831 protein-coding genes, 12 tRNA genes, 4 rRNA genes, 1 other RNA gene, 7 pseudogenes and 3 riboswitches (2 of these 858 only partly in view) are annotated in these 917,909 nt (G+C 62.0%); of the genes and pseudogenes, 570 read left to right on the forward strand and 285 right to left on the reverse strand.

Translation table 11 applies throughout. The annotated features are described in order from the left end of the window. Positions 1-1,415 carry the 5' portion of a multiple monosaccharide ABC transporter ATP-binding protein gene (mmsA, locus tag JAB4_RS01770; RefSeq protein ID WP_070218941.1) on the reverse strand. It extends 127 nt beyond the left edge of the window, so the window shows 1,415 of its 1,542 coding nt (coding positions 1-1,415); its start codon is at positions 1,413-1,415; the stop codon falls past the left edge of the window. A gap of 113 nt (positions 1,416-1,528) precedes the next feature. Beyond that, complete coding sequence (gene chvE, locus JAB4_RS01775; RefSeq protein ID WP_070218942.1) at positions 1,529-2,605, reverse strand: multiple monosaccharide ABC transporter substrate-binding protein; 1,077 nt, start codon at positions 2,603-2,605, stop codon at positions 1,529-1,531. A 375-nt stretch (positions 2,606-2,980) separates the two neighbouring features. Between chvE and JAB4_RS01780 the strand changes: the two genes are divergently transcribed. The 15 genes from JAB4_RS01780 to gabD all read left to right on the forward strand — a co-directional run bounded on the left by JAB4_RS01780 (position 2,981) and on the right by gabD (position 20,171). Then, the gene (locus JAB4_RS01780; RefSeq protein WP_070218943.1) at positions 2,981-4,141 is read left to right on the forward strand and encodes a fumarylacetoacetate hydrolase family protein; all 1,161 of its coding nucleotides are present in this window, start codon (positions 2,981-2,983) and stop codon (positions 4,139-4,141) included. 27 nt (positions 4,142-4,168) lie between these two features. Continuing rightward, complete coding sequence (locus JAB4_RS01785) at positions 4,169-4,936, forward strand: SDR family oxidoreductase (RefSeq protein ID WP_070218944.1); 768 nt, start codon at positions 4,169-4,171, stop codon at positions 4,934-4,936. Next, a complete protein-coding gene (locus JAB4_RS01790; protein WP_070218945.1) occupies positions 4,933-6,720 on the forward strand; it encodes an IlvD/Edd family dehydratase in 1,788 nt (595 codons plus the stop codon). Before JAB4_RS01785 ends, JAB4_RS01790 begins: the two co-directional genes overlap by 4 nt. A 123-nt stretch (positions 6,721-6,843) precedes the next feature. Continuing rightward, complete coding sequence (gene xylF, locus JAB4_RS01795; protein WP_034752745.1) at positions 6,844-7,845, forward strand: D-xylose ABC transporter substrate-binding protein; 1,002 nt, start codon at positions 6,844-6,846, stop codon at positions 7,843-7,845. A 197-nt stretch (positions 7,846-8,042) separates the two neighbouring features. Continuing rightward, positions 8,043-9,614, forward strand: a complete 1,572-nt coding sequence (gene xylG / locus JAB4_RS01800; protein WP_070218946.1) for a D-xylose ABC transporter ATP-binding protein — start codon at positions 8,043-8,045, stop codon at positions 9,612-9,614. Next, positions 9,611-10,753 carry a sugar ABC transporter permease gene (locus tag JAB4_RS01805; RefSeq protein ID WP_070218947.1) on the forward strand — a complete coding sequence of 381 codons (1,143 nt, stop codon included), beginning with the start codon at positions 9,611-9,613 and terminating at the stop codon, positions 10,751-10,753. Before xylG ends, JAB4_RS01805 begins: the two co-directional genes overlap by 4 nt. 32 nt (positions 10,754-10,785) lie before the next feature. Then, positions 10,786-11,985 carry a DNA-binding transcriptional regulator gene (locus JAB4_RS01810; RefSeq protein ID WP_070218948.1) on the forward strand — a complete coding sequence of 400 codons (1,200 nt, stop codon included), beginning with the start codon at positions 10,786-10,788 and terminating at the stop codon, positions 11,983-11,985. Then, on the forward strand, positions 11,982-12,749 hold the full coding sequence (locus tag JAB4_RS01815; protein ID WP_083287248.1) for a hypothetical protein: 768 nt from the start codon (positions 11,982-11,984) through the stop codon (positions 12,747-12,749). Before JAB4_RS01810 ends, JAB4_RS01815 begins: the two co-directional genes overlap by 4 nt. Before the next feature lie 84 nt (positions 12,750-12,833). Continuing rightward, positions 12,834-13,847, forward strand: coding sequence for a 2-dehydro-3-deoxygalactonokinase (locus JAB4_RS01820; RefSeq protein ID WP_070218950.1), 1,014 nt, complete (start codon positions 12,834-12,836; stop codon positions 13,845-13,847). After that, on the forward strand, positions 13,844-15,574 hold the full coding sequence (gene araD, locus JAB4_RS01825; RefSeq protein WP_070218951.1) for an L-arabinonate dehydratase: 1,731 nt from the start codon (positions 13,844-13,846) through the stop codon (positions 15,572-15,574). Before JAB4_RS01820 ends, araD begins: the two co-directional genes overlap by 4 nt. Before the next feature lie 14 nt (positions 15,575-15,588). Then, positions 15,589-16,482 (forward strand): SMP-30/gluconolactonase/LRE family protein, encoded by an 894-nt coding sequence (locus tag JAB4_RS01830; RefSeq protein WP_070218952.1) that lies wholly within the window; start codon positions 15,589-15,591, stop codon positions 16,480-16,482. Between the two features lie 13 nt (positions 16,483-16,495). After that, on the forward strand, positions 16,496-17,152 hold the full coding sequence (locus tag JAB4_RS01835; protein ID WP_070218953.1) for a bifunctional 2-keto-4-hydroxyglutarate aldolase/2-keto-3-deoxy-6-phosphogluconate aldolase: 657 nt from the start codon (positions 16,496-16,498) through the stop codon (positions 17,150-17,152). Positions 17,153-17,374: 222 nt separating this feature from the next. After that, positions 17,375-17,797 carry a CoA-binding protein gene (locus JAB4_RS01840; RefSeq protein WP_070218954.1) on the forward strand — a complete coding sequence of 141 codons (423 nt, stop codon included), beginning with the start codon at positions 17,375-17,377 and terminating at the stop codon, positions 17,795-17,797. Continuing rightward, positions 17,794-18,636 (forward strand): PPK2 family polyphosphate kinase, encoded by an 843-nt coding sequence (locus JAB4_RS01845; protein ID WP_121670809.1) that lies wholly within the window; start codon positions 17,794-17,796, stop codon positions 18,634-18,636. The genes JAB4_RS01840 and JAB4_RS01845 overlap by 4 nt, the downstream gene beginning before the upstream one ends. An 80-nt stretch (positions 18,637-18,716) precedes the next feature. Then, the gene (gene gabD / locus JAB4_RS01850) at positions 18,717-20,171 is read left to right on the forward strand and encodes an NADP-dependent succinate-semialdehyde dehydrogenase (RefSeq protein WP_070218955.1); all 1,455 of its coding nucleotides are present in this window, start codon (positions 18,717-18,719) and stop codon (positions 20,169-20,171) included. Positions 20,172-20,177: 6 nt separating this feature from the next. Here the strand turns inward: gabD and JAB4_RS01855 are convergent, their stop codons facing one another. Beyond that, a complete protein-coding gene (locus tag JAB4_RS01855; protein ID WP_070218956.1) occupies positions 20,178-21,302 on the reverse strand; it encodes a poly(3-hydroxybutyrate) depolymerase in 1,125 nt (374 codons plus the stop codon). Between the two features lie 175 nt (positions 21,303-21,477). On the opposite strand from JAB4_RS01855, the gene JAB4_RS01860 reads away from it, so the two are divergent. Beyond that, a complete protein-coding gene (locus JAB4_RS01860) occupies positions 21,478-22,071 on the forward strand; it encodes a glutathione peroxidase (RefSeq protein ID WP_070219106.1) in 594 nt (197 codons plus the stop codon). A 116-nt stretch (positions 22,072-22,187) separates the two neighbouring features. Beyond that, positions 22,188-22,547 carry a DUF1428 domain-containing protein gene (locus JAB4_RS01865; protein ID WP_070218957.1) on the forward strand — a complete coding sequence of 120 codons (360 nt, stop codon included), beginning with the start codon at positions 22,188-22,190 and terminating at the stop codon, positions 22,545-22,547. Here the strand turns inward: JAB4_RS01865 and pabB are convergent. The 3 genes from pabB to JAB4_RS01880 form a co-directional block, all read right to left on the reverse strand. Next, positions 22,544-24,379 carry an aminodeoxychorismate synthase component I gene (pabB, locus tag JAB4_RS01870; protein WP_070218958.1) on the reverse strand — a complete coding sequence of 612 codons (1,836 nt, stop codon included), beginning with the start codon at positions 24,377-24,379 and terminating at the stop codon, positions 22,544-22,546. The genes JAB4_RS01865 and pabB overlap by 4 nt on opposite strands. Before the next feature lie 21 nt (positions 24,380-24,400). Beyond that, positions 24,401-24,976 (reverse strand): nucleoid occlusion factor SlmA, encoded by a 576-nt coding sequence (slmA, locus tag JAB4_RS01875; protein WP_070218959.1) that lies wholly within the window; start codon positions 24,974-24,976, stop codon positions 24,401-24,403. Positions 24,977-25,078: 102 nt separating this feature from the next. Then, a complete protein-coding gene (locus JAB4_RS01880) occupies positions 25,079-25,813 on the reverse strand; it encodes a pyrimidine 5'-nucleotidase (RefSeq protein WP_083287249.1) in 735 nt (244 codons plus the stop codon). Positions 25,814-25,903: 90 nt separating this feature from the next. Between JAB4_RS01880 and JAB4_RS01885 the strand changes: the two genes are divergently transcribed. Then, on the forward strand, positions 25,904-26,773 hold the full coding sequence (locus tag JAB4_RS01885) for a TraB/GumN family protein (RefSeq protein ID WP_227742076.1): 870 nt from the start codon (positions 25,904-25,906) through the stop codon (positions 26,771-26,773). Positions 26,774-26,917: 144 nt separating this feature from the next. Here the strand turns inward: JAB4_RS01885 and JAB4_RS01890 are convergent. Next, positions 26,918-26,992: transfer RNA gene (locus JAB4_RS01890), tRNA-Thr, on the reverse strand. Between the two features lie 39 nt (positions 26,993-27,031). Then, positions 27,032-27,925: an acetylglutamate kinase gene (gene argB / locus JAB4_RS01895; protein ID WP_010393729.1), complete on the reverse strand. Its 894-nt coding sequence runs from the start codon at positions 27,923-27,925 to the stop codon at positions 27,032-27,034. Positions 27,926-28,156: 231 nt separating this feature from the next. On the opposite strand from argB, the gene JAB4_RS01900 reads away from it, so the two are divergent. The 3 genes from JAB4_RS01900 to JAB4_RS01910 all read left to right on the forward strand — a co-directional run bounded on the left by JAB4_RS01900 (position 28,157) and on the right by JAB4_RS01910 (position 32,692). Continuing rightward, positions 28,157-28,354 carry a cysteine-rich CWC family protein gene (locus JAB4_RS01900; protein ID WP_070218961.1) on the forward strand — a complete coding sequence of 66 codons (198 nt, stop codon included), beginning with the start codon at positions 28,157-28,159 and terminating at the stop codon, positions 28,352-28,354. Between the two features lie 98 nt (positions 28,355-28,452). Then, positions 28,453-31,509 carry a response regulator gene (locus tag JAB4_RS01905; RefSeq protein ID WP_070218962.1) on the forward strand — a complete coding sequence of 1,019 codons (3,057 nt, stop codon included), beginning with the start codon at positions 28,453-28,455 and terminating at the stop codon, positions 31,507-31,509. Between the two features lie 31 nt (positions 31,510-31,540). Continuing rightward, a complete protein-coding gene (locus JAB4_RS01910; protein ID WP_070218963.1) occupies positions 31,541-32,692 on the forward strand; it encodes a two-component system response regulator in 1,152 nt (383 codons plus the stop codon). Here JAB4_RS01910 and JAB4_RS01915 read toward each other — a convergent pair. Both JAB4_RS01915 and JAB4_RS01920 read right to left on the reverse strand, forming a co-directional pair. Further along, a complete protein-coding gene (locus tag JAB4_RS01915; protein WP_227742077.1) occupies positions 32,685-33,968 on the reverse strand; it encodes a PHB depolymerase family esterase in 1,284 nt (427 codons plus the stop codon). The genes JAB4_RS01910 and JAB4_RS01915 overlap by 8 nt on opposite strands. A 54-nt stretch (positions 33,969-34,022) precedes the next feature. Continuing rightward, complete coding sequence (locus JAB4_RS01920; RefSeq protein WP_034783786.1) at positions 34,023-34,436, reverse strand: CopG family transcriptional regulator; 414 nt, start codon at positions 34,434-34,436, stop codon at positions 34,023-34,025. Positions 34,437-34,567: 131 nt separating this feature from the next. Between JAB4_RS01920 and JAB4_RS01925 the strand changes: the two genes are divergently transcribed. From JAB4_RS01925 to JAB4_RS01940, 4 genes are all read left to right on the forward strand, one after another. Then, positions 34,568-34,717 (forward strand): hypothetical protein, encoded by a 150-nt coding sequence (locus tag JAB4_RS01925; RefSeq protein ID WP_175444776.1) that lies wholly within the window; start codon positions 34,568-34,570, stop codon positions 34,715-34,717. Between the two features lie 50 nt (positions 34,718-34,767). Next, positions 34,768-34,947, forward strand: coding sequence for a DUF1289 domain-containing protein (locus tag JAB4_RS01930; protein ID WP_227742078.1), 180 nt, complete (start codon positions 34,768-34,770; stop codon positions 34,945-34,947). 7 nt (positions 34,948-34,954) lie between these two features. Further along, positions 34,955-35,878 (forward strand): MBL fold metallo-hydrolase, encoded by a 924-nt coding sequence (locus JAB4_RS01935; protein WP_070218964.1) that lies wholly within the window; start codon positions 34,955-34,957, stop codon positions 35,876-35,878. 100 nt (positions 35,879-35,978) lie between these two features. Further along, a complete protein-coding gene (locus JAB4_RS01940; protein ID WP_070218965.1) occupies positions 35,979-36,932 on the forward strand; it encodes a nitronate monooxygenase family protein in 954 nt (317 codons plus the stop codon). A 121-nt stretch (positions 36,933-37,053) separates the two neighbouring features. On the opposite strand, the gene JAB4_RS01945 is transcribed toward JAB4_RS01940, so the two are convergent. From JAB4_RS01945 to JAB4_RS01980, 8 genes are all read right to left on the reverse strand, one after another. Further along, complete coding sequence (locus JAB4_RS01945) at positions 37,054-37,635, reverse strand: hypoxanthine-guanine phosphoribosyltransferase (RefSeq protein ID WP_070218966.1); 582 nt, start codon at positions 37,633-37,635, stop codon at positions 37,054-37,056. A gap of 63 nt (positions 37,636-37,698) precedes the next feature. Continuing rightward, positions 37,699-38,964 (reverse strand): AMP-binding protein, encoded by a 1,266-nt coding sequence (locus JAB4_RS01950; RefSeq protein WP_070218967.1) that lies wholly within the window; start codon positions 38,962-38,964, stop codon positions 37,699-37,701. Between the two features lie 81 nt (positions 38,965-39,045). Next, positions 39,046-39,885, reverse strand: a complete 840-nt coding sequence (locus JAB4_RS01955) for an ABC transporter ATP-binding protein (protein WP_070218968.1) — start codon at positions 39,883-39,885, stop codon at positions 39,046-39,048. A 135-nt stretch (positions 39,886-40,020) separates the two neighbouring features. Beyond that, the gene (locus tag JAB4_RS01960; RefSeq protein ID WP_070218969.1) at positions 40,021-41,340 is read right to left on the reverse strand and encodes an ABC transporter substrate-binding protein; all 1,320 of its coding nucleotides are present in this window, start codon (positions 41,338-41,340) and stop codon (positions 40,021-40,023) included. 58 nt (positions 41,341-41,398) lie between these two features. After that, entirely contained in the window at positions 41,399-42,457 is a 1,059-nt protein-coding gene (locus JAB4_RS01965; RefSeq protein ID WP_070218970.1) for a branched-chain amino acid ABC transporter permease, read from the reverse strand. Between the two features lie 83 nt (positions 42,458-42,540). Continuing rightward, positions 42,541-43,437, reverse strand: coding sequence for a branched-chain amino acid ABC transporter permease (locus JAB4_RS01970; protein WP_175444778.1), 897 nt, complete (start codon positions 43,435-43,437; stop codon positions 42,541-42,543). A 19-nt stretch (positions 43,438-43,456) separates the two neighbouring features. Continuing rightward, complete coding sequence (locus JAB4_RS01975; protein ID WP_029496076.1) at positions 43,457-44,272, reverse strand: ABC transporter ATP-binding protein; 816 nt, start codon at positions 44,270-44,272, stop codon at positions 43,457-43,459. Positions 44,273-44,286: 14 nt separating this feature from the next. Then, positions 44,287-46,218: an AMP-binding protein gene (locus tag JAB4_RS01980; protein ID WP_070218972.1), complete on the reverse strand. Its 1,932-nt coding sequence runs from the start codon at positions 46,216-46,218 to the stop codon at positions 44,287-44,289. Positions 46,219-46,473: 255 nt separating this feature from the next. Between JAB4_RS01980 and JAB4_RS01985 the strand changes: the two genes are divergently transcribed. The 7 genes from JAB4_RS01985 to JAB4_RS02015 are packed head-to-tail and all read left to right on the forward strand — an operon-like array spanning position 46,474 to position 53,439. Then, positions 46,474-47,097, forward strand: a complete 624-nt coding sequence (locus tag JAB4_RS01985) for a Crp/Fnr family transcriptional regulator (protein WP_227742159.1) — start codon at positions 46,474-46,476, stop codon at positions 47,095-47,097. Next, positions 47,084-49,144, forward strand: coding sequence for a DUF4132 domain-containing protein (locus tag JAB4_RS01990; RefSeq protein ID WP_070218974.1), 2,061 nt, complete (start codon positions 47,084-47,086; stop codon positions 49,142-49,144). The genes JAB4_RS01985 and JAB4_RS01990 overlap by 14 nt, the downstream gene beginning before the upstream one ends. 46 nt (positions 49,145-49,190) lie before the next feature. Then, the gene (locus JAB4_RS01995) at positions 49,191-51,014 is read left to right on the forward strand and encodes an aminopeptidase P family protein (RefSeq protein WP_070218975.1); all 1,824 of its coding nucleotides are present in this window, start codon (positions 49,191-49,193) and stop codon (positions 51,012-51,014) included. After that, positions 51,014-51,268, forward strand: a complete 255-nt coding sequence (locus JAB4_RS02000; RefSeq protein ID WP_046681889.1) for a hypothetical protein — start codon at positions 51,014-51,016, stop codon at positions 51,266-51,268. The genes JAB4_RS01995 and JAB4_RS02000 overlap by 1 nt, the downstream gene beginning before the upstream one ends. Next, the gene (locus JAB4_RS02005) at positions 51,269-52,009 is read left to right on the forward strand and encodes an MgtC/SapB family protein (protein WP_070218976.1); all 741 of its coding nucleotides are present in this window, start codon (positions 51,269-51,271) and stop codon (positions 52,007-52,009) included. A gap of 5 nt (positions 52,010-52,014) precedes the next feature. Next, a complete protein-coding gene (locus JAB4_RS02010) occupies positions 52,015-52,602 on the forward strand; it encodes a DUF924 family protein (protein ID WP_070218977.1) in 588 nt (195 codons plus the stop codon). 9 nt (positions 52,603-52,611) lie between these two features. Continuing rightward, complete coding sequence (locus tag JAB4_RS02015; RefSeq protein WP_070218978.1) at positions 52,612-53,439, forward strand: Rossmann-like and DUF2520 domain-containing protein; 828 nt, start codon at positions 52,612-52,614, stop codon at positions 53,437-53,439. On the opposite strand, the gene JAB4_RS02020 is transcribed toward JAB4_RS02015, so the two are convergent. Next, complete coding sequence (locus JAB4_RS02020; protein WP_227742079.1) at positions 53,436-54,932, reverse strand: sensor domain-containing diguanylate cyclase; 1,497 nt, start codon at positions 54,930-54,932, stop codon at positions 53,436-53,438. The two genes, JAB4_RS02015 and JAB4_RS02020, sit on opposite strands and share 4 nt — an antisense overlap. A 225-nt stretch (positions 54,933-55,157) precedes the next feature. Here JAB4_RS02020 and JAB4_RS02025 point away from each other — a divergent pair, with 225 nt between their 5' ends. Continuing rightward, on the forward strand, positions 55,158-55,520 hold the full coding sequence (locus tag JAB4_RS02025) for a hypothetical protein (protein ID WP_070218980.1): 363 nt from the start codon (positions 55,158-55,160) through the stop codon (positions 55,518-55,520). A 15-nt stretch (positions 55,521-55,535) separates the two neighbouring features. Here JAB4_RS02025 and JAB4_RS02030 read toward each other — a convergent pair whose 3' ends face one another. Next, positions 55,536-56,117, reverse strand: a complete 582-nt coding sequence (locus JAB4_RS02030) for a molybdopterin-dependent oxidoreductase (protein WP_070218981.1) — start codon at positions 56,115-56,117, stop codon at positions 55,536-55,538. A 225-nt stretch (positions 56,118-56,342) separates the two neighbouring features. Between JAB4_RS02030 and JAB4_RS02035 the strand changes: the two genes are divergently transcribed. Continuing rightward, positions 56,343-56,924 carry a porin family protein gene (locus JAB4_RS02035; protein ID WP_070218982.1) on the forward strand — a complete coding sequence of 194 codons (582 nt, stop codon included), beginning with the start codon at positions 56,343-56,345 and terminating at the stop codon, positions 56,922-56,924. A 72-nt stretch (positions 56,925-56,996) separates the two neighbouring features. Here the strand turns inward: JAB4_RS02035 and ettA are convergent, their stop codons facing one another. Together ettA and rarD are read right to left on the reverse strand one after the other, a co-directional pair. Continuing rightward, positions 56,997-58,664 carry an energy-dependent translational throttle protein EttA gene (gene ettA, locus JAB4_RS02040; protein WP_034752850.1) on the reverse strand — a complete coding sequence of 556 codons (1,668 nt, stop codon included), beginning with the start codon at positions 58,662-58,664 and terminating at the stop codon, positions 56,997-56,999. An 87-nt stretch (positions 58,665-58,751) separates the two neighbouring features. Then, a complete protein-coding gene (gene rarD / locus JAB4_RS02045; RefSeq protein ID WP_070218983.1) occupies positions 58,752-59,636 on the reverse strand; it encodes an EamA family transporter RarD in 885 nt (294 codons plus the stop codon). Positions 59,637-59,873: 237 nt separating this feature from the next. Between rarD and JAB4_RS02050 the strand changes: the two genes are divergently transcribed. Both JAB4_RS02050 and JAB4_RS02055 read left to right on the forward strand, forming a co-directional pair. Further along, entirely contained in the window at positions 59,874-61,751 is a 1,878-nt protein-coding gene (locus JAB4_RS02050) for a potassium transporter Kup (protein ID WP_070218984.1), read from the forward strand. Between the two features lie 168 nt (positions 61,752-61,919). After that, positions 61,920-62,381: an FKBP-type peptidyl-prolyl cis-trans isomerase gene (locus JAB4_RS02055; protein WP_070218985.1), complete on the forward strand. Its 462-nt coding sequence runs from the start codon at positions 61,920-61,922 to the stop codon at positions 62,379-62,381. Positions 62,382-62,446: 65 nt separating this feature from the next. Here JAB4_RS02055 and JAB4_RS02060 read toward each other — a convergent pair whose 3' ends face one another. The 3 genes from JAB4_RS02060 to JAB4_RS02070 are packed head-to-tail and all read right to left on the reverse strand — an operon-like array spanning position 62,447 to position 64,531. Continuing rightward, positions 62,447-63,118 carry a diphthine--ammonia ligase gene (locus tag JAB4_RS02060; protein WP_070218986.1) on the reverse strand — a complete coding sequence of 224 codons (672 nt, stop codon included), beginning with the start codon at positions 63,116-63,118 and terminating at the stop codon, positions 62,447-62,449. Then, the gene (locus JAB4_RS02065; protein ID WP_070218987.1) at positions 63,115-63,582 is read right to left on the reverse strand and encodes a GNAT family N-acetyltransferase; all 468 of its coding nucleotides are present in this window, start codon (positions 63,580-63,582) and stop codon (positions 63,115-63,117) included. Before JAB4_RS02065 ends, JAB4_RS02060 begins: the two co-directional genes overlap by 4 nt. A gap of 40 nt (positions 63,583-63,622) precedes the next feature. Continuing rightward, positions 63,623-64,531, reverse strand: a complete 909-nt coding sequence (locus JAB4_RS02070; RefSeq protein ID WP_070218988.1) for a LysR family transcriptional regulator — start codon at positions 64,529-64,531, stop codon at positions 63,623-63,625. 107 nt (positions 64,532-64,638) lie between these two features. On the opposite strand from JAB4_RS02070, the gene JAB4_RS02075 reads away from it, so the two are divergent. Then, positions 64,639-65,472 (forward strand): type 1 glutamine amidotransferase domain-containing protein, encoded by an 834-nt coding sequence (locus JAB4_RS02075; RefSeq protein WP_070218989.1) that lies wholly within the window; start codon positions 64,639-64,641, stop codon positions 65,470-65,472. Positions 65,473-65,530: 58 nt separating this feature from the next. Here the strand turns inward: JAB4_RS02075 and JAB4_RS02080 are convergent, their stop codons facing one another. Next, positions 65,531-65,956 carry an organic hydroperoxide resistance protein gene (locus JAB4_RS02080; protein ID WP_070218990.1) on the reverse strand — a complete coding sequence of 142 codons (426 nt, stop codon included), beginning with the start codon at positions 65,954-65,956 and terminating at the stop codon, positions 65,531-65,533. Positions 65,957-66,356: 400 nt separating this feature from the next. Here JAB4_RS02080 and JAB4_RS02085 point away from each other — a divergent pair, with 400 nt between their 5' ends. After that, positions 66,357-67,622, forward strand: a complete 1,266-nt coding sequence (locus tag JAB4_RS02085; RefSeq protein WP_070218991.1) for a histidine kinase — start codon at positions 66,357-66,359, stop codon at positions 67,620-67,622. Beyond that, positions 67,609-68,391, forward strand: coding sequence for a LytTR family DNA-binding domain-containing protein (locus JAB4_RS02090; protein WP_139143705.1), 783 nt, complete (start codon positions 67,609-67,611; stop codon positions 68,389-68,391). The genes JAB4_RS02085 and JAB4_RS02090 overlap by 14 nt, the downstream gene beginning before the upstream one ends. 43 nt (positions 68,392-68,434) lie before the next feature. On the opposite strand, the gene JAB4_RS02095 is transcribed toward JAB4_RS02090, so the two are convergent. From JAB4_RS02095 to JAB4_RS02125, 7 genes are all read right to left on the reverse strand, one after another. Beyond that, positions 68,435-69,478, reverse strand: coding sequence for a histone deacetylase family protein (locus JAB4_RS02095; RefSeq protein WP_070218992.1), 1,044 nt, complete (start codon positions 69,476-69,478; stop codon positions 68,435-68,437). Between the two features lie 28 nt (positions 69,479-69,506). Beyond that, on the reverse strand, positions 69,507-71,108 hold the full coding sequence (gshA, locus tag JAB4_RS02100) for a glutamate--cysteine ligase (protein WP_070218993.1): 1,602 nt from the start codon (positions 71,106-71,108) through the stop codon (positions 69,507-69,509). A 216-nt stretch (positions 71,109-71,324) separates the two neighbouring features. Then, positions 71,325-72,155, reverse strand: coding sequence for a peptide chain release factor N(5)-glutamine methyltransferase (gene prmC / locus JAB4_RS02105; protein WP_070218994.1), 831 nt, complete (start codon positions 72,153-72,155; stop codon positions 71,325-71,327). 10 nt (positions 72,156-72,165) lie between these two features. Next, positions 72,166-72,636, reverse strand: a complete 471-nt coding sequence (locus JAB4_RS02110) for a disulfide bond formation protein B (protein ID WP_070219111.1) — start codon at positions 72,634-72,636, stop codon at positions 72,166-72,168. A gap of 184 nt (positions 72,637-72,820) precedes the next feature. Further along, positions 72,821-73,897 (reverse strand): peptide chain release factor 1, encoded by a 1,077-nt coding sequence (gene prfA, locus JAB4_RS02115; protein ID WP_070218995.1) that lies wholly within the window; start codon positions 73,895-73,897, stop codon positions 72,821-72,823. Positions 73,898-73,985: 88 nt separating this feature from the next. Then, positions 73,986-75,260 carry a glutamyl-tRNA reductase gene (gene hemA, locus JAB4_RS02120; protein WP_070218996.1) on the reverse strand — a complete coding sequence of 425 codons (1,275 nt, stop codon included), beginning with the start codon at positions 75,258-75,260 and terminating at the stop codon, positions 73,986-73,988. Between the two features lie 80 nt (positions 75,261-75,340). Continuing rightward, positions 75,341-76,030 (reverse strand): response regulator transcription factor, encoded by a 690-nt coding sequence (locus tag JAB4_RS02125; RefSeq protein WP_046681910.1) that lies wholly within the window; start codon positions 76,028-76,030, stop codon positions 75,341-75,343. 168 nt (positions 76,031-76,198) lie between these two features. On the opposite strand from JAB4_RS02125, the gene JAB4_RS02130 reads away from it, so the two are divergent. Beyond that, positions 76,199-76,702: a hypothetical protein gene (locus tag JAB4_RS02130; protein WP_070218997.1), complete on the forward strand. Its 504-nt coding sequence runs from the start codon at positions 76,199-76,201 to the stop codon at positions 76,700-76,702. Between the two features lie 3 nt (positions 76,703-76,705). Here the strand turns inward: JAB4_RS02130 and minE are convergent, their stop codons facing one another. The 4 genes from minE to metE all read right to left on the reverse strand — a co-directional run bounded on the left by minE (position 76,706) and on the right by metE (position 80,972). Next, positions 76,706-76,957, reverse strand: a complete 252-nt coding sequence (gene minE, locus JAB4_RS02135; protein ID WP_034752886.1) for a cell division topological specificity factor MinE — start codon at positions 76,955-76,957, stop codon at positions 76,706-76,708. A gap of 1 nt (position 76,958) precedes the next feature. Continuing rightward, the gene (minD, locus tag JAB4_RS02140) at positions 76,959-77,774 is read right to left on the reverse strand and encodes a septum site-determining protein MinD (RefSeq protein ID WP_034752889.1); all 816 of its coding nucleotides are present in this window, start codon (positions 77,772-77,774) and stop codon (positions 76,959-76,961) included. 37 nt (positions 77,775-77,811) lie between these two features. Then, positions 77,812-78,561 (reverse strand): septum site-determining protein MinC, encoded by a 750-nt coding sequence (gene minC, locus JAB4_RS02145; protein WP_070219112.1) that lies wholly within the window; start codon positions 78,559-78,561, stop codon positions 77,812-77,814. Between the two features lie 227 nt (positions 78,562-78,788). Continuing rightward, a complete protein-coding gene (gene metE / locus JAB4_RS02150; protein ID WP_070218998.1) occupies positions 78,789-80,972 on the reverse strand; it encodes a 5-methyltetrahydropteroyltriglutamate--homocysteine S-methyltransferase in 2,184 nt (727 codons plus the stop codon). Positions 80,973-81,090: 118 nt separating this feature from the next. Here metE and JAB4_RS02155 point away from each other — a divergent pair, with 118 nt between their 5' ends. The 5 genes from JAB4_RS02155 (at position 81,091) to JAB4_RS02175 (ending at position 86,464) form a co-directional block, all read left to right on the forward strand. Continuing rightward, positions 81,091-81,999 (forward strand): LysR family transcriptional regulator, encoded by a 909-nt coding sequence (locus JAB4_RS02155; protein WP_070218999.1) that lies wholly within the window; start codon positions 81,091-81,093, stop codon positions 81,997-81,999. A gap of 156 nt (positions 82,000-82,155) precedes the next feature. Beyond that, positions 82,156-82,614: a phasin family protein gene (locus JAB4_RS02160; RefSeq protein WP_175444777.1), complete on the forward strand. Its 459-nt coding sequence runs from the start codon at positions 82,156-82,158 to the stop codon at positions 82,612-82,614. 222 nt (positions 82,615-82,836) lie between these two features. Next, positions 82,837-84,015, forward strand: a complete 1,179-nt coding sequence (locus JAB4_RS02165; RefSeq protein WP_034783723.1) for an acetyl-CoA C-acetyltransferase — start codon at positions 82,837-82,839, stop codon at positions 84,013-84,015. Positions 84,016-84,159: 144 nt separating this feature from the next. After that, a complete protein-coding gene (phbB, locus tag JAB4_RS02170) occupies positions 84,160-84,900 on the forward strand; it encodes an acetoacetyl-CoA reductase (protein WP_070219113.1) in 741 nt (246 codons plus the stop codon). A gap of 118 nt (positions 84,901-85,018) precedes the next feature. Then, the gene (locus JAB4_RS02175; RefSeq protein ID WP_139143706.1) at positions 85,019-86,464 is read left to right on the forward strand and encodes a hypothetical protein; all 1,446 of its coding nucleotides are present in this window, start codon (positions 85,019-85,021) and stop codon (positions 86,462-86,464) included. Here the strand turns inward: JAB4_RS02175 and JAB4_RS02180 are convergent. Further along, positions 86,401-87,021 (reverse strand): LysE family translocator, encoded by a 621-nt coding sequence (locus tag JAB4_RS02180; protein ID WP_227742080.1) that lies wholly within the window; start codon positions 87,019-87,021, stop codon positions 86,401-86,403. The genes JAB4_RS02175 and JAB4_RS02180 overlap by 64 nt on opposite strands. 153 nt (positions 87,022-87,174) lie before the next feature. Here JAB4_RS02180 and JAB4_RS02185 point away from each other — a divergent pair, with 153 nt between their 5' ends. From JAB4_RS02185 to JAB4_RS02200, 4 genes are all read left to right on the forward strand, one after another. Beyond that, the gene (locus JAB4_RS02185) at positions 87,175-87,657 is read left to right on the forward strand and encodes an Lrp/AsnC family transcriptional regulator (protein WP_034783718.1); all 483 of its coding nucleotides are present in this window, start codon (positions 87,175-87,177) and stop codon (positions 87,655-87,657) included. An 82-nt stretch (positions 87,658-87,739) separates the two neighbouring features. Beyond that, the gene (gene pip, locus JAB4_RS02190; RefSeq protein WP_070219002.1) at positions 87,740-88,696 is read left to right on the forward strand and encodes a prolyl aminopeptidase; all 957 of its coding nucleotides are present in this window, start codon (positions 87,740-87,742) and stop codon (positions 88,694-88,696) included. Between the two features lie 112 nt (positions 88,697-88,808). Continuing rightward, entirely contained in the window at positions 88,809-89,249 is a 441-nt protein-coding gene (locus JAB4_RS02195; RefSeq protein WP_070219003.1) for a DUF2721 domain-containing protein, read from the forward strand. Between the two features lie 42 nt (positions 89,250-89,291). Next, positions 89,292-89,747 (forward strand): hypothetical protein, encoded by a 456-nt coding sequence (locus JAB4_RS02200; RefSeq protein WP_070219004.1) that lies wholly within the window; start codon positions 89,292-89,294, stop codon positions 89,745-89,747. Between the two features lies 1 nt (position 89,748). Here the strand turns inward: JAB4_RS02200 and JAB4_RS02205 are convergent, their stop codons facing one another. Then, positions 89,749-90,330: an SRPBCC family protein gene (locus JAB4_RS02205; RefSeq protein ID WP_227742081.1), complete on the reverse strand. Its 582-nt coding sequence runs from the start codon at positions 90,328-90,330 to the stop codon at positions 89,749-89,751. A 159-nt stretch (positions 90,331-90,489) separates the two neighbouring features. On the opposite strand from JAB4_RS02205, the gene JAB4_RS02210 reads away from it, so the two are divergent. Continuing rightward, positions 90,490-92,535, forward strand: a complete 2,046-nt coding sequence (locus JAB4_RS02210) for an NADPH-dependent 2,4-dienoyl-CoA reductase (RefSeq protein ID WP_070219006.1) — start codon at positions 90,490-90,492, stop codon at positions 92,533-92,535. An 80-nt stretch (positions 92,536-92,615) separates the two neighbouring features. Here JAB4_RS02210 and ybaL read toward each other — a convergent pair whose 3' ends face one another. From ybaL to JAB4_RS02225, 3 genes are all read right to left on the reverse strand, one after another. Further along, positions 92,616-94,325 (reverse strand): YbaL family putative K(+) efflux transporter, encoded by a 1,710-nt coding sequence (ybaL, locus tag JAB4_RS02215; protein ID WP_070219007.1) that lies wholly within the window; start codon positions 94,323-94,325, stop codon positions 92,616-92,618. 209 nt (positions 94,326-94,534) lie between these two features. Beyond that, positions 94,535-95,656, reverse strand: coding sequence for a beta-ketoacyl-ACP synthase III (locus JAB4_RS02220; protein WP_070219008.1), 1,122 nt, complete (start codon positions 95,654-95,656; stop codon positions 94,535-94,537). 197 nt (positions 95,657-95,853) lie between these two features. After that, positions 95,854-97,296 (reverse strand): S41 family peptidase, encoded by a 1,443-nt coding sequence (locus JAB4_RS02225; protein WP_070219009.1) that lies wholly within the window; start codon positions 97,294-97,296, stop codon positions 95,854-95,856. A gap of 367 nt (positions 97,297-97,663) precedes the next feature. Here JAB4_RS02225 and JAB4_RS02230 point away from each other — a divergent pair, with 367 nt between their 5' ends. The 3 genes from JAB4_RS02230 (at position 97,664) to JAB4_RS02240 (ending at position 102,455) form a co-directional block, all read left to right on the forward strand. Beyond that, a complete protein-coding gene (locus JAB4_RS02230; protein ID WP_070219010.1) occupies positions 97,664-97,885 on the forward strand; it encodes a hypothetical protein in 222 nt (73 codons plus the stop codon). 176 nt (positions 97,886-98,061) lie between these two features. Next, positions 98,062-100,137, forward strand: a complete 2,076-nt coding sequence (locus tag JAB4_RS02235; protein WP_070219011.1) for a M13-type metalloendopeptidase — start codon at positions 98,062-98,064, stop codon at positions 100,135-100,137. 242 nt (positions 100,138-100,379) lie between these two features. Then, positions 100,380-102,455: a M13-type metalloendopeptidase gene (locus JAB4_RS02240; protein ID WP_070300406.1), complete on the forward strand. Its 2,076-nt coding sequence runs from the start codon at positions 100,380-100,382 to the stop codon at positions 102,453-102,455. Positions 102,456-102,762: 307 nt separating this feature from the next. On the opposite strand, the gene JAB4_RS02245 is transcribed toward JAB4_RS02240, so the two are convergent. Then, the gene (locus JAB4_RS02245) at positions 102,763-103,326 is read right to left on the reverse strand and encodes a c-type cytochrome (RefSeq protein ID WP_070219012.1); all 564 of its coding nucleotides are present in this window, start codon (positions 103,324-103,326) and stop codon (positions 102,763-102,765) included. A gap of 199 nt (positions 103,327-103,525) precedes the next feature. Between JAB4_RS02245 and JAB4_RS02250 the strand changes: the two genes are divergently transcribed. After that, positions 103,526-103,601 (forward strand) — tRNA-Arg (locus JAB4_RS02250). Positions 103,602-103,859: 258 nt separating this feature from the next. Here the strand turns inward: JAB4_RS02250 and JAB4_RS02255 are convergent. After that, positions 103,860-104,387, reverse strand: coding sequence for a hypothetical protein (locus JAB4_RS02255; RefSeq protein ID WP_139143707.1), 528 nt, complete (start codon positions 104,385-104,387; stop codon positions 103,860-103,862). Positions 104,388-104,845: 458 nt separating this feature from the next. Here JAB4_RS02255 and JAB4_RS02260 point away from each other — a divergent pair, with 458 nt between their 5' ends. The 13 genes from JAB4_RS02260 to JAB4_RS02320 all read left to right on the forward strand — a co-directional run bounded on the left by JAB4_RS02260 (position 104,846) and on the right by JAB4_RS02320 (position 114,514). Beyond that, entirely contained in the window at positions 104,846-105,046 is a 201-nt protein-coding gene (locus JAB4_RS02260; RefSeq protein ID WP_070219014.1) for a hypothetical protein, read from the forward strand. A 14-nt stretch (positions 105,047-105,060) separates the two neighbouring features. After that, positions 105,061-106,461: a replication initiation factor domain-containing protein gene (locus JAB4_RS02265; protein WP_227742082.1), complete on the forward strand. Its 1,401-nt coding sequence runs from the start codon at positions 105,061-105,063 to the stop codon at positions 106,459-106,461. A 25-nt stretch (positions 106,462-106,486) separates the two neighbouring features. Further along, positions 106,487-106,822 carry a hypothetical protein gene (locus tag JAB4_RS02270; RefSeq protein ID WP_070219015.1) on the forward strand — a complete coding sequence of 112 codons (336 nt, stop codon included), beginning with the start codon at positions 106,487-106,489 and terminating at the stop codon, positions 106,820-106,822. Beyond that, complete coding sequence (locus tag JAB4_RS02275; protein ID WP_070219016.1) at positions 106,809-107,006, forward strand: hypothetical protein; 198 nt, start codon at positions 106,809-106,811, stop codon at positions 107,004-107,006. Before JAB4_RS02270 ends, JAB4_RS02275 begins: the two co-directional genes overlap by 14 nt. Positions 107,007-107,049: 43 nt before the next feature. Then, complete coding sequence (locus JAB4_RS02280) at positions 107,050-107,301, forward strand: hypothetical protein (protein WP_139143708.1); 252 nt, start codon at positions 107,050-107,052, stop codon at positions 107,299-107,301. Between the two features lie 45 nt (positions 107,302-107,346). Continuing rightward, on the forward strand, positions 107,347-107,571 hold the full coding sequence (locus tag JAB4_RS02285; RefSeq protein WP_070219017.1) for a hypothetical protein: 225 nt from the start codon (positions 107,347-107,349) through the stop codon (positions 107,569-107,571). Positions 107,572-107,734: 163 nt separating this feature from the next. After that, positions 107,735-109,033, forward strand: a complete 1,299-nt coding sequence (locus JAB4_RS02290) for a hypothetical protein (RefSeq protein WP_070219018.1) — start codon at positions 107,735-107,737, stop codon at positions 109,031-109,033. A 280-nt stretch (positions 109,034-109,313) separates the two neighbouring features. Then, on the forward strand, positions 109,314-109,535 hold the full coding sequence (locus tag JAB4_RS02295; protein WP_070219020.1) for a hypothetical protein: 222 nt from the start codon (positions 109,314-109,316) through the stop codon (positions 109,533-109,535). Between the two features lie 3 nt (positions 109,536-109,538). Beyond that, on the forward strand, positions 109,539-110,618 hold the full coding sequence (locus tag JAB4_RS02300; RefSeq protein WP_070219021.1) for a zonular occludens toxin domain-containing protein: 1,080 nt from the start codon (positions 109,539-109,541) through the stop codon (positions 110,616-110,618). Continuing rightward, positions 110,615-111,904, forward strand: a complete 1,290-nt coding sequence (locus JAB4_RS02305) for a hypothetical protein (RefSeq protein WP_070219022.1) — start codon at positions 110,615-110,617, stop codon at positions 111,902-111,904. Before JAB4_RS02300 ends, JAB4_RS02305 begins: the two co-directional genes overlap by 4 nt. A 28-nt stretch (positions 111,905-111,932) precedes the next feature. Beyond that, on the forward strand, positions 111,933-112,463 hold the full coding sequence (locus tag JAB4_RS02310) for a transcriptional regulator (RefSeq protein ID WP_139143709.1): 531 nt from the start codon (positions 111,933-111,935) through the stop codon (positions 112,461-112,463). Positions 112,464-113,226: 763 nt separating this feature from the next. After that, complete coding sequence (locus JAB4_RS02315; protein WP_071650161.1) at positions 113,227-113,541, forward strand: helix-turn-helix transcriptional regulator; 315 nt, start codon at positions 113,227-113,229, stop codon at positions 113,539-113,541. Continuing rightward, complete coding sequence (locus tag JAB4_RS02320; protein WP_083287254.1) at positions 113,510-114,514, forward strand: reverse transcriptase family protein; 1,005 nt, start codon at positions 113,510-113,512, stop codon at positions 114,512-114,514. Before JAB4_RS02315 ends, JAB4_RS02320 begins: the two co-directional genes overlap by 32 nt. 11 nt (positions 114,515-114,525) lie before the next feature. Here JAB4_RS02320 and JAB4_RS02325 read toward each other — a convergent pair whose 3' ends face one another. Continuing rightward, positions 114,526-115,506, reverse strand: coding sequence for a site-specific integrase (locus JAB4_RS02325; protein ID WP_070219116.1), 981 nt, complete (start codon positions 115,504-115,506; stop codon positions 114,526-114,528). Positions 115,507-116,102: 596 nt separating this feature from the next. Beyond that, a complete protein-coding gene (locus JAB4_RS02330) occupies positions 116,103-116,681 on the reverse strand; it encodes a hypothetical protein (RefSeq protein ID WP_139143710.1) in 579 nt (192 codons plus the stop codon). A 33-nt stretch (positions 116,682-116,714) separates the two neighbouring features. On the opposite strand from JAB4_RS02330, the gene JAB4_RS02335 reads away from it, so the two are divergent. The 17 genes from JAB4_RS02335 (at position 116,715) to JAB4_RS02415 (ending at position 138,117) form a co-directional block, all read left to right on the forward strand. Then, positions 116,715-116,912, forward strand: coding sequence for a hypothetical protein (locus JAB4_RS02335; RefSeq protein WP_139143711.1), 198 nt, complete (start codon positions 116,715-116,717; stop codon positions 116,910-116,912). A gap of 63 nt (positions 116,913-116,975) precedes the next feature. Further along, entirely contained in the window at positions 116,976-119,633 is a 2,658-nt protein-coding gene (locus JAB4_RS02340; RefSeq protein ID WP_070219024.1) for a TonB-dependent receptor, read from the forward strand. A 109-nt stretch (positions 119,634-119,742) separates the two neighbouring features. Beyond that, entirely contained in the window at positions 119,743-121,095 is a 1,353-nt protein-coding gene (locus JAB4_RS02345; RefSeq protein ID WP_070219025.1) for an MFS transporter, read from the forward strand. A 24-nt stretch (positions 121,096-121,119) separates the two neighbouring features. After that, positions 121,120-122,067, forward strand: a complete 948-nt coding sequence (locus JAB4_RS02350; RefSeq protein ID WP_070219026.1) for a glycoside hydrolase family 43 protein — start codon at positions 121,120-121,122, stop codon at positions 122,065-122,067. A gap of 18 nt (positions 122,068-122,085) precedes the next feature. Then, entirely contained in the window at positions 122,086-123,156 is a 1,071-nt protein-coding gene (locus tag JAB4_RS02355; RefSeq protein WP_070219027.1) for an aldose epimerase family protein, read from the forward strand. 196 nt (positions 123,157-123,352) lie between these two features. Further along, complete coding sequence (locus JAB4_RS02360) at positions 123,353-125,095, forward strand: IlvD/Edd family dehydratase (protein ID WP_070219028.1); 1,743 nt, start codon at positions 123,353-123,355, stop codon at positions 125,093-125,095. A 12-nt stretch (positions 125,096-125,107) separates the two neighbouring features. Further along, positions 125,108-126,100 carry an AraD1 family protein gene (araD1, locus tag JAB4_RS02365; protein WP_070219029.1) on the forward strand — a complete coding sequence of 331 codons (993 nt, stop codon included), beginning with the start codon at positions 125,108-125,110 and terminating at the stop codon, positions 126,098-126,100. After that, positions 126,097-127,674, forward strand: a complete 1,578-nt coding sequence (locus JAB4_RS02370; protein ID WP_070219030.1) for an aldehyde dehydrogenase (NADP(+)) — start codon at positions 126,097-126,099, stop codon at positions 127,672-127,674. Before araD1 ends, JAB4_RS02370 begins: the two co-directional genes overlap by 4 nt. A gap of 75 nt (positions 127,675-127,749) precedes the next feature. Next, positions 127,750-128,517, forward strand: a complete 768-nt coding sequence (locus JAB4_RS02375) for an SDR family oxidoreductase (RefSeq protein ID WP_070219031.1) — start codon at positions 127,750-127,752, stop codon at positions 128,515-128,517. Between the two features lie 208 nt (positions 128,518-128,725). Next, positions 128,726-130,276, forward strand: coding sequence for an alpha-L-arabinofuranosidase C-terminal domain-containing protein (locus JAB4_RS02380; RefSeq protein WP_070219032.1), 1,551 nt, complete (start codon positions 128,726-128,728; stop codon positions 130,274-130,276). Positions 130,277-130,341: 65 nt separating this feature from the next. Further along, complete coding sequence (locus JAB4_RS02385) at positions 130,342-131,367, forward strand: arabinan endo-1,5-alpha-L-arabinosidase (protein WP_070219033.1); 1,026 nt, start codon at positions 130,342-130,344, stop codon at positions 131,365-131,367. Positions 131,368-131,527: 160 nt separating this feature from the next. After that, positions 131,528-132,502: an ABC transporter substrate-binding protein gene (locus tag JAB4_RS02390; RefSeq protein WP_070219034.1), complete on the forward strand. Its 975-nt coding sequence runs from the start codon at positions 131,528-131,530 to the stop codon at positions 132,500-132,502. A gap of 9 nt (positions 132,503-132,511) precedes the next feature. Beyond that, positions 132,512-134,053: a sugar ABC transporter ATP-binding protein gene (locus tag JAB4_RS02395; RefSeq protein ID WP_227742083.1), complete on the forward strand. Its 1,542-nt coding sequence runs from the start codon at positions 132,512-132,514 to the stop codon at positions 134,051-134,053. Beyond that, complete coding sequence (locus JAB4_RS02400) at positions 134,050-135,135, forward strand: ABC transporter permease (protein WP_070300408.1); 1,086 nt, start codon at positions 134,050-134,052, stop codon at positions 135,133-135,135. Before JAB4_RS02395 ends, JAB4_RS02400 begins: the two co-directional genes overlap by 4 nt. Next, positions 135,132-136,106, forward strand: coding sequence for a galactofuranose ABC transporter, permease protein YjfF (gene yjfF, locus JAB4_RS02405; RefSeq protein ID WP_070219036.1), 975 nt, complete (start codon positions 135,132-135,134; stop codon positions 136,104-136,106). Before JAB4_RS02400 ends, yjfF begins: the two co-directional genes overlap by 4 nt. Positions 136,107-136,110: 4 nt before the next feature. Continuing rightward, positions 136,111-137,082, forward strand: a complete 972-nt coding sequence (locus JAB4_RS02410; protein ID WP_070219037.1) for a glycoside hydrolase family 43 protein — start codon at positions 136,111-136,113, stop codon at positions 137,080-137,082. A gap of 93 nt (positions 137,083-137,175) precedes the next feature. After that, complete coding sequence (locus tag JAB4_RS02415; protein WP_070219038.1) at positions 137,176-138,117, forward strand: LysR family transcriptional regulator; 942 nt, start codon at positions 137,176-137,178, stop codon at positions 138,115-138,117. Positions 138,118-138,232: 115 nt separating this feature from the next. Here the strand turns inward: JAB4_RS02415 and JAB4_RS02420 are convergent, their stop codons facing one another. The 4 genes from JAB4_RS02420 to JAB4_RS02435 form a co-directional block, all read right to left on the reverse strand. Next, on the reverse strand, positions 138,233-139,498 hold the full coding sequence (locus JAB4_RS02420; RefSeq protein WP_070219039.1) for a DUF6445 family protein: 1,266 nt from the start codon (positions 139,496-139,498) through the stop codon (positions 138,233-138,235). Positions 139,499-139,544: 46 nt separating this feature from the next. Further along, positions 139,545-140,276 carry a hypothetical protein gene (locus tag JAB4_RS02425; RefSeq protein ID WP_070219040.1) on the reverse strand — a complete coding sequence of 244 codons (732 nt, stop codon included), beginning with the start codon at positions 140,274-140,276 and terminating at the stop codon, positions 139,545-139,547. A gap of 31 nt (positions 140,277-140,307) precedes the next feature. Continuing rightward, positions 140,308-141,132: a hypothetical protein gene (locus JAB4_RS02430; RefSeq protein ID WP_070219041.1), complete on the reverse strand. Its 825-nt coding sequence runs from the start codon at positions 141,130-141,132 to the stop codon at positions 140,308-140,310. An 85-nt stretch (positions 141,133-141,217) separates the two neighbouring features. Beyond that, entirely contained in the window at positions 141,218-142,606 is a 1,389-nt protein-coding gene (locus JAB4_RS02435) for a caspase family protein (protein ID WP_070219042.1), read from the reverse strand. Between the two features lie 175 nt (positions 142,607-142,781). On the opposite strand from JAB4_RS02435, the gene JAB4_RS02440 reads away from it, so the two are divergent. The 14 genes from JAB4_RS02440 to JAB4_RS02505 all read left to right on the forward strand — a co-directional run bounded on the left by JAB4_RS02440 (position 142,782) and on the right by JAB4_RS02505 (position 157,707). After that, positions 142,782-143,546: a hypothetical protein gene (locus JAB4_RS02440; protein WP_070300410.1), complete on the forward strand. Its 765-nt coding sequence runs from the start codon at positions 142,782-142,784 to the stop codon at positions 143,544-143,546. Beyond that, positions 143,543-144,568 (forward strand): hypothetical protein, encoded by a 1,026-nt coding sequence (locus JAB4_RS02445; protein WP_070219044.1) that lies wholly within the window; start codon positions 143,543-143,545, stop codon positions 144,566-144,568. Before JAB4_RS02440 ends, JAB4_RS02445 begins: the two co-directional genes overlap by 4 nt. Positions 144,569-144,596: 28 nt before the next feature. Then, entirely contained in the window at positions 144,597-145,448 is an 852-nt protein-coding gene (locus JAB4_RS02450) for a hypothetical protein (RefSeq protein WP_070219045.1), read from the forward strand. A gap of 1 nt (position 145,449) precedes the next feature. Next, positions 145,450-147,090, forward strand: a complete 1,641-nt coding sequence (locus JAB4_RS02455) for a hypothetical protein (RefSeq protein WP_227742084.1) — start codon at positions 145,450-145,452, stop codon at positions 147,088-147,090. Beyond that, positions 147,065-147,976, forward strand: a complete 912-nt coding sequence (locus tag JAB4_RS02460) for a glycerophosphodiester phosphodiesterase (RefSeq protein ID WP_070219046.1) — start codon at positions 147,065-147,067, stop codon at positions 147,974-147,976. The genes JAB4_RS02455 and JAB4_RS02460 overlap by 26 nt, the downstream gene beginning before the upstream one ends. Positions 147,977-148,004: 28 nt before the next feature. Next, positions 148,005-148,532 carry a hypothetical protein gene (locus JAB4_RS02465; RefSeq protein WP_070219047.1) on the forward strand — a complete coding sequence of 176 codons (528 nt, stop codon included), beginning with the start codon at positions 148,005-148,007 and terminating at the stop codon, positions 148,530-148,532. Positions 148,533-148,761: 229 nt separating this feature from the next. Then, positions 148,762-149,787 carry a LacI family DNA-binding transcriptional regulator gene (locus JAB4_RS02470; RefSeq protein ID WP_070219048.1) on the forward strand — a complete coding sequence of 342 codons (1,026 nt, stop codon included), beginning with the start codon at positions 148,762-148,764 and terminating at the stop codon, positions 149,785-149,787. Next, positions 149,787-151,274 (forward strand): sugar ABC transporter ATP-binding protein, encoded by a 1,488-nt coding sequence (locus JAB4_RS02475; protein ID WP_070219049.1) that lies wholly within the window; start codon positions 149,787-149,789, stop codon positions 151,272-151,274. Before JAB4_RS02470 ends, JAB4_RS02475 begins: the two co-directional genes overlap by 1 nt. Continuing rightward, on the forward strand, positions 151,255-152,262 hold the full coding sequence (locus JAB4_RS02480) for an ABC transporter permease (protein ID WP_070219050.1): 1,008 nt from the start codon (positions 151,255-151,257) through the stop codon (positions 152,260-152,262). The genes JAB4_RS02475 and JAB4_RS02480 overlap by 20 nt, the downstream gene beginning before the upstream one ends. Before the next feature lie 88 nt (positions 152,263-152,350). Then, the gene (locus JAB4_RS02485) at positions 152,351-153,292 is read left to right on the forward strand and encodes a substrate-binding domain-containing protein (protein ID WP_227742160.1); all 942 of its coding nucleotides are present in this window, start codon (positions 152,351-152,353) and stop codon (positions 153,290-153,292) included. An 89-nt stretch (positions 153,293-153,381) separates the two neighbouring features. After that, entirely contained in the window at positions 153,382-154,434 is a 1,053-nt protein-coding gene (locus JAB4_RS02490) for a sugar phosphate isomerase/epimerase (RefSeq protein WP_070219052.1), read from the forward strand. Positions 154,435-154,443: 9 nt separating this feature from the next. Beyond that, positions 154,444-155,592, forward strand: a complete 1,149-nt coding sequence (locus tag JAB4_RS02495; protein ID WP_070219053.1) for a Gfo/Idh/MocA family oxidoreductase — start codon at positions 154,444-154,446, stop codon at positions 155,590-155,592. 16 nt (positions 155,593-155,608) lie between these two features. Beyond that, positions 155,609-155,914: a 2Fe-2S iron-sulfur cluster-binding protein gene (locus JAB4_RS02500; protein ID WP_070219054.1), complete on the forward strand. Its 306-nt coding sequence runs from the start codon at positions 155,609-155,611 to the stop codon at positions 155,912-155,914. A gap of 116 nt (positions 155,915-156,030) precedes the next feature. Then, positions 156,031-157,707: a PQQ-binding-like beta-propeller repeat protein gene (locus JAB4_RS02505; RefSeq protein ID WP_070219055.1), complete on the forward strand. Its 1,677-nt coding sequence runs from the start codon at positions 156,031-156,033 to the stop codon at positions 157,705-157,707. Positions 157,708-157,725: 18 nt separating this feature from the next. Here JAB4_RS02505 and JAB4_RS02510 read toward each other — a convergent pair whose 3' ends face one another. After that, positions 157,726-158,037, reverse strand: coding sequence for a hypothetical protein (locus tag JAB4_RS02510; RefSeq protein ID WP_070219056.1), 312 nt, complete (start codon positions 158,035-158,037; stop codon positions 157,726-157,728). A 102-nt stretch (positions 158,038-158,139) separates the two neighbouring features. Between JAB4_RS02510 and JAB4_RS02515 the strand changes: the two genes are divergently transcribed. Both JAB4_RS02515 and JAB4_RS02520 read left to right on the forward strand, forming a co-directional pair. Beyond that, entirely contained in the window at positions 158,140-158,409 is a 270-nt protein-coding gene (locus JAB4_RS02515) for a MoaD/ThiS family protein (protein ID WP_070219057.1), read from the forward strand. 2 nt (positions 158,410-158,411) lie between these two features. Continuing rightward, complete coding sequence (locus tag JAB4_RS02520) at positions 158,412-159,521, forward strand: sialidase (RefSeq protein ID WP_070219058.1); 1,110 nt, start codon at positions 158,412-158,414, stop codon at positions 159,519-159,521. Here JAB4_RS02520 and JAB4_RS02525 read toward each other — a convergent pair. After that, on the reverse strand, positions 159,494-160,117 hold the full coding sequence (locus JAB4_RS02525; RefSeq protein WP_070219059.1) for a TetR/AcrR family transcriptional regulator: 624 nt from the start codon (positions 160,115-160,117) through the stop codon (positions 159,494-159,496). The genes JAB4_RS02520 and JAB4_RS02525 overlap by 28 nt on opposite strands. 151 nt (positions 160,118-160,268) lie before the next feature. Between JAB4_RS02525 and JAB4_RS02530 the strand changes: the two genes are divergently transcribed. Beyond that, the gene (locus JAB4_RS02530) at positions 160,269-161,312 is read left to right on the forward strand and encodes an MBL fold metallo-hydrolase (RefSeq protein ID WP_070219119.1); all 1,044 of its coding nucleotides are present in this window, start codon (positions 160,269-160,271) and stop codon (positions 161,310-161,312) included. Between the two features lie 6 nt (positions 161,313-161,318). Here JAB4_RS02530 and JAB4_RS02535 read toward each other — a convergent pair whose 3' ends face one another. After that, positions 161,319-161,651 (reverse strand): hypothetical protein, encoded by a 333-nt coding sequence (locus JAB4_RS02535; protein ID WP_070219120.1) that lies wholly within the window; start codon positions 161,649-161,651, stop codon positions 161,319-161,321. A 435-nt stretch (positions 161,652-162,086) separates the two neighbouring features. Here JAB4_RS02535 and JAB4_RS02540 point away from each other — a divergent pair, with 435 nt between their 5' ends. Next, entirely contained in the window at positions 162,087-163,097 is a 1,011-nt protein-coding gene (locus tag JAB4_RS02540; protein ID WP_070219060.1) for a substrate-binding domain-containing protein, read from the forward strand. A gap of 32 nt (positions 163,098-163,129) precedes the next feature. Here the strand turns inward: JAB4_RS02540 and JAB4_RS02545 are convergent, their stop codons facing one another. The 3 genes from JAB4_RS02545 to JAB4_RS02555 all read right to left on the reverse strand — a co-directional run bounded on the left by JAB4_RS02545 (position 163,130) and on the right by JAB4_RS02555 (position 169,115). After that, positions 163,130-166,726, reverse strand: coding sequence for an indolepyruvate ferredoxin oxidoreductase family protein (locus JAB4_RS02545; RefSeq protein ID WP_070219061.1), 3,597 nt, complete (start codon positions 166,724-166,726; stop codon positions 163,130-163,132). 242 nt (positions 166,727-166,968) lie between these two features. Next, on the reverse strand, positions 166,969-168,111 hold the full coding sequence (locus tag JAB4_RS02550) for a hypothetical protein (RefSeq protein WP_070219062.1): 1,143 nt from the start codon (positions 168,109-168,111) through the stop codon (positions 166,969-166,971). 74 nt (positions 168,112-168,185) lie between these two features. Continuing rightward, a complete protein-coding gene (locus JAB4_RS02555; RefSeq protein WP_070219121.1) occupies positions 168,186-169,115 on the reverse strand; it encodes a LysR substrate-binding domain-containing protein in 930 nt (309 codons plus the stop codon). A gap of 138 nt (positions 169,116-169,253) precedes the next feature. Here JAB4_RS02555 and JAB4_RS02560 point away from each other — a divergent pair, with 138 nt between their 5' ends. Then, positions 169,254-170,480 (forward strand): HD-GYP domain-containing protein, encoded by a 1,227-nt coding sequence (locus JAB4_RS02560; protein ID WP_070219063.1) that lies wholly within the window; start codon positions 169,254-169,256, stop codon positions 170,478-170,480. Positions 170,481-170,601: 121 nt separating this feature from the next. Here the strand turns inward: JAB4_RS02560 and JAB4_RS02565 are convergent, their stop codons facing one another. Next, positions 170,602-171,648 (reverse strand): GGDEF domain-containing protein, encoded by a 1,047-nt coding sequence (locus JAB4_RS02565; RefSeq protein WP_070219064.1) that lies wholly within the window; start codon positions 171,646-171,648, stop codon positions 170,602-170,604. Between the two features lie 481 nt (positions 171,649-172,129). On the opposite strand from JAB4_RS02565, the gene JAB4_RS02570 reads away from it, so the two are divergent. From JAB4_RS02570 to JAB4_RS02635, 14 genes are all read left to right on the forward strand, one after another. Continuing rightward, positions 172,130-172,312 (forward strand): Flp family type IVb pilin, encoded by a 183-nt coding sequence (locus tag JAB4_RS02570; protein ID WP_034752975.1) that lies wholly within the window; start codon positions 172,130-172,132, stop codon positions 172,310-172,312. A gap of 53 nt (positions 172,313-172,365) precedes the next feature. Then, positions 172,366-172,899: an A24 family peptidase gene (locus JAB4_RS02575; RefSeq protein ID WP_070219065.1), complete on the forward strand. Its 534-nt coding sequence runs from the start codon at positions 172,366-172,368 to the stop codon at positions 172,897-172,899. Between the two features lie 93 nt (positions 172,900-172,992). Further along, on the forward strand, positions 172,993-174,366 hold the full coding sequence (locus tag JAB4_RS02580) for an ATPase (protein ID WP_083287258.1): 1,374 nt from the start codon (positions 172,993-172,995) through the stop codon (positions 174,364-174,366). Beyond that, on the forward strand, positions 174,363-175,217 hold the full coding sequence (gene cpaB / locus JAB4_RS02585; RefSeq protein WP_070219066.1) for a Flp pilus assembly protein CpaB: 855 nt from the start codon (positions 174,363-174,365) through the stop codon (positions 175,215-175,217). Before JAB4_RS02580 ends, cpaB begins: the two co-directional genes overlap by 4 nt. A 20-nt stretch (positions 175,218-175,237) precedes the next feature. Beyond that, entirely contained in the window at positions 175,238-176,686 is a 1,449-nt protein-coding gene (locus JAB4_RS02590; protein WP_227742085.1) for a type II and III secretion system protein family protein, read from the forward strand. A 16-nt stretch (positions 176,687-176,702) separates the two neighbouring features. Then, a complete protein-coding gene (locus tag JAB4_RS02595; protein WP_070219068.1) occupies positions 176,703-177,011 on the forward strand; it encodes a hypothetical protein in 309 nt (102 codons plus the stop codon). Next, positions 177,001-178,428, forward strand: coding sequence for a pilus assembly protein TadG-related protein (locus tag JAB4_RS02600; RefSeq protein ID WP_070219069.1), 1,428 nt, complete (start codon positions 177,001-177,003; stop codon positions 178,426-178,428). The genes JAB4_RS02595 and JAB4_RS02600 overlap by 11 nt, the downstream gene beginning before the upstream one ends. Continuing rightward, positions 178,425-178,907: a TadE/TadG family type IV pilus assembly protein gene (locus tag JAB4_RS02605; RefSeq protein ID WP_070313047.1), complete on the forward strand. Its 483-nt coding sequence runs from the start codon at positions 178,425-178,427 to the stop codon at positions 178,905-178,907. Before JAB4_RS02600 ends, JAB4_RS02605 begins: the two co-directional genes overlap by 4 nt. Further along, on the forward strand, positions 178,897-179,505 hold the full coding sequence (locus tag JAB4_RS02610; RefSeq protein ID WP_070219070.1) for a TadE/TadG family type IV pilus assembly protein: 609 nt from the start codon (positions 178,897-178,899) through the stop codon (positions 179,503-179,505). The genes JAB4_RS02605 and JAB4_RS02610 overlap by 11 nt, the downstream gene beginning before the upstream one ends. Positions 179,506-179,560: 55 nt before the next feature. After that, positions 179,561-180,730 (forward strand): AAA family ATPase, encoded by a 1,170-nt coding sequence (locus tag JAB4_RS02615; RefSeq protein ID WP_070219071.1) that lies wholly within the window; start codon positions 179,561-179,563, stop codon positions 180,728-180,730. 50 nt (positions 180,731-180,780) lie between these two features. Further along, positions 180,781-182,127 carry a CpaF family protein gene (locus JAB4_RS02620; RefSeq protein WP_083287262.1) on the forward strand — a complete coding sequence of 449 codons (1,347 nt, stop codon included), beginning with the start codon at positions 180,781-180,783 and terminating at the stop codon, positions 182,125-182,127. A 12-nt stretch (positions 182,128-182,139) separates the two neighbouring features. After that, on the forward strand, positions 182,140-183,117 hold the full coding sequence (locus JAB4_RS02625) for a type II secretion system F family protein (protein ID WP_070219073.1): 978 nt from the start codon (positions 182,140-182,142) through the stop codon (positions 183,115-183,117). Positions 183,118-183,130: 13 nt separating this feature from the next. Continuing rightward, on the forward strand, positions 183,131-184,069 hold the full coding sequence (locus tag JAB4_RS02630; protein WP_070219074.1) for a type II secretion system F family protein: 939 nt from the start codon (positions 183,131-183,133) through the stop codon (positions 184,067-184,069). Between the two features lie 13 nt (positions 184,070-184,082). Continuing rightward, positions 184,083-185,153, forward strand: coding sequence for a LytR C-terminal domain-containing protein (locus JAB4_RS02635; RefSeq protein ID WP_070219075.1), 1,071 nt, complete (start codon positions 184,083-184,085; stop codon positions 185,151-185,153). Positions 185,154-185,223: 70 nt separating this feature from the next. Here JAB4_RS02635 and JAB4_RS02640 read toward each other — a convergent pair whose 3' ends face one another. Beyond that, positions 185,224-186,216 (reverse strand): EDSAP-1 family PEP-CTERM protein, encoded by a 993-nt coding sequence (locus tag JAB4_RS02640; RefSeq protein WP_070219076.1) that lies wholly within the window; start codon positions 186,214-186,216, stop codon positions 185,224-185,226. A gap of 199 nt (positions 186,217-186,415) precedes the next feature. Next, complete coding sequence (locus JAB4_RS02645) at positions 186,416-186,790, reverse strand: hypothetical protein (RefSeq protein WP_070219077.1); 375 nt, start codon at positions 186,788-186,790, stop codon at positions 186,416-186,418. Positions 186,791-186,940: 150 nt separating this feature from the next. Here JAB4_RS02645 and JAB4_RS02650 point away from each other — a divergent pair, with 150 nt between their 5' ends. Then, entirely contained in the window at positions 186,941-187,252 is a 312-nt protein-coding gene (locus JAB4_RS02650; protein ID WP_070219078.1) for a hypothetical protein, read from the forward strand. Positions 187,253-187,279: 27 nt separating this feature from the next. On the opposite strand, the gene JAB4_RS02655 is transcribed toward JAB4_RS02650, so the two are convergent. After that, the gene (locus JAB4_RS02655) at positions 187,280-187,486 is read right to left on the reverse strand and encodes a dodecin (RefSeq protein ID WP_070219079.1); all 207 of its coding nucleotides are present in this window, start codon (positions 187,484-187,486) and stop codon (positions 187,280-187,282) included. Positions 187,487-187,906: 420 nt separating this feature from the next. Between JAB4_RS02655 and JAB4_RS02660 the strand changes: the two genes are divergently transcribed. The 12 genes from JAB4_RS02660 (at position 187,907) to JAB4_RS02715 (ending at position 201,669) form a co-directional block, all read left to right on the forward strand. Next, positions 187,907-189,244: an integrase family protein gene (locus JAB4_RS02660; protein ID WP_070219123.1), complete on the forward strand. Its 1,338-nt coding sequence runs from the start codon at positions 187,907-187,909 to the stop codon at positions 189,242-189,244. 947 nt (positions 189,245-190,191) lie between these two features. Further along, positions 190,192-190,521 carry a hypothetical protein gene (locus JAB4_RS02665; RefSeq protein ID WP_070219080.1) on the forward strand — a complete coding sequence of 110 codons (330 nt, stop codon included), beginning with the start codon at positions 190,192-190,194 and terminating at the stop codon, positions 190,519-190,521. 16 nt (positions 190,522-190,537) lie between these two features. Continuing rightward, a complete protein-coding gene (locus JAB4_RS02670; RefSeq protein ID WP_070219081.1) occupies positions 190,538-191,374 on the forward strand; it encodes a GIY-YIG nuclease family protein in 837 nt (278 codons plus the stop codon). A 12-nt stretch (positions 191,375-191,386) separates the two neighbouring features. Then, on the forward strand, positions 191,387-191,653 hold the full coding sequence (locus tag JAB4_RS02675) for a hypothetical protein (protein WP_070308458.1): 267 nt from the start codon (positions 191,387-191,389) through the stop codon (positions 191,651-191,653). Positions 191,654-191,941: 288 nt separating this feature from the next. Further along, the gene (locus JAB4_RS02680) at positions 191,942-192,124 is read left to right on the forward strand and encodes a hypothetical protein (protein ID WP_070219082.1); all 183 of its coding nucleotides are present in this window, start codon (positions 191,942-191,944) and stop codon (positions 192,122-192,124) included. Between the two features lie 78 nt (positions 192,125-192,202). Next, on the forward strand, positions 192,203-194,869 hold the full coding sequence (locus tag JAB4_RS02685) for a DNA methyltransferase (RefSeq protein WP_070219083.1): 2,667 nt from the start codon (positions 192,203-192,205) through the stop codon (positions 194,867-194,869). Then, a complete protein-coding gene (locus JAB4_RS02690) occupies positions 194,862-196,781 on the forward strand; it encodes a DEAD/DEAH box helicase (protein WP_070219084.1) in 1,920 nt (639 codons plus the stop codon). Before JAB4_RS02685 ends, JAB4_RS02690 begins: the two co-directional genes overlap by 8 nt. A gap of 3 nt (positions 196,782-196,784) precedes the next feature. Beyond that, on the forward strand, positions 196,785-197,957 hold the full coding sequence (locus JAB4_RS02695; RefSeq protein ID WP_070219085.1) for a GIY-YIG nuclease family protein: 1,173 nt from the start codon (positions 196,785-196,787) through the stop codon (positions 197,955-197,957). A 7-nt stretch (positions 197,958-197,964) separates the two neighbouring features. Further along, positions 197,965-198,354 carry a nuclease-related domain-containing protein gene (locus JAB4_RS02700; RefSeq protein WP_070308459.1) on the forward strand — a complete coding sequence of 130 codons (390 nt, stop codon included), beginning with the start codon at positions 197,965-197,967 and terminating at the stop codon, positions 198,352-198,354. A 57-nt stretch (positions 198,355-198,411) separates the two neighbouring features. Then, positions 198,412-199,562, forward strand: a protein-coding gene (locus JAB4_RS02705) for an IS3 family transposase (protein WP_139143955.1) whose coding sequence is annotated in 2 segments (ribosomal slippage) — positions 198,412-198,658 and positions 198,658-199,562 — 1,152 coding nt in all. Because the reading frame shifts where the segments join, the coding sequence is not laid out codon by codon here. A 30-nt stretch (positions 199,563-199,592) separates the two neighbouring features. After that, positions 199,593-201,209 carry a UvrD-helicase domain-containing protein gene (locus JAB4_RS02710; RefSeq protein WP_070308600.1) on the forward strand — a complete coding sequence of 539 codons (1,617 nt, stop codon included), beginning with the start codon at positions 199,593-199,595 and terminating at the stop codon, positions 201,207-201,209. A gap of 4 nt (positions 201,210-201,213) precedes the next feature. Beyond that, on the forward strand, positions 201,214-201,669 hold the full coding sequence (locus JAB4_RS02715; RefSeq protein ID WP_070219087.1) for a hypothetical protein: 456 nt from the start codon (positions 201,214-201,216) through the stop codon (positions 201,667-201,669). A gap of 567 nt (positions 201,670-202,236) precedes the next feature. Here JAB4_RS02715 and JAB4_RS02720 read toward each other — a convergent pair. The 3 genes from JAB4_RS02720 to JAB4_RS02730 form a co-directional block, all read right to left on the reverse strand. Further along, positions 202,237-202,647, reverse strand: a complete 411-nt coding sequence (locus tag JAB4_RS02720; protein WP_139143937.1) for a hypothetical protein — start codon at positions 202,645-202,647, stop codon at positions 202,237-202,239. A 14-nt stretch (positions 202,648-202,661) separates the two neighbouring features. Further along, entirely contained in the window at positions 202,662-203,669 is a 1,008-nt protein-coding gene (locus JAB4_RS02725; RefSeq protein WP_070219089.1) for a ParM/StbA family protein, read from the reverse strand. Between the two features lie 256 nt (positions 203,670-203,925). Then, on the reverse strand, positions 203,926-204,111 hold the full coding sequence (locus tag JAB4_RS02730) for a hypothetical protein (RefSeq protein ID WP_139143936.1): 186 nt from the start codon (positions 204,109-204,111) through the stop codon (positions 203,926-203,928). A gap of 477 nt (positions 204,112-204,588) precedes the next feature. Between JAB4_RS02730 and JAB4_RS02735 the strand changes: the two genes are divergently transcribed. Together JAB4_RS02735 and JAB4_RS02740 are read left to right on the forward strand one after the other, a co-directional pair. Next, positions 204,589-205,830: a site-specific integrase gene (locus JAB4_RS02735; RefSeq protein WP_070219090.1), complete on the forward strand. Its 1,242-nt coding sequence runs from the start codon at positions 204,589-204,591 to the stop codon at positions 205,828-205,830. Between the two features lie 13 nt (positions 205,831-205,843). Further along, positions 205,844-206,524, forward strand: coding sequence for a hypothetical protein (locus tag JAB4_RS02740; RefSeq protein ID WP_139143935.1), 681 nt, complete (start codon positions 205,844-205,846; stop codon positions 206,522-206,524). Positions 206,525-206,641: 117 nt separating this feature from the next. Here the strand turns inward: JAB4_RS02740 and JAB4_RS02745 are convergent, their stop codons facing one another. From JAB4_RS02745 to JAB4_RS02760, 4 genes are all read right to left on the reverse strand, one after another. Then, complete coding sequence (locus JAB4_RS02745) at positions 206,642-207,988, reverse strand: type II toxin-antitoxin system HipA family toxin (protein WP_070219092.1); 1,347 nt, start codon at positions 207,986-207,988, stop codon at positions 206,642-206,644. 2 nt (positions 207,989-207,990) lie between these two features. Beyond that, positions 207,991-208,254, reverse strand: coding sequence for a helix-turn-helix domain-containing protein (locus tag JAB4_RS02750; RefSeq protein ID WP_070219093.1), 264 nt, complete (start codon positions 208,252-208,254; stop codon positions 207,991-207,993). A 478-nt stretch (positions 208,255-208,732) separates the two neighbouring features. Beyond that, a complete protein-coding gene (locus JAB4_RS02755; RefSeq protein WP_175444847.1) occupies positions 208,733-208,897 on the reverse strand; it encodes a hypothetical protein in 165 nt (54 codons plus the stop codon). Positions 208,898-209,005: 108 nt separating this feature from the next. Beyond that, on the reverse strand, positions 209,006-209,335 hold the full coding sequence (locus JAB4_RS02760; protein WP_070219095.1) for a hypothetical protein: 330 nt from the start codon (positions 209,333-209,335) through the stop codon (positions 209,006-209,008). Between the two features lie 818 nt (positions 209,336-210,153). Between JAB4_RS02760 and JAB4_RS02765 the strand changes: the two genes are divergently transcribed. The 6 genes and pseudogenes from JAB4_RS02765 to JAB4_RS02785 form a co-directional block, all read left to right on the forward strand. Continuing rightward, complete coding sequence (locus tag JAB4_RS02765) at positions 210,154-211,251, forward strand: hypothetical protein (RefSeq protein ID WP_071650163.1); 1,098 nt, start codon at positions 210,154-210,156, stop codon at positions 211,249-211,251. A gap of 27 nt (positions 211,252-211,278) precedes the next feature. Further along, positions 211,279-211,812, forward strand: a complete 534-nt coding sequence (locus JAB4_RS02770; RefSeq protein WP_227742086.1) for a helix-turn-helix domain-containing protein — start codon at positions 211,279-211,281, stop codon at positions 211,810-211,812. A 109-nt stretch (positions 211,813-211,921) separates the two neighbouring features. Continuing rightward, complete coding sequence (locus JAB4_RS02775) at positions 211,922-213,013, forward strand: multiubiquitin domain-containing protein (RefSeq protein WP_070219097.1); 1,092 nt, start codon at positions 211,922-211,924, stop codon at positions 213,011-213,013. Continuing rightward, a complete protein-coding gene (locus tag JAB4_RS02780) occupies positions 213,013-214,392 on the forward strand; it encodes a ThiF family adenylyltransferase (RefSeq protein WP_070219098.1) in 1,380 nt (459 codons plus the stop codon). Before JAB4_RS02775 ends, JAB4_RS02780 begins: the two co-directional genes overlap by 1 nt. A 113-nt stretch (positions 214,393-214,505) precedes the next feature. Continuing rightward, positions 214,506-214,745, forward strand: a complete 240-nt coding sequence (locus JAB4_RS30575; protein WP_227742161.1) for a DUF6527 family protein — start codon at positions 214,506-214,508, stop codon at positions 214,743-214,745. Positions 214,746-215,034: 289 nt separating this feature from the next. Then, positions 215,035-215,163 (forward strand): annotated as a pseudogene (locus tag JAB4_RS02785) (transposase domain-containing protein); the annotation flags it as partial. 636 nt (positions 215,164-215,799) lie between these two features. Here the strand turns inward: JAB4_RS02785 and JAB4_RS02790 are convergent. Next, a protein-coding gene (locus JAB4_RS02790) for an IS3 family transposase (RefSeq protein WP_139143955.1) occupies positions 215,800-216,950 on the reverse strand; the annotation gives its coding sequence in 2 pieces (ribosomal slippage) (positions 215,800-216,704 and positions 216,704-216,950; 1,152 coding nt in all). 422 nt (positions 216,951-217,372) lie between these two features. On the opposite strand from JAB4_RS02790, the pseudogene JAB4_RS02795 reads away from it, so the two are divergent. Both JAB4_RS02795 and JAB4_RS02800 read left to right on the forward strand, forming a co-directional pair. Further along, a pseudogene (locus tag JAB4_RS02795) lies at positions 217,373-217,481 on the forward strand (transposase); the annotation flags it as partial. A gap of 603 nt (positions 217,482-218,084) precedes the next feature. Beyond that, positions 218,085-218,618: a helix-turn-helix domain-containing protein gene (locus JAB4_RS02800; RefSeq protein ID WP_070223746.1), complete on the forward strand. Its 534-nt coding sequence runs from the start codon at positions 218,085-218,087 to the stop codon at positions 218,616-218,618. Positions 218,619-219,459: 841 nt separating this feature from the next. Here JAB4_RS02800 and JAB4_RS02805 read toward each other — a convergent pair. The 6 genes from JAB4_RS02805 to petA all read right to left on the reverse strand — a co-directional run bounded on the left by JAB4_RS02805 (position 219,460) and on the right by petA (position 223,856). Then, positions 219,460-219,535 (reverse strand) — tRNA-Thr (locus tag JAB4_RS02805). 26 nt (positions 219,536-219,561) lie between these two features. Then, entirely contained in the window at positions 219,562-220,074 is a 513-nt protein-coding gene (locus tag JAB4_RS02810) for a ClpXP protease specificity-enhancing factor (protein ID WP_070223748.1), read from the reverse strand. A gap of 225 nt (positions 220,075-220,299) precedes the next feature. Beyond that, a complete protein-coding gene (locus JAB4_RS02815; RefSeq protein ID WP_010394154.1) occupies positions 220,300-220,911 on the reverse strand; it encodes a glutathione S-transferase N-terminal domain-containing protein in 612 nt (203 codons plus the stop codon). A 120-nt stretch (positions 220,912-221,031) separates the two neighbouring features. After that, a complete protein-coding gene (locus JAB4_RS02820) occupies positions 221,032-221,796 on the reverse strand; it encodes a cytochrome c1 (protein WP_070223750.1) in 765 nt (254 codons plus the stop codon). Between the two features lie 36 nt (positions 221,797-221,832). Next, positions 221,833-223,245 (reverse strand): cytochrome bc complex cytochrome b subunit, encoded by a 1,413-nt coding sequence (locus JAB4_RS02825; RefSeq protein WP_070223764.1) that lies wholly within the window; start codon positions 223,243-223,245, stop codon positions 221,833-221,835. Positions 223,246-223,247: 2 nt separating this feature from the next. After that, positions 223,248-223,856 (reverse strand): ubiquinol-cytochrome c reductase iron-sulfur subunit, encoded by a 609-nt coding sequence (gene petA / locus JAB4_RS02830; RefSeq protein ID WP_034753009.1) that lies wholly within the window; start codon positions 223,854-223,856, stop codon positions 223,248-223,250. Positions 223,857-224,268: 412 nt separating this feature from the next. On the opposite strand from petA, the gene mscL reads away from it, so the two are divergent. The 4 genes from mscL to JAB4_RS02850 are packed head-to-tail and all read left to right on the forward strand — an operon-like array spanning position 224,269 to position 226,994. Next, positions 224,269-224,718, forward strand: a complete 450-nt coding sequence (mscL, locus tag JAB4_RS02835) for a large conductance mechanosensitive channel protein MscL (RefSeq protein WP_070223752.1) — start codon at positions 224,269-224,271, stop codon at positions 224,716-224,718. 41 nt (positions 224,719-224,759) lie between these two features. Beyond that, on the forward strand, positions 224,760-225,920 hold the full coding sequence (locus tag JAB4_RS02840) for a Do family serine endopeptidase (RefSeq protein WP_071650259.1): 1,161 nt from the start codon (positions 224,760-224,762) through the stop codon (positions 225,918-225,920). Positions 225,921-225,941: 21 nt separating this feature from the next. Beyond that, positions 225,942-226,634, forward strand: a complete 693-nt coding sequence (locus JAB4_RS02845) for a DUF2461 domain-containing protein (protein WP_070223756.1) — start codon at positions 225,942-225,944, stop codon at positions 226,632-226,634. A 15-nt stretch (positions 226,635-226,649) separates the two neighbouring features. Then, positions 226,650-226,994, forward strand: a complete 345-nt coding sequence (locus JAB4_RS02850) for a cupin domain-containing protein (protein ID WP_227742087.1) — start codon at positions 226,650-226,652, stop codon at positions 226,992-226,994. A gap of 18 nt (positions 226,995-227,012) precedes the next feature. On the opposite strand, the gene JAB4_RS02855 is transcribed toward JAB4_RS02850, so the two are convergent. The 3 genes from JAB4_RS02855 to secB form a co-directional block, all read right to left on the reverse strand. After that, a complete protein-coding gene (locus tag JAB4_RS02855; protein WP_070223758.1) occupies positions 227,013-228,053 on the reverse strand; it encodes an NAD(P)H-dependent glycerol-3-phosphate dehydrogenase in 1,041 nt (346 codons plus the stop codon). A gap of 68 nt (positions 228,054-228,121) precedes the next feature. Beyond that, positions 228,122-228,583 (reverse strand): SH3 domain-containing protein, encoded by a 462-nt coding sequence (locus JAB4_RS02860; RefSeq protein WP_070223762.1) that lies wholly within the window; start codon positions 228,581-228,583, stop codon positions 228,122-228,124. A gap of 82 nt (positions 228,584-228,665) precedes the next feature. Next, positions 228,666-229,139, reverse strand: a complete 474-nt coding sequence (secB, locus tag JAB4_RS02865; RefSeq protein WP_010394167.1) for a protein-export chaperone SecB — start codon at positions 229,137-229,139, stop codon at positions 228,666-228,668. A gap of 184 nt (positions 229,140-229,323) precedes the next feature. On the opposite strand from secB, the gene JAB4_RS02870 reads away from it, so the two are divergent. Further along, positions 229,324-230,474 (forward strand): IS3 family transposase gene (locus tag JAB4_RS02870; RefSeq protein WP_139143955.1). Its coding sequence is split into 2 segments (ribosomal slippage): positions 229,324-229,570 and positions 229,570-230,474, totalling 1,152 coding nucleotides; the frame shifts between segments, so codons are not numbered across the junction. Positions 230,475-230,531: 57 nt separating this feature from the next. Here the strand turns inward: JAB4_RS02870 and grxC are convergent. Together grxC and JAB4_RS02880 are read right to left on the reverse strand one after the other, a co-directional pair. Beyond that, complete coding sequence (gene grxC, locus JAB4_RS02875; protein WP_070220900.1) at positions 230,532-230,798, reverse strand: glutaredoxin 3; 267 nt, start codon at positions 230,796-230,798, stop codon at positions 230,532-230,534. A 27-nt stretch (positions 230,799-230,825) separates the two neighbouring features. After that, a complete protein-coding gene (locus JAB4_RS02880; RefSeq protein WP_070220898.1) occupies positions 230,826-231,242 on the reverse strand; it encodes a rhodanese-like domain-containing protein in 417 nt (138 codons plus the stop codon). Positions 231,243-231,348: 106 nt separating this feature from the next. On the opposite strand from JAB4_RS02880, the gene gpmA reads away from it, so the two are divergent. The 17 genes from gpmA (at position 231,349) to JAB4_RS02965 (ending at position 249,335) form a co-directional block, all read left to right on the forward strand. Further along, the gene (gpmA, locus tag JAB4_RS02885; protein WP_070220895.1) at positions 231,349-232,095 is read left to right on the forward strand and encodes a 2,3-diphosphoglycerate-dependent phosphoglycerate mutase; all 747 of its coding nucleotides are present in this window, start codon (positions 231,349-231,351) and stop codon (positions 232,093-232,095) included. A gap of 76 nt (positions 232,096-232,171) precedes the next feature. Next, positions 232,172-233,635 carry a peptidoglycan DD-metalloendopeptidase family protein gene (locus tag JAB4_RS02890; protein WP_070220893.1) on the forward strand — a complete coding sequence of 488 codons (1,464 nt, stop codon included), beginning with the start codon at positions 232,172-232,174 and terminating at the stop codon, positions 233,633-233,635. A 47-nt stretch (positions 233,636-233,682) separates the two neighbouring features. Beyond that, positions 233,683-235,176, forward strand: coding sequence for a S41 family peptidase (locus tag JAB4_RS02895; RefSeq protein WP_070220891.1), 1,494 nt, complete (start codon positions 233,683-233,685; stop codon positions 235,174-235,176). 8 nt (positions 235,177-235,184) lie between these two features. Then, entirely contained in the window at positions 235,185-235,946 is a 762-nt protein-coding gene (moeB, locus tag JAB4_RS02900) for a molybdopterin-synthase adenylyltransferase MoeB (RefSeq protein ID WP_070220889.1), read from the forward strand. Between the two features lie 93 nt (positions 235,947-236,039). Beyond that, complete coding sequence (gene gspG, locus JAB4_RS02905; RefSeq protein ID WP_070220887.1) at positions 236,040-236,492, forward strand: type II secretion system major pseudopilin GspG; 453 nt, start codon at positions 236,040-236,042, stop codon at positions 236,490-236,492. 12 nt (positions 236,493-236,504) lie between these two features. Further along, positions 236,505-236,999, forward strand: a complete 495-nt coding sequence (locus JAB4_RS02910) for a GspH/FimT family pseudopilin (RefSeq protein WP_070220885.1) — start codon at positions 236,505-236,507, stop codon at positions 236,997-236,999. After that, positions 236,999-237,376, forward strand: coding sequence for a type II secretion system minor pseudopilin GspI (gene gspI, locus JAB4_RS02915; protein ID WP_070220883.1), 378 nt, complete (start codon positions 236,999-237,001; stop codon positions 237,374-237,376). The genes JAB4_RS02910 and gspI overlap by 1 nt, the downstream gene beginning before the upstream one ends. Further along, entirely contained in the window at positions 237,376-237,999 is a 624-nt protein-coding gene (locus tag JAB4_RS02920) for a prepilin-type N-terminal cleavage/methylation domain-containing protein (RefSeq protein ID WP_070220880.1), read from the forward strand. Before gspI ends, JAB4_RS02920 begins: the two co-directional genes overlap by 1 nt. After that, positions 237,996-238,970, forward strand: coding sequence for a type II secretion system minor pseudopilin GspK (gspK, locus tag JAB4_RS02925; protein ID WP_070220878.1), 975 nt, complete (start codon positions 237,996-237,998; stop codon positions 238,968-238,970). Before JAB4_RS02920 ends, gspK begins: the two co-directional genes overlap by 4 nt. A 19-nt stretch (positions 238,971-238,989) precedes the next feature. Continuing rightward, a complete protein-coding gene (gspL, locus tag JAB4_RS02930) occupies positions 238,990-240,219 on the forward strand; it encodes a type II secretion system protein GspL (protein ID WP_070220876.1) in 1,230 nt (409 codons plus the stop codon). Next, positions 240,216-240,764, forward strand: coding sequence for a type II secretion system protein GspM (gene gspM / locus JAB4_RS02935; protein ID WP_070220874.1), 549 nt, complete (start codon positions 240,216-240,218; stop codon positions 240,762-240,764). The genes gspL and gspM overlap by 4 nt, the downstream gene beginning before the upstream one ends. After that, entirely contained in the window at positions 240,761-241,537 is a 777-nt protein-coding gene (locus tag JAB4_RS02940) for a type II secretion system protein N (protein ID WP_034753051.1), read from the forward strand. Before gspM ends, JAB4_RS02940 begins: the two co-directional genes overlap by 4 nt. After that, positions 241,534-243,765, forward strand: coding sequence for a type II secretion system secretin GspD (gene gspD / locus JAB4_RS02945; RefSeq protein ID WP_070220872.1), 2,232 nt, complete (start codon positions 241,534-241,536; stop codon positions 243,763-243,765). The genes JAB4_RS02940 and gspD overlap by 4 nt, the downstream gene beginning before the upstream one ends. 10 nt (positions 243,766-243,775) lie before the next feature. Beyond that, positions 243,776-245,197 (forward strand): type II secretion system ATPase GspE, encoded by a 1,422-nt coding sequence (gene gspE, locus JAB4_RS02950; protein ID WP_070220870.1) that lies wholly within the window; start codon positions 243,776-243,778, stop codon positions 245,195-245,197. Positions 245,198-245,207: 10 nt separating this feature from the next. After that, on the forward strand, positions 245,208-246,428 hold the full coding sequence (gene gspF, locus JAB4_RS02955) for a type II secretion system inner membrane protein GspF (protein ID WP_070220868.1): 1,221 nt from the start codon (positions 245,208-245,210) through the stop codon (positions 246,426-246,428). Positions 246,429-246,444: 16 nt separating this feature from the next. Continuing rightward, positions 246,445-247,011, forward strand: a complete 567-nt coding sequence (locus tag JAB4_RS02960) for a type II secretion system protein N (RefSeq protein ID WP_083287424.1) — start codon at positions 246,445-246,447, stop codon at positions 247,009-247,011. Between the two features lie 68 nt (positions 247,012-247,079). After that, positions 247,080-249,335, forward strand: coding sequence for a patatin-like phospholipase family protein (locus tag JAB4_RS02965; protein WP_070220864.1), 2,256 nt, complete (start codon positions 247,080-247,082; stop codon positions 249,333-249,335). Here JAB4_RS02965 and JAB4_RS02970 read toward each other — a convergent pair. Next, complete coding sequence (locus tag JAB4_RS02970) at positions 249,308-250,093, reverse strand: helix-turn-helix transcriptional regulator (protein ID WP_070220862.1); 786 nt, start codon at positions 250,091-250,093, stop codon at positions 249,308-249,310. The genes JAB4_RS02965 and JAB4_RS02970 overlap by 28 nt on opposite strands. 168 nt (positions 250,094-250,261) lie before the next feature. Here JAB4_RS02970 and JAB4_RS02975 point away from each other — a divergent pair, with 168 nt between their 5' ends. Further along, positions 250,262-250,876, forward strand: coding sequence for an outer membrane beta-barrel protein (locus JAB4_RS02975; RefSeq protein ID WP_070220860.1), 615 nt, complete (start codon positions 250,262-250,264; stop codon positions 250,874-250,876). A gap of 68 nt (positions 250,877-250,944) precedes the next feature. Here JAB4_RS02975 and JAB4_RS02980 read toward each other — a convergent pair whose 3' ends face one another. The 8 genes from JAB4_RS02980 to JAB4_RS03015 all read right to left on the reverse strand — a co-directional run bounded on the left by JAB4_RS02980 (position 250,945) and on the right by JAB4_RS03015 (position 258,584). Further along, positions 250,945-251,139 carry a hypothetical protein gene (locus JAB4_RS02980; protein WP_070220858.1) on the reverse strand — a complete coding sequence of 65 codons (195 nt, stop codon included), beginning with the start codon at positions 251,137-251,139 and terminating at the stop codon, positions 250,945-250,947. Between the two features lie 14 nt (positions 251,140-251,153). Further along, on the reverse strand, positions 251,154-252,506 hold the full coding sequence (gene hslU / locus JAB4_RS02985) for an ATP-dependent protease ATPase subunit HslU (RefSeq protein ID WP_070220905.1): 1,353 nt from the start codon (positions 252,504-252,506) through the stop codon (positions 251,154-251,156). A gap of 37 nt (positions 252,507-252,543) precedes the next feature. Continuing rightward, the gene (gene hslV / locus JAB4_RS02990; RefSeq protein WP_010394217.1) at positions 252,544-253,080 is read right to left on the reverse strand and encodes an ATP-dependent protease subunit HslV; all 537 of its coding nucleotides are present in this window, start codon (positions 253,078-253,080) and stop codon (positions 252,544-252,546) included. 223 nt (positions 253,081-253,303) lie between these two features. Further along, positions 253,304-253,756, reverse strand: coding sequence for an RNA polymerase-binding protein DksA (dksA, locus tag JAB4_RS02995; protein WP_034753066.1), 453 nt, complete (start codon positions 253,754-253,756; stop codon positions 253,304-253,306). Between the two features lie 481 nt (positions 253,757-254,237). Then, the gene (locus tag JAB4_RS03000) at positions 254,238-255,344 is read right to left on the reverse strand and encodes a GTP-binding protein (protein WP_070220856.1); all 1,107 of its coding nucleotides are present in this window, start codon (positions 255,342-255,344) and stop codon (positions 254,238-254,240) included. A gap of 136 nt (positions 255,345-255,480) precedes the next feature. Further along, positions 255,481-256,428: a tyrosine recombinase XerC gene (locus tag JAB4_RS03005; protein ID WP_070220854.1), complete on the reverse strand. Its 948-nt coding sequence runs from the start codon at positions 256,426-256,428 to the stop codon at positions 255,481-255,483. Positions 256,429-256,435: 7 nt separating this feature from the next. Further along, positions 256,436-257,113, reverse strand: a complete 678-nt coding sequence (locus JAB4_RS03010) for a DUF484 family protein (RefSeq protein WP_070220852.1) — start codon at positions 257,111-257,113, stop codon at positions 256,436-256,438. A 163-nt stretch (positions 257,114-257,276) separates the two neighbouring features. Then, the gene (locus tag JAB4_RS03015) at positions 257,277-258,584 is read right to left on the reverse strand and encodes a porin (RefSeq protein WP_343216317.1); all 1,308 of its coding nucleotides are present in this window, start codon (positions 258,582-258,584) and stop codon (positions 257,277-257,279) included. Between the two features lie 197 nt (positions 258,585-258,781). Between JAB4_RS03015 and JAB4_RS03020 the strand changes: the two genes are divergently transcribed. Beyond that, positions 258,782-260,284 (forward strand): SEL1-like repeat protein, encoded by a 1,503-nt coding sequence (locus tag JAB4_RS03020; RefSeq protein WP_070220848.1) that lies wholly within the window; start codon positions 258,782-258,784, stop codon positions 260,282-260,284. 24 nt (positions 260,285-260,308) lie between these two features. Here the strand turns inward: JAB4_RS03020 and dapF are convergent, their stop codons facing one another. The 3 genes from dapF to JAB4_RS03035 are packed head-to-tail and all read right to left on the reverse strand — an operon-like array spanning position 260,309 to position 262,925. Next, entirely contained in the window at positions 260,309-261,172 is an 864-nt protein-coding gene (gene dapF, locus JAB4_RS03025; RefSeq protein WP_070220846.1) for a diaminopimelate epimerase, read from the reverse strand. An 11-nt stretch (positions 261,173-261,183) separates the two neighbouring features. Further along, on the reverse strand, positions 261,184-262,059 hold the full coding sequence (locus JAB4_RS03030; RefSeq protein ID WP_070220844.1) for a lipid A biosynthesis acyltransferase: 876 nt from the start codon (positions 262,057-262,059) through the stop codon (positions 261,184-261,186). Beyond that, the gene (locus JAB4_RS03035) at positions 262,056-262,925 is read right to left on the reverse strand and encodes a lysophospholipid acyltransferase family protein (protein ID WP_070220842.1); all 870 of its coding nucleotides are present in this window, start codon (positions 262,923-262,925) and stop codon (positions 262,056-262,058) included. The genes JAB4_RS03030 and JAB4_RS03035 overlap by 4 nt, the downstream gene beginning before the upstream one ends. 188 nt (positions 262,926-263,113) lie before the next feature. Between JAB4_RS03035 and metK the strand changes: the two genes are divergently transcribed. The 4 genes from metK to metF all read left to right on the forward strand — a co-directional run bounded on the left by metK (position 263,114) and on the right by metF (position 267,178). After that, on the forward strand, positions 263,114-264,280 hold the full coding sequence (gene metK, locus JAB4_RS03040) for a methionine adenosyltransferase (RefSeq protein WP_070220840.1): 1,167 nt from the start codon (positions 263,114-263,116) through the stop codon (positions 264,278-264,280). Between the two features lie 122 nt (positions 264,281-264,402). After that, positions 264,403-264,471, forward strand: a riboswitch (S-adenosyl-L-homocysteine riboswitch). 27 nt (positions 264,472-264,498) lie between these two features. Next, entirely contained in the window at positions 264,499-265,923 is a 1,425-nt protein-coding gene (ahcY, locus tag JAB4_RS03045) for an adenosylhomocysteinase (RefSeq protein WP_070220838.1), read from the forward strand. Positions 265,924-266,004: 81 nt separating this feature from the next. Next, a complete protein-coding gene (locus JAB4_RS03050; RefSeq protein WP_034783534.1) occupies positions 266,005-266,361 on the forward strand; it encodes a phage holin family protein in 357 nt (118 codons plus the stop codon). Next, on the forward strand, positions 266,348-267,178 hold the full coding sequence (gene metF / locus JAB4_RS03055) for a methylenetetrahydrofolate reductase [NAD(P)H] (protein ID WP_070220836.1): 831 nt from the start codon (positions 266,348-266,350) through the stop codon (positions 267,176-267,178). Before JAB4_RS03050 ends, metF begins: the two co-directional genes overlap by 14 nt. Positions 267,179-267,192: 14 nt before the next feature. On the opposite strand, the gene JAB4_RS03060 is transcribed toward metF, so the two are convergent. Continuing rightward, a complete protein-coding gene (locus tag JAB4_RS03060; protein ID WP_070220834.1) occupies positions 267,193-267,720 on the reverse strand; it encodes a 5-formyltetrahydrofolate cyclo-ligase in 528 nt (175 codons plus the stop codon). 104 nt (positions 267,721-267,824) lie between these two features. On the opposite strand from JAB4_RS03060, the gene JAB4_RS03065 reads away from it, so the two are divergent. From JAB4_RS03065 to JAB4_RS03080, 4 genes are all read left to right on the forward strand, one after another. Next, entirely contained in the window at positions 267,825-269,813 is a 1,989-nt protein-coding gene (locus tag JAB4_RS03065) for a lytic transglycosylase domain-containing protein (RefSeq protein WP_070220833.1), read from the forward strand. Positions 269,814-269,825: 12 nt separating this feature from the next. Continuing rightward, a complete protein-coding gene (locus tag JAB4_RS03070) occupies positions 269,826-270,542 on the forward strand; it encodes a glutathione S-transferase family protein (protein ID WP_070220832.1) in 717 nt (238 codons plus the stop codon). Between the two features lie 12 nt (positions 270,543-270,554). Next, positions 270,555-271,652, forward strand: coding sequence for a hypothetical protein (locus JAB4_RS03075; protein WP_070220831.1), 1,098 nt, complete (start codon positions 270,555-270,557; stop codon positions 271,650-271,652). Positions 271,653-271,737: 85 nt separating this feature from the next. Next, positions 271,738-272,442, forward strand: a complete 705-nt coding sequence (locus JAB4_RS03080) for a GNAT family N-acetyltransferase (protein ID WP_070220830.1) — start codon at positions 271,738-271,740, stop codon at positions 272,440-272,442. On the opposite strand, the gene JAB4_RS03085 is transcribed toward JAB4_RS03080, so the two are convergent. Next, positions 272,434-272,958, reverse strand: coding sequence for an Lrp/AsnC family transcriptional regulator (locus JAB4_RS03085; RefSeq protein WP_070220829.1), 525 nt, complete (start codon positions 272,956-272,958; stop codon positions 272,434-272,436). The genes JAB4_RS03080 and JAB4_RS03085 overlap by 9 nt on opposite strands. A 125-nt stretch (positions 272,959-273,083) precedes the next feature. Here JAB4_RS03085 and hppD point away from each other — a divergent pair, with 125 nt between their 5' ends. The 10 genes from hppD (at position 273,084) to kefC (ending at position 289,427) form a co-directional block, all read left to right on the forward strand. After that, on the forward strand, positions 273,084-274,211 hold the full coding sequence (gene hppD / locus JAB4_RS03090) for a 4-hydroxyphenylpyruvate dioxygenase (protein ID WP_070220827.1): 1,128 nt from the start codon (positions 273,084-273,086) through the stop codon (positions 274,209-274,211). A gap of 365 nt (positions 274,212-274,576) precedes the next feature. Then, positions 274,577-278,173, forward strand: a complete 3,597-nt coding sequence (locus JAB4_RS03095) for an indolepyruvate ferredoxin oxidoreductase family protein (RefSeq protein ID WP_070220825.1) — start codon at positions 274,577-274,579, stop codon at positions 278,171-278,173. A gap of 124 nt (positions 278,174-278,297) precedes the next feature. Further along, positions 278,298-279,791: a S41 family peptidase gene (locus JAB4_RS03100; protein WP_070220823.1), complete on the forward strand. Its 1,494-nt coding sequence runs from the start codon at positions 278,298-278,300 to the stop codon at positions 279,789-279,791. Positions 279,792-279,956: 165 nt separating this feature from the next. Beyond that, positions 279,957-282,680: a TonB-dependent receptor gene (locus JAB4_RS03105; RefSeq protein WP_070220821.1), complete on the forward strand. Its 2,724-nt coding sequence runs from the start codon at positions 279,957-279,959 to the stop codon at positions 282,678-282,680. A 194-nt stretch (positions 282,681-282,874) separates the two neighbouring features. Then, complete coding sequence (locus JAB4_RS03110; protein ID WP_070220819.1) at positions 282,875-284,650, forward strand: M14 family metallopeptidase; 1,776 nt, start codon at positions 282,875-282,877, stop codon at positions 284,648-284,650. A 97-nt stretch (positions 284,651-284,747) separates the two neighbouring features. After that, positions 284,748-285,887, forward strand: a complete 1,140-nt coding sequence (locus tag JAB4_RS03115; RefSeq protein WP_070220817.1) for a glycosyltransferase — start codon at positions 284,748-284,750, stop codon at positions 285,885-285,887. Then, complete coding sequence (locus JAB4_RS03120) at positions 285,884-286,366, forward strand: hypothetical protein (protein ID WP_070220815.1); 483 nt, start codon at positions 285,884-285,886, stop codon at positions 286,364-286,366. Before JAB4_RS03115 ends, JAB4_RS03120 begins: the two co-directional genes overlap by 4 nt. Then, entirely contained in the window at positions 286,363-286,947 is a 585-nt protein-coding gene (locus JAB4_RS03125) for a dual specificity protein phosphatase family protein (RefSeq protein ID WP_070220812.1), read from the forward strand. The genes JAB4_RS03120 and JAB4_RS03125 overlap by 4 nt, the downstream gene beginning before the upstream one ends. Beyond that, on the forward strand, positions 286,944-287,528 hold the full coding sequence (locus JAB4_RS03130; RefSeq protein WP_070220810.1) for an SRPBCC family protein: 585 nt from the start codon (positions 286,944-286,946) through the stop codon (positions 287,526-287,528). Before JAB4_RS03125 ends, JAB4_RS03130 begins: the two co-directional genes overlap by 4 nt. Positions 287,529-287,612: 84 nt before the next feature. Continuing rightward, complete coding sequence (gene kefC, locus JAB4_RS03135; RefSeq protein WP_070220809.1) at positions 287,613-289,427, forward strand: glutathione-regulated potassium-efflux system protein KefC; 1,815 nt, start codon at positions 287,613-287,615, stop codon at positions 289,425-289,427. Between the two features lie 85 nt (positions 289,428-289,512). Here kefC and pepF read toward each other — a convergent pair whose 3' ends face one another. The 4 genes from pepF to JAB4_RS03155 all read right to left on the reverse strand — a co-directional run bounded on the left by pepF (position 289,513) and on the right by JAB4_RS03155 (position 293,789). Beyond that, positions 289,513-291,402: an oligoendopeptidase F gene (gene pepF, locus JAB4_RS03140; protein ID WP_070220807.1), complete on the reverse strand. Its 1,890-nt coding sequence runs from the start codon at positions 291,400-291,402 to the stop codon at positions 289,513-289,515. Between the two features lie 179 nt (positions 291,403-291,581). Beyond that, positions 291,582-292,553 (reverse strand): tRNA 2-thiocytidine(32) synthetase TtcA, encoded by a 972-nt coding sequence (ttcA, locus tag JAB4_RS03145; RefSeq protein WP_083287425.1) that lies wholly within the window; start codon positions 292,551-292,553, stop codon positions 291,582-291,584. After that, on the reverse strand, positions 292,550-292,948 hold the full coding sequence (locus JAB4_RS03150; protein WP_070220805.1) for a dihydroneopterin aldolase: 399 nt from the start codon (positions 292,946-292,948) through the stop codon (positions 292,550-292,552). The genes ttcA and JAB4_RS03150 overlap by 4 nt, the downstream gene beginning before the upstream one ends. Before the next feature lie 52 nt (positions 292,949-293,000). Beyond that, positions 293,001-293,789 (reverse strand): SDR family oxidoreductase, encoded by a 789-nt coding sequence (locus JAB4_RS03155; RefSeq protein ID WP_070220803.1) that lies wholly within the window; start codon positions 293,787-293,789, stop codon positions 293,001-293,003. 74 nt (positions 293,790-293,863) lie between these two features. Between JAB4_RS03155 and JAB4_RS03160 the strand changes: the two genes are divergently transcribed. The 19 genes from JAB4_RS03160 to JAB4_RS03250 all read left to right on the forward strand — a co-directional run bounded on the left by JAB4_RS03160 (position 293,864) and on the right by JAB4_RS03250 (position 316,947). Continuing rightward, positions 293,864-295,015 carry an SAM-dependent methyltransferase gene (locus JAB4_RS03160; protein ID WP_070289509.1) on the forward strand — a complete coding sequence of 384 codons (1,152 nt, stop codon included), beginning with the start codon at positions 293,864-293,866 and terminating at the stop codon, positions 295,013-295,015. 149 nt (positions 295,016-295,164) lie between these two features. After that, a complete protein-coding gene (locus tag JAB4_RS03165; protein ID WP_070220799.1) occupies positions 295,165-296,256 on the forward strand; it encodes a J domain-containing protein in 1,092 nt (363 codons plus the stop codon). A 63-nt stretch (positions 296,257-296,319) separates the two neighbouring features. Continuing rightward, positions 296,320-297,915, forward strand: coding sequence for a DUF3369 domain-containing protein (locus JAB4_RS03170; protein ID WP_070220797.1), 1,596 nt, complete (start codon positions 296,320-296,322; stop codon positions 297,913-297,915). Positions 297,916-298,048: 133 nt separating this feature from the next. Then, complete coding sequence (locus tag JAB4_RS03175) at positions 298,049-299,695, forward strand: tetratricopeptide repeat-containing response regulator (protein ID WP_070220795.1); 1,647 nt, start codon at positions 298,049-298,051, stop codon at positions 299,693-299,695. A 232-nt stretch (positions 299,696-299,927) separates the two neighbouring features. Continuing rightward, positions 299,928-300,012, forward strand: a tRNA-Tyr gene (locus JAB4_RS03180). 63 nt (positions 300,013-300,075) lie between these two features. Beyond that, positions 300,076-300,149 (forward strand) — tRNA-Gly (locus JAB4_RS03185). Between the two features lie 43 nt (positions 300,150-300,192). Next, positions 300,193-300,267: transfer RNA gene (locus JAB4_RS03190), tRNA-Thr, on the forward strand. A gap of 88 nt (positions 300,268-300,355) precedes the next feature. Next, a complete protein-coding gene (gene tuf / locus JAB4_RS03195) occupies positions 300,356-301,546 on the forward strand; it encodes an elongation factor Tu (protein WP_077398776.1) in 1,191 nt (396 codons plus the stop codon). Positions 301,547-301,612: 66 nt separating this feature from the next. Further along, positions 301,613-301,688 (forward strand) — tRNA-Trp (locus JAB4_RS03200). A gap of 32 nt (positions 301,689-301,720) precedes the next feature. After that, entirely contained in the window at positions 301,721-302,104 is a 384-nt protein-coding gene (gene secE, locus JAB4_RS03205; protein WP_010394308.1) for a preprotein translocase subunit SecE, read from the forward strand. Beyond that, positions 302,104-302,730, forward strand: coding sequence for a transcription termination/antitermination protein NusG (gene nusG / locus JAB4_RS03210; RefSeq protein ID WP_070223388.1), 627 nt, complete (start codon positions 302,104-302,106; stop codon positions 302,728-302,730). The genes secE and nusG overlap by 1 nt, the downstream gene beginning before the upstream one ends. A gap of 218 nt (positions 302,731-302,948) precedes the next feature. Then, positions 302,949-303,383 carry a 50S ribosomal protein L11 gene (gene rplK / locus JAB4_RS03215; RefSeq protein WP_034783246.1) on the forward strand — a complete coding sequence of 145 codons (435 nt, stop codon included), beginning with the start codon at positions 302,949-302,951 and terminating at the stop codon, positions 303,381-303,383. Then, positions 303,383-304,078 carry a 50S ribosomal protein L1 gene (gene rplA, locus JAB4_RS03220; protein ID WP_034753134.1) on the forward strand — a complete coding sequence of 232 codons (696 nt, stop codon included), beginning with the start codon at positions 303,383-303,385 and terminating at the stop codon, positions 304,076-304,078. Before rplK ends, rplA begins: the two co-directional genes overlap by 1 nt. A 320-nt stretch (positions 304,079-304,398) precedes the next feature. Continuing rightward, positions 304,399-304,938, forward strand: coding sequence for a 50S ribosomal protein L10 (gene rplJ, locus JAB4_RS03225; protein WP_034753621.1), 540 nt, complete (start codon positions 304,399-304,401; stop codon positions 304,936-304,938). Positions 304,939-305,005: 67 nt separating this feature from the next. Beyond that, on the forward strand, positions 305,006-305,377 hold the full coding sequence (gene rplL / locus JAB4_RS03230; RefSeq protein WP_070223390.1) for a 50S ribosomal protein L7/L12: 372 nt from the start codon (positions 305,006-305,008) through the stop codon (positions 305,375-305,377). 244 nt (positions 305,378-305,621) lie between these two features. Continuing rightward, positions 305,622-309,728: a DNA-directed RNA polymerase subunit beta gene (gene rpoB, locus JAB4_RS03235; protein ID WP_070223392.1), complete on the forward strand. Its 4,107-nt coding sequence runs from the start codon at positions 305,622-305,624 to the stop codon at positions 309,726-309,728. Positions 309,729-309,837: 109 nt separating this feature from the next. Further along, positions 309,838-314,079, forward strand: coding sequence for a DNA-directed RNA polymerase subunit beta' (gene rpoC / locus JAB4_RS03240; RefSeq protein ID WP_034753138.1), 4,242 nt, complete (start codon positions 309,838-309,840; stop codon positions 314,077-314,079). 1,319 nt (positions 314,080-315,398) lie between these two features. Next, positions 315,399-316,031 (forward strand): transcriptional regulator, encoded by a 633-nt coding sequence (locus tag JAB4_RS03245; RefSeq protein ID WP_070223394.1) that lies wholly within the window; start codon positions 315,399-315,401, stop codon positions 316,029-316,031. Between the two features lie 76 nt (positions 316,032-316,107). Continuing rightward, positions 316,108-316,947, forward strand: coding sequence for an HDOD domain-containing protein (locus JAB4_RS03250; protein ID WP_070223450.1), 840 nt, complete (start codon positions 316,108-316,110; stop codon positions 316,945-316,947). Between the two features lie 61 nt (positions 316,948-317,008). On the opposite strand, the gene JAB4_RS03255 is transcribed toward JAB4_RS03250, so the two are convergent. The 6 genes from JAB4_RS03255 to JAB4_RS03280 form a co-directional block, all read right to left on the reverse strand. After that, positions 317,009-318,184 carry a zinc-dependent alcohol dehydrogenase gene (locus tag JAB4_RS03255; RefSeq protein WP_070223396.1) on the reverse strand — a complete coding sequence of 392 codons (1,176 nt, stop codon included), beginning with the start codon at positions 318,182-318,184 and terminating at the stop codon, positions 317,009-317,011. Further along, positions 318,181-319,260 carry an SRPBCC family protein gene (locus JAB4_RS03260; protein WP_139143865.1) on the reverse strand — a complete coding sequence of 360 codons (1,080 nt, stop codon included), beginning with the start codon at positions 319,258-319,260 and terminating at the stop codon, positions 318,181-318,183. Before JAB4_RS03260 ends, JAB4_RS03255 begins: the two co-directional genes overlap by 4 nt. 158 nt (positions 319,261-319,418) lie before the next feature. After that, a complete protein-coding gene (locus JAB4_RS03265) occupies positions 319,419-321,239 on the reverse strand; it encodes a DUF885 domain-containing protein (RefSeq protein WP_070223400.1) in 1,821 nt (606 codons plus the stop codon). Positions 321,240-321,376: 137 nt separating this feature from the next. Then, a complete protein-coding gene (locus JAB4_RS03270) occupies positions 321,377-322,474 on the reverse strand; it encodes a M48 family metallopeptidase (protein ID WP_070223403.1) in 1,098 nt (365 codons plus the stop codon). Next, entirely contained in the window at positions 322,471-323,637 is a 1,167-nt protein-coding gene (locus JAB4_RS03275; protein WP_070223406.1) for an HPP family protein, read from the reverse strand. The genes JAB4_RS03270 and JAB4_RS03275 overlap by 4 nt, the downstream gene beginning before the upstream one ends. A 79-nt stretch (positions 323,638-323,716) precedes the next feature. Further along, on the reverse strand, positions 323,717-324,007 hold the full coding sequence (locus JAB4_RS03280; protein WP_070223452.1) for a DUF3349 domain-containing protein: 291 nt from the start codon (positions 324,005-324,007) through the stop codon (positions 323,717-323,719). A 167-nt stretch (positions 324,008-324,174) separates the two neighbouring features. On the opposite strand from JAB4_RS03280, the gene JAB4_RS03285 reads away from it, so the two are divergent. Then, complete coding sequence (locus JAB4_RS03285) at positions 324,175-324,687, forward strand: thioredoxin family protein (RefSeq protein ID WP_217494537.1); 513 nt, start codon at positions 324,175-324,177, stop codon at positions 324,685-324,687. Positions 324,688-324,704: 17 nt separating this feature from the next. Here JAB4_RS03285 and JAB4_RS03290 read toward each other — a convergent pair whose 3' ends face one another. Then, entirely contained in the window at positions 324,705-326,696 is a 1,992-nt protein-coding gene (locus JAB4_RS03290) for a methyl-accepting chemotaxis protein (RefSeq protein ID WP_070223408.1), read from the reverse strand. A gap of 167 nt (positions 326,697-326,863) precedes the next feature. Continuing rightward, the gene (locus JAB4_RS03295; RefSeq protein ID WP_070223410.1) at positions 326,864-327,361 is read right to left on the reverse strand and encodes an Lrp/AsnC family transcriptional regulator; all 498 of its coding nucleotides are present in this window, start codon (positions 327,359-327,361) and stop codon (positions 326,864-326,866) included. Between the two features lie 167 nt (positions 327,362-327,528). On the opposite strand from JAB4_RS03295, the gene JAB4_RS03300 reads away from it, so the two are divergent. Both JAB4_RS03300 and JAB4_RS03305 read left to right on the forward strand, forming a co-directional pair. Next, complete coding sequence (locus JAB4_RS03300; RefSeq protein ID WP_070223412.1) at positions 327,529-329,556, forward strand: aminotransferase class V-fold PLP-dependent enzyme; 2,028 nt, start codon at positions 327,529-327,531, stop codon at positions 329,554-329,556. Between the two features lie 499 nt (positions 329,557-330,055). Further along, on the forward strand, positions 330,056-338,590 hold the full coding sequence (locus JAB4_RS03305) for a glucoamylase family protein (RefSeq protein ID WP_227742162.1): 8,535 nt from the start codon (positions 330,056-330,058) through the stop codon (positions 338,588-338,590). Here JAB4_RS03305 and JAB4_RS03310 read toward each other — a convergent pair. Further along, complete coding sequence (locus JAB4_RS03310) at positions 338,587-338,793, reverse strand: hypothetical protein (protein WP_070223414.1); 207 nt, start codon at positions 338,791-338,793, stop codon at positions 338,587-338,589. The genes JAB4_RS03305 and JAB4_RS03310 overlap by 4 nt on opposite strands. Before the next feature lie 113 nt (positions 338,794-338,906). Further along, positions 338,907-339,482, reverse strand: a complete 576-nt coding sequence (locus tag JAB4_RS03315; protein ID WP_070223416.1) for a TMEM165/GDT1 family protein — start codon at positions 339,480-339,482, stop codon at positions 338,907-338,909. 9 nt (positions 339,483-339,491) lie between these two features. Next, positions 339,492-339,673, reverse strand: a riboswitch (yybP-ykoY riboswitch). A 145-nt stretch (positions 339,674-339,818) separates the two neighbouring features. Here JAB4_RS03315 and JAB4_RS03320 point away from each other — a divergent pair. The 5 genes from JAB4_RS03320 (at position 339,819) to JAB4_RS03340 (ending at position 346,589) form a co-directional block, all read left to right on the forward strand. Further along, positions 339,819-342,212: a M1 family aminopeptidase gene (locus JAB4_RS03320; protein WP_070223418.1), complete on the forward strand. Its 2,394-nt coding sequence runs from the start codon at positions 339,819-339,821 to the stop codon at positions 342,210-342,212. 118 nt (positions 342,213-342,330) lie between these two features. Then, positions 342,331-344,190, forward strand: a complete 1,860-nt coding sequence (locus JAB4_RS03325; protein ID WP_070223419.1) for a M1 family metallopeptidase — start codon at positions 342,331-342,333, stop codon at positions 344,188-344,190. Between the two features lie 23 nt (positions 344,191-344,213). Next, complete coding sequence (locus JAB4_RS03330; RefSeq protein ID WP_070223458.1) at positions 344,214-345,845, forward strand: serine hydrolase; 1,632 nt, start codon at positions 344,214-344,216, stop codon at positions 345,843-345,845. 269 nt (positions 345,846-346,114) lie between these two features. Then, positions 346,115-346,309, forward strand: coding sequence for a hypothetical protein (locus JAB4_RS03335; protein WP_070223421.1), 195 nt, complete (start codon positions 346,115-346,117; stop codon positions 346,307-346,309). Positions 346,310-346,397: 88 nt separating this feature from the next. Then, positions 346,398-346,589, forward strand: a complete 192-nt coding sequence (locus tag JAB4_RS03340) for a hypothetical protein (protein ID WP_070223423.1) — start codon at positions 346,398-346,400, stop codon at positions 346,587-346,589. A gap of 68 nt (positions 346,590-346,657) precedes the next feature. Here JAB4_RS03340 and JAB4_RS03345 read toward each other — a convergent pair whose 3' ends face one another. Both JAB4_RS03345 and JAB4_RS03350 read right to left on the reverse strand, forming a co-directional pair. Next, positions 346,658-347,485, reverse strand: a complete 828-nt coding sequence (locus JAB4_RS03345; RefSeq protein ID WP_070223460.1) for a class I SAM-dependent methyltransferase — start codon at positions 347,483-347,485, stop codon at positions 346,658-346,660. Positions 347,486-347,573: 88 nt separating this feature from the next. Next, positions 347,574-348,230, reverse strand: a complete 657-nt coding sequence (locus JAB4_RS03350) for a pyridoxamine 5'-phosphate oxidase family protein (protein ID WP_070223425.1) — start codon at positions 348,228-348,230, stop codon at positions 347,574-347,576. 107 nt (positions 348,231-348,337) lie between these two features. On the opposite strand from JAB4_RS03350, the gene JAB4_RS03355 reads away from it, so the two are divergent. After that, on the forward strand, positions 348,338-349,810 hold the full coding sequence (locus JAB4_RS03355; protein WP_070223427.1) for a PLP-dependent aminotransferase family protein: 1,473 nt from the start codon (positions 348,338-348,340) through the stop codon (positions 349,808-349,810). Between the two features lie 15 nt (positions 349,811-349,825). Here the strand turns inward: JAB4_RS03355 and JAB4_RS03360 are convergent, their stop codons facing one another. The 8 genes from JAB4_RS03360 to JAB4_RS03395 form a co-directional block, all read right to left on the reverse strand. Beyond that, positions 349,826-350,605 carry a spermidine synthase gene (locus tag JAB4_RS03360; RefSeq protein ID WP_070223429.1) on the reverse strand — a complete coding sequence of 260 codons (780 nt, stop codon included), beginning with the start codon at positions 350,603-350,605 and terminating at the stop codon, positions 349,826-349,828. Between the two features lie 59 nt (positions 350,606-350,664). After that, positions 350,665-351,189: an FxDxF family PEP-CTERM protein gene (locus JAB4_RS03365; protein WP_070223431.1), complete on the reverse strand. Its 525-nt coding sequence runs from the start codon at positions 351,187-351,189 to the stop codon at positions 350,665-350,667. Positions 351,190-351,427: 238 nt separating this feature from the next. Then, positions 351,428-352,744 carry an ATP-binding protein gene (locus tag JAB4_RS03370; protein WP_227742088.1) on the reverse strand — a complete coding sequence of 439 codons (1,317 nt, stop codon included), beginning with the start codon at positions 352,742-352,744 and terminating at the stop codon, positions 351,428-351,430. A gap of 14 nt (positions 352,745-352,758) precedes the next feature. Next, on the reverse strand, positions 352,759-354,111 hold the full coding sequence (locus tag JAB4_RS03375; RefSeq protein WP_070223435.1) for a sigma-54 dependent transcriptional regulator: 1,353 nt from the start codon (positions 354,109-354,111) through the stop codon (positions 352,759-352,761). 28 nt (positions 354,112-354,139) lie between these two features. Next, positions 354,140-355,378 carry an FtsX-like permease family protein gene (locus tag JAB4_RS03380; RefSeq protein WP_070223437.1) on the reverse strand — a complete coding sequence of 413 codons (1,239 nt, stop codon included), beginning with the start codon at positions 355,376-355,378 and terminating at the stop codon, positions 354,140-354,142. A 28-nt stretch (positions 355,379-355,406) separates the two neighbouring features. After that, entirely contained in the window at positions 355,407-356,729 is a 1,323-nt protein-coding gene (locus tag JAB4_RS03385) for an ABC transporter permease (RefSeq protein ID WP_070223439.1), read from the reverse strand. A 9-nt stretch (positions 356,730-356,738) separates the two neighbouring features. Beyond that, the gene (locus tag JAB4_RS03390) at positions 356,739-357,455 is read right to left on the reverse strand and encodes an ABC transporter ATP-binding protein (protein ID WP_070223441.1); all 717 of its coding nucleotides are present in this window, start codon (positions 357,453-357,455) and stop codon (positions 356,739-356,741) included. 34 nt (positions 357,456-357,489) lie between these two features. Further along, positions 357,490-358,755 carry an efflux RND transporter periplasmic adaptor subunit gene (locus JAB4_RS03395; RefSeq protein WP_070223462.1) on the reverse strand — a complete coding sequence of 422 codons (1,266 nt, stop codon included), beginning with the start codon at positions 358,753-358,755 and terminating at the stop codon, positions 357,490-357,492. Between the two features lie 207 nt (positions 358,756-358,962). Between JAB4_RS03395 and JAB4_RS03400 the strand changes: the two genes are divergently transcribed. Beyond that, positions 358,963-360,528: a DNA mismatch repair protein MutS gene (locus JAB4_RS03400; RefSeq protein WP_139143866.1), complete on the forward strand. Its 1,566-nt coding sequence runs from the start codon at positions 358,963-358,965 to the stop codon at positions 360,526-360,528. Between the two features lie 9 nt (positions 360,529-360,537). Here JAB4_RS03400 and JAB4_RS03405 read toward each other — a convergent pair whose 3' ends face one another. Next, the gene (locus tag JAB4_RS03405) at positions 360,538-362,463 is read right to left on the reverse strand and encodes a phosphoethanolamine transferase (protein WP_070223445.1); all 1,926 of its coding nucleotides are present in this window, start codon (positions 362,461-362,463) and stop codon (positions 360,538-360,540) included. Between the two features lie 433 nt (positions 362,464-362,896). Here JAB4_RS03405 and rpsL point away from each other — a divergent pair, with 433 nt between their 5' ends. From rpsL to JAB4_RS03435, 6 genes are all read left to right on the forward strand, one after another. Further along, positions 362,897-363,280, forward strand: coding sequence for a 30S ribosomal protein S12 (gene rpsL, locus JAB4_RS03410; RefSeq protein WP_010394376.1), 384 nt, complete (start codon positions 362,897-362,899; stop codon positions 363,278-363,280). A gap of 152 nt (positions 363,281-363,432) precedes the next feature. Next, on the forward strand, positions 363,433-363,903 hold the full coding sequence (rpsG, locus tag JAB4_RS03415; protein WP_010394377.1) for a 30S ribosomal protein S7: 471 nt from the start codon (positions 363,433-363,435) through the stop codon (positions 363,901-363,903). A gap of 108 nt (positions 363,904-364,011) precedes the next feature. Beyond that, positions 364,012-366,117: an elongation factor G gene (gene fusA / locus JAB4_RS03420; RefSeq protein WP_070223447.1), complete on the forward strand. Its 2,106-nt coding sequence runs from the start codon at positions 364,012-364,014 to the stop codon at positions 366,115-366,117. A 72-nt stretch (positions 366,118-366,189) separates the two neighbouring features. Further along, positions 366,190-367,380 (forward strand): elongation factor Tu, encoded by a 1,191-nt coding sequence (gene tuf / locus JAB4_RS03425; RefSeq protein ID WP_077398776.1) that lies wholly within the window; start codon positions 366,190-366,192, stop codon positions 367,378-367,380. 179 nt (positions 367,381-367,559) lie between these two features. Beyond that, a complete protein-coding gene (gene rpsJ / locus JAB4_RS03430) occupies positions 367,560-367,877 on the forward strand; it encodes a 30S ribosomal protein S10 (protein ID WP_010394389.1) in 318 nt (105 codons plus the stop codon). Between the two features lie 143 nt (positions 367,878-368,020). Continuing rightward, entirely contained in the window at positions 368,021-368,866 is an 846-nt protein-coding gene (locus JAB4_RS03435; RefSeq protein WP_070221709.1) for a DUF817 domain-containing protein, read from the forward strand. 17 nt (positions 368,867-368,883) lie between these two features. Here JAB4_RS03435 and JAB4_RS03440 read toward each other — a convergent pair whose 3' ends face one another. Then, on the reverse strand, positions 368,884-369,429 hold the full coding sequence (locus JAB4_RS03440; RefSeq protein ID WP_070221708.1) for a tetratricopeptide repeat protein: 546 nt from the start codon (positions 369,427-369,429) through the stop codon (positions 368,884-368,886). A gap of 164 nt (positions 369,430-369,593) precedes the next feature. Here JAB4_RS03440 and creB point away from each other — a divergent pair, with 164 nt between their 5' ends. From creB to dsbD, 33 genes are all read left to right on the forward strand, one after another. Further along, complete coding sequence (gene creB / locus JAB4_RS03445) at positions 369,594-370,325, forward strand: two-component system response regulator CreB (RefSeq protein WP_070221724.1); 732 nt, start codon at positions 369,594-369,596, stop codon at positions 370,323-370,325. Continuing rightward, complete coding sequence (gene creC, locus JAB4_RS03450; protein ID WP_070221707.1) at positions 370,322-371,743, forward strand: two-component system sensor histidine kinase CreC; 1,422 nt, start codon at positions 370,322-370,324, stop codon at positions 371,741-371,743. Before creB ends, creC begins: the two co-directional genes overlap by 4 nt. Positions 371,744-371,840: 97 nt before the next feature. After that, positions 371,841-373,232 carry a cell envelope integrity protein CreD gene (gene creD, locus JAB4_RS03455; RefSeq protein WP_070221706.1) on the forward strand — a complete coding sequence of 464 codons (1,392 nt, stop codon included), beginning with the start codon at positions 371,841-371,843 and terminating at the stop codon, positions 373,230-373,232. 243 nt (positions 373,233-373,475) lie between these two features. Further along, the gene (locus tag JAB4_RS03460; RefSeq protein ID WP_070221705.1) at positions 373,476-373,664 is read left to right on the forward strand and encodes a hypothetical protein; all 189 of its coding nucleotides are present in this window, start codon (positions 373,476-373,478) and stop codon (positions 373,662-373,664) included. A 325-nt stretch (positions 373,665-373,989) separates the two neighbouring features. Continuing rightward, the gene (rplC, locus tag JAB4_RS03465; protein ID WP_010394393.1) at positions 373,990-374,646 is read left to right on the forward strand and encodes a 50S ribosomal protein L3; all 657 of its coding nucleotides are present in this window, start codon (positions 373,990-373,992) and stop codon (positions 374,644-374,646) included. A gap of 3 nt (positions 374,647-374,649) precedes the next feature. Beyond that, positions 374,650-375,270: a 50S ribosomal protein L4 gene (gene rplD / locus JAB4_RS03470; RefSeq protein WP_034753197.1), complete on the forward strand. Its 621-nt coding sequence runs from the start codon at positions 374,650-374,652 to the stop codon at positions 375,268-375,270. Then, on the forward strand, positions 375,267-375,584 hold the full coding sequence (gene rplW / locus JAB4_RS03475; RefSeq protein ID WP_010394398.1) for a 50S ribosomal protein L23: 318 nt from the start codon (positions 375,267-375,269) through the stop codon (positions 375,582-375,584). The genes rplD and rplW overlap by 4 nt, the downstream gene beginning before the upstream one ends. Then, positions 375,584-376,411 (forward strand): 50S ribosomal protein L2, encoded by an 828-nt coding sequence (gene rplB / locus JAB4_RS03480; RefSeq protein ID WP_034753198.1) that lies wholly within the window; start codon positions 375,584-375,586, stop codon positions 376,409-376,411. Before rplW ends, rplB begins: the two co-directional genes overlap by 1 nt. 10 nt (positions 376,412-376,421) lie before the next feature. Then, positions 376,422-376,697 carry a 30S ribosomal protein S19 gene (rpsS, locus tag JAB4_RS03485; RefSeq protein ID WP_008444295.1) on the forward strand — a complete coding sequence of 92 codons (276 nt, stop codon included), beginning with the start codon at positions 376,422-376,424 and terminating at the stop codon, positions 376,695-376,697. Then, positions 376,694-377,026: a 50S ribosomal protein L22 gene (gene rplV, locus JAB4_RS03490; protein ID WP_170840583.1), complete on the forward strand. Its 333-nt coding sequence runs from the start codon at positions 376,694-376,696 to the stop codon at positions 377,024-377,026. Before rpsS ends, rplV begins: the two co-directional genes overlap by 4 nt. Positions 377,027-377,035: 9 nt before the next feature. Beyond that, positions 377,036-377,860 (forward strand): 30S ribosomal protein S3, encoded by an 825-nt coding sequence (rpsC, locus tag JAB4_RS03495; protein WP_034753199.1) that lies wholly within the window; start codon positions 377,036-377,038, stop codon positions 377,858-377,860. Between the two features lie 2 nt (positions 377,861-377,862). Next, a complete protein-coding gene (rplP, locus tag JAB4_RS03500; RefSeq protein ID WP_034753201.1) occupies positions 377,863-378,282 on the forward strand; it encodes a 50S ribosomal protein L16 in 420 nt (139 codons plus the stop codon). A 12-nt stretch (positions 378,283-378,294) separates the two neighbouring features. Further along, entirely contained in the window at positions 378,295-378,486 is a 192-nt protein-coding gene (rpmC, locus tag JAB4_RS03505) for a 50S ribosomal protein L29 (RefSeq protein ID WP_010394412.1), read from the forward strand. Continuing rightward, positions 378,483-378,755: a 30S ribosomal protein S17 gene (gene rpsQ / locus JAB4_RS03510; RefSeq protein ID WP_010394415.1), complete on the forward strand. Its 273-nt coding sequence runs from the start codon at positions 378,483-378,485 to the stop codon at positions 378,753-378,755. The genes rpmC and rpsQ overlap by 4 nt, the downstream gene beginning before the upstream one ends. A gap of 253 nt (positions 378,756-379,008) precedes the next feature. Beyond that, a complete protein-coding gene (gene rplN / locus JAB4_RS03515; protein ID WP_008444317.1) occupies positions 379,009-379,377 on the forward strand; it encodes a 50S ribosomal protein L14 in 369 nt (122 codons plus the stop codon). Between the two features lie 9 nt (positions 379,378-379,386). Further along, the gene (rplX, locus tag JAB4_RS03520) at positions 379,387-379,701 is read left to right on the forward strand and encodes a 50S ribosomal protein L24 (RefSeq protein WP_034753204.1); all 315 of its coding nucleotides are present in this window, start codon (positions 379,387-379,389) and stop codon (positions 379,699-379,701) included. Positions 379,702-379,707: 6 nt separating this feature from the next. Further along, positions 379,708-380,247, forward strand: a complete 540-nt coding sequence (gene rplE, locus JAB4_RS03525; protein ID WP_010394421.1) for a 50S ribosomal protein L5 — start codon at positions 379,708-379,710, stop codon at positions 380,245-380,247. A gap of 2 nt (positions 380,248-380,249) precedes the next feature. Beyond that, entirely contained in the window at positions 380,250-380,555 is a 306-nt protein-coding gene (rpsN, locus tag JAB4_RS03530) for a 30S ribosomal protein S14 (RefSeq protein WP_010394423.1), read from the forward strand. A 14-nt stretch (positions 380,556-380,569) separates the two neighbouring features. After that, entirely contained in the window at positions 380,570-380,965 is a 396-nt protein-coding gene (gene rpsH, locus JAB4_RS03535; protein ID WP_034753208.1) for a 30S ribosomal protein S8, read from the forward strand. A 10-nt stretch (positions 380,966-380,975) separates the two neighbouring features. Next, positions 380,976-381,509, forward strand: coding sequence for a 50S ribosomal protein L6 (gene rplF / locus JAB4_RS03540; RefSeq protein ID WP_065310145.1), 534 nt, complete (start codon positions 380,976-380,978; stop codon positions 381,507-381,509). 13 nt (positions 381,510-381,522) lie between these two features. Then, on the forward strand, positions 381,523-381,885 hold the full coding sequence (gene rplR, locus JAB4_RS03545; RefSeq protein WP_010394431.1) for a 50S ribosomal protein L18: 363 nt from the start codon (positions 381,523-381,525) through the stop codon (positions 381,883-381,885). Positions 381,886-381,894: 9 nt separating this feature from the next. Then, positions 381,895-382,413: a 30S ribosomal protein S5 gene (rpsE, locus tag JAB4_RS03550; RefSeq protein ID WP_010394433.1), complete on the forward strand. Its 519-nt coding sequence runs from the start codon at positions 381,895-381,897 to the stop codon at positions 382,411-382,413. A 10-nt stretch (positions 382,414-382,423) separates the two neighbouring features. Next, on the forward strand, positions 382,424-382,603 hold the full coding sequence (gene rpmD, locus JAB4_RS03555) for a 50S ribosomal protein L30 (RefSeq protein ID WP_010394435.1): 180 nt from the start codon (positions 382,424-382,426) through the stop codon (positions 382,601-382,603). Between the two features lie 30 nt (positions 382,604-382,633). Beyond that, positions 382,634-383,065, forward strand: coding sequence for a 50S ribosomal protein L15 (gene rplO / locus JAB4_RS03560; protein WP_034753211.1), 432 nt, complete (start codon positions 382,634-382,636; stop codon positions 383,063-383,065). Positions 383,066-383,097: 32 nt separating this feature from the next. Further along, positions 383,098-384,432 carry a preprotein translocase subunit SecY gene (secY, locus tag JAB4_RS03565; RefSeq protein WP_010394438.1) on the forward strand — a complete coding sequence of 445 codons (1,335 nt, stop codon included), beginning with the start codon at positions 383,098-383,100 and terminating at the stop codon, positions 384,430-384,432. A gap of 18 nt (positions 384,433-384,450) precedes the next feature. Continuing rightward, positions 384,451-384,669 (forward strand): translation initiation factor IF-1, encoded by a 219-nt coding sequence (gene infA, locus JAB4_RS03570; protein WP_005663428.1) that lies wholly within the window; start codon positions 384,451-384,453, stop codon positions 384,667-384,669. 42 nt (positions 384,670-384,711) lie between these two features. Then, positions 384,712-384,825 (forward strand): 50S ribosomal protein L36, encoded by a 114-nt coding sequence (rpmJ, locus tag JAB4_RS03575; protein ID WP_010394471.1) that lies wholly within the window; start codon positions 384,712-384,714, stop codon positions 384,823-384,825. Positions 384,826-384,839: 14 nt separating this feature from the next. Then, positions 384,840-385,205 (forward strand): 30S ribosomal protein S13, encoded by a 366-nt coding sequence (gene rpsM, locus JAB4_RS03580; protein ID WP_046681666.1) that lies wholly within the window; start codon positions 384,840-384,842, stop codon positions 385,203-385,205. Positions 385,206-385,222: 17 nt separating this feature from the next. Further along, positions 385,223-385,627, forward strand: a complete 405-nt coding sequence (gene rpsK / locus JAB4_RS03585) for a 30S ribosomal protein S11 (protein ID WP_010394475.1) — start codon at positions 385,223-385,225, stop codon at positions 385,625-385,627. 258 nt (positions 385,628-385,885) lie between these two features. Further along, positions 385,886-386,509, forward strand: coding sequence for a 30S ribosomal protein S4 (gene rpsD / locus JAB4_RS03590; protein WP_010394478.1), 624 nt, complete (start codon positions 385,886-385,888; stop codon positions 386,507-386,509). A gap of 111 nt (positions 386,510-386,620) precedes the next feature. Continuing rightward, positions 386,621-387,598, forward strand: coding sequence for a DNA-directed RNA polymerase subunit alpha (gene rpoA / locus JAB4_RS03595; protein WP_008444343.1), 978 nt, complete (start codon positions 386,621-386,623; stop codon positions 387,596-387,598). Positions 387,599-387,731: 133 nt separating this feature from the next. Further along, the gene (gene rplQ / locus JAB4_RS03600) at positions 387,732-388,124 is read left to right on the forward strand and encodes a 50S ribosomal protein L17 (RefSeq protein ID WP_034753219.1); all 393 of its coding nucleotides are present in this window, start codon (positions 387,732-387,734) and stop codon (positions 388,122-388,124) included. A 158-nt stretch (positions 388,125-388,282) separates the two neighbouring features. Continuing rightward, positions 388,283-390,232 carry a protein-disulfide reductase DsbD gene (gene dsbD, locus JAB4_RS03605; protein WP_083287315.1) on the forward strand — a complete coding sequence of 650 codons (1,950 nt, stop codon included), beginning with the start codon at positions 388,283-388,285 and terminating at the stop codon, positions 390,230-390,232. A gap of 112 nt (positions 390,233-390,344) precedes the next feature. Here dsbD and JAB4_RS03610 read toward each other — a convergent pair whose 3' ends face one another. Next, positions 390,345-390,878 (reverse strand): Spy/CpxP family protein refolding chaperone, encoded by a 534-nt coding sequence (locus JAB4_RS03610; protein WP_162995525.1) that lies wholly within the window; start codon positions 390,876-390,878, stop codon positions 390,345-390,347. Between the two features lie 186 nt (positions 390,879-391,064). Here JAB4_RS03610 and JAB4_RS03615 point away from each other — a divergent pair, with 186 nt between their 5' ends. The 5 genes from JAB4_RS03615 to JAB4_RS03635 all read left to right on the forward strand — a co-directional run bounded on the left by JAB4_RS03615 (position 391,065) and on the right by JAB4_RS03635 (position 398,682). Beyond that, a complete protein-coding gene (locus JAB4_RS03615; RefSeq protein WP_034753223.1) occupies positions 391,065-391,793 on the forward strand; it encodes a response regulator in 729 nt (242 codons plus the stop codon). Beyond that, positions 391,790-393,148 (forward strand): ATP-binding protein, encoded by a 1,359-nt coding sequence (locus JAB4_RS03620; protein ID WP_070221702.1) that lies wholly within the window; start codon positions 391,790-391,792, stop codon positions 393,146-393,148. The genes JAB4_RS03615 and JAB4_RS03620 overlap by 4 nt, the downstream gene beginning before the upstream one ends. An 87-nt stretch (positions 393,149-393,235) precedes the next feature. Beyond that, entirely contained in the window at positions 393,236-394,408 is a 1,173-nt protein-coding gene (locus JAB4_RS03625; RefSeq protein ID WP_070221701.1) for an efflux RND transporter periplasmic adaptor subunit, read from the forward strand. Beyond that, positions 394,405-397,515 carry an efflux RND transporter permease subunit gene (locus tag JAB4_RS03630; RefSeq protein WP_070221700.1) on the forward strand — a complete coding sequence of 1,037 codons (3,111 nt, stop codon included), beginning with the start codon at positions 394,405-394,407 and terminating at the stop codon, positions 397,513-397,515. Before JAB4_RS03625 ends, JAB4_RS03630 begins: the two co-directional genes overlap by 4 nt. A 318-nt stretch (positions 397,516-397,833) precedes the next feature. Continuing rightward, positions 397,834-398,682 carry a hypothetical protein gene (locus JAB4_RS03635; protein WP_083287317.1) on the forward strand — a complete coding sequence of 283 codons (849 nt, stop codon included), beginning with the start codon at positions 397,834-397,836 and terminating at the stop codon, positions 398,680-398,682. A gap of 76 nt (positions 398,683-398,758) precedes the next feature. On the opposite strand, the gene yihA is transcribed toward JAB4_RS03635, so the two are convergent. Then, entirely contained in the window at positions 398,759-399,496 is a 738-nt protein-coding gene (gene yihA / locus JAB4_RS03640) for a ribosome biogenesis GTP-binding protein YihA/YsxC (protein WP_070221698.1), read from the reverse strand. A gap of 186 nt (positions 399,497-399,682) precedes the next feature. On the opposite strand from yihA, the gene JAB4_RS03645 reads away from it, so the two are divergent. From JAB4_RS03645 to JAB4_RS03665, 5 genes are all read left to right on the forward strand, one after another. Then, positions 399,683-400,354, forward strand: coding sequence for a c-type cytochrome (locus JAB4_RS03645; protein WP_070221697.1), 672 nt, complete (start codon positions 399,683-399,685; stop codon positions 400,352-400,354). A gap of 185 nt (positions 400,355-400,539) precedes the next feature. Then, positions 400,540-402,636 carry a cytochrome c biogenesis protein ResB gene (locus JAB4_RS03650; RefSeq protein WP_070221696.1) on the forward strand — a complete coding sequence of 699 codons (2,097 nt, stop codon included), beginning with the start codon at positions 400,540-400,542 and terminating at the stop codon, positions 402,634-402,636. Between the two features lie 64 nt (positions 402,637-402,700). Then, on the forward strand, positions 402,701-403,852 hold the full coding sequence (gene ccsB, locus JAB4_RS03655; RefSeq protein ID WP_070221695.1) for a c-type cytochrome biogenesis protein CcsB: 1,152 nt from the start codon (positions 402,701-402,703) through the stop codon (positions 403,850-403,852). Between the two features lie 72 nt (positions 403,853-403,924). Beyond that, positions 403,925-404,902, forward strand: a complete 978-nt coding sequence (gene msrP / locus JAB4_RS03660) for a protein-methionine-sulfoxide reductase catalytic subunit MsrP (RefSeq protein WP_070221694.1) — start codon at positions 403,925-403,927, stop codon at positions 404,900-404,902. Positions 404,903-404,911: 9 nt separating this feature from the next. After that, entirely contained in the window at positions 404,912-405,565 is a 654-nt protein-coding gene (locus tag JAB4_RS03665; RefSeq protein WP_070221693.1) for a protein-methionine-sulfoxide reductase heme-binding subunit MsrQ, read from the forward strand. On the opposite strand, the gene JAB4_RS03670 is transcribed toward JAB4_RS03665, so the two are convergent. Continuing rightward, positions 405,562-405,744, reverse strand: a complete 183-nt coding sequence (locus JAB4_RS03670; RefSeq protein ID WP_070221692.1) for a lipoprotein — start codon at positions 405,742-405,744, stop codon at positions 405,562-405,564. The genes JAB4_RS03665 and JAB4_RS03670 overlap by 4 nt on opposite strands. A 40-nt stretch (positions 405,745-405,784) precedes the next feature. Between JAB4_RS03670 and cyaY the strand changes: the two genes are divergently transcribed. Next, positions 405,785-406,114 (forward strand): iron donor protein CyaY, encoded by a 330-nt coding sequence (cyaY, locus tag JAB4_RS03675; RefSeq protein WP_070221691.1) that lies wholly within the window; start codon positions 405,785-405,787, stop codon positions 406,112-406,114. Positions 406,115-406,251: 137 nt separating this feature from the next. On the opposite strand, the gene JAB4_RS03680 is transcribed toward cyaY, so the two are convergent. Continuing rightward, on the reverse strand, positions 406,252-408,597 hold the full coding sequence (locus tag JAB4_RS03680) for a penicillin-binding protein 1A (protein WP_070221690.1): 2,346 nt from the start codon (positions 408,595-408,597) through the stop codon (positions 406,252-406,254). Positions 408,598-408,897: 300 nt separating this feature from the next. On the opposite strand from JAB4_RS03680, the gene pilM reads away from it, so the two are divergent. The 10 genes and pseudogenes from pilM to JAB4_RS03730 all read left to right on the forward strand — a co-directional run bounded on the left by pilM (position 408,898) and on the right by JAB4_RS03730 (position 423,299). Then, the gene (pilM, locus tag JAB4_RS03685) at positions 408,898-409,530 is read left to right on the forward strand and encodes a pilus assembly protein PilM (protein WP_070221689.1); all 633 of its coding nucleotides are present in this window, start codon (positions 408,898-408,900) and stop codon (positions 409,528-409,530) included. Then, positions 409,527-410,087 carry a PilN domain-containing protein gene (locus JAB4_RS03690; RefSeq protein ID WP_070221688.1) on the forward strand — a complete coding sequence of 187 codons (561 nt, stop codon included), beginning with the start codon at positions 409,527-409,529 and terminating at the stop codon, positions 410,085-410,087. Before pilM ends, JAB4_RS03690 begins: the two co-directional genes overlap by 4 nt. A gap of 165 nt (positions 410,088-410,252) precedes the next feature. After that, entirely contained in the window at positions 410,253-411,266 is a 1,014-nt protein-coding gene (locus JAB4_RS03695; protein WP_070221687.1) for a pilus assembly protein PilP, read from the forward strand. An 86-nt stretch (positions 411,267-411,352) separates the two neighbouring features. Next, a pseudogene (locus tag JAB4_RS03700) lies at positions 411,353-412,684 on the forward strand (type IV pilus secretin PilQ family protein); the annotation flags it as partial. 112 nt (positions 412,685-412,796) lie between these two features. Then, a complete protein-coding gene (locus JAB4_RS03705; protein ID WP_070221686.1) occupies positions 412,797-415,007 on the forward strand; it encodes a hypothetical protein in 2,211 nt (736 codons plus the stop codon). 60 nt (positions 415,008-415,067) lie between these two features. After that, positions 415,068-416,729, forward strand: coding sequence for a bifunctional shikimate kinase/3-dehydroquinate synthase AroKB (gene aroKB, locus JAB4_RS03710; protein ID WP_227742089.1), 1,662 nt, complete (start codon positions 415,068-415,070; stop codon positions 416,727-416,729). Between the two features lie 2 nt (positions 416,730-416,731). After that, a complete protein-coding gene (locus tag JAB4_RS03715) occupies positions 416,732-417,883 on the forward strand; it encodes a deoxyguanosinetriphosphate triphosphohydrolase (protein WP_070221684.1) in 1,152 nt (383 codons plus the stop codon). A gap of 357 nt (positions 417,884-418,240) precedes the next feature. Further along, positions 418,241-418,951 carry a sulfate reduction electron transfer complex DsrMKJOP subunit DsrO gene (gene dsrO, locus JAB4_RS03720; protein WP_070221683.1) on the forward strand — a complete coding sequence of 237 codons (711 nt, stop codon included), beginning with the start codon at positions 418,241-418,243 and terminating at the stop codon, positions 418,949-418,951. A gap of 3 nt (positions 418,952-418,954) precedes the next feature. Then, positions 418,955-420,067, forward strand: a complete 1,113-nt coding sequence (gene nrfD / locus JAB4_RS03725; protein WP_070221682.1) for an NrfD/PsrC family molybdoenzyme membrane anchor subunit — start codon at positions 418,955-418,957, stop codon at positions 420,065-420,067. Positions 420,068-420,077: 10 nt separating this feature from the next. Further along, complete coding sequence (locus JAB4_RS03730) at positions 420,078-423,299, forward strand: molybdopterin dinucleotide binding domain-containing protein (protein WP_070221681.1); 3,222 nt, start codon at positions 420,078-420,080, stop codon at positions 423,297-423,299. On the opposite strand, the gene JAB4_RS03735 is transcribed toward JAB4_RS03730, so the two are convergent. The 5 genes from JAB4_RS03735 to mutM are packed head-to-tail and all read right to left on the reverse strand — an operon-like array spanning position 423,296 to position 429,676. Then, on the reverse strand, positions 423,296-423,919 hold the full coding sequence (locus JAB4_RS03735; RefSeq protein WP_070221680.1) for a response regulator: 624 nt from the start codon (positions 423,917-423,919) through the stop codon (positions 423,296-423,298). The two genes, JAB4_RS03730 and JAB4_RS03735, sit on opposite strands and share 4 nt — an antisense overlap. Continuing rightward, positions 423,916-425,718 (reverse strand): sensor histidine kinase, encoded by a 1,803-nt coding sequence (locus JAB4_RS03740; protein ID WP_083287310.1) that lies wholly within the window; start codon positions 425,716-425,718, stop codon positions 423,916-423,918. The genes JAB4_RS03735 and JAB4_RS03740 overlap by 4 nt, the downstream gene beginning before the upstream one ends. Next, a complete protein-coding gene (mutY, locus tag JAB4_RS03745; RefSeq protein WP_070221678.1) occupies positions 425,718-426,881 on the reverse strand; it encodes an A/G-specific adenine glycosylase in 1,164 nt (387 codons plus the stop codon). Before mutY ends, JAB4_RS03740 begins: the two co-directional genes overlap by 1 nt. A gap of 34 nt (positions 426,882-426,915) precedes the next feature. After that, positions 426,916-428,817 carry a dynamin family protein gene (locus JAB4_RS03750; RefSeq protein ID WP_070221677.1) on the reverse strand — a complete coding sequence of 634 codons (1,902 nt, stop codon included), beginning with the start codon at positions 428,815-428,817 and terminating at the stop codon, positions 426,916-426,918. Between the two features lie 22 nt (positions 428,818-428,839). After that, entirely contained in the window at positions 428,840-429,676 is an 837-nt protein-coding gene (mutM, locus tag JAB4_RS03755; RefSeq protein ID WP_070221676.1) for a bifunctional DNA-formamidopyrimidine glycosylase/DNA-(apurinic or apyrimidinic site) lyase, read from the reverse strand. Positions 429,677-429,843: 167 nt separating this feature from the next. On the opposite strand from mutM, the gene JAB4_RS03760 reads away from it, so the two are divergent. From JAB4_RS03760 to pth, 7 genes are all read left to right on the forward strand, one after another. Beyond that, on the forward strand, positions 429,844-431,634 hold the full coding sequence (locus JAB4_RS03760; RefSeq protein WP_070221675.1) for a tetratricopeptide repeat protein: 1,791 nt from the start codon (positions 429,844-429,846) through the stop codon (positions 431,632-431,634). 61 nt (positions 431,635-431,695) lie between these two features. Beyond that, a complete protein-coding gene (locus tag JAB4_RS03765) occupies positions 431,696-432,346 on the forward strand; it encodes an outer membrane lipoprotein LolB (protein WP_070221674.1) in 651 nt (216 codons plus the stop codon). Beyond that, positions 432,343-433,227 (forward strand): 4-(cytidine 5'-diphospho)-2-C-methyl-D-erythritol kinase, encoded by an 885-nt coding sequence (ispE, locus tag JAB4_RS03770; protein WP_070221673.1) that lies wholly within the window; start codon positions 432,343-432,345, stop codon positions 433,225-433,227. The genes JAB4_RS03765 and ispE overlap by 4 nt, the downstream gene beginning before the upstream one ends. A 78-nt stretch (positions 433,228-433,305) precedes the next feature. Continuing rightward, positions 433,306-433,382: transfer RNA gene (locus JAB4_RS03775), tRNA-Gln, on the forward strand. Positions 433,383-433,532: 150 nt separating this feature from the next. Continuing rightward, positions 433,533-434,483, forward strand: a complete 951-nt coding sequence (locus JAB4_RS03780; RefSeq protein WP_034753270.1) for a ribose-phosphate pyrophosphokinase — start codon at positions 433,533-433,535, stop codon at positions 434,481-434,483. A gap of 166 nt (positions 434,484-434,649) precedes the next feature. Next, complete coding sequence (locus JAB4_RS03785) at positions 434,650-435,258, forward strand: 50S ribosomal protein L25/general stress protein Ctc (RefSeq protein ID WP_070221672.1); 609 nt, start codon at positions 434,650-434,652, stop codon at positions 435,256-435,258. Positions 435,259-435,373: 115 nt separating this feature from the next. Next, complete coding sequence (pth, locus tag JAB4_RS03790; protein ID WP_034753275.1) at positions 435,374-435,958, forward strand: aminoacyl-tRNA hydrolase; 585 nt, start codon at positions 435,374-435,376, stop codon at positions 435,956-435,958. On the opposite strand, the gene JAB4_RS03795 is transcribed toward pth, so the two are convergent. After that, positions 435,959-437,056, reverse strand: coding sequence for a serine hydrolase domain-containing protein (locus JAB4_RS03795; protein WP_070221671.1), 1,098 nt, complete (start codon positions 437,054-437,056; stop codon positions 435,959-435,961). Between the two features lie 118 nt (positions 437,057-437,174). Between JAB4_RS03795 and JAB4_RS03800 the strand changes: the two genes are divergently transcribed. The 12 genes from JAB4_RS03800 (at position 437,175) to JAB4_RS03855 (ending at position 450,791) form a co-directional block, all read left to right on the forward strand. Next, positions 437,175-437,750: a hypothetical protein gene (locus JAB4_RS03800; protein WP_070221670.1), complete on the forward strand. Its 576-nt coding sequence runs from the start codon at positions 437,175-437,177 to the stop codon at positions 437,748-437,750. Next, on the forward strand, positions 437,750-437,983 hold the full coding sequence (locus JAB4_RS03805) for a helix-turn-helix transcriptional regulator (protein WP_070221669.1): 234 nt from the start codon (positions 437,750-437,752) through the stop codon (positions 437,981-437,983). The genes JAB4_RS03800 and JAB4_RS03805 overlap by 1 nt, the downstream gene beginning before the upstream one ends. A 151-nt stretch (positions 437,984-438,134) precedes the next feature. Further along, positions 438,135-439,226 (forward strand): redox-regulated ATPase YchF, encoded by a 1,092-nt coding sequence (gene ychF / locus JAB4_RS03810; RefSeq protein WP_034778348.1) that lies wholly within the window; start codon positions 438,135-438,137, stop codon positions 439,224-439,226. Positions 439,227-439,444: 218 nt separating this feature from the next. Then, positions 439,445-439,963, forward strand: coding sequence for a sigma-70 family RNA polymerase sigma factor (locus JAB4_RS03815; protein WP_070221722.1), 519 nt, complete (start codon positions 439,445-439,447; stop codon positions 439,961-439,963). Between the two features lie 3 nt (positions 439,964-439,966). Continuing rightward, positions 439,967-440,929 (forward strand): FecR domain-containing protein, encoded by a 963-nt coding sequence (locus tag JAB4_RS03820; protein ID WP_070221668.1) that lies wholly within the window; start codon positions 439,967-439,969, stop codon positions 440,927-440,929. A 103-nt stretch (positions 440,930-441,032) separates the two neighbouring features. Beyond that, a complete protein-coding gene (locus JAB4_RS03825) occupies positions 441,033-442,799 on the forward strand; it encodes an ABC transporter ATP-binding protein (RefSeq protein ID WP_070221667.1) in 1,767 nt (588 codons plus the stop codon). Next, positions 442,793-444,568 carry an ABC transporter ATP-binding protein gene (locus JAB4_RS03830; RefSeq protein WP_070221666.1) on the forward strand — a complete coding sequence of 592 codons (1,776 nt, stop codon included), beginning with the start codon at positions 442,793-442,795 and terminating at the stop codon, positions 444,566-444,568. The genes JAB4_RS03825 and JAB4_RS03830 overlap by 7 nt, the downstream gene beginning before the upstream one ends. 16 nt (positions 444,569-444,584) lie before the next feature. Further along, positions 444,585-445,538: an iron chelate uptake ABC transporter family permease subunit gene (locus JAB4_RS03835; RefSeq protein ID WP_175444789.1), complete on the forward strand. Its 954-nt coding sequence runs from the start codon at positions 444,585-444,587 to the stop codon at positions 445,536-445,538. Then, positions 445,535-446,485: an iron chelate uptake ABC transporter family permease subunit gene (locus JAB4_RS03840; RefSeq protein ID WP_070221664.1), complete on the forward strand. Its 951-nt coding sequence runs from the start codon at positions 445,535-445,537 to the stop codon at positions 446,483-446,485. The genes JAB4_RS03835 and JAB4_RS03840 overlap by 4 nt, the downstream gene beginning before the upstream one ends. Continuing rightward, entirely contained in the window at positions 446,482-447,252 is a 771-nt protein-coding gene (locus tag JAB4_RS03845; RefSeq protein ID WP_070221663.1) for an ATP-binding cassette domain-containing protein, read from the forward strand. The genes JAB4_RS03840 and JAB4_RS03845 overlap by 4 nt, the downstream gene beginning before the upstream one ends. Position 447,253: 1 nt before the next feature. Then, positions 447,254-448,237 carry a siderophore ABC transporter substrate-binding protein gene (locus JAB4_RS03850; protein ID WP_070221662.1) on the forward strand — a complete coding sequence of 328 codons (984 nt, stop codon included), beginning with the start codon at positions 447,254-447,256 and terminating at the stop codon, positions 448,235-448,237. A 118-nt stretch (positions 448,238-448,355) separates the two neighbouring features. Then, on the forward strand, positions 448,356-450,791 hold the full coding sequence (locus tag JAB4_RS03855; protein ID WP_175444788.1) for a TonB-dependent receptor: 2,436 nt from the start codon (positions 448,356-448,358) through the stop codon (positions 450,789-450,791). Positions 450,792-450,803: 12 nt separating this feature from the next. Here the strand turns inward: JAB4_RS03855 and JAB4_RS03860 are convergent, their stop codons facing one another. Next, on the reverse strand, positions 450,804-451,640 hold the full coding sequence (locus tag JAB4_RS03860; protein WP_070221660.1) for a MipA/OmpV family protein: 837 nt from the start codon (positions 451,638-451,640) through the stop codon (positions 450,804-450,806). Further along, positions 451,637-452,029 (reverse strand): hypothetical protein, encoded by a 393-nt coding sequence (locus tag JAB4_RS03865; RefSeq protein ID WP_139143746.1) that lies wholly within the window; start codon positions 452,027-452,029, stop codon positions 451,637-451,639. The genes JAB4_RS03860 and JAB4_RS03865 overlap by 4 nt, the downstream gene beginning before the upstream one ends. 133 nt (positions 452,030-452,162) lie before the next feature. Between JAB4_RS03865 and JAB4_RS03870 the strand changes: the two genes are divergently transcribed. The 3 genes from JAB4_RS03870 to JAB4_RS03880 all read left to right on the forward strand — a co-directional run bounded on the left by JAB4_RS03870 (position 452,163) and on the right by JAB4_RS03880 (position 455,431). Then, positions 452,163-453,257, forward strand: a complete 1,095-nt coding sequence (locus JAB4_RS03870) for a type II asparaginase (RefSeq protein WP_070221658.1) — start codon at positions 452,163-452,165, stop codon at positions 453,255-453,257. A gap of 130 nt (positions 453,258-453,387) precedes the next feature. Further along, positions 453,388-454,239, forward strand: a complete 852-nt coding sequence (locus JAB4_RS03875; RefSeq protein WP_070221657.1) for an MOSC N-terminal beta barrel domain-containing protein — start codon at positions 453,388-453,390, stop codon at positions 454,237-454,239. A 34-nt stretch (positions 454,240-454,273) separates the two neighbouring features. Continuing rightward, positions 454,274-455,431, forward strand: coding sequence for a DUF484 family protein (locus JAB4_RS03880; protein ID WP_070221656.1), 1,158 nt, complete (start codon positions 454,274-454,276; stop codon positions 455,429-455,431). A 14-nt stretch (positions 455,432-455,445) separates the two neighbouring features. Here JAB4_RS03880 and JAB4_RS03885 read toward each other — a convergent pair whose 3' ends face one another. Then, complete coding sequence (locus tag JAB4_RS03885) at positions 455,446-457,425, reverse strand: monovalent cation:proton antiporter family protein (RefSeq protein WP_070221655.1); 1,980 nt, start codon at positions 457,423-457,425, stop codon at positions 455,446-455,448. 108 nt (positions 457,426-457,533) lie between these two features. On the opposite strand from JAB4_RS03885, the gene JAB4_RS03890 reads away from it, so the two are divergent. The 8 genes from JAB4_RS03890 to JAB4_RS03925 all read left to right on the forward strand — a co-directional run bounded on the left by JAB4_RS03890 (position 457,534) and on the right by JAB4_RS03925 (position 464,222). Next, entirely contained in the window at positions 457,534-458,544 is a 1,011-nt protein-coding gene (locus JAB4_RS03890) for a KpsF/GutQ family sugar-phosphate isomerase (protein WP_083287308.1), read from the forward strand. Continuing rightward, positions 458,544-459,077 carry an HAD hydrolase family protein gene (locus JAB4_RS03895; protein WP_070221654.1) on the forward strand — a complete coding sequence of 178 codons (534 nt, stop codon included), beginning with the start codon at positions 458,544-458,546 and terminating at the stop codon, positions 459,075-459,077. Before JAB4_RS03890 ends, JAB4_RS03895 begins: the two co-directional genes overlap by 1 nt. Positions 459,078-459,119: 42 nt before the next feature. Continuing rightward, positions 459,120-459,731: an LPS export ABC transporter periplasmic protein LptC gene (gene lptC / locus JAB4_RS03900; protein WP_070221653.1), complete on the forward strand. Its 612-nt coding sequence runs from the start codon at positions 459,120-459,122 to the stop codon at positions 459,729-459,731. Positions 459,732-459,756: 25 nt separating this feature from the next. Further along, the gene (lptA, locus tag JAB4_RS03905; RefSeq protein ID WP_070221652.1) at positions 459,757-460,338 is read left to right on the forward strand and encodes a lipopolysaccharide transport periplasmic protein LptA; all 582 of its coding nucleotides are present in this window, start codon (positions 459,757-459,759) and stop codon (positions 460,336-460,338) included. Further along, positions 460,338-461,093, forward strand: coding sequence for an LPS export ABC transporter ATP-binding protein (gene lptB / locus JAB4_RS03910; RefSeq protein WP_034753325.1), 756 nt, complete (start codon positions 460,338-460,340; stop codon positions 461,091-461,093). Before lptA ends, lptB begins: the two co-directional genes overlap by 1 nt. Positions 461,094-461,097: 4 nt before the next feature. Continuing rightward, positions 461,098-462,576, forward strand: a complete 1,479-nt coding sequence (locus JAB4_RS03915) for an RNA polymerase factor sigma-54 (RefSeq protein ID WP_070221651.1) — start codon at positions 461,098-461,100, stop codon at positions 462,574-462,576. A 69-nt stretch (positions 462,577-462,645) separates the two neighbouring features. Beyond that, positions 462,646-463,005 carry a ribosome-associated translation inhibitor RaiA gene (gene raiA, locus JAB4_RS03920; protein ID WP_070221650.1) on the forward strand — a complete coding sequence of 120 codons (360 nt, stop codon included), beginning with the start codon at positions 462,646-462,648 and terminating at the stop codon, positions 463,003-463,005. A 131-nt stretch (positions 463,006-463,136) separates the two neighbouring features. Continuing rightward, complete coding sequence (locus JAB4_RS03925; RefSeq protein WP_070221649.1) at positions 463,137-464,222, forward strand: enoyl-CoA hydratase/isomerase family protein; 1,086 nt, start codon at positions 463,137-463,139, stop codon at positions 464,220-464,222. Here JAB4_RS03925 and rapZ read toward each other — a convergent pair whose 3' ends face one another. The 5 genes from rapZ to ilvA all read right to left on the reverse strand — a co-directional run bounded on the left by rapZ (position 464,223) and on the right by ilvA (position 469,562). Then, positions 464,223-465,086, reverse strand: a complete 864-nt coding sequence (gene rapZ, locus JAB4_RS03930; RefSeq protein ID WP_070221648.1) for an RNase adapter RapZ — start codon at positions 465,084-465,086, stop codon at positions 464,223-464,225. A 166-nt stretch (positions 465,087-465,252) separates the two neighbouring features. Further along, positions 465,253-466,188, reverse strand: a complete 936-nt coding sequence (gene hprK / locus JAB4_RS03935) for an HPr(Ser) kinase/phosphatase (RefSeq protein WP_034753337.1) — start codon at positions 466,186-466,188, stop codon at positions 465,253-465,255. 36 nt (positions 466,189-466,224) lie between these two features. Beyond that, positions 466,225-466,707 (reverse strand): PTS sugar transporter subunit IIA, encoded by a 483-nt coding sequence (locus JAB4_RS03940; RefSeq protein ID WP_034753339.1) that lies wholly within the window; start codon positions 466,705-466,707, stop codon positions 466,225-466,227. Positions 466,708-467,050: 343 nt separating this feature from the next. Further along, positions 467,051-467,893, reverse strand: coding sequence for an NADPH-dependent 7-cyano-7-deazaguanine reductase QueF (gene queF / locus JAB4_RS03945; protein ID WP_070221647.1), 843 nt, complete (start codon positions 467,891-467,893; stop codon positions 467,051-467,053). Between the two features lie 130 nt (positions 467,894-468,023). Then, complete coding sequence (gene ilvA / locus JAB4_RS03950; protein WP_070221646.1) at positions 468,024-469,562, reverse strand: threonine ammonia-lyase, biosynthetic; 1,539 nt, start codon at positions 469,560-469,562, stop codon at positions 468,024-468,026. 201 nt (positions 469,563-469,763) lie between these two features. Between ilvA and JAB4_RS03955 the strand changes: the two genes are divergently transcribed. The 30 genes from JAB4_RS03955 to JAB4_RS04095 all read left to right on the forward strand — a co-directional run bounded on the left by JAB4_RS03955 (position 469,764) and on the right by JAB4_RS04095 (position 500,357). After that, a complete protein-coding gene (locus JAB4_RS03955; protein ID WP_070221645.1) occupies positions 469,764-470,255 on the forward strand; it encodes a YqaA family protein in 492 nt (163 codons plus the stop codon). Positions 470,256-470,511: 256 nt separating this feature from the next. Then, positions 470,512-474,552, forward strand: a complete 4,041-nt coding sequence (locus JAB4_RS03960) for a DUF3683 domain-containing protein (protein ID WP_070221644.1) — start codon at positions 470,512-470,514, stop codon at positions 474,550-474,552. After that, entirely contained in the window at positions 474,552-475,001 is a 450-nt protein-coding gene (locus tag JAB4_RS03965) for an HIT family protein (RefSeq protein ID WP_071650211.1), read from the forward strand. Before JAB4_RS03960 ends, JAB4_RS03965 begins: the two co-directional genes overlap by 1 nt. 9 nt (positions 475,002-475,010) lie before the next feature. Continuing rightward, the gene (locus tag JAB4_RS03970; RefSeq protein WP_070221643.1) at positions 475,011-475,463 is read left to right on the forward strand and encodes a DUF971 domain-containing protein; all 453 of its coding nucleotides are present in this window, start codon (positions 475,011-475,013) and stop codon (positions 475,461-475,463) included. A gap of 94 nt (positions 475,464-475,557) precedes the next feature. Further along, positions 475,558-475,902: a YciI family protein gene (locus tag JAB4_RS03975; RefSeq protein WP_070221642.1), complete on the forward strand. Its 345-nt coding sequence runs from the start codon at positions 475,558-475,560 to the stop codon at positions 475,900-475,902. 2 nt (positions 475,903-475,904) lie between these two features. Beyond that, positions 475,905-477,146 carry a sigma-70 family RNA polymerase sigma factor gene (locus JAB4_RS03980; protein ID WP_070221641.1) on the forward strand — a complete coding sequence of 414 codons (1,242 nt, stop codon included), beginning with the start codon at positions 475,905-475,907 and terminating at the stop codon, positions 477,144-477,146. 29 nt (positions 477,147-477,175) lie between these two features. Next, positions 477,176-477,910: a bifunctional demethylmenaquinone methyltransferase/2-methoxy-6-polyprenyl-1,4-benzoquinol methylase UbiE gene (gene ubiE, locus JAB4_RS03985; protein WP_034753359.1), complete on the forward strand. Its 735-nt coding sequence runs from the start codon at positions 477,176-477,178 to the stop codon at positions 477,908-477,910. 30 nt (positions 477,911-477,940) lie between these two features. Further along, positions 477,941-478,870: a Tim44-like domain-containing protein gene (locus JAB4_RS03990; protein ID WP_070221640.1), complete on the forward strand. Its 930-nt coding sequence runs from the start codon at positions 477,941-477,943 to the stop codon at positions 478,868-478,870. Positions 478,871-479,022: 152 nt separating this feature from the next. Next, on the forward strand, positions 479,023-479,661 hold the full coding sequence (locus tag JAB4_RS03995) for an SCP2 sterol-binding domain-containing protein (protein ID WP_070221639.1): 639 nt from the start codon (positions 479,023-479,025) through the stop codon (positions 479,659-479,661). After that, the gene (gene ubiB / locus JAB4_RS04000) at positions 479,658-481,229 is read left to right on the forward strand and encodes a ubiquinone biosynthesis regulatory protein kinase UbiB (protein WP_070221638.1); all 1,572 of its coding nucleotides are present in this window, start codon (positions 479,658-479,660) and stop codon (positions 481,227-481,229) included. The genes JAB4_RS03995 and ubiB overlap by 4 nt, the downstream gene beginning before the upstream one ends. Positions 481,230-481,248: 19 nt before the next feature. Then, positions 481,249-481,851, forward strand: coding sequence for a methyltransferase (locus JAB4_RS04005; RefSeq protein ID WP_070221637.1), 603 nt, complete (start codon positions 481,249-481,251; stop codon positions 481,849-481,851). Between the two features lie 80 nt (positions 481,852-481,931). Next, positions 481,932-482,240, forward strand: coding sequence for an FmdB family zinc ribbon protein (locus JAB4_RS04010; RefSeq protein WP_070221636.1), 309 nt, complete (start codon positions 481,932-481,934; stop codon positions 482,238-482,240). 40 nt (positions 482,241-482,280) lie between these two features. After that, on the forward strand, positions 482,281-482,922 hold the full coding sequence (locus JAB4_RS04015) for a DUF502 domain-containing protein (RefSeq protein WP_034778417.1): 642 nt from the start codon (positions 482,281-482,283) through the stop codon (positions 482,920-482,922). A gap of 69 nt (positions 482,923-482,991) precedes the next feature. Further along, entirely contained in the window at positions 482,992-484,788 is a 1,797-nt protein-coding gene (aspS, locus tag JAB4_RS04020; protein WP_070221635.1) for an aspartate--tRNA ligase, read from the forward strand. Positions 484,789-484,872: 84 nt separating this feature from the next. Further along, positions 484,873-485,337, forward strand: coding sequence for a dihydroneopterin triphosphate diphosphatase (gene nudB / locus JAB4_RS04025; protein ID WP_070221634.1), 465 nt, complete (start codon positions 484,873-484,875; stop codon positions 485,335-485,337). Positions 485,338-485,356: 19 nt separating this feature from the next. After that, positions 485,357-485,650 (forward strand): hypothetical protein, encoded by a 294-nt coding sequence (locus JAB4_RS04030; protein ID WP_099409257.1) that lies wholly within the window; start codon positions 485,357-485,359, stop codon positions 485,648-485,650. Between the two features lie 97 nt (positions 485,651-485,747). Further along, on the forward strand, positions 485,748-486,569 hold the full coding sequence (locus JAB4_RS04035; RefSeq protein WP_070221632.1) for an endonuclease/exonuclease/phosphatase family protein: 822 nt from the start codon (positions 485,748-485,750) through the stop codon (positions 486,567-486,569). Positions 486,570-486,578: 9 nt separating this feature from the next. Further along, positions 486,579-487,742 carry a cardiolipin synthase ClsB gene (gene clsB / locus JAB4_RS04040; protein ID WP_070221631.1) on the forward strand — a complete coding sequence of 388 codons (1,164 nt, stop codon included), beginning with the start codon at positions 486,579-486,581 and terminating at the stop codon, positions 487,740-487,742. Beyond that, a complete protein-coding gene (locus tag JAB4_RS04045; protein ID WP_070221630.1) occupies positions 487,739-488,128 on the forward strand; it encodes an RNA-binding S4 domain-containing protein in 390 nt (129 codons plus the stop codon). The genes clsB and JAB4_RS04045 overlap by 4 nt, the downstream gene beginning before the upstream one ends. A gap of 257 nt (positions 488,129-488,385) precedes the next feature. Continuing rightward, entirely contained in the window at positions 488,386-488,988 is a 603-nt protein-coding gene (locus JAB4_RS04050) for a TetR/AcrR family transcriptional regulator (protein ID WP_034753385.1), read from the forward strand. Positions 488,989-489,066: 78 nt separating this feature from the next. Continuing rightward, positions 489,067-490,857 (forward strand): acyl-CoA dehydrogenase C-terminal domain-containing protein, encoded by a 1,791-nt coding sequence (locus tag JAB4_RS04055; RefSeq protein WP_034753387.1) that lies wholly within the window; start codon positions 489,067-489,069, stop codon positions 490,855-490,857. A gap of 14 nt (positions 490,858-490,871) precedes the next feature. After that, positions 490,872-493,271, forward strand: coding sequence for a 3-hydroxyacyl-CoA dehydrogenase/enoyl-CoA hydratase family protein (locus tag JAB4_RS04060; RefSeq protein ID WP_070221629.1), 2,400 nt, complete (start codon positions 490,872-490,874; stop codon positions 493,269-493,271). An 11-nt stretch (positions 493,272-493,282) separates the two neighbouring features. Further along, positions 493,283-493,780, forward strand: coding sequence for a YiiD C-terminal domain-containing protein (locus tag JAB4_RS04065; protein ID WP_227742090.1), 498 nt, complete (start codon positions 493,283-493,285; stop codon positions 493,778-493,780). 68 nt (positions 493,781-493,848) lie between these two features. Further along, complete coding sequence (locus JAB4_RS04070; protein WP_070221628.1) at positions 493,849-495,045, forward strand: acetyl-CoA C-acyltransferase; 1,197 nt, start codon at positions 493,849-493,851, stop codon at positions 495,043-495,045. Between the two features lie 73 nt (positions 495,046-495,118). Further along, positions 495,119-495,898, forward strand: a complete 780-nt coding sequence (locus JAB4_RS04075; RefSeq protein ID WP_070221627.1) for an enoyl-CoA hydratase — start codon at positions 495,119-495,121, stop codon at positions 495,896-495,898. Positions 495,899-495,943: 45 nt separating this feature from the next. After that, on the forward strand, positions 495,944-496,072 hold the full coding sequence (locus JAB4_RS30890; protein ID WP_265334702.1) for a hypothetical protein: 129 nt from the start codon (positions 495,944-495,946) through the stop codon (positions 496,070-496,072). A gap of 261 nt (positions 496,073-496,333) precedes the next feature. Beyond that, positions 496,334-497,743: a hypothetical protein gene (locus JAB4_RS04080; RefSeq protein ID WP_070221626.1), complete on the forward strand. Its 1,410-nt coding sequence runs from the start codon at positions 496,334-496,336 to the stop codon at positions 497,741-497,743. A 66-nt stretch (positions 497,744-497,809) separates the two neighbouring features. Further along, positions 497,810-498,412 carry a TetR/AcrR family transcriptional regulator gene (locus JAB4_RS04085; RefSeq protein WP_070221625.1) on the forward strand — a complete coding sequence of 201 codons (603 nt, stop codon included), beginning with the start codon at positions 497,810-497,812 and terminating at the stop codon, positions 498,410-498,412. Positions 498,413-498,493: 81 nt separating this feature from the next. Then, positions 498,494-499,657: an iron-containing alcohol dehydrogenase gene (locus JAB4_RS04090; RefSeq protein WP_070221624.1), complete on the forward strand. Its 1,164-nt coding sequence runs from the start codon at positions 498,494-498,496 to the stop codon at positions 499,655-499,657. A gap of 22 nt (positions 499,658-499,679) precedes the next feature. After that, entirely contained in the window at positions 499,680-500,357 is a 678-nt protein-coding gene (locus JAB4_RS04095; RefSeq protein ID WP_070221623.1) for a type 1 glutamine amidotransferase domain-containing protein, read from the forward strand. Between the two features lie 30 nt (positions 500,358-500,387). On the opposite strand, the gene JAB4_RS04100 is transcribed toward JAB4_RS04095, so the two are convergent. Further along, the gene (locus JAB4_RS04100; RefSeq protein WP_175444787.1) at positions 500,388-500,984 is read right to left on the reverse strand and encodes a TetR/AcrR family transcriptional regulator; all 597 of its coding nucleotides are present in this window, start codon (positions 500,982-500,984) and stop codon (positions 500,388-500,390) included. Positions 500,985-501,025: 41 nt separating this feature from the next. On the opposite strand from JAB4_RS04100, the gene JAB4_RS04105 reads away from it, so the two are divergent. Continuing rightward, entirely contained in the window at positions 501,026-501,553 is a 528-nt protein-coding gene (locus tag JAB4_RS04105; protein ID WP_070221621.1) for a dihydrofolate reductase family protein, read from the forward strand. Here the strand turns inward: JAB4_RS04105 and JAB4_RS04110 are convergent. After that, on the reverse strand, positions 501,550-502,353 hold the full coding sequence (locus JAB4_RS04110) for a metallophosphoesterase family protein (RefSeq protein WP_070221620.1): 804 nt from the start codon (positions 502,351-502,353) through the stop codon (positions 501,550-501,552). The genes JAB4_RS04105 and JAB4_RS04110 overlap by 4 nt on opposite strands. Positions 502,354-502,491: 138 nt before the next feature. Here JAB4_RS04110 and bla point away from each other — a divergent pair, with 138 nt between their 5' ends. The 3 genes from bla (at position 502,492) to JAB4_RS04125 (ending at position 505,119) form a co-directional block, all read left to right on the forward strand. Beyond that, a complete protein-coding gene (bla, locus tag JAB4_RS04115) occupies positions 502,492-503,436 on the forward strand; it encodes a subclass B3 metallo-beta-lactamase (RefSeq protein WP_070221619.1) in 945 nt (314 codons plus the stop codon). 289 nt (positions 503,437-503,725) lie between these two features. Further along, entirely contained in the window at positions 503,726-504,934 is a 1,209-nt protein-coding gene (locus JAB4_RS04120; protein WP_070221618.1) for an RtcB family protein, read from the forward strand. Positions 504,935-504,945: 11 nt separating this feature from the next. Next, positions 504,946-505,119 (forward strand): hypothetical protein, encoded by a 174-nt coding sequence (locus tag JAB4_RS04125; protein WP_227742091.1) that lies wholly within the window; start codon positions 504,946-504,948, stop codon positions 505,117-505,119. 9 nt (positions 505,120-505,128) lie between these two features. On the opposite strand, the gene JAB4_RS04130 is transcribed toward JAB4_RS04125, so the two are convergent. After that, positions 505,129-505,932, reverse strand: coding sequence for a metallophosphoesterase (locus tag JAB4_RS04130; protein WP_070221616.1), 804 nt, complete (start codon positions 505,930-505,932; stop codon positions 505,129-505,131). Between the two features lie 46 nt (positions 505,933-505,978). Continuing rightward, a complete protein-coding gene (locus JAB4_RS04135; RefSeq protein ID WP_070221615.1) occupies positions 505,979-506,884 on the reverse strand; it encodes a LysR family transcriptional regulator in 906 nt (301 codons plus the stop codon). Between the two features lie 117 nt (positions 506,885-507,001). On the opposite strand from JAB4_RS04135, the gene JAB4_RS04140 reads away from it, so the two are divergent. Next, positions 507,002-507,868: a pirin family protein gene (locus JAB4_RS04140; protein WP_070221614.1), complete on the forward strand. Its 867-nt coding sequence runs from the start codon at positions 507,002-507,004 to the stop codon at positions 507,866-507,868. A gap of 65 nt (positions 507,869-507,933) precedes the next feature. Then, positions 507,934-508,635 (forward strand): isochorismatase family protein, encoded by a 702-nt coding sequence (locus JAB4_RS04145; protein ID WP_217494254.1) that lies wholly within the window; start codon positions 507,934-507,936, stop codon positions 508,633-508,635. A 5-nt stretch (positions 508,636-508,640) separates the two neighbouring features. On the opposite strand, the gene JAB4_RS04150 is transcribed toward JAB4_RS04145, so the two are convergent. Further along, positions 508,641-509,396 (reverse strand): transporter substrate-binding domain-containing protein, encoded by a 756-nt coding sequence (locus JAB4_RS04150; RefSeq protein WP_227742092.1) that lies wholly within the window; start codon positions 509,394-509,396, stop codon positions 508,641-508,643. 70 nt (positions 509,397-509,466) lie between these two features. Here JAB4_RS04150 and JAB4_RS04155 point away from each other — a divergent pair, with 70 nt between their 5' ends. From JAB4_RS04155 to JAB4_RS04165, 3 genes are all read left to right on the forward strand, one after another. After that, positions 509,467-510,405, forward strand: a complete 939-nt coding sequence (locus JAB4_RS04155; protein ID WP_083287305.1) for a PEP-CTERM sorting domain-containing protein — start codon at positions 509,467-509,469, stop codon at positions 510,403-510,405. Between the two features lie 77 nt (positions 510,406-510,482). Next, positions 510,483-511,073, forward strand: coding sequence for a nicotinamide riboside transporter PnuC (gene pnuC / locus JAB4_RS04160; RefSeq protein WP_083287304.1), 591 nt, complete (start codon positions 510,483-510,485; stop codon positions 511,071-511,073). 331 nt (positions 511,074-511,404) lie between these two features. Then, positions 511,405-513,972, forward strand: a complete 2,568-nt coding sequence (locus JAB4_RS04165) for a TonB-dependent receptor (protein ID WP_070221611.1) — start codon at positions 511,405-511,407, stop codon at positions 513,970-513,972. A 24-nt stretch (positions 513,973-513,996) separates the two neighbouring features. Here JAB4_RS04165 and JAB4_RS04170 read toward each other — a convergent pair whose 3' ends face one another. After that, a complete protein-coding gene (locus tag JAB4_RS04170; protein ID WP_070221610.1) occupies positions 513,997-514,803 on the reverse strand; it encodes a response regulator in 807 nt (268 codons plus the stop codon). 348 nt (positions 514,804-515,151) lie between these two features. Here JAB4_RS04170 and JAB4_RS04175 point away from each other — a divergent pair, with 348 nt between their 5' ends. Genes JAB4_RS04175 through JAB4_RS04190 form a run of 4 tightly spaced genes read left to right on the forward strand, consistent with a single transcriptional unit; the run spans position 515,152 to position 519,815 of the window. After that, positions 515,152-515,682, forward strand: coding sequence for a spore coat protein U domain-containing protein (locus JAB4_RS04175; RefSeq protein ID WP_070221609.1), 531 nt, complete (start codon positions 515,152-515,154; stop codon positions 515,680-515,682). 12 nt (positions 515,683-515,694) lie between these two features. Continuing rightward, positions 515,695-516,423, forward strand: coding sequence for a fimbria/pilus periplasmic chaperone (locus JAB4_RS04180; protein WP_227742093.1), 729 nt, complete (start codon positions 515,695-515,697; stop codon positions 516,421-516,423). Positions 516,424-516,459: 36 nt separating this feature from the next. Further along, positions 516,460-518,808 carry a fimbria/pilus outer membrane usher protein gene (locus tag JAB4_RS04185; protein ID WP_071650210.1) on the forward strand — a complete coding sequence of 783 codons (2,349 nt, stop codon included), beginning with the start codon at positions 516,460-516,462 and terminating at the stop codon, positions 518,806-518,808. Next, a complete protein-coding gene (locus JAB4_RS04190) occupies positions 518,808-519,815 on the forward strand; it encodes a spore coat U domain-containing protein (RefSeq protein WP_070221608.1) in 1,008 nt (335 codons plus the stop codon). Before JAB4_RS04185 ends, JAB4_RS04190 begins: the two co-directional genes overlap by 1 nt. On the opposite strand, the gene JAB4_RS04195 is transcribed toward JAB4_RS04190, so the two are convergent. After that, a complete protein-coding gene (locus tag JAB4_RS04195) occupies positions 519,812-520,048 on the reverse strand; it encodes a hypothetical protein (RefSeq protein ID WP_139143745.1) in 237 nt (78 codons plus the stop codon). The two genes, JAB4_RS04190 and JAB4_RS04195, sit on opposite strands and share 4 nt — an antisense overlap. Before the next feature lie 244 nt (positions 520,049-520,292). Between JAB4_RS04195 and JAB4_RS04200 the strand changes: the two genes are divergently transcribed. From JAB4_RS04200 to JAB4_RS04210, 3 genes are all read left to right on the forward strand, one after another. Beyond that, positions 520,293-520,850, forward strand: coding sequence for a helix-turn-helix domain-containing protein (locus JAB4_RS04200; protein ID WP_070221606.1), 558 nt, complete (start codon positions 520,293-520,295; stop codon positions 520,848-520,850). Positions 520,851-521,005: 155 nt separating this feature from the next. Next, positions 521,006-521,443, forward strand: a complete 438-nt coding sequence (locus tag JAB4_RS04205; protein ID WP_070221605.1) for a CHRD domain-containing protein — start codon at positions 521,006-521,008, stop codon at positions 521,441-521,443. Positions 521,444-521,542: 99 nt separating this feature from the next. Then, positions 521,543-522,496 carry an AEC family transporter gene (locus JAB4_RS04210; protein ID WP_070221714.1) on the forward strand — a complete coding sequence of 318 codons (954 nt, stop codon included), beginning with the start codon at positions 521,543-521,545 and terminating at the stop codon, positions 522,494-522,496. A 127-nt stretch (positions 522,497-522,623) separates the two neighbouring features. On the opposite strand, the gene JAB4_RS04215 is transcribed toward JAB4_RS04210, so the two are convergent. Next, positions 522,624-523,277, reverse strand: a complete 654-nt coding sequence (locus JAB4_RS04215; protein ID WP_070221604.1) for an FMN-binding negative transcriptional regulator — start codon at positions 523,275-523,277, stop codon at positions 522,624-522,626. After that, positions 523,278-523,739, reverse strand: coding sequence for an OsmC family protein (locus JAB4_RS04220; protein ID WP_070221603.1), 462 nt, complete (start codon positions 523,737-523,739; stop codon positions 523,278-523,280). A 105-nt stretch (positions 523,740-523,844) separates the two neighbouring features. Between JAB4_RS04220 and JAB4_RS04225 the strand changes: the two genes are divergently transcribed. The 11 genes from JAB4_RS04225 (at position 523,845) to JAB4_RS04275 (ending at position 535,229) form a co-directional block, all read left to right on the forward strand. Continuing rightward, positions 523,845-525,323 (forward strand): PLP-dependent aminotransferase family protein, encoded by a 1,479-nt coding sequence (locus JAB4_RS04225; RefSeq protein WP_070221602.1) that lies wholly within the window; start codon positions 523,845-523,847, stop codon positions 525,321-525,323. Between the two features lie 38 nt (positions 525,324-525,361). Further along, complete coding sequence (locus tag JAB4_RS04230; RefSeq protein WP_070221601.1) at positions 525,362-525,925, forward strand: DNA-3-methyladenine glycosylase I; 564 nt, start codon at positions 525,362-525,364, stop codon at positions 525,923-525,925. Continuing rightward, positions 525,925-527,556, forward strand: a complete 1,632-nt coding sequence (gene mnmC / locus JAB4_RS04235) for an FAD-dependent 5-carboxymethylaminomethyl-2-thiouridine(34) oxidoreductase MnmC (protein ID WP_070221713.1) — start codon at positions 525,925-525,927, stop codon at positions 527,554-527,556. Before JAB4_RS04230 ends, mnmC begins: the two co-directional genes overlap by 1 nt. Positions 527,557-527,784: 228 nt before the next feature. Beyond that, a complete protein-coding gene (locus JAB4_RS04240; protein WP_083287303.1) occupies positions 527,785-528,282 on the forward strand; it encodes a rhodanese-like domain-containing protein in 498 nt (165 codons plus the stop codon). 19 nt (positions 528,283-528,301) lie between these two features. Next, a complete protein-coding gene (gene epsC, locus JAB4_RS04245; protein WP_070221600.1) occupies positions 528,302-529,288 on the forward strand; it encodes a serine O-acetyltransferase EpsC in 987 nt (328 codons plus the stop codon). A 7-nt stretch (positions 529,289-529,295) separates the two neighbouring features. After that, on the forward strand, positions 529,296-529,520 hold the full coding sequence (locus JAB4_RS04250) for a helix-turn-helix transcriptional regulator (RefSeq protein WP_070221599.1): 225 nt from the start codon (positions 529,296-529,298) through the stop codon (positions 529,518-529,520). 117 nt (positions 529,521-529,637) lie between these two features. After that, on the forward strand, positions 529,638-530,567 hold the full coding sequence (locus JAB4_RS04255; protein WP_070221598.1) for a family 2A encapsulin nanocompartment shell protein: 930 nt from the start codon (positions 529,638-529,640) through the stop codon (positions 530,565-530,567). Then, a complete protein-coding gene (locus tag JAB4_RS04260) occupies positions 530,542-532,332 on the forward strand; it encodes a family 2A encapsulin nanocompartment cargo protein cysteine desulfurase (RefSeq protein ID WP_070221597.1) in 1,791 nt (596 codons plus the stop codon). Before JAB4_RS04255 ends, JAB4_RS04260 begins: the two co-directional genes overlap by 26 nt. Before the next feature lie 155 nt (positions 532,333-532,487). Then, entirely contained in the window at positions 532,488-533,207 is a 720-nt protein-coding gene (locus tag JAB4_RS04265; RefSeq protein ID WP_070221596.1) for a HAMP domain-containing sensor histidine kinase, read from the forward strand. An 11-nt stretch (positions 533,208-533,218) separates the two neighbouring features. Then, positions 533,219-534,949 (forward strand): tetratricopeptide repeat-containing response regulator, encoded by a 1,731-nt coding sequence (locus JAB4_RS04270; RefSeq protein WP_070221595.1) that lies wholly within the window; start codon positions 533,219-533,221, stop codon positions 534,947-534,949. Positions 534,950-535,013: 64 nt separating this feature from the next. Further along, a complete protein-coding gene (locus JAB4_RS04275; RefSeq protein WP_034753454.1) occupies positions 535,014-535,229 on the forward strand; it encodes a hypothetical protein in 216 nt (71 codons plus the stop codon). A gap of 21 nt (positions 535,230-535,250) precedes the next feature. On the opposite strand, the gene JAB4_RS04280 is transcribed toward JAB4_RS04275, so the two are convergent. Next, a complete protein-coding gene (locus tag JAB4_RS04280; RefSeq protein WP_070221594.1) occupies positions 535,251-535,961 on the reverse strand; it encodes a PhaM family polyhydroxyalkanoate granule multifunctional regulatory protein in 711 nt (236 codons plus the stop codon). A gap of 149 nt (positions 535,962-536,110) precedes the next feature. Between JAB4_RS04280 and JAB4_RS04285 the strand changes: the two genes are divergently transcribed. From JAB4_RS04285 to JAB4_RS04320, 8 genes are all read left to right on the forward strand, one after another. After that, positions 536,111-537,229 carry a DUF3108 domain-containing protein gene (locus tag JAB4_RS04285; protein ID WP_227742094.1) on the forward strand — a complete coding sequence of 373 codons (1,119 nt, stop codon included), beginning with the start codon at positions 536,111-536,113 and terminating at the stop codon, positions 537,227-537,229. Continuing rightward, a complete protein-coding gene (locus JAB4_RS04290) occupies positions 537,230-537,997 on the forward strand; it encodes a DUF3108 domain-containing protein (RefSeq protein ID WP_070221593.1) in 768 nt (255 codons plus the stop codon). It begins immediately after the preceding gene. Positions 537,998-538,265: 268 nt separating this feature from the next. Further along, complete coding sequence (locus JAB4_RS04295) at positions 538,266-539,636, forward strand: hypothetical protein (RefSeq protein WP_092608970.1); 1,371 nt, start codon at positions 538,266-538,268, stop codon at positions 539,634-539,636. Further along, complete coding sequence (locus JAB4_RS04300) at positions 539,629-540,363, forward strand: hypothetical protein (protein WP_070221592.1); 735 nt, start codon at positions 539,629-539,631, stop codon at positions 540,361-540,363. Before JAB4_RS04295 ends, JAB4_RS04300 begins: the two co-directional genes overlap by 8 nt. Positions 540,364-540,371: 8 nt before the next feature. Next, complete coding sequence (locus JAB4_RS04305) at positions 540,372-543,203, forward strand: ATP-binding protein (RefSeq protein WP_070221591.1); 2,832 nt, start codon at positions 540,372-540,374, stop codon at positions 543,201-543,203. Beyond that, positions 543,203-544,207 carry a DUF4424 family protein gene (locus JAB4_RS04310; RefSeq protein WP_070221590.1) on the forward strand — a complete coding sequence of 335 codons (1,005 nt, stop codon included), beginning with the start codon at positions 543,203-543,205 and terminating at the stop codon, positions 544,205-544,207. The genes JAB4_RS04305 and JAB4_RS04310 overlap by 1 nt, the downstream gene beginning before the upstream one ends. Positions 544,208-544,209: 2 nt before the next feature. Next, positions 544,210-544,788: a nucleotidyltransferase family protein gene (locus JAB4_RS04315; protein WP_139143744.1), complete on the forward strand. Its 579-nt coding sequence runs from the start codon at positions 544,210-544,212 to the stop codon at positions 544,786-544,788. Positions 544,789-544,853: 65 nt separating this feature from the next. Then, complete coding sequence (locus JAB4_RS04320; RefSeq protein ID WP_070221589.1) at positions 544,854-545,663, forward strand: hypothetical protein; 810 nt, start codon at positions 544,854-544,856, stop codon at positions 545,661-545,663. Position 545,664: 1 nt separating this feature from the next. Here JAB4_RS04320 and JAB4_RS04325 read toward each other — a convergent pair whose 3' ends face one another. After that, complete coding sequence (locus tag JAB4_RS04325; RefSeq protein ID WP_070221588.1) at positions 545,665-546,183, reverse strand: hypothetical protein; 519 nt, start codon at positions 546,181-546,183, stop codon at positions 545,665-545,667. 189 nt (positions 546,184-546,372) lie between these two features. On the opposite strand from JAB4_RS04325, the gene JAB4_RS04330 reads away from it, so the two are divergent. The 4 genes from JAB4_RS04330 (at position 546,373) to JAB4_RS04345 (ending at position 550,673) form a co-directional block, all read left to right on the forward strand. Next, positions 546,373-548,868 carry a prolyl oligopeptidase family serine peptidase gene (locus tag JAB4_RS04330; RefSeq protein WP_070221587.1) on the forward strand — a complete coding sequence of 832 codons (2,496 nt, stop codon included), beginning with the start codon at positions 546,373-546,375 and terminating at the stop codon, positions 548,866-548,868. A gap of 56 nt (positions 548,869-548,924) precedes the next feature. Continuing rightward, entirely contained in the window at positions 548,925-549,077 is a 153-nt protein-coding gene (locus tag JAB4_RS04335; protein WP_162995534.1) for a hypothetical protein, read from the forward strand. A gap of 24 nt (positions 549,078-549,101) precedes the next feature. Next, a complete protein-coding gene (locus JAB4_RS04340; RefSeq protein WP_034753464.1) occupies positions 549,102-549,341 on the forward strand; it encodes a hypothetical protein in 240 nt (79 codons plus the stop codon). A gap of 372 nt (positions 549,342-549,713) precedes the next feature. Continuing rightward, positions 549,714-550,673 (forward strand): IS110 family transposase, encoded by a 960-nt coding sequence (locus tag JAB4_RS04345; RefSeq protein ID WP_083289991.1) that lies wholly within the window; start codon positions 549,714-549,716, stop codon positions 550,671-550,673. Between the two features lie 95 nt (positions 550,674-550,768). Here JAB4_RS04345 and JAB4_RS04350 read toward each other — a convergent pair whose 3' ends face one another. Together JAB4_RS04350 and JAB4_RS04355 are read right to left on the reverse strand one after the other, a co-directional pair. After that, positions 550,769-555,196 carry a translocation/assembly module TamB domain-containing protein gene (locus tag JAB4_RS04350; RefSeq protein WP_070217762.1) on the reverse strand — a complete coding sequence of 1,476 codons (4,428 nt, stop codon included), beginning with the start codon at positions 555,194-555,196 and terminating at the stop codon, positions 550,769-550,771. Beyond that, the gene (locus JAB4_RS04355) at positions 555,196-557,103 is read right to left on the reverse strand and encodes an autotransporter assembly complex family protein (protein WP_083287437.1); all 1,908 of its coding nucleotides are present in this window, start codon (positions 557,101-557,103) and stop codon (positions 555,196-555,198) included. Before JAB4_RS04355 ends, JAB4_RS04350 begins: the two co-directional genes overlap by 1 nt. 223 nt (positions 557,104-557,326) lie before the next feature. On the opposite strand from JAB4_RS04355, the gene queC reads away from it, so the two are divergent. Beyond that, positions 557,327-558,052 (forward strand): 7-cyano-7-deazaguanine synthase QueC, encoded by a 726-nt coding sequence (gene queC, locus JAB4_RS04360; protein WP_070217781.1) that lies wholly within the window; start codon positions 557,327-557,329, stop codon positions 558,050-558,052. A 78-nt stretch (positions 558,053-558,130) separates the two neighbouring features. After that, complete coding sequence (locus tag JAB4_RS04365; RefSeq protein WP_070217774.1) at positions 558,131-559,024, forward strand: sterol desaturase family protein; 894 nt, start codon at positions 558,131-558,133, stop codon at positions 559,022-559,024. Between the two features lie 8 nt (positions 559,025-559,032). Here the strand turns inward: JAB4_RS04365 and JAB4_RS04370 are convergent, their stop codons facing one another. Beyond that, positions 559,033-559,716 carry an AraC family transcriptional regulator gene (locus JAB4_RS04370; protein WP_217494535.1) on the reverse strand — a complete coding sequence of 228 codons (684 nt, stop codon included), beginning with the start codon at positions 559,714-559,716 and terminating at the stop codon, positions 559,033-559,035. A 259-nt stretch (positions 559,717-559,975) separates the two neighbouring features. Between JAB4_RS04370 and JAB4_RS04375 the strand changes: the two genes are divergently transcribed. Continuing rightward, the gene (locus JAB4_RS04375; protein ID WP_070217758.1) at positions 559,976-563,014 is read left to right on the forward strand and encodes a CHASE domain-containing protein; all 3,039 of its coding nucleotides are present in this window, start codon (positions 559,976-559,978) and stop codon (positions 563,012-563,014) included. Here JAB4_RS04375 and JAB4_RS04380 read toward each other — a convergent pair whose 3' ends face one another. Then, positions 563,015-563,389 carry a hypothetical protein gene (locus tag JAB4_RS04380; protein ID WP_083287436.1) on the reverse strand — a complete coding sequence of 125 codons (375 nt, stop codon included), beginning with the start codon at positions 563,387-563,389 and terminating at the stop codon, positions 563,015-563,017. A 211-nt stretch (positions 563,390-563,600) separates the two neighbouring features. Here JAB4_RS04380 and JAB4_RS04385 point away from each other — a divergent pair, with 211 nt between their 5' ends. Together JAB4_RS04385 and JAB4_RS04390 are read left to right on the forward strand one after the other, a co-directional pair. Further along, positions 563,601-563,837 carry a hypothetical protein gene (locus JAB4_RS04385; RefSeq protein ID WP_070217756.1) on the forward strand — a complete coding sequence of 79 codons (237 nt, stop codon included), beginning with the start codon at positions 563,601-563,603 and terminating at the stop codon, positions 563,835-563,837. 121 nt (positions 563,838-563,958) lie between these two features. Then, positions 563,959-564,468: a hypothetical protein gene (locus JAB4_RS04390; protein ID WP_070217754.1), complete on the forward strand. Its 510-nt coding sequence runs from the start codon at positions 563,959-563,961 to the stop codon at positions 564,466-564,468. Between the two features lie 423 nt (positions 564,469-564,891). Here JAB4_RS04390 and JAB4_RS04395 read toward each other — a convergent pair whose 3' ends face one another. The 5 genes from JAB4_RS04395 to JAB4_RS04415 form a co-directional block, all read right to left on the reverse strand. Then, the gene (locus tag JAB4_RS04395) at positions 564,892-568,032 is read right to left on the reverse strand and encodes a CusA/CzcA family heavy metal efflux RND transporter (RefSeq protein WP_070217752.1); all 3,141 of its coding nucleotides are present in this window, start codon (positions 568,030-568,032) and stop codon (positions 564,892-564,894) included. A 25-nt stretch (positions 568,033-568,057) separates the two neighbouring features. Further along, a complete protein-coding gene (locus JAB4_RS04400; RefSeq protein ID WP_070217750.1) occupies positions 568,058-569,275 on the reverse strand; it encodes an efflux RND transporter periplasmic adaptor subunit in 1,218 nt (405 codons plus the stop codon). Between the two features lie 12 nt (positions 569,276-569,287). Next, positions 569,288-570,520: a TolC family protein gene (locus JAB4_RS04405; RefSeq protein ID WP_139143870.1), complete on the reverse strand. Its 1,233-nt coding sequence runs from the start codon at positions 570,518-570,520 to the stop codon at positions 569,288-569,290. Between the two features lie 105 nt (positions 570,521-570,625). Further along, complete coding sequence (gene czcI / locus JAB4_RS04410; RefSeq protein WP_070217748.1) at positions 570,626-570,988, reverse strand: cation efflux protein, CzcI family; 363 nt, start codon at positions 570,986-570,988, stop codon at positions 570,626-570,628. Positions 570,989-571,017: 29 nt separating this feature from the next. Next, positions 571,018-572,565 (reverse strand): C13 family peptidase, encoded by a 1,548-nt coding sequence (locus JAB4_RS04415; protein ID WP_070217746.1) that lies wholly within the window; start codon positions 572,563-572,565, stop codon positions 571,018-571,020. A gap of 185 nt (positions 572,566-572,750) precedes the next feature. On the opposite strand from JAB4_RS04415, the gene JAB4_RS04420 reads away from it, so the two are divergent. Beyond that, positions 572,751-574,697: a GAF domain-containing sensor histidine kinase gene (locus JAB4_RS04420; RefSeq protein ID WP_070217744.1), complete on the forward strand. Its 1,947-nt coding sequence runs from the start codon at positions 572,751-572,753 to the stop codon at positions 574,695-574,697. Between the two features lie 383 nt (positions 574,698-575,080). Here JAB4_RS04420 and JAB4_RS04425 read toward each other — a convergent pair whose 3' ends face one another. Then, positions 575,081-576,592, reverse strand: coding sequence for a DUF3369 domain-containing protein (locus JAB4_RS04425; RefSeq protein ID WP_070217742.1), 1,512 nt, complete (start codon positions 576,590-576,592; stop codon positions 575,081-575,083). 434 nt (positions 576,593-577,026) lie between these two features. Here JAB4_RS04425 and JAB4_RS04430 point away from each other — a divergent pair, with 434 nt between their 5' ends. Next, on the forward strand, positions 577,027-577,530 hold the full coding sequence (locus JAB4_RS04430) for a DUF3016 domain-containing protein (protein ID WP_070217741.1): 504 nt from the start codon (positions 577,027-577,029) through the stop codon (positions 577,528-577,530). Positions 577,531-577,668: 138 nt separating this feature from the next. Further along, on the forward strand, positions 577,669-578,211 hold the full coding sequence (locus tag JAB4_RS04435) for a DUF3016 domain-containing protein (RefSeq protein ID WP_070217739.1): 543 nt from the start codon (positions 577,669-577,671) through the stop codon (positions 578,209-578,211). On the opposite strand, the gene JAB4_RS04440 is transcribed toward JAB4_RS04435, so the two are convergent. The 3 genes from JAB4_RS04440 to JAB4_RS04450 all read right to left on the reverse strand — a co-directional run bounded on the left by JAB4_RS04440 (position 578,212) and on the right by JAB4_RS04450 (position 581,096). After that, on the reverse strand, positions 578,212-578,997 hold the full coding sequence (locus JAB4_RS04440) for a transporter substrate-binding domain-containing protein (RefSeq protein ID WP_083287435.1): 786 nt from the start codon (positions 578,995-578,997) through the stop codon (positions 578,212-578,214). A gap of 71 nt (positions 578,998-579,068) precedes the next feature. Then, the gene (locus JAB4_RS04445) at positions 579,069-579,512 is read right to left on the reverse strand and encodes a thioesterase family protein (RefSeq protein ID WP_070217768.1); all 444 of its coding nucleotides are present in this window, start codon (positions 579,510-579,512) and stop codon (positions 579,069-579,071) included. Between the two features lie 132 nt (positions 579,513-579,644). Further along, positions 579,645-581,096: a PQQ-dependent sugar dehydrogenase gene (locus JAB4_RS04450; RefSeq protein ID WP_070217737.1), complete on the reverse strand. Its 1,452-nt coding sequence runs from the start codon at positions 581,094-581,096 to the stop codon at positions 579,645-579,647. Positions 581,097-581,312: 216 nt separating this feature from the next. Between JAB4_RS04450 and JAB4_RS04455 the strand changes: the two genes are divergently transcribed. Next, positions 581,313-582,419 carry an S-(hydroxymethyl)glutathione dehydrogenase/class III alcohol dehydrogenase gene (locus JAB4_RS04455; RefSeq protein ID WP_070217735.1) on the forward strand — a complete coding sequence of 369 codons (1,107 nt, stop codon included), beginning with the start codon at positions 581,313-581,315 and terminating at the stop codon, positions 582,417-582,419. Positions 582,420-582,535: 116 nt separating this feature from the next. Next, on the forward strand, positions 582,536-582,769 hold the full coding sequence (locus tag JAB4_RS04460) for a hypothetical protein (protein ID WP_070217733.1): 234 nt from the start codon (positions 582,536-582,538) through the stop codon (positions 582,767-582,769). A 12-nt stretch (positions 582,770-582,781) separates the two neighbouring features. On the opposite strand, the gene JAB4_RS04465 is transcribed toward JAB4_RS04460, so the two are convergent. Further along, positions 582,782-583,786, reverse strand: coding sequence for a helix-turn-helix domain-containing protein (locus JAB4_RS04465; RefSeq protein ID WP_070217731.1), 1,005 nt, complete (start codon positions 583,784-583,786; stop codon positions 582,782-582,784). 115 nt (positions 583,787-583,901) lie between these two features. Here JAB4_RS04465 and JAB4_RS04470 point away from each other — a divergent pair, with 115 nt between their 5' ends. The 3 genes from JAB4_RS04470 (at position 583,902) to JAB4_RS04480 (ending at position 588,188) form a co-directional block, all read left to right on the forward strand. Beyond that, positions 583,902-586,844 carry a polymer-forming cytoskeletal protein gene (locus JAB4_RS04470; protein ID WP_139143869.1) on the forward strand — a complete coding sequence of 981 codons (2,943 nt, stop codon included), beginning with the start codon at positions 583,902-583,904 and terminating at the stop codon, positions 586,842-586,844. Positions 586,845-586,932: 88 nt separating this feature from the next. Continuing rightward, complete coding sequence (locus tag JAB4_RS04475; RefSeq protein ID WP_070217726.1) at positions 586,933-587,631, forward strand: dienelactone hydrolase family protein; 699 nt, start codon at positions 586,933-586,935, stop codon at positions 587,629-587,631. 140 nt (positions 587,632-587,771) lie between these two features. Further along, positions 587,772-588,188: an SRPBCC family protein gene (locus JAB4_RS04480; RefSeq protein WP_070217725.1), complete on the forward strand. Its 417-nt coding sequence runs from the start codon at positions 587,772-587,774 to the stop codon at positions 588,186-588,188. 118 nt (positions 588,189-588,306) lie between these two features. Here JAB4_RS04480 and JAB4_RS04485 read toward each other — a convergent pair whose 3' ends face one another. Then, entirely contained in the window at positions 588,307-589,923 is a 1,617-nt protein-coding gene (locus JAB4_RS04485; protein ID WP_070217723.1) for a M28 family peptidase, read from the reverse strand. 135 nt (positions 589,924-590,058) lie between these two features. Between JAB4_RS04485 and JAB4_RS04490 the strand changes: the two genes are divergently transcribed. The 3 genes from JAB4_RS04490 (at position 590,059) to JAB4_RS04500 (ending at position 595,391) form a co-directional block, all read left to right on the forward strand. Then, positions 590,059-590,940 (forward strand): alpha/beta hydrolase, encoded by an 882-nt coding sequence (locus JAB4_RS04490; protein ID WP_070217766.1) that lies wholly within the window; start codon positions 590,059-590,061, stop codon positions 590,938-590,940. A gap of 200 nt (positions 590,941-591,140) precedes the next feature. After that, positions 591,141-593,294 (forward strand): DEAD/DEAH box helicase, encoded by a 2,154-nt coding sequence (locus JAB4_RS04495; protein WP_070217721.1) that lies wholly within the window; start codon positions 591,141-591,143, stop codon positions 593,292-593,294. 441 nt (positions 593,295-593,735) lie between these two features. Next, a complete protein-coding gene (locus tag JAB4_RS04500) occupies positions 593,736-595,391 on the forward strand; it encodes a PAS domain-containing methyl-accepting chemotaxis protein (protein ID WP_070217719.1) in 1,656 nt (551 codons plus the stop codon). A 95-nt stretch (positions 595,392-595,486) separates the two neighbouring features. Here the strand turns inward: JAB4_RS04500 and bamE are convergent, their stop codons facing one another. Genes bamE through JAB4_RS04525 form a run of 5 tightly spaced genes read right to left on the reverse strand, consistent with a single transcriptional unit; the run spans position 595,487 to position 598,931 of the window. Continuing rightward, positions 595,487-595,795 carry an outer membrane protein assembly factor BamE gene (bamE, locus tag JAB4_RS04505; RefSeq protein WP_070217717.1) on the reverse strand — a complete coding sequence of 103 codons (309 nt, stop codon included), beginning with the start codon at positions 595,793-595,795 and terminating at the stop codon, positions 595,487-595,489. Next, complete coding sequence (locus JAB4_RS04510; RefSeq protein WP_070217716.1) at positions 595,792-596,589, reverse strand: hypothetical protein; 798 nt, start codon at positions 596,587-596,589, stop codon at positions 595,792-595,794. The genes bamE and JAB4_RS04510 overlap by 4 nt, the downstream gene beginning before the upstream one ends. Positions 596,590-596,638: 49 nt before the next feature. Next, positions 596,639-596,998, reverse strand: a complete 360-nt coding sequence (locus tag JAB4_RS04515) for a nucleotide pyrophosphohydrolase (RefSeq protein ID WP_070217713.1) — start codon at positions 596,996-596,998, stop codon at positions 596,639-596,641. Beyond that, positions 596,995-597,456, reverse strand: coding sequence for a GNAT family N-acetyltransferase (locus tag JAB4_RS04520; protein ID WP_070217711.1), 462 nt, complete (start codon positions 597,454-597,456; stop codon positions 596,995-596,997). The genes JAB4_RS04515 and JAB4_RS04520 overlap by 4 nt, the downstream gene beginning before the upstream one ends. Positions 597,457-597,491: 35 nt before the next feature. Beyond that, positions 597,492-598,931: a cytochrome P450 gene (locus tag JAB4_RS04525; protein WP_070217764.1), complete on the reverse strand. Its 1,440-nt coding sequence runs from the start codon at positions 598,929-598,931 to the stop codon at positions 597,492-597,494. 135 nt (positions 598,932-599,066) lie between these two features. Between JAB4_RS04525 and JAB4_RS04530 the strand changes: the two genes are divergently transcribed. Together JAB4_RS04530 and JAB4_RS04535 are read left to right on the forward strand one after the other, a co-directional pair. Then, positions 599,067-599,924, forward strand: coding sequence for a helix-turn-helix domain-containing protein (locus tag JAB4_RS04530; protein ID WP_070217709.1), 858 nt, complete (start codon positions 599,067-599,069; stop codon positions 599,922-599,924). 505 nt (positions 599,925-600,429) lie between these two features. After that, positions 600,430-601,389 (forward strand): IS110 family transposase, encoded by a 960-nt coding sequence (locus JAB4_RS04535; RefSeq protein WP_083289991.1) that lies wholly within the window; start codon positions 600,430-600,432, stop codon positions 601,387-601,389. A 15-nt stretch (positions 601,390-601,404) separates the two neighbouring features. Here the strand turns inward: JAB4_RS04535 and ilvB are convergent, their stop codons facing one another. Further along, positions 601,405-603,153 (reverse strand): biosynthetic-type acetolactate synthase large subunit, encoded by a 1,749-nt coding sequence (ilvB, locus tag JAB4_RS04540; protein ID WP_070217692.1) that lies wholly within the window; start codon positions 603,151-603,153, stop codon positions 601,405-601,407. Positions 603,154-603,252: 99 nt separating this feature from the next. On the opposite strand from ilvB, the gene JAB4_RS04545 reads away from it, so the two are divergent. Beyond that, positions 603,253-603,714: an Lrp/AsnC family transcriptional regulator gene (locus JAB4_RS04545; RefSeq protein WP_070217690.1), complete on the forward strand. Its 462-nt coding sequence runs from the start codon at positions 603,253-603,255 to the stop codon at positions 603,712-603,714. A 92-nt stretch (positions 603,715-603,806) separates the two neighbouring features. Continuing rightward, on the forward strand, positions 603,807-606,296 hold the full coding sequence (locus JAB4_RS04550) for a TonB-dependent receptor (RefSeq protein WP_070217688.1): 2,490 nt from the start codon (positions 603,807-603,809) through the stop codon (positions 606,294-606,296). On the opposite strand, the gene JAB4_RS04555 is transcribed toward JAB4_RS04550, so the two are convergent. Further along, a complete protein-coding gene (locus JAB4_RS04555; RefSeq protein ID WP_070217694.1) occupies positions 606,293-606,940 on the reverse strand; it encodes a response regulator transcription factor in 648 nt (215 codons plus the stop codon). The genes JAB4_RS04550 and JAB4_RS04555 overlap by 4 nt on opposite strands. An 8-nt stretch (positions 606,941-606,948) precedes the next feature. Further along, positions 606,949-607,860 (reverse strand): histidine kinase, encoded by a 912-nt coding sequence (locus tag JAB4_RS04560; RefSeq protein WP_070217685.1) that lies wholly within the window; start codon positions 607,858-607,860, stop codon positions 606,949-606,951. A gap of 441 nt (positions 607,861-608,301) precedes the next feature. Between JAB4_RS04560 and JAB4_RS04565 the strand changes: the two genes are divergently transcribed. The 5 genes from JAB4_RS04565 to JAB4_RS04585 all read left to right on the forward strand — a co-directional run bounded on the left by JAB4_RS04565 (position 608,302) and on the right by JAB4_RS04585 (position 614,457). Continuing rightward, positions 608,302-609,117, forward strand: coding sequence for an NF038120 family PEP-CTERM protein (locus tag JAB4_RS04565; protein WP_070217683.1), 816 nt, complete (start codon positions 608,302-608,304; stop codon positions 609,115-609,117). A 1-nt stretch (position 609,118) separates the two neighbouring features. Continuing rightward, positions 609,119-612,283: a S8 family serine peptidase gene (locus tag JAB4_RS31015; RefSeq protein ID WP_070217681.1), complete on the forward strand. Its 3,165-nt coding sequence runs from the start codon at positions 609,119-609,121 to the stop codon at positions 612,281-612,283. A 120-nt stretch (positions 612,284-612,403) separates the two neighbouring features. Next, positions 612,404-613,057: an AIM24 family protein gene (locus tag JAB4_RS04575; RefSeq protein WP_083287479.1), complete on the forward strand. Its 654-nt coding sequence runs from the start codon at positions 612,404-612,406 to the stop codon at positions 613,055-613,057. A 17-nt stretch (positions 613,058-613,074) separates the two neighbouring features. After that, a complete protein-coding gene (locus JAB4_RS04580; RefSeq protein WP_034784288.1) occupies positions 613,075-613,716 on the forward strand; it encodes an AIM24 family protein in 642 nt (213 codons plus the stop codon). Between the two features lie 3 nt (positions 613,717-613,719). Then, on the forward strand, positions 613,720-614,457 hold the full coding sequence (locus tag JAB4_RS04585; RefSeq protein WP_070217678.1) for an AIM24 family protein: 738 nt from the start codon (positions 613,720-613,722) through the stop codon (positions 614,455-614,457). A 1-nt stretch (position 614,458) separates the two neighbouring features. Here the strand turns inward: JAB4_RS04585 and JAB4_RS04590 are convergent, their stop codons facing one another. Both JAB4_RS04590 and JAB4_RS04595 read right to left on the reverse strand, forming a co-directional pair. Continuing rightward, positions 614,459-615,259 (reverse strand): enoyl-CoA hydratase, encoded by an 801-nt coding sequence (locus tag JAB4_RS04590; protein WP_070217674.1) that lies wholly within the window; start codon positions 615,257-615,259, stop codon positions 614,459-614,461. Positions 615,260-615,301: 42 nt separating this feature from the next. Continuing rightward, on the reverse strand, positions 615,302-615,931 hold the full coding sequence (locus JAB4_RS04595; RefSeq protein WP_070217672.1) for a head GIN domain-containing protein: 630 nt from the start codon (positions 615,929-615,931) through the stop codon (positions 615,302-615,304). Positions 615,932-616,106: 175 nt separating this feature from the next. Here JAB4_RS04595 and JAB4_RS04600 point away from each other — a divergent pair, with 175 nt between their 5' ends. Then, positions 616,107-616,664 carry a flavin reductase family protein gene (locus JAB4_RS04600; protein ID WP_070217670.1) on the forward strand — a complete coding sequence of 186 codons (558 nt, stop codon included), beginning with the start codon at positions 616,107-616,109 and terminating at the stop codon, positions 616,662-616,664. A gap of 96 nt (positions 616,665-616,760) precedes the next feature. Here JAB4_RS04600 and gdhA read toward each other — a convergent pair whose 3' ends face one another. From gdhA to JAB4_RS04620, 4 genes are all read right to left on the reverse strand, one after another. Continuing rightward, a complete protein-coding gene (gene gdhA / locus JAB4_RS04605) occupies positions 616,761-618,104 on the reverse strand; it encodes an NADP-specific glutamate dehydrogenase (RefSeq protein ID WP_070217667.1) in 1,344 nt (447 codons plus the stop codon). A 206-nt stretch (positions 618,105-618,310) separates the two neighbouring features. After that, positions 618,311-619,558 carry a DUF819 family protein gene (locus tag JAB4_RS04610; RefSeq protein WP_070217665.1) on the reverse strand — a complete coding sequence of 416 codons (1,248 nt, stop codon included), beginning with the start codon at positions 619,556-619,558 and terminating at the stop codon, positions 618,311-618,313. Between the two features lie 183 nt (positions 619,559-619,741). Beyond that, a complete protein-coding gene (gene yegQ / locus JAB4_RS04615) occupies positions 619,742-621,103 on the reverse strand; it encodes a tRNA 5-hydroxyuridine modification protein YegQ (protein WP_070217663.1) in 1,362 nt (453 codons plus the stop codon). A 90-nt stretch (positions 621,104-621,193) separates the two neighbouring features. Then, on the reverse strand, positions 621,194-621,832 hold the full coding sequence (locus JAB4_RS04620; protein ID WP_070217661.1) for a TetR/AcrR family transcriptional regulator: 639 nt from the start codon (positions 621,830-621,832) through the stop codon (positions 621,194-621,196). A gap of 105 nt (positions 621,833-621,937) precedes the next feature. Between JAB4_RS04620 and JAB4_RS30600 the strand changes: the two are divergent. After that, positions 621,938-623,044, forward strand: a pseudogene (locus JAB4_RS30600) (TCR/Tet family MFS transporter); the annotation flags it as partial. Here the strand turns inward: JAB4_RS30600 and JAB4_RS04625 are convergent. The 5 genes from JAB4_RS04625 to JAB4_RS04645 form a co-directional block, all read right to left on the reverse strand. Then, a complete protein-coding gene (locus tag JAB4_RS04625; protein WP_071650122.1) occupies positions 623,020-625,467 on the reverse strand; it encodes an acyl-CoA dehydrogenase in 2,448 nt (815 codons plus the stop codon). The pseudogene JAB4_RS30600 and the gene JAB4_RS04625 overlap by 25 nt on opposite strands. A 144-nt stretch (positions 625,468-625,611) precedes the next feature. Beyond that, entirely contained in the window at positions 625,612-625,944 is a 333-nt protein-coding gene (locus tag JAB4_RS30895) for a hypothetical protein (protein ID WP_070217656.1), read from the reverse strand. Between the two features lie 324 nt (positions 625,945-626,268). Next, on the reverse strand, positions 626,269-628,602 hold the full coding sequence (locus JAB4_RS04635; RefSeq protein WP_139143926.1) for a PKD domain-containing protein: 2,334 nt from the start codon (positions 628,600-628,602) through the stop codon (positions 626,269-626,271). A 516-nt stretch (positions 628,603-629,118) separates the two neighbouring features. Then, a protein-coding gene (locus tag JAB4_RS04640) for an IS3 family transposase (protein WP_265334705.1) occupies positions 629,119-630,350 on the reverse strand; the annotation gives its coding sequence in 2 pieces (ribosomal slippage) (positions 629,119-629,982 and positions 629,985-630,350; 1,230 coding nt in all). 110 nt (positions 630,351-630,460) lie between these two features. Further along, positions 630,461-630,536, reverse strand: a tRNA-Phe gene (locus JAB4_RS04645). Between the two features lie 119 nt (positions 630,537-630,655). Here JAB4_RS04645 and JAB4_RS04650 point away from each other — a divergent pair. Beyond that, positions 630,656-631,426, forward strand: a complete 771-nt coding sequence (locus tag JAB4_RS04650; protein ID WP_227742095.1) for a hypothetical protein — start codon at positions 630,656-630,658, stop codon at positions 631,424-631,426. Between the two features lie 42 nt (positions 631,427-631,468). Here JAB4_RS04650 and JAB4_RS04655 read toward each other — a convergent pair whose 3' ends face one another. Continuing rightward, a complete protein-coding gene (locus JAB4_RS04655) occupies positions 631,469-631,894 on the reverse strand; it encodes a hypothetical protein (protein ID WP_070222993.1) in 426 nt (141 codons plus the stop codon). Positions 631,895-632,102: 208 nt separating this feature from the next. Between JAB4_RS04655 and JAB4_RS04660 the strand changes: the two genes are divergently transcribed. Next, a complete protein-coding gene (locus JAB4_RS04660) occupies positions 632,103-633,098 on the forward strand; it encodes a cytochrome-c peroxidase (protein ID WP_070222994.1) in 996 nt (331 codons plus the stop codon). A gap of 288 nt (positions 633,099-633,386) precedes the next feature. After that, positions 633,387-634,346, forward strand: coding sequence for an IS110 family transposase (locus tag JAB4_RS04665; RefSeq protein WP_121668350.1), 960 nt, complete (start codon positions 633,387-633,389; stop codon positions 634,344-634,346). Between the two features lie 83 nt (positions 634,347-634,429). Here the strand turns inward: JAB4_RS04665 and JAB4_RS04670 are convergent, their stop codons facing one another. The 4 genes from JAB4_RS04670 to JAB4_RS04685 form a co-directional block, all read right to left on the reverse strand. Next, positions 634,430-636,817 carry a S9 family peptidase gene (locus JAB4_RS04670; protein ID WP_070223809.1) on the reverse strand — a complete coding sequence of 796 codons (2,388 nt, stop codon included), beginning with the start codon at positions 636,815-636,817 and terminating at the stop codon, positions 634,430-634,432. A gap of 92 nt (positions 636,818-636,909) precedes the next feature. Further along, a complete protein-coding gene (locus JAB4_RS04675) occupies positions 636,910-639,180 on the reverse strand; it encodes an EAL domain-containing protein (RefSeq protein WP_070223807.1) in 2,271 nt (756 codons plus the stop codon). A 128-nt stretch (positions 639,181-639,308) separates the two neighbouring features. Next, complete coding sequence (locus JAB4_RS04680) at positions 639,309-639,698, reverse strand: energy transducer TonB (RefSeq protein ID WP_083287464.1); 390 nt, start codon at positions 639,696-639,698, stop codon at positions 639,309-639,311. 90 nt (positions 639,699-639,788) lie between these two features. Continuing rightward, the gene (locus tag JAB4_RS04685; protein WP_046682222.1) at positions 639,789-640,094 is read right to left on the reverse strand and encodes a PsiF family protein; all 306 of its coding nucleotides are present in this window, start codon (positions 640,092-640,094) and stop codon (positions 639,789-639,791) included. A gap of 265 nt (positions 640,095-640,359) precedes the next feature. Here JAB4_RS04685 and JAB4_RS04690 point away from each other — a divergent pair, with 265 nt between their 5' ends. Next, entirely contained in the window at positions 640,360-640,899 is a 540-nt protein-coding gene (locus JAB4_RS04690; protein ID WP_070223805.1) for a DUF2058 domain-containing protein, read from the forward strand. Between the two features lie 128 nt (positions 640,900-641,027). On the opposite strand, the gene JAB4_RS04695 is transcribed toward JAB4_RS04690, so the two are convergent. Then, a tRNA-Phe gene (locus JAB4_RS04695) sits at positions 641,028-641,103 on the reverse strand. A 186-nt stretch (positions 641,104-641,289) separates the two neighbouring features. Here JAB4_RS04695 and dkgB point away from each other — a divergent pair. From dkgB to JAB4_RS04740, 9 genes are all read left to right on the forward strand, one after another. Further along, on the forward strand, positions 641,290-642,114 hold the full coding sequence (gene dkgB, locus JAB4_RS04700) for a 2,5-didehydrogluconate reductase DkgB (RefSeq protein ID WP_070223803.1): 825 nt from the start codon (positions 641,290-641,292) through the stop codon (positions 642,112-642,114). Between the two features lies 1 nt (position 642,115). Next, entirely contained in the window at positions 642,116-643,045 is a 930-nt protein-coding gene (locus tag JAB4_RS04705; RefSeq protein ID WP_070223801.1) for an LLM class oxidoreductase, read from the forward strand. A gap of 66 nt (positions 643,046-643,111) precedes the next feature. Continuing rightward, positions 643,112-644,344, forward strand: a complete 1,233-nt coding sequence (locus tag JAB4_RS04710; RefSeq protein ID WP_070223799.1) for an FAD-dependent monooxygenase — start codon at positions 643,112-643,114, stop codon at positions 644,342-644,344. Between the two features lie 159 nt (positions 644,345-644,503). Beyond that, entirely contained in the window at positions 644,504-645,220 is a 717-nt protein-coding gene (locus tag JAB4_RS04715) for a DsbC family protein (protein ID WP_070223812.1), read from the forward strand. A gap of 132 nt (positions 645,221-645,352) precedes the next feature. Continuing rightward, entirely contained in the window at positions 645,353-645,811 is a 459-nt protein-coding gene (locus JAB4_RS04720; protein ID WP_034753534.1) for a (2Fe-2S)-binding protein, read from the forward strand. A 10-nt stretch (positions 645,812-645,821) separates the two neighbouring features. Next, positions 645,822-648,080, forward strand: coding sequence for a xanthine dehydrogenase family protein molybdopterin-binding subunit (locus JAB4_RS04725; RefSeq protein ID WP_070223797.1), 2,259 nt, complete (start codon positions 645,822-645,824; stop codon positions 648,078-648,080). A gap of 13 nt (positions 648,081-648,093) precedes the next feature. After that, positions 648,094-648,702 carry a nucleotidyltransferase family protein gene (locus JAB4_RS04730; protein ID WP_070223796.1) on the forward strand — a complete coding sequence of 203 codons (609 nt, stop codon included), beginning with the start codon at positions 648,094-648,096 and terminating at the stop codon, positions 648,700-648,702. Positions 648,703-648,819: 117 nt separating this feature from the next. Then, positions 648,820-650,640 (forward strand): M61 family metallopeptidase, encoded by a 1,821-nt coding sequence (locus JAB4_RS04735; RefSeq protein WP_175444842.1) that lies wholly within the window; start codon positions 648,820-648,822, stop codon positions 650,638-650,640. 219 nt (positions 650,641-650,859) lie between these two features. Beyond that, positions 650,860-652,029, forward strand: a complete 1,170-nt coding sequence (locus JAB4_RS04740; RefSeq protein ID WP_227742096.1) for a GGDEF domain-containing protein — start codon at positions 650,860-650,862, stop codon at positions 652,027-652,029. On the opposite strand, the gene JAB4_RS04745 is transcribed toward JAB4_RS04740, so the two are convergent. From JAB4_RS04745 to rpe, 7 genes are all read right to left on the reverse strand, one after another. Continuing rightward, a complete protein-coding gene (locus tag JAB4_RS04745) occupies positions 651,980-652,438 on the reverse strand; it encodes a hypothetical protein (protein ID WP_070223791.1) in 459 nt (152 codons plus the stop codon). The two genes, JAB4_RS04740 and JAB4_RS04745, sit on opposite strands and share 50 nt — an antisense overlap. A gap of 20 nt (positions 652,439-652,458) precedes the next feature. Continuing rightward, positions 652,459-653,259 (reverse strand): indole-3-glycerol phosphate synthase TrpC, encoded by an 801-nt coding sequence (gene trpC / locus JAB4_RS04750; protein WP_070223789.1) that lies wholly within the window; start codon positions 653,257-653,259, stop codon positions 652,459-652,461. A gap of 34 nt (positions 653,260-653,293) precedes the next feature. Further along, complete coding sequence (trpD, locus tag JAB4_RS04755) at positions 653,294-654,337, reverse strand: anthranilate phosphoribosyltransferase (RefSeq protein WP_070223787.1); 1,044 nt, start codon at positions 654,335-654,337, stop codon at positions 653,294-653,296. A gap of 65 nt (positions 654,338-654,402) precedes the next feature. Beyond that, a complete protein-coding gene (locus JAB4_RS04760; protein WP_070223786.1) occupies positions 654,403-654,966 on the reverse strand; it encodes an aminodeoxychorismate/anthranilate synthase component II in 564 nt (187 codons plus the stop codon). A 1-nt stretch (position 654,967) separates the two neighbouring features. After that, complete coding sequence (gene trpE, locus JAB4_RS04765) at positions 654,968-656,464, reverse strand: anthranilate synthase component I (protein ID WP_070223785.1); 1,497 nt, start codon at positions 656,462-656,464, stop codon at positions 654,968-654,970. 269 nt (positions 656,465-656,733) lie between these two features. Beyond that, positions 656,734-657,438: a phosphoglycolate phosphatase gene (locus JAB4_RS04770; protein ID WP_070223783.1), complete on the reverse strand. Its 705-nt coding sequence runs from the start codon at positions 657,436-657,438 to the stop codon at positions 656,734-656,736. Then, on the reverse strand, positions 657,438-658,112 hold the full coding sequence (rpe, locus tag JAB4_RS04775; RefSeq protein WP_070223781.1) for a ribulose-phosphate 3-epimerase: 675 nt from the start codon (positions 658,110-658,112) through the stop codon (positions 657,438-657,440). Before rpe ends, JAB4_RS04770 begins: the two co-directional genes overlap by 1 nt. Positions 658,113-658,288: 176 nt before the next feature. Between rpe and apaG the strand changes: the two genes are divergently transcribed. Beyond that, complete coding sequence (gene apaG / locus JAB4_RS04780; RefSeq protein ID WP_070223779.1) at positions 658,289-658,663, forward strand: Co2+/Mg2+ efflux protein ApaG; 375 nt, start codon at positions 658,289-658,291, stop codon at positions 658,661-658,663. 24 nt (positions 658,664-658,687) lie between these two features. Here apaG and JAB4_RS04785 read toward each other — a convergent pair whose 3' ends face one another. Next, positions 658,688-658,834, reverse strand: coding sequence for a hypothetical protein (locus JAB4_RS04785; protein ID WP_175444843.1), 147 nt, complete (start codon positions 658,832-658,834; stop codon positions 658,688-658,690). Positions 658,835-659,117: 283 nt separating this feature from the next. On the opposite strand from JAB4_RS04785, the gene JAB4_RS04790 reads away from it, so the two are divergent. Further along, positions 659,118-660,113: a murein transglycosylase A gene (locus JAB4_RS04790; protein WP_227742165.1), complete on the forward strand. Its 996-nt coding sequence runs from the start codon at positions 659,118-659,120 to the stop codon at positions 660,111-660,113. A 34-nt stretch (positions 660,114-660,147) separates the two neighbouring features. Here JAB4_RS04790 and JAB4_RS04795 read toward each other — a convergent pair whose 3' ends face one another. Together JAB4_RS04795 and JAB4_RS04800 are read right to left on the reverse strand one after the other, a co-directional pair. Continuing rightward, positions 660,148-660,585, reverse strand: coding sequence for a universal stress protein (locus JAB4_RS04795; protein WP_034753546.1), 438 nt, complete (start codon positions 660,583-660,585; stop codon positions 660,148-660,150). 137 nt (positions 660,586-660,722) lie between these two features. Continuing rightward, positions 660,723-662,024 carry an MFS transporter gene (locus JAB4_RS04800; protein WP_070223777.1) on the reverse strand — a complete coding sequence of 434 codons (1,302 nt, stop codon included), beginning with the start codon at positions 662,022-662,024 and terminating at the stop codon, positions 660,723-660,725. 76 nt (positions 662,025-662,100) lie between these two features. On the opposite strand from JAB4_RS04800, the gene JAB4_RS04805 reads away from it, so the two are divergent. From JAB4_RS04805 to rrf (JAB4_RS04835), 7 genes are all read left to right on the forward strand, one after another. After that, positions 662,101-662,877: an enoyl-CoA hydratase gene (locus JAB4_RS04805; protein ID WP_070223775.1), complete on the forward strand. Its 777-nt coding sequence runs from the start codon at positions 662,101-662,103 to the stop codon at positions 662,875-662,877. 380 nt (positions 662,878-663,257) lie between these two features. After that, a 16S ribosomal RNA gene (locus JAB4_RS04810) occupies positions 663,258-664,788 on the forward strand. Between the two features lie 82 nt (positions 664,789-664,870). After that, a tRNA-Ile gene (locus JAB4_RS04815) sits at positions 664,871-664,947 on the forward strand. Between the two features lie 25 nt (positions 664,948-664,972). Continuing rightward, a tRNA-Ala gene (locus JAB4_RS04820) sits at positions 664,973-665,048 on the forward strand. 259 nt (positions 665,049-665,307) lie between these two features. Further along, a 23S ribosomal RNA gene (locus JAB4_RS04825) occupies positions 665,308-668,197 on the forward strand. 140 nt (positions 668,198-668,337) lie between these two features. Further along, a 5S ribosomal RNA gene (gene rrf / locus JAB4_RS04830) occupies positions 668,338-668,450 on the forward strand. Between the two features lie 349 nt (positions 668,451-668,799). Beyond that, a 5S ribosomal RNA gene (gene rrf, locus JAB4_RS04835) occupies positions 668,800-668,912 on the forward strand. The 16S, 23S and 5S rRNA genes sit together here with 2 tRNA genes alongside, the layout of an rRNA operon. A gap of 60 nt (positions 668,913-668,972) precedes the next feature. Here rrf (JAB4_RS04835) and JAB4_RS04840 read toward each other — a convergent pair. The 3 genes and pseudogenes from JAB4_RS04840 to JAB4_RS04850 all read right to left on the reverse strand — a co-directional run. After that, on the reverse strand, positions 668,973-669,317 hold the full coding sequence (locus JAB4_RS04840) for a DUF1840 domain-containing protein (RefSeq protein ID WP_070224486.1): 345 nt from the start codon (positions 669,315-669,317) through the stop codon (positions 668,973-668,975). A gap of 180 nt (positions 669,318-669,497) precedes the next feature. Then, positions 669,498-670,118 carry a hypothetical protein gene (locus tag JAB4_RS04845; RefSeq protein WP_175444848.1) on the reverse strand — a complete coding sequence of 207 codons (621 nt, stop codon included), beginning with the start codon at positions 670,116-670,118 and terminating at the stop codon, positions 669,498-669,500. Then, positions 670,108-670,974 (reverse strand): annotated as a pseudogene (locus JAB4_RS04850) (YifB family Mg chelatase-like AAA ATPase); the annotation flags it as partial. The pseudogene JAB4_RS04850 and the gene JAB4_RS04845, both read right to left, overlap by 11 nt. A 16-nt stretch (positions 670,975-670,990) precedes the next feature. Here JAB4_RS04850 and JAB4_RS04855 point away from each other — a divergent pair. Next, entirely contained in the window at positions 670,991-672,841 is a 1,851-nt protein-coding gene (locus JAB4_RS04855) for a recombinase family protein (protein WP_071650286.1), read from the forward strand. A gap of 1,156 nt (positions 672,842-673,997) precedes the next feature. Beyond that, positions 673,998-674,324 carry a hypothetical protein gene (locus tag JAB4_RS04860; protein ID WP_070224488.1) on the forward strand — a complete coding sequence of 109 codons (327 nt, stop codon included), beginning with the start codon at positions 673,998-674,000 and terminating at the stop codon, positions 674,322-674,324. 18 nt (positions 674,325-674,342) lie between these two features. Here JAB4_RS04860 and JAB4_RS04865 read toward each other — a convergent pair whose 3' ends face one another. Beyond that, positions 674,343-674,678: a hypothetical protein gene (locus JAB4_RS04865; RefSeq protein ID WP_139143938.1), complete on the reverse strand. Its 336-nt coding sequence runs from the start codon at positions 674,676-674,678 to the stop codon at positions 674,343-674,345. Positions 674,679-674,992: 314 nt separating this feature from the next. Between JAB4_RS04865 and JAB4_RS04870 the strand changes: the two genes are divergently transcribed. Then, entirely contained in the window at positions 674,993-675,601 is a 609-nt protein-coding gene (locus tag JAB4_RS04870) for a recombinase family protein (RefSeq protein WP_070224489.1), read from the forward strand. Positions 675,602-675,973: 372 nt separating this feature from the next. Here JAB4_RS04870 and JAB4_RS04875 read toward each other — a convergent pair. After that, positions 675,974-676,402 (reverse strand): annotated as a pseudogene (locus JAB4_RS04875) (magnesium chelatase domain-containing protein); the annotation flags it as partial. A 211-nt stretch (positions 676,403-676,613) separates the two neighbouring features. On the opposite strand from JAB4_RS04875, the gene JAB4_RS04880 reads away from it, so the two are divergent. The 3 genes from JAB4_RS04880 (at position 676,614) to JAB4_RS04890 (ending at position 682,017) form a co-directional block, all read left to right on the forward strand. Then, positions 676,614-678,317: an AAA family ATPase gene (locus tag JAB4_RS04880; RefSeq protein WP_070224491.1), complete on the forward strand. Its 1,704-nt coding sequence runs from the start codon at positions 676,614-676,616 to the stop codon at positions 678,315-678,317. Beyond that, on the forward strand, positions 678,310-679,743 hold the full coding sequence (locus JAB4_RS04885) for a UvrD-helicase domain-containing protein (protein WP_070224492.1): 1,434 nt from the start codon (positions 678,310-678,312) through the stop codon (positions 679,741-679,743). The genes JAB4_RS04880 and JAB4_RS04885 overlap by 8 nt, the downstream gene beginning before the upstream one ends. A 468-nt stretch (positions 679,744-680,211) precedes the next feature. Further along, complete coding sequence (locus JAB4_RS04890; protein ID WP_139144726.1) at positions 680,212-682,017, forward strand: retron Ec67 family RNA-directed DNA polymerase/endonuclease; 1,806 nt, start codon at positions 680,212-680,214, stop codon at positions 682,015-682,017. A gap of 410 nt (positions 682,018-682,427) precedes the next feature. Here JAB4_RS04890 and JAB4_RS04895 read toward each other — a convergent pair whose 3' ends face one another. Continuing rightward, a complete protein-coding gene (locus JAB4_RS04895) occupies positions 682,428-682,850 on the reverse strand; it encodes a TetR family transcriptional regulator (protein WP_083287488.1) in 423 nt (140 codons plus the stop codon). Positions 682,851-683,357: 507 nt separating this feature from the next. Here JAB4_RS04895 and JAB4_RS04900 point away from each other — a divergent pair. Further along, a protein-coding gene (locus tag JAB4_RS04900; protein WP_227742074.1) for an IS3 family transposase occupies positions 683,358-684,616 on the forward strand; the annotation gives its coding sequence in 2 pieces (ribosomal slippage) (positions 683,358-683,697 and positions 683,697-684,616; 1,260 coding nt in all). A gap of 34 nt (positions 684,617-684,650) precedes the next feature. On the opposite strand, the gene JAB4_RS04905 is transcribed toward JAB4_RS04900, so the two are convergent. The 5 genes and pseudogenes from JAB4_RS04905 to JAB4_RS04925 all read right to left on the reverse strand — a co-directional run bounded on the left by JAB4_RS04905 (position 684,651) and on the right by JAB4_RS04925 (position 689,756). Next, positions 684,651-686,105 (reverse strand): integrase, encoded by a 1,455-nt coding sequence (locus JAB4_RS04905; protein WP_139143945.1) that lies wholly within the window; start codon positions 686,103-686,105, stop codon positions 684,651-684,653. After that, positions 686,102-687,796 carry a hypothetical protein gene (locus JAB4_RS04910; RefSeq protein ID WP_070308605.1) on the reverse strand — a complete coding sequence of 565 codons (1,695 nt, stop codon included), beginning with the start codon at positions 687,794-687,796 and terminating at the stop codon, positions 686,102-686,104. Before JAB4_RS04910 ends, JAB4_RS04905 begins: the two co-directional genes overlap by 4 nt. 3 nt (positions 687,797-687,799) lie before the next feature. Then, positions 687,800-688,954 (reverse strand): tyrosine-type recombinase/integrase, encoded by a 1,155-nt coding sequence (locus JAB4_RS04915; protein ID WP_070300391.1) that lies wholly within the window; start codon positions 688,952-688,954, stop codon positions 687,800-687,802. Positions 688,955-689,139: 185 nt separating this feature from the next. Continuing rightward, positions 689,140-689,382: pseudogene (locus JAB4_RS04920) on the reverse strand (magnesium chelatase domain-containing protein); the annotation flags it as partial. A 119-nt stretch (positions 689,383-689,501) separates the two neighbouring features. Further along, on the reverse strand, positions 689,502-689,756 hold the full coding sequence (locus JAB4_RS04925; protein ID WP_070218129.1) for an accessory factor UbiK family protein: 255 nt from the start codon (positions 689,754-689,756) through the stop codon (positions 689,502-689,504). A 270-nt stretch (positions 689,757-690,026) separates the two neighbouring features. On the opposite strand from JAB4_RS04925, the gene JAB4_RS04930 reads away from it, so the two are divergent. The 13 genes from JAB4_RS04930 to JAB4_RS04990 all read left to right on the forward strand — a co-directional run bounded on the left by JAB4_RS04930 (position 690,027) and on the right by JAB4_RS04990 (position 702,805). Next, positions 690,027-690,794, forward strand: coding sequence for a TorF family putative porin (locus JAB4_RS04930; protein ID WP_070218127.1), 768 nt, complete (start codon positions 690,027-690,029; stop codon positions 690,792-690,794). 11 nt (positions 690,795-690,805) lie between these two features. Beyond that, positions 690,806-691,144 carry a P-II family nitrogen regulator gene (locus JAB4_RS04935; protein ID WP_010393464.1) on the forward strand — a complete coding sequence of 113 codons (339 nt, stop codon included), beginning with the start codon at positions 690,806-690,808 and terminating at the stop codon, positions 691,142-691,144. An 11-nt stretch (positions 691,145-691,155) separates the two neighbouring features. Further along, a complete protein-coding gene (gene amt, locus JAB4_RS04940) occupies positions 691,156-692,697 on the forward strand; it encodes an ammonium transporter (protein ID WP_193725209.1) in 1,542 nt (513 codons plus the stop codon). Between the two features lie 203 nt (positions 692,698-692,900). Beyond that, on the forward strand, positions 692,901-694,199 hold the full coding sequence (gene gshA, locus JAB4_RS04945) for a glutamate--cysteine ligase (RefSeq protein WP_070222828.1): 1,299 nt from the start codon (positions 692,901-692,903) through the stop codon (positions 694,197-694,199). Positions 694,200-694,295: 96 nt separating this feature from the next. After that, the gene (gshB, locus tag JAB4_RS04950; protein WP_070222826.1) at positions 694,296-695,252 is read left to right on the forward strand and encodes a glutathione synthase; all 957 of its coding nucleotides are present in this window, start codon (positions 694,296-694,298) and stop codon (positions 695,250-695,252) included. Between the two features lie 12 nt (positions 695,253-695,264). Next, positions 695,265-695,669, forward strand: a complete 405-nt coding sequence (locus tag JAB4_RS04955) for a PTS fructose transporter subunit IIA (RefSeq protein ID WP_035824452.1) — start codon at positions 695,265-695,267, stop codon at positions 695,667-695,669. Between the two features lie 92 nt (positions 695,670-695,761). Further along, positions 695,762-696,031 carry an HPr family phosphocarrier protein gene (locus JAB4_RS04960; RefSeq protein WP_010393142.1) on the forward strand — a complete coding sequence of 90 codons (270 nt, stop codon included), beginning with the start codon at positions 695,762-695,764 and terminating at the stop codon, positions 696,029-696,031. Between the two features lie 44 nt (positions 696,032-696,075). After that, positions 696,076-697,818, forward strand: coding sequence for a phosphoenolpyruvate--protein phosphotransferase (gene ptsP, locus JAB4_RS04965; RefSeq protein WP_070222880.1), 1,743 nt, complete (start codon positions 696,076-696,078; stop codon positions 697,816-697,818). A 133-nt stretch (positions 697,819-697,951) separates the two neighbouring features. Next, a complete protein-coding gene (locus JAB4_RS04970; protein ID WP_071650235.1) occupies positions 697,952-699,151 on the forward strand; it encodes a homoserine O-acetyltransferase in 1,200 nt (399 codons plus the stop codon). Then, positions 699,148-699,759 (forward strand): methionine biosynthesis protein MetW, encoded by a 612-nt coding sequence (metW, locus tag JAB4_RS04975; RefSeq protein WP_070222822.1) that lies wholly within the window; start codon positions 699,148-699,150, stop codon positions 699,757-699,759. Before JAB4_RS04970 ends, metW begins: the two co-directional genes overlap by 4 nt. Then, positions 699,759-701,018, forward strand: coding sequence for an AmpG family muropeptide MFS transporter (locus JAB4_RS04980; protein WP_070222820.1), 1,260 nt, complete (start codon positions 699,759-699,761; stop codon positions 701,016-701,018). The genes metW and JAB4_RS04980 overlap by 1 nt, the downstream gene beginning before the upstream one ends. Beyond that, positions 700,999-701,901 (forward strand): M48 family metallopeptidase, encoded by a 903-nt coding sequence (locus tag JAB4_RS04985; RefSeq protein ID WP_070222818.1) that lies wholly within the window; start codon positions 700,999-701,001, stop codon positions 701,899-701,901. Before JAB4_RS04980 ends, JAB4_RS04985 begins: the two co-directional genes overlap by 20 nt. Position 701,902: 1 nt before the next feature. Continuing rightward, positions 701,903-702,805 carry an RluA family pseudouridine synthase gene (locus tag JAB4_RS04990; RefSeq protein ID WP_070222816.1) on the forward strand — a complete coding sequence of 301 codons (903 nt, stop codon included), beginning with the start codon at positions 701,903-701,905 and terminating at the stop codon, positions 702,803-702,805. Between the two features lie 143 nt (positions 702,806-702,948). Here the strand turns inward: JAB4_RS04990 and JAB4_RS04995 are convergent, their stop codons facing one another. Next, positions 702,949-703,725 carry an exodeoxyribonuclease III gene (locus JAB4_RS04995; RefSeq protein WP_070222814.1) on the reverse strand — a complete coding sequence of 259 codons (777 nt, stop codon included), beginning with the start codon at positions 703,723-703,725 and terminating at the stop codon, positions 702,949-702,951. 109 nt (positions 703,726-703,834) lie between these two features. Here JAB4_RS04995 and pyrE point away from each other — a divergent pair, with 109 nt between their 5' ends. Continuing rightward, a complete protein-coding gene (gene pyrE, locus JAB4_RS05000) occupies positions 703,835-704,497 on the forward strand; it encodes an orotate phosphoribosyltransferase (RefSeq protein ID WP_070222812.1) in 663 nt (220 codons plus the stop codon). Here the strand turns inward: pyrE and JAB4_RS05005 are convergent. Further along, positions 704,494-704,748, reverse strand: coding sequence for a GNAT family N-acetyltransferase (locus JAB4_RS05005; RefSeq protein WP_070222810.1), 255 nt, complete (start codon positions 704,746-704,748; stop codon positions 704,494-704,496). The two genes, pyrE and JAB4_RS05005, sit on opposite strands and share 4 nt — an antisense overlap. After that, positions 704,736-705,479: a sulfite exporter TauE/SafE family protein gene (locus tag JAB4_RS05010; RefSeq protein ID WP_070222808.1), complete on the reverse strand. Its 744-nt coding sequence runs from the start codon at positions 705,477-705,479 to the stop codon at positions 704,736-704,738. Before JAB4_RS05010 ends, JAB4_RS05005 begins: the two co-directional genes overlap by 13 nt. Positions 705,480-705,604: 125 nt before the next feature. Between JAB4_RS05010 and JAB4_RS05015 the strand changes: the two genes are divergently transcribed. The 5 genes from JAB4_RS05015 (at position 705,605) to JAB4_RS05035 (ending at position 708,529) form a co-directional block, all read left to right on the forward strand. Continuing rightward, positions 705,605-706,498, forward strand: coding sequence for a LysR substrate-binding domain-containing protein (locus tag JAB4_RS05015; protein ID WP_070222806.1), 894 nt, complete (start codon positions 705,605-705,607; stop codon positions 706,496-706,498). Between the two features lie 21 nt (positions 706,499-706,519). Further along, positions 706,520-707,386 carry an alpha/beta fold hydrolase gene (locus tag JAB4_RS05020; RefSeq protein WP_070222804.1) on the forward strand — a complete coding sequence of 289 codons (867 nt, stop codon included), beginning with the start codon at positions 706,520-706,522 and terminating at the stop codon, positions 707,384-707,386. Positions 707,387-707,481: 95 nt separating this feature from the next. Further along, positions 707,482-707,673, forward strand: coding sequence for a YqaE/Pmp3 family membrane protein (locus tag JAB4_RS05025; RefSeq protein WP_070222801.1), 192 nt, complete (start codon positions 707,482-707,484; stop codon positions 707,671-707,673). A 62-nt stretch (positions 707,674-707,735) separates the two neighbouring features. Next, positions 707,736-708,200, forward strand: a complete 465-nt coding sequence (locus tag JAB4_RS05030; protein WP_070222799.1) for a carboxypeptidase-like regulatory domain-containing protein — start codon at positions 707,736-707,738, stop codon at positions 708,198-708,200. After that, positions 708,200-708,529 carry a hypothetical protein gene (locus tag JAB4_RS05035; protein WP_070222878.1) on the forward strand — a complete coding sequence of 110 codons (330 nt, stop codon included), beginning with the start codon at positions 708,200-708,202 and terminating at the stop codon, positions 708,527-708,529. The genes JAB4_RS05030 and JAB4_RS05035 overlap by 1 nt, the downstream gene beginning before the upstream one ends. A 21-nt stretch (positions 708,530-708,550) precedes the next feature. Here the strand turns inward: JAB4_RS05035 and JAB4_RS05040 are convergent, their stop codons facing one another. From JAB4_RS05040 to gatC, 6 genes are all read right to left on the reverse strand, one after another. Continuing rightward, a complete protein-coding gene (locus JAB4_RS05040) occupies positions 708,551-709,588 on the reverse strand; it encodes an oxidoreductase (protein ID WP_070222797.1) in 1,038 nt (345 codons plus the stop codon). Between the two features lie 97 nt (positions 709,589-709,685). Then, positions 709,686-710,933, reverse strand: a complete 1,248-nt coding sequence (locus JAB4_RS05045; RefSeq protein ID WP_070222795.1) for a M56 family metallopeptidase — start codon at positions 710,931-710,933, stop codon at positions 709,686-709,688. Further along, the gene (locus tag JAB4_RS05050) at positions 710,930-711,313 is read right to left on the reverse strand and encodes a BlaI/MecI/CopY family transcriptional regulator (RefSeq protein WP_070222793.1); all 384 of its coding nucleotides are present in this window, start codon (positions 711,311-711,313) and stop codon (positions 710,930-710,932) included. The genes JAB4_RS05045 and JAB4_RS05050 overlap by 4 nt, the downstream gene beginning before the upstream one ends. Before the next feature lie 191 nt (positions 711,314-711,504). Beyond that, entirely contained in the window at positions 711,505-712,980 is a 1,476-nt protein-coding gene (gene gatB, locus JAB4_RS05055; protein WP_265334730.1) for an Asp-tRNA(Asn)/Glu-tRNA(Gln) amidotransferase subunit GatB, read from the reverse strand. 46 nt (positions 712,981-713,026) lie between these two features. Beyond that, positions 713,027-714,511, reverse strand: coding sequence for an Asp-tRNA(Asn)/Glu-tRNA(Gln) amidotransferase subunit GatA (gatA, locus tag JAB4_RS05060; protein WP_070222789.1), 1,485 nt, complete (start codon positions 714,509-714,511; stop codon positions 713,027-713,029). Between the two features lie 53 nt (positions 714,512-714,564). Then, the gene (gene gatC, locus JAB4_RS05065) at positions 714,565-714,867 is read right to left on the reverse strand and encodes an Asp-tRNA(Asn)/Glu-tRNA(Gln) amidotransferase subunit GatC (protein WP_070222787.1); all 303 of its coding nucleotides are present in this window, start codon (positions 714,865-714,867) and stop codon (positions 714,565-714,567) included. Positions 714,868-715,218: 351 nt separating this feature from the next. Here gatC and JAB4_RS05070 point away from each other — a divergent pair, with 351 nt between their 5' ends. The 6 genes from JAB4_RS05070 (at position 715,219) to JAB4_RS05095 (ending at position 722,100) form a co-directional block, all read left to right on the forward strand. After that, the gene (locus JAB4_RS05070) at positions 715,219-716,262 is read left to right on the forward strand and encodes a rod shape-determining protein (RefSeq protein WP_010393186.1); all 1,044 of its coding nucleotides are present in this window, start codon (positions 715,219-715,221) and stop codon (positions 716,260-716,262) included. 108 nt (positions 716,263-716,370) lie between these two features. After that, on the forward strand, positions 716,371-717,432 hold the full coding sequence (gene mreC / locus JAB4_RS05075; protein WP_070222785.1) for a rod shape-determining protein MreC: 1,062 nt from the start codon (positions 716,371-716,373) through the stop codon (positions 717,430-717,432). After that, a complete protein-coding gene (mreD, locus tag JAB4_RS05080; RefSeq protein ID WP_035824494.1) occupies positions 717,429-717,941 on the forward strand; it encodes a rod shape-determining protein MreD in 513 nt (170 codons plus the stop codon). Before mreC ends, mreD begins: the two co-directional genes overlap by 4 nt. A 12-nt stretch (positions 717,942-717,953) precedes the next feature. Beyond that, on the forward strand, positions 717,954-719,924 hold the full coding sequence (gene mrdA / locus JAB4_RS05085; protein WP_070222783.1) for a penicillin-binding protein 2: 1,971 nt from the start codon (positions 717,954-717,956) through the stop codon (positions 719,922-719,924). Between the two features lie 8 nt (positions 719,925-719,932). Then, positions 719,933-721,048 (forward strand): rod shape-determining protein RodA, encoded by a 1,116-nt coding sequence (gene rodA, locus JAB4_RS05090; protein WP_070222781.1) that lies wholly within the window; start codon positions 719,933-719,935, stop codon positions 721,046-721,048. Continuing rightward, on the forward strand, positions 721,048-722,100 hold the full coding sequence (locus JAB4_RS05095; protein WP_070222779.1) for a septal ring lytic transglycosylase RlpA family protein: 1,053 nt from the start codon (positions 721,048-721,050) through the stop codon (positions 722,098-722,100). The genes rodA and JAB4_RS05095 overlap by 1 nt, the downstream gene beginning before the upstream one ends. A 160-nt stretch (positions 722,101-722,260) precedes the next feature. Here the strand turns inward: JAB4_RS05095 and JAB4_RS05100 are convergent, their stop codons facing one another. From JAB4_RS05100 to argS, 7 genes are read right to left on the reverse strand one after another with little or no spacing between them, the layout of a single operon-like run. Further along, on the reverse strand, positions 722,261-722,950 hold the full coding sequence (locus tag JAB4_RS05100; protein WP_070222777.1) for an SPOR domain-containing protein: 690 nt from the start codon (positions 722,948-722,950) through the stop codon (positions 722,261-722,263). Then, positions 722,944-723,702, reverse strand: a complete 759-nt coding sequence (locus JAB4_RS05105) for a type III pantothenate kinase (RefSeq protein WP_070222774.1) — start codon at positions 723,700-723,702, stop codon at positions 722,944-722,946. Before JAB4_RS05105 ends, JAB4_RS05100 begins: the two co-directional genes overlap by 7 nt. A gap of 4 nt (positions 723,703-723,706) precedes the next feature. Then, complete coding sequence (locus JAB4_RS05110; protein WP_070222772.1) at positions 723,707-724,510, reverse strand: biotin--[acetyl-CoA-carboxylase] ligase; 804 nt, start codon at positions 724,508-724,510, stop codon at positions 723,707-723,709. Between the two features lie 10 nt (positions 724,511-724,520). After that, positions 724,521-725,282, reverse strand: coding sequence for an SDR family oxidoreductase (locus JAB4_RS05115; protein ID WP_070222770.1), 762 nt, complete (start codon positions 725,280-725,282; stop codon positions 724,521-724,523). Positions 725,283-725,319: 37 nt separating this feature from the next. After that, positions 725,320-725,991: a thiol:disulfide interchange protein DsbA/DsbL gene (locus tag JAB4_RS05120; RefSeq protein WP_070222768.1), complete on the reverse strand. Its 672-nt coding sequence runs from the start codon at positions 725,989-725,991 to the stop codon at positions 725,320-725,322. Between the two features lie 9 nt (positions 725,992-726,000). Continuing rightward, on the reverse strand, positions 726,001-726,717 hold the full coding sequence (locus JAB4_RS05125) for an SPOR domain-containing protein (protein WP_070222766.1): 717 nt from the start codon (positions 726,715-726,717) through the stop codon (positions 726,001-726,003). 20 nt (positions 726,718-726,737) lie between these two features. Continuing rightward, a complete protein-coding gene (gene argS, locus JAB4_RS05130) occupies positions 726,738-728,447 on the reverse strand; it encodes an arginine--tRNA ligase (protein WP_070222764.1) in 1,710 nt (569 codons plus the stop codon). 375 nt (positions 728,448-728,822) lie between these two features. Here argS and rsmB point away from each other — a divergent pair, with 375 nt between their 5' ends. The 8 genes from rsmB (at position 728,823) to JAB4_RS05170 (ending at position 737,058) form a co-directional block, all read left to right on the forward strand. After that, the gene (gene rsmB, locus JAB4_RS05135; protein WP_070222762.1) at positions 728,823-730,244 is read left to right on the forward strand and encodes a 16S rRNA (cytosine(967)-C(5))-methyltransferase RsmB; all 1,422 of its coding nucleotides are present in this window, start codon (positions 728,823-728,825) and stop codon (positions 730,242-730,244) included. 97 nt (positions 730,245-730,341) lie between these two features. Continuing rightward, positions 730,342-730,848, forward strand: a complete 507-nt coding sequence (locus tag JAB4_RS05140; protein WP_226939765.1) for a DUF4390 domain-containing protein — start codon at positions 730,342-730,344, stop codon at positions 730,846-730,848. Continuing rightward, positions 730,848-733,145, forward strand: a complete 2,298-nt coding sequence (locus JAB4_RS05145) for an ATP-binding protein (RefSeq protein ID WP_070222758.1) — start codon at positions 730,848-730,850, stop codon at positions 733,143-733,145. The genes JAB4_RS05140 and JAB4_RS05145 overlap by 1 nt, the downstream gene beginning before the upstream one ends. 98 nt (positions 733,146-733,243) lie before the next feature. Beyond that, a complete protein-coding gene (locus JAB4_RS05150; protein WP_070222756.1) occupies positions 733,244-733,963 on the forward strand; it encodes a response regulator in 720 nt (239 codons plus the stop codon). Then, positions 733,960-734,361, forward strand: a complete 402-nt coding sequence (locus JAB4_RS05155) for a GTPase (protein WP_070222754.1) — start codon at positions 733,960-733,962, stop codon at positions 734,359-734,361. The genes JAB4_RS05150 and JAB4_RS05155 overlap by 4 nt, the downstream gene beginning before the upstream one ends. 156 nt (positions 734,362-734,517) lie before the next feature. Then, on the forward strand, positions 734,518-734,775 hold the full coding sequence (locus JAB4_RS05160; RefSeq protein WP_070222752.1) for a DUF3567 domain-containing protein: 258 nt from the start codon (positions 734,518-734,520) through the stop codon (positions 734,773-734,775). Positions 734,776-734,861: 86 nt separating this feature from the next. Then, complete coding sequence (locus JAB4_RS05165) at positions 734,862-735,641, forward strand: class II glutamine amidotransferase (protein ID WP_071650236.1); 780 nt, start codon at positions 734,862-734,864, stop codon at positions 735,639-735,641. Positions 735,642-735,777: 136 nt separating this feature from the next. Then, entirely contained in the window at positions 735,778-737,058 is a 1,281-nt protein-coding gene (locus JAB4_RS05170; RefSeq protein WP_035824533.1) for an EAL domain-containing protein, read from the forward strand. Positions 737,059-737,246: 188 nt separating this feature from the next. Here JAB4_RS05170 and JAB4_RS05175 read toward each other — a convergent pair whose 3' ends face one another. The 3 genes from JAB4_RS05175 to JAB4_RS05185 all read right to left on the reverse strand — a co-directional run bounded on the left by JAB4_RS05175 (position 737,247) and on the right by JAB4_RS05185 (position 742,035). Continuing rightward, the gene (locus JAB4_RS05175) at positions 737,247-737,618 is read right to left on the reverse strand and encodes an SPW repeat protein (protein WP_083287233.1); all 372 of its coding nucleotides are present in this window, start codon (positions 737,616-737,618) and stop codon (positions 737,247-737,249) included. 122 nt (positions 737,619-737,740) lie between these two features. Beyond that, positions 737,741-741,535, reverse strand: a complete 3,795-nt coding sequence (gene metH, locus JAB4_RS05180) for a methionine synthase (protein WP_175444772.1) — start codon at positions 741,533-741,535, stop codon at positions 737,741-737,743. 155 nt (positions 741,536-741,690) lie between these two features. Continuing rightward, positions 741,691-742,035 carry a hypothetical protein gene (locus tag JAB4_RS05185; RefSeq protein WP_139143694.1) on the reverse strand — a complete coding sequence of 115 codons (345 nt, stop codon included), beginning with the start codon at positions 742,033-742,035 and terminating at the stop codon, positions 741,691-741,693. Positions 742,036-742,171: 136 nt separating this feature from the next. Here JAB4_RS05185 and JAB4_RS05190 point away from each other — a divergent pair, with 136 nt between their 5' ends. Together JAB4_RS05190 and JAB4_RS05195 are read left to right on the forward strand one after the other, a co-directional pair. Then, positions 742,172-744,643 carry an IPT/TIG domain-containing protein gene (locus tag JAB4_RS05190; protein WP_139143695.1) on the forward strand — a complete coding sequence of 824 codons (2,472 nt, stop codon included), beginning with the start codon at positions 742,172-742,174 and terminating at the stop codon, positions 744,641-744,643. A 145-nt stretch (positions 744,644-744,788) separates the two neighbouring features. Further along, positions 744,789-745,196, forward strand: coding sequence for a 4-oxalocrotonate tautomerase family protein (locus JAB4_RS05195; protein ID WP_070222746.1), 408 nt, complete (start codon positions 744,789-744,791; stop codon positions 745,194-745,196). Here JAB4_RS05195 and JAB4_RS05200 read toward each other — a convergent pair whose 3' ends face one another. From JAB4_RS05200 to def, 3 genes are all read right to left on the reverse strand, one after another. Then, positions 745,197-746,099, reverse strand: coding sequence for a LysR family transcriptional regulator (locus tag JAB4_RS05200; RefSeq protein WP_070222744.1), 903 nt, complete (start codon positions 746,097-746,099; stop codon positions 745,197-745,199). 30 nt (positions 746,100-746,129) lie between these two features. Further along, positions 746,130-747,086, reverse strand: a complete 957-nt coding sequence (gene fmt, locus JAB4_RS05205; RefSeq protein WP_070222742.1) for a methionyl-tRNA formyltransferase — start codon at positions 747,084-747,086, stop codon at positions 746,130-746,132. A gap of 93 nt (positions 747,087-747,179) precedes the next feature. Further along, positions 747,180-747,722, reverse strand: a complete 543-nt coding sequence (def, locus tag JAB4_RS05210) for a peptide deformylase (protein WP_034749294.1) — start codon at positions 747,720-747,722, stop codon at positions 747,180-747,182. 306 nt (positions 747,723-748,028) lie between these two features. Here def and dprA point away from each other — a divergent pair, with 306 nt between their 5' ends. The 3 genes from dprA to JAB4_RS05225 all read left to right on the forward strand — a co-directional run bounded on the left by dprA (position 748,029) and on the right by JAB4_RS05225 (position 752,650). Beyond that, positions 748,029-749,132, forward strand: coding sequence for a DNA-processing protein DprA (gene dprA, locus JAB4_RS05215; protein WP_070222740.1), 1,104 nt, complete (start codon positions 748,029-748,031; stop codon positions 749,130-749,132). A 94-nt stretch (positions 749,133-749,226) separates the two neighbouring features. Beyond that, positions 749,227-749,691 (forward strand): DUF494 domain-containing protein, encoded by a 465-nt coding sequence (locus tag JAB4_RS05220; RefSeq protein WP_070222738.1) that lies wholly within the window; start codon positions 749,227-749,229, stop codon positions 749,689-749,691. A gap of 298 nt (positions 749,692-749,989) precedes the next feature. Beyond that, positions 749,990-752,650, forward strand: a complete 2,661-nt coding sequence (locus tag JAB4_RS05225; protein WP_070222736.1) for a DNA topoisomerase III — start codon at positions 749,990-749,992, stop codon at positions 752,648-752,650. 62 nt (positions 752,651-752,712) lie between these two features. On the opposite strand, the gene JAB4_RS05230 is transcribed toward JAB4_RS05225, so the two are convergent. The 3 genes from JAB4_RS05230 to JAB4_RS05240 all read right to left on the reverse strand — a co-directional run bounded on the left by JAB4_RS05230 (position 752,713) and on the right by JAB4_RS05240 (position 756,361). Next, positions 752,713-753,447: a hypothetical protein gene (locus JAB4_RS05230; RefSeq protein WP_070222734.1), complete on the reverse strand. Its 735-nt coding sequence runs from the start codon at positions 753,445-753,447 to the stop codon at positions 752,713-752,715. A gap of 74 nt (positions 753,448-753,521) precedes the next feature. Beyond that, positions 753,522-754,931 carry an alkaline phosphatase gene (locus JAB4_RS05235; RefSeq protein ID WP_071650234.1) on the reverse strand — a complete coding sequence of 470 codons (1,410 nt, stop codon included), beginning with the start codon at positions 754,929-754,931 and terminating at the stop codon, positions 753,522-753,524. A gap of 29 nt (positions 754,932-754,960) precedes the next feature. Then, the gene (locus JAB4_RS05240; protein ID WP_070222870.1) at positions 754,961-756,361 is read right to left on the reverse strand and encodes an alkaline phosphatase; all 1,401 of its coding nucleotides are present in this window, start codon (positions 756,359-756,361) and stop codon (positions 754,961-754,963) included. A 320-nt stretch (positions 756,362-756,681) separates the two neighbouring features. On the opposite strand from JAB4_RS05240, the gene JAB4_RS05245 reads away from it, so the two are divergent. The 4 genes from JAB4_RS05245 to JAB4_RS05260 all read left to right on the forward strand — a co-directional run bounded on the left by JAB4_RS05245 (position 756,682) and on the right by JAB4_RS05260 (position 760,342). Beyond that, on the forward strand, positions 756,682-757,551 hold the full coding sequence (locus JAB4_RS05245; RefSeq protein WP_070222732.1) for an MBL fold metallo-hydrolase: 870 nt from the start codon (positions 756,682-756,684) through the stop codon (positions 757,549-757,551). 14 nt (positions 757,552-757,565) lie between these two features. Next, entirely contained in the window at positions 757,566-758,222 is a 657-nt protein-coding gene (locus tag JAB4_RS05250; RefSeq protein WP_070222868.1) for a DsbA family protein, read from the forward strand. A 94-nt stretch (positions 758,223-758,316) separates the two neighbouring features. Further along, on the forward strand, positions 758,317-759,780 hold the full coding sequence (locus JAB4_RS05255) for a catalase (protein ID WP_070222730.1): 1,464 nt from the start codon (positions 758,317-758,319) through the stop codon (positions 759,778-759,780). A gap of 178 nt (positions 759,781-759,958) precedes the next feature. Next, positions 759,959-760,342 (forward strand): hypothetical protein, encoded by a 384-nt coding sequence (locus JAB4_RS05260; RefSeq protein ID WP_070222728.1) that lies wholly within the window; start codon positions 759,959-759,961, stop codon positions 760,340-760,342. 54 nt (positions 760,343-760,396) lie between these two features. On the opposite strand, the gene JAB4_RS05265 is transcribed toward JAB4_RS05260, so the two are convergent. The 4 genes from JAB4_RS05265 to JAB4_RS05280 form a co-directional block, all read right to left on the reverse strand. Next, positions 760,397-763,975, reverse strand: a complete 3,579-nt coding sequence (locus JAB4_RS05265) for an ABC transporter permease (RefSeq protein ID WP_070222866.1) — start codon at positions 763,973-763,975, stop codon at positions 760,397-760,399. 10 nt (positions 763,976-763,985) lie between these two features. After that, the gene (locus JAB4_RS05270) at positions 763,986-764,879 is read right to left on the reverse strand and encodes an ABC transporter ATP-binding protein (RefSeq protein ID WP_070222726.1); all 894 of its coding nucleotides are present in this window, start codon (positions 764,877-764,879) and stop codon (positions 763,986-763,988) included. Between the two features lie 182 nt (positions 764,880-765,061). Further along, entirely contained in the window at positions 765,062-766,258 is a 1,197-nt protein-coding gene (locus tag JAB4_RS05275; protein ID WP_070222724.1) for an ABC transporter permease, read from the reverse strand. A gap of 3 nt (positions 766,259-766,261) precedes the next feature. Continuing rightward, positions 766,262-767,041 carry an ATP-binding cassette domain-containing protein gene (locus JAB4_RS05280; protein ID WP_070222722.1) on the reverse strand — a complete coding sequence of 260 codons (780 nt, stop codon included), beginning with the start codon at positions 767,039-767,041 and terminating at the stop codon, positions 766,262-766,264. A gap of 147 nt (positions 767,042-767,188) precedes the next feature. Between JAB4_RS05280 and JAB4_RS05285 the strand changes: the two genes are divergently transcribed. Both JAB4_RS05285 and coq7 read left to right on the forward strand, forming a co-directional pair. Beyond that, entirely contained in the window at positions 767,189-767,620 is a 432-nt protein-coding gene (locus JAB4_RS05285) for a hypothetical protein (RefSeq protein ID WP_070222720.1), read from the forward strand. 86 nt (positions 767,621-767,706) lie between these two features. After that, positions 767,707-768,351: a 2-polyprenyl-3-methyl-6-methoxy-1,4-benzoquinone monooxygenase gene (coq7, locus tag JAB4_RS05290; protein WP_070222718.1), complete on the forward strand. Its 645-nt coding sequence runs from the start codon at positions 767,707-767,709 to the stop codon at positions 768,349-768,351. Between the two features lie 225 nt (positions 768,352-768,576). On the opposite strand, the gene JAB4_RS05295 is transcribed toward coq7, so the two are convergent. Further along, a complete protein-coding gene (locus tag JAB4_RS05295; RefSeq protein ID WP_070222716.1) occupies positions 768,577-768,999 on the reverse strand; it encodes an OsmC family protein in 423 nt (140 codons plus the stop codon). A gap of 225 nt (positions 769,000-769,224) precedes the next feature. Here JAB4_RS05295 and rplM point away from each other — a divergent pair, with 225 nt between their 5' ends. The 5 genes from rplM (at position 769,225) to erpA (ending at position 772,200) form a co-directional block, all read left to right on the forward strand. Continuing rightward, entirely contained in the window at positions 769,225-769,653 is a 429-nt protein-coding gene (rplM, locus tag JAB4_RS05300) for a 50S ribosomal protein L13 (RefSeq protein ID WP_010393282.1), read from the forward strand. A gap of 9 nt (positions 769,654-769,662) precedes the next feature. Then, the gene (gene rpsI / locus JAB4_RS05305; protein WP_010393285.1) at positions 769,663-770,055 is read left to right on the forward strand and encodes a 30S ribosomal protein S9; all 393 of its coding nucleotides are present in this window, start codon (positions 769,663-769,665) and stop codon (positions 770,053-770,055) included. A gap of 170 nt (positions 770,056-770,225) precedes the next feature. Further along, complete coding sequence (gene argC / locus JAB4_RS05310; protein ID WP_070222714.1) at positions 770,226-771,263, forward strand: N-acetyl-gamma-glutamyl-phosphate reductase; 1,038 nt, start codon at positions 770,226-770,228, stop codon at positions 771,261-771,263. A 90-nt stretch (positions 771,264-771,353) separates the two neighbouring features. After that, entirely contained in the window at positions 771,354-771,743 is a 390-nt protein-coding gene (locus tag JAB4_RS05315) for a polymer-forming cytoskeletal protein (protein WP_070222864.1), read from the forward strand. 94 nt (positions 771,744-771,837) lie between these two features. After that, positions 771,838-772,200 carry an iron-sulfur cluster insertion protein ErpA gene (gene erpA / locus JAB4_RS05320; protein ID WP_029496047.1) on the forward strand — a complete coding sequence of 121 codons (363 nt, stop codon included), beginning with the start codon at positions 771,838-771,840 and terminating at the stop codon, positions 772,198-772,200. A 169-nt stretch (positions 772,201-772,369) separates the two neighbouring features. On the opposite strand, the gene JAB4_RS05325 is transcribed toward erpA, so the two are convergent. Together JAB4_RS05325 and JAB4_RS05330 are read right to left on the reverse strand one after the other, a co-directional pair. Then, positions 772,370-773,464: an anhydro-N-acetylmuramic acid kinase gene (locus JAB4_RS05325; protein ID WP_070222712.1), complete on the reverse strand. Its 1,095-nt coding sequence runs from the start codon at positions 773,462-773,464 to the stop codon at positions 772,370-772,372. 141 nt (positions 773,465-773,605) lie between these two features. After that, on the reverse strand, positions 773,606-774,973 hold the full coding sequence (locus JAB4_RS05330; protein ID WP_070222709.1) for a M23 family metallopeptidase: 1,368 nt from the start codon (positions 774,971-774,973) through the stop codon (positions 773,606-773,608). Positions 774,974-775,125: 152 nt separating this feature from the next. Here JAB4_RS05330 and tyrS point away from each other — a divergent pair, with 152 nt between their 5' ends. The 11 genes from tyrS (at position 775,126) to JAB4_RS05385 (ending at position 784,314) form a co-directional block, all read left to right on the forward strand. Next, entirely contained in the window at positions 775,126-776,391 is a 1,266-nt protein-coding gene (gene tyrS, locus JAB4_RS05335) for a tyrosine--tRNA ligase (protein WP_070222707.1), read from the forward strand. After that, positions 776,388-776,834: a D-aminoacyl-tRNA deacylase gene (gene dtd / locus JAB4_RS05340; protein ID WP_070222705.1), complete on the forward strand. Its 447-nt coding sequence runs from the start codon at positions 776,388-776,390 to the stop codon at positions 776,832-776,834. The genes tyrS and dtd overlap by 4 nt, the downstream gene beginning before the upstream one ends. Before the next feature lie 33 nt (positions 776,835-776,867). Further along, positions 776,868-777,500, forward strand: coding sequence for a YbhB/YbcL family Raf kinase inhibitor-like protein (locus tag JAB4_RS05345; protein ID WP_070222703.1), 633 nt, complete (start codon positions 776,868-776,870; stop codon positions 777,498-777,500). Positions 777,501-777,503: 3 nt separating this feature from the next. After that, positions 777,504-778,148, forward strand: coding sequence for a histidine phosphatase family protein (locus JAB4_RS05350; protein WP_070222701.1), 645 nt, complete (start codon positions 777,504-777,506; stop codon positions 778,146-778,148). A gap of 118 nt (positions 778,149-778,266) precedes the next feature. Beyond that, positions 778,267-779,319: a tRNA dihydrouridine synthase DusB gene (gene dusB / locus JAB4_RS05355; RefSeq protein ID WP_071650233.1), complete on the forward strand. Its 1,053-nt coding sequence runs from the start codon at positions 778,267-778,269 to the stop codon at positions 779,317-779,319. A 168-nt stretch (positions 779,320-779,487) separates the two neighbouring features. Further along, positions 779,488-779,721 (forward strand): helix-turn-helix domain-containing protein, encoded by a 234-nt coding sequence (locus tag JAB4_RS05360; RefSeq protein ID WP_008445162.1) that lies wholly within the window; start codon positions 779,488-779,490, stop codon positions 779,719-779,721. Between the two features lie 107 nt (positions 779,722-779,828). Next, the gene (gene purH, locus JAB4_RS05365; RefSeq protein ID WP_070222699.1) at positions 779,829-781,415 is read left to right on the forward strand and encodes a bifunctional phosphoribosylaminoimidazolecarboxamide formyltransferase/IMP cyclohydrolase; all 1,587 of its coding nucleotides are present in this window, start codon (positions 779,829-779,831) and stop codon (positions 781,413-781,415) included. Between the two features lie 180 nt (positions 781,416-781,595). Then, positions 781,596-782,135 (forward strand): crossover junction endodeoxyribonuclease RuvC, encoded by a 540-nt coding sequence (gene ruvC, locus JAB4_RS05370; protein ID WP_070222697.1) that lies wholly within the window; start codon positions 781,596-781,598, stop codon positions 782,133-782,135. A gap of 35 nt (positions 782,136-782,170) precedes the next feature. Next, positions 782,171-782,749 carry a Holliday junction branch migration protein RuvA gene (gene ruvA, locus JAB4_RS05375; RefSeq protein WP_070222695.1) on the forward strand — a complete coding sequence of 193 codons (579 nt, stop codon included), beginning with the start codon at positions 782,171-782,173 and terminating at the stop codon, positions 782,747-782,749. A 6-nt stretch (positions 782,750-782,755) separates the two neighbouring features. Continuing rightward, positions 782,756-783,811 (forward strand): Holliday junction branch migration DNA helicase RuvB, encoded by a 1,056-nt coding sequence (ruvB, locus tag JAB4_RS05380; protein WP_034749202.1) that lies wholly within the window; start codon positions 782,756-782,758, stop codon positions 783,809-783,811. Positions 783,812-783,843: 32 nt separating this feature from the next. Beyond that, positions 783,844-784,314: a YaiI/YqxD family protein gene (locus tag JAB4_RS05385; RefSeq protein WP_070222860.1), complete on the forward strand. Its 471-nt coding sequence runs from the start codon at positions 783,844-783,846 to the stop codon at positions 784,312-784,314. Between the two features lie 39 nt (positions 784,315-784,353). On the opposite strand, the gene JAB4_RS05390 is transcribed toward JAB4_RS05385, so the two are convergent. From JAB4_RS05390 to JAB4_RS05405, 4 genes are all read right to left on the reverse strand, one after another. Then, the gene (locus JAB4_RS05390; protein ID WP_070222858.1) at positions 784,354-785,493 is read right to left on the reverse strand and encodes an OmpA family protein; all 1,140 of its coding nucleotides are present in this window, start codon (positions 785,491-785,493) and stop codon (positions 784,354-784,356) included. Positions 785,494-785,506: 13 nt separating this feature from the next. After that, positions 785,507-787,024: an ice-binding family protein gene (locus tag JAB4_RS30900; protein WP_070222693.1), complete on the reverse strand. Its 1,518-nt coding sequence runs from the start codon at positions 787,022-787,024 to the stop codon at positions 785,507-785,509. Between the two features lie 275 nt (positions 787,025-787,299). Then, the gene (locus JAB4_RS05400; RefSeq protein ID WP_070222691.1) at positions 787,300-787,767 is read right to left on the reverse strand and encodes a DUF2147 domain-containing protein; all 468 of its coding nucleotides are present in this window, start codon (positions 787,765-787,767) and stop codon (positions 787,300-787,302) included. 115 nt (positions 787,768-787,882) lie between these two features. Then, positions 787,883-790,690, reverse strand: a complete 2,808-nt coding sequence (locus JAB4_RS05405; RefSeq protein WP_070222689.1) for a valine--tRNA ligase — start codon at positions 790,688-790,690, stop codon at positions 787,883-787,885. A gap of 675 nt (positions 790,691-791,365) precedes the next feature. Between JAB4_RS05405 and JAB4_RS05410 the strand changes: the two genes are divergently transcribed. Then, positions 791,366-792,406: a porin gene (locus JAB4_RS05410; protein WP_070222856.1), complete on the forward strand. Its 1,041-nt coding sequence runs from the start codon at positions 791,366-791,368 to the stop codon at positions 792,404-792,406. Positions 792,407-792,413: 7 nt separating this feature from the next. On the opposite strand, the gene JAB4_RS05415 is transcribed toward JAB4_RS05410, so the two are convergent. Next, a complete protein-coding gene (locus JAB4_RS05415; protein ID WP_070222687.1) occupies positions 792,414-794,510 on the reverse strand; it encodes an EAL domain-containing protein in 2,097 nt (698 codons plus the stop codon). Positions 794,511-794,748: 238 nt separating this feature from the next. Here JAB4_RS05415 and JAB4_RS05420 point away from each other — a divergent pair, with 238 nt between their 5' ends. The 13 genes from JAB4_RS05420 to JAB4_RS05480 all read left to right on the forward strand — a co-directional run bounded on the left by JAB4_RS05420 (position 794,749) and on the right by JAB4_RS05480 (position 809,139). Then, positions 794,749-795,489 (forward strand): Crp/Fnr family transcriptional regulator, encoded by a 741-nt coding sequence (locus JAB4_RS05420; protein WP_070222685.1) that lies wholly within the window; start codon positions 794,749-794,751, stop codon positions 795,487-795,489. Between the two features lie 215 nt (positions 795,490-795,704). Then, positions 795,705-797,444 (forward strand): ATP-binding protein, encoded by a 1,740-nt coding sequence (locus JAB4_RS05425; protein WP_070222854.1) that lies wholly within the window; start codon positions 795,705-795,707, stop codon positions 797,442-797,444. A 28-nt stretch (positions 797,445-797,472) separates the two neighbouring features. Beyond that, complete coding sequence (locus tag JAB4_RS05430; protein ID WP_070222683.1) at positions 797,473-798,279, forward strand: response regulator; 807 nt, start codon at positions 797,473-797,475, stop codon at positions 798,277-798,279. 39 nt (positions 798,280-798,318) lie between these two features. Beyond that, positions 798,319-798,576 carry a hypothetical protein gene (locus JAB4_RS05435; RefSeq protein ID WP_070222681.1) on the forward strand — a complete coding sequence of 86 codons (258 nt, stop codon included), beginning with the start codon at positions 798,319-798,321 and terminating at the stop codon, positions 798,574-798,576. Positions 798,577-798,684: 108 nt separating this feature from the next. After that, positions 798,685-798,800: riboswitch (TPP riboswitch) on the forward strand. Positions 798,801-798,879: 79 nt separating this feature from the next. Continuing rightward, complete coding sequence (gene thiC / locus JAB4_RS05440) at positions 798,880-800,793, forward strand: phosphomethylpyrimidine synthase ThiC (protein ID WP_070222679.1); 1,914 nt, start codon at positions 798,880-798,882, stop codon at positions 800,791-800,793. 11 nt (positions 800,794-800,804) lie between these two features. Next, entirely contained in the window at positions 800,805-801,017 is a 213-nt protein-coding gene (gene thiS / locus JAB4_RS05445; protein WP_170846499.1) for a sulfur carrier protein ThiS, read from the forward strand. A gap of 15 nt (positions 801,018-801,032) precedes the next feature. Beyond that, positions 801,033-801,824, forward strand: coding sequence for a thiazole synthase (locus tag JAB4_RS05450; protein WP_070222677.1), 792 nt, complete (start codon positions 801,033-801,035; stop codon positions 801,822-801,824). After that, the gene (locus tag JAB4_RS05455) at positions 801,821-802,588 is read left to right on the forward strand and encodes a hydroxymethylpyrimidine/phosphomethylpyrimidine kinase (protein WP_227742097.1); all 768 of its coding nucleotides are present in this window, start codon (positions 801,821-801,823) and stop codon (positions 802,586-802,588) included. The genes JAB4_RS05450 and JAB4_RS05455 overlap by 4 nt, the downstream gene beginning before the upstream one ends. 10 nt (positions 802,589-802,598) lie before the next feature. After that, on the forward strand, positions 802,599-803,222 hold the full coding sequence (gene thiE, locus JAB4_RS05460; protein WP_070222674.1) for a thiamine phosphate synthase: 624 nt from the start codon (positions 802,599-802,601) through the stop codon (positions 803,220-803,222). 1,228 nt (positions 803,223-804,450) lie between these two features. Then, complete coding sequence (gene ltrA / locus JAB4_RS05465; RefSeq protein ID WP_070222671.1) at positions 804,451-806,154, forward strand: group II intron reverse transcriptase/maturase; 1,704 nt, start codon at positions 804,451-804,453, stop codon at positions 806,152-806,154. Between the two features lie 116 nt (positions 806,155-806,270). Continuing rightward, positions 806,271-806,903, forward strand: a complete 633-nt coding sequence (locus JAB4_RS05470) for a response regulator (RefSeq protein ID WP_070222669.1) — start codon at positions 806,271-806,273, stop codon at positions 806,901-806,903. 90 nt (positions 806,904-806,993) lie between these two features. After that, complete coding sequence (locus JAB4_RS05475) at positions 806,994-808,100, forward strand: S-(hydroxymethyl)glutathione dehydrogenase/class III alcohol dehydrogenase (protein WP_035824628.1); 1,107 nt, start codon at positions 806,994-806,996, stop codon at positions 808,098-808,100. Between the two features lie 184 nt (positions 808,101-808,284). Further along, positions 808,285-809,139: a hypothetical protein gene (locus JAB4_RS05480; protein ID WP_139143696.1), complete on the forward strand. Its 855-nt coding sequence runs from the start codon at positions 808,285-808,287 to the stop codon at positions 809,137-809,139. Here JAB4_RS05480 and JAB4_RS05485 read toward each other — a convergent pair. Further along, positions 809,136-809,411 (reverse strand): hypothetical protein, encoded by a 276-nt coding sequence (locus tag JAB4_RS05485; protein ID WP_070222665.1) that lies wholly within the window; start codon positions 809,409-809,411, stop codon positions 809,136-809,138. The two genes, JAB4_RS05480 and JAB4_RS05485, sit on opposite strands and share 4 nt — an antisense overlap. 109 nt (positions 809,412-809,520) lie before the next feature. Here JAB4_RS05485 and JAB4_RS05490 point away from each other — a divergent pair, with 109 nt between their 5' ends. Next, positions 809,521-811,830, forward strand: coding sequence for a UvrD-helicase domain-containing protein (locus tag JAB4_RS05490; protein WP_070222661.1), 2,310 nt, complete (start codon positions 809,521-809,523; stop codon positions 811,828-811,830). 318 nt (positions 811,831-812,148) lie between these two features. Here JAB4_RS05490 and JAB4_RS05495 read toward each other — a convergent pair whose 3' ends face one another. From JAB4_RS05495 to JAB4_RS05505, 3 genes are all read right to left on the reverse strand, one after another. After that, the gene (locus tag JAB4_RS05495; RefSeq protein ID WP_070222658.1) at positions 812,149-812,940 is read right to left on the reverse strand and encodes a BPSS1780 family membrane protein; all 792 of its coding nucleotides are present in this window, start codon (positions 812,938-812,940) and stop codon (positions 812,149-812,151) included. Positions 812,941-812,942: 2 nt separating this feature from the next. Beyond that, the gene (locus tag JAB4_RS05500) at positions 812,943-813,899 is read right to left on the reverse strand and encodes a homoserine kinase (RefSeq protein ID WP_070222656.1); all 957 of its coding nucleotides are present in this window, start codon (positions 813,897-813,899) and stop codon (positions 812,943-812,945) included. 84 nt (positions 813,900-813,983) lie between these two features. Beyond that, positions 813,984-814,379 carry a hypothetical protein gene (locus JAB4_RS05505; protein ID WP_070222654.1) on the reverse strand — a complete coding sequence of 132 codons (396 nt, stop codon included), beginning with the start codon at positions 814,377-814,379 and terminating at the stop codon, positions 813,984-813,986. 292 nt (positions 814,380-814,671) lie between these two features. Between JAB4_RS05505 and polA the strand changes: the two genes are divergently transcribed. Then, the gene (gene polA, locus JAB4_RS05510) at positions 814,672-817,434 is read left to right on the forward strand and encodes a DNA polymerase I (RefSeq protein ID WP_070222652.1); all 2,763 of its coding nucleotides are present in this window, start codon (positions 814,672-814,674) and stop codon (positions 817,432-817,434) included. Between the two features lie 324 nt (positions 817,435-817,758). Further along, on the forward strand, positions 817,759-818,643 hold the full coding sequence (locus JAB4_RS05515) for a dienelactone hydrolase family protein (RefSeq protein WP_070222639.1): 885 nt from the start codon (positions 817,759-817,761) through the stop codon (positions 818,641-818,643). Positions 818,644-818,741: 98 nt separating this feature from the next. Here the strand turns inward: JAB4_RS05515 and JAB4_RS05520 are convergent, their stop codons facing one another. Next, positions 818,742-819,023, reverse strand: a complete 282-nt coding sequence (locus JAB4_RS05520) for a hypothetical protein (RefSeq protein ID WP_175444771.1) — start codon at positions 819,021-819,023, stop codon at positions 818,742-818,744. On the opposite strand from JAB4_RS05520, the gene JAB4_RS05525 reads away from it, so the two are divergent. Further along, entirely contained in the window at positions 818,911-819,669 is a 759-nt protein-coding gene (locus JAB4_RS05525) for a ZIP family metal transporter (protein ID WP_070222636.1), read from the forward strand. The two genes, JAB4_RS05520 and JAB4_RS05525, sit on opposite strands and share 113 nt — an antisense overlap. Positions 819,670-819,945: 276 nt before the next feature. Continuing rightward, the gene (locus tag JAB4_RS05530) at positions 819,946-821,688 is read left to right on the forward strand and encodes an ABC-F family ATP-binding cassette domain-containing protein (protein WP_070222634.1); all 1,743 of its coding nucleotides are present in this window, start codon (positions 819,946-819,948) and stop codon (positions 821,686-821,688) included. A 45-nt stretch (positions 821,689-821,733) separates the two neighbouring features. Here JAB4_RS05530 and JAB4_RS05535 read toward each other — a convergent pair whose 3' ends face one another. From JAB4_RS05535 to JAB4_RS05545, 3 genes are read right to left on the reverse strand one after another with little or no spacing between them, the layout of a single operon-like run. Continuing rightward, entirely contained in the window at positions 821,734-822,585 is an 852-nt protein-coding gene (locus tag JAB4_RS05535) for a sulfurtransferase (protein WP_070222632.1), read from the reverse strand. Between the two features lie 13 nt (positions 822,586-822,598). Next, positions 822,599-823,522, reverse strand: coding sequence for a DMT family transporter (locus JAB4_RS05540; protein WP_070222630.1), 924 nt, complete (start codon positions 823,520-823,522; stop codon positions 822,599-822,601). Between the two features lie 55 nt (positions 823,523-823,577). Further along, a complete protein-coding gene (locus JAB4_RS05545) occupies positions 823,578-824,678 on the reverse strand; it encodes an aromatic ring-hydroxylating dioxygenase subunit alpha (protein WP_070222628.1) in 1,101 nt (366 codons plus the stop codon). 405 nt (positions 824,679-825,083) lie between these two features. Between JAB4_RS05545 and JAB4_RS05550 the strand changes: the two genes are divergently transcribed. From JAB4_RS05550 to JAB4_RS05590, 9 genes are all read left to right on the forward strand, one after another. Further along, positions 825,084-825,335, forward strand: a complete 252-nt coding sequence (locus tag JAB4_RS05550; RefSeq protein ID WP_046683420.1) for an exodeoxyribonuclease VII small subunit — start codon at positions 825,084-825,086, stop codon at positions 825,333-825,335. Then, entirely contained in the window at positions 825,332-826,243 is a 912-nt protein-coding gene (locus JAB4_RS05555) for a polyprenyl synthetase family protein (RefSeq protein WP_227742098.1), read from the forward strand. The genes JAB4_RS05550 and JAB4_RS05555 overlap by 4 nt, the downstream gene beginning before the upstream one ends. Then, positions 826,244-828,112, forward strand: a complete 1,869-nt coding sequence (dxs, locus tag JAB4_RS05560; protein ID WP_070222626.1) for a 1-deoxy-D-xylulose-5-phosphate synthase — start codon at positions 826,244-826,246, stop codon at positions 828,110-828,112. It abuts the gene before it with no gap. Positions 828,113-828,277: 165 nt separating this feature from the next. After that, positions 828,278-830,371 carry an FUSC family protein gene (locus tag JAB4_RS05565; protein ID WP_070222624.1) on the forward strand — a complete coding sequence of 698 codons (2,094 nt, stop codon included), beginning with the start codon at positions 828,278-828,280 and terminating at the stop codon, positions 830,369-830,371. A 269-nt stretch (positions 830,372-830,640) separates the two neighbouring features. Continuing rightward, on the forward strand, positions 830,641-830,826 hold the full coding sequence (locus JAB4_RS05570) for a hypothetical protein (protein ID WP_070222622.1): 186 nt from the start codon (positions 830,641-830,643) through the stop codon (positions 830,824-830,826). Positions 830,827-830,916: 90 nt separating this feature from the next. Then, a complete protein-coding gene (locus JAB4_RS05575) occupies positions 830,917-831,282 on the forward strand; it encodes a glutaredoxin family protein (protein WP_227742099.1) in 366 nt (121 codons plus the stop codon). Between the two features lie 31 nt (positions 831,283-831,313). Further along, a complete protein-coding gene (locus JAB4_RS05580; protein ID WP_070222618.1) occupies positions 831,314-831,505 on the forward strand; it encodes a hypothetical protein in 192 nt (63 codons plus the stop codon). Between the two features lie 84 nt (positions 831,506-831,589). Next, positions 831,590-831,790: a hypothetical protein gene (locus tag JAB4_RS05585; RefSeq protein ID WP_070222616.1), complete on the forward strand. Its 201-nt coding sequence runs from the start codon at positions 831,590-831,592 to the stop codon at positions 831,788-831,790. Positions 831,791-831,884: 94 nt separating this feature from the next. Continuing rightward, positions 831,885-832,073, forward strand: coding sequence for a hypothetical protein (locus JAB4_RS05590; RefSeq protein ID WP_070222614.1), 189 nt, complete (start codon positions 831,885-831,887; stop codon positions 832,071-832,073). Between the two features lie 62 nt (positions 832,074-832,135). Here JAB4_RS05590 and JAB4_RS05595 read toward each other — a convergent pair whose 3' ends face one another. Further along, a complete protein-coding gene (locus tag JAB4_RS05595) occupies positions 832,136-832,690 on the reverse strand; it encodes a cob(I)yrinic acid a,c-diamide adenosyltransferase (RefSeq protein WP_070222612.1) in 555 nt (184 codons plus the stop codon). A 150-nt stretch (positions 832,691-832,840) separates the two neighbouring features. On the opposite strand from JAB4_RS05595, the gene JAB4_RS05600 reads away from it, so the two are divergent. From JAB4_RS05600 to glcF, 3 genes are read left to right on the forward strand one after another with little or no spacing between them, the layout of a single operon-like run. Further along, entirely contained in the window at positions 832,841-834,331 is a 1,491-nt protein-coding gene (locus JAB4_RS05600; RefSeq protein WP_070222610.1) for an FAD-linked oxidase C-terminal domain-containing protein, read from the forward strand. Between the two features lie 16 nt (positions 834,332-834,347). Further along, a complete protein-coding gene (glcE, locus tag JAB4_RS05605) occupies positions 834,348-835,418 on the forward strand; it encodes a glycolate oxidase subunit GlcE (RefSeq protein WP_070222608.1) in 1,071 nt (356 codons plus the stop codon). 6 nt (positions 835,419-835,424) lie between these two features. After that, positions 835,425-836,660, forward strand: a complete 1,236-nt coding sequence (gene glcF / locus JAB4_RS05610) for a glycolate oxidase subunit GlcF (RefSeq protein WP_070222607.1) — start codon at positions 835,425-835,427, stop codon at positions 836,658-836,660. Here the strand turns inward: glcF and JAB4_RS05615 are convergent. The 4 genes from JAB4_RS05615 to JAB4_RS05630 form a co-directional block, all read right to left on the reverse strand. Then, a complete protein-coding gene (locus tag JAB4_RS05615) occupies positions 836,653-838,761 on the reverse strand; it encodes an EAL domain-containing protein (protein WP_070222604.1) in 2,109 nt (702 codons plus the stop codon). The two genes, glcF and JAB4_RS05615, sit on opposite strands and share 8 nt — an antisense overlap. A 184-nt stretch (positions 838,762-838,945) precedes the next feature. Next, a complete protein-coding gene (locus JAB4_RS05620) occupies positions 838,946-839,431 on the reverse strand; it encodes a glutathione peroxidase (protein ID WP_070222603.1) in 486 nt (161 codons plus the stop codon). Between the two features lies 1 nt (position 839,432). Further along, entirely contained in the window at positions 839,433-840,572 is a 1,140-nt protein-coding gene (locus JAB4_RS05625; RefSeq protein ID WP_175444773.1) for a PilT/PilU family type 4a pilus ATPase, read from the reverse strand. Between the two features lie 3 nt (positions 840,573-840,575). After that, positions 840,576-841,619 carry a type IV pilus twitching motility protein PilT gene (locus JAB4_RS05630; protein WP_070222601.1) on the reverse strand — a complete coding sequence of 348 codons (1,044 nt, stop codon included), beginning with the start codon at positions 841,617-841,619 and terminating at the stop codon, positions 840,576-840,578. Between the two features lie 70 nt (positions 841,620-841,689). Here JAB4_RS05630 and JAB4_RS05635 point away from each other — a divergent pair, with 70 nt between their 5' ends. Together JAB4_RS05635 and proC are read left to right on the forward strand one after the other, a co-directional pair. After that, entirely contained in the window at positions 841,690-842,391 is a 702-nt protein-coding gene (locus JAB4_RS05635) for a YggS family pyridoxal phosphate-dependent enzyme (RefSeq protein WP_070222600.1), read from the forward strand. A gap of 16 nt (positions 842,392-842,407) precedes the next feature. Further along, positions 842,408-843,238 carry a pyrroline-5-carboxylate reductase gene (gene proC / locus JAB4_RS05640; protein ID WP_070222597.1) on the forward strand — a complete coding sequence of 277 codons (831 nt, stop codon included), beginning with the start codon at positions 842,408-842,410 and terminating at the stop codon, positions 843,236-843,238. 12 nt (positions 843,239-843,250) lie between these two features. Here proC and JAB4_RS05645 read toward each other — a convergent pair whose 3' ends face one another. From JAB4_RS05645 to JAB4_RS05680, 8 genes are all read right to left on the reverse strand, one after another. Continuing rightward, positions 843,251-843,967: an anti-sigma factor gene (locus JAB4_RS05645; protein ID WP_070222596.1), complete on the reverse strand. Its 717-nt coding sequence runs from the start codon at positions 843,965-843,967 to the stop codon at positions 843,251-843,253. Then, positions 843,964-844,563: a sigma-70 family RNA polymerase sigma factor gene (locus JAB4_RS05650; RefSeq protein ID WP_227742100.1), complete on the reverse strand. Its 600-nt coding sequence runs from the start codon at positions 844,561-844,563 to the stop codon at positions 843,964-843,966. Before JAB4_RS05650 ends, JAB4_RS05645 begins: the two co-directional genes overlap by 4 nt. A 57-nt stretch (positions 844,564-844,620) precedes the next feature. Continuing rightward, positions 844,621-845,178 carry a DUF3455 domain-containing protein gene (locus JAB4_RS05655; protein ID WP_070222591.1) on the reverse strand — a complete coding sequence of 186 codons (558 nt, stop codon included), beginning with the start codon at positions 845,176-845,178 and terminating at the stop codon, positions 844,621-844,623. Positions 845,179-845,267: 89 nt separating this feature from the next. Further along, complete coding sequence (locus tag JAB4_RS05660; protein ID WP_070222589.1) at positions 845,268-845,615, reverse strand: hypothetical protein; 348 nt, start codon at positions 845,613-845,615, stop codon at positions 845,268-845,270. Continuing rightward, positions 845,612-845,989 carry a phage holin family protein gene (locus JAB4_RS05665; protein WP_083287244.1) on the reverse strand — a complete coding sequence of 126 codons (378 nt, stop codon included), beginning with the start codon at positions 845,987-845,989 and terminating at the stop codon, positions 845,612-845,614. Before JAB4_RS05665 ends, JAB4_RS05660 begins: the two co-directional genes overlap by 4 nt. A 221-nt stretch (positions 845,990-846,210) precedes the next feature. Further along, positions 846,211-846,567 carry a DUF883 family protein gene (locus JAB4_RS05670; RefSeq protein ID WP_070222586.1) on the reverse strand — a complete coding sequence of 119 codons (357 nt, stop codon included), beginning with the start codon at positions 846,565-846,567 and terminating at the stop codon, positions 846,211-846,213. A gap of 108 nt (positions 846,568-846,675) precedes the next feature. After that, positions 846,676-847,530: a 4-hydroxybenzoate octaprenyltransferase gene (gene ubiA, locus JAB4_RS05675; protein ID WP_070222581.1), complete on the reverse strand. Its 855-nt coding sequence runs from the start codon at positions 847,528-847,530 to the stop codon at positions 846,676-846,678. 58 nt (positions 847,531-847,588) lie between these two features. After that, positions 847,589-848,527, reverse strand: coding sequence for a hydrogen peroxide-inducible genes activator (locus tag JAB4_RS05680; protein WP_070222580.1), 939 nt, complete (start codon positions 848,525-848,527; stop codon positions 847,589-847,591). Between the two features lie 134 nt (positions 848,528-848,661). On the opposite strand from JAB4_RS05680, the gene JAB4_RS05685 reads away from it, so the two are divergent. The 8 genes from JAB4_RS05685 to JAB4_RS05720 all read left to right on the forward strand — a co-directional run bounded on the left by JAB4_RS05685 (position 848,662) and on the right by JAB4_RS05720 (position 858,747). After that, the gene (locus JAB4_RS05685) at positions 848,662-848,901 is read left to right on the forward strand and encodes a DUF3717 domain-containing protein (protein ID WP_070222578.1); all 240 of its coding nucleotides are present in this window, start codon (positions 848,662-848,664) and stop codon (positions 848,899-848,901) included. 33 nt (positions 848,902-848,934) lie between these two features. After that, positions 848,935-849,417 carry a D-glycero-beta-D-manno-heptose 1-phosphate adenylyltransferase gene (gene rfaE2, locus JAB4_RS05690; protein WP_070222576.1) on the forward strand — a complete coding sequence of 161 codons (483 nt, stop codon included), beginning with the start codon at positions 848,935-848,937 and terminating at the stop codon, positions 849,415-849,417. A gap of 127 nt (positions 849,418-849,544) precedes the next feature. Next, positions 849,545-851,041: a hypothetical protein gene (locus JAB4_RS05695; RefSeq protein WP_139143697.1), complete on the forward strand. Its 1,497-nt coding sequence runs from the start codon at positions 849,545-849,547 to the stop codon at positions 851,039-851,041. Further along, a complete protein-coding gene (locus tag JAB4_RS05700) occupies positions 851,038-852,507 on the forward strand; it encodes a hypothetical protein (protein WP_083287236.1) in 1,470 nt (489 codons plus the stop codon). Before JAB4_RS05695 ends, JAB4_RS05700 begins: the two co-directional genes overlap by 4 nt. A 44-nt stretch (positions 852,508-852,551) precedes the next feature. Further along, positions 852,552-852,989 carry a hypothetical protein gene (locus JAB4_RS05705; RefSeq protein ID WP_070222572.1) on the forward strand — a complete coding sequence of 146 codons (438 nt, stop codon included), beginning with the start codon at positions 852,552-852,554 and terminating at the stop codon, positions 852,987-852,989. Between the two features lie 36 nt (positions 852,990-853,025). After that, the gene (locus JAB4_RS05710) at positions 853,026-856,724 is read left to right on the forward strand and encodes a tubulin-like doman-containing protein (protein WP_083287237.1); all 3,699 of its coding nucleotides are present in this window, start codon (positions 853,026-853,028) and stop codon (positions 856,722-856,724) included. Positions 856,725-856,757: 33 nt separating this feature from the next. Continuing rightward, a complete protein-coding gene (locus JAB4_RS05715; RefSeq protein WP_070222568.1) occupies positions 856,758-857,984 on the forward strand; it encodes a hypothetical protein in 1,227 nt (408 codons plus the stop codon). Between the two features lie 16 nt (positions 857,985-858,000). Next, on the forward strand, positions 858,001-858,747 hold the full coding sequence (locus tag JAB4_RS05720) for a hypothetical protein (RefSeq protein WP_070222566.1): 747 nt from the start codon (positions 858,001-858,003) through the stop codon (positions 858,745-858,747). A 113-nt stretch (positions 858,748-858,860) separates the two neighbouring features. On the opposite strand, the gene trmL is transcribed toward JAB4_RS05720, so the two are convergent. Both trmL and JAB4_RS05730 read right to left on the reverse strand, forming a co-directional pair. Further along, a complete protein-coding gene (gene trmL, locus JAB4_RS05725) occupies positions 858,861-859,331 on the reverse strand; it encodes a tRNA (uridine(34)/cytosine(34)/5-carboxymethylaminomethyluridine(34)-2'-O)-methyltransferase TrmL (protein ID WP_070222564.1) in 471 nt (156 codons plus the stop codon). A gap of 39 nt (positions 859,332-859,370) precedes the next feature. Next, complete coding sequence (locus JAB4_RS05730) at positions 859,371-860,093, reverse strand: ComF family protein (RefSeq protein ID WP_343216274.1); 723 nt, start codon at positions 860,091-860,093, stop codon at positions 859,371-859,373. 102 nt (positions 860,094-860,195) lie between these two features. Between JAB4_RS05730 and JAB4_RS05735 the strand changes: the two genes are divergently transcribed. The 7 genes from JAB4_RS05735 to JAB4_RS05760 all read left to right on the forward strand — a co-directional run bounded on the left by JAB4_RS05735 (position 860,196) and on the right by JAB4_RS05760 (position 866,264). After that, complete coding sequence (locus JAB4_RS05735; protein ID WP_227742101.1) at positions 860,196-861,119, forward strand: methyltransferase domain-containing protein; 924 nt, start codon at positions 860,196-860,198, stop codon at positions 861,117-861,119. A 465-nt stretch (positions 861,120-861,584) separates the two neighbouring features. After that, positions 861,585-862,793 (forward strand): cytochrome c oxidase subunit II, encoded by a 1,209-nt coding sequence (gene coxB / locus JAB4_RS05740; RefSeq protein ID WP_070222560.1) that lies wholly within the window; start codon positions 861,585-861,587, stop codon positions 862,791-862,793. Between the two features lie 13 nt (positions 862,794-862,806). Next, positions 862,807-864,405: a cytochrome c oxidase subunit I gene (gene ctaD / locus JAB4_RS05745; protein ID WP_034749009.1), complete on the forward strand. Its 1,599-nt coding sequence runs from the start codon at positions 862,807-862,809 to the stop codon at positions 864,403-864,405. A gap of 51 nt (positions 864,406-864,456) precedes the next feature. Next, complete coding sequence (locus tag JAB4_RS30620) at positions 864,457-864,573, forward strand: cytochrome oxidase small assembly protein (RefSeq protein ID WP_217494223.1); 117 nt, start codon at positions 864,457-864,459, stop codon at positions 864,571-864,573. Between the two features lies 1 nt (position 864,574). Further along, complete coding sequence (locus JAB4_RS05750; RefSeq protein WP_071650232.1) at positions 864,575-865,147, forward strand: cytochrome c oxidase assembly protein; 573 nt, start codon at positions 864,575-864,577, stop codon at positions 865,145-865,147. Between the two features lie 9 nt (positions 865,148-865,156). Continuing rightward, positions 865,157-865,363, forward strand: a complete 207-nt coding sequence (locus JAB4_RS05755; RefSeq protein ID WP_034749002.1) for a DUF2970 domain-containing protein — start codon at positions 865,157-865,159, stop codon at positions 865,361-865,363. A 40-nt stretch (positions 865,364-865,403) separates the two neighbouring features. Then, a complete protein-coding gene (locus JAB4_RS05760; RefSeq protein WP_070222559.1) occupies positions 865,404-866,264 on the forward strand; it encodes a cytochrome c oxidase subunit 3 in 861 nt (286 codons plus the stop codon). Positions 866,265-866,425: 161 nt separating this feature from the next. On the opposite strand, the gene JAB4_RS05765 is transcribed toward JAB4_RS05760, so the two are convergent. Further along, positions 866,426-866,626: a twin transmembrane helix small protein gene (locus tag JAB4_RS05765; protein WP_046683386.1), complete on the reverse strand. Its 201-nt coding sequence runs from the start codon at positions 866,624-866,626 to the stop codon at positions 866,426-866,428. Between the two features lie 36 nt (positions 866,627-866,662). Between JAB4_RS05765 and JAB4_RS05770 the strand changes: the two genes are divergently transcribed. From JAB4_RS05770 to JAB4_RS05795, 6 genes are read left to right on the forward strand one after another with little or no spacing between them, the layout of a single operon-like run. Then, positions 866,663-867,409, forward strand: a complete 747-nt coding sequence (locus tag JAB4_RS05770) for an SURF1 family protein (RefSeq protein WP_070222558.1) — start codon at positions 866,663-866,665, stop codon at positions 867,407-867,409. Further along, positions 867,390-868,019: a cytochrome C oxidase subunit I gene (locus JAB4_RS05775; protein WP_070222557.1), complete on the forward strand. Its 630-nt coding sequence runs from the start codon at positions 867,390-867,392 to the stop codon at positions 868,017-868,019. The genes JAB4_RS05770 and JAB4_RS05775 overlap by 20 nt, the downstream gene beginning before the upstream one ends. Positions 868,020-868,037: 18 nt before the next feature. Continuing rightward, the gene (locus JAB4_RS05780) at positions 868,038-869,213 is read left to right on the forward strand and encodes a COX15/CtaA family protein (RefSeq protein WP_070222842.1); all 1,176 of its coding nucleotides are present in this window, start codon (positions 868,038-868,040) and stop codon (positions 869,211-869,213) included. Continuing rightward, on the forward strand, positions 869,214-870,113 hold the full coding sequence (gene cyoE / locus JAB4_RS05785) for a heme o synthase (RefSeq protein WP_070222556.1): 900 nt from the start codon (positions 869,214-869,216) through the stop codon (positions 870,111-870,113). After that, entirely contained in the window at positions 870,110-870,703 is a 594-nt protein-coding gene (locus JAB4_RS05790) for an SCO family protein (protein ID WP_070222555.1), read from the forward strand. The genes cyoE and JAB4_RS05790 overlap by 4 nt, the downstream gene beginning before the upstream one ends. Before the next feature lie 43 nt (positions 870,704-870,746). Further along, complete coding sequence (locus JAB4_RS05795; RefSeq protein WP_070222553.1) at positions 870,747-871,823, forward strand: AI-2E family transporter; 1,077 nt, start codon at positions 870,747-870,749, stop codon at positions 871,821-871,823. Here the strand turns inward: JAB4_RS05795 and JAB4_RS05800 are convergent, their stop codons facing one another. The 3 genes from JAB4_RS05800 to nhaR form a co-directional block, all read right to left on the reverse strand. After that, a complete protein-coding gene (locus JAB4_RS05800) occupies positions 871,824-873,164 on the reverse strand; it encodes a hemolysin family protein (RefSeq protein ID WP_070222551.1) in 1,341 nt (446 codons plus the stop codon). It lies immediately after the preceding gene. 119 nt (positions 873,165-873,283) lie between these two features. Beyond that, positions 873,284-874,618, reverse strand: coding sequence for an MFS transporter (locus tag JAB4_RS05805; RefSeq protein WP_070222549.1), 1,335 nt, complete (start codon positions 874,616-874,618; stop codon positions 873,284-873,286). 124 nt (positions 874,619-874,742) lie between these two features. After that, entirely contained in the window at positions 874,743-875,657 is a 915-nt protein-coding gene (nhaR, locus tag JAB4_RS05810; protein ID WP_070222547.1) for a transcriptional activator NhaR, read from the reverse strand. Between the two features lie 115 nt (positions 875,658-875,772). Between nhaR and JAB4_RS05815 the strand changes: the two genes are divergently transcribed. The 5 genes from JAB4_RS05815 to JAB4_RS05835 all read left to right on the forward strand — a co-directional run bounded on the left by JAB4_RS05815 (position 875,773) and on the right by JAB4_RS05835 (position 879,242). Further along, entirely contained in the window at positions 875,773-876,846 is a 1,074-nt protein-coding gene (locus tag JAB4_RS05815; protein ID WP_070222545.1) for a DUF475 domain-containing protein, read from the forward strand. A gap of 131 nt (positions 876,847-876,977) precedes the next feature. Continuing rightward, a complete protein-coding gene (locus JAB4_RS05820; RefSeq protein ID WP_070222543.1) occupies positions 876,978-877,553 on the forward strand; it encodes a TerD family protein in 576 nt (191 codons plus the stop codon). A gap of 73 nt (positions 877,554-877,626) precedes the next feature. After that, positions 877,627-878,322: a TIGR00266 family protein gene (locus JAB4_RS05825; protein WP_070222541.1), complete on the forward strand. Its 696-nt coding sequence runs from the start codon at positions 877,627-877,629 to the stop codon at positions 878,320-878,322. A gap of 39 nt (positions 878,323-878,361) precedes the next feature. Further along, positions 878,362-878,943 carry a TerD family protein gene (locus JAB4_RS05830; protein ID WP_070222539.1) on the forward strand — a complete coding sequence of 194 codons (582 nt, stop codon included), beginning with the start codon at positions 878,362-878,364 and terminating at the stop codon, positions 878,941-878,943. 80 nt (positions 878,944-879,023) lie between these two features. Beyond that, positions 879,024-879,242, forward strand: coding sequence for a hypothetical protein (locus JAB4_RS05835; RefSeq protein WP_034784905.1), 219 nt, complete (start codon positions 879,024-879,026; stop codon positions 879,240-879,242). Positions 879,243-879,335: 93 nt separating this feature from the next. Here JAB4_RS05835 and JAB4_RS05840 read toward each other — a convergent pair whose 3' ends face one another. From JAB4_RS05840 to JAB4_RS05860, 5 genes are all read right to left on the reverse strand, one after another. Beyond that, complete coding sequence (locus tag JAB4_RS05840; RefSeq protein WP_070222537.1) at positions 879,336-879,833, reverse strand: zinc ribbon domain-containing protein; 498 nt, start codon at positions 879,831-879,833, stop codon at positions 879,336-879,338. 144 nt (positions 879,834-879,977) lie between these two features. Then, positions 879,978-881,618 carry a patatin-like phospholipase family protein gene (locus JAB4_RS05845; protein WP_070222535.1) on the reverse strand — a complete coding sequence of 547 codons (1,641 nt, stop codon included), beginning with the start codon at positions 881,616-881,618 and terminating at the stop codon, positions 879,978-879,980. A gap of 84 nt (positions 881,619-881,702) precedes the next feature. Next, positions 881,703-883,985: a CPBP family intramembrane glutamic endopeptidase gene (locus JAB4_RS05850; RefSeq protein WP_070222533.1), complete on the reverse strand. Its 2,283-nt coding sequence runs from the start codon at positions 883,983-883,985 to the stop codon at positions 881,703-881,705. After that, positions 883,982-884,707 (reverse strand): ABC transporter ATP-binding protein, encoded by a 726-nt coding sequence (locus JAB4_RS05855; protein ID WP_070222530.1) that lies wholly within the window; start codon positions 884,705-884,707, stop codon positions 883,982-883,984. The genes JAB4_RS05850 and JAB4_RS05855 overlap by 4 nt, the downstream gene beginning before the upstream one ends. Continuing rightward, entirely contained in the window at positions 884,704-885,402 is a 699-nt protein-coding gene (locus JAB4_RS05860; protein WP_070222528.1) for a metalloregulator ArsR/SmtB family transcription factor, read from the reverse strand. Before JAB4_RS05860 ends, JAB4_RS05855 begins: the two co-directional genes overlap by 4 nt. Before the next feature lie 76 nt (positions 885,403-885,478). Here JAB4_RS05860 and JAB4_RS05865 point away from each other — a divergent pair, with 76 nt between their 5' ends. After that, positions 885,479-886,606: a cytochrome P450 gene (locus JAB4_RS05865; protein ID WP_070222840.1), complete on the forward strand. Its 1,128-nt coding sequence runs from the start codon at positions 885,479-885,481 to the stop codon at positions 886,604-886,606. Next, the gene (locus tag JAB4_RS05870) at positions 886,603-886,950 is read left to right on the forward strand and encodes an antibiotic biosynthesis monooxygenase (RefSeq protein WP_070222526.1); all 348 of its coding nucleotides are present in this window, start codon (positions 886,603-886,605) and stop codon (positions 886,948-886,950) included. Before JAB4_RS05865 ends, JAB4_RS05870 begins: the two co-directional genes overlap by 4 nt. On the opposite strand, the gene JAB4_RS05875 is transcribed toward JAB4_RS05870, so the two are convergent. Continuing rightward, a complete protein-coding gene (locus JAB4_RS05875) occupies positions 886,947-887,399 on the reverse strand; it encodes a hypothetical protein (protein WP_070222524.1) in 453 nt (150 codons plus the stop codon). The genes JAB4_RS05870 and JAB4_RS05875 overlap by 4 nt on opposite strands. Before the next feature lie 181 nt (positions 887,400-887,580). Here JAB4_RS05875 and JAB4_RS05880 point away from each other — a divergent pair, with 181 nt between their 5' ends. Continuing rightward, positions 887,581-887,847 carry a hypothetical protein gene (locus tag JAB4_RS05880; RefSeq protein ID WP_070222522.1) on the forward strand — a complete coding sequence of 89 codons (267 nt, stop codon included), beginning with the start codon at positions 887,581-887,583 and terminating at the stop codon, positions 887,845-887,847. 89 nt (positions 887,848-887,936) lie between these two features. Here the strand turns inward: JAB4_RS05880 and rpoH are convergent, their stop codons facing one another. From rpoH to JAB4_RS05905, 5 genes are all read right to left on the reverse strand, one after another. Then, complete coding sequence (gene rpoH, locus JAB4_RS05885) at positions 887,937-888,836, reverse strand: RNA polymerase sigma factor RpoH (RefSeq protein WP_170932923.1); 900 nt, start codon at positions 888,834-888,836, stop codon at positions 887,937-887,939. A gap of 404 nt (positions 888,837-889,240) precedes the next feature. Continuing rightward, the gene (gene ftsX / locus JAB4_RS05890) at positions 889,241-890,161 is read right to left on the reverse strand and encodes a permease-like cell division protein FtsX (protein ID WP_070222518.1); all 921 of its coding nucleotides are present in this window, start codon (positions 890,159-890,161) and stop codon (positions 889,241-889,243) included. Then, on the reverse strand, positions 890,158-890,901 hold the full coding sequence (locus tag JAB4_RS05895; protein ID WP_070222516.1) for an ATP-binding cassette domain-containing protein: 744 nt from the start codon (positions 890,899-890,901) through the stop codon (positions 890,158-890,160). The genes ftsX and JAB4_RS05895 overlap by 4 nt, the downstream gene beginning before the upstream one ends. A gap of 8 nt (positions 890,902-890,909) precedes the next feature. Further along, a complete protein-coding gene (ftsY, locus tag JAB4_RS05900) occupies positions 890,910-891,965 on the reverse strand; it encodes a signal recognition particle-docking protein FtsY (RefSeq protein ID WP_070222514.1) in 1,056 nt (351 codons plus the stop codon). A gap of 164 nt (positions 891,966-892,129) precedes the next feature. Further along, complete coding sequence (locus tag JAB4_RS05905) at positions 892,130-893,071, reverse strand: MerR family transcriptional regulator (protein WP_070222512.1); 942 nt, start codon at positions 893,069-893,071, stop codon at positions 892,130-892,132. A 204-nt stretch (positions 893,072-893,275) separates the two neighbouring features. Here JAB4_RS05905 and JAB4_RS05910 point away from each other — a divergent pair, with 204 nt between their 5' ends. From JAB4_RS05910 to JAB4_RS05955, 10 genes are all read left to right on the forward strand, one after another. Next, complete coding sequence (locus JAB4_RS05910) at positions 893,276-894,589, forward strand: FAD-dependent oxidoreductase (protein WP_070222510.1); 1,314 nt, start codon at positions 893,276-893,278, stop codon at positions 894,587-894,589. Continuing rightward, positions 894,579-895,376: a DUF1365 domain-containing protein gene (locus JAB4_RS05915; protein WP_070222508.1), complete on the forward strand. Its 798-nt coding sequence runs from the start codon at positions 894,579-894,581 to the stop codon at positions 895,374-895,376. Before JAB4_RS05910 ends, JAB4_RS05915 begins: the two co-directional genes overlap by 11 nt. 80 nt (positions 895,377-895,456) lie before the next feature. Further along, a complete protein-coding gene (locus JAB4_RS05920) occupies positions 895,457-896,620 on the forward strand; it encodes a cyclopropane-fatty-acyl-phospholipid synthase family protein (RefSeq protein ID WP_083287245.1) in 1,164 nt (387 codons plus the stop codon). A gap of 2 nt (positions 896,621-896,622) precedes the next feature. Continuing rightward, positions 896,623-897,171 carry a chalcone isomerase family protein gene (locus JAB4_RS05925; protein ID WP_070222506.1) on the forward strand — a complete coding sequence of 183 codons (549 nt, stop codon included), beginning with the start codon at positions 896,623-896,625 and terminating at the stop codon, positions 897,169-897,171. Continuing rightward, positions 897,168-898,448 carry an MFS transporter gene (locus JAB4_RS05930; RefSeq protein ID WP_070222505.1) on the forward strand — a complete coding sequence of 427 codons (1,281 nt, stop codon included), beginning with the start codon at positions 897,168-897,170 and terminating at the stop codon, positions 898,446-898,448. The genes JAB4_RS05925 and JAB4_RS05930 overlap by 4 nt, the downstream gene beginning before the upstream one ends. Continuing rightward, the gene (locus JAB4_RS05935; protein WP_139143699.1) at positions 898,439-898,999 is read left to right on the forward strand and encodes a DUF3833 domain-containing protein; all 561 of its coding nucleotides are present in this window, start codon (positions 898,439-898,441) and stop codon (positions 898,997-898,999) included. The genes JAB4_RS05930 and JAB4_RS05935 overlap by 10 nt, the downstream gene beginning before the upstream one ends. Further along, the gene (locus JAB4_RS05940; protein WP_070222504.1) at positions 898,996-899,763 is read left to right on the forward strand and encodes an SDR family NAD(P)-dependent oxidoreductase; all 768 of its coding nucleotides are present in this window, start codon (positions 898,996-898,998) and stop codon (positions 899,761-899,763) included. Before JAB4_RS05935 ends, JAB4_RS05940 begins: the two co-directional genes overlap by 4 nt. Continuing rightward, positions 899,760-900,215, forward strand: coding sequence for a nuclear transport factor 2 family protein (locus JAB4_RS05945; RefSeq protein WP_070222503.1), 456 nt, complete (start codon positions 899,760-899,762; stop codon positions 900,213-900,215). The genes JAB4_RS05940 and JAB4_RS05945 overlap by 4 nt, the downstream gene beginning before the upstream one ends. Before the next feature lie 974 nt (positions 900,216-901,189). Then, complete coding sequence (locus JAB4_RS05950) at positions 901,190-902,254, forward strand: porin (RefSeq protein ID WP_070222502.1); 1,065 nt, start codon at positions 901,190-901,192, stop codon at positions 902,252-902,254. Between the two features lie 151 nt (positions 902,255-902,405). Next, entirely contained in the window at positions 902,406-902,948 is a 543-nt protein-coding gene (locus JAB4_RS05955; protein ID WP_070222501.1) for a hypothetical protein, read from the forward strand. Positions 902,949-903,020: 72 nt separating this feature from the next. Here JAB4_RS05955 and JAB4_RS05960 read toward each other — a convergent pair whose 3' ends face one another. Beyond that, on the reverse strand, positions 903,021-904,724 hold the full coding sequence (locus JAB4_RS05960) for a thiamine pyrophosphate-binding protein (protein ID WP_070222836.1): 1,704 nt from the start codon (positions 904,722-904,724) through the stop codon (positions 903,021-903,023). Between the two features lie 240 nt (positions 904,725-904,964). On the opposite strand from JAB4_RS05960, the gene rnpB reads away from it, so the two are divergent. From rnpB to murC, 12 genes are all read left to right on the forward strand, one after another. After that, positions 904,965-905,304: RNase P RNA component class A (rnpB, locus tag JAB4_RS05965), an RNA gene on the forward strand. Between the two features lie 662 nt (positions 905,305-905,966). Next, a complete protein-coding gene (gene mraZ / locus JAB4_RS05970) occupies positions 905,967-906,395 on the forward strand; it encodes a division/cell wall cluster transcriptional repressor MraZ (RefSeq protein WP_034748899.1) in 429 nt (142 codons plus the stop codon). Between the two features lie 9 nt (positions 906,396-906,404). Further along, positions 906,405-907,376, forward strand: a complete 972-nt coding sequence (gene rsmH / locus JAB4_RS05975) for a 16S rRNA (cytosine(1402)-N(4))-methyltransferase RsmH (RefSeq protein ID WP_070222499.1) — start codon at positions 906,405-906,407, stop codon at positions 907,374-907,376. Beyond that, positions 907,373-907,642, forward strand: coding sequence for a cell division protein FtsL (ftsL, locus tag JAB4_RS05980; protein ID WP_034748894.1), 270 nt, complete (start codon positions 907,373-907,375; stop codon positions 907,640-907,642). Before rsmH ends, ftsL begins: the two co-directional genes overlap by 4 nt. Beyond that, positions 907,642-909,420 (forward strand): penicillin-binding protein 2, encoded by a 1,779-nt coding sequence (locus JAB4_RS05985; RefSeq protein WP_070222497.1) that lies wholly within the window; start codon positions 907,642-907,644, stop codon positions 909,418-909,420. Before ftsL ends, JAB4_RS05985 begins: the two co-directional genes overlap by 1 nt. Positions 909,421-909,428: 8 nt before the next feature. Next, positions 909,429-910,937, forward strand: a complete 1,509-nt coding sequence (locus JAB4_RS05990) for a UDP-N-acetylmuramoyl-L-alanyl-D-glutamate--2,6-diaminopimelate ligase (RefSeq protein ID WP_070222495.1) — start codon at positions 909,429-909,431, stop codon at positions 910,935-910,937. Then, the gene (murF, locus tag JAB4_RS05995; protein ID WP_070222493.1) at positions 910,937-912,367 is read left to right on the forward strand and encodes a UDP-N-acetylmuramoyl-tripeptide--D-alanyl-D-alanine ligase; all 1,431 of its coding nucleotides are present in this window, start codon (positions 910,937-910,939) and stop codon (positions 912,365-912,367) included. The genes JAB4_RS05990 and murF overlap by 1 nt, the downstream gene beginning before the upstream one ends. Before the next feature lie 2 nt (positions 912,368-912,369). After that, the gene (gene mraY / locus JAB4_RS06000) at positions 912,370-913,545 is read left to right on the forward strand and encodes a phospho-N-acetylmuramoyl-pentapeptide-transferase (protein ID WP_070222491.1); all 1,176 of its coding nucleotides are present in this window, start codon (positions 912,370-912,372) and stop codon (positions 913,543-913,545) included. Next, the gene (gene murD, locus JAB4_RS06005; RefSeq protein ID WP_070222489.1) at positions 913,545-915,101 is read left to right on the forward strand and encodes a UDP-N-acetylmuramoyl-L-alanine--D-glutamate ligase; all 1,557 of its coding nucleotides are present in this window, start codon (positions 913,545-913,547) and stop codon (positions 915,099-915,101) included. Before mraY ends, murD begins: the two co-directional genes overlap by 1 nt. Next, a complete protein-coding gene (gene ftsW, locus JAB4_RS06010) occupies positions 915,101-916,312 on the forward strand; it encodes a putative lipid II flippase FtsW (RefSeq protein ID WP_070222487.1) in 1,212 nt (403 codons plus the stop codon). Before murD ends, ftsW begins: the two co-directional genes overlap by 1 nt. Next, positions 916,309-917,403: an undecaprenyldiphospho-muramoylpentapeptide beta-N-acetylglucosaminyltransferase gene (gene murG / locus JAB4_RS06015; RefSeq protein WP_071650230.1), complete on the forward strand. Its 1,095-nt coding sequence runs from the start codon at positions 916,309-916,311 to the stop codon at positions 917,401-917,403. Before ftsW ends, murG begins: the two co-directional genes overlap by 4 nt. Before the next feature lie 10 nt (positions 917,404-917,413). Then, positions 917,414-917,909 carry the 5' portion of a UDP-N-acetylmuramate--L-alanine ligase gene (gene murC / locus JAB4_RS06020; protein ID WP_070222485.1) on the forward strand. The gene runs 908 nt beyond the window's last position, so the window shows 496 of its 1,404 coding nt (coding positions 1-496); the start codon lies at positions 917,414-917,416; the stop codon falls past the right edge of the window.

Consider the following 917,909-nt stretch of genomic DNA (forward strand, 5'->3'; position numbering starts at 1 on the left):
AGCAATTCCGGCATTTCCGAGGAAATCATGATGATGCATTTGCCTTCGGCGGCCAGCTCGCTGATGATGCTGTAGATCTCGTACTTGGCACCCACGTCGATGCCGCGGCTCGGTTCATCGAGGATCAGCACGTCGGGGCGCGAAAACAGCCATTTCGCCAGCACCACTTTCTGCTGGTTGCCGCCGGACAGGTTGACCACCTTCTGCGCCACGCTCGAGCAACGGGTCTTGAGCTTGCGGCGGAACTCCTCGGCCACGCCGAATTCACGCTGCTCGTCGATCACCATGTGCCGCGAAATCGCGTCCAGGTTGGCCAGGCTGGTGTTCTTCTGGATGTCTTCCTCGAGGATCAGGCCCAGGCCCTTGCGGTCTTCCGTGACATAGGCGAGGCCGTGCGCGATCGCCTTGCCGATGGTGCTGACGTCGATCTCCTGGCCATTCTTGAGCACCGTGCCGCTGATGCGCTGGCCGTAGGCGCGGCCGAACAGGCTCATCGCCAGTTCCGTGCGCCCGGAGCCCATCAGGCCGGCGATGCCGATGATCTCGCCCTTTTTCGCGTGCATATTGATGCCCTTGATGACGGGGCGGTCGGCATGCTCGGGATGGAAGACGCGCCAGTCGCGCACTTCGAAAATGGTCTCGCCGATGGTGGGCGTGCGCGGCGGATAGCGGTCGGCCATTTCGCGCCCGACCATCTTTTCGATGATGCGGTCTTCGCTGACGGGCTCCGTGCGGCAGTCGAAACTGTCGACCGTGTTCCCGTCGCGCAGCACCGTGATGGCATCGGCGACCCGTGAAATTTCATTGAGCTTGTGCGAAATCAGGATCGAGGCGATGCCCTGGGCTTTCAGGCCCAGCAGCAGGTCGAGCAGGGCCGCGCTGTCGCTCTCGTTCAGGCTGGCCGTCGGCTCGTCGAGGATCAGCAGCTTGACGTCCTTGCACAGCGCCTTGGCGATCTCGATCAGCTGCTGCTTGCCCACGCCCAGATTGGTGATCAGGGTGTCCGGGGACTCCTTCAGGCCGACTTTCTGCAGCAGTTCGCGCGTCTTCGCTTGCGCGTATTCCCAGTCGATGACGCCCATGCGGGACGGTTCGTTGCCGAGGAAGATATTCTCGGCGATCGACAGCTGGGGCACCAGCGCCAGTTCCTGGTGGATGATGATGATGCCGATTTCTTCGCTGTCCTTGATGCCGCGGAAGTGCCGCGTCTGGCCCAGGTAATCGATGTCGCCCGTATAGCTGCCATGGCCGTAGACGCCGCTCAGCACTTTCATCAGGGTCGATTTGCCGGCGCCGTTTTCGCCGACGATGGCGTGGATCTCGCCGCTGCGTACCCGTAGGTTGACATTGTCGAGCGCAACGACGCCCGGGAATGTTTTGCGTATCCCGCGCATTTCCAGGATAGTGTTCGTCATATAACCTCTCTGGCACGGCCGCGCTGGTGGGCAGCGGTCGTGCGGCAGTCTTGTTCTTGATCGTGCGTGAAGCGAAAGGCCCGGCAGTGCCGGGCCTTCAGTACCATGGATGCTTATTTCACTTGCGCTTCCGTGTAGTAGCCGCTGCCGGTGACGAGCACCTGCTTCCAGTTCGCCTTGTCGACGGTGACCGGTTTCAACAGGTAGGACGGCACGACCTTCACGCCGTTGTTATAGGTCTTGGTATCGTTGACGGCCGGCGTCTTGCCGCTCATCATCGCGTCGACCATATTGGCCGTGACCTTGGCCAGTTCGCGCGTGTCCTTGAACACGGTCGATGCCTGTTCGCCGCGGATGATCGATTTCACCGACGGAATTTCCGCATCCTGGCCCGTCACGACGGGGAACGGCTGTTTCGGCGTGCCGTAGCCGACGCCCTTGAGCGAGGACAGGATGCCGATGCTCAAGCCGTCATACGGCGACAGCACCGCGTCGACTCTCGCATTGCCGTAATAGGCGCTGAGCAGGTTGTCCATGCGGGCCTGCGCCACGGCGCCGTCCCAGCGCAGGGTGGCGACCTTTTCCATGCCCATCTGCTTCGAGCGCACCACCAGCTTGCCGCTGTCGATGTACGGTTTCAGGACCGACAGAGCGCCGTTGTAGAAGAAGTGCGCATTGTTGTCGTCGGCCGAGCCGCCGAACAGTTCGATATTGAACGGACCCTTGCCTTCCTTGAGTTTCAGCGCCGATTCGATATAGCCCGCTTGCAGCACGCCGACCTGGAAGTTGTCGAAGGTGGCGTAGTAATCGATGTTTTTCGTGCCGCGGATCAGACGGTCATACGAAATGACCTTGATGCCCTTGTCGGCCGCCTTTTGCAGCACGTTCGACAAGGTGGTGCCGTCGATGGCGGCGATCACCAGCACCTTGGCGCCCTTGGTGATCATGTTTTCCACCTGCGCCAGCTGGTTCGGGATATCGTCGTCGGCAAACTGCAGGTCCGTCTTGTAGCCGCGCTCCTTGAATACCTTGACCATGTTGTCGCCGTCGGCGATCCAGCGCATGGACGACTTGGTCGGCATCGAGATGCCGATCGCGCCCTTGTCTGCGGCGCTTGCCACGGGCATTACCGCCATGCCGGAGATGGCCAGCGCCAGGCTCGCGGTCAGCATTTTCATTGTTGTTTTCATTTCAGGTCTCCACCGTCTTTGATAGTTGAATGTGCCAGGGCCGTCGTCCAGCGGGCGGGCTCCGTGCGAATGGCCGATTGCGGGCCACGGCTGATACTAGTTTGTCCATCCATCCCTCACCAATCACTTTTTTCGCATAGCCGATATCCAAAACGATATCGATAGGCCAATTGATGCGATGCGCCATTGCATGCTTTCCCGCCTGCGGAAAGGACGGGAACGGGGGCCGGGCGGCGGCTTTTTTTGGTGCGCTGCAATACCAATAATCATCATTCAATTTGGTGATTTTCGTAATTGCGGCGACACAGGGCGGCGCGCAGAATCGGTCCGAACTTGAAGACCAGCCATCCCGTCACGACCTTTTGAAAGCTTGCCATGCAGCCGATTTCCCCCGCCTCCCTGTTGCCCGCCGACCTGGCGCAGGCTCTCCTCATCGGCCGCATCTGGCGTGACGGCCCCTGCGTCGTCGCCGTGCGCGGCGGCGAGGTGGTCGACATCACGCAAACGGTAGCGACGGTGGCCGAGCTGTTCGAACGCAGCGATGCGCTCGATATCGCCCGCCATGCGCCCGGCATCGCGCTCGGCCCCGTGCAGGCGCTGCTGGAGCAGGCGCTGGCCGCGCCGGCCGGCGAGCCGCTGCTACTGGCGCCGTGCGACCTGCAGGCCGTCAAGGCCTGCGGCGTGACCTTCGCCGTCAGCCTGCTCGAACGGGTGATCGAGGAACAGGCGGGCGGCGACGCGGCGCGCGCGGCAAGCTTGCGCGCCGCGCTGCAAACGACACTGGGCGGCGACTTGTCCGCATTAAAACCCGGCTCGGAGGCGGCGCAGCGCTTGAAACAGCAGCTGCAGCAGCGCGGCGCCTGGTCGCAATACATGGAAGTGGGCATCGGCCCCGATGCGGAAGTGTTTACCAAGGCGCAGCCGATGTCGTCGGTCGGCTGCGGCGCGCAGGTGGGCTTGCTGCCATCGTCCGCCTGGAACAACCCGGAGCCCGAGATCGTCCTGGCCGTCAACAGCCGTGGCGAGGTGCTGGGGGCGACCTTGGGCAACGACGTCAACCTGCGCGACATCGAAGGGCGCAGCGCCCTCTTGCTGGGCAAGGCCAAGGATAACAACGGCTCCTGCGCCATCGGCCCCTTCATCCGCCTGTTCGACGAGCACTTCACGCTCGACACCGTGCGCGAGGCGGAAGTTTCGCTGCTGATCGAAGGCGCGGACGACGGCTTTGTGCTCGAAGGCGCCAGCTTCATGCGCGAAATCAGCCGCGACCCGCTTGACCTGGTGCGCCAGACGGCGGGCCAGTACCACCAGTATCCGGACGGTTTCATGCTGTTCCTCGGGACCATGTTCTCGCCCGTAAAGGACCGCGGCGCGCAGGGCGGCGGCTTTACGCACCACCTGGGCGACCGCGTGACGATTGCCAGCGCCGCGCTGGGTGCGCTGGTCAACGAAGTGCAGCGCTGCGATGCGATTGCCCCCTGGACGTTCGGCGTGCGCGCGCTGTACCAGAACCTGGCGCAACGCGGCTTGCTTTGATCCGATTATTTTAAAAAGAGAGACACCATGCAGCATGCAACTTACCCCAGCCTGGCCGGCAAGCGCGTCGTCATCACGGGCGGCGGCACCGGCATCGGCGTGGCCATCGTCGAGGCGTTCGCGCGCCAGGGCGCCCACGTCACCTTTCTCGACATCGCCCGCGAGGCGTCGCTGGCGCTGCAGGAAAAGCTGGCGCACCTGGCGCAGCCGCCCGTTTTCCGCTATTGCGACCTGACGGACCTGGGCGCCCTGGCCGCCACCTTCGCCGAGATCGCACACAGCGCGGGCGCCACGGATATCCTCGTCAACAACGCGGCCAATGACGACCGCCACCAGCTGCAGGACGTCACGCCCGCCTACTGGGACGAGCGCATGGCCGTCAACCTGCGCCACCAGTATTTCTGCGCCCAGGCAGTGGCGCCGGCCATGCGCGCCAAGGGCAGCGGCGTGATCCTCAACCTGGGCTCGATTTCCTGGCACCTGGCGCAAGCGAACCTGTCGATCTACATGACGGCGAAAGCCGGCATCGAAGGGCTGACGCGCGGCCTGGCGCGCGACCTGGGTGCCGACGGCATCCGCGTCAACTGCATCATTCCCGGCGCCGTGCGCACGCCGCGCCAGGAGCGGCTGTGGCATACGCCGGAAGCGGAAGCCGTGATCCTGCAGGGACAATGCCTGCAGCTGCGCGTGGAGCCGGAAGACGTGGCGGCGCTGGCGCTGTTCCTGGCGTCCGACAACGCGGCCAAGTGCGCGGGACGCGAATACTATGTCGACGCAGGCTGGTACGGCGCATGAGCACCTCAGGCAACCGCCAGGCGCGGCGCTTCCGCTCGCAGGACTGGTTCGATAATCCCGACCACATCGACATGACGGCGCTGTACCTCGAGCGCTTCATGAACTACGGTATCACGGCCGAGGAACTGCGCTCGGGCCGGCCCATCATCGGCATCGCGCAAAGCGGCAGCGATATCAGCCCCTGCAACCGCATCCATCTGGAGCTGGCCCAGCGCGTGCGCGACGGCATCCGCGACGCGGGCGGCATCCCGATGGAATTCCCGCTGCACCCGATCTTCGAGAACTGCCGCCGTCCCACGGCCGCGTTGGACCGCAACCTCGCGTATCTGGGCCTGGTGGAGGTCCTGCATGGCTATCCGATCGACGCCGTGGTGCTGACGACGGGCTGCGACAAGACCACGCCGGCGCAATTGATGGCCGCCGCCACGGTGGACATTCCCGCCATCGTGCTGTCGGGCGGCCCCATGCTCGACGGCTGGATGGACGGCGAACTGGTCGGCTCCGGCGCGGCCATCTGGAAGGGCCGCCGCCAGCTGTCCGCCGGCTTGATCGACAACGACAAATTCCTGCAGATCGCCGCCGCCTCGGCGCCGTCGGCCGGCCACTGCAACACCATGGGCACGGCATCGACGATGAATGCGCTGGCCGAAGCGCTGGGCATGTCGCTGACGGGCTGCTCGGCCATCCCCGCGCCGTACCGCGAACGGGGCCAGATCGCCTATGCAACGGGGTGCCGCATCGTCGGCATGGCGCATGACGACGTGCGCCCGTCGAGCATCCTCACGCGCGAGGCATTTTTGGATGCCATCATCGTCAACGCGGCCATCGGCGGCTCCACCAACGCCCAGCCGCACCTGATGGCCATGGCGCGCCATGCGGGCGTGGCATTGCATTCGAGCGACTGGATGGAACATGGCTACGATGTGCCGCTGCTGTTGAACATGCAGCCGGCCGGGAAGTATCTGGGCGAGCGTTTCCACCGCGCCGGCGGCGTGCCGGCCGTGATGTGGGAGCTGCAGCAGGCGGGCCTGCTGCACGCGGACCGCTTGACGGTCACGGGCCAGAGCATGGCGGCCAACTTGCAGGGCCGCGAAAGCGCGGACCGCGAGATGATCCGCCCGTTTGCCGCGCCGCTGAAGGAAAAGGCCGGTTTCATGGCCTTGCAGGGCAACCTGTTCGACTTCGCCATCATGAAAACCAGCGTGATCTCGCCCGCCTTCCGCGAGCGCTATCTGTCGCGCCCTGGCAGCGAGGGCGTGTTCGAGGCGCGCGCCATCGTCTTTGACGGTTCTGCTGACTATCACGCGCGCATCAACGACCCGGCGCTCAATATCGACGACAGCTGCATGCTGGTCATGCGCGGCGCCGGCCCTGTCGGCTGGCCCGGTTCGGCCGAGGTGGTCAACATGCAGCCGCCCGACGCCTTGCTGAAGGCGGGCATTCTGAACCTGCCGACCCTGGGCGATGGGCGCCAGTCGGGCACCTCGGACAGCCCCTCGATCCTGAACGCGTCGCCGGAAAGCGCCGTCGGCGGCGGCCTGGCGCTGCTGCGCACGGGCGACATCATCCGCGTGGACCTGAACGGGGGCCAGTGCGACATGCTGGTCGATGCGGCTGAACTGGCGCGCCGCGCCCAGGAACTGCCGCCGCCCGTCAACGGCAGCGCCACGCCGTGGCAGGAAATCTACCGCGCCAGCGTGGGCCAGCTGGAAACGGGCGCCTGCATGGAGCTGGCCCTGAAATACCGCGCCGTGGGCCAGACCCTGCCGCGCCACAACCATTAGCAGGCAGGTCGCGGTAGGTCGGGTAGCGCTCCGCGCGTAACCCGACACCACCACAGACATAAAATTTTTCAGCAGTACCCGCAGTTAAAAAATGTAGCTAAAAAATCCACAAGGAGACACACAATGAACAAGATCATCAGTGCAGCCATCATGACCGCCATGCTGGCATTGAGCAGCAGCGCCGCCCTGGCCGATGCGAAAAACCCGAAGATCGGCTTTTCCATCGACGACTTGCGCGTGGAACGCTGGACGCGCGACCGCGATTTCTTCATCGCCGCCGCCGAAAAGCAGGGCGCCAAGGTCTTCGTGCAGTCGGCCGACGCCAGCGAGCAGCGCCAGATTTCGCAGATCGAAAACCTGATCTCGCGCGGCGTGGACGTGCTGGTGATCGTGCCGTTCAACGCCACTGTGCTCAACAACACCGTCAAGGAAGCGAAAAAGGCCGGCATCAAGGTGTTGTCGTATGACCGCCTGATCCTGAACGCCGATATCGATGCGTATATCTCGTTCGACAACGAGAAAGTGGGCGAGATGCAGGCCGAAGGCGTGACCAAGCTGCAGCCGAAGGGCAATTACTATTTGCTGGGCGGTTCGCCGACCGACAACAACGCCAAGATGCTGCGCGAAGGCCAGATGAAGGTGCTCAAACCGTTCATCGACAAGGGCGATATCAAGATCGTCGGCCAGCAGTGGGTGAAGGACTGGAGCGCCACCGAAGCGTTGTCCATCGTGGAAAACGCGCTGACGGCCAACGGCAACAAGATCGACGCCATCGTCGCCTCGAACGACGGCACGGCCGGCGGCGCCATCCAGGCCCTGGCCGCGCAAAAACTGGCCGGCAAGGTGCCGGTCTCGGGCCAGGACGCCGATCTGGCGGCGGTCAAACGCGTCATCGCCGGCACGCAATCGATGACCGTCTACAAACCCCTGAAAACCATCGCCGCCGAAGCGGCCAAGCTGGCCGTGCAACTGGCGCGCAATGAAAAGCCCGCCTACAACTCCAGCTATGACAACGGCCTGAAAAAAGTCAGCACGGTGCTGCTCAAACCCACGCCCTTGACCAAGGCGAACGTGAACATTCTCGTCGACGACGGTTTCTATACCAAGGCGCAGCTGGGTAATTGATTACCCGCTTGCTGTCGGCTTACGCGCTGCGCGCTAAGCCGACCTACGATTGCCCGCATCGGCCGTTATCCGACAATCGCCGGCTCCGGAAACGCCGGTGGTGGTGTCGGCCGTCCGCATCGACCGTAGGTCGGATTAGCGGCGCCATGGGCGCCGCGTAATCCGACATTTCCCCCGTATCCGCAACGAGAGTGAGCATGTCCGACTATCTGCTTGAAATGAAAGGCATCGTCAAACAGTTTGGCGGTGTCCGCGCGCTTGACGGCATCGACCTGCAGGTGCGGGCCGGCGAGTGCATCGGCTTGTGCGGCGAGAATGGCGCCGGCAAGTCGACCCTGATGAAGGTGCTGTCCGGTGTGTACCCGCACGGCACCTGGGATGGCGAGATCCTGTGGGATGGCCAGCCCCTGCGCGCGCAATCGATCCGCGACACGGAAGACGCGGGCATCATCATCATCCACCAGGAACTGATGCTGGTGCCGCAGCTGTCCGTGGCCGAGAATATCTTCATGGGCCGCGAGCTCACTCTGCCCGGCGGGCGCATGCATTACGCGGCCATGTACAAGCGCGCCGACGAGCTGCTGCGCGAACTGAAAATTCCCGAACTGAACGTAGCGCACCCCGTGATGAATTACGGCGGCGGCCACCAGCAGCTGGTGGAAATCGCCAAGGCGCTCAACAAGAATGCGCGCCTGCTGATCCTCGACGAGCCGTCGTCGTCGCTGACGGCGTCGGAAATCGCCGTGCTGCTCGATATCCTGCGCGCGCTGAAGGCCAAGGGCGTCACCTGCATCTATATTTCGCACAAGCTCGATGAGGTGGCGGCCATCTGCGACACCATCGTCGTCATCCGCGACGGCAAGCATATCGCCACCACGCCGATGGCGCAGATGAACGTCGAGCGCATCATCGCGCAAATGGTGGGCCGCGAAATGAGCCAGCTGTATCCGCAGCGTGCGCAGCCGGCACCTATCGGCGAAGTGCTGTTCGAGGCGCGCCACGTAAGCTGCATCGACGCCGACAACCCGCAGCGCAAGCGCGTCGACGATGTGTCGTTCACCCTGCGAAAGGGCGAGATCCTCGGCATCGCCGGCCTGGTGGGGGCGGGGCGCACGGAGCTCGTCTCTGCCCTGTTCGGCGCCTACCAGGGGCCGTGCCAGGCCGAAGTGTGGCTCGATGGCCGCCGCATCGACACTTCGTCGCCGCAAAAGGCGATTGCCATGGGCCTGGCCATGGTGCCGGAAGACCGCAAGCATCACGGCATCGTGCCCGACCTCGACGTGGGGCAGAACATCACCCTGGCCGTGCTGGAGCAATTCGCGCGTGCCACGCGCATCGATGGCGAGGCGGAATTGACGGCCGTGCGCGGCGAGATCGCGCAGCTGGAACTGAAGGCGGCCAGCCCGTCGCTGCCCATTACGAGCCTGTCGGGCGGCAATCAGCAAAAGGCCGTGCTGGCCAAGATGCTGCTGACGCGCCCGCGCGTGCTGATCCTTGACGAACCCACGCGCGGCGTCGACGTGGGCGCCAAATATGAAATCTACAAATTGATGCTGGCGCTGGCCGACCGTGGCGTGGCCATCATCATGGTCTCGTCGGAACTGGCCGAAGTGCTGGGCGTATCCGACCGCGTGCTGGTGATGGGCGAAGGCCGCCTGCGCGGCGACTTTATCAACGATGGCCTGAGCCAGGAAACCGTGCTGGCGGCCGCGCTGGACCAGCGCCCGGCACCCGCCGCCAACACCGCAAACAAGGAACCCGCAGCATGAAACCGCACAGTATCAAACAGCTGTTCACCCAATACAAGATGCTGGCCCTGCTGATCGCCGTGGCGCTGATCTGGGCCTTCTTTTCGTGGAAAACGGAGGGCAGCTTCCTCACGCCGCGCAACCTGTCGAATCTGCTGCGCCAGATGTCCGTCACCGGCATCCTCGCCTGCGGCATGGTGCTGGTGATTATCGCCGGCGAGATCGACCTGTCGATCGGCTCCCTGCTGGGGCTACTGGGAGGCATCGCCGCCGTGCTGGACGTCACGCAGCACTGGCCGCTGGCGCTGAACCTGATGGCGGTGCTGGGCTGCGGCCTGGTGATCGGCCTGCTCAATGGCTACCTGACGGCGTACCGGGGCATCCCGTCCTTCATCGTGGGACTGGGCGGCATGCTCGCGTATCGCGGCATCCTGCTGGGCATCACGGGCGGCATCACGATCGCGCCCGTCTCCGAGCCGATGGTCTACCTGGGACAGGGCTACCTGCCCGCGGTGCCCGGCATCGTGCTGGGCATCGGCCTGTTCCTGCTGGCCGCCTTCCTGACGTGGCGCGCGCGCGCCAGCCGCGCCCAGCATGGCTTGCCGCAGACGGCGCCCTGGGCCGACGGCCTGCGCCTGGCCGTCATCGGCGCCGTGCTGTATGCCTTCGTGCGGACCCTGAACGGCTATGAAGGCATCCCGCTGCCCGTGCTGCTGTTGCTGGCGCTGCTGGGACTGTTCAGCTACATCACCAGCCAGACCGTGTTCGGCCGCCGCATCTACGCCGTGGGCAGCAATATGGAAGCGACGCGCCTGTCCGGCATCAATGTGAAAGCCGTCAAGCTGTGGATCTTCGGCATCATGGGCCTGATGTGCGCGCTCGCCGGCCTGATCAACACGGGCCGCCTGGCGGCCGGTTCGCCGTCGGCCGGCACCTTCAGCGAACTCGACGCCATTGCCGCCTGCTTCATCGGCGGCACCTCGATGCGCGGCGGCTCGGGCACCGTGTACGGCGCCCTGATCGGCGCGCTGGTCATGGCCAGCCTCGATAACGGCATGTCCATGCTGGACGTGGACACCTACTGGCAGATGATCGTGAAAGGCAGTATCCTCACTTTGGCCGTGTGGGTCGATGTCAGCACGCGAGCGGGGCGTAGATAGCCGTGAAACGATCTGGCACGGGAGGAGACACCATGAAGATGCCGACCGCGCACCGGATCGCGCTGCTGTTTAACGGGAATAAGATCTACGACCGCGACATCATCGCGGGCATCGCCGCCTACCTGAACACCACGCGCGTGTCGTGGGACCTGTTCCTGGAAGAGGATTTTCGCTGCCGCCTGCCCGGCATCGAGCGCTGGCAGGGAGACGGCATCATCGCCGATTTCGACGATCCCGCCGTCTGCGCGGCGCTGGCGCACAGCCGCCTGCCCGTGGTGGCCGTGGGCGGCTCGTATGCGCGCGAGGACGATTACCCGGCCGGCATCCCGTACGTGGCGACCGACAATTTCAAGATCGTCAAGCTGGCCTATGAACACCTGGTGGAAGCGGGACTGAGCCGCTTTGCCTGTTTCAGCCTGCCTGAGGCCGATGTCAACCGCTGGGCTCAGGAACGCGAAACGGCATTTTGCGCCCTGATGGAGCGCGACCACATGCGCGCCGACGTGTACCGGGGCGTGGCCACCAGCGCGCCGTCGTGGGACGAGGCGGTGGAGCAGCAGATCGCCTGGCTCAACAGTCTGGAAAAGCCCGTCGGCATCATCGCCGTGAGCGACGCGCGCGCGCGCCAGCTGCTGCAAGCGTGCATGCATGCGGGGATCGCCGTGCCGGAGCAAGTGGCCCTGATCGGCATCGACAACGACCCGCTGGCGCGCATGCTCACGCGCATTCCCTTGAGCTCCGTGATCCAGGGCACCGAGGAAATGGGCCGCACGGCCGCGCATTTGCTGCACCAGATGCTCAACGGCGCGCGCCTGTCCGGCACGCGCATCCTCGTGCCGCCGGCGGGCCTGAACGTGCTCGCGTCCACGCGCCACCAGCCCTTCCAGCATCCGCAGGTGATGCAGGCGCGCCACTTCATCCGCCAGTACGCCTGCCAGGGCATCAAGACGGAGCAGGTGGCCGATTACGTGGGCGTGTCGCGCTCCTCGCTCGAAGCGCACTTCCGCCACGAGCTGGGGCGCAGCGTGCACGACGAGATCCTGCATTTCAAGCTCGATGCGGCCAAGACCCTGCTGGCGCGCGGGCCGGGACAGGTGGCCGAGGTGGCCGTGCGTTGCGGCTTTACCACGGTGCAGTACATGCACGCCGTCTTCAAGCGCGAACTCGGCTGCACGCCGCGCGAATTCCAGCAGCGCAGCCGGCCGCCGCCAGCGCCCGGGCAGGCGCCATGATGCATCTGCTGCGCAATGCGCGCGGCATGCGCGTGGCCATCGACGCGCACGATGCCAGCGTGCGGGCCTGGTGGGCGCCCGACCGTTATGGCCGCCTGGCCGACGTGCTGGGCGCGGCACCCTCTGCGGCGCACGCGTCCACGGGCTGGCGGTGCGACCCGCCGGACGACGGCCGCTTGCTGCTGCGCCTGGCGCAGGACGGCCTGTCGGTGCGACTGGCCTACCGGCTTGACGACGATGGCAGCTTGCACCTCGACTGCGCCGCCACGGCCGATGCGGTTTCCCGTTTTGCGCTTGCCGCGCCCCGCTTCAATCTGCAGGGCGGCCGCGCTGCAGTGGGAGACCATGTGCTGCGTCTGGCAGCGGACCGCTACTGGCCTGGCGGCCACTCTTGCAGCGCTCCGCTCGACGTGGCGGGCAGCGCGTTTGACTTCCGCCAGCCGGCACCGCTTGCTTCACGCCTGGCCTGGCCTGCGCTGGCGCAATCGGCGGGATTCCGGCATGACTTTTACTGGACGGGCAGCGGCCAGCTGCGCGAGGCGGCGCGGGTTGCCGACCCCGCTTCCGGCCGCGTCCTGCGTTTTTCCAGCACCCAGGACAGCTGTCATCTGTATTCCGATGCGCGCTGTTTTTCCCTGCTGGCGCAGGGCGTGCAATTGCAGCCGGGACAGGTGAGGCGGTTCCAGCTCGCCTACCGTTTGGGCGTGCAGGATATCGATGCGTTTGACATATCCGAACCGGTATCAATGATGTCAAATAAGTGATTGGTCAGATATGCGGGGCAGTTCTACCATGGGGTAGTTTTTCCCTCATTTATTTTTGCCCTTACCGACGCTGCGAACCTGCCCATGAACATACTCACCATCGATGCCGGCACCACCAATACGCGTACCTTGCTGTGGCGCGGCGGCGCCGTCGTCGCCCAGGCGCAGCTGGAAACGGGCGTGCGCAATACCGCCATCGATGGCCATAACGGCGCGCTGAAACAGGCGCTGCGCGACACCATCGCCAGCGTGCTGGCCAGCGCCGGCATCGCGCCGTCGGCCGTGGACCTGGCGCTCGCTTCGGGCATGATCAGTTCGCCCATGGGTGTGCAGGAAGTGCCGCATCTGCCGGCGCCTGCCGGCCTGGCCCAGCTGGCGCAAGGCATGCAGGCGGTGGACTTGCCCGACGTGCTGGCGCAGCCCCTGTGGTTGATTCCCGGCGTGCGCAACCAGCATGGCGCCGTCGGCCTGCATAACGTCGAAGCGATGGACATGATGCGCGGCGAAGAGACGGAAGTCGTCGCGCTGCTCGAGCGCCTGCAGTTGCGCGGCGCGGCGACCCTGATCATGCCCGGCTCGCATACCAAATTGATCAGCGTGGACGAGCAGCGCCGCATCCTCGGCTGCAGCACCACCATCGCCGGGGAATTGCTGCAGGCGATCACGCAGCACACCTTGATCAAGCAATCGGTCGATGGCGGTTTTGCCCAGACCCTGGTGCCGAAAATGCTGCTGGCCGGCGCGGCCGCGGCGCAAAAAACGGGGCTGGCGCGCGCCTGCTTCAGCGTGCGCACCCTGGGCCAGTTCAGCGCCATCGAATGCAATGAGCGGGCCAATTTCCTGATGGGTGCCGTCCTCAGCGGCGACCTGCTGGCGCTGCGCAACAGCACCGCCATCCAGATGCGGCCCGATACGCCGCTCGTCATTACGGGCAAGCCCATGCTGCGCCAGGCGCTCGGCTTGCTGATCGAAGAACACGGATTTTTTTATGGCAAGCGCATCATCGTCGACGACCAGCAGCAAGACTATCTGGCCGGTCACGGTGCGCTGCTGATCGCCGCCGCGCGCGGCTTGATTTCCCCGCAGGAGACAGTATGAGCAGCAACAAGAACAAGCGTCCCTTGCGTTCGCAAGCGTGGTTTGGCGGCGACGACAAGGACAGTTTCATTCACCGCAGCTGGATGAAGAACCAGGGCTATCCCGGCGACGCTTTCGATGGCCGTCCCGTCATCGGCATCTGCAATACCTGGTCCGAACTGACGCCCTGCAATGGCCATTTCCGCGACCTGGCCGAGATGGTCAAGCGCGGCGTGCTCGAAGCGGGCGGCTTTCCCGTCGAATTTCCCGTCATGTCGCTGGGCGAGACGAATCTGCGCCCGACGGCCATGCTGTTCCGTAACCTGGCCAGCATGGATGTGGAAGAATCGATCCGCGCCAACCCCATCGACGGCGTGGTGCTGCTGACGGGCTGCGACAAGACCACTCCCGCGCTGCTGATGGGCGCGGCCAGCGTGGACTTGCCCACCATCGTGCTGTCTGGCGGCCCCATGCTGAACGGGAATTACCGGGGCAAGCCGATCGGCTCGGGCACGGACGTGTGGAAGTTTTCCGAAGACGTGCGCGCCGGGCGCATGACCTCAAACGAATTCAAGCAGGCCGAATCGTGCATGTCGCGCTCCGCCGGCCACTGCATGACCATGGGCACGGCATCGACCATGGCCAGCATGGTCGAAGCGCTGGGCGTGACCCTGCCCGGCAACGCGGCCATTCCCGCCGTCGATGCGCGCCGCAAGCTGCAGGCGCAGCTGACGGGCCGGCGCATCGTCGACATGGTGCATGAAGACCTGAAACTGTCGCAGATCCTCACGCGCGAAGCGTTTGAAAACGCCATCATGGTCAACGGCGCCATCGGCGGCTCGACCAATGCCGTGATCCACCTGCTGGCCATTGCCGGGCGCATCGGCGTGGACATGCGCCTGGGCGACTGGGACCGCCTGGGCCGCGACATTCCCTGTTTGCTCAACCTGATGCCGTCGGGCCAGTACCTGATGGAAGATTTTTATTATGCGGGCGGCCTGCCCGTGATCATCCGCGACTTGCTGGGCAAATTGCATGGCGGGGCGCTCACCGTCACGGGGGCGACCATGGCCGTCAACGTGGCCGAGGCGGAAAATTTCAATCCCGAAGTGATCACGCCGCTGGCGCAGCCATTCAAGGACGAAGGCGGCATCGCCGTCCTGCAGGGCAACCTGGCCCCGCGCGGGGCCGTCATCAAGCCCTCGGCCGCGTCGCCCGAGCTGATGCAGCACCGTGGCCGCGCCGTCGTCTTCAACAGCATCGAGCATTACAAAAAGCGCGTCGACGATCCCGCGCTCGATATCGATGCCAGCTGCGTGATGGTGCTGCAAAATTGCGGCCCGCAGGGCTACCCTGGCATGGCCGAGGTGGGCAATATGGGATTGCCGAAAAAACTGCTGGAGCAGGGCGTGCGCGACATGGTGCGCATCTCGGACGCGCGCATGAGCGGCACGGCCTACGGCACGGTGGTGCTGCACGTGGCGCCGGAAGCGGCCGTGGGCGGGCCGCTGGCGCTGGTGCGCGACGGCGACATGATCGAACTGGACGTGGCGGGACGGCGCTTGCACCTGGACGTCGACGAGGCCGAGCTGGCGCGCCGGCGCGCAGAATGGCGCGCCCCCGAGCCGGCCATGAAGGGCGGCTACCAGTCCATGTACATCAAGCACGTGACGCAGGCCGACGAAGGCGCGGATCTGGACTTCCTCGTCGGCTGCCGTGGTTCGGCAGTACCACGCGAATCTCACTGAAAGAAGGAATAGACATGGGGACACAGGCCCAATTACTGGTCGATGCGCAGAATTTCCTGGGCGAGGGTGTGCGCTGGTGCGAACGCAGCGGCCGCGTTTTCTGGACGAATATCGAAGGCTGCCAGCTGCATGCGCTGGTGCTGGCCACGGGGGAGCGCCAGCGCTGGGACATGCCCGAGCGCCTGGCCTGTTTCGCGCTGACGGACCGCGACGACATCCTGTTGCTGGGACTGGCCTCGCGCCTGGCGTGGTTTGACGCGTGCAGCGGGGCCGTCACGCCCTTGCATACGGTGGAGGGCGACCTGCCCATGACGCGCCTGAACGATGGCCGCTGCGACCGCCAGGGACGCTTTGTCTTCGGCACGCTCGATGAGCGCCCGTGCCGCGATGCGATCGCCAGCTTCTACCGCCTCAACCTGGACTTGAGCCTGGAACGGCTGCCGCTGCCGCAGATCGCCATCTCGAACAGCATCTGCTTCAGCGTCGATGGCACGGCCATGTATTTTTGCGATTCGATGAAGAAGGCGATCTACCGCTGGGATGATTACCTGGGCGGCGACGCCAGCCGGGTACGTGTGTTTGCCGTGCTCGATCCGGGGCCGGGCGCCGCCGACGGCGCCACCATCGATGCGGATGACCACTTGTGGAGCGCGCAGTGGGGCGCGGGCAGGGTCTTGCGCTTCGCGCCGGACGGCAGCGTCGAACGGGCGATAGCCTTGCCCGTCTCGCAGCCCAGCTGCGTCAGCCTGGGCGGCCCGCATTACGATGAATTGTTCGTCACGACGGCGCAGGAAAGCTTGACCCCGGTCCAGCTGGCGGGCGAACCGCTGGCCGGCGGATTGTTTCATGCGCGCCAGGTGGGCGTGCGCGGTTTGCCGGAAGTGCGCTTTGGCGCCCTGCCGGCCTGACAGGAGAGAGCCGATGCAAAAGCACATGGTTTTCAATGGCATCCTCGGGCGGGGCATGGTCGGCATCGTGCGCGCCAATTCGGCGCAGGCGGCCGTGCAGATCGCCGAGGCGTGCATCGCCGGCGGCATCACGGCGCTGGAAGTGGCGTTCACCACGCCCGATACCCTGGGCGTGCTGCGCACCTTGCGCGAACGCCATGGTCCTGACGTGCTGTTGGGCGCGGGCACGGTGCTCGATACGGAGACGGCGCGCGCCGCCATCCTGGCCGGCGCGCAGTTCATCATCTCGCCCGGCGTGAACGTGGAGACGATTACGCTGTGCCAGCGCTACCAGGTGCTGTCCATGCCGGGGGCGATGACGCCGACGGAGATCGTCACGGCCCTGCAGGCGGGCGCCGACATCGTCAAGGTCTTCCCCGCCGAGATGTTCGGCCCCGCCTATATCAAGGCCCTGCGCGCCCCGTTGCCGCAAGCGCCGCTGATGCCGACGGGCGGCGTGACGGTGGAGAACCTGCCGGAATGGTTTGCCAGCGGCGCCGTGGCCGTGGGCATCGGCAGCAGCCTCAGTGGCCCGGGCGCCACGGGAGATTACGCGGCCGTGACGGCGCGCGCGCAAGCTTTCGTGGCGCAGATGGCGGCCGTGCGTATGGCTAAGAGCCTATCCCAGTAGATGAATACATCCCCTGCTGACGCCCCTCAGGAGCGGGGACTGCGTTGATCGTCGTCGCGTGGCTCGCCACGCGTCCTCCTCACGCCTTGTCCGCGCTCCTGATGCGTTGCCAGCAGAAGACGCTCCCTACCGGGATAGGCTCTAAGTCTTCTGGCTAGCTCCCGGCGGGACGGGAATCTGCTACGCTAGGCGGGCAATGTCGCACGCCTGACTATAGAAACCATGTCCAACATCGCCCGCATCCTGCAAGACAGCCGCATCATCGCCATCGTCGGCATGTCCGACAAGCCCGAACGCGCCAGCCACGAAGTGGCCGACTACCTGCTGCGGCATGGCTATCGCGTATTGCCCGTCAATCCGGCCCTGGCCGGGCGCGACGTGCTGGGCCAGCGCGCTTACGCCACCTTGACGCAGGCTGCGGCTGCCGTCGCGCCGGCGCGCATCGACATCGTCGACTGCTTCCGCAAGCCGGCAGATATCCTGCCCATCGCCGAGGAAGCCATCGCCGTCAAGGCGGGCTGCCTGTGGCTGCAGCTCGACGTCATCAATGAGGAGGCGGCGCAGCTGGCGCGGGCGGCGGGCCTGGACGTGGTGATGGACCATTGCACAAAAATCGAGCACCGCAAGCTGGCGGTGGCGGCATGAAGGCGCGCACGCAATTCCGGGCCGGCAAAGGTTTTGATCTGAACGAGGAATTCGCCGGCAAGCGCCTGCTGGGCGCGGCCACCAAGGCGGCCAACAAGAAGCTGACCCCAGCCCAGTGCAAGGCCCTGGACCGCGAGGAAACCGTGGCGTTGACGGCGCAGATCGCCGAGTGCCAGAGCATGCTGTACGCGCAGCACAAGAAGAAGGTGCTGCTGGTCCTGCAGGGCATGGACACCTCGGGCAAGGATGGCACGGTGAAGGCCATCTTCAGCAATATCAACCCGATGGGCATCCGCGCCGTGGCGTTCAAGGGCCCCACCGATATCGAACTGGCGCACGACTACCTGTGGCGCGTGCACCAGCACGTGCCCGTCAAGGGCGAGATCGCCATCTTCAACCGCAGCCATTACGAGGATGTGCTGATCACGCGCGTGCAGGACATGATCGACAAGGCCGAATGCCAGCGCCGCTACGCGCAGATCCGCGATTTCGAGCGCATGCTGAGCGAGACGGGCACCGTCATCCTGAAAGTCTTCCTGCATATTTCGAAGGACGAGCAGCGGGGACGGCTGCAGGAGCGGCTCGACGATCCCGACCGCCAGTGGAAGTTCGATCCCAACGATATCGCCCAGCGCAAGAAGTGGGATGGCTACCAGCGCGCCTATGAAACGGCGATCCGCGAGACCGATGCCGATCACGCGCCGTGGTACGTGGTGCCATCGAATTCCAAGACGCAGCGCAACCTGGTGGTGGCCTCGCTGCTGCTGGAAACGCTGCAGGCCATGAAGCTCGAATACCCGGCGCCGGACCCGAAACTGTCGTCTTTCAAGGTCGAGTAGTTCCGCCCATCGCCTGCGGAATCGGCCGCGCTGTGGCATAGTATCCCTCGTCGATAATTCAAACCAGACCGGAGATCCATATGCTGCAGTTGAAAGATCCTACCTTGTTGCGTCACCAGGCTTACGTGAATGGAGCCTGGGCGGATGCCGATGGTGGCCAGACGATTAATGTGAGCAATCCCGCCACCGGCGAGCATATCGGCACGGTGCCCCTGATGGGCGCAGCCGAGACGCGCCGCGCCATCGAGGCGGCCAATGCCGCCTGGCCCGCCTGGCGCAAGAAGACGGCCAAGGAGCGCGCGGCCGTGCTGCGCCGCTGGCATGACCTGATCCTGGAAAACGCCGACGACCTGGCGCTGATCATGACCACCGAGCAGGGCAAGCCCTTGCCGGAAGCGAAGGGCGAAGTGCAGTTCGGCGCCTCGTTCATCGAGTGGTTTGCCGAAGAAGGCAAGCGCGTTGCAGGCGATACCCTGCAATCGCCGTGGCCGGACCGCCGCCTGGTCATCACCAAGGAGCCGATCGGCGTGTGCGCCGCCATCACGCCGTGGAATTTCCCCGCCGCCATGATCACCCGCAAGGTCGGCCCGGCCCTGGCCGCCGGCTGCCCGATGGTCTTGAAACCGGCCGAGGCAACGCCGTTTTCCGCGCTGGCGCTGGCCGTGCTGGCCGAGCGCGCGGGCGTGCCTGCGGGCGTGTTCAGCATCGTCACGGGCGCGCCGAAAGACATCGGCGGCGAAATGACGTCGAACCCCATCGTGCGCAAGCTGACGTTTACGGGTTCCACGCAAGTGGGCCGTTTGCTGGCGGAACAGTGCGCGCCGACGATCAAGAAACTGTCGCTGGAACTGGGCGGCAATGCGCCGTTCATCGTCTTCGACGACGCCGACCTGGATGCGGCAGTGGAAGGCGCCATCGCCTCGAAATACCGCAACGCGGGCCAGACCTGCGTGTGCGCCAACCGCCTGTACGTGCAGGACAGCGTGTATGACGCGTTTGCCGACAAGCTGGTGGCCGCCGTGGCCAAGCTGAAGGTGGGCAATGGCATCGAGGCGGGCGTCACGCAAGGCCCGCTGATCGACGCCAAGGCCGTCGCCAAGGTGGAAGAGCACGTGGCCGACGCGCTGGGCAAGGGCGGCCGCCTGCTGGCCGGCGGCAAGCGCCATGCGCTGGGCAACGGCTTCTTCGAGCCGACCATCATCGCCGACGTGACGAATGACATGCGCGTGGCCACCGAGGAAACCTTCGGCCCGCTGGCGCCCCTGTTCCGCTTCAAGACGGACGATGAAGTCATCGCCCTGGCCAACAACACGGAATTCGGCCTGGCCGCCTACTTCTATTCGCGCGACATCGGCCGCATCTGGCGCGTGGCAGAAGGCCTGGAAACGGGCATGGTGGGCGTGAACACGGGGCTGATCTCGAACGAGATCGCCCCCTTCGGCGGCGTCAAGCAATCGGGCCTGGGCCGTGAAGGGTCGACCTACGGTATCGAAGATTATCTCGTCATCAAGTACATCTGCATGGGCGGCATCTAAGACCGCCTAGCGTGAGCCGCGGCGCGCGGCGAGGCGGTCCAGCATGCCCTTGACCGCTTCCATCTGCGTGCCGCTCTTGCGGTAGAAATCCGGGTCGATCGGGTTGATGCTGGTGTAGCCCCAGAAATCCCAGCAGCCTTTTGGGTTGTACGGATAGACGGGGCTCGGTTCGGCCTGCGGATACAGCACGATGATCTTGTTGGCGTCCGCCACCTGGTTGTAGCCGGTGCTGGTATAGAAACGGTCGCCGATCGCCTGCGTCGTTTGCAGGCAGCCGTGGAACACCACGTGCACGCGGCAGCTCTCGCTGTCGCACGCTTTCGGGATGTAGGCATAGCCCGTATTGTTCATGCTCGAATACGCGTTCTGGATGAAGCTGCGCTGGTTGAAGGCGATCAGCTTGCCCGTCAGGGTGGTCGACGACGGTTGCAGGTCCGGGTACAGGTGCTGCAGGATGTCGCGCGCCTGGACGTAGTCGCAGTCGTTGATGAACGGCGACTCCGTCACGGCGCACGGCTTGTCCTGATTGCTGTCGGTCAAAATGGCGTGGCCCGCGCCTAGCGTGTCGACGAAGCGGATCTGCGCCGCCGGCGTGCCTGCCAGTTGATAGAATTTCCCCACCTGTTCCACCACCGGCCGCGTCACGGTCTGGTCTTTCGTTCCGCTGAACAGATACACGCGCTGGCGTTTCAGGTTGGCCGTGTCATCGATGAGACGTTCGCGCGCAAAATCGTTCGCCGCGCGCAGCAATTCGCTGGCGACGGGCGGCGCCACTTGCGCGCTGCCCGGATTCATGCAAGTGGTCAGGGCATTCGTCAGGTAGGGAATATACGGGAAGCGGCCCGGCTGGCCCGAGCAGAAATACGGGCCGCCCGCGATGATGCCGGCGCCGGCGACGGTGGCCGAGTAGGCGACGGCAAACTGCGCCGCCATGAAGCCGCCCGAGGACAGGCCGGACACTGTGGTCTGGCTCAGATCGGCCTGGTAGCCGGGCAGGGCGGGGGCGTCCTTTGTTGCGGCGGGTTTGACGGCTTTGGCCGTCGTGGCGGCGTGCGTGCTGGCTGGCGCCAGGATGAGCAGGCTGGCGGCGAGCAGGGCGGTGGGTAATGCGGTCAGGTGCGGGTAGGGCATGGCAACTCCACAAGGCAGGGACAGGAAGGCCGAGCATAGGTAAAAAAACTGTGCGCTGGGCAAGTACTGCACCGTCGTTGATGTCGCTCAAGCTATCGCTGTTGTTGTCCGTCTTGTACGCGCGCGCGGCGTTTGACATAGAATGGTTTTTTTTCGTTCAACCATGGTGCCCCTCATGTCCAAGACCCTTGCCCAGCTGTTTGCGCTCACCACCCTTGCCGCCGGCGCCAGCCTGGCCATGCCGGCCCATGCCGCCGAAACCGCGCCAGCTGCCATAGCTCCGGCCGCCTGCCCCGCCATCCTCAAGCAGACCTTCAACCGCCTGCAGGATGAAGCGCCGCAAAACCTGTGCCAGTACGCAGGCAAGGTCGTGCTGGTGGTCAATACGGCCAGTTATTGCGGTTTTACCAATCAATATGAAGGGCTTGAGGCGCTGTACGCCAAGTACGGCAGCAAGGGCCTGGTGGTGCTGGGTTTCCCGTCGAACGATTTCGGCAAGCAGGAGCCGGGCAACAGCAAGGAAATCGCCGATTTCTGCTACAACACCTATGGCGTGAAGTTCCCCATGTTTTCGAAGTCCGTCGTCTCCGGCCCCAATCCGAACCCGCTGTATGTGGACCTGATCAAGCAGACGGGCAAGACCCCGGCCTGGAATTTCCACAAATACCTGATCGACCGCCACGGTAAAGTGGTGGAAAGCTTCCCCAGCAAGGTGACGCCGGACGACAAGAAACTCGTTGGCGCGGTGGAAAAAGCGCTGGCGATGTAAATTGCAGATACACAAGCAGGCTTGAACGCCTGCTTTTTTTTTAATGCCGTGCTTGTCGTCTTGCCATCATTATCCTAAGCTGGTTGTTCGCGTTTGTCACAACAAAGGAGATCATCATGGCATATGTCGATGGATTTGTGGTGCCCGTACCGAAAGCCAAGCTCGATGCTTATCTGGCCATGTCGCGCAGTTGCGGCGCCGTCTGGCGCGAATATGGCGCGCTGGAATTTCGCGAGTGCGTGGGTGACGATGTCAAGCCGGGCAAGCTGACTTCGTTCCCGCAGGCGGTGGACTTGCAGGATGGCGAAGTGGTGGTGTTTTCATGGATTGTGTATGAGTCGCGCGCCAAGCGCGATGAAATCAACGACAAGGTCATGAAAGACCCGCGCCTGGCCGAGATGATGGACCCGGCCAAGCTGCCGTTCGATGGCAAGCGGATGATCTACGGCGGCTATGAAATGCGTGTCGATCTTTAAATAAGAGCAGCCGGCATCGCCCCGCGCAGCGCATTGCACACGACGATCGCCTCGGCCCGCGCCAGCATGGCCCGCGTGATGATGGTTTCCTGCGCGTTCCAGGCGGGATCGGCCAGCATGGCTGCGCGTTGCACGCCGGGCAGCAGGCCGCAGGACAGGGGCGGCGTGTGCCAGCGGCCATCGAGCCGGACGAAGACATTGCTGCGCCCGCCCTCCGTCAGCTCGCCCCGCTCGTTAAAGAACAGCATGTCGAAGCCCCCTTGCGCCTCGGCCGCGCGCCACGCTGCGTCATAGCGCGCGCGCACGCTGCTCTTGTGGCGCAGGAACAGGTCGTCGGCATTCGTGGCCTCGGGCGCCAGCATGATGTTGACCGTCTCCGGCAAGGGCGACAGGGCGCCGCTTTGCGTCGTAAACTGGCCGTCCTGGCGCAGCGCCAGGCGCAGGCGGAAGGGCGCATTGTCGGGGCGCGCGGCGCAGGCCGTCTGCAGCGCGGCGCGGGCCGCGTCCGCATCCCAGGCAAAACCGAAGTAGGCGCAGGAGGCGGCCAGGCGCGCCAGGTGGCGCTCCTGCTGGCGGCAGCCGCCGGCGCGGCTCGCGTGCAGGGTCTCGAACAGTTCGAAGTCATTGGTCAGCCCCGTCAGGAAGCGGGCCTTGAGCTGGCATTCCGCAAATTCCTCGTGCGGGTCGCTGTCGAGGACGATGCCGGCGCCCACGCCCATCTCGCCGCGCCGCAGGCCGTCAGGGCCCGCCGGCTGCAGGGCCAGGGTGCGTATCGGCACGGACATGCAGAAGTCGCCCACGGCGTGGGCACTACCGGCGCTTGGCGGATCGAACCAGCCGATGGCGCCCGTGTAGATGCCGCGCGGCGCCGGTTCCAGTTCGGCGATGATCTCCATGGTGCGGCGTTTCGGCGCGCCCGTGATCGAGCCGCACGGATACAAGGCCTGGAAGATGTCGGCCAGGCTGGCGTCGCCGCGCAAACGCGCCTGCACGGTGGACGTCATCTGCAGCACGCTGCTGTAGCGCGTCACCTGGAACAGGGCGGGCACCTTGACGGAGCCCGTGGCGGCGATGCGGCCGATGTCGTTGCGCAGCAGGTCGACGATCATCAGGTTTTCCGCGCGGTTTTTCGGATCATTGGTCAGGACGGCCGCGCGGCGCGCGTTTTCGTCCGTTTGTTCAGGCGGGGCCGCCGGCGCCGTGCCTTTCATCGGACGCGCCGTCAGTTCGCCCTGCGCATGGCGCACGAACAGCTCCGGCGACAGCGACAGCAGGGCGCCGCCATCGGGCAGCATCACCAGCGCGCCATACGGCACGGGCTGGCGGGCGCGCAGCCGCGCATACAGGGCCAGAGGCGAGCCGAAGGCGTCGAAGCGCAGCCGATACGTATAGTTGACCTGATAGGTGTCGCCGGCCACGATGTAGTCGTGGATGCGCCCCAGCGCGCGCGTGAATTCGGCCTGATCCACGTTGGCGCGGATGCCGGCGATGCCGGCCGGCGTTTGCGCCGCTGGCGTACGAGCGGCCAGCCACTGCAGCACCTCGTCCTGCGACAGCGGCGTGCAATGTTCGAAGACGAGCACCTGCGCCAGCGGCGGCGCGCCGGGATCCGCCGCGCGCGGCGGCATGGCCAGCAAGTGCGCGCCCAGCTCGTAGCTGCACACGCTGACGGCATACTGGCCGCGTTCCAAGGCCGCTTGCAGCCCTTCGAGCAGGGCCGGCCACTGTTCCCCCTCGCTGCACCGCAAGACCGCCGTCAGGCCCGTGTACAGGCGCGATGCGGCGCCGGGCGTGCTGGCGTCGTCGAGCAGGGCGAAACAGTCGGTATGCATGGGGACAGCCGCGGCGGTGACTTACCCCAGCAGCATGGCGATTTGCAGCGCCGCTTCCTGGGAGGGATTGATCTTGAAGCCGCTCTTGGCGTAGCGGTGCCAGCGTCCAATGACGAAGCTGACGATCAGGGTGGCGCGCGCCGCCACTTCGTTTTCCTTGCCATGGCCTTCGGCGGCGGCCACGCGCAAGGCCTGCTTGAGCGCCAGCTCCACGCGGTCGTAGAACTGGTTCATGCGCACTTGCAGGCGCTCGTCCTCATTGACCAGCGCATCGCCGATCAGTACGCGCGTCATGCCCGGATTGCTGATGGCGAAATTGAGCAGCATGCCGATGATGTCGCGCGTCTGCGTCATCCCGTCGCTGTGCTTTTCCGCGATCTGGTTGATCAGGCCGAAGACGCTTGACTCGATGAATTCGATCAGCCCTTCGAACATTTGCGCCTTGCTGGCGAAATGGCGGTACAGGGCCGCTTCCGAGACGGCCAGTCTGGCCGCCAGTGCGGCGGTGGTGATCTTTTCGCCTTTCGGCTGCTCCAGCATTGCGGCGAGGGCCTGAAGAATTTGTAGCCTGCGTTGGCCCGGCGGTGTGCTTGCCATATTTTCTCTTGTCGTTAAAAAAAATGCTGCCTTGATGGGGAAGTCCGTCACCGCCGCTAGCGGTGCAGCTTCCGGCGTCAGCCGGAAGTCCAGGAGTCCCCTTCAACGCAGACGGTGAAGGCGGCGTGCCAAATGCCGGACAGATTTTACTTTGACATCGACGTAAGCGGGGCGATTTAACGCCTTGGGCAACTTCGCCACGCCGATCGGGTCGGCCATTTTCAGGTATTGCGTGACCCAGGCCGTGCGCAGGCCCAGTCTTTTTGCGCCCTTCAGGTTGGCGAGGGTGTCTTCCACCAGGATGCAGCGGCCAGGGCGGATCTGGTGCTTGCGCATCAGTTTGCGCAGCATCAGCGTCGATGGCTTGGGCCGCAGCTGGCGGTGCACCTGCATCGCCTCGATGGCGACGTGGTGTGAAAAGTGCTGGCGCAGTCCCAGGTGGCGCATCACGTCGCTCGAATAGCGCAGCGGCGCGTTGGTGAGTAAAATTTTACGGCCAGGCAGGCGTTTGAGTAAAGCCCCCAGTCCCCGCTCGGCGCGTATCATGGCGCGCAAATCGTCGAAGGCGTGCGTCTCGTGCAAAAAATGCGCGGCCTGCACCTGATGGTGCTTGACCATGCCCAGCAAGGTGGCGCCATAGCGGCGCCAGTAGGCCGCGCGCGCCGCATTGACGATGGCGTCGTCGGCCGGCGTCACGCCGTCGCCCAGCACCCGGGCAATATACGTGTTCATATTGGCCGTGATGGTGGGGAAGATGGCGTGCGAGGCATTGTGCAGCGTGTTGTCGAGGTCAAACAGCCAGACCGGCGACGAGCGGTTAAGATGGGACACAGGCACGAGAGTCTTTGCTAGCGAGAGAAGATGAAAAATTCAACAATCAGGAAAACCATGCGACGCCAGATTATAGTGATGTTTTGCGGATTATTCTTGCTGCCGTTGCAGGCGGCCTTCGCCGAAGCGCCGCCCGTGGCGCAAAACCGCGGCGCGCTGTTCAAGGTGCAGGATGCGGCCCACACCCTGTATCTGTTCGGCACCATCCATGTCGGCGCGCCCGATTTTTACCCGCTCGAGCCGACAGTAACGCAGGCGCTGCACCGGGCCGGGGCGCTGGCGCTGGAGATCGACCCCGGCGCCGATCCGCGCAAGGCTGTGAGCGCCGTGCTGAAATACGGCATGGAGGCGCCGGGCAGCAAAGTGCCGGCCGACTGCCGCCAGACCCTGGCTCCGCGCCTGGCGCCGCTGTTGCAAAAATACGGCATTCCGGCCGAATCGGTGGCGCCGATGAAGCCATGGATGCTCGCCAGCGTGCTGGCCATCGGCGAATTTTCCACCCTCGGTTACCGCTCCGACCTGGCCGTCGACAATTATCTGTCGCAGCAGGCCAAGGCCCGCAAGATCCCCGTGGTGGAACTCGAATCGATGGAAGGCCAGATGGCGCTGTTTGGCGCCATGTCGCCGTTTGAGCAGTGCCGCTTCCTGGAAGACGGCGTGGCATCGATCGAGGATCAGGAACAAAGCCAGGAAGCGCGCGAGATCGCCGACGCCTGGCGCAACGCCGACGCGGCCGCCTTCGACAAGCTGGCGGCAAAGGCGGCGACGGACCCCTCGTTCGCCGCGCAGTTCGTGCAAAAGGTGTTGCTGGACGGCCGCAACCCGGCCCTGGCCGACGGCATCGCCAAACTCCTGGCGCGTGAAAAGCACAGCCTGGCCGCCATCGGCGTGCTGCACCTGGTCGGAGCGAAAAGCGTGCCGGATTTACTGCGTCAGAAGGGCTTGAAGGTCGAGCGGGTGTATTGAAACACGGAGGAGATGCGGGCGACGGATAGCAGAGCAGATGGAAAAATGTTCAGGGCAAGGCGGACTGACGAAGACAGTACGAATGTACGGCGAGGAAGGACAACGCCGCCATGGGCATTTTTACAGCTGCGGGGGAAAGGATACTGGTGCCCTTGACGTGGATCGAACACGTGGCCTCTCCCTTACCAAGGGAGTGCTCTACCACTGAGCTACAAGGGCATAAAAAATCGGCGCTGGGTGAATTGCGCCGAATTATTTTTAGTGCGAACGGATCATAGTACCAAAAGCCTGCTCGGTCAACACTTCCAGCAATAATGAGTGTTCGATGCGGCCGTCGATGATGTGCACCGTGTTCACGCCGGACTTGGCGGCGTCGAGCGCGGACGAGATCTTCGGCAGCATGCCGCCCGAGATCGTGCCATCGGCGAACATCTCATCGATTTCACGCGCGGACAGGTCGGTCACCAGGTTGCCCTGCTTGTCCTGGACGCCGGCGATGTTGGTCATCATGATCAGCTTTTCCGCTTTCAGGATTTCCGCGATCTTGCCCGCCACCACATCGGCGTTGATGTTGTAGGCCTGGCCGTCCTGGCCGAAACCGATCGGCGAGATGATGGGAATGAAGGCGTCGTCCTGCAGCGCCTTGACGACGGCCGGGTTGATCGCGTCGATCTCGCCCACAAAGCCGATGTCGAGGAATTCGCCCGGATGTTCGCGGTCCGGCATCTGCATCTTGCGCGCGCGGATCAAGCCGCCATCCTTGCCCGTCAGGCCGACAGCCTGGCCGCCGTAATGGTTGATCAGCATGACGATATCCTGCTGCACTTCGCCGCCCAGCACCCACTCCACCACTTCCATGGTTTCTTCATCGGTGATGCGCATGCCTTGCACGAAGGTGCCCTGCTTGCCGATTTTTTTCAGCGCGTTGTCGATCTGCGGTCCGCCGCCGTGCACCACGACCGGGTTCATGCCGACCAGCTTGAGCAGGATGACGTCGCGCGCGAAGCCGTGCTTCAGGCGTTCGTCCGTCATGGCATTGCCACCGTATTTGATGACGATGGTCTTGCCGTGGAAATTGCGGATGTAAGGGAGGGCCTCGGCCAGAATCTGCGCCTTGATTTGCGGCGACACCGCCGTCAAGTCGTCATTCATGTCCAGGTTCAAGTTAGCTAGTTGATTCATGGCGAGTCCGGAAAATAGATTTGTGCGATTTTACAGGGAAGAAGAAAATCCTGGAGGCATTATAGGGCGATCTTGTTGTATTTTCCCTGATGATCCTATAGTCTGGCCCGATATGTTCCCCAGCCAGCCCTTTTACTGCCCGTTACATCTGCGTCGCGTCCCGGCGCAGCGTGACACACACTTGCCAATTCAAACACAGCCATGAGCCAGTGCAGCCTGTGCGGCGCCACCTTCCAATGCGGCCAGACCGACCCGCAGGCCAGCGGACCGTGCTGGTGCACGGCCCTGCCGCCCACCGTTCCCGTGCCCGGCAGCGCCGCCGTGGGCTGCTGGTGCCCCGCCTGCCTGCAAGCCCATATCGCCACCCTGGCACCTCCTGTCAAGCCTAACGTCGGCTAAATAAGTGCTTCAGCATGCAATTGCTTTGCAATAAACCTTGCATTTCGTAGGGGAATACGTTCAGACTTCGATTTTCAAGAATTTCTTATAGGAAAGTTATGCGCTTCAGGGATATCAGTATCGGCGTGCGCATCAATGCCGGTTATGCCATGTTGATCGTGCTGATGCTGGTCGTCATCGTCCTTTCCGGCAGCCGCATCTACGCCATCCGCGCCGAGACCGACGATATCCTGCAGCGCGACTGGGTCGCCGCCAAGGCCACCAGCAAGATCCACGGGCTGGCGCGCGAGGCGGCCACGCGCATCGGCAATCTGCCGAACCAGCACGAGCGGGCGCTGCGCCAGGCGAACCAGGCGCGCCTGGAAGCGATCAAGCAAGGCATCGATGAGCAGGTGCGCATTCTCGACGGTCTCGATGCGCGGCCCGAGGAACGGCGCCTGCTGGAACAGATGCACCTGGCGCGCGCCGAGTACTACGGCTCGCTCAAGACGATGTTCGAACTGGTCGAGCGCGGCGAGGATGCCCGCGCCGAGCAGGCCATGCAGACGCAGACCTTGCCGATGCTGGAAAAAGTGCTGCTGTACGTGGGCCAGCTCGACGATTTGCAGCAACAGCTGATCCGCGACAGCGCGGCCAGGATACGCAACGACATCGACACCTCGCTGCTGCTGATGGGCGGCATCGGCCTGGCGGCCCTGCTGACGGGCCTGGCCTTTGCCTGGTCGGCGCGCTCGATCACGCGTCCGCTGGGCGAGGCGGTGGCGATCGCCACGCGCGTGGCCAATGGCGACTTCAGTTCCGTCATCGAGGTGACGTCGCGCGACGAGACGGGCGAATTGCTGCAGGCGCTCAAGAACATGAGCACCAGCCTGGCCGTCGAGCAGGACCTGCGTCACGCCGTCGAAGTGGCCGAGGATGCGACCAAGATGAAGTCGGACTTCCTGGCCAATATGTCGCACGAGATCCGCACGCCGATGAACGGCATCATCGGCATGACCCATCTGGCGCTGCAGACGGAGCTCACGTCGACCCAGCGCAACTACCTGGAGAAGGTGGAATCGGCTTCGAAGAACCTGCTGGCCATCATCGACGACATCCTCGATTTCTCGAAGATCGAGGCGGGCAAGATGGCCTTTGAAAAAGTCGATTTCTTCCTCGAGGACGTGCTGGCGCAGATCGCCGACCTGTCCGTGATGCGCGCGCAGGACAAGGGGCTTGAACTGCTGTTCGACATCGCCCCCGACGTGCCGAACGCCTTGCAGGGCGACCCGCTGCGCCTGGGCCAGGTGCTGATCAACCTGACCAACAACGCGATCAAGTTTACGGACAAAGGCGAGATCGTCGTCACCATCCGCCTGCAGCAGCTGGAAGAGCATGCAGCCGTGCTGCGCGTCGACGTGCGCGATACGGGCATCGGCCTGACGCCGCCCCAGCGCAGCAAATTGTTCCAGGCCTTTACCCAGGCCGACACCTCCACCACGCGCCACCATGGCGGCACCGGCCTGGGACTGACCATCAGCAAACGCCTGGTGGAAATGATGGAAGGCGAGATTGACCTGGTCAGCGAAGCGGGCGTGGGCAGCACCTTTTTCTTCACGGCCCGCTTCGGCCTGGCCGCCGTGCCGCGCGATAATCTGCCGCAGTTGCAACATCAACAGCAGTTCCAGGGCCTGCGCGTGCTGGTGGTCGATGACAACCCCAGCGCGCGTGAAATCTTCGTCAGCATGCTGGCGGCGCTGGGCTTTGAGGCGCGTGCCGTGTCTGGCGGCGTGCTGGCCATCGGCGCCGTGGCGCAGGCGCGCGCCGAGGGGCGTCCGTACGGACTGGTGCTGATGGACTGGAAAATGCCGGGCATGAACGGCCTCGATACCCTGGCCGGCATCCGTGCCGATGCCGTCGGCATCGATGCGACGCCGGCCTGCATCATGGTCACGGCTTTCCATCGCGAAGCGCTGCTGGAGGCGGCGCGTCAGCGCGATTTGCCGCTCGACGGGATATTGAACAAGCCGGTCAGCGCCTCGACCCTGCTCGACCAGATATCGTTCGTGTTTGGCGGTGTGACGGGACAGAGCCGCAAGACGCAGCGCCAGAGCAGCTACCGCGACGACGAGCGCGCCCTGCGCGGCGCCTGGCTGCTGCTGGTCGAGGATAATGAAGTGAACCAGGAAGTGGCGCAGCATATTCTCAACGACGCCGGCATCCGCGTCGACATCGCGGGCAATGGCGCCATCGCGCTGGCGAAGATCGAGGAAAACGCCTATGACGGCGTACTGATGGATTGCCAGATGCCGGTGATGGATGGCTACCAGGCGACGCGCAAGCTGCGCCAGGACCCCCGTTATTCGAATTTGCCCGTGATCGCCATGACGGCCAATGCCATGGTCGGCGACAAGGAAAAATGCCTGGACGCCGGCATGAACGATTTCATCGCCAAGCCGATCGACGTGGCGCAGCTGTTCGGCACCCTGGCGCGCTGGATCGCGCCGGCCGCGCCGCAGGCAATGACGTCGGTAGCGGCGCAGCCGGAAGCGGAGCTGCCCGTGATCGCCGGCCTGAAAATGACGGAAGCCATGCGCCGCGTGGGCGGCAATGCCGCTTTGATGCGAAAATTGCTGGACCGTTTTGTGGAAACCCAGTTCGACGCCATGCAGCGCATCGTTGCCGCCATCGAGAACAACCAGCTCGAGACGGCGATCCGCGAAGCGCATACCCTGAAGGGCCTGGCCGGCAATATCGGCGCCGGCGGCCTGGCCGACAGCGCCGCGCGGGTCGAGCACTTGCTCAGCCTGGGTTCGCACGACGGTTTGCCGCAGGCACTGGCCGCCTGCACCCTGGCGCTCGACGAGCTGGTGCCGAAGATCGTGCTGGCCATGCAGTCGCGCGGCAATGCTGCCGAAGCGGGCGGCGCGGCGGTGGCGCACGTGGCGCCGGTGGACCGGGCATACCTGGAAGCGGGCTTGCGCGAATTGTCGCAGCTGCTGCAGCAGGACGATGCGCAGGCCGTCAAGCACCTCGACGGCATCGGTCCCGTGCTGGTCGCGGCGGGGCAGGCGGAACATGCGCGCCAGTTGAAGCGCATGCTGGGACAATACGATTTCGAAGGTGCGCTGGCGCAGCTGGGCGAAGTGGCCGATGCGCTGGAGCTGACACTGTGAGAAGGATAACTATGCAGAACGAAGGACGGGCATGAGAGCGCCGGCAAGCAAGCCAACCATCCTGGTAGTCGACGACACGCCAGACAATATCGATCTGCTGCGCGCGGTGCTGGAAGACGATTACCGCACCAAGATCGCCGTCAATGGCGAGCGCGCCCTGAAGATCGCCGCCGGCAGCGACCAGCCCGACCTGATCCTGCTCGACATCATGATGCCGGGCATGAGCGGCTACGATGTATGCCGCGCGCTGAAGGCCGATGCCGCCACGGCAGGCATCCCCGTGATTTTCGTGACCGCCATGAGCGAAGTGGCCGACGAGCAGCTGGGCCTGGCCCTGGGCGCCGTCGATTACATCACCAAGCCGATTTCGGCACCCATCGTGCTGGCGCGCATCAAGACGCAGCTGGCGATGAAGCAGATGCAGGATTTCCTGCGCGACCAGAACCAGTACCTGGAAACGGAAGTGGAGCGCCGCGTGCAGGAAGTGGCGGCGCTGCAGGACGTCACCATCCACGCCATGGCCTCGCTGGCCGAGACGCGCGACAGCGAGACGGGCAACCATATCCGCCGCACCTCGCACTACCTGAAGGCGCTGGCCGAGAAGGTGCGCAACTTGCCGCGTTTCCGCGATTTTTTGACGGACAAGAATATCGAACTGCTGTTCAAGACGGCGCCGCTGCACGACATCGGCAAGGTGGGCATCCCCGACCATATCCTGCTCAAGCCGGGACGTTTCGAGCCGCATGAAATGGCGATCATGAAGACGCACACCACCTTGGGACGCGACGCCATCCTGGCGGCCGAGCACGAACTGGGCATCGAAGTCGATTTCCTCAAGTATGCGAAAGAGATCGCCTACAGCCACCATGAAAAATGGGACGGCAGCGGCTACCCGCAAGGCTTGGCGGGCGAAGCCATCCCGATTTCGGCGCGCCTGATGGCGCTGGCCGACGTGTATGACGCCCTGATCAGCCGGCGCATCTACAAGCAGGGCATGGACCACGCGCAGGCCGTGCAGATCATCGTCGAGGGACGCGGTTCGCACTTCGACGCCGAGATCGTCGACGCCTTCCTGCAGATCCAGGACCAGTTCATCGCCATCTCCAACCGTTATGCCGACGGCGTATGCGAGATCGCCGACAAGCAGCGGCAGATCGCGCCCTACACCGAAAACATCAGCTGACGGTCTTGAAGAAGCGCAGCATTTCCCGGCTGGCGTCCGGCCCTTTGCCGTCCGTATAACTGCCGTTATCGCTGCCGCCGGACCACGCGTGGCCGGCGCCGTGGATGACCCAGTGTTCGCCCAGCGGCGAGCCGTCGGCCTGGCTGTGCGTGGTGCGCGTGTAGCGGTGGCCGTTCGGCACGCTGCCGTCGACGGATGCGGCCTTGGCCGCCTTGCCGCCCGCCTGGCTGCGCACGCCCTGCGCGATCAGTTCATCGCCATTGCGCGGGTTGACGGTGGTGTCGCGGTCGCCGTGAAAAACGATGATGGGCACGCCGCCGGCCGGCGCCTTGCGCTGGGCATTGGGCATGGCGCCGCCCTTCATGGCTGCCAGCGCCGACGGCAAGTCCTGCGCCGAGGCGAAGGGCAGGCCGGAATGCACGCCGACGGCGGCAAACAGGTCGGGGTACAGGGTACCGACGATGACGGCCATGGCGCCACCCGCCGACAGGCCGGCGACGAACACTTCACGCTCGTTGACCGGGTATTCGTCGATGACTTGCTGGGCGATGCCGGCGATCAGCGACGGTTCGCCCTGGTCGCGCTGCTGGTCGATGGCGTTGAACCAGTTCCAGCAGCGCGAACTGTTGGCACCCTGCGTCTGCGCCGGGTAGACGACAAAACACTCCTTTTCTTCGGCCAGCGCATTCATCTGCGTGCCGGCGGCGAAATCGTCGGGATTTTGCGTACAGCCGTGCAGCATGACGATCAGCGGCATGGCCTGGCCGTGGTAGCTGCTGGGGATATACAGCTTGTACGAACGCGTGCCCGCATGGTTGCGGTACACGCCATCGATGAACTGCGCGCCGGCGGGGATTTCCACCGGCGTGGCGGCCGGCGCGTTGAAGCCGGGCGGGTGGAAATTCGGCAGCTCGAAGCTGGGCATGTCGAAGCTGTGCTGGCCCAAGCCGGCCGGCACGCCCAGGCGCGCCATGAAATCCTGCGCGAACTCCTGCGCCGCCTGCGCGGGCGTGGGCGGCACCGATGCCGCTTCCGGCGCGGCGTCAGCGTGCGGCTGCCCGGCCCGGGCCTGCGCTGGTGCAGGTGGCGGCGCAGGTGGCGGATTGATATCACGCATCGGCTGCGGTGGCGGCGCTTGCGTGGCGGCCGCTTGCGGCGTCAGTCCGGCCGCAGACAGCGCCTGCTGGATCGCTTCGGTGGCGGCGGCGGGGCCGCTGCCCATCAGATTACGGGTCGCTGTGCGCATCTGCGCCAACATGTTGAGAGGTAGTTTCATGACCATCCTTAACGGTGCCGCGCATCGGCCGGGTCATCGCCGCGAACCAATACGCTAGTGAATTCGCCCTGCGAGCGCCGTCTTGACGACGGTGCTGGCGTGCAGGGCACCTAATACGAAAATCGACTCGATGGTGGCCAGTGCCAGTTCCACCGAAACGTCGCTGGCGATGCTGGCCAGTCCCAGCACCTGTATCTGCAGGCGCTGGCCGGCTGCCTGGATCGCTTCCAGGTCGGCGCGCGAGTAATGCTGCATGCCCAATACCAGGCTTTTACGGGCCACGGTTTGTTTCACCACGTCGGCGTGGATACCCAGCTGGTTGCGTATGGCCGTACGGATCAGATCCGTGCGGTTGGAATAAAATCCCTCCTGGACCAGCAGATCGATCTGCCCCAGGTCAATCAAGCCGAGGTTGATCGTGATTTTCTCGGATTCCCCAATTTTGGGCTTGCTGTCTTGCTTGGCCATATCTCTCCATAAACTCCACGTGGCATCCATTTGCCATCTGTATGGATGGTAGTATAGTTCTGAAATGACTCAAGTCAAGCAGGATCTGGGCTGATCGTGTTGTAGGACGGGCACCCGCAGAGTGAGAATGTGTGCAAAATATATTTCCGGAACAGCGGTTGTTGAGCATTGTTTCTCTGGAAAATATATTCACGGAAACATTGCAGGGCGATGCCATCGCCTCGCCGGCGCCGTTTCGCGGCATAATGAAAGTCTTCACGTTTACCGATGCCGCTCCATGATGGTCGCTCCCCCACCTCCGCCAGCCGTTCCGCTTTCTTTGCCGTCGCCGGTGCCGTCGCCCTGCGTCAGCCTGTGCAAGATGAACCGCAACAGCGGCTTGTGCGAAGGCTGCCTGCGTACGCTCGACGAAATCATCGCCTGGAGCAAGGCCGACGACGACTTCAAGCGCGCCGTGTGGGCCGAATTGCCGGGCCGCGAATCTTTGCTCGATTTCGAGCCCGACTACTGAGGAAGCCATGCCGCGATCGCCAGCGCTGTTCCCCGATGCCATGCAGGTGTTCGAACGCGGCTGGCTGTCGTCGAACAACATCCTGTTCCAGGGGAAGGATGACACGGCCCTGATCGACAGCGGCTATGTCACGCATGCGCCGCAAACCCTGGCCCTGCTGCGCCACAGCCTGGCCGGCCGGCCGCTGGACCGCCTGTTCAACACCCACCTGCACTCCGACCATTGCGGCGGCAACGCGCTGCTGCAAGCCGAATACGGCTGCCATACGGCCATTCCCGTGGCGGAAGCGGACAAGGTGCGCGCATGGGATGTCGATGCCCTCAGCTTCCAGGCCACGGGCCAGCAATGCCCGCGCTTCCGCTTTGACGCCACCGTCTCGCCCGGCGACACCTTGATTTTGGCCGGTATGGCCTGGCAGGCGCTGGGCGCGCCGGGCCACGACCCGCACTCGCTGATTTTTTACTGCGCCGGCGAGGGCATCCTGATTTCCGCCGACGCCCTGTGGGAAAACGGCTTTGGCGTGATCTTTCCCGAACTCGATGGCGGCTCCGGCTTTCCTGAAGCGCGCGCCACCTTGGACCTGATCGCCAGCCTGGACGTGCGCGTCGTCATTCCCGGGCATGGCCGGCCATTCACGGAGGCCGCCGGCGCCCTGCAGCGTGCGTATTCGCGCCTCGATTACCTGGCGTCCGACCCCGTGCGCAATGCGCAGAATGCGGTGAAAGTGCTGCTGAAATTTTTGCTGCTCGAGCGCCAGCGCATCGCCTTGGTCGAGATACCGGCCCTGCTGCGCGGCATGCCCGTCTTCGAAGAGGCCAACCGGCGCTTCCTGCGCCAGGAGGCGGCCGCGCTGGCCGAGTGGGCCGTGTCGCAACTATGCAGGGCAGCAGCGGCGCAGGTCGAGGGTGAGTACTTGCTCAACGAGGGTTGAACCGGCCTTGCGATAAATTCAGCACGATCGTACTTTTTCTGCACTATAATCAACGTTCAGTGTGTCTTTCACGTCCGATCAACTTTCCAGCGAGTCCGCCATGGCATTGCCTGTTGCGTTGCAAAACCTCTCCTTACCCGTTATCGCCTCGCCGATGTTCATCGCCAGCGGCCCGGCCCTCGTCGCGGCGCAGTGCAAGGCCGGCATCGTCGGTTCCTTCCCGGCCCTGAACGCGCGTCCCGCCGAATTGCTCGACACGTGGCTGACCGACCTGCAGGCCGAGCTGGCCGCCTTCCAGGCCGCCCATCCCGATAAAAAAGTCGGGCCGATCGCCGTCAACCAGATCGTGCACCAGTCGAACGACCGTCTCGCGCATGACGTGGAAGTGTGCGTGAAACACCAGGTCCCCATCATCATTTCCTCGCTGCGCGCGCCGCCCAAGGAAATGCTCGACGCCATCCACAGCTATGGCGGCATCGTGCTGCATGACGTGATTTCGATCCGCCACGCGAAAAAGGCGCTGGAAGCGGGCGTCGATGGCTTGATCCTGGTCGCCAGCGGAGCCGGCGGCCACGCGGGCACCCTGTCGCCGTTCGCGCTGGTGGGCGAAGTGCGCAAATTCTTCGACGGCCCGCTGGCGCTGTCGGGCTCCATCGCCACGGGCGACGCCGTGCTGGCCGCGCAAGCGATGGGCGCCGACTTTGCCTACATCGGCTCGCGCTGGCTGGCGACCAAGGAATCGAACGTCAGCGACGGCTACCGCGAGGCCATTGTGGAGTCTGCCGCGGCCGACATCGTCTACACGAACCTGTTTACGGGCGTGCACGGCAATTACCTGAAAAAATCGATCGAAGCGGCCGGACTCGATCCGGAAGCCTTGCCCGAAGCGGACAAGAGCGCGATGAATTTCGGCTCCGGCAGCGCCAAGGCCTGGCGCGACATCTGGGGCGCGGGCCAGGGCGTGGGCTTGATGGATGACGTGCCGAGCGTGGCAGAGATGGTGGCGCGCCTGAAGGCCGAATACGATGCGGCGCGCGCGCGGTTGAAGCTGTAATCGTTGTTGCGATGGTGGTGGTGGTGTCGGATTACGCGGCGTACCGCCGCTAATCCGACCTACTCGAACCTGGTAGCGTAGGTCGGATTAGCGCGCAGCGCGTAATCCGACAGCACCACAATCACTCCTGCTTCAAATCCTCAGGCTTGATGGCCCACAAACCCGGCAGGTTACGCCAGTAGCCGTACGCATCCATGCCGAAGCCGACGACGAAGCGGTTCGGGATCACCAGGCCGACGATGTCGGCTTGTACGGGCTTTTTCTTGCCGATGGCCTTGTCGGCGAACACGGCCAGGATGACTTCGGAGGCGCCCATGTCCAGCAAGCGCTGCTTGACGTGCGCCAGGGTTTCGCCTTCGTCGAGAATATCGTCGAGCACGATGACGGTGCGGCCCGCCACGTTCGAGCGGGGGATGACTTTCCACACCACTTCGCCACCCTTGTCGTCGTCGCCGTAGCGGCTGACGTGGATGTAGTCGAATTCGAGCGGGAAGCTCAGTTGCGGCAGCAGGCTGCCCGTAAACACGACGGCGCCGCCCATCACGCCCAGCACCAGCGGGAACTCTTTCGAATCCTCGGCGTTGAAGCGCGTGTTGAGCACATCGGCCATGCGCGTGATCGACGCCTGCACGGTATCTTGGTCGAACAGCAGTTCCGCGTTCTTGATCAGGTCACGGGCACGGTTGTGATGAAATTCTTGCATGGACTCTTGCATGGCGATGAAAGGGGCTGATGGTCAATGCCGGTATTATCCCGCAAATCGGCCTTATTTGTAATCGCGCATGTCGTCGATGATTTTCCCGTCCTGGGCCAGACTGCCCACCGCCACCAGCACCACGTCGCCGCGCAGCTTGGTCAGTTCACGGATCGAACCGATGATGGCTTCCACGCCGCTGGCGTCATGCGGATCGTCGACTTCGCAATGCAAGGCCATCTCGTCGTTGGCCATGCGCCCCGACACCACCAGCCGCGCCTTCCTGATTTGCGGGTGGCGGCGCGCGATCTCATGCACCTGCGACGGATGCACGAACATGGCGCGCACCTTGGTGGTTTGATCGGCGCGTCCCATCCAGCCCTTGATGCGCGTATTCGTGCGTCCGCACGGCGACTGCGGCGCGCCCGTCAGCACGGCCGACAGATCGCCGGTGGCAAAGCGGATCAGCGGGTAGTCGGCATTGAAGACGGTGACGACGACTTCGCCCACTTCGCCCGGCGCGACGGGAATGCCGCTGCCCGGATGGACGATCTCGAGCAGCACGTTCTCGTCGACGACCATGCCTGGATTGAGCTTGCCATGGCTGGCCGTTTCATAGGCGATGCTGCCGATATCGGCAGAGGCATAGGTCTGGAACACGTGCGGCACGCCGTTCTCGGCAAACCAGCTGCGCAAGGATTCGGGCAAGGCTTCCGCGCCCATCAGGGCCTTGGTGACGCTGCTGATGTCGGCGCCCATTTCGCGCGCCTTCTCGATGATCAGTTTCAGGAACGACGGCGTGCCGATATACGTGTCCGGCTTCAGGTCGGCCATCGCCTGTACCTGCATTTCCGTCTGGCCGATGCCGGCCGGGATGACGGTGCAGCCGATGCGCGCGGCGCCCCCTTCGACCATGAAGGCGGCCGGCGTGAAGTGATACGAAAAGCAGTTCTGCAGCAAGCCGCCGGCGCGCACGCCGGCCGCATACATGGGCCGCGCAAAGCGCCACCAGTCGGGGCCGCGGCCTTCCGGATCGAAGATGGGACCGGGCGAGACGAACACGCGCGACAGGGCGTTTTTCGGTGTCGTGTTCAAGCCGCCGAACGGCAGCTGCGCGTGCTGCAATTGCTTGAGGTCGGACTTGCGCGTCACGGGCAGCTGCGCCAGCGCGGCGCGGCTGGTGATGCCGGCCGCATCGACGCCGTCGAGGATGCGGGCCCAGCCCGGCGCCTGTTGCGCGCGCGCGATCAGCTGCGGCAGGCCGGCCATCAATTCGCGTTCGCGCGCTTCGGGGGCGCGTGCTTCCAGACTGTCGAGCGTATCGGTCATGTCAGTCATTCTCCAATTGTCATTGCATGTTGATTCGCACGCCTGGCCATCAGGACCGCCGGGCGCGTTGCAGCCAAGGTTTTTGATGGATCACGCCAGCCAGCGCTTGCGGCGGCGGTAGAACTTCATGTCGCGGAAGCTCTTGCGCCCGGCGCTGGACACGCCCAGGTAAAACTCTTTGACGTCTTCGTTGCTGGCCAGTTCCTGCGCTTGCCCTTCCATCACGACGCGGCCGTTTTCCAGGATGTAGCCGAAGTCGGCGTAGCGCAGCGCCACGTTGGTGTTCTGTTCTGCCAGCAGGAAAGACACGTTTTCCTTGTGGTTCAAATCCTTGACGATGCCGAAGATCTCTTCGACGATCTGCGGCGCGATGCCCATCGAGGGTTCGTCCAATAAGATCATCGAGGGCTTGGCCATCAGCGCGCGGCCGATGGCGCACATCTGCTGTTCGCCGCCCGAGGTATAGCCGGCCTGGCTGCTGCGCCGCGTTTTCAGGCGCGGGAAATAGTGATAGACCTTGTCCAGCGCGTCTTTCAGCTCGCCGCGCGACAGGCTGCGCGTGTAGGCGCCCGTCAGCAGGTTTTCCTCGATGGTGAGGTGGCCGAAACAGTGGCGGCCCTCCATCACTTGCGACAGGCCCCGCTTGACCAGCTCATTCGGCGTCAACTGATCCACGCGCTCGCCCTTGAACTGGACTTCGCCCTTGGTGACGTCGCCGCGTTCGCCGCGCAGCAGGGTCGAGATGGTTTTCAGGGTGGTCGACTTGCCGGCGCCGTTGGCGCCCAGCAGCGCCACGATCTTGCCTTGCGGGACTTGCAGCGACACGCCCTTCAGGACCAGGATCACGTGGTCGTAGATGACTTCGATATTGTTGACCGACAGGTAGGGCGGCGGCGCGGTGTCTGGTGTTTGCGTGGCAGTGGGTGTCATGGCTGCTTCGTTTTCATATGTGTTGGCGATGCTGTCGGATTACGCTACGCTAATCCGACCTACGTGAATGCGGCGTTGGTCGGCGTAGGTCGGGTTAGCGCGTAGCGCGTAACCCGACGCCACGTCGAGAGCCGCTTACTTCATGCACGCCGGCGTGATCTTTTTCTCTTCGGCGTACTTGCCCGACGATTCCTCGACCAGCTTGCGTACCAGGGCCTTGTCGCCGACGATCCATTTCGGCGTGATGGCGGTCCACTTCTTGCCGTCCCACTGCTGCACCTTCACGGCGCCCGAGCCTTCATGGTCGTCGCAGCTGGTTTTCACGGTGGGGAACATGCCCAGTGCACCCACGGCCTTCTGGCGCGCATCGTCGACGTTCAGGTTTTCCAGGCCCCAGCGCATCTGCTCGCCCGTGATCGGCTTGCCCTTGCCGAATTTTTCCTGCGCCGTGCGGATCGCTTCGACCCACAGGATGCCGGCCGTCACGCCGCGCATGTGGTAGACGGAGCCGATGCGCGACTGGTCGGACAGGTTGCCCTTGCCGGTGGCGTAGAGTTTTTTGCGGATGTCGTCGAGCACGGGGTAGTTGCCCGGCGTATTGAACGTCATCGCCGTGTAGCCCTTGGCCGCGTCGCCCGATGGAATCGTGTCTTCCTCGGAGCCGGCCCACCAGACGCCCAGCATTTTGTCGCGCGGGAAGCCGTTGCGCTGCGCCGTTTTGATGGCAACGGAGTTCATCACGCCCCAGCCCCACAGGATCACGTGGTCCGGCTTGGCCTGGCGGATTTGCAGCCATTGCGATTGCTGTTCGCTGCCGGGCGGCGCGACGGGAATCTTGATCAGTTCGAAGCCGTACTGTTTCGACAGCGCTTCCAGCACGGGCAGCGGTTCCTTGCCGAAGGCCGAATCGTGGTACAGGTGGACGATTTTTTTCCCTTTCAGCTTGTCCATGCCGCCATCCTTGTCGCCCAAATACTTGATCATGGCGGCGGCCTGGCTCCAGTAGCTGGAGATCAGCGGATACACATACGGGAAGACCTTGCCGTTGGCGGCGTCCGAGCGGCCGTAGCCGATCATCGTCATGGGGATCTTGTCCTGCGCCACGCGGTCGAGGATGCCGTAGGCGACGCCCGTGGACAGGGTTTCGACCAGGGTGGCGCCGCCCTGCTTGGTTTTCAGGCGTTCATAGCATTCGACGCCGCGCGACGGGTTGTATTCGGTTTCGCATTCTTCCCAGCTGATTTTCACGCCATTGACGCCGCCGGCCTGGTTGACCAGGTTGAAGTAATCGATGATGCCGCCGTAGAAACCGGAGCCGCCGGCCGCGTACGGTCCCACGCGGTACGAGGGCAGGGCGATGTACTGTTCCTTGTCCTGCGCCTGCGCGCTGCCGGCCATGGTGAGTGCGGCACTGGCGATGGCGGCGGCCAGCATGAGCGATTTGATGTGTTTCATTGTGTGTCTCCTCTTGTTTTATTTGGTATTCAAGTGAACCGACATCGACTGCAAAAACTTAATGGGGGAAGGGCCAGAGTCTCAATTTTTCCTTGGCGATCTGCCACAGCCTGGCCAGGCCGTGCGGCTCGACGATCAGGAAGAAGATGATCAGCGCGCCGAACACCATCAGTTCCAGGTTCGAGGCCACGCTGGTCGGCAACGCCAGGCCATGCGCGATGGTGTTCAGGAAGACGGGCAGCAGCACGATGAAGGCCGCGCCCAGGAAGGAGCCGAGGATAGAACCGACGCCGCCGATGATGATCATGAACAGGATGCGGAAGGACAGGTCCAGGTTGTACGCTTCCGGCTCCACCGTGCCCAGGTAGGCGTACGCATACAGGGCGCCGGCCACGCCGCAGTAGAACGAGCTGACGGCAAACGCCAGCAGCTTGGTGCGCATCAGGCGGAAACCGATCACTTCGGCCGCCATGTCCATGTCGCGCACGGCCATCCACGAGCGGCCCACGTTCGAGCGGATCATGTTCTTGGCCAGCAGCGCCATGCCGGCGACAATCGCCAGCACCAGCAGGTATTTGCTTTGCGGCGTGTCGAACTGGTAGCCGAGGATGCTCATCTTTTGCACCGTGATCACGCCCGAGGAGCTGTAGTTGGTCAGATACGGGATCTTGGTCAGGCACCAGACAACAAAAAACTGCGTCGCCAGGGTGGAGGCGGCCAGGTAAAAGCCGCGGATGCGCAGGGAGGGCAGGCCGAAGGCGATGCCCACCATGGCCGCGCACAGGCCGCCCAGGATGAACGACACCAGCAGCGGCAAGCCGGGCAGGCGCGCCATGAAGTTATACGAGGCAAACGCGCCGACGGCCATGAAGGCGGCCGTGCCCAGCGACAGCTGGCCTGCGTAACCGGTCAGGATGTTCAGGCCCAATGCCGCCAGGGCGAAGATCAGGAACGGGATCAGGATCGCCGACAGCATGTAGGGCGAGGCGAAATACGGCAGGAGGAAGACGGCGACGAGCAGCGTGGCCGTCAGCGCCAGGCGGTCTTGCCGGATCGGGAAAATCTGGTTGTCAGCCTGGTAGCTGGTCTTGAATTGTCCTGCTTCACGGTAAATCATGGCGTGTCCTTTGCGGGCTGTTTTGGCTGTTGTCGGGTTACGCGCCATGCGCTAACCCGACCTACGATGCTGTTTCGGTGGTGTTATATGCGACGGATGATCTTCTCGCCGAACAGGCCTTCCGGGCGCACGAGCAGGAACAGCAGGGCCAGCACATACGGGAACCAGCCTTCGATGCCGCCGCCCACCATGGGGCCCAGGTAGACTTCGGCCAGCTTTTCCGACGCGCCGATGATCAGGCCGCCGACGATGGCACCGGGCACCGACGTAAAGCCGCCGAGGATCAGCACCGGCAGCGCTTTCAAGGCGATGAAGGTGAGGGCGAACTGCACCCCGTTGCGCGCGCCCCACAGCAAGCCGGCCACCATCGCCACCAGGCCCGCCACGCCCCACACCACGGCCCAGATGCGCTGCAGCGGAATACCCACGGCCAGCGCCGCCTGGTGGTCGTCGGCAACGGCGCGCAGGGCGCGGCCCACCTTGGTTTTCGAGAACAGCAGGGCCAGGCAAATCACCAGCAGCGCGCAGATGCCGGCCGCCACCACGTCGAACTGCGAAACGATGATGTTGAAATGGTCCATCAGGAAGGGCATCGGCACGTCTTCGATGGGCAGGTCCAGCTTGTGCACCTGCGAGCCCCACATCAGCTGTGCCAGGCCTTCGATGAAAAAGGTCAGGCCGATGGTGGCCATGAAGAGCGTGATTTCCGGCTGGTTGACGAGCGGCCGCAAGACCACCCTTTCAATCGCCATGCCCAGCACAATCATGGTGAGCATCGTCAGCGGGATGGCCAGCCACAAGGACAGGCCGAACTTGTCCATGATGCCGACGCAGGTGAGGGCGGCGAAGAACACCATCGCGCCCTGCGCGAAGTTGAACACGCCCGAGGCCTTGTAGATCAGAACGAAGCCGATCGCCACCAGCGCGTACATGACGCCCGACAGCAGGCCGCCGATCAGCACTTCAAAGAAAAAATTGATATTCATTGCCATTCCTTGTCTAGTGCGCCACGCCGAGATAGGCATTGATCACGTCCTGATTGCTGCGCACCTCGTCGGGCGTGCCGTCGCCGATCTTCTTGCCGTAATCGAGCACCACCACGCGGTCGGAGATATCCATCACCACGCCCATGTCGTGCTCGATCAGCACGATGGTCGTGCCCAGCTGGTCGTTGACGTCGAGGATGAAGCGGCACATGTCCTGCTTTTCTTCCACGTTCATGCCGGCCATCGGTTCATCGAGCAGCAAAATCTCCGGTTCGGCCACCAGCGCGCGGCCCAGTTCCACGCGCTTTTGCAAGCCGTAGGGCAGGCGCCCCACGGGCGTCTTGCGGATGGCCTGGATTTCCAGGAAGTCGATGATCTCCTCGGCCTTCTTGCGGTGCTCGATTTCCTCGCGCCGCGCCGGTCCCCAGTACAGGGCCTGCAGCAGGAAATTCGACTTCATTTTGAGGTTGCGCCCCGTCATGATGTTGTCCAGCACCGTCATGCCCTTGAACAGGGCGATGTTCTGGAAGGTGCGCGCGATGCCGGACTTGGCGGCCGCGTAGCAATCCATGCCGCGCCGGTGTTCGCCCCGGTAAATGATCTCGCCCTGCTGCGGGCGGTACACGCCATTGATCACGTTGAGCATCGAGCTTTTGCCCGCGCCGTTCGGGCCGATGATGGCGCGGATTTCATGCTGTTTCACGTCGAACGAAATGTCGGTCAGCGCTTTCACGCCGCCGAACGACAGCGAGATGTTCTTCAGGTCGAGGATCACGGGACCCGTCTTGCGGGCCGTGCCGAAATGGGCGTCGGGTTCGTTCATTTGCATCGTGCTGTGCTCCATCATGCGGCCAGGCCCTGGGGCCGGTACGTTTTGCTGTCCCAGATCTGCAGGTTGGCGCTGGTCGAGCCAAGGCGGCCATCCTCGAATTTCACCTGGGTCTCGATGTATTGCGTTGCCTTGCCCTCGTACAGGGCGGAGATCAGCACCGCGTATTTTTCGGCGATGAATTTGCGGCGCACCTTGCGCGTGCGGGTCAGTTCGTCGTCATCCGGGTCGAGTTCCTTGTGCAGCACGAGGAAGCGGTGCACCTGCGTGCGGTCCATCAGGGGGTCGGCCGCCAGTTCCGCGTTGACCTGCTCGATGCAGTCGCGGATCAGGCCATAGGTTTCTGCGCGCGCCGCCAGGTCCGTGTAGCCGGAGTAGGCGATGCCGCGCCGCTCGGACCAGTTGCCCACCGCTTCGATGTCGATGTTGATGAAGGCGCACACCTGGTCGCGCGCATGGCCGAAGGCCACCACTTCCTTGATGAAAGGGAAGAATTTGAGCTTGTTTTCGATGTAGTTGGGGGCGAACATGGCGCCGCAATTCATCTTGCCCACGTCGGCCGCGCGGTCGATGATTTTCAAATGGCCTTCGCTGTCGAACACACCCGCGTCGCCCGTGTGGAAGTAGCCGTCGTTGTCGATTACTTCGGCGGTGGCGTCGGGACGCTTGAAGTAGCCGCTCATGGTGGCGGGCGACTTGACCAGCACTTCGCCATTGGCCGCCAGCTTGACTTCCACGCCTGGCGCCGGCAAGCCCACGCTGTCGAACTTGATATTGCCGTCCGGTTGCAAACACACATAGGCGCAGGTTTCGGTGGAGCCGTACAGCTGCTTGAGGTTGACGCCGATCGAGCGGTAGAAGCGGAACAGGTCGGGGCCGATGGCGGCGCCGGCCGTGTAGGCGACGCGCACGCGCGACAGTCCCAGCACGTTTTTCAGGGGGCCGTAGACGAGCAGCTCGCCCAGCTTGTAGCTGAGACGGTCCGTCAGCGAGACTGGTTTACCGTCCAAGATCTGCGCGCCGCAGCGCTTGGCCACGTCCATGAAATGGCTGAACATGCGGCGCTTGATGCTGCTCGCGTCTTCCATGCGTATCATCACGCTGGTGAGCATGTTCTCGAACACGCGCGGCGGCGCAAAGTAGCAGGTGGGGCCGATTTCGCGCATGTCGATCATCACCGTGTCGCCCGATTCGGGGCAGTTGACGGTAAAGCCGGCCACCATGGCCTGCGCCAGCGAGAACAGGCAGTCGCCCACCCACGCCATGGGCAGGTAGGACAGGATGTCTTCATTGTCGGTGAGCTGGTCGAAGGCGACGCCGCCTTCGCCGGCTGCCAGCAGCGCCGTATGGCTCTGGCACACGCCCTTCGGCTTGCCCGTGGTACCCGAGGTGTAGAGGATCACGGCCGAGTCGCTGCCCTGGCCCGCTGCCACGGCGGCGTCGAAAAAGCCCGGGTGTTCGCGGTCGTAGGCGCGGCCGAGCACCTGCAGGGCGGCAAAGGACGTCAGCTCCGGCTGGCGGTAATGGCGCATGCCCCGTTCATCGTCATAGGCGATGTGGGCGACGTGCGGATACAGGGCCTTGAGTTCGAGCAGCTTGTCGACCTGTTCCTGGTCTTCGACGATGGCGTAGCGGATTTCCGCATCCTGCAGCACATAGGCCATGTCGGCGGCCGGCGCGTCCTGGTACAGCGGCACGGGCACGCCGCCCAGGCTTTGCGCGGCCAGCATGGCCCAGTACAGGCGGGGACGGTTGTCGCCGATGATGGCCAGGTTCATGCCGCGCTGGAAGCCGATGGCGGCCAGGCCGCAGGCCAGCGCGCGCACCTCCTCGTTGACCTCGGCCCAGGTCCAGGTCTGCCAGATGCCCAGGTGTTTTTCGCGAAAGGCGGGCTTGTCGGATCGTACTGTCCCGTGTTGCAATAAGCGCCGCGGAAAAGTCGGCATTGTTGCTGTGGTATGCGTTTGCACCAGTGTCTCCCTGTTGCTTGTCTCAGGCTCCACCTCGTTGGATGGCGCTCTGTGTTTTTTATGTGTAAGGCGTTTGTGCAATGATAGTAGCTTGCGTTAGTTTGCCGAGTTGTCTTTTCGGGGACATTTATCCACTTTTCGATGGTGCATCGCACAATGACCAACCCTGATATCAGCCTCAAGGATGCCGTTCGCGCGGCCAACTGGGCGCAGCTGCTCGACCCCGTGCAAATGGCCCGGGTCGAGGCGGATGTGTTCGAGACTTTCGTGCCGAAAGGCGGTTTTGTCTGCCGCAAGGGCGAACCGGTGGACAACTGGATCGGCGTTATCAGCGGCATGGTCAAGATGAATAATTTTTCCGCTTCCGGCAAGGCCATGACCTTCATCGGCGTGCCGCCCGGCAGCTGGTTCGGCGAAGGCTCGCTGCTGAAGAACGAGATCCGCAAATACGACACCATGGCCCTGCGCGACACGCGCGTGGCGCGGCTGCCCGGCGCCACCTTCCACTGGCTGCTGGAAACGAGCTTGCCATTCACGCGCTTTCTGCTGATGCAGCTCAACGAGCGCCTGGGCCAGTTCATCGGCATGGTGGAAAACGAGCGCCTGCTGGACCTGAACACGCGCGTGGCGCGCTGCCTGGCGTCGATGTTCAACTCGCATTTATACCCGGGCGTGGAAACCCTGGTGCAGCTGTCGCAGGAAGAAATCGGCCTGTTGTCAGGCTCCTCGCGCCAGCGCGCCAACCAGGCCTTGCAGGTACTGGAAAAAAAGGGTTTATTGCGTCTCGATTACGGCGGTATCCGCGTGCTGGACCTGGAAGGCTTGCGCCGCTACGAGGCCGATGATGGCGAGTGATTCCATTCGCGCCGCGGCGCTGCGCGCGCGCCTCGATGGCGGCTTTGTCGAGCATGCGCGTTTCACGGGGCCACCGGTCGATTTCAGCGACTGGATCCCCGAAGAACTGGGCGCCGTCTGGGGTGCGCTGCACCGCGCGGCGGGCTTCGGCCATGACGATTATGCTCGGCGCGAACTGGCGCTGGCGCTATTGGCGCAAGCGAGCAGCATGAACCTGGCACCGGCGCTGGCAGGCGAGATGTTCCTCGACGCGCTGGACGCGGCCCGCGTGCACGACTGGGACTACGCAATCGGCTGCCTGGCTTGCCTGCGCGGCGCGCCACCGGAAGGCAGCGCGCAGCTGGCGCTGCGCATCCTCGATGAACCGAAGCACTGGGGCGAACAGCATTTTGCCGCCTGGCTGCTGGCGCAGCTGGCAGGCGGCGACGCCCTAACCCGGTTCGGGCAGATGATGGATGAGCGTCATGCGCGCTACCCGATGCCCTTGACCTTGCAGGAACTCACCGTGCTGCCGCAGCTGGCGAAAACGTCGCTGCTGGCGCTGGCCGGCTCGCGCTACAGCGGCCACTGGAACCGCGACAGCATCGGCGAGGCCGATCCCGCCGACGTGCTGGCCGACGATGCGGTGTATGTCGATTTTGCGCGCACGATACTGGAGCAGGCGGCGCGCCATATCGCCGCCATCCATGACGGCAGCGTGCCGTATGCTGCCGATGCCGCCTTTGCCACGGCAGATTCTCCGGTGCTGGCGCGCGCCGCGCGGGTGGCGTCCTATCGCGACGATGCCTGGTTCAGGCCCGTGATCACCGTCCTGCTGCCGTTGGCATGCGTGGCGCCCGGCGCGGCCAAGAGCGCGCCGTCGCAGTCGTTGGCGATGGCGCTGGGCCATGCGGTGGAAACCATTCCCACGCCCGAAAGCCTGCAAGCCCTGCGCGCGGCGCTGGCCCAGGTGCGCCATGCGGGCATCCGCAAGAAACTGGAACGCAATCTGAAACCGGCCGAACGGGCGCTGGCCGAACGGCCCGATATCGCCTGGAGGATCGGCATGCCGGGTCCCATGGGCAAGCGGCGTCAGACCATGCTGGCGCGCCGCCTGGAAGCGGGCTACGCCAGCGAGGTGTGGTTTGGCCTGGACCAATGGCGTGGCCTGCGCGACGATGCCGATATCGACGCGGTGGCGCGCGCGCTGGTCTGGCGCACGGGCGATGGGCTGGCCTTCATGCTCGACGGGAAGGGCGCCATCGATGCGCAGGGGCAGCCGGTGGATGTGCCGGAGCAAGGCGAGATCGGCCTGTGGCACCCCTTGCATGGCAGCGGGGAAGAGCGCGCCGCCTGGCAAGCGCTGCTCGCGCGGCGGCGCCTGCGCCAGCCGCTGCGCCAGGTTTATCGCGAAATATATGCACCGCCCGGCGACGGCGGCGTCCCATTTTCCGGCTACCAGCTGTCGCTGCCCACCTTGCTGGGACTGGCGCGCCGCGAAGGCTGGCGCCTGGACCACGATGAAGGCCTGTCGCGCCAGTTCGGTGCCTGGCGCGTGTCGCTGCGCATCGAGGGACGCGTGTATCCGGGGGCGGGCGGTGCCTGCACGTCAAACGGGCTGGCGCCCGCGCAGATGATGCCGATGGCGCCGGTGGCGTATTCGGAAGCGTGCCGCGCGGTGGACCTGCTGGTCAGCGCCAGCGCCTTGGCGCTGGTGGAGGAAGAGCAAAGCGTGGAGCGCGAACAGCGCCTGTTTTACCTGGCCAACCTGGCACCGGGGCCGATGGCGGGCATGCGGCGCGCCGTGCTGGAACAGGTATTCGCGGACCAGATCGAGGAGGGCCGGATGACGCTCGAAGCGCGCCACCTGATGGTGGGCCGGCATGCGATCCACCTGACCACCGGCAGGGTCACGAAGGATGGCGCCGAGGCGGTGATCGAGGCGGTAGCGCAGGGGAACAAGCTGGGCGCCGTGCCGTGGCTGCCCTACGACGAGGCGCTGCTGGAAAAAATCGCCGCCGCCGCCGGGGCGCTGCTGGCGTTGCAGCGAGTGCAGCCCGGCTGCTAATCGCGGTATCATAGACGCTTCCCAGCACCGCTCCATTTTCGCTCCCATGCAGACACCAGACCAATCCACTCCCGCCTCCCGTTTGTCGCAGCTGCGCGGCGCCATGCGCGCGCAGCACATCGATGCCCTGATCGTGCCGTCGGCCGACCCGCATTTGTCCGAGTACCTGCCGGCCCGCTGGCAGGGCCGCGAGTGGCTGTCGGGTTTTACGGGTTCCGTCGGCACCTTGGTCGTGACGCAGGATTTCGCCGGCGTGTGGACCGATGGCCGCTACTGGGAGCAGGCGGAAGACGAACTGGCCGGCAGCGGCATCGTCCTGAAGAAAATCCCGTCCGGCGCCAGCGTGCTGTATATCGACTGGCTGGGCGAGACCATGCGGCCGGGGCAGACGGTGGCCGTCGACGGCGCCGTGCTGGGCCTGGCCAATGCGCGCCTGCTGCAGCAGGCGCTGGGCGCGCAAGTGACTCTGCGCACGGATACCGATGTGCTGCAAGCCGTGTGGCCGCAGCGCCCGGCCATGCCCGCCGCGCCGGTGTACGAGCATGCGGCCGCGTATCCAACGCTGTCGCGCATGGAAAAACTGGCAGCCCTGCGTGCCGGCATGGCGGCGCACGGCGCCAGCCACCACGTCATTTCCACCCTCGACGATATCGCGTATTTGTTCAACCTGCGCGGCGCCGACGTCAACTACAACCCCGTCTTCCTCGCCCATGCGCTGGTGGGCCCCGAGCGCGCCACCCTGTTCGTCGCCGACGGCAAGCTGCCCGCCGCCCTGCGCGCCACGCTGGAGAGCGAAGGCGTGGACGTGGCCGCGTATGACCGCGCGGCCGCCGCGCTGGCCGCCCTGCCGGCCGGCGCCACCCTGCTGCTCGATCCGCGCCGCATCACGTTCGGCACGCGCCAGGCCGTGGCCGACGGCGTGCGCGTGGTCGAGTCGATCAACCCGACCACCCTGGCCAAGTCGCGCAAGACGGACGCTGAAGCGGCGCACGTGCGCGCCGCCATGGAGCAGGACGGCGCCGCCCTGTGCGAATTTTTCAGCTGGTTGGACGCCACCCTGGCCGACCCGCAACGCGCGCCGTTGACGGAAATCGGTGTCGACGAACACCTGACGGCCGCCCGCGCCCGCCGCGCCGGTTTTGTCAGCCCCAGTTTCGGCACCATCGCCGGCTTCAATGCGCATGGCGCCATCATGCATTACCACGCCCATGCGGGCAGCGAGGCCACCATCGAAGGCGACGGCCTGCTGCTGATCGACTCGGGCGGCCAGTATTGGGGCGGTACCACGGACATCACGCGCGTGGTCCCCGTCGGCACGATCACGGCAGAACACCGGCGCGATTTCACCCTCGTCTTGCGCAGCATGATCGCCCTGTCGCGCGCGCAGTTTCCGCGCGGCGTGAAGTCGCCCATGCTCGACTCGATTGCCCGCGCGCCCCTGTGGGCCGAAGGCATCGACTTTGGCCACGGCACGGGCCATGGCGTGGGTTTCTTCCTGAACGTGCACGAAGGGCCGCAATCGATTTCCCAGTCCGCCATGCCGGAGCCGCAGACGGCGATGGAACCGGGCATGATCACCTCCATCGAGCCGGGGATCTACCGTCCCGGCCAGTGGGGCATCCGCATCGAGAACCTGGTGCTCAACATTCCCGCAGGGACGACGCCCTTCGGCGAATTCCTGCGCTTCGAGACATTGACCCTGTGCCCGATCGATACGCGCTGCGTGGAACGCTCGCTGTTGCGCGACGACGAGGCGGCCTGGCTCAACGACTATCACGCCACCGTGCGCGCGCGCCTGGCGCCGCACCTGGCGGCGCCGGCCGATGCGCCTGCGCTGGCGTGGCTGGAACAGCGCACGGGAGCCATCTGATGCGCTCGACCCGCGCCACGTCCGCCATCGAGCGGCTCAAGGAACGCACCGGCAACCGCCTCTACACGATGGCGCGCACGGGCGATGAACTGTTCTTCCTCACGGAAGGCCCCGGCTTGCCGCCCCTGTGCCCGCCGCTGGAACTCGACGCCTTTGTCGCCTTCGTCAATGGCCTGGGACCGCAAAAGGCGCGCCGCGTCAGCAAGCTCGACGTGGCGTTTGAAAAGCAGCTGACCAAAAAACCCCAGGATTAAATGCCGACCATCGACTTCCTGCGCGCCTACTGGTCGCCGGCCGAGCTGGCGACGAATGGCGTGATCCTGCTGAACCTGCTGGGCGCGCTGCTGCTGGGCTTGCTGGTGGGGTATGAGCGTTCGTATCACGGGCGCGCGGCCGGCATGCGCACCTACAGCCTCGTGTGCATGGCCTCGGCCGCGCTGACCGTGCTGGGCGGCTATCCCGAGTTCTGGTACGGCGGCCATGGCGCCGTCGTCGGCAGCGATCCCACGCGCGTCATCCAGGGCATCGTCACGGGCGTGGGTTTTCTGGGCGCCGGCGTCATCATGCGCGAGGGCTTCAATATCAGCGGCCTGACGACGGCCGCCTCGATCTGGGCTTCGTCCGTGATCGGCATCATGGTCGGCATCGGCTTTTATCTATCGGCCATGGGCCTGGCCTTTTTGTGCGCGATGGCGATGATTTTTCTGTCAAAATTGGAGAACTGGCTGCCGTCGCGCCATGCGGTGGCCATCACCATGCGCTTCAAGCAAGGCTTCATTCCGCGCGAGGATGCGCTGCGGCGCATGGCCGCCAAGCGCGGCTACGACATCGCCGGCGGCTCGCTGACCATCGGCAGCACGGACGGCATGCAGGAATGGCGCTTTGTCGCCATCGCGCATGGCAAGAACACGGGCGCCAGCCTGTCGGCCATGTCGGCCGAACTGGCCGCCTTCGACGGCATCGCCGGCTTCCAGCTGTCGCATGCACGCAACTGAAAAGGATGGACATGGACCCCCAGGCTCAAAAAGTACTCGATTTCTGGTTCCTGCCGCCGGATCACCCCGGCCACGGCCAGGCGCGCATGGAATGGTTCCGCAAGGATGACGGTTTCGATGTGCTGATACGCGCGCGTTTCGGCGCGCTGATCGATGCCGCCATAGCCGGCGGCTTGGGTGAATGGGATGCGACGCCGCACGGCGCGCTGGCGCGCCTCATCGTGCTCGATCAGTTCACGCGCAATGTGTACCGCGGCACGCCGCGCGCCTTTGCCGGCGACGCCTGGGCGCTGGCGCTGGCCGTCGCCATGACGCAGCAGGGGCTGGACCAGCAACTGCCGCCGATGCTGCGCGCCTTCGTGTATTTACCGTTCGAACACGCGGAAGACCTGGCCATGCAGGCGCGCGCCGTCGAGCTGTTCCAGCGCTTGTCGCAGGCGCAGCCCGGTTTTGACAGCATGCTCGACTACGCCGAGCGCCACCAGGAAGTGATCGCCCGCTTCGGCCGCTTCCCGCACCGCAACGCCATCCTCGGTCGCCCCTCGACCCTGGAAGAAGTGGAATTTTTGCGCCAGCCGGGATCGAGCTTTTAGACAATCATCATGAACGTGACATTGAATATCATCGGCGCCGGCCACGTGGGCAAGGTGCTGGGCCGTCTGTTCGCCGGCGTGGACGGGATCGCGGTGCAGGATGTGCTGACGCGCTCGATGGCGTCGGCGCAGACGGCCGTGGACTTTATCGGCGCCGGCACCCCCGTCGACAGCTATACGGCCTTGCGCCACGCCGACGTCACCATGCTGGCCGTGTCGGACGACCAGATCGGCCCGGCCTGCGCGGCGCTGGTGGCCGAGGGGCGCCAGGCGGGCGCCATCGTGTTTCACTGCAGCGGCGCGCTGGCCTCGAACGTGCTGCTGGCGGCCACGCAGGCCGGTGCCTTTGTCGCCAGCGCCCACCCGATCCGCAGCTTTGCTGACCCGCAGCAGGTGGCCGCCACCTTCGACGGCACGTTTTGCGGCGTCGAAGGCGACCCGCTGGCGCTGGTTTTCCTCACGCCGGCCTTGATCGCCATTGGCGCGCGCCCCGTGCCCATCGATCCGGCCGCCAAGACCCTGTATCACGCCGCTGCCGTCTTCGCCAGCAATTACCTGGTGACGGTGCTCGACGCGGCCTTGCGCGCCTACCAGGCGGCCGGCATTCCCGAACCGGTGGCGCGCGAACTGGCGCAGCCGCTGGTGACGGAAGCGGTGGCGAACGTGTTTCGCCTGGGGGCCGCGCCCGCGCTGTCCGGCCCCATCGCGCGCGGCGATTCGGCCACCGTGCAACGCCAGCAGCTGGCTGTGCAAAGCTGGGATGCGGCCACGGGCGAGTTGTACCGGGCGCTGGTGGCGCCCACGCAGGACCTGGCCCGGCGCAAGTCTGCGCTTTAAGCGGTGTGCAGGCGGTTGCGGCCCTGCTCCTTGGCCTGGTACAAGGCGCTGTCGGCGCGCGAAAAGAAGGCCGATTCGCTTTCCTCCGGCCGGTACTCGGTCACGCCCAGGCTGATCGTCACGGGGACGCGCGGTTCGGGCAGGCCGAAATCGTGCCGCTCGATGGCCGCGCGCAGGTTTTCCGCCACTTCCGCCGCTTTGGCCAGGCAGCAGTCATTCAGCAGCACCAGGTATTCCTCGCCGCCCCAGCGCGTGATGACGTCGCTTTCGCGCACGGTGGCGCGCGCCACGTCCGCCACGCCACGGATGACCTTGTCGCCCCACAGGTGGCCGTGGGTATCGTTGACGCGCTTGAAGAAATCGATGTCGAAGAGGATGGCCGACATCGGCTGCTCATTGCGTTTGGACAATAACATCGCGCGCTGGAACAGCAATTCCAGCGACTGGCGGTTCAATAGCCCGGTCAGCGCATCCGTCGAGGCGATGCGCTCGATGCGGCGCTGGTAGCGGTTCACCGTCAGCAGGGTCAGCAGCAGTACCAGCAGGGTGACGCCAAAGCTGATGGCCAGGTTGAAGATGAACACGCGCTGCAGCGACTGGACTTCGTCGCTGACGTTTTGCTCGACCACCAGGTACCAGCCCAGTTCGGGAATGAAACGCGAGTTGACGAGGATTTGCGCGCGGCCCAGCTGGTACGACAGATGCGTCGGCTCGCTGCGGTGGTTGATGATCTGCTCGGCAATGGCGTTCACGCCGGGCAGGCTGCGGATGTTGCCGTGCCCGTTGCGCACGCTCTTGCCTGCCAGCACCAGGGAGCCGGCGGCATCGACAAAATAGATGTTGCGGTGGAAGCGCGCCTGGTAGCGGTCGATGATGTGGCTCATGGTGGCCAGGGTCAGGCCGATGCCGGTGGCGCCGATGAACTGGCCATCGTAGTCGACCACGCGGTGGTTGATGAAGATGGTCATGCTGTCGCGGTTGGCCATGTCCACGTCGACATTCGTTTCATAGTCGGTCTTGTCCATGGCGCGCACGCGGTAGTACCAGATGTCGCGCGTCGCCTGCGGACTGACGGATTTCAAGGTGCCTTCCGCGTAATAATATTTGCTGCTCTTGTCCGAGACGAGAAAGCTGGTGATGGCGCCGTACTTTTTCTTGACTTCGGCCAGGTAGCGCACGATCTGTTCCGGCTTGTTTTCGCCGGCCAGTATCCAGTCGCGCACGAAGGTGTCGTGCGCCATCAGCGAGGAGATGAAGACGGGGCGCAGCATGTCCTTCTGGATTTCCGAGTAAATATTGTCGCCCGTCAGCGGCAGGGTCTGGTCTGCGATGCCGTGCTCGATGGCCTGGCGCGAAGCCAGGTAGCTGGCCAGGCTGGTGGCCATGAAGCCCGCCCCCAGGATCAGGGTCAGGAGGATGAGCAGGCGGTATTTGATCGACAGAAGACGCATGGAGACGAGGTAGTGGCAGGCGGGAAGGCCATGGTGAGGCAAGCTAAAAGTATGCAGCAGGGCGGATATTGGCGCAATGATAACTGGTTTTATTGACAATTTATGCTGGCGAACGCGACAAGATAACCACGACTTACCAAATAAAAGTGCCGATTTGTCGACAAAGATGCAAATTAGCAATAAGATTTGATGAGGGGAATCATTGCGCATCGCCCCCTGTCTTGCCGCCCGTTTCAGGCGCGGGACATTCCGCGCAGGGAGTGTTGCATGTTATTTTTAAAGAGTACGTCCGTTAGCAAGGCCCCCGGCATCTACGAGGTCGACATCGCCGCCAAGCCGCCAGGCAAGACCTTCGGCATTTTTCTTGCCACCGATCCCGACCATCCGCCGCTGGCCTTGCTGGAGCAATTGAAGGCGCTCGGTTTCGAGAACACCTATAGTTCGCCCTACCTGCACAAGGATTCGGGCAAGGTGCTGGACCTGCATTTCCAGAAGGATGGCACGGATATCTTCAAGGGCTGGAAAACCGAGGAGTGCACGCACAACCTGGCGGCCATCACTGCCCTGTTCGAAGAGCACGGCATTACCATCGCGCCACGTGTCATGTCGATGGCCGAAGCCTACGCGTAATTTATCTCAACCGCTTCAACCCGCCTCCACGCCGATGTGATACAGCGCCCACGGGCAGCTGGCGAAGCGCTCGGCCAGGGGCAGGGCCGCCACGGCCGCGATGCGGTCCGCGTCGTGGATCGCCCATAGCGGCCCCAGGCCGCCCAGCGCCATCGGCTGCCCATCGAGGTGGGTGGCGACAATAAAACGCTGTGCGCGCGCCTGCGCCATGGTCAGCGCCGCCGCATAGCCATCCACGGCGCGCAGCAGCAGGCGGACCTCGCCTTCCTCGGGGGCGCCCGCCGCCTTCAAGACATCGACCAGCAGCGGACCGCGCAGCGCATGCGCCTTGCCGTCGTATTCCAGGGTGGGGCGAATCGTGTGTGCCGGCAAGTTCGTCAGCGCCGCAAAGTCGAATGCCCGCGCCCGCTCAAAACTGATTTTCTGCTTGTGCATCATCTGGTCGCGCACGGCGTCGAACGGGCCCCGATTCGGCTTGTCGACGCTGCCCGTGACGGTCAGCAGGGCAGGGCCCCGCAGGCCGGCGGGCGCCGCCCGGCCGATGGCCGGCAGGGTGGCCGCCGCCATGGCGGCGGCGAGAAACTGGCGTTTGTGCATGCACTGCTCCTTCGGACTGGAAATCGCTAATGTTCTTAAGTCTAGCTTAAGTTCGTTCAACGGTGCGCATTTTACGGTTATTGTCAGTTTGCAATCTCCGCTTACATCTTGTCACAGTTCTTACGCAATGGAGAAAGACGTAGCTTTTTTCGGCTGTTATTGTGTACTCATCGCACTTCGCTGAACTGCGAATCCAGGCACCATTCACTAATTAAGAGAGAGAACATGATGAAGAAGAAAATCCTGTTTGCAATGATCGCTTCCGTTACTGCACTGACCGGCATGAGCGCCGCGCACGCCGAAGGCGCCTATGTGGGCGCCGGTGTCACGGGCAACCGCTACAACTTCGATATTCCTGGCGCCACCAGCGCCGATAATCACAGCGGCTACAAGGCCGGCGCCAAGATCTTCGCCGGTTACGATTTCGATAAAACCTGGGCGGTCGAGGGCGGCTACGCCGATTTCGGCAGCAAGGATTACAGCTATGTCACCGGCGCCGGCAACGGTTCCGTGAAAAGCGATTCGCACGGTTACTACCTGGCCGGCAAGGCCACCATGCCCGTGAGCGACAAAGTCGGCGTGTTCGGCAAGCTCGGCGTGGCCAAGGTCAAGAACAGCTTGAGCGGCACGGGCCTGTCGACCGGCATCAGCGGCAATGACAAGACGGGCGTGTACGCTTCCGTCGGTGCCCAGTACGCGATCAACGAGAAAGTCTCGCTGACGGCGGAAGTGGAACACTTCGGCAAGAGCGCCGACCAGGGCCGCAAGGCGACAGGCTTGGCTTTAGGCGCACGCTACAATTTCTAATCGCTTAGAAATGTGCTGAAAAAAAAGGCAGTTACCGCGAGGTAACTGCCTTTTTGCATTGTCAGAGGTAAATTACGTCGTCAATGGCTTGTAGCGGATACGCTTCGGTTTCGCGCCTTCTTCGCCCAGGCGTTTCTTCTTGTCGGCTTCGTATTCCTGATAGTTGCCGTCAAAGAAGGTGACCTGCGAATTGCCTTCGAACGCCAGGATGTGCGTGGCGATACGGTCGAGGAACCAGCGATCATGGGAAATGACCATGACGCTGCCGGCAAATTCCAGCAGGGCGTCTTCCAGTGCGCGCAAGGTTTCCACGTCCAGATCGTTCGACGGTTCATCGAGCAGCAGGACGTTGCCGCCCATCAGCAGGGTTTTCGCCAGGTGCAGACGGCCACGTTCACCGCCGGACAGGTTGCCCACTTGCTTTTGCTGGTCCGAGCCCTTGAAGTTGAAGCGGCCCAGGTAGGCGCGCGACGGCATTTCGAAGCGGCCGACCGTCAGCATGTCGGCGCCGCCGGAGACGTCTTCGAACACGGATTTGTTGTCAGCGAGACTATCGCGGTTCTGGTCGACGATGGACACGCGCGCCGTCTGGCCGATGGCCACTTCGCCGCTGTCAGGCGTTTCCTTGCCGGTGATCATCTTGAACAGGGTCGATTTACCGGCGCCGTTGGGGCCGATGATGCCGACGATGGCGCCTGGCGGCACGGTAAAGCTCAGGTTATCGATCAGCAAGCGGTCGCCGAACGCTTTCGACACGTTCTTGAACTCGATGACTTCATTGCCCAGGCGCTCTGCCACGGGAATGAAGATCTCCTGCGTTTCGTTGCGCTTCTGGTATTCGTGCTCGGACAGCTCGTTGAAGCGGGCCAGACGGGCTTTCGACTTGGCCTGGCGCGCTTTCGGGTTCTGGCGCGACCATTCCAATTCCTTCTGCAGCGCTTTCTGGCGCGCCGATTCCGTCGCTTCTTCCTGCTTCAGGCGGGCTTGCTTCTGGTCCAGCCAGGTCGAGTAGTTGCCCTTCCATGGAATGCCGTGGCCGCGGTCCAGCTCCAGGATCCACTCGGCCGCGTTGTCGAGGAAGTAGCGGTCATGGGTGATGGCCACCACGGTGCCGGGGAAGCGCAGCAGGAATTGTTCCAGCCAGTCGACCGATTCCGCATCCAGATGGTTGGTCGGCTCGTCGAGCAGCAGCATGTCCGGTTTCGACAGCAGCAGCTTGCACAGCGCCACGCGGCGCTTTTCACCGCCGGACAGCACGCCGATGGTGGCGTCCCACGGCGGCAGGCGCAGCGCGTCGGCGGCCATTTCCAGCTGCAGATTCAGATTGCCGCCGTCGGAGGTCGAGATGATCGCTTCCAGGCGTGCCTGTTCCGTGGCCAGGGCGTCGAAATCGGCGTCTTCCTCGGCATATGCGGCGTACACGGCTTCCAGCTTGGCTTGCGCTTCAAACACTTCGCCCAGGCCCGACTCGACTTCCTGGCGCACGGTTTTTGCCGGGTCCAGCTGCGGTTCCTGGGGCAGGTAGCCGATGTTCAGGCCCGGCATCGGCACGGCTTCGCCCTGGATGTCGGTGTCGATGCCTGCCATGATTTTCAGCAGGGTCGATTTGCCGGAGCCGTTCAGGCCCAGCACGCCGATCTTCGCGCCTGGGAAGAAGGAGAGGGAAATATCTTTCAGAATCTGGCGCTTGGGCGGGACGATTTTGCCCACGCGATTCATGGTGTAGACGTAATTTGCCATTAGAAATCTCGGGTGATATACAAAGACGGACAGGATACGGTAAACGCCCGCTTCCGGCCAGCGCTGTGCGCTGCCGGGACGGACCGATCAGGCGGCCAGGCGCGCGCGGCGGCTGCTCCACAGGCCTTCGGCCGCATACAGGCCCAGCGCCGTCCAGATGACGAGGAAGCCCAGCATGCGTTCGGGCGTGAACGATTCGTGGAAGACCCATACGCCGATCAGCAGCTGGCCCGTGGGGGCGATGTATTGCAATAGCCCCAGCACGGCCAGCGGCAGGCGGCGCGCGCCGGCGGCGAACAGCAGCAGGGGAATGGCCGTGATGGGGCCGGACGCCAGCAGCAGCGCGCGCGTGGCGGTGGAATCCGTATTGACGAAGCCGCTCTGGCCATGCCAGGCCAGCCACAGCATGTAGGCCAGCGCCAGGGGAAATAAAATCAGGGTTTCGAACGACAAGCCTTCCAGCGCGCCCAGCGCGGCCGTCTTGCGCAGCAAGCCATAGCCGCCGAAGGTGGCGGCCAGCAGCAGGGCGATCCATGGTACTTGCCCCGCCTGCCAAGTGAGCCAGGCCACGCCGCAGGCGGCCAGGCCGATGGCCAGCCACTGCAGGCGGCGCAGGCGTTCGTGCAGCAGCAAAAAGCCCAGCATGACATTGATCAGGGGCGTAATAAAGTAGCCGAGGCTGGCGTCGACCACGTGGCCGTTGTTGACGGCCCAGATATAGATGAACCAGTTGGCGGACAGCAAAAACGCGCTGGCGACGAAGCTGGCCACCACCTGCGGCTGGCCTTTCAGGGCGCCCAGCCAGCTCCACTGGCGGCGCACGGTCAGTACGATGCCTAGAAACAACAGCGACCAGACCATGCGGTGCGCCAGGATTTCCTGTGGTGCAATCTCGCCGATGGCGTGGAAATACAGGGGAAACAGGCCCCAGCACAGGAAGGCGAGGGAGGCGTAGAGCATGCCTGGATTCATGATGGGCTTCGCTGGAGAGTAGACAGTCTGTCATTATGGCTGAAAACATCGGGGGCTGCCCGGCGCCGCTGGCGAAGCGTAGAATGGCAACAAATCAATGGCCGCAAGCCCGCGCAGCAAGGCGGAGCGGCACAAAACCACGACTTTGGGGCAGCCCGTAACCATGCAAAAATACTCTTGCTATTTGCTAATACCTATCATATTGTGCGATGCAACAAAACAAAAACGGGTGCAATCTTGACGTCGGAACATAAAAAAAGCGGCCTGGCCGGCTTGACGCTGGCGGCCGTCGGGATCGTTTACGGCGATATCGGCACCAGCCCGCTGTACACCCTGAAGACCGTCTTCGACCCGGCCCACGGCCTGGCGCTCTCGCCCGAGAATTTGCTGGGCATCGTTTCGCTGATTTTCTGGGGCCTGACGCTGATCGTCTCGCTCAAGTACGTGACCCTGGTGCTGCGCGCCGACAACCGCGGCGAGGGCGGCATCATGGCCCTGATGGCGCTGGTGCTGTCGTCCGTCAGCCGCCTGTCGCGCTGGCATTTTCCGCTGATGGTGATCGGCGTCTTTGGCGCCACCCTGTTCTATGGCGACAGCGTGATCACGCCGGCCATTTCCGTGCTGTCGGCGATCGAAGGCCTGGAAGTGGCCACGCCCGCCTTCAGTCCCTACGTGGTGCCGCTGACCATCGCCGTGCTGGTGGGCCTGTATTCCGTGCAGTCGCACGGCACGGCCGGCATCGGCCGCTATTTTGCCCCCGTCATGGTGCTGTGGTTTGCCGCGCTGGCGGGCATGGGCGTGGTCAACATCATCAAGTCGCCCGCCGTCCTGGCCGCACTCAATCCCCTGCACGCGGCGACCTTCCTGATGAATAACGGCTTCGTTGCCTTCGTCGCCCTGGGCGCCGTGGTGCTGGCGCTGACGGGGGCCGAGGCGCTGTACGCCGACATGGGCCACTTCGGCAAGAAACCGATCCGCCTGGCCTGGTTCCTGATCGCCTTCCCCGCGCTGGCGCTGAACTACCTGGGCCAGGGTGGCTTGCTGCTGGCCCATCCCGAAGCCGTCTCGAATCCGTTTTACCAGCAGCTGGGCGCGTGGAGCGTGTATCCGCTGGTGATTTTGTCGACCATGGCTACCGTGATCGCCTCGCAGGCCACCATTTCCGGCACCTTCTCGATGACCAAGCAAGCGATCGCGCTGGGTTTCCTGCCGCGCATGCGCGTGCGCCACACGTCGGAAAGCGAAATCGGGCAGATCTACATCCCCGCCGTGAACTGGCTGCAGCTGGCCGTCGTGCTGCTGGCCGTCGTCGGCTTCGGCTCCTCGGAAAACCTGGCCGCCGCCTACGGCATTGCGGTCACGGCCACGATGCTGTCGACCACCATCCTGACCTTTTTCGTCATCCGTTACCGCTGGAAGATGAACCTGGCCCTGTGCTGGGCCGCCACGGGCTTTTTCCTGATCATCGACATCAACCTGGTGTCGGCGACCGCCTTGAAACTGTTCCACGGCGGCTGGTTCCCGCTGCTGCTGGGTTCGATCTTGTTCATCGTCATGCTGACCTGGAAACGGGGCCGCCAGCTGGTGTTCCAGAACCTGGAAAAGCATGCGATTCCGCTCAACGATTTCCTTTCGTCGCTGTTCATCGCGCCGCCGCTGCGCGTCCCCGGCACGGCCATCTTCCTGCGTGGCGAAACGGATGGCGTGCCGCATGCGCTGCTGCATAACTTGCTGCATAACAAGGTTCTGCACGAGCGCGTGATTTTCCTCACCGTCTTCATGCATGAAGAGCCGTGGGTGGCGCCATCGGAGCGCGTGCGCGTGGTGGAGCTGGGCCACCAGTGCTACCAGGTCAACGTGCATTACGGCTTCAAGGATGAACCGGACATTCCGGCTGCGCTGGCGCAGTGCGCGCAGCAGGGACTCGATTTCGAGATGATGGAAACGTCGTTCTTCATTGCGCGCCAGACCATCATTTCGACGCCGGGCGCCGGCATGATGCCGTGGCGCGAGCACCTGTTCGTCACCATGTCGCGCAATGCGCGCACGGCGGCCGACTACTATCAGATCCCGAGCAACCGGGTAATCGAACTGGGCACGCAGGTGGAAATCTAGACGCGACAGTGCGGCGGAATGGTTGTTGTGACAATGTTGTATTGTTGCGCAATCTTCCGCCGTGCTTACGTCTGCTTACAAATTGGCTGCGCGACTCCTGTTAAACTGCTGCTCGCACTGGTCCGCACCGTACGGGCTGAGCCACACACCAATATTTAAAGGGAAACCATGAAATCGGTATTTCAAATGATCGCCACCCTCGCTTGCGCCGTGGCCCTGACCGCTTGCGGTGCCGCTGCCAACACCGAGAAACCGGTCGTGCTCGATCCGAATACGCAAGTGAAAGAACTGACCATTACCGATACGGTGACCGGCACCGGTACGGCGGCGGCAGCGGGCGACACCTTGCTGGTGACTTACACGGGCTGGCTGTATGACGCAAGCAAGCCGGGCAACAAGGGCGTGCAGTTCGATGCGAGCCCGGCAGGCAGCGGTTTTACTTTCCCTCTGGGTGTCGGCCGGGTCATCCTGGGCTGGGACCGCGGCCTGGTCGGCATGCAGGTCGGCGGCACGCGCACCCTGGCCATTCCGTATGACCTCGGTTATGGCAAGGCGGGCAGCGCGCCGAAGATTCCTGGCTACGCCGGCTTGCTGTTCGAGATCAAGCTGGTGAGCGTGACGAAAAAGTAAGCACGCGCAGCGCACATGAAAAGGGCGATTCCACGGAATCGCCCTTTTTGCTTTGGCGGCCCGGTTTAAGCGGGCGCCAGCTCCTGGAAGTAATACGTGGCGTCGCCCAGCTTGGCCGGCGCGTCATATTGCAGCACTTGCGTGCGGCGCAGCGCCACGGGGGCGCTGAAGGCGGGGCCGTCGTAGACGAAGGTGTGGAATTCGCCGTTTTCGCCGCAGGCATCGACGCCGGGCGGCAGGTCGGCCAAAAAGGCGGCGTCGAACTCGCGCCCGCAAAATTCGCGTGGCAGATGCTGGCCATTGATGCACACGACGATGGCCTTGAAGCCGGCGGCGAGAAATTCGTCGACCAGCGCGCGCCGCGCTTCGCCCCACAGCGGCAGCTGCGCCGTCAGGCCGGCGACCGCGCAGACTTTTTCTTCCCAGTCGCGGTGCGGCTGCAGGTCGATGTCGCCAAAGATGGCGTGCTCGATGCCCTCGGCCTTGGCCGCGCGCAGCGTGGCGACGAACTGTTCTTCATAGCTGGCCCAGCTGGCGTGATAGCGCTGCAGGCGCGCGCCCAGGCTGGCCGCCTGCGCTTCGAGCAACTCGGGCGGCACGCCGTGCGAGCGCGACTTGCGGCCATCTTCATCCATAGCCGTGATCAACAGCGGCACGTCCATGCCGGCGTTGCGCGCGCGCCACAGGGCCAGGCAGGAATCCTTGCCGCCGCTCCAGGAAATGAGGGCCGTCGTCATGCCGCTGGCTCCGCGCGCAGCATGTCGACGTGCTGGATGCCGTCTTCGTCATACGGTGCGCTGACGGTGACAAAGCCGAACGACTGGTAGAAGCGCTCCAGGTAGTGCTGCGCGCCGATGCGAATGGCGTGGCCCGGATGCTGGCGCTCGGCCCGCGCGATGCCCTCAAGCAACAACTGCTTGCCGGTGCCGCTGCTGCGCGCCTCGGGCGCCGTCAGCACGCGGCCCAGCGACATTTCCACATACTTGGCGCCCGGCGCCAGCACGCGCAGGTAGGCGGCCAGCCGGCGCTGGCCATCGGCCGTTTGCCAGCCCAGCAAGTGCATCGCCTGCTGGTCATGGCCGTCCAGGTCCGGATAAATGCACTGCTGTTCGATGACGAACACGCGCTGGCGCAAGGCCAGCACCTGGTACAAATCGTGGGGGCCGAGTTCGTCGAACGTGTTCCATTGCCAGCTGATCATGGTTCATCCTTGATTGAGAGTGGCCGTGATTTTACCGGCTTCACGCCCCCGGCGTGGGATAGCGCTGCGCATACCACTGCTTCAGGTGCTCGATGCAGCGCGTCACGCGGGGCGCCACCAGCTGGCGCGACGGGTAGATGGCGAACAGCGCCAGGCTGGGCCGCTCGATGTCCGGAAACAGCTCGACCAGGGCGCCGCTGGCCAGTTCCTCGCGGCAGACAAAGGTGGGCAGGATGCCGATGCCCAGGCCGCGCAGGATCAGGCTGCGCATGAACAGCGTGTTGTTGGTGCGCATCCAGTTCGGCACTTCGATATCGCTGTGCGGCCCCGCATGGCGCAGTGGCCAGCGGCTGCCGAACAGGGCGTGGCTGTAGATGAAGCAGCGCTGGCGCGTCAGGTCCGTGGGTTCGGCCAAGGGGCCGTGGCGTTCCAGGTAGGCGGGCGCGCAGCAGATGTGCAGGCGGTAGTCGTGGATGTGGCGCGCCACATAGCTCGAATCGGTGAGCGCGGTGGTGACGCGAAAGCCCAGGTCGTAATTGGCGGCCGCCAGGTCGACATATTCATCCTTCAGGTCGACGTCCAGGCGCAGCGCGGGCCAGTCGGCCATGAAATCGGCCAGGCCCTCGGCCAGCTCGCCCACGCCCAATGTCAGCGGCGCGTTGATGCGCAGGCGGCCCGTCACGTGCGCCGTGGAATGGGCCACCATGTCCTCCGCCTGCGCCAGCTCATCGAGCAGCTTGCGGCAGTGCTCGAGGTAGGCGGCGCCCGTTTCCGTCAGGGCCAGCTGGCGCGTGGTGCGCGTCATCAGGCGCCCGCCCAGTTCCTGCTCCAGCTGGCCGATGCGCCGGCTCACGTACGAGGCCGACAAGTCCAGTTCGTCGGCCGCGCGGCGAAAGCTGCCCAGCTCGGCCACGCGGCGAAACAGCTGCATCGCCTGCAATTTATCCATCCCCGCTCCATTCAGTCGTATTCCGCATCAGTGCTGTGCATTATTCATCATTTTTTCATATTTTGATTCGGAATATGCTGGTGTCCTCTCTACAGAAAGGCCACACCATGAAAAAATTACTCATCAGCAGCCTGTTGCTCGCCGCCTTTTCCACCGCCCAGGCGGCCGACGTCCTCGTCGTGCTGTCGGATGCGAATCACCTCGACTTGCGCGACGGTAAGGTCTTCCAAACGGGCTTTTATCTGAATGAACTGATGCAGCCTGTGAAAAAGCTGCTCGACGCGGGCCACACGGTGACGTTCGCCACGCCGCAGGGCCAGGCGCCGACCCTGGACGCCAGCTCCGATACGGACGTGTATTTTGGCGGCGACGCGGCGGTCCATGCGGCGCACAAGGCCTTGCTCGAGCAGCTGGCGCTGACGGTGCCGGGCCGCTCGCCCGTGATCAGCCTGAAACGGGTGGAGCAGATCGGCTATGGCCACTATGCGGCCGTGCTGGTGCCGGGCGGCCACGCGCCCATGCAGGACTTATTGAAGGACGCCAGCCTGGGCGCCTTGCTGCGCCAGTTCCACGCGGACGGCAAGCCGACGGCGCTGCTGTGCCATGGTCCCATCGCACTGCTGTCGGCCCTGCCGCAGGCGGCGCAGTTTACGGCCGCGCTGGAAGCGGGCCGGACGCCGCCCACGCCGGCTGACTGGATCTACAAGGGCTACCGCATGACGGTGATCAGCAATGAGGAAGAGCTGGCGGCGCAGGGCGCGCTGAAGGGCGGATTGATGAAGTTCTATCCGCAGTCGGGCTTGCAGGCGGCCGGCGCGCAATATGTGCAGAACCAGGCGCCGTGGACCAGCAATGTAGTGGTCGACCGCGAACTGATCACGGGACAGAATCCCGCCTCGGCGCCGGCCCTGGCAGACAAGCTGCTGCAGGCGCTGCGCTAAAAAAAAGCCCCGGCGGCGCCAAGGCGCGGCCGGGGAGTTACAGTGCGTGCAGCGTGGATTACACGATCGTCAGCGTGACGTCGATGTTGCCGCGCGTGGCGTTCGAGTAGGGGCACACGATGTGGGCGGCGGCGACCAGCGCTTCGGCGGCGGCGCGGTCCATGCCCGGCAGCGAGATTTTCAGTTCCACTTCGATGCCGAAGCCCGTCTCGATGGCGCCGATGCCGACGTTGCCTTCGATCGACAGGTCCGCCGGCACGGCGATCTTGTCGCGGCCGCCGACGAATTTCATGGCGCCGATGAAGCAGGCCGAGTAGCCGGCGGCGAACAGTTGTTCCGGATTGGTGCCGACGGCGCCATTGCCGCCCAGTTCTTTTGGCGTCGTCAGCTTGATGTCCAGCACATTGTCGGATGACACGGCACGGCCTTCGCGGCCTCCGGTGGCGGTGGCTTGCGCGCGGTACAGGACTTGTTTGATCGACATGATGGTTTCCTTTAGGTAGATAAATAGGTTACTACTAAATAGTGTGCTACTTGTTTCGCGGGCCGTGGCCCCAGGATGCCCGTCTGAAGAAGTAAATCCGGCGTCCATGTGTGCAATATATATCGCGCGCTATTTAATTGCAAGCGATTTTATTCATGAAGTCACGACACCTGACCAAATCGTTGCGAGCGGAAGGGAGAGGTGGTCGAGACACGGAACCGTACTTTGAGTACGGTGAGCATCGCAGGCCACCTGTACCGACGCGCAGCAGGTTTGGTCAGGTGTCTTGAACCTTTATTTTGATGCCTTTGTCGCCACTACCGGGCTTCCATCGCATAATGGCCACCGCTGCCGGGGCCGATGATTATGCTGGCCTCACTTCAATACCCAAGGAAAAATCATGACCAGCCTTTTCTTTATCCTGCGCCTCACCCTGGCCGCGATGCTCACGTACATCATCGCCACGGCGATCCTGGTCGAGAACTTTCTGCGCTATCTCTTTGGGAATACGGAAGGCTTCTTTGTCATCATCGGCGCCTTGCTGGCCTGCACCGTCGTCACGAATGCGTTTTCGCACGTGCGCCGTGTGCGCCTGATCGCCGGCGCCGTCAATGCCGCCACCCTGTCGAGCCGCCAGCGGCGCCAGATCGAGATTCCGTTCGAGGCGGGCGAAGCGTTCGACATGGTCGATGCGGCCATCCGCGAACTGCCGGGCAGCGAAGTGGTGGAAAGCGCGCGCGACAGCCTGCAGGTGCAGGCGCGCGTGCGCCGCGCGGCGCCGTACACGCATACGGGCTTGCCCCGCATGCGCGTGCTGGGTTTCCTCGAGCCGCGGCCGAATCAGATCCTCGCCACCGTCACGCCGAATGGCGAGGCGGGCAGCGTGACCCTGATCTGCGAGCCGGCGCGCAATGCGTGGACCGACTGGTTCCTCGTCGACCATGGCAGCAACCTGGAAAACGCGGAGGCGGTGACGCGGGCCATCACGCGCCGGGTGGCGCAGCGCCGCCGCGGCGAGCAGGCCGAGGCGCGCCAGACGGTGACGGAAAAGGAACTGACGGTAGCCAAACTGAGCCTGCTGCATGCGCAGGTCGAGCCGCACTTCCTGTACAACACGCTGGCCAGCGCGCAGCTCCTCACGCGCAGCGACCCCGTGCGCGCCGATGCGATGCTGGGCAACCTGATCCTGTACCTGCGCCACTCGCTGCCGCGCACGGAGCAAGCCATGTCGACCCTGGGCACGGAGCTGGAACGGGCGCGCGCCTACCTCGACATCCTGAAAATCCGCATGGGCGAGCGCCTGAACCTGCAGATTGAGGTACCGCAATACCTGCGCCAGGTGGAGCTGCCGCCGATGATGCTGCAAACGCTGGTGGAAAACGCCATCAAGCATGGCCTGGAGCCGAAAAGCGGCGGCGGCACCATCTGGATCATGGCGCGCAGCGGCAATGGCACGGTGATCGTCACGGTGGCCGACGACGGCAAGGGCTTCAGCGACGACGGCGCTGGCACGGGCATCGGCTTGCGCAATGTGCGCGAGCGCCTGCGCCTGACCTACGGCAATGCCGCCGCGTTTGCCATCGTCGCCAACTTCCCCGACGGCGTGACGGCCACCATCACGGTGCCGGACAGCACGGCGCAAGGAGTGTCGTATGCATCCGCCTGAAATGACTTGCGTCATCGCTGAAGACGAAACCCTGCTGCGCGATGCGCTCGTGGCCCTGCTGGCCGAAGAGTGGCCGGCACTGCGCATCGTCGCCGCCTGCGACGACGGCGGCACGGCGCTCGAGGCCATCGCCACGCACAAGCCCGACGTCGCCTTTCTCGATATCCGCATGCCGGGCCTGACGGGGCTGGAAGTGGCGGCCGGCGCGCTCGCAGCGAGTCCCGGCACGCAGGTGGTGTTCGTCACGGCCTACGACCAGTACGCCATCGATGCCTTCGACAAGGGCGCCGTCGATTATCTATTGAAACCGATCGGACGCGAGCGCCTGCAGGCGACCCTGCAGCGCGTGCGGGCGCGGGCCGGCAAGGCCCGGGCGGACGACGGCGCGCTGGCCGGCCTGCTGCAGCAATTGAGCAGCGCCTTGCCGGCGGCAGCCAAGTCGCCGCCGCTGGTGTGGCTGACGGCCAGCAGCGGCAAGGATACGCGTCTGATCATGGTGGAAGACATCGCCTATTTTCAATCCGACACCAAGTACACGGCCGTCATGACGGCCGACGGCGAGGCGCTGCTGCGCAAGCCGATCCGCGAACTGCTCGACGTGCTCGATTCGGCCATTTTCAAACAGATCCACCGCTCCACCATCGTCAACATGAAGATGGTGGCGTCGGTGACGCGCGACGAGGTGGGACGCGGCGCCCTGCGCCTGAAGACGCGGCCGGAAACCCTGGCCGTGAGCCAGCCGTTCATGAGTTTGTTTCGGAATATGTAGGTCGGCTTAGCCCGCGAGGGCGTAAGCCGACATCACCACCGGCCTACTCCGCCGTCTCAAAACCTTCCAGCACGTTCACCACATTGATGCCGATTTCCTTGACCGCATAACCGCCTTCGAGGATGAAGGCGGTGGGCAGGTTCAGATGCGCGAGGCGTTCGCCCACGCGCAGGTAGTCGCCGCTTTGCAGCGAGAAATGCGACAGCGGGTCGCCCACGAAGGTGTCGACACCGAGCGAGACCACCAGCGCGTCGGGCGCATACATATTGATGCGCAGGCAAGCCGTTTCCAGCGCGGCGAACCAGCTGGCCGTGGACGTGCCGGCCGGCAGCGGCAGATTGACGTTGTAGCCGAGCCCCGCGCCGCTGCCCGTTTCGTCGGCGTGACCGAGGTAAAACGGATATTCGCTGCGCGGGTCGGCGTGGATGGAGGCGAACAGCACGTCGTCGCGTCCGTAAAAAATGCTCTGCGTGCCGTTGCCGTGGTGGTAATCGATGTCGAGGATGGCGACCTTGCGCGCGCCGTCGTCGAGCAGGTGCTGCGCGGCCAGGGCCGCGTTGTTCAGAAAACAGTAGCCGCCAAAGAAATCGCTGCCCGCATGGTGGCCCGGCGGGCGCGTGAGGGCGAATGTGGCCCGTTCGCCCAGGCGCAATGCGTGCGCCGCATTGACGGCGCAGTCGGCGCCCGTCTTGGCCGCCGTCCAGGTGCCGGCCGTCAGCGGCGTGCCATTGTCCATCGAATACAGGCCCAGCTTGGCCGTGAAGTCGTCCGGTTCGATATCGCTGCGCAAGGTGCGCACGGGCCACACGGACGGCAAGGCATCCTTGCCCCCGTTGTCGGGGTCGAGCGCCAGCCAGTCGTGCCAGGCATGGCGCAGGAAATGCAGGTAGCGGGGCGTGTGGATGCGCTCCAAGGAGGTCAGCGGCACGCCGTGCGGCGTGACGATGCGGCCCAGGTTGCGCCGCCCCAGCTCGGCCACCACCATGTCGGCCCGCTCCGGTGTCTCGAAGCAGGGCACCATGGTGCCGCGAAACATCTCGAAGCGGCCCCGGTGCTGGCCGTGCAATTCATTGTAGAAGGTCAGCATCGGGCGCCAGGCAAAAAGTCAGGCAGGATCAGGTGTGCGAACACAGGGTGCTGGCGCGGTAGGCGGCGACGAAATCGTCGAAGCTGCCGGCCGGCGCCGCTTCCATGGCACGCTGCTCGGCCAGCGAGCTGGCGGCCATCTCGTCGAAATACGCGCTTTGCCCGGGGGTGGGCGGCTGCGCGCGGAACCAGGCAGCGTGGCGTTCGCTCTGGCGCAGGCCGAAGGCGGCAAACGAGCCGCCGTTGGCGCGCAGTTCGGCCAAGACCTTGGCCGATGGCGTCGTGTCCGGGTCGGCCAGTTTACGGGCTTGCGCGGCCAGGCTGTTCGCGTGCTGCGTGCCGCCCTGGCGCGCGTCGAGCAGGGCCGCCACGGGCGCGATACGGGTCAGCAATTCCTCGCCCCAGGCTTGCAGGGTGATGTCTTCGCCATCGCGGCGCAGGCTCAGGCCCGGCTTGCGGCCTTTCTTGACGGTGCGGGCGAAATTGTTCGTGTAGCAAGCACTTTGCTCGGCAGAAATCGGCGCGCTGTCGTCGAGCGCGCAGAACAGCAAAAACGCGTCGAGGAAGCGGCCCGTTTCCAGGCTGATGCCCACCGGTTCGAACGGGTCGACATCCATGCAGCGCACTTCGATGTATTGCACGCCGCGCAGGCACAGGGCTTGGATGGGGCGCTCGCCCGTGCGGATCACGCGCTTCGGGCGGATGGTCGAATAGTATTCATTTTCGATCTGCAGCACGTTGGTGGACAACTGTATCCACTCGCCATCCTTTTTCGTGCCCAACGCCGCGTACGGCGGATACGGGTCGTTGACGGCGTGCGTGAGCGCGTTGACGTAATCATCGAGGCTGTTTTCGTGCGGGCGCAGGCCGGACTGGGCGTCGTTCTGGTAGCCGAGGTCGCTCATGCGCAGGCTGGTCGCGTACGGCAGGAACAGGGTATCGTCGGACAAGGTGTCGAGCTTGTGCGCGCGGCCGCGCAGGAAACCGGCGGACAGGGCCGGCGAGGCGCCGAACAGGTACATCAACAGCCAGCTGTAGCGGCGGAAATTGCGGATCGTCGCCAGGTAGCTTTCCGACTGCACGTCTTTTGGCGTCGCGGCTGCGTGCGTGGGGCTGGCGCTGGTGTCCGGATGGCTGGCCAGCACTTGCCACAGCTGCTCGTCGAGCGAATAGTTGTAATGGATGCCGGCGATGCATTGCATGGCCTTGCCGTAGCGCAATGCCAGGCCGCGCCGGTAGACGTGCTTGAGCATGCCCATATTCGACGTGCCGTAGTTGGCGATCTCGATGTCCGCTTCGGCCGGCAGCTGGCACGGCATCGACTGGCTCCACAGCAACTCGTCGCCGAGGCGGCTGTAGGCGTGGCGGTGCACGGTATCGAGCTTGTCGAGCGTGACGGCGATGTCGGCTTCGGCCGGGGTGATGAATTCGAGCAGCGCTTCGGCGTAGTCGGTGGTGATTTCAGGGTGCGTCAGCGCCGAGCCCAAGGCGGCGGGGTGGGGCGTGGAAGCCAGATGGCCGGCGTGGTCGACGCGCAGGGTTTCGCGCTCGATGCCGCGCAAGCCGCCCAGCAGCGCGCGGTTGGCATCTTCAGTCAGCAATGCCAGGCGGCGAGTCAACAGGTTGGGCAATTTGAGCTTCCTTTCTTGTGCAGCATATAAATAATTTGTGCTGAGATTAACCGAATTTTGGCAAATGCGTCGGCGCCGGCCCAAAAAACGCCGCGTCGCCAGCGTCCGCCCCGGGCAACGGGGACGGCGCTTCGGTCAGGAATTCGCTTGATATTTTAACAAACTGCGGGGGGATCTGGCGCGCCGCCGGGTCAAGCTTTGCGCAGGTGGCAACGGTCAGCCCAGGCGGGCGCCGCTGACCCGTTCGATGCCGGCCAGGTCGCGCCAGCTTTGCACCTTGTTATAGCCGGCAGCGGCCAGCAGCTCGCGCACCTGGGCAGCCTGGTCGTAGCCGTGTTCCATCAGCAGCCAGGCGCCCGACGCCAGGTGGCGCGCGGCGCCGGCAACGATGGTGCGCAGGGCCGACAGGCCGTCCGCATGGTCGGTCAGCGCGCCCGCCGGCTCGAAGCGCAAATCGCCTTCGGCCAGGTGGCGGTCGCCGCTGGCGATGTAGGGGGGATTGGAGACGATCAGGTCGAACTTTTCCGTGCCCAGCGCTTCGAACCAGTCGCTGGCCATGAAGGTGATGTTGACGCCGTTGGCGCTGGCGTTGCGGCGCGCCACGGCCAGCGCCGTGCTGCTCACGTCCAGGGCCGTGACGACGGCGTCGGGCCGCGTGTGCGCCAGCGCGACGGCGATGGCGCCGCTGCCCGTGCCCATGTCGAGCACCCGTCCGCCTGGCGGCAGGCGCTCGAGCGCCAGTTCCACCAGCACTTCCGTATCGGGGCGGGGGATCAGCACGGCGTCGTTCACTTCGAACGGCAAGCCGAAAAATTCGCGCTGACCGACGATGTAGGCGATCGGCTCGCCCTGCAGCCGGCGCGCCAGCAAGCCAGATAACCGCTCGGTTTCATCAGGAGTAAGGACTCGCTGCGATTGCGTGATCAAGCTGACGCGCGACAGGCCCAGCGCGTGACCGAGCAGGATGCGGTTGTCGAGCGGATCGAGCAGCGGACGGATTTGCAGGGCGCCGACAGTGCTGCCGGCAGGGATCAGTGTTTCTGGCATAAATGAATGGTTATTGTTTGCGGCGCAGCAATGTCCACAACATGGTGATGGCGAAGATGGCGAACCAGATGAATGCCCATTGCGGAATCGACAGGCCGAAAAACGGCTCGCCGGCGTTTTCGCAAGCGCCATACGATTCGAACATGAAGGGCATGAGTTCGGCCGTGAAGACCTTGTTCAGCGCCGTTTCCACCGGATCGATGCCGCACGAGAAGCCGGGATTGGCCAGCACGTACAGATGCTTGGCGCCCACGCCCATGCCGCCCAGGGCCGCCAGCAAGCCGATGCCGGCGCCGATTTTCGGGCGGTTGGCGGCGGCGCCCGCCAGGCAGGCGATGCCGATGGCGAGGAACAGGTAGCGCTGGATCACGCACAGCGGGCACGGCGCCATGTTCATGGCATGCTGCAAATACATGGCCACGCCCAGCATCAGGAAACACAGGGCGGCGGTCAACAGGAGGACGGTGCGTGAATTTTTCATGGGCGACACGGTGAGGTGGATGGAATCGAGCTGGTCATTTTCGCACAAGGGCCGATTTTTATTGCTTAGCCGCTACTTAAAGCTGTCGGCTTACGCGCTGCGCGCCAAGCCGACCTACAAATTGCGGCGTAGGTCGGCGTAGGTCGGCTTAGCGCAGCGTAAGCCGACACAACGGAGCCAGCGTTTAGTCGCCTAAAGCAGCCAGCAGTTCCGCCTGGTGCTCCGCCGCCAGCGCATTCGTCAGCTCCGTCAAATCCCCATCCATGATGAAGTCAAGCTTGTACAAGGTCAGATTGATGCGGTGATCCGTCAGGCGGCCTTGCGGGAAATTATAGGTGCGGATGCGCTCGCTGCGGTCGCCCGAGCCGATCAGGCTCTTGCGCGTGGCCGCTTCCTTCGACTGCTGCTCGCGCAATTGCACGTCCTTGATGCGCGCGGCCAGCACTTTCATCGCCTGCGCCTTGTTCTTGTGCTGGCTGCGGTCATCCTGGCACTCGACGACGATGCCGGTCGGTAAGTGGGTGATGCGCACGGCCGAATCCGTCTTGTTGATGTGCTGTCCGCCCGCGCCCGAGGCGCGGTAGGTGTCGATGCGCAGGTCGGCCGGGTTGATGTTGACGTCCTCCACTTCATCGGCTTCCGGCATCACGGCCACCGTGCAGGCTGAGGTATGGATGCGGCCCTGCGTTTCCGTGGCCGGCACGCGCTGCACGCGGTGGCCGCCCGACTCGAATTTCAGCTTCGAATACGCGCCATTGCCGACCACGCGCACGATCACCTCGCGGTAGCCGCCCAGGTCGGAATCGGACGACGATACCAGCTCCACCTGCCAGCGGTTGCGCTCGGCAAAGCGCGTGTACATGCGCAGCAGGTCGCCGGCGAACAGGGCCGATTCATCGCCGCCCGTGCCGGCGCGAATTTCCAGGAAGATATTGCGCTCGTCGTTGACGTCCTTCGGCAGCAGCATGGTCTGCAGTTCGCGCTCGAGCTGCGCCATGGTGGCCTTGGCCGCCTCGATCTCTTCCTGGGCGAATTCCTTCATGTCCGGGTCCGCCAGCATTTCTTGCGCCGTGGCGATGTCGTTGCCCGCTTCCTGGTAGGAGCGGTACAGGGCCACCAGCGGGCCCAGCTCGGCGTGCTCGCGCGTCATCTTGCGGTAGCTGTCCATGTTCGACGTGGCGTCCGGGTGCATCAGCAGTTCGTCGAGTTCGACCAGGCGGTTCGCCAGTTGATCGAGTTTGCCCAGCATGGATGGTTTCATAGCGATTCGCGGTAAAAAGAGTGTAGGAATGATGCAAGCCCGGCAGGCGGGCAGGGGTAGCCGCGCGCGGGCGGCCAGCGGGGCTGCGCTAACGGCGGGGGCGGAACAGTTTCGGCAGCAGGGTGACCAGCTGCTTGCGCTCGTCGCCTTGCGCATGGTGCAGCGCCTGCTGCGGGCCGTGCAGGAACTTGGCCGTCAAGCCTTTCGACAGCGCTTCGAGCACGGCGTCGATGTCGGCGCCCTTGGCCAGCATCTTGCGCGCCCGTTCCACTTCCAGCAGGCGCAAGGTTTCGCTGTTTTCATGCAGATGCTGGATGACGGGCACCATGGCACGGTCGTCGACCCAGCTCATGAAGGATTGCACGCGCGTCTCGATGATGGCCTCGGCTTGCGCCACGGCCGCCTGCCGGCTTTCCAGGCCCGTCTGCACGACCTTGCCCAGGTCGTCGACCGTGTACAGGAAGACGTCGTTCAAACGGCCCACTTCCGCCTCGATGTCGCGCGGCACGGCCAGGTCGACCATGAACATGGGCTTGTGGCGGCGCGCCTTGATGGCGCGCTCGACCAGGCCCAGGCCCAGCAGCGGCAAGGACGACGCCGTGCACGAGATGACGATGTCGAACTGGTGCAGCTGCTCCGGCAGGTCGGCCAGGCGGATCGCCGTGCCGTTGAAGCGGTGCGCGAGTTCCTCGCCCCGTTCCATGGTGCGGTTGGCAATGGTGATGCTTTTCGGGTTTTGCGCGGCAAAGTGCGTGGCGCACAATTCGATCATTTCGCCGGCGCCGATGAACAGCACGTTCTGCTCGGCGATCTTGTCGAAGATGCGCTGCGACAGGCGCACGGCGGCCGCCGCCATGGATACGCTGTGGGCGCCGATCTCGGTGCTGCTGCGCACTTCCTTGGCCACCGAAAAGCTGCGCTGGAACAACTGGTGCAGATAGGTGCCCAGGCCGCCCGCCTCGTCGGCCGTGCGGATGGCGTCCTTGATCTGCCCCAGGATTTGCGTTTCGCCCAGCACCATCGAATCGAGCCCGGAGGCGACGCGGAAGGTGTGGCGCACGGCATCGTGCTGCGGCAGCATATACAAGTGGGGGCGCAGCTCGCTGTAGTTGAGCTGGTGGTAGTCGGCCAGGAAATGCGCACCCGCGTCGAGCGGGTTCGGCACATGGCTGGCCGCATACAGCTCGGTGCGGTTGCAGGTCGACAGGATGGCCGCTTCGTCGTTGTCGCGCAAGTCGATGCGCTGGAACCAGGTGCGCGCCGCCATCACCGCCTGGCCCAAGTGCTCAGGCGCAAACGCCAGCTGTTCGCGGAGCGACACTGGGGCGGTGGTATGGTTGAGGCCGACGGCGAGCAGTTGCATTTCAGGGCTGTTGGATGACTTATGGCGACATTATAACGCTTTGTGCCCGCGCTTTGAGCAGGTCAGCCGTTTGCCGCCGTTCAGCCGCCCAGTTTTTCCAGGCGATAACCGTAGCTGTAGACGGGCACGAGCCTGTAGCCGTGTTCCGGTTTCAGCTGCAGCTTGTTGCGCACGCGCGAGACGTGGGTATCCATGGTGCGCGAGGGCAGGGCCGTGTCGCGCTGCCACACGGCTTCGTGGATGTAGGCGCGCGACAGGGGACGGCCCAGGTTGCGGAAAAACAGCAGCGCCAGGGCGAATTCCTTGTGCGTCACATCCAGCACTTCGCCATCGCGCAACAGGCGGCCGGGACGGGTTTCAAACGTGTAATGACCAAATTGCAAGTACTCGGCGCCATTCTGGGCCGGGTACGCCACGCGCAGCAGCGCCTGGGTGCGCAAGGTCAGTTCGCTGCGCCGCAGGGGCTTGATCATGTAGTCGTCGGCACCTGCCGTCATGCCCGCAACCACGTCGTCTTCGCCGGAACTGTTGGTCATAAACAACACGGGCGCCTTCGGCGCCAGTTTTTCCCGGGCACGGCGCAAGACTTCCGCACCGTCCAGATCGCTCACATGCCAGTCGAGGATGAGCATGTCGCAACTGTCCTTGCGCAGCTGCCCCAGCATTTCCTTGCCACTCTGAAACTCGTGGCAAGCGTGGCCGGCGGCGGTGAGCACCTGGCAGATCAGTTCTGCCTGGCTATGGTCGCTATCGAGTACGGCAATTCGCATAATTGGCTGGAGTGTGTAGCAACAAACAGACGGCCTGCTCTGCTTATCGTAATGTTAAGGAATGCTCAAGTGAAATATAACAGAGATTGCAACTGTGTCCAGTGAAATCGGAGGGCAGATCCTTTACGTTACACTTGTTCATCTACCCCTACTAGCGGAGAAGCGGCCATGCCAGACAAGAGCACTACCGATTGGACACTGATACCGGCCAGTCGTGCCGAAATCGAGCAAGTGCGCGAGCGTTGCCGGCGCCTGGTGCAGCGGCGCGCCATGATGTCGGCGGGCGCTTCGGCCATTCCCATTCCCGGCATCGACCTGATGTCCGACGTGGGTCTGTTTTCCATGTTGATCAACGATATCAACCACGAATTCGGCCTGACGCCCGAGCAGATCGAGCGCCTGAACCCGCAGTTCAAGATGATGGCCTACCGCGCGGCGGTGGGCATGGGGGGCATGCTGGTAGGAAAGCTGGTGTCGCGCGAACTGATCCTCCACCTGCTCAAGCGCAGTGGCGTCAAGATTGCCACCAAGCAGGTGGCGCGCTTCGTGCCGTTCGCCGGTCAGGCGGTGGCGGCAGCCATCGGCTACGCCGTGTTCCGCCAGATCGGCAACCAGCACGTGAACGCCTGCGCCGCGGTGGCGCAGGAATTGCTCATGGTCAGGCCGGAGTAAACCTTACGCGTCCGGCAGCACCACGTTGACGTCGAGCACTTCCAGGTTGCCCTGGCGGTCCAGCGAGATCTTGATGTCGTCGGCATTCACCTTCGTGTACTTGGAAATGACAGCGATCAATTCCTTGTGCAGGGCGGGCAGGAAGTCCGGACCATCGCGTCCGCTGCGTTCGCGGGCGATGATGATCTGCAGGCGTTCCTTGGCCGCGGTGGCCGTCTTCGGCTTGGGGGGGAAGAGGAAAGAAAGCAAGGCCATATCACTTCGCCCCAAAAATGCGCTGGAGTAATCCAGGCTTTTCATAGTTGGTAAAGCGCAACTCGACCTCTTCGCCGAGGAAACGCGAGACCACGTCTTCATAGGCTTGCGCCACGTCCGTGCCCGTGAAATGGATGGCCGGATTGCCCTGGTTCGAGGCGGCCAGCACTTGCTCCGACTCGGGAATGATGCCCACCAGCGGGATGCGCAGGATTTCCTGCACGTCCTGGTAGGACAGCATTTCATCCGATTCCACGCGTTTCGGCGAGTAGCGGGTGATCAGCAAATGTTCCTTGACCGGCTCGCCGCCCGTCTGCGCACGGCGCGACTTGGCTTGCAGGATGCCGAGGATGCGGTCCGAATCGCGCACCGACGACACTTCCGGGTTGGTGACGATGATGGCTTCGTCGGCGAACGTCAGCGCCATCAGCGCGCCATGCTCGATGCCGGCCGGCGAATCGCAGATGATGAACTCGAAACCCATGTTGATCAGGTCGTTCAACACGCGTTCCACGCCTTCTTCCGACAAGGCATCCTTGTCGCGCGTCTGCGAGGCGGGCAGGATGAACAGGTTGTCGCAGTGCTTGTCCTTGATCAGGGCCTGGTTCAGGGTTGCTTCTTTATTGATCACATTGATCAAGTCATACACGACGCGGCGCTCGCAACCCATGATCAGGTCGAGGTTACGCAGGCCCACGTCGAAATCGAGCACGGCTGTCTTGTGGCCGCGCATGGCCAGGCCAGTGGAAAAACTGGCGCTAGAGGTCGTCTTGCCGACACCGCCCTTGCCGGACGTCACAACAATAATTCTTGCCACAAATAATCCTTTTCAGATATCTCTTGAATTGTGCAGCTTAAGAGCGGTTCACGGGAGTGACCGGATTGACAGAGTGTATATCGATTCTGTCTCCAGCCAAACGAATTTGCGCGGGTCCGCGCGCCATTTCCGGGGGGAAACCATCCTCGAACGTGCGGTATACGCCCGCGATCGAGACCAGTTCCGGTTCCATGGCCAGCGCGAAGATGCGCGCCTGGGGATTGCCCGAGGCGCCGGCCAGCGCGCGGCCGTACAGCGAGGAATACACATGGATGCTGCCGTCGGCGATGATTTCGGCGCCATTGTTGACGACGGCGGTGATGATCAGGTCGCAGCCGCGCGCATAGATGCGCTGGCCGGCCCGCACGGGCGTGTCGATCACCATCACCTGGGCGTCGGCGCCCGACTGGGCCGCCGCCGTGGGTGTATCCTTGGGACCATCCTTGGGCGGCGCATCGTCGCGCGTCTTGCCGCTGTCGAGGCTCAAGCCTTGCGCCAGGATGGCGTCATGCATGTCGGCCGGCGCATTGCGCACGGCCACGGCATTCAAACGGTATTTTTTCAGCAGGGCCACGAGGGCGGCCCAGTCGATGGGCACGCTGTCGGGCGGCAAGGCCGCCACGTCCAGCACGGCCAGGTCGTCCTCGAAAAAGTCCGCCACGCCTCCCGTCATGTCGCGCAAGGCGGCATCGAGTGCCTGCGTATCGGCGCTATGCAGAATGGCGGAGACAGCAACGACGGTGGAAATCTTGATTTCGATAGGCTTCTGCGACGGGCTTTTGGACATAAACATTTATCAAAGTGAAACTGCGGCAGGCCAGATGTTCCGTACGGCAACAATGGGAGCAGTAAATTTCTTGCATTCTACTGCAAAAAAATCGGCGTCAGGGGCCTGGCGCATGCTATTCCGCAGGGCAATACCTACTTCATGTCAAAAAAAACGGGCGGCGCCCCGGAAAACCGGTGCGCCGCCCCGAAAGCCGCCGCCCATGCGCCCTCAGGCGCCATGTCCGATTACGCTGCGCGCATCTGCCGTGCCGCCTCCACCATATGACGCAACGCTGTTTCCGTTTCCAGCGAGCCACGCGTCTTCAAGCCGCTGGCTTTTTGCCGTAATGTCACCATGTCGACGGCGGTGGGGATGCGCGGCGAGTGGATGCCGTACACGCCGGGGCCGATTTCGTTCGAGTACTGGAACTGGACTGAGCCCGTCAGCGGTTCCACGTCCGAGCGGCTCGTCTCTATCGTGATGACGTCGGCATCCATGGCGGCGATCTGCGGCAGGATGTCGTTGAACTCGGCATAGCACATGTGGGTATGGATCTGCGTCGTGTCGCTGACGACGGACGCGGCGATGCGGAAGGCGCGCGTGGCCCAGTCCAGATAGGCGTCCCACTGGCCGCGGCGCAGCGGCAAGCCTTCGCGGATGGCCGGCTCGTCGATCTGGATGATGCCGATGCCGGCCGTTTCCAGGTCCTGCACTTCGTCGCGGATGGCCAGGGCCAGCTGCAGCGCCGTGGCGGCGCGCGGCTGGTCGTCGCGCACGAACGACCATTGCAAGAGCGTCACCGGGCCCGTCAGCGTGCCCTTCATCGGTTTGCTCGTCAGGCTTTGCGCATGGGCCGTCCATGCGACCGTCATGGGGGCCGGACGCTGCACGTCGCCGTAGATGATGGGCGGCTTGACGCAGCGCGAGCCGCACGATTGCACCCAGCCGTGACGGGTCAACACGAAGCCGTCCAGCTGCTCGCCGAAGTAGTCGACCATGTCATTGCGTTCCGCTTCGCCATGCACGAGCACGTCCAGGCCCAGCGCTTCCTGGCGGCCCACGGCGTGGGCGATTTCGGCGCGGATGGCCGGCGTCTGCGGGAAGGCGCCAATGGTCGTCGTCGGGAAGTCGGGCAGGCGTAGGCGTGCATGCTGCGCGGCCTGGCGCAACGGGAAGCCGGAATCGCGGCGGTCGATGGTGGGCGACAGCGTCTGCAGGCGCTGCGCGACTGCCGCACGGTGGACGCGGGGGCTGGCGCGGCGGCTGGCGATGGCCCGGCGGGACCTCGCCAGCGCGGTATCGTCGGGATGGCCTTCCAGTGCGTCTTTCAGCAGCGCAAGTTCCGTGAGTTTTTCCGTGGCAAACGCCAGCCAGCTCTTGATGTCGCCATCGAGGTCCGTCTCCGCTTCCAGGCTGAACGGCACGTGCAGCAGTGAGCACGACGGCGCCAGCCACAGGTGCCCCTTGCGCTTGGCGGCCAGCGGCTGCAGCACGGCCAGGGCAGCGTCGAGGTCGGTACGCCAGATATTGCGGCCATCGACTATACCGATCGACAAGACTTTATGCGCGGGCAGCCAGTCCGTGACACTGACCAATTCATGCGGCGCGCGGATGCCGTCCACGTGCAGGCCGGCCACGGGCAGGCGGCATGTCAGGCTGAGGTTTTCTTCCAGCGGCGAGAAATACGTGGCCAGCAGGATGTTCACCCCCACCTGGTTCAGCTGCCAGTAGGCACTCTCGAAGGCGCTGCGCCAGGCATGGGGCAAGTCTAGGCCCAGGATCGGTTCCTCGAGCTGCACCCACGCCACGCCCTGCTGTTTCAATCGGTCGAGCAGGCCGCCGTAGACGGGCAGCAATTGTTCCAGCAGCGCCAGGCGCTCGAAGCCCGGTGTCTTTTCCTTGCCCAGCCACAGGAAGGTGAGGGGGCCGATCAGGGCCGCCTTGACCTGGTGGCCGAGCGCCTGTGCCTCGGCCACTTCCGCCAGCAGGCGCTCGCACGCCAGCGAAAATTGGGTGTGCGGCGACAATTCGGGCACCAGGTAATGGTAATTGGTGTCAAACCACTTGCTCACTTCCAGCGCATGGCCGTGGCGGCAGCCGGCATGCTCCGCTTGGCTGGTACCGCCGCGCGCCATCGTGAAATAGCGCGACAGCGGCGATTGTTCCGCGCCGAAATCAAAACGCGCCGGCTCGCAGCCCAGCAGCTGGATATGCCTGGCCACTTGGTCGTAGAAGGCGAAGTCGCCCACGGTGACGTAGGCCAGGCCCGCGTCCCTTTGCACGGCCCAGTGGCGCGCGCGCAATTGCTGGCCCGTCGCTTCCAGCGCCGCCTCGGACAGCTCGCCGCGCCAGTGGCTTTCCAGCGCCAGTGTCAGCTCACGCGCGGCGCCGATGCGGGGAAAGCCAAGGATGTGGGTACGAATGGGCATGATGTCATCGAGATTTAATGTGAATGCGCTAGAGTGTGCGGCAACTTGGTCTATAATCAAAACGAAACATTTTGCCGAATAACATGAAAATCATTCACGTACAGACGTCATTTCCCCGATGCTAGAAATTCGCCACCTGCGCACCCTGAGTGCCCTGCGTTCCTCCGGCAGCCTGGTGCGCGCCGCGCAGCTGCTCAACCTGACCCAGTCGGCCCTGTCGCACCAGATCCGGTTGCTGGAAGAGCGCTACAAGGCGCCCCTGTTCGAGCGCAAGTCGATGCCGATCGCCTTCACGGCCACGGGCAGCCGGCTGCTGGAGCTGGCCGACAAGCTGTTGCCCGAGATCGAACTGGCCGAGCGCGACGTGGCGCGTTTGTCGCAGGGCGACAAGGGGCAGCTGCGCGTGGCGCTCGAATGCCATACCTGTTTCGACTGGCTCATGCCCGTGATGGATGCGTTCCGCCAGCGCTGGCCGGAAGTGGAGATCGACCTGGTGTCGGGTTTTCATAGCGAGCCGGCCGACTTGCTGCGTTCGGGCGAGGCGGACCTCGTGATCGGCTCGCCGTACGGCCCCGATTTCACCGTGTTTCCCCTGTTCCGCTTTGAAATGCTGGTGGTGATGGCGCAGAAGCACCGGTTGCAGGCGCAGCGCCGCCTTGCGGCGAGCGACTTTACGGGCGAGACTTTGATTACCTATCCCGTGCCGGAAGAGCGCATCGACCTGATCCGTGAAGTGCTGAAGCCGGCCGGCATCCAGTTTGAACGCCGCACGGCCGAATTGACGGTGGCCGTGCTGCAACTGGTGGCGAGCCGGCGCGGCATCGCCGCCTTGCCGAACTGGGCAATCAAGAATTACGTCGATTACGATTATGTGGTGGCGCGCCCGGTGGGCGAGCATGGCTTGTGGAGCGATTTGTACGTGTCCGTGCCGGAGCCGTTGCAGGACAAGGCCTATGTGCGCGATTTCGTCAGCGTGATACGCGAGCAGTGCGCGGCTACGCTCGATGGTATCAAGTTGTTGTCTTGATCAACGTTGAGGTGGAAACAAACCAACAGCAAAGCTTGATAAATATCAAGGTTCAGCAATGAACCACCGCTTACAGTTGAGCACTGTGCGGCGCAACATGGCGCTGCCTACTCTTTGGGGAGGAACGACATGTTTTCATTTTCCGAACAATGGGCATTGGCTGGCAAGGCCGTGGTGGAAGCGCAATTGATCAGCGCGCAAGCGTATGCCCAGGCCGCCGTCGACAGCGGCGCCAACGTGCTGGAGTTACAGCTCGATGCGGCCCGCGCGGCACTGGCTGCCGCTACGGTGGCGGGCAATCAGCTGCTGTCCGTGAAGGATACGCAAGCGCTGCTGCAACTGTCGCGCACCCAGTCGCAACTGGCCATCGAACGCATCGGTGCATATGGCCGCCAGGCAAAGGATGTTGCTCAAGAAACCCAGGAGAAATTTGAGACTGTGACAAAGGGTGAGTTTGCTGCATCGCGTCAAAAATTTGGCGAGCTGTTGCAGGTGGTAAAGCAAACACCCGTACCCCTGATTATTCCCTTCAATAATTTTCTAAAAACCACTTTCGGCGGTGCCGATGAAGGGTATGATAAAAATAAAAACACGCGTCCTGCTCGCCAGGCCTAAGCGTTTTGCGGCCCGGCAGCGGCTATCCGCCGCGCCAGGTTGCCCGCCGCCACCGCAAGCAGGCTGTCATCGCCGCCGCCAGCGGTGCGGCGCTGGAACTGCGGCGCATGCCGCGCTAGAATGAAACGCAGCTTGCTGTGTCTTCCCGGATTCACTGGATTCCAATTGGATTCTATTAGCACCTTGACCTTGGCCCTCGTGGCCAGCATATCGGAGAAATAAATGGATGATGTCGTAATCGTGGCCGCCGGCCGTACCGCAGTCGGCAAATTCGGTGGCAGTCTGGCCAAGATTCCTGCGTCCGAACTGGGCGCGCATGTAATCAAGGGCTTGCTGGCACAAACCGGCATCGACCCGAACCTGATCGGCGAAGCGATCCTGGGCCAGGTGCTGACGGCCGCCGTCGGCCAGAACGCCGCGCGCCAGGCCGTCATCAAGGCTGGCTTGCCCAGTTCCATCCCGGCATTCACCATCAACAAGGTCTGCGGCAGCGGCCTGAAGGCCACGCACCTGGCGGCGCAAGCGATCAAGTGCGGCGACGCCAACATCATCATCGCCGGCGGCCAGGAAAACATGAGCGCCTCGCCGCACGCGATGAACGGTTCGCGCGACGGTTTCCGCATGGGCGACTTCAAGATGATCGACACCATGATCGTCGATGGCCTGTGGGACGTGTACAACCAGTACCACATGGGCATCACGGCGGAAAACGTCGCCAAGAAATACGAAGTGACGCGCGCCGAGCAGGATGAATTCGCGCTGCAGTCGCAGCTGAAGGCGGAAGCGGCGCAAAAGGCGGGCAAGTTCAAGGATGAAATCCTGCCGCTGGAAATCGCCAACAAAAAAGGCACGGTCGTCTTCGACAGCGACGAATACATCAAGCCCGGCTCGACCCTGGAATCGCTGGCCGGCCTGCGCCCTGCGTTCGCCAAGGACGGCACCGTCACGGCCGGCAATGCCTCGGGCCTGAACGACGGCGCCGCCGCCGTGATCATGATGTCCGCTTCGCAAGCGAAGGAACTGGGCTTGAAGCCGCTGGCGCGCATCAAGGCTTATGCCTCGTCGGGCCTGGACCCGGCCGTCATGGGCATGGGCCCCGTCTCTGCCTCGCGTCTGTGCCTGAAAAAAGCCGGCTGGACGCATGAAGAGCTGGACCTGATGGAAATCAACGAAGCGTTTGCCGCGCAAGCGATTGCCGTGAACAAGGAAATGGGCTGGGATACCAGCAAGATCAACGTGAACGGCGGCGCGATCGCCATCGGCCACCCGATCGGCGCCTCGGGCGCGCGCATCCTGGTCACCCTGATCCACGAAATGATACGCCGCGACGCCAAGAAAGGCCTGGCAGCGCTGTGCATCGGTGGCGGCATGGGTGTCGCTTTAGCGATCGAGCGCGATTAAGTAGCTGGCACCGAATCCCGCCGTCGCGCGCAGTGCGTGACGGCGGGGTTCGCGGCGGTACGCCGCTGTAATTCTCGGCGGAACTGGGTTGCTTTCACTAAATAATTAACTTTTTGGCAATAGAACGACACTGAGGGGATGAAAATGGCAAGAGTTGCATTGGTAACTGGTGGCATGGGTGGTCTGGGCGAAGCGGTGTGTTTTAAGCTGGCGGCGCTCGGCTATCGCGTGGTGACCACATATTCCCCAGGCAATCCGAAGGTCGAGGAATGGCTGGCGACGACCAAGGACATGGGCTACGACTTCAAGGCATATCCGTGCGACGTGGCCGACTACGATTCGGCCGCTGCCTGCGTGGCGGCAGTGGAAGCGGAAATCGGTCCTGTCGATGTGCTGGTGAATAACGCCGGCATCACGCGCGACATGACGTTCAAGAAGATGGACAAGACGAACTGGGATGCCGTGATGAGCACCAACCTCGATTCCGTCTTCAACATGACCAAGCCCGTCTGCGACGGCATGGTGGAACGCGGCTGGGGCCGCATCATCAATATCTCGTCCGTGAACGGCCAGAAGGGCGCTTTCGGCCAGACCAACTATGCGGCCGCGAAAGCGGGCATGCATGGCTTCACCAAGTCGCTGGCGCTGGAAGTGGCGCGCAAGAACGTCACCGTCAACACCATTTCGCCAGGCTACATCGGCACCAAGATGGTCATGGCGATTCCGCAGGAAGTGCTCGACAGCAAAATCATCCCGCAAATTCCGATGGCGCGCCTGGGCAAGCCGGAAGAAGTGGCCGGCCTGGTCGCCTACCTGGCTTCCGATGAAGCGGCGTTCGTCACGGGCGCGAATATTTCGATCAACGGCGGCCAGCACATGTCGTAATCGTTGTTGAAGTAAAACAGAAAAGACAGCTGCGGCTGTCTTTTTTTATGCTTGCCAGCAAAACAAGGAGATCGCCGGATTTGCCTTAGAATCAGTATTTCTCCACTGCATCATCTCCATGACCCTTGTTCCCGCCTTGCGCCGCGCCAGCGTGGCCGCCATCCTTTTCCTGGGCGCCAGCGCGGCCCAGGCCAGCGTCGCCTTCCACGTCACGGTGACTACCGAGCGCGCGCACAAGCCGGGGTTGAAAACCAGCCTGCCCGCGCGCGAGACGCAGGACAGCGATGTCGTGCTGGGACCGCATTACCTGAGCGTACGCGATGGCCGCATTCTGTCCGTCTTCGACTTTGCCACGCGCCGCCGCCACGTCATCGATACGGCGGCGTCCACCTACGACACGTATTCGCTGTTCGACGTGGTGGGCTTCCGCCATATCGAGATCGCGCACCGCCAAGTCGTGGCTGGCGCGCTCCAGGCGGGTGGCCAGCAGGGCCACGTCACGCCGCCCGTGTACGAGGAGCAATCGCTGTCCGTGCCGGCGGCAAGGCGGCGCGGCGCTCTGCAGCCGCAAGTGCTCGACGGCGCCGTGCTGTGGTCGCTTGACGGGCAGCCCCTGCTGCGCCTGGGGATCGCGGGCAGTCCCGTCAGCGGCGACGACGCGACGACGTTTGCCCAGTACCTGCGCTACACCTGGGGCGGTCATCCGCTGGTGCTGAAGATGCTGGCCGACGGCAAGCGCATGCCCGCCGACTTCACCTTGCATTACCAGGAGGTGGGCGGCGCGGTGACGCGGCAGTTCCGCATCAGCGCCGTGACGGCGGGCGCACCGGCCACCTATACCTTGTCCGCCTACCGGCCCCGTCCGCTGGCGGCCGATGCGCCCCCGCTCGAGCGCGTGCTGGCGCAGGCGGCGCTGTTACCGCCGCCGGGACCCCAGGCGCCTCAGGCACACCCTGCGCTGCGGGCCGAAGCGGAAAAGCTGTTTGCCGCAGACCAGCCTTTCGAGGCTTTCTTGACCATGCTGGAAGACCATTTTTCCACAGGCGAACTGGTGGAAAAGCTCACGCCCCGGCAGCAGCAGGCCATGCAGGAATGCCAGCCCATCCACGATTTGACGCGGGGATTGCTTGCCAAGGACCATGAAGGCATCGCAGCCGCGCTGGCCACCGTGCAAGAGTTAAGGACGCAAACGGGGATGGCGCAGCCCGTGCTGGCCTTGTTCGAGGGGAATTTGCGCGCCAAGCTGGGGCAATGGCCGCAAGCGACGGCCTTGTATCTGCAAGTGCTGCAGGCAAAACCGCAGATGGCGGCCGTGTACCAGGACCTGGGCGACGCCTTGCTGGCGCAGTTCGATGCGCCGAATGCATGGCGCAGCTGGGATGCGGGCCGGGCGATGGCGCCGGCCCTGCGGCAATTTCGCAAGGTCAACGACCTCGAGCGCAGCCTGCTGAACGATTACCCCGCCTTCTTTGCCGGCGGGGCGCCGCTGCCGCCGACAGTTCAGCCCAGCACCAGCCGCCCGGCCAGCAAGACGAAGACGGTGGGCAGTACGAACTTGCCGTAAGGCGAAGGTTTGCCGCGCAGGCGGCGCGCCAGGCGCGCGGCCAGCACGGCGTACATGGCATCGAACAGTAATCCCACCAGCACCAGGATGGCGCCCAGGCGCAGGTATTGCAGGCCCACGCTGTCGCTGCCCATGACGAATTGCGGCAGGAACATGCTGCAAAACAGCAGTGCCTTCGGATTGAGCAGATTCGTCAGGAAGCCGCGCACGAAGCTGGCATGGGCGCTGTGCGCCGTGGCGGGCGCCTGCGCCTCGGGCGTGGCGGTTTTCGACAGGGCCGATTGCAGCAGGCGCAGCGCCAGGTACAGCAGATACGCGGCGCCCGCCCATTTGACCCACTGCAAGGCTTGCGGATGCGTGACCATCAGCGCCGCCAGGCCCGCGCCCGACAGCGCCACGTGCACGGCGCGCGCGCCGGCGATACCCAGTGCCGTCACCAGCGCCGTGGCCACGCCGCGCGCGGCGCCCGTCGCCAGCACCAGCGCCATGTCGGGGCCCGGCAATAAAAAGGCGCCGGCCAGTGCCAGCAGGTACATCAGGAAGGTAGAATCGGACATGGCTCAGTCGAAAAGAAAAGCGGGAGCATGCGCACGCTGCAGCCTGCTCGCCGGGCCCCATTATGTTCTTGACGCGATGAAATGTGCTTGCTTTTCCTGCCCTGCATGCCCTAGTATTCGGGTAGATTCCACTCGTATCAAAACAAAAATTAGATGAAAATTCCAGAAGTTAGCCTCGACGCCACCGATTTGCAGATACTCAGGCTGTTGCAGGATGAAGGACGGCTGTCGAATGCGCGCCTGGCCGAGCGCTTGAAGCTGAGCGAAACCCCCGTCTGGCGCCGTCTGCGCCGCCTGGAAGAGGAAGGGTTTATTACCGGCTACCAGGCTTTGCTCAACCGCAAGAAGCTGGGCATCGGCCTGGTGGCGTTCGTACGCGTCGTGTTTGCCAACCATGGCGGCGAGCAGCCGTCGCAGTTCGAGCAAGCCATCGCGACGATTCCCGAAATTCTGTCGTGCCACAATGTGGCGGGCGAAGCCGATTATTTCCTGCAAGTGGTGGCGCGCGACCTGGAAGCGTATGGCGAATTCGTCTCGACCGTGCTGCGCCGGCTGCCTGGCGTGGCGGAAATCCAGTCCAGCCTGTCGATGCGCGAAATCAAGTCGTCGAACCGCCTGCCCTTGCTGCTGGCCTGAGCCGGCGGCGGCGCACTATAATTGGAACAGTTGCCAGGCCTCATGCCTGGCGCCCTGACCGCCATTCCAAGGACCGCTCGCCATGCCCGATTCATTGTCACCCCTGTTTCCCGCCCTGACGCCGAACCGGCACGGCATGCTGGCGGTCGATGACATCCATACCATTTATTGGGAAGAGTGCGGCAACCCCGACGGCATTCCCGTGCTGTTCCTGCATGGCGGCCCGGGCGCGGGCCTGTCGCCGCAGCACCGCCGCTTTTTTGACCCGCAGCGCTACCGCGTGATCCTGTTCGACCAGCGCGGCGCCGGCAAGTCCACGCCGCTGGGCGAATGGCGCAACAACACGACGCAGCTGCTGATCGAGGACATCGAACGCCTGCGCGCCCAGTTCGGCATCGCCCAATGGCTGGTGTTTGGCGGCTCCTGGGGTTCGACCCTGGCGCTGGCATATGGCCAGGCGCATCCGGCGGCCTGTCTCGGTTTCGTGCTGCGCGGTATTTTCCTGTGCACGCAGGCGGAAATCGACTGGTTCATCGAAGGCGTGCGCTGGTTTTATCCGGAACTGTACGAGGAATTCGCCGCCCCGATTCCGCTCGAGGAGCGGGGCGACTTGCTGGCGGCTTACGTGCAACGCATCCTCAGCAGCGACCCGGCCGTGTACTGGCCGGCCGCGCGCGCCTGGAGCCGCTTCGAAGGCCGCCGCGTGTATCTGATGCCGCAGCCGGAAGACGCGCCGAACGATGCGCTGGATCTGGGCGTGGGCCGGCTCGAATCGCATTACATGGCCAATCTCGGTTTCTTCGAAGAAGACCAGCTGATCCGCAACATGGGACGCATCGCGCATTTGCCGGCCGTCATCGTGCAGGGACGCTACGACGCCATCTGCCCGCCGCTGTCGGCCTACCGCCTGCAGCAAGCCTGGCCTGGTTCCCAGTTGGAAATGATTCCCGACGCGGGCCATGGCGCGCTCGAGCACGGCATCGCTTCGGCGCTGGTGCGCGCCACCGAGCGCTTTGTGCCGGGGCGCGGCTTCGCATGACCTTGCAACACGCCGGTTGGCAAAGCGGCCAGCCGGCGTGCGCCACCTGCTACACTATGGCCTGTGCTGGCGCCAGGGTCGGGCGCCGGTGTGAACCCACGACTTTTTATCCATGAACATACAGATCGGCGACATCGGCCATATCATCCAGCTGGCGATTGCGCCGGTTTTCCTGTTGACCGGTATCGGCACCATGCTGGTGGTACTGACCAACCGCCTGGGCCGCATCATCGACCGCACGCGCGTGCTGGAAGACCGGCTCGACATCGGCTACAACGATTTCTATATGGATGAGCTAGATACCCTGTATCGGCGTACCCATCTGATTAATTATTCGATTTCGCTGAGCACGGCGTGCGGTTTCTTCGTCTGCGTCATCATCGCCATGCTGTTTTTGGGCGATATTCTGAACCTGACCCTGGACAAATACATCGCGGCCTTCTTTGTGCTGGCCGTGATTTGCCTGATCGGCTGTTTTATTTATTTACTGCGCGAAATTTACCTGGCTGCCAGGGCCCAGCGCATCCGGCGCCATATCCGCCCGCCCCGCTAGGCGGCGCGCCGGTTTACCCTACTATTGAAGAACGAGTCCAGCATGCACGATTACAAACGTCCCCCCACCCTGCACCGCTACGGCCAGCGCAGCGAACTCGAGCTGGCGCTGAGCCTGGGCCAGTTCCGCTTGATGCCAGCGGGCAATTGTTTGACCCTGAGTTTTTCGCAAGTGTGGGACAAGCAACTGTTCGACCTGTTCACCCCGGCCGACGCTTGTTTGATCATCCACAATACGGAAGAATTCGGCGAACGCCTGCACCGCGCCGTGCAGCGCACCTTGCCCAGCTGGGCCGGCATCGATGGCCTGGTCGAATACGGCCAGCGCGCGGCCCTGGGCGCCGCCTTCACCAAGACGCGCGCCGAAGCGCCCGAACAGGAATGGCTGTTCGCCTGGCGCTCGATGCAGCCGCAAGCGAGCCTCAACCCCGTCACCGTAAAACTGGGCAGCCTGGAAAACTTCGCGGAAATCCGCGACCGCGATACCTATCTGGCTTGATTTAACCTGCCTTTTCCGCGTACTGGCTGTCGATGCGGGTGAGTACGGCCGCCATCATGCGTTCGATATCGCCACGTATCATGGTCGTGCCCAGCATGCCGGGCACATAGAAGCCCGGCATCAGCCGGCTGGAAAAGACGATGCGCGTGCCGCCCGTCTCGGGCACGGGATACAGATTCCAGCGCGATTCGTAATGCCGCATGTCGCCCGAGATCAGGGCGATGTCGATGGCCGTCAACGGCGTTTCCGTGGCCCGCACCACCAGGTGGATGGGGTGGTTCATGAACAGGAAGCGCGCCATGCCCTGCTGCTCGATGATGACTTCATTGCCGTTGCGCGACAGCACGCGGCAGGAACTGAGGTCGGGCACGAATTCGCTCATGCGCTCGTAAGTGGTCAGGGTCTTCCACACGGAGGCCGGAGGCGCCTGCACGCTGCCGCTGGCATCGACTTCATACATGCGCTGCCCGTCAACCTCGATGCGCTTGACCTCGACCTTCAGCTTGTCCAGGCGTATCGCCTGTGCCAGCGCGGTAGCGGGGACGGCGCACAGCATCAACAGGCAGAGGAATAGTCGCTTCATGCCACCTAGCCTACGGGAAAGTACCGCCCGGCACAAGCTGTACGCACCGCCGTCGGGCGCGCCGGGCGATTTAGAACTCCCGGTCTAGAGAAAGTCGCTGCGGCGAGCGGCAATGCTTGCTACCGTACGGCCTGCAACCACCTTACCGGACCGATCACCATGACTGCCTACCCCCATCTGCTGGCCCCGCTCGACCTGGGTTTTACCACCTTGCGCAACCGCGTCATCATGGGGTCCATGCACACGGGCCTGGAAGACCGTTTTTATCATTATGGCAAGCTCGCCGCGTTTTACCGCGAACGGGCACGCGGCGGCGTGGGCCTGATCGTTACGGGCGGCATCTCGCCGAACCGGCAAGGCTGGCTGCTGCCGTTCGGCGGCACCTTGAATTTCCTTGGCGACGTGCCCAACCACCGCAAGGTCACGCGCGCCGTGCACGAGGAGGGCGGCAAGATCGTCATGCAGATCCTGCACGCGGGCCGCTATGGTTATCAACCGTTCGTCGTCTCGGCATCGGCCAAGAAATCGCCGATCTCGCCGTTCCGCCCCCGTCCCCTCACGGAACGGGGCATCGAGCGCACCATCTGCGACTACGTGCGCTGCGCGCGCCTGGCGCAAAAGGCGGGCTACGACGGCATCGAAGTGATGGGCAGCGAGGGCTATTTATTGAACCAGTTCCTGTGCGCGCGCACGAATCTGCGCCAGGACCGCTGGGGCGGCACGATCGAGAACCGCATGCGCCTGCCCGTGGAGATCGTGCGCCGCATCCGGGCCGCCGTCGGCCCCAACTTCATCATCATGTACCGCCATTCCCTGCTCGACCTGGTCGAGGGCGGCAATACCTGGGACGACGTGGTGACGGTCGCCAAGGCGCTGGAACAGGCGGGCGTGACCATTCTCAATACAGGCTTCGGCTGGCATGAGGCAAGAGTCCCCACCATCGTCACCTCCGTGCCACGCGCTGCATTTGCTTCCGTGGCGGGCCGGCTGCGCCGCGAGGTCACGATTCCCGTGGTGGCGTCGAACCGCATCAACATGCCGCACGAGGCCAATGCCATCCTGGAGCGGGGCGACTGCGACCTGGTGTCGATGGCGCGCCCTTTCCTGGCCGACCCTGATTTTGTCGCCAAGGCGGCCGCGGGCCGCGCGGACGAGATCAACACCTGCATCGGCTGCAACCAGGCCTGCCTCGACCACACCTTCGCCAACAAGCGCGCCAGTTGCCTGGTCAACCCGCGCGCCTGCCATGAAACGGAACTCGTGTACGCGAAAAAGGCCGTGCCGCGCCGCGTGGCCGTCGTCGGCGCCGGACCGGCCGGCTTGTCCGCCGCCTGCGTGGCGGCCGAATGCGGGCACGAGGTGACCCTGTTCGACAGCAGCGACAGCGTCGGTGGCCAGTTCAAGGTGGCCATGCAGATACCGGGCAAGGAAGAATTTACGGAAACCATCCGCTATTTTGCCCGCCGCATCGCCTTGTCGACTATCAAGCTGCGCCTGGGCCAGCGCGTCACGCGCGAGCAATTGCTGGCCGGCGGCTATGACGACGTCATCATCGCCACCGGCATCAAGGTGCGCCTGCCGGCCATTCCCGGCATCGACCATCCGACAGTGCTGTCGTATCTGGATGTGCTGCAAGCCAAGAAGCCCGTGGGCGCACGCGTGGCCATCATCGGCGCGGGCGGCATCGGTTTCGACGTGGGAGAGTATCTGCTGCACGACCCGGCGCACCCGCTGCCGCAGCCCGTATCGACCTGGGCGGGCGAGTGGGGCGTGGACTTGAATGCGGCGACGGGCGGCGGCCTGGTGCCGCCCACAGCGCCCCATCCCGTGCGGCAGATCTTCCTGTTGCAGCGCAAGACGTCGAAAGTGGGCGCGGGGCTGGGCAAGACCTCGGGCTGGGTGCACCGCGCGGCGCTGGCGCGCAACGGCGTGGCCATGCTGGCCGGCGTGACTTACGACAAGATCGACGACCAGGGCTTGCACATCACCGTGGGCGGCGAGCAGCGCCTGCTGGCGGTGGACAACGTCATCATCTGCGCGGGCCAGGACAGTTTGACGGAACTCATGCCGGAAACGGACAAGGATGGCAAGCCGCTGCTCGCGGGCGGCCCCCGTTTTCATAAAATCGGCGGCGCCGCGCTGGCGGCGGAACTCGACGCCAAGCGGGCGATACGGGAAGGGGCGGAGCTGGCGGCACTTTTGTAACCCTGAAAAAAAACCGGGGTCGGACCCTCAGGGTCCGACCCCGGCATTTGCATGGGTCACAGATTCGGCATCAAAGAGCCTTAATGGCCATGCCCCTTGCTGGCCGTCTCAAAACTCTGCAGCACGTGCTCGGCCATGCCATTGGCCAGTTCGTGCTCGCCGATGAATACCTTGCCCGCGTTTTCCGCGCGCAGCAATTCCGCCTCTTCCTCGCTGTGCGTGCGCACCACCGTCAGGATGTGCGGGTTCAGCGCGCGCGCCGTCTCGATCATGGCGCGCACGTGGAAGGTGTCCGGCGTGGCGATGACGAGCATGGTGGCGTGCGTGATGTGCGCCTGGATCAGCACGGCCGGTTCGCCCGCATTGCCGGCCACGGCCGGGATGCCCTGCTTGCGCAGCTGGTCGACGATTTCGCGGTTTTCCTCTGCCACGACAAAGTGGATGCCCCGCTCCATCAGAGCGGCGGCGATGCGCCGGCCCACGCGGCCATAGCCGACCAGCACGATCTGGCCCGACAGTTTTTCCTGCGGCACCGTCATCGGCAGCTCGGCCAGCGGGTCCGTGGTGCGTTCGAACTTGCGCGCGAAATCGCTGTTGCCGATCACGCGCAGCAGCGGCTTGGCCATGCTGAAGACGAGCGGGTTGAGGGCGATCGACAGGATGGCGCCGGCCAGGATCAGGCTTTGCCCTTCCTGCGGCATCAGGCCCAGGGACAGGCCCAGGGCGGCCAGGATGAACGAGAATTCGCCGATCTGCGCCAGGCTGGCCGAGACGATGATGGCCGTTTTCGGCGGATAGCGCAGCGCCATCACGAGCAAGAAGGCGGCGATCGACTTGCCGAAGATAATGATGGCGCACACGGCCAGCACTTGCAGGGGCTTGTCGATGAGGATGGTCGGCTCGAACAGCATGCCGACGGACACGAAGAACAGCACGGCGAACGCGTCGCGCAAGGGCAAGGACTCTTCCGCAGCGCGGTGACTGAGTTCGGACTCGCGCAGCACCATGCCGGCGAAGAAGGCGCCCAGCGCGAACGACACGCCGAACAGCTTGGTCGAGGCGTAGGCAATGCCGACGGCGGCGGCGATCACGCACAGGGTAAACAGTTCGCGCGAACCGGTGCGCGCCACTTGCCACAGTATCCACGGGAACAGCTTGCGGCCCACGACCAGCATGAAGATGATGAAGCCGGCCACTTGACCCAGGGTCACGGCCAGGGTTTGCCACAGGCTGACGGCTTCGGCATCGGGCGCGGCCTTGCCGCCGAGCACACTGGCGAACGCCGGCAGCAGCACGAGGACCAAGACGGTGACCAGATCTTCCACCACCAGCCAGCCGACGGCGATGCGGCCATTGAGCGAATCGAGGATGCCCCGTTCTTCCAGCGCGCGCAGCAGCACCACGGTACTGGCCACGGACAGGGCCAGGCCAAAGATCAGCCCGCCACCGAGGGTCCAGCCCCACCAGTGGGCCAGGCCCATGCCCATCGCCGTGGCGACGCCGATCTGCAGGATGGCGCCAGGCAGCGCGATCTTGCGCACGTCCCACAAATCTTCGATGGAAAAGTGCAGGCCGACACCGAACATCATCAGCATCACCCCGATTTCCGCCAATTGTCCCGCTATTTCCGCATCCGCCACAAAACCGGGCGTGGCCGGTCCGATGATGATGCCGGCGGCCAGATAGCCGACCAGTGCCGGCAGTTTCAGGCGCGCGGCGATGAAGCCGAAGATGAGGCCGAACCCGAGGGCGGCGGCGATGGTGGTGATCAGGCTGATGTCATGGGGCATGCGTGTGGGGTTCCTTATGGGGACGTGCGGGTAGAAAAAGATGTTGCTCAGCGACCAAGTATAAACGCATCAAAGCCCTTGCCGGAATGTTCCTGCGGCTTTATCGCAAAAAACCTGTGCTATATCTTCGTCCAGGTGGCCGCGAACGCATGCCTATCCGTCACGAACATCGCCTAATTCAGGAATCAGGCGATGTTACACCCATGGGCTCAGAGCTTGCGCACGACCACGCAGCCGATGGAATAGCCGGCGCCGAACGAGCAGATGACGCCGGTGCTGCCTGCCGCCATGTCATCCTGATATTTATGGAAGGCGATGATGGAACCGGCCGACGAGGTATTCGCGTAGGTGTCGAGGATCACGGGCGCTTCATTTGCTTCCGCGTCGCGGCCCAGGATCAGGCGGGCGATCAGCAGGTTCATGTTCAGGTTAGCCTGGTGCAGCCAGTAGCGGGAAACTTGCGCCACTTCCACGCCGGCCTTGGCCAGGGTCGCCTTGATCATCTCGGCCGCCATCGGGCACACTTCCTTGAAGACCTTGCGCCCTTGCTGGCGGAACAATTTGTCGGCCTTGCCCACGCCGGACTCGTCAAAACGGTTGAGGAAGCCGAAATTGTTGCGGATGGCGTTAGAGAAGCGCGTTTTCAGTTCCGTGCCGATGATCTCGAACTGGTGCTGCGAGACGGCCGTGTCCTTCGCTTCGACGATGATGGCGGTGCAGGCGTCGCCGAAAATGAAATGGCTGTCGCGGTCGCGCCAGTTCAGGTGGCCGCTGGTGATCTCGGGATTGACGACCAGCACGGCGCGCGCCTGGCCGCTTTGCACGGCGGCCACGGCTTGCTGGATGCCGAAGGTGGCGGACGAACACGCCACGTTCATGTCAAAACCATAACCGTCGATGCCGAGCGCATCCTGCACTTCCACGGCCATGGCCGGGTAGGCGCGCTGCATGTTGCTGCACGCTACCAGCACCATGTCGATGTCGGCCGGCGTGCGGCCGGCGCGCGCCAGGGCGTCTTTGGCGGCGGCGACGGCCATTTCCGCCTGCAAGGACAGTTCGTCATCGCCCCGTTCCGCAATGCGCGAGACCATGCGGGCCGGGTCGAGGATGCCTTCCTTTTCCATCACGAAGCGCGACTTGATGCCGGAGGCCTTTTCGATGAAGGCCACGCTCGACAGCTCCAGCGCCGTCACCTCGCCCGCAGCGATCGCGCCGGCGTTGTCGGCATTGAACTTTTCCGCGTAGGCATTGAAGCAGGTGACCAGCTCTTCGTTGGAGATCGAAAAGGGCGGCGTATACAGTCCGGTACCGCTGATGACGACTTGTTTCATGGTTAAACTTTCAAATTTGGCAATCGGCGCGGCGCCGATAAGTGAAGCAAATTTTACACAAACGGGCTCGACTGTAGAGAGTTTCGTGTTGCGGGGGAGGGGGAAGTGTGGCGGAAGATTGATTTTTGTCGCGTGGACGGGTGCTGGGGGTATTGCGTGTGATGGGGTCAGACCCGGCGGGTCTGACCTCAAACTGCCTACTTTTTCTGTTCTTTCTTGACGTCGGCCTGCACCACCACCGGTTCGGCCTTGGCCAGCTGCACCGGCAAGCCCTTCAGGTGGTTCAGCGCCTGGTGCAACTGAAAATCGTCCTTGCTGCCAAATTCTAGCGGCTTGCGGGTCTTTTCCAGGGCGATGATGCGCAATTGCTCTTCCATCTCGTCGTTGACGGGCGCGGCCTTGGCACTTTCTTGGTCGCGGTCGTTGCTCAGGTGCTTGGTCAGGTCCGCTTCGCGGATGCGCAAGCCGTTCAAGCCGTCGCCGTCCGCATTCTCGTCGACCAGCAGGTCGGGCACGATGCCCTTGGCCTGGATCGAGCGGCCGTTCGGCGTGTAGTAGCGGGCCGTCGTCAGCTTGACGGCCGTGTCGGCCGTCAGCTGGCGGATGGTTTGCACGGAACCCTTGCCGAAGGTTTGCGTGCCGATGATGGTGGCGCGCTTGTAATCCTGCAGGGCACCGGCGACGATTTCCGAGGCCGAGGCCGACCCCGTGTTGACGAGCACCACCAGCGGTACTTTCTTGATGGCGGCCGGCAATTTCGCCAGCGCGTCGCCTTCCGAGCGGAAGGTATAGTATTCGGCGCGGCCGTAGAACACCTGTTTCGAGTCCTGCAACTGGCCGTTGGTCGAGACGATGGCCGCGTCCTTCGGCAGGAAGGCGGCCGAGACGCCGATGGCGCCCTGCAGCACGCCGCCCGGATCGTTGCGCAGGTCCAGCACCATGCCCTTGATGTTCGGGTCCTGCTTGTATAGCGCCGTGATCTGCGCGGCCATGTCGTCGACGGTCGGTTCCTGGAATTGCGACACGCGCAGCCAGGCGTAGCCGGGCTCGACCATCTTCGCCTTCACGCTTTTCTGATGGATTTCCTCGCGCGTGATGGTGAAGGCCAGCGGCTGCGGTTCATCCTTGCGCGCAATGGTCAGCGACACCTTGGTGCCCGGTTCGCCGCGCATGCGCTTGACGTTGTCGTCCAGGCTGACGCCCTTCACGGGCTGGCCATCGAGGCGGGTGATCAAATCGCCGGCCTTGATGCCGGCGCGGTAGGCGGGCGAATCCTCGATGGGCGAGACGATCCTGATGTAGCCGTCTTCGCTCAGGCCGATTTCGATGCCCAGGCCGACGAACTTGCCTTCCGAGCCTTCGCGCAGTTCGGCGTAGGCTTTCTTGTCCAGGTAGGCGGAATGGGGGTCGAGCGAGGCGACCATGCCGGCAATGGCGTCTTCCAGCAGTTTCTTGTCTTCCACGGGCTCGACGTAGTCGGACTTGATCAGGCCAAACACGTCGGCCAGCTGGCGCAGCTCTTCCAGCGGCAGGGGCGGCTCGACGGTTTTTTGCGCCATGGCGGAAAATTGCAGCGACACGGCGACGCCGGCCACCACGCCCAGGCCGATCAAGCCGGTATTTTTGAGTTTGCCCATCATTGCACCTTTGCAGCTAGCGTGTCTTGCACAAGCGCCAGTCCCCTTGGAGCGGCGCTTTGTTGAAAGTATAGACCTGAATCTCTGCCGGCGTGGGCCGGCCGCGGAAAAAGCATGCCTTGGCCCAGTCTACGCGCGAAAACGGGGCTGTCAGCTTGCCATATGTTGCGGTTTTGTATGCGATGTATAGGGGGTCTTGAGGGGAGTAAGCATTTGTAAGAGTCGAAAAAAAGCGTGTGCGGCGGCCCTATAGTGGACTCGCATTCTCGACCCGAAGTGGTTTTGCCTGCGTCCGCGGACGCAGGCTTTTTTTTGTCGGCGGGTTCAAGCTCATTTAGACTGGCGCTTCTTCCTTGGCAGCGGATAAAAAATGTTAACTGATTTGCAGGCACGTGCCGCGCTCACAGCGCTGATTGAAAAGTATCTGCGGGGGCGGGATCCTGATGCCGGCCTGCTGATCGACATCGTTCAGGATCCGTCACGGCAAGTGCCGATTCGGGGTGTGCTCGAAGATATCGGACAGTTCAACGGCACGCAGTTCACGCAACAGGAGCGGGCGCTGATCGACGACTTGCTGTATCTGTATGGATAAACGTGTGAATATACCTTGAGCCTGGCCGAACTGAGCGGCGATTCCCGGGCAGTTCCCGGGGCAAGGATGGTCAAATGGCATGGCCGCGTGCTACATTCCTGCAGCGCCTGGCGCGGCAGGCTATCCGCCCGCAGCTATCTGCCCGGTCTTTTTGACATGCCCCATAAGGACAATTCGTGAATCGCTATCTCTTAAGCAGTCTGACCCTGACCCTGTTGGCTGCGTTTGCCCATGCCGCCGAACCCGTATCCGCCGTGGCCGCGCCGACCGTAGCCCCGAGCACCGCGCCTGCCGCCGCCGGCGTCGTTTCCGGCATCGACGTGCAGTACATCGACCCCGCCGTGCGCGTGCAGGATGACTTCTTCACCCATTTGAACGGCAAGTGGCTGGCCACGACCGAGATTCCTGCCGACAAATCGAGCTGGGGTTCGTTCGCCAAGCTGCGCGACGACACGACGCCGCAGTTGCGCGGCATCATCGAGTCCACGCAACAGGACAAGAACAAGAAGGCCGGTTCCGAAGCGCAGAAGATTGCCGACCTGTACGCCAGCTACATGGATGAAGCCAAGCTCGAAGCGCTGGGCACGAAGCCGCTGGCCGGCGAACTGAACCGCATCCGCTCGCTGCGCGACAAGAAGGGCGTGCCCGCCCTGATCGCCCACCTGAGCCAGACGGGCGTGTCGACCCCGTACGCCGTCTACGTGGGCCAGGATGCGCGTGCCTCGACCAAATATGCGGCTTACGTGAGCCAGAGCGGCCTGGGCATGCCCGACCGCGACTATTACCTGGAAGCCAAGCAGGCGGGCGTGAAGGAAAAATACCAGGCGCACGTGGAAAAAATGCTGGCCATGGCGGGCGACAAGAACGCCGCCGCCCGTGCCAAGGCCGTCGTTGCCCTGGAAACGGCGCTGGCCGAAGTGCAATGGACCAAGGTCGAGAACCGCGACCCCGTCAAACGCTACAACAAGACCGACATCAATAAACTGAACGACCTGACCCCGGGCTACGACCTGAAGTCGGGCCTGGCCGCCCTGGGCATCGCCAACAAGGTCGATTACGTCATCGTCAACCAGCCGAGCTACCTGGCCGGCTACGACAAGGTGCTGGCCGCCACCGACCTGGATACCCTGAAAGCGTACTTCGAATGGCAGTTGCTGCGCAGCTATGCCAGCTACCTGTCGAAAAACTTCGTCGACGAGAGCTTTGCCTTCTACGGCACGGTACTGAGCGGCGTGACGGAAAACCAGCCGCGCTGGAAGCGTGGCGTGGGCGCCGTCGAAGGCGTGCTGGGTGAAGCCGTCGGTAAGCTGTATGTCGCGCAATATTTCCCTGCGGAGCGCAAGGCGCACATGCAGGAACTGGTGAAAAACGTGCTGGCCGCCTACAAGGACAGCATCGACACCCTGGACTGGATGAGCCCGGAGACCAAGAAAGAAGCGCAAGCCAAGCTGGCCAAGTTCACGCCGAAGATCGCGTATCCGAACAAATGGCGCGATTACACGAAGCTGCAAATCGTCCAGGGCGACCTGGTGGGCAACATGATGCGCGCCGCCAACTTCGGTTCCGCGCGCCAGGTGGCCAAGCTCGGCAAACCGATCGACCGCGAAGAGTGGGGCATGACGCCGCAAACGGTGAACGCCTATTACAGCTCGACGATGAATGAAATCGTCTTCCCGGCCTCCATCCTGCAGCCGCCGTTTTTTGATGCCAACGCGGACGACGCCGTCAACTATGGCGCCATCGGCGCCGTCATCGGCCATGAAATCAGCCACGGCTTCGACGACAAGGGCAGCCAGTCCGATGGCGACGGCAACCTGCGCGACTGGTGGACCCCGGCCGACCGCAAGAACTTCGCCACCAAGGCCGACGCGCTGACCAAGCAGTACGATGGCTACAGCCCATTGCCGGGCTACCACGTCAACGGTGCGCTGACCCTGGGCGAAAACATCGCCGACAACTCGGGCGTGGCGATTGCCTATAAAGCGTACAAGATTTCGCTGGGCGGCAAGCCGGCGCCCGTGCTGGACGGCTTGACGGGCGACCAGCGCTTCTACATGGGCTTTGGCCAGGTGTGGCGCAGCAAGATGCGCGAAGCGCAGCAGATCGTGCAGATCAAGACCGACCCCCATTCGCCGGGCCAGTACCGCGCGAATGGCACCATGGTCAACCAGCCTGGCTTCTATGAAGCGTTTGGCGTGAAACCGGGCGACAAGATGTATGTCGCCCCGGAAAACCGCGTGATCATCTGGTAAGTGTCATCCGACATACCGATGGCGCTCACCATGTTGTCGGCTTACGCCCTCCGGGCTAAGCCGACCTACGTCATGTAAACGTTATCTTGTCACAACAGAAAGGACCACTTGCGTGGTCTTTTTTGTATTCTTGCCAAAGTTTTTTCTGTCGTTTCGGCCGGTATGCTACAGTCAAAAACCGGGCCAGAAGCCTTGGGCCTTCTGACCCTTATATTTCACACAATACAATATAGAGGACAACCGTGAATCGTTATTTGTTAAGTGCATTGACCTTGAGTTTGCTGGCCGGCGTGTCCGGCATGGCTGGCGCCGCTGATTCTGCCAAGAAAGCCGCTGCCGCTCCCGCCACGGCCGCCGCATCGGCCGCGCTGACGTCCGGCATCGCCATCGAATACGTCGACCCTGCCGTGCGCGCGCAGGACGATTTGTTCCAGCACCTGAACGGCAAATGGCTGGCGGAAACCGTGATTCCTGCTGACAAGTCGAGCTGGGGCAGCTTTGCCAAGCTGGCCGACGATACGCAAACGCAGCTGCGCGGCATCGTCGAAGGCGCTGCCGCCGACAAGGCCCGCGCGGCCGGCTCGAACGCCCAGAAGATCGGCGATTTCTATAACAGCTTCATGGACGAAGCCAAGCTGGAAAGCCTGGGCCTGACGCCCTTGAACGCGGAACTGGCGAAGATCGCCGCGCTGCAGGACAAGGCGGAGTTGCCTGCCGTGATCGCCCACTTCAGCAAGCTGGGCGTGACCTCGCCGTACGATTTCGGCATCCACCAGGATGCCAAGGATTCCACCAAATACGTGGCCGACATCGTGCAAAGCGGCCTGGGCCTGCCTGACCGCGATTACTATCTGGAAGAGGGCAAGGCCGACACGCGCGCCAAATACCTGGCCCACGTGGAAAAAATGCTCAGTTTGGCCGGCGACGCGAACGCTGCCGCGAATGCGAAAGCCATCCTCGCGCTGGAAACGGAGCTGGCCAAGGCGCAATGGAGCAATGTGCAGAACCGTGATCCCGTCAAGACCTACAACAAGGTGGAACTGGCGAAACTGGCCAGCGTGGCGCCAGGCTACGACTGGACCCGCTACCTGAAGGATACGGGCATCGCCGGCAAGGTCAATTATGTGATCGTCAGCCAGCCCAGCTACCTGAAGGGTTTCGCCGAGATCGCCAACAAGACGCCGCTGGAAACGTGGAAAGCATACTTCCAATGGCACTTGCTGCACGCCAACGCCGGCTACCTGCCGAAAGCCTACGTCGATGAAAACTTCGCGTTCTATGGCACCACCCTGACGGGCGTGACGGAAATGCGTCCGCGCTGGAAACGCGGCGTGGGCGCCGTCGAAGGCGCGCTGGGCGAAGCCGTGGGCCAGCTGTACGTCGAGCAGTATTTCCCGGCCGAGCGCAAGGTGCGCATGGAAGCGCTGGTGAAAAACCTGATGACGGCCTACAAGCAAAGCATCGACAAGCTCGACTGGATGAGCCCTGTCACCAAGAAACAGGCGCAAATCAAGCTGGCCAAGTTCACCACCAAGATCGGCTACCCGAACAAATGGCGCGATTACTCGGGCCTGACGGTGGCGCCCGATGATTTGATCGGCAACATCCAGCGTTCGCACCTGCTCAATTACAACCGCGAATTGAACAAGCTGGGCCAGCCTATCGACCGCGACGAGTGGGGCATGACGCCGCAGACCGTGAACGCCTATTACAACCCGGAACTGAACGAAATCGTCTTCCCGGCCGCCATTTTGCAGGCACCGTTCTTTGACGCCAAGGCGGACGACGCCGTCAACTACGGCGCCATCGGCGGCGTGATCGGCCATGAAATCAGCCACGGCTTCGACGACCAGGGCGCCCAGTACGACGGCGACGGCAATCTGCGCGACTGGTGGACCAAGGCCGACCATAAAAACTTCGCCAAGAAGACCAAGCAGCTGGTGGCGCAGTACAACAGCTTCAGTCCGGTGAAAGGCCACTTCGTCAACGGCGAGCTGACCCTGGGCGAGAACATCGCCGACAATTCCGGCGTGGCAATTGCCTACAAAGCGTATAAATTGTCGCTGAACGGCAAGCAAGCCCCCGTCATCGATGGTTTCACGGGCGAACAGCGCTTCTACGCGGGCTTTGCCCAGGTATGGCGCATGAAGATGCGTGAAGCGCAGCAACTGGTCTTGCTGAAAACGGATCCGCACTCGCCAGGCCAGTTCCGCGCCAACGGCACCATGCGCAACCAGCCAGGTTTCTATCAAGCCTTCGACGTGAAACCGGGCGACAAGATGTATCTGCCGCCGAAAGACCGCGTCATCATGTGGTAAGACGCTAAGTAATCCTCGGGAAATTAGTGTGAATTTATGACGAATAGAACCGGATGCTATGCAAGGCGCTCGCTGCGACGCAGCGCGAGCACTGCTAGCAGCGAGCAAGCCTCGTCGGCCACCTTGCAGAGCGCCGGTTATAGAAGTCAGAAATCACAATAATTTATTGGGGGTTACTTAGTTCAAGGCATAAGTTGCCAGCCGCCCCGCGCAAGCCGGGCGGCTTTTTTACGGCCGGATGTAACGCAACGGCGGGTAAAAAAAAACCGCCCTTGCGGGCGGTTCCTCGATACGGGTGCTGCGCTGCTTACTTGGCAGGCTCGGCGGCTGGTGCGCTGGCGCCGTCAGCGGCTGCGGCCGGTGCCGGCACTTCCGGTTCCTTGAACTTGCCGCCCGACGCGTTGGCGATATAGACCACGGCGCGCGCCACTTCCACATCGTCGAGGTCGGGATTGCCGCCCTTGGCCGGCATCGCGCGCAAGCCTTCGATCGCGTGTTTCAGGACCGTATCGTAGCCCTGGGCCAGGCGTGCCGACCAGCTGCCCGCATCGCCAAATTTCGGTGCACCGGCCACGCCGGCGCCATGGCAAGCCACGCAGGTGGCCGTGTAGACGGCTTCACCGCTTTGCAGCACTTTCGGGCCGCTGGCATCCTTGAAGGTAAAGCCTTCATTGGCCACCGGGCTCAAGCGGGCATCGATGGCTTCCGGCGACTGGCTGTCCGTCCCGGCGCCCGTCAGTTTTTGCGCCGTGACGAACTGCACCAGCAGGATGATGCCGATGACGGTGACGAGGAAGAAGCCCGCTACGGCGGCAAGCAATTGTTTAGGCGTTTTGATCGCTGATTGTTGTTCGTTATGTGCGTCGCTCATGATGTCCTTAGTCCAGATTTGAAACTGATGGCCGTGTAAGGTAGCATTTTTACATGCTTGTATGTAAACCTTTATGAAACCCACAATTATAGGCACAAAAATTGAGCAGTGACATGCAATTGCCGACGATACGACAGTTTCCGTAGACGTAGGTAAAGAAAAACGGTATCCTTCGCATCACTTCAGAAATTCCCCCTACGCGGCTGTAGCTCAGTGGATAGAGTATTGGCCTCCGAAGCCAAGGGTCGTGGGTTCGATCCCCGCCAGCCGCACCAGTTTTTCCCCACAAAAATCAACTACTTAGCTGCTGCATTGGTTTGCAATGTAATGCGTTATTTCGCATATTTTGGCACACTCACTGTGCCAAAATTGTGCCAATCAATTTTGCCAAAGTGTATGCTTTGGCACACGCTCAATCTGTTCACTTCATTGATAGCTGCGTAATGCTGAACATGCACTTCGTTTTCATCCGAAAACTTCTGACGTTGGAAGTTTTAGGGGGGGGCGGGGCGTTCGATGAAGCCCCCCATATCTTATGGCGCCGCTTTGTAGTTAAGCGGAAAGCGGTTGATCCAAGTCTTCAGTTCGCCTACCGTAATTGTGACCTCGTCGTTTGGAGCTAGTCGCTCAAAGAATTCGGCCCAAAAAATAGGTGCGAGTGCGGCCGCATCATCGCCTGCGAGGAGTGCGGAAAAATGTAAAATCCTGTCGGCAATACTAATTTCCCACTCTTTCGACTGCCGGTTTTCGATGCTTAGATTCCCAATGTCTGGGCAAAGAATGCCAGATTGATCACGCCATACTCTTGCTGTTTCTCCTTCTAAAGCACGTACTGTTCCGTAGCTGAGGTCCAAGTACTCTTTTGGTCGAACTTGCCCTCTTTCACTGCTTGCGTTGCCGGTAACGAACCAATACGCGAACTCTGGCCACACTCGGCAAAGCTCGTCGATCATTTCTGCTGTCACTCCTTTTGTTTTCCCTCGATCCAAGTCACGCCATTTACTGGCGCTAATACCTGTTAAAGCTGAAAACCATCCATAGTCGTTGTAGAAATACGTCAAGAATTCTCTAACTCTGTCTGTAGTCGTTGTTGGGCTCATCAATGCCTCTTGACACTCTGCTGTGCAATACGTTAAATTGGGCGCCATTGGATAGCTTTGGATAATATCCCAAAATATCCAAAAGGGGCGGAATAGCTCCTATCTTACTTTAGGTCGGGAAAACGGAGAACTGAATTGAGCAATGCAGAGATAAGTGAAGTGTTGACGGTTGAGCAACTCGCGAGATTCATCCATAAGACACCCGCGAGTATTCGTAGTGATGCCTCACGCAATCCAATTGCATTGCCTCCAATTTGCCGTTTACCAGGATCTAAGCGACTCCTTTTCCTGCTCGAAGATGTAAGGCAATGGATGTCGGCCTGCGTCGACCGTTCTAACGCTCTTTCCGTTCAAACATTTCAGGCAGTAGATCCGTCGGTTGCTCGGAAACGTGGCCGCCCACGCAAGGTGGAAAAAAAATGACCAACAATGCGATCGTCGATTTGCGTCGTGACTTTGATGAGACTCGAAAGCACTTTTACCGGCTCGCTGACATAGCCGCCATTCAGGCAACCGGCTCTGAGGTTGCGCTACACGCACGGTTGAACGCACTCGAATTCACCAGGCTGATGACGTCCCATTCTTTAAATGAAATTGGCGGCTTGCTTTCCGCTTGGTAACAGACCTACTACTTATGAAGAAAACTTCTCATTTTCGTTCTGACAGCGCCGCTGCATATGCCGTTGCCACCGGTCGATCAGATTCGGTTCGTTCCGTTAAATCGCAGGTGTATGGCGTTGGCAAATCTGCGGCCACCTGCGCCGACCGTACCGCCAGCGCAACCGCACTGCCGGAACGGATCGGCGCAGAGGCCGAAAAGGCCCGGTTAGTGCCGCAAATAGCGCAGGTAAGCGCAGCTGGATGCCCCCCCATTAATAACATGGGGGAAAACCTGGAAAGCGACGAGTCGGAAGCCTGGTCGAGCATCTGTGATGAGGACTTGGGCGAAGTCGAGTTGGTGATGACCGATAGCGGGAAAATTAAGTCAGTGATGGTTCGTCGCCCCTCCGCCGCTCAAACCTGCGTGATCGATTGGATCAATTTTTCGGTATTGGAAGATACCTGGTTCAAGACTGCACGTGAGCAATTGATTACTGATGACCAGATCATTATTGAGGCCAGCCGACAGCTTGAGAAAATTTTCGGCTTTGGCATAACGTCCAACCGCGGTAAGGGCATGAACTTTTACCGTGACTCATGGGTGCTTGGAGACGATATGGGCTTCGTGTGCTTCGGTAGCCAGCGCTCGACAATGCTCATCACGTTGACCGGTCAAGGTTGCTTGAACGCCGTGTCCGGTTGGGAAAAACGCCTGTACGACTTCCTCACGAAAACGGCGATCCGGCCGACTATTTCCCGCATCGACCTGGCGCATGATGATCTCGCCGGCGCGTACCTGTCCGTTGATTGGGCGTATCAGCAGTGGTGGGATTCCGGCTTTAGCTTTAAAAAAGGTGGACGCCCTCCTGAGATTCAGAAGGTTGGGAATTGGGATCGTCCGAGTGGCAAGGGCCGCACGTTAACTATCGGCCAGCGAAGCTCAAGTAAATACTGCCGCTTCTATGAAAAAGGTAGGAAAGAGGGTGACAAGTCCTCTCTATGGTGCCGTTGCGAGATTGAGTTTAAGAACACGAACACGATTATTCGCCCCGAGGTGTTGCTTGATCCAAGCTCGTTTTTTGTCGGTGCATATCCTTGCCTAGCAATGTTTGCCACTGTCGAAACGCCTGCTCGTATGGAAGTTAAGGCACGCGCTCAGCACATCACGGTGGATGATTCTATCGCTGTGACGAAGCGCCAGTACGGCAAATATATCCGTGTCTTTCGGGCATTGTTCGGAGACAAGGAAACGCTCGATCTGATCACCAATGAAGACGAAAACGCTTTTCCAAAGCGACTGAAACCATTCCTCAGTTTTGCAGATACCGGACCAGCTCCCGTTCACGTCGAGCCGCCGCCGTATGTTCCATCATTTTTTCATTTTATTAACACCGTCCCATCTTTCGGCCTCAATGGGGAACACGGTTTTGCGTAGGCCATGAAAAACGTAAAGGTATCCAATGAAATTTAGCTCAACCATCAAAGTGACAGGTATGAAGTTCTCCAAAGGCAAGATGGACAACGGCACAGAATTCGACAGCACCAAGGTGTATGTCGAGACCGAGCTCGACACTAGCAAAGACACCGCGATGGGAACCGCGTGCGCCGAATACGGGCTGGGCAAGGCTGACGAGTACCAGAAGTACAAGCATCTTGCGGATGCGCTTCCGTTCATGGCCATCGCTGACATGGAAATTGTCACGAACGGCAAAACGCAAAAGACGGTGATCCATTCCTTGAAGCCTATTGAGCCTGTGAAGGCTGCCGTTTCCGGTGGCAAAAATGTCGCCGCATAAGGGCGAGGTCAAGCTCATTGTCCAAGATAAGGAATCTGCCCTCTTCCTTATGCCTGTGGAAGGTGATGTTGGGTTTACGCCCTGGGCACATGAGGCTGGCCGTTTTGATGCGTATGCGGAAGCATATGACACGGCTGTAATTAACTGCCATGAAGGCTTCTTCATCGTTTCTGTCCTGCAGTAAGTTTTTACGACTCGATTGGATCTATGGAAGAGGGAGTTTTTTGATGGCCTTATCTACTGTTGTCGTGTGTGCGGATTTGTCTACTAACGCAGCAGCTGTTGCAGGTGCGCCGTGTGGTGAGGCTCAAGGCTTGATCACGGTTCAAACTTTGCTTGTTTCACCGTCCGAGTCTCCATATGACGCGGTGCAGGCGTCCGGTTTTTTCTTCTTCGGTTTTGGTGTCGTTGTATTCGGTTACTTGCTCGGCTTTGTTGTTGGGGCTGTGCGCAAACCCATTCGTCAGGGTGGTTCCTGACGGACGTATCCGGGGCGTTTCCCTGGTCTTTTGTTGGAGTGTCTTATGAAGGTTTTGTCAATCCGTTCCAAAGTAGTTCTGCTGGCCGTCCTCGCCCTGCCGATGCTGGCTCAAGCTGCCGGCGCAACTTCAGTTGCCGATCTATGGGCCTCGATCAGTTTCCTCGACGTCACCGCTGCCATCTTCGGCATCGGTGCGCTAGTAATCGGCGTTGACCTGGCCCAGCTCGGTTACCTGAAGGTGCGTCGTTTGGTCAAGGGCGCGCACTGATCGTCACCTCTCGCGGAATCGTGTGAGCATGGGTTGGACTTAGGTTCAACCCTTTTTTTCCTTCTCTGGTGGATGATATGGATGCTTCTTGGTGGTACTTGGCGTTTTTCTTCCTCGGTGTTTTTTCCGGCCATGCATGCGTGCAGGGCTTGAAGGGGTGAACATGCGAGCGTTCTTCAAGCTATTCTTTGTGCGCTGGCTGCTAACCGCGCTTGTCGCACCTGGTCTGTGTTTTGCCCAGGTGCAACCTTCGTCCATGCAATCAGCTGTTTCTGCCTTGGTCGTGTCGAAAGCTGGTCAGCGTGGCTTTGCCGCGAACGACCCTCGCATCGGGATGACCATGCAGGGTATTGGCTCTACTGTTGCCGGCTCCGCTGCTGCTGCTGCCGTCGTCACCGCTGCTGGCGTCACCGCCCCGGCCTGGATCACTGCTGCTGCTGTCGTCGGCCTTGGCGTCCTGTTCTCTGCTGGCATCAGCCTCGCGGTCGACAAGGTTAAGGCGTGGTGGTTCAACAGTGATGGTTCGTTGCAAGTCCAGGTAACTGATTCTGGTCCAGCCCTAATTGATTATTCCTACCCGGTGATGCCGGTCAACAATGTCGACGCAGCGGCGTGCACTGTTTCTATGATTTACAACTGGTGTGACTCTGAAGGCTCGAGTTATTCAGGTTGCCTTTTACCTGGAGCGCAGAACCCCTCGAACTTCTGTCGTCCTGGCTGGGCTCTTGATGGCAAGACCTCCACCACGTTCTCTGACGCGATGAAGCGCGCCGGGTACACGTATCGGACCAAGTCTGCTCCTGGCTCCGTGGAGATAAAGACCGCGTCCGACGCTGTCGCGGCGCTCACCTCTGAACAGAAGGCCGCGCCCCTCAATCCCGCGGTTCTTGCTGCGGTTGCTGATCGAGCTTGGAAGGCCGCGTCTCAGCAACCGGGTTATGCCGGTGTGCCGTATAGCAGTGGTGCCCCGATCACGGAGGCGGATGCCGCCACGTATCAGGCCGCTAATCCTACGACATATCCGACTGTAGGGGACGCCGTTTCTCCGGTAACTGTTCCTGTAGGTCAGCCTGCGTCGACTCCCTGGACTCCCGTTATTCCAGGCGGGGTTACGCAGCCCGGTTCCGGCGCTAACCCTAGCGACGGCACTGCGCCGGAATCCAAGCCAATCGATTGGGGTGTGTTCACGCCGCCAGTTCTGGAAGCTACCCCTTCTATTGAGAGCATTTTAGACCCGTTGTTCAACCTTTTCCCGTCTTGGTCGTCGTTTTCGTTTCCTTCGCATCAGTCAGTGTGTCCAACCCCTTCGTTTTCGTTACCTCAAGGCGTCCTGAACGGTCACACACTGCATTTCACGCAAATGTGTGACTTCCTCGAAGCTAATAACGTCAGAGTAGCCATGCAAGCGGCGTTCGCCGTCGCGTGGGCCATTCTTATCATCTTTATCATAATGGGGGCTTGATATGGGCGCTTTGCTGTCAACGGTCGTTGCGTTCTTGGTCCGAACTGTCCTGGTCAAGTTTTTGCTCTTTACGGTTATGTATCTGGTTGTCGCTGGTGTCTGTGGCTACCTGGTGTCGAAGCTACCCGGTCCCGCAGACCTGAACTTGGCGCTTGCGGCCTGGACTCCGGCTATGTGGTACTTCGCGGACCTCACGCTTTGGACGCAGTTTTTTCCTGGAGTGATTTCGGCCTATATTCTCCGGTTCGCTATTCGTCGTATTCCATTTTTTGGGTAGGTCATGATCGTTGATATTCTCATTCCGGCTTTTGTTCCAGATGCCTATCGCTTAGCCGCTAAATTAGATGTTGCTGATAAGGCCGAGTTCGTGAGTGGTTTTGTGCGCCTACTCGATTGCGTGTTCGGGCTTGGCGTTCTGTCTGTGGTCTTCGTCGTATTGGCTTTTACGTACGCTCGTGGTTGGTATCGGTCTGTTCAAGTGGCCCGCAAGAAGGAGGGCTGACCTGTGGCGATTAACTGCTATAGCGGGTTGATGGGAACCGGTAAATCCTACGAGGTCGTTTCCTCCGTGGTAGTCCCTGCAATCGTTGCCGGTCGTCGGGTCGTTTCGAACATCGCAGGTTTGAATAACGACGCGATTCGCGACTACTGCGCGGCCAAGTATCGCCTCGAGTTTGATCAGCTCGGGTGCGTTGTCGATGTCACCGATGAACAGGTCGGCTCTCTTGATTTTTTCCCCGATAAGGCTGCTTCGGAGGGTGGCGATGTTACCTCGATCGTGCGCCCTGGTGATCTAGTCGCGATCGACGAGGCCTACAAGATCTGGGGTAAGGACGAGAAGATTCATCGTCAGCATTTGGTGTTCTTCCGCGAGCATCGGCACTACATTCACCCAGATACAGGCGTGTCCTGTGACCTAGTCATCATGACGCAGGACATAGGCGATTTGCATCGGGCCATCAAGGCTGTGGTGGGCAATAATTTCAAGACCCACAAGGCCAAGGGGATCGGTCTGGACAACGTCTACACCATCACCATGTGGGAAGGCTGGAAGCAGCACGCCAAGCACATCGTCAAGGACTGGACCAAGACCTACGACTCCGAGATTTTCCCGCTGTACAAGAGCTATGCTGGGACTAGACAGGGCAAGGAGTTGAATTCGGATTCTCGCATGAACATTTTTGCTGACGGCCGCATGCGCATCAAGATCATCGCCTTCGTCCTTATCGGCCTGTTCATTTTATGGCGTCTTGGCTCTTGGTGGTGGGGCAAAGTGCATCCCGAAGCAGAAAAGCCGGTCGCGGCTGCCGCGTCCGTTGCCTCATTGCCTGCCGCACCTGGTGCGCCTGGCGCCGTCAAGCCGACCGCGCCGTCGACTAATTATTCGACCGAATTTCGCATTGCTGGAAGTATTGCTTCCGGTGGTTCTTCGTATGTCGTGCTGGTCGGCCCAGCCGGCGTCCGGCTTGAGCCTGATGCTGGCTTCGCTGGCATTGGCTTCGCCCAATCTGGCGCTGTCGATGGTCACGTCGTTACCCGTTTTTCCGGTGCTCCTGCCGGTTCCGCTGCTGAGGGTAAAAAGTGAGAAAGCTATTATCTCTGCTCGTTTTTCTGATCGTCTTGAGCGGTCGTGTTGCCGCCGCTCCGCTTCCTGGCGCATCCTTCGATTTCGACTCGATCCCGCTGGCCGACCTTGTGCGCGTCGTATATGTCCAGGCGTTCCCGGCCGTTCCTTACACGGTCGATCCTGCCGTGCTTCAGGATCGCCGACCGGTGTCGTTCCGCTGGCATACCGGCGACGGAGAATTCCGCGCTGTTTTCGCGTCCTTCCTGCGCGGCCTTGGTTACGAGTATGTCACGCGCGGCCGTCTCGATGTCGTGCGTCCTTTGCCGGCCGAGGTCAAGGCCTCTGCGGTTGAAGACCCGTCGCAAGAGGTGTTCATCTATCGGCCGCGGTTCCGCGACGGCTCGCAACTCATCGAAATGGTGTCGTCGTTGTTCAGCGGTCGGTTTACCAGTCAGCGCAGCATGAACATTGATGCGCCGTCTTCGCCTCCGGTGGGAAATACCCGCGCCGCGCCGTCGTCTGTTTCTGGAGCCGCGCCCTCGGGTTCGTTGCTTGACCTGGCTAACCGCAAGTCTGACGAGGTGATCTTTGCCGGTTCTCCGCGCGAGGTAGTGGCTCTCCGCAAGCTGTTTGCTCAGCTCGACGTGGACCCCGGTCAGGTTGTCGTGACGGGAGCGCTTTATGAGGTCAATACCGGTTCGCAGCAGTCTTCTGCGTTGCAGCTTGCCGCGTCTGTTTTGGGCGAGCGCTTCCGGTTCTCGCTTGGTGCGGCCCAGGAGGGCGGGAACTATGTCAGCCTCCGCGCGGGTTCGGTCTCGACCATCATGCAGGCGTTGGATACCGATTCGCGCTTCAAAGTGCTTTCCTCTCCATCGTTGCGCGTTTCGTCCGGCGAGACTGCGTCTTTAACTGTGGGGCAGGACGTGCCTGTGCTCGGCGCCGTGACTTATCCTACCGCCGGCGGCGCTCCTGTCCAGTCTGTTGACTATCGTTCCTCAGGCGTTTTATTCTCCATCTCTCCTATAGTTCGCGATGCTTCGATTGCCGTACGCGTCGATCAGCAGGTTTCTTCGTTTGTCGTCACAACTACAGGCGTAAACAACTCACCAACGTTAACAAAACGTCAGGTTTCTACGAGTGTTAACTTGGCTGAAGAAGAGGTGGTCGTGATCGGTGGGCTACGTGAAGACAAAGACAGTTCAACGGCCTCTCGTCCCCCATTTTGGACGTCGCTCTTCGGATCAAAATCTCGTGACACGACTCACTCTGAAATTCTGTTATTCCTTCAATTACGTCGGATCTAACATATGATAGATATTCCATACTCGTTTCATGCAAACAACAAGTGACTCTGATATGCGTCTTTACGAAATTGGTAAGGTAGTCCGTGCTCGCCGACTTACCCTTGGATTGACGCAGCAAGGCTTGGCGAGGTTCGCTGGGCTACCACATCACACGCTGTTGAGGCTGGAGGACGGCACAATTGATGATCTAAGTTTCGTGTGTTTGGTCAATTTATTGGCAATAGTCGGCCTTCGTTTTCCTATGCCGTCGATGGGAGCGAGGAACAAAAAGCACGGCTTGTGGATGGCAGCAAAAAACGCCAGTGTCAGCTACAGAGGCGAACTGGCAAGCTATCAACTGCAAAAGACATTGGCAACTGGATGGGTGGCTGCTGGACATGAATCCTACATTCTCCATTTTTTGGAGGAGGCGCCGCTGTCGATGATGGTGATGGCTGTCGAGGAAACCGCTACCTTGTGCGCAATCTCGCCAAGTCAAATTTGGACAAATATCGCCAGACTTGCTGCTCAGCTTGGAAGTGAACGCAAGAGTATCCTGGCTGAAGCGGTTCAATTTTAGCTTCCAGCCTGTTCCAAGACGCCAGAGTAAGCAGGGAAGGTATTGCTTGCCAGCCTTGGTGCTGGCATACCGAAAAAAGGGCGATTTGAGGCCCGCGAGGGCTGGAGCGAAGCGGAACCCTTTTTGCCTCACGGTGGCATGTAGGAGCGTTTTGGCCGGTCGTCCCGGCCAGCGACGATGCCGGCCGCCTCTGCCTTGACGGTACCGCAATCCTCATAATTATTTTCGCTGATAGCGAAAATTATTTGACAAATAGAGAATCGTCGAGTATTCTCTGTCTTAGTGGTAACGGAGATCAAATCTTGCTGTTTTGAGAGCTTCGGCTCTGTGGAGGCTTGCCTCTAACACTTCCATAACCTCGAACCGCGGTCTTTCAACACGAACGACTACGACACGGGACTGGGGGGAAAGTCTGCTTCTGGCGAGAGCCAGAAGCAGTTGATAGGTGCAGGGGGAAAAGCGCGGTTCACTCCGTATTGGATATTCATGTTTGCGAGCGAGAGATGTATAGCAATTCCGCTATATGTCGCGACCATGAAAGGTAACACTATGTCCAGTAAAAGAACCACTGAGGCGCGCCCGTCTCAAAAGAAGAATAAATTGCTTGTGTTGTTGAACACTTGTCTCAAAGTTGTGAGAGTTGTTGTACTGCTGTTGCACGCAGTCCAAAAACTTTACGAGGTAGGTAGCAAGCTTTTTAAATTCTTCGAGTAAAGACTTACCCCGCAATTATTAATTCATTCGCATTTACCAGGAGGACATTATGCTAGGCGAAGCACTTCGCTTAATCCGCGTATATAATGATCTTTCTCAAACTCAACTATGTTCGCAAATTGGTGTATCAAATTCGTATTTGTCGGAAATAGAGTCTGGGAAGAAAAGCGCTACATTGGATCTTTTAAAAAAATATAGTGATAGATTTGATATACCTATATCGTCATTGATATTCTTTTCTGAGAATCTAGAATCTCCTAAGATTACAGATAAAATTCGTGTTGGAACTGCACGTAAAATTGTTGCACTATTGCAATGGGTTGAGCAAAAAAATGACAAATCCACCGCTAAGATTAGTCACTAAAACCCCAAAGAAGTTCTATCCAATAAACCAATCTGCACTTTATAAGATTGGGTCAAAAAAAAGACTGGCAAAAATACTTGCTACATCTTTAGAAAGAATTCTATTGCTTTCAACCGCTACGGATAATTATAAGATTTTCTGTTTGCCAGAAGAAGTATGCGAGTTCACAAAGAAAACAAAAAAATCACGATGGGTTCAGGAGCCAAAGAGGCCGCTGCGGAGTATTCATGAGCGGATTCAAAAGCTGTTGAAATCTATAATTTATCCTGATTATAGTCACGCCGCAGTTAAGGGACGTTCATATAGGACAAATGCTGAAACACATAAGGATGCAACGCGTGTAGCAACATTTGATCTTAGAAAATTTTATCCTTCAACCTCTAGTTCACGTGTTCGCGATTTTTGGGCGGAGCAAATGTTATGTGCTCCTGATGTCGCAGATTTATTAGCCAAATTGACTTGTCATGAAGGTTGTCTGCCAACAGGTAGTCCTTTAAGTCCATTGCTTTCGCTATATGCTAATCGGCCCATGTTTGATGATTTAAATGAGTTGGCAAACTCTCATAATTTGAAATTTACCTGCTACATTGATGATTTAACGTTTTCAGGACCCATTATTCCTATCGGGTTACCTAGATTAGTGTCTAATATTGTTCATCGTTCAGGACATACATTATCTGTTGAAAAAACAAAGATTTTCCGTAGTGACCAGCGTAAACATGTTACTGGCGTAGTCGTGTATGGAAATTCTTTGCATGTGCCTTACAGCCGATTTTTTAAAGCGAGAGCAATTCAGAACGCTTTTGATTTGGAGAAAAATTCAATTGCTAAGCTGGCTCTCGCTAGAAAACTTTCTGGCTTGCTTGGTGAGGCTGCTTATTTAGATACTCGCTATGCAGATTTGGCAAAAAAATCTTATGTGGAATTAAAAAGGATAAATGAAGAAATAATGCGAGATAAGTTACCTTTTTGATTTTTAAAGTATCAATTTAGTTTTTTTGCTAGATCTTCTGCGCGTAAATGTGTATAGCGCTTAAGCATGTCCAGTGTTTTGTGTCCGGTTATAGCGGCTACTTCCATCACATTTAAACCCTTTTCAAATAATCTACTGGTGGCTTCGTGGCGTAGGTCATGAAAGCGAACTCCGGAGATATTAGCCCTATGAGGTTCGCAAGCTCGTTCAAATGCTTGACTCATAGACTCAGCTTTTAGGGTGAACACTCTTCCTTCCTTCTTTGCTCCGAAGTCCTTAAGCGCCTTGAGGGCCGCTTTCGACAAGGGAACCGTGCGAGGTATATCCGTCTTTGTTTTGGGTAGATGTGCCGTTTGTTTTTCTAAGTCAACTTCCTCCCAAGTCATTGTAGCTAGCTCGCTCCTGCGCATGCCTGTTTCGACAGCTAATGTCACGATCGTTCGCAACTCATCCGAACCTGTGATTTTTAGAATTTTGGTAATTTCCTCTTCCGTCACTCTACGATCACGTCCTCGGGGCTTAACCGGTTTGCGTACCTGGGCGGTTGGTAATCCACCAGGCAGGGCAATACCCCAATCCATGCTGGCGGTCTTAAGAACACGGTTGAGTAGGTTGATTTCGTGAATCACTGACTGTGGTCCGACGACCATCAAGCGTTGGTCACGAAACCTTGCAACTTGAGTTGAGTTCAGGCTGGCCAGGCGGTAATCTCCAAATGCTTCCACCAATGTTTTAATGCGAGATTTATCCGACTGTTCGCTGCGCTTGGTCGGCAGTACTTCGGTGGCAAATCGTTGCAGCACATCTTTGACGAGTGTCGCTTCGGCTTCGGTGCGAGATACGAACACGCCGCGTTCCATTTCGGACTCGATGATGGTTGCCCAGCGCCTGGCGTCAGCTTCCTTGGTGAAGGTTTTGGTCTGGGTCGGGTAGCCGCGCTTGCGAATTTGTACGTGGTACTGGCCTTCGCCTTTTTTACGGATGGTGGGCATAGTGTTTGTTGGCAGCATTGAAATGAGGCAACAGTGTGCCAAAATTGTGCCAATAAAGGTGAAATATCTCGCTAAGGCCCATAGATGCTAGTTCTAATTTGGGCCTCCGAAGCCAAGGGTCGTGGGTTCGATCCCCGCCAGCCGCACCAAGTTTCCTTCAGCAGATCAACGAGTTAATTGAGAGTTTGCAGACCGCGTTCATGCAAACCGACAGCGATTGTAGCTCGTCACTATGCTCAGATTGTTCACTCTAGCGAGAGCGATTGCCTTGTGCTACCTCTCCCTCAGCCGATACCCCCTGTCAAGGGTAAAGACCATCAATACCCCTGCTGCTTAGTGTATTGCAAAGCGACCCTACGGGCGGGAGGTCGCGATAGCTTGTACTGACGAAAAACGCACTCTGCTGTCAAAGCTCCAACAACAACGACAGAAATCTACCTTAAGCCCCTTTTTTTGAAGCCCTCCATTCAGGAGACCACCGGGGGTCTTTTGATAAAGCTGCTAAAAGCAAGAACGAGTCAGCCGATCCATGTGGATCAGCTCTGGCTCACACGAGCAGAGTTTGTCTCGCGGAGGCCCATCTGTGGAAAATAGAGCTATACACCAAATGAGCCCCATAGCAGAACGAGGCCACCAATGACTGCGACTAGCCCCAATAAGAGTCGCTGAACGCGTCGTAGACCGTCGGGACCGAAGCTGTAAAACCCTATAATCCCTCGTTGAATTGAGCGACTTGCGAACGCACTCACAAGAATAAGCACGAAACTTGCCAAAAATCCTACGACGGCTAAAACAGTCAATATTGTAAGAGAAACCAAATCTGGCGGGCCGAAGCCAACGCCAGACAAACCAAAAATGGGAATATTGAAACCTTTGAAACCTGCGGACAAGTTTTTTGCTAGGTCAACAAGCCATCTGACCACTAGAAACCCGCAGTATCCGATCGGTAACGCCGCCGCAGGAAAACTTGAAGAAACAATGAGTTTTCGAGTTGACTGAGTTACGTTTCCAACCACCAAACCACTGGCAACTTGTGTAACGAGCCAGACAAGAATTGCGCGGTCGAGACTGAAGAAAAGTGCCTTGGGGAGGAGTATTCCTGCGATGAGCGCGATGAGGCATGCCGTTGCAACAGCCTCAAGTTGTCCACTCAATGCAGATTCGTCACTGTTCATTGCTTCGTCCCAGTAGGATAACTTAGTTACGCCTTGAGCTTAGTCCTGTTCGCGTTTTCATGCTGCACGCCAGCGCCGCATGTTTTTGTGCAAAAGCTGATGCAAATGTCCGCGACGCCCCTGCCGTTGTCGCTTCACACCCTCCAAAGCCCCTCCACCACCGATATCAAAATTGATATCAAAACAGTGGAAAAATTGATTGGAGAGATTATCGCCCAGCCCCTAAGATAAACGCCGAGCATGCGAACGACATGCAAGCAGCACAAAAAATATCAATACAATATCTGGAGATTCATGATGCGCAACGCCACCGGCCCGCTCGCGGCCACTTTCCCTCGTCCATTCATGTTGAAGGCAGCCGTCGCGGCATTGGCCGGTATCGGCTTGCTGAGCACGGTTTCGGTCTGGGCGCAGGATGCGGTGGCGGCCGATGCCAGTGCCGAGCCTGCCGCGGAAGTGGCTGTCGTGACCGTCAGCGGCGTGCGGCGCTCGGCGCAAAACTCGCAGCAGATCAAGATGCGCTCGGACCAGGTCATCGATTCCATCGTCGCCGACGACATCGGCAAATTTCCTGACAATAACGTGGCCGAGACCCTGGCGCGCATTTCCGGCATCCAGATCCGCCGCGATTCGGGCGAGGCGAGCGCCGTCATGATCCGTGGCTTGCGCGATGTCACGACCTTGCTCAACGGCCGCGAACTGTTCACCACGACGGGCCGCTACGTCAACCTGGCCGACATTCCTGCCACCATGCTGCAGCGCGTCGACGTGTACAAGTCGCAAGGCGCGGACCAGGTCGAAGGCGGCGTGGCCGGCATCATCGACGTGCGCACGAATCGCCCGTTCGACTTCAAGGATTTCACGGCCAGCGTCAACACGCGCGCCGTCTACAGCGACAAATCGAAAGCCACGGACCCGAACATCAGCGGCATGGTGGCGAACCGCTGGAAGACGGGCATCGGCGAAGTGGGTGCGCTGCTGGGTCTGTCGCAGCAGCAGCATCGTTACCATGAGGAACGCGCGTTCAGTACCGCGCCCGTGGATAAGAGTTTCCTGTCGCCGGGCTTGACGGGGCCGGACCAGGTGGGTTTGTTGCCGATCAAGGGCGACCGCCGCCGCACGACCGCCAATGCCGTGCTGCAATGGCGTCCGAACGCCGACGTCGAACTGTATGCCGAAGGCATGGCCACGCGCTTCCTTCTCGACGCCGAGTCCGACTACTTTGTCGGCTTGCCGTGGTGGGGCACGCCCGTGTCGGCGACCAAGATTCCTGGCAGCAACCAGCTGCAAACCCTGACCTCGACCAACGTCAACACCATCATGTCGACGCAGGCGAACAAGAACCAGACGAAGACGCATCAGTTTGCCGTGGGCGGCTTGTGGGATATCAACCCGGAATGGCGTTTCACGTCGGAAGTGGCCAGCACCAAAAGCACTTATGCCTGGCGCAATCCGATTCTCGACGCCATCACCGTCGTGCCGAACGCCACCGTCAATACCAACCAGAACGGCACCCTGCACGTCGACTACACGGGCATCGATCTGCAAGACCCGTCGAACTACTATCTGAAGGGCTTTTTCGACCGCTACGGCAAGGACCAGGGCAGCTCGAACGATGTGCGCGCCGACCTGGCGTACACGCCGAGCGCCGGCGGCATCTTCAAGGAAATCAGCGTCGGCGTGCGCGGCGTCAAGCGCGAAGCCGAATCGATCAAGAGTTTCGAGGGCAATGCGGAAGCACCGGACGTGTCCGGCGCCGCGTTTCCGTTCAGCCGCCAGAGCGTGACCTCGATTCCGGGCCTCAATTGCCTGTCGGAACCGATGTCCGGCGGCGGCCCCGATTATGGCTTGAAGCAATGGTACACGCCGTGCGCCAGCTTCCTGCTCAATAACACGGGTACGATCCGCCAGGCCGTCACGGGCAGCAGCGCGGCGCGCGCCATGGACCCGGGCTCATTCTTCAAGGATACGGAAAAGACGTATTCGATCTATACCAAGGCGAAGGTCGCCTTCAAGCTGGGTGCCTACCCCGTCGATGGCACCGTGGGCGTGCGCGTCGTGCGCACGGAGCAAAGCCTGCAAGGCAACAGTTCGCAGGATGGCGTCTACACGCCCGTCATCAGCGACACGGCCAGCACCGACGTGCTGCCGAGCGTGGCCCTGAAAATCAAGCTGCGCTCCGACTTGGTCGGCCGCTTCGCTGCCGGCCGCACCATCAGCCGCCCCGGCTTTGCACAGCTGAACCCGGGCGTGGCCCTCGTCAACTCGACGGAAACGGTGAAGGCGACGGGGGCGGGCGGCAATCCGAACTTGAAACCGGTGACGGGCGACAATGTCGATGCGGCCTTGGAATGGTATTTCGCGCCGGCCGGTTCCGTCACGGCCACCGTGTTCCACCACAAGTTCGACGGCTATATCCAGCAACGCATTGCCAGCGAAACCATCGGCGGCAAGGCCTACGACGTGGACCGCCCGTACAACACGGCCGCCGGCAAGCTGCAAGGCCTGGAAATCGGCTACCAGCAGTTTTATGACGGCTTGCCCAGTATCCTGAGCGGCCTGGGCTTGCAAGCGAACGGCACCTACATGAGCGGCACCACCGACGACGAGACGGGCAGCCATGCCATCACGGGCGTGTCGCGCTATGCCTACAACCTGGTGCTGCTGTACGAAAAGGATGCCTGGTCGGGCCGCCTGGCCTACAACTGGCGCTCGAAATTCATCGACAGCTACAACCAGGGCGGCCCCGGCCTGGACTTGAAAGTGGCGGCCACGGCTCAGCTCGACGGTTCGCTGTCATACAAGATCAACGAGCAGTTCACCGTGACCCTCGATGGGAATAACTTGCTCGACACCAAGTTCAAGGATTACTGGAACGAGCCGGGCGTGTATGCGCGCGATACGCGGCGCTATGACCGGACCGTTGGCGTATCACTGCGCTGGAAAATGTAAGTTGATCACATCGTAAAAAATCAAGGGCGTTGCCATGGTTTCGGCCGGCAACGCCCCTGTCAGTTGGGCAGTCACGCACGATTCATCATCAAAAGAATGGACGGAAAGCATGGAGACGCAAAAATTATCCACCGTTGAAAAGGTCGGCTTCGGCGCCGGCGACATGGCGCTCAATGTCGTCATCTCGTCGATGATGCTGATCATCACCTTTTTCTATACCGATATCTATGGCTTGAAAACCACGGATCTTGCCCTGCTGTTCGTGGCCGTGAAAGTCATCGGCGCCATCGCCGACCTGGTCATGGGCCAGATCACCGACCGCTACAGCTTTGCCTCGGGCCGCTACCGCCCGTATCTGCTGTGGCTGGCCGTGCCGTACGGCGTCAGCGTCTTCTTCGTCTTCAGCACGCCCGAGTGGCAGTATGACGCCAAGCTGATCTGGGCATATTCGACGTATATTTTGATGACCATCATGACGGCTGGCGTGGGCATTCCCTACATTTCCCTGATCAGCGGCCTGACCAGCGACCCCCAGGACCGCCTGTCGGCCAACGGCTACCGCCTGTTCTTCGCCAAGATCGGCGCCTTCATGGTGACCATCGTCGTGCCTATCCTGTCGCAGCGCTGGGGCGGCGGCAACCCGGCCGTCGGCTATCAGGCGGCCATGGCCGTGATGGCCGTCATGGGCGTGGCCCTGTTCCTGTTCTGCTATTTCTCCACCACCGAGCGCGTCGTGCACGTGGTGGAAAAGCAATCGTTGCTGGAACAGTTGAAAGTGCTGCTGCAGAACGACCAGTGGCTGGTGCTGTGCGGCGTGTGCGTCACGGGCACCATCGGCTACGTGGTGCGCGGCTCCGTTGCCATCTATTACGCGAAATACTATCTGGGCGGCAGCACGGAAACGGTGGCCGCCTTCCTCACGACGGGCGTGGTGGCCGCCATCCTGGCCATGATCGCCTCGACCTGGATCACCAAGTTCTACTGCAAGGTCAAGCTGTTCCGCTACACGCAGATCGGCGTCGCGCTGATCAGCCTGGCGATCTATTTCTTTGTGAAACCGAGCGACACCGTGCTGGCCTTCGCCCTGTATTTCCTGCTCTCCTTTGTCGTGGATTTGCATGCGCCCGTGTTCTGGTCGGCCATCGCGGAAACCATTGATTACGGTCAAGTCAAGACGGGCAAGCGCGTCTCCGGCTTCGCGTTTGGCGGCATTTCCGTCTGCCAGAAGGCAGGCATGGCGGTGGCGGGCGGCCTGGTGGGCGTGCTGCTCGCGTATTTCGACTACCAGCCCAACCATGAGCAAACGCAATTCGCCCTGAACGGCATCGCCCTGATGCTGTCGATCATCCCCGGCTTCTTCCACCTGTTGATGGGCTTGCTGATGTTCAAGTACCGCATCAGCGATACGTACTACAGCGGCGTGAAGTCGGAAATGCACAAGCGCGGTTTTGTCTCTGCGTAAGAACAATTGAATGGAGTAAGCAACATGGCAGACGTATTGACCCCGCTGATCGAACAGCGCGCCGACCCGCATATCTACCGCCACAGCGACGGCTATTATTACTTCACGGCCTCCGTACCCCAGTACGACCGCATCGAACTGCGCCGCGCCGACAGCATCGCCGGCCTGGCCGACGCGCAAACGATCGACGTGTGGCACAAGCCGGACATGGGACCGTACAGCGAACTGGTGTGGGCACCTGAGCTGCACTTCAACCAGGGCGCCTGGTATGTGTATTTTGCCGCCGCGCCGAGCCGCGAAATCAAACATAAACTGTTCCAGCACCGCATGTATGCGATCCGTAACACGAACGCCAACCCGCTGGAAGGCGAGTGGGAATTCATGGGACAGATCGACACGGGCATCGACACCTTCTGCCTGGACGCCACCACGTTCGAACACGACGGCGTGCTGTACTACCTGTGGGCGCAGAAGGATGTCGCGATCGAGGGCAACTCGAACCTGTACATCGCACCGATGGCCACGCCGTGGCAGTTGGCCGGCCCGCCCGTCATGCTGAGCAAGCCGGAATTCGACTGGGAAATCCGTGGCTTCTGGGTCAACGAGGGACCATCCGTGCTGAAACGCAATGGCAAGATATTCATCAGCTACTCGGCCAGCGCCACCGATGAAAACTATGCGATGGGTCTGCTGTGGGCTGACGAGTCCGCCGACTTGCTCGACCCGTTTTCCTGGACCAAGTCGCCTGATCCCGTGTTTGCCACCTGCTACGAGCACGGCATCTATGGCCCCGGCCACAACAGCTTTACCACGGCCGCCGATGGCGATGGCGTGTTGCTGGTGTACCATGCCCGCACGTACACGGAAATCGTCGGCGACCCGTTGTGGAACCCGGATCGCCACACCTTTGTCAAGCCGCTGCGCTGGGATGCGCAAGGCATGCCCGTGTTTGGCCGCTCATCGACCCTGTAACGTTCCGGACCCGACGCCATGACCCCAGTTGATTCTGTTTCAGTGACGCAGGCGCCGTTCGGCATCCTGCCCGATGGCCAACAAGTGACGGCCTTTACCCTGACGAACCGCCAGGGCATGCAGGTGAAAGTGCTCGACTTTGGCGCCATCATCAGCGAAATCCACGTGCCTGACCGCGACGGCACGTTTGCCGACGTGGTGCTCGGTTTCGATCGCCTCGAACCGTATTTGCACAACAGCGCTTTCCTGGGCGCCGTCATCGGCCGTTACGGCAACCGCATCGCGGCGGGCCGTTTCAGTCTCGACGGCAAGGATTACCAGCTGGCCGTGAATAACCCGCCCAATCATTTGCATGGCGGCAACCAGGGCTTTCACCAGGTCATGTGGCAGGCCGCGCCGTTCGCGAACGATGACGCGGTGGGCATCACGTTCACGCGCAGCAGCCCGGACGGCGAAGATGGCTACCCGGGCAAGCTCGACGTCACCTTGACCTATGCACTGGACAACGACAATGCGCTGAGCCTGCGCTACCACGCCGTCACGGACCAGGCCACGCCCATCAACTTGACTAACCACAGCTATTTCAATCTGGCGGGGCAGGGCACTATCCTCGGCCATGTGCTGTCCGTCAACGCGGACCGCTACCTGCCCGTCGACGCGGGGTCGATTCCCACGGGCGAATTGGCGGACGTGGCCGGCACGCCGTTCGACTTGCGCCAGCCTACCGTCATCGGCGACAGCATCGACCTGCCGCATGAGCAGCTGCGCATCGGCCGCGGCTTTGACCATAACTTTGTGCTGAATCAAAAGCCGGGGCAGTTGCTGAACCTGGCCGCCATGGTGCGCGAGCCGCAATCGGGCCGGGTGATGCAGGTGTACACGCAGGAACCGGGCATTCAGTTTTATTCCGGCAATTTCCTCGACAGCAACCAGTACGGCAAGCTGCGCGCCATCAGCTACCGCAGCGCGCTGTGCCTGGAAACCCAGCATTTCCCGGATGCGCCGAACCAGGCGCATTTCCCGAACACTATCTTGCGCCCGGGCGAGGAATACCGGACGGAAACCGTGTACCGCTTTTCCGCCGAGTAAGCGCCCCAGCCAAAATCGCCCACGCCCTGCCGCCACGTGCCCGCAGGGCGTTTTCATTGGCGCATGCTGATATCGTTTTCGATATCGGAACGCATTAAAAATTGATTGGAAAGGCATGGCAGGATTCTTTAGTATTCCAACATCGCTGCCCGGGCCGACGACATTAGATCCGGCATGGCACAACCAGGAGAATGGCATGTCTGAGACAAAAAAGAAGGTAGCCCTGCGCTCGGCCGAGTGGTTCGGCTCGCAGGACAAGAACGGCTTCATGTACCGCAGCTGGATGAAAAACCAGGGCATACCTGACCACGAATTTCACGGCAAGCCCATCATCGGCATTTGCAATACCTGGTCCGAACTGACGCCCTGCAACGCGCATTTCCGCCAGCTGGCCGAACACGTCAAGCGCGGCATCCTGGAAGCGGGCGGTTTCCCCGTGGAATTCCCCGTCTTCTCGAACGGCGAATCGAATCTGCGCCCGACAGCCATGCTGACGCGCAACCTGGCCTCGATGGACGTGGAAGAATCGATCCGCGGCAACCCGATGGACGCCGTCGTGCTGCTGGTCGGCTGCGACAAGACGACGCCGGCATTGCTGATGGGCGCGGCCAGCGTCGACATTCCCACCATCGTCGTCAGCGGCGGCCCCATGCTGAACGGCAAACTCAATGGCAAGGACATCGGTTCCGGCACGGCCGTGTGGCAGTTGCACGAGCAGATGAAGGCGGGATCGATCACCTTGCACCAGTTCATGTCGGCCGAATCGGGCATGTCGCGCTCGGCCGGTACCTGCAACACCATGGGCACGGCCTCGACGATGGCCAGCATGGCCGAAGCGCTGGGCACGTCCTTGCCGCACAACGCGGCCATCCCAGCCGTCGATTCGCGCCGCTACGTGCTGGCGCACATGTCGGGCATCCGCATCGTTGAAATGGTGCACGAAGACCTGCGCCTGTCGAAAGTGCTGACGCGCGAGGCGTTTGAAAACGCCATCAAGGTCAACGCGGCCATCGGCGGCTCGACCAATGCCGTGATCCACCTGAAAGCCATTGCCGGACGCATCGGCGTGCCTTTGGAACTGGAAGACTGGACGAAAACGGGCCGCGGCACGCCGACCATCGTCGACTTGCTGCCGTCGGGCCGTTTCCTGATGGAAGAGTTTTACTACGCGGGCGGCTTGCCGGCCGTGATACGCCGCCTGGGCGAGGGCGATTTGCTGCCGCACAAGAATGCGCTGACCGTCAACGGCAAGTCGATCTGGGACAACTGCGTCGAAGCGCCGATCTACAACGACGAAGTGGTGCGCACCCTGGACAACCCGTTGCTGGCCGATGGCGGCATCTGCGTGCTGCGCGGCAACCTGGCGCCACGCGGCGCCGTGCTGAAACCATCGGCCGCCTCGCCGCATTTGATGCAGCACCGGGGCAAGGCCGTCGTGTTCGAGGATTTCGAGCACTATAAATCGCGCATCCTCGATCCGGATCTCGACGTCGATGCGAACTCCGTGCTGGTGATGAAAAATTGCGGCCCGAAAGGTTATCCGGGCATGGCGGAAGTGGGCAATATGGGCTTGCCGCCGAAACTGCTGGCGCAAGGCATCACCGACATGGTGCGCATTTCGGATGCGCGCATGAGCGGCACGGCCTACGGCACTGTCGTCTTGCACGTGGCGCCGGAAGCGATGGCCGGCGGCCCGCTGGGCATCGTGCGCGACGGCGACATGATCGCCCTCGACTGCCACAACGGCAGCCTGAACATCGACATCAGCGACGCGGAAATCGCTGAGCGCCTGGCGGCCCGCGAACTGGGCAGCGCGCCCGGCCCGAAGAGCGGCTACCAGCAGCTGTACATCGAACACGTGTTGCAGGCCGACGAAGGCTGCGATTTCGACTTCCTGGTCGGCAATCGCGGTTCCGCCGTGCCGCGCCACTCACATTAAGCGGAGACCATTATGCTGTTGCTGCAATTTACGAATGAACACGGCGGCCGCCTCGTCGGCCTGCTGCAAGACGACGTCATCCGCGTCATCGAAGGCTACAACACGACCTATGCGCTGGCGCAAGACGCCATCCGCAAGAAGGTCAACCTGGCGGAACTCGTGAACGCCAGCGTCGGCAACGCCACGCATGCGTATGCGGACGTGGCCGCCAGCGGCCGCCTGCTGGCGCCGCTCGACCATGCGGACGAGGCGCACTGCTACGTGACGGGCACGGGCCTGACCCATTTGGGCAGCGCCGGCGCGCGCGACGCCATGCACAAGAAGATCGGCGGCGACGCCGAATCCTTGAGCGACTCGATGAAAATGTTTCGCCTGGGCGTGGAAGGCGGCAAGCCCGTCGACGGCACGGCCGGCGCCCAGCCCGAGTGGTTTTACAAGGGCGACGGCTCCATCGTGCGCACCAGCGGCCAGCCGCTGCGCATGCCGGACTTTGCCCTCGATGGCGGCGAAGAGCCTGAAATTGCCGGCCTGTACGTGATCGGCGATGACGGCCAGCCCTACCGGGTCGGCTACGCCATCGGCAATGAATTCTCGGATCACGTGACGGAACGCCAGAATTATCTGTACCTGGCCCACTCGAAGCTGCGCGTCTGCAGCGTGGGCCCGGCCCTGCTGGTGGGCGAATTGCCCGCGCATATCGCCGGCACCTCGCGCGTGCTCGATACGGCCGGCAATGTGCGCTGGGAAAAAGCGTTCGTCAGCGGCGAAGACAATATGTCGCACACGATCGCCAACCTCGAGCACCATCACTTCAAGTATCCGCTGTTCAAGCGCCCTGGCGACGTGCACGTGCACTTCTTCGGCACGGCCACCCTGAGCTTTGCCGATGGCGTGAGCGTGGCGCCGGGCGAAACCTTTGAAATCGAAGCGCCGGCCTTTGGCCCTGCCTTGCGCAACCGCCTCGACGTCTTCCCAACCGAATTTGCGAAAGTGAGCACATTATGAGTTTCAATATCACCGGTGATGCATTGATCGGCGGCGTCGCCGTCAAGGGCAATGGCGGCTCCTTCGAAGCGTGGGACCCGGCCGCGCGCGCACACATCGCGCCCGCCTTCCACATGGTTGACGTAGCGCAAATCGACGAAGCCTGCCGTCTGGCGCAAGCCGCGTTCGACCCGTTCCGCGCCACCAGCGATGCGCAGCGCGCCGACTTCCTCGACACCATCGCCGCGCAAATCGGCGAACTGGGCGATGACTTGATCGTGCGCGCCATGACGGAAAGCGGCTTGCCGCGCGCGCGCCTGGAAGGCGAACGCGGCCGCACCGTCGGTCAATTAAAACTGTTCGCCGGCTTGCTGCGCGAAGGCTCGTGGACCGATGCGCGTATCGACAGCCCGCTGCCGGACCGCGTGCCGCCGCGTCCTGACTTGCGCTTGCGCATGATCGGCCTGGGTCCCGTCGCCGTGTTTGCGGCCAGTAACTTCCCGCTGGCCTTCTCCGTGGCCGGCGGCGATACGGCCTCGGCCCTGGCTGCCGGTTGCCCTGTCGTCCTGAAAGCCCATTCGGCCCATCCGGGCACATCCGAGCTGGTGGCGCGCGCGATTGTGAAAGCGATTGCCATCTGCAAGCTGCCGGCAGGCGTGTTCGCCTTGCTGACGGGCACGGGCAACGGTATCGGCCAGGCGCTGGTCGCCCATCCGGCCATCCAGGCCGTGGGCTTTACGGGTTCGCGTTCGGGCGGTATCGCCCTGATGAAGGTGGCGGCGGAACGTCCGCAGCCGATCCCCGTGTATGCGGAAATGAGCAGCATCAACCCCGTGTTCGTGCTGCCGCAAGCCTTGGCTGCCCGTGGCGCGGCGATCGCCAGCGGTTTTGCCGCCTCGCTGACGATGGGCGTGGGCCAGTTCTGCACCAATCCCGGCCTCGTGCTGGGCCTGGAAGGTCCGGACTTTACGGCGTTTGCCGCCGCCGCCGCCGAAGCGCTGGCGCCGGCCCCTGCCGCCACCATGCTGACGGCTGGCATCGCCAGCAGCTATGCCAAGGGCGTGGCCGCGCTGGCGCAGCACGCGGACGTGACGCCGCTGGTGCAAAACACGGGCGACGAAGGCAAGGGCGCCGCCGCCCTGTTCGTGACCTCGGGCGAGGCCTTCCTGGCCAGGCACGATCTGCGCGACGAAGTGTTCGGTCCCGCCTCCCTGCTGGTGGCGTGCCGCGACATGGAGCAAATGCTGGCGATCACGGAAAGCCTGGAAGGCCAGCTGACGGCCACCTTGCAGATGGATGCGGGCGATCTGGAAGACGCGCGCCGTTTGCTGCCCGTGCTGGAGCGCCGCGTGGGCCGCATCCTGTCCAACGGTTTCCCGACGGGCGTGGAAGTGTCGACGGCCATGGTGCACGGCGGCCCGTTCCCGGCCACGTCGGACGGCCGCAGCACCTCCGTGGGCACGGCGGCCATCAACCGCTTCCTGCGCCCCGTGTCCTACCAGAACCTGCCGCAGGACTTGCTGCCGGAGTCGCTGCGCGATGATAATCCGCTCAGTATCTGGCGCCGCAAGGACGGCGTGTTGGGCAAGGAATAACAACACGGCGAGCCGCATATCGAATGCGGTACGCTGTGGTGCACGTGTACATAAAAATAAACAGGTGGAGACAAGATGAAGCAATTGGCGAAATATGGCAGCTTGCAGGGCAAGCGCGTGTTCATCACGGGCGGCGGCAGCGGCATCGGCGAATCCCTGGTGGCGGAGTTTGCCGCCCAGGGCGCGCTGGTGGCGTTTGTCGACATCGCCGTGGAAGCGAGCGAGGCCCTGTGCCGCCGCCTGGCTGAAGCGGGCATGACGGCGCCCCTGTTCCGCTATTGCGACATCACGGATATTCCATCCTTGCAAGTCGTCATGGCGGAACTGGCGCAGAAGCTGGGCGACTTCGATATTCTCGTCAACAACGCGGCCAACGACCAGCGCCACCAGGCGCAGGACGTCACCCTGGAATACTGGAACGAGCGCATTGCGATCAATCAACGTCCCATGTTCTTCACCTGCCAGGCCGTCTTCGAGGGCATGAAGCGCAAGGGCGGCGGCTCCATCATCAACGTCAGCTCGATTTCCTGGCACATGAAGTCGGGCGGCTACCCTGTGTATGCCACCACCAAGGCGGCCGTCGTGGGCCTCACGCGGGGCCTGGCGCGCGATTACGGCGCTCACAATATCCGCGTCAACACGGTCACGCCCGGCTGGGTCATGACGCAGCGCCAGATCGAGCTGTGGGTCGACGACGCGGCGGAAGTGGAAATCAAGAAAAGCCAGTGCCTGCCCAATAAACTGATGCCGCAGGACATCGCCGCCATGGTGCTGTTCCTTGCGTCGGACGACGGCGCGATGTGCTCCTCCCAGGAATTCATCGTCGATGCCGGCTGGGTCTGACAAAACGTCCAGGGCGTTGTTGCCTTGCCTAGCCGTACTGTCGTACTGTCTTCGGCAAGGCGCCTAGCCCTGGACGTTTTGTCGGCCGCGGGCCTTCCCGCCTTACCCCATTCGTGTATGCCTCCCACTCCGTAGCCGGAGAGGCATCGCCACATCCAATGCCGGCTTGATCCCGGCCCTTGCTTTTCACTAAAAAACAGGAGACAGCATGAAATTCATCCATACCAGCATCGTAGCCCTCAGCCTGGCCATGGCCGTCGGCAGCGCTTTTGCCGCGCCCGTCAGCGTCACCATCGACGTGGCCAGGCCTGGTCCCGTGATCAACAAGAACGTGTATGGCCAGTTCGCCGAACACCTGGGCACCGGCATCTACGAAGGCATGTGGGTGGGGCCGGAGTCCAGCATTCCGAACACCAAGGGCTGGCGCAATGACGTGCTGGGTGCGCTGAAACAGTTGCACGTGCCGCTGGTGCGCTGGCCGGGCGGCTGCTTTGCCGATGAATACCACTGGAAGGATGGCATCGGCGCGCGCGCCCAGCGCCCGACCAAGGTCAACACCAACTGGGGCGGCGTGGAAGAGTCGAACGCCGTCGGCACGCATGAATTCTTCGACCTGGCCGAGTTGCTGGGCGCGCAGACCTATATCAACGGCAACCTCGGTTCCGGCACGCCGCAGGAAATGTCCGAATGGCTCGAATACATGACCTCGGACAGCAAATCGACCCTGGCCGAGTTGCGCCGCAAGAATGGCCGCGCCCAGCCGTACAAGGTCGATTACTTTGGCATCGGCAATGAAGCGTGGGGTTGCGGCGGCAACATGCGCCCGCAGTACTACGCCGACCTGTACAAGCACTATCACACCTTCATGAAGACGCCGGAAAGCGCGCGCCCGAAATTCATCGCCAGCGGCGGCAATGACGACGACACCAGCTGGTCCAGCACCCTGAGCCGCGAGATCAAGCCGAACATGATGGATGCCATCAGTTTCCACTACTACACGGTGCCGACCGGTGTGTGGGAAAAGAAGGGCGCCGCCACGGGCTTTGGCGAAAACGAGTGGATTTCCACCCTGAGCCGCACCCTGCGCATCGATAGCTTGATCAAGAACAATCTCGCCGCCATCGACAAGAACGACCCGTCGAAAAAGACGGGCCTGTACGTCGATGAATGGGGCACCTGGTACGACGTGGAGCCGGGCACCAACACGGGTTTCCTGTTCCAGCAAAACAGCTTGCGCGATGCGCTGGTCGCCGCCTTGAACTTCAATATCTTCCATGCCCACGCGGACAGGGTGCGCATGACGAATATCGCGCAAATGGTCAACGTGCTGCAGGCCATGATCATCACGGACAAGGATAAATATTTCCTTACGCCTACGTATCACGCGTTTGAAATGTACGTGCCGTTCCAGGACGCCACCTCGCTGCCGGTCGCTATTCAAGGCAACGGCAAGTACAGCCTGGGCAAGGTCAGCATTCCTGAAGTGAGCGCCTCGGCCGCGCGCGCCAGGGATGGCAAGGTGTATCTGTCGCTGGTCAACACGAATCCGCACAAGGCCGTCGACGTGAGCGTGGCGCTGGCCGGCAAGCCGGCGGCCAAGGTCACGGGCCGCGTGCTGACCGCAGGCAAGATGGATGCCGTCAACAGCTTTGCGCAGCCGCAAGCCGTGCAGCCGGTGGCGTTCAATGCCCAGGCGCAAGGCGGCAAGCTGACCGTGTCGGTGCCCGCCAAGGCGGTGGTGGTGGTGGCGGTCGAATAAACCTGCCGATTTTGAGGTATCCAGCCGGCCCGCATGACGGGCCGGCTGGCCATGTGGAGAACACGATGCAATTTTCGACAATGATGGCCTTGGCGGCCATGCTTGCGTTCAGCCCCGTCCAGGCGGCCCAGGTCAGCGTGCACGACCCCGTGATGGCCAAGGAAGGCGACACGTATTATTTGTACAGCACGGGTCCCGGCATCACCTTCTACAGCTCGAAGAATATGCGCGACTGGCAGCCGGAAGGGCGCGTCTTCGCGGGCCAGCCGACCTGGGCCAAGACGGCCGCACCGTCGTTTGACGACCATATCTGGGCGCCCGACGTGCAGTTCCATGACGGCAAATATTACCTGTACTACTCGGTGTCCGGCTTCGGCAAGAACACGTCCGGCATCGGCGTAACCGTCAACACCACCCTGAATCCCCGCTCGCCCGATTACCGCTGGGTCGACCAGGGCATGCTGCTGCAATCGGTGCCCGAGCGCGACGAGTGGAACGCCATCGATTCGAACATCGTCACCGATGCCAAGGGCACGCCGTGGATGGCCTTCGGCTCGTTCTGGAACGGCATCAAGCTGGTGAAACTCAACGCGGACTGGAAAACCATTGCGGAACCGCAAGAGTGGCATTCGCTGGCGCGCCGCGCGCCGCTGCCGCCACGGGCAGGCGAATTCAAGCCCGCGCCCGAGGAAATCGAGGCGCCGTTCATCTTCCAGCGCGGCAACGATTACTTCCTCTTCGTCTCCTGGGGTTTGTGCTGCCAGAAGGAAAAAAGCACGTATCACCTGGCCGTGGGCCGTGCCAAGAGCGTGACGGGGCCGTATCTGGACAAGGATGGCCGCGACATGGCGCAGGGCGGCGGCACGGTGGTATTGAAAGGCGACAAGGACTGGCAGGGACTGGGCCACAACAGCGCCTACACGTTTGACGGCAAGGATTACCTGGTGCTGCACGCGTACGAAACGGCGGACAACTATTTGCAGAAGCTCAAGATATTGCCCATGACGTGGGACAAGGAGGGCTGGCCGCAGGTGGACCCGCGCGACTTGAACCGCTACCAGAGCCGCGAATTGCCGGTCGCCAAACGGTAAGCGGAGCAGGGGATGGGCGGCAGGTGATATGCAAATCGGTATCGCAAGCGAAAAAGAATTGATTGGATGGCTATGTTGCTTTCTCCTACCATGGGTTCATAAAAAACCGCCCATCCGGCATCCGGCTGTGATGGTATTCCAAAAAAAACTGGAGACAAGAATGAAATTGACACGCCGCACACTCCTCGCCAGCGCCATGCTGCTGGCCGCTTCCGCCACCACCTTCGCTACCTCGTCCGCGTTTGCCGCCAAGCCCCTCGTCATGGGATTTTCGCAGGTGGGCGCCGAGAGCGAATGGCGCACCGCCAATACCGTCTCCATCAAGGAGGCGGCCAAGAAGGATGGCGTCACCCTGAAATTTGCCGATGCGCAGCAAAAACAGGAAAACCAGGTCAAGGCCCTGCGCTCGTTCATCGCGCAAAAGGTCGACGTGATCGCCTTCTCCCCGGTCGTGGAATCGGGCTGGGATACCGTCTTGCGCGAAGCCAAGGCCGCCAAGATTCCCGTCATCCTGACGGACCGCGCCGTCAACGTGGCCGACAAATCGCTGTACGTGACCTTCATCGGTTCCGACTTCGTGGAAGAGGGCCGCCGCGCCGGTCAATGGCTGCTCGAGCACGCCAAGAAAACCCCGGACGCGCAACTGAACATTGTCGAACTGCAAGGCACGGTCGGTTCCGCGCCGGCCATCGACCGCAAGGAAGGCTTCCAGGAAGTCATCGGCAAGAATCCCAAGCTGAAGATCATCCGTTCGCAAACGGGCGACTTTACGCGCGCCAAGGGCAAGGAAGTGATGGAAGCGTTCCTGAAGGCCGAAGGCAAGAAGATCAACGTGCTCTACGCGCACAATGACGACATGGCCATCGGCGCCATCCAGGCCATCGAAGAAGCGGGCATGAAGCCGGGCAAGGACATCATCATCATCTCGATCGATGGCGTCAAAGGCGCGTTCGAGGCCATGATCGCCGGCAAGCTGAACGTCACCGTCGAATGCAGCCCGCTGCTGGGCCCGCAACTGATGTCCATCGCCCGCGATGTGGTGGCCGGTAAACCCGTGCCGGCGCGCATCACAACGGTGGAAGGCGTGTTCCCTGCCGAGGTGGCCGCCAAGGAATTCCCGAACCGTAAGTACTAAGCTTGCCGCATGATGAAGACGCAAGCGCATCACTCTGCCGCGCCAGCTCCCTTGCTGGAGTTGCGCGGCATCAGCAAGTCCTTTCCCGGCGTCAAAGCCCTCAGCGACGTTGCCCTGCGCCTGTATCCGGGTGAAGTGCACACTTTGATGGGGCAAAACGGCGCCGGAAAGTCGACCCTGATCAAGGTGCTGACGGGCGTCTACACGCCCGACAGCGGCCAGATTTTACTCGACGGCAAGCACATCGCCCCCGCGTCCACCTCGGATGCGCAGGCGCTCGGCATCAGCACCGTGTACCAGGAAGTCAATCTGTGTCCGAACCTGTCGGTGGCGGAAAACATCTTTATCGGCCGCTATCCGCGCCGCTTTGGGGCTATCGATTGGCGTTCCATGCAGCAACAGGCGCGTGCCTTGCTGCAGCAATTGCAGATCGATATCGATGTCACGGCGCAACTGTCCAGCTTTCCCTTGGCCATCCAGCAAATGGTGGCCATTTCGCGCGCGCTGAATATTTCGGCCCGCGTGCTGATCCTCGACGAACCCACGTCCAGCCTGGACGAGGCGGAAGTCCATCTGCTGTTTTCCGTGCTGCGCCGTCTGCGCGAGCAGGGCATGGCGATCCTGTTCGTGACCCACTTTCTCGACCAGACCTACGCTATTTCCGACCGCATCACGGTCATGCGCAATGGCGAGCGCGAAGGAGAGTATGCGTGCAGCGAACTGTCGCGCCTGGCGCTGGTGAACAAGATGATCGGCGTGGCGGCCGATACGCAGGCGCAAGAACTGGATCTGGCGCAAGAAGCGGGCGCCGCCAGCTTCGGCCCGACTGTGCTGGAAGCAACAGGACTGGGCCGCAAGGGCGCCTTGCTGCCCATGGATTTCCACATCCGCCAGGGTGAATTGCTGGGCCTGGCCGGCTTGCTCGGTTCTGGCCGTACGGAACTGGCGCGCTTGCTGTTCGGCGCCGACAAGGCCGACTCGGGCACGATCACCATGCAGGGCCAGCCGCGCCACTTCAATGTGCCGCGCGACGCGATTGCCCGCGATATCGGTTTCTGCTCGGAAGACCGCAAGCACGAGGGCGCGATTTTGTCGCTGTCCGTGCGCGAAAACATCATCCTGGCCTTGCAAGCCCGTACGGGCTTGCTGCGCGCCATCCCGTTCAAACGCCAGCAGGCGCTGGCCGACGAATATGTGAAGGCGCTCGGCATCAAGACGGCCAGCATCGAGACGCCGATCGGCAGCCTGTCGGGCGGCAATCAGCAAAAAGCCTTGCTGGCGCGCTGGCTGGTGACCTCGCCCGCCATGCTGATTCTCGACGAACCGACGCGCGGCATTGACGTGCGCGCCAAGCAGGAAATCATGAGCTATGTCAGCAAGCTGTGCCGCAAGGGCATGGCGATTCTGTTCATCTCGTCCGAACTGCCCGAAGTGCTGCGCTGCAGCGACCGTATTGTGGTCATGCGCGACCGCAAGGCGTGCGGCGACTATGCGCGCGGCGAACTCGATGACAGTTCCGTGCTGCAAGTGATTGCCGGAGAGACAGCATGAGCATGACCACATCGTCGCCCGCCGCCCCTGCGGCCCGGGCGGCTGCCACCACGGATTCTTCCATTGTGCATACCGTTTTACACCACCCCCTGAGCCGGCCCCTGGCCGCGCTGTGCTTGCTGCTGCTGGTCGATTTCTTTGCCATCCCCCGCTTTTTCCATCTGGAAATCCGCGATGGTCACCTGTACGGCAGCGTGATCGACATCGTCAACCGCGCAGCGCCGCTGATGCTGGCGGCTCTGGGCATGACCCTCGTCATCGCCACGCGCGGCATCGACATTTCCGTGGGCGCCGTCGTGGCCCTGTCCGGCACCGTGGCCGCCATGCTGATCGGCGGCACCATGGTGATGGACAACGGCGTGCCGACCTACGTGAGCAATATCCCCATGGGCTGGGCCCTGGCGGCGGCCCTGGGCGCGGCCCTGCTGTGCGGCGCCTGGAATGGCGTGCTGGTGGCGGGCCTGGGCTTGCAGCCCATCGTCGCGACCCTGATCCTGATGGTGGCCGGGCGTGGCCTGGCGCAATTGCTGACGGATGGCCAGATCGTCACCGTCTACTATCAACCGTTCTTTTTCATCGGCAGCGGCTACCTGTTCGGCTTGCCCTTTTCCCTGTTCCTCGTCGCGGCCGTGTTTATCATCACCGCCGTGCTGATGCGGAAAACCGCTTTGGGCCTGTTCATCCAGGCCGTCGGCATCAACCCCGTCGCCGCGCGTCTGGCCGGCATCCGGACGGCGACATTGATTTTCTTTGTCTACGTGTTTTGCGCCGCCTGCGCGGGCTTGTCGGGCTTGATGATCAGCTCGAACATCAAGAGCGCCGACGCGAATAATGCGGGCCTGATGCTGGAACTCGACGCCATCCTGGCCGTCACCCTGGGCGGCACCTCGCTGGCGGGCGGCAAGTTCAGCTTGATCGGCAGCATGATAGGCGCGCTCATCATCCAGACCCTGACGTACACCATTTATTCGCTTGGCGTGCCGCCCGAAGTGAACATGGTCGTCAAGTCGGTCGTCGTGTTCCTCGTCTGCCTGTCGCAATCGTCGGAATTCAAGCAATTGCTGCATCGGAGAAAAGCATGAAGGGCTTGCTGCACACCCCGTATTTCACCTCGCTCGTCACGGTCCTGCTGCTGGTGGTGATGCTGGGCCTGGGCGGCGCCGCCTATCCGGGCTTGCTGTCGACGCAAGTGATCTTTAACCTGTTGATCGATAACGCCTTTTTGCTGGTGATCGCCGTCGGCATGACCTTCGTCATCGTTTCCGGCGGCATCGACCTGTCCGTCGGTTCCGTGCTGGCCCTGTCGACCATGATCGCTGCCTGGCTGCTGAACGTGGCGCACTGGCCGCCGCTCCTGGTAATCGTCACCGTGCTGGCGCTGGGCACCGTGTTTGGCGCCGGCATGGGTGCGCTGATCCATTACTTCAAATTGCAGCCCTTCATCGTCACCCTGGCCGGCATGTTTCTGGCGCGCGGTTTGTGCTACTTGATCAGCATCAATTCCATCACCATAGCCGATCCGCTGTTCGTCGCCATGTCGCAGACGCAATTGGGCTTCCTCGGCGGTTTTGTGTCGCCCGGCGTCGTCATCGCCGTGCTGACGTTACTGCTGGCCATCTGGCTGGCGCACGCCACGCCGTTCGGCCGCGCCGTGTATGCGATCGGCGGCAACGAGCAGTCGGCTCTGATGATGGGCTTGCCCGTGGGCCGCACCAAGGTGCTGATCTACGCCTTCAGCGGCTTTTGCGCTTCGCTCGGCGGCGTGCTGTTTTCGTTCTACATGCTGTCCGGCTATGGCTTGCATGCGCAAGGCACGGAACTGGACGCGATTGCCGCCGTCGTCATCGGCGGCACCCTGCTCAGCGGCGGCTACGGCTACGTGGCGGGCGCGCTGTCCGGCGTGCTGGTGCTGGGCACCATCCAGACCCTGATCGCCTTCGACGGCACGCTCAGTTCGTGGTGGACCAAGATCGTCATCGGCGGCCTGCTGTTCGTCTTTTGCGTCGTGCAAAGACTGATGGCCATGGGCCAGAAAAATACCAAGGGGAGTTAATCTGATGTTCAAGCAACACACACGTGCCACCATCGGCATGGCGCTGGCGCTCGCCTGCGCGGCATGCGGCGCGCAGGCGGCCAACCCCATCGTGAAAAACATCTACACGGGCGACCCGGCCGCGCTGGTCGACAATGGCAGGGTGTATCTGTACGTCGGCCACGATGAGGCGAGCGCCACTGACACGGATTACCGCATGCATGAATGGCGCGTGTATTCCTCGTGCGACATGGCCAACTGGACGGACCACGGCTCGCCCGTGCGCTTTTCCACTTTTGCCTGGGCCGGCAAGGATGCCTGGGCCGGCGACATCGTCAAGCGCGACGGAAAATATTATTTCTACTCCACCGTCGACCACAAGACCATTCCCGGCAAGGCCATCGGCGTGGCCGTGTCCGACAGCCCGACGGGACCGTTCGTCGACGCGCGCGGCAGCGCCCTGATCACGAATGACATGACGAAGCAGACGGCGATCCCGTGGGACGACATCGACCCGGCCGTCTTCATCGATACGGATGGCCAGGCCTATCTTTACTGGGGCAACACGGTCTTGAAGTACGCCAAGCTGAAAGCCAACATGACGGAGCTGGACGGCCCGATTCTGACCTTCGGCATGGATGCGTTCACGGAAGCGGCGTATGTGCACAAGCATGCAGGCACGTATTACCTGTCGTACTCGCGCAACTTCCCCGAGGAAACAGCGTATTCGACGGGCCCGACGCCCACGGGGCCGTGGCATTTCCGCGGCACCATCATGGACAAGAATGCCGTCGTGAAAACCATCCACCAGGCCATCATCGAGTTCAACGGCAAGTCCTACATTTTCTATCACAACGACAAGTTGCCCGGCGGTGGAGAATACCGGCGTTCCGTGGCTGTGGAAGAGCTGAAATACAAGCCGGACGGCACGATCGAATTCATCCAGCAAACGGCTGGCCCGGCCGCCAACCCGAGCGCCGCCTGCAAGGCATCGTGACCGCTCGTTGACCACGCACAAAAAGGAGACACACCGATATCAATAAGATCGATCTCAGTGAGAAACTGATATCGATCATGATATGATTTATTCATGGATACCCTTAACCCCAACTGGTTCTTGCGAGCCCGCCTGAAGACGCGGCAATTGCTGCTGCTGATCGCCCTTGACGAGCAGCGCAACATCCACCGTGCGGCGGAAGAATTGCACATGACGCAGCCGGCCGCGTCCAAGCAAATCAAGGACCTGGAAGAGATGCTGGACGTGCGCCTGTTCGACCGCTTGCCGCGCGGCATGGAGCCGACCATCTACGGCGAAACGATGATACGCCACGCGCGCATGGCTCTGACGAGTCTATCCTTGGCGCATGACGACATCGTCGCCCTGAAATCAGGCCTGACGGGCCAGGTGGAAGTGGGCGTCATCATGACGCCGGCCATGGCCTTGCTGCCGCGCGCGATTGCCCGCATCAAGCAGCAGGCGCCGCTGATGCGCATCGGCGTGCATTTGGAACACAGCAACACCCTGATGGACATGCTGCAGCACGGTACCCTGGATTTCATGATCGGGCGCATCCTGGAAAAGGAAAGCAGCGCCGGCCTCATCTATGAAGAATTGACGGAAGAGCCGGCCAGCGCCGTGGCGCGCAATGGCCACCCGCTGCTGTCGCGCAAGAATCTGCAATTGAAGGACCTGGCGGCCCAGCCGTGGATATTGCCGCCGCAAGGCAGCATCCTGCGCCACCGTTTCGACATGATGTTCCGCCGCGCCAGCCTGGAGCCGCCCGTCGACGTGGTCGACACCACGGCCTTGCTGCTGATCACGTCATTGCTGCAGCAGACGGACTCGCTGCACGTGATGCCGACGGAAGTCGCCCATTACTATGAGTCGCTGAACGTGCTGAGCATTCTGCCCATCGAACTGCCGTGCAAGATGGATGCCTTCGGCATCATCCGCCAGCAGGATCATTTGCTGTCTCCGGGGGCGGATATGCTGTTGAAAGCGGTACGGGCGACGGCCGCCGACATGTATTGACCCGAGGCGGTGGTTGTGTCGGATTACGCGTTCCGCTAATCCGACCTACGCATGGTCCGGTGACTGGTAGGTCGGATTAGCCCGCAGGGCGTAATCCGACAATTGCCCGTTACGCCTAATCCGGCACCTCAAAGAAAAACAGCTGCACCAATCGTCCATTTTCCGGCGTGTCGCCAAACACATTGCTGATCGAGTGAAAGTAGTGGCCCTTGTAGACGATCAACCGGTTGTGGCGCATCGGCACTTCCAGCAGGGCTTGCCAACTGTCGCGCTGTTCCTGTAAGTCGTTGAATTTCTGTACTTTACTGTTCGGCAGCCAGCGTTTCTGGAAATCCTTGAAGCTGGCGTAGCCGCCCGCCTTGACGTCCGCCTCGGGCAGTCGCCGGTACCAGCCGCTGGGCTGGTGGCGCCAGAACGTGGTGCCGCCCTGGCACTGTTCGGGCGGGTTCAGATACAGCACGCCCGCATAGAAATTGAAATTGTTGCCCGTCTCGTTGTCCACGTGGATATCCGTGCGCGCCATCGCGTCCGCATAGCTGAGGCGATACGAGCCATTGTCGGGCGAGATGAAACGGATGGGGCGGCCCAGCGCCGTGGCGATGCGCTCCATGATGGCTTGGCTGGGCTGGCCCGCCGTCTGGCTGCCCGGATAATTCTGTCCCGCATAGCGCTGCTGCTCGAACGGTAAATTGAGCGCCTGGGCGCGCCAGGCGGCCGGATCGGGCAGGAAATCGTCGAGGATGTGCAGGTCGGTTTCACGGAAAAAATCGTGTATGTCATCTGCGACATTGAGCGGCGTCAATGTTTCTGCCTGTTCCGCTTGCGGACTGGCAAAGCCAATGCAGCACGTTTGCGCCAGCGCCGGATGCAGCGCCAGGGCTTGCGCATAGCGGGCCAAGGCCAGTTCCTGCTGTCCCGTGCGGTAATACAGCTCGGCCAGGCCTTGCAGGGTTTGCCAGCGCTGGGGGCGCAGGGCGTGGGCCCGTTCCAGTTCCGCGATGGTCTCCATCAGCCGCTGTTTCCCCATCAGCAATTCGGCATGGCTGATGGCGAAATCGTGTTCGTGCGGCGCCAGCCGCGCCGCCATGGCGTAGCTGGCCAGCGCCGCCTCGCTGTCCGTGCCGCGCAGCACGTTGCCGAGGTTGTAGTGGAACAGAGGGTTCTCCGGCTGCTGCCTGAGCGACAGTTTCAACAGGCCCAGGCCGAAGGCACCCTGGCCCAGTTCCAGCATCGCCAGGCCCTGGAAATGCTGCGCTTCGGCCAGGGCCGGGTCTTGTTGATACGCGGCCTGGTAGGCGTTGATCGCTTCGATCAGCTTGCCTTGCTGCTGCAGTTGCCGGCCCTTGGCCAGCTGTTGTTCCGCCAGTGTCTGTTCGCCCATGTCGCTATCCCGATGCAATGTGGCGAACAGTGTAACCGAGCTCGTTCTACAGCGCCTGGCTGACAGGAATTTCCTGTCCGTTCAGCTTGATCGCCACCTTGACGATCTGCGCCTTGACCTGGTTGCTGGCCATGTCCGCTTCCTGGGCGTAGGCATACACGATGATGGCGAAGTCCTTGTAGCCGCTGCGGGCCGCCTCGATCTTGCGCGCCGCCTCCTGGTCCACCTTCAGCAGCGCGTAGCCGTCGCCGTTGGTAAATGCCAGCTTGTAGTCGCCGTTGTCGTACATGTAGTAATACGTGCCCGCGTCGGCGAACTTGGCGGGGAAGGCGGCCTTGTCCATGGCGTACGGCGACAGCGCGCCCTGGCCGTTGATCTGATAGCGCAGGTAGCGTTTCGTTTTCGCTTCATTGACCTTGGCGTCGATCTGCGGTTTCAGCGCGTCGAGCACTTCCTGCTTGCGGAAGGCGTCGTTGCTGCCCGCATATTCGCGCGAGATGCGCTGCGCCACGGCCGCGTAGTCGGGCGGCACGCCGGACAGGGCGATGTAGCTGTACATCAGCTGGTTGCCGCTGGTGATGTCGATATAGCTGGCGTTTGGCGTGGCCGGGTCCGCTTGCGGCAGGCTGGCGGCCGCCGCTTTTACCTGGGCTTTGGCAGCCATGTCGGCGACATTCGCGGCGACGGGGGCGGAGGCGGCCGGTGTGGCGGTGTCGGTCTTGCCGCAGGCGGACAGGATCACGGCGATGGCGAGCAGGGCGGGCAGGGTACGGTTCATGATATTTCCTTTAGTGAATGTGTGAGGTGACTTAGCCGATGGTTTTACGTTTGTATTCGCCGACGCCATAAGCGGCCAGGACAATGCTGGCCGCCAGCACCAGGTAAAAGCCGATGCCGAACGAGAGTCCCTGCCACACTTGGCCCAGCATTTCGCTGGCCATCTGCTCGGCCATGCGGGCCGCGCGGCTGCCCATGATGCCGCCCATGGCGTTGCCCGCGTCGCTGACGGCGCTCTTGATCTTGATGAACAGCAAGCTGCTGTGGAGGACGATGAACAGCAGCGGCGCGCACTTGCCCAGCGCCGCTTTCGGGTGGTTGCTGGCCATGGTGGCGCAGCAGGCGGTAATGGCCAGCAGGAAGAAGAATTGGGCCGAGGTAAAACCGCTGCCGCCATCGCGGGCAAAACTTTCCAGGCTGTCGGCGGACAGGCCCAGCAGCTGCCAATAGGTGCGCGAGACGGAGGTGAACAAACGGATGCCGATGGTGTTGAAGATGAAGGCGCCGGCGATCAGCACGCCAAGAGCCCCCAGCACCTTGACGCCGAGCGCCGAGACGGCCCGGCCCCACAGTTGCTGCCCCTTGTCGCGCGCCAGCTTGGCGGCGCCGGCCATGTCTTCCTGCGCCAGCTGCTGGGCGGGAATGGCCGTGACGGTGGCGAGGCCGCCGGCGTCGTCGAAGCGCACGTCGACGACGGCGTTGATGGCGGGCGCCACGTCCGAGCGCCAGTGGGTGGCCACGTCGAAGGCATGCTGGATGCCGGCCACGCTGACGGAACCTTGTCCGCTTGCTTGGTAGGCGAGGATGCGGCCCCGTTGGCCGGTGGTAATGGTTGCTGCCGGGCTGGATGTGTGCATAAGATTTCCCTGGTCACTGTCATGCTGTATTGCATGTACCCACGGATAACGGGGGCAGTTCAGGGAAATCCAAAATTATTTGCAATTATTTTTTCGGTGGCTGTAATACGTCCTTGGCGGCGCCCTGATAATCCTTCATCAAGCCCATGAAAGCGTCCTGCAAATGGCGGGCCGCATCCTGCGGCGGCGCGCCCGTGCGCCGCGCCAGGTCGAATTTGTACGCATGGGCGGGGCTGTAGCCGGCTTGCGAGGCGGCGTCCAGCAGCACGCCCGCCCGTTTCAATGACGCCGGATCGCCCTTGACCATCAGCAATTCGGCCAGGTAGGTCTGGGCGATAGGAAAATCCTTGGCGGCCGCCTTTTCCAGCCATTGCATGCCCGCCTTCGGCTGTTTGATGCCCGCGTCGCCGCCGCCGATGCCATAGCCCAGGGCCGTCAGCGCCACCAAGTCTCCGCCGCGCGCGCGCTTTTCCAGCTGCTGGCGGGGAAACGGCCGTGCCGCGATCTGCATGCGGATTTCATAGTTGATGTCTTGCAGCACATTGCCTGGCCACACCTTGGCCCCCGGTGCGGCCGGCTTTTCCACCGCTGGGGCAGGCGCCGGGACCGGTGCGCGCATGCCGCCCTGTCCTTGCGCGCCGGCCAGCACGCTGGCTGGAGGCTGGCTGACGCCTTTGCCGCTGCCCATGTTCAGCACCAGGCGCGCCGACGTTTCGCCAAATGACACGCGCGGTTTTTGCACGTCGTGCGTCATGGTGGCGACCCTGGCCGCCACTTGCGAGAACACGTCGCTCATCGGCAGACCCGGGGCGTCGAGCGCGTCGAGCAGGGCGCTGGTATACGGGCTGTTGCGCGAATCGGGCGACCAGAAATCGCGCGCCAGGGCGCCGGGACCGGCAGAATAGGCGATCACCACGCCGCGTGGCGCTTGCGTGTCGGCAAAGCCGTGGCTGGCCGCATTGCCGCCGCCAGGGACCATCACGGCGCCGCCGCGCGTATATTCCTGGCGGCAAGCGTCGAGGATCAGCACAGCGCCGCGCGCGCCCGTGCGCTGCAGGTCGCCCGCCAGGCTGGAGACGGACACGCCCTGCGCGGCGATGGCCGCCGCACTGAGCGCATTCATGTTGGCGCCCAGCGGCAACACATAATTGGTTTCGCCCGCCTGTGCGCCGTGGCCCGCGTAAAACACGAGGGCGATATCGGCGCCGCGCGCCTGCGTGGAAAACTCGGCCGACGCCTTTTGCAGCTGTTGCGCATTGATGTCCGTGCGCAACAGCACTTCAAAGCCCAGGCGGCGCAGGCGCTCGGCCATGGCGCGCGCATCGTTCACGGGATTCAGCAACGGCTGCGGATAGGCCGCGTTGCCGATCACCAGGGCGATGCGCTTGCCGGGAGCCGCAGGCGCGGTGGCGTGCGCGACGTTGCTGAGCAGTAAAAAGAACAGGCTGAAAAACAGGGGAATCAGGCGTTGCATCGGGGTCTCGGGGATTGTCGTGAAAGTAACAAAAGTTAGCGATTTTTACTGTGATATGAGAAAATTGCCTAAATGCATTTTACCTTACTGACAAGTTTCTCTTGTCTGGCCAGCGCACGGTGGGTATCGCCGCCGGCCAGTGGCGCGTGCCGCCCAACACACGATCGGACCGGCTTTGCAATCGGAACAATTTGAACGGATTCATGACTTCTGGACGCGCCGCCAGCGGCTGACACAAGGCGAACTGGGCGAGTTTTACCAGCGCGTCATTGCCGCGCTGACGCCGTGCCGCCCGCGCGAGGCGGCCTCGCTCGGCGATTCGCTGGTTGACTTGCGCCACCAGTTTTTCATTGAAAAAGTCCTGCACGGCGACAGCGACGCCGCGCCCCACCACGTCGGCGCCTTGTACCTGTACTTCAAGCGCTTCATCATCGACCAGCTGCGCAAGCAGCGCGATGACGACGACGCCGATGCGCAGGAGGGCTGCGACTTGCAGGCACCCGACGCCTATGCCGAACCGCTGCGCGACTACCAGCTCACGCCGCAGCAAGTGCGCGAAGCGGCCGACGTGTTTATCGCCACCTTGCCCCGCGATTTGATCTTGCTGTTGCGCCATTGCGGCTGCGGCGGCATGCCCGTCAAGGAACTGGCAGAACAGATCGCTTCCGCGCATTATCACGGCGGAAAATTAGGTCTCGTGCACCGGCAGAAGGGCGAGCCCGCCAGCGCGGGACGGCAGATCGTCGAGCCTGCCCACCGCGCCACCTTGCTGGGCAGCTGGGTCTTGACCCTGCTCAAGCTGCGCGTGGGCGATGCGCTGACCGCGCGCGACCTGCAGGCGGCGCAAATAGTTTTGGATATTCTGTGCGTGGCCGCGTTATCCCTGCACATGGACCCTGTGTCCACCCACCCGAACCCTGATGAAAGGCCACCGGCATGACTGCATTGACGCCCTCGCTGGCCATCGTTGCCGCGCGCCTGCTATCGCCGCCGACTTCCGCCGAGCTGCTGGACGCGGACGTGGCGGGCACTAGCCCCGACTGGCGCGGCATTGCCGTGCCGGAACACTTGATGGAACGCTTTGCGCGCCGCAGCGACGCGGCGCCCTTGGCCGGGCGGCCCATCGCGGGCGGACAGATCCACCTGCTGGCGCGTTGTCCCGGCTTTGGCGCCGTGCTGCTCGACGCCTGGGACAGCACACGCCAGCGCTGGCGCGGCTGGCTCGTCACGCCGGACACGTCCTATGCCGATGCCTGCGGCCTCGTGGTCGAGGAGCGCGACGCGCCCGCCGACCCGCGCTCAGGCCTGGTGCTGTGCGACATGCCCGTGACTGTGGCCGTGACGGACCTGGGTGCCTGCCTGGGCGTGTTCAGCCAGGAGCGCCTGCAGGCCGCGCGCTGGCTGGAAACGCATGGCCGCGCCAATGGGGCCACGGCGGCGCCGGGCGTCATCGCCCGCGTGGCCTTGCCCGGCGACGATTACGCCTTGACGGGCACGCCCCTGTCGAGCGAGCTGGGCAAGGATGGCCGCGCGGCCTACCGGCAATTGCTGCGCCAGGGGCTGCAGCAGCTGCAGATCGCCCCGGCCGATGCCGCCGCGCCACAGGCGGCGCCAATCAAGGCAGCCAATGCGAACCGCTGGCTGAAAATTGTCACGGCCGTGGCCGCCAGCGTGATGGTGGTGCAATCGGCGTGGCTGTTCCTGCCGAAAGATCAGGCTGTCGTCGGCAATGCGGAATTCCGCAGCGGCAGTGGCAGCGGCGTCGAGACGGGCGTGCGCACGCGCGTGCTGTTCCGCGCCGAGGCGACGGAGGCGGAGATCCGCACCTGGCTGCAGCGCGAGCAGCTGGAAATCGTCGCCGGACCGGACACCCTGGGCGCCTTCACCGTGCTGTCGCGCAACCGCCAGAAAGTCTTGCCGCCGCCAGGCCCGGGCAATCCGCTGGCCGTCATCAATCCCTGAATCCTGAAATAAGAGAAAGTTATCGAGCATGACAACGTATAAGAGTTTTGCATCCGCGCACTGGCGCAAACTGGCCATGGGTGTGGCCGCCGGCGTCTTGCTGACGGGTTGCGCCATGACGCCGAACGGCCGTGGCGGCGTGATGATGGGCCTCGATACGGCCGAGCTGTTCGGCACGCCGCTGTCCACCTTCCGCCTGCGCGACGGCACGGAAGGCACCTTGCGCAAGGATCCGCAAGGCAAGTATTCGATCAAGCTGTCGCAGGCGTTTCGCGTCGTGCCGCTGGCCAACGCGATCACGGCCCGCGTGGCGCGCGTGGAAAACGTGGGCGAGCGCACGGTGGTGATCGTGGAAACGCAGGAGCGCGGCTGCGCCTACCGCTATGAAGTGCTGGCTTTCCAGGGCACGGACGTGCTGCAGTGGACGGTGGGCAATTGCAAGGACCGCCCCCGCGTGGAACTGGCGGCGGACGCGAAATCGCTGAATATCGACTTTCCCAACTACAACCGCCTGTCGCGCATGATCTACACGGACAACCGCCTGCTCAACGCCAGCGTGGCCGTGCCGCCCGGCGTCGATACCCGCGCCCAGCCGTTTGCCGACGACGGCTTGCGCGGTACCGGCCCCGTCATCGCCGTCACGCCCGGCAGCGACAGCGGCCGCGTGATTCCCGCGCCGCCGGCCCCGGCATCGGCCCCGGCCGCCGCGCCGAAAGCGGGCAGCCGCGCCAGCGCCAAGCCGCGCCGCCAGGAAACTCCGGCCAGGGCGGCGGCACCCGCCATCAGCGTGCCCGCCCCTCGCGGTGCCGCGCCGGCGGCCGCGCCGATGATCTTCCAGGCTGAAGAGATCAAGCCCGTCGTCATTGATCTGAGGAAATAAGATGGCCGCGAGTCTGCGCAGTCTGCAAATCCGGCAGACCTTGATCCTGATCGTCCTGACGATCATTTATTTGTGCTGCGAGCTGGGCTTCAATGCCCGTTTGCTCGACGTGGTGGGCGGCGACGTCAAGCCGCACGACGTGGAGGGCGTGGAATTCTATGGCCGCAGCCTGTCGGGCATCGCCGCCGCGCTGGTGGTGCTGCAACTGATGTGGCGCCGCCGGCTGAAGAACAATGGCAGCGGCCCCAGCTGGAAAAAGATCATCTTCTGCTGCATCGCCACGGCCGCGGTCGTGTTCGGCATCCTGAAGACGACGGTCACGGTGCTGGTGGAAACGCGCGATGCGCAATTTCGCCGCCTGGCCTTCAACACCACCCTGATGCAGCGCTCGCTGGTGGGCGGCAGCCTGCAATTGCAGGGCCTGGTCGACGATGCCACCCTGTTTGCCAAGCCGGAAGGCAAGGCTTTCCTCGCCCTGTTTCCGTTTCTGGCCGTGTCAGTGGGCCACCTCGACGAGCGCATGGAGCCGGCCAAGGAACAGTTGATCAATTTTAACGTCCGCAAGATCGCCGGCGGCGCGGCCGGCTACTACGACAAGTACCAGCAGGCGATCGGCGAAGTGCATGACAAGTGGAAATTGTATTCGGGTATCATTCCCGACGACGATGCGGGCTTGCGCCAGCAGCAGGAATCGGCGTGGAACGATTACCGGCAAAGCCTGTCGCGCCACGGCTGGCAGCCGCATTCCGTGCCGGCGCGGCGCAAGGCGGCCGTGGTCAACAATGTGCGCAAGAAGGTGCCCGTCTCGGCCAACTGGCACCCGGCCGACCAGCTATCGTTCCGCCTGGCCGTCAAGCGCCGCTATGCGTCGGAAGCGGCCGGCAAGGGCTTGACTATCAAGGGCGACCGCATTCCGCCCGGCCTGTCCTTCCCCGCCTTCGTCGCGCGCCCCGGCATCCAGGCCGTGCTGCGCGACGGGCCGGACGGCGGCGACGGCAGCGAAGCGAGCAAGGGCTTGCGGCTGCCCAAGGGCGCCGTGGTGCAGGACGCGTATGCGAGTCCCGCCGAGTTCAGCCGTCTGTTCGACCAGTTCGCCGCGCGCCAGACGGCGGAAAAGCTGGTCGAGTACCGTGCCAGCCGCAGCGACTTCGAAGTGCATGGCAAGTATTATGCGGAGGGCAAGGAAGCGGCGCGCGCGGCCATCGTGCCGCCCGTGGCCCTGTTCTTTTCGCTCCTGGGCGCCATCGGCCACTTTTCGAAACTGCTGTACCTGATCGCCACCGTGGGCTTGCTGGTGCTGGCGGCGCGCCGGGGCGAGCAGGCGGGCGCCGATGGCCAGCTGAGCCGGCGTTCCGCGTGGATCGCCACGGGCGTGCTGGCCGGCGCCTTCCTGGGAACCTGGGGCATTTTCAGCCTGTCGGACAACAATGTCACGAAGAGCGAGCTGTTCCGCCAGATGCTGGACTGGAACCGCCAGGCCGACGGCGACAGCACGCGCTGGCAAATCGCCGGCAAGGGCTTGCTGGCCAATATCACGCACGTGGTGGCGGTGGGGCAGGGCTACAGCTACCCCGTCAACGAAGCGATCCGCATCAATATTTTGCAGGGACTCGAATATGGTTATCACCCGGAAAAGAAATAAGGCGGCCGCCCTGGCCTTGCTGCTGTGCATGGCCAGCACGGCCGTCCAGGCCGACTGCCTGGGCATGAAGGTGCACGCCCACCGTGGCGCCGGCAATGCGCCGGAAAACTCGCTGAGCGCGCTGCGCAATACGTATTTCGGCACCTGGGACGGCGTCGAGACGGATTTGCAGCTGCTCGGTGACGGCAGCTGGGTGGTGCACCATGACCTGCTCACCGGCCGGGTCGTCGACACGGGATCGCCCCGCACCGTGAAACAATTGACGGCCGACGACTGGCGCGCGGCCAGCATGAAGAACCGTGGCGTGGCCACGCCGGAAACGCCGCCGTTCGTCAGCGATGTGGCCGACCTGGCCACCGCGTTCCCGGCCAAGACCCTGAATGCGGAAATCAAGGATGTCGTGCCGTCGTGCGCGCCCATCAATACGCTGGTGGCGCAGTTGCGCGCCAACATCAAGCATGGCAACTGGTTTTTGACCTCGGGCGTGCCGAACAACCTCGCTTGCGCGCGCCGCGCCGATCCGCACGGTTACCTCGGTCTGCTCGTGTTTGATGCGCGCAATGCGCAGGCGGCCGGAGCCAACCGGGTCAGCCGCTATATCGCGAAAAATGCCCGTCCGCCCAAGCTGGACAAGCCCTGGCTGCAGCGCGTGCAGCAGCAGATCGGCATGCCGACGGGCGTGCACGTGGACGCGCGCAGCCTCGACGCCAATCCGAATTTGCTGGCCGATGCGGCCAGCCTGAACATGCCCGTCTTCGTGTATGCCGTCGACGGCGACTCGGCCCTGGCCGCGTCCCTGCTGCGCGCCCAGCAGCGCAGCCACCGCTGGCCCAGCGGCGTCATCCTTGACGGCAATCCGGAAACGTTTTGCGCGATGATGAAGTAATCGCTTTGATTGACCGGGAGACCCTGCCATGACCCTGACACAGACCGCACAGACCGACCCTGCCGCCGCTCTTGCCCGCAGCGCCATCGGCGCCATGTTCTTTTCCCTGTTTGGCGGCCTGTGGGTGGCCGCCTGGTGCGTACAGACGTATGGCGCGCATCCCTTAAGGTTGCTGCCCATTGCCGCCGTCACCGTCCTGCTGTTCATGCTGGCGTGGCGTCAGTTCAGCCGCTACCGGGCCGCGCATGCGGCGGCGGAACAATCGCCGGAAGCGAAGCGCGCGGGCCGGCTGTTCAATATCGTGAACGCAGGGCAATGGATCGCCATCTTTATCGTCGGCAATGTCTTGAAAAACTTGGGCTTGCAGGCGTGGTTCATCCCCGCCGTCATTCTGATCGTGGGCCTGCATTTCTTTCCGCTGGCCTGGCTGTTCAAGGCGCGCCGCCACGTGGCCATCGGCATGGCCCTGTGCGTGTGGGCCATCGGCTATCCGTTCACCGTGCGCCATGGCCCCATCCATCCTATCGGCTGCCTCGGTGCCGGCCTGATCCTGTGAGTGGCGGCCCTGTCCGCCGTGCGCGCCGGTTTTGCCGTGCAGCAGAACACCTTCCAAGCCCAGAAGTAGCTGCGTCAGACGGCCCGCACAGGGCCGTTTTTATCCCCGTTCGGTCTCCGTTTTTTCTCTTTTCCTGCCTGTTTTTTGCGCATTGCAGCATCGATAATGTTTGCATCGCGCGCCCGGCTGGCCTATAAATGTAATCGATTACATTTATATGAAAAGCCCCATGCCGCCAGCCGTCCCGTCTTACTTGCCGACAGAAACCGTCTCCATCAGCGCCGTCGCCGCGCATGCGGGCGTGTCGGTGGCCACCGTCTCGCGCGTGATGAACGAGCAGGCAGGCGTGCGGGCGCCCACGCGCGACAAGGTGCTCGCGTCCGTGGCCGCGCTCGGCTACCGCATGAACCACCTGGCGCGCAGCCTGCGCACGGCCGAGAGCCGCATGCTGCTGACCATGGTGCCCGACGTGGGCAACCCTTTCTATGCGCAAATCGTGCGCGGCATCGACACGGTGGCGCGCGAACACGGCTACTTCGTCTTGCTGTGCGACACGGGCGCCGACGCGGGCCGCGAGCGCTCGTATTTTGACTTGCTGCGCATGCACCGCGCCGACGGCGCCATCTGCCTGGACCCGGACACGGTGCAGCATGCGCTGTCGCATGAATCCGTCAGCCTGCCGTGGGTGGCGTGCTGCGAATTCGACCCCGCCGTGGCCGTGCCCTATGTCGGCATCGACAACCACCGGGCCGCCTCCGACGCCGTCGCGCATCTGCTGTCGCGCGGCCATACGCGCATCGGCCTGATCAACTCCGATGAACGCTATCTGTACGCGCGGCAACGTCAGCAAGGCTATCTGGACACGCTGGCCGCCGCCAGCCTGCCCGTGCAGCCGCAATGGGTGCACACGGTGCAAAGCCTCGACTATGAAGCTGGCACGGCCGCCACGTTGCGCATGATGGCGGGGTCCGATGCGCCGACGGCCATCTTTGCCGTCTCCGACACCCTGGCCATTGGCGTGCTGAGCGCGCTGCGCCAGCTGAAAAAACGCGTGCCCGAAGACGTGGCCGTCATCGGCTTCGATGATATCGCCATCGCCGCGCAGATCGACCCGGGTTTGACCACCATCGCGCAGCCGATGCGCGAACTGGGCGAGACGGCGGCGCGCCTGCTGCTGCAGCGCTTGGCGGACCCGGCAGCCAGCGTGCCGGGCGTGTTGCTGGAACATAACTTGGTCTTGCGAGGGAGTGCATAGTGAGCGTTGCCGTCGGTTTCGAGGGGGTGTGCAAGGATTTCGGCCCCGTGCGCGTCTTGCATGGCGTCAGTTTTACCCTGGCGCCGGGACGCGTGTATGGCTTGCTGGGTGAAAATGGCGCCGGCAAGTCGACCCTGATGAAAATCCTCGCCGGCTACGAGAGCGTGAGCGAAGGCCAGCTGCTGATCGATGGCCAGCCCCGGCGCTTCGCCAGTTCGCGCGCGGCGGAGAGCGCCGGCATCGTGCTGATCCACCAGGAATTCAACCTGGCCGAGCACCTGACGGTGGCGCAAAACATGTTTTTAGGCCACGAAAAGACGCGCGGCTGGCTGCTGGACGAGGCGGCCATGCGCGAAGAAGCGTCGCGCTATCTGAAACAGGTGGGGCTGGACGTCTCGCCCGACATCAAAATACGCGACCTGATCGTCGCCGAGAAACAGCTGGTGGAAATCGCCAAGGCCCTGTCGCGCCGCGCCCGCTTTTTGATCATGGACGAACCGACGGCCACCCTGACGTCGTCGGAAACCCAGCGCCTGTTCGCCGTGATGGCCCAACTGAAGGCGGACGGCGTCACCATCCTCTATATTTCCCACAAGCTCGACGAAGTGGAGCGCAATACGGACGAGGTCATCGTCATGCGCGACGGGCGTTTCGTCACGCGCGAGCCGACGGCCAGCCTCACGCGCCAGCAGATGGCGAACCTGATGGTGGGGCGCGAATTGTCCGACATGTTCCCCGCGAAAGTGCCGCTGGCGCCGGATGCCCCGATCCTGCTGAAGGTCGATGGCTTGAGCGTGCCCGGCTGGGCGAAAGCGCTGTCGTTCGAGGTGCGCGGGGGCGAAGTGCTGGGCTTTGCGGGCCTGGTGGGCGCGGGGCGCACGGAATCGTTCGAGGCGCTGCTGGGCTTGCGTCCGCGCAGCGCGGGCACGATCCATCTCAATGGCCAGCCCGTGGATATCCGCACGCCCAGGCAAGCGATGCAGCACGGCATGACCTATCTGAGCGAAGACCGCAAGGGAAAAGGACTGCACGTGAACCTGGGCTTGCGCGAAAACCTCACCATGATGACGATGGAGCGCTATGCGCGGCCGTGGCTCGATGTGAAGGGCGAGAAACAGGCGCTGGCCAGGGCCGTCGAGGATTTCAATATCCGCACGGGCGACCTGGACAGCCGCGCGCGCATGCTGTCCGGCGGCAACCAGCAAAAGCTGGCGCTGGCGAAATACCTGCATTCGGACCCCCGCGTCGTCGTGCTCGATGAACCGAGCCGTGGCGTGGACGTGGGCGCCAAGCGCGATATTTACTTTCTGATCCACCGCCTGGCCGCCGAAGGGCGTGCCGTGATCGTGATTTCATCGGAACTGATCGAATTGATCGGCCTGTGCCACCGGGTCGCCGTGATGCGCGCCGGCACCTTGCAAGCCACCCTGTCTGCTGACCACCTGACCGAAGAGGAGTTGATTGCCCATGCAACCGGCACGCACTGACACCACCGTATCTCCAATCTCCCGATTCGGCGCGCGCATCAAGGGCTTCGGCCCCGTGCTGGGATTGTTATCTCTGTGCATCGCGGGCACCTTGCTCAATGGCGACTTCGCCACCATGGACAACCTGATGAACGTGCTCACGCGCACGGCCTTTATCGGCATCATCGCCGTCGGCATGACCTTCGTCATCATCTCGGGCGGCATCGATCTGTCGGTCGGCTCCATGGCGGCGCTGATCGCTGGCTGCATGATTTATTTCATGAATGCGCTGGCGCAAGGCGCGGGCGGCGACCTGGCACCGATCACCATGCTGGTGCTGGGCATCGCCATGGCCTTGATCCTCGGTGCCGGCTTCGGCCTGATGCACGGTTTATTAATCAGCAAGGGCAATATCGAACCGTTCATCGTCACCCTGGGCACCTTGGGCATCTTCCGCGCCGTCTTGACGTATTTGGCCGACGGCGGCGCGCTGACCCTGGACGCCACGCTGTCCGAGCTGTACAGCCCCGTCTATTACACGAGCGTGCTTGGCGCGCCGATCCCGATCTGGATTTTCCTGTTCGTCGCCGCCGCCGGCGCCATCATCCTCAACCGCACGACGTTCGGCCGCCACGTGCAGGCGATTGGTTCCAACGAGCAAGTGGCGCGTTATGCGGCCATCAACGTCGACAAGGTGAAAATCGCCACCTACATGCTGCTGGGCGTCTGCGTGGGCATCGCCACGGTGCTGTACGTGCCGCGCCTGGGCTCGGCCACGCCGACGACGGGCTTGCTGTGGGAACTCGAAGCGATCGCCGCCGTCGTCGTGGGCGGCACGGCCCTGAAAGGGGGAGAAGGGCGCATCATCGGCACCGTGATCGGCGCCATCCTGCTCTCCGTGATCAGCAATATCCTGAATTTGACCAGCATCATCAGTGTCTACCTGAATGCCGCAGTGCAAGGCGTGGTGATCATCGCCGTCGCCTTCCTGCAGCGAGGCCGCAAATAAAACAAGAGCGGCGTTCTGAAAGGGCGGCCAACGGGCGCCCACAACCTTGGAGGAGAGCAGCATGAAGAGCTTTATACGGGTAGCAGGAATGGCAGTGCTGGTGATGCAGGCGTGGGCGCTGCCGATGGGGCCGGCGCAAGCCGCTGACAAGCTCGTCGTCGGCGTGGCCATCCCCACGGCCACGCACAGTTTTACCTCGGGCATCGTGTGGTGGGCCAACCAGGCCAAGGCGGAGCTGGAAAAAGCGCATCCGGGGCTGAAAATCATCGTCAAGACGGCCGCCACGGCGCCCGAACAGGCGAACCAGCTGCAGGATATGTTGACGGTGAACAAGATCAACACCCTGGTGATCTTCCCCATCGAATCGGCCTCGCTGACGCAGCCCGTGGCGCAGGTGAAGAACAAGGGCGTGTACGTGACGGTGGTGGACCGCGGCTTGACGAACACGCAGTCGCAGGATGCGTACATTGCGGGCGACAACACGGCCTTCGGCAAGCTGCCGGCCGAATACCTGGCGAAAAGCCTGAATGGCAAGGGCAATATCGTCGTGCTGCGCGGCATGCCGACCACCCTCGACAACGAGCGCTTTGACGCGTTTTCCGCAGTCATGAAGGGCCATCCCGAGATCAAGGTCCTGGATGCCAAGTATGGCAACTGGAACCGCGACGATGCCTTCAAGGTCATGCAGGATTATCTGACCCGTTTCAAACAGATCGACGCCGTCTGGGCCGCCGATGACGACATGGCCATCGGCGTGCAGAAAGCCATCGCGCAAGCCAAGCGCACGGACATCAAGCAGGTGTTCGGCGGTGCCGGCGCGAAGGGCGCGGTGAAAAAGATCATGGACGGTTCCGACCCGCTGATCGTGGCCGACGTGTCCTACTCGCCGAAGTTCATGTACGACGCCATCAAGCTGACGACGGAAGCGCGCCTGAAAGGTGATAAATTGCCGGCCAATACGATCATCCCGTCGGTGCTGATCACGCGCGAGAACGCCAAGCAGTTTTACTTTCCGAACTCGCCTTTTTAAAATCTGGGGTCAGACCCCCTCGCTCGCAATGACCTTTGCGTTAGCGGCATTGAGGGTCTGACCCCGGCTTTCTCCAACAGGACATTGACATGAAAACCATCCAGGGCCCGGCCATCTTCCTGGCCCAGTTTCTCGGCGACGAGCCGCCGTTCGACTCGCTCGAGCACCTGGCGCAATGGGCGGCCGGCCTGGGCTACAAGGGCTTGCAGCTGCCGACGGCGCCGCGTTTGTTCGACCTGGAGCAGGCGGCCGCCAGCCAGCAGTACTGCGACGACGTGGTCGCCTTGCTGGCGCGCCATGGCTTGCAGGTGACGGAATTGTCGACGCATTTGCAGGGCCAGCTGATCGCCGTGCATCCGGCCTACGACGCGCTGTTCGACGGCTTTGCGCCAGAACAGGTCCGCGGTGATCCTGCCGCGCGCACGGCCTGGGCCACGCAGCAGCTGCTGTGGGCGGCCACCGCCTCGCGGCGCCTGGGTTTGCAGGCGCACGTGACGTTTTCCGGCGCGCTGGCCTGGCCGTATCTGTATCCGTGGCCGCAGCGCCCGGCCGGACTGGTGGAAACGGCATTCGCGGAACTGGCCAGGCGCTGGCTGCCCATCCTCGACGCGTTCGATGCGGCCGGCGTGGACCTTTGCTATGAATTGCATCCGGGCGAGGACTTGCACGACGGCGTGACGTTCGAGCGTTTCCTGGCCGCCGTCCATGATCACCCGCGCGCATCGATTTTGTACGACCCCAGCCATTTCGTGCTGCAGCAGCTCGATTACCTGGCGTTCATCGACATTTATCATGCGCGCATCAAGGCCTTCCACGTCAAGGACGCGGAGTTCCGGCCCAACGGGCGCCAGGGCGTGTATGGCGGCTATGGCGACTGGCAAGACCGGGCCGGGCGCTTCCGCTCGCTCGGTGACGGGCAGATCGACTTCAAGGCCATCTTTTCCAAGATGGCGCAGTATGACTTTCCGGGCTGGGCCGTGCTGGAATGGGAATGCTGTTTGAAACACCCGGAGGACGGGGCGGCCGAAGGGGCGCGTTTCATCCGTGACCACATCATCCACGTGGCCGAACATGCGTTCGACGATTTCGCGGGCAGCGCCGTAGACCAGGGCCAGATCAACCATTTGTTGGGATTGAAATAGGGAGACGACATGCAGCGACGCTTACGGCTGGGCATGGTAGGGGGCGGGCAGGGCGCATTCATCGGCGCCGTGCACCGCATCGCGGCGCGCATCGACGACCAGTACGAACTGGTGGCGGGCGCCCTGTCGTCCGACCCGCAGCGCGCGCGCGACAGCGGCGCGGCGCTGCACCTGGCGCCCGACCGTTGCTACAGCGATTACCGCGCCATGGCGCAGGCGGAAAGCGCGCGCCCGGACGGCATCGAAGCGGTGGCCATCGTCACGCCGAATCACCTGCATGCGCCCGTCGCCACGGCGTTCCTGGAAGCGGGCATCCACGTGATCTGCGACAAGCCGCTGGGCATCTCTCTGGCTGAGGGGCAGGCGCTGGCCGCGCTGGCCAAGCAGAAAAACTTGCTGTTTGCGCTCACGCACACCTACAGCGGCTACCCGCTCTTGCGCCATGCGAAAGCCATGGTCGAGGCGGGTGACATCGGCGAATTGCGCCTCGTGCAAGTCGAATATTCACAGGACTGGCTGGCCGACGCCATCGCGGCGGGCGGCATGAACGAGGGCAACTGGCACAACGACCCGCTGAAAGCAGGCCCGGGCGGCACCCTGCTCGACGTGGGCTTGCACGCGTATCACCTGGCGCAGTTCGTCAGCGGCCTGACGCCGCATGCCGTGCTGGCGGAATTGTCGACTTTTGTTCCGCACCGCACCCTGGACGACCACGTGCAGGTGATGCTGCGCTATGCGAATGGTGCCAAGGGCACCCTGTGGGCGAGCCAGGTGGCGACCGGTTGCGAAAACACGGTGCGATTGCGCCTGTTCGGCAGCAAGGCGCAGCTGGACTTTGACCAGGAACAACCTAATGAGCTGTGGTTCACGCCGCAGGGCGGCAACCGCCAGCTGCTGCGCCCGGGGCGGGTCGACAGCGCCGCCGCGCGCCACGCCACGCGCGTGCCGGCCGGCCACCCGGAAGGGTATCTGGAAGCGTTCGCCCAGTTGTACCTGGATGCGGCCCTGGCCATTCGCGCCCTGCAGGCGGGGACGCCGATACCGGAAGCGGCGCGCTGGCTGCCGACGGTGGCCGATGGCGTGGCGGGCCTGGCCTTTGCGGAGGCCGTGCTGCGCAGCCATGCGGGAGGGGGGCGCTGGACGACCCTGGCAAGCTGACTGTTACACTGGGCGCATGAGCGCGCTCCCCTTTACCACCACCACGTTTACCGTCACCATCGTCTCGCAAGGCTGGCAATTCCCGGCCGAGGCGGGCACCACCGTGCTGGCCGCCGCCGAGCTGGCCGGCATCCGCCTGCTCAGTTCCTGCCGCAACGGCACGTGCCGCACGTGCATTTGTCACATGCCCGAAGGAAAGATCCGCTACACGGTGGACTGGCCCGGCATCAGCCCCGATGAACGGCTCGACGGCTACATCCTGCCCTGCGTGGCCGTGGCCGAAAGCGATATCACCATCCAGGCGCGCGCCGTGCGCAAGTAAAGCGTTGTTGTGAGTATCTGTTAGATTTTAACAATGTTTCTCATGCTATAACATTCAGTCCAGGTTTCCAGCACACCTCCATTGGGGAGGAAATGAAACCTCAACATGGACATTGCATGCGCACATTATTCCCTTCGTTGTGGCAGGCCGCCGCATTGGCGTTGGCCATCATGACTACCTTGTCCGCCTGTGGCGGCGGTTCCGGCAGCGCCGTTGGCGTGCCGCCTGGCTTGCAGGAAAAACCCGGCATGACGCTGGCGGAGGTGAGCGGCAGCTGCACGGCCCAGCCTGGTGCCACCTGCGATGATATTCGCGTGACAGTGCGCCTGGCCGATGGCGTGAGCGATGCGCGTCCCCAGCCGCAGGAAAAACCCGCCAGCGGCACGGCGCTCGTGCTGCAGGCGGCCGACCGCCAGAAGCAGGCCGATGGCAGCTGGCGGCTGACGTTCAAAACGGTGCCTGGCCTGCTTCCCGGCGAGTACACGGGCAAGATCGAGCTGTCCTTGCCCGCCACGGTAGGCCTGTACAAGACGGAAAGCATGGATTACAAGGTCATTGTCGCGCCGCTCGCCGGCAGCATGGGCGCCTTGCAAGCCCTGCCCGGCGTGGACGACTGGGAAGGCGTGAATGGCAATGCCGCGCATACGGGCCTGGTGCCGGCCACCTTCGACAGCCGCCGCTTCACGCGCCGCTGGACCTGGCTAGGCGCGAGCTCCCCGCGCGCGGTCGTCGGCAGTCCCGTGGTGACGGCCAACGGCCTCGTGTATGTCAGCCAGCAGTCCGCCGCGCCGGCGGAAGGCAGCAGCAAATATGTGACCACGTCGACGGTGACGGCGCTCAGCGAGAGCGACAGCCAGGCGCGCTGGACGCAGTCGCTCACGTCGGACGGTTACCTGGGCGCGCCGGCCGTGTCGGGCGGCAAGCTGGCCATGGCGGGCAGCGATACCGTGTATGTCTTTGACGCGCTTGCTGGTGGCGCGCCGCTCGGCGTGCGTCCGCCGAATACGAATGGCGCACTGCTGGGTGTTTCCCTGGCGACGGCGCCCACCTTTTTGGACGGCAATGTCTACCTGGGCGGGAATAACGACGTGAGTGCCATCGGTGCGGCGACGGGCCAGACACGCTGGTCTGCCAGTCTGGGCTTGTCCAAGCTGGGTAATGTTGATGAGTGGACACCCGCCGTTAATGCGAGCACGGTGTACAGCCATGCGGCAGGGGCATTGACGGCGTTCAATATCGCCGATGGCACAACGCGCTTCAGCGTGGCGGTGCCGGGCCAGGTGCTGGGCGGCTTGAACAAGAGCAGCCTGCGCCAGGCGCCCGTGCTGGCCGAGGCGGGCAGCGTGCTGGTGCTCAATCAGCGACCGCTGGCCGGCGAGGCGGCGGATAACAGCTTGAGCCTGGTTGACGTGGATAGCCGCGCCGTGCGCTGGACGGTGCAGGGGCAGTTCAGCACGCAGCCAGTGGTGGCGCGGGGCGTCGTGTACGTGGGCAACCAGGCCGGTCAGGCGCTCGAAGCACGCCAGCTCGCCGACGGTGCGCTCCTATGGCGCTGGCCCCTGGATACGGCCCTTGATGGGTATTTTGGCGGCGATCTGATCGTCACCGGCAATCTGCTGTTTGTTGGCGGGCGCAACAATACCTATGCGATCGACCTGGCCAGCCGCAAGACCGTCTGGACCTACCGCATGGGCGGCAGCCTGGCGCTGTCGCGGCATGGCGTGCTGTACATCCGCCAAGGCACGGATTTACCTGGCAGCAGCATGGTGTTGACCGCCATCAACCTGCAATAGCGGCTTGCCGCGCCGTAGTCAGGGCTTGCCCGGGTTCTTCAAACGCTGCAGCAGCGCTTCCACGCCGTCGCTGACGGGCAAGCCGTGGCGGCGCAGCAACTGCACGTGCAATACGAGGTTTTCCAGAACCAGCTTGGCCGCCACGGCCAGCAGGGCCAGGTTGCGGTCTTCCGGGCTGAAACTTTCCATGGCGTCGGCCATCTCGCACAGGTGGTTGGCGATCAGTCCGCGCAATTCCTGCTCGTTGAAGGGCAGGTCGGCAAAATCGATGGGATCGGCCACTTCCACTTCCTGCATCAGCACCGCTAGTTCTTCCGGGGTAATCGTCATGCCTGGCCTCCTTGTGTGCTTGCCGCTATTTTAGCGGTATCGCCGTTGCATCGTCGGCGAATCGGACTAGAATGAGTCCAGGCCGATGACGTCGAAGGCAGCATGGCGCACTTGCATTTTACCCAACAACTGGCACGCTTCCTGAACGTCCCCTCGGTGGACGTGTCCGCGCCACGCCTGCGTGCCGCCTTGGACAGCGTCTTTGCCCAGCAGCCGCGCCTGCGCGGCTACGTGCTCGACGAACAGGGCGCGTTGCGTCCCAATGTGGTGATCTTCATCGACGGCGTGCGCTGCCGCGAGCGCAGCGTGCTGGACGACGCCTTGCGGCCCGACAGCCAAGTTTATATCTTGCAGGCACTTTCCGGAGGTTAATCATGGGACCAGGCAGGGCGCAACGCGCGTATCTCGGCACCCGCAAGGGGCTGTTCCGGTTCGATGTCGATGCGGCCGGCGCCTGGCAGCTGGCGCTGGTGCAATTTGCCGGCGACCCCGTCTCCATGCTGCTGCACGATGGCCGCGACGGCACCGTGTACGCGGCCCTGAACCTGGGCCACTTCGGCGCCAAGCTGCACCGCCTCGACGCGGGCGCCGGCGCGTGGCAGGAAGTCGCCGTGCCCGCCTATCCCGCCAAGCCCGAGGGCAGCAGCGATAGCGTGGACTGGACGGTGCGGCAGATCTGGTCGCTGGCGGCCGGCGGCGCGGACCAGCCCGGCGTGCTGTGGGCGGGCACCCTGCCTGGCGGCCTGTTCCGCTCAAGCGACCGCGGCGACAGCTGGCAACTGGTGGAAGCGTTGTGGGACGTGCCGCAGCGGGCGCAGTGGTTTGGCGGCGGCTACGACGTGCCCGGCATCCACAGCATCTGCGTCGACCCGCGCGACAGCAATACCGTGCTGGTCGGCGTGTCCTGCGGCGGTGTGTGGCAAACGGCTGATGGCGGCGCCAGCTGGGCCTTGAGCGCGACGGGCATGCGCGCCGACTACATGCCGCCCGAACTCGATGAAAACGAGGCCGTGCAAGACCCGCACCGCATCGTGCGCAGCGCCGGCACGCCGGACGCGTTGTGGTGCCAGCACCATAACGGTATCTGGCGCTCGCTTGACGCGGGCTGGCACTGGCAGGAAGTGACGACGGCGCCGCTGTCGCATTTCGGCTTTGCCGTGGCCGTGCATCCGCGCGATGGCGACACGGCCTGGTTCGTGCCGGCGCAGGCGGACGTGCTGCGCATACCCATCGATGGCGCGCTGGCCGTGACGCGCACGCGCGACGGCGGGAAAACGTTTGAAGTGTTGCGCGCGGGATTGCCGCAGCAGCATTGCTACGACCTCATCTACCGCCACGGGCTGGCGCTGGCCGACGACGGGCGCAGTTTATTGATGGCGTCGACGACGGGCGGCGCCTGGTATTCGGGCGACGAGGGCGAACATTGGCAGACGCTGTCTGCCCACTTGCCGCCCGTTTATGCCGTCTGTTTTGCCACGCCGTAATAGCACAGGAAGATATCGACGGCCAGTGCCGTCACTTCGCGCTGGCGTGCCGGGCTCAGCAGCGGTTCACCGAGGGTGATCTGTGGCCAGAAGGCAAAGGTCTTCAATGGAGCCATCAGCAGGTGTCCCACTTCCAGCGTCTCGCCCGCCTTGATGCGTCCGTCTTGCTGCGCCGCGCGGATCCAGATATTCAGGCCCGTTTCCTTTTCATTCAGGCGCGCCACCATCGCTTGCGCGCGCTCGGGCGAGTGGATCGTTTCGCCAAAGATCACGCGCGCCAGGTCGATGAAGGCCGGATCGCACAGCAAGGCCATCTTCTGCTCGACCAGGGCCAGCACTTGCGGGCGCAGCGGCTGGTCGGCCACATAGGGCACGGCAGGCTGGGCCATGCTGCTTTCCCACATGCGCTGCAGGATTTCCGCGAACAGCTCGTCCTTGCTGGGGAAATGGTTGTACACGGTGCGCTTGGATACGGCGGCCGTGGCGGCGATCTTGTCCATGCTGGTCGCATCGAAACCGTGCTCGCGGAACTCGGCGATGGCTGCATCGACGATGGCGACGCGCTTGCGGTCGGTGAGGCGTTGCGGTGCGGCCATGGCTGAAAATCTCCTTTGAAAACAATATTTTACACCTCCTGGTTTACTTTGCCAGAAATAGGAACTACACTGTGTAGTGTAATTTAATCCTTGTATTTTATTGACTGGGCTGCATATGTACCGCATCTTATTCTTGGGAGTTCTGATCATCATGAGTTCTTGCACCTTGCGCGCCGCGCCCGTCGCGCCGACCGAATCACCGCAACGCCTCGAAGGCAAGTTCCGCAATCCCGTGCAAATGCACAAGCTGGGCACGGCGGCAACGCTCAAGCTGATGTGGACATTTCTCTTTGATAAGCCCGACAGCACGGTACCGGCTGCGGCTGTGCCCGTGCAAGCGCTGACCCGGGCGCAACTGCTGGCCGCGCCGGACAATAGCCTGTTTCGCCTCGGCCATTCGACCCTGCTGCTGAAACTGAATAACGAATTCTTCCTTACCGACCCCGTGTTTTCCGAGCGCGCCTCACCGGTGCAGTGGGCGGGACCCAAACGTTTCCACCAGCCGCCCATCAGCATCGCCGACTTGCCGCCGATCAAGGCCATCATCCTGTCGCATAACCATTACGACCACCTCGACCATGCCGCCGTGCTGCAACTGGCCGCCAAGACCGAACACTTCGTCGCGCCGCTGGGCGTGGGCGACACCTTGGTCGAATGGGGCGTGCCGAAGGACAAGGTGCAGCAGTTCGACTGGTGGCAGGGGACGACGATTGGGGGCGTGAAACTCGTCGCCACGCCATCGCAGCATTTCTCGGGGCGGGGCTTGTTTGACAGCAATCAAACCCTGTGGGCGTCGTGGGTCATCGACGCGCCCGAGGTGCGCGTGTTTTTTGGCGGCGACTCCGGCTATTTCGACGGTTTCAAGCAGATCGGCGACAAGTACGGTCCGTTCGACGTGACCATGATCGAGACGGGCGCCTACGACAAGCTGTGGCCGGACGTGCACATGCAGCCGGAGGAAACCCTGCAAGCGCACCTGGATTTGCGCGGCAAGTGGCTCATGCCCGTGCACAACGGCACCTTCGATCTGGGTCTGCACGCCTGGCACGAACCGTTCGACCGCATCACGGGACTGGCGGCCAGGCAGGGCGTCAACCTGGCCACGCCGCAGATGGGCGAGGCGGTCGACCTGGCGCAGCCGAAGAAGGGGGAAAAGTGGTGGCTGGCGATGCTGGAAGAGGAGATGGCGAAGTAAGCTGGCTCAAGCCGTCACGTCGATCAGACGTCCCAGGGTCTGGCCATAGCCGTTCAGCTGGGGCGTGCTTTTCGGTGCGGCGGGGGCTGCTTGTTGCGGCACGGCTACCTTGATCGCCTGGTCCAGCTGCGGCGCCTTGATGGCGGCCGGGGCATCGGCCTGCGCTTGCTGGCTGCTGCGCTGGGTCTGGCTCAGCGATTCCTGCTCCCGCGCCAGCAACTGGCGGCTTTGCGCCAGCTGTTCGCTGTCGCGCTGTACCTGGTTCTGGCCTTGTTCGACCCGGCGCTGCGCCGTGGCCAGCGAGGCTTGCAGATTGTTGACGGACGTTAGCGATACCACATTGTTCACCTTTGAAAGTATGCCCAGGCGTGTACACAAGAGGAAGAATGCAGGCCAGGGGCTGCGGCATGTCTGCAGGCAATCTTTACCTTAGTCAAGAGTAGGATAAATTCTCGCACAGTTCCAGTGAATTATGTTTTCTTGATAATCTTATCGTGCGCGCTTTGCCGTGCCGAAGCGGCATGCCGCACGTGGAGCGATAGAGAGTAAAGTAAGTACACGCTATCGATAACGGTATTTGTTTGTGTGCCATTCATCATGCCATGCTGCTGACGCGGCAAACACGCTTGTTTTTCAAAAGACAATTTTTAAAAATCCAATAAGTTGTTGTTTTTCTACCATGTTGGCGCACGGTCATGTGCCGCCTGTTTGGCGCTCTGGGCTATAATGGACGGTCAGAGTTGGTTTCTTTTGCCATACAGACAGGTAGTTAACATGAATCTCAAGAGCCTCGCAATTGCCCTCGGCATGTCGAAAACGACAGTCAGCAGGGCGTTGAACGGCTATCCGGAAGTCAATTCCCGCACCCGTGAAATCGTCCTGGCCGCCGCCAAGAAAGTTGGCTACCGGCCCAACCCCCTGGCGCGCAGCCTGGCCGTCGGCCGCACGAATGTGCTCGGCATGATCTATCCGCTGCTGCCCAGCGACCTGGGCGACAGCGTCTTCCTTTCCGTCGTGAATGGCATGTCGGACGCCGTCGAAGCGTCGAAGATGAGCTTGATCATCGCCCCCGTGTCGCCGCAGAACGAACAGCCGTCATATGAAAACATGGTGCGCGGGCGCCAGGTCGATGGCCTCGTGGTGGGCCGCACCAAGGTGGTCGACGAACGCATCGCGTATTTGACGAAAGTCGGCTTTCCGTTTGTCGCGAACGGCCGCACGCGCATCGACGCGCCCTACGCGTATTTTGATTACGACAACGATACGGGCATCGACCTGGCCGTGTCTTTCCTGGCGGCGCATGGCCACCAGCGCATCGCCCTGCTGAGCGCGCCGCTGGACTTGCACTTTGCTTACGAGCGCAAGGAAAGCTTTATCCGCTGCATGGCACAAGCGGGCCTGCCGGTCGATCCCACCTATCTGCTCGACAATACTTTTGATCGCCGCAGCGGTTACCAGGCCATGCAGCAATTGCTGGCTTGCTCGCCCCGTCCCACGGCCGTCATCGTCGACAACCACCTGTCCGGCGTGGGCGTGGTGCGCGCGCTGATGGATGCGGGCATCGAGATCGGCAAGGAGATCTCCGTCATCGTCTGGGGCAATGTGGAAGATACTTTGATCGGCATCAACGTCACCACCATCGACCAGCCCGACCTGCGCCGCGCTGGCGCCAAGATGGTCGAGATGCTGCAATCCTTGCTGGCCGGCACGCCGCCGGAACGGCTGCAGGAAATCTGGCAACCGGTACTGTTGCCGGGGGCGACCGTGGGGCGCTGTCCGGAATAAAAAAACGCAGAGCCGAGGCTCTGCGTTGTCTTTTATGCCGCGTGCTTGCTTCCATCCGCCAGCACGGCCAGCAACCTCGCCTTGTCCTTGCGGTAAGTATCGACGGCCGCTTCCTTGACGTGGCCGAAGCCGCGGATTTTTTCGGGCAGGGATGCCAGCTCCACGCAAGTGGACAGGTTGTCCGCCGTCAGGTTCACCAGCAGTCCGGCCAGCAGTTCGCGGTATTCGACGATCAGCGCGCGTTCCATCTTGCGCTCGGCCGTATAACCGAAGACGTCGAAGGTGCCGCCGCGCAAGCCTTTTGCTTTGGCCAGCAGCTGGAAGGCGCGCCACATCCAGGAACCGAACTCCGCTTTCACCAGATGCCCCTTCGCATCTTTCTTGGCAAACAGCGGCGGCGCCAGGTTGAATTTCACGGAGAAATTACCCTCGAACTGCTGCTGCAACTGCTCGACGAAACGGCCATCGGTGTACAGGCGCGCCACTTCATACTCGTCCTTGTAGGCCAGCAACTTGAAATAGCTCCTGGCGACGGCCGTCGACAGCTTCTGGCCCAGCCCGAGGGTGTTTTCGCGGTCGCGCACCTGCTTCACCAGGGTGGCATAACCATCCGCATACGCGGCGTTTTGATACGCGGTGAGGAATTCCACGCGCTTTTTGATGACGCTATCGAGGCTTTGCGGCATTTGCACGATGATCGCTTGCGCCGGCGTGGCGATTTGCGTGACACGGCGCACGTCGACGGCGGCGCGGCGGCCCCACAAAAAGCTTTTCTTGTTCGATTCGATGCCCACGCCATTGAGTTCGATGGCGCGCAGCAGGGCCGCCTCCGTCAACGGAATGCGGCCCTTTTGCCAGGCGTAGCCGAGCATGAACAGGTTGGCGGCGATCGAGTCGCCCATCAGCGCGGTGGCCAATTTCGTCGCGTCGATGAAGTCGGCCGCGTCCGCGCCGCCCACGGATTCCTCGATCAGCTGGCGCACTTCCGCCGCTGGATATTGCCAGTCCGCATTTTGCGCAAACGTGCCCGGCGGTTGCTCGTGCAGGTTGACGACGGCCAGGCTGCGGCCAGGACGCATTTTCGACACGGCATCCTGCGCGCCGGCCGTCAGCATGTCGCAGCCCAGGATCAGGTCCGCTTCGCCCGTGGCGATGCGCTGCGCGCGGATGTGCGCCGGGGACTTGGCGATCTTCACGTGCGAGGTGACGGATCCGTTCTTTTGCGACATGCCCGTCATGTCCAGCACGGACGCGCCCTTGCCTTCCAGGTGGGCCGCCATGCCCATCAGCGCGCCCACGGTGATGACGCCCGTGCCGCCGATGCCGTTGATGAGGATGTTGTACGGCGCGTCGCAATCGGGTAATACAGGTTCCGGCAGCGGACCGAAGTTGTCCGTCTCGCCCGCTTTACTGGCACCCGTCTTGGTTTTCTTCAGGCTGCCGCCTTCGACGGTGACGAAGCTGGGGCAGAAACCCTTGGCGCACGAGTAATCCTTGTTGCACGAGGATTGGTCGATGGTGCGCTTGCGGCCAAATTCCGTTTCCTTCGGCAAGATCGACACGCAGTTCGACTGCACGCCGCAGTCACCGCAGCCTTCGCAGACGGCGTCGTTGATGACCATGCGCTTGGGCAAATCGGGATACTCTCCTTTTTTACGGCGACGGCGTTTCTCGGCCGCGCAGGTCTGGTCGTAGATCAGCACGGACACGCCGGGTACTTCGCGCAATTCGCGCTGCACGGCATCCATATCCTTGCGGTCGTGCAAGGTCAGGTGGGCGGGCAGGTTGCTGCGGTCGCTGTAGCGTGACAGATCTTCCGTGACCAGTGCGATGCGGGCGATGCCTTCGGCGGCCACCTGCTGCGCCATCATGGGTACGGTGATCAGGCCGTCCACGGGCTGGCCGCCCGTCATGGCGACGGCGTCGTTGTACAGAATCTTGTAGGTGATGTTGACCTTGGCCGCCTGCGCGGCGCGGATGGCCAGGTAGCCCGAATGAAAGTAGGTGCCGTCGCCGAGGTTCTGGAACACATGCGGCAATTCCGAGAACGCGGCCTGGCCGATCCACGGCGCGCCTTCGCCGCCCATGTGCGTGGTCAGCTTGTTCATTTCCGGATAGATCGAGGTCGCCATCACGTGGCAGCCGATGCCGGCCAGCGCCAGGCTGCCTTCCGGCACCTTGGTCGAGGTATTGTGCGGGCAGCCGGAGCAGTAAAACGCGGGGCGGAACGGCGTATTCACGGCCTTTTTCAGGACCGCGTCCTTGGCGTCGAGGAAACTGAGTCTCGCCTTGATCAGGTCGCAGGTGACAGGATCGGAAATCAGGCGCGCGATGCGGCTGGCGATGACTCTTGCCACTTGCGAGACGGAAAAATCCGCCTTCGAGGTCAGCAGCCATTCGCCGCGCGGCGCCACCCATTCGCCTTTTTCGTCGAACTTGCCGATGACTCTAGGGCGCACGTCGTCGCGCCAGTTGTACAGCTGTTCCTTGAGCTGGTATTCGACGATCTGCCGCTTCTCTTCGACCACGAGAATTTCATCGAGACCTTGCGCAAATTCGCGCACGCTGTCCGGTTCCAGCGGCCACGGCATGGCCACCTTGAACAGGCGCATGCCCACGTCGGCCGCCATCTGCTCGTCGATGCCCAGCTCTTCCAGCGCTTCGAGCACGTCCAGATACGATTTGCCGGAGGCGATGATGCCCAGCTTGGCGTTCGGACTGTCGATGGTCGTATGGTTGAGCTTGTTTTCGCGCGCGTAGGCCAGGGCCGCATAGATCTTGTAGTCCTGCATCAGCGCTTCCTGGTTGCGCGCCTGCTGGCCCAGCGGGATGCTCGACAGGCGCGCATTCAGGCCGCCTTCGGGCATGACGAAGTCCTGCGGAATCTTGACTTCCACGCGGAACGGGTCGGCGTCGATGGAGGCCGACGATTCGACCGTGTCGGCCAGGGCCTTGAAGGCCACCGTGCAGCCTGAAAAGCGCGACATGGCCCAGCCGTGGATGCCCAGGTCCAGGTATTCCTGCACATTGCATGGATACAGGACGGGGATCATCGAGGCGGAGAACAGATGGTCGGACTGGTGCGGCAGGGTCGATGAGTATGCGCCATGGTCGTCGCCGGCCACCAGCAGCACGCCGCCCAGTTTGGATGTGCCCGCATGGTTCATGTGCTTGAAGACATCGCCGCAGCGGTCCACGCCCGGACCCTTGCCGTACCACATGGCGAACACGCCGTCGTACTTGGCCGGGCCGATCAGGTCGACCTGCTGCGAACCCCAGACGGCCGTGGCCGCCAAGTCTTCGTTGACGCCGGGCACGAACTGCACGTGGTGCGCTTCCAGCTGCTTTTTCGCTTTCCACAGGTTTTCGTCGAGGCCGCCCAGGGGTGAGCCGCGGTAGCCGGAAATGAAACCGGCCGTGTTCAGGCCGGCAGCCTGGTCGCGCAAGCGCTGCATCATGGGCAGGCGCACGAGGGCCTGGATGCCGGACAGAAAGATGGCGCCGGATGTGGCCGTGTATTTGTCGTCGAGGCTGACGGTGGTCAAACGAGATGTGTCGGGGGGCGTAGATGGCGCGGCACCGGCGTTTCTAGCGAACGCTGCGGAGCCGTTTTCCGTGGTCACGGACATGGCTGTCTCCAAAAGGGTGTTTCAGATATCGGCTGTACCAGGGACGCGCCCGGTAAGGCGCGCGCTGTGCAGACGGGATGGCCGCGTGTGGGCGGCACATAACTAGTTTAAATTTAAAATAGTTAATGTGGTCAGTGTAGAACGACCGTGAGGAAGGGGCAAATACGCTTTGACGATGGGGGTATAAGAAAAAATGATGGCCTGCCTCGCGCCGCAAGACAGGCCATGTCTGCCGTGCCCGCTTAGGGCTGCGTCCATTGCAGCTTGCGCGCGCGCAAGGGATAGGCGACGGGCGTCAACTCGGGCAGCAGGGCATTGAGCGAGTCTTGCGTCAGTTCCAGGGCTTTTTGGGGGCTAAGCTCATTGACGCTGAGACTACTCATGAAACCTGTATCAACGCTCAGGTATACGGGAGGACCATTTTCCTTGATATTGACGGTCGTGTGCTTTTTGTAGAAGGCGAGCTCGTATGTGCCCGGTGCCAGCTCCAGCGCCACATGTGTCCTGGAATCATGATAGTAGAGGTTTTTTTTCGCGCTGCCCTGCAGATGGCTGGTCTCGATAGTGTAGAAGGTGCTGCCATCTTCGAATTTCTCGCTATCTACCGTTTCTTGCGGCATGCGGTTAAAGAGGATCAGATTGGCTTTTCTGTTGAGTACCGTGCCCGCTTGCCCAGGCGCATTTGACGGCTCCAGGGCGGTCGTGCGGCGCATGCCTTGTTCCTCTGCTTCGTGCTGGGCTTTGTGCCCCATGATCCCATTCAGCGCAATAGAGACGTTAAGTGGCCCCATGGATCTGGCCTCTTTTGCATCGTAGTGAAGGTCCTTCATGGTGGCACGCGTCGTTTCTATGGAATGCCAGATGGTTTTACCCGCCACTCGGTCATATACCACCGCTTCAATGAGCATGATGAGGGAGGAATGGCAGCCATAGCTATTACATTTTCCTAGCGTGGTATCGGCATATTTCCAGTCGATCAACGCCACGTAGCGCCGCCCCGTCGTGCTGGCAGGCAGTCCCTGCACGGTGTCGAGGATGGATGGTCGCTTGAACGCGGGTGGCATGGGGACGAAGGCGAATTCTTCTTTCGGATCCTTGGCAGCGTCGACATAGGCACGGCAAGCCCAGCTTTTGAACAGGGACGTGTTGTCCGACGAGACGATGGTACCCCAGGTACTTTCATGGGTCTTGGGCGTACAACTTTCCGGCGCAATAAATACCACCACCTCGATTTCTTTTCTTTCGATGGGCTGCGCAACATCGCTGAGCAGCACCTCGCGCAAGGGAAATTCGGATTGAGGGCGCGCGGCTTGAGCGCCCTGCATCAGTAGCAGCAGGACGGCGCTTGCCGCCAGACGGCGCAAGGAAGTGGTAAGCAAGAACATGATGACGATGGTGAAATGAATAAGACCATCATTTTATTTCTTTTGAGAAATTATTGTTGGAAAAATAATTCACGCTACAGCACGTGCGCCCCCACCCAGCGTCCGCTGCCGCACAGTTCGGCGGCCACTTGCAGCACGAGGTTTTTCACGGCGTTGCCTGCATTGGTGAGGGGAATGTTTTTCGAGGCGCACAGGGCCACCGTGCGCGACAGCACGGGGCTGTGGATGGCGTAGCTGCGCATGGCGCCGCTGTCCAGTTCGGCCAGCAGGGGCGCGGCCGGCAGGATGGTGGCGCCCATGCCGGCCAGGATGGCCGATTTCAGGATGGCGATCGAGTTGATCTCAATCACGTTCGCCGTCTCCAGTGCCAGTTCGCGGGCGCGGCTGTCGATGCGGGGGCGCACGCCATGCTGCAGGCCCGGCAGGATCAGGGTGGCGCTCAATGCCTGCGCGAATGACAGCGCCGTGCCCGGGGGCGCGAACGGCGAATCGCTGCGGCAGATAAAACGCATTTCTTCCTCCACCAGGGGGCAGCAGGAAAACGGCGTCAGCTGACCATCGTCGAACAGCACGGCCAGATTGATGCGGCCCGATTTGAGCTGTGCATTGAGGTTGCCCGTGATTTCTTCCGTCAGTTGCAGGGTGATCTCGGGATAGCGTTCGCGCGCGGCCAGCAGCAGGGGCAGGGCCAGGGCGCCGGAGATACTGTGCGGCAAGCCCAGGGTGACATTGCCGGACGGCCGCGTGGCGCTTTGCGTAACGGCCGAGCGGGCGTCCGCCACCTGTTTCAGGATCGCCTGCGCATGTTCGTAAAACACCTTGCCCGCATCCGTGCTGAGCACGCCCTGGGCCGAGCGGTGCAGCAGCTGCACGCCCAGTTCCTCTTCCAGCTGGCGCAGCTGCTGCGTCAGGGCCGGCTGCGCTACGTGCAGGATCAGGGCCGCGCGCGACAGCGAGCCGTGGTCGACGATGGCGACAAAGTAGCGTAATTGGCGCAGTTCCATGGGTCCCAATAGCGGTGCGGTGAGCGGAAAAAACAGGGTGTTGCGCCGCAGCGCCGAACGCGGCCAGCAGAATAACAATTTTGTTATACTCATTCTAGCGCCTTCGGTGCTCCAGCCGCGTATTTGTGGGATGACAGCATGCTCAAGAAAGTTGATTCGTCTCAATTAAAAGTGGGCATGTACATTCATGACCTCAGTTGTGACTGGATGACGCATCCGTTCGTGCGCAACCGTTTTCTGTTGCGCAGCGACGATGAAATCCGCAAGATCGTGCAGGCCGGCATCCACGACGTGGTGATCGACAGCGGCAAGGGCCTCGACGTGCAGGATGCGCCCACCGTAGCGCAGGCGCGCGCCGAGACCGAGCGCGAACTGGTGCAGATCGCCGCGGCGCCGCAGGTGGTCACGCGCGTGTCGCTGGGCATGGAACTGGCGCGCGCCGCGCAGGTGCGGCGCCAGGCCGCGAGCCTGGTACGTACGGTGATGGCCGACGTGCGCCTGGGCAAGGCGGTCGAGCTCGACCGCGTGCAGCACACGGTGCAAGATATTACCGAATCGATCCTGCGCAATCCCGGCGCCCTCGTCGGCTTGTTGCGCATCAAGACCAAGGATGACTACACCTTTTTGCATTCCGTCAGCGTGTGCGCGCTGCTGGTGGCGTTTTGCCGCTCGCGCGGCATCGATGCGGCCACCACGCACCAGGCGGGCCTCGGTGGCTTGCTGCACGACACGGGCAAGGCGCTGGTGCCCGATAGCGTGCTGAACAAGCCCGGTCCCCTCACGTCCGAGGAATTTGCCCTGATCAAGCGCCATCCGCGCGATGGCTACGAGATCCTGCTGCAGTCGCCCGACTTGGGCGCCATTCCGCTCGACATCGCCTTGCATCACCACGAGCGGCGCGACGGCAGCGGCTATCCGGACCAGCTGGCCGGCGACGCCATCAGCGAGCTGGCGCAGATGGCCGCCATCGTCGACGTGTACGACGCGCTGACGTCGGACCGCAGCTATCACAAGGGCATTCCCGCCGCCGAAGCCCTGCGCAAGATTTATGAATGGAGCAAATTCCATTTCAACCCCGTGTTTGCGCAGGATTTCATGCGCTGCGTGGGCATCTATCCGGTGGGCACCATGGTGATGCTGGAATCGGGCCGCCTGGCCGTCGTCGTCGAGGCGCACGAAAGCAATCTGCTGGCGCCGAAAGTGAATGTGTTTTTCAGTACGAAGAGCAAGACCTACATCAAGCCCGAGACGGTGGACCTGTCGCGCGGCTTCGGTTTTGGCGGCGCCGACAAGATCGTCGGCCATGAGTCGGCGGCCAAGTGGCAGGTCGATCCCATGCGTTTTATCTCGCTGGCGGATGCATGAACGGTGTGTGTTCTTTGAAAAAGAGCGCCTGAAAAACGTTCAGGGCAAGGCGCTGGCGCGAAGACAGTACGACGAGTACGGCGAGCGCCGGCAACGCCGCGATGGACGTTTTGTCAGGTGATCAGAAAAATTCCGCCGTATCGTTCGAGGCGATGGTGGTAAGCAAGCCCTTGGCGACCAGCTCATCGTAATGGCAAGCCAGGTTGCGGCCATGGCTCTTGGCGTAATACAAGGCCTGGTCGGCGCGGCCGAGGATGATGACGGGCGCCTCGTAGGCGTTGATGCTGACGAAGCCCACGCTGACGGTGACTTTGCCCACTTGCGGGAAGTCGTGCGCCTCGACATTGGTGCGGAAGCGGTCGATGATTTTCTGCGCATTTTCCAGGGTGATCGAGCGCAGCAGCACGACGAATTCCTCGCCGCCGAAGCGGAAGATGCGGTCTTGCGAGCGGAACGACGATTGCAGCTGGTTGGCGATCAGGATCAGCACTTCATCGCCATACAGGTGGCCAAACTTATCGTTGACCAGTTTGAAATGATCGACGTCAATCACGGCCAGCCATTGCCGTTCCGTGTCCGTATGGTGGCGCCGTTCTTCATCGACGGGACGCGGCTTGTCCGCTTCCGGTTCGCCGCGGCTGTGCAGGATTTTCGCCAGCTGGTCGTCGAAGGTCTTGCGGTTCAACAGGCCGGTGAGCGAATCGCGTTCGCTGTAGTCGAGCAGGTTCTGGAAATTGCGGTACACGCTGACGATGCCGCCGATCACCTGGATGGTGGCGCCCGTGTAGGGCGTGGGGTTGGTGATTTCCAGGCAGGTGGTGACCTGGTCGCCGATCCAGATGGGCAGCCACAGCAGGTGGCGGCCGTCGGCGCACAGGGTGTCGGCGCTCGCTTCATGGCGCTTGATGCAGGCGGCCAGGGCCGGGTAGTCGGACAGCGGTTCGCCTGGCAGGGTAGGGTCGGTATGCTCTTCCATGCGGGCCACGCTGCCCGCCACGATGATGGCCCGCGACCGCACGAATACCTGGCCACGCACGGTGGTCAGGGCCAGCACACGGGTCTGCGACGCGGCAGCGAGTTCCTGCACTGCCGAGATCACGGAAATGTCGAGCATCGTGTGGTCGCGGTGCCCGGTCATGTCCACCATGTGTTTCAGTAGGGAATCCATTGTCGTTCTCTGGAAAGTAGTCACACAAGTGTCGTCATACCAGCATTGCATCAAGCAAGAGCATGTTCGCGTCCGTCTACAAGAAGCCAAGATTTATTTGGTGGCATGACGCTCTGTACCGCCGGGCGAGAGGCCTTTCCAAAGAAGAGCTAAGCAGGATAATGTCTTTTTGCCTAATAGGCAATTAACGTATGCAATATTTCATGTAAATACATGAGATTCATGCACTACATTGCAAAAAACTTGCCCTGACGAAGGCTTTCAATCCGCATCGCAACATTTGTTTGCGCCAGCCGCCATGTCGACAAGGTTTGATAATTTCCATATGGAAACTTGTGGCGCGTCAATTTGCCAAAACGTGGACGCTTTATAGTCAATGCAATGGCGCAGAAATTTACGGCAGGAAACATATTAGCAGGAAAGGGCAATGTTTCACACCCGATTGCGCCAGGGACTTGTGATTCACTTTTGGGAGCTTGTCATGCATACCTTCCTGTCGGCAGTACAGCAGTTTGTCAAGGATGAGGATGGCATTACGGCAATCGAATACGGCCTGATTGCGGCCTTGATGGCCACCGCCATCACGGCCGGATTCTTGCTGATCAAGACCAACTTGCTGGCCGTCCTCACCGACATCTCGTCGAACCTGGTGTTGACGCCCTAAGCGGGTGCCCGCTGCTGGCCGGCCGGCAGCGGGTTTTTTTCGGGAGGTGTGCCATGCCTGCAACTGCCTTGTGCGACCTGCTGTTGCTGTGCTTCGTGACGGGGGCCGCCGTCAGTGATCTGATCCAACGCAAGATTCCGAATTGGCTGGTGCTGGCCGGCATGCTCGCCGCGCTGGCGCTGCATTTGTGGTTGTGGCCGCACCGCGTGCCGCAGCTGGTGCTGGGCGGCATGGCGACGGGCTTCTTTCTGTTCCTGCCTCTGTATGTGCTGCGCGGCATGGCCGCCGGCGACGTCAAGCTGATTGCCATGGTGGGCACCTTTGCCGGTCCCTGGCCCGTGCTGCAGATCTGTTTCGCCACGTTTGTCCTGGGCGGCCTGATGGCCGTGCTGATGATCACGTACCAGGGCAAGTGGCGCGCCTGCCTCGGCAATCTGCGCCAGCTGCTGTGGCCGATGATCGCGCGCATGGCCGGCATTCCCCTGGCGCCGACCGCACTGGGCAGCCATGCCAGCGTGGGCAACATGCCGTACGGACTGGCCATTGCCCTGGGCTGCCTGGTGGTGCAAGGGCAGCATTATTTCTGATTGGCATTCATTGCTCTGAATCAATGGGCGCCAGTGCCCGCTCGCTAGAATGAATTCTGTTCAAAGCAGTCTTAACCGGCTAGGAGACGCAGCATGACCGAGGTCGACTATTCCATGAGCACCGACAGCGTTCCGCGCCCCGCCGACGCGAACCTGATGCCGCCCTTGCCGCCGCAGCCGAAGAGCTTGCGTGAAACGGGGCTGGAACGGCCGCTGGTCGTCGAACTGATTGCCAAGCTGATGTTTGTGGGCGGCAAGACGCATCTGTCCGCGCTGACGACGCGCTTGCGCCTGTCGATCAATATCTTGCGCGAAGTGCTCGATTTCATGGTGATGGAGCAGATGGCCGAAGTGGCCTGGCGCGGCGAGTCCGACATCGACGTGCAGTACCAGCTGACGGGCTCCGGCAAGCAGCGCGCCAGCGCTTTTCTTGAACGCTGCGCGTATATCGGCGCCGCTCCCGTCACCCTGGAAGCGTACCGCGCCATGGTGGCGCGCCAGTCGTGGCTGGCGCAGGAACAGCGTGTCGGCAGCGATGACCTGGCCGCCGTGCTCGGCGGCGCCCATGCGGGGCCGGGCATGCTCGACGTGGTGGGCGCGGCCCTGCATTCGGGGCGCTCGCTGCTGCTGTACGGTCCGCCCGGCAGCGGCAAGTCGACCCTGGCGCTGCAGCTGGGGCAATTGCTGCACGGGCTGGTCGCCGTGCCCTACGCCATCGTCGTCGGCCACGACATCATCCAGTTGTACGATCCGGCCCAGCACCTGCCGCCCGCGCCGCAGCACGTCAGCCATGCGCGCCAGGCGCTGGAGCGGCGCAGCACGGATATCCGCTGGGTGCTGTGCCAGCGTCCCGTGATCCACGTGGGCGCCGAGCTCGACGCCGGCACGCTGGAGCTGCGCCTTGACGCCAGCGGCGGCTGCTACCAGGCGCCGCCCCATGTGCGGGCCAACAACGGCATGCTGATCATCGACGACCTGGGCCGCCAGCGCCTGGGCGCGCAAGAACTGCTGACGCGGCTGATGCAGCCGCTGGCACGGGGCAGCGATCAGCTGGGCCTGCCCGGCGGCGTGCAGATCAGCGTGCCCTTCGATAACGCCCTCGTGCTGGCCACGAACGTGCCGCCGGGCGAGCTGTTCGATCCTGCCTTGCTGCGCCGCATCGGCTACAAGGTGCAGGTGGGGCCGCTGGCCGAGAACGCCTATCGCGCCCTGTTCCGCCAGCAATGCCGCCTGGCCGGCATGACCATCGACGAGCTGGCCCTGAACCATCTGCTGCAGCTGCATGGCGCGCAGGGACGGCCCCTGCTGGCCAGCTATCCGCAGGAATTGCTGGCGCGCATAGGCGACTTCGCCGGCTTTGCCGGCAGCGAGGCGCGCCTGACGGTGGGCGCCCTGGAGCAGGCCTGGAGCAGCCTGTTTGCCAGTTGCGACATGCCGGCCGCCAGCCTGTGCGAGCGCATCGCATGAAAAACCGGCGCGCCCTGCTGATGATGGGCCTGGCCGTGGTGCTGGGTCTGCTGGCCGTGCTGCTGGCCTCGCACTGGCTGCTGCGCCAGACGCCGGCCGGCAAGGGCAAGATCGTCGTCGCCGCCAGCGATGTCAACCTGGGCCAGCGCCTGACGCCAGAGATGCTGCGCCTGGCCGAATGGCCGGCGGAAAGCTTGCCGCAAGGCGCGTTGCAAGACCCGGCGAAACTGGCGGGACGGGTGCTGAAAACCAGCGTGCTGCGCGGCGAGCCGCTGAGCGAAGCCAAGCTGGCGCCCGTGGGGACGTTGGGCGGCCTGTCGGCCCTGATCACGGAAGGGCGGCGCGCCATCACCGTGCGCGTCAACGACGTGATCGGCGTGGCCGGCTTCGCCTTGCCGGGCAATTATGTCGACATCATCGTCAGTACCCAGCAGGATGCCGGCGACCGCGCGTTTCCGCAAAGCCGCAACATTTCCAAGATCGTGCTCGAACGCATCCTCGTGCTGGCCGTGGCGCAGGAAGTGGGACGCGACGAGACCAAGCCGCGCGTGGTCAATGCCGTGACCTTGGAAGTGACGCCGGAACAGGCGGAAAACCTGGATCTGGCGCGCAGCGTGGGCAGCCTGTCGCTGGTGCTGCGCAACCAGGTCGACCCGCAGCCGGGCGTGACGGCGGGTGCCACCAAGCTGACCCTGCTGGGCGGACCGCATGAAGCCGAGCCTGCTCCCGCCGCCGCGCCCGTGCCGGCCGTGGCGCCGCGTCCCGTGCGCGTGGCCAAGGCGCCGCTGGAGCCCAAGCGCCAGTGCAGCGGCGTCATCGATGGGACGCGCCAGTCGCGCGAATGTTTTTAGCCTTGTTGCCTTGATCAACCATGGACACGCTCATGAACCGCGCCCTGCTGACACTGTGCTGCCTGCTGTTGCCGCTTGCCGGCGCGGCAGCCGATCCTGGCCCCCGCTGCGGCGGCGAAGCGGCGACGCCCGGCAACTTGCAGCTGCAGGTGGGCAAGTCGAGCATGTTGCACCTGCCCGAGGCGGTGCTGGCCCGCAGCGTCGGCAATCCGGCCATGCTGCAAGCCATGCTGGTCGCACCCGACACCTTGTATGTAGTCGGTGTCGACGTGGGCAGCACGAATATGATCATCCAGGGCAGGAGCGGCGTGTGCAGCGTGGTGAACGTCAGTGTCAGCATGGACCCGTCCGGCCTGCAAACGACCCTGGCGGCCCTGATGCCGGAAGAAAAAGCCATCCGCGTGACGGCCGTGGCCGATACCCTGGTGCTGTCGGGCACGGTGCAGGATGCGGGCGCCGTGCTGCGCGCCGTCGAGCTGGCGCATGCGTATGTGCGCCGCGCCACCGCACCGCTGGCGCTGCCCAAGCCAGCCGATGGCGCCGCCTTGCCGCTCGCGGCCGCTGCACCCGGCGGCGCGGGCAGCGCGAACAGCCGCGTCATCAATATGCTCGACGTCAGCGCGCCGCAGCAGGTGATGCTGGCCGTGCAGATCGCCGAAGTGTCGAAGTCGCTGCTGGAACGGCTGGAAGTGGGCGCCACCCTGCGCTTCGCCTCCGGCAGCTGGGCCACCACCTTGCTGTCGAATTTCTTGAGCGGCACGGCCAATGGCTTGCTCGACGTGCGCAAGTCGAATGGCCAGCAGCTGACCATCGAGGCGCAGAAACAGGATGGCCTGGTACGCATCCTGGCCGAGCCGACGGTGATGGCGATCAGCGGACAGGAGGGCAGTTTTCTGGCCGGCGGCAAGATCTTCATTCCCGTCGGCCAGGACAACAACAAGATCACGCTGGAAGAGCGCGAGTATGGCGTCGGCCTGCGATTTACCCCCACCGTGCTGTCGGGCGGGCGCATCAATTTGAAGGTGGCGCCGGAAGTGTCGGAACTGTCGCGCGAAGGGGTGGGCATTTCCGCCGCCGGCGTCAGCGGACGTTCTATTTTGCCCGTCATCACCACGCGGCGCGCCTCGACCACGGTGCAGCTGTATGACGGCCAGAGCTATGCCATCGGCGGCTTGATCAAGAACAACCAGGTGAGCAACATCGCGGGCGTGCCGTGGCTGAGCGAACTGCCCATCCTCGGCGCGCTGTTTCGCAGCACGGACTTCCAGCATGACCGCACGGAATTGTTGTTCGTCATTACCGCGCACCTGGTGAAACCCTTGCCGGCCGATGTCGTGCTGCCGACGGCGCAGCTGGCGCCGCCTTCGCGCACGGACTTGATGTTGCGCGGCAAGATGGAAGCCACCGTGCCGCCAGCGCCGCCGTCCGTGCCGCCGCCGCGCGCGGCCAACGGCTTCGAGTTGAAATGAGACGGGGAGACACGCCATGCCGAATTCGCTCCTGATATGGCTGCGGCGCCTGGCCGCGCTGACCCTGGCGCTGCAGCTGGCAGCCTGCGCGCACAGCAGTAGCAGCACGCCGCAGCTGGACCCGCGCTTCGGCGACGCCGTGCGTCTGGCCATGGCGCAGCAGGTGCGCGATCCGGCCAGCGCGGACAATCGCCAGCCTGCCGACGGGCTTGACGGCCCCAGCGCGCACGCCGTCATGCAGCGCTACCGCGCCTCGTTCGCCGAACCGAACGGCCAGACGCCGCAGCCGGTGCAGTTCATGCTGGGAGGCGCCAATGGCAAATAGACGCCGGCGCGAGCGCGGGGCGATGCTGATCGCCTTTTCCATCCTGCTTATCCTGGTGCTGGGCTTTATCGGCCTGGCGCTCGACGTGGGACAGGTCATCGGCCGCAAGACGGAATTGCAGAACCTGGCCGACAACGCGGCGCTGGCGGCGGCCGCCGAACTGGTGGGCACGCCCGAAGGCTTGCTCGCTGCCGTGGACAAGGCCAAGCAGAGTGCGGCCGACAAGAGCGCGTGGCGGCGCCGCATGCAGGGCGCGATCCTGTCGGACGCCAGCATCCGCTTCGCCAGCGCGCCCGGCGCGCCCGCCAGCGAATGGCATGCGGCGGGCGCCGTGCCCGACGCCGCCACGGCGCTGTTCGTGCGCGTCGATACGCAGGCCAATGCACCGTCGCTGGGGCGGGTGGCGACGGCGTTCCTGGGCGCCTTGTCGCCGGCGCTGCGCACCCTGGACACGGGGGGGCGCGCCGTGGCAGGACGTACCAGCCTGAACCTGACGCCGCTGGCCGTGTGCGCGCTGTCGGCCAGCGCGGCCAGCCCGCGCACGAATGCGGCGCTGCTGCCGGCCGTCGAGCTGCTGGAATATGGTTTTCGCCGCGGCGTGGCGTATAACCTGTTGAAACTCAATCCGCACGGTCCGGCGGCCGAACACTTCGTGCTCAATCCCCTGGGCCAGCCGGGCGTGGTGGGCTCGTCGCTGCAGGTCGGCGAGTCCAGCGTGCTGCCGTTTGTGTGCAACGGCACGGTGCTGTACCCGCGCATCGGCAGCGCGCAAGTGCATGTGCACCGGCCGTTTCCCGCCGCCTTGTGGCCGGCCTTCAACGCGCGCTTCAACCTGCATGCGGGCAGCGGCTGTCATCCCGTCACGGCGCCGCCCGACACGAATATCCGCGCCTATCCGAATACGGCCACGAACTGGTGGATGACGAACTCGCCCGACGCGCCGAGCGCCCTGAGCACCGGCAATCCGCTGCTGTCCGTGGCCGATCCGGAATCGAACGCGACGCCGCCTGCCGTTGGCAGTTACGGCCCGCTGTGGTCGTTTGGCAAGGCGGTCAAGTACAGCAGTGTGAAGCCGGCCGGCGGCTACGTGCCGTTCGCCACCAGCGACTGGGCCAGGCTGTATCCGGCTAGCCCTGCCGCGCCGGCCGCCAAGCCCGGCTACCCTGCCACGCCGCCATACCAGACGCTGGCTTACCAGACGGCGCCGACCGGCAATACGGGCGTGGCGCAGCGGCGCCTGCTGCATATTGCCCTGCTGGCCTGCCCGGTGCCGGCCGGCAGCGACGTGCTGGCGCAGGTGCGCGGCATCGGCCGCTTCTTCATGACGGCGCCGGCCAGCAACGGCGTGTTGAGCGCCGAATTTGACGGCCTCGTGGCCGAGGGCGCGCTGGCGGGCCCTGCGGAGTTGCTGCAATGAGGCCGCCCTGCCGCGCGCGACGCCGCCAGGAGGGTGTCGCCGCCATCGAGCTGGCGCTGATCCTGCTGTTTTTCATGGCGCTGCTGCCTTTCGTGCTGCTGTTCGGCCGCGCGTTGCTGGTGTACACGGCCCTGCAAAAAAGTACGCACGATGCGGCGCGCTACCTGGCCACCATGCCGCTGTCGCAGATGGCCAGGGGCGACACGGCGAACCAGGGTGCCGTGTTTGCCCGGCAGATGGTGGTCGATGCCATGGCGGAAAGCTGGCCGGCCATGCAGCCATACCTGATCAGCGTGGAATGCGTGTATGCCGACGACTCCTACAGCTGCGGCACTTATGCGGCGGCGCCGCTGCAGGTGCGCATCAAGTTGTCCGTCGACATGCCTGTGGATTTCCTGCCCGAACTGACCCGCAAGTGGCTGCCGCAGCTGGCGCCGATCCCGCTGCGCGCCAATGCGACAGTACGCTATGTTAATTAACCTGCGCCCCCGCCGGCAGCGCCAGGGCGGCGTCTTCGCCGTCGAGTTCGCCATGCTGGCGCTGCTGTTTTTTCTCTTCCTGTTCGCCATGCTGGAAGTGGCGCGCGCCGTGTATCTATGGAATATGGTGCACGAGATTACCCGGCGTGCCGCGCGCGGCGCCGCCGTTACCGATTTCAGCAATGCAAGTGCGCTGCAGGCCGTGCGCGCGCAAGCGGTGCTGCGCGCCGCGCCTGGCGTGCTGCCGCTGGGCGGCGGCATCAGCGACGCGTATGTGCGCATCGATTACCTGTCGCAGTCCAGCGGCGGCGCCGCGCTGGCGGCATTGCCGGTGACGGTGATGCCCGGTTGTCCGCAGCGTAACCGCATCAATTGCCTGGACGATCCGCATGGCGCCAGCTGCATCCGTTTCGTGCGCGCGCGCCTGTGCGTGCCCGGCGATGGCGGACGCTGCGAGAGCGTGCCGTACCGGCCCATCCTGCCGCTGCTGGCAGTGATGTTTCCTTCCGGCGCAGGCGCCGTGCGCTTGCCCAACGGCGCCACCATGGCCGTGGCCGAGTCGCTGGGTTATCCGGACAATCCCGGTTTTTGTCCTTGAGCGCCACTTGGCGGCGCAGCCGACTGTGTAGACCTGAAAGAAGCGAGGAAGTGCGATGAAAGCCCTGATGATTAGCCGCGACGCCAGCTTGCACGATGAAATTGCCGCGCAGGGGGCGGCCCGCATGCCCGTGCTGCGGCTGCTGGAACGGCGCAGCGGCCTGCGCGACGCCGTCGAGCGCATGCTGCCGGAAGCACCGGAACTGGTGATCGTCGACGCCAGCGGTATCGATGCCGATGAAGCCGACCTGCTCGAGCGCCTGGCGCGCCAGTATCCGCTGGCCGTGCTGATGCTGCTCACGCGCGGACAGCAGCAGGATGTGCTGATCCGCGCCATGCGCGCCGGCATGCGCGAAGTGCTGCAGCTGCCGCTGGTGCACAAGGCCTTCCACGAGGCGATGGATCGGGTCGATATCCAGGCCGGCGTGACGCAGATGCGCGACGGTAAAGTCCTCGCCTTCATCTCGTGCAAGGGCGGCAGCGGCGCCACTTTTCTATCGACGAATTTTTCCTACGCGCTGGCCAGCCTGGCCGGCTGCAAGGTGCTGCTGATCGACCTGCATGGCCAGTTCGGCGACGCCACCCTGTATGTCTCGGACCAGAAGCCGGCGATGACACTGTCCGACATCTGTGCCCAGATCGCGCGCATGGACGGCGCCTTCCTCGCCTCGTGCCTGGTGCACGTGACGCCGAACTTCGGCGTGCTGGCGGCGGCCGACGACCCCGCGCACAAGGTCGACATGCAGCCCGAGCACATGGACCGCATCCTGGCCGTGGCGCGCCAGCACTACGACTACATCGTGCTCGACGTGGGACGCCAGATCGATGCGCTGTCGTTGCGCGCGCTCGACAACGCCGACGCCATCTATCCGGTGCTGCAGCTGGCCTTGCCCGACATCCGCGACGGGCGGCGCCTGCTCGACATTTTTCGTTCGCTCGGCTATCCGGGCGAGCGCCTGCGCCTGATCGTCAACCGTTATGAGAAGGGCGGGCGCCTGCGCCTGGCGGACCTGGAGCAGGCGCTGGGCGCGGAAGTGGTGCACACGGTGCCCAACGATTACATCGCCGCCACCGATTCCGTCAACCAGGGCATCCCGCTGCTGCAGCTGTCGCGCACCAGCGCCGTGGCGCGCAGCCTGGCCGAGCTGGTGGAGCTGGTGACAGCGCGCCGCGTGACGGAAAGCCGCGGCCTGTTCGACCGCCTGTTCAGCCGCAGCGAGGTTTAGGACAGAAACATATGTCAAGGCTCCCGCCGGGGGCCATCATGGGAGCCGAGATGACTTTACGCGAACGCCTGGCGGCAAATGAAACGGTGCGCCCCGCCAGCAATGGACAAGGCGCGCTGGCGCTGCACGCCTACCAGGAACTGAAAAAAACCATGCACCAGACGATACTCGACCGTATCGACCTGGAACGCCTGAAACGCCTGACTGCCGAGCAGTTCAAGCATGAGCTGGCGCTGCTGGTGCAGCGCGTGATCGAGGAAGAGCGCATCGTCCTCAATCAGCACGAGCGGCATAGCCTGGTGCTCGACATCCAGCACGAGATGCTGGGCTTTGGTCCGCTCGAACCCCTGCTGGCCGATGCCAGCGTGTCCGACATCCTCGTCAATACCTGCGACAAGGTGTATGTGGAGCGGGGCGGGCGGCTGCAGCTGACGGACGTGACCTTCCACGACAATGCGCACCTGATGAAGATCATCGAAAAGATCGTCTCGCGCGTGGGACGGCGCGTCGATGAATCGAGCCCGATGGTCGACGCGCGCCTGCCGGACGGCTCGCGCGTGAATGCCATCATTCCGCCGCTGGCCGTCGATGGCCCGATCCTGTCCATCCGGCGCTTTGCCGTGCAGCCTTTGAGCATCGCCAACCTGCTCGACTACAAAAGTCTGACGCCGCCCATGGTGCAGGTGTTGCAGGCGCTGGGCCAGGCGAAGATCAATATCCTGATCTCGGGCGGCACGGGCAGCGGCAAGACGACCCTGCTCAACGTGCTGTCCGGCTTCATTCCCGGCAGCGAGCGCATCGTCACCATCGAGGATGCGGCCGAACTGGCGCTGCGCCAGCCGCACGTGGTACGGCTGGAAACGCGCCCGCCGAATATCGAAGGCAAGGGGGAAGTAAGCCAGCGCGCGCTGGTGCGCAATGCGCTGCGCATGCGGCCCGACCGCATCATCCTGGGCGAGGTGCGCGGCGCCGAGGCGCTCGACATGCTGCAGGCGATGAACACGGGCCATGAAGGGTCGCTGGCGACCATCCACTCGAACACGGCGCGCGACGCGCTGGCGCGGCTGGAAAACATGGTCGGCATGGCCAACGTGAACCTGACGCCGCGCGCCACGCGCCAGCAGATCTGTTCGGCCGTGACGGTGGTGATGCAAGTGTCGCGCCTGACGGATGGCGCGCGCAAGCTGGTCAGCCTGCAGGAAGTGACGGGGATGGAAGGCGACATCATCGCCATGCATGAAATCTTCCGCTTCGAGCAGACGGGCGTCGATGCCGACGGCAAGGTGCAGGGCCACTTTTGCGCCACGGGCGTGCGGCCCCGCTTTACGGAGCGCTTGCGCATGTTCGGCGCGCCGGTGCCGGACACGGTGTTCGACCCGGACCGAATTTATGAGTAAGGGGGAGGGATCATGGACCTGGTGTTCTACGGCTTTGCCGTGCTGCTGTTCGCCGCCTGCATTCTGATGGTGGAAGGGGCCTGGCTGTGGTGGTCGGGCACGCATGGCAGCGCGGCGCGGCGCATCAACCGGCGCCTGCGGCTGATGGCGGCGCGCGGCGAGGCGGGCGGCGAGCGCGTCTCCATCCTCAAGCAGCGCCGCTATGCGCGTTCGCCCGGCCTGGAGCGGCTGCTGCGGCGCATGCCGCAGGCGGCGCGGCTGGATCATTTGCTGCTGCAATCGGGCTTGTCCTGGTCGGTGGCGCAATTCCTGGGCGGCAGCGGCGCCTTGCTGCTGGCGGCCTTGCTGCTGTTGGCGGCCTGGTCCATGCCCTTGCCCGGCGCCTTGCTGCTGCTGTCCTGTGCCGTGAGCGCACCGTGTTTGTTCGTGCTGCGCGCGCGCGCGGCGCGGCTGAAAAAGATCGAGGCGCAACTGCCGGAAGCGGCCGATTTCCTGGCCCGCGCGCTGCGCGCCGGGCACTCGTTTTCGAACGTGCTGCAGATGGTGGGAGACGAACTCAATGAGCCGATCAGCGGCGAATTCAAGACGGCGCACGAAGAGATCAATTACGGCGTGCCGATGAACGAGGCGCTGCAAAACCTGGCTGCGCGCATCCCGCTGACGGACTTGCGCTACCTCGTCATCGCCGTGCTGGTGCAGCGCGAATCGGGCGGCAACCTGGCCGAGGTGCTGGTCAGCATCGCCCGCATCATCCGCGCCCGCTTGAAGTTGCTGGGACAGGTGCGCGTGCTGTCGGCCGAGGGGCGCATGTCGGCCTGGGTGCTGGGCCTGATGCCGGTGGTGATGATCGGCGTCATGGCCCTGGTCAACCCGCAATACATCCGCCTGCTGTGGACCGATCCCAGCGGCATCAAACTGCTGTGGTACGCGGCTGGCATGGTGGCGCTGGGCGTCGTCTGGATGCGTAACGTCATCCGTATCAGGATATAAAACCGGAGGTGGCATGAGCGGTGCACAACTGCTGTTCTTGTTGATCGTCTTTGCCGTGGTGGTGGCGCTGGCCCTGCTGGCGTGGCTGATCTTCTTTCCCGGCACCTTGCGCCAGCGTCTGTTCGGCGCCACGGCGTCGGCCGCCAGCGAGGCGGTGGCCGATACTGGCTGGGTCGAGCGGGTGGTGCGCGTGGCGCAGCCGTTCAGCAAGCTGTCGCTGCCGGAAGAGGGCTGGGAGCGCTCGCCGCTGCGCACGCGTTTCATGAACGCGGGCTGGCGCCAGGCGAGCGCGCCGGCCCTGTACTTTGCGGCGAAAAGCGTGCTGGCCCTGCTGTTTCCCACCGCGCTGGGCCTGTATGCGGCCAGCGCCATGGCGGCGCAGCTGCGCAGCGTGCTGCTGTTGCTGCTGTGCGTCAGCGCCACCATCGGCTATTACCTGCCCAACCTGGTGCTGGCCAGTACGGCCAAGCGGCGCCAGCGCGACATTTTCGAAAACATCCCCGATGCGCTCGACTTGCTGACCGTGTGCGTGGAAGCGGGCCTGAGCCTGGAGCGCGCGCTGGTAAAGGTGTCGGGCGAGATCCACATCAAAAGCGTGGTACTGGCGCAGGAATTGCAACTGGTGCTGATGGAAATGCGCGCCGGTTTTTCCAAGGAAAAGGCGCTGCGCAACCTGGCCTTGCGCAGCGGCGTGGAAGACGTCGATACCCTGGTCGCCATGCTGATCCAGTCGGAACGCTTCGGCACCAGCATGGGCGATTCGCTGCGCGTGCATTCGGAAAATCTGCGCGGCAAGCGCAGCCTGCTGGCCGAGGAGGCGGCGGCGAAGATCGCGTTAAAGCTGCTGTTCCCGCTGATTTTTTGCGTCTTTCCCACCCTGATGCTGGTGCTGATGGGGCCGGCCGTGATCGAAGTCTATCGCGTGCTCGTGCCGGCCATGGCCAGCCGCTGAAAGGAGTCTCACCATGCGCTTGACGATATCCCGCCTGGCCGCCGCCTGCGCCTGTCTGGGCCTGGCCGCCTGTACCACGCAGCTGGCCCATGCACCGGCGCCGCAGTGGCCTGACGCCGATGCCGCCTATGCGGCGGGGCGCCAGCATGTCGAGCGGGGCGACCTGCCCGCGGCGCAAGCGGCTTATGAGCAAGCCCTGCGCCATGCGCCGCGCCACGTGAACGCGCGCAACGGACTGGCCGTGCTGCACGCGCAGCGGGGCGAGCATGACGCGGCGATCGCCCATTGGCTGGCCTTGACGCAGGAGGCGGGTACACGGCAGCCGCAGCAGGCCTATCTGTTCAGCAATCTCGGCCACGCCTATTATTTAAGCGGCCGCGACGCGCAAGCCTTGCCCGTGCTGGAACAGGCGTGTCTGCTCGATCCGCTCAATGCGCTGGCCTGGCAGCACCTGGCGCAGGTACTGGAACGGCTGGGACAGCACGAGCGCGCCGCCGTCATGCGGCGCCAGGCGGCCAGCTTGCAGGAACACGATGTGCGGCGCGATCTGGCCTTGTTGCGCGGCGAGGCGCCGCCGCAGGGCGTGCCCGCGCCGGTGCCCGATGCGCCCGCCATGGCGCGCGTGGAGATCACGCAGAGCGATGGCATGGCCCGCCTGAGACGCGTGCCGGCGGCGGTGCGCAGCCTGACCGTTAGCCCATTGGTGCCGGCTGCGCCTGTGGCTGGCACGCCGCGTCCGCGCCTGGAAATTGTCAACGGCAACGGCGTGCCGGGCCTGGCCGCCGCACTGGCGCGCAGTCTGGCAGGAGCGCCCGTGCAGGTGGTGCGCCTGGCCAATGAAGCCAGCTTCCAGGTGGCGCGCACGCGCGTCGAGTACCGGCCCGCGCAGGAACAGGCGGCGCGCCAGCTGGCCCGCCAGTTGGGTACGCAGGTACAGACCCAGGTGCAGACCCAGGCCGCCGATTGCCCCGCCAGCGAGCTGCGTCTGGTACTGGGGCGCGACTTGAGCGACCCCGCCATGCTGCACCGCTATTATCTGCAGCAATTGCAGCTGGCGCGCCAGGCGCTGGCACGGCTCGGTTAACACGCATCGGCTGGCATAAAAAAACGCGGCGCCTTTTGCGGGCGCCGCGTGCTTTTGAGCGTGCCAGTGCTTATTTAGCCTGGCGGCGGCGCGTAAAGGCGAGGGCGGCCAATCCCGTCCCCAGCAGGAACAGGGTGCCTGGCTCCGGCACTTGCAAGGGATCGATGACGACGATGTCGGTGCGCGTGGACTTGGAAAAATTCAAGGTGTAGCTGCCGGCGGGCAGGGCGAAATTCGAGGTCAGGGAAAACATCGCGAAGCCATTCGTGAAGGCGCGCCCGGTGGCCGGGTCGTTGGTGCCGGCCGTCATGTTCAGGCTGAACGGGTCCAGGCTGCCGACCGTATGGTTGCCGTTGATGTCGCTGCCATTGCTGGCGTCGCCATCAGGCGCGAACTGGAAGATCACGCCGTCGGCATTCGCATGCGACAGGCAGCCGACGGGACTGGCGGCATTGCACGAGATATTGAAGATATCCATGATCGACACGTTCGACTTGTCGCCCATGGTCGTCACGCTGGTGCGCAGGTCGCGCCGGCCCATGAAGCTGAAGGTGATGAAGCCGGCGCTCGACAGGGTCAGGTTGACGGAGCCGGTCAGCGTGTCGCCGGCCGTCGACGTGGCGGCGCCCACCGTGTTGCGCTGTGCTTCCGAGACGGCGCTCACGGTGGAGCCGGCGGCCGTGAGCATATTGCCGAAGGCGTGCGCATCGCCGCGGGCGAACTCCAGGGTGGAGTTGGGGCTGGGGCCGTAGTGGTTTTGCGGCAAGCCGCTGCAGCCGCCGCCCGAACATACTTGCAGCACGTCGGCGTTGGCGGCCGGACCCGTATTGACAGCGCGCGGATTGACGGCCACGCCGCCTTCGAAAAAGGCGCTGTCGCTGGCATTGCGGTTGGCGCCAGCCAGCGACAGCGCGCCGGCGCTGGTGGTGATACGGAAATTGTTCAACTCGTTGACGGCCAGGCCGTACGCACCTGCCTGCGCCTGACCGCTGGCCAGCAGACTTGCCGCCGCCAGTGCGCCCAGCCAACCCAGGGTCTTGTTTCGTGTGTGATCGACGTTCATCGCAGCCTCTTATCGTAGTCAGTCTCGGGAAATCCGGGGGAGAAAGAATCCAGAATGTCCAGAATGACTTGTCTGAATTCATCTCGTAGACAGTGATAAGCAGCTTGTATGCCACACAAAAAAAGCACATGGAATCAAGTGCTTGCGTAAAGCAGACTGAGCCGGTGGAAGCAAAGTGTAAGAAAGGCCGACGCCGCTTTCAGGTGCCTCGGTGATAACCCAGGTGGCCGCCCGAATTGCGCGCGCAGCCGCAGCCGATGCGCGCCACTTCCTCGCCCTCCGTCAATTTCCAGTTGGTAATCGTCGTGTGCTGCCAGTCGATGTCGCTTTTCTTGACAGGCTTCACCGTCAACGTGCGGGCGGCCGCATCCGTGTACTCCATCAGCTCTTCGTCGTCGGCGATGTCGAAATGGCGGTGGATCAGGGAAATGCCGAAGCGGTCGAGCGCGCCATAGCGCTGCAGCACGTCGCGCAGTTCGCGAAAACACGCCAGGTCGTCGGGCAGCAGCGGATGGACGGCGGAAATATCGGCGACGGGCTGCCATTGCATGGCGTGGATGTTCAGGCTGTGCATGATGTTCTCCTGTGCCCCTTGTCGCTAGCCCAGGCTGCCGGAGGGGCACCGGCACGCCTGGCGAAATGCTCATCGTGGCCGCAACGCCGTTGCGGCGCTTGCGCCAGATCAAAGGTGCGGCACATCATGGCTTGCCCGGTAAAATAGGCCATGGCAAACAAAACCCCCACCTTCCCCGGCGCACGCACGGGCCGCGGCCAGGTCCTGGCCGTGCTGCTGTCGAACCGCGACCAGTCCGGCGCCGAACCGCTGCAAGGCCGCGTCTCGCTGGCCGCCATCGTCATGGCGCTGAAACGCAAATACCACTGGCCGATTGAAACGCACAGCTTCCCCGCGAACATGCAGGACGGCCGCGCCAGCTGGGCGACCGTCTACAGCTTGCCGGAAAAGGTGATCGAGGCCGCGCTGGAGGCCGGCGGCCGGGAGTGGCTGGAGAGCCGGGGAACGGTCGGGCGGCGGTGAGCGCGCGGCCTGCCTTACTCGATCGCTTTATTCGAGCCGGAAGCCGACCTTCAGCGTGACCTGGAAATGCGCCACCTTGCCATCGACGATATGGCCGCGCGATTCCGTCACTTCATACCAGTCCATATGCCTGACCGTCAGCGCCGCCTTGGCAATGGCATCGCGTATCGCCTGATCGCTGCTCTCGGTCGACGTGCCGACCAGTTCGATCAGCTTGTAAATGTGTGCGGACATGATATTTCCCCAGGTAGGCAAGCCAGACATCGGGAGCCTGCATTGCGCAGGCACGTGCTCATCTTGCGCCTAAATGTGCTGATAGTCATTGCGCGGTGCAGCAATCCATCACAGGAGTAATTCGCAGAAGGGAGAAAAGAAAAAAAGGGCTACCAGCCGAAGCGGGTAACCCTTTGATTTCCTACTGAATTCTGGTGCCGACTGCCGGTTTCGAACTGGCCACCTGATGATTACAAATCATCGCAAGTCGGTATTCAGGATTGTTGATGATCGTTGATATTTTTAATTATATCTTTAAAAATCAAATGCTTACGTGATTTCGATTTTTATTTCATGCAGATGACTGTTGATCGTTATGCTACCATTTGGGTTACATGGCGGTTACATGGCGCTTACACAGCACGTCTTCTTGAGGTAATAGTGAAAAAAATAAAGTTCGCGGCGGGTAGGGTAGAGGAGTTCGCCTGTGAGGTGGGAAAAAGTCAGTCATTCCTTTGGGATACCGCTTCACCAGGCCTCGGTTTGCGGGTAACGTCGAAGGGTGCAAAGTCCTATATTTTTCAGGGTAAGCTGGACGGCGCCACCATCCGGCTGACGATCGGTGATCCTCGTACATGGGACATTGCCAAGGCCCAGGCCGAAGCACGGCGCCTCAAGGTACTGCTCGATAACGGGCAGGATCCAAGAAAGGTACGGGAAGATGCACTCGCTGCAGAGCGAGACGCGCGCGCAATGCAAGAAGCTGCCGTTGTGGCGGAACAGGAAAAGCAGCTGCGGGAGTCCGTCACCCTAGGCCGCGTCTGGCCTGAGTACATTGCCGACCGCATTGCGACGCGAGAAGCAGGCTGGTCAGAACATCATATTGCCGCGCATCGAAAGATCATTCAGGATGGTGGCCAGCCTCGGAAACGCAGTCCGGCATTGACGAAAGCCGGTCCGCTCTGGTCCTTGTCCTCGCTCCGCCTCATCGATCTGACAAACGAGCGCGTGGAAGCCTGGGCGCGAGAGGAAGCAAAGACCCGTCCATCCAGCGCGCGCCTGGCATGGCGACTGCTCAAGGCCTTCATGAACTGGTGCGCTTCGCACAAAACGTATTCGAGCATGGTCACTAGCAATCCGACAAAGAGCGCGCGAGTGCGCGAGAGCCTGGGTAAAGAGAAGCGGCGCCATGACGTTCTTCAACGCGAGATGCTGCAGTCATGGTTCAGCGCAGTGCGCAAGATCGGAAACCCGGTCATTGCCGCCTATCTGCAAGTTCTGCTGCTCACCGGCGCCAGGCGCGAGGAGCTCGCGGCACTGAAGTGGACAGACGTAAATTTTCAGTGGGGCAGTATCAAACTGTCCGACAAGGTCGAAGACTTTCGAATGGTCCCGCTGACTCCTTTCGTTGCTCAGCTCTTGGCTAACCTGCCGCGCAGGAATACCTTTGTTTTCTCCAGTCCCGCTTCCGCGTCGGGACATATCGCAGAGCCGCGAATCGCGCATAACGAGGCCGTCGCCGTGGCGAATTTGCCGCAGCTTACCTTACATGGCCTGCGACGTTCATTTGCCACATTAAGTGAGTGGATCGAGATGCCGAACGGCATCGCCGCGCAGATTCAAGGGCACGCGCCGCAAGGGGTGCGCGAGCAAAATTACATTCGCCGGCCGCTGGACTTGCTTCGTGTCTGGCACGCGAAAATTGAAACTTGGATTCTTGAGCAGGCGGGTGTGGAGTTAGTATCTTTGCCAGCAATATTGCGCGTTGTGGGCGCTTAGCTGGAAAGTGGTTGGCGTTTGGAGCGGTATGCATGCGCATCTAAACCTTCCCCAGTGGACGCGTGAGTTGACAGCGCATCCTTTATAACTTTTTTTGAAATTGCTGTACGGACTTTTCCGAGGACAAAAGCGAACATGCAGTCGACTAGAAAAAGACGCTAATGGTTTCTCACTCTGCATACAACCACTCTCAACTTCATTCAGCGTTGTTCAATGGCCCAAGCCGCAGTGCTCCTATCTGGGCAATATCATCATCTAAGCCGTCCAAAGCTACCAGCCGTGATACCGAGCGCGACGTTCTGGTGCTCATGATGGGCATCCACATGGGTGTTCGTGTCAGCGAAATGACGCAAGTTGAGGTGGGTAACTTCATGTTTTCCTCCGGTCGACTGCGGCAAGAGGTAAGTCTTCGAGCTATTTTGGCAAAGGGCTGTCGTCGACGCTGGGCGTACCTGATAAATTGCGATCTTACGACCGCATAGACGACTATTTGGCACTGCGCATCAAGTGCCGGTGGAACATGGACGGCGATCCACTGTGGCATCGACGCCTGCACTCAGTTTCGCGGTCTATGAGGCTCTCAAAACACACGTGATTAACTGTATGGGGGGGCTGGGATCAAAGGCTGCACTAGCAATTCTGGCGGACGCATTATGCCATCCAGCTTGCTTGATCAGGGGCACCGCATCGAGACGCTTCAGCACATACTGGGGCATGCCAAATTAGTTCACGTTGACCCGTGTTTGCAGGTGTCGAAAGAAAGGCTTCGTCAGGATTTTGCCAATGTATTATGATAATGAAACATTGCATATTTTTTATTTTGAATTTGAATGTTTAGCTTTGGCGTCAAAATATTGGGTGGGGCGAAGAAAAATCCCGCACCGCCTGGCGCAACCGAGCGGCAGTCAGCCGCGAACTTTGAAAGGCCGCCATGTAGCGGATTAGATATGTCCAATATGAAGCACCTAAAAAAAGAGAATCCTAACCTGGAGACTGGCCGCCTAGTTGTCAGGCACTACGTGTTCATAGTTGCCGCGTTCAGCCTACTTACAGCGGCCTGGGCTTGGAGCCTGAAACCTATGGCAGGTGTTGCTGCGTTCTGTACGTTTAGTGGAATGTTGCTTCCTGCCTGGCAGCTTTCCTCAAAATCTCATGTTCAGTCAGGGCGGTGGGGCAGCTTGAGCCGCGAAGCTAAAGAGAATCTGCGATACGCATTTGCAGGTGTGTTGCTTACAGCCGTTGGATATGGCGTCGGCCTAGCCGCGATGTTCGCTTAACCGCCAAGGAGAATACGTGGGCGATATAGGCTTTGCCGAACTACTGCGTGAGCGTGGCATCGACTGCGAAAAACAGAGGGTTGTGATCATGCGCCACGCCTCGAGCAAGTTTCCCGACCTGTTCAAATATGTGGGCACGAAGGCACTGACGCTCTACCAGTCGGTCCAGGACTTCAAGCTCTCGCCAGGCAATATCGTGGTGGGCTTCTTTGGCCACACGCCGGCCAAAGCCGTGTTTCTTGGTGTGTGGATCGTCAAGGAAGTGCTTGACGTGTCCGACGCCTTGGCTCTTGGCCTTCTGGCCGAAAGCTTCGAGGGGACTATCGGCCTGAGTCCGCACTACCACGAACTTGAAGAGTTGCCTGGGTTTGAAGACCTACGCCTCAAAGCGGAGATTCCTTTTTTTGTGGAGGTGCGTTGGAAAAGGGACATGGGTAAGGAGAAGATCCATTATCCCGTCACGATGCGGAGCGCGTGCCTAACCCCATTCATCAACCTGGCCAACGTGTCGTTGATGATGTCAGAGTTAAGAGCCGCCGTAGCCTATATGGAATGGAAGGAGGCGCTGTGCATTCCAGGCATCTATCTAATCACCGATGAACTCTCAGGCCAACAATATGTGGGCTCAGCTTCGGGAGGAGTGGGCATACTACAACGATGGGGTGATTACATCGCGACGGGGCATGGGGGTAACAAGCTACTCGAAGCGCGTTTGGAAAAATGTCCCGATGCAGTCAATCATTTTCGCTTTACGCTTCTCGAAAGGCTGAAATCAACCGCTATGGCATCGGTCCGAGAGAAATACTGGAAGAGGGCACTGGGGAGTCGTGCCTTTGGATTGAACGCTAACTGAATGGGAGAATGAATGAATATCGATGATGCGAACAAACACGCGATAGTCTGCATAGCTTTACTTGATGCAGGAAAATTGGCCGAGGCTTTGCACTACTGTGCAGCCCAACGTGTTGACCCGCCGCAATGCTCCCTTACGGCTGAGTCTCCTAACGCTCATAAGATGCGTATTTTAGCGATGAACCATCTTGTTAATGACGCTTGGTGGCGCAAGCGCCTCACGGTTGTCGCTAGACGTGACGAAGAAATGGAGCGCATGGAAATCCAGCGGCAGGGATAGAAAAGTACCTATGATTCATATCCAATCCGCATCGCTCGTGATACCTATCGTGGTCGCGATCCACGCAATGGTCAAAAGGCGTTGAGCCACAAGCGGAATGTCGCCGAAGTGGAGGGCAAGATCCACTGCATGCTGCGAGGGCAAACTTATCCAATCAGGGTCTATTGCTTGGCCACTATTGCGTGCGATACCGGCAATGCTGGTGTGGCACCCATGTCATTAGCAAGCTGCTCAAGTCCACTAATAGGGGCGAAATCAGCGTATGGCTTGTACACCCACTAAAAAATCTTGGAAGCTGAAGGTGCATTCACGGCCTACAATGGCGGCAAGTCCGTTGATGCATGGCTGGTGACTCCTGCCTGCAAGAAGGTCAAGATCAGCTTTCGGAAGAAGCTTTCTAGCCGTGAAGACGAGTTTCCAAACAAGGATCAGTTGGGTGAGCTCACTGAAGTTGAATTCGAAGCTGCCTAAGTCCTAACTTTAATCTTAGGAAAAGCACCTTCGGGGCCTTTCCGTTGACAGCCTCAATCCGCCGACAAAGACATACCAATGAACATTGCTCAAGTAGAAGAAAAAGTAAGAACCCTAATTTGTGATATTGATCAGGCTGAATTCCTTTTCAACCTGCTTGATTGCTACGGTAAGCCGAAGGCATCCATCACTCGCTTGAAAATCGTTGGCAAGGGTAGCTACAACCTTGCCAAGAATGCAGATGAAGTGCTGTGGAAGAAGCAGGTTTATTTCAAGGCCACCGATAGCGACAAGCTCTTGTCCGTCATCGACGAGATGAAGCATGCAGACGTGGTTGCAAAGCACCAGCCACGCTTCATCATTGCGATCAATCATTCTCAGCTTCTAGCCATTGATACCAAGACAGCAGACACCTTAGATGTCTCTTTGGCCGAACTGAACAATAAATTTGACTTCTTCCTTCCGTGGGCAGGACTGGAGAAGGCTCAAGCACAAAGCGAGAATCCCGCAGATGTCAAAGCCGCCGAAAAAATGGCTAAGCTGTTTGACCTTCTCAGAGATAACAACGCCGCTAAAACCACTCAGGAAATCCACGCCCAAAACGTTTTCCTGTCCAGGATCTTGTTCTGCTACTTCGCAGAAGATACAGGGATCTTTGAGCCCCAAAAGCTGTTCACAAATCACATAGCTTCTCACACGGCTGTTGATGGTAATGACCTTGACGACTATCTAAGCAAGATTTTTGATGTAATGAACCAGGAACACCGCAAAGGTCTTCCTGACTACATCACAGATTTCCCCTATGTGAATGGTGGCTTGTTTGCTGAAAAGCTGCCTGTGCCGAAATTCAATCGGAAGTCACGTGCCATGCTCATCGAGTGTGGTGCTGATCTGAACTGGTCCGAAATTAATCCCGACATTTTCGGTTCAATGATTCAGGCCGTGGTTGACCCCGGCCAGCGGGGCAACATGGGCATGCACTACACGTCGGTGCCCAACATCATGAAGGTCATTGAACCGCTCTTCCTCAACGAATTGAAGGAAGATTTTGAAAAGCAAACAGACAGCAAATCAAAGCTGGAACAGTTGCTTCTCAGGCTTGAACACCTGAAGATATTTGATCCTGCTTGCGGATCAGGAAACTTCCTGATCATTGCCTACAAAGAGCTTCGTCAGCTTGAAATGGCGATTTTCAAGCGGCTTCAAGAGCTTTCCAAAGACGGCCTGATTCCGCTTTCAAGAATCAAGCTTTCCCAGTTCTATGGCATTGAGCTTGATGACTTCGCCCATGAGGTAGCCATTCTATCTCTGTGGCTTGCCGAACATCAGATGAACCAAAAGTTCAAGGCATCTTTTGGCAACTGCGCCCCGGCACTTCCTTTGAAGAGTAGCGGCAATGTGATTGCAAACAATGCAGTTCAAGTAGATTGGGATGATTTCATATCTGCAACGGCAGAAAATGAAATCTACTTACTTGGCAATCCGCCTTATCTTGGCGCACGCAATCAGGAACCCGATCAAAAGTCCGATCTCGCACTAGTTTTTGAAGACGATGAGGAATTTAAGGATTCGGACTATGTTTGCTGCTGGTTCATTAAAGCAGCAAAGTTCATATCTGGAAAATCTGCGAAATATGCATTTGTAGCGACAAACTCGATATGCCAAGGCGAACAAGTGGCCTATTTATGGCCCAGAGTTTTTTCACATAACCTTGAAATTGACTTCGCCTACACATCATTTAAGTGGACGAATTTCGCCAAAAATAACGCTGGTGTAACTTGCGTTATTGTAGGTGTGCGAAATAGGGAAGAGAAGGCAAAACTTCTTTTCGGCCAAGACAGCTACAAGGCCGTCAAGAACATAAATCCTTACCTCATTGAAGGAAAAGATGTCTACGTAAGAAGAACCTCCCATGTATTGTCAGATTTTCCTTCAATGGTCATCGGGTGCATGGCCCGCGATGGTGGAAACCTTATTCTCAAGCCCGAAGAACGCAATTCCATAGTCAAAGATTATCCGAAGTCAAAACCTCTTTTCAGAAAACTTTACGGTACGCAGGAATTTATTGACGGTAATCCGCGTCAATGTCTCTGGATTGAAGATGAACAACTAGATCTCGCACGGTCAATCCCTCCGATCAAAGCAAGGATTGATGCTTGCTACGATTTTAGAATGCGGTCAAAAGCAAAAACGACAAATGGCTACGCTAAGATTGCTCATAAGTTCGCTCAGCGGGTTGCAGGTAAAGGTGGAAGCATCATAGTCCCCAAGACTTCGTCAGAACGAAGGGAATATGTTCCTGTCGGCTATATGGATAAAGATTCGGTTATTACTGACGCAGCTTTTGTCGTCTTTAAGCATGACCCTATTCTCTTCGGCATCATTTCTTCAAAGCTACACGGTTTATGGGTGAGAACTGTGGGCGGTCAGTTAGAAACTCGGCTCAGATATTCTGCTGAAATTTGCTACAACACATTTCCGTTTCCGGACGTTAGCGATAAAAAAAAGAAAATCGTTGGCGAGAAATCAATGGCGATCGTTGCCATCCGAGAAGGCTACCCAGAGTTAAGCATTGAAGACTTGTATGACCCAGGCTCCATGCCCGCTGACTTACTACAGGCGCATCAAGAATTAGATACGGTTGTGGAGCAATGCTACCAATTGAAGCCATTCTACAGCGACACAGAGCGCATGGAAACTCTGTTCAAGCTTTACGAAAAAATGACTGGAACCCAGAATGCCTAATATTGTTGAAGTAACATATGCCCAGACTGGAAAGAGCACCAGCATCAATAAATATGGCATGCGTGAGATGCAGGAACGTGCCTTTGAGGCTCGAAATGCTCAATACCTGCTACTGAAAGCACCGCCAGCTTCAGGTAAGTCACGTGCGCTCATGTTTATTGCCCTAGACAAGCTCATCAACCAAGGTCTATCCAAGGCCATCATTGCCGTTCCTGAAAAGTCCATTGGCGGTTCCTTCGACAGCGTAGAACTGAGCAAGTTTGGCTTCTTCGCTGACTGGACCGTTGAGCCGAAGAACAACCTTTGCACGCCTGGTGGTGACAAGAGCAAGGTTCAAGCGTTCGTCAACTTCTTGAAGAACGATGCCAAGATCCTGATCTGCACACATGCCACTTTGCGGTTTGCTTTTGAGGCTGTTGAAGAGTCTGAATTTGACAATGTGCTTCTTGCCATTGACGAATTCCACCATGTCTCTGCGGATGGTGAAAACCGTCTTGGCGAACTGCTCAGGACCGTGATGGCCAAGTCTGATGTCCACATAGCAGCCATGACCGGCTCCTACTTCCGCGGCGACAGTGTGCCGGTGCTCCTTCCTGAAGACGAAGCCCAGTTCACCAAGGTCAGCTACAACTACTATGAGCAGCTAAACGGCTACACCTTCCTCAAGTCCCTTGGTATAGGCTACCACTTCTATCAAGGCAAATACCTCAGTGCAATTGACGAGGTGTTAGATACCGATCAGAAAACCATTCTGCACATACCAAGCGTGCAGTCAGGCGAGTCCACCAAAGAAAAGTATGACGAGGTGGATCGCATACTTGACATCATTGGCACTGTCAGCCACCGTGACCCCGAAACTGGTGTTATCCATGTGGTTCGGCACGGCGATGGAAAAGAACTGAAGGTGGCCGATCTGGTCCATGACGAACCCAATGCACGCGAACGCACTGTTGAATACCTTCGCCACATTGACAAGCCAGAGGACATGGATCTCATCATTGCCCTTGGCATGGCGAAGGAAGGCTTTGACTGGAAATTCTGTGAGCACGCTTTGACCGTTGGCTATCGTGGATCGCTAACTGAAGTCATTCAAATCATTGGCCGCTGCACCCGTGATAGTGACAACAAGAGCCATGCTCAGTTCACCAATCTGATCGCCCAGCCTGATGCGGAAGACGATTTGGTGAAGCTGTCCGTCAACAACATGCTGAAGGCCATTACCTGCTCCCTGCTGATGGAACAGGTGCTTGCCCCCAACTTCAAGTTCAAAACGAAGCAGAACGACGACGACAAGAGCACCGACATCGAGATCAAAGTTCGTGGCCTAAAAGAACCCTCTTCCAAGCGAGTCAAGGATATCATTGAGTCCGACTTGAACGACCTGAAGGCTGCAATCCTTTCTGACGACAAGATCGTGAAGGCACTACCTGGCAACGTTGATCCAGAGGTAATTAACAAGGTGATGATTCCGAAAATCATCAAAATTAAATATCCTGAACTAAGCGATGAAGAAGTCGAAGAAGTCCGTCAGCATGTCGTGGTTGATTCCGTCATCAAGAATGGTGAGATCAAGCAGGAAGGTGATAAACGCTTTGTTCGCATGGCTGACAAATTCATCAATATCGATGACTTGCACATTGACCTGATTGACCGGGTGAACCCCTTTCAGAAAGCGTTTGAGATTCTGTCCAAGTCGCTCACCACTAAAGTCTTCAAGGTCATTCAAGACACTATTGAAGCTACTCGTGTGCAGATGAGTGATGAGGAAGCCATTCTGCTTTGGCCCAAGATAAAAGCATTCTTCACGGCACAAGGCAGAGAGCCTAACGTCAACTCCTTGGACCCTCTTGAACGTCGCATGGCTGATGCCCTGATCTACCTCAAGGCCCAACGCAGACAGCAAAGGATATAGGCTGTGGAGAAGGATTCACTTCTAAAAATTCTGCAAGACGATGACTTGGGCTTACTCAACATTAAGCCCAAGCGTGCTGCTTTCACTGTGGATGAACGACTACTTCAATCGTTCGAGCAGATCAATGATTTCATCCGTCAGCATGGTGAGGAACCCGAGTCCAACCCGGCCGACATTCTTGAGTTCCAGCTTTTCAACAGACTTAAAGGTCTGCGATCGAGCAAGGAAAAATGTGAAGCCTTGCAGGATGTCGATGAGTTCCACTTGCTCAACTATGTGGAGCCAGCCAAACCCATCACCTCAGTGGCCGACATCTTCAATGACGATTCCTTTGGTCTACTGGACGACGAAGCCGCCAGCATTTTTGACCTCAAGCACGTCCCGAAGTCTCCTATGGACATGCCTGAGAAGATCGCCCAGCGCAAACGCTGCAAGGACTTTGAGCAGTTTGAGCACCTGTTCAAGCAGTGTCATGTGGAACTGACCGCTGGCATTCGTGAGGCACGCCAATTCACTGGGGAGCAGCAGATCCAGCCTGGCCACTTCTTCGTGCTGCATGGGGTCATGGTCTATGTTTCTGAAGTCGGTGAGAAGGAAGTGAAGAATGGCAAGGTCAATGCACGACTTCGCTGCATTTTTGAGAACGGCACAGAGTCCAACATGCTGCTTCGTTCTCTGGCTACCGAACTATACAAGGATGCGACTGGCCGTCGCATCTTGGATCACCATGAGAAGGCATTAGAGGCACTGGAACAGATTCAGGCAGGTGACGAGAAGTCGGGCTATCTCTACGTGCTTCAGTCACTTAGCCAGGACCCAGAAATCGCAGACTCGAAGAACCTCTACAAGATTGGTTACTCCACTGTTCCAGTGCAAGAGCGGATCAAGAATGCCGCTGAAGAGCCAACCTACCTGATGGCCAAGGTGAAGGTAATTGCAGTATTTGAGTGCTACAACCTTAATCCGCAGAAGTTTGAACTGCTGCTTCATACCTTCTTTGGCCGAGCATGCCTCAACGTGGATATCTTTGACCAGCAGGGTCAGCGGTTCTCACCCCGCGAATGGTTCATTGCCCCACTGCACATCATTGAAGCAGCAGCCAACATGTTGATCAATGGGGACATAGTGAACTACCGATACGACCCTGACGTCCAGAGCATAAAAGAAAGGCAATAAGGCCTTTATGGCAATCCTTATTCCAAGCTTGGAGGCAGCCAAAATTGCCAAACAAAAACCAACCGAAGGTGAAGTCTTTCTGTTGGAGTTCTTGGAGACTACCACTACCCTTGACGACGATGTTGAAGTCTATTTTCAGCCCTGCTTCAATGGGGATCGTCCAGACATAGTGCTGATGTCACCCAATCTTGGAGTCATCATCATAGAAGTCAAAGATTGGAATCTCAGCCTCTATGGCATTGATACCAACAATAAGTGGTCAGTTCGGGCTATCTACCAACGGGTGAAATCTCCGTTCCAGCAAGTCTATGCTTACAAGAAGAATTTCTTTGAGATTCACGTTAATGGACTTTTAGAAAAGAGCCTGAAGAGTCCTACCTTCTTCAAGGCAATCTGAATCGCCACGACAATTGTAGACACTCCTGAGCCATAATATCGGACCCAAGGAGAACTTATGAGTGGCAAGCGGTACACAGAAGAATTCAAGATAGCAGCAGTCAAGCAGGTATCCCACCGTGGGCACCCAGCGAGCGAAGTAGCAGAGCGGCTCGGGGTAAGCATCCACAGCCTGTATGCCTGGACGAAGCGCTATGGCGTGCCTGAGGCAGAGCGCAAGGCTGTCGATGCCCAGTCTGACGAGATGCGGCGCTTGAAGGCTGAACTCAAACGCGTCACGGAGGAGCGTGACATATTGAAAAAAGCCGCGGTGTACTTTGCCAAGACGTCCGGGTAAGGTACACCTTAATTGCAGAGTTACAGGGCCAGTTCCCGGTGCGCCGGCTGTGCAAGGTGCTCGAAGTGCATCCCAGCGGCTTCTATGCCTGGCGCCTCAATCCTGAAAGCCGCCGCGCTAAAGAAGACAAGCGTCTGCTCGTGCCAATCAAGGAGTCATGGTTGGAAAGCGGCAGCGTGTACGGCTACCGCAAAGTGAGCGATGACTTGCGCGAGCTCGGTGAGCAATGCGGCATCAATCGCGTTCACCGCCTCATGAGGTCGGCCGGTATTCGTTCGCAAACCGGTTATGCCAAGCGCAAATACAAACGCGGCGGCGCGCCTTCGCTGGTGGCCCCTAATCATCTACAGCGCCAGTTCAACGTCGAAGAACCGAATCGAGTCTGGGTAACGGATATCACGTATATCCGTACCTACGAAGGTTGGCTCTATCTGGCCGTGGTGCTGGACCTGTTTTCGCGGCAGGTAGTTGGTTGGTCGATGAGTTCGCGCATCGATCGAGAGGTGGCGATGAACGCGCTCCTGATGGCTGTCTGGCGCCGGCAGCCCAAGAATACGGTGATGGTGCATTCCGATCAGGGCAGCCAGTTCAGCAGCTACGACTGGCGCGACTTCTTGGACGAGCACAACCTGCATCAGAGCATGAGCCGACGCGGGAATTGTCATGACAACGCCGTCGCCGAAAGCTTCTTTCAGCTCTTGAAACGGGAACGAATTAGACGAAAGACATACGGCACCAGGGATGAAGCAAAGCAGGATGTCTTCGATTACATCGAGATGTTTTACAATCCAAAGCGTCGGCACAGCTTCAGCAATGACTTGTCGCCGGTCGAATATGAAAAGCAGTATTTCCAGCGGCTTGCGAGTGTCTAGAAAACTCGTGGCGATTCAATCAAGACCTATGTGTACTTCCACCACGGCTCAAAAAAAGATATAGAAAATCTCTACAGCCCACACCTTGATCGGCTTCATGACGAGTCACGAAGAAATGTAGAGGACTACAAGACCAAGAAAATAGATTTCGATGTCTACGAAAAAAAACGTGAATGGATTGAGCGGGGCAAGCACCGGTTTGAGCGAGATGTATCCTTTTTCCTTCACAGGGACAATCTCGCTAAAATCACTTTTCCCATCAAGGAGAAGGAACGCATTTTTGACGAATCCGTTTACAATGAATTCAAGAGGCTACTTAATCCTCCTTACCATTATGCATCGGAAGGAAAACCGCCAAGCTACTCCGATAAGCAAGGCAGACTAATACTGAGTGCAGTGAAGGCACGTAGCAAGATTTGTGGCCTTGCAGGATCGGGAAAAACGGTCGTTCTCGCTGGCAGAGCCGTCAATGCTCACAAGCGTCATGGCGGCAGAGTCTTAATATTGACCTTCAATATTACGCTGGGTAGCTATATCCATGACAAGATCAGTGCGGTTCGAGAGGACTTCCCTTGGTCAGCTTTTGACATTAGCAACTACCACAGGTTTATCACTATTGCACTGAACAATTCGGGGATTGAAATTGAAATTCCAGAGCCCCTTCAGTATGACGGCAATGATCCTATCACTGCACGCCGAATCGCTGGGGAGCGTGATCGCTATCTGGAATCAACCTACTATAGTAATCTAGCCCTATTTGACGGCGAAGAAGTCAAAACCATGTATGACACAATCTTGATTGATGAAATTCAGGATTACAAGCCAGAGTGGATCAAGATTATCCGTTCATACTTCCTTGAAGAAGAGGGAGAAATGCTTCTTTTCGGTGATGAGAAGCAAAACATCTATAAGCGTGCATTGGACGGAGAACGTCGATCAAAGGTCGTGGAAGGATTTGGCTCATGGGTTAAGCTGACAAAAAGCTTCCGCTATACGAACGACTCACCCATTATCCCCCTAGTAGACTCATTTCAGAAAGCCTTTCTTCTCCAAGATTATGAAATTGATTCGGATGAGTCATTTCAGCTAAGTCTAACCAACGTAGGAATTCAAGCTTATAACACGTTTGACAGAAGAAATTTGACCCCGCTTGCCGGGCAAATTATCGAGATAGCCAAAGAGAACAAGCTTCACCCCAATGATATTTCTATCATTTCCTCTCAAGAAATTGTCTTGCGGGAACTCGATCATGTTCTGCGAACTTCAGAAACGCATAGGGAGCGGACTCTATGCGCATTCCCTTCTCTTGAAGTGACACAGCACCCAAAATACTCCAAGAATTATCAGGAGATCAGTGCCGCGAAGAAGAAAGGATTCAATCTCAATAGCGGCGTGATGAAGCTAAGTTCCACTCATAGCTTCAAGGGATTTGAGTCTCCGCTTATCTTTTTGCTGGTGAACAATAGGGATAGTCCAGAAATGGTGTTTACAGGGCTCACTCGTGCGAAGGAGAACTTGGTGGTATTTCTGGAAGAAAACAGCCCTTACTTTGATTTCTTCAGAAAACACCTTAACAAGCTTGAATTCAGCCAAGTAAAAAGTGCTGCTTCAGGTCCTGCTTTAGAACCAACACCGATTGGGTATTGAAAATATGGATGAGAAAAAAATTGCAGAGCTTCGAAAATTTATCAGCACTATTACAGATCCCAAGATCAGTGCCTTCATTGATTTGAAGAAGCTCTACCAATCTGGTATCTACAACCTCGCGGTTCAGATGGCTACGGAACATGCTGCCAAACACCATGACTTCAGCTATCTAGAAAAAATCCTGGCTCTGCTTGACGACAGCACTCACGCCAGCGGTTTCATTACCTCTCTTCGTCCGAGTCTCAACTTCGTTGTTACGGATACGAAGCCAAGAAAGTTCAAGAAGGCCACCCCAGAACAAGTGGCCAAGGCAGCGACACAAGCTCAGAACAAACCTGTTGTAACCAAAGCAGTTGCAACAAAGCCTGTCAAGAAGGTAGTGAAGGACAAGGTCAGCCATGACCTCATGGACTCACGGCTCATGCTGGCTGGTAGCTATGGCATGGGCAGAAGAAGGTAAAGTCCTGCTGATCATGATTCTTGGCAAATGAGAACTCGGTAAGTCGTGTTGGAAGTCTTGTAAGCTTCTTCCCATAACCGTCTACCTTTAAAAGAACGCATACTCCAAATTAATTTCGGTCACTTTTTTGATAGAAATTATTTTTGGGGCATGTGTAACGATGGGTAATCGCGAAGGTCGCCCGAACTATCCGGCCGATTTCAGCGGTACCGTGTCAGCATGGCATGCACACTTGGCATCTCGGTGTCACGCTGGCTTGTCAGCACATCATCAACGCTAATATGTTGTTCAGATGGTGCCGCAAGCTGCGCGCCGGCTAGTTGGAGTCTACCAGCCGGCACTGCTGCCGGTGATGATGAAGAGTGCAGCGAGGCCGTTACCAACAGGGTATATGGCTAGCCACTGGCATGATTGAGGTCGTCACTGGCGATGTCATTGTGCGTGTCCATGTCGAGCTCGACGCCAAGTTGGTCCAACTTTTCCTGCACAGCCTGCGTCCATGATCGGCCTACTGGCGGATACCTTTGGCAAGGCCATATTGTGAGATCTAGCCGTAAGTACTTCATATTAGGTCTGAAGCCATCTCGCAATGGGGGAGGACGAACTGGATGTCTCTTTCTGAGCCAGTTCACCTGGTGCTGGCACAGGCTTTGCCGTTTCGCGAACTTGGGTTGCGCTCACAGCCGCGACCAGGCGGGGCGCTCCGGAAGTGCTTGTAGTAGCCAACGTCGTTTCCTCCCGCCCACTTCGGGACCTCAGCCATGTCGAGATGGCATGGATCTGCTGCTCGACGTCACCTGCTGGATGACCTATCTCCGCGATGTATCGCTCCAAAGCCAGGCGCACGAGCTTGCCTCGTTCGCGCACTGGCGTCATCGCCAGCAGCGTGTGGACGTCCGGAGCCTCCTGAAAAGTCAGGCTGATGCGAACCGTGATCTCGGTACCGATTTTCGGCGGCTTATCCATTTGTGTCGACATGGCAGATCCCTGGATCAGGACTGCAGCAATGACAACAGGCCGAGGCGGCAGAAGCCTTCCGCGACCATCATCCGCGGTTCGTCGCTGGTGACAGCATTGGGATATCGTTGTTTAAGTCCATCAAGAAGCATTTCAGCACCTCCACCACCAATGATGATGCCGTCCAATACGGCCGCTTTTTGGCCAAATACGCGGTTGGCTTCATCCATGACGACGGCTTCGAAGCCTGCTTTCGCCTGATTGAGTAAGCGAGAGACGTCGACGCGCTGCCCGAAGTGTTTGATGCTTCCGCTGCGTACTGCCGCATCGACCACGTCCAGTGATGTTGGCAGCTTGGCCTGCGCCAGTGCGCTGGACATGCCGTCGTAGACCAGATGCATGCCTGCGCACGATATGGCCGCGTACTCCATCATGGAGCCGCGATCGCACAGCGCGAAGTCGGTTGTGTAGTGGCCGATTTCGATGACGCCCCAGGCCTCGCTGTCGAGATCTCGCTGCGGGTGGAGACAACCGTTATTCTGGATCGAGAGCCACTGCAGCGGTGCATCCGCCTGGCTCTGCACCATCACCCTGAGCGTCTGGCCGGGCAGTAGGCGTGGGGTCAGCAAAGCCACGATGCGGTCGCGCAGCGTGTCGCGCTGCGACCCGACGAACTTGGCCGGTAAGCCCATCACCAGATGCACCCTTGCGGAGGGATTGCCGAACGCCTGCATAGCCTTGCGCCATGCTCCCAGCACCAGTGCATCGTGCTGGGGACTCTCGATCCAATCTGCATTTTGTCCCGTGTACACTTCCGAGCGGCCTTGCCGCAACGCGGTATCGCCGAAGAAGTACCTGCGCCCATCCACCTCGACAGTCTCGAGCTCAGCTTTTTGTCGCGTCTGCTCGTTCGTCAGCGTGATCGCGGGGATCACGACAGTGGGAATCTGAAACGAATGACGCTCGTCTGGCGATGCCAGCGAGGCTGCGCGTATTTTGAACATTGAGTGGCCGCCATCGATTGCGATTGAGATGTTTTCCATTTAGAACTCCAAGTGTCGGTGAAAGATTTAATGTAAAGCGCAAGCCGGCGTGCGCAAGTCAGGTTTCCCCCGTGACCAGACGATGCAACCGGAACCAGGAAGCAGTCCGTGTCGAATATCGAGGTTCGAAAATGCGCCGTCATTAGCTATCACCAGGTGCGGAAATCCAGACAAGCGGCCCTGCAAACAATGTTTCTTGACATGCTAGCCACGCTTGGATAAAGTACCCAGCGTCGGCCTTCGGCATTTTTATAAATTAATTTTCAAGTTGTTCTGTCCACAGAGAGAGAACAGCTTTCCGCAACGCCAGGCTTTTGGCATCGTTCGCTTTCATCCGATCGCGAGCACTCATCACCATCAAAAAATCAGCTCTTATCTGGTCTAGTCTTGTCTGCAAGGCACTACAGGCAGGTACAGAGTGATCCCCAAAACGTGTCGTCATCGGCTTTTCAGCGCAATGGCAGGGAAAACTCGATCACAGATCGTCGTTCCTGCTTGAGTCGTTAGGGCGGACGGCCACGCTATAGCTATATCTCCATTCGCTCTTCGCTCCGAAGAGCACCAGCCTCCAATACTTCAACTGCAAACATCGTGATCGGGCTAGTCACCCCTCAGGCCGCATGTGCGTCAAGCACGGCGCTTAAGAACGTCACGCCAGCTCTCACTGGTCTTTCCATAACTGGAGGCGCGCACCCTCAAAGCCCGGACCTGTTCCGGGAGTGCGTAGCGAGAAACTGCTCAATGTTCAGTTCTCTTCCCAGGAAGAGACACCGAGTACCGCAAGGGCTCGGCGCATCGGTGGTTGGCAGTAAGGCCCGCTGATGCGAAACCGGTTTATTTAAGACGGGAGCCTTACCCCCGCCCCGCTGCGCTTCCGCATCTGGTGATAAGAGGTATCGATGGTTCTTGTGGAGGAAATATGTGGCAGCAAAAAGTGAACGACATCATGAAATTGGCAGGCACATGCCGGGTCAATGGCAAGGTGGCGTCCGAACGCACCCAGACACTGACGAAAGACGTTTTATATGCATCAATTCGTCGGTTGCATGAACTCGGCTACAAGATTCAGGATCCGAAGAACCTCGGCGAACGGCACATTGAAGTGCTCGTCAAGCACTGGTGGTATTGCCAGCGAAAGAAAGCCAAAACCGTCCAGAACGACCTGTCCCGATTACGCGTTTTCTGCGCCATGCTCGGCAAGCCAGGCATGGTCGGCGCCGTCCAGAAATATCTGCCGGATGTAGATCCTGAATTGTTGAAAGTGCGTTCGGCCGCACGAACCACGAAGTCCTGGTCCGGACATGGCATTGATTTGGTCGAGACGTTCCGCAAGGTTGACGAGCGCGACCCGTGCCTCGGTCTGATGTTACGCCTCGAGTTGGGCTTTGGACTGCGGCGCGAAGAGGTCTTGAAATGCAATCCACACGTTCAGGATTACGGCCATTACCTTCAGGTTTTTCCGGGGATGGGTAAAGGCGGTCGTTGGCGAAATATTCCCATCGTTTCAAACGCGCAGCGCGATTTGCTCGACTACGTCAAAGCACGCGTGTCGAAAAATAAAGCGCTTGGGTGGGAGTATTCCCGGTCGGGCCAGATAGCCAGTCTGGAGCAGAACATCCGCCGCTACGAGAACTTGATGACGTCGTTCGGCTTCACCAAAGCCGATGCCGGCATAACAGGACATGGTTTGCGCGCGCAATTTGCCGAGAACCATGCGTTGCTGCTCGGGATGATCCCAGCCACGATGGGTGGAGACGCAGGACAGCTGGATGGCGCCGATAGCGGCGTCGTGAAGGCGAAGGTGGCGCAAGCATTGGGACACAACCGGCAGTCCGTGACAAGCGCGTACATCGGTTCCTTCGACTCGTCCTCAGCACTTTTTCCGGACAGCGATCAAGGGATCGTGACGATTCAGAAAGCACTTCGGATTCTTGACGCTGTTGCACTGCCCGAAGTTCCCGCCGCGCGGCTGGAGGACTGTCGGTTTATTCAGGAAATGATGGCTCGCATTGGCCTGCTCTTGACTGCAGACCAGGCACATATGTTGTTTGCGAAGCATGCCCGGCGTCACGGGGTGGAATGGATGTCTCCAGGGCTGGAGACTCCTCTGGCGCTACGCATCAGCGCTGAAGCGATGTTGAACGATTTTTTGTTGTGTTAATAGGAGAAGTAGAGTGAATGCCAATCGAGATATGGTAGTGAATAAAGCGGCGCTGAACTTGTTGATCAGCGCGTGTCCTGTACAGCTTGGGATGCCAGCAAAGCTCACACGAGAGCTTGTGCATGGCAAATATTCTATTTTCACTGCCAAGCAGGTATGCAGTTTATCCAAAGATGGATGGGGACTCAGCATGCTTGACGAGTACCTTGATAAGCAGGGGTATGTTTTTCCTTGGGGGACGCTGAGCGAGGAGTCGAACCCGAGTGATCCCGATGATGACAAGAGTCCCCCGATGTTGCGTTTTGAGTTCATGCCAACGGAACTCTTGTTGGCGTTCCCGCAAAGCGCGCAACTGGAAGACCTTTTCATGTGGCTGTACTACAACCATCCGTACTATGATGCCAAGTTTCCCTGTGATGAGGGAAATGAGCACTGGTCAGTCATTTCGTTTTACAGTGAAGATGGCTGTGGAGAAGCCCTCAGGTCCTGGCTTGCCAAGGTGTTCATTCCACTCATCTGGCATGATCTGCTGGGCGAGGCAACACGGATTGTTCAAGAGAAGATCAAGGCAGCTGTCGCACACTCCCCGGATGGCTCGTTTCATGACCTCCTTGTCGAACACGATCGGTGCCAGTTGTACATTGATCCGGTTGAGCTGCAGTTCGAGGCGTGTGCGCTTTTAAAGGAGGGCTAATGGAATAGCTGGCCAGAAGATGCTGCTGATTTTCCTCATGTTTTACCGAGGTTAAAATACTGGCCGTTTTTCGCGTTAGTGCCCGGTGCGCGGCCGCGCCGTCTGCGAGGTATCCGGTCAGGCTGGCGGCATCCGTTGAAGGGCGGCTGCGGCATCAAGCAGGCCGCCCAGAATTTTGTCGGCCACCTTTTCCGAAAACCCCACAGGCAGTTCGCTGCGGACCTTGTCTACAATTGCGGGTGTGCGGGCAATGAAATCGAGCAGGAGCGGTTCGGCGTCCGCGCCATAGCCGACCGCTTTTGCAGTGCTGTTGAAGTGTCGCCGCTGTATGCCATGCGCGAGGTAGTGCCGGTTGCTTCCGAGTAGCGCCATCGCCATCTTGAGCTTGCGTTCGGCCCACTGGTTGGGTCCAGGGCCGATCACAGGATAGCCGGACATCACATCATAGATGGGCGTCAGCTTGAACCGGCCGGCACCGGCCAGGAGCTGGATACTGAAGTTCTTGGCGTGGCCATCGGGTGCGCGCAGCATCCAGAATAGAAGTTGAGAGGCCATCAGCGTGTGCATGTCGGCAGCGCTCTGCTGCGATTGCTGCAGCAGGGTAAACATCTGTTTTAACCCCGGCCCACCGTCATTTTCGTATTTCAGCAGCGGTGATGTTCCCGTTGCCTGGCAAAAATCCTCCTGAACCAGCCGGAATAGCTGCTTGCCATCGCTTGATCGCACGCGGTCAAAACGCTCGACGACGAGCACCCGTTGTGCGCCGAACGTCGCAATCTCGGCATTTGCCGTCGGCAGCCCGTACTCCTTGAACAGCCGCAGGCATAGCCACTCGTTATCGACCGACGTGCTGAAGTCGGCTCTTTTTCCGCCTACCATCCCGATCGGAAGCTTGAAGATGTGCGTTGTGGGCGTAGCGCCACGCGGCTTCATCCATTTCCCATCCCACCACAAGAAGGCGTCTTTCTCTTGCGCGCCAGCCAGCGAAATGCGGAAATCATCGTCGGCATCATCTGTGGCGCCGTGCCGCTCTGAGCTAACCACTTCGAGCAGGTGCCGTTCGATGTCTTCCTCGTCAAGGGCGATGCCATCGACCTGGGCCAGTCCTTCCGGTTTGCCGCCTTCGGGCAGCAGCTGCAAGGCGCCGACGCAGTCCCGGCCGATAGCCGCGAGAAGGTCAAACGGTTCGAGAGAGCCTGTCTTGAACCGGGTCGCAACGCGTTTGCGAATGATGTCACTGTCCGGCAGCAAGCCCTCAAAGTAGTTTGCAACACTGGCACCCTTGAGCGGTTCATTGCGCAGATTGAACGGCAGCGACAGCGAGATTGGGCGCCCCAGCCTTGAGCTTTGCCAGGACACATCGTACTGGAGCTCGGAGTCGCCGTTGGCCTTGACCGTCCAGCGTCCTACATAGTCGCCATTTGCCCAAAGATGGAGCGTCTGGCTGTGTGAGCGGCGGCCCATGGCTACCACTCGGCCGAATTGCTTGCGGCGGACGTATCGCGCTCGCCCAACTGCAGCTCCAGCTCGAGTGCGGAGCACCAGCTGAGTAACTGCTTGACGCTGATTTCGTCAGGATGGCTCTCCAGGTAGGAGATGCGATTCTGGCTCAAGCCGACACGCGTGCCTACAGTCGCCTGAGTGATCTTGTGCCGTTTGCGGGTCGATGCGAGCAACTGGCCGAGCTGCGACGCCGTGAGGAGACGGTGGGTGGTGGGCGAGAAGGACATGTGTGGTATCCGTTATTCAGATATATCAATATTATCTGAAATGCAGATAAAGTCAAGATATCTGGATAACGGATGTATAAGAAATAGCTGAGGGACAGATAAAGCGGGGAAGAGATAACGCACAGTTGGCCGGAAGATGCTGCAGATTCTCCTCGTGTTTCACCGAGGCATGTGAGGTACCAAGGCCGACTATCACGTGACGGTCGGCCTTGGCTGTTCAATCAGTCGTAGAAAATGTATTCAGTCTGATCCGGTTGGAGTTTCAGCAGAAGCCTGGTGTACCTTGCCTGAAGAATCGAGGCGCTGATCGACACCACAAAGAATAGTGCAGTAATCGCAAGAATGTCCACCCAGGAGTCGTTGAAGAATATCGCGATCAGCATGATGACCGAGAGGAAGCCGAAAACCCGACACACAATTGTGAGGAGCATTTTCACTAACGGATAGAAATAAAGTAACAAGTAGAAAGCGCTACTTCTCATTGATCACCTTCCTTCTCGTCCTTTGTTTTTGATCGTCTGAAACGAGAAATCACGGCTGTGGCCAGGCGGCGAATCAGGCGTGTCATTATGGTGAACGGTTCGAAAAAAAGGCGGATGTCGTCGATCGCTACTTTTTTAATATGCTCAATAAGTTTGTTCATTTTTTTGTCTTCATGATGTTCAGGGTGAAACCACTATGTCCGGCCTTCGCCAACCTCGTTCATGGCTTGGCGTGCTCATCCTAGGCGAGTTGTGAGCGAACGGATCCTTCAGACAAATGGATTACTACGGACTGAGGAAATTGCGCTTCGAATGCCTACCACGACACCCTCAGACTGGATTGCCTTTGCCACCTCCTGGACGTAGGCTCGATATTCCAGGCTCAACAAGGTGAGAGTGTGGTGGCGTGAGTGGAAGCAAAACATAATCTTCTCGAGCGAAGCTTTGGGCCTGAAATGCTGGTGAACCCAACGATTGATGTTCCACCACAGGACCCTGCCGTCGCCTTTGCCATTGAGGTAGGCCTTAACGGATCGGCGATCTTCTTTCGCCCAGTCGGTAGTAAAAATGGTCTGGTTAGTGACTTTATCGGTACTCATCAAATAACTCCCTTTGTGGGGTTGGTTGAGCGGCATATGTGACCGCGACAAGAGTTATCGTAAGTCCCGTTCGTTCCTGCGCAAGTCGAGATCTAAGAGCAGTTCTCGTTCAAACACTGCAATATCGTCCTCGTCAATGGGAAGGTCGTCACAGGTGTGTTCATGAAGTAGTGCTATGACCTCAAGATCATTGCATAGCGTTTTGGCGTCGCGTAGCCTGATGGACGAACCGGTGTGACACAGCATCGTGAAAGCAAGCGGATGCGGTTCGATCAGGCGAACATTGGCTCAGTTAACTTGAATCTATCGAGGGAAAAATAGCAGCGCTTTACCGGTCCAGTGAATGTATGTACTGGCTTGCTACATGCCCATAGGTAACCCGCATTCGAAGGGGATGGAGGGAATCTTCGTGGATAAGTTCAAACGCGCCTAAGTAGGCCTAATGGAACTGTGCATTGTCCAGGCCGATCCTCGATCAATTACCATATGCTTTCACGAATTTCAATGATATCGATACGTACTCGACTTTAAAATTAAAATCACCTACATATTCAAGAAGGATCTGGAGCATTGTGTTCAGAAAAACAGTGTTAGCTCGATCATTCGTTGTTTGAAATTATGCGAAGCAAGAGCATGAAGATTCGTAATAAGTAAGGTCCATCCCTTAATTTTTTTTAATCTTCGTTCATCACCACATAGTTTCGATCTTCAACGTGCGATCGGCGCAACATGTAGCGAGAAGGCGAGTATTTTTTATAGGTGTAGGTGCTCTAAAGTAAGATAGAATATGCCAAAAACTGATATTTAAGACATAAAATATGATAAAAGCGATACAGGAGATTTTAAGAAAAACACCAAAATTGATGGCTAAAAATTTGGCCGAAAAATTGAAGTCGGATAAAACTGCCATAAATAAAATTCTTTACGCCAATAATAAATTATTCATTGTTAATTCAAAATTTCAATGGTCTTTAGTAGATGATAAAGAGTTAGTTATTGAGTTTCAAGAATGTTTATGGATGTCTGCTGAAATTTTTGAGGAATCTATTTCTGGATTGGAAATATTGGACGGAAATAATTCCGATATAAAATTTGTTCTTTCAAAAGATTGTAAGATATTATTGGAGGCACTAGCAAGGTTGTTGGCTCTTTGTAATCAACTTAACTCATTAGGGAAAAAAGTTATTATAGACTTCAATAATTGTAAAAAAACCGTTAGTTATTTTAATCGCATTGGTTTTTTTGATAAGTTAGATAAGGAAATTAATATTCAACCTTATCGACCGAAAAGTTCAAAAGCGGAGGCTTATGCGGGAAATAATAATAATGTCGTAGAACTAAGATCTATTGATCCGATTAACCCTGATAGAACAATTCCTGAGAGTCTCAAGAATAGTTTTGAATCATGTGCTGGACCAAACTACTCTCAAGCTGCATTCACCATCTTGTCTGAATTGTTCGGGAATGTGCAGGAGCATTCGAATTTACAAGTGTCAGGTTTTGCCGGATTGCAAAATTACTCTGGAAAATTTCCGCACATTCAAACAGTAATTTCTGACAGTGGTCTCGGCATCGTCGGTACCTTAATGCCTGTACTTGGTAAGAAATATCCTAAATTATTAGAGAAAATAAATTCTTCTAAGATTGATGCTAGAGTTGCATTGTTGCAAGAAGTATTCTCGCTTGGTGGTTTTAGTAAATCTGATGACGACGGCCGGGGACTAGGTTTGAAGGTTTCTGCCGGAATTGCCAATAAATTCAAAGCAAAAATATCAGTGCGACAAGAAACTTTTGAGCTAAAAATAAATTATGTTGATGGGGAAATTAAATTTTCTCATTCTCTAAATTTATCCAGAATTCTTGGCACTCACATCTGTTTTGATTTTTTGCTTGACTCTTCTCTAAAATCTCGTTAAATTAATAAGATGAACCAGAATCCTAAGATGATAGAACTCCGTGAGTTCACCGCTGATGCTCACCCTTTTGGAAACATTGAGGGTAAAGAAGTTTTTCGCAAGTTGGTAGAGTTGGTTGAAGCTGAGTATCGCTATGAAATCTTCGGTGTGTCTTTGAGTGGGATCGAAGCTACAGATGCTTCATTCCCAAGAGAGAGCGTGATCGCTGTTGCTAAACAATTTAGACAGCAGAAGGGGTTTTTCCTAACTGATCTGACTAACCGTGACCTGATCGACAACTGGAACTACGCTGCTCAGGCGAAGGAACAGCCATTGGTTATCTGGAAAGATGATCAATTTGAAATCATTGGTGCGGAGCTAAACGCGGCTGCCCGCCAGCTTTTGGAGTATGTTCTTATCCAACGATCTGTTCTGGCCTCACAAACCGCTTCCGACCTTGGGCTCTCAGTTCAAAATGCCAGCACTAGGCTGAAAAATTTGGTTAGCCAAGGTTATATCTTGCGGGTAGAGGACGTTGCCGACACTGGCGGCATAGAGTTCAAATATCAAGCAATCAGATAATCTCATTAAACAGCTTGCTTTAATCAGAATTCTCAGGGTAAGATGTAGCTAACTCATCGGGCAATAGTGTACCTGATGTTAAACAGCTTCATTGAAGCAGAAAGATTTTATGTCTACTCACCCTTCCCAAAATGGTCGCTACGAGATTTCTGTATGCGGTTTGGATCTGATGCTGCGTCCAGTGCTCATTTATGATGAGACGCCTACCGGCATGCAAATTGCCGAAGTCGCCGGCTTTGCTCCCACCCCGCAGATCACCGTCCTGCAATGGCTGGCGCATGGCCTGGAGGACATCCGTCCAACTGAGACAGTGAGCATCCGCGGCGAGATGAATCGCTTCATAGTTGCAGAGAGCGATGGCTCGTGGCGCATGATCATCGACGGTATTCGCTACGACTGGCCTGCATCCCGCATTCCGGTTTCTGTCGTCCGCACTCTGGCCGCTGTCCCGGCTAACAAGGGTATCTTCTTGGTCGACCCTGATCGCGGCGAAGTGCTCCTGAGCGAAGGTACGGAGCTGGACTTGTCCCCGCGAGGTTCCGAAAATCTGGTTACACGTTTGCCGACCTGGAAGTTGAACGTCCAAGGTGTGACGTTGACCATCGACACCCCTGTGATTAAGGTGCGCAAAGCTCTGGAATTAGCCGGCGTGAGCACCGATCAGGGCTGGCACATCTACCTTATTGTAGAAGGCCACAATAAACGCGAAATGGGCCTCGACGATGACATCGACCTGACCACACCGGGTATCGAAAAATTGCGTCTGACCCCCAAAGACGTTGACAACGGTGAGGCGGCGTCTTCGGTCGTTCGCCAGTTTCGACTGCTGCCAGCAGACGAAACCTATCTCGATAGCGCCTACCCTGGTTGGCAAGCAATCGTTGAAAACGCGCGCCAATGGCTCCTGTTACCAGAGTACAAAATGCCCGCCGGCTACACGCAAAATGTCGTCAGCTTAGCGATCGAAGTTCCGCCCACTTACCCGATGGCGCAGATCGACATGTTCTACTTGTTCCCGGCAGGTCTGTTGTCGACGGGCGTTCCGATTCCGGCAACGGAAGCTAGCGAGATGATCCAGGGTAAACAGCACCAGCGCTGGTCTCGCCACCGTAGTGGCCGTTCTGTGTGGCGTCCTGGCGTTGACAACGTAATGACGCACATCGCACTGGTCGAGTCCGCGTTGATGAAAGAGGTTCAGTAATGATGCCGGCATCGACATTGGTGCTCACGAAGGAGCAGCACGAGCAACTTCATCATCATCTCTTTCCTGGTGATGGGCTTGAAGCCGCAGCAGTCTTGCTTTGCGCTCGGGGGGCTGGGCCAAGGCTCCGCCTACTCGTGCGGGACATTATGCTTGTGTCATACGGCGACTGTGTTCGCGAGGCTGACTTTTTGCGCTGGCCAGGCATGGCGATAGAAAACGCCATCGACGCTGCCGCGCCGGATGATCTTAGCTTGATCCTTTTGCACTCGCACCCCGGCGGCTATTTTGAGTTCTCGCTGCAGGACGATCGCAGTGATCAGCTGACCATTCCGTGCATTTTTCAGGCCTTCGGATCGCTTCATGGTACCGCCATTATGCTGCCTGGCGGTGAGATGCTCGCTAGGGCTTACCGTTCGGACATGAAGCCACAAAAGCTTGAACTTGTAACGATGGCTGCAGATGATATCAATCTGTGGTGGTCGGACGGTGCCTTTTTCAAGCGCCCCATGGCGTTTGGTGCCGAGTCGCGCGGCGAGATGAATCGTCTGACCGCAGCGATCATCGGTGCGTCTGGTACTGGGTCCATTTGTACGGAACAGGTTGCACGCTTAGGATTTGGCCGGATAGTTACGGTCGACTACGACAAGGTCGAAACAAAGAACTTGAACCGAATCCTGAACGCACGTACAGCAGACGTGGGCGAATATAAGGTCGAGGTACTCGCAAGGGCTGTTGCTAGTCATCGCGGCGGCAGTGTTTCGGTGCCGGTTCCAACGACCATCCTGGATCGCGAAGCAGTGCAACAGGTAAGTCAGGCAGACGTGATTTTTTGCTGTGTCGACTCTAAAGAAGGACGGCAGATCGTGGATCTGATTGGCTCGGCCTTTCTGATCCCGATTTTCGATGTCGGCGTATGTATTCCAACGCGTCGCGCTGGCAAAGACTTAGCTATCTTAGACGTATGCGCCAGGGTCGATTATGTACGTCCAGGTGGCCCGACACTCGCGGACAGAGGTGTTTATACCCAGGCAGGTCTGCGTGCCGAATACCTGAAGCGTACCGCGCCCGAGAAGTATCGCCAGGAAATATTGGACGGCTACATCAAGGGATCCGCGGAAGAAGCGCCGTCGGTCATCTCGTTAAATATGCGAGCTGCATCGGACCTTATGTTGGAATTCATTGCTCGAGTTTATCCTTTCAGACACGATTCCAACGGTAAGTATGCGCGCCGCCAACTTAGTTTTGCTGCGGGGGAGGAGGAGTACATCACGGAGGCTGCGTTTGATGTTGGCGATAATCCGTTGCTGGCGCGAGGTGCGCAGGAGCCGCTTATCGGATTGCCATTCTTGTCGTGCACCGAACCGCTAGTAGCGTAATGAAGGCACATGAAATGTTAAAAGTATTGTGGCAACGACTGAAGGCTGCATACGAGGACCGATGGCTCGTTAGAAGTCTGGAGGTCGCCGAGGGCGATTTTTTGCCCACTAAAATGCCAAAACGAAATCTGGTGCTTGTCCGAGACGGAAAAGAAGAGTGGAGCGTTGGTTTTACTTGTCCATGTGGTTGTCAGCGAACCATCGAGTTACTGCTGATCCCGGATGCAAATCCCCATTGGAAAATTACGGTCGACCATAAAAGACGGCCTACGTTAACACCATCGGTGTGGCTTCAAGGAGGGTGCCGGTCGCATTTTTGGGTTCGTAAAGGCAAGATCATCTGGTGCGATTAGTCAGTCTCTCAGCGGTGTATTCTTCTGCTTGGAATGGTATCGACACTTTGGCTTGATTTAATAATATTGAAACGTACGTTTTAGCATAGGTTGACGGTCACGCTCAGATCGACCGCATTGCGGTGATCAAGTAATTTCGGGCACAACTATATTCGTTGAGCAGGTTGCGGATTGGCGCGAGGTCTGCCAACAGGCCAACGCGGCGCCCGGGGAGCTGAGCCGGGAATTTCGTGAGCAAAGCAAGAGCGACTGCAAAGAGATCAGTCAGTTGAAGAAGGATTTGCAGCGTACTGCCAAGCTGAACGGCATTGATCCCGAAGCTTGGTTGCGTCAAGTGCTGACGCACATCGCCGATCATCTCGTCAACCGGGTTGATGAATTTTTTCCTTGGAACTGCAACTTACCAGCAACTCTCTAAGATGACGCCGCTTCCCAGCGGTGTGAGGCCATCATCGATCGAATTGCCACAGCACTCAAGACGGCGCTGAGCGGACGCTTACTGTGTTCCCAAAAAGGCGCCAATGCGGCGAACCCGCGCTACAATTGCACCGCCTGACATGGGGTACTTTCTACATCCTCTCAAAAAGGACGATTTATATGATTATCCAATCTATCAACGAAGCCAAAATCGCCGCCCGTGGCGATTACCGCATAATCAGGCGTAATGGCGCAGTAGTTGCCTTCGACCCTGCCAAGATCGCAAGAGCAATGAATAAAGCGTATATGGCAGTGGCAGAGTCTTATAAGGTGGAGCGAAGCCCCGCCTTCGTTGTTGCCGCGTCTGTTCCGCTTGATGAGGGTTCTGACACATCTGGCGCGTCACCAGGAGCAGGAGGCGAGTCTGGCGGGGATGGAGATGATGACGGCGACGGCGACGGCGACGGGCCCCGACGTTCTCGCTACGCTTCTCCTCGCCCCAAAGTTCGCAATACCCCGGCTGTACAACGCCTTCCAAGCAGTAAACCCACACAAGTCACGTCTATAAGCACCCCACACCGGGATGCACTGATCGCGCTCGTCTTCTTAACCAGCGTAGTGAATCGCCACGAGTTTTCTAGACACTCGCAAGCCGCTGGAAATACTGCTTTTCATATTCGACCGGCGACAAGTCATTGCTGAAGCTGTGCCGACGCTTTGGATTGTAAAACATCTCGATGTAATCGAAGACATCCTGCTTTGCTTCATCCCTGGTGCCGTATGTCTTTCGTCTAATTCGTTCCCGTTTCAAGAGCTGAAAGAAGCTTTCGGCGACGGCGTTGTCATGACAATTCCCGCGTCGGCTCATGCTCTGATGCAGGTTGTGCTCGTCCAAGAAGTCGCGCCAGTCGTAGCTGCTGAACTGGCTGCCCTGATCGGAATGCACCATCACCGTATTCTTGGGCTGCCGGCGCCAGACAGCCATCAGGAGCGCGTTCATCGCCACCTCTCGATCGATGCGCGAACTCATCGACCAACCAACTACCTGCCGCGAAAACAGGTCCAGCACCACGGCCAGATAGAGCCAACCTTCGTAGGTACGGATATACGTGATATCCGTTACCCAGACTCGATTCGGTTCTTCGACGTTGAACTGGCGCTGTAGATGATTAGGGGCCACCAGCGAAGGCGCGCCGCCGCGTTTGTATTTGCGCTTGGCATAACCGGTTTGCGAACGAATACCGGCCGACCTCATGAGGCGGTGAACGCGATTGATGCCGCATTGCTCACCGAGCTCGCGCAAGTCATCGCTCACTTTGCGGTAGCCGTACACGCTGCCGCTTTCCAACCATGACTCCTTGATTGGCACGAGCAGACGCTTGTCTTCTTTAGCGCGGCGGCTTTCAGGATTGAGGCGCCAGGCATAGAAGCCGCTGGGATGCACTTCGAGCACCTTGCACAGCCGGCGCACCGGGAACTGGCCCTGTAACTCTGCAATTAAGGTGTACCTTACCCGGACGTCTTGGCAAAGTACACCGCGGCTTTTTTCAATATGTCACGCTCCTCCGTGACGCGTTTGAGTTCAGCCTTCAAGCGCCGCATCTCGTCAGACTGGGCATCGACAGCCTTGCGCTCTGCCTCAGGCACGCCATAGCGCTTCGTCCAGGCATACAGGCTGTGGATGCTTACCCCGAGCCGCTCTGCTACTTCGCTCGCTGGGTGCCCACGGTGGGATACCTGCTTGACTGCTGCTATCTTGAATTCTTCTGTGTACCGCTTGCCACTCATAAGTTCTCCTTGGGTCCGATATTATGGCTCAGGAGTGTCTACAATTGTCGTGGCGATTCAGTAGTGCTGTTGACGAGTGTTGCTCTCGCAATGCTGGATTTTCCTAAGCTCTCGGCCAGTGTCATAGCAAGCCTAACCGGATTGCCATCGCTGGCAGCAAAGTTCATACGACCTAAGTAATTATTTCTGACTATTTCTGGTCCCGGGCAATGCTGCCTGGGGTCCGGCGTGCCTTGGAGGGCTATTGCCTAACCCAACTCATCGTCCTAAATTCATCCAGGTCATCTTCAAAATCTGTCGCACCAATTTCAATCAACCGCGCCGTCAATGGTGAGAAGGCGGCGTCTTCTGCTCGACCTTCTTTGTATATTTGTGACAGCCTTGATAGGGTTCATGATCAGTACGTACTGCACATCAATAGCTGCGGCGACGGCGCCGTCGAGATTGATAACTCGGCGGCCGAGCGTGCTTTGCGTGGCCATTGGTCGTCGCAACTATCTGTTTGCCGGCACCGACAGCGGCGGCGAGCGGCCGCTGCGATCTAATCGCTGACCTGGGCAAGATCAGTCCGACCGTTATCCTCCCATCACATTAATCATCATCGCGTATCCGTTTAGATACATGACAGCCTTGTAATTGAAGTGGCAGGTCTACCGATGCGAAATTTTCCATGAATCAATATTTCTTGACACATTAAAATTTTTGATGGTATTGTTCATAGCATAGGCCGCTATGCGGCATTGCTTGTCAGCAGTTTAGGCTGCACTCCCAAAAATCTTCTGGCACTTGGTATGGCTCCGACTCTCTATGAGTTGTCCTTCCATTTGTTGGCTCTGTCTCCACACGGCTTCACAAGCCTATTCAAATCTTTGTTTGGGGTACACGCGTTCTTTTTGCCGTGCGTATCCTCCTTCCTCTGCGTCGACAGTTTTTTCGTCTGACGCTACGCCGCTATACCTTCCCTAACTTCTTGCCTCTGTCTGAAGCATGCCGTGTACTGCTCCACGGCTTGTTTCGCCTGTGCATGTACAAAGGTTTACCCGAGTACGACCGGGTTGAAGGGTGCGTCCCCTTCTAGTCGTACAGAGCTTCCGTCAAATCTTAGTTATGTCTGTATTACTAGAGAAGGAAAGCATGTCCTATACCCCAGCCCAAATAGCCGATCTTGCCGTTACGCTTACGCAAGAAAACTTGGACCAGATCAAAGCTAAGTCAGCAAAATATAGATTACCTTGGAAAGACGGCTGCCAAGAATTCAGTCTCATCACCCTGGAAAAATGTAATGAGTTTGACCCAGCGAAGGGTACGCTATGTCAGTTCATTTTCGGGCATTGGAAAAAGCGAATGCGGCGACAATTTGGCGCTCATACGTTCGCAGTCTCCTACGACAGTGACGATATTATCGGCGCCCAAGCACGCACATTGATTGAAAAAAGGACTGTACCGGCTGCCGACGATAGCGAAGAAAAAACGTTCGCGTGGGACGAGACGACCTTGGCCAAGATGCTGGCGGTGGCACGCTATTTAAGTGGCAAATCTACCACTGACCTCGCGCAGATTTTAGGAGTTACAACACGTCGCGTACGTCAGATGCTGCAGCAAATACGCGAAACGGGAACCATCCCGAAACGACTTCAATTTTGCCTCGAGTTGGATTGCTGTAGCTGATCAAAAGCGCCTATTCTCGTCATCACAAAAGTTTTTCGCCGGTTCAGGGCAGTCTAGTGACCGACCGGAGAATGAGCCAACCCGAATGGATGGGGCGGCGTTTGCAGTCCCACCTCCGAATATGGAAAACGGTTTTTGCGCCAGCAATAAGCTATTTTTTGTAGGTAGTGTGAAGCAGAGGGGCGGAAGAGAGTTGTGCCCGACTCTGAAAGCCGAGTGGGGTGGGGGCGAGCGGGGAGAAGCATTTGCGTATTGACTGCGCGTCATGGGCGGCGTCGATACAGAACAGTATTCTTGGGCTGGGGCAGTGCCCCGGCGTTGTCGGACATGTGCCGGACAATGTGGCGCTGACCATTGAAGGTTCGCCTGTTGTACGGCGCTTAAATTTCGAGGCGATGGATGGATCAGCAACAACCGCAAGCAGTACAACACCATATGGAAGGTTCTCAATCCTGTCTGGGCTTCATGCCGCTTGACCTGGAGCGGCGGACGCATGTCGATACCGCATGTGCTGCTTACCACTTGGGGAGAAAACCGCAGACATTGCGGGTATGGGCGTCCACTGAAAATGGGCCTCTGCGGCCGGTTCGTGTGAACGGCCGCCTGGCCTGGCCGGTAGAGGGTATCCGGCGCGTTCTTGGTGCTTGAGAGAAGGGTGTCGCACCTGTGCATGCGACTTATTCGATAAGAGCCCTTTTGGGCTCTTTGGTCACCTGTGCATGGTGTGACAGGCCGCTGGTTAGTCCGGCTTGATTGATCAAGCCGGGTTACACAGGGGTTACATGGCGACCAGAAAGCAAAAAGCCCAATCCTGAGGATTGGGCTAAGTGCTTGAATTTATTGGTGCCGACTGCCGGTTTCGAACTGGCCACCTGATGATTACAAATCAACTGCTCTACCAAATGAGCTAAGTCGGCAAAAACTGCGCGTTGCGAATTATACGCTATTTAATGCGTGTCAGGGTTGGGCGGCCGCCTTTTTTTGGTGGCTCGTCGTCGCCGGGCGTGGCGTTGTCGCGTTGTTCGGGGGAGCTGGCCGGCACGGACGACAGGGTCGGGCCGCTGGCGGCGGGGGCGAGCACGGGCGGCGGCACGTCGGCGGAAGCGGGGCTGTCCGTCGGTTGCGCGTCGGGGTCATCGTTGCCCAGCACGGGCTCGAAGGCCATGCCCTGTCCGTTTTCGTTGGCGTAGATGGCCATCACGTTGTCGACCGGCACGTAGATTTCGCGCGAGACGCCGCCGAAGCGGGCGTGGAAGCGGATGGCGTCGTTGTCCATCTTCAGGCCGCTGGTGGCGCCGAAGCTGATGTTGAGCACGATTTCGCCCTTTTTCACGTATTCCATCGGTACTGTGGTGCGCGAATCGACTTTGACCGCGAGATAAGGCGTGTAGCCGCTGTCGGTGCACCATTCGTAGATGGCGCGCAGCATATAAGGTTTGGTTGAGATTTCAGACATGATAGGCACTGTGAGGCGGGAGCGCCCCCGTCAGCATGAGGCGGGCGCACCGGTAGTTCAAAAGACTGGGACAGCGCAAAAAACAACTTTAACACGTGGCCCAAGATGCCCCAGAAAGCGTCGCGAGCAAGCCCGATATCGGCTTGAGTAACGCAGCCGTACTTCAGTACGGCGGGTAACGCCGAGTCGAGAGCGGGCTGCGCAGCAGCTTTATGGGGATATCTTTTAGCGGCGCATGACTTTTTCGGATGGCGTCAGCGCTTCGATGTAGGCAGGACGCGAGAAGATGCGTTCGGCGTATTTCATCAGCGGTGCAGCCGTCTTCGACAGTTCGATGCCGTAGTGGTCCAGGCGCCACAGCAGCGGCGCGACAGCCACGTCGAGCATCGAGAATTCGTCGCCCAGCATGTACTTGTTTTTCAGGAACAGCGGCGCCAGGGTCGTCAGGCGGTCGCGGATTTCCGCGCGTGCCTTGTCGTGGGCCTTGTCGTTGCTCTTGGCGCGTTCGCTTTCCAGCACGTGCACGTGCACGAACAGTTCTTTTTCGAAATTGAACAGCATCAGGCGCGCGCGGGCACGCATCAGCGGATCGGCCGGCATCAGCTGCGGATGCGGGAAGCGCTCATCGATGTACTCGTTGATGATGTTCGATTCATACAGGATCAGTTCGCGCTCGACCAGGATGGGCACCTGGCCATACGGATTCATGGTCGAAATGTCTTCCGGTTTGTTGAACAGGTCGACGTCGCGCACTTCGAAGTCCATGCCTTTTTCAAACAGGACCAGGCGGCAGCGTTGCGAAAATGGGCAGGTTGTACCCGAATAGAGAACCATCATTTTTTATAGTTCCTTAGAAACAAAGGGGGTGAAGCCGTGAACGGCTCACCCCAGGTCGCTTGTCCACTCATGCGGACAACGCAGAAACAGGCATAAACCGGCCTATGGCCGGCGCCTCACTTATTTGACTTCCTTCCAGAACGACGCGTTAAGGCGCCATGCCAGCAGAGCAAAGACCGACAGGAACAGCAGTACCCAAACGCCCAGGCGCTTGCGTGTCTGCTGTGCCGGTTCGGCCATCCACTCCATGTAGCCGACCAGGTCGGCTACCGCATTGTCGTACTCGATCTTGTTCAACGTACCTGGCTTGACCTGCTCGAAGCCGGTAAATTTGTGGATCTTCTTGCCAGCTTCGTGCGGATCGTTCTCTTCCACGAACTTGGCAGTCTGGACACCTTGCAATTCCCATAATACATGCGGCATGGCAACATTCGGCACGACCATATTGTTCCAGCCGGTCGGACGAGTGTCGTCTTTATAGAACGTACGCAGGTAAGTATACAGGTAGTCGCCGCCTGTGCCAGCGGAAGATGATTTCGCGCGCGAAATTACCGACAAATCCGGCGGTACGACACCAAAGAAGGCCTTGGCGTCCTGCGGCGCCAGGCTGGTCGTCATCAAGTCGCCGACTTTATCGCCGGAGAACAACAGATTCTGCTTGATCTGGTCTTCCGTCAAGCCCAGGTCGCGCAGGCGGTTGTAGCGCATCGACACGGCGGCGTGGCAATTCAAGCAATAATTGACGAACAATTTGGCGCCATGTTGCAGCGCTGCCATGTTGGTCTGGCGGTCAGGCGCCTTGTCCAGCGGAAAGCCGCCTTCGCTGGCGAGAGCCATGGCGGGCACGAGTGCCAGGATGGCGAGCAGTTTTTTTGCAATCTTCATATGATGTATGTCCTTTGAGCGTGGCGTGAGAGCGGCTTAGTGCGGGTGAAACGTCACACGCGACGGCACGGTCTTGAACTTGCCCATGGCACTCCACCATGGCATCAGCAGGAAGAAGCTGAAGTAAATCAGGGTGCACACTTGCGACACGATGGTTCTGAAGTCCGTTGGCGGCTGGGTACCGAGGTAGCCGAGGATCAGGAACGACAGGCCGAAGATGGCGTACACATATTTGTGCCAGTTCGGACGGTAGCGGATCGATTTCACGGGCGAATGGTCGAGCCATGGCAGGAACGCCAGGATCACGACGGAACCGCCGAAGAACACCACGCCCCAGAATTTCGCATCGAGCACCTGCGGCAGCATGCCGATGATGGCGACGATGGCGATGCCGGCGATGATGGACTTGACCGTCGTCGACAGGCGCGACTTGAGCCAGATGAACACCACGTAGGCGGCCACGGCACCCATCAGCACGTACATGAAGTCGGCCGTGGTGGCGCGCAGCACCGAGTAGAACGGCGTGAAGTACCAGGTTGGCGCGATGTGCAGCGGGGTTTTCAGCGAGTCGCCCGGCAGGAAGTTGTTGTATTCCAGGAAGTAACCGCCCATTTCCGGCGCGAAGAAGACGACGGCGCTGAAAATGACGAGGAAGATCGAGACGCCGAACAGGTCGTGCACGGTGTAGTAAGGATGCGAAGGGATCGAATCGACGGGGTGGCCATCGGCGCCCAGGTTTTCCTTCACTTCGATGCCGTCCGGATTGCTCGAGCCGACTTCATGCAGGGCGATCAAGTGCGCTGCAACCAAGCCCAGCAGTACCAGCGGGATGGCGATCACGTGGAAGGCGAAGAAGCGGTTCAGGGTGGCGTCGGACACCACGTAGTCGCCGCGGATCCACAACGACAGGTCAGGGCCGATGAACGGGATGGCGCCGAACAGGTTGACGATCACTTGTGCGCCCCAGTACGACATCTGGCCCCATGGCAGCAGGTAGCCGAAGAACGCTTCGGCCATCAGGCACAGGAAGATGGCGAAACCGAACAGCCAGATCAGTTCACGTGGCTTGCGGTACGAACCGTACAGCAGGCCGCGCGTCATGTGCAGGTAGACGATGATGAAGAAGGCCGAGGCGCCCGTCGAGTGCATGTAGCGCACCAGCCAGCCCCACGGCACTTCGCGCATGATGTACTCGACGGAATTGAAGGCCAGGGCCGCATCCGGTTTGTAGTGCATGGTCAGGAAGATGCCGGTGACGATCTGCAAGACCAGCACCAGCATGGCCAGCGAGCCGAAGATGTACCAGAAATTGAAGTTTTTCGGGGCGTAGTACTTGCCCCATTGGTCATTCCACAGCTTGGTCAGGGGAAAGCGGTCATCGACCCAGCCCAGCGCTTTTTCGGCGGCGGGAGCGTCTGCCGGAAATTTCGTTTCTTTGAAAGCAGCCATGATCAAGCCTCGCCTTTCTCGTCTTTACCTATCAGCAATTTGGTGTCGCTCAGGTACATATGGCGCGGCACTTGCAGGTTGTCCGGCGCCGGCTTGTTCTTGAACACGCGGCCTGCCATGTCGAATGTGGAGCCGTGGCAAGGGCACAGGAAGCCGCCTTCCCAGTCATCGGGCAGCGACGGTTGCGGGCCGGGGGCAAATTTCGAGGAAGGGGAGCAGCCCAGATGGGTGCAGATGCCGACGGCGACGAGAATTTCAGGCTTGATCGAACGCGCCTCGTTCATGCAGTATTCCGGCGTGAATTCGGCGGGATTGCGCTGGGAATTGGCATCGGCGACTTTGCCGTCGGTCTTTTTCAGCGACGCGATCATTTCCGGCGTGCGCTTCAGGATCCAGACCGGCTTGCCGCGCCATTCGACGGTGCGCATTTCGCCGGGTTGCAAGGTGGTGATGTCTACTTCGACCGGCGCGCCAGCCGCTTTCGCGCGCTCCGACGGCTGGAAGGTGCTTACCAAGGCTCCCGCGGTTGCCAATCCAACTACACTGCCCGCCGCGCACGTGGCGACGAGCAAGCCGCGACGGCCTGAATCGACCTGCTTTTCGTTACTCATGCAAACCCCAATCAGTCAAAATGCGAATCTTTATTATGAGTGGCAGCCGCGAAAAACCCGTCGCCGAAGCTCTATCCCACTGATTGCCGCAACCCGCATCTTTGTACGGTAAAGTGGCAACATCCCTGCGGAACTTCGGACTATGGCGCAGCCCGTGCCAGTTTCTTGTTGATTATCCGGAAGTGAAAAAGCCACTTCTGGCAACCGCAAATTATAAGTGAAGCAAACAACGAATCAAACAAAAACGTTGCTTGTACCATAATTTATATACTTTTGCAGGAGGTGGCTAGTTCTTTCGAACTAGATGCGCGCGGCTGTGCACGAATTGGTCCTGCCGGCAACCACAAGTTGGTATCCCCAGGAATCAATAGTATGATCGGCATGTTTTTATATCTATCCGAAGGAGAAATTCATGGCAATGATGAAGGAATTTAAAGAATTTGCAATGAAAGGCAACGTCGTCGATCTGGCGGTCGGTGTCATTATCGGCGGCGCCTTCGGCAAGATTGTCGATTCCTTGGTGCAAGACGTGATCATGCCGCCTATCGGCCGTATTTTCGGCGGCCTCGATTTCGCCAATTACTATCTGCCCCTGAATGGCCAGGCGACGACGATGACCCTGGTGGAAGCGAAAAAAGCGGGCGCCGTGCTGGCCTACGGTAACTTCCTGACCATTTTGCTCAACTTCATCATTCTTGCCTTTATCATCTTCCAGATGGTGCGCCTGATGAACAAGGCCCGCCGCAGCGAACCGGTCGCGCCGGCCCCGGCACCGGCCACGCCGGAAGACATCGTGCTGCTGCGTGAAATCCGCGACTCCCTGCAGCAGAACGCACGCAACAGCAACAATCTGGCAAAATAAGCCGTTCCGGCACCGGCCGGCTGACCTGGGCAGAGAACTGTATGCGACGATTCTGGTTATTGTTTGCGCAAACCGTGACGATCGCGTTGGCGCTGTACTTTGTGTACGGCGCGCTGCGCCCGGCCAGCCGGGTACAGCAGCTGGGCTCTCCCGCCAAGCCGGTGCCCGTGGTGGAAACGGCGTCGAGCAGCCTGGCGCCCGGTTCCTACCGCGACGCGGCGGCGCGCGCCATGCCCGCCGTCGTCAACATCCTCACCCTGCAAGTGCCCAAGCGCGGCGCCCATCCGCTGGCGCGCGATCCCTTCTTTAAACGTTTCTTCGGCGACCGCGACCCGGACGGCGAGGATGACGAGGACTTGAAAAACAGCCTCGGCTCGGGCGTCATCGTCAGCCATGAGGGCTATGTGCTGACCAACAACCACGTGGTCGAAGGCGCCGACGAAATCGAAGTGGTGCTCACGGATGGCCGCAAGGCGCCCGCCAAGGTGGTGGGCCTGGACCCGGAAACGGACCTGGCCGTGATCAAGATCAACCTCGACAAGCTGCCCGTCATCGTGCTGGGCCAGTCGGAACTGGCGCGCGTGGGCGACGTGGTGCTGGCCATCGGCAACCCGTTCGGCGTGGGCCAGACGGTGACCATGGGCATCATCTCCGCCCTGGGCCGCAACAACCTGCACATCAACAGCTTTGAAAACTTCATCCAGACGGATGCGGCGATTAACTTCGGCAACTCGGGCGGGGCCCTGGTCGATACGCGCGGCAACTTGATCGGCATCAATACGGCGATTTACTCGCAAAGCGGCGGCTCCGTCGGCATCGGCTTCGCCATTCCCGTCTCGACGGCCAAGACGGTGATGGAAGCCATCATCAAGGATGGTCACGTGGTGCGCGGCTGGATCGGCGTGGAAACGCAGGACATCACGCCCGAGCTGGCGCAAAGCTTCAACCTGCAGCGCACCAGCGGCGCCATCATCGCCGGCGTGGTGCGCAACGGCCCGGCCGACAAGGCGGGCATCGTGCCCGGCGATATCCTGCTGACGGTGCAAGGCAAGCCCGTCGGCGACACGACGGAAATGCTCAACCTGATCGCCCAACTGCCGCCCGGCGAAAAAGCTAAAATGACGGTGCTGCGCAAGAATCGCGAAGCGGCACTCGACGTGATGGTGGGCAAGCGCCCCATCCCGAAAGAGCTTTCCAAATAGTTGCTGATCGGAATTTGACACATGCATGTGCGTGATTTGACCCAATTTTTACGTGAACTGAGCGACAACAACAACCGTCCCTGGTTTGTCATGAACAAGCCCCGCTACGACATCCTGCGCGAGGAATTCCTTGCGCTGGTGACGTCGCTGATCGGCGAGCTGGGCAAGTTCGATCCGGCCGTGAAATACTGCAATCCGAAGAAGGCCTTGTTCCGCATCAACCGCGACGTACGTTTCGCGCACGACAAGAGTCCCTATAAAACGCGTTTTTCGGCCGCCATCGCGCCGAACGACATGCGCCGTCCCAGCAAGGCGGGCGGTCCCACGTATTATCTGCAGATCGATGGCCAGGGCAACCTGCTGTTCGGCGCCGGCGAATACATGCCGCCGCCGGGCCGCCTGAAGGCGCTGCGCGAACACATGGTCAACGACGCGCCAGGTTTTTCCAAAGTGCTGAAAAATAAGCGCTTGAAGGCCCGTTTCGGCACCATCCAGAACGAGGGCAAGCTGCAGCGCCCGCCCAAGGGCTTCGAGGCGGACGCCGAACATATCGAATTCATCAAGCTGAAAAGCTTTTTTGTCTGGACTGAAGTGCCGCTGCCCGTGAACGCACCCGAGAAACTGCTGCCGACCCTGGCGGAAGGCTTGAAGGATGCGTGGCCGCTGGTCGAGTGGATGCGCGGCGCGAAAGAGCCGGAGGAAGTCACCGAGTAATTGCCGAAGGAGCACATGATGGCACTGGAGCACGCAAGTTCAGGACAGGTGATCGAGGTGCTGCGCCGGGATGGCGACGACCTGTCGCAGTTTTCCGCCATCGCGCTGGCCAGGACGGATGAACTGGAATTGATCCGCATGTGCATGCCCAAGGGCAAGACCATGCCCGAGCATCATGTGCTCGGTGAAATCACCTTGCTGTGCCTGCAAGGGCAGGTGGCGGTGACGGCGCATGGCGGCGAGCACCTGCTGGGGCCGGGGCAGATGCTGTACCTGCTCGGCGGCCAGGCGCACGCGCTGGAAGCGCGCGAAGACAGTCTGTTGTTGCTCACCATACTCATGCACAAGGCGGGCCGCTAGGCGCCGCCCGGTTGATTCTCAGGCCGCCTCGGCGCGCGGATCGCGCGACAGCAGCTGCTGCACCATCACGTGCGGCAAATCGCCATCGAACAGCACGCCGGCCACGGCATTCGTGATCGGCATGTCGACGCCCATGCGGCGCGCCAGTTCGCGCACGGCCTTGGCGCACGGCACGCCTTCGGCCACGTGACCGAGTTCGGCCACGATGGTATCGAGGGCTTTGCCTTGCGCCAGGCCCAGGCCGACCCGGCGGTTGCGCGACAGGTCGCCCGTGCAGGTGAGAATCAAGTCGCCCATGCCCGTCAAGCCCATGAACGTTTCCGCCTGACCACCCAGGGCCGTGCCCAGGCGCGTGATTTCCGCCAGCCCACGCGTGATCAGCGCGGCGCGCGCATTCAAACCCAGGCCCAGGCCGTCGGCCACGCCCGTGGCAATCGCCAGCACGTTCTTGACGGCGCCGCCCACTTCCACGCCTACCACGTCTTCGCTCGCATACACGCGGATGGTGCCGCCATGCAAGGCCGAGACGACGGCGCCGCGCAAGGTGGCGCTGTGCGAGGCGATGGTCAGCGCGCACGGCAGGCCGCGCGCCACTTCCTGCGCGAACGAGGGGCCGGACAGGGCGCCGCCGGCGACCGTGTCGCCCAGCACTTCTTGCACGATCTGGTGCGGCAGCAAGCCCGTGCCGCCTTCAAACCCCTTGCATAGCCACACCAGGCTGCCGATGGCCTTGTCTTTCAGCTGATGCAGCATGGGCCGCAAGCCCGCCACGGGGCAGGCGGCGATCAGGAGGCCATGTTCGCCGCCGGCATGCGCGACGGCGGCGTCGAAATCGGCGCTGATGCGCAGTTGCGGCGGCAAAGGGAAGCCCGGTAAATAGCTGTTTTCACCGCTGGCGGCCATGGCGCCCATGGCCTCGCCGTTGCGGCCCCACAGCAGCACGTCGTGGCGACCGGCCAGGGCCATGGCCACGGCCGTGCCCCAGGCGCCGGCGCCGAGGATGGTGATCTTGCGGGGCAGGGCCTTGGCGGCGGGAGATGTATCTGGAGAAACTTGCATGCAACCTCAGTGGGGCGGAAGAAACGGGTACGGCGCCCGGGCCGGTCGCCCGGTGCGCAGGGCGGGGCTTACAGGCCCCACACTTCGCTGGTCTTGACGTAGCCGCTCTGGCCATCCTTGTGGCGCACCTTGACCCAGCCGGAGCTCGGTTGCTCGCTCATTTCCAGCAGCACACCCTTGTCGACGAGGATGATGGCGGAGGCGGTGTCGTCGGGGCTGGCGCGCACCTTGAGGTTCGCGGCGCGCGCCACGACGTTGCGCTTGGCGGACAAGCCCTTGGCTTCCGTCCAGGCCATTTCGCCGCTGGCGTCGCGCACCTTGACCCAGTCGCCGTAGCTGAGCACGACTTCCAGCGGCATGCCGCGCGGCGCCACGTACAGCTTGCCGCCCTTTGAGGACGGCGCGTCATACAGGATGACGGGGGTCGCGCCCACCGTCTTGAAATCGACGGCGTGGCTGGCGGCGGTCGCCAGCAACAGTACGGCGCCGGCCATCCAGCGGAACTTGCTCAAGAGCGCACTTTTCAACATGATATTTTGAACCTTAACGAAACACGGCGGCCAGGCCGCCGTGTCAGGCCAGCCTTGACGGCCGGCGGGGTCTTGCAAGAGCTTAGTGCGTTTCGCTGGCTGCTGGTGCTGCTGCAGCGGCGTCAGCAATAGCTTGCAGACGTTGTTGGTAGAACACTTCGAAGTTGATCTCGGCCAGGTGCACTGGCGGGAAGCCGGCACGGGTGATCACGTCGGCGATGTTGGCGCGCAGGTAAGGGTAGATGATGTTCGGGCAGCCGATTCCCAGCAGCGGATCGAGTTGATCGGCAGGAATATTACGTGCTTCGAAGATACCGGCTTGCTTGCCTTCGACCAGGAAAGCGACCTTATCGCCGACTTTGGCGGTGACGGTGATGGTCACGGTGGCTTCGAAGATGCCGTCGGCCAGAGGTGCAGCGCCCACGTCCAGAGCTACTTCGATCGCTGGCGCTTCTTGTTCCAGGAAAATAGCTGGGGAATTTGGTTGTTCCAGCGACATGTCTTTCAGGTAGACGCGTTGGATTTGGAAGACTGGTTGCAGGTTTTCGTCAGACATGGAACGCTTTCGTTGTAAAGGACAAGAACGGCACACCGTTCAAATATGGTGCTTGCGGTATTCAAACCGCGCCGGATAGGCGCGGCCAGATCAGGTGCGAGGGCAATTGTATCAAAACAATACGTGAATCGCCACGACAATTGTAGACACTCCTGAGCCATAATATCGGACCCAAGGAGAACTTATGAGTGGCAAGCGGTACACAGAAGAATTCAAGATAGCAGCAGTCAAGCAGGTATCCCACCGTGGGCACCCAGCGAGCGAAGTAGCAGAGCGGCTCGGGGTAAGCATCCACAGCCTGTATGCCTGGACGAAGCGCTATGGCGTGCCTGAGGCAGAGCGCAAGGCTGTCGATGCCCAGTCTGACGAGATGCGGCGCTTGAAGGCTGAACTCAAACGCGTCACGGAGGAGCGTGACATATTGAAAAAAGCCGCGGTGTACTTTGCCAAGACGTCCGGGTAAGGTACACCTTAATTGCAGAGTTACAGGGCCAGTTCCCGGTGCGCCGGCTGTGCAAGGTGCTCGAAGTGCATCCCAGCGGCTTCTATGCCTGGCGCCTCAATCCTGAAAGCCGCCGCGCTAAAGAAGACAAGCGTCTGCTCGTGCCAATCAAGGAGTCATGGTTGGAAAGCGGCAGCGTGTACGGCTACCGCAAAGTGAGCGATGACTTGCGCGAGCTCGGTGAGCAATGCGGCATCAATCGCGTTCACCGCCTCATGAGGTCGGCCGGTATTCGTTCGCAAACCGGTTATGCCAAGCGCAAATACAAACGCGGCGGCGCGCCTTCGCTGGTGGCCCCTAATCATCTACAGCGCCAGTTCAACGTCGAAGAACCGAATCGAGTCTGGGTAACGGATATCACGTATATCCGTACCTACGAAGGTTGGCTCTATCTGGCCGTGGTGCTGGACCTGTTTTCGCGGCAGGTAGTTGGTTGGTCGATGAGTTCGCGCATCGATCGAGAGGTGGCGATGAACGCGCTCCTGATGGCTGTCTGGCGCCGGCAGCCCAAGAATACGGTGATGGTGCATTCCGATCAGGGCAGCCAGTTCAGCAGCTACGACTGGCGCGACTTCTTGGACGAGCACAACCTGCATCAGAGCATGAGCCGACGCGGGAATTGTCATGACAACGCCGTCGCCGAAAGCTTCTTTCAGCTCTTGAAACGGGAACGAATTAGACGAAAGACATACGGCACCAGGGATGAAGCAAAGCAGGATGTCTTCGATTACATCGAGATGTTTTACAATCCAAAGCGTCGGCACAGCTTCAGCAATGACTTGTCGCCGGTCGAATATGAAAAGCAGTATTTCCAGCGGCTTGCGAGTGTCTAGAAAACTCGTGGCGATTCAACGACAAAAAACCAAGCAATTTCTCGAACCCGCTTTATATCAGGCTGCCGTGCCATTTAACAAGGGGTCGAGCTTGCCAGCTTGATCAAGCGCATACAAATCGTCGAATCCGCCCACGTGGGTGTCGCCCACATAGATTTGCGGCACCGTGCGGCGGCCCGTGCGTTCCATCATCTTGATGCGTTCTTCCGGGTCGAGGTCGACGCGGATCTTTTGCACGGCGACGCCCTTGGCTTCCAACAGGCGCTCGGCGCGCACGCAATACGGGCACACGGCGGTGCTATACACAATTACGGGGACGGTCATGATGATTCCTTCTAATTAAATGCCGGCTTACTTCGCCAGCGACAGGGTTTTCAATGGCAAACCCTGCTTTTTCCATTCGTCGAGGCCGCCTTCCAGGCTTGTTGCCTCAGCGAAACCGGCTTTGCCCAGCAGGCCGACGGCGGTTGCCGAACGCGAACCTTTCTGGCAAACCACTACAATGGGGCGCGTTTTGAATTTTTCCAGCTCGCCCATGCGTTTTGCCAGTTCCGGCAGCGGAATATTTTTTGCGTCAGGCAAGTGGCCTGTGGCGAATTCTTCCGCGCTGCGCACGTCGACGATGATGGTCTTGCCACGGTTGATCAGTTGCGTGACTTCCAGCACGGTCGCGCGCTTGCCGCGCATCGACAGCAGTGGCCAGAGGAGGGCGCCGCCGGAAATAATGACGATGGCAAACAGAAAAATGTGGTCGATAATGAATTTCACGTAGGGTCCAATGGTTTAAGTCAATCCGCGCATTATAAAATAGAAGCTGGACGAGGTCTTTTTACGTTTTGCTTTTTTGATTTGAACCCCTTGAGAAGATAGAACTATGTACAAAATCGTTTTCATGCGTCACGGCGAGTCCACCTGGAACCTCGATAACCGCTTCACCGGCTGGACCGACGTCGATCTGACGGAAAAGGGCGTCAACGAAGCCAAGGCCGCCGGCCAGATCCTCAAGCAGGAAGGTTTTACGTTCGACGTGGCCTACACTTCCGTCCTGAAGCGCGCCATCCGCACCCTGTGGCTGGCGCTCGACGAGATGGACATGATGTATTTGCCGATCAAGAACGACTGGCGCTTGAACGAGCGTCACTACGGCGCCCTGCAAGGCCTGGACAAGGGCGAGACAGCCGCCAAGTATGGCGACGAGCAAGTACTGGTGTGGCGCCGCAGCTACGACACGCCGCCGCCGCCGCTGGAAGCGAACGACGACCGTGCCTCGTACAACGATCCGCGCTATGCCGGCTTGCCGAAAGCGTCGATTCCGCTGACCGAATGCCTGAAAGACACCGTGGCGCGCGTGATGCCGGCCTGGGATGAAGAAATCGCCCCGGCCATCCGCGCCGGCAAGAAAATCATCATTTCGGCCCACGGCAACAGCCTGCGCGCGCTGATCAAGATGCTCGATGGCATCAGCGACAGCGACATCGTCGGCCTGAACATCCCGAACGGCCAGCCGCTCGTGTATGAACTGGATGCCGACCTGAAACCGATCCGTCATTACTACCTGGGCGACCCGGCAGCGATTGCGGCAGCGCAAGCTGCCGTGGCGAACCAAGGGAAGGCCAAGTAACTTGTTGTCTTTCTTCCGCGGCACAGCGATCGCCCCCTCTGCTGAACGACCCCTGCCGGCGTGGCGCGCCGGCGCCATGCTGTGCGCAGCGCTGCTCTTCTCGAGCGGTGCCGCACAGGGTGCCAAGCCCACCGAACGCAGCAAGCAGAAAGCGGCCGCGGAAGCACAACGTGCTGGATTGCAACAAAAGCTGACGGCGCTCAAGCGCGACATCAGCCGCACGGAAAGCGCCAAGGATGACGCGGCCGATACCCTGGCCGAGTCGGAAGAGGCCATTTCCAACGCCAACCGCGCCTTGCGCGACCTGGCGCAGGAACAAAGCGAGACGGGCGTGAAGCTGACGGCGCTGGGGCAGGAGCACCAGCAGCTGACGGCCACCGTCGAGAAACAAAAGACGCAGCTGTCAAAGTTGCTGCGTGAACAATATGTCGCCGGCAACGAAGACCGCATCAAGCTGCTCTTGTCGGGCGATAACCCGAACCGCATCAACCGCGACTTGCAATTGATGGCGTATGTGTCGCAGGCGCAGGCGCGTCTGCTCGATGCCTTGCGCGCCAACTTGCTGGCCGTGGAGAAAAACCAGGCGGACGTGCAAAACGCCAAGGACGAGCTGGAAGAAATCGCGCAGGAAGAGCGCGACCAGAAGGCTTTGCTGGTGCAGGAGAAGGCGCGCCGCGCCGCCTTGCTGACGAGCTTGTCGCAGCGCCTGGTGGCGCAGCGCAAGGAAGTGGGCAATGTCGAGCGCGACGAACAGCGCATGGGCAACCTGGTCGACAAGCTGGCGAAATTGATCGAAGAGCAAGCCGCGGCCGCCGCGGCCGAAAAGAAACGCCAGCAATTGCTGGCCGAGCAGCGCGCCGCCGCCAAGGCCGCCGCTGATGCCAGGATCGCGGCGGAAAAGCGCGAACGCCTGCTGGCCGCGCGCGCCAAGGCCGCCCAAGCGCAGGCCGAACGCGAACGCATTGCGAAAGAGCAACAAAACAAATCGGGCAAGATCAAGCCGCAGACGCCGCCAGCGCCGCCCGTGAAGCTGGAACCGATCGACGACGACGAGCCGCCGCAAGTGGCCAAGGTGGCGCCGAAACCCGAACCGAAGCCGGAACCGGAGCCGGAACGCCCAAGCCTGGGCCCGGCCGCGCCGGCGGGTGCCTTTGCCAGCATGAAAGGGCAGCTGCGCGCGCCCGTGGCGGGCAAGATCGCCGCCCGCTTCGGCAGCAAGCGCGGTGACGGCCCCAGCTGGAAGGGCGTGTTCATCCGCACGGGCGAAGGCAGCGAAATCCACGCCATCGCCGGCGGCCGCGTCGTGTTTTCCGACTGGCTGCGCGGTTTCGGCAATTTGATCATCGTCGACCATGGCGGCCAGTACATGAGTATTTATGGCAATAACCAATCCTTGCTGAAACGCGTGGGCGATGCCGTCAAGGGCGGCGACGCCATTGCCAGCGCGGGCAACAGCGGCGGCAACGAGGAATCAGGGCTATACTTTGAACTGCGTCATCAGGGCCGCGCCTTCGACCCCGCCACCTGGGTGAAGTTTTAAGTTCCCACCATTGCTGCGGCAGCAAAATTGTAGATTGCGAAGAATACATGGGTATCAAAGTCAAAAGTATCGGCCTGATCGGTCTGGGCGTACTGGCCGGCATCGGCATGTCGCTGCAGTTCCCGGCCGTGGCGCAGAAAATCACGAATGCCCCGCTGCCGCTCGACGAGCTGCGCCAGCTGTCCGACGTCTTCGGCCTGATCAAGACCGATTACGTCGAGAAGGTGGAAGACAAGAAACTCTTGACGGAAGCCATTTCCGGCATGGTGTCCTCGCTGGACCCGCATTCCGTCTATCTCGATAAGAATGCCTTCAAGGAAATGCGCGAAAGCGTGCAGGGCAAGTTTGTCGGCATCGGCATCGAAGTGAGCATGGAAGACGGCTACGTGAAAGTCGTCTCGCCCATCGAAGACAGCCCCGCCGCCAAGGCCGGCATCCAGGCGGGCGATTTCATCACCCGCCTCGACAATCTGCCGCTGAAGGGCATGCAGCTGGAAGAAGTCATCAAGAAGATGCGCGGCCAGCCGGGCAGCAAGCTGGTGCTGACCATGTCGCGCAAGGGCGAAAGCAAGCCGCTGGTCTTCCCCATCGTGCGCGAGGAAATCCGCGTGCAGAGCGTGAAGGCCAAGATGGTCGCGCCCGGCTATGCCTGGCTGCGCATCGCCCAGTTCCAGGAACCGACCGTCGATGACATGGTCAAAAAGATCAACGCGCTGTATGCGCAAGACCCCAAGCTCAAGGGCCTGGTGCTGGACTTGCGCAACGATCCCGGCGGCGTCGTGCCGGGGGCGATCGGCGTGGCGACGGCATTTCTTCCGGGGAATTCCGTGATCGTGTCCACCAAGGGCCAGTTGCCGGAATCGAAACAGGTGTTTTATGGCCGCCGTGAATTCTATGCGCCGCCGGGCGCCAAGGCCGACCCGCTGGCCAAGCTGCCGGCCGCGCTGAAAACCGTGCCGCTGGTGGTGCTGGTCAATGCCGGCTCCGCGTCCGCCTCGGAAATCGTCGCCGGCGCCTTGCAGGATTACCAGCGCGCCACCGTCATCGGCACGCAGACATTCGGCAAGGGTTCCGTGCAAACCTTGCGCCAGATCACGGCCGACACGGCCGTCAAGCTGACGACGGCCCGCTACTACACGCCGAAAGGCCGGGCCATCCAGGCGCGCGGCATCGTGCCCGACCTGCTGGTCGATGAAACGGCCGAGGGCGACGGCTGGAACAGCCTGCGCGTGCGCGAAGCGGACCTGGAAAAACACTTGAGCAGCGACGACGGCAAGCCGGAAGCGGCCAAGCCGACCATGGAAGGCATGCAGGATCAGCTGGAAGAAGAGCAGCGCCTGATCGCCACGGCGAAAAAGCGCAAGCCGCTCGAATACGGCGCCAAGGACGATTTCCAGCTGCAACAAGCCTTGAACCACTTCCAGGGCTTGCCGGTGCAACTGGCCAAGGTGGACCCGAAGGTGGAGAAGATCGGCGCCAAGCCGGAAATCGCTTCCGACATCAAGGCCGATGACAAGAAGATTCCCGTGCGCAAACCGTAGTCGCCGCCATGAACGACGCCCAATTGCTGCGCTATTCGCGCCACATCCTGTTAGACGAGATCGGCATCGAAGGCCAGCAAGCCTTGCTCGATGCGCATGTGCTGGTGATCGGCGCGGGCGGGCTCGGTTCGCCCGCGGCCATGTACCTGGCCGCCAGCGGCGTCGGCAAGCTGACCCTGGTCGATGACGATACGGTCGACCTGACCAATCTGCAGCGCCAGATCGCCCACACGACACAGCGCGTGGGCCAGCCGAAAGTGCTGTCGGCGCGCGAAACCTTGACCGGCATCAACCCCGAGATAGCCATCATCGCCTTGCAGGAGCGCCTCGACGGCGCGCGCCTGGCCGAACTGGTCTGCTCCAGCACGGTGGTGCTCGACTGCACCGACAACTTCGCCACGCGCCACGCCGTCAACCGCGCCTGCGTGGCGGCTGGGGTGCCGCTGGTATCGGGCGCCGTGATCCGTTTCGACGGGCAAGTGAGCGTGTTCGACCCGCGCACGGGCACGCAACCCTGTTATTCCTGCCTGTTTCCGCAGGAGCAGCAGTTCACGGACGAGGCGTGCTCGACCATGGGCGTGTTCGCGCCGCTGGTGGGCGTGGTGGGCGCCATGCAGGCGGCCGAGGCCTTGAAACTGATCATGGGCGTGGGTGCATCCTTGGCCGGGCGCCTGCTGCTGCTCGACGGCTTGCACATGGAATGGAGCAGCATGCGCGTCGCGCGCGATCCCGGCTGCGCCGTTTGCGGTGAAGTGGTCTTGCCCGCCTGACGGCCGCCGCACAAATTTTTCCCCATATGACAGGCTTTGTCATATTTCCGCTTTATACTCTGCTCTCATTACTCACCTTCTTCTCTCTTTCATATGCAAAACGCAGCAAACCATCCGATACGCCAGCGCCGCGCGCGCGGCTTCACTTTGATCGAAATCATGGTCGTGGTGGTGATCATGGGCATCCTTGCCTCGCTGGTGGTGCCCAAGCTGATCGCCCGCACGGGCGAGTCGAAAGTGGCGGCGGCGAAAGTCGACATCGCCACCGTGATGCAAGCCTTGAAACTGTATCGCCTGGATAACCAGCGCTACCCGACCACCGAGCAGGGCTTGCAGGCGCTGATCGAAAAACCGACCACGGGACCGGCCGCGAATGGCTGGAAAGCGGGCGGCTATCTGGAAAAGATGCCGAAAGATCCATGGGGCAATCCTTACCAGTACCTGTCGCCGGGCGTGAAGGGCGAAGTTGACCTGATCTCGCTGGGCGCCGACGGCCAGCCTGGCGGTAGCGGGGACGATGCCGATATCGGTTCCTGGGAACTGTAAGTTTTCCATTGCATGCCTGCCATGACCACCGGTCGCGCACTGCCCCGGCCACGCGCCAGCGGCCTCACGCTGATCGAGCTGCTGGTGGTGATGGTCATCATCGGCGTCACCCTGGGCCTGGTGTCGCTGAATGCGATGCCGAACGGCCAGCAGGCGCTGCAAAAGGAAGCCGAGCGCATCGCCCTGCTGCTGCAGCTGGCGCGCGATGAAGCCATCGTGCGCAGCCGGCAGGTGGCGTTCGAGGCGGACGAGAATCAATACCGTTTCCTGGTCCTCAATGAAAAGCTGTGGCAACCCGTGACGCAGGACGATTTGCTGCGCGAGCGCGCGTTTGCGAATACCCCCATGCTGCTCAGCGTGCAGCCGTCGAGCAGCGTGGCCCAGCCGCTGCGCATCATCTTCGGCCGTGAACCGGTCGACAAGCCTTTCGTGCTGACCCTGGCCAGCGGCGAGCGCAGCGTGGCCATCCGCGCCGACGGTATCGGCCACTTCACGGTCGAGCAATGATGCGGCGCGCGTTTCGCCGCCAGCGCGGCTTCACCTTGCTGGAAGTACTGGTCGCCCTCGTCATCGTCGGCACGGCCCTGGGCGCCTCGCTGCGCGCCGTCGGCAGCCTGACGCAGAACAGCGACGGCTTGCGCAGCGCCATGATGGCCACCTGGTCGGCGGAAAACCACCTGGTGCGCTTGCGCCTGGCGAAGACATTCCCGCAGACGGGCAAGCGCACGGTCGACTGCCCGCAGGGCGACTTAAAACTCATCTGCGAGGAAGAAGTGGTGGCCACGCCGAATCCCCGCATCCGCCAGGTGCGCGTGAACGTATATGACGTGCAATACCCGGCCCGGCGCATCGTGCGCCTGGTCTTGCTTTCCTTTAACGACTGATGGCGCGCCGCCCCGTCCCTGCTGGTGGTTTCACGCTGATCGAGCTGCTCGTGGCGATCGGCATCCTGGCCATGGTCGCCGTGCTGGGCTGGCGCGGCCTGGACAGCATCATGCGTTCGCGCGAAGTGCTGACCAGCCAGCTCGAGCAGGCGCGCGGCATGCAGCTGGCGTTTGCCCAGATGCAGAGCGATTGCGACCACCTGGCCGGCGCCGGCCAGAACAACAATCTGCTGAATGGCCGCACCAACCTGACAGCCGAGACCGACCGCCTGACCCTGGTGCGCCTGGCCGCGTCGGAGCAGGAGCCGCAGCAGTTGCAAGTGGTCACTTACCGCCTGCGCGGCGGCGTGCTGACGCGGCGCGAGTCGAACGGCACGCGCGACCTGGCCGTGCTCGACACCCTGTGGCAGGCGGCGCGCGACGATACCGATACCTCCAGCGCCGACGTGACCCTGATGCGCGGCGTCGACAGCATGGTCATGCGCGGCTGGAACAACGGCGCCTGGAACGTACTGACGGCGGGCGCCACCATCTCCACGCAAGTGCCGGGCCTGGAAGTGACCTTGCAGATGCCGGGCCAGGATGCGGGCCTGTCCAAAGTCTTTTTATTGGGACCGGGATGAAGCCGTTTATTCGCCCCGTGCGCCAGCGCGGCGTGGCCGTCATCACGGCTCTGCTGCTGACGGCGCTGGCCATTACCGTCGTCGCCAGCCTGTTCTGGCAGCAGCAGGTGCAGGTGCGCTCGATGGAAAACCAGCGCCTGCGCCTGCAGACGCAGTGGGCCATGCGCGGCATGGTCGACTTCGCCCGCTTCTGGCTGCGCCAGGACAATCCCATGCTGACGGCCCTTGACGGCGTGTGGGCCACGCCCATCGAGGAAGCGCGGCTCGACGATTACGTGGACCGCGAAAAGGTCGACACGGAAAAATTCGACGCCACCGTCTCGGGCCGCGCGCTCGATGCGCAGGCGCGTTTCAATATCACCAACCTGGCCACCGCGACGGGCATCGTCAGCCAGCCCAACGTGCAGGCGTACCAGCGCTTGCTGGCTAACTTGCAGCTCGATAGTTCCCTGGCGCAGGCGACGGCAGATGCCGTGCTGCGCGCGCGGCCGAAACCACGCACCGCCGACAGCGGCGCCGACGGCAAGACGCCCGCCGCCAAGCCGGCCACGGGCGGCGGCAGCGAACCGGTGGCGTTCACGCAGGTCGAGGATTTGCTGGCCGTGCCCGGCTATACGCCGCAGGCCATCGAGAAGCTGCGCGACTTCGTCATCGTCCTGCCGGAGCTCACGCCCGTGAACGTGAATACGGCGCCGGCCGAGGTGCTGGCGGCCGTGACGATGATGTCCTTGTCCGAGGCCAGTGCCCTGACCTTGAGCAATCCGCGTAAAAAGTTTGTCGATAAGTTAAATTTCCAGAATAATATTAATGCTGCACTGATTGAGGGTGTCGAGCTTGACGTGAAGAGCCGCTACTTCCTTACCGTCATCCGCGTGCGGCTGGACCGTGCCGCCCTCGATGCCGTGGCGCTCGTCAATCGAAAAACGGATCCGCAACGCACCACCAGCCTGGTCTGGCTGCGGGAAAATTAACAGCTGAAAGCGAGTCACTTTGACAATATTGTACATCCGTCACCCGGCCAAGGCGTCCACCGACAGCGCGCCCGCCTGCTCCTTCGTGCTGGCCGGCGACGGCGGCGCCTTGCTGCAGCAGGGCAGCGCGCCGCTGGGCAGCCTGGGCCAGCTGATCGCCGGCGCGAAGCAGGTGGTGCTGCTGCTGGCGGCGGCCGACGTGACCCTGCTGCGCCTGAAAACCCCGCCGCTGGCCGGCGCCCGTTTGCGCGCGGCCTTGCCGGGACTGGTGGAAGAACACATCCTCGGCGACGCCCAGGATTGCCTGCTGGCCGCCGGCGCGCCCGACGCGTCCGGCATGCGCACGGTGGCCGTGGCGCAGCGCGCCTGGGCCGAGGTACTCGTGAAAGCCTTGCTGGCGCAGGGCGCGCGCAAGGTGGCGCTGCTGCCTTCGCAGCTGTGCCTGCCCTTGCAGCCGGGCAGCGTGACGGCATCCTTGCACGCGGCCGGCGACGGCCTGGAACTGGCCTTGCGCCAGGCGCCGCAAGAGGGCCTGGGCCTGGTCTTGCCGGCCCAGCCGCAGCAGGCGCTGCTGACGACGCGCGCGTTTGCCGGCGACGTGCCCCTGACGGTCTATGTGGCGCAGGCCGAGTTGGCGCAGTATCAACAGCTGGCCGCCGGCATGGATGGCGTGACGGTGGAATCCGACCACTGGGCGCACTGGATCGCCGGCGCCAGGGGCGCGGGACTGGACCTGGCGCCTGCGCTGGGCACGGCGACGGGATCGGCCACCGAGTGGCGGCGCTGGCGCTGGCCGCTGCGCTTGGCGCTGCTGGCCGTGGTCGTCAACCTGGCCGGCATGAATATCGAATGGATGCGCTTGAAGCGCGAGGCCGCCACCGTGCGCACCTCGATGCAGCAAACCTTCAAGGCCGCGTATCCGAACGAAGCGCCCGTGTATGGACTGGAAGCGGAGCAGATGCGGCGCAATATCGCCGCCGCCCGCCTGCAAAGCGGGCAGGCAAGCATGGATGACTTCACCAGCATGAGCGCGGCCCTGGGCGAGGCGCTGGGCGGCCTGGCCGGACGCGGCGTGGTGGCCTCGCTGGAATACCGCGAGCGCAGCCTGATCGTCAAGCTGAAGCCGGACATGGTCGACGCCAGCGCCCAGGCGCAGGTGCGCGACGGCCTGGCCGCGCGCAAGCTGGCCTTGAATGAAACGGCGCCTGGCGTGTGGAAAATCACGCCGGTCACGGGAGCAAAAGCATGAGTGCAGCAGTGAACAAGGCGCGCGCCGCGTGGATGGGGCGGCAGCAGGCCGTGCAGGCCTTCTGGGCCGAGCGCACGCAGCAGGAGCGCAAGCTCTTGAGCATCGGCGGCGTGGTGGCGGGGCTGGCCCTCGTCTACGCCGTGTTTTTCGAGCCGGCCTGGACGGGCCGCATCGCCTTGCAAAAGAGCTTGCCCGAGCTGCGCCAGAACGCGGCCCAGCTGCAGGCGCTGGCGCGTGAAGCGGGCGAGCTGGCGCGCCAGGCGCCCGTGCAGGTGGCACCCATGAGCCGCGAAAGCCTCGACGCCTCGCTCAAGGCGCGCGGTCTGGCGCCGCAATCGCTGTCGCTGACGGGAGAGTACGCGCGCGTGCAGTTGAACGGCGTGCCGTTCGCCAGCGTCATGCTGTGGCTGGACGGCTTGCGCCGCGAAGGCCGCATCGCCGTGCAGGAAGCGAAGATCACGGCGCAGACGGTGCAGGACAAGGCGGTGGCGGGCCTGGTCGACGCCAGCCTGACCCTGCACCAGAGCCCGGGCGCGGCACGATGATGCGCCTGCTTGGCTGGCTGCTGGCCATCATCGTCAGCGTCTGCGTCACCCTGCTGGTGTTTTTCCCGGCCAGCTGGGTCGCGGGCATCGTGGAAAAGCAGACGGGCGGACGTTTGACCTTGGGCGACGCGCAAGGTACCCTGTGGCGCGGCTCGGCCTTTATCGGCGGGGCGGCCAGTGCGAACGGCGCCGTGACGCCCCTGCTGCCGGGGCGTTTCAGCTGGCGCATTTCTCCCTCGGTGCTGTGGGGATCGGCGGACGTGGAATTGCAGAATCCGCAGGCGCTGTCGCAGCCGGTGAACCTGCGCGGCTCGTGGTCGCACTGGCAAGTCAGCCCGGCGGCCCTGCTGCTGCCGGCCGACGGCCTCGGCGGTCTCGGAGCACCGTTAAATACCGTGGCGCCGACGGGCAGCATGCGCCTGTCGTGGAGCACCTTGCAGCTGGCCCTTGAGCAGCGGCAGTTTTCCGCCGTCGGCCGCACCACCCTGCAGATGACGGACATGGCCTCGCGCCTGTCGTCCTTGCGTCCGCTGGGCAGCTACGAGCTCGATTTCGATTGGCAGGGGCAGCAGGCGACGTTGACCTTGCGCTCCATCAAGGGACCGCTGCTGCTTGACGGCAGCGGCAGCCTGCAACAGGGGCGCATGCAGTTTTCCGGCCAGGCCCAGGCCGCAGCAGGATATGAAGAGACCTTGGCGAGTTTGTTGAATTTGCTGGGACAGCGCCGTAGCAATAGCGAAAAAAACATCATCGCCTTAGAGTTCAGACAATGAAAAAACCATCCGTGAGCCCAATTACCTCCTCCTTCTCGCTGCGCCGCCTGTCGGCCGCCGCCTTGCTGTGCTGTTCCGTGGCCGGCATGCCAGCGCCCGTCTGGGCCGCGCCCGGCGATGAGGCGGCGCTCAATTTCGTCGGTGCCGACATCGAATCGGTGATCAAGGCGGTGGGCCATTACACCAACATCAATTTCGTTATCGACCCGCGCGTCAAGGGCACGATCACCCTGGTGTCGGAAAAATCGATCAGCAAGTCGCAGGCCTTCGGGCTGCTGGCTTCCGCGCTGCGCCTGCAAGGCTACGCGGTGGTCTCCGGCGACGGCTATGCGAAGGTGGTGCCCGAAGCGGACGCCAAGCTGCAATCGGTGCCGACCCAGGTGGGCAACGGCAGCAGCCAGGTGAAGGGCGACCAGATCGCCACCCAGGTGTTTTACCTGAACTACGAATCGTCGGCCAACCTGCTGGCCGTGCTGCGCCCCCTGATTTCGCCGAACAACACGATCAACGCCAACCCGGGCAACAACTCGCTGGTGATCACCGATTACGCCGATAACCTCAAGCGCCTGGCGAAGATCATCGCCGCGCTCGACGTGCCCGCCTCGACGGACCTGGACGTGATCCCCGTGCGCTATGCCATCGCATCCGACCTGGCCTCGATGGTGAACAAACTGATGGAAGGCGGAAATGCGGGCGCCGCCGCAGGAGCAGACGCGGGCAAGGTCTCCGTGCTGGCCGACCCGCGCACCAATTCGCTGGTGCTGCGCGCGCCGTCGGCGGCGCGCGCCAACCTGGCCAAGTCGCTGATCTCGAAGCTGGACCAGCCCACCACGCAGCTGGGCAACGTGCACGTGGTGTACCTGAAAAATGCGGACGCCACCAAGCTGGCGCAGACCCTGCGCTCGGTGGTGACGTCGGACGGCACGGCCGCCACGGCGCAGCAGGGCGTCGGCAACCAGAATACGAACAACCAGATCAGCCAGAACAACAGCGGCATGAACAGCACTGGCCTGGGCGGCAATACGCAAAGCGGCACCACGGGCGGCGCATCGCTGAGCAACGGGCCGCAGCAGCTGTCGTCGGGCGGGGCGGCCGGTTTCATCCAGGCCGACGCATCGACGAATACCCTGATCCTGACCTGCAACGAAGCCGTCTACCGCAACCTGCGCGCCGTGATCGACCAGCTCGACGTGCGCCGCGCCCAGGTCTACATCGAGGCGCTGATCGTCGAAGTGACGTCGGCCAAGGCGTCCGAATTCGGCGTGCAGTGGCTGGGGCTTTCCGGCGACAGCACCAGCAACTACCGCGTGGGCGCGCTGCAGTCGTTCGCTTCGGGCACCACCAACAACATCGGCGCCATCGCCACGGGCGGCGGCAAGGTCTTGCCGACGGGCGGCCTGACCCTGGGCATCTTCAAGCAGATCAACGGCGCGCTGGGCCTGGGCGCCGTGGCGCATGCGCTGGAATCGGACGGCAACGCCAACATCCTGTCGACGCCGAACCTGATCACCCTGGACAATGAGCTGGCGACCATCAAGGTGGGCCAGAACGTGCCTATCCTGACGGGCCAGTACACGAGCACGGCCGGCACCAACACGAATCCGTTCCAGACCATCGACCGCAAGGAAGTGGGCCTGACCCTGAAGGTGCGTCCGCAGATTTCCGAAGGCGGCACGATCAAGCTGGGCATCTATCACGAGACGTCGAGCGTGGACAAATCCACGGCGTCGGCCGTCAGCGGCATCACCATCAACAACCGCGTGATCGAAAACAATGTGCTGGCCGACGATGGCCAGATCATCGTGCTCGGCGGCCTGATCGAGGACAGCACGGGCGACAATGCCGAGAAGGTGCGCGGCCTGGGTGACATTCCCGTGCTGGGCAACCTGTTCAAGTACCAGACGCGCGAGCGCAAGAAAACCAATCTGATGATCTTCCTGCGCCCCGTCATCGTGCGCAACAAGGAGCAGAGCGGCAGCCTGGCGGCCGACCGCTACGATTACATGCGCTCGGCCGAGACGGCCGCCGTGCCGGCCACGGGCAACCTGATGCTGAAAGACCTCGGTACGCCCGTGCTGCCGGCCCTGCAGGATGGCCAGCCCGTGGGCGGCAACATGGTGACGCGCCCCGTGCCGCCGGCACCGACGCCGCCGCCAGGCGCGCCGGCCAATGCCGCTACGCCGCCGCAGCCGCTGCTGCAGCAGTATCAGCAACAGCAGCAGAAGTGATGGGGCAGTCATGAGCAATCTGCTTCCCTACGCCTACGCGCGCGATTTCGGCTTGCTGGCGCGGCCCGGCGCGCAGGACGGCGCCCCCGTCGAGGTACTGGTGGCCGCATCGACGGCGCCGGCGGCCATTGCCGAAGTGTCGCGCCGTTTCGGCCAGATTCAATTGACGGTGCTGCCGCGCGGCGAGCTCGATGCGGCCATTGCCGGCGCCTACGCGGGCGGCGGCGGCGATGCGTCGCAGATGGCCGATGAATTCGACGCCGACCTCGATCTCACCAAGCTGCTGCAGGACGTGCCGGCCATCGAGGACTTGCTCGAATCGTCCGACGACGCGCCCGTCATCCGCATGATCAACGCGCTGCTGACGCAGGCGCTGCGCGAAGGCGCGTCCGACATCCATATCGAGCCGTTCGAGCAGACCTCCGTCGTGCGATTCCGCATCGACGGCAGCCTGCGCGACGTGGTGCGTCCCCGCAAAGCCATCCACGGCTCGCTGATCTCGCGTATCAAGATTATGGCGCAGCTCGACATCGCGGAAAAACGCCTGCCGCAGGACGGCCGCATCACCCTGCGCGTGGGCGGCAAGCCCGTCGACGTGCGCGTCTCGACCCTGCCCACGGGGCATGGCGAACGGGCCGTATTGCGCTTGCTGGACAAGGAAGCGGGCCGCCTCGACCTGCAGCACCTAGGCATGAGCGCGCCCATGCTGGCGCAGTTCGATGGCCTGATCACGCAGCCGCACGGCATCGTGCTCGTCACCGGTCCCACCGGCTCGGGCAAGACCACCACCCTGTATGCGGCGCTGTCGATGCTCAACGCCACGACGACGAACATCCTGACGGTGGAAGACCCGATCGAGTACGACCTGGCCGGCGTGGGCCAGACGCAAGTCAATCCGCGCATCGACATGACCTTTGCCAAGGCGCTGCGGGCGATTTTGCGGCAAGATCCCGATGTGATCATGATCGGCGAGATCCGCGACCTGGAAACGGCGCAGATCGCCGTGCAGGCGTCGCTGACGGGCCACCTGGTGCTGGCGACCCTGCACACGAACGACGCGTCGGCGGCCGTCACGCGCTTGCTCGACATGGGCATCGAACCGTTCCTGCTGTCGTCGTCTTTGCTGGGCGTGCTGGCGCAGCGGCTGGTGCGCAAACTGTGCGGCGCGTGCAAGACCTTCGATGGCCAGTACTGGCAGGCGGTCGGCTGCGAACATTGCGGCCAGACGGGCTACCAGGGCCGCGTGGGCGTGTATGAATTGCTGCGCACGACGGAGCAGATCCGCGCGCAGATCCACAACCGCGCGTCGGAAGCGGAAGTGCGCGCCGTCGCCCTGCAGGACGGCATGACGAGCATGCGCGAGGACGGCGAACGCTGGCTGCGCGACGGCACCACCACGCAGGCCGAATTGCTGCGCGTGACCAAAGACTAGGCCCGCCACCATGCCCGCATTCCGCTATGAAGCCGTCAACGCCCAGGGCGCCACCCGCAAGGGCGTGCTCAATGCCGACAGTCCCCGTTCCGCGCGCGCCGAGCTGCGCGTGCAAGGCCTGGTGCCGCTGGCTGTCGAACCGATCGCCGCGCAGGTCGACGCCGCCGGCGTGACCAGGCGGCGCGGCTTCGGCGAGCGCCTGTCCAGCACCGAGCTGGCCCTGTTTACGCGCCAGCTAGCCAGTTTGCTCGAAGCGGGCCTGCCGCTGGAGCAGGCGTTTTCCGCGCTGCTGGAACAGGCCGAGCGGCCGTATCTGCGCGACCTGATCGCCTCGATCCGCTCCGAAGTGATCGGCGGCGCCGCGTTCTCCGACGTGCTGGCGCGCCATCCGCGCGATTTCGCCGAGATTTACCGGGCGCTGGTGGCGTCGGGCGAGCAGATCGGCCATTTGTCGCGCGTGCTCTCGCGCCTGGCCGACTATATCGAACGGCGCAATGCGCTGGTGCAGAAGGTCAAGCTGGCGTTTACCTATCCGGCCATCGTCACGGTGGTGGCGTTTTCCATCGTCATTTTCCTGCTCACCTACGTGGTGCCGCAGATCGTCTCCGTGTTCGCCAATACCAAGCAAAAGCTGCCCATGCTCACCGTGATCATGCTGGCGCTGTCGGACTTCGTGCGCAACTACGGCATCATCGTGGCGATCGCCCTTGCCGGCGCCTGGTTCGCCTGGCGCCGCGCGCTGCAGCAGCCGGCATTGAAACGGCGCTGGCATACCTGGCTGCTGACGGCGCCTTTGTACGGCAAGTTCGAACGCAGCCTGAATACGGCGCGCTTTGCCAGCACCCTGGCCATTACCACGGGGTCCGGCGTGCCTATCCTGCGCGCGCTCGACACCAGCCGCGATACCTTGACCAACGTGGCGATGCAGGAACTGGTGAGCGATGCCAGCGGCGCCGTGCGCGAAGGCGTGAGCCTGGCGCGCGCGCTGTCGGCGCAAAAGCATTTTCCGCCCATGTTGATCCACATGATACGCGCGGGCGAAATCACGGGCGAGCTGCCGGCCATGCTGGAACGCGCGGCCAGCGCGCAGGAGCAGGACCTGGAACGCCGCACGCTCACCATTGCCGGCCTGCTGGAGCCGGCCCTGATCCTGGCCATGGGCGTGGTGGTGCTGCTGATCGTGCTGGCCGTGCTGATGCCGATTATCGAAATCAATCAGCTCGTCAGATAAGAAAACCAAGGAAGCCATGAAGCGTTTGCCTCAATTTACAAGTTTGCTCGCCGTCGTGGCGCTGTCCGTGTCGCTGGCCTACTGGGCCATGCAGCTGTTCAAGGCGCCGCAGCGCCCCATCAATCCACCGGCCGTACCGGTGGTGCAGGATGCCAGCGTGGAGGCGGGCGCCTCGCTGTTCGGCGGCCAGGTCAGCGTGGCCACGGCCAGCAATTACCAGCTCAAGGGCGTGGTCGCCGCCGGCAATGGCCGCGGCAGCGTGGCCATCATCTCGACCGATGGCAAGCCGTCCGTCGCCTTGCCGGAAGGCGCCGAGGTGGTGCCCGGCGTGACGGTGCTGGAAGTGCATGCGCGCCACGTGCTGCTGCGCGATGGCGGCGTAAGCAAACGCATCGACCTGGTGGCCGACGACAAGGCGCTGGCCTTGCCGGGGCCAGTGTCCGCCACCCCCGCGCCGACACCGGCCCCCGCGCCGGCAACGAACCTGGTGCCGCCGCCGCTGCCGATGGAACAGCAGCGTCCGGCGACCGTGATGCCGGCGCCGCCGCAGGTGACGACCAGTACGCCGCCGCCGTCGAATTAACGCCAATTAACGCTGTTCTTATCGTATTTTGCCGATGGCGCCATGCCGCCGTCGCGACAGGAGTCTTCATGTTCTCGATCCGTGCCGTCCTGGCGGGCTGCGTGGCGGCGCTGTGCGTCTTGCCGCAAGCCGGCGCCGCCGCTGACGTTCCCGCCGCCGCTTCCTCCGCTCCCGCACTGGCCGTTTCTGCGCCGGCACCGGCGCGTCCGCGCATCGCCCTCGTGCTGTCGGGCGGCGGCGCGCGCGGTCTCGCGCATATCGGCGTATTGAAAGTGCTGCAGGAGCTGCACGTGCCGATCGACATGGTGGTGGGCACCAGCATGGGCGGCGTGGTGGGCGGGGCGTATGCGGCCGGCGCTTCCGTGGCGGACCTGGAAAAGATGGCGCGCGAGACCAACTGGGCGCGCGTGGTGGCCGACCGGCCGCCGCGCGACGAACTGGCGTTCCGCCGCCGCGAGGAAGATTTATTGCTGCCGTCGCGCATCGAATTTGGCACCAGCCGCAACGGCATTTCCACGCCGCCTGCGGCGGCCAGCAATGCGGCCCTGGAAATGGCCTTGAACCGGCTGCTGCCGGCCGGCATGCGCGACCGTCCCGCCAGCCAGCTGCCGCTGCCTTTCCGCTCGGTGGCGTCGGACCTGGTCAATGGCGAGCTGGTGGAGCTGGTCGATACGCCCCTGTTCCTGTCGATGCGCGCCTCGCTGGCCGTGCCGGGCGTGTTTGCTCCCGTGCGCGTGAACAACCGCCTGGTGGTCGACGGAGGCCTGGTGCGCAACCTGCCCGTCGACATGGCGCGCGCCATGGGCGCCGACATCATCATCGCCGTCAACGTGGGCACGCCGCTGGCGCCGGAAAAAGAGCTGGGCAGCGCCATCGGCGTGGCGCAGCAGATGCTGCAGATACTCACGGAGCAGAACGTGCAGCGCTCGCTCAAGGAGCTGCAGCCGCAGGACATCCTGGTGGCGCCCGACCTGACGGGCGTCAGTTTCCTCGACTTTGAAAACTATGCGCGCGCCATGCGCGCCGGCGAACAGGCGGCGCAGGCACTGGCCGCCCGCCTGGCGCCGCTGGCGCTGTCGCCGGAACAGTATGCGGCGCGCGAGCAGCTGCGCCTGGCGGCGCCGGCCCTGCTGGACGTGGCCTTGCCGCTCACGCGCCTGGCCGTGGAAAGCGAAGGCGATATCAATCCGCGCATCCTGCAGGCGCAATCGGGCCTGGTGGAAGGGCAGGCCGTCAGCCAGGAAGATGTGCTCAAGGCGGCGGCCAGGTTGTATGGCCGCGGCGACGTGGCGCGCGTGGAGACGGAAGTGGTCGACGCGGGCGAGCAGCGCGCCGTCACCATCAAGGCGGTCGAGGCGCCGTGGGCCAGCAGCCGCTTGCGCGTGGGTCTGGAAATGGCCAGCGATTTCAGGGACAGCAATACCTTTGCCCTGAAGCTGCTGCATGTGCGCTCGAACTTGAACAGTTGGGGCGGCGAATTGCGCAGCATGGTGCAGATCGGCACCGCGCGCAATTTCGGGGTGCAGTACTGGCAGCCGCTGGGCGCCGGCAACCCGTGGTATATCGCGCCATCGTTCCAGTACACCTCCCAGGCGGTCGACCTGTTCGACAAGGGACGGCGCAATGCGCGCGTCGCTTACAGCGGCCAGGGCGCCAGCCTGGTGCTGGGGCGCCAGTTCGGTTTCTGGGGCGATCTGCAGTTCGGCGTCACGCGCAGCGAAGTCAAGGCGGACGTCAGCATCCCCGCCGACCCGAGCTATCCCAAGGAGCGGGCGCTGGGCACCAACCAGTTCGTCCAGTTCCGCGTCGATACGCTCGATTCGCCCGGTTTCCCCACGCGCGGCGTGCTGTTCGACGCCACCTGGACGCGCTCCGCGACCACCGGTACGGGCGAGTCGGGCCTGGGGCGCTCCGCCATCACGGGCCTGAAGGCGTTTGGCAGCGGCAACTGGGCCGGCCATGTGTATGGCGAATGGGCGCGCGCGCAACGGGGCGAGGCGCCGCTCAGCCTGGGCGGCTTCCTGCGCCTGTCCGGCACGCAGTTCGAGTCGGTGACGGGGCGCAGCGTGGCCCTGGCGCGCTTCGTGATGGCGCGCCGCATCGGTTCCCTGCCCAGCACCCTGGGTGGCGCCGTGCGGGCCGGCTTTTCGCTGGAAATGGGCGGCGGCTTCGATCAGAGCGAGCGCTGGAAAGCCACCAAGTTCACGCAGGCCAGCAGCGCCTTCATCTCGGTCGATACGCGCTTCGGTCCCGTGTATGTGGCCTCGGGCGCATCGAAGGGCGGCGAGAGCACGCTTTACCTGTTCCTGGGACCGGTCTGGTAAGGCGCCGCCGGGGCGGCGGACGCCGAGCTGCGGCGCAGGGCCGTGAAGGCGGCAAATTCCCATGAGCGAAAGCCCAGCAGCAGGGTAAAGCCGTCGCGTTCCTGCGGCGGCAGGCGGCGGTCGTTCTGGTGCAGGCGCGCCAGTTCCTCGGCCAGCTGGCGGATCTTCTGTACCAGCTCCTGTGCGCTCGACAGCGACAGGCGCGCCGGGATGCACATCAGGGTTTCACCGGCGCCGTCAAAATGCCCGCTGAAATAATCGGCCACCACATATTCGCGGAAGTACTGTTGCACCGGGCCGTCGGCCAGCCAGTGGAAAGCGTTCGAGACGCGCAGGCTGTAACGGTTCAGCGGCTTGAGTTCGATCAAGCCCAACCGGTCCAGTTCGGCCAGGCAACCGATGCATTCGGCCTGCGTCAGCGCATACGTTTCCACCACCTGCTCCAGGCTCCAGTGGCCGAGGCAGCAGATCGCCACCAGCAGCAGACGCGGATGCGCCACCAGCGACTTTTCCTGCACCAGGGTGAGCGTGTCGGCATGCGGCGTGATGTCGGCCGCGCCGCGCAGCACGTCTTCCATGGCGATGCCCGATGCCTTGCAGATCAGGGCCAGGCGCGACAGCGACATGTCGTGCTGGCCAAACATGCGCTTGACGCTCGACTCGCTCATGCCGATGCGTTCGGCCAATACCTTGTACGTGATGCCGGCGGCACGCAGTTGGGTGCGCAGCACGCGCAAAACCAGTTCAGGTGAACTCACGGAATATCCTTTTTGGTAAGTTTGGTAGCGGATGGCGGTACCGAATGTAGCCCTTAATGGAACTTTGCACAAGGTGATAGTACTTTTCGGCAAAAGCGATGACACTCCCGCTTGTGGCTCGCGCAGCGCGCTACAACCAGGCAATCCATCCACTTGTAGAGGTTATCCATGTTCCCATCTTTCCGTTTCCCCGCAGCGCTGCTGGCGCTGGCCGCCATCGCTCCCTTGCACGCCGCCGCCGCCGAACCGGCGCCGGGTCCCTTCTATGCGGGCGCCAGCTACGGCTTTCGCGCCAGCACAGGCCTCGATTGCATCGCCGGACAAAGCGATTGCGACAAAAGCAGCAAGCGCAATGGCAAGGCCTACCTGGGTTACAGTTTCGACGCGTTGCCGTTTCAGGGCGGCGTGGCCCTGCCTTCGGTTGAGCTGGTGGGGTACATGGGCGGCGAGGTCAAGTCCGGCTTCGATACGGACGCCGGCAAGCGCGCTGGCCGCGGCAAGTTCACGGGCCTCGGCATCCAGGGCGTGCTCGGCTACCAGTTCGACGCCTTTACCCTGAGCGGACGCGCCGGCGCGGCGTACACGCAGGGCAAGGTCGATTATCTGGGCGGCGGTTCGGACAAGAAGGACAAGATCGGCCTGACTTACGGCATCGGCGCGGCGTATGCGCTGAACCAGAACTGGTCGCTGCACCTCGACTGGGACCGCGTGCCGGTCAAATACAGCAGCAAGCAAACGACCAAGGTCGACATGTTTTCGCTGGGCGCGTCCTACCGTTTCTAAGGGGATGATGCTGCGGCAGAGAGTGGCCTGATGGCGGACGCCCTATGAAAAGGGTGTCCGCGGGCGGCCTATTTGTCCGTTTCGACTTTCAGCAGCAATTTCGCCAGCAGGCGTTTTTCCTGCTGGCGCTGGCCGGACACGGTCTTTACGTGCGCCCCGGCCGTGCGCTGCAGGGCGGCCGTGGCGACGGGGTTGCGCGGTTTTTGCGAGGGTTCGACGCGGAACTGCATTTTCTGCCGCGTCGCCAATGCCTTGTTTGCCATCGGTCCCTCCTTGATTACAGCACGTAGCGCGACAGGTCCTCGTTGACCGACAGCGCTTCCAGGCGTTCGTTGACGTAGGCCGCATCGATCACCAGCAGGTTTTCCGTGCTGCTGCTGCCTTCGCTGGCCGTAAACGACACTTCTTCCAGCAGTTTTTCCATCACCGTGTGCAGCCGGCGCGCGCCGATGTTTTCAGTGCGCTCGTTGACCGAATAGGCGATTTCCGCCAGGCGCGTGATGCCTTCCGGCGCGAATTGCAGTTTCAGGTTTTCCGTCGCCAGCAAGGCTTCGTACTGCATCGTCAGGCAGGCGTCGGTGCTCGTCAGAATGCGCTCGAAGTCCGCAATCGACAGCGATTCCAGCTCCACGCGGATGGGGAAGCGCCCCTGCAGCTCGGGAATCAGGTCCGACGGCTTCGACAAATGAAAGGCGCCCGAGGCGATGAACAGGATGTGGTCCGTGCGGATCATGCCATATTTCGTGTTGACGGTCGTGCCCTCGACCAGCGGCAGCAGGTCGCGCTGCACGCCGGCGCGCGAGACGTCGGCGCCGCCCGATTCCGAACGCGAGGCGATCTTGTCGATTTCGTCCAAAAACACGATGCCGTTCTGTTCGACGTTCTGGATGGCCTTCTGTTTCAGCTCATCTTCGTTGAGCAGCTTGGCCGCTTCTTCCTCGACCAGCAGTTTCAAGGCTTCCTTGATCTTGACCTTGCGCGCCTTCTTGCGCTGCCCGCCCACGCCCGAGAACATGGACTTGATCTGCTCCGTCATTTCCTCCATGCCCGGCGGCGCCATGATTTCCATCTGCGGCCCCGCCTCGGCCAGCTCGATCTCGATTTCCTTGTCATCGAGCTCGCCCTGGCGCAGGCGCTTGCGGAAGGTCTGGCGCGTGCTGTCGCCGCTGCCCGTGTCCACGGCCGCCGCTGTATTCGGCGTGAAGCCGAAGTCGCGCGCCGGCGGCACGAGAATGTCGATCACGCGGTCTTCGGCCGCATCTTCGGCGCGGGCGCGCACTTTCTTCATTTCCAGCGCGCGCGTCTGCTTGATGCCGATGTCGATCAGGTCGCGGATGATGGTGTCGACGTCGCGGCCCACATAACCGACTTCCGTAAATTTGGTCGCTTCGATCTTGATGAAGGGCGCCTCGGCCAGCTTGGCCAGGCGGCGCGCGATTTCCGTCTTGCCGACGCCCGTGGGGCCGATCATGAGGATGTTCTTGGGCGTGATTTCATGGCGCAGAGGCTCGGCCACCTGCTGGCGGCGCCAGCGGTTGCGCAGGGCGATGGCGACGGCGCGCTTGGCCTTGGCCTGGCCCACCACGTGCTTGTCGAGTTCGGTGACGATTTCCGACGGGGTCATGTTCATGATCATAGTTGGCTTTCTATTCTTTGCTCGCGGACGCTTAGTCGAGCGTCTCGATGATGTGCGACATATTCGTATAAATGCACAGCTCGGCGGCGATGGTCAGCGATTTCTTGACCACCTCGGCCGGCGACAAATCCGTGTTTTCCTGCAGCGCCTTGGCGGCGGACTGGGCATAGGTGCCGCCCGAGCCGATGGCGCCGATGCCGTCTTCCGGTTCCAGCACGTCGCCATTGCCCGTGATGACCAGGGTCGACTCACTGTCGGCCACCAGCAGCATCGCTTCCAGGCGGCGCAGCACGCGGTCGGTGCGCCAGTCCTTGGCCAGTTCGACGGAGGCGCGCAGCAGATTGCCCTGGTGTTTTTCCAGCTTGCCTTCAAATCGGTCGAGCAGGGTAAAAGCGTCGGCGGTGCCGCCGGCAAAGCCGACCAGGACCTTGCCCTGATACAACTTACGCACTTTGCGGGCCGTGCCCTTCATGACGATGTTGCCGAGCGTTACCTGGCCGTCGCCACCCAGGGCGACTTGCTTGCCGCGCCGGACGCAGAGGATGGTGGTGCCGTGAAATTGTTCCATAGTGACCTCAAAAGATTCGTGCCGATGCGTGCAAGGCCATGCGATTGCGCGCCCATGGTTCAAACGTGGGGATGGAAAAGGCAATTGCAAGCGTCACTTGTCACTGCCGCGCCTGCTTCAGTGTAGGCCGGCGCGGGACGAAAAAAAAGCACGCAACCGGAGTCGTGTGCTTTTTTATCGCCAGCGCGGGGCCGCTTGGGCGGTCGCGCAAGGGGAGGGGTGATCAGTCGCCGTACAGTTTTTGCTTCAGTTCGCGCCGTTGCTGGGCTTCCAGCGACAGGGTGGCGGTCGGACGGGCGATCAGGCGCGGGATGCCGATAGGCTCGCCCGTTTCTTCGCACCAGCCATAGTCGCCGGCGTCGATGCTGGCGATCGATTGCTGTACTTTCTTCAGCAATTTGCGTTCGCGGTCGCGCGTGCGCAGTTCCAGCGCATGCTCTTCCTCGATGGTGGCGCGGTCGGCAGGGTCCGGTACGAGCACGGTTTCACGCAAGTGTTCCGTGGTTTCGCCGGCGTTTTTCAGCAGGTCTTTTTCGAGCTGCTGCAGGCGCGCCTTGAAGAATGCCAGTTGTGCCGGATTCATGTAGTCATCTTCGCTCATGGCGCGAATTTGGTCTTCGCTGATGAGAGGGATGTCTTGGTTGGCGGCCGGGGTCGATTTATTAGTTTTGGTCATAACTTCGCTTACCTTCGATACGACAGAGTTTTCAAATTGATCAGTTGATGCGGCGATACCGAGCAACTGTACAGGTTCCGCTTGGCATTGCTGTCCCGCTGTACTGCGTGCGACCTTGGCTTGCCGGCGAAAGCCAGGACTACCGGCCGGCCATGGTGCCATGTTGATAACTTTTTACCGCTCTATGCCTGTCGCGCTCTGTGCGCGACAACGGGCGTGTTGGGTGGATCGCTTGCATGCCTGGCATGCGGCCAGCGGCAGTTTGCCAGCATTTCATGACAGGCTAACGACATGGGCCGTTTTCGTCGCTGATTTTGGCACGCTTTGCCTTATATTGCCATCCCGATTTGTTGACTAGCCGATCAGGGACGGCTACTTGTTGGTTTATGCCAGCAAGATCGGTGTCGGGCAGCGGGAAAGCGTGCTTAACTTTCCCTTTTGTTTCTGCTTTGCAAAGGATACTTTGCAAAACCCGGCTAGTTTATACCAAACATTGTTCGAGTCCGCGAATAAAAATGTCTTTTGGTAGATTTTTGCCAATAAAGACCATTTTGCTGCCACGTACTTCGTGTTCGCCCCATTTGGCGCCCAGGTCGCTGCCCATCAGCTGGTGCACGCCCTGGAAGACCACCTTGCGTTCGGCGCCCTGCATCAGCAGCACGCCCTTGTAGCGCAGCATGCGCGGTCCATACACTTGCACCAGGCCGCCGAGGAACTCGTCGAGCTTGGCGCTGTCGAACGGTTGCGTGCTCTTGAAAACAAAGGCGGCGATGTCGTCGCTGTGCTGCGCATGGTGGTGGTCGGCATGGCCGCAATCGGTGGCGCAGGCATCGCTGTGCTCATGCGCGTGCTCATGGCCGTGTGCATTGCCGTGTTCATGTGCGTGCTCGTGGTCGTGCGCATGGTCGTGATCGTGGACGTGCGCCGTCTCTGTCTCCAGGAAATCCGGGTCCAGTTCCAGCTTTTCATTCAGGTTGAAACCGCGAATGTCGAGTACTTCGGCCAGCGGCGCGCGGCCGAAATCGACCCTGGCGATGGGGGCGCGGGGATTGATGCGTTTCAAACGGCGCGTCAGGGCGGCCACGTCGTCTTCACTGACGAGGTCGGTTTTCGACAGCAGCAGCTTGTCGGCAAAGCCCACTTGCCGCTGGGCTTCCTCGTATTCATCGAGTTGCTTCATCGCATGACGTGCATCGACCACCGTGATGATGGCGTCGAGCATGTAGTGGCTGCCCACTTCTTCGTCGACAAAGAAGGTCTGCGCCACGGGGCCGGGATTGGCCAGGCCCGTCGTTTCGATGACGACGCGGTCGAACGCCAGCAGGCCGGCGTCGCGCTTGCGCGCCAGTTCCGTCAAGCCCACGATGAGGTCGCCGCGCACGGTGCAGCAGATGCAGCCGTTGTTCATCTCGATGATGTGCTCGTTGCTATCCTGCACCAGGATGTCATTGTCGATGTTTTCCTGGCCAAACTCGTTTTCGATCACGGCGATGCGCATGCCATGGTCTTCCTGCAGTATGCGGTTGAGCAAGGTGGTTTTGCCGGCACCGAGGAAACCGGTGAGGATGGTGGTTGGAATCAGTGCCATGAGAGATGCCTATGCTGTAATCGATGGTGCCGCCGCGCAAGCGGAAGAATGCGGACGATTATGCCGGAATTTTGCAAAAGCTTGCAAATGCGCGCCGATCCGCTTGATATGGATCAGGCTGGCCAACGAGCGCGGCCTACTTGACCTTGGCGCGCGGGTGCGCCTGGTCGTATACGTGCGCCAGGTGCTGGAAATCGAGGGCCGTGTAGACCTGGGTCGAGGTGATGCTGGAATGGCCCAGCATTTCCTGCACGGCGCGCAAGTCGCCCGACGATTGCAGCACGTGCGAGGCAAACGAGTGGCGCAGCACATGCGGGTGCACGTTGGCGGGAATGTCGGTCGCCAGCGCGTGCGCCTTCAGGCGCAGCTGCAGTACACGCGGCGAGATGCGCGTGCCGCGCGTGCTGAGAAACAAGGCAGCGCTGCCATCGGCCGCTGGCGGGCGCACGGCCAGCCAGGCCGTCAGCGCCACGAGGGCCGCCTTGCCGACGGGCACCTTGCGCATCTTGTTGCCCTTGCCTGTGACGATGACTTCGAAGCTGGCCATGTCGAGCCAGCCCAGCGAGGCCTCCCGGCCGTTCTCGGCCTTGCAGTAATGGGTGTCCAGGCTGGTCAGTTCGGACACGCGCAAGCCGCTTGAATACAGCAGCTCGAACATGGCGCGGTTGCACAGTTGCTCCGGCTCGGCAGCGCCTTGCTGGTGTTGCGCGGGCGCCACGAGGCGCACGGCGTCGTCCACCGACAGGGCTTTGGGCAAGGTTTTGGCCCGCTTGGGGGCGCGGATGCCGTCGACGGGATTGGCGTCGAGCGCTGTTTCACCGCTGAGCCAGTTGAAAAAACCGCGCCACGATGACAGCTTGCGGGCGATCGAGCGCGGGTCCAGGCCGCCGGCATGCAGCCTGGCCGTGTAGCGGCGCACTTCGTTGTGCGCCAGTGCCGTCCACGGCGTATTGCCGCTCAGTTCCAGCAAGGCGCGCAAGTCGCGCCCGTAAGCGTCCAGCGTATGCGGCGACAGCTTGCGCTGCGTGGCCAGCTGCGCCAGGTAGGCATCGAGCCACTCGGCCTTGCCGCGCGCCGCATGCATGGCTGATTCAGGCCGGCGAGCCGGCGCGCAGCGCGGCCAGGGCGGCGCCGGCTGTGGCGCCGATGTGCACGAGGAAATCGGTGCCCATGCTCGAGGTAAACCGTTCGCTGTCCGGCGAGCCCAGCACCAGCAAACCGAAGGTGCCCGTGGTGTTCGGGGCGCGCAGGGCGATCATGACGGTCGATTCGATCTTGTCAGCCTGTAACCAGTGCACGGCTTCGAAATCGCGGTTGCTGCCGCAGTACGGCGTTTGCAGGCTGTTGGCGAACATGCGCACGTCGGCCGTCACATCTTCCGTGAACCAGCCGTCGGCGTGTTCCGGCAGTACTTGCCACAGGCGCAGGCTGACGTAGGGCACGTCGAAATTGCTTTGCAAGGCGTCGACCAGCACGCGCGGCATGTCCGCATCGTTGCGCACTTGCAGCATGGCCTGGTTCCAGCCGTGGAACTTGCTGGCGATATCGCCATTTTCCTCGGCCAGGCGGCTCAGCTTGGACATGCGCAGCTCGAGCGCCTTGTACTTGTCGCGCATCACTTCCATCTGCCGCTCCTGCAGCGAGATGGTGCGTCCCGTCAGCGGGCTGCTCAGCTTGACCTCGCCGAGCAGCGCGGTATGCTCTTCGAAGAACGTCGGATGCTCGCTCAGGTACTGGGCGACGGTGCTGGAATCGAGTGTGGCGGTCATTGATAGTGTCAGAAGAGAGAAGGATGAACACTTGATTCTAACCGAGAGTGCGCCGCAATATGGAGCAAAAGCGCGCGCCCATGAAAAAAGCGGCATGGTTGCCCATGCCGCCTTGCTCCGTCTGGCGAGTCACGTCACCCGTCGCGGGAGACGCGCGATGCCATTAGAAGTTGTGATGTACGCCGATGCCGACGTAGTTGACGCTTTTCGCAACGTTGTAGTTGATACTGTCAGCAACAGCGGCTTTTTTGTTCGAGATATCTGCATAGACGTAGGTGCGCTTCGACAGATTGTAGTCATAGCCCAGCGATGCTTGCTTGGTTTTGACGACGCCATCGGGCGTTTTCTGGCCATAGCCGGCGCGGATCTTGCCTGGGCCTACGTCGTAGTTGGCGCCCAGTACCCACGATTTGGTGCCGGTATTGATGATTTTGAAGTCATCATCTTTCTGGTGCTGGATCGACAGCATGACTTTCAGCTCAGGAATAGGATTGACCGAGGCGGCAACCGACCACAGCTTGGCTTGCAAGCCATTGCGCTCGTAGGCAGCCATGGCAGCAAATCCAGTCGAGGTGTACGTTGCGGAGATCGAGTACGGGGTCGACGTCGGCGCCACGTTGGCTGCCACGGCACGGTTGCCCGAAGCAAATGTTACCGAGTTGCCCGGCGCGCGCGCTGGCACTGCGCTGTTGTTATTAGCTTCCTTGGCAGCAACGGTGGCGTTGAGCTGGAAGCCATTGAACACTGGCGTGTTGTAGAACACGGCGTTCGAGAAGCGGTTACGCGAGTTGCCTGGTGCGCTCAGCGGATCGCTGGTGTAGCCGGCGACGGTCAGGTCGGTCTGAAAACCGGCTGGCGTAGGCATGCCCGACCATGGTTCGAACGAGGTGCTCACTTCCTGGTATGCGGTCAGGCCACGGCCCAGGCGTACGGTACCGAAGTCGCCTTGCAGGCCGACGCGGCTTTGACCCTGGAACAGCGGACGCGAATTGGCGCCCGACGTGTTTTCTACGGTGCCCGTGTCGGATTCATAGCGAATTTCCAGTTGGAAAATAGCTTTCAAGCCATTGCCCAGATCTTCCGTACCCTTGAAGCCCAGTTTGTTGTTGTCGCGCTTCGTGACAGCGGTGGTCGAACCAGTCGCTTTGCCCAGGCCTGCATCGATCGTGCCGTAGATTTGGACGGACGACTGCGCTTGTGCGGTTGCGGCAAAGGCGCCGAAGAGTGCGAGGGCAACGAGTGATTTTTTCATGTCTTCTTCCCTATTTAAAAGTGAGTTCCGTCCGAGATCCGAGCAGATTGAAATGCGCTGATTGTCGCGTTTCGATGAATGAACCTTAATTCGTCGGCGCGCAAGACGCGCGGGATTGGTCAAATATGCGTGAAAAGATTGGTGAAAAGCGGCATAACTGCATGCCCCTGTTGTATTTTTGTAACGCGCGATTTCTGCCAGTCCTGCGCCGATGGACAAGGTTCTCCCATCGCCACCGTAGCGGCGCCTTGCAATCTTGGCATGTCCAGGCCGAGGGATTGTTGCGTTGAATCAAGTTCTTGCGGTCGCTTTGGCGGATTTACGACACAAGGACGTTACACTAAGGGACGGCCTGCACTGATGGGCCTGGAGACGACTCACTATTATTAGAATCATTGACTCAATATCGAGAATCGATGGCAAATCGCGAAACATTAGGATTGATCAAGGGGGCACGTGCTGGCGACGTGGCTTGCCAACTGGCGTTGGGACGGGTGTATCTGTTTGGACACGGTGTGCCGCAAAGCTTGCCGACGGCCTTGCACTGGCTGGCGCGGGCGGCCCAGGAGGATAGCGAGGAAGCGTGCCGGCTGATTGGCACCCACGTGCCTTTTGAAGTCGCGCAACCGGCAGCCAAGGCGCTGATTCCGTATTACGCGCAAGCGTTCGATGCGGGCCTGGTGCAGGCGGGCCTGGTACTGGCGCAACTGGTGCTGGGCAACGCCGCCAGTCACTGTGAAGCCTTGCGCGCCAAGGCGCGCGTGGCGCTGGACGCTGCCGTACGCGCCGGCTTGCCCGATGCGCAATGGTTGTTGTCGCTACAAGAAAAATCATCGGCAACACCGGGGCCGGCCACCAGCGTGGCTGGCGAGCAGGCCTTCGATGGCGACGCGCCGCTGCACGCCTGGCTGGAGCAGGCTTGGCGCCAGGGCAACCATGCGGGTTTTCTGTCGCAAGGCTTGCCGCTGGCGCGCGAGCTGTTGCAGCGCCAGGCCGTCGCCGGGGCGCGCACGATCGCCCTCGACGCTCAGCAGGTGCTGTTGCTGTCGCGTTGCGCCCAGGCATTGGCGCCAGGCGGCGATGCCGAGGGCTGGCAGTGCTGCGAGCTGGCCGCGCATGGCGGCGACCGCACGGCGCAGCTGGAGCTGGGACTCGGCTATGCGCGCATGGATGCGCACGGCCAGCGCCTGGCCACGCGCAACGGCGCCGCCAATTTCAAGCGTGCCGTGCGCTGGCTGACGCAGGCGGGCGAGCAGGGACTGGCCGAAGCCTGGTTCGTGCTGTCGCGCATCTATACGAAACCGGAATTTTCCCAGCGCAATGTCGTCGAAGCGCATTTCTGCCTGGAGCGCGCGGCCGACCTGGGGCATGGGCCGGCGCAGCTCGAGTGCGGCATGCATGCCTGGCGTAACCGCCGCGATGGCGTCAACAACGATGTGCGCGCCGCGTATTGGCTGCTGCAGGCGCAGGCGCAAGGCAGCCGTGAAGCGGAGGCGGCGCTGGCGAAAATCGCGCCTCGAGGCGAGCCCGGCGACTGGGGCCAGTGCGCCGCCATGCACGCCGACGGGCATGGGCGCCAGCTGGGCCAGAACCACCCCCTGCTGGCGGCGCGCCTGGAACTGGCGCGCTGCTTTCATCTGTCGCGTGCCGAGGCCTTGCTGCTCGATATCCACGCGGCCGACCAGGGCCATTGTCTGTTGATCGATATCAGCGCCACGCATGGCCGCGGCAAGCGGCGCCTCGTGCTGATCCGCACGGCGCAGGAGCGCCAGCTGCTCGATCAGGTAGTGCGCCTGTTCGAGCGCGTCGATTGCGGCGTGGCGGGGCCGGAAGGCAATTACCGGCAGCGCCTGTATCGCCTGAAGTGCTATCTGGCGGAACTCGATGTGGTACAGGAACAGCAGTTCCTGGCAGCCTGACTTTTACTTCTGACCTTCACCCGTCTACAGCTCGATCGTGCCCTCGAACACGGTCACTGCCGGGCCCGTCATCAGGACGGGCTGGCCGGGGCCTTGCCAGGCGATCGACAGTTCGCCGCCGCGCGCGCTGATGCGCACGGGGGAATCGAGCAGGCCGCGACGGATGCCGGCCACGGCAGCGGCGCAGGCGCCCGTGCCGCACGCGAGGGTTTCTCCCGCGCCCCGTTCAAACACGCGCAGTTTCACGTGCTGGCGGTCGACGATCTGCATGTAGCCGGCGTTGACCCGGCGGGGAAAGCGCGGGTGGTGCTCGATCAGCGGGCCCGTCACTTCCAGGTCTTGCGCATCGACATCGTCGACCACTTGCACGGCATGCGGATTGCCCATCGAGACGACGGATACCAGCACAGAAGCTGCGTGGCCCGGCAAGGCCAGGTCCAGCGGCCATAAGGTGTCGTTGCCTTGCGCTACACCGGCGAGGCCGGCCGCATCGAACGGTACCTGCTGTGGCTCGAGCACGGGCGCGCCCATGTCGACCGTGATGCTGCCGTCGAGTTCCAGGCGCGGCGCGATGACGCCGGCCATGGTTTCCACGCGGATGCTGCTCTTGTTCGACAAGCCTTTTTCGCTGACGAACTTGACGAAGGCGCGCGCGCCATTGCCGCACTGTTCCACTTCGCCGCCATCGTTGTTATAGATGCGGTAGCGGAAATCGCAGCCGGGCAGGCGCGGCTTTTCCACCACGAGGATCTGGTCGGCGCCGATGCCGAAACGGCGGTCGGCCAGGCGCTGCCATTGGGCCGGCGTGAAGTCGATATCCTGATTGATGGCGTCGATGACGATGAAGTCATTGCCCGCGCCGTGCATCTTGGTAAAGTGGAGTTTCATGTTCTGCCGTATCACTTGTGCTGGTTATAGAACGAGGCTTCGCCTTCCGGACGCGTCTTGAAGCGTTTGTGCGTCCAGAAATACTCGGCCGGCGCTTCGCGCACGCGCTCTTCGATGAATTCGTTCATGCGGCGCGTGGCGGCCGTGATGTCGTCGCCCGGATAATCGTCCCAGGCCGGGTAATAGGTCACTTGCCAGCCCTGGTAATTGGGTAAAAAAGTGGCGATGACGGGAATCACCTGCGCCTTGGCGGCCAGCGCCAGGCGCGCCGTGGCCGTCAGGGTGGCGGCTGGCACGCCGAAGAAGGGCACGAATTCTGCATCCTTTTCGCCGAAGTCCATGTCCGGCAGCATGAAATACGGCAAGCCGTCGCGCAGCGCGCGCAAAATCGTCTTGATGCCGTCCTGGCGCGTAAACAGCTTGGGCGGCTTGAAGCGCGAACGGCCGTTGCGCAAGGCCTGGTCGAAGGCGGCGTTTTTTTGCTGCACGTACATCGACGAGGCGGAAATTTCCATGGCCGTGGCGGCGCCGGCCACGTCGAGGCAGACGAAGTGCGGGCACAGCAAGATGGTGGGCTTGGCAGCGATCTGCTGGCCCGGGAAGGCGGGTACCTTTTTGATCAGGCGGTTCAATCGCGCTTCCGATGACCACCACAGGATGCTGCGTTCCCACACGCTGCGCGAATAGGCCTGGAAATGCTGGCGCGCCAGCGCCACGCGCTGGGCTTCCGTCAGTTCCGGCATGCACAGGCGCAGATTCGTCAGGGCGATCCTGCGCCGCGTGGGCATGGCGATGAACAGCACGCTGCCGACGGCCACGCCGAAGCGGCCGAGGATGGGCAGAGGCAGCCAGTGCAGCAGCCACATGAAGGCGATCAGCAGTCTCATGCCTGCTCCCCGGCGGCAGCGGTCGTGGCAGGCGTGGGCGGCGGCGCGCCGCGCGGCACTTTATAGCGGTTGTAGCTCCACAGGTATTGCGCCGGGCTGCGCGCGATCAATTGCTCCATGGCCGCATTGATGGTGCGCGCCTGTTCGGCCGAGCTGCTGTCGAGCGACTCGGTAAACGGCACGAAATGCACGACATAGCCGCGTCCGCCCGGCAGGCGTTCCGCGTAGGTGATGATGACTTCGGCGCCGCCCATCTGCGCCAGCTTGGCGGGCAGGGTCATGGTGTAGGCGGGGCGGCCGAAGAAATCGGCCCATACGCCTTCGCCTTCCTGCGGCACCTGGTCGGGCAGCAGGCCGATCGGTTGTCCCTTTTTCAGGCATTTGGCGAAGATGCGCACGCCCGACATGTTCGCCGGCGCCAGCATCAGGTTTTCGCGCGCGCGCGCCCCTTCGATCAGCGGTTTCAGGGCGGCGCGCTTGGGCGGGCGGTACATCACGGTGAGCGGCGTGCGCAGCGCGATCTGCTGGGCGACGATTTCAAAGCAGCCCAGGTGTGGTGTCAGGAAGACAATGCCGCGGCCATGCTGCAGCGCTTTTTCCACCAGTTCCCAGTTTTCCACCGTCGCATGGCGCGCCACGCGCTCGGCGGGGGCGCACCAGATGAAGGGCAGTTCCAGCACGCTCTTGCCCGCTTCGGCCACGGCCGTGTGCAAGTGTTGCGAAAACCCCGCACCTTGCATGTTCTCGCGCATGCGGCGGCGGTAGGACGGGGAAATGGCGTAAATCACCCAGCCTAGCACAGCGCCAAGGCCATGCAGGACGGGCAGGGGAAAGATGGACAAGAAGCGGAAAATTGGGACTAACATGTATAAGCTGTTTCCAGGAATGGCGTGTTGCTGTGCCAAAATTTTTTAAGAAGCGTAAAATACCACGTATGCAGTAACCGCTGAGTTAATAGACAACTTGCGAAGCGGAATATAAATATCGCTAAAGCGTCGCAGGCAAAATCCTCTTTACTGCGACAGAACATTCACATAGTAATCAGGAGCTTGCAATGTCAAACGACTATCTCTTCACTTCCGAATCCGTTTCGGAAGGCCATCCCGACAAGGTTGCCGATCAAATTTCCGACGCCATCCTTGACGCCATCCTGGCCCAGGATCCGAGCGCCCGCGTGGCCGCCGAAACCCTGTGCAATACGGGTCTGGTGGTACTGGCTGGCGAGATTACCACGCACGCCAATGTTGATTATATTCAAGTTGCGCGCGAAACCATCAAACGCATCGGCTACGACAACACGGAATACGGTATCGACTACAAGGGTTGCGCCGTGCTGGTGGCCTACGACAAGCAGTCGCCGGACATCGCGCAAGGCGTCGATGAAGGTGCGGGCATTGACCTGGATCAAGGTGCCGGCGATCAGGGCCTGATGTTCGGCTACGCCTGCGATGAAACGGCCGAGCTGATGCCTGCCGCCATCCACTACGCGCACCGCCTGGTCGAGCGCCAGTCGCAACTGCGCAAGGATGGCCGTCTGCCATGGCTGCGTCCGGATGCGAAATCGCAAGTGACCCTGCGCTACGTCGATGGCCGCCCCGTCGGCGTGCACACGGTGGTGCTGTCGACCCAGCATGCGCCGGAAATCTCGCACAAGCAGATCGAAGAAGCCGTCATCGAAGAAATCATCAAGCCCATCCTGCCGCGCGAATGGCTGACGGAGACCAAATTCCTCGTCAACCCGACGGGCCGTTTCGTCATCGGCGGTCCGCAAGGCGATTGCGGCTTGACCGGGCGCAAGATCATCGTCGACACCTACGGTGGCGCGGCCCCGCACGGCGGCGGCGCGTTCTCGGGCAAGGACCCATCGAAAGTCGACCGTTCGGCAGCGTATGCGGCCCGCTATGTGGCGAAAAACATCGTCGCGGCCGGCCTGGCGCGCCAATGCCAGGTGCAGGTCAGCTACGCCATCGGCGTGGCCAAGCCGATCAACATCACCGTCTACACGGAAGGCACGGGCGTGATTCCCGACGCGGAAATCGCCAAGCTGGTGCTGGCGCACTTTGATTTGCGTCCAAAAGGCATCGTGCAAATGCTCGACCTGCTGCGCCCGATCTACCAGAAGAGCGCCGCCTACGGCCACTTCGGCCGCGAAGAGCCGGAATTCACGTGGGAGCGCACGGACAAGGTCGCCCTGCTGCGCGACGCTGCCGGCCTGAAGTAATCTAGCCCGCTTGCAAAAGAAGCGCCCCGGCCAGCTGGCCGCGGGCGCTTTTTTCATATGTTGTTAGTTGGCAATGCATGGCGAACAAGCTGGCGCGCCGGCATTGACGATGTTAAAATCCACCGTCCGAGGAGCGTTGCGACGAAGAAATTCGCCAGGCTCGGAATATCCTGCAACCGCGCTCACGTACCTTTTTCAACAACTGAAAGGAGGGCGTGATGAACGCCGTACTCAAATCGCAACACGACTACACCATCGCCGATATCACCTTGGCCGCATGGGGCGACAAAGAAATCAAGATTGCTGAAACGGAAATGCCTGGCCTGATGGCCATCCGCGAAGAATTCGCGGCAGCGCAGCCTCTGAAAGGCGCGCGCATCACCGGTTCCATCCACATGACCATCCAGACCGCCGTGCTGATCCAGACCCTGGAAGCACTGGGCGCGCAAGTGCGTTGGGCATCGTGCAACATTTACTCCACGCAAGATCACGCTGCCGCCGCCATCGCTGCCGCCGGCACGCCGGTGTTCGCCGTCAAGGGCGAGTCGCTGGACGACTACTGGGAATACACGCACCGCATCTTCGAATGGCCGGATGCGGACGGCAAGGCTGTCTACTCGAACATGATCCTCGACGATGGCGGCGATGCTACCCTGCTGCTGCACCTGGGCGTGCGCGCGGAAACCGACCTGTCGGTGCTGGCCAACCCCGGTTCGGACGAAGAAATCTGCCTGTTCAACTCGATCAAGAAGCACTTGCTGGCCGATCCGACCTGGTACTCGAAGCGCCTGCCGGAAATCCTCGGCGTGACGGAAGAAACGACGACCGGCGTGCACCGTTTGTACCAGATGCACAAGGAAGGCAAGCTGGCTTTCCCTGCGATCAACGTCAACGATTCCGTCACGAAATCGAAATTCGACAACCTGTACGGCTGCCGCGAGTCCCTGGTCGACGGCATCAAGCGCGCCACCGACGTGATGATCGCCGGTAAAGTGGCCGTCATCGCCGGTTACGGTGACGTGGGCAAGGGTTCGGCGCAAGCCATGCGCGCCCTGTCGGCGCAAGTATGGGTGACGGAAGTCGACCCGATCTGCGCACTGCAGGCGGCGATGGAAGGCTACCGCGTGGTCACGATGGATTACGCGTGCGAACACGGCGACATCTTCGTCACCTGCACCGGCAACTATCACATCCTGACGCACGATCACCTGACGCGCATGAAAGACCAGGCCATCGTCTGCAACATTGGTCACTTCGACAATGAAATCGACGTCGCTTCGTTGAAACAATACGAGTGGGAAAACATCAAGCCGCAAGTCGACCACATCATCTTCCCGTCGGGCCGCCGCATCATCCTGCTGGCCGAAGGCCGCCTGGTCAATCTCGGTTGCGGCACGGGCCACCCGTCGTACGTGATGAGCTCGTCGTTTGCCAACCAGACGATCGCGCAGATCGAGCTGTACGCGAACACGGCCAACTACCCGGTCGGCGTGTACACCCTGCCAAAACACCTCGATGAAAAAGTCGCCCGTTTGCAACTCAAAAAGTTGAATGCGCAGCTGACGGAACTGACGCAAGAGCAAGCCGACTACATTGGCGTGCGTCAAGAAGGCCCCTACAAGCCTGAGCACTACCGTTACTAATCGGTAGTCCGGGGCTGTAACCCACCCTCTGAAGGCCGGCGCATGCCGCCGGCCTGACCCTACTTTTGACAGGCTAGAGAAATGCGCTTGCTACTGATTTGGTTTATCAATGCGGCAGCCCTGTTTGCCGTCCCCTACCTGATGCACTCGGTGACGATGAGCAGCGGCTGGACCGCGCTGCTGGCCGCTGCCGTGCTGGGGCTGGTCAATGCGCTGATCCGTCCCTTGCTGATCCTGCTGACCCTGCCCGTGACGTTCCTGTCGCTGGGCCTGTTCATTTTGATCATCAACGGCTTCCTGTTCTGGCTGGTGGCGCAGGTGATCGATGGTTTCCATGTCGCCAGTTTCTGGTCTGCCGTGGGCGGCGCCATTCTGTACAGCATCATTTCCTGGGCCTTGTCGACCTTACTTTTGAGTAATGACGATGGAAAAGCATAATTTCAGTATTGAGTTTTTCCCGCCGAAAACCCTGGAAGGGGCGGAAAAGCTGCGCGCCACGCGTGTCAAGTTGTCTGAATTGCATCCGAAGTATTTCTCGGTGACGTTCGGCGCGGGCGGCACCACGCAGCAGGGCACGCTGGACACCGTGCGCGAGATCCTGGCGGCCGGCGAACAGGCCGCGCCGCACCTGTCTTGCGTGGGCGGTTCACGTGCATCGATCCGCGCCGTGCTGGCCGACTTCAAGGCCGCCGGCGTGAAGCGTATCGTGGCCTTGCGAGGCGACTTGCCGAGCGGCTACGGCGCCTCGGGTGAGTTCCGCTACGCCAACGAGCTGGTGGAATTCATCCGCGCCGAGACGGGCGACCATTTTCATATCGAGGTGGCCGCCTATCCGGAAGTGCATCCGCAAGCCCGTTCGCCGCAGGACGACCTGAACGCGTTCGCGCGCAAGGTGCAGGCCGGCGCCAATGCCGCCATCACCCAGTACTTCTACAATGCCGACGCGTATTTCCAGTTTGTCGAGCAGACGCAGAAGATGGGCATCAACGTGCCTATCGTGGCCGGTATCATGCCGATCACGAACTACACGCAGCTGATGCGCTTTTCGGACATGTGCGGCGCTGAAATTCCACGCTGGGTGCGTCTGAAACTGGCCAGCTTCGGCGACGACAGCGCGTCCATCAAGGCTTTTGGCCTGGACGTGGTGACGGGCCTGTGCGAGCGTTTGCTGGAAGGCGGCGCGCCAGGCTTGCATTTCTATAGCATGAACCAGGCGGCGCCCACGACGGCCTTGTGGCAGCGCCTGGTGAAATAAACCGTTCTGATGCGTTAGAGCAGATCGCCCTCGGTCACGATGTGATCGAGGGCGATGTCGTATTCGCCGTTGGGAAAATTTGCCGCCAGGCAGGCATAGGCGACGCCGAGGGTGCGCGGACGGGGCGTGGCCGCCAGGGTGCGGTCGTAATAGCCGCCGCCATAGCCGAGGCGAAAGCGTTCCTGGTTAAAACCCAGGCAGGGCACGAGCAGGGCGGCCGGCGCCGGGCGCAGGCGCAATTGCGCGGGCACGGCCACGCCCATGCCATCCTTGACCATGGGCTCGCCCGGCGTCCAGTCGGAAAATGCCAGCGGCGCATGTTTTTCCAGCACCACCGGCAAGCTTAATTGCACGCCGCGCGCGGCCAGCTGCGCATATGCCTCGTGCAAGTCCGGCTCGCCGTGCAGGGGCCAGTACACGCCCAGTTCCTTGACGTTTTCTTGCGCGCACCAGTCGAGCAGGCGCTGCGCGATGGCCGCATCCCACCTTGCTCGCGTGGTCTCGGGCAGGGCGCGCCTGGCCGCCAGCAAGGCTTTGCGCAAGCCGGCTTTTTCCTGTGGCGCAATGGGTGGCCGTGTAGCCGGATCGCATGTTATTCTAGGGTCGCTATTCATATCACCATCAAGTTAAGATTGAGAGTCGTACATTGATTTCCCCACTGAAATGGATTGCCGGCACGATGCTGTGTGTTGCATCGGCCTTGTCTCCCCTGGCCGCCCTGGCCCAGGTATCCACCACCGTCCCCCCAGCCGCCCCCGACACGCGCAGCGAGGATGATGCCTTCCTGCTGCTGCGCGACGCCGCGCGCAAGGATGACGTCGAAAAAGCCGACTTTTATGCGGGGCGCCTGACGAATTACCAGATTCCATCGTATGTTGACTATTATCGGCTGAAACCGCGCATCAAACTGCTGACCGAGGCGCAATTTCGCGATTACCTGAACCGCTACAAGGGCAGCGCCATCGCCGACCGTTTCCGCAACGACTGGCTGCTGGAGCTCGGTCGCAAGCGCGACTGGGTCGTGTTCGATGAACAATATCCGCAATTCGCCCTCGACGACGACACCCAGCTCAAGTGCTACGCGCTGATGTCGCGCGCCGCCAAGGGGCAGAACGTGGCGTCCGAGGCGCGCAAGCTGCTCGTCGCGCCGCCTGGCTATGGCGAAGCGTGCGGCAGCCTGATCGCAGCACTGGCGCAAAATGGCCAGTTCGACGCGAACGACCTGTGGGCGCAGATCCGCCTGGCGGGCCAGACGAATGCCACGGGCCCGGCGCGCCGCATCGCGCTGCTGCTGGGCGCGTCCGACGCGAAGATGGCGCAAGCGATCGATTTGCCCGCGCTGGTGCTGGCCAAGGGGCCGGGCGCCAGCCGTGCCGACCACGAGATGTACCTGGTGGCCGTGGGCCGCATGGCGAAAAGCACATTAAAACTGGGCGTGGTGGCCCTGCAAAAGGCCAGTGCGCAGCTGACGCCGCAGGAACAGGCCATCGGCTGGGCCAGCCTGGCCCTGCAGGCGTCGTATTCGCTGGCGCCGGAAGCATTCGAATATTGGCAAAAAACCAATGGCGCACCGTTGACCCAGGAGCAGATGCAATGGAAGGCGCGTATCGCCTTGCGTGAAGGCAACTGGCCCCAGGTGAAGGCGGCGATCCAGGCCATGCCGGCCTCGCTGCGCACGGACCCGACATGGGTGTACTGGCTGGCGCGCGCGCAGCAGGCGGAAACGCCGGGCCGCCCGAATGCGCAGGCCGATGCCCTGTACCGCACGATCAGCGATCAATCGAATTTCTACGGCTTGCTGGCCAATGAAGAGCTGGGCAACCACCTGGTCTTGCCGCCGCCGGGCCAGCCCGTCACGCCGGCGGAAATCGCCGCCATGGCCGCCAATCCGGGACTGCAGCGCGCCTTGAAATTCTTCAATATGCGCTTGCGCTTCGAGGGCACGCGCGAGTGGAACTGGGAATTGCGTTCGATGACGGACCGGCAACATCTGGCCGCCGCGGAGTTTGCGCGCCAGAACAATGTGCTCGACCGCATGGTCAATACTTCCGACCGCACGCGCCTGGAAGTGGACTATACGCAGCGCTATCCGACGCCGCACGACGACGTCATGCATCCGGCCACGCAAACCCTGGGCCTGGACAAGGCCTGGGTGTACGGCTTGATCCGCCAGGAATCGCGCTTCATCATGGATGCGCAGTCGCACGTGGGCGCGTCCGGTTTGATGCAGGTCATGCCGTCGACGGCACGGTATGTCGCCAAGAAGATCGGCCTGACCGATTTCGTCACGGAAACCTTGAGCGATGTGCGCACCAACGTCTTGCTGGGCACGAACTACCTGAACATGGTGCTCGGTGGCCTGGACGGTTCGCAAGTGCTGGCCAGCGCCGCCTACAACGCGGGGCCGGGGCGCTTGCGCATCTGGCGCGCCACCATGACGCGTCCGCTGGAAGGCGCCATCTTTGCCGAGATCATTCCCTACACGGAAACGCGCGGCTACGTGAAGAACGTGATGGCCAACGCCACGTACTACGCGGCCCTGTTCGAAAAAAGCCCGCAATCGCTGAAAGCGCGCCTGGGCACCGTGGGGCCGAAAAACAGCGCCGTCGCGGCCGATTTGCCATCATCCAACTAAAGCTAGCCGACCATGCAAACGACCATCCTTGACCCCAGCCTGACGCAAACCCTGGCCGCTGCCCGCGAGCCGGGCCTGACCCTCATCATCGGCAACAAGAATTACTCGTCGTGGTCGATGCGCCCGTGGGTGGCCATGACGGCCTTCGGTATTCCGTTCCATGAAGTGCGCGTGCTCCTCGACCAGAGCGACACGGCCACCAAAATTGCCGAATATTCGGCCTGTGGCCGGGTGCCCGTGCTGCTGGCGGGCGAGATCACGATCTGGGACAGCCTGGCCATCTGCGAATACCTGGCCGAGCAGTTTCCAGATAAACACCTGTGGCCGCAAGACGTGGCCGCGCGCGCCATGGCGCGTTGTGTCTGTGCGGAAATGCATTCGGGCTTTACCGGCTTGCGCACGGACATGTCGATGAATATCAAGGCGAAGTTGCCGGGACGGGGCCGCACGGCCGCCGCGCAGGCCGACATCGGCCGCATCAGCGAAATCTGGGAAGAGTGCCTGTCGCGCTTTGGCCACCACCAGTTCCTGTTTGGCGAGTTTTCCATCGCCGATGCATATTTCGCCCCCGTCGTCATGCGTTTCCGCACGTATGGCGTGTCGCTGGCGCCGGCCCTGAACGCCTACTGCGAGCGCGTGCAGGCGCACCCTGCCGTGGCCCGCTGGATCGCGGAAGCGCTGGCGGAAACGGAAACGGCGCCCAAGCACGACGCGGAACTCCCCGATTAAAGAAAAGTGACCATGAAGATTTACACGGTCGGTGGCGCGGTGCGCGACCAACTGCTGGGCTTGCCCGTGAAAGACCACGACCACGTTGTCGTTGGCGCCACGCCGGAAGACATGCTGCGCCAGGGTTTCCGGCCCGTCGGCAAGGATTTTCCCGTCTTCCTGCACCCGAAGACGCAGGAAGAATACGCGCTGGCCCGCACGGAACGCAAGACGGCCCCCGGCTACCGGGGTTTCGTCTTCCACACGGCGCCCGACGTCACCTTGGAAGACGATCTGGTGCGGCGCGATCTCACCATCAACGCCATCGCGCAAGCCGAGGACGGGACGTTGACCGACCCGTTCGGCGGCGTCGCGGATATCGGGAACAAGATCTTCCGCCACGTCTCCGACGCGTTCGGCGAAGACCCCGTGCGCATCCTGCGTCTGGCCCGCTTTGCTGCCCGTTTTCATACTTTCACTGTCGCGCCGGCCACCATGGCGCTGATGCGCCAGATGGTGGCTGATGGCGAAGTCGATGCCCTGGTGGCCGAGCGCGTGTGGCAGGAAGTGGCCAAGGGACTGATGGAAAGCCATCCTGCGCGCATGCTGACGGTGCTGCACGAGTGCGGCGCCCTGGCGCGCATCATGGGCGAAATTACCATCAGCGAGCGCTTGCTGCAGGTCGTCGACCACGCGGCCGCGCAAGGTCATGACTTGCCCGTGCGCTTTGCCGCCTTGATGCTGCATTTGAGCAAGGATGCCATCGAGCAGCTGAGCGAGCGCCTGCGCGTGCCCAACGAGTGCCGCGAACTGGCCGTCATGGCGGCGCGCGAGCTGGACAATATCAACGGCGCGCTGGACTTGGGCGCCGAGGCCATCGTCAGTCTGTGCGAACGCTGCGACGGCTTGCGCAAGCCGCAGCGCTTCGTGCAACTGCTGCAGGCCGTGGCCTGCGACGGACTGGTCACCGGCGACTTTCCCCAGGCGGCGCGGCTGCAGGGCGGGCTGGACGCGGCGCGCGGCGTGAATGCGGGTGCGCTGGCGCAAGGCTGTACGGAGCCGAAACGCATTCCCGAAATCATCCATGTGGCGCGGGTGGCGGCCGTGGCGGCCTTCCTGGCCCAGACTTGAACGGCGGGAATAGGCTACAATACGGCAGATGCTGCACTGCACAATAACGGCCTGACGTGCCGCAGCACCGCTTCCAGGAGTCGACGTGACCTTACCCAAGCTGTTTCAAAACCCGTTTCGCCGCTGGCTCAGCCGTAGCGGCGGCGGGCGTCCGACCGTGCTCGTCAAGCAATTGCACGAGCGCGACCGGCGCCGCATGATGAAGCATTTTTTGTCGCTCGAGAAAAGCGACCGCCTGCTGCGCTTCGGCAGCGCCTTGCCCGATGAACTCGTCGCGCAGTACGTGCAAAAGATGGATTTCTCGCGCGACATGATCTACGGCGTCTACAACAGCCTGTTCAAACTGGTGGGCGTGGGCCATCTGGCGTTTGCGCCGAAGGACCAGTCGCCGGCGAAAAGCGTGGTGACGGACAAGGAGCAGGTGGCGGAATTTGGCGTGTCCGTGTCGAAATCGATGCGCGGCATGGGCGTGGGGTCGAAACTGTTCGAGCGGGCGGCGATTCATTGCCGCAACAACGATGTCGATACCCTGTACATGCATTGTTTGTCGTCCAACAAGACGATGATGCATATCGCCAAGAAGGCGGGCATGGAAATCCAGCGCGACTATGGCGAAGCTGATGCTTATTTGAAACTGTTGCCGCCGAACCCGACGAGCATGCTGCAGGAAGCCGTGCAGGAGCAGTTCGCCATGTTCGATTACACGTTCAAGGCAAATGCGCGCGCCGCCAGCAAACTGTTCGAACGCTTGCCGGGGCGCAAGAAGCAGCCCGGGCCGCCATCACAATAAGGGCAGGGCCGTCGTATCCTTGATGCGCTGCAAGGCAAAGCTCGATTTCACGTCCAGCACGGCCGGGTGGCGCAGCAAGGTAGCCATCATGAAGCGCGAAAAGTGCTCCATATCTTCCACGTGCACGCGCAACAGATAATCCATTTCGCCCGTCATCGCATAGCAAGCCACCACTTCCGGCCAATGCGCCACGGCCACGGCGAAGTCGGCGCGCGGCGAGGTATTCGTCACCAGATTCGGCGCCAGCACGCGGGCCGTGCTGTGGGCCGTGGCGTCGCTGTGCTTTTCCAGCCGCACGTTCACGTAGGCCAGCAAGCCCAGGCCGATCTTTTCCGGGTCCAGCAGGGCCACGTACTGGCGGATCACGCCCGCTTCTTCCAGTCGTTTGACGCGGCGCAAGCATGGCGACGGCGACAGGCTGACCTGCTCGGCCACGTCCTGATTCGACAGGCGGCCATCGGCCTGCAGGACGGCGAGGATCTTGCGATCCGTTTTATCCAGCGTAATTTTGCTCATGCTTCCTCCGGTGGTTCGTATTTCACGCAATATTATTGCGCAAATCATGATTGTTCGGGAGATCTTTGGCATTTAATGCCCGTGACCCACGCCTATACTGTGCGCTACTTCTTGGAGGAGACATCATGCAATTTCAGCCTTGGGATAACCCGATGGGTACCGATGGTTTCGAGTTCGTCGAGTATGCAGCACCAGACCCAAAAGCATTGGGCAAGCTGTTCGAGAACATGGGATTCACGGCCATCGCGCGCCACCGCCACAAGGATGTCACCCTGTACCGTCAGGGCGACATCAATTTCATCATCAATGCCGAACAAGATTCGTTCGCGCAGCGTTTTGCCCGCCATCACGGCCCGTCCGTGTGCGCCATCGCCATCCGTGTCGACGACGCGGCCTTCGTGTATCGCCGCGCGCTGGAACTGGGCGCCTGGGGTTTCGATAACAAAACGGGTCCGATGGAGCTGAATATCCCCGCCATCAAGGGCGTGGGCGATTCGCTGCTGTACTTCGTCGACCGCTGGCGCGGCAAGGGCGCCGACAAGCCGGACGCGGCCGCACCGGGCGGCATCGGCGACATCAGTATCTATGACGTCGATTTCGTCGCCATTCCCGGCGCCGTCGCCAATCCCGTCGGCCATGGCCTGACCTATATCGACCACCTGACGCACAATGTGCACCGCGGCCGCATGAAGGAATGGGCGAGCTTCTATGAAAACCTGTTCAACTTCCGCGAAGTGCGCTATTTCGACATCGAAGGCAAGCTGACGGGCCTCAAATCGAAGGCCATGACCTCGCCGTGCGGCAAGATCCGCATCCCGATCAACGAATCGTCGGACGACAAGTCGCAGATCGCCGAATACCTGGACCAGTACCATGGCGAAGGCATCCAGCACATCGCCCTGGGCACGGACAATATCTATGCCTCCGTGCAAGGCATGCGCGATACGGGTATCGATTTCCAGGACACGATTGAAACGTACTATGAGCTGGTCAACCGCCGCCTGCCGAACCACGGCGAGCAGCTGGAAGAACTGCGCCGCCTGCGCATCCTGATCGATGGCCACAGCACGGAAAACGAACGCGAACTGCTGCTGCAGATCTTCACGCAGACGGTGATCGGCCCGATCTTCTTCGAGATCATCCAGCGCAAGGGCGACCAGGGCTTCGGCGAAGGCAACTTCCGCGCGCTGTTCGAGTCGATCGAGCTGGACCAGATCAAGCGCGGCGTGCTGAAAGATACGAGCGCGGCCTAAGCTGGGGGCTGCTGTTTGTCGGCTTACGCCGTTCCGGCTAAGCCGACCTACAGGGTTGATCCTGGCTGTATGTCGGATGAGCGGGGCCGCCGAGGCGCAGCGTCATCCGACATTGCCAGCAAGCGGCCAATATCTGTAGGTCGGATGAGCGCAGCGTCATCCGACATTGCCGACATTGCCAGAAAAAGAAGCAGCAAAAAGGCAAGAACACGGGAGTGCAGCGCAGCAAAGAACTGCGCGCCTTCCTGTGGTAGTCTACGACAAACAAGTCATTTTTCCGCACCGGCATTGCTCATAAAGCGCGGCCGGTACGTGTGAGTTCAACCGACCTGCACGCGTAGCACAGAGAATAATGGAGACAAGTAATGAATGCACCAATCAAGGGCTCGAGTCTTGAGCCGGGCGCGCACGCGTCCGAAATTTCCCTGAACGACAAATACACGCTCGAGCGTGGCCGCGCCTTCATGACGGGCACGCAAGCGCTGATCCGCCTGCCCATGCTGCAGCGCGAGCGCGACCTCAAGGCTGGCCTGAATACGGCCGGCTACATCACCGGCTACCGCGGTTCGCCTGTGACGTCCGTCGACATGACGGCGATCAAGGCAAAAAAGTACCTCGATGAACACCACGTCAAGTTCCACCCGGGCCTGAACGAAGACCTGGCCGCCACGGCCGTCTGGGGCACGCAGCAGACGAATCTGTTCGAAGACGCGAAATACGACGGCGTGTTCGGCATGTGGTACGGCAAGGGCCCCGGCGTCGACCGCTGCGGCGACGTCTTCAAGCACGCGAATAACGCCGGCTCCGCCAAGCATGGCGGCGTGCTGGTGCTGGCCGGCGACGACCACGCGGCCAAATCCTCGTCCACGGCGCACCAGTCCGACCATATCCTGAACGCTTGCGGCATCCCCGTGCTGTACCCGTCGTCGGTGCAGGAATACATCGACTACGGCTTGCATGCGTGGGCCATGAGCCGCTACACGGGCCTGTGGGTCTCGATGAAATGCGTGACCGACATCATCGAGTCGGGCGCCGCCGTCGATTTCGACCCGGACCGCGTGCAGATCACCCTGCCGACGGACTTCGAGATGCCGGCCGGCGGCCTGAACATCCGCTGGCCCGACACGGTGCTGGAACAAGAAGTTCGCATGAACAGCTACAAATGGTATGCGGCGCTGGCGTATGCGCGTGCCAACAAGCTCAACAAGATCATCTGGGACAGCCCGAAGGCGCGCATCGGCATCATCACGGCCGGCAAATCCTACCTGGACACGCGCCAGGCGCTGGCGGATCTCGGCATCGACGAGCAGACGGCGTCCGACATCGGCATCCGCCTGTACAAGATCGGCATGACCTGGCCGCTGGAAGCGGACGGCGTGCATGAATTCGCCAAGGGCCTCGACGAAATCCTCGTGGTGGAAGAAAAGCGGCAAATCCTCGAATACGCGCTGAAGGAAGAGCTGTACAACCTCAAAGACGGCGAGCGTCCGCGCGTGGTCGGCAAGTTCGACGACACGGGCGAGTGGAGCAACCAGAAGGGCACGGGACACGGCGACTGGCTGCTGCCGGCCACGTATGAACTGAACCCGGCCATGATCGCCCGCGCGATCGCCAGCCGCATTTCGCGCTACTACGCGGGCCACCCCGTCGAGCAGCGCGTGAAGGAACGCATCGCCTACCTGGAAGCGAAGGAAAACGTCCTCAAGGCCATCAGCGTGAAACCCGATCCGCAAAAGGACCGCACGCCGTTCTTCTGCTCCGGCTGCCCGCACAATACCTCGACCAAGGTGCCGGAAGGCTCGCGCGCGCTGGCCGGCATCGGCTGCCATTACATGGTGCTGTGGATGGACCGCGAAACGTCGACCTTTACCCACATGGGCGCCGAAGGCGTCACCTGGGTGGGGCAGGCGCCGTTCACGAATGAAAAGCACGTGTTTACCAACCTCGGCGACGGCACGTATTTCCACTCGGGCATCCTGGCCATCCGCGCGGCCGTCTCGGCTAAGGTCAACATCACCTACAAGATTCTGTTCAACGATGCGGTGGCGATGACGGGCGGCCAGGAATTCGACGGCCCCCTGTCGCCGGCCATCATTTCGCGCCAGATCGCCGCCGAAGGCGTGGGTCCCATCATCGTCGTCACGGACGAACCGGAAAAATATCCGGACGATTACGCCTGGGCCGAAGGCGTCACCGTGCGCCACCGTTCGGAACTGATGGACGTGCAGCGCGAACTGCGCGACATGCCCGGCGTGTCGGCCATGATCTACGACCAGACCTGCGCCTCGGAAAAACGCCGCCGCCGGAAACGCAATGAATACCCGGACCCGGCCAAGCGCGCCGTCATCAACGAAGCCGTCTGCGAAGGCTGCGGCGACTGCTCCGTGCAGTCGAACTGCCTGTCGGTGGAACCGCTGGAAACGGAACTGGGGCGCAAGCGCCAGATCAACCAGTCGTCGTGCAACAAGGATTTCTCGTGCACGACGGGTTTCTGCCCCAGTTTCGTGACGGTGGAAGGCGGCGGCCTGAAAAAGCCGAAAAAGGCGGCTGCCGCCGACAAGGATGCGCCAGCCGTGCCGGCCTTGCCGACACCAGCCATTCCATCGACGGCCGAGCCGTTCGGTATTCTGGTGACCGGCATCGGCGGCACGGGTGTCGTCACCGTCGGCCAGATCCTGGCCATGGCGGCCCACGTGGAAGGCAAGGGCTGTTCCGTGCTGGACATGAGCGGCCTGGCGCAAAAGGGCGGTCCCGTGATGTCGCACGTGCGTCTGGCGGACCGCCAGGAAGATATCCACTCGACGCGCGTCGGCACGGGTGCGGCCGACCTGGTGATCGGCTGCGATTTGATCGTCACGGCCAGCCGCGACGCCCTGTCGCGCATGGGAGAGGGGCGCAGCTGGGCCATGATCAACTCGACCAGCTCGTCGACGGCCGCTTTCGTGAAGAATCCGGACTGGCAATTCCCCGGCGCTTCGGCGCGCATGGAAATCGAAAAGGCCTGCGGCAGCGACCACGTCGACTTCATCGACGCGGGCCAGATCGCCACGGCGCTGATGGGCGACTCGATTGCGACGAATATGTTCATGCTCGGTTACGCCTGGCAAAAGGGCAAGGTGCCCTTGAGCGAAGCGGCCATCATGAAGGCCATCGACTTGAACAACGTCTCGGTGGCATTCAACAAGGCGGCCTTCAACTGGGGCCGCGCCGGCGCCCACGATGCGGCCAGCCTGGTGCGCATGACCACGCCAGCGAAGGTGGTGGAATTCAAGCGCATCGACACGCTCGACGACATCATTGAAAAGCGCGTGGCCCTGCTGACGGCTTACCAGGACCGCGCGTATGCGCAGCAGTATCTGGACTTCATCAAACAGGTGCGCGCCGCCGAAAGCGCACTGAACGGCCCGCACTTGCGCCTGACGGAAGCCGTGGCCCGTTACTTCTACAAGCTGATGGCCTACAAGGACGAGTACGAAGTGGCGCGTCTGTACACGGACGGCGCCTTCCAGGCGAAGATCGCGTCCATGTTCGAAGGCGACATCAAGCTCAAGTTCCACCTGGCGCCGCCGATCATGGCGAAAACGGATGCCCAGGGTCATCTGATCAAGAAGGAATATGGCCCGTGGATGCTGAAGGCTTTCGGCGTGCTGGCCAAGTTCAAGGGCTTGCGCGGCACGGCCTTCGACGTGTTCGGCCATACGGCCGAGCGCAAGATGGAGCGTGCGCTGATCGCGGAATACCGCGCGACGGTGGGCGGCTTGCTGCCGAAGCTGACGACGGCCAAGCTGGCGCAAGCCGTGGCGATCGCCAGCATTCCGGAAGACATCCGCGGCTATGGCCACGTGAAGGAGCGTCATTTGAAGGCGGCGAAAGAGAAAGAAGCGAGTCTCTTGATCGCCTTCAATGCGCCGACGCCGCTGCCGCCCGTCGTGGCAGCACCCGTGGCGGCCACCGTGGCGTGATGGGGTGAGTTCCTCGCTGTAGCAATGGCGCCTGCGGGCGCCATTTTTTTTGTATCAAAGAAAGCAACGCTTGCTGGCGAAACGCATTATAATTTTTCGATAATTTCTTTATGGAAAGTTTCTCATGCATTTCCTGCGACTTGGCTCCCTCGCTGTTTCCCTCGTATGTGTGTTGAGTGCCTGCGGCGGAGGCGGCAGCAGCGACAGCGCGCCCGTCGTCCCGCCCGTGACTCCGACAGGGCCGACGGCGCTGGTTGCCTCCTCCACGGTGGCGAACCGTTGCGAGGCGCCGCGCAGCGGCAGCAGCATCGACAAGCCGGGCAGCTTGCTCGATGAGCAGACGTGGGTGCGCAGCTGGATCGATGAAACGTATCTGTGGTACCGCGAAGTGCCGACCACCTACCTGCCGCAAAGCTTTTCCACGGCCAAGGCGTATTTCGATATGCTCAAAACAACGGCCATGACGGCGTCCGGCAAGCCGAAGGACCAGTTCCATTTCACGTATACGACGGCCGAATGGGAAGCCTCGCTCAACGGCGTGGAGCTCGGTTACGGCATGTTGCTGGCGCTGACGCGCACCACGCCGCCGCGCAAGGCCGTGATCTCGATCGTCGAGCCAGGCTCGCCGGCCGACCTGGCGGGCTTGCGCCGCGGCGATGAGCTGCAAACCGTCGATGGCACCGATTTCGTCAATGCCCCCGACGCTGCCAGCGTGAAGATCATTAACGCCGGCCTGTTCCCTGCAGCGCAAGGCACGCACACGCTGGCGTTCAGCCGCAATGGCTCGCCCCTCTCGGCGAACCTGCAGGCGGTGGAAGTGAGCACGAGCGCCGTGCAAAACGAGCGCATCATCGACACGCCCACGGGCAAGGTGGGCTACCTGACCTTCAACACCCACAACAACGTGGCCGAACGCCAGCTGGTCGAGACCATGCGCCGCTTCCAGGCGGCCGGCATCAGCGACCTGGTGCTTGACGTGCGCTACAACGGCGGCGGCTATCTCGATGTCGCCAGCGAGATTGCCTACATGATTGCCGGTCCGCAAGTCACCACCGGCAAGACCTTCGAGCAGGTGCTGGCCAATGACAAGACGCGGCCGGAAGCGCCCGTGCCATTCCACACGCAAAGCCAGGGCTTTGCCGGGCCGAATCCCTTGCCCAAGGGCACGCCTTTGCCTTCGCTGGGCCTCAAGCGCGTGACCTTGCTGACGACGGGCAATACCTGTTCGGCCAGCGAAGCCATCATCAACGGCTTGCGCGGCGTCGACGTGCAGGTCAACCTGATCGGCGGCACGACGTGCGGCAAGCCCTATGGTTTCTATCCCACGCCGAATTGCGGCACCACGTATTTCGCCGTGCAGTTCCAGGGTGTCAACGCCAAGGGCTTTGGCGACTTTGCCGATGGCATGGCGCCAACGTGCGACGTGACGGACGATTACCAGCACGCGCTGGGCGATCCTGCCGAAGCCATGCTGGCGGCGGCGTTGCGCTACCGCGGCAGCGGCAGCTGTACCCCGGCCACGGGCGCGCTCAGGCTGCCGGGTTCGATGGCGAGTCCGGCCGAAACGGCCGCGCGGCTGCTGCGCCCGGCCTACAAGGAAATTGCTGTATTGAAATGATAAAACCCCATGTTGCCCCCCTTCCTGGATGAGGGTGGGGCATCTTTCTTCTCATAAATATTTCTATATAACAATTATGATATATAGAAAGACGAATCCATTCGTTCTGTAATTGCTGGCATCTTGATATCTTTCGCCTTCTCCCTAACCTTGAGAAGCGCAAAGATGCCTATACAATTCAAGTTACCACCGCTCACCGTAGCCGTACTGGCCATCCTTGGCGGTTCCGCATGGCAGGCGCACGCGCAGACGCAAGCGCCCGCAGCGGATCAGCAGCCGGCGGCCACCCCGCCAGCCGTCGTGGTCACCGGTTCGCGGATTCCCCGCGCCAGCCTGGAGGGACCATCGTCCGTCACCATCCTGACGGGCGATGAAATCACCAAGCAAGGGTACAAGAACGTCTTCGATGCGCTGACCAACCAGGTACAGAACAGCGGCTTTACGCAAGGCGAGGACTTCGGCAACACGTTTACGCCGTCGGCCAATACCATCAGCCTGCGCGGCCTCGGTCCGAACCACACCCTGATCCTGCTCAATGGCCGCCGCCTGGCCGACTTCCCCGTCGCCTACGAAGGCACGGTCAACTTCACCAACCTGGCGAATATCCCGTCGAGCATTGTCGACCGCATCGAGATCCTCAACGGCGGCGCCTCGGCCATCTATGGTTCCGACGCGATCGCCGGCGTGGTCAACGTCATCCTGAAAAAGCAGACGGAAGGTTTCGATATCAACGTCAAGGCGGGCGGCACCACGCGCGGCGGCGCCGGCAACCAGCGCGTGCAGTTGACGGGCGGCGGCAATTTCGACAAGCTGCATACCTTGTTCAGTGTGGAGCTGAGCCAGCGCGATCCGCTGTCGAGCCTGCAGCGCGACTTCATGGCCACCCGCTCGGGCACGCCGACGAATATCGCGTCGCGTCGCGTGGTAAAGGCGGGGACTTCCGGCACCTATGTGGACCTGGGCGACACCTGCACGCAGTTCGGCGACCTGTTCGGCGGCAGCACCGTCAAGTATCAGGCGAAGAACGGCAGCTATTGCGCCAGCCCGAAAGTGGGCCCCACTTACTGGACCACGCAAACCAAGAACCGCAGCCAGAACGTGTTCGGCAGCGCCAACTATGAGCTGTCGCCGGAAACGACCTTGTTCGCCGACTTCCTGATCGGCAAGAACTCGACCGAGAACAACACGCGCGGCCCGACGTGGACGTCGTCGTCGACGGGCAGCAGCTATTTCCGCAACCAGAATACCGATCGCTACGAAGCGTGGACGCGTTACATCTCGCCCGAGGAAATGGGCGGCGTGGAGCGCTACAACCGCAAGTGGGAGGACCTGGCCACAGCCATCTCGCTGGGTGCCAAGGGCCGCGTGCCGGGCACCAGCAGCTGGCAATACGAAGCCAATTACAATGCCTCGGTGTACAAGAGCGAAAGCCACACGCCGCGCGCGCTGGCCAATATCGACAGCTTCTTCCTGGGTCCGAAACTGGGCACCGATGCCGCCGGCGTGCCGGTCTACGCGCCGGATCCGGCACGCCTGTCGCGCCGCGTGACGGCGGCCGAGTTCGACAGCATCACGGGCAATTCCGACAGCGACGACAAGGCCTGGACGAATACCCTGAGTCTGGCTACCAACGGCGACCTGTTCCAGCTTCCCGCTGGCGTGGCGAAGATCGCCACCATCGCCGAAGTGGGCAAGCAGGGCTTCAGCAACGTGCCCGACGCGCGCCTGAACGAAGGTTACTTCAACGTCGCCACCAAGTCCGACATCACGGCCGGCACGCGCACCCGCTATGCGCTGGGGGCGGAAGTGAACCTGCCGCTGCATGAAAAGCTGACCGGCACCCTGGCCGGCCGCTACGACCGCTACAGCTTTGCCGGCCGCCATGACGGCAAGTTCACCTATAACGGCGGCCTGGAACTGCGTCCCGCGCCGGAGCTGCTGTTCCGCGCCAACTACGCCACCAGCTTCCGCGCGCCGGACATGAACTACATCTACAAGGCGCGCGGCACCGGTTACTACTCGAGCACCACCGACTATTACCGCTGCGGCGTCGCCGGGCAGGCCATCGATGATTGCGACTACGCGAACAAATCGCCGGGCGCCGACTATGTGCAGAACGGCAGCAAGGATCTGCAGTCGGAGAAGGGCAAGTCGTTCGGCGTGGGCGCCGTCTGGTCGCCGACATCCAATTTCGACGTCTCGGTCGACTACTGGAATATCAAGATCGACGACCTGGTAACCAATCTGAGCTCCGACAAGATACTCCGCGATGAAGCCGATTGCCGCCTGGGCAAGACCGACATCAACTCGCCGACCTGCGTCGATACCCTGAACCGCGTCGAGCGCTTTGCCGCCAATGCGCTGAACCGCGCCGGCGAGATCAAGACCATCACCGTCAATCCGATCAACGCGGCCAAGCAGAGCAGCAGCGGCATCGACATCAGCGTCAAGTATTTGCTGCGCACGACGGACTATGGCCGCTTTGCCTTCAAGGCCAACTACGCCAAGGTGCTGAGCAATAAATCGCAGCAATTCGTCGGCGACGAAGAGATCGACGAGCTCAAATCGCTGAACAATTCGGACTGGCGCGATAAGCTCAACCTGAGCGTGAACTGGAGCGCTGGCGACTGGTCGAACACCTTGCTGGTCAGCCGCTACAGCAAGATCCCGAACGCCGCCGGCAAGGCCTATCTGACGCCGACGGCGCTGGCCAACATCAGCACCGTGTACCGCATCAACGACCGCGCCACCTTGTCGCTGATCGTCAACAACGTATTCGACAAGATCAAGCGCGACGACAGCGGCGGCTGGCCGTACTACCCGGTGGGCAGCTACAGCCCGCAGGGACGCCAGGGATGGGTCGAATTCAATTACCACTTCGGTAGCTGAAACCCGGGGTCAGACCCCCGCGAACGTTGGCGCAAGTCTCTGAGTCAGCGGCATTGAGGGTCTGACCCCAGCCTTTGCGGTGTTGGAGGTAAATAGAAAAGCCGGGAGCGCATATTGCTATCCTGGCTTTTATTTTTTTCGCTTATTTAGCCATATAATCCCCCGCTTCCCATCTGCCCGCTGGAGCCTCCCCCATGCTACGCCTCGCCCTGCTGTCCGCCGCCATATTGTCCGTCTTTGCCTCTCCCGCCCAAGCCGGCGCACCGTTGACCACGGTGGCCGAACGCTCGGGCTTTGTCAGCACCGGCCGCTATGCGGAAGTGGAAGCCCTGTGCCGCCAGTTCCAGGCGCGCTATCCGAAGCAGGTGCGCTGCGTGGAATTTGGCCGCACGCCGGAAAACCGCCCGATGCTGGCACTGGCCGTCTCCAACACGGGCGCGCTGACGCCGGCCGAGGCGGCGCGCCGCAAGCTGCCCGTGCTGCTGGTGCAGGGCGGCATCCATGCGGGCGAAATCGATGGCAAGGATGCCGGTTTCCTGGCCTTGCGCGAAGTCTTGGAGGGCAAGGCGGCGCCCGGCGCGCTGGATAGACAAGTGCTGCTGTTCGTGCCCGTCTTCAATGTCGACGGCCATGAGCGCTTCGGCCGGTGGAACCGTCCGAATCAGCGCGGCCCCGTGGAAATGGGCTGGCGCAGTACGGCGCAAAACTACAATCTGAACCGCGAATACATGAAGGCCGATACGCCCGAGATGCAGCACATGCTGGCGCTGGTGAACGCCTGGGATCCGCTGGCCTATGTCGACTTGCACGTCACCGATGGCGCGCAGTTCGAACCCGATATCTCGATCCAGGTCGAACCCGTGCATGCGGGCGACGCGGCCCTGCGCGTGGCCGGCACGGCCTTGCGAGATCAGGTCCTGGCCGACCTGGCCAGGCAGGGCTCGGACCCGAAACCGTTCTATATTTCGTTTGCCGAGAACGACAATCCGCAATCGGGCTTTGTCGATTCGGCGCCGAATCCGCGCTTCTCGCATGGCTATTTCCAGCTGCGCAACCGCTTCGGCATGCTGGTGGAAACCCATTCGTGGAAGGACTATCCGACCCGCGTGCGCATCACGCGCAACACCATCGTCTCGCTGCTGTCGCAAGTGGCGCAGCATGGCGCGCAGTGGCGGCAAACGGCGCTCGAGGCGGACGCGCGCGCCGCGCAGCTGGCCGGCGCCACCTTGCCGCTCACGTATAAAACGACGGACAAGAGCCGCATGATCGCGTTTCGCGGCTACGCCTACACGCGCACGCCATCCGAGGTGTCGGGCGCGCTGATGACGCGCTATGATGAAACCACGCCGCAGATCTGGAACGTGCCCCTGCGCGACGAGATCGTGCCCGACCTGCAGCAGGCTGCGCCCAAGGCCGGCTACCTCGTGCCTGCGGCGCAGGCGCAGATGGTGGCGGCCAAGCTGCGCCAGCATGGCGTGTCGTACCAAGTGCTGGCCACCGCGCCCGGCACGCTGCCCGTCGAAACCTTCCGCGCCACGCAGGTGAAATTCGGCGCGCAGTCGTTCGAGGGGCGCCAGACGGCGGCCGTGCAGGGCGAGTGGCAGAAAGAGGAGCGTCCGGTCGGTGCAGGTGCTCTGTACGTGCCCGTCAACCAGGCCAAGGCGCGGCTGGTCGTGGCCCTGCTCGAGCCGCGCGCGCCCGATTCCCTGCTGGTCTGGGGCAGTTTCAATACGGCCTTCGAGCGCAAGGAATACATGGAAGAATACGTGGCCGAAGATGTGGCCCGTGCGCAGCTGGCGGCCGATCCGGCGCTGGCGGCGCAGTTCCACGAAAAGCTGGCCAGCGACCCCGCGTTTGCAAAAAGCCCGGCCGCGCGCCTGGAATTCTTCGCCCGCCGCCACGCCTCGTGGGATGAGCGGCTGAATCTGTACCCGGTGCTGCGCACGGATGTCGCGCCGGCGCTGAAGTAAGGGAAGCCGCGCGCCTTGCTAATTTGCAATGTGCGCGGCGCGGAAAATGGTATTGTGCCTGTTTTCCCGATCAGGGCTTCCAGTGGAGCACCAGCGCATGCCGCAGCAAACACCGAAAAAAATTCTTATCCTGAGCGTCTCGGCCGGCGCCGGCCATATGCGCGCAGCGCAAGCCATCGAGGCATACGCGGCGCGCGATGACGGCGCCGGCCCTGCGGCGCTGGCCAGCCATCTCGACATGATGGATTTCGTCACGCCCGCATTCCGCAAGCTGTACACGGATTTTTATATCAAGCTGGTCAACAAGGCGCCCGCGCTGTGGGGCTATCTGTACCATGCCACCCACGACGCGCCGCGCGACAGCTCGATGCAGCGATTGCGCCGCGCCGTCGAGCGCCTCAACACGCGCGCGCTGATGGCGCAGATCGCCGCCTTCCAGCCCGATGCCATCATCTGCACGCATTTCCTGCCGGCCGAACTGCTGTCGCGCGCGCTGCGCCAGCACCAGCTGTCCTGCCCCGTGTGGGTACAGGTCACCGATTTCGACTTGCACCGCATGTGGGTACACGAACAGATGCAGGGCTATTTCGCCGCCACCGACGAAGTGGCGTTCCGCATGCGCCATGAAGGCATCCCCGCCGAGCGCATCCATGTGACGGGCATCCCCATCATGCCCGCGTTCGCGCAGCTGCCCGACCGCGTGCAGTGCGCACAGGCGTTTGGCCTCGACCCGCGGCGCACGACGATTCTGCTGATGGGCGGCGGGGCGGGACTGGGCGGCCTTGAAACGGTCGCCGCGCGCCTGCTGGCCTTGCCGGGCGACTTCCAGCTGATCGTGCTGGCAGGGAAAAACGCGGCCGCACTGGCGGCGCTGCAAGCACTGGCCGGCCGCTATCCGGGCCGCCTGCTGGCGCAAGGCTTCACCAGCGAGGTCGAGCGCCTGATGGCGTGCGCCGATCTGGTGATCACCAAGCCGGGCGGGCTGACCACCTCGGAATGCCTGGCCCTGGGCTTGCCCATGATCGTCAACTCGCCGATTCCCGGGCAGGAAGAGCGCAATGCCGACTATCTGCTGGAGCAGGGCGTGGCCCTGAAGGCATTCGATGCCGTCACCCTCGAATACCGCGTGCGCCTGTTGCTCGATCATCCGGAGCAGCTGCAAGCGATGCGCACGAAAGCGCTGGCCCTGGGCCGTCCGCGCGCCGCCCTGGATGTACTGGCGCAGGTGCTGGCTTGACAGGGGGCGTAGTAAAACCCTGGCAGATCGCCCTGACGCTGGCCTGGGTGGCCCTGCTGGGACTATTCTTCGCCCAGGTGGAAATCCAGATCGAGGGGCCGGCCGGGTGGGCCGCGAACCTGCCCACCTGGCGCATCGAAAGCCATTGGCTGCTCGATATCTTCTGGGGCGGGCGGCCGATGACGGGCTACCATGCCTGGGTGTTTCCCTTCATTGCCCTGTTCTTCCATTTTCCCATGCTCTTCCTGGCGCAATGGTCGCCGCGCCTCGAGTGCCGCGCCATCGGCTGCATCATGCTGTTCTGGATCATCGAGGATTATCTGTGGTTCGTGCTCAATCCCGCCTATGGCGTGGCGCACTTCAATCCGGCCCACATCGCCTGGCACAAGCACTGGCTGTGGTGGGCGCCGACCGATTACTGGGTATCGCTGCTGCTGGCTGGCGTGCTGCTGTGGTTTTCATACAAGAGGAAGTCATGACCTTATCGCCCTTGCCGCATCTTTTGCTGCTATTCCTGGCCCTGGCGGCCGGTTCCGCCGGCGCGCAAGCGCCCGGGGCGCCCGAGCGCAATGCCGAGTGGGCGACGCCGCTGCCGCACGTGTCGAACCTGCACCAGGTCACCCCCGTCCTGTATCGCAGCGCAAAGCTCGACAGCGCCGACGTGGCCCAGCTGCAGACGCTGGGCGTGAAGACGGTGATCAGCCTGCGCTCCTTCCACTCCGACACGCAGGTGCTCGATGGCAGCGGCATCCGTGCCGTCCGCATTCCCATCAATACCTGGGCCATCCGCGACAAGCATGTGATCGAGACCATGCGCAGCATCCGCGCCGCCGAACAGCAGGGACCCGTGCTGCTGCACTGCCTGCACGGCGCCGACCGCACGGGCCTGATGGCCGCCATGTACCGCATGCTGTACCAGGGCTGGCCGCGCGCGAAGGCGATCGACGAGTTGAAAAATGGCGGTTACGGCTATCACGCCGTGTGGAAGAATATCGAAAGCTACCTCAAGCGCGTCGACGTGGCGGCGCTGCGCGCGCAGATCGAACAGGAAAAACCATGAAGACCCTGCTGTTCGCACTGGCCGCCTGTTCCGCCTGTTATCCGCCGGCCGCCCTGGCGGCCACGCCTGCGCTCGATGTGCGCGATGTCAGCAAAGCCGGCATGCCCGGCAAGACCTTTGCCGCCACGACCAGCATGCCGGCCAGCGTGGCCACCGTCTGCGCGGCCATCCAGGATTTCGCCGGCTATCCGCAGTTCATGCCGAACGTGGACAAGATCAAGGTGACGGCCGCCGGCGGCGGCGTGTCGCTGGTCGACGTCACGCTCAAGCTGCCAATGGGAAAAATCAAGCAATACCGCCTGAGAATGACGCCCAAGGTGCTTGACGCCAGCTGCAGCCTGGCCTGGAAGCTGGTGCCGATGGAGGGACTGAAGGTGGAGGACACCATCGCCGACACCAGCGGCTACTGGCAGCTGTCGCCGGATCCGTTTGACGCGGGCGCTGCCGCCGTCAGGTACCAGGTGTACACGGATCCGGGCCCCGTGCCGATGGGCCTGGGCTGGATCGTCGACAGCATGAGCCGCGACAGCATCCCGAAAATGTTCGACGCGCTGCGGGCGCGGGTGGCTGCGCGCAAATAGCCGGCGTGGCGGAGCAGCCACTTCACGCGGGCGCGCCACTTCAGGCATGATGTCGTTTCATCCACACATCCGCCCGGAATCCGCATGGAACACCACAGCTTTCTCATCAACATACTGTTTTACCTGGTCGCCGCCATCATCATGGTGCCGCTGGCCAAGCGTCTGGGCATGGGCGCCGTGCTCGGTTATCTGGTGGCCGGCGTCGTCATCGGACCGTGGGGCCTGGGCCTGATCAAGAATGTCGAGGTGATTCTCAGCTTTTCCGAGTTCGGTGTGGTGCTGCTGCTGTTTTTGATCGGACTGGAGCTCGAGCCCAGGCGATTGTGGCTGCTGCGCCGGCCCATCTTCGGCTGGGGCGGGGCGCAGGTGGGCGTCGTCAGCGCGGGACTGTGCGCCGTGGCCATGGCGTTCGGCGTGGACTGGCGCACGGCGCTGGTCGGTGCGCTGGGGCTGTCGCTGTCGTCGACGGCCATCGTGCTGGCCACCCTGGGCGAACGCAAGCTGATGAGTACGCCAGCCGGTTCCGCCGGCTTTTCCATCTTGCTGTTCCAGGATATCGCCGCCATTCCCATGATCGCGCTGGTGCCGCTCTTGGGCGGCCTGGTCACGCATAGCGGCGAACCGGGCTGGCTGCGCGTGGCCAAGCTGGCCGCCGTGCTGGCCGCCCTGGTGATCGGCGGGCGCTTCCTGGTGAACCCCATCCTGCGCTTCATCGCCAAGACGGACTTGCGCGAAATCTTCACGGCCTTTGCCCTGCTGCTGGTGATCGCCATTTGCGTGCTGATGGAATCGGTGGGCTTGTCGATGGCGCTGGGCACCTTCATGGCGGGCGTGCTGCTGGCCGATTCCGAATACCGGCATGAACTCATTTCCGACCTGGAACCGTTCAAGGGTTTGCTGCTGGGCCTGTTCTTCATCGCCGTGGGCATGTCCGTCGATTTCGGCGTGCTGCGCGCCCAGCCGCTGCTGATCCTGGCCTTGGTGGCGGGGCTGCTGGTGGTCAAGATCGGCTTGCTGTATGTGTTGTCGAAGTTTTTCGACATTCCCCGCGGCCAGCAGCTGTTTTTTGCGCTGCTGCTGTCGCAGGGGGGCGAATTCGCTTTCGTCGTGTTTGCCGCCGCCGAGGCCGCGCATGTGTTTGCGCCGCAGACGGCCGCGCTGCTGGTCGTGGTGGTGACCCTGTCGATGGTGGCCACGCCCCTGCTGCTGCTGGCGCACGACAAATTCGTCGCGCCGCGTCTGCAGGGCGAGAAGAAGCGCCGTCCCGACGACCATATCGAGGCGCAGGACAACCCCATCGTCATCGCCGGCTTCGGCCGCTTCGGCCAGATCATCGGCCGCCTGCTGGCGGCCAACAAGATCGGCGTGACGGTGCTCGACCACGACCCGGACCAGATCGAACTGCTGCGCAAGTTCGGCTTCAAGGTGTTTTATGGCGACGCCACGCGCGTGGACCTGCTGGTGGCGGCCGGCATCGAGAAGGCGAAGGCGCTGGTGATCGCCATCGACAATGTGGACGACAGCCTGGCCCTGGTCGACGCCGTGCGCCTGCGCCTGCCCGAGCTGACGATCCTGGCGCGCGCGCGCAACGTCACGCATTACTATGAATTGATGAAGCGGGGCGTGACCCTGATCGAGCGCGAGACGTTTGCCGCGGCCCTGTTGCTGGGCGAGCAGACCTTGCAGCAGGTGGGCTTCAGCGCCGAGCGGGCGCAGCGCGCGGCCGGCATCTTCGGCCGGCATAACCTGAAAACTTTGCTGGAAGTGGCGCCGCACTTCCAGGACCAGCAAAAAGTCATGTCCCTCACGCGCCAGGCGCGCGAGGAGCTGGAAGACATGTTCGAGAGCGATGCGGCCGCGTTTGCGGCGGCGGAAGCGGAGAACGGTAGGTCGGATTAGCGGGAACCGCGTAATCCGACATCGTGTTGGCGATGTCGGCTTACGCGCTTTGCGCTAAGCCGACCTACGCCTCCTGGCAAGCGGCTTATTTTCCCCGTTTGCTCTCAATCGCCTCGATCTGGTCCATGATGCCGTTCATGCGCGCCGCCAGCGCCTGGTACGGTTTCGGCGAGGCCAGGTCGACGCCGGCCGCCTTCACCAGATCGTAGGGGTAGGCCGAGCCGCCCGCACTGAGCATCTTCAGGTAGGCGGCCAGCGCGCCCGGTTCCTTGTCGAGGATGCGCTGTGCGAAATCCTGCGCCGCCGCGATCGAGGTGGCGTACTGGAACACATAGAAGCCGTGATAGAAATGCGGCACATACGCCCATTCCAGCGCGTAGGCGGGGTCGATGGTCATGACGCCCTGCGCTTCGCCGTGGTAGCGCTTGAGGATATCGGCATAGATGGCCGTGATTTCTTCGCCCGTCAGCGACGCTCCCTTGTCCACCTTGCCGTGGATGGCCGCCTCGAATTCGGCGAACATGGATTGGCGGAAGAAGGTGCCGCGCAGGTTTTCCAGCGCCGCGCCCAGGTACAGCAGGCGCTCGTCGTCATCCTTGGCCTGCTTCAGGCGCGCGTCGAGCAGCAGCGCCTCGTTCGTGGTCGAGGCGATTTCCGCGACGAAGATGCTGTACGGCGCATAGATCGACGGCTGCGCCTTGTTGGCCAGCACCGAGTGCATGGCGTGGCCCCATTCGTGCGTCAGGGTGCTGACGGCTTCGTAATTGTCCGTGTAATTGAGCAGCACGAACGGATGCACGTCATACGCGTCGCCATTCATGTAGGCGCCCGCCACCTTGCGCGGACGCGGATACACATCCATCCAGCGCGCGTCCACGGCGGCAGTGAGCGCCTTGACGTAGTCGGGGCCCAGCGGCGCGGCGGAAGCGAGCATCATCTGCTTGCCTTCGGCCAGAGGGAAGGTGCGCTCGCTTTTCAGCAGCGGCGCATACACGTCGTAGTACGCCAGGTCCTTGATGCCCAGCATGCGCGCGCGCAGCTTGAAGTAGCGGTGCAGGGTGGGCAGGTTGGCGTTGGTTTGCGCGATCAGGGTCTGGTAGACGGCCGGCGGCAAGTTGTCGGCATCGAGCGCGGCGCTTTGCGAATCGGCGTAACGGCGCACCTTGGCATACGCGGCATCCGTTTTCAGCTGGCCGTACAGGGTTTCGCCGAACGTGCGTTCGTACTCTTTCCACTTGCCGAAGAAGGCGTCGAACACCCGCTTGCGGTCGGCGCGGTTGTCATCGCCCCGGTATTTCGTGTACGCCGCTTGGTCGAGGCGCACTTGCTTGCCGTCCGACAGTGTGACGGTCGGCCACGGGATTTCCGCGTTGGCCAGGGTGCGGTAGACGCTGGCGGCCGAGCTTGTTGCCAGGCCGAACTGCGCCACCAGCTGTTCGCCGGCCGCGTCGAGCGTGTGCGGCGCGCTGCGCAGCATGTTACTCAATTGAAAGCGGTACAGCTGCAAGCCCTTGTCTTTCGCCAGCATGGCATCGATGCGCTTGCTGCCCAGGGCGAGGATTTCCGGCTGTAAAAAGGTCACCGCCTGGGTGAACTCGTTGCCCAGCAGGGCGGCGCGCTGGTTCAGCTGGTTGCCCTTGCTGTCGCCCGTATCCTGGTCGTAATACTGCGCCGCATAGGTATACAGCGTGTTGACGCGCTTGCGCGCATCGGCGTACAGGTCCAGGCAGCTTTTCAGGCGGGCCGGCGAGCCTCCCAGCTGCCCCTTGCAGCCGCCCAGTTGCTGCAGCTGGGCCGACAGTTTTTTCGCGTCGGCGTCGAATGCGGCGTCGTTTTGATACAGCGCCGTCAAATCCCAGCGGTCGGCCTGCCTGTCGGTCTGAGCGGGGGCTGGCGCAGGAGCGGCAGAGGCGGTGGCGAGGCTGAGGGCCAGCAGGGAGAACAGCAGGGGGCGCTTGAGTGCGGATGGCGTCATGGTTCATTCCAGTGAGGTTGTCGGAAGAATGCGTGCTGACCGCCGGGCAGGGACGTGCGCGTGACACACCGCGTACCGGCAGAGTTACCTACGGTACAGCAAATGAGGGGAGGGGGAAAGAGGCGGGGCGCCGCCACCTGGGCGGTGGCGGCGAAACAACACGGGCTGAGAACAGCCGATTACAGCGCTTGCAGCGGAATCGTGCCGAACGTGGTCGGCGTCGAGCACGGCTCTTCGTCGAAGGCGATGTCGCCCATGGGGTTGGCCACGCCGTCCGCCTTCAAGTCCTTGAAGCCGAACAGCTTCGGATCCATCAGGTGCGATGGCGCCACGTTCGACAGGGCCGAGAAGATGCTTTCCACGCGGCCCGGGAATTTCTTGTCCCATTCGCGCATCAAACCCTTGATCTGCTTGCGCTGCAGGTTTTCCTGCGAACCGCACAAATCGCATGGAATGATGGGGAAGCCCTTGACTTCCGCATAGCGCTGCGTGTCTTCTTCCTTCACATACGCCATCGGGCGGATGACGATGTGCTTGCCGTCGTCCGATTGCAGCTTGGCCGGCATGCCTTTCAGTTTGCCGCCGAAGAACATATTCAGGAAGAACGTTTCCAAAATATCATCGCGGTGGTGGCCCAGGGCGATCTTGTTGGCGCCCAGCTCGTCGGCCACGCGGTACAGGATGCCGCGGCGCAGGCGCGAGCACAGCGAGCAAGTCGTCTTGCCTTCCGGGATCAGGCGCTTGACGATGCTGTAGGTATCCTGGTTTTCGATATGGAAGGCCACGCCCAGTTCCGTCAGGTAGGCGGGCAGGATCTCCGGCGGGAAATTCGGCTGCTTCTGATCCAGGTTGACGGCGACGATATCGAAGTGGATCGGCGCGCGTTCGCGCAAGGTCATCAAAATGTCCAGCAGCGCGTAGCTATCCTTGCCGCCCGACAGGCACACCATTACCTTGTCGCCGTCTTCGATCATATTGAAGTCGCCGATGGCCTGGCCGACCAGGCGGCACAGGCGCTTGTGCAGCTTGTTGTTTTCCAGGGCGATCTTTTCCGCCTTCTTGCGCGCCAGTTTCTGCGCTTCCACATTGGCCGGGAATTCCACGGCCGTCGTCGTCGTTTCCAGCACGGCGGTGTTGCTCATGTTGTTCATGCTTCATCCTTGATCTTGAATACTTCCACGCCCACGCCTTCGCAGTCGGGATACACGTCCGGTTTCATGCTCGACACGCGCGCGGCGCGCACGCGCGGGTGCGCCAGCATGGCGGCGAGCACGTCGTCGACCAGGCTTTCCTGCAGCTGCACGTGGCCTTGCGCCATGCGCCTGGCGATGGTTTCGCGCATGAAGTCGTAATCAACCACCTCTTCCAGCTGGTCATCCTTGGGCGTCGACAGGGCCAGGGGAATGTACAGGTCGACGTTGATGAGGACGCGCTGCTCGCCCTTTTTTTCGAAGTCGTAGACGCCGATGTTGATGAGGACTTCGTAATTGCGCAGGAACAGCCGGCGGCAATCAAGCAGGCGAGGGTGGGACAGGGCGGACGACATAGTTTTACCTTTTCGGGAATGCTGAATGCGGGTTGTTTGGCAGGGCTGCTGATTATTTGGTCAAAAACATGACGTCGCGCGGCAAGCCGATCAAATGCTGGCCGCCATCGACCAGCAGGGTCGTGCCCGTCAGCGCGCGCGCGCCGGCCACGTAACAGACGCTGTCGGCCACATCTTCGGGCGTGCTGGAGCGTCCCAGCGGCGTGTTTTCATGCGCCTTGGCAAAGTTCGCTGCCGTCTGCTCGCCGGAGACCATGGTGATGCCGGGGGCAATACCCACCACGCGCACTTTCGGCGCCAGCGCCTGGGCCAGCATGGTGGTCGCCGACAGCAGCGCCGCCTTGGACAGGGTGTACGACAAAAAATCAGGATTGAGATTGTACAGTTTTTGGTCCAGCAAGTTGATGACCACGGCTTGCCCGCCTGCCGGGGTGGCATGGTACAGCGCTTGCGCCAGCAGGATGGGGGCGGCCAGGTTGGCGTGCATGTGGGCGTCCAGGGCGGCGAAGGAAAAATCGCCCGCATTGTCGTATTCAAACAACGATGCGTTGTTGACTACGCAAGTGACGGGTCCCAGCGCCGCCTGTGCCTGCGGCAGCAGCTGGCGCACGGCGTCTTCCTGCGCCAGGTCGCAAGGGAATGCTTGCGCGCGGCGGCCCAGCGCCGTGATGTCCGCCACCAGGCTGAGCGCTTCATCGCGCGAGTCGCGGTAGTGGACGGCGATATCCCAGCCGTCGCGCGCCAGGCCCAGCGCGATGGCGCGGCCGATGCGGCGCGCGGCGCCCGTGACGAGGGCGACGCGGGGAATGCTGTCGAAGGGCGTTGTCGTTGCTTCTGTCATGTCTTTGCTATGGTTGAGATATTCGGTGGACGCCACACTGGCGGCATGCGCCGCCGATTCGCTACAATGCTGGAATGTCTCTTCCCGCACCCGATAGCGACGCGCTGGCCGCGTCCCATGCCTTGCAGCACCAGATTGCCGCCGAAATCGCGCGCAATGACGGCGCCATTCCCTTTGTCCGCTTCATGGAGCTGGCGCTGTACGCGCCTGACCTCGGCTATTACAGCGGCGGCGCCGCCAAGCTGGGCAAAGATGGCGATTTTACAACCGCGCCGGAGATTTCGCCCCTGTTCGGCGCCACGCTGGCCCATGTGGCAGCCGCTATTATGGCGCAAACGGCCCCGCGCATCCTCGAATTCGGCGCCGGCACGGGCAAGCTGGCTTTCGATATCCTGACGGAAGCGGCGAATGCCGGCATCGCTATCGAACAGTATGCGATCGTCGAATTGTCCGGCGAATTGCGCGCGCGCCAGGAGCTGGCGCTGGCCGCCTTTCCGCAAGTGGTGTGGCTCGACGGCTTCCCCGACAGTTTCGAAGGCGCCGTGTTCGGCAATGAAGTGCTCGACGCCATGCCCGTCAACCTGATCAGCAAGACGCCCGCCGGCTGGTGCGAACTCGACGTCAGCATTGCCGACGGCCAGTTCGTGTTTGTCGAACGCCCTGCCGGCGCCGACGTGGCCGCGCAGATCGCCGCCCAGGTGCCGGACGCCGATGACTTGCCGGTCGGCTATGTCACAGAAATTCATGGCGTGGCCTGCGGCTTCATGCGCTCGCTGGCGCGCATGCTGACCAATGGCAAGGGCGGCGCGGCCGTGCTGTTCGATTACGGTTTTCCTGCGCACGAGTATTATCTGGACTTGCGCGCCACGGGCACCCTGATGTGCCATTACCGCCACCATGCCCATGCGGAACCGTTTTATCTGCCCGGTTTGCAGGACATCACGGCTCACGTGGATTTTACGGCCATGGCGGTGGCGGCGCAGGATGCGGGCCTCGACGTGCTCGCATACATGAACCAGGCGTCCTTCCTGCTGGGCTCCGGTATCGGCGACTTGCTGCTGCGCACCGACCCCGAGCAGGTCAAGACCTACCTGCCGCAGGCCAGCGCCGTGCAAAAGCTGGTATCGCCGGCCGAGATGGGCGAATTGTTCAAGGTGCTGGCGGTGGGGCACCAGGTGGCGTTGCCGGAAGCGCTGTTGTCCAGTGACCGCAGTCACCGTCTGTAAGCGCGGTCAATATCAAGGCAGGGCCGTACCGCCCTGTAATTTCCTGTCCGCCGGTGGTTATTATCTTGTCATATCGTATATGATGACCGACACAGCACGGTTCCATCCTGCAAGAACCCGTCGCCGCGCACCGATTTCAAGATAGAACGATGGGAAAGATACATACACACTATGACAACCTGAAAGTGGCGCGCCTGGCGCCGCAGGAAGTCATACGTGCCGCGTATAAAGCCCTCAGCCAGAAATACCACCCCGACAAGAATCCCGGCGACGAAAAGGCCGCCCGCATCATGGCCATCCTCAACAGCGCCTATGGCACCTTGTCCGATCCGCAACGCCGCAAGGAACACGACGAGTGGATCGCCGCCGAGGAGTGGGAAATCGAATGGCTGGAAAGCACCCACCACGAAGAAGGCAAGAGCCGCGATGGCCGCGCGAAAGGCCATGCCCAATCGCATGAGCACACCTGGGCGCAGGATGTGCCGCCGCCGAAGGGCAAGCCGCGGAGTGGGGCGCTGCCCATCTGGCGCAACTGGCGCTGGTGGCTGAGTTTGCTTGTCTGCCTGCTGCTGGGCTGGCTGGGCGCCTTGCTGATGCTCGATACCTCGCCGCCCGTGCCTGCCGCGCTGGCGTCGGCTTGGAGCGGGCTGGCCCGCGATGGCGCCAGGGTGCACCCGGACACGGCAACGGCGGAGAGCGCAGCCACCCCGCCGGCAAAAAACGAGGCGGTGGCTATCGATAGCTGGGCCGTGGGCAAGCCGTATGCGGCCGAGCCCGCGCAAGCGAAGGCGCCCGAGATCCGCGTGCTGGCCGTGGCGCAGCTGAGCCTGAAAGCCAGCCGGCCCGCCTGCGATGGCGCCAGCCAGGCCGAGTCGGCGGGGCTGGTGGCGCCGAATGGCGAGCCTTGGCCGGCGCGGTCCGGCTATGTCGATGGCTTCCCGATCGGCAACAAGGGCGATGAACTGAGTTTGACCATCGATAACAGCAGCAACACGGCGCCCGTCTTCGTCAAGCTGTATGACCAGGAGCGGCGCTCGAATGTGCGCTACCTGTACATCCTGGCCAATGACAAGCTGACCGTGGAGCAGCTCAGCGCGGGCAAATACGAAGTGCGCTACCAGGCCGTCGGGCCAGGCCAGGACAATTGCGGCGGCACTACGCGCAGCGGCGCCTCGATACCGGCGCCGGCGCCTGCCGCGGGAGAGGGTGGTACGCAGAATCCTGTTGTAAGCAGCATCTAATCTGATTATGCTTGATATGCGTCAACGCAGCGTCCACATCGAACTTATCCCTTAGGAGTATTCATGACCGACCTCAAAGCCGATGCAGATGATAACTGGCTGCTCGACGAAGATGAGCCGGTGGCCAGTCCAGCCGGGTTGGCCGCGCCCGACCAGCGCCTGTGGCGTGTGCTGATCGTCGATGACGACGTCGATGTGCATGCGGTCACGCGGCTGGCGCTGCGCAATGTCAGCTTCAAGGGCCGCGAACTGGAACTGTTTTCCGCCTACAGCGGCCGCGAGGGGTACGAGATCCTGCGCGACACGCCCGATATCGCGCTGGTGCTGCTCGACGTGGTGATGGAAACGGATGATGCCGGCCTGATCCTCGCCAAGCGCATCCGCGCCGACCTGAACAACTCCATCGTGCGCGTCGTGCTGCGCACGGGCCAGCCGGGCCAGGCGCCCGAGCAGCGCGTCATCATCGAATACGACATCAACGATTACAAGGCCAAGACGGAGCTGACGACGCAAAAGCTGTTTACCACCGTTATCTCGGCCTTGCGCGCCTACGAGAGCCTGATGATGCTCGAGCGCAGCCGCATCGGCCTGGGCAAGATCCTCGCCGGCGCCACCAATCTGTACCAGATCCATTCGCTGCGCGAATTCGCTTCCGGCGTGCTCAACCAGGTTAGCGCCATCCTCGACGTGGGTGCCGACGGCGTGCTGTGCCTGATGCAGGGCGGCGCCGGGCGGCCCGAGGTGGTCGCTGCCACGGGCACCTACGCCGTGCTGGCCGAGGCGGAAGCCATGCCGGCCGACCACGCGCTCACGCCCACCATCGACAAGGCGTTCGCGGAAAAACGCAGCCAGTTCGAGCATCCGGCCAATGTGCTGTTCATCCACACGGAAGGCAACCGCGAGCTGGCCATTTCCGTCACGCCGCCGTGGCCGCTGGCGCAGATCCAGCGCGACTTGCTGGAAGTGTTTTGCCAGCGCATCGCCGCCGCCTTCGACAATCTGTACATGTTCGGCCAGCTGCGCAAGGCGCAGGAAGCGACCGTCGTGGCGCTGGCCGACCTGGCCGAGTTCCGCGACAGCGACACGGGCGGCCACGTGCGGCGCGTGCAGCAGCTGTCCGACGCCATCGCTCTGCGCATCCAGCAGCGCGGGGTGTATGCCGACGAGCTCACGCCGCAGCTGCTCGACATGATCGGCCTGGCCAGCATCCTGCACGACGTGGGCAAGGTGGCCACGCCGGACGCCGTGCTGCTCAAGCCGGGCCGGCATACGGACGAGGAGCGGGTGCAGATGCAGCTGCACGCCAGCGTCGGGCGCACCATCCTCGAGCGGGCCGCCAACATGGTCGACGGCGTCAGCTACCTCACGTATGGCGCGCAGATCGCGGGCGGCCACCATGAACATTTCGACGGCGCCGGCTATCCGAACGGCCTGAAGGGACGCGACATTCCCTTGGCCGCGCGCATCGTTGCCGTGGTCGACGTCTTCGATGCCTTGCTGCATGAGCGGCCGTACAAGGAGCCGTGGCCGTATCCGCAGGTGCGCGAATACATCGAACAGCGCAGCGGCAGCCAGTTCGATCCGGAAGTGGTGGCGGCGCTGCTGGATCTGATCGACAACGAGCCGCAACTGTGGCATCCGGAGCGCGCCACCGCTTGAGCAGCAACTTCGTTGGCGCTTTTCGGCACGGCCCCATTCCCTTGCGCGCGGCGCCGTCATATACTCGGCAGCCTCATGCTGGCCGGCGCCACGCACCGGTGTGGCGCGCCGCGGAGTTTTCGGACATCACGACATGAAAGAACTCAAGGGCCTTAGCGCACTGATCATCGAGCCGCATCCGGGCATGCGCGCCAGCCTGCACAATATGCTCAACCTGTGCGGCCTGGCGAAGATCGACGACGCGGCCAGCTCGGGCCAGGCGATCCGCATGCTGGGCAGCAAATCGTATGATCTGATCCTGTGCGAATACGACCTCGGCGGCGGGCAGGATGGCCAGCAGATGCTGGAAGACTTGCGCCACCATAAATTGATGCACGCGTCGACCATGTTCTTCATGGTCACGGGCGAAGGCAGCTTTGCCAAGGTGGTCAGCGCCGTCGAGCTGTTGCCCACCGATTACATCCTCAAGCCATTTACCGCTGACAACATGCTCGAGCGCATAGCCCGCGCGCTCGACAAGCGCAATGCCTTCGTGCCCGTGTACGAACTGATCGACGTGGGCAATGAGCGCGCGGCGATCGCCGCCTGCACCGAAGGCGCCAGCCTGTACCCCCGTTACGCCACGGATTTCCTGCGCCTGCGCGCGGAGCTGCATTTGCTGCTGGGCGAGGCGGCCGATGCCGGTCCGATCTACACAGCCTTATACGAAAGCAAGTCCATCGGCTGGGCGCGCCTGGGGCAGGCCAAGACGCAGTTCCTGCTGGGCGAGTACGAAGCGGCGCAGGGCACCCTGGAAGGGCTGCTGGAAAACAACAAGCGTTTTCTCGACGCCTATGACTGGCTGGCGCGCACGCATATGGCGCAAGGCAAGCCGGAACTGGCGCAGGCGGCCTTGAGCGAAGCGGTGGCCCTGTCGCCGCATGCCGTGCGCCGCTTGCGCCGCCTGGGCGAGGCGGCCCTGGCGGCCGACGATATCGACATGGCGGAAAAATCCCTGAAACTGGTGGTCAGCAAGGCCAAATATTCGGAATTCCGCGATCCGGAAGACCATGTGCGTCTGGTGCAGACCCTGGTGCGCAAGGGAGATCCCTTGCAGGCGGGCGCCGTGATCCGCGACCTCGACAAATCGATGGGCGGGCAAAAGAATGCGGAACTGTGCAGCGCCCTGTGCAGCGCCATGCTGCATGCGCATACGGGCAACGAGGAGCGCCTGCAGCAATCGCTCGACGCGGCCCTGGCCGCCAACCGGCACAGCGTGGGCAGCTCGAATACGCTGAAAACGGAGCTGGCGCGCCACTGCCTGGCGCACGGCCGCGAAGACGGCGCGGCCGAGGTGATGCGCGAAGTCATGCGCAATGCGCCCGACAGCGCGGCCATGACGCGCGCCATGGCCGTGTTCGAACAGGCGGGGCGCGAGGAACTGGCCAAGGCATTGGCGCGGCAAAGCCGCCAGGAAGTGGCCGACATGGTGGCGGCCGGGGCAGCCCGTGCGGGCGAGGGCGATTTCCGCGGCGCCGTCGATCTGATGGGCGAGGCCGTCACGCGCCTGCCCGACAATCCGCAGGTGGTCTTCAATGCGGCCGTGGCCGTGCTGAAATGCCTGGAGCACGAGGGCTGGGATGAGCGCATGGGGCAGCAGGCGCTGACTTTTATCGCCGGCGTGCGCCGCCTGGACCCGCGCAATCCCAAATTGCCCGTGCTGTCGGGCCTGCATCAGCAGTTGTTGCGTAAATACAAGCCCTTGGGCAATGCCTGGATGCATCCGCCTGACGCAAGGTAAGCGGGGAAATGCGGGGCAAATGACGAAAAAATGCGGCTTGCCGCCAGGGGCGATAAAAAAAATACGAAAAAAGCTGACTTTTTCGCGCCAACCCTTGCACTTTCTCAAATCGGGAGCTTATAATCACGCCCCGAAGCAGCCAACTTCTTCTTTATACGCAAATGCAGCAGTCAGGCATCAGTAAATAAGGTTGACAGTTGTGAGTAGATGCTTCATACTCTGCGGTTCCCGCGGAGGGGTGGCCGAGTGGTTAAAGGCGACAGACTGTAAATCTGTTCTCTATGAGTACGCTGGTTCGAATCCAGCCCCCTCCACCAAGTTTTTGCAAGGAAAACTGGGTAGTAGCAAAAAGCAAGTGAAGATAAAGTGAACGATACCTCGCGGGTGTAGCTCAATGGTAGAGCAGAAGCCTTCCAAGCTTACGACGAGGGTTCGATTCCCTTCACCCGCTCCAGTTTCCGTTCAGATGCTTGATGCATCGCATGCAACAAATTACAGCCCTTGTAGCTCAGTGGTAGAGCACTCCCTTGGTAAGGGAGAGGCCACGTGTTCGATCCACGTCAAGGGCACCAGAATTCGCAGCAGGCAGCACAGAAGCAATTCAAACCAGACCGTCGGGCGTGTGCCTGAGCAATCTAATCAAATCATTAGGAGTTCAAAATGGCAAAAGGTAAATTCGAACGGACCAAGCCGCACGTCAACGTCGGCACCATCGGCCACGTCGACCACGGTAAAACCACGCTGACCGCTGCAATCGCAACGGTTCTGTCGAAGAAATTCGGCGGCGAAGCTAAAGCATACGACCAGATCGATGCAGCACCAGAAGAAAAAGCGCGCGGTATCACGATTAACACCGCCCACGTCGAGTACGAAACGGAAACGCGTCACTACGCGCACGTTGACTGCCCAGGCCACGCCGATTACATCAAAAACATGATTACCGGTGCAGCCCAGATGGACGGCGCGATCCTGGTGTGCTCCGCAGCTGACGGCCCAATGCCACAGACCCGCGAACACATCCTGCTGGCCCGCCAAGTTGGCGTTCCATACATCATCGTGTTCCTGAACAAGTGCGACCTGGTCGACGACGCAGAGCTGCTGGAACTGGTTGAAATGGAAGTGCGCGAGCTGTTGTCGAAGTACGAATTCCCAGGCGACGACCTGCCAATCATCAAAGGTTCGGCACGTATGGCGCTGGAAGGCAAAGAAGGCGAAATGGGCGTGGACGCAGTGCTGCGTCTGGCCGATGCGCTGGATGCTTACATCCCAACGCCAGAGCGCGCTGTTGACGGTGCGTTCCTGATGCCAGTGGAAGACGTGTTCTCGATCTCGGGTCGCGGTACCGTTGTGACCGGTCGTATCGAGCGCGGCATTGTCAAAGTCGGCGAAGAGATCGAAATCGTCGGTATCACCGATACCGTCAAAACGACTTGCACCGGCGTGGAAATGTTCCGCAAGCTGCTGGACCAAGGTCAAGCTGGCGACAACGTTGGTCTGCTGCTGCGCGGCACCAAGCGTGAAGACGTGCAACGTGGTCAAGTGCTGGCCAAGCCAGGCTCGATCAAGCCGCATGCGCACTTCACCGGCGAGATCTATGTTCTGTCGAAAGACGAAGGCGGCCGTCATACGCCATTCTTCAACAACTATCGTCCACAGTTCTACTTCCGCACGACGGACGTAACCGGTTCGATCGAGTTGCCAGCAGACAAAGAAATGGTCATGCCAGGCGATAACGTGTCGATCACCGTCAAGCTGATCAACCCGATCGCGATGGAAGAAGGTCTGCGCTTCGCTATCCGCGAAGGCGGCCGTACCGTCGGCGCCGGCGTGGTTGCAAAAATCATCGCATAAGGAAATGTTATGCTTCCACCCGGGGCGTCCTGGGTGGTAGAATAGCACTCCTCGAAAGTTTTACGTAGGGACGTAGCTCAATTGGCAGAGCGTCGGTCTCCAAAACCGAAGGTTGGGGGTTCGATGCCCTCCGTCCCTGCCACCGTCAAGGTGCAGGGCACCGAAAGTAGAAAAATGTCAAATCAATCCGTGCAAACCGTTAGCACGTCGAGTGACAAGATAAAAGTCGCGCTGGCAATAGTAGCTGCGATTGCAGGAGTAGTCGGGTTTTATTACCTGGCAGGCCAACCAGCTCTGGTGCGTGCAAGCGCGCTTGTGGCTGGTTTGGTTATTGCTGTTGCGCTCTTGTATGTCTCGACGACCGGCCGTGAATTTCTCAATTTCGCCAAAGAAGCTGTGCGCGAAACCAAGAAAGTCGTTTGGCCTACCCGCAAAGAAGCCACGCAGATTACCGCGATCGTGTTTGCCTTTGTGTTGGTCATGGCGATTTTCCTGTGGGGCACGGATAAATTGCTCGAGTTTTTGTTGTATGACGTAATTCTGGGTTGGAAAAAATAATGAGCGAAAATGTGCATGATGAAGCGGCGGAAGAGTCCGTTCCGGGCGACGCTCCGGCAGCGGATACTGGTGCAGCGCTGAGCGTGCCAGTGAGCAGCAAGCGCTGGTATGTCGTGCATGCTTATTCCGGCATGGAAAAAAGCGTCATGCGCGCACTGACCGAGCGCATCGAGCGCGCGGGCATGCAAGACCAGTTCGGCCAGATCCTGGTGCCGATCGAAGAAGTTGTCGAAGTCAAGAATGGCGTGAAGTCCGTCACCGAACGTCGTTTCTATCCTGGCTATGTGCTGGTTGAAATGGAAATGACGGACGAGAGCTGGCACTTGGTCAAGAACACCAGCAAGGTTACCGGTTTCATTGGTGGCAAGTCGAACAAGCCGACGCCGATCTCCGCGCGCGAAATCGACGGCATCATGAAGCAGATGCAGGAAGGCGTTGAAAAGCCCCGTCCGAAAACCTTGTACGAGGTGGGCGAGCAGGTACGCATCAAGGATGGTCCGTTCACCGATTTCAACGGCAATGTCGAAGAAGTCAATTACGAGAAATCCAAAGTGCGCGTCTCTGTCACCATCTTCGGCCGCGCTACCCCGGTAGAGCTCGAATTCGGCCAGGTCGAAAAAGTTTAAGGCGGTTCACAAAACCGTAGCGAGCGGATGTGGGTTGTGGCTGAGAAGCGGAGCTGTGCAAATGCACAGTGAGCATCGGAAGCCGCAAATCGCGCCGCGCAGTAGGTTTGAAAGCGCCACCAGGAGCGTTGCGGTAGTAACAGCAAAATCCGGTCAGAGGAGCCCCGCCAGGGTAGGATCGGCGGGGCGCTACTACTCAATCCAAGATAGGAGCCATCATGGCAAAGAAAATCATTGGTTTTATCAAGCTGCAAGTGCCAGCTGGTAAAGCAAACCCATCCCCACCAATCGGTCCAGCTCTGGGTCAACGCGGTCTGAACATCATGGAATTCTGCAAAGCGTTCAACGCGCAGACCCAAGGTATGGAACCAGGCATGCCGATCCCAGTCGTGATCACCGCGTTCGCTGACAAGTCCTTCACGTTCGTGATGAAGACGCCTCCAGCAACCTACCTGATCAAAAAAGCTGCTGCGATCACCAAAGGTTCGCCGAAGCCACATACCGACAAAGTCGGTACGCTGACCCGCGCACAAGCTGAAGAAATCGCTAAATTGAAAACCCCTGATCTGACCGCTGCCGACATGGATGCTGCTGTACGCACCATCGCTGGTTCCGCTCGTTCGATTGGTATCACGGTGGAAGGTGTTGTATAATGGCTAAGTTATCCAAACGTATCAAGGCTTTGAAAGCCAAAGTCGACCGTACCAAAGTGTACGCTTTCGACAACGCTGTCGCTCTGATCAAAGAGTGCGCAACGGCCAAGTTCAATGAATCGATCGACGTATCGGTACAACTGGGTGTTGATCCTAAGAAATCCGACCAAGTGGTGCGCGGCTCCGTCGTGCTGCCAGCTGGTACCGGCAAAACCGTACGCGTGGCAGTCTTCGCGTCGGGCGAAAAAGCGGAAGCTGCCAAAGCAGCTGGCGCCGACATCGTTGGTATGGAAGACCTGGCTGAGCAGATCAAAGCCGGCGACATGCCTTTCGACATCGTCATCGCTTCGCCAGATACCATGCGTATCGTTGGTACCCTGGGTCAGATCCTGGGCCCACGCGGCATGATGCCTAACCCGAAAGTCGGCACTGTTACTCCTGACGTCGCTACCGCCGTGAAAAACGCGAAAGCCGGTCAAGTTCAGTACCGTACCGACAAATCCGGTATCATCCACGCTACCATCGGCCGTAAATCGTTCGCTGACGCAGATCTGAAGTCGAATCTGGTCGCACTGATCGACGCACTGAACAAAGCCAAGCCAGCATCGAGCAAAGGCGTGTACCTGCGCAAAGTTTCGCTGTCGTCGACCATGGGCGCTGGCGTCCGTGTTGACCAGGCTAGCCTGGCAGCTTAAGTAACAGAATCAAGTCCTGTAGCGCCTTCGGGCGCTGCGGGCGCATCTTTGGGCTGTCTGCCTGGTGTTCACATCAGGCAGGCAGACAATCAAAGACCGTTGGGCCGACTGCGATTGCACATGCAGAAGGTTAATAGGCTTGCCGGCAACGGCAAGTGCCCAACGCAGATGGTGTACCCGAACAAGTTTTGTAGTCCTCATGCTGCGTGAATCCATCCGCTCAGTTTAGTACTTCTTGACTTCGGACGCCGTGTTCGAACCGATGCAAGGCGCTCAACCACTCGGTTGTGATCGCTGAACATCATTTAAGGAGGTTGACCGTGAGTCTCAATCTGAATGACAAAAAGGCCGTCGTCGCCGAAGTTTCCGCACAAGTAGCAAATGCGCAAACGATCGTCGTGGCCGAATATCGTGGCATCCAGGTTGGTCACTTGACGCAACTGCGTGCTAAAGCGCGTGCCCAAGGCGTGTACCTGCGTGTGTTGAAAAACACTCTGGCTCGTCGCTCCGTTGAAGGTACCGCATTCGCCAGCCTGGCAGATGCCATGACCGGCCCGTTGATCTACTCGATCTCGGCCGATGCCGTTGCAGCAGCTAAAGTCATCGCTGACTTCGCTAAAACCAACGACAAACTGGTCATCAAAGCAGGTAACTACGCAGGCAAGCCGCTGGATACAGCTGCTGTCACCGCGTTGGCGAGCATTCCTAGCCGTGAAGTCCTCATTTCGCAGTTGTTGGGCGTTATGCTGGCTCCGGTTTCGGGCTTTGCACGTGGTCTGGCTGCCCTGGCAGCGAAAAAAGGCGAAGGCGCCGAAGCTCCTGCAGAAGCAGCAGCAGAAGAAGCCCCAGCAGCCGCTTAATTGCGCGCGCTTTTTTCTCTCAGTACCAATCTGATGTAACTAACGTAATAAATTTAGGAGTTTCAAAATGGCAATTAGCAAAGACGATATCCTGGAAGCAGTTAGCGCCATGTCCGTAATGGACCTGAACGACCTGGTTAAAGCATTCGAAGAAAAATTCGGCGTGTCCGCAGCAGCAATGGCTTCGGCCGGTCCTGCAGCAGGCCCAGCAGCAGCTGCTGAAGAGCAAACCGAGTTCAACGTTGTTCTGGACACCTTCGGCGCAAACAAAGTTGGCGTCATTAAAGCAGTTCGCGAAATCACCGGCCTGGGCTTGAAAGAAGCTAAAGACCTGGTCGATGGCGCACCAAAAACTGTGAAAGAAGCAGTGTCGAAAGCTGACGCTGAAGCTGCAGTGAAGAAACTGGTTGAAGCCGGCGCAACCGCTTCGATGAAGTAATATCTGTACCGGCGGCAGTTAGCGCCCGAGTCAAAGTCTGAGGTTTCCCCTCGCAAGGGGGGAAATCCGACTTTGGCTCCTTTGTCGTCTGCATCGTATTTGTCATGTAGTTGTAGCAGCAGTTTTTATTCGATTCAAGCCGGAAAGCAGAGCCTTGAGGTTTCGTCTGTGTCACACGCAGCGGTGCAAACGAACACTTGCAAAACCTGAATTTTCTATCCTTTCTGTCACTCACGGAGTGTCCATGCACTACTCATTTACTGAGAAGAAACGCATTCGCAAATCATTCGCGAAGCGCGCCAACGTTCACCACGTTCCGTTCCTGCTGGCGACCCAGCTCGAGTCTTATCATAGCTTCTTGCAAGAGGACATAGCACCGTCCGGCCGCAAGAATGATGGCCTGCAGTCGGCTTTCACCTCGATTTTCCCTATCGTGTCGCACAATGGTTTTGCGCGACTCGAATTCTTGTCGTACGTTCTGGGCGATCCTGCCTTTGACGTCAAAGAATGTCAACAACGTGGCCTGACGTTCGCGTCGCCGCTGCGCGCGAAAGTGCGCCTGGTGATCCTGGACAAGGAATCGCCGACCAAGCCCGTCGTCAAAGAGATGAAGGAACAGGAAGTCTACATGGGCGAATTGCCGCTCATGACGACCACCGGTTCGTTCGTGATCAACGGCACGGAGCGGGTGATCGTTTCCCAGCTGCACCGTTCGCCTGGCGTGTTCTTCGAGCACGACCGCGGCAAGACTCACTCGTCCGGTAAGCTGCTGTTCTCCGCGCGTATCATTCCTTACCGCGGTTCGTGGCTGGACTTCGAGTTCGACCCGAAAGACATCCTGTTCTTCCGCGTCGACCGCCGCCGCAAGATGCCAGTGACGATTCTGCTTAAAGCCATCGGCATGTCGCACGAGCAAATCCTGGCGAACTTCTTCGTCTTCGACAATTTCAACCTGCGCTCCGAAGGCGCGGAAATGGAATTCGTCTCCGAGCGTCTGCGCGGCGAAGTGGCGCGTTTCGACATCGTCGACAAGTCGGGCAAGACCCTGGTGCTGAAAGACAAGCGTATCAACGCGAAACACGTGCGTGATATCGAAGCTGCCGGCATCAAGCACATTTCCGTACCGGAAGACTACCTGCTGGGCCGCGTATTGGCGAAGAATATCGTCGATGGCGACACCGGTGAAGTCGTCGCTTCCGCGAACGATGAGCTGACGGAAGACCTGTTGGGCCGCCTGCGCGACGCCAACATTTCCGAAATCCAGACCTTGTACACGAACGACCTGGACCAGGGCGCCTACATCTCGCAAACCCTGCGTATCGACGACACCGCCGACCAGATGGCTGCGAAAGTGGCGATCTACCGCATGATGCGTCCAGGCGAACCGCCAACGGAAGATTCCGTTGAAGCGCTGTTCAATGGCCTGTTCTACAACTCGGACCGCTACGACCTGTCGGCCGTGGGCCGCATGAAGTTCAACCGTCGCATTGGCCGCGATGAACTGACCGGCGCCATGACGCTGTCGAACGAAGACGTGCTGGCCGTGATCAAGATCTTGGTGGAACTGCGCAATGGCCGCGGCGAAGTCGACGATATCGATCACTTGGGTAACCGTCGCGTACGTTGCGTGGGCGAACTGGCCGAGAATCAATTCCGCGCCGGCCTGGTGCGTGTTGAGCGCGCCGTCAAGGAACGCCTCGGCCAAGCCGAAGCGGACAACCTGATGCCGCACGACCTGATCAACTCGAAGCCGATTTCGGCTGCGATTCGCGAGTTCTTCGGTTCGTCCCAGCTGTCGCAGTTTATGGACCAAACCAATCCTCTGTCGGAAATTACCCACAAGCGCCGCGTATCGGCTCTGGGACCCGGCGGTCTGACACGCGAACGCGCCGGCTTTGAAGTGCGCGACGTGCATCCGACCCACTACGGCCGCGTCTGCCCGATCGAGACACCGGAAGGTCCGAACATTGGTCTGATCAACTCGCTGGCTCTGTACGCCCGCCTGAATGAATACGGCTTCCTGGAAACCCCGTACCGCAAGGTCGAAGGCTCCAAGATTACCGATCAGATCGACTACCTGTCCGCCATCGAAGAAGGCCGCTACATCATCGCTCAGGCGAATGCGACCATCAACGACGCCGGCATGTTGTCCGATGAACTGGTCTCGGCCCGTGAAGCCGGCGAAACCATCCTGGTCTCCCCGGAGCGCATCCAGTACATGGACGTGGCGCCAGGCCAGATCGTTTCCGTCGCTGCCTCGCTGATTCCGTTCCTCGAACACGATGATGCAAACCGTGCATTGATGGGCGCCAACATGCAACGCCAGGCCGTGCCTTGCTTGCGTCCGGAAAAAGCGCTGGTCGGTACCGGTATCGAACGCACCGTTGCGGTCGACTCGGGCACCACCGTGCAAGCGCTGCGTGGCGGTATCGTCGATTACATCGATGCGGGCCGTGTCGTGATTCGCGTCAATGATGACGAAGCGCAAGCTGGTGAAGTGGGCGTCGACATCTACAACCTGATCAAGTACACCCGTTCGAACCAGAACACCAACATCAACCAGCGTCCTATCGTGCAAGTGGGCGACCGTGTTGCCAAGCGCGACGTGATCGCCGACGGCGCATCGACCGACCTGGGTGAATTGGCGCTGGGCCAGAACATGACCGTGGCCTTCATGCCATGGAATGGTCTGAACTTCGAAGATTCGATCCTGATCTCGGAAAACGTCGTCAAGGACGACCGCTACACCTCGATTCACATCGAAGAGTTGTCGGTGGTGGCCCGTGACACGAAACTGGGCGCGGAAGAAATTACGCGCGACATCTCGAACCTGGCTGAAAATCAGCTGGCACGTCTGGATGAGTCCGGTATCGTCTACATCGGTGCAGAAGTCCAAGCGGGCGACACCCTGGTTGGTAAAGTGACGCCAAAAGGCGAAACCCAGCTGACCCCGGAAGAGAAGCTGCTGCGCGCGATTTTCGGCGAAAAAGCCTCGGACGTGAAAGATACGTCGCTGCGCGTGCCTTCGGGCATGATCGGTACCGTGATCGACGTGCAAGTCTTCACCCGTGAAGGCATTGTGCGCGACAAGCGTGCCCAGCAAATTATCGATGACGAACTGAAACGCTTCCGTCTGGACTTGAACGACCAGATGCGTATCGTTGAAGGCGATGCCTTCCAGCGTCTGGAAAAAATGCTGATCGGCAAAGTTGTCAACGGCGGCCCGAAAAAGCTGGCCAAAGGCGCCAAGATCACCAAGGAATACCTGGCCGATCTGGACAAATACCACTGGTTCGACATCCGCCCTGCGGACGACGATGCCGCGGTAGCGCTGGAAGCGATCAAGGAGTCGATCAACGAGAAGCGTCACCAGTTCGATCTGGCCTTCGAAGAGAAGCGCAAGAAACTGACGCAAGGCGATGAGCTGCAACCAGGCGTGCAAAAAATGGTCAAGGTCTACCTGGCCGTGAAACGCCGCCTGCAGTCGGGCGACAAGATGGCAGGTCGCCACGGTAACAAGGGTGTGGTTTCCCGTATTGTTCCTGTGGAAGACATGCCATACATGGCCGACGGCACGCCAGCCGACGTTGTGCTGAACCCGCTGGGCGTTCCTTCGCGGATGAACGTTGGTCAGATTCTCGAGACGCACTTGGGCTGGGCTGCCAAGGGTCTGGGTATCCGCATCGGCGAAATGCTGAAGGCGCAAACCAAGGTCGAGCAAGTGCGCAAGTACCTGACGACGATCTACAACGACAACGGCCGTGCGGAAGACCTGAACGACTTCGACGATGAAGAGATCATGAAGCTGGCGGAAAACCTGAAAAAAGGTGTTCCATTCGCCACGCCAGTGTTCGACGGCGCCAATGAAGAAGAGATCCGCCGCATGCTGGACCTGGCGTATCCGGACGACATCGCCAAGAACCTGGGCATGACCGCTTCGAAAAACCAGGTGACCATGTATGACGGTCGCACCGGTGAAGCGTTCGAGCGCAAGGTCACTGTCGGCGTCATGCACATGCTGAAACTGCATCACTTGGTCGATGACAAGATGCATGCGCGTTCGACCGGTCCTTACTCGCTGGTGACGCAACAGCCGCTGGGCGGTAAAGCCCAGTTCGGTGGTCAGCGTTTCGGTGAGATGGAAGTCTGGGCACTGGAAGCGTATGGCGCGTCGTATGTCTTGCAAGAGATGTTGACGGTCAAGTCCGATGACGTGAATGGCCGTACCAAAGTGTACGAGAACCTCGTCAAGGGCGACCACGTGATCGACGCCGGCATGCCGGAATCGTTCAACGTGCTGGTCAAGGAAATCCGTTCGCTGGGTATCGATATCGACCTCGAACGCAACTAAACGACAGCACCCTGTCATTTGGTTTGGGAAACACAAAGCCCGGCTGGGAAACCACGCCGGGCAATGTAGTCTCAGGAATATAGAAATTTAATCACCTCTGGAGTGATACATGAAAGCACTGCTCGATCTATTCAAGCAAGTACAGACCAACGAGACCTTCGATGCAATCAAGATCGGTCTCGCTTCGCCTGAGAAAATCCGTTCGTGGTCCTACGGCGAAGTCAAGAAGCCGGAAACCATCAACTACCGTACCTTCAAGCCTGAGCGCGACGGCCTGTTCTGCGCCAAGATCTTTGGCCCGATCAAGGATTACGAATGCCTGTGCGGCAAGTACAAGCGCCTGAAACACCGCGGTGTGATCTGCGAAAAGTGCGGCGTCGAAGTCACCTTGGCCAAAGTGCGCCGCGAGCGCATGGGCCACATCGAGCTGGCCTCGCCGACCGCGCACATCTGGTTCCTGAAGTCGCTGCCGTCGCGTCTGGGCATGGTCCTGGACATGACCCTGCGGGACATCGAACGCGTGCTGTACTTTGAAGCATACGTCGTGACCGATCCAGGCATGACTCCGCTGAAAAAGTGCCAGATCATGTCGGAAGACGACTACGCCGCCAAGTACGAAGAGTACGGCGACGACTTCACCGCCTTCATGGGCGCCGAAGGTATCCGTGAACTGCTGCGCTCGATCGACATCCACCGCGATGCCGAAACCCTGCGCGTGGAACTGAAGGAATCGAAATCCGAAGCCAAGATCAAGAAATACGCGAAGCGCCTGAAAGTGCTGGAAGCGTTCCAACGTTCGGGCATCAAGCCTGACTGGATGATCATGGAAGTGCTGCCAGTGCTGCCGCCGGAATTGCGTCCGCTGGTACCGCTGGACGGTGGCCGTTTCGCGACTTCGGATCTGAACGATCTGTATCGCCGCGTCATCAACCGTAACAACCGCCTGAAACGCCTGATGGAGCTGCGCGCTCCAGAGATCATCACGCGTAACGAAAAGCGCATGCTGCAAGAAGCGGTCGATTCGCTGCTGGACAACGGCCGTCGCGGCAAAGCGATGACCGGCGCCAACAAGCGTCCGCTGAAGTCCTTGGCCGAGATGATCAAGGGCAAGGGCGGCCGTTTCCGTCAAAACTTGCTGGGCAAACGCGTCGATTACTCCGGTCGTTCGGTCATCGTCGTGGGCCCGCAATTGAAACTGCATCAGTGCGGCTTGCCGAAACTGATGGCGCTGGAACTGTTCAAGCCATTCATTTTCAATAAACTGGAACTGATGGGTCTGGCGACCACGATCAAGGCAGCGAAAAAGCTGGTCGAGATCCAGGAACCGGTCGTATGGGACATCCTGGAAGACGTGATCCGCGAACATCCGATCATGTTGAACCGCGCACCAACCTTGCACCGTCTGGGTATCCAGGCGTTCGAGCCAGTCCTGATTGAAGGCAAGGCCATCCAGCTGCACCCGCTCGTCTGCGCCGCATTCAACGCCGACTTTGACGGTGACCAAATGGCGGTCCACGTTCCTCTGTCGATCGAAGCGCAGATGGAAGCACGCACCCTGATGCTGGCATCGAACAACATCCTGTTCCCATCGAACGGCGAACCGTCGATCGTTCCTTCCCAGGATATCGTGCTGGGTCTGTACTACGCGACCCGCGAAGCGATCAATGCGAAGAACGAAGGGATGATGTTCCCTGACGTGTCGGAAGTGATCCGCGCCTACGACAACAAGGAAGTCGAACTGACGACCCGCGTCACCGTGCGTATTACCGAATACCCGAAAAACGCCGAAACGGGCGAATTCGAGAAAACGGTTACCCGCTACGAAACGACGATCGGCCGTGCGATCCTGTCGGAAATTCTGCCGAAAGGCCTGCCGTTCTCCGTCTTGAACCGCGCGCTGAAAAAGAAAGAAATTTCCAAGCTGATCAACACGTCGTTCCGCAAGTGCGGCCTGCGCGCCACCGTGGTGTTCGCAGACAAACTGATGCAATCGGGTTTCCGCCTGGCGACACGCGCCGGTATCTCGATCTGCGTCGACGACATGCTGGTACCGCCTCAAAAAGTCACTTTGATCGCGACGGCCGAATCGGAAGTCAAGCAGATCGAACAGCAATACGCCTCGGGTCTCGTGACCGCCGGCGAGCGTTACAACAAGGTCGTCGATATCTGGGGCAAAACCTCGGATGAAGTCGGCAAGGCCATGATGGACCAGCTCAAAGTCGAAGACGTGATCCGCCGCGACGGCACCAAGTCGACGCAAGAATCGTTCAACGCCATTTACATGATGGCCGACTCCGGCGCGCGCGGTTCCGCAGCCCAGATTCGCCAGTTGGCCGGTATGCGTGGTCTGATGGCCAAACCGGATGGCTCGATTATCGAAACGCCGATTACCGCGAACTTCCGCGAAGGTCTGAACGTTTTGCAGTACTTCATTTCGACCCACGGTGCGCGTAAAGGTCTGGCCGATACGGCGCTGAAAACGGCGAACTCCGGTTACCTGACGCGTCGTCTGGTGGACGTGACGCAAGACTTGGTGGTGATCGAGGACGATTGCGGCACCATGAACGGTGCCGTCATGAAGGCACTGGTCGAAGGTGGTGAAGTCATCGAACCGTTGCGTGACCGTATCCTCGGCCGCGTGGTGGTGCATGACGTCGTCAATCCTGAAACCCAGGAAACGCTGTACGAAGCCGGCACCCTGATGGACGAAGACATGGTCGAAGAGATCGAGCGTCTGTCCATCGATGAAGTCAAGGTCCGCACGCCACTGACTTGCGACACGCGCTTCGGCCTGTGCGCCAAGTGCTATGGCCGCGACCTGGGCCGCGGCATGCTGGTCAACGCCGGCGAAGCCGTCGGTGTGGTGGCAGCGCAGTCGATTGGTGAACCTGGTACCCAGCTGACCATGCGTACGTTCCACATTGGTGGTGCGGCATCGCGTGCGGCAGTGGCATCGTCGGTGGAAGCCAAGTCGAACGGTACCATCCGCTTCACGGCAACCATGCGTTACGTGACGAACGGCAAGGGCGCGCAAATCGTCATTTCCCGTTCCGGTGAAGTGCTGATTACCGACGACCACGGCCGTGAGCGTGAGCGTCATAAAGTACCGTACGGTGCGACCCTGATCGTCAAGGACGGCATGGTCATCAAGGCCGGTACGGCCCTGGCAACGTGGGATCCGCTGACCCGTCCGATCATTACCGAATACGCCGGTCAAGTGCGTTTCGAGAACGTCGAAGAAGGCGTCACCGTCGCCCGTCAGGTCGACGAAGTGACCGGTCTGTCCACCCTGGTGGCGATCGATGCGAAACGTCGCGGTTCGCTGACCAAGACCCTGCGTCCGCAAGTCAAGCTGATCAACGACGCGAACGAAGAAGTCAAGATCGCCGGCACCGAACACTCGGTGGCGATCGGCTTCCAGGTCGGCGCGCTGATCATGGTCAAGGACGGTCAACAGGTATCGGTGGGTGAGGTGCTGGCACGTATTCCTACCGAATCGCAAAAAACGCGCGATATTACCGGTGGTCTGCCACGCGTTGCGGAACTGTTCGAAGCGCGCTCGCCGAAAGATGCCGGTATGCTGGCGGAAGTCACGGGTACGGTTGCGTTCGGTAAAGAAACCAAGGGCAAGCAGCGTCTGGAAATCACGGACATGGACGGCAACAAGCATGAGTTCTTGATCACCAAGGACAAACAAGTGCTGGTGCATGACGGCCAAGTCGTGAACAAGGGCGAGATGATCGTGGACGGCCCGGCCGATCCGCAAGACATCCTGCGTCTGCTGGGTATCGAAGCGCTGGCACGTTACATCGTTGACGAAGTGCAGGACGTGTACCGTCTGCAAGGCGTGAAGATCAATGACAAGCACATCGAAGTGATCGTGCGTCAGATGCTGCGCCGCGTACAGATCGTCAATGCCGGCGACACCAACTACATCGTTGGCGAGCAGGTAGAGCGTTCGGAACTGCTGGACGAGAACGATCGCATGGCCGTTGAGAACAAGATTCCAGCGACCTACGAAAACGTCTTGTTGGGTATTACCAAGGCATCGCTGTCGACCGATTCGTTCATCTCGGCCGCATCGTTCCAGGAAACCACCCGCGTGCTGACCGAAGCGGCGATCATGGGCAAGCGCGATGGTCTGCGCGGTCTGAAAGAGAACGTCATCGTCGGCCGTCTGATTCCTGGCGGTACGGGCCTGGCCTTCCACCGCGCACGCAAAGAGAAAGAAGCGTGGGAAGTGGAAGAGCGTCAAGCACTGCTGCTGGCCGAGAAAGCCTCGATGGCTGGCGAAGCTGCCGAAGCGCTGCAGGATATTGAGACCCAGCAACACCACGGCGACGAAGCGTAATCTGCGCTGCTAGCTGACAAGAACGGCATCTTCGGGTGCCGTTTTTTTATGCCCGTTGCGCGGCCTTCCACGATGCACGCAAAGAGAAAGAAGCGTGGGAAGTGGAAGAGCGTCAAGCGCTGCTGCTGGCCGATAAAACCACGCTGGCCGGTGCAGCCACCGAAGATCTGCTAGAAAATCGAGACCCAGCAACACCACGGCGACGAAGCGTAATCTGCGCTGCTAGCTGACAAGAACGGCACCTTCGGGTGCCGTTTTTTTATGCCCGTTGCGCGGCCTTCCACGATGCACGCAAAGAGAAAGAAGCGTGGGAAGTGGAAGAGCGTCAAGCGCTGCTGCTGGCCGATAAAACCACGCTGGCCGGTGCAGCCACCGAAGATCTGCTAGAAAATCGAGACCCAGCAACACCACGGCGACGAAGCGTAATCTGCGCTGCTAGCTGACAAGAACGGCACCTTCGGGTGCCGTTTTTTTATGCCCGTTGCGCGGCCTTCCACGATGCACGCAAAGAGAAAGAAGCGTGGGAAGTGGAAGAGCGTCAAGCGCTGCTGCTGGCCGATAAAACCACGCTGGCCGGTGCCGCCACCGAAGATCTGCTAGAAAATCGAGACCCAGTAACACCACGGCGACGAAGCGTAATCTGCGTTGCTAGCTGACCGCTGCTAGCTGACAAGAACGGCACCTTCGGGTGCCGTTTTTTATGCCTGTCCGCATTGCCATGCGCGAAAAGATAGCGTGGCAGGCGGTAAATGATGGCAGCCCATTCCATTTGTCTATTCGATTGGCATGCATATCGCCACGGCAGCACATCATTTATATCGCTCACTGAGGAACACGATTTTCGGTTGTCGCTTGTTCGCACCCATTCATTTGTATTTCGCAGCCTATATAAATGGCAAGCGTAAAATGGAAGGTCAACGCACGCATTAAAAGTCATGCTCTTTATTACCGGCCAAGATGACGAACAAGATTCTTATGCAGGCATGCATTCTGATACGCTGATAGCTTAATGCGGCCGAGCTAAATTACGTCGAGCATGTTTGAATTGATGGACTAAAACCGTGTAACGCGGTTGACGCCAGACTCGTGCAGGTGCGAGGCAGGATGGTAGACGTGGCGCCGACGAATTTGAAGTGAGCGCTTACAAGAATGGCTGCTTGCCGTTGACGGCTCTTGGCTACTGCTGTTGCGTCATCCCGCTTTGCTGCCCATGGGCTCGCCCAACTGCTGGTGATGACGCATCACGGCGTTGTTGTGGCGTCACGCCCCGTTGCCTGCGCCACGCCAGTTTTCAGTTCATTCATGCTAAGATTTGGCGCATGATTGCCCAAGCCCTGTTTACTCCCGCCCAGCAAAAACTGCTGGGTTTGCTCTTTGTCCGCGTGAATGAAGGCTTTCACTTGAACGAGATCATGCGCTTGACGGGCATGGGGAGCGCGTCGGCACAGCGGGAGCTGCGCCGTCTGCATGAGTCCGGCCTGATCATATCGGAGCGGATCGGCAACGTGCGGCGCTTCTGGCCTAACAAGGAAAGTCTCGTGTATCCGGAGTTGAGCGGACTGGTGCAAAAAACCTTCGGCATCGTCGGTGTGCTCAGCATGACCCTGGCGCCCTTGCGTGCCCAGCTGCACCTGGCATTTGTGTCGGGCGCCGCGGCGAAGGGGCAGGACCTGCCCGGCAGCGCCATCGATTTGCTGCTGGTGGGCGAAGAAGCCAATTATGGCGATCTGTTGACGGGATTGGCCCCGGCCGAGCGAACCTTACGGCGTAAAATCAATCCCAACCTATATACGCTGGCGGATTATCGCCGGCGGCTGCGTGAAGGCCAGCCATTTCTGCTGCAGGTATTACAGCAGCCGAAGTTGTTTGTCATCGGCGATGAATCGCTATTGCAGGCGCTGGCATTACCGGATTCTTCATTACAAGCGAATGACATGCCATCTGTATTCTAAAGGCCGGGCCTGGCATTCAATTTCAGGTACATGAAATTGTTGGCCAGAATAATATCTGAGGCGGATTGATCGTATGATGAATAAACTACAGGCTTTCGGTTTAATTGTTTCCCAAGCGGTGCGCGGAGAATTAACGTTTCCCACGAGCGTTAATTCAGCACTGCAATTGCAATTGGCCCTGGCTGAACCGGACTGCCATATCGACCATGCGATCAAGCTGGTACTGGCCGAGCCCTTGCTGGCGGCGCGCACGGTCGCGCTGGCCAATTCGGCCGTGTACAGCCGCGGCGATGCGGCGCCCGTGACCAGCGTGCGCGCCGCCGTCATGCGCATGGGCTACCGCAATCTGTACGCGCTGGTGGCGGCCATGGTGGTGCGCCAGTTCGGCAGCAAGATCATCGACCCCGTGCTGCGCCAGAAGGCGACCCAGCTGTGGGAGCACACTGCCCACGTGGCGGCGCTGGCGCACGTGCTGGCCCGCCGCGTGACGAACGTCGATGCCGATACGGCGCTGTTCGCCGGCATCGTGCATGAGGTGGGCGGTTTTTACCTGTTGTCGCGTGCCGATGAATTTCCCGGCCTGCTCGACGACGATGCCGATCACTGGATGGAGTCCGCCGAAGAAATTATTTCCCGCGAAGTCATGAAGAAGCTGCTGATTCCGCGGGCCGTGAGCGAAGCCATCGAAGGCTTGCGCGATGGCTTGCTGTCCATTCCGCCCGACTCCCTGCTCGACACCTTGTTGTTGGCCAAGCAACTGTCGCCCGTGCCCTCGCCCTTGCAGGTGACGTACGTGGAAATGCTCACGCCCTCCGATTCCGTCATCGATTTCATTATCGACAACGAGACCCTGCAAAGCATCCTGGCCGAATCGGACGAGGAAGTACGCTCGATGAGTGCCGCGCTGCTCGTCTGAGGTCAGCGCATTGCTTGTCTGACCCGCCCACGCCGTCTGCCAGCATGCCTGCCGGGACCGGTCAGGGGCCGGGATGCAATACGACCTTGATGCATTGCTCCTGCTTCTTCTGGAAGATCTCGTAGCCGTGCGGTGCTTCGTCCAGGCTCAAGTGATGGGAAATGATGGCACCGGGATCGAGCTCGCCCCGTTGTATCCGTTCCAGCAGCGGCTGCATGTAGCGCTGCACGTGGGTTTGCCCCGTCTTGATGGTCAATGAACGGTTCATGATGGAGCCAAACGGGATCTTGTCGCTGAAGCCGCCATACGCGCCCGGCACCGAGACGACGCCGCCGTTGCGGCACGCCATCAGTGCTTCGCGCAGGGCTGTGGGGCGGTCCGATTCCAGTTTCATCGTCTGCTTGAGGCGGTCGTAGATATAGCTGACGCCGGAACCGTGCGCTTCCATGCCGACGGCATCGATGCAGGCATCGGGTCCCCGTCCTCCCGTCATTTCCCGCAGGGCGTCGGGCACGTCCACCGCATCGAAATGCAGGGTTTCGGCGCCGGACAGTTCGCGTGCCATGCGCAGGCGTTCCGGGTAATGGTCGATGGCGATGACGCGCTCGGCGCCGAGCAGGAAGGCGCTCTGGATGGCGAACTGCCCCACGGGGCCGCAACCCCACACGGCCACCACTTGGCCCGGCGTGATGGCGCAGGCTTCGGCCGCCATGTAGCCGGTCGGCAGTATGTCCGAGAGGAACAGTACCTGTTCATCCTTGAGCTCGTCCGGCACCTGGATGGGGCCGACGTCGGCAAACGGCACGCGCACGTATTCCGCCTGGCCGCCCGCGTAACCGCCCGTCAGGTGGGAATAGCCAAAGATGCCCGCCCCCGAGTGGCCCCACATCTTTTCCGCCATGTAGGCGTTGGGATTGGAGTTCTCGCACACCGAGTACAGCTGTTGTTCGCAAAAGAAGCAGCGTCCGCAGGCGATGGGAAACGGCACGACCACCCGTTCTCCCACCTTGAGTTTGCGCACCGCGGAGCCCACCTCCACCACCTCGCCCATGAATTCATGGCCGAGGATGTCGCCTTGTTCCATGGTGGGCACGACGCCATTGTAGAGGTGCAAATCGGAACCGCAGATGGCCGTGGAACTGACCTTGATGATGGCGTCTCCGGGATTGAGGATGACGGGATCGGGTACTTGTTCGATCCGCACGTCGCGCTTGCCGTGCCAGCAATTGGCTTTCATGACACACCTCCGTTTGCTTGCGGTCGAGGGGCAGCGACCGTGCCGCCAGCCTTGTGCAGCAAGCGCGTCTTGAAGCTGCGCTTGCCCGACGGCTGGCCCTCTGTGGTGCTGACCTCGCCCGTTTCCATCCACTGCTTGAAGCGGCGCAAGGTGGTTTCGATCTGGTAGGCGGGCGCCTGGCTGAACAGGCCCGCCACGGCCGCGCCCACCTTGCCGGCCGGCGGCTGCATGTGCAGTTGCATGGTGACCACGGTGCCGCGCCCGCCGGGAGCGGGCGACAGTTCCAGCGCTCCCGTTTCGGCATGGTTCTGTGCCGCGCGCCAGCGCAAGCCCTGACCCGGACGCTCTTGCGTCAGTTCGCCTATCCACTCGCCCTCGACGCTGTGCCAGCGCGAGCGGCGCGCATCGATCACCTGCACCGACTGCAGGCCCGGCATGAAGCGGGGCAGGTTTTCCAGGTCGCGCCAGGCGCGGTAGCAATCGTCGGCGGAACGGTTGACGATGACGCTCTTTTGCAGCGCCAATCCCTCTTCGCCGGGCGCGGGTAATTCGCTCAGCTTGCGCGGCGCCAGTTGGGCGCTGGCGATGTAGTCGATGGCCGTCACGCCTGCCACCACGGCCGCCGTCGCCGCCAGGCGCGTGCGCGCATGGCGCCGGCTGGCCATGGCCACGCCCAGCAGCGACAGGTCCATGGCGTCGCCGGCGATGCGCGACCAGCGCCAGGCCGGAGCGGTTTCGCCGCGCAGCAAGGCCACGCCGCACGCCATTTCGCGCAGGCCGATGGCGCGTATCCAGAAAGACGAGACGCCGCGCAAGCCGCTGGCGCGCGCCAGGCCGCGCGGCGCCACCAGCTGGGCCAGTCCCAGGCCGATGCTGAGCCAGCCAAGCGCCGTGATCATGGCAGGCTTGCCGCGTGCGGTATCGTCGGGAATGTGCCGCTGCGGCCGGCCATCGGCCTGGCCGCGCGCACTGGTGTAGTGAAGAATGGCGTCATGCCCGTGATAGGGCATCTCCGCTGATGTTTGCCATGCGGGCGGGCCAGCCGTGGCGGCGTCGTTCCTGTCTTCGCTTTGCATGCTGCCTCCCTTCTGTGTATGGGAATTAGGCAGCATTGTCTGGTACGCGTTCCGGCGGGCGTGCGCGACATACGCTGGATCTGTGCCAGATCAAATATCGGCACGAAAAAAAACGGCAGCCCCAACTGGCGCTGCCGTTCTCGCAAGAGTGGGCTAGCTTACTTTTGCTGCGCGATCCACCGGTCGACCTTGGCTTCGAGCAGTTTCAGGGGCAGGGTGCCGTCGCCGAGCACCACTTCGTGGAACTTCGGCAGGCTGAACTTGTCACCCAACGCCTGCTGGGCACGCTGGCGCAGTTCGACGATTTTCAGCGAACCGATCTTGTAGCCCAGCGCCTGGCCAGGCCAGGCCATGTAGCGTTCCGTTTCGCTCCTCGCCACCGCGTCATAGCCGAGGGTGTCGCGCATGTACTTGATCGTCTGCTCGCGCGTCCAGTCCTTGGTGTGCAAGCCCGTGTCGACCACCAGGCGCACGGCGCGCAGCATCTCGTCGTTCAAATGGCCGAAGTACTGGGCAGGATCGTCGAACAGGCCCATTTCCTTGCCCAGGGTTTCCGCATACAGGGCCCAGCCTTCCGTGAAGGCATTGTTGCCGCCGAAGCGGCGGAAGTTCGGCAAGTCCATCTCTTGCACCAGCGCCAGGTGGAAATGGTGGCCCGGTTTGCCTTCGTGCAGGAACAGGGTGGTCATGCCCGTGTCGCCATACAGTTTCGGATCCGTGACGACGGACCAGAACACGCCCGGGCGCGAACCGTCGGCGGCCGGGGCCGTGTAGTGATCGGCGGCCGTATCGCGGCTCAGTTCAGGTTCCAGGCGCAAGTCCAGCGGTGCCTTAGGCACCAGGGTGAACAGGGCGGGCAATTTGCTGTCCAGCAGCACGTTCAGCTTGCGGTAGACGTCGAGCACTTCCTGCTCCGTCTTGAACGGGCGGTATTTCGCCTGTTCCGATACCCACACGGGCAAGCCGGCGGCCGGGCCGTTGTAGCCCATCTTCGGACCGACGATCGCGTATTGTTCCTGGATGCGCGCCACTTCCTTCAAGCCGATGGCGTGGATCTGCTCCGGTTTCAAATCCGTCGTGGTGCTGCTGGCCACGCGCGCCTGGTACCAGGCCGCGCCATCGGGCAGGGCGCTCCAGCCGCTGCTCGTGCGGCCGGCCGGCAGGTAATCGCGTTCCATGAAGGTGGCCAGGCGCTGCAGCGCAGGCATCAGCTTGGCCTTGATGATGACGGTGTAGGTTTGCGTCAGGCGTTCCCTGTCGGCGGCGGAAAAGCTGGCCGGCAAGTTCTTGATGGGCGTGTAATACACGCTGTCCTGCGGCGTGGCGCTGACGAGCTTCTTGAATTGCGGCAGGGCCGATTCCGTCAGCGCCTTCGGCAGCACGATGCCCTTTTGCATGCCGACTTTCATGTTGGCGATGGCCTGGTCTATCCAGCCCGGCAACTGGCCGATACGGCTCAGGTAAGCGTCATACTCCTTGACCGTGGTCAAAGGTTGCGATGCCTCGCCGCCCGCATAATTGGCCAGGGTGACGGGCATGCTGTCCATCTGGTTCAAAGGCAGCAGATATTCGGGGAAGCGCTCGAAGCTCAGTGCCGTGGCCAGTTCATAGTCGAGGATATCGTAGTTGATCTGGTCCTGGTGCGACAGCTGCGCGCGGGCAATACCGCGCAGGGTCTTCTGGTACTGGCGGTACAGGGCGAACTGCTTTGCGCGCGCGGCGGGCACGATGGCTGAACCAAGCTGGTCGTCAAAACGGTTGTCGCCGCTCTCGGTGGCATTGATCGGCTCGAAACGGGCCAACGCATCGTAGTACTGGTCGGCCAGCACTTGCAGCTGCTGCTTGGCTTTTGGCGCGCTGACGGCCGGCGCGACGGCCGCTTTGGCCGCGGGCTGGGCCGCTTGCGCCATGGGCGCGTAGGCGAACAACAGGGAGATGGCCAGGGTGCCGAGGGTGCCGGCGGCAAAACGATGCTTCATGCGCGAGATCCTTTGTAAGGAGGGAATGAACGGAGGCGTAGCGAGGTCGGGGGTGGCCGTTCAAGAAGGAACAGCCGGGGCGTAAGCATACGCCATTGCCCAGTGCGTTTGGATAAATTGTGCGGAAAGGAATGTTGCTATTTTGCCGTAGGCGGCAGGGCCGCTTTCATGGCTGGCCAGTGGCTGCTGGTCAAGGGACGGCAGGCAGGGCAGGGCATGGCGGCGATCAGGCTTTCGATCTGCTGCGCGCGCGCCGCCGTTTGCGGGTGCGAGGAAATCCAGTCCGGCACCTTGGCCTGGTCCTTGCCATCGAGCCTCTGGAAAAAACGCAGCATGCCGTCGGGACGGATCTGCGCGCGCTGCAAGGCCAGCAAACCGAGCCGGTCCGCTTCTTCCTCCATGTCGCGGCTGAAATACAGGGTGCCGGCCTGGTGTGCCAGCATGGCGGCCACGGCGCTGATGTCGCCGATGGTCAGGCCCACCAGGGCGCCCCAGCCCAGGCTGCTGATCATCTGCCGCAACGAATGGCGCTGTTCCACGTGCTGCACTTCATGCGCGAGCACGCCGGCCAGTTCGCCCGGGTCCCCCGCCTGGCGCAGCAAGCCCGTATGCACGACGATGATGCCGCCGGGCATGGCAAACGCGTTGACCGTGTCATCCTGCTTGACCAGCCAGCGGTACTGGTAGCGCGAACCGGCCGTCAGCGTGCGGCCGATGTCCTGCACCGTCTGCTGCGCCACGCCGTTCTCGACGATGCCGCCCTGCGCGCGCACTTGCGCCAGGGCCAGTTCGCCCAGCTGCTTTTCCGTCGACAGGGGAATCCATCCCGCCAGCGCGCCGACGGCATGGCCGCCTTGCCACCACAGCAGGGCTGCAGCGACGACGGCCGCGCCCGTCAAGCCGGCCAGCCAGCCCGACACTTGCCGCCGGTTGCGCTGGCGCTCGCTCCACAGGTGCTGCAGTTGCGGCTGCAGCGCGGCCGGCGCTTCTTTTAACACGATGGCGATGTCGTCCGCTGTCAGCGGCTTGAGCGAGGCTTGCCGTCCTTGTTCGTCGAGCCAGTTCAGGAACAGTTCCGGTCCGTCGACACCGCCCACGCTGACGACCAGCTGCGCCACGTCGACATCATGGCCGGGCGCATCGATGGTCAGTTGCGTGCCGAAAAAATGCGCACTAACGGGCGTGCCCGCCGGGCCGCCGTCGGGGCCGCTCAGCAGTGCCCGGAATGGCGTCATGCGGCGGCCTCGGCAAAGCGGCTTTCGTACAGGGCGGCCATCAGGTCGGACTGGCTGATGATGCCGGCCAGGCGTTCTTCCTCGTCGAGGATGGGGATATGGTGGTAGCCAGCGTCGGCCATCAGGGGCACGAGGTCGATGATGGGCGTGCCGAGGCGGGCCGTGTGCGGCGACGGCGTCATCAGCTGTCCCACCGCTTCCGGCTTGTCGCTGTGGGACAGGCCGCTGCGCTGCAGCAAGCCGCGCAGGCGCTGGCGCATGCCCTGGTAATCGTCGAGGCCGCCATGGCGCAGGAAATCCGTCTGCGTGATGATGCCGATGACGCGGCGCGCCCGGTTGACAACGGGCAGGGCGCCTATATCGTGCTCGCGCATGGTGCGCCATGCAACATCGAGCGGCGTGCCGAATTCCACGCTGAGCACATCCTTCGACATGATATCGGCGCAGGTGACGACGCCGAAGCGGCGCTGGTAGGCGCGCATTTCCGTTTGCAGGAAGATTGCCTGCAAATCGTCGCGGCTGATGTCGAGCACTTCACTGTGCTGGCGCAAGACGGCATCGAGGTCATCCGGTGAAAACCCCAGGCGGTTGCTGGGCACGTCATCCTTTGTATCGTGCGGATGCGGCGTGACCAGTTGCTGGACGTGCGGGTAGCGGCGTCCCGTCAGGTTGTTGTACAGCACGGCGCACGCGACCAGCACGGCGGAATTGAACAGCACCGTGATGAAGACGAATTCAAAGCCGGCCGCATGCACGCTGGCGCCGCCGACGACGGTGGTGAGCGCGACGGCCCCGCCCGGCGGATGCAAACAGCGCAGGGCAAACATGGCGCCGATGGCCAGGCAGGCGGCCAGCGCCGCCACGCCCACGCTGGATCCCAGCCATTTGACGCAGGCCATGCCGACCAGGCCGGAGACGACGTTGCCGCCCACCACGGACCACGGTTGCGCCAGCGGGCTGGCCGGCAGGCAGAACAGCAGCACCGCCGAGGCGCCCATGGGCGCGATCAGGTAGACGCTGGCGCTGTCCGGGGCCAGCAGGAAATGGCAGATCAGGCCCGTCAGCAGCAAGCCGCAGATGGCGCCCGCGCAAGCGCGCAATTGTTCGCGGCGGCTGCCGTTGTTCGGTTGCGGCAGCCAGCGTGCCAGGAAAGAAGTCGTCATGGGGAGGGCGCGTTCGGGCCGCGTTGCTCAGTGTGAGCCCGATATTATCCCATGCGTTCCATTTCGCTGCCTGCGGGTACTAATCGTCGGCGCAGACGGCCTGCAAGCCGTGCCGTGCCAGCAGTTTCCTGGCGGCCGCGATGGCGGACGGCGCCGGCTCGCTGCTGGCGCAGGCATAGATGTCATTGAGGATCGTCGCCGCATCTTTGCCCGTGACGGCGGCCATCAGCTCGGTCAGGTTGCGGTCGGAAAAGTGTTCATACAGCAGGGCCAGCACGGCGAAATATGCCGTATCGGGCATGCCGCCGGGATAGGCGTCGCGCAACATGCGCGCGGCGCCGGACAGCGTTGGGGGTAATGTATCTGGCATGCTCAAGCGGCTTCTCCTGGGTGGTGCTCTGATACGTGCTTATATGTTTTCCGCATAAGCACAGTGCAATTAAATGGTGGATATTTCTTACAAGCAGGCATATTCTAGATAATCACGCCCGCTGGCAGCTGTTCAGCTGGCTTCACGATTTCTCTCAGGAGCCCCGCATGCGCCTTTCCCGTTTCGTCGCCCCATTCTTTGCCAGCCTGCTGCTTGCCGGTACCGCCATTGCCGCCGCCCCCACACCGGCCAACCCGGTCGCCACGCCGCATCTGCCGTACAACGCGGCGGCCGACGCCAAGGCCGACGTGACCCGCGCGCTGGCCGAAGCCAAGGCGGCGCACGTGCCTGTCTTGCTGATCTTTGGCGCCAACTGGTGCGAAGATTGCCGCGCGCTCGACAAGGCCTTGAAGGAAGGCAAGAACGCCGAGCTGATGCAACAGCAGTTCAAGGTCGTCAAGGTCGACGTGGGTAACTTCGACCATAACCTGGACGTGGCGCAAGCCTATGGCAATCCGCTCAAGAAAGGCATCCCCGCCGCCGTGCTGGTCTCGAGCGACAACAACCAGGTGCTGTACGCCACCAAGGGCGGCGAACTGGCGAATGCCCGCCGCATGAGCGAGAGCGGCATCTATGATTTCTTTAAACAAGCCGCCAGCGTGAAAGCGCCGGCGATTTAAGCGTTTTTCAAACTTCCTTAAAACTCTTCCCACGCATCGCTGGCCGGCGCTTTCGGGCGCGCTGGCGTGGGCAGCATGGGCTTGTGCGCTGGCTGCCGAGGCTGCTGCTGCTGCTGCTGCTGCTGCGCTGCATGCCCCGTTTCTTCCAGCTTGAAAACGCTGACCACCTGCGCCAGGCGTCCCGCCTGGTCCTGCAGGGATTGGGCCGCCGCCGCCGCTTCTTCCACCAGCGCTGCATTTTGCTGGGTCGCATCATCCATCTGCGTGACCGTGGCATTGACTTGCGCGATGCCCTGGCTTTGTTCCTGGCTGGCCGACGCGATCTCTCCCATCAGGTCGGCCACCCTCTGGACGGAGACGACGATGTCCTGCATGGTGGTGCCGGCCGAGTCGACCAGCTTGCTGCCCGCTTCCACCTTGCTGCCCGAGTCGACGATCAAGTCCTTGATTTCCCGGGCTGCTGCCGCTGAGCGTTGCGCCAGGTTGCGCACTTCGGTTGCCACCACGGCAAAGCCGCGGCCCTGTTCGCCCGCGCGGGCCGCCTCGACGGCAGCGTTCAGGGCGAGGATATTGGTTTGAAAGGCAATGCCGTCGATCACGCCGATAATATCCGCGATCTTGCGCGAACTTTCCGTAATCGCGCCCATCGTCTGCACGACTTGGCCGACCACTTCGCCGCCCTTGACGGCGTGGCCCGAGGCCGACACCACCAGCTGATTCGCCTGGCGCGCGTTGTCCGCATTCTGTTTCACCGTCGACGTCAGCTCTTCCATGGCCGCCGCTGTTTCTTCCAGGCTCGATGCCTGGGCTTCCGTGCGGGCAGACAGGTCCAGGTTGCCCGACGCGATCTGGCTCGATGCACTGGCAATGGCCCCGGTACTGTCGCGAACTTCGCGTATCGTCACGTTCAGCGACGCGACGAAGCGGTTGAAGGCAGCGGCCAGCGCGCCGACCTCGTCTTCCGATTCCACGGGCATGCGGCGGCTCAAGTCGCCATTCCCGCTGGCGATTTCACTGAGCATGTCCGCTGCCCGCGCGACGGGCGCGGCGATGGCGCGGCTGATGACATAAATGATGCACAGGGCGATACCGCCACCGACCAGGCCGGCAATCAGGGCGGCGATCAGGGCCGAGCGCGTGACATTGCCCAGCACTTCCGCTTCCGGCACTTCGGCCACCACATATAGATTGAGTTCCGGCACGAAGGACGCTGCGACGAACTGGCGTCCCGCAGGCGCGTCGTAGACGGCGTACGCGTATTTGTTGCCGGTCAGCAGGCTCTTGCTCAGGCTATCGCTAAATCCGGGTAAATCCTTGAGCAGGTGCTTGCCGTCGGACAGGGCCGTGTCGCGGTGCACCAGCAGCACGCCATTGGCGCGCGCCAGGTAGACATGGCCCGTCTGGCCGATCTTGTAGCTGCGGATGGTGTCGGCCAGCGCATTGATGGACAAGCCCAGGCCGGCCGCGATCTGCTTTCCGCCCGCCGTCTGGCCGCGCGCATTCAGATAGAGCATCAGGTCGCTGGAATTGTCCGCCTTGTCGATATCGAGCGTGTAGGCCTTGTCGCCGGCCAGCAAGCCATAAAACCACTGGTCGGCGGCCTGGTTCTTGTCCAGGGTGCGCAGCAAGCCTTCCGTGGTGAAGTATTTGCCCGTGCTGGCGGAAGCCCAGTTGATCGAGGCGGCCTTGTTCTTGTCCTTGACCACGGTAGCGTAGCGCTGGAAGGTGGCGATGCCGCTGTCGGGCAAGCCGGCGTCTTCCCAGTCTTGCAGATAGACATCGTTGGCCATGGTTTGCACCACCGACAGGGGTTGGCTGATCTGGCGCAGCACGTCGTTGCGGATCTCGCCCACCTGGGCCGGCAATTCCTGGCTGACGACGCGCTCGCGCACGTAATCGCTGCTCATGCGCACGCTGAGGAAAGACGAGATCGCCATGAAGAGCAGCAGGCACAAGCCCATGCTGAACAGGAGTTTTTTCTGGATGGAGAGGCGGCGGAGCAGAGACATGGAAGACCTTGGAGGATGGCCTGCACAATAGACAGAAAGCGGGCAGGCGAGCGGACAGTATACCGGCCGCGCTGCGCGTCCCGCCGCACGAATGCTGCTTTTTGTTTACTTATGTTGCGTTGCGGCAACGTACTTTCCCCATCTGCCCCGCATGGCCGGAAAACGCCTCAGGCAGGCAAGCCGTGGGCGATCAATTCCAGCGGCAATTCCGTGCTGCACTTAATTTGCTCCATGGAAAAGGCGGACGACACGCCCGTCAGTTGCGCGGCCTTGATGAGTTTTTTATAAAACGTGTCGTAGCCCTTGATGTCGGTGGTGACGACTTTCAGCAGGTAGTCGATGTCGCCGCTCATGCGGTGAAATTCCTGTACCTCGGGCAAGACGATGACGGCGGCGGCGAAGCGGCGCAGCCATTTTTCATCGTGCTGTCCCGTGCGCACGCTGACGAAGACGGTCACGGGCAAACCCACTTTTTGCCGGTTGACGATGGCCACGCGGCTCTCGATATAGCCGTCTTCCTCGAGGCGCTTGACCCGCTTCCAGCACGGCGTGCTGGACAGGCCGATCTTTTCGCTGAGGGCGGCGATCGACAAGGTGCCGTCCTGCTGCAGGGCGGCGAGGATGGCGCAGTCGAATTTGTCGAGCGAGGCATTTGGTGAATTCATTTTAATATTCCGGTTTTTATAGCATGAACATGCTGCATAGTAGCGTAGTTGCAGTGTCTTTTGGCATATCTTCACGGGGACCGGCCGGTAGACTATCGAGATAGCCCAGCCGCCTGCGCTGCGCCTTTTTAACTGCGCCCTTTTTATAGAATATTCGGACTGCCATCATGAAAGACATCTACCTCGACAGCAATGCCACCACTTGCGTGCTGCCCGCCGCCGTTGCCGCCGCCCGGCAAGCGATGGAGCAGGGCTATGGCAACCCCAGCAGCACACATGCGACGGGTTTGCAGGCCAAGGCCATGATGGATGGCGTGCGCCAGCGTGCCAGCGGCTTGCTGGGCGTGGGCGACGGCCGATTGATGTTCAACAGCGGCGCCACCGAGGGCATCCAGACGGCCGTGCTGTCGGCCCTGTGCGCGCTGCGCGAACGGCGCGACGCGGGCAAGCGCATCGGCAGCCTGCTGCTGTATGGCGCGACCGAGCACAAGGCCGTGCCGGAGAGCCTGGCGCACTGGAACCGTTTACTGGGCCTGAACCTGGAAGTGCGCAAGCTGCCCGTCGATGCGCAGGGGCGCCACGACCTGCAGGTGCTCGATGCGCTGATCGGCGAGGCGGCCATGCTGTGCACGATGGCGGCGAATAATGAAACCGGCGTCGTCAGCGATTTGTCCGCCATCGCCCAGCTGCTGCAGGAACGCGGTGCCGACGCCTACTGGATGGTCGATTGCGTGCAGGCGCTGGGCAAGCTGAAACTGAACCTGGCCGCCACGCGCATCGACTACGCGCCGTTTTCCGGCCACAAGCTGTATGCGCCCAAGGGCATCGGCATGCTGTATGTGCGCGCTGGCGCGCCATTTACGCCCTTGATGATGGGCGGCGGCCAGGAAGCGGGCCTGCGTTCTGGCACGGAAAACATGGCCGGTATCGCCGCGCTGGGCGCCGTGCTCGCCGCGCTGGACGATGGCAAGACCTTCCGCAGCCACGCCGACCTGGCCGCGTTCCGCGAGCAGCTGGTGGCCAGCCTGGAACACGCTTTCCCTGGCATCGTGTTCAATATGCCGTTCGATCTGTCCTTGCCGACGACGCTCAATTTTTCCGTGCCGGGCCTGTCCTCGAAAGAGCTGCTGGACCTGTTCGACGCGGCGCGCGTGCGCGTCAGCTCGGGCAGCGCCTGTTCCGCCGCCAAGGCGCTGCCCAGTTATGTGCTGGAAGCGATGCACGTGCCGCAATGGCGCGCCAGTTCCGCCATCCGGCTGTCGTTCGGTCCCCTGATCGATGCGGCGACGGTCGCTTCCGCCTGCGCGCGCATCGAGCGCTGCGGCGAAGCGCTGCGCAGCAGCTGTCTGCTGCCGTCGGCGCTGGCGCCATCGCCGCAGGACGGCATAATCCAGCTGAGCGTCGACGGCCAGTGCACCTGGCTGCTCAGCGACGCCGCCAGCGCCAGTTGCGTCGTCATCGATCCCGCCGCCGCGCTCGTGCCGCGTCTGGCCGCTTTCATCCGCTGCCAGCACCTGGCCTTGCGCGCCATCGTGCATACGACGGCGCCAGCGGACCATGGCGCCGCGCGTCTGGCGCTGCTGCAGGAACTCGCTATCGAGCAGGTGGGCCGCGTCGATATCGATGGCGAGCTGGCGCTGGGCCGGCAGCGGCTGCGCCGCATCGAGTGCGGCGAAACCCATGTGTACCTGCTGGAACAGCGCTTCGCCTTCATCGGCTCCCTGGCGCCCGAGGCGCTGACCCCTTTGCTGGACGCGGCGCTGCTGACGCAAGACACCGTGCTGTGCGCGTCCGGCGACGACGGCAGCATCTGCGGCACCGTGCGCACGGTGCAGAACGGTAGCGTGCCGGCCGCCGAACTGCAGCTCGACGCGGCCGCCTTGCCCGCCTTCCTGCGCCAGCATCCCGACGCCATCCTGATCGACGTGCGCGAAGCGTATGAACACGCGGCGTGCGCCGGCACCGTGTTCGAGGGCTGCGAAGTGCGCAGCGTACCGCTGAGCCGCTTGGCGGGGCAGGTGGCGGCCTGGCTGCAGCAGCCGCAGCGCCCGCTGGTGTTTTTCTGCCGCAGCGGCAACCGCAGCGCACGGGCCGCCGCCTGCCTGCGCCGCCTCGGTCACGGCGCGGCATGGCAACTCAACGGCGGCATGGCGATGGCGGAGGCGACGCGCCATCCGCTGGCGATTGCGGCCTGAACTGCTTGAACTTTCTTTCATGAAATATTGCACCGTGCCATCATCGGCACGGTGCGCGTCGCGCCTTTTTCCCGTTCATTTCCCACCGGCATTTTTCTGCCATTCAACACGCTGATTTCTTTGCTGAAACGTCCCTAAAACACGGAGTATGTACGCTAGCGCACGGTCTTGCCTGCGTCGCCCTCCTACGATGAAGTTCAGAAAATCTCCCTATACCCTGAGATTCGTCGCAACGCTCCGGCGCTTCGCTTTCCGTCTTCGCCAGTGTCCGATCGTGTTCTTCCAGACTGGGCCCGCATGACGGTGGCCGCTGGCTGCCTGCGCGCACCTAGCGAGGCTAAAGTTGAAAGAGTACACAGCAGTTGTCACGCAGCAGATCAAGGAACAGGTTTCCAAAGTCAAAGAAATCTTCCGCGACCATTCCCTTGCACCGGACACCTTCGACGCCGCGCGCGACGATGCCTTGCCCCTGCGTTCCGAGTTATTCAGCGCCATGCAGATGGCGGCCCACGGCAAGCATGTGGCCGCCGGCCATGCGGTGGGCAGGCATCATGGCCGCGACCGCCTGTTGGCGCGCCTGGCCGACAATGCGGCCCTCATCACGGCCACCGTCAATGAGCTGACGGCGACTGTCAAAAGCGGGCGCCAGGTCACGCCCGCCTCGGAGTGGCTGCTCGATAATTTTTACCTGATCGAAGAGCAGATCCGCACCACGCGGCGCCACTTGCCGAAGAATTACAGCAAGGAGTTGCCACGGCTGAGTTCCGGCGTGGATGCGGGCTGCCCGCGCGTGTATAAAATCGCGCTGGAAATCATCTCGCACGGCGATGGCAGGGTCGACCTGGAAAACCTCTGCCACTTCGTCGAGGCTTACCAGGACGTGGCTACCTTGACCCTGGGCGAACTGTGGGCCGTGCCCATCATGCTGCGCCTGGCGCTGATCGAAAACCTGCGCCGCGTTGCCGCGCGCGTGGCCGACGACCGCATGCAGCGCGACCTGGCCAACACCTGGGCCGACCAGATGACGGAGATCGCCGAGCGCAATCCCAGCGGCTTGATCCTGCTCGTGGCGGACATGGCCCGTTCGAATCCGCCGATGACCAGCGCCTTCGTGGCCGAATTGTCGCGCCGCCTGCAGGGACAGAGTTCCTCGCTGACCCTGGCGCTGTCGTGGCTGACGCACAAGCTGGCCGAGTCGGGCCTCACCATCGAGCAGCAGATCCAGTCCGAGATCGGGCAGCAGGCGGCCGACCAGGTATCGATCGCCAACAGCATCGGCAGCCTGCGTTTTCTCGGCACCATGGATTGGCAGGAGTTCGTCGAGACCATGAGCGTGGTCGAGCAAACCCTGCGCCTGGACCCGGCCGGCACATATGGCTTGATGGATTTCGCCACGCGCGACAGCTACCGCCACGCCATCGAACGCATCGCCAAGCGCAGCGCGCGCAGCGAAGTGGAAGTGGCCGAGATGGCGGTGCAGCTGGCGCACACGCACGGCAATGGCAATGACGCGCGCCGCGGCCACATCGGCTTTTACCTGGTCGGGCGCGGCGTGCTGGTACTGGAAAAGCAGGCTGGCGCCAGGCTGCCGTTCATCGAGGCGCTGCAGCATACGGCGCGCGCCGCGCCGCTGGCCAGCTATCTGGGCGCCATTGCGTTCCTGACCCTGGCGACGAGCGCCCTGCTGCTCGAGCGCGCCGTGCGCCATGGCGTGCAGGGCTGGCCCCTGGCGGCGCTGGGCGCGCTGGCGCTGCTGGGCAGCAGCCAGCTGGCCGTGGCCGTGGTGAACTGGCTGGCAACCCTGATGACGTCGCCGCATCCGCTGCCGCGCATGGATTACCGGTCCGGCATTCCGTCCGATGCGCGCGGCATCGTCGTGGTGCCGACCTTGATCTACAGCGCGGAAAACGTGGCGGCCCTGTGCGAGGCGCTGGAAGTGCGTTATCTCGCCAACCGCGACCCGAACCTGCGTTTCTGCCTGCTGACGGATTTTGTCGACGCGCAGGCGCAAACCCTGCCCGGCGACGAAGCCCTGCTGAACCAGGCGCAGGAGACCATCCGTGGCCTGAACGAGAAATACCGCGTGGAGGGGGCCGAGTTCAAGGACAACGGCGACCCGGCCGACCCGGAAGAGCTGGGCCATGCGGGGCCGTTCCTGCTGCTGCATCGTCCGCGCCTGTGGAATTCGCAGCAAAACGCGTGGATGGGGCAAGAGCGCAAGCGCGGCAAATTGTCCGACCTGCACGCGTTTTTGCGCGGCGGCGCGCGCGACAAATTCTCGCTGGTGGAAGGCGAGTTGCGCGGCCTGCGCACGATCAAATACGTGATCACGCTCGACACCGATACGCAGCTGCCGCGCGACGCGGCGCGCGAATTCATCGCCACCATGATGCACCCGCTGAACCGTCCCGTGCTCGACGCGGCCGGCACGCGCGTGGTGGCCGGCTACGGCATCCTGCAGCCGCGCGTGGCCGTGGCCCTGCCCAGCGCGAATGCCTCGCGCTACGAGCTGTTGTGCGGCGGCGAACCGGGCATCGACCCGTACACGCGCACCGTCTCCGACCTGTACCAGGACGTGTTTTATGAAGGCTCGTTCATCGGCAAGGGCATCTACGATCTCGACATGTTCGAGCGCGTGCTGGGCCAGCGCCTGCCCGACAATAAAATCCTCAGCCACGATTTGCTGGAAGGCTGTTATTTGCGCGCCGGCCTGCTCAGCGACTCGCAGCTGTATGAAGAATATCCGGCCCGCTACGACGCCGACGTCAGCCGCCGCCAGCGCTGGATCCGCGGCGACTGGCAGCTGATCGGCTGGCTGCTGGGGCGGGTGCCGGGCCGCGCCGGCAAGCGCGAACGCAATCCTTTGTCGATGCTGTCGCGCTGGAAGCTGTTCGACAACCTGCGCCGCAGCGTCGTGGCGCCGGCCACCACCGTGTCCCTGTTGCTGGTGTGGGGCTTCCTGCCGCACGTGGCCTTCTGGAGCGCGGCCGTGCTGGCCATCATCTTCCTGCCGCCCGTGTTTTCGGCCCTGTACGATCTGCTGCGCAAACCGCGCGACACCCTGTGGCGCCAGCATCTGGCCGCCTTCGAGCGGCGCTGCGGCGTGCAGTTTTCGCACGCCATGCTGACCCTCGTCTTCCTGCCGTACGAAGCGTGGATCAGCCTGGACGCCATCGTGCGCACCCTGTGGCGCCTCGGCGTGTCGCACAAGCATTTGCTCGACTGGCGCGCCTCGAACCTGCACAGCTCTTCCGGCAGTCAAGCCGACAGCTGGCGCGCCATGTGGTGCTCGCCCGCGCTGGCACTGGCCACCTTCGGCGCCTTGCTCTACTGGCGCCCGGCCGCCTTGCCGGCCGCCGCCGTGGTACTGCTGTTGTGGCTGGCCGCGCCCGCCATCGCCTGGTGGATCAGCCGCCCCATCGAGCGGGCCGTGGCGCGCCTGTCGGCCGAGCAGGGACGTTTCCTGCATGGCGTGGCGCGCAAGACCTGGGCGTATTTCGATACCTTCGTCGGGCCGGACGACCACTGGCTGCCGCCCGATAACATGCAGGAACACCCGAACCTCGTGGTAGCGCACCGCACCTCGCCGACGAATATCGGCCTGGCGCTGCTGGCCAACCTGACGGCCTACGATTTCGGCTATGTGACCCTGGGTCAGTTGATCGAGCGCAGCCGCGCCACCCTGCACAGCATGGGCGAGCTGGAACGCTTCCAGGGCCATTTCTATAACTGGTACGACACGCAAACGCTCAAGGCGCTGCAGCCGATGTACATCTCGACGGTCGACAGCGGCAACCTGGCCGGCCATCTGCTGACCTTGCAGCCGGGACTGGTGGAACTGTACGACGCTCCCATCATCGGCGCGCAAGTGGTGCAGGGCATCCGCACGACGGCGCAGGTGCTGCAGGAATTCATCGCCGCCGAAGGCGAGGGCAAGGCCATGCGCGAGAGCATGAGCCTGTTGCAGGCGTCCGCCGCGCCCGCCACCCTGGCCGAATGGCATGCTTATCTCGCCGCCGCGAATGGCGCGGCCGATGCGCTGCTGTCGCTGACCTTGCACAGCGAGGATGGCGAGCTGTCCATGTGGACTGGCGCGCTGGCGCGCCAGTGCCGCGCGGCGCTGGCCGAATTGCTGCAACTGGCGCCGTGGGCGGCGCAGGCGGGTGTCGATCCTGCTTGGCTGCGCATGCCGACCCTGCGCGAACTGGCCAACCTGGAGGTGTCCGAAGGCACGCCATCCGAGCTGGCCGCCCTGCTGGCGCAAGGCCGCGAACAGGCCGGCCGCCATATGCGCGACATCGCCTACGCGGCGGGCCAGGCGCGCGACTTCGCGCAGATCGAATACGGCTTCCTGTACAACCCGTCGACCAAGCTGCTGGCCATCGGCTACAACGTCAGCGAACGGCGCCTGGACCCCAGCTACTACGATTTATTGGCTTCCGAAGTGCGTCTGGCCAGCTTCATCGCCATCGCCCAGGGCCAGCTGCCGCAGGAGCACTGGTTCGCCCTGGGCCGCCAGCTGTGCATGGTGGCCGGCCAGCCCGTGCTGCTGTCGTGGAGCGGTTCGATGTTCGAGTACCTGATGCCGCTGCTCGTGATGCCGAACTACCCGAATACCCTGCTCGACCAGACCTACCATTCCGTCATTGAGGCGCAGATCGATTACGGGCGCCAGCGCGACGTGCCGTGGGGTATTTCCGAATCCGGCTACAACACGGTCGACGCCAGCCTGAATTACCAGTACCGCGCCTTTGGCGTGCCCGGCCTGGGCCTGAAGCGTGGCCTGGCCGACGACCTGGTGGTGGCGCCGTACGCCAGCATGATGGGCCTGATGGTGCAGCCGGAAGCGTCGTGCCAGAACCTGCAGCGCATGCAGGCGGCCGGCTACATGGGTCGCTACGGCTTTTTTGAAGCGATCGATTTCACCACCGCGCGCCTGCCGCGCGGGCAGGGCAGCGCCGTCATCCGCTCCTTCATGGTGCACCACCAGGGCATGGGCTTTCTGGCCCTCAGCTACCTGCTGCACGACCGGCCGATGCAGCGCCGTTTCGAGTCCGATCCGCTGCTGCAATCGGCCTTGCTGGTGCTGCAGGAACGCACGCCGCAGGCCGGCGCGTTTTACTCGAACACGGCCGAACTGGCAGTGCTGCGCAGCGGCGCGCCCGAGCAGGCCATGCCGATGCGCATCCTCACGCAGGCCAACAGCGCCGTGCCCGAAACGCAGCTGCTGTCAAACGGCCGCTACCACGTCATGGTGAGCAATGCGGGCGGCAGCTACAGCCGCTGGAAAGACCTGTCCGTGACGCGCTGGCGCGAAGACAGCACGCGCGACAACTGGGGCAATTTCTGCTACCTGCGCGACCTCGACGACGGTGAAGTCTGGTCCACCATGTACCAACCGACCCTGGCCGAACCGAAGAAATACGAAGTGATTTTTTCGGAAGGGCGGGCCGAGTTCCGCCGTGCCGACCATGGCCTCGACCTGTACACGGAAATCGTCGTCTCGCCCGAGGACGACATCGAAATCCGCCGCACGCGGATCAGCAATAATTCGAACCGCCAGCGGCGCATCGAGATCACCAGTTTTGCCGAAGTGGTGATGGCGCCGGCGGCGGCCGATGCAGCCCATCCCGCATTCAGCAAGCTGTTCGTGCAGACGGAAATCCTCGCGCATGAAAAGGCGATTTTATGCACGCGCCGGCCCCGCTCGAAAGACGAGCAGATGCCGTGGCTGCTGCATGTGATGACGGTGCACGATATCGAGCGCTACGAAGTGTCGTTCGAGACGGACCGTGCGCGCTTCATCGGCCGCGGCAACACGGCGCAGCTGCCGCAGGCGCTGCAGGACGACGGGCCGCTCAGTGGCGGCCACGGCTCCGTGCTCGACCCCATCGTGGCCATCCGCTACGTCATCACGCTCGAACCCGACCAGGCCGTCACCGTCGACAGCGTCACCGGCATGGTGGAGCAGCGCGAGGCGGCGCTGCACCTGATCGACAAATACCAGGACCGCCATCTGGCCGACCGCGTCTTCGAACTGGCCTGGACGCACAGCCAGGTGGTGCTGCGCCAGTTGAACGCCAGCGAAGCGGACGCGCAGCTGTATGCGCGCCTGGCCAACGCCGTGATCTACCCGAATGCGGCCTTGCGCGCCGAAGCGAGCATCCTGATCAAGAACCAGCGCGGCCAGTCCGGCCTGTGGGCGTATGCGATTTCCGGCGACCTGCCCATCGTGCTGCTGCAGATACGCGACGCGGCCAATATCGAACTGGCGCGCCAGATGGTGCAGGCGCATGCCTATTGGCGCCTGAAAGGATTGATCGTCGACCTGGTGATCTGGTACGAAGAGCAGTCGGGCTACCGCCAGCTGCTGCACGACCAGATCATGGGCTTGATCGCCTCGGGCATCGATGCGCAGGCGATCGACCGCCCGGGCGGCATCTTTGTGCGCCTGGCCGAGCAGATCGCCAACGAAGACCGCATCTTGCTGCAATCGGTGGCGCGCGCCATCATCAGCGATTTGCGCGGCACCCTGGCCGAGCAGGTCAAGCGTCCGCCGAGCCCCGTGCTGCGCATGCCGCCGCTGCTGCAGGACCCGGCGCGCGAGCATGGCGGCGTGCCGCACCGGGCGCCGCAGCGCGAGCTGATCCTGGAAAATGGCCTCGGCGGTTTCACGCCCGTTGGGCGCGAATACGTGATCACCACGGCAGAAGGCAAGCAGACGCCGGCGCCGTGGTCGAACGTGCTGGCCAATGCGCAGTTCGGCACGGTGGTGTCCGAAGCAGGCCAGGCGTACACGTGGAGCGAGAACGCGCATGAATTCCGCCTCACGCCATGGCAGAACGACCCCGTGTCGGACCTGTCGGGCGAAGCGTTTTATGTGCGCGACGAGCAGACCGGCCAGTTCTGGTCGCCCTCGTCCCTGCCCGCGCGCGGCAGCGGCGACTACGTGACGCGTCACGGTTTCGGCTACAGCATTTTTGAGCACAGCGAGGGCGGTATCGCCACCGAGTTGTGCACCTATGTGGCGCTTGATGCGGCCGTCAAATACTCGGTGATCAAGGTGCGCAACGACAGCGGCGTGCCGCGCCGTCTGTCCGTCACCGGCTACGTGGAATGGGTGATGGCCGACCTGCGCGCCAAGTCCGGCATGCATGTGGCCACCGAAGTCGATACGATCAGCGGCGCGCTGTTTGCGCGCAATAACTACAACACGGAGTTTTCCGGCCGCGTCGGCTTTTTCAATACGGACGCCAGCATCCGCTCCATCACCTGCGACCGTAATGAATTCATCGGCCGCAACGGCAGCTTGGCGCAGCCGGCGGCGCTGCGCCGCGTGCGCCTGTCCGGCAAGGCGGGCACGGGGCTGGACCAGTGTGCCGCCATCCAGGTGCCGTTCGAACTGCAGCCGGGACAGGAGCGCGAAATCGTCTTCCTGCTCGGCGTGGGCGGGCGCCGCAATGCCGACGCCAGCACCATGGTGCAGCGCCATGCGGGCAAGGAAGCGGCCCGCATGGCGCTCGACGCGGTACGCGCGCACTGGGAGACCACTCTGGGCGCGGTGCGCATCGAAACGCCCGAGCCGTCGCTCGACGTGATTGCCAATGGCTGGCTGATGTACCAGACCATCGCCTGCCGTTTGTGGGCGCGCAGCGGCTATTACCAGTCGGGCGGCGCCTACGGTTTCCGCGACCAGCTGCAGGACGCGATGGCGATGATCCACACGGCGCCGCAATTGCTGCGCAAGCACTTGCTGCTGTGTGCGGCGCACCAGTTTGTCGAAGGCGATGTGCAGCATTGGTGGCATCCGCCGTCGGACCGGGGCGTGCGCACGCACTGCTCCGACGATTACCTGTGGTTGCCGCTGGCCGCCTGCCGCTATGTGATCGCCACGGGCGACGTCAACGTGCTGTCGGAAGTGGCGCCCTTCATCGAGGGGCGGGCCGTCAAGCCGGAAGAGGATTCCTACTATGACTTGCCCATGCGTTCGGGCGAGTCGGCCGACCTGTACGAGCACTGCGTGCGCGCCATCCGCCACGGCTTGCGCATGGGCGTGCACGGCTTGCCGCTGATCGGTTCCTGCGACTGGAACGACGGCATGGACAAGGTGGGCGAACACGGCAAGGGCGAGAGCGTCTGGCTGGCCTTCTTCCTGTACGAAGTGCTGCAGCGTTTCGCCGAGGTGGCCATGCTGCGCGGCGACGCCGCGTTCGCCCAGTTCTGCCGCGACGAAGCCGTGAAACTGGCGGCCAACGTCGAGGAACATGCTTGGGATGGCGAGTGGTACCGGCGCGCGTATTTCGACGACGGCACGCCATTGGGTTCGCACACGAACGAGGAATGCCAGATCGATTCGATTTCGCAAAGCTGGGGCGTGCTGTCGGGCGCCGCCAACAAGGAGCGGGTCGCCGGCGCCATGCGCCAGGTTGATGCGCGCCTCGTGCGCCGGGATTCCGGCGTGATCCAGCTGCTCGATCCGCCGTTCGACAAGGCCGACCTCAATCCCGGCTACATCCGCGGCTATGTGCCGGGCGTGCGCGAGAACGGCGGCCAGTACACGCATGCTGCCATCTGGACGGCGATGGCGTTTGCCCGCATGGGCGACGGCGAAAAGGCGTGGGAATTGCTGCGCATGATCAATCCCGTGCGCCATGGCGTCGACGCGCAGGCGGTGGCGCGCTACAAGGTGGAACCGTACGTGGTGACGGCCGACGTGTATGCCGTGGCGCCGCACGTAGGGCGCGGCGGCTGGAGCTGGTACACGGGATCGTCGGGCTGGCTGTACCGCCTGATCGTCGAATCCCTGCTCGGCTTGACGCGCGAAGCGAACGTGCTGCGTCTGGCGCCGTCCATGCCGGCCGAATGGGACAGCTTCAAGCTGCATTACCGTTTCGGCGCCAGCAGCTATGCCATCACGGTGGAGCAGGCGCAGGGGCGGCCCGAGGGGTTGTCGCTCGATGGCGTGGCACAGGGCGGCAACAGCATCGCCCTGCGCGACGAGGGCCGCGAGTATGCGGTGCTACTGCTGCTCTAGTTTTGCCACTTCTCGTGTTCGGGACGGCGCCGGCCAGCCAGCAGGATCAGGCCGGCGCCAAATAGCAGCAAATCGCGCGTGCGCACTTCGGGTGCGGATGGCGTCGCCGTCTGGTGGTGACGCAAGGGTGCCGCCATGGCGGCGGCAGGCTGGCTGGCGCAAGCGGCCAGGCACAGCGCCGCCACGTTTCTATTCAACTGCATACATTCCTCAAGAAAGCGCGCTGACCGTTCCCGATCGGCGCGCCGGTATTCATGCCGACGATATTGTAATTATGAGCATGAATATTGTAAATTGGAAATTATACAGGGTTGTCTCAAAATCCCAGGGCGGCGCCCGCGCCCAGCAGGGTGGCCACGCCCAGCACGGCAAAGACCAGGGCCGCGATACCATGCACGAGGCGCAGCGGGACGCGGTTGGCGATCCTGTCGCCCAGGTAGACGGCCGGCACGTTGGCCAGCATCATGCCGAAGGTGGTGCCCAGCACGACGGAAACGATATCGTGGTAGCGCGCCGCCAGCGCCACCGTCGCCACCTGCGTCTTGTCTCCCATTTCCGCCATGAAGAAGGCGATCAGGGTGGTCAGGAAGACGCCGTATTTGGCCAGCTTGGTCTCGTCTTCATCGAGCTTGTCGGGGATCAGGGTCCAGGCGGCCATGGCCAAAAAGGAGACGCCCAGCACCCAGCGCAGCACGTCCGGGCCCAGCATGCTGGTGATCCAGGCGCCGACGGCGGCGGCGAACGCGTGGTTGGCGACGGTGGCGACGAAAATGGCCAGCACGATGGGCAAAGGCTTGCGGAATTTGGCGGCCAGCAGAAAGGCCAGCAGTTGGGTTTTGTCGCCGATTTCAGCGAGACCGACGATGCCGGTGGAGATGAGGAATGCTTCCATGAGATTGCAAGAGGTACGCGGGCCGGACGAATTAACCAATGATCCACGGGCGACTCCGGCCCATGCGGCCGCCCTGGATCAATGGTCTCGTCAAGTTTTGCAACCACCTGCACCATGGCCTGCGGGCCAATCATGTTGATACAGGTTCCCGCGGCAGGACCGCAGGACGACTACTCCCCAATGTTCGAGGCGCATCATACGCCTATGCGTGTTTCTGCGCCAGTGCCGCCGGCCCCGGGCGCCGTGCTGCGTGTGGGACTTCCACAACAATGATCGATTGCAAACAGACTCGACTTAGAATGCAGTTCTGTCCACGACTCCCAGATGGAATGCGCCATGCCGGTTCTTGTCCGCTTGCTTGCCCTGTGTTTGACCTTGTTTGCTCCCTTGCCTGGCCTGTGCGCCGCCGCGCCCTTCGACGACAAGTTCCGCCAGCTCGAAGAACTGCTGCCCACGCCGAACAGCTACCGCACGGCGTCCGGCGCGCCCGGTCACGCCTACTGGCAGCAGCGCGCCGATTACGTGATCCGCGCCACGCTGGATGAAGCGCGCCGCGCCATCACGGCCAGCGAACAGATCACCTATCACAACCGTTCGCCCGACAGCCTCGCGTATCTGTGGCTGCAGCTGGACCAGAACGGTTTGCGCCAGGATGCCGACCAGCGCCGCGTATTGAGCGCACCGTCGCGCCAGGCCTGGCTGAGCGGTAACGAAGACGAAGCGCTGAAATTCGAGGACTTGCGCGCCATCCATGCGGGGCGCGAATTTGACGGCGGCTTCAAGCTGACCGCCGTGAAAGCGGCCAGCGGCAAGCCGCTGCCGTATGTGGTCAACCAGACCATGCTGCGCATCGATCTGCCGGTGGCGCTGGCGCCCGGCCAGAGCGTCACGTTCAACATCGACTGGTCGTACCGGATCAATGACCAGAAGGTGCTCGTCGAGCGCTCCGGCTACGAGTATTTTGAAGACGACAAGAACACGATTTTCCAGATCGCGCAGTGGTTTCCCCGCATGGCCGCGTATTACGACGCCGTCGGCTGGCAGCACAAGCAGTTTCTCGGCTCCGGGGAATTCACGCTCGAGTTTGGCGACTACGAGCTGTACCTGACCGTGCCGGCCGACCATGTGGTGGCCGCCACGGGCGAGCTGCAAAACCCTGGCGCCGTATTGAGCGCGGCGCAGCGCGAGCGCCTGGCGCGGGCGAAAAACAGCGCTACGCCGCTGCTGGTGATCACGCCCGCCGAGGCGCTGGCGGCGGAAAAGGGCAAGCCGGCGGGCATGAAAACCTGGCACTTCAAGGCGGCCAACGTGCGCGACGTGGCGTGGGCCTCGAGCCGCAAGTTCATCTGGGATGCGCAGGGGCTCGACAGCGGCGGCAAGCGCGTGATGGCCATGTCCTACTATCCGAACGAGGGCAATCCGCTGTGGCAGCAGTACAGCACGCGCGCCGTCGTGCATGCGATCGAGCAGTACAACAAATACAGTTTCGACTATCCGTATCCGAACGCGATTTCCGTCAATGGCGCCGTGGGCGGCATGGAGTATCCGATGATTGCGTTCAATGGCGGGCGCCCCGTGAAGGACAAGAAGACGGGGGAACTCACGTATTCGAAGACGGCCAAATATGACCTGATCGGCGTGATCATCCATGAAGTGGGGCACAATTATTTCCCCATGATCGTCAATTCGGACGAGCGCCAGTGGACGTGGATGGACGAGGGCCTCAACTCCTTCCTGCAGTACCTGGCCGAGCAGGCGTGGGAAGAGCATTTCCCCTCCTGGAATGGCGAGCCGCGCAAGATCGTCGACTACATGCGCAGCCAGAACCAGGTGCCCATCATGACCAATTCCGAGTCCTTGCTGCAGTTCACGGCGAACGCCTACGACAAGCCGGCCACGGCGCTCAACATCCTGCGCGAAACCATCCTCGGGCGCGAGCTGTTCGACTTCGCCTTCAAGCAGTACGCCTTGCGCTGGAAGTTCAAGCGCCCGACGCCGGCCGACTTTTTCCGCACCATGGAAGACGCTTCCGGCACGGACCTGGACTGGTTCTGGCGCGGCTGGTTCTATACCACCGATGCGGTCGACATCAGCATCGACGGCATCAGCGAATACGGCGTGAGCTCGAAGAATCCGGAAGTCGAGAAAGCGTGGAAGAAGGCGCAGAAGGACGCGCAGCCCATCTCGATCTCGGACCAGCGCAACAAGGCGCTGCCGAAGAAGGTGGATGCCGATCCCGCGTTGAAGGATTTCTATAACCGGCACGATGAATTCACGGTCACCAACAAGGACCGCAACAGCTATGCGGAAGAGCAGGAAACGCTGGAGCCGTGGGAGAAAAAGCTGCTGGAACAGCGCAACATGGGCAAGCATCTGTACCTGGTCGACTTTTCGAATCTCGGCGGCCTGGTGATGCCGCTGATCCTGGAAATCGAACTGAAAAGCGGCAAGAAAATCATCGAGCGGGTACCGGCCGAAGTGTGGCGCTACGCGCCGCACAAGATCAGCAAGGTGATCATCACGGACGAGCCGATGGTGGGCCTGGTGCAGGACCCGTACTGGGAGACGGCCGACATCGACACGAGCAACAATAGCTGGCCGCGAAAAATCACGCCGTCGCGCCTGGAGCTGTTCAAGCAGGACCGCGACAAGCATAACCTGATGAAGGATTTGAATACACCGCTAAAGGCGCCCGAGGCCAAGCCGCAAGCCAGGGCAGAAGCAAAATAGGAAAACAGCGCCGGCCGGTCCGGCGCTTTTTTCTGCCGGCCCGCGCCGGAAGTGCTATTCTGCGCGACGCCCCGGCGCACACGGACCGGGGCTTTCGCAAATCATTCAAAAGACGACCATGCAAACTTTGACCTTCCTGCGCGCGCTGGGCTGTGCGCTATTTTGCCAGCTAACGCTGGCTGCGCACGCCGATCCCCTCAGCTATGCGCGCTACGACCAGGTGCGCACGCGCGACCTGCAGCTGGACCTGAAAGCCGACTTCAAGCAAAAGACGCTCTCCGGCTATGCCGAGCTGTCCTTGAACTGGATCGATCCGGCGGCGCGCACGCTGGTGCTCGATACGCGCGATCTGTCGATCGCCAAGGTGCAGGTACAGGACAAGCGCGGCGCCTGGCAGATGGCGCCGTACCAGCTGGACAAGGCCGACCCGGAAAAGGGCCAGGCGCTGCGCATCACGACCAGGGGCCAGCCGGGCAAGGTGCGCGTCTACTATCACACGGCGCCGAACGCCATCGCGCTGCAGTGGCTCACGCCGCAGCAGACGATGTCGGGCAAGCTGCCGTTCATGTTCAGCCAGTCGCAAAGCATCAACGCCCGCTCGTGGGTGCCGTCGCAGGATACGCCGGCCGTGCGCTTTACGTATAGCGCGCGCATCGAGGCACCAAGCGGCATGCGCGTCGTGATGAGCGCCGAGAACGACGAAAAGGCGACCGGCAAGGGCGGCTGGAAATTCAGGATGCCGCAGCCGATTCCCTCGTACCTGCTGGCCATCGCCATCGGCGAACTGGAAGTGCGTAAACTCGGTCCCCGTTCCGCCGTGTATGCGGAACCGCCGCGCATCAAGGCGGCCGAGTACGAGCTGGCCGATACGGAAAAGATGATCCAGGCAGCCGAGGCGCTGTACGGCCCGTATGGCTGGGGGCGCTACGACATGATCGTGCTGCCGCCATCGTTCCCCTACGGCGGCATGGAAAACCCGCGCCTGACCTTCCTCACGCCGACCATGATCGCGGGCGACCGCAGCCTGGTCGACCTGATCGCGCATGAACTGGCCCACTCATGGTCGGGCAACCTGGTCACCAACGCCTCGTGGAAGCACATGTGGCTCAACGAAGGCTTCACCACCTACGTCACGACGCGCATCGTCGAGCAGCTGTATGGCAGCGACGTGGCGCAGATGGGCGTGCAGGTCGACCAGGAAGAACTGGCCGCGTCGATCAAGGAGTTGCCGGCGGCGAAAACGGCGCTGATCACGCGCGACGCCGATGCCAACCCGGCGGAAACGTACACGGACGACGGCATCATCTACCCGAAAGGCGCCTGGTTCCTGGCCACCATGGAGCGCCGCGCCGGCCGCGCCGTGTTCGACCCCTTCCTGCGCGGCTGGTTCGACCAGCATGCGTTCCAGAGCGTGACGACGGAGCAGTTCATCGCCTACTTGCGCAAGAACCTGCTGGCACAGCATCCGGACGTGATGCCGGAAGCGGAACTCGAGGAATGGCTGTATGGCACGGGCGTGCCGGCCAGCGCGCAGCGCGTCGTCTCGCCGCGCCTGGCGCTGCTCGACCAGCACCGCGACGCCTGGCTCAAGGGTGAGCTGTCCACCAGGGATCTGGGCATGGACAAGTGGATCGCCATCGAATCGATGCACTTCCTGAACGACATCAACAACAAGGCCAGCGCGGCGCAATTGCGAGAGCTGGACCAGGTCTACGGCGTGGGCAAGAGCGGCAACAATGAAGTGGCCTACCGCTTCTACCTGGCCTCCGTGAACGCCGGCTACGACGTGCGTCAGCCCTTGCAGGCATTCCTGCTGAGCGTGGGCCGCCAGAAGTTCGTCGTGCCCCTGTACAGCGCCTTGATGAAGACGCCGCAAGGCCATGCCTGGGCCAAGGACGTGTATGCGCAGGCGCGCGAACGCTACCACCCGGTGACGCAGGAAAGCGTCGATAAATTGATGGCCGCGCAAGCGCATTGAACCTTTCTTTGGACAACCTGACCATGCATACCATGAACCGCCTCGCCGCCGCCATCGTGCTGGCGTTTTCCGGCATCGCCGTGCCGGCGCTGGCATTTGACGCAGCCCCCGTCGTTGCCGCTGCGCCCGCGCCGGCCTTTGATCTTGAGCGCGACGTCTCCACCGCCCTGAAAGTGTTCGACGTGCCCGGCATGGCGATCGCCATCGTCAAGGATGGCAAAGTCGTCACCGCCAGGGGTTTTGGCGTGCGCAAGCTGGGCGAACCGGCCGCCGTCGATGCGCAGACCGTGTTCGAGGTGGCATCGAACTCGAAGGGTTTTACGGCAGCCGCGCTGGCCATGCTGGTCGACGAGGGCAAGCTGGCCTGGGACGATCCCGTCACCAAGCATCTGCCCGGCTTCCAGATGCACGATTCCTACGTGACGGGCGCCATGACCATCCGCGATTTACTGACGCACCGCAGCGGCCTGGGGCTGGGCGCCGGCGACTTGCTGTGGTGGCCCACCACCACGTTCAGCACCGACGAGATTATCGAGAAGCTGCGCTACATCCGTCCCGCCACGAGTTTTCGCAACAGCTATGCCTACGATAACCTGCTGTACATCGTGGCCGGCAAGATCATCGCCGACAAGGCCGGAAAAAGCTGGGGCGAGGCCATGCATGAGCGCATCCTGGCACCGCTGGGCATGACGGGCACCACCACCAGCCTGTCCGAGAATGCGGGCAATCCCGACGTCGCCAGCGCGCACAGCAAGATCGACGGCAAGATCGCCGCCGTCAAGTCGATGCCCGTGCCGAACGCCGTGGGTGCCGTCGGCATCAACACGAATGCGGAAGACATCGCCAAGTGGATGATGGTGCTGCTCGATGGCGGCAAGATCGCCGGCGTGCAGGACAAGGACGGCAAGGAAGCGCGCCTGTTCAGCGAAAAGCAGGGCCGCGAAATGTGGACGGCGCAAACGCCGATCAAGATCCCCGAGCCGAAACCGGCATTGGCCGCGACGAAACCGAACTTCAGCGCGTATGGCCTGGGCTTCCAGCTGCGCGACTACAAGGGCATGAAGGTCGCCATGCACGGCGGCGCGCTGCAGGGATTCTATTCGCGCGTGGTGATGGTGCCGGAAGCGAAATTGGGCGTGGCCATCCTCACCAATGCGGAAAATGGCGGTTCGATGACGGCGCTGCAATGGCGCATCCTCGACCATTACCTGCAGGCGGCGCCGTCGGACTGGCTGGCGCTGGTGGCCAAGGTGGAGCAGGACCAGCATGCGGAAGAAGTGAAAAAGCAGGGCAAGGCGTCGAGCGCGCGCGCGGCGAAATCGCAGCCATCGCTGCCGCTGGCGGCGTATGACGGCGAGTATGAAGACGCCTGGTACGGCAAGGTCGTGATCAAGCCGGAAGGGAAAAAACATATCCTCAGTTTTACGCGCACGCCGGACCTGACGGGCGAGCTGGAACACTGGCAGCACGACACCTTCATCGTGCGCTGGAAAGAGCGCAATTTCAACGCCGACGCCTACGTGACGTTCTCGCTCAATCCCGATGGCAGCATCGACCGGGTAAAGATGGCGCCCGTGTCGGCCGAGACGGATTTCAGCTACGACTTCCAGGACCTGAGCCTGGTGCCGGTGAAGCCGAAGGAAGCGAAGAAATAAAGGGTCGCTACCGAAACCGCAGCCTGGGCTGCGGTTTTTTTTCGCCCGTTGCCATGCAAATGCGCGGCGCAAGGGCGGCGGGCCGGTTTTTATTCCATGAAAGGGCATGAAATGAAAACGTTATCTTGTTTTCTTGTTTGAGTATTTAGTAACTTTCTTTGGTGCTACTATTTTTATGCGCTATACGTCTATCGATAGATGGAAGTTGGCGGCTGGCGTTCTGCCCTGGTTTTTTATAACGATGAACTTTTTTTGCTAACGGGATAAAAATGATCAATTTCAAGAAAGCCGTATTTATCTTCTGTGCCGCTGTCGGTTTCGCCGGTGCCGTCAGTTCGAGTGCATATGCCTTGCCGTCGCGTGAAACGTGTGAGGAAGCCCGCGATTCCTGTCTCGCCGATGGCAATGAAAACGACTGCGCGCTGGTGCGTCGCCTGTGCGGCGTGTACGGCATTCACGTCTGAGCGTGCTGCTGCCTGCGTGCACGCGCTGTTGTGATCTTCCAGTTCACTAGTTTCTAGATCGGCTCAACTCTTTGGGAGTGAAATAAAAATGATCGATGTGAAAAAGGCGATATTTGTCTTCTGCGCCGCCGTTGGTTTGGCCGGTGCCGTGAGCACCGCGTATGCGCAGCCGACACGCCGGGAGTGCATGCAGGCCCTGATTGACTGCACCGAAAATGGCACGGCGAGCCAGTGCATGCTTGTCTCGCGCTCTTGCGGCGTGTACGGCATTTACCTTTAAGGCGCGCTGCGCGCACAAGTCAATGGGGCGCGCCGTATCGGCCCGCCGCCATTGGCTTTTCTAGTGACTCAGGGTTTGACGAACTTCAAGGTCATGCGGTCGCTCTCGCCGATGGCCGTGTACCTGGCCCGGTCCACATCCTTGTTGGCGTAGGTGGGCGGCAGCGCCCAGACGCCGCCTTGATGGTCCGCCGTGTCTTTCGGATTGGCGTTGATGTCCGACTTGGCCGCCAGCTTGAAGCCCGCGTTCTCGGCCAGCTTGATCACATACGCTTCGTGCATGTAGCCGCTGCTGGCCGTGGCGTCCTGCGTCTTGTGCGCCGGCAGGCGATGTTCGACGACGCCGAAGACGCCGCCCGGTTTCAGGCTGTCATACACTTCCTTGAACATGGTCTGCATGCCCGCTTCGCCGATCGGTATCCAGTTGTGGATATTGCGGAAGGTGAGCACCATATCGGCCGTGCCCTTGGGCGCGATGCGGTAGGTGGTGGGCGGTGCGAAGGCGCCGATTTCCACCTTGCCGAAGGCGGCCGGGTTGGCGTCGAGTTTTTGCTGGAAGCGCGCCGCGCCGCGGCGTGCTCCTTCGCTGGCCGATTGCGGGTCGTTGCCGGCCGCGATCAGCTTGCCGTTGTCGCGCAGGTAGGGCGCCAGGATCTCCGTGTACCAGCCGCCGCCGGGCGCCAGTTCCACCACCGTCATGGTCGGCTTGATGCCGAAGAACGTCAGTGTTTCATACGGGTGGCGGGCGCTGTCGCGCAGCGCATTGGCCGGCGTGCGCGCGTTGCCGGCGATGGCCGCCTTCAGGGCCGCGTCGCCCGCATCGGCGGCCAGTGCCGCGCCGCTGCCGCCACAGGCCAGCATGACCGTCAGGGCCGCAGCCAGGGATACTCGCTTCATCATCATATGCTCCATGCGTGATTGTGTCGGTTTGTAACTTGGTGGCGATCGCCATCAACGCCGATCATCGGTCAAGCACGCCGGCCGGTCAAGCGGATTCCGTCCCCCAGGCGGCGGCATACGGGGGCAACTCGCAGGTGTTGAGCGCATCGGCGATGGCCGTGCCACGGCCGTGCGTAAAGGGCAGTTCGCCCGTCCAGACGGCATGCGCCATGTCGTCCGCGTCGTCGAGCGGGCCGCCCTGGCGCTGCTTGACGGCATATTCGTCGAGCGCAATGCGCAGCACGGTGGTGGCCGCGTATTCCTTGGCGCTGCCGCCGCGTACGTGCGCCAGGCGTCCCGGCACCAGCTTTTCCATCAGCGCGTCCATGGCCGCATGCTGCCGGCCGATATCGCTTACTTTTTCAAACTGCCCGTACACCATCGCCGAACGGTAGTTCATCGTGTGATTGAAGGCGGAGCGCGCCAGCACCAGGCCGTCGAGATGGGTGATGGTCACGCAGACGTCGCTCTCTTGCAAACGCTTGAGCATGCGGCTGCCGTTCGAGCCATGGATGTACAGGTGGCCATCGATGCGCCAGCAGGCGGTCGGGATGCAATGGCTGCCCTTGTCGTCGTGGAAGGCGATATGGCACAGGTAGGCGGCATCGACGATGGCGTACAGGGCGGCTTGCTCGTAGCTGGCCAGTTCGGCGACGCGGCGCACGCGGGTACGGGGGCTGGGAGGCAGGGCGGTAGCGTTCATGGCGGGAATCCGGTTGGTTGAAGAAGCAGGCCGCACTATAATCGGCATCTGGCCCTGAAAAAAGATCCAGAACTGCCAAATAATATAGAGCCACGATGAAAGGACGCATGGATTTCGCTTTGCTGCTGGGCGCGTTCGAGCGCACGCACCGCGAGCGGGGCTGGCCGCGCCAGCGCCTGCTGCATGAATGCCTGCGCGCGGCCATCCGCGGCGGCCAGCTGGCGCCGGGCACGCGCCTGGCCGCCACGCGCGTGCTGGCGGCCGAACTGGGAGTGGCGCGCAATACCGTGCTGTATGCCTACGAGCAGCTGGCCAGCGAAGGGTTTGTCTTGCCGGACCGGCGCGGCACCGTCGTCGCCGGCGGCGCCGGCATGCCGGTGACGTCGCCAGTGAGCGGCGGCCAGGATGGCTTGTCGCGCCGCGCCCGGCATTTGCGCGGCGTGTCAGGACAGGATGCCAGCGCGGCGTTGGTGTTTCCCGCCGACGCCATGGGCGCGTTCGCGCCTGGCGTGCCGGCGCTCGACGCATTTCCGCTGGCGCAGTGGCGGCGCATGCTGGACCGCGCGTGGCGCGCGCTGACGCCGCGCCAGCTCAATTACGGCGACCCTTCCGGCGAGCCCCAGCTGCGCATGGCCATCGCCGACCATTTGCGCGCCGCGCGCGGCGTCGTCTGCGATGCGGGCCAGGTGTTCATCACGGACGGCACGCAGAGCAGTCTCGATGTCTGCCTGCGCGCGTTTGCCGACCAGGGCGACACCTTGTGGATCGAGCATCCCGGCTATGGCGGCGCGCTGGCGGCGGGCCGTGGCGCCGGCTTGCAGGTGACCGGCGTCGCCGTCGACATCGATGGCATCGCGCCGACGGACGCCGACTGGCGCGATACGCCGCCGCGTCTGATCTACACGACGCCGTCGCACCAGTATCCGACGGGCAGCGTGCTCAGTCCCGCGCGCCGCATGGCGCTGCTCGAACGCGCGCGCGCGGCCGGAGCGCTGATCATCGAAGACGATTACGACAGCGAGTTTCGCCATGGCGGACCGCCCCTGGCGGCCATGCAGGGACTGGTGGCCGACGCGCCCGTCGTGTATCTGGGCACTTTCAGCAAGACCATGTTCCCCGCCTTGCGCATCGCCTTTATCGTCGTGCCGGCCGCGCTGGCCGGCGCCTTCGCGCAGATGCAGGCGCAGGGCGCCGCGCGGGGCCGCGTCGCCGAGCAGCTGGCGCTGGCCGAGTTCCTGCGCAGTGGCCTGTTTGCGCGCCACGTGCGCCGCATGCGTCGCCTGTATCGCCAGCGCCGCGACGCCTTGAGCGAGGCCTTGCGGCGCCATGCGTGCGCGGGCGCGGCCATCCATGGCGGCACGGCCGGCATGCACCTGGCGCTGCGTTTTCACGATAGCGCATGGGATGACCTGGCGCTGAGCCGCCGCGCCGCACAGGACGGCATCGTGGCGCTGGCGCTGTCCGCGCATGGCACGGGAGACGGGGCGGCCTGGAGCGGTTTCCTGCTCGGTTATGCGCAGGTGCCGGCCGAGAACATGGATGGCCTGGCGCGCCGCTTGGGCGCGCTGCTGCCGGCGTGATGCGGCGCTACCGCCTTACTGCTGATCCTGCATCCACTGCTTCAAGCCGTTGACCCAGTTCTTGGCGGGCAGGTTGAACTGTTTCTTGATGGTGGCGGCGCGTTCATATAGCTCGCTGAAGTCGAGCGATGGCGATTTTTTGAAGGCCAGCACGACGATGTTTTCATCTTCCATTTCCGGCACCCAGACGACGGCGTCGAAGACCAGTTCCATCGCCTGCAAGTTCTTGTCGTAGTTGGGGAAGTCGCCGAAGACATTCGTGCACATGATGCCGTCGTCCGTCAGGCAGTCAAAGCAGGCCTGGTAGAACTCGGGCGTGTCGAGCACGGGGCCGCGAGCGTCTTCGTCGTACAGGTCCACTTGCAGCGCGTCGACCGTGCCGTGGTTGGCCGGGTCGAGCACGAAGTCGAGCGCATTCATTTCGCGCACGTCGAGGCGAGCATCGTTCGGCGGCAGCGCGAACTGGGCGCCGCAGATGGCGATCACGTTCGGATTGAGTTCGATGGCCGTGACCGTGGCGTCGGGAAAGCGGCGGTAGCTGAACTTGGTCAGCGCGGCGCTGCCCAGACCCAGCTGCACGATGCGTTTGGGCTGCGTCTTGAACAGCATCCACATCATCATCATCTGCACGTACTCGAGCTCGATGGCGTCAGGTTTGTCCAGGCGCATGGCGCCCTGCACCCACTTGGTGCCCAGGTGCAGGTAGCGGATGCCGCGGTGTTCGGTGGTGGTGGCGGGCGGGTGGCCCGGGTGGCTGAAAGCGGTGTTGCTGGTGGAGATAAAGTCGGTCGTCATGGCGCCAGTTTAGCAGCCGCCAAAGAAAAAGACGCCGTGGCGTCTTTTGGTTAGAGCGCTCAAGATTGCTTGCGGCGTCGCGCCAGGAAGCCGAGTATGCCCAGGCCGGCCAGCAGCATGCCATAGGTTTCCGGTTCGGGAACGGGCGCCAGGTTCAGATTGAAGACGCCGCCATAGCTGCCGCCCTTGGTATTGCCGATGACGGTGAGGACCAGCGGGCCGTTGAACAGGAGGCTTGTAGGCGCCAGGACTTCGCCCTGGGCATAGCCAAAGGGGGTGGGGCTGCCAAACCCCGTCAGGCCGATGCCATTCAGGTTGGCGCTGCTGAAGCTGATGGAAGAGCTGTCCGAACCCGTGACGGACAGGTTGGCCAGGAAGGCTTGCGCGGTTGAACCGAAGGTCGCGTTGGGCGTGAACGTGAACGTATCGGTGAAGTCGCCGAGCGGGCTGGGAACGGCGCTGAAGCCGCTGGTCCACAGATTGCCCGTGGTATTGACGAGGTTGACTGTGTAGGCGGTGGCGCTGGCGCTGCCAATGGAAGCAGCGCTCAGGACTGCCGCTGCGATGAGTGATTTTAATTTCATATTGATCCCCGCGAAAAAACGATTAATGTTTCAAAAAAACCGTACCGCGTTGATAAATTATCGCCGAGACTAGTCATTGTCAATTAGTTATTTTGATATCATTATGCAAACTCAAATAGCTTATTTCTAACACACGGGCATGGCGCCCGTGTGGTTGCAATATTTGACATGATAATTATCAATATTGCACTGAAAAATAATTGCGGGTGATGTGATTTAAAGATCGTTACACAAGGAACTAATTTCTGTCGAGTAAGGGAAGAATCAAGGTCACCGCCAGGCCGCCGTCCTCGCGGTTGGCCAGGGTGATGCGCCCGCCATGGGCTTCGGCGATTTCGCGCGCCAGGGCCAGGCCCAGTCCCGTGCCGCTGCGCTTGGTGGAATAAAACGGCACCAGCGCGTTTTCCAGCACGGCGCCGCTCATGCCCGGCCCGCGGTCGCTCACTTCGATGCGCAGCTGCCCTTGCGCCTGGCTGACGTGCAGGCCGATATGCTGGAGCTTGGAGCCGGACTCCAGCGCATTCTTGAGCAGGTTCAGCAGCGCCTGCTGCATTTGCGCCGCATCGAACACGGCAGCCTGCGCGGGAGGCGGACCGTCCAGCGTGAAGGCCGCTTGCGAGGCCAGGCTGTCGAGAAAGGGTTGCCATTCGCATGGCGCCAGGCGCGGCGCGGGCAGCTTGGCAAAACGCGCATAGCCGAGGATGAAGGTTTCCAGGTGGCGCGTGCGCTCTTCGATGGTGGCGAGGATTTGCGGCAGGCGTTCCGTCTGGCCGCGGCGCACCAGCTCGGCGCCGGAATGGGCCAGCGAGGCCAGCGGCGCCAGCGAGTTGTTGAGCTCATGGCTGATGACGCGGATGACCTTTTTCCAGGTTTGCACTTCCTGGCGCCGTAGCTCCAGCGTCAGCTGGCGCAGCAGCAGCAGTTCGTGCTTGCGCCCGTTCAGGCTGAAACTGCGCCGCGCCAGGTGGTACACCTCTTCCTGTTCCCCTTCGCCGCTGGTAAACAAGCCGTCGTTGCGGCGCGCCAGCGCTTCGGCCAGGGCCGGCGCCGCCTGCCGCACTATGTCGGCCAGATGATGCCCTTCGAGCCGGCGCCCGTGGTGCAGCAGCTGGCGCGCGGCCAGGTTGGCGTAGACGATGGCGCTGCCCTCGGCCACCAGCAGCATGGCCACCGGCGTGTTTTGCACCATGGTGTCGAGCAGCAGTTCGCGCTGCACCAGGTCCAGGCGCTGCTTGCGCAGCACGTCGCCCAGCGCATTGTGGGCCGCCACCAGGTCGGCCAGTTCATCGTTCTGCGGCCAGCGCAGGCTGAAGCCGAAGTCGCCGTCCTGGTAGCTGGCGACCGTGCCGCTCAAGGCGCGAAACAGCGACAGCATCGCCTGCAGCTGCGCGCGGATGGTAATGACGGCCACCGGCAGCACGCACAGCAGGGTACCGGCCAGCACCAGCAGCGGCTGGCCTGGCAAAAAATGCGCGAGCAGCAGGGCGATGACGATGCCCAGCACCAGCAATGTGACGATCAGCGCCGTCCAGCGCGTGAGCAGGGAAAGACGCATGGGGCGGTCTGCCATCAGCCGCGCGCGATGCCCAGGCGCTCCATGCGCCGGTACAGGGCCTGGCGCGACAGTCCCAGTTCCTGCGCCGCCTGCGCCACCACGCCGTGCGCGCGCGCGAGCGCCGCGGTGACGCTGTCGCGGTCCGGTTCCGCCGCGCCGGCATCCTGCGGCGCGCGCGGCGATGTGGCACCGGCCAGCGGCAAGCCCGTTTCCATCGCGCCGATCACCGGGCCGGCCGTCAGCAGGCTGGCGCGCTGCATGACGTTTTTCAGTTCGCGCACATTGCCCGGCCAGCCGTGGGCCAGCAAACTAGCCTGCGCCTGCGCATCCAGCGTTTTTTCGCCGCCCAGAAAATGCCGCGCCAGTACCAGGATGTCCAGCGGGCGCTGGGCCAGCGGCGGCAGGCGCAGTTCGATCACGTTCAGGCGGTAGAACAGGTCTTCGCGAAACGTGCCGGCCTTGATCATCGCCGGCAGGTCGGCATTGCTGGCGCTGATGACACGCACTTTCACTTGCCGCTCGCGGTTCGAGCCGAGGCGTTCGAAGCGCCCCGTTTCGAGCACGCGCAGCAGTTTCATTTGTCCGGCCAGCGGCAGGTTGCCGATCTCGTCGAGGAACAAGGTGCCGCCGTCGGCCGCGTCGAACTTGCCGTCGCGCGCCCGTGTGATGCCGGTATAGGCGCCGGCCTCGGCGCCGAACAGTTCCGCCTCGATCAGCTCCACGGGAACGGCGCCGCAATTGAGCACGACGAAGGGGCCGCCGGCGACCTGGGAATTGGCTTGCACGATGGCGGCGATGCGTTCCTTGCCGCTGCCGTTCGGCCCCGAAATGAGCACGGGCACGTCGGCGCGCGCCACCTGGCACGCCAAGTGCACCACTCTTTCGGTGGCCGGGTCTTGCCATACCATGCCGCGCAAGTCGAAGTCGTGTTCCAGGGCGTGGCGCTGGCGCTGTTCGGACAGCACGCGCTGGCGCAGCGCGCGGTTGGCCTGTCCCAGTTCCAGCAGGTTCTGCACGCTGGCGATCAGGCGCCGGTCATCCCAGGGCTTGGCCAGGTAGTCGGCCGCGCCGGACTTGATCAGGTCGACGGCCGCGTCGAGCTGGGTCCATGCCGTCAGCAGGATCACGGGCAGGTCGGGGTAGCGCGCGCGGATGGCGTGGAACAGCGCGCTGCCTTCCTCGCCCGACGTGGTGTCGGCCGTGAAGTTCATGTCCTGCACCACCAGGTCGATGGCGTGGCGCTCGAGCAGGCGCAAGCCTTCCTCGGGCGAGGCGGCGCGCACGGCGTCGATCTCGTGCAGGGAAAACAGCACGTCGAGCGCGATGGCCACGGCGGCATTGTCGTCAATAATCAGTACGGTAGGCATGCGCGCAGCATATCACTCAGGTGCCGGCTCAGGTACTGCGGGTGGCAGTGGCCGGCGAAATGCTGGCCGCGCGCCATGCCGGGCCGTACACGGCGCCCAGGCCCAGCAGCCAGAACACGAGCGCGCCGGCCAGCAGGTAGCCGGGCGGCAGGCGCGCCATTTCCAGCTGGCTTACCAGCAGCTGGTTCAAGCCCAGGGCCAGCAGCACGCCGCACGCCACGCCGGCGCTGGTGATCATGAAATTCTCGGTCAGGAAGTAGCGCAGGATGTCGACGCGGCGGGCGCCCAGTGCGCGCCGCACGCCGATCTGCTTCCTGCGCTGCGTCACCCACAGGCTGGCGATGCCGACGATGCCGCTGGCCGTCACCAGCAGCAGCAGGGTCGATACGGCGATCAGCATCCAGGACAGGCCCTGGTCGGCCCGGTAGCGTGACGTGCGGTGCTTTTCCAAGGTGTCCGTGCGTACCAGCAGGCGCTCGCTGGTGGCGTTGCGGATGGCTTGCTCGGCCTCCTTCATCAGGCGGTCGCGCTGTCCAGGCTCGGCCCGCACGGCGTACAGCAGCGAGTCGCGCGAACCCGTCAGGCGCGCCGGCAGGATCAGCGAATGCTCGCCATGCGCGCTGACCTGGCCGACCTGTGTCTGCAACCGCTCCACCACGCCGATCACGCGCATTTCGTCGTCATCGTCGCCGGTGCCGTTGAACAGGGTCTTACCGACAAAGCTGCTTTCGCCAGGCCAGATCTTTTGCGCTGCGGCGAGCGTCACGATGACCACCTTGGGAAAGGTCTCATCGACTTTTTCATCGATTTCCAGCACCTCGTCGGGATGGAAATCACGGCCTTCCACCAGCTTGAGTCCGTATGTCTTGACCAGCGAGTCAGGCGTGAAATACATCGACGTGGTGGCGCTGGCCGTGGGCTGTCCACGCTTGATGGAGACATTGGTGCTGCTGCCGGAACGCGACAGCACGGCCTGCGAGGTCTGCGCCACGGAGAGCACGCCGGGCAGGCTGCGCAGCAAGGCAGCCTGGCGTTTCTGGTCGGCCAGCTGGCGCTGGTGGCTGCCTTTGTCCATGCTTTGGATGTTGACATAAAAGATGTCGTTTTCAGCGGCCACGCCGGTGGGGCGGGCGGCGATCGCCTGGCGCAGGTTAACGATATGCAGGGCGTTGGCCAGGATGGCCAGGCTGATGGCGACCTGCACGGCGACGAGTACGGCACCGGTTTTGCTGCGCATCAGTGCCGACAGGATGGGACGGATTTCCATGTTGAACCTCATTGCGGTACGGTGAATGTCATTGGGATTTGAGCTGTATCGCCGGCGTCACCTGGCAGGCGCGCCAGGTGGGCAGCAACCCCGCCAGCAGGGCGGCCAGCACGGAGACGGCAAACGTCAGCAGCAGCATCGGGATATCCATGTGCGCCACGGTGCCCAGTTCATTCGATTGCGAACGCACGACGGCCAGCGCTGCATACGCCAGCAGCAGGCCCAGCACGCCGCCGGCCAGGCCGATGACGCCCGTCTCGATCAGGAACTGGCGAAAGATGTCGCGCCGCGTGGCGCCCAGCGCACGGCGGATCCCCACTTCACTGGCGCGCACGGAAAACTTCGCCAGCAGCAGGCCGATGGTATTGACCAGGCATAGCAGCAGGAAGCCGAAGGCCAGCCAGGCCGCCAGCTTGTTGTCGTTGTCGACCACGTTCAGGAACACCATCCATTCCTTGACGTTGTACAGCGCGTTGGGCGCGTGGCGCGGCATGCGGCCCAGCTTGCGCTGCTCGGCAGCATAGCTGTCGAGATATGCCTGCAGCTCGCCACGCTGGCCCGCGTTTTCCATCTCGAACCAGAACTGCAGCCAGGTACAGTCCGACGCCAGGGTGCCCTGGAAGCCGGGGCCGCGTTCGACGCCGCTGCAGGCCATGCCGCCGTCATGCCGCGTTTCATGGCGGATGGCGCTGGCAAACGGAATGAAGAATTCATCTTCCGTGCCAAAGGCGCCCTTGCTGCCGATGATGCGGTGTATGCGCGGCACGGGATTCCAGTGATCGAGCACGCCGCTGACCAGATAGGACTGTCCCAGTACCGTCACGCGCCGGCCCACGGGATTGACCGTACCCAGCAGTCTTTCCGCCAGCGAGCGGCTCAGCACGATGATGTCGGCGCCGCTGGCGTCATCGGTTTCGCTCCATGGCTGGCCATACAGGAAGGGGACTTCGAACATGGCGAAGAAATCGCGCGTGGGCGCCAGGCCCTGGGCCTGGAAGGCGCCGATATCCGTGCGTGCTGGCTCGACCGGGCCGGCCACGCCGTACATGACGGTGCGGCGCACGCCCATGTTGCTGGCCATGAAATTCTTCGCGTCGGTGTAAGCCAGCTGCGACTGGCCGAAGCTGGGCTTGGCGCCCGGCACATAACTTTTCAAGGGGACGACGTCGATCATCGGCACGAACAGGCGGTCGCTCTTGTGCGGCAGCGGGTCGCCCGACATGGCATGCAGGATGGTGACGGTCGACACGCTGGCGGCCACGCCGACGGCCAGGGTCAGCACCATCAGCGCGGTCAGGGCGCGGTTGCGGCGCAGGCTGCGCAGGCCCAGCGTGAAATAGTAGCGGAACATGGTCTCTCCTTACGCGGTCGCGGCGTGCTGCGGCCTGGCCGACAGCGAGGCGCCGTGCTGCACCAGGTCCGACACCTGGCCGTCGATGATGTGCACGTTGCGCTGGCTGCGCAGCGCCAGTTCCGGATCGTGCGTGACCATCAGGATGGTGGTGCCTTGCGCGTTGATGTCTTCCAGCAGCTCCATCACGCCGCGCGCCATCTGCGTGTCCAGGTTGCCCGTCGGTTCATCGGCCAGCAGCAGCTTGGGCGACCCGGCCAGCGCGCGCGCGATCGCCACGCGCTGCTGCTGGCCGCCCGACAGTTCGGCTGGATAGTGTTTCATGCGCGACGCCAGGCCCACCTTGGCCAGCGCGTCCTCGATGCGCTCCTTGCGCTCGGCGCGGTTGAAGCCCCGATAGCGCAGCGGCACGTCGACATTGTCGAACAGCGACAGGTCGGGAATCAGATTAAAACCCTGGAAGATGAAGCCCAGCTTTTCATTGCGCAGGCGCGAACGGGCATTGTCGTCCATGCCCCTGACGTTGACGCCGTCAAGGATGTATTCGCCGTCGGTGAATTCCTCGAGCAGGCCGGCGATGTTCAGAAAGCTCGTCTTGCCCGAGCCGGACGGCCCTGTGACGGTGACGAATTCACCTTGTTGTACGTGGATGTCGAAGCCGCGCAGGGCGTGGGTTTCGATCATGTGGGTGCGGTAGACTTTGCTCAGGTTGTGCATGCGCAGCATGGCGGGGCCTCTTGTGGGGTGAGATGAGTGAGATTCAGTTGAGCGAGACGCGGGCCGCGTTCTCGAAGTTTTCCGTGCCGGCGACGACCACCTTGTCGCCCAGCTTCAAGCCGTCGAGGATTTCCACGACCGCTACGCTGGTTGCGCCCAGTTTGATCGGCGTGCGCATCGCCACGCCATCGCGCACGACGTAGGCGAAACGGCCGCCTTCGGCTTCGACGAAGGAGCCGCGCGCCAGCATCAGTACACCCGGTTTTTCATCGATCAGCAGGCGCGCCGCCACGCGCTGGTTCTGGCGCAGGCCGGCCGGCTGCGCGCCGTCGAAACGCACGCGTGCCAGCACCTGGTTTTTCACTACTTCAGGCGACAGCGCCGACAGCTTGCCGGTCGCCCGGATGGTGCCCGTTTCGATCTCGGCGCGCATGCCCAGACCCATGTCGGCCACATAGGTTTCCGGCACTTCAAGCTCGACTTCCAGCTGCGACAGGTCGACCAGCGTCATCAGGGCGGTATTGGCTTGCACCACGCTGCGGTTGGCCACCGACAGGGTGCCGATGAAGCCGTTGACGGGCGCGCGCACGGTCAGCTCGTCGACCCTGCGCTGGGCGTTGTCGCGGACGAGGCGCTGGCGTTCCAGTTCGTTGACCTTGGTCTTGAGCGCCAGGGTCACGTCTTCGCTTTCCAGGCCCGCCGCCTGCGACGCGTGCTTGCTGCGGATATCGGCGGAATTCAAGGCATCCTTCGCCTTCTGGTAATCGATCTTGGCGATGATGCCCACCTGCGCCACGCTCTCATAGCGCTCCAGGGTGCGCTGCGCGGACAGGCGCTCGATCTCGGCCGTGTCGGCTTCACGGCGCGCCAGCAGTTTCTGCTTCTTGGCCAGGATCTGCTGGCGCGCCACTTCCGCCTCCAGTTGCTGCACGCTCGACTGCTCGCGCTTGAGGGCGTCGGACAGATCAGGCGACTCCAGCACGGCCAGGATGTCGCCCTTTTTCACCGTGTCGCCCGCCTTCGCTTTCAGCGTGACGGTGGCCACCGTGGTCGAATACAGGGTGGGGCTGATCGAGGCGACCACGCGGCCCGTGACGGCCGCGTCGCGGATCAGGGTGCCGCGCGTGACGTCGGCGATGCGCAGGCGGCTGGCGTTGACGGAATGCTCGCTGTTGCGCCAGCCGGCAACGACCGCGACGGCGGCGCCGATGACGATGACGGCGCCGGCCAGCAGCAGGGCGCGTTGCCTGCGGCGCTGGCCCGGCGGGGCGGACAGTACGGCGTCTTGAGAGGAGGTATCGCGGATCATGGTCATGTCTCGTGAAGGATGACTTTTCCAATGCACGATCCATGCCAATGATTAAGTCGTTGATTTGAATGGGAAAAAATTCGGGCGTCCGGCTGTCCGTTGTGTCCGTGCCGTCCGGCATGTCCGCGTGCGCAGGCGGCACTTGATAAATTGGCAATCGCCTGCATCTGCTGTGGCATTCCCTTCATCGACTCCTCCGCAGGCGCCATGCATCCGTTCCTCCAGCAACTTTTCCCTGCCAGCGCCTTCGCGCCGGCGCTCGATTATCCTTTCGCGCGCAGCGACGTGGCGATGCTGCAGCGGCTGACGGGCGAGGCGCCATCGCTCGATGGCCAGACCTGGGACGAGCTGCTGCTTGACCAGTATGCGGCGCAGCTGGCGCGCGAGACCGGCATCTTCGGCCAGCAGGAGCTGCACCGGCGTCTGAGCGGCGGCCAGGCCGATCCGGCCTCTGTCGCGCGCGTCCGGCGATTGCTGGACGACCCGGCACAAGTGGCCAGCCTGGAGCGCGCCTGCCTGCCCTTGCGCCAGGCCGATACAGAGGTGAGCGAGACCCTGTTCGGCGCGGCGCTGGCACCGGCGCCATGGTGGAGCGCCTGGCTATGGCTGGTGCCGCTGGCCCTGTTGCTGGCCATCGCCGCCGCCTGGCTGGTGGGCTGGCCGGCGCTGTTTGGCGTGCTGGCCGCCTGTGTCGCGCTGATGGCCGTACAGGTGCGTTTTTACGAAAGCGCCAAGCAATGGGAGCGCACGCTCGATACCTTGCGCCTCCTGCTGAAAACCCGTGCCGCGCTGGCGCGGCTTGATGGACCGGCAGCCTTGCCATGGGCCGCCGGCGGCGCGCAGGCGGCCAGGCTGACGCGCGCCATCGAGCGCTCGCTGCTGCACTACGTGCCCTTCATCGATACGGTACTGGTCGAATATGGCGACTGGCTCCTGCTGAAAAACATCAAGCGCTATTTCCGCACGCGCCAGTTGGTGGCGCAGCAGCTGCCCTTTCTGCGCGACAGCTTCACCCAGGTGGCGCAGCTGGAAGCGGACCTGGCGCTGGCGCGGCACCTGCGCGCGCCTCCCGTGTTTTGCTGGGCGGGCACCGCGCCGCCGCGCTCCCTGGCTTTGCAGGGCATGCGGCATCCACTGCTGGCGAACGCCGCGCCGCTGTCGTTCGGCGTGCAGGGCAAGGGGGGCTTCATCTCCGGACAGAACGGTATCGGCAAGAGCACCTTGCTGCGTTGCATAGGCTTGAACCTGGTCTGCGCGCGGGCCTTTGGCTTTTGCCATGCGCACAGCGCCGATGTGCCGCGCCTGGCCGTGTATGCGAGCATGCAGAACGAGGACTCGCTCGATGGCGGCGAAAGTCTGTACATCGCCGAATTGCGCCGCGCGCGCGAATTGCTGGCGTTGGCCGAGGAGGGGGCGCCGGCGCTGTTCCTGATCGACGAGATTTTTCGCGGCACGAACCACCTCGAATCCGTGGCGGCGGCTGCCGCCGTGCTGCATACGCTGGCCGCGCGCCACCTGGTGATCGTCTCGTCGCACAACCTGGTGCTGGGCCCCTTGCTGGAAGACTGCCTGGCGCCGTGGTGCGTGCGCCGCGACGATGCGGGCGCGCTGCTGCTGGCGCCCGGCGTGCTGCAGGCCACGAACGGCATCGCCCTGCTGGCGCAGCGGGGCTTTGACAGCGCCATCGAAGACAAGGAGGAACGCGTCTTCGACTGGCTCAGCATGCACATGGCACAACCGGCCGATTGCGGCGGCGTGCTGGAACGGGCGTGATGGCCGCCCTTACTTGTCCTGCTTTTCCGGCGTGCTCTTGTCGATCACTTCGCGGCAATCGCCGCGGATGATGGCGTTGTCGTAGTTGGTCCAGCCGTAGCTGTCGACGTAGCGCTTGTGCTGCTTGAAGCGGGGGCTGGCGATGCTCCATTCGGGCTGTTCGCCGGCAAAGCGGATGTCGCCCAGGTCGAGCAGGGTGTGGAACATGTTTTCCGTCGACAGGCGCGCCTTCTGATGGCGCCGCAGCTGCGTCACCTTGTCCGGATAATGCTGCTGGAATTGCGGCGAATACCAGACGAAGGCGGGCACGTGGAATTCGAACTGCGTGTTGTGCCCATGGAAGGCCAGGCGGCAGGTGCCGTCGTACAGGGTCTGGCCGTGATCGGCCACGTAGACGAGCGAGCTGCGCAGGGCGGTGCGCTGGCCGTCATCCTTCAGCATGCCGATCACGTTCGACAGGAACCAGTCCGTGTACAGGATGGAGCTGTCGTAGCTGTTGTTCAGCTGCGGCTTGATGGCCGTGTCCGTGTAGACGGGCTTGTCGACGCCGAACAGCGACGGCTGCCACTTGTCGAACGATTTCGGATAGCGCTGGCTGTAGTTCCAGTGGCTGCCCAGAGTGTGCAGCACGATGAGTTTTTTCGGCGCCGGGTCGGCCAGCGCATTTTTGAACGGGTCGAACAGGATCTGGTCGAAATTCGAACTGTTGGTAAAGCCGCCCAGGTTCAGGAATTGCACCACGTCCGCTTCCTTTGCGAATACGGAGACGGGCGTGTCGAATTGGCCGAACGAGATCTGGTTTGATAGCCAGTAGGTCTTGAAGCCCGCTTCCTTGTAGGCGGTGAGGAAGGATTTTTCCGAGAAGCCATCCTTGAGGCTTTGCGTGGCCGGCTTGCGCGAGATGATGACGGGCACGGACAGGCGCGTGGCGGAAACGGCCGTGATGACGTCGGCCAGCGGCACCAGGTTATTTTCCTGTTTCAGCAGGGGATTGGTGTCGCGCTCGTAGCCGTTCAGGCTCCAGCGGTCGTAGCGCGACGATTCGCCGATCACCATGACCACCACTTCCGGATGGGGATCGGGCTGTTGCTGGTGCGCGCCGAAACGGAAGCTGCTGCTTTTCTGTCCCAGCTCGGCCAGGTACCGACGTTCCTTGTAGAAATCGAAGCCGCGCGCGGCCAGGCCGAAGGGCCAGGAATTGCTGACGGTGTCGAAGGCGTAGGGCAGGCGCGCCCAGTGGGGCAGGCTGGGCCAGCCCAGGCCCGTCTCGTCGGCGCCGGCGATGCTGGCGTTCTCGGGCTTGCTGCTCTCTTCGTCTTCCTCGGCCGTCTCGTCGTCGGCCGAACTGGCGTCGCCGAAGCCGGAGGCGCCCGCCTTGCCGCTGGCCGCCGGATGGCTGGCCTTGGCGGACGCGGGGGCGCTGTGCAGCACCTTGGCCTCGAAACCGAATTCGTAGCCATACCACCAGAAGCCGCCCAGCAGGATCAGCAGCACGAAGGCGGCCGGGCGCGTCTTGCCGCGCCAGTCCAGGTCGCGCGTGCGCGTGGCCGCATACCAACTCAGGGCGCACCAGGCGATCACGCCCAGCATGACGGCGCCCATCAGCCATACTTTTTGCCCGAGAAATTCCATCGCTTCCTTGGGACTGGTTTCGAAGATGATCCCCAGGTGGTGCGTGGAAATGCCCTGGCCATAGAAGATGAACAGGTAGATTTCCGTCGGCAGGGCCAGGAAGGCGGGCACCAGCAGCCAGTGGAAGTAGGCGGGGCGCTGGAACACGCTCCAGACGGCCAGCCACGCCAGCAGCTCGAAGGTGAGCATCTGCCACGGATGCTCGAGCGCGCGCCCCAGCAGCGTGGGGATGAAGGGCACGGCCGTCAGCAAGGCATACGTCAGGAGCAGGAACAGATTGGCGGGGCGAAGCAAGGAGCGCATAAAGGAGGGCGGGAGGGCAGCGAAAAATGTCCGCTATTATCAATCCTTTTGTTGTCTTGCGGTCATACAAGAATGTGCGTGCCAGATGCTTGGTCGCAGGGAAAGAGTGCCAAATCATCAAGCGTTTGCGCGTGGCGGCGTCCGTACGTCGCTGCCGAAAATTAGTCAAAATGCCACAAATACCCCCGTTCTTTGCCTTTTTTTATAGCAAAAAGCGGTAAACTGATTGACCCCCTGTAACACAAGGTCTAAACTAGCGAGTTCTCGATTTTATTCTGCTCATCGTTTACGCATTACTTGGCATTTCATGGCCGCTCCTTATCGAGTGGCTGCGGGCGCCTCCGGTGCGCAGTAGATGAAAGCGGGACGAGGTTTTAGTCGCCGGGCATCTTGCCCGGGTTATTAATCGTAGTTTTTTGTTGGATTTATAACGATGCCAACCATCAATCAATTGATTCGCAATCCACGCGTCGCTTTGACCGTGAAGAGCAAATCGCCGGCGCTGGAAAACAGCCCGCAAAAACGTGGCGTCTGCACACGTGTTTACACCACGACTCCAAAGAAGCCTAACTCGGCTCTGCGTAAAGTCGCTAAAGTTCGCCTGACCAATGGTTTCGAAGTCATTTCGTACATTGGCGGTGAAGGCCATAACCTGCAAGAGCATAGTGTTGTGCTGTTGCGCGGCGGCCGCGTCAAGGATTTGCCGGGTGTGCGTTACCACATGGTTCGCGGTGCCCTCGATACCCAAGGCGTCAAAGACCGTAAGCAATCGCGTTCGAAGTACGGTACCAAGCGCGCTAAAGCTGGCAAGAAGTAATAAGTTGTACGCAGCAAACCCAAGTTTCGCTCAGTGGCAACTAGCTAAGTGAATGTAGTCGACCGCATCTGGTCGAGTAAGTGGAAGACTATGATGGTCGTCCGCGAGTGTGCGAAGAACGCGCGCTCAACTGAAGATTGAAAGGAATTGATATGCCACGTCGTCGTGAAGTACCCAAGCGCGAAATTTTGCCAGATCCAAAATTCGGCAACACTGATGTCGCTAAATTTGTAAACGTGCTGATGCTGTCCGGTAAGAAATCGGTTGCAGAAAACATCATCTACGGTGCTTTCGAGCACATCGCAGCAAAATCGGGCAAAGATCCGCTCGAAGTTTTTGCTACCGCAATCAACAACGCCAAGCCGCTGGTTGAGGTGAAATCCCGTCGCGTCGGTGGTGCAAACTACCAGGTGCCGGTCGAGGTTCGCCCAGTCCGTCGTATGGCTCTGTCCATGCGTTGGTTGCGTGAAGCTGCTAACAAGCGCAGCGAAAAATCGATGCCACAACGCCTCGGCGGTGAGCTGATGGAAGCGGCTGAAAGCCGCGGCGGCGCGATGAAAAAACGCGACGAAGTCCATCGTATGGCTGAAGCGAACAAAGCGTTCTCGCATTTCCGCTTCTAATATAAAGCCAGCTACCGCAAGGCGGCTGTCAAGCATCTGTTGTTCGAGGCCGGGCTCATTTTTGCAAAAAAATGCTGCTCGGTTTTGTCCATTCATTTAGGATTAATTATGGCCCGCAAGACCCCCATTGAGCGCTACCGCAATATCGGTATTTCCGCTCACATCGATGCAGGTAAGACGACCACGACCGAGCGCGTCCTGTTCTACACAGGCGTGAACCACAAGCTGGGCGAAGTCCATGATGGCGCTGCCACCACCGACTGGATGGCACAGGAGCAAGAGCGCGGTATCACGATTACCTCGGCTGCTGTTACGTGCTTCTGGAAAGGCATGGCAAACAACTTCCCAGCGCACCACATCAACATCATCGACACCCCAGGCCACGTTGACTTCACCATTGAAGTGGAACGTTCGATGCGCGTGTTGGATGGCGCCTGCATGGTTTACTGTGCAGTCGGCGGCGTGCAGCCACAATCGGAAACGGTATGGCGTCAGGCTAACAAGTACAAAGTGCCACGTCTGGCCTTCGTGAACAAGATGGACCGTACCGGCGCCAACTTCTTCAAGGTCTACGATCAGATGCGTTCGCGTCTGAAAGCGAACCCAGTACCTATTCAGATGCCTATCGGCGCTGAAGACGTCTTCACCGGTGTGATCGATCTGGTCAAGATGAAAGCGGTTATCTGGGACGACGCGTCGCAAGGCATGAAGTTTGAATACGGCGACATTCCTGCACACCTGGCCGCTGATGCTGCCAAGTGGCGCGAGAACATGGTTGAAGCCGCTGCTGAAGCGTCCGAAGACCTGATGAACAAGTACCTGGAAGAAGGCGACCTGTCGGAAGCCGAGATCAAGGCTGCTCTGCGTCAGCGTACCATCGCCAGCGAAATCGTTCCAATGTTGTGCGGTACCGCCTTTAAAAACAAGGGCGTGCAAGCCATGTTGGACGCGGTCATCGAGTACCTGCCATCGCCAATCGACATTCCGCCTGTCCCAGGTCTGGATGACGACGAGCAGCCAGTCGAGCGCGCAGCTGACGACAATGAGAAATTCTCGGCATTGGCGTTCAAGATCGCAACCGATCCGTTCGTCGGTCAGTTGTGCTTCATCCGTTGCTACTCGGGTACCCTGAATTCGGGCGACTCGGTGTTGAACTCCGTGAAGCAGAAGAAAGAGCGTATCGGCCGTATCGTGCAGATGCAAGCGAACGAACGCGAAGAAATCAAGGAAATGCGCGCTGGCGACATCGCCGCCGTTGTGGGTCTGAAAGACACCACCACGGGCGATACGCTTTGCGACGAAAAAGCCAGCGTGGTTCTGGAGCGCATGGTCTTCCCTGAGCCGGTGATTTCGCAGGCAGTCGAGCCAAAAACCAAGGCCGACCAGGAAAAAATGGGCCTGGCGCTGAACCGCCTGGCTGCAGAAGATCCATCGTTCCGCGTGCGTACCGATGAAGAATCGGGCCAGACCATCATCGCCGGTATGGGCGAGTTGCACCTGGACATCATCGTTGACCGCATGAAGCGCGAATTCAACGTTGAAGCGACCGTCGGCAAGCCACAAGTGGCTTACCGCGAAACGATCCGTAAAGTGTGCGAAGAGTCGGAAGGCAAATTCGTCAAGCAATCGGGTGGTCGTGGTCAATACGGTCACGTGGTTCTGAAGATCGAACCGCAAGAACCGGGCAAGGGCTTCGAATTCGTTGACGCGATCAAGGGCGGTACCGTTCCTCGCGAATACATCCCTGCAGTTGAAAAAGGTGTGCGCGACACGCTGACTTCGGGCGTGATGGCTGGCTACCCAGTCGTTGACGTGAAAGTCACGCTGTTCTTCGGTTCGTACCATGATGTTGACTCGAACGAAAATGCATTCCGCATGGCCGCTTCGATGGCATTCAAAGATGGCTGCCGCAAAGCATCGCCAGTCATCCTGGAGCCGATGATGGCCGTGGAAGTGGAAACGCCGGAAGACTACGCCGGTACCGTGATGGGCGATCTGTCGTCGCGTCGCGGCATGGTGCAAGGTATGGATGAAATTGCTGGCGGTGGCGGCAAGATCATCAAGGCCGAAGTACCTCTGTCGGAAATGTTCGGTTACGCTACATCGTTGCGTTCGTCGACCCAAGGTCGTGCGACTTACACGATGGAATTCAAGCACTATGCTGAAGCACCTAAGCATGTGACTGAAGCAATCGTAAGCTCGAAAGCTAAGTAATAGAAGTTCCGGGCCGGCTTTCACGAGAATGCCGGTCCCTACATTTAAATCATTGTTCTAAGGAAGAATAAAATGGCAAAAGGTAAATTCGAACGGACCAAGCCGCACGTCAACGTCGGCACCATCGGCCACGTCGACCACGGTAAAACCACGCTGACCGCTGCAATCGCAACGGTTCTGTCGAAGAAATTCGGCGGCGAAGCTAAAGCATACGACCAGATCGATGCAGCACCAGAAGAAAAAGCGCGCGGTATCACGATTAACACCGCCCACGTCGAGTACGAAACGGAAACGCGTCACTACGCGCACGTTGACTGCCCAGGCCACGCCGATTACATCAAAAACATGATTACCGGTGCAGCCCAGATGGACGGCGCGATCCTGGTGTGCTCCGCAGCTGACGGCCCAATGCCACAGACCCGCGAACACATCCTGCTGGCCCGCCAAGTTGGCGTTCCATACATCATCGTGTTCCTGAACAAGTGCGACCTGGTCGACGACGCAGAGCTGCTGGAACTGGTTGAAATGGAAGTGCGCGAGCTGTTGTCGAAGTACGAATTCCCAGGCGACGACCTGCCTATCATCAAAGGTTCGGCACGTATGGCGCTGGAAGGCAAAGAAGGCGAAATGGGTGTGGACGCAGTGCTGCGTCTGGCCGATGCGCTGGATGCTTACATCCCAACGCCAGAGCGCGCTGTTGACGGTGCGTTCCTGATGCCAGTGGAAGACGTGTTCTCGATCTCGGGTCGCGGTACCGTTGTGACCGGTCGTATCGAGCGCGGCATTGTTAAAGTCGGCGAAGAGATCGAAATCGTCGGTATCACCGATACCGTCAAAACGACTTGCACCGGCGTGGAAATGTTCCGCAAGCTGCTGGACCAAGGTCAAGCTGGCGACAACGTTGGTCTGCTGCTGCGCGGCACCAAGCGTGAAGACGTGCAACGTGGTCAAGTGCTGGCCAAGCCAGGCTCGATCAAGCCGCACGCGCACTTCACCGGCGAGATCTATGTTCTGTCGAAAGACGAAGGCGGCCGTCATACGCCATTCTTCAACAACTATCGTCCACAGTTCTACTTCCGCACGACGGACGTAACCGGTTCGATCGAGTTGCCAGCAGACAAAGAAATGGTCATGCCAGGCGATAACGTGTCGATCACCGTCAAGCTGATCAACCCGATCGCGATGGAAGAAGGCCTGCGCTTCGCTATCCGTGAAGGCGGCCGTACCGTCGGCGCTGGTGTTGTTGCAAAAATCATCGCTTAATTATTGAGCGAATATAAAAGAAGACGCGTCGTCGCCCGGCGCCCTTCTTTTTATTCAACTGCCGGGGTTGGCAAGCATTTTGGTGCTATCATGTCGACCCTGACGGTTGTTGCGTCAGAAATTCCCGTATGACCTCATTGCCGTGCAAACCGCGCGGTTCGTTCTTTTAAGGAAATATCATGTCGGCACCAAACCAAAAAATCCGTATCCGCCTGAAGGCTTTCGATTACAAGCTGATCGACCAGTCCGCTCTGGAAATCGTTGAGACCGCGAAGCGCACCGGCGCTGTCGTCAAAGGCCCAGTACCACTGCCTACCCGTATTCAGCGTTTCGATGTGCTGCGTTCCCCGCACGTCAACAAAACTTCGCGCGATCAGTTCGAGATCCGTACGCACCAACGCCTGATGGACATCGTTGACCCAACGGACAAAACCGTTGACGCGCTGATGAAGCTGGACCTGCCAGCTGGTGTTGATGTCGAAATCAAACTGCAATAATCGTTTTTAAGAAGGCCGGCGGGGTATCCCGCCGCCTGAGATGGGGCCGGGCCTGCTCACGATCGTGAGTGCGCCCGGCCCCATTGCTTTTGTGCCGTGCAAAACCACTTTACAGTGCCGCGCCCGCCCGATAAAGTTGCCGCATGCTCAACGCCCTCGATACCCACCTGCTCAATGCAACTCCCCGTCAGCGCCTGCGCGGCTGGCCGCGCTTCCTGACCGAATTTTTGTATTTCGGCATCAAGGAAGCGAGGTCATGCCTGTTTGTGGGACTGTTTTTTGCTGCCGTGTTCCTGGTGCCGCGCGCCGGCCTGTTCGGCCTGCCGCGCTATGACGTGCTGCTGCTGGTAGCGCTGGCGATCCAGGGCGCGATGGTCTGGAGCGGGCTGGAAACGTGGGATGAATTGAAAGCCATCTGCCTGTTTCATGCGGTCGGCTTCGCGCTGGAGGTGTTCAAGGTGTCGGGGACGATACAGTCGTGGAGCTATCCCGACTTTGCCTACACCAAGGTGTTTGGCGTTCCCCTGTTTTCCGGCTTCATGTATGCGGCCGTGGGCAGCTACATCATCCAGACCTGGCGCCTGCTCGACATGCGGATCCGCCACCATCCGCCGTACTGGATGGCGGTGCTGATCGCGCTGCTGATCTACGCTAACTTCTTTACCCACCACTACATCGGCGACTATCGCTGGTACCTGGCCGCCTGTGCGCTGGGCTTGTATGCGCGCACCACCGTGGTGTTCCGCCCGCTCGACCGCGACCGCAGCATGCCCCTGCTGCTCGGTTTCGTGCTGGTCGGCTTCTTCATCTGGCTGGCCGAAAACATCAGCACCTTCTGGGGCGTGTGGCGCTATCCGAACCAGCTTGGCGCGTGGTCGGTGGTGCACGTCAGCAAATGGAGCTCATGGTCGCTGCTGGTGGTGATGACGTTCACCATCGTGGCCCACCTCAAGCACATCAAGGCCAGCATCCACGTGGCCCAGCCTTAGGCGCAGGCAGTCGCTTATTACAGGCTGGCCGCCACCGCCTCGAAGCGCGCCCCCAGCGCTGCTTGCGGGCCGCCTTGCAGCTGTTTGGCGTACTGGCGCAGCACTTCTGCCGAATACGTGCGCGAGCCGGGCGACAGCTTCGGCAGCAGCGGCAGCACGCGTTCCAGATAGCCCGTGCCTTCCTGCCATTTGCCTTGCGCGGCCAGGGCCGACGCCAGTTCCACCATGCGGCGGCCGACGCGCGCATCGCTGCGCGGCTGCGCCGTCTCCTCCGTGTCCAGGGCTTGCCGGTACAGTTGCTCCGCTTCGGCATTCTTGCCCTGCAAGCGCTTGATGCGGCCCAGGTTGGACTGGCGCTGCGAGACGATGTCCGCGCCGGCCCCGGCCTGCTCGGCGCTGCGCAGCGCCTGTACGCAAGCCAGTTCCGCTTCGCCAAACTGGCCCTTGCGTTCGGCCGCGTTACAGGCATCTTGTTGTGCGTTGGAGGTGGCGAGTGTCGCTGGCGCCGTGCAGGCGGCCAGCAGGCTGACAGCGCATAGCAGGCTGATGGTATGGGTCTTCATAGTCTCCTCGGACGGGTGTCAAACACGGTGTATCGGCGGAGTCATGCCGTAATAAATATACTCCAAGTTTTTTGGGGCGGGTGGCTTTTCGCCGGCCGCGCGATTGACGCAGCTTGCATGCTTCAGTGATACTCCGGGATTGTCCACTAATGCGTGCCGCCGCCATGTCCAAGACTGTCCTGATCGTGGAAGATGAACAGGCGATTGCCGACAGCATCGCCTATGCCCTGCGCACGGACGGCTTTACGCCGCGCCATGTGATGTTGGGCGAACACGCCCTGGCCGCGCTGCGCCCCATGTCCGGCGAAGACGCTCAGACGCCTGTTCTCGTGGTGCTCGACGTGGGCTTGCCTGACATGAGCGGGCTGGAAGTATGCCGCCGGCTGCGCCAGTTTTCCGAGGTGCCGGTGATCTTCCTGACGGCCCGCAGCGACGAGATCGACCGTATCGTCGGCCTGGAAATCGGCGCCGACGATTACGTCACCAAACCGTTTTCGCCGCGCGAGCTGGTGGCGCGCATCCGCGTCATCCTGCGCCGCGCAGGCGTCGCCCAGGCGCCGCGCGAGGCGGGCATGACGATAGCTGCGCCTGCCGTCGCGACCGCGCCGGCGCGCTTCGAGTTGCGCGCGCTCGAGGCGCGGGTACTGTTTCACGGCCAGCCGCTGGACCTGACCCGCTATGAATACCTGTTGCTGAAAACCCTGCTCGAGCATCCGGGCCACGTGCTGTCGCGCGCGCAGCTGATGGAGCGCGTGTGGAGCGGGGCGCCCGACACGCTCGAGCGCACGGTCGATGCGCATGTCAAATCGCTGCGCGCCAAGCTGCGCGCCGTCGATGCGCAGGCCGACCCCATCCACACCCACCGTGGCCTCGGCTACAGCCTGGCCGGCGCATGAAGATCGGCCTGCGCATTCTGCTCGGCTACTTCCTGATCGTCGGACTGGCCGCGTGGTTCCTGCTGAATGTCTTCATGGAGCAGGTCAAGCCGGGCGTGCGCTCGACCCTGGAAGACACCCTGGTCGACACCTCGCAGCTGCTGGCCAGCCTGGTGGCGCCCGACGTGAAGGCGGGCACGCTGGCGCAGTCGCCCGTGGCCGCGCGCATGCAGGATTACGCGCGCCATGGCGTGGACGTCAATATCAATGGCGTGCGCAAGCGCACGCTCGATTACCGCATCACCATCACGGACCGGCACGGCATCGTGCTGTTCGACTCCAGCGGGCGCGACGTGGGGCGCGACTATTCGCGCTGGAATGACGTGTATCTGACCTTGCAGGGCAAGTATGGCGCGCGCAGCACGCGCAGCCGGCCCGACGACGAGATGTCGACCGTGATGCACGTGGCCGCGCCGATTCGCGACGGCAATGAGGTGATCGGCGTGCTGACGGTGGCCAAGCCGAACGCCAGCGTACAAGCGTTTGTCGAGCGCAGCCAGCGCAAGATCCTGCAGCGCGGCGCCGTGCTGTTGCTGCTGTCGCTGCTGATCGGCCTGGCGTTCGCCTGGTGGCTGCACCATGCGCTGGGCAAGCTGATGACCTATATCGGCGATGTGGAAGCGGGGCGCAAGGTGGCGCTGCCGGCGCTGGGTACGAACGAGATCGGTACCCTGGGAAGGGCGCTGGAGGCGATGCGCACGCGTCTGGAAGGCAAGGAATACGTGGAGCAGCTGATGCATACGCTGACGCATGAATTGAAAAGCCCGATCGCCGCCATCCAGGCCTCGGCCGAGCTGCTGCAGGAAGACATGCCGCCGGCCGAGCGGCGCCAGTTCCTTGCCAGTATCCTCGAGCAGAACGCGCGCCAGCGGCAATTGATCGACAAGCTGCTGGCCCTCGTGCGTGTGGAGAAGCAGCAGCGCCTCGACCACCCCGAGCGCATCGCGCTGGGGCCCCTGCTCGCGCAAGTGGCGCAGGATGCGGCCGCCACGCTGGCGGCGCGCGGCGTGCGCCTGCAGCTTCAGGCGGACGAGGCGAGTGTGGCCGGGGACGCACTGCTGCTGCGCCAGGCGTTGGGCAATCTGCTCGATAACGCGGCCGGCTTTGCGCCGCCGGGCAGCTGCATCGATGTGACGGCGCATCGCCAGGGCGCGCACGTGGAAATCGCCGTGCGCGACCGCGGCGCAGGCATCCCCGCGTATGCGCTGGAGCGCGTCTTCGAGCGTTTTTACTCCCTGCCGCGCCCGAGCGCCGGCAAGAGCACGGGCCTGGGCCTGCCCTTCGTGCGCGAGGTCGCTTCCTTGCATGGCGGCACGGTCGAGGTGCTCAATCATGCGGACGGTGGCGCCTGCGCGCGCCTGTGCCTGCCGCTGGCTTAGCACACTCTTAGCGCACTTTATTTGCCCGCTTCACACGGACTGCATCGTCAGCGCATACAGTTTTTTTACACTGGCCGCCTTACTTCAAGGATGCGCCATGCAAAAAACTCTGTTAGTCAAAGCGTTGATCGTGTTCGGCCTGATGCTGATAATCGGCCTGCCTTTGCTGATGATTCAGGAAACGATCAAGGAGCGGATGGAATTCCGCCAGGAAGCCGTCAACAGCATCGCCGCCGATTCGGTGCGCGAACAAACCATCATCGGCCCCATCCTGGTGATTCCCTACACGGAGCAGTATGAAGAGCGCGTGGAGGTGGCCAAGGGCGATGACAAGGAAGCGAAATCGGCGGTGCGCTCGGAGTTGTTGCGCCGCACGGTGCAGCGCCGTCTGCTTGTCTACCCGAACAATTTACTGCTCAACGGTAACATCGACACGGACCGCCGCTACCGCGGCATCCACCAGGTGCTGGTCTACAGCGGCCAGCACGCGTTCAAGGGCGACTTCACGGTGCCTGCCGGCAGCCAGCTGCCGCGCAAGTCGCCGGATTCGCGCGTGACCCTGGGTGCGCCGTTCGTGGCCCTGTCCATCGAGGACGTGCGCGGTATCCGTAATATTCCGAAAATCGACTGGGGCGGCCAGAAGATCGAGTTCGAGCAGGGCACCGACCTGTTTGCCTTCCGCAGCGGCCTGCATGCGCCGCTGGGCGCCATGCCTTTGACGGCACCGCAGCAGGTGCACTTCAGTTTTGATCTGGGCCTCGACGGCATCGAACGCCAGCACTTCGTGCCAGTGGCGAAAAACAGTCAGATCAGCATCAAGTCGAACTGGCCGCATCCGCAGTTTGGCGGGCGCTTCCTGCCGTCGCCGAAATTCCGCCAAATCAACGCCGATGGCTTTCAGGTCGAGTGGAGCATCTCCTCGCTGGCCACCAATGCGCAAACGCAGCTGAGCACGATCGAGGGCGAGTTCAAGGTGCCCGACAGTGCGCCGCTGGGCCAGATCGATCGCTTCAGCGTGGGCTTCATCGAGCCGGTGAACGTGTATTCGCAATCGGACCGGGCCACCAAATATGGCTTGCTGTTCGTGGCACTGACCTTTGCCGCCTTCTTCATCTTTGAAATCCTGAAAAGCCTGCCGATCCACCCCGTGCAATATCTGCTGGTGGGCCTGTCGCTGGTGATCTTTTTCCTGCTGCTGGTGGGCCTGGCGGAACACATCGCCTTCCTGACCGCCTATCTGATCGCCAGCGCCGCCTGTATCGTGCTGACCAGCTTTTATCTGGTGCACGTGCTGCACAACGCCTGGCGCGGGATCGGCTTCGGCGTGGGGCTGACCATGCTGTATGGCGCCCTGTATGGCTTGCTGAGCTCGGAAAACAATGCGCTGGTGATGGGCAGCATCCTGCTGTTTGCCGTGCTGGCCGCCATCATGGTGGCGACGCGCAAGGTGGACTGGTATCAGATTGGCAAAGGAGCGCCCCAAGAGTAAGACTTACCTTGGCGCCATGCGCCACCTTGCAGCCAGCCCGGACAGTGATATGCCCGGGCTGGTTTTTGCATTTTGCGCGGGGAAAGAACTGCAGCATTAATTGGTAGTTGGTTGGTATTGTTTACGGTATGCTATTGGCATTGCTTTTTAGGTAATGGCGGGCGCCGTGGCGTCTGCCCGGGGCGGTGCGAGGATGGCGTGGCGTCCTGGTTGTTTGTCCATCCGATAAAACGGAGATGCAATATGATCAAGAAGACGATGGTTTTTCTGTTTGCGTTGGGCCTGAGCGCCTCGTACGCGTTTGCCGCTGGCGACGTCACGCAGTGCTATAGCGAGTGCGGGCAAAAAGTGGCGAATTGCCGGGCGCACCTCGGCGGCAGCCCGATCTGCGAGGACCTGTACGAACATTGCCTGATCAACTGCCAGCAATAAGCTTTTCCGGGTGCCACGCCCAGGATGAGTGGAGCAGGGCGCGCATGCCATGGCGCGCCCTGTGTCTTTCTGCCATCGCCCGCAAGGGCGCATGCCGCCGTGCTTTGCGCCTGTTAAATTGCCTTGCGGCAGCGTTTTTCAGGGGCGCCGACAACTCCCGCAGGGGCGTCGCGCAACACTTTGACATACCTCGTGTTAACTTGTTGCGTCAAGGGTTTTTGTGCTATATACTAGCCGGCTTCGGTATGGATTCGTCTTTTTTGAGTCCTACGTTACTTTGTAGTTAAACAAGCCCCGCCCAATCGCAGGTGGGAATGGAGAAAAAATGAGCCTAGGCCTTCTCGGTCGCAAGGTTGGTATGATGCGCATTTTCACGGATGAAGGGGATTCGATCCCGGTCACCGTGTTGGACGTATCGAACAACCGTGTTGCGCAAATCAAAACCCCTGAAACAGATGGCTACTCCGCTGTTCAGGTCGCATTCGGTCAACGTCGCGCTTCCCGCGTGACCAAAGCTGTTGCTGGTCATCACGCTAAAGCTGGCGTTGAAGCCGGTACTCTGTTGAAAGAGTTCCGTGTCGACGCTGCCAAAGCCGCTGAACTGAAAGCTGGCGATGTTGTCGCTGCTTCCCTGTTCGAAGTCGGTCAAAAGATCGACGTGCAAGGCGTTACCATCGGTAAAGGCTATGCAGGCGTTATCAAACGTTACCACTTCGCTTCTGGCCGTGCAACGCACGGTAACTCGCGTTCGCACAACGTTCCAGGTTCCATCGGTATGGCACAAGATCCAGGTCGCGTTTTCCCTGGTAAGCGCATGACCGGTCATCTGGGTGACGTTAACCGTACGATCCAGAACCTCGTGATCGCCCGTATCGATGCCGACCGTCAGCTGCTGCTGGTCAAAGGCGCGATTCCAGGTGCGAAAAATGGCCAGGTAGTTGTCTCGCCAGCCATCAAAACCAAAGCCAAGAAGGGAGCTTAAACGATGGAACTCAAGCTTCTGAATGCGCAAGGTCAAGCCGCCTCGAACGTTGCTGCAGCCGATACGATTTTCGGCCGTGACTACAATGAAGCGCTGATCCACCAAGTCGTCATCGCTTATCAAGCGAATGCACGTAGTGGTAACCGCAAGCAAAAAGACCGTGAAGAAGTTCACCACACGACGAAAAAGCCATGGCGCCAAAAAGGTACCGGCCGCGCTCGTGCTGGTATGTCGTCGTCGCCACTGTGGCGCGGCGGTGGTCGGATTTTCCCGAACTCGCCTGACGAAAACTTCACCCACAAAGTGAACAAAAAGATGTATCGCGCAGGTATCTGCTCGATCCTGTCGCAGCTGGCTCGCGAAGAGCGCCTGATCGTCATCGACGATCTGACGATCGACGCGCCAAAAACCAAGCTGCTGTCGCAAAAATTGAACGGCCTGGGCTTTGATTCGGTTCTGATCATCACCGACGTTCTGAACGAAAACCTGGAACTGGCATCGCGCAACCTGCCTAACGTACTCGTCGTTGAGCCACGTCACGCAGACCCGATGTCCCTGGTGTTCTACAAGAAGATCCTGGTCACCAAAGCTGCATTGGCCAAGATTGAGGAGATGCTGGCATGAGCGCGATTTTGAAACATAGCGAAGAACGCTTGATGAAGGTGCTGTTGGCGCCCGTGATTTCCGAAAAGGCCACCATGGTCGCGGAAAAGAACGAGCAAATTGTATTCCGCGTACTGCCGGATGCAACCAAGCCTGAAATCAAGGCAGCGGTCGAACTGCTGTTCAAGGTTGAAGTTCTGTCCGTGCAAACTGCAAACCGCGAAGGTAAGCAAAAGCGCACCGGCAAGTTCAACGGTCGTCGTAACCATACCAAGCGTGCTTTCGTGTGCCTGAAGCCTGGCCAGGAAATCAACTTCTCCGAGGAGGCTGCATAATGGCACTCGTTAAGATGAAACCAACCTCGCCAGGCCGTCGCGGCATGGTGAAGGTGGTGAATGCCGACCTGTACAAAGGTCGTCCGTTCGCTGCCCTGGTTGAAAAGAAATCCAAGACCGCTGGTCGTAACAACAACGGTCACATCACCACCCGTCATATCGGTGGTGGTCATAAGCAACACTACCGCTTGATCGACTTCAAGCGCACCAAAGATGGTATTCCAGCGAAAGTGGAACGTATCGAATACGATCCAAACCGCACCGCGAATATCGCTCTGTTGTGCTACGCCGACGGCGAACGTCACTACATCATCGCAACCAAAGGCATGGCCGTTGGCGACAGCGTGATGAACGGTTCGGAAGCACCGATCAAATCGGGTAACTGCTTGCCAATCCGTAACATCCCAGTCGGTACCGTGATGCATTGCGTCGAAATGCTGCCAGGTAAAGGTGCCCAAATGGCACGTACCGCCGGCGCTGGCGTTGTGCTGATGGCACGTGAAGGTACCTACGCTCAAGTGCGTCTGCGCTCGGGTGAAGTACGTCGCGTGCACATCGAGTGCCGTGCAACGGTTGGTGAAGTCGGCAATGCCGAGCATAGCCTGCGTAAAATCGGTAAAGCTGGTGCGATGCGCTGGCGCGGTGTTCGTCCTACCGTTCGCGGTGTGGTCATGAACCCGGTCGATCACCCGCACGGTGGTGGTGAAGGTAAAACAGCAGCTGGTCGTCATCCAGTTTCGCCATGGGGCCAACAGACCAAGGGTAAGAAGACACGCAGCAACAAGCGTACTACTTCCATGATCGTCTCGCGCCGCGGCAAGAAATAAGGGGTAGCACATGACACGTTCATTGAAAAAAGGGCCGTTCTGTGACGCCCACCTGGTGAAAAAAGTTGAAGCCGCACAAGCAGCCAAAGACAAAAAGCCAATCAAAACCTGGTCGCGTCGTTCGACAATCATGCCTGACTTCATCGGCCTGACGATCGCGGTGCATAACGGCAAGCTGCACGTGCCGGTTTATGTTTCCGAAAACATGGTTGGTCACAAGCTCGGCGAATTCGCACTGACCCGTACGTTCAAGGGCCATGCAGCTGACAAAAAGGCTAAGAAATAATGGAAACTAAAGCTATCCTCAAAGGTGTGCGCCTGTCGGACCAAAAGGGCCGCCTGGTTGCTGACCTGATCCGTGGCAAGAAAGTTGACGCTGCACTCAACATCTTGCAATTCAGCCCGAAAAAAGGTGCTGCGATCATCAAACGCGTTCTGGAATCCGCTATTGCGAATGCCGAGCACAATGATGGCGCGGACATCGACGAATTGTTCGTGAAAACGATCTACGTCGAAAAGGGCCCGGTCCTGAAGCGCTTCACCGCGCGTGCAAAAGGCCGTGGCGACCGTATTTCGAAACAATCCTGTCACGTTTACGTGACTGTCGGTAACTAAGGAGCCACGATGGGTCAGAAAATTCATCCAACCGGTTTCCGTCTGGCGGTCACCCGTAACTGGGCTTCGCGCTGGTATGCAGGCAACGGTAATTTCGCTGCCATGCTGAACGAAGACTTGAAAGCACGTGCTTACCTGAAAAAGAAACTGAAGAACGCTTCCGTTGGCCGCATCGTTATCGAGCGCCCAGCCAAGAACGCGCGCTTCACGATCTACAGCTCGCGTCCAGGCGTGGTCATTGGTAAAAAAGGCGAAGACATCGAAGTACTGAAGTCCGCGCTGACCAAGATCATGGGCGTGCCTGTTCACGTGAACATCGAAGAAATTCGCAAGCCAGAAATCGACTCGCAACTGATCGCCGATTCGATCGCTCAGCAGCTGGAAAAACGGATCATGTTCCGCCGCGCCATGAAGCGTGCAATGCAAAATGCAATGCGCCTGGGTGCTCTCGGTATCAAGATCATGTCGTCCGGCCGTCTGAACGGTATCGAAATCGCGCGTAAAGAGTGGTACCGCGAAGGCCGCGTGCCTCTGCATACCCTGCGCGCCGATATCGACTACGGTACCAGCGAAGCGTCGACCACCTACGGCATCATCGGTGTCAAGGTGTGGGTATACAAAGGTGACCGCGCGCCTAACGGCGATGCACCAGTCATCGATACCCCAGCTGACGAGAAGAAAAGCCGCGGCCCACGCCGTGACGATGGCAAGCCAGCTGGCCGTCCACGTCCAGCCGGTGCCGGTGCGAAACCATCCACAGCACCAGGTGCACGTGTGCGTACCGCCGCTAAACCGGCCGCCGCAGCAGCACCAGCTGAGAAAGCAGGAGAATAATCATGCTGCAACCAGCACGCAGAAAGTATCGTAAAGAGCAGAAAGGCCGTAATACCGGTATTTCGCACAGCCGCGGCACCGCCGTGTCGTTTGGCGAATTCGGTTTGAAGGCAGTTGCGCGCGGTCGTATCACTGCGCGTCAAATTGAAGCGGCGCGTCGTGCAATGACGCGTCACATCAAGCGCGGTGGCCGTATCTGGATCCGTATTTTCCCGGACAAACCGATTTCGAACAAACCGGCTGAAGTCCGTATGGGTAACGGTAAAGGTAATCCTGAGTACTACGTCGCTGAAATTCAGCCAGGCAAAGTACTGTACGAAATGGATGGCGTTGATGAAGCGCTGGCACGGGAAGCATTCCGTCTTGCCGCCGCTAAACTGCCACTGGCGACGACGTTTGTCATCCGCCAAGTCGGCCAATAATTGGAGTTGTATATGAAAGCATCTGAACTCCGCGGCAAGGACCAGCCAGCTCTGCAAAAAGAGCTGAATGACCTGTTGAAGGCACAGTTCGGCCTGCGCATGCAAATCGCTACGCAGCAGCTGAGCAACACTTCGCAGCTCAAGAAGGTACGCCGCGATATCGCGCGTGTGAAGACGGTAATGAATCTGAAGGAAGCCAAATGAACGAACCAGTGAAACAGTCGCTCAAGCGCACGCTGATCGGTAAAGTGGTTTCGGACAAGATGGACAAGACCGTTACCGTTCTGATCGAGCGCCACGTAAAACATCCTTTGTATGGCAAGATCATCATGCGCTCGAACAAGTATCACGCGCATGACGAGACCAACCAAGTCAAGGCCGGTGACACGGTCGAGATCCAGGAAGGTCGCCCGATCTCCAAAACGAAGGCATGGACGGTGACACGTGTGGTTCAAGCCGCACCAACCGTTTAAATAAAAACCACCGTTTCGGCGGTGGCTTTTAATTAGTACTTGCAGGCCCGCAAATTGTATGTAATACTTGCGGGCTTCGTTCATGTAACGCCGCAAAGTGTCTGGCCACAGACAGTAGCATTCGCGGTCAGTTGATGTATGAAGGTCATGCACCCAAACAGTGAAGCCCAGCAGGGCGGCTCTGGCGGGACCAAGACTGACCGTGGGTCTACATTGTGTGGATTCTTCGGCTTAAGTTGGGAAAGAGAATACTATGATTCAAACTGAAAGCCGGCTCGAAGTGGCTGACAATACCGGTGCCAAAGAAGTAATGTGCATCAAGGTATTGGGCGGCTCCAAGCGCCGTTATGCTGGCATTGGCGATGTGATCAAGGTAACCGTTAAGGTTGCTGCGCCACGTGGCCGTGTCAAAAAAGGTGAAATTTATAACGCCGTGGTTGTGCGCACCGCTAAAGGTGTTCGCCGCCAAGACGGTTCCCTGGTGAAGTTCGACGGCAACGCCGCCGTTCTGTTGAACGCCAAGCTGGAACCGATCGGTACCCGTATTTTTGGACCTGTCACGCGCGAACTGCGCACTGAGAAGTTCATGAAAATCGTGTCCCTGGCACCGGAAGTCCTGTAAGGAGTCGTAATGGATAAGATTCGTAAAAACGACGAAGTCATCGTTCTGACCGGGAAAGACAAGGGCAAACGTGGTGTGGTACAGCAGCGTATCGATGCTGAACATATCGTGGTTGACGGCATTAACATCGCTAAAAAAGCGACTAAGCCAAACCCGATGACTGGCGTAACTGGTGGTATCGTCGATAAGACCATGCCAATTCACGTGTCCAACGTTGCATTGTTTAATGCAGCGACTGGCAAGGCAGATCGCGTGGGTTTCAAAGAAGTGGACGGCAAGAAAGTTCGCATCTTTAAATCCTCCGGCGAAGTAGTGAAGGCTTAAGAAATCATGGCACGTCTCCAAGAATTCTATAAAGAAAAAGTCGTTGCCGACCTGACCAGCAAGTTTGGTTACAAGTCGGTAATGGAAGTTCCACGCCTGACCAAGATCACCCTGAACATGGGTGTTGGTGAGGCTATCGCGGATAAAAAAGTTCTCGAGCACGCAGTTGCTGACTTGACCAAGATCGCCGGCCAGAAGCCAGTGACCACCAAGTCCCGCAAAGCGATCGCAGGCTTCAAAATCCGTGAAGGTTACCCGATCGGTACGATGGTCACCCTGCGCGGCGCTCGCATGTACGAGTTCCTGGATCGCTTCATTACCGTGGCTCTGCCGCGCGTACGCGATTTCCGTGGTGTGAACGGCCGTGCATTTGATGGTCGTGGCAACTACAACATCGGTGTCAAGGAACAGATCATTTTCCCTGAAATCGAATACGACAAGATTGACGCGTTGCGCGGTATGAATATCAGCATCACGACAACCGCTAAGACCGATGACGAAGCCAAAGCTTTGCTCGCCGCCTTTAAATTCCCTTTCAGGAACTGATCATGGCCAAACTGTCACTGATTAATCGTGAGATCAAGCGTGCTGACCTGGTGGCGAAATTCGCCCCTAAGCGCGAAGCTCTCAAGGCCATCGTCGATGACCAATCGAAATCGGAAGAAGAGCGCTACGAAGCTCGCCTGAAATTGCAGGCGCTGCCACGTAACTCGAACCCGACGCGTCAACGTAACCGTTGCGCCATCACTGGTCGTCCGCGCGGCACATTCCGTAAATTCGGTCTGGGTCGTATCAAGCTCCGTGAATTCGCCATGCGTGGTGAAATTCCGGGTATGACAAAAGCAAGCTGGTAATAGGAGAATATGCAATGAGTATGAGCGATCCTATCGCCGATATGCTGACCCGCATTCGCAATGCACAAGGCGTGCAAAAGACGACCGTGGCCATGCCATCGTCGAAAGTCAAAATTGCGATTGCCAGCGTCCTGAAGGACGAGGGTTACATTGAAGATTTCGCTGTTGCCGAAGCTGGTGGCAAAGCGGAACTGAAAATCGGTTTGAAGTATTATGTTGGCCGTCCCGTCATTGAGCGCTTGGAGCGCGTGTCCCGTCCGGGTCTGCGCGTCTACAAGGGTAAAGACGAGATCCCTGTTGTGATGAATGGCTTGGGTGTGGCGATCGTGTCGACTCCGCAAGGCGTCATGACTGACCGCAAAGCACGCGCTACCGGTGTCGGCGGCGAAGTTATTTGCTACGTGGCTTAAGGAGTTACACATGTCTCGAGTAGCTAAAATGCCTATCGTAGTGCCAGCTGGCGCCGAAGTCGCCATCTCCGCACAAGCGATCACCGTAAAAGGCCCGCTGGGCGTACTTTCCCAGGCCCTCACCGGCCAGGTCAAAGTGGAAAACAATGCAGGAACCCTGAGTTTCGACGTGGCGAACGACAGCCGCGAAGCCAATGCCATGTCCGGCACGCTGCGCGCACTGGTCAACAACATGGTTGTTGGCGTCACCAAGGGTTTCGAGAAAAAGCTGAACCTGGTAGGCGTGGGTTACAAGGCGCAAGCTCAAGGCGACAAGTTGAATCTGTCCCTGGGTTTCTCGCACCCTGTAGTGCATGACATGCCAGCCGGCGTTACCTGCGCAACACCAACCCCGACCGAGATCCTGATTAAAGGTATCGACCGTCAACAGGTTGGCCAGGTAGCCGCTGAAGTTCGTGCTTACCGCTCCCCTGAGCCTTACAAGGGCAAGGGCGTTCGCTATGCGGACGAAGTGGTTAAGCTTAAAGAAACCAAGAAGAAGTAATTAGGGGCTGACGATGGATAAGAAAGAATCACGGCTTCGCCGCGGACGCCAAACCCGCATCAAGATTGCGGAATTGAAAGTAAATCGCTTGTCGGTGCATCGCACCAACCTGCACATTTACGCCAACCTGATCAGCCCGGACGCTAAAGTCCTGGTTTCGGCCTCGACGGCTGAAGCGGAAGTTCGCGCTGAACTGGCAGGCCAATCCGGCAAAGGCGGCAATGCCGCTGCTGCAGCCTTGATCGGCAAGCGCGTCGCTGAAAAAGCGTTGAAAGCAGGGATTACCGAAGTTGCGTTTGACCGCTCCGGTTTCCGTTACCACGGCCGTGTGAAAGCGTTGGCAGAAGCCGCACGCGAAGCCGGTCTGAAGTTCTAAGGATCAATCATGGCAAAAATGCAAGCAAAAATGCAAAGCGACAAGCCGGATGATGGCATGCGCGAAAAAATGATCGCGATCAACCGCGTGACCAAAGTGGTCAAGGGTGGTCGTATCATGGGTTTCGCCGCGCTGACCGTAGTTGGTGATGGCGATGGCCGCGTCGGCATGGGCAAGGGCAAATCGAAAGAAGTGCCAGTTGGCGTGCAGAAGGCAATGGAAGAAGCCCGTCGCAACCTGATCAAAGTACCGCTCAAAAACGGCACCTTGCATCACACGGTTGTTGGTCGTCACGGCGCCTCCAAGGTCCTGATGAACCCAGCTAAGCCTGGTACTGGCGTTATCGCTGGTGGCGCAATGCGCGCTATCTTCGAAGTGATGGGCGTGACGGACGTGGTGGCGAAATCCACCGGTTCGAACAACCCATACAACCTGGTACGCGCTACGCTGGACGGCCTGTCGAAAATGAGCACTGCTTCCGATATCGCTGCCAAACGCGGCAAGTCGGTCGAAGACATTCTGGCTTAAGGTGGACAAAATGACAAACACAGTCAAAGTGCAATTGGTCAAGGGCTTGATCGGTACGCGCGAATCGCATCGCGCTACCGTGCGCGGTCTGGGTCTGCGTCGTGTAAATTCGGTTTCCGAATTGCAAGACACCCCATCCGTACGCGGCATGATCAATAAAGTATCGTATCTCGTTAAAGTTGTCGGGTAAGCCTTCGGGCTTACACGAACGGAGCAAATCATGGAATTGAATACTATTGCACCAGCCGAAGGCGCTAAGCACTACAAGCGTCGCGTCGGTCGCGGTATCGGCTCCGGCCTGGGTAAAACCTCGGGTCGTGGTCACAAAGGTCAGAAATCGCGTTCGGGCGGCTTTCATAAAGTCGGTTTCGAAGGCGGTCAGATGCCTCTGCAACGCCGTCTGCCTAAGCGCGGTTTCAAATCGATGCACGCAACCTTCAAAGCTGAAGTGCGCCTGTCCGATCTGAACAACCTGGCTGTTGGCGATGTCGACATTCTGGTCTTGAAGCAAGCTGGCGTTCTGGGCGTGTTGGCCCGTGACGTGCGCGTGATCTTGTCCGGCGAAATCACCAAAGCGGTGAATTTGAAGGGCTTGAAAGTGTCCGCTGGCGCGAAAGCAGCCATCGAAGCAGCCGGCGGCTCGGTAGCCTGAGTTGACCGCTAACAGCTTGATCGGAGCGAAAATTGGCGACTAATCCACAACTTGCTAAAAGTGCAGCGGCCGGTTTCCCTTGGGGACGGCTCTGGTTTTTGCTTGGCGCATTGGTGGTTTATCGTATCGGTGCTCACGTCCCGGTTCCCGGGATTGACCCGACACAATTAGCCTCGCTGTTCAAGGAGCACGAAGGCGGCGTCCTGGGCATGTTCAACATGTTCTCGGGCGGTGCCTTGTCTCGTTTTACAGTGTTTGCGCTGGGTATCATGCCTTATATCTCGGCCTCGATCATCATGCAATTGCTGTCGATCGTGTCACCGCAGATGGAAGCGTTGAAAAAAGAAGGCGAAGCAGGTCGTCGCAAGATCACCCAGTACACCCGGTATTTCACGGTTGCCCTGGCACTGTTCCAAGCGTTAGGCATTGCAGTCGCACTGGAGTCGCAAGCTGGTCTGGTGTTGGAACCTGGTCTTGCATTCCGCTTCGTGACGGTCGTCACTTTGTTGACCGGAACAATGTTTTTGATGTGGTTGGGTGAGCAAATTACCGAGCGTGGCTTGGGGAATGGCATCTCGATCATCATTTTTGCCGGGATTGCAGCAGGTCTGCCGTCGGCGTTGGGTGGCTTGTTCACTCAGGTGTCGAATGGTTCGATCGGCAGCTTCAGCGCGATTTTCATCGTGATTCTGGTAGCACTGGTAACGTACTTCGTTGTATTCGTCGAACGTGGTCAGCGCAAAATATTGGTCAATTACGCGAAGCGCCAGGTAGGCAACAAGATTTATGGCGGTCAAACCAGCCATTTGCCGTTGAAGCTGAACATGGCCGGCGTGATCCCGCCGATCTTTGCTTCTTCGATCATCTTGTTCCCGGCCACTATCGTGGACTGGTTTTCAAAGGGCGCCGACAACGCTAACCCTGCGGTGCGGTTCTTGAAAGATTTGGCAGCATCGATGGGGCCTGGTGAGCCTATCCATGCGCTGTTGTACGCAGTGGCGATCGTGTTTTTCTGTTTCTTCTATACAGCGCTGGTATTTAACAGCAAGGAAACAGCGGATAACTTGAAGAAAAGCGGTGCGTTCATTCCCGGGATCCGTCCAGGCGAGCAGACAGCCCGTTACATCGACAAGATCCTGACACGCTTGACACTTGCCGGCGCAGTCTACATCACCCTGGTGTGTTTATTGCCGGAATTTATGCAAGCCCAGTGGAAAGTACCATTCTATTTCGGCGGTACTTCTTTATTGATTATTGTAGTTGTCACCATGGATTTCATGGCGCAAGTACAGAACTACGTGATGTCGCAGCAATATGATTCGCTGCTGCGCAAAGCAAATTTCAAGGGCGGAATTCCGACGCGTTAAGCGCGGTAAACATACCGAATGGCAAAAGACGACGTCATACAGATGCAGGGCGAGATTCTTGAGAATCTCCCAAATGCAACATTTCGAGTGAAGCTGGAGAACGGACACGTGGTGCTCGGGCATATTTCAGGTAAAATGCGGATGAACTATATTCGCATTCTCCCTGGAGACAAGGTGACGGTGGAGTTAACGCCGTACGACCTGAGCCGAGCCCGCATTGTGTTCCGTACCAAGTAACACACTGAATCAAACCAAAGAAGCGAAAGAAAGAGCCCCAAAATGAAAGTTCTCGCATCAGTCAAGCGGATCTGCCGCAACTGCAAGATCATCAAGCGCAAAGGCGTAGTCCGCGTAATCTGCGTGGAACCACGTCACAAGCAGCGTCAAGGTTAATCGAGGAATAACAAATGGCACGTATTGCAGGGGTTAATATCCCAAATCATCAGCATACCGTTATCGGCCTGACGGCCATCTACGGTGTGGGCCGTCCACGCGCAGAGAAAATCTGTGCATCGACCGGTGTAGCAACCAACAAAAAGATCAAAGATCTGGATGACAGCGAACTGGAAAAACTGCGCGATGAAGTAGGTAAATTCATCGTCGAAGGCGATCTGCGTCGTGAACTGTCCATGAACATCAAGCGTTTGATGGATCTGGGTTGCTACCGCGGCATGCGTCATCGTAAGGGTCTGCCTTGCCGTGGCCAGCGTACGCGTACGAACGCACGTACCCGCAAGGGACCGCGTAAAGCCGCTCAATCGCTGAAAAAATAATCCGCTAGGGAATAATTATGGCTAAGTCGCAAAATAACGCCGCATCAGCACGCGTGCGTAAAAAAGTTAAAAAGAACGTCGCTGAAGGCATCGCACATGTCCACGCATCGTTCAATAACACCATCATTACCATCACCGATCGTCAAGGCAATGCCTTGTCGTGGGCTACCTCCGGCGGTGCAGGCTTCAAGGGTTCGCGTAAATCGACCCCGTTCGCAGCGCAGGTCGCCGCGGAAGCCGCTGGTAAAGTGGCTGTTGAGTGTGGCGTCAAGAACCTGGAAGTACGTATCAAGGGCCCAGGTCCTGGTCGTGAATCCGCCGTTCGCGCGCTGAACAACCTGGGCATCAAGATCACCGAGATCCAGGACGTGACGCCGGTACCGCACAACGGTTGCCGTCCACCGAAACGTCGTCGTATCTAAGATAGTGTTGCAGAGGGCGCTTCGGCGCCAGCTGCTTTGCTGTCTGTTGTAACTCAGTACAGTTGTGTGAAAACGCTGGAGCAGGGAGCCGGAAACGGTTATACTGCCCGGCTGTTCTTGCCTGTCAAATTCTGTTTGACGGGTTTTTCGTTTTCAGCCACCGTCTGATTGAAACCAAATCAGACTAGCGCCTAACCGCATCAGTGTGTTTGATCATGCATGTGGCTGGGGCGTTATCATTTAAAAAAAGGAAGTATCGTGGCACGTTATATCGGACCTAAAGCAAAACTTTCCCGCCGTGAAGGTACAGACCTGTTCCTGAAGAGCGCCCGTCGCTCGCTGGACAGCAAGTGCAAACTGGACGTCAAGCCAGGCCAGCACGGTGTCAAATCCGGCGCCCGCACCTCGGACTACGGTAACCAACTGCGCGAAAAGCAAAAAGTCAAGCGCATGTACGGCGTGCTGGAACGTCAATTCCGCCGCTACTTCGCTGAAGCAGACCGTCGTAAAGGCAACACCGGCGAAACGCTGTTGAAGTTGCTGGAAACGCGTCTGGACAACGTTTGCTACCGCATGGGCTTTGGCTCGACCCGCGCTGAAGCGCGTCAATTGGTCAGCCACAAAGCGTTCACCGTGAACGGTATCGTTGTGAACATCGCTTCGTACGCAGTCAAAGTTGGCGACATCGTTGCTGTTCGTGAAAAATCGAAAAAGCAAGTGCGTATCGTTGAAGCACTGTCGCTGGCTGAACAAGTTGGTATGCCTAGCTGGGTTTCGGTTGATGCCAAGAAAATGGAAGGTACCTTCAAGTCCCTGCCAGAGCGTAACGAAATCGCTAACGACGTCAACGAATCGCTGATCGTCGAGCTGTACTCGCGTTAATAGTAGTCAGTAGCAAGATCTCCGCCCACTTTGCTTTTGTAAAGTGGGCGTTTCACTAATGCCATCAGCCTTATCGGTGTAATGAGCCGAGGGTATTGAAAAGGACATTTCATGCAAAACAGTTTGTTGAAGCCACGTATTATCGATGTTGAAGCTCTCGGTGCAGGTCACGCCAAGGTCGTGATGGAACCGTTCGAGCGCGGCTATGGCCACACATTGGGTAACGCGTTGCGCCGCGTTCTGCTGTCGTCGATGGTGGGCTACGCGCCGACCGAAGTGACGATCGCTGGCGTCGTCCACGAATATTCCTCCCTCGATGGCGTGCAAGAAGACGTCGTCGATCTGTTGCTGAACTTGAAGGGTGTGGTTTTCAAAGTCCACAACCGCGATTCGGTAACTCTGACCCTGAAAAAAGAAGGCGAAGGCGCGATCCTGGCCTCCGACATCGACCTGCCGCATGACGTCGAACTGATCAACCCTGACCACGTGATCGCCCACCTGACCGCTGGTGGCAAGCTGGACATGCAGATCAAGGTTGAAAAAGGCCGCGGCTACGTTCCTGGTAACGTGCGTCGCCTGTCGGAAGACACGAACAAGACCATCGGCCGCATCATTCTCGATGCATCGTTCTCGCCAGTGCGCCGCGTATCGTACTTCGTTGAATCGGCCCGCGTTGAACAGCGTACCGACCTGGACAAGCTGATCATCAACATCGAAACCAACGGCGTGATCTCGCCGGAAGAAGCGATCCGCCAGTCGGCCCGCGTCCTGGTGGACCAGTTGAATGTGTTCGCTGCCCTGGAAGGCACGGAAGCTGCCGCCGAAGCGCCATCGCGCGCTCCGCTGGTCGATCCTATCCTGTTGCGTCCAGTCGACGATCTGGAGTTGACCGTGCGTTCGGCGAACTGCCTGAAAGCGGAAAACATCTACTACATCGGCGACCTGATCCAACGTTCGGAAAACGAACTGCTGAAAACGCCAAATCTGGGCCGCAAGTCCCTGAACGAAATCAAGGAAGTGCTGGCATCGCGCGGCTTGACCTTGGGCATGAAGCTGGAAAACTGGCCGCCTGCCGGCCTGGAAAAGTAATTCGTAGTTGTAGCAAACTGCCTGGGACAGGTGTCCCAGGCTTTTATTTTGTAGTACCAAACCGGCCCGCGATGAAGCTTCTGCCTCATTGATCGAAGAGCTGGAATTTAAACACTCACCGAAAGGATTTATCATGCGTCACGGTCACGGCCTCCGTAAACTGAATCGTACCTCGTCCCACCGTCTGGCAATGCTGCGCAACATGACAGTATCGCTGCTGCGTCACGAAGCGATCAAAACCACCCTGCCAAAAGCAAAAGAACTGCGCCGCGTTGTCGAGCCAATTCTGACCCTGGGCAAAACCGACTCCCTGGCAAACAAGCGTCTGGCCTTCAACCGCCTGCGCGACCGTGAAATGGTCGTCAAACTGTTCGCTGAACTGGGCCCACGTTTCGCCAACCGTAACGGTGGTTATGTGCGTATCCTGAAAATGGGTTTCCGCGTCGGCGATAACGCTCCTATGGCGTTCGTTGAACTGATGGATCGTCCAGATACGACCGAAGCAGTTGAAGTTGCTGGCGAGTAATCCCAGTAATTGCATCTGAGAAAGCCAGGCCTAGCCTGGCTTTTTTGTTTTCTGCTGCAGCTATCCTTTCAGCGGTGTACTATTCTTCTTTCGCGCCGGCTCGGCACAAGCGCTGCCTGCTCCGCGCGTCCTCCGTCGAATGGTCGAAAAGGTAGTTCATGTCCCGTTTCCCCTCCAGCGCCTCCGCGCGCGCCGCTCCATTACATCAATTGCTGATCTGGCTTGCCGCCTGTTTGCTGCTGGCCATGGCCGTCTTCGGCGCCAGTCATGCCCGCGCCGACGATGAGTTCCTCGATCCGGAACTGGCGTTCAAGTTTTCCGCCCGCATGCAGGATCCGTCCACCATCGCCGTCACCTACGTGATCGCCGACGGCTACTATATGTACCACGAGCGCTTCAAGTTCGAGGCCGTGGGCGCCAAGCTGGGCACGCCCGTGTATCCGGCTGGCAAGGTCAAGTTTGACGACACCTTCCAGAAGAATGTGGAAACCTTCCGCAAGACCCTGACCATCACCATTCCCGTTGCGGCGGCCGGGGCGTTCACCCTGAAGGCGACGGGCCAGGGCTGCTCCGACAAGGGCCTGTGCTATGCGCCGCAGGATGCGACAGCCCAGCTGGTGGGCGGGGGCGGCGGCCAGAGCGTGGCGCCCGGCGCGGGCCTGCCGTCGAAATTCGCTCTGCCGGCCGCGCCGGCAGTCGACACGGCGGCCGTCAACGGTCCGCAGGCGCAGGCGTCGCCCGGTGTGTCCGTGCTGAGCATTCCCCAGGCCGATATCACCAGCACGTCCGAGCCGGTAGCGGCGGCGCCCGTGGCGGCAAGCGCCGCACCCGCGCAAAGCGAGATGGGCAAGATCGAGGCGGCCCTGAAGGGCGGCAAGCTCCTCGTCATCGTGCCCCTGTTCATGCTGCTGGGCCTGGGGCTGGCGTTTACGCCGTGCGTGCTGCCGATGGTGCCGATTTTGTCGTCGATCATCATCGGCGATGGCGCCAAGGTCAGCCGCTCACGCGGCTTGCTGCTGTCGCTGACCTACGCGCTGGGCATGGCCATCGTCTACACGGCGCTGGGCGTGGCGGCTGGCCTGGCGGGTGAAGGCCTGGCGGCGCAACTGCAAAACCCGTGGGTGCTGGGCTTCTTTGCCTTGCTGATGGCGGGCCTGGCCTTGTCGATGTTCGGTTTTTATGAGCTGCAAGTGCCGGCTTTCCTGCAAGGCAAGCTGACGAGCGTATCGAACCAGCAATCGTCGGGCCGCCTGGCGGGCGTGTTCGTCATGGGCGCCATTTCCGCGCTGATCGTGGGACCCTGCGTGGCCGCGCCGCTGGCCGGCGCCTTGCTGTACATCAGCCAGACGCGCGACGTCGTCATCGGCGGCAGCGCCCTGTTTGCCATGGCCGTGGGCATGAGCGTGCCGCTGCTGCTGGTGGGCGTGTCGGCCGGCACCTTGCTGCCGCGCGCCGGCGCGTGGATGGATGCCGTCAAACGCTTCTTTGGCGTGCTGCAGCTGGGCGTGGCCTGGTGGCTGGTCTCGCCCGTGCTGCCGGGCGCCGTGCAGATGCTGGGCTGGACGGTCTTGTTGGTCGGCTACGGCATGTATCTGCTGGTGGGCAAGAGCGGCGCGCAACACGCCTGGGTGGCCAAGGCCTTCGGCCTCGTGTTTGCCGTGCTGGGCGCGATGCAGCTGGTAGGCGTGGCCAGCGGTGGCCGCGATCCGCTGGCGCCGCTGGCACACCTCGGCGGTGGCCAGGTGCACGCGCAACCGTTTACGCGGGTAAAGACCGTGGCGCAGCTCGATGCGGCGCTGGCGCAGCTGGGTGGCAAGCCGGCCTTGCTGGACTTTTATGCGGACTGGTGCGTGTCGTGCATCGAGATGGAAAAACTGACGTTCGTCGACCCCGCCGTGCGCGCGAAGATGGGGCAAGCCGTGCTGCTGCAGGTGGACGTGACGGCCAATGACGCGGACGACAAGGCCATGCTGAAACGTTTTCAGCTGTTCGGCCCGCCGGGCATCATCATGTTCAACCCGCAGGGGCAGGAAATCGCCCAGTCGCGCGTGATCGGCTTCCAGAACGCTGCCACCTTCCTGACTTCGTTGCGCAAGCTCGAGCAGTAGGAGGGGCAGGTCGGGTAGCTCGGGTTAGCCCGTCAGGGCGTAACCCGACGCCACCGCATACGTCAACCATGTTGTCGGATGACGCGGCGTTGCCGCTAATCCGACCTACGATTTACCCTGCTTTCGGATGCTGCTGCATGCCATGGTGGCCACCGCGATGGCCGCCGTGCCGGCCGGCCGGCACGCTGTCATCAAACACTTTCTTTTGCTCCGGCGTCAGCACGGCATAAAAGGTTTTCAACGAGGCCAGGCGGCTTTCCTGGTCTGCGATGCGTTCCTTCGACATGGCGATCCATTGTTCCATGCGTTCCGGCGCCGACAGCTTGGCCATCGCTTCGTGCCTGGCTTTCCAGTCGCCCATCGGCTTTTTCGGCGCATTGGCGGCCGTGAAGGTGGCCCAGGCCGGTTCCTGCGCGGCCGTCAGCTTCAGCTTGTCATGCAGGCGGGCCTGGTACTTGGCCATGCGTTCGGCCGGATTGCCGCCGCGGTGCTGGCCGCGCTGGCCATCATGTTGCATCTTGGTGCTGGCGGCAGGCGCGCTGGCGGCCGCTTCCTGGGCGTGGACGGTCAGCGATGCCGCACCCATGCCGAGTACGCTCATGGCGATGATCAAATTCTTGCGCAAGGTTGTCATTGAGGCGTTCATCTGGATTCCTTTGTAAAAGTGAGGGATGTACATGTTGCTGCACATGAATCCATGTTGGACGCGCCATGTTTCCCCGAAGTGTCCGCTGCCAGACAGTTTGTATCTATATGTTTCTTCGGGTCTTCTATATACAAGACGATACAAATGCGTTGTGCAAGGGCGGGGGAAGTGGGGATAATTCGTACCATGGAACCCACTTCTACAATTCTCATCGTCGACGACGACCGCGATATCCGCAGCTTGCTGGCGGACTACCTGGAAACGAACGCCTACCGCACCCTGGGCGCGGCGGATGGCACGGCCATGTGGAAAATCCTCGATGAAACGCGGCCCGATTTGATCGTGCTCGACTTGAACCTGCCCGGCGACGACGGCCTGACCCTGTGCCGCAAGCTGCGCGCGCAATCGACGGTGCCGGTGATCATGTTGACGGCGCGCAATGAGCCGCTGGACCGTATCCTGGGCCTGGAGATGGGCGCCGACGATTACTTGCCGAAACCGTTCGAGCCGCGCGAATTGCTGGCGCGCATACGCAGTGTCTTGCGCCGCAGCCATGCCATGCCGTCGAACGTCCCGTCGGACAAGGCGCAGCAAATCCGCTTTTCCGGCTGGACCCTCGACTTGACGGCGCGCCACCTGCTCAATCCCAGCGGCCTGGTGATCATGCTGTCGGGCGCGGAATTTCGCTTGCTGCGCGTGTTCCTCGAGCACCCGAACCGCGTGCTCAACCGCGACCAGTTGCTGAACCTGACGCAGGGCCGCGACGCGGACCCGTTCGACCGCTCGATCGATATCCAGATCAGCCGCCTGCGGCAAAAGCTCGGTGAAGATGCCCGCTTGCCGCAAATCATCAAGACCGTGCGCAACGGCGGCTACGTGCTGGCCGGCCAGGTCAATGTGGAGCCGCACGCGTGAAGGCCTTTCTGGGATCGATGACGGGCCGTGTCTTCATGTTTTTGCTGATCGGCATCGTCGCTTCGGCCGCGCTGACGCAGTGGCTGGCCGTGGGCGAACGCCAGCGCGCCATCGAGCAATACCGCGACTACCACGCCGTCGAGCGGGCCGAGCAGCTGGTGATGGCGGCCGACGTGGTGCCGCTGGCCTCGCGCGCCGCCTATCTGAAGGTGGCCAACAAGGGCAGCGTACGCCTGGAATTGCGTCCCGACGTCGAGCATGTGCCGGGCAAGCCGACGGAATTTTCCTCCGCCCTGCAAGCAAAATTGGGCGAAGGCTTCAAGGTCAGCGCGCTGGCCGAACGCCCGGAAGCCTGCGTCAAGCCGCGCCAGTCGCCGGGCATGTTTTCCGCCAAGCCATGGGGTGGTACCTGCGAAAACCTCGACGTGCGCATGCAGGATGGCCACGTGTTGCGCCTGATGGTCTTGCCGCCGCGCCAGCAGCCGCCGTTCAATGAACATAACGACTGGATGACCCTGCTGCCTTTCCTGATCAGCATCGCCATCCTCGCCTACCTGGTCACGCGCATGACCATGCGCCCGCTCAAGCAACTGGCGCAGGCGGCGAAAGACCTCGGTAACGACATCAACCATCCGCCGCTGACCCTGTCGGGCGCCAGCGAGATCCGCCAGGCCAGCGCCGCCTTCAATGCCATGCAGGCGCGTATCCGTCAGCATATTTCCCAGCGTACACAGATGCTCGCTGCCATCACGCACGACTTGCAGACGCCGCTGACTCGCTTGCGCCTGCGCCTGGAAAAAGTGGCCGATACGGAATTGTATGACCGCCTGGTGGGCGACCTGTCGGCCATGCAGAGCATGGTCAAGGAAGGACTGGACCTGGCTCGTTCGATGGATAGTACGGAAGCGATGCAGGCGCTCGATCTCGATTCGCTGTTGGATAGCGTCTGCTCCGACGCGGCCGATGCGGGCCAGAATGTGACCCTGGGCGGGCAGGCCGGCATGGCCTTGATGGCGCGCCCGATCGCCATGCGGCGCTGCCTGGTGAACCTGATCGACAATGCCGTCAAATATGGCCAGTACGCGCAGGTGACCGTCGAGCGCATCGCCGGCGCGGCACGCATCCGCATCCGCGATGGCGGGCCGGGGATTGCGCCAGATCAGCTGGCCAAGGTGTTCGAACCGTTTTATCGCATCGAGACCTCGCGTTCGCGCGAATCGGGCGGTACGGGCCTGGGCCTGACCATCGCGCGCAATATCGCCGAGCAGCACGGCGCCACGGTTTTGCTGGCCAATCACGTCGACGGTGGACTGGAAGTCACCCTCATCGTGCCAGAGTATTACGCAGGAAAGTGAGCATTTCCGTGCGACAATATTGTGCTTTAGGCTCCCTGGCACCTACATTCAACCTGCAGCCCCGCGCTGCGACAGCATGACAGAACAATGAAAAAGACTAGTCTGGCAATCCTCGTGGGTGCGGCCCTGTGTATCGGTGGCGGCATCTGGTATTTCAATCATCAGCCGGGCAAAACGGCCGCTGGGCAGGATGGCAAAGGGGGCAAGGGCGGGCAGGCGCCGACGACGGTGAGCGTGGTCGCGCCGGTGCGCCAGGATGTGCCGATGCTGCTGCAAGCCAATGGCAGCGTGACGCCGATCAGCAGCGTCGACTTGCATCCGCAGACGACCAGCACGATTACCAAGGTGCACATCCGCGAAGGCCAGTTCGTCAAGCAGGGCGAGCTGATGTTTACGCTGGACGCGCGCAGCGAGCATGCGAACGTCGACAAGGCGCAGGCGCAGGTCTTGCGCGACCGCGCTTCGGTAGCCGATCTCGAACGCCAGCTCAAGCGCAACCAGGATTTGTTGAGCAAGAATTTCATCGCCCAGGGCGCCGTGGACACGCTGCAAAGCCAGCTCGACGCGGCACGCGCCTTGCTGGCCGCCGACCAGGCCGCCTTGCGCGCCGCCCAGGTCGACTCCAGCTACACCGTCCTGCGCGCGCCGCAGGCGGGCCGGGTGGGCGCTATCAATGTCTACGCGGGCAGCCTGGTGCAGCCGGCCACGTCGCTCACCAGCATCACCCAGCTCGACCCGATCGACGTGGTCTTCACCTTGCCGGAAAGCAGCCTGTCGGGCTTGCTGGCGGCGCAAAAGGCGGGCGAGGTACCCGTCACGGCCCTGTTGTCGGACGCGGGCGGCAAGCAGCTCGATGGCAAACTGAACTTTATCGACAATGCCGTCGACCCCGCCACGGGCGTCATCAAGGTCAAGGCGCGCTTCAACAATGGCGGCACCGACCTGTGGCCTGGCCAGTACGTGAATACGCAGCTGACCGTGCGCACGCTCAAGGATGCGCTGGTGATCCCGCAAAACGCCATCATCACGAGTACCGCCGGCACCTTCGTGTACTCGATGGAGGCGGACAACACGGCCAAGATGCGCAAGATTACCCGCGTGTATGCATTCGGACCGAGCGCCGTCGTCACCGGCCTGGCGGGCGATGAAAAAGTCATCGTCGACGGCAAGCAGAACTTGCGCCCGGGTAGCAAGGTGCGCCTGGCGGAAAAACACAAGGCTGCCGACGGCGCCGCCGCAGCGCAGGGCAAGCCAGCATGAACCTGTCCGAACTGAGCATCCGCCGCCCCGTCATGGTGGTGTTGCTGTCCCTCTCCATCATCCTGGCCGGCGTGCTGGCCTACCTGCAAATTCCCGTGGCGGCCTTGCCGAGCTACAACACGCCCGTCATCAACGTCAGCGCCGACCTGGCCGGCGCCAGCCCGGAAACCATGGCCTCGTCGGTGGCCTTGCCGCTGGAAAAGCAGTTTTCCACCATTTCAGGCCTGAGCCTGATCACGTCCACGAGTACCCTGGGCAATACGTCGCTGACCCTGGAGTTTGACGCCAGCATCAATGTCAACGAGGCGGCCGTCGACGTGCAGGCGGCCCTGCTGCGCGCGCAGCGCCAGTTGCCGACGGAAATGACGGACTTGCCGTCTTACCGCAAGGTCAATCCGGCCGATGCGCCGGTGCTGTTCATCCAGATGACGTCGCCCTCGCTGAACTTGTCGGACCTCAACGATTATGCGGAAAACCTGATCGCGCCCAGCCTGTCGACCCTGCCCGGCGTCGCCCAGGTCATCGTCAATGGCCAGAAACGCTTCGCCGTGCGCGTGCGCGCCCGTGCCGACCTGATGAATGCGCGCAACCTGACGATGGACGAGCTGGCTGTTGCCTTGCGCACCTCGAACACGAATTCCCCGCTGGGCATCCTTGACGGTCCGAGCCAGACCCTGACTATCCAGGGTAATCCGCAAATGATGAAAGCGGCTGATTTTGCCGAACTGATCATCGCCAGCCGCAACGGCCAGCCCGTGCGCCTGAAAGACGTGGCCGAGGTGGAAGACAGCTTTCAATCGATCAAGTCCGTCGGCAGTTTCAACGGCGAGCGCTCGATCAGCCTGATGGTGCAGCGCCAGCCGGACGCCAATACCGTGCAAGTGGTCGATGGCGTGCGCCGTCTGCTGCCGGGCTTCAAGGAGCAATTGCCGCAGTCGATACAAATCAGCCTGGTCAACGACCGTTCGCTGTCGATCCGCGAAGCCATCCACGACGTCAATCTGACCCTGGCGCTGACGGTGGTGCTGGTGGTGCTGGTGATCTTTTTGTTCCTGCACCGCGCGGCCGCGACCTTCATTCCGGCCGTCACCATGCCGATCTCGCTGCTCGGTGCGCTGGCCCTGCTGTACTGGCTCGGCTACAGCCTCGACAACGTGTCCCTGCTGGGCATTACCCTGGCCGTGGGTCTCGTCGTCGACGATGCCATCGTGGTGCTGGAAAACATCGTGCGCCATATCGAGATGGGCAAGAAACCGATACGCGCGGCCCTGGAAGGGGCGAAAGAGATGGGCTTTACCATCATCTCGATTTCCGTCTCGCTGGTGGCCGTGTTCATCCCCATTTTCTTCATGCCGGGCGTGATCGGTTTGCTGTTCCACGAGTTCGCCGTCGTCGTTTCGCTGGCCGTGCTGGTGTCCGCCGTCGTGTCGCTGACCCTGGTGCCGATGCTGGCCAGCCGCTTCCTGCCGGCCGACTCGCGCGAGCACAATGACAGCGACCCCAGTCATGGCGAGAAAACCTTTATCGGCCGCCATTTCGAAGCCGGTTTCACGAAATTGCGCAACGGCTATGTGCATCTGCTCGACAAGGCTCTGGCGCACCGCAATGTGGTGCTGTTCGTTGCCATGTGCACCTTTGCGCTGACGGTACTGCTGTACGCGACCATTCCCAAAGGTTTCTTCCCCGAAGAAGACTTGGGCCAGATCCAGGTGAATACGGAAGCGTCGGAAGATATTTCGTCCGCGGCATTGCAGGACTTGCAAGCCCGCGTGGCGGCCGTGCTCAAGGCGGACCCAAGCGTGCAGGACGTGACGTCGTTCGTCGGCGGCGGCAACACGGGCCGCATGTTCATGGTCTTGAAACCGCGCAGCGAGCGCCCGAAAATGCCCGTGGTGCTGGAAAACCTGCGCCGCGCGGCGGGCACCGTGCCCGGCATGGCCGTGTATTTCCGGCCCGTGCAAAACTTGCAGCTGGGCGGGCGCCAGAGCAAGAGCCGCTACCAGTACACCTTGCAAAGCGTCAGTCCCGACGCCCTGAATGACTGGGCGGAAAAGTTCATTGCAGGCATGCGCACCGATCCCGCCTTCCGCGACGTCACCAGCGATTCGCAGATCAAGGGCTTGCAGGCATCGCTCCGGATCGACCGCGACAAGGCCAACCTGCTGGGCGTGCAGATGTCCGATATCCGCACGGCACTGTACAGCGCCTTTGGCGAGCGGCAAGTGTCGACCATCTATTCGTCGGCGGCCAGCTATTACGTGATCCTGGAAGCGGCCACGGCGGACCGCCAGTATGACGATGCGCTCACGCGCGTGTCCGTGCGCAGCAAGTCGGGCGAACTGGTGAAATTGTCGAGCATTGCCTACGTGGAACGCACGATCGGCCCCACCTCCGTCAACCACCAGGGGCAGCTGCAAGCCGTCACCATCGCCTTCAACCTGGCGCCGGACGTGCCGCTGGGGATCGCCACGGGCAAGATCGACGCAATGGCCAAGGACATGAGCTTGCCGGCCTCCATCATCACGCGCTACGGCGGCGACGCGGCCGTGTTCCAGAGCTCGCAATCGAGTCAGATCATCCTCATCATTGCCGCGCTGGGCGTGATCTATGTGCTGCTCGGCGTGCTGTATGAAAGCTATATCCACCCGCTCACCATCCTGGCCGGCTTGCCGTCGGCGGCCGTGGGCGCGCTGTTGACCTTGCGCCTGTTTGGCATGGACCTGACCATGATCGCCATCATCGGCATTTTGATGCTGATCGGTATCGTCAAGAAAAACGCCATCATGATGATCGACTTCGCCCTGCATGCGCAGCGCAACGAGGGGCTGGCGCCGGCAGAGGCCATCCGCCAGGCCTGCATCCTGCGTTTTCGTCCCATCATGATGACGACGGCGGCGGCCCTGATGGGCGCCTTGCCGATCGCTCTGGGCCTGGGCGCCGGCGCCGAGCTGCGCCAGCCGCTGGGGCTGGCCGTGGTCGGCGGATTGCTGTTTTCACAAGTGATTACCCTGTTCATCACCCCCGTCATCTATTTATTCCTGGACAAGTACAGCGGCACGGGGCCGATGACGGACGAGCAACTGGTGGCGCTCGACAACAAGGCTTGAGCGCATGCGTGACTGATGACCCGTGACCGGCGTCCCATTTCTGCGTGAATGGGGCGCCGGTTTTGTATGGGCAGTGATACATACGGTAACAACCGTCAAGGGATGGCTCGGGTACTCTGGTCAGCGCTGCAAGGAATGTCGCTATCCTGTACGCTGCGGGTTGGAAAGGCCGAGGAAGTGTTCCCAAAAGCAAGGGACTCTGGCACTATGGCTGCCCTGTAATGTTATTTCTTCGCTACACAGAAAGCACGATTCATTTTGCATGACACGACCCATTTGTTGGCTGCCGATTCCGATGTTTGCCCCACCTGCGGGCAAGTGATCCAGCCACCTCCGGCCTACGGGTCCAAGACCAGCACCACGCGCAAGGTTGCGCTCGGCGTGTCCGTCTTGCTGCACGTGCTGCTGGCGGCCTATGTCCTGTTGCGCAGTGACAAGATCGAAAAGATTCCGCCGCCGAAGAAGGAAAGCGCGATGGTCTACATCGCGCCGCTGAAGGACAAGCCGCAACCGAAGCCGCAGCCGAAACCTACGCCCAAGCCGAAGGACACGAAAGTGGCCAAGGTGAAACCGCCGCCGGCGCCGAGCAAGCGCGTGGTCACAAAAGACGTGCCGCGCGATAAACCGAAACTGGAAACCTACACGCCGCCGCTGGTGTCGAAAGTGCCGTTGCCGCCGCCGCCCGCTGAAGACATGAGTTCGATGATCGAGCAGCGCCGCAAGCAGCGCGAGGCGCAGAACCCCGCGCCGCCGGCCGAGGAAAGCGAAAACGACCGCGCCATGCGCGTGGCCAAGGCGAATATCGCCGGCGCGCAGGGACGCAATTCCGGCAGCGACCGCGAGGATTCGGGCGGCGTGTTTTCCATCGTCAACCAGACCTCGTTCAGCGCCGAAGTCAAGTTCAAGGGCTGGAACGGCAACTTCAAGCGCAACTGGCTGAAGCAGGAAAAAGTGGAACTGGGCAATGAGCCTGATATCGAAACGGCCATCATCAAGAAGATGATCCAGCTGATCCGTGCCGAAAAGCCCGGCGATTTCGTCTGGGAATCGCGGCGCCTGGGGCGTAACGTCAACCTCAGCGCGCGTGTGGAAGATACGGCCGAGCTGAGCGCCTTCCTGCGCCAGGAATTCTTTTCCGAGAAGCGCCCGGGGCCGGGACGGCGCTAGGCGCCCGGCGCCCGCGCAAGAAAAAAGGCTGCACCGTGTGAACGGGCAGCCTTTTTTTACGCAGCGTTGATGTCGATCAAGCCGGCTTGTCCGACTCCGGCTCGACGTCGTCTTCCATGTCGATCAGGTCGACCATCTGGGCCGCGCCATCTTCGCTGATGCCGGCCAGTTCCATGATCTTGTCGTTGGCTTCGTCGATGCCGACTCTTTTCAGGGCCGAGAACAGTTGCACGGTGAACGGGAAGCCGACGCCGTCTTCATCCACGTAGCTGTCGAGCTTGGCTTTCGCCTGGCGCAAGGCATTGACCGATTCATTGCGGTTCAGTTTATCGACTTTCGTCAGGATGCAGTGAATCGGTTTGCCCGTCGGGGCGAACCATTCCAGCATCTGGATGTCCAGGTCGGTGAACGGGCGGCGCGAATCCATGATCAGGATCAAACCGGCCAATTGTTCGCGGCGCTGCACGTAGTCGCCCAGCAGGCGCTGCCAGTGCAATTTCGCCGAGCCCGATACTTCCGCGTAGCCGTAGCCCGGCAAGTCGACCAGCAGGCATTCGATCTCTTCGACGATGGTGGCATCCTTGCGGTGCTGCGCCACGTGGGCGCCGCCGATGGAGAAGTAGTTGATGTGCTGGGTACGGCCAGGTGTCTTGGAGGCGAACGCCAAGCCTTTCTGATTACACAAGATGTTGATGGCGGTCGATTTACCGGCATTGGAGCGGCCGGCAAAGGCGATTTCCGGCACCGTGGTATCGGGCAGGTCACGCAATTGGTTGACGGTCGTAAAGAAGCGGGCTTGCCAGAGTTTTGACATGGGAGTAGTAAAGCAACAAAAGGGAGCGATAAGGGAGCGATAACGCCAAGAAGCTATTGTACAATAAGGGGTTGTTTATTGTTGCCGGCGTAGCAGCGATGCGGCTTGCGGCCCTGAAAATAAAGCAAAAATCCACAGGGCGCGGCAATGTCCACCACTAATTTCTCACTGTCTCAGGGTGCCTGAATGAATCGTGCGTTTTCACCGTTGTTCAAATCCATGCTGCTCGCTTTGCTGGCTGTATCGGCAACTGCCTCCGCGGTCGAAGCACCAAAACCGGCCGTCAAGGCCGACGCTGCCAAGGGCGCTACCCTGTACGCCGATGGCGATGCGGCGCGTGGCTTGCCTGCCTGCGTCTCCTGCCATGGCGCGGCCGGCAATTCGACCATCACGGTCAATCCGAAGCTGGCCGGCCAGCACGAAAGCTATATCTACAAGCAACTGGTCGACTTCACCACGCCGGAACGCAACCAGCCCGTCATGACGACGTACGCGAAGATGCTCAGCGACGCCGACAAGAAGAATATCGCCGCCTACCTGGGCGCGCAGCTGTCCAAGCCGGGTGCCGCGAAAAACAAGGATACTATCGACCTGGGCAAGAAAATCTACCGTGGTGGCATTGCTTCCAAGCAAGTTGCCGCCTGCGCCAGCTGTCATGGTGCGACGGGCAATGGCATTCCCGTCCAGTATCCGCGCATCGCCGGCCAGCACCAGGATTACACGGTGGCCCAGCTGACGATGTTCCGCAGCACCAAGGCCGATGCCCGCAAGAACAGCGCGCAAATGCACACCATCGCCGCCCGCATGTCGGATGACGAAATCGCCGCCGTGGCCGACTATATCGCCGGCCTGAAGTAAGTTTTCATAGTGGCAAGAGATTGCCAGGCGCAGCAGCGCGCGTGAACAAGGGCGGCCGTTTCCACAGGCTGCCCTTTTTCATGGCAGGGGCCAAACAGGAGTATGCTGCCGCCTTGCGCGGAGAAACACTCTGCTCCATGCCTACATTTCCTTGAAGATTGCATATCCCGTATGAGTATCCACGTATGAGCACTGGCACGACCGGAATCGAGTTAAAGACCCAACGCCGCAGCCTGGCTGAATTCGTCGAGCTGGTCTCGTCGATGCGCTTTGCCATCAGCTTGCTGACCTTGATCGCCGTCGCCTCCATCATCGGCACCGTGCTCAAGCAAAACGAGCCCATGCCCAATTATGTCAACCAGTTTGGTCCGTTCTGGTTTGCCGTCTTCGACAAGCTGAGCCTGTATTCCGTGTATTCGGCCTGGTGGTTCCTCGTCATCATGGGTTTTCTGGTCGCCTCGACCTCGCTGTGCATCGTGCGCAATGCGCCGAAGATGCTCAAGGACATGCGCAGCTGGCGCGAAACCGTGCGCGAGCAATCGCTGCGCAATTTCCACCACAAGCTGGAATGGCAGGCGCCGCTGCCGCGCGCCGTGCTGGCGCAGCAGATGGTGATGCGCCTGAAAGACGCCGGCTACGGGGCCAAGGTGGTCGAGAAGGACAACGCCACCCTGGTGGCGGCCAAGCGGGGCGCGGCGAATAAATGGGGCTATATCTTTGCCCATGGCGCCATCGTCATCATTTGCGTGGGCGGCTTGCTCGATTCGGAAATGCCGATACGCGTACAGCAATGGTTCTTTGGCAAGACGCCGTTTTCCGGCAGCGGCGTGATCGCCGACATTCCCGCCCAGCACCGCTTGAGCCTGTCGAACCCTACTTTCCGCGGCAATACCATGATTCCGGAAGGCTCGTCGAGCAACACGGCCATTATTCCGCAGGCCGATGGCGTGCTGATTCAGGATCTGCCCATCACCATCCTGCTGAAGAAATTCCACATCGATTTCTACAGCACGGGCATGCCCAAGCTGTTCGCCAGCGATGTCGTCATCACCGACCATGCAACGGGAGAAAGTTTTCCTGCAACCATCAAGGTCAACCAGCCGCTGCTGTACAAAGGCCTGGCCCTGTACCAGTCCAGCTTTGAGGATGGCGGCAGCAAGCTCAAGTTGACGGGTTTTCCCATGACGGGCAAGACGACGAAACGCTTCGATATCGGCGGCGAAGTGGGCGGCAGCACGCCGCTCGAGCGCAGCGACGGCAATTCCTACACGGTGGAATGGTCGGGTTTCCGTCCGTTTAACGTGGAAAACCTCAGCGCGGGCCAGGACGTGCGCGCCGTCAACAAGGCGGAAAGTTTCAATGATAAATTTGCCGTCGGCCTCGATAAGCGCCTCGGGTCGGCCGCGAAGAACGCCAACAACAAGGATCTCAAGAACGTGGGGCCGTCGGTGCAATACAAATTGCGCGACAAGACGGGACAGGCGCGCGAGTACCAGAACTATATGCAGCCGGTCACGGTCGATGGCACGACGGTGTTTCTGGCCGGCATGCGCGTCAACCCCAGCGACCCGTTCAGCTATCTGCGCATTCCCGCCGACGACAATGTCAGCGTGAATGAGTGGATGCGTTTGCGTGCCGCGCTGCAAGATCCAGCGCTGCGTCAGCAGGCCGCCGCCCGCTATGCGGCGCGCGCCATGCCGCAGGCGAACGCGGAAGCCTTGCGCGGCCAGTTGCAGGAATCGGCGGCGAAAAGCCTGGGCATCTTTGCCGGCAACGGGCAAGAGGGCGGTTTCCTCGCCATTTCTCGTTTCCTGGAGAAAATTCCTGCCGCCGAGCAAGAAAAAGCGGCCGATATCTTCATGAAAATCCTCAATGGCAGCCTGTGGGACTTGTGGCAGGCGGCACGCGCCCAGGATGGCTTGAAAGCCGTCGAGGCCGATGACAAGCACGGCCGCTTCCTGCAGCTGGCCACGAATGCGCTGTCCGACAGCTTCTTCTATGGCGCGCCCGTGTACCTGCAGCTTGACGACTTTACGGAAATCAAGGCCTCCGTGCTGCAGGTGACGCGTTCGCCGGGCAAGAGCGTGGTCTACCTCGGTTGCCTGTTCCTCGTGATCGGCGTATTTTCCATGTTTTATATCCGCGAGCGCCGCCTGTGGGTGTGGATCAAGGATGGCGAGGGCGGCAGCGAGGCCCTGATGGCCATGAGCACGCAACGCAAGACGCTGGATTTTGAAAAAGAATTTGAGAACTTGAAGGCAAAGCTGCCGCAATCGGCGTAAGCTGCGCTGAGTTGGATTGGCTGAGTTTCGGGACGCTTGCGCGTCGCCGGGAATGGAGAAAATGATGGAATTGGCAAACAAGCAAATATATACGCAGGAAGCAGGATTTTTCAAGCGCCTGAGCCTGATCGATTGGCTGTACGGCGCCGGCTTGCTGGCGGCCTCACTGTTCGGCCTGATGCGCTTTGGCGCCTTCATGGATATCTATGAAAAGGCCATCCTGCTGGCCGCGGCACCCACGTTCGCGTGGCTGGGCTGGTACTGGAAGCCCGTGCGCTGGCTGATCCCGCTGGCGGCCGTGCTGTCGCTGTTCGCCATCGAACTGTATAGCGGCCACCTGGAGATGGCGAACCAGAAATTTTTCCTGAAATACATCTTGTCGAGCCAATCGGCCATCCTGTGGATGGGCACCCTGTTCGTGCTGTCGACCCTGTTCTACTGGATCGGCCTGGTGGCGCGTTCGGAATTCGGTTCGTCCGTCGGCTCCCTGCTGTGCTGGGCCGGCGTGGTGCTGGGCCTGACGGGCATGCTGGTGCGCTGGTACGAGTCTTACCTGATCGGCGCCGACGTGGGCCACATTCCCGTGTCGAACCTGTATGAAGTGTTCATCCTGTTTTCCCTGATCACGGCCATGTTCTACCTGTATTACGAGCAGCATTATGCGACGCGCCAGCTGGGCGCCTTCGTCATGCTGGTCATTTCGGCGGCCGTCGTGTTCCTGATGTGGTACACGGTCACGCGCGACGCGGCGGAAATCCAGCCGCTGGTGCCGGCCTTGCAAAGCTGGTGGATGAAGATCCACGTACCGGCCAACTTCATCGGCTACGGCACGTTTGCCCTGTCGGCCATGGTGGCGGCGGCCTACCTGCTCAAGTCGAGCGGCTACCTGGTCGACCGCCTGCCGTCGCTGGAAGTGCTCGACGACGTCATGTACAAGGCCATTTCCGTCGGCTTCGCTTTCTTCACGGTAGCGACCATCCTGGGCGCCCTGTGGGCGGCCGAAGCGTGGGGCGGCTACTGGTCGTGGGACCCGAAGGAAACGTGGGCGCTGATTGTCTGGCTCAACTATGCAGCCTGGCTGCACATGCGATTGATGACGGGCTTGCGCGGCCGCGTCGCCTCGTGGTGGGCGCTGGTGGGCTTGCTGGTGACGACGTTTGCCTTCCTGGGCGTCAACATGTTCCTTTCTGGATTACATTCTTACGGCAAGCTTTAATGACAGAAGCGTCATGAACGGCCCGGAAAAACTGGTGTAAGGTATATCCAATCACCTTTTTCCGGAGCCGCCATGTTGATCAAGCGCAGTCCCAACGGCATTGAGTTGCCGTATTCTTCCGAAATCACGCCGCGCGCCGTGTTTGAATCGCGCCGCAGCTTCATCAAGCAAGTGGCGCTGGGCTCGATGTCCAGCGCGGCCTTGCTGGAAATGGCCAGCCGCGAAGCCTTCGCGCAAGGCACGAATCCCAAACTGGCAGCCAAACTCAATCCCGCCTATTCGGCGCTGGACAAGCAGACGGCCTATAAAGACGCCACCAGCTACAACAATTTCTACGAATTCGGCACAGACAAGAGCGACCCTGCGCAAAACGCGGGCACCCTGCGCACGCGGCCGTGGACGGTCAGCATCGAAGGCGAAGTGAAAAAGCCGATGACGCTGGACCTCGATGCGTTGCTCAAGCTGGCGCCGCTGGAAGAGCGCGTCTACCGGCTGCGCTGCGTGGAAGGCTGGTCGATGGTGATCCCGTGGGTCGGTTATTCCTTTTCGGAAATCATCAAGAAGGTCGAGCCGACGGGCAATGCCAAGTACGTGGAATTCATCACCCTGGCCGACAAGAAGCAGATGCCGGGCGTGGGCAGCCGCGTACTGCAGTGGCCCTATACGGAAGGCTTGCGCATCGACGAAGCGAACCATCCGCTGGCGCTGCTGACTCTGGGCATGTACGGCGAAACCTTGCCGAACCAGAACGGCGCGCCCGTGCGCATGGTCTTGCCGTGGAAATATGGCTTTAAATCGGCCAAATCCATCGTCAAGATCCGTTTCGTCAAGGAACAGCCGCGCACGTCCTGGAATCTGTCGGCGCCGTCCGAATACGGTTTTTATTCGAACGTGAACCCGAACGTCGATCATCCGCGCTGGTCGCAGGCGTCCGAACGGCGCATCGGCGAAGACGGTTTTCTTGCGCGCAAGCGCAAGACCCTGATGTTCAACGGCTACAACGATGTCGCTTCCTTGTACGCGGGCATGGATCTGAAGAAGTTCTTTTAAGGAAAGACCATGGCCCTCAATCCCTCGATCAGGCAGTTGTCGCTGCTGAAAAGCCTGATCTTTTTGCTGGCGCTGCTGCCGTTCGTGCGCATGGTCTGGCTGACATACACGGGGCAACTGGTGGAGCCGCTGGAATTCATCACGCGCGGCACGGGCGACTGGACCCTGTATTTCCTGTGCATCAGCCTGGCGGTGACGCCCTTGCGGCGCCTCACCCAATGGAATTGGCTGATCAAGCTGCGGCGCATGCTGGGCCTGTTTGCGTTTTTCTACGCGGCGCTGCACTTCACCACGTTTTTATGGTTCGATCACTTTTTCGATCTGCAGGAAATGTGGAAGGATGTGCTCAAGCGGCCGTTCATCACGGTGGGCTTTATTGCCTTTGTCTTGCTGATTCCGCTGGCCGTGACGAGCACGAACGGCATGGTCAAGCGGCTGGGCGGCAAGCGCTGGCAGTGGCTGCACCGGTTGATCTATGTCATCGCGCCGCTAGGCATCCTGCACTTCTGGTGGATGAAGGCGGGCAAGCATAATTTCGCGCAACCGATCCTGTTCGGCAGTATCGTCGCGCTACTGCTGTTAATCCGAGTATATTTTGCCTGGAGCAAGCGTGTCAAAAATGCCAGGGCGGCGCATGCCGCCACCCCGGTGCGCTCCGTTTAGGTCGCCGGCACGATGACGGGCGGTGGCGGCACGGGGGCCGGTTCGACGGGACCTTTGGCTGGCGCGCCCTTGGCCGCTGGCGGCTTGGGCAGATACAGGGGACCGGGCTGGCCGCAGCCGGCCAGGACGCTAGAAACCACAATGGCGATGCCGATATAAAACGCTGAGGATGACTTCACGATTAGAATCACGGTTTGATTAAGATCTTTGGAGTGTAGCATGAGCGAATCGGAATTCCTGGCCCTGGCCGAAGCCACCCTGACCCAGATCGAGGCGGCGCTGGACCGGCTGAACGATGAAGACGTGCTCGACGTCGAATGTAGCCGCAGCGGCAACGTGCTGGAAATCGAATTCATCGATAACGGCACGAAAATCATCGTCAACAGCCAGGCCCCCATGCGCGAAATGTGGGTGGCCGCCCGTTCCGGCGGTTTTCATTACAAGCGCGTGGGCGACGAGTGGATCAATACGCGCGACGGCTCGGAACTGTTTGCGGCCTTGTCCGGCATGGCCAGCGAGCAGGCGGGCGCACCGGTGGTATTGAAGTAATTGTTTTAGCCGCGCGCAATAAAAAGGGCAGCCTGCATGGGCTGCCCTTTTTGCTTGCGTAATCCGACAACATTTGGCGCCGGCGTGGTGTCGGGTGACGGCCTGCGGCCTAACCCGACCTACTCCATGCGCTGCCGTCAGAACAACTCGTTCTTCACGGCTTCTTTCGCCTTTTCTTCTTCCGGCGTGCCGCGCGCCGCGCCTTCCAGGCTGCCGACGCCCGTGCCCGGTGGATTTTCCGCATAGTAGTACTCGTCGCCCACGCGGATCAAGCCTTCCGGCACGGCGCGTTCCTCGACGGGAATGCTCTTCAATGCCTTCGCCATGTAGCTGATCCAGATCGGCAAGGCCAGGCCGCCGCCCGTTTCCCGGTTGCCCAGGTTGCGCGGCTGGTCGTAGCCGATCCAGGCGATGCCCACCAGCTTGGCCTGGTAGCCGGCGAACCACGCGTCGATGGAATCGTTGGTGGTACCCGTCTTGCCGGCCAGGTCAGGGCGCTTCAGGGCCATGGCTTTATTTGCCGTACCGAAGCGCACGACGTCGTTGAGCATGCTGTTCATCATGAAGGCATTGCGCTCGTCGATGACGCGGTTGGCTTCCTCGCCCGCCAGGTCCGGCTTGGCTTGCGACAGGACATTGCCGTCGCTATCGGTCACCTTGGCGATCAGGTACGGGTTGATCTTGTAGCCGCCGTTGGCGAACACGGCGTAGGCGCCGGCCATCTGCAGGGGCGTCACGTTGCCGGCGCCCAGGGCCAGGGTCAGGTAGGGCGGGTTCTTGTCCGCGTCAAAGCCGAAGCGCGTCGCGTATTCCTGGCCGTACTTGGCGCCGATCTTGTGCAGGATGCGGATGGAAATCATGTTCTTCGATTTCATCAAGCCCTTGCGCATGGTCATCGGGCCATCGTATTTGCTGTCGTAGTTCTTCGGTTCCCACGCCTGGCCGCCCGTCTGGCCCGCGTCGAACGAGATCGGCGCATCGTTGATGATGGTGGCCGGCGACAGGCCCCGTTCCAGCGAGGCGGAATAGATGAAGGGCTTGAACGCGGAACCGGGCTGGCGCCACGCCTGCGTGACGTGGTTGAACTTGTTGCGGTTGTAATCGAAGCCGCCCACCATGGCGCGGATGGCGCCGTCCGTGGTGCTGGCCGAGATGAATGCCGATTGCACTTCCGGCATCTGCGTCAGGACCCAGGCGTTGTTTTCCTGCATGACACGGATCACGGCGCCGCGCTTGATGCGGCGGTTCGGCGCCGCTTTTTCCGACAGCCAGGCCGCGCCGAAGGTCAGGCCGGGGCCGGTAATGGTGATTTCCTCGCCGGCCGAGGTGACAGCCTGCAACGATTTGGGCGAAGCTTGCAGCACCATGGCGGCGATGATGTCGTCGCTGTCCGGGTGGTCGGCCAGCTCCGTCTCGATCGCGTCATCGGCTTCGGCCTTGGTCTTCGGAATCTCGATATACGCTTCCGGGCCGCGGTAGCCGTGGCGTTTTTCGTAATCCATCACGCCCTTGCGCAAGGCGATGTAGGCGGCGTCCTGGTCGGCCTTGGTGATGGTGGTGTAGACGTTCAGGCCGCGCGTATACGTGTCTTCCTTGAATTGCTCGTAGACCAGCTGGCGCGCCATTTCCGACACGTATTCCGCGTGCACGCCGAAGGCGCTGCTGTCGGTTTTCACTTTCAGCTCTTCATTTTTCGCTTCTTCGTACTGCGCCGGCGTGATGTAGCCCAGCTGCGCCATGCGCTGCAGAATGTATTGCTGGCGCATGCGCGCGCGTTTCGGATTGACGACGGGATTGTAGGCGGACGGCGCTTTCGGCAAGCCGGCCAGCATGGCCGCTTCGGCCACGGTCAGATCCTGGATATTCTTGCCGAAATAGATTTGCGCGGCCGAGGCGAAGCCGTAGGCACGCTGTCCCAGATAAATCTGGTTCATATACACTTCGAGGATCTGGTCCTTGCTGAGGTTTTTCTCGATCTTCCATGCCAGCAAGACTTCATATGCCTTGCGTTTCAAGGTCTGTTCGCTGGACAGGAAGAAATTGCGTGCCACCTGCTGCGTGATGGTCGAGGCGCCTTGCTTGGCGCCGCCCGTCAGGTTGTGCAGGGCAGCGCGGGTGATGCCCAGGTAATCGACGCCGCCATGCTCATAGAAGCGGTCATCTTCGATGGCCAGCACGGCTTTCTTCATGACATCGGGAATATCCTTGATGTGCACCATGTTGCGCCGTTCCTCGCCGAACTCGCCGATCAGCACACTGTCGGACGTGAACACGCGCAGCGGCATCTTGGGCTTGTAATCGGTCAAGGTATCGAGCGCCGGCAGGTTCGGATAGGCCATGGCCAGGCCGAAGACCACCAGCAACACGCCGACGATGCCCAGGCCCAGCAGCGATGCCAGGGCCATCAGCAGGAAACGTTTGGGTTTGCTGCCCTTGGTGGGCGGCTTCGAGCCAGCGGGGCCAGCGGATTTTGAAGATGTCATGCGTCGTATGTCTTTCGGTTAATTATGCCGGCCAATTATAAGCGAGCTTGCCGGGGTGGCAGCGCGCCGTGGCGCTTGCCGGGGGAGTGTTGAAACTTGCCGATACTCTATATAAGCGTGTATTGGCCCGCTGGCAACCAGGATTTGGTAACAATTATCCTGCGCCAGATCACGGCCCCGCCAGATAGGCGCCGCGCGCCGCAGACACCAGCGTGAAATCCGTTTACAAGCCAGCGCTGCCGGGACTAGGCTTGCGGATGGCAGAACCTCCTTCCACGCTGACGTTTCTCTATGAAAAACATGTCCATCAGCAGTCTTCTTGGCACCGGCTTGCTGGGCGTCGACATCGCGGACGACGCCGTGCGCGTGGTCGAGTTGATACGCCGGCGGGGAACACTGGCGTGCCGGCATTGCGGCCGCGCCGCGCTGGCGGCAGGAGTAATGCGTGAGGGCATGATCGAAGATCTGCAGGGCCTGGCTGCCGCCGTGCGCCTGGCATGCCGCGACAGTGGCAGCGGCTGCACGCGCGTGGCGCTGGCCATGCCGGCCACGGCCCTGATCACGCATGCGATCCGCCTGCCTGCCGGATTGCCGGAGGAACAACTGGAAATCCTCGTGGAACTGGAAGCGGGACAATACATGCCGTTTGCGCTGGAAGACGCCAACCTGGATTTTTTCATTCTCGGCCCTGCGCCGCCGCTTGCCGGCCAGACCGGCAGCGAGATCGACGTGCTGCTGGTGGCGGCGCGGCGCGCCAGTGTGCAGCGCCGTCTCGATGCGGCCAAGGCGGCCGGCTTGACGCCCGTCATTATGGATAGCGAGGCGCTTGCCTTGCAGGCGGCGCTCGCGCAGGGCGGCTGGCAAGCCTTGCCCGGCGGCGGCCTGAACTATCAACTGGCCTGGGGCCTGGCCATGCACCGGTACGCCCGATGAAGGCCGTGGCGGAAGTGCCATGCATCAATCTTTTGCCGTATCGCCAGGCGGCACGCCGCAGGCGTATTCAGCGGCTGCTGTGGCAACTGGCCGGCGGGGCGCTGTTGGGATTGCTGACGGCCTTGGCGGCGGGTGCCTGGCTGCAGCACCAGCTCGACGTGCAGTTGCACCGCCAGGAGGACTGGCGCCATGCCATGCAGCAAGTCAATACGGTCCTTGTCACAGGCAAGCGCGTGCAGGGCGAGACGGCGGCCCTGCTGCTGCGCCAACAGGCCATTGCTAGTCTGCAAGAGCAGCGCAATGCCTGGGTACGCATGCTGGCGGCCCTGGCCCAGGCGATGCCGGCTGGCGTCGCCCTGCACAGTGTGCGCCAGGAAACGGCGATGGTGCGCCTGCAAGGGCAGGCCGTTTCGCAGGAAAAGGTCGCGGCACTATTATTGGCGCTGGCGCAGGCCGCGCCCTGGTCCCGGCCGGAAGTGCTTGAAGTGCGCGGCGCGGCCGATGGCGCCGTGGAATGGACGATACGGCTGGCTTTGGCACCCGCTGGACAATCTTGAAGCCTATCCCAGTAGGGAGCGTCTTTCGCAGGCAGCACATCAGGAGCGCGGACAAGGCGCGAGGAGGACGCGTGGCGAGCCACGCGACGACTCCCCGCTTCTGAGGGGCGCTTGCAAGAGATGTATTCATCTACTGGGATAGGCTCTTAGTCGTGGAGGTTGATCATGCTGAGCTTGAAGACCGCGTCACTGTGGCCGCTGCCGGCGCGCCTCGCTTGCGCTGCGCTGGCCGGCATGCTGGTGACTGCCCTGCTGCACGTCACGTGGCTCGATGGACTGATGGCTGCCGTGCGATTGGCGCACAGTGAGGAAGCCCGCTTGCGCGCCGATTATCTGGCGGCGCAGGCCAGGGCAAAGCAGTTGCCGCGGTGGCGTGCAGAGCAGCGTCAGGCCGGCGCCGAGCTGGCCCTGCTGGAACAGCAACTGCCCGACCAGCAGGCGATGGCGGCGCTGTTGACGGACATTAATGCCGCCGGCCAGTCGCGCGGGCTGCAATTTTCACTGTTCAAGCCGGGCGCGGCGCGGCCGCAAGCGCCGTATGTCGCCTTGCCGATCACGATACAGTTGCGTGGCGGCTACCACGCCATGGGCGCGCTGCTGGCAGACCTGGCGCGCCTGCCGCGCATCGTCACGGTGCATGCGCTGGCCTTGACCCTTGGCAAGGATCGCTTGCTGACCCTGGATGCCGTGTTGCAGGCGTATCGTTTGCCCGAAGCGGGGGAGCTGGCGGCGCAAGCGGCATTGCCTTCAAAGGGCAGTGCGCCGGCATGGCGCCCGCTTGCCGCTGTCGCGCCGCATCCCTACGAGGCGGCGGCCCTGGCCGATCCATTTAATGCCTTGCCGCCCGCGCCCGGACAGCGTGGGGGCGTGGCGGGGCCGGACCCGCGCCGCGTGCGCGAGCCGCTGGAAAGCGTGGCCTTGCCTGCCATCACCATGGTCGGCAGCGTGCAACAGGACGGGCGCCTGAACGCGCTGCTGCTGGCGGGCCAGCGCGTGTACCGTGTGGCCGTGGGCCAGTATCTGGGGCAAGACCACGGTGTGGTGACGGGCATCAGTGAACAGGCCGTGCAGTACCGTGAATTGCTGCGCGAGGCGGATGGCCCCTGGCGCGAGCGGCGCGGCAGCCTGGCCTTGCAGGTGGCAGGGGCGAAGGCCAGCCTGCCCGAGGCGGCGCCATGAGGCCGCTCCGCATGCTCGTGGCCGCCATGCTGTGTCTGCATGCCGGTGTCCTTGCCCAGGAGGCGGTGGTGCAGGTGACGGCGCCGCGTCTGTATGCGGGCGATAAAATCTCCGTCGATTTCCAGAACGTGGGCGTGCGCGCGGCCTTGCACATCCTGGCCGATGCGTCCGGGCAAAACATCATCGCCAGCGATAGCGTGGCGGGCAATGTAACCCTGCGCCTGCGCGACTTGCCGTGGGACCAGGCGCTCGACGTGCTGCTGCAGGCCAAGGGCCTGGACATGCGGCGCAATGGCAACGTGCTGTGGATTGCGCCGCGTGAGGAAATCCTCGCGCGCGAAAAACTGGAGCTCGAAACGCGCGCGCAGATCGCGGAACTTGAACCCTTGCAATCAAACATCTTCCAGCTCAATTACCAGAAAGCCGAAGCGTTCCGTACCGTGTTCGGCCTGGACGCGGGGGAAGGGCGCAGCCGGCTGCTGTCGCGCCGTGGCAGCGTGCTGATCGAGCCGCGCACGAATCAGCTGTTTGTCACCGACGTGCCGGCGCGCCTGGAGCAGATCCGTCAGCTGATCGCCAAGACGGATATTCCAACCCGACAAGTCATGATCGAGGCGCGCATCGTCGAGGCGAACGACAGTTTCAGCCGCAACCTGGGCGCGCGCCTCGGTTTTACGGACCAGCGGCTGGCGGCGGGCCAGGTGCCCGGTTTTTCGCTGGGCGGCAGCGGACGCCGCGCGGCCATCGGCGGCACGTATCAGGGCGTGGGCGAGGCGACGGGGCAAACGGTGGCGGGCAGCGGCGCCTTCGTGCCGAACACGCAATTCGTCAACTTGCCGGCCGCCAGCATCAATGGCTTGCAGCCGGCCAGCTTCGCCCTGAGCCTGTTTTCGGCGGCCGCCAACCGCTTTCTGAACCTGGAGTTGTCCGCGCTGGAAGCGGACGGCAGGGGCAAGATCATTTCCAGCCCCCGCGTGGTGACGGCCGACAAGGTGCTGGCGCTGATCGAGCAGGGCATCGAACTGCCGTACCAGGTGGCCACCAGCAGCGGCGCCACGTCGATCACGTTTCGCAAGGCGAACCTGCGTCTGGAAGTGACGCCGCAAATCACGCCCGACGGCAACGTGGTGCTGGAAGTGGACGTCAACAAGGACAGTGTGGGCCAGGAAACCCGCTCCGGTTTCGCCATCGACACCAAGCACGTGCGCACGCAAGTGATGGTGGAAGATGGCGGAACCGTGGTGCTGGGCGGTATTTATCAGCAATCGGAGCGGGGCACGGACAGCAAGGTGCCGCTGCTGGGCGACATCCCCGTGTTTGGTGTTTTTTTCCGCAGCACGGGCCGCAGTCAAGAAAAAACGGAACTGATGGTGTTTATTACGCCGAAAATAGTGGCAGATCGGCCAGCAACACGTTAATGTCACATCTTTACGTTTAAGTAACAATGCAAACGAAAGCGGACTGATGGCGACTATGCGGAATTTTTCTTTTGGCAATACTTCTTGGAGTAGGGTATCGAATTGGCTGGTCATGCTGGCGCTGGGCTCCCTGCTGGCCGCCTGCGGCGGCGGCGGCGGTGATCCGACCCTCGATGGCGGCAGCAGCGGCGGCACGACGGGCGGCGTGGCCGCGACGGTCATGGTGAGCCTGTTGAACGCCGCTGGCCAGCCTAGCAATGCATTGAGCAGCACGACGCCGCTGACGGCCAAGGCGCTCGTCAACGATAAAAATGGCGTTCCTATCAGCAATGCCGTGGTCACGTTTTCGGCCGACCCCGCGCTGGTAACGTTGTCATCGACCAACGGCACGGCGCTGACCGACGCCAAGGGCTATGCCAGTATCACCGTCTCGGCCTTGAATGCGACGGTCACCGGTGCCGGCAAGCTGACGGCCACTGTCGCGGCAGGCACCGCTATGGTCACCGGCGACGCCAGTTATGAAATCAAGACGGCCCAGGCATCGGGCGCCAAAATGACACTGGCGCTGCTCAATGGCGGCAGCGCCAGTAACGCGCTGTCGAGCGCCATGCCGCTGACGGCCAAGGCGTTGGTGACCGATTTGAACGGAAAACCGATCAGCGACGTGTTGGTGGCATTCTCGACTGACAATACCATGGCAGTGATGTCACCATCGGTAGGGACGGCACTGACCGATGCGACAGGTACGGCCAGCGTAACGCTGCGTCCTTTCAGTCTGTCGGCCAGCGGCGCCGCCACGTTGCGGGCGACCACGACGGCCAATGGTGCCGTTGCCAGCAGCCAGATCAATTATGTGCTGGGAGCCACCGACCTGAGTGCCGAGAACATGCGGTTTTCGCCCGCCAGCATCCCGGCCTATGGCACCACCAACGTCACGGTTGATGTCATGGCTGGCAACAGCCTGTACACCGGATCAGGCCAGACGGTAAATTTCAGTTCGACTTGCGTGCAGGCCGGCAAGGCTAGCGTGACCAGCGGCGTGCCGGTAGTCAATGGCAAGGCCACAGCTGTTTTCCGCGACCTGGGTTGCAATGACTACGATATGGTCAATGCCACAGTGGCGGGCAGCGCTTCCATGTATCACGCGACGCTGCCGATCGGCCGCGTCGCGCCGGCATCGGTACAATTTTCCAGCGTCAGTCCGGTAGGAAAATCGATCGTGATTCAGGGGCAGGGCGGCATAGCGCGCACGGAAATGGCTACGCTCACTTTCCGCGTATTCGATACTTTCAACAAACCTCTGGTCGGCCAGGAAGTGACGTTTTCGTTGTTGAACGGCCCTGGCATGACGCTCAATAAAGTGAAAGACACCACGGATGCCAATGGTGACGTCATCACCACCGTGAATTCCGGCACCACCCCGACCACCTTCCGTGTTAAGGCCAGCCTGGCCTCTGGCATTTCCACCTTGTCCGATTCCATCCTAGTAACGACGGGTTTGCCTGTGCAAACGGCGTTTTCGCTCAGCTCCGTCAAGTCTAGCGTGGAAGGCTGGTCGTATGACAGCCCCTTAGGCACCCCTGCCACGACCGTCACTATCTTGCTGGCAGACCAAGCGGGCAACCCTGTTCCTGACGGCACGCCGGTGGTATTTCAGAGCAATTTGGGCGCCATCGGCTCGTCCAGCATGGGCGGCTGCACTACCATGAATGGTGGCTGCTCGGTCGACTTCCGCAGCCAGAACCCGCGTGTGGCGACCAATCCACCTGTCACGCCCTGCAATGATGTCAGCAATGGCGGCACGGCCGACAGCCTGTGGCCCGGTCTTGCTACCGTCTGCGCCAGCACTTCGGACGGGAACAAGACGTTGTTCGCGAAGATCGCCATCTTCCTGAGCGGCAGCCGTCCCGAGAATGTCATGCTGTTCGATCAGTCGGCCCAGGTAAGCCTGGATCGCAGCACCTATGATCTTGGAAGCGTTTCAGCCGCTGCAGTGCGTCAATTCAGCTTGAGATTCAGCGATTTGCATCAAAACCCCATGCCCTCTGGGACCACGGTCGCGATTACGAATATGATCAATGGCGTTGGATCCATTACTCCGGACAGCATACAAAATATCTATCCGCACAACACGCTTGGCGTGGATGACCGTACCGGAGGCAACATTCAAGGTAACCAGGGAGGCCGGCATGCCGTTACAATTAACAGTCTGACGCCGACAAATTGTGTAGCGAATGTGGTCAGCACGTTTAATGTAACAGTGACGACGCCGCTGGGTAACGCCACCAGTTACCCGTTTAGACTGACATTCTCCTGTCCTTGACGTAAGGGGAAACGGGCGCCGTAGAGGCGGCGCCTGCTTATTTTCTGATTGATATAAAAAGTGTCCGAAATTTCCAACAGTAATATCTTTCTTGTCGGCCTCATGGGCGCAGGCAAAACCACGATCGGGCGCATCCTGGCCCGCAAGCTGGGCTTGCGCTTTGTCGATTCCGACCACGAAATCGAGGCACGCACGGGAGCGACCATCCCGTGGATCTTCGAGATCGAGGGCGAGGCCAGCTTTCGCCGGCGCGAGGCCGAGGTCATCCGCGACCTGAGCGCCCAGGAAGGGATCGTCATGGCCACGGGCGGCGGGGCGATCCTCAACGCCGACAGCCGCGCCTACCTGAAGGAGCGGGGCACGGTCGTCTACCTGCGCGCCAGCGTCAGCAACATCCTCGCGCGCACCAGCCACGACAAGAACCGTCCCCTGCTGCAGACGGCCGACCCGCGCCGCAAGCTGGAAGAATTGACGGCGCAACGCGAGCCCCATTACATGGAAGTGGCCGACATTGTCATCGACACGGGCCGTCCTAACGTACAATCGATGGTTCAGACCATCCTGATGCAGCTGGCCAGCCTCGAGTGCGAGGCCTCGCCCAACTGCGTCATTCATGCAGAGCCTTCGATGAACGAGCAATCCAAAATGTTGTTGAGCGTAGACCTCGACGAACGCAGTTATCCGATCGCCATCGGTCCCGGCCTGCTGGCCGACGCCGATGCGCTGCTGCGCCATATCAGCGGCCACAAGGTGGCCATCGTCACCAATACCACCGTCGCGCCGCTGTACCTGGGCCGCCTACAGGCGGCGCTGGCCAGCGATGGCCGCGAAGTGATCTGCATCGTCCTGCCGGACGGCGAAGAATATAAAAACTGGGCCAGCCTGATGCAGATCTTCGATGCGCTGCTGGCCAATAAATGCGACCGCAAGACCACCTTGGTGGCGCTGGGCGGCGGCGTGATCGGCGACCTGACCGGCTACGCGGCGGCCAGCTACATGCGCGGCATCGGCTTCGTGCAGGTGCCGACCACCCTGCTGGCGCAGGTCGATTCTTCCGTCGGCGGCAAGACGGGCATCAACCACCCGCTGGGCAAGAACATGATCGGCGCCTTCTACCAGCCGCGCGCCGTGATCGCCGACACCTCAACACTGGAAACCCTGCCGGCGCGCGAGCTGTCGGCGGGCCTGGCCGAAGTGATCAAGCATGGCGCCATCATCGATGCCGCGTTTTTCGACTGGATCGAAGCGAACATGGACAAGCTGATGGCGCGCGACAAGGGTGCGCTCGCCTATGCGATCGCCCGCTCGTGCGAAATCAAGGCCGACGTCGTGCGTCAGGACGAGCGCGAAGGCGGCTTGCGCGCCATCCTGAACTTCGGACACACCTTCGGCCATGCCATCGAGGCGGGCCTGGGCTACGGCCACTGGCTGCACGGCGAAGCCGTCGGCTGCGGCATGGTGATGGCGGCCGACCTGTCGTGCCGCATGGGCTATATCGACCAGGCGGCCGTCGAGCGCGTGCGCAAGCTCGTCGCCGCCGCCGGCCTGCCGGTGAAAGCGCCGGACCTCGGTGTCGACCGCTGGCTGGAATTGATGGAAGTGGACAAGAAGAACGAGGGCGGCGCCATCAAGTTCATCCTGTTGAAACCATTGGGCAGCCCATGCATCACGTCCGCGCCGCACGAACTGGTGCTGGCCACCCTGGCCGCCGGAGTGCAATAGCCATGACGCCGGAAGACGTCCTCGCCCAAGGATGGCTAGCCCCCTATGCCGCCCATTCGGCACAGGGGCAGGGACGTCGCTTTGCCGAGGCGGCGCACGCCTCGCGCAGCCAGTTCCAGCGCGACCGCGACCGCATCATCCATTCCTCGGCTTTCCGCCGCCTCGAATACAAGACCCAGGTTTTCCTCAATCACGAGGGAGACCTGTTTCGCACGCGCCTCACGCACAGCCTGGAAGTGGCGCAGGTGGGCCGCTCCATCGCGCGCAACCTGCGCCTGAACGAAGACCTGGTCGAAGCCATCGCGCTCGCGCATGACCTGGGCCACACGCCGTTCGGCCACGTGGGCCAGGACGTGCTCAACGAGTGCATGCAGGCGCACGGCGGCTTCGAGCACAACCTGCAAAGCCTGCGCGTGGTCGACACGCTGGAAGAGCACTACGGCGCCTTCGATGGCTTGAACCTGATGTTCGAGACGCGCGAAGGCATATTAAAACATTGCTCGCTCGCGCATGCGCGCGAACTCGGTCCCGTGGCGCAGCGCTTCATCGACCGCACGCAACCGACCCTGGAAGCGCAGCTGACCAACCTGGCCGATGAAATCGCCTACAACAGCCACGATATCGACGATGGCCTGCGTTCGGGCCTGATCACCATCGCCCAGCTGGAAGACGTGGAATTCTTCGGCCGCCTGTGGCGCGACGTGCAGCAGGCGTTTCCCGGCCTGTCGGGCCGGCGCGCCATCTACGAAACCCTGCGCCGCCTGATCACGGCCCTGGCCGACGATCTGATCGTCACGTCGACGGCCCTGATTGCGGACGCCGCTCCCCGCGACGTCAGCGAAGTGCGCGCCAGTCCGCCGCTGATCCGTTTCTCGGACGCCATGCGCAAGGATGCGACGGACCTGAAACGCTTCCTGCGCGCGAACCTGTACCGTCACTACCAGGTCAACCGCATGCGCGTGAAGGCCAGCCGCATCGTGCGCGAACTGTACGACAGCTTCATGGCCGAACCGGCCCTGCTGCCGCCCGATTATCAGGTCAGCGGCGATGATGTGACAAAGCAGGCGCGCAAGATCGCGGACTATATCGCCGGCATGACGGACCGCTACGCGATCCGCGAGCACCGCCGTCTGTATTCGCTCGACGAGCTGTAACGGTCACTGCGTGGACTGACATGCCCGCGCGACGCTGCATGTCGGGTTACGCCGTGCCGGCTAACCCGACCTACCTATGCAAGCGGTCATGGGGAATCTGACGTAGGTCGGATTAGCGCAGCGTAATCCGACATGTCTGCGCGATACCACGACACTTCATGCCAACAATGTTGTCGGATTACGCGCTGGCGCGCCTCGGCGGCCCCGCTAATCTGACCTACTCCGCATTGTCGATCCTGTCAATTGGCATGATCATCTAGGTCCCCGCACGATCACCCCAATATCCGTACGGCAACTTCTTTTCTATCATGGCAGCAAGTCAACAAGGGCTTGCCGCCCATCGTCAAGGAGAGTGTCATGATCGAATCGCGCCGCAGTTTCTTGCGCGCCTTGCCCGCCGTTACCATCGGGGCGGCCATCGCGCCGCTGCCCGGCAAGGCCGCCACCAGGGGCGAAGGCGGCCAGCGCTGGGCGATGGTGGTCGATGTGCAGAAGTGCATCGGCTGCCAGGCATGCACGGTCTCCTGCATCATGGAAAACGCCGTGCCGGAAAACAGCTTTCGCACCGTCGTCTCGACCTATGAAGTCAAGGAAGAGAACCGCTGCGGCACTTACATGCTGCCGCGCCTGTGCAATCACTGCGCCAATCCTCCCTGCATCCCCGTCTGTCCCGTGGGCGCCACCTTCCAGCGCAAGGATGGCGTCGTCGTCGTCGATGGCGACCGTTGCGTGGGCTGCGCCTACTGCGTGCAGGCCTGCCCCTACGATGCGCGCTTCATCAACCACGAGACGGGCAAGGCCGACAAGTGCACGTTCTGCGCGCACAGGGTCGATGAAGGCCTGCTGCCGGCCTGCGTGGAAACCTGCGTGGGCGGCGCGCGCATCTTCGGCGACCTCAATGATCCGGACAGCATGGTGCATCAGCTGCTCAGCGAGAACAAGGTGAAGGTGCTGAAGCCTGAACAGGGTACCCAGCCCCACGTGTTTTACCTGGGACTGGACACGCGCTTCGCCGGCCACGTCGAGGGCGAAGCGACACTTTGGCAACCGAGCAAACACGGGAAATAAACCATGGACAGCCACATCACCGAAATTGTCAACGTCACGCGCGAAGCGGCATGGCTGCCGTGGGCGGTGCAGTATTTTTTCCTCATCGGCCTCAGTTACGGCAGCTTCATGCTGACCCTGCCGTACTTCGTCTTCGGCCGCAAGGCGTATGAACGCCTGGGGCGCATCGCGCTGCTCGCGTCCCTCGTCTGCGGCATGACGGCGCCCGTGGCGCTGCTGGCCGACTTGCACGGGCCGGGCCGCTTCTACCATTTCTACATTTACTTCCAGCCGCAGTCGTGGATGTCGTGGGGTTCGTTCTTCATTCCCCTGTATCTGGGCTGTCTGATGCTGTACGCGTGGCTGGCGCTGCGCGGGGACTTCGCCGCGCGGGGGCAGGGTCGGGACCGCCTGGCCTTTGCCTATCGGCTGCTGGGACGTGGCGGCGCCGCATCGCGCAAGGCCATCATCACCGCCGCCGCCTTCACCCTGCTCGCCGCCTTCGTGGTGGGGCTGTACACGGGCATGGAAGTAATGGTGGTGCGCGCCCGTCCACTGTGGTTCACGCCGTTCCTGCCGGCGCAATTTGCCGCCACGGCCTTTGTCGGGGCGGTGGGCCTGGCGCTGCTGTTCAACCGTTTCCTGCCGGGCCGCGACATGGCGCTGGAAGTGTCCCTGAACCGCGCGCTGGCGCTGTCGCTGGCGCTGGTGCTGGCGCTGGGCGGCGGCTGGCTGTTCGTCAGCCTGTCCGGCGTAAGCGCCAGCCACAGCATGGCCTTTACCCAGGTGGCGGGCATGCCGCAATGGCAGTTCACGGCAGTCTGGGCCGTGCTGTCGTCAATCGTGCCGATGGCCCTGGCCATCTGGCGTCCCGCCACGAGTGGCCTCGTCAACGGCCTGATCGCGCTGCACAGCGCCTGGATGATGCGCTGGACGATTTTCATCGGCGGGCAGAACATCCCGAAGACGGGCGCGGGCCTGTACGACTACCACCTGCCGATGGGGAACGACGGCTTGATGGGGATTATCGGCACGGCCGGCCTGTGGATCGCGCTGCTGTTGCTGATGCTGGAATTTTTGCCATGGGCCGGACGCGTCGTCGCTGCACGCAGCCGTCCCGCCATGGCCACGCACTGAGGAGTCAACAATGAACGATCAAATACACAACGACGACCGCAATGACGTCCCTGAAGACGAAAAAGAAAAACGCCGCAAGCTGCTGCGCTATGGCGCCATCGGCGGCGGGCTGGCCGCCTTTGCCGCCAGCTTTTCCACCACGGCCGGCCGCATGGTCGACCACGCGCTGGGCAAGGACAAACCCGTACAGCGCTTGCACGGCAATTCGCTGGCGCCCGAGTTTTCCGTCGACACGGCCACGGGCAAACTGACGGTCAATCCCGACCAGCAGGTCAGCTACACCATGTGCATGGGCTGCACCACGTTTTGCGGCGTGCGCGTGCGCCTGGATAAAAAAAGCGGCAAGGTGCTGCGCGTGGCGGGCAATCCGTACAGCCCCCTGTCGGCCGATCCGGCGCTGCCGTACCAGACCCCGATACGCGACAGCTTCATTTCCCTGTCGCGTTTCGAGGAAAAGGGCTTGAAGGGACGTTCCACCGCTTGCGGCCGCGGCAACGGCGTGCTGGAACAGATGGAGTCGCCTTTCCGCGTGCTGGCGCCCATGAAGCGCGTGGGACCGCGCGGCGGCGGCCAGTGGGAGCCGATCGCCTTCGACCAGTTGGTCAAGGAAGTGACGGAAGGCGGCGACCTGTTTGGCGAAGGCCACGTGCAGGGCTTGCGCGCCTTGCGCGAGCTGGAAAAACCGATCGATCCGGCGCAGCCGGAACTGGGTCCGCAAGTCAATCAGGTGGGCCTGATGTGCAGCACCGACGATGGCCGTCTGGCGTTCGGCACGCGTTTTTTCAAGCAGTCGTACGGCAGTCTGAACCTGGTCAACCACGGCTCGTATTGCGGCGGCGCCTACCGCAGCGGCTCGGGCGCCATGTTCGGCGACATGAAGAAAATGCCGCATGCGAAAGTGGACCTGGAAAACACGGAGTTCTGCATCTTCGTCGGCACGGCGCCCGGCAATGCGGGCAACCCGTTCAAGCGCCAGGGCACCTTGATCGCGAAAGCCCGTTCGGGCAAGCGCGATTTCAGCTACGTCGTCGTCGACCCCGTGCTGACGAATGCGGACAGCCTGGCCGCGGGCGACCGCAGCCGCTGGGTGCCGATCAAGCCGGGCACGGATGGCGCGCTGGCCATGGCCATGATCCGCTGGATCATCGAGCACGAACGCTATGACCGCAACTTCCTCGTGCAGCCGAACCTGAAGGTGGCGGAAGCGGCAGGCGAAGCCGCCTGGTGCAACGCCACGCATCTGATCATCAGCGAGAAGGGCCATCCGCGCGACGGCCGCTATCTGCGCGCGTCGGACATCGGCGCGGTGGAACTGGCGGAAGAGGAGCGCTACAAGGATGGTGACGCGTTCTGCGTGATCGACGCGGCCACGCAAGCGATCGTGCCGCACAATGCCGCCAAGGGCGAAGCGCGCCTGTTCTTCGACGGCCCGCTGGACGTGACCGGCGCGCCGCTGCACCTGAAGACGGCCATGACGATGCTCAACGAAGAAGCGCAGCGCCACAGCATGGAGGACTATTCCAGCGCCTGCGGCATCCCGCTTGACATCATCGAAGGCCTGGCGCGGGAACTGACCAGCCACGGCAAGCGCGCCGCCGTCAATGCGCACGGCGGCATGATGTCGGGCGCAGGTTTCTATAACGCGTATGCGCTGGTCATGCTCAATACCCTGATCGGCAATTTGAACCGCAAGGGCGGCACCCTGATCAACGGCGGCAGCTTCAAGGATGCGGGCCCCGGCCCGCGCTACAACCTCGAAAGTTTCGACGGCGAGATCAAGGCGACGGGCATGCCGATCGGGCGCAATGTGCCGTATGAAAAAACCTCGGAATTCAAGCTGAAGAAGGAAGCGGGCAAGGCGTATCCGGCCAGGGCGCCGTGGTATCCGAACGCGCCCGCGCTGGCCACCGAATGGCTCACCAGCGCCATGAACGGCTATCCGTACACCTTGAAGGCGCTGATCCTGTGGAGCTGCAATCCCGTCTACGGCATCACGGGCTTGCGCGCGCAGATCGGCAAGGAGCTGGCCGATCCGAAGAAGATTCCCCTGATCGTCGCCATCGACCCCTTCATCAATGAAAGCTCGGCGTTTGCCGACTATCTGCTGCCCGATACCTTGCTGTATGAAAGCTGGGGCTGGGCCGGCGCCTGGGGCGGCATGCCCGTCAAAATGAGCACGGCGCGCTGGCCCGTGGTCGAGCCGCGCGTGCAAAAGACGCCGGACGGCCAGAGCATCTGCATGGAATCGTTCTTCATCGCGCTGGCCAAAACGATGGCCTTGCCCGGCTTCGGCCCGGAAGCCCTGCAAGACATGGAGGGCCAGCGCTTCCCATTGCAGCGCGCGGAAGACTGGTATCTGCGCGGCGGCGCCAACATCGCCTGGCAGGGCAAGACGGCCGTGCCGGAGGCGAGCGACGACGACATCGAACTGGCCGGCGTGGCGCGCATCCGCCCCGAACTGGAGCGCACCCTGAAGCCGGAAGAGTGGCGCAAGGTGGCCTTCATGCTGGCGCGGGGAGGGCGCTACCAGAGCTATGGCGAGATGTTCGGCCTGCGTCTGCCGCCGCCGGCGAATGCCAAGGCACTGGCAGCGCCCGTGCCGGTGCTTGATGAGACGCCGTATCCGCAGGACTGGTCCACGCACCGCTACCTGAAACCGATGATGCTGTACAACGAGGGTCTGGGCGTGAGCAAGAACAGCTTGAGCGGCAAGCGTTTTCCCGGCACGCCCGCCTGGAGGGTGGCGGCGTTCGCCGACGGCACGCCCGTGCGCAAAACCTACCCGGCCAGCGAATGGCCGTTCGAGTTGATCAGCTTTAAATCGGCGCTGCAGAACTCCTACAGCATCGGTGCGCGGCGCTTGCGCGGCATCCATCCGGACAACCCGGTCGCCGTGCATCCCGACGATGCGGCGCGCCTGAAGCTGGAAAATGGCGACCAGATTTATCTGGAGACGCCGGGCGGCAAGGCCAGGGCCACGGTGATGCTGCGCCACGGCGTGCAGCGCGGCGTGATCGCCGTCGAACACGGTTTCGGCCACAAGGAGCACGGCGCGCGCGCCCACCGCATCGGCAAGCTGCGCCAGCCCGACGAACCGGCCATCGGCGCGGGCATCAACCTGAACGACCTGGGGCTGACGGATCCGAGCCGCGGCGACAAGAACGTGTTTGTCGATCCCGTCTCGGGCACGTCGGTGCGGCAGGGGCTTCCTGCCCGCATCGTGCGGGCCTAGATTTGCCCACCCGCCATCAGCAGCCGGGCCACCTCGGCTGCTGAATGCAGGCCCAGTTTTTCCATCGCGTTATGGCGGTGCACCTGCACCGTCTTGTCGCTGATACCGAGCTCGCGGGCGATGACTTTCGAGGCCTTGCCTTCGGCCATCAGCAGCGCCACTTCGCGCTCGCGCGCGGTGAGCCTGGCCAGCGCCGTTTGCGCCGTATTCGCGCTGGCGGCGCTGCGGCTTTCTTCCACGCTGCGGGCCACGGCACGCGAGACGGCGTCCAGCAATACCTGGTCCTTGCACGGCTTTTCCAGAAAATCGCAGGCGCCCGCTTTCATCGTCTGCACGGCCATGGCCAGGTCGCCGTGGCCGCTGAGGAAAATCACGGGCAGCGATATGGCGTGTCCGGTCCTGTTATTCAACTCCTGCTGCAGTTCCAGTCCGCTCATCAGCGGCATGCGCACGTCGAGCAGCAGGCAGCCCGGCACATGGCCCTCGTAGCGCTGCAGGAAGTCGCGCGCCGATTCGAACGTCTGCACTTGCCAGCCGGCCGAATCGAACAGATAGGCCAGCGAGCGGCGCATGGCGGCGTCGTCGTCGACGACAAAGATGATCGCATCGCTTTCGTTCATGGTGTTTCCTTATCTACTTCCATATGCGTATCTTCGGGCAGGCGGAACCAGACCGTCAAGCCTGGCGCATCGGCGTTGGCATGGGCCGACAGGCTGCCGCCGAACGACTCGATGATGCTTTTGCTGAGGGACATGCCCAGTCCCAGGCCTTCGGCCTTGGTGGTAAAGAAGGGCTCGAACAGGCGCGCCATCTGCGCCGCATCGAGGCCGCAGCCGGCGTCGCGCACGGCCACCGTGCAGGCGCCGTTTTCGCGGTGCAGCAGCACGCCGATCGGGTGCTGCGGATGGTCGTTTTCCACCTGCGCGTCGAGCGCATTTTTCAATAAATTGAGCAGCACCTGCTGCACTTGCTGCGGGTCGGCCAGCACGCGCGGTGCAGCGCTGACCGCCTCGTGACGCCAGCTGATATTGGCTTGCGGATGGGCCGCGCGGAACAGCGATACCGCCTGCTCCACGGCGTCGGCCAGCGCGAAGGCCGTGCTGTGCGCGGGACGCTTTTGCGCCATCGCGCGGATGTGCCGGATGATGGCGCCCGCGCGCTCGCTTTGCGTGGCGATTTCCTGCGCGCCGTCGAGCAAGGGCGCCGCGTCGAGCCGTCCCGCCGTGATGCGGCGCGCCATGCCGCGCGCGAAATTGCCGATGGCCGCCAGCGGCTGGTTCAATTCGTGCGCGATGGCGCTGGCCATTTCGCCCAGGATGGCCAGGCGCGCCGTGTGGTCGAGCGTGGCCTGGCGCTGGCGCGCCTGTTCTTCCAGCGCGCGCTGCTGGTGCTGCGCCGCGCGCAATTGCTCCGTGCGCCGGCTGACCAGGTATTCCACGCGCACCGTGTGCACTGCCCACGCCACCAGCAAGGCCAGCACCAGCAGCATCCAGCCCCAGTAGCGGCGCAGGGCCGTCTCGAACGTCAGCTTGTTCAGGTAGGCGTAGGGGCCGATGCGCAGTTCGCGGAACAGTTCGTCGACGATCTGGTAATCGCTGGGCACCGTCCAGCTGTAGCCCTCGCCGGTGCGCGGCATGGCCAGCAGGGCCTGCGCCACTTTTTTTGCCAACGGGGGCGGCGTCTGGCGCAGGACCACGAAGGGCCAGTCCGGATACAGCCGCGACGAGCTGGCGCAGCGAAAACCGGGAATCGGACGCGTGGTGATGACGCGCAGTTCCTCGGCCCGCACTTCGCCGCGCGCCACCATCTGTTCCAGCAAACAGGTGCGCACGATGCCGGCGTCCATGCTGCCAGCACGCACGGCCTCGACGATCTGCTGCGAAGGAAAGCCGCTGTAGCGCAGGCTGGCAAAATCGTGCGCGGGATCGATGCCCGCTTCCTGCAGTTCGCGCGCGGCGATCTGGTAGCCGCCAAACGCGTCGGGCGCCACCGCCATCACGTTCTTGCCTGCCAGGTCGGCCAGGTCGTGCAGCGGCGACGCGCTGCGCACGACGATGGCCGAGCCGATGGCCTGGCGCGGCGAGTCCGTCCACGGCGACTCCAGCGTGGCGATGCGGCTGGCGCCGTCGCTGTGTTCGAGCGCCACGTAGTGGCCGCTGCTGGTGATGGCAAAGGCGATGGCCTGCGACTGCACGGCGCGCGTCAGGCCCGCCTGGTCGTAGTCGGCCAATGTAAAACGGATGCCGGGGATGCTCGCTTGCAGGTGGCGCGTCACGTACGACCAGTCCTGCTGCACGGCGTCGCCGCCCTTGTAGGCGAGCACGCCTATTCTCACCTCTGGTACCTCCGGCAGCGCGTCAGCCGCTTGCGCGCCGTGCAGGCACAGCGCCGCCAGCGCCAGTGCTACAAGCCTGCGCACTAGAACATGCTGCGCTGCGCCGCGCGCGCATCGCCGAACAGGTCCAGCAGCAGTTTCTTGATCGGTGCGGGCAGCGGCGCGTCGGCGATCTTCGCGCCGTCGTACCAGACGTGCGTGGACTCTCCGGCCAGCGCCAAACGGCGCGCCAGGGTGATGTGGCAGGGGACGATGTGCAGCTTGTAGTGGGTAAACCCGTGCACGATGGGCAGCAGCCGTTCCTGGGTCTCGATTTCGCCGAACGGCGCCACGGCGCGCGCCAGGGCCTGCTGGCTTATCTCGCGCGGTGCGACTTCATCGGCCAGCACGTGGCCATCGAGTTCCGGCAGCGACAGCAAGCCGCCCCAGATGCCCGAGCCGGGGCGCTGCTCCAGCAGCACCTGGCCGTCGTCGATGATGACGAGCATGACGGCATGTTTTTCCGGACTGGTTTTCTTCGGCTTGCGTACAGGTAAGTCTTTGACCCGATGGGTGGCGTAGGCCACGCAGCGCGGCTGCAGCGGACAGCGGCCGCAATCGGGGCTGCTGCGCGTGCACAGGGTGGCGCCGAAGTCCATCAGGCCCTGCGTGTAGGCTTCGATACCTGTTTCAGGCAGCAGCGCCTCGGCGCGGCGCCACATGGCTTCCTCGACCCGTTTTTCGCCGGGATAGGCGTCGATGCCGAAAGTGCGCGCGAATACGCGCTTGACGTTGCCGTCCATGATGGCCGCGCGCGTGCCGCTGGAAAACGCGGAAATGGCGGCCGCCGTCGAGCGGCCGATGCCGGGCAGGTCGGCCAGTAGCAGCGGGTCGCTGGGGAACACGCCGTCATATTCGGCCACCACGCGCTGCGCGCACTTGTGCAGGTTGCGTGCCCGCGTGTAGTAACCGAGGCCGCTCCACTGCGCCATCACGTCTTCCACCGGGGCTGCGGCCAAATCGCGCAGGGTGGGGAAGCGTTCGAGGAAGCGCGCGTAGTAGCCGAGCACGGCGGTGACCTGTGTTTGCTGCAGCATGATTTCGGACAGCCAGATCAGGTAGGCGTCGCGCGTGTTTTGCCACGGCAGCGCGTGGCGGCCATGCTGCTTTTGCCAGGCGATGACGGTGGCGGAAAAAGTCGGGTCGACGTAATCTTCCAAAGGTGCCGCGCCCGTGGCGGGCGAGAGCGGATGCAGCAGACGTTTCATGCAGGATTCCAGGGTTGTATTCAGTGCGTAGGGTTCATGCGGCGCTGGCCGCGCGCAAGGCCGCCAGCAATTGCGCCAGCTGCGCCTTGTCGCGTTCGAGCGCCGCCAGGCTCGCTTCGAAGCCGGCGATTTTCTGTTCCAGGCTGCCCGTGGCGTCATGGATGCGCTGGATCGAGGCAAAGCGCAGTTTCAGCTGTTCCTTGTACTCGACGATCTGCGCTTCGAGCGGCGCCATGATGACTTTCAGCCAGGCGCTGGCGTCGTCGTTGGCGTTGGTGAAACTGCGGCGCACGCGCGAGGCGATGGTGTCGAAGAATTTTTCCATCAGCACGACGCGGCTGGTGGTCAGCAGGGTCGCCGTGCCGAACTGTTTATGGTAGACGGCTTCGATATCGGCGATCTCCTGGCGGTAGCGGGCCAGCGAAAACGGCATCGGCAAGGCCAGCGCCAGGCCATGTTCGGAGGCGAATTTGCGGTACATCACGTTCATCATTTCCGTGATCTCGGCCGTCTTGCCTTCCGAGCGGTCGAGGTTCTGGCCGATACGCTCGAAATACTGGCGCACGGCTTCGCGCAGGCCCGTGAAAAAGCGGCTGCGCTGCATGGCGGCGCGCACGCCGTCGATATCGTCGCGCACGATGTCCATGCCCAGGCTCGTGTACAGCTCCGTCGACAGCCGGGTAAACACGGCGCGCGTCGCTTGCAGCTTGAACAGGCTGCTGTCGAATTCCTTCTTCTCGATGTCGATGCGCCGCATCATGTGGGCGATCACGCTCTGGTTCTTGCCGCGCAGGCTGTGCAGTTCATGCAGCTGCTCGGCGATGCCGCGCGCGCGGGCCGCCGCCTGCACCTGCTGCGCCGCTTCGATGGCGTCCAGGTCGAACGCCAGCTGGCGCCGGATGATGTCCTTGCGCGCGGGAATCAGCTCCTCGAACAGGGCCGTCTCCAGCGCCTGCAGGCGGCTTTTTTCCAGCAGCGCCGCATCGTGGTTGATCTTGCCCACCAGGGCCTTTTGCGCCGAGACGGGGAACACCTGGCCCGCGTCCAGCGTCAACAGGTGCGCCACGCTGGCCTGCTGGCGTTCGATGGCCTGCGCCACCTCGGCATCGCCGCGCAATTCATCCCACATGCTGTCGATCTTGTTGAGCACCACCAGGCGTCCCGCGCCGGCGCCGATATGGTTGCGCCACACTTCGATGTCGCTGCGCGTGACGCCCGTGTCGGCCGCCAGGATGAACAGCACTGCGTGCGCATTCGGGATCAGGTTCAGGGTCAGTTCCGGTTCCGTGCCGATGGCGTTCAGGCCGGGCGTGTCGAGGATGACCAGGCCCTGTTTCAGCAGCGGATGGGGAAAGTTGATGATGGCGTGGCGCCACATGGAAATTTCCACCTGGCCGTCCTCGTCGAGCATGGCGGGAGCGTCCGCATCGCCGGCGTCATACAGGCCGTAGCGCGCCGCTTCTTCCACGTTGACTTTTTTCGTCAGGCTGACCTGGCGGATGGCTTCCTGCATGTCGTCGCCCGCTTCGATATTCAGGGGCAGGACGGTCCAGGCGGCGGGCAGTTCGCGGTAGTCGCTGGTCGACAGGTTCTGCGCGCGCGTCTCGATGGGCAGCAGGCGGATCGATGGCGGCCAGGCCGCGTCGTACAGCAGCTCGGTGGGGCACATGGTGGTGCGGCCCGCGCCCGAGGGCAGGATGCGCTGGCCATAGCCGGCAAAGAAGATGGCGTTGATCAGCTCGGATTTGCCGCGCGAGAATTCCGCCACGAAGGCGACGGATAAACGGTCATCGAGCAGGCGGGAGCCACAGCGCGCCAGGCGCAGCGCGGAGGCGCCGTCGACCAGGCCCGCCGCGCTGGCGGCTTGCCGGTATGCCTGCAAGGCGGCCTGCACGTCCTGTCGCCATGCGCTGTATTGTTCCAGGTCTCTGACCATCTGGCTCCCTCTGTGAGTGTGCTTACTTTTGACAATTCACGCAGTAAAACGTGGAACGCTGTCCCTGCACGATTTGCCGGATCGGCGCGCCGCAGACGCGGCAGGGCTTGCCCGCGCGGTTGTACGTGAAATACGTCTGCTGGAAGTAGCCGGACTGGCCGTTTACGCCGATGAAGTCGCGCAGGGTGCTGCCGCCCTGCACGATGGCTTCGGCCAGCACGTCGCGGATCGCCTGCGCCAGTTTCTCGTAGCGGGCCAGGCCGATGCGCCGGGCCGGCGTTTTCGGGTTGATCCCCGCGCGGAACAGGCTTTCGGAACAATAGATATTGCCCACGCCGACGACGATGTCGCCCGCCATCAGCACCTGCTTGATGTTAGTGCCCTTGTTGCGCGTTTTCTCGAACAGCAGCTGGCCCGTGAAGCCGCCTTCGAGCGGCTCCGTGCCCAGCCCGCGCAGCAGCGCGTGGCCGTCCAGCGGGCCATCGGCCTCGTCGTGCCACAGCACGGCGCCGAAGCGGCGCGGGTCCGTCATGCGCAGCACCTGGCTGCCGCCGTCCGCGTCCTCCACGACGAGGTCGAAATGGTCGTGCTTTTGCGCCTGCGTCCCCGTCGGCAGCACGCGCAAATGGCCGGACATGCCCAGGTGGATGATCAGGGTGCCGTGGCGGAAGTGGATCAGCAGGTATTTGCCGCGCCGCCCCGTCAGGCCGATGGTTTGCCCCGACAATTGTTCGCCCAGGGCAGGAGGGAAGGGCCAGCGCAGGCCGTCGCGGCGCAGCACGACGGAGCGCACGGCGCGCCCTTCGAGGTGGGGCGCGACACCGCGCCGTGTGACTTCGACTTCTGGCAATTCTGGCATAGGGCTCGAATGGTTGAAAACCGGGTAAAAAACAGGCGGCTTGCCGGCTGAGGGCTGGCTCTGGCAGGCTACGCCGCCACGACGCATATATTTCGTTACATACGTGAAGTACGCGATAGCCGCGTTGGGCGTAGAATCAAACTTTGCCGTTTAGCCAGGATCAGCCTTTGAAAAACGCTTTCGCCATTGTAACCTTGTCCGCCCTGATGGCCACGCATGCCATGGCACAGACGCCTGTCGCCCCCGCCGATGCCGCGGCCAGCCCCTCTGCGTCTGCGCCCGCCGCGCCGCAGGAGCCGGACGCCACCTCCAAGGAGGGGCCCGCCGGCGATGAGCTGCCGAAGGTCGAATTGAGCAGCGACTTGCTGTACAAGCTGACCAAGGCCGAGATGGAATTCAAGAGCGGCCAGTGGCAGGGGCCGTACGTGACGATGATGGTGGCGGCGCAGCAGACGCGCGATCCGCGCCTGGCGCGCCGCGCTTCCGAAATGGCGCTGGCCGCCAAGCAGGGCAGCGAGGCGCTGGCGGCCATCCGCCTGTGGCGCGAGCTGGCGCCCGACTCGGACGAGGCGACGCAGTTCTTCCTCGGCTTTGTCGTGTTGACGGACAAGATCGAAGAAGCGGAACCGATTTTCGCCGAACGCCTGGCCAATGCGCCGCAAGGCGCACGGGGCGTGGCCCTGTTCCAGATGCAGCAGATTTTGTCGCGCTCGAATGACAAGCTGTATGCCTATTCGATGGTGACGCGCCTGGTTCAGCCTTACCTGGACATGTTCGAAGCACACCTGGTGCTGGCGCAGGGCGCCCTGTCGATCGGCGAGCGTGACCGTGCCATCGGCGAAGCGAACAAGGCGCTGGCGATCAAGCCAAACTCCGAGCTGGCCGTGCTGACCCTGGCGCAAGTGACGGGCGAACCCGAGGCGGCGGGCAAGGTGCTGGCCGCTTTCCTGCAAAAGAATCCGGATGCCGTCGAAGTGCGCGGCGCATACGCGCGCCTGCTGGTCGAACAGAAGCAGCTGGAACCGGCGCGCGACCAGTTCCTGCTGCTGTTGAAAAGCGCTCCCGATAACGTGGGCGCCCTGTATGCGCTCGGCATCGTGGCGCTGCAGCTGGAAGACACCAAGGGCGCGGAGCAGTACTTCAAGCGCTTCCTGGCCGTGCTCGAAAAATCTCCCGGCGACACGCGCGATCCGTTCAAGGCCCTGATGATACTGTCGCAGATCGCCGAGACGCGCGGCGACACGGCGGGCGCCATCGCCTGGCTGGACAAGGTCGACAACAGCGCATCAAGCGGCTATGTCGAGGCGCGCTTGCGCCGCGCCCAGCTGATCGCCCGCGGCGGCAATCTCGATGCGGCGCGCAAGGCGCTGACGGAAATCGAAACGGACGATCCGGCAAGCCAGGCGCAGGTGCTGCTGGTCGACGCGCAATTCCTGCGCGACGCCGGCTATGTGCAAAGCGCCTACACGGTGCTGGAAAACGCCTTGCTGCGCTTCCCCGACAATCCGGAGCTGCTGTACGACTACGCCTTGCTGGCCGAGCGCATGGACAAATTCGAGCGGATGGAGGCGAGCCTGCGCCGCGTGATGGCGCTGGCGCCCGACAACCAGCACGCGTACAACGCGCTCGGTTATTCGCTGGCCGAACGGGGCCTGCGCCTCGAGGAAGCCCATGCGCTGATCGAAAAAGCCTTGCAGATGGCGCCGGGCGACCCGTTCATCATGGACAGCATGGGCTGGGTGCAATTCCGCATGGGCAACCTGGCCGCCGCGGAAAACGCGCTGCGCCGCGCCTATGCCGTGCGCAGCGATCCGGAAATCGCCGTCCACCTGGGCGAAGTGCTGTGGCAAAAGGGCGACAAGGCCGAAGCGCAAAAACTGTGGCGCGAGGCACAAGGCAAGGACCCGAAAAACGAGGCGCTGAAAAGCACCTTGGCGCGCCTGAATGTCAGTTTGTGATTGAATCGATTATCTCAACTATAAAAAACCAGCGCCATGGCGCTGGTTTTTCCTTGTACCCATGTTAAAAAAACTGCTTCCCCTCACACTCGTCTGCCTGTCACTCTCGGCCTGCTCGACCCTGAGTTCCCCATTCTCGTCAGGCGCCGCGCCATCCGCCAACACCGTCGCGCCCTACCGCGAACAGGTGGAGCTGACGGGCCGCCTGAACGTCGTGTACCAGAAAGATGACAAGCCCGAATCGGCCACCGTCAATTTCAACTGGCAGCAGACGGCGCAGCGCACGGACGTGACCCTGTATTCGCCCGTCGGCAGCACGCTGGCGACGATTGCCGTCACGCCGCGCGAGGCCGTGCTGACGCAAAGCGGCAAGGCGCCGCGCAGCGCGCCCGATGTCGACACCCTGAGCGCGCAGATGCTGGGCTGGTCCTTGCCCGTGTCGGGCTTGCGCGACTGGCTGCAAGGCTATGCCGTGGGCGCCGATGGCAAGCGCTTTGTCGCGTCGCCCGCCAACGACAGCGTGACGACGAAAGACGGCTGGCGCTTGCGCTATGTGTCGTGGCAAGAAGTAGGGCAAAATGCGGCCGACAAGACACCGGGCGCCTTGCCCCAACCGCGGCGTATCGATGCCGAACGCAATGCCAGCGCGCAGGCCGATGCCGTGTCGCTGCGCATCGTCCTCGATCCCGCCCCATCCGCACCAGCACCATGACATTGACGACCCTGAATAACTGCCCGGCTCCCGCCAAGCTGAACCTTTTTTTGCACGTCAACGGCCGCCGCGCCGATGGCTACCATCTGCTGCAGACGGTGTTCCAGTTGCTCGACCATGGCGACACCCTGCACTTCGCGCTGCGCGACGACACGGCGATTGTCCGCGTGACGGAGCTGGCCGGCGTGCCGCAAGAGCAGGACCTGATCATCCGCGCCGCGACATTGCTGCAGGCGGAAGTATTGCGCCGCACGGGCGCCTTGCCGCGCGGCGTCGATATCGCCATCGACAAGGTGCTGCCCATGGGCGGCGGCTTGGGTGGCGGCTCGTCCGACGCGGCCACGGCGCTGATGGCGCTCAATCGCCTGTGGCAGGCCGGTTTGACGCGCGAGGATTTGATGGCGCTGGGTTTGCCGCTGGGCGCCGATATTCCGTTTTTCATCTTTGGCGAAAACGCCTTTGCCGAAGGCGTGGGCGAAGCCTTGCAGCCCGTCGCCACGCCCGCATGCTGGTATGTGGTGATCGAGCCGGGCGTGCAAGTGCCGACCGCCGCAATTTTTTGCGCGGAAGGCTTGACGAGAAATACCGAACCCGTCACAATAGCGGACTTTTCCAGGTACCTCGCAGAAGGAAACGATGCGGGCGGGTTTGGAAAGAATGATTTACAGCAAGTAGCATGCAGTCTTTTCAAGCCGGTAGCAGATGCGGTAGAATGGCTGGGTGCTTACGGTGAGGCCAGGATGACTGGCTCCGGTGCTTGTGTATTTAGTGCGTTTGGCAGTCAGGAAGAAGCGGATGCGGTGCTCAGCAATGTGCCACCAGTCTGGGTCGCCTGGAAGGCAAAAGCGCTGAATCGCCACCCGATGCTCACCATGTTGTAGAGAGCAAAAAAAGATTTTGCTTAGCGTCAAATAGTCGGTATAATACTGGCCAACATGACGGCAAGCAGTCAGTAACGTAGGGGAATCGCCAAGCTGGTTAAGGCACTGGATTTTGATTCCAGCATGCGAAGGTTCGAATCCTTCTTCCCCTGCCACCATTTCACCGTAGTCTGTCGATGCGAAGTTGGCGTCCAGTACGGGAAAAAGCAGATGTGCCGCCACGCGGCATATTCTAAACAATGACTGACCGGGCCTATGCCCGGTTAGTGCTTTTCAAGACTTCTTTATCACCTCTTGGGACTCCCATGGCTTACGAAAACCTGATGGTTTTTACCGGCAACGCGAATCCAGCGTTGGCAGAGGGGGTCGCAAAAAACCTCGGCATTCCTCTCGGTAAAGCAAACGTTTCGAAATTCTCCGACGGCGAAGTAATGGTCGAGATTAACGAAAACGTACGCGGCAAGGATGTTTTTGTTTTGCAATCCACCTGTGCTCCAACCAACGACAGCCTGATGGAAATCATGCTGATGGTTGATGCCTTGAAACGTGCTTCCGCTGGCCGCATCACCGCCGCGATTCCTTACTTCGGCTACGCCCGTCAAGACCGCCGTCCACGCTCCGCGCGTGTGGCGATTTCGGCCAAGGTGGTGGCGAACATGCTGGAAGAAGCCGGTGTCGAGCGCGTCCTGATCATGGACTTGCACGCTGACCAGATTCAAGGTTTCTTCGATATCCCAGTCGACAATATTTACGCTTCGCCAATTTTGCTGGGCGACCTGCAAAAGAAAAACTACCAGGATCTGCTGGTGGTGTCGCCGGACGTCGGCGGTGTGGTCCGTGCGCGCGCCCTGGCAAAACGCCTGGGCTGCGACCTGGCCATCATCGACAAGCGTCGTCCAAAAGCGAACGTGTCCGAAGTGATGAACATCATCGGTGAAGTCGAAGGCCGCAACTGCGTGATCATGGATGACATGGTCGACACGGCAGGCACCCTGACCAAGGCTGCCGAAGTGCTCAAAGAGCGCGGCGCGAAAAAAGTCGTGGCGTATTGCACGCACGCGGTGCTGTCGGGCCCGGCGATCGACCGTATTTCGGCCTCGCCGCTCGATGAGCTGGTCGTGACCGACACGATCCCCCTGTCCGAAGCGGCCCTGGCCTGCGGCAAGATCCGTCAATTGACGTGCGCGCCGCTGCTGGCCGAGACGTTCAAACGCATCATCAAGGGTGACTCCGTCATCTCGCTGTTCATCGATTAATTCGGCAAGAGCAGCAACAGACGTAATGCCTGCGGCGCGACCGGCTTTTGCCTGTTGCGCCGCAGTGTTTTAGTTTTCGGGGTGTTTTGCACCCATTTTCGAGGATTCCTGGTCGCGGGAGTCCTCATAACACAAGGCGCAAGCCTTGTTCTTCTTGGAGTTTCACATGAAAGTTATCGCATTTAAACGCGAATTGCAAGGTTCCGGAGCGAGCCGCCGCCTGCGCATTTCCGGCCAAACCCCTGGTATCGTCTACGGTGGCGCTGAAGCCCCGGTGCTGATCTCGCTGGATCACAACGCTCTGTACCACGCGTTGAAAAAAGAAGTGTTCCACTCGTCGATCCTGGATCTGGAAATCGACGGCGTTTCCCAGCAAGTTCTGTTGCGCGACTTCCAAGTCCACGCATACAAACAACTGGTTCTGCACGCTGACTTCCAGCGCGTTGACGCTAAGCAAGCTATCCACGTAAAAGTGGCGCTGCACTTCGTAAACGCTGACGTTTCCCCAGCAGTCAAACTGCACGGCGCGACCATCAGCCACGTAGCCAACGAAATCGAAGTTTCGTGCCTGCCAGGCCAACTGCCAGAATTCATCAACGTTGACCTGTCGAACATCGACGTCGGTCACTCGCTGCACGTTGGCGACCTGGTCCTGCCAGCTGGCGTGACCGCTGTCACCCACGGCGCCAACCTGACCATCGCTACCGCTTCGGTACCGGCTGGCCACGTTGCTGCTGAAGCCGAAGCCGCTGCTGCTGAAGCCGACAAGAAGTAATTTTGCCGCCGCAGCAATGCGGTAGTGGCAAGGAAAAACCCGCCAGGTTCGCCGCGCGGGTTTTTTTCTGCCTGTTTTCACCGATAATGCTTTCTTTTACATTGCAGACACAGCCATGCCCATACGCCTGATCGTCGGCCTCGGCAACCCGGGACCCGAATACGAACAAACCCGCCACAATGCCGGCTTCTGGCTGGTGGACAATCTTGCCAACAGCCTGCCCGGCACGCGCCTGCAGCGCGATTCGCGCTACAACGCCATGCTGGCGAAAACGTCGATTGGCGGCAACGAAGTCTGGCTGCTCGAACCGCTGACCTTCATGAACCGCTCGGGCCAGTCCGTGGGCGCGCTGGCGCGCTTTTTCAAGATTGCCGCCGATGAAGTGCTCGTCGTGCACGACGAACTCGATTTGATGCCCGGCATTGCGCGCCTGAAAAAGGGCGGCTCGGCCGGCGGCCACAATGGCTTGAAAGACATCACGGCCGCGCTGGGCACGCAGGATTACTGGCGCTTGCGCCTGGGCATCGGCCACCCGCGCACCCTGAGCCTGCAGCAGCAGGTGGCCGACTTCGTGCTGCACCGCCCGCGCCGCGAAGACCAGGAGCTGATCGAGCAGGCGATCGACAAATCCCTGCAGGTCATGCCGCAGATCGTCGAGGGCAAGTTCGAGGCGGCGACGATGAAGCTGCACACCGCGTAATTATTTTCCCGCCTTGCCGAAGCCGGCCATGATGGTTTTCGCCATCTGCTGCTGGCTGGCCTGGGCGCTGCTGCCGTCGCCCGCGTTGGCGGCGATCAGCAGGCCGTCGCCGCTGCCGGGCGCCAGCGCGATCAGCGCGTGCCAGTAGCCGTTCGAGCCCAGGTGGGTGAGTACACGCTGCGGCGCCTGGGGCGGGAAGTGCATCACGCCCCAGCCCAAGGCCGCATGCGTGTCGCCCTGCGCCGTGTGCAGCAAGACATACGTTTCCTGTTTCAGCAGCCTACCCTTGCCCTGTTCGCCATGCAGTTGATCGAGCGCAAACTTTGCCCAGTCTTGCATGCTCAGGTGAATTTCCCCATCGGGCGCCATCATCAGCGGATTGCTGGCCATCAAGCCGGCGATCGGCTTGTTTTCCTTGTGGCCCAGATTCTGTCCGCGCACCGTGAAACCGAAGGCGGCCCGCATGCCCAGAGGGCCGAACACTTCCGCCTGCATCAATTCCTCGTACGTTTTGCCCGTGACACGCTCGGCGATGGCGGCGGCGATCATGGCGCCGCTGTTCGAGTAATGCGATTCGCCGCGCGGCGCGGCCACGGGCGCGTCGGCCAGCGCGCGCTGCGCGTACTCCTGGCGCAGCAGCGGCAAGGGGCGCGTGTCCGCGTAGGTGGAATCGATCCACGCTTCATCGGGATTGGGCGGCAGGCCGGCGCGGTGCGACAGCAGATCCATCAGATTGACGTCGCGGTATTCGGCGCGCATGCCGGCACTCAGCGCGGGCAGCATGGTTGACAGCGGCGCATCCCACGACAGCACGCCCCGTTCCACCAGCCGCGCGATCAGGGTCACCGTCATGGCCTTGCCGTTGGAGCCGATATTCCACACGTCATCGGCGCGCACGGCATCGTTGCCGTCATTGGCCCGTACGCCAGCCTGCGCCTGTGCCTCGATCTTGCCGTCGCGAATGACAAGCATCGCCATGGCCGGTACGCTCTTGTCGGCCAGCGCCTGCTGCAGCATGGCGTTCAAGTCATGGGCGCGGGCGGCGCCGCTCAGCAGCAAGGTGGTGCTGCAAACGAGTGCGGCAAGCAGGGTTTTCATGGAGTCTCCAGTCGATAGGGTGAGGTGAACATGTTAAAATGGTCGCAAAACATGATTTAATTATTGTTTTACGATAATTTATTCTAACCACACTTGACACTTTCGTATACTTTTAAAGATGAAAAAAAATCCAACGGGACCGGCGGCGCTGAGCCGGCGCGTGCGCTACGGCGTTTCGGGATTCTTTGTGCTGTACCTGCTGCTGACGGTGCTGGGCTGGCTGGCGCCTGCGCCGGCCGCGCAAGGCAGCCTGGGCGGCGCAGGCATGTATGAACTGTTGCTGCAATTGCAGAGCCAGCCATTCGCGCGCCTGGCAGCCATGCCCCTGTGGCAGCGGGGGCTGGGTCTGGCGCTGGCCTTGCCGGCTTTGTGCGTGCTGGCCGATGCCGTGCGCCAGCTGGCCCTGGTCTTGCGCCAGTTCGAGCAGGGCGTGTTTTTTACGCCGCAGGTGGCGCGCCACTTTCGCCGCTTCGCCGGCGGCTTGCTGCTGGGAACGGTGCTGACTTTGCTGGAACCCACCGTGCGCGGAATGCTGTTTGGCTTGCTGGAAGAGGGAACGCGCCAGTTGCGCCTGGTTATCGACATCACGGGCGGCGACCTGTGGACCTTGCTGCTGTGCTCGATTTTCTTTGCGCTGGCGCAAATCCTGCATGAAGGCCAGCGCCTGGCCGATGAAAACAGCGGGTTCATCTGATGGGCATCGTCGTGCGCCTCGATCTGGTACTGGCCAGGAAAAAAGTGAAATCCAAGGAACTGGCTGCCTTTATCGGAATCACGGAGCAGAACCTGTCCCTTTTAAAATCGGGCAAGGTGCGCGGCGTGCGTTTCGATACCTTGTCGAAAATTTGCGAGATGCTCGAATGCCAGCCCGGCGACATCCTGGAATTCGATGCGTCGCAGGCGGATGACGGGGATGGCGACAGTTAAGGTCGCCAGGGCGGTTTTTTTGAAGAGTAGGGTGCATAGAGGTACAATTGACCCTTAGAGCATGAATACAGCAAGATTATCCAGAAAACGCCCGCAACGGCCGTTTTGCACCAGCCGCTTGCCGGCAATATTGATTATTTAAAGGTTTTCCATGAGTCTCCAATGCGGTATCGTCGGCTTGCCGAACGTCGGCAAGTCCACCCTGTTCAATGCACTGACGAAAGCCGGCATCCCGGCTGAAAACTATCCGTTCTGCACCATCGAGCCGAACGTCGGCGTCGTCGAAGTGCCGGATCCGCGCATGGATGCGCTGGCCGCCATCGTCAAGCCGGAACGCATGGTCAACGCCATCGTGGAATTCGTCGACATCGCCGGCCTCGTGGCCGGTGCATCGAAGGGCGAGGGCCTGGGCAACCAGTTCCTGTCGCACATCCGCGAAACGGACGCCATCGTCAACGTCGTGCGCTGCTTCGAAGACGACAACGTCATCCACGTGGCCGGCAAGATCAACCCGCTCGACGATATCGAAGTCATCCAGACCGAACTGGCGCTGGCCGACATGGGTACCGTGGAAAAAGCTATCCACCGCGAAAACAAGAAAGCCCGCTCGGGCGACAAGGATGCGGCCAAGCTGCTGGCCATCATGGAACGCATGATGCCGTACCTGAACGACGCGAAACCCGTGCGCGCCATGGGCCTGGACGCCGACGAAATGGAACTGATCAAGCCTTTGTGCCTGATCACGGCCAAGCCGGCCATGTTCGTCGCCAACGTGTCCGACACGGGCTTTACCAACAATCCGCTGCTGGACCAGCTGACGGCGTATGCGCAATCGCAGAACGCCCCCATCGTCGCCATCTGCGCGGCGCTGGAAGCGGAAATCGCCGACCTGGACGACGCCGACAAGGGCGCCTTCCTGGCCGATATGGGCATGGAAGAGCCGGGCCTGGACCGCCTGATCCGCGGCGCGTACAAGCTGCTGGGCCTGCAAACCTACTTCACGGCAGGCGTGAAGGAGGTGCGCGCCTGGACCATCCATGTGGGCGACACGGCACCGCAAGCGGCCGGCGTGATCCACACCGACTTCGAACGCGGCTTCATCCGCGCGCAAACCATCGCCTATGACGACTTCATCGCCTACAAGGGCGAAGCGGGCGCCAAGGAAGCGGGCAAGATGCGCGCCGAAGGCAAGGAATACGTGGTCAAGGATGGCGACGTGCTGAACTTCCTGTTCAACGTCTAAATCCCGGCAGGTCCCGTACGGGGCGAGCATGAACCCTGCAAGTCATTGATTTGCAGGGTTTTTTATTGCCCGTTTGTTTGACTTCATCGCCTTGCCATGCCGCGGATTCCTGCCCGGCCGGTTGCGCTTGTCTTGCCTTTTCCTATACAATGAGAATAATTCTCATTTATATTGATGTGCCTGCCGTCTTGCTGGCCATCGACCACAGGAAGGGTATCGTGAGCACCGCCGAGTTAGCGCTACAGCAGCAAGTCAGCAGTCTGTACACCAACCACCACCGCTGGCTGCGTGGCTTGTTGCGCCGCAAGCTGGGCAATGCCTTCGACGCGGCCGACCTGGCGCACGATGTGTACCTGCACCTGATGAAGACGGGCAGGGTGCCGCCGGCCGGGGAGTCGCGCCGCCATCTGACGCAGATCGCCAACGGCATGGTCATCGACCTGTACCGCCGCCGCCAGATCGAGACGGCCTACCTGGAAGTGCTGGCCCTGGTGCCCGAGGCGCTGGCCCCGTCCGAGGAAGAGCGCGCGCTGGTGATCGAGGCGCTGACGGAAATCGATGCGGTGCTGCACGGCTTGCCCGCCAAGGCGCGCAAGGCCATGCTGCTGTGCAAACTCGATGGCCTGAGCTACCGCGACATCGCCGCCGAATTGCAGGTGTCCGTCTCGTCCGTCGAAAAATACATCGCCGCCGGTTTGCTGGCCTGCTACCAGGCCTTGCATGCGCGGGACGCCTGAACCATGGATGTGGTGATCGCGCCCGCCATCGTGCAGCAGGCGGCCCAGTGGATGGCGCGCCTGTGGTCCGATGACGCCAGTGACGAAGACCGGGTTGCCTGTGCCCGCTGGTGCGACGCGCATCCGCACCACGCCATCGCCTGGCAGCGTTTGCAAGCGTTCGAGGGCAAGCTGCACAGCTTGCCGCGCGATGCGGCCCGGCACGCGCTGCGGGAGCCGGCACCGGCCGCCTACCTGAGCCGCCGCCGTGCCCTGAAGCTGCTGGCCGTGCTGCTGCCCGTGGGCGGCATGGCGTACCTGCTGCGCGGCACGGAGGCCTGGCAAGTGGCCACGGCAGGCCACGGCACGGCCACCGGCGAGATCCGCGAGATTATCTTGCCTGACGGCACGCGCGTCATGCTGGCCTCGGCTTCCGCCATCGACGTGCGCTTCGACGCGAGCGAGCGCTTGCTGGTCTTGCGCGCGGGCGAAATCCTCGTCACCACGGCCCATGATCCGGCGCAGAGGCCATTCCGCGTGCAGGGCCGCCACGGCACGGTACGGGCGCTGGGCACGCGTTTTACTTTGCGGCAAGACGAATACACGTCGCGCGTCGCCGTCTTCGAAGGCGCCGTCGAGATACGCCTCGCGCATGCGCCCGGCAACGCCGTGGGCGTCGCCACGGGCTACAGTGCCATCTTCTCGGCCGACATCGTGCAATCGGCCGCCCCCGTGCCGGCCAGCGCGGCAGCCTGGAGCAAGGGCGTGCTGGTGGCCGACAACATGCGCCTCGATGCCCTGATCGCGGAACTGGCCCGTTACCGCCCCGGCCTGCTGCGCTGCGACCCGGCCGTGGCCAGCTTGAGTGTCAACGGCGTGTTTCCCCTGCGCGACACGGACCGCGCACTGCACAACCTGGCGCTGGCCTTGCCCGTGCAAATCGTGGCGCGCACGCGCTACTGGGTGACCGTCCAGGCCGCTGCCTGACAATTGCGCGGACCCGATTGAGGGTTTTGCATTCTCGTTCGGGATATAGGGTGAGAGCCACCCTTATCCATTGAACTTATGCACGCGTTTTCCCGTTTTTCCCATGAGTAGCCCAAGCAGCCAGGCCGGCCCGATCAGCCGGATACTGCAGCCCATCCGCGGGCGCCTGATCGCCGCCGCCGTGCTGGCCGGCACGGGTTCCATGCTGACCCTGGTGCCGCTGGCCGGCATCGCGCACATCGCCAGCATCGCCCTGGCCCCTGCTGCCACGCAGCTTGGCATCTGGCCCACCATTCTCGTCAGCGTCGCCTGCCTGTTTGCCGGCATGGCCCTGATCACGCTGGGCGAGCTGGCCGCGCATCTGGCCGACAACCGCCTCACCCATCAACTGCGCCTGCAAGCCATGCAGCGCCTGGGGCAGGTGCCGCTGGGCTGGTTTACCAGCCGTGCCTCGGGCGAGGTCAAGCAGGCGATGCAGGACGACATCAACACCCTGCACAGCCTCACCGCCCATTTTTATACGACGACGGGGCGCGCCGTGGGCGCCATCGCCATCTCCGTCCTTTATCTGTTCGCCATGGACTGGCGCCTGGCCCTCGTCGCCATCCTGCCGTTTCCCGGCTTTTTTCTCTTCTTCGGCCGCGCCATGAAGGCCAGCGCAGGCAATATGGAGCATTTCGTCGCCGGCATGGGGCGCATCAACAATGCCGTGGTGGAGTTCGTCAATGGCATTCCCGTGGTCAAGGCCTTCGGCGCCACGGGACGCGCGCATGGCAGTTACCGCGCGGCCGTCGATGCGTTTGCCGAGGCGTTTGCCGCGTTCACGCGCCCGCTGGTCGGTTCGATGGCCAATGCCAATGCGCTGATCGCGCCCGTCGCCGTGCTGGGCGTGGTGCTGATCGCCGGCACCGTGTTTGTGGCGCTGGGAGCGATGGCGCCCGTGGATATCCTGCCGTTCGCCCTGGTGGCGCCCGGCATTTCCGCGCCGGTGCTGCTGTTGCACTATCTGACGCATGACCTCAACAACGCCACGGGCGCGGCCCAGCGCGTGCAAGCCTTGCTCGATACGCCGGTGCTGGCGCAGCCGGCGCCGGAGCAGCAGCAGTTGCCCAACGGTACCGAGATCCGCATGGAGCGTGTGGGCTATGCCTATGACGGACACAACAAGGTGCTGTCGGACATCACGCTGACCATGCAGCCCGGCACGGTGACGGCCATCGTCGGCGCCTCCGGTTCCGGCAAGTCGACCCTGGCGCCCCTGCTGCTGCGCTTTTTCGACCCGACCGAAGGGCGCATCACCCTCGGCGGCGTCGACCTGCGGCACATCGCCACGCCCGAGCTGTACCGGCGCATCGGCTTCGTGCTGCAGGAAGTGCGGCTGATCCACGCCAGCGTGCGCGAGAACATCGGGCTGGGCCGGCCATCGGCCAGCTTGCATGCGATCGAAGACGCGGCGCGCCTGGCGAATATCCACGAGCGCATCCTGGCCTTGCCGCGCGGCTACGATTCCGTCATTGGCGAGGATGCGCAACTGTCCGGCGGCGAGTTGCAGCGCGTGAGCATCGCTCGCGCCGTGCTGCTCGACCCGTCCGTGCTGGTGCTCGATGAAGCGACGGCCGCGGCCGATGCGGAAAACGAAGTGGCGATCCAGGACGCGCTGTCGCGCTTTGCCCGTGGCCGCACCCTGCTGGTGATCGCGCACCGGCTCGACACCATCATGCATGCCGACAACATCGTCGTCGTCGAGAACGGCGCCATCGTCGAGCAGGGCAGCCATGCCGGCTTGCTCGCCCACGATGGCCGCTATGCGCAACTGTGGGCGCTGGGCGGCTATCAGAATTCCCCGGAAGAAACGGTGCTGCCATGCTGAAGACATTCATTCAACTGCTGGGCGACGATGCGCGCGTGTTTCGCCGCTACTGTGCCATGGCGCTCGCGTATGGCGTACTCAGCGGCTTGACGATCACGGCGCTGGTGCTGGCCCTGGGCCGCCTGCTGGGCGGCGACGCCGGCGGCGCGGCCCTGTGGCTGCTAGTGCTGCTGGCCGGGCTGCTTGCTTGCTGGGCCTGGCGGCGCCAGGTGGAAAAAGCCGGCGTGCGCGTGGGCGTGACGGTGCTGCAAGGGGCGCGCCAGCGCTTGGGCGACCACGTGGCGCGCCTGCCCGTCGGCTGGTTCACGCCGGAGAACACGGCAAAACTGGGCCATGTCATCACGCAGGGCATGATGAACGTGGCGCAGCTGCCCGCCCACGTATTGACGCCCGTGATCTGCGGCGCCGTCACGCCCGTGGTATTGCTGGCCGCGCTGTTTGCGCTGCACTGGCAGCTGGGCGTGACGGCGCTGCTGGCGCTGCCCCTCCTGGCGGGTACCTTGCGGCTCACGGTGCACCTGGGCCAGCGCGCCGACGACGCTTATCACCACCATTTCGCCCGGACCAGCCAGCGCCTGGTCGAGTTTGCGCAAGCGCAATCCGTCTTGCGCGCCTTCCATGGTGACGGCGATGGTGCTGCTGACGGCGGCACGCGTTTCCTGCAGCAAGCGATCGACGGGCAGCGCCACGCGGGCACGCGGCTGATCTATCTGTCGGCCTTGTCGTCCGTGCTCAACGCCTGGTCCGTGCAAGCCATCTTCGCCGCCTTGCTGGCCGCCGTCGCGCTGTGGCTCGATAGCGTGCTGGGCGGTGCAGCCGCTGCGCCGGACGCCATCGCCGTCATCGTGGCCTTGCTGCTGGTGGTGCGCTTCGTCGACCCGCTGCAGGAAGTGGCCAGCTACGGCGAAGTGCTGCGCGGCGCGCGCGGCCCGCTCGATGCGGCGCGCGATATTTTCGCCGTGCAGCCGCTGCCGGAAGCACGCGGGCCGCAGGCGCCGCGCGATGGCGCGGTCGAGCTGCGCAATGTGCACTTCCGCTATGCACAGGACCAGCCCGACGTATTGACGGATATCAATCTGCACATTGCGCCGGGCAGCATGACGGCGCTGATTGGCGCTTCCGGTTCTGGCAAGACGACATTAGTACGCCTGATGGCGCGCTTCTTTGACGCCAGCCAGGGTAGCGTGCTGGTGGGCGGCGTCGATGTGCGGCACATGTCCAGCGAGCAATTGGCTGGGCAGATCAGCCAGATCTTCCAGGACAGCTATCTGTTCCAGGGCAGCATCGCCGACAATATCCGTATTGGCAAGCCTGGCGCCACCGATGCCGAGGTGCTGGACGCGGCGCGCCAGGCGGGCGCAGCCGAAATCATCGCCCGCCTGCCGGAGGGGCTGGCTACGCCAGTGGGAGAGGGCGGCGCGCGCCTGTCCGGCGGCGAACGCCAGCGCATCGCGATCGCCCGCGCGCTGGTCAAGGATGCGCCGATTCTGCTCGTCGACGAGGCGACGGCCGCGCTGGACGCGGAAAACCAGGCCGCCATCGCCGAGGCGCTGGCGCGGCTGCGCGGCAAGCGCACGGTGATCGTCATCGCGCACCAGCTGTCGACGGTGGCCATGGCCGACCAGATCGTCGTGCTCGACGGTGGCACGATCCGCGAGCAGGGCGCGCCGGGCGCCTTGCGGGCACAGAACGGCCTGTATGCGCACTTCCTGGCCCAGCGCCGGGCGGCCAAGGGCTGGCGCATCGCCTCCGCCGCACAGCAGCCATGAACGGGATGACGATTTGATACAGGCGCGTCTGTTTTTCGTCTTCCTGCTGCTGTGTGCGGCTTCGCTGCTGGTCGGCGCCAGGCACATCGCCTGGATCGAACTGCTGTCGTCTTCCTGCGCGCTGTCTGACGACGCCTGGCTGACCCTGACGGCCAGCCGCCTGCCCCGCCTGACGGCGCTGGTGCTGACGGGCGTGGGCCTGTCCGTCTGCGGCGTCATCCTGCAGCACATCGTGCGCAACAAGTTCGTCGAGCCGGCCACTTCGGGCGGCCTCGACGCGGCCAAGCTGGGCATCCTAGTCGCGCTGACCGTGGCGCCGGCCGCAGGCACGGCGGGCAAGATGGCGTTCGCGCTGGCCTTCTGCTTTGCCGCCAGTCTCGTGTATGTGACCCTGATCCGCCGCATCCGCTTCAAGAACACGATCCTGGTTCCCGTGATCGGTCTCGTGTATGGCGGCGTGCTCAGCGCCGTGGCCGAGTTCTATGCCTACCGCCACAACATCCTGCAAAGCATGCAGGGCTGGCTGCTCGGCGATTTCTCGAAAATCGTGCAGGGCAACTATGAAATCATTTATCTGGTCCTGCCCATCGTTGCCCTCGCGTATCTGTACGCGCAGCGCTTTACGGTGCTGGGCATGGGCGAGGGGCTCGCTACCAGCCTGGGCCTGAACTATGCGGGCACGGTGGCACTGGGCCTGATGCTGGTGGCCGTCACGGTGGCGGCCACGGTGATCACGGTGGGAGCGATCCCGTTTGTCGGGCTGGCCATCCCCAACCTGGTGGCCTTGCGCCATGGCGACAACCTGGGCCGCACCTTGCCCATCGTCGCCCTGTACGGCGCCTCGCTGCTGCTGGCCTGCGACATCGCCGGGCGCCTGCTGATCTACCCTTTCGAAGTGCCGATCGGCCTGACGGCGGGCGGCGTGGGCGGGGTGCTGTTCCTCATGCTGATCATCCGGGGACGCAGATGAGGCGCATCGTCAAGCAGCGCACGCTCTGGCTGGCCGTGTTCGTCCTGGCGCTGGTTTTCCTCTTCCTCGGCGCCAATTTCGATGTCGATTACATCATCCCGAAGCGCCTGGCACGCCTGGCCGCTATCGTCATCGGCGGCGTATGCGTGGCCGTGTCTTCGATTGTTTTCCAGACCATTGCCGGCAACCGCATCCTGACGCCGGCCGTCATGGGTTACGAAGCCGTGTATTTGCTGTTGCAGTCGCTGCTGATCCTCGCGATGGGCATGCACAGCGTGCTGCTGCTGGGGCAGAACGGCAATTTCATGCTGTCCATTGCGCTGATGCTCGCCTACTCGTGGGCCATCCATTACTGGCTGTTTCGTGATGGCAAGAACGACGTATATTTTTTGCTGCTGCTGGGCTTTGTGCTGACGATGGTGATCGGCACGTTCACCCAATTCATCCAGCTGCGCATCAGCCCGGGCGAATTTGCCATCTTGCAAGGATTCAGTCAGGCATCGTTCAACAAGGCGCAGCCCGCACAACTGCTGTATTCGGCCCTGCTGGCGGGCGCCGCCTGCGTGGCCGTGGCGAAGACCCTGCCGGCGCTCGACGTGCTGGCGCTGGGCCGCGAGCAGGCCATCTCGCTCGGCATCGATTACCGGCGCATGGTGCAGCTGCAGCTGGCGCTGATCGCCGTGCTGGTGGCCGTGTCGACGAGCTTGCTGGGGCCCACGGCCTTCATGGGCATCTTTGTTGCGAACACGACTTACGCCCTGGCCCGCACGGCGCGCCACCGCCTAACCTTGCCTTTGGGCTGCGGCATCGCCATTGCCATCTTCCTCGCCGCCCAGCTGCTGGTCGAGCATGTTTTCAATTACCGGACCACGGTCGGCATCCTCGTCAACCTGGTGTGTGGCGCGTATTTCCTCGCGCTCATGGTCCGCACCCGAGGCACCGCATGATCCACGTCAACCACATTGAAAAAAGTTACGGCGCCAGGCGCGTGCTGGCCAAGGTCAGCGCACAGTTTCCCAAAGGGAAAGTGACGTCCTTGATCGGCCCCAACGGCGCAGGCAAGACGACCTTGCTGATGCTCATCGCGCGCCTGCAGGAGGCGAACAAGGGCGAGATTACGATAGGCGGGCGCGATATCGCGTCAATCAAGATCCAGGACTATGCGCGCCAGGTGGCCACCCTGCGCCAGGCTCCCGATTTCCATCTGCGCCTGACGGTGGAAGAGCTGGTTGCCTTCGGCCGCTTCCCCTACAGCCGCGGCGCGCTGACGGCGCGGGACCGGCAGGCGATAAGCGACGCCATCGCTTTTTTGTCGCTGGAAAAATTGCGCCTGGCATATGTCGACGAGCTGAGCGGCGGCCAGCGCCAGATGGCCTTCCTCGCCATGACGATAGCCCAGCAGACGGACATATTGCTGCTCGACGAGCCGCTCAACAACCTCGACATGAAGCACGCCGTGCAGATCATGCGCGCGCTGCGCCGCCTGTGCGACGAGCAGGGACGTACCGTGGTCCTGGTGATCCACGATATCAATTTCGCCGCCAATTATTCGGACCACATCGTCGCCATGCAGGACGGCGCCGTGCGCTTTGCCGGTCCCGCGCACGAGGTCGTCACCGAGGAGCGCTTGCGCGCGCTGTACGACATCGATTTCCACATCGTGCGCAATGAACGCGGCTGCCTCTGCAATTACTTTACCCCCACAGGAGCTTGAAATGATCTGGAACAAATCCCGCTGTGCGCTGGCCGTGCTGCTTGCCGCCGCGGCCGTCTTGCAAGGCTGTACCGACAAGCCGTCCACGCCTGCGCCAGCGCCCGCCGCCTCCGCGCCACCGCAGGCGTTCGCGCCCATCACCATCGTGCATAAACTGGGCACGACGGTGATCGACAAGCGTCCGCAGAGCGTGGCCGTGCTCGACATGAACGAGGTCGATTTCCTCGACCAGCTGGGCGTGCCCGTGGCCGGCATGGTGAAGGATTACGTGCCGCATTTCCTCTCACGCTACAAGGATGACCAGGGCATCCGCGACCTGGGCGCCATCGTGCAGCCCAATCTTGAGCATATCCACGCGCTCCAGCCCGACCTCGTGCTGATGACGTCGATCCAGGCCAATCACTACAAGGAACTGAGCCAGATCGCGCCCACCTTGCATTTCGACGTCGATTACCAGAACAGCGAGAGCAAGCACATCGACGTGGTCAAGCAGCATTTGCTGATACTGGGGCGTATCTTCGGCAAGGAAGACATCGCCAGCCTGAAAGCGCAGGAGCTCGACGCCAAGGTGGCGGCCGCGCGCAAGGTGACGCAGGCGCGTCCCGAGAGGGCGCTCATCGTGCTGCACAACAACGGCGCCTTCAGCGCGTTCGGCGTGCGCTCGCGCTACGGTTTTGTTTTCGACGCGCTGGGCGTGAAAACCGCCAGTTCGGCCATCGAGGCGGGCTTGCATGGACAACCGATTACCAGCGAATTCATCCAGCAAGCCAATCCCGACATCATTTATGTTGTGGACCGCACGGCCGTGATGGAACACCGTCCCGTCATGACGGCCGAGCAGATGGCCAATCCGCTGTTGCGCCAGACCAATGCCTGGAAGAACGGCCGTGTCGTCTTCGTCGATGCCGACGCCTGGTACATCACGGCGGCCAGCGTGACGTCGTTGAAACGGGTGATCGACGACGTGCTCAGCGCTTATGAATGAGAGCAATTATTTTTTGTAATGATTCGTATTTGCGTTGAGGGTTTTGTCTTTTCGTCCGGGAAATAGGGTGAGAACAAGCAATCACCCATCTGAAAAGGACTTAATTATGGCAACACGCATGGCAGCACGCCACCTTCCCGCCTTGAACCTGAGCCGTATCGCCACCGCCGTGCAACTGGCGCTCATCACGGGCTTGAGCCTGGGAGCGCTGGGCGTGGCGGCCCCTTCAGCGTATGCGCAGGAGGCGCAAGCCCGGCAAGCGTTCAGCGTGCCGGCGGGAACCCTCGGCCTGGCGCTCAATACGTTCGCGGCGGCGGCGGGGATCGAATTGACGGTGGATGGGGGCCTGCTGCAGGGCAAACACAGCGCCGGCCTGGCCGGCAGTTACAGCGTGCCCGAGGGTTTTTACGAATTGCTGCGCGGCCACGGCCTGCACGCCGTGCGCGAAGGCAATGGCAGCTACACGGTGCGCCGCGAAGCGGTCCATAGCGCCGCCGCCGAGGCGGCCGCAACCATGCCGGCCGTGACGGTGTGGGGCAAAGGCAACACCGTGACGGATGCCTATGCCGGCGGGCAAGTGGCATCCGGCGGCCGCGTGGGTTTCCTGGGCGATAAGGATTTCATGGAAACCCCGTTCAACACCATCAGCTATACGGACAAATTCATCGAAGACCGGCAGGCGCGCGACATCACCGATGTGATTGCCGCCAACGACCCTACCGTCTTCAGCAGCGGCATGACGGGCATCATCGGCGAGAATTATTCGATCCGGGGCTTCAGTTCGAATATCGGAGATGTCGCGTTTGGCGGGCTGTACGGTATATCGCCGTACTACCGCACCTCGCCTGAAATGTTCGAGCGCATCGAAGTGCTGAAGGGGCCATCGGCCTTGCTCAACGGCATGCCGCCTGGCGGCTCGGTGGGCGGCAGCATCAATCTCGTGCCCAAGCGCGCGGGCGACACGCCGCTGGCGCGGGTGACGGCGTCGTACATGTCGGACTCGCAATGGGGAGGACATATTGATCTGGGGCAGCGTTTTGGCGAGAATAAACAGTTCGGCATCCGCGTCAACGGCGTCTACCGCGATGGCGACGGTGCCATTGACCACCAGCAAAAGAAGACCCGGCTCATTTCCGTGGGCCTCGACTGGCGTGGCAACGGCGCGCGCCTGTCCGCAGACCTGTATAGCAGCGAGGACCGCGCCGATGGCTTGAACCGGGGCGTCAACCTGGCCGCCGGCTTGCCCGTGCCGCGTCCGCCGAAACCGGAGACCCTGCTCAATCCCAGCTGGGCTTTTTACGACACCAAGGACAAGGGCGCCATGCTACGCGGCGAGCTGGACGTGAACGAACAGGTGATGGCCTACGCCGCCGTGGGCGCCAGCCAGGCCGACTACCGGTCGACGGGCGCCTATCTGATCCAGGTGTTCAACACGGCTGGCGACTATCGCACCAATCTTGCGGACCTGGGTTTTGATGTGGAGAAACAGTCGGCGGAAGCGGGCTTGCGCGGCAAGCTGCGCACGGGCGATATCGGCCATCAATGGGCCGTCAACGCCACGTATTACCACCACACGGACAAGCAGTACGGACGCCGCAATACCTTGGCGAAAGATTGGATCACGAATATCTATCGCCCCGTCTGGGGGCCGGCGACGCGTTTCGAGGCGCCGCAAATTTCCAAGGCGGAACTGCGTCTGGCTAGCTTCGGCCTGGTCGATACGCTTTCCTTTGCGCAAGACAAGGTGCAACTGACGGCGGGCTTGCGCCGCCAGGAAGTGCTCAGCGATAACTTCAACATCAAGACGGGCGCGCGTACCTCGCGTTACGACAAAGGCGCCACCACGCCAGCCGTCGCCCTGCTGGTCAAGGCGAGCAACACGGTTTCTCTGTACGGCAATTACATCGAAGGCTTGAGCCAGGGCGCCACGGCGCCGTTGACGGCGGCCAATTCGGGCGAAGTCTTTGCGCCATACAAGTCGAAGCAGGCGGAGCTTGGCTTCAAGGCCGACCTGGGCGAGTTCGCGCATACGGTTAGCGTATATGAAATCAAGCGTCCCAGCAGCTACGTCGATCCGGTCAGCAATGTCTTTTCCTTCGGCGGCGAGCAGCGCAACCGTGGCATCGATTGGGGCTTCTTCGGTTCGCCCCTGCGCGACGTACGCCTGATGGGCGGCGTCGCGTATGTCGATCCGGTCTTGAGGAAGACCGTGGGCGGCGCCAACCAGGGCAAGCAGGCAACGGGCGTGCCCAAGCTGCAGGCAAAGCTGGGCGTCGAGTGGGATACGCCCGCCATCCCCGGCGTGACCCTGACGGCGAACGCGACGGCGGCATCGAAGCAATACATCAATAGCGACAACTCGCTGTCCGTGCCGGGTCGTACCGTGTTTGACCTGGGTGCCCGCTATGCCACCGCCGCGGCCGGCTGGCCCCTGACCGTGCGCGCCAGCGTGACGAACGTCGGCAACAAAGCGTACTGGGCGCTGCCGCAATGGACCAGCCTGGGCCTGGGCGCGCCGCGCACCTTCATGCTGTCGGCCACGACGGAGTTTTAAGCCGTCTTGCCGCTAGTCGTCCGGACCGCGTGCCGGACGGCTGGAACGCTGCCACGTCCACATCAGGCCGATGCCGGCCGAGGTGCCGCTGTTCTGGCGCAGCAGGGGGCTGCTGCGGTTGGCGGCGCCCGTGTAGTTGTCGTAGCGTAAAAAGGCAAAGGCGCGCCAGTCCCGCTGCAGCCGGTACGAACCGCCCAGGCCCAGGCGCGTGAGCATCAGCCCGCTTTTGGCCGCATACGCGGGGCGCCCATCGGTGGCAAACGCGGGGCTGACGCCATACAGGTAATCGTTGATGGCGGCATTGCCCAGCACGGCGCCGACGCTGGCATCGACATGCCATGCCTGCTGCTCGCCTTGCAGCGCGTACACGAGGCGCGGTTCGAACGTGGCGCCCTGGCGGTGCAGGCCGCCGCGCGCTTCGATGACGGCGCGCAAGGGCAGTTCCAGGCCAAGGCGGCTGTGCTGCGTCGGCTCGGCCAGCTTGATTTTCAGGCGCGGGCCAAATTCCACCAAGGTGCCCAGGTCGGGCATGCCGCGCCGGGCCGGCACGTCGCTGGAGCGGGCCGGCAAGGACAGGGCAAAACCGATATCGAAGTCGAGGCGATCCGTATCAAGCAGGCGCGCGCCCACGCCGGAACGGTCGGCGCGCAATACTTTCCCGCGATAAATCAGATAGGGCAGGGCCAGGCTGCGCGTCGAGCGTTCGCTGGCGCCCGGATAGGCGGGCGTGACGGCTGTGCCGCCAAACACGCCCGCTTCCCATAAAGGCAGCGGTTGTTCAACGGCGCGCACCGGCGCCATGGCGGCGAGGAGGGTGGATGCTGCCAGCAAGGTGCGCGCGACGCTCATGGGGGAACTGCGCAAGGTTTGCCGGCCTGTAGCGATGCCAGCGCCTTGTCGCTGAGGGCGCTCGATGTACGGGCCTGCTTTGCCAGCGCGATAGCCTGGCGGAAATGAAATGCGGCCGCATCGTAGCGGCAGGCGGCGCTGGCGGCGCGTCCCGCTTCGTGGTGCAGCCGCGCCTGCCAAGCTGCATCGCCATGGCCCAGTTCGGCATTCTCGGCCGCGGCCGCGTAGCTGCGCATGGCTTGCGCCCAGTCGCCGTGGCCAGCGGCTTCACGTCCCCACTGCTCCTGCTGCGCCGCCGCGCGCAGTTCGACCTGCGTGGAGCAGGCGCCCAGCGCCATCAGGACGAACGGCAGGACGAGGCAAGAGCGGAAGGACGGGAGTGTGGACATGGCGCCACTGTAGCGCATGGGAAGGCGCGCACGTTTGCGCAGAACGCGTCAATCGGGACTTTTTTGCCGCACTGATGACATATAATTTGCACACGACTTTGTTATCTTTGACACATCACCGAACAGGAGCACCATGTTTTCACGCAAATTCCATTCTTGTGCACAGCTGATGCTGGCCACCTTGCTGATGGGCTTTGTTGCCGCGTCCCCCGCACGCGCGCAGCAGGCGGCCGTCAAATTGCCGAATGTGGTGATCCTGGCTACGGGCGGCACCATCGCCGGCAGCGGCGCCGACAGCACCACCACCGTCGGCTACACCTCGGCCACCGTGGGCGTCGAGCGCCTGATCGCGGCCGTGCCGGAATTGAAGAAAGTGGCGAATGTGAAAGGCGAGCAAGTGTTCCAGATCGCCAGCGAAAGCATGGGCAACAGCCACTGGCTGGCCCTGGCCAAGCGCATCAACGTGCTGCTGGCCTCGAACGATGTCGATGGCGTGGTCGTCACGCACGGCACCGACACCATCGAGGAAACGGCGTATTTCCTGAACCTGACCGTGAAAAGCCACAAGCCGGTCGTGGTGGTGGGCGCCATGCGTCCCTCGACCGCCATCTCGGCTGACGGCCCCATCAATCTGTACAACGCCGTGTTGCTGGCCGGCAGCAAGGAAGCCGTGGGCAAGGGCGTGCTGGTGGCCTTGAACGACCAGATCAACGCGGCGCGTGAAGTGACCAAGACGAACACGTCCACCACCGACACTTTCAAGTCGCCGGAACTGGGCATGCTCGGCTACATCCAGGGCAGCAAGCCTTTCTTCTATCGCCAGTCGACGCGCAAGCACACCCTGGAATCGGAATTTGACATCAGCAAGCTCGACGCTTTGCCCCAAGTGGACATCGTCTACGGCTATGCCAACATGAACCGTGTCGGCATGGACGCCTTCATTGCCGCCGGCGCCAAGGGCATCATCCACGCGGGCGTGGGCGATGGCAGCGTGGCCGCGCAAATGAAGCCGGCCCTGGTGGAAGCGCGCCAGAAGGGCGTGCTGATCGTGCGTTCGAGCCGCGTCGGCCAGGGCATCGTGGCGCGCAATGGCGAAGCCAACGACGATGAACTCGACAGTGTCGTATCTGACACCCTGAACCCGCAAAAAGCCCGCATCCTGCTGATGCTGGCCTTGACCAAAACCAACAGCACGCAAGAAATCCAGCGTATTTTCTACACGTATTGATCATGACCGCGCCAGATTCAGCCTCATTGGCTGAATCTGGCTGATTTACGCTTGCCCGCTTTGCTGCCATACTTCGCTTCTGAATAATTTCCTGGCAGAAGCAGCAACACTGTTCCTTCTCCCCCTGTCCATGGCTATCCTGTCCGACATCATCCTGTATCCGATCAAATCGTGCGCCGGCATCCATTTGCGCGAGGCGGTCCTGACGCGCTCAGGGCTGATGAGCGAGCACGTGTTCGACCGCGAATGGATGGTGGTGGACCCGCAGGGCCGCTTTCTGACCCAGCGCGAGCATCCGCGCATGGCGCTGATCGTGCCATCCATCAAGGCCAGCACGCTGGAATTGCGCGCGCCGGGCATGCTGCGCCTGGAAATCGAACTGGGCTTGCCGCATCCGCAACTGGCACCGGTGCTGGAAGTGCAGGTGTGGGACGACAGCGTGCGCGCCTACGATTGCGACGAGGTGACGGCGACATGGTTTTCCCAGGCCATCGGCGTGCCGTGCCGCCTCGTGCGCTTTCACCCGGACGTGGTGCGCGCCACGAGCACCAAATGGACGGATGGCGTTGCCGCCTCGACCATGTTTGCCGACGGCTACCCGGTGCTGATCGCGGGTGCCGCCTCGCTGGCCGATGTCAACGACAAGCTGCGCGCCGCCGGCCGTGAACCGCTGCCGATGAACCGCTTCCGGCCCAACCTCGTCATCGGCGATATCGGCGCCTTCGAGGAAGACTACGCCGCGTTCCTGCAATTGGGCGCGACGACCTTGAAACCCGTCAAGCCGTGTTCGCGCTGCCCGATCCCGTCGGTGGACCAGGCCACGGGCGTGCCCGGCCCGGATCCGCTCGACGTCATGCATGGCTATCGCGCCAAGCCCGAACTCGACGGCGCCATCTGCTTCGGCATGAACGCCATCGTCACCGAAGGCGGCGATGAGCGTATCGTGGTGGGGCAGGACATCGGTTTCGAACTGGCATTTTAAGCATGGCGCCCGTACACAAGGGTTTAAGGTTTCTATGAATCAAGCAATACCGCCGGACCCGCGCATTGCCAGCCTCGAAGCCGAAAACCAGGCCTTGCGCGCGCGCATGGCTTTCCTGCTGGAACAGGTCGAGCGCAACCACGACATCATGTGCCGGCACCAGGCGTTCGACCTGGAAATCGTCAGCGCGTCCACGTTTCCCGAGTTGATCGGCACCATTTTCCGCACCTTGCCCGTGATTTCCGACCTCGACGGCGTCACCTTGAGCCTGCTCGACGAGGATGACGATATCGTGCTGGTGATGGAAAAGCTGGGCGTCGATTTCAGCGCCTTCCCGCAGTTGCTGTTCGTGCATGCCGTGGCGGAGCTGGGGTTTACGTCGCCGGTGCCGGCGGCCGAGGGCGAAGCGGCCTTGCCGCCATCGCCGTTGCTCGGTGCCTTCGACGCGGCCGTGCATGGCCCGCGTTTTCCGCAGATCGCATCTCTGCGCAGCGTGGCGCTGGTGCCCTTGTTGCGCAACAAGCGCCTGATCGGCAGCCTGAACCTGGCCAGCAGCGACGTGACGCGCTTTACGCCCGCGCTGGGTACGGATTTCATCAAGCACATGGCGTCCATCATCGCCATTTGCCTGGAAAACGTGATCAGCAATGAAATGCTCAAATACATCGGCTTGACCGATTCCCTGACGGGCGTCTACAACCGCCGCTATATCGACCGCCGCCTGCTGGAAGAAATCGCCCGCGCGCGGCGTCAGAATTATTGCATCTCATGCATGTATATCGATATCGACCATTTCAAGCTGTTCAATGACAAGCATGGCCACCAGGGCGGCGATGAAGTGCTGCGCGAAGTGGCCACGCGCATCCGCACGGAATTGCGCCGCTCCGATGCGCTGGGCCGCTTCGGCGGCGAAGAATTCGTCGTGCTGCTGATCGACGCCGACCTCGACAGCGCCACGTTTGTTGCCGAACGCATCCGCGCCAGCATCGCCGGCACCATGTTCGACTTGCCGGGCAGCGCGCAAGCGTGGGTCAGCGTGTCGATCGGCGTGGCCAGCCTTGAAGCGGACGCGGCGCTGCTCCCGATCGAAACGGTGGCGCAGCAACTGGTGGCGCACGCCGACCAGGCCCTGTACCAGGCCAAGGCCGATGGCCGCAACAAGGTCGTCAGCTGGCAGCCGCAGAGCAGCTGAGCAAGATCGGCTGATTATTTCAATAGCAAGGTTTCGGCCTTGGCCACGGCGTCGGCCGTGCCGCGCAGCACCACCACGTCGCCGCTGGCCAGCTGCGTTTCGGGGCTGACATCGAGGCTGCCGCGGCCGCGGCGGATGGCCGTCACAAACGCGCCGCAGCCGGCCACGTCGATCGCACTCAAGGGCAAGTCCACGCAGTGCGCGCCTTCGCTGACGGTGACCGTATGCAGGCGCTCCAGTTCGGCATCGTCGCCCGCGTCGCTGGAACCGTGGAAATAGCCGCGCAGGGAGGCATAGCGCTCCTCGCGCGCCGCCTGTACCCGGTGCACCACGCGGCGCAGGGGCACGCCCATCATGATGAGCGCGTGCGAAGCGAGCATCAGGCTGCCTTCCATCAATTCCGGCACGACTTCGGCCGCACCCGCGCTTTTCAGCTGGTCGAGGTCGGTATCGTCGTGGCTGCGCACGATGACGGGCAAGGTCGGCGCCATTTCTTTGAGTAAATGCAATAACTTCAGTGCCGATGGGGTATTCGCATACGTGATCACCACGGCGCTGGCCCGGTAGATGCCGGCCGCCACCAGGCTTTCGCGCCGGCCCGCGTCGCCATACGAGACGTGGGCGCCGGCCAGCTGCGCTTCCTGCACCCGTTCCGGGTCCAGGTCCAGCGCGTGGTATTCGATCTTTTCCTCCGCCAGCAGGGTGGCCAGGCTTTGCCCGCTGCGCCCGAAACCGGCGATCAGCACGTGTTTCTGCGAAGCCATCGTGCGCGTGGCGATCTTCGTCAGCGCCAGCGATTGCATCATCCAGTCGTTGGCGGCCAGTTTCATGACGATGGCGTCCGACTTGGCGATGAGGAAGGGCGCCACCAGCATCGACAGCACCATCGAGGCCAGCACCACCTGCACGACGAACGGGTCCATCAACTTGATGCCGCCAGCCAGATTCAGCAGCACGAAGCCGAACTCGCCCGCCTGCGCCAGCGCCAGGCCCGTGCGCAATGACACGCCTGTCGATGAGCCGAACAGCCGGGCCAGGCCCGCGATCAGGGTGAATTTCAGCAGCACGGGGCCGCACAGCAAGAGTAGGACGAGCCACCAGTTATCGAGCACCACGCGGATATTGAGCAGCATGCCGACGGTGATGAAGAACAGGCCCAGCAGCACGTCGCGGAACGGTTTGATATCCTCTTCCACCTGGTGCTTGAATTCCGTTTCGGAAATGAGCATGCCGGCCACAAACGCCCCCAGGGCCAGCGACAGCCCGGCGCGCTCCGTGATCCAGGCCGCGCCCAGGGTGATCAGCAGCAGATTGAGCATGAACAATTCCTGCGAGCGGCGCTTGGCGACGATGGTCAGCCAGCCGCGCACCATCTTCTGGCCGAGGAACAGCAGCAAGATCAGCACGACCAGGGCCTTGCCGCCGGCCCAGGCCAGGGTTTCGGCCAGGTTGTCCGAATCGCGCGTGAGGGCGGGAATCAGGATCAGCAGGGGCACGACGGCCAGGTCCTGGAACAGCAGGATGCCGATGATCTTGCGGCCGTGCTCGCTTTCGAGTTCCAGCCGCTCCGTGAGCATTTTCGAGACGATGGCCGTCGACGACATGGCCAGCGCGCCGCCCAGGGCGAACGCGGCTTGCCAGCTCAGGTGGATGTAGGCGGACAGGTAGCGCCCGACGAACCAGCCGAAGACGACGGTGGCGATGATGGTGGTGACCACCTGCGCCATGCCAAGGCCGAAAACGATGCGCCGCATGGCGAGGAACTTGGGCAAAGAAAACTCGAGCCCGATGGAAAACATCAGGAAGACGACGCCGAACTCGGCCAGGGTATGGCTGGCTTCGTTTTCCGCCGCCAGGCCCAGCGCATGGGGGCCGATAACGATGCCAACGGCCAGATAGCCGAGCATGGGCGGCAAATGCAACATTCTGAAAGCGACCACGCCCAGCACGGCGCTGCCGAGTAACATCAGGGTCAGTTCAAGCGAGGAAAACATGGGTTGCCCGGTACGGTCAATGGAAATCGTTGTTTGTTGTGACTGGCAAGTTTTTTGCTTTCCTAATTCGTTTATACTTTGGGCATGAGTGTAACCCATGAAAAAACAATGCTGAAAGCTTTTGATCGAATTGACATGCAAGCGACGACCGAGCGCGCCGTCGCGCTGGCCCGCACCACCTTGCAGATCGAGTCCGACGCCATCAATGCGCTGCACGCGCGCCTGGCAACGGACGACAGCGTGGGCCGCGCCGTGGCGCTGCTGCTGCAGTGCAAGGGGCGTGTCGTCGTCTCGGGCATCGGCAAGTCCGGCCATATCGCGCGCAAGATTGCCGCCACCCTCGCTTCCACCGGCACGCCGGCCCTGTTCGTGCATCCGGCCGAAGCGGCCCATGGCGACCTGGGCATGGTCACCTCGGACGATGCTTTTATTGCCATCTCGTACTCGGGCGAGTCGTCCGAACTGATGGCCATCATGCCCGTCGTCAAGCGCATGGGCGGCATACTGATTTCCATGACGGGCAAGCCGAACTCGAGCCTGGCCCAGCTGGCCGATGTGCACCTGGATATTTCTGTTGAAAAAGAGGCCTGTCCGCTGAATCTGGCGCCGACGGCCAGCACCACCGTCACCCTGGCTCTGGGCGATGCGATCGCCGTGGCCTTGCTCGACTTGCGCGGCTTCAAGGAAGAGGATTTCGCCCGCTCGCACCCGGGCGGCGCCCTGGGCCGTCGCCTGCTTACGCACGTGCATGACGTCATGCGCAGCGGCGAACGGGTGCCGAAAGTACCCGTGGACGCCTCGCTGCTGCAGGCGCTGGAAGAAATGACGAAGAAGGGCATGGGCATGACGGCCGTCGTCGATGCGGACAACCGCCCCGTGGGCGTGTTTACGGATGGCGACTTGCGCCGCATGTTCGAGCGCGTGCAGGATTTCACGCAAGTGGCGATCCGCGACGTCATGCATGCGCAGCCGCGCAGCATCGCGCCCGAACGCCTGGCTGTCGATGCCGTGGCCGTGATGGAACAGTTCCGCATCAACCAGATGCTGGTCGTCGATGCCGACGGCAAGCTGGTGGGCGCCCTGCATATCCATGATCTGACGCAAGCGAAGGTGATCTGATGGAGAGCGTAGCGGACAACCTGGCGCGCGCGGCCAAGGTCAAACTGATGATCTTTGACGTCGACGGCGTGCTCACCGACGGCAGCCTGCATTTCGGCCCCGATGGCGAAATGATGAAAACGTTTAATGTGTATGATGGCCTGGGCATCAAGCTGCTGCAGGAATCCGGTGTGCAGACGGCCATCATCAGCGCGCGCCGCTCGGCCATCACGGCACGCCGCGCGCAAGACCTGGGCATTACCCATGTGCACCAGGGTGGTCACGACAAGCTGACGCCGTTTCGCGAACTGCTGGCGCTGACGGGCTTGACGGAAGAGCAATGCGGCTACATCGGCGACGACGTCATCGATGCGCCCATCCTGCGTCGCGTGGGCTTTGCCGTCAGCGTGCCGGGCGGGCGTCCGGAAGCGCAGGGCCTGGCGCACCATGTGACGCAGGCCGGCGGCGGCCGCGGCGCGGTGCGCGAAATCTGCGAATTCCTGCTGCGCGCCCAGGACAACTATGCGCGCGTCATGGCGCCGTTCCTGGAGTGAGGTGCGCCTTGCCGCCAGTGACCTATGAAAGAGTGAAACCCTATGCGTAAGCCAGGAGGCGCCCATCGCTGGCGCATGATTTTTACCCTGCTGGGCGCGGTCGTCGTCGCGCTGGCCAGCTTTTGGCTGCTTGAAGTGATGAACAAGAATGGCCAGGACATCAAGGCCAGCAAGAATTTGGGTGAGCCCGACTATTTCATCACCAATTTCAGCCTGGTGCGCATGGACTTGACGGGTAAGCCCAGCTATATCGTGTCGGGCAACAAGCTCACGCATTATCCGGCCGACGATTCGTCCGATATCGACCAGCCCTTCGTGCGCAAGCTCACGCCGGGCATGCCGCCGTTGAACATGAATGCGGAACTGGCGCATATCGACCAGGACAATACCCGGCTGCAACTGCACCGCAAGGTCGTGATCGACCGCGTGGCCAGTCCGAAGGCGCAGAACCTGACGGTCAGGACGGAAGCGCTGACGGTGTTTCCGGACGAAGAAAGAATGGAAACGGACGTGCCTGTCGATATCCTGACGGGCGCCTCGCGCATCAATGGTATCGGCATGAAGGCCAATAACGCCACCGGCGTGGTGGAAGTGCAGAATGCCTTGCGCATGGTCCTCCCGCCGAAACCGCGCCCGGCCGCGGCGGCAAAATGACAGAATGAAACAAGGAAACCATACTATGAAGAACATCTTGCTGTTGAGCGTATTTTCTCTGGCCCTCATGGGCGTGGCGCATGCCGAGAAGGCCGATTCCGAGAAGGAAGCCGTCATCACGGCGCGTAGCGGCCACGTCGATGACGTCAAGCAGATTCGTACCCTGACGGGCGACGTCGTGCTGGTCAAGGGCACGCTGACCATGAAGGCGGGCCGGGCCCTGATCACGGAAGACCCGCAAGGCTACCAGTTCATCACTTTCTGGGCCGATCCCGGCAAGCTGGCCACCTTCCGCCAGAAGCGCGATGGCGCCGGCGACCTGTGGGTCGAAGGCGAAGCGGAGCGCGTGGAATACGACAACAAGACGGAAGTGGTGAAACTGTTTTCCAAGGCCAAGCTGACGCGCCTGGAGGGCACGAAAGTGACGGATGTGGCCAATGGCGCCTTCATCTCGTACGACAGCCGCAAGGAAGTATTCAAGATGGAAAATTCCGACAGCGGCACCAGCACCTCCGATGGCGGCAGCGTGCGCATGGTGATCCAGCCGAAGACCAAGGCGCCCGCGGCGGAGAAAGCGCCGGCCACACCTGTGCCAGGAACGAAATAATGGACAATACCCGTTGCGGCAGCACCCTGATCGTTCGCGGACTGCAGAAAACCTATGGCAAGCGGCAAGTCGTGCATGATGTCTCGCTGCAAGTCGAATGCGGCGAAGTGGTGGGGCTGCTGGGCCCGAACGGCGCCGGCAAGACCACCTCGTTCTACATGATCGTCGGCCTGGTGCCGTCGGATGGCGGCAGCATCGACATCAGCGGCGTGGACATTTCCAGCCTGCCGATCCACCGCCGCGCACAGATGGGCCTGTCGTATCTGCCGCAGGAGGCGTCCGTGTTCCGCAAGCTGACGGTGGAAGACAATATCCGCGCCGTGCTGGAAATCCAGACCGTCGAAGGCCGTCCTTTGAAGAAGGCCGAGATCGAGGAACGCCTGGATAAACTGCTGGCCGACTTGCAGATTGAAAAGTTGCGCGAGAACCAGGCGCTGTCCCTGTCGGGCGGCGAGCGCCGCCGCGTGGAAATCGCCCGCGCCCTGGCCACCGATCCCCGTTTCGTGCTGCTCGACGAACCGTTCGCCGGCGTCGACCCGATCGCCGTGATCGAGATCCAGCGCATCGTGCGCTTCTTGAAGGAGCGCAATATCGGCGTGCTGATCACCGATCATAATGTGCGCGAGACGCTGGGTATCTGCGACCGTGCCTACATCATCAACCAGGGCTCGGTACTGGCGTCGGGACGCCCCGACGACATCATCGCGAACGAGTCGGTACGCCGGGTCTATCTGGGCGAACACTTCCGCATGTAAGCCAATGAAACAATCATTGCAGCTGCGCACTTCGCAGCACCTGGCACTGACGCCGCAGTTGCAGCAATCGATACGCCTGTTGCAATTGTCTACTCTGGAATTGCATCAGGAACTCGAGCAACTGCTGACGGACAATCCCTTGCTCGAGCGCCTCGACGATCCGCTCGACCGTTCGCTGCGCCTGCTGTCCGACGGGGCTTTGAGCTCCACGGCCGCGCCGGCCGAAGCGCCGCCCCAGCCGCCAGGCCAGGAGGCGCCCGCGGCGCCGGCCGAAGCGGAAACCTTTGACGGCGAGGCGGGCGAGGGCCCGGCCGCCGCGGATGGCGGCGACAGCGACTGGAGCGAAGCGAGCCGGGGCAAGGCGCCCGACGACGAAGATTCCCGCCCGCAACTGGAGGCCCATCACTGCACCCTGCGCGAACACCTGATGGAGCAGATGCGCGTGACGGTGCTCGAATTGCGCGACCGCGCGCTGGTCGAGCTGATCATCGACGCGCTCGACGACAATGGCTACCTGGAAGAGTCGCTCGACGACATCCTGGCGCGTCTGCCGGAAGAGCTGGAAATCGATGCCGACGAGATGCGCACGGCCTTGTCGCTGCTGCAAAGTTTCGATCCGCCCGGCGTGGGCGCGCGCAATGCGTCCGAATGCCTGGCGCTGCAAATCAAGCGCTTGCCGCACATTGCCATGGTGACGCGGCGCATGGCCCTCGTCATCGTGGAAAAGCACCTGGCCTGGTTTGCCCAGCGCGATTTCAACAAGCTGAAAAAAGCCCTCGATTGCGACGATGAAGACTTGCGTGAAGCGCAGACGGTAATTCGCCAGTGCAACCCGCATCCGGGCGCCGTGTTCGCTGCGGACGTGTCCGATTACGTGGTGCCCGACGTCGTCGTCAAGCGCGCGCGCAATGGCTGGCAAGTGACCCTGAACAACGACGTCATGCCGCGCCTGCGCGTCAATGCCATGTACGCCAACTTGCTCAAGCAGGGCAAGGGCGAGGGCGCCATGGGTGCACAGTTGCAGGAAGCCAAGTGGCTGATCAAGAATATGCGCCAGCGCTTCGACACGATTCTGCGCGTGGCGCAGGCGATAGTAGAAAGACAAAAGAACTTTTTCTCGCATGGGGCCGTTGCCATGCGCCCCCTTGTGCTCCGTGAAATAGCTGATACACTGGGTTTACACGAGAGTACTATCTCGCGGGTAACAACTCAAAAGTACATGCTGACCCCGCACGGCATGTTCGAGTTGAAATATTTCTTTGGTAGCCACGTCGCCACCGAAGCGGGGGGCGAAGCGTCATCGACGGCGATACGGGCATTGATCGTGCAACTGACAGGAGCAGAAGACCCTAAAAATCCTTTATCCGACAGTAAGATTGCGGACATGCTGGGGGAACAAGGCATGGTGATTGCGCGACGTACTGTTGCCAAATACCGGGAAGCATTAAAAATTCCGCCAGTGAGCCTGCGTAAGTGTTTGTAAGTTTTTTTCGGTTCCTCTGCGGGCCGGATACGATGGACCGCACGAACCCGATCATCTTTAGGAGTGTGTATGAATCTCACCATCAGCGGACATCATCTCGAAGTGACACCAGCCATCCGTGAATACGTACAAACGAAGCTGGAGCGCGTGAAACGTCATTTCGATCAAGTTATCGATATCGCCGTGATTCTGACCGTGGATAACCTCAAAGAGAAAGAAAAACGTCAAAAGGCCGAAGTCAACCTGCGTCTGAGTGGCAAAACTGTCTATGTGGAAAGCCTGGCGCACGACCTGTATGCCGCGATCGATACCCTGATCGACAAGCTCGATAGGCAAGTGATGAAATACAAAACCAAAGTGCAAGGGCACGGTAAAGAGGCGATCAAGCATCTGCCAGACAGTTCGGAAGAAGAATTCGCCCCCGCCTAAGCGGCCCGCGACTTTCAACCGGCTGTGATCAACTAAGGGCGCACATTGCGCCCTTTTTTGCGTCCAGCGAAACGCAATGTTCGCCGCGCAGGCGCTAGAATGTTTGCACTTTCACTTCTTTCCTGCCTGCCATGAGCGACCTCGTCCAGATTTCCATCCGCCACCGCACGGGCCACATCGTGCTCGACCGTCCGAAAGCCTTGAATTCCCTGTCGCTGGAGATGGTGCGCGCCCTGAGCGCGGCCTTGCTGGCCTGGCGCGACGATCCGCAGGTGGACGCCGTGGTGATCCGCTCCAGCAGCGAAAAAGCCCTGTGCGCGGGTGGCGACATCCGTTTCTTTTACGACGCGGGCCTGGCCACGCCGCAGGGCGGCAGCGCCTTGCTGGAAGATTTCTTTACGGAAGAATATGCTTTAAATCATCTGATTCACTTCTACCCGAAACCGTATATCGCCGTCATGGATGGGGTGGTGATGGGCGGCGGCATGGGCGTGGCGCAAGCGGGGCCCGGCAACCGCCTGCGCATCGTCACGGGCCGCACGCGCATGGCTATGCCGGAAGTCAATATCGGCCTGTTCCCCGACGTGGGCGGCAGTTACTTTTTATCCCGTCTGGCGGGTCAGCTGGGCCTGTACCTGGGCTTGACGGGTTTGACGATCAACGCGGCCGACGCCCTGTACACGGGCCTGGCCGACGTGTATCTGCCCGAGGCGCAGATGGGGGCGCTGCTGGCCCTGTTCGAGTCCACGCCGGGCGAAGGCTTGCCGGTCGCCATCAAGGCGCTGGCGGCGCCTTTCCAGGCCGAGGCGGGCGCTTCCCCCCTGGCCACGGCGCGCGCGGCGCTGGACCGCCACTTCAGCGCGGGTTCGGTGGCCGCCATCATGGCCTCGCTGGCGCAGGATGACGGCGCGTTCGCGGCGAAGGCGCTGGCGGCCATGCGCCTGCGCTCGCCCTTGATGATGTCGGTGACCCTGGAGTTGCTGCAGCGGGGCGCCCACCTGGGCGTGGCCGATTGCCTGCGCATGGAGCGCACGGTGGTGCGCCACAATTTCGAACATGGCGAAGTGCTCGAGGGCGTGCGCGCGCTGGTGGTCGACAAGGACAATACCCCACGCTGGCAGCCTGCCAGCCTGGACGAGGTCGACGCGGCCATGGTGGCGCGCTTCTTTGCGCCCGTCTGGCCGGCGCAAGCCCATCCGCTGCGCCACCTCGACTGATTAAGAACGCTCGCGGTGGCGCAGCACGACTCTTTCTTTGGGGCCGAAATACTGCGCCAGCCGTTCCGCCATGTACACGGAGCGGTGCTGGCCGCCCGTGCAGCCCAGCGCCACCGTCAGGTAGCTGCGGTTGTCGGACTTGAACGACGGCAGCCATTTTTCGATGAAGGCGCGGATGTCGGCCAGCAGCTCCAGCGCGCTCGGTTGCGCGTCGAGGAAGGCGATCACGGGCGCGTCGCGGCCGTCGAGCGGGCGCAGGGCCAGGTCGTAATAGGGATTGGGCAAGGCCCGCACGTCGAAGACGAAATCGGCATCGAGCGGCACGCCCAGCTTGAAGGCGAACGATTCGAAGAACAGGGTCAGCGGCGCGCGCTCTGAGGCGACGATATCCTTGATCCATGCGCGCAATTTGTTGGCGCTCAGTTCCGAGGTATCGATCACATGGCCCAGCTGTTCGATGGCCGACAGGCGTTCGCGTTCTTCCGAGATGCACTCGATCAGGGTGCGGCGGCTGGCCGGATTCTGGTTCGGACGCAACTCGTGCGACAGCGGATGGCTGCGCCGCGTTTCCGAGAAGCGCGCCACCAGCGAATGTGTGGTGGCTGTCAGGAACATGACCTTGACGTCGTGCCCCTGGTCGCGCAGCAGCGCGACATTGTGCGGCAAGCTGACGAGCGATTCGGCGCTGCGCGCATCGACGGCGACGGCCAGTTGCGGCGTGCCTTCGTCGAGCAAGGTTTGCACCAGGCTCGGCAGCAAGGCCGGCGGCAGGTTGTCGACGCAATAGTAGCCGGTATCTTCCAGCACATTGAGCGCGACGGATTTACCGGAGCCGGATATTCCGGTGATAAGGACGATATGCATAGCCCGATCATACAATAAAGACCGGCACCGCGCTCCCGAGGCAATTATCTTTACAAATTATTGCAATTTGGGCTGTGATATTTCTTTGCTGCACGCGCCAACAATGCTGTCGGATTACGCGGGGCCTTGCCCCACCTCGGCGGCCCCGCTAATCCGACCTACGTTGCTAATCGCCGCTCATGGCGAGGCGTTGCCGTTCCATGAACTCCTGCAAGGTATCGATGCCGCGCAGTTGCAGAATCGTGTTGCGCACGGCCGCTTCCAGCAGCACGGCGATGTTGCGGCCGGCGGCGACGGGGATGACGACCTTGCGCACCGGCAAGCCCAGCACGTCTTCCGTAGGGAACAGGAAAGGCAGGCGCTCGACTTCCTCTTCCAGCGCGTTGCGGCGCACCAGGTGGACGATCAGTTTCAGGCGCATCTTGCGGCGCACGGCCGTTTCGCCAAAGATGGCCTTGATGTCGAGTAAACCCAGGCCCCGCACTTCCAGCAGGTTTTGCAGCAGGGGCGGGCAGCGGCCTTCGATCATGTTCGGCGCGATGCGCGAGAATTCGACGGCGTCGTCGGCCACCAGGCCGTGGCTGCGCGAAATCAGCTCCAGCCCCAGCTCGCTCTTGCCCAGGCCCGAATCACCCGTGATCAGCACGCCCACACCCAGCACGTCCATGAACACGCCATGCATGATGATGCGCTGCGCCAGTTTTTTCGACAGGTAGACGCGCAGGAAGTCGATCACTTGCGCGGCCGGCAGCGGGGTGGAGAACAGGGGGATGTTTTGCTCGTCGCAGATGGCGAGGATGTCGGGCGGCGTTTCCAGCCCTTGCGCGATGATCAGCGCGGGCGGACCGCCGGCGATCAGTTCGCCGATCACGTGGGTGCGCGTGTTGACCTTCAGGCGCTGGTAGTAATTGATTTCCTGGTGGCCAAAGACCTGGATGCGGCCCGGATGGATCAGGTTCAAGTGGCCCACCTGGTCGGCGGCCGACGAGACGTCGCCCGAGATCAGGCGCTCGCCGCCGGGGAAGCCGGCGAACCAGCCCAGTTGCAGACTTTCACGATTATCGTCGTACAGGCGTTGTATCGTCAGCGGCGTTTGCAACATGGCAGTCTTCTTCAGGAGTGGAGGAATACCTGAAGTTTAACCCGCCGCTTGCAGACTGGGTTGCCAATTGACGATGCGCGAATGCACGGATTTCGGTTCCGGATCCGTGGCCAATGCCGTGCGGAAGGCGTCATCGGAAAACATTTCGGCGATTTCCGACAGGATTTCCAGATGTTGCTGGGTGACATGATCGGGAATCAGCAGGAAAAACAGCAGATTGACGGGCTTGCCATCGGGCGACTCGAACGGAATCGGTTCGGCCAGGCGCACGAAGGCGCCCAGCGGCGATTTCAAGGTCTTGCTGCCCTTGACTCTGCCATGCGGCACGGCCACGCCATGACCCAGACCGGTCGAGCCCAGACGTTCGCGGGCAAACAGATTGTCCGAGACGGTAGAGCGGGCGATGCCGTAATTGTTTTCGAAGATCAGGCCGGCTTGCTCGAAAGCGCGCTTCTTGCTGGAAACTTCCAGATCCAGCAGGACGTTTTCGAGGGATAATATTTTGCTAAGATTAGTCATGACACTCAATGAAATGGTGCAATGCGCAGAGGGCTTGCGAGCCGAATTATAGGCCTGTTTTCGCGGCCTGTAACGCCAATTCTCAACAGTATACGTCCGCTGCGGGCGCAGTGGGCGCTACAGCCAATGTGACCATCATTTTAGCAAAAAAATAACATCGGCGTGTATCGGCTATTTCTTGATTAAAAACACGCGGCGCGCCGGTTTTTCCGCCGCCGAATGCCGATTTTCCGATTTTTCAGCGTCTTTGACATGCTCTGCGGCACTACTGCAACGTTGTTTTAAAACACAGCCAACATTCCTGTTGGCATGGTTTTGGGGTGTTGCGCGGTGTTGCCTAGCGTTACTGGCGCGCGTTGCGCAGATTGCCCGGCATCGCTCCCGTGCTGAAGTTGCTGCGCCAGGGATTGATGTCGAGGCCGCCGCGGCGCGTATAGCGCGCATACACGGACAGTTTTTGCGGTTTGCATTGACGCAAAATATCAACAAAGATGCGCTCCACGCATTGCTCGTGGAATTCATTGTGTTCGCGGAAACCGATCAGGTAGCGCAACAGGCTTTCCTGGTCGATCTGCGGCCCCGCATACGCGATCTGCACGCTGCCCCAGTCGGGCTGGCCCGTCACCAGGCAATTCGATTTGAGCAGGTGCGAGACGAGTTTTTCTTCCACGGGCGCCTCATCGAGCGCCGCCTTCAACAGCAGCGGCGAGGGCGTGTATTGCGTGATTTCCAGGTCCAGACGGTCGAGCAGCACGCCGTCGAACTCGCCCATTTTGAGCTTGCCGAAATCTTCCTGCAAAGTCAGTTCCACTTGCACGGGCGCGCCGAAACCATTCGACAAATCCTGCTTGAGCAATGCCAGCAGCGCTTGCGGGCTGTCCAGCTTGGTCTGGTTGAACGAGTTCAGGTAGAGCTTGAACGATTTCGATTCGATGATGTTGGGCGAATCGGCCGGCGCGCTGACCTTGGCAATGGCCACCTGCGGCTTGCCGCGCTGGTTCAGCCACGACAGTTCGTAGGCGTTCCAGATATCGAGGCCGAAAAACGGTAATGTACCGTGCAGTTCCAGCTCGTCGCGCTTGCCCTGGCGCGGAATCGGAAACAGCAATTCCGGCGCGTAATCGGTGCGGTAGGCGGAGCTTTTGCCCAGCGGGGATTGTTCGGCGAGGTCGTTGGTGGTGGTCATGGTGGCGTGGCTACAAATTCTGTGAAGGGTGAATGGTAGCTTATTTCAACCCAACGGCAAGGACCGGGGTCAGACCCGACGGGGGAATGCGCCCGGTGGGATGCATTCCGATCGCGAAGCGACTGACCTGTTATTGCCCGAGGAACAGCTTATACACGGGATTGCTACTCTCATCCCAATAACGGTAACCGAGGGTATCGAGGAAGCGGGCGAATTCTCCCATTTCATCGGGCGGTACTTGCAGGCCGATCAGGATGCGGCCCACGTCGCCGCCCTGGCTGCGGTAATGGCACAGGGAAATATTCCAGTTCGGCGCCATGCTGTCGAGGAAGCGCATCAGCGCGCCCGGGCGTTCGGGGAATTCGAAGCGGTACAGCAGCTCGTCCTGCGCCAGCCGGCTCTTGCCGCCCACCAGGTGGCGGATGTGCGACTTGGCCAGCTCGTCGTGCGTCAGGTCGAGGGTCTTGAATTCGTGTTCCTCGAAGGTCTTCGCCAGCACGCTGGATTCATGCCTGTCGGCAATTTGAATGCCGACGAACACGTGCGCGGCTTTTTCATCGCTGATGCGGTAGTTAAATTCCGTCACGTTGCGCGCGCCAATGAGCGAACAGAAGCGCTTGAAGCTGCCCCGCTGTTCGCGCATGGTAACGGCGAACACGGCTTCGCGGAATTCGCCCAACTCGGCCCGTTCCGCCACAAAACGCAGCCGGTCGAAATTCATGTTCGCGCCGCTGGCGATGGTGACCAGGGTTTCATTGTTGACGGGGTGCTTGGTCAGGCTGGCCCGTTCCACATAGGCCTTGGCGCCGGCGATGGCCAAGGCGCCGGACGGCTCCAGAATGCTGCGCGTATCCGTAAACACATCCTTGATGGCGGCGCAGATGGCGTCCGTGTCGACGGTGATGATTTCATCGACATACGCCTGCACCAGGCGGAAGGTTTCCTCGCCGGCCAGGCGCACGGCCGTGCCGTCGGCGAACAGGCCCACGTCGTTCAGGGTCACGCGCTCGCCCGCCTTCAGCGAGCGGGCCATGGCGTTCGAGTCGACGCTTTGCACGCCGATGATCTTGATGTCGGGGCGAATCTGTTTTACGTAGGCAGCAATGCCGGCGATCAGGCCGCCGCCGCCGATGGGGGCGAAGATGGCGTGGATGGGGCCGGCGTGCTGGCGCAGGATTTCCATGCCGATCGTGCCCTGGCCGGCGATCACGTCCGGGTCGTCGAACGGGTGCACGAAGGTCAGCTTCTGTTCCTTTTCCAGGGTCAGCGCATGGTTGTAGGCATCCGTGTACGACTCGCCGTGCAGCACCACTTCCACGTTCACGCCGCCGCGTCCCTTGACCGCCTCGACCTTCACCAGCGGCGTGGTGGTCGGCATGACGATGACGGCACGGCAACCCATGCGGGCGGCCGACAGGGCCACGCCCTGGGCATGGTTGCCGGCCGAGGCGCAGATCACGCCGCGCTTGCGTTCCGCTTCGCTGAGCTTGGACATCTTGTTGTAGGCGCCGCGAATCTTGAAGCTGAACACGCTTTGCATGTCTTCGCGCTTGAAGTAAATCTGGTTGTTCAGGCGCTGCGACAGGGCTGGGGCCAGTTCCAGCGGCGTTTCGGTGGCGACGTCATAGACGCGGGCGGTCAGGATTTTCTTGAGGTAGTCGATGTTCATAGTCTGCAAGCAAGTGATTCTGGGCCAGAAAGGGTCTGGAGCGTGTCTGTCGATAGCGGCGGCGCGGCGGCGGATAGCCTGGCGACAATAATGCTCTGTGGAACTGCGGGCGGGTCTGCCTTTGCCAGCCGGCGCGATGTGTGCGGCGCCCAGGCTGCTCTTCATTATAATGGAGAGCCTTACCGCATCGCGAAGTGTTCCATGATCGAATCCGCAATCGCCTGGCTGCTGCAGCTGATCGCAGCACCGGAAGTCGGGCTGACATCGGTCTTTCTGATCAGCTTTATTTCCGCTACCCTCTTGCCGCTCGGCTCGGAGCCGGCCGTGTTTGCCGTCATCAAGGCCAATCCCGCGCTGTTCTGGGCCGCCATCGGCGTCGCCACCCTGGGCAATACCCTGGGCGGCATCGTCGACTACTGGATGGGCTACCGGGCCAAGCAGGCGTTCGCGAAGGAGCGCGATACGCGCTGGTTCCGCTGGCTGGCCCGCTATGGCGCCAAGACCATGCTGCTGGCCTGGCTGCCCCTCGTGGGCGATCCCCTGTGTACCCTGGCGGGCTGGCTCAAGTTGCCGTTCTGGCCCAGCGTGGCCTATATGGCCATCGGCAAGTGCGCACGCTACCTGACCATGACAGGCTTGCTGCTCTACGTCCCCGATGGTGTTTGGCACCGGATCGGCCAGATGCTGGCTTGAATGGGACGGCCTGCAACGCCAGTTTGCCCCATTTCGTGCAGTTCGATAGTTCGCAGCAGGGTCTGATTTTTGGTATTTTTTCGTTGAAAAATCGCGGAATCTGGTTTTTTATTCGGCAATGGAGGGCTTTTCCATATTTGCTATGGTGGCGGATGCGGTGCTTAAACCTTAGGCTGCCTAAGGCTGTTCCCGCATGGTGCGGCGCAATAAGATAAAATGGGTCTTTAGGGTCCAGTCCACATCGTCACCACACTCCATGAACGCTCCCGCACAAATCCAAGCTTTACTGGCAGAAACGCCGAATGGTCCCGCAGCAAGCCGCCTGCGCGAAATCCCGTATAACTACACGTCGTTTTCCGATCGCGAGATCGTCATACGCCTGTTGGGGGAGGACTCCTGGCGCCTGCTCGACGAGCTGCGCGGCGCCCGCCAGACGGGCCGTTCGGCCCGCATGCTGTACGAGGTGCTGGGCGATATCTGGGTCGTGCGCCGCAACCCCTATCTGCAGGATGACTTGCTCGACAATCCGAAGCGCCGCCAGGGCTTGATCGATGCCTTGCATCACCGCCTGGCCGAAGTCGACAAGCGCCGCCTGTCCATCGATGCGGCCGGCGGCGACGTGGCCGCCAGCGGCGAGACGCCGGAAGTGGCGCAGGCGCGCAGCCATAACGTCGAACTGCTGCTCAAGGCCGCCAGCAAGGCCGTGGCCGACTTCGGCGACGAATTCCGCAAGACCTACGATTTGCGCAAGCGCACGGTCAAGGTGCTGGGCCGCTACACGGAAAAGCACAATGTGCGCTTCGACGGCATGACGCGCGTGTCGCACGTGACGGATGCCACCGACTGGCGCGTGGAATACCCGTTCGTCGTGCTCACGCCCGACACGGAGGAGGAAATGGCCGGCCTGGTCAAGGGCTGTATCGAGCTGGGGCTGACCATCATCCCGCGCGGCGGCGGCACCGGCTACACGGGCGGCGCGATTCCATTGACGCCGATGTCGGCCGTCATCAACACGGAAAAACTGATCACCCTGGGCGCCGTGGAAATGACGGTCTTGCCTGGCTTGACGCACGAATACGCGACGATCAATTCGGGCGCCGGCGTGATCACGAACAAGGTCTCGGAAGCGGCGGAGAAGGCCGGTTTCGTGTTTGCCGTTGACCCCACCTCGGCCCACGCCTCTTGCATCGGCGGCAACGTCGCCATGAATGCGGGCGGCAAGAAAGCCGTGCTGTGGGGCACGGCGCTGGACAACCTGGCCTCGTGGCGCATGGTCGACCCGAACGGCGACTGGCTCGACGTCACGCGCCTCGACCATAACCTGGGCAAGATCCACGATATCGCACTGGCACGCTTCCAGCTGGAATGGCGTCACCCGAGCACGCGCGACGCGACGAAACCGAACGCGCCGTTCAAGACGGAAATCCTGGAAATTCCTGGCCGTAAATTCCGCAAGGAAGGCCTGGGCAAGGACGTGACGGACAAATTCCTCGCCGGCTTGCCGGGCATTCAGAAAGAAGGCTGCGACGGCCTGATCACGTCGGCGCGCTGGATTCTGCACAAGATGCCGAAGTTCGCCCGTACTGTCTGCCTGGAATTCTTCGGCCAGGCGCGCGACGCGATTCCGTCGATCGTGGAAATCAAGGATTACCTGGACGGCTTGCCGGCCAAGGGCGAGCAATACACGAGCATCCGCCTGGCGGGCCTCGAGCACCTGGACGAGCGCTACCTGCGCGCCGTCGGCTACGCCACCAAGTCGAAGCGGGGCGTGCTGCCGAAGATGGCCCTGTTTGGCGACATCGTCGGCGACGATGAAAACGCCGTCGCGCAAGCGGCGTCGGAAGTGGTGCGCATCGCCAACACCCGCGTGGGTGAAGGCTTTGTGGCCGTCAGCCCCGAAGCGCGCAAGAAATTCTGGCTGGATCGCGCCCGCACGGCGGCGATCGCCAAGCACACGAACGCCTTTAAAATCAATGAAGACGTCGTCATTCCCCTGAATCGCATGGGCGAATACACGGATGGCATCGAACGCATCAATATCGAGCTGTCGATCAAGAACAAGCTGCAACTGGCCGACGCCCTCAGCGAATTCTTTGCCAAGGGTAACTTGCCAATCGGCAAGAGCGACGATGCATCGGATGACCGCGTCGACGACGCTGAAATGCTGGGCGACCGCGCCGAGCAAGCGCAGCAGTTGCTGGCGCAAGTGACGGCGCGCTGGACCTATCTGCTGGCCCAGCTCGACCGTCCGCTGGTCGACGTGAAGGGCGAACTGGCCGAACTGGGCATGGAGCGCTTGCTGCCCGTGTTCGATGCGCGCCTGCAAACGCAGCCGAACGCCACCCTGTTCGACGTGGTACAGGACCGCACCGTGCGCATCACGTGGAAGCAGGAAATCCGCGCCCAGCTGCGCCAAATCTTCAACGGCGCCGCTTTCAAACTGATCCTCGACGAGGCCACGGCCATACACGCGCGCATCTTGCGTTCGCGCGTCTTCGTCGCGCTGCACATGCATGCGGGCGACGGCAACGTGCACACGAACTTGCCCGTCAACTCGGACAATTACGAAATGCTGCAGGACGCCCATGAAGCTGTGGGCCGCATCATGATCCTGGCCCGCTCGCTCAATGGCGTCATTTCCGGCGAGCACGGTATCGGCATCACCAAGCTGGAATTTTTGACGGAAGAAGAGATCGGCGACTTCCGCAGCTACAAGCAGCGCATCGATCCCGAAGGCCGTTTCAACAAGGGCAAGCTGCTGAACCTGCCGGGCATGGGCGCCGACTTGCGCAATGCCTACACGCCATCGTTCGGCCTGATGGGACACGAATCGCTGATCATGCAGCAAAGCGATATCGGCGCTATCGCCGACAGCGTCAAGGACTGCTTGCGTTGCGGCAAGTGCAAACCCGTGTGCTCGACCCACGTGCCGCGCGCCAACTTGCTGTACTCGCCGCGCGACAAGATTTTGGCGACCTCGTCCCTGATCGAAGCCTTCCTGTACGAAGAGCAGACGCGCCGCGGTATTTCCATCAAGCATTGGGAAGAGTTCGAGGACGTGGCCGACCACTGCACGGTCTGCCATAAATGCGTCACGCCTTGCCCCGTGAACATCGACTTCGGCGATGTGTCGATGAACATGCGCAATTTGCTGCGCAAGATGGACAAGAAGAGCTTTAATCCGGGCACCAAGGCGACGATGATGTTCCTCAACGCCACCGATCCCGTGACCATCAACGCCACGCGCAAGGTCATGATCGGCTGGGGTTACAAGGCGCAGCGCCTGGGCCACGATCTGTTGAAGAAATTTGCGAAAAAGCAAACCAAGGCGCCGCCGCCATCGACGGGCAAGCCGCCCGTCAAGGCGCAGGTGATCCACTTCATCAACAAGAAGATGCCGGGCAACCTGCCGAAGAAATCGGCGCGCGCGCTGCTCGACATCGAAGACGACAAGGTCATCCCGATCATCCGCAATCCGAAGACGACGACGGCCGATACGGAAGCCGTGTTCTACTTCCCCGGCTGCGGTTCGGAACGTTTGTTCTCGCAAGTGGGCCTGGCCACGCAAGCGATGCTGTGGGAAGTGGGCGTGCAGACGGTCTTGCCGCCGGGCTACCTGTGCTGCGGTTATCCGCAGCGGGGCGCGGGCGAGTTCGACAAGGCAGAGAAGATGATGACGGACAACCGCGTCCTGTTCCACCGCATGGCCAACACGCTCAACTACCTGGACATCAAGACGGTGCTCGTGTCGTGCGGCACCTGCTACGACCAGCTGGCCACGTATCAGTTTGAAAAGATTTTCCCCGGCTGCCGCATCATGGATATCCATGAGTATTTGCTGGAGAAAAACGTCAAGCTGGAAGGCGTGAACGGCACGCGCTATATGTACCATGAGCCATGCCACAATCCGATGAAGCTGCAGGAATCGGGCAAGACGATCAACTCCCTGATCAGCACGGTGGATAACGTGAAGATCGAGAAGAATGACCGTTGCTGCGGCGAATCGGGTTCCTTGGCCGTCACGCGCCCTGACATTTCCACGCAAGTGCGTTTCCGCAAGGAAGAAGAGATGGTCAAGGGTGCCGACAAGCTGCGCGGCGATGGGTTCACCGGCGACGTCAAAATCCTCACCAGCTGCCCGTCGTGCCTGCAAGGCTTGTCGCGCTACAATGACGATTCGGGTACGACGGCCGATTACATCGTCGTCGAGATCGCCAAACATTTGCTGGGAGAGAACTGGATGCCGGATTACGTGAAACGCGCCAATGACGGCGGCATCGAACGGGTGCTCGTGTAATGTCCACGCCTTGCGATCTGTGTCAGTTGCTCGATGGTTTTGCCAAGAAGCAGGGCTGTGAGGCCTTGCTGTGGCGCAGCGAGCGCCTGTCCGTGGTGGCCGTCGACGACCCAAGCTACCCCGGCTTTTGCCGCGTGATCTGGAACAAGCACGTGAAGGAAATGACGGATTTGACGCCAGGCGAGCGCAATTATGTGATGGAAGTCGTGTGGCAAGTCGAGCTGGCCGTGCGCGAAGTGATGGCGCCGGAAAAGGTCAACGTGGCCAGTTTCGGCAACATGACGCCGCACGTGCACTGGCACGTGATCCCGCGTTACCGCGACGATGCGCATTTCCCGAACCCGAGCTGGGCGGTGGTGCAGCGCGAGACGGCGCCCGAAGTACTGGCCGCGCGCCGCGCCCTGTTGCCAGCCTTGCGCGAGGCCATCATTCAACGTTTATCCGCATAAAGTATCGTCATGACTGAAAAAACAGCAACACCCCAACCGACCGGCTTGACCGTGCACAACCAGTCGCGCGTGCTCGACGTGGCTTTCGACGACGGCAGCACATTTGCGCTGCCGTTCGAATACCTGCGCGTGTACTCGCCCTCGGCCGAAGTGCAGGGCCATGGCAAGGGCCAGGAAACCTTGCAATTAGGTAAGCGCCTGGTCGGCATCACGGGCATCGAGCCCGTCGGCAACTACGCCGTGCAGCCTACCTTCAGCGACGGCCACAATTCCGGCCTGTACACCTGGGCTTATCTGTACAAGCTGGGCGCGGAAAAGGACAAACTGTGGCAAGCCTACCTTGACCAGCTGGCGGCAGCCGGCTACCCGGGCGACAGCGGCCGCGATGCCAAGGCCGACATGACCGTCAAGCAATCTTCCGGCGGCCACGTGCATGGACCCAGCTGCGGCCATAAGCATTAATTAAAAATAATGCGGTAATCTTGTCGGATTGCCGCCGCCCCATTCGTCGTATGAATGCCCGCGCTTGCGGGCATTTTTCTTTGGAGAAGAGACTATGGAATACATGATCCTGATCTACGCCGATGAATCCCGTTATGCATCCATGCCGGAAGGGCAGATGGCCAGCCTGATGGCCGACTTTGCCAGCTACACGCAGGCGCTGGAAGCGGCCGGCGTGCTGCGCGGCGGGGCCGAGCTGGCGCCGGTGGGCAGCGCCACCAGCGTGCGCGTGCGCAATGGCAAGCCTGTCATCACGGATGGGCCGTTCGCGGAAACCAAGGAGCAGCTGGGCGGCTACTATCTGCTCGACTGCGCCCACCTGGACGAGGCGCTGGCCTGGGCCGGGCGTTGTCCGGCGGCATCCCTGGGCACCATCGAAGTGCGGCCTGTCACGGCATAGCCATGGCCGGCGACGCCATTGTGGCCGTCGAGCACGTCTTTCGCCTGGAAAAGGGCAGGGTGCTGGCCGGCCTGATGCGGCGCTTCGGCGACCTGGGCCTGGCGGAAGATGTGCTGCAGGAAGCGTGCCGCAAGGCGCTGGAACTGTGGCCGCGCACAGGCATCCCCGGCAATCCCGCCGCCTGGCTCAGTGCCGTGGCGCGTAACGCGGCTCTCGACCACGTACGCCGGGCGGGCAAGAGCGTCAGCGATGCCGAGGCCGTGCTGTCGTGCCTGCCTGCGGTCGAGACTGTTGACGCGCAGCCTATCGAAGACGACCGCCTGCGCCTGCTGTTCATCTGCTGCCATCCCGCGCTGGCGCCCGAGGCGCAGGTGGCGCTGGCCCTGCGCACCCTGTGTGGCCTGTCCACGGGCGAGATCGCACGCGCCTTCGGCGTGGCGGAAGCGGCCCTGTCGCAGCGCTTGTTGCGCGCCAAACGCAAGATCGCCGAAGCCCGTATCCCTTTCGAGTTGCCGCCGGAGCAAGAGCTGCAGCCGCGGCTGGCGCAAGTACTGCACGTGATTTACCTGGTGTTCAGCGAAGGCTATTGCGCCAGCGGCGGCGACACGTTGCTGCGCGCAGACCTGTGCGCGGAAGCGCTGCGCCTGGGGCGGCTGCTTGACAGCCTGCAGCCCGGCCAGCCGGAAGTGCAGGGCCTATTGGCCCTGATGCTGCTGCAGGCGTCGCGCGGCCCGGCCCGCCTCTCGCCAGTCGGTGAACTGCTTACCCTGGAAGAGCAGGACCGGCGCCTGTGGGATGACGCCCTGATTGCCGAGGGATTGGCCGTGCTGGCGCTGGCCTTGCCGGCGCGCGCGCCAGGGCCGTATCAGCTGCAGGCCGCCATTGCCGCCTTGCACGCGCAAGCGCCCACGGCCAGCGGGACGGACTGGCGCCAGATCAGCGCCCTGTATGGCGCCTTGCTGCGGCACAAGCCGGAACCCATGATTTTGCTCAATGCCGTGATCGCCTGCGCCATGGCGCACGGCGCCGCACACGGGCTGGCCTGGCTGGCGCGGCTCGAAGCCGTTCCCAGCCTTGTCAACTCGCATTATCTGCACGCGGCCCGGGCCGACTTGCTGCGCCGCCAGGGCGACCGGCCGGGGGCGCTGGCCGCGTATGCGCGGGCGGCCATGCTGGCTTCGAATGCAGTGGAAAGGCAATACCTTCTCCGGCGTCACGGGGAAATGCGCCTGCCGCTTGTATAATGCATGCAAGTTCAAACAGACTGCCTACCATGACCAATACGACCCATTTCGGATACAAAACAGTTGCAGAAGACGACAAAGTGCGTGAAGTCGCCAAGGTGTTCCATTCCGTCGCTGCCAAATACGACGTGATGAACGACTTGATGTCGGGCGGGCTGCACCGTCTGTGGAAGACGTTTACCATCGCCAACGCGGGCGTGCGCCCCGGTTTCAAGGTGCTCGACATCGCCGGCGGCACGGGCGACCTGTCGAAGGCGTTCGCCAAGCAGGCGGGCCCTACGGGCGAAGTCTGGCTGACCGATATCAATGAATCGATGTTGCGCGTGGGCCGCGACCGCCTCTTGAATCGCGGCTTGCTCACCCCCACCTTGTTGTGTGACGCGGAAAAACTGCCATTCCCCGATAATTATTTCGACCGCGTCAGCGTGGCCTTCGGCCTGCGCAACATGACGCACAAGGACGTGGCGCTGGCGGAAATGCGCCGCGTGCTGAAACCGGGCGGCAAGCTGCTGGTGCTGGAATTTTCCAAGGTGGCAGCGCCGCTGCAAAAGCCGTACGACCTGTATTCGTTCTCGGTCTTGCCGTGGTTCGGCCAGAAAATCGCCGGCGACGCGGAAAGCTATCGCTATCTGGCCGAATCGATCCGCATGCACCCGGACCAGGAAACCTTGAAGACCATGATGGAAACGGCGGGCCTGGAACGCGTGCAGTACTACAATTTGACGGCAGGCATTGCCGCTTTGCACACCGGTATCAAGATGTAATGCATCAACGTTGGTGATTTAGGAGATGGAATGAAATTGAAGAAATTTATGGTCGGCATGATGCTGGCCGCGACCACGGTATCCATGCTGGGCGAGGCGCTGGCCCGTCCCATGGGCGGTGGCCGTTCGTTTGGCCGCCAGTCGCAAAACGTGGGCCGCCAGGCGCCTGCACCTGCGCCCACCCCGGCGCCGGCTGCCGCGCCGCGCCAGGCACAACCGGCTCCTGCCCCCGCACCGGCGCCTGCCGCCAAGGCGCCGAGCCGCTGGAAAGGCTTGCTGGGCGGCGCCTTGCTGGGCCTGGGTCTGGGCGCCTTGCTGTCGCATTTTGGCCTGGGCGGCGCCCTGGCCAGCATGATCAGCACCCTGCTGATGGTGGCTTTGCTGGCCGGCGTGGCCTTCTTCATCTACCGCATGGTGCGCGGCAAACGCGACACTAACGCCGGCAATGCGCCGTTCGCCGGTTTCGGCAACCAGCCGGCACCGGCCGGCAACGTGCCCGATATCGGTTCGCGCATCCCGCCGCTGCAGCCCGTTTCGTCCGGCGTTGGCCTGGACAAGCCGGCACCGGTTGCCGCGCCATGGGGCGTACCAGGCGACTTCGACAAGGATGCCTTCCTGCGCCACGCGAAAAGCAATTTCATTCGCCTGCAAGCGGCCTGGGACAAGGCCGACGTCAACGATATCCGCGAATTCACGTCGCCGGAAGTGTATGCGGAACTGCGCATGCAAATCCAGGAACGTGGCGCGCAGCCGGACTTTACGGATGTCGTCACCATCGATGCCGAACTGCTCGGTATCGAGACGAGCGTCAACGATTACCTGGCCAGCGTGAAATTTACGGGCCTGATCCGTTCGGCGCCGGGCGCGGCAGCGGAACCGTTTGCGGAAGTGTGGAATATGTCGAAACCCGTCAGCGGCAACAGCGGCTGGGTCCTGGCAGGCATCCAGCAATTGAATTAATTGTAAAAACTTGCTGAATAATGGCTTAAGTCCATGCGGAATGCATGATGCTTGACAGATATTTCCTGCTGAACTGGTAAGATCGAAACCGCCCGCGTTGTTGTACGGGCGGTTTTTCATTTTTAGGGGCGCGTTTGGCGCGCAGGCACACGATGGCACCACTTTCCGATCTCTCCCTGATGACGCCCGTCATCGCGACTATCAACCATTTGCTGGCGCAGGAGCCGTGGGCGCGCCAGCAGCTGGCGGTGCACGCCGGCAAGCTTGCCTGCATCGACACGGGCGCCGTGGCCTTGCGCCTGCGCGTCGACAGCGCCGGCATGCTGGAAACGGCACCGGCGGACGTAGTTGCCAATGTGACCATCCGCGTGAAATTGTCCGATGTGCCGCTGATCCTGCAAAACCGCGAGCGGACGTTTTCCTACGTCAAGATCGAAGGCGATGCCGAGTTTGCCAATGCGATTTCGCAATTGAGCAAGGGTTTGCGCTGGGAAGCCGAGCACGACCTGGAAAAGGTCGTCGGTCCCATGCTGGCCACGCGCCTTGTTTCCGGTGCGAAAGATGCCGCCGCCTTTGTGCGCACGGGCCAGCAAAAGCTGGCGGAAAACGTGGCCGAATATTTTCTCGACGAACAGCCGATGCTGATCCGTCCTTCTACCCTGCAAGAGTATTCCGCTGGCGTGACGCGCGTGCGCGATGACGTCGAACGCCTGGCTAAGCGCCTTGCCCGGCTGGAAAAGGCGGCCGCCGCCGTCCAGCCGCAGTCCTCCTCACCGGATTTGTCTACATGATATTGAAATTCCTGCGCCTGTTTAAAATCATCCGTGTTTCCATCAAGTACGGTCTGGATGAGATAGCGATTTCTGGTCTGCAAGTTCCCCGCACCGCCAAATTGATCGACACCCTGATTTTCTGGCGCGACCTGTCGTCGCCGCGGGGCTTGCGCCTGCGCCTGGCGCTGGAAGAGCTGGGCCCGATTTTCGTCAAATTCGGCCAGGTGCTGTCGACCCGGCGCGATTTGATGCCGCCCGACATCGCCGAAGAACTGGCGCGCCTGCAAGACCGGGTGCCGCCGTTCGATTCCGACCTGGCCATCGCGCAAATCACCAAGTCGCTCGGTGCGCACCCGGATCAACTGTTTGCCCGCTTCGAGCGCGAGCCGGTGGCGTCCGCATCTATTGCCCAGGTGCACTTTGCCACTTTGAAAGACGGCCGCGAAGTGGCCGTGAAGGTCTTGCGTCCAGGCATGAAAAAGCTGATCGACGAAGATGTGGCCCTGATGCACATCGCCGCCGACTGGACCAGTCGCCTGTGGGCCGACAGCAAGCGCCTGAAGCCGAAAGAGGTGGTGGGCGAGTTCGACAAATACCTGCACGACGAGCTGGACCTGATGCGCGAGGCGGCCAACGCCAGCCAGCTGCGCCGCAACTTCGCCAACTCGGACTTGCTGCTGGTGCCCGAAATGCACTGGGATTATTGTTCCAGCAGCGTCATCGTCATGGAGCGCATGTACGGCATCCCCGTGTCGCAGACCGAGCGCCTGGTGGCGGCCGGCGTGGACTTGCGCAAACTGTCCAGCGATGGCGTGGAGATTTTCTTCACGCAAGTGTTCCGCGACGGCTTTTTCCATGCTGACATGCACCCAGGCAATATTCTCGTGTCGATCGCGCCCGACTCGTTCGGCCGCTACATCGCGCTCGACTTCGGCATCGTGGGTACCTTGAATGACTACGACAAGGATTATCTGTCGCAAAACTTCCTCGCCTTCTTCCGCCGCGACTACAAGCGCGTGGCCGAGGCGCACATCGAATCGGGCTGGGCGCCGAAGGACACGCGCGTCGACGAGCTGGAAGCGGCCGTGCGCGCCTGCTGCGAGCCGATCTTCGACCGCCCGCTGAAGGATATTTCTTTTGGGCAAGTATTGCTGCGGCTGTTCCAGACCTCGCGCCGCTTCAACGTGGAAGTGCAGCCGCAACTGGTGCTGCTGCAAAAGACCCTGCTCAATATCGAAGGCCTGGGCCGCCAGCTCGATCCGGAACTGGACCTGTGGCAAACGGCCAAGCCCTACCTGGAAAAATGGATGAGTAACCAGGTGGGGCCGCAAGGCTTCATGGAGCGCCTGCGCGCCGAGGCGCCCCGTTACGCGCACATCTTCCCGCAACTGCCGCGCTTGCTGCACCAGGCCTTGACCGTGCATGGCGAACCGCGTGAAAACGACGTGGAACTGATGAAAACCTTGCTGGCGGAGCAACGCCAGACGAACCGCTTGCTGAGTTTTATCGTGTACTTTGTCGGCGCCTTCGCCCTCGGCGCGCTGGGCTTGCAAGTGTTCATGCGCTGGCATCAACTGCCGTTTTAACTCGCTGAGGACGTAAGTGATGGCTGACTTCCACAACCGCGACCCGCTCTCGCCTGCCTTCTGGGACGAGCGTTTCGAAAAGCAATTCACTCCCTGGGACCAGGGCGGCGTGCCGTCCCGCCTGCGCAGCTTCGTGGCCGGCAGTCCGGTGCCGCTGCGCTGCCTGATACCCGGCTGCGGCTCCGCGTATGAACTGGTCTTCATGCTCGATCACGGCTGGGATGCCACGGCCATCGACTTTGCGCCGGCTGCCGTGGCCGCCGCGCGTGCCCAGCTGGGCGAGCGGGCAGGGCAGGTGGTGGAAGCGGATTTCTTTGCCTGGCAGCCCGAGGCACCGCTGGACCTGATCTATGAACGGGCGTTTTTGTGCGCCATGCCGCGCGCCATGTGGCCGCAAGTGGCGGCCCGCTGGGCGCAGCTGCTGGCGCCGGGCGCCATGCTGGCCGGTTACTTTTTCTTTGACGACAACGCCAAGGGGCCGCCGTTCGGCATTTCGCGGGAGAAACTGCAGGAATTGCTGGTGCCGCATTTCGACTGCCTGGCCGATGAGGCCGTCGACGATTCCATCGCCGTCTTCGCCGGCAAGGAGCGCTGGATGAGCTGGCGCCGCCGGGCGGACTGAAGCGGGCGGGGCATTTTCCGCTGGCGACAAAGGAAAAGCTTTATAATTCAGGGTTTTTGAAGTTTTTTCTCGGAGTAGAGATGCCGATTTACGCTTACCGTTGTGACGAGTGTGGTTTTGCCAAGGATGTCTTGCAAAAGATCTCCGATCCAGTACTGACGGTGTGCCTGTCGTGCGGCAAGCCCAGTTTCAAGAAACAATTGACGGCCGCCGGTTTCCAATTGAAGGGCACTGGCTGGTACGCGACCGATTTCCGCGGCGGTACGGCGCCCACCACGGCCATTCCGACGGGCCCGGCCGATAACGCCAAGCCTGCCCCGGCCGCCGAGAGCGCGCCTGCCGCTGCGCCTGCGCCCGCTCCTGCTGCCACCGCGCCGAAAGCGGACTGAAAAGCGCGCCGCGCCGATACGATCCATTACCGAGAAACTGATGCGTAAATACTTTATTACCGGATTACTGATTTTGGTGCCCCTGGCCATTACGGCCTGGGTGCTGAATCTGGTCATCAGCACGATGGACCAGTCGCTGTTGCTGGTGCCCGGCAGTACGCAGCCCAGCGTCTGGTTCGGCCACAAGATTCCCGCGCTGAGCACCATTCCCGGCCTGGGCACGGTATTGACGGTACTGATCGTGTTCTTCACGGGCTTGCTGACGAATAACCTGGTCGGCAATTACGTGGTGAAACTGTGGGAAAAATTGCTGCAACGCATACCCATCGTCAATTCCCTGTATTCGAGCGTCAAGCAAGTGTCCGATACCCTGTTTTCCCCGTCGGGCAATGCCTTCCGCAAGGCCGTGCTGGTGCCGTATCCGCACCAGAACTCCTGGACCATCGCTTTCCTGACGGGCGTGCCGGGCGGCGATGCGGCAAACCACCTGGTGGGCGACTTTGTCAGCGTGTACGTGCCGACGACGCCGAATCCGACCTCAGGCTTTTTCCTGATGATGAAGCGCAGTGATGTCGTCGAACTCGACATGAGCGTCGATGCGGCGCTCAAATATATCGTCTCGATGGGCGTGGTGGCGCCTGCGGAAGTTGTTGCTGTACCGGCCCCGGCAGCCAAAGAATAAAGGCAGGCGTCCCATGCGGGACGTGGCCGGATTGAACACTCACTAACCTGAACTGAGAATTTTATGTCTATGCGTACTGAATACTGCGGCCTCGTTACCGAAGCCATGCTGGGACAAACCGTCAGCCTGTGCGGCTGGGTACATCGCCGCCGCGACCACGGCAGCCTGATTTTCATCGACTTGCGCGACCGCGAAGGCCTGGTGCAAATCGTCTGCAACCCGGAACAAGCGGAGATGTTCAAGGTCGCCGAAGCCGTGCGCAACGAATTCTGCCTGCGCGTGACGGGCGTCGTGACCAACCGTATCGAAGGCACGATCAACAACAACTTGAAATCGGGCAAGATCGAAGTGGTCTGCTCGGAGCTGGAAGTGCTGAACCCGTCCGTGCCCGTGCCGTTCCAGCTCGATGACGACAACCTGTCGGAAACGACGCGTCTGACGCACCGCGTGCTGGACCTGCGCCGCCCGCAAATGCAAAACAACCTGCGCCTGCGCTACAAGGTGACGATGGAAGTGCGCAAGTACCTCGACGCGCTGGGCTTCATCGACATCGAAACGCCGATGCTGACCAAGTCCACGCCAGAAGGCGCGCGCGATTACCTGGTGCCGTCGCGCGTGAACGCCGGCAGCTTCTTCGCCTTGCCGCAATCGCCACAGTTGTTCAAGCAACTGTTGATGGTCGCCAACTTCGACCGTTACTACCAGATCACCAAGTGCTTCCGCGACGAAGACTTGCGCGCCGACCGCCAGCCTGAATTCACGCAGATCGATTGCGAAACCTCGTTCCTGACGGAACAGGAAATCCGCGACCTGTTCGAAGACATGATCCGCGTCGTCTTCAAGAACACCCTGAACATCGACCTGCCGAACCCGTTCCCGGTGATGGATTTCGCCGAAGCGATGGGCCTGTACGGTTCCGACAAGCCGGACATGCGCGTCAAGCTGGCCTTCACGGACTTGACCGAAGTCATGAAGTCGGTCGAGTTCAAGGTCTTCAACGGCGCCGCCAACATGAAAGGCGGCCGCGTGGTGGCCCTGCGCGTACCGCAAGGCGGCAGCATGCCCCGTTCGGAAATCGACGCCTACACGCAATTCGTCGCCATCTACGGCGCCAAGGGCCTCGCTTACATCAAGGTCAACGAGAAAGCCAAGGGTCCTGAAGGCTTGCAGTCGCCGATCGTCAAGTTCCTGCCTGCCGACGTGCTGGCCACGATCCTCGAGCAGACGGGCGCGCAAGACGGCGACCTGATCTTCTTCGGCGCCGACAAGGCCAAGGTAGTCAACGACGCCATCGGCGCGCTGCGCGTGAAAATCGGTCACAGCGAGTTCGGCAAGAAAGCCGGCCTGTTCGAAGACGTGTGGAAGCCATTGTGGGTGGTCGACTTCCCGATGTTCGAGCACGACGAAGAAGCGGACCGCTGGACGGCGACCCACCATCCCTTCACGGCGCCGAAAGACGGCCATGAAGACATGCTGGAAAGCGATCCGGGCGCCTGCATCGCCAAGGCCTACGACATGGTCTTGAACGGCTGGGAACTGGGCGGCGGTTCGATCCGTATCCACCGCGAAGAAGTGCAGTCGAAAGTGTTCCGCGCATTGAAGATCGATGCGGAAGAAGCGCAGCTGAAGTTCGGCTTCCTGCTCGACGCCCTGCAATACGGCGCGCCACCGCATGGCGGCCTGGCATTCGGCCTGGACCGTATCGTGACCATGATGACGGGTTCCGAATCGATCCGCGACGTGATCGCCTTCCCGAAAACCCAGCGCGCGCAAGACTTGCTGACCCATGCGCCGTCGGAAGTGGACGAAAAGCAATTGCGTGAACTGCACATCCGTTTGCGCAGCGCCGAGCCTAAAGTAGTGTAATGAAGCATGCGGCTGCCCCGGCGGCCGCTGTTTGATCCACTATGCAAAAAAAGGCGCTGTCGTGGCGCCTTTTTCATTGTTGATATGACTCATAAAATTCCTGTTTCCGTGCTGGTCGTCATTCATACGGCTGACCTTGACGTCTTGCTCATCGAACGCGCGGGCCAGCCCGGCTTCTGGCAATCGGTGACGGGTTCCGTCGATGCCGTCGACGAACCGCTGCTGCAGACGGCCGCACGCGAACTGTGCGAGGAGACCGGCATCGTTGCCGATGGATGCGATATCGTGCTGCGCGACTGGAACTTGTCGAATGTGTACGAGATCTATCCGATCTGGCGCCACCGCTATGCGCCCGGCGTGACGCGCAACACGGAACACGTGTTCAGCGTGCAAGTGCCGCGCGACATCGCCATCACCCTGAGCCCCCGCGAACACCTGCAATACGCGTGGCTGCCTTATCTGGCGGCGGCCGACCGCTGTTTCTCGTCGTCCAACGCGGAAGCGATTCTGCAATTGCCGGCCATGACGGGCCTGGCGCGCCATCGTTGATCTCATTCGAAAGCTATCCATGTTGAACTGGTTTAATCTCTCCTTGCAACAAAAACTGGCCGGCACATTCTGCCTGGCGCTGTGCCTGGTCGTGATTGTGGCGGCCAGCCTGTACACGCCGCCCGAACGCACGCCGCCCGTCGGCTTGCCGCTGATGGTGGTGGGACTGCTGTTGCATCCCGGTATGTTTAGCAAGGGCAAGCGCACGGTGGCCTGGCGCGGCGCACCGTTGCTGGTCAAGGTGGTGTGGTCCGCCGGCATCGCGGCGGCCGGCGTCAGTGTCGCCAGCGGCCTGGCGCGCATGTTTGCCTGAGCCAGGCGAGGCCGAAGGCGAGCCAATCGAGGAATTAGGTGCGCACGCGCACCTACGCTGGCGCCGCGCGGGGCCCGTCTGGGAGTAGAATCCATGCATGAAAATCCGCGTAGCAACTTATAATATCCACAAGGGCGTCTCTTCCGTGCGGGGCTTGCCCAGAGTCCACGCATTGAAGCAGGCGATCGCCCTGTTCCATGCCGATGTCGTCTTCCTGCAAGAGGTGCAAGGCAAGCACGACCGCAATGCGGCCCGCTTTGGCGCCGAGAAAAATGGCCACAAGCATTGGCCGGAAGCGTCGCAGCATGAATTCTTTGCCGGCGCCGAGCACCATTCCGCCTACGGCATGAATGCCGTGTACGACCATGGCCACCATGGCAACGCCTTGCTCAGCAAATTTCCCATCGCCTCGCAAACCAACCATGACGTGTCCGACCATGCCTACGAGCAGCGCGGCATCCTGCATTGCGTGCTCAAGACGCCGCAGGCCGACGTGCATTGCTACGTGGTCCACCTGGGCCTGTTCGAATCGGGGCGGGGACGGCAGACGCAGGCGCTGATCGATGCCGTGATGGAATCGGCGCCCAACGGCGAACCCGTCATCATCGCGGGCGACTTCAACGACTGGCGCAACACGCTCAGCGACAAGCTGCGCAATGCGCTGGGCGTGGTGGAAGTGTTTGACCAGCGTGCATCGAACTCGGCCCTGGGTGACCTCGTGCGCACCCTGGCGCGGCGCCAGACGAAAACACCCGTCCCCGTACCGGCACGCACCTTTCCCGCCGCCTTGCCGTGGTTCCGCCTGGACCGCATCTATGTGCGCGGTTTCCACGTGGAAGGTGCACAAGTGATGCATGGCACCCTGTGGGCAAAATTGTCGGACCACGCGCCGATAGTTGCTGCTTTGAAACTCGCGTAGACTGCCGGCATGCGCACAGTCAATTTCATCGCCCACAACGACATCAAGCTGCTGTATTGCGGCACCGATTACTTTCCCGCGCTCATAGCGGCCATTGACGGCGCACGCTCGGAAGTCTATTTCGAAACCTATATCTTTGCCGATGACGCCACGGGCACCCTGGTGCTCGACGCCCTGAAACGGGCGGCCGCGCGCGGCGTGCTGGTGTGCATGATCACGGACTGGTTCGGCACGGGCAACCGCCGCGTCAAGGCCATGCATGCGCAGCTGGAAGCGGCCGGCGTGCACCACCGCATCTTCAATCCCTGGTTCCGGCGCGGCATCACGCGAACGCACCGCAAGATCTGCGTCGCCGATGGCGAGATCGCCCTGGTGGGCGGCATCAATATCAACGACGACATGTTTTGCGACTACGATCACAGCATCAGCCTGGAAGCGCCGCGCTGGGATTTCGCCGTGCAGGTGAAGGGTCCGCTGGTGGACGCTATCCATGAAGAGGTGCAGGCGCAGTGGGCGCGTCTGGGCAAGATGAACCTGGTGCGGCGTATCAAGCTGTACCGCAAGATGCGCGTCGTCAGCAAGGAGCTGGCGAAAAACCCCGTCGTGGCCGGTTTTGTCGTGCGCGACAACCTGCGCAACCGCCGCACCATCCAGCGCGCCTACCTGCAGGCGCTGGGCCAGGCGAGGAAAAGCGTGATGCTGGCCAACCCGTATTTCGCGCCCGGTCACAAGCTGCGCCACGCCCTGGCCCAGGCGGCCCAGCGGGGCGTCGACGTGGTACTGCTGATCGGCGTGGGCGAATTCCGCATGCAAGATGCTGTGGCGCACTCGTTTTACCCGAAACTGCTAGCTGCCGGCGTGAAAATCGTCGAATACCGCAAGACGCAGCTGCACGCCAAGGTCGCCGTCGTCGACGACGACTGGGCGACGGTGGGTTCGAGCAATATTGACGCGCTGAGCCTGTTTTTGAACCAGGAAGCGAACGTGGTGATCAAGGACGTGGCCTTCGCGCAAAGCCTGCGCCAGCATATCGAGCAAGGCGTGGCCGACGGCATCGTGATTCACCAGGATGATTTCAAGCACATCGGCCGTTTCCGGCGCATCGGTTACGAAGCCGCCTTCCTCGTGTACCGGCTGGTGATGCGCATTTTTTCAGTAGGCAAGTACGCATGAACGAGATGACAACGGTCAGGCTGGACAAATGGCTGTGGGCGGCGCGCTTCTTCAAGACGCGCTCGCTGGCCAGCGAAGCCGTCGACACGGGCAAGGTCAAAGTGGGCGGCGAGCGCGTGAAACCGGCGCGCAGCCTGCGCGTGGGCGACGAGCTGGCCATCGACAATGGTGCGGAGACGTGGGAAGTGACCGTGCTGGGCCTGTCCGACAAGCGCGGCGCGGCACCCGTGGCGCGCCTGCTGTATGAAGAAACGCCGGCCAGCATCGCCCGCCGCGAGCAGCTGGCCGAGGAGCGCAAGCTGTTCCGCGAACCGGGCACCACCATCAAGGGGCGGCCGACCAAGCGCGACCGCCGGCAATTGAGCAAGGCTGGCGGCCTCGACTGAGGCGCGATTGTTGCTGCAAGGCAAGGGCGCACGGCGCTTTTGCCGTCTGAAACCGATACAAACACGCAGTCAGAAAATGCTGCGCTGCACCAATAGAACGCCGGCTCTAAAGTTCCCGTTTGACTTTTACGTGGTAGTGGATAATAGTACGAGCGTTCGGATTTTTTCGAAGCGTGCTTTTTTTTACCCTCGCTTCAGTCCGCCAAATCGGCAACATCACTTTTAGAACGGACATCTTGAATACTTCAGTCAAATTCATGCGCAAGGGCGAGCTGACCCGTGCAGCCATCCTCGACGTGGCGCTGGACCTGTCCAGCCGCGACGGCCTGGAAGGCCTGACGATTGGGCTGCTTGCGGACAAAATGAACATGAGCAAGTCGGGCGTATTTGCCCACTTCGGCTCGCGCGAGGACTTGCAGATGGAAGTGCTGAAGCTTTATCACTATCGTTTCGAGCAAGAAGTCTTTTTCCCCAGCATGAAAGAACCACGCGGCATCCAGCGCCTGCAATCGATGTTTGCGCGCTGGGTCAAGCGGGTCAGCGTGGAAATCGCTTCCGGCTGCATCTATATCAGTGGCGCCGTCGAGTATGACGACCGTCCCGGTCCCATCCGCGAGGCCCTGGTGGCCATGGTGCGGGCCTGGCAGGGCGCGCTGCTGCGCTGTGTCGAGCAATCGATCGCCACGGGCGACCTGAAAGCGGATACGGACGCCCAGCAGCTGGTGTACGAGATGTATGGCCTGATCCTGGCCCTGCATCACGACGCGCGCTTCCTGCGCGTGCCGGGCAGCATCGAACGGGCGCAAGCGGGCTTTATCCGCCTGCTGGCGTCGTACCAGAATTCCGTCACAAGCAAATAAGCCGTCAGGCAGTATCCGCAACAACGCACACGCACTTACAAGTACAACACTTTAGCTAATCGCCTTCAGGAGAAAATTATGGGTCAATACGTCGCGCCAATCCGGGATATGCAATTCGTCCTGCATGAATTCCTGCAAGTGGAAGAAGAACTGAAGCAAATGCCGTCGTACGCCGACGTCGACGCCGACATCATCAACCAGGTGCTGGAAGAGGGCGGCAAATTCACCTCCGAAGTACTGTTCCCGCTGAACCATTCCGGCGACCGCGAGGGCTGCCACCACGACCCCGTCACGAAAAGCGTGACCACGCCTAAAGGTTTTAAAGAAGCCTACAAGCAGTACGTCGAAGGCGGCTGGGCGGCACTGGCTTGCGATCCGGAATACGGCGGCCAGGGCTTGCCTGTCGTGCTGAACAATTCGTTCTATGAAATGCTGAACTCGTCGAACCAGGCCTGGTCCATGTACCCGGGCCTGTCGCACGGCGCCTACGAGTGCCTGAAGGAACACGGCACCGACCACCAGAAGGAAGTCTACCTGCCGAAGCTGGTGTCGGGCGAATGGACGGGCACCATGTGCCTGACCGAACCGCATTGCGGCACCGACCTGGGCCTGCTGCGCTCGAAAGCGCTGCCTGAGGCGGACGGTTCCTGGACCATCACCGGCAACAAGATCTTCATCTCGGCCGGCGAGCACGACATGGCGGAAAACATCCTGCACCTGGTGCTGGCCCGCGTGCCGGATGCGCCGGAAGGCTCGAAAGGCATCTCGCTGTTCCTGGTGCCGAAATTCCTGCCGAACGCGGATGGCACGGTCGGCGAACGCAACCCGATCACCTGCGGCGCCATCGAAGAAAAAATGGGCATCCACGGCAATTCGACCTGCCAGATGAACCTGGACGGCGCGAAAGGCTGGATCATCGGCCAGCCGAACAAGGGTCTCAACGCCATGTTCGTCTTCATGAACGCGGCCCGTCTGGGCGTGGGCATGCAGTCGCTGGGCCTGACGGAAATCGCCTACCAGAACGCGCTGATCTACGCCAAGGACCGCACGCAAATGCGTTCGCTGTCCGGCATCAAGAACCCGGAACTGCCGGCCGACCGCATCATCGTGCATCCTGACGTGCGCCGCATGCTGCTGACGGGTAAAGCCTACGCGGAAGGCGCGCGCGCTTTCACCTCGTACGTGGCGCTGCAGATCGACCGCGAACTGCACCACCCGGACGCCGACGTGCGCAAGGAAGCGGCCGACGAAGTGGCGCTGCTGACCCCTGTTATCAAGGCCTTCATTACCGACAACGCCTGGATCGCCACCTCGGACGCGATGCAAGTGTTCGGCGGCCACGGCTACATCTCGGAATGGGGCATGGAACAGTATGTGCGCGACGCGCGCATCAACATGATCTACGAAGGCACGAACACGATCCAGTCGCTGGACCTGTTGGGCCGCAAGATCCTCGGCGACAACGGCGCCAAGCTGCGCAAGTTCGGCGAAAAGATCAAGGCTTTCGTCGAAGACAACGGCACCGATGAAGCGATGAGCGAATTCGTCACGCCACTGGGCGACCTGGGCGACAAAGTCACCAAGCTGACCATGGAAATCGGCATGAAGGCCTTCCAGAACCCTGACGAAGTGGGCGCGGCATGCGTGCCTTACCTGCGCGTCGTCGGCCACATGATCTACAGCTACCTGTTCGCGCAGATGGCCAAGATCGCCCTCGAAAAAGAATCCAGCGGCGACAAGTTCTACACCGCCAAACTGGCTACCGCACGTTTCTACTTCGCCCGCTTGCAGCCTGAGACGGCAACCCTGATCCGTCAGGCGCGTTCCGGTTCGGCCAACCTGATGGCACTCGACGCAGACCTGTTCTAAGACTTGAGGAAAATATGACCAATTTCATCGTTAAAAAAGTAGCCGTCCTCGGCGCCGGCGTGATGGGCGCGCAGATCGCCGCCCATTGCATCAACGCGAAAGTGCCGGTCGTGCTGTTCGACCTGCCGGCCAAGGAAGGTCCAAAGAATGGCATCGTGCTGCGCGCCATCGAGAACCTGAAAAAGCTGTCGCCTGCCCCGCTGGGCAACAAGGATGACGCCGCGCTGATCCAGGTGGCCAACTACGAAGACAACCTGGACCTGCTGGCCGGTTGCGACCTGATCATCGAAGCCATCGCCGAGCGCATGGACTGGAAACACGACCTGTACCAGAAGGTGGCCCCGCACATCGGCCCGAACGCGATCTTCGCCTCGAACACCTCGGGCCTGTCGATCACCAAGCTGGCCGAAGGCTTCGACGCCGACCTGAAATCGCGCTACTGCGGCGTGCACTTCTTCAATCCGCCGCGCTATATGCACCTGGTCGAGATCATCCCGACCGCGTTCACCAAGCCTGAAATCGCCGACCAGCTGGAAGGCTTTTTGACCACCACCCTGGGCAAGGGCGTGGTCCGCGCCAAGGATACGCCGAACTTCATCGCCAACCGCGTGGGCGTGTTCGGCATCCTGGCCATCGTGCATGAAGCGGAAAAATTCGGCCTGTCCGTGGACGTCGTCGATGACCTGACCGGTTCCAAACTGGGCCGCGCCAAGTCGGGCACCTTCCGCACGGCGGACGTGGTCGGCCTGGACACCATGGGCCATGTGATCAAGACCATGCAGGACTACCTGCCGAACGATCCGTTCGCCGCCGTCTACAAGACGCCGGCCGTGCTGGCGCAGCTGGTGGAAAAGGGCGCGCTGGGCCAGAAGAGCGGCGCGGGCTTCTACAAGAAGGTCGGCAAGGAAATCCAACGCCTCGACTTCGCCACCGGTGAATACGTGGCCGGCGGCGCCAAGGCCGCCGACATCATCGCCCGCATCCTGAAGGAAAAGGATCCGGTCAAGAAGATGAAGGCGCTGCGCGAATCGACGAATCCGCAAGGCCAGTTCCTGTGGGCGATCTTCCGCGACGCCTTCCACTACATCGCCATCCATCTGGACACCGTGGCCGACAACGCGCGCGACATCGACTTCGCCATGCGCTGGGGCTTCGGCTGGAACGTGGGCCCGTTTGAAACGTGGCAGGCATCGAACTGGCTGCAAGTGGCCAACTGGGTCAAGGAAGACATCGACGCCGGCCACGCGCTGTGCAACGCGCCTTTGCCTGCCTGGGTCTTCGAAGGCCCGGTCGCTGAAAAAGGCGGCGTGCACACGCCGGAAGGTTCGTACTCCGCCGTGTCGAACAGCTTCGTGCCACGCTCTAACCTGTCCGTCTACGACCGCCAGCAGTTCCGCGCGCCAGTCCTGGGCAGCGGCGCCGTCGACGGCAAGACCGCCGGCACCACCGTCTTCGAAGACGAATCCGTGCGCGTCTGGCATACGGGCGACGACGTCCTGATCATCTCGTTCAAGACGAAGATGCACGTGATCGGCGAAGGCGTCATCAATGGCCTGAAACTGGCCCTGGCCGAAGCGGAAAAGAACTTCAAGGGCCTGGTGATCTGGCACGCGGACGCAGCCGAAGGCGGCGCCTTCTCGGCCGGCGCCGACCTGCAATCGGCCCTGCCGGCCTTCATGCAAGGCGGCGTGAAAGCCGTCGATCCGATCATCGCCGAACTGCAGAACACCTTCATGTCGCTGAAGTACGCGAACGTGCCGGTGATCGCCGCGGTCGCTGGCCTGGCACTGGGCGGCGGTTGCGAACTGGCGCTGCATGCATCGAAGCGCGTGGCCTCGATCGAGTCGTATATCGGCCTGGTGGAAGTGGGCGTGGGCCTGATTCCTGCCGGCGGCGGCTTGAAGGAAGCGGCGCAGCGCGCCTACAAGGAAGCCAAGGGTAACGACATCCTGCAATTCCTGAAAACGGGCTTTACCAATGCGGCCACCGCCAACGTGTCGAAATCGGCGCTGGAAGCGAAGAAGATGGGCTACCTGAAGGAAGACGACGTAATCGTGTTCAACGCCTACGAGCTGCTGCACGTGGCCAAGGTCGAAGCGCGCGCCATGTTCGACGCGGGCTTCCGTCCGGCGCTTCCTTCGCTGATCCAGGTCACGGGCCGTTACGGCTGGGGCACCATCAAGGCGCAGCTGGTCAACATGCGCGACGGCGGCTTCATTTCGGCGCACGATTTCAAGCTGGGCGAGATGATCGCCGAGATCGTATCGGGCGGCGACGTGGACCAGGGCAGTTTCGTCAGCGAACAGTGGCTGCTGGATATGGAACGCAAGGCATTCCTGGAGCTGTTGAACCATCCGAAAACCCAGGAACGGATCATGGGCATGATGCAGACCGGTAAGCCGGTACGCAACTAAGCACAACGTCGATGACGATCCTGTCCCTCGTATTTAAAGTACTGCTGCGCGTGAGGCCAAGCATGGTGTATGACCGTATCAAACAACAGATGATGGACACCTTGCCCTTCGTGCGGCTGCTGGGGATCAGCATCGACGAGATCGGCGCCGGCACCTCGAAGGTGTCGCTGCCGGACGATCCCAAACTACATAATCACCTGGGCACGCAGCATGCGGGCGCCTTGTTTACCCTGGCCGAAACGGCTTCCGGCGCGGCCATGGCTGGCGGCTTCGCCGAGCTGATACTGGGCTTGCGCCCGGTGGCCAAGGAGTCGCGCATTCAGTACCAGAAGGTGGCCCGGGGCGCGACGCGCGCCGAAGGCCGCGTGCCGGGCGACCTGGCCGCACTGAAGGCGCAGCTGGCGCAGGACGGCAAGGTGGCGTTTCCCGTGGCAGTCGATATTTTCGATACCGAAGGCACGCTGGCGGCACAGGTGACGGTGGACTGGTATCTGTCGCAGAAGCGCTAAGCGGCAACCTGACTACCCCGGACATTCGACAGAACACGAACCTCGTTCAACATCTTTGAAAGAACAAAATGAGCAAACAACTTCAAGACGCCTACATCGTCTCTGCAACCCGTACCCCGATCGGCAAGGCGCCGCGCGGCATGTTCAGAAACACCCGCCCGGACGACCTGCTGGTGCGCGTGCTGCAATCGGCCCTGGCGCAAGCGCCTGGCCTGGACCCTGCATTGATCACCGACGCCATCATCGGCTGCTCGTTCCCGGAAGCGGAGCAGGGCTTCAATATCGCGCGTAATTCGGTGCTGCTGGCCGGCTTGCCGAAAACCGTCGGTGGCGTCACCGTCAACCGCTACTGCGCCTCGGGCATCACGGCCATCGCCATGGCGGCCGACCGCATCCGCGTGGGCGAAGCCGACGTGATGATCGCCGGCGGCATCGAATCGATGTCGATGGTGCCGATGATGGGCCACCATCCATCGATGAACCTGGACATGTTCAGCGACGAGAACATCGGCATGGCCTACGGCATGGGCCTGACGGCCGAGAAAGTGGCGCAGCAATGGAAAGTGTCGCGCGAACAGCAGGACGCGTTCTCCGTCGAATCGCACCGCCGCGCCATCGCCGCGCAGCAAGCCGGTTTCTTCAAGGCGGAAACGACGCCCGTGGAAATCATCACGCGCACGCCGAACCTGGCTACGGGCCAGGTGGACGTATCGCGCCGCACCGTCGACACTGACGAAGGCGCACGCGCCGATTCGTCGATGGAGTCGCTGGCAAAACTGAAACCAGTGTTCGCCGCCAAGGGCACCGTCACGGCCGCCAACAGCTCGCAGATGTCCGACGGCGCCGGCGCGCTGCTGATCGTCAGCGAGAAGATTTTGCGGGAGCATAACCTGACCCCGCTGGCGAAATTCTCCTCGTTCGCCGTGCGCGGCGTGCCGCCGGAAATCATGGGCATCGGTCCGAAATTTGCCATTCCAGCAGCGTGCGCCGCCGCCGGCATCACGCAAGACCAGCTGGACTGGATCGAGCTGAACGAAGCGTTTGCCGCACAGGCATTGGCCGTCATCGGTGACCTGGGCCTGGATCCATCGAAGGTGAACCCGATGGGCGGCGCGATCGCCCTGGGCCACCCTCTGGGCGCCACCGGTGCCATCCGCGCCGCGACCGTGATTCACGCGCTGCAGCGCACCAAGCAGAAGTACGGCATGGTGACGATGTGCGTGGGCGCAGGCATGGGCGCCGCCGGAATTTTTGAACGCGTCTAAGTTCGACGGGCTAAAGCAATAAAACAGGGCGCTGCGGGATTACCCCGGCGCCCTTTATCTTTTTGGAGACGACATGGATATTTTGTGCAGCAAGAGCGAGGGCATTCTGACCCTGGAATTCAACCGCCTGGAACGCAAGAATGCGATCACGGGCGCCATGTACCAGACCCTGGCCGACGCGCTGGTGGCGGCAGAGACGGACGACGCCGTACGCGCCATCCTGATCTGCGGCAAGCGCGAGATTTTCACGGCCGGCAACGACCTCGATGACTTCATGAAGACGGCGCGTCCGAAGGATGGCTCGCTCGACCATGACCGTCCCGTGTTCCAGTTCATGCGCGCCCTGTACGGCAGCAGCAAGCCCGTGGTGGCGGCCGTGTCCGGCCCGGCCATCGGCATCGGCACGACCTTGCTGATGCACTGCGATCTCGTCTACGCGGCAGACAACGCCAGCTTCTCGATGCCGTTCACGCAGCTGGGCCTGTGCCCGGAATTCGGCTCCAGCCTGCTGCTCACCCAATTGGCCGGCTACCCGCGCGCAGCGGAAAAATTGATGCTGGGCGAATCGTTCCCGGCCAGCGAAGCGCTGGAAATGGGCCTGGTGTCGAAGGTCGTGCCCCTGTATGACTTGATGACCTTCGCGCAAGGCCAGGCGGCCAAGCTGGTGGCCCTGCCGGCGGCCTCGATCCGCGCCACCAAGCGCCTGATGAAGCAAAGCCGCATGGAACCGATGAAGGCGGCCATCGCCGAGGAAAACAAACTGTTCAGCGCCATGCTGGGCGGCGCCGAGGCGAAGGAAGCGTTTACGGCCTTCTTTGAAAAGAGGAAGCCGGATTTCAAGAAGTTCGCCTAAGGCAGGGTCTGACATCGCGTCGGACCTTCACCATCTGATGCGGAAATGACGATCGACGATGAGAATGCGGTGGCCGGTCAGCGCGAAAACGACCACGTTTACAGCCGCTACCGCAACTCATTGAATATAAAAGAAGTTTCTCAGCTGCGCCCCTGCAACGGGGGCTGGTCTTGACGTCGCGGCGAGCCTGATTGAAAACAGGGTCCAATAACGATTGCTTGGTGCGGCTACGGCTGCCGACAAGCAAACCTGACATTTTTATCTTTTATGATACTTTCCTGATGAATTTCATGTTTTATGCTAATGCATGGATTGCGATAGTTTCCATTCTCAAATGATGTGAAAGTTCATCGTCATGTATTTTCACGGCCATGACGACCAGTTGACGCGTATTGTCCGGGTATTGCTGCTGCAGGTAAAACAGGAGGAGCATTCATGATTCGATTGGTGTTGCTGTTATTGGGCGTTGAATATCTACGCAAGCGCTGGCGCAGTATCCTGCTGATCGGATTGATATGGCTGCTCGCAGGCCTGGTCATCTTTATTGACGCGCTCGACAATGCGATGTACTTCCCGATCAATTTTTTTGCTTACCTGTTCCTGGTCGAAGGTCTGGCAACGCTGGCTGTGGCATGGACTGGCGTCGGCGGACAGCGCATCTTGCGCTACGTGAAAGGCTGCGCCGTGGTGCTGGCGGCGATGCTGATCTTCGCCGGTCACCACCATGGCAATTTCCTGTTATCGATGATTTTTGGAACGCTTTTTCTCGCCGACGGACTGATACAGTGCGTCTCTGCCTACATGGTCCGCTATCGGCGCTGGCGCGTGGCGTTTTCCTGGGGCCTGGCCGAGATTGCGCTGGCAATCTTCTTTTATCAGCCATATCCGACGCATTATGTTGGAACACTACCGTATTGCCTGGGCCTGTTTCTGATGTTTGGCGGCGCCAATTTGATGGGGCTGGCAACCCGTGTTCGTCGCATGAGCGGTAATCCGGCCCTGTCGGAATCGGCGCATTCCGCAGTCCAGCCGGATGAACACCTTGCTTCTGCATATACCCAAGTGGAGTGGGACGGTCCTCCAGCGGAGCATGAACAGGCGCTGACGGTGCATGTCTGGACGCCTGCCGGTTCAGCCAGGTCGCCGACCCAACATTATCCGATTGTCGATCGCTATATCGCCGCAGTCGATGTCAACGGCGTGATCTCTACCGGGCATGCGGCATTGGAATCGCCTGAAGGTATTTATATCAGCCTCTATCCGCGCACAGAGATCGACCGTTCGCCGGACGATTTCGGGCGCCTGCTGCGCGCCACCCGGGAGAATGACGTGCCGGGCGTATTCCAGCCGGATTATGCGACAGAATTCAAGGCATGGTGCCCGTCCACCGTTCAGGTCCGTATCCGGAATTACGACCCGCGCCAGCTGCAGGCTTTCTGGCGACAGTATCGCTGCGACGAGACTTACAATCTCACGCATCGTAATTGTTCCAGTACTGTTGCCCGGGCATTGGAGGCGGCGATCGACGGCGCCGTTGGCCGCCTGTATGGGGATCGCGCAGGCTGGAGAGTGTTTTTCCGCATCCTGGCGACGCCGGAGTTGTGGGTAGCCGCCCAGATCCGCAAGCGTGCCGTGACGATGGCGTGGACGCCCGGGTTGACGCTCGATTATTCCAGGGCGCTCAGCATGCTGGCCGATCCGCGTCCATTCGCCTGGTGGAAATTGGCGAGGGCCGCCTTCAACAGGATGGCGCAATTGCGCCGCGAATGGCGTGCCCAGGACCATGGCGCCATCGATCTGCGCGAGAATCCTGGTGAAGACGCCATGCGTGACAAGCGCGCGTAGTTCGCCGTCGCTGAATTGAAATAGACGGATCTAGACGACTGGTCTAATTGTGCTACAATGCCCCGCATGAAAGCTGAATACACCGACGTGCGCCAGCACATTATCGACCAGGGCAAGGCCATCATCACGCGCAAGGGTTTTGCCGGCGTGGGGCTGAACGAGATTTTATCGGCCGCCGATGTGCCCAAGGGTTCGTTCTACCATTACTTCAAGTCCAAGGAATTGTTTGGTGTAGCGATGCTGGAAGACTACGTAACGCGCTACCTGGACGAAATGGAGCGCGTGCTGGGCCAGCCCGGCCGGAACGCGGCGCAGTCGCTGATGGCGTATTGGGCCAGCTGGACCAGCGACAGCCTCGATGGCAGCGGCTGCGACTGCCGTTGCCTGGTGGTCAAGCTCAGCAGCGAAGTGGCGGACATGTCGGAACCGATGCGCGTGGCGCTGCTTGGCGGCACCGACCGCATCATCGCCAGGCTGGCCCTGGCCATCGCGCGGGGCAGGGTGGACGATACGCTGCCATCGGTGGCCGACCCGGCGCAGATGGCCGCCACCTTGTACCAGCTGTGGCTGGGCGCGGCCATGTTGACCAAGCTGCGGCGCGACGCCAGCGCCTTGCAAACGGCCTGGCGGGCGACCCTGGCCATGCTGCAGCTGCCGCCGGATCAATAAGGGCGCCAGGTACGCGGATGACAGACGTCCGCGTTTTTTGAACCGCATTCTAGACGACCAGTCTAATAATAAAGGAGCAGCATGAAGAATTTTGAATTCCACAACCCGACCCGTATCGTCTTCGGTCTTGATACCGTCGCCAAATTGTCCACCCTGGTGCCGCACGATGCGCGCGTGCTGATCTTGTACGGCGGCGCCAGCGCGGAAAAGACGGGCACCCTGGCCGAAGTGCGCACTGCTCTTGCGCTGGGCCAGCGCACGGTGCAGGAGTTTAGCGGCATCGAACCCAATCCCAGCTATGAAACCCTGATGCGCGCCGTGGCACAGGTGCGCAGCGAGAAGCTGGACTTCCTGCTGGCCGTCGGCGGCGGCTCCGTGATCGACGGCACCAAGTTCGTCGCCGCGGCCGCCCTGTATGACGGCGAGCCGTGGGAAATCGCCGAGCGCGGCGGCGCCAACGTGCAGCGCGCCCTGCCGTTCGGCACGGTGCTGACCTTGCCGGCCACCGGGTCGGAAATGAACAGCGGCGGCGTGGTGACGAAAAAAGCCACGCATGCCAAGCTGAGTTTTCGCAACCCGCTGCTGTACCCGCAGTTTTCCGTGCTCGACCCCGGCAAAACGTTTACCTTGCCGGCCACGCAGGTAGCCAATGGCCTGGTCGACGCCTTCGTCCACACCACGGAACAGTATCTGACCTATCCGGTGCAGGCGAAGGTGCAGGACCGCTTTGCCGAAGGCTTGCTGCAGACCCTGGTTGAGATCGCGCCGCAGGCGGTCGCCTCACCCGACGATTACGCCACGCGCGCCAACCTGATGTGGACGGCCACCCTGGCCCTGAATGGCCTGATCGGCGCCGGCGTGCCGCAGGACTGGGCCACCCACATGATCGGCCACGAACTGACGGCCCTGTACGACATCGACCATGCGCGCACCCTGGCCCTGGTGCTGCCCGCACTGCTGGACGTGCAGCGCGAGCAGAAACGCGGCAAATTGCTGCAATATGGCGAACGTGTCTGGAACATCACGCAGGGCAGCGACGACGAGCGCATCGCCGCCGCCATCGCCCGCACCCGCGCCTTCTTTGAAGGGCTGGGCATTCCGACCCGTTTGTCGGCCTATCAGCTGGGCCAGGAAGCGGTGGAAGCGGTTTTGACGCAACTGGAAGCACATGGCATGACCTCCCTCGGCGAACACCGCGATATCGACCTCGCGCGTAGCCGCCGTATCCTCGAAGCAGCACTGTAACCCTGACATAAAAGGAAACAACATGAACATCCTGATGGTACTGACCTCGCACGATCAACTGGGCGACACGGGCAAGAAAACCGGCTTCTGGCTGGAAGAATTCGCCGCGCCCTACTATGCCTTGCAGGAAGCGGGCGCGCAGCTGACGGTGGTTTCGCCCAACGGCGGCCAGCCGCCGCTGGACCCGAAAAGCGACGAGCCCGATTCGCAAACGGACGCCACGCGCCGCTTCAAGCAGGACGCCGCTGCGCAAGCCGTGCTGGCCAACACGGGCAAGCTGGCCGAGGTGAAGGCGGCCGACTTTGACGCCGTGTTCTACCCGGGCGGCCATGGCCCGCTGTGGGACCTGGCTGAAGACCCGCACTCGATCGCGCTGATCGAGCAGATGATCGCCGCCGGCAAGCCCGTCGCCGCCGTCTGCCACGCGCCTGGCGTGCTGCGCCACGTGAAGGCGGCCGACGGGTCGCCGCTGGTGCGCGGCAAGCAGGTGACGGGCTTTACGAATACCGAGGAAGACGCCGTCGGCTTGACGGCCATCGTGCCTTTCCTCGTCGAGGACATGCTCAAGCAAAACGGCGGCGTTTACTCGAAGCTGGGCGACTGGCAGCCGTACGCCGTCACCGATGGCTTGCTGGTCACGGGCCAGAACCCGGCCTCGTCGGAAGTGGCCGCCCAGGCGCTGCTCAAGCTGCTGGCTTGATGCCCCGCTAGTACGGCCGGCCGCCGGGCGTCATCCACCGCTGCGTCCGGCGGCCATGCCCGCCAGGATCAGGCCGACGGACGCATGCCAGGCCGTCTCGCTGGCGGGCCTGCCCGCCAGTGCATAGCCATGCAGGAAATCGACGAGCGCGTCGCGCCCGCGCAGCCGGGTTTTTTTATCCAGATCGAGGGCCTCCACGGCCAGCTCGAACAGCGCCGTAAAGCGCTCAGCCACATCGGCTTGCGTCACGAGTCCGCGTGCCATCAGGCGCACGAAATACGGTGTGGCGCTGACCAGTTCCAGGTACAGCGCGCACAGCGCGAGCAGGCGGCGCTGCGGCCCCTGGCGTTGCGTAAACGGCGGCTGGCGCGGATCGAGCGCGGCAAAACGCTGCGCCATCAGGGCCAGTAATAACTCCTCTTTTCCCGCATAGTAGTGATACAGGGCCATGGCATCGACGCCCAGCCGCTGCGCCAGCGCGCGCATGGAAAACGCTTCGCCTTGCTCTTCCAGCAGGGTCAAGGCCGCTTGCAGGATGGCGGTGCTGTCCAGCGCGGGCGCCACGCGGCGCGGACGTCCGGCACGGCGCACGGGAGATTCCAGGTCTTGAAGTTTTGGGGTTTTCATGGGCATAATTCTACACCGTAGAATTAATTGAAGGAACATCCATGAAAAAGCCTGTTGTCAGCGTATTTCTCGGCATCAGCATCGACGGCTGCATCGCCGGAGAAAACGGCGACCTGTCCTGGCTGGCCGAGCTGGCGCCCGACTCGCCCGACGCCACCGGCTACACTGCCTTGATGGAGCAGGTCGATACCTTGCTGATCGGCCGCACCACGTATGACGCCGTGCTGGGATTCGAGCCGTGGCCGTATGCGGGCAAGCGCGTGGTGGTATTGAGCCACCGCGACTTCGCGCCGCGCCATGGCGAGCAGCGCCGCGAGGGCAGCGTGCGTGAAGTACTGGAGGGGCTGGCCGAAGACGGCTGCCGCCACGTGTATCTCGATGGCGGCGCCGTCATCCGCGCCGGCTTGCGCGAGGGCGTCGTCGACAGCCTGACCTTGTCCGTGCTGCCCGTGGTGCTGGGCAAGGGCGTGCGCCTGTTCGAGGATTGCTTGCCGCGCAGCGACTGGCGCCTGGACCACACGCGCCAGCTGCCCAGCGGCGTGGTGCAGCTGCGCTATCTGAAAAATTAAACCGTGCCGGCGAGATCGACGATAAAGCCGGAATCGTAGCGATCGTTTTCCGGCGTGCCGTCGGGCCGCTTGTAGCCGCAGGGATTGCAGACGACGCGGCAGCCTTGCACGCGGTAGTCGAGCGAGGCGTGCATGTGGCCATGCACCCACAGGTCGGCCTGGGTTACCAGCTCGTCCAGTTGCGAGGCGAAAGCGGGCGAGCCCAGGTTTGTCGCGTATTGCTCTTCCACCGACAGCATCGACGGTGCCATGTGCGTGATGACGACCGTCTTGCCCTCGAATGGTTGCGCCAGCTGCTGCTCGAGCCACGAGCGGTGCTGCGCGTGCAGCTGCGCCGTGTCGCTGGCGCACAGCAGGCGCGGCGTGTCGCCGCCCGTGCTGATGCGCTTGTAGTCGGGCATGTAGCTTTGCGCCGCGCTCAAGGCTTCATCCCGGCGCTCGGCGCCGAACAGCAGAAAATCCGTCCACAGCGTGACGCCGAGGAAGCGCACGCCATCGAGCGTCACGGCGTCGCCGTCGAGCAGGCGGATGTTGGCGCCCTGCGCATTGGCGCTGGTGCAGGCGTCGCGCACGGCGTCCTGCATGCGTTCGAGCTGGTGGCCATACCCCTCGTGATTGCCATGCACGTACAGCACGGGCAGGGCGCCGAAGGTGCGCGCGGCCCAGGCGATGGCGTTGCTGCCCGTGTCGATGTCGCCGGCCAGGATCACCACGTCGGGGCGGCTGGCGGCAAGGTCGATGGCGGGCGTGTCTTCACCCCAGACTTCCAGGTGCAGGTCGGACAGAATCAGCAAACGCATGGCAATAGGGCGGCAGGGCGCACGAAAGTGTATGGACCTCTATCGTAGCGCAAGTCCGGACGATGGCTTGCTTGACCGCGCGAGGGTAGCGACGTTACTCTTTGGCATCGATTACCGCACACTCATTACTGGAGCCGCATGCCGCCTTTCTTCCTTCCCAAGTCCCTGCTCAGCATCGCGCTGGCCGCCCTGGCGCTGCCATTTGCCGCGCATGCCGCCACGCCCGCCGTCGATCCCTTGACGCAGCCGATCGCCTCGCCGTATGCGGCGCAGTGGAACCGCCCGCAGCAGCCGGCACGCATCCACGGCGACACGTATTACGTGGGCGTGGGCGGCTTGAGCGTGGTGCTGATCGATACGCGCGACGGCTTGATCCTGATCGATGGCGCGTTGCCGCAGTCGGTGGCCGCCATCAAGGAACATATCCTCGAGCTGGGCTTTCGCCTGGAAGACATCAAGTTCATCCTGAATACGGAAGCGCATTTCGACCATTCGGGCGGCATCGCCGCCCTGGCCCGCGACAGCGGCGCGCAGGTGGTCGCCAGCCCGCTCGGTGCACAGGCGCTGCGCGCGGGCTCGGTGCTCGCCATGGATCCGCAGGCGGGCGAAATCGACCCCATGCCGGCCGTGGAAAACGTGCGCGAAATCGCCGATGGCGAAACCCTGCAACTGGGCGAGGTGACCGTCACGGCGCGCTACACGCCTGGCCATACGCCGGGCAGCACCAGCTGGACCTGGGTCTCGTGCGAGGATGCCGAGCGTCAGGAATGCCTGAACGTGGTGTTCGGCGCCAGCCTCACGCCGGTGGCGGCCGACGATTTTCACTACCTGGGCGATGACCGCCATGGGGACCTGACGCCGGCCTTCCGCCGCGTCATGCAGGACTTTGCCAAACTGCCGTGCGACATTTTGATCTCGGCCCACCCGGACCACTCGGGCGGCGACCTGAAACTGACGCAATTGCTCGAAGGCGTCACGCCGAATCCTTTCATCGATGCGCAGGCGTGCCGCAATTACGCGGCCAAAAATGAAGTCAAGCTCGATGCCCGCATCGCGAAGGAAAAAGCGGCCGCGACAAAATAACAACGTTGGCGTCTTCGCCATGAAAAGCGGTTGACGCACTGCAGCATAAGGTGCAGAATCATCGTCCGCAGTTCAGCGCAGTTCAGATTAACCAGACAAAAGAAAGGAAACCCATGTTCGAGCAGGCTGGCAGCAAGTTGTACTACCACTAGCCCCGTGCATGACGCTCGGGGCCATCGGCACATTGCCGATCCCGAGCCGGTGTCCTGCAAAACCCCGGTGAGGAAACTCGCCGGGGTTTTTTTCTTTTCGACGACCCCGGCATAACGACAATACCAAGGAAGACGTTATGCCCATCCATCAGACACTGCGCGGCGCCCATGTGCCCGTGCATATCTTTACCGACGATATCGACGCGCAGGCGCTGCGCCAGCTGCACAATATTGCCAGCCTGCCCATCGTCCATCCGCATGTGGCGGCCATGCCCGACGTGCATGCCGGCATCGGCGCCACCGTCGGCAGCGTGATTCCCACGCGCGCTGCCATCATCCCGGCCGCCGTTGGCGTCGACATCGGCTGCGGCATGAACGCCGTGCGCACGACCCTGACGGCCAGCGACCTGCCCGATAACCTGGCGCGCCTGCGCAGCGCCATCGAAGCGGAAGTGCCCGTCGGCTTCGAACAACATGCATGGAGCCGCGTGCAAGGCTCGCGCCAGGCGCGCGCCGTGCGGCCGCTCGGCGACCGCCTGGCGCACATCGTCGAGCGTCACCGGGGCATCGCCAAGATGCTGCGCCAGTTCGAGCGCACGTGGATTTGCCAGGCCGGCACCCTGGGGGGCGGCAATCACTTCATTGAAATCTGCCTCGACGAGGAGCAGCGGGTGTGGATCATGCTGCATTCGGGTTCGCGCGGCATCGGCAACGTGATCGGCCGTTACTTTATCTCCGCCGCGCAGAAGGACATGCGGCGCCACCAGCTGCAGCTGCCGGACGCGGACCTGGCGTACCTGAGCGAGGGCTCCACGGTATTTGACGACTATGTGGAAGCGGTGGATTGGGCGCAGGATTACGCGCTGCTCAACCGCAGCGAAATGATGCGCCGCGTGCTCGACGTGCTGGCGAAGTTTGCTCCGCCGTTTCGGCTCGACGGGGAAGCCATCAACTGCCACCACAACTACATCGCGCGCGAAACGCATGGCAATGAGGATTTATATGTGACGCGCAAGGGCGCCATTTCGGCGCGGCAGGGCGAGCTGGGCATCATCCCCGGCAGCATGGGCGCGCGCAGCTTCATCGTGCGCGGCAAGGGCAAGCCGGAATCGTTCTGTTCCTGCTCGCACGGGGCGGGGCGCAGCATGAGCCGCAGCGAAGCGAAGCGCCGCTTCAACCGCTTCGACCTCGCCGAGCAGACGGCCGGCATCGAGTGCCGCAAGGATGGCGGCGTGATCGACGAGATCCCCGCCGCTTATAAAAATATCGACGCCGTCATGGTGCATCAGAGCGACCTGGTGGAAGTGGTGCATACCTTGCGCCAGGTCGTCTGCATCAAGGGTTGAAAGGAGTGGCCATGAAGATCAAAGTGAAAATCCCGCCCAAGCCGCGCAACCCGCTGGTGGCGGCCGCCAAACTGCGCGGCGGCGCCGGCGCGCATCAGTCGGAAGCGTCGCCGCGCGCGGCGCGCCGGGCCGGCAAGCACCGGCTGCAGCAACTGCTGGCGGGACGCCTGAAGCCCGAGGAGTAGCGCGCTGGATTAACGCAACGGCAGTTCGACGATGAAGTTCGGGTTGAACTGGGGATTTTGCGGCGTGCCGCTGCGCGTCTTGTAGCCGCAGGGGTTGGCCACGACGCGGCACGGGCCGATGCGGTAGTCGCGCGAGACGTGAATATGGCCATGCACCCACAGGTCCGCCTGCGCGGCCAGATCGTCCAGGCGCGAGGCATAGGCAGGCGAGCAGCCCTCGCTGCCATACGCATCATCGACCGAGCGCAGCGACGGCGCCATGTGGCTGATGACCACCGTGCGGCCGTCGAAGGGCTGCGCCAGTTCGCGCGCCAGCCAGGCTTTTTGCTGCGCGTGGAACATCGCCGTGTCGGCCGCGCGCAGCTTGCGAAAGCCCATGCTGGCCAGGCGGATGCGCTTGTAGTCGTTCATGACGGCTTCCGCGTCGCGCATGGCCGCTTGCCGCGTGTCGTCGCCCAGCAGGCGGAAATCCGTCCACAGGGTGGCGCCCAGGAAGCGCACCTTGCTGCCTGCCGGGTCGGTGAAGACGTGGGTATCGGCGTCGAGAAAATGCACGTTCGGCGTGGCGGTGCAGGCCGCGCGCAGCTCCTGGCGCACCTTGTCGAGGTGGTGGCCATAGCCTTCGTGGTTGCCATGCACGTACAGCACGGGCAGGCCCGCAAACGCGGTGGCGGCCCAGGCGACGGCGCGGGCACCCGTATCGATGTCGCCGGCCAGGATCACGGCGTCGGGACGGCTGAGCGCAAGGTCGCCCTGCGGCGCTTCGTCGCGCCATAGCTCATGGTGCAGGTCCGACAGAATCAATAAACGCATGCGGTATCCAGGCGATTCGGAAGTACACCATCGTACCCGAAAACCGTCACTCTTCCTCCAGCGCGGCGAAGCTGTGCGCCAGGTAGTCGATCAGCGCGCGCACGGCCGGCAGCAGGCCGCGCCGCGACGGGAAGACGGCGTGGATGATTTCGCGCTGCGGCCGCCATTGTCCCATCAGCGGCAGCAGGCTGCCGTTGGCCACCTGTTCGGTGATCATCATGGTCGGCAGCTGCACCAGGCCCACGCCGGCCACGGCCGCGTCGCGCAGGGTCAGCATGTCGCCCGTGACGAAGCGCGGCACGTGGCGCAGCTGGGCGCGCGCGCCATCGGGGCCATATAAATCCCACTGGTAGTGCTGCTGCGGCATGCCCAGGGCCAGGCTGGGCCAGTCCGCCAGGTCGGCTGGCGCCTTCGGCAGCGGCGCGCCGGCGAACAGCAGGGGGCTGCCCACCATGCATTGGCTGCGTTCGGCCAGCACGCGCAGCACCAGGTCGCTGTCGGGCAGCGGCGGCGGGCGCACGCGGATGGCCACGTCGATGCCCTCGGCCACCAGGTCGACGCGGCGGTTGCTCGCTTCGAGCAGCAGGGTCACCTGCGGATGGTCGCGCATGAAACCGGCCAGCATGGGAGCGACCAGGGAATGCAGCAGGGCGATGGGGCAGGACAGGCGCACCGTGCCGCGCGGCGCGGCCCGCGTCAGTTCGATCGCTTCCTGCGCCGCCTCCGCTTCCACCAGCATCGCCTTGCAATGCTCGTAAAACGTCTGCCCCACATCGGTGACGGAAAAATGCCGCGTCGTGCGCTGCAGCAGGCGCGCGCCCAGGCGCTCTTCGAGCAGTGCGATGCGCCGGCTCAATTTGGACTTCGGTATGCCCAGCGCGCGCCCGGCCGGGGCGAAGCCGCCATGGTCGACCACCTGCACAAAGTAATACAAATCGTTCAAATCCTGCATGCCGCCTCCTTGATCGTTCTATTTTTGGAACGCTGATGGCGAATTTTACCGTCTACCGGCTTCATCGTTGCAAGCGTATTCTGTTTCCATCGTAATGCAAACCAACAGGAGATCGAGATGAACACAGTCACAGGTATTTACAGCGCACCGCGCCAGCACTGGGTCGGCGACGGTTTTCCCGTGCGCTCGATGTTTTCGTATAACGGCCATGGCAAGCAGCTGAGCCCCTTCCTGCTGCTCGACTACGCCGGCCCCGCCGAATTCGCGCCCGGCACGCGTCCGCCCGGCGTCGGCTCGCACCCGCACCGCGGTTTCGAGACGGTGACCATCGTCTACAAGGGCGAAGTGGCGCACCGCGATTCGACGGGCCAGGGCGGCGTGATCGGCCCCGGCGACGTGCAGTGGATGACGGCCGGCGCCGGCATCCTGCATGAAGAGTTTCACTCGCCTGCCTTCACGCAGTCGGGCGGCACGCTGGAAATGGTGCAGCTGTGGGTGAACCTGCCGGCGAAAAACAAGATGACGGCGCCCGGCTACCAGGCCATCACCAGCGACACGATTCCCACGGTGGCGCTGCCCGACGGCGCCGGTTCCGTGCGTGTGATCGCCGGCGACTTCGACGGCCGGCATGGCCCTGCCCGCACGTTCTCGCCGATGCAGGTGTGGGATGTGCGCCTGGCCCAGGGCACGCTGACGGAGCTGCCGGTGCACGCCGGCTGGAGCACGGCGCTGATCGTTTTGCATGGCACGGTGCTGGTCAATGGCGAGAGCGTGGTGCGCGAAGCGCAGATGGCGCTGTTCGGGCGCGACGGCGACAGCATCACCGTCGAGGCGAACAGCGACGCCGTGGTGCTGCTGCTGAGCGGCGAGCCGATCGACGAGCCCATCGTCGGCCATGGCCCCTTCGTCATGAACAGCGAAGCGGAAATCGCGCAGGCGTTCGAGGATTTCAACAGCGGCCGCTTCGCCCGCATCGCGACGTAGTTTGTGTCATTAATTTGTGCAGTACCCATGCCGCATCCCGCGGCATGGTTTTTCAGGAGACCACCATGAGCACCCCCGCCAACTTCCAAGGTTTGCCACCGATGATCGATCCCGACGATGCCGTCATGCTGCTGATCGACCACCAGAGCGGCTTGTTCCAGCTGGTGCGCGACATCGAGCAGCACGTGCTGCGCGGCCACGTCACGGCGCTGGCCAAGCTGTCGCGCCTGGCCAATATGCCGACCTTTACCACCGCTTCCGTGCCCGACGGCCCGAACGGCCCCTTGATCCCGGAGATCCACCATTTCAACCCGGACGCCGTCTACATCCCGCGCACGGGCCAGATCAACGCCTGGGACAATCCTGCCTGGGTCGAGGCCATCGAAAAGACGGGCCGCAAGACCCTGCTGATCGCCGGCACGCTCACCAGCGTATGCATGGCCTTCCCCACCATCAGCGCGCTGGCGGCCGGCTACAAGGTGTTTGCCATCATCGATGCCTCGGGCAACTGGTCGAAGATGGCCACCGACATCACCATGGCGCGCGTCACGCAAGCGGGCGCCGTGCCGATCGACACGTATGCCGTGCTGGCTGAAGTGATGAGCACCTGGAACCGCGCCGATGCGATGGATTTCGCCGCCATCATGACGGACCACATCGTGCCGCCGTACCGCGCCCTGATCGAAAGCTACGACAAGGCGCAGGGCGTGCAAAAGAATGGCCGTGAAACCAAACTGGAAATCCTCGAGGCGGCCAGCAAGGGCTGATCGCCTTACGGCGCGTCGTAGCGGGCGCGTATCGCCGCCAGCACGCCGCGCTGCTCCAGGCGCGTGATGGCGGCGTTCAGGCGCGCCAGATCGGCCGTGCTGGTGCTGCGCGCATTGAGCATCAGGTGCACGGGCGCGCGCAGGGCGAGGAAGGGCAGGGCGGTCAAGGCGACGCCCTGCAGGCGCGCTTCGTGGCGCACGGCCAGCACGTCGCCCAGCAACAGGTCGGCGCGACCCGCGTCGAGCATGAGGATGCCTTGCCGGAAGCTGCCGAAGGTATTCAGGCGGCCGTCTTTTTCCAGCGCCGGACGGGCCGCGGCGTACTGCGCGCCATACCAGCCCACCTTGGGCGCGAGCAGGGTGGCCTTGCCGCGCGCCAGCTGGCCGAAGCTGCCGACATGGCGCTGCGCGGCGGGCGTGCCGGCCTTGCCGAAGACGCCGACGGCTTCATCGCGGTACGAGATGGAGAAGCGGGCGTAGGACTGGCGTTCCGGCGTTTCGGACGCGGCCAGCATCAGGTCCAGTCCGCCTGTCTGGAACAGCAGCTGGCGCCGCGCCGTGGGCAGTTCCGGCAAGGTGACCAGGGTGCAGTGCGCTTCCTTGAAGATGGCCTGCAGCAATTCCAGGTCCAGACCCGTATAGCTGCCTTGGGCGTCGCGATACAGGTACGGCGGCCATTGCTCGAGCGCCATTGTCATGCGGCAGGCCTGGGCAGGCAGGGCCGATACGCCGAGCACTGCCGCAAACAGGAGATGGCGCATGCGCATACGGGTGCTTCCATAGAGTTTCAACTTGATATTCAATTTGCCAGAATGGCTAGGGAAGTCAAGCATGGCATCCACTTTTCCCTGTACGGAGGACTTAAAGGGACCCGACACAAGGGCTCTGCGCAAGATGCATCGGCCGGTGACAGCATTTTCTCTTTTAAAATATCTATTTGATAATATTAAAAAACAGTGGTTTAATTGTTTAGTTGCTAATTTTGGCAACTGCCACTTTGAGGAATCTATGGCACATCAATTGTCCGCTCTGGCTGCCGTTCTGGCTTTTTTCCTCTCATCCAGTGCATTTGCTGGTACCACGATAGGAACGCAAGGTTTTACGATTAAGGATACTTGGGGCGAGGGCCTCAGGTTGATCTCCGATAGCAACAATGTCGCCAAGTTCGACCTGACAAATATCGCCGGACTCAACTATTCGTTAACGGATACGAATCCTTGGTCGGCTGGCAATGGGACACTCGATTTTTTCGATGTCAGCGCGCGCGATGGCTATCGCGTGATCAGCGTTGAGTATAGCGGCGTGATCAGCGGCGAATTGATACCGGCACCTGATTACCCCGACAGTTGGCCTTATTCGTATTGGGGGGGCACCGCGACAAACAATTCGCAGGCATATTTTGGTACCTACGCCGAAGACACCGACCTGGCCAATAATTCGCAAAAAGTATTAACTTTCACAGATCTTAATGGCACTGTGCCGTTTTCCCTGAACAATAGTACGCAGCAGCTGCCGCAAACGTTTAAGATTTGGCTTGAGGTCTATGCTTGGGTTTCGGGGACGCCAGGTGGCGGACAATGGTTTCCGGGAGAGGGAGATGACGGCTACTATTCCTGGATGACACCATCGACTGCCAAGCTGGGCATTCTCAATCCCGTTCTGACGCTCACCTATGCCCCGCTCTCGGCCGTACCGGAACCGTCCACGTACGCGATGTTGCTGGCCGGCCTGGCTTTATGTGGCATCGTGCGTCGTCGTCGGGCAGGCTGATACTGCATCGCGTGATGCAGGGGAGCAAATCGGCTATAGTGGCGCGGTGCCACCACTGCCCCGCAAAGGAAATCCGCTTGACTCCCCCGCTCGAGATCGCCGCCAATGTGCTGATGACTGCCTCCATCATCCTGGCTGGACGCAATAATATCCATTCCTGGTGGATCGGCATGGTCGGCTGCGTGCTGTTCGCCGTGCTGTTTTTCCAGGTCAACCTGTACGCCGACGTGATGCTGCAGCTGTTTTTCATCGTCACCTGCGTCATCGGCTGGCTGCAATGGCGGCGCGGCGCCGGCGGCAAGCCCTTGCCGATCACGCGCACGGGCCGGCGCAGCCTGGCCTGGGTGGTGCCGGCCGGCATCGCCTCCGTGGCGATCTACGGCATGCTGCTGCACCGCTTCACGAATGCCTACGCGCCCTTCATCGATTCGGCCGTGCTGGTGTTCAGCATCATCGCGCAATTTTTGCTGATGAGCCGGCGCATCGAAACCTGGGCCTTCTGGCTGCTGGTCAACACCGTTGCCGTACCGCTCTACTACAGCCGCGGCCTGCACCTGACGGCCGTGCTGTACGCGGCCTACTGGGTCAATGCCGTCATTTCCTGGTACTGGTGGAGCGTGCAGGCGCGCCGCGCGGCGGCCGCGCCGCAGGCGATGGCCGACGCCTGATATTGCCAAAGACCAAGTCCTTAGATTCAAATCGTATATACAATCAATTTTTAATTCGTTCACGCCATAAAGACGCCGGGATATAGTGGCCTTTCCCCGCTTACCGGTGTCTTTTATGTTGCGCATTAGTCCTTCTCCCTGTTTTTATGCCGTCCGGCACCAGCTGACCATGCAATGCATGGCGCAGTGGATGCCGGTGCGTGCCCGGCCACGCATCCCCTAAGTCATTCCCATCCGTTTCGTTGTCGTTTGCCCGCTGGCCTACCCGGTCCGCGTGCCCCTGCTCGGCCTTTTTATCGGAAAAAGGCTGCAATCCCAATAAGAGGAAACCATGTTCAAACCACTCGCCATCAGTCTTGCCATCGCCGCCGCCTTTCCCGCCGTCTCCACCATCGCCCATGCCGAGGACGACATGCTGCGCGTCAACGTGACCGGATCGAATATCCGCGTCAGCGAAAAAGAAGGTGCCAGCGCCGTGCAGGTCATCACGGCCAAGGAATTGAAAGCCAGCGGCAAGACCAGCGTGTCGGATGTGCTGCGGACCATCTCCGCCAACAGCGGCAACAGCTACAACGAACAATATACGGGCAGTTTCTCGGCCGGCACCTCGGGCCTGTCGCTGCGCGGCATCGGCCAGAAAAATACCTTGATCCTGGTCAATGGCAAGCGCGTGGCCAGTTATGCGACGGCGCAAAACCTGCAGGAAACCTTTGTCGACCTGAACAGCCTGCCGATGGCGGCCGTGCAGCGCATCGAGGTGCTCAAGGATGGCGCCTCGTCCGTCTACGGTTCCGATGCCGTGGCCGGCGTGGTCAATATCATCCTGTACAAGGAGTTCACAGGCACGGACATCACGGCGCAGTGGGGCGGCTCGACCGAAGGCACGGGCCAGCATGAAAAGAGCGCGGCGCTGCAGACGGGTTTCGGCAAGCTCGAGGAAGATGGCTACAGCCTGGTCTTCTCGGTCGATGCGCAGCAGCGCGACAAGCTGCAGCAAAGCGATGTGGCGTGGATGCGTGATGCGGACTTCCGCAACCAGCAGCGGGGCAGCCTGGGCTGGGCCATCACCAACTATGCGGGCACGGACCCGACGAAGACCTTGGGCGGCGTGCGCGGACCATTGCAGCTGGTTAATTATGGCGACATCACGCCCGGCAAGACGGGACAAGTGCTGGCGTATAACCCGTCGCCATATAAAACCCTGATTCCCGGCATCCAGCGCGTGCACACGGCCGCGCGTGCCACTTTCAAACTGAATGCGGATACGGAAGCGTATGTCGACCTGCTGCACAGTTACTCGCGCGCCGACCAGACCTTCAGCGCGCCATTGACGGTGAACAACGCCACGCGCGTGTGGAACAACGCTACCCAGGCGCTCGACACGATTCCCGTCGTGCTGCCCGTGGGCCATCCGAACAATCCGGGCGCCACGCCCCTGCCGTTCACGGCCACCCTGTTCGACCTGGGGCCGCGCCTGAAACAGGACAAGGTCACGTTCTACCGCGCGCTGGCGGGCGTCAAGGGCACCTTGGCGGGCTGGGACTGGGATGCGGCCGTAGGCCACTCGAGCAGCAAGCTGGAAGAAACCGTGCAGAACTTCGTCAACCGCTACGCATTCCAGCAGGTGCTGGCCGACGGCAGCTATAACTTCTTTGATCAGGCGCAAAACAGCGAAGCGGTGCGCAACCGCCTGCGCCTGTCGACCCTGCGCCCGGCCGAGTCGACCCTCGACACCGTCGATTTCTCGGCCGCGAAAGACCTGTGGCAGTTGCCGGCCGGTCCGCTGGGCTTTGCCGCCGGCGCGCAGTGGCGCCGCGAAAAGATGGATTCGCAAACCTCGACGGCGGTATTGTCCGGCACCGAGCTGCGCCCGGCCATCAACATCATCAACGGCTCGCGCAGCGTGTCGGCCCTGTTTGCCGAATTGAACGTCCCGGTGGTGAAAGACCTGTCCGTCAACCTGGCGGGCCGCGCCGACCATTACAGCGATTTCGGCAATGCGTTTTCGCCGAAGGCCAGCGCCCGTTACCAGGCGGCGCCGTGGCTGCTGGTGCGCGGCACCGTGTCGCGCGGCTTCCGCGCGCCGTCGCTGCCGGAAATCACGCAAAGCACGGCCGTCAGCTATGTCAGCGTGCTCGATCCGAAGGACCCCGTCACGCCCACGCAGACGCGCGGCGTGACGGCCATCACCATCGCCAATACGGCGCTGCGTCCGGAGCGCTCCAATAACCTGAACCTGGGCGTGGTGGTCTCGCCCACCAGCAGTTCGAGCATCGGCCTCGATTACTACCGCATCAAGCAGGATGGCGTGATCGGCACGGAAAGCGCCACCACCACGCTCGCCAACGAAGCATCGGCGCCGCAAAAGATCACGCGCGACGCCGATGGCCGCATCACGACCCTGTACCGCCAGTACCGCAACCAGGGCCAGCGCGAAGTGTCGGGCATCGACCTGGACCTGCGCCAGCGCTTCGTCGACAAGGACTGGGGCAAGCTGACCCTGGCCGGCCAGCTGAGCCGCGTGCTGCGCTTTGCCGAACCGCTGTCGGACGGCGCGCCGCTCACCGATGGCGCCGGCACCAATTATTTCGGCTCCATCCCGAAATGGCGCGGCGTCACCTCGGCCACCTGGGAGCAGGGCAAATGGTCGTCCACGCTGACCTGGAATTACGTGGGCAGCTATGCGCAAAATACGCATCTCGATGAATCGGTGGCCGCCTTCAGCACGTTCGACGTGACCACCAGCTGGCAAGTCACGCCGGCGGCGAACGTCACCTTCATCGTGCAAAACCTGGCCAACAAGCGCGCGCCGTGGGATTACTCGGCCTCGGGCTTCGACTATACGCAAGCCGATCCGCGCGGGCGTTTCGCGTCGCTCAAGCTGAACTATAAGTTCTAGGGGTGCGGGGGGCATGCGTGCCCCTCAGTGCCCGTTCGACACCTGCCGCTGCCCCGCCTGCTCCTGCAGGCGCTGGCGGTAGGCGCTGGGTGTGACGCCCATGCGTTCGCGGAAGGCCGTGGCGAAGTTGCCCGCGTTGTGAAAGCCGATCAGGAGGGCGACATCCTGCACGTCGATTTCCGTCTGCTGCAGCAGTTCCACGCCGCGCGCGATGCGCGCTTCGCGGATGAAGGCGAAGACTGTCATGCCCGTCTGCTCGCGGAACATCAGGGTCAGTTTTTCGCGGTAGGTGCCCACGCTGCGGGCGATTTCGGACAGGTTGGGCAGGCTGCCCAGGTTGTCGAGGATGAGTTGTTTGACGGCATTGACGAACACGAGGTCCGGATGTTGCTGCCGGTCGCCGACCGGGGTCGCCGCGGGTAATGTGCTGTTGCTTTTACGCATCAATCCCAGGTGGATATGGATGCGCGCGGCCAGTTCTTCCGGCAGGAACGGCTTTGCAATGTAATCGACGCCGCCCACCTGCAAGCCCATGACGCGCTCCTTGGCGGCGTCGGCGCCGCTGAGAAAGATCACGGGAATCTGTTCCGTGTCGGGATTGGCCTTGAGCAAACGGCACGCCGTGTAGCCATCCATCTCGGGCATGCGCACGTCGAGCAGGATCAGGTCGGGATGCGTGGCCAATGCCAGCTGGTAGCCCTGATAGCCATTGAAGGCAATGCTGAAGCGGTAGGGCTGCTCGCTGAGCAGCTCCATCAGCATGCGCTGCTCGAACGCGGAATCGTCCACGATCAAGATGTTTTTTCTGATGGTTTCGCTGGTCAATGGCATGGCATGGATGACTTAACCAAATAGCAAGTTGTGGCTTATTATGCCTCGCTTTTTCTTTTTTTTCTGCTTTTCTCGTATTTCAAAAGATGTTTCTCCGCGAGAAGAAGCGCGGATTTCCTATATCGCCAATAATTCACTCATGCATTGATTTTAAGCAATGTCGATTGCCAAAAAATCTGTTTTGACAATGCTGCAAACAATGCCGGAGTCCCTCGCTTTCTGACTCTCGGCGCAAGTATGTTGTCGTCCTGGTTTGCGTGCCCCAGAAAACGCCGGCAATACCGTGACTATCCTCGAGCCCTTCATGCCGATGGGCGCATTAATGATGTTCCGTCATCAGGAGGTATCATGTTGCGAGTTATTTCACCCCGCTTGACCGCTGCCGCCAGTGTCGTCCTTGCTGCGACGGCCCTCCTGCCTGGCTACGCCGATGCCGCAGTGTATCTGAACGGCAGCAATACCACGACCTTTGACGTGACCCTGAAAATCATCGCCAACTGCACCATTGCGGCTGCCAATCTCGACTTTGGCCAAAGTCAGGGCGTACTGGCTACTGCCGTGAACGTCAATACGACCGTGAATGTCACCTGCACCAATACCACGCCGTACAACGTGGGCTTGACGGCGGGTACGGGCACGGGCTCAAGCGGCACCACGCGCTATCTGAGCGGCACGGGCGGCAACCTGGGGACGGTGCAATTCAACCTGTTCCAGACGGCCGGCAGCACCTTGTGGGGCGATACGCAGGGCACGAATACCGTCGGCGGCACCGGCAACGGCGCGTCGCAGCCGCTCACGGTGTACGGCAACATTCCGCCGCAGGCGACGCCGGCCCCTGATACCTACAAGTCGACCATCACGGCCACCGTGTACTTTTAAGCCAGGCGCTGCGTGAACGCCGGTTCGATGTCGCTGCTGAAAAGCGTACTGGCGCTGCTGGCCTGCTGCGCCGCCGGCGCGAACGGCGCCAATTTGCAGATTTCGCCGGTGACGCTCAATTTGCGCGCCGCTCAGAATGCCGCGGGTATCAACTTGCAAAATCTCGGCGACCAAGCCATCTACGGGCAGGTGCGGGTGTTCGCCTGGGACCAGCGCGATGGCGAAGAAGTGCTGGCGCCGACGCAGGAGCTGGTGGCCAGTCCGCCGATCGTCGAAATCGCCGCCAACAGCCGGCAGACCATCCGCCTCGTGCGTGCCCAGGCTGGCCCTGTCGCGCAGGAAAAGACGTATCGCGTGCTCATCGATGAAATCAGCCGCGAGGATGATGCGGGTCGCAGCGGCGTCGATATCCGCCTGCGCTATTCGGTGCCCGTTTTCGTGCTGCCGGCCGCTGCGCCGGGCAAGGAAGTGCTCGACTGGCAAGTCTTCCGCGAGCGGGGCGAGTGGATGTTGCGTATCAAGAACAGCGGCAATGTCCATGCGCAGATCGGGGCGATGACGTTGACGAACCAGGCGGGCAAGGAGTTTGCCGTCAGCAAGGGGCTGTTTGGTTATGTCCTGGCCGAACGCATGCGCGTATGGCGCCTGCCCGTCGCCAGGGAGGCCGAACTGGATGGGCCGTTGAGTATTGCGGTCAATGTGAATGCGAAGGCGCTCATTGCCAAGAATTCGACACCTTGAACATGGCCGCCATGGCGGGCGCGACCGGCGTGAACCATGAAACGCGCGCTGGCAGCGTTGTTGTTGCTGGTCATGGCGCCGCTGGCCGGAGCCGATGGCGCGGCGGCCGTGACGGGCGCCGATCCGGGGCCGGCCAGCTTGCCCACCGATCCGGCGGCGCCGAATGAACTGTATCTGGAGGTAAGTGTGAATGCTGTTTCAACCGGGCTGATCTTGCGTTTTACCCAGGTGGGCAAAACCTTGCGCAGCAGTGTGGCGAACTTGCAGCAGCTGGGGCTGGACCCGGCGCGCCTGGTCGCGCCCGGTCAGACCGAGGTGGCGCTCGATGCGGTTCCGGGACTCAGCTATGAATATGATGCGGCGCGCCAGAGCGTGTCGCTGCAGGTGACGGACGACTTGCGCGCGCCGTACCGCATCGATGCGCGCCTGGCGGCGCAGACGCCGCCGTCGCGCGTCACGCCCGGCGCCGTGCTCGATTACGAAGCCTATGCGGAACTGGGCCGGACACGGCGCGCGGCCATCTTCAACGACTTGCGCTATTTCAATGACAGCGGCGTGTTCAGCCATACCGGCACCGTGAACGTGGGGGGAGACCAGCGCAAGTACATGCGCTTTGACACCTTCTGGAGCCATGCCGACCCCGAGACCCTGCAAACGTGGCAAGTGGGCGACCTGATCTCCTCATCGCTCAGCTGGAGCCGCGCCGTGCGCGTGGGCGGCGTGCAGTGGCGCAAGAACTTCCAGCTGCGCCCGGACCTGCTGACCTTTCCCGTCGCCTCCGTCGATGGCACGGCGCTCGTGCCTTCGTCGCTGAGCCTGTATGTGAATGGCGTGCAGCAATATGCTGCCAGCGTGCCCAGCGGTCCGTTTGTGCTGAACCAGGTGGCCGGCATCAATGGCGCGGGACAAGCCACCCTCATCACGCGCGATGCCCTGGGGCGCAGCGTGACGACCGTGCTGCCCCTGTATGTCGATACGCGCATGCTGGCCAGCGGCTTGAGCGATTATTCGGTCGAGGCGGGCGCCGTGCGGCGCGACTATGGCCGCCGCCTGTTCGGCTACGAGCGGCAACTGCTTGCCAGCGCTTCCGGCCGCCATGGCGTCAGCGACAGCTTCACCATCGAAGGCCATGCGGAACTGGCTGCCGGCCTGTACCAGGCGGGGGCGGGCGCGCTGGTGCGGCTGGGCCAGGCGGGCGTGCTCAGCGGCTCGCTGTCGGCCAGCGCCGGCCGCAGCCGTGGTGCGCAGCTGGGCGCCGGGTACCAATATGTGGGGCCAAGCTTCAGCGTCGATGCGTACAGCGTGCGCGCCAGCGCCGGGTTTGGCGACCTCGCTTCGCGTGATGGCAGCCCCGTGGTGCGCGCGGCGGACCGCGTCACCGTGAGCCTGCCTTTGCCGGCGGGAAGCAGTATCAGCAGCAGTTATATCGGCTACCGCACGCCTGGCGCACCGTCATCGAAGCTGGCCACCTTGGGCTATTCGGCGACCCTGTTTCACGGCCTGTTCCTGAACGCCAGCCTGTTCCAGGATTTGCGGCAACGCGAGAAGCGGGGCTTTTATGTCGGCTTGAGCATGGCCTTCGACAACAATCTGGCCATCAGCACGAGCGGCAGCCGGCAAAACGGCGAGAGCGGCCGCAGCGTCAGCGCGCAGCGGGCGGCGGACTTTGGCGGCGGTGTCGGCTGGAACTTGCAGGCTGGCACGGTGGGCCGCAATGCCTATCGGCAAGCGCAAGTGGAATACCTGGGCAATAACGGCCGCGTGAATGCGCGCACGCAAAGCGGCGGCATGGGCAATGCCTCCTCGCTGGGCGCGGCCGGCGCGCTGGTGCTGATGGATGGGCATGTCGAGGCGGCGCGCCAGGTGGGCAGCGGTTTTGCGCTGGTGTCCACTGGCGGTGTGGGCAATATTCCCGTGCTGCATGAAAACCGCCAGATCGGCGTGACCGACAGGGGCGGCTATCTGCTGGTACCGAATTTGAATCCTTATGGCAATAACCAGATCAGCATCGCCACGGATGAGCTCGACGTTGACGCGCGCGTGCCCGTGACCAATATGAATGTCGTGCCGCAACAGCTGGCGGGCGTGCTGGCCGCCTTTCCCGTCGAACGCTACAGCGCCGCCACCGTCATCGTGCAAGGCGCCGACGGCAAGCCGCTGGCCACGGGCTTGCCCGTGCTGCATGTGCAAAGCGGCAAGCAGACGGTCATGGGATTTGACGGCATGGTGTTCGTTGACGATCTGCTCGAGCAGAATCAGCTGCAAGTCGGCGAGGGCGACAGCGCGTGCACGGTAGGTTTTGCCTATGTGCGTCCTGCCGCGGGCGGCTTGCCCGTGATCGGGCCGCTGCGCTGCGCTGCCGCCGGCGCCGGGGGAGGCCGCTGATGCGCCGCCTGCTGCCATGTCTGACCCTGCTGCTGGGATGCGCCTGGGGCGGCGCGGCGCAGGCGGCCGATACCTGCACGGTGAGCATGACGAATATCGATTTCGGCGCCGTCAGCCCGATTTCCGGCAGCGATTACGTGGCGCAGGCAACGGGCACCTTCAGCTGCCTGTTTTCGTCGCTGAACCTGGGGCAGTTGCTCACGCCCAACGCACAAGTGTGCATCTCGCTGGGGCTGGGCACGAATTCCACCTCGGCCCTGCCGCGCAAGCTGGGCAATGGCAGCAACCGCATGGAGTACAACGTGTACGTGGACAATTCGTATGCCACGGCGAAGATCTGGGGCGGCGCCGGCGTGGCGGGCGCGCCGTCGACCTTCGGCATCATTTTGTCGGCCGGCTTGCTGGCCCCGCCCGGCACGTATTCCACCACCTTTACCGTGTATGCCAGGATACCCGCTGGCACGGCCCTGGCCGCCGTGCCCACGGCCGCCAACGCCAATACGGTGTACACGTCGAGCTTTGCCGGCCAGGGCACCTACACCTACACCACGTATGGCCTCGTCAACCTGTTTGGCTGCACGGCCAGCAGCGGCAGCTTCGGTTTCGCGGTCAATGCCACGGCCGTCAACGACTGCACCATCGCGGCCAGTCCGATGGCGTTCGCGAACGCTTCCATCCTGACGGGCAACTTGCGCAGCACCAGTACCTTGTCCGTGCGCTGCGTGAACAACAATGCCTACCAGATTGCCCTGAACGGCGGCAGCGTGGCGGCCAACGTGGCGAACCGGCAAATGAAAAACATTGTAACGACGGACAAGGTCAGCTACCTGCTGTCGTCGACGCTCGATGGCCCGCTCTGGGGCGATGGCACGTCAGGCACCAGCATGGTGACAGGCACGGGCACGGGCGCCAGCGTGCCGCTGACGATTTACGGCCGCGTGCTGGCGCAGGTGTCGCCGCGCCCCGGCGACTACAAGGACACGGTGACGGCAACGATCTATTTTTAGAACGTGACGGTGATGAGGCCGGTGTCCGATGGCGTCGCCTGCTGTTGCAGCAGATAGGGCGTGTTGTACTGGCAGCGCACCTGGGTGCTACCGCGCTGCGAGACGACGGTGCACGCTTCGTGGACGACGAAGGTGGCCTGGAACGATGCGGAGGAAACGGTGGCGGCGGCGGTGGTCTGGCAGAGGGAGAGGGCGAGCAACATTGGCAGGGAGGCAAATTTCAAAGAAGTCATCGTAAGCGTATCAGGTGAAAAACGGACGGGAAACAACATTCTCTGACGCCGTTTCGCACACCGGGACGGGAGAAGCTGGACTAAGCATGATTGTACTGGAGCAAGAAAAGTGTGATTTTTCGCGTATTTTCAAGCCCTCCACGGGGCGGGAGACGGCTTGCAAAGCGATAGTAAGTAAGTTTCCGTGTGGCAACCGTAGGATTTTTTTTTAATTGTTGTGTTGGATCAACGTGAGGAGACGGTCATGAAACATACCAACTTTAATAATTTGCCTTGCCCCATTGCGCGCAGCCTGGGCAAGGTCGGCGAATGGTGGAGCATCCTCATCCTGCGTGAAGCGTTTTATGGCAAGACGCGCTTTGACGAATTTGAAAAAAGCCTCAAGATCGCGCCCACCATCCTGACGCGCCGCCTGGCCGACCTGGTGGAAGGGGGCTTGATGACGCGCCGCCTGTATTGCGCCAAGCCGCCCCGCTACGACTATGTGCTGACCAAGTCCGGGCGCGCCTTCAAGCCCGTCTTGCTGGCGTTTATCGCCTGGGGCAATGAAAACTTCGCGCCCGAAGGCGCCAGTCTCGTCATCGCCAGCCGCGACACGGGCCTGGCCGCCGATCCGGTGCTGGTCGACGCCACGACGGGCTTGCCCATCAATGATGAGTATTACGCGTTCGCGCCAGGGCCTGCCGCCAGCGACAGCATGCGCAACATCATCCTCGATGCGGAAAAAAGCAGCGGCATCGCGCCCAAGCCGAAGGCGCCAGCAGCCAATCGCGGCTGGGTGGCGGAAGGGCATCTGGTCTGAGGCCGGGTGGCGGGCGCGCGCCAAGTTTGTCGCAAAGCAAGACGGACTGCACGGCATGGCGTTACTGTCGCACCATGCAACTCAAGTGCGGCGCAGACCCGGCTGTGCGGGCATGGCGCTATCCGTGATCCGATGTCCGTTGAAGGAGTACTGCGATGACCACATTGCCGCAACACCTACGCCGCGCCGCCACTGTGCTGGCGCTGGCCGCCCTGCTGGGCGCCTGTTCCCATGGCCCGCATCACCCGGGCGGCCATGACGTCACCCTGACGGGCGCGCAGGAAGTGCCGGCCAATACCAGCACGGCCACCGGCAGCAGCAATATCCGCGTCGCGCACGACCGCAGCGTCAGCGGGGGCGTGCGCTACACGGGCATGGCGGCCACCGTCGCGCATATCCATGAAGCGCCGGCGGGCGTCAACGGCCCCGTCATCGTGCCGCTGGTGAAAACCGCCGAAGGCATGTTTGCCGTGCCGCCGAACACCATGCTGACGCCGCCCCAGTATGCGAGCTACCAGGCCGGCAACCTGTATGTGAACGTGCACAGCGCGGCCTACCCGGCCGGCGAGATCCGCGCCCAGCTCAAGCCATAGCCTGCCACCGGCGTTTTCTCCGAAACCTCCTTGGGCCGCGCGAGCGGCCTTTTTTTGCGCCAGCCGGCCGGCCAGTGCGGCGCGCTACAATGGCGTTTCATGCTGACCATCCTTGCCATCACCTTTCCCTTCTTCGCCCTGGTGCTGTGCGGCTATCTGGCCGTGCGGCGCACGCTGCTGCCGCTGGCCGCCATCGGCGGCTTGAACAGTTTTGTCCTGTACTTCGCGCTGCCGTGCATGCTGTACCGCTTCGGCGCCGCCACGCCCGTCGCGCAACTGCTCGACGCCAGCGTGTTCTGCGTCTATCTGCTGTGCGCCCTGATCATGGTGGGTGTCACCACGGCCATGACCCTGAGCCACCGCATCGACTGGAACAATGCTGCCTTCGGCGCGCTGGTGGCGGCCTTCCCGAACACGGGCTTCATGGGCGTGCCCTTGCTATTGACCTTGCTCGGACCCCGTTCCTCGGGCCCCGTCATCGTCACCATTGTCGTCGACATGCTCATTACCAGCTCGCTGTGCATCGCCCTGTCGCGCATCGGCAGCGGCGGCGCGCACGGCAGCCGCGCCGCCGTCGTCAACGCCTTGAAGGGCATGGCGGGCAACCCGATGCCGTGGGCGATCGTGCTCGGTGCCCTGTCGTCGTGGCTGGAACTGGCCTTGCCCAAGCCTTTGACGCAGACGGTGGGCCTGCTGGCCGATGCCGCCTCTCCCGTTGCCCTGTTTACCATCGGCGCCGTGCTGGCCCGTTCGCAGATGAGCACGAGCGACCCGGCGCCGCTGGGAGAATATGTGCCCGTGGCGCTGAAAAAACTGCTGCTGCATCCTCTGCTGGTGTGGGGCATCGGCAACGCGGCCATCGCGCTCGGTGCGCCGCTCGATCCGTTCGCGCTGACCTGCATGGTGCTGGTGGCCTGCCTGCCCAGCGCCAGCAACGTCGCGCTGCTGTCGGAGCGCTTCGGCGCGAACACGGCGCGCATCGCCCGCATCATTTTAGTGTCGACGGCGCTGTCGTTTTTGACGTTTTCGGCGGCCGTCAGCTGGCTGGCGTGAGGGGGGCAGTCAACGTCCCGGGGCGCGCCGCGCGCCTTGCGCATTATCGGGAGCACAGCGACGACGCGCATCGCCCGCATCATCCTCGTGTCGACGGCGCTGTCGTTTTTGACGTTTTCGGCGGCCGTCAGCTGGCTGGCGTGACGTTGGCGGCGATCAGCGCGCCCAGCGCCTGCGCCGGGCCGGGGTGATGATCGAGCGCCAGGCCGTGCGCCATGCTGGCCTGGTCCTGCATGCTGCGGTTCTGTCCCAGCTTCCATTTTCCTTCCAGGCGCGTGAGGGGAATCTCGATGCCGACGATGGCTTTCAATAGCTTGTCGATATAGCCGGCCGGCGCGTCGCCCACCTTCCACGGCGCGGCTTGATCCGCCTCGTGGCGCGCCGTCAGCCGCTCCACCAATCCCAGCAGCCATGCCGCGTCATCGATGGCGCGCAGGGGGCCGTGCGCGTGCACCACCGCATAGTTGAAGGTGGGGACTTCCTTGCCGCTGCGCTGCTTTTCCGCATACCAGGCGGGCGTGATGTAAGCGTGCGGCCCCTGGAAGATCACCATGCATTCATCGTTGCCACCGGCGCCGCGCCACAGCGGGTTGGCGCGCGCCACGTGGGCGCGCAGGATGCCGAACGGCGCCTCGGGCGTGGGCGCGGCGATCTCGAACGGCAGATGGTCGGCGCACAGACCATCGGCGCCGTGGCGCACCAGCGCGCCCAGCGGATGCGCGTCGATCAGGCCATGCAGCACGTCGAGGCGTTCTTCGCGAAAGCTGGCGGGCGTGTACATCTAGGCGACTCCTTCCACGATGACGTCGGCCGTCAGCGAATTGGCGATGTAGCAGCGCTCGTGCGCAGCGTGGTGCAGGGCGGCCAGCGCCTCGGGCGAGGGCGGCGTTCCCGTAAAGGCGATGCGCGGGCGCAGCACGATGCGCGTCATGGCCAGGCGGCCCGCGGCATTTTTTCCCAGCTCGCCGACGGCATCGTCGCGGTAGTCGTCGATGACGTAGCCGCGCTGCGCTGCCAGCGACAGGAAGAACAGCATGTGACAGCTCGACGTGGCGGCCACCAGCGCTTCTTCCGGGTCGATGTTTTCCGCCACCGACATCGGCAGCGGCACGGACAGGGGCGACGACGAGGCGGGGACCGTCAGGCCGCCGTCGAACTGCCATTCATGGCCGCGGCTGTAGCGCTGGCCGGCGAAATCCTGGCCGTCGCGCTGCCAGGCCACGGTGGCAAAAAACTGATGCATGGTTGCTCCGCAAAAGTAGAGGAATACGCCATCTTAGCGCCAGTCTTGGCTATTTAAAACAGCCAATAAGTGCTATCTTTAAAATACCAATTCGAGAGCCACACTATGCCAGCTTCCCACCTGAACCAGCTTATCGCCGCCTTGCCGCTGCAGCGCGGCGCCAGCGAACCGCTGTTCCGCCAGCTGTATGCGGCCATCAAGGCGGCCGTCCTCGACGGGCGCATGAGCCCCGGCATGCAGCTGCCGCCCACGCGCGATTTTTGCCGCCTGCTGGCCGTGTCGCGCCAGACGGTGCTCAATGCGTATGCGCTGCTGACGGCCGAAGGCTACCTCGATGGCGCCGTCGGGCGCGGCACCTTTGTCAGCCGCGAGGTGCCGCTGCCTGTGCCGCCGGCAGCTGCGCCCGGCCTGCTGCGGCCCCTGTCGGCGCGCGGGCAGGGCGTGGTGACGGCCATGCGCCAGGTGGCGTTCCACCGGGGGCCGCTGCGCGCTTTCCGCGTCGGCATGCCGCGCATCGACCATTTTCCATTTGACGTGTGGAACCGCCTGGAAGCGCGGCGCTGGCGCCGGCCCGACCACCAGTTCGGCTACGGCGACCCGGCCGGCTACCTGCCGCTGCGCGAACTGCTGTGCGTGTACCTGAAGGCGTCGCGCGGCGTCCAGTGCACGCCGCAGCAGATCGTCATCACGTCCGGCTCGCAGCAGGCGCTATTTTTGCTGTCGACCATCCTGCTGGCGCCCGGCGACGCCGCCTGGATGGAGTCGCCCGGCTACCGGGGTGCCAGCGGCCCGCTGCGCGCTGCCGGCGCGCGCGTGTTTCCCGTCCCCGTCGATGCGCAGGGGCTGGACGTGGCCTACGGCGTGGCGCACTGCCCGCAGGCGAAGCTGGCCTACGTGACGCCGTCGCACCAGATGCCGCTGGGCGTGAGCATGAGTTTGCCCCGCCGCCTGGCCCTGCTGGCCTGGGCCGCGCACAATAAAGCCTGGCTGGTGGAAGACGATTACGACAGCGAATACCGCTACTCGGGCGCGCCGCTGGCGTCGCTGCAAAGCCTGGACCGGGCCGGCTGCGTGGTCTACGTGGGCACCCTGTCGAAAGTGCTGTTTCCCGGCCTGCGCCTCGGTTACATGGTGGCGCCGCCCGCGCTGGCCGAAGCGCTGGTGCAGGCCAAGGCCGTGATGGACCGGCACACGGCCATCGTGCCGCAGATGGCGCTGGCGGACTTCATCGCCGAGGGCCACTTTGGCCGGCATATCCGCCGCACGCGCGACAGCAATGCCGAACGGCGCGATCTGCTGGTGCGCGGTCTGGCGCACGAACTGGGCGACCAGCTCGCGTGCGGCCCGGCCGACAGCGGCCTGGAACTGTGCGCGTATTTTCGCGGCGATCACGATGAGGAAGCGGTGTCGCGCGCGGGCCTGGCGCGGGGCATCGAACTGCGCCCGCTGGGACACTATGCCGACCCGGCGGCGGGGCCCGAATGCGCCACGCCGCCCGGGCTGCTGCTGGGCTTTGCGGCGATTCCCCCGGCCGAGATGGCGCACGGCTTGCAGGAGCTGGGGCGCATCCTGCGCGGCCGATAAACTATACTGGCGGTTGCCCGCACATGAAGAACCCGACCATGACCACCATCCGCTGCTCCTGGGCCAATCCGGCCAATCCCCGCTACCTTGCGTATCACGACACGGAATGGGGCGTGCCTTGCCACGACGAGCGCCGGCTGTTCGAGATGCTGAACCTGGAAGGCGCGCAGGCTGGCCTGAGCTGGGAAACGATCCTCAACAAGCGCGACACCTACCGCGCCGCTTTTGATAACTGGGATGCGGAAAAGATCGCCGCGTATGGCCCGGACAAGGTGGCGCAGCTGCTGGCGGACCCTGGCATCGTGCGCAACCGCCTGAAGGTGGCGGCCGCCATCACGAATGCCCAAGCCTATTTGCGCCTGCGCGCGGAAGGACAGACCCTGGACAGCTTTTTGTGGGCGTATGTCGACGGCCAGCCCATCGTCAACAGCTGGCAACCGGGCGAGTTTCCCGCCAAGACGGCCCTGTCCGACAAACTGTCGAAAGACTTGCTCAAGCGTGGCTTCAAGTTCGTCGGCTCGACCATCATCTACGCCTATATGCAGGGCATCGGCATGGTCAACGACCACGCGCCCGCCTGCTTTTGCCGCGCGGGGCGCTGATGCGCCGCGCCCTGGTCCTGCTCGACACGGATTTTGACGCTGCCCGCCTGCGCGCCGCCTGCGCCGCGCATGGCGGTCGCCGCCTGCATTACATCGCGCTGGCGCCGCGTCCCGTCGATGCGCATCACTTGCCCGACGAGTGGCGCGCACAGTGGCCGCCCTGCGTGCCTGGCCTGCACCGCATGGTGTCGCACGATGGCCTCGTCACGCTCGATGTGCTGATCGGCGAGCCCGATGCCTGTCTGGCGCAATTGTCGGCGCGTGTCGATGAAGTGCACCTGGCCTGGGTGCCGGCGGCCACGCCGGTGCTGGCGCGCCTGATGGCCGATGGCGCGCACCTGCAAGCCGTGCACCTGGACGAGGCGCAGCGCACGGCGCTGCAAAAGCATGGCTTTGTTTTTGACGAGAGCCGTTTGCGCGCCGTGTTTTATGCGCGGCGCGACGAGTACGCGGCCGTTGCCGCGCCCGAGCGGTGCGCCGTCGTCATCGGCGCGGGCGTGGCCGGCGCGGCCGCCTGCGAACGGCTGGCCGCGCGCGGCTGGAAGGTGACCTTGATTGAACGCCACGCGCAGCCTGCGAGCGAAGCGTCGGGCAACCTGGCCGGCATCTTCATGCCGCTGATGTCGAAGGACGACAATATCGCCACGCGCCTGGTGCGCGCCGCCTACCTGTACTCGCTGAAGCGCTGGAAAGACCTGGGCGGTATCGGCGCCGCCATCGAGGGTGCGCAAAGCGGCGTGCTGCACCTGGCGCGCGACGGGGCGCATGCGCAGGTGCAGCGGCAGATCGCCGCCAGCGGCCTGTATCCGCGTGAATTCGCCCGCTGGCTGGAAGCGCCTGAGGCAACCGCCATGCTGGGCGCGCCGGCGCCCGATGGCGCCTGGTGGTTCGAGCAGGGCGGCTGGGCGCGCCCGTCTTCCGTCTGCGCGGCCATGCTGGACGCCTGCGGCGCCTTGCTCACGCGGCGCTTTTCCAGCAGCGCCCTGCGCCTGGAACGTGGCGACGGCGAATGGCTGGTGCGCGATGCGGACGGTGCCCTGATCGCGGCGGCACCCACCGTCATCCTGGCGGCGGGCACGGGCGCCGTGGATTTCGAACAGGCGGCCGGCTTGCCGCTGGACGCCGTGCGCGGCCAGGTCACGCACCTGGCCGAAGGCAGCTTGCCGTCGCTGCCGTTCGTCGTCTGCCGCGAAGCCTACGTGACGCCGGCGTACCAGGGCGTCGTGTGCGTGGGCGCCAGCTACGATGCGGACGCGGACCCCGGCTTGCGCCCATCGAACCAGGAAGACAATATCGCGAAGATCGCCGACATCCTGGACGTGGCCCCGTTCGAGGCGCCGCTGGCCGGGCGCACGGGCTTTCGCTGCATGGCAGCGGACCGCCTGCCGCTGGCGGGCGCCTTGCCCGACCCCGGCATACCGGGCCGCTGCGAGCGCCTGCGCGACGTGCCGCGCTGGCCCGGCCTGTTCGGCTTGCTCGGTTATGCCTCGCGCGGCCTGATCTGGGCACCGCTGGCGGCCGAGCTGCTGGCTTGCCAGCTGGAGGGGGAGCCGTTGCCGCTGGAGAGTCAATTGGCCGCCGCTCTGGATCCTGCCCGTTTCTTGCTGCGCGAGCGCCGCCGCGCTGGTTGAGCGTTGGCGCAGGGCAGGCGAGGGCTGAGGTCAGACCCCCAACACAGCTGACGCAAAGGCTGGCGCCAACGCGCGTGAGGGTCTGACCCCAAATGCGGACGCTCCGCGCGTAGTCCCCATATCTGTTTTTCAGCTTTCCAAACTCTTTTTAATTTGTTTTCCGAACAACATAAGTTCGCTACAGTGGACTCGTGCTGGTTTTTGACGACGGAATAAAGAGGTGGACAGATGGCTGCTGCAGAACTGATTTTCGATCCCCGCGCCGCGCACGGCGAGGCGGCGTTTGATGAAGTACTCCATCTCGCGCGCAGCCAGGCGCAGGCGCAGGGTTTGCCGTATGCGGGCATCGTCAGCGCGCAGGATGCGTGGCAACTGGTGCAGGCCGGCAAAGCCGTGCTGGTCGACGTGCGCACCAACGAAGAACGCACTTTTGTCGGCTACGTGCCCGCCTCGCTGCACGTGGCGTGGGCCACCGGCACGGCCATGAACCGCAATCCCCGTTTTACCCGCGAGCTCGAAGCGAAGGTGGGCGGCAAGGATGCCGTCGTGGTGCTGCTGTGCCGCAGCGGCAAGCGCTCGGCCGCGGCGGCCGAAGCGGCGGCCAAGGCGGGTTTTACGCACGTCTTCAATATCGCGCAAGGCTTCGAGGGCGACCTCGACGCACAGCAGCAGCGTGGCCACAGCGGCGGCTGGCGCTGGCATGCGCTGCCGTGGCTGCAAGATTAACCCGCTTCCCGGGACCACCATGAACCAGCGAGCCATTCCCCCCGTCTCCCTTGCCGCGCAGCCGCAATGGGAGCTGCATCAGATCGTCGATGAATTGCGCGCCGTGCGCGCGCAGTGGCGCGAAGGGCTGGCCAGCAGCCAGGAATGCGGCGCGCGCGAATTCCCGTCGCGCCAGCATTTGCACGACATCATCAAAGCCCTGTGCGCGGCCCTGTTCCCCATGCGTCTGGGGCCCCTCGACCTGCAGCAGGAGAGCGAGGATTTCTTTGTCGGCCACACGCTCGACACGACGCTCACGGGCTTGCACGAACAGGTGCGGCGCGAACTCAGTTACCACGCGCGCCAGCACGGCTTGCAGCAGACGGTGTCCATCGAACAGCAGGCGCTGGCCATCGTGCAGCGCTTCGCCCGCGCGCTGCCGCGCATCCGCGCCCGGCTCGACACGGACGTGGCGGCCGCCTTCCATGGCGACCCGGCCGCGCACAGCGTCGACGAAGTGCTGCTGTGCTATCCGGGCATCCTGGCCATCATCCATTACCGCCTGGCGCACACCTTGTATGCGCTCGGCGCGCCGCTGGTGGCGCGCATCATCGCCGAAGTGGCCCATTCGCAGACGGGCATCGACATCCACCCGGGCGCCATCATCGGCAGCAGCTTTTTCATCGACCATGGCACGGGCGTGGTGATCGGCGAGACGGCCATCATCGGCGAGCGCGTGCGCATTTATCAAGCCGTCACCCTGGGCGCCAAGCGCTTTCCAGCCGGCTTTGATGGCGTGTTGAAAAAGGGGCTGGCGCGCCATCCCATCGTGCAGGACGACGTGGTCATTTATGCGGGCGCGACGATCCTGGGACGGGTGACCATCGGCCAGGGCTCGGTCATCGGCGGCAATGTCTGGCTGACCCGCAGCGTGGCGCCCGGCAGCCATGTCACGCAAGCGCACAACCAGCAGGAGGCCCCGGAGTCGCCGGCGCCATCCCACCCCGCCTTTGCCCACCACCCATGAGGACAGCATGTTGATCAAACAGTTTGGACTGGCCGTGCGCCAGTTGCGCGAAGGGCGTGGCTGGTCGCAGGAGCGCCTGGCCGAAGCGGCCGACTTGAACCGCTCGTTCATCGGCGAAATCGAACGGGGCGCCGCCACGCCATCGCTGCTGACGGTGGAAAAACTGGCCATCGCGCTGGGCATCGGCCTGGCGGGATTGATGGCGCGCTGCGAACCGGAACTGGTGGATTAAATCGAGTGGATCAAGCGTCACGATGATGGCGATAGCATGTTGAGAGAAGAGGGGAGACGTCCGATACTTTATTTGTTTTTCAGATAAGCATATTCACTTTTCTCATCAGGAGTAGTCATGACAGTAGCAACAGAGAGCCAGTTTGCGCTGGGCGACAACGCCGCGCGCCAGCTGGCCAATGCAAGCAAGAGCGTCCCCCAGTTATCCACGATCACGCCGCGCTGGCTCGTGCACCTGCTGCAATGGCTGCCCGTGGAAGCGGGTATCTACCGCCTCAACCGCGTGAAAAATCCGAAGGACGTGCGTGTGGCCTGCTCGCAGCGCGACGAATCGGAACTGCCGCAAACCTTCGTCGACTACGACGACCAGCCGCGCGAGTATTTTCTCAATGCCGTCAGCACGGTGCTCGACGTGCACACACGCGTGTCGGACCTGTACAGCAGCCCGCACGACCAGATCAAGGAGCAGCTGCGCCTGACCATCGAGACGATCAAGGAGCGCCAGGAAAGCGAATTGATCAACAATCCCGACTACGGCCTGCTGGCCAGCGTGCATGACGACCAGCGCATCTTTACGCTGACGGGCGCGCCCACGCCGGACGACCTCGACGAACTGCTGACGAAAGTGTGGAAGGAGCCGGGCTTTTTCCTGGCGCACCCGCTGGCCATTGCCGCCTTTGGCCGCGAATGTACGCGCCGTGGCGTGCCGCCGCCCACCGTCAGCCTGTTCGGCTCCCAGTTTTTGACGTGGCGCGGCGTGCCGCTGGTGCCGTCCGATAAGCTGCCCATCGAAGACGGCAAGACGAAGATCATTTTGCTGCGCGCGGGCGAGCAGCGGCAAGGCGTGATCGGCCTGTTCCAGCCTGGCCTGGCGGGCGAGCAAAGCCCGGGCCTGTCCGTGCGCTTCATGGGCATCAACCGCCACGCGATTTCGTCCTATTTGATTTCGCTGTATTGCTCGCTGGCTGTGCTGACCGACGATGCGCTGGCCGTACTGGAAGACGTGGAGATCGGTAAATACCATGACTACCCAGACACCTACAAGTGATGGCGCGGCGGGCTTGCCTGCCGTCCCGTTTCTGCCTGACGAAGCGACCCTGAACCGCCTTGCCGGCGAGTTTTTCGCGCGCTTGCCTGGCCTCGCGCCTGCGCTTGACAAGTCGCCCAGCCTTGGCGGTTCCGGCAGCGTGCTCGATGCGGCGCCCCGCTATGTGAACCGTCCGCCGCCCCAGCCCGGCCCGTCGTTTGCCGCCATCGCGCCTGGTGTGGCGACGGCGCAAGTGCCGCCCGTGACGGTGCCGCTGGAAGCACCGATCGCGCCGGCGCCGGCATCGGTACCCACGCCGCGCGCGTCCAGCCTCGGTGTGCCGTCGCCCTACTATTTTGTCGGCGGCGCGCATGGCTATCCCGCCTCGAACCATAATCTCGACGGGCTGGCGGGCCAGGGACTGGGACAGGCCGCGCCCGACGCGTTTGCCACGCCGCAGCGGACGCCCGCGCGCCAGCTGCCCATATCGCCATCTGACAGCCAGCCCGCGTTCTATTTCCAGACCGAGCTGCCTGCGCGGCCGCAAGGGCATGGCCAAACCCCCGCGCCATTCGACGTGCACGCCGTGCGGCGCGACTTTCCCGTACTGGCCGAACGGGTCAACGGCAAGCCGCTGGCCTGGTTCGACAATGCGGCCACTACGCACAAGCCGCAGTCGGTGATCGACCGCGTGTCGTATTTCTATGCGCACGAGAATTCGAACATCCACCGCGCGGCGCACGCGCTGGCGGCGCGCGCCAGTGATGCCTATGAAGCGGCGCGCGCCAAGGTGGCGAGTTTTCTGGGCGCCGCCTCGGCCAATGAAATCATCTTCGTGCGCGGCGCCACGGAAGGCATCAATCTGATCGCCAACACGTTCGGGCGCAAGTACATCGGCAGCGGCGACGAGATCATCGTCTCGCAGCTCGAGCACCACGCCAACATCGTGCCGTGGCAGCAGCTGGCGGCGGAAAAGGGCGCTACTCTGCGCGTGATTCCCGTCGACGACAGCGGCCAGATCCTCCTCGATGAATTCCGCAAGCTGCTCAACGGGCGCACCAAGCTGGTATCGGTGACGCAGGTGTCGAATGCGCTGGGGACGGTCACGCCGGTAGCGCAGATCATCGCGCTCGCGCATGCGGCCGGCGTGCGCGTGCTGGTCGACGGGGCGCAAGCCGTGTCGCATTTGCGCGTGGACGTGCAGGCGCTGGGCGCCGATTTCTATGTGTTTTCGGGGCATAAAGTGTTCGGCCCGACGGGCATCGGCGCCGTGTATGGCAAGGCGGACTTGCTCGAGCAGTTGCCGCCATGGCAGGGCGGCGGCAACATGATCGCCGACGTCACGTTCGAGCGCACCGTCTACCAGGGCGTGCCGAACCGTTTCGAGGCGGGCACGGGCAATATCGCCGATGCCGTCGGTCTGGGCGCGGCCATCGATTACGTGCAGCGCATCGGCCTGGAAAACATCGCCGCCTACGAGCACGCGCTGCTGGAATACGCGACGCACCAGCTGCAAGCGATTCCCGGCGTGCGCCTGATCGGCACGGCGCTGGACAAGGCCAGCGTGGCGTCGTTCGTGCTGGCCGGCTACGAGCCGGCGGAAGTGGGGCGCGCCCTGAACGACGAGGGTATCGCCGTGCGCTCGGGCCACCACTGCGCCCAGCCGATTTTGCGCCGCTTCGGCGTGGAAGCGACCGTGCGGCCCTCGTTCGCCTTCTACAACACGTATGAGGAAATCGACCGCATGATCGTCGTGGTCAAACGCCTGGCGGGCGCGCGCCGCTGATCTTGCCCGCTTGTCAAGCTGATGCCGCCCCTGCGCAAGCGGGGCGGCATTGTTGCGTCAAATCACGGACTTTGCGCGCGGCTGGCTGGCGCCCGCAGGCTGGCGGTATAATTTATCCTTGGCAATATTCAAGCTGCGGCCCAAGGAGATATCCGGTGGAAGATCAACACAGCTCGCCCGAGCTATTCCTGTTCCTGGCGTCGACCGTGCACGACATGAAAAATTCGATCAGCGTCGTCAGCGGCACTTTGGAGTCGCTGCTGGCGGCCGAGCAGGCCAAGCCGACGCCCCAGGCCGACCCCGCCTATCTGCAGATGGCGCAGATGCTGTACCAGACCAAGCGCCTCAACGATAACCTGATCCAGCTGCTGGCCCTGTACAAGGAAGTGGGCAAGCCCGGCTACCCCTTCGACGTACAGCCGCAATTGGTGAGCCAGGTCATCGACCAGGTGGTGGACCAGGAAAAGATCCTGCTGGCCTCGAAAGGCATCCATCTGCAGACGGCTTGCCCGCCCGAGCTGATCTGGACCCTCGATGAAGACCTGGTCATCGGCGTGCTCGCGCATGCCATCAACAACGCCATCCGCTACACGAAGGATACGATACGCCTGTCGGTGCGGGAGCACGACGATATGCTCGAGCTGCGCGTGGAAGACAATGGCGACGGCTATACCCAGGCGCTGCTCGACGCGGGCAGCGCGGCCATGGATGGCATGACCGCCGGCGTGAATTTTTCCACCAACAGCACGGGCCTGGGCCTGTATTTTTCCAGCGAAGTGGCAAAGATGCACAAGCACCGGGGCAGCAGCGGCAGCATCGCCCTGGAAAATGGCGGCGCCCTGGGCGGCGGCTGTTTCATCCTGCGCCTGCCCTGAACGAGGATGCCATGACGACAGACAGCCACGCCACCGCCGCCGAAGCGGGCAGCACCGACTGGGCCGACAAACATTATCTGCTGGTCGACGACTTCATCGGCATCCGCATCCTGCTGCGCGAATCGCTGCGCAACCTGGGCGCGCGCCATATCGACCAGGCGGCCAGCGGCGGCGAAGCCATGAAGCTGCTGGCCAAGACGCGCTACGACGTGGTGCTGTGCGATTACAACCTGGGCGAAGGCAAGAATGGCCAGCAAGTGCTGGAAGAGACGCGCGTGCGCAACCTGACGGCGCCGTCGAGCGTCTGGCTGATGGTGTCGGCCGAGAAAAGCGTGGAATCCGTGATGGGCGCGGCCGAGCACCAGCCCGACGCCTACCTGATCAAACCGATCACGGAAGGCGTGCTGCTGACGCGCTTGAACCGCGTGTGGCACAAGAAGCAGGTGTTCCGTGAAATCGACCAGGCCTGCATGGAAAAGGATTATCTGCGCGCGGCCAAGTTGTGCGATGCGCAGATCGAAGTCAACAAGCTGCACGAGCTGGAATTGCTGCGCATGAAGGCGTCGTTGCTGCTGAAAAGCGGCGAGCCGGAAAAGGCCCGCGCCGTGTACGAAAAAGTGCTGGCCGAGCGCGATTACAGCTGGGCCAAGGCAGGCCTGGGCAAGATCCGCATGAATAACGGCGAGCACGAGGCGGCGCGCCAGATCTTCCAGGGCGTGATCGTCGAGAACAAGTACTACATCGACGCCTACGACCAGATGGCCGTCGCCTACCAGCTGATGGGCCAGCACGAGGAAGCGTGCGGCGTGCTGGAAAAGGCGGCGCGCCTGTCGCCCAATTCCGTGCCGCGCCAGCGCAACCTGGGCCTCGCCGCGCTAAAGATCGGCAATGTCAGCATGGCGGAAAAGGCTTTTCGCAAGTGTATTTCCATCGGCGAGTTTTCCGTCATGAAGACGCCGGACGCCTATCTGGGACTGGCGCGCGTGTGCGGCCTGAAGAAGGATGCCAAGGAGGCGCTGCAATGGCTGCTGCTGGCGCAGCGCGAATTCTCGCCCGAGCAGATCGGCTTGCGCGCGAAGATCACGGAAGGCATGGTGCACCACGAAACGGGCGATTACCGGCGCGCGCGCAAGTGCGGCGACGAACTCGAAGCCATGCTGGCCGAGGACCCGGCACGGCCCGAGAAAAGCATCTGCATGGAGCTGGCGACCCTGCTGTTCGCCGTCGGCGTCAAGGATGCGCCGGCCGGCCTGCTGTGCTACGTGGTGAAGAACAACCACGACAACCAGGTGGTGCAGGACGAGGTGCAAAAGATCTTCGACAAGGCGAAGATGGGCGACGAAGGCACGAGCCTGATCATCGCCTCGCGCAAGGAAGCGTCGGACTTGATGAACAAGGGCGTGCTGCTGTGGAAGACGGACAAGCTCAACGAAGCGGTGGCCTGGATGCGCGCGGCGCGCGAAAAACTGCCGAACAACTTGCGCATCCTGTTCAATTCCGCGCAAATCATCGTATCGTTCCTGGAGCAGCGCGGCTACCAGGCGGACTTGGCGGCCGAGGCGATGGAAGTGTTGTTGTATGTAGACAAAATTGCACCGGGCCAGCAGCGCTTTGCGCAATTGATGGAGCAACTGGTGCAGCTGACGCCCCCGCCCGGGCCGGAAGAGGCTGTCGAGGTGGCGGAAAAAGCGCCGCCGGCGCCGGAAAAAGGGGGAAAAGCCGTGCGGGAGCGTGCCGGATGATAAACTAGGGGCCAGCGTGGGTTCGCCTGCGCTTGAGTTGCTCTACAACAATAAGGAAGAAACTATGCGTGATGTGGTCAATGAAGTATACAAAAAAATGAAAGTCGGCGCCGTTGCCTGGGTACGCCCGGTGGCCGCCAAGGGAGACACGCTGGAAACATTCCAGTCTTCGTACGAGCACGCCAAGGCGCTGGCCGACGAAGGCCTGATCACGATCGGTGACGTAAAACGCCAGGCCGACAATCAGATCGAGGCGATCCGCATTCATCGTATCGCCTGATCACATCGCCTCTCCGCGACGTCAGGATTTGCCTGGCGCCTTGGACTTGGGTGCCGCGCGCTTTGCCGGCGCCTTGCGCAGCGGGGCTTTGGCCTTGGCTGCCATGCCTGCTTCTGCCGGCTTGGCGGACTTGCCGGCCGTGGCTCCACCGCCAAAACTGGCCGCTGCCGCGCTGGCCGCATCGGGCGACATCGCTGTCGACACGGCCTGCTTGAACTGATCTTGTAACAAATTCCACCAGGCACTTGGATTGGCCAGCTGGGCTGCCGCCTGGCTGCCGGCATCGTTGGGCGCCGCCGCAGCCGGTTCGGGCGCGGGCGCGGGTGCAGGCGCCGGTTTCGGTTCAGGCGCTGGCGCTGCGGGTGCCGCTTGCTGGAAAAACGCGGAAGCGTAGGGCACCGATTCAAACACGGTTTTCTCGCTGGCACCGGGCTGGGTGATGGCCGCGGCCAGGGACGCGCCCATCGATTTCAGGGTGGCGATGGTGCCGCGCTGTACTTCCAATGCCTGGATACTGCCGCGCAGCATGCTGGTATTGAGGTTCAGCCAGGCTTCGACGGCTTTCAAGTCATTGATTTTCTTGTCCAGCTCTTCCACCGACATGGTGGGCGCCGTGATGCCGGGCACGCCCATGCCGGGCACGCTCATGCTGCCCCACAGGTTTTTGACGAAGTCGAGGGTGTCGGTCACAACTGCTGCGCCCGGCATTTGGGGCATTTGCGGGTTTGCCATGCGAAATCTCCTGGTAGGTGGATGTGCCTAGCGTAGCAGATATCAGCTTGCAACTGACGCAAAGCCGCCAACATTTTCTTACATAAAACAGCAGGAGTTGAGCACAGGCAAGAAGCAGGAAGTGGGGGGAAGGCGTTACACTACGGCCTATGATGCCTGACTCCTTCTTTTCGCCACCACGCCGCCGCACCGTCATTTTTGTCGCGGTCATCGGCGCACTGCATTACGTGGCGCTGGAATGGCTCACCTCGCATGCCAGCATGGTGCCGCTGGGGCAGGATCATGCGCAGGTGGTGAGCATGGCATTGATCGCCGAGCCGCCCAAACCCGTGCCGGTGGCGCCGCCTCCGCCGCCGACGCTGCGGCCCTTGCCCGAGCCCCGCTTGCCGCCGCCACCGCCGCCGACGGAGCTGCCGTCGAGCGAGTCGGCCCAGTTGACGGCGCCTGCCAGCGACGCGCCGGAAGGGCCGGTGACGCCCGCGGCACCGGCGGCCAGCGCGCCAGCCATCACGGCGCCCGCGCCCGCCGTGGCGGAAGCTGCCGCGCCGGCTCCCGCGCCGCCGCCACCGCCCGTCGAGCAGGCGCGGCGCTACAAGACGAATGCGCCCGCTTCGGCCCAGTTCGACCTGCACGTGGACCGGCGCGATGCGGACGGCACCAAGTGGCAGGGCGTGGCCGGCATGGCGTGGGAAAACCGGGGCGACACGTACCAGCTGAAACTGGAAGTGGGCCTGAGCATGCTGATTACGCGCATCAACCTGCTGGTGCTGACCAGCGAGGGCATGATCGACGGCAGCGGCATCGTGCCTGTCACGGCCACGGAAAAACGCAAGGGCCGCGCGCAAACGGCCACGCATTTCAACCGCGACGCCAAGACCATCACGTTTTCAGCCACGACGGCGACGGTGCCATGGCAGGAGGGGGCGCAGGACAAGGCGACCGTGCCGTTCCAGCTGGCCGCCATCGGCCGTGCCGACGTCAACCAGCTGGCGGGCAATATCGACATCCTTGTCGGCGAGGAAAAGGAAGCGACCGTGTTCCGCTTCCAGCTGGTGGGCGAGGAAGAGCTGGACACCAAGATGGGCCGCCTGGTGACCTGGCATTTGCGCCGGCCGCCGAAGCCGGGCACGTATTCGTCGCAGCTCGATATCTGGCTGGCGCCGTCCATGCAATGGTATCCGGTACAAATACGCAATACCGAAGCGAACGGGGCGCTCACCACGCAAACCGTGACCCAAATTCGCGTCAATGACGCTACAGGAAAATAAATGACTACTTTAATAACTTTGAAACGCGTTCTGATCGCCAGCCTGCTGGCCGCCACCCTGAGTCCCGCCATGGCGGCGAACGAGCCCGTGGACCATCCTGTCGTCAAGCGCCCGTACAAGCTGGCGCCGTCGGCTGACCTCGTCTATTCGATCAAGGCCAGGCAGCGCGGCATCGGGCTGTCCGGCGAATCGCTCAGCAACTGGCGCGTGGGCGATGGCAAGTACTCGCTGCTGGCCGAAACCAAGGCGGCCCTGTTCGGCAAGATCCTCGAACAGCGCAGCGAAGGCGCGGTCGACGATTACGGCCTGGCGCCCGTTCAATTCGTGGAAAAGCGCTTCCGCAAGGATGCCGTCACGACCACCTTCAAGCGCGACAGCAAGACCATCGTCTTTGGCGAAGGCGATGAAACCTATCCGCTGAAAGGCGGCGAACAGGACCGCAATAGCGCCGTCTGGCAACTGGCCAGCGTGGCGCGCGCCGCGCCCGAGAAATTCGTCCCCGGCTCGGAATGGGCCTTCTTCGTCGCCGGCGCGCACGATGCCGAGCCGTGGACCTTCAAGGTGGTCAAGGAAGAGACGGTCGCCACGGGCATGGGGGAGGTCGCCGCCATCCACCTGGTCAAGGCGCCGCCGCCGGACAAGAAGGGCCAGCAAGTGGACCTGTGGCTGGCGCCGTCGCTGGAATGGTATCCCGTGAAGGTGACATTCGCCGACGCGGACGGCGGCGATTACGTCGAGCAAACCTTGCAGAAGATCGTCAAGAAGTAAGCGCTTGCTATCATAGCAGATATTGATTTTCTCTATTTTTCACCCCTAACGGCAAATGCTGGGGTCAGACCCGCCGGGTCTGACCCCGGATTTTCGCTGTTGGTTTTTTTGCTGATGCAACACTCGGCTTGTCGACAGCGCCATCGCCCCTCTTCCACAAGTCGAATTGCATGTCAGAACTGATATACTGACGCCCCCGCCCCGCAGCGCTGCGTTAGCCCGCCGCGCCGCCCGCTGAACACTCATCCGGAAAAGAATGATTGATATAATGGCAAGTGCAGCCGTGGCTACGGATGCAAATCAGACAGAGCAAGAGCATCACGATTCCTTGCAGGCGCATTTCCAGCCCAATATTTCGGCCGATGAAATCGAGCAGGTATTTCACTTGAAGCGGGCGCAGCCCTTGCTGCAAGTGTTTACGGCCCTGTTTCACGGCGGTTTCGATGGCGTGCTGGTGCGTCTGCTGGTGTTGCGCGAGCTGGCGTCCGATGCCGCCACGTCCGCCTATACGCGCGCCGATATCAACACCAAGCTTGCTTATCTGTTGCCGGAAAGCCTGGAAACGGTCTTGCTGCGCCTGCGTTCGAACCAGCTGCTGGCCTGGGATGCGCAGCAGGGCGTGTACCGCGTCACACCGATGGCGCGCAATGTGCTGTCGGCCATCGACAGCTTGCTGGGCCTGGGCCAGACGGAAGACGAAGCGGAAATGGGCTTCCTGCTGTCGCAGGTGGCGGGCGCGCAAGCCGTGGGCGGCGTATCGGTCGAACAACTCCAGCATTTGCTGGGCCGCCTGGTGGACTTGACGGAAGAGTTTTCCGACGCCATCGCTTCCGGCTCCGAATTCCGGCTGCGCACGGCGCAGGCGAAGTGGAACATGGCTTGCGACTGGGTGGAAAAGGGTTCCGAGATTCTCGTGGCCATCACCTCCGATGAAAACGCGGACAGCGCCACGCACAAGGCGGCGCAGGCGATCGGCCGGGCGCAAAGCAAGTTGCTCAACATGCAAGGCATGTTTTCGCGCGCCCTGAACCAGATCGAGCGCCAGCGCGTGCACCTGGGCCAGTCGGGCCTGTCGACCACCGACATCAAGCGCTGGCTCTTGCTGCACGACGACCTGGCCAGCCTGGCCGAAGGCGCCATCGACCAGCCCGTCGTCCCCCTGTTCTCCACGCCGGCCGAAATGATCGACGTGGCGGAAACGGAACTGCTGTCCGAACGGGCGGCAGGCGTCATCAACACGGGCCTGCCCAGCGGAGAGGACGCGCCCACCACCATCAGCGACGGTCCCGCCATGCAGCTTGAACTCGATGATTTGCTCGAACGCCTGTCGAACTTTGCCAGCCTGGGCAATTTCCCCAGTATCGGCGAAGAAGGACCGAAATCGGTTCCCGTGCAGGATTCGCTGCTGCCGGCCAGCTTTGCCGTGGCGTCCTACCGCGCCTCGATGCTGCCGCTGCTGGGCGACGTGTCCGAAGCGAGCTTGCAAGGCTCGACGGCCGAACTGGCCCGTTTGCCGATCACCTTTACACCGACCGACGAGATGGTCCAACTGACCGACCCCCATGTGGCGGCCATGTCGATCGCCTCGCTTTCACTGAATGTTTCACTTGATTTAGATAGCGGCACCGCCGATGAATGACGATTCCCAAATCCTGATTGCGCGCCTGCTCACGCATCAAACCCTGCGCCGCGACGACAAGCTCGTCAAGCGCGTGCTGTCCGACGAGCTGTTCCGCGCCGAGATCGATGCGCGCCTGCTGGCCTGCGGCTTGAAGCTGCTCGACAACGTGTATGCCGACCATGTGACCCTGGCCCTGACGCGCACCATCGAGCCGAAGATCTTCGGCGCGCGCGACGTGTGGCAAAACAATAATTTCGGTCTGGCGCGCGATGGCGTGGCCTTGCTGGTGGTGCTGTGGGCGCAGATCATCCTGCCCAAGCGCGAACGCCAGGAAACGCACCAGCACGCGGACGACGACCAAAATGACATGTTCGGCACGGAAAAACCGCTGCCGCGCGCGGAAGACGCGTCGATCGGCATTTCCTACAAGGCGCTGCTGTCCGACTTCGGCGACAAGCTGGGCAAGAAGACGCGCATGGACATGAACCTGGGCACCCTGGCCAAGCTGGGCTTCATCGAGCGGCGCGGGGATGTCATCCTGGAAGGCCCGCTGCTGGACCTGATGATGGATACGGACGTCTTGAAAGAACGCATCATCAACGGCGCCCTGGCCGACGTGTTCAAGCGCGCGCCGGCGCGCCTGGTGGCCGTCGACCTGGACGCTGACTTGTCCGCCGACCTGTCCGCCGACATCGGCGACCTGCCTGACGCGGGCGACGAGCCCGCGTCCGACCTTCCTCACTGAAAGCGCCCATGTTTCATATCAAATCACTTGAACTGGTGCACTGGGATTACTGGCAGCGCATCAAGAATATTCCGCTCGACGCGAAGATCATCACCATCGCGGGGCAGAACGGCTCGGGCAAGACGACCTTGCTCGACGCCTTGCGCACCCTGTTTGGCCTCGATTGCTCGATGGGGCGCACGTATAAACACTATGCGCGCCATTCGGGCCAGCAGACGGCCTGGCTGCGCGCCGTGGTCGACAACAAGAACGTGGGCAAGCAGCTGTCGAACCGCCCGTTCCGCAGTTCCGGCTTCTTCAGCGATGATGAAGTAACGCTGTTTTGCCAGATCCAGAAGAATGGCGGCGACTGGAAGCGCCAGTATCTGATGCGTCCGGGCAATGTGCAGATCGAGGACATCACGGACGCCAACGACTGGCTCGGCGTGGAAAACTACCGCAAGCGCCTGGCCAATGCGGGCCTGTCGCCCGCCATGTCGAAAGTGCTGGCGCTGGAGCAGGGCGAGACGGACAAATTGTGCGAATACGCGCCGCGCCAGCTGCTCGACCTGGTGTTCCAGGTGTTCGGCGACAAGGAAGTGCTCGATGCCTACGACGAAGCCAAGCGCCACCAGCGCGACACGGAAGTGGAGCTGAAACGTTTCGAGACGGAACTCGAGGCGTCGAAGACCAACCTGGAAGGCTTGCGCCTGCGCGTGGCCAATTACCACCAGTGGGAAGGTTTACATAAGGAACGCCGCAACCTGCTGGAAGAAGTGCTGCCCAGCCTGCAATACCACGAGGCGCGCGAAAAGGCGGCCATCGCCAGCCGGCAATTGCGCGATGCGCGCAAACCGATGGCGCAGGCGGACCAGCAACTGACGGATAAACGCAATGCGCTGGCCGCGCAGGCGAAAGCCCTGTCCGACGCGCAGATGAATGAAACCCTGCTGGAGCAGGAATCGATCGGCTTGCAGAGCCGTTTGTCCTTGATCAATGCCAAGCTGAAACCGCTGGACAGCCTGCTGGAACAGAAGGACCGCCTGCACAAGCTGGCGGCCGACTCGGGCAGCGACATCGCCGAAGTGGCGGCCCAGCTGGAACAGAAGGAAGCGCAATTGCTGCAGCAGCGCCAGCAGCGCGACGCCTTGTCGGCCCGCATCGCGGGCGAGCAGGCGACGATTGCCGCACTGCAAGGCAAGACGGCCATGCCGGAGCCGGACAATGTACGCGGCATGCGCCGCGCGCTGCGCGACGCGGGGATATCGCACGCGATGCTGTCGGACATCGTCGAAGTGACGGACAGCCGCTGGCAGGGCGCCGTCGAAGGCGTACTGGGCGGTTACGCCTCGGTGGTGCTGCTCGACAAGGCCAAGGATGCTGCCGCTGCCTACCGCCTGGCCGAGAAGGAGCGCTACCGCCACTTCATCGTGCCGGACCTGGTCACGGCGCCCGTCGCCAAAGACGAGAGCTTGCTGGCGGTGGTGAAATTTTCCGCACCTGTGCCCAGCTGGCTGATCGAGCAGCTGTCGCGCATTGCACGCGTCGACTCCGTCGAAGCCGGCTTCAAGCTGGGCAACCACGAAGAGTGGATCACGCCCGAGGCGTATCACCGTGAACGCCGCGGCGGACGCTCGCTGTTCGTGGAAGCGTCGCGCTACCGCTTCGGCCAGGCTGGCCGCAGCGGCCGCCTGGAAGCGCTGCTGCGCTCCTTGCCGGGCCTGGAAGGGCAGGAAGACACGCTCACCCTGGCGATCTCGAAACTGGCGGCCGAAGTGGGCGCCTTGAAAGCGCGCATCGCCGGCGTCGACGCGGCCAAGGAACTCAGTGCGCGCCAGGAAGAATTTGCCGAAGCGCTGCGCAATTCGAAGCCGCTCAAGGAAGAGCGCCTGGAAGTGGGCGGCCGCCTGGGCGAGTTGCAAAATCTCACCAAGAACGCTACCGTGGCGCGCACGCGTGCCGATACCGTGTGGCAAAACGCACGCCTGGCCCTGTCCGAAGCGGAAGCGGGTTCGCGCCTCGGCTACAAGAAACAAATTGAACAGCGCGCCGAGCATGCGCGCGCCTTGCTGGCCTTGCGCCATGCGTGGCGCCATTTGCCGAAAAGCTGGCGCAGGCCCGCACGCCGCGCCGCGCTCGTGGCCGAGCACCAGAATGCGCACCAGGTCGACTTGCGCGTGGCCAGCCTGCAAAACAGCCTGGCGCGCGACGACTGGGAACTCGACGCCACCGTCATCGACCAGCACCACCGCCTGTCGGAGCAGCTGCACGGCCGCCAGTCGGAAACGGACGAGCGCCGCTACCAGAACAACCGCGCCATCGAAGCGACGGGCAATGCCCGCGGCGCCTACATGGAACGCTTGCGCTACACCATCAAGACGTACAGCAAGAACATCAAGGAACTGGGCGAACTGGCCGGCATCGAAGTGCATGCCGACCCCGTGCGCCTGGAAAACGACGATGTGCAGCTGTCGCAGGCGGGCTTGCACGTGCGCTTCAAATTCGATGGCAAGGGCGTGATCGGCATGAACGATGGCGAAGCGTCGGGCGGCCAGCAGGTCATGAAGTCGCTGGTGCTCCTGATCGGCTTGCTGAAATCGGAAGACGGTTCCGGCGGCTTCGTCTTCATCGACGAACCGTTTGCCCATTTGGATATCCGCAATATTCAATTGGTCGGCGAATTCCTGAAAAATACGGAAGCGCAATACCTGATGACGACGCCGTTGACGCACAACACGGATGTCTATGATCCCTCGGAGCTGACCTTGATCACCAGTAAGAAAAAGAAGGATACCCAATGGGCGCAACCGATTTTCGTGCTGCAGCGCCGGATCGAACCCGCACCGGGCAAGGCGGCGTGATGACCGTGCGCAAGCTTGTTCTGGCCGCAGCCCTGGCGCTGGCGTGTTCGGCGCCAGCCATGGCCAACGACGGCATCGGCTCCGTCAGCGCGGGCGGCATCCTGTTCGGCAAGACGGATGCCGTGGCCATGAAAAAGGAAGTGCTCAGCGTGAGCACGGACTTGATCAAGGTCGAGTATGAATTCCTCAATGAATCGGCCAAGGATGTGGAAGAAACGATCTTCTTCCCCTTGCCGGAATACTCTTCCGGCTACCATGGCTCGCCCACGTATTACGGCCAGCCGCAGCAGTTTACCGTCGACGTGGACGGCAAGCGCAAGGAGTATAAAACCACGTTTGTCGCCAAGCTCGGCAGCTCCGACGTGACGGCCCGCCTGCGCCAGCTGGGCTTGTCCGACGCGCAGATCGCGTATTTCCCTTCGCACACGCCGTTCGACAAGAAAGTGGCGCCGCTGACGGCCGCGCAGAGCAAGATCATGATCAAGGAGGGTCTGCTGGCCCAGCTGTACGACGAGGAGTGGGTGCCGGCCTGGACCGTGAAAGTCATCTACCTGTGGCAGCAGAAATTCCCCGCCGGCAAAGTCGTGCGCGTGCGCCATCAATATGCGCCGTTTGTCGCAGCCGGCCCCGGCGCTTCCTACCTGGGCGATGGCAATACCTTTGAAAAGAAATACTGCGGCGACAAGGCCTTCTACAAGACATGGAACCGGCTGGCGGCCCAGCAGGGCGAAAGCGGCTTCGTCAATGCCGTCTGGGTGTCGTACATTTTGACGACGGGTAACACCTGGAAGAATGGCATCGAAGACTTCACCATGAATTTGATCAAGGGCAAGCCGGACGAGCTGGTCAGCCTGTGCTTCCCCGGCACGTTCACCAAAATCAATCCCACCACTTTGCAAGTCAAGTTGCGCAACTTCCGTCCGAAGCAGGATCTGGACGTGTACTTCGGCAATGTCGAAGGCACGGTGAGCAACGACGGCGTGGCGCCGCAGATCCGGCCATAGGAATGAGCACGCAGGAAGCGCTGGCCGCGCGCCTGCGCGCCATCGTCCGTGCCACGCCATGGTGCATGCAGATGCTTCAGGCCGTGGCGCAGCTGGGCTTGCCCCACTGCTGCATCGGCGCCGGCGCCGTGCGCAAGCTCGTGTGGGACGCCTTGCACGGTTTCACCCAACCGTCGGCATTGAACGACGTCGACGTGGCGTATTTCGACGCGCACGATGTGCTTGCGGAAAGCGAGGTGCGGCTGCGCCAGCGCCTGGAAACTGTACTGCCCGGCGTGCCATGGGAAGTGTGCAACCAGGCCCGCGTGCACCTGTGGTTTGAAGACGAGTTCGGCTACGCCGTGCCGCCCTTGCTGTCGCTCGACGACGCCATCGCTTCCTGGCCCGAGTTCGCCACGGCTGTCGGCATCTATCTGCAGCCTGACGGCGAGATCGGCATCGTCGCGCCGCATGGCCTCGATGATTTGTTCAATATGGTGATCCGGCGCAACCCGGCGCGCATCAGCGAAGACGGCTATGCGCAGCGCCTGGCCAGCAAGGACTACGCGGCGCGCTGGCCGCGCGTCACCATCATCGCCTGATTGGATGCAGTATGGATATAGATTGCCTATAATTGCCAGTTATCCAATAGTGTTCTTCTGATCCCATGTCCCTGTCGATTTCCCCGCCGCTGCGCCGCATCGGCCGCTTGTTCTGCCTTTCCTCCGCCCTCGTGGCGCCCGCCGCCTGGGCCGACAGCTATACCGATTTCCAGCAAGCCAGCGGTCAGCTGGAAGCGCTGATGGCCAAGGCGACGCCGCAGGCCGGTCTGCCGCGCCTGGGCGACCCTGGCGTGGCGCAGCTGTTTGCGCAGATCGCCGACGGTCCGCGCCTGTTCCAGGCGCCCGTCGCCGCGCTGCAGGACGTGAACGAAAGCGTGGCCGTGTGCGAAAAGGCCATGCGGCTGGGCAAAACATACTATGCGTTTGGCCTGGAACGGCCGTTGCCGCTGTCCGGCGCCGAGCTGCAGCAGGCGCGCAAGGAGCAAGTGACGCAGAACCTGGCCAATTATGGCGATGAAATGAGCAGCTTGTTTGCTTTCAGCATGCATTGCCATGGCCATTTGATCGGGCTGATGGAGCAGGAATTCAGCGCCCAGCCGGCCGATGCGGTGAGCGGGCCCGAGCGTCTGCGCGCGCGGGCGTTCAGCAAGAACACGGCCGTTGTTTACACGAGCGTGGTGCAGTTCGTGCAAGTGCCGTTCTGGAACGTGGCGCAAAAGCAGCGGATGCTGGAAGCGGCGGCCCAGCACGCCACGGCGAATGCCAATCTGATGGCGCCGCCCTTGCGCGAGCGTTTGCTGGCCAGCCTGGCCGATGTGGACAAGGACCTCGATCTCGCCCTGGCGCCGGCGCTGGCGACGATACGCGCGGCACTGACCGTGACGACGTGTACTGGCCTGTGCCAGTACTACTGATTTATTCTGAAGCTTGCAAGGGCTTGTTGCGCTGGCGCCAGCGCACTAGGCCCCACGCATACACGGCGTAGTAGCCGATGACGAGGCCGTAGGCGGCCATGGTCAGCGGGCTCTGGCCGAAGGGCGGCGGCGGCACGGGCACGTCCAGGCGCGTGTTCAGGTAGATTTCCATGCCGCGGTACAGCAAGCGGGCGATGAACAGCATCGTGATGGCCAGGCCCAGATAGCGGTGCTGGGTAAAAAAGAAATCCTTGCCGACTTGCTCGAAACGCGTCAGCTTCAGGCCCAGCACACCGAGCCAGCCGCCGGCCAGCGCGGCCGCGCCCAGGCTCGACAGGGGCAGCAGCTCGAATTTCGTCGTCGTTGCCAGGAACAGCAGCAGCGCGGGAAACGCGACCGCCACGCTCCAGTGCCGCCACAGCTGCGACTTCTGGCGCGCCACCAGTTTCTTCAGGCGCGAATAAATGCGCCAGACCAGCAGCGGGACCAGGAACAGCAGGGCGAGGGTAGTGGTTTCCATGTAGGCAATCGGGTGCGGGTAAAACAGCGATTGTAAGCCAGATGGGGATGGGCGGCGATGCTTGTCAAACGGTAAAAGTTGCTGGTTGACATTTACTTGGCCTGAACGCACTATGCCCTGTCACAAAGCGCCGCCATGAGCGGCGCGGTGCGCTCGCTTGTTGTCACCACCTTCATACACTGGAGTTCCATGTCTACACGTTTGCCTTTGCTGCCCATCACTGTCGGCTTGATGGCCTCGTCTTCCCTGGCCATGGCGCAAGATGGCGCTTATCAAGCCCCGCCCGCGCCCCTGCAAGCCATCGTCGATGCGCCGCGCGCGCCGACCCTGAGCCTGAGCCCGAAACGCAACCTGGCCGCCGTGCTGCCCACGCCATCCCTGCCCGGCATCGGCGAAGTGGCGCAGCCGGAACTGAAGCTGGCGGGCTTGCGCATCAATCCGCGCACGTATTCGGCCAGCCGCTTCAGTTTCCACACGGGGCTGGGCTTGCTCGACATCGATACGCAGAAGGAAATCAAGGTCAGCGGCTTGCCGGCGGCGCCCCGCATCGCCGACCTGGCCTGGTCGCCCGACCAGCGCTACCTGGCGTTTACGCACATCGCCTTTGCCGATCCCGCCAGGGGCGTGAAGGAGTCGGGCGTGGAACTGTGGCTGCTCGACGTGCAGACGAAAGCGGCGCGCAAGCTGTCCAGCACCCCCCTGTCGGCCGTGTATGGCCGCGGCTTTTCCTGGATGCCAGACAGCAAGACCTTGCTGGTGCAGCTGAAACCGGCCAAGCTCGGCGCGGCGCCCGTGGCCAGCGGCATCCCGACGGGCCCGTCCATCCAGGACAGCGTGCCGGGCGGCGGCGTCAAGCAATTGCGCACCTATCCCGACTTGCTGAAAAACGAACAGGATGCGCAGCTGTTCGAACACTACATCACGGTGCAGCTGGCCTTGCTGGACGTGGCGGGCAAGCAGCGCCTGGTCGGCCAGCCGGGCCAGTTCTCGCGCGTCTCGGCCTCGCCCGATGGCAAGCACCTGCTGACGACCAGCATCGTGCGTCCGTATTCCTACATCGTGCCGGCGCATGATTTTGGCCACAAGATCGACGTGCGCGACCTGAATGGCAAGGTGGAGCACGCAGTGGCGGCCCTGCCGCTGGAGGAAGGGCTGCCGCCAGGCAATGATGCCGTGTCCGCCGGCGTGCGCTCCGTCAGCTGGCGCGTCGATGCGCCCGCCACCCTGGTATGGGCCGAAGCGCAGGACGGCGGCGATCCGGCCAGGGCGGCCGAAATCCGCGACATCGTCTACACGCAGGCTGCGCCGTTTAGCAACAAACCGGCCGTGCTGGCCAGGCTCGGTTCGCGCTACGCGGGCGTGGCCTGGGGCCGCGGCGACCTGGCCCTGCTCAGCGAAGCGTGGTACAAGACGCGCGCCGTCAAGCAGTGGAAGATTGCGCCAGATCAACCGTCCACGCCGGCCGACCTCGTGTACGCGGGATCCTTCGAAGACCGCTACAACGATCCGGGCCAGCCCGTCATGCGCGCGGACGCGGCCGGCTTGCCGCGTTTGCTCATCGCCGCTGACGGTTCCATCCTGCTCGACGGCCAGGGCGCATCGAAGGAGGGCGACCGGCCGTTCATCGACCGCCTGAACCTGGCGACGAAGCAGAAGGAGCGCCTGTTCCAGAGCGCCGCCCCCTACTATGAAAACGTGGTGGCCGTGCTGGACGAGGACGGCAGCCGTTTGCTGTCGACGCGCGAATCGCCGACCGAGCAGCCGAATTACTATGTGCGCAACCTGAAACAGCAGGGCGCCGCGCAGTTGACGGCCCTCACGCATTTCCCCCATCCGCTGCCGCAGCTGAAGGACGTGCAGAAAGAGCTGATTCGCTACAAGCGCGCCGACGGCGTGGACCTGACGGCGACACTGATGTTGCCGCCGAACTACGACGTGAAACGCGACGGCCCGCTGCCGACCCTGATGTGGGCGTATCCGCAGGAATTCAAGACGGCCAGCGCCGCCAGCCAGACCAAGGGCTCGCCCTACAAATTCAATGCCGTCAGCTACTGGGGCCCGGCCGCCTTCCTGTCCATGGGCTACGCCGTGCTCGACAATCCATCGTTCCCCATCGTCGGCAATGGCGAGCAGGAGCCGAACGACACGTATCTGCCGCAGCTGGTGGCCGATGCCGAGGCGGCCGTCGACGAGGTGGTGCGCCGTGGCGTGTCCGACCGCAACCGCATCGCCATCGGCGGCCACTCGTATGGCGCCTTTATGACGGGCAACCTGCTGGCGCACACGCGGCTGTTCCGCGCCGGCATCGCCCGCAGCGGCGCCTACAACCGCACCCTGACGCCGTTCGGCTTCCAGGCCGAAGAGCGCTCGTTCTGGCAGGCGCCGGCCGTCTACCAGGCCATGTCGCCGTTTAATTATGCGGACAAGATCAAGGATGCGCTGCTGATGATCCATGGCGAGCAGGACAACAACTCGGGCACCTTCCCCATCCAGAGCGAGCGCATGTTCCAGGCCGTCAAGGGACTGGGCGGCACGGCGCGCCTGGTGATGCTGCCGAACGAGAGCCACGGCTACCGCGCGCGCGAATCGATCATGCAGATGCTGTATGAAAGCAACAACTGGCTGGAGAAATATGTGAAGAACGCGGCGCCGCCGGCCGCCGACGTCAAGCCGGCCGGCAAATAAGGGCGGCGGCGCGCAACTCGTGGTATGGTCTTCCTTTGTCTGCAGGGAGGCCAGCCATGACCGTCATCCATGCCCACCGCGCGCCCGACCCGGCGCCCGTCGATGAACCCATGCCGGCGCCGGAGCCGCAAGAAGCGCCCGGGCGCCACCCGGGGCCCGTGCACCCGGTGCCGCAGGACGATCCCGTGCCGCACCCGCATCCCAGTTAATCTCGTCAAGAAAGGCTGTTTTAGATGGCAATTGTCAAGGAAGTCTACACACGCAAAGTCAGCGGAGAATCGTTCGACTATGAACTCGATTACACCCAGGGCGCGGACGTGGCCTGGATTGCGCGCGTGTACCACGACGGCGTGCTGAAAGGCTCGCCGCACGGCGCGCTGACGGCCAATGTGCTGTCCGGCCCCGCGCTGGAGCAATATCTGCGCGCCTACGTCGAAGGCATGATCGAGCGGGGACTCGACGTGGCCGAGTAAGTGAGTGCCGGGGTCAGACCCGCCGGGTCTGACCCCAGTATTTTCTTGGGTTGGCAGTAGAAACAGCAAAGGGCGCCGAGGCGCCCTTTGTTGTTTCGGTGGTGTCGGATTACGCGGCTGTGCCGCTAATCCGACCTTGTATTATTCCCCTCATGCCGTTCGTGGTATTGCGAACGGTATCGACCGCTGTCAAAATCTTGGTAGGCATATCAAGACCGGGTAACTGGATGCCGTATCCGCCCTTAGGCCCCGAGCCAGCTCCGTAGATCTCGCACCAGTTACCCATCCTCCATGTCAAGATCGGACAGTATCTTTGGCACCGGCATGCCGGTTAGCCCGCATTTGCAAGGTAGATCGCAAGAGGATCACAGCATGTTTAATTTAGGAATCGACGTTGCCAAGGCCAAGCTCGACTGCGCGCTGCGCCTGCCCAACGGCAAGCATCGTAACAAGGTTGTCGAGAACAACCGTCAAGGATTCACCGCGCTCCACGCATGGCTGCTGAAGCATGCTGCCGGCAGCCCCAGGGTGTGCATGGAAGCGACGGGCACGTATTGGGAAGGGGTTGCCGAATATCTCGCTGGACTTGGCATGGTGGTCAGTGTCATCAATCCAGCCCAGATCAAGGCCTTCAGCGCTTCACGCCTGGTGCGCACCAAGACCGACAAGGTCGACGCACAGCTGATCGCCGACTTCGCCCATGAACGCCAGCCAGAGCCCTGGCAGGCGCCATCGCCGGCCGAGCAATCGCTGCGCGCGCTGGTGCTGCGCCTCGATGCCTTGCAAGCGATGCGCCAGCAGGAAAGCAACCGGCTTGAAGTGGCGCGCGCGGCGGTACGCCAGGGTATCGAGGATCATATTGCCTGGCTCGACGCCGAGATCAAGGCGCTGATCCTGGCGATCCGCCGTCATATCGATGACGACCCGGATTTACGCGGCAAGCGCGAATTGCTCGATAGCATCCCTGGCCTGGGCGAGCGCACGATTCCCGTGCTGCTGTCCTACTACGCCAATCCTGAGCGCTTCGACAGCGCCAAGCAGGCGGTGGCGTTTGCGGGCCTCGATCCGCGCCAGCACGAGTCAGGTTCCAGCGTGCGTGGCAAGCCACGCATGTCGAAGGTCGGCCACAGTTTCCTGCGCAAGGCACTGTACATGCCGGCCATGGTGGCAGTGCATAAGACGCCTTGGGGCAAGCGCTTCGGTCAGCGTCTGCGTGACGCCGGCAAAGCGCCCAAGCTGATCATCGGCGCCATGATGCGCAAGCTGGTGCACGTGGCATTCGGCGTGCTCAGGTCGGGAAAAATATTTGATCCGGCCTTGCACGCCGCTTGACGGGGATAACAGTATCTACGTGGATGCACATGGGCCGTAGGTCGGATTAGCGGGGCCACGCCCCGCGTAATCCGACAACATTGTTGGCCGCCATTCTAGTCAAACGCCCACGTATACAACACGTCCAGCGCATTGTTCGTGCCCGTCTGGAACTGCAAAGTGATGCGGCGGTTCAGTTTGTAGCGCAGCTTGACCAGGCTCGTCGCCGTGCTCGTGCCTTGCTCGAACGTCAGGTAGGCGCGCGACGACAGGCGCTTGCCGACGGTGACGACCGTGCTTTCCAGCCCTTGCGCCTGCGACAGGCCCACTTCGTCGAGGCCCAGCGAATTGGCCAGCTTGCCCTGCAAGCCGCCGCCGGAGCCGCCGAAGAGGGCGCCTGCGGCCGTCGTCAAGAGCGCCATTTCATCGCCGGCCGCCGTTTCCGCGCCGTGGCCGAGAATCAGCCATGCCAGCTTGTCGCTGTCCGACACGCTCGGCGTGGACACCAGCTTGGCCGTCGGCGCCTGCGCCGTGCCGCGCACTTCCACGCCCGCTTCCACGTTCGTTTCCGACAGCGCTTCGCCTTCGGGACGCTTGCGCACGGCCAGGATATTCAGTGACGGGTTGTCGTAGGCGCCCGTGAAGGCGATCAGGCCCCGCTCGATCGACAGCTTCTGTCCATACGCGGCGTACTGGCCGTTCGTGACCTTGATGCTGCCCGTCACGCGCGGCGCGGCGCGGTTGATGACTCTGGCGCGCACATTGCCGGCCAGGTCGGCATCGAGCCCCATGCCGCGCAGGTGGAAAGCGTTGCCCAGGTCAAATTCCAGGTCGATATTCAGCGGCAGCGACGGCGCTTCCTTGCTGCCCTTGACTTCCTTGCCCAGCACCACGACGTCGCTGCTTTGCGTGGGGGTATCCTGCGGCGCCAGCTCGATCAGCGCGCGGTTGGCCTTGAACTTGCCCTCGAAGCTGAAGCGCTTGTCATTGCGCACCAGGGTGCTGTTGCCCGACAGGACCAGGGTGCGGTCCGGGCGCGACAGCGCCTGCAGGCGGTCGGCCATCAGCTTCAGTTCCAGGCTCGCTTCGCCATTGGCAAAGCGTACCCAGCCATCGGCCTGCACCTTGCCGTCGCCGCCGTCAAAGCTCAAACGCTGCAATTGCAATTGATCGCCGGCCAGCTTGGCTTGCAGCACGCCATTGCGCAATTTCAAGCCCTGGTCGGCCCAGTTCACCAGCAGCTTGCTGCCGTTGATGTCGCCATTCAATTGCGGCGCGCCGATGGTGCCGCTGCCGGACAGGGCCACCTTCAAGGCGCCGCCCAGTTCCAGGCCCGGCTGCCCCGTCAGCGGCGCCAGCCACGCCAGTGAATCGATGCTGGTGGTGCCCGTCAGGGAGAGGGCGCTGTCGTTGCTGATGCGTCCGTTCAGCATTTGCACGGTGGCATTGATATCGCTCTGGCCCGCGCGTGCGCCATCGAGTTTCACGGCCAGGCGCAGCTGCTGGTTGGCCACATCGATGCGGGCATCGAAGGTGCGCAAGCCCAGCGCCAGCGGCTGTTCCACGCCCACCGTCACGTCGCCTTTTTCGCGGTAGATGTGCAGCATGCCGGCCAGCGAGGGATCTTTCTGTTTCGCCGTCGGCACCTGCATGTCGAGCGACCATTGCGCGCCCAGGGTCAGGTCGCTGCGCGCATTGGCTTGCAGCGACGGGATCACTTGCGCCAGATAGGTCAGGGCCACGCCAGCCGCCTGGCCGGAACTGGTCCAGCGGGGGCCGTTCTTGACGAGGTTTTGCATGGTGATGCTGCCTGCCGGCAATTTGATGACGGTGTTGCCCACGCTGATCTGCTCGGGCTGGCCCAGGCCCGCCACGCCGCTGCCGGCCGGTCCCGCCACTTTCACGGGCACGGGCGCTTGCAGCACGAGCGCATAGCGGCCCTTGTTTTGCAGGCTGTCGATCGTGCCCGTCCAGGCGGCGCCGCTCTGGCTGCCGCGGATTTGCACGGTGGCGTCGAAATCGTCATTGCGCGCCGTCAAACTGACCGTATGGCTGCCGCGCGTGCCCGTCGTGCCCAGGCGGGCGCTGGCCAGCTTGAAGGTGGGCGTGCTGTAGCCCGTGATCTCCAGGCTGCTGACCATGGGGTCGAGCGCGCCCTGGCCGGCGCCCACGCTGGCGCTGCCTTTCACGGCTTTCAATTGCTGGTCGCCAAAGAAGGTCAGATCCTTGCCATCGAGCGTCAGCTGCGCGGCGGGCGCGTCCATCTTGCCCGAGACGGAACCGGCCGCATGCAGCACGCCGGCAAACTTGGGGCCCAGGGTCGACAGTTGCGGCGCATCGAGTTTCCACGTCAGCTGGTCGGAGGCGCCGCCCAGCGCGCCCTTGGCCAGCAGGCTGTTCGGCCCCAGGCGCAATTCCGTATCCACGCTGTCGATGCGTTTCGCATTGGCCGACAGCTTGGCGTAGCCGGCCAGCGGGGCGTTTTGCAGGGTCGATTCGCGCAGGGCCAGGTTGAGGGCCACTTGCCAGTCGCTCGTCAGGCGGCCGTTGCCGTTGAAATCCGCATTCACGTTGCCGTTGGGCAGCGATGCGCCAAACGCGGCCGGGTTGATCTTTTGCAAGGAACCCGTCATTTTCAGTTCCGCCTGCTGCTTCGGACCCGTCAAGCCCACTTCGCCACTGGCGTGGATGGCGCTGTCGGGTGCGGGGCGCTTGCCGCTGGTGAGGCCCAGTCCTTTCGCGTCGGCCACAAAGCTCGTGCGCGGCTGCTGCAGCGTGCCCTGCACCACGCCGCTGGCCAGCACCGTGCCCAGCAAGTCGCCCTGCAGGGCAGAAAGCTGCCGTGCATCGACATTCCAGTTGAGCTTTTCGCCGGCGCCGCCAAAGTTGCCCTTGGCAGTCACGTTGTTTTTGCCCAGTGCCAATTGCACGTCGATGCCGCTGAAGTGGGCCGCATCGGCCGTCAGCTTGCCCTTGCCGGACAGGGGCTGGTCGAGCAGCTTGCTGGGGCGCACGGTGAAGTCCGCGTTCGCCAGCCACTTGGGGGCCACGTGGCCATGGGCGCGCACGTCGAGGTTCAGGTCGGCCACGGGGAAGGCGCCGAAGTCGGCGGGATTGAGGCGGCTGGTGCTGGCCACGGCCTTGAACGGTTGCTCATCCTTGAGGCTGATCTGGCCCGTCGCGTTGACGCTGCTTTTGCCTGCCTGCAAGGTGGCCTTGCGCAGTTGCACGAGCGAATCGGCCAGGGTGGCTTCCATGTCCAGGCGCAGCTTGGCTTCGCCGAGCTTGGCGCGCAGGGTTTGCGTCTTGCCGTCGCTGTCGAGCACGATGTCGCCGACGATCTTGGTGCTGTTGATGCTGCTGTAAATGTGCTGCAAGTCGATCTTGTCCGTGTGCAAGGTCAGTTGCGCATTGCCGATGGGGCCATCGACGGCGTCGCGGTTGAGTTTGCCGCCGCCCGTGAATTTGCCCGCGTTGCCGAAATCGATGATGGCCGATTCCAAGGTCGTGGCCGTCAGGGTGCCGCCCAGGCGCGCTTCGAACTGGCGCAGCGGCAGCTTTTGCTGGTCGATGGGGCCCGGCGTGGCGTGGTTGAGGATGGCCAGCTTGCCCGATACGGTTTGCTTCGTCGGCCGGGTGTCGATGGCGGCGTCGAGTTCCAGGCTCAGGTCCGCCTGCGGCAAGGTGGCGTCGAACTTGCCCGGATTGATGTTGCGGCCTTTGATGCTGGCCGAGCGCAGGATGATGACGGGGTCGAACGGCGCCAGCGCCAGCTGGGCATCGGCCGTGGCCGCGCCCGCGCTGCCCTTGGCCGTGACGTTCAGCACATTCAGGTCGCCGCCCAGCTGCAGCGCCAGGGCGGCCGGTTTTTCGCCGGCGGCAGGGTTGAGCTGCGTCAAGCCCGCTTTGCCGCTGAGCTTGAACGGCTGCGTGGCGGCAATCGTCGCGCTGGCCGTGGCCTGGCCGAACGGCGTGACGGCCGAGGCATCTTCCAGCTGCCATTGCGACTTGTCGCCCGACAAGGTGAAATGGATTTTTTCAAATACCGTGTTGCCGCCCGCGCTGACGAGGGTCACCTTGTCCAGGCGCGCGTCGGCAATGCCGATTTTAAAAGGCGCGGCCAGGCTGGCGGGCATGGTCGACGGTTCCTCGGACGGCGCCGTGCTTTCCACGGACAGGCTGGCCACGTGCAGTTCGCTGATGGCGATGCCTTCCGAGAAGAACTGGAACGGCGACCAGTTGATGTCGATGTTGTCGGCCGTGATGTGCTGCGTCTTGCTGCGGTAGCTGACGTGGCCCAGGTGCATGCGGTTGTACAGCGAGCCGGACACGCCCGACACTGCGATGTCGCCGCCGCTGGCGCTGGCCACTTTTTGCACCAGCATCTGCAAGGTCGATTCGCGGCCCAGGAACCAGAAGCCGGCGCCCAGCAGCACGGCCAGGCTGGCGACGGCGATCAGCACATAGCGCACCCAGCGGCGCGGTTTTTTCGCCGGCGGTGGCGGCGCGGCGCCGTTGGGGGACTCGGTAGAAATATCGGACATCAGAAAGTGAATCCCAGAGAAAAGTGCAAACGGTAGGCGTGGACGGCGTGGCCATACGCCACGTCGACATTGATGGGGCCGACGGGGCTCTTGTAGCGCCCGCCCAGGCCATAGCCCGATTTCGGCGTCATGGCCGCTTTGACCGTGTCGGCCGCGTTGCCGGCGTCATAGAAGGCGGCAATGGCCCATTTCGGCTTGAACCAGTACTGGTATTCGGCGCTGCCGGTGAGCATGTAGCGCCCGCCGATGGTGGCGTCGCCTTCCTTCACGCCCAGTTCCTGGTAGCCGTAGCCGCGCACCGACTGGTCGCCGCCCGCGCGGAACAGGTAGACGGCCGGCACGCCGCGTTTTTCCTTCGAGCCCAGCGCGCCCATTTCGCCGCGCACGATCAGCTCGCCCTTTTCGCCGAGCGGACGGTAATACACGGCCTTGCCGGCCACGCGCACGAAGCGCTCGTCCGTCAGCAGGGGCAGCAGGGCGCCGCCCACCTGGGCGTTGATGACGTAGCCCTTGGTGGGGAACAGCAGGCTGTCGAGGCTGCGCTTGGTGATGGCATAGGTCAGCGGCAAGCTCTTGCTGCGCGTCTGTTCCAGGCCCACCACGGTCTTGTCTTCGCTGAGGAACTCGAACGTCAGGCTGCGTTCGAGGTTGGTGCCGCCCCAGTTGCGCTTGGCCGAGATGGTGGTGACGGCCGTGATTTCATTGGAAATATCGCTGCGTTCGAACGAGGCGCCGGCGCTGTCGTTGTAGCCGCGCTCGGTCGTCGGAAAGTAAAAATTGGCGTGCGCCGCCTGTTTTTTCGTTTCCATGGTGATCGCGCTCTTGAAGCGCGTGCCCCACACGTTGAGGTTGTCATAGTTGAGCTGGGCACGGTTCCCCGTATTCGTACTGAAACCGAGACCGGCGCTGACGTTCTGCTGCTTGTTTTCCGTCACGCGCACCACCAGCGGCAGCTGCGGCGCGGGGCCGCGGTTGGCGGGCCTGGCTTCTGGTGCGGCGCCGGCGGCCTCGGCTTGCTGGCTTTCCTGGCCCGCCTCGATCTGTTCGCCCAGGATGCTGCTCATGTCGGCACTGACTTCCACGCTGGCAAAGTAGCCCGTGTCCTGCAGGCGCGCCTGGAACGATTGCAGCGCCGATTCGCTGTAATAGTCGCCCGGGCGTATCTTGTCGAGGTTGCGGATGATGCTGGCATCGTAGCGTTTCAAGCCTTCGATGCGCAGCTCGCCGAAGCGCAGCTCGGGGCCGCTGTCGAGCACCACCAGCAGCGAGACCTTGTGCGTTTCCGGGTCGACCACGGCTTGCGTATCGACCAGCTGGGCGCGCGGGTAGCGCGTCTGCACCACTTCGCGCAGTAGCGCGCGCTTGGCCGCTTCCCATTCCGCCTGGCGGAACACGCTGCCCGTCTTCAGGGCCCAGCTGCGTTTCAGGGCTTCCGTATCGTAGGGTTCGGAAGCGGCCAGCGGCGGCGTGGGATCGAAGCCGCGCAATTCCAGCTCGACCTTGTCGATGGTCACCGGCTGGCCCGGATCGACGTCGACGATGACGACGGGCTTGGCGCCCGTCGTGTCGACGCGCACCGTGACGACGGGCGTGTAGTAGCCGGCCGTGGCGATGAGGTTCCGCGCTTGCTCGGGCGTATCGCGCACGAGGCGCTGCAATTGCTCGCGGTCCATGCGCGGGTTGCCGCGGAAGCGTTCCAGGTCCAGGTTTTTTTCCAGCAACTCATCGAGGTCGCCGGGCGCGTTGACCTTGACCTCATACTGCAGCGGGGCGGGCGCCGTTTCCGTGGCGGGGCTGTCCGCAACGGCATCTTGCGTGCGTTCCTGCGTACCCTCCTGCGCGCCGGCATGGGCGATGGGAAACAGCGAGATGACACTGCCGGCGGCCGCCAGTGTCAGTTGACCCATTGCTTTTGTCACTACTTGTGCCAAAATTCGTGGTCGTATCGCCTTGCCGGCAGCCGTATGCCGTATGGGTCGTGCAGAAAACATGGTGCTCCAGATGAGTAAATGCTGACTGCATGTTACCGGAATAGGTAAACTGATGGCGGACGAATAAGTATTTTTTGCGCTGGGAATCATGTTTCTCCGCGCACAATTGGAACAGAATCAAACTGAAAAGAAAGAAATTATGCTAGCAACGGACTCCGCACTGGTGCTCTTTAGCGGTGGACAAGATTCCACCACCTGCCTGGCCTGGGCTCTCAAGCACTATAGCCGAGTGGAAACCATCGGTTTTGACTATGGACAGCGCCATGCGATCGAACTGACCGTGCGTCCCGGCGTGCTCGAGCAGATGCGCCGGCAGTCGCCCGAGTGGGACAGCCGCCTGGGCCAGGATCACATGATCGACCTGTCATTGATTTCCGCCATTTCCGATACGGCCATGACGCAGAACGTCGAGATCGTCATGCAGGAAAACGGCTTGCCGAACACCTTCGTGCCCGGCCGTAACTTGCTGTTCATGACGGTGGCCGCCACCGTGGCCTACCGCCGCGGCTTGACGGTGCTGGTGGGTGGCATGTGCGAGACGGATTTTTCCGGCTACCCGGATTGCCGCGACGACACAATGAAAGCGCTGCAAGTGGCCCTGAACCTGGGCATGAATACGCGATTGAAGCTGGAAACGCCGCTGATGTGGCTGGACAAGGCGCAAAGCTGGGACCTGGCGGAAGACCTGGGCGGCCAGCCGCTGGTCGACCTGATCCGCAGCGGCACGCACACCTGCTACCTGGGCGAGCGGGGCGAATTGCACGACTGGGGCTACGGCTGCGGCACTTGCCCGGCCTGCTCCCTGCGCGCGAACGGCTACCAGCAATACGCGGCGAGGAAGGCGGCGAAACCGGCCCTGAAATAATCAGTTTGCGCCGTTTCTTCAAGCGGCGCGGCAGGGGGACAAGCCATGCTGTGGTTTTTGCCACAGGAGCGCCTTGCCATGACATCCCTCTTTGCCGCGCTGTACGGCCCCGTCTTCTGGGCCGGCTTCATCGGCGCCGCCGCTTGCCTGATCGCGGTGTGCCACTATTCCCTCTGGGTCTTGCCGCCCTTGCTGCTGCTGGCCCTGCTCACGTCCTTTCTTGCCGAACGCTACCTGCCGTATGACGGCGCGTGGAACCATGCGCACGGCGACGGCTGGCGCGATGTCGTGCATGCGCTCGTCAACGAGGCGCTGTACCTGCTGGGCCTGGCTGCCTTTCCCTTGCTGGCAGGACACCTGGCGCTGGGCGCATTCTGGCCAGTCCAGCTGCCGTTCGGGGCGCAACTGCTGCTGGCCATCCTTATCGCCGACTGCGGCATTACCCTGGTGCATTACCTGAGTCATCATTATTACTTTCTGTGGAAACTGCATGCCGTGCACCACAGCGTGCAGCGCCTGTATGGTTTCAATGGCTGGATGAAACACCCGCTGCATCTGCTGCTGGAAGCGGCGGGCGGCATGCTGCCCTTGCTGCTGCTGGGCATACCGGAGCGTGTCATGGCCGTGCTGGCGTTTGCCGTGGCGATCCAGCTGTTGCTGCAGCACGCGAATGTCGACATGCGCATGGGGCCGCTGCGCCACGTGTTTGCCTGGGCGCCGCTGCACCGTTTTCATCACATGAAGTACGGCACGGCCGGCGACGTGAATTTCGGCCTGTTTTTTACGTGCTGGGACCGCCTGCTGGGCACCTGTTTCGACGCCCCGGGCTACCGCATGCGGAGCGAGGACCTGGGCATCGGCAGCCGGCCCGATTACCCCGTCGCATATGGGGCGCAATTGATCGAGCCGTTCCGCGCGGAAGAGGGCGTGCGCGCGCCCGAGCTGCCGGCCGGCTTGCGCAACGGGTCGTAGCCGGCAGGTCAATCGAGCAGCTTGACGTCGAGCTGGCGCAAGCTGCGGTCGGCGCGCACGCCGAACAGGCTGCGCATGGTGCGCGAAAAATGCGCGGCATCGGCAAAGCCGGCGCCGTGGGCCGCGTCCGTCAGAGTGCTGCCGAGCAAGATGAAACGGATGGCCAGGCGCAAGCGGCGCCACAGCACCAGCCGCCGCACGGGCAAGCCCAGCTGGGCGTTGAACAGGCGTTCCAGCTGGCTCAGCGACAAATGCGCGGCCCCGGCCACGGCCGCCGCGCTGACCTTGCCCGACAACAATATGTCGACCTGCTCCAGCGCGCGCCGCAAGCGGGGATCGGGCAAGGGCTCGCGCGGCTGGGCCTGCAATGCGGCGGCGACATGCTCCAGCGTGGGCGCGCCAGCATGGGCGGCGGCCGCCAGCAAGGCTCCACCGCCCAGGCGCTGCGGTTCCGCATAGATGGTCAGCATGGGCGCCGGTGCGCCGACGATGGCGTGCGGGCGCAGGCTTTCGACCAGCAAGTGCCGCGCCGTGTGGACGATGCCGTCGAGCTCGGCCGTGAAGGGCGCGCCCGTGCTCAGCATCAGCTGGTGCGCATAATGGGCGTGACTGTCCGTGGCGCCCGCTGCGCCATGCAAGATGGCAAAATCCGGCGCCAGCCACAGTGTTCCCTGCCAGCTATCGTGCTGCAAACGCGGCTCCCTGATGATGGATGACGGGGCGATCATAGCAGCCGGCGGGAATGGTTTTCATGGCATTGAATTTTCCTGGAGTACACATCATTGCATCGATGAAATATGTGGTCTTTTTAATACAATATTCGGCATTGCAAGGGCGCCCGCTGTAACGTACTATCATTCTCATCGACTACCGATGGTAATCGTGCAGCCCGCTGCCAGCCATGTTGCCGGCAGTGTCGCGGTTTGATGTCGTCCTGCCTGTCAGCCTGCCATGTCTACACGCGCGTCTTCGTCGTGGTTTGCCCGGCCAGTGTCGCACTGGGTGGGGCCGCGCGCCTTGGCCACGCTGGTGCTGGCGCTGTGCCTGGGATTGACGTATGGCGCCTGGCGCAATGCCCACGACGCCAGCGAACAGCAGGTGCAGGCCGATTTCGATTTCCGCGTGCGCGAACTGGTGAACAACATCGCCGGCCGCATGCGGACCTATATCCAGGTGCTGCACGGGGTGCAGGGACTGTATGCCAGTTCGCAGGAAGTCACGCGCCGCGAATTCCATGCCTATCTGGCGGTGCAGCAGGTCGACCGAAACTTTCCCGGCATTCACGGCATCGGCTACCTGCCGCTGGTGCCCGGCGCCGCCCTGGCGCGGCACGAGGCCAGCGTACGCGCGGAAGGCTATCCCGGCTATGCCGTGCGTCCACAGGGCCAGCGGGTCTGGCATGCGCCCATCACGTATCTGGAACCTTTAAGCGACAGCAACCTGCTGGCATTCGGCTATGACATCTGGTCCGAATCCGTGCGTCGCACCGCGCTCGAGCAGGCGCGCGACACGGGCCAGGCCGCCATGACAGGCAAGATACACCTGGTGCAGGATGGCGGCAGCGACCAGGCGCATGGTTTCCTGGTTGTGCTGCCCGTGTATGACAACGGCTTGCCGCATGCCAGCGTGGAGCAGCGGCGCGCCGCCTTGCGCGCCTGGGTGTTTGCGCCGTTCCGCATGGGCGACCTGATGGCGGGCGTGGGCGGCGAGGCGGCGCGCCAGCTGGACCTGGAAATCTATGACGGCGCGCAGCTGGCCGAGGCGGCCCTGATGTACGACAGCCTGCCGGGCGGCTTGTCCTCTGCCGCCTCGGACAGCCTGTTATCGCGGCAAGTCATCACCATCGCCGGGCGGCCGTGGACCTTGCGCGTGCGCGCCATGCCGGGCTTCGATGGCGAGCTGCTGGCGCGGCCGCGCCTGGTGGCCTGGACCGGTTTGCTGGCCAGCATCGTGCTGGCGCTGGCGGCCTGGCTGCTGGCGGCGGGCCGCGCCCGCGCCCAGGCGGCGCTGGCGCGCTCGAGCGAGCTGACCGGCCAGCTCGAGCAGGGGCAGGCGAGCGTGCTGGCGATGGCCGAGGCGGCGCAACGGAGCCAGGCCATGCTGCGCAGCATCCTCGATTCGACCATCGACGGCATTCTGGTCGACAACATCAATGGCCGCATCTTTACCTCGAACCGGCGTTTCCGCGATCTGTGGCAAGTGCCCGACGCGCTCGACTGGCAAGCCGATGGCGCGGCGCTGGTGCGCCATGTGGAAAGCCAGCTGGAGCAGGCTGCACCTTTCCTGGGAGCACGCGCCCATGCGCCGCACGGCCATCGCGAGCGGCGCGACGTGCTGCACCTGCGCGATGGACGGGTGGTCGAACAATATGTGCGCAGCATGCAGCTGGGCAATGAGCAGGCGCGCCTGTGGACCTTCCGCGATATCAGCGAGCGCAGCCAGATGGAGCGGCGCGAGCATACGCGGCGGCAAGTGCTGGAAATGCTGGCCACGGGCGCGCCGCTGGAACGGGTGCTGGAAAGCGTGGTGCTCAGCGTGCAAGCCGACCATCCCGCCATGCTGTGCAGCATCTTGCTGCTCGATGAAAGCCGCCACCGCCTGGTGCTGGGCGCGGCGCCGAGCTTGCCCGCGTTTTTCAACCTGTCCAGCCATGGACACGACCTCGACACCCTGCAGGGCGTGCATGGCATCGCCGCGCAGGCCGTGCGCGACGGCCAGCGCGTGATCGTGGGCGACCTGCATGCCAATGTGCAGGAAACGATGGAACTGGCGTACCGGGCCCAGCTGCAATCATGCTGGGCCGAGCCCGTGCGTGGCGGCTCGGGCAAGCTGCTCGGGGTGCTGATGGCGTATCACCGCCAGCCGACCTTGCCGGGCGCGGCGCATCTGGCGCGGCTCAGCGAGGCGGCGCACCTGGCCGGCATGGCCATCGAGCAGGCGCAGGTGGCGCTGGCCCTGCGCGCCGGCGAAGCGCGTTTCCGCAGCCTGTACGACCACGCGCCCGTGGCCCTGTGGGAGCAGGACTGGTCGGCCGTGCGCGCTGCGCTCGACGCGCTCGAGCAGGCGGGCGTGCGCGACCTGGGCGCCCACTTCCAGGCCAATCCGGACGCGCTGCGGAAGCTGGCGGGCCTGGTGCGCATCATCGATGCGAACGGTGCCGCGCTGGCGCAGGTGCGCGCCAACGAGGACGACCAGCGCCGCGGCGCGCTGAGCCTGGCACAGAATTTCGATGACAGCGCCTTGCCCCGTTTCGGCGATGCGTTGCTGGCGCTGGCTGGCGGCGCCCACCTGTACGAGTGCGAAAGCAGCTTCGTGCGTCTCGACGGCGCGGCGCGGCAAAATGAATTGAGCCTGCTGGTGATGCCCGGGCATGCGGACAGCCTCGATTTCGTCATGGTGTCTTCGCTCGATATCACCGAGCGCAAGCGCATGAACGCGGAACTGTTGCAGCTGGCCACCACGGATTTCCTGACCGGCTTGCCGAACCGCCGTCACTTCATGGCATCGCTGGAAAACGAGCATGCCCGCTTGCAGCGCGAGCTGGCCAGCTGCGCCAGCGTGCTGATGCTCGACATCGATCACTTCAAGCGCGTCAACGACGAGCATGGCCACGCCGTGGGCGATGCCGTGCTGCGTCACCTGGGCGCGCTGATGTGCCAGGCGCTGCGCAAGGTCGACGTACCGGGCCGCGTGGGCGGCGAGGAATTCGCCATCTTGCTGCCGGGGACGGATCTGAGCGCCGCCGCCGTGTTTGCCGAACGGCTGCGCCGGCGCGTGGCGGAAAGTTCGCTGACCATCGATGGCGGCATTGTGCTCACCATCACGGTGAGCATCGGCATGGCCGCCATGGTCGGTACCGATGCCGATTGCGACGCCGTGCTGGCGCGCGCCGACGAGGCGCTGTACCGGGCCAAGCGGGGCGGGCGCAACCGCATCGAACAGAATGACGGCGGCGGCGACGGCGTGCTCAGCAAGTTCATGGCGCAGTGATTACAGGCTGTGCTGACGCGTCTGTGCCTGCTTGCGGTTGCGGCTGACGATCAGCCAGACGATGGCGACGGGAATCAAGAGCGGCAGCAGCACGGGCGTGCTCAAGGCCAGCGCCAGCGCCACGCACAGGGCCACGACGGCGATCAGCACCACGCCCACGCCGGCCAGTACCACGCCCGTGACGACGGCGCCGCATACCAGCGCAATGGCGGCGATCAGCAAGCCGCCGCCGGCAAACACCAGGCCGAACAGCCACTCCAGCGGTCCGTCGATCTCGTCGCCGTTGAGCTGCATGTGCATGTCCGTGGCGCCGATTTTGTCGAGGAACAGGCAGGCGAGCATGACGATGAGGACGAAGGTGAGCAATTTTTTCATGGTAAGCCTCGGTGTGTGGGTGATCGGGTATTGCATGGTCACACTGTAGGCGCGCGCCCCGCTTGCCGCCAGCGGCGTGCGACAGGCCGTCATTTTCACGGTATGGAAGGCGCTGGCGCCCAGAAAACACTGATCTGGAACAAGATTTCTTTTCTTGTAATGTGCGCAAGCCGTCCTATACTGAACACCTCAGTCTCGCAAGGAGGGCAACATGCTTTTGTTTGCAGATACCGGGGATCAATCGCTATCCCTTTTTCACCATCGAACCACGCGCCAGCGTAGCGCCACGCAGTCCTGCGCCGAGCCCGTCGGCGCGCCATCGGCGATCCCGCCGATCATCATCAATCCTTTTAATTATCATGCGCCGCTGCCGGCCATCGACCCGCGCTGGGTACCGCCCGGCCCGCCGCTGACCTGGCCCAACCGGCCTGCCATGTCCATGTGCTGACAGTTGCCCGGGAAGGTGCCGGAAGGAAGTGTTGAAGGTTCACCGTTGCCGCCGGCAAGGCGGCACGGGCGGGCGTTTTCGACTATCATGCTAGCCCCGACCTTCCATCACGAGCACCGCCATGAGTACCGATTTTCCCGACTTTTCCGACGAATCCGCCGAGCAGGACAATGACGCCCCGATCCAGGAGCCGCGCCTGTGGGTAGGCAATGGCTGGACGGCGCGCGTGATCAAGAACGAGGAAGATGAAGGCTGGGCCGTGGCCATGATCAAGGATGGCGAACCGGAGCCGGCCCTCGTGGGCCCGTGGACCATGGGCCGCGACAAGAAAAACCCGAAGCCGCTCGACGTCAACGCCTTCAACACCCTGGTCAAGACGGCGTCCGAGGTGCTGCGCCGCCACGAGCAGCAGCTGCATGCGCAACTGCACAAGAACCTGTTCGTCGCCACCGACGAGGGGCAGATCAAGGTGATGTTCGACATCGTGCCCGACGAAGACCACCCGTACGCGGAACTGAGCGCCTACGACGCCGACGGCGAACAGATCGCCAAGGTGCGCACCTCGGCCGCGTTCAAGTTCAACGCCACGTCCGCCGCGAACTGGATCGAAGGCGGCTACCGCCGGCCCTAAGCTGCATATTGTTGGCGCTGGTGCTGGTGTCGGATGACGCTCCTTCGGAGCTAATCCGACCTGCGTCCGCGGAACCGACGCATGGCCAGGTAGGTCGGATCAGGTTTGCAAGGCCGTCATCCGACGTTACCGCCAGCGTCAATAATGTGTCGGATGACGCTCCTTCGGAGCTAATCCGACCTGCGTCCGCGGAACCGACGCATGGCCAGGTAGGTCGGATCAGGCCTGAAAGGCCGTCATCCGACGTTACCGCCAGCGTCAATAATGTGTCGGATGACGCTCCTTCGGAGCTAATCTGACCTACGTCCGCGGAATCGACGCATGGCCAGGTGGGTCGGATCAGGCCTGCAAGGCCGTCATCCGACGTCACCAGCAGCGTCAACAATGTGTCGGATGACGCGCTTGCGACCTCGGCGGCCCCCGCTAATCCGACCTGCCTCTTACGGCATACACCAGCCGGTACAACAGCGGCAGCACCAGCAGCGTCAATGCCGTCGACGATAAAATGCCGCCGATCACCACGGTGGCCAGCGGACGCTGCACTTCGGCGCCCGTGCCCGTGGCAATGGCCATCGGCACGAAACCGAGCGACGCCACCAACGCCGTCATCAAGACGGGCCGCAAACGCGTGATGGCCCCCTCGCGTATCGCATCCTGCAAGGGCATGCCCTGTTCGCGCAGCTGGCGGATGTAGGCGATCATCACCAGGCCGTTCAGCACGGCCACGCCGGACAGGGCGATGAAGCCGACTGCGGCCGAAATCGACATGGGAATGTCGCGCAGCCACAGGGCGACGATGCCGCCCGTCAAGGCGAACGGGATGCCGCTGAAGACCAATAGTCCATCCTTCACGTTGCCGAACATGGCGAACAGCAACACAAACACGAGGGCCAAGGCTACGGGCACGACCAGTTCCAGGCGTTTCGTGGCCGATTGCAGCTGCTCGAACTGGCCGCCCCAGCTGGTCCAGTAGCCTGCCGGAATGGCCACCTGCGATTGCAGCTGCTGCGTGGCGTCCGCAACAAACGAGCCGATATCGCGCCCGCGCACGTTGGCGCTGATGACGATGCGGCGCTTGCCGTCTTCGCGGCTGATCTGGTTCGGCCCCGGCGCCACTTGCAGGCTGGCCACTTCACCGAGCGGGATGAAGCGGGCACGGCCTTCCGCCGCCGCGCCCAGGGGCAGGGCGATGGGCAGGCGTTTGAGTTGCTCCAGGTCGCTGCGCAGGCTGTCGGGCAGGCGCACGACGATGTCGAAGCGGCGGTCGCCCTGGAACAGGGTACCCGCCTCTTGCCCGCCGATGGCCGTGGCGATCGCCGCTTGCACGTCGGCAATATTGAGGCCATAGCGGGCCGTCTGCTCGCGGTCGATCTGCACCGTCAGCATGGGCAGCCCCGTCGTCTGCTCGACTTTTACCTCTGTTGCGCCGGGAATCTTGCCCAGCACGCCGGCGATCTTCGCCGCCGTGCTGTCGAGGACAAGCATGTCGTCGCCGAACAGTTTCACGGCCACGTCGCTGCGCACGCCGGAAATCAGTTCATTGAAGCGTAGCTGGATCGGTTGTGAAAACTCATAGTTATTGCCCGGCAAGCTCGTGGCCGTCGCTTCGATTTCAGCCAGCAATTGCTCGCGCGACTTCTTCGGTTCTGGCCATGCGTCGCGGGGTTTCAGCATGATGTAGCCATCGGAAATATTCGGCGGCATGGGGTCGGAGGCGATCTCGGCCGTTCCCGTGCGGGCGAACACGCGCGCGATTTCCTTGTGGTTTGCCATCAGCTTGCTTTCCAGCTGCTGCTGCATGGCCAGCGATTGCGTCAAGCTGGTGCCGGGGATGCGCAGGGCCTGGATGGCGATGTCGCCCTCGTTCAGGCTGGGCACGAATTCGCTGCCCATGCGCGTGGCCAGCAAGCCGGACAGCACGACGGCTACCGCCGCGCCCGTCAACACGACGGGCGTGTTGCGCATCACCTGGTCCAGCAGCGGCGCATACCAGCGCTTGGCGGCGCGCATGATGGCGTTTTCCTTCTCCGCCACCTTGTCGCCGATAAACAGCGCGACGGCGGCGGGAATGAAGGTGATCGACAGCAGCATGGCGCCGAGCAGGGCGATGACCACCGTCAGGGCCATCGGCGTAAACATGCGGCCCTCCACGCCCGTCAGCGCGAAGATGGGCAGGTACACGACCATGATGATCAGCTGACCATACAGCAAGGGGCGGCGCGCTTCTTGCGATGCCGCAAACACTTCATGAAAACGCTCCTGCAAGGTCAGCGGCCGTCCCAGTTTCTGCTGCGCATGGGCCAGGCGGCGCACGCAGTTTTCCACGATCACCACGGCGCCATCGATGATGATGCCGAAATCGAGCGCCCCCAGACTCATCAGGTTGGCGCTCACATGGTATTGCACCATGCCCGTAAACGTGAACAGCATGGCCAGCGGAATCACCATGGCCGTGATGACGGCCGCACGGATATTGCCGAGGAACAAAAACAGGATGGCGATCACCAGCACGGCGCCTTCGAGCAGGTTTTTCTTCACCGTATTGATGGCCTTGTCGACCAGCACCGTGCGGTCATACACGGTGACGGCGTGCACGCCTTTCGGCAGGCTGCGGTTGATCTCGATCATCTTTTTATCGACGGCTTGCGACACGGCGCGGCTGTTCTGCCCGATCAGCATGAAGACGGTGCCGAGCACCACTTCGCGGCCGTTTTCCGTGGCCGCGCCCGTGCGCAGCTCGCGCCCCAGCACCACGTCGGCCACGTCGCGGATGCGGATGGCCACGCCCTGCACATTGGCGACGACGATGTTGCCGATGTCATCCTTGGACGCCACCTGGCCCGGCGCGCGTATCAGCAACTGCTCGCCCTGCCGTTCGATGTAGCCGGCGCCCACGTTGCTGTTGTTGCGCTCGAGCGCCGTCACCACGTCTTGCAGGCTGATGCCGTAGGCGGCCAGTTTTTCCGGATACGGCGCCACCTGGTATTGCTTGGCGTAGCCGCCGATGGCGTTGATTTCCGTGACACCCGTGACATTGCGCAACTGCGGCTTGATGATCCAGTCCTGGATTTCGCGCAAGTCCGTCGGCGTGTAGGGCGTGCCGTCCGGCTTTTTCGCGCCGCTTTCCGTTTCCACCGTCCACAAATAGATTTCACCGAGGCCCGTGGAGACGGGCCCCATCTTCGGCGTGATGCCGGCCGGTAAGCTTTCCTTCGCTTCCTGCAAGCGCTCGTTGATCATCTGGCGGGCAAAATAGATGTCCGTGCCATCCTTGAAGATCACGGTCACCTGCGACAGGCCATAGCGCGACAGCGAGCGCGTCTGTTCCAGGTTCGGCAAGCCGGCCATGGCCGTCTCGATGGGGAACGTCACGCGCTGTTCGGTTTCCAGCGGCGAATAGCCGGCGGACTGGGTATTGATTTGCACCTGCACGTTGGTGATGTCGGGCACGGCGTCGATGGGCAGCTTTTGATAGCTGTAGATGCCCAGGCCGGCCATCGCGGCCACGGCCAGCATCACCAGCCAGCGCTGGTCGATGGCGAAGCGGATCAAGCGTTCAAACATGATGGTTTCCTTAGCTTTGACGTGATCAATGTTCGTGGCCGGCAGAATCTTTGCCCAGCTCGGACTTCAGGACAAAACTGCCTTGCGCCGCGTACGGCGTGCCGGCGGCCAGGCCCTGCTTGATGTGCGTCAGATTGCCATCGCTGCGGCCCAGCACCACGGGCGTGGCCTGGTAGCCGTCCTTGATCTGCACGAAGACGACGGGCTTGTCTTCCACCGTCTGGATGGCCGTGCTCTGCACGGTGACGGGCGCGTCCGCTTCACCGGACACCACTTCCACCGTGACGAACAGGCCCGGGCGCCAGGCCATGTCCGGGTTCTGCAAGCTGATGCGTGCCTTGGCCGTGCGCGTCTGCTCGCCCAGCAGTGCGCCCACGTAGGTGATCGTGCCTTGCGCGCTGGCATCGAAAGCGCTGGCTTTCACCTCCGCCTTGCCTCCCATGCGCACGGTGGCCAGGTCTTTCGCCGGCACGGCGATTTCCGCCCACACGGTCGACAGGTCGGAAATAACGAAGATGTTCGCGTCTTCCTTGACGGCTTCGCCCAGGGTGATGTGTTTTTCCAGCACCATGCCGTCGAACGGCGCGCGGATCTCGTAGCGGTTCAGCGGCCCTTTGCTGGCCCCGGTCCCGGCGCCGCTGGCGCCCAGCGCGCTGAGTTTTTGCTGCGCATTCTGCACGGCGATTTCCGCCTCGCGCCACGCCTGCTGCGCCTGCAGGTAATCCTGTTCGGCCGAAATTTTCTCGCGCCACAGTTTTTCTTCGCGCTCGTATGTAGAGCGGGCCAGGGAGAGCCGCCGCTGCGCCGACAGCAGCGCGCTGCGCTGTTCCGACAGTTCCGTGCTGGCGATGACGGCCAGCACTTGCCCCTTTTTCACCAGCTGGCCCAGGTCCGCCTGCACGGCTTCCACCACGCCGGCCAGACGGGGCACGACGTGGGCCGTGCGGTCTTCATTGAAACGGATTTCGCCGGGCAGGGCGACCGTCGTCTTGATGCGGCCGGGCGCGGCCGTGGCGATGACGACGCCGGCTGCCTTGCTTTGCGCCGCCGTCAATTCCAGCCTGCCTTCCACCTCTTCGTGGCCGTGTTCGTCTTTCTTTTCAGCGTGGGCTTCCGCCTTGGCGGCGGCGGGCGGCGCGGTCCTGGAATTGCCCGTGCCCAGGATGAGGATGGCCAGCACGATGCCGGCGGCCGCGATGGAGGCGATGGCGATCGCCTGCTTTTTGTTCAGTGTGATGTTCATGGAAGGTATTCCTTACAGGGGAGCTGGTGTGCCCAGCAGGCGCTCGATCTCGGCGGCGGCGTGCTGCGCTTCCGTCAGCGCGCGCAGGTATTGGTTTTTGGCTTGCAGCAAGGTGCGCTGGGCATCGAGCACGTCGAGGAAGGCGAACTTGCCGAACTCAAAGCCCTTGCTGGCCGCGTCGTAGGCGCTTTGCGCGCCGGGCAAGATATCCAGGCGCAAGCTTTCCACGTCGAGCCGGGCCGTGGCCAGGCGTTCGCTGGCGGCGGCCACGTCCGTCTGCACGGCGATGCGGGCGGCGGCCAGCTCGTCGCTGGCCTTGTCGCTGCGGCGCAAGGCGTCGAGCTTGTTGCCGGCATTGCGGTCGAACAACGGCAGCGGCAAGGCCAGGCCGATGATGGCCTGGTTGCGGCCCAGTTCTTCCGAGCGCTTCATGCCGATGCTGAGCGTGACGTCGGGCGTGGCGCGACGCTGTTCCACGTCCAGCATGGCTTGCCGTTGCGCCAGTGCGCTGCGCGCCTGGCGCACGGCCGGCGCCTGCTCCAGCCGTGCCGCCAGTTCGCTGCGTGGCGGCAGCTCGGGCAAGGTTTCCAGCCGGCCCTCGGCTACGCTAAAGCGGGGCGCGGCATTGCCCCACAGGGCGGCCAGGCGCTTGCGGGCGCTGGTCAGCGTGCTGCGGGCCAGGTTCAGTTCCAGCCGCACGCTCGCTTCGGCAACCCTGGCGCGGGTTTCCTCGACAGGGGAGGCCTTGCCGGCCGTCACCCGGCGCGCCGTGATGTCGCTGGCGCGCGCGGCCAGGGCTTGCGCGCTGTCGGCCAGGCGCAAGCCTTCCTGCGCCGCCAGCACGTCGACAAAGGCGGTGGTCACTAGCGCGCGCGTGTCGGCTTGCTGCAGTGACAGGCCGGCCTGCGCCAGTTCCTGGCCCTGCTGCGCGACGGCGGCGCGCGCACCCCGCTTGCCGCCCAGTTCTATGAGCTGGTTCAGTTGCACGGTGGTGCTGCGCGCGCCGCGCCGCGTGTCTTCCAGCACGGTTTGCAGTTCCGGGTTGGGCAGGGCGCGCGCCTGCTGCAGGGCGCCGCCCTGGGCCGCCAGTTCATGGCGGGCGGCCGACAGGGTGGCGTTGCCGTCTTCGGCCAGCAGCAGCGCGGCGGGCAGGGTCAGGGGACCGGCGGGTTCCGCAGGTGTTTGCGCGTGCGCAAAGTTGCCGGCCAGTAGGCCAGCGGAAAGTAACAAGATGATTTGGTACATCGAATTCTCCAGGGAATGGAAAAAGAATTCGACGGGACGCGCAGGCTGGCGCCTGCTTTAGTCAGGCCCGCATATTGCGATCAGTGAAAGAAACGTCCCGTCGGCCTAGATGGCCGACGACCAGTCAGGGCGCTTGGGAGCGTCCGGGATGTGGGAAGCGTAAAAGAAGGGGGACGTGTCCGCGTTGACGGACGCCATGTCGCCGACGGGCAGGCTGGAGCCGGCCGGCAGCCATGCGTGGCCGATGCCATGGCAGACATTGCAATCGCTGTGCGGCTGGCCTTTTTTCTGCTGCTCAGCTTTATCGCCGGCGGGTTTTTTGTCCGCATCGGCCTTGTGCTGGTGGCTGTGGTGGCCCAGGTGCTGCGCCGCCTTGCCTTCCTCGTGCAGGCAATACGCGCTCGCCGCGGCCCAGGACATCTGGAGCGGAAGCACGAACAGCAGCAAAATGAGGAAGAATCGTCGCATGGTGACGCCTATTGTACAGAAAGTAGCGCTTAGCGTGGCTGGGCGCGCCACGCCTTCAGCTGCGCGGCGATGGCCTTGCCCTGGAATAGCTGCGGCTCGGAATGCTCTTCCGCCTCCATGCCGCCTTCGAGGAAATCGGCCGCCTCGCGCGCCTGCACCAGCACCTTGGCCTTGTCGAAGGCCTCGGCAAAGCCGGCGCTCTTGGGCAAGGCTTCCTTGAAATACGCTTCGCTGAAGTAAGTAAAATCGTTCTGGTCGTCGCAGCCGAACGAGGTGCGGTCGCTGCGCGCGGCCGTGATGATGAGGGTGTTGTCATCTCTCAAAGGCGCAATGAAGCCGCCCGCGTAGCAGGCCGAGATCACGATGACTTTCCAGCGGATGCCGCTGTGCTTGAGCATGCCCGCCAGCTCTTGCGCGGGCAGGCTGTGCAAGTCCATGCCGTTTTGCGCCAGCGCCAGTTCGTGCTCGGGCGAGCCGTGGCTGGTGAGGAATAAAAACAGGATGTCGTTGGCCTTGTCCATCTTCGCGCCCAGGGCGTCGAGGCTGGCGGCGATGCTGGTGCGCGTGGCCATCGGCTGCTGCGCCACCGTGTTGCGGCTATTGACGAGCATCAAGGAGCGGCCCACGGTGCCGTAATCGCGGTCGAACTGGCGCTGCACGAAGGCTGTTTCGCGGTGAAACACTTCCTGCGCGCCATCGCCGGCCACGCCCAGCAGGTACAGATTGATCTTTTTCGCCGCATCGCGCGGCGCGATCCGGGCCAGGGCGCCGTCGAGCAGGCTGCGCTGGTTGTACAGGGCCAGCTCGATATTGTCGCGCGTGAGCTTGTCTGCGGCCGGGTCGTCCAGCTGGCCTTCCGTCCAGTTGCCGCTGTCTTCGCGCCGGCCGTCCGCCTGCGCCACGGCATAGCGCAGCACGCCCTTGCCGTCGAACTGGCCATTCTTGAAGCCGCCCCGGTATTCGTCGCCGTCGGCCGTGCGCAGCACGCCTTCGCCCTCGAATTTCCAGTCTTTCAGCTCGCCTTCATAATGGATGCCGTCGCTGGTGGTGACCTTCGCCTTGCCCTGCACCTGGCCCTGGACGAATTCGCCTTCGAAGACGGTGCCGTCCGTGTCGGTCAGCTTGCCGGCGCCGTGCGGGCGCCAGTGCTTGAAATGGCCCTCGAAGGTGGCGCCGTCGGCGCCCTGGAAGCGGCCTTGCCCCTCGAAGCTGCCGTTGACGAAGCTGCCCGCATAGATTTCGCCCTTGGGCGAGGTGTAGCGGCCGATGCCGTCGAAGGCGCCCTGGCGGAAGGCGCCCGTGTATTCGACGCCGGACGCCTGGCGCAGCTTGCCCTGGCCGGAAAACACGCCGCGCGCGAAGCCCCCTTCGTAAAACGCGCCGCTCGCGTATTCGAGCCGGCCCTGGCCGTGCATCTTGCCCGCGACGAGGGGACCGAAATAGCGTCCGCCATCGGCCGTTTCCGCCGCCGGCGCCTTGGCTGGCGCGGCGCACAATGGCGGCATGCCCAGCGCGGCAAAGGCCAGCAGGCCGGCGAGGGTGTAGGGGCGAAGCGAGGCGCGTAGCGTGGCAGTCATGAGGACGGTCTGGTCTGTAGGAAGGGGCCTAGTCTGCCACTGTATCGGCCAGGTGGCAAATGCGCGCGTGGCGAGTGTTGCTATCGCTCAAGGCAAGATTCTGCGTTTTATGCCGTGCCAAGGCTGGGCTGAACTGATAATATTGATTTTCAGAACATATACTTGCACAAGGTACATAGTCACCCATGGAAAGCCGTCTCAGCCGCCTGGAAGCCGTTCAAACCGTGTTGCTGGAAATCGGGCAGCGCTCGAGCACCTGCAGCGATATCAGCGAATTCCTGCAGGCGGTGCATGCGGCGCTGGGGCGCATCATGTATGCGGCGAACTTTTACGTGGCGCTCAGCGACCGCGACGACGGCCTCGTGCGCTTCCCGTATTTTGTCGACGAATTCGACGCCGCGCCCGATCCGGACGAGGGTGTGCGCCTGGCCAGCGCCGCGCAGTCGCCCACGGCATGGGTCATCGTCAACCGCAAGCAGCTGGTGATGACGGCCGACGACGACGCCATGCGCGCCATCGGCGGCGGCGCCTGGGGCGGCGGCACGGCGGCCGAGCACTGGATAGGCTGCCCGCTGCTGGACCAGCAGCACCAGGTGCTCGGCGCCATCGTCATCCAGAGCTACGACGCCCAGCACCGCTTCAGCCTGGAAGACCAGGCCCTGTTCGCGCTGATCGCCACGCACGTGTCGAGCGCCCTGCAAGGCATGCAAAGCATGGACCGGCTGGAAAAGGCGGTGCAGGAGCGCACGGCCCTGCTGGCGCACGAGGTGGCCGAGCGCCGGCGCGCGGAAAATCTGCAGCACGCGCTGTATGAAATTGCCAACCTGTCGGCGCAGGCGGCCGACGCGACGACCCTGTATGCGCGCCTGCACGCCATCATCAGCGAACTGGTGACGGCAAAGAATTTCCTCATCGCCCTGTACCACCCGGACAACAAGGACATCACGATCCCGTATTTCGTCGACGAGAAAGATGCGCAGGCGCCCGTAAAACGCTTTCATTACGGCATCGGCATGAGTTCCTATGTGCTGGCGCGCCGGCAGGCGTGCCTGCTGGATGCGGACAGCTATGCGGCGCTGGTGGCCAGCGGCGAGATGGACGAGCCGCTGGGCAATGTGGGCATCGCCAGCTGGATGGGCGCGCCCATGCTGCTGGGCGAGAGAAAGTATGGCGTGATCATCGTGCAAAGCTACGACGAATCCGTCGTGTATGGGCAGGCGGAACTGGACGTGCTGGCCTTCATGGCCAGCCATGTGGCCGTGGCGATGGCCCGCATCCAGGCCGACAGCGCCATGCGCCAGGCCAAGGAAGCGCTGGAAGAGCAGAATGCGGCCCTGAACAGCGCCTTGAGCGCCTTGCAGGAAGCGCAGTCGGAACTGGTGCGCCAGGAAAAGCTGGCATCCCTGGGACGCCTGGTGGCGGGCGTGGCGCATGAAATCAATACGCCGCTGGGCATCTGCGTGACGGCCACCAGCCACCTGGTGCAGGAATTGAAGCTCACGCGCGAAGACCTGGACGGCGGCCAGCTCGATGAAGACGGCTTGCGGCAATTTTTCGACATCATCGACCAGACCCTGCGCATCATGACGACCAACACGCAGCGCGCCGCGGCGCTGGTGCGCAGCTTCAAGCAGGTGGCCGTGGACCAGTCCTCGGATGAGCTGCGCAGCTTTAACTTGCGCAAATACCTCGATGAAATCCTGCTGTCCTTGCAACCCAAGCTCAAGGGCAAGCCGGTCAAGGTGGAGATCGATTGCGCGCCCGAGGTGCAACTGCGCAGCTATCCGGGCGCCGTCTCGCAGATCGTCACGAACATGGTGGTCAATTCACTGGTGCACGGCTTTGCGGAAGGCGAGCCGGGCAGGATCAAGATCAGTGCCAGGACGGCCGGCGACATGCTGGAACTCGACTACAGCGACGACGGCATGGGCATGGACAGCGCCACCCTGGGCCAGTTGTTCGACCCCTTCTTCACGACCAAGCGGGGCTCGGGCGGCAGCGGCCTCGGTGCGCACATCCTGTACAACCTGGTGACGGGGCCGCTGGGCGGGACGGTGAAGGTGGTCAGTGCGCCGGGGATGGGGTTGCATTACAAGATACGCTTTCCGCTGGAGCCACGTAGGTCGGATTAGCGGCAAGGCCGCGTAATCCGACGCCGGCGGCTAGGCTAAAAACGGCGGGCCGGAGACGCGGGCCTGAGAAAATGCCGATGGCGGCGTTGCGGCTACTTGCCGTACATGCGTACTGTCTGCGTCGCCGCGCCTTGCCCTCGACATTTTTTAGGCTCGCTTGGCCCGGAATACCTGTGTTGGGGGCTTGGGCCGACGCGTGGTTTGTTGGTGTGCGTATCGGGTAATCCGACAACACCGTTGGCGTGGCCGGTGGTGGTGTCGGATTACGGCCTGCGGCCTAATCCGACCTACGTCAGCTTTTTATCGGGGAAGCGTTAGTTCAAGGCATGCCACGTAGGTCGGATTAGCGGCAAGGCCGCGTAATCCGACACCACCGCCAGCTTTTAATCAGGGAAACGTTGATTCAGCGCCAGGGCCTCGTCCAGGTTCGCAATCAGCAACTCCACATACTGCGGGTCCAAATGGCTGCCGCTCACTTCGCGCAGGTAGCTGACCACGCGTTCCAATGGCCAGGCATCCTTGTAGCAGCGCTTGTGCATGAGGGCGTCGAAGACGTCGGCGACGGCGGCGATGCGCGCGTATTTGTGGATGTTTTCGCCCACCAGGCCTTGCGGGTAGCCGCTGCCGTCGAATTTTTCATGGTGCTGGTGGGCGATCACGGCGGCCGCCTTCAAGAGCGGGCGCTGCGAGCCGTCGAGGATGGACATGCCCACCGTCGGATGCTGCTTCATGATTTCCCACTCGGCCGCGTCGAGCTTGCCAGGTTTCAGCAGCACGGCATCGGGCGTGGAAATCTTGCCGATGTCGTGCATGGGCGCCGCGTGGCGCAGCACCATGGTTTCCTCTTCCGACATGCCGGAGGCCTGCGCCAGCAGCTGGCACACTTCGGCCATGCGGCGCACGTGGTTGCCGCCTTCGTGCGAGCGCGATTCGACCACGTCGCCCAGGCGCAGGATCAGCTCGGCCTGGGTGTCGGTGATTTCCTGCGTCAGCAGGATGTTGTCGAAAGCGATCGCCACGCCGGAACAAAATACTTCCAGCAATTGCGCGTCGAGGTCGGAAATCTCTTCCACGCCCTTGAGCACCAGCAGGGAGGCCTTGCCGCTGCTGTTGGGGAAATAGCCGACATAGGTGTCGCCATGCAGGCGCGAAATTTTATTGCTCTTGGCGTCGTCCAGCTGCGACAGCAGGGACGGGCTGAGGATGCCGCCATCGGCTTCATGGTCGCCGATCTGCGCGAGGATTTCATAGTCCTGCTCGCCCGTGATGGCGCTGGCGCCGCGCAGGCGCAGCAGCATGCTCGTTTCCAGGCGCAGCAGGGCGACGACTTGCTGCAGCAGGCCGCTGGCGAAGTCGCGCAGGTTGCGCTGTTTGAAAATGTGCGCCGAGCCGGCGATGACGCGCTCGAGGCCTTCGCGGTAGTGCAGCTGGGCCTGGCGCGCCTCTTCCACCTTCATGATGTCGCGGTAGGCGCGCAGGGCGGCAAAGGTGGTGGTAAACAGCTTGGTGCGGTCGAGCTCGGTTTTTTCCTTGTAGTCGTTGATGTCGTAGTTGACGATCACCCGTTCTTCCGGCGCCTGTCCCGGCTGCCCCGTGCGCAGCACGATGCGCGTAAACTGGTTGCCCAGGTCTTCGCGCATCCAGCGCGCCACCTCCAGGCCGCTGTCTTCGCGTTCCATCACCACGTCGAGGAAGACGAGCGCGATGCCTTCTTCGCGCGCCAGCACCTGCTTGGCCTCGGCGCCGCTGTACGCATGCACAAAGCTCAGGGCGCGGCCCTCGAGACGGAAACGGCTCAGCGTGAGTTCGGTGATGTCGTGGATGTCGGGTTCATCATCGACGAGCAGGACTTTCCAGGGAGGTAACTTGGGCGATGCAGATGACAAAAATGACATAAGGGCGAGTTCCGCTAAAAGGCATAACTGACGCAATGCTGAGACGCCCGCGCCAGGAATTCCTGTGCGCCATGACCGGCGTTGCGCGTTTTTCGGGCGCATTCTGTCGATTGTAGACCGACCGCTAAGTATTAACAATAAGCAAGAACAATTGACTAAAATCATGCAACACACGTGCTAAAAAAGCACTTTAAATCCATGCTGTCTACACTATCTATACTTTATCGCTTAGGCAACTATATTTTCAAGACAATACTTTGTTTTAATTAATATTGCTAATGAATCTGCAAAAAAATACGGCGTCTTTCCTTCTTGGCGAAAAACCGGAAAAGTAACAAGGTATGAATTACGCGCCAGAAGGGACTGGAGCGCGCTATATTGGACAGGCATAAGAAGTGGCTCCATGCCACTCACATTTCCTGAAAGGGTACATCATGCAAAAGCAAACGACGCGCGCCCTGATCGCCGGCCTGGCCTTGCTGGCCAGCAGCGCGGCCTGGGCAGGAACTGAAGTGCGGTTCAGCAAACCGGATCAATACACGGACGTTCCGTTCAACCCGCAGGACCGTGACGAGGTATTGAAGGAACTGAGCCGGCATTTCGAGAAACTGGGCGCCTCGCTGCCGCCCGGGCAAACCTTGAAAATCGACGTCACGGACGTGGACCTGGCGGGACGTGAAAATCCATCGCTGCGTGCCGGCCAGGATATCCGCGTCATGAACGGCCGGGTCGACTGGCCGCGCATGCGCCTGCACTATGTGCTGGAACAGGATGGCAAGGTCATCAGCAGCGGCGATGCTGCCCTGTCCGACATGTCGTACCTGACCCGTCTCAATCCTTACTTCAGCAATGAAAAGTTGCGCTATGAAAAGTTGATGATCGATGACTGGTATGCCGATACCTTTGGCATCAAGGTAAAGCGCCACGCGCGCAAGTAAGCGGCCCGGTCAGCCGCGTGGCGCCACGCGAAACGTATTGCGCTACGGAAATGTTCACTTCAGGCTATAGTCAGGCAGGGTAGGCAGAGGCCGGCATGGAGCTGCCGCCGGGCCGTGAACTTTCTGGAGGGAAGGCATATGCGTATTTCCACGATGGCGAAAACATGGATAGCCGCCTTGGCGCTGGCTGCGGGCAGCAGTGCCTGGGCGGGCGTCCAGGTGACGTTCGAAAAACCCGACGACTATTCTGACGTGCCGTTCAGCTCGCGCGACAGGGAGCAGGTGCTGGCGGGCCTGGCGGATCACTTCAGCTGGTTGGGCAAGAGCTTGCCCCCCGGTCAGGACCTCAGGATCGAAATCACCGATGTCGACCTGGCGGGACGCGAAGACCCGGCCCGCCGCGGCGCCTTCGATGTGCGCGTGATGACGGGCCGTGCTGACTGGCCGCGCCTGCGCTTGCGCTATACGCTCGAGCAGCATGGCAAAGTCATTGCCAGCGGCAACGCTTATCTGTCGGATATGTCCTATTTGCAACATATCAACCGTTATTCCAGCAACGATGCCTTGCGCTATGAAAAGCGCATGATCGACGAGTGGTTCAAGAATACCTTCGGCGTCAAGCCCCAGGGCCGCAGCAGTCCCGTCCTGACCTTGCAGCCGCGCGCCGTTCAGCGCAGGTAATCAACGCAAATAAGCGTCTTCGATGTGCGCCAGCTGGCCGTTCTGCCGCATGGCAAGCAGGGCGGCATTCATTTTCTCGATGAAATCGGTCTTGTAGGAAGGCGTGTTGCGCGCGCTGTAGGCGATGTAGGTGGCTTCGGACGACAGTTCCAGCACTTCGCGCAAGTGAAAACCGTAGCCGGCCAGTTCGCCTTGCAGCCGGCGCGCCGTATGGCGTGCCGCGCCGCGGTCGCTGGCGTAGCAATCGATGCGCCGCAGGGCCAGTTTCTTCAGATTCGCCTCATTGCCCTTGGCCGCATCCAGGCGCAGCAGCCCCTGGCGGGCGGGCGCCATTAACTTTTCTGACAGTAAAAATCCTGTGTTGACGCCGATGGTCAGGCCCGCAAAGTCGGCCGGGAAGTGCGTGCGCGGCGTGCGCATGACGGCGTCATGGCAAAACAGCACCACCGATTCGCGGTGCAGCATGGCCGAGTACGGCTGCACGTATGGCCGTTCCGTCTTGCGTCCGGGCGGGAACAAGCCGAAAACCTTGCCTTTTTCCAGCGCATCGAGCCCCCGTTTCCAGGGGCGCGGCTGCAGTTCCAGCCGGTACCCGGGCATCCGGCTGGCCGCCTGGCGCAGGATATCGATGTACATGCCCTTGAAAGCGCCGTTTTCCACATAGCTGTACGGCGCATAGTCATCGTCGCCGTACAGGATCACGGTTTGCGGCGCGGCCAGGGCGGGCGGCAACATGCCCAACAGGGCCAGGGCCAGGCAGAGTCTTGCCGTGATTGCTGATTGCATGCCGCTCCAGATTTAATGTCTTCCTGATAAGCATACAGCATGGCGGCATGACGGCCCGTTTAATCGATCCTTCAATCGATCCAGTTCACCAGTGGAAACTTGCTTGCGAACTCTTCCGCCATGGGCACGACCTGGCTGCGCTTGTAGTTGAAGAAGACAAAGCCGGACTTGGCCATCGCGATCAGGGTGTTGTCGCGCGGACGCGTGATGCGGAAGGTGATGTCGCCGCCATACTTGTTGAAATCCATGACGCCCACTTCGAACAGCAGCTGGTCGCGCGCATGGGCTTCGGCGCGGTAGGTGGTGGCCAGGTCGGTGACGATGATGCCGGTGCCGTCCGCTTCGATGTCGCGCACGCCATATTCGAACAGGAAGCGGGCGCGCGCCTCGGAAATCATGGAAATCATGGAATCGTTGCCGAGATGGTTGCCGGCGTTGATGTCCGTCGTGCGTACCGTCAGTTGCGAGGAATAGCAGTACTGGTCTTCGGGGAATTCAAGTTTCAAACGGGCCATGGTGTTCTCTTGGGCTGGTGCGCAGGGCGCGGCGAAAAAATCCAATTCTAGCCGGTTCGCCGTGCCCCGTCGAAAAACACCGCCTCAGGCGTGCGCTGCCATGACTGCTTGCGCACGCTGACTGGCCTATGCTTATTTACGGACAATCCGGTACACCTTGCCCGTGCCGCTCAGCATGTACAGCTCGTTTTGCGCATCCTGGCCAAACGACAGGATGTTGCCCACGTTCGTGATGCCCCAGTCCGTCACAGCGGAGGCGGCGCCATTGCTGTAGCTGAAACTTTTCAGCCAGCCGCCGCAGTAGTCGGAATACAGGTATTGTCCCGCCAGTTCCGGCAAGGCCGTGCCCCGGTACACATAGCCGCCCGTGATGGAGCAGTTGCCCGCACTGCCGGTGTCGTATTCGATAACGGGCAATACCAGACCCGCCTGATTGCAACTGGCGCTGTTGTAACAGTGCGCGCCTTCCATGATGTTCCAGCCATAGTTGTTGCCCGCCTGGCCCACGGGACGCACATCGACTTCCTCCCAGTTGGCCTGGCCCACGTCGGCGATGTACAGCAGCTGGGCCGGCACGTCGAAGGCGTAGCGCCACGGATTGCGCAAGCCGTAGGCCCAGATTTCTCCGCGCCCGCCCGCCGTGCCGGTAAATGGGTTGCCGGGCGGAATGGCGTAAGGCTGGCCTACCGTGCTGGCGTTGACATCCAGGCGCAGCAGCTTGCCCAGCAGCACATTCGTGTTTTGCGCATTGCGGGGCGGGTCGCCGCCACCGCCGCCGTCGCCCGTGCCCGCATACAGATAGCCTTCCGGCCCAAAACTGAGCAAGCCGCCATAGTGGTTGCTGAACGTGGGGTGGGCAATCGTGAGGATGGTCAGCGCGGACAGGGGATCGGCCACGTTGGCGTTGCCGGCCGACACTTGCCTGCGCTCGATGACGATATCGCCGGCCAGGTTGGTGTAGTAGATGAAAAAATAGCCATTGCTGGCGTACTGCGGATGGAAGGCCATCGACAGCAAGCCCCGTTCGCCGCTGGTGGTGGTGAGCGTGCTGATGTCGAGGAAGGGCGTGGCCAGCAGGTTGCCGTTCTGCACCACGCGGATGCGGCCGGGACGCTCCACGATGAAAAGGCGGCTGTCGCCGGGCGGCGCCGTGAGGAAGAGGGGGGAGCTCAAGCCGCTGGCCACTTCCTGCAGGCGCAGGGCCAGCGGCGCGGCCGCCGCATACAGGACGCTGGCGCTGGCCGTGGTGCCCGCATTGACTTGCACCTGTTGCGTGACGGGCGTGGGCGCCAGGCTTCCCGTGCCTTGCGCCACGCTGGTGGCATTGATGGTGTAGGCGCCGGGCGCCAGGCTGGTGAGCGTGGTGGTGGCCGTCAATGTCTTGCTGTACGACGCAGGCCCCGTGACCGTGACGGCGCCCGCCACGCCGGCCGGCAAGCCGCCGATGGTGACGGTCAGATCGCCCGTGGTCGCGCCGGGCACAGGGTGGTGATGGCCGCCGCCACAGGCGGCCAGCAGGGCCAGGCAGCATGCCAGCAGCAGGGCCAGCCAGGGGCGGGCAGAGCGGTGAAGGAAAGGGCGCATGTCAGTCTCCTGCGGGAACGCGGCAATGGCTGCTCGATCGGTGCTGGGCTTGTGCCAAGAATGCGCGTCTGTAGGGCGGGAAGATTGAGCTGGCACAAACGTGCGGCGCCATCGGACAAATGCGCCGCGTTTTCAGACAAGCGCGGGGTCCCTTGCGCCGCCCCGCTCACCGGCGTCCGATAATGGCGCATCTGAAACCGAGCAGGAAGACACCCCATGAAAACCAAAGCCGCGATTGCCTGGAAGGCGGGTGCCCCGCTGACCATCGAAGAAGTCGACCTGGCCGGCCCGCGCGCCGGCGAAGTACTGGTCGAGCTGAAAGCCACGGGCATTTGCCATACCGATTACTACACCTTGTCCGGCGCCGATCCGGAAGGCATCTTCCCTGCCATTCTCGGCCATGAAGGCGCCGGCGTCGTCGTCGACGTGGGCCCGGGCGTGACGACCCTGAAAAAGGACGACCACGTCATTCCCCTGTACACGCCGGAATGCCGCCAGTGCAAATTCTGCCTGTCGCAAAAGACGAATCTGTGCCAGGCCATCCGTTCGACCCAGGGCCGCGGCCTGATGCCGGACGCCACCAGCCGCTTTTCGCTGAATGGCCAGCCGCTGTTCCATTACATGGGCACGTCCACCTTTTCCAATTACATCGTCGTGCCGGAAATCGCTCTCGCAAAAATCCGCGAAGACGCGCCGTTCGACAAGGTCTGCTACATCGGCTGCGGCGTGACGACGGGCGTGGGCGCCGTGCTGTTCTCGGCCAAGGTCGAGGCGGGCGCTAACGTGGCCGTGTTCGGCCTGGGCGGCATCGGCCTGAACGTGATCCAGGCGGCGAAGATGGTCGGCGCCGATAAAATCATCGGCGTGGACATCAACCCGGCGCGCCAGGCCATCGCGCGCAAGTTCGGCATGACGCATTTCATCAACCCGAACGAAGTGGACAACGTGGTCGACGCCATCGTGCAACTGACGGACGGCGGCGCCGATTATTCGTTCGAATGCGTGGGCAACACGACCCTGATGCGCCAGGCGCTCGAGTGCACGCACAAGGGCTGGGGCAAATCGTTCATCATCGGCGTGGCGGCGGCCGGGCAGGAAATTTCCACGCGTCCGTTCCAGCTGGTGACGGGGCGCGAATGGCGCGGTTCCGCCTTCGGCGGCGCACGCGGCCGCACGGACGTGCCGAAGATCGTCGACTGGTATATGGAAGGCAAGCTCAACATTGACGACCTGATCACGCACCGCTTGCCGCTCGAACGCATCAACGAAGGCTTCGACCTGATGAAGAGCGGCGAATCGATCCGTTCCGTCGTGTTGTACTAATCGTATCGGATGTCCTCATTGCGCAACACTTGACGGACGGGGTTGGGCGGCAGGCTGTACTTCGCTGCCTGCCCCTGCTAGTGTGAAGACATCATGTCTTGCTTTGGGAGCCGTCCATGTTTGCCACTGCCTATCTCGCGACCTTGCGCCGCATGCTGCCCGTCTTCCTCGGCGCGGCCCTGTCTTCCCTGCTGGCCTTGTGGTGGAGCAATGTCGCCATCCTCGCCACGCCCGCCATCTGGCTGGCGCTGCTGGCCACCTATCTGCTGTGTGCGCTGATGTTCACGCCGCTGGCCCGGCAAAGCCGCCAAGTGGCCACGCGCCACGTGCGTCACGGCAAGCCGCGCTGACCTTCGTTGCGCCTAGCGCGCCGTGCTGGAAAAGCGCTCGCGGTAGTCGCGCGGCGTGATGGCGAGTTTCTTTTGAAACAGGCGCCGCAGCCTGTCCTCGCTGTGCAGACCCGCCTGCACGGCCACCTGTTTTAAGGAAGACACATTGTCTTCCAGTAAGCGGCGCGCCACTTCGAAGCGCGCCGTGTCGATGAATTCCGTGGGACTGGTGCCCGTTTCGCGCTGGAAGACGCGCGTAAAATTGCGCTCGCTCATGGCCAGCCTGGCTGCCAGCAGCGGCACCGTGAGCTCGTCGGCAAGATGCTCCATGATCCAGCCCTGCAACTGGCGGATGGTGGGATGCGTCGTCATCTGGCTCGACAGGTGGACGGAAAACTGCGACTGGCCGCCGGGCCGCTTCAGATACACGACCAGGTCGCGCGCCACTTCGAGCGCGATATCGCGGCTGAAATCGTCTTCCACCAGGGCCAGCGCCAGGTCGATGCCGGCCGTCACGCCGGCCGACGTCCAGAATTTCCCTTCCCGCACGAAAATCGCATCGGCATTGACCTGTATCTGGGGGTAGCGCTGGCGCAGGCTGTCCACGGCGCTCCAGTGCGTGGCGGCGCTCTTGCCGTCGAGTACACCGGCCTCGGCCAGGAAGAAGCAGCCCGTGCACAGCGCCGCCAGCGTATCGATGCGGGGCGCCGCCTCGGCCACCCAGGCGGCCAGGGCGGGAATGTCCTGCAAGACTTGCTCAACGTGGTGGCAGCCGACGATGACGGCCAGGTCGGGCAAGCGGTGCGCATCGAGCGCCTTGCTCGCGTGCAGCGACATCAGGGTGTCGGACTCGACGGGGCCGATGGCCGTCGAGGCGATGCGCACGTCGTAGCCACCGGGCAGATTGCGCAGGCGCAAATGCGTGTTGGCGTAGTCAAACACTTTCATGGCGCCGATGGCTTCGAGCGCCTTGAAGCCGGGATAGACGATGATGTCGACGGTGCGCAGGGGAAATTCTTTGGGGCTTTGCTTGATCATGCGATATGCGTGAAGGAGATAAATACTGCCATAATGCAATAACAGCGATGGCGTAGATTAGCATGGAATAATCCGCGCGCCCGCTGGCCCCCCACCCACCGGATTCCTCGATATCGTGCGCTTACTTCACTTTTTTGCCGCCCTGACATTGCTGCTGGGCTCCTCGCTTGCCCACGCGGCCACGCTCAACTTCAATGGCGGCACCGTCAGCGGCTGCAGCCTGAGCACGGACGGCTTGCAATACACGTGCGCCTCGCTGGCGCTGGGCTCCACCGACGTCATCGTCATCGGCAGCGCGTATGGCGTGACGGTCAACAGTTCCCTGGCGATGAGCTACAACCAGGGCTTGACGATGAGCGGCAATGCCGCGCTGACGGTCAAGGGCAATCTCGACATCAAGGACATCAATCCGTCGAACCTGAAAGTGACGGGGGGCAGCTTGAGCGCCGAGGGCGGCACTTTCCTCATGGGCGCGCAGGAACAGACCATTACGGCGAATATTTCCGCCACCACCATCAAGATGGGCTCGAACAACGTCAAGGTGACGGGCAAGATCAGCGCCAAGGGCCCGGTGGAAATCGCTTCGGGTTCCGTCATCAACGGTCCCATCAGCGGCACCGTCGTCAATATCCTGGCCTCCAGTACCCGCATCCAGGGCGATATCACGGCGACCACCTCGCTGACCATCGGTTCCGGCAGCCAGGTGACGGGCAATCTGAAATCGCCGACGATCGACTTGAAGGCATCGGGCCTGCTCGTCACGGGCGACGTGGACGCCAGCAATTCCTTGTCGATCGCTTCCGGCAATGGCATCAAGGGCAATGTGGACGCCGGCGAGGTGACGCTCGACTCGTCCAACGCCTTTATCACGGGCAACGCCAAGGTCGACCACATCACCCTGGGCTGGCAGGGCCGCGTGCAGCAGACGATCACCTGCAAGGCGTACACGCCGTCGAACCCGTGCAGTTGCGTGACGAACAACAGCGGCTGGGCTTTCAATGAGCCGATGGGGCCGAAGTGCGGCCCGGGTACCCAGGCCGGGCCGGATCACTTCCAGATCACGCATCCGCCTTCGGCGCTCAGTTGTGCGCCCGCGCCCGTGACCGTGACGGCCTGCGCCGACGCGGCCTGCAGCACCGTCTACACGGGCGCGGCCCAGGTCACGCTGACGCCGGGCGGCGCCGTGGCACAACTCAACGCGACCCTACCGGCGACAGGCACGGCCGCGTCCAGCGTGGCGCAGACCACGCCGGCCAGCAACGTTCCCTTGGGCCTGAGCAGCACGCCGGCGACGACGGGGGCGCTGGTCTGCAAGAGCAGCGTCGACGGCAGCGTGACCAATTGTCAGATGGCATTTGTCAGCAGCGCGCTGCAGGTGAGCGGCCTCCCCCGTTATTCTGAGGCCGAGGGGCCCATCGCCATTAGCGCGCTGCAGGTGTCGCCGTCGAACCCGCGCGCCTGCGTGCCCTTGTTTGCCAACCAGAACAAGACCTTGCAGTTGCGCTGCAACTACGCCAATCCCGGCACGGGCACCTTGCCCGCGCGCATACAGGACAAGGATGGCACGTATAAACCCCTGGCCGCCAACGCGGGCAGCGCCTGCAGCGCGACCGGTGCGCCCGTGCAACTGGCCTTCGATGCCGACGGCCTGGCCACGCCGAACATGCTGTACGCCGATGCGGGTGCGCTGGGCCTGACGGCCACGTATGCCCCGACCAGCGGCAGCGACAGCGGCCTGACCATGACGGGCAGCGGCAACGTCATCGTGGGACCCCGGCGTTTCGTGTTCAGCGCCATCGCCACGCCGCAGCGGGCGGGCCTGGCAGTGCTGCCCGTGGCGCCGGCCACCCGCATCAGCGTATCGGCCGTGAACGTGGCCGACGCCGTGACGGCCAATTTTGGCAGGGAAACGACGGCGCAGACGGTGCTGCTGAGCAGTAGTCTCGTCGCGCCCACCTTTTCCGGCGCCGCCAACCCCGCAGTCGCGGGCAGCCTGGCTTTTAACAACGGCATCGGCACCGCCAGCAACCTGAGCTGGGCGGAAGCGGGCACCGTCCAATTTACGGCGACGATGGCCACCTACCTCGGGGCCCCGCCGCCCGCCGTCAACGGCGTCATCCCGCCGTTCACCACGGGCGCCAGCAACAGCGTGCAATTCATCCCGCACCACTTCGTCACGGAGGTGCCTGGCACTGAGCCCATGCCTTGCAAGGCGCCATTGTCCTGCGCGGCGGGCAGTTTCATCTATGCGCAGCAGCCGTTCAAGCTGCGCGTCACGGCGCAGAATGCCGCGAACGGGACGACGCTCAACTTCGACGGGCGCGACACGGCCTTGACGACCCAGGTGGCCTTGCGCGCCTACGATGCCGCCACGGGCCTGACGGCCTTTCCGCCGGCGGCGCCGTCGGGCAGCCGGCTGAGCGACGGGACTGCCGCGCAAACGACCGTGACGGGCATCGCGCCGGCCAGCTTCACGGCGGGCGTGGCCAGCAGCCAGATCGCCTACCGCTTTCCCGGCGCATTTGCGGTACCGGCCGGTACGGTCGCGCTGGCGCCGCCGACCGACGTGCTGTTCCGTGCCACCACTACCTATGCCGGCGGCACCGCCGTGACGTCGGCGCCGTCCGATGCCGGCACGGAAGCGAAGCTGACCATACTTACGGGCCGCATCATGGTGCCCCATAGCTACGGTTCCGAGCGCCTGCCGATACGCCTGCCCGTACAGGTGCAATACTGGAATAGCGGCTGGCTGGGCAATGTGTCCGATAGCGTCACGCAGTTCGGGAGTGCCGGGGTCACGCTAGCCAACTGCGGCAAGGGATTTACCTCAGGCGCTGGCGCGTGCAATGGCGTTCTGAAAGTGCAGGGCGGCACCTATGCATTCAAGCAAGGCGCCTTGCCTCCACCCAATGGGCAACTGGTCTTGCTGGCACCCGGCGTGGCGGGTAGCGTCGACGTGTCTGTCAGCGGCTTGCATTACCTGCCCAGCACCTTGGGGCACGTCGTCTTTGGCATCCTCAGATCGGGTCCCGTGATTTACCTGCGCGAGATGTATTGAGCCTGGACCAAGGGCGGGCGCAGACACGGCGAAAAACCAGTAACATGCCTGCTTGTGGCATCCTCCCCAACCTCAGACTGGAGTTTCTATGAGCACAACTTCGCAGTGGATCGATATCGCCGGCCCGGACGGCAGCTTCCAGGCTTACCTGGCCGTGCCGCACGTGGGCAAGGGCCCCGCCATCATCCTGTTGCAGGAAATTTTCGGCGTCAACGAGCACATCCGTGCCGTGGCCGACCAGTACGCGGCCGATGGCTATGTGGTGCTGGTGCCGGACCTGTTCTGGCGCGCCGGCGCGCACATTGAACTCGGCTATGACGCGGACGGCTGGAAGCGTGCCGTCGAACTGATGCAGGCCACCGACAATCCGCACGCCGACGCCGATATCGCCGCCACCGTCGCCGTCCTGCGCGCGCGTCCGGAAGCGACGGGCAAGCTGGCTTCGGTCGGCTACTGCTTCGGCGGCCGCCTGTCGTACCAGGCGGCCGCGGCCGGTCTGGTCGACGCCGCCATCGCCTATTACGGCGGCGGCATCCAGAACAAGCTGGACCTGGCCGACAAGATCCAGGTGCCGCTGCTCATGCATTTCGGCGGCCAGGACAGCCATATTCCGCCGGAAGCCGTGCAAAAGATCGCCGAACGCTTCGAAGACCGGCAAGACGTGGAAATCCATATCTACCCGGGCGCCGAGCACGGTTTCAACTGCACCCACCGCGACAGCTACCAGCAGCGCGCGGCGGCCCACGCGCATGGCAATTCGCTGATTTTCTTGGCGGAAAATCTGTAAGGCAGCCATCCCAGGCTGGCCAGTGACCATGGTTTGCTCAGCAGCAAAGCCGCATGGGCGCTAAAATAGCGGCTGTGCCGGGCAACTCCGGCCGGCCGGGCGCGGCGCCCGGCAAACCTGGATGAGGAACCGAATTAAAGATGGCCCAAGTAATTGTTTCTGTAACATTGGCGGCAAGCGCCGAAAGAGTGTGGGATTTTATCGGCGGCTTCCAGTCGCTGGCTGAATGGTCGAGCTCCATCAAGACCAGTTTGTCCGAGCATGGCGGCCGCGTGCGCCGCCTGAAAACCACGGACGGCGCCATCATCGCCGAACGCCTGCAAAGCTACAGCGAAGCGGACAAGAGCTACAGCTACACCATCGTCTCGGGCCCGATCCCCGTCAAGAACTACCGTTCCACATTGCGCGTCACGGGCGAACCGGGCGCCGCTTCCTGTGTGGCCGAATGGTCGAGCGAGTTCGATGCGGCCGAAGGCGTGGAAGAGGTCATGGTGGGCGCGTTCCAGCATTTGTACGAGACGGCATTCGTCGACCTGAAACGCATCATGGCGATTTGAATCAAGGAGCGTAGGTCGGATTAGCGGCTACGCCGCGTAATCCGACACCACCAACTCTGCTGACAATGTTGTCGGATTACGCGCGGTGATGCCCCGCTAATCCGACCTACGCTTGACGTCAGCGTTTCACTTTTCCAAACGCCTCGCCTTTGTTCCACACCGGCAAATTCTTGTCGTTCGCCACCTCGTAGCCCAGGTTCAAGGTGAACTGCGCCTGCTGCACCATGCCCGACAAGTCCCACGACGGGTGATACTCATCGGTGACCTGGTGGTAATCCTTTTTAAACGCGACCAGACGCTCGCTCGACGCTGTCGGCTCCTTGACGAAGTCGAACGAGCCGTCGCCGGAAAACACGGCCGAGCCCACGTTGAAGGCGGGCACGCCGGCCTTGGCGAAGGCAAAATGGTCGGCCCGGTAAAAGGCGCCGGACAGGTCGGGGATGGTCGGCGCCAAACGCAAGCCCATGCGCTTGGCGACCTTGGCGGCGCTTGCGTACAGGCTGCTGCGCTCGGCGCCGGCCACGCCGATGTCGTGCGTCTTGCCGACGAAATTCATGCTGTCGAGGTTCAGGTCGGCTGCCGTCTTGGCCAGCGGCCACAGGGGCGCGCGCGTGTAAGCCGTGCTGCCCAACATGCCCGTTTCCTCGCCGGCCGGCCACAGGAAGATCTGCGTGCGCCGCGCCGGCTGTTTCACGGCCACTTGCGCCATGGCCAGCAGGGCCGCCGCGCCCGAGGCATTGTCGATGGCGCCGTTGTAGATATGGTCGCTCTGTCCTGCGCGGGCGCTGCCTTCGTCATCCTTGCCCAGATGGTCCCAGTGGGCCGAGTAAATGACGGCTTCGTCCTTGAGCTTCGGGTCCGTGCCCGGCACGATGCCGGCCACGTTGAATTGCTCGATGCTGCGCACCTGGCTATTCAGTGCCACCCTGACCGTCGCGTTCAGGGCCACGGGCCGGAATTCGCGCGTTTCCGCCTGGGCGCGCAGGGCGTCCAGGTCCTGTCCGCCCGCCTGGAACAGGGCGCGCGCCATGTCTTCCTGCAGCCAGCCTTCCATCGCATTGCCCGCGCCGGCCAGGTTGAAGCGTTCATGGCCGAAACCGTTGGCGGGCACGGACCACGGGTAGGAAGCGGACTCGGTCGTATGGATCAGCAAGACGCCGGCGGCGCCCTGGCGCAGCGCTTCCTCGTACTTGTAGACCCAGCGGCCGTAATACGTGAGGGACTTGCCGGCAAAACGGTTCGGTTCGGCGGCGGTCGGCTGCGGGTCGTTGACCATCATGATGACCAGTTTCCCTTTTAAATCAACGCCCTTGAAATCGTCCCAGTTTTCTTCCGGGGCGCGGATGCCGTAGCCGGCAAACACGACGGGCGCGTCGAACGCCACTGTCTGCTGGCCATTCGCCGCGCCAAAGACGATGTCCTTGCCGAAGGCGGGAGACAAGGTCTTGCCGCCCGCGCTGAACGTCACCGTACTCGATGGCAAGGCCTTGCTGCCGACGATGGTCAGCGCCTGGCGGTAGCTGCCATCTTTCAATGGCTGCAAGCCGGCCACGGCCGCCTGCGTTTCCAGGTAGCGCACGGCCAGGTCGCCGCCGCGCTGGCCCGTGCCGCGTCCTTCGAGCAAATCGTCGGCCAGGAAGGACAGATGGGCGCGCAAGGGCGCTTCGGCAACGAGCGGTTGGGCGAGGGCAGCCGTGCTGAACAGGCTGGCGGCGAGGACGACGGGAAAGCGCATGACAACTCCAAAAGTGAATACGGGAAAGCAAAGCAGCGGCAATCTTACTCTACCGCAATGCTCTGGCGTAGCGCGCGGCGTGCGCAAGCCGATTGCGGCCACAATGGCCGCTGGCCCACCGACAAGGAGCGTTCCATGACTACCCCTGACTTGCATTCAACCAATACTCTGCGTACCGCCGACGGCACTTTGATTTATTACAAGGACTGGGGCAGCGGTCCGCCCGTCGTCTTCAGCCACGGCTGGCCATTGTCGTCCGACGCCTGGGAAGACCAGATGTTTTATCTTGCCGCGCGCGGCTACCGCGTCATCGCGCACGACCGGCGCGGCCATGGCCGCTCCAGCCAGCCCTTCGACGGCAACGACATGGATACCTATGCCGACGACCTGGCCGCCCTGATAGCCGCGCTCGACCTGACGGGCGCCACCCTCGTCGGTCACTCGACGGGCGGCGGCGAAGTGGCGCGCTACATCGGCCGCCATGGCACCGAGCGCCTGGCCGGCGCCGTGCTGGTGGGGGCCGTGCCGCCGCTGATGCTGCAAACGGCCGACAACCCGCTGGGCTTGCCGCTGTCCGCGTTTGACGCCATCCGCGCGGGCGTGCAGGCCGACCGCAGCCAATTCTTCCGCGACTTGAGCGAGGCCTTTTATGGCTATAACCGGCCCGGCGCGACGCCGTCGCAGGGCGTGCGCGAGCACTTCTGGCTGCAAGGCATGCAGGCGGGCATGCCCGCGTCCTATTTGTGCATCAAGCAATTTTCCGAGACGGATTTCACCAGCGACCTGGCCAAATTCGACGTGCCGACCCTGGTGATCCATGGCGACGACGACCAGATCGTGCCGATCGCCGCCTCGGCGCGGCGCACGGCTGAGCTCATCATCGGCAGCAAATTGCTTGTGTATGCGGGCGCGCCGCACGGCCTGGCGACGACGCACAAGGACCGCCTGAACGAGGACTTGCTGGAGTTCTTGCGCCACTCGGTCGATGCGGCAAGCAATATCGAGGCGCATCTGTAAAACAGCCGAATCTATTGCAAAACACATAATATTGCTTGGTTTTTGCACCAATTGCGTGCGGATCGCCGATTTTTCTGCGTTTTAGGATGCAAAAAATGGCGTTCTGCCGCCTCGTTCCACCCGGTAAGGTCCAGTAAAGAGTAAACTAGCAGATACACTCTTTCGCATTGGGCGATTCGAGCGAACTTGTGAGTGATTTCATGTCTGATACACCAATTTCCTTATTTTCCGACCTTAACCTGAGCGAGCCGCTGATTCGCGCGCTCAAGGATGTCGGTTACGAAACACCGTCGCCTATCCAGGCGGCCACGATTCCATTATTGCTCGCCAACCGCGACGTGCTGGGCCAGGCGCAAACGGGCACGGGTAAAACCGCCGCCTTCGCCTTGCCTATCCTGTCGCGCATCGATCTGAAACAAAGCTCACCCCAAGCCCTGGTCCTGGCACCGACGCGCGAACTGGCCATCCAGGTCGCCGAAGCGTTCCAGGTGTACGCCGCCCACATTCCCGGCTTCCACGTGCTGCCGATCTACGGCGGCCAAAGCTACGGCCCGCAGCTGTCGGCCCTGCGCCGCGGCGTGCACGTCATCGTCGGCACGCCTGGCCGCGTCATCGATCACCTGGACAAGGGTTCGCTCGACCTGTCCAAGCTGAAAACCCTGGTGCTGGATGAAGCCGATGAAATGCTGCGCATGGGCTTTATCGACGACGTCGAACGTATCTTGAAAGAAACGCCAGACGGCCATCAAACGGCCCTGTTCTCGGCCACCATGCCTTCCGTCATCAAGCGCATCGCCACCACCTACCTGGTGAACCCGGCCGAAGTGACGGTCGCCGCCAAGACGGGCACGGCCGACAACATCCGCCAGCGCTACTGGCTCGTGTCGGGCATGCACAAGCTCGACGCGCTGACGCGCATCCTGGAAGCGGAAGCGTTTGACGGCATGATCATCTTCGCCCGCACCAAGCTGGGCACGGAAGAGCTGGCCAGCAAGCTGCAAGCGCGCGGCTTCTCGGCCGCCGCCATCAATGGCGACATCCAGCAAGCCCAGCGCGAGCGCACGATCCAGCAGTTGAAAGACGGCAAGATCGACATCCTCGTGGCAACCGACGTGGCCGCCCGCGGCCTGGACGTCGAGCGCATCAGCCACGTCGTCAACTACGATGTGCCGCACGATCCGGAAAGCTATACCCACCGCATCGGCCGCACGGGCCGCGCCGGCCGCAGCGGCGAAGCGATCCTGTTCATCACCCCGCGTGAAAAGAACTTGTTGAAAGCCATCGAACGCTCGACCCGCCAGCCGATCGGCATGCTGGAATTGCCGACGATCCAGGCCGTGAACGACGTGCGCATCGCCAAGTTCAAGGAACAGATCAGTGAAACCCTGGCCTTGGGCGAACTGGAGCAGTTCCAGTCGCTGATCGAGGACTTCGAGCGCGAACAGAACATTCCCGCCATTGAAATCGCCGCCGCCCTGGCGAAGATGGCGCGTGGCAATACGCCGCTGCTGCTGGACAAGAACAAGGCGCGCGAGCAAGCCACGTGGCAAGACGACCGTCCTGTGCGCCAGGACCGTTTTGAGCGCAACGACCGTCCGGAACGGGGCGACCGCTTCGACCGTAACGAGCGCAGCGAACGCCCGGCCTTCCCGAAAAAGGAACGCATCCAGCGCCCAGCCGACGCCGGCATGCAGACCTTCCGTATTGAAGTCGGTCATCAGCATGGCGTGAAACCGGGCAATATCGTGGGCGCCATCGCCAACGAAGCGGGCATCGATTCGAAAAACATCGGCCGCATCGAAATCTATGACGACTACAGCGTCCTGGACTTGCCAGACAGCATGCCGAAAGAATTGCTGGACCAGCTGAAGACCGTGTGGGTCGCGGGCCAGCAGCTGCGCATCAGCCGCGATGGCGACGCGCCGGACCTGGCGCCGCCAGCCGCGCCGCGCAAGCCGTTCGCCGCCAAATCCGCGCCAGCGTTCAAGGATGCGCCAGCGGACGCGGGCGATGCAGCACCTGCGCCGCGCGCGCCGAAGAAGGAACGTCCACGTCCAGGCGTGACGGCTTACCGCATCGAAGTGGGCCGCGAGCACGCCGTGACGCCAAGCAACATCGTGGGTGCCATCGCCAACGAAGCGAACCTGGAAGCCAAGCATATCGGCCGCATCGATATCTTTGACAACTACAGCGTGCTGGACCTGCCGGAAGGCATGCCGCCGGAAATCCTCGACCACCTGAAATCGGTCGTCGTGTCGGGCCAGAAACTGCGCATCAGCCTCGATGACGGCACGACGGAGCGCAAGCCTGCGCCGCCGCGTCCGAAATCGCCACCGCGTAAATCATTCAAGTAAGCTGTCCCTGCACAGGCGCCTCCCCGGCGCCTGTGTCGCGGATTGGAGACAGTTCCCCCACTGGCGCGTTCGCGCCAGTTTTTATTTTCCCTCAAGAAATGTTCGTGGTTGCGGCGTTATGGTTGGCGGCAGGCCCCGTCATGGGCCGGCGCATATTGCGGCGCTTGCGCGTTTTTTTATCGGCGCAAACACCATATTTATTGGCTGCCGCATCGATACATAATTTTTTATTAATTATTGTGTCTGCTTCCAATTTGAATTTTACATTCAATAAAATCAATCTAGTTGAATCAAAGTAAATTCTAAAACATAAATGAATTGGTTTTTATTAAATTTTTTGACCAGTGTCACTGCCGCCGGGGCGATATATCATGGGTGCTTGATGTGGTATATTGTTTTTATGATTTTGTTATGCTAGTTGATAAAAATAGAGGAGCGACGATGCGGGTCAATACGCCTATCACGCAAAATGAATACGTATTAAATGAAGGCATGACGATTGTTTCCACCACGGATTTACAGGGAAACATCAATTACGCCAATCAGTATTTCATTGAGGTCAGCGGTTTTTCAGAAATGGAACTGCTGGGTGCGCCACAGAATATCCTGCGTCATCCCGATATGCCGGCTGAAGCGTTTGCCGACCTGTGGGACACCATCAAGACGGGCATGCCGTGGACCGGCATGGTCAAGAACCGTTGCAAGAATGGTGACTTTTACTGGGTCTTCGCCAATATCACACCCGTCATCGAAAACGGCCGCCCGATCGGCTATATGTCCGTGCGCACCAAGCCCACGCGCGAGCAGATCAACGAAGCGGCAGCCCTGTATAAAAGTTTTAAAGACGGCAATAGCGCGAACCTGGCGATCCGCAATGGCCGCGTCGTGCGCCAGGGATGGGCCGCCAAGCTGGCCGAGTGGCGCAAGCTGAGCCTGTCGCAAGACATCGCCCTGCATTGCATCATCTTGGGCGTGGTGCTGGCCATCCTCGGCTGCGCCGTGTGGAATATCGACGGCGACACGAGCACGGCCACGCGCAGCTGGCTCAGCGGCGCCGCCGCTGCCGCCGTCGCGCTGATGCTGTATTTCTGGGCCCATCTGCACAATTCCATCGTCGCGCCGCTGGGCGACGCCATTACGGTGGCGCGCAAGATGGCCGGGGGTGACTTGACGGGCGTGATCGACAAGGTGCGCGACGACGACATGGGTCAATTGATGGCGGCCTTGCGCCAGACCAATATCAACTTGCACAGCATCATCGGCGACGTGCGCGCCAACTTCGAGGATATCCGCATCACCACGGCGGAAATCGCCACGGGCAATATGGACTTGTCCAGCCGCACGGAATCGCAGGCGTCCAGCCTGGAGCAGACGGCGGCCAGCATGGAAGAGCTGACATCGACCGTGCAAAACAGCGCCGACCACGTGGCCACGGCCAACGACCTGGCGGTGCAGGCATCGACTATCGCGGCCAGGGGCGGCACCATCGTCAGCGAAGTGGTCACCACGATGGACGAGATCAGCTCGTCGTCGCGCAAGATTCTCGACATCATCGGCTTGATCGACGGCATCGCCTTCCAGACGAACATCCTCGCCTTGAACGCGGCCGTGGAAGCGGCGCGCGCAGGCGAGCACGGCCGCGGCTTCGCCGTCGTGGCGGGCGAAGTACGCAGCCTGGCGCAGCGTTCTGCCACGGCGGCGAAAGAGGTGAAAAACCTGATCGACCATTCGATCGCCACCGTGAATGCGGGCAGCGTGCTGACCAGCAATGCGGGCGCCACCATGACGGAAGTGATCGCCTCGGTGGCCCGCGTGACGGAAGTGATGGACGAGATTTCCTCGACCACGCGCGAGCAGAACCAGGGTATCGGCCAAGTCAACCAGGCCGTGATCCACATGGATGGCATCACGCAGCAGAATGCGGCCCTCGTGGAGCAGGCGGCCGCGGCCGCCACCAGCCTGGCGCAGCGCACCGAGAGCGTGGCCCAGTCGATCGGCATCTTCAAATTGAAGGCCTCGCCCAAGCGCAAGGCTGCCGGCGTGGGGCGCAGCGCGGGCGCGGGCGTGGCGTCGCGGGCCTTGCTGAAGGCAAGATAATTACCCCAACGGCGAAAGGCTGGGGTCAGTCACTGCGTGACCGGAATGCTTCCCATTGGGAGCATTCCCCCCGGGTTTTGTCTGTGGGGTTACTCTTACTTCTTCACCCGGTACACGTCCCCGCTGCGCACCTTCTTCACCACCCCATCCCCGCCAAACAAAATGACATATTCTCCCTGCGCGCCAGAGGCCGTCGGGTAGCTGTACATCCATACTTCATTGCCGCTGTCGAAACGGATGGCCGTGCTGTCGCCCAGCGCGGCGCGCACCTGTTCGCGTGTGCTGCTGCCCGGTTGCACCGTCTGTTCCAGGGTGGCGTACGGGACGTTCTTGCTTGCTTGCAAGGCGCGCGTGCCGGAGCAGGCGGCTAGCAGCGTCAGCAAGGCGATCATCAGCCACTTCATGGCGCCACCTCGTCCATATAGTCAAATTCCAGCAGAGTATCGTCGGGCCAGCTGGCATCCCACAGGGGCGCGTAATACGTGTGGTCAAGCAAGACCTGGCAATCGCAATAGGGCAGCGAGGCGGGCGTTTGCTCGCCGCCCGCATACAGCATGGTGAACGGCAGGGCCAGGCGCCGCTCCCCATGCACGAGGGTCACGCCGAACAGGGGCCGGTCCGTGAAGAACAGATAATTGCCGTCCGGCTGCGAGCAGACCTTGTCGGTGCTGTAGAGCATGCTGGACAGCCAGGCGATGATTTGCGGGTCGTTCGAGATCAGGCCCGAATCCATGCCGGCGCGGCATTCCAGGCGCAGGTCGCCCAGGCGCCGCGTGCCGGGCGGCAAGCCGGGCGTGATGACCTGCGCGCGCCAGCTCATGGTGGTCGCCTTGCGGTTGGCGATCAGCACGGCATCCTCGCGCGCGGCCTGTGCATTGCGCACGGGGGCAAAGCTGTTGTCCTCGGCCAGCGGCAAGGGGATGCTGACGGTGTCGCCGGCGATGCGCAGCTGCACGCCCGTCATGTCCACGCCGGGCTGGCGCGGCAGCAGACGAAAGCGCAGCACGGCCTGCGGCGCCAGCGCATGGTCGCGCTCGAAGCGGTCGACGCCCTGCAGCATCTTGCGATACGATTTGTCGACGGGGTCGCGCGTGGCGTCCACCTTGACTTGCGGCACGGGCGCGGTTTGCGCCAGCGCAACAGTGCCATGGAACAGCATTGCCAGCAGGGGCAGCAGAAGAGGGCGGTAAGTAGGCATGGCTTGATGCTACGCCTTTTTGCGCGGCAGTCACGCACGGGTGGGCCTATCAGTACTCGCTATATTTGCGCGCGTCGCCGCGCACCTGCTGCGCCGGGTATTTCTGCGCGTTCAGTGCCATCTTTTCCAGCACGGCCGCATGCAGGTCGACGCCGCTCTTGTCGGCCAGGCGCACCAGATACATCAGCACGTCGGCCAGCTCGTGGCGGATGCCCGTGCGCTTGGCCTCGTCCAGCTCGGCATCCGCGCCCGTGGGCAGCCACTGGTAGTGCTCGGCCAGTTCCGCCACTTCCACGGACAGGGCCATGGCCAGGTTTTTCGGTGTGTGGAACTGGTCCCAGTCGCGCTCGTCGGCAAAGGCGCGCAGGCGCGCGCGGATGTCGAGCAGGCTGTCGGATGGGGCGCTCATGCGGCCGCCTGCAGCGGTTTTTCCATGAAGACACTGAACGGATCGTCGCGATAGCCGCCGTACGGCCCGCGCCGCTGGTAGCCGTGGCGCGCGTACAGGGCGATGGCCTCGGGCTGGTGGATGCCCGTCTCCAGGGTCAGCAGGCGGCAGCCGCGCGCCAGCGCCTGCTCTTCCAGCAGGGCCAGCAGGCGCTTGGCCAGGCCCAGGCCGCGGCTGTCCGGGTGCACATACATGCGCTTGACCTCGCCGAAAGCGGGCGTGACGACGATGGCGCCGCAGGCGCGCGCCGCACCTGCCGCATCGCGGGCGACGGCAAACAGCAGGGTTTCCGGCGGCAGGGACGCCAGGTCCAGCGAGTAGACGCATTCGGCCGGATACAGCGTTTGTTGATAGGCATCCAGCTCGGCGATCAGGGTTTGCACGTCCGCTTGCTGCGGCGATTCCAGGTGAATTTGCATGGGGAAAGCACGTTGACTGAGATTCCCCCATGGTATCACTGCGGCCGCGCCAGGCGCATCGTCAGGCCGATGGGCGACATCACAAACCCCATCAGTTCCTGCGCCTCGCCGCCATCGGGCGTGTCGACGCCGGCGATGTCGAAGCTGCCCAGCAGCATGGCCATGGCAATCTTGATTTCCAGCAAGGCCAGATAGCGGCCCGGGCACGTGCGCAAGCCGGCGCCGAAGGGCATCGAAGCGCGCTTGTTGTTGGCCTCGCCGCTGTCCGCCAGCCAGCGCTCGGGCTGGAAGGCCAGCGGGTCGGGAAAGTGCGCATCCGATACGGTGTCGTTGCGCATCACGCACCAGACGAGGGTGCCGGCCGGCACAGCGATGTCGCCGATGACCGTGTCGCGCAGCGCCTCGACGGGCAGGAAGGGCGCCACGGGCTTCAAGCGCATGGCTTCGCTGGCGCAGGCGCCCAGGTAGTCGAGGCTATCCATCTGCTCGATCGTGAACTGGGCCACGTCGGGCGCCAGGCGCCGCACTTCCTCGCGCGCCTTCGCCAGAGTCTGCGGATTGCATTGCAGCAAATAAATCATCCAGGACACCGTGTTGGCCGTCGTATCCTCGCCCGCCAGCAGCATGGTCAGCACATTGCCGGCCACGTTGCGGTCCGTCACGCCGCTGTCTTCCAGATCGGCGGCGGCGATCATGGCTTCGAGCAGGTTGGGCGGATGCGCGCGGCGCGCCGGGTCGTGCGCCATGCGCGCGCGCGCCTGCTGCACCAGATCCGCCACGGCGGCGGACAGGGCCGCCACGTCGCGGTCCAGCCGGCGGTCGATGGGCAGCTTGACATAGCGCCAGTACGGGAACATGGACAGGCTGCGCCGCGCCACGGCGGGCAGGATATCGTCCATGTGGCGCTGGATCACGTCTTCGCCCGATTCGAGCGTATTGACTTCCGTGCCGAAGGCCAGGCCGGCGATGATGTCGACCGTGTAGCGTTTCAGGTCGCCATCGAGGTCGATCGCCTGGCCTTGCGTGGCGGCAATATACCAGCGCCGCTGCAGGCGCTGCGCCACCGTCACCAGCGCGGGGAAGTAGGCCTTGATGGCGCCCGGCGCCATGCCGGCCATGACCATGCGGCGCTGGTTGCGCCATTCCGTGCCCTCGGCCAGGAACAGGCCGGGCACGCCGCCCATTTCGTCGGAGACCACCGAACTGCTCAGGGGGCGGCGAAAACCGTCGGGCCGGTCGCGCAGCACGGCGCCGACGGCCTCGCTGTCGGCCACCACCAGTACCAGGGTGCGGCCGAACCAGGCGCGCATGAAGGGGCCGTAGCGCTGTACCCATTGTTCCACGTCGCGGTGGATGCGCGTGAGTTTGAGCTGCAGGCTGTTGCCGACGATGGGCAAGGCGAAGGGCCCCGGCAGGCGGCGGATCTGGCGCAGGGGCGTGGCGACGGCGGGGGCGGCGTGGTCGAGTGGCGGCATGAACATCTCCTGTCGATACGGTAAAAGTACGAGGATTGCTTGCAATAATGGCCACACTCTACGCGATTGCGGCCCGTTTGTATTGAACGAATACGACATCGTGCGCGGCCAGAAATTGCCGGTACAATCGTCGCCATGCCAGCCGCCCCTACGCCCCTGACCCGTTTGATCGCCCCGCGCGCCGCGCTCGCTTCCTGCGTGCGCGCCATCCTCGTGCGCGACACCACGGGCTGCGCGCCCTTGCCGCCGGCGCAGCGCCTGAACCGCTTTCCCGCCGCGCCCATGTGCAGCATCGTCTGGACCGTCGCCGGCCACGTGGAAGCGGCCGCGCCGGGCCTGTCGCTGGCGGACGTGCGCATGCCGCCCGCGCTGTTCGGCGGCCCCCGTTCGTATCCGCTGGTCAGCTACAACCCCGGCCCCGTGCATTCGTTTATCGTGATGTTTTATCCGGCCGCCCTGTATGCGTTGACGGGCATATCGATGGATGCCTTGCTGGACCAGTTCCGCCCCCTCGGCGCGCTGTTCGATGCCGACTGGCTGGCCTTGTCCGACGCCGTGCTGGCCGCGCCGGACGATGCCGCCCGCGTCAGGCTGGTGGAGGATTTTCTGGCGCCGCGCTGGCTGCTGGCGCGCAAGAACGGCGACCAACCGGCCGGCGCCATCCAGGACTGGGTGCGCCGGCTGGGCGTGCAGGCCGCATCGACGGGCCTGGCCAGCAGCGCGCGCAACATCGAGCGGCGCATCAAGGCCTGGGCCGGCCAGCCCATGCGCACCTTGCGCCGTATGCGCCGCGCGGAACAGCTGTTCCTCGACGAGCGCGGCGCCATCCTGCAGGGCACGGCGTCATGGTCCGACGTCGCCGCCAGCGGCGGCTACGCCGACCAGGCGCATTTCTGCCGCGAGACGCGCGAAATCACGGGCTTGAGTCCCACGGAACTGGCGCGCGCCATGAAAGAAGATGAAAGCTACTGGATCTACCGGATATGGGCGTAGGTCGGATGAGCTCGTAGAGCGTAATCCGACCACATCGTTGGCGCGGCCGGTGGTGGTGTCGGATTACGCGAGGCGTTGTCCCGCTAATCCGACCTACCGGCCGCTGTACATTTTGCCCTTGATCAGGCAGCTTCATGGCGCCTCGTGCCGGCCGTCATCATGGGAAAGCTGGCGTAGGTCGGATTAGCTCGTAGAGCGTAATCCGACCACATCGTTGGCGCGGCCGGTGGTGGTGTCGGATTACGCGGCGTCCCGCCGCTCATCCGACCTTGTATTATTCCCCTCATGCCGTTCGTGGTATTGCGAACGGTATCGACCGCTGTCAAAATCTTGGTAGGCATATCAAGACCGGGTAACTGGATGCCGTATCCGCCCTTAGGCCCCGAGCCAGCTCCGTAGATCTCGCACCAGTTACCCATCCTCCATGTCAAGATCGGACAGTATCTTTGGCACCGGCATGCCGGTTAGCCCGCATTTGCAAGGTAGATCGCAAGAGGACCACAGCATGTTTAATTTAGGAATCGACGTTGCCAAGGCCAAGCTCGACTGCGCGCTGCGCCTGCCCAACGGCAAGCATCGTAACAAGGTTGTCGAGAACAACCGTCAAGGATTCACCGCGCTCCACGCATGGCTGCTGAAGCATGCTGCCGGCAGCCCCAGGGTGTGCATGGAAGCGACGGGCACGTATTGGGAAGGGGTTGCCGAATATCTCGCTGGACTTGGCATGGTGGTCAGTGTCATCAATCCAGCCCAGATCAAGGCCTTCAGCGCTTCACGCCTGGTGCGCACCAAGACCGACAAGGTCGACGCACAGCTGATCGCCGACTTCGCCCATGAACGCCAGCCAGAGCCCTGGCAGGCGCCATCGCCGGCCGAGCAATCGCTGCGCGCGCTGGTGCTGCGCCTCGATGCCTTGCAAGCGATGCGCCAGCAGGAAAGCAACCGGCTTGAAGTGGCGCGCGCGGCGGTACGCCAGGGTATCGAGGATCATATTGCCTGGCTCGACGCCGAGATCAAGGCGCTGATCCTGGCGATCCGCCGTCATATCGATGACGACCCGGATTTACGCGGCAAGCGCGAATTGCTCGATAGCATCCCTGGCCTGGGCGAGCGCACGATTCCCGTGCTGCTGTCCTACTACGCCAATCCTGAGCGCTTCGACAGCGCCAAGCAGGCGGTGGCGTTTGCGGGCCTCGATCCGCGCCAGCACGAGTCAGGTTCCAGCGTGCGTGGCAAGCCACGCATGTCGAAGGTCGGCCACAGTTTCCTGCGCAAGGCACTGTACATGCCGGCCATGGTGGCAGTGCATAAGACGCCTTGGGGCAAGCGCTTCGGTCAGCGTCTGCGTGACGCCGGCAAAGCGCCCAAGCTGATCATCGGCGCCATGATGCGCAAGCTGGTGCACGTGGCATTCGGCGTGCTCAGGTCGGGAAAAATATTTGATCCGGCCTTGCACGCCGCTTGACGGGGATAACAGTATCTACCGTTCCTTGTACACCTTGCCCTTGGATAAGGTTACTTCATGGTGCCCCGCGCCGGGGGCCATCATGGGGAAGCAGTTTTCCGCGCCGTGCACGCGCACGTCGAGGAAGTACGGGCCTTCGGACGCCAGGCAGGCCGCCAGTGCCCCGTCGAGCTCCTCGCGCCGGCTGACCGTGTGCGCCTGCCAGCCGAACGCGCGCGCCAGGGCGACGAAGTCGGGCAGCGCTTCCGTGTAGCTGTGGCTGTAGCGCCCGCCGTGTATCAGTTCCTGCCACTGGCGCACCATGCCCATGTAGCCATTGTTCGACAGCACCACTTTCACGGGCAGGCGGTGCTGCACGGCCGTGGCCAATTCCTGGATATTCATCAGGATCGAGGCGTCGCCGCTGACGCACACGACGCACTTGTCCGGATGGGCGATCTGCGCGCCGATGGCGGCCGGTAAACCATAACCCATGGTGCCGGCGCCGCCCGAGGTCAGCCAGCCGCGCGGCTGCTCGAAGCGCAGATGCTGGGCCGCCCACATCTGGTGCTGGCCCACGTCGGTAGAGACGATGGCGTCGCCGCCATCCATGCTGTCCAGCGCCGCCTGCAGCCGCCGCATCAGCGCCTGCGGCGCGATGACGTCGGGCGTGTCGTCGAACGCCAGCGAGTCCTGCGTGCGCCAGCCGTCGATGCGCTGCCACCACGGCTGGCGGTCCGCCAGCAATCGCCCGCGCAGCTGCGTCAGCAGGGCATTCAGCACGGGCGCGCAGTCGCCGCGCAGGGCCACGTCGGCGCGCACCACCTTGTGGATCGACGCCGGGTCGATATCGACGTGGATGACCTTTGCGCCGGGACAAAAGGCGTCCAGCCTGCCCGTCACCCGGTCGTCGAAGCGGGCACCCACGCAGACGATCAGGTCCGCATGGTGCATCGCCAGGTTCGCTTCCAGGGTGCCGTGCATGCCCAGCATGCCCAGGAAGGCCGGGTGCGAGGCGGGAAAGGCGCCCAGGCCCAATAAGGTCAGGGTGCACGGCGCGGCCGCCAGCTTCACCAGCTGGCCGAAGGCGGCGCAGGCGGCGGGGCCGGAATTGACGAGGCCCCCGCCGCCATAGAACACGGGCTGGCGCGCGGCGGCGATCAGGCTGGCGGCCCGTTCAAGATCGGAGGCTGCCGACGGCGGCATCGGGGCCGGCGTGGCAGGGGCCAGCACCGTCGTTTCCCGCACCGGTGCCAGCTGCAGATCCTTGGGAAAGTCGACCAGCACGGGGCCGGGCCGGCCTTGCGTGGCTTGCGCGTACGCCTCGCGCACGACGGCCGCCGTTTCCTCTGCCGCGCGGATTTGCCGGTTCCACTTTGTGACGGGGCGCGAAATACCCAGCGCGTCGCATTCCTGGAAGGCATTCGTGCCGATGCTGGTGGTAGCCACCTGGCCGCTGATGCAGATGACGGGTATCGAATCGCACAGGGCGTCGAGCAAGCCCGTGGTGGTATTGCTCATGCCGGGGCCGGACGTGACGAAGACGACGCCGGGCCGGCCCGTGCTGCGCGCATAGCCCTCGGCCGCGTGCACGGCCGCCTGTTCGTGGCGCACGAGAATATGGCGCAGGCGGGGCTGCGCGTGCAGCGCGTCGTACAGGGGCAGCACGGCGCCGCCCGGATAGCCGAAGACGGTATCGACGCCCAGCGCCAGCAGGGTGTCGATCAGGGTGCTGGCGCCGTTGTGGGATGCGTGAGCAAGGAGGGGAGCGGGATCGGGTTTCATGGCCTTATTTTCTGCCTGATGCGGCAGAAAAGGCTGCTGGTTTTCTCGTATAGAATGCAGTATTCAGCAAAATTTGCTGTGAAATAAGGAATTAACAGAATGAAGCTCGACAAATTCGACCTCGCCATCCTGACGGCCCTGCAGCAGGACGCCCGCATCAGTCTGCACGACCTGAGCGCCAAGGTGGGCCTGACCTCGTCGCCATGCTGGGCGCGCATCAAGCGCATGGAAGACGATGGCGTCATCGAGGGTTATACGGTGAACGTCAACGCGGCCAAGGTGGGACTGGCCGATACCGTCATCGTGCAAGTGACCCTGGACGACCATTCCGACCAGGCCCTGTTCGAATTCGGCCACGCGCTGGCCATGATCCCGGAAGTGCTGGAAGCGTTTCTTGTGTCCGGCGACTACGATTACTACCTGCGCATCGCGGTGAGCGACACGCGCGACTACGAACGCCTGCTGCGCGAGCGCCTGTATAAAATTCCCGGTATCCGCCACAGCAAATCGAGTTTTGTCTTGCGCCAGCTCAAACAGAGCTACCTGCCCTTGCAGCGCTAGCTCCCCGCACGGCGGGAGTTTTTCCCTAGCCCATCCCCCGTGGCTGTCCGATACTGGGCAGTAATAAAAAACACGATAAATCGGGGACCTGCATGAGACTGACCTTATTCGCGGCCGCCGCCATGGCGCTGTGCCAGGCGCAAGCCGCCGAGCTTGCCCATCCTGCCAACCTGGAGCCGGCGTACGATTTGCCCACCGTCATTATCACGGGCAGCATGCCGCTGCCCACCGTGGAGCGGCCGCGCGATGCCTTTGCCGCGCCCGTGCAGACGGCCAGCGCGCAGCAGATCGCCGGCAGCGGCGCGCTCGACATTTCCGCCTTCCTGCGCCGCAACCTGGGCAGCGTCTATGTGAACGAGGTGCAGAACAACCCCTTCCAGCCCGACGTCAGCTACCGCGGCTACACGGCCTCGCCCCTGCTGGGCACGCCGCAAGGACTTTCCGTGTACCTCGACGGCATGCGGCTGAACCAGCCGTTTGGCGATGTCGTCAGCTGGGATTTGATCCCGCGCATGGCCATCGCCTCGCTGACCCTGATGCCGGGCTCGAACCCCCTGTTCGGCCTGAACACCCTGGGCGGCGCGCTGGCCCTGCAGACCAAGGATGGCAAGACCAGTCCCGGCACGGCCGTCGAGGCGCGCCTGGGTTCGCACCAGCGGCGCGCCGTCGAATTCGAGCATGGCGGCAGCCATGCCAGCGGCTGGCACTGGTACGTGACGGGCAACCGCTTCAAGGAAGACGGCTGGCGCGACGATTCCCCGTCCGACGTGCGCCAGATCTTCGGCAAGCTGGGCTGGAGTGATGCGCGCACGGACATCGCCGTCACCGTGGCCCACGCGGACAATGCGCTGACGGGCAATGGCTTGCAGGAACAGCGTCTGCTGGCGCGCGATTACCGCAGCGTCTACACCAAGCCCGATTTGACGGAAAACAAGTCGACCTTGCTGAATGTGACGGGCAAGCACCAGGCCGGCGCCGGCTTGCTCTTGTCCGGCAATGTGTACTACCGCAAGATCGACACGCACACGTTCAATGGCGACCTGAACGACGAGTCGCTCGACCAGTCCGTCTACCAGCCCGGTGCGGCCGAACGGGCGGCCCTGGCGGCGGCCGGCTACACGGGTTTTCCCGCCAGCGGGGCGAACGCGTCCAATACGCCGTTTCCGAAATGGCGCTGCATCGGCAACGTCTTGCTCAACGATGAACCGGCCGAAAAATGCAACGGCATGCTCAACCGCAGCCATACGCAGCAGGAAAACTATGGCTTCTCGGGCCAGTTCACGGCGCTGGCCGACGTGGCGGGCGCGCGCCACGCCGTCACGGCCGGCGCCGCCTACGATACGAGCCACGCCACCTTCCGCCAGACCAGCCAGTTCGGCTATCTGAACCCCGACCGCAGCATCACGCCCGTCGACTTCTTTGCCGACGGTACGGAAATCGACGACGACGGCACGCCCGTCGACAACCGCGTCGACTTGAGCGGGCGCATGCGCACGTGGAGCGTGTATGCGAGCGATAGCATTGCGCTGAATCAAGCATTGACCCTGACCATCTCCGGCCGCTACAACCGCAGCACCGTGCGCAACCGCGACGCCATCACGCCCGGCGGCGGCAGCGGTTCGCTCGATGGCGACCACCGTTTCAGCCGCTTCAATCCCGCCATCGGCCTCGCTTATGCGCCGGAGAAGGGCGTGGGCGCCTATCTCGGCTACAACGAAGGCAGCCGCACGCCGACGGCCATCGAACTCGGCTGCGCCGACCCGGACAACCCGTGCCGCCTGCCCAACGCCATGGCGGGCGACCCACCCTTGAAACAGGTCGTCACCAAGACATGGGAAGCGGGCCTGCGCGGCAAGCTCGCCGACGTGGCCCGCTGGAGCGCGGGCGTGTTCCGCGCGGAAAACCACGACGATATCCTGTTCGTGGCCGACAATCAGGCCGGTTTCGGCTACTTCAAGAATTTCGGCAAGACGCGCCACCAGGGCGTGGAACTGGCGGCGGGTGGCAAGGCCGGTGCGCTGGACTTCGGCGTTAACTACACGTGGCTGCAGGCGACGTATCAAAGCCGGGAGCTCGTCAACGGCAGCGCCAACAGCAGCAGCGATGCGCAGGCGCCCGGCCTGGAAGGCAATATCGTCATCACGCCCGGCAACCGCATTCCGCTGACACCGAGCCATATCTTCAAGGCGCACGTGGACTATCAGGGCGGACGCGACTGGACGGTGGGCCTGGCCATGACGGCCGTGTCGAGTTCCTACGCGCGCGGCAATGAAAACAACCGGCACCAGGCGGGCGGCCCGTCATACCTGGGTTCCGGCAAGAGCGGCGGCTACGCCGTGGTCGAGCTGAACGGCAAGATCCAGCTGACGCCACGGCTGAGTGTGTTTGCGCAGATAAACAACCTGTTCAACCGCCAGTACGCGACGGCGGCGCAACTGGGCGCCACGGGCTTCGACGCCAACGGCAATTTTGCCGCCCGCCCGCTGCCCGCCGTGAACGGCGACTATCCGATGGTCAACGCGACGTTCTATGCGGCCGGCGCACCGCGCAGCGTGAATGCGGGTCTGCGCTACGCGTTTTAAGGGAGGATATGCTCGATGACCCCGTTGCGCAGCGCAAGATGGACGAGGGCGGCGGGACCGGGCACGTCGAGTTTTTCCTTGATGCAGGTCTGGTGGTTGGCCACCGTCTTGCTGCTCAGGTGCAGCAGGCGGGCGCAGTCGGCGGCGCTGCGGCCTTCGGCCAGCAGGCGGAAGATTTCGAATTCGCGCTGGCTCAGGCTGCTCAAACGGTCCGCTTCCATGCGGGCCGTACCGTGCAGCACGCCCGGTGCGCTGTGCGGGTCGAGGTAGCGGCGGCCCGCGTGGGCGGCGCGCACGGCGTCGACCAGGTGTTCCGGGTCGGCTTGCTTGCTGACGAAGCCGCAGGCGCCGCCGTCCAACGCGCGCGCGATCAGTTGCGGCGTGTCGTGCATGGTAAACACGAGCACGCGCGCGCCTGCGTCGCGCGCGAGCAGCTTGCGCAACAATTCCAGGCCGCCGATGCCGGGCATGGACAAATCCGTCACGCAGACGTCGGGCGCGTGCTCCAGGTGCAGGGCATATGCCGTCTCGCCATTGCCCGCCTCGGCCACGACGGCGATATCGCCGCCCTGTTCCAGCAGCCGGCGGTAGCCCGTGCGCACCACCGGGTGGTCATCGACCAGCATCACGCGGATCGGGGGCATGGCCGCGTTCATGCCGCACCGGCCGCCAGCGGCATCGCCACTTCGATGCGCAAGCCCTTGCCCAGCGCGCTGATCCAGCGGATATGGCCGCGCAGGCCGGCCACGCGCTCGCGCATGCCCAGCATGCCGAAGCCATCTGCTGGCGTTTTATCCGGACAAAAACCCTGGCCATTGTCTTCGATGGTCAGGTGCAGCACGCCGTGCGCATCGGCGCGCAATTCCACCGTGGCACGGTCGGCGCCCGCGTGGCGCGCCACGTTCGTCAAGCCTTCCTGCACCAGGCGGTAGACGGCGGTGGCGGTGCAGTCGTCGAGGCTGGCGGGGACGGCGTGCGGCGCGAAATGGCAGGCGATGCCGTGCTGCTGGGCCCAGCTGTCGCACAGCGCCTGCAGGGCCGGCGCCAATCCCAGGCTGTCGAGCACGGGCGGACGCAGCCGGCGCAGCATCGTGCGCACCATCGCATGCAGCGCTTCCGACGAGCGGGCGATGCTGGCGGCGCAGGCCTGCACGTTCGCCTGATCGCCGTCGCGCGCGCGCAGGATGTAGCTGGCGGCGGCGCGGATGGCCGTGCAGTCCTGTCCCACTTCATCGTGCAGCTCGCGCGCCAGCGCGCAGCGCTCCTCTTCCTGCGCGCGCAGCAGGCGCTGCGTGAGGGCGCGGTTCTGCGCCAGCAGCAGCGCCACCTGGCGTCCGCGCCGCACGGCAAAGCCGGCCAGCGCCAGCGCCAGCAGCAACAGGCTCAGGGCCAGTTCATCGAGTTGCCAGTGTTCCTGGCGCCAGAGCGCGTGCGTCAGCCGTTCGGCCAGGTCCAGCCTGGCGGCCAGCAGGAAAAAAGCCAGTGCCAGCGCGCAGCACACGAGGATGCGCCGGGCCGGCCGCGTGCCTGCGCGGCCGCTGCCGGCCAGTTGGTAGTGTTCCATGATGCTGCTCCCTGAGCACGGTCGATCTCTTTGTTGTGCAAGCTTCATGCCATCGGCGCAGGGGCCTCTGGGGGCGCGTCATGCGGGGCAGGGGAGGGGATGACTGTTCCAGGATGGAACAGGTGTGCCGCGATGTGACGGTGGGCGCTTGCGCTGGCCGCAGGCACGGTTTTCGAGCTTATCTGAAGTCGCGCCGGCACGCTGGCGCGCACGCCTGCAGTGCGATGCATTGTTGTTCCAATGTAACGTTGAGCTTACTCAAACTTTCATAGATAAAACAAAACAAAGTTTCGCAGGCTTAGATAAAAAATAAATAAATGATATTAAAAATATGATATTTGTTTTATGCGATTTGCTATATTTGTTGACACTTTTGTGAAAAAGCTGAAAGCGGGCACCAGACCTGCCGACCTATCTATCCACAACAAACAAGGGAATAGAATGAATCGTCCATCACATGCGCGGGTATCACCCGCCACCGTCTATCCGCCCGCTACCCGCGGCCGCACCACCGTCCTGGCCGCGCTGGCCGCCGTGTCCGTGCTGGTCTCGGTGCCGGCCATGGCCGATGTCCTGACCTTCGATAATTTGCGTCCCGACGTGTATGAAAGCGGCCAGACGCTCAATACGTCGAGCTACAATCTGCGTTTCCTGGCCGACCCGACCACGGCTGCCGGCGGCGGCGTCAGCGGCGTGGGCGCCATCCTCGATGGCCGCGCGGGTTCGTCGTGCGATATCGCCGCCTGCCCGCAGGGTGCCACCGGCAACTACCTGGCCATCCTCAACGATGGCGGCGTGAATTTCGCGCGTGCCGACCGCCAGGCGTTCAGCCTGGCCGGATTCGACTATTCCTTCATCGCGCCCGTCTCCGGCTTGCCCAACATGCAGTGGGGCGAACTGCAGCTGAGCGGCACCCTCAGCAACGGCCAGGTGGTCAGCACCTCGCTGGCGTTTCCCGGCCAGGGCAGCGATGGCAATTACCATTTCCAGGGCGCTTCCCTGCTGGGCGGTTTCAGCAACTATGCGTTCACGGGCCTGACCTTCAACGCCTGCATTTTCAATGACACTGGCGTGTGCAGCAATTCCATCGATTTCCCCGCCTTTAACCAGGGCCAGTTTGCGCTCGATAATATCAACGTCAGCGCCGTGCCGGAACCGTCGACCTACCTGCTGCTGCTGGCCGGCCTGGGCGCCATCGGCATGCTGTCGCGCCGCCGCAGCGGCAAGGTCGCCGCGTTCACCGTGCAAGGAGCGTGAGATGAAATTACGTCCCGTTTCACTCGCCATCCTCCTGCTGGCCGCCAGCCTGGCGCAAACGGCGCAGGCGCAGGAACGCCGTTCCTACATCGTGCAGCTGGTCGACAAGCCGGCCGCCACCTATACGGGCCAGGTTGACGGCCTGGCCGCCACCAAGCCGGCCCCGGGCGCGCGCATCAATGTGGGCGCCGCCGACGTGCAGGCCTATTTGAGCTACCTCGACAGCAAGCAGGCCGCCGTGGCCGGCACCGTCAGCGCGGCTGAAATCACGCACCAGTACAGCGTCGTCTTCAACGGTTTTTCCGCCTTGCTGACGGACGATGAAGTGCGGGCCCTGAAGAAAAACAGCGGCGTGGCCAGCATCAGCGCCGACTCCATCCTGCAGCTCGACACCACCTACACGCCCAGCTTCCTGGGCCTGGACAAGCCGGGCGGCCTCTGGGAGCAGCTGGGCGGCAAGGCGCACGCGGGCGAAGACATCGTCATCGGCATCGTCGACAGCGGCATCTGGCCCGAGAACACGGCCTTTGCCGACCGCCTTGACGAGAACGGCGTGCCCAGCCACAGCGGCAGCAATGTCGTGTACGGCGCGCCGCCGGCCAGCTGGCAGGGCACGTGCCAGACGGGCGAGGGATTCTCCGCCGAGAATTGCAACAACAAGCTGATCGGCGCGCGCTACTACCGCGCTTCCACGGCGGCGCTGCACTGGACGGAGTTCCTGTCGCCGCGCGATTCCGTCGCCGGCCTGACGGGCCACGGCGGCCATGGCACGCACACGGCCTCCACGGCCGGCGGCAACAATGGCGCCATCGCCACCTCGAACGGTGTGTCGCTGGGCAAGGCCTCGGGCATGGCGCCGCGCGCCCGTATCGCCGCCTATAAAGTCTGCTGGACGGCCGCGTCGACTGGCCGCAACGGCTGCGCCACGGCCGACAGCGTGGCCGCCATCGACCAGGCGGTCAAGGATGGCGTCAACGTCATTAACTTCTCCATCGGCCCGAACGCGGGCGGCGGCGCCTTCGACGAACCGACGGAAGTCGCCTTCCTTGGCGCGGCGGCGGCCGGCGTCTTCGTCGCCACCTCCGGCGGCAATTCCGGTCCATCCACGCCGGCGCCCGACGTGCCGGCGCCCGTCTCGCACATCAGCCCCTGGCTGGCAACGGTCGCCAATTCCACCCACAACCGCCTGTACGCGGGCAACGTCATCCTCAGCAACGGCAGCAAGCTGGAAGGCGCGTCGAGCAACGCGAAGACGCCGGCGCTGCCGCTGATCCGCTCGCGCGACGCGGGCCTGGCCGGCGTGCCGCCGACGGACGTCAATCTGCTGCGCTGCTTCGGCGCGGCCGATGCCGCCCCGGCTTATCTGGACCCGGCGAAAGTGGCTGGCAAGATACTCGTGTGCGACCGCGGCGGCAACGTGCTGGTCAACAAGAGCGCGAATGCCAAGACGGCGGGCGCGGCGGGCGTGGTCATCGCCAACGTGGCCGGCGGCGCCAATACCATCATCAATCAGGCGCACGTGCTGTCGACGGTACACCTGGCGCAGGCGCAGGGCGACGCGCTCAAGGCGTTCATGGCGGCCAATCCGGACGGCACGGCGGCATTGGGCGAAATCCACACCATCGCCGACACCACGGTGCAGGCGCCGATCGTCAGCGACCGCTCCTCGCGCGGGCCGAACGTGGCCAACGCGAACATCCTGAAACCCGATCTCTCGGCGCCCGGCACCAACATCCTGGCCGGCGTGACGGCCGACCTGACGCCGGCGCAGCGCGATGCCGTGGCCGCCGGTGGTGTGGCGCCAGCAGCGGAGTGGGATTTCTATTCCGGCACCTCGATGGCCAGTCCGCACGTGGCCGGCGTGGCGGCGCTGCTCAAGCAGCAGCATCCGAGCTGGTCGCCCGCGGCCATCAAGTCGGCGCTGATGACGACGGCGTTCAGCACGTATCCCGATGGCTTGAACGGTTCAGTGTCGTGGGATGCCACGGCGAAGAACTCGGGCCAGTTGCCGTGGGGCCAGGGCGCCGGCCACATCGCGCCGAACGGCGCCGCCGATCCCGGCCTCGTGTACGACGTGTCGGAAATCGACTATGCGCGTTTCCTGTGCGGCCTGAACCTGAAGGTCTACAGTCCCGCCACCTGCCAGGCCGTCGGCACCATTCCCGCCTACAACCTGAACCTGGCGTCGCTGACGGCGGCCAACGTACTGGGCACGCAAGTGCTGACGCGCACGGTGACCAACGTGGGTGCCAGCAGCGCTGTCTACAACGTCTCGGCCAGCCTGCCCGGCTACACGGTGGCGGTGACGCCAACGAGCCTGAGCCTGGCGCCGGGCGCCAAGGCGCAGTACCAAGTCAAGCTGACGCGCACCACGGCGCCGGCCAATACCTGGACCTACGGCGCCCTGAGCTGGACGGATGGCACGCACACGGTGCGCAGCCCGCTGACGGCGCGCGGCACCTCGCTGGCCGCCATTCCACTGGTCAGCAGCGAAGCGGCCACGGGCAGCAAGGTGCTGACCCTGGGCACGGGCTTCTCGGGGGCGCTGGTCGGCGTCAAGTCGGGTCTCGTCGAAGCCGTGCGCCAGACGCGCACGATCGGCCAGGCGACGACGGGCGCTGCCGCATCGGCTGCCTGCAAGGCGGGCGGCGCCACGGGTGTGAACGTGCACAACGTGGTGATCCCGGCCGGCACCCTGGCGGCGCGCTTTGCCACCTACGACGCGGAAACGACGGGCGGCGCGAATACCGACATGGACATGGAGGTCTACAACGCCGCCAATGTACTGGTCGGCAGCAGCGGCAATGAAAGTTCCAATGAACAGGTGGAACTGCGCCTGCCGGCCGCCGGCACGTACAAGGTGTGCGTGATCGGCTTTGCGCCGCAAAACGGCCACGCCGACTACACCCTGTCGTCGTGGGTGCTGGCGCCGGGCTTGAACAACGGCAACTTCAAGGCGCTGATGCCGGGCACGGCCTACACGGGCGGCACGGCGACGGTCTCCCTGAGCTGGTCCAACCTGGCCGAAGGCAAGCGTCACCTGGGCGCCGTCGGCTACCAGGTCGCTGGCGTGGTGCAGGGCGTCACGGTGGTCGAGGTCAATACCAACGATCCCGTGCCGCTGTTCCAGAACGCGCGCGCCGCCAGGCCGGTGCTGGCTGAATAAACCGTTCTTTTCGTGAACGCAAGGCGTGCCTCCTGGCACGCCTTTTTTTTATGCACCCCCCCGTTCGGGAGGAATAGCACTTGCATGGCGGTAACGCCCCCGGTATCTTGTCGGATAGCCATGGCTTTGTGTCCTGGCATTCTTGGGGAGTCGCGCGTGACCAGTTTCCGCACCAATACCGACCGCCTGCTGGAAGTGCGCCTGCAGGATGAAAAAGTGCTGGCGATTGCCGGCGCGATGGTCGCCTATACGGGCAGCATCAAATTTGAAAAATCCCTGCTGGGCGGCGAGGGCCTCTTCGGCGCGCTCAAGCGCAAGGTGACGAACGAAGGCATGCAGGTGATGCAGGCCGCCGGCACGGGTACCGTGTTTTTCGCGCAGAACGCGGCCGAAATCACCGTCATGGCGCTGGCCGGCGAAAAGCTGACCATCGAAAGCAGCAGCCTGCTGGCCTACGACACGAGCCTGAAGACGGGCACCAGCTTTGCGGGCCTGCGCGGCGCCAGTTCCGGCCAGGGCCTGTTTTCCACCACCGTCGAAGGCCACGGCAACCTGGCCGTCATTTCGCGCGGCAACCTGATCATGCTGGAAGTGACGCCGGCGCACCCGCTGCGCGTGGACCCGGACGCCTTCGTCGGCTTCAAGGGCGATATCCGCCAGGAATTCGTTTTTGATGTCAACTGGCGCACCATGATCGGCCAGAGCTCGGGCGAATCGTACCAGCACAAATTCACAGGCCAGGGCGTGGTGTTCATCCAGCCCGCCGAACGTTAAGTCAGCGAGGACCCGCGATGCCTGTCTATCAGCAAATCAATGAAAAGATGCTCGAGGTTAAACTCGGCAATGAGGAAGTGTTCGCCCGCAAGGGCGCCATGGTGTCCTACCAGGGCGACGTGGCGTTCAGCCGCTCCTTTCTGGCCGGCCAGGGCGTGCAAAGCCTGGCCATGCGCGCCGTCACGAACGAGGGCTATGCCCTGATGTCGGCGCGCGGCACGGGCAGCGTTTTTTACGCGCAGGGCGGCCTGTTCGTCACCATCGTCCCCGTGCGCGGCGAAACGTTCTATGTGGAAAGCGACTCCCTGCTGGCCTTCGATGCGCGCCTGACGGCCGGCACCATGTTCCTCGGCAACCAGGGCGGCGTGCAGGGCGTGGTGCGCGGTATGGCCTCGGGCCAGGGCTTGTTTACCACTACCTTGCAAGGCACGGGCGAAGTGGCGATTTTGTCCGACGGCAATGCCATCGGCTTGCCCGTCACGCCGGACGTGCCCGTCTTCGTCGACCCGCAAGCGTATATCGGCCACACGGGCCAGCTGAGCTCGACCATCGTCACGGACCTGAACTGGAAAACCTTTGTCGGCCAGGCGTCCGGCGAATCGTACCAGGTGAAGTTTACGGGCCAGGGCACGGTCTACATCCAAGCGAGCGAAAGGTAAGCCATGACGATTTACAACCCCGATACCTTGCCGAAGAACGATAACCTGAACCGTTTTTCCTATGTCATCGACGTCAAGGAACAGATCTTCATTCGCAAGGGCAAGATGATCGCCTTCTATGGCGAGCTGCGCTTCGAAGCCATGGGCAGCAGCGTGCTCGACCTGATCGTGCGCAATGCCTTCAATGCACCGAAATACGTGCACCACTTTGTCGTGGCGCAAGGGCAAGGTCAGTTGATCCTGGGCGACAACGGCAACGACCTGGCGTGCTACGACCTGGACAACGCCAACATGACCATCCGCGCGAAAAACCTGCTGGGGTTTACCAAGGACGTGATTTGCCAGGAATCGACCTTGCCCGGCTATCTGACCATGATAGGCACCGGTAAAGTGATCGCCTCGTCGAACGGCCCCGTGCACTTCCTGGAATTGCCGTGCCGCGTGGACGAGCAGGCCGTGCTGGGCTGGGCCGATTGCCCCAGCCCCTCGTATCACTACGATTACGCCCACGTGCAGGGCTGGGCCTCGGCCGCCGGCGCGCTCACGGGTTTTACCCTGTCGGGCGAGGAAAAGCAGATCGACTTCACGGGTGCCGGCACGGTGCTGGTGCAGTCGTCCGAGCTGGACGTGACGGGCAGCTCGGCCCTGATGCAGCTGCTGGCGCAATTGCCGCTGCTGGGCAAGGAAGACCTCGGTACCTTGAGTCTTTCCGTGCAGCAGCAACTAAAACAGGAGCGTTAAGCTACTTGACGGTCGCCCAGCCGGGCGGCCGCTTTTCAAGGAAGGCGCTCACGCCTTCCTCCGCATCCTCTTCCATCATATTGCGCGCCATCACGTCGCCCGCGTACGCATACGCCTCGTCCAGCGGCAGCTGGCGCTGCCGGTAGAACATCTGCTTGCCGTAGCGGATGGCCGTCGGGCTTTTCGCCATGATCTGCTGCGCCAGGCGCGCCACGGCCTCGTCGAGCGCCGCGTCGGCTACCGTTTCATTGATCAGGCCCCAGTCGGCGGCCGTGTCGGCGTCGATGAAGCGGCCCGTCACCAGCATGTCGAAAGCCCGCTTGGGCGACACATTGCGCGACAGGGCGACGGACGGCGTGGCGCAAAACAGGCCCACGTTGATGCCGGACACGGCAAAGCGGGCGGACGCGCCCGCCACGGCCAGGTCGCAGCTGGCGACCAGCTGGCAGCCGGCCGCCGTGGCGATGCCATGCACGCGGGCGATCACGGGCACGGGCAAGGTTTGAATGGCTTGCATCACGCGCGAGCATTGCGCGAACAGGGTTTGATAGTAATCAAGCTGGCGCGTGGCCTGCATCTGGCGCAAATCGTGGCCCGCGCAAAACGCCTTGCCTTCGGCGGCCAGCACCACGCAGCGTACGTGCGGCTGCTGCGCGATGGCATCAAACGCTTCCTGCAGCGCGGCCAGCATGGCTTCCGACAAGGCATTGAATTGCAGGGGACGGTTCAGGCGCAGGGTGACGAGCCCACCCTCGTCCTCGCGCAGCACCAGCGGCGCATCGTTATCTTGTAAAGCGGTCATGCGGTCTCCAGTGGCCTGATGGCCTTGTTTTTATGGAAAAGCTTACTTGGCGGCATTCACGCTGCCGATGCCGGCGATCGACTTGTGCACGATCTTCGGCTTGCCGTAATACGTCAGTTCGCCCATGCCGCGCACCACGGCGTTCAGCTCGCCCGAGGAATACACTTTGACGGAGCCGATGCCCTCGAAATTGACGTCGACGTTTTTCGCCAGCAAGGCTTTCGTATCGACTTCGCCCACGCCCTGCGCCTTCAGGCGCAGCCAGTCGACCTGGCCATCGGCGGCCAGGCGGCCCGCGCCCTTGTAGCTGATGTCGACTCTTGGACCATTGAGCTTGGTCAAGATCTTCTCGCCCGCGCCTTCCGCGATCAGCTTGCGCAAGGTGGGCATGGTGATGATGATGCGCGGGTCGCCCTCGGTCTTCTTGATATCTTTATCCTTCATGGAAATTTTCAGCTCGCCATCGACCACTTCCGTGATGACGCCGCTGAGGAATTTCTGGTCGCCGCGCAGCAGCAGGCTTTGCTCCTTGCCCGATTCCACTTCCATGCTGATGGGGCCGCGAATATCGATGGCGTTGAAGGCGGCGACCGTGCGGGTTTGCTCGTCGGCATGCGCGACGGTAGCGAGGCAAGCGAAGGATAGGAGTGGCAACAGGAACAGAGGACGCATGGCGGTTTCCTTGAGTAGTTGATCAGTGTATTCTATGTTGCAACATCTCCAACGGGGAGAAATTTGCGATGAACGGCGCAAATCGCGGCGCGGATGACACGCCGCCATCGCCCAGCCGCGCGCCCGCAAAGGCGCCGTTGGTCTATGCTATGGCGTACCGCGTCCTGGAGAGCAGATGAAAAATTATCACAAAGAAGATTATCCCGTCGCCGATATCCGCCGCTTCCTCGAGCCTGGCCCGGTGGTGCTCGTCAGTTCAACGTGGCAGGGCGAAAGCGACGTCATGACCATGGCCTGGCATATGCTGATGGAATTTACGCCATCCTTGCTCGGCTGTTTTATTTCCGACGCGAACCACAGCTATGAAATGATTAAGCGCAGCATGGAGTGCGTGATCAACCTGCCCACGGCCGACATGGTCGATCAGGTGGTCGCTATCGGCAATTGCAGCGGCGAAGACACGGACAAGTTCACGGCCTTCGGCCTGACGCCGCAGCCGGCCGAGCTGGTGGGCGCGCCGCTGATCGCCGAGTGCTATGCCAACTTCGAATGCAAGCTGGCCCAGGTGGCGGGCAACCCGAAGGGCGGCTTCTTCATCTTCGAGTGCGTGAAAGCCCACGTGGCCACCTCGCCCAAGCTGCCCGAAACCCTGCACTACCGGGGCAACGGCGAGTTCATGGTGTCGGGCCGGACCATCAGCCGCAAGAGCCTGATGAAGCCCGAGATGTTGTAGGTCGGATTAGCGCGGCAACGCCGCGCGTAATCCGACGATATTGTTGATGCTTGCGGTGGTGTCGGCTTACGCGCTTCGCGCTAAGCCGACCTACGCTTAAATGACCCCTTGCGCCAGCATCGCATCGGCCACTTTGACGAAGCCGGCGATGTTCGCGCCATCGACGTAGCTGACCGTGCCGTCGGCGCGCGTGCCGTATTGCTTGCACGCCGCATGGATGCCTTGCATGATCTGCAGCAAACGTGCGTCGACTTCTTCGCGCGGCCAGGAAATGCGGGCCGCGTTCTGGCTCATTTCCAGGCCGGAAGTGGCCACGCCGCCCGCATTGCTGGCCTTGCCCGGCGCGTACAGCACGCCGGCCGCCTCGAAGGCCTTGGCTGCCTCGATAGTGGTAGGCATGTTGGCCCCTTCGGCCACGCATTGCACGCCATTGGCGATGAGCAGGCGCGCATCGTCGATGTTCAGTTCATTTTGCGTGGCGCAGGGCAGGGCGATGTCGACCGGCACATGCCATGGCGACACGCCCGCTTCGAAGCGCACGCCTGTGCGTTCTGCGTAGTCGCTGACGCGGCCATACAAATGGTTCTTGACCTCCATCAGGATGGCCAGCTTTTCCGGCGTAAAACCGTCTTCGTCGATGACGGTGCCGCTCGAATCGGAGACGGTGATGACTTTCGCGCCCATGGCCATGGCTTTTTCCACCGCGTACTGCGCCACGTTGCCCGAGCCGGAAACGGACACGCGCATGCCTTCGAACGAGCGGCCCTGCGTCTTCAGCATTTCTTGCGCAAAATACACGGTGCCGTAGCCCGTCGCTTCCGGACGCATCAGCGAGCCGCCGAAGCTGGCGCCCTTGCCCGTAAACACGCAGTCGGCGCGGTTGCTGAGCTTTTTCATCATGCCGGCCATATAGCCCACTTCGCGCCCGCCCACGCCGATGTCGCCGGCCGGCACGTCCGTATCCGAACCCACGTGACGGAACAGTTCGCTGACAAACGCCTGGCAGAAGCGCATCACTTCGCCCGGGCTCTTGCCCTTCGGATCGAAATCGGCGCCGCCCTTGCCGCCGCCCATCGGTAACGTGGTCAGCGCATTCTTGAACGTCTGTTCGAAGGCAAGGAATTTCAGCACGGACAGGGTGACGGAAGGGTGGAAGCGGATGCCGCCCTTGTACGGCCCGATGGCCATGCTGTGCTGGATGCGGTAGCCGCGATTGACTTGCACCTGCCCATGGTCATCGACCCACGACACGCGGAACATCACCACGCGCTCCGGCTCGATCAAGCGTTCCAGCAAGCCTTGTTCCGCGTATTTCGGGTGCTGTTCCAGGAACGGCCACAAGCTCTCCATGACTTCGGTGACGGCTTGCAGAAACTCGGGCTGACCTGGATTGCGTGCGGCGACATGCTGGACATACTCGTGAGCAGATGCGTATTTCATCAGAATTCCATGGAGGTAATCGGTTATTTGGGCAACTATCATCGCAGATTTCGCACAAAAATGGTGCGGAAATTTGGTTTTGAGGGGTTTCTGCTACATTATGGGGAGTTTTCAGGACACTGCGGCCGATGCGAGCAGTAAACGACAACGCCAGCCCGAAGGCTGGCGTTGTCGTGGCAAGTTTGGCTGCTCAAGCCGGGTGGGCATCACCCCGCCATGCTGCGCAGGATCAAGCCCGTGATGTAGGCGCCATAGGTGCCCAGCGCATAGCCGAGCACGGCCAGCAGGACGCCCACGGGCGCCAGGGCCGGGTGGAAGGCGCTGGCGATGACGGGGGCCGAGGCGGCGCCGCCGATGTTCGCCTGCGATCCGACAGCCATGAAGAACAGCGGCGCGCGGATCAGCTTGGCGACGAGCAGCATCAGGCCGCCATGCACGGCGATCCAGATCAGGCCCAACAGGAACAGGAAAGGCTTGTCGAACAGGGCTTTCAAGTCCATGTGCATGCCGATGGTGGCCACCAGCACGTACAGCATGGACGAGCCGATGGTCGAGGCGCCCGCGCCTTCCAGGCTGCGCGCCCGGGTAAAACTCAGCAGCAGGCCGAAGGTGGTGGCGAGCACGACGATCCAGAAGAAGTTCGACGTCAGGCTGTAATCCTGCAGGCGCCATTCTGCCGGCAGGGTGGTGATCCAGCTGATGATGGGGCCGGCCAGGAAATGCGACAGGCCCGTCACACCCAGGCCCACGCCGAGGATGATCATGATGTCGGTCAGATTGGCGACGCGCGCATGCTGGTCCCGGTAGCTTTCGATGCTGTCCTTGAGCGCGTTGATGGCGGACAGATCCGCGCCCGTCCAGCGGTCGAAGGCGCCCGCACGGCCGGCCAGGAACAGCAGCACGGCCGTCCAGACGTTGGCCACCAGCACATCGACGGCGACGAACTGGCCAAACAGGGTGGCGTCCACTTCAAATACTTCCTTCATGGCCGCCTGGTTGGCGCCGCCGCCTATCCACGAGCCGGCGACAGTCGTCATGCCGCGCCACGTGTCGCCCGCCACCGTTTCCGGGTGGATCAGCCGCAGGGCCTCGAACGAGACGAGCGCGCCCAGCATGACGCCCAGCGTTCCCGTGAGGAACATGATGATGGCCTTGGGACCGAGGCGGATAATGCCGCCGAAATCGATGGCCACGCACAGCAGCACCAGCGCGCTGGGCAGCAGGTAGTCGCGCGCCACGGCGTACAGGCCGGAGGCGTTGCCGTCGATGATGCCGAAGGTGTTGAGCAGCGCCGGGATCAGATAGCACATCAGCAAGGAAGGGATATACGTGTAAAACTTTTTCCAGAAGCCGTCCGCGCGCGAGGCGGTCCAGAAGACGGCCCCCAGGGTGATGGCGAGCAGGCCGAGGACGACGGCGTCATTGGTGATCAGGGCAGAGGTGGCAGGTGGCATCGGGGATTCCGGTGAACGTGTCAGGGACGCACCGGATGCCGATAACGGCCCCGGGCGCAGGGTGGCCGTATCGTATAGCAATGTTGAAGCTTAAACAAATTGTTTAAGCGGTGGTCTGCAGATTTTTTCTTGTCAAATCAAACACTTGTAAACTGCTCGCCACCGCGCGCGCCAGACTGGCGGTTACAAATAGCGCGCCAGCAAGGCCTTGTTCAGCGCTCCGTCGAGTTCGATGCGCACGAAGTGGCCGCTGCCGGGCGCCACCTGGATTTCGCTGCCGTCGTCGGCCAGCATGCGGGTAATGGTGAAGTCGTGGTTGCCGCCCGGATGCAGGGCTTCGATGCGGTCGCCCACGGCAAAGCGGTTTTTCACGTCCACCCTGGCCCAGCCATCCGTCACGTCCAGCACGTCGCCCACATATTGGCTGCGGTCCGCCTCGGAAGCGCCGCGCATATAGTTCTGGTGCGTTTGCGTATGGTGGCGCTGGTAAAAACCGTCCGTGTAGCCGCGGTTGGCCAGGCCTTGCAGCTGGCCCAGCAGGCTGATGTCGAAGGGGCGGCCCGCCACAGCGTCGTCGATGGCCTGGCGGTAGACTTGCGCCGTGCGCGCCGCGTAGTACAGCGACTTGGTGCGGCCTTCGACCTTCAGCGAATCGACGCCGATCTTGACCAGACGTTCGATATGCTCGACGGCGCGCAAGTCCTTCGAATTCATGATGTAGGTGCCGTGCTCATCTTCGAGTATCGGCATCAGCTGGCCCGGCCGCTGCGCTTCTTCGATGAAGTAGGGCTGGTCGGCCAGCGGGTGGCGCGGCTGCTGGTGCAGGGCGGAAAAGGCATTGTTGTCCGCCTCGGCCAGCGCCTGGTGAAATTCCAGCGGCACCACCTGCATGCCGCCCAGGTCGCCGCTGGCGTCTTCGGCGGCATTTTTCACCTTGTAATCCCAGCGGCAGGAATTCGTGCATGTGCCCTGGTTCGGGTCGCGGTGGTTGAAATAGCCGGACAGCAGGCAGCGGCCCGAATAGGCGATGCACAGGGCGCCGTGCACGAACACCTCGAGTTCCATTTCCGGGCAGCGCTGGCGGATTTCCTCGATCTCGTCGAGCGACAGTTCGCGCGACAGGATCACGCGGGTCAGTCCCATGCGGTGCCAGAACTTCACGTCGGCCCAGTTGACGGCATTTGCCTGCACCGATAAGTGCACGGGAATCTCCGGCCACTTGTCGCGCACCATCATGATCAGGCCGGGATCGGCCATGATCAGGGCGTCGGGGCGCATGGCGATCACCGGTTCCATGTCGCGCAAATACGTCTTCAGCTTGGCGTTGTGGGCGAAGATATTGCTGGCGACAAAGAACTGCTTGCCCCGCGCATGCGCGCCATCAATGCCCTCCTGCAAGGCTTGCAAGGTCGAAAAATCGTTATTGCGCACGCGTAAGCTGTAGCGCGGCTGGCCCGCGTAGACGGCGTCGGCGCCATAGTCGAAGGCGGCATGCATCTTGGCCAGGGAGCCGGCAGGCAGGAGGAGTTCGGGAGCGTGGCGCATGGGCGAGGGGCAAAGCCGGCGATTGTAGGCGGGCTGGCGCCAGATTGCCTTGCCTTGGGTCAAGGGATTGACATCCGATGCCCGGCAACGTCAGACGTAAGGCGTGCCCGCCAACGCTGCCTTCAGGCCGACATGCCCCTGGTCCACCAAGGACAGAAAGCAGGTCTTGGCCAGCTGCGCGTCGCCATGCCGCGCGAAGGCGCGGTGCGCTTCGATCAGGGCCGTGCTCCAGGTGGCCAGCAGCAGGCTGGCCGCCAGCCGGGCCTGGGGATCGTGCGCGTCGCGCCCCGTGCTGTCGGTCAGCGCCGTTGCCACCACTTGCGCCAACTCGTCGCGGATCGCCCGCGCCCGCGCTTTCAGGGTCTCGCTGGCCTCGATGGTGGCGATAAAACCCTGGCCGGCGGCGGAAAACGTGACGTAGGGACTGTCTTCCCGTACCAGCCGGTGCGCCAGCAGGCGCAGCGTTTCGATGGGAGGCACCATGGGATCGCGCTGGCGCAAGGCGGCGCGCAGCAGCTCGCGTCCCTCTTCCTCGCGGTCGAAGAACATGTCTTCCTTGCGGGGGAAGTGGTTGAACACCGTCATGCGTCCCACGCTGGCAGCCGCCGCGATCTCGTCCACCGTCACCTGCTCGAAGCCGCGCACGAAAAACAAGCGCGTGGCGGCATTCGAGATGGCTTGCCGGGTGGCAAGGCGTTTGCGGGAGCGGAGGTCGGAAGGAATCGTCATGTTGCCCCGATCATACACGAAGTGTACTGAGTACAGATAAGGCTTGATGGTGTAGCCAGGCTGGGCGTACTATTTATATACTGAGTACATATTTAGATTGAGTATATGAAAATAGTCGTTCCGGCGACAGCGCTGCCTGTCATCTTTGCCACGGTCGTGCTCGACGCCGTCGGCATCGGCCTGGTCTTCCCCATCTTGCCCGCGCTGCTGCGCGACGTCACGCATGCCGATAACGTGGCGGCGTATATCGGCATCATGACGGCCCTGTATGCGTTGATGCAGTTCATCTTTGCGCCCGTGCTGGGCGCGCTGAGCGACCGCCTGGGGCGGCGCCCCGTGCTGCTGCTTTCGCTGGCGGGCGCGGCCGTCAATTACCTGTTCCTCGCGTTTGCGCCCAGCCTGTGGATGCTGCTGCTGGGGCGCGCCATTGCGGGCTTGACGAGCGCCAATGTGTCCGTGGCCACGGCCTACATCACCGATATTTCTCCCGAGGAAACGCGGGCGCGCCGTTTCGGCTTGCTCAACGCCATGTTCGGCGCCGGCTTCATCATTGGCCCCGTGCTCGGCGGCGCGCTGGGCGATTACGGGCTGCGCTTGCCGTTCATGACGGCGGCCATCTTGAATGCCGGCAACCTGCTGCTGGCGTTGCTGACGTTGCCAGAATCACGTCGGCCCACGGGCGAAAAAATCGACCTGCTGGCATTGAATCCATTGCGCCCGCTGCGCTGGGTGTTATCGCAGAAAAGCTTGCTGCCGATCACCGCCATCTTCTTTACCTTCAGCGCGGCGGGCGAGGTGTATGGCGTGTGCTGGGCGCTGTGGGGCCACGATGCGTTCGAATGGAACGGGCTGTGGATCGGCCTGTCGCTGGGCGCGTTTGGCGTGTGCCAGGCGCTGGCCCAGGCTTTTCTGCCCGGCCCGGCCGTGAAGCTGCTGGGCGAACGCGCCACCATCCTGGGGGGCGTGGCCTGCGCCTGCGTCGCGCTGGTCGTCATGGCCTTCGCCACCCGCAGCTGGATGATCTTCGCCATCATGCCCGTGTTTGCCCTGGGCGGCATCGGCGCGCCGGCCCTGCAGTCGTTGGCCACGCGGCAAGTTGCCGAGGACAGGCAAGGCCAGTTTCAGGGCGTGCTGGCCTCGTCCGTGAGCCTGGCATCCGTGCTGTGCCCGCTGGTATTTTCCAGCATTTATTTTGGCGTCAGGGCGTACTGGCCCGGCGCCGTCTGGTTGTCGGTGATCGTCGTGTATGCGGCACTGGTGCCGCTCGTGCTGGGCTTGTCGTTGGCCTCGACCACGCCGGCGTCATCGCGGGGATAGGCGTCCGGCGTTTCGTGCGCTGCGGCGGGCGCAAAATCGTCGACCTGGATCAAACCATCGACCAGGCGTGCATATTCCAGCAAGCTATTGTGCTCCTGGCAATTGACGTTGCCTGTGGCCTTGGCCGCTGCCAGCCACGGCTGCATGGCGGACAGGCTTTGCGGCAGGTGCCGCAGGGCCGCGCCTTCGGGCGTGTCCTTCAGGCGTTTTTCGATGTGCAAAACCTCGGGCAGCAGGGCCAGCGCCCGCTCGGCGCAGGCGACGGGATCGTTGCCCTCGCTGGCGACATGGCCGTCGGCCAGCAGGCGTTCGCGGTCCGCGCCCGGTGTTTGCAGGGCCAGCGCCACTTCGCTGCCCAGCTCGTCGGACGGCGGGCGGTGGGGCAGGCCGAACGGGAACAGCAAGGTGCGCAGCAGCACGGCCAGCACGCGCGCGGGGAAATTGTCGAGCACGCCCGTCAAGCCCTGCTGCGCCTTGACCAGCGCATCCTGCAGCGACCAGTGCACGTAGGGCAGGTCGGCCTCGGGCCGGCCATCGTCCTCGTAGCGCTTCAGCACTGAAGAAGCCAGGTACAGTTGCGCCAGCACGTCGCCCAATCTGGCGGACAGCCGCTCGCGGCGCTTGAGTTCGCCACCAAGCACGAACATCGACATATCCGTCATGACGGCAAACGCCGTCGACAGCCGCGTCAGGGCGCGGTAGTAGGGCGCCAGTGCCGGGGCGCCGGCGTCGGGCACGGGCGCCAGGCGCGCGCCGCCCAGTCCGTACCACAAGCCCCTGGCCACGTTGCCCAGCACAAAGCCCACATGGCCGAAGAAGGCCGCGTCGAAATCGCGCAAGGCCTTGCGGCCGTCGCTTTCGTTGACGGCGGCCATTTCCCTCAGTACATACGGATGCGCGCGGATGGCGCCCTGGCCGAAGATGATCAGGCTGCGCGTGAGGATGTTGGCCCCTTCGACGGTGATCGCGATGGGGATTTGCTGGTAGGCGCTGGCGAGGAAATTGTTCGGACCCACGCAGATGCCCTTGCCGCCGAGAATGTCCATGCCGTCGTTGACGAGCGCGCGGCCCCGTTCCGTCACATGGTATTTGACGATGGCGGAAATGACGGCCGGCTTCTCGCCCAGGTCGACGGCGTGCGCGGCCAGAGTGCGGGCCGCATCCATCAGGTACAGGTTGGCGCCCATGCGGGCCAGCGCTTCCTGCACCCCTTCGAACTTGCCGATGGGCATGTTGAACTGGCGCCGCACGGCCGCATACGCACCGGTGCCGCGCACGGCCATCTTGCCCATGCCCACGCTGGACGAGGGCAGCGAGATGGCGCGTCCGGCCGCCAGGCATTCCATCAGCATGCGCCATCCTTTGCCCACTTGCGCCTGGCCGCCGATGACCCAGTCGATGGGAATGAAGACATCGTTGCCGGACGTGGGGCCGTTCTGGAAGGCGGCGTTCAAGGGATGGTGGCGCCGGCCGATCACCACGCCGTCGTGGCGGGCGGGAATCAGGGCGCAGGTGATGCCGGGCGCGTCGTTGTCGGACAGCAAGTGGTCGGGATCGCTGGTCTGGAATGCCAGCCCCAGCAAGGTCGCCACGGGCGCCAGGGTGATGTAGCGCTTGTTCCAGGTGAGGCGGAAACCCAGGGTAGCTCTCCCCTCATGCCTGCCCATGCACACGACGCCCAGGTCGGGGATGGCGGCCGCGTCGGAGCCCGCATACGGGCTGGTCAGGGCAAAGCAGGGAATCTCGGTGCCGGCAGCCAATCGCGGCAAGTAATGGTTTTTCTGTTCCTCAGTGCCGTAGTGCAACAGCAACTCGGCCGGTCCCAGCGAATTGGGCACCATCACGGTCACGACCAGCGCCGAGCAGCGGCTCGACAGTTTCATCACCACTTGCGAATGCATGTAGGCGGAGAACTGTTTGCCGCCGTATTGCTTGGGAATGATCATGCCGAGGAAACCCTGGCTTTTCATGTAGGCCCAGGCTTGCGGTGGCAAATCCTGCGCCTGTTGGGTTTCCCAGTCGTCGACCAGTTCGCACAAGCGCTCGACGTCATGGTCAAGAAAATGGCGCTCTTCGGCGCTGAGCGTGGCGCGGCCATAGCCCAGCAATTTTTTCCAGTCGGGCCGGCCGGAAAATAGCTCGGCATCCCACCACGTGGTGCCCGCTTCGAGCGCGTCGCGTTCCGTGTCGGACATGGTCGGCAGGATGCGCTTGAACAGCGCCAGCAAGTGTGGAGTAATCAGGGCGCGGCGCACGGGGCCCAGCGCGAACAGTAGAACCAGGCCCAGCAGGGCCACCAGCAATATGAGCGTCAGCATGCGATATCTCCCTGTGTAATAGGAACAGGGTAGGCCGATGCGGCCGACGTTACTGTGCGGTACAGCGCATACGCAGCAACGCCAACCGCAAGGGTTGGCGTTGTAGCTGAACAAAGTTGTCGCCGATAGCCGGCGCTAACGGTATTAGCGTTGCGGAACGACAATCACCGTATCGCCCGTCTTGCCCTTGGCACCGTCGTCGCCCTTGGCGCCATCGTTGCCTTGCGCACCGGTAGCGCCCTTGGCGCCATCGTATCCGGCGGCACCGCTGTCGCCGGTCTGGCCCGTGGCGCCGGTGGCACCGGTCGCGCCGGCAGGGGCTTCAGCGCCCTTGGCGCCCGTGGCGCCGGCAGGACCAGGCGCGCCGGCAGGGCCGGGAACGACTTGGACGACGGTCGGTGCGGGTGGCGCTTCGCGCTGGCAAGCGGTCAGGGCGAGGGTAGAGGCGAGCGCGAGCAATATCAGGGTAGGTTTCATGATGCATCCTTTGGCAGTGAGCCGTAATGTACGGAACGGCTCGACGGCGTCGGGCGCGAGTTTCGCATGGCGGTGTGGCGGGAGAGCTGACCAGCCGACCCATCAGCCGTGTCGCGCAGGGCGCTGGCGGCGGGAGGGAAAGTGATGGTCTGCCTGCAGCATGGGCTCTTGGGCGGCTGCAGTCCGTTCGTTTGCGTACATAGCGGCGGGGTGGGGTGGAGGTTTTGTGCAAGGCAAACAAAAAAGCCAACCCGGAGGTTGGCTGAGGATGTTCAGAGCGGGCTGGCAGCTCCCTGATTGACCGTCTGGTGCTGCCTGGCGCGCTTATTTAACGGTGAAACTTTTGTCGTAGCCACCATTCGTACTTGTATATCCTAATGTGTCACGGAACGCTGTCCAGCCAACCGTCCAGGAGCCGGCTTTGGCGCCTGCGGGTATCGTCACCGTTGAACTGAAAGTAGCATGCTTCGCGTCGCCGGATGCCAGCCCCCATTTGCTGTCGATGCGGGTGCCGCCGATATCGGCGCTGTTGTACCAATAGGGATTGGGCAGGGCGTTGAGATTGATCCCGGTGGCATCTGTCACGGTGACGGCGGTCGTCACCAGTTGACTTGTCTGCGAGACGTCAACGATGGCGGGGGTGACAGTGATGGCAGAAACGGCGGGCCCTGACGTGTCGCTGAGCCCATTGCTTTGCACGGTGAAACCCTGGCTATAGCCGCCATTTGTACTCGTATATCCTAATGTGTCACGGAACGCTGTCCAGCCAACCGTCCAGGAGCCGGCTTTGGCGCCTGCGGGTATCGTCACCGTTGAACTGAACGTAGCATGCTTCGCGTCGCCGGATGCCAGCACCCATTTGCTGTCGATGCGGGTGCCGCCGATATCGGCGCTGTTGTACCAATAGGGATTGGGCAGGGCGTTGAGATTGATCCCGGTGGCATCTGTCACGGTGACGGTGGTCGTCACCAGTTGACTTGTCTGGGAGACATCAACGGTGGTGGGATTGACGGTGATGGCTGACACGGTGGGACCCGATGTGTCGCTGAGTTCATTACTTTGCACGGTGAAACCCTGGCTGTAGCCGCCATTTGTACTCGTATAGTCTAATACGTCACGGAAGGCGAGCGAGCCGACCAGCCATTCGCCTGCTTTGGCGCCTGCGGGGATCGTCACCGTCGAACTGAAGGTGGCATGCTTCGCGTCGCCGGACGCCAGTTTCCATTGGCTGTTGATGCGGGTGCCGCCGATGTCGGCGACGTTGTACCAATGGGGGGCGGGCAGGGCGTTGAGATTGACGCCGGTGGCATCTGTCACGCTGACGGTGGCCGTCACCTGTTGACTTGTCTGCGAGACGTCAATGATGGCGGGGGTGACAGTGATGGCCGACACGTTGGGGCCGGAGTTGTCGACGGCGCTGGCGGTGACAGTAACAGTTGCGTCCGCACTGCTCGCCTTGCCATCGTTGACGATGAGTTTAGCTACATACAAACCGGTGGTATCGGCGGTAAAGGTGCTCTTGGCCGAGCTGGCGGAAGACAAGGAGGCCTTGCTGTTCGCCGGTTTTGTCGTCAGCTCCCAGGCAAAAGTCAAGACATCGCCATTGGCGTCCGAACTGGCGCTGCCATCGAGTTCCACCACGCTGCCGGACAAAACATTTTGCGCGTAGCCTGCGTTCGCCACCGGCGCCGCATTGGCTACACTGGCCGTAATACTGACCGCTGCCGCGTTGCTGCTGACCTTGCCGTCGTTGACGATGACGCTGGCAACATAGGTGCCGGCCACATCCGCCGTAAAAGTGGGTCTGACGGAGGTCGGCGACGACAAGCTTGCCGTACTGCCTGCCGGTCTGGATTGCAGGGTCCATGCATAGCTGAGCGTACGGCCGGCATCGGCCGAACTGGCGCTGCCATCGAGCGTGACGACAGTCCCCGTCACCACGCTTTGTAGCGGTCCCGCCTGGGCGACAGGGGGGACGGCAGCAATATCGGCGATGATTTGCTTGATGGCGTCTGTATTGGTGATCTTGGCCAGCGCGGTGACGACCTGGGTGAGCCGGGCGGCGTTGATTTTTACTCTGAGCGCATCCAGAAGCCTGTCCTGCGCATCGCCGCCGGCCGGGTTGCCCTGTGTCGCGGCTTTCAATGGCGTGGCAAGGAAATCAACGAGGGGGCTCGTGTCGACGACACCGTTGAGTACCGTCCCCACATCAGCCTGCGCTGCCTTCACTGCAGTGGGAGTGACCTTGTTGTTGGCAATCGTGGCGTCAAACGCGGCAAAGAAGACCGTCGGTTCGCTCCCCAGTACCCGCGCCGTCAGCATTTCGGTTAGTGGCGTTATGTTGGCAGTGGCGGCGCTGCCGTTTCCCAGCACGAGCGTGTGTAATTTTGAGCCATCCGCCGGATCGGTGATCTGGAGCAGGCACGGTAGGTTGCCGCCGGCTACGGCAAGGCTGTAGCTGCCGTCAGCCAGCGTCGTGGCGTTGCCGGTGCCTGTCTGGCATTTGGCAGTAATAGTGGCGCCAGCAATGGCCTTCCCCGTTGCGGCAGTGCCGTTGACTGTTAGACTTGTTGGGGTGACAGGAACAGGTGACGAGCCACCACCGCCACCGCATGCAACGAGCATGCACGAACTAAGTACAGTTGCCAGTATCTTCATTGAATCTATCCATTTCTAATTTTTAAGTGATGCCTGTGCTTGCGTCGTACTGAAATGGCCTGGTGTGGCCAGAGTCAGGCTGCTGATGTAAATTATATATCTTTTGAGCAATATTGCTTGTTTCAAATCCAGCCGATGAATTTGACGAAGGCGTGCCCCGCCAGAGCGTTGGGCAAGCTATCGCTGTGCGTAACGCTGCGTGACTGGCGATGAGGCTGTAGCGAGAGCGAGCAACGCTGAAAAAAAAGCCAAGCCGAAGGCTGGCTTTTTGCTATGTAGTGCTGAATGGGTGCCAAGTACCGAATAAGCCTGCACTCTGATTTGAGGCGGTCGTCCTCCGCGGCGACGGAAGGCGTGGCGTGAATGAGCTTTAAGTCGACACGTTTGTATGGCGGAGCAAATAAACGCGAGCAAGGAGAAGAGCCGTCCGAAGTATGCTGGCCTACCGGACACCATGGATGGACCGGGGCAAAGACTTTTGAGCCGGTGTCCAGTCCTAAAATAGGTTGACAGTATTTATTGCTGCACAAACGCCCGATGCACCGCATCGGGCGTTTTGTACTTCAAGGCCGTATGTGGTCGTTCCTGGTTGTATATCCGCACCGATTGCGCCACCATTTTGCTCGCCTGTTTCAGGTCTGCAGGTCGATTCAGCAAGAACTCGCCTTTCAGAATGCCGTTGATACGTTCGGCCAGCGCATTCTGATAGCAGTCGTAGCCGTCGGTCATGGAGCAAGTCAGTCCATGACGACGATGAATTTCTTGATAGTAAGTCGAGCAGTACTGGATGCCCCTGTCTGAATGATGGATCAGCGGCGTCTTGCGCTGTCGTGCTCGCAGGGCCATCTTCAAGGCCTCGCTGACCTCTTCGGTTTGCAGGCTTGCGTGCACGTGATAGCCCACGATCTTGCGCGAATACGCATCCGTTACCAAGCTCAGATAGACGAATTTTCCGGCGGTCGGGAGATACGTGATATCGGCTACCCACACCTGCTCCGGCCGCGTGGCGAGCACTTGTCCCGGCCCCTCCCTGAGTAAATTGGGATGGCGCCGGAAGCGGTGATGGCTATTCGTGGTCTTATGATAGGCCCGCTGTGGTTGCACCAGCAGCCGCTCCTGGCGCAAGATATCAAAGAGTCCATCGCGTCCCAATTTGATTTTTGCACCGGAAAAGGCTGCACCGAGCATGCTGTGCAGCTTGCGCGTGCCGATGCGTGGCTGGCGCAGGCGTATCGGCTGCACCAGCTTGACGACAGTTTGCGCCCTGTCCAGGCAATGTCGCTCGCGCTGACGGCGCTGGTAATACGCTTGGCGGCTGATGCCGACACAGCGGCAGGCCCGTTCGACGCTTAATCCTTCGACTTGCTTGCGCGCGATGACCTGCCCAAAGGCTTTTTTACCGGCACCCCGTATTCGTCACGCAGGACGTCGAGAACCGCCTCGAACAGCGCGGATTTCTGTTTTTCTTCCTTGAGCTGACGCTCCAGCTCCTTGATGCGCTGCTCTGGCGTCAGTGGCCTGGCTGGTGTGTCTGTCATGGTCGCTCTCCGTTCGCTTCGGCCCCTGGGATGCGTCCAATCCTGCAGGCCGTGTTTGCGACACCATACCAAAACTGTCGACCGACCCTGTATTCCGTAGCGCGTTTGCGCCTGCTTGTACGTCATCTCGCCTTTTTCAACCTGCTCGACAACGCTCAATTTAAAAGCCAGGCTGTAATCTCGCTGACTGCGTCGAAACCCTTGTTCCATCGGACACTCCTTCTCTGTAACGAAAAAGTGTCAACTTATTCCAGGACGGGTCACGGTAAACAAAAAAGCCAACCCGGAGGTTGGCTTTTTGCTATGTTCTGCTGAATTCTTGGTGGCCCGGGGCGGAATCGAACCACCGACACAAGGATTTTCAATCCTCTGCTCTACCGACTGAGCTACCAGGCCAAGGCGGCGAATTATAGCAGAAAGACTTTCCACATGACCAGAGCTAGCTGTGTTCAAATGCAACAGATGGCCAAAACATGGTGTTTTGGCATCCTTGTATGAGCTGAAGGGATGTGGCGATGCGGCGACGTATTGGAGTGCAGGGCCTGGCGGCTGCGGGCTTGTTCAGTTTGTTTTGCGGTACGGCGCGGGCCGACGGGCTGGCCGATCTGAATGCGGCGCTGGCGCGCTTGCAGGGCCAGCTGCCCATCAAGGCGCAAGTGGAATCGAAAACCTGGCGCCGCGAGGGCGAGGGCAAGGCGGCGGAAGAGGATAGCGGCCAGGCCACGGTGGCTGTCGAGGGCGGACCGGCGGGCTTGCAAGTGCTCTACGGCAAGGATTTGCTGGCGAAAGTGGAGGCCGAGCAGCGCGCCAGGGTGAAGGACCCGAAGGTCAAGACGCCGATCGGCTTTGCGCTGGGGGAGATGAAGGCGGCGGAGTTGCGTTCCATGGTGTCGGCGGCCGATTCCCTGTCGCGCGAGATCGAGGAAGCCGTGTTCAGCGGGGAAAAGATCGATAGCTACAAGGGCAAGCCCGCGCGCCTGCTCAGCTTTACCTTGTCGCTCGACAAGGTGCCGGAGAAAGACCGCAAGTATGTGAAGAAGTTCGACGGCGGCATCGAGGTATGGATCGCCGCCGACGGCACGCCGCTGGCCAGCCATTTCCACTTTGACGTGAGCGGGCGCGCCTTTGTCGTCGTCAGCTTTACGCAAAAGACGGACGAGACGCGCCAGTATGGCGTCAGCGGCGACCATCTATTGTTGCTGCGCAAGGAAAGCAAGAATGCCACCTCGGGTGCGGGCGAGAAGGTGGAAAGCAAGATCGTCAAGACCTTGCAGCTGCAGTCCTGACGTGTTGCAGCATCACGCAAGCCGCTGATCCAGCGGCTTTTTTTACATCGCCGAGTTACCGCCCATGGCCCTCTTTTGCAGCACGCAGCGTCCCGCCTCGCAGGTGGCGCCCGGGTCCGTGACGATGGAGCAGGTCGACATCATGCCGTCCGCCTGCTGCTGCTTGCGGCTGGCCTCGGCTTGCGCCTGGGCCAAGGCCTTGAGTTTTTTGCCGTCATTGTCCTTGCTGGACCAGGCCAGGTAGCGCTCGGGGCCGCCGCAGGCTTTGGCGCCGATGGCGATGGTTTGGCATTGCTGCGTGGAATCGCAGGCGGCGGCGCCCACTTCCGCCTGGATTTGCGCCAGCAAGCCGGCATTGCCGGGCGCGGGCGGCGCATCTTGTGCGGGGGCGCTGCGGCAGGCACTGGTGGCCAGCAGCAGGATGGCGGCGCACGCGGCGCGCAGGGCGGAGTAGGTAGGTGTATGCATGCCTTCATCATGTGCCACGCTTGCCCAAATGGCAAGCGCGATTCGCGCGCTGGACGATCCTTGACGCCGGTCATTTTCATTATCAAGCCGTCAAAGTTAATATAAATCAACATCCAATCAGCGATGGTCGGGTGGCGACCGGGCCGCCGCGCTGCATTCCCGCGCCGGTGTGCACCGCCGATTCGGGAATGCTTCCAGGAGTTAGACTATGCGCCGTACCCTCTCCCCCTTTGTCTTCATCGCCAGCCTCGCTTTCAGCGGCACGCTGCACGCCGCCAGCAAGGAGCCGATCCAGCCCATCACGGCCGCCAAGGTGGCCAATCCGGCCATGGTCGAACTGGGCAAGAAACTGTTTTTCGATCCGCGGCTGTCGCGTTCCGGATTTATTTCCTGTAATAGCTGCCATAACCTGAGCATGGGCGGCACGGATAACATCAAGACGTCGATCGGCCACAACTGGCAGCGCGGACCCATCAACTCACCAACGGTGCTCAATTCCAGCATGAACGTGGCGCAATTCTGGGATGGCCGCGCCAAGGATTTGCAGGAGCAGGCGGGCGGCCCCATCGCCAATCCGGGCGAGATGGCTTTTACGCACGAGCTGGCCATCGACGTGCTGGCCTCGATTCCCGCCTACCGCGCGGAATTCCGGCAAGTATTTGGCCAGGATAAATTGACCATCGAGCAAGTCACGCGCGCCATCGCCGCCTTCGAGGAAGTGCTGGTGACGCCCGGTTCGCGCTTCGACCAATGGCTGATGGGCAAGAAAAGCGCGCTGACGAAAGACGAACTGGCCGGCTACCAGCTGTTCAAATCCAGCGGCTGCATCGCCTGCCATAACGGCCCCGCCGTCGGCGGCAATACTTTCCAGAAGATGGGTGTGGTGGAACCGTACAAGACGGCGATGACGGCGCAAGGGCGCTCGGCCGTGACGGGCAAGGATGCCGACCGCTTTAACTTCAAGGTGCCGACCCTGCGCAACGTGGAATTGACGTATCCCTACTTCCACGATGGCGAAGCGGCCACCCTGACGCAGGCCGTCGATGTGATGGGCCGTTTACAGCTGGGCCGCACGTTTGCGCCCGATGAAAACGCGCAACTCGTCGCTTTCCTGAAAACACTCACGGGCAAGCAGCCGCACCTCGTGCTGCCGATCCTGCCGCCATCGAGCGACATAACGCCGCGGCCGGTGCCGTTTGACTGAGTGCTTGTGGTGGGTGTGGTGTCGGATTACGCCCTTGCGGGCTAATCCGACCTTGTATTATTCCCCTCATGCCGTTCGTGGTATTGCGAACGGTATCGACCGCTGTCAAAATCTTGGTAGGCATATCAAGACCGGGTAACTGGATGCCGTATCCGCCCTTAGGCCCCGAGCCAGCTCCGTAGATCTCGCACCAGTTACCCATCCTCCATGTCAAGATCGGACAGTATCTTTGGCACCGGCATGCCGGTTAGCCCGCATTTGCAAGGTAGATCGCAAGAGGACCACAGCATGTTTAATTTAGGAATCGACGTTGCCAAGGCCAAGCTCGACTGCGCGCTGCGCCTGCCCAACGGCAAGCATCGTAACAAGGTTGTCGAGAACAACCACCAAGGATTCACCGCGCTCCACGCATGGCTGCTGAAGCATGCTGCCGGCAGCCCCAGGGTGTGCATGGAAGCGACGGGCACGTATTGGGAAGGGGTTGCCGAATATCTCGCTGGACTTGGCATGGTGGTCAGTGTCATCAATCCGGCCCAGATCAAGGCCTTCAGCGCTTCGCGCCTGGTGCGCACCAAGACCGACAAGGTCGACGCACAGCTGATCGCCGACTTCGCCCATGAACGCCAGCCAGAGCCCTGGCAGGCGCCATCGCCGGCCGAGCAATCGCTGCGCGCGCTGGTGCTGCGCCTGGATGCCTTGCAAGCGATGCGCCAGCAGGAAAGCAACCGGCTTGAAGTGGCGCGCGCGGCGGTACGCCAGGGTATCGAGGATCATATTGCCTGGCTCGACGCCGAGATCAAAGCGCTGATCCTGGCGATCCGCCGTCATATCGATGACGACCCGGATTTACGCGGCAAGCGCGAATTGCTCGATAGCATCCCTGGCCTGGGCGAGCGCACGATTCCCGTGCTGCTGTCCTACTACGCCAATCCTGAGCGCTTCGACAGCGCCAAGCAGGCGGTGGCGTTTGCGGGCCTCGATCCGCGCCAGCACGAGTCGGGTTCCAGCGTGCGTGGCAAGCCACGCATGTCGAAGGTCGGCCACAGTTTCCTGCGCAAGGCACTGTACATGCCGGCCATGGTGGCAGTGCATAAGACGCCTTGGGGCAAGCGCTTCGGTCAGCGCCTGCGTGACGCCGGCAAAGCGCCCAAGCTGATCATTGGCGCCATGATGCGCAAGCTGGTGCACGTGGCATTCGGCGTGCTCAGGTCGGGAAAAATATTTGATCCGGCCTTGCACGCCGCTTGACGGGGATAACAGTATCTACACCTGAGCGAGTAGGTCGGATTAGCGGCGCAGCCGCGTAATCCGACATTTTTTGTTGATATCGCTTATTTCAACGTACGATTGAACAGCTGATAGATGCGGCGGTACTCGTCATACCACGCTTCCGGCTGCACGAAGCCGTGGCGCTCCATCGGGTAGCTGGCCATTTCCCAGTTGTCCTTTTTGAGCTCGATCAAGCGCTGCGACAGGCGCACGGAATCCTGGTAAAACACGTTGTCGTCGATCATGCCGTGGGCGATCAGGAGGTTGCCCGTCAGCTTGTCGGCATATTCGATCGGCGACGAGATTTGATACGCGAGCGGATCGACGTCCGGCGTGTTCAGGATGTTGGCCGTGTACTCGTGGTTGTACGTGGTCCAGTCCGTCACGGGACGCAGGGCGGCGCCAGACTTGAAGATTTCCGGCGCGCGCATCAGGGCCATCAGGCTCATGAAGCCGCCATAACTGCCGCCATAGATGCCCACGTTCTTGATATCGCCCTGGTGCCGGGCTGCCAGCCAGTTGGCGCCATCGATGAAATCTTCCAGTTCCGGGTGGCCCATCTGGCGGTAGATGGCCGTGCGCCAGGCGCTGCCGTAACCGAGCGAGGCGCGGTAGTCGACGTCGAGCACGATGTAACCCTGCTCCACCAGCAGGTTGTGGAACATCTGTTCGCGGAAGTACACGGGGTAGCGCTCGGTCACGTTCTGCAGGTAGCCGGCACCGTGCGCGAACAGGACGATCGGGTAGCGCTTGCCCGCTTCCAGCTGTGCCGGGCGATACAGCTTGGCCCAGATGGGCGCCGCGCCATGCGTGGATGGCACTTGCACCAGTTCCGGCATGACCCAGTTGCGGGCCTTGAAGGCGTCGCTGCGCGTATCGGTCAGGATATTCGCCTTGCCGCCTGCGACGGAAATGGTCGCCAGCTGGGCCGGCATATAGCTGGTCGAATAGCGCAGCAGCAGCTTGCCGCCATCGGGCGACAGGCCGAAGTTTTCCACGCCTTTCAAACTGGTGACTTCGCGCGCGCCGCCATCCCTGGCCGTGCTGGCGCACACTTCATACGTGCCTGGCGCTTGCGGGTTGCACATAAAATAGGCGGTCTTGCCGTCGCGGCTCCATTCGACGGCGCTCACTTCCCATTGCCCGCTGGTCAAGGCGCGCGCGGGTGCGGCGCCCGTTTTCGTGTACAGGTGGGCGTAGCCGCTTTCCTCGGACAGATACCACAGGGTGGCGTTGTCGGGCAGCCAGCCGAATTGCTCGGCGCGGCGGTTGACCCAGGCCGTGTCGCTGATGCGGTGCGCGGGCACGAGGGTGCCGTTGGCCAGGTCGACGGTGGCGAGCCAGCCGTCCTTGTTGTCGATGGCGCGCACGCGCACGGCCGCTTTGGAACCGTCATCGGTCCAGGCGATGCCATCGCGCTGGGCGTCGACGCGCACGGCACGGTTGCCTTTCAGCGGCGGCAGCTTCTGTTCGGCGCGCAGGGAGGCCAGCGGATCGGTGGCGATGCCGGGCAGGCTGTCGAACGGTATCTCGCGCACCTGGCCCGTGCGCAGGTCGGCCAGTTTCAGGCTTTGCGCGATCGGCATGTTGCGGCCCACGCGCGTGCGCTCGTCGTCCGCTTCCGGATAGCCCGTTTCCGTGACGTAGCGTGCCAGTTTGCCCAGCTTGCCCTTTTCGGCGGCCTTGTCTTGCGTGACGAACAGCAGCCAGCGGCCGTCCGGCGACAGGGCACTGCCGGAAATGGTCACTTTGTCGCCCAGGTAGATCGGTTCCGGCGCACGCGTGGCGTCCAGGCGGCGCTCTTCGTGACGGCGCTCGCGGCTCGCATCGCGGTCGTCCTTCTGGCGCGCCAGGTTGACGATCAGGCGCAGCTGCAGCTCGCGCAGGGCGTCCGCCTCCGGCTTGGCGTCCGGGTCCTTGGCCGCGCGCAGCAGGGCGACGGGGGCGCTCAGGCGGTCAGTGCGGCTCCAGCTGAACCAGTCGGTTCCGCTCCGGTACTGCACGGCGCTGCCGTCGGCGGAATACTGCGGGTCGCTGATGGCAGTGACGCCCCGCGTGATCTGGATCAAGGCGCCGTTTTTCAGGTCGCGCTCGAACAAGTCGCCGTTGCGCAGCAGGATGGCGCGCGTGCCGGCCCGGTTGACGATCATCTGCTGCCCATCGAGGTTCGCCAGCTGCGCATCGTCGACCCTCTTGCCGCTATTGAGTTTCGCATGCGCGCCCGATACGTGAAACGTGTCGCGCAGGGGCGAGCCGAGGCGTTTTTGTTTGTAGTAAAGCTGGCCATTCCAGCCCCACCATGCCGCTTCGACGGGTGTGCCGATCCAGTCGGGATCGGCCATGGCCTGGTCCAGCGTGATCGGCGTGGGCGCGGCGGGGGAGGGGGCCGCATGGGCGGCGGGCAGCAGAGATAGCAGCAGGAGCGGCAGCAGGGGAAGAACCAGACGCATCGGAGATCGCTTTAATCAAGGGGGATGGTGAAGGTACAGGCTATGAGGCCGGTATTCTAGCGGAGGAGTTTCGTGCAGGAAATGTCGGAAAGCTAAGCTTGATGCCGGGCCAGCCAGCCGGGAAAGTCGTCAAGCGGCATCGGCCGCGCATACAGGAAGCCTTGCAAGCCGTCGCAATCGTGGGCGACGAGGAAGTCGGCCTGCTCCTGCGTTTCCACGCCTTCGGCCACGACGCGCAAGCCCAGGTGGCGCGCCATGGCCAGGATCGCCTGCACGATGGCCGTGTCGCGCGCATCGCGCGGCGTGTCGTCGATGAAGCGCTTGTCGATTTTCAGTTCGTACAGCGGCATCGAGGTCAGGTAGGAAAGGCTGGAATAGCCGGTGCCGAAATCGTCGATGGAAAAGCGGATGCCCAGGTCCGCCAGTTCGCGCATGCGCGCCAGCGAGGCGTCGCGCTGGTCGATCAGCAAGCCTTCCGTCAATTCCAGGATCAGGGCGCCGGCCAGCGTGCCGTGTTCGGCCAGCGCCGCCTGCACGCGGGCGGCGAAATCGGGCTGGCGAAACTGCGCCGGACTGACGTTGACGGACAGGGGGATGGGCTGACCAGCTTGCGCCAGCACCCTGGCGGCGCGGCACGCTTCGCGCAGGGCCCAGTGCCCGAGCTTGACGATCAGCCCAGATTCCTCGGCAATCGGAATGAAGATATCCGGCGCGATATGGCTGCCGTCCGCCTGCGACCAGCGCATCAGCAATTCGGCGCCCGAAACCCGGCCGTGGCGGTCGACCTGCGGCTGCACGTGCATGCACAATTGCCCCAGGTCGAGGGCGCGCGCCAGCGCCCGTTCCAGGGTCAGGCGGCGCTCCACGCCCGCCTGCATGGCCGCTTCAAAGAAGGCGATGCCGTTGCGTCCTTCCGCCTTGGCGCGGTACATGGCGATGTCCGCTTCGCGCAGCAGGTCGTGCGCCTGCTGGCCCGCTTTCGGCAGCAGGGTCACGCCGATGCTGGCGCTGCAATGATAGGACTGCGCGCCGATCTCGAAGTCGCGCGCGATGGCGGCGCGGATTTTCTCGGCCACCTGTGCCGCCGCGCGGGCGGCGCTGTCCAGGTCATCGGCCAGGTGCGCCAGCAGCACGACGAATTCGTCGCCGCCGATGCGCGCCACCGTGTCGGCCTTGCGCATCAGCTGCGCCAGCCGTTCGCCCGCCAGGCGCAGCAGCGCGTCGCCTGTGGCGTGGCCGCGCGCGTCGTTGATGTGCTTGAAGTGATCGAGGTCGATGAACATCAGTGCGCTGATGGTCTGGTTGCGCGGCGCGGCGGCCAGCAGGTGGCCGATGCGGTCCATCAGCAGGCGCCGGTTGGGCAAGCCCGTCAGCACGTCGTAGAAGGCCAGGCGGTGGATGTCCGCTTCCGATTTCTTGCGCTCGTCGATTTCCCGCTCGACGGCCACCCAGTGCGTCTGCCTGCCTTCCGCATCCGTGAAGGGCACCAGTTCCGCTTCGACCCAGTACGCCTTGCCCGCCTTGTTGTAGTTCAGCAATTCCGCCCTGGCCGGCTGGGCACGGGCCATGGCGGCGGCGATGCGCGCCAGTTCGTCCGCATCGGTGGCGGGGCCTTGCTGGAACAGCAGGCTGCGGCCCAGCACCTCGGCGCGCGCATAGCCGCTGCTGCGTTCGAAGGCGTCATTGACGAAGATGATGCGCGTGGCCGATACCGTCCCGGCGCCGGGGTCGGGCGGGCCGTCCAGCACTTCGGCGATCATCACCATGTCGTTCAGACGGGCCAGCGCCGTGGCCGTCAGGCGCAGCTCGGCGTTCAGCTGCGACAAGGCCTGGCTGCTGTCTTCCAGGTGGCGCAGCAGAAAGGCGCAGGACAGGGTCAGCACGGCGGCGATAAACAGGAAGTTCAGGGCCACGATCAGCGCGCGCAGCACGGGAGAGTCGGGCGTGCCCGGCAGGCGCAGGGCGACGTCGGGATGCAGGCCGAGGAAAAAGATGGTCAGCGTGGTCAGGACCAGGGTCGACAAGGCTGGCCGCATGCCCAGCAGCAGTGCCGCCAGCACGGGCATGAGCATCATGTAAATCTGGCTGACGGGACCGATTTTCAGCAGCAGGCCTACGCCCACCAGATAGGCGACGATGAGGAATTGCCACACGCGCCAGCGGTAGGGCATGGCGCGACTATGCCAGATGAGACCGATCCAGCCGATGGCCAGCAAGTCGAGGACGACGATGGACCAGATCGCCTCGCTCGCGGCCAGCAGCGCGCTGGGAATGGCCGTGACGATGCCAAGCAGCAGCACCACCTGCAACAGGCGGGTAAAGACCAGGCCGCGCCAGTGCGCGAGATCGCTCGATATCGCCACGCTGCCATCCTTCCCCTGGGGTAAGCTGCCGCCGCGCCGTGCATTACTGCTGAGTAAATATTACGCGCTATCAATCCTCTTGTCATCTTGATCATTGGTCATGATTGCCGGCGTTCAGCGTTGCCGCCTCATTCATTGCTCCATTGGTAGGGCATGATCACCTTGCTGGCGACGGGCTTTCCGTCCAGCGTTTCGGGCTGGAAGACGCACTTGGCCAGCGCATCGCGGGCCGCCTCGTCGAGGGCGGGATAGCCACTGGAGCGGATGACTGCCGCTTCGCTGACCTTGCCGTCTGCCTGCACCGTGAAGTGCAAGGTCACCCGGCCCTGGGCACCGCGCCGTTTCTCGCCCGCGGGCCAGGCTGGCGGCGCGCAGCCGGCCGGCATGCTGGCCGGCACGCGCACGGCCGGTGCCGAAATGGGAGCCGACGTGACCGTGTGACAGCCGACCAGGAGGGTGGCGAGGCAGGCGGAGGCCAGCAGGCTGCTGGCAGAGAAAGGGGACAGGCGATAGGGCAAGGGGGAACTCCAAATGGTGGGAGCAAAAAAAAGCCAGCCTGTCGGCTGGCGCTGTGGGGTGAAGCGCACACGGGCGCTTCGAAGCGGCGCCTATTTCTTCGGTGCGCTCAGACATTCTTTCATGAAAGCCTTGCGCGCGTCGCCCTTCATGTCCTTGGCGTCGACATTGCACGCCTTCATCTTGTTTTGCTGCGTCATGGCCGGCGCCGGCTTGGCGCTCAGGCATTCCTTCATGAAGGTTTTGCGCTCATCGCCTTTCTTGCCGGCGGCATCCGCATTGCAGGTGGTCATTTTCGACTGTTGCGCCGTCTTGGCGACGGGTGCCGCTTCCGGTGCGGCGGCAAAGGCGGTGCTGGCAAACGCGGCGGCGATGCAGAGGGCGATTAATTGTTTCATGGCAAATCCTTTAGACGCAAACGATGGAAGGGGGCATGCAACCGGCTGGAAACTGCCGATATGCAGAACGTAACTAACTATATGACATTTATCAACAAAATTTCCACTCGAGTGTGTCTTTTTGTTACTGCCCGGCGCTACGCCCCCGCCGGCTGGCCCGGGCAGCCATGTTGCGGCGGCAGCGGCCCCGTTTTTTGCTATGCTAGCGTCTTTCCACCGGCCGATGCCGCTGCCTTGGCCGGCGCACCCTCAATACGGAGTAGTTATGGTCTCGTTGCAAGAGCAGTTTTTAAAGGCCGGCCTGGTCGACAAGAAGAAGGTCAAATTGGCCAACCAGGACAAGAGCAAGCAGAAAAAGGACGAGCGCAAGAGCGGCACGCAAAGCGTCGACGAGGTGCGCCTGGCCGCGCTTGAGACCCAGCGCAAGAACGCGGAACGCGCGCGCGAACTGAACGCCCAGCGCGATGCGGCCGCCAACCAGAAAGCCATCGTGGCGCAGATCGCGCAAATGGTGCAAAAGAACCGCCAGAGCAAGGGTAACAACGGCGACGTGCCGTATAACTTCACGTTCAACAACAAGATCGAGCGCATCTACGTGACGGCCGCCGTGCAAGCCCACCTGGTGGCGGGCCGTTTGGTGATCGTCTGCCTGGGCGGCGCCGTGGAGCTGGTGCCGCGCATCATCGCCGACAAGATCGCCGAACGCGACCCCGCCATCGTCGTGCGCGTGAAGCAGGCCAGCACGCAAGTGGACGAGGATGATCCGTACGCGGCGTTCCAGATTCCCGATGATTTGATGTGGTAAGAGGGTGATTGCCCGGTGCCGACGGTGCCGGACTGGCGTAACTGCGGGCCGGAAACGGCCCATTTTTATGTGGACTACAAACAAAAACGCCACCCGAAGGTGGCGTTTTTGAACGTGAAACGAATTCTTGGTGGCCCGGGGCGGAATCGAACCACCGACACAAGGATTTTCAATCCTCTGCTCTACCGACTGAGCTACCAGGCCAAGGTGGCGAATTATAGCAGACCAAAACGGGAATGCAAGAGCCAGCTGCGACTTTTCCTGCATTTCCAGGATTTACACTCCGTTACTTGCGCAGGGGTCAAATATGATTTGATATAAACGGTATTTTTCTCAACAAAGGATGGGCGCATAGTGTGGCCATCGTTACTGACTTGAGAGGATTACCGCATGCACGCCACTACCCAACACACCGCCATCCCTGAAATCGGTCTGGGCACCTTCCGCCTGCAGGGGCAGGTCGTCATCGATTCCGTCACCACGGGCCTCGACGTCGGCTACCGCCATATCGACACGGCGCAAATCTACGGCAATGAAGCCGACGTGGGTCAGGCGATCGCGGCCAGCGCCGTCCCGCGCGACGAGTTGTTCGTCACCACCAAGATCTGGATCGACAATCTGCAGCGCGACAAGCTGATTCCCAGTTTAAAAGACAGCCTGCACAAGCTGCAGCTGGAGCAGCTGGATTTGACGCTGATCCACTGGCCGTCGCCGCAGGACGCGATTCCCGTGGCCGAGTACATGGCGGCGCTGGCGCAGGCCAAGGCGCAAGGGCTGACCAAGGCCATCGGCGTATCGAATTTCACGAATGCGCAGCTGCGGCAAGCCATCGATACGGTGGGCGCGGCGGAAATCGCCACGCAGCAGGTCGAGATCCACCCCTTCCTGCAAAACCGCAAGGTCATCGAGTTCGCTCGCAGCCAGGGCATCCACATCACGGCCTACATGCCGCTCGCGTACGGTAAGGTGGTCGTCGATCCGGTCATCATGGCGATTGCAGCCAGACACGGCGTGACGCCGGCGCAAGTAGCCCTGAGCTGGTCGCTGCAGCAGGGCTTTGCCGTGATTCCGTCGTCGACCAGGCGCGCCAACCTGGAAGCGAACCTGCATTTCCAGCGCATCACCCTGTCGCCGGACGAGATGGCGCAGATGGCCACCCTGGAACGGGGCGAGCGTCTGGCCAACCCGGACGGCCTGGCGCCGCAGTGGGATTGAGATGGGCGCCATGACGAAGCTGGGGCAGGGCGGTTTCAGTATCGGCCTGGAACTGCCGCTCGATAATGACTGGTCGTCCATGGGGCGCCAGGCGCATGCGGCCTGCGGCCGCGTGCCGGGCGAGCCGGACATGCAACAGCATGCGGCGCTGGCAAAGCTGGCCGACCGCCTGGGTTTCCGGGCCCTGTGGCTGCGCGACGTGCCCCTGTACGATCCGTCGTTCGGCGATGCGGCCCAGGTCTTCGAGGTATTTACCTATCTGGGCTACCTGGCCGGCATCACCGAGAACATCTTGCTGGGCACGGCCGCCGTGGTGCTGCCGCTGCGCGAACCGGTGCTGACTTTAAAAGCGGCGGCCAGCGTCGACCAGTTGAGCGGCGGGCGTTTGCTGCTGGGCGTGGCCAGCGGCGACCGGCCCGTCGAGTATCCCGTCTTCGGCCGCGACTTCGATCAGCGCGGCGCCGCCTTCCGCGAGCAGGTGGCCATGCTGCGCGACTGGGGAGATATGCGCCTGCCGCCCGGCATCCGCCTGCTGCCCAAGCCGGCCGCGCCGTTGCCGCTGCTGGTGGCCGGGCTGGCGCAGCAGTCACCCGCGTGGATCGGCGCGCAGATGGACGGCTGGCTCGCCTATCCGGGCACGCCGGAAGACCATGCGCGGCGTTCCGCCCAATGGCGCGCCGTGGCCGGGGACGACAAGCCGTATGTCAGCTTCATCCACCTTGACCTGGACGACGATCCGGCCTTGCCGCTGCAGCGTTTCCGCTTCGGCGGTCGCACGGGGTGCGATGGACTGATCGCCGAGCTGCACGCCATGCGCGCGGCCGGCGTGCGGCATATCGGCCTGCAACTGCGGCAGAACCGCCGCCCGCTGGGCGAGACGATGCAGGAGATCGGGGAATACGTGCTGCCCGTGTTTCATGGCGCCGCTTGACCTGGGGCATGCGTTCTGTACTTCCTGACTAGCTGAAACGGGGGCGGCAAACGCTATAATGACCGCATGAACAGTCCCACTCCCCCCACCATGCGGCGCTTCATGCACAGCCACAGCGACGTTTGCATCGTCGGCAACGGCGCCATCGCGAAAACCACGGCGCTGGCGTTTGCCCAGGCAGGACAAAGCGTCACGCTGTTATCCCCGGCGAACCCTCCGGCACCTGCCGCCAAGCCGGTCGAAGCCAGCTGGGATGTGCGCGTGTATGCGCTCAATCATACGGCGCACCAGCTGCTGTCGTCGCTGAAGGTATGGGGCGCGCTGGAGGGCGACAGGGTGGCGCCCGTCGACGCCATGCTGGTCAACGGCGACGGCGCGCAGGCGGGAGGACTCGGTTTCGACGCCTACGGCGCCCATGTGGGCGCTCTGGCGTGGATCATCGAAGACCGCAACCTGGGCCAGGCGCTGGACGCCGCCCTGAAATTCGCGCCGAACGTCAGCGTGCTGCAGGGCCGCGCCAGCCGCCTGGAATGGACAAACGACTCGGCCATCGTGCACCTCGACGGCGGCGACACCATCACTTGCGCGCTGGTCGTGGGCGCTGACGGCGCCCAGTCGTGGGTGCGCGGCCAGTGCGACATCGGCCTCGATTACCGCTCCTACGGCCAGCGCGGCGTGGTCAGCAACTTCGCCTGCGAAAAACCGCACCATGGCGCGGCCCACCAGTGGTTTACGGGCAGCGAAGGCATCGTCGCGCTGCTGCCGCTGCCGGGCGACCGCGTTTCGCTGGTCTGGTCGGCGCCCGATGCGCTGGCCGATACCTTGATGGCCGAATCGGCCGACGCCCTGGCTGCGCGCCTGGCCGCGTATTGCCACGACAAACTGGGTAAACTCACGCCGCTGCAGCCGGAACTGGTGCGCGCGTTCCCGCTGACCCTGATGCGCCCGCACGCCATGGTGGCGCCGCGCGTGGCCCTGGTGGGCGACGCCGCCCACGTGGTGCACCCGATGGCCGGCCACGGCATGAACCTGGGCTTTGCCGACGTGGCGCAGCTGGTCAAGACGATCGGCGAACGCGAAGCGCACCGCGGCATTGGCGACGAGCGCGTGCTGGCCCGCTATGCCCGCGCGCGCAAGGAAGACGTGCTGCTGATGCAGCTGGCCACCGATGGCCTGGCGCGTTTGTTCGGTGCCGATCTGGAGCCGTTGCGCGTGGTTCGCAATTTGGGATTAAACTTGCTGGATAAATTACCTGCGCTGAAGCGAAAAATGATCTCGCACGCATTGGGACATCCGTAAATATCAGCGTATCTTAAGATATCGCCGGATAATGGCAGCAGTGAAAATTCAAGGTCGCCGCAGCTGGTCTGCGGCGATCGTTTTGTCGAAAAGATAACGACGCCGGGCCAGAGGCCAGTCCCGCCGGGCGTTTCAAGTGGAGAAGTGATAGTGATCAAAATGAGCAGAATCGCATTGGTACTGGCCTCGGGCCTGATGATGTCGTGCGCCGGCGCGGAAACGCCGACGGAAGCGAGCATCAAAAAGCTGATCGAGCCGCGCCTGGGCGAAGGCGCCAAGGTGGACTCGGTCAAGGAAACCCCGTATGGCGGCCTGTACGAAGTGCGCACGGGCGGCGACATCCTGTACACGGACAAATCCGCGCAATACCTGTTCGTCGGCCACGTCTTCGACGCCAAGACGTCGCAGGACCTGACCAAGGTGCGCCTGGACGAAGTCAACCGCATCAAGTTCTCGGACTTGCCGCTCGATTCGGCCATGAAAACCGTCAAGGGCAATGGCAAGCGCGTGATCGCCGTGTTCGAAGATCCGAACTGCGGCTACTGCAAGCGCTTCCGCCAGAACGCGCTGAAGGAAATCGACAACGTCACCGTCTACACCTTCATGTACAACATCCTGTCGCCGGACTCCATCGTCAAGTCGCGCAATGTCTGGTGCGCGCCGGACCGCAACAAGGCCTGGGATGACTGGATGTTGAACGGCAAGGCGCCAGCCACGGTCGCCGCCACTTGCGCCAACCCGCACGAAAAAATCCTGGCCCTGGGCCAGCAATTGCGCGTCTCGGGCACGCCAGCCATCTTCTTTGCCGACGGCAGCCGCATTCCGGGCGCGGTCGATGCGAAGACGCTGGAACAGAAATTCTCGACCATTAAGTAATCCGGGCTGTCGCCAGGAAGGCTGGACGGCGCGCCCTCGCAAGGCGCGCTTTTTTTTGCGTTTTTTTCCGCTGTCGTATCATCAAGTGTAGTTCGTAGACGCCATAACAATCCAAAAAAGGGGAAGCAGCAGATGATTACCTTGAATATCAACGGACGCGACACGCAAGTCGACGCCGATCCTTCCACGCCCATCTTGTGGGCGCTGCGCGATAACCTGAACATGACGGGCACCAAGTTCGGTTGCGGCGCGGCCCTGTGCGGCGCCTGCACGGTGCACCTCGACGGCCAGCCGATCCGCTCGTGCATCACGCCCATTTCATCTGTGGGCGCGCAAAAGATCACCACCATCGAAGCGATGGAAAACGACCAGGTGGGCAAGGCCGTGCAGGCGGCATGGGTGCGCCACGACGTGCCGCAATGCGGCTACTGTCAAAGCGGCCAGGTGATGAGCGCGACGGCGCTGCTGCGCACGAACAAGGCGCCCAGCGATGCCGACATCGACGGCGCCATGAGCGGCAATATCTGCCGCTGCGGCACCTATCAACGGATCCGCGCAGCCATCAAGGACGCGGCCAAGACCCTGGCCTGAGGAGAGCGACATGCGTATCGAATGGTTGAATCAGGAAGCATTGCAGCATGGCGCAGTGACCTTGGGCACGGCGCTGGCATCGGCGCCGGTGGCCGATGGCGTCTCGCGGCGTGGATTCATGAAGGCCGGCGCGGCGGCGGGCGGCGGCTTGATGCTGGGATTTTTCCTGCCCGGCGCGGGCAAGCTGGCGCAGGCGGCCGATGCCGCCCCCGCCAAGCCCGTGTATGCGCCGAACGCCTTCTTGCACATCGCCCCAGATAACACGGTGACGGTGCAGGTGAACCGGCTGGAATTCGGCCAGGGCGTGCAAACGAGCTTGCCCATGCTGATCGCCGAGGAACTCGACGCCGACTGGAGCCTGGTGCATGGCGCACTGGCGCCGGCTGGCGAGCAGTACAAGGATGCCGCCTATGGCATGCAGATGACGGGCGGCTCGGGCAGCATCGCCCATTCGTTTACGCAGTACCGCGAAATCGGCGCCAAGGCGCGCGCCATGCTGGTGGGCGCCGCCGCCGCGCAGTGGAAAGTCAATCCCGACCAGGTACGGGCCGCCAAGGGCGTGCTGTATGGCCCCGGCGGACAAAAGGCGACGTATGGCGAGTTTGCCGACGCGGCCATGCGCCAGCCCTTGCCCGCCACCGTCAAGCTGAAGGACCCGCGCGAATTTTCCATCATCGGCAAACCCGTGAAACGCCTGGACGCGGCCGCCAAGTCCACGGGAAAACAGCAGTTCGGAATCGACTTCAAGCCGCCCGGCGCGAAGGTGGCCATGGTGGCGCGCCCGCCCGTGTTTGGCGCGAAGGTGGCGAAATTCGACGCCAGCAAGGCGAAAGCCATCAAGGGCGTGCTGGAGGTGCTGGAAGTGAAAACCGACCGTGGCGGCAGCGGCGTGGCCGTCATCGCCGACGGTTACTGGCCCGCCAAGCAGGGGCGCGATGCGCTGGTGATCGAGTGGGACAGCAGCGCCGTGGAAAAGGTCAGCAGCGACCAGCAACTGGCCGCCTTCAAGGCGCTGGCCAGGACGCCGGGCACGGTGGCGCGCGCATTCGATGTCTCGGCATTGGCCAAGGCGCCGAAGAAGATCGAAGCCGTCTACGAATTCCCCTACCTGGCGCACGCGCCGATGGAGCCGCTCAATTGCGTGGTCGACCTGCAGGCCGACAAATGCACGATGTGGGTCGGTTCGCAATTCCAGACGGGCGACCAGGCGGCGATTGCCGCTACTTCCGGCCTGAAACCCGAGCAGGTGACCCTGCACACGATGATGGCGGGCGGCGGCTTCGGCCGGCGCGCCGTGCCCTCGTCCGACTACGTGGTCGAAGCCGTCAACGTCGCCAAGGCGTACCGGGCTGCGGGCAAGAGCGGTCCATTAAAGCTGATGTGGAGCCGCGAGGATGACATCAAGGGCGGCTACTACCGGCCGTCGCATGTGCACCGCGCGCAGATCGGCCTCGACGCCAAGGGCAAGATACTCGCCTGGGACCACACCATCGTGGGCCAGTCCATCATGGCCGGCACGCCGTTCGAAGCGTTCATGGTGAAAAATGGCGTCGACGGCACCATGGTCGAAGGCATGGGCGAGCCGTACACCTTGCCGATGAAGCTGTCCGTGCATACGGCCAAGGCAAACGTGCCCGTGCTGTGGTGGCGCTCCGTCGGCTCGACGCATACGGCCTTCGTCATGGAGACACTGATCGACGAAGCGGCGCACGTGGCGAAGATGGATCCCGTCGCCTACCGCAAGCAGCTGATCGACGCCAAGCACACGCGCCACATCGCCGCGCTGGACCTGGCCGTGGCCAAGTCCGGTTATGGCAAGAAGAAGCTGCCGAAAGGGCAGGCCTGGGGCGTGGCCATGCACGAGTCGTTCAACTCTGTCGTCGCCTACGTGGTGACGGCCTCCGTGGTGGAGGGGGCGCCCAAGCTGCACCAGGTATGGGCGGGCGTGCATTGCAACCTGGCCGTCAACCCCTTGACGATCGAGGCGCAAGTGCAGGGCGCCGCGCTGATGGCGCTGGGCATGACCATCCCCGGCGCGGCCATCACGCTCAAGGATGGCGTGGTGGAGCAGCAGAACTTCGGCGACTACCCCGTGCCGCGCATGCCCGACATGCCTGTGATCGAGGTGCACCTGGTGCCGTCGGGCGATGCGCCGACGGGCATGGGCGAACCGGGCGTGCCGCCGCTGGCGCCCGCGTTTGCCAACGCGCTGTTCGCCCTGACGGGCAAGCGCCTGCGCAAGCTGCCGTTCGACCTGGCGGCCGCATGACGGCAGCGGCTTTTTGAGTACGGTCGGCATCTTGCTGGCAGCCGGAAGGGGACGCAGGTTCGACCCTTCCGGCGTACAGAACAAATTATTGCAGCCGCTGGCCGAAGGCCCGCATGCGGGCTTGCCCGTGGTAGTGGCAGCGGCCAGGAACATGCTGGCGGCCCTGCCGCGCGTGCTGGCCGTGGTGCGCGCCGACGATACGCAGGTGGCGCGCGTGCTCGGCGCGCTCGGCTGCGAGGTACGCGTCTGCCATGACGCCGACACGGGCATGGCCGCGTCGCTGACCTGCGCCATCGATTACGTGCGCGGCGCGCCGGGCTGGCTGATCGCCCTGGGCGACATGCCTTTCGTGGAAGCGGCTACAATCGCCGCCTTGTCGCAAGCCGTCGGCGATGGTGCGCACATCGCCGTGCCCGTGTTCCAGGGACGGCGCGGCAATCCTGTCGCATTCGGCGCTTTTCACTTGCCGCTGCTGCTGGCGCTCGATGGCGACCAGGGCGCGCGCAGCATCGTCAACAGCCATGCCGTATGCGAAGTGACAGTGGACGACGTCGGCATCTTGCGCGATATTGATACCCCTGACGATTTGTCGCCGGTGCCTGGCGCGCCCGGGCGATTGTAGAACATCCATGCCAGACACGAGGAAAACATGAAGAAAGCACCGATTCAAAAAATCACCGCCAAGGCGGGAGCCAAGGCAAGCGGCAAAGCCACAAGCAAAGCCGCGGCGAAAACCGCAGTGAAAATCGCAGTGAAAACCACGCCGGCCGCCGGCATTATCTACAGCATCGCCGCCGCTGATCTGGCTGGCCACATGTTCAAGGTGACGTTGACCGTCAAGTCGCCGGCCGCCATCGGCCAGGTATTTGCCTTGCCGGCCTGGATCCCGGGCAGCTACATGATCCGCGAATTTTCGCGCAACATCGTCAGCATCCGCGCCGAGTCCGAGGGCAAGGCCGTGGCGCTGACCAAACTGGACAAGCATTCGTGGCAAGCCGCCCCGTGCAAGGGCCCATTGACGGTCGAATACGACGTCTACGCCTGGGACCTGTCCGTGCGCGCCGCCCACCTGGACCAGAATCACGGCTTCTTCAACGGCACCAGCGTGTTTTTGCGCGTGCTGGGCCAGGAATCCGACGCCCATGAAGTGCATATCGTGCAGCCCAAGGATGCGGCCTGCAAGACCTGGCGAGTCGCCACCACCCTGCCGGAACTGAAGGCCAAGCGCTACGGCTTCGGCAGCTACCAGGCGGCCAACTACGATGAGCTGATCGACCATCCGGTGGAAATGGGCGACTTCGCGCTGGCCACCTTCACCGCATATGGCGTGCCGCACGATATCGTCGTCACGGGCAAGGTGCCGAACCTGGACTTGCCGCGTTTGTGCCGCGACCTGAAAGCCATCTGCGAAACGCAGATCGCCTTCTTCGAGCCGAAGACAAAAAAAGCGCCGATGGACCGCTATGTGTTCATGGCCATGGCCGTCGGCGATGGTTACGGCGGCCTCGAACACCGCGCCTCGACGGCGCTGATCTGCGCGCGCGCCGACCTGCCGACGACGGCCTCCAACAGCACGGAGATCGGCGACGGCTACCTGAAATTCCTGGGCCTGTGCAGCCACGAGTACTTCCACACCTGGAACGTCAAGCGCATCAAGCCGGCCGCCTTCGCGCCGTACAACCTGCAGGCGGAAAGCTATTCGCCGCTGCTGTGGCTGTTCGAGGGTTTCACCAGCTATTACGACGACCTGATGCTGGTGCGCGCGGGCCTGATCGACGAGGCGGCCTATTTCAAACTGCTTGGAAAAACCGTCAACAGCGTCTTGCGCGGCAGCGGCCGCACCAAGCAAAGCGTGGCCGACTCGAGCTTCGACGCCTGGGGCAAGTACTACCGCCAGGATGAAAACGCGCCGAACGCCATCGTCAGCTACTACACCAAGGGTTCGCTGATCGCGCTGGCTTTCGATTTGACTTTGCGCAGCAAGACGAATGGCGCAAAATCGCTGGACGACGTGATGCAGGCGCTGTGGCAGCGCTACGGCCGCGATTTCTACAAGGGGAAAGCGCGCGGCGTGACGCCGGCCGAAGTCGAAGCCCTGTTCGACGAGGTCTCCGGCACGCGCATGAAACCGTTCTTCGAGCGCTACATCCGCGGCACGGACGACGTGCCGCTGGCGCGCCTGCTGGCGCCGTTCGGCGTGAAATACAGCGACGCGCGCAAGGCGGAAAAAGCCAGCCTGGACGTCAACCTGGGCCGCGACGGCAACGACGCCAGATTGGCGCAGGTGCACCAGGGCGGCGCCGCCCACGTGGCTGGCCTGTCGGCGGGCGACGTGCTGGTGGCCGTCGATGGCTTGCGCGTGACGGGCAACCCGGCGAACCTGGACACCTTGCTGGGCCGTTACGCCGTCGGCGCCAAGGTGGCCATTCACGCCTTCCGCCGCGACGAGCTGATGACATTCACCGCCGTGCTGCAGGGCGACCGCGTGCCGGGTGTCAGCTTGACCCTGCTGCCGGCCCCAAAGAAAGCCACGGGGCCGAAGCGTCCTAGCGCGGCATGATGCTGTTTATCGTGCAGTAAGACAGAAACCGGCCGTCACTGGCCGGTTTTCTATTTCAGGCAGCAATGTCTCAATGTAACGCCTCCCCTGAAATTGGCGTATTGCCATCATATTTACTGCAAATGAACTAATTTTTCTTTAACTAAACTAAAATTGCCGAACTGATTCTTTTCGACCGCGCCCAACGTGCAAACCCTCGATCCTCGAACGATTATGCTGATGACGACCCTGATGTGCGGGGCGATGAGCATCGTCATGTTCTCGGTGTATCGCAGTTTCCGGCGCGAGGTGCATGGCCTCGGACATTGGGCGGCCGGTTTGCTGCTGCTGGTGTGCGCGTCCCTGCTGTTCGGCACCCGCGAAGTGCTGCCGCCGGCATTGTCCATAATCGCGGCCAATGCGGCGCTGGTGGCCGGCATCGGCCTGTCGATGCTGGGCACGGAGAAGTTCTTTGGCCTGGCGCCCAGCCGCCGTGCCTATCTGCTGATACTTGTCCTGGCCATCGCCGGCAATTGCTGGTGGCTGCTGGCGCACCCCGACTTCTCGGCGCGCGTGGCGGTATTCTCCCTGCTGGTCTTCCTGTTTTATGCGCGCCAGGTGCAACTGGTATGGCGCCATGGCGAGCGCCATTTCTCGAGTTTTTTCTTTGGCGCGCTGATGCTGATGCAAGCGGTCGTGGTGCTGGTGCGCGGCGTGTCGGCCTTGCTGCATGGCGGCGCCAGCGTGAACCTGACGGTGGCAGGCACGCCGGCCGGCATCTATCTGGCGGTTGCCAATTTCATGGCGCTGCTGCTGACGGTAGGCTTCATGACGGTGGCGACCCGGCGCCTGCAGCAGATACTGGAGCGCCGCTCGACCCATGATCCGCTGACGCAGGTGCTGAACCGGCGCGGCTTTGGCGACGCCTATGCGCGCGAAATCGGCAATCTGCGGCGCCGCCGTTTGCCGCTGACACTGCTCAGCATCGACCTCGATTACTTCAAATTGATCAATGACCGCCACGGTCACGCGGTGGGCGACCAGGTGCTGGCGCATGTGGCCGCCGTTATCAAAGGCGCCCTGCGCGAATCGGATTGCGTGGCGCGTTTCGGCGGCGAGGAGTTCGTCGTGCTGATGCCGGATATGCCGGTGCATAACGCGCTGGGCGTGGCCGAACGCATCCGCGCCTTGCTGCGCGAGCCCAGTCATGCGGGGCTGCCACCGTGTACGGTCAGCATCGGCGTCGCTTGCCAGGCATCGGTGGTGGAAGGGCTGGAACAGTTGCTGTCGCGCGCCGATGCGGCCCTGTACCTGGCCAAGGAGCGGGGACGCGACCGCATCGAACTCGATGCTTGTGCGTTTACTGAGGACCGGACAATGTCCGCAGCTGGAAGCGGTACTGGTCGTTGAAGAGGAAAGTTTCGGAAAAATCGAAGGTGCGGGCGTGGCGGCGCATCAGGTGTGCGGCCGGCGGAAAGAGGACCTGCACGCGCCGCACGGCGGCCAGCGCGGCGGCCGATGCTTCGCTGTCGCGCGAACGGTGCACGTGCACGCTTTTCAGTTCGCCATCGGGACCCACGCTCAGGTCGAGCACGACGATGGCCGGCAGCATGGGCGGCAGGCGCCCGCTGAACGTGTATTCTGCGTTGGCCGCCATGATCTGCTGCGCCACCAGCGACTTGTAGACGTCGATGCTGGCGGCAAGCTGTATCGCGGCCGGCGTGCGAGGGGGCGTGGGCGTGGGCGCGGTTGGCGGGGGCGCAGTCTGGCAAGCCGACAGCAGGGCAGCAGTGGCAAGGACGGTGATCGCGTGTCTCATGGCTGCCAGCCTACCATGGTTTAACTGAACAGGCGTTCCAGCTCCACGCCGGGGTCCGGTGCGCGCATGAACGCTTCGCCCACGAGGAAGCTGTGGATGTGCGCATCGCGCATGCGTTGCACGTCGGCCGTGCTGTGGATGCCCGATTCAGTGATGATCAATTTGTCCTGCGGGATGCGCGGCAAGAGATTGATGGTCGTGTCGAGCGACGTCTCGAACGTGCGCAGGTTGCGGTTGTTGATGCCGATCAGCGCACTCTTGAGTTTCAATGCCGCCGTCAGTTCTTCGCCGTCGTGGCTTTCGATCAGCACGCCCATGCCCAGTTCGTGGGCGCACGCTTCCATCTCGGCCATCAGGCCATGGTCGAGCGCCGCGACGATCAGGAGGATGCAGTCGGCGCCCATGGCGCGCGCTTCATAGATCTGGTACATGTCGACCATGAAATCCTTGCGCAGCACGGGAATGGCGCAGGCGGCGCGCGCCTGCTGCAGATAATCCACGGATCCCTGGAAGAACTGTTCGTCCGTCAGCACGGACAGGCAGGCCGCGCCATGCGCCGCATAGCTGGCGGCGATGTCTGCCGGACGGAAGTCGGCGCGGATCACGCCTTTCGACGGTGACGCCTTTTTGACTTCGGCGATGATGCCGGGCTTGCCGGCGGCGATGTGCTGGCGCAGGCTCGCTTCAAAGCCGCGCAGGCCGGCACGCAGGGCGCTGTCGCTTTCCACGTCGCCGCGCAGGCTGGCCAGGCTGCGGCGGGCTTTGGCCTTGGCCACTTCATCGGCTTTCACGGCCAGGATTTTATCGAGTATGTCGGACATGATGGTCGCTATTCTATCAAGGAGGGCGGAGAGCTTACGCTTGCGGCGGGGTACCCAGCTGCTGCGTCACGCGCACGAATTGGTCGAGTTTCGCCAGCGCGGCGCCCGAACTGACGGCGGTGCGCGCACGCGCCAGGCCGTCTTCGATCGAGCTGGCCACGCCGGCCGCGTACAACGCCGTGCCCGCATTCAGAGCCACGATGTCGGCGGCGGCACCAGGCTCGCCGCGCAGCGCTTCCATCATCTTCGCTTTCGATTCGATGGAATCGGCCACCTTCAGATTGCGGCTGGCGATCATCGACATGCCGAAGTCTTCGGGATGGATTTCATATTCGCGGATCTCGCCGTTGATCAATTCGCCCACCATGGTGGCCGCGCCCAGCGACACTTCATCCATATTGTCGCGGCCATACACGACGATCGCATGCTGTGCGCCCAGGCGCTGCAGCACACGCACCTGGATGCCGACCAGGTCGGCGTGGAACACGCCCATCAGGATGTTCGGCGCGCCGGCGGGATTGGTCAGCGGACCGAGGATATTGAAGATCGTGCGCACGCCCAGCTCTTTGCGCACGGGCGCCGCATGCTTCATGGCCGCGTGGTGGTTCGGCGCATACATGAAGCCGATGCCCGTTTGCGCGATCGACTGGGCGATCTGCTCGGGCTGCAGGTTGATGTTGACGCCCAAGGAATCGAGTACGTCGGCGCTGCCGGACGAGGACGACACGCTGCGCCCGCCATGCTTGGCCACGCGCGCGCCGGCCGCCGCCGCCACGAACATCGAGGCGGTGGAAATATTGAACGTGTGCGCGCCGTCGCCGCCCGTGCCGACGATGTCGAGCAGGTTGGTGGTGTCGGCCATGGGCACCTTGGTGGAAAACTCGCGCATCACTTGCGCGGCGGCGGCGATTTCGCCGATGGTTTCCTTTTTCACGCGCAAGCCCATGGTGAGGGCCGCGATCATGGTGGGCGACATTTCGCCGGACATGATCTGGCGGAACAGGTACAGCATTTCGTCGTGAAAGATTTCGCGGTGTTCGATGCAGCGCAGCAGAGCTTCTTGTGGGGTGATCGGCATGATGCTTCCTTCTTCAATGATGGCGCAGGAGGACACTGATGGCACGCCGGGGCGTGCGCATGGAATCAGCGCTCGAGGAAATTCTTCAGCAGGGCGTGGCCGTGCTCCGAGAGGATCGATTCAGGGTGGAATTGCACGCCCTCGATATCGTATTCCCGGTGGCGCACGCCCATGATTTCGCCGTCGTCCGTCCACGCCGTCACTTCCAGACAGGAAGGCAGCGAGGCGCGTTCGATCGCCAAAGAGTGGTAGCGGATCACTGTGAAGGGGCTGGGAATGTCCTTGAAGACGCCCACGCCCGTATGCGCGATGAGGGAAGTTTTGCCATGCATGACCTGCTTGGCGCGGATGACCTTGCCGCCAAACGCATCGCCGATGGCCTGGTGGCCCAGGCATACGCCCAGTATCGGCTTCTTGCCGGCGAAGTGTTTCAGTACTTCCACCGAAATGCCCGCCTGTGCCGGCGCTTTCGGGCCGGGCGAGATGCAGATGCGGTCCGGGTTCAGCGCCTCGATCTGTGCGATCGTGATTTCATCGTTGCGGTAGACCCGCACGTCTTCGCCCAGTTCACCGAAATACTGCACGATGTTGTAGGTGAAGGAGTCGTAGTTGTCGATCATTAGCAGCATCTTAAAACCCTCCATCCAGGCCATCTTGCACTTGTTCGGCGGCACGCAGTACGGCGCGCGCCTTGTTTTCAGTTTCCTGCCATTCCATTTCGGGGATGGAGTCGGCCACGATGCCGGCCGCGGCCTGCACATACAGCATGCCGTCCTTGACCACGCCCGTGCGGATGGCGATCGCCACGTCCATTTCGCCGCCAAACGACAGGTAGCCGCAGGCGCCGCCATAGATGCCGCGCTTGGTGATTTCCAGTTCGTCGATCACTTCCATGGCGCGCACTTTCGGCGCGCCCGTCAGGGTGCCGGCGGGGAAGGTCGCGCGCAGCACGTCCAGGTTCGACAGGCCCTCCTTGAGGGTGCCTTCCACGTTCGAGACGATGTGCTGCACATGCGAATACTTTTCGATGACCATGCGGTCGGTGACTTGCACGCTGCCCGTTTCCGCGATGCGGCCGATGTCGTTGCGCGCCAGGTCGATCAGCATCACGTGCTCGGCGATCTCTTTCGGATCGGCCAGCAGCTCGGCCGACAGCTCGGCGTCACGCTCGGGCGTGGCGCCGCGCGGACGCGTGCCGGCGATCGGGCGCAAGGTGACTTTCTTGCCGCCATCGGCCGTCGTTTCGTTGCGCACCAAAATCTCGGGCGAGGCGCCGATGATCTGCATGTCGCCGAAATTATAGAAGTACATATACGGCGATGGATTGAGCGAACGCAAGGCGCGGTACAGGGTCAGCGGCGAATCGACATATGGCTTGCGGATGCGCTGGCCGATCTGCACCTGCATCAGGTCGCCCGCCATCACATATTCATGCGCCTTGGCGACCGCCTTCAGGTAGTCTTCCTTGGAAAAATCGCGGATGGTTTCCGTGCGCACGGAAGCGCTGGTGACGGGCGCATCGACACCGCGGCGCAGCATCATGCGCAAGTCCTTCAGGCGCTGCTGTGCTTTCGAAAACGATTCGGGCTGCGTCGTGTCGGCGTAGACGATCAGGTAGAGTTTACCGGACAGGTTGTCGATGACGGCCAGTTCTTCCGTCACCATCAGCTGGATGTCGGGCAGCTTCAAGTCATCTTTCGGCGCGCCGCCGGCCAGCTTTTTCTCGATGTGGCGCACGGTGTCGTAGCCGAAGTAGCCGGCCAGGCCGCCGCAGAAGCGCGGCATGCCGGGGCGCAGGGCGACCTTGAAGCGCGACTGGAATTGTTCGATGAAGTCGAGCGGATTGCCTTCGTGTTCTTCGATCACGCTGCCGTTCTTGACGATTTCGGTGCGTCTGCCGTAGCTGCGCAACACGGTCGTGGCGGGCAAGCCGATGAAGGAGTAGCGGCCGAAGCGTTCGCCGCCGACGACGGATTCGAGCAGGAAGGTGTTCTTGCCGCCGTGTTGGGCCTGTGCCAGTTTCAGGTACAGGGTGAGCGGGGTTTCCAGGTCGGCGAACGCTTCCGCGATCAGGGGGATGCGGTTGTAGCCTTGCTGGCCCAGCGATTTGAATTCGAGTTCGGTCATGTTTCTCTCCATGCCGTCAGGGTATGAGTGTGCATAGTGCACAAACCCTGCGGTGGGTTATCAAAAAACTTGCCGGTACATGGAACTTGCGCAAGAGGCGCAAAGGACGCGTATGCAGCCGGCAGCAATCGTAACGGCTCGGCCCTTAGGCCTGCCAGGATTGCCAGCGTCGCCAAAGCCAGGCCTCAATCGAGCCGGTTTGGGTGACATTGTGTTTTTTGATGAGAAACGTGTTCACGATATGGTGTTGGGTTTGGTCAGTATGCCGCTTAGTTTTGCATGCCAATAAAACGTGCTGCTTCGAGCAGTGTCTTTACTATACCATCGGAATCGGTATCGTGTATAGAGTGTCCGTGATTGTAGCCATACGGTACCGTCAATACGGGGCAAGCCGCAGCCCTGGCCGCTTGCGCGTCATTCGAGGAGTCGCCGATGGCCACCACTTTGGCGGGCGCCAGGTCGAAGTCCACGCACACTTGCAGCAGCGGCAGCGGATCCGGTTTCTTCCTTGGCAGCGAATCGCCGCCGTAGACGATCTCGAAATACTGGTCGAGGTTTTTCAGTTTCAGCAGGGGCAGGGCAAAGGCGATCGGCTTGTTGGTGACGCAGGCCAGGCGCAGGCCCGCCGCCTTCATGGCCGCCAGCCCCGCTTCCACGTCCGGATACAGGGTGCTGAACTGGCCGTTGATGGCCAGGTAGTGGCGCTGGTAACCGTCCATCGCCTGCTCGAAATGCTGTTCCACGCCGGCCGCGTCGAAGTCGAGCGCCAGCACGGTGCGGATCAGGTTTTCCGAGCCCTTGCCCACCATCCGCTTGATGGCCTCGGCGCTGATTGGGGGCAAATCCAGTTCGGCGCGCATGCCGTTGATGGCGACATGAAAATCGGGCACGGTGTCGAGCATCGTGCCATCGAGGTCGATGATGGCGGCGCGCACGCCGGCCAGTACGTGGTCTTTCACCGTGCCCGCTTGCATCAGGCGCCCTTGACGGATGCCAGCTCGGCGCGCATGGCGTCGATGACGGCCTTGTAGTCGGGCTTGCCGAAGATGGCCGAGCCGGCGACGAAGGTGTCGGCGCCTGCTGCTGCTGCTGCGGCGATGTTGTCGATCTTGATGCCGCCATCGACTTCCAGCATGATGTCACGGCCCGATTCGTCGATCATGCGGCGCGCTTCGGCGATCTTCTTCAGCGCCTGCGGAATGAAGGACTGGCCGCCGAAGCCCGGGTTGACCGACATGATCAGGATGATGTCGATCTTGTCCATCACGTGTTCCAGGTAGTGCAGCGGCGTGCCCGGGTTGAAGACCAGGCCCGATTTGCAGCCATTGTCGCGGATCAGCTGCAAGGAACGGTCGACGTGATCCGACGCTTCCGGGTGAAAGGTGATGATGTTCGCGCCAGCCTTGGCGAAATCCGGGATAATGCGATCGACAGGCTTGACCATCAGATGCACGTCGATGGGCACTTGCACGTGCGGGCGGATTGCTTCGCACACCAGCGGGCCGATGGTCAGGTTCGGCACATAATGGTTATCCATCACGTCGAAGTGGATGATGTCGGCGCCGGCGGTAACGACGTTGCGCACTTCCTCGCCGAGGCGGGCAAAGTCGGCGGACAGGATGCTGGGAGCGATACGGAATGTTGTCATGGTGGCTAAAGGCTGAGAGTAGAAAATGCGAAGATGCGCTATTTTACGCTTGACGCCGGTACCATGCTTCATTGAAGGACCGTGAAACACAGAATACGCATCGCGTGATGGTCAATGCGTCGCGCGCGACACACAATACGACTAATACGACTGGCAATGTCTGAATAGGAATGACGATGGCGACTTATGAATTTACGGTAACGGTCAAGACGCAATATCTGCCCGAACAATCGGCACCGGACCAGGGGCGGCACGTGTTCAGTTACACGATCCGCGTCGTCAATACGGGCACGGCTGGCGCGCAACTGATTTCGCGCCACTGGCTTATTACGGATGCGAACAACAAGGTGGAAGAGGTGCGCGGTCTGGGCGCCGTCGGCCACCAGCCGCTGCTGCAGCCGGGCGAGCAGTTCGAATACACGAGCGGCACCATGCTGGGCACGCCGCAAGGCTCGATGCGCGGCGAATACTTTTGCGTGGCAGAAGACGGCCATCAGTTCGAAGCTTTGATTCCCGAGTTCGTGCTGTCGGTGCCGCGCACCCTGCATTGACGCAACGCCGGGGGGCTTGGCCCCTTATTTCAGTTTTTCGGTGCTGTCCTGTTCTTCGCTGAGTTGCTGGCGTGCCGGTGGCGCGGGTTTTTTACCCGAATACATGGTCCACCAGACTATAAATGCCAGCAAGAAGAACGCCACCAGCGCCTCTATCATCAAGATCCACATACGCACCCCTATGTTATTTACCCGCAGCTTAGTATTTACCCGCCGTCTGTTGACACGCGGTAGTCTACCCGTTTCCATCGGCGCCGTCGCGCTCGCGCTGTCCGCCTGTACCACGCCATCGGCGCCACCGGCCGCCGCCGGCGGCAAGGCGCCGCCCATCGCGCCGACCGTCGTCAGGCCCGTGCCCGCCAAGCCGGCCGACGCCAAGGATGCCGCGGATGTGGCAGCGCCCACCTTTGTGCCCGCCAAGTTCGCCGCCTTGCCTGGCTGGGCCCGCGACGACATGCGCGCCGCCTGGCCAGCCTTCATGGCTTCGTGCGGCGTGCTGGTCAAGCGTCCGGACTGGAAGGAATCGTGCACGATCGCGCGCCAGGTGAATGCCGACAGCGACAAGGCCATCCGTCTGTTCTTCGAGACCTTCTTTGTGCCCAATCAAGTCATTACGGCCGATGGTGCCAGCACGGGCCTCGTCACCGGCTACTACGAGCCGCTGCTGCACGGCGCGCGCAAGCGCGGCGGTCCATACCAGACGCCGCTGTACAAGGTGCCTGACGACCTGGTCTCGGTCGACTTGGCCGGCGTGTATCCGGAACTGAAGAACATGCGCCTGCGGGGCAAGCTGGTCGGCAAGAAGGTGATCCCGTACGCGACCCGTGCCGACATCGAGCGCGCCACGTCCGTCACGGGCAAGGAATTGCTGTGGGTGGATGACGAAGTCGAGGCGTTCTTCCTGCAAGTGCAGGGTTCCGGGCGCGTGCAGCTGACCGATACGCAGGAAACCGTGCGCGTGGCATATGCGGATCAAAACGGCCACCCCTACAAGTCGATTGGCCGCTACCTGGTCGACAAGGGCGAGCTGACCCTGAGCCAGGCGTCCGCGCAAGGCATCAAGGCGTGGATCGCCGGCCACCCGACGCGCAAGGATGAATTGTTCAACGCTAACCCCAGCTATGTCTTCTTCAAGGAAGAGCGTTTGCCCGATCCGAAAGTGGGGCCGAAGGGCGCGCTGGGCGTGCCGTTGACGCCGCAGCGCTCGGTGGCCGTCGATTCGCGCTTCCTGCCGCTGGGCGCGCCCGTGTTTTTGTCCACCACGCAAGCCAATAGCGAGATTCCCATGCAGCGCCTGGTGATGGCGCAGGATACGGGCGGCGCCATTCGCGGGCCGATCCGTGTCGATTACTTCTTTGGTTTTGGCGCGGAAGCGGCCGAGAATGCGGGCCGCATGAAGCAGAGCGGCGCCGTGTGGGTGTTGTTGCCGAAGCAGGCGCCGGCGCGCTGAGTTTCTCGCGGCGCCGGGCAGTTCGTGGTGTGACTTAGCGCAAGACCATCACTGGCAAGTGAGTATGCGCCAGCACTTTTTGCGTTTCGCTGCCCACGAACAGCTTGTTCAAGCCCTTGCGGCCATGCGAGGCCATCAGGATGATGTCGCAATGATAGGTTTGCGCCGCATTGACGATTTCGTCGTGCGGGCTCGGTGACACTGCCACCACGCCTTCGAAAGGCACGCCGGCGGCGCGCGCCGCTTCGCCGATCTTGTCGATGGCGCGTTGCGAAGCTTCCTGCATCTGCTGTTCATACAGGCTGGCGTCGAGCACGATGCCGCCGTCGGCCATCGGCGAGAACGGGAAAGGCTGCACCACGCTGATGGCGACCAGCTTGGCCTTGTTCAATTGGGCGAAGGCGAGGGCGGTCTCGGCGGCTTTGTCGGACAACGGCGAGCCGTCGGTGGGAAATAAGATGGTGTTAAACATGGCGTGCTCCTCAAGTGATGTAAGACAGCTTATGGATTTACATCAATTAAAACCTTGATGTAAATCAAACCTCACATGCTTTGGCATGAATAGTGTCGCCAAGGCAATCTTTCATCAGTGTATGCCCGTTCCTCGCTTCAGGTGCGCACGCCACGCAGCGGTGTGCCCCACACCATGGCGACCGTCAACGCAATGCTGCCTGCCGCGATGCAGGCCAGGCCATTGCGCACGCCAAAATGTTCCGCTACCCAGCCGGCGGCCAGCGCGCCCAGCGGCGCCGTCGCCACCGTCAGGAAGCGCATGGTCGATGTCATGCGGCCCAGCATGGGATCGGGCGTGACTTTCTGGCGCAAGCCCAGGTAGGGAATAAAGAACAGCATCACGCCGCAATCGAAAAAGAACATCAATATGGCATAGGCGACGGCGCTGGCCGCCGCGCTGCCGAACAGCGCGGCGGGAATCGTTGGCGTCAGGGCAAAGCAGAGCGAGGTCGAAGCCAGGCCGATCAGGATGGTGCGGCCAGCGCCGTAGCGCTTCGTCAGCGGCTTGACGATGAAGGCGCTGAGCAAGACGCCGGCGCCGCCGAGCATCTGCGTCATGCCCAGCACGCCAGGGCTCATGCCCAGGTCGCGTGTGGCGAACAGCACCGTCAAGGCCATGCTGGCGTAAAACAGGAAGTGCCAGATGCCGGCGCCCCAGGCAAGCGCGCGCAGCAGCGGCTCGCGCCAGACGAACAGCAAGCCGTCGGCGATGTCGCGCAAGGCGTGCTTGTCAGAGGGGGCCGGCCGTGGGTCGCGCACGCTCATGGCGCGCAGATTGAAGACGGAAACCAGATAGCCGCAAGCCGTGCACAGGATGGCGACGGGCGCCGACAGCATTTGCACCAGCACGCCGGCCAGGCCGGGGCCGATCAGGCGCGAAGCCGATTCGGTGGCGGCAAATTTCGACTGCGCATCGATCAAGCCATCGCGGCCCACGAGGAAAGTCAGAAACACCTGTTCGGCGCCGCCGCCGACGACGAAGCCCGTGCCGATGATGAATCCCACTATATATAACCATGGCATCGACAGCACGCCGCACCAGTAGGCCACGGCCACGCTGGCCAGGGCCAGGCCGGACATGCTTTCGCTGAACAGCATGATCGGGTGCTTGCTGCGCCGGTCCAGCAGCACGCCGACAGGCAAACCGAACAGGGCGAACGGCAGCGCCTGTAGCGCGACCAGTACACCCATCTGTTCCGGCGTCGCATGCAGCAGCAGTACCGCGCAAAGGGGCAGGGCCAGTGAAGTGATCTGGGCGCCGAAGCAATTGAGGCCGTTGCTGAACCACAGGCGGCGGAAATTGACGCTGGCGTCGCTGCCGTCGCCGCGCAGATAGCGGGTGCAGTACTGGAAGAAGGAGGAGAAAATACGCTGCTCGATAAAGGTGATCGGACTCACAATAATAGCAGCGCACCTGCCGCGCCGCTGCCGTTAGCCGCTACAATCGTTGCACCGTTCATCGAGAGGAGACACTATGCAATACGAAGACCTGATCATCGACATCCAGGACAAAGTGGCGGTCATCCGCCTGAACCGTCCCAAGGCCTTGAATGCCTTGAACGACAACATGATGAATGAGCTGGGCCACGCCTTGCTGAAATTCGACGCGGACGAGAATATCGGCTGCATCGTGCTCACGGGTAGCGAAAAAGCCTTTGCCGCCGGCGCTGACATCGCCGCCATGGCTGATTACACGTATCCCGACACCTTTACCCAGGGTTACATCAGCCGCAACTGGGAGCATATCTTGCGCGTGCGCAAACCGGTGGTGGGCGCGGTGGCCGGCTATGCGCTCGGTGGCGGCTGCGAACTGGCCATGATGTGCGATTTCCTGATTGCCGCCGACAGCGCCAAATTCGGCCAGCCGGAAATCAAGGTTGGCGTCACGCCGGGCGCGGGCGGTACGCAGCGCCTGCCGCGCGCCATCGGCAAGGCCAAGGCCATGGATCTGCTGCTGACGGCACGCACCATCGATGCCGCCGAGGCGGAACGCATCGGCCTGGTGTCGCGCGTGGTGCCGACCGATAAATTGCTGGAAGAAACCCTGGCTGCTGCCAAGACCATCGCCGCCATGCCGACCTCGGTGGCCATGATGATCAAGGATTGCGTCAACCGCGCCTTTGAAACGACCTTGACCGATGGCGTCGCCTACGAGCGCCGCTTGTTCCAGGCCGCCTTCGGTACGCCTGCACAAAAAGAAGGCATGCACGCTTTCCTGGAAAAGCGCTTGCCAAACTTCGACGGTCTTTGATATGATTCGCCTCCCCGATGAGACGCACTAGTTTGCGGCACAAAAGGGGCGGCCTTCCGGGGCTGGGTAGTAAAAAAGAAGGTTGACGAATTAGCCGAAACGCTTCATACTCTTCCTTCTTCGCAGCTGACAAACACAACGCTTTGTCAATAGCGCGAAAGCAGTAATCGAATACAGTTCTTTAAAAATTAACAGTCGATAAGTGTGGGCATTTGATGTCAGTGCAGCAGTGATCTTCGGATCGCTGTAAAACTTAAAATATCAAATGTTCACAAGAAATAATGAAATAGGATACTTCTTCGGAAGTAGCCTGTCAGTTTTTTGAGTGAGCGACCCGTCAGCAATGACGGTGCCAATAAAATGGCAAAGTAACAGAGATTAAACTGAAGAGTTTGATCCTGGCTCAGATTGAACGCTGGCGGCATGCCTTACACATGCAAGTCGAACGGCAGCACGGAGCTTGCTCTGGTGGCGAGTGGCGAACGGGTGAGTAATATATCGGAACGTACCCTGGAGTGGGGGATAACGTAGCGAAAGTTACGCTAATACCGCATACGATCTACGGATGAAAGTGGGGGATCGCAAGACCTCATGCTCGTGGAGCGGCCGATATCTGATTAGCTAGTTGGTAGGGTAAAAGCCTACCAAGGCATCGATCAGTAGCTGGTCTGAGAGGACGACCAGCCACACTGGAACTGAGACACGGTCCAGACTCCTACGGGAGGCAGCAGTGGGGAATTTTGGACAATGGGCGAAAGCCTGATCCAGCAATGCCGCGTGAGTGAAGAAGGCCTTCGGGTTGTAAAGCTCTTTTGTCAGGGAAGAAACGGTGAGAGCTAATATCTCTTGCTAATGACGGTACCTGAAGAATAAGCACCGGCTAACTACGTGCCAGCAGCCGCGGTAATACGTAGGGTGCAAGCGTTAATCGGAATTACTGGGCGTAAAGCGTGCGCAGGCGGTTTTGTAAGTCTGATGTGAAATCCCCGGGCTCAACCTGGGAATTGCATTGGAGACTGCAAGGCTAGAATCTGGCAGAGGGGGGTAGAATTCCACGTGTAGCAGTGAAATGCGTAGATATGTGGAGGAACACCGATGGCGAAGGCAGCCCCCTGGGTCAAGATTGACGCTCATGCACGAAAGCGTGGGGAGCAAACAGGATTAGATACCCTGGTAGTCCACGCCCTAAACGATGTCTACTAGTTGTCGGGTCTTAATTGACTTGGTAACGCAGCTAACGCGTGAAGTAGACCGCCTGGGGAGTACGGTCGCAAGATTAAAACTCAAAGGAATTGACGGGGACCCGCACAAGCGGTGGATGATGTGGATTAATTCGATGCAACGCGAAAAACCTTACCTACCCTTGACATGGCTGGAATCCCCGAGAGATCGGGGAGTGCTCGAAAGAGAACCAGTACACAGGTGCTGCATGGCTGTCGTCAGCTCGTGTCGTGAGATGTTGGGTTAAGTCCCGCAACGAGCGCAACCCTTGTCATTAGTTGCTACGAAAGGGCACTCTAATGAGACTGCCGGTGACAAACCGGAGGAAGGTGGGGATGACGTCAAGTCCTCATGGCCCTTATGGGTAGGGCTTCACACGTCATACAATGGTACATACAGAGCGCCGCCAACCCGCGAGGGGGAGCTAATCGCAGAAAGTGTATCGTAGTCCGGATTGTAGTCTGCAACTCGACTGCATGAAGTTGGAATCGCTAGTAATCGCGGATCAGCATGTCGCGGTGAATACGTTCCCGGGTCTTGTACACACCGCCCGTCACACCATGGGAGCGGGTTTTACCAGAAGTAGGTAGCTTAACCGCAAGGAGGGCGCTTACCACGGTAGGATTCGTGACTGGGGTGAAGTCGTAACAAGGTAGCCGTATCGGAAGGTGCGGCTGGATCACCTCCTTTCTAGAGTTTGCACGAACCAGTTAAATGGTTCACGCATCAAATGTTCACACTTATCGGCTGTTAATAAAGAAGAACAGCATTTGGGGCTGTAGCTCAGCTGGTTAGAGCACCGTGTTGATAACGCGGGGGTCGTTGGTTCGAGCCCAACCAGCCCTACCAGTTTCTGTAGTCTGGAAATACCCTAGGGGGATTAGCTCAGCTGGGAGAGCACCTGCTTTGCAAGCAGGGGGTCGTCGGTTCGATCCCGTCATCCTCCACCAAGTACTTTGAAAGTGCAAACGTAAGCCAGTCATCAAGACTTGGGTTTAGGTTTGATCTTTTAGCGATCAAAGCTGTTTCGTTCTTTAACAATCTGGAAGAAGTAAAGATTATTTATTGATCAAGTCTATGCGTGCAGCAATGCATGAGGCGACTTGATGGGTAATGATTGTATGTATCAACAAACAAGCAACAACGTTGTACTTTCTTATCCCTGTAGCGCTCTTTGATCACCTCGGTGATCAGAGGCTAACGTTATAGGGACAAGCGAATAAGTGCACATGGTGGATGCCTTGGCGATTACAGGCGATGAAGGACGTAGTAGCTTGCGATAAGCTGCGGGGAGTGAGCAAACACACTTTGATCCGCAGATTTCCGAATGGGGCAACCCACCCTTTTAGGGTATTGCATACTGAATACATAGGTATGCAAGGCGAACGCGGCGAACTGAAACATCTAAGTAGCTGCAGGAAAAGAAATCAACCGAGATTCCCAAAGTAGCGGCGAGCGAAATGGGAAGAGCCTGTACGTGATAGTCGGACCGATAACAGAATCCTCTGGAAATAGGAGCCATAGCGGGTGATAGCCCCGTATGTGAAATCGGACCGGTGGTACTAAGCGTACGACAAGTAGGGCGGGACACGTGACATCCTGTCTGAATATGGGGGGACCATCCTCCAAGGCTAAATACTCGTAATCGACCGATAGTGAACCAGTACCGTGAGGGAAAGGCGAAAAGAACCCCGGAAGGGGAGTGAAATAGATCCTGAAACCGTGTGCATACAAACAGTAGGAGCGGACTTGTTCCGTGACTGCGTACCTTTTGTATAATGGGTCAGCGACTTACATTCAGTGGCAAGGTTAACCGAATAGGGAAGCCGTAGAGAAATCGAGTCCGAATAGGGCGATCAGTCGCTGGGTGTAGACCCGAAACCAAGTGATCTACTCATGGCCAGGATGAAGGTGCGGTAACACGCCCTGGAGGTCCGAACCCACTAATGTTGAAAAATTAGGGGATGAGCTGTGGGTAGGGGTGAAAGGCTAAACAAACTTGGAAATAGCTGGTTCTCTCCGAAAACTATTTAGGTAGTGCCTCAAGTATCACCATCGGGGGTAGAGCACTGTTATGGCTAGGGGGTCATTGCGACTTACCAAACCATTGCAAACTCCGAATACCGATGAGTGCGAGCTTGGGAGACAGACGTCGGGTGCTAACGTCCGGCGTCAAGAGGGAAACAACCCAGACCGCCAGCTAAGGTCCCAAAGATTGGCTAAGTGGAAAACGAAGTGGGAAGGCTAAAACAGTCAGGATGTTGGCTTAGAAGCAGCCATCATTTAAAGAAAGCGTAATAGCTCACTGATCGAGTCGTCCTGCGCGGAAGATGTAACGGGGCTAAGCCAGTCACCGAAGCTGCGGATATTGTTCTGTGATTTATCACAGATATATATGGTAGGAGAGCGTTCTGTAAGCCTGCGAAGGTGTCTTGTAAAGGATGCTGGAGGTATCAGAAGTGCGAATGCTGACATGAGTAGCGATAATGGGGGTGAAAAGCCTCCACGCCGTAAGCCCAAGGTTTCCTGTTCAACGTTCATCGGAGCAGGGTGAGTCGGCCCCTAAGGCGAGGCAGAGATGCGTAGCTGATGGGAAGCAGGTTAATATTCCTGCACCGTCGTATGATGCGATGGGGGGACGGATCGCGGAAGGTTGTCTGACTGTTGGAATAGTCAGTTTCTGTCTCATAGAAGGCGCTTAGGCAAATCCGGGCGCAGGATTCAAGGGGATGGGACGAGTGAATTTATTCACGAAGCAATCGGAAGTGGTTCCAAGAAAAGCCTCTAAGCTTCAGTCATACGAGACCGTACCGCAAACCGACACAGGTGGGCGAGATGAGTATTCTAAGGCGCTTGAGAGAACTCGGGAGAAGGAACTCGGCAAATTGGTACCGTAACTTCGGGAAAAGGTACGCCCCGGTAGCTTGATTGGTTTACTCCATGAGGGTGAAAGGGTTGCAATAAACTGGTGGCTGCGACTGTTTAATAAAAACACAGCACTCTGCAAACACGAAAGTGGACGTATAGGGTGTGACGCCTGCCCGGTGCTGGAAGATTAAATGATGGGGTGCAAGCTCTTGATTGAAGTCCCAGTAAACGGCGGCCGTAACTATAACGGTCCTAAGGTAGCGAAATTCCTTGTCGGGTAAGTTCCGACCTGCACGAATGGCGTAACGATGGCCACACTGTCTCCTCCCGAGACTCAGCGAAGTTGAAATGTTTGTGATGATGCAATCTACCCGCGGCTAGACGGAAAGACCCCATGAACCTTTACTGTAGCTTTGCATTGGACTTTGAACCAATCTGTGTAGGATAGGTGGGAGGCTTTGAAGCGGGGACGCTAGTTCTCGTGGAGCCAACCTTGAAATACCACCCTGGTTTGTTTGAGGTTCTAACCTTGGTCCGTTATCCGGATCGGGGACAGTGCATGGTAGGCAGTTTGACTGGGGCGGTCTCCTCCTAAAGTGTAACGGAGGAGTTCGAAGGTACGCTAGATACGGTCGGACATCGTGTTGATAGTGCAATGGCATAAGCGTGCTTAACTGCGAGACTGACAAGTCGAGCAGGTACGAAAGTAGGACATAGTGATCCGGTGGTTCTGTATGGAAGGGCCATCGCTCAACGGATAAAAGGTACTCTGGGGATAACAGGCTGATTCCTCCCAAGAGTTCATATCGACGGGGGAGTTTGGCACCTCGATGTCGGCTCATCACATCCTGGGGCTGTAGCCGGTCCCAAGGGTATGGCTGTTCGCCATTTAAAGTGGTACGTGAGCTGGGTTTAAAACGTCGTGAGACAGTTTGGTCCCTATCTGCCGTGGGCGTTGGAAATTTGAAGGGGGCTGCTCCTAGTACGAGAGGACCGGAGTGGACGAACCTCTGGTGTACCGGTTGTCACGCCAGTGGCATTGCCGGGTAGCTAAGTTCGGAAGAGATAACCGCTGAAAGCATCTAAGCGGGAAACTTGCCTTGAGATGAGATTTCCCAGAGCCTTGAGCTCTTTGAAGGGTCGTTCGAGACCAGGACGTTGATAGGCTGGGTGTGGAAGTGCAGTAATGCATTAAGCTAACCAGTACTAATTGCCCGTACGGCTTGTCCCTATAACCTTAGCAGGTACAGAGGATAAGACGGTACAACGTTGCGTGTGTGTTGATACACCAATTCATTACCCCCAATCTTTGCTTCTTCCAGATTCATGGCCTTGTCGTCCTACAGGAGACAAATGCCGGTACAAGTTATGCCTGATGACCATAGCAAGTTGGTCCCACCCCTTCCCATCCCGAACAGGACCGTGAAACAACTTTGCGCCGATGATAGTGCTGCAACCAGTGTGAAAGTAGGTTATCGTCAGGCTTGTTATTTGAAGCAACAGCCTTTGGCTGTGGTTTCTTGAGAAAAACCCGATCAGCAATGGTCGGGTTTTTTTTCGTCTGGCGGTTTTGCGGGGCGCCGCGGGTGCTGTCGGCTTACGCTGCGCTAAGCCGACCTACGCCGGCCTACGCCGACCGACATCGGCCCACATCGGCCAACATCAACCAAGCCGGGTAGGTCGGATTAGCGCGCAGCGCGTAATCCGACAACACTGTTGGCGTCCGAGGGGAGACTTATGCGCTTGCGCGCCAAGCTGACCTACGGTATAATTCGCCTCCTCAGATCAGATGGTTTGCTGCCCCGTTGGGAGCAGGCTGTTGAAAAAGTTATGCCTGATGACCATAGCAAGTTGGTCCCACCCCTTCCCATCCCGAACAGGACCGTGAAACAACTTTGCGCCGATGATAGTGCTGCAACCAGTGTGAAAGTAGGTTATCGTCAGGCTTGTTATATGAAAAAACCCCGCATCAGCGGGGTTTTTTTTCGTCTGCAGCATTCATCGAATCAGATGCCCCAGGTGATGCTTTCATTTTCCGCCTTGGCCGAGCGCAGCATCTCCATCAAGGGATAGGCGCGCTGCGAGAAATGCACTTTTTGCGCGCGCGCATGGGCGCCCGTTTCACCATCTTCCAGCGTTTCCGGCGTATGCGCATCGTGTTCGACGTCATTTTCCGGATGTAGTTTGCTTTCCGCGACTTCTTTTTCCAGCAGGGCCAGGGCATCGCCCGCTTCGGCTGGCGTGATGACGCCGCGTGTGGGGTTCTTGTGCAGGATGTCGAGGATGCGCTGGGCATGTTCCTGGTACATCAGCACTTCAGGGGAGGATTTGGATTTGAATGAGATCAACATAAGCGCTTTCTGAAACTTGTTGTTAGTGTCGAAACAATATCACGACTTGAAATGTCGCACAGGCCGTCCGATTGCCCGGATTGCACATTTGCAAGCCGGATAGGGCCATCTGTTGGACAACGCACGCATTTACAAGAGCTTGCTTGCGGTGAAAATACCCGTTTAAGCGATCGTTAAGTCTCAATCCAGTTTCACCGAGTCCATGAAAGTGTCGATGGTGTCACGCGACAGCTTGCTTTCTTCACCGAGGATGATGATCTGGAAAATCCGTTTATCCTGCGCCACAAAACGGCCGACCAGCAAGACCGGCTTGCCTTGCTGCGTGCCTTTGGCCTCGATGCTGAGCGAACTGCGCTGGTGTGTTCCGGCCGCCGTGCTGCTGGCCGTCGATGCCGATTTTTCGCTGCGCACGGTGCCGTTGATATTTTTTAACAAGGCAGTCTGCATGGCGGGCAGGGCCGCTTGCGCCTGTTCTGCGCTGTCGAGCAAGGCGCTGCCGATGGCGAAGGTATTGCCATCGACCTCGCTTGCCGTCATGGTCAGGCTGATTTTCCTGCCATCAAGATCGATCTCGCGCGTCAGCACAGCCGGTTTGCCTGGAAACAAGGCCGTGAACTGGGCGTCGGGGCTGCGGTAGTCGCGCCAGTCGAACTTCGGACTGCAGGCCGACAAGATGCCGGCGGCCGCGAGCGTAGCCAGAAAGAGGGCAAGTGATGGTTTTTTCATCAGCAGATGGTAGCAGCGCCGCCAGTCGCGCGCAATCGTGTACGTGCGGCGCTTACGGGCCGCCTTATATTTCACGCAGCACGCGCCGGTACTGGATCGCTTCGGCGACGTGCGGCTGCGTGATGCCGGGGCTAGCCTCCAGGTCCGCGATGCTGCGCGCCACGCGCAGTACGCGGTGATAGGTACGCGCCGACCAGTGCAATCGCGCCATGGCGCCGTGCAGCAGCTGTTCGCCATGCGTTTCCAGGCGACAATGCTGTTCGATTTCCGTGCTGCTCAGGCGCTGATTCGCCTTTCCCTGGCGTGCCAGCTGCAGGGCAAAGGCTGCCGCTACCCGCGTGGCGATGGCTCGCGTGCTTTCTCCGGCACCGGCGTGCCGGCCCAGCGCCGTCGGCGCCATGGCGGCTACTTCAATCTGCAGGTCGATACGGTCGAGCAGCGGGCCGGACAGGCGGCTGTGATAACGGAGCACGGCGTCCGGCGTGCAGCGGCAACGTCCCGAAGCGTGGCCCAGATAGCCGCACGGGCAGGGATTCATGGCGGCGATCAGCTGGAAGCGGGCGGGAAACTCGGCCTGACGGGCCGCACGTGAAATGTTGATCACGCCCGATTCCATGGGCTGGCGCAGCACATCGAGCACCCGGCGCTGGAATTCGGCGATTTCATCGAGAAACAGCACGCCGCAGTGCGCGAGCGAGATTTCTCCGGGGCGCGGCACGTTGCCGCCGCCCACCAGGGCCACGCCGGACGCCGTCTGGTGCGGGGCGCGGTAGGGGCGGCGTTTCCAGTGTTCCACCTTGAAGTGGCCGCCCAGCGAATGCACGGCGGCCGATTCCAGCGCCTCTTCGTCGCTCATGGGCGGCAGCACGCCGGGAAAACGGCTGGCCAGCATGGTCTTGCCCGCGCCCGGCGGCCCGACCATCAGGATGCTCAGTTAGAATACACCTATGAACACATCACAACCCAAAGCATACAGTTACATCCGATTCAGTAGCGCTGCACAATCAAGTGGTGATTCGCTGCGCCGACAGACTATGGACGCCCAAGCTTATGCAGCAGAGCACAAACTAACGCTCGACACGACACTAAGCATTCGTGATCTTGGTGTGTCAGCATTCAAGGGAAAGAACTTTGTAGAGGGTGCGTTAGGTCAGTTCATTATCGCCGTGGATGAAGGTATAGTCGAAAAAGGCTCCTTCCTTTTGGTGGAACACTTAGACCGCCTCTCCAGGCTACCTGTCATGGATGCACTTCATATTTTTCAAGAGATCATCCGGAGAGACATTTGTATCGTTACTCTGCGAGATCGGATTGCATATAGCAAAGAAAACCTTAACGACAATTGGACAACGTTAATAATTGCATTGGCTACAATGTCCGGTGCAAATGAAGCGAGTGCAATTAAGTCTGATAGGGTTGGGAAGGCTTGGAAGAATAAGAAAGAAAAAGCAAGGGAAAATCTAACTCCGATTGGTGACAATGCACCATTATGGCTTAAGTACATATCAATGCCAATGCCAGCATACATAATAAACCAAGCACATGTTGATATAGTACGTAGGATTTTTGACCTTACTATTAAAGGTTACGGTAAGACTCTTATTATCAAGGCGCTAAATTCTGAATTAATACCTTCATTCAATGATAAGAGTTGGGGAACATCGTCAATTCAAAAGATACTATCAAATCGTGCCGTACTTGGTGAATATCAGCCTTTCACTGGACACGGCAAAGACCGCAAACCAGTAGGTGATCCGATAAAGGGTTATTATCCTGCCATCATAACTGAAGACATGTTCTACCAAGCACAGCAAGCCACGGCATCACGCAACATTGCTGGCGCCACAAAGCAAACAGAACGGTTCAATGTTTGGCAAGGGGTATCACGTTGCTTACAGTGCCTCTCAGCCCTTCATCTTGTCAACAAAGGTAAGCCGCCAAAGGGAAATACCTATCTACACTGTGCGAACGCACGCAAGGGGCTATGCACGGCTAAGGCGATACGGTTAGACCGATCAGAACTCGTATTCAAGCAGATACTCGCCAAGGTAGACAGCCTATCGTTGATACAGGACAGCAGCGCCACCATAAGCAAGCAGATAACAGCGATTGAAGGCCGGTTATCAATAGAGAGCGGGAAACAAGCAGAATACAAGGCCGCGTTAAAGGCTCGCTATTCGGCAACGCTTGATGACTTGGTATATGAATGCGAACAAGTTATTAGTACACTCAGCCAAGAGAAAGAAGCCTTGTTGATAGACTTGGCCTCGGAGGCTATAACCAATAAAGACGATTTCTTTGCTAAGTTAGACGAAGGCGGTATTCTAACCAGCTATGAGGGCCGCTATCGTGCGAACGCCTTATTAAAGCGTCTAAAGATTAATGTTGCCATTGAACGCAATAGTAGTACGACTGATTACATTCTATCTAAGGGAGATAAGAAGGTATTAGGTATTATCCACCATCCAAGCGGCAAGATTGATTCTCTGGCATTCACAGCCGATCAGCTAGACAAGGTGAAAGCACAAGACTTTGACGGCTCAATTCAATCTTCAATTGATATGCTCATCACAGAAATTACTACGGAATTAGTAATTAATAGAGAGCGCTGTGACGGTGCCGCACTTGATGAGAGGATAGGGGAAATGCTCAAACGTATTGATGTTGGCATAGCCGTTGATAGTGAAGAATTTCAACGTATCAGAGACATAATAAACAGCAGTCAAGTACAGGCAATCAATAAACTTGTAGCTTCCGTGGATGAGTTGGAGCATCGGATAGATAATGATAGATCATAGATATTTTCATATTTTCAATACCCCCCCACTGCCCTGAAACACTATACACTTAAAAGTGCACCTCTGTTTGAGCAAAAATGAGCTTAAATAGGTCGTTTAAGTGGCCTGCAAGGCGTTTTCGGCGAAAGTTAATGGGGTAGTGACGGTGGCAGCGGCGCGTCGATTGTAGGCCCGCAAATGCGAGCAAAGGACGGGATAGTTAGTTGATTACATTGAGTTAATTAAATAACATCAATACATATCACTCAGTAGATTGCGTTAATTTAATGGCAACTATTGTTTAATCTTGTTACACTTCGTTACAAATATTTTCAATAAGTTATCAAAAAATCTATTGTATTTTCCGGCTTTGATGATACAATGCAGTTAGAAAAGAAAAGCAGCAGCGCCATAATTGGTACGGTATCTTATTATAACGCACTTTTCATGTATTACAAAATAATTTCAGCATCGACAGATAGGCGGCAGTAGCTCAAGCGGGCGAAGGTCGAAGTCCTGGACGATGCCAACTGCCCGGAGAGAGAACAACAAGCGCTCGAGTATTCGCAGTTGGCCCCACATGCGCGGTTCGGGGCGGCAGGTCAGGCATGGGCGCAATCAAGTAACAATACCCATGTTTCATTACACCAATCACATCGACTACTCAGACGCCGCATTCCCGAATGCCTGCAATAGACACCTTCAAAGGGTGTTGTAGCGCCGCCAGAAATCTAACTCACCGTGAAAAAAGTAATGACGCCAAGCGCGTGACAATAAGAAAACCTCTTATCAAAAACATAGATTCATCAGTCTATGCCAAGGGGTCACGCCAGAGTTACGTCCAAAATTCCTAATAAGCAAAAAAAATACGTAAGGTGCAATGACTATGAACACCAGCAGGGTAGAGAGTGCGAGAGACAGATTGATAGAGGGATATGTTATTGGTGGAGTGGACAGAATGCTTTCACCTGGAGAAATATCTTCGTATCTTAATCATAGAATCAAGACAGGCACAGGCAGATTGTTTGATGAAATAATGATAATAGGTTTGCTTGATCTATACGGGTTCAGCGAATATGCAACATGGCAAGCAGCCAGCAGTACAAACAGCATTAATTGAAACACCAAACAAAGGAGAGAAGACCAATGAATTATCCACCACGAAGGACAACATATCATGAACGACGCATATCAAGAAAAAATAGCACGTAGCAAACAACCAAAGAAATTCAAGGTTGTCCAAAACATTCTTCATTATTTCCTGCTGGGTATCCGCAAAGGTTACGACACGCAGACCCTATGCAACAGGCTCAATGAATACGGCATCAAACCTCTTGTCGCCGATAGCTGGACATATCACAGTACCCAAATGCAAATTATGTTCATGGCTCGGCTGGATAGCAGCAGTTCGTTAGGACGTGCATTCGGATACATGTTGCATATAGGTGCGGCAACGGAAGCTGATATGGCCCTACTGCAAGATAGGGTTCAAAAAAGACAATAGTCGATTTGTGACTATCTATCAATCGTCGCTCATTCGCCTTCTCAGGACGCTCTCTTGGTCTTGGGGTATGGTGCGTCTAATGACATTGTCATTCGCGCTACGCGCCACGTATCCACGAGCTTCCATACAGGAAGTCATTAGATTAGCTTGTCTCAATGACCTATCGATCTCTTGACCAACAAGAGTTCGCATTGCTGGGTCTGAAATTTGTGTGTTTTTCAACACATCGTATTTGCATTCACGTTGATCCCTATCAAACTCTGCCTGAGTTCCATCAGGCTTGTCCCAAATAGTAGGCTTGACAGCACAACCAACAAGAGCAAAAACGATTAATAGAGCGACGCGCTTGCGCATGTACTTTTTCCTTGCTAAAAATGCAGTTAGTGAGATGGATATTCAAAAATACAATTCAAATTTGACAATTTTCAGTATACGTGCTGCATACATACTTGTCTACGAGGAATTATTGTTTTTTGCCACGTATGCGACTCGTTGTTTTCCAGCCTATTCAAGCGCCAGCGATAGCTAACAGTCAAATAGGGTACTACTGCATACAACAGTCAATATAGACCAGTTATTTTGACTTCCTACCCCACAAATTCCTTGGTATTGATAGGTCATATAGGGTATACTCTATTTGACTTAACAAGCAAGCAAAGAGAGATACCATGACCGCCCAACGCATCGCCCGAATCTATCAGAGAGTCAGCAGCGAAAGCCAAGACCTTACACGTCAGCAGAAATTGATTGATGAAGCGGTAGCGGCTGGATTCTACGTCGCCGCCGTGTACAGTGAGAAGGCCAGTGGCACGACAGAGAGCCGCCCCGAACTGCAACGCATGATTGCGGATCTGCAACCGGGTGAGACTATCATTGCTGAACACCTCGACAGGATCAGCCGCTTGCCAATGGACAAGGCAGAAGCATTGATGGCAACGATCAAGGCCAAAGGCGCTAAGGTGAGTGTCCCCGGCTTGATCGACCTGCCGAAAGCTGGCGAAGGTGTAGCAGATATCGTAATGAACGCTATGCAAGAAATGCTGTTGAAAATCGCCCTCTATCAGTGCCGCCAAGACTGGGAAACGCGCCGCCAGCGTCAAGCCGAAGGCATCGTAGTGGCAAAGGCCAAGGGCGTCTACAAGGGCCGCAAACCCGACACAGTAGCCAATGCAAAGATTGTAGAGCTACGCGCCATTGGTTACACGATAGCCAAGATCGCAAGCACGTTGAACGTAAGCGAATCGCAAGTGAAATTGATCTTGAAGAAAGTAGCTTAACTTGAACAGCAATAGGGGAGAGGTTGCCCAACTACTTACACCGCAGGACTAGAACGGAAATGGGAAATGACAGTTTCCCAGTTCCCAAACCTTAAGCGTAGATATGCACGAACAAATACCGTCTTGACTCTGTTCATAGCTAACCTTTCATAACTGAAAACCAATGCGGGTCATTGGCCCCTTGGCACACTGCGCACCTGCCATTATGCGTTTGTGTACTTTGGTACAGCTAAAGAGAAACCTCTCCCCTATTGCTACTCAATTTGAGCTTAACGGGCCGATGTAGTGCGGTTCCCATGCGATTTTCACGCCGATCATGTTATATCAAAAGTAACTATTGTGGGAAATATATATTTTTGGTGTATTCGTCCACAGCAATAGGACGTTATGGCCGCCTGCGGCCGCCACTTCCAGCGCCCGCCGCGCCTGCTGCTGCCCTTGCACATCGGCAAAGTCGGGATACGGAAAGACGTGCGCTGCCAGCATGGGCTGATGGCGTTGCAGGGAGGTCTGGCTGCCGTGCGCGGCAAAATGCGCGCAGACTTCGAGCAGGCTGTGGGCGGGATAGATGCAGGCATCGCTGACGAGCGCCGCCTCGTCCGCATTCGCCTGCGGCAGGATGAAGGCGCGTGGCGCACCCGCCGGGCTGCGCTGCATGGCAAAGGTCATGGCCAGGGCGCCGCGGATGGGCCTCAACTGGCCAGAGAGCGACAGTTCGCCCGCGAATTCGTAGTGATGTAATTGGTCGCCCGGCAACTGGCCCGAGGCGGCCAGGATACCCAAGGCAATAGGCAGGTCGAACATTTCGGCGTGTTGTTAACTATTAATACGAAGAAAAGCTTTATAAATCAACGTAGTTTCGTAGTTAACGTTTTCGGTTGTCAATTCGCGCCAGATAGGAGCTACTCAGGCTTGTGAGATTTCGCGTATTTTTCAGATACGCAAGATGTTACCCTCTACGCTCACCGGCCAAGTTCGGCCAGATAATTTCAAAAATTGAGGATTCCGCTGCGTGAAAATTAGAAGAATAACTATTAAGAACTTTCGCGGCATTAAGGAGCTTGAATGGAGTTTGCCACCGACCGATATTTTTTGCTTGATTGGTAAGGGAGACTCTTCCAAGTCAACGATCTTGGAGGCCATTCGCTACGCCTTCTACCCTCAATGGAATCCCACTTTCACTGACGCAGATTTCCACCAGTGCAAGCCTGAGGATACCATCGCCATTGAAGTATCCTTTGGTGACTTGATCGCCGATTTCTGCTCGTTGCAGAAATATGGCAATCATCAACGCGGCTGGGATAAGGCAACCCAGACACTCGTTGACGAAGAGGCGGATCACCTAGAGGCGGTACTGACGGTTCGCCTGACTGTTGGCAAGGACTTAGAACCCAAGTGGGTCATATTCACTGATCGCTGCCCTGAAGGCGTGCCGTTTAAACAAACAGATCGCAACAAGGTCAGCGTGGGGCTGATCGGCGCTTACAGTGAGAGGCAGCTATCGTGGGCAACAGGTACGGCTCTGGCGAAACTGACCGAAGCCCAAAGCCTAAACGATCTCCTAGCTACAGCTTCCAGGACCGCCCGCACGTCGTTGGACGTCGATCGCCTCGTGACTCTTAAGAATTTTGACGCTGCTGCCGAGAAGTCGCAAAAGATAGCCAAGCTCCTTGGCGTGCCGGTCAACACCTCGTACCAAGCCCACCTAGATTTAAATTCTATCAACCTGAAGGTAGGGGGCTTGGCCCTACATGACGGCGACATACCGCTGCGTCAATTAGGTTTGGGTTCGCGGCGCATGCTCTTGTGCGGGATTCAACAAGTAGGTTTGGACGATGGCCACATCACCTTGTTTGATGAGGTTGAGTTTGGCTTGGAGCCGCACAGAATTTCTCGCCTCATCAAGCATGTGCGGGAAGACAAGCGCGGGCAATATTTCTTGACGACGCATTCTCCTGTTGTGCTGCGTGAGCTTACCATCAGTGAACTCTATGTTGTCCACAGCAAGGCTGGGGTCGTCAAAATTATTCCTGCCTCAAGCGACAGCCTGAAAGAGCACGAAGTCCAAGGAAAAATTCGTTCAAGCGCGGAAGCATTTCTGGCTAAGAAGGTAGTGGTCTGTGAAGGCGCCACCGAGATTGGATTTCTAAGGGGTTTTGATGACTACCATTTAGCGAAAGGTGATGATCCCATTTCCTATCATGGTGTGGCCCTGCTCAATGCAGCGGGCGGTAGCAAAGTTAAGGCAATGGCTAAAGCTTTTCACTCGCTCTGCTATCAAGCATGCGTGTTTGCCGACGCCGATGCAGACGATCAGTTCTCCCCTGCTGATAAGGCTGAACTGGAAAAACTTGGTGTGCCCGTGTACGTATGGGACGATAAGCTGTCGTTGGAGCAACGGATCTTCCAAGATTTGCCATGGGCCAGCGTGCTTGCCAGTGTAAAGCTTGCTCAAGAATTGGGTTATGTAGTCCACAACCAGATTCATTCAAAGTTTCAAGAGGACTTGGACAAGGACATGGGGCTTTGGAAAGACACTGTAAAACTGCGAGCGGCCATTGGCTTAGCTGCGAAGAAGGGGGAGTGGTTCAAAGATATTACCCGAGGCGACAAGTGGTTCTCCACAATAACTCCAGCGTTTGCAGATCCTGATTTTTCAAAAAAGGACACGGCTTTGAAGCTTGAATTGCTGTGGAAATGGATGACTAATGTCTGACGACCTGGCAATCACGTTAGGTAATTGCATGGTCAAAGGATATGTGATTGCCCCAGCTGGTTACGGCAAGACCCATCTGATTGCCATGGCTGTTAAGGCTGCCAGTAAGCGGCAACTGGTCTTGACGCACACGTTCGCTGGTGTGAATTCAATCAAGGCCAAAATGGCCGCTCTTAAAGTGCCAGCTGCCCTATATCAAATAGACACAATCGCGAGTTGGTCGTTGAAACTTTGCTTGGCTTATCCCAAGGGTTCAGGTTGGAACATTGACGCACCATCAAGCAAGCAGTGGGACAAGCTCTATGAATCCTGCACCGGCCTGCTCACAAATGCGTTTATACGGCACATTATTTTGTGCAGCTATGCTGGCGTCTACGTGGACGAATATCAAGACTGCTCCGACCTTCAACATACACTTGTGTGTAGGTTAGCCGACATCCTGCCTTGTCGTGTCCTCGGTGATCCCATGCAGGCTATTTTTGACTTTGACAATGGCCAGAAGCCGGTCGACTGGGATGTTAGTATTTATCCTTACTTTGAGTGTCTTGGAAAGCTGGAGACACCATGGCGATGGGAAAATGCTGGAGCGCATTTGCTTGGCGCCTGGTTAAAAAAGTCCCGTGAGAGGCTGGAAAATGGTCTGAAGCTTGACTTGGTCAACGATGTGCCATTTAGCGTAAAGCGTATCTACGCTGACCCCGACTTCCTACCTCAAAAACAGCACACCTCACTCATGAAGTTGTTTGCTAGCGATGGCTCAGTTATCGCTCTTCATGGGGGCGACCAACGGTTCAAAGAAAAGACGCATGCACTAGCTCGAATGTTGAGCGGGAAGTTCTCGTCTATTGAAGAGGTTGAAGGCAGGGCACTTCATTCCATCATAAAAAAGCTTGAGAGTTCCAAGAATTCCAAGGTGGCCTTTCTTCATGCGTTGGATTTTGCTAAGAAGTGTTTCACAGGAGTAAATAATGCTCTTACAGCAGGCACAAAAAAGGGCGAAGTAGCCAATCAGATAAAAACGACGAAGTATCCAGTTATGTTGAAGGCTGCTAATCTTTATCTGGGTGACCCAAAAACGAAGAATCTGATAGCCTTCTTCCTAGAGTTGATGAAGAATCCAGAAACTTCACCTTATAGAAGGGACTTGTTCTACCGTTTCCTGCATGTTTTGAAAATGCACATCGATGGTGAAGGCGACACACTTATTGAATCAGCAAATCTCTATCAGCGTGATATGAGGCACTCCGGCAGGCCAATCCGTCACACGAAGCTCATTGGTACAACGTTGTTAGTGAAAGGTTTAGAGTATGACCATGTAATTATTTTGGACGCCGATAGTCTTGATGCAAAAGACTTATATGTTGCCATGACCCGTGGTGCAAAATCTTTGACTATCATTTATACAGGCAATCCACTTCCTGCCTAAGAGCGCCTAACAATATCTACTACTTGCTCGAATGGCAACAAGGCCGTGCGGAACTTGCCAACGACGACAACCGGCTGCCAGACGCCGCAGTTCAAGATTATATGGAGCATACTTACTTCAATCGGATGAATTTTCCTGGCGCTTGCTGTCGTGGCGCTTGCCCTTGATGCAATCGACATGCGAAAGGTATTAGCTTCGCTATTTTACGAGCCCATGCAACGGTGGGCACAAGCTACGTTATTTCGCTTGTGCCAATATTAAGTGCTTAGAGTGACAATTCCCCTACATTGAGAAAATTGTGCAGCGAGCAGTTCTCCAATACTTCCGTATAACGAAGTGCATGTATTGACCAAGCGCACGTTTTCACTGTATCCTCTGAAATGGGTCTACGGATAGATTTTTTGTCGCGCTTCGCGGCAATGGGAAGTAATGTAAGGGGAGATTGCCCTCGTCATCGTAGCAATATCCGTGTATCGCTCGCTCTGCCAAGGAGTATCCGTAGTACCCTTCCAAACAATATATCTTTTTGAAAATATGAGCCGACTTGCAAGTCTAAAAAGTGCAACCTCACTGCATGACTTGGGGCATATACTAGGTTATACAGCCAAAGGCCTTGCTTACATATTGCATGGCGTCCCGGATACAGCCAAGTACTCAGAATTCACTATTAAGAAACGCTCAGGTGGTTCACGGGTAATCAGCGCGCCTATTCCAGAATTAAAGCGGTTGCAACAACATCTTGCGAGCCTTTTAAATGATTGTATGGTTGAATCGGATGCGAATAGAGGCGTTGTAAATACGCTTTCTCACGGATTTCGACCAAAACATTCAATTATGACGAATGCAGCAATGCATCGAAAACATCGTTATGTATTCAACCTCGATCTAAAAGATTTTTTTGATACGATTAATTTCGGGCGTGTTTGGAAATTTTTTGAAAAAAATAGAGAGTTTGGATTAAATACGGCTATGGCCAGAACGATAGCGCAGATTGCGTGTCATAAAGGTACATTACCCCAAGGCAGCCCAAGTTCCCCCGTAATCTCAAACCTAATTGCTCACATTTTGGACATTGCAATGGTTCAACTTGCAGCAAAGGCAAAATGTCACTATTCACGATATGCAGATGATTTGACGTTTTCCACAAACGAGAGCGAATTTCCAGGGCTTATAGCAACTAGGATTGGGACGACGACTGAATGGGCGATAGCGCCAAAAGTCGTACGCGAAATTGTGCGATGCGGATTTCAGGTTAATCCTTTGAAAACCCGCATGCAATACAAGACCCGTCGTCAGGACGTGACTGGAATCGTTGTAAACACTAAAGTTAATATACGGTCAGAATACTCTCGTGATGTTCGCGCCAAAGTGTCGTCATTAATCACGAAAGACACTTTTTCCATAAATAAGACTTTTCGTAACGATACTGGGGCATGGACAACCGAAACTAAGGACGGTACAGACGCTCAGCTAAGGGGAATGTTAAGTTTTATTGATTCGGTTCGCCTATTTGAACGACGACGAAATGAACAGATTCCTCCGGAAACTCATATTCCTAGGATTGAACTTAAAGAAATGGACGGCAATTTACGTGTTTACCGTGCATTTCTCCTATTTACACAATTTTATAGGCCCGTTCGGCCTTTAATAATATGTGAAGGGAAAACCGATAACGTATATGTACGATGTGCACTGCACTCGCTCGCGGCCGCGCATCCAATGCTTGCTAAAACTACCGGAAAAATTTCAGAATGTTTGATAGATTTTTTTAGTTATTCAAAAACTTCAGATAGGGTTTTACATCTCGCGGGTGGAACAGGCGATCTGGGAAATTTTATCGCTAACTATGCAAATGAATTTTCGCGATTTAAAAAAATTGATTCACGTAACCCTGTCATAATTCTAATTGATAATGATTCAGGGTCGAGTAAAATATTTTCCGTAATTAAAAAGGTAACCGAAAGCACCGTTAATGTCGACGGTAGTCTAAAATTTTACCCAATTAAAGACAATTTATATGTAGTGCCCATCCCTAAAATCGGTGGAAAAGAAACAACCATTGAGCATTTTTTTACTAAAAAAATACTTGGCACGAAATTAAATGGAAAAGTCTTTAGTGGAACTGATAAATTCGATCCAGCAACGCAATATGGAAAACATCTATTTGCTGAATATGTTATAAAAAAAAATAAAGACGATATTAATTTTTCAAAATTTAGCATTATTTTAAAAAACATTGAAGCTGCGCTCAAATTTCATTATGGAATGCCTTAGTGCAATGCTATCTCAAGGTGTCGGTTCCCAAACTTTTACCTGAGCATTGCCCCGATTCATGGATCCAAATTCTCAGCTTTTCGTCTCCGTAGAGTTCTTAACCGCGCATTTGACTTGGTAACTTTCGCTTTGGGGGGAGCAGAAGGTTTCTGAAAAATGCGTAACATCCGCCCACATTTCCCTTGTTTCACTGGAATAAATTTAAGTTGTTAGTGAGCGGCCAGAACTACGGCGCGATAGGTGCAAATAATGACATTGGGCACGTTGCTGTACCAGAAGAGGGCAGAATTGGCGTTTACGTTCTCCCTAAAGAACTGTTGCCGAGACGTCATTGGTTGCCAACCTTTGCTCTGCACGAGTAGGCGCACGCGACCTGATTGTCCAGAAAAGGTGACCTGAAAGTGTCTGCCTCACTGATCTGAATGATCACGTTTGCCAAAATTTGCAGTTCTCACGACGTTGCTGTTTTCATGACTTGCCCGGAGAGATGAGTTCTCCATAAGTAACATTTCGTTGATGCTCGCCAGTTTTGCAAGCTGGGAGCGGATTTCATCTAGTTCACACCGTAGCTCGGAGTTTTTACCCTTTTGCACTAGCAATTCGGACTGTTTACCATCCCGTTTCTGGCGACTAGAAGCACCTTGCTTAACGCGAATTAGCTCAGCTATTGAGGGATAGTGATTGTGGATCAGGGCTGCAGATACTCCTACCTCTCGCGCAACGGACGAGACAGTTAGGCTCTTCGCGTTGGAGTGGGAGCGACCTCGTTCAATGCGGTGGACTGCCAGGCGCAACTCCTTTTCGCGCACCCCAGCCGTCTTACGTGACGCCATGATCAACTTCCGTATCATGGCCGAGGTGTCTCAGAACTTTAATACATCGGTTCAAGTCATGCGACACTCTGGCCTTGCCCCCAGGTCCGATCTCATCTAGGTCTTGTAGCTCGCGTAGTTGGTCGTGTAAGCCTTGATATATGTGTCGATGCGCTAAGCCAATGACAGCATTGTCACAGCCATCCCCGCATCTTGTACGCTCAAGATCGTTGCCGATACAGAGGTTGTCTGCGGCGGTACACCAAGCATGGCCGTTACTTCGGATCGGTGTGCTTTGCGCAATGGAGCGAATCATCGCAGATCTAGATTTGAATATCGTAATAGGTTCACTGCGGTTACGCCAATCCACTAGGCTCTGTCCGTATCCGCCGGCAAGTGGCTGTCGTTCGTCAAGCCAAGATGAAACGGTCGCAAACTTGATGTCGTCGAGTTCGTCCTGAAATAGCCCCTTGATTCACCAGACACAGCCTATGCGTTATTCTTACGGATAGGAATAGGACTGTGCATATGACTAGGAACAAGCAAACAATCGAGGTTGTGACGGTGAGCCAGGAGCGCCGCAGGCGCTGGTCTGCCGAGGAAAAAGCGGCGCTGGTGCGCGAGACTTACGAGCCAGGCATGAACGTGTCGCTGGTCGCTCGCAAGCACGGCGTCGGTGCAAGCCAGTTGTTCAACTGGCGTAAGCTCGAACGGGAAGGCGCGCTAACGGCGGTCACTGCTGGCGAATCGGTGGTACCGGCGAGCGAACTGGCCGCTGCACGCGCGCAGATAGCCCAGTTGCAGCGCATGCTCGGCAAGAAGACGATGGAGGCGGAAATCCTGAAGGAGGCCGTCGAGTTCGCTCGCGAAAAAAAGTGGATTGCGCGCTCGCCCTTGTCGGGCAAGGACGACCAGTGAAGCCGGTCTGCTCTGCCCTTGGCGTAGCGCGCTCACACGTAGCCCAGCTGCTGGTTCGTCCCGCGGACTGGATCGACGGGCGTACCACTCAGACGTTCCACCAACCTACCGACGCCATCCTGGTCGACGCCGTGCGCGCCGAGATTACAGCGCTGCCGACCTATGGCTACCGCCGGGCTGGCGCTCTGGTCAACCGCACGCGCGCCTTGATGGGCTTGCCAGCAATCAATCACAAGCGGTTTTATCGCGTGATGAAGGCGAACAGTCTGCTGCTACCCAAGGCGCCGAAACGCCCAGTGAGCAGCCGCGTGCACAATGGCGCGGTGGCGGTGGACGAACCCAATCAGCGCTGGTGCTCGGACGGCTTCGAGATCGCCTGCGACAACGGCGAAGTGGTGACCGGTGTGTTCATGAAGGATTGCTGTGACCGAGAAATCATTGCCTGGCGTGCGTGGGCCGAACGTGGCCTGCCTGGCGAGCCCGTGCGCGACATGCTGGTGGAAGCGGTCGAGACAAGATTCGGCCAGGCCAGCGTCGGCTCGACCAGGCTGGAATTCTTGAGCGACAACGGCGGCGCCTATCGAGCCCATGAAACGCACGCGCTGGTGCGCGCACTTGGGATTGAACCGGTGCATACACCGGTATGCAGCCCGCAGTCGAACGGCATGGCCGAGAGCTTCGTGAACACGTTTAAACGGGACTACGTGAACTTGATGGACCGCAGCAGCGCAGAAATCGTTCTGGCTCAACTGCCAGACGCCTTTATGCACTTCAACGAGGTCCATCCGCATTCGTCGCTGAAATGGAAATCGCCTCGCATGTTCAGGAGGGAGCTGGCGCGCCGGGCTCAGGAAAGCGGCGCTAACTAAACGATTGGCTGTGTCTGGTTATATGGGGGCAAGATCAGTCCTGGATCTCCAAGTACAGCGTCATTTCTTGCGATTCATTGAGGGCATATCTCAGGGTCATATCAAGTGACCAGTGTTTGAAATGTTCACGTAGATAGCGCAGATCTCCGAATTGACTCCTAGCTACATAGTTCGCGAACTTCCGCCGAAACTGATGAGTTGCAAGTGGCCAAGCTAAGCCACAGGATTCAGTAAATTCCTTCAGGTCTTGGTTCATAGAAGCTACTATTATGGTACGAACAAGATTTCCGTTGCGCATATCGAGACCGACAAATATCGATCCGACATGATCCATGGCCTCGGCTCTTCGAATGTCGGTTGGATCTTCGTCTTTGTGACGCTGAATCTCTTGATTTAGCTGGTCTTGATATGGCTCAGACCACCTCTCAAGTAATGATATTGCCTGGACCACAGCATAAGGCACCATCCACTCTGTTTTTCCCTCATAGGTTTTCGATGACTTAGTACGAAGCCACCAGTAGCGCTCACCATCGGCCTCGGTGCTGTAATAGCAGCCTTTCTTCGCATTTGCCAATTCGTGGAATCGACATCCGCTAAGGCTAGCCGCAACGATGTAACATGCCGTCCGGATTAGCCTGAGTTGTTTCTTGAACTCTCGATAGCCAAGGAACCCTGCTTCTCGCAGATACTTGGTTTTGAGGGTTGTAACATAACTGGAAGTAACTTCTGTTTTTAAATCGAATCTCTCTAAATTGTCTCGTAGATCGAGAAGACGTGGGCCATCTTGTACAATCTCGAACGCATGCTGGAAGATTTTAGTGAACACGTCATCCGGGATCAATGGGGTTAAACCTGCTCCCGAGTTGTTACCACCGCCGGCCAAGACGTCGGCACTTGAATCAATCCAAGGGTGCTGACTCATAGCATCCTGAGTGTAATGGCTTAATTCAAAGACCTTCTCCACTGCAGCGAAGCGTTTGTATAGCGTTGTCGTGGCAACTGTGCGGTTCGAAGGATCGATAGCCCGAGTCCTTCCACCGAGGGAGCAAAGTTTAGTACGCGCGAACTGTACATATGCGGAACAGGTCATCGGAGATATGTCGCGTAACTTCGAAATTCCTAAGCTGTGAACAAAATTCAGAAAGTAGCTGATGTCTGTGAAAGTGGCCGAGGCCGTGGCTGCTTGGGGGCGGCGGGCATTGCGCACGCCTCGTCTTAAATAGCGATAAATTATCGCCTTAGTGGCGTCCCGCAGCGGTGAGGGTACGGCTGAGAAGTCAATCTTGCAGACTGACTTGCTCGTGCTGGCAGGGCTTCCAGTTAGCCACCATACGTCATCTTCATAGATGCTAATTATCTTAGGGAATCCGTCGATCCGACGCATAGATATAATGAGTTTTTCCCGCTCATCAGGTGATGTTGTTAAAACATCATCTGGTTGAGATTGAAACTCATTTGGCGCCTCTGTAGCTTGACTGGCATTCGTCATGGCGAAACCTCCGTAAAGGCATCAAGTTCGGCTAGCAGCGATTCATTGCGCCAGAATGGGTGAGGATTTAGGCGTGCACGTCCACGTTCGCGGTCAACGATTTCACGCGTAAAGGCCCCACGAGCGATGCCTGCGTCCGCAATGTCGCGGTCTATGAGTCGTACAATGTGAGAAAGTTGCCGCCGCCAACGTTGGGCATTCATCTTGGTGCGCTCAGCAAGGATCCGCCAGTAGAAACTGAAAACACGGTAGAGATCGTCGGCAGTGACAACATAGTTACGACAGCGAATGCAGTTCAAGAAGCTCATGCAGACCTCAGCATTCTTTTTCGGTGCATACTCACCTGTGTGTATATCAGAGCATTGGCCAACAGGTGTTCTTTCAGTTGCACCTAGAGTGGCAGTGAGCAGCTCATGAGTGAGGGCGATTCCAAGAAATCGCCAATTTTTAGTAGCGTTTTCGCTAGGGCGAAGATAGCTTACGTCTGTTACGCGGACAGTGTCTCCTGCTGCAGCGGCAGTGCCCGCCACATCGCCATCAAGAATCTCGTAAATGCGATTCACGAAGGTCTTCCTTAGCCGACTGACGTTGATTTGCAGTGGCTTTCCGTCAGTGTTCTTCAATTCATAACGGTTGACGAGCTTGCGAGTGGCGTTACCCAAAATTTTTACACCTACTGCCGAAACATCACCAACCTTGCCTTTGCCATGTCCGGTGGTTTGCATTCGGAAGAGGAAGACCCGGCCTTTGAATTCCTTAGGCGCAAGGTCTTGAAGTGTTTTTGCATGTTCGATCAGAATTCGAACCAAGTGTGCGACAGTAGGTCGCAATGTGGGAACAGAGTCGAGATTAGGAGAAGGTTCTTCGTCTCTGATTGCAACCTTGCTCGGAAGGTAGCCACGGCGCTTGAACAGAACGAGAAATGAAGTATTTGCCTTGGGATGGGGGACCAGACAGTCCAGTCCCATTTCTAGTAGAGGCGTGGTGTTTCTTCCTGTGTGTAATGCTATGACAAGCAACGCGAAGACTAAGAGATCGGCTGTCACTTTTACGTCTGATCGAAACAGGGGGGCCACTGCATCACGTAGTGCTGCCGAGAATGCTTTGCGCTCCGCTGTAGTCAGAGGTTTGGCCCCTCTGTTTTTCCGATGCTTTCCGGGAAAAGGGTTGGGGGGGAAGGTGGCATTGTCACCTCCGCGTACCTCTTCAATCAGACCTCTGTCGCATAGTGCCTTGAGGACGGCCTTGGCTCCATTGTAACGGCAAGCCTTTGTTGTGAGCTCAAGGTCTTCGCCGTCAAATGAACCTAAGTACCCATCGATTGTATCTCGGTTGATCTCCCTCAGTGTCAGTTCTCGTCTCAGCGCCGTACTGCGTAGCAGCAAGTAGCCCAATAGGTATTTGGCGCCTTGATGGCAATATGCGGCAACAGTCGTTTGGGTCAATTCGGCATCCTGTTTGGCCATGAACCGCTCAATCTGACGCTGATACGCATAAGTGATCTGGTCAATTCCGCATCCATACCATGGGCTGAAGTCAAAAGGCCCCATAGGAGTGCCTTTTTGGAACTTAATCACAGTGTTTGATGGAGGAATTTCTGGTGTACCAATGACCGCGCTTGGCTCCTGGAGCGCGCGCTCAATCATTGGAATTGAAAGATCTGTCTGAACAAAGACCTTGCGCTTGGGCATTGCTCAATCCTCTTTCCAAAAACTCAGTTCTTCGTCGTAGGCAAGAGCTGCATCAGTAGCAATCTGGTCGAGTAAATGAAAATATTCCATTGTTGTGTTAAGTGACGAGTGGCCCAGTTGTCGTTGGAGGAAAACCAGTGGCTGAATGCCCTTTCCACTGGAGGATCGCAGTTGTAAAGCGTGGAGGGTATGAGTCGCGTAAGTATGGCGGAGGATGTGAGGGTAAGCAGAAATGCCAATGCTTTTACCCAGATTGCGGACGATGGCCTCAATACCTTTCCCGCAGTCCGTGAAAGGTTGGCCATCCTTATTCAGAAATAAATTGGAGTGCTGGTCGGATGTCAATGATGAGCGTTCGCCACGATAAAGGGACTTGTACCGATAGAGTCCACGCATCACCTCGCGGTCAATATAGATTACTCGTGGTTTAGATCCTTTTGTTCGCATGCCACTGCCATCGGTCGGATCAAGAGTCACGCTGACATTGTTTCCGACGGCCTTGGACTTCCTAGGGTCGAAGACATACGCAGCGGGGAAGGTCGCAAGCTCTGCTCGGCGCATACCTGTAAGCAGGCCGGTGCGAATGATTGCCGCATGATGGACGTTGGTCGCTGCCCTTAACAGCAGGCGCGCTTGTTCCAAGGACAAAAACTTGATCAAAGAACGATGTCGGCGTGGCACTGCGGAAATACCTAAAGCAGTATTGTTGCTGGATGCCAAATGTGCGAAGAAGCCAGGCGGTCGATTAACGTGATGACGCCGCTCATATTGATAGGGCAACGTGTCGAGCCAACCTTGTCGCAGTGCGTATTTGTAAAACTCACAGATGTACGTTATGCGCAGGATAACGGTGTTACGGGCTAGTGATGCTGTTCCAAAGCAATAATCTCTATAAGCAGCCAATAGGTTCTTGGTCTCGCCACGGTTTACATCCTTCCACGATAGTCCGTGGGCCTCGAGGAAACCAAAATAGTCGTAAAGCGACCTACTGATGGGCTCCCAGGAGCCCTTTGACTCTATCTGGGCACGAAGTAGATAAAAGCGCAGGAATTCGTTGACTTCCGAGCAACTACTCATGTCGCTGTTCAAAAGAATTGGGAAGCCCTTCCTCGACCGTCCGGCAATCACATACTCGCTAGTGGCGCTTAACAGAATCATGTCACAAACCTTCCTTTGGGCAAGCGTGCTGCTTGTTCACAAGGAGGTAGTAGCAATCCAGCCTCTGCCATCGTTTGACGAATTGAGGCTGTCCTCCCCCCTGACTCCAACTGACCGTATGCATCAATAAGCTATGAGGCTGATTCTGCTTATCTTAATACCTAACACTATATTAGCACCATAACGAAGCGCCCCGATTCCTTGGGCAAGTCCGCCGGCGCCAGGTTGGCCGTGATGCGCCGCGCCGGCATCTCAAAGCCGCAGTTTTGCAGCGCGGCACGGACGCGGTCGCGCGATTCCTTCACTTCCGTATCCGGCAGGCCGACTATCGTAAATGAAGGCAAACCGTTGGCAAGGTGGACTTCGACACTTACCTCGGGCGCTTCCATGCCGGCCAGGGCGCGGCTTTTCAGGACGGCCAGACTCATCAAACTCCCCTGTGGCGCGGGCGCGGGCAGTCTCAGTCTAGCGCGTGAAACGCCGTCAGGCTTGAGCTATGCCAGCAAGGCCGTCAATAACGTGGTCTGGCTGGCGTCACCTTACAACCTTACACCTTGGCCTTGGGCTCGTTCAGACGCGTTTCCAGTTCGATCAGGCGCAATTCCAGTGCGTCGAGCTTGGCGCGGGTCTTGGCCAGCACTTGCGCCTGAATATCTAATTCCTCGCGCGTGACGAGATCGAGGCGGGCGAAGCCCTGGGTCATCATCGATTTCACGTTTTTCTCGATATCCTTGGCCGGCGAGTTCTCGATGGCCTGGTGGATCTTGCCTTGCAAGTCGTTAAAGAAGGTATTCATGTCCATGTTCAGTCCTTTTATGGTGCGGCATGTGCATCGCACCATTGCGGTGCACAGCGGTGTTAATCTGGTGCGAAAATAGGCAAATCCACAACGCTTCAGCAGCGTATTTCCGCATGCCCAGCGGCTTGCAGGGTATGTATGGCCGGAAACGCACCTGTCAAGGTGGCAAGAGAGCTGGCACGTATTCTGCTAAAGAAGGTATGAACGCTTTGTGATCTCCAGCCAAGATTTTAAACCTCAACCGCTTTAAAAGTTCAATAAAAGGGAATCGCCATGAAGAATCTGTCCAAGAACATGACTTTAGCTGCAGCGTTGACGCTGGCCATGACCGCCTTGTGCGGCAACGCCATGGCCCAGGATGCAGTGGCGGCGCCTGCTGCGGCCGAAGCCGTACCTGATAACGTGGTGAGCTACAACGTGGCGCTGACCAGCGACTACCGCTACCGTGGCGTGTCGCAAAGCCGTCTCGACCCTGCCGTCAGCGGTGGCGCCGACTATACCCACAATCCGACGGGTTTGTACGTGGGGACCTGGCTGTCGAGCATCAAATGGATCAAGGACGGCGGCGGCGATACCAACCTGGAATGGGATATCTACGGCGGCAAACGTGGCGAGATCAGCAAGGATTTCACCTACGATGTGGGCGGCCTGTACTACTTCTATCCCTCGAATGGGCTGAGCACCAACGCGAACACCTTCGAACTGTACGGTCAGCTCGGCTATGGCCCGGCCTACATCAAGTACTCGCATTCGACCAGTAATCTGTTCGGCGTGCCTGACAGCAAGAACAGCGGCTACCTCGATGTGGGTGCCAACGTCGATGTGCACGATGGCTACATGCTGAACCTGCATGCCGGACGCCAGAAGGTCGCGCACAACGATTCCCTCAGCTATAACGATTACAAGATCGGCGTGACCAAGGATTTCGGCGTGGTAACCGTGGCTCTGGCCGCCGTCAAGGCCAACATCACGTCGCTGGCACCGAATGGCAAGAATCTGGCGAAATCCGGTCTCGTGCTGACCGTATCCAAAACCTTTTAAGCGAGACTGCCATGAAAATGATTACTGCAATCATTAAACCGTTCAAACTGGACGAAGTACGCGAAGCCTTGTCGGCTATCAATGTGCAAGGCATTACCGTCACCGAGGTCAAAGGTTTCGGCCGCCAGAAAGGCCATACGGAACTCTACCGTGGCGCCGAGTATGTCGTTGATTTTTTGCCAAAAACCAAGATTGAAGCAGCCGTCGATGACGCCATTGTCGACCAGGCCATCGAAGCGATCGAAGGCGCCGCGCGTACCGGTAAAATCGGCGACGGCAAGATTTTCGTCTACAACCTGGAACAAGTCATCCGCATCCGTACCGGTGAAACCGGCAACGAAGCGCTCTAAGGGGAATATTGATGCGTAAAAATATAACAAAATTGCTCGCTGGGATAGCCTGTCTGTGTGCGTTTGGCGTCGCCACGCCGAGCTTTGCCGATGCCCCTGCCAAGACGGAGGCGGCCACGACCACGGCCGTTGCCGCCCCCGCCGTCACGCCCGTGCCTGACGCCGCGCCCGCTGCCGCCGCCCCGGCCCCGGCCCCGGCCGCTGCCGCACCGGCTGCCGCCCCTGTCGCCAACAAGGGCGATACCAGTTTCATGATGATTTCCACCTTGCTGGTGATTTTGATGACCATCCCCGGCCTGGCCCTGTTCTACGGCGGCCTGGTGCGCTCGAAGAACATGCTGTCGGTGCTGATGCAAGTGTTCATGGTGTTCGCGCTGGTCATCGTGCTGTGGTGTATCTACGGCTACTCGATCGCCTTTACGGAAAAAACCGCCTTCTTCGGTGGCTTCGACCGCCTGTTCCTGAACGGTATCTGGGATCCGGCCAAGGGCACGTTTGCCGCCGCCGCCACCTTCAGCAAGGGCGTCGTCATTCCCGAGTTCGTCTTCGTCGCCTTCCAGGGCACGTTTGCCGCCATCACCTGCGCACTGATCGTCGGCGCCTTCGCCGAGCGCGCCAAGTTTGCCGCCGTGCTGGCCTTTGTCGTGCTGTGGTTCACGTTCGCCTACCTGCCGGCCGCCCACATGGTGTGGTTCTGGACCGGTCCTGACCTGATCACCAATGCCGCCACCTCGGCCAGCGAAGCCCTGAAAGCGGGCTGGATCTGGCAAAAAGGCGCGCTGGACTTCGCCGGCGGCACCGTGGTGCACATCAATGCCGCCGTCGCCGGCCTGGTGGGTGCGATCATGATCGGCAAGCGCGTCGGCTACGGCCGCGAATCGATGGCGCCGCACTCGCTGACGATGACCATGATCGGCGCTTCGCTGCTGTGGGTGGGCTGGTTCGGTTTCAATGCCGGTTCCTCGCTGGAAGCGGGCGACGTAGCGGCCCTGGCCTTCGTCAACACCTTGCTGGCCACGGCCGCCGCCACCCTGTCGTGGGTATTTGGCGAGTGGATCAGCAAAGGCAAGCCATCCATGCTCGGTGGCGCGTCCGGCGCCGTGGCCGGTCTGGTGGCGATCACCCCGGCGGCCGGCTTTGTCGGCCCGATGGGCGGCCTGGTCATCGGCCTGCTGGCCGGTATCGTCTGCCTGTGGGGCGTGAATGGCCTGAAACGCCTGATCGGCGCCGACGATTCGCTCGACGTGTTCGGCGTGCATGGCGTGGGCGGTATCCTCGGTGCCTTGCTGACGGGCGTGTTTGCTGCACCACAATTGGGCGGCCAGGGCATCTTCGACTATGTCACCAACAAGATGTCGGCCGATCCGTATTCGATCGGTCATCAGGTGTGGGTGCAGGCGCAAGCGGTCGGCACCACCATCCTGTGGTCGGCCGTCGTCTCCGTCGTCGCCTATAAACTGGTCGACATCGTCATCGGCTTGCGCGTACCGGAAGAAGAAGAGCGCGAAGGCCTCGACATCACCAGCCATGGCGAGCAAGCGTATCATGGTTAAATAACAAGGATCTGACATGCCAGCGCCCCGGCGCGGCATGTCCGGCCAGAAAGGCGCCTCATTGAGGTGCCTTTTTTTCGTTGTGGGAATGGAAAAGGTCTTTAAAACAAGGGTTTTGCCCCGATTTGGGGTACTTACACGGTAATATAGTCGGCAGTTCTGTGTGCTTTTTTGAATACTGCACATAATTTAAGGATGTAACTATGGTTCCCCATCTCGTCACGGCCCTGACCGGACCGCTGCTCGACCTCGAAAAAAAGATTCTGGCCGCGACGCCGGCCATTGAGCGCTGGTTTCGCATGGAGTGGCAAGAACACACGCCGCCCTTCTATTGCTCGGTAGACTTGCGTAACGCCGGCTACAAACTGGCGCCCGTCGATACCAATCTGTTCCCTGGTGGTTTCCATAACCTGGCCACGGAAATGCTGCCCCTGTCCGTGCAGGCCGCCATGGCTGCCATCGACAAGTATTGCCCGGACGCCCGCAACCTGCTGATCGTGCCGGAATTGCACAACACCACGCCGCAATACCTGCAGAACGTGGCGCGCCTGATGCAGATCTTCCGCCAGACGGGACTGCACGTGCGCTTCGGTTCGTGGTCGCCCGAGATCACCCAGCCGACACCCTTGGCGTTGCCGGATGGCAACATGCTCGTCATCGAGCCCCTCGTGCGCCTGAACAACGGCCGCCGCCTGGGCTTGAAGGATTTCGACCCGTGCACGATTCTGCTGAATAACGACTTGTCGGACGGCATCCCTGATATCTTGCAAAATATTCATGAACAAAGCTTGCTGCCGCCCTTGCACGCGGGCTGGGCTTTGCGCCGCAAGAGCAACCACTACACGGCCTACGATGAAGTGGTGAAAAAATTCGGCAAGATGATCGATGTCGACCCGTGGATGCTCAATCCCTTCCACGCCAAGTGCAGCGACGTCAATTTCCAGGAAGGCGAGGGCGAAGATGCGCTGGCCGCCAGCGTCGACGTGCTGCTGGCCAAGATCCGCAAGAAATACAAGGAATACGGCATCAAGGAAAAGCCCTTCGTCATCGTCAAGCCCGATGCGGGCACGTATGGCACGGGCATCATGACGGTGCGCGACGCCAGCGAAGTGCGCGACCTGTCGCGCAAGCAGCGCGACAAGATGTCCATCGTCAAGGATGGCAAGGTCGTCACCGACGTCATCATCCAGGAAGGCGTGCCCACGTTTGAAAGCATCAAGGATGCCGTGGCCGAACCCGTCGTCTACATGATCGACCGCTATGTGGTGGGCGGCTTCTACCGCGTGCACGCGGAAAAGGGTGTCGACCAGAACCTGAACGCCCCAGGCTCGCAGTACGTGCCGCTGGCGTTTGCCCAGCAGCATGCCGTGCCGGACTTGAAGGCCAAGCCGGGCACGGCCGCGCCGAACCGCTTCTATGTGTATGGCGTGGTGGCGCGCCTGGCCTTGCTGGCGGCGTCGCTGGAAATGGAGCGCACGGACCCGAATCCCGAGGTGTATTGATCGCTCCCCGCAGCTTGCCGGGCGCGGTGACTACCGCACCTGGCGATCTCGGCTAGAATCAAGCATTCCTTATCAGGCTCCCCGATTGGACGCACCATGAAAATTGCATTCCTTGCCGACCCGCTGGCAGGCTTCAAGACTTACAAAGATTCCACCTTCGCCATGATGCGCGAGGCGGCCAAACGCGGTCATGCCGTGTACGCGTTCGAACAGAAGGACATGGCGCTGGAAGAGGGCATCGTCACGGCACGGGTAAACCACATCGCGCTGACGGGCGACGAACACGATTGGTACAAGGTCGTCTCGACCGAGGAAGTGCGCCTGTCGGCCCTGGACGCCATCATCGAGCGCAAGGACCCGCCGTTCGACATGGAATACGTGTACGGCACGTATTTGCTGGAACTGGCGGAAAAGCAGGGCGCGCACGTCTTCAACAAGCCGTCCGCCATCCGCGACAACAATGAAAAGCTGGCGATTGCCCAGTTTTCCGAATTCACGTCGCCGACCCTGGTGACGTCGGATGAAGCGCGCCTGCGCGCCTTCCACGCCAAACACCAGGACGTCATCTTCAAGCCGCTCGACGGCATGGGCGGCACGGGCATCTTCCGCGTCAAGGCCGATGGCCTGAACCTGGGCGCCATCATCGAGACCTTGAGCGAGAACGGCGCGCAGACCATCATGGCGCAGCGTTTCATCGCCGACATTGTCAAGGGCGACAAGCGCATCCTCGTCATCGGCGGCAAGCCGGTGCCGTTTTCGCTGGCGCGCATCCCGCAGGCGGGCGAAGTGCGGGGCAACCTGGCGGCCGGCGGCACGGGCGTGGCGCAGCCATTGACGGCGCGCGACCTGGAAATCGCAGAAAAGCTGGGCCCGATCCTGGCCGCGCGTGGCCTGATGCTGGTAGGATTGGACGTGATCGGCGACTATCTGACGGAAGTCAATGTCACCAGCCCGACCTGCTTCCAGGAAATCATGCAGCAGACGGGCTTTGACGTGGCGGCCATGTTTGTCGACGCCGTCGAGCATGGCGTTGCGCAAGCGCAGCAGCGCTAGAGGGTATTGACTATGGTAGGGATTTTGCTCATGACACATGCACCGCTGGGACAGGCTTTCATCGCTGCCTGCGCGCATGTGTTTCGCGGTCCAACGGAGCGGTTTGAAGCCATCGACGTCGTCGCCGACCAGGACCTGGCGGAAGTGCAAAAGCTGGCGTCGGACGCCATCTGCCGCCTCGACGACGGTTCCGGCGTGCTGGTGATTACCGACGTGAAGGGCGGCACGCCGTCGAACTGCTGCAACAAGCTGGCCGATGCGGGCAGGGTGGAAGTCATCGCCGGCATCAGCCTGCCGATGCTGCTGCGCGCCATCACGTATCGCCGCGACACGCTCGACGTGGTGGTGGAGATGGCGCTGGCCGGCGCGCAAAGCGGCGCCGTGCGCGTCGATAACCGCATTCGCGTGGGCGAGTAAGGAAGTACATGGCCGCCGCCCTGAAGGCGGCGGGTTTTATAGGCCAAGATTGTCATCAGCGTAGTGCATTCAGGGATAGAGACCATACAAAAATGATTCAAAAAGAACTCGAAATCATCAACAAGCTGGGACTGCACGCACGCGCCTCCGCCAAATTTACCCAGCTCGCCGCCAAGTTCAAGAGCGACGTCTGGCTGACCCGCAACGCGCGCCGCATCAACGCCAAGTCCATCATGGGCGTGATGATGCTGGCCGCCGGCAAGGGCGCGAAAGTGACCCTGGAAGCCGAGGGCGATGATGAGCAGGCATGTGTCGATGCGCTCACCGCCCTGATTAATGACAGGTTTGGCGAAGGCGAGTAATGCCCGCCGAACGCAGCCGCAGCCGCATTCCGACAGGTCAACCCATGGCATCTTTCACGCTCCACGGCATCCCGGTTTCCCGCGGCATCGCCATCGGCCGCGCACATCTGCTGGCGCCGGCCGCCCTTGACGTCAAACATTACCTGGTCGCCCAGGAACAGATCGAAGCCGAAGTCCAGCGCCTGCAAAGCGCCATCGCCACCGTCCACAAGGAACTGCAGACCCTGTGGAACGAGCTGCCCAAGGATGCGCCCACGGAGCTGGGCGCGTTCATCGACGTGCATGCGCTGATCCTCTCCGACCCGATGATTTCCGAAGCGCCGCTCGACATCATCCGCAAGCGCCATTACAACGCCGAATGGGCGCTGTTGACGCAGATCGATGAGTTGTCGGCGCAGTTCGATGAAATCGAAGACCCGTACCTGCGCGAACGCAAGGCCGACATCCAGCAGGTGGCCGAGCGCGTATTGAAAGTCTTGCTGGGCACGGAGCAGCTGCTGCCCAAGGCCGCGGCCGAAGACGAATTGATGGCGCAGATGATCGTCGTCGCGCACGACATTTCTCCGGCCGACATGCTGCAGTTCCGCGACCGCTCCTTCATCGGTTTCATCACCGACGTGGGCGGGCAGAACTCGCACACGGCCATCGTCGCGCGCAGCCTCGATATCCCGGCCGCCGTCGGGATGTCGCAGGCGTCGATGCTGATCGACCAGGATGACTGGCTGATCATCGACGGCGACGCCGGCGTCGTCATCGCCAACCCCAGCGCGCTGGTGCTGGAACAGTACCGCGAGCGCCAGGTGGCCATGCAGCGCGCGCGCAAGAAGCTGGGCAAGCTGAAAAAGACGCCGGCCGTCACCAAATGCGGCACGCCCGTCACCCTGCTGGCGAATATCGAGTTGCCCGAGGATTGCGCGTTTGCGCTGGAGTCGGGGGCCAGCGGCGTGGGTCTGTTCCGCTCCGAATTCCTGTTCATGGGCCGCGCCCACAAGATTCCCACCGAGGACGAGCAGTTCGAGGCTTACCGCAACACGGTGCAGTCGATGAAGGGAAAAGTCGTCACCATCCGCACGCTCGACATCGGCGCCGACAAGCCGCTCGACCAGTCCGACCATACGGCCTTGAATCCCGCCCTGGGCCTGCGCGCCATCCGCTACTGCCTGGCCGAGCCGCAATTGTTCCTGACGCAGCTGCGCGCCATCCTGCGCGCCTCCGCCTTCGGCAAGGTGCGCATCCTGATCCCCATGCTCGCGCATGCGTTCGAGATCGACCAGTCGCTGGCCATGATCGCGCAGGCGAAGGCCAGCCTGCGCGAGGAGGGCGTCAAGTTCGACGACGAGGTCGAAGTGGGCGCCATGATCGAGATTCCGGCCGCCGCGCTGGCCCTGCCCATGTTCGTCAAGCGCATGGATTTCCTGTCGATCGGCACGAACGATCTGATCCAGTACACCCTGGCCATCGACCGGGTCGATTACGAAGTGGCGCATTTGTACAATCCGCTGCACCCGGCCGTGCTGCAGCTGATCTCGATGACGATCGCGGCCGGCCACAAGGCGGGCATCGACGTGGCCGTGTGCGGCGAGATGGCGGGCGACGTGAAGCTCACGCGCTTGCTGCTGGGCATGGGCTTGCGCGAGTTTTCCATGCATCCGGCGCAGCTGTTGGCGGTCAAGCAAGAGATCCTCAACAGCGACCTGGGCCTGATTGCGCCACAAATGCGCAAAATTATGCGTTCGATGGAACCAAATGTGATCGCGGAAGCCGTCCAGCAACTGCAGCTCATGTAAACTGTCACCTTAAGCATCAGGACACATCGCGCGCGGCAAGAGGTGTCTTGATGTTAAAGTTGCAGCACCTATCATCGCGGTGCTGCATCGACCATGGCCCGTGGGGCCGCCCCCCTTTTATAAACCGACACACATGTCATCCATTGGAATCGTTTCGCCGCAAACCATGTATTTTGCGCAACCCCTGCAGCTGCAAAGCGGCGCATCGCTGCGGGACTATATGTTGATGTATGAAACCTACGGCACCCTGAACGCCGACAAATCGAACGCGGTGCTGGTCTGCCACGCCCTGAACGCCTCGCACCACGTGGCCGGCGTCTATGCGGACGAGCCGAAAAGCACGGGCTGGTGGGACAATATGGTCGGCCCCGGCAAGCCGCTCGACACGGACAAGTTCTTCGTCATCGGCGTCAACAACCTCGGCTCCTGCTTCGGCTCGACGGGCCCCATGCACACCAATCCCGCCACCGGCAAGCCGTATGGCGCCAGCTTCCCCGTCGTGACGGTGGAAGACTGGGTCAGCGCGCAGGCGCGCCTGGCCGATGAACTGGGCATCACCCAGTTCGCCGCCGTGATGGGCGGATCGCTGGGCGGCATGCAGGCGCTGGCGTGGAGCATCATGTTCCCCGAGCGGCTGCGCCACTGCGTGGTGATCGCCTCGACGGCCAAGCTGTCGGCGCAAAACATCGCCTTCAATGACGTGGCGCGCCAGGCCATCCTGTCCGACCCCGATTACCATGGCGGCGACTTCTATGCGCACGGCGTGGTGCCGAAGAACGGCTTGCGCGTGGCGCGCATGGTGGGCCACATCACGTATCTGTCGAATGACGACATGGCCGAGAAATTCGGCCGCAAGCTGCGCGACGCGGCGCAGACGGGCGACTACAAATTCGGCTTCGGCATCGACTTCGAGATCGAATCGTATCTGCGCTACCAGGGAGACAAGTTCTCCGAGTACTTCGACGCGAACACGTATTTATTGATCACCAAGGCGCTCGACTATTTCGATCCGGCGCGCGCGCATGGCGGCGACCTGGCCAAAGCCCTGTCGGGTACCAAGGCCAGGTTCTTCCTCGCCTCGTTTTCCACCGACTGGCGCTTCTCGCCAGAACGCAGCCGCGAGATCGTCGAAGCGCTGGTGTGCAACCGCCGCCAGGTCACGTATGCCGAAATCGACGCGCCGCACGGCCACGACGCCTTCCTGCTGGAAGATGCGCGCTACATGAACATGGTGCGCGCCTATTATGGCCAGGTTTGGAACGACATCGGGGCGGGCTTGCCCGCTCCTGCACCGCACACCGCCGTCCGCCAGGGCGCCAAGGAGACCGCATGACTTTTGACGAATTGAGCGCGCTGCGCCCCGACCTGGCCTTCATCGCCCATTGGGTGCCGAACAACGCGCATGTGCTGGACGTGGGCTGCGGCGAAGGCGTGATGCTGCAGTATCTGCAAAGCGACAAGGAGTGCAGCGGCTATGGCATCGAGATCGCCGACGACAAGGTGCTGGCCAGCACCCTGCGCGGCGTGAACGTGATCCAGCAGGACATGGAAAAGGGCCTGGCCATCTTTGGCGACAACAGTTTCGATACGGTGCTGTGCCTGTCGTCCTTGCAGATGATGAAGCAGGTCGAGCCGCTGCTGCGCGACATCGTGCGCGTGGGCGCCGAGGCTATCGTCTCGTTCCCCAACTTCGCCTACTGGCCGCACCGCGTGGCCTTGCTGAAAGGCCGCATGCCCGTGTCGAAGTCGCTGCCCTACCAGTGGTACGACACGCCCAACGTGCGCTGCGCCACCATCAACGACTTCCGCGAGCTGGCCGAGGAATGCGGCCTGGAAGTGATCGAATGCGTGGCCCTGGCCGAAGGCAAGATGGTTTCCGTGCTGCCGAACCTGCGTGGCGACCTGGCCGTCTTCCGCCTGCGTAAAAAAGCGGTGCATTGATGAGCACAAGCCCGGCGCCCGGCTGGCGTTCCTATGCCAATGGCCGCATGCTGGCCGTGCTGGTGCTGGGCTTCAGTTCCGGCCTGCCCCTGTTCATCCTGCTGTACCTGCTGCAGGCATGGCTGGCCAAGTCGGGCTTGAACGTCAAGGCGCTGGGGCTGTTCGCCCTGGTGCAGTTCCCGTACATCTGGAAATTCCTGTGGGCGCCCCTGATGGACCGCTACCGCATCCTGGGACTGGGACGCCGGCGCGGCTGGATGGCGCTCACGCAAGTGGCGCTGTTCTTTTCCATCGGCGCCATGGGCATGCTCGATCCGCTCACGCAGATCGGCCTGATCGCGGCCGCCGCCGGCGGCGTGGCCTTTCTGTCGGCCAGCCAGGACATCGTCATCGACGCCTACCGGCGTGAAATCCTTGCCGACAACGAGCAGGGCCTGGGCGCGGCCGTCATCGTCAACGCGTATAAAGTGGCGGGCATGGTGCCGGGCGCGCTGTCGCTGATCCTGGCCGACCGCATGCCATGGCAGCCCGTGTTCTGGATCACGGCCGCCTTCATGCTGCCGGGCCTCGTGTGCACCCTGCTGATCAGGGAGCCGACCGTGTACGGCTCGCCGCCAAAGACCATGCGCGAAGCGATCATCCTGCCGTTCCAGGAATTCATCGCGCGCGATGGTTGGCGTAACGCAATGTGGATACTCGCCTTCGTATTACTCTACAAAATCGGCGACAGCATGGCCACGGCGCTGGCGACGAAGTTCTATCTGGATCTGGGTTTTTCCATGACGCAGATCGGCCTGGCCGCCAACACCACGGGTTTCTGGGCCAGCCTGGCCGGTGGCGTGGTGGGCGGCGTGTGGATGCTCAAGCTGGGCATCAACCGGGGCCTGTGGGTGTTTGGCGCGCTGCAGGCGATCGCGATTCTGGGTTTCGCCTGGCTGGCGCAGGTGGGACCGAATACCATGCTGCTCAGCGCCGTGATCGGTTTTGAAGCTTTCGCCAGCCTGGGCCTGGGCGCGGCTGCCTTTGTCGCATTCCTGTCGCGCACCACGGACCCGCGCTATACGGCCACGCAATATGCCTTGTTTTCCAGCCTGAGCGCCGTGCCGCGCACCCTGATCAATGCCTCGGTGGGCTTTCTGGTCGCCGAGCTGGGCTGGTTCTCGTTTTTCATCGTGTGCTTCTTCCTGGCCTTTCCGGCCATGATGATGCTGCCTAAAATTGCTCCATGGAGGTCTGCCAATGGCACCAATATCCCTTAAACGTTACGCTATCCTGGCCAGCCTGTGCGCGGCCACCGCGCTGGCGCCCCTGTCCGCCCACGCCCAGCAGGCGACGGTCCAGGACGGCATCAAGGTGCGTCCCCTGTCGACGTCGCGCATCTTTGCCGGCGGTGCCGATTTCAATGCACAGTCGAAGCAGCAATATGCGCAGCTGGTCAACGAGGCGAAGGAAAAAAATGCGCTGGTGCCCGACAGCGACCCGCAAGTGAAACGCCTGCGCGCCATCGCCCAGCGCATCATCCCGTTCGCCACGCGCTGGAACGAGGCGGCGGCCGACTGGAACTGGCAGGTCAACCTGCTCAATTCCGACCAGGTCAATGCGTTTTGCATGCCGGGCGGGCAGATTGCTTTTTACAGTGGCATCATCACCAAGCTCAATCTGACCGACGACGAAGTGGCCATCGTCATGGGCCATGAAATCTCGCACGCCTTGCGCGAACACTCGCAGGCGCAGGCAGGCAAGGGCAACCTGGCCGCCGTCGGCGCCAAGCTGGCCGGCGCCGGACTGTCGGCCTGGCTCGGCGTCGATCCGAGCATCACCAGCACCGCCACGAATATGGCGGCGCAGGGCGTGATGCTGAAGTTTTCGCGCGACGATGAACGCGAAGCGGACCTGATCGGCATGGACCTGGCCGCGCGCGCCGGTTTCGACCCGCGCGCCGGTGTCATCCTGTGGCAGAAAATGGCGGCAGTGAGCAAGGGCGCGCCGCCGGAATTCCTCTCGACGCACCCGTCGGGCAAGGACCGTATCTCGCAGATGAACAGCCACATGGCGCAAGTGCTGCCCCTGTACGCGCGCAGCAAGGGCGTCAGCGTGGACGCCTTGCCGACATACCGCAGCAACGCCATCGCGCAGCGCTAGGATGACCAAGCGTCACGCCGCCGCACCTTTGCCCATGCGCGACGGCGTGGCGGCCAGCTACCTGTGGCTGCCGGAAGGGCAGTGGCCGGACATGCTGTCCTTTCTGGTCGAGCGCTATCCGCAGATCAGCGCCGCGCAATGGCGGGACCGCATGGCGCGCGGTGAAGTGGTCGATGGCGACGGCGCCGTGCTGGCGCCCGGCAGCGCATACAGGCGCGGCATGCGCATTTTTTACTACCGCGAGCTGGAGCGGGAAACGCCGATTCCCTTCCAGGAAGAGATCCTGTTCCAGGACGAGCATCTGATCGTGGTCGACAAGCCGCATTTCCTGCCCATGACGCCGGGCGGGCGCTTCGTGCAGGAGACCCTGCTGACGCGCCTGAAGAAACGGCTCGATAGCGCCGACCTCACGCCGATCCACCGCCTCGACCGCGAGACGGCCGGCGTGGTGATTTTTTCGCGCCAGATCGCCAGCCGGGGCGCGTATCAAACGCTGTTCCAGCGCCGCGAGGTGCGCAAGACGTACGAGGCGCTGGCGCCCGTGCTGGCGGGACGCGATTTCCCATTCACCTACCACAGCCGCATGGTCGAGGGCGCGCAGTTTTTCCTCATGCGCGAGGAAGCGGGCGAGCCGAATTCGGAAACCGTCATCGATGTGATCGAAGAGCGCGGCGGCGTGAATCTGTACCGGCTGCAGCCGCATACGGGCCGCAAGCACCAGCTGCGCGTGCATCTGGCCTCGCTGGGCATCCCCATCGTCAACGATGCGTTTTACCCGGTGGCCCTGCCGTGCAGGGAAGACGACATGTCGCAGCCCTTGCAGCTGCTGGCGCGCGCCATCGATTTCACGGACCCGCTGTCGGGCGAGCCGCGCCATTTCGAAAGCCGGCGCGTGCTTGCGTGACATGCTTAATCCGCCACCATCACTGACGTGCCAACAATGCTGTCGGATTACGGTCCTGCGGTCCTAATCCGACCTACGGCAGATTCAGCGTAGGGCGGCTTGGCGCGCAGCGCGTAAGCCGACACCACCACGGACGTATCAGATCAGCCCTTGACCGTGTAATCGATGATCAACGGTGCGTGATCGGAAAACCGCTCGTCCTTGTAGACGCTGACCGTATGCGCCTGGGCTGCGATGCCGGGCGTGGCGACGTGGTAATCGATGCGCCAGCCCACGTTCTTCGCGTAGGCTTGTCCGCGGTTGCTCCACCACGTGTACTGGTCTTCGCGCTTGTCCAGGCCGCGGTGCACGTCGACAAAGCCCACTTCGTCGAAGACGCGCGTCAGCCACGCGCGCTCTTCCGGCAGGAAGCCGGAATTCTTTTTGTTGCCCTTCCAGTTCTTCAGGTCGATTTCGTGGTGGGCGATGTTCCAGTCGCCGCAGATGACCACTTCGCGGCCCAGCGCCTTCAATTCCAGCAGGTGCGGCAGGAACAGTTCCATGAAGCGGAACTTGGCTTCCTGGCGTTCCGGCCCGGACGAGCCGGAGGGGCAGTACACGGAAATGACGGACAGGTTGCCGAAATCGCAGCGCACGTAGCGGCCTTCGGCATCGAATTCGGGGCTGCCGAAACCGATATGCACGGCGTCCGGTTCCACCTTGCTGTATACGCCCGTGCCGGAGTACCCCTTTTTCTCGGCATAGTGGAAATGGCCATGGTAGCCATGCGGGTTGAGGAATTCCGGCGTCATGTCGGGCAGCTGCGCCTTCAATTCCTGTACGCAGATGAAATCGGCCGTCTGCGTGCCCATCCAGTTGAAAAAGCCTTTTTTGGCGGCGGAACGGATGCCGTTCAGGTTGGCGGAGATAATTTTTGGCATAGAGTGAGAATGAAAAGGGCGCTGGACGGGGCCGGCGGGCGCGGCATGGCGATTGTCTCGCCGCTGCGCGCGGATTAAAATACAGGCACTTTTAAAAAATGAGGCTAATGTGAATAATTTACGCCAGCAGTTTATCGCGTTTTCAGTATCCAAGGGAGTCTTGCGGTTTGGCGAGTTCACCACCAAGGCCGGGCGATCATCGCCGTACTTCTTCAATGCGGGCCTGTTCCATGACGGCGCCACCCTGGCCGAGCTGGCGCAGTTCTACGCGCAGACCCTGCTCGACTCGGGCGTGGAATTCGACATGCTGTTCGGCCCCGCCTACAAGGGCATCACCCTGGCGTCGGCCACCGCCGTGGCGCTGGCCGGCAAGGGCCGCAACACCTCGTTCGCCTTCAACCGCAAGGAAGCCAAGGACCACGGCGAAGGCGGCACCATCGTCGGCGCCAAGCTGCATGGCAAAGTTGTCATCATTGACGATGTGATCTCGGCCGGCACCTCGGTGCGCGAATCGGTGGACATGATACGCGCCGCCGGCGCCGAACCATGCGCCGTGCTGATCGCCCTGGACCGCATGGAGCGTTCCGGCCCGGACGGCCAGCTGTCGCCAAGTTCGGCGGTGCAGGAAGTGTCGAAACAGTATGGCATCCCCGTCATCTCGATCGGCAACCTGGACGACTTGTTCGGCTACCTGAACGGCGCGGGCGCCGATCCGGAACTGCTCCAATACAAGGATGCCGTTTCCGCGTACCGCACGCGCTACGGTATTTAAGTCGTCTTTTCCAGCAGCGCCCGCAGCCGCGGGTCGCTGCAGGCGGCGCCAGCTTGCGGATGGCATTGCAGCAGCCGCTGCAGCAGCGCGCCGCCGATGCCGCGCCGGCGGAACGGCGGTTTCACGAACAGCATGTTCACCGTCACTTCATCGGCGTCTCTGCTGATATCGAGCATGGCCACCTGCTGGCCGTCGATCCACGCGCACAGCGCGCTGTCCCCTTGCCAGTCTATCCGCATCACGCCAGCCATGGTTTGACCGCCGCATGCAGGCCCAGGGCGAACAGGCCGATAAAAAAGCAGCGCTTGAATACCTGCTGCGCGATGCGCCCGCGCAGCCATTGACCGGCCAGCATGCCGGCCAGCGCCGGCAGCAGCGCATACGCGGATGCGCCGGCCGCGCCGAGGCTGAAGTCGCCGTGCAGGGCCAGGCTGGCCGCCAGCGCCACGGTCGATGCCGTAAAGGCCAGGCCCAGCGCCTGCACCAGCGCATCGCGCGCCAGCCCCAGTCCCTGCAGATACGGCACGGCGGGGATCACGAACACGCCCGTGGCGGCCGTCACCAGTCCCGTCGCCGCGCCGGCCAATGGCCCCAGCCACGCTTCGTGCCGCGCCGGCACGCGCAGCTGCAGCGAAAACAGGCCCGCCAACGCATACAGCATCAGCGCCACGCCCAGCGCGACGACGGCCCAGGCGCCGCTGTCGGCCGGCAGCAGGGCGCCGCCCGCCACGGTAGCGGCCATGACGGCCGCCAGCATGGGCCACAGGCGCCTCAGCAGGCCGCGCAGGCCGGGGCCGGCCGCCAGTTGCCAGATATTCGTCACCATCGACGGCACGATCAAGAGGGCCGCCGCCTGCACGGGCGGCATGACGAGGCTGAGCGTGCCCATGGCCACCGTCGGCAAGCCCAATCCGACTACGCCCTTGACGAAGCCAGCGACGAGGAAGCTGGCGCCGACGGCCAGCAGAAATGACGTCTCCATTTTTTCTGTTCCACAGTGAATTGCGTGGATTCTGCGCGTGCTGGGCGGTTTCGCCAAGGTGGATTATTTTGAGTCAGCCTCAGTAAAATACGAAGGCTGGTAAGATGGTGAAAAGGGGAGCCGTCATGCGCTTTGATCTGGTCGATTTGCAGCTGTTCGTCAACGTGGTGGAAGCGGGCAGCCTGACGGCCGGCGCCGCGCGCAGCCATCTCGCATTGGCCTCCAGCAGCGCGCGCGTGCGCGGCATGGAAGAGATGCTGGGCATGCCCTTGCTGCTGCGCGGACGGCGCGGCGTGGAGCCGACGCCCGTGGGCCAGACCTTGCTGCATCACGCGCGCCTCGTCTTGCTGCAAATGGAGAAAATGCGTGGCGAGCTTGGCGAGTTTGCGCGCGGCTTGAAAGGGCAGTTGCGCCTGCTGTGCAATACGGCCGCGCTCAGCGAATTTTTGCCCGAGGCGCTAGGCGCTTTTCTCGACCGCCATCCGAACCTGACCATCGACCTGGAAGAGCGCCTCAGTTACGATATCGTCAAGGCCGTCTCGGAAGGGCTGGCCGACATGGGCATCGTGTCCGACTCGGTCGACATGCGCGGCTTGCAGACGTTTTTGTTTCGCCCCGACCGGCTGGTGGTGATCGCCGCGGCCGACGGCGTGCATCACCGCGCCCTGGGCCAGGATGGCGTCGTCGCGTTCTCCACGCTGCTGGATCACGATTTCATCGGCCTGGCCGACGACAGTGCGATGCAGCAGTACCTGGGCATGCATGCGGCGCGCCTGGGCCGCCCCTTGAAGGTGCGCGTGCGCCTGCGCAGCTTCGATGCCGTGTGCCGCATGGTGGCCAGCGGCGTGGGCATCAGCGTGGTGCCGCTGGCGGCGGCCAGCCGCTGCCAGCAAACGATGGCGCTGCGCTGCCTGGAATTATCCGATCCCTGGTCGGTACGCAATCTGACGATCTGCGTGCGCCAGTTCAGTGAATTACCCCTGTATGCGCGCCAGTTGATCGATCATCTGAAGGCGTGACAGGGCATGACAGGAGCAGCGATGCGTTTTTCAGAAGACAAGATGGCCAGCCTGCTGTGCAGCGACCGGGTCGAGCGGCCCATCCACATCTGGCAGCCGGAGCATCCCCGCGCCGTGATCCTGGCCATCCACGGCGGCATGGCGCATGCGGGCGACTACGTCACGCCGGCGCTATACTTCCGCCAGCACGGCATCGCCACCGTCAGTTTCGACATGGTGGGCCACGACGGCAAGCGCAAGGTGGACATCCCCTCGTTCGACGCCTTCCTTGACGACGAAGAGCTGTTCCTCGCCTGGGTCAAGCAGGCGTATCCGGGCGTGCCGATCTTCGTCATGGGCCACTCCATGGGCGGCCTGATCGCCACCCACCTGGGGCTGCGCCGCTTTGCGGGCGATCCGGCCATCAAGGGCTTCATTATTTCATCGCCGTATTACGTGAATGCGATTCCCGTGCCGAAGGTGCTGCAGATGCTGTCGGGCTGGCTGGCGCGGCGCTTCCCCACGATGAAGGTGCCGCTGGGTAACCTGACCATGCTGCTCACGCATGACCAAACCATCACCGCGCGCCATTTCCAGGACGAGCGCGACGGCATACGCGCCAGTGCGGCGTCGGTGCGTTTCGCCCATGCGCTGACGTCGGCGCAAAAGGAACTGGCGGGTGGCTTGTCGGACTGGCGCTTCCCCCTGTTCGCCGCAGTGGCGGGCGACGACAAGCTGGCCGACAGCCGCGCCACGGAAAGCCTGCTGCGCAGCGTGCCCGATGGCTTGCTCGACTATCATTTTTATCCGGCCAATTATCACGAGAATTTCAATGAAGTGAACCGCGAAGCGATCTTTGCCGCCATCCTGGCCTGGATGGAAAAACTGCTGGCACCCGTGCAGGCTTGACGGCCGGGTATCGTTATAATCGGTTTGACTGCATTTACCGCCGGCGCATGCCGGCCCGGTCCCCGCGGCACAGGGGAATACTCAAGGAACGAACGATGCGCTTGCTGATTGCCCTGTTACTCCCATGGCTGACCTTTTTCACGATCGGCCGTCCGATCGCCGGCATCATTTGCCTGATCCTGCAAATCACCTTGATCGGCTGGCTGCCGGCCACGATCTGGGCCGTGTATGCGCTGAGCCAGTACAAGACGGACCAGAAGATCGCCGACGCCATGCGCCGGCGCTAACCTTCTAAGACTGGCCTAAGCTGCGCTTCCTATCTTGATTCAACCGACATGAGGAGAGTGAGATGGCATTAAACAGACGCGGTACCCTGGGCCTGGCGGCGGCGATGCTGGCCGCCGGGCTGTTGCTGGGAAGTGCGGCGCAGGCGCAAACCGACGGCGCACTGCCGCCCGTGCAGAAGAACGGGGCGGTGGAGTACCTGAGTGGCGGCATCGGCCTCGATGAGTCGACGGCCATCAAGAGCGCCAGCCGGCATTGGCCTTTGAGCCTGGTGTTTTCCGTGCAGGCAGCGGGCAAGGCGGAATTTGCTTCCGACGTGAAGCTGGAAATACGCGATGCCAAGGGCGCTTCGGTGCTCGATACGACGGCCAGCGGACCGTTCCTGCTGGCGAAACTGCCGCCAGGCAGCTACAGCCTGCGCGCCACCCTGGCCGGCAAGACGCTGGAGCGCAAGGTGCAGATCAAGGCGGGCAGTTCCGCGCGCGTGGAGCTGGTCTGGCCGGCGGGAACGAACCAGGGCCGGCCTTGATGTCTGGCGACGGCAAGGCGCCCGAACGGGACTTGCCGGCGCGGGGTTTGTCGGCGCATATCCTGCCCACGTCGGCGACGATGGTCGGCGTGTGCATGACGGTGCTGTCGATCGGGCATCTGGCGCCGCGCGGCGACATGCGCGTGGTCATCGACAAGCTGCTCGCCGTCGATGCCATCGTCTTTCTCGTCAGCGCAGTGCTCTCGTTCATGTCGCTGCGCCCCGGCCAGTCGCGCTTGCGCTACGAATCGTGGGGCGAGCTGCTGTTCATCTGCGGCCTGGCGCTGCTGGCGCTGGGCGCCGTGGTGCTGGCCTTCGTCATCAACTGACCTCGATCAGCTGACATCGAATCAGCTGACCGCGAGTACGCGCTCTTCGGCAGCGGTTTGCAAGGCCAGTTCGATCAGGCGTATCGTCGCTGCCGCATCCTCGGCCGCCACCGGCGCCGGTGCGCCGTGGCGGATGGCGTCGGCCATGCCCTGGTAAAAGTCCTGGTAGCGGCCCGCCTGCATTTCGAGGTGTTCGCAATGGCCGTCCGGCTGCGTGCCCAGGTGCAGCGCGCCGCGCACGGGGTCCACGCCCCAGCCGGGCTGGCCCGGCCTGCCGCCCGCCTTCAGCGCATCTTCCTGCGGATCGAGGCCGAATTTCACGAAACTGCCCTTGTCGCCATGCACGGCGAAGCGCGCCGTCGGCGCCTTCACCAGGCAGCCCGCTTGCAGCACCACGCGCAGCCGGTCGTAATACAAAACGATGTGCATGTAGTCGACGGCTTGCGCGCCATCGCGCTGCAGGACGATATCGGCGTACAGTTTTTCCGGCTTGCCGAACAGCTGCGTGGCCTGGTCCAGCATGTGCGGACCCAGGTCGTACAGCAAGCCGCCGCCCGGCGCGCCGGATTCGCGCCAGCGCTGGCGGATCTCGGGGCGGAAACGGTCGAAGTGCGATTCGACGCTGGCGATGCGCCCCAGCGTGCCTTGCGCCAGCAGCGCTTTCAAGGTCAGGAAGTCGCCATCCCAGCGCCGGTTGTGATACACGCTGAGCACCAGCTGGCGCTCTTTCGCCAGCGCGATCAGGCTCTGCGCCTCGGTGCTGGAAATGGTGAAGGGCTTGTCGACCACCACGTGTTTGCCCGCTTGCAGGGCCGCTTGCGCCAGGCTGAAGTGCGCCTCGTTGGGGGCGGCGATGACGACCAGCTCGATGGACGGATCGGCAAACAGCTGCGCGGGTTCCGCATACACGGTCGCGTGCGGCCAATCCTTGTGCACGAGCTCGGGCTTGCTGGAGGCGACGGCCGCCAGTTCCAGGGCATCGATGGCGGACAGGACGGGAGCGTGGAAGGTGGAGCCGGCAAAGCCGTAGCCGACCAGGCCGGTTTTGATCTTGTTCATGGCGGATTCACAGGTGCGTGGAAGAATCCATGATCATACCCGCAAGCGGGCGGCGGCACCGCTGCAGCAATGCTGCCACGATGCCGCCGCTCCTGCCTTAGTGCAGGCTCCAGACGTATTGCACCTTGACGCTGGCGCTGACCGGCTTGCCGCCAGCGAGGGCCGGCTTGAACGTGCACTTGGCAATGCCAGTGCGCGCCGCCTCGTCGAGGGCAGGATGGCCGCTGCTCTTGACCACGCTTGACCCTTGGACCTTGCCGGTGGCGTCGACATCAAAGGACAGGTTGACCGTGCCCGTTTCCTTCGCCTGCAGCGATGCGGGCGGGTAGACCGGTTTGCCGCACACGCCAAAGTCGATGACGGGGCGGCGCTCCAGCACGGGTGCGCTGTCGGCGGCGACGGCCTGGCCGTAGATGCCGAGGCAGGCGCCGGCCAATGCCAGCAGCGGCACGGCCGCCTTCCAGTTCAGGGCTTGTGGTGCGGGGCGCAGCAATCGTTTGATACGTGACATAAGATCTCCTCCGTTGGCCGCCTGGGCCAGGTGGTGGGTTGAGAACTGGAGACGTTCCAGTTCCGAGAGTGCAAGAGCCAGACGCCGCGGTTCGCCCAGTTGTCTTGCTGCGAAATCATCTGCAATATGTTCGCGTTCGAGGCGCACGCCGCGTGAAATCCACCAGACGGCAGGGTGGAAGAACAGCAGCGCCTCGATGGCGTTTTGCAGCAGGTTGACCAGATAATCGTGGCGCCGGATGTGCGCCAGTTCATGCGCCAGCAGCGCATCGAGCAGGTGGGGCGGCATGCCGGTGAGCAGTGCCGCGGGCACCAGCACCATGGGGCGCCAGATGCCGGCCGTGAGCGGACTGGCGATGTTGTCGAGCACGCGCAGCCGCACGGGCCGCGCCACGCCGGCATCGTGCGCCATGCGCGACAGCCTTGTCTGCAGTTGTCCATGCGTGGTGCCCGTGTTCCTGGCGCTGCGCTCTATCCACAGCATGCCCAGCGCCATGCGCACGGCCAGCACGGCGGCGCACAGAGCCCACACGCCGACGACGGCGCGCAGCAGCAGGTCCAGGTCGGGCAGGCTGTCGGGCGCCAGCAGCGCGGCGGGCAGCAAGGCGCTGGAGTACAGCGCGCCCGTGGCATCGGCCCCGGCCAGGCGCAGATACAAGCCCGCCGCCGGCCACGCCAGGCAGGCCAGCAGGGCGCCGCAACCGACGGCGTAGCGCGCCTCGGGACGCGCATTGCGCAGGGCCGCCCACGCCAGCGCCGTGGCGCAGCCGATCAGCAGCCCTTGCCACAGGAAGTGCAGCAGGGTCCAGCCCAGCGCCGGCACGAAGCCGCTCATGACTGATCGTCCTTGAGCATTTTTTCGATTTCCTCGCGTTCGGCGCGCGACACGCCCGTGCGCAGCGCCGCCAGCACCAGCGCCTTGGCCGAACCGGCAAAGGCCTTCTGCATCAATTCCTTCAGCAGATTCGTCTGCAGGCTGTCCTGCGCCTGCGCTGGCGCATACACGTGCGAGCGCTGGCTTTCGTCGCGGATCAGCAAGCCCTTGCCGTGCATGATCTGCATCAGGCGCAGCACGGTGCCATAGGTGATGGCCGGCTTGGCCAGCGCCATCGCCTCGTGCACCTGCTTGGCCGTGGCCGCACCCAGCGGCCACAGCGCCTGCAGCAGATCGAGCTCGGCTGCCGTCGGTTTCGGGATGTCGTGCGTCTTGGTCATGCGGTCTTCCTCTTGCCTGAAATTCAATATGGCTAGATTAAACCTTGTAGACAAAAATGTATACTTTAATTTTCAGTGGCGTATAAACGCCTGTCAGACGTGACATAAAACGTAGACAAGCTTGTTTATAAGGAGATCCGACAGGCAAAAAAAAAGACGCCGCAGCGTCTTTTTTTTGGGGCGAGTGAAAATTATCCCGCCAGCTTGGCCTTCAGCAGTTCCGTCAGCTGGGCCGGGTTGGCCTTGCCCTTGGACGCTTTCATGGCCTGGCCGATCAGCGCATTGATCGCCGCTTCCTTGCCGGCGCGGTACTGCTCCACCGATTTGGCATTGGCCGCCAGTACTTCATCGACGATGGCTTCCAGGGCTCCCGAATCCGAGATCTGCTTCAAGCCCTTGGCGTCGATGATGGCGTCGACCAGATGCTCGTCGTTTGACTTCGCTTCCCACATGCCGGCGAAGACTTCCTTTGCCGCCTTGTTCGAGATCGTGCCGTCGGCGATGCGCTTGAGCATGGCGGCCAGCTGGGCGGCGGAGACGGGCGCGTCGTCCAGGTCCACGCCTTCGCGGTTCAGGGTCGACGAGACGTCGCCCATCAGCCAGTTGGCGGCGGCCTTGGCGTTTTCCTTGCCGGCCTTCTCGACCACGGCGACGAAGTAGGTGGCCATGGCTTTCGATTGCGTCAGCACCAGCGCATCGTAGTCCGGCAGTGCGTATTCGCTGATGAAGCGGGCGCGCATGGCGGCCGGCAGTTCCGGCATCGAGGCCTTGACCGTGTCGATCCACGCTTGCGAGATGACCAGCGGCGGCAGGTCAGGGTCCGGGAAGTAGCGGTAATCCTGGGCGTCTTCCTTGCTGCGCATTTCGCGTGTTTCCTTGCGGTCCGGATCGTACAAACGCGTCGCTTGCACGACCTTGCCGCCGTCTTCGATCAGTTCGATCTGGCGGCGCACTTCGACGTGCACGGCTTCCTCGATGAAGCGGAAGGAGTTCAGGTTCTTGATCTCGCAGCGGGTGCCGAATTCCTTCTGGCCGACGGGACGCACGGAAACGTTGACGTCGCAGCGGAACGAGCCTTCCTGCATGTTGCCGTCGCAAACGCCCAGCCACATGACCAGCGAGTGCAGGGCCTTGGCGTAGGCCACGGCTTCGGCGGCGCTGCGGATTTCCGGTTCCGAGACGATTTCCAGCAGCGGCGTGCCGGCGCGGTTCAAGTCGATGCCGCTCATGCCCGCGTAGTCTTCATGCAAGGACTTCCCGGCGTCTTCTTCCAGGTGGGCGCGCGTCAGGTTCACCGTCTTGGTGACGAATTCGCCGTCCTTTTCGTAGCCGAAGGTCAGGGCGCCGCCGATGACGACAGGGTCTTCGAACTGGCTGATCTGGTAGCCCTTGGGCGAATCGGGATAAAAATAGTTTTTGCGGGCGAAGACCGAGTGCGGCGCGACGGTCGCGCCCACGGCCAGGCCGAAGCGGATCGCGCGGTCGACGGCCTGCTTGTTCATCACCGGCAGCACGCCGGGCAGCGCCAGATCGACGGGGCTGGCCTGCGTGTTGGCTTCGGCGCCGTACTTGATCGGCGAACCGCTGAAAATTTTGGATTCGGTCGTGAGCTGCACGTGGTTCTCAAGACCGATGACGACTTCCCATTGCATAGTGTTCTCGCTTATTTTTTGGTGGCGCCGCCTGGGCGGCGCGAATTTTTTCTTAATTTTCTTAAATGCCGTCAGGGCTGCGCGTATGCCAGTCCGTCACTTGCTGGAACTGGTGGGCCACGTTCAGCAGTTTGGCTTCGCCAAAATAATTGCCGATGATTTGCAGGCCGACGGGGCGCTTGCCGTTTTTCTCGCCTGCGCCGAAGCCGCAGGGTATCGACATGCCGGGCAGGCCGGCCAGGCTGGTCGACAGGGTGTAGATGTCGGCCAGGTAGTTCGCCACCGGGTCGTCCGTCTTGTCGCCCAGGTCCCAGGCGACGGTCGGCGCGACGGGGCCCATGATGACGTCGCAGACGGCGTCCGGGCCATTCAGCACGGCGTCGAAATCCTGCGCGATCAGGCGGCGGATCTTTTGCGCCTTCAGATAGTAGGCGTCGTAGTAGCCATGGCACAGCACGTAGGTGCCGACCATGATGCGGCGCTGCACTTCCGGGCCAAAGCCCTGGGCGCGCGACTTCTTGTACATGTCCTGCAAGTCCTTGTACTCGGCCGCGCGGTGGCCGTAGCGCACGCCGTCGTAGCGCGACAGGTTCGACGATGCTTCGGCCGGGGCGATCATGTAATAGGCGGGAATCGACAGGGCCGTGTTGGGCAGCGAGATGTCGACCAGGGTGGCGCCCAGCTTTTCATACTGCGCCAGCGCGCCGCGCACGGCCGCTTCCACGTCCTTGGCCAGGCCCTCGCCGAAGTACTCGCGCGGCACGCCGATGCGCAAGCCCGTCAACGGCTGGCCCAGTTCACGTGAAAAATCTTCCGCCACGCCGCCCTGTTCCGGGGACAGACTGGTCGAGTCGCGTTCGTCGAAGCCGGCCATGGCGGTGAGCAGCAGGGCGCAGTCTTCGGCCGAGCGGGCCATCGGGCCGCCCTGGTCCAGCGACGAGGCAAAGGCGATCATGCCGAAGCGCGAGACGCGGCCATAGGTCGGCTTGATGCCGGTGATGCCGCAGAAGGCGGCCGGCTGGCGGATCGAGCCGCCCGTATCGGTGCCGGTAGCCGCTGGCGTGAGGCCGGCCGCGACGGCGGCGGCCGAGCCGCCGGACGAGCCGCCCGGCACGGCTGTTTTATCCCACGGGTTCTGCACGGCGCCGAAGGCCGAGTTCTCGTTGCCGGAACCCATGGCGAATTCATCGCAGTTGACCTTGCCCAAAGTGACCATGCCGGCCGCCTGGAATTTTTCCACCACGGTGGCGTCAAACGGGCTGGCGTAGTTGGCCAGCATTTTCGAGCCGGCCGTCGTGCGCCAGCCTTTCGTGACGAACAAGTCCTTGTGCGCGATCGGCACGCCCGTCAATGGCGTGGCCGTGCCGGCGGCGATGCGCGCGTCGGCGTCGGCAGCTTGCGCCAGGGTCAGCGCACGGTCGACGTGCAGGAAGGCGTTCGAGTTGTCCGCTTCGATGCGGTCGAGGAAATGCGTCGCCAGTGCAACGGCGGAAATTTCCTTGTTCTGCAAAAGCGTGGACAGCTGTTTGATGGATTTTGTATGCATGGCGTTTCTATTGTGATATTCGGCAAGAAGGCGGGAACGGCGCAACGGCGTGTTTATTCGATAACCTTGGGCACCAGGTACAGGCCATCCTGTACCTTCGGCGCCACGGCCTGGTAGGCGTCGCGGCGATTCTGTTCCGTGGCGACGTCCTCGCGCAGGCGCAGGGCGATATTGTCCATGTGGGCGGCCAGCGGGTGGCTCAGGGGCGCCACACCATCGGTATTGACGGCTTGCATTTGTTCCGCCAGTGCGAAAATCTTGTTCAATTGGGCCAAAGACGTGACGGCCTGGTCGTCGGCCATTTCAAGTTGGGCCAGGTGGGCGATGCGTTTTACGTCGGAGAGTGTCAGGGACATGGCGAATGGCGCGGAGTGCCGCGCATTAGTATTAAGTTGGCGTTTTGATAAAACGCGGGTATTTACTGCTATTTTGCTCACAAAAATCGAGGAATGCCGCGTAACTCGCGGCTGCAAGAGTCGCACTTTTCCATGGTTTTTGAGCAAATCGCATTCAAATTATAAGGTAGAATGGCGGGTTAATGCGTTGCCGGCGCTGATGGACCGCTGCCGCAGCATAGAAAAGATTGCGCAAGCGCCAAGCGAAACCCGAAAAAATCGCCTCCACGGATTTTCAGGGTGCCTGAAAGCGCCCGCTTTGAAACTCCCCATAAACAGCTTTTGCGCAGCTCGATGCGCTACAGGACACTCATGTTTGGTTTTTTACGCAGGTATATCTCCACCGATCTGGCCATTGACTTGGGCACGGCCAACACCCTTATTTATGTACGCGGCCTCGGTATCGTCCTGGACGAGCCATCCGTCGTCGCCATCCGCCAGGAAGGCGGTCCGAATGGCAAAAAGACCATTCAGGCAGTCGGCAAGGAAGCCAAGCAGATGCTGGGCAAAGTGCCGGGCAATATCGAAGCGATTCGTCCGATGAAAGATGGCGTGATCGCCGACTTCACCGTGACCGAACAAATGCTCAAGCAATTCATCCGCATGGTGCATGACTCGAAATTCTTCCGTCCATCGCCGCGCATCATCATTTGCGTGCCGTGCGGTTCGACCCAGGTCGAACGCCGCGCGATCCGCGAATCGGCTCTGGGCGCCGGCGCCTCGCAGGTGTACCTGATCGAGGAACCGATGGCAGCGGCCATCGGCGCGGGCTTGCCCGTGTCGGAAGCGACCGGCTCGATGGTGGTCGACATCGGCGGTGGCACGACGGAAGTGGGCATCATCTCGCTCGGCGGCATGGTCTACAAGGGTTCCGTGCGCGTGGGCGGCGACAAGTTCGATGAAGCCATCGTCAACTACATCCGCCGCAACTACGGCATGCTGATCGGCGAACAGACGGCCGAAGCCATCAAGAAGGCCATCGGTTCGGCTTTCCCTGGTTCGGAAGTGAAGGAAATGGAAGTCAAGGGCCGCAACCTGTCCGAAGGCATTCCGCGTTCGTTCACCATTTCCAGCAACGAGATCCTCGAAGCGCTGACCGACCCGCTGAACAACATCGTCTCGGCCGTGAAAAACGCGCTGGAACAGACGCCGCCGGAACTGGGTGCCGACATCGCCGAAAAAGGCATGATGCTGACGGGCGGCGGCGCGCTGCTGCGCGACCTGGACCGCCTGCTGATGGAGGAAACCGGCCTGCCGGTGCTGGTGGCCGAGGACCCGCTCACCTGCGTGGTGCGCGGTTCCGGGATGGCACTGGAACGTATGGACAAGCTCGGCTCGATCTTCTCCTACGAATAATCTGACAGAAGGGCCGGAAACCATTCCGGCCTTTTTTTGGTTTTGGCACCGGCGTCTGACCGGGGCCTGCACGTTGGCGCACTGCGCCTGGCCTGATTATTGGAAGTCATGGAATACAGTCCTCCGCCACTTTTCAAACAAGGCGCCTCCGCCCGCGTCAAGATGATGGTGTTCGCCGGCATTTCTATCGCCCTGCTGCTGGTCGATTCGCGCATGCACGCGCTGACGGCCGTGCGTCAGGCGGTCGGCACCGTGCTGTATCCGGTGCAGATGGCGGCCCTGGTGCCGCGCGACGTGGCGCTTGGCGTCGGCAATTACTTTTCTTCGCTGTCGGCCCTGGAAAAACAGGTGCGCGACCTGAAGCACGAACAGATCGCCTCGGCGCAGATCCTGCAGCAGGCGCAGCTTAATATCGTTGAAAACAACCACCTGCGCAAGCTGATGGAAGCGCGCGAGCGCGTGCCCGTCAAGACCATGATGGCCGAAGTGCTGTACGACACGCGCGATTCGGCCTCGCGCAAGATCGTGCTCGATCGCGGCATTCAGAACGGCGTGGAACTGGGCCGCCCCGTGATCGACAACCTGGGCGTGGTGGGGCAGGTCACGCGCGTGTTCCCGTTCACCTCCGAAGTAACGCTCTTGACCGATGAAGAGCAGGCCATTCCCGTGCAGCTGCTGCGCAACGGCGTGCGCAGCGTGGCCATCGGCCGCGGCAAGTCGGGCACCATGGAGCTGCGCTTCACGGCCCCCAGCGCCGACATCCAGATCGGCGACATCGTCATCACCTCGGGCCTCGACGGCCTGTACCCGGCCGGCCTGGCCGTGGCGCGCGTGACCCTGGTCGAGCGCAATGCGCATGGCCCGTTCGGCCGCGTCGTGTGCCAGCCGCTGGCCGGCATCGAACGCAACACCCAGCTGCTCATCCTGATGACGTCGCCCGATATTCCGCCGCGCCCGCCCGCCGAAGATGTCAAGACGGGCCGCAAGATCGCCGGCAAGATGGCGCCGATCAAGGACCCGGCCAAGGAGCCTGCCGCCGCCGCGACAGCCCCCGCCGCGAAGCCGCCCGCCAGCGCCGCGCCGAAACCGGCGGCGCCGGCAGGACCTGCCGCAACGCCTGTAACAACGCCAGCACCTGCCGCCGTGCCACCGAAGGAAGCGACACGATGAACCGCCCGCATTACATCCTGCTGCCGGTCAGCCCCCTGTTCATCGGTTTTTCCCTGCTGTGCGCTTTTTTGCTGAATCTGCTGCCATGGGGCCAGTTCGTCGGCGTGCCCGATTTCGTCGCGCTGGTGCTGGTCTTCTGGGGCATCCACCAGCCGCGCAAGGTCGGCATCGGCGTCGCGTTCTTCATGGGCCTGATGATGGACGTGCACGATTCGACCCTGTTGGGCGAGAATGCCTTGGCGTATACCTTGCTGTCGTATTTCGCCATCATGATGCACAGGCGCGTGCTGTGGTTCCCCATCCTGACGCAGGCGCTGCACGTGCTGCCGCTGCTGCTGCTGACGCAGGCGCTGCAATTGCTGACGCGGCTGATTGTCTCGGGCCGTTTCCCCGGCTGGCTCAATTTCATCGAGAGCTTCGTCGCCGTCGCCCTCTGGCCTTTCGTGACGTGGATCCTGCTGGCGCCGCAGCGCCGCGCCGTGGACCGCGACCATAACCGGCCGATCTGACGGGCGCCTGCCATGACCGAACTGAAAAATACCGAGCGCGAACTGCATTTTTTCCGCATGCGCCTGACCATCCTGGGCGCGCTCGTCTTCGTCTGCTTTTCGCTGCTGCTGGCGCGCTTCATCTGGCTGCAGGTGATCAAGCACGAAGACTACGCGACCAAGGCTGAAGACAACCGCATCGCCGTGGTGCCCATCGTGCCCACGCGCGGCCTGATCCTCGACCGCAACGGCGTGGTCTTGGCGCGCAATTACTCGGCCTACACGCTGGAAATCACGCCGTCGAAATTGAGCGCCAGCCTCGATTCGGTGATCGACGAGCTGTCGACCCTGGTGCAGATCGATATCAAGGACCGCCGTCGCTTCAAGAAGCTGCTGGAAGAATCGAAGAACTTCGTCAGCGTGCCGCTGCGCACGCGCCTGACGGACGAGGAAGTGGCGCGCTTCACGGCGCAGCGTTTCCGCTTCCCCGGCGTGGAAGTGCAGGCGCGCCTGTTCCGCCAGTACCCGATGGGCGAAATCGCCTCGCACGTGGTGGGCTTCATCGGCCGCATCAACCGCAATGAAGCCAAGGCGCTGGAAGAGGGCGAGGACGCGGCCAACTACAACGGCACCGACCATATCGGCAAGGAAGGCCTGGAAAAAAGCTACGAAAAGCAGCTGCATGGCACCACCGGCTACGAAGAAGTGGAAGTGTCGGCCGGCGGGCGCGCCATGCGCACCCTGTCGCGCACGGCGGCCACCCCCGGCAACAACCTGATTCTGTCGATCGACATCGAACTGCAGAAGGTGGTCGAGGAAGCGTTCGGCGAATGGCGCGGCGCTGCCGTGGCCATCGACCCGGCCACGGGCGACATCCTGGCCTACGTCTCCAAGCCAGGCTACGACCCGAACCTGTTCGTCGACGGCATCGACCAGCAAAGCTGGAACGAACTCAATACCTCGCTGGACCGGCCGATGGTCAACCGGCCCCTGTCGGGCACCTACGCGCCCGGTTCGACCTTCAAGCCCTTCATGGCGCTGGCCGCGCTGGAACTGGGCAAGCGCACGCCGAGCCAGTCGATTTCCGATCCCGGCTTCTTCATCCTCGGCGGCCATACCTTCCGCGACGACAAGGTGGGCGGCCATGGCACGGTGGACATGCACAAGTCCATCGTCGTCTCGTGCAACACCTATTACTATCAGCTGGGCCGTGACATGGGCATCGACGCCATCCACGACTTCATGAAGCCGTTCGGTTTCGGCCAGCTGACCGGCATCGACCTGAATAATGAAAAGACGGGCGTGCTGCCGTCGACGGAATGGAAGCGCAACCGCTTCAAGACGCCGCAGCAGAAAAAATGGGTGGGCGGCGACACGATTTCGGTGAGTAACGGCTCCGGCTACAACTCCTACACGCCGCTGCAGATCGCCCACGCGACGGCCAACCTGGCCAATAACGGCGTGGTGATGAAGCCGCATCTGGTGAAGATCATCGAAGACGCGAGCACGCGTGCGCGCACCCTGACGGTACCGAAGGAAAGCTACCGCATCGCGCTCAAGCAGGAAAACATCGACATCATCAAGCGCGCCATGGTGGGCGTGACCAGCGAGCAGGGCGGCACGGCCGCGCGCATCTTCACCGGCGTGCAGTACACGGTGGGCGGCAAGACGGGCACGGCGCAGGTGGTCGGCATCAAGAAAAACGAAAAGTACAATGCCAAGCTGCTGGCCGAGCGCCTGCGCGACAACGCCCTGTTTACGGCCTTCGCGCCGGCCGACAAGCCGCGCATCGCGATAGCCATCGTGGTGGAAAACGCGGGCTTCGGCGCCGGCGTGGCCGCGCCGATCGCGCGCAAGGCGCTCGACTACTACCTGCTGGGCAAGCGTCCGAGCGACAAGGAAAAGGACACCACCAAGGTGCCCAAGGAAGATGTCGACGAAGTGCGCACCCTGGAAGAAATCACCGACGAGCAGGCCGCCCCGGCGCCGCCTGCCAGGCAATAAGGAAGCACATGCCCATTAACGAGAGGCGCTCGCTGTGGCGGCGCGCCAAACCCTACCTGGCGGTGTTCGATCCGCCGCTGATGATCATCATCCTGATGCTGCTGTGCACCAGCCTGCTGACCCTGTATTCGGCCAGCATCGGCATCCCCGGCAAGATCGAGGACCATCTGCGCAACATCATGCTGTGCTTTTTCGTCATGTGGGTGGCGGCCAACGTCACGCCGCAGATGATGATGCGCATCGCCGTGCCGGCGTACACGGTATCGGTGATCTTGCTGGTGGCCGTGGCGCTGTTCGGCACCATCAAGCTCGGTGCGCGGCGCTGGCTGCATATCGGCGTGATCGACATCCAGCCGTCCGAATTCCTGAAGATCGCCACGCCGCTGATGCTGGCCTGGTTCTTCCAGCATAATGCGGGCGCCCTGCGCTGGAAATCGTTCCTGATGGCGGCCGTGCTGCTGCTGGTGCCCGTCTACCTGATCGCGCGCCAGCCCGACCTGGGCACGGCGCTGCTGGTGGTGGCGGCCGGCTTTACCGTCATTTTCCTGGCCGGCCTGTCGTGGAAGGTGCTGGCCGGCTTGCTGATCACCTTTGTTTCCTGCCTGCCGATCGCCTGGTCGCACCTGCATGATTACCAGCGCGACCGCGTGATGATGCTGATCGACCCGACCAAGGACCCGCTGGGCAAGGGCTTCCATATCATCCAGTCCATCATCGCCATCGGGTCCGGCGGCATGACGGGCAAGGGCTGGACGCACGGCACGCAGGCTCACCTGGAATTCGTTCCGGAGCGCACCACCGACTTCATCTTCGCCGTGTATTCGGAGGAGTTCGGCCTGGTCGGTAATCTGATTCTGATGCTGATGTATTTACTGCTGGTGGGACGGGGCATGATGATCGCCGCCAACGCCCCCAGTTTTTTCACTCGCCTGCTGGCAGGAGCGATAACTATGATTTTCTTTACGTATGCGTTTGTCAACATGGGCATGGTCAGCGGCATCGTGCCGGTGGTCGGCGTTCCCCTTCCATTCCTCAGCTATGGCGGCACCGCGCTGCTGACCCTGGGCGTGGCCACCGGCATCCTGATGAGCATTCAGCGCCACCGCAAGCTGGTGCAGACCTGATGCGGGCGCCTATCGATACCTTCGCCATGCGCGGGCTGAGCCTTGCCGCCTTGCTGACCCTGGCCGCCTGCGGCACCGCGCCGCACAAGCCCGCGTCGAACAACGTGCCGCTGCCGTCGGGCGGCAAGGTCAAGGTGCCCGTGCGCCAGGATCCCACCTTGCCGGTCTTGCCGGCGGCCGGCTCCGGGCGCGGCGGCTACTACAAGGATGACGGTCCGGGCGACAATCCGCCCGCCAACCTGCGCGACGTGCCCGATGCGGAAGTGCGCAACGAGCCGTATTCGACGCGCTCGAACCGCCCGTATGTCGTCTTCGGCAAGACGTACACGCCGATCACCGACAACGAGCCATTCAAGCAGAAGGGCACGGGCACCTGGTATGGCAAGAAATTCCATGGCCAGCGCACCTCGTCGGGCGAAATCTACGATATGTACAAGATGACGGCGGCCCATCCGACCTTGCCGATTCCATCGTATGCGCGCGTGACGAGCATCGACAGCGGCGAGCAGGTGATCGTGCGCATCAACGACCGCGGCCCGTTCCACGCCACGCGCGTGATCGACGTGTCCTACACGGCGGCGCTGAAACTGGGCTTTCTCGGCAAGGGCAGCCACCAGGTGGTCGTCGAACGCCTGCTGCCGGCCGATATCGATGCCATCCTGGCGGCCCGCGCGGCGCCCAAGCCGGTGCCGTCGGTGGTGGCCATCTCCATCGATACGCCGGCCGACAGCGAACCGGAAATGCGCGCCGTGGTGCAGCCTGAAATCACCGCGCTGTCAGCGGTCGATGCCACCGTGGCCGCGCCCGCGCCAGCGGCGCTGGCCACCGGCTTCTACCTGCAGCTGGGCGCCTATTCGCGTGCGGACAATGCGGAAGCGGGCCGCGCGCAACTGGCGCCGTATGCGCAAACGCTGGGCAATCTTGATGTGGTGCCGGCCGGCCCGTTGTTCCGCCTGTACGGCGGACCGTTCACGAGCCGCACCGATGCGGCGCGCGCGGCGGCCAGCCTGCCGGCGTCGGCGGGTGTCAAACCGATCGTCATTGAGAGATGAGCGTAGGTCGGATTAGCGTGCAAGCGCGTAATCCGACACCATGGTTGGCGTCGCTGGCGTTGTCGGATTACGCGCAAGCGCTAATCCGACCTACCTGGCTGAAGCACAGTGAGCATCGCAGGTTGTCTATGCCGGACGCGCAGTAGGTTTGGTCCGGCGCTTATTTACAGGAGCGCAGTTCCTGCTCGTCGAACTGTTTCGTGATCTCGGCCAGCCGCGCGCGCGTGGCGGCGTCGAGGTCGCGGAACTGGTAGGCGAATTGCTTGCTGGCGCTGTAGCGCGGCGCGACGCGGGCGCTGTGCACGCCCTGTTTGTTGAGCGATGCCAGCTGGCTTTGCGCGCTCGTTTCCGACTTGAATACGCCCAGTGAAATGCCCCAGCGCAGTGGGCTGTTTTCGTTCATGATGAAGTAATTCGTCACGCCCAGCTGCTTCAATTCGCCGGCCTTGCGGTCGGCGCCTTCCTTGCTGCCCTGCGGCGGGATGTACACCATGTAGCTGGAAATGTCCTGGCCGGCGACGTTGCGGCGCGACTGGCGGTCGCCCAGGCTCAGCGCGGCCACTTGCGCTTCGAAGCGGCGGCCATCGGCCAGCGGGAAATTGCCCACCTCCGTGCACGCATACGATGGCGGCGGCGCCGGCGTTTCTGCGGCGACCGGCGCAGGCGCTGTGGCCACGGCCGGTGCGGTCGCCTGCTCCTGCGTCAGCAAGGTGAGCTTGCCCGCCTGCAGCTGGTTTTTCAGGCGCGCCGGCTCGCGCGTCTCGCTGCGAAAACTGCCCAGATAACCCTGGCCGATGGCCAGCACCAGCAGGTTGACGCCGGCCAGCAGCCAGAAGACGAATTTCAGCATACGTGGTTTCCTTGTGTTCCTGCGGCCCCGGCGCGCGCGGCCGCCTGCAGGCCGATCATAACGATATTGTCGACCAGGTGCAGCGGCACCGCCAGCGCCAGGGCCGGTGCGATGCGCAGTGCGGCGCCGCCCGACAACAGGCAGGCGCTGGCGCCGTGCATGCGCACGGCCCGTTCGATGGCGCCCGCCTGCGCCGCCAGGCAGCCGGAGAGGATGGCGTCGTCCGTGTTGTCGGCAAAGCCGGCGGGCAGCATGGCATCGCTGCCGATGTGTGGCAGCTGCGCCGTATTGCGCGCCAGCGAACTGGCCATCAGTCCCAGTCCCGGCAAGATCATCCCGCCGAGGAAAACGCCGTCGGCCGTGATGGCGTCGATGGTGGTGGCGGTGCCGCAATTGGCGACGATGACGGCCTGGCCAGGCGCCAGCGCCTGCGCGCCGATGGCGGCGGCAAAGCGGTCGCAGCCCAGTTGCGACGGTGCGCGGTAGCCGTTCGTCAGTCCGGCCAGCTGCGGCAGCGAGACAAAGTCACGTGGCACGACCGGCAGCATGGCGCGCAGGCGCGTGCCGATGACGGCGCCGGCCACGTTCGACAGCAGCGCTTCGCTGATGGCAAGAGTCGCCCAGTGCGCGGCCAGGGTGTCGATCTGCGCATGCGCGACGGCGCCGCTGGCCAGCCAGCCGCCGGGGGCGCTGTCGGCGGCCACGAGCGCCCATTTGATGCGCGTATTGCCGGCGTCGATCAGCAGCAGCATGCGCTTACTCCCCGGCCAGGCGCAAGGACACGTCGCCCGACATGACTTCCTGCAGGCCGCCGTCGGTGCGCAGCAGCAAACGGCCCAGCTGATCGACGCCGGCCGCCACGCCTTGCTGCAGCAGCTGGCCGTTGTCGAGGATTTTCACGTGCTGGCCCTGCCACGCGTGCAGCAGGTTCCAGCGTTCCGCAAACGGCGCAAAGCCGGTGTCGTCGAATTCGGCCAGCACGCCGGCCAGGCGGCTGAGCAGCGCCGCCACCAGGGTGTTGCGCTCCATCTGCGCCAGCCAGGGCACGGCCGATACGCTGCGCCCGATCTGCCGTTCCAGCGCATCGGGCATCAAGAGATTGATGCCGCAGCCGATGACGGCCCACACGCCGCCGCTATCGTCGCCCTGTGCCTGCTGCGTCTCGACGAGGATGCCGGCCAGTTTGTGGCCATCCTTGAGCAGGTCGTTCGGCCACTTCAGTTGCACCGGCACGCCCAGCGCCGTCATGCTTTCGGCCAGCGCCACGCCGACGGCCAGCGGCAGGCCGACCAGCTGGTGCAGCGGCCCCTTGAAGCGCCAGGCCAGCGAGAACATCAGGCTGGCGTCCGCCTGCGACACCCACGGCCGTCCGGCGCGCCCGCGTCCGGCCGTCTGCTGGCCGGCGATGCGCAGGGTCGGGCCGGCCAGGCTGGCGCAGCGCGCCAGCAGGTCGGCGTTGGTCGATCCCGTTTCATCGACCACTTCGATGGCAACGTGCGAGGCGCCGGTGGCGCAATGGGCGGCGATGGCCGCGCTGTTCAAGTCTGAGTGCTTCGTCATGTTGGTCAGTTCAGTTGCGCGCCTTGTGCGGCGCATTCGCGAAGGCCCGGTCGTAGACGGCATTGGGCAGCGCGCGCAGCAGCTTGGCGACGACGCCCATCTGCCACGGGATCACGCGGTAGCTGTCGCCGTCGGCGATGGCGCGCGCGGCGCGCACGGCGAATTTTTCGGCCGGCATCAGGAAGGGCATGCGGTAGGCGTTGTGGCGCGTCATCGGCGTGTCGATGTAGCCGGGCGTGATGGTGACGACCTTGATGCCCGCCGGTTTCAATTCCAGGCGCAGCGATTCGCAGTAGCTGATGACGGCCGCCTTCGAGGCGCTGTAGGCTTCGGCGCCGGGCAGGCCGCGGATGCCGGCCACGCTGCCGATGCCCACCAGGCGTCCGCTGCCCTGGTTTTTCATGGCGGCGATGAAGGGCGCGAAGGTGGCGACGGTGGCCGTGACGTTGATGGCGATGAGGCGCGCGAAGGCGTCGAGGTCTTCCGCGTGTTCGCTCAGGGTGCCGTAGGACACGCCGGCGCTGGCGATGACGACGTCGATGCCGCCGGCGTGGGCGATGAAGTCCTGTGCTGCGCCTTTCAGGGCGGCGTGGTCGCACACGTCGACGGCGTAGGCGCGGTGGCGTTCAGGGTGGGGCAGGGAAGCGATCAGTTGCTGCAGCGCGTCGCCGCGGCGGGCCAGCAAGCCCAGTTGGGCGCCATGGCGCGCGTACTGCAGCGCCAGGGCGGCACCCAGTCCGCTCGACGCGCCCGTGATGAAAACGCGATGCATCAGGCGATGCCCGGGCGCGCCAGGGAAGTGGCCATGCTTATTTCTTTTCCGCTTTGGCTTTCGCGACCAGCACGTCCATCACGGTGAGCGCCTGGGCGTTCAGCTGCTCTTCGTTCTTGGCCGACTTGCTGCCCTGATCGGCTTGCGAAGGCGAGGTGATGTAGCGGCCGTCGATGGCGATCATGGGCCAGAACGTCACGTTATAGCCCTGCATCATGGCGTCCGCGCGGCGCACGCGGGCCGAGACGCCCATCGAACGGTAGGTGTCGATGAATTTCTGGCGGTCCACGCCCTGCTTGGCGACGAAGTCGAAGACGGCGTCGTCGGTGTTAAGGCGGTTGCGTTCCACGTGCATGGCGTGGAAGACGCCGGTGTGCAGCTTGTCGACCAGGCCCATGGCTTGCAGGGTGAAGAACAGGCGCTGCTGCGGCGCCACGCTCTCGTCGCGCGACACGTGCACGCGCTTGAAGACGATGTTGTCGCCCTGTTTCTTGACCCACGCCGCCAGTTGCGGCTCGAGCACGTTGCAATGCGGGCAGTAATAGGCGAAGAATTCCGTCACTTCGATTTTCTTGCCCGATTCCGTCGCCTGCTGCGCGGGCAGGGTTTCGTACTCGACGCCGTTCTTCGGCTCGGCAGGCGAGGCGGACGCGCCCAGGGCGATGGTGCAGAGGGCGGCGGCGAACAGGATTTTCTTCAGAAAACGCATGCTGGTTCCTTATTTTTGGTTGCGGACGACGGCGACATCGATGCCGTTTTCAGACAGTTTGGTGCGCGCGCGGTTCATCGCTTCGAGCTGGTTGAACGGCCCGATGCGCACCCGGTGCAGCACGCCGGCGTCGGTGCTGCGGTCGCTGATGGCCGCTTCGAAACCGAGCAGCGCCAGTTTGCCGCGCGTGCTTTCGGCGTCCGACATGTCATGGAAGGCGCCGGCCTGCAGATAATAAATCCATTTGTCGCTGGCTGCATCGGCCTTGGCTTCCTTCACGTCTGCCTTGGCTTGCGGTGCTGGCGCCGCTGGTGCGGCCGCCGGCGTTTTCGGCGCCGGCTTGTCCTTCAAGGTACCGATCAATTCCTGCAGCGCGTCCGGCGGCGGCGCCTTCGGCTGCTGCGCGGGTGCGGGCGCCGGCGCCGGTGCGGCAGGCTGCGTTGGCGTGACGATCTCGCGTGGCTCCTTGGAGAAGTCGCGCGCCGCTTCCTTGGCCGCTTCCTTGTTGCCGTACATCGGCTTGTTCGGGTCGGCGATCTGGCCGGCCGTCGGTTCGGCCGACTTGCCGGCCTTGCCCGATTTGTCGGTGAAGGGCGAGGCGCCCTTGGTGATCACCAGGGCGACCACCACGGCGATGCCCAGGCCGATGACCAGGCCGATGATGATGCCGACCAGGGTATTGCCCTGCTGGCGCCGGGTCGAAGAGAAGCGGGAAGCATGATTCATTGACGGTTTGACCTTCGCGATTACATTTTGTTTGGCGCGGACACGCCGATCAGTGCCAGGCCGTTGCGCAGCACCTGGCGCGCGGCGACGACGAGGGCCAGGCGGGCCATCTTGACGGCGTCGTCCTCGACCAGCACTTTTTCGGCAAAGTAGAAGCTGTGCAGGTTGGCGGCCAGCTCGCGCAGGTAGAAGGCGACCTGGTGCGGTCCCAGTTCCGCTTGCGCGCGCGCCAGCATTTCCGGGTAGGCGGCCAGGGTTGCCAGCAGGGTCGCTTCGGTCGGTGCCGTCAGGGCGGACAGGTCGACCCCGGCGATAGTGCTTTCATCGCCGCCCCAGTTTTCCAGGATGCGGCAGATGCGCGCATGCGCGTACTGCACGTAATACACGGGGTTTTCATCGGTGGTTTTCAGCGCCACGTCGACGTCGAAGACGAATTCCGTGTCGGCCTTGCGCGAGATCAGGAAGAAGCGCACGGCGTCGCGGCCCTTGGCGATGTCGCCGCCGCCCGACCATTCGATCAGGTCGCGCACGGTCACGTAGGAGCCGGCGCGCTTCGAGATCTTGACTTCTTCGCCGTCCTTCATGACGGTGACCATCTTGTGCAGCACGTAGTCGGGGTAGCCTTGCGGGATGCCCATGTCGACGGCCTGCAGGCCGGCGCGCACGCGCGCGATGGTGCCGTGGTGGTCGCTGCCCTGGATATTGATGGCCTGCACGAAACCGCGCTGCCATTTCACCAGGTGATACGCGACGTCGGGCACGAAATACGTGTAGGTGCCGTCCGTCTTGCGCATGACTCTGTCCTTGTCATCGCCGAAGTCGGTCGTGCGCAGCCACAGCGCGCCATCCTGCTCGTAGGTGTGGCCCGCCTTGATCAAGGTTTCCACGGCGCTATTGACCTTGCCGTCCGCGTACAGCGACGATTCCAGGTAGTAATTGTCGAACTTCACGCCAAACGCCTGCAAGTCGATGTCCTGCTCGTTGCGCAGGTAGGTGACGGCGAACGGGCGGATCGAATCGATGTCTTCCACATTGCCGTTGGCCGTCGCTGGCAAGCCGTCGCTGGCCGCAACCGTCTTGCCGGCCTTGAAGTCGTTGGCGATATCGGCGATGTAGTCGCCGTTGTAGGCGGACTCGGGCCATTCGGCGTCGCCGGGCTTGAAGCCGCGCGCGCGCGCCTGCACGGAATTGGCCAGGGTCTGGATCTGCACGCCCGCGTCGTTGTAATAGAACTCGCGCGTCACCTGGTAGCCTTGCGCGTCGAACAGCGAGGACAGGGCGTCGCCCAGGGCCGCCTGGCGGCCGTGGCCCACGTGCAGCGGACCGGTCGGGTTGGCCGAGACGAATTCCAGGATGACTTGCTTGCCGGCGCCTGCCGTGCTGCGGCCATAGCGATCGCTTTCGCCCAGGATGGTCTTGATGACGGCCTGCTTGGCGGCGGCGGAGACGCGCACGTTGATGAAGCCGGGACCGGCGATTTCCACTGCCTCGACCAGGCCCTTGCCGGCCGGGTTGGCCAGCACGGCCGTCACGATGGTTTGCGCCAGTTCGCGCGGGTTCTGTTTCAGCTGCTTGGCCAGTTGCATGGCGATATTGCAGGCGACGTCGCCATGCGATGCATCGCGTGGTCGCTCGAGCACCACGGTAGGCTCAAGCGAAGTGCCGGCCAGGACGGGAGCGAGGGCGGCCTGGAACAGGGCGATGATTTCTTGTTTCTGTTGGGCGAGCATGAGCAGGATGGCGGTGGAACCGCGTTAAGAATGAATAGAATGAATCGAAAAGCAAAACGGACGGCCATGACATCGCCGCCCAGACTGCGTTAATTATACTGGTTTGCTGCCGGGAACAATACGCTAGCCGGCAGTGTCCCCGTGCTGGCGCGTTTCACGATATTATCAGGACAGCATGCCCATGTTGGTGCGCGAAAACATCAGCATGGCGCATTCTGCTTGTATATATGCAGTTTTTTGCCGCAATTTACATGTATCGCTGCAATCGCTTGGGCCAGAGGACGCCACAAACGCTACAATCGACCCTTTATTGATGACGCGCGGCCGCGACTTTGCCTCCATGCAGCCCGCCGCGCGCAGCCACACCGGATAACTATGAACAAGCGCCCCACGCTGAAATTGAAAACCAAGCCGGCGCCAGGCCAGGCGCCTGCCGCACCGAAATTGCGTCCCAGCTACCATCCCGACCTGAAACCGGTCTTGCAGCCAGGCTTCCAACCCGATTTGCGCGCCGACTCGCTGGCGTTTTGCCTGCTGGGCGCGGCCAATGCCGTGGCGCAAGTGCGCACGGGCACGGCCCTGCCGCAGGCGCTGGCCAAGGTGTTTGCGCAATCGAACGCCAGCCCGCAGGCGCGCGGCGCCATCCAGGATATTTCCTACCGCACCATGCGTCAGCTGGGCCGCAGCGAAACGCTGGTCGGCCTGATGACGTCGAAGGCGCCCGAGCCGCCGATGCTCGCAGCCCTGCTGTGCTGCGCGCTGTCCTTGATGTCGGCCGAGCCGGGCGAGCAGCCGTACGAAGAATTCACGGTGGTCGACCAGGCTGTCACGGTGGCCACCTCGCACCCTGACCTGGCGCATGCCAAGGGCATGGTCAACGCCGTCTTGCGCCGCTTCTTGCGCGAGCGCAAGTCCTTGCTGGATGCGGCCTTGCAGCAACCTTTGGCGCAATGGAATTATCCGCAGTGGTGGATCGATTCGCTGCGCCTGGCTTACCCGCGCGACTGGCAAGCCATTTTGACGGCCGGCAATGCCGTGCCGCCATTGACCTTGCGCGTGAACCGCCGCAAGAGCACGGTCGAAGCCTACCTGGCCGTGTTGCAGGAAGCGGGTATCGCCGCGCGCCAGGTGGGACCGTTCGCCGTGCGACTGGACAAGCCGATCGGCGTGGCGCTGATCCCCGGCTTCGAGCAAGGTGTCGTCTCCGTGCAGGATGCTGGCGCGCAACTGGCCGCGCCGCTGCTGGATTTGCAGGACGGCATGCGCGTGCTCGATGCCTGTGCGGCGCCGGGCGGCAAGACGTGCCATATCCTGGAACTGGCCGACGTGCACGTGACGGCCATCGATGCGGACGCCAAGCGCCTGCCGCGCATCGCGGAAAACCTCGAACGCCTGGGCCTGGACGCGACCTTGAAGGCGCAGGACGCGCAATCGAGCGCATGGTGGGACGGCCAGCAGTACGACCGCATCCTGGCCGACGTGCCGTGCACGGCCTCGGGCATCGTGCGCCGCCATCCCGATATCCGCTGGTTGCGCCGCAAGGGCGACGCGTTCCAACTTGCAACACTTTCATCCAAAATTCTGGACAACCTGTGGCAGATGCTGCGCCCCGATGGTAAATTGCTGTTCGTGACATGTTCGTTGTGGCCGCAAGAGTCCGAGGCACAGGCGGCGGCATTTGCGGTGCGCAATAATGCGACCCGATTGACAGCGCCTGGCCAGCTGTTGCCGACTGGCAGCGCGGAGCAGGACCACGACGGTTTGTTCTATGCGCTATTCCAAAAAAATGCGGCTTGAGCGATTCGTCGAACCTTTTCTCACGGACACTACCGGCACACTTGTGACAACACGACTCTTCCGACTCCTGGCCCTGCTGCTGATGCTGGCATGTACCATGCCACGCGCGCATGCCGCCGATATGGTCGAGATCACCCGTGCCTACATCGAGGCCAGCGAAGAGGGCTACAAGCTGGCCGCCACGTATTCCTTCGAGCTCAATCATGACCTCGACGATGCCGTGCAGCATGGCGTGCCGCTGTATTTCACGACGGAAATCGAACTGACCCGGCCCCGCTGGTATTGGTTCGATGAAAAAGCCATCGTGGCGCGCCAGACCAGCAAGCTGTCGTACAACGTGCTCACGCGCCAGTACCATGTGTCGGGCGGCGGCTTGCAGCAAAGCTTTCCCACGCTCGACGATGCGCTGTTCCTGATCCGCCGTCCCAGCCGCTGGCTGGTGGCGCGGCGCGGCGAGCTGAAAGTGGGGCAGACGTATAACGTCACCTTGCGCATGGGCATGGACCGCGACTACCTGCCCAAGCCGATACAGGTCAATGCCTTCAATAACAGCGACTGGCGCCTGGCTTCGAATAAAAAAACCTTCTTGTATACGGCGGAGTAGTGAGTCAAGCATTGCGCTATCTGCTGGTGGTGGGCGGCGGCATAGTCAGTATCCTGCTGTTCCTGCTGGCATCGGCTTCCGATAATTCCGGCTTTTTCGACCGTTACTACACCTGGCTGCTGGGCCTGAACGCGGCCGTGGCCGTGTCCCTGCTGGCGCTGGTGGGTATTTCCCTGGGGCGTCTGTACGCGCGCTACAAGAGCGGCAAGTTCGGCTCCAAGCTGATGACGCGCCTGGTAATGCTGTTCGCCGCCGTCGGCATCCTGCCGGGCCTGGTGATTTTCCTTGTCTCTGTGCAATTTGTCTCCCACTCGATCGAATCCTGGTTCAACGTCAAGATCGAAGCGGCGCTGGAATCGGGGATTGAGCTGGGCCGTGCCGGCCTCGATGCGGCCCTGGTCGAGCTCGATCACCGGGGCCACAAGGCCGTCGAAGAAATGGGCGCCGACCCGGTGGCCGGCCCGGCCGTGCTGACCAGCCTCCTGCGCGAAGAGGGCATGCAAAATGCCATGCTCGTCAGCGGCGACGGCGTGCTGCTGGCCAGCGCCGGGCCGCACAGCGCGGCCGACTTGCCGACGCCGGCCATGCTGGTGCAGGCAGCCTTGCCGGCCGGCTATGCCTCCGCCGAAGGGGGACTGGAATTGCACGACGACGGCACGGAGTCGGGCGGCGGCGGTTTCCGCTCGGGCTTGCCGGCGTCGCTGGAAACGGCGGCCAGCCTGCGCCTGCGCGTGCTGGTGGCCGTGCCGGGACCGTCCGTCTCGCCCCGCTACCTGCAACTGCTGCAATCGGTGCCGCCCAAGCTGGCGACGAATGGCGAGGTGCTGCGCGCCGCCTACAGCGAGTACAAGGAACGTTTCGTCGCGCGCGTGGGACTGCGCAAGATGTACATGGAAATCCTCACCTTGACCTTGCTGCTGGCTATCTTTGGCGCCATCGGCAGTGCTTTCCTGATCGCGGGCAACCTGGCCCAGCCCCTGCTGCTGCTGGCAGAGGGCACGCGCGCCGTGGCCGAGGGCGACCTGTCGCCGCGCCCCATCGTCGCCACCAAGGATGAACTGGGTACCTTGACGCAATCGTTCAACATCATGACGCGCCAGCTGCTCGATGCGCGCACGGCCGTGGAAAGCAACCGCGCCGCGCTGCAAAACGCCAAGGCCCACCTGGAATCGGTACTGGCGAATATGTCGGCCGGCGTGATGGTGCTCGATGGCGACTTCAAGCTGGTGACCTGCAATGAATCGGTCGAGCGCATCCTCCAGCATTCCGGGATGAGCATGGTGGGCCAGCCGCTGGCGCAGATTGCTGGAATGGAAGAATTTGGCGGCGCCATCATCAGCGCCTTCACGGCGCAAAGCGCGCAATCGGCGTCGGGCCGCAACCAGCAGCGCCTGCATTGGCAGCGGCAGATCGAGATTCCGCGCCGTCTGGGCAGCAGTGCCGACGAGCATGACATCACCTTGCTGGCGCGCGGCTCGCGCTTGCCGCTGGAGTCGGGCAGCGGCTACATCGTCGTGTTCGATGATATTTCCGACGTCATTTCCGCGCAGCGCTCGATCGCCTGGGGCGAGGTGGCGCGCCGCCTGGCGCATGAAATCAAGAATCCGCTCACGCCGATCCAGCTGTCGGCCGAGCGCCTGCAGATGAAGCTCGAAGGCAAGCTGGAGCAGCCCGATGCAGACCTGCTCAGCCGCGCCACCACCACCATCGTCAAGCAGGTCGATGCGATGAAGCGCATGGTCGACGACTTCCGCGACTATGCGCGCACGCCGCCGGCCGTGCTCGTGCCCCTGCGCCTGAACGAGCTGATCGAAGAGATCCTGAACCTGTATCTGCGCGGCGACGATGGCGACATCATCCACCCGCTGCTGGCGCCGAATCTGCCGATGGTGATGGGCGATCCGACCCAGTTGCGCCAGGTGATCCATAACCTGCTGCAGAACGCGCAGGACGCCATGGCCGACCTGCCGCCGGATTCGCCGCATCCGCGGATTGACGTAAGGACGGAAGCAATTCATTATCGCAGTGCGGACGGCGGCGTGAATATCGCCGTGCGGCTGGCCATCACGGACAATGGTCCCGGTTTTGCGCCAAAAATCCTGGCGCGCGCCTTCGAGCCGTATGTGACCTCGAAGGCCCGCGGCACGGGATTGGGCCTGGCGATGGTCAAGAAAATTATCGATGAACACGGCGGACGCATCGATATCGAGAACCGGGTCGACGGCAATGGCGCTTCGGTGGTCATTTTGCTGTTAAAGTTAGCTCCCGACACTCCTGCCCAGGAATTCCTGGCGTGAGGGTCTGGTTTAGTATTTAAAACACTAATAAAATCATAGTTGTCCGCCGTGTACATCTTGTGCGCGACGGCCGGCGAAATGAGGAAGGCAAGACACGAATGGCAAACATACTCGTAGTGGATGATGAAATGGGTATCCGTGAGTTGCTCTCGGAAATTCTGGGCGACGAAGGACATGCTATCCAGCTGGCCGAAAATGCGCAGCAGGCGCGCGAAGCGCGTGCCGCCGGTGCGCCGGATCTGGTATTGCTGGATATCTGGATGCCCGACACCGATGGCGTCACCTTGCTCAAGGAGTGGCAGCGCGATGGCTTGCTGACCATGCCGGTGATCATGATGTCGGGTCACGCCACCATCGATACGGCGGTCGAGGCGACGCGCATCGGCGCCATGAATTTCCTGGAAAAACCGATTGCCTTGCAAAAACTGCTGAAAGCGGTCCAGCAAGGCTTGACGCGGGCACAGGAAACCGTGCGCGCGCCGAGCGTGGCGCCGCGTCCTGCGGCACCCGTGGTGACCGAGGAAAGCAGCCATCCCGTGCCCAGCTTTGGCGGCAGCGCGCCGCAACAGCTGATGGTGCGCCCAGGCATCGCCGTACCGGCGGTGGCCGAAGGCCATGGCTACAACCTGTCGTTCGACTTGCCGCTGCGCGAGGCGCGCGATGCGTTCGAGCGCATGTATTTCGAACACCACCTGGGCCGCGAAGGCGGCAGCATGACCCGCGTGGCGGAAAAAACGGGCCTCGAACGCACCCATTTGTACCGCAAACTGAAACAGCTGGGCGTCGAACCGGGCAAGCTGGCCAAGAAAGGCCTGTGACGTCAGCCGTACGGCGTCCGACGCCGCTGACCCTGGTCAGCGGTGCTTGCGCGGCCGGGCGCGAGGCGGCTATCGCGCAAGCCTTGCAGCCTGGCCAGCCGGCCGCCGTGATCCTCGAGGGTCTCGCTGACGGCAACGCCATCCTGGCCGACCTGGCCGAACAAATTTCTCCTTCTCCATCGTTTCCACTGCAACTGTTGCGTATTGCGCCCGGCTGCCTGTGCTGCAGCGGCAATCTCGTATTGCGTGTAACATTAAATCGTCTGCTGCGCCATCCACCAGCGCGCCTGTTCATCAGCCTGGCCGACGCCTCGCATATCGAACAGCTGCGCACCTGGCTGACGGCCAGTCCCTACGATGTCCTGCTGGCGCTGGAACCGGACCTGCTTGTTTCCTGAACGCGGCTTTCTGACGGTATTACCGCAGTCGCAGTTTGCATCTCGTTACAACTCTGTAGCCCGCAGGGTGGCCCGGCCGCTTGAAATGGCGGCGTGGGGACCCCACCTCTGTCCTGAAACCGCAAGAGTTTCTCTTGCTTGAGCGAAGGATGCAAAATGAACCTGATCTATAACAGCGAACAATACAGCGTCGTGGAATTCGGCGTCGATGGCGACCTGGAAGCCCTGCGCTTCGGCGGCTATGAAATCGTCGACAAGGGCGGCAAACGCGAGACTTTCATCGCGGGAGTCCTCGCGCAAAACTTCCGCCGCGACGTCACGGAATTGATCGCCAGCGAACCGAGCATGGAAGAGATCGATGAATTTTTGGGCAGCTATGATTCCCTCATGAGCCAGCCGGTCCTGTTGCACTGATTCTGGCTGTCTGATGGCCATCGCCACCATACCAATCCGCAAGGCGGCGTGGTATGGTGGGCATGTTATCCCGCTGCAAACAGACCATGTGCCAACTTCTCGGAATGAATTGCAATGTCCCCACGGATATTGTCTTTAGTTTTACCGGCTTCGCCATGCGCGGCGGCCATACCGATACCCACCATGACGGCTGGGGCATCGCCTTTTTCGAGGGCGCCGGCGTGCGCCATTTCGTCGATCACCAAGCGGCCATCGCCTCGCCCGTGGCCGAACTGATCAAGCGCTACCCCATCAAGTCGCGCAATGTCATCGCGCACATCCGCAAGGCCACGCAAGGCCAGGTGGCGCTGGAAAACTGCCACCCGTTCGTGCGCGAACTGTGGGGCCGCTACTGGGTCTTTGCCCACAATGGCGATTTGAAGGAGTTCAACCCCGTGCTGACGGGCAGCTACCGCCCCGTCGGCTGCACGGACAGCGAACTGGCTTTCTGCTACCTGCTGCAGGAATTGCACGCGCGCTTCGGCGACGCCCCGCCGGCCTTGCCGCAACTGCATGCCGCGCTGGCGGAGCTGTTGCCCGGCATTGCTGCCCACGGCACGTTCAACATGATGCTGTCGAGCGGCGAGGCGCTGTTTGCCCATTGCTCGACCAGTTTGCACTATCTGGTGCGACAACATCCGTTTCCAACTGCTAAACTCTCCGATGAAGACCTGAGCGTGGACTTTTCCCAGGTGACGACGCCCCAGGACAGAGTGGCCGTGATCGTTACCCAGCCGCTGACGACGAATGAACAATGGACGGCGTTTGCGCCCGGCGAATTGAAATTATTTGTCGATGGGATGGTGCAAGACACGCCAGTGGCCTGATTTTTGACGACAATAGCCTTGATTACTGCCAAAATACCCACAGCGCGGGCGAAATTCAGCTAAAGTATTGTCAATAGTGAACCTTGATGCGGGCGCCGCGCGGCCGGTGTCACTCGACGTGATTGATGAAGAGTTAATGATCGATATTTCCAGCAACGACATCACCCCGAAACCCTTGCGCGTGCGCGAGTTCTATCTGGGGCGACAACCTATCCTCGACCGCAACCAGGCCCTGTTCGGCTATGAGTTGCTATTCCGCAACGCTCCGGTCGGTCCCGCCAACATTACCAGCGACCTGTCCGCCACGGCCTCCGTGATCGCCCACGCTTCCCAGCTGGGCATGGAAAAAGTCATCGGCGACGCGCTCGGTTTCGTCAACGTCGACGCCGACGTGATCATGAGCGACATCTTCGTTTTCCTGCCGCGCGAAAAAGTCGTGCTGGAAATCGTCGAATCGATGCCCGTCACGCCGGAAGTGCGCGCGCGCATCAGCGAACTGGTGGGCCACGGCTTTACTTTCGCGCTGGAAAACGTCGTCTCCGATACGGCGCAAGTGCAGGAACTGTTGCCGTTGGTGCAATACGTCAAGATGGACATGAGCACGGTCGACCCGAAAGTGCTGGCAGCGCTGGCGCCCCGTTTCAAGCAGGAAAACAAGAAACTGGTGGCGGAGAAGGTCGAGACGCGCGAAGAATTCAAGTCGGGCCTGGACCTGGGCTTTGATTATTTCCAGGGTTATTATTTTGCCAAGCCCGCCATCATGACGGGCAAGAAGCTGTCGCCGTCGCAACTGGCCGTCATGGAACTGATGACACTGGTGACCTCCGATGCCGACAACATGGACATCGAGCGCGCCATCAAGCGCGACGTGTCGCTGGCCCTGAACCTGTTGCGTTTGGTCAATACGCCGGCCGTGGGTGCGCGCCAGCGCATCGATTCGCTGAGCCAGGCCGTGACCGTGCTGGGCCGCCGCCAGCTGCAGCGCTGGCTGCAAATCATGCTGTACGCAGAGCCAAGCAAGCGTGGCCATAGTATGACGCCGCTGCTGATGCTGGCGACCACGCGCGGCCGTTTACTCGAATTGCTCGCGCATAAACTGCGCCCGAACCATGCCCATTCGGCCGATATCGCCTTTACGGTCGGCATCATGTCGCTGATGGATACCCTGTTCGGCGTGCCGATGTCGGAAATCCTCAGCCAGATCGAAGTGATCGACGAAGTGGCCGAAGCGCTGCTGTCGCGCGAAGGCTTCTACGGCGACCTGCTGCGCCTGGCCGAATGCATCGAACGCATCGAAGACATGGAAGGCGAGATCGTGCCGACCTTGCGCGACCTGGCCATGTCGCCGGACGACCTGGTGGAACTGGAAATGGCGGCCTATGAATGGAGCGATAACGTAGTGCGTTATGCGCTGTAAGTTGGATTAGGTGGGGCCGCCGAGGCCCAAAGGGCCGTAATCCGACACAACATTGTTGGCACTGACCGGTGTTGTCGGATTACGCGCAAGCGCTAATCCGACCTACCCGCTGTAACGTCCCGGATTTCCACTTTTAAAAAACCCTGCACGGCATGCCGTGGCAGGGTTTTTTTACGCCGGTAGCTGCGCTACGCGGCAGCGCCGGGCCAGTGCTTGTGCAGTTCGGGGTCGGTGCGCAGCTCCCACAGGGCCAGCACGGCGACGGCGATACCGACGATCAGCTCGTTCCACATGACGACGCGCTGATCTGCCAGCCGCAGCACCCACGGCGAGGCGGCGACCCAGACGCCCACCAGCAGGTTGACGACGACGGCCCAGAAATAGGTCTTGTACAGATCGAAGGCGGCCAGCACGGCGATGACCAGGCCCGAGACAAAGGCGTTGATCATCTGCGGCGAGCCTTCGGGATAGGAAAAGGCCCAGGGCGAGACGAGCAGCCACAGGCCCAGCAACAGGATCACTTGGTCCTGCCAGCGTTTCAGTTTGAAGTTGGTTGCCATATTACCTCCTTGCCGGTTGGGGAACGGGCCGGAGCGGGCATGCAGCATGCCGGCCGGCATACTGCGTTAGTGCGCTGCGGCGCGCGAAAAGTTCCGCGCGCCGCAGCGCAAGGCGATGGTGCTTACGACAAGTTGGGCGCCAGCCAGCGTTCCACGTCCTCGATCTTGGCGCCACGGCGCTTGGCCATGTCTTCCACCTGGTCCATGCCGATCTTGCCGACGACGAAGTATTTCGACTCCGGATGGGCGAAATAGAAGCCGGAGACGGCCGCGCCTGGGAACATGGCATACGATTCCGTCAGCTGCATGCCGATTTCCTCGGCCTGCATGACCTCGAACATCTCTTTCTTGACCGTGTGCTCGGGGCAGGCAGGGTAGCCGGGCGCCGGGCGGATGCCCACGTATTTCTCGGCGATCATGTCGTCGTTGCCCAAGTGTTCATCGGGCACGTAGCCCCACAAATCCTTGCGCACGCGTTCGTGCAGGTACTCGGCAAACGCTTCGGCCAGGCGGTCCGCCAGGGATTTGAGCATGATGGACGAGTAATCGTCGTGTGCATCCTCGAAGCGCTTCTCGTATTTCTCGATGCCCAGGCCGGACGTGACGGCAAACATGCCGATGTAATCCTTCACGCCCGACGCCTTCGGCGCAATGAAGTCGGCCAGGCACTGGTTCGGACGCTGCACGCCGTCGACCACGGGTTTGACGCCTTGCTGGCGCATGCCGTAATACGTGAACGCCACGCTACTGCGTGTATCGTCCGTGTACACCTCGATATCGTCGTCATTGACGCTATTGGCCGGCAGCAAGGACACGACGCCGTTGGCCGTCAGCCAGCGTCCGTCGATGAGTTTTTTCAGCAAGGCCTGGCCTTCTGCGTACACCTTGGTGGCCGCGTCGCCCACCACTTCATCCGTCAAGATGGCGGGGAAGGGACCGGCCAGGTCCCAGGTCTGGAAGAATGGGCCCCAGTCGATATAGTTGGCCAGGGTGGCCAGGTCGACATTTTTAAACACGCGGCGGCCGATGAACTTCGGCTTCACGGGCTTGCAGGCGCCGTCGAACGGCACGACCATCTTGTTGGCGCGCGCCTGCGACAGGGGCAGGATGGGCAGGGCCTTCTTGTTGGCGTGCTGCTCGCGGATGCGCGCATAGTCGAGTTCGATGTCTTCCACGTATTTGTCGCGCTGTTCCGGCGTCAGCAGCGATTGCGCCACGGACACGGAACGCGAAGCGTCCGGCACGTAGATCACGGGGCCTTCGTAGTTGTGCGCGATTTTCACGGCCGTGTGGGCGCGGCTGGTGGTGGCGCCGCCGATCAGCAGGGGAATCTTGAGCATGCGGAAATGTTCGTCGCGCTGCATTTCCTTGGCGACATACGCCATTTCTTCCAGCGACGGCGTGATCAGGCCCGACAGGCCGATGATGTCGGCGTTTTCCACCTTGGCGCGGGCCAGGATTTCCGAGCACGGCACCATCACGCCCATGTTCACCACTTCGAAGTTGTTGCATTGCAAGACTACCGTGACGATATTCTTGCCGATGTCATGCACGTCGCCTTTCACGGTCGCCATGATGATCTTGCCCTTCGGCTTGGCGACGATGCCCGTGCGTTTTTCTTCCAGCAGCTTTTCTTCCTCGATAAATGGAATCAGATGGGCCACGGCCTGCTTCATCACGCGCGCCGATTTCACCACTTGCGGCAGGAACATCTTGCCTTGGCCAAACAGGTCGCCGACCACGTCCATGCCGGCCATCAGCGGTCCCTCGATCACGTGGATGGGGCGCCCGCCATTGTGCAGCAGTTCCTGGCGCGCCTCTTCCGTGTCTTCCACGATGAATTGCGTGATGCCATGCACGAGCGCGTGCGACAGGCGTTCCTGTACCGTTCCCTCGCGCCAGGCCAGGGTTTGCGCTTCGGCCTTGCCGTCCGCCTTCAGGGTACCGGCAAATTCGATCATGCGCTCGGTCGAGTCTTCGCGGCGGTTCAGCACCACGTCTTCCACGCGCTCGCGCAATTCCGGGTCCAGGTTGTCGTACACGCCCACCATGCCGGCGTTGACGATGCCCATGGTCATGCCGGCCTTGATGGCGTGGTACAGGAAGACGGTATGGATGGCTTCGCGGGCGGGATCGTTGCCGCGGAAACTGAACGACACGTTCGACACGCCGCCCGAGATCTTCGCGTACGGCAGGTTTTCCTTGATCCAGCGCGTAGCGTTGATGAAATCGACGGCGTAGTTGTTGTGCTCTTCGATGCCGGTGGCGACGGCAAAGATGTTCGGGTCGAAAATGATGTCTTCCGGCGGGAAGTCCAGCGCATCGATCAGCAAATGATAGGCGCGCGAACAAATCTCGATCTTGCGCTCGAAGGTGTCGGCTTGCCCTTTTTCATCGAAAGCCATGACGATGACGGCGGCGCCGTAGCGGCGGCACAGTTTCGCCTGGCGCAGGAATTCCTCTTCGCCTTCCTTCATGGAAATCGAGTTGACGATGGCCTTGCCCTGCACGCATTTGAGGCCCGCTTCGATGACCGACCATTTCGACGAGTCGACCATGATGGGCACGCGCGAAATATCGGGTTCCGAGGCGATCAGGTTCAGGAAACGCGTCATGGCGGCCAGCGAGTCGAGCATCGCCTCATCCATATTGATGTCGATCACTTGCGCGCCGTTTTCCACTTGCTGGCGCGCCACGGACAAGGCTTCGTCGTATTGCTCGTTGAGAATCATGCGCGCGAACGCCTTGGAACCCGTGACGTTGGTGCGCTCGCCCACGTTGACGAACAGCGATTCATCGTTGACGACGAACGGTTCCAGGCCCGCCAGGCGCAAGTCGTGCGACGGGGCCGGCACGGTGCGCGGTGTATTTTTCGACAGCAACTCGCCGATGGCGGCGATGTGTTCGGGCGTGGTGCCGCAGCAGCCGCCCGCCATGTTCAAAAAACCCGCGTCGGCAAATTCGCGCAGCAGGGCGGATGTGTCGGCCGGCAACTCGTCGAAGGCCGTGTCGCTCATGGGATTGGGCAAGCCCGCGTTCGGGTAGATGCAAACAAACGTGTCGGCGATCTTGGCCAGTTCTTCCGCATACGGGCGCATCAGGGCTGCACCCAGCGCGCAGTTCAGGCCGATGGTCAGCGGTTTCGCGTGGCGCACGGAATTCCAGAAGGCGGGCACGGTCTGGCCCGACAGGATGCGGCCCGAGGCGTCCGTGACGGTGCCCGAAATCATCAAGGGCAGGCGCACGACGGTCGGATTCTGTTCGTAGAACAGGTCGATGGCGAACAGGGCCGCCTTGCAGTTCAAGGTATCGAAAATGGTTTCCACCAGCAGCACGTCGGCGCCCCCTTCCACCAGGCCCTGCGTCTGCTGCAGGTAGGCGGCCACCAGCTGGTCGAAACTGACGTTGCGCGCGGCCGGGTCGTTGACGTCGGGTGAGATCGATGCCGTCTTTGGCGTCGGTCCCAGGGCGCCCGCGACGAAGCGCGGCTTGTCCGGGGTGGAATATTTATCGCAGGCGGCACGCGCCAGTTTCGCCGCCTGGACGTTCATTTCATAGGCCAGGTGGGCCATGTGGTAATCGTCTTGCGCGATCGTCGTGGCGCCGAAGGTATTCGTTTCGATCAGGTCGGCGCCCGCCGCCAGGTAGCGCTCGTGGATTTCCTGGATGATGTGCGGCTGCGTGAGGGTCAGCAGCTCATTGTTGCCCTTGACGAACAGTTCGCGCGCGCCGCTGTCGGCCGGCGCGGCGAAATCGATGAAGCGGCCGGCGGGACCGCCACGGTACGCTTCTTCGTCGAGCTTGTACTGCTGGATGATCGTGCCCATGGCGCCGTCGAGGATCATGATCCGCTGCGCCAGGATGGCGCGCAAGGTGGCTTCGGTCGGGGACATGGCGGGGATCACGGTATCGTTCATTTCATGCTTTCAATAGGCAAACGGGCGGCGGCGCGGCGACAAGATAGTACGAGGCGGTTGCGGGCCAGCAGGATCAGCTGACGGAGTGTGCCCGCCGGGTAGGGCAGGCAGAAGGTGGCAATCGCCTGAATCACCGGGTCTAAAATTATACGGCATCAGGCTGCTTTGGTTTTAAGCAAAAGCGGCCGTTCGCCTCGCGGCAGGCTTGCTTGCAACAGATCGGCTTGCGCCGCGCCTGATTCTGAAATGACATTCCTGAAAATCTTACTCAAAGTGTTAATTCTTCCGCCAAAATTGCCAGGAAGATATGTCCTCCAGGCTGTGGAAAAATTCCCACATTCTTGGCGCCATAGCAGCCTGTTTTTAATGGATTGTATGGCAATAGCTGCAAAGGAAAATAATTTTGATTCAAGGCCATGTAGGTGGGGGCGAATAATTCTTAGATAAATATTTCCAGACGAATACTTTATTATTATCAAAACCAATTGAATCAAAAGCATTAATAGTTGTCTTTGGGAATCGAATTAACCGATAATATGGGTTCTTCGAAATCACATTCTCACCAAAAGTCACCAATATGTCACATTTCTCTCGTGTCCTCCCCGGCATCGCGCTGCACCAACATGGTTGCCATCCATGAAAAACCATCTGCTTGTTGCATTGTTTCTTGTGCTGGGCCTGTCCGCTTGCGGCGGTGGCGGCGGTGGTGACACGGCGGTGGCGACCACGTCGGGCAATCCTGCCGTGGTTCCTGCCGTAACGGCCGTCTCGGCGGCGAATGTCGCCGTGGGCGGCAGGCTGGTGGTGACGGGCACGAATCTGAGCCGCGTGACGGCTTTCCAGGTAGGCGGCGTGAACGTTGCCGCCAGTGCCAGCAGCGACACCAGCGTGACCCTGGCCATGCCGGGCACCCCTGTGACGGGCGCCTTGAGCCTCGTCAGCGCCAGCGGCACGGCGACCACCAGTTATAACGTCAATGTGTACTTGCCGCTGAGCGTGAGCAGCATCGCGCCCGCGACGGGCGGCGTCGGTTCCAGCGTGACGATCGCGGGCGGCGGCATGGGCGCCGTGACGGCGGTGCAGTTCGGCAGTGGCGCGGCGGCAACGCCGCAAAGCCAGACAGCCGGCAGCGTGACGGTAGTGGTGCCTGCGGGCGCAGCGACAGGCGCGCTGACGGTGCGCGGTCCGTACAACGATGTGATCAGCAGCGACACGTACACGGTCCTGGCCAGCGTGGCAGTGACGTCGATCACGTCGGTCGTCAACGGCGCGACCTTGTCGGTGACGCTGCAGGGCAGCAATCTGGACCAGGTCAGCTCGGCAACGGTGGGCAGTACGCCAGCCGTCATCGTCAGCGCCAGTAGCAGCCAGCTGCTGCTGTCTGCGCCAGCGTCGGCAACGGGCAACGTGATGCTGTCGGCCGCTTCGCGCATCGCCGTGAATGCGGGCACGGTGTCGGCCTTTACCTTGGGCAGCATTGATTTCGCGCAGGTACTGAACTTGAATTCCAGCGATGCCGCCTTGCGCTTGACGCGCGGCAAGCCGGCCGCCGTGCGCGTCTCCGTGCTGGCCACGCAAACAGGCCAGACCAGCCCGGCCGTGATCTTGAATGCGACGGCCGCCAATGGCGGCAACCTGGGCAGCATCACCATGAGCGGCCCATCGGTCTTGCCGACGGTGAAAAGCGATTACAGTTTCAACGGCAATTTCAGCGCCGTCCTGCCTGCTGGCTGGATCTTGCCCGGCGTGCGCGTGCGCGTGACGGCAGTGGGCAATGACGGCGTGCAAGTGAGCCAGGAAGCGGCGCCCGTGGTGGGCAGCGCAGCGAAAATTCACATGGTGCTGGTACCGCTGAGCACCGATGATGGTGTGGCGCAATTGCCGGACGCCGAGGTGATCCGTGCTGCACTGACGCGCGTGTATCCGTATGCGGCGGAAAATATCAGCATCACCACGCGCACGGCGCTGAGCATGCCAGGCAGCAGCACGGCCGACAGCTGGTGGAGCGATGCCTTGGACAAGCTGGACAACAAGCGTGCACTGGAAGATAGTGGCGCCTATTATTATGGTTTCGTGCCGAGAATGTCTTCCACGCGCACCGCCGGCCTGGCCTACATCAACCCGACGGGCAGCAGCAATGCCTTCACGGCGGCCATCGGCCTCGATGCCAGGTTCAACAGCATTGCCTCCGTCGATCCCTTTGGTAATAACTGGCCTGAATGGCTGACCACGCTTGTGCATGAGCTTGGCCATAACCACTCGCTGCAGCACGTCGCCTGCGGCGGTCCAGCCAGTGCGGCCACCGACTACCCGTATCCGAATGGCGAACTGGGCCCGCAACCGCTGTACAACAGCGACTATGCGGGCAGCATTGGCCAGTTGAGCAAGGCCGTGTATGGCGCTACGCCGATGAAGGACGTGATGAGCTATTGCAGCGGTGCCTGGTTCTCCGACTACAGCTATGTGCGGGTACAGCAATTCCTGGAAAGACGCAGCACGCAGGTGACGGGCAGCAATGTGCTGGCCGCCAGCATGTCCGTGGCCGAGAACGGCTATCTGACCATTTCCGGCCGCATCACGCCGGCCGGTGTGGGGCTGCGTCCCGCCGTTGCCTCGTCTGCGCGCATCGGCCCCGCTGCCGGCGGCAGCGGCCATGCATATACCCTGCGCGTGCTGACGGCGTCGGGACAGACTATCGACTTGCCTTTTGATGGCGTTTCCGTGGCTGATCATGGCGGCAACGCCATGAGTCATTTCCGCGTCAGCTTCGCCAACCCGGGCGACATCAGCGACGTGCAAGTGCTGCAAAATGGCAAGGCTCTAGCCAAGCTGGAGCGCTCTGCGCGCCGCAGCAGGGCCGCCGCCAACGATGCCACGTTCGATGCGACACAAAGTGGCGGCAAGCTGGCGCTGGTCTGGAATGCCGATGCGGAACCCTACGCCGCCGTGCTGCACGTGGCCGCCGATGGCCGCAAGACGGTGGTCGCCAGTGACTTGACGGGTGGCAAAGCCAGCGTCGACGTCAGCGCCTTGCCGGCCGGCGGCCGTTTCGAGGTCAGCCTGTCGTCGTCCGTGGGCGCACGCCTGATGAGGGTGCAGCGCCGCTAAGCCAGCGGGCTCGATGCAACGAGGGCTTGCCGCGGCAAGCCCTTTTTTTGTGTGTGGAATATGCACAGATCCTGTACCTGGCGAGGGCTGCCGTTTTACCTCCCGCCTGCCTAGAATGGGACTTCATCCACTTGCGGAGCATCCCATGCCCATTCTGAACCTGCGTTTGTCCACCACGCCCGATGCGCGCCAGTCGGCCGCCATCGCCGCCACCTTGAGCGCCTTGACGGCACAGTTGCTGCGCAAGGCGCCCGAACTGACGTCGGTGGCGATCAGCCATCTTGACGCGGCGCACTGGTTTGTCGGCGGGCCATCCCTGCAGGTGCAGGGCAAGGCCAGCTTTTTCCTCGATATCCTGATCAGCGATGAAACGAATACGGCGGCGGAAAAGGCCGCGTATATCGCCGCCGTGTTCGCCGCCATGCATGAGCATCTCGGCGCCTTGCATGACGTCAGCTACATCCACGTGCACGACGCGCGCCAGGCGGCCTGGGGCTACGGCGGCTTGACGCAGCAGTTCCGCGCCGTGCGCAAGGCGCTGCAGCCGGCCTGATCAATCCCAGCGGTGATTTTGATAGTGTTGCACGGCAAAATCGACGAAGACCCTGACCTTCGGCGACAGCTGGCGGCTGTGCGGATACAGCGCGTACAAGGTGCGTGGGCGCAAGGTGTAGCCGGGCAAGACTTCCACCAGCTGGCCGCTGCGCAGCGCCTCGCGCACGATGAAGTCGGCCGCGCCGGCAATGCCCATGCCGCCCACGGCAGCCTCGCGCAGGGCTACGCTGGTATTGGCTTGCAGGCTGCCGCGCACGGCCACCTTGTGCACGGCACCGCCCGCATCCGTGAACGACCACTCGGCCGGCTTCTCGCCGGAGCTGTACATCAGGCAATCGTGCTGTGCCAGGTCTTGCGGCGTGGCCGGATGGCCATGGCGGGCCAGGTAGGCGGGCGAGGCGACGGCCAAGGTGCGGCTGCTGCCCAGCTGGCGCGCCACCAGGGTGGAGTCGGGCAAGCCGCGCGCCAGGCGCAGCGCCACGTCGAAGCCATCGTCGATCAGGTCGACGATGCGGTCATTGCAGACGAGATCGATGTGGAGGTGCGGGTAGTGGCGCGTAAAGTCGGGCAGCCAGGCGGCCAGTTCCAGGGTGCCGAAGGCCATCGGCGCATTGATGCGCAGGCTGCCGGACGGCTGCGCCTGGTGCATGGCGACGGCGCGGTCGGCCGCATTGAGGGCGTCGAGGATGTCGCGGCTGGCCAGATAGTATTCCTGGCCGGCGGCCGTCAGGGCGAAGCGGCGCGTGGTGCGGTTGAGCAATTGGGCGCCCAGCTGGCTTTCCAGCTGGCGGATCTGGCGCGACACGATGGAGTGGGAAATGCCGAGCGCGGCGCCGGCGGCCGTGAAACTGCCCAGTTCCACGACGCGGCGCAAGGCGCGCAGGGCGGTCAGCTGGTCCATGGGCGCTTGCCGCCGGTATCGATGGCTTAATTAAACGAAACGCTTGCCTTCGAGGGGGAAGCCCTTGATGAACTCGGCTGCGGGCAGGCGCTTGCCGCCCGGTTTTTGCAGTTCCGTCAGGCGCAGCGAGCCATTGCCGCAGGCCACGACGATGCCGTGCTGGGCGTCGGCCGCCAGCACCTGGCCCGGCGCTTCCTTGCTGTCCGCGTCGAGTACCTCGGCGGCCCATATCTTGATGGTGACGCCATCGACCTGGCCGCAGGCGCCGGGAAACGGATTGAAGGCGCGGATTTTCAGGCCCAGTTCCAGCGCCGGCAAGCTGAAATCGAGCGCCGCTTCTTCCTTGGCGATCTTTGCCGCATAGGTGACGCCCGCTTCCGGCTGCGGCACCGCTTCCAGCGGCTGCTGCTGCATCTTGCGCAGGGTCTCGACGATCATCTTGCCGCCCAGTTTGGCCAATTTGTCGTGCAGGGTGGCGGTGGAGTCGCCCGCCTCGATGGGCGTGCGCTCGATGGCCAGCATGGGACCCGTATCGAGGCCTTCTTCCATCTGCATGATGGTCACGCCCGTTTCATCGTCGCCTGCCTCGATGGCGCGGTGGATCGGCGCGGCGCCGCGCCAGCGCGGCAGCAATGAACCGTGGATATTGATGCAGGGTTTGATGTCGAGCGTGCTGCGCGGCAAGATCAAGCCGTAGGCCGCCACCACCATCACATCGTAATCGGTGGCCAGCAGGCGCTCGTGGGCCGCTTTTGCCTCGGCGGCGCGCTGCGGGTCCTTGCTGTCCATGCGCAAGGACAGCGGTTGCAGCACCTCGATGCCGTGCTGCTGCGCGTACTGCTTGACGGCCGAGGCGTGCAGCTGCATGCCGCGTCCGGCAGGACGGTCGGGCTGGGTCAGCACCAGCGGAATCTCGAATCCCGCTTCGTGCAAGTCTTTCAGGGCCGTGGCGGCGAATTCAGGCGTGCCTGCGAAGATCACTTTCATAGCGTTCCTTGACGTGAGGTGCGCAGGCCCGGGCCGGAGGCGCCAGGCTGGCGTGGTGTTACGACTATTGTTGCTTAGTCTATCAGCAGCGGCTTAGAAACGACGGTTCTGTGCGCGCAAGCTCGCTTCGCGCTCGAGACCGCGGATTTCCTTGATCATCTTGGTCTTGATGCGGTTGCGCTTGAGCGGCGACAGGTATTCGACGAATACCTTGCCCAGCAAGTGATCCATCTCATGCTGGATGCAGACGGCCAGCAAGCCATCGGCTTCCAGCTCGTACTGCTTGCCGTGGCGGTCCAGGGCGCGCACCTTGATGCGGGCCGGACGCTCGACGCCGTCATACACGCCGGGCACGGACAGACAGCCTTCGTCGTAGACCTGCTTTTCTTCGCTGGCCCAGGTGATTTCCGGGTTGATGAATACTTGCAGCTGGTTTTTTTCTTCGGTGGTGTCGATCACCATCATCTGGATATGCTCGTCCACTTGCGACGCGGCCAGGCCGACGCCCGGGGCGTCGTACATGGTTTCGGCCATGTCGTCGATCAGGGTTTGCAGGCGTGCGTCAAATTCGGTGACGGGCTTGGCGATCGTGTGCAGGCGAGGATCGGGGTAACGCAGGATATTTAATATGGACATACGGATTCGACTGGTTAAGGTGGGCGCCGGTGCGCCGGATTATTCATGCCTGGGCCATGCGAACGATGGCAGGGCTATTTTATTTTTGAGTACGCTACGGTTGGGCGCGTGTGGCGCAACGGCGCGGCAGATGCGTTTGCCAGTGCGCTATTCGTTTGCTGCAAAGGGAAATTTTATCACAGACGCCCATGGCCCTGTGGACGGCGGGCCGTTTTGCGGCGTCATTGCACGCATCCTTGCGCGCGTCGGTATCGCGTGCGCGCCATGGCGCTAGCATGGGATGCCACAGTACATAACGAGGTTGTCATGCATGCACTTGCAACGATGGCGGACACGGCCACGGAACTGGCGGGCTGGCTGCGCCTCCAGCATCTGCCCGGTGTGGGGCCGGTGGCGGCGCGCGCCTTGCTGGCCCGCTTCGGCTTGCCGCCGCAAATCTTTGCCACGCCGTTCGACATCCTGCGCGAGGTGGTGCCGGCCAGCGTGGCGCGCGCCATCGTGCAGCCGCCCAAGCCGGTGGCCAACAGCCAGCTGGCGCTGACCCTGCAATGGCTGCAGCGGCCCGGCAATACCGTGCTGACCCTGGCCGATGCCGCGTATCCGCCCCTGCTGCTGGAAATCGCCGATCCGCCGCTGTTGTTATATGTGCGGGGACGGGCGGAACTGCTGTCGCGTCCGGGCGTGGCCATCATCGGCAGCCGCAATGCCAGCGCGCAAGGCATGCAGAACGCGGCCGCCTTTGCGCAAGCGCTGAGCGCGGCAGGCTTGACCATCATTTCAGGGCTGGCGCTCGGCATCGACACGCACGCGCACGAGGGCGGCTTGCGCGGCGCGGGCGCCACCGTCGCCGTGATCGGCACGGGCGCCGATTTGGTGTATCCACGCCGCAACGTTGATCTGGCGCAAAGAATTGCCGAACAGGGCTGCATCGTCAGCGAGTACGCGCTAGGGCTGCCTGCAATGCCGGGGAATTTTCCGCGCCGCAACCGCCTGATCAGCGGCCTGGCGCGCGGCGTGCTGGTGATCGAGGCGGCGGCCCAGTCGGGTTCCCTGATCACGGCGCGCCTGGCGGGCGAGCAGGGGCGCGACGTGTATGCCTTGCCCGGCTCCATCCATGCGACTTTGGCCAAGGGTTGCCATGCACTCATCAAGCAGGGTGCCAAGCTGGTCGAATCGGCCGATGACGTGCTGCAAGAGCTGCAGTGGCTGGGCGGCGTCCCCGGAGTGCCGGCCGCGGTGGAGGACGAACCGCCGCTGCTGGCCGCGCTGGGCCACGATCCCCACGACGCCGATACCCTGGCCGCGCGCAGCGGCCTGGCCATGGGCGCGCTGATGGGGCAATTGCTGGCGCTGGAGCTGGCGGGCCTGGTGGAACGCTTGCCGGGAGGACTGTTTCAACGCTGCAAATGACAGCTTGTCACTTGTGTGGCGGCCTTGCCGCACGGGCGCGCTTTGTCTGCGCGCACCCTTGTGTCTTAGCGAGCTTAGCTGCTAGAGTAGAGCCATGTTCGATATCCTGGTGTACCTCTACGAGACTTACTATCGCCCCGATGCCTGCCCCGAGCCGGCAGTCCTGGCGCGCAAACTGTCGGCCGTCGGTTTCGACGACGTGGAGATTTCCGAAGCGCTCGTGTGGCTGACGGACTTGAACGCCATGGCCGGCGCCGAACAAACCCTGACGGCCAGTTCCACGGGCACGCGCTTCTACGTGCAGCAGGAAAGCGACGTGCTGGGCACGGCCGCCATCGGCTTCATCCAGTTCCTGGAAAGCGCCAAGGTGCTGTCGCCGCTGCAGCGCGAAATCGTCATCGAACGGGCGCTGGCGCTCGACGAGGCGCCCGTGTCGCTGGGCAAGCTGAAAGTCATCGTGCTGATGCTGTTGTGGAGCCAGGGCAAGGAACCGGACGCCTTGATGTTCGACGATTTATTCGTCGACGACGAAGACCTGCCTCCCCGCCTGCTACACTAATATAATACAGCGCTTGCTGGCTGCTCCTCCAGCCGTCGGCCTGACACCCCGGCGCCGCTGCCGCGCCATCCCCTTTAAGATGCACAGCACCGGCGCGCACGCCAGTCCATTGTGTTTGCGCCTGCGCATTCTTGCTTGCAGATAACTTGCCGAATTCTTCAATAGGCGCTTATCATTGGCCGCTTGACAAGACCACAAGTCACAAGGCCTTGCGCAGACAAAAGCGTCGGCGCCTGGCAATGCACTGTATGATGCGCATGCTGAAACTATCCTAGAGCATTTTTCGAGACCAAAAAATATGACAAAAACCCTCATCATCGCCGAGAAGCCTTCTGTCGCGAACGATATCGCGAAGACGCTTGGCGGCTTCACCAAGCACGATGAGTACTTTGAATCGGATGAATACGTCCTGTCGTCGGCGGTCGGCCACTTGCTGGAGATCGCCGTACCGGAAGAATTCGACGTGAAGCGCGGCAAATGGAGTTTCGCGCACTTGCCGATGATTCCACCGTATTTCGCGCTCAATCCCATCCCGAAGACGGAAGCGCGCCTCAAAGTATTAAACAAGCTGATCAAACGTAAAGACGTTTCCACCCTCATCAACGCATGCGATGCGGGGCGCGAAGGCGAGCTGATTTTCCGTCTGATCGCGCAAAACGCCAAGGCCAAGCAACCGGTCAAGCGCCTGTGGCTGCAGTCGATGACGCCGGGTGCCATCCGCGACGGTTTTGCGCACCTGCGCAGCGACGAAGAAATGCTGCCGCTGGCCGACGCGGCCCGCTGCCGTTCGGAAGCCGATTGGTTGATCGGCATCAATGGCACGCGCGCCATGACAGCGTTTAATTCGAAAGAAGGCGGTTTTTACCTGACCACCGTGGGCCGCGTGCAAACGCCGACCCTGTCCATCGTCGTCGAACGCGAAGACAAGATCAAGAAATTCGTGCCGCGCGACTTCTGGGAAGTGCGCGCCGAATTCGTCTGCGCGGCCGGCATCTATGAAGGCCGCTGGCTCGACACGAAGTTCAAGAAGGACGAGAACGACCCCGAGAAGCGCGCAGAGCGCCTGTGGAGCAAGACGGCTGCCGACTCGATCGCCACCGCCTGCCGCGGCCGCCAAGGCATCGTCACGGAAGAATCGAAACCGACCACCTCGATGGCGCCGGGCCTGTTCGACCTGACCAGTCTGCAGCGCGAAGCGAACTCGCGTTTCGGCTTCTCCGCCAAGAATACCCTGGGCCTGGCACAGGCGCTGTATGAAAAGCACAAGGTCTTGACGTATCCGCGTACCGATTCGCGTCACCTGCCGGAAGACTACATGCCGACCGTGCTGCAGGCGCTGGAAACGGTCAAGGAAAACAGCAACTACCACCAGTTCGCCAAGCAGATCATCGACAAGGGCTGGGTCAAGCCGAACAAGCGCATCTTCGACAACACGAAAATCTCGGATCACTTCGCGATCATCCCGACGACGATCGCGCCAAAGAATTTGTCCGAGCCGGAACAGAAGTTGTACGACCTGGTCACGCGCCGCTTCATGGCCGTGTTCTTCCCGCCTGCGGAATTCCAGGTCACCACGCGCTATACGGAAGTGTCCGGCCATCAGTTCAAGACTGAAGGCAAGGTCATGACCAATCCGGGCTGGCTGGCCATCTACGGCAAGGAAGCGTCGACGGACGCCGACAAGGAAAGCAATGGCAACGGCAACCTGGTGCCCGTCGCCAAGGGCGAGAAAGTGCAGACGGAAAGCGTCAGCGCCAACGGCCTGGTGACGAAACCGCCCGCGCGCTTCACGGAAGCGACCTTGCTGTCGGCCATGGAAGGCGCCGGCAAGCTGATCGACGACGACGAGCTGCGCGACGCGATGGCCGGCAAGGGTCTTGGCACCCCGGCGACGCGCGCGGCCACCATCGAGGGCTTGCTGACGGAACGCTACCTGATCCGCGAAGGTCGCGAACTGATCCCGACGGCCAAGGCATCGCAGCTGATGACTTTGCTCAAAGGCCTGGGCGTCAATGAATTGACGGCGCCTGAGCTGACGGGCGAGTGGGAATACAAGCTGTCGCAGATGGAAAAAGGCAAGATTTCGCGTGAAGAATTCATGCGCGAAATCGCGCAGATGACGCAAATCATCGTCAAACGCGCCAAGGAATACGACAACGACACGATTCCCGGCGACTACGCGACCCTGGAAACGCCATGCCCGAATTGCGGCGGCGTGGTGAAGGAAAACTACCGCCGTTTCGCCTGCACCAAGTGCGAATTCTCGATGAGCAAGACGCCGGGTTCGCGCCAGTTTGAAATCGCCGAAGTGGAGCAATTGCTGAAGGACCGCACCATCGGCCCGCTGCAAGGCTTCCGCTCGAAGATGGGCCGTCCGTTCGCCGCCATCCTGCGCATCGTGCGTGATGAAGAGATCAAGAATTTCAAGCTGGAATTCGATTTCGGCCAGAACGACGAGAGCGAAGATGGCGAAGGCGTCGATTTCACGGGCCAGACGCCCGTGGGACCGTGCCCCAAGTGCAATGCCGGCGTGTACGAAATGGGCCTGGCCTATGTGTGCGAACACAGCGTAGCCAAGCCGAAGACGTGCGATTTCCGCAGCGGTCGCATCATCTTGCAGCAGGAAATCTTGCCGGAACAAATGGCAAAACTGCTCAACGATGGCAAGACGGACTTGCTGCCGGGCTTCGTATCGCAGCGCACGCGCCGTCCGTTCAAGGCTTTCCTCGTGCGCGGCAAGGATGGCAAGGTGAGCTTCGAGTTTGAAGAGCGCAAGGCCAAGCCGGGTGCGAAGACAAAGGCTGCCGAGGTCGAAGGCGAAGAAGGCGCGGCGCCAGCGAAGAAAACGGCCGTCAAGAAAGCGGCAGCCGTCAAAAAGGCACCGGCCAAGAAGGCCACGGCCGTGAAAAAGCCGGCCGCCAAGAAGGCGCCGGCGAAGAAGGCGGCAACGGCCGAGTAATCGGACGCCATCCAGACAAAAGCCAGGGATTTCCCTGGCTTTTTTTATGTCCCGAGGCTGGCTTAGTCCAGGTAGTCGGAGTACTCGCGCTGCGCGTAATTCTGCAGATTCGCCCACGGCTGCGCCTTGCTGACGGTCGGCTGCAGCTTGACGTCGACCCGGCGATAGAAGGTATTCGCGCGGTCGCCGCTTTCGATGATCAGGGGAATCTGCTTTTGTTCATCCCACAGGATGCGCTGGAACACGCCGTTCTTTTCCACTTCGCGCCAGCGCGCACCCGTCACGTTCGATGCCTGTTTCGACAGGGGCATGGCGGCCACCAGTTTCGGGTCCAGCAGATAAAAACTGTTTTCCCAGGAACCGTCGAAATTGACGTTTTCGTACTCGGCCTTGGGAATCGAGACGACGATCTTGTCGTGCGCATCGATGTATTCCACGCGCACGGTGTTCTTTTCCAGCATCACGTGGCGCGGAATCAGCACGGGATTGAAATGCTTGTGTTCATGCTGCGTGGCCGCAGTCGACGTTTTCAGGGTCACCTTGGTGTTGTCGCCATGCTTGTGGCCCGCATGCGCGTCCGTCGACGGCGCCAGCACGCGCTCGACCCACACGTGGCCGGGGCGGCGCAGCATCTTTTCTTCGTAGCGGCTTTCGCGCGTCACGCCTTCCGGCGTCAGGACGCGGCTGTAATAGGTGATGCCCAGGTCCAGGTCGGCAGGAGCAGCAGCGGTGGGGGCGGCTTGGGCGCTGGCGGCAAAGCCGGCGGCGAGGAGGACGGCGATCAGGGACGATTTCATGGTGGTGCCTTTACGTGCAGAGGGGCGGAGGGCATACGCCATCCGCCCCGGTGGGGTTACCGTGTTGATGTGGATCAGAAGCCGAAGGCCGCCTTCAGCAAATCAAACACCTTGGTGTTGTCCAGGGTGCCCTTGAAGGTCTTCGCGCCGGCGCCCGTGGCCAGCAGCTTGACGTCGCCGCCGCCATGGGTTTCGCTGGCCAGGCGCACGCCTGTTTCTTGCAGATAGTTGTCTTTCAGCGCCGTGGCGCTGTCGACGTTGCTGCGCAAGTCAGGGCGGTTCGGGCCATTGCCGAATACCAAAGTGGTGTAGGTGTTGCCATCGGCATCCTTGCTTGGCTGGTTATCCTTGTAGCCGCGGTTGATGTCGAGGATATTGTTGCCGCGCTTGCCGTAGCCGTTGAAGGCCAGCGTGTGGTCATGGTCGGCCGTGACGACGATCAGGGTATTGGCCAGGGTCGGGTCGGTTTCCTTGATCTTGGCGATGGCCGCCTTGATGGCGTCGTCGAAGGCGATGGTGTCCGTCAGCGCGCGCTTGGCATTGATGCCGTGCAAGGCGTGGTCGATGCGGCCGCCTTCGACCATCAGGAAGTAGCCTTTCGTGTTTTTCGACAGCAAGTCGATGGCTTTCAGCGTCATTTCCGACAGGCTAGGCTGGGTCGCGCCTTCGCCCAGCGGCGGCGTGGCCGTGCGGTCCAGTTCATATTCGAGGTGGCTGCGGGTGCTGTACAGGCCGATGAATTTCTTGCCGCTCGGCGCGGCCGCCATTTCCGCTTTCGTCGCGGCCACGGTGTAGCCCTTGGCGGCAAATTCCGTCAGCAGGTTGCGGCCATCGGCGCGGCCGTACTTGTTGCTCGTCGACCAAGGCGTGAAGTGGTTGCGGCCGCCACCCATCAGCACGTCGACGCCATCGCCGAGGGCTGCGTTGTAGCCGGCGCCGCCTGGCGCCGTTTGCGCGGCGATCGCGTATTGCGCATTGCGGTTGCAGATGTGCGAGAACGTCGTCGCCGGCGTGGCGTGCGTCAGTTCCGTGGTGGTGATGGCGCCCACGGCCTTGCCCTTGGCTTTCGCCAGTTCCAGGATGGTCGGCACGGTCTTGCCGCCGGCCGGGCAATTGTCCACGCCCAAGTTGCCGTTGGCATCGCGGCCGGGTTCCTTGGCGATCGTGTCCTGCGCCATCGAGATGACTTCATTGTTCATCTTGACGCCGGTCATGTAGGCGGCCATCGATGGCGCGCTGTCCGTCGTTTGCGCATCGTTCGAGAACGTCTTGATGCGCGCCGTGCGTTCCAGCGTATCCATGGTCAGGCTGCCGTCTTCGCCGTATTTGTAGATGCGCGACGCCGTCACGACGGACGGGCCCATGCCGTCGCCGAGGAAGAAGATGACGTTCTTCGCGTCGGCGGCGTAGGCGCTGGCGACGCTGGCGGCCACGAGCGTGGTCAGCAAGGAGAGTTTCAGGGCGGGTTTCAATGCGAGTTTCATGTGCTTGTCCAATTCTTGTCTCTTGGGGATTACAGACCGCCGGCGGTCTTGACCAGGCCGAATACTTTGGTGTTGTCGATGGTGCCCAGGAAGGTTTCCGAACCCTTGCCGATGGCGCCCAGGAAGACGTCGGTGCCGCCGTGGGTCTCGTTGCCTGCCGTGGTGCGGATCACCGCTTCCTGGTGGTAGGTATTGGCGCTGGTGACGGTTTCATCGAGGCTGGCCATGGCGGCGCGGCTCGATTGCGTGCGGTTTTCGCCATTGCCGAAGCCGATGATCGAATACGGTGCGCCGTCCAGGTCTTTCTCGACCGCGCCGGTGACGTAGTTCTTCACCACGCCCAGCACGCCAGGGTTGCCGGCAGCCGTCTTGCCCGTGCGCTTGGCGTAGCCGTTCAGCACCAGGGTATGGTCATGGTCGGCCGTGACGACGATCAGGGTATTGGCCAGGGTCGGATCGGTGAGCTTGGCTTTTTCGATGGCGGCCTTGATGGCGTTGTCGAACGCGACCGTGTCTTGCAGCGCTTTCTTGGCCGTCGTTTCGTGCAGCGCATGGTCGATGCGGCCGCCTTCGACCATCAGGAAGTAACCCTTCTTGTTCTTGGCCAGCACGTCCATGGCTTTGGTGGTCATTTCCGCCAAGCTAGGCTCCTTGGCCGCATCGCGGTCCAGGTCGTAGCTCATGTGGCTGGAAGTGAACACGCCGAACAGGCGGTCCGTTTTGGCCGGATCGACGGCCTTGAAGTCGGTGGCGTTGTTGGCGACCGTGTAGCTCTTCGCTTTCAGTTCGGCCACCAGGTCGCGGTCGTCGGAACGCTTGCCGCCGCTCTTGAATGGCGTAAAGAATTGCGCTCCGCCACCGAGGACCACTTCCAGGCCGGTGGTGCCCAGTGCGCTGTTGTAGCCCGTGCCGCCCGGCACCAGGGCCGCGGCGATATCGTTTTCCAGGTCGCGGTGGCAGATGTGCGCGTAGGTCGCGGCCGGCGTGGCGTGCGTCACGCGCGCCGTGCTGACGACGCCGGCGGCAAAGCCCTTGGCCTTGGCCAGTTCCAGCAAGGTGGTGGCGGGCGTGCCGTTGCCGGTGCCGCATTTGTTGACCAGCTTGTTGCCGTTCGCATCCGTGCCCGGATCGATGGCGACCGTGTTGGCCGACATCGAGATGACTTCATTGTTCATCTTGACGCCGGTCATGTAGGCGGCCATCGATGGCGCGCTGTCGGTCACTTGCGCGTCGTTCGAGAACGTCTTGACGAAGGCCGTTTCCGGCAGGGTGTCCATGGTCAGCGAACCGTCTTCGCCCACCGAATAGATGCGCGCGGCCGTCATGGTGGTCAGGCCCATGCCATCGCCGAGGAAGAAAATGACGTTTTTCGGCGGCGCTTCAGCCACTACCTCTTCTTTTTTTGCATCGCTGCCGCAGGCGGCCAGCATCAGGGTGATGGCGACGCTGCAGCCAGCGACGGAAATTTTTCTGCGTGTCATGTGGTTCATCCGGCTAGGTTTGAAAGAGCTAGCAAGATAGCAATCCAATGTGACACCCTCATGACGCTGTGACATGTTTTGTGACGGCGCCACACCGCCGCAGCGGCGTGGCTTTCGAGTACGTCTACGCCGGAAAAATACGCCGTACCGTGCCCGACATCGGTAGATTGCATCGAAATAAGCAACAAACTATTGCGTTTTAACGGGTTTTTCTACCGAATCAAGCAACGTAAGATGCCGTCATCCCAATCATTTTGTGAAGGCAGATCATGTTCTCCAAATCCATCAGCAGCGTTCTTGTTTCCACCCTGTTTGCCGCCGGCGCCGCCTCGGCCGCCGCCAGCGCCCCCTTGACCCTGGAAGTCTTCAACCCGGGCGAAGCGGCGATTTTCCCCGTCGCTTCCGTGCTGGTGGCGGGCAAGCATGACGCCGTGCTGATCGATGCGCAGTTTTCGCGCGCCGAAGCGCAAAAGCTGGTGGAGAAGATCCGCGCCAGCGGCAAGAAACTGACGACCGTGTACATCAGCCACAGCGACCCCGATTTTTACTTTGGCCTCGATGTGATCAAGGCAGCTTTCCCGAAGGCAAAGATCGTCGCCACGCCGGAAACCGTGGCCGAGATCCGCCGCAAGGCTGACGCCAAGGTCGCCTACTGGGGGCCTATCCTGAAAGACAATGCGCCGCACGCCATCGTCATTCCCGAAGCCTTGAAAGGCAAGCGCATCAGCCTGGAAGGCCAGTCGCTCGATATCGCCGGCCCGACGCCAGCGCGCACCTATGTGTGGATTCCATCGATCAAGGCCGTCGTCGGCGGCGTGGTGCTGTTTGGTAACTTGCACGTCTGGACGGCCGATACGCAAAGCCTGGAATCGCGCCAGGACTGGCTCAAGACCCTCGACGGCATCGCGGCGCTGCAGCCCGTCACCGTCGTGCCCGGCCACTTCAAGGTCGGTTCGCCCCTGACGCCCGACAGCATCGGTTTTACGCGCGACTACCTGGTGACGTTCGAAGCGGAAACGGCCAAGGCCGCCAATTCGGCCGCCCTGATCGCCGCCATGAAACAGCACTACCCGCAACTCGGCCTGGATGGCGCGCTGGAAACGAGCGCCAAGGTGGCCAAGGGTGAAATGAAATGGTAAGCGGCAAGGCCGGCATGCCCACATTGCACTACATTTTCGACCCCCTGTGCGGCTGGTGCTACGGCGCGGCGCCGCTGGTCGAGGCGGCGCGCGCCGTGCCCGGCCTGACGGTGGCCTTCCACGGCGGCGGCATGATGACGGGCAGCAATCGCCGCCAGATCACGCCCGCCTGGCGCGGCTATGTGCTGCCGCACGACCGGCGCATCGAGCAATTGTCGGGCCAGCCTTTCGGCGACGCCTATATCAATGACTTGCTGAACGATACGACGGCCATGATGGATTCCGAACCGCCGATCACGGCCATCCTGGCGGCTGAATCGCTGGCCGGCAAGGGCCTGGACATGCTGCAGCGCGTGCAGCGCGCCCATTACATGGACGGCTTGCGCATCGCCGACGTGCCCGTGCTGGTGTCCTTGGCGCAAGAGCTGGGCATGGACGGGGCCGCATTCGGGGCGGAATATGCCCGGCAGGCGGGCGCTGCCACGCAACAGCACATCGACGCCAGCCGGGCCTTGCTGGCGCAGGTGGGCGGGCAGGGCTTTCCCACGTTCGTGCTCGACGATGGCAGCGGCAAGCTGTCCGTGATCGATATCGGCGGCTTCCTGGGCCAGCCTGCGAAGTTGCAGGCGGAACTGGGCGGCGTGTGCGACGCTCACGGCTGTGCATTGTAAATAGCTATCGGTTCGATAAAATCAATTAGCTTTTCCTTTGTTGTTGACCTCGTTACACTAGGTTTCATCAGTCAACAACGAAGGAAAAGCAGTCATGAGTCAACAGCCGCCATTCAGTACCGCCTCGGGCATCCCCGTCGCCGACAACCAGAATTCCATCAGCGCCGGCCCCCGCGGCCCGCTGCTGCTGCAAGACTTTCACCTGATCGAAAAACTCCAGCATTTCAACCGCGAGCGTATCCCCGAGCGCGTCGTGCACGCCAAAGGCTCGGGCGCTTACGGCACCTTTACCGTCACGCACGACATTTCGCGCTATACCAAGGCCAAGCTGTTCAGTGAAGTGGGCAAGCAGACGGCCACCTTCGCCCGTTTCTCCACCGTCGGCGGCGAACGCGGCAGTGCGGATACGGAACGCGACCCGCGCGGCTTCGCCGTGCGTTTTTATACGGAAGAGGGTAACTGGGACCTGGTCGGCAACAACACGCCGATGTTCTTCATCAAGGACCCGATCAAGTTCCCCGATTTCGTCCACACGCAAAAGCGCGATCCGCAAAGCAACCTGAAATCGGCCGAGATGATGTTCGACTTCTGGAGCCATGCGCCGGAAAGCCTGCACCAGGTCACCATGCTGTTCTCGGACCGCGGCACGCCGGACGGCTACCGCCACATGGACGGCTTCGGCAGCCACACGTATAGCCTGATCAATGCGGACGGCCAGCGCGTGTACGTGAAGTGGCATTTCAAGACGCGCCAGGGCATCAGGAATTTGCCTGCGGCGGAGGCGGGCCGCCTGGCCGGTGCCGATCCCGACTACGCCCAGCGCGACCTGTTCGGCGCCATCGAGCGCGGCGATTTCCCCCAGTGGGAAGTCAAGCTGCAGGTGGCGACGCAGGAGCAGCTCGATGCCTGGGAGCAGCGCACGGGCTGGAACCCGTTCGACCTGACGAAGGTGTGGCCGCATGGGGACTTCCCGCTGTTGCCCGTCGGTATTTTCGAGCTGAACCGCAACCCGGACAATTACCACGCGGAAGTCGAGCAGGCAGCCTTTTCGCCGGCCAACGCCGTGCCCGGCATGGGATACTCGCCGGACAAGATGCTGCAAGGCCGCTTGTTCGCCTACCACGACGCCCAGCTGTACCGCGTCGGCACGAACCACCAGCATTTGCCCGTGAATGCGGCGCGCTGCCCCTTCCATAACCAGCAGCGCGACGGCGGCATGGCGATCCACAATGGCAGTTCTGCGCAGAATTACGCGAACGTGGCGGCGGCAGGCACGCAGCCGCAAGGGCTGGGCCATGGCGAACCGGCGCTGGCGCTGGCTGGCGGCGCGGCCCGCTACGATGGACGCGGCGTGGAAGATGATTACACGCAGGCCGGCAATCTGTTCCGCTTGATGTCGGCCCAGGCCAGGCAAAACCTGTTCGACAACCTGGCCGGCCCCCTGAGTCAGGTGCGGCCGGAAACCTTGCAGCGTCAGCTCGCTCACTTCGACCAGGCCGACCCGGCCTACGGCGCCGGCGTGCGGGCCGCCTTGCAGGCACGCGGCGTGGCACTGTAATTGTGTGTGGCAGGCGGAATAAGCTGGTTCCGCCTGTTTGATGCAGCACAAATGAGAGCTTATTAGAGCTTGATGCTAAATATTGCCGTATGGACATATTTGATGTCCATGCGTAGACTTGTCGGTCTGATGATCGCGCCGCCTTCCTGGCGGCGTCCTGACTAGAAAGTCTTGCAATATGAATATGGCGAAGCTGTGCGTACATGGGGACGACCCCACGCTCAAATCCATCCTCGAAGTCTTGCCTACCGATCCGGAGCGGCAATGGCGCAAGGGCGAGGCGAAGGGCGCGAATCGCGTGCATCTCGATTCCGGCTTCGATGTGCTGATCGCACAGGCGCCCAAATCGCAAGTGTTGCCCTCGCGCATACGCAGCTACCTGGCCGAATGCCGTTCGCGCGGCGTGACGTTCACCATGCCGCGCATCGTGGCCGAGCTGCAACTGGAGCTGAATGGCGACGACACGGTCGATGCGCCGCTCGACTTGAGCCTGGCCGACATGCAGCACCTGACGGAAATGGGCATCAGCCTGAGCCTGGTGACGCGCTGCGCCGCAGCCTGATTCCCGTGTGACACGCAAAAAAATGGCCGCCCATCAACGGGCGGCCATTTTTCGTCATGGTTCGTCGAGCTCGACGGTGACCATATTGTCATCGGGCTTGCGGTCAATCAGCTTGTTGTCGGGATCGATGCCCGCCTTGCCGGGCCGGCTGCCGACGATGACGGTGTAGCTCGCTTCACGGGCCGTCATGCGCAGGCGTTCGCGCAGCAGCGGATGGCCAGTCGCGTCGTCGACGCCGATCTCGATCCAGTCATGCAGCGGCGCGTCGTGTTCCTCGCCCTGTTCGCCGGCCGTCAATTTGCTTGCCTGCACCTTCATGGTGACGGCGTACTTGCCATCGCTGCGTTTCGTGGCCGTGGCCGACAGGGCGCGGTTGTCGAACAGCACGATTTTCTCGAACAGGTCGTCGATCAGGTAAGCCTGCTCGGGCGGCGTGACCTGGCGCAAGCCCTGGACCAGTGCCGTCACGCTCGCATACGGCGGGCCTTTCTGGCCGTAGGTTTTGAGCAGCTCGCGCAGCACGCCGTTGACCTTGTCCTCGCCGATGATGTCTTGCAGCAAGTACATGGCCAGGCTGCCCTTGTGATAGTGGATGTAGGCCTGGTTTTCATTCTCGGCCAGCGGCAATTCCTTCTTGCGCTCTCCGCTGCGCCCCATCAGGTATTGATTCAGGTCATAGCGCAGGAAACGGCGCATCTTGGCCGGTCCCACGGTCTTCTTCATCACCATCAGGGCCGAATATTCGGCCAGGGTTTCGCTGAGCACGGTGGCGCCCCGCGTATTGCCGCCCACCAGTTGATGCGCCCACCACTGGTGCGCCACTTCATGCGCCGTGATGTAGAACGGATAGTCGATGTCCTTCGGGTTCTTGTCGTCCACCTTGGCAATAAAACCCAGGCCTTCCGAGTACGGTATCGTGTTCGGGAACGATTGCGCAAACGTGGCGTAGCGGGGGAATTCGACGATGCGCAGGATCTTGTGCTGGTAGGGGCCGAAGTTCTTCGTGTAGTACTCGAGCGCTTCCTTGCTGCCGCGCACGAAACGTTCGAGGTTGTATTCATGGCCAGGATGGTAATACACGTCGATGGCCACGTCTTGCCAGCGCTCGTGCTTGACGGCGTAGCGGGCCGACTGGAACGCATAGAAATTCAGGATCGGCTGGTCCATCGTGTAATGGAAGTAATGGCGGCCCTTGGCGATCCAGTCGTTGTCCAGCATGCCCGGCGCGATGGCCGTCTGGCCGTCGACGGTGCTGACGGTGGCGTCAAAGTTGATGCGGTCGGCGTCGTTGCTGACGTAATTGTCGGCCAATCCCTTCGCATCATCGCGCGGCAAGGCCCGTTCGCGCGCGGGCAAGCCGTGTTTCTTGCGGTCGCGCGGGTCCGTCAATTCCAGCTGCGGCTGGTAACCGATGTGCGGCAGCACGGCATTCGTGAAGAAAGTGCCGTTGGCCACCACGGGCGTATCCTGGCCCAGGCCGAAGACGCCGCGCGGCGCGTAGCGGATGTCGAAATCGAGGCCCAGGGTGGCGCCCGGCGCCAGCGGCGCGGCCAGGCGGTAGCTGTAAAAGCCCAGCTTGCCGTCATCGAGGCCGGGATGCACGCGCGTATCGAAACGCAGGCGCATGGTGGCCGTCGGGTCTTGTTGCACAAAAATGTGGCTGATCGGCAAGCTGGTCTTGTTTTGCAGCAGATAGCGGCCCGTGACGGCCAGAGTGCGCTGCGCCGGGTAGATGGCCACGTCGAGTTTCACGTCGGTGATTCTCGGCTGCGGCGTGGCGGCAAACTTGCGGTACTGGCGCTCGATGCTGGCGCGGTCCGCATCGCGGGAAAATTCGGACTGGTAATCGTTGGCCACGTGGAAAACGTAAAACAGCACGCCGCCGGCGCCGACGAAGATCAGGGCGCCGCCGGCAAAGCTGGCCAGCACGCCATGCGTGAGGCCGTGGCGCGCCAGGCGCAGGCGGATGCGCCAGCTGTCCTGCGCGCCGCGGGGCCAGAACAGCAGCGACAGCACCGTCAGCATGACGGCCGCGCCGCTCCAGTACAGCAAGTACCAGCGCTCGCGCAACACAAAGTGGCCGGCGCCGTTCATGGCCGAATATACGACCTCCGGCGTGCTGCCGTACAGCAGCAGCGGGTCGCCGAGGCCCAGCGAGGAAAAGCTGATGCTGGCGATGTGGTACAGAATCATGGCGAAATACGCCAGGTATTTCTGATTGATCAGCACTTGCACGAAGATGGCCAGCACGGCGACCAGCGCATAGTAGGGCAGGTGCGACAGGAACAGCGATTCCACGTACAGGCCGGGGTCGAGGCGGTAATAGCCCTTGAAGACCTGGATCGACATGCCGCACAGCATGATGACCAGGCTTAGCAAGGCTTGCAGGCCGACCAGCGCACACAGTTTCGACAGCAGGGGCAGCCAGTTCGGCACGGGCAGGGCGTCGAGCATCAGATGCGTGCCCGCTTCCCGTTCGCGCCACACCAGCTCGCCCGCGTAGAAGGTGGTAATGATCAGCATGAACAGGGCGAACGAGGCGCTGACCATGTCCAGCACCTTTTCCGTCACGGGATAGGTATTCGTGCCGTAGATGGAGCCCATGTCCAGCGCGCCCGCATACATGGTCAGCACGCCGGCCAGCACGATGACGACGAAATAGATGTTCTTGATGGTCTCGCGCAGGTTCAGCCAGCTCATCTTGAGGAGCAGGACGGCCAGGTTGCGCTGCGCGAAGTCCGGCGTTTCCTGCGTGGACAGCGAAGCGTTCGACAGGCGCTGCGGCGCCTCGCCCTCGCTGCGGCGCCGGGCGGCGCCCGCGTCCGTCGTCGCGTGGAACTGGAAGCGCCAGTAGCCGAGCAGCAAGGCCACGAGGGCGAAGCCGGACCAGATGGCGCGGTTCAGCAGGTACACGCCTTCCAGCGTTACCAGGCGCGTGTTGCGTTCCGCGTTCGGCCAGTATTCCGTCAGGCGTATCAGCGCCGTGGTGCCGAAAGGATCGATCAGGGCGGCCAGGGTCTTGTAGTCGAGGTCGCGCGCCAGCGACGGCGCCACCAGGTAGCCTATCAGCATGACTACCGAGCTGATGTACACGGGCAGCATGCGCCGCGTCAGGGCCGCGATGACGAAGAAGATGGCGCCGAAGATGAACAGGTTGGGCAGCAGGGTAAAGACGTAGGGCATCAGGTAGGCCAGCGCCCGTTGCGGCCCCAGCCGTTCGGGATCGATGCCGGGCAGCCAGGCGCCCAGCCAGGCACCGATCACGATGCTGGAAAACACCACCGCCAGCACCAGGTAGGCGCCGAGGAAGCGGCCGAAGACGTACTGGTATTTTTTGATCGGTGCGCTGAAAAAGAAATGCTGCATGCCGTACTCGAAATCCTGCTGCACCGAGCGGCCCGTCATGGCGGCCACCACCACGGCGCCGAAGCAGCCCAGCAGGCTGCACGTGAACGCCAGCGAACGGGGGGCGTTGATCAGGAACTTGCCGCCGAAACTGATGCTCGCTTCCTTGAAGACGCCGCCGGCGGCGGCCATCCACAGCATGGCCAGCGCCAGGAACATGGCGAAATACACCCAGGTCGACAGCAGCTTGAGCCGCTGTCGCGCTTCAAAGCGGGCGATGGCAAACATGGCCGCCCCCTCAGTCGCATTGCGGGGCGACGCGGTGGCGCCCGGCAATGGTGGCGAAATACAGGTCTTCCAGGTCGCCGATGGCTTCCTCGAAGCCGTCGCCCGGGTCGTCGTCGCTGTAGACGTGGATCAGGGTGCGGCCCGACAGCAAGCGCGTGGAAATGACGGCGTGGCGCTGCTGGAAGCTGGCCAGTTCTTTCTTTTCGACGAAGCGCGCCCAGATCTTGCAGCTGACTTCATCGATCAGTTCCTGGGTCTTGCCGCACAGCAGCAAATGGCCCTTGTTGATGATGGCCATGTTGGCGCACAGGTCGGCCACGTCGGACACGATGTGGGTCGACAGGATCACCGTCTTGTCTTCGCCGATGTCGGACAGCAGATTGTGGAAGCGGACTCTCTCCTGCGGGTCGAGGCCGGCCGTCGGCTCGTCGACGATGATCAGTTTCGGGTCGCCCAGCAGGGCTTGCGCGATGCCGAAGCGCTGGCGCATGCCGCCGGAAAAGCCGCCCAGGCGCTGGTGGCGCACGTCGAACAGATTGGTTTGCTGCAATAGCCCATCGACGACTTCGCGCCGGCGCGCCCGCTGCGACAAGCCTTTTAACATGGCGAAGTGGTCGAGCAGCTCGTAGGCCGTCACTTTCGGGTACAGGCCGAAGTCTTGCGGCAGGTAGCCCAGCATGCGGCGGATTTCGTCCTTGTCGTCGAGTACGTCGTAGTCGCCGAAGAAGATGGAGCCGGAATCGCATTCCTGCAGGGTGGCCAGGGTGCGCATCAGGGTCGACTTGCCGGCGCCGTTCGGGCCCAGCAAGCCGAACATCCCGGGCGGTATCGTCAGCGAAACGTTGTCCAGCGCCACCACGCCATTGGCGTAGGTCTTCGACAATTTGCGGATCTGCAATTCCATACAACTCCTAACTCATGCGTTGCTGCCCGATGCGACAGGGCTACTCTATGCTGGCATTGTATTGAATTTAGGACGCACTGGGCAGTTGCATGCGATACACGGCATTTTCGCGTGCCCAGAGTGCAGTTGGCGAGGGCGGATGGCGGGCCGGTCCTGGTCTTGTCGGCCGCGCCACGAGAGTGTCAGTTACGGAACAAAACCGATTCCCGGTTAAACCACCAGCGGCACAGCATCAGCAGCGCGCCGGCGATCACCGTCGTCGAGGCCAGGATCACGCCGAACATGCGGTAATCCATGGTGCCTTTCACCAGTTCCTTCATGGCCAGCGACACGTTCGTCAGCGGCACCATGGCCCACATCCAGTTCAGCTCGACGCCGGGCAGCATGGCCGTCACCGTGGGCAGGATGACAAACAGCATCAGCGGCGTGATCATGCCGGCCGCCTCCTTGTAGCTCTTCGCGTAGATCGAGATCGACAGCAGCAGCGAGGCGAAGATGGCGGCCGTCGGCACCAGCATCAGGGTCACCATGGCCAGGTCGGGCAAGCCGATACTGTGCACGAGGATGGCCATGTGGCCTTCCAGCGAGCTGCCGAAGATGGCCAGCAGGACGCCCATGCTGCCCACCATCAGCACGGCGGAGGTCATGCCCACCGTAAACAGCACGAGGAACTTGGCCAGCACGATGGCGCTGCGCGGCACGGGCGCCAGCAGCAGGGTTTCCAGCGTGCCCCGTTCCTTTTCGCCGGCGCCCAGGTCGATGGCCGGATACATGGCTGCCGTCAGGCACACCATCAGCAGCAGATACGGCACCATGCCGCCGATGATGGCGCCCATCTGTTCGCGCTCGTTGGCCGTCGATTGCTTGTCGAGCACGATGGGATTGAGCGCATAGGCCAGCTGGGCAGGGCTCAGGTTCAGGGCGGACAAGGCCCCTTCGCGCAGGCTGGCGTTGTAGGCGTCGACGATTTCGCGCACGCGCTGGTGCGTCACGTCCACCGAGCTGGCGCTGTTGTAGTGCAGGGTCACCTTGGCTTGCGCCTGCTGCTTCAGCGCTTGTTCAAAATGCGGCGGGATGACGACGGCAAACTTGATGGTATCGTCGCCGATGGCGCGGCGGATGTCCGCCTCGCTGGCCAGCGGCACTTCGCGCAGGTTGTGCTGCTGCGCAAACCGCGCGCTCAGGCCCGGCGAATGGTCCTTGCCGAACAGCGCGTAGCGCAGTTCCGCCGTCTTGGCGTTCTTGAACATATTACTTGAAACATAAGCGAAGCCGCCAAAGATCAGCGGCATGGCAAAGATGGGGATGAGGATGGTGAAGATCAGCGTCTTGCGGTCGCGCGTCAGTTCCAGCAACTCTTTCAGGTAAATGGTCCACATGGTTCAGGCTCCCTGGTTGATGACGCTGACAAAGGCGTCGTACAGATCGGTACTGCCGCCCAGGTGGCGCAGTTCGTCGACCGTGCCATGGAAGGCGGTGGTGCCGCGGTTGATGATGCAGACGCGGTCGCACAGCTTTTCCACCTCGTGCAGGTGGTGCGTGGAAAAGATCAGCGGCACGCGCAGCGCCTTGTAGCTGGCGATGAAGTCGAGCAGGATCTTGGCCGACATCACGTCCAGGCCCGTGGTCGGCTCGTCGAGGATAACCACTTGCGGCTCGTGCACGACGGTGCGGGCGATCGCGCACTTCTGTTTCATGCCCGTCGACAATTGATCGGCCCGCTTGCCGCCGTATTCCTCCATGTGCAGCAGGGAAAACAGTTCGTCGCAGCGGCGTTTCAGCTTGTCGGCCGGCATGCCATGCAGGCGGCCAAAGTATTCCACGTTCTCGCGCGCCGTCAGCCGGCCGTACAAACCCGTCGAGCCGGACAAAAAACCGATGCTCTGGCGCGCCACCAGCGGCTGGCGCAGCACGTCGACGCCATTGACGAGGGCGCTGCCCGCATCGGCCTGCAAGGCCGTCGACAGCAGGCGCAGGGTGGTCGTCTTGCCGGCACCATTCGGACCCAGCAAGCCCAGCACCTCGCCCGGGGCACAGCTGAAACTGACGTCGCGCACGGCGTGGAACCAGCCCTCATGTTCGCGCGGATCGCTCACGTGCACGCCCTTGCCCTTGTGGGGCGGCATGCGGAAACGTTTTGCCAGGTGCTTGACCTCTATCATGTGTTTCATCCATTCAACGGTGAACAACGAGAGTAGCATGCAAAAAATGTAACTTGCAAGGTGGAAATATCGTTTGGTCTATTGAAAAAAACAGCATCTTCATGCAAGCTGGCCCGGTGGCGCCGGCGGACGGCGCGGGAGAGCGCAATGCAAACGATCGATCAGGCGATGCAGGACAAGGTATTGGCCGTGGCGCGCGCCGGCATGACCAGTGCCGAAGCCATCGGTTTCTTCCGCGTCAGCCTGGGACTGTACTATCTGGCCGGCCTGATGACGGAGGAAACCCTCGATTTCAAGCAGATCGACGCGAAGTACAACCGTTTTATTTACCACTCGCTAGGTGGCGGGCACAGCATCGCCAGCGTGCTGCAATTCATGAGCGGCGAGAAAGTCTTGCGCGTGCTGCAATCGGAGCGTTTTCGCGCCGCGTTTGCCCAGCACTGCCCGGACATTCCCGTCGACAGCATTTCTTTTCTGATTTCACTGAACCTGGGCGTGGCGAAAAGCCTGTCCGGGCTCGATGCCGTCGGCCCCGTGGTGGACTGGATCGAGCAGGAAAAAGCGCGCACAGGTCAATAAAGCCCCGTTCGGCCCGCGCGCGGCGTGGGGACGGCTGGCCCTGATCGTCCTATAATTCATGTTTTCCCTTACATGAATAGCCCACGATGACCGCGAACCGCCATTTTGACCCCCTGGATCGTTTGATTGTTGGCGCCGACAAGGCCTTGCGCGTCATCGCGGGCGTGGCTTCGGCCTCGCGCCCCACGCCGGCCGCGCATGCGCCCGATGCGGAGCTGAGCCCGGCCGAGCAGCGTCACAGCGCCGGCTTGATGCGCGTCAACCATGTGGGCGAAGTGTGCGCGCAAGCCTTGTACAACTCGCAGGCGCGCTATGCGCACAGCCCGGCCATCCGCGCCCAGTTCGACGAGGCGGGACGCGAAGAGGAAGACCACCTGGCCTGGACGGCGCAGCGCCTGACGGAGCTGGGCTCGCGTCTGAGCCTGCTCAATCCCCTGTGGTATGCGGGTTCGTTTGCGCTGGGCACCATCGCCGCGCGCATGGGCGACGGCCGCAGCCTGGGTTTTGTGGTGGAAACGGAACGCCAGGTGGAAGCGCACCTGGCCAGCCACCTGCAGGAATTGCCGCCGCAGGACGCCAAGTCGCGCGCCATCGTCAAGCAGATGGCCATCGACGAGGTGGAACACGGCGCCGCCGCCCAGCGATTGGGCGCCATCGACACCCCGGCGCCCGTGAAGGCGTTGATGGGCCTGATGGGGAAGGTCATGACCAAGACGGCGTATTACTTGTAGGTCGGATTAGCGCGGCAATGCCGCGCGTAATCCGACACATTGTTGGCGTTACGGGTGTCGTCGGATTACGCGCTCACGCGCTAATCCGACCTACTCCTCGATGATTTCGAAGGAATGCGTAATTTCCGCAGTCGGCGTAGGTCGGATTAGGCCGCAGGCCGTAATCCGACAACATTGTTGGCGCCGGCGGTGTCGTCGGATTACGCGCTCACGCGCTAATCCGACCTACTCCTCGATGATTTCAAAGGAATGCGTAATTTCCGCAGTTTTCGCCAGCATGATCGACGCCGAGCAATATTTGTCATGCGACAATGAAACGGCCCGTTCCACGGCCGTCGGTTTCAGGGCCTTGCCCCGCACGGTGAAGTGGAAGTGGATCTTGGTAAAGACTTTCGGATCGGTGTCGGCGCGCTCGGCCTTCAGGGTCACTTCGCAGCCACTGACGGCTTCGCGGCCCCGTTTCAGGATCAGCACCACGTCATAGGCGGTGCAGCCGCCCGTGCCCAGCAAGACCATTTCCATGGGGCGCGGCGCCAGGTTGTGGCCGCCGCCATCGGGCGCGCCATCCATGGTCACCAGGTGGCCGGAACCGGTTTCTGCCCGAAAACTCATGCCCGACGGGCCATTCCAGCTGACTTTGCATTCCATCGTACTCTCCGAAAATTGTAAGCGTTTTGTATTGTAATAGAGGAATGCTCATCCATGTGCCGGCCGCCAGCCCGCAGCCGGTCTGCATCGTGGCTTGACGCGGCAGGGCAAAGCCGCTTATACTTGTCGGCTTTCCGTTCGCTCAGGAAAAGTAAATAAGGCAGAGTCCGCACAGCAACATCGGCGGAACCACCATTTGAGCGTGTAATCTATTAGGAAGTCAACATGAAAACATTTTCCGCTAAAGGACATGAAGTCCAGCGCGATTGGTTCGTGGTTGACGCGACGGACAAAGTCCTCGGACGTGTTGCCAGCGAAGTGGCACTCCGACTGCGCGGCAAACACAAACCAGAATTTACTCCTCACGTCGATACCGGCGACTTTATCGTCGTCATCAACGCAGGCAAACTGCGTGTGACCGGTACCAAAGCTACTGAGAAAATTTACTACCGTCACTCTGGCTATCCAGGCGGCATCTACGAAACCAACTTCCAGAAAATGCAACAGCGTTTTCCAGGTCGCGCGCTTGAGAAAGCGGTCAAGGGCATGCTGCCTAAAGGCCCACTCGGCTACGCAATGATCAAGAAGCTGAAAGTGTACGCGGAAGGTTCCCATCCGCACGCTGCTCAGCAACCTAAAGCACTTGTTCTCTAAGGAACTGACATGATCGGTAATTACAATTATGGAACCGGCCGTCGCAAAAGTGCAGTGGCTCGGGTTTTTATCAAAGTTGGCACAGGCTTGATCGTTGTTAACGGCAAACCAGCAAACGAATACTTTTCGCGCGAAACGGGTCTGATGGTCATCCGTCAACCACTGGAACTGACCGGCAATGTCGAGCGTTTCGACATCAAAGTCAACGTCCATGGCGGCGGTGAGTCGGGCCAGGCTGGTGCAGTTCGTCACGGCATCACCCGCGCTCTGATCGACTACGATGCAGCGTTGAAACCGGAACTGGCGAAAGCCGGCTTCGTGACCCGCGATGCACGTGAAGTCGAGCGTAAAAAAGTTGGTCTGCGCAAAGCACGTCGCGCAAAGCAATTCTCGAAGCGTTAATTTCTACGCTACAGCACCTTCCGGGGTGCTGGTCGAAAAGCCGCTGGACTTCGGTTCCGCGGCTTTTTTGCATTTCAGCGGGATGCGCCGTTGCGCTGTAAAATACGCGGAAATCCCGCTGGGGTAGCGTTTCCCTTCATCTTTATGCAATCTATACACAAGGAAAGAACATGATCAAAGTTGGCATCGTCGGCGGCACTGGATACACGGGCGTGGAATTGCTGCGCTTGCTCGCTACCCATCCAGATGTCGAATTGACGGCGATTACCTCGCGCAAGGAAGATGGCTTGCCCGTTGCCGACATGTATCCTTCCCTGCGTGGCCACGTCAAGCTGGCGTTTTCCTCGCCGGACAAGGCGAACCTGGAACAGTGCGACGTGGTCTTCTTCGCGACCCCGCATGGTGTTGCGATGGCGCAAGCGCCAGCCCTGCTGGCCGCCGGCGTGAAAGTCATCGACCTGGCCGCTGACTTCCGCCTGAAAGACCAGGCCAAGTTCGAGCAGTGGTACAAGATTCCCCACACGGCCCCTGAACTGATAGCCGAGGCCGTGTATGGCTTGCCGGAACTGAACCGCGAAGACATCAAGCAGGCCAGGCTGATCGCCAACCCCGGTTGCTACCCGACCACCATGCAGCTGGGCTTTTACCCGCTGCTCAAGGCGGGCCTCGTCAATGCGGGCGGTTTGATCGCCGACTGCAAGTCGGGCGTGTCCGGCGCCGGCCGCAAGGCGGAAATCGGCATCCTGTTCTCGGAAAGCAGCGACAGCTTCAAGGCCTATGGCGTGGCTGGCCACCGCCACCTGCCGGAAACGACGGCGCAGCTGCAGCGTTTCACGGATGAGAAAGTGGCGCTGACCTTCACGCCGCACCTGGTGCCGATGATCCGCGGCATGCATTCGACCCTGTACGCGCAGCTGAACAAGGATGTCAGCAATGAAGAATTGCAAGCCTTGTTCGAAACGCAATACAAGGACGAGCCTTTCGTCGACGTGATGCCATTCGGCTCGCACCCGGAAACCCGTTCCACGCGCGGCTCGAACATGCTGCGCCTGGCCTTGCACCGTCCCGAGGGCGGCAATACCGTCATCGTGCTGGTGGTGCAGGATAACCTGGTCAAGGGCGCTTCTGGCCAGGCCGTGCAGTGCATGAACTTGATGTTTGGCTTGAAAGAAACGGCCGGTTTGCAACATATCGCCTTGCTGCCGTAAAAATAGGCAGCAGTGCTTGCGCGGGTCCGGCGCCTTTTTGCCGGACCTGTGCTAAATTGGACTGCCACGTATACCGACAGGATGACGTTCATGTTCGAGCGCAACGCGAAAAACCCCATCGACACCCTGATTGGCGCTTCCACGCGGATCGAGGGCGACTTGCTGTTTTGCGGCGGCTTGCGCATCGATGGCCATGTGCGCGGCAATGTCACGGGCGAGGCGGGCGAGTCCACGCACATAGTGCTGGGCGAGGCAGGGCGCATCGATGGCGAGGTGCGCTGCTCGAGCCTGGTTGTCAGTGGCGAGATCAATGGCCCTGTGTATGTGTCCGAAATGCTTGAAATCCAGCCAAAAGCCCGCATTGTAGGAGAGGTCTATTACAAGGTGCTGGAAATGCACAGCGGCGCATTGGTGCAGGGCAAGCTCAGCCGCCACGACAGCGCCGACCCCGTGCTGCACCTGGCCGTATCGGAAATGTGAGCAGGAACAACACCGGCTAGCCGCCTCTGCGGACGCCGCAGCGCGAGTTGTGCCAACAGTCTATAATGAGGCTATGTTTTCTGAGGAGTCTGAAATGAATGCAGTCGCTGAAATGCAAGATGTGATCCCTTCGCCTATCATCTTTACCGATAGCGCCGCCGAAAAAGTCGCGCAGCTGATCGAGGAAGAAGGCAATCCCGACCTGAAATTGCGCGTCTTCGTGCAGGGCGGCGGCTGTTCCGGCTTCCAGTACGGTTTCACCTTCGACGAAATCGTCAACGAAGATGACACCACCATGGTCAAGAACGGCGTTCAGCTGTTGATCGACTCCATGAGCTACCAGTACCTGGTCGGTGCGGAAATCGACTACAAGGATGACCTGGAAGGCGCGCAGTTCGTGATTAAAAACCCGACCGCGACGTCGACCTGCGGTTGCGGTTCGTCGTTCTCGGTATAAGCTGGCACACCTGAGAAAACGTCCATGGCGGCGTTGCATTGTCTCGCCGTACTCTTCGTACTGTCTTTGGCAATGCGCCTTGCCCTGAACGTTTTTTAGGCGCGCCGGTTTACAGGCGCAATATAAAAATAGCGGATCATCGATCCGCTATTTGTGTTTCTGCGCCCGCTTAGCGCGGGTAGAGCGCGCCCAGCACCCGCAAGCCCTGAGCACCCGTCACGGCCGGCAAATTGCCCGGCTTGCGCTGTGTAAAGCGCCAGGCCAGCCAGGCAAACGCCAGTGCCTCGACCTGGCTGGGCGCCACGCCCAAGGCCTCCGTCGACTCCACCGCCATGCCCGGCAATTCCCGGGCCAGCGCTGCCATCAGCGCGGCGTTCTGCGCGCCGCCGCCGCACACATACACGGTTTCCGCGTGCGCTCCGTCGCGCGCGATGGCCTGCGCCAGGCTGACGGCCGTCAGCTGCGTCAAGGTCGCCTGCACGTCGGCGGCTTGGGCGCCACGGTGATTCGCCAGCTTGCCTTGCAGCCAGTCGGCGTGGAACAGGTCGCGGCCCGTGCTTTTCGGCGCCGGCAAGTCAAAATAGGGATCGTCGAGCAAATCCGCCAGCAGGGCGGGGATGACTTGGCCCGTGGCGGCCCAGGCGCCGTTGGCATCATACGGCTGGCCCAGGTGCCGCAAGGCCCAGCCATCCATCAGCGCATTGCCGGGACCCGTGTCGTAGCCCGTCACTGTGCCGTCCGCGTGCAGCACGCTGATATTGCTGATGCCGCCGATATTGGCCAGCACGCGCGTGTGGCCGGGCAAGTTGAAAATGGCCTGGTGAAAAGCGGGCACCAGCGGCGCGCCCTGGCCGCCGGCCGCCACGTCGCGGCTGCGCAAGTCGGCGATGACGTCGATGCCCGTCAGTTCCGCCAGCAGGGCCGGGTTGTTCAACTGGCGCGTAAAGCCCAGCTCGGGGCGGTGGCGGATGGTCTGGCCATGCGCGCCGATGGCGGCGATGGCGTCCGGGCCGATGCCCGCGTCGCTCAACAGCAGGGCGACGCATTCGCCGTAATGGCGCACGAGCTGATTGGCCGCCAGCGCTTCGCGTTCGATTTCATTTTGGCCGGCACTTTGCAAGGCCATCAGGTCGGCGCGCAGGCTGGCGGGAAAGGCAATGTAGGCGTCGCCCAGGCTGCGCGTGCCGCCATCGTCGGAAAAGTCGACCAGCGCGCCATCGACGCCATCGAGGCTGGTGCCAGACATCAGACCGATATACAGCATGGGGGTTGTCCTTGAATGCATAAGTGATGGGGTGCATTGTGCCGCATTTGTGCCGTGTGCACGCGGGAAAAAACAAAGGCACCGGCCATCTGCATGGGCGGTGCCTTTATGGGTTGCCCGAAGGCAGTGTTGGAATGTCGTTTAACGCGACGCCAGTGCCGTGTCGTTCGGACGCAGCAGGGTGAAGCGGTGCATCATGTCGGCGGAGACCATGCGGAAGCGGCTCAGCTCGGCGGCCGTCAATGGCGCCTGGGCTTGTACGTTCAGCTTGCTTGGATCTTGTGCCACGCCGCCGACACGGAATTCATAGTGCAAATGGGCGCCCGTGGACCAGCCGGTGGTGCCGACGTAGCCGATCACATCGCCCTGGCTGACTTTTTGACCTTTTTTCAGGCCCGAAGCGAAGCGGCTCATGTGGGCGTAGGCGGTGCTGTAGTTGGCCCAGTGTTTCAGAACAACAACATTACCGTAGCCGTTCTGGCTGCCGACGGAATCGACGACGCCGTCACCGGAAGCGCGGATAGGCGTGCCCGTTGCCGCGGCGAAATCGATGCCCTTGTGCGCTTTCCAGTTGCCGGAAATCGGGTGCACGCGCATGGAGAAGCCGGACGAGATGCGGGAAAATTCGAGGGGAGATTTCAGGAAGGCTTTTTTGAGGGACTTGCCGTCGAAACTGTAGTAACCGCCGCCTTGCTTGCTGGCTGGGTCTTCGAACCAAACGGACTGGTAAGTCGTGCCGCGGTTGGTGAATTCACCGGCCAGGATGCGGCCCGCTCGGACAAATTCGCCATCTTGCCAGAATGTTTCGTAAACAACATTAAACGAGTCGCCGCGTTTCAGGTCGGAACGGAAGTCGATATTGGTCGAGAACATTTCCACGATTTGCGCGGAAATCGAGTCTGGCAGGCGGGTGCCGTCCAGGCTGGAGTCGGTAGCGGCGAACAGGGTGGAGGTAATCTTGCGCGCGTGCATTTCAACGCGGCGTTCCAGCTGGGCTGCCACTTCCGTGGCCACGAACTTGTCGCCCTTGCGGGTGATCAGGATGTTCTTGACCGATTTGTCGGTGCCGTCGACGAGGGTGGCGCGCATCCAGTTGAGGTCGCCGTTTTCGGACGTTTGCGCTTGCACGCGCTTGCCCGATTTGAGCAACATCACGCCGCGCGCGATCTTGTCGGTTTTAATGAAATTGGCGGCCGCCGGATCATCCACGCCGAGACGGGTCAGCAGGGTGGCGAGGGTATCGCCAGCGCGGACTTTTTCTTCGTGGGTGAAATTCTGGTCTACCTGTTCCATCGCGGAAATCTGCGAGGCGAGATCAGGCATTTCCAGGTTCTGGGCGATGGACGTGACCGGCAAGTCCGATGCGTCGGGCGCCATGGGCGACACAGCGACCGCGCCGAAGGCGGCCACGGCGAGCAGCACTGCGGACGCGCCAATAATGCGCGCCTTGCGTGTCGTCGTCAGCTGTGTGTACAAGCGTGAGCCTGTGATTTTATGTATAGGGTTCATGCAATCAGTTAAAATTTGCCCTTGAACGATTCGTGAACTAGTGCTCTTTGTTATTGTTATTTTAGTTCGCTCATACGGCAAGATTGATGGGATCGAGCATTATAACAAACTCCGCAAACCTACTACCATTTTGAGATCTACAGTCAAATTTTATGGAAATCAACACCACCGCATCGCCTACAAAGGCTAACGCCGCTCAGACCGCGCTTCCACTGTCGGACAGAGTACAAGAAGCCCTCGCGATTACCAAGCGTGGCGTCGACGAACTCTTGATCGAAAGCGAATTTGCGCAAAAATTAGCGCGCTCCGAGAAAACCGGTGTTCCACTGCGCATCAAACTGGGCCTGGACCCGACTGCACCCGACTTGCATCTGGGCCACACTGTCGTGCTGAACAAGATGCGCCAGCTGCAAAACCTGGGCCATCAAGTCATTTTCCTGATCGGCGACTTTACTTCCATGATCGGCGACCCTTCGGGCCGCAACGTCACGCGTCCGCCGCTGACGAAGGAACAGATCGAGATTAACGCGATGACGTATTTCGCGCAAGCATCTTTAGTGTTGGACGCCAGCAAGACTGAAATCCGTTATAACTCCGAATGGTGCGATCCGCTGGGCGCGCGCGGCATCATCCAGCTCGCTTCCCACTACACGGTGGCGCGCATGATCGAGCGCGACGACTTCACCAAGCGCTTCCAAGGCGGCATTCCTATTTCCGTCCATGAATTCCTGTACCCGCTGATGCAGGGTTACGACTCGGTGGCCCTGAAATCGGACCTGGAACTGGGCGGCACGGACCAGAAGTTCAACCTGCTGGTGGGCCGCGAACTGCAAAAGCAGTATGGACAGGAGCAGCAGTGTATTTTGACCATGCCGCTGCTGGAAGGTTTGGACGGCGTGGAAAAAATGTCCAAGTCGAAGAATAACTACATCGGCATCACGGAACCGGGCAACACCATGTTCGCCAAGCTGATGAGCATTTCCGACGTCATGATGTGGCGCTACTACGAGTTGCTGTCGTGGCGCTCGATCGCCGAACTGGCCCAGCTGAAGCGCGAAGTCGAGGAAGGCCGCAATCCGCGCGATGCCAAGGTTGCGCTGGCGCAAGAAATCGTCGCCCGCTTCCACTCGCAGCAGGCGGCCGAAGATGCGCTGGTCGACTTCGTCAACCGCTCGAAGGGCGGCATTCCCGACGATATCCCGGAAGTGACCCTGGCCGGCGCCCCGCTGGGCATCCCGCAATTGCTGAAACAGGCGGGCCTGTGCCCGTCGACGTCGGAAGCCATGCGCATGATCGAGCAGGGCGGCGTGCGCATCGACGGCACCGTCATCAGCGACAAGGGCCTGCAAGTGGCGGCTGGCGAATTCGTGTTGCAAGTTGGCAAGCGCAAATTTGCGCGCGTCACTTTGACGGCATGATCGCGCTGCTGCAGCGCGTCACGCAGGCGAAAGTCGACGTTGCCGGCGCCACCATCGGCGCCATCGACGCCGGCCTGATGGTGCTCGTGTGCGCCGAGCGAGGCGATACGGAGAAGGAAGCCGATGCCCTGCTGGCCAAGCTGCTCGGCTACCGCGTGTTTGCCGACGAAGCGGGCAAGATGAACCGCAGCGTGACGGACGTGGCCGGCGGCTTGCTGCTGGTGCCGCAGTTCACGCTGGCGGCCGACACCAAGTCCGGCACGCGCCCGTCGTTTACGCCGGCCGCCGCGCCGCAGGACGGCTTGCGCCTGTTCACGCATTTCGTGGACCAGGCGCGCGGCCGCCATGCGACCGTGCAAACGGGGCAGTTCGGCGCCGACATGCAGGTGTCGCTCACCAATGACGGCCCTGTCACATTCTGGCTGCAGGTGAACGCTAAATAAGCGTCAAACAATAACTATAAAGAGGAGCAAGCGATGAAATTATGGAGCGAGACGTTTCGTGATGGCGGCCTGATGCCGGCCGACTATGCTTTTGCCGAGATCGATCCGGCCAGCCGCGTGCGCCTCGCCGGCAACCGCAATCCCCATCTGGCCTGGGACGAGGTGCCCAACGGCACCGAGTCGCTGGCCCTGTTCTGCATCGATTCCGATGCGCCGCAAGACGCCCGCCTGGCCAACCGCGACGACCAGTCCCTGCCGCTGACGGCGCTGCGCGGCGACTTTTATCACTGGAGTTTGCTCGACTTGTCGCCCGCCATGCGTGCTATTGCCGCCGGCGAATTTTCCAGCGGCATCACGCCGCGCGGCAAGGCTGCAGGTACTGGACTGCGCCAGGGCATCAACGACTACACGGGCTGGTTTGCCGGCGACGCCGCCATGGCCGGCGATTATTACGGCTATGATGGCCCGTGCCCGCCGTGGAATGACGAGCGCATCCACCACTATATTTTCCGCCTGTATGCGCTCGACGTGCCGCGCCTGGAGCTGCCCGAGCGTTTTACGGGGCAGCAAGCCCATGCCGCGCTCTACGGCCACATCCTCGACGAAGTCCAGCTCGTCGTCGCCTACTCGCTCAACCCCGAGTTGGCACTTACCCTGAAGAAATAACGCATGAGCACCACGATTTTATTGATACGCCATGGCGAAACGGCCTGGAATGCGGGCCGCCGCCTGCAGGGCCATATCGACATCGCCCTGAACGAGGCGGGCCTGGCGCAAGCGGCCGCGCTGGGGCAGGCGCTGGCCGACGAAGCACTGGCCGCCATCATCGCCAGCGATCTGCAGCGCGCGCAGCAGACGGCGCAAGCCGTTGCTCAGTTGAAAGATTTACCCGTGCAGACCGACCCCTTGCTGCGCGAGCGCTGCTATGGCGCTTTCGAAGGCTTGCTGTATGCGGACATCGCCGCGCGCTATCCGCACGAGTATGCGCAATGGCAATCGCGCCAGATCGACGCCGTGATGCCGTCGGGCGAGCGCGACGCGGAGAGCTTCCGCCAGTTTTACGCACGCGCGAATGGCGCCATCGCCCGCTGGGCCGAACGCTATGACGGCCAGACGATCGCCATCGTGGCGCACGGCGGCGTGCTCGAGTGCGCTTACCGCGAGGCGGTCGGCATGACGCTCGACAGTCCGCGCGACTTCCAGGTCAAGAATGCCAGCGTCAACCGCTTCTCGTATGCGGACGGCAAGCTGCATTTAGTGCACTGGGGAAATATCGAGCACCTGAGCGCGCCCGCGATGGACGAGCTGGGGTAAGAGTGCCCTAAGCGGCGCCATCCTCACTCTGACGCACTGATCCAAAAAAATAGTGCTTATTAAATAGGCAGGGAATCGGTTAAAATAGCAGGTTCCTCCGTCCATTCCAGGTTCTTCAGTGCAAATCGGCCCTCACATTCTGCGCAACAATGTTTTCGTCGCTCCCATGGCGGGCGTGACGGATCGGCCTTTCCGCCAGTTGTGCAAGCAGCTGGGTGCCGGCTATGCCGTGTCGGAGATGGCGGCGTCGAATCCGCGCCTGTGGGCAACGGAAAAAAGCGCGCGCCGCACGGATCACGACGGCGAAATGGAGCCGAAAGCCGTGCAGATCGCCGGCGCCGATCCGCAAGACCTGGCCGACTGCGCCAAGTTCAACGTGGACAGGGGCGCGCAGATCATCGACATCAACATGGGTTGCCCCGTCAAAAAGGTGTGCAACAGCTGGTGCGGTTCGGCCCTGCTGCAAGATGAAAGCCTGGTCGAAAAGATCCTGCACGCCGTCGTCAACGCCGTCGACGTGCCCGTCACCCTGAAGTTTCGCACGGGTTGGAACCGTTCCAACAAGAATGCCCTGACCATCGCCCGCATCGCCGAGCAAGCGGGCATCCAGATGCTGACCCTGCACGGCCGTACGCGTGCCGATGGCTACAAGGGCGATGCCGAATATGAAACGATTGCCGCCGTGAAAGCATCGGTGGGCATTCCCGTGGTGGCCAACGGCGACATTACCAGTCCGGAAAAGGCCCGTTTTGTGCTCGATCAAACGGGCGCCGATGCCGTCATGATCGGCCGCGCGGCGCAGGGCCGGCCGTGGATTTGCCGCGAGATCGACCATTTCCTGCGCACCGGCACCTTGTTGCCGGCGCCGTATGTGGATGAAGTGCGGACCTTGATGGACGAGCATTTGCGCGCCCATTATGCGTTTTATGGCGAGTTTCTCGGCGTGCGCACGGCGCGCAAGCACATCGGCTGGTACGTCAAGGATCTGGAAGGCGGCGAAGCGTTCCGCCAGGAAATGAACTTGCTGGAGTCGACGGATGCGCAGTTGCTGGCCGTCGATCAATTTTTTGAGTCGCAATGGAAATTTGGCGAACGGTTACAATACCGCCTCGCCGAATCCAGTGAAAGTGGCCTGATCGATGCGATCAAACCTGCGGCCACGGCAGCATGAGCAGATAGCAACAAGCAGGGTAAATCAGTTAGCAGCAGTACAAGGGCGAACGCCTATACAGAGCGTCATGCAATATTAATTACAACACCGAGGCAAGAGGGCAGCACGCGGACCGCATGAGCGGCGCGGCGCCGGATGGCCAGGTGTTCAGCCGGTTGAAGCATAAAAATGAGCAAAGAAAGCATTCAGGAAGTCGTACAGAAAAGTCTAGAAGATTACTTCAATGACCTGGGCGAACAGCAAGCATCGAATATCTACGACATGGTCGTGCTGACCGTGGAAAAGCCCATCCTGGAAGTCGTGATGACACGCGCCGATGGCAACCAGTCGCACGCCGCGCAGATGCTGGGCATCAACCGCAATACCCTGCGCAAGAAATTGCAGGAGCACGGTTTGCTGTAATGCCGGCATGCAAGTGACGCCAAGATTTGAATCCGCCGCAGCGGGCCCGGCCTGATAGCTGATTGCTGCGCCATTCGCCAAGAACACTTAACCACCTAGCCACAGCCATGATCAAACAAGCTCTCCTCTCCGTTTCCGACAAGACCGGCGTTCTCGACTTCGCCCGCGCCCTGTCCGCCCTCGGCGTCAACCTCCTGTCCACCGGCGGCACCGCCAAATTGCTGGCAGACAACGGTGTTCCTGTCACGGAAGTTGCCGATTACACGGGTTTCCCGGAGATGCTCGATGGCCGTGTGAAGACCCTGCACCCGAAAGTGCACGGCGGTATCCTGGCGCGCCGCGATTTCCCTGAGCACATGTCGAAACTGGTCGAGCACGACATGCCGACCATCGACATGGTGGTGGTCAACCTGTACCCGTTCCAGGGCACGGTCGCCAAGGCCGATTGCACGCTGGAAGACGCGATCGAAAACATCGATATCGGCGGCCCGACCATGCTGCGTTCGGCGGCCAAGAACCACAAGGATGTGGTCGTCATCTGCGACCCGACCGACTACGACGCGGTGCTGGCGGAAATGCGCTCGGCCGATGGCCAGGCCGGCGACGTCAGCTATGACACCAAGTTCATGCTGGCGAAAAAAGTCTTTGCGCACACGGCGCAATACGACGGCGCCATCACCAACTACCTGACCAGCCTGGGCCCGACGAAGGTGCACGCCGAGCGCGGCGCTTACCCGCAAATCCTGAACGTTGCATTTGAGAAAGTGCAAGACATGCGCTACGGCGAAAACCCGCACCAGAGCGCCGCCTTCTACCGCGACCTCGTCACCACCGATGGCGCGCTGGCCAACTACCGTCAGCTGCAGGGCAAGGAATTGTCGTACAACAACATCGCCGATGCCGATGCGGCCTGGGAATGCGTGAAGAGCATGGGCGGCTTCGAGCAAAGCGCCGCCTGCGTCATCGTCAAGCATGCGAACCCGTGCGGCGTGGCTCTGGGCAAGAACGCGGCGGAAGCGTACGCGCGCGCCCTGCAGACGGACCCGACCTCCGCATTCGGCGGCATCATCGCGTTTAATACCGAACTCGACGGCGCCACCGCCGGCGAAATCGCCAAGCTGTTCGTGGAAGTGCTGATCGCCCCGTCGTTCTCCGCCGAAGCGAAACAGATTCTGTCGAGCAAGCAAAACGTGCGCATGCTGGAAATCCCGCTGGGCAGCGGCGTGCACGCCATGGACTTCAAGCGCGTCGGTGGCGGCTTGCTGGTGCAATCGCCGGACGCGAAAAACGTCGGCATCGGCGACTTGCGCGTGGTCAGCAAGCTGCAGCCGACGCCGCAGCAACTGGCCGACCTGATGTTCGCCTGGAAAGTGGCGAAATTCGTCAAGTCGAACGCCATCGTTTTCTGCGGCAATAACATGACCCTGGGCGTGGGCGCAGGCCAGATGAGCCGTATCGACTCGGCCCGCATCGCTTCCATCAAGGCGCAAAACGCGGGCCTGTCGCTGACCGGTTCCGTGGTGGCGTCGGACGCCTTCTTCCCGTTCCGCGATGGCCTCGACGTTGTCGTCGACGCGGGCGCGACCTGCGTGATCCACCCGGGCGGCTCCATGCGCGACCAGGAAGTGATCGATGCGGCGGACGAGCGCGGCGTCGTCATGTTGTATACCGGAACGCGTCACTTCCGTCATTGATAGTGAAGAGAGTAGGTCGGATTAGCGGGGCCGAAGGCCGCGCGTAATCCGACAAGCGCAGTTGGCGACGCATGTCGGATTACGCGTACCGCTAATCCGACCTACAGCTCTCGATAAGGTACTCAGCGGCAGGCACTGGTTATTCACCGGTGCCTGCCGTATTCATTATAGAATCTGGCGATGATTATTCTTGGCATCGATCCTGGCCTGCGCACGACCGGCTTTGGGGTCATTGAAAAACACGGCAACAAGCTGCGCTATATCGCGTCGGGTACCGTCAAGACGGGTTCCGAAGGGGAATTGCCGCCGCGCCTGAAGATCATCTTGCGGGGCGTGAGCGAAATCGTCGGCACCTACCAGCCCGATTGCGCGGCCATCGAAAAAGTGTTTGTCAACGTCAACCCCCAATCGACCTTGCTGCTGGGCCAGGCGCGCGGCGCGGCCATTTGCGCGCTGGTCCACGCCGACCTGTCGGTGGCCGAATACACGGCCCTGCAAGTGAAACAGGCCGTCACGGGCCACGGCAAGGCGGCCAAGGAGCAGGTGCAGGAGATGGTATCCCGCCTGTTGTCCTTGCCTGGTTTACCCGGTACGGATGCGGCCGATGCGCTGGGCGTGGCCATTTGCCACGCCAACAGCATCGATGCGCTGGCCATGCTCGGCGCGCTGGCGCCGCAATTGCAGGGCTTGCGCATGAAGCGCGGCCGCCTCGTTGGATAAAGCATCAATCTGAAATTTAACATTAGGAACACGCGATGATAGGCCGTCTCTCCGGTATTTTGCTTGAAAAAAATCCGCCACAATTGCTGGTCGATTGCCAGGGCGTCGGCTATGAAGTCGATGTGCCGATGAGCACCTTTTACAACCTGCCCCACGTGGGCGAAAAAGTCGTGCTGTTCACGCACCAGGCCATCCGCGAAGATGCGCACCTGCTGTTTGGCTTCGGCAATGCGGCCGAGCGGGCCGTGTTCCGCCAGTTGATCAAGATCACGGGCGTGGGCGCGCGCATGGCCTTGTCGATTCTCTCGGGCATGACGATTGCCGACCTGGCCCAAGCCATTACCTTGCAGGATTCCGGCCGCCTGGTGAAAGTGCCTGGCATCGGCAAGAAGACGGCCGAACGGCTGCTGCTGGAATTGAAGGGCAAGCTGGGGGCCGATATCGGCGCCGGCGGCGCGCACGCGGCGCCCGATGCCCAATCGGACATCCTCAATGCGCTGGTCGCGCTCGGCTATTCCGACAAGGAAGCGCTGGCCGCCGTGAAAAACGTGCCGGCCGGCAGCGGCGTGTCGGACGGCATCAAACTGGCGCTGAAAGCGCTGTCGAAAGGCTGATAGGGCATGAGCATCCAGACCGACAGCTTCACGGAACAGCGCATCATCGACGCGGCGCCCATCTCGCACAACGAAGAGGCGATCGAACGGGCCTTGCGCCCGAAGCAGCTCGACGAGTACGTGGGACAGGAAAAGATCCGCGACCAGCTGGAAATTTTCATTACGGCCGCGCGCCAGCGCAAGGAAGCGCTCGACCATACCTTGCTGTTCGGCCCGCCTGGCTTGGGCAAGACGACCCTGGCGCACATCATCGCGCGCGAAATGGGCGTCAATCTGCGCCAGACCTCCGGCCCCGTGCTCGAGCGTCCGGGCGACCTGGCGGCGATTTTGACGAACCTGGAAGCGAACGACGTCCTGTTCATCGATGAAATCCACCGGCTGTCGCCTGTCGTGGAAGAGATTTTGTATCCGGCGCTTGAGGATTATCAAATCGATATCATGATCGGCGAAGGCCCGGCCGCCCGTTCCGTGAAACTCGATCTGCAGCCGTTTACATTAGTGGGCGCCACCACGCGCGCCGGCATGCTGACCAATCCGCTGCGCGACCGCTTCGGCATCGTCGCCCGGCTGGAGTTCTACAACACGGGTGAGCTGACGAAGATCGTCACGCGCAGCGCGGCCCTGCTGAAAGCGCCGATCGACCCGGAAGGCGCGCATGAGATTGCCCAGCGCGCGCGCGGCACGCCCCGCATCGCCAACCGCCTGCTGCGCCGCGTGCGCGATTTCGCGGAAGTCAAAAGCAATGGCGAGATCACCAAGGTGGTGGCTGACCGCGCGCTGGCCATGCTGGACGTCGATTCCGCCGGTTTCGACGTGATGGACCGTAAATTGCTCGAAGCCGTGCTGTTCAAGTTCGGCGGCGGCCCCGTCGGCATCGGCAATCTGGCCGCCGCCATCGGCGAAGCGGCCGATACCATCGAAGATGTGCTGGAACCGTACCTGATACAGCAAGGTTTCTTGCAGCGCACGCCCCGTGGCCGTGTCGCCACGCCGGCCGCTTACCTGCACTTCGGCGTCAGCGCGCCGCGCATGGGCCCGGGCGGCGAAGCGTGGGAACTGTGATGGCGGAAGCGGGTGAGCAAGCGAGCGTGGGCATGCAGATCTGGATCGACGCCGATGCCTGTCCCGTCGTCATCAAGGAAATTTTGTACAGAGTCGCCGACCGCCTGGAGTTGCCGCTCACCCTGGTCGCCAACCAGGGTTTGCGGGTGCCGCCCTCGCGTTTCATCCGCACCGTGCAAGTGCCGTCCGGCGCCGACGTGGCCGACCAGGAAATCGTGCGGCTGCTCAATCCCGGCGACCTCGTCATCACGGGCGACATCCCGCTGGCGGCCGACGTGCTGGCCAAGGGCGGTTTCGCGCTGAACCCGCGCGGCGAGTTTTATACGAAAGATAATATCGCCCAGCAACTGACGATGCGCGCCTTCATGGAGGAATTGCGCAGCGGCGGCGTCGACACGGGCGGCCCGGCCGCCTTCAGCCGGTCTGACCGGCAACAGTTTGCCAACAGCCTGGACCGGCATCTGAGCAAGCATCACCGCAAGCCGGCAGCGCCGCAGACGTAAAAAAACCGGCTTGCGCCGGTTTTTTTGTGCGCGTCAAACTTAACGCATGACTTTGCGCGTGCCCACGACTTCCACCGTCACGCGGCGGTTCTTGGCGCGGCCGGCGGCACTCGTGTTGTCGGCCACGGGCTGCGTTTCTCCCTTGCCTTCCGTGTAGACGCGGCTCGTCTCGACACCCTGCGCCACCAGATAAGCCTTGACGGCTTCGGCGCGGCGCAAGGAGAGCTTCTGGTTGTAGGCATCCGGACCGACGGCATCCGTATGGCCGACCGTGACGATGACTTCCAGGTCCATGCCCGTCAATTGACCGAGCAGCTGGTCCAGTGCCGCCTTGCCTTGCGGCTTGAGCGTCGATTGATCGAAATCAAACAGCGCTTCGGAAGCAAACGACACTTTTTCCGACACGGGGGCTGGCGCCGGCTTGGCCTCGATCACCGGTGCCGGCATGGCGACGACGGGCGCGACCTCGGGCGCCGGCTGGTAGGCGGGCGTGGCGCTGGCCGGACGGCCCAGTTTATACACGAGGCTGACGGAATACAGGTCCGCATCGCCGCGGTTGCCGACGGCGTCGTTCAGGCGATAACGCTCGACTTCGCCGCGCAGGGCCAGCGCTTCGCTGAACTTGTATTCGAGGCCCAGGCCCAGCTTGGCGTTGAGCTTGCGTTCGCTGGCATGGGTATTGCTCGAACCCAGCAGGCGGTTGCCGCTGAATTCCGTGTTGGTCTTGGTGTAGTGCATGCCGACACGGCCCAGCAACGACAGGCGCTGCGACAGCGGCAGCTGGCCCAACAAGTCCAGGTTTACGCCGCGAAAGGCCGCTTGTCCGTTCAGTACGCCGTTGCCGCTGGTGGTCGACTTGAAATCGAACTTGCCCAGGTCAAAGTAACCGGCTTCCACGGCGACATACTGGTTCAGTTGGCGGCCGACAAACAGTTTATAGCCGGTGTCGCGCTGGTCCTTGCTGAAACCGGTGACGGTGTCGCCGTTGGCGGCCAGGCTGGCGCGCAGGCGAGGCTCGTCGATGGTGGCGCGCGACTGGCCCACGCCTGCGCCGATGTACCAGGCGCTGTTGGCCCAGTCCGGGTTGATGAAGGTATTGTCCTGCGCCTGCGCCGATTGGGCCGCCAGCAAGGCGCCGGTCATTACGCTCAGGGCGCCCAGTGTGTGTGCGATAGTCATGGTCATGTCCCGATTATTTGGTGATCTGATTGTTGCGCAGGGTAACGGCGGCGGCCGTCAGCACGCGGCCATTGAGCAAGGTCGTGTTGTCGCCCACCGTGATGGCGGCCGACTGGCCCAGGATATTGCCCTTGAAGACGCTGTTGGCGGCCAGGGTGGTGGGGCCGACGGGCAGCCAGCTGACGTTGTCGGCCGTGGCGCCATTATTCAGGGCAACCACCGAGTTGACGGTCGAGTTCAGGGTCAGCGCCGTGCGGAAGATGTACACGCCGGGACCGTTCAGGGTCAGGGTGCCCGTGATGCTGATGGCGCCCGCATAGCAGTACACGCCGGGACCGAAGGTTTGGCCGCCCAGGTCGATGCCGCCGGCAAAGCTGACGTCGCAGCTGCGGCTGTTGCCGTCCGTGATCGCCGCTTGCAGGTCGGTCATGGCGCCGGCCAGGATGGCACCCGACTTGTAGTTGGTATAGCCAGCCGCCTGGGTCGGATCGACCGTTTGCGAAGGTGAGCCGACGTCACCCGTGATCAGCGTGGTGCCGCCCGAATTGTTCGTGATCGAGGTACCTGCCAGCACGCCGAAAGGTGCCGCGCGGCCCAGGAAGATCGGGTTCAGGACGGGCGGGATGGCCACTGCCGTGACGGTCAGCAGCGCGCTGCCCGACTGGCCGCCGGCCGTGGCGGTGATGCTGCTGGTGCCGGTGGCAACACCGGTGGCGATGCCCGTGTTCAGTACCGTGGCGTTGGCAACGGTGCCCGAGGTCCAGGCGGCGCTGTTGGTGACAATGGCGTTCGAGCTGTCGGAATAAGTGGCGGTGGCAATGAATTGCTGCGTGGCGCCCACAGCGATGCTGGCGGTGGCCGGCGTGACGGCGATGCTGACGATGCTGGCGGAAGGCACGGAGATGGTGGTGCTGGCCGTCTTGCCGTTGAAGCTGGCGTTCATGACGCTGGTGCCAAAGGCAACGCCGGTGACGAGGCCGCCGCTGGCGACGGTGGCGAAAGCGGGCGTGACGGCAAGGAAGCTGCTGCTGGCCGTGACGTCAGCCGTGCTGTTGTCCGAGTAGGTGGCAATGACGGCCAGCTGGCGCGTCGCGGCGACGGGCACGATGGGGCTTTGCGGCGTGACGGCGATAGCCAGCAAGGTCGCTGGCGTGACGGTCAACTGGGCCGCTGCGCTCTTGCCGCCAAACGCGGCGCTGATGTTGCTGTTGCCGGCAGCGATGCCGGTGCTCAAGCCTGTGGCGGCATTGACTGACGCGCTGGCCGGTGTGGCCGACGCCCAGGCCGCCTTGGCGCTGACGTCTTGCGACGAGCCGTCGCTATACGTGGCAATGGCCGTGAATTGCTGGGCCGCACCGATGGCGACCGTGGCCGTGGCTGGCGTGACGGCCAGGCTGGACAAGGTGGCGCCCGGCAAGCCGAGGATGGGATCGCGTCCCTGGTCGCCGCCGCCGCAACCGGCAAGGGCGGCCATGGCCAGCAAACCTGCCGAGACGAGCAGCGGGTTCAGATATCGCTTGAAGAGGTTCATATAGTTCCTTTGTGCATGGCAATCATTGCCGGGCATCCGCGGATGAGGTCATCCGGCAGAGCCATGCCGCTTTTCGCTACAGGCGATGGCGTCACAGGCATGCACTATTTCATTTAGGAAACTTCAAGTATGTTCGGTGGCGCGCATAGCCTGCCTTTGGTAGGAAAATGGCGCAAACGCGAGCGATTCGGCTTGGAAAACAACGGCCGTGTGCGGAATACAGACACAAAAAAGCCGGCGCAGCGGCCGGCTTCGACAGGGCATACGTGTGCTGCTTAGTCTTCGCGTACCCACGTCTGCGAGCGGCCAAACATCGGCACGCCGACATAGCCGCGCACTTGCAGCTTGGTGCCGCCTTCAATCAGTTCGGCCTTGCTCTTGTAGGTCTTGCCATTGGCCGGGTCCATGATTTCGCCGCCCGTCCATTCCTTGCCGTCATATTTCAGGCCGGACAGGATCACCAGGCCGACGATGGGCTGGTCCTTGTTGGCGCCCGTGCACTTGTCGCACTTCGGATTTTGCTCTTCATTCGGGGCGCGGAACAGCTTGTCGATCTTGCCTTGCAAGACGCCGTTGCTTTCCGTGATGACGACGAGGGATTTCGGCTTGCCGCTGGCATCGTCGATGGTTTTCCAGGTGCCGACAGGGGTGTGGTTGTCATCGCGCGCGATGGCGCTGCCGGCGATGGCCAGGGCGGCCACCAGTACGCTTGCTTGAATGCTTGCTGTGAATACTTTATGCATCGCTAGTCTCCAATGGTTTTTTTTGATCGGGTCACGAACAGTTTATATACCAAGGCAAGACCAGCGGTGCTGCGCGGCGTCACGGATAACGCCGCGCAATCCTTCCAAACCTGCCTTATGCGCTGGCTAGTTTAGCAAACTGTTCGCGCAGTTTTTCAATTGTCGCCGAAAAACTGAGCAAACGCTCGTTTTCTTGCGCAACGATGGCGGCCGGGGCGCGCGCGACGAAGCTTTCATTGCCTAATTTGCTGTTTACTTTGGCAATTTCCGCTTCGATGCGGGCGATTTCCTTGCCCAGGCGCTCGCGTTCGGCCGCCACGTCGATTTCCACTTTCAGCATCAGCTTGGTGGTGCCGACGATGGCGACGGCGGCCGGCGAGTCCGGCAGCGCATCGACGATCTGCACTTCAGCCAGCTTGCCCAGCGACTGGATGTACGGTGCGTACGACGCCAGCGCAGCTTTTTCCGCCGCATTGCCCGCTTCGACGATCAGCGGCACGCGCACGGATGGCGAGATCTGCATTTCGCCGCGCAGGTTGCGCGTCGCGTCCGTCAAGGCCTTCAGCTGCTGCATCCACGCTTCGGCCGACTCGTCGATCTTGTCGGTGTTGGCGATCGGATACGGCTGCATCATGATCGAATCACCCTCAACTTTCAGGGTCTTGCCGGCCAGCGGCGCCACCGTCTGCCACAGCGCTTCCGTGACAAACGGGATGATCGGGTGGGCCAGGCGCAGCACCACTTCCAGCACGCGCAGCAGGGTGTGGCGGGTGGCGCGCTGCTGGCCTTCCGTGCCCTGTTGCACTTGCACCTTGGCTACTTCCAGGTACCAGTCGCAATACTCGTCCCAGACGAACTTGTAGATGGTGGCGGCGATATTGTCGAAACGGAAGTCTTCAAAGCCCTTGGCCACGTCCAGTTCCGCTTTTTGCAGCAGCGAGATGATCCACTTGTCCGCTTGCGACAGGTCGGCGTCGTTCGGCGTGCAATCCTTGCCTTCCGTATTCATCATGACGAAACGGGTGGCGTTCCACATCTTGTTGCAGAAGTTGCGGTAGCCTTCGCAGCGGCCCAGGTCGAAGTTGATGTTGCGGCCCAGCGAGGCATAGCTGGCCATGGTGAAGCGCACGGCGTCCGTGCCGTAGGCGGAAATGCCTTCCGGGAATTCCTTGCGCGTCGCCTTGGTGATCTTTTCCGCGTCGCGCGGGTTCATCAGGCCCGTGGTGCGCTTGACGATCAAGCCTTCCAGGTCGATGCCGTCGATCAGGTCGATCGGGTCCAGGGTGTTGCCCTTCGACTTGGACATCTTCTGCCCCGTCGAATCGCGCACCAGGCCGTGCACGTAGACGGTTTCAAACGGGACCTTGCCCGTGAAGTGCGCCGTCATCATGACCATGCGCGCGACCCAGAAGAAGATGATGTCGAAACCCGTGACCAGCACGGACGACGGCAGGAAGGCCTTCATGTCCGGCGTTTCTTCAGGCCAACCCATCGTCGAGAACGGCACCAAGGCCGACGAGAACCACGTGTCGAGCACGTCGTCGTCGCGTTTCAAGGGGCCCGTGCTGCCGGCGGCCTGCGCCTTGGCGATGGCTTCCGCTTCTGTCTTGGCAACGAAGATATTGCCCTTGTCGTCGTACCAGGCCGGGATTTGATGGCCCCACCACAGCTGGCGCGAGATGCACCAGTCCTGGATGTTGTTGAGCCACTGGTTGTAGGTGGTGCTCCAGTTTTCCGGCACGAACTTGATTTCGCCGTTGGCGACCTTGTCCAGCGCCGTCTCGGCGATCGACTTGCCCGGGAAGAAAGTGCCTTCCGGGGCCGGTTTGCTCATGGCGACGAACCACTGGTCCGTCAGCATCGGCTCGATGACGACGCCCGTACGGTCGCCGCGCGGCACCATCAATTTATGCGGCTTGACCTGTTCCAGCAAGCCTTGCGCGTCGAGGTCGGCGACGATCTGCTTGCGCGCGGCGAAGCGGTCCATGCCGCGATACGCTTCCGGCGCGTCGTCGGTGATCTTCGCGTCCAGGGTCAGGATGACGATCTGCGCCAGTTTGTGGCGCTGGCCGACGGCGTAATCGTTCATGTCGTGCGCCGGGGTGATCTTCACGCAGCCGGTGCCGAATTCCTTGTCGACGTATTCGTCGGCAATGATGGGGATTTCGCGGTCCGTCAGCGGCAGTTTGAGCATCTTGCCCACCAGCGCCGTGTAGCGCTCGTCCGTCGGATCGACGGCCACGGCCACGTCGCCCAGCATGGTTTCAGGACGCGTGGTGGCCACCGTCAGGAAACCGCTGCCGTCGGCCAGCGGGTATTTGATGTACCACATGGAGCCGTCTTCTTCTTCCGACACCACTTCCAGGTCGGAGACAGCCGTGCCCAGCACGGGGTCCCAGTTGACGAGGCGCTTGCCGCGGTAGATCAGGCCCTGCTCGAACAGGCGCACGAAGACGTCGGTGACGACTTTCGAGCGCGGTTCATCCATCGTGAAGTATTCGCGCTGCCAGTCGGCCGAAGCGCCCAGGCGGCGCATCTGGCCGGTGATGATGGAACCCGATTTTTCTTTCCATTCCCACACTTTTTCCACGAATTTTTCGCGGCCCAGGTCATGGCGCGAAATCTTTTGCGCGTCCAGCTGGCGTTGCACGACGATTTGCGTGGCGATGCCCGCGTGGTCGGTGCCGGGAATCCAGGCCGTGTTGTGGCCCAGCATGCGGTGGTAGCGTGTCAGGCCATCCATGATGGTCTGGTTGAACGCATGGCCCATGTGCAAGGTGCCGGTGACGTTCGGCGGCGGCAACTGGATGCTGAAGGAAGGTTTTCCGGCATCGAGGGTGGCGGTAAAGTAACCGCGCTGTTCCCACTCGGTGCGCCAGAATTGTTCAATGTCGGCGGGCTCGAAAGACTTGGCTAATTCCATGATTTGGCGTGTGATTGGCAAAAGGAACCATTATAGATGACGCGGCAACGCCTGCAGCGTGGCAAGCGGCCTTTTTCAGTGTTTTGGCGGCCTGGCGGGCCGCGAACTAAGTAATCCTCAGGAAATTATTGTGAAATTATGACAAACAGAACCGGATGCTATGCAAGGCGCCAGCCGCGACGCAGTGCGAGCACTGCTAGCAGCGGGCAACGCCGCAGAGCGCCGGTTATGGAAGTCAGAAATTACAATAATTTATTGGGGGTTACTTAACAACAGAGGGCGCAATAAAACGGGGGAGAAAGGGCGGCCGATGCTATAATGCCGGCCTCGGCGCCTCCTGCCCCATCCTTGCGGACGGCGCCAGCAGACGCGGTGGTATCAACGTTTCATATCCAGCACCCGTCCGCGTCTCACGGCCAGCGCATCTGCGATGCCAGCCACCTTCAGCGCGTCCCCTTCGGGCCGGGCGCCTGAGCCACGCGCACCGCCAGCGGTGCACCATTCACGGCGGAATCAAAGCGGCACGTCATTGCACGCCGCTGCCGCCACAGCTTAGCCAGGATCTGTTGTCCGGCGCGTCGTCTTTTGATACGGCACACCCCGCTTGGCGCCTTGCCGCCTGTGGCCTTGCCGTGGCCGCCGCTTTCCTGGTTTCGCTTTTACAAGGAAATCATCATGAAAAAAATCGCCATCGTTGCCGGTCTTGCCACCACTCTGGGCGCCTTGCCTGCCGCCCAAGCCCAGTCGTCCGTTGATGTCTATGGTCTGATGGACGCGGGCCTGGTACAGGAAGGCGGCATCAGCAAGCTCACCAGTGGCATATCGGCCGGCTCGCGCCTGGGCCTGCGCGGCACGGAGTCGCTGGGCAATGGCTGGCAAGCCGTGTTCACCCTGGAAGCGGGCGTGCAGGGCGATACGGGCCGCTCGGACCAGGCGGGGCAATTGTTCGGCCGCCAGGCGTTTGTCGGCCTCGACAGCCCGCTGGGCATGCTGACCGTGGGCCGCCAGTACAACCTGCAAAGCCAGGCCTTGACCGACGTGGCCGACCCGTTCGAAGGCGGTTATGCCGGCGCGGCGACCAACCTGGCCGGCTATTCGGCCACGCGCATCGACAATACCGTGCGCTACACCTCGCCGGAATGGCGCGGCGTGACGGGCACCGTCATGTATGGCGCCGGCGAACACACGGGTGTGGCGGCGGACCAGCGCTCGCTGGGTCTGGCCCTCGGCTATGTCAACGGTCCGTTGACCTTGCGCCTGGCGCGCCAGAGCCGTGCGGGCGAGCCGGGCAAGGCCGACGCGAACAACACGATTCTGGCCGGTAACTACAACTTTGGCGTGGCCACGGCGTTTGCCGGCTATGGCCGCAACACGGGCGAGGGCAGCTCAATGTTCTTCGCGGAAAACCCATATGGCGCGGCGCAGGCGCCCACCGCGTCGAACGACAGCCGCGACGCCATCGTTGGCGTCTCCGTGCCGCTGGGCGCGACGACTTTGCTGGCCTCGTATCTGCGCAAGGATGACCGCGACAGCGCCAACCGCGATGCGCAGCAGCTGGCCATCGGCGCCACGTACGCCTTGTCCAAGCGCAGCAAGGTGTATCTTGCCTACGCGCATATCCGCAACCGCAACGACGCCGCCTACATGGTGGGCAATGCCACGGAAGTGGGCACGGGCAACCGCGCCTTCAACGTCGGCTTGCGCCACGCGTTTTAACGCCTGGTCAACCCATCGCCAGGGCAGGCAACATGCTGCCTTGGCGTAATAATTCTTCAAAGGCGGGCGCGGCCAAGGGGCGGCTGAACAGATAGCCCTGCATCTGGTCGCAGCCATGCTGGCGCAGGAAGGCCAGCTGCTGCGCCGTTTCCACGCCTTCGGCGATCACTTTCAGGCGCAGACTGTGCGCCAGCGAAATAATGGCGCGCACGATGGCCGCATCGTCGTCGCTGTGCGTGATGTCGCTGACGAAGGTTTTGTCGATCTTTAATACATCGATGGGGAAGTGGCGCAGGTAGGCCAGGCTGGAATAGCCGGTGCCGAAGTCGTCGATGGACAGTTGCACGCCCAGCGCCTTCAGGTTGGCCATGATGGCGGTGGCTTGCTCCACGTTATGCATGACCATGCTTTCCGTTAATTCCAGTTCCAGATGGGCGGCGTCGAGACCTGTCTCGGCCAGCGCCTGTGCCACAGCGTGCAGCAGATTTCTTTGCTTGAATTGTCGTGCCGACAGGTTCACGGCCAGGCGCAGCGGACCATGGCCTGCCAGCTGCCAGGCGCGTGTCTGGGCGCACGCCGTGCGCAGGACCCAGTCGCCGATGGGCGTGATCAAGCCCATTTCCTCGGCAAGGCCGATGAAGCTGGCAGGTGGAATACGCCCCAGTTGCGGATGTTGCCAGCGCAGCAGCGCTTCCATGCCCACCACCGCGCCGCTGGCCAGATCCAGCTGGGGCTGGTATTCGAGGTGAAACTGCCCGCGTTCCAGGGCGTGGCGCAATTCGCTCTCGAGTCCCAGTTGTTCCAGGGTGCCTGAATTCATGCCCGAGGCATAGAATTGCCAGTGGCCCCGTCCCTGTTCCTTGGCGCGGTACATGGCGATGTCGGCGTGCTTGATCAAGGTGTCGGCATTCTGGCCATCGTCGGGATACACGGCCACGCCCATGCAGCAGCTGAGAAAAAATTCATATTCGCCCAGTTGCAGCGGCTGCGCCACGGCGTCCTGGATGCGCTGCAGGATGGCGGCGCCCGGTTCGCCAGCGCCATGCTGTGGCAACAGCAGCACGAATTCGTCGCCGCCCAGGCGTGCCACCGTGTCGACTTCACGCGTGGCGTCGCGCAGGCGCTCGGCCACGTTTTTCAGCACCAGGTCGCCCGCATCGTGGCCCAGGGTGTCGTTGACGAATTTAAAGCGGTCGAGATCGATGAACACCACCCACAGGGGCTGGCCGCTGCGCCGCGTCACGGCCATCGCCTGTTCCAGCCGTTCGCGCAGCAGGGCGCGGTTGGCCAGCCCCGTCAGGATATCGTGCCGGGCCTGGAATTCCAGTTCCTGCTCGAAGCGCATGACGGTGCTGATGTCGTATTGCGCCACGACAAAGTGGCTGACGGCGCCATCGCCATCGTCGCGCACGGGCGCGACGAACAGCTCGCTCCAATAAGTGCTGCCATCCTTGCGGAAATTGCGCACGATGGCCTTGCCTTCGCGCTGTTCGCGCAGTGCGGCCGTAATCTGATGCATGTCTTGCCGCCCCTGCTCCGGACCCTGCAAGTCTTCCAGGCGCTGGCCGATGACTTCGCCGGCCGCATAGCCGGTGATGCGCTCGAAGGCGGGATTGACGTATTCGATCAGGTAGCCGGGTGCGTCGGCGCTGCACAGGATGATGGCGTTGGCCGACACTTCGATGATGCGTTCGCGCAAACGCAGCGACTTTTCATTGCGCATGCGCGCCGCGATGTCTTCGGACAGGCGCAAATTGGCAAACTGCAGCGCCGCCGTGCGTTCGCCCGTGATGCGGGCAATCACGAAATTGCGCGACACCAGCTGGTATACATAGGCCGTTGCCAGCAGGCTCGACAGCAGTCCGCCCAGCAGCACATACAGCGAACCGCGATGGTTGGCATCGGGCGCCATGCCTTTGGCCGGCAGCAGGGCCGCGCCCAGCGTATGCCCGCTGGCGTAGTACTGCAGCAACAGCTTGCTGCTTTCCGACTCGATCTGGCGTGCCGAGGCGTAGCACAGGGCCGTCAGGCACAGCCCGACCGTCAGGGTGATCAGGGCCGAGATGGAGACGGAAATGGAGATACGTTTGAAGAATGATTGCATGATGGCGTCCGGTAGCAGCGCCGGCGCCGATCCATGATCCGGCAGCTCTGGCAGTGACTGACTGTAGGGCGGCAGGCGCCGCGGGGTCCGTTCGCTGGCGAACGGACAAGCATGCTTGCAAGAAATATAGTCGGGCCACTGTGCAGGCGCTGTGTTACGCTGCTGCATATGGCGCCCCTCGTTCGGACGTCTTTCACTTCTCTCCCTAGCTGACGACTGGAAACCAGGAAAACTGCCCATGTCGAGTCCGCATGCCCAGCTGCACAACCCGAATCAAAACCATTTACTCGCCGCCATGCTCGACGCCGATTTCGCGCGCCTGGCTCCCCATCTGGAGCAAGTCTCCATGCTGCTGGGCGATGTGATCTACGACTCGGGCGACAAGCTGCAGTATGTATACTTCCCCACCACGGCCATCGTTTCCATCCATTACCTGCTGGAAAACGGCGGCTCGTCCGAGATCGCCGGCGTCGGCAACGAGGGCATCGTGGGCGTGTCGCTGTTCATGGGCGGCAACTCGACACCGAGCCGCGCCGTCGTGCAGACAGGCGGCGTCGGCTACCGGCTCAAGGCCCACCTGCTGATGGAAGAGTTCGACCGCGCCGGCCCCGTCATGCGTTTGCTGCTGCGTTATACGCAAGCGCTGATCACGCAAATGTCGCAAACGGCCGTGTGCAACCGCCACCATACGGTGGAGCAGCAGCTGTGCCGCTGGCTGCTGCTGACCATGGACCGCCTGCCGAACCGCGAGCTGACCATGACGCAGGAACTCATCGCCAACATGCTGGGCGTGCGCCGCGAAGGCGTCACGGAAGCGGCGGGGCGATTGCAGACGCGCGGCTTCATCAGCTACCGGCGTGGCCATATCTCCGTGCTGGACCGCGCCGGCCTCGAAGGCCATGTGTGCGAATGCTATGGCGTCGTGAAGAAGGAATTCACGCGCCTGCTGTCGGACGTGCGCCAGCGCCAAGGCCGCTAAACGCCGCATTTCCCTCTCTTTTATTATTGTCCTAGCCCAGGCTACCTATGTACTCAGTTGAAAATCACCCTACTCGCGCCCCTTCGCGCTGGCCCATGACATTGGCATTCTCGTTCAGCGCCATCGTATTGGTGGTCATCGGCGTGCTGGCCTGGCGCGCGCCGCCTTTTGATGCGGCGATCCTGATCGAGGCCCTGGTATGCCTGCTGTTGCTGATGCTGGTGGCGCTGTACCGGCGCACGGTGTCGGCCAGCCTGCCGCGCCAGCTGCTCAAGGCGGGCGCCTTGCAGGATGCGATTTTCAACAGCGCCAATTTCTCGTGCATCGCCACCGATGCGCAGGGCGTGATCCAGATCTTCAACGTGGGCGCCGAACGCATGCTCGGCTACGCAGCCAGCGACGTGGTCGACAAACTGACGCCGGCCGGTATTTCCGACGCGCAAGAAATCGTCACCCGCGCCGCCGCCCTCAGCGCCGAGCTCGACACCGTCATCACGCCGGGCGTGGAAGCGCTCGTGTTCAAGGCCACGCGCGGCATCGAAGACATCTATGAGCTGACCCACATCCGCAAGGATGGCAGCCGCTTCCCCGCCATCGTCTCCGTGACGGCCTTGCGCGACGCGCAGAGCAAGGTCATCGGCTATCTGCTGATCGGCACCGATAACACGGTGCGCAAGCAGGTCGAGGCGGAACAGGCGCTGCTGGATCAGCGCCTGCGCGAACAGCAGGCGTATACGCGCTCGCTGGTCGAGACCAATAATGCCGAGTTGAAAAAGGCGCGACTGGTGGCGGAAAAGGCCAACCGCGCCAAGTCCGAATTCCTGTCGAGCATGAGCCATGAATTGCGCACGCCCTTGAATGCCGTGCTGGGCTTTGCCCAGCTCATGGCGTCCGACGTGCCGCCGCCCAGCCCGCCGCAGCAGCGCTCGATCGAGCAAATCCTCAAGGGCGGCTGGTATCTCTTGCGCTTGATTAATGAAATTCTCGACCTGGCCATGATCGAATCGGGCAAGGTCACCCTGTCGCAGGAAGCGATGTCGCTGCTCGACGTGCTGCAGGATTGCCAGGCCATGATCGCGCCGCAGGCGGAAAAGCGCGGCATCCGCATGCATTTCCCCCGCTGCGGCAAGGCGTTCTATGTGCATGCGGACCGCACGCGCGTGAAACAGGTGATGATCAACCTGCTGTCGAACGCGATCAAGTACAACCAGGGCGGCGGCGCCGTCACCGTCGAATGCAGCCGGCATGGCGAGCGCGTGCGCGTGAGCGTGCGCGACAGCGGCGCCGGCCTCGACGCGGCCCAGGTGGCGCAGCTGTTCCAGCCGTTTAATCGCCTGGGACAGGAAAACAGCACGGAAGAGGGCACGGGCATCGGCCTGGTCGTCACCAAGCAACTGGTCGAATTGATGGGCGGCACCATCGGCGTCGACAGCACCGTCGGCGTGGGCACCACGTTCTGGTTCGAGCTGGCCGCCAGCAGCGCACCGGAACTGGTGCTGGGCGACGGCGATGCGCTGCCGCAGGTGCAGGAACCGCAGGAAAGCCAGCGCACTTTGCTGTACGTGGAAGACAATCCCGCCAACCTGGCGCTGGTCGAGCAATTGATCGCCCGCCGCAGCGACTTGAAACTGCTGACGGCCATCGATGCGCATCTGGGCATCGACCTGGCGCGCACCTATCAGCCCGACGTGATCTTGATGGATATCAACCTGCCCGGCATCAGCGGCTATGGCGCGCTGCATATCCTGCATGATGATCCCCTCACCAGCCACATCCCCGTCATGGCCTTGTCGGCCAATGCCGTGCCGCGCGACATCGAAAAAGGCTTGCAAGCGGGCTTCTTCCGCTATCTCACCAAGCCGATCAAGGTGGTCGAGTTCATGGATGCGCTCGATGTAGCCCTGCACCATGCGGCCGCGCACGGCCTGGCCGACGACACTCACGCAATACGCTAATTCAGCAATCAATTTTAGGAATACCGCCATGCTTCAAGCCACCGAGATCCTGAACGCCAGCATCCTCATCGTCGATGACCAGGAGGCCAACGTCATGCTGCTCGAACAGGTGCTGCGCAATGCCGGCTACACGCGCATCACGTCCACCATGGACCCGCAAGCCGTGCGCGCGCTGCATCAGCAGCACCGCTACGACCTGATCCTGCTCGACTTGCAGATGCCGGAAATGGATGGCTTCGAAGTCATGGAAGGCTTGCGCGATCTCGAGGCGGGCAGCTATCTGCCCGTGCTGGTGATCACGGCCCAGCCCGGCCACAAGCTGCGCGCGCTGCAAGCGGGCGCCAAGGATTTCGTCAGCAAGCCCTTCGACCTGGTGGAAGTCAAGACGCGCATCCACAACATGCTGGAAGTGCGCTTGCTGTACCAGAAGCTGGCCGAATACAACAAGTCGCTGGAACAGATGGTGGAAGATCGCACGGCGGAGCTGCGCGAAAGCGAAGCGCGCTTCCAGCGCTTCACGGAACTGTCTTCCGACTGGTACTGGGAACAGGATGCACAGGGCAATTTGACGCGCTTTTCCGGCCCCGTGGCCGAGATGCTGGGCATCGGCAGCGAGGAAGAGCCGCAGCGCTGGAATGCCGCCGAGCGCGCCTTGCTCGACGCAAAAATTGCCGCGCGCGAACCGTTCCTCGATTTCATCTACAGCCGCGCCAACCTCGACGGCAGCACGCAGTATCTGCAGGTCAGCGGCGAACCGATGTTCGACAATGGCAGCCGCTTCATCGGCTACCGCGGCATCGGCCTCGATGTCACGGAGCGCTTGCGAGGGGCGTGATTTATACTTGGTGCTATCCACATCGACAAGGAAAGCATCATGGCTGACAAATCACCACCGCAATACTGGTTTCCCGCCAAGACCTATGGCTGGGGCTGGGGCTTGCCCATCACCTGGCAGGGCTGGCTGGTGTTCCTGGCCGCGCTGGCGCTGTTCGCCTGCGGCGCCTTCCTGTTCCCGCCGCAAACCATGCTGGTTGGCTACATCGTGTATGAAGCGGCCATCGTCGCCGTGCTCATTTTCATCTGCCAGCTGAAGGGCGAACCGACCGCCTGGCGCTGGGGCAAGAAGAAATAAGCGTGCCGGCATCTGCTGCATTGCAGCAGGTGCGCAAAGACGACACCTGCAAGAAATCATCTGGCCACGCGGCGCGAACCGCGTATAATTGGCTCGCTGCCGCAAGGCGGCAAACGCTAGGGGTCCTGCCTTTCGCTGTGGAAACACAGTGCAAGCGCGGGTGAGAAATACCCTCCGAACCTGATCTGGATAATGCCAGCGAAGGGAAGCTTTAGGATGAACGCACCCCGCTTTTCCGCGTGCGTAATTCCGAACCTCCTTAGCTGGCTCCAGGCTTAAAAATAGTCTAGCCAAGGAGCCAAAATGAACGCCAACCCGAAATTCCTCTCCGCCACCGCCACGGTCGACGAAGCCGCCATCGCGCCGCTGCCCAATTCGCGCAAGATCTACGTGCAGGGCAGCCGCCCCGACATCCGCGTACCCATGCGCGAGATCAGCCAGTCCGACACGGAAGCATCGTTCGGCGGCGAAAAGAATCCGCCGATCTACGTCTACGATACCTCCGGCCCTTACACGGACCCGGACGTGCGGATCGACATCCGCTCGGGCCTCGATACGCCGCGCCTGCCGTGGATCATGGAGCGGGCCGACACGGAAGAATTGCCCGGCCCCACCTCCGACTACGGCATCGCCCGCCTGGCGGACCCGAAGCTGGCCGAGTTGCGTTTCAACTTGCACCGCAAGCCGCGCCGCGCCATTGCCGGCAAGAACGTTACGCAAATGCATTACGCGCGCCAGGGCATCATCACGCCGGAAATGGAATTCGTCGCCATCCGCGAAAACATGCGCCGCCAGGAGTATTTGCGCGAACTGAAAGCTTCCGGCCCCATGGGCGAGCGCCTGGCCGACCTGATGGGCCGCCAGCACCCGGGCCAGTCGTTCGGCGCCAGCATCCCGGCGGAAATCACGCCGGAATTCGTGCGCGAGGAAATCGCCCGCGGCCGCGCCATCATTCCCGCCAACATCAACCACCCGGAAGTCGAGCCGATGATCATCGGCCGCAATTTCCTCGTGAAAATCAACGCGAATATCGGCAATTCCGCCGTCACCTCGTCGATCGGCGAGGAAGTGGAAAAGATGACCTGGGCCATCCGCTGGGGCGGCGATAACGTGATGGACTTGTCTACCGGCAAGCATATCCACGAAACGCGCGAATGGATCGTGCGCAACAGCCCCGTGCCCATCGGCACCGTGCCCATTTACCAGGCGCTGGAAAAGGTCAATGGCAAGGCCGAGGATCTGACGTGGGAAATCTTCCGCGACACTTTGATCGAGCAGGCCGAGCAGGGCGTCGACTATTTCACCATCCACGCTGGCGTGCTGCTGCGCTACGTGCCGATGACGGCCAAGCGGCTGACGGGCATCGTCTCGCGCGGCGGCTCCATCATGGCCAAATGGTGTCTGGCGCACCACCAGGAATCGTTCCTGTACACGCATTTCGAGGAAATCTGCGAAATCATGAAGGCCTACGACGTGTCGTTCTCGCTGGGCGACGGCTTGCGCCCCGGTTCCATCTACGACGCCAACGACGAGGCGCAGCTGGGCGAACTGAAAACTCTGGGCGAGCTGACGCAGGTTGCCTGGAAGCACGACGTGCAAGTGATGATCGAGGGCCCGGGTCATGTGCCCATGCAACTCATTAAAGAAAACATGGACTTGCAGCTGGAGCAGTGCGGCGAAGCGCCGTTCTACACCCTGGGACCGTTGACGACGGATATCGCGCCCGGTTACGACCACATCACGTCCGGCATCGGCGCGGCCATGATCGGCTGGTACGGCACGGCCATGCTGTGCTACGTGACGCCGAAGGAACACCTGGGCTTGCCCAACAAGGCTGACGTCAAGGATGGCATCATCACCTACAAGATTGCGGCGCATGCGGCCGACCTGGCGAAAGGCCATCCGGGCGCACAGATCCGCGACAATGCCCTGTCGAAAGCCCGCTTCGAATTCCGCTGGGACGACCAGTTCAACATCGGCCTGGACCCGGACAAGGCGCGCGAATTCCACGATGAAACCTTGCCCAAGGATTCGGCCAAGGTGGCGCATTTCTGCTCCATGTGCGGCCCCCACTTCTGTTCGATGAAGATCACGCAGGAAGTGCGCGAATACGCGGCCGGCATGGGCATCGCGGAAGACAAGGCGCTCCAGCAGGGCATGGAAATCAAGGCCATCGAGTTCATCAAGAACGGCGCCGAGCTGTACCGCAAGGTCTGAAGGAGAGCGTGATGCCTGCATTGATATCCATCACGCTCAACGGCGCGCCGCATCAGGTGCCGCCCGGGCAAACCCTCGATCAATTGATCGCCGCGCTGTCGCTGGAAAACCAGGCGCTGGCGCTGGCCGTCAACCGCAACGTCGTGCCGCGCAAGGCGTGGCCAGGACAGGTCTTGCAAACGCAAGACCAGGTGGAAATAGTCCGCGCCATCGGTGGCGGCTGAACTAAGGAAAAAGCAATGAACAGTAATAACAACGACCTGCTGACCATTGCAGGAAAACAGTATCAATCGCGCTTGCTGGTGGGCAGCGGCAAGTACAAGGACTTGCCGCAGACGCGCGAGGCGACGGATGCGGCCGAGGCGCAGATCATCACGGTGGCGATCCGCAGGGTCAACATTGGCCAGGACCCTAACGCGCCCAGCCTGCTCGACTTCGTGCCGCCGGACCAGTACACGATACTGCCGAACACGGCCGGCTGCTACAACGCGAAAGACGCCGTCTACACCTTGCAGCTGGCGCGCGAACTGCTGGGCGGGCGCAATCTGGTCAAGCTCGAGGTGCTGGGCGATGAAAAGACCCTGTTCCCGCACATGCCGGAAACGTTGATTGCCGCCGAGGCGCTGGTCAAGGATGGCTTTGACGTGATGGTCTACTGCAGCGATGACCCCATCCAGGCGAAGATTCTGGAAGACATCGGCTGCGTGGCCGTCATGCCGCTGGCCTCCTTGATCGGCTCGGGCATGGGCATCCTGAATCCGTGGAACTTGTCCTTGATCATCGACCAGGCGAAAGTGCCCGTGCTCGTCGATGCGGGCGTGGGCACGGCGTCGGATGCGGCCATCGCCATGGAACTCGGTTGCGATGGCGTGCTGATGAATACGGCCATTGCCGGCGCGCGCGATCCCGTGCGCATGGCGCGTGCGATGAAGCTGGCCGTGCGGGCCGGGCGCGAAGCGTTTCTGGCGGGACGCATGCCGCGCAAATTTGCCGCGTCGCCGTCGTCGCCGATGGCGGGTCGCCTGACGTGACGGGGCCAACGTTGCCGACGGTGCTGGTGTTTGCCGGCGCCGACCCGTCCGGCGGCGCCGGCATCGCCGCCGATATTGTCGCGATTGCCGCGCAGGGCGCGCATGCCTTGCCCGTGATCACGGCGCTGACGGTGCAGGACAACGACAGGGTCTTCGGCGTGCAGCCGGTGGCGCCGGAATGGCTGCGCCGGCAGGCGCTGGCGCTGATCGACAAGATGGTAATCAGCGCCGTGAAAATCGGCATCCCGGGCAGCGCCGCGAATGCGGCCGTCATCGCGCAGCTGATCGCGCAATTGCGCCAAAGCCGGCCGGACTTGCCCGTGGTGCTCGATCCCGTGCTGGCCAGCGGCCATGGCGACGTGCTCAGCCGGGACGATGCCGTGCTGGCGCTGGCGCCCTTGCTGCCGGTGACGACCGTGATCGTACCGAACGGGCCCGAAGCGCTGGCTCTCGGCGGCGAAGCAGCGTTGCGCGCGCAAGGCTGTGGCCACGTGCTGGTGACGGGTGGCCACGGCGAGGGCCAGACGATCATCAACCGCTGGTTTGACGCCGCTGGCGGGGAGCGCGAATGGTGCTGGCCGCGCCTGCCCGGAGAATTTCACGGCAGCGGCTGCACCCTGGCCTCGGCCATCGCGGCGCGCCTGGCGCTGGGACAGGCATTGCCTGAAGCGCTTGATCTGGCGCAAAGCTATTGCCATGCGGCCCTGGCCGGCGCGTATGCGATTGCGCCAGGTCAGCTTATGCCGCAACGATTCATTCAATAAGGAAAACATCATGCGTGGACTGTATCTGGTTACCCCGAATTGGGACGACACCGACCGCCTGCTCGACATCACGGAACAGGCCTTGCACGGCGGCGTGGCCCTGCTGCAATACCGTCACAAGAGCGCCGAGGCGCAGCAGCGGCGCGAGCAGGCGGGCGCCCTGCTGGCCCTGGCCCGCAAGTATGGCGTGCCCTTCATCATCAATGACTTTATCGCGCTGTGCGAAGAACTCGACGCGGATGGCGTGCACGTGGGCGGCCTGGACGCGTCCGTGGCGCAGGTGCGCGCCTGCCTGGGCAAGGACAAGATCGTCGGCGCTTCCTGCTATGGCGACATGGCTCTGGCAAGGACGGCCGAGGCCGGCGGCGCCAGCTATGTGGCCTTCGGCGGCTTTTATCCGTCGCTGGTGAAAAAGTATCCGGTCACGACACCCCTCGACATCGTGCTGCAGGCCAAGCGCGAGATCGCCTTGCCCTGCGTGGTGATCGGCGGCATGACGCCGGAGAACGCGGCGCCGCTTGTGGCGCGCGGCGCCGACATGGTGGCGGCCATCAGCAGCGTCTTTAACAATGCATACGAGGCGGACGATGTGAACATTGCAGTGCAGCAATTCAATCAATTGTTCGCGGCATGAGCATGGACATACGGGGCTGATTTGGGGCAATAATCGGCATATAATAAGAACATCAGTGCGACACGGTCGCAAAATCGTCGCTATGCGGCAATCATTAGAAGCAGGAGCGGGTTAGTATCCCTTTGAATTTAAAGGAAAATTCGCCCTAATTGATACAAACGTAATAGTCTTAGAAGCCGTAATTCCTAGTGTGGATACAAAGTGGGTTTTGTGTTCCAGTGGGTTAATTGTGTCTGCGAATCCAATTTAACGGTTCGCTTACGTTGTTAAAATACGACAATAGAGTCCTTCCAAAGAAAAATGAGTCCTCTCATTCAGCATATCAAGCGGGTTGCAAAAGACGATGTTCGGACCTTCTTCGCGCCTTTCGTTGCGATGTATGGCTTTATCCGAAAAGAGTTGAAGCGGCCTCCAATACGGTAAGCTCGGACACTAACAGCAAGGTCTAACACCTCCGCTAGTATTTTAGTAGGTATCTCACTACTTACATCAATGAACTTCTAGAGCGACAAGCTCTTCGATATCTTGTCGTACCCAAATCTTCAATTACTTGGTGCTACGACCGGGCGCACGACCGCCCGTCACCTACTCGAACATGCGTCATCGGTAACGATGGGGTATGAAGCTTCGAAGACAATGTACCCCCAAAATTTCGGTGGCTAACCGCGTGAGCGTTTGGTCAGAGACTGCTAGCAGTAATGCGGTTTAGGGGCTAGGTGAGTGCTGCAAGAGTAATGTAATGTGAACCATCGTTTGAACCCTCGTAAATATTGATAGGCCAAAACTGCTGATAGGCCTAAACCAAAACGGTACGTGGTCGGATATCTCCGTTGATGTTGGGGATACGTCGTCATTTAAACCACCGGGGGAAAGATGGACTCTAAACAGCTAGTCGCGATGTAGCTGTCGCGTCGATATCGTTGGGAACGTGGTAAGCCCGATTTTCTGCCAAAAATCAAAACAGCGAGAAATTGGCAAGTAAGCCGCAAGGCGAGCAGATGGGAAAGCGGGTATGGGAGGATGGAGAAAGCGAATGCCGGGTTTTAACGACTCGGATAGGGGTTCAGAATTTGCCCCAGCCTGAAAGGGCGCAGACTTCCATCTGGTGTAATAGTCGTTATAAAACAGTATTGTCTCCAAGTAGTCATTATTTTTCAATCACCCCGAAGGGATTAAGTTCACCCTTCGGGGAGAACTGCGCCTCTAGGGAAACTACCCGAGGTACAGCATGAAAGTAACCGTTAGTAGCCATACCGGTTCTGCGTCCTCGCATGCTCCGTCTGAATGGGCCGCCATCAACTGGCGGCTCGTTCAACGGAACGTGAGAGCCATGCAGTGTCGATTAACGAAGGCCACACAGGAAGGTGACTGGCGCAGGGCAAAAGCTCTGCAAAGGTGGCTGACCCACTCGTTTAGCGCAAAAGCACTCGCAGTTAAACGGGTGACCGAAAATCAAGGTAAACGGACCGCAGGGGTGGATCAGCAATTATGGGATTCACCGCAGCAGAAATTTGCAGCAATTGCGAGATTGAAGAAGCAAGGCTACAGACCCTTGCCACTACGGAGGGTCTATATTCCCAAGTCAAATGGAACGATGCGCCCGTTGGGCATTCCAACCATGCGTGACAGGGCAATGCAAGCGCTTCATCTGCTAGCCCTTGATCCAATCTTGGAAACGTTGAGTGACCCGAATTCCTATGGGTTCAGGAAAAATCGTTCGACGGCCGACGCTATGTCGCAGATATTCCTCCAGACCTGCCGGAAAGTCTCGGCAACATGGGTATTGGACGCAGACATTGAGGGATTCTTCGATAATATCAATCACAACTGGATGATCGAGAATGTCCGCATGGACAAATCGATTTTAAAGAAGTGGTTGAAATCCGTAGTTGTTGACCGGCAGCAATTGATGGCAACCACAGCTGGAACACCACAGGGTGGCATTATCAGCCCTGCCCTTGCAAATTGGACACTGAACGGCCTTGAATCTGGACTTATGGCGCACCTTAGTGCGAAATTCGGAAAGACAAAGGCGGGAAGGCTAAAAGTCGGAGTAGTTCGATATGCGGACGATTTTGTCGTAACTGGCGCTTCGAAAGAACTGTTGGAGGACGAAATTAGGCCATGGATTGAAGGATTCCTCGCAGTCAGGGGTCTACGACTATCCGTAGCCAAGTCCAAGATCTTGCACATTGACGACGGCTTCGACTTCTTGGGGTGGAACTTCCGAAAATATTCCGGAAAACTGCTCATTAAGCCTAGTAAGAAGAACGTGAAAACGTTCTATGCCAAGCTTAGCAAGACGATCAGTGAAAACGTTGGGGCAAGGCAAGAGAATCTTATTCGACTGCTGAACCCCATGCTACGAGGTTGGGCGCAGTATCACAGCCCCGTGGTCGCGAAGGAGGCGTTTTCGGCAATGGAGTCGCTATTGTTCTGGCGGCTCCGTCGGTGGGCTGCACGCAGACATCCGATGAAAAGCAGTGATTGGATACGCCATAGGTACTGGCGCCCGATTGAGCTTAGAAGTCAGGTATTTGCAGCGGACGTTGTCACGAAAGAAGGCAGTAAGGGCGTATTGGAAATGTACTCTTTGCCGGGTACAGCCATCGTGCGTCACACGAAAATCAAAGGGGAGTACCATCCCTATGATCTGCAATGGGAAATGTATGGGGAAACCCTTCGCCAGGAACGTATGTTGAAAAACATGCAGTACCGGCGCGAGTGGGCGAGACTTTACCTTGACCAACGTGGCCTGTGCGCAATGTGTGGATACGAGATGGACATGGAAACCGGATGGCATGACCACCACATTGAATATCGTGTGGCAGGTGGCTCTGATGCCCTAGAAAATCGAGTACTATTGCATCCAAACTGCCATGCTCAAGTGCATAGCCAAAAACTAGAAGTTGTAAAGCCGGTTCCTGTATAGGAATTTTTATTATGCTTGAGCCGTGTGCGGTGAAAGCCGCACGCACGGTTCTTAGGGGGGAGAGTTTCCAGTAATGGGATTCTCCTACCCTACTTCATTACCGAGGTTCCCCACCCATGAGTCAGCCAGCCGCCGCGAAACGCCTTATCCTGATCGTTGACGATGACCAGCTCCTGTTGGAATTCCTCGGCGAAGTCCTGCGCCATGCCGGCTACGAGACGGCCCTGGCCAATTCGGCCGAAGTGGCGCTGCAGCTGGTCGCCCAGCGCGAGCCGGACCTGGCTTTGCTCGACATCCACATGCCGGGCATGTCCGGCCTGGAACTGGCCAAGCGCCTGCATGGCGAGACGGGCGTGCCGTTCATGTTCCTGTCCGGCAGCGGCGACAGCGAATCGGGCAAGCAGGCGGCCGCCTACGGCGCCGTCGGCTATGTCGTCAAGCCCGTCGACGAGGGCCGCTTGATGCCCGCGTTCGAAGCGGGCCTGGCCCGTGCCGATGAAATCCGCCAGCTGCGCCGCACCGAGCTGAACCTGAACGCGGCCCTGGCCGCCGGCCGCGAAACGAGTTTGGCCGTGGGTTTGCTGATGGGCAAGTTCCAGACGGACCGCAACACAGCGTTCGAGGTGCTGCGCGACCATGCCCGTTCCAGCCGCCGCAAGATCAATGAAATCGCCAGCCAGCTGCTGCTGGCCGAGGAAACCCTGAACGGCTTGCACGGCGCATTTTTGAACCGGGCAAAGACCAAGTAAGCGTATCCTCTCGCGCCCGCATGCCTGCCTTGCTATGATGTGGCGATACGGCGCGCTGGCGCGCCTGGTTCAACCATAGACAGGACATACATGAAAACCAAAGCAGCGATTGCCTGGAAGGCGGGCGCCCCGCTGACCATCGAAGAAGTCGACCTGGCCGGCCCGCGCGAGGGCGAAGTACTGGTCGAGATCAAGGCCACGGGCATTTGCCACACCGATTACTACACCCTGTCGGGCGCCGACCCTGAAGGCATCTTCCCGTCCATCCTCGGCCATGAAGGCGCCGGCATCGTCGTCGACGTGGGCCCGGGCGTGAAAAGCCTGAAGAAGGATGACCACGTCATTCCGCTGTACACGCCGGAATGCCGCCAGTGCAAATTCTGCCTGTCGCAAAAGACCAACCTGTGCCAGTCGATCCGCTCGACCCAGGGCCGCGGCCTGATGCCGGACGCCACCTCGCGCTTCTCCATCGACGGCAAGCCCATCTTCCACTACATGGGCACCTCCACCTTTTCGAACTACATCGTCGTGCCGGAAATCGCGCTCGCAAAAATCCGCGAAGACGCACCGTTCGACAAGGTCTGCTACATCGGCTGCGGCGTCACCACCGGCGTGGGCGCCGTGCTGTTTACGGCCAAGGTCGAGGCGGGCGCGAATGTCGTCGTGTTCGGCCTGGGCGGCATCGGCCTGAACGTGATCCAGGCGGCGAAGATGGTCGGCGCCGATAAAATCATCGGCGTGGACATCAACCCGGCGCGCCAGGACATCGCGCGCAAGTTCGGCATGACGCATTTCGTCAATGCCAACGAAGTTGAAAACGTGGTCGACACCATCGTGCAGCTGACGGACGGCGGCGCCGACTATTCGTTTGAATGCATCGGCAACACCACCACCATGCGCCAGTCGCTCGAGTGCTGCCACAAGGGCTGGGGCCAGTCCATCATCATCGGCGTGGCGGCAGCGGGCCAGGAAATCTCCACGCGTCCATTCCAGCTGGTGACGGGGCGCGTGTGGAAAGGCTCCGCTTTCGGCGGCGCGCGCGGCCGCACGGACGTGCCGAAGATCGTCGACTGGTACATGGAAGGCAAGCTCAATATCGACGACTTGATCACGCACCGTCTGAAGCTCGACGACATCAACCAGGGTTTCGACCTGATGAAGAGCGGCGAATCGATCCGCTCCGTCGTGCTGTACTAATACATTACGCCGTACCACGGCGTTTTTGCGGAGGCTGCGGCCTCCGTTTTTTTTGCCCCGCGTGCCATCCATCGTCCGTGTCTGCCATCCAGGCAGGTCTTTTTGCAGCCTGTCGCACCGCGCTGGAGCCGTGCGCCATCCGCCGCTACAGTCGATGCTCCACTACTTTTGCGACGAGGCAGCCATGTCCACTTCCCACCGTTTGATCCTCAGTCTGGCCGGTATTGTGCTTGGCGGCAGCGCGCTGGCCGTGCAGCCGCCGCAGCCGCCCGCGCCACCGGCCGCACCGGCCGCGCCGAGCAAGCAGATCAATATTTCCATGGGCAGCGGCGATGGCTATGCGCTCGTCGACAGCAGCGAGGATAGCGTCACCATGGCCGGCACCGATGTCGACGGCCAGCAGATCAAGCAGCTGCAGCGTACGCTCAAGGGACAGTTCCTGTGGTTCCGCGACCAGGGCAAGGGTTATGTGACGCAGGATGCCGCGCTGCTGGCCCGCGTGCGCGACGCCTGGAAACCCTCGCAAGATCTGGGCTTTCAGATGAGCGGCCTGGGCAAGCAGATGAGCGAACATGGCAAGGCGATGGGCGAACTGGGCAGCAAGATGGGCGCCCATGGCGCGGCGCAGGCGAACGTCGGCGCGCGCGATGTGGCGCAACTGCAGGTGCTGGGCCGCCAGCAGCAGGAACTGGGCCGCAAGATGGGCGAGGCGGCACGCCGCCAGGCGCAGGCGACCACGGAGACGGCGCGCCGCGCGGCCGGGCGCGAGGTGGAACGCCTGCAGCAGCAGATGGAAGATGCGCAGGACGCCATGGAAGAGGTCAACGACCGCATTGCCACCGCGCAAGAACGCGAGGCGGACAAGGTGGATGCGCTGTCGCGCCAGATGGATCAGCGGGGCAAGCCGATGGAAACCCTGGGCAAGCAGATGGAAGCGCTGGGACGCCAGCAGGAAAAAGCCACCAAGGCAGCCGACAAGGCCACGCGCCAGGTGATTGCCCAGGCGCTCAGCGAAGGCAAGGCCAAGCCGGTGCGCTAGACTTGGTTCCAGCTGGCGGCTACGGCCCGGTATTGCGCCGGCAGCTGCGCCCTGGCCTCGTCTTCGCTCGCATACACCTCATCCTGCAGCGTATCCCAGCGAGCGTCGCAGCTGAAACGGTAGACGCGCGCCTCGCCCGCATACTGGCACACGGCCAGGCCGTGGATGGCGATGGGGGCGGTGCCGACTTCACTGGCGACGTGGCCGAAGGGCTGGTCGGACCAGGCCCAGGCCAGTACGCGGGCGCCGTCGAGGTGGGTGGGTGGTGTCATGGGGATACAGGCCGTTGTGTCGGGATGCCGATTGTAGCGCGCGTGGGTAAAATGGCGCGACCGCTGGACAAATGCACAGTATTTTTAGCCATGCCGGTATAATCACGGGATGCAAAATCTTCTTCACAACCTCAATCCCGAACAATTGGCTGCCGTCACCCTGCCGGCCCAGCATGCGCTGATCCTGGCCGGCGCCGGTTCGGGCAAGACCCGCGTGCTGACCACCCGCATCGCGTGGCTGATCCAGACCCAGCAGGTATCGCCGCCCGGCATCCTGGCCGTGACCTTTACGAATAAAGCCGCCAAGGAAATGCTCACGCGCCTGTCGGCCATGCTGCCGATCAACACGCGCGGCATGTGGATCGGCACCTTCCACGGCCTGTGCAACCGCTTGCTGCGCACGCATTACCGCGATGCGGCCTTGCCGCAGACGTTCCAGATCCTCGATTCCCAGGATCAGCTATCCGTGATCAAGCGCTTGTTGAAGGCGAACAACATTGATGATGAGAAATTCCCGCCGAAGACGGTGATGTATTTCATTAACAATGCCAAGGACCAGGGTTTGCGCGCCACGGACGTGGAAGCGTATGACGCGCACGAGCGCAAGATGGTCGAGCTTTACCAGTTGTACGACGACCAGTGCCAGCGCGAAGGCGTCGTCGATTTTGCGGAACTGTTGCTGCGCACGTATGAGTTGCTGAGCCGCAACCAACCGTTGCGCGAGCATTACCAGGCGCGTTTCCGCCACATTTTGGTGGACGAGTTCCAGGATACGAACAACCTGCAATACAACTGGTTGAAATTGCTGGCCGGCCACGGCAGCCGCGATGGCGGCGCCCTGTTTGCCGTCGGCGACGATGACCAGAGCATCTACGCGTTCCGCGGCGCGAATGTCGGCAACATGAGCGCCTTCGAGCACGAGTTCCAGGTGAAGAACTTGATCAAGCTGGAGCAGAACTACCGCTCGCACGGCCACATCCTCGACAGCGCCAACGTGTTGATCGCGAACAATAGCAAGCGCCTGGGCAAGAATTTGCGCACGGACGCGGGCCATGGCGAGCAGGTGCGCGTGTATGAAGCCAGTTCCGATTTGCAGGAAGCGCAGTGGATCATCGAAGAGGCGAAAAGCCTGATCGCCGATGGCGCCTCGCGCAGCGAAATCGCCATTCTGTACCGTTCGAATGCGCAGTCGCGCGTGATCGAACATGCGCTGTTCTCGGCCGCGATTCCATACCACGTGTATGGCGGCCAGCGCTACTTCCAGCGCGCCGAGGTCAAGCACGCAATTGCCTATTTGCAGTTGATGGACAATCCGCACAATGACTCCGCTTTCTTGCGCGTGGTCAATTTCCCCACGCGCGGCATCGGCATGCGCTCGATCGAGCAATTGCAGGCCGCGTCGGAACAGTACGGCATTTCGCTGTACGCATCCGTGCCGTATGTGGCGGGCAAGGCGGGCAGCGTGCTGGCCGGTTTCGTCAAACTGATCGAAGGCGTGCGCTTCGAAACGCAGCAATTATCTCTGCCGGAAATGGTCAGAGTCGTGCTGGAAGCGAGTACCTTGCTGCAACACTATCAGAATGAAAAGGAAGGCGCCGACCGCATCGAGAATCTGGAGCAGATGGTCAGCGCGGCCAGCCAATTCATTTCCGAGGAAGGTTTTGGACAGGGCGCACCGGCCCACCTGGGGCCAGCCGCCCAGGCGCAGTCGGGCGCGCCCGTCGCCAACCAGGATGGCATCGAAATTTTAGATGCCGACGCGCCGCTGCCGGCCGTGATGTCGCCGCTCTCCGCCTTCCTCTCGCACGCGTCGCTGGAAGCGGGCGACAACCAGGCGCAGGCGGGCCAGGATGCGCTGCAGATGATGACGGTACATTCGGCCAAGGGCCTGGAATTCGACAATGTGTTCATTACGGGCCTGGAAGAGGGCCTGTTCCCGCACGAAAGCAGTTCGAAGGAAGACAACGGCGTGGAAGAGGAACGCCGGCTGATGTACGTGGCCATCACGCGCGCGCGCAAGCGGTTGTACATGAGCTTTTCGCAGACGCGCATGTTGCACGGCCAGACGCGCTACAACATGAAGTCGCGCTTCTTCGACGAGTTGCCGGAAGAGTCCTTGAAATGGCTGTCGCCGAAGGTGCAGGCCAACTGGTTCGGCAACCGCAAGTCGGCCTGGGACGAGGCGCCCAAGGTGGCCAGCCTGGGGTCGGACAATGCGATTGCGCAAAAGATCGCGCAAAAGGCCACGGGCGGCGGCTGGCGCATCGGCGAATCGGTGGCGCACGCCAAGTTCGGCGAAGGCGTGATCGTCAATATCGAAGGCGGCGGCGGCAATGCGCGCGCGCAGATCAACTTCGGACAGCACGGCATGAAGGTGCTGGACCTGGGAATTGCCAAGCTGGAACGTCTGGGACGGTGATGTGGTACGCGGGATGGCTGACGATGGCGTCGGATTACGCCTTCGGCTAATCCGACCTACGCCAGGAACGGTGATCTGGTCTGGCGCGTAGGTCGGATTAGCGCAGCGTAATCCGACCTCATTGTTGGCCTCGCAGCGTCGGATTACGCGGCGTGCCGCCGCTAATCCGACCTACGCTGTGGCATTGCAAGGCATTCGAGAGCGCGTAGGTCGGATTAGCGCAGCGTAATCCGACATCATTGTTGGCTTTGCAAGGCATTCGATATATAAAAAAGGGGCAGCCTGCGCAGGCTGCCCCTTTTTACATCTGGCCGGTGATCACTCTCCGGTCTTGTCCAGCGACACCGTCTTGCTCTCATCGACGGGCAGGCCGAAGATTTGCCGGTAGGCGGCGTAGAACGAGCAATGCATGATGATGGTGAGTATCATCGACAGGGGCATCATCAGCTGCATCATCAGCGGCGTGCGGCCAAAGATGACGGCCAGTAACTGGCTGGTGACGACGCTGATGGCGAACCAGGTGGCGGCGAAGACGATGAAGGCCGACAGCGAACGCCAGACGGCGAAAAAGCTGAAGAACAGCGCCTTGCCCAGGCCGGTTTGGCGCCAGTAGATCAGCGGCGCGGCAAAGCAGAAGGCCATGGCGGCCGGCACATACAGCACGATGGCCAGCAGGATGCCCAGGCCCAGGCGCGAGTCGGGGATGGCGGCGCGTGCCGCTTCTTCCGTCAGTTGCCCCGTGACCAGTTTCCACAGCAAGCCGTCGTCCACCAGGGTCGAGGCGCCGATGGCAACGATGGCCATCAGGATGTACAGCACGCCCAAGCCGAACAGGGAAGGAAACGCGGGTTTGCGGAAGCCCGAAATCAACAGGCTGGGCAGGACGCGCTTGCCCTGGTCGATATTCAGGCAACCTTGCACGAAGGCCACGGAAAACACGGGCACCAGGATGACGGGCAGCAATTGGCCCAGCACGGGCACGATGCTGACGGCCAGCATGCAGAACATATAGCCGAGAAACAGCATCGACATGCCGCCAGGTTGCTTGCGAAACAGGGAGAATCCCTGTTTCACCCATTGCCAACCTGTACTTGCAGGTAATTTTTCCATGTTTAAAACAGTTCCGGAGCAGGTGTGGCGATACGTTCGCGCAGAATGCGTTCGAAATGCGTGGGATCGTGCGGTGTCAGCATTTCCGCTTCGCGCGGCTGGTAATAATCGTACAGGCGCGACAGCCAGAAACGCAGCGCGGCGGCGCGCAGCATCGGTTGCCATGCCGTTTGTTCTTCGTGCGTAAACGGGCGCACGGCCTGGTAGGCGTCGAGCAGGGCGCGCACGCGCACCTTGTCGAGCACGCCCGTGGCCAGGTCCACGCACCAGTCGTTGACGGTGACGGCCACGTCGAACAGCCAGGTGTCGCAGCCGGCAAAGTAAAAGTCGAAAAAGCCCGTCAGGCGCTCGCCGTCAAACATGACGTTGTTGCGGAACAAGTCGGCATGCACGGGACCGCGCGGGATGGCCTTATACGTATCGCAGGCAGCAAAGGCGTCCTGGAAGTGGATTTCCGCGCGCAGCAGGTGCGCCCTGGCATCGTCGAGATGGTGCAAGACCAGCGGCGTGGTGGCGTTCCACCAGTCCAGGCCCCGCAGATTCGGCTGCTGCAGGGGGAAGTCCTGCGCCGCCAGGTGCATCTTCGCCAGCATGGCGCCCACGGCGGCGCAATGCACGGCTTGCGGCGCCATCTGCGAGCTGCCGTCGAGTTTGCTGACGACGGCGGCCGGCTTGCCTTGCAGGGCCGTCACCAGTTCGCCGTCCGCATTGGCGATCGGCGCGGGCACCAGCACGCCCCGGTCCGCCAGGTGGCGCATCAGTTGCAGATAGAACGGCAATTGCTCGAAGCTGAGGTTTTCAAAGATCGTCAGCACAAACTCGCCGCGCTCCGTGCTCAGGAAGAAATTGCTGTTTTCGATGCCGGACGCGATGCCCTTGAGCGCCAGAGGTTTGCCGACTGGAAACTGCGTGATCCACTGGCCGATATCGTCCAGGTGTAGCGCGGTAAAAACTGCCATGGGAAAGAAATGAATGGTCTAAAAGGTCAAAAAAAGCCGGCTGCCCCCGCGCATGGCCGGGGCAGGGCAGAAGAGAGTGGCTGCTTACTTCGCTGGTGCGGGCGGTGCTGGCGCGTCCGCTGCCTCTTCATCGCGTTGTTTCTGTTTTTTCTTGCCCAGATCAAATTCCAGCACTTTCCATTGCGGGCCGCGCAGGGCGTTGCCGTTGGCCTGGTCGGCGCCGGCGGCCGGCTTCATGTAATAGGTGCTGCCGCCGCTGGTGACTTTCACTTCGCTGGTGACGCCCGCTTCGCGTTTTTCGGTAATCTGCTGCTTGGCGGCGGCCGGCGCCACGGTGATGGGCGCTTCGCCCATTTCCTCGATGCGTTCCAGTTGTGGCGGCGCGTCGCTCGGTTTGGCCGGCGTCTGGGCGCTGGCAATGGCTGAACATGCCAGCAGGGGCAGGGCGAGGAATGTCCAGAGTGTCGATGTACGCATCATGATGGGTTCGCTTCCATGTGTGGGACTGCAGCGCGTGCAGTGGTGTAATGCCGTCAATTTATCTATAAGGCATTGTAACAAACTGATAGGCAATGCTGTTTAAATGAGCGGAAATGGCTGGCAGCGGCGGCACGCATGCCAGTTCGGGGCCGCCAGGGTGGCAAAAACGCCAGAAACGGCACGCGTTGCGGCCGGTGGCGCGGCCCTAAACTCTGCGATAATTGTGCGATATTCCACCCGCCCGCCGCTGTTTCTTCCCGGCTGGCACGGCTCACCTTATTTTATTGGCATTATGCAAAACACCCTGCTGTTAGTCGACGGTTCCAGTTACCTTTATCGCGCCTTCCATGCGCTGCCCGACCTGCGCAGCCCGGACGGTTACCCCACGGGCGCCATGCATGGCATGGTCAACATGCTGCGCCGCCTGCGCGCCGATTACCCGGCCGCCTACATCGCCTGCGTGTTCGACGCCAAGGGTAAAACTTTCCGCGATGATATGTATCCCGAATACAAGGCCACGCGCGCCTCGATGCCGGACGACCTGCGGCTGCAGATCGAACCGATCCACGAAGCCGTGCGCGCCATGGGCTGGCCGATTCTGATGGTCGACGGCGTCGAAGCCGATGATGTGATCGGCACCCTGGCCGTGCAGGCGGCGGCCGCCGGCATGAACGTGGTGGTGTCGACGGGCGACAAGGATCTGGCGCAGCTGGTCAACAGCCAGGTGATGCTGATCAATACCATGAGCAATGAAAAGCTCGACGAAGCGGCCGTGCTGGCCAAGTTCGGCGTGCCGCCCAACCGCATCATCGATTATCTGTCGCTGATCGGCGATACGGTCGACAACGTGCCGGGCGTGTCGAAATGCGGGCCGAAAACGGCAGTCAAGTGGCTGACCCTGTACGACAGCCTGGAAGGCGTGATGGAAAACGCGGCCAAGGTGGGCGGCGCCGTGGGGGAAAACCTGCGCACGGCCCTGCCATGGCTGCCGCAGGCGCGCGCCTTGATCACCGTCAAGACCGATTGCGATCTGTCCGGCCACATGACGACGATTGCCGATTCGCTGGTGGCGAAACACGAAGACAAGGAAGCACTGCTGGCCTTCTTCAACCGCTACGGCTTCAAGGCGCTGCTGCGCGAACTGGGCGCGGCGCCGCCGCCGATGTCGCCCGTCGGCGCACCGCCTGCCGCCGGCGCCTCCGCCGTCAACACGACGGGCGACATGTTTGCCGACGCGGCGCCAGCGGTGGAAGCCGAGTATGAAACCGTGCTGACGGATGCCCAGCTCGACAAATGGATCGCGCTGATCGATGCGGCTGCCCTGACGGCCGTCGACACGGAAACCACCTCGCTGGAACCGATGACGGCGCAAATGGTCGGCATTTCCCTCTCCGTGGCCGAGCACGCCGCCTGTTACATCCCGCTGGCCCACGACTACGCGGGCGCGCCGGAACAGTTGACGCGCGAACACGTGCTGGCGAAATTGCGCCCGTGGCTCGAAGATGAAACCAAGCCCAAGCTGGGCCAGAACCTGAAATATGACAGCCACATCTTCGCCAACCATGGCGTGACGTTGCGCGGCATCGCCCACGACACCTTGCTCGAATCGTATGTATTCGAATCGCACAAGAAACACGACATGGACAGCCTGGCCCTGCGCCACCTGAACTACGCGACCATCCCGTTCGAGGACGTGTGCGGCAAGGGCGCCAAGCAGATCACCTTCAACCAGGTCGAGGTGGAGCAGGCGGCAAAGTACGCGGCCGAAGATGCCGACGTCACCTTGCGCTTGCACAATGCCATGTGGGGCAATGTGGCGAACGACGAAAAACTCACGTTTATCTATGAAAAGATCGAGATGCCGACGGCCGTGGTCTTGCAAAAGATCGAGCGCAACGGCGTGCTGATCGACGACGAATTGCTCAACATCCAGTCGGCCGAGCTGGCCGTAAAGATCCTCGAGCTGGAAAAGAAGGCGTATGAACTGGCCGAGCAGCCGTTCAACCTGGGTTCGCCCAAGCAGATCGGCGAAATCTTCTTCGAGAAATTGAAGCTGCCGGTGGTCAAGAAGACCCCGACGGGCGCGCCCTCGACGGATGAAGAAGTGCTGCAAAAGCTGGCCGAGGATTATCCGCTGCCGAAAGTGCTGCTCGAGTACCGCGGCATGGCCAAGCTGAAGTCGACGTATACCGATAAATTGCCGAAGATGATCAACGTTACGACGGGCCGCGTGCATACGAACTATGCGCAAGCCGTGGCCGTGACGGGGCGGCTGGCGTCGAACGACCCGAACTTGCAGAATATTCCCATCCGCAGTGCGGAAGGCCGCCGCATCCGCGAAGCGTTTATTGCGCCGCCGGGCAGCCATATCGTGTCGGCCGACTATTCGCAGATCGAATTGCGCATCATGGCGCATATCTCTGGCGACGAAGCGATGCTGCGCGCGTTTGCCGACGGCATCGATATTCACCGCGCCACGGCCGCTGAAATCTTCGGCGTGCCGGCCGCGGAAGTGCAGAGCGAACAGCGCCGCTACGCCAAAGTGATCAACTTCGGTTTGATCTACGGCATGAGTGCATTCGGCCTGGCCGGTAATCTGGGCGTGGACCGCACGGCCGCACAAAGCTATATCGACCGTTACTTTGCCCGTTTTTCCGGAGTGAAACAGTACATGGAAGACACGCGCCAGCAAGCCAAGGCGCGCGGCTACGTGGAAACCGTGTTTGGCCGCCGTTTGTGGTTGCCAGAAATTAATTCGCCGAACGGCCCGCGCCGCCAGGGCGCGGAACGGGCCGCGATCAACGCGCCGATGCAGGGCACGGCTGCCGACCTGATCAAGCTGGCCATGATCGCCGTGCAAGGCTGGCTGGAAACGGACGGCTTGCAGACGAAGATGATCATGCAGGTGCACGATGAACTGGTGTTGGAAGTGCCGGACGCGGAACTGGAACTGGTCAAGCGCAAGCTGCCGGAACTGATGGCCGGCGTGGCCGCGCTGAAAGTGCCGCTGACGGCCGAGGTAGGCGTAGGCAGGAACTGGGACGAAGCGCATTGATGCTGCGTCGGCTTACGCGGGGCATGCCCCGCTAAGCCGACCTACATGTTTAATTCAGCAATGACCGTAGGCCGAACACATGTTTACTTGAGCAATGACCGTAGGTCGGCTTAGCGCAGCGTAAGCCGACATTGTTTGTCAACTGGGATGAAGCGCATTGATGCTGCGTCGGCTTACGCGGGGCATGCCCCGCTAAGCCGACCTACATGTTTAATTCAGCAATGACCGTAGGCCGAACACATGTTTACTTGAGCAATGACCGTAGGTCGGCTTAGCGCAGCGTAAGCCGACATTGTTTGTCAACACACCTTTCAGGAGTAACGCATGAGCGACATGATCACCGATTGTGAAAGTTTGCTGGGCCAGAGCAGCGTGTCCGGGCCGGACGGCAGGCGCGGTTTCCTGAAGGTGGCGCTGGGCGCGGGCTTTGCCGTGGCCGTGCTGCCCGTGGCGGCGCAAAACGTCATCAAGACGGATTCCGCCGGGCTCGTCACGGGCACCATGTCGGTGATGGTCGATGGCCAGGCCGTGCCCGTGTATGCGGCCCAGCCGGAAGGCAAGACGGGTTTGCCCGTGGTATTGGTTATTTCGGAAATCTTTGGCGTGCATGAACATATCGCCGACATGGCGCGCCGCTTCGCCAAGCAGGGTTACCTGGCGCTGGCGCCCGACCTGTTCGTGCGCCAGGGCGATCCCACCAAGGTGACCAGCATCCCGGAATTGATGAAAGGCATCATCGCCAAGACGCCGGATGCGCAAGTGATGGCGGACCTCGATGCGGTTGTTGCGTGGGCGAAACAGAATGGCGGCGACACGAGCCGCCTGGGCATCACGGGCTTTTGCTGGGGCGGCCGCATCACGTGGCTGTACGCGGCGCACAATCCGGCCGTCAAGGCGGGCGTGGCCTGGTATGGCCGCCTCGTGGGCGAAGCGACTGCCTTGCAGCCGAGCAACCCCATCGACATCGCCGCCACCTTGAAAGTGCCCGTGCTGGGCTTGTATGGCGGCAAGGATACGGGCATCACGCAGGAATCGATCGCGAAGATGAAGGAGGCGCTGGCCAAGGGCGGCAACCAGTCGGAATTCGTCGTGTATCCCGATGCGGGCCACGCCTTCAATGCCGATTACCGCCCCAGCTATGTGGCGGCCGATGCGAAAGACGGCTATGCGCGCTGCCTGGCCTGGTTCAAAAAGCATGGCGTTGCCTGAGGTTGCAAGCTGAACGGCGCTAAAAGTGCCTGATTGCCACATTTTTTTCCAGAAGTTGCCGCGAAAGGCGCACCGGGCTGTAAAATGCCCGGTTCGCGTCAATGCAGTACAATTGCATCTTCAATGCGCCACGCTGCCGCCAAGCGCGCACAAGATTGAATAATAAGCAACATCATACAGATCAAGCCAGACGCCAGCATTGCGGGCGCCCGTAGGCCGGCGCCATTTTGAGGTAAGAAAATCATCGATCCCGTCCTTATATCCATTTTGCTCGCGACCACGATCGCGGGCGTCTTCAGCATTACTGCGGCGGCGATCTTTTCGTTTGCATTCCTGTCCAAAGTGGTCGAGCGCATGGTCAGCTTGTCCGTCGGCATCATGTTGTCGACGTCCTTGCTGCATGCCTTGCCCGAAGCGTTCGAATCGCAGGCGGACCCGCGCAGCCTGTTCGCCACCTTGCTGGCGGGCTTGCTGGCCTTTTTCATGCTGGAAAAATTCGCCATCCTGCGCCATTCGCACCACCACGAAGGCGACGGCCACCACCATGCGCACGGCCACGACAAGCACGAGGCGGGCAAGGCCGGCTGGATGATCCTGGTCGGCGACGGCATGCACAACTTTACGGACGGCATCCTGATCGCGGCCGCCTTCCTGGCCGACCCGAAGCTGGGCCTGGTCACGGGCCTGGCCATCATCGCGCATGAAATCCCGCAGGAAATCGGCGATTTTATTGTACTGCTCAACGCCGGCTTCTCGCGCCTGCGCGCCTATGTCTTCAATCTGCTGTGCAGCCTGATGGCGGTGGCCGGCGGCCTGCTCGGCTATTTCACCCTGGACCGCGCCAGCAATCTGATCCCGTACGTGCTCGTGTTCGCCTCGTCCGGCTTCATCTATATCGCCTTGTCCGACCTGATGCCGCAGATGCAGCGCCGCGCCACCTTGCGCGAAACCATCCCGCAAGTGCTGCTGATCGCGCTGGGCGTATGTATCGTGCTGTTCCTGACGCATAAGCGCCACGGCGGTTGATGCACTGATTCGGTGCCGCAGTACCACTTATGCTATATTGCCTTTCTGACTAACTTGCACAGAAAGGAGGAAAATATCATGGAAGAAAACTTGTTGCTCGCCTTGTGGCGCGCACGCTCTTTTAGCGCATTTGCCAGCTCTTGCCCACGTTCTATCGCGCTGCGATAACCTGGCCAGAGCAAAGTTACCCTCCTCTACGAGTCCTTTCCTGGTACTCCGTTGTCGTTAGCGCTCCTGTTAACGCGGATGCTTGCATCCCGAACAAAGACAAGAGCCATGACTACCCTGATTTCTACCCAAGCTTTACAACTGGATACCCACGACGGTTTCCTCTTCAACGAACTCGCCTTTACCCTGCGCCAGGGCGACCGCATCGGCCTGATCGGCCACAATGGCTGCGGCAAATCCACCTTGCTGGGCTTGCTCAGCGGCACGCGGGAAGCCACTGCCGGCACCATCCACTATGCTCGGGCCTGCCGCCTGCAGCACGTGGAGCAGCATTTGCCGGCCGAACTTGCCAGCCTGAGCCTGTACGACGCCTTGCTGGCGCCCGTGCTGGAGCAGCCCGAGTTGCATTGGCGTGTCGACAGCCTGCTTGCCGAACTGGGTTTCGACCTTGATACGGCGCAAGTGCCCGTGCATTCCCTGTCCGGCGGCCAGCACACGCGGCTGCTGCTGGGACGCGCCCTGCTGCAGGAGCCGAACGTGCTGCTGCTCGACGAGCCGAGCAATCATCTGGACTTGCCGTCGCTGCTGTGGCTGGAGCAATTCCTGCTGCGCTGGCGCGGCGCCTTCATCCTCGTCTCGCACGACCAGCGCCTGCTCGACAACGTGGCCACGCGCAGCTGGATCTTGCGCGATAGCCGCCTCTACGATTTCGACTTGCCGTGCGGTCCCGCGCTGGCGGCCCTGGCCGAAGCCGATCGTGCCGCTGCCGCCCGCCATGCGGCCGAACAGAAGGAAATCGACCGCCTGTCCGCCAGCAGCGCCCGCCTGGCCCTGTGGGGCCGCACCTACGACAATGAAGACCTGGCGCGCAAGGCCAAGACCATGCAGCGGCGCATCGACAAATTGAAGGATGCGCAATCGTTCGTCAGCGATGGCGCACCGTGGCGTTTGAGTTTGCGCGGCAAGCCGCTGGCGGCCGACCAGTTGCTGGCGCTCGATGCCCTGGACGTGCGCGCCGTGCCCGCTTCCCCGCTGCTGTTCCACGTCGGCCAGCTGTGGCTGAAACCGGGCGACCGGGTCGCCTTGCTGGGTGCCAACGGCAGCGGCAAGTCGTCCCTGCTGCGCCTGTGCTGGCAAGCGATCCAGGCGCAGGAGGAGCGCAGCGACTTGCGCTACCACCACGCCGCCAGCATCGGTTACTACGACCAGTCGCTCAGGCAACTGGCCGATACGGCCGATTTGTCCGACGCCCTGTACCCGTTTGCCGTGCAGAACGAGGCGGCGCGCAGCCAGGTGGCGCGCAAGCAAGCGTTGATCTCGGCCGGTTTCCCGTATGCGCGCCATGGCCAGACGGTGGCGACCCTGAGCGGCGGCGAGCGGGCGCGGCTGCTGTTCCTGGGGCTGTCCTTGGCCAGCTATCATTTATTGTTGCTCGATGAACCCAGCAACCACCTGGACATGCAGGGCAAGGCGGAGCTGGGGCAAGCCTTGCGCGGCTTTGCAGGCGGCTGCCTGCTGGTGTCGCACGACCGCGACCTGATCGAAACGGCCTGCAACCGCTTTTGGGTGGTGGCCGATGGCCGGCTGGAAGAGTGGCTGGACGCCGGCAGCGCGTATGCACGGTTGAGTGCCGAGGATGGACAGGCGCCGTTGCCGGTGCCGCGCGTGGAAACGGCTGCGCTTGCGCCAGCGCAAACCGACGTTGATGTTCAACTGGAACGCTTGTGCGAACTGGAGCAATTGCTGGCGGAAGACCTGGCGAGAAAACCGCGCCACCAGAAGCCGGCCAGCCAGCAGGCGTGGCAGGCGGAACTGGCGCAGTTGAATCAATCGCTGGGGATAAGTTCATAGTTATCCACGGGTAAAAAAATGGCGGACCATCTGGTCCGCCATTTTTTAATTACCCGTCGCCACAGGCCGCGCCGGATCGGCGCACCATTCGCTCCACGAGCCCGGATACAGGGCCGCGCCAGGTAAACCGGCCACTTCCAGGGCCAGCAGGTTGTGGCATGCCGTCACGCCGGAGCCGCACTGCAGGATAGTAGATTCAGCCGTGCTGATTAGGCCCGCGAATTCCTGCTCCAGTTCTTTAGCGGATTTGAAGCGGCCGTCTGCCTGCAGGTTATCCTTGAAGAAACGGTTTTTCGCGCCCGGGATGTGGCCGCCCACGGGGTCGATGGTTTCGTTTTCGCCCCGGTAGCGGTCGGGGGCGCGCGCGTCAATGACCGTCAAGGCCTGGGTTTCCAGGTTGGCAACGACGTCCTGCACGCTGACCGTGCGCGTCAGGCTGGCCTTTTCCGTCAGCTTGCCGACAGGGCGCGGTGCCACGGGCGTGACCAGCGGCAAGCCTTGTGCCTGCCAGGCGGCCAGGCCGCCGTCGAGCACGGCCACATTCGGGTGGCCGAGCCAGCGCAGCAGCCACCACAAACGGGCGGCGAACATGCCGCCCTGGCCATCGTACGCCACCACTTGCGTGTCGTCATTGATACCCCAGCCGCGCAGGGTGGCCAGCAGGGCGTTGCGGTCGGGCAAGGGATGCCGTCCCGTAAATTGGGGGCCACGGGCCGTCTTGGGGCCGGACAAGGCCGTGTCGATGTCGGCGAACTGCGCGTTCTGGATATGCCCGGCGGCAAACGCGTCGCTGCCCGCTGCCGGGTTGAGCAAGTCGTGGCGGCAATCAAGGATGACCCAGTGGCTGTCATTCAGGTGGTCGGCCAGTTCGCTGGCCTGGATCAAGGTGGTGTACATCAGCAACGCTCCTTTACACTTCGCTGGCGATGGGATCCGTGCGCGCGATGGCGGCGCCACGGGCCGTGTTGCGGGTATTGTAATAGGTGGCCGCGATGCCCGAGACGAGAATGATGGCGATGCCGGCCCAGCCATGCCAGTCGAACAGGTCGCCGAAGATCACCACGCCCCAGAAGCTGGAAAAGACGATGCCTGTGTACTGTAAATTGGCAACCACGAGGGTCTTGCCCAAGCGATAGGAGCGCGTCATGGCCATTTGCGCCATGGTGGCGCACAAGCCGATGGCGGCCAGCAAGCCGATGCCGTAGGCGCTCGTGTGCATGTGCCAGACGACGGGGCCGCCGCCGGCGCTGGCCACGTGGCCGATCACGCCGGCCAGGAAATTGACGACGGAGAAATAAAACACGACCCGGTATTCGGGCTCGCCCAGCAAGCCCAGTTTGCGCACCTGCAAGTAGGCGAGGGCCGACAGCATGCCGGAAATCAAGGCCGTGATGGCGCCGGCCAGCTGGTCCGTCTCGAACACAGGTTGCAGCAGCAGGGTCACGCCGACAAAGCTCATGGCAATCGCTGCCACCAGCGGCCACTCGACCTGTTGCATGCCTTTCCACCAGCCGCCGGCGAGTAAAATCACGGCGATCCAGATGGGCGCCATGTAATTGAGGGTCATGGCCGTGGCCAGCGGCAGGATGGCGATGGCATAAAACCACAGCCACAGGGCGATCACGCCCACCACGCCGCGCCACAGATGCTGGCCCGGCATCGTGGTTTTAAAGCTGCCGCCCTGGTACAGAATCGTGCAGCTCATGACGATCATGCCGATGATGCCGCGGTACATGACGATTTCGGACGTCGAATACAGATCCGACGCCAGTTTCACGCACACGCCCATGATGGCGAACATAAAGCTGGCAAACAGCATCCAAAGTGACTGCATGAGTAATCCTGACGATGAAAATGAAAAAGGCCGCGCAATGCGGCCCCTTGAGGAACTACAGTTCGATATTGCTGCGGTACCACTCGTGGAAGTGCTGCATGCCGTCTTCCATGGGCGATTGGTAAGGGCCCACTTCGTTCACGCCGCGCGCAATCAGGACCTTGCGGCCCGCATCCATGCGCTGGGCGATTTCATCGTCCTCGACACAGGTTTCCATGTAGGCAGCCCGTTCCGCTTCGACGAAGTCGCGCTCGAACAGTACGATTTCTTCGGGGTAATAGAACTCTACCACGTTGCGCGTTTTTTGCGGGCCGTCGGGCCACAGGGTCGAGACGACCAGCACGTGCGGATACCATTCGACCATGATGTTCGGATACAGGGTCAGCCAGATGGCGCCATACGGCGGCGCTTCGCCGCCGCGGAATTGCAGCACCTGCTCCTGCCATTTCTTGTAGGCAGGCGAGCCGGCCTGCTGCAGGCCGCGGTGCACGCCCACCGTCTGCACGCTGTAATCCTTGCCGAATTCCCAGCGCAGGTCGTCGCAGCTGACGAAGCTGCCCAGGCCCGGGTGGAACGGTTCGACGTGATAATCCTCGAGGTAGACTTCGATGAAGGTCTTCCAGTTGTAGTCGCACTCGTGGATTTCCACGTGGTCGAACATGTAGCCGGAAAAATCGAGGTCTTTCGAGACGGACAAATCTTTCAATTTTTCCATCACGTTGTAGCCATTTTGCTCGAACAGCAAGCCATTCCAGCTTTGCAGCGGCGTTTTCGACAGGTTCAGGCACGGCGTCTCGGGGAAGTGCGGCGCGCCGATCAATTCACCCTTGAGGTCGTAGGTCCAGCGGTGCAGCGGGCAAACGATGTTATTTGCGTTGCCGCGGCCATTGAACATCAGCGCCTGCCGGTGGCGGCACACGTTGGACAGCACTTCGATGCCATTGGCGTTGCGCACGAGCATGCGCCCTTCGTTCTCAGACGCCAGGGTCGCAAAATCGCCGGTTTCCGGCACCATCAGCTCGTGCCCGACATAGCGCGGGCCGGCTTGGAACAATTGCTGCATTTCACGCTGCAACAGCGTTTCGTCAAAATAGACGTGGACCGGAAGTTGCGCGTTTGAACGCGCCAGCTTGGCGTGAGTAGCCAGATCGGACATCCCAACCCCCCATAAATGTACAACGGTCAGCAGTGCCCCAGGCCATTCCCTGGGCAACCGCTACAGAGAGAAAGAATCCGCAAAGACCTGAATTCAAATTTGTTGAAACGGTATTTCGGACAGAACCGGCGATTATAGCGCGTATCGGCCTCGGCATTATCAAACCCGCCCGGTAAATAAGCTTTTAATGAGAAACATTGTCATTTGGCGTGCAATTTCCGGTAGCAAGGGGTGATTCGGCTAAAATCCACTGACAAGCTGGCAACGCTATTGACTTTGAGCGCGCCGATTGCGCTTAAGTTTTCACTTAATAGTGTGGTTTGTTCTAAAATAACGCTTCTATGCTGGCCGGGAGTCCCCGGCGTCTCCCTACAAGCCCCTCGTGCCACGAAGAGATCTGAGTCTATGTCGAAGAAATTAACTGCCGCTGCCGCAGCGCCGGCCTCGTTTGAAGAGGCGATGGCGGAACTGGCGCAGCTGGTAACGCAAATGGAAGCGGGCCAGTTGCCGCTGGAAGCATCAGTCGCGGCGTACCAGCGCGGCTCGGAACTGGTCAAGTATTGCGCTACCCAGCTCGACAGTGTCGAAGCGCAGGTGAAAGTATTGGAAGGCGACATGTTGAAACCGTTCGTGGATGCCGGCGAGGCCGCCCAATGATGGCCAATGTGCAACAAGACGGCGTGACCTTCGGCGACTGGATGCAAGCGACCCAGTCCGGCGTGGAAGGCCGGCTCGACCAATTCCTGCCGGCGGCAGACGTCGTGCCGCACAAGCTGCACGCTGCCATGCGCTATGCGCTGCTGGGCGGCGGCAAGCGCGTGCGCCCGCTGCTGGTGATGGCGGCCGGCGAACTGTTTGATGCGGATCAAGACACGCTCGCGCGCGCAGCTTGCGCGCTGGAAATGATTCATGTGTATTCGCTCGTGCATGACGACATGCCGTGCATGGATGACGATGCCTTGCGCCGTGGCAAGCCCACCGTGCACATCGCCTATGATGAAGCGACCGCCCTGCTGGTCGGCGACGCGCTGCAATCGCAGGCGTTCATGCTGCTGGCCGACGGCGCGGCGATTCCTCCCGCGCGGCAGATGGCGATGATCCGGCTGCTGGCGCACGCGTCCGGTTCCGCAGGCATGTGCGGCGGCCAGGCGATCGACCTCGATAGCGTCGGCCTGGCCTTGACCTTGCCGCAGCTGGAACAGATGCATCAACTGAAAACGGGTGCCTTGCTGCGCGCAGCCGTGATCCTCGGCGCGCTGGCGGGCAAGGATTTGACGGCGGACGAGATGACGGCGTTGAACGCGTATGCGCGCGCCGTCGGGCTGGCGTTCCAGGTGGTCGACGACGTGCTCGACGCGACGGCCGATTCGGCCACCCTGGGCAAGACGGCGGGCAAGGATGCTGCCGCCAACAAGCCTACCTACGTATCGATACTGGGGCTGGAACCATCGCGGGCCCTGGCAGAACAATTGCGGTGCGACGCCCATGCGGCGCTGGCGCCATTCGGGGACAAGGCACGCCGTTTGCGCGAGCTGGCGGACCTGGTCGTGCAGCGGAAGGCATAAATGAAACTGTTAGAAACCATCAATGAACCAGCGCAAGTGCGCAAGCTGGCCCGCTCGCAACTGGTGCCGCTGGCGCAGGAATTGCGCAGCTTCCTGCTCGATTCCGTTTCCAAGACGGGCGGCCACTTGTCGTCCAACCTGGGCACGGTCGAGCTGACCGTCGCGCTGCATTACGTCTTCAACACGCCGCACGACCGCATCGTCTGGGACGTGGGCCACCAAACCTATTCGCACAAGATCCTGACGGGCCGCCGCGAGCGCATGCATACCTTGCGCCAGAAAGACGGCATTTCCGGCTTCCCGAAGCGCGACGAGAGCGAATACGACACCTTCGGCACGGCCCATTCGTCGACGTCGATCTCGGCCGCGCTGGGCATGGCCCAGGCCGCCAAGATCAAGGGCGACCCGCTGCATGCGATCGCCGTGATCGGCGACGGCTCGATGACGGCCGGCATGGCCTTCGAGGCGATGAACAATGCGGGCGTGCAGGAAGACGTCAACCTGCTGGTGATCCTGAACGACAACGACATGTCGATCTCGCCGCCTGTGGGCGCGCTGAACCGCCACCTGGCGCGATTGATGTCGGGCCAGTTCTATGCTGCGGCGAAAAATGTCGGCAAGTCCGTCCTGCCCGCCCCCGTGCTGGAACTGGCGAAGCGCTTTGAAGAGCACGCCAAAGGCATGGTCGTGCCCGCCACCATGTTCGAGGAATTCGGTTTCAATTACATCGGCCCCATCGACGGCCACGACCTCGATTCGCTGATCCCGACCTTGCAAAACATCAAGCAATTGAAGGGCCCGCAATTCCTGCACGTGGTGACCAAGAAGGGGCAGGGCTACAAGCTGGCCGAAGCGGAACCGATCCTGTACCACGGCACGCCGAAGTTCAATCCCTTGGAAGGCATCAAGCCGGCCACGGCACCGGGCAAGATGACGTACACGGAAGTGTTCGGCAACTGGCTGTGCGACATGGCCGCCCACGACAAGCGCCTGGTGGGCATCACGCCGGCCATGCGCGAAGGCTCGGGCATGGTCAAGTTCGAACAGCAATTCCCGACCCGCTACTTCGACGTCGGTATTGCCGAGCAGCATTCCGTGACGTTTGGCGCCGGCCTGGCCTGCGAAGGCTTGAAACCCGTCGTGGCCATTTACTCGACCTTTTTGCAGCGCGCCTACGACCAGCTGATCCACGACGTGGCCCTGCAAAACCTGGACGTGACGTTCGCGCTGGACCGCGCCGGCCTGGTGGGCGCCGATGGCGCCACGCACGCGGGCAATTACGACATGGCGTTCCTGCGCTGCATCCCGAACATGGTCGTCATGGCTGCGTCCGATGAAAACGAATGCCGCCAGATGCTGACGACGGGCTACCACTATCCGGGCCCCGCCGCTATCCGCTATCCGCGCGGCGCCGGTGCCGGCGTGGCCATCGTGCCGGAACTGACCAGCATCGAGATCGGCAAGGGCGAGATCAAGCGTCACGGCAAGCGCATCGCCATCCTGGCCTTCGGTTCGATGGTGGCGCCGAGCGTGGTGGCCGGTGACAAGCTCGACGCGACGGTGGCCAACATGCGCTTCGTCAAGCCGCTCGACGTGGCACTGGTGAAGCAGCTTGCTGCCGAGCATGATTACCTGGTGACGGTGGAAGAGGGCTGCATCATGGGCGGCGCCGGTTCGGCCGTGGCCGAAGCGCTGGCGGCGGAAGGCATCGTCAAGCCGATTTTGATGCTGGGCTTGCCCGACACTTTCATCGACCATGGCGACCCCGTGCAACTGCTGAAAAGCGTGGGCCTGGACGCCACCGGCATCGCCGCGTCGATCGAGCAGCGTTTTGGCGGCTCCCAGCCGCGCCTGGCTGTCGTCAGCTAAGTTGGCTTACAGAATGAAAAGCGGCACTGCGGTGCCGCTTTTTTTGCGCCTGCGGGGTTTTTACGCTGCACTGCAACATTTTTCGTCCGGGAATGCTACGATGACGCTTTGATACCCCTTTCAAAGCCGATCTTGCATTTCAGGAAACTCCACCGCCGTTCCCGCATGCTGGCAAGCCGCTGGCTGACGGGCATGCACGCCTATACCGACAAGCTGGCGCAGCGCCGTCCCCTGTGGATGGTCAGCCTGGCCATCGACGAAACGAATCTGTCCGAAGGCTTGCGGGCCGCCTGCGCCTCGAGCGCCATGCTGCTGCTGGGCCTGCTGTTCGACCATCCCGATTTTTCCTGGGCCGCCATCGGCGCCTTCTGGACCTGCCTGGCCGACGCGGCCGGCACGCGGCGCATGCGTTTCGTGTCGATGGTGGGTTTCGGCCTGCTGTCGACCGTGGCCGGCGGCCTGACGGCGCTGGCGGCCGGCCATGGCGTGGTGACGGCGGCCATCGCCGTGCTGCTGTTTTCCTGGGCCGGCGCGCTGGCGCGCATCTGGGGCGCGGCCACGGCGCAGGTGGCCATCCTGGCGGCCACGGCCTGCGTGGTGATGGTCACGCATCCATTGCAATCGATGACGCAGACGGCGCCTTTCCTGGGGCTGTACATGTTCGGCTGCCTGTTCGCCACCGTGCTCAGTTTTACGGTCTGGCGCATCCACCCGTTCGGCCCGAGCCGGCGCGCCATCCGCGCCGCGTATTCGCGCCTGGCCGGCATCGCGCGCGACAATGCGCGCTTCCTGGAACAGGGCCCCGCATTGCCGGACGCGGCCGCGCATGGCGCCAGCTACCGTTCGCAGGCGCGCGCCGCGCTGGAAGCGGCGCGGGTGGCGCTGGCCGCCGTGCCGCCCGCGCGCGCGGGCCGCAGCGCCCTGTACGACAATCTGCTGCTGGCGCTCAGCGACGCCGAGCGCATCTTCGCCTATCTGATCGCCGTCACGCATACGTGCGAGCGCGAGCAGCACCGGCTGCGCCAGGACCCGCGCGCGCGGCGCAGTCTGGAAGTGATGGCCGTGCTGCTGCGCCGCCTGGGGCAAGCCGTGCAGCGCCAGCCGGAAACGCCACCCCTGGAATTGCAGCGCCGCCTGGCCGGTTGCGGACGGCGCCTGGAAGCGGCGCTGGGCGCCTTGCTGCCCTTGCGCCTGAACGTGGAATTCATGGAGCTGGGCTTGCCGCGCGCGACGCAGCTTCCGTGGCGCGAGGCGGCCTTCCTGGCGCTGGGGCAGGCGTGGCAAACGGCGAAAGTCAACGCCACGCCGCAGTCGCTGAGCTGGCGCCACGCGGCGCGCGTGTCGCTGGCGACGACGGCCGGCTTCCTGCTGGTCGATGCGCTGCATATTCCGTTCGGCTACTGGGCCACCATGGCCACCTTATTGATATTGCAGCCGTCCGTATCGACCACCTGGCCGCGCGGCATCGAACGCGTGGCGGGCAGCGTGCTGGGCGCCGTGCTGGCCGTGCTGATCGGCCTCTTCATCTACACGCCGCTGGGCATCTCGCTGGTGGTGTTTCCCCTGATTGTCGCCACCATGGCCTTGCGCCGCGTCAGCTACAGCCTGCACGTGCTGTTCATGACGCCCGCCTTCGTGCTGGTGGCCGACTATGCGGCGCCGGCCAGCGAGATGGTATATGCGATGAGCCGCCTGGGCAACAACGTGCTCGGCTGCGTGCTGGCCCTGCTGGCCACGTTCTTCCTGTGGCCGGACCGCGAGGCGGACGACCTGGACCAGCGCCTGGCGAAAGCCGTGTCGGCCAACCTGAAATACCTGCTGGCCGTGCTGGCGGCCGGTGGCAAATGGGATAGCGCCATCGCACGCCTGCGCCGCGAGGCGGGGTTGGCCAGCAATAACGCGGAACAGGTCTTGCAGCGCCTGCGCATCGAGCGCCGCCTCGACCGCAGCAGCGGCGTGGGCCTGGCGGCGCTGCGCACCTTGCCGCTGCTGCGCCGCGTGGCGGGCAGCACGGCGCGCATCAGTCTGAGCCCGCAGGCCGAGCCTGCGCCGCCCGAATTGCAACGCTGGATCGCCGAGGTCAGCGGGGAAATCGATGCGCTGCTGCGCGGTGACGCCGATGCCGGCGCGCCTGGTCCCTGCGTTGCCGAGGGCTTGACGGCCCTGCAAGCCGACGCGGTGGCCCAGGTGCAGCTGCTGCGGGGATTATTGCGCGAACACGTGCATGCGCAGCCCGTGAGCCTGCCTGTGCCGGCCTGAATATAGCCGCCGGCCGGCTGCGCCCGCAACCGGCCTCTCCTGCTTGCGGCGCCAATATTGTATAGACGTTTGACGCCTCCCAATCTCTCCAAATTCCACATTCCATGCGCTTTGCCCGTATATTTTCCAAACTGGAAATTTATCGAAATGAAACGTTGACTCTAAAATAAGTGCGGTCTATATTCGTTTTCGTAGCAAGCAAAGATGACATTTCTTACGACTGGTCTGCCGCGATTGCCTGAGGCAATCGCTTACATGGAGAGTAGTAAATGAAAAAGATTGCAGCATTTATTTTCACCCTGGGATTGAGCGCTTCCTATGCCATGGCTTCCGATATCGGCTGCTCTACCTGCGAGGAGGAGCTGCGGGAATGCACGATGCAAAATGGCGACAGATCCCCATTTTGCATCGGCAGTTACAAGGCCTGCCTGAGGGTCTGCGACATCGGCTCCTGATCTCCGTGCATTGCCAGGCGGCGGGCAAGCGCATGCTGCGCCGGCCGCCCTCGATCATCTACGTCTCTGATACCTATGATGCAGAAAAAAATGAAAACCATCGTCATGTATGGCCTGATCCTCGCTGCCGGCCTGGGCAGCGGTTATGGCCTGTCCTTGTTGCCGGGCTTGTTCAAGTCGAATTACACCGAGGGCAATTACGCGGCGTATTTCCCTAACGCCCAGGCGAAAGTGGTCTTGTACGGCACGGACTGGTGCGGCTACTGCGCCAAGACGCGCGCGTACTTCAAGGAAAACAAGATCGAATTCGTCGATCTCGATATCGAGAAATCCCCGGACGCGAAAAAAGCCCACGAAGCGCTCGGCGGCGGCGGCGTGCCTGTTGTGCTGATCGGCAACCGCAAGATCCAGGGTTTTAATGCGGGCGCGCTGGAAGCGGCGCTGAAGAAAATCTGACGTTCCCACTTGTTAACTTGAAAGGCTGACCATGTTCAAAAAGATTGCCGCTTTCCTGTTTGCCGCCGGCACCGCCCTGTCTTTCAGTGTCCAGGCTGGCGGCCCTGACTGCACCTTTGTCTGCGAGCGCAACTTGCTCGATTGCGTGGAATTCGGCCAGCCGGCCTGCATGGAAAATTATCAGGCTTGCCAGAAAGAATGCCTGCGCCCGCCGCATAACTGACGCGCGGAGGCACTTATGGATGACGCGTAAGGGACGGCGCGCCATGGATGTTGCTCATCGTCTCACAATTCAACAGGAGTGCTTATGTTCAAAAAACTGGGTTTCTTTTTGTTTGCCATGGGCGTCAGCGCATCGTATGCGATCGCCGGCGGCGGCGAGCCGGAATGCTATGCGCAGTGTGACGACGATCTGGTGCAGTGCATGACCGACCATCCGACGGCGCCAGGCGCGTGCACCAAGATTCACCGGATGTGCATGAAAAGCTGCGATCCGATCTTGCCATAGATCATGATTGCCGGCTAACCAGTCAGTACGCTGGGCAGGCCGGCTGCGTCACTTCATCCATCCTGCCGTCCCTCATTTCCACAAAGGAGTACTTATGTTCAAAAAGCTGGGTTTCTTTTTGTTCGCCATGGGCGTCAGCGCCTCGTATGCGATGGCCAGCAGTACCGCCGACATTTCGGAATGCCAATCCGAGTGTTATATGGCGCTCGACGCCTGTGTCATGGAGTTCAGTGTGCCTTCATGCGTGCGTGTCAATAAGGCGTGTCTGCAGGCCTGCGGCTAGCAAGCGCCTGTCAGCTTGATGCAACACGGCGATGCCTGTCAAACTGCATCGCCGTTTTTTATTTAGCCCCGCGTGCGGTCATGCCGCCACAGCACGTCGCTGCCGCCGGCAAAGCGGTTGAGCACGCGCGACAGCACGAACAGCAGGTCCGACAATCGGTTCACGTACTGGCGCGGATGTTCGTGCAGGGGCTCCGCATTGGCCAGGGCGACGATGCTGCGCTCGGCGCGGCGGCAGACGGTGCGGCACACGTGCGCGAGCGAGGCGGCGCGTGAGCCGGCCGGGAGGATGAATTCGGAGAGGGCCGGCAAGTCCGCATTGTATTTCGCCAGCAGGTCGTCGAGGCGCAGCACGTGCTCTTCCTTGATCAGCTGGTAGCCGGGGATGCAGATTTCTCCGCCCAGGTCGAACAAATCGTGCTGGATGGCCACCAGTTCGTCGCGCAAGGCGTCGGGCATGGCTTCGCACAGCAGCAAGCCGATGTTGGAATTGAGTTCATCCACGTCGCCCATGGCGTGGATGCGCGCGCTGTCCTTGCTGGTGCGGCTGCCGTCGCCCAGGCCGGTGCTGCCATTGTCGCCCGTGCGCGTGGCGATTTTCGAAAGTCGGTTGCCCATGATGCTGATCCTGTAAAGAAGAATGGGGGCAGCATACGACACTGTGCGCCGCCCGGCGCCGGATTTGCAGGCAAATCGGACAAAAAATGCGGTGCGCGCCACTTTTGTGCTTACAATCGTTGCACGTCCATGCCTCTTGCCATCCATCTTATGCTCAATGCCGCCCCTGAACCCGGATTGACCGCCGCGCGCCAGCAAGCCGTCGTCGCGGCCCTGCTGGCCGTGCTGCCGGCCCGCTGCGTGCTGTCCGACGCTGAAGACACGCGCCCGTATGAATGCGACGGCCTGGCCGCCTACCGCCAGCTGCCGATGGTGGTGACCCTGCCCGACACGGAAGAACAGGTCATCGCCATCCTCGGCGTCTGCCGCGAACTTGGCGTGCCGATCGTGCCGCGCGGCGCCGGCACGGGCTTGTCGGGCGGCGCCTTGCCCATCGCCGACGGCGTGGTGCTGTCGACGGCGCGTTTGAACCGTATCGTGCGCCTCGACGCTTATGCGCGTACGGCCGTGGTGCAGCCGGGCGTGCGCAACCTGGCCATTTCCGAAGCGGCGGCGCCCCACGCGCTGTACTACGCGCCCGACCCGTCCTCGCAGATCGCCTGCAGCATCGGCGGCAACGTGGCGGAAAACTCGGGCGGCGTGCATTGCCTCAAATACGGCCTGACCGTGCACAATGTGCTGCGCGTGCGCGTCGTCACCATCGACGGCGACGTGCTGGAACTGGGCGGCGAATGCCTCGATTCGCCCGGCCTGGACCTGCTGGCCGTCTTCATCGGTTCCGAAGGCATGCTGGGCATCGTCACGGAAGTGACGGTGAAACTGATACCGAAGCCGGCGACGGCGCGGGTCATCATGGCCTCGTTCGGCGACGTCGTCACGGGCGGCAATGCCGTGGCCAACGTGATCGCCGCCGGCATCATCCCGGCCGGCCTGGAAATGATGGACCAGACCTCGTCGCGCATGGTCGAACCGTTCGTCAAGGCCGGCTACGACACCGACGCGGCGGCCATTTTGCTGTGCGAAGCGGACGGCACGCACGAGGAAGTGGAAGAGGAAATCGCCCGCATGACGGCCGTGCTGGAAGGGGCGGGCGCCAGCGCCATTGCCGTCTCGCAGTCGGAAGCGGAGCGCATGAAATTCTGGTCCGGCCGCAAGAACGCGTTTCCCGCCGCGGGACGCATCTCGCCCGACTACTACTGCATGGACGGCACCATCCCGCGCAAGCGCCTGGCGGAAGTGCTGACGGGCATCGCCGCCATGGAAACGACGCATGGCTTGCGCTGCGCCAACGTGTTCCACGCGGGCGACGGCAATCTGCACCCGCTGATCCTGTTCGACGCCAACATGCCCGGCGAATTCGAGCGCGCCGAGGCGTTTGGCGCGGACATCCTGGCCCTGTGCGTGGCCGTGGGCGGCACCATCACGGGCGAACATGGCGTGGGCATGGAAAAGATCAATTCCATGTGCGTGCAATTTACGCGCGCCGAACTTGATGCCTTCTTTGCCGTCAAGCGCGCCTTCGACCCCCACACCTTGCTGAACCCGGACAAGGCGATTCCCACCTTGAACCGCTGCGCCGAATTCGGCAAGATGCATGTGACGGCGGGACGCCTGCCGTTCGCCAACCTGCCCCGTTTTTAATTTTCCGGAGACCCCATTGCAAGCGATAGCGGAACAATTCAGGCAGCAGATTCTGGCGTCCAGCGCGGCGGGCAAGCCCTTGCTCCTGCGCGGCGGCGGCACGAAAGACTGGTATGGCCAGCAGCTCGATGGCGAGGTGCTCGACACGCGCGCGTATGCGGGCATCATCGATTATGAACCGACGGAGCTGGTGATCACGGCCCGCTGCGGCACGCCGCTCGCCGAGATCGAGGCGGCGCTGGCCGCGCGCAACCAGATGCTGGCTTTCGAGCCGCCCCATTTCGGCGCTGGCGCCACGCTGGGTGGCGTCGTCGCCAGCGCCTTGTCCGGGCCGCGCCGGGCCAGCGCGGGCGCCTTGCGTGACTTCGTGCTGGGCGCCGTGCTGATGGATGGCCATGGCGAACGCCTGGCCTTTGGCGGGCAGGTCATGAAAAACGTGGCCGGCTACGATGTCTCGCGCCTGCTGGCGGGGTCCATGGGCACGCTGGGCCTGATCCTGGAAGTGTCGCTGAAGGTGCTGCCCCTGCCGCTGCGCGAAGCGACCTTGCGCGTGGCGTGTGCGGAAATCGCCGCCTTGCGCCTGCTCAATGAATGGGCTGGTCAACCGCTGCCGATATCGGCCAGCTGCTGGCACGATGGCGTCTTGAGCGTACGCCTGTCCGGCGCCGAGGCGGCCGTGTCGGCGGCGTTGCATGCGCTGGGCGGCGAGGTGCTGGCGCCCGATGACGCGGCCGCCTTCTGGATGTCCGTGCGCGAGCAGACGCACGCCTTCTTTGCGGGCGCGGGCAGCTTGTGGCGGCTGTCGCTGCCGCCGCACGCCAGCGCCGTGATCGTCAAGGGGCGCCAGTTGATCGAGTGGGGCGGGGCGCAGCGCTGGCTCAAGCTCGACGCCGACGCCGATGCGGCCGGGGCGCTAGACATCCGCCGGGCAGTGGCCGCGCTTGGCGGCCACGCCACCCTGTTCCGCGGCGGCGACAAGGCCGTGGGCGTATTCCATCCGCTGGCGCCGGCCGTTGAAAAAATCCACCAGCGCCTGCGGCAGGCTTTCGACCCGGCTGGCATCTTCAACCCGCACAGAATGTATTGAGCGCGCATGCAAACCAATCTCGCCGATTTCATCAAGAACACGCCGGCAGGCGACGAAGCCGAAGCCATCCTGCGCGCCTGCGTGCATTGCGGCTTTTGCACGGCCACCTGTCCCACCTACCAGCTGCTGGGCGACGAACTCGATGGCCCGCGCGGGCGCATCTACCTGATCAAGCAGGTCTTGGAAGGCGCGCCCGTCACGGCCAAGACGCAGACGCACCTGGACCGCTGTCTGACCTGCCGCAACTGCGAGTCGACCTGTCCTTCGGGCGTGCAGTACGGGCGCCTGGTCGACATCGGCCGTAACGTCGTCGAGCAGCGCGTACAGCGCCCCTTGCGCGAACGCGCGCTGCGCTTCGCCCTGAAGGAAGCCTTGCCGCGCCGCTGGCTGTTTACGCCCGTGTACAAGGCGGGGCAGGCGCTGCGCCCGCTGCTCTCGAAAAGCTTGCAGGACAAATTGCGGCCAGGCGCCGCAGCCGGTGCATGGCCGGTGCGCCGGCACGCGCGCACCATGTTGCTGCTCGACGGCTGCGTGCAGCCGGCCATGTCGCCGAACATCAATGCGGCCACGGCGCGCGTGCTCGATGCGCTCGGGGTACAGCTGATCGTCGCGCCGAAGGCGGGCTGCTGCGGCGCGCTGCGCCATCACCTGAACGACCAAGACGCGGCGCTGGACGACATGCGCCGCAATATCGACGCCTGGTGGCCCTATGTCAACGGCATGGACAGCGCCGAAGCCATCGTCATGACGGCGTCCGGCTGCGGCGCCACGGTGAAGGAATACGGCCATCTGCTGGCGCACGATGCGCAGTATGCGCAGAAGGCGCGGCGCATCGCTGAACTGACGCGCGATCTGTCCGAGATCATGCCGGCCTTTGAAAACGAGCTGGCGGCGCTGCTGAAGGGGCGCATAGTGAAAAAGGTGGCGTACCACCCGCCGTGCACCCTGCAGCACGGCCAGCAGATCCGCGGCAAGGTGGAGCAGGTGCTGCGCGCCGTCGGCGTCGACGTGCGCCTGTGCGCGGACAGCCATTTATGCTGCGGTTCGGCCGGCACGTATTCGATCCTGCAGCCGGAACTGTCGCAGCAGCTGCGCGACAACAAGGTGGCGAACCTGGAAGCGTGCGAGCCGGAGATGATCGTGTCGGCCAATATCGGCTGCCTGAGCCATTTGCAGTCCGGCACGCAGACGCCCGTGCGGCACTGGATCGAGCTGATTGATTCGGCCTTGACGCCTAAATAGGTATTTCGCTGTACTGCGCGATGCGCCATTGCGGGGCGGGGATGAACGTGTTCGCCCACTCCAGCACGGCGTCGGCCGGCATGGGGCGGGCGATGCCGTAGCCTTGCGCCAGGTCGCAGCCGAGCTGGATCAGGCGCGCGCCATGCTCGACGCTTTCCACGCCTTCGGCGATCACCGTCAAGCTGAAGGAACGGGCCAGGCCGATGACGGCGCGCACCAGGTGCAGGTCGTCGCGGTCGTTGAGCATATTGCGCACGAAGCTCTGGTCGATCTTGACGATATTGGCCGGCAGGCGTTTCAGGTAGGACATCGACGAATAGCCGGTGCCGAAATCGTCGAGCGCGAACGTGATGCCCAGCGCCTGGCAGGCGCGGATGATGCGGCGCACGTCCTCGATGTCGTGCAGGGCCGACGATTCGAGGATTTCCAGTTCCAGCATGCTGGCGCGCACGCCGGGAAATTCGCCGAGGATGGTTTCCAGGCGCGAGACGAAGTCCGGTTGCTGGAAGTGGCGCGCCGCGATGTTCACGCTGACCACCCAGTGCTTGCCGGTCGCGCTCCAGCGCTGCATCTGCCACAGGGCTTGGCGCAGCACCCATTCGCCGATATCGATGATCAAATCCGTCTGTTCCACCAGCGGCAGGAATTGCGCCGGCGCCAGCACGCCGCGGCGTGGATGCTGCCAGCGCAGCAGCGCTTCCATGCCCACCACCGTGCCGGCGCGCATATTCACCTTGGGCTGGTAGTACAACCGCAGTTCGCCGTTGATCAGGGCGTGGCGCACTTCCGTGCGCTGGTTGTGGTGGGTGCGTACTTCCTCGTCGAGGTTGGTGTCGAAGAAGTGGTACTGGTTGCGCCCCGTCAATTTCGCCTGGTAGACGGCGTGGTCGGCGTGGCGCAGCAGGCTTTCCGTATTCAGGTCCTTGCCCGCGTAGACGGCGATGCCGGCGCTGGCCGTCATGTGCAGCGCCTGCTGGTCGCACTGGTAGGGACGGCTCAGCTCAGTCATCAGTTGCGTGACGTTCTGTTCGATGCTGGCGATGCTGGCCTGGCCGCACAGCAGCATGACGAATTCATCGCCGCCCAGGCGCGCCGCATAGTGGACCTGGCCCGTAAAGCCGTGCAGGCGGCCCGCTACCTGCTTGAGGATTTCATCGCCAGCCTCGGCGCCGTAGCGGTCGTTGATGGCCTGAAAGTGATCGAGGTCGAACAGGCAGACGGCCAGCAGGCGCTGGCGTTCGCGCGCCAGGAACAGTTCCTGTTCGAAGCGGGCGGCCAGCGCGGCACGGTTGGGCAGGCCCGTCAGCACATCATTGTAGTTTTGCCAGGACAGCTTTTGCAGCGCCTGTTGCATGTGCACGGTTTCATTCAGCTGTTCGCCCAGCTGGCGCTGGCTGGTCTTGAGTGAGGTCAACAGTTCTTCGATATCGCCGGCCATGCCGTTGAACGACTGCGACACGGCTTGCGCCTCGGGCGTGGCGCCCGCTGCCAGGCGCACGGCGAAGTTGCCTTCGCGGAAGCGGTCGGTCGCCTGCACGAAGCGCGCCAGCAGCTTGCGGTGCGTGGCCAGGATCAAGCCCAGCAGCAGGAAGACGAGCACGATATTGATGCTGCTGAGGATGGCTTGGTCGCGTACCCGGTGCCACACTTGCGCCAGGGGCAGGCCGGGCGTGTAGTGCAGGTTCAGGGTGCCGTCGCCGCCGTCCGGCAGCGCCACCGTCAGGCGGCTGCGGATGGCATTGATACCCGCCAGGCGCGCGAACCACGCCGGCACCGTGGCCAGCGTGTCGGCAAGCTTGCTGTCGGCCAGCACCTCGACATGCCCGCCAGCCGTGTCCCAGCGGGCAGAAACGAGGCTGCGGTTCAGCGGCAGGGCGCTGCGCAGTACCTGGCGCACGCTGTCGTGCATCGCGTGACTGTCCGCGTGCACGGCCAGCGGCAGCACGCTATTGGCGAGGAACAGGTCGAGTTGCCGCGCATCGCTCTGGTAGCGCGCATTGGCCAGCGCCGTTTCCGTGCCGAGCAGGGCGTGATAGCGAACGGCGGAAACGGCGAGTATCAGGAAGAAAATAGGAAGAAAGAGGCGGGAATAAATTCCCATCCGCATCCATGAAGATAATATTTTCCCAAAGACTGGCATCGTTTTTTGATCGATATCTGCGAATAATTATGCAAACATTATCACTGAAATTTGCTATTGGAAACACAATATTGATATCAAGCATGAAATAAACACGGATTCATTGATTTGAGCAATTATTGTTTTTAATCAAACCGTCGAATGGCTATTCCTGTAGCAATTGCCGAATGTCGTCCGCCAGGCTGGCCGGTTTGCTGGCCGTCGCGTAGCGGCGAAATACGCTGCCATCCTTGCGCACCAAAAACTTGGTGAAATTCCATTTGATCGACTGCGTGCCCAATATGCCGGGCGCCGCCTGTTTTAATTGCGCAAAGACAGGGTGCGTATGCGGGCCATTCACATCGATCTTGGCAAACAGGGGAAAGGTGACGCCGAAGTTCTTTTCGCAAAAGGCTTTGATTTCCCCATTCGAGCCCGGTTCCTGCTGGCGGAATTGATTGCAGGGAAAGCCCAGCACGACCAGGCCCTGCTCGTGGAATTCGCGGTACAGCGCTTCGAGCCCCTGGTATTGCGGCGTGAAGCCGCAGGCGCTGGCCGTGTTGACGATCAGCAGTACCTTGCCCTTGTAGCGGGCCAGGTCGATCGGCGTGCCGTCCAGCGCCTCGGCCTGGAAATCGTGGATGCTGGTCATGTCAGAGGAGTCCCAGTTTGGTGGCGCCCGTTTGCGGGGCGGGTTCCGGCGCCGTGGCGCCCTTGAGTTTGATCGCCAGGCGCAGGTCGTTGACGGAGTCCGCATTGCGCAGCGCGTCTTCGTAGCTGATGGCGCCCGCTTCGTGCAGGTCGAACAGGGCCTGGTCGAACGTCTGCATGCCATGCTCGCGCGATTTTTTCATCAATTCCTTGATCTCGTGCACCTGACCCTTGAAGATCAGGTCGCTCATCAGCGGCGAATTGAGCAGGATTTCCAGCGCCGCCTTGCGCCCGCCGCCTTCCTTGTTGGGGATCAAACGCTGCGAAATCATGCCCTTCAAATTCAGCGACAGATCCATCAGCAGTTGCTGGCGACGCTCTTCCGGGAAGAAATTGATGATGCGGTCCAGCGCCTGGTTGGCGTTGTTTGCGTGCAGAGTCGCCAGGCACAGGTGGCCCGTCTCGGCAAACGCGATGGCGTGGTCCATCGTGTCGCGGTCGCGTATTTCGCCGATCTGGATCACGTCGGGCGCTTGCCGCAAGGTGTTTTTCAGGGCCGTGGCCCAGTCGTCCGTATCGACGCCCACCTCGCGCTGGGTGACGATGCAGTTGCCGTGCGGATGGATGAATTCCACGGGGTCTTCGATGGTGATGATGTGGCCATGGCTGTGTGCGTTGCGGTGGCCCACCATGGCGGCCAGGGTGGTCGACTTGCCGCAGCCCGTGGCGCCCACCATGATGACGAGGCCCCGCTTGCTCATCACGATGTCTTGCAGGATGGCGGGCAGGCCCAGGCCATCCAGGGTGGGGATGGCGGTATTGATCAATCGCAAGACCATGCCTGCCTGGCCCATCTGCACGAAGGCGGACACGCGGAAACGCCCGAGGCCGTCCGGGCTGATGGCGAAATTGGCTTCGCGGCTCGATGCGAACTCGGCCGCCTGGCGTTCGTTCATGACGGCGCGCACGTAGCCGGCCGCCTGCTGCGCGGCCAGCGCGCCGCCCGCCAGCGGCGTCAGCTTGCCGTCGAGCTTGATGGCGGGCGGAAAGCCGGCCGTGATGAACAGGTCGGAGCCGCCCCGTGCGCGCATCTGCGCCAGCAGCGCGTGCATGGCGCCATAGTGTTCGTGCGTCGTCTGCATGGCTTATCCGGGGAAGTTTTCGGGCGACTTGGCGGCCGAGCGGGCAGTTTCCGCCGAGATCGTGCCGCGCCGCACCAGGTCGGACAGGCACTGGTCCAGCGTCTGCATGCCCACGTTGCTGCCCGTCTGGATGGCCGAATACATTTGCGCCACTTTCGCTTCGCGGATCAGGTTGCGCACGGCCGGCGTGGCCAGCATGATTTCATGCGCGGCCACGCGCCCAGCGCCGTCCTTGGTTTTGAGCAAGTTCTGCGAAATGACGGCTTGCAAGGACTCGGACAGCATGGCGCGCACCATTTCCTTTTCCTCGGCGGGGAAGACGTCGATGATGCGGTCGATCGATTTTGCCGCCGACGAGGTATGCAGGGTGCCGAACACGAGGTGGCCCGTTTCGGCCGCCGTCAGCGCCAGGCGGATGGTTTCCAGGTCGCGCAATTCGCCCACCAGAATGACGTCCGGGTCTTCGCGCAGGGCCGAGCGCAGCGCATTGCTGAACGAATGCGTGTGCGAGCCTACCTCGCGCTGGTTGATCAGGCATTTCTTCGGCTCATGTACGAATTCGATCGGGTCTTCGATGGTCAGAATATGGTGATTCAGCCGTTCGTTGACGTGGTTCACCATGGCCGCCAGGGTGGTCGACTTGCCCGAACCCGTCGGACCCGTCACCAGCACGAGGCCCCGCGGGCGCATGGCCAGTTCGCCGAAGATGCGCGGCGCGTTCAGGTCTTCCAGGGTCAGCACTTTCGACGGAATCGTGCGCAGCACGGCCGAGGCGCCGCGTTCCTGGTTGTAGGCGTTGACGCGGAAGCGGGCCAGGCCGGGAATTTCGAACGAGAAATCGCACTCGAGCGCCTCTTCATACGCCTTGCGCTGGCTGTCGTTCATGATGTCGTAGATCATGCTGTGCACTTCCTTGTGCTCGAGCGGCGCCACGTTGAGGCGGCGCACGTCGCCATGGACCCGTATCATCGGCGGCAGGCCGGAAGACAGGTGCAGGTCGGAAGCCTTGTTGCTGACGGAGAAAGCGAGAAGTTCGGAGATGTCCATTTATAATCCCTGTGCCTGCATTGATGGGCTGGCGCACTGTGCCGCCGCCCCTATACACTAGAAAATGATTATGTCCACAATCGAACAGAACTTGCAAGCCGTGCGCGACAGTATTGCGCAGGCGGCCGTGGAGGCGCAGCGCGCGCCTGCCGACGTGACCCTGCTGGCCGTGTCAAAAACCTTCGGCGCGGACGCCGTGCTGGACGCCATGCGCGCGGGCCAGATGGCGTTTGGCGAAAACTATCTGCAGGAAGCGCTCGACAAGATCGCCTTTGTGAAGGAGGCCGCGCCGCAGCACGTCCCGGCATGGCATTTCATCGGCCCCATCCAGAGCAACAAGACGCGCCCCATCGCCGAGCACTTCGACTGGGTGCATACGGTGGAACGGGAAAAGATCGCCGCGCGCCTGTCCGAGCAGCGCCCTGCCGGCTTGCCTGACCTGAATATCTGTCTGCAAGTTAATATCAGCGGCGAAGCCAGCAAGAGCGGCGTGACGCCGGCTGACTTGCCGGCGCTGGCGCATGCCGTGGCGCTGCTGCCCCGCCTGCGTTTGCGCGGCCTGATGGCAATTCCCGAGCCGGAAACGGATGTCACGCTTCAGCGCGCTGCCTTTGCGCAACTGCGCGCGCTGTACGAACAATTGCAGGCGGACGGGCTGGCGCTCGACACCCTGTCGATGGGCATGTCGGCCGACTTGCGCGCCGCCGTGCTCGAGGGCGCCACCATCGTGCGCGTGGGCAGCGCCATCTTCGGTTCCCGCAACTATTCCTGATGAAGAGAGAACAAGCATGACGACAGAATTGAATATCGCATTTGTAGGCGGCGGCAACATGGCCGCGGCCCTGATCGCCGGCCTGGCGGGCAAGCTGACCCTGGGCGCCAACATCCACGTGATCGACCCGCACGCGCCGGCGCTGGAAAAACTGCAGGCGCAGTTCGGCGTCACCACGGCAACGTCCGCCAGTGACGCGTTGCGCGGCGTGGACGTGATCGTGCTGGCCGTGAAACCGCAAAGCATGCGCGACGTGGCGGCGCAGCTGCTGCCTTTCCTCGACGGGGAAAGCGCGCCATTGGTCCTGTCGATCGCGGCCGGCATCCGCGCCGCCGACCTGTCGCGCTGGCTCGGCGGTTATGGCGCCATCGTGCGCTGCATGCCGAACACGCCGGCCCTGATCGGCATGGGCATCACGGGCATGGTGGCCAGCAGCGGCGTGAGCGACGAACAGAAAAAGACGGCCGACGCCATCCTGCGCGCCGTCGGCCAGACCGTCTGGCTCGACGATGAAGCGAAGATCGATCCCGTGACGGCCGTGTCCGGCAGCGGTCCCGCCTATGTGTTTTACTTTATCGAAGCGATGCAGCAGGCAGCGGCCGAACTGGGCCTGACGCCCGAGCAGGGCACGCAGCTGGCCATTGCCACGTTTACGGGCGCGGCGCAGCTGGCGGCGAATTCCAGCGAGCCCGTGTCGCTGTTGCGCGAGCGCGTCACGTCGAAGGGCGGCACGACCTACGCGGCCTTGACCAGCATGGAAGAGAGCGGCGTGAAGGCGGCCATCGTCAAGGGCATCAAGGCGGCCGCGCAGCGCGGGCGCGAGATGGGGGACGAGCTGGGCAAATAAGTGAGCAGGTAATTACATGACCTTGACGGCGCGGCCGATGTAGAGCACCGGCCCCGTCGGCCTGCCCGTGGGCGAACCCGTCGCCGGCTCCAAGGTGATTTCAAACAATTGCTCGGGCTGCAGCGGCGGCAGCTTATCCAGGGTCAACTTGAGGCTTTGCCCCGGCTTGACGAGGCCCAGCGAGACGGGCGCGCCCCAGTCCTTGCCCTTGGTCCAGAATTGCAGGGCTTTCTGCTGCGGCACGCTAGTCGGCCCCAGCGGGATCAGGCTCAGGTCGCGGTTCTTGCCGCCGCGTCCGCCCGCCTGCACGATCCAGCCCGGCGATTTATCTTGCGGCGCCACCAGCACCACCAGGTAGCCGGGTCCGGCTGGCGCCTGCAGCTGCACGCTCACCAGCACGGCCAGCGCGGCCGTGGTCAGCAAGCCGCCGCCGGCCAGCACTCTCCAGAAGGCCAGGCTGTTCCACCACGCCAGCCAGCCGCCCGCCTGCTGCACGGTTTTCGGCGTGAACAGGCTGGCGCTGATGCGCGGCCACAGTTGCGCCGAGGGCGTTTCGGGCGTCGCCAAAGTCGTCAAGGGCAGCAGACGCCGTTCCCAGTCGGCCACGGCGTCGCGCAAGGCGGCGTCAAGCGGCAAACGCTGCTCCACTGCCGCGCGTTCGGTCAGGTCCAGGGTGCCCAGCACGTATTCGCCGGCCAGCCTTTGCCATTCCTCGTCGCTGTTGATCATCCCATGCACTCCCGCAAGGCGGCCAGGCCCCGCTTGACCCAGGCCTTGACGGTCCCCAGCGGCGCTTGCAGGCGCTGCGCGATCTCGCTATGGGAACAGCCATCGACGTAGGCGTACAGGATGCTGTTGCGCTTGGGTTCGTCCAGGTGGCCCAGGCAGTCGTGCAGCTTGCCCATGTTCGCCTGCAGGGCGTAGGCGTCCAAGGTGGCGTCGGCATCGTTGCCTTCGCGTTCATGCAGCAGGGTTTCCACGGTATCCTCGTCGGCCGATACTTCATGGGCGCGGGCGCGCGCCACGTTCAGCGCCTGGTGCCGCACCACCACATAGATCCAGCCCTTGCCGCTGCCGCGCGTGGCGTCGAAGCTGCCGGCGCGGCGCCAGATGTTCAGGAAGGCATCGTGCAGCACATCTTCGGCCAGCGCCCGCTGGCGCACGATGCGCAGGGCCACGCCCAGCAGGTAGCGTGCTTCCTGCTGGTACAGGCCATGCAATGCCTGCTGCTCGCCCCTGGCGCAGGCGCGCAGGGCGGCATCGTAATCGTAAGGGGCGGCGTGGGCTGGCAAGGTCGGCGCAATCGTTGAGTGAACGGTTAGCAAGTTTTCAAGGCCGAGTATAGGTCACAAACCCGCTTGCCAACCGTCGCTTGAAAGGATTTATGCCGATTTCCAGAAGATGTAGTCGGCCTGGTAGGGCACCCATTGTTTGGTGCCGACGGACTCCATGCCGCAGGGGCTGCTTGGCGCCACGCCGCCGCGGGTGGCCACGCGCTGGATGTAGCTGACGCCCTGCATGGCGCCGCTGCCCGTGGCCGGATTGGCTTTCACCAGCTGATACGGAATATTGCCCGCGCCGGCCGGTGCCACGGCCACTTGCGTCGCCGTCACTTTCGAGCCGTCCAGGTTGGCCCAGGTGGCGGGCGGTCCCACATACGTGCCCACTTGCATGCCGCTGCGGTCGTTCAGGGCCGCGTCCGGTCCCACGAAGACCCATTCATGCCCCGTCATGTCTTTCTTCGCCCGGCATTCGTAGGCGATCTTGCCCACGCCCACCGTCTGCATGGCGACCTGATGGCCATCGGGCACCTTGACGGCGTTCGGCAATTGTTCCTGCGAGTAGCGTGCGCTCATCGGTGCGCAGGCAGCCACGAGCAGGGCGGCGCACAGGACGGTGAGCGAGGGGGCGGTATGGCGTGGGGCGGTGGTGGCATGCATGGCAAGCTCCTGGTAGTTGGCTCAACCGGCTGGTTGATACCATTACTACGCAGGGGCCGGCCATTTGGATGCAGCCAGGCAAAAATATTTTATGGCGGCGTGTCTTTCTTGCTGAAGCGCTGCGCCAGCGCCAGCACGACGGGCATGGCGGTGGTGGCGTGCTTGAGCAGCGCGCCGCTGGCCCGCAGCAGCGGCAGGAAGCGGCGCGGGCGCACCAGCAGCAAGCCCAGCACGGCGCCGCCCACCATCAGGGGAATTTTAAAACGCGTGGCCAGGGTGTGGCGCAGATTGCCGCCCGTTAAAGGTTCCAGCAATTGGCGTGTCTGCACGCCCAGGGCCAGGCGCTGCAGCGCGCATTCGGCCAGCAGCGCGTCGCACCGCTGCGCCAGGCTGGCGGCCGTATGCACGTGCGACAGTTTGGTGGGATGCGTGGTCATGGCCGCTCCGATCCCCGGCGGGCCAGCAGTTGCAGCTCGTCCAGGTCTTTGTTCAGTTCGGAAAGCGTGAAGGACAGCAGTTTCGGCTTGCTGCGGAAACTGGCGCGCACGCCCAGCAGGGTGGCGACGGCGGCGACGATGAAGACGGCGGCCGTGATGGCGATGGCGGCGATGCGGTGCGTATCCCAGAACAGCACGATGACGAGGAATACGATCAAGACGAGGCCGACGAACAGGCACAGCAGCGCCAGCATGGCCAGCGCCAGATAGGACAGGAAGCGCAGCGACTCTTCTTCCATTTCCACGGCCGCCAGGGCCAGACGGGTCTGGACGATGGCGGCGAGGGTCGCTGCGACTTGGGCGACATGGTGCATGATAGCCATATGCTGCCTTTCGCGTCAGGGGAGGCGGCCTGCGCCGCCGGTACTCCTACTACTAAGTAACCCCCAATAAATTATTGTGATTTCTGACTTCCATAACCGGCGCTCTGCGGCGTTGCTCACTGCTAGCAGTGCTCGCACTGCGTCGCAGCGAGCGCCTTGCATAGCATCCGGTTCTGTTTGTCATAAATTCACACTAATTTCCCGAGGATTACTTAGCGGCGTGACGAGGAAAGCAGCAGGCCGAACAGAACGCCCACGACGGCGCCCGCGCCCACGGCTTTCCATGGATTGTCCTGCACGTATTCGTCGGTGGCCTTGGCCGCCTTCTTGGTACGTTCGAGCAAGTCTTCTTCCAGCTTGATCAAATCTTTCTTGGCCGTTTCCAGGGTGGCGATGAACTTGTCCTTGACGGCTTTGACATTCTCGCCAGTCTGATCCTTGGCGCCATCGAGCCAGCCTTCCGCTTCGTTGATGACGGTTTTCAGGTCGCCGACCAGTTTGTCGCGGGCCTTGTCGGCGTCGGCGAGGATGCTGTCGCTGCTGGATTTGCCGGTATGTATCGAGTTCATGTATTACCTCATGGAAGTGAAACTGCACAGTGAAATACCAGTGTAGGCAGCTGCGGCCAGGCCTGTCTTGCGCCGCCTCAAGGGCTGCCGCGGCACAAGGATCATTGATTAACGGAAAGCAAAGTCCAGTACCACGCCCGCAAAGACCGCTGCTCCTAGCCAGTTATTATGCCGGAATGCCGCAAAACACGGCATACGCTCGCGTGCGCGGATCAGGGTGTAGTGATAAACGGCGCAGCCGGCCGCCACCAGCAAGCCCGCGACGAACCAGTAACGCAAGCCCAGATACCAGCCGCATGCCAGCCACAGCAGCAGGAAAACGGCATAGCAGAACATGACGATGGCCACGTCGTAGCGGCCGAAGGTGATGGCCGAGGTCTTGATGCCAATTTTCAAGTCGTCGTCGCGGTCGACCATCGCATATTCCGTATCGTAGGCCACGGCCCAGAAGACATTCCCCAGCAGCAGCAGCCAGGCGACGACGGGCACGGAATCCGTGATGGCGGCAAAGCCCATGGGAATGCCGAAGCCGAAGGCGATGCCCAGATACGCTTGCGGAATCGCGAAGAAGCGCTTGAAGTAGGGATAGGTGCCGGCGATGATGACGGCCGCCACGGACAGTTGCTTGGTCAGCGCATTCAGGGGCAGGATCAGGCAAAAGGCCAGCACGGTCAGCACGCCGGCCACGGCCAGCGCTTCCTTGCCGCTGATGCGTCCGCTGGTGATGGGACGGTCCGCCGTGCGCTTGACGAATTTGTCGATATCCTGGTCGGCGTAGTCGTTGATGGCGCAGCCTGCCGAGCGCATCAGGAAAGTGCCAAGAGTGAAGATGAGCAGCAGCCGCCAGTCCGGCACGCCTTGCTGCGCCAGCCACAGCGCGCACAGGGTAGGCCACAGCAGCAATACGGTACCGATAGGCTTGTCCAGCCGTATCAGGCGGAAATACAGCGCCAGCTTGTTCATGAAAGACTCGATCTTGTTGAAGAGAAAGGTCGATTATCGCAAATAGTATGTCAATGTACTATTCGTCGTCTTCGCACAAGGGAGTGATGCCAGGCAAGTTGCAGCTGGCGATGGCCGCGCACAGGGCGTCGATGGCCGCCTTGCGCGTAAAACTCTTGCGCCACAGCATCACTACCCGGCGCGATGGCACGGGGGCGGCGAAGGGCCGGTATTCGAGCATGCCGTCGGTGGCGTGCATATTGGCGACCGAGGCGCGCGGCAAGACCGTCAGGCCGATGCCGCTGGCCACCATGTGGCGGATGGTTTCCAGAGAGGAACCTTCGAACGTGCGCTGCATGCCGTTGCCGGGCGAGGAAAAGCGCGCCATTTCGGGGCACACTTCCAGCACCTGGTCGCGGAAACAGTGGCCATTGCCCAGCAACAGCATGGTTTCCGATTTCAAATCCTGTGCGGCGATTTTTTCACGCGCCGTCCACGGATGCTGGCGCGGCATGGCCACGACGAACGGTTCGTCATACAGTTCCTGGATGGCCATGCCGTGATCGGGCAGGGGCAGCGCCATGATGGCCACGTCCAGTTCGCCCTGGCGCAGCAATTCGAGCAGGCGAACCGTGAAGTTTTCCTGCAAAATCAAAGGCATCTGCGGCACCTGGTCTATCATGGCCTTGACCAGCGGCGGCAGCAGGTAGGGGCCGATCGTATAGATCACGCCCAGGCGCAGGGGGCCGGCCAGCGGGTCCTTGTTCTGCTTGGCGAGTTCCTTGATGGCGGCCGTCTGTTCCAGCACGCGCTCGGCTTGCGCGATGATCTGCGCGCCCAGGGGCGTGACGGAGATTTCCGCGCCGCCCCGTTCGAACAGGACCACGCCCAATTCGTCTTCGAGTTTCTTGATGGCCACTGACAGGGTGGGTTGGGCAACGAAACAGGCTTCGGCGGCGTGGCCGAAGTGCTTCGCTCGCGCGACTGCAACGATATATTTCAGTTCAGTCAGTGTCATAGGTTGATTGAAACACAGGAAGTACTTACTTGCAATGAATGAAAGGTGGCGCAAACGTGAAACTGTGGCGCCGATGGCGTATTGTAGCGGATCGCCCCCTATAATGCGGGAGCGGGCGGCGGAAGGAGGGGGCGATGGAATTGCGGATGCAGGCGCTGGAAGCGGCGATCAATTACTGGCGTGCCCGGCAACCGGCGCGCGGCAATGAATATGCGCTGTCGCTGCCCGTCAGCCGCCTGGCCGGCGTGTATGCGCTGATGATTTATTACCGGCAAGATCGCATCGCCGAAGAGGGCCTGGATCCTGCCGTTCTCGCCTTGATCGATGCCTGGCGCCGCCATGCCGCTGGCATCCAAGGCGATAGCCACGCCTGAGTGTGACCGTATTTAACCCAACAAGAGATATCCATGCCTGAATTTGAAAACAAACTGTGCGGCCGTGACGAACTGCGCGCCCGCGCCGCGGCCCTGCCGAAACCGGTGGTAGTGACGAACGGCGTGTTCGACATTTTGCACCGCGGCCACGTGACGTATTTGGCGCAAGCGCGCGCGCTGGGCGCTTCGCTGATCGTTGCCGTGAATACTGATGCTTCGGTGAAACGCCTGGGCAAGGGCGACGACCGTCCCCTGAACAGCTGCGAAGACCGCATGGCCGTGCTGGCCGCGCTGGAAGCGGTGAGCCTGGTCGTGCCGTTCTCGGAAGACAGCGCCCTGGAAGTGGTGCAGGAGATCGAACCGGAAATCTATGCCAAGGGCGGCGACTACGACATGGCGGCCATCCCCGAAGGGCGCGCCGTGCTGGCGTATGGCGGCCAGGCCGTGGCCATCGATTTCGCGCACGACCGCTCGACCACCAAGCTGTTGACGAAAGTGCGGACGCAGCAGGGCTGAGGACCGCCGTCAATGTTTCCATACAGATAAAAAGACGTTACTATGAGAACTGCCAGGGCTGCGACTTCGTTTCGACAGCCCCAGCACGTTACACCGTCTGATATGCATTGCTTGTCATAGAAAATACATGGATCATAAAACTTCTGGGGATTGGCCACTGCCCTCCGGCGCCTGGTACGTCGATGACGCGGGCGCGTGGAGCATGCAGCGCAGCGCGGACGGCCAGAACGTCTCGCCCTTGGTGAGCCAGGCCGATATCGGCAAGCTGATGCTGGCGCGGCGCCTGCCCGCGGCGGCCGGCGCGCCCGTGCGGCAGTTTCCGCCCGAATTTGCGTTCGACCCCGCCTCGGGCGCGGCCTTGCAAGTGCCGCCCGAGGCGGCCGCCACGCCGTCCGGGGTGGCGCCTTGGGTTCCTCCTTTCGGCGCGCATCCTGTCAGCGATGTGCCGCCGGCCGGTCCGGCCGGCTTGCGCCAGGCCAGCGTACCGCTGAAGCTGGCTGACCAGCGTGCGCGCGAAGAGCATGCGCAAGCCGATGCCTCGCTGCCCATGCCGCCGCCCGGCGAATACGAATTCTTTTCCGCCCCGTTCGGCACCAGCGCGCCCGCGCTGCTGGCGCTCGACCCGCGCAAGGCCGTCCTGCACGCCTGGCTGCCCGCTTCGAAACGCTGGCTGGCGCTGGACCCCGACTATGGCAGCTTGCTGGCCGAATCGGACCTGGCCCACGGCGCCTGGCGCGCCGAGCTGGTGCCTGACTTCAATAGCGTGCTGGTCTTGCCGACCAGCCATGGCCTGGCCTGCATCCGTCCCGACGTGCCTTCGCTGAGCTACGTGGTCGAGCACGTGGGCGGCGCGCCGTGCGTGGCCGCGCCCGTCTGGTTCCAGAACCGCCTGTGGGCACCGCTGCGCGACGACGATGGCCGCATCCGCTTCGTCAACCTTGATGCGCAACAAAAGCCGGGCAGCGACGTGCTGCTCGACGGCGTGGTTGACCTGGGCACCGTCAGCGCCCCCGTCGCCTACAACCGCATGGCCGTGTGGCCCTGCGCCAACGGCCAACTCCGGCTGCAGTTGCAGCCGGACGGCAACGTGGCCGCTTCGTTTACGCCCTGGCCCGAAGGGCTGGTGCCGCATTTCGAATTCGGCAGCCCCTACCTGTCGCGCGACGGCGGACTGTGGCAGCTGTGCTTCGAGCGCAGCCGCGGCACCTATGTCTACGTGAAACTGGGTGCGCAGTCCGAGCGGGCCGACGCGCTGGCGCCGCGCCTGTGTTCGGGCAGCTTCAATTACCGCTTCGCCGCCAAGCTGAAAACGGCGCCGTGGGAAGAACCGGAACACGGCGACGATGGCGGCAAGAACCAGGCCGTCATGCCCTTGCTGGAATCGGGCGGGGGCAGCAGCGTCTTTGGCGTCAAGTTCGCCACCAGCGCCGGCCTGTCGAGCGTGCTGCGCTCGAGCGAGCGCCTGGCGGCCCAGCTGGTGCAGGACGACGAGTTGCGCGAGACCGTGTTCCACACGTTCGCCGTCAGCGAGCCGTGGCGCGTGCGCCTGTTTGTGCATGAAGGCATGCTGTGGGCCTACCACCCGCTGCTGTCGCGCATCGATGGCTGGGCCTTGCAGGCATGAAGGCGCGCTTACTGACCGTGGCTTGCGCCGCGTTTTTCAGCGCCGCCGCCGCGCATGCGGCCGGCATCCAGCAAGCGTTTCTCGTGCAAAACTCGGGCTGGATGGAGCCGTTCTACACGGATGAGCATTCACAGCTGAAAGCCCTGGTGGGCGCCGTGGCGCAGGCCGCTACAAACCCGTCCGACAAGGTCTACACCCTGGCCTTCAGCCAGAGCAGCGGCAGCAATGTGTCGCCAGCGCTGATCGGGCAAGGGCAGGGCGGCGCCGGCGTGGCGGGCCAGCTGGCCAATCTGGGCCTGGCGCGCAAGAGCGCCGGCGGCGCGCTGGCCGACACGGATTTCCAGGAAGCCGTGACCAAGACCATCACGGGTCCGTTCCAGTCCGCGTCCGGCATCGTGTGGATCTTTACCAATAACAAGAACAGCCCGAACAACGACAGCCAGACGGCCGAGCGCAACCGCGATTTTTACCGCTTGCTGCATCTGGAACCGTCGATCACCAAGACGGTGGTGTTTCCGCTGCGCATGCCCGTGCAGGGCAAGCTGTACAGCGCCAAGGGCTTGATGGTGTATGCGCTCGCGTACGGCCAGCCCGCGTCCGAGGCGTTGACCCGCATCCTGGCCGAGGGGCGGCTGTCGCAAGTGCTGACGCGTCCGCCCGCGCGCTTGAAACCGGTGGACCAGGATGCCGTGCGCATCGTGCCCCAGTCCGTCAAGAACAGCGCCAACGTGCATGCCAGCCTGGGCCGCGACGGGCGCACCATCGTGCTCGACGTCGATGCGGCGAACCTGGTGCCGCAAGTGGTGTTGCAGGCGTCCTTGCAAAACATGTTTTTCCCGTACGTGATCGACAGCGCCAGGGTGCACGCCAGCCTGGCAGGCCAGAACGCGCCGCTGCACGTTGCGCCAGATCAAATCCGCCAGCTGCAGCCGGGTGCCAGCCAGTCCGTGCAGGTGCAGTTTGCGTTGCCGATGGCGCAGATTCCGTCGCCGTGGTCGGCGCAGGCGATGGCCGCCATGGGCAAGCAGGTGCTGCTGCCCATGCAGGCGCAGGTGGGCCTGTCGGAACAGCGGCTGGCGCTGGCGTCCAGTTTTGGCAAGGATTTGCAGGAACTGTTTCCCGGCGATCCGATCTCCGGCATGTTCACGCCGCCCGACAGCGTGCGCGCGTCGCAGGCGACGATCCCGCTGCTGGTGCGCATCCAGTATCCGCTGCTGCCCGTGCTGGTGATACTCGGCGGTGTGCTGGCGCTCGTGCTGGGCTTGCTGGCGCTGGGTTTGCTGGGCACGCGCGCCACGCGCTACAAGGTGATGGCCGACGGTGTGCAGCGGCAAGTGCTGCTCAAACCCTTCAAAAGCGTGCAGATCCGCGACGATGACGGCCGCGACATCGGCGAACTCAAGCGTGGCCTGGGCAAGCCGGCCGTCGTGCGCGTGGCCGAAGGCCATACCCTGAGCCTGGCCTGATAACGATTTCCTTTTAAACTATTCAAATCCACCAGAGGCATACCATGGCGCAAGAGACTCCAAAAGACAACGCAGGCTTTACCTTGCCGGCCCCGGCATCCGCGCCACCGGCCGCCGATGCGCCGGGCGCACCAGCATCCACCACGGCCACCACCGAAGCTGCGCCCGCGTTGGACGCCGCCGCCACGACCGACACCTCGTCGCGCGACACCCTGATCGGCGGCGTCGTGCTGTTGCTGCTGTTCGTTGCCTTTTTCTTTGCCAAGAATGCCTATGCGAATGGCCTGGTGGCCAAGCGCGTGCCGCCGAACAAGGCCAATGCCTCGGGCTGGTGGCTGTTCATCTTCCTGGCCAGTCTGGCGACCGGTGTCGTGCTGGCGGCCGTGAACGCGCATAAATTCCTCGCGCCGCTGTTCATGGGACCGCTGGTGCTGGTGGGCCTGGTCGCGTTACTGTTGACCTTTACTTCCAGCCGCCGCTAAGCACACGCCGTTGCACGCATCATCGAAGGAATCACCATGGCAGAGAACCTGAACCAAACCATCACCGGCGGCGCCAGCGAGCGCAAGCAGGACAAGATCATCGAACTGCGCCCGACCCTGTTCATCGGCATCGGCGGCACGGGCATGCAGGTGCTGATGCGCGTGCGCCGGCGCATCCTCAACACCCTGTGGGGCGGCGCGGGCAACCGCACGCGCATCGAGGGGCTGGCCGACTTTCCCATCGCGCAATTCATCCATTTCGACCTCGACAATGGCGCCGTGATCGAAAGCGGCGAGTCGCAGGCGAAGGACTTGCAGTTCGACCAGGTGAAGTTCACGGACGATGACAAGGTGGTCGAATCGTTCGACATGGACAAGTACAGCCGTGATGAAGATTCCCTGGAAAAGTATCCGCACATCAAGGAATGGCTGCCGCTGACGCCGCAGCGCATCCGCGAACTGCGTTTCGACATGAGCAGCGGCGCCGGTCAGATCCGCGCCGTGTCGCGCCTGTATTTCTTCGACAAATACGCGAAGATCCGCGACAAGATCCGCTTGAAACTGAAAGCGCTGAAGGCGGGCCTGTCGCACGAGCGCCAGCTGGCCGAACTGGGTTTGCGCATGGAAACGAACCGTTTCCGCATCGTCATCGTCGGTTCCGTGGCGGGCGGCACGGGTTCCGGTTCCTTCCTCGACATGGGCTTGCTGGCGCGCTGGCTGGCGCGCAGCGAAGTGGGCGCGGCCGACGTGGAGCTGATGCTGTTCTTGCCGACCGGCTACACCAAGGCCAACAAGGACAGGGTCGAGGCCAACGGCTATGCTGCGCTGATGGAGCTGGAATCGGCGATGATGGGCAACAAGGGTTATGTGGGCCGCTGGGATGCCTACGACCGTCCGGAACTGACGCGCGAGCCCTACAGCGAGGTGTACCTGATCGATTCGGGCAACCTTGCGCAACAGCACACCAAGGATGTCAGCGACGTCTACCACATGGTGGCCGACTCGCTGTTCGAGGATTTCGCCTCGGCCGATTTCGCCCGCGCCAAGCGTTCGATCGCCGTCAACCAGGCGCAGCACAAGAACTCGCTGTACAACGCGCCCGTGCCGCAAGACCGCTTCGGCGACATGCGTTTGTATTTCTCGAAGCGCTTTTCCTCGTTCGGCATGGCCGTGCTCGATACGCGCCAGGAAGCGGCGCGCGACGAGCGGGCCCACCGCTGGGCCGGTGCCATGCTGCAAGCGTTCTTTGGCGTGGGCGGCACGGACGCGGGCGCCAACCGCGCCACGGATACGCAGCGCGATAATTTCCTCGCCGCTAATATGTTCCTGAAGGGCACGCCCTTCAGCGATTTCCCCGAGTTTTCCGACAAGAGCATCGAACTGAAGCGTTCCAGCGGCGACTTCATCGATTTCCGCGTCGTCGACGAATTGCTGGAAGACCGCCACGGCCACTTGCTGGCCGGCGTGGAAAACCGGGTCAATACGCGCATCAACGATATCCGCACGGGCTTCGACCGCAGCGAATGGCCGGCCCAGGTGCGCGACGCCATGAAGCACCTGGAACGCGACGCCGTGCGCGACCAGGATTCCACGGCCGACACGACGGAAGACCGCATCAGCAAGCGCCGCCGCGAAGTGCTCGACGACGTCAAGAAAGTCGTGCGCGACCAGTTGTATGGCTATCTTGATAATAAAGAATTCGGCGGCCTGGAATACGTGCTGTCGCTGGTGGAACAGATCAAGGACCGCATCGAGGCGCCGGGCAGCGGCTTGACGGCGCAGATCGGCGCGAATGCCGAGCGCTACCGTGAAATCAAGGAAGCCGTGCGCTCGCGCGAATACGAGCGCCTGCTGAACAACCTGGAACAGACGCGCAGCACCTTCGGTTTCCTCAGCAATGGCGAAAAGCAGGCGGGCGTGGTGATGGATCATTTGCGCACGGAAATGGCGAATGCGCTGAAATTCCATCTGCGGGCCAAAGCGGCGGACGAGTCCGTCATCCTGCTGGGCGAGCTGTCGCGCTGGCTGGGCAACCGGGTCGGCGTCGATGCGCAGGGCCGCGCACAGTGGAATGGCCTGGTGGGCGAGCTGCAAACGGGCCGCGAAGGCGTGCTGGCCATGCTGGCGGAACTCAAGACGGCCAATACCATCCTGCAAAAGGACCTGGACAAGGAACATGCGACCCTGATCGTCATTCCCGTCACGGAAAAAGACATCGCGCTGCCGTCGGCGGCCACCTTGCGCCAGTGGGCCGATGAAGCGTTCAAGGACATGGGCGGCTCAAAAGCCCTGTTCCCCATGCTGGGCGAACCGGCGCAGCGCGGTTTGATCCTGGCCAAGGTCACGCGCATGGCCGAGAACATGATCGCCACGGCGGGCCTGGCGGAAGGGGCGACGAGCACGCCCGACCCCCTGTTCGAGGCGCTGGAACAGATGGATGTATCCGAACGCCTGGACCGCTTCCGCAAGCTGCTGGCCTGCTCCATGCCCTGGATCGACGCCAACATGGCGGGCGACTTCACGGTCGTGTCGGACCAGTTCAAGTGCGTGATCGGCGTAGCCAACGCGGCCGCCTTCAAGGCGAAGTTCGGCGCCGAGCTCGAATCGTGCGTGCCGACCCAGGTGGGCATCACGGTGAGCCAGCTGGAAATCGTCGAGACGGGCATCCGCGGGCGCGCCGTCTGCTATTGCGAGCTGGCCGGCGTGCCGATGACGGTGCTGCGCGGCCTGGAAGGCTGGCGCACCAGCTACCGCAAGGAAGGCGACAACGACAAGGCGCCGACCCACACGCATATTGATCCAACGCAATTTACGCACCCGATCGCGCCCAATACCGATGAAATGAAACGCCTGGCCGAGGATTTCGGCGAGTTCCTGCAAGCGATCATGCTGGGCGTGCTGACGCGGCACACGGGCAGAGTCGTGCCGCCGGGCCAGTACCAGTTCGCCGTCGAACCGGGCGACCTGCGCCGCATCGGCAACGAACGGGCCATCCGCCAGAACGGCATGCCCGCCTCGTACGAGAAAAATATCGCCCTGCGCATCGAGGAAAAATTGACGGCGCTTGACGCCGTGCAGACGGCGGCCATGGCGGCGCTGGCAAAATACTATGAACGCACGGTGTATGCGCCCAAGCTGGTGGCGCAGGCCGATGGCTCGCAGCTGCCGTACGTCGGCTTTGGCAGCGCCATTTCCGCCGAGCTGGGCGCGCGCCTGCGCGAATCGGCGCGCCGCAAGGGCATGGCCAGCGATGAGCTCGACCGCACGGTGCAAGCCTTGCTGGGGCGCCTGAAGGAATGGGCGAACGTGATCGGCGACTCCGACGGCGACGCTTACGACTGGGAAGTGCGCGAGCCGGAAGCGGACGGCCAGCCCCGGTTGAAATATGCGATCAAGGGAGAAATGCTGGAAGCGGGACGCCTGGAGCAATTGCTGCGCCCGGCCAGCGCGCCGGCCGCTGGCGTGGCGCCGGCCTTCGGCATGGTGCCGCCACCGCTGGGCGGCATGCCGCCGCCGCTGGTGGAATACCAGTATTTCCTGGGCATAAACGGCCAGCAGCAGGGACCGTTCACGGCCCAGCAGATCGTGCAGTACGTGCAGGGGGGGCAGGTCGTGCCAGCCACCACCAAGGTGTGGCGCGCCGGTTTGCCGGCCTGGGCCGAGCTGGCCCAGTTCCCCGAGCTGGCGCCCTTGTTCCTCAGTGCGCCACCACCGTTGATGCCGCCGCCTCTGTGAACGCTGGAATGACGTTGGAATGAAGGATTAGTTTTGGATATCTGCAACAAATGCAAGACGGGCCTGTGGACCGTTGTCAGCCATTGCCCGTACTGCGGGCAGGCGCAGGCTGGCGCAGTCCAGCCAGCCGCGGCCGTGCCGCCGCCGCTGCCCGTGCAAGCGCCTGTAACAGCGCCTGTGCCGCCTGTGCCAGTATCGCCGCCTGTGGCGCCCAAGCCGCCGCCTCAGCCGGTGGCACCGGCGCCTGCGCCGAAAGCGCCGCCCAAGCCGGCTCCGGCTCCGGCTCCGGTCCCGGTGCCGCCGCAGGCCGCGCCGAAGCCCGTGCCGGTGCCGCTATCGGCGCCTGCACCGACAGTCCCGCCGCCGCCGCGCAAGTGGCTGCGCTGGCTGGGCGGCGCCGTCGTGCTGGCGGCCGTCATCGTCTACATGAATGGCAAGCCGGGCGGCAAGAGTGAATCGGCCTGCAATGACGCCATCGACAGTGGCTTGAAGCTGGTGGCGAATGGCAGCCTGGACGGCGCCCGCCAGAAGCTGGCGACGGCGAAAAATGTGTGTACGGGCAAGTCGAGCGCCAAGGCCGACGATCTGCAGGCGGCGATCGGCAAGGCGGGCTCTGGCTCGAGCGGCTGTCAGCGCGGCGTGCGCGCCATCGAGCGCAATATTGACGGCCATCAATTGCAAAGCGCCGCCAGGGGCATTGCCGCGCTCGACATCGATTGCGCGGGCGCTGCCAGCGTGGATTCCTTGCGCAAGCAGCTGGCGCGCCAGCAGGCGGCAGCCGCGTCCGTGCTGGTCGGCGTGCGCCAGGCGCTCGATGGCAAGGATGCGACGGCGGCTCGCAATGGCATCGCCAGGCTGGAAGCGATCGACCGCGAAGCGGTGGAATTGCCGCAGCTGAAGGCCGACGTGCAGGCGCTGTCGATGGCGGCGCCCGTTTCTGCCCCGTCACCGGCGCCGGCAGCAATGCCGGCACAGCAGGAACCGGCGCCCGCGCGCGCGGTCGAACGTCCAGTGGTGACCGAACGCCGTCCGCTGGAAACGTCGCCCGTCGATAGCGGCGCGGCCATGCGTAACGAAATGGCGCAATCATTCCTGCGCGATGCCGAGCGTTCATTGTTGGAAGGTAAGTTCGATGCGGCCAAGACGTATCTGGAAAGTGCGCGCCGCGTCGATCCGGGCAATGCGCGCATCGACAATCTGTCGCGCCGCATCCGTGAGCGCGAACGGCAAGTGCTGCAGACGGAAACAACGATCAATTAGTCATCCGGGAGTCACCATGCTGAATCACACCACCTTGCGCGCCGTCGCTGCGCTGACCATCGCGGCCATGCTGACCGGCTGCGCCACGTCGACTATGAGCCCGAACGGCGTGCGCCAGGACAGTTCCTATCCTCAAGGCGGCGCCCAGGCGGCCACGGATGAGGATCCGTGCAGCGTGGGCACGTCGGCGGCGGCCGGTGCGGCCGTGGGCGCGCTGCTGGGGGCGCTGGCGGGCGGCAAGAATGGCGCGCTGAAGGGCGCGGCCATCGGCGGCGGCCTGGCGGCGGCCGGTTGCCTGGCCATCAATGTCAATTCGCGCCAGACCAAGACGGCGGCGCAGGCGGACCGCGACTACATCCGTACGCGCGGCGCCTTGCCGCGCGAGCCGCAAGTGGTGTCGTACACGCCGCAGCTGAGCGCGTCGACCGTCAAGCGCGGCCAGCCGTTCAAGGTCAACTCCGTGGTGGAACTGGTCAACGGCAGCGCGCAAAGCGTCAACGACGTGCGCGAAGAGCTGGTGGTGCTCGACCCGCAAGGCCAGCCGTTCAAGTCCGGCTCGAAGGCCCTGGCCAGCAACAACAAATCGGGCGGGCGCTTCGAGAACTCGTTCGAGCTGACCTTGCCGGCCGGCGTGTCGCAGGGTGTGTATGGCGTCAAGACGAATTTATATGTCAACGGCAAGCTGGCCGCCACGCGCGACCTGCGCACGCAGCTGGTGATGCTGGACGACAATAGCGGCGCGGCGCGGCTGGCGCTGCGCTGATCGCCGTATGCAAATGCGTAGGTCGGATTAGCGGGGTAAAGCCCCGCGTAATCCGACAACACCACTAACGCCAACAATGTTGTCGGATTACGGCCCCTTGGGCCTAATCCGACCTACGCGCCGCCGGCGTATCCATGCTGGCGCCAGGCCTCGTAGACAACGACGGCCACCGTATTCGACAGATTCAAACTGCGGTTGTCGGGGCGCATGGGCAGGCGGATGCGTTGCTCTGCCGGGAAACCGTCGCGCAGGGCCGGGTCCAGGCCCTTTGTTTCGGAACCGAACACGAACACGTCGCCGGGCAGGAAGGCCACGTCGCCGAACGGGCGCGAGCCGCGCGTCGTCATGGCGAACATGCGGGCGGGGTCGGGCTGGGTATCGGCCAGGAAGGCTGCCCAATTCTTGTGCACCTTCATCTTCGCGTAATCGTGGTAATCGAGGCCGGCGCGCTTCATCTTGGCATCGTCGAGGGGAAAGCCCAGCGGTTCGACCAGATGCAGCTGCGCGCCCGTGTTCGCGCACAGGCGGATGACGTTGCCCGTATTGGGCGGGATTTCAGGTTCTACCAAAACAACGTGAAACAAAATGCTCTCCTTGGTCTATCTCTCATATATACAGCGAATTTAATGCGGCGGCGTGCGCGCCACCACCAATATGCTGACCCTGGCCGCCCCCGCGCGCTTGCAGGCGGCCGCCAGCGCGTTGACGGTATGGCCGCTGCTCATCACGTCGTCGACGATGCCGACATGGCATCCTGGCAATAACGCCGCATGGTCCGGCGCGATGGTGAACGCGTGCGCCAGGTTGGCTTGCCGTTCCTGCGGCGCCACGCCGCTTTGCGCCCGCGTCTCGCGCACGCGCAGCGCCAGCCGGGGCTGTAAAGGCACGTCCAGCAGGCGCGCCAGCGGGCGCGCGATTTCCAGCGCCTGGTTAAACCCCCGCTCGGCCAGCCGGGCCGGGCCCAAGGGTACCGGGCACAGCAGATGCGGCGCTTGCCACTCCTGCTGTTGCTGAATGGCAACATGCAGCAGTTCTGCGAACAGGGGCGCCAACGCCAGGCGCGCGCCGAATTTCAGCTGCAGCAGCAACTGGTCGACGGGCGCCGCATAGTCGAACGCCGTGACGGTGGCGTCATATGCGGGCCGCTGGCGCAAACAGCGCCCGCACAGTTGAGCCACCTCAATGTCAGCGAGCGGATTGGCGCACTGGCGGCAGCGGTGGCGCAGTTGCCCGCGTCCTTGCCCCAGGTACTGCGCGCGGCAAGGCGGGCACAGCACTTGCGGGCAACCGATGCCGCACAGCGCGCACTGGGCCGGCAGCACGGTGGCGCCTAGCCACAGTCGCAACGCCCGCCAGGCGCCATCAAATTGTTGCCGGGTGGCGGTCCGCATCGCGATGGCGTCGTTCCATGTACACTGCCGACATTATCTCACCTCACCCGATTCAACATGCCAGTTCCCACCAGTCCGCCCAAAATGAGTGCGCCCATCGATGCGGTGCAAGTACGCGATTTCTTTTCCCGTCCGGCGCGCGTCGCGCCGTCGGACTTCCTGCGCCGCGAAGTGTCGGCACGCATGCACGAGCGCCTGGAGCTGGTGAAAATCACGCCGCATCGCGTGCTTGACGCCGGTTGCGGCCCCGGCGCGGACCTGGCGCAGTTGCACAAGGATTATCCCGCCGCGCAGATTATCGGTCTCGATGCAGCGCAAGCGATGATGCAGGCGGCGCGCGCGCCCGCGTCGAAACTGGCCAGCCTGAACCAGTTCCTCAGCAAGTTGCTGCCGGCCAAGACAGGCGTGGATTTGTTGTGCGGCGACCTGGGCGACCTGCCGCTGGCGCAGGGCAGCATCGACCTCGTGTGGTCGAATCTGGCGCTGCACTGGCATGCCCAGCCCGACCGCGTGTTTGCCGAATGGCGGCGCGCGCTGCGCCTCGATGGCTTGCTGATGTTTTCCTGCTTCGGCCCCGATACCTTCCGCGAAGTGCGCGACGCCTTTGCCGAGGCCGATTTATATCCGCACGCCTTGCCCTTCGTCGATATGCACGATTTTGGCGACATGCTGGTCGAGACGGGCTTTTCCACGCCCGTGTTGGACATGGAGATCATCACCGTCACCTACGACACGGCGGAAAAACTGCTGGCCGACGTGCGCGCCTTTGGCGGCAACCCGCTCACCACGCGCCGGCGCGGCCTGATGGGCAAGGCGGCCTGGCAGCGCATGCTGGCCGCGCTGGAAAAGACGCGCCGTCCCGACGGCAAGCTGGGTCTGAGTTTCGAAGTGATCTATGGCCATGCCTTCCGTCCCGCGCCGCGCGTGACGCGCAATGGCGAAGCGATCATCCGCTTCGATCTGCCGCGCAAGCCTAAATAAAATGGCAAAGAAACCGATACTTGGTCGCATTCGCGCGCGATGTGGCAACTTGGCGTTGCAAAGCGCGCGGCGGCCGGGAGAAGGGCGCGCACAAAGCCGATTATTGCTTGATGGATTCAAGTTTACTTGATTATAATCGTTGATTGTTTGTCAGCTTGCTAATTGAAAAAAACAAGGGCTGCATACAAAATAAAAAAAACAAAGCGAGACTTATTCGAAGTTACTGCATTAGTATAGTAACCATCTTCCACACGAGGCCATTTCGATGTGGGGAAGAAAAACAGGGTTCCAGCATGGTTGCGCGCCGCCGTTTTTTGCTGCGGCAGCCAGCATGGAATTCGCTGGTGCTTGACGCACATGGCCGCATTCCGGCCGTGTTGCTTTCATGGAGGAGCGGCAGCGGTCCAGTACGGAGAAATCCGCAGCCGTTTAAAATATCATTATTTTTGGGTGGTTGGGGAAAACATGACACATGCAAAGCGACTTCAATCGTTGCTGCTCGGGCTGTCTTTGACAGCGTTTGGCATCGGGCGATGGGCCACGGCGGCACCGGCTGCCAGCACCTATCCCGGCACCGGCGGTCCCGTGCCGTTCGAAATGAATCTGCAACCGCCGGCGACACAGATCGCCCATGAAATCTACGATTTGCACACCCTGATGATGATCATCTGCCTGGTGATCTTCGTGGCCGTGTTCGGCGTCATGTTCTATTCCATCTTCAAGCACCGCAAGTCCCTGGGCCACAAGCCGGCCACTTTCCACGAAAGCACCACCGTCGAGATCGCCTGGACCGTCGTGCCTTTCCTGATCGTCATCGGTATGGCCCTGCCTGCCACGCGCACCGTGGTCGGCATGAAGGACACCTCGAACGCCGACATCACCATCAAGGCCACCGGCATGCAGTGGAAATGGGGCTATGACTACCTGAAAGGCGAGGGCGAAGGCATTTCCTTCCTCTCCAACCTGGCCACGCCGCGCTCGCAAGTGGGTGCGCCAGGTGCGCCGCCGACGGAAAAACGGGGCGAAAACTACCTGATCGAAGTCGACAACGAAGTCGTCGTGCCGGTCAACAAGAAGATCCGCGTGGTACTGACGGCCAACGACGTCATCCACGCCTGGTCCGTGCCCGCCTTTGGCGTCAAGCAGGATGCGATTCCCGGCTTCGTGCGCGACACCTGGTTCAAGGCCGACCATATCGGCACCTTCCGCGGCAATTGTGCCGAGCTGTGCGGCAAGGAACATGCGTTCATGCCCATCGTCGTCAAGGTCGTCTCCGCCGACGACTACAAGGCCTGGGTTGATGTAAAACAAAAGGAAATGGCCGCATTGGCTGATGATCCAAGCAAGGTGTGGACCATCGACGAATTGAAGGTCAAGGGCGAGAAAGTGTATACGGCCAACTGCGTGGTCTGCCACCAGGCGACCGGCAAGGGCGTACCGGGGGCATTTGCGCCGCTGGACGGCTCGGCCGTGGTGAACGGCCCGAAAGCCGATCAGATCCACGTCTTGCTGAACGGGCAAAAGAGCGGCAAGTATCCCGCGGAAATGCCGGCATGGAAACAGCTGTCCGACACGGAAATTGCCGCAGTGATCACTTACACGCGCAATTCCTGGTCGAACAAGGCCGCAGAGAACATCGTTCAACCAGCCGAAGTCGTGGCTGCACGCAAGTAATTAGGAGCCGCATATGAGTACGAGCACGAGCACCTTGGACCACGCCGGTCACGATCACGACCATGCCCACGACCACCCGACCGGCTACCGCCGCTGGCTGTTTGCCACCAACCACAAGGATATCGGTACGTTGTACCTGTGGTTCTCGTTCATCATGCTGCTGTCGGGCGGCGTGCTGGCCCTGATGATCCGTACGGAACTGTTTCATCCGGGCTTGCAATTCTTTCACCCTGAATTTTTTAATCAACTGACCACCATGCACGGCCTGGTGATGGTGTTTGGCGCCATCATGCCGGCCTTCGTCGGCTACGCCAACTGGATGATCCCGCTGCAAGTGGGCGCGTCCGACATGGCGTTTGCCCGCATGAACAATTTCTCGTTCTGGCTGCTGCCGCCGGCCGCGCTGCTGCTGGCCACGTCATTCCTCGTACCGGGCGGCGCCACGGCTGCCGGCTGGACCCTGTATGCGCCGCTGTCGACGCAGATGGGCCCCGGCATGGACATGGCGATTTTTGCCATGCACCTGATGGGCGCCTCGTCCATCATGGGTTCGATCAACATCATCGTCACCATCCTGAACATGCGCGCCCCCGGCATGACCCTGATGAAAATGCCGATGTTCTGCTGGACCTGGCTGATTACCGCGTATCTGTTGATCGCCGTCATGCCGGTGCTCGCTGGCGCGATTACCATGACCCTGACGGACCGCCATTTTGGCACCTCGTTCTTTAATGCGGCGGGCGGCGGCGACCCCGTCATGTACCAGCACATCTTCTGGTTCTTCGGCCATCCCGAGGTCTACATCATGATTCTGCCGGCCTTCGGCATCGTCTCGCAGATTCTGCCCGCGTTTGCCCGCAAGCCGCTGTTCGGCTATGCCTCGATGGTCTACGCTACCGCTTCCATCGCGATTCTGTCCTTCATCGTCTGGGCGCATCACATGTTTACCACCGGCATGCCGGTGACGAGCCAGCTGTTCTTCATGTACGCGACCATGCTGATCGCCGTGCCGACGGGCGTGAAAGTGTTCAACTGGATCGCCACCATGTGGAAGGGCTCGATGACGTTCGAAACGCCGATGCTGTTCTCGGTGGGCTTCATCTTCGTGTTTACCATGGGCGGCTTCACGGGCCTGATCCTGGCCGTCACGCCGATCGACATCCAGCTGCAGGATACCTATTATGTGGTGGCGCACTTCCACTACGTGCTGGTGGCCGGTTCGCTGTTCGCCCTGTTCGCCGGTTTCTACTACTGGTCGCCGAAATGGACGGGCCATATGTACAACGAGACGCGCGGCAAGATCCACTTCTGGCTGTCGCTGATCACGTTCAACGTGACCTTCTTCCCGATGCACTTCCTGGGCCTGGCCGGCATGCCGCGCCGCTACGCCGACTATCCGGCGCAGTTCACGGACTTTAATATGATCGCCTCGATCGGCGGCTTCGGTTTCGGCCTGATGCAGGTGTACTTCCTGTTCTTCGTCGTCTTGCCGACCATCCGCGGCGGCAAGGCTGCGCCGGCGAAACCATGGGAAGGCGCGGAAGGCCTGGAATGGACCGTGCCGAGCCCGGCGCCGTTCCACACGTTTGAAACGCCGCCGACCGTGAAATAAGGTATCGCGGGCCGGCGTGTTGCGCGGCCCGTCTTGAATAAAGTGCCTGCCATGACCGAAGTGAAAACTGAGCGCAAGAAACCGAACAACCTGCGTACCGGGCTGATCTTGGCCGCCCTGGCGGCCTTCTTCTTCCTGTCCGTGTTCGTCAAGCGCATGTGGCTCTGACGTGACGACGCCCCACCAACAGGAAACGCGCGGCCTGAACCGCAAGATGCTGGGCAAGCTGCTCGTCATTGCCGTGCTGATGTTCGGCTTTGGCTATGCCCTGATTCCCGTCTACAAGCAGATTTGCGAAGTGATGGGCATTAACGTGCTGACGCAAAAAGATGGCACGGTGGCTTACGACAACAATACGCAGGTCGATACGACGCGCAGCATCACCGTCGAGTTCGACGGCAATGCGCAAGGGCCATGGCGCTTCCGCCCGACCGTCTCGAGCATGCAGGTGCATCCGGGCGAGCTGGTGACCGTCCTGTATGAAGTGGTCAACACGCAAAACCGCGTCGTCAACGCGCAAGCCATCCCCAGCTACGCGCCGCAGAGCGCCACGCCGCATTTCAAGAAGGTCGAGTGCTTCTGCTTCAAGCAGCAGACCTTGAAGGCCCACGAAGCGCGGCAGATGCCGGTGGTGTTCTTCCTCGATCCGGCCCTGCCGAAAGAGGTGAAGACCATCACCCTGTCGTACACGTTTTTCGAGATTGCCGGTCTGAGCCAGGCTCAGACGCCGGCCGTCCAATAGGAGAGTGCCATGGGCGAATCCAAGCAGCCGGAAAAAGCGTCGTTCCTGTATTCGCTGCGGGCCGTCGTCTGGTCGTTCACGGGACTGCGCCGCAAGAGCGATTTCGACACGGATTCGGCCAAGCTCAATCCCGTGCACATCGTCATCGCCGGTTTCCTGGTGGTGGCTTGCCTGATCGGCATCCTGATTTCAATTGTTAAATTCGTCGTTTTATAAATTATAAAAAACCACCCTATAAGTTTTTGAGGAGATGATGATGAGTTCCAACCACGCCGCCGTACCTTATTATTTCGTGCCCGGCCCGTCGCGCTGGCCCATGCTGGGCGGCGCCAGCCTGCTGCTGACCATGATCGGCGCCTCGGCCTGGGTCAACGACGTCTCCTGGGGCCCGTACGTGAATTACCTGGGCATCGCGGGCATCCTGCTGGTGCTGTATTTCTGGTTCGGCGACGCCATCAGCGAATCGGAACAGGGCCTGTACAGCGAGCGCATCGATCACTCCTTCCGCTGGAGCATGAGCTGGTTCATCTTTTCGGAAGTCATGTTCTTCGCCGCCTTCTTCGGCGCCCTGTTCTACGCGCGCAGCATCTCGATGCCATGGCTGGCCGACCTCGACCACAAGGTGATCTGGCCCGATTTCGCCGCCCACTGGGGCAATACGGGCCCGGCCGGCACGGTGCAGGAATTCACCACCATGACGCCGTTCTGGATTCCGACCATCAATACGGCCCTGCTGCTGACGTCGGGTGTCACCCTGACGATTTCCCACCACGCGCTGCGCGCCGGCCACCGCGCCATGACGGCCCTGTTCCTGTTCGCCACCATCGTGCTGGGCGCCATTTTCATGGGCTTCCAGGTCTACGAATACATGCACGCCTACAGCGAACTGAACTTGAAATTGACGTCCGGCATCTACGGCGCCACCTTCTTCATGCTGACGGGCTTCCACGGCTTCCATGTGACCTTGGGCGCCATCATGCTGTCCGTCATCCTGTACCGCGTGCTGAAAGGCCACTTCACGCCCGAGCACCACTTCGGCTTCGAAGGCGCCGCCTGGTACTGGCACTTTGTCGACGTCGTCTGGCTGGGCCTGTACGTGGTCGTGTATTGGTTATAATGGCGGGGCAGGGCGCGCGTTGTTGAGGGGCGCGCCGGCACCATAAAAAAAAGCCGTACCGGGAGATCCTGGGTACGGCTTTTTTCTTAGTGTGAAGAATTTTGCTAAGCAAGCAACGTCGTTGGCAACGGGGTCAGACCCGTCGGGTCTGACCCCAGCCGTTAATGTATGCCCGTCGGCTGGATGTAACCCAGATGATGCGCCAGCAGGATCAGCAAAAACAGGGTGATCGACAAGCCCACGCGCAGGGCCAGCGCCTGCACGGTGCGGTTGCTCTTGCCCTTGTCGCGCATGAGGAAGAACAGGGCCGAGCCCAGGCTGCCCAGGATCAGGATGAAGGCGATGGCAACGAGGATTTTCATGGATGGTAGCGCCAGGCTTGAGGAGGTTTCATTGTAATGCGTATCCGCTTCCATTTTAGATGGATTCCATTTGTTGTAATGCTGCTACTGGTGGCGCTGGGCGTGTCGCTGGCGCAATGGCAGCAGCGCCGTGCCGATGAAAAAGTCGCCCGCGCCACCCGACTCGAGGCGGGCAACCAGGCCGCGCCGCTGGCCTTGACGGCCGCACCGCTGCTGCCGGACGATGCGCAAGCGATCGAATACCGCCGCGTTACCGTCACGGGCCATTTCGTGCCAGCCTGGACGGTCTACCTGGACAACCGCCCCTACAAGGGCCAGGCCGGTTTCCACGTGCTCACGCCATTTCAAATAGACGGTTCCCCCATGCACGTACTGGTGGCGCAGGGCTGGCTGCCGCGCAACAATGCGGAGCGCACGCGCATTCCCGACTACGCCACGCCCACGGGTACGGTGACGATCACCGGCATCGCGCGCCTGAACGCGGGCCATGTGATGGAACTGGGCACGGCGCCGGCCCTGGCGCCGCACGCCATCGTGCAAAATGCCGATATCGGCCAGCTGGCCCGGGCCAGCGGCCTGGCCTTGCAGCCATTTATTCTCGAACAAACAGTCGACCCAGCAGCGGCGCCAGCGTCCGGCCAGCTTCCCGTGCGCGACTGGCCGGCACCCGACCTGGGCGCCGACAAGCACCGCGGCTATGCTTTCCAGTGGTACGCACTGGCACTGATGGCTTTTTTATTTTTTGTCTTTACAGGATTTCGACGTGCAAACAAACAGCCCTGAAGCAACGCAAGACAACAGCAACAAGCAGCTGCAGAACACGGGACGGTGGAAACTGCTGGCCGTCGTGGCCGTGTGCGCCTTTCCCATCATCGCTTCGTATTTCACGTATTACATCATCAAGCCCACGGGCCGCAACAACTATGGCGCCCTGATCGACCCGCGTCTGTACCCGATACCGGAAGCCCAGCTGCAGGTGGCTGAACTGGACGGCAAGCCCGCGCCGCTGGCCCAGTTCAAGGGCAAGTGGGTGTTGCTGCAGACGGGCCCGTCCGATTGCCAGGAAGCGTGCAAGAAGCAATTGTTTGACATGCAACAACTGCGTTTGATGCAAGGCAAGGAGCGCGAACGCCTGGAACGGGTCTGGCTGGTGACGGACGCTCAGCCGCTCGACACGCTCGTGATGCGCGAATTTGACGGCACCAGCATGCTGCGCGTGAATAATGACGCCTTAAAGGCGTGGCTGCCCGTGGAGCCGGGCGGCAAGACCAGCGACCACTTATATTTGATCGATCCGCTGGGCAACCTGATGATGCGCTTCCCGAAAGACGCGGACCCGAACAAGATCAAGAAAGACATCGCCAAGCTGCTCAAAGCTTCGGCGATCGGTTAAGGGGAACGCATGCCGACGATGCATCTTTCCGCGCTGGCCCAGCTGGGCTTGACGGGTCTGCTGGTGGCGCTGCTGCCTTTGAGCATGGTGTGGGTGTCCGCGGACGCCAATAAATACCGCAAGCTCGTGTGGATCGCCGTCTTCCTGACGGTCGACCTGATCATGTTCGGCGGTTTTACACGCCTGTCCGATTCCGGTCTCGGCTGCCCTGACTGGCCCGGCTGCTATGGCTCGGCCAATCCTTTCCTGGCGCACGAACACATCGTCGCGGCGGAAACCCTGATGCCGACGGGCCCCGTGACGGTAGTGAAAGCGTGGATCGAAATGACGCACCGCTACCTGGCCATGGCCATCGGCGTCTTGATCGTGGCGATGATGGTGCAGGCGTGGCGCCAGTGGAGAAAGAGCAAGCGCGAGGAATTCGCCCCCGCGCTGCCGACGGCGCTGTTCCTGTTCGTCTGCCTGCAAGGCGCGTTCGGCGCCTGGACCGTCACCTTGAAGCTGCAACCGGTGATCGTCACCATCCACTTGCTGCTGGGCATGGGCTTGCTGGCCATGCTGACGTGGCTGGGCGGGCGCCAGGATCATGCCGTCAAACCCCTGCTGCGCGCCGATGCGGACGCTGCCGTGCTGCGCCCCGTGCGCGCGCTGGCTGTCATGTCGCTCGTGCTCTTGACGGTGCAGATCGCGCTCGGTGGCTGGGTGAGCACCAACTACGCCACGCTGGCCTGCACGGATTTCCCCCTGTGCGGCGGCAAGGTCATTCCGGAGATGGATTTCGAGCATGGTTTCCACCTGTGGCGCGAACTGGGCAAGACGGCCGCCGGCCACTATTTGCCGTTTTCCGCGCTGACGGCCATCCACTGGGTGCACCGCAACTTCGCCTTCATCGTGCTGGCCGGCATCGGCTATACCGTGTGGCGCGCGTGGAAATTGCCATCGCTGCGCGGCACGGCCCGCTGGGTGGCGCTGGTGCTGGCCCTGCAGGCGGCCACGGGCCTGGCGACCATCTACCTGAGCTGGCCATTGTCGATTGCCGTCCTGCATAACGGCGGGGCGGCGCTGCTCGTGTTGTTGCTGACCATGTTAAACTACAAGGCTAAATTTCAACTCGATGTTGCGCGCAATGTTCAGCGCGCTTGCGCCTCCGCGCCAGTGCCCCCGGCACCAGCCAGTCCATCCCGTACCGCATAAATGACTACTCAGACCATCAGCCGTAAACCATCTCCCCGCATCGCCCAGTACTGGGCGCTGACCAAGCCCCGCGTGACGCAACTGGCCGTGTTTTGCGCCGTCATCGGCATGTTCCTGGCCAGCGAGGAGTTGCCCGACTGGCACGCGGTGGTGTTCGGCACCATCGGCATCTGGCTGCTGGCCGGCGCCGCGTTTGCCGTCAATTGCCTGGCCGAGCGCGAGATCGATGCGCGCATGGCCCGCACGGCGCGCCGTCCGATGGCCATGGGCGACATCACGGTGAAACAGACGGTGGTGTTCGCGCTCGTGATCGGCGGCCTGGGCATGGCGATTTTGTATCACCTCGTCAATCCGCTGACCATGTGGCTGACCTTCGTCACGTTTGTCGGCTATGCGCTGATCTACACCATGGTGCTCAAACCCGCCACGCCGCAAAACATCGTCATCGGCGGCCTGTCCGGCGCCATGCCGCCCGCGCTGGGCTGGGCAGCCGTCGCCAACGACGTGCCGATGCAGGCGTGGCTGCTGGTCCTGATCATTTTCGTGTGGACGCCGCCGCACTTCTGGGCGCTGGCCATGTACCGCCGCGACGATTACGCGCGCTCGGGCCTGCCCATGCTGCCCGTCACGCACGGCATGCAATTTACGCAATTTCACGTCTGGCTGTACTCGATCGCGCTGGCCGCCACCACCTTGCTGCCGTACGCCGTGCGCATGAGCGGCCTGATCTACCTGGCTGCGGCCGTGGTGCTCAATGCGGGCTTTCTGTATTACGCCTGGAAGATGTACCGCCACTACACGGACTTGATCGCGCGCAAAGCGTTTACTTTTTCCATCATCTACCTGGCATTGCTGTTCGCGGCCTTGCTGGTCGATCACTACATTCCCCTCGGCACATGAAAAAAACCCTGACTCTGTTGTTGGCGGCCGCGCTGGCCGTCGTCCTCGCCGGCTGCGGCAAGCCTGCCGCACCGAAGCTGGCATTCAAGAATACGGACGTGACGGGCCTGGGCTACGCGCGCGAATTCGCGCTGACGGACCACACGGGCCAGCCGCGCACCCTGGCCGACTACAAGGGCAAGCTGGTGCTGATGTTCTTCGGCTACACGCAATGCCCGGACGTCTGCCCCACGACCATGGCCGACATGGCGCAGGTGATGAAGGAAATGGGTCCGCAGGCGGACCAGGTGCAGGTGCTGTTCGTTACCGTCGACCCCGAGCGCGACACGCAGCAATTGCTGGCCCAGTACGTGCCCGCCTTCGACAAGCGCTTCGTGGGCCTGTATGGCGATGCGGCCGCGACGGCCAAGGTGGCCAAGGAATTCAAGGTGTATTACGCCAAGGTCGAAGGCGAAACGGACAGCAGCTACACGGTCGACCACACGGCCGGCACCTATGTGTTCGACCGCGAAGGCAAGATCCGCCTGTTCGTGCGCCACGGCGAAAAGCCTGCCGCCATCGCGCACGATCTTAAACTTCTGCTATCCTGACCCGGTCGCGCCCCCCGGGCGCCATCTTCAGGATATGCAGTACATGGACAAACGTTTCGAGCCGCACGCCCGCCTGGCAGCCATCATCTTCTTGTTGATCGGCTGCTTTTTCGTCTTGCGGCCCTTCCTCGCCGCCATGCTGTTTGCCGCTTGCGTGGGCATTTCCAGCTGGCCCCTGTATCTCCTCCTGCTCGACCGCCTGAAAGGCCGGCGCAACTGGGCGGCCGCCATCATGACCCTGTCATTGCTCCTGGTCATCGTGCTGCCGCTGGCCCTCGTCACCTACAACCTGGCCGATAACGTCTCGCGCATCTATGAACAGTTGCGTACGGCGCTGGAAACGGGCGGCCTGCATCCGCCCGCCTGGCTGGCCAGCATTCCCGTGGTGGGCGAAACCATCGCCGGCTACGTGGAGCGCCTGCTCGCCGATCGCGAGGAATTATTGAATTTGGGCAAGACGATGCTGGAGCCGGCGCGCCATTTCCTCGCTTCCGGCGGCATCCTGCTGGGCACGGGCCTGGCGCAGACCAGCCTGGCCGTGTTCGTCAGCTTCTTCCTCTACCGCGACGGCCAGCAGCTGAGCCGTGCCTTGATGACGGGCGCCGGCCGCATCATCGGCGACAGCGCGCCCGGCGTGGGTTTGACCATCAGCCGCACCGTGCGCGGCGTCATGTATGGCTTGCTGGGCACGGCGCTGGCGCAAGCGCTGGTGGCCGTGGTGGGCTTCCTGATCGCCGGCGTGCCGGCCGTCGCGCTGCTGGGCGTTGCCACCTTCATTTTTTCGCTGATCCCCGTGGGTCCGCCTCTGATCTGGGGCGGTGCCGCCATCTGGCTGTTTTCAGACGGCCAGACGGGCTGGGGCATTTTCATGCTGGTGTGGGGCGCGCTGCTGATCAGCGGCGTGGACAACGTGGTCAAACCCATGCTGATCAGCCGCGGCAGCAGCCTGCCGTTTTTGCTGGTGCTGCTGGGCGTGCTGGGCGGCGTGCTGGCCTTCGGCTTCGTCGGCATCTTTATCGGCCCGACCCTGCTGGCCGTGCTGTACAGCCTGCTGCAAACGTGGACGGTGGGCGAAACCACCGTGCCGCAGGGCAAGGATACGATTACGTTGAAGAAGTAATCAGTCGCGCAAGTCCGCATCGAGATCCCGCTCCTGCTTGGGAATCACCTTGATCAGCACGATGCGCGGGCCGTTCATCTTCTTGACGACGATGTCGAAGTCGACGAAGGTGATGCGCTGGCCCTGCTTCGGAATGTCTCCCAGCTTGACCATGATCAAGCCGCCCACCGATTCCACGTCGTCCAGCCCCAGTTCCTCGTTTTCGATATCGATGCCGAGGATGCGTTCGAGCGAGAAGATGGGCAGGCTGGCCTTGCCGATCAGGGTGCCGTCGCTTTGCTTGAGCCAGTCGTTTTCATTGCGGCGGAATTCATCGCGGATTTCACCGACCATGGCTCCGAGCAAGTTATCGAGCGTAATAAAACCCAGCGGACGCTTGCCCTTCTCGCCGATCAGGGCGAAGTGGGGCGCGCCGTCGCGAAAGCGCCGGAACAGTTCCAGGGCCGGCGTGCGCGCGGAAATGATGTCCACGGGACGCAAAAACGGCGTGAGCGAGGTGATCGGTTTGCCCGCCTGCTGGGCAAAGAACAGATCCTTGAGGTGTACCACGCCCAGCACGTCGTCTTCATTCGTGTCGAAATACGGGTAGCGGCTGAAGCGGTTGCGCAGCACCGTGTCGAGGTTTTCTTCCAAGGTGCTCGACGCGTGCAGGGCGATCACTTCATTGATCGGGCGCATCAGGTCCGACACCGTCATTTGTTCGAAATCAAGCGACTGGGCCAGGATGTTGCGCTCGTCGCGCGTAAACTTTTCGCCGGGCTGGCTGGTGCGCAGGATCAGTTTCAGTTCTTCGGATGAGTAATGGGCATCGTGGCCGCCCTTGCCGGACAGGCCCGCCAGGCGCAGCACCCAGTTGGCGCTGGCGTTGAGCAGGTAGATGGCGGGATACATGGTCCAGTAAAAGCCGTACAGGGGAATCGCGCTCCACAGGCCGACGGCTTCCGGGTTGCGGATAGCCATCGATTTGGGCGCCAGTTCGCCCACGACGATATGCAGGAAGGAAATCACGCTGAAGGCGAGGACAAAGGAGATGCCGTGGATCAGCTCTTGCGAGGTGACGCCGATGGCGCCGAACAGCGGCTCGAGCAAGCCGGCAAATGCCGGTTCGCCGACCCAGCCCAGGCCCAGCGAGGCCAGCGTGATGCCCAGCTGGCAGGCGGACAGGTAGGCGTCCAGCTGGCCATGCACCTTGGCCAAGATGCGGCCCCGCAGCCCTTGCGTCTTGGCGATGGCGCGGATGCGCGTGCGCCGCAAGGTGACGATGCCAAACTCGGCGGCAACAAAAAAACCGTTCAGCGCGACCAGGAAGAGGGCGAGCAGGACTAGCAAGACATTGTGCATGGGGGCGCAAAAGATGGGCTGTTAAAACGTCATCTTAAACGACGAAGGCCGCCATAGCCTAATTTAGCCGCGCGCCCCGCCCGTGCGGGCGGGCGCGCGCGGCGGGTTTTTCGCGCTTTTCAGCCTTTGGCCGCCGTTTGCGGCCCGCCGCGCATGGCGAAGACCATGACAGCCGAGACGATGGCGGGGATGGCGACGACGAGGAAGATCGTGCTGTTGGGCCAGTTCAGGCGGATCAGCTCGCCGCCGAGCACGGGGCCGATGATGGAACCGATGCGGCCCACGCCCAGGCTCCAGCCGATGCCCGTCGAGCGCAAGGTGGTCGGGTAGTAGCTGGCCGCCAGGGCGTTGACGGCAGGCTGGCCGCCCACCACGCAGAAACCGGCGATGAAAATGGTGATGAACAGGAAGGCCAGCGACACGTCGGGACGGCCGATCAGGGCAATGGCGACTGCAGCGACCAAAAAGCACGGCAGCAGGATGCGGCGGAAGCTGGAACGGTCGATCAGCTGGCCCATGACGAGGGTGCCGATGGTGCCGCCCACTTGCAGGGCCGTGCCCGCCAGCACGGCGTTGGCCGTCGACAGGCCCGCTTCCTTGGCGATGGTCGGCAGCCAGTTGGACAGGAAATACAAGTTCAGCAAGTTCATGAAATTGATGACCCACAACAAAATCGTCATCTTGGCGCGGCCGCCCGTAAACAATTGCAGCACGGGCGCGCCTTTGTGTTCCTTTTCATGCACGACGTATTGCGTGTCGGCCGTGATGTTGACGGTGGGATCGATGCGTTTGAGCCACTTGGCGACTTTATCCAGCTTGCGTTTCTTGAGCACCAGGAATTGCATCGATTCCGGCAGCAGGAAGAACATCAGCACGCCGATGACCAGCGGCACCACGCCGCCCACGTAAAACACGGATTGCCAGCCGAAGGCGGGAATCAGCGCGGCGGACAATAATCCGCCCAGCACGGCGCCCAGGGTAAAGCCGCACGAGACGAGCATCATCAGGGTGACTTTCTTGCGCAGGGGGCTGTATTCGCCGGCCAGCGCCATGGCGTTCGGCATCACGGCGCCCAGGCCCAGCCCGGTAATGAAGCGTATCAGCTGCAATTGCTCGATGTTTGTTGCCAGCGGCGTGACCAGCATGCACAGCGAAAAGAAGATGGTCGAGCCGATCAGCACGGGGCGGCGGCCGAACTTGTCGGCCGTGATGCTGAAGACGAGCGAGCCGACCAGCATGCCCAGCAAACCCGCGCCGAACACGGGACCCAGGTTGGCCTTGCTGACATGCCAATCGGCAATAATGGCGGGCGCCACATAGCCCATCGCCTGCACGTCGAAGCCATCCATGATGACGCACAGCCCGCACAGGATCAGCATGCCGATCTGGAAGGAGCCGATCCTGTTGTTATTGATCAGATCGGGAATATCGATCGTCTTGCCTGCCGTGGACATGGTGATGCTCCTGTTTTTTTATGGTGATCGCGCCCTGCCGGCGAGGGAGGGGTGCGTGTTTGTCTCAGGCTTTATTACAATCGCTTTTGATTGATTATTCAAACGTTATTTTCGAATGGATTTATCAGCTTTCCTTGTGAATCTTTGGCTGGCCCTGGATGGCGGCCAGGATGACGTCCAGCGCCGGGTGCATGATCTTGCGTTCGTTTGAAATGACATAAAACTGTTCGCGCAGGGATGAGGCGTCGCCGACCAGCACGGCGCCGAATTGCTCCTCGATATCGGCCGCCAGGCTGGCCGGGGCGAAGAACAGGCCCAGGCCCTTGCGGCCGAAGGCGTTGAGCATGGCGTTGTCCTCGAATTCACCGACCACATCGGGCCGCACGCCTTGCTGCACCATCCATTCATCGATGCGCCCGCGCAAGGCGTTATTGCGCGCCGGCAGCAGGAATGGCGCGCCATGCAGGCTGTGCGGGAAGTTGTCGCGGTATTGTGCGGCCAGCGCGGGGATGCCGAACAGTTTCATGGCGCTTTCGCCCCACAGGTGGCTGGACACGCGCAGGCTGGCGCCGGCGGGCACGGCGCGGTCCGTCAACACCAGGTCCAGCTTGTGCAGGGCCAGGTCGGCCAGCAAGGATTCAAATTCGTCTTCCAGGCACACGAGCTTGACGGGCTGGTCCAGGCTGCGCGTGGCGTCCAGCATGCGGTAGGCCATCAGTTTCGGCAGGGAATCGGAAATGCCCACCGTCAAACGCATCTTTTCCGCGTCCGTATCGGCCAGCGCATCCTGCATCTGCTCGCCCAGCAAAAAAATCTGGTCCGCATAGCCGAGCGCCAGCCGGCCCGCTTCCGTCGGCACCAGGCGGCGTCCCTGCGGCTGCAGCAGGGAGCGGCCCAGTTCCTTTTCCAGCAGGGCCAGCTGGGTGCTGATGGTTTGCACGGCCAATCCCAGCCGTTCGGCCGCGCGCGTCACGCCGCCTTCCTTGGCGACCACCCAAAAGAAGTACAAATGGCGGTAATTGAAGCCTGTGGTTTTCATCGCGATATCCTATCTTCTGTTTTTACGAAGTAATACTTCCATTATCTTCTATTTTTAAATGTGTGACATGTCCCTATACTATGTTTCATTAAATCTAGATAACGGGGAACTATCGATGAAGCATTTCAGAGTGTCATTTCTAGTGACATTTATCTGCCTGGGCATTTCCGCCTGGTGGGGTTACACGCACGGTGGCGTGCAGACGATGCTGGCGGCGCTCGGTATCGCGGTGATCCTGGGCGTGATGGAAGTCTCGCTGTCGTTCGACAACGCGGTGGTCAATGCCTCGGTGCTGAAGAACTGGGACAAATTCTGGCAAAACCTGTTCCTGGGCGTGGGCATCATCATCGCCGTGTTCGGCATGCGTCTGCTGTTCCCGCTGGTCATCGTGGCGCAAGCGGCGGACCTGGGCTTGATGGAAGTATGGAATCTGGCACTGAGCAATCCGGAACAGTATTCGATGCACCTGACGAATCACCACGCGGAAGTGGCGGCATTCGGCGGCATTTTCCTGCTGCTGGTCTTCCTGAACTTCCTGCTGGACTCGGAAAAAGAAACGCACTGGCTGGGCCGCATTGAAGAAAAACTGGGCGCGCTGGGCAAGATTTCGTCGATTTCGGTGATGATCGCGCTCGGTACCCTGATGGTCAGTCTGTCGATGATCGAAGAAGGCCAGAAGCTGGTGGTCCTGACGGCCGGCCTGTGGGGTATTTTGACCTACGTGGGCGTCGATGTGATCAGCGGTTTGCTGGAAGGCGACAACGGCGACGGCAACATGGGCGATATCATCAAGCGCGGCGGTATTGGCGGCTTCCTGTACCTGGAAGTGCTCGACGCCTCGTTCAGCTTTGACGGCGTGATCGGCGCGTTTGCCATCACCAAGGATGTCGTGATCATCATGCTGGGCCTGGCAATCGGCGCGATGTTCGTGCGTTCGATGACGGTGTTCCTGGTGCGCAAGGGCACGCTCGACGAGTTCGTTTATCTGGAGCACGGCGCGCACTATGCGATCGGTATCCTGGCCGTGATCATGTTGGTCAGCATGAAGTTCCACATTCCCGAGATTTTCACGGGTCTGATTGGGGTGGCCTTCATTCTCGCCTCGCTGTGGTCGTCGATCCGCTACAAGCGCAGGATGGCCCTCGAAGAAGGCCGGACGGAAGCGCTGGAAGCGGTCAAGGCAGTGTAAAGAATGCGCGGCAAACGACTACACCCGTTTGTCGGCAAGTTGCAGCAAGCGTCGCCGCCGGCCTGGGGAGTCAGGCCGGTGGAGGACGCCAGGTGTTTGATCATATACAACCCACATAGGAGAAATACATCATGGCAATCAGTCTGCAAAAAGGCGGCAACGTCAACCTGAGCAAGGAAGCCCCCGGCATTTCGAAGATGATCATCGGCCTGGGCTGGGATGCCCGCGCCACCGACGGCGCCGCGTTCGACATCGACGGTTCCGTATTCCTGTTGAAGGCCGACGGCAAGGTTCGCGCCGACGTCGACATGATTTTCTATAACAACCTGAAGTCGAGCGACGGTTCCGTCACCCACTCGGGCGACAACACCACGGGCGCCGGCGATGGCGACGATGAAACCGTCGTCGTCGACCTGGCCACGGTGCCAGCCGAGATCGACAAGATCGCCGTCTGCGTGACGATTCACGATGCCGAAGCGCGCAAGCAAAACTTTGGTATGGTATCGAAAGCGTACGTGCGTTGCGTCAACGCCAACGGCAACACGGAAATCGCCCGCTTCGACCTGTCGGAAGACGGTTCGGCGGAAACGGCCATGGTCTTCGGCGAAATCTACCGCAATGGCGGCGATTGGAAATTCAAGGCCATCGGCCAGGGATATAAAGGCGGTCTGGGCCCACTCGCCGCGTCTTTCGGCGTCGGCGTATAAGTTGTAAATAATCAAGGCGGTCCGCAGCGCGGGCCGCCGCCATCACCATCATCGTTGAGGAAGGAACAGTTGAATGCCGGTTTTTAATGTAACAGGGGACGTCGACCCGTTTCTGCATGTGTCGCTGGCCAAGGGCGAGAAGATTTATTGCGAATCCGATGCGATGGTGATGATGGAAACCAATCTTGAGCTGAAAGGCAAGATGACCGGCGGCATAGGTGCGGCGCTGATGCGCACCTTTGCCAACGGGGAATCGTTCTTTCAGCAGCATATCGAGGCCATGCGGGGCGACGGCGACTGTCTGCTGTCGCCCACCTTGCCCGGCGCGATGCGGGTGCTCGAGGTTGGCGCCCAGCAATACATGATCAGCGACGGCGCCTTCGTGGCTGCCACGTCTGGCGTGGAATTGAAGGTGCGCACGCAAAGCCTTGGCAATGCGCTGTTTGCCCAGAGCGGTGGTTTTTTCATCACCGAGACGGCAGGCAGCGGCCAGTTGGCGGTGTCCGGTTTTGGCGCGATGTCGGAACTGGAAGTGACGCCTGGCAAGGACGTGGTGATCGACAATTCGCACGTCGTATGCTGGGACAACCGCCTGCAATACGAAATTTCCATCACGACCGGCAGCAGCGGCGGCTTTCTGGGCAATTTGATCAATAGCCAGACCAGCGGCGAAGGCATGGTGCTGAAGTTTTCAGGCACGGGAAAAATCCTCGTGTGCTCGCGCAACCGCGCGGCCTTCCTCGCCTGGACCCAAAGCAAGCCGGCGTAACTAATATTTGATGTAACCAAGCAAACAGGAGCTATGCGTATGTCTGTCAATTTGAGCAAGGGCCAGAAGATTTCTCTGGACAAAGAAGCTGGTACCACCCTGACCCGTATCACCATGGGCCTGGGCTGGGATGCGGCCAAGACCAAGGGTTTCCTCGGTTTCGGTTCGAAGACGGAAGCCGTCGACCTGGACGCCTCGTGCATCATGTTCGATGAAAACAAGGGCACGTCCGACATCGTCTGGTTCCGCCAGCTGAAAAGCAAGGACGGCAGCATTGTCCACACGGGCGACAACCGCACGGGCGCGGGCGATGGCGACGACGAACAGATCAATGTCGATCTGTCGAAGGTGCCGGCGCACGTGAAAAGCCTGGTCTTCACCGTCAACAGCTTTACTGGCCAGAACTTCTCGCAGGTGGAAAACGCCTATTGCCGCATCTTGAATGCCAGCAATAACCAGGAAGTCGCGCGTTTCAACCTGTCTGTGCAAGGTTCCCACACGGCACAGATCATGGCCAAGCTGTACCGCCATAACGGCGAATGGAAGATGCACGCCATCGGAGAAAACGGCAACGGTCGCACGTTTGACGACCTGATGCCGCAAATCTCAGTGCATCTATAAGGAGCAGTACGCAGCGGGCGGGGGACGGACCGGATACCGGCCCTTGTCCGCTGCTCTATTTTGAAGGAGAGTATGTCGTGATGCGATTGCTGATAGCCTTGCTACTTCCGTGTCTCACGTTTTTCATGCTGGGGCGCCCGCTGGCCGGTGCCGCCGCCTTGATCTTGCAGTGCACTGTGATCGGCTGGGCGCCGGCGGCCCTGTGGGCCCTGTACACGGTGAACCAGCATAAAACGGAGCAGGAACTGGAAGGTGCGTTAAGCCGCAGCTACATGCGCAGGCGTAGTCGCTTGATTTAAGGTCGATTGATCTAAATCAACCGGGCGCCAGGAATCCTTGCGCTAAAGCCCGTACGAGCGATCGTGCGGGCTTTTTTGTGCGCGTGCGAGGCGCTACTCATCGCTTTCGGCTGGGCATATTGCCGCTTGTGCGGCCTCTTGCGAGGACGTTTCCGCTGCCGCCAGCAGGGTGTCGACGGTGCTGGCGTCAACGCGCTTCATGTCTTTCGACCACGATACGAGTAAGGCGAAAGACAGCAACAGGCTGATCACGCCGATGACTAGCGTAAGACCGATGCCCCATTGCGACCACTTTCGTTGTACCAGGTTGAAGTGTTCAACACTTTGCCATTCTCCATTTTTCCAGGCCATCTCACGGCCTTTGATGCCCAGCCAGATGGCAATCCCGATGCCAACGTAGGGGATCAGTGCGAGTAAGCCTATCCACGTGCGGTTGCCGATCGCCCATATCCAGTTCAGCAGGAAGGCACCCCAGCTCCAGCCAGCCACACCGGCAGGCAGTGCCTCGGCGGCGTCACTGCGCGCGCCACAGTTGGCGCAAAAGTGCGTCTTGCCTTCCGCTTGCTGCGTCCCGCATGCCGTGCAAAACATGGGCTATCCTTCACGATGAATGGTGACCAGGCGGCTGCGGTGCATGGGTTTATCCCCCGCAACAGCCGTACAGTGCATTCTTCTTCGTCGACGTCATGGCTGTCTTGATTACAATCAAGAGTTACCCTTGTCGTGCCAGGCAGCTCACTTCTTGCAGCGTATCGGCACGTTCACGGAATTGCCGTCTGAACTCAAGTTGCGGTATTGCAAATCTTCGCTCTCGATGGCGAAGCGGGGCACGGCGTGCACGTAGCGCTGCTTGCAGACCGTGTCGTCATTGATCAGTTTGCCCGCCAGCATGTAGTCGCACAGGGCGAAGCGCGATTCCTCGTCGTCGAGGATCAGCACGCGCGCGGCGCTGTACAGCGCCGATTGCAAGACGTCCGGGCTGCAGTTTTCCGGCCCCGTCAGTTTCAGATGGGTTTTCGTCTGCGTGGCCAGGCGTTGCAGCTTGACGAGGGCGGCGCGCTCTTCCTTGCGGGCACTGTCGACTTGGGCGTCGCCGCTGGACAGGCGCAGCGCCAGCGAGGCGATCTGGTCGATGGAAATATGCCAGGCAAAGCCTTCGAGGCGCGTGCGGATCTGGCCGGGCAGGGGATCGGCCGCATCGACTTCGCAGCGGTACTGGCCCAGGTGGGGACGGCACAGCACGGGAATGGCAAAGGCCGAGGTGCGCTTGCCCTTGACGAATTTCTGGCTCAGGTCGCCAAAGTTTTCATGCGTGATGGTATCGAAGCGGGCTTGCCCAAAGCCCATCTTGACGAGGTTTTCCTTGCGCTGGCGCGAAAACAGGGCATCGACGGCGTCGTAGATATTCTTGTTGAAGATGCGGTCCAGCGGCTGGCGCTCGTCCGACATCTTTTCGAAGACGGCGCTGGAATTGGGCGCGTTGGCGTCGATGGAAATGAGGATGAAGGGCTTGCTGTTCAGGCGCGGCGGCACGACGGCCATGTCGTTGCCGTACAGCTGCGTCAGGGCCACGTCCCACAGGGTTTCCACGCCCAGGTTGTCGGCCGCGCCGCCATCGAACAGGTGCACGTAGGACGGCGATTCGCGCGACTCGGAACCGAGCTCCGGCACGAACGTATTTTTCGGACGGAAACGCTCGAAGGTGACGGAATCGAACACGCCGGGAAAGGCGGCCGAGGTGGCCACGGCCGTTGCCAGGCGGATATCCTGGATCGGCGAATGCAGGGTGCCGTAAAAATACTCATAAGAAAACACCACGCGCTTGCCGCCATCGGTGGCGTCCGTCGCGTTGGCCAGGAAGATGGGGCCATCGTGCGGCAAGTCCTCGTAGGTTTTCTTGTCGTACAGCACATCGTCGAATACGTCGGACAGGAACGAGGTGCGCGTCTTGTTCGTCAACAACATCGTCGTCAGGTTGGCAGGTTTCAAAATGGTCTGGCCGAAGAAATCCGTTTTCAGCTTGCTGCGCAGCAAAGGCCAATCCGTCTGCTTGCCATGCAGCGCATAGTAGCCGCCCGCGATGGCGCCGCCGGACACGCCGGAGATGGCCGAGGCGCCGCTGACGAGGCCGAACTCTTCCAGCTGCTCCAGCGAGGCGGCCGAGAAATTGGCTGCGCGGCTGCCCCCGCCGGACAGGGCGATGCCGATGAAGTGGTCGTTGGGCATGGGCTGCTGGATGCGCGCCTTGGGCGCGTCGATGCGCAGGCGCGGGGCTTCCTGCACGGTGAACGTGCGGTTTTCCACGCCGCTGTTGGGGCGCAGGGCGAGTACCGTGCAGCCGCTCAGCAGCGCAACGAGGATAAATGGTGCGAACAAGCGTGGCTTCATGCGTGATCTGTGCGTAGTCATTGGTTGGGATACGGACGGAAACGTGTGCGATTCTAGCAAACTTGCTGGTGATTAAGCATGCAGCTGATATGCGAGGAGGGCGGCGTTGTAGCCCGCGTGTACCAGTATGGGCGCCAACAGCGCGCCGCTGCGTTCGTACGCGAGGCCCGCGCACAGGCCCAGCACGAAGGCAGGCAGCATCGACACGGGCGGATGGACGATGGCGAAGAAGGTCGCGCCGATGGCGATCGCTTGCCAGGCCGGCAGCGAACGGCGCAAGCCGCCCTGCAGCAAGCCGCGGAAAATGAATTCCTCGCACAGGGGCGCGGCCAGCACGCCCAGAGCCAGCAGCCACAGGCTGTCCCACGAACTGTCGCCCACTGCCGCCGCAGGTGCTTGCAGCACGAGCGTGCAGGCGATGCCGCAGAGAGCCGATACGGCCGCGCCTGCCGTACCCCAGCGCCAGGGGTGCCGGCCTCGTGCCATGCGCGGCACGCCGGCCGTCTTGCTGCGCCAGTAGACCAGGCGCAGCAGCACATACGTGAGCACGCCAGCCACCTTGTCCTTGAGCAGGATCAACAGCAGGATTTGCAGAATAAAAAACAGCATGGCGGCGATCAGGCCGTCGGCTGCCGTGACCCTGGCCGGCGGCGAGGCGGACGGGTCGAGCAGGTAGGGCAGCGCATCGCGTGCTTTTTGCCACAGGGCCACGGCCAGCGCCGCCGTCAGCACGACAAACACCAGTTGCTGCGCCAGGCTGCCGGCCGCCAGCGCGGCGATGTACAGGCCGGTCAGCAGCAGGTATAGATACGTGTAGGCGGGCCGTATCTTTACCGCCGCCTCGGTGGCCAGCGGATCGCTGGCAAACACGCCCAGCGCCACGGCGATCGCCGAGTACAGGGGGATACCGGCCAGGGCCAGCAGCATCAAACCCGCCATGTCCCACCGCCAGGCGTCTTGCCAGGCCAGCGCCGCGCTGAACAGGATCAAGGGGTAGAGCAGGGCCAGCGCGGCCCACAGCTGGGCTTTTTGCCGCAGCGCCTGGTCGACGGCGACGGGAAACGTGTACAGCAGCCACAGCGCGCCGCCTTCCTTGTTGAGGGTCTGGAAGGCCGACATCATCAGCACATAAGTGCCGAGGAAAAAGCCGGTAGAGGCCAGCAAGACGGGGCTGGACAGCAGCTCGTGCAGGTCGCGTGCCTGGCCCGAGAACAGGGCCTGGCCACCGAGGATCAGCAAGGGCAGCAACAGGGTTTGCACGAGAAAATTGCGGTCGCGCAGCAGCAAAGTCAGCTCGCGGCGCTGGATCACCGTGCCGGGGCGGGCGCGCCACTTGCCAGCGGACTGGTTCGCAGGGGAGCGCTTGCGGCCGGCCTCGCGCTGGCCCGCGCCCACCACGCCGTGGCGCAGCTGGCGGCGCAGCAGGGCCATGCCCAGCTGCATCAAGCACAGGCATTGCGCCAGCAGCAGGACGGCCGGCAAGGCTGCTGCCGCACCTTGGGCATTGAGCAAACTCACCAGCAGGCCCGGCGGCGTCCAGCCGGTCCAGGCCGGCATGGCCGCCGCCCACGCGTGGGCAAAGCCGCCCGTACCCATGCCGAACGACATGCCCATATACATGGGAAACAGGCCGGCCACCGACAGCAGGGCCTGCAAGTTGCCCAGCTGCGCAGGACTGAGCGACAGGCGCAAGCCCGTGTCGATCAGGGTACGCAACATGGCCGCCAGGGCCAGCAGGAGCAGGCAGGCAAACAGCCCCGACAGCGGCGAAAACCAGTCCTGGCCCGAATACCAGGCGATCATGGTGGTGCCGGGCCACAGCACCAGCAGGCCGAGCGGGTTGACCAGCGTGCGTTCGAGCACGCGCGCCCACAGCAGGGTGCCCTTGTCGACGGGCAGGGTGACCAGCCATTCCAGGTCCCAGTCCGGCTTCGACAGTTCTCCCATGCCCAGCGGCAGCAGCAGGCTCACCAGCCACAGCAGCGCCAATTGCAAGGTCAGGGCGCCCGCCAGCGCCGCACTGAACGGTTGCTCGATCAAGTGGGCGATGACGGGCGCCATCACGCGCTCGCCTGCCTGCAGGCTGCCCTTGGCCTGGCAAACGGTCACCTGGTCGAGCAGGCAATGCATGTTCAGCAGGTTGTGGCGGGCGATATTGCCGGAGGCAAATAGCATGGGCAAGACCAGCAGCGCGCCCAGCAGCCATCGCCCTCGTTTCTTTCCTGGCGTGGCGGGTCGGCTCTTGCCTCCCCGATGGAACGCCAAGCCCTTGCCGCTGACGTTGAGCAGGCGCTGCAGGCGCAATCGGGTCAGCAACCAGACGGCGCGCCAGGCGGTGGGCGGCGCCGGTGTCATGCGGTTTCGTCGGTGAGTTGCAAAAAGAGGTCTTCCAGGCTGCCGTCGCTGGACAGCTGCTGGCGGATCTCGTCCAGGCTGCCCGTGGCGACCAGGGCGCCACGGTGGATGATGGCAACCCGGCTGCACAGTTTTTGCGCCATGTCGAGCAAATGCGTGGAAACAAAAATGGTGGTGCCGGCCGCGGCGATGCGCAGCAGGCGTTCCTGCACGTCGCGCGACGCGCGCGGGTCGAGGCCGTTGATCGGTTCATCGAGGATCAGCACGGCGGGATCGTGGATCAGCGCGCACGCGAGGCCCAGCTTTTTCTTCATGCCCAGCGAATAATTGACGGCGAAATCCTCGCTCGCCTCGTCCAGGCCGAATTCCGTCAGCAGACGCGCCGTGCGCGTGGCCGCCTCGGCGCGTGGATAGCCATGCATTTCGGCCACGAATTGCAGGATTTCACGTCCTCGCAAATAATCGTAGAAGATGGGATTGTCGGGCAGATAGCCCACCTTGCGCTTGACGGCGGCGCCATCGCGGTGGCAATCGAGGCCATCGATCAGCACGCGCCCGCTGCTGGGCACGAGGATGCCCATCAGCATGCGGATGGTGGTGGTTTTACCGGCCCCATTCGGGCCCAGGAAGCCGAAGACCTCTCCTTTGCCCACTTGTAAGGTCAGCGGCTTGACGGCCTCGAACGTGCCGTACTGTTTGGACAAACCTTCGAAGCTGATCATGGTGCCCCCAGGGCGGCCAGCAGGCGCCGCTCGCCATCGGGCGTGAGGCGCAGGGCACGGCTGTCGAGTTCGCGCTCGGCCCAGCGCCGGCGCAGGGCCAGCTGCAGCAGGGCCGCCCCCAGCGCCCCGCCCAAATGGGCGCGCCGTTCGCTCCAGTCCAGGCAGGCACAGGCGAAGCGGCGGCGCTGGCGCTGCAATTGCGGCACGTCGATGCCCAGCGCCGCCATGCCGGCCGCACCCGCTTCCGACAGGCAATATTCGCCTTCGCCATCATCGTCGAGCAGCCAGCCTTGCGCGTGCAACTGGTCGTGCATGGCGACGGCGACCGTGCCGGCCATGTGGTCGTAGCAGGTGCGCGCATGGCGCAAGCGGTCCGGCGTGGAGGGTGTAAACGGCGTTGCTGGCACGCCGGCCACCACCAGCAGCGCTTCCAGCGCCCGCGCCACCTCCGTACTGGCCAGACGGTAGTAGCGGTGCTTGCCCTGCGCCAGCATCGACAGCAAACCGTCGTCGCGCAAGCGCGCCAGATGGGCGCTGGCCGTCGAGGCGCCTACCTCGGCCAAGGTGGCCAGTTCCGTGGCCGTGCGCGCATGGCCATCGAGCAGGCTGCACAGCATGCGCGCGCGGGCCGGTTCGGCGATGGCGCCGGCCAGTTGCGCCAGGCCCATGTCGGCCGAGGGAAGTTTGTCATCCATGATTCGTCCGTGGGCGAAGTGTTGTGGTGGAAGGGGCAGCATACTCGTGTCCCCACATCACTGCAATGGAATGCGCATGCCGCTCGCCGACGTTGTTATCGCCCCCACCGACCCTTTTTCCGCCGTCACCCACGCGGCACCGTATGGCTACTATCGCCGCCTGGCGGAAGGCCCGCCGCTGCGTTTCGAGGCGTCGCTCGATTGCTGGCTGGCAACGGGCGCGGCCGGCGTGCGGGCCGTGCTCGAGCATCCCGCTTGCCGCGTGCGCCCGCCGGGGCAGGCCGTGCCGCTCAACCTGGCAGGCACGCCGTGCGGCGCCATCTTTGCCGAACTGGTGCGCATGAACGACGGCGAGCGGCATGCCGTGCCGAAACAGGTGCTGGCGCGCGCGCTGGGCCAGGTGGACCTGGCTCGCCTGCACGGACGGGTGATGCAGTTTGCCGGCGACCGCGTTCCCGGCAGCGCCGCGCAGCTGAACGAGGCGATTTTTGAGCTGCCCCTGTTCGCCATGGCGGACTTGCTGGGCTTTGCGCCAGCGCAATGGCCGGCGCTGGCCGCCTGGACGCGCGACTTTGTCGCCTGTTTGTCGCCGCTGAGCAATGGAGAACAACTGGCCGGCGCGCAGCAAGCGGCCGACGCCTTGCTGCACGGTTTTACCGTATTGCTGCGCGAGGCGGATGCCTTGCCCGGCAGCTTGCTGCACGACATCGTGAGCGGGGCGGATGCCGTCGGCTGGCAGGCGTCTGGCGGCGTGCTGGCCAACCTTGTGGGCTTGCTGTCGCAGACGTGTGACGCCACGGCAGGTCTGCTGGGCAATGCCACGGTCGCTTTGTGCACGCAGCCGCAGTTGTTCGCGCAACTGCGCGCCGCACCCCAGCGATGGCCGGCTTTGCTGCGCGAGGTCAGCCGGCATGACCCCGCCATCCATAACACGCGCCGCTACACGGCCGATGCCGTGGAATTGCCCGGCGTGTGCATACCGGCCGGGCAGACGATCGTCGTCGTGCTGGCCAGCGCCGGCCAGGCGGAGTCGGGTTTTGGCCATGGCCGCCACGCCTGTCCGGGCCAGTCCATCGCACAGACGATTGCCACGGCATGCCTGCAGGCATGGGCCGACGGGCTGGAAGACATGCCGCTGGCCTGGTCGTACCGGCCTTCGCTGAACGCCCGCATCCCCGTCTTCAGCAATGGAGAAATAGCATGATTGCCGTGATTTTCGAAGTCTGGCCCAGCGCCGAAGGACGCCAGCAGTATCTGGACCTGGCCGCCGCGCTGCGTCCCTTGCTCGCTGAAGTCGATGGATTCATTTCCATCGAGCGCTTCAGCAGCCTGAGCGAGCCTGGCAAACTGCTGTCGCTGTCTTTCTTTCGCGACGAAGCGGCACTGGCGCAGTGGCGGCAGCTGGAAGCGCACCGCGCGGCGCAATCGGCGGGCAGGCACGGTGTGTTCGACGACTACCGGTTGCGCATCGCCGGCGTGGTGCGCGATTACGGCATGCTGGAGCGCCAGCAGGCGCCTGCCGACAGCCAGCGCCGCCACGGTATTTAGCGGGGCAGCGCGCCCTGCGTAATCTTGACCTTGACCCGGTAGGTGGGCGCGGCCGCGTCCAGGGCGGGCGGCGTGGCCGGGTCGACGTCGAGCAGGGTGAACGTCAGGTGGTTGACGGTCACGGAGCTGGCGGCGCCGGGCATGGACTCGGACAAGACGATGTCGGTGGCGCCCGCGCTGTTGAGCAAACTGAAACTGTAGCTGACGTAGCCTTTCCACACGCACACGGCGCCCTTGCGGCAGCGGCTGTCGTTGACGCGCTCGAGTTTCAGGGTATCGGTGGCCGTGATGGCGACCTGTTCGCCCGGCGAGAGCACGTGGGTGACGCTGCGCGGCGTGTTTTCCGCGTCGCCGGCGCTGCCAGCCGCGCCGCAGCCCGCCAGCACGGCCAGGCAGGCGATGAACAGGGGTAACAACCACGTTCGGTACGATTGATGTAGATAGTGCATGTTTTTCCTTTCAGGTGGAGCGTCCCGGCCGGCGTGGCGTCCACGCGTGGGATGAAAATGATAATAACAAAATGATATTTTTCTGGCGCACTATTGGCGCGCTGCCGATGAATTGACGCGTCGGCCACGCGGCGCGCCGATTACTGCGTAGAATGGCTGTTTTGAAAATCAGGAAACAACCATGAAAAAAACCGACCTGGCCAAAAGCGATGCCAAGAAACTGATGGGAAAGATGAATGTTCCCGGCGCCGGTGCATTCGGTAAGGAAGCGGTGGTCGTCGACCGCCGCGAGCAGCGCAAGCGCGATCAGGCGCTGGGCCTGGTGCCGTTCGCCGTCAAGCTGAACAGCGATCTGGTGTTGCAATTGCAGACCCTGGCCAAGGAGCGCGGCGTGGATCTGAATGAATTGGTCGCCGAGCTGATCACCAAGGGCTTGGCTGCAGCATAAGGGCTGACAATGTTTATCTGTTGATAAATATCATTTATAAAACTAAAAGGCGCCTTGCGGCGCCTTTTGCATTGCGGCATTGCTTTCGATTACACGTAGGCCGCCAGGGCGCCCTTCATTTTCTTCAGCGCCGCCACTTCGATCTGGCGGATGCGCTCGGCCGATACGCCGAACTCTTCCGCCAGCGCGTGCAGCGTGGCACCGGAGCCGTCGTCGTTGGCCAGCCAGCGCGCTTCGATGATGCGGCGCGAACGGGCGTCCAGCTTCGACAAGGCCGTTTCCAGACCTTCCGATTGCAGGCGCGTCACTTGTTCCGCTTCCAGCACCTTGGTCGGCTCGCTTTGCTCCGACGACAGGTAGGCGATCGGCGAAAACTTGTCGTCTTCATCGTCGGTCGGCGATTCCAGCGCGATGTCGCGGCCGCTCAAGCGCGTTTCCATTTCGATCACTTCTTCGCGCTTCACGTCGAGCAGCTTGGCCAGCGCATCGATCTGCTTCGGCGTCATCGCATCGAGGCCCGTCTTGTGGCTGCGCAGATTGAAGAACAGCTTGCGCTGTGCCTTCGTCGTCGCGACCTTGACCAGGCGCCAGTTTTTCAGGATGTACTCATGCATCTCGGCTTTCACCCAGTGCATGGCGTACGACACCAGGCGCACGCCCTGGTCCGGATCGAAACGTTTCACGGCTTTCATCAAGCCGATATTGCCTTCCTGAATCAGGTCGGCATGCGGCAAGCCATAGCCCAGATAGCCGCGGGCAATCGAGACCACCAGGCGCAGGTGCGACAGCACCAGCTCTTGCGCGGCGGCCAGGTCATTTTTTTCGCGCAGGCGTTTCGCCAGCGAAATTTCTTCGTCGTGGGTCAACATGGGCAGACGGTTCACGGCCGAAATATAGGCGTCGATATTGCCCAGATTGCCAGTGAACCCGAGGCCCAGCGCATTACTTTTGGTCGGAACCAATGCGGATGTTGCGGACATCATAGTCATGTTTTCTCCCTCGTAGTCTTGCTTTGTTCCAGTTGGCCACATCACACGACGTGGCCCGATTGTCTGTTCTGTTTTGCGTATTCGGTCTTGCACTTTGCAGATCGCGGCACCATCTTCATCTGGCGTCCATGGCGGTTCTGCTGTTGGTATGTCCCTATATTAGCACTCTCTGCCTGAGAGTGCCAATCAGCACATTTAATCGTTCTGATAGCCTAAATGCTATGGTGATTTAATGCTTGATATATATCTCTGAACAGCGCGAGATAGCGCTTTACGACAACATGGCCAGTCTACGGCCTCTGGCTGAAGCGAGCCTTAAGAATACTTGCTAAATATCAAGATAACAGCAGATGGGGATGGCGAGGCGCATGGCGGCGCCAGGAGCGCCGCCATGGAAAGGAAGGTCAGTTCAGGCGCGCCAGGTGGCGCTGTACGCAGAGGAAGGCGCCGATCAGGCCGAGGCCGGCGCTGACGGCCAGCAAGCCTGCCATCGGCAGCGGCGCCAGCGGCACCAGCTGGAATTCGGACGCATACAGGCGTGCAAACTCGGCAATCGCGGTATTGAGCGGCTGCAAGGCCAGCGCCACGGCGCCCAGCGCCAGCGCACCGGCGCACAGGCCCAGCAGGGCGCCCGTGTAATAGAAGGGGCGGTGGATGAAAGTGTCGGTGGCGCCGATCAGTTTCGAGATGCTGATTTCATCGCGCTGCTGCATCACTTGCAGGCGGATGGTATTGAAGACCACGGCGATGACGGCCACGCCCAGGGTGATGGCCAGCAGCAGCAGCACCAGGCGCAGCACGCCCAGCAGGGCCGCCAGACGCTTGACCCAGGCCGAATCGACTTGCGCCGATTCCACGCCCGGCAGGTGGCGCAACTGTTCCGCCACGGCATCGACATCCTGCGCTTCGCTGGCGCTGCTGAAGGCGTCGAGTTTCAGCACATAGCTGTCGGGCAGGGGATTGTCGCCCAGGGTGCTCAGTACGTCGGCCAGGCCGTTCTTGTTCTTCAGCGTATCGAGCGCCTGTTCGCGCGGGATGAAGACGATCTTCGCCTTTTGCTCGCCGACGATCTTGCGCATGGCGCTGGCCAGGGCCACGGCTTGTTCGCGCGGCGTGTCGATCTTCAGGAAGACGCTGATTTCCGGGTCGACGGACATTTGCTCCGACATGGGGCGCACATTGTCGAGCATGGTCAAGCCGGCGAACGGCAGCGACAGGGCGATGGCGACGACGAGCACGTTCAACAGGAAGCCGCCTGGCGACTTGCGCAAGTGAATCAGCGCCGAACCGAGCGCGAAGCGGTGTTGACGGAACCAGCCTCTCATGCCTGTTCTCCCTGCGCGTCGTCCTGGTCGGGAGCGGGCGCAAAGTCGGGATCGGGCGGGGCGAAGACGGGCGCCTGCGTGGCCTTGTCGATGGCGACCAGCTGGCCGTTCTTCAGGTGGATCACGCGGGCGGCGGCGTCGAGCATCTGTTCGTCATGGCTGGAAATGAGGCAAGTCACGCCCACCGAGTGGAATGCTTTGAGGGCGTCGAGCACCTTGTTGGCGCTGGCGCGGTCCAGGTTGGCCGTCGGTTCGTCGGCCAGGATGATCTGCGGCCGGTTGACGATGGCGCGCGCGATCGATACGCGCTGCTGCTCGCCGCCCGACAGCGACAGCGGACGCGCCATGGCGCGGTCCAGCAATCCCACCTTGTCGAGCGCGGCGCGCGCGCGCTGCTCGGCGGCAACTTTATGCGCGCCGACGACGAGCAGCGGCAGCATGACGTTGGCCAGGATGGAGCGGTCGTTCAGCAGTTTTTGTTGCTGGAAGATCAGGCCCATGTTACGGCGCAAAAACGGCACGCCGGCCGGCTTGATCTTCGCCATGTCTTGGCCATTGACGATCAGCTTGCCCGACGTGGGGCGTTCCATGGCGGCGATCATTTTCAGCAAGGTGGACTTGCCGGCGCCGGACGGGCCGGCCAGGAAGACCAGCTCGCCCTTGGCAATACTGAGCGAAATGTCGCTGAGCGCCACGGCGTCGGGGGAGTATTGCTTGGAGACGTGCTGAAATTCAATCATGTATAGGCTTATCCGAGCAGCGCTTCGACAAATTCGGCAGCCACGAAGGGCTGCAAGTCTTCAATTTTCTCACCGATGCCGATGAAATACACGGGCACGGGGCGCACGCGGGCAATCGCCGCCAGAACCCCGCCCTTGGCGGTACCGTCCAGCTTGGTGATCACCAGGCCGCTCAACTGCAGGGCATCGTCGAAGGCCTTCACTTGCGTGAGGGCGTTCTGACCCGTGTTGCCGTCGATGACGAGCAGGGTTTCATGCGGCGCGCCCTCCATGCCCTTGCCGATCACGCGCTTGATTTTCTTCAATTCTTCCATCAAGTGCAACTGGGTCGGCAGGCGGCCGGCCGTGTCGACCATGACCACGTCGATGCCGCGCGCCTTCGCCGATTGCACGGAGTCGTAGGCCACGGCGGCCGGGTCGCCCGATTCTTGCGAAATCACGGTAACGTTGTTGCGCTCGCCCCAGACCATCAACTGCTCGCGCGCGGCGGCGCGGAAGGTGTCGCCCGCGGCCAGCAGCACGGACTGGTTGTTCGACTGCATGTGCTTGGCCAGCTTGCCGATGGTGGTGGTCTTGCCGGCGCCATTGACGCCGGAAATCATCATCACCAGCGGCTTGTGGCGGCCCAGCTCGAAGCGCTTTTCCAGCGGGCTCAGGAGCTCGATCAGCAGCACTTTCAGCGCGGCCTTGACGGCGGCTGCGTCGAGCAGCTTGTCTTCCTTGACCTTTTTCTTCAATTCCGTGAGCAGGAATTCGGTGGCGTCGATGCCGGCGTCGGACATCAGCAGCGCCGCTTCCAGCTCTTCGTACAGGGCGTCGTCGATCTTCGCGCCGACGAACAGCACGGACAAGGTGTTCGAGGTTTTCGACAGGCCCGCCTTCAGGCGCGTCATCCACGATTTTTTCTCGGGTTCGGCGGCCACGACCACGGGCACGAGCTCGGCCGGCGCGCCGCTCAGGGGCGTAGCGGCTGGCTGCGGTGCGGGCGGCGTGGCGGGAAGGACGAGGGGCTCGGCTGGTGTGGCCTCGGGAGCGATGGGTTTTTTCTTGAAGAAACTAAACATGGATGTGTGGTGGCGGGTGCTGACCTAAGGCCCGGCGGCGCCGGACACTGTGTTACGGGCTATTCTACCAGAGCGCGCCCGGCCCTTCATGCTTTACTGTTCGATTGGCAACATTGCGTGCCTATCCACGGAGATCGCCGCAGTTGCCGCGCTTTTCAACGGGTTCAATGCGTTTGCAGGGCCAGCGCCTGGTGGCGGCGGCGCCAGTCGGCGATGCTTTCGTCGACTTGCCGCAAGTCCAGCACATGCAGGAAAGAAGGGGGCTGCTTGTACAGCACGGGACTGCGTCCCCCTGCCCACAATTCCATGCTTGGCGGCAAGTTCGCATGCAGTTGCTGCAGGCTGTCGCGCGTCTGCCGCTGCTTGCTGGCGCTGGAAAACGACAGCGCCACGATATCGGCCCGCTGCGCGCGCGCGGCCGCGACGATGTCCGTCAGCGGCGTTTCCACTCCCAGCGACATGCAATGGGCGCCGGCCGCCGCGCACAGCGCCTCGGCCATCAGCAGCCCCAGGCCATGACGCTCCTGCGGCAAGGTACTGAGCACGATGCGTGGCGTGCGCGTCGATGGGCTGCTTGCCTGCGGCAGGGAAAAGATGGCGTGGCGCATCACCGTTTGCAAGGTTTCGCTATACAGATGCTCTTCATACACGGCCAGGTCGCCGCAAGCCCACGCCTCGCCCACCATGCCCGTCAGGGGGGCGATCACGTCGATGGTGAACGCTTTCAAGCCCAGCACGGCCAGCGCCTGGCGCAGGGCGTCCCCCAGTTCCGCCATCTGGTGGCCGTGGCACAGCGACAGGTAGTGTTCGAGCTGCGGAGGCGGCGTTGACGGCGCCGCACTGCCGGCGCTGGCCAGCTGCTGCAGTTGCACGGTGCTGTGCTGCATGATTTTTCCCGGACGAAAGCCGAGGTCCAGCAGGCGCTTGACCATGCGCAACTTCTGCACTTGCTCGGCCGGGTAGCTGCGCTCGCCAAAGGCGTCGCGCTGAGGCTGGGGAAAAGCGTAGCGGCGCTCCCAGACACGCAAGGTTTCCTTGGCCAGCCCGGTATCGCGCTCGACATCGCTGATGCTGAAGGCGGAAGTAGGTTGCAGGTCAGTATCCATACCAGGGGCTTGCTCGCATGCCAAAAAGAACGTGGAGTGCATTTTACGCCTTCCGCCGCCCCGGACCAAATAGCTGAATCCGATTGGAAATTGCCGACGTATAAGTTGTGGAACGGCCGAGGGCGCTCATTGACATAAATCAATATTTCATCGATTATCCATGAGGCTCGTTTTGTCCAGGACAAACTTAATACAGGTGTACTCATGAAAATTGCCGTCGTCGGAGCAGGAATTGCAGGTTTGTCGTGTGCCTATCGCCTGGCGCAGGCGGGCCAGGACGTGACCTTGTACGAGGCGGGCGACTATTTTGGCGGCCACAGCCATACGGTCGATGTCACGCTCGATGGCGTCACGCATGGCGTCGACACGGGTTTCCTCGTGTTTAACCACGCCACCTATCCGAACCTGGTGCAACTGTTTGACGAACTCGGTGTCGAGGCGGCCGACAGCGACATGTCGTTTTCCGTGAAGATGCCGCTGGGCACCTCGTCCGATGCCCGCGTGCTGGAATGGGCGGGCGCCAATTTCGATACCGTGTTCACGCAGCGCAGCAATCTGTTGCGCCCCGCCTTCCTGCGCATGCTGCGCGATATCGTGCGCTTCAACCGCCAGGCCAGCGCCCTGGCCATGGCCAGCGTGCCGGCGCCGGCCATGTCGCTCGGCGAGTTCCTTGATCTGCACAATTATGGCGACGAGTTCCGTCACTGGTATCTGTTGCCCATGGCCGCCTGCATCTGGTCGTGCCCGGCGCGCCAGATGCTGGCCTTTCCCTTGGCCACCTTCATCCGTTTCTGCCACAACCACGGCTTGCTGCAAGTGAGCAACCGGCCGCAATGGCGTACGGTGCGCGGCGGTGCGCGCGTGTACGTGGAAAAACTGCTGGCAGGCATTGCGCAGCAGCGCCTGGCGTGTCCCGTGCTGGCCGTGCGGCGCCAGGGGCACAACGGCGCACGCATGGTCGAGCTGCATACGGCGGCCGGCGTCGAGCATGCCGATCACGTGGTACTCGCTTGCCACAGCGACCAGTCGCTGGCCCTGCTGGCGGACATCCGTGACGACGAGCGCTCCGTGCTTGAAGCCGTGCGCTACCAGCCGAACCGGGCCGTGCTGCATACGGATGCGTCTTGCCTGCCGCAGCGCCGCCGCGCCTGGTCGGCCTGGAATTACCAGGGCCGGCCGGCCGCGCAGGAGGGCGAATCGCCGCAGGTATGCGTGCACTATTTGCTGAACCAGCTGCAGCCGCTGCCGTTTACGACACCCGTCATCGTCTCGCTCAATCCGCTCGACGAGCCGGACCCGGCCAAGGTCATCGACGCGTTTTCGTATGCCCACCCCGTGTTCGATGGCGCGGCCATTGCGGCCCAGGCGCGCCTGGCCGGTTTCCAGGGCGCGCAGCACACGTGGTTTGCGGGCGCCTGGACGGGCTATGGTTTCCATGAAGACGGTTTGAAGTCGGGCCTTGCCGTGGCGCAAATACTCAATGGCATGGCGGCGGCGGAGCTCGGCCATGCCGCGTAATTCATCGCCGTCCGTGCCGCCGCAGCCCCAGCTGTGTCTGGGGCGGGTGCGGCATGCGCGGCTGCGTCCGCGCGCGCATGCTTTCAGTTACGGCATGTTTTATCTGCGCCTGCCCTTGCGCAGCCTGGGCGCGCACGATTTTCCTGCCCGCTTGATCTCGCGCAACGGCGCCAATGTGCTGTCCTTCCGCGACAGCGACCATGGCGATGGCACGACGCCGCTGCTGGAGTGGATCGATGGCTTGCTGCGCCAGCAAGGCGTGCTTGACGCGGGCGGCGAAATCTGGCTGCAAACCATGCCGCGCATGTTCGGCTATGTTTTCAATCCCGTCAGCTTCTGGTTTTGCCACCGTACGGATGGCGCCTTGCGCGCCGTGGTCTGCGACGTGCGCAATACCTTCGGCGAGCGCCACCTGTACCTGCTCGAGCAGGGCGGGCCCATCGCGTATGGCAGCGAATTGCAGGCCAGAAAAATTTTCCACGTGTCGCCATTTTGCAAGGTGGAAGGGCATTACCGCTTCCGTTTCCTGCGCAACAGTGAAGAGGATGGCGAGCGCCACCTGGCCCGGGTCGATTATGACGACCTTGACGGTCCTGTTTTGCAGACGAGCTTGTCCGGTACGGCGCAGACGCTGCGCGATGGCGCCATCGCCTGGGCTCTGCTGCGCTACCCGCTGATGACGTTCGGCGTGATGGCGCGCATCCATTGGCAAGCCTTGCGCCTGTGGCTGCGCCGCGTGCCGTTTTTCAGCAAACCCCACCCTCCACAAGAAAAGGTGTCCCGATGAGCTCCGACTCCCTGCCGACCGGCCTGCATGCGCGCAGCAGCGCGTGTCCCGCGCACTTGCCCGACCACACGCACCTGGATATGCCCGCTTCCGGGCGCATGATCGTGCGCCTGCTGCAAAAATTACAATATGGCGCCCTGCGTCTGCGCACGCCGGATGGCAGCATCTTGCTGTACGGCGACGGCAGCCACCCCGTCACCCTGGACTTGCACAACTGGCGCCTGTGTTCCGCCGTGTTGCGCTCGGGCGATATCGGCTTTGCGGAAACGTTTATCGCCGGCGACTGGCGCACGGACAATTTGCCGGGCTTGATCGAGCTGATGATACGCAACCGCGCGCAGATCGAGTCCTTGATCTATGGCAACTGGTGGGGCAACCTGGTCTACAAGCTGCGGCATTTGCTCAACCGCAATTCGCGCGCCGGCAGCAAGAAGAATATCCACGCCCATTACGATATCGGCAATGCCTTTTATCAGTTGTGGCTGGATCCGTCGATGACGTATTCGAGTGCGCTGTTTGCCGAAGGCGCCAGCCTGGAGCAGGCGCAAGGGGCGAAATACCGGCGCATCGCCGATCAGCTGCAACTGCGGCCAGGCGCCAAGGTGCTGGAAATCGGCTGCGGCTGGGGCGGCTTTGCGGAAACGGCAGCGCGCGATTACGGCGCCCACGTGACGGGCCTGACCTTGTCGACCGAACAGCTGGCGTATGCGCGCCAGCGCCTGCAAGACGCGGGGCTGGCAGGGCAGGCCGACTTGCAGCTGTGCGATTACCGCGACAGCGCCGGCCAGTACGACGCCATCGCCTCGATCGAGATGTTCGAAGCCGTGGGGCAAAGCTACTGGCCAAGTTACTTTGCCTGCGTGGCCCGCAACCTGAGGCCGGGCGGCCGCGCCTGCATCCAGACCATCGTCATCGCCGACGACTTGTTCGAGCGCTACAGCAAGAGCACGGATTTCATTCAACAGTATATTTTTCCTGGCGGCATGCTGCCGTCGCCGGCCGAGTTCCGCCGCGCCGCCGAGGCGCGGGGCTTGCGCGTGGAAGACGCCTTCCGCTTTGGCCTCGATTACGCGCAAACCCTGCGCCAGTGGCGCGCCAGCTTCCTGGCCCAGCGCACGGCGCTGGAAAAGCAGGGTTTCGATGGCCGTTTCCTGCTGACCTGGGAGTTTTACCTCGCGTATTGCGAGGCCGCCTTCCAGGCGCACAACACGGATGTAATGCAATTTACTCTGGTGAAGGACTGACCATGCGCCGCTTGCTTGCCACTGTTGTGCTGTCATTGGCCATGTTGGGCGCCGCGGCCGCGCCGCCTGTCTTTGTCGCTGCCGACGTGCCCGAGGCCCGGCTGGCGGGGGAGGGCGAATACACGTGGTTCGGCATGCGTATTTATCGGGCACAACTGTGGGTAGGACCGCAGGGCTACCAGGGCGCGGCGTCCGAAACGGCGCCGTTTGCGCTGGAATTGCGCTACGCACGTTCGCTCGATGGCAAGAAGATCGCCGAAGCCAGTTATGAACAGATGCAGAAAATCGGCGCCGGCACGCCGGAGCAGCGCCTGGCCTGGCTGTTCACCATGCAGCGCATCTTTCCTGACGTCAAAGAGGAGCAGCGTATCGCGGGCGTCTACCGGGCCGGCATCGCGCCCGGCGTGCGCTTTTATCTCGATGGCAAGGTGCTGGCCGACGTGAGCGATGGCGATTTCGCGCGCGCGTTTTTTGCCATCTGGCTCTCGCCGTCGACCACGGCACCCAAGCTGCGCGCGGCCTTGCTGCAGAATGCGGCGCCGCTGCCATGAACGCCGGGGCCAGCGTGTTGAGCTTGCCGGCCTTGTTCAGCTACGGCCTGTTCGGCTTGCCGCTGGCCATGCTGGCGCTGCCCATCTATATCTATGTGGCGCCGTTTTATGCGCAGCGCAGCAGTCTTGATCTGGCGCAGATCGGCGCCGTGCTACTCGCGGCGCGCATCGCCGCCGCCTTCATCGATCCGGCCCTGGGCGCCTGGATGGCGCGTGGCGGGCGCAGTTATGCCATGCTTGTCGGCGCCGCGCTGCCCTTGCTGCTGCTGGGCTTTGGCGCGCTGTTCCATCCACCGCCGATGCCGCAAGAGGTTACCCTGGCCTGGTTCCTGGCAGCCTTGCTGCTCGTCTACACGGCCTATGGCCTGGCCGGCATCGCGCACCAGAGCTGGGGCGCGGCGCTCACCCAGGCGTCCACGCAGCGGGCGCGGGTGGCGGCCGTGCGCGAAGGCTGCGGCTTGCTGGGCGTGATCCTGGCGGCCGGGCTGACTTCCGTGCTCGGCTATGACGGCTTGTCGCTGGCCTTTGCCGTCTGCTTGCTGGCGGCGGGGGCGCTGCTGCTGGCGCACGCCCCGCGTCCGGCCTTGCGCAGCGCCGGGGAAACGTTACCCGGCAATGGCTGGAAGCTGCCGTTTCGCCAGCGCGCGTTCCGCTGGCTGTTCTCTGTTTTGCTCGTCAATGGCGTGGCGGCCGCCATTCCCGCCACCCTGTTCCTGTTCTTTGCCGGCGACTACTTGCGCCTGGGCCATTACGCGGGGCCGTTCCTGATCGTCTATTTTTGCGCGGCGGCCGCCTCGATGCCCGTGTGGGTGGCCCTGGCGCGCCGCTTTGGCGAGGCGCGCGCCTGGGGCGGCGCCATGCTGCTGGCCGCGACCGTGTTTGTCTGGGCATATGGCCTGGGCGCGGGCGCCGCCTGGGGCTTTGCCGCCATCTGCCTGCTGTCGGGCCTGGCGCTGGGCGCCGACCTGGCCTTGCCGCCGGCCCTGCTGGCAGGGTTGATCGGCACGGCCGGCCATGCCGGGCGGCACGAAGCGGCATATTTCGGCTGGTGGAACTGGGGCGTGCAAATGAGCCTGGCGCTGGCGGCCGGCATCGCCTTGCCCCTGCTGGCCTGGCTCGGCTATGTGCCTGGCAACAGCAGCGGCGGTTTGCCGGCCCTGGCTGCCGCCTACGCCTTGCTGCCCTGCGCCTTGAAACTGCTGGCGGCGCTGCTGCTGTGGCGCGCGCCGCTACAACATATATATAGTGAACCCGGGGAGTACCGACCATGTACCTGATGAAATGCTGCCGGCGCGGCATGACGGCCGCCGCCTTGCTGCTGGCGCTGGCCGCCTGTTCCACGCCGCCCACGCCCGCCACTTACGCGCAGGAAACACCCAAGCTGGACCTGCAACAGTACTTCAACGGCACGCTCGACGCCCACGGCATCTTCCAGGACCGCTCCGGCAAGGTCGTGAAACGCTTCACCGTCGTGATGCGGGCCAGTTGGGCGGGCGAGACGGGTACCCTGGACGAGGATTTCACGTATTCGGACGGCAGCCGCCAACGGCGCATATGGACCTTGCGCAAGACGGCGCCCGGGCGCTTCATCGGCACGGCGCCCGACGTGATCGGCGAGGCCGTCGGCGAAGTGGCCGGCAATGCCTTGCGCTGGCAATACGTGCTGGCGCTGCCCGTCGATGGCACGGTCTACCACGTCGACTTCGAGGATTGGATGTTCCTGATGGATGACAAGGTCATGCTGAACCGCGCCGCCATGAGCAAGTTCGGCTTCAGCCTGGGCGCCGTCACTTTATCGTTCAGCAAACGTCCGCAGGCGGCCCCATGAATCGCAAGATCACCAGCTGGGCCGGCAAGCACGTGTGGATCATCGGCGCTTCCAGCGGCATCGGCGCCGCCTGCGCCACCCTGCTGCTGGAGCAGGGCGCCAGCGTGGCCTTGTCGGCGCGTCACCGCGCCAGCCTCGAGCAGTTGTGCGAGGGGCAGCCGCTGGCGCAGGCATTGCCGCTCGATATCACCCAGCACGCGCAGCTGCGGGCCGTCTGCGTAGAGTTGCAGCGGCAGTGGACGCATATCGACCTGATACTGGTGGTCGCTGGTGGTTATCAGGCCATGCGCGCCGATAGCTTCGACCTTGAGGCGGCGCAGGGCTTGCTGGCCCTGAATGTGGGCGGCGTCTTCAATTGCCTGGAGCAGGCCTTGCCGTGGCTGTTGCGCCAGGGCAGCGGCGGCATCGGCATCGTCGCCTCGGTGGCCGGCTATGGCGGCTTGCCCAAGGCGCTCGCATATGGCGCCAGCAAGGCCGCGCTGATCAATCTGACGGAGTCGCTGTATCTGGACCTGCATCCACGCGGGATTGATGTATATCAAATCAACCCCGGTTTTGTCGCCACGCCTTTGACGGCGGACAACGATTTCACCATGCCGGCCCTGATGACGGCGCAGGACGCGGCCGCCGCCATGCTCGATGGCATCGAGCGGGGGCAGTTTCACATCCACTTTCCCAAACGCTTTACCAATACCCTGCGCCTGGCGCGGCTGTTGCCGTACCGCGCCTATTTCTGGCTGATCCGCAAGGTGACGGGCGTATGAGCACAAGCATGCTGGACACGGAAGGCGTGGAACAGGCGCTGGCGCGTCTGGTGGCATTTTACGAGCACCTGAGCCTGGAAAGCCTGGCCCAGCTGGGGGCCGTGTACGCGCCGGACGCCCATTTCAAGGACCCGTTCAACGAGGTGAAGGGGCATGCCGCCATTCTGGCTATCTTCGAGCACATGTTCGTGCAGGTTGATGCGCCCCGGTTTGTCGTGCTGGAAAGCCTGGGGCAGGGGCAACAAGCCTTTCTGACCTGGGAGTTTCGCTTCCGCATGAAACGACTGGTATCTGGCGAACAATGCATACGCGGCGCCACACATGTGCGCTTCGATGCGCAGGGACGGGTGCTCGTGCACCGCGATTATTGGGATGCGGCGGAAGAGTTGTATGAAAAACTGCCGTTGCTGGGCTCTTTCATGCGCCTGCTCCGGCGCGCAAGCCAGCGTTAAAGCTTGTTTCTCTATGCTTTTAAGAAAAAAATGCAAAAAAGAGAAAGTAAAGATGTGAAATGGGGCCGCTGAAAACTTGATTTCGGTCAAAGTGTCGTTTTTTAGACACAAAAATATCAAAATATTGAGAAGGCAACATTGTAAGAAATTGTTTCAAGTGATGCGCAATTTGCAAGCAAGAGTCGTACTCATCCGTTCCAATCGGATGGTGGAAGCGTGGTCTGAAAAACATGGAAAACATTTCTATGTGAGCAATTTAAATTACCGGAAAGTCAGTAATTTTGTTGATACTCTGCCTATTTTTTTGACGCGTGCGCCGACGTCGAAAATAGCGCCTACGCCCCTGAATAATGCGGCAACGCACCAAAAATGGGCGCATGCATTCCCGTTTTTGGGCATTCGGCAGCAAACATTGCCGATGCCGTGTATGCTTCGTCCCGTTTATCCATTATCGCCTGACAAATTGTGCGCTTTGTCGCGTAAATCTTGGAGGGCAAATGAGGGGTAAAGCATGTTGACGTTTTAATCACTCGCCTGATACTGTTGCACTAATACAACGGGTGTCGACTAGGCATGCGCTATGATGGAATGGTCAATCAGGCCAATGCATTGGTTGGCAAGGGGCACTGGCTCTGTCGCGTAGTACGGTTGGCGATGGTCGGGATGCCTGAAAAAGCCCCCGGCCTGGTACCGGAAGTAACATGTTGGAACTTGATGGAATGTGAAACGGTCGTTATAGTGCCGCTTCCGGTGCCGTTTGAGCACCGAACCGGCGCACGAATAACGGTCGTTATGCAGCCTTCAAGCTTATCGGTGCAATAGCGTGCCGATACCGATATGAATGTTCCTCTGACCGGAACAGCAATGTGGCAGGTGGAGACCTTGCCCTCACTCATAAAAAGCGCTCTGCTAGAGCGCAGCTCGAGATGCATAGGCTGTATTACTTTTTGCTTCAAAAATTAAAGGAAATCGCAATGAAAAAAACTCTGATCACCCTGGCAGTTCTGGCAGCAGCCACTGGCGTAGCCCAAGCTCAATCGAGCGTTGTTATCTACGGTACCGTTGACGCTGGTTTCGTCAGCGAGCGCGGCGGTGTTAACGGCAACGTTAACAAACTGGACAGCGGCATTGCTTCGGCTTCCCGTATCGGCTTCAAAGGCACCGAAGATCTGGGCAGCGGCCTGTCGGCACTGTTCGTTCTGGAATCGGGCTTCGGCGTTGACAACGGTCAACAAGACGTTGCAGGCAGCTTGTTCAACCGTCAAGCTTACGTTGGTCTGAGCAGCAAAACGACCGGTACCCTGACCCTGGGTCGTCAATACACCCCTTGGTACAACACCCTGTCGAAAGTTGCTGATCCATTCGCAGCTGGCTACGCTGGTTCCGCTAAGAACCTGTTCCCATCGAACACCCGCACCAGCAACACCGTGCTGTACACCTCGCCAAACTTCAACGGCTTTGACGCTGACGTGGCTTACACCTTCGGCGAGCAAGCTGAGTCGAACAAAATCGGCCGCAAAATCGGCGCGTCGGCTGGCTACTCGAACGGTCCTTTGAACGCTCGTATCGCTTACAACAACACCAGCAACGACACCGCAACGACCGAAACCGGTAGCGGCCGTAACTGGTTGGCTGCAGCTAACTACGACTTCGCAGTTGCTAAAGCTTACATCGCATACGGCGCAAACAAAGGCCAAAACAGCGCCATCCGCAACAACGGCAATGTTAACGCGTTTAACTACACTTCGGCTGGCTACAGCACCGACAGCAACAACATCCTGGTCGGCGCAACCGTACCTGTTGGCCCAGCTGGCACCGTAATGGCTTCGTTCATCCGCACGAACGACAAAACCGCTGCTAACGCTGATGCTGATCAATGGGCACTGGGCTACTCGTACGCTCTGTCGAAGCGCACCAGCACCTACGCTTCGTACGCTAAAATCAAGAACAAAAACAACGCTGGCTACACCGTTGGTAACAACAGCAATGTTGGTACGGGCGACAAAGCCTTCAACGTTGGCGTTCGTCACTCGTTCTAATATTCGCGCAAGCGAAGCTTAGTACCGCTGCAGCCATCCCTCCGGGGATGGCTGCCAGCAAAGAAACGCGTCTCCAGGCTAGTCCTGGCGGCGCGTTTTTGCATTGGCGGCGCCAGTTATAATGGCGCCGTTACCCAAGTAAAGGAATGCCATGTATTCATTCACCTCGCCGCGCCTGGCCGCCATGCTGGCCGCGCTGCTGTTCGCTGGCGCCACGGGCGCCGCTGTTGCCGCCGTCAAGGGCAAGAAGCCGGCCGGACTGGAGCGCTATGGCGTGGCCGTCTATTCGGACCTGTGCCTGCAAAAGGATAGCGGCGAAATCGGCGGCCAGCGCGTCACCCTGCACCGCTTTGCCGAGGCCGATTCCGTCATCTATGAATTCACGGCAGGCGCCCTGAGCTGGCCTATCGTGGCCAACGACGTCAACCTGGACGCCGCCACGGGCGCTTTCGACTTCACCATCGCCGGCGCCGACAGCGAGGAACGCACCATCGTCGGCAAGTTTTCCAAAGACGGGCAGACCCTGACCCTGGAAGGTGATTATTGCGGCGGCAACGTGCGCATGCCGATGAAACTGAGCCGCGTGCGCGATTTCGGCCGTCCCCTGAAAAACTGCACGCCATGCCCGTCGGTACCGGAAGCGCCGGCCGAGGCGGCGCCGGCCCAGGAAAGCGCGCCAGCGCCTGCCGCCTGAGTTATTGTGACTTGCGCATGAAAAAGGCCCGGTATCGACCGGGCCTTTGTTATTTCTCGCCTTGCAAGGGGCTTATTTGGCCGCCTGCGCCTTTTCCGCATTCGCGCGGATCGTCGCCAGTGTCGCGTTCGGCGTGATCAGGTTGCCGTCGTAGCGCAGTTCGATCAGGGCCGGCAAGTTGTGCGCCCTGGCGTGTGCCAGCGCCCGCTGCAGGGCAGGGGCGAACTCTTCCGTCGTATTCACCACTTCGCCATGCGCGCCATACGCCTGCGCCAGCGCCGCAAAATCGGGGTTGTGCAGGGTCGTGCCCGACACGCGGCCCGGGTAATCGCGTTCCTGGTGCATGCGGATGGTGCCGAACATCTGGTTATTGAAGACGATGATGACGACGCCCGCCTGGTATTGGACGGCCGTGGCCAGTTCCTGGCCATTCATCATGTATTCGCCATCGCCGGCGAAGGTGATGACGGTGCGCTCCGGGTGCACGATCTTCGCCGCCACGCCCGACGGCACGCCGTAGCCCATGGCGCCGTTCGTCGGCGCCAGCTGCGTGCGCATGCCGCCGTAGCGATAAAAACGGTGCGCCCACGAGGCGTAATTGCCGGCGCCGTTCGTCACGATGGTGTCGGCCGGCACCTGCGCCATGATTTCCTGCGTCACCTGCCACAGGTCCAGCGGCGCCTGGCCATCGCGGAAGATGGGCGGCTGCTCCTGGTAGGCGGCCAGCTCGGCCTTCGCTTCCGCGGGCGTATGTTTCCAGGCGGAAGCATCGACGGGGGCCATGGTGGCCAGCATGGCGCACACTTGCGGCATGCCGCTGTTGATCATCAGCTCGGCCTGGTAGACGCTGCCCAGCTCCTCGGCGTCCGTATGGATGTGCACCAGGTGCTGGCGCGGCACGGGCGAGTCGAACAGGGTGTAGCCGCCCGTCGTCATTTCTCCCAGGCGCGGGCCGATGGCGATGACCAGGTCGGCATTTTTTACGCGCGCGGCCAGTTTCGGGTTGATGCCGATGCCGACGTCGCCGATGTAGTTCGGGTGTGCATTGTCGAGCAAGTCCTGGAAGCGGAAGGCGCAGGCGACGGGCAGGTGGTTGCTTTCCGCGAACTGCTGCAGGTCGGCGCACGCTTGCGGCGTCCAGGTGGTGCCGCCGAGCAAGACCAGCGGCTGCTTCGCCGTCGCCAGCATGGCGCGCAGCTGCTGCAGCTGGGCGTCGGACGGCGCCGCCTGCACGCTCCGGTAGGCGCGCGTGTCGGCGACAGTCGCCATGGAAATGAGCATGTCTTCCGGCAGGGCCAGCACGACGGGGCCGGGACGCCCGCTGGTGGCGACCTGGAAGGCGCGCGCCAGGTATTCGGGGATGCGCTCGGCGCGGTCGATCTGCGCCACCCACTTGGCCATCTGGCCGTACATGCGGCGGTAGTCGATTTCCTGGAACGCTTCGCGGTCGACGAAATCGTTGCCCACCTGGCCGATGAACAGGATCATCGGGGTAGAGTCCTGGTAAGCCGTGTGCACGCCGATCGAGGCGTTGGTGGCGCCCGGACCGCGCGTGACGAAACAGATGCCCGGCTTGCCCGTCAGCTTGCCGTAGGCTTCGGCCATGAAGGCGGCGCCGCCTTCCTGGCGGTTGATGATGAAGCGGATGCCCGAGTCGTGCAGGGCGTCGAGCACGTCGAGGTAGCTTTCGCCAGGCACGCCAAAAGCGGTGTCGACACCGTGGATCTGCAGGGCATCGACCAGGATCTGGCCGCCGGTACGGGGTTGTTGCGTCATGTTCGGCTCTTTATATTCTAGTTGGGTGGCAAAGAAATGGGGCAAGCGGTGTGCATGCACCTGCATGCAGGCGGCTTGCCCCATTCATTCTATGTGAGCCGATTTGGCCCGGCTTTTGAAATGGCGACACCGAATTACACAATCCCCCGGGCCGGAGCCCGACGCGGGGCCCGGCGAGCGGTATTGTTCCCGCACAGGCCTTTTTGCAGAAACATGCTGCGGCGCGGTACAATGGCGGGTGAAGCAGGCCAGACAGTCGCTGGCCGGCGCAGCAATGCGCTGGCGGGAGGAAGGTCCGGACTCCATAGAGCGGGGTGACGGTTAACGGCCGTCCGTCGAAAGCCGCAAGGTATAAGGCGAGGAATAGGGCCACAGAGACGAGCGTATTAAGTTACGGTGAAACGCGGTAACCTCCACCTGGTGCAATTTCAAATAGGCACGCGATGATGCTGCTCGCGGAGCGTGCGGGTAGAAAGCTTGAGCGCCCGAGTAATCTGGCGCCTAGAGGAATGACTGTCATAGCGCCGACCTGCAAGGGAAGGCGCCGTAACAAAATCCGGCCTATCGGCCTGCTTCACTTGAATTCCTGCTCCCTGGCTTGCCGGGGAGTATCTTGGTCACCGCAGTTTGCATGCTGCGCATCAAGCAAAAGCCCCCGCAACGGGGCTTTTTTTGTTTCTAAAAATAGTGCAGCGAAGATAAAGTTGTATATACAACTAAAGATGAACAATTGGTTAAAGTTTCTTGGTTCTAATTAATTGCTGCAGTGCAAAAATAATTTTCCCGTGTCAGGCCAGGCCCGGAAAACAGGGCAGGTATGCGCCATGGGCAAGTGTTTTTTGCTTTAAACCAAGTCTTTCTCTGCCGCTGCTGGCCGTTGTGCCTGCATGACGAAAGTATTGTCATGTGTCAACTAACTGTAAAAAATTCAATTTTTTGATTTCGTTTTTTTCGATGTTTACGGTAGGAAAACACATGTGTGCAGATGAGGTAGCACATTCACTATCTTTCATAAGTATCTAATTTATCGATATATTTTTATTTGAGACTCCTTCAACGATCTGCGCTAAGTCCTTAATTTCATTAATAAAATTCCTGTTTTGCCAATCGGAAACCGCTTGACCACTATCTTTGCTTCCTCTAAAGTGGGCAACTGTGTGAAAAAGTGTGTTTTTGTGGGAAATTTTCCCTTTCCATCGCGATGCGCAAGCGTTGCAAGCCAAGCTCAAAAAAAGGTCTTCCGTGTTTCAAGGCGCGTCCGCAATCAATCTCGATGCCAAAGGCAGGATGTCTATCCCTGCCAAGCACCGTGACGCGCTGGCGATTCAATGCGAAGGCCGTCTGACGCTGACCAAACACCCCGATGGCTGCCTGCTGTTTTTCCCCCGTCCCGTGTGGGAAAGCCACCGCCAGCAAATCGCCGCCTGGCCCATGTCGGCGCGCGCCTGGCAGCGCATCTTCCTCGGCAACGCCGTCGACGTCGAGCTGGACTCGGCGGGCCGCGTGCTGATCTCGCCTGAATTGCGCAATGCCGTCGGGCTGGCGCGCGAAGTGATGATGATCGGTATGGGCAGTCACTTTGAAATATGGGATGCCGCCAAATTGGCCGACAAAGAACAGCAGGCGATCGATGCCGGCACCCCCGATGTACTTTCCAATTTTTCTTTCTAAGGCTCCGTAATGACACAACTCACGGTGCCGGAATTTCAGCATCGCACGGTGCTGCTCGATGAAGCGGTCGATGCGCTCGACCTGTCGGGCGACCGCGCGCACGGCATTTACGTCGATGGCACGTTTGGCCGCGGCGGCCATAGCCGCCTGATCCTGTCGCGCCTGGCCGATGACGCGCGCCTGATCGGCTTCGACAAGGATTTGCAAGCCATCGCCACGGCCGAACAGATTGCCGACCCCCGTTTTCAGATCGTCCATGACAGCTTTGCCACCATGACGGCCAGCCTGGCCGAACGCGGCGTGCAGCAGGTGGACGGCATTTTGCTCGACCTGGGCATCTCGTCGCCGCAGGTCGACGACGCGGCGCGCGGTTTCAGCTTCCGCAACGACGGACCGCTGGACATGCGCATGGATACCACGCGCGGCGTCTCCGCGGCCGAGTGGCTGGCGGTGGAAACCGAGCAGAATTTAGAGAAAGTGATACGCGATTATGGGGAAGAACGGTTTGCTTTTCAGATTGCAAAGGCGATTGTTGCTGGCCGGGCAGTCCAGCCAATTTCAAGCACACGACAGCTTGCCGGCATCGTGGCAGGCGCCGTCAAGACCCGCGAGAAGGGTAAGGACCCCGCTACCCGCACCTTTCAGGCAATCCGCATTTTCATTAACAAAGAGCTCGAGGATCTCGAGATCGGTCTGAACCAGGCGTATGCCTGCCTGGCGCCCGGCGCGCGCATGGCCGTGATCAGTTTTCATTCGCTCGAAGACCGCATGGTCAAGCGCTTCTTCGCCTCGAAGGCGAACGTGGAGCAGCCTGACCGCCGTCTGCCGATCCGCGCGGTCGACTTGCCGCAGCCGGAAATGAAGCTGATTTCGAAAATGAAGCCGTCCGACGCCGAGATCGAGGGCAATCCCCGTTCGCGTTCGGCCGTGATGCGCGTGGCGCAGCGTTTGCCCATTCCAGTTAGTGGCGGCGCCCGATGACTGGCAAGCTGTGTGTCGTGCTGTCGGCCCTGCTGGTGTGCTGCGGCCTGTCGCTGGTGAACGCGCAGTACCAGTCGCGCCACCTGCTGATCGACCTGGAACGCGCGCAAGCGCTGTCGCGCCAGCTCGACATCGACTGGGCGCAACTGCAGCTGGACCAGTCCACTTTGGGCAAGCATGAACGCATCGAATCGATCGCACGGCGCGACCTGAGCATGACGCCGCTGACGGCGGCGCGTACGCAATACCTGACGGAGGGCGAATAATGAAGTTGGGCGGTAATAGCAACGGCCGGGTGGCGGCATCGAAAGGCGTGCCATTCTCGAAGAACCCCGTACTGGCGGTGCGTCTGCCCGTCTGGCGTTCGCGCGTCGTGCTGTTCCTGCTGTTCTTCGCTTTCGCCGGCCTGGGCGCGCGCGCCCTGTGGCTGCAGGGCGTGTCGACGCAGTTCCTGCAAAAGCAGGGCAAGGCGCGCTATGAGCGCACGCTGGAACTGCCTGCCACGCGCGGCAAGATTACCGACCGCAACGGCCAGGTGCTGGCGTCGTCCGTCCCCGTGAAAGCCATCTGGGCCATTCCCGACGACGTGCTGCAGGCGTCGCCCGAAAAAATCAATGCGCTGGCCGGCCTGCTGGAAATGAACGTCAACGAATTGCGCAAGAAGCTCGATTCGGACCGCAGCTTCGTATACCTGAAACGCCAGGTTGAGATGGACGTGGCCGACAAGATTTCCAAGCTCGGCATCGACGGCATCGACGAGCGCAAGGAATACAAGCGCTTCTATCCACAGGGCGAAGTGATGACCCACGTGGTGGGCTTTACCAACGTGGAAGACGTGGGCCAGGAAAGCATGGAACTGGCCCAGCAGAAAACCCTCGTCGGCACCACCGGCAGCCGCCGCGTGATCAAGGACCGTCTGGGCCACATCGTCGAAGACATCGGCTTCATCCACGAACCGCATGACGGCAAGGACCTGACCCTGTCCGTCGACAGCAAGATCCAGTACATCGCCTTCACGCAGTTGAAGGAAGCGGTGGAGAAATTCAACGCCAAGGCCGGCGGCGCCGTGGTGCTCGACGTGCACACGGGCGAAGTGCTGGCCCTGGCCAATTACCCGAGCTACGACCCGAACGACCGCCGCAAGCTTACGGGCCAGCAGCTGCGCAACCGCGTCATGACCGATACCTTCGAACCCGGTTCGACCCTGAAACCGATCACGGTGTCGCTGGCGCTTGACACGGGCCGGGTCAAGCCGACCACCCTGATCGACACGGGCCCGGGCCGCTACACGATCGCCGACCGCACGATCACCGACACCAAGCCGCACGGCGTGATCAATGTCTCCGAGATCATCGAGATGTCGTCGAATATCGGCACCTCGAAGATCGCGCTGGGCATGCCGTCGCAGGAAATGTGGGAAATGTTTACCAAGGTCGGCTTCGGCCAGCAGCCGAAATGGGGCTTCCCCGGCGCCGTGGCCGGCCGCGTGCGTCCGTATAAATCGTGGCGTCCGGTGGAACAGGCGACCATGAGCTACGGTAACGGCATTTCCGTGTCGCTGATCCAGCTGGCGCGCTCTTATATGATGTTCGCGCGCGACGGCGACACGATTCCGCTGTCGTTCCAGAAGGTCAATGAACTGCCCGTGGGCCAGCAGGTGATCAAGCCGAAGACGGCCGCCGACATGCGCGCCATGCTCGAACTGGTGGTCTCCGGCGCGCACGGCTCGGCCAAGCGCGCCCAGGTCGCCGGCTACCGCGTGGGCGGCAAGACGGGTACCGCCTATAAGGTGGAAAACGGCCGCTACGCGATGCCGCGCAAATACATCGGCTCTTTCGTGGGCATGGTGCCGATGTCGGCGCCGCGCTTCATCATTGCCGTGATGATCGACGAACCGACCGGCCCCGCTCACTATGGCGGCCAGGTCGCCGCTCCCGCTTTCGCGGCGATTGCGACCAACGCGCTGCGCGCGATGAACGTACCGCCCGATTCCTCCGTTACCGAAATCGTGGTCCCGGCCAATGCCGGCCCGGAGGCCATGTGAAGTCACTCATGACCATACAAGACATCAGTTTGTGGATCAAAACGGCTGCCCCGTCCGGGCAGCTGACGTCCGATTCGCGCCGCGTGCAGCGCGGCGACGTGTTTTTCGCCTATGCGGGCGCCACCGATTTCATCGCCGCCGCCATCGCGCAGGGCGCCGCCGCCATCGTGCATGACGCCGTGGAATGGAACGCCGCATGGAGCGTGCCGCACCTGCTGGTCAGCGACCTGAAACGCCTGGCCGGCCCCGTGGCGCATGCTTTCTACGACATGCCCGACAGCGCCATGTTCAGCGCCGGCGTAACGGGCACGAATGGCAAGACCTCGTGCGCCTTGTGGCTGGCGCAAGCCCTGGCGCGCCTGGGCGAGCCATCGTCCGTCATCGGGACCTTGGGCGTGGGCCTGTGCAAGCCGCGCGGCGCCATCGAATTTGACGTCACCGGCTACACGACGCCCGACGCCGTGCTGCTGGCGCGCAAGCTGGCCGCCATGCGCGACGCTGGCGCCAAGGCCGTCGCCATCGAAGTGTCGTCGATCGGCCTGGACCAGGACCGCGCGGCCGGCATGCATTTTGACGTCGCCATGTTTACCAATCTGACGCGCGACCACCTCGACTACCATGGCGACATGGCGGCCTACGAGGCGGCCAAGGTCAAGCTGTTCGACTGGCCCGGCCTGAAAACGGCCGTCATCAACCTGGACGACCCCATGGGTTTGCGCCTGGCGGCGCACGTGGATGGCAAGCTGGCCGGCGAATATCCCGTCATCGGCTACACCCTGCAGGATGCGGCCGCCTTGCCCGACCTGCCGGGCGTGCTGATGCTGCGCGCCAGCCAGTTCCGCAGCCGCAATGCCGGCACCGACTTCCACCTCGAATGCGCGCTGGGCGTGGCGCTGGTCAAGACGCAGCTGGTGGGCCACTTCAATATCAGCAACGCGCTGGCCGTGCTGGGCGCCTTGCTGGCGCACGGCACCGGCCTGCGCGCCGCCATCGACGGCATCGAATCCTTGCAGCCGGCCCCGGGCCGCATGCAGCAGGTGGGCGGCCAGGAAGCGCCGATGGTGGTCATCGATTACGCGCATACGCCGGACGCGCTGGAAAAGACCCTGGCCGCCTTGCGCCAGGTGGCGCAGGAACGGGGCGGCCAGCTGTGGTGCGTGTTCGGCTGCGGCGGCGACCGCGATCCGGGCAAGCGTCCGCAGATGGGCGCCATCGCGCAGCTGGCCGATCACGTGCTCGTCACCAGCGACAATCCGCGCAGCGAAGACCCGCACGCCATCATCGCGCAGATCGTCGCCGGCATGCGCGCAGACGGCCCGCAGCCGCAAGCCATCGAAGACCGCGCCGCCGCCATCCTGTCGGCCATCAAGCACGCCGCCAAGCCGGACGTGATCCTGTTGGCGGGCAAGGGCCATGAACCGTACCAGGAAATCAAGGGCAAGAAACTGCCGTTCTCCGATGCCGACCATGCGCAGCTGGCCCTGTCCGCGCGCCTGACCATGATGAGGACGAACTGATGCGCGGCACCCTGACAGAACTGATGCCGTCGCTGGACGGCGCGCAGCTGAAGGGCGACGCCGTTTTTGACGGTGTCTCCACCGACAGCCGCAGCGCCCAGGCCGGTTCGCTCTTCGTCGCCCTGCGCGGCGAGAGTTTCGACGCCCACGACTTCCTCGAGCAGGTGGCCGCGCGCGGCGTCGCCGCCGTGGTGGTCGAGCGCCTGCCCGCAGGCTGGGACAGCGGCAAGGTAGCGGCCATCGTGGTGCCCGATACCCTGGCCGCGCTGGGCCGCATCGCCAACCACTGGCGCGGCCGTTTCAATGTGCCCGTCATCGGCGTCACCGGCAGCAATGGCAAGACCACCGTCAAGGAGATGATTGCATCGATCCTGGCGGCGGCCTTTGGCGAAGAAGCGCGCCTGGCCACGCGCGGCAACCTGAATAACGAGATCGGCGTGCCATTGACCCTGTTCCGTCTGAGCGAGCAGCACAAGGCGGCCGTCATCGAGATGGGCATGAACCATCCGGGAGAAATCGCGCGTCTGGCCGCGATTGCCGCGCCGACCCTGGCGATGGTCAACAATGCGCAGCGCGAGCATCAGGAATTCATGCATACGGTCGAAGCGGTGGCGCGCGAAAACGGCGCCGCGCTGGCGGCATTGGCCGGCGACGGCGTGGCCGTCTTCCCGCATGGCGACGAATTCACGCCCTTGTGGCGCGAGCTGGCCGGCGCGCGCGCCGCCATCACCTTCGGCCTGTCGAAAGAGGCGGACGTGAGCTGCACGCACCGCACGGCCGAGGATTTTGGCAGTGACCTGTTCGTCAGCGTGCGCGCGCAGGACGGCGCCTTGCGCCAGTTCTTCGTGGGCTTGCAGGCGGCGGGCGAACACAATGTGCGTAATGCGCTGGCCGCGGCGGCATGCGCCTTGGGCGCCGGCATCGCCATCGAACATATCAAGCAGGGCCTGGAGGCGTTCGCGCCCGTGAACGGCCGCCTGCAGAAAAAACGTGCCGCCAACGGCGCCACCATCATTGACGACACGTATAACGCCAATCCGGATTCGGCGCGCGCGGCCATCGATGTACTGGCGCAGGCCGCGGCACCACGCATCCTGGTGCTGGGCGAGATGGGCGAAGTCGGCACGCAGGGGCAGCAGTTCCACGAAGAGATCGGCGCCTACGCCGCCGCCAAAGGCATCGAACACGTGCTGGCGACGGGCGGCCTGGCGCGCCATCTGGTGAGTGCGGCGCAGGCAGCCGCCAGCCAGGAATCGGGCACGGTCGTGGAGTATTTCGAACAGTTCGACGGTTTGCTGGCGGCGCTCGATGCGCATTTGTCCGGCCGTTCGGATGCAACAGTATTAATCAAGGGCTCCCGCTTCATGAAGATGGAACGGGCCGTGCAGCATTTGATTGGTTCAAACAACAATAACAAGGAAGCTCACTAATCATGCTGCTCTGGCTCGCTCATTATTTCCAGGACGACATTGGCCCATTGCGGGTCTTTAACTTCATCACTTTCCGCGCCGTCTTCGCCACCTTGACGGCGATTTTGATCGGCCTGTGCGCCGGCCCCGCCGTGATCCGCATGCTCACGCGCATGAAGGTCGGCCAGGCCGTGCGTACGGACGGCCCGCAAACGCATCTGAAAAAACACGGCACGCCTACCATGGGCGGTGTGCTGATCCTCATCGCCATCGGCATTTCCACCTTGCTGTGGGCCGACCTGTCGAACCGCTTCATCTGGCCGGTCCTGATCGTCACCCTGGGCTTTGGCGCCGTCGGCTGGGCCGACGATTACCGCAAGGTGGTGCACCAGGACCCGGAAGGCATGCGCTCGCGCGAAAAATACTTCTGGCAGTCGCTGATCGGCATCGTCGCCGCGTTTTACCTGGCGTTTTCCGTCTCCGTGTCGGAACCTGACGCGGGCCACGTGTGGAACCTGATCTACGCCTGGGTACAGTCGGGCTTCGCCATGGACCTGCCGCCGAAGGCCGATTTGATCGTCCCGTTCTTCAAGACCATCAGCTATCCGCTGGGCGTGTGGGGCTTCATCGCGCTGACCTATTGCGTCATCGTCGGCACCAGCAACGCCGTCAACTTCACGGACGGTCTCGATGGCCTGGCCATCATGCCGACCGTGATGGTGGGCACGGCCCTGGGCCTGTTCGCCTACCTGACGGGCAACGCCACGTATGCGCGCTACCTGTTCATCCCGCACATTCCGGGCGCCGGCGAACTGGTGATCTTCTGCGGCGCGCTGGCAGGTTCCGGCCTGGCCTTCCTTTGGTATAACACGCACCCCGCGAAAGTGTTCATGGGCGATGTGGGCGCGCTGGCACTGGGCGGCGCACTGGGCACCGTCGCCGTCATCGTGCGCCAGGAAATCGTGCTGTTCATCATGGGCGGCATCTTCGTCGTCGAAACGCTGTCCGTGATCATCCAGGTCGTCTGGTTCAAGTACACCAAGAAGCGCTTTGGCGCGGGCCGCCGCGTCTTCCTGATGGCGCCATTGCATCACCATTTTGAACAAAAAGGCTGGAAGGAGACGCAGGTTGTCGTGCGTTTCTGGATCATCACCATGATGCTGGTGCTGCTCGGCCTGACCACCTTGAAGCTGCGCTGATGATGTACGACGCTAAAACCGCACTGGTACTGGGCCTCGGCGAATCGGGGCTGGCCATGGCCCTGTGGCTGGCCCGCAGCGGTGCCTGCGTGCGCGTGGCCGATACGCGCGAAGCGCCAGAGCGCCTGGCCGCGTTGCAGGCTGCCGTGCCGCAGGCGCAGTTCATCGCCGGCGCCTTCTCGGCCGAGCTGCTCGATGGCGTCGACTTCGTTGCCGTCAGCCCCGGCCTGGCGCCGGGCCGCGAACTGGCTGGAATCGCCCCGGCCGCGCAGGAAAAAAATATCCCCGTGTGGGGCGAGATCGAACTGTTCGCGCAGGCCCTGGCGGCGCTCAAGGCGGAACGCGGCTATGCGCCGAAAGTCATCGCCATCACGGGCACGAATGGCAAGACGACCGTCACCAGTCTGGTAGGCCTGCTGTGCGAGCGCGCCGGATTGGTCACGCGCGTGGCCGGCAATATCAGCCCCGCCGCGCTGGACGTGCTGCGCGAAGTGCTCGATGCCGAGCCCGCGCCGCAGCCGGTGGAGACGGACGCTGAAGCGGCGGAACCCGTCGCCGGCACCTTGCCGCAGGCGTGGATACTCGAGTTGTCCAGCTTCCAGCTGCACACCACGTTCAGCCTGCAGGCCGATGCGGCCACGGTCCTGAATCTGTCGCAGGATCACCTGGACTGGCATGGCGACATGGCCGCGTATGCCAAGGACAAGGCGCGCATCTTCGGCGAGCAGACCGTGCGCATCCTGAACCGCGACGATGCCTTGGTCATGCACATGGCCGATCCGCTGGCCGAGACGGTCACCTTCGGCACGGGCGAGCCGGCGGAAGTGGACAGCTTTGGCCTGGTCAATGAACGCGGCATCTTCTGGCTGGCGCAAGCCGTGCCCAGCGAAGAAGTGATCGAGAAAAAACGCAGGAAGAACGATCCGGCGCCGGAACCGGTGCCGACGATGGCCAAGAAACTGATGCCGGCCGACGCGCTGAAAATCCGCGGCCAGCATAACGCCTCGAATGCGCTGGCGGCGCTGGCCCTGTGCCGCGCCATCGGCTTGCCGTTCGCGCCGCTGCTGCATGGCTTGCGCGAGTACCAGGGCGAACCGCACCGCGTGGAGCTGATCACGGCCGTGGGCGAGGTCGAATATTACGACGACAGCAAGGGCACCAACGTGGGCGCGACAGTGGCCGCGTTGTCCGGCCTGGGCAAGGCGTTTGGCGGCGCGGAACAGCGCCTGGTGCTGATCGCCGGCGGCGACGGCAAGGGGCAGGATTTCTCGCCGCTGGCCGAACCGGTCTCGCGCTACGTGCGCGCCGTGGTGCTGATCGGCCGTGATGCGCCAGCCTTGCGCGCGGCGCTCGAGCCGGCCGGCGTGGACATCATCGATTGCGCCACCTTGCCGGAAGCCGTCAAGCGCGCCAGCAGCCTGGCGCTGGCCGGCGACGCCGTGCTGCTGTCGCCCGCATGCGCCAGCCTGGACATGTTCAAGAACTATGCGCACCGCGCGCAGGTGTTTGTCGACGCCGTGCGCGACATCGCCCTGGAAAACGGACAGGATATCTGATGGCCTTCCAACTGCCTTTCCGCTTTGGTTCCGGCTCGGCTGCCAAGCCGCTGGATAGCCGCGCGCGGCAGTCGAAAATGATGGATTACGACAAGCCGCTGGTGTGGGTTGTCCTGCTGCTCATGTTGCTGGGCATGGTGATGGTGTATTCGGCGTCGATCTCGCTGTCGGACGCGCGCAAGTTCGCCGCCTACACGAACAATTATTTCGTCGTGCGCCAGGCGCTGTTCATCGGCGTGTCGGTGATCGCGGGCGCGCTGGTGTTCCGCATTCCCATCGCGACCTGGCAAAAAATCGCGCCGTGGCTGTTCATCGGCACCCTGGTGCTGCTGGTGATGGTCCTGATACCGGGCCTGGGCGTGTCGGTCAACGGCGGTCGCCGCTGGCTGAATCTGCCGGGCCTGCGGCCGCAGCCGTCCGAGCTGATGAAGGTGGTGATGGTGCTGTACGCGGCCGACTACACGGTGCGCAAGCAGGAATACATGCACAAGCTGACCAAGGGCTTCATGCCGATGGCGCTGGCCGTCAGCTTCGTCGGTTTGCTGCTGCTGATGGAACCCGATCTGGGCGCCTTCGGCGTGATCGTCTGCATCGCCATGGGCATCCTGTTCCTGGGCGGCGTCAACGCCATCTGGTTCGGCGGCATCGGCGCCATGCTGACGGCGATCTTCGTCACCATCATCGCCCTGTCGAAATTCCGCCGCGAGCGGTTTTTTGCGTATCTCGATCCGTGGCAGGAAGACAATGCGCTGAACAAGGCGTATCAGCTGACGCACTCCTTGATCGCCTTCGGGCGCGGCGAGCTGTTTGGCGTGGGCCTGGGCGGCAGCGTGGAAAAACTGCATTACCTGCCCGAAGCGCATACGGACTTTTTGCTGGCCGTGATCGGCGAGGAACTGGGCCTGGTTGGCGTGCTGGTCGTGATCGGCATGTTCTACTGGATTATCAAGCGCGCCTTCGACATCGGCCGCCAGGCGATCGCCATCGACCAGACCTTTGCCGGCCTGACGGCGAAAGGCATCGCCATCTGGATCGGCGTGCAGACCTTCATCAACATGGGCGTGAACCTGGGCCTGCTGCCGACCAAGGGCCTGACCTTGCCCTTGATGAGTTATGGCGGCACGGGCGTACTGATTAACTGTATCGGCCTGGCGATTTTGCTGCGCATCGATTACGAAAACCGGATCCTGATGCGCGGAGGCCGGCTATGAACAACGTGACGAATTTGAAAACGACGAAAAGACTGATGATCATGGCGGCCGGCACCGGCGGCCATATCTTCCCGGGCCTGGCGATTGCGCAGACGATGCGCGCGCGCGGCTGGGAAGTGAGCTGGCTGGGCACGACCCATGGCATGGAGCAGGAACTGGTGCCGAAAAGCGGCATTCCCATGGATGCCATCGAATTTTCCGGCATGCGCGGCAAGGGCCTGGCGCACACGGTCAAAGGCGGCTTCAGGATGCTGGCCAGCTTCTTTGCCATCCGCCGTTTCATCGCCAGCCGCAAGCCGGACGTGGTGATGGGCATGGGCGGCTACGTCACCGTGCCGGGCGGCCTGATGGCGCGCCTGAAGGGGGTGCCGCTGGTGCTGGTCAATGCCGACGCGGCGCTGCTGCTGTCGAACAAGACGCTGGTACCGCTGGCGCAGCAGGTGTGCTTCGGGTTCCCCGCCGATTTCGGCAGCGCCGCCGGCAAGGCCGTCGTCACGGGCAATCCCGTGCGTGCCGAGATCCTCGCCATGGCACCGCCAGCCTCGCGTTTCGCGGGACGCAGCGGACAGCTGCGCATCCTGGTGGTGGGCGGCAGTCTGGGCGCGAAAGCGCTGAACGACAATCTGCCCGCCGCGCTGGCCCTGATGCCGGAGGGCGAACGCCCGCTGGTGACGCACCAGTCGGGCAAGAAGAATATCGACGCCCTGCATGCCGCGTATGCGCAGGCGGGCGTGCAAGCGAACGTGGTCGACTTCATCGACGACATGGCCAGGGCGTATACCGAGGCCGACCTGGTGATTTGCCGCGCGGGCGCCATCACCTTGTCGGAATTGACGGCGGCCGGCGTGGCCAGCGTGCTCGTGCCGCTGGTGGCGTCGACCACCAGCCACCAGCGCGACAACGCGCAATGGATGGCGAAGCAAGGCGCGGCGATTCATCTGCCGCAGACGGAAATGAGTGCGGTGTCGCTGAGCACTCTGCTGGCGTCCTTGACGCGCGAGACCTGCCAGCAGATGGCGCAGGCGGCACTGGCAGCAGGCAAGCGCGACGCCAATGAGGCGATCGCACACGTATTGGAAAAATTGGCATGAGGTTAGCTCTGTGAAGCATAAAGTAAACAATATCCACTTTGTCGGCATTGGCGGCAGCGGCATGAGCGGCATCGCCGAAGTGCTGGTCAACCTCGGCTACAAGGTGTCGGGCTCCGACCTGGGCAGCAATGCGGCGACGCAGCGCCTGGCGAGCCTGGGCGCGACCGTCATGCTCGGCCACGCGGCCGAGAACATCGGCGACGCCGATGCGGTGGTGACGTCGGGCGCCGTCCCGCAAGACAATCCGGAAGTGGCGGCCGCGCGCGCGCGCAAGATCCCGCTGGTGCCGCGCGCCGTGATGCTCGGTGAATTGATGCGCCTGAAACGCGGCATCGCCATCGCCGGCACGCACGGCAAAACCACCACCACCAGCCTGGTCGCTTCCGTGCTGGCGCAGGGCGGTCTCGATCCCACCTTCGTCATCGGCGGCCGCCTGACCAGTGCCGGCGCGAACGCCAAGCTGGGCTCGGGCGACTACCTGGTGGCCGAAGCCGATGAATCGGACG

Source organism: Janthinobacterium sp. HH102 (assembly GCF_001758625.2).
Classification (GTDB): Bacteria; Pseudomonadota; Gammaproteobacteria; order Burkholderiales; family Burkholderiaceae_D; genus Janthinobacterium.

Bases quoted from the DNA above. Each gene is read 5' to 3' on its own strand.
- JAB4_RS03965 (WP_071650211.1), top strand. From the start codon at position 474,552: ATGTCCACGCCTTGCGATCTGTGTCAGTTGCTCGATGGTTTTGCCAAG.
- JAB4_RS03070 (WP_070220832.1), top strand. From the start codon at position 269,826: ATGCAAACGACCATCCTTGACCCCAGCCTGACGCAAACCCTGGCCGCT.
- JAB4_RS04275 (WP_034753454.1), top strand. From the start codon at position 535,014: ATGCGTGATGTGGTCAATGAAGTATACAAAAAAATGAAAGTCGGCGCC.
- raiA (WP_070221650.1), top strand. From the start codon at position 462,646: ATGAATCTCACCATCAGCGGACATCATCTCGAAGTGACACCAGCCATC.
- JAB4_RS05105 (WP_070222774.1), bottom strand. From the start codon at position 723,702: ATGCTGCTGCTGATCGACGCCGGCAATACGCGCATCAAATGGGCGCTC.
- JAB4_RS04550 (WP_070217688.1), top strand. From the start codon at position 603,807: ATGAGACTGACCTTATTCGCGGCCGCCGCCATGGCGCTGTGCCAGGCG.
- JAB4_RS04970 (WP_071650235.1), top strand. From the start codon at position 697,952: ATGTCATCCATTGGAATCGTTTCGCCGCAAACCATGTATTTTGCGCAA.
- gspD (WP_070220872.1), top strand. From the start codon at position 241,534: ATGAAAAAACCATCCGTGAGCCCAATTACCTCCTCCTTCTCGCTGCGC.
- JAB4_RS03995 (WP_070221639.1), top strand. From the start codon at position 479,023: ATGGCACCACTTTCCGATCTCTCCCTGATGACGCCCGTCATCGCGACT.
- JAB4_RS05260 (WP_070222728.1), top strand. From the start codon at position 759,959: ATGAATATGGCGAAGCTGTGCGTACATGGGGACGACCCCACGCTCAAA.
- JAB4_RS03865 (WP_139143746.1), bottom strand. From the start codon at position 452,029: ATGTCCACACTCCCGTCCTTCCGCTCTTGCCTCGTCCTGCCGTTCGTC.
- ltrA (WP_070222671.1), top strand. From the start codon at position 804,451: ATGAAAGTAACCGTTAGTAGCCATACCGGTTCTGCGTCCTCGCATGCT.
- JAB4_RS05405 (WP_070222689.1), bottom strand. From the start codon at position 790,690: ATGGAATTAGCCAAGTCTTTCGAGCCCGCCGACATTGAACAATTCTGG.
- rodA (WP_070222781.1), top strand. From the start codon at position 719,933: ATGCCCATTAACGAGAGGCGCTCGCTGTGGCGGCGCGCCAAACCCTAC.
- JAB4_RS04795 (WP_034753546.1), bottom strand. From the start codon at position 660,585: ATGTTTAACACCATCTTATTTCCCACCGACGGCTCGCCGTTGTCCGAC.
- araD (WP_070218951.1), top strand. From the start codon at position 13,844: ATGAGCAGCAACAAGAACAAGCGTCCCTTGCGTTCGCAAGCGTGGTTT.
- JAB4_RS03325 (WP_070223419.1), top strand. From the start codon at position 342,331: ATGCAAACTTTGACCTTCCTGCGCGCGCTGGGCTGTGCGCTATTTTGC.
- JAB4_RS04590 (WP_070217674.1), bottom strand. From the start codon at position 615,259: ATGACCGCTTTACAAGATAACGATGCGCCGCTGGTGCTGCGCGAGGAC.
- JAB4_RS05950 (WP_070222502.1), top strand. From the start codon at position 901,190: ATGAAAAAAACTCTGATCACCCTGGCAGTTCTGGCAGCAGCCACTGGC.
- JAB4_RS05765 (WP_046683386.1), bottom strand. From the start codon at position 866,626: ATGAAAATCCTCGTTGCCATCGCCTTCATCCTGATCCTGGGCAGCCTG.
- JAB4_RS03270 (WP_070223403.1), bottom strand. From the start codon at position 322,474: ATGACGCCATTCCGGGCACTGCTGAGCGGCCCCGACGGCGGCCCGGCG.
- JAB4_RS05535 (WP_070222632.1), bottom strand. From the start codon at position 822,585: ATGTACACCACCTTGATCCAGGCCAGCGAACTGGCCGACCACCTGAAT.
- JAB4_RS03630 (WP_070221700.1), top strand. From the start codon at position 394,405: ATGAACCTGTCCGAACTGAGCATCCGCCGCCCCGTCATGGTGGTGTTG.
- gspK (WP_070220878.1), top strand. From the start codon at position 237,996: ATGAAGCCGTTTATTCGCCCCGTGCGCCAGCGCGGCGTGGCCGTCATC.
- JAB4_RS02355 (WP_070219027.1), top strand. From the start codon at position 122,086: ATGACCCCAGTTGATTCTGTTTCAGTGACGCAGGCGCCGTTCGGCATC.
- JAB4_RS02295 (WP_070219020.1), top strand. From the start codon at position 109,314: ATGATCGTTGATATTCTCATTCCGGCTTTTGTTCCAGATGCCTATCGC.
- rplQ (WP_034753219.1), top strand. From the start codon at position 387,732: ATGCGTCACGGTCACGGCCTCCGTAAACTGAATCGTACCTCGTCCCAC.
- JAB4_RS04010 (WP_070221636.1), top strand. From the start codon at position 481,932: ATGCCGATTTACGCTTACCGTTGTGACGAGTGTGGTTTTGCCAAGGAT.
- JAB4_RS04280 (WP_070221594.1), bottom strand. From the start codon at position 535,961: ATGGCAAACCCGCAAATGCCCCAAATGCCGGGCGCAGCAGTTGTGACC.
- JAB4_RS04915 (WP_070300391.1), bottom strand. From the start codon at position 688,954: ATGATTCTGTTAAGCGCCACTAGCGAGTATGTGATTGCCGGACGGTCG.
- rplO (WP_034753211.1), top strand. From the start codon at position 382,634: ATGGAATTGAATACTATTGCACCAGCCGAAGGCGCTAAGCACTACAAG.
- JAB4_RS03105 (WP_070220821.1), top strand. From the start codon at position 279,957: ATGCCTATACAATTCAAGTTACCACCGCTCACCGTAGCCGTACTGGCC.
- JAB4_RS04625 (WP_071650122.1), bottom strand. From the start codon at position 625,467: ATGCTGACGCTCATATTGCTGGTGGCCCTGCTGGGCCTGGTTCTACTG.
- JAB4_RS30575 (WP_227742161.1), top strand. From the start codon at position 214,506: ATGCCAAAACGAAATCTGGTGCTTGTCCGAGACGGAAAAGAAGAGTGG.
- JAB4_RS03260 (WP_139143865.1), bottom strand. From the start codon at position 319,260: ATGCAAAGCGAAGACAGGAACGACGCCGCCACGGCTGGCCCGCCCGCA.
- JAB4_RS04215 (WP_070221604.1), bottom strand. From the start codon at position 523,277: ATGTACACGCCCGCCAGCTTTCGCGAAGAACGCCTCGACGTGCTGCAT.
- JAB4_RS04665 (WP_121668350.1), top strand. From the start codon at position 633,387: ATGTTTAATTTAGGAATCGACGTTGCCAAGGCCAAGCTCGACTGCGCG.
- JAB4_RS02220 (WP_070219008.1), bottom strand. From the start codon at position 95,656: ATGAAACAAGTCGTCATCAGCGGTACCGGACTGTATACGCCGCCCTTT.
- JAB4_RS03300 (WP_070223412.1), top strand. From the start codon at position 327,529: ATGAAAGACATCTACCTCGACAGCAATGCCACCACTTGCGTGCTGCCC.
- JAB4_RS02850 (WP_227742087.1), top strand. From the start codon at position 226,650: ATGATGGCACTGGAGCACGCAAGTTCAGGACAGGTGATCGAGGTGCTG.
- rpsQ (WP_010394415.1), top strand. From the start codon at position 378,483: ATGAACGAACCAGTGAAACAGTCGCTCAAGCGCACGCTGATCGGTAAA.
- ychF (WP_034778348.1), top strand. From the start codon at position 438,135: ATGAGTCTCCAATGCGGTATCGTCGGCTTGCCGAACGTCGGCAAGTCC.
- JAB4_RS02560 (WP_070219063.1), top strand. From the start codon at position 169,254: ATGCTCAAGAAAGTTGATTCGTCTCAATTAAAAGTGGGCATGTACATT.
- JAB4_RS05280 (WP_070222722.1), bottom strand. From the start codon at position 767,041: ATGATAGAGGTCAAGCACCTGGCAAAACGTTTCCGCATGCCGCCCCAC.
- JAB4_RS03940 (WP_034753339.1), bottom strand. From the start codon at position 466,707: ATGACTAATCTTAGCAAAATATTATCCCTCGAAAACGTCCTGCTGGAT.
- JAB4_RS05125 (WP_070222766.1), bottom strand. From the start codon at position 726,717: ATGAATCATGCTTCCCGCTTCTCTTCGACCCGGCGCCAGCAGGGCAAT.
- JAB4_RS02080 (WP_070218990.1), bottom strand. From the start codon at position 65,956: ATGTCGATCAAACAAGTCCTGTACCGCGCGCAAGCCACCGCCACCGGA.
- JAB4_RS02635 (WP_070219075.1), top strand. From the start codon at position 184,083: ATGCGCTTGACGATATCCCGCCTGGCCGCCGCCTGCGCCTGTCTGGGC.
- JAB4_RS02545 (WP_070219061.1), bottom strand. From the start codon at position 166,726: ATGTCCGTGACCACGGAAAACGGCTCCGCAGCGTTCGCTAGAAACGCC.
- JAB4_RS02200 (WP_070219004.1), top strand. From the start codon at position 89,292: ATGCACGATTACAAACGTCCCCCCACCCTGCACCGCTACGGCCAGCGC.
- JAB4_RS04760 (WP_070223786.1), bottom strand. From the start codon at position 654,966: ATGCTGCTAATGATCGACAACTACGACTCCTTCACCTACAACATCGTG.
- JAB4_RS03750 (WP_070221677.1), bottom strand. From the start codon at position 428,817: ATGGTCAGAGACCTGGAACAATACAGCGCATGGCGACAGGACGTGCAG.
- JAB4_RS02390 (WP_070219034.1), top strand. From the start codon at position 131,528: ATGAAATTGACACGCCGCACACTCCTCGCCAGCGCCATGCTGCTGGCC.
- JAB4_RS04955 (WP_035824452.1), top strand. From the start codon at position 695,265: ATGGTAGGGATTTTGCTCATGACACATGCACCGCTGGGACAGGCTTTC.
- JAB4_RS05275 (WP_070222724.1), bottom strand. From the start codon at position 766,258: ATGTGGACCATTTACCTGAAAGAGTTGCTGGAACTGACGCGCGACCGC.
- aspS (WP_070221635.1), top strand. From the start codon at position 482,992: ATGCGTACTGAATACTGCGGCCTCGTTACCGAAGCCATGCTGGGACAA.
- JAB4_RS02730 (WP_139143936.1), bottom strand. From the start codon at position 204,111: ATGACGACACGTTTTGGGGATCACTCTGTACCTGCCTGTAGTGCCTTG.
- JAB4_RS05330 (WP_070222709.1), bottom strand. From the start codon at position 774,973: ATGAACCCTATACATAAAATCACAGGCTCACGCTTGTACACACAGCTG.
- JAB4_RS04485 (WP_070217723.1), bottom strand. From the start codon at position 589,923: ATGCGCTTTCCCGTCGTCCTCGCCGCCAGCCTGTTCAGCACGGCTGCC.
- JAB4_RS04635 (WP_139143926.1), bottom strand. From the start codon at position 628,602: ATGAAGATACTGGCAACTGTACTTAGTTCGTGCATGCTCGTTGCATGC.
- JAB4_RS04870 (WP_070224489.1), top strand. From the start codon at position 674,993: ATGACCGCCCAACGCATCGCCCGAATCTATCAGAGAGTCAGCAGCGAA.
- JAB4_RS04195 (WP_139143745.1), bottom strand. From the start codon at position 520,048: ATGACTTCTTTGAAATTTGCCTCCCTGCCAATGTTGCTCGCCCTCTCC.
- JAB4_RS05705 (WP_070222572.1), top strand. From the start codon at position 852,552: ATGGCGCAAGAGACTCCAAAAGACAACGCAGGCTTTACCTTGCCGGCC.
- JAB4_RS04365 (WP_070217774.1), top strand. From the start codon at position 558,131: ATGACATCCCTCTTTGCCGCGCTGTACGGCCCCGTCTTCTGGGCCGGC.
- JAB4_RS02495 (WP_070219053.1), top strand. From the start codon at position 154,444: ATGCAGCGACGCTTACGGCTGGGCATGGTAGGGGGCGGGCAGGGCGCA.
- JAB4_RS02765 (WP_071650163.1), top strand. From the start codon at position 210,154: ATGATAAAAGCGATACAGGAGATTTTAAGAAAAACACCAAAATTGATG.
- JAB4_RS04300 (WP_070221592.1), top strand. From the start codon at position 539,629: ATGAATGACGATTCCCAAATCCTGATTGCGCGCCTGCTCACGCATCAA.
- JAB4_RS04855 (WP_071650286.1), top strand. From the start codon at position 670,991: ATGAACACATCACAACCCAAAGCATACAGTTACATCCGATTCAGTAGC.
- mscL (WP_070223752.1), top strand. From the start codon at position 224,269: ATGGCAATGATGAAGGAATTTAAAGAATTTGCAATGAAAGGCAACGTC.
- lptA (WP_070221652.1), top strand. From the start codon at position 459,757: ATGAAGAACATCTTGCTGTTGAGCGTATTTTCTCTGGCCCTCATGGGC.
- JAB4_RS03370 (WP_227742088.1), bottom strand. From the start codon at position 352,744: ATGCGTCTTTCCCTGCTCACGCGCTGGACGGCGCTGATCGTCACATTG.
- yegQ (WP_070217663.1), bottom strand. From the start codon at position 621,103: ATGCGCCACGCTCCCGAACTCCTCCTGCCTGCCGGCTCCCTGGCCAAG.
- JAB4_RS01835 (WP_070218953.1), top strand. From the start codon at position 16,496: ATGCAAAAGCACATGGTTTTCAATGGCATCCTCGGGCGGGGCATGGTC.
- metF (WP_070220836.1), top strand. From the start codon at position 266,348: ATGGAAAAGCATAATTTCAGTATTGAGTTTTTCCCGCCGAAAACCCTG.
- JAB4_RS05615 (WP_070222604.1), bottom strand. From the start codon at position 838,761: ATGGGAATTTATTCCCGCCTCTTTCTTCCTATTTTCTTCCTGATACTC.
- clsB (WP_070221631.1), top strand. From the start codon at position 486,579: ATGCGCACAGTCAATTTCATCGCCCACAACGACATCAAGCTGCTGTAT.
- JAB4_RS02070 (WP_070218988.1), bottom strand. From the start codon at position 64,531: ATGGATAAATTGCAGGCGATGCAGCTGTTTCGCCGCGTGGCCGAGCTG.
- JAB4_RS04445 (WP_070217768.1), bottom strand. From the start codon at position 579,512: ATGGCCCGTTTGAAACTTGAATTCCCCGAAGACCAGTACTGCTATTCC.
- argB (WP_010393729.1), bottom strand. From the start codon at position 27,925: ATGAATGACGACTTGACGGCGGTGTCGCCGCAAATCAAGGCGCAGATT.
- JAB4_RS03715 (WP_070221684.1), top strand. From the start codon at position 416,732: ATGACGCCGGAAGACGTCCTCGCCCAAGGATGGCTAGCCCCCTATGCC.
- argS (WP_070222764.1), bottom strand. From the start codon at position 728,447: ATGCTCGCCCAACAGAAACAAGAAATCATCGCCCTGTTCCAGGCCGCC.
- JAB4_RS04480 (WP_070217725.1), top strand. From the start codon at position 587,772: ATGGCCCAAGTAATTGTTTCTGTAACATTGGCGGCAAGCGCCGAAAGA.
- JAB4_RS05835 (WP_034784905.1), top strand. From the start codon at position 879,024: ATGCGATTGCTGATAGCCTTGCTACTTCCGTGTCTCACGTTTTTCATG.
- hslU (WP_070220905.1), bottom strand. From the start codon at position 252,506: ATGAACATGACCCCGTCGGAAATCGTCACCGAACTCGACAAGCACGTG.
- JAB4_RS04080 (WP_070221626.1), top strand. From the start codon at position 496,334: ATGATTCGATTGGTGTTGCTGTTATTGGGCGTTGAATATCTACGCAAG.
- JAB4_RS02965 (WP_070220864.1), top strand. From the start codon at position 247,080: ATGTTCTCGATCCGTGCCGTCCTGGCGGGCTGCGTGGCGGCGCTGTGC.
- JAB4_RS05600 (WP_070222610.1), top strand. From the start codon at position 832,841: ATGCTCAATGCCGCCCCTGAACCCGGATTGACCGCCGCGCGCCAGCAA.
- JAB4_RS02510 (WP_070219056.1), bottom strand. From the start codon at position 158,037: ATGACGATTACCCCGGAAGAACTAGCGGTGCTGATGCAGGAAGTGGAA.
- JAB4_RS05115 (WP_070222770.1), bottom strand. From the start codon at position 725,282: ATGCATCGCGTTTTCATCACGGGCGCGTCGAGCGGACTGGGTGCCGCC.
- JAB4_RS02280 (WP_139143708.1), top strand. From the start codon at position 107,050: ATGGCCTTATCTACTGTTGTCGTGTGTGCGGATTTGTCTACTAACGCA.
- JAB4_RS02500 (WP_070219054.1), top strand. From the start codon at position 155,609: ATGAGCGCGCTCCCCTTTACCACCACCACGTTTACCGTCACCATCGTC.
- JAB4_RS03290 (WP_070223408.1), bottom strand. From the start codon at position 326,696: ATGTCTCTGCTCCGCCGCCTCTCCATCCAGAAAAAACTCCTGTTCAGC.
- JAB4_RS03315 (WP_070223416.1), bottom strand. From the start codon at position 339,482: ATGGAAGCATTCCTCATCTCCACCGGCATCGTCGGTCTCGCTGAAATC.
- JAB4_RS03695 (WP_070221687.1), top strand. From the start codon at position 410,253: ATGCTGAGCTTGAAGACCGCGTCACTGTGGCCGCTGCCGGCGCGCCTC.
- nudB (WP_070221634.1), top strand. From the start codon at position 484,873: ATGACTCATAAAATTCCTGTTTCCGTGCTGGTCGTCATTCATACGGCT.
- JAB4_RS02330 (WP_139143710.1), bottom strand. From the start codon at position 116,681: ATGAACAGTGACGAATCTGCATTGAGTGGACAACTTGAGGCTGTTGCA.
- JAB4_RS04385 (WP_070217756.1), top strand. From the start codon at position 563,601: ATGCTTTTGTTTGCAGATACCGGGGATCAATCGCTATCCCTTTTTCAC.
- erpA (WP_029496047.1), top strand. From the start codon at position 771,838: ATGAATGCAGTCGCTGAAATGCAAGATGTGATCCCTTCGCCTATCATC.
- JAB4_RS04790 (WP_227742165.1), top strand. From the start codon at position 659,118: ATGCGCGCCGCCTGGCCAGCCTTCATGGCTTCGTGCGGCGTGCTGGTC.
- JAB4_RS05655 (WP_070222591.1), bottom strand. From the start codon at position 845,178: ATGCATGCCACCACCGCCCCACGCCATACCGCCCCCTCGCTCACCGTC.
- JAB4_RS02845 (WP_070223756.1), top strand. From the start codon at position 225,942: ATGCATGTGCGTGATTTGACCCAATTTTTACGTGAACTGAGCGACAAC.
- JAB4_RS04405 (WP_139143870.1), bottom strand. From the start codon at position 570,520: ATGTACCAAATCATCTTGTTACTTTCCGCTGGCCTACTGGCCGGCAAC.
- JAB4_RS04785 (WP_175444843.1), bottom strand. From the start codon at position 658,834: ATGTGGATCTTGATGATAGAGGCGCTGGTGGCGTTCTTCTTGCTGGCA.
- JAB4_RS02285 (WP_070219017.1), top strand. From the start codon at position 107,347: ATGAAGGTTTTGTCAATCCGTTCCAAAGTAGTTCTGCTGGCCGTCCTC.
- tuf (WP_077398776.1), top strand. From the start codon at position 300,356: ATGGCAAAAGGTAAATTCGAACGGACCAAGCCGCACGTCAACGTCGGC.
- JAB4_RS03645 (WP_070221697.1), top strand. From the start codon at position 399,683: ATGAATCGTGCGTTTTCACCGTTGTTCAAATCCATGCTGCTCGCTTTG.
- JAB4_RS04390 (WP_070217754.1), top strand. From the start codon at position 563,959: ATGAGTACCGATTTTCCCGACTTTTCCGACGAATCCGCCGAGCAGGAC.
- JAB4_RS02575 (WP_070219065.1), top strand. From the start codon at position 172,366: ATGCCTGCAACTGCCTTGTGCGACCTGCTGTTGCTGTGCTTCGTGACG.
- JAB4_RS05050 (WP_070222793.1), bottom strand. From the start codon at position 711,313: ATGACCAAGACGCACGACATCCCGAAACCGACGGCAGCCGAGCTCGAT.
- JAB4_RS05315 (WP_070222864.1), top strand. From the start codon at position 771,354: ATGTTCGAGCGCAACGCGAAAAACCCCATCGACACCCTGATTGGCGCT.
- gpmA (WP_070220895.1), top strand. From the start codon at position 231,349: ATGTACAAAATCGTTTTCATGCGTCACGGCGAGTCCACCTGGAACCTC.
- minC (WP_070219112.1), bottom strand. From the start codon at position 78,561: ATGTCCAAAAGCCCGTCGCAGAAGCCTATCGAAATCAAGATTTCCACC.
- JAB4_RS03400 (WP_139143866.1), top strand. From the start codon at position 358,963: ATGCATCCGTTCCTCCAGCAACTTTTCCCTGCCAGCGCCTTCGCGCCG.
- JAB4_RS05245 (WP_070222732.1), top strand. From the start codon at position 756,682: ATGTTCTCCAAATCCATCAGCAGCGTTCTTGTTTCCACCCTGTTTGCC.
- JAB4_RS03320 (WP_070223418.1), top strand. From the start codon at position 339,819: ATGCCGGTTCTTGTCCGCTTGCTTGCCCTGTGTTTGACCTTGTTTGCT.
- JAB4_RS02430 (WP_070219041.1), bottom strand. From the start codon at position 141,132: ATGCACACATCCAGCCCGGCAGCAACCATTACCACCGGCCAACGGGGC.
- JAB4_RS02615 (WP_070219071.1), top strand. From the start codon at position 179,561: ATGAAAGCCCTGATGATTAGCCGCGACGCCAGCTTGCACGATGAAATT.
- JAB4_RS02530 (WP_070219119.1), top strand. From the start codon at position 160,269: ATGAGTTCTTGCACCTTGCGCGCCGCGCCCGTCGCGCCGACCGAATCA.
- gabD (WP_070218955.1), top strand. From the start codon at position 18,717: ATGCTGCAGTTGAAAGATCCTACCTTGTTGCGTCACCAGGCTTACGTG.
- ftsL (WP_034748894.1), top strand. From the start codon at position 907,373: ATGACTGGCAAGCTGTGTGTCGTGCTGTCGGCCCTGCTGGTGTGCTGC.
- JAB4_RS03165 (WP_070220799.1), top strand. From the start codon at position 295,165: ATGGGAAAGATACATACACACTATGACAACCTGAAAGTGGCGCGCCTG.
- rplR (WP_010394431.1), top strand. From the start codon at position 381,523: ATGGATAAGAAAGAATCACGGCTTCGCCGCGGACGCCAAACCCGCATC.
- JAB4_RS30900 (WP_070222693.1), bottom strand. From the start codon at position 787,024: ATGAACCTCTTCAAGCGATATCTGAACCCGCTGCTCGTCTCGGCAGGT.
- JAB4_RS02555 (WP_070219121.1), bottom strand. From the start codon at position 169,115: ATGGAACTGCGCCAATTACGCTACTTTGTCGCCATCGTCGACCACGGC.
- trpD (WP_070223787.1), bottom strand. From the start codon at position 654,337: ATGCCGATCACCCCACAAGAAGCTCTGCTGCGCTGCATCGAACACCGC.
- rpsM (WP_046681666.1), top strand. From the start codon at position 384,840: ATGGCACGTATTGCAGGGGTTAATATCCCAAATCATCAGCATACCGTT.
- JAB4_RS04420 (WP_070217744.1), top strand. From the start codon at position 572,751: ATGGAAAGCCGTCTCAGCCGCCTGGAAGCCGTTCAAACCGTGTTGCTG.
- ptsP (WP_070222880.1), top strand. From the start codon at position 696,076: ATGGCATCTTTCACGCTCCACGGCATCCCGGTTTCCCGCGGCATCGCC.
- JAB4_RS03405 (WP_070223445.1), bottom strand. From the start codon at position 362,463: ATGCGCTCCTTGCTTCGCCCCGCCAATCTGTTCCTGCTCCTGACGTAT.
- JAB4_RS03085 (WP_070220829.1), bottom strand. From the start codon at position 272,958: ATGAGCAAAATTACGCTGGATAAAACGGATCGCAAGATCCTCGCCGTC.
- metH (WP_175444772.1), bottom strand. From the start codon at position 741,535: ATGAACGATACCGTGATCCCCGCCATGTCCCCGACCGAAGCCACCTTG.
- cyaY (WP_070221691.1), top strand. From the start codon at position 405,785: ATGAGCGAATCGGAATTCCTGGCCCTGGCCGAAGCCACCCTGACCCAG.
- minE (WP_034752886.1), bottom strand. From the start codon at position 76,957: ATGGCCTTGCTTTCTTTCCTCTTCCCCCCCAAGCCGAAGACGGCCACC.
- JAB4_RS02600 (WP_070219069.1), top strand. From the start codon at position 177,001: ATGGCAAATAGACGCCGGCGCGAGCGCGGGGCGATGCTGATCGCCTTT.
- JAB4_RS04380 (WP_083287436.1), bottom strand. From the start codon at position 563,389: ATGAAAAAATTGCTCACCTTCGTCCTCATCGTCATGCTCGCCTGCCTG.
- JAB4_RS02520 (WP_070219058.1), top strand. From the start codon at position 158,412: ATGGGACCAGGCAGGGCGCAACGCGCGTATCTCGGCACCCGCAAGGGG.
- JAB4_RS01915 (WP_227742077.1), bottom strand. From the start codon at position 33,968: ATGAAACTACCTCTCAACATGTTGGCGCAGATGCGCACAGCGACCCGT.
- JAB4_RS05925 (WP_070222506.1), top strand. From the start codon at position 896,623: ATGCGCCGCTTGCTTGCCACTGTTGTGCTGTCATTGGCCATGTTGGGC.
- JAB4_RS02290 (WP_070219018.1), top strand. From the start codon at position 107,735: ATGCGAGCGTTCTTCAAGCTATTCTTTGTGCGCTGGCTGCTAACCGCG.
- JAB4_RS05660 (WP_070222589.1), bottom strand. From the start codon at position 845,615: ATGACCACGCATCCCACCAAACTGTCGCACGTGCATACGGCCGCCAGC.
- JAB4_RS02125 (WP_046681910.1), bottom strand. From the start codon at position 76,030: ATGCGAATTGCCGTACTCGATAGCGACCATAGCCAGGCAGAACTGATC.
- JAB4_RS04725 (WP_070223797.1), top strand. From the start codon at position 645,822: ATGCGTATCGAATGGTTGAATCAGGAAGCATTGCAGCATGGCGCAGTG.
- dapF (WP_070220846.1), bottom strand. From the start codon at position 261,172: ATGAAACTCCACTTTACCAAGATGCACGGCGCGGGCAATGACTTCATC.
- JAB4_RS05910 (WP_070222510.1), top strand. From the start codon at position 893,276: ATGAAAATTGCCGTCGTCGGAGCAGGAATTGCAGGTTTGTCGTGTGCC.
- JAB4_RS02090 (WP_139143705.1), top strand. From the start codon at position 67,609: ATGCATCCGCCTGAAATGACTTGCGTCATCGCTGAAGACGAAACCCTG.
- JAB4_RS03175 (WP_070220795.1), top strand. From the start codon at position 298,049: ATGAAAGAACTCAAGGGCCTTAGCGCACTGATCATCGAGCCGCATCCG.
- JAB4_RS03010 (WP_070220852.1), bottom strand. From the start codon at position 257,113: ATGACCGCCACACTCGATTCCAGCACCGTCGCCCAGTACCTGAGCGAG.
- JAB4_RS05475 (WP_035824628.1), top strand. From the start codon at position 806,994: ATGAAAACCAAAGCAGCGATTGCCTGGAAGGCGGGCGCCCCGCTGACC.
- JAB4_RS05565 (WP_070222624.1), top strand. From the start codon at position 828,278: ATGCTGGCAAGCCGCTGGCTGACGGGCATGCACGCCTATACCGACAAG.
- JAB4_RS02895 (WP_070220891.1), top strand. From the start codon at position 233,683: ATGGGTATCAAAGTCAAAAGTATCGGCCTGATCGGTCTGGGCGTACTG.
- JAB4_RS02720 (WP_139143937.1), bottom strand. From the start codon at position 202,647: ATGTCGACACAAATGGATAAGCCGCCGAAAATCGGTACCGAGATCACG.
- cpaB (WP_070219066.1), top strand. From the start codon at position 174,363: ATGAAAAACCGGCGCGCCCTGCTGATGATGGGCCTGGCCGTGGTGCTG.
- JAB4_RS05490 (WP_070222661.1), top strand. From the start codon at position 809,521: ATGCAAAATCTTCTTCACAACCTCAATCCCGAACAATTGGCTGCCGTC.
- JAB4_RS02205 (WP_227742081.1), bottom strand. From the start codon at position 90,330: ATGAAGCGACTATTCCTCTGCCTGTTGATGCTGTGCGCCGTCCCCGCT.
- JAB4_RS03005 (WP_070220854.1), bottom strand. From the start codon at position 256,428: ATGCATGCGGCGCGCGGCAAGGCCGAGTGGCTCGATGCCTACCTGGCG.
- JAB4_RS03955 (WP_070221645.1), top strand. From the start codon at position 469,764: ATGATCGAATCCGCAATCGCCTGGCTGCTGCAGCTGATCGCAGCACCG.
- JAB4_RS05225 (WP_070222736.1), top strand. From the start codon at position 749,990: ATGACAAAAACCCTCATCATCGCCGAGAAGCCTTCTGTCGCGAACGAT.
- JAB4_RS03275 (WP_070223406.1), bottom strand. From the start codon at position 323,637: ATGACGACTTCTTTCCTGGCACGCTGGCTGCCGCAACCGAACAACGGC.
- lptB (WP_034753325.1), top strand. From the start codon at position 460,338: ATGGACAATACCCGTTGCGGCAGCACCCTGATCGTTCGCGGACTGCAG.
- JAB4_RS04425 (WP_070217742.1), bottom strand. From the start codon at position 576,592: ATGTCATTTTTGTCATCTGCATCGCCCAAGTTACCTCCCTGGAAAGTC.
- JAB4_RS04985 (WP_070222818.1), top strand. From the start codon at position 700,999: ATGGCACCAATATCCCTTAAACGTTACGCTATCCTGGCCAGCCTGTGC.
- JAB4_RS02035 (WP_070218982.1), top strand. From the start codon at position 56,343: ATGATGAAGAAGAAAATCCTGTTTGCAATGATCGCTTCCGTTACTGCA.
- rapZ (WP_070221648.1), bottom strand. From the start codon at position 465,086: ATGCATATCGTCCTTATCACCGGAATATCCGGCTCCGGTAAATCCGTC.
- JAB4_RS02960 (WP_083287424.1), top strand. From the start codon at position 246,445: ATGAAGCGTTTGCCTCAATTTACAAGTTTGCTCGCCGTCGTGGCGCTG.
- JAB4_RS05905 (WP_070222512.1), bottom strand. From the start codon at position 893,071: ATGGATACTGACCTGCAACCTACTTCCGCCTTCAGCATCAGCGATGTC.
- JAB4_RS02490 (WP_070219052.1), top strand. From the start codon at position 153,382: ATGAAAACCATCCAGGGCCCGGCCATCTTCCTGGCCCAGTTTCTCGGC.
- JAB4_RS04885 (WP_070224492.1), top strand. From the start codon at position 678,310: ATGTCTGACGACCTGGCAATCACGTTAGGTAATTGCATGGTCAAAGGA.
- rsmB (WP_070222762.1), top strand. From the start codon at position 728,823: ATGAACAAGCGCCCCACGCTGAAATTGAAAACCAAGCCGGCGCCAGGC.
- lptC (WP_070221653.1), top strand. From the start codon at position 459,120: ATGCGTAAGCCAGGAGGCGCCCATCGCTGGCGCATGATTTTTACCCTG.
- JAB4_RS03665 (WP_070221693.1), top strand. From the start codon at position 404,912: ATGGCCCTCAATCCCTCGATCAGGCAGTTGTCGCTGCTGAAAAGCCTG.
- JAB4_RS02625 (WP_070219073.1), top strand. From the start codon at position 182,140: ATGGACCTGGTGTTCTACGGCTTTGCCGTGCTGCTGTTCGCCGCCTGC.
- JAB4_RS05920 (WP_083287245.1), top strand. From the start codon at position 895,457: ATGCCCGCTTCCGGGCGCATGATCGTGCGCCTGCTGCAAAAATTACAA.
- gatC (WP_070222787.1), bottom strand. From the start codon at position 714,867: ATGTCCCTGACACTCTCCGACGTAAAACGCATCGCCCACCTGGCCCAA.
- JAB4_RS02605 (WP_070313047.1), top strand. From the start codon at position 178,425: ATGAGGCCGCCCTGCCGCGCGCGACGCCGCCAGGAGGGTGTCGCCGCC.
- JAB4_RS02580 (WP_083287258.1), top strand. From the start codon at position 172,993: ATGACCGAGGTCGACTATTCCATGAGCACCGACAGCGTTCCGCGCCCC.
- JAB4_RS03440 (WP_070221708.1), bottom strand. From the start codon at position 369,429: ATGAAGACCCATACCATCAGCCTGCTATGCGCTGTCAGCCTGCTGGCC.
- JAB4_RS05470 (WP_070222669.1), top strand. From the start codon at position 806,271: ATGAGTCAGCCAGCCGCCGCGAAACGCCTTATCCTGATCGTTGACGAT.
- rpoH (WP_170932923.1), bottom strand. From the start codon at position 888,836: ATGACTATGATGTCCGCAACATCCGCATTGGTTCCGACCAAAAGTAAT.
- JAB4_RS04460 (WP_070217733.1), top strand. From the start codon at position 582,536: ATGTTTGCCACTGCCTATCTCGCGACCTTGCGCCGCATGCTGCCCGTC.
- JAB4_RS05985 (WP_070222497.1), top strand. From the start codon at position 907,642: ATGAAGTTGGGCGGTAATAGCAACGGCCGGGTGGCGGCATCGAAAGGC.
- JAB4_RS04060 (WP_070221629.1), top strand. From the start codon at position 490,872: ATGACCAATTTCATCGTTAAAAAAGTAGCCGTCCTCGGCGCCGGCGTG.
- pabB (WP_070218958.1), bottom strand. From the start codon at position 24,379: ATGCATACCGACTGTTTCGCCCTGCTCGACGACGCCAGCACGCCCGGC.
- JAB4_RS05620 (WP_070222603.1), bottom strand. From the start codon at position 839,431: ATGACCAGCATCCACGATTTCCAGGCCGAGGCGCTGGACGGCACGCCG.
- JAB4_RS04515 (WP_070217713.1), bottom strand. From the start codon at position 596,998: ATGAGCGCCCCATCCGACAGCCTGCTCGACATCCGCGCGCGCCTGCGC.
- JAB4_RS05325 (WP_070222712.1), bottom strand. From the start codon at position 773,464: ATGCTGTATATCGGTCTGATGTCTGGCACCAGCCTCGATGGCGTCGAT.
- JAB4_RS02185 (WP_034783718.1), top strand. From the start codon at position 87,175: ATGAAAATTCCAGAAGTTAGCCTCGACGCCACCGATTTGCAGATACTC.
- JAB4_RS02910 (WP_070220885.1), top strand. From the start codon at position 236,505: ATGCCTGCCATGACCACCGGTCGCGCACTGCCCCGGCCACGCGCCAGC.
- rplE (WP_010394421.1), top strand. From the start codon at position 379,708: ATGGCACGTCTCCAAGAATTCTATAAAGAAAAAGTCGTTGCCGACCTG.
- JAB4_RS03395 (WP_070223462.1), bottom strand. From the start codon at position 358,755: ATGATCCGCGATACCTCCTCTCAAGACGCCGTACTGTCCGCCCCGCCG.
- JAB4_RS05480 (WP_139143696.1), top strand. From the start codon at position 808,285: ATGTCCACTTCCCACCGTTTGATCCTCAGTCTGGCCGGTATTGTGCTT.
- JAB4_RS04980 (WP_070222820.1), top strand. From the start codon at position 699,759: ATGAGCACAAGCCCGGCGCCCGGCTGGCGTTCCTATGCCAATGGCCGC.
- rpoC (WP_034753138.1), top strand. From the start codon at position 309,838: ATGAAAGCACTGCTCGATCTATTCAAGCAAGTACAGACCAACGAGACC.
- JAB4_RS05285 (WP_070222720.1), top strand. From the start codon at position 767,189: ATGCAAACGATCGATCAGGCGATGCAGGACAAGGTATTGGCCGTGGCG.
- JAB4_RS05005 (WP_070222810.1), bottom strand. From the start codon at position 704,748: ATGGCTGGCGTGATGCGGATAGACTGGCAAGGGGACAGCGCGCTGTGC.
- JAB4_RS05100 (WP_070222777.1), bottom strand. From the start codon at position 722,950: ATGCTGAAATTCGTCTTCTGGCTGCTGGCCGGCGTCAACCTGCTGGTG.
- JAB4_RS03855 (WP_175444788.1), top strand. From the start codon at position 448,356: ATGGCAGCACGCCACCTTCCCGCCTTGAACCTGAGCCGTATCGCCACC.
- JAB4_RS04490 (WP_070217766.1), top strand. From the start codon at position 590,059: ATGACTACCCCTGACTTGCATTCAACCAATACTCTGCGTACCGCCGAC.
- JAB4_RS03615 (WP_034753223.1), top strand. From the start codon at position 391,065: ATGGAACCCACTTCTACAATTCTCATCGTCGACGACGACCGCGATATC.
- JAB4_RS05200 (WP_070222744.1), bottom strand. From the start codon at position 746,099: ATGGACCAGCTGACCGCCCTGCGCGCCTTGCGCCGCGTCGTGGAACTG.
- JAB4_RS02435 (WP_070219042.1), bottom strand. From the start codon at position 142,606: ATGCAACGCCTGATTCCCCTGTTTTTCAGCCTGTTCTTTTTACTGCTC.
- prfA (WP_070218995.1), bottom strand. From the start codon at position 73,897: ATGAAACCATCCATGCTGGGCAAACTCGATCAACTGGCGAACCGCCTG.
- JAB4_RS04465 (WP_070217731.1), bottom strand. From the start codon at position 583,786: ATGATCAAGCAAAGCCCCAAAGAATTTCCCCTGCGCACCGTCGACATC.
- rpsS (WP_008444295.1), top strand. From the start codon at position 376,422: ATGACACGTTCATTGAAAAAAGGGCCGTTCTGTGACGCCCACCTGGTG.
- gatA (WP_070222789.1), bottom strand. From the start codon at position 714,511: ATGCATACAAAATCCATCAAACAGCTGTCCACGCTTTTGCAGAACAAG.
- JAB4_RS02455 (WP_227742084.1), top strand. From the start codon at position 145,450: ATGGCCGCGAGTCTGCGCAGTCTGCAAATCCGGCAGACCTTGATCCTG.
- thiC (WP_070222679.1), top strand. From the start codon at position 798,880: ATGAACGCCAACCCGAAATTCCTCTCCGCCACCGCCACGGTCGACGAA.
- JAB4_RS02725 (WP_070219089.1), bottom strand. From the start codon at position 203,669: ATGGAAAACATCTCAATCGCAATCGATGGCGGCCACTCAATGTTCAAA.
- JAB4_RS03850 (WP_070221662.1), top strand. From the start codon at position 447,254: ATGATCTGGAACAAATCCCGCTGTGCGCTGGCCGTGCTGCTTGCCGCC.
- JAB4_RS04145 (WP_217494254.1), top strand. From the start codon at position 507,934: ATGAGCACCCCCGCCAACTTCCAAGGTTTGCCACCGATGATCGATCCC.
- JAB4_RS05015 (WP_070222806.1), top strand. From the start codon at position 705,605: ATGCGCTTTGATCTGGTCGATTTGCAGCTGTTCGTCAACGTGGTGGAA.
- JAB4_RS05385 (WP_070222860.1), top strand. From the start codon at position 783,844: ATGCAGATCTGGATCGACGCCGATGCCTGTCCCGTCGTCATCAAGGAA.
- JAB4_RS02400 (WP_070300408.1), top strand. From the start codon at position 134,050: ATGAGCATGACCACATCGTCGCCCGCCGCCCCTGCGGCCCGGGCGGCT.
- JAB4_RS05220 (WP_070222738.1), top strand. From the start codon at position 749,227: ATGTTCGATATCCTGGTGTACCTCTACGAGACTTACTATCGCCCCGAT.
- JAB4_RS05590 (WP_070222614.1), top strand. From the start codon at position 831,885: ATGTTCAAAAAGCTGGGTTTCTTTTTGTTCGCCATGGGCGTCAGCGCC.
- JAB4_RS03730 (WP_070221681.1), top strand. From the start codon at position 420,078: ATGAACGATCAAATACACAACGACGACCGCAATGACGTCCCTGAAGAC.
- JAB4_RS02075 (WP_070218989.1), top strand. From the start codon at position 64,639: ATGAAAAAATTACTCATCAGCAGCCTGTTGCTCGCCGCCTTTTCCACC.
- JAB4_RS04200 (WP_070221606.1), top strand. From the start codon at position 520,293: ATGAAACATACCAACTTTAATAATTTGCCTTGCCCCATTGCGCGCAGC.
- JAB4_RS02275 (WP_070219016.1), top strand. From the start codon at position 106,809: ATGTCGCCGCATAAGGGCGAGGTCAAGCTCATTGTCCAAGATAAGGAA.
- JAB4_RS03110 (WP_070220819.1), top strand. From the start codon at position 282,875: ATGCTACGCCTCGCCCTGCTGTCCGCCGCCATATTGTCCGTCTTTGCC.
- JAB4_RS04170 (WP_070221610.1), bottom strand. From the start codon at position 514,803: ATGCCATTGACCAGCGAAACCATCAGAAAAAACATCTTGATCGTGGAC.
- JAB4_RS05760 (WP_070222559.1), top strand. From the start codon at position 865,404: ATGAGTTCCAACCACGCCGCCGTACCTTATTATTTCGTGCCCGGCCCG.
- JAB4_RS04440 (WP_083287435.1), bottom strand. From the start codon at position 578,997: ATGCAATCAGCAATCACGGCAAGACTCTGCCTGGCCCTGGCCCTGTTG.
- JAB4_RS04100 (WP_175444787.1), bottom strand. From the start codon at position 500,984: ATGAAAACCCCAAAACTTCAAGACCTGGAATCTCCCGTGCGCCGTGCC.
- JAB4_RS05645 (WP_070222596.1), bottom strand. From the start codon at position 843,967: ATGATCAACAGCGACGAGGAATGGCAAAGGCTGGCCGGCGAATACGTG.
- JAB4_RS05960 (WP_070222836.1), bottom strand. From the start codon at position 904,724: ATGACGCAACAACCCCGTACCGGCGGCCAGATCCTGGTCGATGCCCTG.
- JAB4_RS04600 (WP_070217670.1), top strand. From the start codon at position 616,107: ATGAAAAATTATCACAAAGAAGATTATCCCGTCGCCGATATCCGCCGC.
- JAB4_RS03030 (WP_070220844.1), bottom strand. From the start codon at position 262,059: ATGAGACTGCTGATCGCCTTCATGTGGCTGCTGCACTGGCTGCCTCTG.
- JAB4_RS03975 (WP_070221642.1), top strand. From the start codon at position 475,558: ATGGAATACATGATCCTGATCTACGCCGATGAATCCCGTTATGCATCC.
- JAB4_RS05415 (WP_070222687.1), bottom strand. From the start codon at position 794,510: ATGCAATCATTCTTCAAACGTATCTCCATTTCCGTCTCCATCTCGGCC.
- JAB4_RS04290 (WP_070221593.1), top strand. From the start codon at position 537,230: ATGACTACTTTAATAACTTTGAAACGCGTTCTGATCGCCAGCCTGCTG.
- ttcA (WP_083287425.1), bottom strand. From the start codon at position 292,553: ATGAACAACATGAGCAACACCGCCGTGCTGGAAACGACGACGACGGCC.
- rpmD (WP_010394435.1), top strand. From the start codon at position 382,424: ATGACAAACACAGTCAAAGTGCAATTGGTCAAGGGCTTGATCGGTACG.
- hslV (WP_010394217.1), bottom strand. From the start codon at position 253,080: ATGGAACAATTTCACGGCACCACCATCCTCTGCGTCCGGCGCGGCAAG.
- JAB4_RS02245 (WP_070219012.1), bottom strand. From the start codon at position 103,326: ATGAGCGACGCACATAACGAACAACAATCAGCGATCAAAACGCCTAAA.
- JAB4_RS02565 (WP_070219064.1), bottom strand. From the start codon at position 171,648: ATGGATTCCCTACTGAAACACATGGTGGACATGACCGGGCACCGCGAC.
- JAB4_RS01900 (WP_070218961.1), top strand. From the start codon at position 28,157: ATGAGCCAGTGCAGCCTGTGCGGCGCCACCTTCCAATGCGGCCAGACC.
- pip (WP_070219002.1), top strand. From the start codon at position 87,740: ATGCCCGATTCATTGTCACCCCTGTTTCCCGCCCTGACGCCGAACCGG.
- JAB4_RS03035 (WP_070220842.1), bottom strand. From the start codon at position 262,925: ATGTTAGTCCCAATTTTCCGCTTCTTGTCCATCTTTCCCCTGCCCGTC.
- JAB4_RS01955 (WP_070218968.1), bottom strand. From the start codon at position 39,885: ATGACACCCACTGCCACGCAAACACCAGACACCGCGCCGCCGCCCTAC.
- JAB4_RS05630 (WP_070222601.1), bottom strand. From the start codon at position 841,619: ATGGACATCTCCGAACTTCTCGCTTTCTCCGTCAGCAACAAGGCTTCC.
- rsmH (WP_070222499.1), top strand. From the start codon at position 906,405: ATGACACAACTCACGGTGCCGGAATTTCAGCATCGCACGGTGCTGCTC.
- JAB4_RS04110 (WP_070221620.1), bottom strand. From the start codon at position 502,353: ATGCGTTTGCTGATTCTGTCCGACCTGCACCTGGAAGTCTGGGGTGAA.
- phbB (WP_070219113.1), top strand. From the start codon at position 84,160: ATGGCAAGAGTTGCATTGGTAACTGGTGGCATGGGTGGTCTGGGCGAA.
- JAB4_RS02395 (WP_227742083.1), top strand. From the start codon at position 132,512: ATGATGAAGACGCAAGCGCATCACTCTGCCGCGCCAGCTCCCTTGCTG.
- rpoB (WP_070223392.1), top strand. From the start codon at position 305,622: ATGCACTACTCATTTACTGAGAAGAAACGCATTCGCAAATCATTCGCG.
- JAB4_RS03380 (WP_070223437.1), bottom strand. From the start codon at position 355,378: ATGGAAATCCGTCCCATCCTGTCGGCACTGATGCGCAGCAAAACCGGT.
- JAB4_RS30895 (WP_070217656.1), bottom strand. From the start codon at position 625,944: ATGAAACCTACCCTGATATTGCTCGCGCTCGCCTCTACCCTCGCCCTG.
- rpsL (WP_010394376.1), top strand. From the start codon at position 362,897: ATGCCAACCATCAATCAATTGATTCGCAATCCACGCGTCGCTTTGACC.
- JAB4_RS05955 (WP_070222501.1), top strand. From the start codon at position 902,406: ATGTATTCATTCACCTCGCCGCGCCTGGCCGCCATGCTGGCCGCGCTG.
- JAB4_RS04305 (WP_070221591.1), top strand. From the start codon at position 540,372: ATGTTTCATATCAAATCACTTGAACTGGTGCACTGGGATTACTGGCAG.
- JAB4_RS04415 (WP_070217746.1), bottom strand. From the start codon at position 572,565: ATGACTGCCACGCTACGCGCCTCGCTTCGCCCCTACACCCTCGCCGGC.
- JAB4_RS04250 (WP_070221599.1), top strand. From the start codon at position 529,296: ATGTTGATCAAACAGTTTGGACTGGCCGTGCGCCAGTTGCGCGAAGGG.
- JAB4_RS03795 (WP_070221671.1), bottom strand. From the start codon at position 437,056: ATGAAAACCCTGCTTGCCGCACTCGTTTGCAGCACCACCTTGCTGCTG.
- JAB4_RS04205 (WP_070221605.1), top strand. From the start codon at position 521,006: ATGACCACATTGCCGCAACACCTACGCCGCGCCGCCACTGTGCTGGCG.
- JAB4_RS02085 (WP_070218991.1), top strand. From the start codon at position 66,357: ATGACCAGCCTTTTCTTTATCCTGCGCCTCACCCTGGCCGCGATGCTC.
- JAB4_RS03970 (WP_070221643.1), top strand. From the start codon at position 475,011: ATGACTGAAAAAACAGCAACACCCCAACCGACCGGCTTGACCGTGCAC.
- dtd (WP_070222705.1), top strand. From the start codon at position 776,388: ATGATCGCGCTGCTGCAGCGCGTCACGCAGGCGAAAGTCGACGTTGCC.
- JAB4_RS02755 (WP_175444847.1), bottom strand. From the start codon at position 208,897: ATGAACAAACTTATTGAGCATATTAAAAAAGTAGCGATCGACGACATC.
- gdhA (WP_070217667.1), bottom strand. From the start codon at position 618,104: ATGAAATACGCATCTGCTCACGAGTATGTCCAGCATGTCGCCGCACGC.
- JAB4_RS04055 (WP_034753387.1), top strand. From the start codon at position 489,067: ATGGGTCAATACGTCGCGCCAATCCGGGATATGCAATTCGTCCTGCAT.
- JAB4_RS04435 (WP_070217739.1), top strand. From the start codon at position 577,669: ATGCGTATTTCCACGATGGCGAAAACATGGATAGCCGCCTTGGCGCTG.
- hprK (WP_034753337.1), bottom strand. From the start codon at position 466,188: ATGTTGCAAACGCCGCTGACGATACAACGCCTGTACGACGATAATCGT.
- dsbD (WP_083287315.1), top strand. From the start codon at position 388,283: ATGTCCCGTTTCCCCTCCAGCGCCTCCGCGCGCGCCGCTCCATTACAT.
- JAB4_RS04260 (WP_070221597.1), top strand. From the start codon at position 530,542: ATGACTACCCAGACACCTACAAGTGATGGCGCGGCGGGCTTGCCTGCC.
- JAB4_RS04805 (WP_070223775.1), top strand. From the start codon at position 662,101: ATGCAATACGAAGACCTGATCATCGACATCCAGGACAAAGTGGCGGTC.
- hppD (WP_070220827.1), top strand. From the start codon at position 273,084: ATGCAATTTCAGCCTTGGGATAACCCGATGGGTACCGATGGTTTCGAG.
- JAB4_RS05045 (WP_070222795.1), bottom strand. From the start codon at position 710,933: ATGAGCGGCTTCGTGCCGGCGCTGGGCTGGACCCTGCTGCACTTCCTG.
- dsrO (WP_070221683.1), top strand. From the start codon at position 418,241: ATGATCGAATCGCGCCGCAGTTTCTTGCGCGCCTTGCCCGCCGTTACC.
- JAB4_RS02700 (WP_070308459.1), top strand. From the start codon at position 197,965: ATGGCAATCCTTATTCCAAGCTTGGAGGCAGCCAAAATTGCCAAACAA.
- JAB4_RS05195 (WP_070222746.1), top strand. From the start codon at position 744,789: ATGCCCATTCTGAACCTGCGTTTGTCCACCACGCCCGATGCGCGCCAG.
- JAB4_RS04715 (WP_070223812.1), top strand. From the start codon at position 644,504: ATGAGCAGAATCGCATTGGTACTGGCCTCGGGCCTGATGATGTCGTGC.
- JAB4_RS04670 (WP_070223809.1), bottom strand. From the start codon at position 636,817: ATGCGTCTGGTTCTTCCCCTGCTGCCGCTCCTGCTGCTATCTCTGCTG.
- JAB4_RS04190 (WP_070221608.1), top strand. From the start codon at position 518,808: ATGCGCCGCCTGCTGCCATGTCTGACCCTGCTGCTGGGATGCGCCTGG.
- mreC (WP_070222785.1), top strand. From the start codon at position 716,371: ATGGAATACAGTCCTCCGCCACTTTTCAAACAAGGCGCCTCCGCCCGC.
- JAB4_RS03100 (WP_070220823.1), top strand. From the start codon at position 278,298: ATGCATTTCCTGCGACTTGGCTCCCTCGCTGTTTCCCTCGTATGTGTG.
- gspI (WP_070220883.1), top strand. From the start codon at position 236,999: ATGCGGCGCGCGTTTCGCCGCCAGCGCGGCTTCACCTTGCTGGAAGTA.
- JAB4_RS01910 (WP_070218963.1), top strand. From the start codon at position 31,541: ATGAGAGCGCCGGCAAGCAAGCCAACCATCCTGGTAGTCGACGACACG.
- rpsH (WP_034753208.1), top strand. From the start codon at position 380,570: ATGAGTATGAGCGATCCTATCGCCGATATGCTGACCCGCATTCGCAAT.
- JAB4_RS02340 (WP_070219024.1), top strand. From the start codon at position 116,976: ATGATGCGCAACGCCACCGGCCCGCTCGCGGCCACTTTCCCTCGTCCA.
- JAB4_RS05595 (WP_070222612.1), bottom strand. From the start codon at position 832,690: ATGGGCAACCGACTTTCGAAAATCGCCACGCGCACGGGCGACAATGGC.
- JAB4_RS05070 (WP_010393186.1), top strand. From the start codon at position 715,219: ATGTTTGGTTTTTTACGCAGGTATATCTCCACCGATCTGGCCATTGAC.
- mreD (WP_035824494.1), top strand. From the start codon at position 717,429: ATGAACCGCCCGCATTACATCCTGCTGCCGGTCAGCCCCCTGTTCATC.
- JAB4_RS03115 (WP_070220817.1), top strand. From the start codon at position 284,748: ATGCCGCAGCAAACACCGAAAAAAATTCTTATCCTGAGCGTCTCGGCC.
- xylG (WP_070218946.1), top strand. From the start codon at position 8,043: ATGTCCGACTATCTGCTTGAAATGAAAGGCATCGTCAAACAGTTTGGC.
- JAB4_RS03305 (WP_227742162.1), top strand. From the start codon at position 330,056: ATGGCGGCCCACGGCAAGCATGTGGCCGCCGGCCATGCGGTGGGCAGG.
- JAB4_RS05880 (WP_070222522.1), top strand. From the start codon at position 887,581: ATGAAAAAAACCGACCTGGCCAAAAGCGATGCCAAGAAACTGATGGGA.
- JAB4_RS03915 (WP_070221651.1), top strand. From the start codon at position 461,098: ATGAAACAATCATTGCAGCTGCGCACTTCGCAGCACCTGGCACTGACG.
- JAB4_RS04345 (WP_083289991.1), top strand. From the start codon at position 549,714: ATGTTTAATTTAGGAATCGACGTTGCCAAGGCCAAGCTCGACTGCGCG.
- JAB4_RS05020 (WP_070222804.1), top strand. From the start codon at position 706,520: ATGCGTTTTTCAGAAGACAAGATGGCCAGCCTGCTGTGCAGCGACCGG.
- JAB4_RS05165 (WP_071650236.1), top strand. From the start codon at position 734,862: ATGTGCCAACTTCTCGGAATGAATTGCAATGTCCCCACGGATATTGTC.
- JAB4_RS03375 (WP_070223435.1), bottom strand. From the start codon at position 354,111: ATGCCTACCGTACTGATTATTGACGACAATGCCGCCGTGGCCATCGCG.
- JAB4_RS02595 (WP_070219068.1), top strand. From the start codon at position 176,703: ATGCCGAATTCGCTCCTGATATGGCTGCGGCGCCTGGCCGCGCTGACC.
- JAB4_RS05420 (WP_070222685.1), top strand. From the start codon at position 794,749: ATGTCGAGTCCGCATGCCCAGCTGCACAACCCGAATCAAAACCATTTA.
- JAB4_RS04105 (WP_070221621.1), top strand. From the start codon at position 501,026: ATGAAAAAGCCTGTTGTCAGCGTATTTCTCGGCATCAGCATCGACGGC.
- JAB4_RS03680 (WP_070221690.1), bottom strand. From the start codon at position 408,597: ATGACATCTTCAAAATCCGCTGGCCCCGCTGGCTCGAAGCCGCCCACC.
- JAB4_RS05895 (WP_070222516.1), bottom strand. From the start codon at position 890,901: ATGATTGAATTTCAGCACGTCTCCAAGCAATACTCCCCCGACGCCGTG.
- def (WP_034749294.1), bottom strand. From the start codon at position 747,722: ATGTCCATATTAAATATCCTGCGTTACCCCGATCCTCGCCTGCACACG.
- JAB4_RS02770 (WP_227742086.1), top strand. From the start codon at position 211,279: ATGATAGAACTCCGTGAGTTCACCGCTGATGCTCACCCTTTTGGAAAC.
- queC (WP_070217781.1), top strand. From the start codon at position 557,327: ATGCTAGCAACGGACTCCGCACTGGTGCTCTTTAGCGGTGGACAAGAT.
- JAB4_RS05585 (WP_070222616.1), top strand. From the start codon at position 831,590: ATGTTCAAAAAACTGGGTTTCTTTTTGTTTGCCATGGGCGTCAGCGCA.
- JAB4_RS02310 (WP_139143709.1), top strand. From the start codon at position 111,933: ATGCAAACAACAAGTGACTCTGATATGCGTCTTTACGAAATTGGTAAG.
- JAB4_RS04185 (WP_071650210.1), top strand. From the start codon at position 516,460: ATGAAACGCGCGCTGGCAGCGTTGTTGTTGCTGGTCATGGCGCCGCTG.
- JAB4_RS01840 (WP_070218954.1), top strand. From the start codon at position 17,375: ATGTCCAACATCGCCCGCATCCTGCAAGACAGCCGCATCATCGCCATC.
- JAB4_RS04350 (WP_070217762.1), bottom strand. From the start codon at position 555,196: ATGTCCGATATTTCTACCGAGTCCCCCAACGGCGCCGCGCCGCCACCG.
- JAB4_RS05575 (WP_227742099.1), top strand. From the start codon at position 830,917: ATGAAAACCATCGTCATGTATGGCCTGATCCTCGCTGCCGGCCTGGGC.
- secE (WP_010394308.1), top strand. From the start codon at position 301,721: ATGTCAAATCAATCCGTGCAAACCGTTAGCACGTCGAGTGACAAGATA.
- JAB4_RS02650 (WP_070219078.1), top strand. From the start codon at position 186,941: ATGGCAAACAAAACCCCCACCTTCCCCGGCGCACGCACGGGCCGCGGC.
- rpoA (WP_008444343.1), top strand. From the start codon at position 386,621: ATGCAAAACAGTTTGTTGAAGCCACGTATTATCGATGTTGAAGCTCTC.
- JAB4_RS03360 (WP_070223429.1), bottom strand. From the start codon at position 350,605: ATGACGACCGACTTTATCTCCACCAGCAACACCGCTTTCAGCCACCCG.
- JAB4_RS02820 (WP_070223750.1), bottom strand. From the start codon at position 221,796: ATGAAGATTGCAAAAAAACTGCTCGCCATCCTGGCACTCGTGCCCGCC.
- JAB4_RS03095 (WP_070220825.1), top strand. From the start codon at position 274,577: ATGAATGCACCAATCAAGGGCTCGAGTCTTGAGCCGGGCGCGCACGCG.
- ispE (WP_070221673.1), top strand. From the start codon at position 432,343: ATGACATTGACGACCCTGAATAACTGCCCGGCTCCCGCCAAGCTGAAC.
- JAB4_RS04210 (WP_070221714.1), top strand. From the start codon at position 521,543: ATGCTGACCATCCTTGCCATCACCTTTCCCTTCTTCGCCCTGGTGCTG.
- mraY (WP_070222491.1), top strand. From the start codon at position 912,370: ATGCTGCTCTGGCTCGCTCATTATTTCCAGGACGACATTGGCCCATTG.
- JAB4_RS05670 (WP_070222586.1), bottom strand. From the start codon at position 846,567: ATGAACTCGATACATACCGGCAAATCCAGCAGCGACAGCATCCTCGCC.
- JAB4_RS03960 (WP_070221644.1), top strand. From the start codon at position 470,512: ATGAACGCTCCCGCACAAATCCAAGCTTTACTGGCAGAAACGCCGAAT.
- JAB4_RS04335 (WP_162995534.1), top strand. From the start codon at position 548,925: ATGACCGTCATCCATGCCCACCGCGCGCCCGACCCGGCGCCCGTCGAT.
- JAB4_RS03050 (WP_034783534.1), top strand. From the start codon at position 266,005: ATGCGCTTGCTACTGATTTGGTTTATCAATGCGGCAGCCCTGTTTGCC.
- JAB4_RS04175 (WP_070221609.1), top strand. From the start codon at position 515,152: ATGTTGCGAGTTATTTCACCCCGCTTGACCGCTGCCGCCAGTGTCGTC.
- JAB4_RS03880 (WP_070221656.1), top strand. From the start codon at position 454,274: ATGAATCAAGCAATACCGCCGGACCCGCGCATTGCCAGCCTCGAAGCC.
- JAB4_RS02415 (WP_070219038.1), top strand. From the start codon at position 137,176: ATGGATACCCTTAACCCCAACTGGTTCTTGCGAGCCCGCCTGAAGACG.
- JAB4_RS04840 (WP_070224486.1), bottom strand. From the start codon at position 669,317: ATGTTGATCTCATTCAAATCCAAATCCTCCCCTGAAGTGCTGATGTAC.
- JAB4_RS05720 (WP_070222566.1), top strand. From the start codon at position 858,001: ATGCTGAATCACACCACCTTGCGCGCCGTCGCTGCGCTGACCATCGCG.
- JAB4_RS01805 (WP_070218947.1), top strand. From the start codon at position 9,611: ATGAAACCGCACAGTATCAAACAGCTGTTCACCCAATACAAGATGCTG.
- JAB4_RS04070 (WP_070221628.1), top strand. From the start codon at position 493,849: ATGAGCAAACAACTTCAAGACGCCTACATCGTCTCTGCAACCCGTACC.
- JAB4_RS03860 (WP_070221660.1), bottom strand. From the start codon at position 451,640: ATGAGCGTCGCGCGCACCTTGCTGGCAGCATCCACCCTCCTCGCCGCC.
- JAB4_RS04530 (WP_070217709.1), top strand. From the start codon at position 599,067: ATGCCAGCCGCCCCTACGCCCCTGACCCGTTTGATCGCCCCGCGCGCC.
- JAB4_RS30890 (WP_265334702.1), top strand. From the start codon at position 495,944: ATGACGATCGACGATGAGAATGCGGTGGCCGGTCAGCGCGAAAACGAC.
- JAB4_RS04495 (WP_070217721.1), top strand. From the start codon at position 591,141: ATGTCTGATACACCAATTTCCTTATTTTCCGACCTTAACCTGAGCGAG.
- JAB4_RS03980 (WP_070221641.1), top strand. From the start codon at position 475,905: ATGGCCGGCGACGCCATTGTGGCCGTCGAGCACGTCTTTCGCCTGGAA.
- mnmC (WP_070221713.1), top strand. From the start codon at position 525,925: ATGCGCCGCGCCCTGGTCCTGCTCGACACGGATTTTGACGCTGCCCGC.
- JAB4_RS02980 (WP_070220858.1), bottom strand. From the start codon at position 251,139: ATGGCAAACAAGGCATTGGCGACGCGGCAGAAAATGCAGTTCCGCGTC.
- JAB4_RS03345 (WP_070223460.1), bottom strand. From the start codon at position 347,485: ATGAAGCGAGTATCCCTGGCTGCGGCCCTGACGGTCATGCTGGCCTGT.
- JAB4_RS04935 (WP_010393464.1), top strand. From the start codon at position 690,806: ATGAAAATGATTACTGCAATCATTAAACCGTTCAAACTGGACGAAGTA.
- rpsI (WP_010393285.1), top strand. From the start codon at position 769,663: ATGATCGGTAATTACAATTATGGAACCGGCCGTCGCAAAAGTGCAGTG.
- JAB4_RS04925 (WP_070218129.1), bottom strand. From the start codon at position 689,756: ATGGACATGAATACCTTCTTTAACGACTTGCAAGGCAAGATCCACCAG.
- JAB4_RS05825 (WP_070222541.1), top strand. From the start codon at position 877,627: ATGCCGGTTTTTAATGTAACAGGGGACGTCGACCCGTTTCTGCATGTG.
- JAB4_RS04340 (WP_034753464.1), top strand. From the start codon at position 549,102: ATGGCAATTGTCAAGGAAGTCTACACACGCAAAGTCAGCGGAGAATCG.
- JAB4_RS05790 (WP_070222555.1), top strand. From the start codon at position 870,110: ATGAAAAAAACCCTGACTCTGTTGTTGGCGGCCGCGCTGGCCGTCGTC.
- JAB4_RS02570 (WP_034752975.1), top strand. From the start codon at position 172,130: ATGCATACCTTCCTGTCGGCAGTACAGCAGTTTGTCAAGGATGAGGAT.
- JAB4_RS02485 (WP_227742160.1), top strand. From the start codon at position 152,351: ATGGCAGTGCTGGTGATGCAGGCGTGGGCGCTGCCGATGGGGCCGGCG.
- bamE (WP_070217717.1), bottom strand. From the start codon at position 595,795: ATGAAGTGGCTGATGATCGCCTTGCTGACGCTGCTAGCCGCCTGCTCC.
- trpC (WP_070223789.1), bottom strand. From the start codon at position 653,259: ATGTCCGACATACTCGATAAAATCCTGGCCGTGAAAGCCGATGAAGTG.
- JAB4_RS02760 (WP_070219095.1), bottom strand. From the start codon at position 209,335: ATGAGTACCGATAAAGTCACTAACCAGACCATTTTTACTACCGACTGG.
- JAB4_RS02540 (WP_070219060.1), top strand. From the start codon at position 162,087: ATGAATCTCAAGAGCCTCGCAATTGCCCTCGGCATGTCGAAAACGACA.
- JAB4_RS05570 (WP_070222622.1), top strand. From the start codon at position 830,641: ATGAAAAAGATTGCAGCATTTATTTTCACCCTGGGATTGAGCGCTTCC.
- slmA (WP_070218959.1), bottom strand. From the start codon at position 24,976: ATGGCAAGCACACCGCCGGGCCAACGCAGGCTACAAATTCTTCAGGCC.
- JAB4_RS04500 (WP_070217719.1), top strand. From the start codon at position 593,736: ATGCGGGTCAATACGCCTATCACGCAAAATGAATACGTATTAAATGAA.
- purH (WP_070222699.1), top strand. From the start codon at position 779,829: ATGATCAAACAAGCTCTCCTCTCCGTTTCCGACAAGACCGGCGTTCTC.
- JAB4_RS02745 (WP_070219092.1), bottom strand. From the start codon at position 207,988: ATGGGCCGCCGCTCACACAGCCAGACGCTCCATCTTTGGGCAAATGGC.
- JAB4_RS04720 (WP_034753534.1), top strand. From the start codon at position 645,353: ATGATTACCTTGAATATCAACGGACGCGACACGCAAGTCGACGCCGAT.
- JAB4_RS04285 (WP_227742094.1), top strand. From the start codon at position 536,111: ATGATGCCTGACTCCTTCTTTTCGCCACCACGCCGCCGCACCGTCATT.
- dxs (WP_070222626.1), top strand. From the start codon at position 826,244: ATGAAACTGTTAGAAACCATCAATGAACCAGCGCAAGTGCGCAAGCTG.
- JAB4_RS03130 (WP_070220810.1), top strand. From the start codon at position 286,944: ATGAAGACCCTGCTGTTCGCACTGGCCGCCTGTTCCGCCTGTTATCCG.
- araD1 (WP_070219029.1), top strand. From the start codon at position 125,108: ATGCTGTTGCTGCAATTTACGAATGAACACGGCGGCCGCCTCGTCGGC.
- JAB4_RS02460 (WP_070219046.1), top strand. From the start codon at position 147,065: ATGGTTATCACCCGGAAAAGAAATAAGGCGGCCGCCCTGGCCTTGCTG.
- JAB4_RS02450 (WP_070219045.1), top strand. From the start codon at position 144,597: ATGACAACGTATAAGAGTTTTGCATCCGCGCACTGGCGCAAACTGGCC.
- JAB4_RS05940 (WP_070222504.1), top strand. From the start codon at position 898,996: ATGAATCGCAAGATCACCAGCTGGGCCGGCAAGCACGTGTGGATCATC.
- JAB4_RS04475 (WP_070217726.1), top strand. From the start codon at position 586,933: ATGAGCACAACTTCGCAGTGGATCGATATCGCCGGCCCGGACGGCAGC.
- JAB4_RS04355 (WP_083287437.1), bottom strand. From the start codon at position 557,103: ATGGGTCAACTGACACTGGCGGCCGCCGGCAGTGTCATCTCGCTGTTT.
- JAB4_RS04865 (WP_139143938.1), bottom strand. From the start codon at position 674,678: ATGCGCAAGCGCGTCGCTCTATTAATCGTTTTTGCTCTTGTTGGTTGT.
- JAB4_RS02675 (WP_070308458.1), top strand. From the start codon at position 191,387: ATGAATATCGATGATGCGAACAAACACGCGATAGTCTGCATAGCTTTA.
- JAB4_RS02690 (WP_070219084.1), top strand. From the start codon at position 194,862: ATGCCTAATATTGTTGAAGTAACATATGCCCAGACTGGAAAGAGCACC.
- ruvA (WP_070222695.1), top strand. From the start codon at position 782,171: ATGATAGGCCGTCTCTCCGGTATTTTGCTTGAAAAAAATCCGCCACAA.
- JAB4_RS04050 (WP_034753385.1), top strand. From the start codon at position 488,386: ATGCGCAAGGGCGAGCTGACCCGTGCAGCCATCCTCGACGTGGCGCTG.
- JAB4_RS05850 (WP_070222533.1), bottom strand. From the start codon at position 883,985: ATGACACCGGCGCCGCCCACCGCCTGGCGCGCCGTCTGGTTGCTGACC.
- metE (WP_070218998.1), bottom strand. From the start codon at position 80,972: ATGCCCATTCGTACCCACATCCTTGGCTTTCCCCGCATCGGCGCCGCG.
- JAB4_RS04455 (WP_070217735.1), top strand. From the start codon at position 581,313: ATGAAAACCAAAGCCGCGATTGCCTGGAAGGCGGGTGCCCCGCTGACC.
- JAB4_RS03690 (WP_070221688.1), top strand. From the start codon at position 409,527: ATGAAGGCCGTGGCGGAAGTGCCATGCATCAATCTTTTGCCGTATCGC.
- JAB4_RS04310 (WP_070221590.1), top strand. From the start codon at position 543,203: ATGACCGTGCGCAAGCTTGTTCTGGCCGCAGCCCTGGCGCTGGCGTGT.
- JAB4_RS01790 (WP_070218945.1), top strand. From the start codon at position 4,933: ATGAGCACCTCAGGCAACCGCCAGGCGCGGCGCTTCCGCTCGCAGGAC.
- JAB4_RS02610 (WP_070219070.1), top strand. From the start codon at position 178,897: ATGTTAATTAACCTGCGCCCCCGCCGGCAGCGCCAGGGCGGCGTCTTC.
- dkgB (WP_070223803.1), top strand. From the start codon at position 641,290: ATGCACGCCACTACCCAACACACCGCCATCCCTGAAATCGGTCTGGGC.
- JAB4_RS04030 (WP_099409257.1), top strand. From the start codon at position 485,357: ATGTTGAACTGGTTTAATCTCTCCTTGCAACAAAAACTGGCCGGCACA.
- JAB4_RS03625 (WP_070221701.1), top strand. From the start codon at position 393,236: ATGAAAAAGACTAGTCTGGCAATCCTCGTGGGTGCGGCCCTGTGTATC.
- JAB4_RS02000 (WP_046681889.1), top strand. From the start codon at position 51,014: ATGCGCTCGACCCGCGCCACGTCCGCCATCGAGCGGCTCAAGGAACGC.
- JAB4_RS02320 (WP_083287254.1), top strand. From the start codon at position 113,510: ATGACAAATCCACCGCTAAGATTAGTCACTAAAACCCCAAAGAAGTTC.
- epsC (WP_070221600.1), top strand. From the start codon at position 528,302: ATGAACCAGCGAGCCATTCCCCCCGTCTCCCTTGCCGCGCAGCCGCAA.
- JAB4_RS05185 (WP_139143694.1), bottom strand. From the start codon at position 742,035: ATGCTTTTGATTCAATTGGTTTTGATAATAATAAAGTATTCGTCTGGA.
- JAB4_RS04035 (WP_070221632.1), top strand. From the start codon at position 485,748: ATGAAAATCCGCGTAGCAACTTATAATATCCACAAGGGCGTCTCTTCC.
- JAB4_RS04430 (WP_070217741.1), top strand. From the start codon at position 577,027: ATGCAAAAGCAAACGACGCGCGCCCTGATCGCCGGCCTGGCCTTGCTG.
- gspM (WP_070220874.1), top strand. From the start codon at position 240,216: ATGAGTGCAGCAGTGAACAAGGCGCGCGCCGCGTGGATGGGGCGGCAG.
- rplX (WP_034753204.1), top strand. From the start codon at position 379,387: ATGGATAAGATTCGTAAAAACGACGAAGTCATCGTTCTGACCGGGAAA.
- JAB4_RS02840 (WP_071650259.1), top strand. From the start codon at position 224,760: ATGCGACGATTCTGGTTATTGTTTGCGCAAACCGTGACGATCGCGTTG.
- rpsN (WP_010394423.1), top strand. From the start codon at position 380,250: ATGGCCAAACTGTCACTGATTAATCGTGAGATCAAGCGTGCTGACCTG.
- JAB4_RS01965 (WP_070218970.1), bottom strand. From the start codon at position 42,457: ATGATTTACCGTGAAGCAGGACAATTCAAGACCAGCTACCAGGCTGAC.
- JAB4_RS05010 (WP_070222808.1), bottom strand. From the start codon at position 705,479: ATGGAGACGTCATTTCTGCTGGCCGTCGGCGCCAGCTTCCTCGTCGCT.
- rplC (WP_010394393.1), top strand. From the start codon at position 373,990: ATGAGCCTAGGCCTTCTCGGTCGCAAGGTTGGTATGATGCGCATTTTC.
- JAB4_RS04155 (WP_083287305.1), top strand. From the start codon at position 509,467: ATGGCATCCACTTTTCCCTGTACGGAGGACTTAAAGGGACCCGACACA.
- JAB4_RS05545 (WP_070222628.1), bottom strand. From the start codon at position 824,678: ATGTCCGATCTGGCTACTCACGCCAAGCTGGCGCGTTCAAACGCGCAA.
- JAB4_RS03310 (WP_070223414.1), bottom strand. From the start codon at position 338,793: ATGCAGTTGAATAGAAACGTGGCGGCGCTGTGCCTGGCCGCTTGCGCC.
- JAB4_RS05635 (WP_070222600.1), top strand. From the start codon at position 841,690: ATGTCCACAATCGAACAGAACTTGCAAGCCGTGCGCGACAGTATTGCG.
- JAB4_RS02445 (WP_070219044.1), top strand. From the start codon at position 143,543: ATGACTGCATTGACGCCCTCGCTGGCCATCGTTGCCGCGCGCCTGCTA.
- ubiB (WP_070221638.1), top strand. From the start codon at position 479,658: ATGATATTGAAATTCCTGCGCCTGTTTAAAATCATCCGTGTTTCCATC.
- JAB4_RS03295 (WP_070223410.1), bottom strand. From the start codon at position 327,361: ATGAATTCACCAAATGCCTCGCTCGACAAATTCGACTGCGCCATCCTC.
- JAB4_RS04450 (WP_070217737.1), bottom strand. From the start codon at position 581,096: ATGCGCCCTTTCCTTCACCGCTCTGCCCGCCCCTGGCTGGCCCTGCTG.
- JAB4_RS05840 (WP_070222537.1), bottom strand. From the start codon at position 879,833: ATGTTTTGCACGGCATGCGGGACGCAGCAAGCGGAAGGCAAGACGCAC.
- JAB4_RS03435 (WP_070221709.1), top strand. From the start codon at position 368,021: ATGCTCAACGCCCTCGATACCCACCTGCTCAATGCAACTCCCCGTCAG.
- JAB4_RS05915 (WP_070222508.1), top strand. From the start codon at position 894,579: ATGCCGCGTAATTCATCGCCGTCCGTGCCGCCGCAGCCCCAGCTGTGT.
- JAB4_RS03825 (WP_070221667.1), top strand. From the start codon at position 441,033: ATGAGTAGCCCAAGCAGCCAGGCCGGCCCGATCAGCCGGATACTGCAG.
- JAB4_RS04660 (WP_070222994.1), top strand. From the start codon at position 632,103: ATGCGCCGTACCCTCTCCCCCTTTGTCTTCATCGCCAGCCTCGCTTTC.
- rpsK (WP_010394475.1), top strand. From the start codon at position 385,223: ATGGCTAAGTCGCAAAATAACGCCGCATCAGCACGCGTGCGTAAAAAA.
- JAB4_RS01855 (WP_070218956.1), bottom strand. From the start codon at position 21,302: ATGCCCTACCCGCACCTGACCGCATTACCCACCGCCCTGCTCGCCGCC.
- JAB4_RS04240 (WP_083287303.1), top strand. From the start codon at position 527,785: ATGGCTGCTGCAGAACTGATTTTCGATCCCCGCGCCGCGCACGGCGAG.
- JAB4_RS03875 (WP_070221657.1), top strand. From the start codon at position 453,388: ATGGCTATCCTGTCCGACATCATCCTGTATCCGATCAAATCGTGCGCC.
- JAB4_RS01975 (WP_029496076.1), bottom strand. From the start codon at position 44,272: ATGCAAATGAACGAACCCGACGCCCATTTCGGCACGGCCCGCAAGACG.
- JAB4_RS02155 (WP_070218999.1), top strand. From the start codon at position 81,091: ATGCTAGAAATTCGCCACCTGCGCACCCTGAGTGCCCTGCGTTCCTCC.
- JAB4_RS05695 (WP_139143697.1), top strand. From the start codon at position 849,545: ATGGATCATAAAACTTCTGGGGATTGGCCACTGCCCTCCGGCGCCTGG.
- JAB4_RS05860 (WP_070222528.1), bottom strand. From the start codon at position 885,402: ATGGATGACAAACTTCCCTCGGCCGACATGGGCCTGGCGCAACTGGCC.
- JAB4_RS05700 (WP_083287236.1), top strand. From the start codon at position 851,038: ATGAAGGCGCGCTTACTGACCGTGGCTTGCGCCGCGTTTTTCAGCGCC.
- rpe (WP_070223781.1), bottom strand. From the start codon at position 658,112: ATGACAACATTCCGTATCGCTCCCAGCATCCTGTCCGCCGACTTTGCC.
- JAB4_RS02420 (WP_070219039.1), bottom strand. From the start codon at position 139,498: ATGGGCGAACAGACACTGGCGGAACAACAGCTGGCCAAGGGCCGGCAA.
- JAB4_RS05450 (WP_070222677.1), top strand. From the start codon at position 801,033: ATGAACAGTAATAACAACGACCTGCTGACCATTGCAGGAAAACAGTAT.
- ubiA (WP_070222581.1), bottom strand. From the start codon at position 847,530: ATGAACAAGCTGGCGCTGTATTTCCGCCTGATACGGCTGGACAAGCCT.
- JAB4_RS03650 (WP_070221696.1), top strand. From the start codon at position 400,540: ATGAGCACTGGCACGACCGGAATCGAGTTAAAGACCCAACGCCGCAGC.
- kefC (WP_070220809.1), top strand. From the start codon at position 287,613: ATGGAACACCACAGCTTTCTCATCAACATACTGTTTTACCTGGTCGCC.
- JAB4_RS05505 (WP_070222654.1), bottom strand. From the start codon at position 814,379: ATGATGCGTACATCGACACTCTGGACATTCCTCGCCCTGCCCCTGCTG.
- JAB4_RS05410 (WP_070222856.1), top strand. From the start codon at position 791,366: ATGAAAAAAATCGCCATCGTTGCCGGTCTTGCCACCACTCTGGGCGCC.
- JAB4_RS04580 (WP_034784288.1), top strand. From the start codon at position 613,075: ATGCCTGTCTATCAGCAAATCAATGAAAAGATGCTCGAGGTTAAACTC.
- ilvB (WP_070217692.1), bottom strand. From the start codon at position 603,153: ATGAAACCCGATCCCGCTCCCCTCCTTGCTCACGCATCCCACAACGGC.
- bla (WP_070221619.1), top strand. From the start codon at position 502,492: ATGCCGCCTTTCTTCCTTCCCAAGTCCCTGCTCAGCATCGCGCTGGCC.
- thiS (WP_170846499.1), top strand. From the start codon at position 800,805: ATGCCTGCATTGATATCCATCACGCTCAACGGCGCGCCGCATCAGGTG.
- JAB4_RS05855 (WP_070222530.1), bottom strand. From the start codon at position 884,707: ATGATCAGCTTCGAAGGTTTGTCCAAACAGTACGGCACGTTCGAGGCC.
- JAB4_RS05935 (WP_139143699.1), top strand. From the start codon at position 898,439: ATGTACCTGATGAAATGCTGCCGGCGCGGCATGACGGCCGCCGCCTTG.
- JAB4_RS02645 (WP_070219077.1), bottom strand. From the start codon at position 186,790: ATGCACAGCCTGAACATCCACGCCATGCAATGGCAGCCCGTCGCCGAT.
- JAB4_RS05190 (WP_139143695.1), top strand. From the start codon at position 742,172: ATGAAAAACCATCTGCTTGTTGCATTGTTTCTTGTGCTGGGCCTGTCC.
- JAB4_RS04085 (WP_070221625.1), top strand. From the start codon at position 497,810: ATGAAAGCTGAATACACCGACGTGCGCCAGCACATTATCGACCAGGGC.
- coq7 (WP_070222718.1), top strand. From the start codon at position 767,707: ATGACCGCGAACCGCCATTTTGACCCCCTGGATCGTTTGATTGTTGGC.
- dksA (WP_034753066.1), bottom strand. From the start codon at position 253,756: ATGACCAAAACTAATAAATCGACCCCGGCCGCCAACCAAGACATCCCT.
- rpsJ (WP_010394389.1), top strand. From the start codon at position 367,560: ATGTCGGCACCAAACCAAAAAATCCGTATCCGCCTGAAGGCTTTCGAT.
- prmC (WP_070218994.1), bottom strand. From the start codon at position 72,155: ATGCCAGAAACACTGATCCCTGCCGGCAGCACTGTCGGCGCCCTGCAA.
- JAB4_RS02350 (WP_070219026.1), top strand. From the start codon at position 121,120: ATGGCAGACGTATTGACCCCGCTGATCGAACAGCGCGCCGACCCGCAT.
- JAB4_RS04545 (WP_070217690.1), top strand. From the start codon at position 603,253: ATGAAGCTCGACAAATTCGACCTCGCCATCCTGACGGCCCTGCAGCAG.
- JAB4_RS01960 (WP_070218969.1), bottom strand. From the start codon at position 41,340: ATGAAACACATCAAATCGCTCATGCTGGCCGCCGCCATCGCCAGTGCC.
- JAB4_RS05025 (WP_070222801.1), top strand. From the start codon at position 707,482: ATGCGCTTGCTGATTGCCCTGTTACTCCCATGGCTGACCTTTTTCACG.
- JAB4_RS04620 (WP_070217661.1), bottom strand. From the start codon at position 621,832: ATGACGATTCCTTCCGACCTCCGCTCCCGCAAACGCCTTGCCACCCGG.
- fusA (WP_070223447.1), top strand. From the start codon at position 364,012: ATGGCCCGCAAGACCCCCATTGAGCGCTACCGCAATATCGGTATTTCC.
- JAB4_RS05150 (WP_070222756.1), top strand. From the start codon at position 733,244: ATGGCAAACATACTCGTAGTGGATGATGAAATGGGTATCCGTGAGTTG.
- JAB4_RS02525 (WP_070219059.1), bottom strand. From the start codon at position 160,117: ATGGCCGCACCGCAACGCCTCACCGACCGCAAGCGCGTCGCCATCGTC.
- JAB4_RS04225 (WP_070221602.1), top strand. From the start codon at position 523,845: ATGCCAGCTTCCCACCTGAACCAGCTTATCGCCGCCTTGCCGCTGCAG.
- chvE (WP_070218942.1), bottom strand. From the start codon at position 2,605: ATGAAAACAACAATGAAAATGCTGACCGCGAGCCTGGCGCTGGCCATC.
- JAB4_RS03330 (WP_070223458.1), top strand. From the start codon at position 344,214: ATGCATACCATGAACCGCCTCGCCGCCGCCATCGTGCTGGCGTTTTCC.
- thiE (WP_070222674.1), top strand. From the start codon at position 802,599: ATGCGTGGACTGTATCTGGTTACCCCGAATTGGGACGACACCGACCGC.
- JAB4_RS03280 (WP_070223452.1), bottom strand. From the start codon at position 324,007: ATGCCAGATACATTACCCCCAACGCTGTCCGGCGCCGCGCGCATGTTG.
- metK (WP_070220840.1), top strand. From the start codon at position 263,114: ATGTCAAACGACTATCTCTTCACTTCCGAATCCGTTTCGGAAGGCCAT.
- creD (WP_070221706.1), top strand. From the start codon at position 371,841: ATGCAAAAAACTCTGTTAGTCAAAGCGTTGATCGTGTTCGGCCTGATG.
- JAB4_RS02665 (WP_070219080.1), top strand. From the start codon at position 190,192: ATGTCCAATATGAAGCACCTAAAAAAAGAGAATCCTAACCTGGAGACT.
- JAB4_RS02315 (WP_071650161.1), top strand. From the start codon at position 113,227: ATGCTAGGCGAAGCACTTCGCTTAATCCGCGTATATAATGATCTTTCT.
- JAB4_RS03255 (WP_070223396.1), bottom strand. From the start codon at position 318,184: ATGAAAGCCAATTGCTGGCACGGCAAGCGCGACGTGCGGATCGAACAA.
- queF (WP_070221647.1), bottom strand. From the start codon at position 467,893: ATGACCACCACCAACGACCTCGCCGAACAATCCCCGCTGGGCAAAAGC.
- rplF (WP_065310145.1), top strand. From the start codon at position 380,976: ATGTCTCGAGTAGCTAAAATGCCTATCGTAGTGCCAGCTGGCGCCGAA.
- JAB4_RS05140 (WP_226939765.1), top strand. From the start codon at position 730,342: ATGCCACGCGCGCATGCCGCCGATATGGTCGAGATCACCCGTGCCTAC.
- JAB4_RS02380 (WP_070219032.1), top strand. From the start codon at position 128,726: ATGAAATTCATCCATACCAGCATCGTAGCCCTCAGCCTGGCCATGGCC.
- gshA (WP_070222828.1), top strand. From the start codon at position 692,901: ATGGTTCCCCATCTCGTCACGGCCCTGACCGGACCGCTGCTCGACCTC.
- JAB4_RS31015 (WP_070217681.1), top strand. From the start codon at position 609,119: ATGAAATTACGTCCCGTTTCACTCGCCATCCTCCTGCTGGCCGCCAGC.
- JAB4_RS02130 (WP_070218997.1), top strand. From the start codon at position 76,199: ATGCCAGACAAGAGCACTACCGATTGGACACTGATACCGGCCAGTCGT.
- JAB4_RS04325 (WP_070221588.1), bottom strand. From the start codon at position 546,183: ATGGAAACCACTACCCTCGCCCTGCTGTTCCTGGTCCCGCTGCTGGTC.
- gspE (WP_070220870.1), top strand. From the start codon at position 243,776: ATGAGCAATCTGCTTCCCTACGCCTACGCGCGCGATTTCGGCTTGCTG.
- JAB4_RS02110 (WP_070219111.1), bottom strand. From the start codon at position 72,636: ATGAAAAATTCACGCACCGTCCTCCTGTTGACCGCCGCCCTGTGTTTC.
- yihA (WP_070221698.1), bottom strand. From the start codon at position 399,496: ATGTCAAAACTCTGGCAAGCCCGCTTCTTTACGACCGTCAACCAATTG.
- JAB4_RS05435 (WP_070222681.1), top strand. From the start codon at position 798,319: ATGGCTGACAAATCACCACCGCAATACTGGTTTCCCGCCAAGACCTAT.
- JAB4_RS03150 (WP_070220805.1), bottom strand. From the start codon at position 292,948: ATGTCGTCCGCCCTGTCCCACCCTCGCCTGCTTGATTGCCGCCGGCTG.
- JAB4_RS02920 (WP_070220880.1), top strand. From the start codon at position 237,376: ATGGCGCGCCGCCCCGTCCCTGCTGGTGGTTTCACGCTGATCGAGCTG.
- JAB4_RS02780 (WP_070219098.1), top strand. From the start codon at position 213,013: ATGATGCCGGCATCGACATTGGTGCTCACGAAGGAGCAGCACGAGCAA.
- proC (WP_070222597.1), top strand. From the start codon at position 842,408: ATGACGACAGAATTGAATATCGCATTTGTAGGCGGCGGCAACATGGCC.
- JAB4_RS01950 (WP_070218967.1), bottom strand. From the start codon at position 38,964: ATGACTGACATGACCGATACGCTCGACAGTCTGGAAGCACGCGCCCCC.
- JAB4_RS02775 (WP_070219097.1), top strand. From the start codon at position 211,922: ATGTCTACTCACCCTTCCCAAAATGGTCGCTACGAGATTTCTGTATGC.
- JAB4_RS02095 (WP_070218992.1), bottom strand. From the start codon at position 69,478: ATGCTGACCTTCTACAATGAATTGCACGGCCAGCACCGGGGCCGCTTC.
- JAB4_RS02410 (WP_070219037.1), top strand. From the start codon at position 136,111: ATGTTCAAGCAACACACACGTGCCACCATCGGCATGGCGCTGGCGCTC.
- JAB4_RS04705 (WP_070223801.1), top strand. From the start codon at position 642,116: ATGGGCGCCATGACGAAGCTGGGGCAGGGCGGTTTCAGTATCGGCCTG.
- JAB4_RS02060 (WP_070218986.1), bottom strand. From the start codon at position 63,118: ATGACGACGGCCCTCATTTCCTGGAGCGGCGGCAAGGATTCCTGCCTG.
- JAB4_RS03610 (WP_162995525.1), bottom strand. From the start codon at position 390,878: ATGAACGCCTCAATGACAACCTTGCGCAAGAATTTGATCATCGCCATG.
- JAB4_RS01995 (WP_070218975.1), top strand. From the start codon at position 49,191: ATGCAGACACCAGACCAATCCACTCCCGCCTCCCGTTTGTCGCAGCTG.
- JAB4_RS02860 (WP_070223762.1), bottom strand. From the start codon at position 228,583: ATGTTGAAAAGTGCGCTCTTGAGCAAGTTCCGCTGGATGGCCGGCGCC.
- ybaL (WP_070219007.1), bottom strand. From the start codon at position 94,325: ATGCCCCATGACATCAGCCTGATCACCACCATCGCCGCCGCCCTCGGG.
- JAB4_RS04575 (WP_083287479.1), top strand. From the start codon at position 612,404: ATGGCTTTGTGTCCTGGCATTCTTGGGGAGTCGCGCGTGACCAGTTTC.
- msrP (WP_070221694.1), top strand. From the start codon at position 403,925: ATGTTGATCAAGCGCAGTCCCAACGGCATTGAGTTGCCGTATTCTTCC.
- JAB4_RS03265 (WP_070223400.1), bottom strand. From the start codon at position 321,239: ATGAAGCATCGTTTTGCCGCCGGCACCCTCGGCACCCTGGCCATCTCC.
- JAB4_RS05425 (WP_070222854.1), top strand. From the start codon at position 795,705: ATGCTGGTGGCGCTGTACCGGCGCACGGTGTCGGCCAGCCTGCCGCGC.
- JAB4_RS02010 (WP_070218977.1), top strand. From the start codon at position 52,015: ATGGACATGGACCCCCAGGCTCAAAAAGTACTCGATTTCTGGTTCCTG.
- JAB4_RS04520 (WP_070217711.1), bottom strand. From the start codon at position 597,456: ATGCAAATTCACCTGGAATCGCCGCAGCAAGCGGACGTGCAAACCCTG.
- ctaD (WP_034749009.1), top strand. From the start codon at position 862,807: ATGAGTACGAGCACGAGCACCTTGGACCACGCCGGTCACGATCACGAC.
- ftsW (WP_070222487.1), top strand. From the start codon at position 915,101: ATGGCCTTCCAACTGCCTTTCCGCTTTGGTTCCGGCTCGGCTGCCAAG.
- rplD (WP_034753197.1), top strand. From the start codon at position 374,650: ATGGAACTCAAGCTTCTGAATGCGCAAGGTCAAGCCGCCTCGAACGTT.
- JAB4_RS03285 (WP_217494537.1), top strand. From the start codon at position 324,175: ATGCGCCTTTCCCGTTTCGTCGCCCCATTCTTTGCCAGCCTGCTGCTT.
- JAB4_RS05710 (WP_083287237.1), top strand. From the start codon at position 853,026: ATGGCAGAGAACCTGAACCAAACCATCACCGGCGGCGCCAGCGAGCGC.
- rfaE2 (WP_070222576.1), top strand. From the start codon at position 848,935: ATGCCTGAATTTGAAAACAAACTGTGCGGCCGTGACGAACTGCGCGCC.
- JAB4_RS03800 (WP_070221670.1), top strand. From the start codon at position 437,175: ATGAAAAAAAATCCAACGGGACCGGCGGCGCTGAGCCGGCGCGTGCGC.
- rpsG (WP_010394377.1), top strand. From the start codon at position 363,433: ATGCCACGTCGTCGTGAAGTACCCAAGCGCGAAATTTTGCCAGATCCA.
- JAB4_RS04090 (WP_070221624.1), top strand. From the start codon at position 498,494: ATGAAGAATTTTGAATTCCACAACCCGACCCGTATCGTCTTCGGTCTT.
- JAB4_RS05030 (WP_070222799.1), top strand. From the start codon at position 707,736: ATGGCATTAAACAGACGCGGTACCCTGGGCCTGGCGGCGGCGATGCTG.
- JAB4_RS02385 (WP_070219033.1), top strand. From the start codon at position 130,342: ATGCAATTTTCGACAATGATGGCCTTGGCGGCCATGCTTGCGTTCAGC.
- JAB4_RS01940 (WP_070218965.1), top strand. From the start codon at position 35,979: ATGGCATTGCCTGTTGCGTTGCAAAACCTCTCCTTACCCGTTATCGCC.
- ftsY (WP_070222514.1), bottom strand. From the start codon at position 891,965: ATGTTTAGTTTCTTCAAGAAAAAACCCATCGCTCCCGAGGCCACACCA.
- JAB4_RS03925 (WP_070221649.1), top strand. From the start codon at position 463,137: ATGAGCGACCTCGTCCAGATTTCCATCCGCCACCGCACGGGCCACATC.
- mutY (WP_070221678.1), bottom strand. From the start codon at position 426,881: ATGAAACGTCTGCTGCATCCGCTCTCGCCCGCCACGGGCGCGGCACCT.
- JAB4_RS02195 (WP_070219003.1), top strand. From the start codon at position 88,809: ATGAACATACAGATCGGCGACATCGGCCATATCATCCAGCTGGCGATT.
- JAB4_RS04560 (WP_070217685.1), bottom strand. From the start codon at position 607,860: ATGGAACACTACCAACTGGCCGGCAGCGGCCGCGCAGGCACGCGGCCG.
- JAB4_RS02940 (WP_034753051.1), top strand. From the start codon at position 240,761: ATGATGCGCCTGCTTGGCTGGCTGCTGGCCATCATCGTCAGCGTCTGC.
- JAB4_RS05945 (WP_070222503.1), top strand. From the start codon at position 899,760: ATGAGCACAAGCATGCTGGACACGGAAGGCGTGGAACAGGCGCTGGCG.
- creB (WP_070221724.1), top strand. From the start codon at position 369,594: ATGTCCAAGACTGTCCTGATCGTGGAAGATGAACAGGCGATTGCCGAC.
- argC (WP_070222714.1), top strand. From the start codon at position 770,226: ATGATCAAAGTTGGCATCGTCGGCGGCACTGGATACACGGGCGTGGAA.
- JAB4_RS05345 (WP_070222703.1), top strand. From the start codon at position 776,868: ATGAAATTATGGAGCGAGACGTTTCGTGATGGCGGCCTGATGCCGGCC.
- JAB4_RS04525 (WP_070217764.1), bottom strand. From the start codon at position 598,931: ATGCCGCCACTCGACCACGCCGCCCCCGCCGTCGCCACGCCCCTGCGC.
- JAB4_RS05255 (WP_070222730.1), top strand. From the start codon at position 758,317: ATGAGTCAACAGCCGCCATTCAGTACCGCCTCGGGCATCCCCGTCGCC.
- JAB4_RS05250 (WP_070222868.1), top strand. From the start codon at position 757,566: ATGCCCACATTGCACTACATTTTCGACCCCCTGTGCGGCTGGTGCTAC.
- murF (WP_070222493.1), top strand. From the start codon at position 910,937: ATGCGCGGCACCCTGACAGAACTGATGCCGTCGCTGGACGGCGCGCAG.
- JAB4_RS03250 (WP_070223450.1), top strand. From the start codon at position 316,108: ATGAATAAACTACAGGCTTTCGGTTTAATTGTTTCCCAAGCGGTGCGC.
- JAB4_RS03460 (WP_070221705.1), top strand. From the start codon at position 373,476: ATGATCAAGAAGACGATGGTTTTTCTGTTTGCGTTGGGCCTGAGCGCC.
- JAB4_RS05990 (WP_070222495.1), top strand. From the start codon at position 909,429: ATGACCATACAAGACATCAGTTTGTGGATCAAAACGGCTGCCCCGTCC.
- JAB4_RS03385 (WP_070223439.1), bottom strand. From the start codon at position 356,729: ATGTTCCGCTACTATTTCACGCTGGGCCTGCGCAGCCTGCGCCGCAAC.
- rplM (WP_010393282.1), top strand. From the start codon at position 769,225: ATGAAAACATTTTCCGCTAAAGGACATGAAGTCCAGCGCGATTGGTTC.
- JAB4_RS04895 (WP_083287488.1), bottom strand. From the start codon at position 682,850: ATGGCGTCACGTAAGACGGCTGGGGTGCGCGAAAAGGAGTTGCGCCTG.
- JAB4_RS04905 (WP_139143945.1), bottom strand. From the start codon at position 686,105: ATGACGAATGCCAGTCAAGCTACAGAGGCGCCAAATGAGTTTCAATCT.
- JAB4_RS05805 (WP_070222549.1), bottom strand. From the start codon at position 874,618: ATGTCCACGGCAGGCAAGACGATCGATATTCCCGATCTGATCAATAAC.
- JAB4_RS04400 (WP_070217750.1), bottom strand. From the start codon at position 569,275: ATGAACATCACACTGAACAAAAAGCAGGCGATCGCCATCGCCTCCATC.
- JAB4_RS05160 (WP_070222752.1), top strand. From the start codon at position 734,518: ATGAACCTGATCTATAACAGCGAACAATACAGCGTCGTGGAATTCGGC.
- JAB4_RS03365 (WP_070223431.1), bottom strand. From the start codon at position 351,189: ATGAAATTAAAATCACTCATCGCAGCGGCAGTCCTGAGCGCTGCTTCC.
- JAB4_RS01865 (WP_070218957.1), top strand. From the start codon at position 22,188: ATGGCATATGTCGATGGATTTGTGGTGCCCGTACCGAAAGCCAAGCTC.
- JAB4_RS04320 (WP_070221589.1), top strand. From the start codon at position 544,854: ATGTCCCTGTCGATTTCCCCGCCGCTGCGCCGCATCGGCCGCTTGTTC.
- JAB4_RS05235 (WP_071650234.1), bottom strand. From the start codon at position 754,931: ATGAAACTCGCATTGAAACCCGCCCTGAAACTCTCCTTGCTGACCACG.
- JAB4_RS04995 (WP_070222814.1), bottom strand. From the start codon at position 703,725: ATGCCAAAAATTATCTCCGCCAACCTGAACGGCATCCGTTCCGCCGCC.
- JAB4_RS02325 (WP_070219116.1), bottom strand. From the start codon at position 115,506: ATGCCCACCATCCGTAAAAAAGGCGAAGGCCAGTACCACGTACAAATT.
- JAB4_RS02230 (WP_070219010.1), top strand. From the start codon at position 97,664: ATGTTAACTGATTTGCAGGCACGTGCCGCGCTCACAGCGCTGATTGAA.
- JAB4_RS04745 (WP_070223791.1), bottom strand. From the start codon at position 652,438: ATGAGACACGCGATCACCGTCCTTGCCACTGCTGCCCTGCTGTCGGCT.
- JAB4_RS02345 (WP_070219025.1), top strand. From the start codon at position 119,743: ATGGAGACGCAAAAATTATCCACCGTTGAAAAGGTCGGCTTCGGCGCC.
- JAB4_RS05820 (WP_070222543.1), top strand. From the start codon at position 876,978: ATGGCAATCAGTCTGCAAAAAGGCGGCAACGTCAACCTGAGCAAGGAA.
- JAB4_RS05120 (WP_070222768.1), bottom strand. From the start codon at position 725,991: ATGCGTTTTCTGAAGAAAATCCTGTTCGCCGCCGCCCTCTGCACCATC.
- JAB4_RS05865 (WP_070222840.1), top strand. From the start codon at position 885,479: ATGCCGCTCGCCGACGTTGTTATCGCCCCCACCGACCCTTTTTCCGCC.
- JAB4_RS02505 (WP_070219055.1), top strand. From the start codon at position 156,031: ATGCGCACATTATTCCCTTCGTTGTGGCAGGCCGCCGCATTGGCGTTG.
- JAB4_RS01780 (WP_070218943.1), top strand. From the start codon at position 2,981: ATGCAGCCGATTTCCCCCGCCTCCCTGTTGCCCGCCGACCTGGCGCAG.
- JAB4_RS04315 (WP_139143744.1), top strand. From the start codon at position 544,210: ATGAGCACGCAGGAAGCGCTGGCCGCGCGCCTGCGCGCCATCGTCCGT.
- ccsB (WP_070221695.1), top strand. From the start codon at position 402,701: ATGGAATTGGCAAACAAGCAAATATATACGCAGGAAGCAGGATTTTTC.
- JAB4_RS30620 (WP_217494223.1), top strand. From the start codon at position 864,457: ATGACCGAAGTGAAAACTGAGCGCAAGAAACCGAACAACCTGCGTACC.
- JAB4_RS04395 (WP_070217752.1), bottom strand. From the start codon at position 568,032: ATGTTTGAACGCTTGATCCGCTTCGCCATCGACCAGCGCTGGCTGGTG.
- JAB4_RS05110 (WP_070222772.1), bottom strand. From the start codon at position 724,510: ATGACGAAGCACTCAGACTTGAACAGCGCGGCCATCGCCGCCCATTGC.
- JAB4_RS05530 (WP_070222634.1), top strand. From the start codon at position 819,946: ATGACTACCCTGATTTCTACCCAAGCTTTACAACTGGATACCCACGAC.
- grxC (WP_070220900.1), bottom strand. From the start codon at position 230,798: ATGACCGTCCCCGTAATTGTGTATAGCACCGCCGTGTGCCCGTATTGC.
- JAB4_RS02055 (WP_070218985.1), top strand. From the start codon at position 61,920: ATGAAATCGGTATTTCAAATGATCGCCACCCTCGCTTGCGCCGTGGCC.
- JAB4_RS03830 (WP_070221666.1), top strand. From the start codon at position 442,793: ATGCTGAAGACATTCATTCAACTGCTGGGCGACGATGCGCGCGTGTTT.
- JAB4_RS01945 (WP_070218966.1), bottom strand. From the start codon at position 37,635: ATGCAAGAATTTCATCACAACCGTGCCCGTGACCTGATCAAGAACGCG.
- JAB4_RS04220 (WP_070221603.1), bottom strand. From the start codon at position 523,739: ATGCATCAGTTTTTTGCCACCGTGGCCTGGCAGCGCGACGGCCAGGAT.
- JAB4_RS03870 (WP_070221658.1), top strand. From the start codon at position 452,163: ATGTTTTCACGCAAATTCCATTCTTGTGCACAGCTGATGCTGGCCACC.
- JAB4_RS02015 (WP_070218978.1), top strand. From the start codon at position 52,612: ATGAACGTGACATTGAATATCATCGGCGCCGGCCACGTGGGCAAGGTG.
- JAB4_RS05515 (WP_070222639.1), top strand. From the start codon at position 817,759: ATGAGCGACATGATCACCGATTGTGAAAGTTTGCTGGGCCAGAGCAGC.
- JAB4_RS01810 (WP_070218948.1), top strand. From the start codon at position 10,786: ATGAAGATGCCGACCGCGCACCGGATCGCGCTGCTGTTTAACGGGAAT.
- JAB4_RS05930 (WP_070222505.1), top strand. From the start codon at position 897,168: ATGAACGCCGGGGCCAGCGTGTTGAGCTTGCCGGCCTTGTTCAGCTAC.
- JAB4_RS03160 (WP_070289509.1), top strand. From the start codon at position 293,864: ATGTCTCTTCCCGCACCCGATAGCGACGCGCTGGCCGCGTCCCATGCC.
- JAB4_RS02480 (WP_070219050.1), top strand. From the start codon at position 151,255: ATGCAACCGGCACGCACTGACACCACCGTATCTCCAATCTCCCGATTC.
- rplL (WP_070223390.1), top strand. From the start codon at position 305,006: ATGGCAATTAGCAAAGACGATATCCTGGAAGCAGTTAGCGCCATGTCC.
- JAB4_RS05230 (WP_070222734.1), bottom strand. From the start codon at position 753,447: ATGAAATCGTCCCTGATCGCCGTCCTCCTCGCCGCCGGCTTTGCCGCC.
- JAB4_RS03885 (WP_070221655.1), bottom strand. From the start codon at position 457,425: ATGTTTTCCTCGCTTGAACTGACCCTGATGTTACTCGGCAGCGCCGTG.
- JAB4_RS04555 (WP_070217694.1), bottom strand. From the start codon at position 606,940: ATGCCCCCGATCCGCGTGATGCTGGTCGATGACCACCCGGTGGTGCGC.
- JAB4_RS05555 (WP_227742098.1), top strand. From the start codon at position 825,332: ATGATGGCCAATGTGCAACAAGACGGCGTGACCTTCGGCGACTGGATG.
- JAB4_RS05830 (WP_070222539.1), top strand. From the start codon at position 878,362: ATGTCTGTCAATTTGAGCAAGGGCCAGAAGATTTCTCTGGACAAAGAA.
- JAB4_RS03735 (WP_070221680.1), bottom strand. From the start codon at position 423,919: ATGAACGAAAGCGATGCGATCATCTTTGTCGTCGACGACGACGCCGCC.
- metW (WP_070222822.1), top strand. From the start codon at position 699,148: ATGACTTTTGACGAATTGAGCGCGCTGCGCCCCGACCTGGCCTTCATC.
- JAB4_RS01920 (WP_034783786.1), bottom strand. From the start codon at position 34,436: ATGGCCAAGCAAGACAGCAAGCCCAAAATTGGGGAATCCGAGAAAATC.
- JAB4_RS01935 (WP_070218964.1), top strand. From the start codon at position 34,955: ATGCCGCGATCGCCAGCGCTGTTCCCCGATGCCATGCAGGTGTTCGAA.
- JAB4_RS05400 (WP_070222691.1), bottom strand. From the start codon at position 787,767: ATGCATAAAGTATTCACAGCAAGCATTCAAGCAAGCGTACTGGTGGCC.
- JAB4_RS05580 (WP_070222618.1), top strand. From the start codon at position 831,314: ATGTTCAAAAAGATTGCCGCTTTCCTGTTTGCCGCCGGCACCGCCCTG.
- JAB4_RS04150 (WP_227742092.1), bottom strand. From the start codon at position 509,396: ATGCGCCATCTCCTGTTTGCGGCAGTGCTCGGCGTATCGGCCCTGCCT.
- JAB4_RS01815 (WP_083287248.1), top strand. From the start codon at position 11,982: ATGATGCATCTGCTGCGCAATGCGCGCGGCATGCGCGTGGCCATCGAC.
- JAB4_RS02265 (WP_227742082.1), top strand. From the start codon at position 105,061: ATGAAGAAAACTTCTCATTTTCGTTCTGACAGCGCCGCTGCATATGCC.
- JAB4_RS04610 (WP_070217665.1), bottom strand. From the start codon at position 619,558: ATGCCACCTGCCACCTCTGCCCTGATCACCAATGACGCCGTCGTCCTC.
- JAB4_RS04990 (WP_070222816.1), top strand. From the start codon at position 701,903: ATGACCAAGCGTCACGCCGCCGCACCTTTGCCCATGCGCGACGGCGTG.
- JAB4_RS02590 (WP_227742085.1), top strand. From the start codon at position 175,238: ATGGACACGCTCATGAACCGCGCCCTGCTGACACTGTGCTGCCTGCTG.
- JAB4_RS04015 (WP_034778417.1), top strand. From the start codon at position 482,281: ATGCGTAAATACTTTATTACCGGATTACTGATTTTGGTGCCCCTGGCC.
- JAB4_RS02550 (WP_070219062.1), bottom strand. From the start codon at position 168,111: ATGTTCTTGCTTACCACTTCCTTGCGCCGTCTGGCGGCAAGCGCCGTC.
- mrdA (WP_070222783.1), top strand. From the start codon at position 717,954: ATGACCGAACTGAAAAATACCGAGCGCGAACTGCATTTTTTCCGCATG.
- secB (WP_010394167.1), bottom strand. From the start codon at position 229,139: ATGTCTGACGAAAACCTGCAACCAGTCTTCCAAATCCAACGCGTCTAC.
- murG (WP_071650230.1), top strand. From the start codon at position 916,309: ATGAACAACGTGACGAATTTGAAAACGACGAAAAGACTGATGATCATG.
- JAB4_RS05735 (WP_227742101.1), top strand. From the start codon at position 860,196: ATGCCAGTTCCCACCAGTCCGCCCAAAATGAGTGCGCCCATCGATGCG.
- apaG (WP_070223779.1), top strand. From the start codon at position 658,289: ATGGCGACTTATGAATTTACGGTAACGGTCAAGACGCAATATCTGCCC.
- pilM (WP_070221689.1), top strand. From the start codon at position 408,898: ATGTCCATCAGCAGTCTTCTTGGCACCGGCTTGCTGGGCGTCGACATC.
- JAB4_RS01990 (WP_070218974.1), top strand. From the start codon at position 47,084: ATGATGGCGAGTGATTCCATTCGCGCCGCGGCGCTGCGCGCGCGCCTC.
- yjfF (WP_070219036.1), top strand. From the start codon at position 135,132: ATGAAGGGCTTGCTGCACACCCCGTATTTCACCTCGCTCGTCACGGTC.
- JAB4_RS02630 (WP_070219074.1), top strand. From the start codon at position 183,131: ATGAGCGGTGCACAACTGCTGTTCTTGTTGATCGTCTTTGCCGTGGTG.
- JAB4_RS04120 (WP_070221618.1), top strand. From the start codon at position 503,726: ATGCCCATCCATCAGACACTGCGCGGCGCCCATGTGCCCGTGCATATC.
- JAB4_RS03075 (WP_070220831.1), top strand. From the start codon at position 270,555: ATGAAGATTTACACGGTCGGTGGCGCGGTGCGCGACCAACTGCTGGGC.
- JAB4_RS02270 (WP_070219015.1), top strand. From the start codon at position 106,487: ATGAAATTTAGCTCAACCATCAAAGTGACAGGTATGAAGTTCTCCAAA.
- JAB4_RS02465 (WP_070219047.1), top strand. From the start codon at position 148,005: ATGACCCTGACACAGACCGCACAGACCGACCCTGCCGCCGCTCTTGCC.
- JAB4_RS03125 (WP_070220812.1), top strand. From the start codon at position 286,363: ATGACCTTATCGCCCTTGCCGCATCTTTTGCTGCTATTCCTGGCCCTG.
- JAB4_RS04535 (WP_083289991.1), top strand. From the start codon at position 600,430: ATGTTTAATTTAGGAATCGACGTTGCCAAGGCCAAGCTCGACTGCGCG.
- JAB4_RS04960 (WP_010393142.1), top strand. From the start codon at position 695,762: ATGATTCAAAAAGAACTCGAAATCATCAACAAGCTGGGACTGCACGCA.
- JAB4_RS05390 (WP_070222858.1), bottom strand. From the start codon at position 785,493: ATGACTATCGCACACACACTGGGCGCCCTGAGCGTAATGACCGGCGCC.
- rplA (WP_034753134.1), top strand. From the start codon at position 303,383: ATGGCTAAGTTATCCAAACGTATCAAGGCTTTGAAAGCCAAAGTCGAC.
- JAB4_RS04595 (WP_070217672.1), bottom strand. From the start codon at position 615,931: ATGCGTCCTCTGTTCCTGTTGCCACTCCTATCCTTCGCTTGCCTCGCT.
- JAB4_RS04045 (WP_070221630.1), top strand. From the start codon at position 487,739: ATGAACGAGATGACAACGGTCAGGCTGGACAAATGGCTGTGGGCGGCG.
- JAB4_RS04270 (WP_070221595.1), top strand. From the start codon at position 533,219: ATGACGACAGACAGCCACGCCACCGCCGCCGAAGCGGGCAGCACCGAC.
- JAB4_RS03170 (WP_070220797.1), top strand. From the start codon at position 296,320: ATGACCGACCTCAAAGCCGATGCAGATGATAACTGGCTGCTCGACGAA.
- JAB4_RS03335 (WP_070223421.1), top strand. From the start codon at position 346,115: ATGATCAATTTCAAGAAAGCCGTATTTATCTTCTGTGCCGCTGTCGGT.
- JAB4_RS02375 (WP_070219031.1), top strand. From the start codon at position 127,750: ATGAAGCAATTGGCGAAATATGGCAGCTTGCAGGGCAAGCGCGTGTTC.
- czcI (WP_070217748.1), bottom strand. From the start codon at position 570,988: ATGCGACGATTCTTCCTCATTTTGCTGCTGTTCGTGCTTCCGCTCCAG.
- JAB4_RS01905 (WP_070218962.1), top strand. From the start codon at position 28,453: ATGCGCTTCAGGGATATCAGTATCGGCGTGCGCATCAATGCCGGTTAT.
- JAB4_RS04140 (WP_070221614.1), top strand. From the start codon at position 507,002: ATGAACACAGTCACAGGTATTTACAGCGCACCGCGCCAGCACTGGGTC.
- JAB4_RS04655 (WP_070222993.1), bottom strand. From the start codon at position 631,894: ATGCATACACCTACCTACTCCGCCCTGCGCGCCGCGTGCGCCGCCATC.
- tyrS (WP_070222707.1), top strand. From the start codon at position 775,126: ATGGAAATCAACACCACCGCATCGCCTACAAAGGCTAACGCCGCTCAG.
- xylF (WP_034752745.1), top strand. From the start codon at position 6,844: ATGAACAAGATCATCAGTGCAGCCATCATGACCGCCATGCTGGCATTG.
- JAB4_RS05870 (WP_070222526.1), top strand. From the start codon at position 886,603: ATGATTGCCGTGATTTTCGAAGTCTGGCCCAGCGCCGAAGGACGCCAG.
- rplK (WP_034783246.1), top strand. From the start codon at position 302,949: ATGGCAAAGAAAATCATTGGTTTTATCAAGCTGCAAGTGCCAGCTGGT.
- trpE (WP_070223785.1), bottom strand. From the start codon at position 656,464: ATGACCGAACTCGAATTCAAATCGCTGGGCCAGCAAGGCTACAACCGC.
- JAB4_RS05755 (WP_034749002.1), top strand. From the start codon at position 865,157: ATGGGCGAATCCAAGCAGCCGGAAAAAGCGTCGTTCCTGTATTCGCTG.
- hemA (WP_070218996.1), bottom strand. From the start codon at position 75,260: ATGCAACTGCTCGCCGTCGGCCTCAACCATACCACCGCCCCAGTGTCG.
- ahcY (WP_070220838.1), top strand. From the start codon at position 264,499: ATGAACGCCGTACTCAAATCGCAACACGACTACACCATCGCCGATATC.
- pth (WP_034753275.1), top strand. From the start codon at position 435,374: ATGCCCATACGCCTGATCGTCGGCCTCGGCAACCCGGGACCCGAATAC.
- nrfD (WP_070221682.1), top strand. From the start codon at position 418,955: ATGGACAGCCACATCACCGAAATTGTCAACGTCACGCGCGAAGCGGCA.
- JAB4_RS05270 (WP_070222726.1), bottom strand. From the start codon at position 764,879: ATGGAATTGCAGATCCGCAAATTGTCGAAGACCTACGCCAATGGCGTG.
- JAB4_RS04930 (WP_070218127.1), top strand. From the start codon at position 690,027: ATGAAGAATCTGTCCAAGAACATGACTTTAGCTGCAGCGTTGACGCTG.
- JAB4_RS05680 (WP_070222580.1), bottom strand. From the start codon at position 848,527: ATGACACTGACTGAACTGAAATATATCGTTGCAGTCGCGCGAGCGAAG.
- JAB4_RS02685 (WP_070219083.1), top strand. From the start codon at position 192,203: ATGAACATTGCTCAAGTAGAAGAAAAAGTAAGAACCCTAATTTGTGAT.
- JAB4_RS03350 (WP_070223425.1), bottom strand. From the start codon at position 348,230: ATGAACGCTACCGCCCTGCCTCCCAGCCCCCGTACCCGCGTGCGCCGC.
- JAB4_RS05430 (WP_070222683.1), top strand. From the start codon at position 797,473: ATGCTTCAAGCCACCGAGATCCTGAACGCCAGCATCCTCATCGTCGAT.
- JAB4_RS03245 (WP_070223394.1), top strand. From the start codon at position 315,399: ATGATTGCCCAAGCCCTGTTTACTCCCGCCCAGCAAAAACTGCTGGGT.
- JAB4_RS05550 (WP_046683420.1), top strand. From the start codon at position 825,084: ATGTCGAAGAAATTAACTGCCGCTGCCGCAGCGCCGGCCTCGTTTGAA.
- JAB4_RS01820 (WP_070218950.1), top strand. From the start codon at position 12,834: ATGAACATACTCACCATCGATGCCGGCACCACCAATACGCGTACCTTG.
- JAB4_RS05485 (WP_070222665.1), bottom strand. From the start codon at position 809,411: ATGACACCACCCACCCACCTCGACGGCGCCCGCGTACTGGCCTGGGCC.
- JAB4_RS04510 (WP_070217716.1), bottom strand. From the start codon at position 596,589: ATGCCTACTTACCGCCCTCTTCTGCTGCCCCTGCTGGCAATGCTGTTC.
- JAB4_RS04135 (WP_070221615.1), bottom strand. From the start codon at position 506,884: ATGCAGGATTTGAACGATTTGTATTACTTTGTGCAGGTGGTCGACCAT.
- infA (WP_005663428.1), top strand. From the start codon at position 384,451: ATGGCAAAAGACGACGTCATACAGATGCAGGGCGAGATTCTTGAGAAT.
- JAB4_RS02735 (WP_070219090.1), top strand. From the start codon at position 204,589: ATGTGGCAGCAAAAAGTGAACGACATCATGAAATTGGCAGGCACATGC.
- JAB4_RS05240 (WP_070222870.1), bottom strand. From the start codon at position 756,361: ATGCTGGCCGCCTGCGGCAGCGATGCAAAAAAAGAAGAGGTAGTGGCT.
- JAB4_RS05295 (WP_070222716.1), bottom strand. From the start codon at position 768,999: ATGGAATGCAAAGTCAGCTGGAATGGCCCGTCGGGCATGAGTTTTCGG.
- glcF (WP_070222607.1), top strand. From the start codon at position 835,425: ATGCAAACCAATCTCGCCGATTTCATCAAGAACACGCCGGCAGGCGAC.
- JAB4_RS03340 (WP_070223423.1), top strand. From the start codon at position 346,398: ATGATCGATGTGAAAAAGGCGATATTTGTCTTCTGCGCCGCCGTTGGT.
- JAB4_RS05815 (WP_070222545.1), top strand. From the start codon at position 875,773: ATGAAGCATTTCAGAGTGTCATTTCTAGTGACATTTATCTGCCTGGGC.
- polA (WP_070222652.1), top strand. From the start codon at position 814,672: ATGCAAAACACCCTGCTGTTAGTCGACGGTTCCAGTTACCTTTATCGC.
- JAB4_RS03705 (WP_070221686.1), top strand. From the start codon at position 412,797: ATGCTGGCGCTGGGCTCCCTGCTGGCCGCCTGCGGCGGCGGCGGCGGT.
- murD (WP_070222489.1), top strand. From the start codon at position 913,545: ATGATGTACGACGCTAAAACCGCACTGGTACTGGGCCTCGGCGAATCG.
- JAB4_RS01860 (WP_070219106.1), top strand. From the start codon at position 21,478: ATGTCCAAGACCCTTGCCCAGCTGTTTGCGCTCACCACCCTTGCCGCC.
- JAB4_RS02225 (WP_070219009.1), bottom strand. From the start codon at position 97,296: ATGATGGGCAAACTCAAAAATACCGGCTTGATCGGCCTGGGCGTGGTG.
- rpsE (WP_010394433.1), top strand. From the start codon at position 381,895: ATGGCAAAAATGCAAGCAAAAATGCAAAGCGACAAGCCGGATGATGGC.
- ruvB (WP_034749202.1), top strand. From the start codon at position 782,756: ATGAGCATCCAGACCGACAGCTTCACGGAACAGCGCATCATCGACGCG.
- gshB (WP_070222826.1), top strand. From the start codon at position 694,296: ATGAAAATTGCATTCCTTGCCGACCCGCTGGCAGGCTTCAAGACTTAC.
- JAB4_RS02425 (WP_070219040.1), bottom strand. From the start codon at position 140,276: ATGAACCGTACCCTGCCCGCCCTGCTCGCCATCGCCGTGATCCTGTCC.
- ilvA (WP_070221646.1), bottom strand. From the start codon at position 469,562: ATGAACATCGACTACCTCAAGAAAATCCTGACCGCCCGCGTCTATGAC.
- ettA (WP_034752850.1), bottom strand. From the start codon at position 58,664: ATGGCAAATTACGTCTACACCATGAATCGCGTGGGCAAAATCGTCCCG.
- JAB4_RS05175 (WP_083287233.1), bottom strand. From the start codon at position 737,618: ATGGCAACCAACTTCAAACTGAAACGCTGGCAGGACCAAGTGATCCTG.
- JAB4_RS02640 (WP_070219076.1), bottom strand. From the start codon at position 186,216: ATGAACGTCGATCACACACGAAACAAGACCCTGGGTTGGCTGGGCGCA.
- JAB4_RS04690 (WP_070223805.1), top strand. From the start codon at position 640,360: ATGGTCTCGTTGCAAGAGCAGTTTTTAAAGGCCGGCCTGGTCGACAAG.
- tuf (WP_077398776.1), top strand. From the start codon at position 366,190: ATGGCAAAAGGTAAATTCGAACGGACCAAGCCGCACGTCAACGTCGGC.
- JAB4_RS04650 (WP_227742095.1), top strand. From the start codon at position 630,656: ATGCGGCGACGTATTGGAGTGCAGGGCCTGGCGGCTGCGGGCTTGTTC.
- JAB4_RS02025 (WP_070218980.1), top strand. From the start codon at position 55,158: ATGTTATTTTTAAAGAGTACGTCCGTTAGCAAGGCCCCCGGCATCTAC.
- JAB4_RS03805 (WP_070221669.1), top strand. From the start codon at position 437,750: ATGGGCATCGTCGTGCGCCTCGATCTGGTACTGGCCAGGAAAAAAGTG.
- JAB4_RS02180 (WP_227742080.1), bottom strand. From the start codon at position 87,021: ATGTCCGATTCTACCTTCCTGATGTACCTGCTGGCACTGGCCGGCGCC.
- JAB4_RS05795 (WP_070222553.1), top strand. From the start codon at position 870,747: ATGGACAAACGTTTCGAGCCGCACGCCCGCCTGGCAGCCATCATCTTC.
- JAB4_RS02655 (WP_070219079.1), bottom strand. From the start codon at position 187,486: ATGTCCGCACACATTTACAAGCTGATCGAACTGGTCGGCACGTCGACC.
- JAB4_RS02005 (WP_070218976.1), top strand. From the start codon at position 51,269: ATGCCGACCATCGACTTCCTGCGCGCCTACTGGTCGCCGGCCGAGCTG.
- JAB4_RS01985 (WP_227742159.1), top strand. From the start codon at position 46,474: ATGGCCCGGGTCGAGGCGGATGTGTTCGAGACTTTCGTGCCGAAAGGC.
- JAB4_RS03355 (WP_070223427.1), top strand. From the start codon at position 348,338: ATGGATTTCGCTTTGCTGCTGGGCGCGTTCGAGCGCACGCACCGCGAG.
- JAB4_RS02360 (WP_070219028.1), top strand. From the start codon at position 123,353: ATGTCTGAGACAAAAAAGAAGGTAGCCCTGCGCTCGGCCGAGTGGTTC.
- JAB4_RS02810 (WP_070223748.1), bottom strand. From the start codon at position 220,074: ATGTCTGAAATCTCAACCAAACCTTATATGCTGCGCGCCATCTACGAA.
- JAB4_RS05540 (WP_070222630.1), bottom strand. From the start codon at position 823,522: ATGCAGTCACTTTGGATGCTGTTTGCCAGCTTTATGTTCGCCATCATG.
- JAB4_RS04740 (WP_227742096.1), top strand. From the start codon at position 650,860: ATGACGACCCTGATGTGCGGGGCGATGAGCATCGTCATGTTCTCGGTG.
- ubiE (WP_034753359.1), top strand. From the start codon at position 477,176: ATGACCAATACGACCCATTTCGGATACAAAACAGTTGCAGAAGACGAC.
- JAB4_RS05500 (WP_070222656.1), bottom strand. From the start codon at position 813,899: ATGGCAGTTTTTACCGCGCTACACCTGGACGATATCGGCCAGTGGATC.
- JAB4_RS05875 (WP_070222524.1), bottom strand. From the start codon at position 887,399: ATGCACTATCTACATCAATCGTACCGAACGTGGTTGTTACCCCTGTTC.
- JAB4_RS02975 (WP_070220860.1), top strand. From the start codon at position 250,262: ATGTTCCCATCTTTCCGTTTCCCCGCAGCGCTGCTGGCGCTGGCCGCC.
- rpsC (WP_034753199.1), top strand. From the start codon at position 377,036: ATGGGTCAGAAAATTCATCCAACCGGTTTCCGTCTGGCGGTCACCCGT.
- JAB4_RS05625 (WP_175444773.1), bottom strand. From the start codon at position 840,572: ATGCAGACGACGCACGAACACTATGGCGCCATGCACGCGCTGCTGGCG.
- JAB4_RS05095 (WP_070222779.1), top strand. From the start codon at position 721,048: ATGCGGGCGCCTATCGATACCTTCGCCATGCGCGGGCTGAGCCTTGCC.
- JAB4_RS02715 (WP_070219087.1), top strand. From the start codon at position 201,214: ATGGATGAGAAAAAAATTGCAGAGCTTCGAAAATTTATCAGCACTATT.
- JAB4_RS02165 (WP_034783723.1), top strand. From the start codon at position 82,837: ATGGATGATGTCGTAATCGTGGCCGCCGGCCGTACCGCAGTCGGCAAA.
- JAB4_RS04585 (WP_070217678.1), top strand. From the start codon at position 613,720: ATGACGATTTACAACCCCGATACCTTGCCGAAGAACGATAACCTGAAC.
- JAB4_RS03785 (WP_070221672.1), top strand. From the start codon at position 434,650: ATGAAAGTTATCGCATTTAAACGCGAATTGCAAGGTTCCGGAGCGAGC.
- coxB (WP_070222560.1), top strand. From the start codon at position 861,585: ATGACACATGCAAAGCGACTTCAATCGTTGCTGCTCGGGCTGTCTTTG.
- JAB4_RS01845 (WP_121670809.1), top strand. From the start codon at position 17,794: ATGAAGGCGCGCACGCAATTCCGGGCCGGCAAAGGTTTTGATCTGAAC.
- JAB4_RS05170 (WP_035824533.1), top strand. From the start codon at position 735,778: ATGATCGATATTTCCAGCAACGACATCACCCCGAAACCCTTGCGCGTG.
- cyoE (WP_070222556.1), top strand. From the start codon at position 869,214: ATGACTACTCAGACCATCAGCCGTAAACCATCTCCCCGCATCGCCCAG.
- JAB4_RS03990 (WP_070221640.1), top strand. From the start codon at position 477,941: ATGAAATTGAAGAAATTTATGGTCGGCATGATGCTGGCCGCGACCACG.
- JAB4_RS04255 (WP_070221598.1), top strand. From the start codon at position 529,638: ATGACAGTAGCAACAGAGAGCCAGTTTGCGCTGGGCGACAACGCCGCG.
- JAB4_RS03000 (WP_070220856.1), bottom strand. From the start codon at position 255,344: ATGGCACTGATTCCAACCACCATCCTCACCGGTTTCCTCGGTGCCGGC.
- JAB4_RS05780 (WP_070222842.1), top strand. From the start codon at position 868,038: ATGCATCTTTCCGCGCTGGCCCAGCTGGGCTTGACGGGTCTGCTGGTG.
- JAB4_RS04095 (WP_070221623.1), top strand. From the start codon at position 499,680: ATGAACATCCTGATGGTACTGACCTCGCACGATCAACTGGGCGACACG.
- JAB4_RS05360 (WP_008445162.1), top strand. From the start codon at position 779,488: ATGAGCAAAGAAAGCATTCAGGAAGTCGTACAGAAAAGTCTAGAAGAT.
- JAB4_RS02620 (WP_083287262.1), top strand. From the start codon at position 180,781: ATGACTTTACGCGAACGCCTGGCGGCAAATGAAACGGTGCGCCCCGCC.
- JAB4_RS02030 (WP_070218981.1), bottom strand. From the start codon at position 56,117: ATGCACAAACGCCAGTTTCTCGCCGCCGCCATGGCGGCGGCCACCCTG.
- JAB4_RS04065 (WP_227742090.1), top strand. From the start codon at position 493,283: ATGACGATCCTGTCCCTCGTATTTAAAGTACTGCTGCGCGTGAGGCCA.
- JAB4_RS05040 (WP_070222797.1), bottom strand. From the start codon at position 709,588: ATGAACAAGATCAAAACCGGCCTGGTCGGCTACGGCTTTGCCGGCTCC.
- JAB4_RS02175 (WP_139143706.1), top strand. From the start codon at position 85,019: ATGACCCTTGTTCCCGCCTTGCGCCGCGCCAGCGTGGCCGCCATCCTT.
- JAB4_RS03845 (WP_070221663.1), top strand. From the start codon at position 446,482: ATGATCCACGTCAACCACATTGAAAAAAGTTACGGCGCCAGGCGCGTG.
- JAB4_RS05035 (WP_070222878.1), top strand. From the start codon at position 708,200: ATGTCTGGCGACGGCAAGGCGCCCGAACGGGACTTGCCGGCGCGGGGT.
- JAB4_RS02470 (WP_070219048.1), top strand. From the start codon at position 148,762: ATGCCGCCAGCCGTCCCGTCTTACTTGCCGACAGAAACCGTCTCCATC.
- JAB4_RS03820 (WP_070221668.1), top strand. From the start codon at position 439,967: ATGGATGTGGTGATCGCGCCCGCCATCGTGCAGCAGGCGGCCCAGTGG.
- JAB4_RS01980 (WP_070218972.1), bottom strand. From the start codon at position 46,218: ATGCCGACTTTTCCGCGGCGCTTATTGCAACACGGGACAGTACGATCC.
- moeB (WP_070220889.1), top strand. From the start codon at position 235,185: ATGAACGACGCCCAATTGCTGCGCTATTCGCGCCACATCCTGTTAGAC.
- JAB4_RS03840 (WP_070221664.1), top strand. From the start codon at position 445,535: ATGAGGCGCATCGTCAAGCAGCGCACGCTCTGGCTGGCCGTGTTCGTC.
- JAB4_RS01830 (WP_070218952.1), top strand. From the start codon at position 15,589: ATGGGGACACAGGCCCAATTACTGGTCGATGCGCAGAATTTCCTGGGC.
- JAB4_RS03155 (WP_070220803.1), bottom strand. From the start codon at position 293,789: ATGACAGAAGCAACGACAACGCCCTTCGACAGCATTCCCCGCGTCGCC.
- JAB4_RS04685 (WP_046682222.1), bottom strand. From the start codon at position 640,094: ATGAAACAATTAATCGCCCTCTGCATCGCCGCCGCGTTTGCCAGCACC.
- pepF (WP_070220807.1), bottom strand. From the start codon at position 291,402: ATGACGCCATCCGCACTCAAGCGCCCCCTGCTGTTCTCCCTGCTGGCC.
- JAB4_RS02750 (WP_070219093.1), bottom strand. From the start codon at position 208,254: ATGTCCTTCTCGCCCACCACCCACCGTCTCCTCACGGCGTCGCAGCTC.
- rplW (WP_010394398.1), top strand. From the start codon at position 375,267: ATGAGCGCGATTTTGAAACATAGCGAAGAACGCTTGATGAAGGTGCTG.
- JAB4_RS05685 (WP_070222578.1), top strand. From the start codon at position 848,662: ATGGAATTGCGGATGCAGGCGCTGGAAGCGGCGATCAATTACTGGCGT.
- rplP (WP_034753201.1), top strand. From the start codon at position 377,863: ATGCTGCAACCAGCACGCAGAAAGTATCGTAAAGAGCAGAAAGGCCGT.
- amt (WP_193725209.1), top strand. From the start codon at position 691,156: ATGCGTAAAAATATAACAAAATTGCTCGCTGGGATAGCCTGTCTGTGT.
- JAB4_RS04005 (WP_070221637.1), top strand. From the start codon at position 481,249: ATGGCTGACTTCCACAACCGCGACCCGCTCTCGCCTGCCTTCTGGGAC.
- JAB4_RS02855 (WP_070223758.1), bottom strand. From the start codon at position 228,053: ATGCAAGTTTCTCCAGATACATCTCCCGCCGCCAAGGCCCTGCCCCGC.
- JAB4_RS05495 (WP_070222658.1), bottom strand. From the start codon at position 812,940: ATGGAAAAATTACCTGCAAGTACAGGTTGGCAATGGGTGAAACAGGGA.
- JAB4_RS05800 (WP_070222551.1), bottom strand. From the start codon at position 873,164: ATGCACAATGTCTTGCTAGTCCTGCTCGCCCTCTTCCTGGTCGCGCTG.
- JAB4_RS03390 (WP_070223441.1), bottom strand. From the start codon at position 357,455: ATGCTGCGCATGCACAACCTGAGCAAAGTCTACCGCACCCACATGATC.
- ftsX (WP_070222518.1), bottom strand. From the start codon at position 890,161: ATGAGAGGCTGGTTCCGTCAACACCGCTTCGCGCTCGGTTCGGCGCTG.
- JAB4_RS02890 (WP_070220893.1), top strand. From the start codon at position 232,172: ATGCTGTGCGCAGCGCTGCTCTTCTCGAGCGGTGCCGCACAGGGTGCC.
- mutM (WP_070221676.1), bottom strand. From the start codon at position 429,676: ATGCCAGAATTGCCAGAAGTCGAAGTCACACGGCGCGGTGTCGCGCCC.
- rpmJ (WP_010394471.1), top strand. From the start codon at position 384,712: ATGAAAGTTCTCGCATCAGTCAAGCGGATCTGCCGCAACTGCAAGATC.
- JAB4_RS03895 (WP_070221654.1), top strand. From the start codon at position 458,544: ATGGAGAGCGTAGCGGACAACCTGGCGCGCGCGGCCAAGGTCAAACTG.
- ruvC (WP_070222697.1), top strand. From the start codon at position 781,596: ATGATTATTCTTGGCATCGATCCTGGCCTGCGCACGACCGGCTTTGGG.
- JAB4_RS04710 (WP_070223799.1), top strand. From the start codon at position 643,112: ATGAACAGTCCCACTCCCCCCACCATGCGGCGCTTCATGCACAGCCAC.
- JAB4_RS05665 (WP_083287244.1), bottom strand. From the start codon at position 845,989: ATGCACCATGTCGCCCAAGTCGCAGCGACCCTCGCCGCCATCGTCCAG.
- rarD (WP_070218983.1), bottom strand. From the start codon at position 59,636: ATGAATCCAGGCATGCTCTACGCCTCCCTCGCCTTCCTGTGCTGGGGC.
- JAB4_RS02065 (WP_070218987.1), bottom strand. From the start codon at position 63,582: ATGATCAGCTGGCAATGGAACACGTTCGACGAACTCGGCCCCCACGAT.
- gspF (WP_070220868.1), top strand. From the start codon at position 245,208: ATGCCCGCATTCCGCTATGAAGCCGTCAACGCCCAGGGCGCCACCCGC.
- nhaR (WP_070222547.1), bottom strand. From the start codon at position 875,657: ATGAAAACCACAGGCTTCAATTACCGCCATTTGTACTTCTTTTGGGTG.
- JAB4_RS03020 (WP_070220848.1), top strand. From the start codon at position 258,782: ATGGCAAATCGCGAAACATTAGGATTGATCAAGGGGGCACGTGCTGGC.
- rplB (WP_034753198.1), top strand. From the start codon at position 375,584: ATGGCACTCGTTAAGATGAAACCAACCTCGCCAGGCCGTCGCGGCATG.
- JAB4_RS04125 (WP_227742091.1), top strand. From the start codon at position 504,946: ATGAAGATCAAAGTGAAAATCCCGCCCAAGCCGCGCAACCCGCTGGTG.
- JAB4_RS02815 (WP_010394154.1), bottom strand. From the start codon at position 220,911: ATGATGGTTCTCTATTCGGGTACAACCTGCCCATTTTCGCAACGCTGC.
- JAB4_RS04770 (WP_070223783.1), bottom strand. From the start codon at position 657,438: ATGCAAGCGGGCACGGTGAAAGACCACGTACTGGCCGGCGTGCGCGCC.
- JAB4_RS03780 (WP_034753270.1), top strand. From the start codon at position 433,533: ATGGCTTACGAAAACCTGATGGTTTTTACCGGCAACGCGAATCCAGCG.
- rpmC (WP_010394412.1), top strand. From the start codon at position 378,295: ATGAAAGCATCTGAACTCCGCGGCAAGGACCAGCCAGCTCTGCAAAAA.
- JAB4_RS04860 (WP_070224488.1), top strand. From the start codon at position 673,998: ATGAACGACGCATATCAAGAAAAAATAGCACGTAGCAAACAACCAAAG.
- JAB4_RS04375 (WP_070217758.1), top strand. From the start codon at position 559,976: ATGTCTACACGCGCGTCTTCGTCGTGGTTTGCCCGGCCAGTGTCGCAC.
- JAB4_RS04130 (WP_070221616.1), bottom strand. From the start codon at position 505,932: ATGCGTTTATTGATTCTGTCGGACCTGCACCATGAGCTATGGCGCGAC.
- JAB4_RS01785 (WP_070218944.1), top strand. From the start codon at position 4,169: ATGCAGCATGCAACTTACCCCAGCCTGGCCGGCAAGCGCGTCGTCATC.
- JAB4_RS03765 (WP_070221674.1), top strand. From the start codon at position 431,696: ATGTTAAAAAAACTGCTTCCCCTCACACTCGTCTGCCTGTCACTCTCG.
- JAB4_RS04165 (WP_070221611.1), top strand. From the start codon at position 511,405: ATGTTCAAACCACTCGCCATCAGTCTTGCCATCGCCGCCGCCTTTCCC.
- dprA (WP_070222740.1), top strand. From the start codon at position 748,029: ATGCATGCACTTGCAACGATGGCGGACACGGCCACGGAACTGGCGGGC.
- JAB4_RS02210 (WP_070219006.1), top strand. From the start codon at position 90,490: ATGACTGCCTACCCCCATCTGCTGGCCCCGCTCGACCTGGGTTTTACC.
- nusG (WP_070223388.1), top strand. From the start codon at position 302,104: ATGAGCGAAAATGTGCATGATGAAGCGGCGGAAGAGTCCGTTCCGGGC.
- gspG (WP_070220887.1), top strand. From the start codon at position 236,040: ATGCAAAACGCAGCAAACCATCCGATACGCCAGCGCCGCGCGCGCGGC.
- JAB4_RS05350 (WP_070222701.1), top strand. From the start codon at position 777,504: ATGAGCACCACGATTTTATTGATACGCCATGGCGAAACGGCCTGGAAT.
- JAB4_RS04330 (WP_070221587.1), top strand. From the start codon at position 546,373: ATGTCTACACGTTTGCCTTTGCTGCCCATCACTGTCGGCTTGATGGCC.
- JAB4_RS03890 (WP_083287308.1), top strand. From the start codon at position 457,534: ATGCTGAAAGCTTTTGATCGAATTGACATGCAAGCGACGACCGAGCGC.
- JAB4_RS02800 (WP_070223746.1), top strand. From the start codon at position 218,085: ATGTCCTATACCCCAGCCCAAATAGCCGATCTTGCCGTTACGCTTACG.
- JAB4_RS04910 (WP_070308605.1), bottom strand. From the start codon at position 687,796: ATGCCCAAGCGCAAGGTCTTTGTTCAGACAGATCTTTCAATTCCAATG.
- JAB4_RS04295 (WP_092608970.1), top strand. From the start codon at position 538,266: ATGGCAAGTGCAGCCGTGGCTACGGATGCAAATCAGACAGAGCAAGAG.
- JAB4_RS02825 (WP_070223764.1), bottom strand. From the start codon at position 223,245: ATGGCTGCTTTCAAAGAAACGAAATTTCCGGCAGACGCTCCCGCCGCC.
- JAB4_RS04230 (WP_070221601.1), top strand. From the start codon at position 525,362: ATGACCACCATCCGCTGCTCCTGGGCCAATCCGGCCAATCCCCGCTAC.
- JAB4_RS04075 (WP_070221627.1), top strand. From the start codon at position 495,119: ATGGATATTTTGTGCAGCAAGAGCGAGGGCATTCTGACCCTGGAATTC.
- fmt (WP_070222742.1), bottom strand. From the start codon at position 747,086: ATGAAAGTGATCTTCGCAGGCACGCCTGAATTCGCCGCCACGGCCCTG.
- JAB4_RS02260 (WP_070219014.1), top strand. From the start codon at position 104,846: ATGACCAACAATGCGATCGTCGATTTGCGTCGTGACTTTGATGAGACT.
- JAB4_RS02370 (WP_070219030.1), top strand. From the start codon at position 126,097: ATGAGTTTCAATATCACCGGTGATGCATTGATCGGCGGCGTCGCCGTC.
- JAB4_RS05770 (WP_070222558.1), top strand. From the start codon at position 866,663: ATGCGTATCCGCTTCCATTTTAGATGGATTCCATTTGTTGTAATGCTG.
- JAB4_RS04565 (WP_070217683.1), top strand. From the start codon at position 608,302: ATGAATCGTCCATCACATGCGCGGGTATCACCCGCCACCGTCTATCCG.
- rplN (WP_008444317.1), top strand. From the start codon at position 379,009: ATGATTCAAACTGAAAGCCGGCTCGAAGTGGCTGACAATACCGGTGCC.
- JAB4_RS05265 (WP_070222866.1), bottom strand. From the start codon at position 763,975: ATGTTTGCCATCGCCCGCTTTGAAGCGCGACAGCGGCTCAAGCTGCTG.
- creC (WP_070221707.1), top strand. From the start codon at position 370,322: ATGAAGATCGGCCTGCGCATTCTGCTCGGCTACTTCCTGATCGTCGGA.
- JAB4_RS05520 (WP_175444771.1), bottom strand. From the start codon at position 819,023: ATGATGCCGACGGACAAGCTGACCATGCGCTCGACCACTTTGGACAGG.
- petA (WP_034753009.1), bottom strand. From the start codon at position 223,856: ATGAGTAACGAAAAGCAGGTCGATTCAGGCCGTCGCGGCTTGCTCGTC.
- JAB4_RS02515 (WP_070219057.1), top strand. From the start codon at position 158,140: ATGGCGCACTTGCATTTTACCCAACAACTGGCACGCTTCCTGAACGTC.